Here is a 922,746-nt window from a genome sequence, read left to right as displayed (position 1 = left end):
CAGGCTCTGGATCCCGGCCGGCTGACGCGCCGTCGGGTCAGGGGCCCACGAGCGCTCGGCGGCGCCCGTCGGTCGCCGTCTCAGGCGTGCAGGTCGTCAACCCCGCGCACCAGCACCTGGGCGAGCTCGCAGGCGAGCGGCTCGGTGAGGATCTCCTCGATCGGACGGGGGAGGCTCAGGCACCAGTTGGGCCACGCGGCGACCGTGCCGGGCATGTTCGGTCGCTCCGCGACGGCTCCGACGTCGTCGAGCGAGGCGAGGACCACGCGGGCCCTGCACGCAGCGAGACGCCGGTACTGCGCCAGGATCGCCGCGTGGATCTCCGCGGGCCCGATCGGGCCGTCCGGGTCGACGCCGGCCACGGCCGCGAGCTCGCGACGCACGCCGTCGAGCTGGTCGAAGTCCGCCGACTTCCCGATCCGGCGCAGGTCGTCGCAGTCCGAGCCGGTCAGGGTTCCGGCGATGGTGGCCTGGTCGTGCGTGGACGAGGCACCCATGACGGCCTCGGGGAACTGGTCGACCGGGAGCCGGAGCGCAGCGCGGTAGCCGAGCATCCCGTCCCGGGCCATCATGTCGCGGACGCCGTCGGCGACAGTGCCCATGTCCTCGCCGACGACCCACGCTCCGACGCGGTCGGCCTCGAGGCGCAGGATCGCGAGCATCGCCTCGGTCGGGTAGTGGACGTAGGCACCCGCCGCTGCCCCGGCGCCTGCGGGAACCCAGAACAGGCGCCAGAGCTGCATGACGTGGTCGATCCGCAGGGCCCCGGCGTGCCGCAGGGCCGCGCGGACCATCGTGATGAAGGGCGCGAAGTCCGCGGCAACCAGGGCCACCGGGTTCAGCGGGGGCAGGCCCCACCCCTGACCGTCGAGGTTGTGCCGGTCCGGCGGGCAGCCCACCTCGAACCCGAAGCAGACCTGGTCCTGGTTGGTCCAGGCGTCAGCGCTGCTCGAGTCGAAGCCCACCGCGATGTCGGCGACCACCGTCGCGCCCGCCCGGCAGGCCAGACCGAACTGGATGTCGGCGACCCACTGGGCCCACGCGTAGAAGGCGATCCGGTCGGCGTGGGCGGCGGCGAACTCCGCCGTACCGTCCGGGTGGTGGTGCTCGGACGGCCACTGGCGCCAGTTCGCGGTGCCGTACGTCTCGGCCAGGACGCACCAGGTGGCGAACCGCGTCAGGTCCTGACCGTGCCCGGTGACCCACTGGTCGTGCTCGGCCGGGAGCTCGTCGCGGTTCGCGGCCCAGATGCGCTCGAGGGCCGCCAGCTTGAGCTGCCACACCGCGTCCCGGCGGATGAGGCGTTCGCCGTTGAGGGCGCGACCTGCCGCGGCGAGATCGGCGATGTCGGCCGCGTCGGCGCCGGGCACCTGCTCGACCGCGATGTGCAGGAGCTGGAGCCACTGGCGTGACGCCGGTGAGTACGGCGAGGCCTGGGGGGAGGGGATGGGCGCGGCCGCATGCACCGGCGAGATGAGGACCGAGGTCGCACCGGCGGACGCGGCGGCCGTCGTGATGGTCGTGAGGTCCGCGAAGTCGCCGATGCCCCACGATCCGCGGGACCGTGCGGCGTAGAGCTGCACCGACCAGCCCCAGCCCCGGGCCGGCTGCGGCAGGCGCGCCGGCGCACTGATCACCATGCGGCGTCGGCCGTCCGGCGTCAGGAGCTGGTAGTAGCCGGCGTCGGGCGCGACGCCGGCAGCGGGCCAGGCGTCCTCGCCGGTCAGGTCGGAGAGCTCACCCTCGAGCTCGGGGCACAGATCACCCGGGGTGCAGACGACAGGCTGCTCGACGATCGGACCCGCACCGATGGCGTGGGCGACAGCGGTGAGGGTCGCGGCCGGAGGTGTGTGGACGTTGCCGTGCGCGTCGACGTAGGTCAGCGGTATGCCGAGGTCGGCGAGGGTCGGCATCGAGCCACCCTGCGCCGGACACCGCTCGGCAGTAGCGAAGGTCATACTCATGCATGCACCCCAACCTCGGTACCGGGAGCCTTCCACCCGGGGCAACCGTGACACCGTAGGTCTTTCTCGGAGCCTTCGCCAGGACCGTGCAACCGTGTTTTCGGGCTGTTGCAGCAACGTTGCAGGTCACCGCCACGCAAGGTGCTGGAGAATTCAGCCACTGGCTGAGCCGGATCCGGCCGGATCGGCAGTGTCCGGAAGGTCGGGCTTCTCCCCGCGGGGTGATCGCTCACATCGCGGGACGTCCCCGTCGCCGCTGCCGTCAGGGAGCGACCGGTGCGACGTCGAGCTCCGCGAGCAGTGCCAGGACGCGTGCGCGGATCTCGTCACGGATGGGGCGGACGGCCTCGATGCCCTGACCGGCCGGGTCGTCGAGCGCCCAGTCCTCGTAGCGCTTGCCGGGGAAGATCGGGCAGACGTCCCCGCAGCCCATCGTGATCACCACATCGGACGCCTGGACGGCCTCGGTGGTCAGGACCTTGGGCTGCTGGTCGCGGATGTCGATCCCGGCCTCGAGCATCGCCGCCACGGCGGTCGGGTTGATCTGGTCGGCTGGGATCGATCCGGCGGACCGTACCTCGACGACGCCGCCGGACAGGTGCCCGAGGAACCCGGCAGCCATCTGGGAGCGTCCCGCGTTGTGCACGCAGACGAACAGGACGCTCGGTCGCCGAGCAACCGTGGGTTCGGTGCTGGGGTTGCTCACGTGACGTCCTCCTGGCCCTCGGATCGGCATGACCGGGCCAGCCTAAGGCCCGTCCGGTGCGGGCCGTGACCTGGTCGGGTGCGACGAGGTCCCGTGGGCCCGCGGCTAGGATCGGCGATGATGAGAACGACGTCGACCCCCCCATCGGTCGACGACTCGGAAGTCGACAGCCCCGAGGTCGATGACCCCGCGGAGTGAGGATCGTCGGTGAGTCGGTCATGAAGGTTGCCCGGTTGCACGGCCTCGGTGACGTCCGCGTCGCCGAGGAGGCCCCACCGACGCCGGCCGAGGGCGAGAGCCTGGTCCGCGTGACGGCCGTCGGGCTGTGCGGATCGGATCTGCACTGGTTCAGCGAGGGCAGCATCGGCGATGCGGGGCTGTCCCAGCCGCTCGTGCTCGGGCACGAGTTCGCCGGCGTGGTCGAGGGCGGGCCGCTCGACGGGCGGCGCGTCGCCGTCGACCCGGCCCACCCCTGCGGCCGGTGCGAGCAGTGCTTCGAGGGCAACCACAACCTGTGCCCGACGGTCCGCTTCGCCGGTCACGGCTCGAACGACGGCGGCCTGCGCGAGCTCATCGCCTGGCCCACGGCCCTGCTGCACCCGGTTCCCGACTCGCTCAGCGACGCCGACGCGGCGATGCTCGAACCCCTCGGGGTGGCGCTGCACGCACTCGACCTCGGCAGGCCGCCGATCGGCGGGGTCGTCGTCATCGTCGGCTGCGGCCCGATCGGGCTGTGCATGATCCAGCTCGCCCGCATCGCCGGCGCCACCCGGGTCGTCGCTCTCGAGCCCCTGGCGCACCGGCGGGCGGCAGCGGCGGCGATGGGCGCTGACGTCGTGCTCGACCCAGGCACGCCCGACATCGCGGCGGCCATCGCGGACGCCACGGGTGGCAGGGGCGCCGACGTCACGTTCGAGATCGCGGGCAACGACGCGGCGGTCGGCCTCGCCGTCGCCGCGGCGCGTCCCGGGAGCCGGGTCGTGCTGGCGGGGATCCCGGCCGACGACACCACGACGTTCCCTGCCGGGCTGGCCCGGCGCAAGGGCCTGACGCTGATGCTCTCGCGGCGGATGAAGGAGATGTACGCCCGGACGACGCAGCTGGTCGATCGCGGGCTGGTCGACGTGACCTCTGTCGTGACGCACACGTACCCGCTCGACGACGCGGCCACCGCCTTCCGGGTCGCCGACGACCGGACCGGGCTCAAGGTCGTCGTCACCCCGAGGGCATGAGCCGCCTGCCCGGCCTCGTGGTTGCCGTCGACTGCTCGACGACCGCAGCCAAGGCCGGTGTCTACGACGAGAGCGGTCAGGTCGTCGCCCAGGCGTCCCGGCCCCTGAGCACGGACCAGCCGAAGGCCGCCTGGCACGAGCAGGACGCCGAGCAGTGGTGGACGGCGACACGTGACGCCATCGCGCAGGCGGTCGGGGCGTCGGGCGCCCCCGATCGGATCACGGCGCTGTGCATCACCCACCAGCGCGAGTCCTTCGTGTGCCTCGACACCGCGGGCCGACCACTGCGTCCGGCGATCCTGTGGCTCGACGGCCGCGCCGACCAGGAGATCGCGGAGCTCGGCTCAGCGCGGGTCCACGAGCTCTCGGGCAAGCCGCCGGACACGACGCCCGCCCTCTACAAGCTGGCCTGGCTGTCGCGGCACGAGCCGGCCGTGCTGCGCGACGCATCCCGGGTCGGCGACGTCCAGGCCTACCTGGCCTGGCGGCTGACCGGCCGGTGGGCCACCAGCCACGGCTCGGCCGACACGCTGGGCATGTTCGACCTGCGGACGATGACCTGGTCGAGCGAGCTCCTCGAGCTCGCCGGCGTCCGACGCGACCAGCTGCCCGAGCTCGTACCGGTGGGCGACGAGCTGGGCCTCCTGACGGCGGAGGTGGCGGCGTCCCTCGGGCTCCCTGGGCCGGTGCCCCTGGTCGCCGGGATCGGTGACGGCCAAGCGGCGGGGCTCGGCCTGGGCGTCACGACGCCCGGTGTCGCCTACCTCAACCTCGGCACGTCGATGGTCCTGGGCGTGCAGTCCGACACGTACCTGTGGGACCCGGCGTTCCGGACGCTCGCCGGTGCCCGGCCCGGCACCTACACGTTCGAGACCGTCCTCAACGCCGCGGCCTACGTCGCGACCTGGTGCCGGGAGCAGTTCGGCCGTCCCGGGGTGGACGGCCCCGCCGGCAGCGAGCTCGAGGCCGCGGCGGCGGCACTGCCGATCGGTGCGGAGGGCCTGCTCACGGTGCCCTACTGGAATGCCGCCCAGACCCCGTACTGGGATCCGCTGGCGCGCGGGGCCGTCGTCGGCTGGCACGGTCGGCACACCACGGCGCACCTGTACCGGTCGATCCTCGAGGGCGTCGGCTTCGAGCTGCGCCTGCACCTGGAGCGGCTGGAGATGGTCACCGGCCGGCCGATCACGGCGATCCGGGTCACCGGGGGAGGCGCCCGCAGCGCGCTGTGGACCCGCATCGTGACGGACACCACCCAACGGCGGGTCAGCGTGCACGGCGACGCGGAGCTCAGCGCAGCGGGTGCCGCCGTGCTCGCCCGGGCCTTCCTGGACCGCCGGGCGCCCGGCGATGTCGCAGGCCCGGACCGGATCCGACCGGACGGTCACGAGCTGTCGCCCGATCCGTCGACAGCGGCCGGCTACGACGCACTCTTCGCCGTGCACCGGCAGATCTACCCGGCGCTCCGCGGCATCTTCCCTGGTCTTGCCGCCGCCGCCCGGACGATCGCCGACGACCGGCCCGCGACATGAGCACCCCGCACCACCTCGACCCACGGCTCGTGGCGCTCGTGGCGCTCGGGGGGATGGTCGGGACGGGCGCGCGCTACGCGGTGTCGACCTCGGTGGCCACCTCGGGAGGCTGGCCCACCGCGACGTTCGTGGTGAACATCGCCGGCGCGTTCCTGCTCGGCGCCCTGCTCGAGGCGCTGCTGCGCCGGGGGACCGAGAGCTCCCGTGGTCGGATGATGCGCCTGGGCCTGGGTACCGGGGTGCTCGGCGGCTTCACGACCTTCAGTGCGTTCGCCGTGGAGATCGAGCGGCTGCTGGCCGACGGCGCGACGGGAACGGCCCTGACGTACGCGGGTTCGAGTCTCGTGCTGGGCTTCCTGGCCTGCCTGCTGGGGGTGGTCGCCGCGGCGCGGCAGCACACCTGGCGCCCCGGCCGACCGGTGCTCGTCCCGGACGCGGGCGAGCGGGCAGCGACCCGGGCGGGAGAGCCCGAGGGATGACCGCGCTGCTGGTGGCGTTGTTCGGTGGCCTCGGCGCCGCGAGCCGCTTCGTCCTCGACGGACTGGTCCGGGCGCGATGGACCAGCGCGTTCCCGATCGCCACGGTCCTGATCAACGTCACCGGCTCCCTGGCGCTCGGCCTGGTCACCGGGGCGGCGCTGTACCACCATCTCGGGGCGTCCTGGCAGGTGGTGGCCGGCGCAGGCTTCTGCGGTGGCTACACCACCTTCTCCACCGCCATGGTCGAGACCGTCCGCCTCGTGCAGGCCGGTGAGCACCGGCGCGCGGTCGCCAACGCGCTCGGCTCGCTGCTCCTCGCGGTCGGCGCGGCTGCCCTGGGCATCGGCACCATGTGGGTCGTCGCTGCTCCGCGCTGAGCGAACGTCGCCGCAGTCCCCGCTCACCGCGTGGCGTGTCGCCCGGTCCCGCTAGGGTCGGCCGCATGACGACCGTCGGGGCTGTGTTCCTCCCGCAGTTCGCACCCGAGCTGCTCCGCCCGGTCGCGCAGGCGGCAGACGCGGCCGGCCTCGCCGAGCTGTGGCTGTGGGAGGACTGCTTCGCCGAGAGCGGGGTCGCGAGCGCTGCCGCCGTCCTGGCGTGGACGAGTCGTCTACGCGTCGGTCTCGGTGTGCTGCCGGTGCCGCTGCGCAACGTGGCGCTCACCGCCATGGAGATCGCCACCCTCGACCGCCTCTTCCCGGAGCGCATCACGGTGGGCGTCGGCCATGGCGTCCAGGACTGGATGGTGCAGGTGGGTGCTCGGGTCGAGTCGCCGCTGGGCCTCCTGCGTGAGTACGCCACGTCCCTGGGCGGTCTGCTGCGCGGCGAGACTGTGACGGTGTCCGGCCGGTACGTCCACCTCGACGAGGTGCGCCTGGCGTGGCCGCCGCTGTCAGCGCCCACCCTCGCCGCGGGCGCCGGCGGACCACGATCGCTCGCCTTGTGCGGGGAGATCGCCGACATGATCGTCCTGACCGGCGGGACCAGCCCGGAGGGCGTGCGGGCGGCGCGGCGCTTCGTCGAGGAGGGCCGTTCGGCGAGCGGCCGGGCGAGGCCGCAGCCGGTGACGGTGTACGTCCCCGCCGCGACCGGGCCAGGGGCGGCCGAGCGGATGGCGACCCACCGACGCGTGTGGGGGTACGCCGCCGATCAGGAGGTCGGCGTCGTGGGTGACGCGGCTGGGATCGCGGCGGCCCTGGCACCCTGGGTGGCCGCCGGTGCCGACACGATCGTGCTGCAGCCCACGGCGGACGAGCCTGACCCGGTCGGGTTCGTCGAGCTCGTCGGCTCGCAGGTCACGCCCCTGATGCGGTGACGCCCACCGGGCCGGCGCTGCCGCTCGGGTAAGGTGTGCCGCCGGAGAGGGAGGCTGACATGGGTCTGGGCACCAACAGATCGGGTCGCACGACCAGCCATCGGCGACGGGCAGCGGGCCAGTCCCGGTGACCGGCCTGCTGACCTCCTACACCCATGTCGGTGCGCACGCGTCGCGCAGGCGCAGCATCGCCGTCATCTCGCACCCCGATGCTGGCAAGTCGACCCTGACCGAGGCGCTGGCCCTGCACGCCCATGCGATCAGCGAGGCCGGTGCCGTCCATGGCAAGCACGGTCGGGCCGGGGTCGTCTCGGACTGGCTCGAGATGGAGCAGAAGCGGGGGATCTCGATCACCTCGGCAGCGCTCCAGTTCACCGTCGGCGACATCGTCATCAACCTCCTCGACACCCCGGGGCACGCCGACTTCTCCGAGGACACCTACCGCGTGCTGACGGCCGTCGACGCCGCGGTCATGCTCCTGGACGCCGCGAAGGGCCTCGAGCCGCAGACGCTCAAGCTGTTCGAGGTGTGCCGTCGTCGAGGCGTGCCGGTCATCACGTTCATCAACAAGTGGGACCGGCCGGGCCTCGGCGCGCTCGAGCTGTGCGACCAGCTCGAGCGCAGCATCTCGCTGCGGCCCACACCGGTGACCTGGCCGCTCGGCGAGGCCGGCAACCTCCAGGGCCTGCTCGACTGCGCGACCGGCGCGGTGACCACCTATCGGCGCGCCCCCGGTGGTGCGACGCTCGCCGAGGAGACCCTGCTCACCCGGGCCGAGGCGCACCGCAAGGTCCCCGAGGCGATGCGCGACGCGTCGGAGAGCGCGTCCCTGCTCGAGCCGGTCGATCGCGACAGCTTCCTCGCCGGTACGACGACGCCGCTGCTCTTCGGAGCGGCACTGTCGAACATCGGTGTCCGGCAGCTTCTTGCCGTCGTCGCCGACCTGGCCCCTGCACCGGGCGCCCGACCGGACCGTGAAGGCACTGACCGTCCGGTGGAGGCACCGTTCAGCGGCGTCGTGTTCAAGATGCAGGCCGGCATGGACCCGAACCACCGGGACCACGTCGCCTTCGTCCGGGTGTGCTCCGGGGAGTTCCAGCGGGGCATGATGCTCACGCACGCCCGGACCGGTCGGTCGTTCGCCACCAAGTACGCGCTGTCGGTGTTCGGCCGGTCGAGGGAGACGGTCGAGACCGCCTACCCGGGCGATGTCGTCGGACTCGTCAACGCGACGTCACTGGCGGTCGGCGACAGCCTGTACGACCCCGAGGGTGCTCCGGTCACCTTCCCACCGATGCCGGTCTTCGCCCCGGAGCACTTCGTCGCGGCCCGCGCTGCGGACCCGAGCCGCTCCAAGCAGTTCCGGCGGGGGATCGCCCAGCTCGAGCAGGAGGGTGTGGTCCAGGTCCTCGTCTCCGAGGCGCGCGGCGACGGCGCCCCGATCCTTGCCGCGGTCGGGCCCCTGCAGTTCGAGGTCGCGGCGTTCCGCATGGAGCACGAGTTCAACTCCCCGATGCGGATCGAGCGACTGAGCTACTCGGTCGCCCGGGTGCCCACCACGGCGGACCTCCCGCTGCTGGCCGGGCGACGAGGGGTCGAGGTCGCGCGCCGGTCCGACGGAACCGACATCGCCCTGTTCGAGGACATCTGGCGGATCCGGTCGCTCGAGCGCGAGAACCCTGGGCTGGCGCTGACGCCGCTACCGGCGGGCGTCGACTGACCGCCGGCGGACCGTCGCCCTGGGCGGCCCCACGACAAGGGGGCCCAGGATCAACCACCGCCGGACCAGGTACGGTCTACGCCGTGACAAAGGACGACGCCGCCCGGCCCCGGACCCGCGCGGGGCTGCCCGGCCTGACCGCCTGCAGCCTGTGCGCAGGCGAGACGCTGGGGGCGACCGACGCGCAGGACGGCGGCCAGCTGGCGCGCCTGCGCGAGCTGGCGGCCGGCGGGGTCGCACGGCTGACCCTGGTCGAGTGCCTCGACGAGTGCGAACGGGGCGACGTCGTCGTCGTGCACCCGTGCGCGGCGGAGCGGCGACGTGCGGTCCGCCCCATGTGGTTCGAGCGTCTCGCAGGGGAGGTCCTGTCCGCCGAGCTGCGGACCTGGCTCGAGGCCGGGGGGCCCGGTCGTTCGGAGCCGCCCGCCGCCCTGCAGCCGCTCCGGATCACGCACGTCGACGCGAGCGGCACCTGACCGGCAATTGCCATAGGCGGACGCCGCACGACCACGGAGAATGTCCCGGTGACCTCACAACCCGGTGACCGCGCACCGGCCGGTTCCCCGCGCACCGACGGCGAGCTCGTCGTCGTACCCGTCGAACCCGAGGAGCTCACGACGCTCGCCGGGACCGATCGGCCGGGCTGGCGTCGCGACGCCACGATCTTCCTGGCGAGCCAGACGACCACCCTGTTCGGCTCGATGCTCGTGCAGTACGCGATCATGTGGCACCTCACCCTGGAGACGAAGTCCGGGTCCGTGATGGCGCTGGCCTCGGTGTTCGGCTTCCTGCCTCAGGCCGTCGTCTCGGTCTTCGGTGGCGTCCTGGCCGATCGCGTCGACCGCAAGAAGCTGATCATCACGGCTGACGCGACGATCGCGGCGGTGACCCTCGTGCTCGCCGTGCTGATGATCGGCGGTGCGGACGACCTGTGGCTGATCTACCTCGCGCTGGCGATCCGGTCGGTCGGCGCGGGCTTCCAGATGCCGGCCGTGGGCGCCTTGCTGCCGCAGATCGTGCCGGTCGACAAGCTCATGCGGGTCAACGGGATCAACGGCACGATCCAGTCCGCGATGATGCTCGTCGCGCCGGCGGCCGCCGCGGCGGTCTACGCGGGCTCGTCGATCATCGCCGTGTTCTTCGTCGACGTCGTGACGGCGGTGATCGGCATCGGGCTGCTGAGCCTGCTCGCCGTCCCGCGTCTGGTCCGGAGCGTCGGGACCGGCGACCAGTCGCCCGGCTACCTCGAGGACCTGGCCGGGGGAGTCCGCTACGCGGCGTCGCACCCCTTCGTGCGGTGGGTGCTCGGGCTCTACGCCGTGGTCTTCGTGCTCATCGTCGCGCCGTCGTACCTCACACCGTTGATGGTCGTGCGCACGTTCGGTGCGGAGGTGTGGAAGCTCACGGCCAACGAGATCGCGTTCAGCGCCGGGATGATCCTCGGCGGTGCGCTGCTCGCCGTCTGGGGTGGCCTGAGGAACCGGGTCGCGATGATGGTCGGTTCGACGGCCGTGTTCGGCGGGCTGTCGGTCGCCCTCGGCCTGTCGACGAACCTCTGGGTGTTCTTCGGGTTCATGCTCCTCGTCGGCCTGGCCGTCCCGTTCTTCTCGACGACCTCGATGACGGTGCTCCAGGAGACGGTCGAGCCCGAGCTGCAGGGCCGGGTCTTCGGCTTCGTCGGCATCGTCATGGCCGTCGCGATGCCGATCGGCATGCTGATCTTCGGCCCGCTCGCCGACCGCTTCACCGTCGAGTCCCTGCTGGTCGTCTCCGGGCTGGTCATCTTCGTGGTGGTCGGGATCGCGGTGGCCCTCCCGTCGGGGCGCCGCGCGATGGCTGCTGCGCACGAGCATGCGCAGGACGGTCACCCACCCGGCGAGCGCACTCGAGGATGACGTCGGCGGCGAACCCGGCGTCGGCCAGGTCGGTCTTCCAGGACGACACGCTGATCCGCATGGCCGTGGCCCCGTCCCACGACGTCGCGCCGCACCAGATCCGCCCGTCGGCCTGGACCTCGGCGATCAGAGCCGCCGTCGTCGGTCCGTCGACGAGCCGGACGAGGACCTGGTTGAGCACCACCTCGTTGAGGACGGTCAGGCCGCCGTCGGCCAGCCGTCCGGCGATGGTCGTGGCCGCCTCGCACGATCCTGCGACCAGCCGCCGCACGCCGTCTCGCCCGAGCGTCCGCAGCACCGACCACAGCTCCGCCTGACGGGCTCGCTGGGAGGACTGGGGTGTGTGGTGCATGGCCTCGAACCCGGAGCCGGGTGGCAGGTAGCCCGCGGTCGCGGCGAACGTGCGTCGCAGGTCGTCGGGCTGCCGGACGAAGGCGATGCCGCAGTCATAGGTGACGTTGAGCATCTTGTGGCCGTCGGTCGCCCAGGAGTCAGCCCGGTCGAGACCGCTGACGAGGTCGCTCCGCAGCGGGTCGGCGAGGGCCCAGAGGCCGAACGCACCGTCCACATGCAACCAGCCCGACCGCTCGGCCAGCCAGTCGGCGATCGGGTCGAACGGGTCGAACGCCCCGGTGTTGACCTCGCCCGCCTGCGCACAGACCAGCACCGGCCCGTCGATGTCGGGCAGGAGATCGGCGCGCAGACGCCCCTGGTCGTCAGCCGGCACGACGGTGACGCGCGACCGGCCGAGGCCCACCATGCCCAGTGACTTCGAGAGCGTGGAGTGCGCCCGCTCGCCGATGACGACGTCGAACGGCGGTGCACCGAACAGGCCGTCGGCCTGGGCGTCCCAACCGAGCCGGCCGAGCAGGGCGTCCCGGGCGGATGCGAGGCACGCGGCGTTGGCCACCGTGGCACCGGTGACGAAGGCGACTGCGGTGCCGGCCGGCAGTCGCAGGAGGTCGACGAGCCAGCCCCGCACGACGTCGTGCAGCGTGGCAGCCACCGGCGACATCACCGGGAGGGCGGCGTTCTGGTCCCAGGCGCTCGCCAGCCAGGAGGTACCCAGCGCCACAGGGTAGGTGGCTCCCGTGACGAAGCCGAAGTAGTGCCGGCCCGTGCTGGCGACCGTGGCGGGGCTGCCCACGGCGTGCAGCAGGCGCAGCGTGTCCTCGGCGTCGGCACCGATGTCCGGGAGGGGTTCGTGGAACGCCGCCAGCGCAGCCAGCGCGTCCTGGTCCGGCGTGACCCTGCGGTCGTCGACCGAGCCCGCGTAGTCGAGGGCGATCGCCGCCGCCGTCCGGAGAACCTGGTCAGCCCGATCGAGGCGGGCGTTCTCGTCGTCCATCACGACAGCCTGCCACGTGCTCCGTGGGCGGCCGGCGGATGTGGGCCCGACGACCCGCGGCTCGGGTCAGTGCCCGTCGGCGACCGCCTGCAGCCGGTCCCGGTCGAGGACGGCGGTCCATCGCCGGCCGGAGTCGATCACGCCGTCCTTGCGCAGACTGCTCATGACCCGCGAGACCGACTCGGCGGTCGAGCCGGACAACCCCGCCAGGTCGGCGCGCGAGAGGGGGATCTGCAGCAGCGTGCCGCCGGTCGCGCGCTCCTGCCCGACCTGGTCGGCCAGCCGCAGCAGTGCCGTCGCGACCCGCTGGGCGACGGTGCCGGTCGCGCGCTGCCCGGCGTCCGTGTGGGACCGCGCGAGCCGGTCGGCGATGTCGTCCAGGACCCGGAGCGCCACCTGGGGGTGCTCGGTCAGGACGGCTCGGAAGGAGTCCTGGTCGATCCGCAACGCGCACGACGTCACCAGCGCCTGTGCGGTCTCCCCGTGCACCGGCTCGCCGAGCGTGCTCATCGCCCCGAACAGGCGTCCCGGGGTGATCACGTCGGTGACGACGGCGTTGCCGCTGGTGGTCGGCTGGGAGAGCTTGACCCGCCCGGCCGCGAGGACGTACAGGTGCTGTGCCGCGTCACCTGCGTGGTACAGCGGGTCGCCCTGCGCCCAGGACAACGAGACCAGCCGTCGATCGATCGCGTCGAGCTCCTCGTCCGTCAGGCCCGAGAAGTACGGGACGTGCCGCAGGACGTCCATCCGGACGGGCTTCGGACAGTGGTGCGGCTGGGCGCAGGTGGTGCGCAGCGGCACCCGTCGACGCGAGGACCCGGTTGGTGCCGACCCGGCACCCCGGGCGATCGAGCCCGTCGCCTGCGGGTCGTCGCTCACCACGTCGTCCTCTCGTTCGAGCCGCGCGTCGCGCGAGCGCATCGGGCTCGCCACCGCGACGCTAGCCCACGCCGGCCGGGTCCCGCCCGAGCCGCGGATACTGGTGGGGTGCCCACGACCCGGTGCCCGTGCCTGAGCGGGCAGACGTACGACCAGTGCTGCGGACGGCTCCATCGCGGCGAGCTGCTCGCGCCGACGGCGGAGCTCCTCATGCGGTCGCGGTTCAGCGCGTACGCGGTGGGCGATGTCGACTACCTGCGGTGGACGTGGCACTCGACGACCCGGCCGGGCGACCTCGAGCTGGACATGGACGTCCGCTGGTACCGGCTCGACATCCTGGACACCTCCCGCGGCGGCATCGGCGGCACTGAGGGCACCGTCACCTTCCGTGCCTGGTACCGCTCGGACCGTGGCGCGGGTTCGCAGCACGAGGTCAGTCGGTTCGTGCGCGAAGCCGGCGCATGGGTCTACCTGGACGGCGCGGCGGAGCAGGGCGTGGCGTGCAGGTCCGACCACTGACGCCGGACGGCGTCGTCGGCCACCTCGTCGACGTCGTGGGCCGACGCCCCGAGGCGCGGCTGCGGGTCGTCGTCGACGGACATCCGTCCACCCACCCCGAGGAGCTCGCCGACGCACTGGTCGACCCGTTGCGGGCCATCGGCCGCTCGGTGGTGCGGGTTCACGCGACGGACTTCCTGCGCCCGGCGTCGGTGCGGCTCGAGTACGGGCGGCACGACCCGGACGGGTACTACGACCAGGTGGACGTCGGTGCGCTGGCGCGCGAGGTGGTCGATCCGTGGGGTCCGGGTGGCACGGGCCGCTACCTGCCGTCCCTGTGGGACGCGCGCCTGGACCGTGCCACCAGGGTGCCGTACGCCGCCGCTCCGGCCGGCGGCGTGCTCCTGATCGACGGCGCGATGCTGCTGGGCAGGTGGCTCGACCTGGACCTCACGGTGCACCTGGCGCTCCGGGCGGACACGCGCGCACGTCGCACGCCACCCGACGAGGAGTGGACGCTGCCGGCGTATGCGCGGTACACGGACGAGGTCGCGCCCGAGGAGACTGCCGACGTCGTGCTCCGGGTGGACGACGCCCGGCGGCCGGGTCTGGTCCTGGATCGGCGCTCCTGACCGGCTCGGTGTGACCCGCTCGGCGAGACCGCGCCGGTGACCGCGGTGCCGGGCATGGCTCGCGGCACGGGAGAATGGCGAGCGTGACGGCAACCGTGCAGGCGAAGGACGTGGCCGCGGGCTTCGGTGACCGCGGGCTGTTCGCCGGCGTCGACCTCGTCGTCGCGCCTGGTGACGTGGTGGGCCTGGTCGGGCCGAACGGTGCGGGCAAGTCGACCCTGCTGCAGATCCTCGGGGGACGTCGGCTGCCCGACGTCGGCAGCGTCGCGGTGTCGCCCGCGCACGCCCAGCTCGGCTACCTGGCCCAGGAGATCGAGCGTCTCGACGGCGAGTCGGTGCGGGCCCACCTCGAGCGGCGCACCGGCGTGGCACCCGCCCAGGCGAGGCTGGACGCGACCGCCGATGCGCTCGGCGTCGGCCTGCCCGGTGCCGACGACGCCTTCGCCGAGGCGCTGGAACGTTGGTTGGGCCTCGGGGGAGCGGACCTCGAGACGCGGCTCGCCCAGGTCGTCGACGACCTGGGCCTGGCCGTCGACCTGGACCTGCCGATGGCAGCGCTGTCCGGTGGTCAGGCGGCGCGCGTCGGTCTCGCGGCCCTGCTGCTCTCGCGGTACGACCTCTACCTGCTCGACGAGCCGACCAACGACCTCGATGCCGCGGGACTCGACCTGCTCGAGGACTTCGTCGACCGTTCCGAGGCCCCGATCGTCGTCGTGAGCCACGACCGCGAGTTCCTCAGCCGGACGGTCACCTCGGTCGTCGAGATCGACCGGAGCCTGCAGCGCGTCGTCACGTACGGCGGCAGCTATGACTCGTACCTCGAGGAGCGGTCGATCGCCCGCAGGCGCGCACGCGAGGCGTACGACGGCTATGCCTCCCGGCTCGACGCCCTCAAGGCGCGCGCCCGGATGCAGCGCGCCTGGATGGACAAGGGCGTCAAGAACGCCCGGCGCAAGGCACCCGACAACGACAAGATCGGCCGCAAGTTCCGCACCGAGGGCTCGGAGAAGCAGGCTGCGAAGGCGCGGCAGACCGATCGCCTGATCAGTCGGCTCGACGTCGTCGAGGAGCCGCGCAAGGAGTGGCAGCTCCAGCTGACGATCGCCGCAGGCCCTCGATCCGGCGCGGTGGTCGCGGTGGCCCGCAGTGCGACGGTCCGACGTGGCGACTTCACCCTCGGCCCGGTGGACCTGCAGATCGACTGGCGCGACCGGGTCGCCGTCACCGGCCCGAACGGGGCCGGGAAGTCGACCTTGCTGGCCCTGCTGCTCGGACGCCTGGCGCCGACCTCCGGTGCGGTCGAGCTCGGATCGGGCGTGCTGGTCGGCGAGGTCGACCAGGCCCGGCGCGCGTTCGAGGGTGACGAACCACTGGTGACCGCCTTCGCGCGCCAGGTGCCGGACTGGACGAACGCGGACGTGCGGACGCTGCTGGCCAAGTTCGGGCTCGGTGGGCACCACGTGAACCGGCCCGCGGCCTCCCAGTCGCCCGGCGAGCGCACCCGTGCGGCGCTCGCGCTCCTGCAGGCCCGCGGCGTCAACCTGCTGGTCCTCGACGAGCCGACGAACCACCTGGACCTGCCCGCGATCGAGCAGCTCGAGTCGGCGCTCGACACCTTCGACGGGACGATCCTCCTGGTCACGCACGACCGTCGGATGCTCGAGACCGTCCGGCTGACCAGGCGCCTGCACGTCGAGGACGGTCGCGTCACCGAGGTCACCGCCGACTGATCGCACGTCGGCAGCCCGGGCCTTCGCCGCCGCGCCCTAGTGCCAGCCGAGCGAACGCAGCTCCGCCTCGCTGATGCCCATGGCGTGGCCGACCTCGTGACCGAGCACCTTGAGCACCCGGGCCGCGACCGCCGCGGGGGTGTCGCACGCGCCGAGGACGGGCCGCCGGTAGAGGGTGATCGTGTCCGGCATCGATCCAGCCACCCGTCCGCCGTGCACCGTGATCGGGATGCCGTGGAACAGCCCCAGCAGGGTCGTCCCCGGGGCGGTCGTCCCGGGCGGGGGCTCGTCCTCGACCAGCACGACGATCTCGGCGAGGTTGGGCGCCATCCACTCCGGCAGGGCGTCCAGGGCGTCGGTGACCAGGGCGTCGAACGTCTCGCTCGACATCTCGACCGGAGCCATCGGAGCCTCCCAGGGGCACGTTCGAGCATAGGGCCGTGCGAGCATGACCAGAGATGTCCGTCGTCCACCATGAGGAGGGCCCATGGCACACCCGCGACGGTTCCGGGTGCGGCGCGCGTGGCTCTGGCCGGCCCTGCTGGCATCGCTGGTGATCCTGATCGTCACCGCGGGTGCGACGGCGGCGATCGAGACCCACACGGTCGCGTCCTTCTGGCGGGGCCTGTGGTGGTCGATCAGTCTCATCACGACCGTGGGGTTCATCGGCGAACCGCCCCGCACGGCGGTCGGGGCCGCCCTGTCGGTGGTCCTGATGGTCGTCGGATTCCTGTTGCTCGCCATGGTGAGCGCGTCCCTGGCGTCGTTGTTCGTGCGCGAGCAGGACGCCCCGTACGAGGCCCGGGAGGCGTCCGCGGATGCGCAGATCCTCGCGCACCTGGCGGAGATCGACACGCGACTGCGGTCCATCGAGTCGCAGCTGGGGCGGCCCGGGCCCGGCCCCGAGACGGCGCACGGCCCGGTACCGGGTGCCGGAGCCGACGCGGGCAGAACCGCACCGAGCAGAACCGAGCCGTGACACGGTGGCACGCATCGAGGACTACGCGCTGATCGGCGATCTGCACAGCGCAGCGCTGGTCGACCGGACGGGCTCCATCGACTGGCTGTGCCTGCCACGGTTCGACTCGCCGGCCTGCTTCGCGGCGCTCCTCGACTCCGAACGCGCCGGGTGCTGGCAGCTCGGTCCGGTCGGCGACCCGATCGACACCAGCCGTCGGTACCTGCCGGACACCCTGGTCCTCGAGACGATCCACACGACCGTCGACGGCCAGATCCGGGTGCTCGACCTGATGCCGCCCCGCGCCACCGTCCCGCACGTGGTCAGGATCGTCGAAGGCGTGCGCGGGCGGGTCCGGGTCCGCAGCTCGCTGCGCCTGAGGTTCGACGACGGTCACGTCATCCCCTGGGTGCGGCACGAGGGCCACAGCATGTCGGCTGTCGCCGGTCCCGACTCCGCCTACATGACAGCGGGGGTCCGGCTCCGGGGGCAGGACTGGGCGACGGTCGGCGACGTCGCGGTCGGGCCGGGTGACCGGGTGCCCTTCGTCCTCACCTGGGCACCGAGCCACGAGCCACGCCCGGCGCCGGTCGACGCGTTCGCGGCGCTCGACGACACCGTCGCCTACTGGCAGCGGTGGACGCAGCGCAGTCGGGTCCATGGCACCTATCGCGAACCGGTCCAGAGGTCCTTGATCACCGGCTACACGGAGGAGGCTGTCGCGTGGCGCGAGTGGTTGCTGCGTGCCGTTGCCGGTGATCCTGCCGACCTGCAGGTCGTCTACGGCGTCGACGGGCGTCGTCGCCTCCCCGAGAGCGAGCTGGCGTGGTTGGCCGGCTACGAGGGCTCGCAACCGGTGCGCACCGGCAATGCCGCCACCGGCCAGCTGCAGCTCGACGTGTGGGGTGAGGTCCTCGACGGGCTCTCGCTGGCCCGGCGTGCCTTCGAGGATCCCCGTGACGACTCGTGGGAGATCCAGACGGCACTCCTGGACCATCTGGAGGGGGCGTGGCGAGAACCCGACAACGGGCTGTGGGAGATGCGCGGTCCGCGACAGCACTTCACCTACTCCAAGGTGATGGCATGGGTGGCGGCCGACCGGATGGTCGACGGGGCCCGGCGTTACGGCCTGCCGGGGCCGGCCCGCCGGTGGGCGGCCATGCGCGCGGAGATCCGTGCCGACGTCCTGGCCCACGGTTTCGACGCGGCCCGGAACACGTTCGTCCAGGCCTACGGCGGCACGGCCCTCGATGCGAGCCTCCTGCTGATCCCGAGGGTGGGCTTCCTGCCGTATGACGACCCGCGCGCGCTCGGGACGTTGGCTGCCGTCGAGCGGGACCTCGTGGTCGACGGCCTGGTGCTCCGCTACCGCACCAGCACCGTCGACGACGGGCTTCCCCCCGGTGAGGGGATGTTCCTGGCCTGCTCCTTCTGGCTCGTCGACGCGTTGGTCGGCGTGGGGCGCCGGCGCGAGGCGACCGAGCTCTTCGAGCGGTTGCTGACCCTGCGCAACGACGTCGGACTGCTCAGCGAGGAGTGGGACCCCCGAGCACGCCGCCACCTGGGCAACACCCCGCAGGCCTTCAGCCACTTCCCGCTGGTGATGAGCGCACTGAGCCTGCAAGGTGGAATCGTGCACCGCAGTGACCATCCGGCCGACGCCGGCGACCCCGCTCACCGATACCAGGCGCCTGCAGCAACCTGAGGCCCTACGCCCTGGTGGCTCGAACAGGTGTTCGACTACCCTGGGACCATGCCCGTCGGCGGCCCCACGATCCTGCACGCTGACCTCGACGCCTTCTACGCATCGGTCGAGCAGCTGCTCGACCCTGCACTGCGCGGCCGGCCGATCGCTGTCGGCGGAGGGCCGACCGGCGGTGTCGTGCTCGCGACCTCCTACGAGGCCAAGGCTTTCGGGGTGCAGGGCGGCATGCCGGGCTGGCGTGCGGCCCGGTTGTGCCCTGAGCTGTGGTTCGTCCGAGGCCACTTCGGTGAGTACCAGCGGCTCGCCGATGCGGTGATGGCCGTCCTGGCGGATGTCACGCCGCTGGTCGAGCGCATCTCGATCGACGAGGCCTTCCTCGACGTCTCCGGCGCGACCCATCTGTTCGGCCCGCCGGAGGCCATCGGGGCGGCGATCCGGCGACGGGTCCGGCGGGAGATCGGCCTGGCGATCTCGGTCGGTGCCGCTCGGACGAAGCACCTGGCCAAGATTGCGTCCCAGGTGGCGAAGCCGGACGGCTTGATCGTGGTCCAGCCGGGAGCCGAGCGGGAGTTCCTCGACCCGTTGCCGGTCGGTCTGATCTGGGGCGTCGGCCCGGTCAACGAGCGGCGGCTCGCGGACCTCGGCATCCGGACGATCGGCGAGCTCGCGCAGACCCCGTCGTCGGCGGTCGAGCACATCCTCGGCCACGCCGTCGGGCACAAGCTCAGCGCCATGGCCCACGACGAGGACCCACGCCGGATCGCGACCGCGCACCGCGCCCGGTCGGTGGGCGCTCAGTCAGCCATGGGCCGACACCGCCCGCAACCCGAAGAGGTGCGGGCCGTGCTGGCACACCTCGCCGACCGCGTGGCGCGCCGGATGCGGGCCAAGCACCGGGCCGGGCGCACCATCACCGTCACGGTGCGGTTCGCTGGGATGCGGTCGGTGACCCGTTCCCGCACCCTCGCCGAGCCCGTTGCGGCCACGCTCACGCTGACCGAGGTCGCCGAACGACTGGTGTGGTCCGCGATCGAGGACAACCCCGACCAGCCGGAGGTCACCCTGCTCGCCGTGTCGGTGTCGAACCTCACCGATCAGCGCACGATCCAGCCCGAGCTCGACCTCGCACCGAACGACCCCTGGCGTCCCGGGTCGGCGACCGGCGCGGCTCGACGGGCGGCGGACGGCTCGATGGACGCGATCCGTACCCGGTTCGGCGGCGACGCGGTCGGCTACCTGCCGGCGGTGCGGCGTCGGGGCGCCACCGTGCCCGACGAGTTCCGTGAGCTCGCCGAGCACGACCTCTGACCCGGGTCAGCGGGCCGTGGCGACTCAGGGGGCCGTGGCGACTCAGCGGGCCGTGGCGACGCGCAGGTGGTCGGCGATGAAGGCGTACGTCTTGCGTGCGCGGAGGTCGTCGCTGACGTCGTAGCCGTGATCGGCTCCGGGTACCTCCCGGTACTCGACGAGCGCGCCGAAACCCCGGAGCCGATCGCCGTAGCGACGAGCTTCGTCGCGGAGCACGTCGTACTCGGCGGCGATGACGACGGCGGGGGCGATACCGGTCAGGTCCGCGGTGTCGGCTGCGCCTGCCGGTGAGACCAGCCGATCGGCGCGGGTCGCAGGATCGGGCGCGTAGGCGGTGTCGTAGACCTCACCCATCCACGGACGCAGCACCGGTCTGGCCACGAGCGACCGCTTCTGGGACACGGGCACGGTCAGGTCGAGCGGCGGGTAGTGCAGGACCTGCAGGGCGAGCGCTGGTCCGTCGTCCTCGAACGCGAGTCGGGCGACCGCCGCTGCCAGCCCACCGCCCGCGCTCTGCCCGCCAACGGTGAGGCGGGAGCTGTCCCACCCGTGCTCGTGCCCATGGTCTGCCACCCAGCGCACGACCTCGTACGCCTGGTGGGGCGGAGCCGGGAATCGGTGGCGTGGTGCGACCGCGTAGTCGACGTTGAGGACGACCGACCCGGTCAGGGCGGCGAGGGTGCGGCAGATCGGATCGTCGATGGCGGTGATCGCCAGCACGTACCCGCCGCCGTGGAAATTGACGTGCACAGCCGGCGACTCGTCGACGTCGCGCGGCCGGTACACCCCGACTCGCACGGGGCCGATCGACGTCGGCACCTCGAGGGAGTGCACCGGGACGTCGTACTCGGGCAGGCGCCGCCGCGCACGGCGCTCCAACCCGGCGGCCGCCACGGCTGCCCCTGCCTGGAGGAGCCGTGCGACCGATGCTGCTGCTGCGGGACGGGACAGGATCGACACTCTCACTCCGAGGTCGTGGCACGCCGAGCTTCTGCCGGCAGGGGCAAGCATGGCGGATGACTGCTCTGAGCGCCGTGTCGCGGCGTCGCCGATCCGTGTCGGTCGAGTCCCGGACGCCCCGTTCAGCGCGAAGGTGGTGGGCCCGCTGGTCCAGGTACTGACAGGGTCTCCCGGCTCGGTCCGGTCGGACGTACCGTCGACGGCATGGACGACCGCGACGAGATCCGGGACTTCCTGACCTCTCGGCGAGCCAGGCTCACCCCGCAGCAGGCCGGTCTCCCCGCCTACGGCACCAACCGCCGGGTGACCGGGCTGCGCCGCGAGGAGGTCGCGACGCTTGCCGGCGTCTCGGTGGACTACTACGTCCGCCTCGAGCGGGGCAACCTCAGCGGTGTCTCGGAGAGCGTCCTGGACGCGCTCGCGACCGCGCTGCAGCTCGACGAGGCGGGGCGCGTCCACCTCGTCGACCTGGCACGTGCGGCGGGGACGAGCCCCGCGAAGGCGCGTCGGCGCCCTGCGCAGGGGACGGTGCGCCCGAGCATCCAGGCCCTGCTCGATGCCATGACGGGCGCCCCGGCGGTGGTCCGCAACGACCGTCTCGACATCCTGGCGACGAACGCCCTGGGCCGCGCGCTGTACGCCCCGCTGTACCGGGACCCCGTTCGACCTGCGAACCACGCCCGCTTCGCGTTCCTGGACCCGGCGGCGAAGGACTACTGGGCGAACTGGGACCGGGCGGCCGACGACACGGTCGGCATCCTGCGCGGCTTGGCCGGTCGCAACCCCTACGACCGGGCACTGTCGGACCTGGTCGGGGAGCTGTCCACCCGCAGCGAGGAGTTCCGCACCCGGTGGGCAGCGCACGACGTGCGCCTGCACCGCACCGGGAACAAGGTCATCAACCACCCGGTCGTCGGGCGACTGGAGCTGATGTACGACACGCTCCCGCTGCCCGCGGACCCGGGCCTGACCCTTCTGGTGTACACGGCAGAGCCAGGCAGCCCCAGCGCGGATGCTCGGGCCCTGCTGGCCAGCTGGGCCGCCACCAACGACGTGAGCACCGTCGCCCCGGCGGCCGACCGGGCCTGATCGCGGTCACGGAGGAGCTGCCGAAGGCCGCCCCGGAGCTCTCCGGAACGGCCTGTGACCTGCTGCATCGTCGTCTGATGCTGGTGGGCGATACTGGGATCGAACCAGTGACCTCTTCCGTGTCAGTGATCGGAGTGGGCCTCGCGCGTGTCCGCCGGTGTACGTCTGTGCAGGTCAGGCGCCTGCGTCACGGCCCGCGAACCGTCGCGGACGGACGCGAACGGAAGCTGGTTGGCGTACGCAGTTGGCGTACGCCGGCGCGGGCACCGGACGTCAGGTCGGTTCGCGCAGCCCGAGTCTGACGGCACGGGTGATGATCGGGAGGTCGCGTTCGACGGTGGCGCGGACGATGGGGGGATTGACCAGCAGGTAGCCGTGGGCGATGCGGTTGCGCATGCCCCACATCTGCGGCCAGGTCGATCCGAAGAGGTCCGTGCGCGTGGTCTCGTCGAGGTCGGCGAGGGCTTCGATCGCGGCGGACAGTCGCATACAGATCGCATCGACGGTCTTCTGTTCCTTCAGGTTGCCGATGGCGTAGTCGGCGACCGCGTCCAGGTGGCTCAGCGCATCGCTGAGCACGTCCGCTACGGGTCTGTTGCCACGGCTCACAGGGGAACTGCCTCGGTCAGGACGCGGCTGCGCGGCGCGGGGCGGATCGCATGGTCTGGGACGAGGTCCACTGCGGCGCCGACGGCGTGCGCGACGCGGTGCTCGAGATCCTCGAGCTCGAACAGGCTCAGGGGACGACTCATGGTGAACGCCAGGTCGATGTCCGAGCCCGCCTGGTCCGTGCCGCGCGCGACCGACCCGAACACACGAACGTTGGTGCCGCCGGCCGCGGCGATCAGATGGAGCACCTCGGCGCGGTGAGTTCGCAACCGGCGCGCCAGGGGGCTGGTGCCGTGGAAGCGCAGCAGCCGGGACACCTCCGGCTGCGAGCGCCCGATCTGCGCAGCGATTTCGGCCTGCGTCATCCCTTCAGCGGCTGCCTGGCGCACGGCACGAACCAGCGCGGCGCGGGCGGCGAGCACCGCCTGGTCCGCGTCGTGAGCAACCTGAGCCAGGGGAGGAGTCATCTGTCGAGTATAACAAGTGCTATGAGGTGCCGTCGGGCGCGCTGTTGCCCCGCCGACATGCTCGCTAATCCGAGCTGCGGATGTCTCTGAGGGGGAGCCTCGGGGAAGTGATGACGCGTCCCGATGAGTCCTTCCGGAAGGTCGGCTCGGGCGGAAACCAGGGTGGTGCCTGTCGTGTTTCGAGCGGCAGCCGATCGCCACGTTGCGGTAGCGAGGACCTGGTGTCAGGGAGATCCGCCCGACCAATCAGGCGGGAGCCGGGACGGTCATGCGGATAGCGGCCGGTGCATGCGGCAGCGCGAGGGCCGCGGCCGCACCTATGGTGTGCACACCGAGCCGATCCCGGACGTGCTCCGTGTGCTTGCGCACCGTGCCCAACGACACGAAGAGCTCATGCGCGATCTGCGCGTATGACAGGCCCGCCGCCGCCATCGCGAGTACCTGCCACTCCCGCGGCGTGAGTTGCGGGATGCCGTGTCGCCGCCGCTCGGCGTCCAGCCAGATCTCTTCGAGGTGAGGGCGGAGCAGCGCAGCGACCTGCCGGTCACGCTCGCTGAACGACGGGCCGGACCACCGCTGGAACAGCACTCGGCGGGCCTGGCCCGGCGGCGCGGGCAGTGAAACGATCATTGAGTACTTCAGGTCGTCCAGAACCTCGCTCATCGGATGGGCCAGGCGATCCCGCTCGGTGGCGAAGAAGTCGCCGGTGTGGACGACACTCACCAGGTCCCCCGCCCGCTGGGGATACGAGCAGTAGCTGGCCCACCAGTGCTGCCAGAACGGGTCGCCCTGCCCGATGTCAGCGTAGTCGGGGCCTTCGTGGAGGCCCTCACCCGTCACGGCCTGCATCACGAGTGTGTGGTGCTCGAGGTAGTCGTAGTGCTGGTAGCTGGCGCCCAGGTCGGCAGGGATCAGCGCCTGCAGACCCTCCAGCAGCGCCCATGGCATCTGCTCGCCTGGGTCGTCGTGTCGGCCGTCCTCGATCACCCGCAGCATCAGGTCGACATCGCCCTCACGAAGATGGCTGCTGTCCATGGCTCCTCCAAGGCACCAGGTCCCCCTGCGGTGCCTCCACGGTACGACCGCCCACACTGCTGCGGAATACGCCCGAAGGCGAATACCGCGGCTGACCCACGGTGCCGATCGTTGACCACATCGGATCGGTGCCGACCCGGTACCGCCGGACTACCCAAGGGACGCAACGGACTTGCGGCCCGGAACGGACCTCAGATGTCTGCCACCGTGCAACTCTCGGCGCTTCCCCGGGCCTCGGCCCGCCGCGTGCTCCTGACCGTCGCGGCCATCGCCCTGGCTCTCGCGGTCGCCCTCACCATCGCCTTCGTCGTCTCCCCGCCGACCGCCGGCGAGACCATCACGCCAGGTGTGAGCAACAACCTGAACCCCAGCGAGCAGGGCTTCCCGATAGAGCGCTGCACCGGGAGCATCTGCGCAAGGTGACACGGCCACCCTTGACGAGCGGGGTCTGACGGATCGCCTGCTTCGGTATGGACTGGCTCGGGCGCCAGTTCTCCCTCGATGCCTCGCGCGCCGCTCACGACGACCCGTACACCGTCTTGTTCGACATCGGGGCCGGTGAGGTCCTGGAGATCCCGTGCGCCTTCTCCGCGTTCCACGACACCGAGCTGGTGGAGTACACCGACGCGGCCCTTGCCTCGGGCTTCTTCGAGCAGTGGCTACGCCAGCACCCCGAGCCGATCGGGTTCGACCAGTGCGCTGGCTACACGGTCCCTCTGTTCCTCGGCGGAGCCGACGAAGCGAGCAACCTCAGCCTCACCGACCTGGACGTGTCCTGGACCCTCACTGGCCGGCTCAGAGCAGCCACGCGAGGGTGATCTGACATCCGCTCATGGCACTGAGGGCGGCTACGCTCGCCCGGATCTGGCTCCCGCGGCTGACGGGAGGTCGCCAGGTCGCATGCCCGGGTGGTGTAGGGCAGCGATGCCTGGGCGGTGACCTCTTCCGGGGTCCCCCAAAGGGAAGGGGTCACCGCCACCTCACGAGGCTCCCACGCGGGTCCGTGCGCATCCGCCGGCGTTCGTCAGGGCGGGGGTACGCGGCCCCCGTTGGCGTCTGAGGTTGGCGTACGGGCATGATCAAGGCAGCCCCGGGCTGCGTCCGAAACGGCCTCTGACCTGCGCAAACTCTGGTGGGCGATACTGGGATCGAACCAGTGACCTCTTCCGTGTCAGGGAAGCGCGCTACCGCTGCGCCAATCGCCCGGGGTACTGCGGCCAAGCCCTCATCAGGTGAGATGTCGTACGAGGTGGAGACGGGATTCGAACCCGTGTGGACGGCTTTGCAGGCCGCTGCCTCGCCTCTCGGCCACTCCACCGCAAAGGCCCAAGCCCAGGTCCGGTTCCGGGAACCGTCCCAGGATGCTGCCTTCGAGCGGACGACGGGATTCGAACCCGCGACCCTCACCTTGGCAAGGTGATGCTCTACCACTGAGCCACGTCCGCGCGACACGCTCCGGAACAGGTCCGGCGTCGTGTGCGTCCCGAACTCTAACCGACCGCTGCGACGAGAGTCCAACCGGCCACGCCGCTGGCGGGTCGCGGTGCAGCGCGGCCCGCAGCGGCCTCGGCGCTAGGTTGTGCCGGTGGCTGATCCGACCCCCCGGCACGAGCGGGTCCCAGCGCACCCGACGCCGGCGGCAGGACCTGGCGAGGCCTGGTTCGCGGGAGTTCGGGCGCGCGGGGCCGTGGAGTGCGTCGACCTGGACGACGAGGCCGATCGGGTGGCGGCAGGCGGCTTCTGGGTGGTCGTCGGCGACTTCGAGGGGCGGGTCCGGGCATGGCGGTTCGCCGACGTGGACCGCGGGGGAGCGGAGCCCGTCCCGAGCGCCTCGTCGGGCTGGTCCCCGCCGGCACGCGACGCGTGGTCCTCGTCGATCGACGAGCGCGACTACCTCTCGGGCGTCCGGACGATTCGACGACGGGTGCGGGCTGGTGACGTCTACCAGGTCAACCTCTGTCGGGTCCTGAGTGCTGCCGTCCCGGGCCGGCCAGGTTCCGAACCGGATCCGCTGGCGCTGGCCGCACGGCTGCGGGCCGGCAACCCCGCCCCGTACGCCGGCGGCATCCACGTCCCGCTCGGCTCGTCGCTGCCACCGGTCTGGGTCGTCACGGCGTCTCCCGAGCTGTTCCTGCGGGTCGGCGACGGCCTGATCACCTCGGGACCGATCAAGGGCACGGCGGTCGAGCCCGGCGGGCTGAGCGACAAGGATCGCGCCGAGAACGTGATGATCGCGGACATGGTCCGCAACGACCTGCAGCGGGTCTGCGAGCCGGGGACGGTCGAGGTGATCGGTCTCCTAGCGCTCGAGCGGCACCCGGGCCTGGTCCACCTGGTGACGACGGTCCAGGGTCGCCTGCGCGACACGACGACCGACTGGGCAGCCGTCCTGCGGGCGACCTACCCGCCTGCGTCCGTCTCCGGAGCTCCGAAGCACACCGCCCTGCAGGTGATCGACGAGCTCGAGCCGGTCCCTCGCGGCCCGTACTGCGGTGCCGTGGGCTGGATCGACTCCGATGCCGGCCGCGCGGAGATCGCGGTGGCCATCCGCACCTTCTGGTGGACCGACGACGACGGCGGTCGGCTGCACTTCGGCACCGGCGCCGGGATCACCTGGGGGAGCGTGGCCGAGCAGGAGTGGGCGGAGACCGAGCTCAAGGCGGACCGGCTCGTCGCCCTTGCCTCCACGCCCGACTGAGCAAGGATGCACGCAGAGCCGGGCGATGCCGGTCGTGGCACGGAGGGAGCTGACGTGGGGCAGATCGTGGTGTGGGCGGACGGCCGGTTGCGTGATCCCGCCGAACCTGTGCTGACCGCCGTCGATCACGGCGTCACGGTGGGCGACGGGGTATTCGAGACGTGCGGGGTCGTCCACGGGACGGCCTTCGCGCTGACCCGGCACCTGGCTCGTCTGGTCCGGTCCGCACGCGGCCTCGGCCTCGAGGACCCGGACCTCGACCTCGTGCGCAGCGGCGTCGAGGCGGTGCTCGCGGCCGGTACGGACCTGGGACGGCTCCGGATCACCCTGACCGCCGGCCTCGGGCCGCTCGGGTCGGGCCGGACACCGGGCAGGCAGAGCGTCCTGGTCGTCGCCGGTCCGGCGACGGCCCCCGCACCTGCGCGCGTCGTACGGGTGCCGTGGACCCGGAACGAGCGATCGGCGGTCGCCGGCCTCAAGACGACGTCGTACGCCGAGAACGTCGTGGCGCTCGCCCGGGCCGTCGCGGGTGGGGCGGACGAGGCGCTGCTCGCCAACACGGTGGGAGACCTGTGCGAGGGAACCGGGAGCAACGTCTTCGTCGAGCGGTCGGGCGAGCTCGTCACGCCGCCGTTGAGCAGCGGGTGCCTGGCCGGGATCACCAGGGAGCTCGTCCTGGAGTGGTCGGCGGATGCCGGGCTGCCGGTCCGGGAGGCAGCGCACGGCGAGCTCGGCTATGCGGTGCTCGACGAGGTCGACGCCGGCCGTGCGCACCTGGCCATCACGGGGTCGGTGCGAACGATCGTCCCGGTGGTTGCGCTGGACGGACGCGAGATCGAGCCGGGGCCGCTCACGGTGCGCGCATGCGAGACGTACGCGTGGCGGGCGGCCCAGCAGCTCGATCCGTGACCCCGACCGATCCGTGACCTTGCTCGATCCGTGACCCAGCGGGTCAGGCGTCGAGGAGGGTCACGATCAGACGCGAGATCTCATCTTCCATGCGCGGGCTCTCGGCACCGAACGGCACGAGCTCCACCGTCTCGGAGAGGAAGTGGACGAAGGGTTCGGCCGGCCCTGCGAGCAGGGCCTCACCCTCAACGCCGCTCAGCGCGACCAGCAGGTAGGTCGGGTCCTCGTCACGCCAGATCCGCACGTCACCCGTACCGGCCGGGGCGTTCGAGTCCGCGAGGACGCCGTGAGCGATGAGCTCTCGGCCGATCAACCAGGTCGACGTCGAGTGCGCGCCACTGAACGCGATCCGCACGGTGTACGGATCGGATGGGTCGAAGCTGAGCTCTGCACTGATCGGCAGGACGCTCGCGTCCGAGAGCACGAGATGCATCGGGACGACCTCGAAGGTGCCACCCACTGCTCCAGGCATCGTCATCCCTCCTTCTCCCTCGTTGTCCGTCGTCGTCTGCTCCGGCCCCGCCACATCTTGATGGAGACAACCCGCCGAGCACCAGGGTTCGGTAATCGGCCGAGCATTCGCTAACATCATGGCGTTGTCGTGCGATGAGCTGTTCGCCCGGCACTGCGGGCGATTGGCTCAGTGGTAGAGCGCCTCGTTCACACCGAGGAGGTCGCTGGTTCGAACCCAGTATCGCCCACTTCTTTACACATCCGTCATCCGTCAAACGGGTGGACTTTCGGGTGCACGGCGAGATGACAGACTGTGACTTCCCTGGTCAGACCGGTCATCCCAGGTATCGGCCCACGATAATTCACCCGCCCGGTCCGGGGCACCATCACCCGTCCGGAGCAGTCGTCACAGCTCGCCCGTCCGTACCTCGGGACGGCCCGGCCTCGGTAGCATCGTGGGGCCGACCACCCGAGGAGCAGCACCCGTGTCCCAGATCACCCTGACCGTTGACGGAGTCGAACGAGCAGTTGACGCCGGGACGAGCGGCACGGAGCTCTTCGCCGATCGCCGCGACGTCGTCGTGCTGCGCGTGGACGGCGAGCTCACGGACCTCGCCACCGCCCTCGAGGCAGGCTCCCGCGTGGAGGCCGTGACGATCGACTCACCCGACGGGCTCGCGGTCCTGCGACACTCCGCGGCCCACGTCCTGGCCCAGGCGGTCCAGGAGATCAACCCGGCAGCGCGGCTCGGGATCGGGCCGCCGATCACCGACGGGTTCTACTACGACTTCGATGTCGAGACACCCTTCACCCCCGAGGACCTCAAGGCGCTCGAGAAGGTGATGCAGCGCATCGTCAAGGAGGGGCAGACCTTCCGGCGGTGGGACCTGACCGAGGACGAGGCGCGTACCGAGCTGGCAGCGGAGCCCTTCAAGCTCGAGCTCATCGGGCTCAAGGGCACCGCAGCCGAGGCGGCCGACGGTGCCTCGGTCGAGGTCGGCCTCGGCGGGCTGAGCATCTACCAGAACCTCAAGCGGGACGGTTCGGTGGCCTGGCAGGACCTGTGCCGCGGACCGCACCTGCCCAGCACGCGGTTGATCGCCAACGGCTTCCAGCTGACCCGCTCGGCTGCGGCCTACTGGCGCGGCTCGGAGAAGAACCCTCAGCTCCAGCGCGTCTACGGCACGGCCTGGCCGACCAAGGATGAGCTGCGCGCGCACCTCGAGCGGGTCGCCGAGGCCGAGCGCCGGGACCACCGGCGGATCGGCGCGGAGCTCGACCTGTTCTCCTTCCCCGAGGAGCTCGGCTCAGGTCTGCCGGTGTTCCACCCCAAGGGCGGGATCATGCGCACGGAGATGGAGAACTACTCCCGTGCGCGCCACATCGAGGCCGGCTACTCCTTCGTCAACACCCCGCACATCACCAAGGCGCACCTCTACGAGATCTCGGGGCACCTGGACTGGTACGCGGACGGCATGTTCCCGCCGATGCACATCGACGCGGAGGTCGACGACGACGGCATCGTGCGCAAGCCCGGCCAGGACTACTACCTCAAGCCGATGAACTGCCCGATGCACAACCTGATCTTCCGGTCGCGTGGGCGCTCCTACCGCGAGCTGCCGCTGCGGCTGTTCGAGTTCGGCACCGTCTACCGGTACGAGAAGTCGGGTGTGGTGCACGGCCTGACGCGCGTCCGCGGGCTGACCCAGGACGACGCCCACATCTACTGCACGCGCGACCAGATGAAGGACGAGCTCACGCAGACCCTGCAGTTCGTCCTGCAGCTGCTCAAGGACTATGGGCTCGAGGACTTCTACCTCGAGCTGTCGACCCGCAACCCGGACAAGTGCGTCGGTCCCGAGGAGGCCTGGGACGAGGCGACCCGCACGCTCGAGGAGGTCGGGCTCGCCTCCGGGCTCGAGCTCGTCCCCGACCCGGGCGGTGCGGCGTTCTACGGACCGAAGATCTCGGTGCAGGTCAAGGACGCGATCGGCCGGACCTGGCAGATGTCGACGATCCAGCTCGACTTCAACCTGCCGGAACGCTTCGAGCTCGAGTACACCGCCCCGGACGGGAGCCGGCAGCGGCCCGTGATGATCCACCGCGCGCTGTTCGGGTCGATCGAGCGGTTCTTCGGGATCATGACCGAGCACTACGCGGGCGCGTTCCCGGCCTGGCTCGCGCCGGTCCAGGTGATCGCCGTCCCGGTCGCCGAGCCGTTCAACGACTACCTCGCCGACGTGGTGTCGCAGCTGCGGGCACACGGCATCCGTGCCGAGCTCGACACCTCGGACGACCGGTTCGGCAAGAAGATCCGCACCGCGAGCACCCAGAAGGTGCCCTTCGTCCTGATCGCCGGCGGTGAGGACGTCGAGGCCGGTGCCGTCTCGTTCCGCTACCGCGACGGGCGGCAGGACAACGGGGTGCCGGTCGCGGAGGCGGTCGAGCGGGTCGTCGCAGCCGTGCGGGACCGTGTCCAGGTCTGACGGGTCCGACGAGGCCGACCGGACCGTGCCGAGCCGCATCGAGCAGGGCTCGGAGCTGGCCGGCGACCCGGACGGCTACGACCGGCTGTGGACACCTCACCGGATGGTCTACATCGGTGGTCAGGACAAGCCGGTCGGCGACAGCGTCGAGGAGTGCCCGTTCTGCCGGGCTCCGGGTCGTACGGACACCGATGCTCTGCTCGTCGCACGCGGGACGCATGCCTACGTCCTGCTCAACCTGTACCCGTACAACTCCGGGCACCTGATGGTCGTGCCGTACCGGCACGTCGCGGGCTTCCCGGACCTCGACGTCGACGAGACGGCGGAGGTCGCCCTGCTCACCCAGACGGCGATGCGGGTGCTCCAGCAGGTGATGTCACCGCAGGGCTTCAACCTCGGCATGAACCAGGGCGCCGTGGCCGGTGCCGGGATCACCGCGCACCTGCACCAGCACGTCGTGCCCCGATGGGCCGGCGACGCCAACTTCCTGCCGATCATCGGCAGGACGAAAGCGCTCCCGGAGCTGCTCGGCGAGACACGTGAGCGACTGGCCGCGGCATGGCCCGCGCCGATGAAGGGATGATCGACCCGTGCTGAGTCAGCTGCGTGCGGTGACGACCCGCGCCTTCACCCCGATCGCCGAGTTCCTGCTCCGACGTGGGGTCTCGCCGGACGCCGTCACGATCACCGGGACGCTCGGGGTGGTCGTCGCCGCCTTGTGGCTGTTCCCCCTCGGACACCTTCTCGCGGGAACCCTCGTCATCACGCTCTTCGTGCTGAGCGACCTCATCGACGGCGTGATGGCGCGCTCGTCGGGCCGTGCCGGTCCGTGGGGCGCCTTCCTCGACTCCACCCTCGACAGGTTCGCCGACGCCGCGATCTTCAGCGGGCTCGTCGTGTACCTCGCCGGGCGCGGCGACGACCCGGTCGGTGCCGTGCTGGCGCTCACGTGCCTCGTCCTCGGCTCCGTCGTGCCCTACACGCGAGCGCGGGCCGAAGGCCTCGGCATGACGGCGAGCGTCGGGATCGCCGAGCGTGCCGACCGGCTGACCCTCGTCCTGACGGCAGCCGGGCTGGTCGGCCTCGGGCTGCCGCCGGTCGTGCTCACGGTCGTGCTCGCTGTGCTGGCGGTCGCCAGCGCGGTCACCGTCCTGCAGCGGATGGCAACGGTCCGTCGACAGGTCAGAGCAGCGGCCGGCCCGAGCGAGGGCTCCCCGTGAGGGCGAGGCGGACCACCTCCCTCTTCCTGATCGGCTGGCGCGTCGCGGCCCGGCTCCCCGAGGACGTCGTCCGCGCGGCGATGCACGTGGCCGCCGACGTCGCCTGGCTCCGTCGGGGTGGCGGTGTCCGCCAGCTCGAGGCCAACCTGGCCCGGGTCCGCCCCGCGGCCACCCCGCAGGAGCTGCGGCAGCTGAGCCGCGAGGGCGTGCGCACCTACCTCCGCTACTTCGGCGAGACGTTCATGCTCGGCCGCATGACCCAGGAGCAGATGACCGCCCGGGTGCTGGTCCAGGGCGCCGAGGGCATCATGGCCGAGGTCACGAAGGGGCGCTCCGTCGTGCTCGCGCTCGGGCACCAGGGCAACTACGACCTCGCCGGCGCGTGGGCCTCGGCGCATCTGGCTCCGGTGACGACCGTCGCCGAGCGGCTCGAGCCCCCGGACGTCTTCGACGAGTTCGTGCGGCTGCGCGAGGGCTTCGGGCTCACGATCGTCCCGCTGGACGCAGGCAGCGACGCCTTCCGCGAGCTCATCCGGGCGGTCCGTGCCGGCGGGATCCTGGTGCCGCTGCTCGCCGACCGCGACCTGACGGCCCGTGGGGTCGAGGTCGACCTGTTCGGCCAGGTCGCCCGGGTCGCGGCCGGCCCCGCCGTGCTGGCCGTGAGCACAGGCGCCGCCCTCTTCCCGACCACGATCCGGCACGTCCGCCTGCGCGGGGCAGGTCGCCGGGCGGCCGGCAGCCGTTGGGGCATCGCGCTCACCTTCCACGAGGCGCTGCCTGCACCGGACGACGGCCCGCGCGGCGAGCGGGTGCAGCGACTGACCCAGGCATGGGTCGACGTCCTGGGTGCCGACATCGCGGCACACCCGACCCACTGGCACATGCTCCAGAAGGTCTTCGTCGCCGATCTCGACCCGCAGCGCGATGCCGCCACCCGGGCCGGCGCGGAGCATGCCGAGGAGGCCACGTGAGCCAGCAGGGCCTGCGGATCGGTCTGGTCTGCCCGTACTCGTTCGACGTCCCCGGCGGCGTGCAGTTCCACGTCCGCGACCTGGCCGAGGCCCTCCAGGACCTGGGGCACACCGTGTCGGTGCTCGCACCGGCCGACGACGACACACCCGTCCCCGACTACATGACGACCGCCGGCCGGGCCATCCCGGTGCGCTACAACGGTGCTGTCGCGCGGATGACGTTCGGGCCGGTCAGCGCGCGCCGGGTGCGCCGGTGGCTCGCGGCGGGCGACTTCGACATCCTGCACCTGCACGAGCCGGTCACCCCGAGCCTCGGCATGCTCGCCCTGTGGATCGCGTCCGGCCCGATCGTCGCGACGTTCCACACCGCCCTGCTCCGCTCGCGTGCCCTGCAGGTTGCCTATCCGATGGTGCGCCAGAGCATGGAGAAGATCTCGGCGCGGATCGCCGTGTCGGAGGACGCCCGCCGCACGCTCGTCGAGCACCTGGGCGGTGACGCGGTGGTCATCCCGAACGGGGTCTACGTCGACGCGTTCGAGGCGGCCGAGCCCGACCCCCGGTGGACCGGCACGCCGCAGGCACCGACCATCGCCTTCCTCGGCCGGCTCGACGAGCCGCGCAAGGGTCTGCCCGTCCTGACCCAGGCTGTCGCCGGGGTGCTCGCCGAGCACCCCGGCGCACGCTTCCTGGTCGCCGGGCGCGGTGAGGCCGGCGAGGCGGAGGCGCGCGAGACCCTGGGCCCGGCCACTGCGTCCGTCGAGTTCCTCGGGGGGATCTCCGACGAGGACAAGGCTCGGCTGCTCAGCTCGGTCGACGTCTACGTCGCACCGCAGACCGGCGGTGAGAGCTTCGGCATCGTGCTGGTCGAGGCGATGAGCGCCGGGGCCACAGTCGTGGCGAGCGACCTCGGCGCCTTCCGTCGGGTCCTCGACGAAGGCGCAGCGGGCGTCCTGTTCCGGACGGGCGATCCCGGTGACCTCGCAGCGACGCTCAACCGCGTCCTGCGCGACCCGGAGCTGCGAGCCCGGACCGCCGCGCGGGCGAGCGTCGTGGTCCGCCGGTACGACTGGTCGGTCGTCGCCGAACAGGTGCTGACGGTCTACGAGATGGTCCTGTCGGGCACCGTCCCGCGCGTCCGGGTCGGCGAGGACCCGTCGTCGGTCCGCACCATCGCCGACGCCGACGCCGACGCCGGGTCCGGCCCGGATCGAGGTGGCTCCCGATGACCTGGTCCGAGATCACCGTCGTCGTCGCGGCGGCGCTCCTGGTGCAGCTGTGGTGGGTCTGGGTCGCCGCCAGCCGTCTCGACCGCCTGCACCGCAAGGTCGCGACCTCGTGCGCAGCGCTCGACAACCAGCTGGTTCGCCGCGCGTCAGCGGCCGCCGAGCTCGCGTCGTCGGGTCTGCTCGACCCGGTCAGCGCCGTCCTTGTCGGCGAGGCCGCCTGGACGGCCCTCTCAGCGGGCAGCCACAGCCGGCCCGACCTCGCCGCCGACGTGCCCGACCTCGGCACGACCATCGACGCCTGCTCGCTCGAGGGCAGCACCGTCGAGGACCAGCCCGAGCGCGAACGCGCCGAGAGCGACCTGTCCCGTACGGTGCGTGCTGCGCTCGGCGGGGCCGACGAGGTCCGGGCCCTGCGCAGCGCCCCGCTCGGCGCCGAGCTCGTCGATGCGCTCGCGGCCGCCTGGTACCGCGTGCAGCTCGCCCGCCGCTTCCACAACGAGGCCGTCGCGCAGACCCAGCGGGTCCGGCGCAAGCTCCTCGTCCGCATGCTCCGCCTGCACGGTCGCGCCCGGATGCCGCGGACCGTCGAGATCGATGACGCCTGGCCCGAAGCATTCGCACGGCCTGGGGAGACCGCATGAGCCAGCCGTACCCACCGCCACCGCCGCAGGGCCGGCCACCCCTGCCGACAGCGGCCCGGTACAGCGCGCAGCCGTACCCGCAGACCTCTCCGCGCGCCTACCGGCCGGTCACGGCCAACCCCGCTCCCGCCCCGGCCCCGGCCGCGCTCGTCCCGGTGGGTTTCGCCCCGGCGCCGCGACGCCGTGCCCAGCACGGGGCCGGCACCGTCGTGGCGCTCGTGCTCCTCGGCGTCCTGGTCCTGGTGGCTCTCGCGGTGATCGCCTTCCAGATCGGGATCGCGGCGCTGCCCGGCGCAGCCGTCCTGGCCCTCGTGCCGCTGGCCGGTGTGATGGCCGCAGTGCTGTGGGTCGACCGGTGGGAGCGTGAGCCGTGGCAGGCCCTCGCCGTGGCCTTCGGCTGGGGCGCGTCGGTCTCGGTGCTCGTCGCCCTCGTCCTGAACACCGGGGCGATGGTCGCCATGGTCGGCGCAGGATCCGACGAGACGACGGCGAACGTCCTCGGTGCGGCCGTCGTCGCGCCGATCGTCGAGGAGTCGATCAAGGCAGCTGGGGTGCTGCTGATCTTCCTCGTCTGGCGTCGTTCGTTCGACGGGCTCGTCGACGGGCTCGTCTACGCGGCGACGGTGGCCGCCGGGTTCGCATTCGTCGAGAACATCCTGTACTTCGGCAGCACGATGGCCATGACGGCAGGCTCCGCCGACGGGGGACAGGCCGTCCTGACCATCTTCATGATGCGGGCCGTGATGTCCCCGTTCGCGCACGTGCTGTTCACAGCGTGCACCGGGCTGGCCCTCGGCTTCGCCGCGCAGAGCCGGAGCCGGCTCGCGTGGCTGTGGACCCTGCCGCTCGGCCTCCTGGTCGGCATGGCGCTGCACGGTCTGTGGAACGGCAGCGCCATGATGGGCGACGGCACCGGGTTCCTCGTGCTCTACGTCGCGCTGCAGCTCCCGCTGTTCCTCGGCGCGGTCGGGCTGGTCTTCTGGCTGCGCCGCCGTGAGGCCGCTGTCGTACGGGACCGGCTGGCCGAGTACGCGACCGCGGGATGGTTCGCGCCGGCCGAGGTCACGATGCTCGCCTCGCTCGGCGAGCGGCGGCGGGCCCGGGCCTGGGCCGGCCACCGCGGTCCCTGGGCGAAGCACGCGATGCGCGACTTCCAGGTCGCGGCCACCCGGCTGGCGTACCAGCGTCAGCGGGTCAGGATCCGTCACCCCGACCCCCTGACGTCGGCCGAGGAGGCCTCGCTCCTGCAGGACGTGGCGGCCGCCAGGCATGCCGTCCAGCGGTCGCTCGCGGGCCAGGAAGCGGTCTCTCGCGGGCTAGGATGAGAATCACCGCGACGACGACGAAGCGGACAATCCTCCCCTCCTGACGAAGGATCGACGTGAGCAGCGAGCAGACCCCGAACGTCATCGGCACCGCCAAGGTCAAGCGCGGCATGGCCGAGATGCTCAAGGGCGGGGTCATCATGGACGTCGTCAACGCGGAGCAGGCGAAGATCGCCGAGGACGCGGGTGCGGTCGCCGTCATGGCCCTCGAGCGCGTGCCGGCGGACATCCGTTCGCAGGGTGGCGTGGCACGGATGAGCGATCCCGACCTGATCGACGGGATCATCGAGGCCGTGTCGATCCCCGTCATGGCCAAGGCCCGGATCGGCCACTTCGTCGAGGCCCAGGTGCTGCAGTCCCTCGGCGTGGACTACGTCGACGAGTCCGAGGTCCTCACGCCGGCCGACTACACGCACCACATCGACAAGTGGGCGTTCACCGTTCCCTTCGTCTGCGGCGCGACGAACCTCGGTGAGGCGCTGCGCCGGATCTCCGAGGGTGCGGCGATGATCCGGTCAAAGGGTGAGGCCGGCACCGGCGACGTGTCGAACGCGACCACGCACATGCGCCAGATCCGTGACCAGATCCGCCGCCTGATGACCCTGCCCCCGGACGAGCTGTACGTCGCGGCCAAGGACCTCCAGGCTCCCTATGACCTGGTCGCCGAGGTCGCCCGCGCCGGCAAGCTCCCCGTCGTCCTGTTCACGGCCGGTGGCATCGCCACACCGTCCGACGCAGCGATGATGATGCAGCTCGGCGCCGAGGGCGTCTTCGTCGGGTCCGGGATCTTCAAGTCGGGCAACCCCGCGCAGCGTGCGGCCGCGATCGTCAAGGCCACCACGTTCTTCGACGACCCCGACGTGATCGCCACGGTCTCTCGTGGTCTCGGCGAGGCCATGGTCGGCATCAACGTCGAGGACGTGCCCGAGCCGCACCGGCTGGCCGAGCGCGGCTGGTGACGTCCGGCGCGCCCGACGACACCTGGCGTGACGGGTTCCTCCAGCTGGGCCCCGACTGGGTGCTCGGCGACGACGGTGTGCCGTTCCGCACCGCAGCACGCCTGATCCTGGTCGACCCGCAGGACCGCGTCCTGATGGTCCGCGGGCACGATCTCGACGAGCCGGACCGGCACTGGTGGTTCACCGTCGGTGGCGGGATCGACGCAGGGGAGTCCGCCCGTGACGCCGCCCTGCGCGAGCTCTACGAGGAGACGGGCCTGCGCCTCGATGCCACGGCGCTGGTGGGGCCCGTCCTGACCCGCACGGCGCTGTTCGACTTCGCGCGGCGCACCGTGCGCCAGGCCGAGGACTTCTTCCTCGCCAGGGTCGAGGCACCGGGCGAGATCGCGATGCACGGCTGGACCGACCTCGAGCGACAGTTCATGGACGAGGTCCGCTGGTGGCACCTCGACGATCTCGCGACGGTCCCCGAGCAGGTCTACCCGGAGGGGTTCGTCGACCTCGCCCGTGACCTCCTGGCCGGGTGGGACGGCGTCGTCCGGCAGCTCGGTACCGGGCCCTGACGGGGCCCCGACGGGGCTCCGTCCGACCGACCGACCGACCACCCGCGCCGAGCGCACGCCTGCCGCACGCTCACGGTGCGGCGCGAGGCGCTCCCTGGGCGGCCTGGGTGCGGGCACGGGAGCGCCACCAGAGCGCGCCGCCGATCGTCATGCAGGCACCGACGATGCCGACGAAGACCGCACCGAGAAGCCCGAGCACGGTGCCGAAGATCCCGCCGACGAAGGGCATCAGGTGTTGCTCCGGTGCGATCAGGACCGAGGCGGTGCTCCCGTCCGCCGTCGACGGTGCCTTCACGGTGTAGGTCCCGGAGCGGGCGGCGCGGAACGAGCCGACCGTGTCGACCTGGGTATCGCCTCGCCCGAGGTGCTGGTCGACCTCCGCGTGGTCCCGGACGTCGACAGCGGTGCCGTCCGGCGCACGCACCGTGATGTCGCCCTCGAGCTCGACGGCGAGGTCGGCGCCACCGTGGTCGTGCGCAACGAACAGGTCGTAGTCGGCACCGCCCTCGAGCTCCACGGGCACCGAACCAGGTGCCGGCACGACCCCGACGACAGCAGTGCCCGGCCCGCCCTCGGCATCCAGGAGGTCGAGCGGCAACAGGCCCCCGAAGCTCCGCGCGGCGAGCGCCGTCAACGCCAGGGCGACGAGGCACAGCGCCACGCCGGCGAAGGTCAGCACGCGGGGCGCCCGCGTGGAGACCGGTCGTCCGTCGGGAGCGACCTGGCCGCGTCCTGGACCCGGTCCGGCCGGGGATCGCGGGCCGGGTGCCGGGGCAGACGTCGTCATCCGTCGAGCATAGGCGCCGTAGAATCGCCCGTCGTGACTGCCCAACCGACCATCGGCGTGCTCGCCCTGCAGGGTGACGTGCGTGAGCACATGGCAGCGCTCGATGCCTCCGGCGCCCGGGCGGTGTCCGTCCGGCGCGCCGCAGACCTCGCGGGCGTCGACGCGATCGTGCTGCCCGGTGGCGAGTCCACGACGATCGACAAGCTGCTCCACATCTTCGAGCTCTTCGACCCGCTGCAGCAGGCCATCGCCGGCGGCCTGCCGGCCTACGGGTCCTGCGCCGGGATGATCCTGCTGGCGGACCGGATCACCGGGGGGATCGACGGTCAGCGCACGCTCGGCGGCCTCGACATCACCGTCCGCCGCAACGCCTTCGGCCGTCAGGTGGACTCGTTCGAGACCGACCTCGTGGTCGCCGGGGTGCCGGACAGCACCGAGCATCCTGTGCACGCGGTCTTCATCCGCGCGCCGTGGGTCGAGGAGGCCGGTCCTGGCACGCAGGTCCTGGCGACCGTGGCCACGGGTGCGGCCGCCGGTAGGATCGTCGCGGTGCGCCAGCGCGACGTCGTGGCCACGTCCTTCCATCCGGAGATCAGCGGCGACCTGCGCCTGCACCGGATGTTCGTCCAGATCGTCACCGACCGCGGTTGAGGGGTTACGAACGATGTCCGGTCACTCCAAGTGGGCCACGACCAAGCACAAGAAGGCGGTCGTCGACGCCAAGCGCAGCAAGCTCTTCGCGAAGCTGATCAAGAACATCGAGGTGGCGGCCCGGACCGGTGGTGCCGACCTCGCCGGCAACCCGACCCTGTTCGACGCCGTCCAGAAGGCCAAGAAGTCGTCGGTGCCGATCGACAACATCAACCGCGCGGTCAAGCGCGGCTCCGGTCAGGAGGCCGGCGGCGCCGACTACCAGACGATCATGTACGAGGGCTACGGCCCCGGTGGCGTCGCGGTGCTCGTCGAGTGCCTGACCGACAACCGCAACCGCGCTGCGTCGGACGTCCGGGTCGCGTTCACCCGCAACGGCGGCTCACTGGCCGACCCCGGTTCGGTGTCGTACCTCTTCTCCCGGCGCGGCGTCGTCATCGTCCCGAAGGCAGACGGCCTGACCGAGGACGACGTCCTCGGTGCAGTGCTCGACGCGGGCGCCGACGAGGTCACCGACCTGGGTGAGGCCTTCGAGATCATGAGCGAGGCGACCGACGTCGTCGCCGTCCGGACCGCGCTGCAGGACGCCGGCATCGACTACGACTCGGCCGAGGCCCAGTTCGTCCCGGCGACCCAGATCGAGGTCGACGTCGACGGCGCCCGGAAGATCCTGCGCCTGATCGACGCCCTCGAGGACAGCGACGACGTGCAGGACGTGTTCGCCAACTTCGACGCGTCCGACGAGGTCATGGCGGAGCTCGACGAGGAGGGCTGAGCCTGTGCGCGTGCTCGGCGTCGACCCGGGCCTGACCCGGTGCGGGCTGGGCGTCGTCGACTCCGTGGCCGGACGGCGGGTTGCGCTCGTGGCGGTCGGCGTCGCCCGGTCGTCCGTCGACGACGACATCGCGGTCCGACTGTGCAGGATCGGGGCCGAGGTCGAGCTCTGGCTCGACACCCACCGGCCGGACGCCGTCGCGGTCGAGCGGGTCTTCGCCCAGCACAACGTGCGCACCGTCATGGGCACCGCCCAGGTCTCCGGCGTGGTGATGGCCGCCGCCGCGTCCCGCGGGATACCGGTCGCCCTGCACACGCCGAGCGAGGTCAAGGCCTCGGTGACCGGCAACGGCCGCGCGCCCAAGGCCCAGGTCCAGCAGATGGTCGCCAAGATCCTCGGGCTGCCCGAGGTGCCGACGCCGGCCGACGCCGCGGACGCCCTCGCCCTGGCGATCTGTCACCTGTGGCGACCCGTCACGGCCGGCCACGCCGGGGCACCCTTCGGTACCGGCGCGACGGCCCGGCCCGCCGACGGCGCTGTCGCGAGAGCCCGCCGACGCTCGTCGGCGACCGCGGCGCAGACCGCCTGGGCACAGGCAGAGGCTGCGGCGCGCCGCACCAAGGCCTGACCGGCCCCTTGTTACGGTTGTTGCTGGTCGTACACATGTTCGGCAGGGCCCTGGTCCCGAGCCGGTTCGCGCAGGAGGTTCACCATGATCGCGACGCTCCGAGGACGGGTGGCGAACATCCGTCTGGACGCCGTCGTCCTGGAGGTCGGCGGGCTGGGCCTGCGGGCCTACGCGACACCGGCGACGCTGGCCAGCCTGCGGGTCGGGGAGCAGGGCGAGCTCGCGACCTCGCTCGTCGTGCGTGAGGACTCCCTGACGCTCTACGGGTTCGCCGACGCCGACGAGCGCGACGTCTTCGAGACCGTGCAGACGGTCAGCGGGGTCGGGCCGCGCCTGGCGATGGCCATGCTCGCCGTGCACACCCCGGACGGTCTGCGTCGGGCAGTCGCCACCGAGGACCTGGCGGCCCTCCAACGGGTTCCCGGCATCGGACGCAAGGGCGCCCAGCGGATCGTGCTCGAGCTCGCCGACCGGCTCGGGCCCCCGACGACGGGCGGTCCTGCCGGCGGGGCCGCACCTGCCACGGCGGATCGTCGCGACGAGGTCGTCGAGGCCCTCGTCGGTCTCGGCTGGAACCTCCGGGCAGCCCAGGACGCCGTGACGACAGCCCTGCCGACCGATGCGGGGGCGGTCGAGTCGGACGACGTCGCACCCCTGCTGCGCGCCGCGCTGCGGGTGCTGGGCGGCGGGCATGGCTGAGGACGAGACGACGACCGACGAGATCACGACCGAGCGGATCGTCGCGCCCGGTGCCGAGGACCTGGAGCGGGCGGCGGAGAGTGCGCTTCGGCCCCGGCACCTCGGCGAGTTCATCGGGCAGCGGGTCGTCCGGGAGCAGCTCGAGCTCGTCCTGCACGCAGCGATGGCCCGTGATCGGGCGCCGGACCACGTGCTGCTCAGCGGACCGCCCGGTCTGGGCAAGACGACGCTCGCGATGATCATCGCCGCGGAGCTGGGCACCTCGATGCGAGTGACCTCCGGGCCGGCGATCCAGCACGCCGGCGATCTCGCCGCCGTGCTGTCCTCGCTCGAGGACCGCGAGGTGCTGTTCATCGACGAGATCCATCGGCTGGCCCGACCGGCCGAGGAGCTGCTGTACGTCGCGATGGAGGACTTCCGGGTCGACGTCGTGGTCGGCAAGGGGCCCGGTGCCAACGCGATCGGCCTGGCCCTGCCACCGTTCACCGTGGTCGGTGCGACCACGCGGGCCGGTCTGCTGCCGGCGCCGCTGCGCGACCGTTTCGGCTTCACCGGGCACCTGGACTTCTACGACGAGGCCGAGCTGCAGCGGGTCCTGGTGCGTTCGGCCGGCCTGCTCGCCGTCGACCTGCACCACGATGCGGCGGTGGAGATCGCCGCGCGCTCGCGCGGAACGCCCCGGATCGCGAACCGCCTGCTGCGCCGGGTGCGCGACTGGGCTCAGGTGCGCGGGGACGGGACGCTCGACCACGCCGCCGCCAAGGCCGCGCTGGCGGTGTACGAGGTCGACGACCTGGGACTCGACCGCCTCGACAGGTCAGTGCTGCATGCCCTGTGCGTTCGTTTCGGCGGCGGACCGGTCGGCCTGACGACACTCGCCGTCGCCGTCGGCGAGGAGCCCGAGACAGTGGAGACCGTCGCCGAGCCGTTCCTGGTTCGTGAGGGTCTGATGGGCCGCACCCCACGGGGCCGGGTCGCGACCGCGCGCTCCTGGGCGCACCTCGGGCTCACCGCTCCCGACGGTGCAGCGACGCTGTTCGGCTGACCTCGGTCCCGGCTCGTCGGCGACCCGTCCAGTAGCCTGGCGGGCGGAACCGTGCAGAGCGCCGATGCGTTAGGGCGGGGGAGCGCCGGTCGCCTAGACTGCGCGCGGTTGCCATCGACACAGGACGCGAGACGAAGCCATGGATCCCACCTTTCTGATCATCCTTGCCCTTGCCTTCGGTGCGATGTGGCTCATGACGAACCGCACCCGCAAGCAGCAGAAGCAGGCCGCCGACTTCCGGGCGAACCTGACACCTGGGCAGGACGTGATGACCGGTTCCGGCCTCTTCGGCACCATCGTGGAGGTCGAGGACGACGTCATCACGCTCGAGATCTCCGAGGGGGTCACCACCCGGTGGCTGCGCCCGGCGATCGCCAAGCTGATCGAGGCGCCGGTCGCCGACGACCTCGACGAGGAGGTCGAGGACGACGAGAACGTCTACGACGACGAGAGCCTCGAGGACGTCGAGCTCGAGGATGACGAGCTCGAGGACGACGAGCTCGAGGAGGACGACGACGTCGAGGTCCCGGACGACGCCTCGAGCCTGACGGACGGGACCGACGAGGGCGACAGTCCCCGACGCTGATCACCCGACGGGGCCACGTCCCCGTCACACACCGCACGGCCTGCCGGTAGCCCGGGCGGACGGGCCGCACGCACACGAGAGAAGACGAACAGTTGGCAACGACGACCCACCGCGAACGACCGGTGCGCACCCTGGTGATGCTCGGGATCCTGGTGACGGCCCTCTTCGGGGGTCTGCTGGCAGGGACCACGTGGTCCGACGCCTCCCTGACTCCCAAGCTGGCCCTCGACCTCGAGGGCGGCACGCAGGTGATCCTGCGGCCGACCGCGCAGGACGGCAGCCGCGTCACCGACGACACGATCTCCCAGGCGATCGATGTGATCCGCCAGCGGATCGACGCCTCAGGTGTCGCCGAGGCGGAGATCACCAGCCAGGGTGGCTCGAACATCGTCGTGGCGCTGCCCGGTGAGCCGGACGAGGCGACTCTCCGCCTGGTGCGCGAGTCGGCCCAGATGCTCTTCCGACCGGTCATCGTGCAGGCCGCGCCGGAGGCGAGCGAACCCGCCGCGGCCCCGACCGCCACCCCGGCGACCGACGTGGTCGAGCCGGTCGACGCCAGCGACCCCGCGTGGTTGACCGACGCCCTCCTGGCCGACTTCCAGGCTCGTGACTGCACCGACCCGGCGAACCTGAGCGGTGGCAGCGCGCTGGTCGGCGACCAGAACGCCGCAGTCGTCGCCTGCGACGCCTCGGGCACGACCAAGTACGTCCTCGGCCCGGTGGAGGTCCAGGGCTCGGACATCGACAGCGCGAGCTCCGGGCTGCGCGTCGGACCGAGCGGGATCCAGACCAACGAGTGGGTCACCAACATCTCGTTCAACGGCGACGGTGCTGCTGCGTTCCGCACGGTCACGACGCGCCTGCTGGAGCTCGAGCCCCCGCGCAACCAGTTCGCCATGGTGCTCGACGGCCTGGTGATCTCGGCGCCCTCGGTGAACGCGGCGATCACCAACGGGATGGCCGAGATCTCGGGCACCTTTACGCGGGAGACCGCCGCGACCCTCGCCCGGCAGCTCAACTTCGGTGCTCTGCCGCTGACGTTCGAGGTGCAGAGCGAGCAGCAGATCTCCGCGACGCTCGGCTCCGAGCAGCTCCAGCGGGGTCTCCTCGCCGGTCTGGTGGGCCTGATCCTGGTCGGGATCTACTCGATCGTGCAGTACCGGGCGCTGGGCGCGGTCACGATCGCCTCGCTCGCCGTCGCCGGCGTGCTCGTCTACGCAGCCATCGCGCTGCTGTCCTGGACGCAGGGCTATCGGCTCAGCCTGCCCGGTGTCGCAGGCATCATCGTGGCCATCGGTATCACCGCGGACTCCTTCATCGTCTACTTCGAGCGGATCCGTGACGAGCTGCGGGACGGCAGGACGCTGGTCGCAGCCGTGGACGAGGGCTGGCTGCGGGCTCGCCGGACGATCCTGGCCTCCGACGCGGTGAACTTCCTGGCAGCCTTCGTGCTGTACTTCCTGGCCGTCGGTGGGGTCCGTGGCTTCGCCTTCACCCTCGGTCTGACCACCCTGATCGACCTCATGGTCGTCTTCCTGTTCACCCACCCGGTGATGCTCCTGCTGGCGCGCACCAGTTTCTTCGGGCAGGGGCACAAGTTCTCCGGGCTCGACCCGGGCATGCTCGGTGCCCGCAGCCGATACGTGGGTCGAGGGCGCGTCGCCCCCGCCGCCCAGCGGGCCGATCGCACCCACCCGGAGGGCTCCGAACGCGAGCTCGACCTCGCGGGGGCGGCCGGCCGGCCGACGTCCGAGGACGTCGAGACGGGCGACCGCCGACTCACGATCGCCGAGCGCAGGGCCGCCGCACGCAAGGCCGCCCAGGACGCCGCCACCGTGAGCCCGGTCACGACCGCAGCCACCGCCGAGGCCGATGCACAGACCGATCGGAAGGACGCCTGATGGCCTCGCGAGTGTCCCAGTGGGGAAACGACCTCTACACGGGCAAGCGGTCCTACGACATCGTCGGTCACCGTCGGCGCTGGTACGCGATCGCCGCGGTGATGGTCGTGTCGACCGGCCTGCTGCTCCTGGTCCGCGGGCTCAACCCGAGCATCGACTTCCGCGGCGGCGCGGAGTTCACGGTCAGCAGCGTGAGCGACACCGCGCAGCAGCCGGCTGTCGACGCGGTCACCGCGATCGTCCCGGACGAGATCCCGCGGGTGTCGGTCGTCGGTGGGTCGGCGCTGCGGGTGCAGACCAGCGACCTGACCGACGCCGAGACCACGGCTGTCGCCGATGCGCTGGCCGCCGCCTACGACGTCCCGCGGACCGAGGTCAGCTCGTCGTTCGTCGGCCCCACCTGGGGCGCCGACGTGACGAGCAAGGCCCTGCGCGGGCTGGTCATCTTCCTGGGGCTCGTGGGCGTCGTGATGACGCTCTACTTCCGGGCCTGGCGGATGGCCGCCGCGGCCCTCGTCGCCCTGGCGCACGACCTGTTGATCACCGTCGGCCTCTACGCAGCCGTGGGGTGGGAGGTCAGCCCGGCGACGGTGATCGGCTTCCTGACGATCCTCGGGTACTCGCTGTACGACACAGTGGTCGTGTTCGACAAGGTTCGGGAGAACACCAAGGACGCGCTCGACCAGCGTCGGTACACCTATGCCGAGCTGGCGAACCTCGCGGTCAACCAGACCCTCGTCCGGTCGATCAACACGTCCGTCGTCGCCCTGCTCCCGGTCGGCGCGATCCTGTTCATCGGTGCCTTCCTCCTGGGTGCCGGGACGCTGCGGGACATCGCCCTCGCCCTGTTCATCGGCATCGCGGTCGGCGCGTTCTCCTCGATCTTCATCGCGACACCCTTCGAGGTGAGCCTGCGCGAGCGTGAGCCGAAGATCGCCGAGCACACGGCCAAGGTGCTCGCGAGCCGCACGGCCGCCACGGTGGCCGGCGGGACGGGCGAGCCCGGTCGGGTGACCGTGCACGTCGGGGCCCCCGTTCCCGGGACGCACCTCGGCACGCGCGCACAACCCAAGCGGAACAAGCCGAACCGCCCGACGGGACGCAAGCCATGACCACACCCCTGGCACCGGCAACCGACCTCGTCGAGCGGGCGAGGCGCCTCGTGCACGACGTGCCCGACTACCCCCAGCCCGGTGTGGTGTTCAAGGACATCACACCGCTCCTCGCGGACGGTCCGACCTTCGCGGCGGTCGTCCGTCACATGGTCGCGCGGGCGCCGGCCGACATCGACATCGTGGTCGGTGTGGAGGCACGGGGGTTCATCCTCGGTGCGCCGGTCGCCCTCGGCCTCGGCGCGGGCTTCGTGCCGGTGCGCAAGGAGGGCAAGCTCCCGCGTGCGACGCTCGCCGGCGCGTACGACCTGGAGTACGGCAGCGCCGTCCTCGAGGTGCACGCCGACGTGATCCCGCGCGGAGCCCGGATCCTGGTCGTCGATGACGTCCTGGCCACCGGCGGCACCGCTGCCGCGACCGCTGAGCTCTTGGAGCTGGCCGGGGGAGTCGTCGTCGGGCTCGCCTTCCTGATGGAGCTGACCTTCCTCAACGGGCGTGACAAGCTCGCCGGACGTGAGCTGGACGTGCTGCTCACCTACTGACGCCCCAGACGCGGCCTTCCGGTGACCGATCTAGACTCGGACGATCGTCCAGCGCGGAGGGAGGGCCTGATGGCCGACACGTCGACACCCGTCCCTGCCGCGGCGCCCGAGGCGACCACCGCGGCCGACGACGGCATCACCGACGACGCGCCGATCCGGCCGGCTGCGCCCGGCCCGGTCGGTCTGGCCACCGAGCCGATCGACAACGTGCCGGCGGTCGCACTGCCCGACGCGCCGGACGGCGACGACGACGCTGCGCCCGATGACACGGCGGCCGACGACGCTGCGGCCGACGTCGCCGCACGTCCGGTCACCTCGGAGGGCTCGGCGACCGGGAACCGGGTGCGGTCCCGGCTCGTCAGGTTCGGCAGCCGCACGCCCGCTGGCTCGCCGGCCCTCGAGCCGCTGATGGTCGCCGCCCGCGCCAACCACCCCAAGGCCGACCTGAGCGTCCTGGAGCGCGCCTACACGGCTGCTGAGCGCGCCCACCGCGGCCAGGTCCGCCGGAGCGGAGACCCGTACATCACCCACCCGGTCGCGGTCGCGACCATCCTCGCCGATCTCGGCATGACGGCGCCGACCCTCGCCGCGGCCCTCCTGCACGACACCGTGGAGGACACCGACTACTCGCTGACTGCGCTCGAGGCGGAGTTCGGGCCCGAGATCGCGATGCTGGTCGACGGCGTCACGAAGCTCGACAAGGTCAACTACGGCGATGCCGCCCAGGCCGAGACCGTGCGCAAGATGGTCGTGGCGATGTCCCGCGACATCCGGGTCCTGGTCATCAAGCTGGCCGACCGGCTGCACAACGCCCGGACCTGGCGGTTCGTGCCCGTCGAGTCGGCCGAGCGCAAGGCCCGCGAGACGCTCGAGATCTATGCGCCGCTGGCGCACCGGCTCGGCATGAACACCATCAAGTGGGAGCTCGAGGACCTCTCGTTCGCGACCCTGTACCCCAAGGTCTACGAGGAGATCGTCCACCTCGTCGCCGAACGGGCACCGGCGCGGGACGAGTACCTGTCGGTCGTCCGTGAGCAGGTCACCGCCGACCTGCGGGCCGTGAAGATCAAGTCGGTCGTGACCGGCCGCCCGAAGCACTACTACTCGATCTACCAGAAGATGATCGTCCGCGGCCGCGACTTCGCCGACATCTACGACCTCGTCGGCGTCCGTGTCCTGGTCGACTCGGTGCGCGACTGCTACGCGGCGCTCGGTGCCCTGCACGCGCGGTGGAACCCGGTCCCCGGCCGGTTCAAGGACTACATCGCGATGCCGAAGTTCAACATGTACCAGTCCCTGCACACGACGGTGATCGGTCCGGGCGGCAAGCCCGTCGAGATCCAGATCCGCACCCACGAGATGCACCGTCGGGCGGAGTACGGCGTCGCGGCGCACTGGAAGTACAAGGAGATCGCCAAGCAGCAGGGCGGCGCCGTCGACGCCGCCGGCGACATGGCCTGGCTCCGTCAGCTCGTCGACTGGCAGCGTGAGACAGCCGACCCGAGCGAGTTCCTCGACTCCCTGCGGTTCGAGATCCGCGGCACCGAGGTCTTCGTCTTCACGCCCAAGGGCGACGTGATGGCACTGCCGTCCGGCTCGACACCTGTCGACTTCGCCTACGCGGTGCACACCGAGGTCGGTCATCGCACGATGGGTGCGCGGGTCAACGGCCGGCTCGTGCCGCTCGACTCGCAGCTGGAGAACGGCGACGTCGTCGACGTGCTGACGTCCAAGTCGGAGACCGCCGGCCCCAGCCGGGACTGGATGACCTTCGTCAAGAGCCCGCGGGCGCGCAACAAGATCCGCCAGTGGTTCTCGAAGGAACGCCGCGAGGAGGCGATCGAGCACGGCAAGGACGCCATCGCCAAGGCGATGCGCAAGCAGCACCTGCCGCTGCAGCGCCTGCTCACCCACGAGAGCCTCGTCACGCTCGCCAACGAGATGCGCTTCGCCGACGTGTCGGCGCTGTACGCCGCGATCGGTGAGGGCCAGGCGTCGGCGGCATCGGTCGTGCACCGTCTCGTGCAGTCGATGGGTGGCGAGCAGGGCACCGAGGAGACCGTGGCCGAGGCCGCTCGTCCCGGCCATCAGACGCGTCGGGCGCGGACCGGCGACGCCGGCGTCATCGTCAAGGGTGTCAGCGACATCTGGGCCAAGCTCGCCAAGTGCTGCACCCCGGTCCCCGGTGACGAGATCATCGGGTTCGTCACCCGGGGGACCGGCGTGAGCGTCCACCGGGCCGATTGCGCGAACGTCGTCGACCTGCGCGCCCAGCCCGAGCGGATTGTCGACGTGGAGTGGGACACCGGTGCGAACACCATGTTCCTCGTCCAGATCCAGGTCGAGGCGCTCGACCGCAGTCGCCTGCTCTCGGACGTCACGCGCGTGCTGTCCGACCATCACGTGAACATCCTGTCCGCGACGGTCTCGACCTCGCGCGACCGGGTCGCCCTGTCCCGCTTCGTCTTCGAGATGGCCGAGCCGGCTCACCTGAGCTCGGTGCTCGCGGCGGTGCGCAAGGTGGACGGCGTCTTCGACGTCTACCGGATCACGGGCTCCCGGGTGGCTGAGGCACCCACGCTGCACGCCTGACGGCTCGAACGGGAGCACCGTGGCTCGCTCGGCGCGCGCCCAGCTCAGCCGGCAGCCCAGCAGGCCGCGGAAGCGCTCCGCTCAGCCGCGTGAGTCCGCAGCCGCGCGCTCGACCTGCTCGAGCCACGCACGACGCGCGTCGAGGGCAGCCTGCGCCTCGGCGATCTTGCGCGTGTTGCCGGCAGCCGTGGCCTTCGCGAGATCCTGCTCGAGCCCCGCGATGGCGGCGAGAAGCTGTGCAGCGGCCCCCTCGGCCCGTGCCCGCGTCTCCGGGTTGCTGCGCTGCCACTGGCTCTGCTCGGCTTCTCGGACGGCCTGCTCGACGGCGCGCAGTCGACCTTCGACGCGCTGGATCTCTCCGCGCGGCACCTTGCCGGCCTTCTCCCAGCGCTCCTGGAGGTCGCGCAGCCCGGCACGTGCGGCTGCCAGGTCGCGAACCGGGACCAGCTTCTCGGCCTCCGCGAGCAGGGCGAGCTTCACCTCGAGGTTCGCTGCGAACTCGGCGTCGGTCTCCTTCTGGTTGGCGTCCCGGGCGCTGAAGAACTGGTCCTGGGCTGCCCGGAAGCGTGCCCAGAGGGCGTCGTCGTCCTTGCGGCTCGCCCGCCCGGCGTTCTTCCAGCGGGTCATCAGGTCGCGGTAGGCGGAGGACGTCTCGGCCCAGTCGGTGCTGGTGGCGAGCTGCTCGGCGGTGGCGACCAGGGCCGCCTTCTCCGCCTTCGCGCCGGCGTTGTGCTTCTCGAGCTCGGAGAAGTACCGACGACGCTCGCGGTCGAAGGTGGATCGCGCATGGCTGAACCGCTTCCACAGCGCGTCCTCCGAGCCGCGATCGACGCGCGGGCCGTGCCGCTGGGCGTCCTTCCACTGATCGAGGAGCGCGTGGAGCTGCTCACCGGCGGGACGCCACTGGATGCGCTCGGGATCGGTTCCGGCGATCTTCTCCGCCGCCTCGACGATGGCCGTTCGCGCCTCGAGCGCTGCCTGCTTGGCCGCAGCCCGCTCGGCGTCGGCGACGGCGCGTCGCTGCGCGGCGACCTCGCCGAGCGCGACGAGTCGCGTGCGCAGGGCGTCGAGGTCGCCGACGACAGCGGGTTCGGCGAGCTCCTCGGTGAGGTGCTCGAGGGTGGAGTCGATCTCCTTGACCGGGAGATCGGTCGCGCTCAGGCGTGCCTCGAAGAGCAGCACCTTGGCGTGCAGGTCGGCGTACCGGCGCACGTAGAAGGCCAGCGCGTCGGAGTGGTCAGCACCCGGGTACTGCCCGACGACGCGCTCGCCCGACTCCTCGCGGACCCAGACGGTGCCGTCGTCGTCGACCCGGCCCCAGCGGGCAGCCTCGGCACTCTCGGCGGGCGTCAGCGCCGGCGGGACAGGCACGGGCGTGGTCGTCGGACCGGCCGTCGCGGCGACGGCGGCGGGGCTCGGGACTGCTGGTCGGGTCGAGGGGGCATGCGGCCGGGGAACCGGACGTGCCATCGGCCGGGCAGTCGGAGTCGTCTCGGCCGACGGGGCGGCCTCCGGTGCGGGCGTCTCGGCGGCGTGCGCCTGCGCAGCGGGGGAGCCCTCAAGGGTCGGGCTCACCTCCGGCGTCGGGACGTCCTCGACGGTCTGGTCGCTCTCCGACGTCGTCGACGCCGCTGCCGGGGCGTCGACGGTCGTGAGCTCGTCGGGCGTCGGCTCCTCGTCGGGGACGACGACCTCGTCGGGCGTCGGCTCCTCGTCGGGGACGACGACCTCGTCGGCCACCGGCTCCTCGTCGGGTGCGACGACCTCGTCGGCCACCGGCTCCTCGTCGGGTGCGACGACCTCGTCGGCCACCGGCTCCTCGTCGGGCGCCTCCTCGTCGGGCGCCTCCTCGTCAGCGACCCCTTCGACGGTGCCCTCGCTGCTCGCCTCGCCGGCGCCCGTCACCTCGATAGGCGTCAGGTCCGCAGTGGCTTCGGTGGTCGTCGGCTCGTCCGCCGTCGGCTCGTGGTCGGTCACTGCGTCTCAACTCCTTCGATGGTGACCTCGGTGGCCGGCGTCTGCCCGGCACCCTCGGCCGTTCCGGCATCCGCGACGCCCGTCAGGACGTCCATGCCGCTCGTGATGGTCCCGAGGACCGTGTAGCCCCCGGCGGTGTCCGCCGGGATGATCGTGTCTTCGTACACCAGGAAGAACTGGCTGCCCATGCTCGCACCGTCGCCGTCGGCCCGCGCCATGGCCACGGTACCGGCCGGGTACAGGCCGTCGGCCGGGGCGTTCTCGATCGGGCCGAAGCGGTAGCCCGGACCGCCGAAGCCGGTCCCGGTCGGGTCGCCGCACTGCAGCAGGTGGTAGTCGACGGTGACCAGGCGGTGACAGGTCGTCCCGTCGAAGAAGCCCTCCTGGGCGAGCGTCACGAAGGACGCCACAGCCTGCGGGGCAGCAGCGCCGTCGAGCTCGAGGGTCAGGTCGCCCACCGACGTCCGCACGTTCGCGGTCCAGGTGCGCGCCTCGGCGAGTGCCGCGTCCGGGATGGCGCGGGGGGTCTCGGTCGGCACGACCTGATCGGGCTCGGTGGTCTGATCGGGCTCGGTGGTCGCGGACGCCTGCGGGTCCGCGACCACGGGCGCGGGGTCGTTCCGGGTCAGGTCGAGCACGAGCAGCACGACGGCGACCAGGGCGAGGACGCCCACCACGACGCCTGCGATGACGCGCTGCCGTCGACGCCTGGCACGGATCTCGGCCTGGCGCGCGAGCCACTTCTCGTGGCGCCTGCGTGCGTACTCGCGCTCCCGCTTGCTCGAGGACACCTGCACTCCCGTCTGACCTCGGTGGGCTGCAGGACGCAGCCCCGGCACCCAGGCGCGTGCGATCTGCAGCGCCGGGGACCTCGCACAGTCTAGGCAAGCCGCGCGGAGCGCTGTCGCCACCGACGGACCTGCGACGTCACGGTCTGGTCTCGGTCGTGCCGGCGAGGCAGGAGGCTAGTCTTCTGAGGTGCAGATCCGGACCGTGGTGGCCCCGCTGCTCGGCACCAACTGCTACGTCCTGGTCGACGACGACGGGCGCTGCGCGGTGGTCGACCCGGGTGCGGGTGTGGTCGAGGACGTGCTGCGGCTGGTCCACGGCAACGGCTGGACCCCGGTCGGTGTGCTCGTCACGCACGGGCACGTCGACCACACCTGGTCCGCCGGGGCCCTCTGCGAGGCCCTCGAGGTCGCCCTGCACCTGCACGCCGACGACGCCTACCGGCTGGACGACCCCTTCGGGACGCTCGGGCCGCTCGGACCCCAGCTCGCCGAGCTGGCCGAGAGCTCCGGATCCGTCGGGCTGCCGCAGCGGCCCGAGCGGGTCGAGACCTTCACCGCCGGGCCGGACGGCACGGCGGTGCTCCGACTGGCCGCCACCGGCGAGAGTCCGGGCGAGGGTCTGGCCCTGACGGTGCTGCACGCCCCGGGCCACACCGAGGGCTCCACGATCTACCTGCTCGACGCCGACGGCCCGGTCGCCCTGACCGGTGACGTGCTGTTCGCCGGCACGATCGGCCGGACGGACCTGCCGGGCGGCAACGCCTCGCTGATGGCGTCGAGCCTTCGCCGGGTCGCGGCACTCGACCGGACGACAGCCGTCCATCCGGGGCACGGCCCTGCGAGCCGGATCAGCGTCGAGCTCGCCGTCAACCCGTACCTGCACCCGTCCCGCTGAGCCCACGCCGTCCCCGCCGGTGCACGGCGCCTGCTCTGCACCGCTGGACCCGTCGCACGGGTCCGGTCGCGACCTGGAAGGATCCCCGTCATGGCCCGCCCCACCCCGCTGTCCGGATTCCCTGAGTGGCTGCCCGCCGGCCGGGTGGTCGAGCAGCATGTGCTCGACGTCCTGCGCAGGACCTTCGAGCTGCACGGGTTCGCCGGCATCGAGACCCGGGCCGTCGAACCGCTCGACCAGCTGCTGCGCAAGGGTGAGACGTCCAAGGAGGTCTACGTCCTGCGGCGCCTGCAGGAGGAGGCCGAGGCCGATCCTGGCGACCGCGCCGGACAGCTCGGCCTGCACTTCGACCTCACGGTGCCGTTCGCGCGGTACGTCCTGGAGAACGCCGGGCAGCTGCAGTTCCCGTTCAAGCGGCACCAGATCCAGAAGGTCTGGCGGGGCGAGCGACCGCAGGACGGCCGCTTCCGCGAGTTCGTCCAGGCCGACATCGACGTCGTCGGCCAGGGTGACCTGCCCTACCACTACGAGGTGGAGCTGCCCCTCGTCATCGCCGAGGCCTTCGCGGCGATGGCCCCGATCGGCATGCCGCCGGTGCGGATCCTGGTGAACAACCGGCGCGTGGTCGAGGGCTTCGCCCTCGGGCTGGGCCTGGTCGACGTCGAGGCTGTGCTGCGGAGCATCGACAAGCTCGACAAGTTCGGGCCCGACGCCGTCGTCGAGCTGCTGGTCGCCGACGCCGGAGCGACGCCGGAGTCGGCGCGCGCCATGCTCGAGCTCGCCGCGCTGCACGGCGAGGACACCGGCGTCGTGGACGCCGTGCGCGCTCTCGCCGTCGAGCACGGCGCCGTGACCGAGCTCCTGGAGACCGGGCTGGTCGAGCTCGGTGCGCTGATCGGCGCCGCGGCGCGGCGCGCTCCCGGCGTGATCGTCGCCGACCTGAGGATCGCCCGCGGCCTCGACTACTACACGGGCTCGGTGTACGAGACCCTGCTGGTCGGCCACGAGCAGCTCGGCTCGATCTGCTCGGGTGGCCGCTACGACGCGCTGGCCTCCGACGGCACCACCACGTACCCGGGTGTCGGTCTGTCGGTCGGCGTGTCCCGCCTGGTGTCCCGCCTGCTGTCGGCCGGCCTGATGCAGGCGTCCCGTTCGGTGCCGAGCGCCGTCGTGGTGGCTGTGACCTCCGAGGAGACCCGCGCGGACAGCGACCGGGTGGCCGCGGCGCTGCGCTCCAGGGGCATCCCGGTCGAGGTCGCGCCGACCGCCGCGAAGTTCGGCAAGCAGATCCGGTACGCGGACCGGCGTGGGGTGCCCTTCGTCTGGTTCCCGGCGACGCCCGGGCACACCGGGTCGGACGGCGCCGTCGTGGCCGCGACGCCCGACCAGGTCAAGGACATCCGCTCCGGCGAGCAGGTCGCTGCCGATGCCGGCACCTGGCAGCCGCCCGCGCAGGACCTGTGGCCGACTGTCGTACCGGGCCCCGGCTCCGGCGCGGGGAGCACCGCCGCAACGACCTGAGTGCGACGATCCGACCATGGGCACCGGTGGCGGGCAGCAGACCTACGACGTCGTCGTCGTGGGGTCGGGCTTCGGCGGGAGCGTCGCGGCGCTGCGACTGACCGAGAAGGGCTACCGCGTCCTGGTCCTGGAGGCGGGCCGCCGGTTCGCCGACGACGAGTTCGCCCGGACCTCGTGGGACCTGCGTCGCTTCCTGTGGGCCCCCCGCCTCGGCTGCTACGGCATCCAGCGCATCCACCGGGTGTCCGACTCGCTGGTCCTGGCCGGGGCCGGCGTCGGGGGCGGGTCACTGGTCTACGCCAACACCCTCTACCGTCCGTTGCGGCCGTTCTTCGACGACCCCCAGTGGTCGGGGATCACCGACTGGGCGGCCGAGCTCGCACCCTGGTACGACCAGGCCGCACGCATGCTCGGTGTGACCACCAACCCGACCACCACGGCGTCGGACGTCCTGTTCCGCACCGTCGCGACGCGGATGGGAGTGGCCGACACCTTCCGCAGTGCCGACGTCGGCGTGCTGTTCGGTGAGCCCGGCGCCCCGGTCGCCGACCCGTACTTCGGGGGTGCCGGTCCGGGTCGGACCGCGTGCACGGAGTGCGGCGCCTGCATGACGGGGTGCCGCGTCGGGGCGAAGAACACGCTGGTCAAGAACTACCTGTTCCTGGCGGAGCAGGCCGGCGCGCGCGTGGTCCCGATGACGACAGTCACCCGGCTGCGTCACCGGCCCGGCAGCGGGTGGCTCGTGGAGTCCCGCGGTACGGCCGACCGAGCCGGGAGCCGTACCGGCACGACCACGTGGCGCGCGGAGCACGTCGTGCTCGCGGCCGGCACCTACAACACCCAGCTCCTGCTGCACCGGGCACGCCGCCGCGACGACCTGCCCCGGGTGTCCGATCGGCTCGGCACCCTGACCCGTACCAACTCCGAGGCCCTGCTCGGCGGCAGCGCGCCGAAGGTCGACCCCGGACGTGAGCTCGCGCGCGGGGTGGCGATCACCTCGTCGTTCTTCCCGGACCCGAGCACGCACGTCGAACCCGTGCGGTACGGGCCGGGGAGCAACGCGATGGCCCTGATCACGACGCTCGCCACGACCGGCGGCCCCCGCAGCACCCGCTGGGCGAAGATCCTCGGCCGGTACGCCGCTGAGCTCGCGCGGCGCCCCGTCACGACCGTGCGCGCCCTCGCCCCGTACCGGTGGAGCGAGCGCACCGCGATCGCCCTGGTCATGCAGGCGCTCGACAACTCCCTGGTGACCGGCGTGCGGCGGGGCCTGACCGGCTGGCGCCTGGTCAGTCGCCAAGGGCCGGGGGAGCCGAGCCCGACCTGGATCCCCGCCGGGCACCGCGCCGCGACCCTCATCGCCGAGGAGCTCGGCGGAACCGCCGGCAGCTCCTGGGGGGACGTCGCGAACATGCCCCTGACGGCGCACTTCATCGGTGGTTGCCCGATCGGGACCACGGCGGACGACGGCGTCCTCGACCCGTACCAGCGGGTCCACGGGTACCCGACGCTGCACGTCCTGGACGGCGCGGCCATCAGCGCGAACCTGGGCGTGAACCCGTCCCTGACGATCACCGCCCAGGCCGAGCGGGCGTGCTCGTTGTGGCCGAACGTCGGCGAGGTCGACCCTCGTCCGGTCGACCAGTCGACGTACCTGCGCCTCGAACCCGTTCCACCGGCCGGACCCGTGGTCCCGGTCGACGCCCTGGCCGCACTCCGACCGATCAGTCCTCGGCCAGCCGGGCCGGGAACCCGCCCGTCGCGACCGGACCCCACGCATCGATCGTGACCCGGATCAGGGACTTGCCCTGGCTGACCATCGCCGCCCGGTACACATCCCAGTCGGGGTGCTCGCCCGCGATGGACCGTTCACCGGGGACATCTGCGGACCTCCCGACGCCCGCCAGGTCAGCAGGACGGCGGTGTGCCGCGGGCGGAGGTACTCCTGGAGCTCCTCGCGCGAGACCCGGTCGGTGGTCGCGATCTTGCGGGCCGTGCGGTCCTCCTCGGACGTCCTGCGGTGCACAACGACGTGCTCGTGCCCAGTCTGCCCGCCGTGCTGCCACCACCCCCGGCCGCGATCAGGGCGGTGGTCGCCCGCCGCCACTAGACTCGACCGGGCGCCCGGGCGGGCGCTCGATCCTGTTCGTCCCGGAAGGACCCCTCCGTGCTCCGTACCCACACCGCCGGCTCGCTCCGAGCCGAGCACATCGGCCAGACCGTCACGCTCACCGGATGGGTCGACCGGCGACGTGATCACGGCGGTGTGGCGTTCATCGACCTGCGCGACGCCTGGGGCATCTGCCAGGTCGTGATCCGCGACGAGGCGGTCGCGCACGGCCTGCGCAACGAGTACGTGCTGCAGATCACCGGTGAGGTCGGCCGCCGGCCCGAGGGCAACGAGAACGCGAACCTGGCCACGGGCGCCGTCGAGGTGACCGCGGCCGACGTCGTCGTGCTCAACGAGGCAGCACCGCTGCCCTTCCAGGTCTCCTCGGCTCTCGACGAGCAGATCGGCGAGGAGACCCGGCTCAGGTACCGGTACCTGGACCTGCGCCGGCCGGCACCCGCGGCAGCGCTCCGGCTGCGCGCCAAGGCCAACGCCGCCGCACGCCGGGTGCTGGACGCCCAGGAGTTCGTCGAGATCGAGACCCCGACCCTGACCCGCTCGACGCCCGAGGGCGCGCGCGACTTCGTGGTGCCGGCGCGCCTCTCGCCCGGCTCCTGGTACGCGCTGCCGCAGTCACCGCAGCTGTTCAAGCAGCTGCTCATGGTGGCGGGCATGGAGCGCTACTACCAGATCGCCCGCTGCTACCGCGACGAGGACTTCCGGGCCGACCGCCAGCCCGAGTTCACCCAGCTCGACGTCGAGATGAGCTTCGTCGAGCAGGACGACGTCATCGCGGTGGGCGAGCAGGTGCTCGTCGCGCTCTGGGACCTGATCGGCTACCAGGTCCCGACCCCGATCGAGCGGATGACGTTCGCCGATGCGATGGCCCGGTTCGGCACCGACAAGCCCGACCTGCGCTTCGGGCTCGAGCTCGTCGAGCTCACCGGGTACTTCGCCGAGACCCCGTTCCGCGTCTTCCAGGCGCCCTACGTCGGCGCCGTCGTGCAGCCCGGGGGTGGGTCGACCCCGCGCCGTGGCTTCGACGCCTGGCAGGAGTGGGCCAAGCAGCGCGGCGCCAAGGGCCTGGCGTACGTCATGGTGGGCGAGGACGGCGAGCTGGGCGGCCCGGTCGCCAAGAACCTGTCCGAGTCCGAACGCGCGGGGCTCGTCGACGCCGTCGGCGCCGCACCCGGTGACGCGGTCTTCTTCGCCGCAGGCACGACGTCGGAGGCGCGCGCCCTGCTCGGCGCAGCCCGCCTGGAGATCGGCCGCCGCGGCGGCCTGATCGACGAGTCGCAGTGGTCCTTCGTGTGGGTCGTCGACGCACCGCTGTTCAAGCCCACCGGTGAGGACGACGACGTCGCGGTGGGCGGCGGTTCGTGGACGGCCGTGCACCACGCCTTCACCTCGCCGACCCCGGAGTGGATGGACACCTTCGAGTCCGACCCGGGTGCCGCGCTGGCCTACGCCTACGACATCGTCTGCAACGGGAACGAGATCGGCGGTGGCTCGATCCGTATCCACCGTCGCGACGTCCAGCAGCGCGTCTTCGAGATGATGGGCATCGGGGAGGCCGAGGCGCAGGAGAAGTTCGGCTTCCTGCTCGACGCGTTCGCCTTCGGGGCACCGCCGCACGGCGGGATCGCGCTCGGCTGGGACCGCATCCTGGCCCTGCTCACCCGCTCGGAGTCGATCCGCGACGTCATCGCCTTCCCGAAGTCCGGTGGCGGCTTCGACCCGCTCACCGGCGCGCCGGCGCCGATCACGGCTCAGCAGCGCAAGGAGGCAGGAGTCGACGCGGCGCCGGTCGCCCGCGGTGCCCAGCGCGACGTCGCCGAGGAGGCTGCCGTACCGGTCGCACCCTGACCGGAGCCCTCACCACCGGCAGGGCGGGAGCCCGCCGGGCGGACGGGAGCCGTCACCAGCGAACGGGTGGCTTGTCGTCGCCGGACAGACCGTGGTGTCGCTGCGGTGGCGCGTCGAGCTCGGGGATCCCGTACAGCTCACCGGGCGTCGGGTCGAGCGTCTGCACCCTCGGCCGGGCAGCGAGCGACGCCAGCCACCTCGGCCGGACCGCGAACCAGGCGACCGCGCCGAGCAGGCACAGCCCGATGTACGGGAGCATCGCGACCCTGGTGTCGTCCCCGTCCTGGCCGACGATCCGCACGATCAGGTAGACCAGCCATGCCGCGGCGAGCACCACGGCCACGGTTGCCCGACGCGCTCGCCGGCGCAGCCGGTGGTACTCCGCGACGTCGGTCGGCACGGCCCTCATCGGGTCAGTGCGTGATCGAGAAGCGTCGGTACACGGCCCGCAGGGGCCTGGGGGCCCACCAGTTGAAGCGGCCGAGGAGCGTCATGGTCGCCGGCACCAGGAGCATCCGGACGAGCGTGGCGTCGATCAGGACGGCGACGGCCAGCGAGAAGCCGACCTCCTTGATGACCAGCAGCTCGCCGAAGACGAACCCGGTGAAGACGACGATGATGATCACCGCCGCAGAGGTGATGATCCGGGCCGAACGCTGCAGACCGAGCCGGACCGCGTCGTCGTTGCTCGCTCCCTGGTCGTGCAGCTCCTTGATCCGGGAGAGCAGGAAGACCTCGTAGTCCATCGCCAGCCCGAACCCGAACGCGATGATCATCGCGATCACGTAGGTCTCGATGCCGCCCGTCGGCGTGAACCGCAGAAGGTCCTCGAGGTGGCCGTCCTGGAACGCCCAGACCAGGACCCCGAGGGATGCGGACAGCGACAGCGCGTTGGTGATCAGTGCCTTGAGCGGGATCACGAGCGAGCCGGTCATCAGGAAGAGCAGGACGAACGTGGCCAGCACCACGATCCCCACGGCCACCGGCAGCCGCTCCATCAGGGCCGAGGTGAAGTCGATCTGGTTCGCCGCCTGACCGGTGACCAGGGTCTCGAAGGGTGCGTCCAAGTCACGGATCGCCTCGACGACGTCCCGCGCGACATGGCCACCAGGATCCTCGGTGTCGGGGTACACCCCGACCACGACGGACCCACCGACCGGTGACGGGAGACTCAGGCGAGCGACGTCCGGCAGCGCGGCGAGCTCCGTCGACCAGGTGGTCACCTCGTCCAGCGGCCCGTCCGTCACCACGATGATGCCGGGGGACTCCGACGCGGGGTACTGCTCGCCGATCGTCTCCAGGTAGGCGCGCTGGTCCGATGCCCGCGGCAGGAGCTCGAAGGTCGAGTTCCGCAGCTCGAGGTGGGCCAACGGGGTGGTCAGGATGCCGAGCACCACGACCGCTCCGCCGAGCACCCACCACGGGTGGCGCTGAACCCGGCCGGCGAGGCGGGAGAAGATCCCCTCCTCCGACGACACGTCACCGGTGCGGGCCAGGACCCAGCGCAGACCGGGGACCCGAGCGATCAGCCCGGGACGCACGAGCCGCCGTCCGGCCATCGTGAGCAGGGCCGGGACCAGGGTCAGCGCGGTCGCCAGCGCCACCAGGATCACCCCGACGCCGGCTGCGCCGACAGCGCGCAGGATGGCCGGCTCGAAGACGATCAGCCCGCTGATCGCGATCGCGACGGTCAGCGCGGAGAAGGTGACAGTGCGCCCGGCGGTCGCCATCGTGCGCCGCAGCGCTGTCTCGACGGCGCCGTCACCGCGCCGTCGACGGACCGACGCACCCCCGTCGACGTCCACCAGCCGGTGCAGCTCCTCGCGGAACCGGGACACGATCAGCAGGCCGTAGTCGATGGACAGACCGAGGCCGAGGACCGTCACGACGTTGACGACCGCCGCATCCATCTCGAGCCAGTGCGAGAGCGCGAAGACGCTGCCGAGACCGCCGGCGATCGACGCGAGCGCTCCGGCCATCGGCATCCCGGCGGACAGGAAGCCGCCGAAGACCAGCACCATGACCAGCAGCGCGATGGGCAGGGCGATCGTCTCGCCCGTGACGAGGTCCTTCTCGACCTGGCTGGTGATCTCGTCGACGATCAAGGAGATGCCGCCGACCTGGCCCGTGATGCCGGGGACCTCAGCCGTCAGCTCCTGCGAGAGCCCCCGAAGGCGCTCCTCGACGAGGCCGAGGGCCTGTCCCTGGCTACCCTCCGAGAGGTCCGGCTCGAGCTCGACGACCACGAGGAAGCCCTCGCCGTCCTGAGCCAGCAGGGGGGCCGCAGCGGCGCTGGTCGGCCCGTCGGGAAGCATGAACGGGTCGATCACCGTGGCGACCCCGCCGATCGCCATCAGGTCCGTCCGCGCCTCGGTGAGGACGGGCTCCAGGTCCGCGTGGGCCGGGTCGACGCCCTGGACGGCGAGGCTCAGGCTCTGGCCCGACGTCGAGCCCTCGGCCAGGATCGCGTCCGCCTCGGCGCTCTCCGAGTGGGGGACCGACGGCGCGCCGGTGGTGAGCTCCTCGAAGAGCGTCTCACCGCCGACCCCCGCCATCGTGAGCGCGAAGCAGGTCGCCGTGAAGACGGCCCAGGTCAAGACCGTGATCTTGGGGTGGTGGGCGATCAGTCGGCCGAGGGTGTCGAACACGCTACTGATCATCCCAGGTCAGGAGGTGTCCGCGCACGTCACGGCGGGAGCAGACCTCCGGCGTGCGTACGCTCGTGCCATGGACCTGTTCGACGCGGTGACCTCCACGACGGAGGGTCTGCCCGGCGTCGGACGGCACGCACCGCTCGCCGTGCGGATGCGGCCCGCGACCCTCGCGGAGGTCGCGGGGCAGCGGCACCTGCTCGGGCCGGGGTCGCCCCTGCGGCGTCTCGTCGAGCCCGCGGACGATGCCTCGCGCCGGGCGGCGCCGTCGTCCGTCGTGCTCTGGGGACCACCGGGGACGGGCAAGACGACGCTCGCGTACCTCATCGCTGCGACCTCCGGACGTCGTTTCGTCGAGCTCTCCGGGGTCACCTCGGGCGTCAAGGACGTGCGCGTCGTCGTCGAGGACGCCCGGCGGCGCCTCGCGACCGGTGCGCCGGAGACGGTCCTGTTCATCGATGAGGTGCACCGGTTCTCCACGACCCAGCAGGACGCCCTGCTGCCGGCGGTGGAGAACCGTTGGGTCACGCTCGTCGCCGCGACGACGGAGAACCCGAGCTTCTCGGTGAACTCGCCGCTGCTCTCCCGATCGCTCCTGCTGACGCTCCTGCCGCTGTCCACCGACGACGTCCGGGAGCTGGTCCGCCGCGCGGTGTCCGACGAACGGGGTCTGGCCGGGACGGTCACGCTCGCGCTGGACGCCGAGGAGCACCTGCTCCGGCTGGCCGGTGGGGATGCTCGGAAGGCTCTGACGATCCTCGAGGCCGCCGCGGGGGCTGCGCTCGAGGTCCCGGGGGAGTCACTGCCGGTCACCGTCGACCTCGCGACCGTCGAGGGTGCGATCGACGTGGCAGCGGTGCGCTACGACCGGGCCGGTGACCAGCACTACGACGTGATCAGCGCCTTCATCAAGTCGATGCGCGGTTCGGACGTCGACGCGGCGCTGCACTACCTCGCCCGGATGGTCGTCGCGGGGGAGGACCCGCGGTTCATCGCCCGTCGGATCGTGATCGCTGCGGCGGAGGAGGTCGGGATGGCCGATCCGTCGGCGCTGCAGACCGCTGTCGCGGCCGCCCAGGCGGTCGCCCTGATCGGCATGCCGGAGGCGCGGATCATCCTGGCCGAGGCGGTCGTCCACGTGACCACCGCACCGAAGTCGAACGCGTCGTACCTGGCGATCGACGCCGCCATCGCCGACGTCCGGGCCGGCAAGGCCGGCGCGGTGCCCCTGCACCTTCGCGACGCGCACTACGCGGGCGCCCAGACGATCGGGCACGGCGCAGGCTACCGGTACGCCCACGACGAGGCGCACGCCGTCGCGAGCCAGCAGTACGCCCCCGACGAGCTCACCGGGGCCCGCTACTACGAGCCGTCCGACCGGGGCTACGAACGCGATGTCGCGGTGCGGCTCGAGCGGATCCGACAGATCCTGCACGGCACCTGAACCCGGCCCGTCCGCGCGAGGGGACGGACCTGGCGTCGGTGCGATAGACTCGCCGGGTTGCCCGCTTGCGGGTGACCACCTGGGGACCTCAGCCGCACCACGAAGGTTGGTCCCACACCCGCCGGACACCTCCGCTGCGGGATGTGCCACGACAACGACAGGACGAACACACTGTGTCATCTGTGACCCGCGCGCGCCGCCAGGTGCGCCTGTCCCGGGCCCTCGGCCTGGCCCTGACGCCGAAGGCTGTCAAGCACTTCGAGAAGCGTCCCTACCCGCCCGGTGAGCACGGCCGTGCCCGCCGCCGCACCGAGTCCGACTACGCCGTCCGCCTCCGTGAGAAGCAGCGACTGCGCGCCCAGTACGGGCTCCGCGAGAAGCAGATGGCCCGCTCGTTCGACGAGGCCAAGAAGATGCCGGGTCTGACCGGTGAGTCGCTCGTCGAGCTGCTCGAGACCCGCCTCGACGCGCTCGTGCTGCGCTCCGGCTTCGCCCGGACGATCCTGCAGGCTCGTCAGGTCGTCGTGCACCGTCACGTCCTGGTCGACGGCAAAATCGTCGACCGGCCCTCGTTCAAGGTCAAGCCGGGCCAGACCCTGCAGATCAAGCCGAAGAGCCAGACCACCGTGCCGTTCCAGGTCGCCGCTGCCGGCGCGCACCGCGACGTGCTCCCGGCCGTCCCGGGCTACCTGGAGGTCCAGCTCGAGAAGCTCAGTGCCGTGCTGACACGTCGCCCCAAGCGCGTCGAGGTCCCGGTCACGTGCGAGGTCCAGCTGGTCGTCGAGTACTACTCGCGCTGACCTCGGTCGTCGCGCCTCAGCGCCCCGTACGCAGCCCGGTCCGCCGGCCTGGGTGCGGGGCGTTGCTGCGTCCCCTCCCGGCCTGCCGGCGGGTGGGGATCCAGCGTGGACGTGGTGGTGGCCGGTAGTCTCGGGGACGCGCGACCGGGTCGGCACCACCGGCAGCAGGTCGCGCACAGACGATTCCCAGCAAGCCCAGCAGGCACGGAAGGATCCCGGATGTCCATCGGAGACGTCGCAGGCCTCATCTCGGCGATCGCGTTCGTGGCGCTCGTCGGCTTCCTGGCGCTGCCCCTGGTCAAGCTCGGCAGGGTCTTCGACGAGACCAGGATCTCGGTCAAGGAGCTCACCGACCACACGGTGCCGGTCCTCGACGAGACCGCAGCGACCGTCGCCACCGCCAACACCCAGCTCGTCAAGGTCGACACCATGACGACGTCGGCTGCCGAGATCAGCCAGAACCTCTCGGCGCTGACCGCCCTCGTGGCGGCGACCGTCGGCGGCCCGCTGATCAAGGTGGCGGCCTTCTCCTACGGCGTCCGGCAGGCGTTCGGCGGTCTCGCGGACAGGTTCAAGCACTGATGCGGCGCCTCTTCTGGGTCGGCGTCGGTGCCGTCGGGGCGGTCGTCGCGGTCGACCGTCTGCGCACGGCCGTGCGCCGCTACACCCCGGCCGGTGTCAGCGACCGGGCCGAGGACGTCGGCCGGCGCACGACGTCGGCCCTCCGCGGCGCCGTCGAGCAGTTCCGCAGCGCGAAGGACCAGCGCGAACGGGATCTCGTGGCGACCCTCCTGGTGACCCCGGAGGGGGGCGACGCCGCTGCCGGCCTCGACGGCCTGAGCGGGCGTCGCCGCCGCCACGACCCGGATCCCGACTTCACCGCGCCGGCGTACAACACGCCGTCCGGCACCGACGAACTCGCCGACGCCGAGCAGTCGCCCGGCACCCGACGGCGACCCGCCGGCCGCGTGGACGACGACGAACCCCTGTACGACTTCTGACCAGCAGCGGCTTCTGACCAGCGACGACCCCCGACCGGCCGAGCGCGGCGACCCACCGACGTCACGCAGCCCGGCACCCAGCCCTGATCGGGCAGCATGCCCGGTCGCACCACCCAGACGTGAGGACATCATGCGGACCGCCGAGATCCGACGCCGTTGGCTCGACTACTTCGAGCAGCGCGACCACACAGTCGTCCCCAGCTCCTCGCTCATCTCGCCGGACCCGTCGACCCTGTTCGTCATCGCCGGCATGGTGCCGTTCATCCCGTACATGCTCGGCCAGCAGACCCCGCCGTGGCAGCGCGCGACCAGTGTGCAGAAGTGCGTCCGGACCCTCGACATCGAGGAGGTCGGCAAGACCACCCGGCACGGCACGTTCTTCCAGATGAACGGCAACTTCTCCTTCGGCGACTACTTCAAGGAGGGGGCGATCAGCTACGCGTGGGAGCTGGTCACGGGCTCCCAGGCGGACGGCTGCTACGGCTTCGACCCGGACAAGATCTGGGTCACCGTCTACCACGACGACGACGAGGCCGCGGCGCTCTGGAAGCGCATCGCCGGTCTGCCCGAGGAGCGCATCCAGCGCCGGGGCAAGAAGGACAACTACTGGACGACCGGGCAGCCCGGGCCGGCCGGCCCCTGCTCGGAGATCTACGTCGACCGCGGCGCCCAGTACGGGGCCGACGGCGGCCCCGTCGTCGACGAGGACCGGTTCCTGGAGATCTGGAACCTCGTCTTCATGCAGTACGCCATCGACGACGTGCGGTCCAAGGACGAGTTCCGCATCGTCGGGGACCTCAAGCAGAAGAACATCGACACCGGGATGGGCCTCGAGCGCGTCGCCTACCTGCTGCAGGGCGTCGACAACCTGTACGAGATCGACGAGGTCTTCCCGGTGATCACCGCGGCCCAGGAGCTGTCCGGCCGGCGCTACGGCGCCTCGCGGGACGACGACGTACGGATGCGCGTGGTGGCCGACCACGTGCGCTCGGCCCTGATGCTCATCGGCGACGGCATCTCGCCGTCGAACGAGGGCCGCGGGTACGTGCTGCGTCGCCTGCTGCGCAGGTCCGTCCGTGCGATGCGTCTGCTCGGCGTCGAGGACCCGGCGCTGCCGCACCTGTTTCCCGCGTCGAAGGACGCGATGGGGCAGTCCTACCCGGAGCTCGTCACGGACTTCGACCGGATCTCGCGGATCGCGTACGCCGAGGAGGAGGCGTTCCGGCGCACCCTGGTCGCCGGGACGACGATCCTGGACACCGCAGTGGCCCAGATCAAGCGCTCCGGCGGTCTGACCCTGCCGGGCGACCAGGCGTTCGCCCTGCACGACACCTACGGCTTCCCGATCGACCTGACCCTCGAGATGGCGGGCGAGCAGGGCCTGACCGTCGACGAGAAGGGCTTCCGGGAGCTCATGACGACCCAGCGCGAGCGCGCCCGCGCGGACGCCAAGTCCAAGAAGGGTGGCCAGGCCGCCTCGACGGCCTACCGCGCCCTGCGCGAGCCCGGCGCCACCGACTTCACCGGCTACACCGAGCTCAGCACCCCGTCGACGGTGCGCGGCATGCTGCGCGACGGCGCGCCGGTGCACGCCGCGACGGAGGGTGACACCGTCGAGGTCGTGCTCGACCGGACGCCGTTCTACGCCGAGTCCGGCGGCCAGGACTCCGATGCCGGGGTCATCACGGCCGACGGCGCACGCCTCGAGGTGCTCGACGTCCAGCGTCCGATCAAGGGCCTGGTCGTGCACACCGTGCGGGTCGTCGAGGGCGAGATCACCACCGGCACCGACGTGCTGGCGCAGGTGGACCCCGAGTGGCGTCTCGGCGCGCGCCAGGCGCACTCGGGTACGCACGTGGTGCACGCCGCGCTGCGCGAGGTGCTCGGACCGGACGCCCTGCAGGCCGGCTCCTACAACAAGCCCGGCTACCTGCGCCTGGACTTCGCCTACAACCAGGCGCTGTCGCCGTCCGCGCGCAGCGAGGTCGAGGACGTCGCCAACCGTGCGATCCGCAAGGACCTCGGGGTGAGCTGGCAGTACATGAGCCTGCCCGAGGCCAAGGCATGGGGCGCGATCGCCCTGTTCGGCGAGACCTACGACGACCAGGTGCGGGTGGTCGAGATCGGCGGCCCCTGGTCACGCGAGCTGTGCGGCGGCACGCATGTCGACCACTCGAGCCAGATCGGCCTGATCGCCCTGACCGGTGAGTCGTCCGTCGGTTCCGGATCCCGGCGGGTCGAGGCACTGGTCGGCCTCGAGGCCTTCCACCACCTGGCTCGCGAGCGTGCGCTCGTCGCAACCCTGACCGATGCGCTCAAGGTCCGCCCGGAGGAGCTGCCCGAACGGGTCGCGAGCGTCGTGGCACGGCTGCGTGACGCGGAGAAGGAGCTGGCCGGCCTCCGGCAGGGCCGGCTGCTCGCCGGGGCCGGCGCGCTGGCCGACGCCGCCGTCGTGCTGGGCACCACCCGCACCGTCGCGCACGACGCCGGGGAGGTCTCATCGGTCGACGACCTGCGGGCCCTCGCCCTGGACGTCCGTGGCCGCATGGGGCAGGACGCAGCAGTCGTGGCCCTCGGCGGGATCGTCAAGGACCGCCCGGTCGTCCTGGTCGCGACGAACGCCCCGGCCCGGGACAGTGGCTTGCGGGCCGGCGCCCTGGCCAAGACCGCGGCTGCGGTCCTCGGCGGCGGCGGCGGCGGCAAGGACGACATCGCCCAGGGCGGCGGGACCGACGTCACCCTGCTGCCCGCGGCCCTCGCTGCGGTGCGCGACACCGTGGTGACGGCAGGCGGAGGCCGCTGACGTGGGGTGCCCGACCGACGAGGGCTCGGGGCCTCCGGCCCACGCACCCGCGCCCGGGCCGTCGCTCGGACGTGGCGCGCGGATCGGCGTCGACGTCGGGACCGTGCGCATCGGCGTGGCGGCCAGCGACCCGGACGGGCTCATCGCCACACCGGTCGAGACGGTCCCGCGTGCCGCGGACGCGGCCCACGCCGGATCGACAGCCGGCAGTGCCGGGTTGACGTCCGACGTGGCGCGGATCGTGGAGATCGTGCACGAGCGCGGTGCAGCTGTCGTGTATGTCGGACTACCCCGGCATCTTTCGGGCACCGAGAGTTCGGCATCTGGGGCGGTTCGCACGTATTCTGTTGGGCTGGCGCACGCGGTCGCACCAGTGCCGGTGCGTCTGGTGGATGAGCGGTTGAGCACGGTGACCGCCCATCAAGCGTTGTATGCGTCCGGACGGTCCGGGCGCCGCCACAGGCAGGTCGTCGACCAGGCGGCCGCAGTGGTGATCTTGCAGTCCGCAATCGATGCAGAGCGCAGCTCCGGCACGCGGAGCGGGGAGCTGGTGGGCAGCCCGCCCCCGTCCGCCGGTGCCGGTGCCGATGCACCGGGACGGCAGGGCTGACCAGGACCGGGGACGCTGTGGGAAGGACCGACTGGATGGGCCGCATGGGCCGAATCACCGATCATGGAGGCTCGCTGTGAACGACCTCTTCCTCGACGAGATCGTGCGCCCGGAGCAGCCGCCCTCGGGTTCCGGCGCGCGTTCCGCCCGACGCGCCGAGCGCGAGGAGCGCGCCCGCTCGCGCCGCAAGCGTCGGCGTCGCAGCATCATCGCGCTGGTCGTGTCGCTCGGGATCCTCGGTGGTGGCGCGTACCTCGTCGTGCAGTACGTGATGCCGGTGATCTCCGGGTTCTCGCTGCCCCAGGACGAGGCGGCCGCCGACTACCCCGGTCCGGGGCACGGCACCGTCGACGTCACGATCGCGGCCGGTTCCAGCGGTACCCAGATGGCGCAGGTGCTGGTCGAGGCCGGCGTGGTGCAGAGCACGAGCGCCTTCACCGGCGCCTTCTCCGCCAACCCGAGTGCTCCGAGCATCCAGCCCGGCACCTACCGGCTGCTGCTGGAGATGCGGGCGAGCGACGCCGTCGACGCGCTGCTCGACCCGACGTACCGCGTCCAGGTCAAGGTGACGTTCCCCGAGGGCGAGCGGGTCGACCAGATGCTCGAGAAGCTGTCCTCGGTCACGACGGTCCCGGTCGAGGACTTCCAGACCGCGATGGCCGACACCGCCGCGACCGGGCTGCCCGCCGAGGCCGCCGGCAACTACGAGGGCTGGCTGTTCGCCGCCACGTACACCTTCGAGCCGGGCACCACGCCGACCGAGATGATCGCCGAGATGGTCGCCGCGACGGTCGGTGCACTCGACGAGCGCGGCATCGCCCCGGCGGACCGCCAGCGGGTGCTGACCATCGCCTCCCTGGTCGAGGAGGAGGCCAGGACCCCGGAGGACCGGGCCAAGGTCGCCCGGGCGATCCAGAACCGCCTCGACATCGACATGAAGCTCGACATCGACGCCTCGGTGGCCTACGGCGCCGGGATCTCGGGGCTCGACCTGACCACCACGGAGCTCGCGGCCGACGACCCGTACAACCTCTACACCAGGACCGGCCTGCCGCCGACGCCGATCGCCGCACCGAGCCTGGTCTCGATCGATGCGACGCTCGCCCCGGCCGACGGCCCGTGGCTGTTCTGGGTCACGGTGAACTACGACACCGGCGAGACCCGGTTCGCCGAGAGCTTCGACGAGCACCAGGCCAACGTCGCGCTGCTGCGCGAGTGGCAGGCCGCGAACCCGACCGGGTGAGCGACGTCGTGCGCCGGGCCGCCGTGCTCGGTCACCCCATCGCCCACTCGCTGTCCCCGGCGCTGCACCGTGCCGCCTACGTCGCGCTCGGCCTGACCGGGTGGACGTACGAGGCCGTCGATGTCACCGAGGAGGACCTCGCGGCCTTCGTCGAGGGGCTCGACGCCCACTGGGCCGGGTTGAGCCTGACGATGCCGCTCAAGCAGGCGGTGCTCGGGCTGCTCGACCACGTCGAACCCCTGGCCGAGGTGGTCGGGGCGGTCAACACCGTGCTCGTCCAGCCCGTCGCCGGCGGGCGGCCGGGGCTCGTGGGCGCGAACACCGACGTCCACGGCATCGTCGCGGCACTCCGTGAGGGCTTGGTGGGGTGCCACGCCCAGGACGGCCCGGCAATCGGCACCGCCGTCGTGCTCGGCGCAGGCGCCACTGCTGCCTCGACGCTCGCCGCTCTGGCTCAGCTCGGCTGCTCGACGCCGACGGTCTTCGTCCGCACGATGGCCCGCGCGGGCGCCACGATGCGGGCAGCCCACCGGATGGGTGTCGAGCCGCGCTTCCTGACCTTCGCACCGCTCGACCGGGTCGCAGCCGCCATGGCGGGCGCGGACGTGGTCGTCTCGACCCTGCCGCCGCACGGGGCCGACGAGCTCGCGAACCTGCTGACCCAGGATGACGACGGCAACCGGGCTGCCGGCGCCCGCAACGGGCGGGTCGACGGTGTCCTGCTCGACTGTGCCTACGACCCCCGACCCACGGCGCTCGGCGTCGCCTGGCAGTCCCGCGGCGGCGCCTTCGTGTCCGGCGAACGGATGCTCCTGCACCAGGCGGGGGAACAGGTGCGGCTGATGACGGGCAGACCGGCCCCGCTCGACGCGATGGAGCGCGCCCTGGCCCAGGCCCTGGCACACGAGGTGCCGATCCAGGCTTGAGGGGTCCGCCTCGGCTGCCGATAGGGAAGGAGGCCCCGCGGCGCGGTCCCGGCGGCCTGTGGTCCGACCCCCTTCGGATCACGAGCGCCTCCGGAAGGACACGTGTGAAGCAGCTCGGAGACATCCTGCTGGATGAAGGAATCGTCACCGAGGGCCAGCTCATGGCGGCCCTCGACGAGCAGGCGGTTCGAGGCGAGTCGCTCGGCCGCGTCCTGGTCGAGATCGGGATGCTCACCGAGGCCCAGCTCGTCCGCGCCCTGGCCAACCAGGTCGGGATGGAGTTCATCGAGCTCGCCGACTACCCGGTCGACCGGAACGCCGTCGCGCTGGTGCCCGGTTCGCTGTGCCGCCGGTACATGGTGCTGCCCATCTCCCTGATCGACGGCGCCCTCGTGCTCGCGATGGCGGACCCCGGCAACGTGCTCGCCGTCGACGACGCCCGCACCCTGTCGGGCCTGCCGGTCCGGACCGTCGTCGCGACGCACGACGACCTCGCCACAGCCATCGACCGCTTCTGCCGGGCGGACGAGGAGATCGATGACCTGGCCTCCGCGTTCGAGGAGACCCAGGCCGAGACCGACCTCTCCCAGGTCGGGGACGTCGTCGAGGACGACGCCCCGATCGTCCGCTTCGTCAACCTGCTCATCACCCAGGCGATCCAGGACCGCGCATCGGACATCCACATCGAGCCGGCGGAGACCGACCTGCGCGTCCGGTACCGCATCGACGGCGTGCTGCACGAGATGCAGCGCTCGCCCAAGCAGATCCAGTCCGGGGTCATCTCCCGGCTCAAGATCATGAGCGACATCGACATCGCCGAGCGACGCAAGCCGCAGGACGGCCGCATGTCCGTCACGCACAACGGCCGCAAGATCGACCTGCGGGTGGCGACCCTGCCCACCGTGTGGGGCGAGAAGGTCGTCATGCGCATCCTCGACAACTCCACCGCGAGCCTCGACCTGCGTGACCTGTCGTTCCTCGAGGACAACTACCTCAAGTACAAGGAGTCCTACTCCAAGCCGTACGGGATGCTCCTGGTCACGGGGCCCACCGGATCGGGCAAGTCGACGACGCTCTACGCGACGCTCAACGCGGTGTCCCGCCCGGAGATCAACGTCATCACCGTCGAGGACCCGGTCGAGTACCGACTCGCAGGCATCAACCAGGTCCAGGTCAACCCCAAGGCAGGCCTGACCTTCGCCGGCGCGCTGCGCTCGATCCTGCGGTCGGACCCCGACGTCGTCCTGCTCGGTGAGATCCGTGACCACGAGACCGCCCAGATCGCCATCGAGGCGGCCCTCACCGGCCACCTCGTGCTCTCCACGCTGCACACCAACGACGCGCCGAGCGCCGTGACCCGGCTGATCGAGATGGGCATCGAACCCTTCCTCGTGGGCTCGGCACTGGACTGCGTCGTGGCACAGCGCCTGGCTCGCCGGCTGTGCACGAAGTGCAAGGAGCCGTACCTGCCGAGCGAGATCGAGCTCATCGCGGCCAAGTTCCCCTGGAACCCGGGGGAGGAGATCCCCACGATCTACCGGCCGGCCGGCTGCGCCGCGTGCTCCCGCACGGGGTACAAGGGCCGGATGGCGATCCACGAGGTCATGAAGGTCACCGAGGACATCGAGCGGCACGCGGTGGCCCACTCGTCGTCCTCCGACATCGCCCGCACGGCGCGGGAGCAGGGCATGATCACGCTGCGCGACGACGGCTGGACCAAGGTGCTGCTCGGCGACACCTCGATCGAGGAGATCCTGCGCGTCGTCGCATGAGGGGACCCGCCGCCGGGCGGCGGCGGGCATTTGTCCGTTCCGAGTGCTCAAGCCGGAGCACCCAGGAGTCGATACACGACCGGGAGCGTCCTGCTGCAGGACGCCCAGGAGCGAGAGGCCCGCTGTGACCGACTACTACCCCGCGCCAGGCGCCGAGCCCACCAGGGCCGCGACGCCCTACGTCCCGCGCGACATCGGCGGCCCGGTGCCCCCGTACGGACCCGGCCAGCCCCCCGGGCGCCCGCAGCAGCCCGCCGGACCGTCGGCAGTGGCAGCCCCGTACCAGCCGGTCAACCCGGCGTACGGTGCGGGCCCCGGACCGGTCAACCCGGCCCCGACCGTCCCCGCCCAGACCCGCGTCCAGCCCGCGGCGGCCCCGCCCGCCGGGCCGTCACGTCCGATCGCTACCCAGGCGGCGCCGGTCCGCCCGATGACGGGCCCGGCGGCGCAGCAGCCGACGGCCCCGCGTCCGGTCACTCCCGGAGTCCGTGGGCCCGAGGGATCCCAGCGGATCGGCCTCGCGCAGCTCTCGCAGGAGGGCGACATCGACCTGGACGCCGCCCTCCGCGCGATGATGGAGCGCGGCGCGTCCGACCTGCACATCACCTCGGGTGCGCAGCCGATGATCCGCCTCGACGGCGGGCTGCGGCCTCTCGAGGGCTTCCCCGTGATGTACCCGGACGCGCTCCAGCGCAGCCTGTACGCGGTGATCACGCAGAAGCAGCGCGAGACGTTCGAGGAGAATCTCGAGCTGGACTTCGCCTACGCGGTCCGCGGGGTCTCCCGGTTCCGCGTGAACCTGTACCGGCAGCGCGACTCGGTCGGCGCGGCCTTCCGGGCGATCCCCTACGAGATCAAGCCGCTCGAGGAGCTCGGCGTTCCGCCGATCGTGGCGAACTTCGCCGGGCTGCCCCGGGGTCTCGTCCTGGTGACCGGACCCACCGGGTCGGGCAAGTCGACGACGCTCGCGTCGATCATCGACCTGGCCAACCGGACCCGCAGCGACCACATCATGACCGTCGAGGACCCGATCGAGTTCCTGCATCGGCACAAGAAGTCGCTGATCAACCAGCGCGAGGTCGGGTCGGACACGTTGTCCTTCGCGAACGCCCTCAAGCACGTGCTGCGCCAGGACCCGGACATCATCCTGGTCGGCGAGCTGCGTGACCTGGAGACGATCTCGGTCGCCCTGACCGCTGCGGAGACCGGCCACCTGGTGTTCGGGACCCTGCACACCCAGGACGCCGCGCAGACTGTCGACCGCATCATCGACGTGTTCCCGGCCTTCCAGCAGGACCAGGTCCGGACCCAGCTCGCCAGCGCGCTGCAGGGCGTCGTCAGCCAGACCCTCTGCAAGCGGGCCAACGGTCGCGGCCGGGTCGTGGCCACCGAGGTCATGCTCGCGACCCCGGCCGTCCGCAACCTCATCCGCGAGGGCAAGACGCATCAGATCTACTCCTCGATGCAGGCCGGAGCGGCCCTCGGCATGCACACGATGGACCAGCACCTGGCCGAGCTCGTCAAGGGCAACAAGATCACGTACGAGGTCGGCCTCGAGAAGTGCCAGAACGTCGAGGACTTCAACCGGCTCGTCGGCCGCACCTCGCGGATGGCGCAGGGCGGCGGCTCGATGGGTGACCCGCACAACGGTGGCGGCGGCCACGCCGAGCTGCCACCGATGCCGCCGATCCATCGGCCAGCGCACAGTGACCCGACCGCACCGCCGACGCATCCCGGGGTGCGCTGATGGCCACCACCGCGGCGAGCCACACCTACGAGTACGCCGTCCGGAACAAGGACGGCAAGATCATCAAGGGTCGGATCGAGGCCCAGAACCAGGCGGCCGTCGCGTCCCGCCTGCGCACGATGGGCGTGGCCCCGCTGTCGATCTCCGAGGTCTCGACCTCGGGCCTCAGCCGCGAGCTCAAGATCCCCGGCTTCGGCGAGAAGGTCGGCATGAAGGACCTGGCGATCATGGCGCGCCAGATGGCGACCATGATCAATGCCGGGTTGAGCCTGCTGCGCGCGCTGCAGATCCTTGCCGAGCAGACCGACAACAAGACCCTGGCGAAGGTGCTCTTCCAGGTTCGCAACGACGTCGAGGCCGGTACCGCGCTGTCCGTTGCGATGGGTCGACACCCGGTCGTCTTCCCGCCTCTGATGCTCAACATGATCAAGGCCGGCGAGGTCGGTGGCTTCCTCGACCAGGTGCTCGTCTCCGTCGCGGAGAACTACGAGTCGGAGGTCAAGCTGCGGTCCAAGATCAAGTCCGCGATGACCTACCCGGTCGTCGTCTTCATCATGGCGATTGCGGCGACCGTGGGCATGCTGCTCTTCATCGTGCCCGTGTTCGCCGACATGTTCGCGAGCCTCGGCGGGGAGCTCCCGGCACCCACCAAGGTTCTGGTCTTCCTGTCGGAGCTGATGAAGTACCTCGTCCCACCTGCCATCGTCCTGGGAATTATCTTCAGCGTCTGGTGGTCCAGGCACAAGAACGACTACGCCGTCCGGGCGAGGCTCGACCCGATCAAGCTCAAGGCCCCTATCTTCGGCAATCTGTTCCGCAAGGTGGCCGTCGCCCGGTTCACCCGCAACTTCGGCACGATGATCCACGCCGGCGTGCCCATCCTGCAGGCCCTGGACATCGTGGGTGAGACCAGCGGCAACATGGTCGTGGAGAACGCCGCCAAGGCCGTGCGGGACTCCGTGCGCAGCGGGCAGTCCCTCGCCGCGCCGCTCAGCGACCACCCGGTCTTCCCACCGATGGTCGTGCAGATGATCACCGTCGGTGAGGACACCGGCGCCCTGGACGAGATGCTCGCGAAGATCGCCGAGTTCTACGACCAGGAGGTCGAGTCGACCACCGAGCAGCTGACGTCCCTGATCGAGCCGCTCATGATCGCCGTGCTCGGTACCGTCGTCGGCTCCATGATCATCGCTCTGTACATGCCCATCTTCAGCGTCTTCGACCTGATCGAGTAGGGGCACGCCCGTCGCATCACGCCACCTGTGTCCGATTCGTCCTGGAAGGGCATACGGCGAACGGGTGAAAGTGGCTGTGACCAGCGTCACGACTCAAGGTGGATGCTGTCTCACCCGATGTAGCAGGTGAATCACCGGGGCCGATCGGCTCCGCTCAATGCATGACCTCGAACTGACATCGAAGGGGAGCATCAGAATGATCGCTCGCATCCGTAAGTCCCTCGACGAGAAGGACCAGGGCTTCACCCTGATCGAGCTCCTCGTCGTCATCATCATCATCGGCATCCTGGCCGCCATCGCCATCCCGATCTTCCTCAACCAGCGCCAGAAGGCCGTCGACGTCTCTGCCCAGGCGGACGTCGCGACCATTGCCAAGCAGGTGGCGACCTCGCTCGTCGACGTCGACACCATGCCCGACGTGGATGTCGAAGCTGGTGGCGAGTTCTACCAGATGACCGTAACTGGCGAGGCTGGCTCGCCGTTCAACATCGGCCCGGTCAGCGGCAAGCTCGTCAGCCCGATCGTCACTATGGGCGCCGGGGTCACCGCCGCCGACTTCTCCGTCACGCTGACGTTCAGCGGTGGCACCGAGGGTGACGCCGCGACCATCACGTACGACGCGGCGACCGGTCTCGGCGACATCACGGCTCCGTGATCTAGCAGACGCATCAGCCCCGCTGGGGCGAGGGCCTTGGTCCTCGCCCCAGCGGGGCTTCTGCGGACCCGTAGCAGGTCCGCAGGCCCGTAGCCGCCGGCCCAGATCGACCCGGGATCCACGATCCCCGTCCACCGACGCACCTGAGAGGCACCTCATGTCCGTGACGCGCACCGCGGCCCGCACCCTCACCGGTGCACTGAGCGCCGCCCGCCGCCGGACCTCCGGTGACGACGGTGTCACCCTCATCGAGGTCGTCGTGGCGAGCGTGCTGCTCGGCGTCCTTGCCGCAGCGATCCTCGGCATCATCATGCAGACCCAGTCGGCCCAGGTCGGCAACCGCGCACGGATCGCCGCCGCCAACCTCGCCGCACGGGAGATCGACTTCGTCCGCGAGGAGTTCGGTGCGTCGGACGAGGGCCCCCTCGACCTCGCTGCCGCGGGTACCGTCACCAACCCCCACCCGCTCGACGGCGGAACGCCCGGCGATCCCTTGGTCCTGGACGGCGTCCCGTACTCGGTCGTGCGCTCCGCCGCCTGGAACCCCACCGCCCACGGTGAGTCGGCGTGCGAGGGCGGCACGCTCGTCGCCTACCCGACGCTCACCGTCACGGTGAGCGTCACCTGGCCCAACATGGGCCCGATCCAACCGGTCGTGTCCGATGCCCTCTTCGCCCCGGACAAGGGCAACGGCGTACCGGGCACGTCGTCGTTCGTCGCCGTCTCGGTCGTGGATGCGGCCGGTCAGCCGAACGCCGGCCGCAGCGTGCGCGTGGTCAGCGGTGGCGCCGTGCACCCCGGCCTGACCGACCCCTCCGGCTGCGCCGTGGTCCGGGTGGACCCCGCCGTCGGAGCCGGCACCGACTACATCGTGTCGATGGCCGATGTCGGCTACGTGGACATCAGCGGCAACCCGTCCCCGTCGAAGGCGACCGGACCGATCCTGCGCGGCACCCTGAACAACAGCGTCTCGTTCGCCTACGAGCGCGCCGGCTCCGTCGAGCTGCGGGTCTACGACCCTGCCGGCGCCACCCTGACCGACGACGAGGTCAGCGGCGCCCAGGTGACCCTGGTCGCCTCGGAGTACGCCGGTGCGTCCGGCGCCACCGTTCACACGCTGACCGGCGTGACCCAGACGATCTCCAACCTGTGGCCCACGATCTACGGCGGCTACTTCGGAACCGTCGCGCCGGCCGGCGGATACCCGTCGGTCGAGGTCACCCCGGGCGCCACGGTGACCCTCGACGTGCCCTTCGCCCCCGCGGAGGTGCCGTTCACGAACCTGCCGGCCGGCACGTCGGCCATCGTTGCCGTCCCTGCCGGTTCGGGGCTCACCTGCGGCAGCGCGGGAGCCAAGACCTTCCCCGCGTCGGCACCGGACACGACGATCTCGTTGCTCCCCGGGACATGGCAGTTCTTCGTCGTCGGCTCGACCTTCTCCTGCTCCTCGGGCGACCCGACGGGCACGGAGTTCGGCTCTGGGCTCTCCGAAGCCGTGGCGTGGGACCAGTCCAGCACGCTGAGGGTCACCGGCGCGGTGCCCGGCGGCACGCTGTGGGCCGTCGACGCGGGGCTGACCGGCCCGCTCAGCACGTGTCCGGGAGCCGCGGCCGCACCCATCGCGCGGAATGTGGACGGTGCCAGGACCGGCCCGGTCGGCCTGCTGCCCGGCACCTGGTACCTCTATGTGACCGATGGTGCACCCGACGGCGCGTGCCAGGGCTTCCTCGCGGGCGGCCAGAACCCGGCGACGGTGTCGTTCGGCCAGGCGAAGTCCGTCGCCTGGGCCCTGAACTCCGCCGCGGTGACGATCACGGGCATCGAGAACGCCGGCTCCCGACGCCCCTACGTCTATCTGAGCACCTCGACCGCGTCGCTCAGCTGCACATCGAGCGGCTTGACCAGTGCCGGCACCGTGGCGAGCTGGGGCCGACCTGCATCCGAAGGCGCCAGCCTGAACGGTGTGGTACCCCAGGGCACGTGGTACGTGTACGGGAACGACCAGGCTTCGAGTGCCACATGGTCACCTCGCTGCAGGCTCGCTGGAACGATCATCGTAGGGCCGATGTCCACGACGCTGACGATCGACTACCGCACCTCCGGACCGCTGACGGTGGGACCATGACGAGCATCCGTGAACCGCACCGCCGCAGCGTCAACGGGGAACGCACCGCCCCGCACCGACGGGACACGGGCATGTCGTTGACCGAGCTCGTCGTCACGATGATGATCATGTCCTTCGTGGTCGCCGGGACCGTGTCGCTCACTGTCGGCTTCCACCGCACCACCGCGCAGAACATGTCCCGCCAGGAGCAGATCGACACGGCTCGCGCCGCGGTCGAGAGCATGAGCCGGACCGTCCGGGCCGCCGTCAAGCCCGCACAGCTCATCGGCACCTGCCCGGGCTGCGAGGACGCCTTCCTCGAGGGCCGGACGACCTCGGTGCGGTTCTACTCCAACGTCAACAACTCCGGCAACGACGTCGGGCCCAGCCGGGTCACCTACGTCCTGAGCACGAGCGGTGCCACCGCGGGTCAGCTCATCGAGACCATCCAGATCCCGGAAAGCCCCGTCCCCGACTCCAGCGGCTACGACTACTGCGACGCAACGTTGGCGAGCGCCGACGCCGACTGCATAGGCCGGGCGCGCACCCGACCGATCGCCTTCGGCGTCCAGGCCGATGACCTCAACCCCATCTTCCGGTACTACGACGCCGCCGGGGTGCCGTTGATCCCGGTGTCCGGCGCCAGTCTCACCACGGACGAGCTCGCGCGGGTGCTCTCGATCGAGCTGGTCGTGACCGTTCAGGCCGACAACGCCACCCAGGCCGCTCCCACCACCTACATCCAGCGCATCATGCTGCCGAACGCCAAGGCCGTCCTGCGTTTGAGCGACGAGGAGACACCGTGAGCTGGTCCGTGGGCAGTGCGCGAGCGGTGAACCCGAGCACGCCACGCCGAGGGCGTGGTGTTCTGCGCGGGTTGCGCGGGCGTGCCGCCGACGGGGGCCGGGATGCGGGTGCGGCGCTCGTCCTTGTGATCGGCTCGATGCTCGTCCTCGCCATGCTCGCCATGACCGCACTTGCCTACACGATGCAGAGTCAGACCTTCGCGAGGTACTCGCAGGACCACACCGGCGCGATGGCCGCAGCACAGTCCGGCATCGAGGACGTCATCTCGCGGCTCAACCGGGACGACACCTACGCCGACACCCTCGACTGCGCCAACCCGGCCCTGCAGGCCCCCACGACATCCGGGACCGACTCCTGTGGTTGGACGACCACCACGGCGGTCGGCTGGCTGCCCGTCGTCCCGGGCGAGACCGACCCGGACGCCGCGCACTTCCACTACGCGATCGACGGCAGCCTAGCAACGCTCGAGGGCAGTGTCCTGGTGACCGCGACCGGACGGGTCAACGGCGAGTTCAGGACCATCGAGACCACCGTCGGCAAGGGTGGGTCGACGGACTACGTCTACTACACCGACTTCGAGTCTGCGGACCCCCAGAACGTGCAGGCATACCCGTCGACGCCGTCGACCGAGTGCGGTGGGCTCGGCTCCGACCTGGCCGAGTACTGGTACGAAGGGCGCAACAGCGAGGGCTGCGTGGAGATCACCTTCATCAGCGGTGACCGGCTCGACGGCGCCGTCTTCACGAACGACGCGGCCTGGTCCAACGGCGCCCACTTCCTTGATGGATTCATCTCGGCGAACCCGGGCTGCCTGACGGTCACGGCCACCACCTCCACCTGGAACAACTGCCTGCGCAACTCCGGTGGTTCGACGAGCACCGCCGACTTCCACGGCACCGCACCCGCAGCCTCGGAAGACGGCCCGCTGTACCTCCCCGACACGTCGGCAGCATTTGCGACCTTCCCGGGCTGCCACTACTACGGGTCGACCAGGATCATCTTCAACGCCGGCGGCACGATGACCGTATGGAACAAGAAGGTCAACAACGGCAGCACTGCCCCCCGTGCGGAGAGCGGACCGGTCGGGACGCCAACCTGTGGCAGCCTCGACGACCTTGACAGCGACGCAGGTGCCACGGTCCCGGTCCCCGACCAGATGGTGGTCTACGTCGCACCCGCCCCCGCATCGGTCCTCCGCGTACAGTGCAACGCCGACGAGATCGGCGGTCCGACCGGAAGGGAGCTCCCGCTGGGCACCTACGACCGGACGACGAACTCCGCAACCGGCACCCACCCGAGCTACAGCTACGACGTGACCATGGCGGAGACGACGAAGACATGCCAGGAGGGCAACCTCTACGCCGAGGGGACGGTCAACGGCCGGGTGAGCCTGGCCGCCGCGCAGTCCGTGATCACCACCGGCGACCTCGTCCTGGCCGGTGGGCGCAGCGGGGACGACATCCTCGGTCTTGTCGCGACGAACTCCGTCGAGGTCTTCCACCCCCGGCTCACGACCTACGAGTGGGTGCGGCGGTACTCGAACTGCCGGGAGAGCGGGTCGGGTGCCAGGACGTACCAGTACTGCGCGACCAGCGCGACCGAGGTCGGCGGCTGGCCCACGCGATACACCGACCCGACGACCGGTGGACTCGTCCCGGCGGACGGTATCCAGATCGCCGGCTCGATCCAGACGCTGCAGCACTCGTTCTATGTCCAGCAGTACTCCGTGGGCGGGGCCGCGGGGACGCTCAACGTCTGGGGCTCCATCGCCCAGCGCTGGCGCGGGATCGTCGGGCAGGGGAGCAACGGCTACACGAAGCTGTACGAGTACGACCGCCGGCTCATCTACGGCCCACCCCCGTATTTCCCGCGATGGACCAACGCCCAGTGGACCCTGCGGTACAGCGGCGAGATCCAGAACCCCGCCTCGGTGAAGGTCCCGTGACCGACGCGTTCCTCGGTGTCCTACTGGTCGGTGTGCTCGGCCTTGCTGTCGGTTCGTTCCTCAACGTCGTGATCTGGCGCGTTCCTCGTGGTGAGTCCGTGGTCTCGCCCGCCAGCGCCTGCCCGCGGTGCGCGCACACGATCCGGCACCGGGACAACATCCCGGTGCTCTCCTGGCTGCTCCTACGTGGCAGATGCCGTGATTGTGCCGAACCGATCTCCCCCCGCTACCCGCTCGTGGAGGCAGGCACCGCCGTCCTGTTCGCCCTCGTCGCCGTACGGTTCCTGGTCGACGACGCCTTGCCCTGGGCCCTGCCCGCGTACCTGTACCTCGGTGCCCTCGCCGTCGCACTCGCGCTCATCGACCTTGACGTGCACCGACTGCCTGACGCCCTCGTCCTGCCGGCGTACCCGGTGCTCGCCGCGCTCCTCGCCGTCGCGAGCTGGGGATCGGGGCAGACCCCTGGGGGTGGCTCACTGCTCCGCGCAGTCCTCGGTGGGGCCGCACTCCTCGCCTTCTACGGTGGAGCATGGTTCATCCACCCGCGTGGCATGGGCCTGGGGGACGTCAAGCTAGCGGGCGTCCTCGGCGCGGGCCTGGCCTGGCTGGGGTGGGGGACGTTCGCCGTCGGTGCTTTCGCTGCCTTTGTCGCGGGCGGGTTCTACGCGATCGGTCTCCTGACCACCGGCCGGGCGGGGCGCACCACCGGGATCCCGTTCGGGCCGTGGATGCTGCTCGGAGCCGGCCTCGGAGTTGCTGCGGGGGAGCCGCTCTGGTCCGCCTACCTGGATCTGCTGATGTGAACTCCGTGCCCGACGAGGCTCAAGCCGCAGCGACTGAGTCCCGATAGCACAACGGACAGCATCGCCACCGGGCGACGAAGGGGACAAAAGGCTGTGGCCACAACAGTGATCGGGCTCGACATCGGGACGACCCATGCCCGGGCCGTCGAGCTCCAGCAGGGCCGTGGTGCCCCGACAGTGCTCCGCTACGCCGAGGCGCCCTTGCCCCTCGGCGCGGTCCAGGACGGCGAGGTGACCGAGCCGGAGGGCGTCGTCCAGGCGCTGCGCTCGATGTGGGCGACGGCGAAGTTCAGCCACCGCGACGTCGTGCTCGGTGTCGGGAACCAGCGCGTCCTCGTGCGCAACCTCGATCTGCCGTGGATGCCCATGCCGCAGCTGCGCGCCTCACTGCCGTACCAGGTCCAGGACACCCTGCCGGTAGCGGTCGAGGATGCCCTGCTGGACTTCTACCCGACCTCCGAGCACCAGGCCCAGACGGGCCGGACGGTGCAGGGTCTGCTGGTCGCCGCGACCCGCGACACCGTGCAGTCGAACGTCAGCGCCGCCGAGAGCGCGGGCCTGCGACCCCTGATGGTCGACCTCAACGGCTTCGCACTGGCCCGCGCCCAGATGCTCGGGGAGCTGTCGACGCGCATCGTCGCCCTCGTGGACATCGGCGCGCGGATCACCAACATCGTCGTGACCCACCGGGGGGTGCCGCGGCTCGTCCGGACGTTGCCCACCGGTGGCCAGCACATCACCGACGCCGTCGCGTCGGAGCTGCGCATCTCGGTCCATGAGGCTGAGGCGATCAAGCGTCAGGTCGGTGTCGGCTACGCGGTGGGTGCCGATCTCCAGGCTGCGGCCGAGGTCGTCAACCATGTGACCCAGAACCTCGTCGAGTCGATCCGCAACACGATCGTCTACTACGCGAGCAACAACCCCGGCGCAGCTGCGGAGGTCGTCATACTGACCGGCGGCGGCTCGTACCTCAACGGCCTGGGGCAGTACCTCGCGAGCGCGAGCCGGCTGACCGTCTCGCTCGCGGACCTCTTCACCGGCATCACGGTCGCCAAGACGGCGCACCTGGAACCTCTGCACGGCATCGAGTCGACCTTGGCGGTCCCGCTCGGACTCGCCATGGCGGTGGCGGCATGAGCCCGAAGAGCACGCGCGCCGCCGAGGCCTTCCCGGACGGGCGCGTCGACTACGCCGGACTGGGCGCCGCACTCCGCCCCCAGGTCAACCTGCTCCCGCCCGAGATCCGCAACCGACGGTCGCTCGGCCGGGTCAAGGTCCGGCTCGGCCTCGCGCTGCTCATCGTCCTGCTGATCGCCGCCGTCGCCTTCGTCTACGCCGCATTCACCGAGAAGGCGGCGGCCGAGGAGCTCGCCACGACGCAGCGACAGGTGGCGGACCTCGCTGCCCAGCAGGAGGAGTTCGCCGAGGTGCCGCGGGTCAAGAGCCAGATCGACGCGGTCGCGACGGCTCGTGACCTCACGATGGCGACCGAGGTCCTGTGGACCGAGTACCTGCGCTCGGTGCAGGCCGTGACACCGGAGTCCGTCCGCATCACGACCTTCTCGACCGCGATGCCCGGCCCGCTGCAGGCGCCGATCACCTCGACCAGTCCGCTCGATGCGGTGAGCGTGGGCTCCGTCAGCCTCACGGGCAATGCCGCGACCCTCCCGGACCTCGCAACGTGGATGGATGCGCTCGACGCGATTCCCGGCCTTGCGGATCCGACGTACACCACGGCCGAGCTGACGGACGACGACGGTGTGATCTCGTACAGCATCGCGGTCACCGTCCAGGTCGACGACAACGCCTACGCGCTCCGCTTTGTCCCGAAGGAGGGTAGCTGATGAGCACCACCAAGACCGCTCCGTGGGTGGCTGGCACCGCATTCCTCGCCATCGTGCTGATCGCAGCCTCCTGGCTCTTCGCGATCTCTCCGCGCATGGAATCGGCCGGCGAGATGCGCGCGAGCACGGCAGCCGAGCAGGTGCGAAGCGACCAGCTGGAGATCCAGCTCGCCGCGCTCGAGCGGGACTTCGCGAACATCGAGGACTTCCGCACCGAGCTGGCCGGGCTTCGCGCGCAGATCCCGACCGGCGTCGAGGCAGCTCAGCTCTCTCGGCAGCTCGTCACGCTGGCTTCGGCGTCCGGCGTGGTGATCACTTCGGTCATGCCGAGCAGCCCGACAGCAGTCATCGCGGCCGCACCGGCCGCGCCGGAGCCCACCGGAGCGACCGAGGACTCGATCGCGGACGGCGCCAGTGACGCAGCCCTGGGTGACAGCGCCGTACCGACGGCACCGACAGCGACCGGCTTCTTCGTCGTCGAGGTCGCCGTCACGACCATCGGCGGCTACGAGGAGAGCCTGGCATTCCTGGAGACCCTCCAGACCGGCAACCCTAGACTCGTCTTCGTCTCCGCGGTGCAGGCCAACGCACAGAAGGAAGCCGGTGCGCAGAGCGGTCGCCCGGCGGTCGCCGACGGTGCCCTGGAGCTGCGGCTCACGATTTCCGTGATCGTCCTGCCGGACACGAGTGACGTCCCCGAGGAGCCCGAGGACGCACCCGCCGAGATGCCGGTGCCGTCCGGTCAGGGCAACCCGTTCGCACCGCTCACGGTGAGCGGCGGCTGAGCTCGACCCGTCAGCACCTCGGCCCGCGTCCGCAGCCCGGACGCGGGCCGAGGTGCGTCCGGCCGCGTGGAAGGATTGCGCCATGCTGCGCTGGTTGACGTCCGGGGAGTCGCACGGCCCTGCACTCGTGGGGATCATCGAGGGTCTGCCCGCCGGGGTCGAGGTGGCCACTGCGGACGTGGCCGCGGCACTCGCGCGCCGTCGTCTCGGTTACGGCCGGGGCGCACGGATGAGCTTCGAGCAGGACGAGGTGCGCATCCTCGCCGGCCTGCGCCACGGCGTCACCCAGGGTGGTCCGCTGGCCATCGAGATCGCGAACAGCGAGTGGCCCAAGTGGGTCGACGTCATGGCAGCGGACCCGGTGGAGGACCCGGCCCTGCTCGAGCGGGCCCGCAACGCCCCGCTGACCCGGCCCCGGCCCGGCCACGCCGACCTGGTCGGCATGCGCAAGTTCGGCTTCGACGACGCACGCCCGGTGCTCGAGCGCGCATCGGCCCGCGAGACGGCGACGAGGGTCGCCCTCGGCCTGGTCGCGGCGAAGTTCCTGGAGCAGGCGGTCGGGCTCCGGCTTGTCTCGCACGTCGTGGCGATCGGCCCGGTGGGCGTGCCGGACGACGCCGTGCTGCCGACGCCGGAGGACGTCGACGCCCTGGACGCCGACCCGGTGCGCTGCTTCCACGCCGAGACGTCCGCCGCGATGATCGCCGAGATCGACGACTGCCAAAAGGCCGGCGACACCCTCGGCGGCGTCGTCGAGGTGCTCGCCTACGACGTCCCGACCGGGCTCGGCAGCTACACGCACTGGGACCGGCGGCTCGACGCAAGGCTCGCCGCTGCGCTGCTCGGGATCCAGGCGGTCAAGGGCGCCGAGATCGGCGACGGCTTCCGTACCGCGACCCGCCGCGGGTCGCAGGCCCACGACGAGATCGACCGCGACCCGTCGACCGGCCTGATCCGCCGGCGCACCAACCGCGCGGGCGGGGTCGAGGGCGGCATGTCCAACGGTGAGGTGCTCAAGGTGCGCGCCGCGATGAAGCCGATCTCGACGGTGCCGCGTGCGCTCGCCACTGTCGACGTCGCGACCGGCGAGACGGCCCAGGCGATCCACCAGCGCTCCGACGTGTGCGCGGTCCCACCGGCGGCCGTCGTCGCCGAGGCCATGGTCGCGCTCGTGCTCGCCGAGGCCGTGCTCGAGAAGTTCGGCGGAGACAGCGTGGCCGAGGTCGCCCGCAACCACGAGGCCTACCTGGCGGCCATCCCCGAGCTGCAGCGGTGAGCCCGACACGTCCGACCCCACCGGCGCGTCCGACCCGTCCGGTCGTGGTGCTGGTCGGGCCACCGGGGTCGGGCAAGTCCACGGTTGCGCGCGCCCTGGCAAAGCGACTGGGGGTCGTCGCTCGCGACACCGACGCCGACGTCGAGCAGATCGCGGGCAAGTCGATCAGCGACGTCTTCGTCGAGGACGGCGAACCGCACTTCCGCGACCTGGAGCGCGGCGCCGTCGCTGCGGCCCTCGCCGAGCACGACGGCGTCCTGGCGCTGGGCGGGGGAGCGGTTCTCGATCCCGGCACCGAGGCGACGCTGGCCCGGTACGTGGCCGACGGCGGCACTGTCGTCTTCCTCGACGTCTCACTCGCGCACGCCGCACCCCGGGTCGGCTTCAACACCGCCCGACCGCTGCTGCTCGGCAACCCCCGCGCCCAGTGGCAGGCCCTGATGGCGGCCCGACGTCCGGTGTACGACCGGGTCTCGACCCTGCGGGTGGACACGAACGCGATGCGGCCGCACACGGTGGCAGCGACGATCGCCGAGGCGCTCGGTCTCGGCACCACGGAGATGCTCGACGAGGAGTCCGACAGTGAGTGAGAACCCGGGCCCGACGACGATCCGCGTCGAGGGCGAGAACCCCTACGACGTCGTCGTCGGCCACCACCTGCTCGGCGAGCTCGGCACGCTGCTCGGGACCGGCGTGCGTCGCGTCCTGGTCGTGCACCCGGGAGCGCTCACGGCATCGGCCGAGGCCGTGCGGGAGGACCTCGTCGCGCACGGCTACCAGGCCTTCCTCGCCGAGGTGCCCGAGGCCGAGGAGGCCAAGTCCGTGCAGGTCGCGGCCTTCCTGTGGCAGGTGCTCGGCCAGGCCGACTTCACCCGGAGCGACGCCGTCGTCGGGCTCGGTGGGGGAGCGACGACGGACCTGGCGGGCTTCGTCGCCGCGACCTGGCTGCGCGGGATGAAGGTCATCCAGGTCCCGACGACCCTGCTGGCCATGGTGGACGCCGCCGTGGGCGGCAAGACCGGCATCAACACCGCGGAGGGCAAGAACCTCGTCGGCGCGTTCCACCCGCCCGCCGGCGTGCTGTGCGACCTGGAGACCCTCGACTCGCTGCCGGTGCACGATCGCGTCGCCGGCCTCGGCGAGGTCATCAAGGCAGGGTTCATCGCCGACGAGCGGATCCTGGAGATCGTCGAGGCCGACCCGCGCGGACTGACCGCGCCGGCCCTCACCGGCGCGGCACGTGGCGCCCTGCGTGAGCTCATCGAGCGCTCGATCGCGATCAAGGCGCGCGTCGTCGGCCAGGACCTGCGCGAGGCGGACCTGCGCGAGATCCTCAACTACGGCCACACGTTCGGCCACGCGATCGAGCACGTCGAGCGTTTCTCGTGGCGGCACGGGGCTGCGGTGTCGGTCGGCATGGTCTTCGCCGCGGAGCTGGCCCGCCTCGCCGGACGCCTGGACGACGAGGTCGTGGACCGGCACCGCGCGGTGCTGACCGCTGTCGGCCTCCCGGTGAGCTACCGGGGCGACCGCTGGGACAAGCTGCTCGCGGCGATGCGGCGGGACAAGAAGTCCCGGGGTGACCTGCTGCGCTTCGTCGTCCTCGAGGGCATCGGCCGTCCGACCCGCCTCGAGGGCCCCGATCCGGCCTTGCTCGCCGCCGCCTACGCAGAGGTCAGCCGGGACGCGCCGTCGGGCGCCCCCGTGCACCTCTGAGCCGGCGGCAGGGTCAGGTCCGGTGTCGGGTCCTGTGTCGGGTCCGGTGTCTCAGGAGCAGGGGACCTCGAGGTCGCGCGCCTCCTGAGTCGCCCACATGGTCGGCTCGACGCCGTGCTGGCCGACGGCCAGGCAGAACGCGTCGGCCGATGCGCTGACGATGGTCACCTCGGTGCCTGGCCCGAGCGTGAGTCCCGAGGACGTCAGCTCCGCGAGGTCCGTCGTGTAGGAGAAGGCGTCCACCCGGTACGTCTCTTGGGCGAGCATGGCGCTGAGCAGGGTGGCCCGCAGCACCGCGTCATCGACCCGCTCCTGCTGGACCTCGACCGTCCGCATCCCGAGCGCGGCCATGGCGCCGAGGCCGAGGAGCGCGGCCCCGAGGATCGACCCGACGACCAACGCGACGGTCCGGCCCGTCGGGCCGGTTCGCCGGCTCTGCGCCCAGGCAACGGTCGGTGGCGTCCTCGGCGCCCAGTGCGCGTCCGGCGGTGCCATGGTCGGGGGCGGCGCCAGGTCCGGCCGTGGCACCGGGGTGGGGTGCGGTGCCGCAGTGGGCTGCCACCGCAGGCCGTCCCACCACCAGCGCCCGTCATCGCTCAGCAGGTGACCGGCCGCGCCTGCCGGTGGCTCACCCTCGGGCACGAACGTGCGCTCCATCGTCGGCTCCTCGGTCTCCGCGGCGTCCGGTCACGTCTCATCGGACATCGGCAGGATCGGCGCCCGACCTGAGCCGTCGGCCGCGCCGCATCCCCTAGCCTTGCGGCATGACCCGCGTGCTGGTGCTCAACGGACCCAACCTCGGCCGTCTCGGCGTCCGCGAGCCGGAGATCTACGGGTCGGCGACCCTCGCCGACCTGCGTGCGGCCAACGAACGATGGGGCGCGCTCCTCGGCCTGGAGGTCGAGGTACGGCAGACCGACGACGAGTCCGAGCTGGTCGGCTGGATCCATGAGGCCGTCGACGCCAGGACGCATGTGGTCCTCAACCCGGCGGCCTTCACGCACTACTCCTACGCCCTGCGGGACGCCGCCGCGCAGATCACCACGTCGGGGCTGCTGCTCGTCGAGGTGCACCTGTCCAACCCCGCCGCGCGCGAGCAGTTCCGCCAGCACAGCGTGATCGGCCCCGTCGCGACCGGCACCATCGCAGGCTTCGGCCCCGACTCCTACCGCCTGGCCCTCGAAGCCATCGCCGCCCGCCTCGCCTGATCCGTTCCGGTCCGGTCCGGTGATGGGTCGGCGAGGCGTCGACGGCGTGGGGTACAAGGGTGGGCTCTTGTGTGCAACATCACTAACCTCTAGGCTTGTTGACATGTTGGTGTTGACGATCGACCAGATCGGGAGTCGTCGGCTGGGGGACCGGGTCGACGGACTGCTCAGCGACCTCGCCGGATGGCTGCCCGACGGCACGGCCGGAGTCGTCCGGGCCTTCGAACGGACCGTCGGCGACGAGGTCCAGGCAGTGCTCGACGACCCGGAGCTCGCGGTGGACGTCGCGCTGCGGGTCCTGCGGCGTGGCGGCTGGAGCATCGGGATCGGCGCCGGGCCGGTCGACGAACCCCTGCCTGCCAGCGCCCGCGCCGGCAGCGGTCCGGCGTTCGTCCTGGCGCGCGACGCCGTGGAGCGCGCGAAGAGCCGGCTACGCCCCGTCCCGATCGCCGTCGCGGCGTCGTCCGACGATCGCGCCCGGGACTGCGAGGCCGTCCTGAGCCTGGTCGGTGCCATCATGTCCCGACGCACGCCGCAGGGCTGGGCAGTGATCGACACCGTCATCGCACTGGGGCCCGAGACCACCCAGGATCAGGTCGCAGCGCACCTCGGCATCAGCCAGCAGGCAGTCAGCCAACGGCTGCGCACCGCACTGTGGGCCGAGGAGACCGCCGTCCGACCGGTGGCCGCACGCCTGCTCGACGAGGGGGACAGATGACCGAGTGGCTCGCAGTGCTCGCCGGCACGGGCGCCCTGGCGCTCAGCGCCCTCGCCGGCGCCCCGCTGACCGCGGCGGTGCTACGGCTCGCCGCACGTTCCGCCGATGCGGGCGGGGACGACCCGGGCCACGGTGCCGGCACGGACCCGGACCACAGCGGCGACGGGCCGGTGGGTGACCGCGCGCGCGGGACGTTGCGCGGGGGGCTGTGGATCGGGATCCTCGAGCGCCTGGCCATCACCGGTGCCCTGCTGACCGGCTACCCGGCCGGCATCGCGTTCGTCATCGCGGTCAAGGGCCTCGGCCGGTACCCCGAGCTGCGGGAGAACCCTGGCGCGTCCGAGCGGTTCGTCATCGGCACGCTCACCTCGATGCTGTGGGCGGTCCTGGTCGGCGGCGCGTTCCGGCTGCTCGTCCTGTAGGACGCCGCCGATCGACCGGGACGCCGCCGATCGGCCCCGTCTCGCGGACCGATCCGGGAAGCCGGACGCGGTGGCGGGCCCGCGGGCCCCAGGACGATAGACTCGACGCCGCACTCGCGCACCTTCAGAACTCGACAGGAAGATCCACTGTGGCCACGACCAATGACCTGAAGAACGGCATCGTCCTCAAGATCGACGGCCAGCTCTGGACCGTCGTCGAGTTCCAGCACGTCAAGCCGGGCAAGGGCGGTGCGTTCGTCCGGACCAAGCTCAAGAACGTCCTGTCCGGGAAGGTCGTCGACAAGACCTTCAACGCCGGCCTCAAGGTCGAGACGGCCACCGTCGACAAGCGCGACATGCAGTACCTGTACAAGGACGGCACGGACTACGTGTTCATGGACTCGTCCACGTACGACCAGCTCTACGTCCCCGACGTCACCGTCGGCGACTCCGCGAGCTTCCTGCTGGAGAACCAGCAGGCGATGGTCGCGACGCACGAGGGCAGCCCGCTGTACGTCGAGCTGCCACCCTCGGTGGTCCTGGAGATCACCTACACCGAGCCCGGTCTGCAGGGCGACCGCTCGACCGGTGGCACGAAGCCCGCGACGGTCGAGACCGGGGCTGAGATCCAGGTCCCGCTCTTCCTCGAGGTCGGTACCCGGATCAAGGTCGACACCCGCGACGGCTCGTACCTCGGCCGAGTGAACGACTGACCCGGTGGGAGCCCGCAGCAAGGCCCGGAAGCGCGCGCTGGACGTCCTGTTCGAGGCGGACCAGCGTGGGCTCGCCGCGCTGAACGTGCTCGCGGACCGGATCGCCCAGCCCGGCACCCAGGCCGCGCTGCCGCAGTACTCGGTCGAGCTCGTCGAGGGCGTCCTGGCGCACCGCGACCGGATCGACGAGCTGATCTCGACCTACTCGCACGGCTGGACCCTCGAGCGGATGCCTGCGGTCGACCGCGCGGTGCTCCGTCTGGGCGCGTGGGAGATCCTGTTCAACGACGACGTGCCGGATGCGGTCGCGGTCGACGAGGCCGTCGAGCTCGCCAGGGCGCTGTCCACCGACGAGTCCCCGACCTTCGTCAACGGGTTGCTCGGCCGACTGGTCGAGCTCAAACCGACGCTGCTGGGCTGATCTCCCGAGGACCCTGCGCGGGGACCGTCCTGCTCAGTGGGCGGCGGCCGCGGATCGGCACCGTCGGTGACGGCCGGCCGAGCATGTGGCCCTGGACCATCTCGACACCGAGATCCATCAGGGCGGTCAGCTCGGCGGCCCGCTCGACGCCCTCCGCCACCACGTCCAGACCGTGTGCTGCGGCCAGCGCGAGGATCGCACGGAGCACCGCCGCACCCTCCGGCGTGGTGATGTCCCGGACGAAGGTGCGGTCGATCTTCAGGATGTGCAGCGGGAGCTCGCCGAGCCGGGACAGCGAGTTGTACCCGGTGCCGAAGTCGTCGAGGGCGATCCGCACGCCCCGTTCCACGAGGGTCGCCAACGACGCGCGCACGTGCGCTGCGTCGTACAGCAGGGCGCTCTCGGTCACCTCGATCGTGAGGCGGTCCCAGCCGTCGGTTCCCCAGGACCGCTCGACCTGCTGGACGAAGTCGCGCTCGTCGAGCTGACGCGCCGCGACGTTGACCGCGACCGGCAGGTCGAACTTCTCCGAGCCGGCGCGCGCGGCGACGAACATCTGCCTGCCGATCTCGACGATCAGCCCGGTCTCCTCGGCCAGCGGCAGCCACTCGGCCGGGTGCCGCAGCCGGCCGTCACGCCGCCATCGGGCCAGGACCTCCAGCCCGACCACCTCGAGGGTGGCGGTGTCGGTCAGGGGCTGGAAGTGCGCGACGATCTCACCGCACGCGATGCCCCGCTCCAGGTCCTGGCGCACGGCGGACTGCGCCTTCATCCGGGCCCGCAGCTTGGTGTCGTACAGGGCGACGCCCGCGTGCGAACGCTTGCCCTCGAGCATCGCCAGGTCGGCCTCGCGCAGCAGCGCGCTGGGGTCGACGATGTCCCCGGGTCGCCACGACGCGATGCCGACGGTGAGCCTGGTCGGCGCGACGTCGCGCCCGGGCGGCTCGAACTCGTCCCGCAGGCGCTGCGCCAGCACACGGAGCTCGGCGTCCGGCCCGGCGCGCTCGAGCAGCACGACGAACTCGTCACCACCGTGCCGCGCGAGGATCGCGTCGGACCCGGCCGTGCGCCGCAGGTGCTCGGCGACCAGGATCAGCAGGCTGTCGCCCCAGTCGTGCCCGTGCCGGTCGTTGGCGTGCTTGAAGCCGTCCAGGTCGCAGAAGAGGACCGCGACCCGCGTGCGCTCGACGTTCGCCTTCTCCAGCGCCTCGGTGACCTTGCGGTCGAGCGAGTGCCGGTTGTGCAGGCCGGTCAGGGAGTCGGTGAACGCGGCGCTGCGCAGTCGTGTGGTGAGGGCGTTCCGCTCGGCAGCGCTCGACACCACCCGGGCCAGGTCCCGCAGGAACGTCTGCCCGACGGTGTCGGTCGGGCGGCCCTCGGTGGAGAAGAACTCGGTGACGAACCTGTCCCGGGCCAGCGGCCGCAGGCTGCCCTCGATCGACGGGTCGCCGAGGAGCGTGCGCGCCTCGTCACGCGCGCGGACCAGGACCTGGTCGGGCGTACGCAGCAGCCACGCCGCGTTGGTGACTGCCGCCAGGGAGTCGCGCATGACGCTGCCCTGCAGGGCCTCGCGCCGGACGGCCGTCAGCCGGGCCGTCGCGACCACCTGCAGGCCGATCACCAGCGGGATCACCCATGCGCCACGCAGCAGCTCGGTGAGCTCGGTCGGGGGCGGCATGGTCGAGGCGATCAGGAGCGCGATCGAGAAGAAGCTCGTGACGATCAGGACGCCGCCCGACGGCGTCACGGTCAGGCCGCGGACGGCGTGCAGCAGGTACAGCCCGACGACGACCACCGGGACGAGCACGACCGCTGCGGTCAGCGGACCGGACACCGGCAGCCCGGCCTCGAGGCGGTGGGCGTGCACGAGGTCGGTGGTCAGCCACAGGGCGACGCCCACGCCGTACCAGCCGGCGAGCACCGCGGCGAGCACCCGGACGTCCGAGCCACCGGTGTAGGCCCGGACGGCAGGCAGGCACAGGACGAGGCTGGCGCCGATCGCGCAGAAGCGCAGCAGGAGAAGGGTCTCGGTCGCCTCTGCCGGCACGACCCCGAGCAGTCCGTTCACCAGCGTGACGACCGCGAGACTCAGCGACAGGGCGAGCGTCCATCGGGCCTCTGACCTGCGGCTGCTCCCGCGGATCCAGCTCGCATGCAGCAGCGACATGCCGATGACGACACCCGCGACGACGCACTGGATGACGGTCGGCCACGACAGGACAGATGCGGGCACAGGGGAAGTATCGGTTCCGGCACCTGGTGCCTTGAGCGCGACTCGCCGCGCATTCGGCTGATCTTCTTCACCCGTTCGTGTCTGGTTCGCCCGGGCTGACGTGACCCAGACGGTGCACGGTGCGGCTGATGGCCTGCTCGCGCAGGACCGTGAGCAGCTCGCGTCGCCCGGCGGCGAGCACCGGTCCGTCGATCACGGTGACCTCGCCGGTGCGGGTCCGCGCCGCCGCCGTCAGACCGTCGGCCGAGCCGATCAGCCGGATCCGGCCGGTCACGTCGCCGCTGCGGACCCGCGCAGCGAAGACGTCGTCGGTCTCGACCCGCGCCGAGCTGACGGTCACCGGGACACCGGCGCGCTCGGCCGCCGCCAGCACCCGGGTGACCTCACGGTCACGCGCGTCCGTGCCCACCCGCACCGTCAGCAGCGGGACCGGGCGGTAGCGCAACACGTTGGCCTCGACACCGAGTCCGGCGAGCTCGTGCTCGACACCCAGGTCACCGGACCAGCACCGCTCGTCGTCCGCCGTCGCCCAGGCGAGCCAGCCGACGTCGTCCTGCGGGACCTCGGGTGCGTCGGACCACTCGCCCAGCTGGGCGACGTAGTTCGGGCCGCCCGCCTTGGCCCCCGGACCGACCACCGAGGCCTTCCAGCCGCCGAACGGCTGCCGGCCCACGATCGCACCGGTGATGTGGCGGTTGACGTAGGCGTTGCCGACCTCGACGGTCTCCAGCCACGTCGCGATCTCCGCCTCGTCGAGGGAGTGCAGCCCACCGGTGAGCCCGAAGGCCACGGCGTTCTGCAACGCGATCGCCTGCTCGAGCGTCTCGGTCCGCATGACGCCCAGGACCGGACCGAAGCACTCGGTGGTGTGGAGGAAGGAGCCGGCCGCCACCCCGTGCTTGACCCCCGGCGACCACTGGTACCCGTGCGCGTCGAGCTGCCGGGGACGTACGAGCCAGTGCTCACCAGGGTCCAGAGTCGTCAGGGCGCGCAGCAGCTTGCCGGCGGCGGGCTCGGTCAGCGGTCCCATGGTCGTCGACAGGTCCGTGGCCGGCCCGACGGCGAGCGAGCTCACCGCGTCCGCGAGCTGGCGGCGCAGCCGGGTGGACCGGCCGGCCGACCCGACCAGGATGAGCAGGGACGCGGCCGAGCACTTCTGACCCGCATGCCCGAAGGCCGACCGCACGACGTCCGCCACGGCCAGGTCGACGTCGGCCGACGGCGTGACGACCAGGGCGTTCTTCCCGGAGGTCTCGGCGACCACCTCGAGGTCCGCACGCCACGAGGCGAAGAGCTGCGCGGTCTCGATCGAGCCGGTCAGCACGACGCGCGCGACCGCCGGGTGGGACACGAGTCGGCGGCCGGCGGCGCGCTCGGTGGCGATCACCACCTGCAGCACGTCACGCGGGACGCCGACGTCGTCCATCGCGCGGTGCACGGCGGCCATCGCCACCTGGGTGCACCGGGGGACCAGGTGAGCGGGCTTGACCAGCACCGGCGAACCGGCGGCCAGCGCCGCGAGCACCGAGCCGACGGGGATCGCCACCGGGAAGTTCCACGGCGGCGTGACCACCGTCAGGCCGTGCGGCCGGAACCGGGCACCCGGAACGGCGCCGTCGGCCAGGAGCTCGGCCTGATCGGCGTAGTACCGGGCGAAGTCGACCGCCTCGCTGACCTCGGGGTCGGCCTCGGCGATCGTCTTGCCTGCCTCGTGGACCATCGTCGCGACGAGGTCGCCGCGAGCCCGCTCGAGGTGGACCGCGGCGCGCCGGAGGACCTCGCCACGCTCGTGCGGGGCCGTGGCGGCCCACCGGTCCGCCACGGCGGTGGCCCGTGCGACAGCGGCGTCGACGTCCTGGACCGAGTCGACGACCACGGCGGGTGGTGCCGGGACGTCCCTGGTCAGCAGGTCGATGGCCCAGCGGCGCGATGCGGCCACGGCCGGGTCGGTGTCGGTCGCGTTCCGGAACCGGTGCCCGGCCCCCGCCGGCCCGACCCGGTCGGTCACGTCTTCCCGGTCGGCCAGGTCGACCACCGGCCGTGCTCGTCGCCGCGGTGCCGTCGCGACCACCTCCGCGTCGTGCAGCGAGGCGATGAAGGCCTTGCGCTGGCCGTCGAGGCCACCCGAGCCGCCCGAGCCACCTGCGGCGAAGAGGTCGTGCAGGAAGTTCTCCGCCGCGGCGTTCTCCTCGAGCCTGCGGATCAGGTACGCGATCGCGACGTCGAAGTCGGAGCGCGCGACCACCGGCGTGTACAGCAGGACCCGCCCGACGTCGTCCCGCACGGCCCGGGCCTGAGCCGGGGCCATGCCCTGCAGCATCTCGATGTCCAGGGCCTCGCCGACGCCGCGGTCCTGCGCCAGGAGGTGGGCCAGCGCGACGTCGAACAGGTTGTGGCTCGCGACGCCGACCCGGAGGTGGGCGGTGGACCCGGGTCGCAGCGCACGGTCGACCAGGCGGACGTAGCTGGCGTCCACCTCCGCCTTCGTCGGGTAGGGCGCCTGCTCCCAGCCGTGCAGCACCCCCTCGACCTGCTCCATGGCCAGGTTGGCGCCCTTGACCAGCCGGACCTTGGCCCGCGCACCACCCCGTGCCACCCGGTGCGCAGCCATCGCCGTGATCGCCTCGAACGCCCCGAGGGCGTCCGGCAGGTAGGCCTGCAGCACGATGCCCAGCTCGAGGTCGTGCAGCTCGGGCTCGACCAGCAGGCGCTCGAAGACCTGGGTGGTCAGGGCCAGGTCGCGGTACTCCTCCATGTCGAGGTTGAGGAAGGTGCCCCGGTCCCGCGCCGTCCGGTAGAGCGGCAGCAGGGTGGCGACCACCCGATCCCGGCTGCCCGCGATGTCCCAGGTGGACAGCTGGCTCGCGACCGACGAGACCTTGACCGAGACGTAGTCGACGTCCGGCCGCGCCACGAGAGCCGTGACCCGGGCCAACCGACCGGCTGCCTCGGCCGCACCGAGCACTGCCTCGCCGAGCAGGTTGAGGTTCAGCCGGAAGCCGTCCGCCCGGGCCCGGGCGATGTGCCCCGCCAGGCCGGGACCCGCGTCGGCGACCAGGTGGCCGACGAGCTGACGCAGCCGGAAGCGCGCAGCCGGCACCACCAGGGCGGGCAGCACCGGGGCGAGCACCGTCCCGAGGCCGAGCAGCACGCGGTCCACCGGCCCCAGGAAGCCACCCGCCGCATCGGTGTAGGGGGCCAGGCCCGCGAGCTCGCGGGCCGCGACGTCGACGTCCTGCGGCCGGGCGACGCGGTCGACGAACCGCACGGCGAGCTCGAGGCCCGCAGGGTCCGAGACCAGGGCAGCCAGCCGGCCGGTCGTGCGCCGCTCGTGCTCGGTCTCACCTGCCGCCGTCGCGTCGATCCAGTGCTGCGCGAGCGCCGTCGCGGCGTCTGCCAGGGATGTGACGGGGTGGTCCATGGACCCATGCTCTCGGCCCGACGCCGCGCTGTCTTGTCACACCCGCACCGACGGTGGGCCGATCCGCGCGGTGCACCGTCGGTGCAGTAGGATCCGGACCGTCAGACATCCTTTAAGACCCGTCCAGAGAGGCGGGGAAGGAGGTCGCCAGATGTCCTCTGGCCCCGCTGTGCCCGCCAGTCATGATCTTCCCTCCGGTCCGACCGCTCACGGCGGTCCCGCCCCCGACGACTCCGGTTCCGAGGTCCTCGGCCCACCCGAGATCTCCCGCGCGCTGACCCGCATCGCGCACGAGATCCTCGAGCGGAACCACGGCGGCGCCGAGCTCGTCCTGCTCGGCATCCCCACCAGGGGGCTGCCGCTGGCCCGCCGCCTCGCCGCCAAGATCGCCGACGTCGAGCCGTACCTGGACGCGGCAACCATCGCCGGCTCGCTGGACGTCACCATGTACCGCGACGACCTGCACCGGCACCCCACACGCACGATCGGCGCGACCCAGGTCCCCGAGGACGGCATCGACGACAAGGTCGTCGTGCTGGTCGACGACGTGCTCTTCTCGGGCCGGACGATCCGCGCGGCCCTCGACGCCCTCAACGACATCGGCCGGCCACGCACGGTCCAGCTCGCCGTCCTCGTCGACCGCGGCCACCGCGAGCTGCCCATCCGGGCGGACTACGTCGGCAAGAACCTGCCGACCTCGCTGGTCGAGAAGGTGCGGGTGCGTCTGGTCGAGACCGACGGCGTGGACTCGGTCCGGATCGACGGGGGCGTCCGATGAGACACCTGCTCAGTGCCGCCGACCTCGACCACGACGCGACGATCCACGTGCTCGACACGGCCGCGCAGATGGCCGCGACCCAGAGCCGGGAGATCAAGAAGCTGCCCACCCTGCGCGGCAAGACGGTGGTGAACCTGTTCTTCGAGGACTCCACCCGCACCCGGATCTCGTTCGAGACGGCGGCCAAACGGCTCTCCGCCGACGTGATCAACTTCAGCGCGAAGGGGTCGAGCGTCTCCAAGGGCGAGTCGCTCAAGGACACCGCCCAGACGTTGCAGGCGATGGGCGCCGACGCCGTCGTGATCCGGCACCCCGCCTCCGGCGCGCCGCACCGGCTCGCGCACTCCGGCTGGGTCAGCACCTCGGTGGTCAACGCCGGCGACGGAACCCACCAGCACCCCACCCAGTCGCTGCTGGACGCGTACACGATCCGGCGGCACCTGACCGGCACGGGAGACAACCCGGACGGGGTCGGCAACGACCTCGCCGGCCTGCACGTGGCGATCGTCGGCGACGTCCTGCACTCGCGCGTCGCCCGGTCCAACGTGCAGATGCTGCACACCCTCGGCGCACGGGTCACGCTCGTCGCACCACCGACCTTGGTGCCGGTGGGCGCCGAGGCCTGGCCGTGCACCACCTCGTACCACCTCGACGAGCTGATCACCGACCAGCAGCCGGACGCGATCATGATGCTCCGCGTCCAGCGCGAGAGGATGGGCGGCGACGGACCGGGCGGCCGCGGGGTGCCCGGCTTCTTCCCGAGCCCGCTGGAGTACACCAGGGCGTTCGGCCTGGACAGCCGGCGGATGGCGATGCTGCCCGACCACGCCATCGTGCTGCACCCGGGTCCGATGAACCGCGGGCTGGAGATCTCCGCCGATGCGGCCGACTCGGTCCGGGCCGTGATCCTCGAGCAGGTGTCCAACGGCGTCGCGGTGCGGATGGCCGTGCTCTACCTGTTGCTGGCCAAGGAGAAGGAGACGTCGGAATGAGCGCGGCACCCGAGTACCTCCTGCGCGGCGTCGCACCCCTGGGCGGTGAACCGACCGACCTGCTGCTCGCCGACGGACGGATCGCAGCGATCGGGGCCGAGGCCGGAGCACGCCACGGCGCGGCCGGCGTGGTGACGATCGACGGCACCGGCCTGGTCGCGCTGCCGGGTCTCGTCGACCTGCACACCCACCTGCGCGAACCCGGCAGGGAGGACGCCGAGACGGTCTTCACCGGGACGCGTGCCGCGGCCCTCGGCGGCTTCACCGCCGTGCACGCGATGGCGAACACCTCACCGGTCGCGGACACCGCAGGCGTCGTCGAGCAGGTCTGGCGGCTCGGCCGCGACGCGGGCTGGGTCGACGTCCACCCGGTCGGGGCCGTCAGCCTCGGCCTCGCCGGGGAGCAGCTCGCCGAGCTGGGCGCCATGGCGCACTCCGCGGCCCGGGTCCGGGTCTTCTCCGACGACGGCAGGTGCGTGCACGACCCGGTCCTGATGCGTCGTGCGCTCGAGTACGTCAAGGCCTTCGACGGCGTGATCGCCCAGCACGCCCAGGAGCCACGACTGACCCAGGGCGCCCAGATGCACGAGGGTGTCGTCTCGGCCGAGGTCGGGCTGGCCGGGTGGCCGGCCGTGGCGGAGGAGGCGATCATCGCGCGCGACGTGCTGCTGGCCGACCACGTCGGCTCGCGGCTGCACGTCTGCCACCTGTCCACCGCCGGGTCGGTGGAGATCATCCGGTGGGCCAAGGCACGCGGCATCGCGGTGACCGCCGAGGTCACCCCGCACCACCTCGCGCTGACCGACGACCTCGCCCGCACCTATGACCCGCTCTACAAGGTCAACCCCCCGTTGCGCACCGCGGCCGACGTCGAGGCGGTCCGCGCCGGGCTCGCCGACGGGACGATCGACATCGTCGCGACGGACCACGCCCCGCACACCCGCGAGGACAAGGACTGCGAGTGGGCCGCCGCGGCGTTCGGCATGACCGGTCTGGAGACCGCGCTGTCGATCGTCCAGACGACCATGGTCGACACCGGCCGGATGGACTGGGCCGACGTGGCCCGGGTCCTGTCGACCACCCCGGCGCAGATCGGGCGGGTGGACAGCGGACCGCACGCCCAGGGCCGTCCGCTCGCCGTGGGGGAGCCGGCCAACGTCACCCTCGTCGACCCGGCGGCACGGTGGACGGTCGACCCCGCGGTCGGCGCCAGCGCGAGCCGCAACACCCCGTACGGCGGCCGCGAGCTGTCCGGACGCGTCGTCGCCACCTTCCTGCGTGGCCGTGCGACGGTCCTGGGCGGCGTGGCCGTCGAGCACCGGGCCGCCAGGTCTGCCGACGCCGAGCAGAGCAGCACCTGGTGACCCGCACCACGCTGGGCGTCATCGCGCTGGCGGTGCTGTTCCTGCTGGCGCTCCTGGCGATGCGGGTCGGGTGGCGCGGGCGCGCTGCCCGCTCGTCCGCGCTGCTCGCCGCGATCCCTCAGGCACCGGACGCCGAGGGGCTCGGCGATGCTCGTTGCACACCCGTCGAGGCGACCTACGTCGTGACCACGACGACCGGCGACTGGCTCGAGCGCGTCGTCGCGCACGATCTCGGGGTCCGGTCCGCGGCGGTCGTCACCGTGCACGACGCCGGCGTCGTGATCGCGCGCACCGGGGCGACCGACGTCTTCATCCCGGCGACCGACCTGCGCGCGGTCGGCAGGGCGCCCGGGATGGCCGGCAAGGTGGTCGGGCGGGACGGTCTCGTCGTGATCGGCTGGACCGTCGGCGACCAGGGCCTCGACACCGGGCTGCGGACCCGGCACGCCGCGGACCGCGAGGTGCTGACCGAGGCGGTGCGCGGCCTGCTGGTGCCGGCCTCGGCCACGACGCCGTCCCGCACGTCCGACCCCACGAGCGAGGAGCACGCATGAGTGACCGGACTGCCGTCCTGGTCCTGGAGGACGGCCGGACCTTCACCGGGCTGGCCTACGGCGCGACCGGCCGCACGGTCGGCGAGATCGTCTTCAACACCGGCATGACGGGGTACCAGGAGACCCTGACCGACCCGTCGTACCACCGTCAGATCGTCGTGATGACCGCGCCGCACATCGGCAACACCGGCATCAACGACGAGGACCCCGAGTCCGGCCGGATCTGGGTCGCCGGCTTCGTCGTGCGCGACCCTGCGATCCGCCCGTCCAGCTGGCGGTCGACGCGGAGCCTCACCGACGGCCTCCTCGCCGACGGCATCGTCGGGATCAGCGACATCGACACCCGGGCACTGACCCGGCACCTGCGCGAGCGGGGCGTCATGCGGGCCGGGATCTTCTCCGGCGAGGCGCTCGTCGACGCCACCGGGCGCCGTCGGGCCGACCAGGACCTGCTGGACGAGGTCGCCGCGGCCCCGTCGATGACCGGTGCGGACCTCGCGGGCGAGGTCTCGGTCCGGGAGCCGTACACGGTCGAGCCGGTCCGTGGGCCGGTGAGCCCGGCCGAACCGGTCGCGACGGTCGTCGCGATCGACCTGGGGATCAAGTCGATGACGCCGCAGCGGCTCGCCGAGCGCGGCGTGCGGACGCACGTCCTGCCCTCGACGGCCACGATGCAGGACGTGCTCGCGCTCGCGCCGGACGGCGTGTTCTTCTCCAACGGCCCGGGCGACCCGGCGGCGGCGGTGCACGAGGTCGAGCTCCTGCGCGCCGTCCTCGACCGCAAGATCCCGTTCTTCGGGATCTGCTACGGCAACCAGCTCCTCGGACGTGCGCTCGGCTACGGCACCTACAAGCTCACCTACGGGCATCGAGGGGTCAACCAGCCGGTGATGGACCGGCGGACCCGCAAGGTCGAGATCACCGCGCACAACCACGGCTTCGCCGTGGAGGCACCGATCGACGCGGAGTCCGTCGCACCGCACGACGGCGGCCGGTACGGCCGGGTCGTGGTGTCCCACATCGCGCTGAACGACGACGTCGTCGAAGGTCTCGAGTGCCTCGACCTGCCGGCCTTCTCGGTCCAGTACCACCCCGAGGCGGCTGCCGGCCCGCACGACGCGAGCTATCTGTTCGACCGCTTCGTCGACCTCATGACCACAGGTTCGGTCACCGGTCGCCCCGCCCGGACCACCGTCGACGCACCCGCCACCCAGGAGAGCCCGAACGATGCCCCGTCGCACTGACATCACGAGCGTCCTGGTCATCGGTTCCGGGCCGATCGTCATCGGCCAGGCCGCCGAGTTCGACTACTCCGGGACCCAGGCCTGCCGCGTGCTGCGCGACGAGGGCATCCGGGTGATCCTGGTCAACTCCAACCCGGCGACGATCATGACCGACCCGGAGTTCGCCGACGCCACGTACATCGAGCCGATCACGCCCGAGGTGATCGAGGCGATCATCGCGGCCGAACGACCCGACGCCCTCCTGCCGACGCTCGGCGGTCAGACCGCGCTCAACGCGGCCATCGCGCTGGACGCTGCCGGCGTGCTCGAGCGCTACGGCGTCGAGATGATCGGCGTCAACGTGGCGTCGATCCACCTGGCCGAGGACCGCCAGCAGTTCAAGGAGGTCGTCGAGCGGTGCGGTGCCTCGAGCGCCCGCAGCCTCATCGCGCACACGATGGACGAGGTGCTGGGCGCCGCCGGTGACCTGGGCTACCCGGTCGTCGTCCGGCCGTCCTTCACGATGGGCGGCCTCGGCTCGGGGATCGCCTTCGACGAGACGCAGCTGCGGCGCATCGCGGGCGCCGGCCTGCACTACTCGCCGACCACCGAGGTGCTCCTCGAGGAGTCCATCCTCGGCTGGAAGGAGTACGAGCTCGAGCTCATGCGCGACAACGTCGACAACGTCGTGGTGGTCTGCTCGATCGAGAACGTCGACCCGGTCGGCGTGCACACCGGCGACTCGGTCACCGTCGCACCGGCGCTGACCCTGACCGACCGCGAGTACCAGAACCTGCGCGACATCGGGATCAAGGTGATCCGCGAGGTCGGCGTCGACACCGGTGGCTGCAACATCCAGTTCGCGGTGCACCCCGAGACCGGGCGCGTCGTGGTGATCGAGATGAACCCCCGGGTGTCGCGGTCGAGCGCCCTGGCGTCGAAGGCCACCGGCTTCCCGATCGCGAAGATCGCCGCACGGCTCGCGATCGGCTACACGCTCGACGAGATCCCGAACGACATCACCGGCTCGACCCCTGCCTCGTTCGAGCCGGCCCTCGACTACGTCGTGGTCAAGGTGCCTCGCTTCGCCTTCGAGAAGTTCCCCGCCGCCGACCCGACCCTCACCACGACCATGAAGTCGGTCGGCGAGGCGATGGCCCTCGGCCGGAACTTCGCCGAGGCCCTGGGCAAGGCCATGCGATCCCTCGACACGTCGCGATCGGTCTTCCACTGGCAGGGTCCGACGCCGGCGGGGGAGCGGCTCGCCGAGCTCCTGGCCACCATCGCGGTGCCGACCGAGCACCGCCTGATCGACGTGCAGCAGGTGCTCCGATCGGTCGGCCAGGACGGTGGGGCGAGCGTCGAGGACGTGTACGCAGCGACCGGCATCGACCCGTGGTTCCTCGACCAGATCGTCCTCATCAACGCCATCGCCGAGCAGGTGGCGGTGGCCGGCGAGCTCAGCCGGGACCTGCTGCGGCGGGCCAAGCGGCACGGTCTGTCGGACGCCCAGCTCGCCTCGTTGCGCGGTATCGGCGAGGAGACCGTCCGCCAGCTGCGGCACGCCCTGGGCCTGCGCCCGGTGTTCAAGACAGTCGACACCTGCGCGGCCGAGTTCGCCGCCTCGACCCCGTACCACTACTCGACGTACGACGAGGAGACCGAGGTCCAGCCGAGGACCCGGCCGGCAGTGATCATCCTCGGCTCGGGTCCCAACCGGATCGGGCAGGGCATCGAGTTCGACTACTCGTGCGTGCACGCCGCCCTCGCGCTGCGCGACGAGTACGAGACAGTGATGATCAACTGCAACCCGGAGACCGTGTCGACCGACTACGACACCTCCGACCGGCTCTACTTCGAGCCGCTGACCTTCGAGGACGTCCTGGAGGTCTACCAGGCCGAGCTCGCCGTCGGACCTGTCGCCGGGATCATCGTGCAGCTCGGCGGGCAGACGCCGCTCGCCCTGGCCGACCGGCTCGAGGCGGCCGGCCTGCCGATCCTCGGGACGTCTCCGGCAGCGATCGACGCGGCAGAGGACCGTGGCCTGTTCGGCCGCGTCCTGATGGCGGCGGGTCTGCCGGCACCCGCTTTCGGCACGGCACGGACCCTCGAGCAGGCCGTCGAGGTCGCCCGCCGGATCGGTTACCCCGTCCTGGTGCGGCCCTCGTACGTGCTCGGCGGGCGAGGGATGGAGATCGTCTACTCGGACGACCAGCTGACCGGCTACGTGGAACGGGCCCTGGCCGGCGCGCGGACGGCGACCGACGCGGGGGCGGGCGGCGAGATCCCGCCGCTGCTGATCGACCGGTTCCTCGACGACGCCATCGAGCTCGACGTCGATGCGCTGTACGACGGGACCGAGCTGTACCTCGGCGGCGTCATGGAGCACATCGAGGAAGCCGGGATCCACTCGGGTGACTCGGCCTGCGTGCTGCCGCCGGTGACCGTCTCGACCGCCGAGATGGACCGGATCCGGGTGTCGACCGAGGCGATCGCCAAGGGCGTCGGCGTCCGTGGCCTGCTGAACATCCAGTTCGCGCTGGTCTCGGACGTCCTGTACGTGCTCGAGGCCAACCCGCGCGCCTCGCGCACCGTGCCGTTCGTGTCCAAGGCGACGGGTGTCCCGCTGGCCAAGGCCGCCGCGCTGCTGATGGCCGGCCACTCGATCGCCCGCCTCCGGGCCGACGGCGTGCTGCCCGCGACCGGCGACGGCGGCTCGCTGAGCCTGGACGCCCCGATCGCGGTCAAGGAGGCAGTGCTGCCCTTCAAGCGGTTCCGCACGGCGACGGGTGCCGTCGTCGACACGGTCCTCGGCCCGGAGATGCGCTCGACGGGCGAGGTGATGGGCTTCGACGTCGACTTCCCGACCGCGTTCGCGAAGTCGCAGGCAGCGGCCTTCGGTGGTCTGCCGACGTCCGGCCGGGTCTTCATCTCGGTCGCCGACCGGGACAAGCGAGCGATCACGTTCCCGGTCAAGCGCCTGAGCGAGCTCGGGTTCGAGATCCTCGCCACCGAGGGCACCGCGGCCGTGCTGCGGCGCAACGGGATCGCCTCGACAGTGGTCCGCAAGCACTCCGCCGGTCGCGGGCCGAACGGCGAGCCGACGATCGTCGACCTGATCACAGCGGGTGAGGTGGACATGGTCGTCAACACCCCGTCCGGCCAGGGCGCCCGCGCGGACGGCTACGAGATCCGCACCGCGACCGTCTCGGCCGACAAGGCGATCGTCACGACCGTCCAGCAGCTCGCCGCGGCCGTGCAGGGCATCGAGTCGCTGCGATCCGGGCCGTTCCGCGTCCGCAGCCTGCAGCAGCACGTCCTGGAGCTGCGACCCGCACCACGCGGGAGCGGCGCATGAACCCGCCGACCGCACCCTTCGGCGCCCGGCTCGCCGCAGCGATGGACGACTACGGCCCGGTGTGCGTCGGGATCGACCCGCACCCCGAGCTGCTGGCCGCCTGGGGCCTGACCGACGACGCCGACGGGCTGCGCACGTTCGCGCTGACCGTCGTCGACGCGCTCGTCGGCCGGGTCGCTGCGCTCAAGCCCCAGTCCGCGTTCTTCGAGCGGCACGGATCGGCCGGGATCGCTGTCCTCGAGGAGGTCCTGGCGACCGTGCGTGCGGCGGACGGGGGCACCCAGGCGGTCCTGGACGCCAAGCGCGGCGACATCGGCTCGACGATGGAGGGCTACGCCGACGCCTACCTGCGGGACGGCGCGCCGCTGGCCTGCGACGCGCTCACGGTCAGCCCCTACCTCGGCTTCGGGTCGTTGACCCCGGCGGTCGAGGCGGCGGTGCGCGCGGGTCGCGGCCTGTTCGTGCTCGCGCTGACGTCCAACCCGCAGGGTGCGTCGGTGCAGCACGCCGTCGGACCCTCGGGGACACCTGTCGCGCGGGCGATGGCGCTCGCTGCGGCCGAGCTCAACGCCGCCGAGCTGGACCGGACCGGCGGTCCGATGGGCTCGATCGGTCTCGTCGTCGGGGCGACTGTCGGCGATGCCGTCTCACGACTCGGGATCGACCTCGCGGCTGTCCGAGGGCCGTTGCTCGCGCCCGGCCTGGGCGCTCAGGGCGCCGGAGCCGCCGAGCTCGCCCTGGCGTTCGCCGGCGCCGGCCGCAGCGTGCTCGCGGCGACCTCGCGGGCCGTCCTGGCGGCCGGGCCGGACCGTGCGGCGGTGCGGACCGCTGCCCTCGCTGCGGTGCGCGAAGCCGCCTCGGCCCTGCGCTGACCTGGGCCTCTTCTCGTCCCGCGTTGCCGAGAGGGCGCTCGGCTCGCTAGGTTCGACACGTCCGTGACTTCCCCTCCGCGAAGAAGGTGACCCCGCGTGGCCCTACCGCCGCTCACACCCGAACAGCGTTCCGCTGCCCTGGCCAAGGCTGCCGCAGCCCGCCAGGCCCGAGCTGAGGTGAAGGCTCGCCTGAAGTACTCCCAGGGGTCCCTGGCCGAGGTCATCGAGCAGGGCCGCACGGACGACGTCATCGGCAAGCTCAAGGTCTCCGCCCTGCTGGAGTCGCTACCGGGCGTCGGGAAGATCAAGGCCCGCGCGATCATGGCCGAGATCGGGATCTCCGAGACCCGCCGGCTGCGCGGGCTCGGCCCGCACCAGGCCAAGGCGCTCGTCGAGCGGTTCGGCTGAACGGACCCTTGTCAGCACCCGAGAACCCTGAGTCCAGACCCGCCCGACCGGGCGTCCTCGCCCCGGTGGCGGTCTCGCGGCTGACCGTGCTGGCCGGCCCCACCGCGGTCGGCAAGGGCACGGTCTCGGCGGACGTCCGTGCGCGGTACCCGCAGGTGTGGCTCTCCGTCTCGGCCACGACGCGGCCGCCACGGCCCGGCGAGGTCGACGGCGTGCACTACTACTTCGTCGACGGCGCGGCCTTCGACGCGATGGCCGCCCGCGGCGAGCTGCTCGAGTGGGCGGTCGTGCACGGCCGGAACCGGTACGGGACCCCGCGCGGCCCGGTGCTGGAGCAGCTCGCCGCCGGCCGGCCCGCCCTGCTGGAGATCGACCTGGCCGGCGCCCGCCAGGTGCGGGCGGCCATGCCGGACGCCCGGTTCGTGTTCCTCGCGCCACCCAGCTGGGAGGAGCTCGAGCGCCGTCTGGTCGGACGCGGCACGGAGGATGCCGAGGAGCGCGCCCGGCGTCTTGCGACGGCCCGGATCGAGCTGGCTGCCGAGTCCGAGTTCGACCACGTGATCGTCAACGACGAGGTGCACCGCGCCACGGACGAGCTCATCGAGGTCATGGGGCTCACGAGGCGGTAGGATGGTGAAGTTGCCCGGGGCCAGGTGCCCTGGCGCCCGCCGCCCAGCGGCCCACAGATCTCGTGCCCACCGCCCGCCCACCCGAACACGGAGTGCGAACATGTCCGGAACTGTCGCCCACCCCGAGGGCATCACCGACCCGCCGATCGATGAGCTGCTCGCCGCCGCGGACTCCAAGTACGCCCTGGTGATCTACTCCGCCAAGCGTGCCCGCCAGATCAACGCCTACTACTCCCAGCTGAACGAGGGGCTGCTCGAGTACGTCGGCCCGCTGGTCGAGGCCCGTCACCAGGAGAAGGCGCTCTCCATCGCCATGCGTGAGATCAACGCCGGCCTGCTGACGGTCACACCGACCGACGGCTGAGCCCGACAGGCTCGGGAGCGGGGGAGTCGGCGTGCGCATCCTCCTGGGTGTGAGCGCAGGTATCGCGGCCTACAAGTCGGCCCTGCTGCTGCGCCTGCTCACCGAGGCCGGCCACGACGTCCGCGTCGTGCCCACCCGTGCCTCGCTGGAGTTCGTCGGTCGTGCCACCTGGGAGGCCCTGTCGGGCAACCCGGTGACCACCGGGGTCTTCGACGACGTCCCGGCGGTCGAGCATGTGCGGCTGGGCACGAGCGCCGACCTGGTGGTCGTCGCGCCGGCGACCGCCGACCTGCTCGCGCGTGCGGCAGCCGGACGAGCGGACGACCTGCTGACAGCCGCCCTGCTCACCGCGCGCTGCCCGGTGCTCATGGCACCGGCCATGCACACCGGGATGTGGGAGCACCCCGCGACCCGGGCGAACGTTGCGACCCTCCGGGGACGCGGCGTCGTGGTGCTCGACCCGGACTCCGGACGTCTCACCGGTCAGGACACGGGGCCCGGTCGCCTGCCGGAGCCCGCCGTGATCGCCGCGGCGGCGCTCGCCCTCGTCGCGTCGCCGCTGCCGGCCGATCTCGCCGGACGGCACGTGGTCGTCTCCGCGGGCGGGACCCGCGAGCCCGTCGACCCGGTGCGGTTCCTCGGGAACCGTTCGACGGGCACCCAGGGCATCGCGCTGGCCAAGGCGGCGACCGAGCGTGGTGCGCGCGTGACCCTGGTGGCGGCGAACGTCAGCCTGCCCACCCCGCACGGGGTCGAGGTCGTGGCCGTCGAGACCACGTCGGAGCTGCGCGAGGCGGTCCGCTCCGCAGGGGCGACGGCCGATGTCGTCGTGATGGCGGCCGCGGTCGCGGACTTCCGGCCGCTGACGACAGCCGAGCACAAGATGAAGAAGGTCGCGGGGGAGCCGGCGCCGTCGATCGCGCTCACCACGAACCCCGACATCCTCGCCGAGCTCGCGGCCGAGCGGCTGCACCCGGGGCAGGTGGTCGTCGGCTTCGCCGCTGAGACCGGCGACGGCGAGGGCAGCGTGCTCGACCACGGCCGCGCCAAGGCGCGCCGCAAGGGTGCCGACCTGCTGGTGGTCAACGCCGTCGGCCAGGGCAGGGGATTCGGCGGCGTCGACAACGACGTGACGATCGTCGACGAGCACGGCCAGGACGTCGCCGTGGCCGCCGGGTCGAAGGACGTGGTCGCGCACGCCGTCTGGGACGCGATCGTCCCGCTCCTCAAGCCCCTGGACGCCTGAGCGTCCCCAGGTCGCGTCCGCCCGCCGCTGCGCCGACGTGCCCGTGTCCGATGCCCGGACGGCCGAGGGAACCGCGCTGCGCGACGGTACGCTGACCGCCATGACCGATGCCTCCCAGCGCCTGTTCACGTCCGAGTCCGTGACCGAGGGACACCCCGACAAGGTCTGCGACCAGATCTCGGACGGCATCCTCGACGCGATGATCGCGCAGGACCCGCATGCCCGGGTCGCGGTCGAGACCATGGTGACCACGGGCCTGGTGCACGTGGCCGGCGAGGTGACGACCGAGGCGTACGTCGAGATCCCGCAGGTCGTCCGCGAGGTGCTCAACCGGATCGGCTACACGTCCTCGACGATCGGGTTCGACGCGCACTCGTGCGGTGTCTCGGTCTCGATCGGCCAGCAGTCGCCCGACATCGCCGCCGGTGTCGACAAGGCGTGGGAGATCCGCCAGGACTCGGGCGACCTCGACCCGCTCGACGCCCAGGGCGCCGGCGACCAGGGCCTGATGTTCGGCTACGCGAGCGACGAGACGCCGTCGCTGATGCCGTTGCCCATCTGGCTGGCCCACCGCCTCGCCGAGCGGCTCGCGATCATCCGCAAGGAAGGCACGATCGACTACCTCCGCCCGGACGGCAAGACCCAGGTCACCATCGCCTACGACGGGGACCGTCCGGTCCGCCTGGACACCGTCGTCGTGTCGACCCAGCACGACCCGGGCATCTCGCTCGAGACCCAGCTCGCCCCCGAGGTCGCCGAGCACGTCGTCGCGCCGATGCTCGAGGGCCTCGAGCTGGACACCACGGGACATCGACTGCTGATCAACCCGACCGGCACGTTCGTCATCGGCGGGCCGCAGGGCGACGCCGGCCTGACCGGACGCAAGATCATCGTCGACACCTACGGCGGGATGGCGCGACACGGCGGCGGGGCGTTCTCCGGCAAGGACCCGTCGAAGGTCGACCGCTCGGCCGCCTACGCGATGCGATGGGTCGCGAAGAACGTCGTAGCCGCAGGCCTCGCCCGTCGGTGCGAGGTCCAGGTCGCCTACGCGATCGGCGCATCCCACCCGGTCGGCCTGTTCGTGGAGACGTTCGGCACCGAGACCGTTCCGGTCGACCGTCTCACCAAGGCGATCCGTGAGGTCTTCGACCTGCGCCCCGCCGCCATCGTGCGGGACCTCAACCTGCTGCGACCGATCTACTCGCGCACCGCCGCCTACGGGCACTTCGGTCGCGAGCTCGCCGACTTCACCTGGGAGCGCACCGACCGGGTGCTCGACCTGCACTCTGCCCTCGGCTGAGCCGGTTCGCCGTCGGCTGAGCCGGTCCAGCGCGCTGTGGATGGTGCCGGCGTGACGGCGGGCCGTGGTGGGATGAGCGCGTGGACACCCCGGGCACCGCGGCAGCCGAGCAGCTGACGCTCGCCGGGCTGCCCGGCCCCCGCGCGCCCCGCCGGACCCGGCGGGCCGAGCCAGGCCCGGTCGCGACCGAGCTCCCGGTCGCCCGGGTGACTGTCGACCGGCCGCAGGCCCATCTCGACCGGGTCTTCGAGTACGCCGTCCCCGAGGCGCTGTCCGACGCCGCGCGCCCCGGCGTCCGGGTCAAGGTGCGGTTCGGTGGCCAGGACCTCGACGGTTACCTGCTCGAACGCGCTGCCGAGGCGGAGCACGACGGCGAGCTGACCCCCGTGCGTCGGGTCGTCTCGCCCGAGCCGGTGCTCACGCCCGAGGTGCTCGCCCTGGCGCGCGCCGTCGCGCGCCGCTACGCGGGCACCCTCGCCGACGTGCTCCGGCTGGCCGTGCCCCCACGGCACGCCAGGGTCGAGCAGGAGATGTGGTCGGTCCCGCCACCCACCGACGAGGCACCCGCGGACCGCATCCCGGAGACCGTCGCCGCACCGGACGGCTGGGACGCCTACACCGGTGGCGCAGCGTTCCTGCGACGGGTCGCCGCCGGGCAGGACCCTCGGGCGGTGTGGCAGGCGTTGCCCGGGTGCGCCGGGACGTCGTGGGCCGACGGCCTGGCGCAGGCCGCGCAGGCGGCCCTGGACGGTGGCCGTGGCGCGCTCGTCGTCCTGCCCTCTGCCGCCGAGGTGCGCCTCATGGAGCAGGCCCTGCTGCGCGCAGGCATCCGCGCCTGGACCCCAGGTGCGTCGCGTGGCTGGGTACGGCTGATGGCCGACGACGGACCCGCCGTCCGCTACCGGTCGTTCCTCGCTGTGCGCCGCGGCGCCGCAGACGTCGTGATCGGCACCCGGGCGGCGGCCTTCGCACCCGTCCGGCGACTCGGTCTCGCCGTGTGCTGGGACGACGCCGACCACCTGCACGCCGAACCCCGTGCGCCGTACCCGCATGCCCGCGACGTCCTGGCGATGCGCGCCGACCTGGAGCACTGCGCGGTGCTCGTCGGCGGACTCATCCGCTCGGTCGCGGCACAACGCTGGGTCACGACCGGATACGCCCGTGCGCTCGTCGCTCCGCGCGAGGTGGTCAGAGGCCGCACTCCTCGGGTCGTCGCCCTGACCGCTGTCGAGCTCGCCGCGGAGGGGCCCGCAGCGGCGGCTCGCCTTCCCGGTGCCGCCTGGCGTGCCGTCCGTGACGGCCTGACCCGCGGCCCGGTCCTGATCCAGGTGCCGCGCGCCGGCTACGTGCCGAGCATCGCCTGTGCCCGGTGCCGCACGATGGCACGCTGCCCCGGCTGCAACGGACCGCTGCACCTCCCGGCGAGCGGCAGCACCCCGCAGTGCCGGTGGTGCGGTCGGCTCGCCGGTGACTGGCGCTGCCCCGAGTGCTCGGCGACGACCCTCCGGTCGGTCCGGGTGGGATCCGACCGGACGGCCGAGGAGCTCGGTCGGGCCTTCCCCGGGGTGCCGGTGCGGATCTCTGGCGCCTCGGCCGCTGCCGGAGTGATCGCGGCGGTCGGCGAGGGGCCCGCCCTGGTGGTGGCCACGCCCGGCGCGGAGCCGGTTGCCGCCGCCGGGTACGCCGCCGCCCTGCTGCTCGACGCGGCGGTCGTGACCGGTCGCTCGTCGCTCGACGTCGCGGAGCAGGCGCTGCGGACCTGGATCAGCGCGGCAAGCCTCGTCCGCGGGGCGTCGGACGGGGGAGTGGTGCTGCTCGTCGGCGACGCGGCGCACGCCCCCACGCAGGCACTGGTCCGATGGGACCCGGCGGGGCTCGCCGAGCGCGAGCTGGCCGAGCGTGCCGAGCTCCGGCTCCCGCCCGCTGTCCACCTGGTGGCGCTCGACGGCCCCCGCGACGCCGTGGAGGCCCTGCTGGCGCGGATCACGCTGCCGGCCGGTTCCGAGGTCCTCGGCCCGCACGCCGTCGAGGCACCGAACGGGGCTCGTCCGGATGCCACGCGCGACGCGACGGGCGGCCTCGCCGCCGAGCCGGCAGCCGCCGTGCTGCCCGACCTGCTGCTCGAGCCGGAGAGCCGACGGCCGGTGCGTGCCCTGGTGCGTGCACCGTGGGACGTCGCCGCCGAGGTCACCGCGAGCATCGCGGCAGCGGTCGCCACGCGCAGCGCCAAGCGCGAGCCCGGTTCGGTCCGGGTCCAGGTCGAACCCGTCGACGTCCTCTGAGCGCGATGGGCCCCGTCGGGACTGCGCGGGCCGGGCGGCCGCAGCCGCCTAGGATCGACGCATGCGTCTGCTGTTCGTCGGGACCCCGGCGGTTGCCCTCCCCACGCTCGACGCCCTGCTCGACTCCGGGCACGAGGTCGTCGCGGTCCTGACCCGGCCCGACGCTCCCGCCGGCCGTGGGCGTAGGACGACCGCGAGCCCGGTCAAGGAGCGGGCCCGGGCGGCGGGGGTCGAGGTGCTGACACCGCGGTCGCCGGGCGACCCCGACCTGCGTACCCACCTGGCGTCCCTGGACCTGAACTGCGCGCCGGTCGTCGCCTACGGCGGGCTCCTGCCGCAGGCCCTGCTCGACATCCCGACCCTCGGCTGGGTGAACCTGCACTTCTCCCTGCTGCCGGCCTGGCGCGGAGCGGCACCCGTGCAGCACTCGTTGCTGCACGGCGACGAGGTCACCGGCGCGACGACTTTCCGGATCGAGGCGGGTCTGGACACCGGTCCGGTGTACGGGACCCTGACCGAGACCATCCGGCCCCGCGACACGTCGGGTGACCTGCTCGACCGGCTGGCCCGCGCCGGCTCCGGACTGATGCTCGCGACCCTCGACGGCCTCGCCGACGGTTCGCTCGTCGCTGTCCCGCAGCCCCAGGAGGGTGTGAGCCTCGCGCCGCGGCTGACCAAGGACGACGGTCGGGTCCGGTGGGAGCACCCCGCCCTGGCCACCGACCGGCGGGTCCGCGCGTGCACCCCCGCACCCGGGGCCTGGACGACGGCTCCGGACGGGACCCGCCTCAAGCTCGGCCCGGTCCGGCTGCGCGCGGACGTGACCGACCTCGCGCCGGGCGAGCTCGCCGTCGGGCGCGCCGAGGTGCTCGTCGGGACCGGGACGCATGCCGTGGCACTCGGTGACGTCGAGGCCGCCGGCCGGCGGTTGATGCCGGCGGCCGACTGGGCTCGGGGCGCACGGCCCACCGACGGCGCACGACTGGGGACCTCATGACCGAGCACGGCGACCGACACGGCAGGCACGAGGGCAGCGACCGGCACGGCGACAAGCACGGCAGTGACAAGCACGGCAGTGACAAGCACGGCAGTGACAAGCACAGCGGTGACAAGCACAGCAGTGACAAGCACAGCGCCGGCGAGGGCGGCGCGCGACGCGACGCTGCCGGCCGGCAGCGTGGGCCGGCGCGGGCAGCGGGTCGGTCCGCGCCACGTACCAGCCAGACGCCCGCGGAGCGCCGGCGCACCGGTGACCCGGCCAGGACGGCGGCCTTCGACGTGCTCCGCGAGGTCGCGGAGTCCGAGGCCTACGCCAACCTCGTGCTGCCCCCCATGCTGCGGCACCGCGGGATCACCGGGCGGGATGCCGGGTTCGCGACCGAGCTCGCCTACGGCACGCTGCGGCTCCTCGGCCGGTACGACGCGGTGATCGTGATCGCAGCCCAGCGACCGACGTCCGCGATCGACCCGCCCGTCCTCGACCTGCTGCGGCTCGGCGCACACCAGCTGCTGGCCATGCGGGTGCCGCCGCACGCGGCGGTCTCCGAGACGGTCGCCCTGGCGCGCGGTCGGGTCGGAGCCGGTGCCGCACAGTTCGTCAACGCCGTGCTGCGCACGATCTCCGCCACACCCCTCCCGGAGTGGCTGAGCCGGATCGAGGAGGCGGCTGGTCCTGACGACACCGCACGCCTCGCCGTCGCCTACAGCCACCCGGCGTGGATCGTCCGGGCGATGCGCCAGGCGCTGATGGCCGACCATCGTGACCCGGCCGAGCTGGACGAGCTGCTCGACGCCGACAACGCACCACCCGCGGTGACCGTCGTGGCGCGTCCGGGCCTTGCCGACCGGGCCGAGGTCCTCGACGCATCACCCGGTGCCGTCGCAGGACGATGGACGCCGACCGCCGTGGTGCTGCGCGGGGGCGATCCCGCCGGCGTGCCGGGGATGCGAGAGGGCCGGGTCGGCGTCCAGGACGAAGGCAGCCAGCTCGTGGCCCTTGCCCTGGCTGCCGTCGAGATCGAGCCACGCGCGCGCGGCACGGGCACCCCGGACCGCGGCACCGGAGCCGCGGGCGAGGTGTGGCTCGACCTGTGCGCCGGACCGGGCGGCAAGGCGGCGCTGCTCGGGGCGATCGCCGTCGGCCGTGGCGCGAGCCTGGTCGCCAACGAGCTCGCGCCCCACCGGGCACTGCTCGTCGAACGCGCTGTCGCCGCCCTGCCCGGTGCGACCGTGCAGGTCCGGTGCGCCGACGGCCGCGACGCCGGGACGCTCGAGCCGGGCCGGTACGACCGCGTGCTGGTCGACGCACCGTGCACCGGCCTCGGGGCCCTTCGGCGCCGGCCCGAGTCACGATGGCGACGCACCCCGGCCGATCTCGGTCCGCTGACCGAGCTGCAGCGCACCTTGCTCGGTTCGGCGCTGGACGCCGTCCGGCCGGGCGGGGTGGTGGCCTACGCGACCTGTTCGCCGCACATGGCCGAGACGCAGCTCGTGGTGCGGGACGTGCTCAAGCGCCGCGACGATGTCGTCCAGCTCGATGCCCGGGACGCGGTGCGAGCGGTCGCGGGACCCGACATCGAGCTCGGCACGGGGCCGTGGGTCCAGCTGTGGCCGCACGTGCACGGCACGGACGCCATGCACCTCGTCCTGCTGCGCAAGGTGTCCTCCGCCGTGTCGGCTCCCGCCGACCCCGACCCCACGGGAGACTGACGTCATGGACGTCCTGATCACCCCGAGCATCCTCTCGGCCGACTTCACCAACCTCGAGGCCGAGCTCGGCCGGATCGCGTCCGCCGACTTCGCGCACGTCGACGTCATGGACAACCACTTCGTGCCGAACCTGACGATCGGGCTGCCGGTCGTCGAACGGCTCGTCCGCGTCTCCCCGGTGCCGGTCGACGTGCACCTGATGATCGAGGACCCGGACCGGTGGGCGCCGGGCTTCGCCGAGGTGGGCGCCGCATCGGTCACCTTCCACGCCGAGGCCGCCCAGGCACCCGTGCGGTTGGCGCGCGAGCTGCGGCGGCTCGGCGCCCGGGCCGGGCTCGCGCTGCGCCCGGCGACCCCGGTGGAACCCTTCCTCGACCTGCTCGGCGAGATCGACATGCTGCTCGTGATGACTGTCGAGCCCGGCTTCGGCGGGCAGCCGTTCATCGACGGCACCCTGCCCAAGATCCGGCGCGCCCGCCAGGCGATCGGCGAGTCCGGCCTCGACGTGTGGGTGCAGGTCGACGGCGGTGTCTCGGTCACGACGATCGAGCGCGCGGCCGAGGCCGGCGCCAACGTCTTCGTCGCAGGGTCGGCCGTGTACGGGGCCGACGACGCTGCCGCCGCGATCAGCGAGCTGCGCCGCCTCGCGGCGCTCGGCCACCGGCACTGACGCGCCCCGACCCCGCGCGCCGCCGGATCCCGGCGGCGACCCGGTCTGTGGCAGACTGACCGACGAACACGTACGTGCTCCGGGGTCGGTGAAAATCCGAGCCGGCGGTGACAGTCCGCGACCCGGTCCATGGCGCAGCCCTTGTGGCAGCACCCGGACCGGTTGACCTGGTGGAACTCCAGGACCGACGGTCAAAGTCCGGATGGGAGGAAGCACGTGGCGTCCGACTCGGCGGAGCTCGCAGCCGCACAGGTCGCGACGTCGTGCATGACGCCTGTCGTGCCCAACCCCGGAGCCTGAGCGCTCGGGGAGGTGCACATGGCTGACGGTCACCAGCGGGAGATGGTCGCGATGGACCGCGCCCTCGAGCTCGCCGTCCTGGGTCCGGCACACGGCCCGAACCCCCGGGTCGGCTGCGTGCTCCTCGCCGCGGACGGCCGCACGATCGCCGAGGGCCATCACGCGGGTGCCGGGACCCCCCACGCCGAGGCGGCGGCCCTTGCCGCGGCACGGGCGAGCGGGGCGGACCCGACCGGTTCGACAGCCGTCGTCACCCTCGAGCCCTGTGCGCACACCGGCCGCACCGGTCCGTGCACCGACGCCCTGATCGCCGCCGGGGTCGCCCGCGTGGTGTACGCGGTGGACGACCCGAACCACGCCGCGGCGGGCGGGGCGCGCCGGCTCGCGGCCGCCGGCGTCGACGTCGTCGGCGGTGTGCGCCGCGACGAGGGCGAACGCGTGCTGCGGATCTGGCTGCACGCCCTGCGGACCGGCCGCCCCTTCGTGACGGTGAAGATCGCGACCACCCTGGACGGGCGGGTCGCCGCCGCCGACGGCTCGAGCCGGTGGATCACGTCGCCGGAGGCACGGCAGCACGCACACCGGTTCCGGGCGACCGTCGACGCGCTCGCGATCGGCACGGGCACGGCCCTGGTCGACGACCCGGCCCTCACCGCGCGCACGGCGGACGGCGGCCTCGACCCGCACCAGCCGCTGCGGGTCGTCGTCGGTCACCGCCCCGTGCCGCCGGCCGCGCGCCTGCACGGGCCCGGCGGGGAACTCGTCACGCTGCGTACCCACGACGTCGCCGAGGTCCTGGGGCAGCTGGCCGCCCGCGAGGTCCGGCACCTGCTCGTCGAGGGCGGGCCGAGACTGGCCGCGGCGTTCCTGCGGTCCGGCACCGTCGACGAGATCCACGCCTACGTCGCTCCGGTGCTGCTGGGAGCAGGTCCCGCCGCCGTCGCCGATCTGGGCATCGAATCGATCGCCGACGCGCTGCGGCTGCACACCCGGCAGGTCGAGGTCGTCGGGCCGGACCTGCTGATCGTCGGCGAGCCGCTCCGCCGAACCACCACGACGCACCCACCAGCCAACGCACCGAAGGAGACCTGATGTTCACCGGGATCATCGAGGAGATCGGCACCGTCGTCGCCCTCGAGCCGGGTGGCGGCGACGCGCGTCTGACGCTGCGCGGTCCGCTGGTCACGACCGGCACGCACCCGGGCGACTCGATCGCCGTCGACGGCTGCTGCCTGACGGTGACCGAGATCAACGACGGCGACTTCGTGGTCGACGTCATGCCCGAGACCCTGCGCCGCAGCACGCTCGGTGCCCTGCGGATCGGGGCGCCGGTGAACCTCGAGCGGGCCGTCCGGGCCGACGGCCGCCTCGACGGACACCTGGTCCAGGGTCATGTCGACGGTGTGGGGACGCTGCGCAGCCGCACCCCTGGCCCGCGGTGGGACGACCTCGTGCTCGGCTGCCCGGTGGAGCTCGCCCGGTACGTCGCCGAGAAGGGCTCGATCACCGTCTCCGGGGTCTCGCTGACGATCACCCAGGCGGGCGACGACAGCTTCGGGGTCTCGCTCATCCCGACGACCCTGCGCGCCACGACGCTCGGCCGGCTCGAGGTCGGTGACCCGGTGAACCTCGAGGTCGACGTGATCGCCAAGTACGTCGAGCGGCTGATGGGCCGGGCCGCTCCGGCTCCGGCCGGGGGAGAGCTGCTGTGAGCGGGGCTCAGCAGACCGACCGGGTGCTGCTCGGCACCGTCGAGGACGCGATCGACGCCCTGCGGGCCGGTCGGCCGGTCCTGGTCGCCGACTCACCGGACCGTGAGAACGAGGCCGATGTCATCCTCGCGGCACAGTCGGCCACGGCCGAGTGGGTCGGCTGGACCATCCGGCACTCGTCCGGCTACCTGTGCGCACCGATGCCGGCCGACCGTGCGGACGCGCTCGAGCTGCCGCTGATGGTGCCGCACAGCCAGGACCCGCGACGCACCGCCTACACGGTGACCGTCGATGCGGTCGACGGGGTCACGACCGGCATCTCGGCCGCGGACCGTGCCCGCACCCTGCAGGTCCTCGCCGATCCGGCCGCCGGGCCGCACAGCGTGATCCGACCGGGCCACGTGCTGCCGCTGCGAGCCGTCCCCGGAGGGGTCCTGCACCGCGCCGGGCACACCGAGGCCGCCGTCGACCTGTGCCGGCTCGCCGGGCTCGAGCCGGTCGCCGGGATCGCCGAGCTCGTGCACGACGACGGCTCGATGATGCGGCTCGTCGATGCCGCGGCACTCGCCCGCGCCGAGGGACTGGTCATCCTGACCATCCAGGACCTGATCGCCTGGCGGCGCACGCACGGCGACATCCCCGCCGCGGACGGCGTGGCGGTCGTCCCCGAGCGTCGCGTGCACGCGACGAGCACGGCGCGCCTGCCGACCCGGCACGGTCTGTTCGTGGTGCACGGCTACCGCGACCTGCGCACCGGCGCCGGTCACGTCGCCCTCGTCCCGGTCGACGTCGAGTCGCCCGCACGCGTCCCGGTCGTCCGGGTGCACTCCGAGTGCCTGACCGGTGATGCTTTCGGCTCGGTGCGGTGCGACTGCGGACCCCAGCTCGACACCTCGCTCGAGCAGGTCGCCAAGAGCGGCGGCGCCGTGGTCTACCTGCGCGGTCACGAGGGCCGCGGCATCGGTCTGCTGTCCAAGATCGACGCCTATGCCCTCCAGGACGCCGGCTTCGACACCGTGGAGGCCAACCTGGAGCTGGGCCTCCCGGCCGATCGTCGCGAGTACGGCGCAGCGGCGTCGATCCTGCTCGACCTCGGGCTCGACACGATCCGCCTGCTGACCAACAACCCGGCGAAGGTGACCGGACTGAGCGTGCACGGCGTCGTGATCGACGAGGTCCTGCCGATCGAGGTGGGCCGGACGTCGGAGAACGCCGCCTACCTGCACACCAAGGCGGTGGCCATGGGCCATCTGCTGACCCGTCACGACGTCCAGGAGGAGTCACGATGAGCGGTGCCGGAGCACCCAGCCTGCAGGTCGACGGCCGCGGGCTGCGCATCACGATCGTCGCGGCGAGCTGGCACACCCAGGTCATGGACGGTCTGCTCGCAGGAGCGCTGAGGGCCCTGGCCGCTGCCGGCGTGATCGACGTCCGGGTCGTCCGGGTTCCCGGGTCCTTCGAGCTGCCGGTCGCCGCGGCCCGGCTCGCACGCAACGGCGTGGACGCCGTCGTCGCGCTCGGCGTGGTCATCCGGGGCGGCACACCGCACTTCGACTACGTCTGCAGCGCAGCGACCCTCGGCCTGACCGAGGTGACGGTCCGCACCGGCGTCCCGGTCGGCTTCGGGCTGCTGACCTGCGACGACGAAGCGCAGGCCCTCGACCGGGCCGGACTGCCCGGATCGCGTGAGGACAAGGGTGCCGAGGCGGCCGAGGCGGCAGTGGCCACGGCCGTCGCCCTGCGCGAGGTCTAGGGCCACCGAGGGGCCGCTCGACCGGTCGGCGGCTCCTGCGTGGACACCGCCGCAGTCCACGGGTGCGGACGTCTAGGCTCTACCGACGTGAAGACGTTCGACTCGCTGTTCGCAGAGCTGACCGACAAGGCCAGCACCCGTCCGCCCGGCTCGGGCACCGTCGTCGAGCTCGACGCGGGTGTCCATGCGATCGGCAAGAAGATCGTCGAGGAGGCCGCCGAGGTGTGGATGGCCGCCGAGCACGAGGGCGACGAGCGCACCGCGGAGGAGATCTCCCAGCTGCTCTACCACCTGCAGGTCCTCATGATCGCCCGCGGGCTGACCCTCGAGGACGTCTACGCGCACCTCTGAGCCCATCTCAGGCGCCCATCACAGCAGTGACCACCGTCGGGCCTGTCGACCGCCCGCTGACCGCCGAGGATCCCCGTGCTCCGCATCGCCGTCCCGAACAAGGGCTCGCTGTCCGAGCCGGCCTCCGACATGCTCCGCGAGGCGGGCTACCGCCAGCGCCGGGACTCCCGGGAGCTCGTCCTGCCCGACCCGGACAACGACGTCGAGTTCTTCTTCCTGCGACCGCGGGACATCGCGGTCTACGTCGGGGAGGGCACCGTCGACGCCGGCATCACCGGGCGTGACCTGCTGCTCGACTCCGCCTCGACGGCGACCGAGCACCTCGAGCTCGGCTTCGCCAGGTCGACGTTCCGGTTCGCCGCCCCGGCAGGGGAGTTCACCGAGGTCGCACAGATCTCCGGCCACCGGGTCGCCACGTCCTACCCGGTCCTGGTGGCCGACTACCTGCGCTCGCACGGGGTCGAGGCATCCGGTGTCGTGCGGCTCGACGGCGCGGTCGAGACCGCGATCCGGCTCGGCGTCGCCGACGTCATCGCCGACGTCGTGGAGACCGGCACGACGCTGCGCGCGGCCGGGCTCGAGATCTTCGCCGAGCCGATCCTGCGGTCGCAGGCGATCCTGGTACGTCGTGGCGACGGCCCGGAGCCGGTCGGCCTCGACGTCCTGACCCGGCGGATCCAGGGCGTGCTCACGGCCCGCCAGTACGTCCTGATGGACTACGACGTCCCGCTGACCCTGGTCGACCAGGCCGTCGCCATCACGCCCGGTCTCGAGTCGCCCACGGTGTCCCCGCTGCACAACCGCGAGTGGGCCGCGGTCCGTGCGATGGTCCCCCGCGACGAGACCAACCGTGTCATGGATGCGCTGTACGACGTCGGCGCCCGCGCGATCCTGGTCACCTCGATCCACGCCTGCCGGTTGTGACGGCCGCGGCAGGGCGCGACGAGGCCGATCTGTACCGGCCCTTCCGTCCGCGTGCCGCCCGGATCGTCTCGATCGTGCTCGCGATCGTCGTGCTGGCCATGATGATCACCCTGGCCGCCGTGCTGCCCCAGGTGGCCCCTGGTCGCCAGTCCTGGCTCGACCGCGCCGGGATCGTTGCCTTCGGGGCGCTGGTCGCCTGGTTCCTGATGCGCCAGGCAGGGGTCCGTGCCGACCCGGACCGTGAGGGGCTGACCGTCCGCAACCTCATGCTCACGCGCCGGGTCACCTGGGTGCAGGTCGTCTCGGTCCGTTTCGGCCAGGGCCGTCCGTGGGTCCAGCTCGACCTCGACGAGGGCGACCTCCTGGCGGTGATGGCCGTCCAGCAAGCAGACGGTGCCCTGGCTGCGAACGAGGCGCGACGCCTGGCCACGCTCGTCGCCCTGCACTCACAGACCCCCCGGGACGACTGAGCACAGGCTGTTCCCGGTCGCCCGGGTGTGCTCAGGGCGCGATCGAGACCGCGTGGACACCGGCGACCGCCGCAGCGAGGAAGGCCTCCGGATCGGCGTCGAGACCTCGGCCCATCGTCGTCAGGCGGACCGGGCTCGTCCCGAGGGCAGCCAGGAGGTCGGCGCCGGCAGCCACCTCGACCAGCCGGTGGCCACCGTGCGCCGCGCACAGCTCGCCCGCCTGCTCGCGGACCCGGGCCAGCAACGCCGCACGGGCGGCGTCCCGCCAGGGCGCATCCGCGTCGGCCGGGTCGGCCACGGGCACCACGACGTCTGCCGCGGCCAGCGCGACCCTGCCGTAGGCGGTGAGCGAGTGGTGGGATATCCCGCGGTGCCGCTCCCGCGGGTCGGCACCGGAGACCCGGAGCGAGGCCACCGACTGGCCACCGAGCGTCGCGACGGCGTTGACGGCCTCGCCGGCAGCGACGCCCGAGAAGCCCCAGCGGGTGCCCGTGCCGAGGTTCCCGGGGCCCTGCGCGACGACGACCAGCTCCGCGTCGCAGACCAGCCGCGCGGCCAGCAGCCCGGTGTGGACGGTGACCGCCTCGAGGTCGCCCCCGAAGGCCTGCCCCACCGTGACGCACGCGTCCAGCCAGCCGGCCTCGCGCAGCCCGGAGGCAGTCCGCGAGAACCAGGCGGGCAGCGCCCCGCCATCGGTCATGACGTAGACGACCCGCGGCGGACGCCGCCCGGCGATCGTCGCGGCGTGGCGGGCGCCGGCGACGACGGCCGGCAGCGCCGAGTGCAGGTCGGCGACGACGACCGGCATCCCGGCCAGGTCGTCGGCATCGCGCAGCAGCCCGTGGTGCGGTGACTCCTGCTCGTCGACGCCGAGCACCATGGCCTGCAGCGGCGTGTAGCGGGCCTTGACCAGGTGTCCGGGACCCGGCTCGGGATCCGCGGGCAGCGCATCGGGTCGGGCGACGACCAGGGCGTAGCCGCCGGTGCCCAGCCCTCTGGCCTGCGCCGAGACGTTGAGCAGGACCCGGTCGCCGACAGCGGGCTCGCCGACCAGCGCCGGGTAGGCAAGGGCTCGCATCGGCTCGCCGCCATCGGTCGCCACGTCCAGCTCGACGGCGCCGGACCACGCCTCGGCGAGCGACACCACAGTTCCGGAGCGCCAGGTGATCACCCCCGCACGCTACCGGCCGCTAGCGTGTGGCGTGATGTCCGACTCCCTGCCCCCCGCCGAGCGGCTGCTCAACCTCGTGATCGCGCTGGTCAACACCAGCGGCCGGATGACGAAGGAGCAGATCCGCTCGTCTGTCGCGGGCTACGACCCGGAGGCGAGCGACGACGCCTTCGAGCGCATGTTCGAGCGCGACAAGGAGACCCTGCGGGACCTTGGCGTCCCGGTCGTCACGGTGACCAGCGCCGCGCACGGTGACGAGCAGGGCTACCGGGTCGACCCGGACGCGTACTCGCTGCCGCCGATGGAGCTCAGCGCCGCACAGCTCGGCGTGCTGGCCCTCGCGGCGGAGCTCTGGCAGGACCAGACCCTGCGCACCGACGCCAACCGCGGGCTGACGAAGCTGCGTGTGGTGGGTGCCACCCCGTCCGAGACCGACGCCGTCGCCGGCCTGGCACCCCGGATCCACCCCGCGGGACCGGCGCTCGGCCCGCTGCTCGACGCCGCCAACGCCCGCCAGGTCGTGAGCTTCACCTATCGCGCGGCGAGCACGGGCGAGGTGCTGACCCGGCGGGTCGAGCCGTGGCGCCTGATCGCCTCCCGCGGCGGCTGGTACCTGGTCGGCAACGACCAGGCCCGGAGCGCTCCCCGGGTGTTCCGGCTCAGCCGGATCGTCGGTCCGGTGACGCTCCTCGGCGAGCCTTCGGCCTTCGTCGTCCCGGCCGACGCCGACCCGTTGGCCCTGCTCGTCAACGCCCAGCAGGGCGCGGACCGCACCGCCTGGCTGGCCGTCGCCCCGGACCGTGCCGGGGCGCTGCGGTCCCGCGCGGTCGTGCCCGACGAGGTCCAGGCGCAGGAGGCGGCCCTGGCGTCGGTGCCCGTCGGGATGGACGTGCTGGCGGTGCCGTACTCGCGGACGACCGACCTCGCGGACGAGATCACGGGCTACACCGACGCGGTCGTCGTCCTGGCGCCACCGGACCTGCGCGAGGAGGTCGTGCGCCGGCTGCGCGAGGCCGTCGCGATGGGTGAGCGCCTGAGCGGGGCGAGCCCGCCCGACGGGACCGCCGCAGCGCACGAGGGAGGTGTCGACCGTGGCTGAGCGCACGCCCGACCGGCTGGTCCGCCTGCTGGGCATGGTGGCCTACCTCGACCGGCAGGACGGCGTCCCCGTCGACCAGCTCGCCGCACACTTCGGTGTCTCGCCCGAGCAGGTCCTGCGCGACGTCGACACGCTGTGGATGTCCGGCACACCCGGGTACTGGCCGGACGACCTGATCGACTTCGACGCCGGCTCCCTCGAGTCCGGGCTCGTGCGGCTGGTCCAGGCCCGGGGCATGTCTCGCGCCCTGCGGCTCGGGACGCGCGAGGCGGTCGCCCTGGTGGCTGCGCTGCGCGCGCTGCAGGAGTCGGTCGCGGCGTCGCTCGACCCCCAGGAGCGTGCCGTGCTCGCCAGCACGCTCGAGACCCTCACGGCGGCGACCGGTGAGGCTGCCGCGACCGTCGACGTGCACCTGGCCGTCGATGCGGCGCCCGAGGTGGTGCGTGCCGCTCGGACGGCCATCCGGGACGGCCACCGGCTCCGGGTGCGCTACGTCGATGCCGCGGACACGATCAGCCGGCGGGACGTCGACCCCTGGCAGCTGCTCACCGGTGACGAACACTCCTACCTGCAGGCCTGGTGCCACAGCGCCGGTGGCGAGCGACTCTTCCGGCTGGACCGGATCCTCGAGGCGGTCGTGCTGCCGACCACCGTGACCCGCCGGCCCGGTCCGCCACGGGACGCCACCGCGTTCCGGCCGACCGACGAGCACGAGCAGGTCCGGATCGATCTCGACGGACGGGCCCGGTGGGTCGCCGAGCAGCTCCCGGTCGAGGAGATCGTCGAGCTGCCGGACGACGGCTTCCGGGTCAGCCTGCGGGTCGCCTCGCCGGCGTGGCTCCGCCACCTCCTGCTGCGGCTGGCCGACGACGTGCGCGCCGTCGAGCCGCCGCACCTGGCGACCGACGCGGCCGAGGCGGCGCGCAGCGCACTGGCCGCCTACGGCGATAGCGCGTGACGGGCACTAGCCTGGTCCGGTGCTGTGGTTCATCGTCTGGACGGTCCTGGTCGTGGGCACCCTGGTGGGTGCCTTCTTCCTGCTGCGCAAGATCTACCGCTCGGGACAGGCACTGGCGTCGGAGCTCGGTCGCGCCTCCGACGTGGTGGCCGAGGTCGCCGAGCGCGCCGAACAGCTCGCGGCGGCGGCCGACCGGGCCGGGGCCCTGGCGCCGGTGAACCTGATCGACCCCGAACCGGCACGCGCGCGGCGCGCCGAGTCAGCCCTGGCAACCGCACTGCGGCGCGCAGCACGTGCTGCGCGGCACGAGCAGACCTACCGGCGCTGGCGTGCGCTGTCCCGCTGACCTGCGCAGATCCCGCGCCGGCGCAGGTAGCATGGTCCGACTCGACCGAGAGGGGCATCATCGTGGGCAACCTGCGGGGCTGGGAGTGGTTGATCCTCCTGGCGATCGTGCTCCTGCTGTTCGGTGCGCGACGTCTGCCCGACCTTGCTCGAAGCGTCGGCAGGTCGATGCGGATCTTCCGGTCGGAGGTCAAGGACCTCGGCAAGGACGACGCCCCACCGACCACGGACGGCGCCGGCACACCGACCGACGACGACAGTGAGCACCGCACGTCCTGAGGCGGCCCGCTCGGGGCGCGGTGCGCGCCGGAAGCCGGACGGGCGGATGCCGTTGCGCCAGCACATCCGCGAGCTGCGCAACCGCGTGCTGCTCGTGGCGGCGGGACTCGTCGTCGGTACCGCCGTCGGCTGGGCCCTCTACCCGCAGCTGTTCGCCGCCCTGCAACGACCCGTGGTCGAGCTGGCCCGCAGCCGCCAGCTCGACATCGCCCTGAACTTCGGCGGCGTCGCGACGCCGCTCGACCTGCAGATCAAGGTCTCGCTCTTCGCCGGCGCGATCCTCACGAGCCCGTGGTGGATCTACCAGCTGTGGGCGTTCGTCACCCCTGGCCTGACCCGACGGGAGCGGTGGTACACCCTGGTGTTCATGGGCGCCGGGGTCCCGCTCTTCCTGTCCGGCGCTGCCCTGGCCTGGTGGGTGCTGCCGAAGGCGGTGGGCCTGCTCGCCGGCTTCACGCCGGACGAGGCGGTCAACCTGATCGACGCCCAGGTGTACCTGTCGTTCATCATGCGCATGGTGCTGGCCTTCGGCCTCGCCTTCCTGCTGCCCGTGGTCATGGTCGGGCTCAACTTCGCCAGAGTGGTGCGGGGGCGCACGTGGCTGGCGGGCTGGCGGTGGGCGGTGCTGCTCGCGTTCGTCTTCGCCGCCGTCGCGACGCCCACGGCCGACGCGATCTCGATGTTCGCCCTCGCCGTGCCGATGTGCGCGCTGTACTTCGGCGCGGTCGGCATCAGCCTGCTGCACGACCGGCGTCAGGATCGGCGCACCGACGCCGAACCGCCCGGTACGAGCGCGGAGGTCGCCAGGTGACCGGCATCACGATCGGTGTCGTCGTCAACCCCACGGCCGGCCACGGCCGGGGCTCCGTCCGCGGGCACCACCTGCTCACCGCGGCCCGCCGCCGGGGCCACACCCTGGTCGACCTCACGGCCGACGACCTGGCGTCCGCGACGCAGCACGTCCGGCAGGCGATCGTCCATGGGCTCGACGCCCTCGTCGTCGTCGGCGGCGACGGCATGGTGCACCTGGGCGTCAACGTCGTGGCGGAGACCGACCTGCCGCTCGGCATCGTCGCGGCCGGCAGCGGCAACGACGTGGCCCGCGCCATGGGGCTGCCGCGGCACGACGTCGGGGCGGCGGTGCGCGCGATCGAGAGCGGCCTGGAGACCGGCGGCCGACCCGTCGACGCGGTCATCGCCGGGCCACCGGACTACAGCGCGCACGAGTGGTACCTCGGTGTGCTCTCCGGCGGCCTCGACGCCGCCGTCAACGCGCGCGCCAACGACCTGACGTGGCCACGCGGCGGCGGCCGCTACGTGCGCGCCCTGCTGGCCGAGGTCACCCGGTTCCGGCCCTACGGGTACCGGATCACCCTGGACGACGAGGTCTGGGAGTCGACCGGGTCGCTCGTCGCCGTCGCGAACGGTGGCTGGTTCGGCGGCGGCATGCGGATCGCGCCCGACGCCCGGATGGACGACGGCCTGCTCGACGTCGTGATCGTCGGTCCGCTCGGCCGGATCGGGCTGATGAGCGTCTTCCCGCGGATCTACGCCGGCACCCACATCCAGCATCCCGCCTGCACCGTCCTGCGCAGCCGGACGGTCCTGATCGAGCCGAGCCCGACGGGTCCGATGCCGCCGGCGGCCTTCGCCGACGGGGAGCGCCTCGGTCCCCTCCCGCTGCGCGCCGAGGTCAGACCGGGTGCGGTCCGTCTCCTGGCCTGAGCACCACCCCGACAGTGCCTAGGCTGGCTCCATGTCCTCGCCGGCCGAGCGGTACGGAGCATCCCGCCGTCGGGCCGTGGAGCAGCGATCCGAGCTCGCGACGTTCGCCGCGCAGCTCGGTTTCGTCCTCGACCCGTTCCAGGCGGAGGCGTGCGGAGCGCTCGAGGGTGGCCGCGGCGTCCTGGTCGCGGCCCCGACCGGTGCGGGCAAGACGGTCGTCGGTGAGTTCGCGGTCCACCTGGCCCTGACCCAGGGGCGCAAGGCGTTCTACACCACGCCGATCAAGGCACTGAGCAACCAGAAGTACTCCGACCTCGTCCGCCGGCACGGCGTGGCGAACGTCGGTCTGCTCACCGGCGACACGACGATCCACGGTGAGGCCCCGGTGGTCGTCATGACGACCGAGGTGCTGCGCAACATGCTCTACGCGGGCTCGCCGACCCTCGACGGCCTCGGCTACGTGGTGATGGACGAGGTGCACTACCTCGCCGACCGGTTCCGGGGCCCGGTCTGGGAGGAGGTCATCATCCACCTGCCGGACGACGTCCAGCTCGTCTCGCTGTCGGCGACGGTCTCCAACGCCGAGGAGTTCGGCGACTGGCTGACGATGGTCCGCGGGGACACCGCCGTCGTGGTCAGCGAGATCCGCCCGGTGCCGCTGTGGCAGCACGTCCTGGCCGGTGACGGCCTGTACGACCTCTACGCCGGGCACGTGGACCCGACGGCACCAGGGATCGACCCGCCGATCAACCCTGAGCTCGCGCAGGCCCTGCGCCGCCAGGACAGGTCGGCCGGGCCGCCGCGTGGGCGTGGCGACCGCGGGTACCGGGGCAGAGGGGCGCGCCAGGGCGCACCGGTCCACAGCGGGGGCAGCGGCGGCGGCGGGTTCCGACGACCAGCGCCCCGCTTCGCGGTCGTCGACGTCCTGGACCGCGACGGTCTGCTGCCGGCGATCTTCTTCATCTTCTCCCGCGCGGGCTGCGACGCCGCGGTGCAGCAGTGCCTCGGCGCGGGCCTCCGGCTGACCACCGCCGAGCAGCAGGCGGCGATCCGGGCGACCATCGAGGAGCGCTGCACCGTGCTGCCCTCCCAGGACCTGGCGGTCCTGGGCTTCTGGGAGTGGAGCCAGGCCCTCGAACGCGGGATCGCCGCGCACCACGCGGGGCTCCTGCCGCTGTTCAAGGAGACGGTCGAGGACCTCTTCTCGCGTGGCCTGGTCAAGGTCGTCTTCGCGACCGAGACGCTCGCCCTGGGGATCAACATGCCGGCCCGCTCGGTCGTGCTCGACAAGCTCGTCAAGTGGGACGGGTCGGCACACCTGGACATCACGCCGGGGGAGTACACCCAGCTGACCGGTCGGGCCGGGCGTCGGGGCATCGACATCGAGGGCCATGCGGTCGTGGTCGACCACGGCGGTCTCGACCCGGTGGCGCTGGCCGGGCTCGCCTCGCGGCGGACGTACCCGCTGCGCTCCAGCTTCCGGCCCACGTACAACATGGCCGTCAACCTGGTGGGACAGGTCGGCCGGGACCGGGCCCGCGAGGTGCTCGAGACGAGCTTCGCGCAGTTCCAGGCCGACCGCGGGGTCGTCGGCCTCGCCCGTCAGGCCCAGGCCCATGCCGAGGCACTCGACGGGTACGCCGCGGCGATGCGGTGCCACCTGGGGGACTTCACGGAGTACGCGGCACTGCGGCGTCGGCTCGCCGACCAGGAGAAGAACCTGTCCCGGGAGTATGCCCGGGCCCGCCGCTCCGAGGCTCTGGCGAGCCTGCAGCAGCTCCGGATCGGCGACGTCGTCCAGATCCCCACCGGACGTCGTGCCGGCTATGCCGTGGTGCTCGACCCGGGCCGTGACGCCGGGCTGGACGGTCCGCGACCGACAGTCCTGACCACCGAGCGCCAGGTACGGACGCTCTCGGCCGGCGACCTCACCCACGGCGTCCGCTCCGTGACCACGATCCGCGTGCCGAAGAACTTCTCGCCCCGGAACGTCGCAGCACGGCGCGACCTCGCCACGGCCATGCGCAGCGCGCTGGCGGAGCAGCCGCGCACCCGTCCGGACGAGCGGGCGGGCGATGCCACACCATCCGGGCGTACCGACCGCAGCGATCGGACGGCGCGTGGTCGCACCAGCGACCCGGGTCCTTCGGCGGGGGCGGACGACGCGACGATCGAGAGCCTGCGCCGACGCCTGCGCAGCCACCCGTGCCACGGCTGCTCCGACCGCGAGGACCATGCCCGCTGGGCCGAACGGCACCACCGGCTCGCGCGCGAGCACGACGCCCTCGTGCGCCGGATCGAGGGTCGCACGAGCTCGATCGCGCGGGTCTTCGACAAGATCTGCGACGTCCTGACGACCACCGGCTACCTCGAGGTCGTCGCTCCGGAGCAGGCCGACGACGCGCGTGACGCCGGCCGACCGGCCGGCCGGACCAGGGTCACCCGGGCGGGCCAGTCGTTGCGCCGGCTGTACGCGGAGAGCGATCTGCTGGTCGCCGAGTGCCTGCGCACGGGCGTCTGGGACGGCCTCGACGCACCCGGCCTCGCGGCGGTGGTCTCGGCGGTCGTCTTCGAGGCCCGGCGGGAGGACCGCGAGACACCACCGCCCGTCCCCGGCGGACCGCACGGCCGGCTCGCGACGGCGATCGACGAGACCACCCGGGTGTGGTCACGGCTGGACGACCTCGAGACGTCGCACGGCCTGCAGCCGACCCGACCCCTCGACCTCGGCATCGTCGAGCCGGTGCACCGCTGGGCCAGCGGCCGGAGCCTCGGCCCGGTCCTGGCCGGCACCGACCTCGCCGCGGGAGACTTCGTCCGCTGGTGCAAGCAGGTGATCGACCTGCTCGACCAGCTCGGCCAGGCCGCACCGACCACGGCGACCCGGACGACGGCGAGGCGCGCGGTCGAGCTCCTGCGTCGCGGCGTGGTCGCCTACAGCTCGGTCTGAGACGCCGCCCGTGCGCTACGTTCAGCGCGTGCGCTCCACCTTGTACCGCAACGGGGTCATCCACTCCCGCACGGATCCCTTCGCCGAGGCCGTCCTGGTCGCCGACGGGCAGGTCGCCTGGCTCGGCAGCGAGGACACCGTCCACACCGTCCTCGACGGCGTGGACGAGGTCGTGGACCTCGACGGTGCGCTGGTCACCCCTGCCTTCGTCGACGCCCACGCGCACGTCCTCGAGACCGGCCTCGCGCTCGAAGGTCTCGACCTGTCGGCCGCCGCCGGCATCACCTCCTTGGCCGGTGCGCTCGAGGCCGTCGCCGACGCCGCGCGCCGGGCACGCGCAGCGGGCAGCGCCGCGCCGCTGGTGGGCCACGGCTGGGACGAGACCCGCTGGCCGGAAGCTCGGCCGCCGAGCCGCAACGAGCTCGACCGCGCGACCGACGGCGCCCCGGTCCTCCTGTCCAGGGCGGACGGGCACTCGGCCGTCGTCTCCAGCTCGTTCGCCGTCGTCGCCCGCTGCCAGGACCACGCAGGCTGGTCCGCCGACGGCCTGGTCACGGGCGCCGCGCACCACGCGGCACGTGAGGCCGCCCGGGACGTGGACCCGGGTCGCCGCGACCGGGTCTGCCGGCTCGCCCTCGGTGCGGCAGCGGCCGCCGGCATCGTGAGCCTGCACGAGCACAGCGCGCCGTTCGTCGACACCCGCGAGGGCCTCGCCCTGCTGCTCGCGATGACGGCCGATCCGACGAGCGGTCTCCCGGGCGTCGTCGGGTACCGGGCCGAGCTGTGCGAGACGTCCGACGACGCGCACGCGATCCTCGCCGCGATCCCCGGGCTGGCCGGCATCGGCGGGGACCTGTTCGCGGACGGCTCTCTCGGCTCCCGGACCGCAGCCCTTCGCAGGCCCTACGCTGACCTCGATCCGGCGGGCGCGCGCACCTCGGGCGAGCTCACCCTGAGCGCCGAGCAGGTGGCCAACCACGTCGCCGCCGTGACCCGGGCCGGCTCGCAGGCCGCCTTCCACGTGATCGGTGACCGGGGGCTCGACGAGGTCCTGCTCGGCTTCCAGGCCGCGTCCGAGGTGGAGGGGATCGAGGCGTTGCGCGCGGCCGGTCACCGGCTCGAGCACGTCGAGATGGTCGACACCCGCGCCCTGGCGACCCTCGTGCTGCTCGGGCTGACCGCGAGCGTCCAGCCCGCGTCCGACGCCGTCTGGGGTGGTCCGGACGGGATGTACGCCCGGCGCCTCGGACCGTCCCGCGCGGCGGGCCTCAACCCGCTGGCCGACCTCGCCGGAGCCGGCGTGCCGATGGCGTTCGGGTCCGACTCCCCGGTGACGCCGTTCGACCCCTGGGGTGCCGTGCACGCCGCGATCGCCCACCACGAGCCGAGTCAGCGCATCTCCGCGCGGGCCGCCTTCCGGGCCCACACCAGCGGCGGTTGGCGAGCAGCGCACCTGATGCACACCGGGGCAGGGGAGATCCGGCTCGGAGCGCCCGCATCGCTCGCTCTCTGGCGGGTCGAGAGCCTCGGCGTTCAGGCGCCGGACGGCCGCCTCGCCGCCTGGAGCACCGACCCGCGCGCCGGGACGCCACTGCTGCCCGAGCTGGGGCCGGACCTCGCCGCGCCGCAGTGCCTGCGGACCCTCCGGGACGGCGTCGTGATCTACGACACCCTCGGCTGAGACGGCCAACACAGCAGCTGTCGGACGGCCGGCCGCGGACCGCCGGGCGCCGGGCGGGTCGCATGCCCGACACGCCGAGCGACACGCCGCTACGCGTGGACTCACCCAGATGACGGAGCCCTCGCTGACCTGCGCCTATGGCGCTGACCTGCACCTTTGTCGTCTTGACTCGTCCGCTGGAGCCGATAGGTTTGCGGATGTTCCTCCCCGTGGCCGCTGCGCAACGGCTCGCTTCACGCGCGCCAGTGTGCGCCCGCTCGACGGAGGAGACCGGCTTGGCCCGCGTGTTCAGTAGAGAATGGACGACCCCCTCACGGGATGCCGTCGTCCGGTCCGAAGGACACGCGGGCCAGTCAGCCGGCCCCGATCACCACCCCGCTGGTGCCGAGCCCGACCGCGCCGCCCTGAGCCCCGCCCTGGCGCGTCCACCACGCTCTGCCGTGCCCGTCGGCCGGTCCTCCCGCAGCCGATACCCTGGGCCGGTGCCGTTCGCCGCGCCCCGCCGGGGGACCACCCTCCTGCTCGCCGTCGGCGGTGGACTGGCGTGCGATGCCGGCTTCCCCGGACTCGGCTGGTGGCCGCTCGCGTTCGTCGGGATCGCCCTGCTCTTCCTCGCACTCGGCCGCGACAGCGCGCGCTGGAACGCCCTGGTCGGGCTGACCTTCGGGCTCGCGTTCTTCCTCCCGCACATCACCTGGGCCAAGTTCGCCGTCGGGGTCGTGCCCTGGTTCGGCCTGTCCCTCGTCGAGGCGGGCTCGGTCGCGCTGTTCGGTGCGGCCTGGGCGTGGGCGCGGCGTGGTGCGGTCATCTGGAGCCGGACGCGGTTCCAGGTCCCGGTCTTCGCGGTCCTGTGGGTCGGCCTCGAGGAGGCCCGCTCGGTCTGGCCGTTCGGTGGCTTCCCATGGGGCAGGCTCGCGTTCTCCCAGGCCGACTCGCCCCTCGGCCGGATGGCCTGGCTCGGTGGCACCCCGCTCGTGTCCGCCGTGGTGGTCGTGGTCGGGGTGATGCTGGCCCTCGCGTTCCTGGCGATGCGACGGATCGACATCGGCGTGGCGAGCGGGTACCTGCTGCTCGGTGCGGTGGTCGTCGGCTCGGGCTGGCTGGTGCCCCTGGACAGCTCCGCCCAGGCGGGCCGGCTCACGGTCGGCGCGGTGCAGGGCAACGTGCCGAACCTGGGTCTCGACTCCTTCCAGCAGGCGCGGCTGGTCCTCGACAACCACCTCACGGGGACCTACGCACTGCTCGACCAGGTCGAGCCCGGAGCCCTCGACCTGGTGCTCTGGCCCGAGAACGGCACCGACATCGACCCACGCGCGGACGCCACGGCCGGCGCCGCCGTCAGTGCCGCCGCGCAGGCGCTCGGCGCACCGATCCTGGTCGGCACGGACGAGTACCCGGAGTCCGGTGGCCGACTCAACGAGGGGCTTCTGTGGGACCCGGCGCTCGGCCCGGTCGACTCCTACGCCAAGCAGCACCCGGCCCCGTTCGCCGAGTACATCCCGATGCGGGACATCGCGCGCCGATTCTCCGAGGCCGTCGACCGGGTGCGCACCGACATGGTCCCCGGCACGGAGGTCGGCCTGCTCGAGCTCGACTCAGCACGGCTCGGTCGGGTCGTCGGCATCGGGGACGTGATCTGCTTCGAGGTCGCCTACGACGACCTCGTGCGCGACGCGGTCCTGGCCGGCGCCGAGGTCCTCGTCGTGCAGACGAACAACGCGACCTTCGGCGCGACCGACGAGTCGACCCAGCAGCTCGCGATGTCCCGGCTGCGGGCGATCGAGCACGGCCGGGCCACGGTCCAGATCTCCACTGTCGGAGTGAGCGCCGTGATCACCCCCGCCGGCCTCGTCGTCGCGGACACCGGCCTGTTCACCGCTGAGCAGATGGTCGCGGGCCTCCCGCTCCGCACGGAGCTCACCCCGGCGACCCGTTTCGGGGACGGCCTGACCTGGGCGTTGCGCGCGCTTGCCGTCATCTGCACGGTCGCCGGGATGGCCGGCGCTGCCAAGATCCGACGAGTGGACCGTGAGGTGGCCGATGGCTCCTGAGGACGATCGCCCCCCGCGCAGCCACGCCGACGATGCAGGCCACGCAGACGACGCACGGCGCACGCTCGTCGTGATCCCCACCTACGACGAGGCCGTGACCCTTCCGGTGACCCTCGGCAGGTTGCGGCGCGCGGTACCGGCCGCCGACGTGCTCGTCGTCGACGACGCGAGCCCGGACGGCACGGGCGCCCTCGCGGACCGGCTCAGCACTGACGACCGCGCGGTGCACGTCCTGCACCGCACCGGCAAGCAGGGGCTCGGTTCGGCCTACGTCGCCGGGTTCCGGTGGGCCCTGGCGGCCGGCTACGACGTGGTGGTGGAGATGGACGCCGACGGCTCGCACCAGCCGGAGCAGCTCCCGCTGCTGCTCGATGCGCTGGACGCAGGCCGCACCGAAGGCGTCGAGCTGGTCATCGGATCGCGCTGGGTCCCGGGCGGACAGGTCGAGAACTGGCCGCGCCACCGCGAGCTGCTGTCCCGTGGCGGGAACACCTACACGAGGCTGGCGACGGGCTTGCCGCTCCGGGACGCCACGGCCGGCTTCCGCGCCTACCGCTCCTCGGTGCTGCGACGCATACCCCTGGCCGAGGTCGCCTCGCAGGGCTACTGCTTCCAGGTGGACATGGCCGTCCGGGTCGTGCGGGCCGGCGGCGGCGTCCGAGAGGTCCCCATCCGGTTCGTCGAACGGACGCAGGGCCGCTCGAAGATGAGCCGGCAGATCGTCGTGGAGGCCCTCGTCCGCGTCACCGCGTGGGGCCTGACCCGACGTGGGCGACAGGTGCGCGACGCGTTCGGACGCGCGACGACGGCCGCCGCCCGGAGGCGACGGCCGTCGTGAGATCGAGCCGGTCGGTGACCTGAGGGGTCAGGCCGAGCGGCGAAGCTTGCCCGCCCGCAAGAGCTGCAGCCGCTCGGTGAGCAGCTCCTCGAGCTCACCGACGGTGCGACGTTCCAGGAGCATGTCCCAGTGCGTGCGCGGTGGCTTGCCGGACTTCGGTTCGGGCTGGCTCGCGTCACGCAGGAGAGCCTCCTTGCCGCAGCGGCACTCCCACACGACGGGGACGTCGGCCTCCGCGGAGAAGGGGAGCACGATCGTGTGCCCGTCAGGGCAGTCGTAGTACGCCTGGAACCGCGGGGCGAACTCGACGCCCACATCGGTCTCCATGCTGTGTGCGCCGATGCGCATGCCGCGCAGGGATCGGTCAGCCATGGGTTGACCTCCGTTCTGGCTGCTGGGACGAGCGGAAAGGTTGCCCCGCTCGGTCGTCATCTTCCACTCACACAACGCCCGCGTAGGAGGTGGTGTTCCGCGAAGATCGTGAAGGTCCGGTGAACGTGTCCTCGTCCCCGGCGGCCGGCCCTCATGACCGGCGCGTCGACCCGCACCCAACGGTCCCGTGCCTTGGCCTGACCTGCAACTTCTCGCGGTCAGCCCACCTGCTCGCGGCGCAGCGGCTGGGCCAGGACGACGCCGTCGGTGAACATGACGCCGTCGGCGAAGCGTGCCTCGACCCGACCCCCGCCGAACTGCTCGGCGTGCAGCCGGGCGTACAGGCCGCCGGACTCCAGCAGCTCGTCGTGCGAGCCGCGCTCGACGACCTGGCCGTCGTCGACGACGAAGATCACGTCCGCATGCCGGATGGTCGAGAGCCGGTGCGCTATCGCGATCGTCGTGCGACCGGCCATCACCTCGGTCAGGGCCTGCTGGACCAACCGTTCGGAGGCGGTGTCCAGCGCCGACGTCGCCTCGTCGAGGATCAGGATCCTGGGATCCTTGAGCACGACCCGGGCGATCGCCAGGCGCTGCTTCTCCCCGCCGGAGAGCCGATAGCCCCGTTCGCCGACCGTCGTGGCGTAGCCGTCGGCAAAGGCCATGATCCGGTCGTGGATGTTCGCCGCCCGGGCCGCGTCGGCGAGCTCGGCATCGGTGGCGTCCGGGCGCGCGTAGCGCAGGTTCTCGGCGATGCTCGCGTGGAAGAGGTACGGGTCCTGGGTCACCATCCCGACGGTCTCGGCCAGCGAGCCGAGTGCGAGCTCCCGCACGTCGTGACCGTCGACCAGCACCGCGCCCCGGTTCACCTCGTACAGCCGCGGGACGAGGTACGTCAGCGTCGTCTTGCCTGCCCCGGAGGGCCCGACGAAGGCCGCGAGCTGACCGGCACGCACCGTGAGCGAGACCCCACGCACGGCCCAGACCCTCGTGTCGGGCCGACCCGGGGGGTCAGCGTCGACCGACGGTGGCTGGCGGCGGACGGCCGGGGCACCTCCGCCTCCACCGAGGTGCCCGCCCGGCGCGGCGCCGTAGCCGAGCATCGCCCCCCGCCCGCCGCCCATCCCGCCGCCCATGCCGCGCATCCCGCGCTGCTCGAACGGGGAGGGCGCCGGAGCGACGAGTCGTGGGGGAGGGGGGTAGGAGAACCAGACGTCGACCAGCTCGACGTCACCGCGGACGCTCGTCACGTCCAGCCGGACCGGATCGGCCCGGTCGGTGATCGCCGGCACGAGGTCGAGGTACTCGAAGATGCGTCGGAACAGAGCGAGCGACGTCTGGACGTCCATCGCGACCCGCATCAGGGAGACCATCGGCATCAGCAGCCGGGCCTGCAGCGTGGAGAACGCGACAAGCGTGCCTGCCGAGATCTGGCCGCCGCCGTCGAGCATGATCCCCGACGCCAGGTACACGAGGGCCGGGGTGATCGCCATGAACGCGGTCACCACACCGAAGAAGCCCTGTCCGGCCATCGCCTGGCGCACCTGGAGGCCGACCTGGCGCTCGTTCTCGTCGCGGTACCTCGCGATCTCGACGTCGGCCCGGTTGAAGACCTTCGACAGCAGGACGCCGGAGACGCTCAGCGCCTCCTCGGTGATCGCCGTCATGTCGGAGAGCGACTCCTGCGTCCGGCGGGCCAGCACCTGACGGCGGGCGCCGACCCGCCGCTGCAGGACCAGGAAGACGGGCATGAGCGCAAGTGAGATCAGCGTGAGCTGCCAGGAGAGCAGGAGCATCGCGACGAGCGACGCGATCACTGTCACCGCGTTGGACAGGATGCTGGCCGCTGTGTTCGTCAGGACCGAACGGACGCCGCCGACGTCGTTGGCCAGCCGCGACTGGATCGAGCCGGTCTTCGTCGCCGTGAAGAAGGCGAGCTCCATCCGTTCGAGGTGCTCGAACAGGCGGCTGCGCAGCTCGGCCATGGCACGGTTGCCGACGGTCGTGGTCAGGTACGTCTGCCCGACGCCGATCCCCGCCGTGAGCAGCGGGACCACGACCATCCCGGAGACCAGCCAGGCGAGCAGCCGCAGGTCCACGTCACCGCCACCGACCGGGAACAGTGCCCGGTCGAAGACAGCCTGGGTGAGGAACGGCGTGACGATGCCCAGCCCGGCACCCACGACGATCGACACGGCGACCAGCACGAGGGACGACCGGTACGGCGACAGCAGGCCACCGATCCGGCGGAGCAGCGACCCGGTGTCCGACGGCACCGCCACGGTCAGGAGTCAACCAGGTGCGGCAGGTCGAGGAAGCCCTCGAGGGCTTCGACGACCAGCGCGTGGTCCTTGGCCTGCGGCAGACCGGAGACCGTCACCGTGCCGACGATGCCGACGTCCTTGACCGTGATCGGGAACGACCCCCCGTGGGCTGCGTACTCCTGCACCGGCAGGCCGGAGTCCTGCTCGAACGTGCTCCCGACGAGGCGGGAGCGCAGGCCGAGCAGGTAGGACGGCGCGCCGAACCGGTTCACCACCCGCACCTTGCGCTCGACCCACGAGTCGTTGTCCGGCGTCGTCCCCGGCAGCGACGCGTGGAAGAGCTGGTGACCGTTGCGCCGGACGTCGACCACGATGGGTAGTCGCCGCTCCCGGCCGAGCTCCACCAGCAGGCAGCCGAGCCGCCATGCGTCGTCGTTGTCGAAGTGCGTCAGCTGCAGCCGGTGCTGCTGCTCGGTCACGATGCCGATGAGTCGGGCGATCTCGGTGCTGTCCTGCGCCGCTGTGCCGGTCATGGGAAACCTCCTGTGCGTCGGGTACCAGCCTGCCGTATGCCAGGGACACCGGCACCCGGCGTTCGCTCAGCGCCGGAAGGACGATCCCGCAGCACCGACCTCTCGACCTGAAGACGGGAGGTCCTATTAGTTGATCCTACAACTATCACTCCGTGGGCCGATGGATCGGCGGGGGAGTGGTCGTCGCGGCCTACGGCTCCGGGTGCTCGGCGTCGTAGTGCCGGAAGCGAGGCTGCAGCACCGCGAAGGCGGTAACGCCCAGCGCGCACGCCAGTCCACCGACGACGGCTGCGAAAGCCTCGCCACGCAGACCGCCGAGCGCACCGAGCACCAGGTCACCGAGTCGGGGCCCGCCGGCGACCACGACGATGAAGATGCCCTGCAGCCGGCCCCGCATCGCGTCCGGCGTCGCGGCCTGCAGGATGGTGGAGCGGAAGATGCTGCTGACGGTGTCGGCCGAGCCGGCCAGCACCATGCACGCCGTCGCAGGCCACAACGTCCAGGACGCTCCGGAGCCGTCGGCCAAGGGAGCCGCAGCACCCGGCGCCGAGGCGACCACCAGTCCGAACGCGGTCACGGCCAGGCCCCAGCCGACGATGGCAACGATCACCGCGCGCCCCTGCCGCCGGACCGCGCCCAGCCGCCCGGAGAACAGGCCGCCCAGGATCGAACCAGCCGCAATCCCTGCGGTCAGGATGCCCACCGTGGGTTCCCCGCCACCGATCAGAACCGCTCCGATGGCGGGGAACAGGACGCGTGGCATCGCAAGGACCATCGCCATCAGGTCGACCGCGAACGTCGCGCGGATGTTCGGTCGGGTCCGGAGGAACCGCAGTCCCTCGAGGACCGAGCCGAGGCCGGCACGTCGCACCGCGCCCTCCGGTGGCATCGGAGGGAGTGCGACGAGCGTCACGAGCGCCACCGCCAGGAGCACGACCTCGATGCTGTACGCCGTGCGGTACCCGCCCCAGCCGACCAGGAAGCCCGCGAGCAGCGGCCCGATCGTCATGCTCACACCGAACGACAGGCTCGACAGCGCGTTGGCGGCCGGCAGCAGCCGCAGCCCGATCAGCCGCGGCAGGACGGCCGTGCGAGCCGGCGAGCTGATCGCGAACACGCCGCTCTGGACGGCCACCAGGACGTAGAGGACCCGCACGTCGTCACCTCCCAGCCAGGCCTGGACGGCGAACCCGAGCGCCACGAGGAACAGCCCCGACGACGTGAGCAGGATGACCCGGCGCCGGTCGTGCGCGTCGACGATCGCCCCGCCGTACAGGCCCAGGACGACCAGCGGGACGAACGCGAAGAGCCCGACCAGCCCGACGCTCGCGGTCGAACCCGTGAGGTCGTAGACCTGCAGCCCGACGACGACGGTGGTCAGCGCGGTGCCGATGCCCGACAACGACGTCCCGAGCCACATCCTGCGGTACGGGACGCTGACCCGCAGCGGGGTCAGGTCGAGCAGCAGCCGGGACACCGGCACATTCTGCTGCACCGCCGGCGGCGTCAGATGCCGGCCGACGCGTCGTGCCGTGCAGATCCGTCACTCGGCCGCGGTACGCACCGAGACGTGGGTACGACCCGAGACGTGCGTTCGGCCCGTCACGTCGACGTGACGGGCCGAACGCACGATCAGGTCGGCGGCGATGACCGCCGGGGCGTGTCGAGCTGCGGTCAGGTCGGGACCTCGACGTCGCCGTAGCAGTAGATGACGTGGCTCAGGTCCTTGCCGGTCGCGTGACCGTAGGGCACTCCGGCCGTCGGCATCGCGATGACGTCGTTCGCCGCGGACCCGCTACCGGCCTTGAGGACCAGGAGCGTGTACGTGCCGGACGGCGAGGCGGGCAGCGTGTAGGTCGTGATGCCGTCCGCGATCTCGACCTTCACGCACGTGTCGCCGGTGTACGCCTCCCAGTAGGAGGTGTGGTTCAGGATCGGGTCCGTGGGGGCGGCGACGGCGGGCGCGCCGGCTGCGAGAACGGCGAACGCCGCCAGGGCAAGTGCCGTCAGGGTCTTCTTCATAGGAGTCCTCCTGGAACGTGAGATCCGGCCGGACTGGGTCGCCCGGCCGCGGTACCCGTGCCGCCGGCGACCCCCTCGCCCTCGGCGACACCCTGTGATCACCCACAGATGGTGACCTGTTTGTCCGTTTTGTCGGACTTCCATCCAGTCTAGTCGTCGTGAAGCCCCACGGAGTGGTCCGAGCGGGTGAACCGCGGGTCGACCATGTGCCATGTCGGTCGATGCGCGGGCCGCAGGCGCCAGAAGGTCCACACACACGTTCAGTCGCGACATTCGTTCAGTCGCGAGCAGTCGACGAGCGGAGCAGGTCCCATCACTTAGCCGATAATGTACATTATGTCATTACGGCTCGGAGAACCCTACTCAGAGCACTCCCCGGTGCAGCCGCCGGCCGAACGAGGCGACCGCGACGAGTGCACGTCCTCACGCCGCGTCATCGGGCAGCGTGCGGACCCAGCGTTCCTCGGTCCTGGTCGGGTCGCGCGGCAACGGCATCGTCACACCCGACGGCTCGAAGCCGAGTCGTCGGTAGGACGCCTGCGCCGCGAGGTTGTCCTGGACGACCCACAGCGAGAGCGTCCGGGCGCCGTCCTGCCGCGCCCATGACGCGACAGCACTCAGCAGGTCGGCCGTCACGCCGTGGCCCCGGTACGTCGGCCGCACCCACAGCGCCAGCACGTGCCGGTCGTCGGGCTCCGCTCCGGGCTCAGGCATGCCGGCCACCAGGCCGACCTGCGCGCCGTGGTCGTCCGCGACGAACCAGGCGGTCGACCGCAGCCGCATCCGCCAGTGACTCTCCTTGAACCCGAGCTCACGAGCCGGCGACGACCCGAACGCCTCCGGAGCCTCGCTCAGCGCCTCGAGGCGCAGATCGCGCAAGGACTCCCAGCCCTCCTCCGTCAGCCGGCACACAGTGGTCATCCGGACATGATGCCCGACCCGGAGATCCCCCGACCGACGCCCGATGTCGAACACCTGTATTGGGTATCTGCTTGAGTCAAGTGTGCAGGTCAGACGCTGTTTTCGGTGCCGCCGATGAGGCTAGTCAGGGGGTGGGGGTCGGTGGCGACGGCTTGTTGGAGCAGGCGGTAGAACAGCAGGCCGCGTGAGCGTGAGGAGCGACGGTTGAACCGGAAGGTGAACTCGTCGAGGTAGTAGTCCAGCTGGCGCTTGGAGATCCCGTGGTGCAGGGTCCCGGCGACCCAGCGTTTGAGCAGCGAGGCAACCAGGTGGACCCCGGGCAGGTACTCGTGGGCCGGCTCGACCGAGGAGATCAGGACCCGGTACTCGTGGGTGAAGCCCTGCTCGCCGAGCTGGCGCAGGTTGCGGGCGCCGTCGGTGCGGATGTGCGCGCCGGGGGCTATCACCCGGTGGGCGAAGTCCACGAGCTGGTTGGAGTTGCGTGCATCGGCCCTGGCCAGACGGATCCGGCCGATCTTGCGGCCCCCGGGGGTCTCGACCGCGACCATCACCGGGACCTTGGTGATCACCACGCTCGACGCCTTCTTCGCGCGCCCACCGACCATCGTCTCGTCCAGCTCGACGACCCCGGCCAGCAGCTCACGCTCGGGGCGGACCATCGCCCGGCGCAGCTTGTGCATCCACGCCCAGGCGGTCTCATAGGACCCGAACCCCAGGACCTGCTGCAACGTGCTGGCCGAGACCCCGTTCTTCGACGCGCAGACGAACCAGATCGCCGCGAACCACGTCGTCAACGGTGTGTGGGACCGGTGGAAGATCGTGCCCGCCGTGACCGACGTCTGACGCCCGCACCCCGAGCACATCCACATCCCCCGCCGGGCGGTGCGCCACGCCCGGTCCGACCCGCACCCCGGACACACGAACCCGCCCGGCCAGCGCAACCGGGCCAGGTACGCCAGGCAGTCCGCCTCCGTGGAGAACCACGCCACCAACTGCTGATGGGTGCGCGGGTAGTCCACCCCTGCCACCGGAATCCGCTCGTCCATACCCCAGAATCTACTGGACTCAAGCAGATACCCAATACGTATGTTCGAATCGCATCGTGACGCTCCCCCGTGAGACCCTTCTCCCATGCCTGCCACGCCTGCCGATCACTCCCCCGACGACGCAGCCCCGACCGATCGCGACGGTGCCGCGAACCTCACGTTCGCCGGGAACCGCTCGCTCGACAGCCGCTGGTGGTGGTCCCCCACGCTGATGATCGTCGTGGGCGCCGTCGTGATCGGCTACCAGTTCGGGGCGATCCTCGGTGAGGGCGGGATCTGGCTCAACTGGGTGATGGTCGCTGTGGCCGCCGGGGTGGCGATCGCGGGCCTCGTCTCCCTCAAGCGGGCCTACGCCGCCGAACGGGCCACACGCGCGACCGACACCGCCCCCACGGCCGACACCGGGCACGGGTCCTGACCTGCCGATCGCGCCCGGCGTCGGCGCCTACCTGACGACGACCTGGCGCACGCCCTCGGCGTCGCCGACCCGCGGCACGACCACCCGCACCGCTCCGTCCGGCCCGTTCAGGACGACCAGCTCACCGCCAGGGTCACCGCAGCTCTCGAGCCGCCTGCCGACGAACGTCTCCCCGCGATGTCCTAGGACGTCGACCCCGCTGACCTCCGCCGTGTAGATGCCCCCCGCATCGAGCGTGCCGAACGACACAGCCCCGCAGTCGCCGTACCACCGGGCGTAGCGGGTTCCCTCGACCTCCCACAGGTCGGTGATGCCGTAGTCCACGACCGACTCGGACACGTGCGAGCTGAGCCGTGTCGCCGCCTGGCCGGTCATCGGGATCAGCCACATGTTGCTGCCGGTCAGCCGGAGGGTCGGGTCGCCCGGGTTCGGGCCGAAGTCATCGGCGCACCCGGCCAGCAGACGTGTGCTGTCCCACCAGCGGATCGGGCGGCACGACACCGTCCCGGCAGGCAACGGGATCGGCGTGGTCGTCGTGCCGTCGACGCTCACGCGGGACAGTCCGTCGTCGCCCGCGGCCGACAGCCCGTCGCCACCGACGACGACGTACGTCCCGTCCTGGCCGTACAGCCACGTCGGTGAGAACCAGTCCCCTTGCTGGTCCACTCCGGCGACCAGCGTGGCCAGCTCCTGACCGTCCAGGGAGAACCGCTTGAGCCAGCCGCGCTCGCCGTTCGTGGCCCGCACGACGACATTCCGGCCGGTCGGCTGGGTGAAGGACGCGGCGAAGGTCCCGAAGCCCGGTTCGAGGTCGAAGCTCGCGACGACGTCGCCGGTCTCCAGGTCGAGCGCCTGAACCGTGGTGTACCCCTCCGACCTGCCTTCGGGGCCGGTCAGGACGAGCACCAGCGACGACGTCGCCGCCCAGTCCGCCAGTCGGACGTGCGCGCCCACCCCGAAGTCGTGCGCCTGGTAGACCTCCCCGTCAGGACCAGCGAGGTAAAGGATGGTGGGTCCCGCGGTGAACGGTACGTCGGCCTGGACGGCGCTGTACTCGACGAGGCTCCAGCCCTCCCCCGCACCGGCCAGGAGGCCGCGCTCCAAGGGCCTGGCGGGCGGCAGGTTCGGGTGCGTCGTCACGGTCCCGATCACGACGGGCTCGCCCGGGCCGGACGACGGTGTCGGGGCGCTCGCGGACGGCGACGGGCTCGCGGACGGCGACGTGTCGCCAGACGCCGACGGCCCGACGGACACCGAGGCACCCGACGGCGGCATGGTCGGCCCGGGCCTCCAGGGCGCCGCGACAGCGAGCACGACCACCCCTGCCAGCAGGAGCACCGCGACGACGAGCGACCGGCGACGCCGACCGGCCGGTTCGCGGACAACCTCACCCAGGCCCACGTCGCTCGTCTCCTTCCATGGTCAACCGTGCATCCAGCGAGCTACCGGCGGTCAGCACTCCGGTTCCCCGACCGGGCTGGCACAGACCACTGGTGAGGGCGGGCCCTCGCCCGCGGCGGTGAACGCGACCACCCGGAAGTACGTGGCGGCGGAGGTCGTCACCTCGAGGTACTCGAAGTCCCAGGCTGTCGCCGCGTCCCGGTAGTCGTCGATGTGGACGTACTCGTTGGGAGCGCCGGACTCGATCGTCGTCTCACCGGTGGCGATGTCGATCGACGCGGATGCGGTGAAGGGTCCGTCCGGCGAGTCCGACCGGTACACGCGGTAGCCCGTGGCATTGGCGATCGGGACCCACCGGGCCACGACCTCCCCGGAACCGCCACCGGCACCGGCCTGCACACTGACGACCTGACCTGGAACCACGTCTGGTGCGCCGACCACGCATGGATCCGCTGCCCCAGGTGCCGGGTAGGCACAGACCACGACCGATGGCAGCCCCTCGCCCGCCGCGCTGAAGGCCGTCACCCGGAAGTAGGTGGGGGCGTAGTACAGATCCGACTCCCCTGCGTACACCTCTTCCTCGGAGTAGTCGACGTCCCAGAGGTACCCGAACTGCTCCTTGTAGGCCTCGTCGCGATGCGCGAGCTCGAGGACGTGCGCCCCGACCTCCGTCGCACCGGTCGTGAGATCGATCGCCGCGGTCTTGACGAAGGGCCCGTCTGCGGACCTCGACCGGTACACGCGGTAGCCGGTGGCGTCCGCGACCTCGGACCACCGGAGGTACTCCTCTCCGGAGCCCCCGCCCGGACCGGCGTCGATCACCGTGACCTGACCGGGGACCACACCCGAGGTGGTCACGCTGGGGGTCGAGGTCCTGTCGGGGGCGGGGACGGTCTCGGACGGCGTCGCACTCGGTGACGGTGCGGGCTCGGGGGTCGGGGACCAGGACGGTGATGGTGCCGGAGACGAGGACACCGAGGGCGTCGGACTCGGTCCCGGGACCAGCACGGGCGGGGCGTCGTCCCACGGCCGGCCCAGCCCGAGGATGCCCAGACCGACCACTGCCACGCCCGCGACGGCGAGCATCGCCCCGCCGACCACCCGGCGCCGGCGGACGTCGCCGACGAACCGGTCGAGAGTGGCCGAGGAGTACGGGAACTCACGGTCGGCCGCGGCAGCCTCGTCGCGCGCGGTGGCACGGATCATCGCCGACAGCTCGTCGCTCATCAGCCGGCCCTCCTTCCGGTCACGTGCACCTCGACCGTCGGGGTGTCGCCGACGTGCGGGTCGGCCGCGGTGCCGAGCGCCGCGTTCAGGTGGTGGATGCCGTCGCTCAGATAGCGCTTCACCGCGCCGTCGCTCAGCCCGAGCGCCGCCGCGATGTCGGCCACCGGCAGGTCGTCGTAGAACCGCATGACCACGCAGGTCCGCTGGCGCCGCGGCAGGGTCCCCAACGCGGCCCGGACGTCCAGCCGATCGGCGACGTCGTCGTCCGGGGCGGCCGCTCCCGCCACCAGGCGGGGCAACGCGACGAGCCAGGCGCGCCGCGATCGCACCTGGTCGATGAACGCGCTGGCGATCGCGCGCCGGACGTACGCGTCGGCCGCATTCACGTTCGGGAAGGACCGTGGCCGGCCGAACGTCCGCACGACGGCATCGTGCACGAGGTCCTCGGCCTCGCCCCGGTCGCCCGTCAGCAGCGCCGCGTACCCGATCAGCGCCGAGCGCCGATCCCGCACGAGCTCCTCGAGAAGCCCCTGCCAGGCGGCCATCACCGGGCTCCCCTCTGCCGGTCGCGCATCCTGATCGTCTCACTGTATGAACGGATCAGGAGCCTGCAACGTTGTGCGGTCCGGCGATCGGGTGGAGCTGTGACGGGCGCTGATGGGGGCGGAGGCAGACCCTAGGCGCGCGTCGCGTCCGCGATCTCTTCCTCCGGCCGCGGCGGCACGGTCTCGTCGTACTCCAGGCGCGGGACGTCCTCGTGAGTCGGCTCGGGCACGTGCTCAGGCGCGGGACTCGTCGACGGGTTGACTGACATGGGCCACCTCCTCGCGGACAGGTGTCACAACGGTACGCCCGGTGGGCGACGCGTCAGCCGACCACCAGCACCAGATCGCCGCCCTCGAGCTGCTGGACGGCCCCGATCGCCAGACGCAGCACCTTGCCACCGATCGGCGTGGTGATCGCGGCCTCCATCTTCATCGCCTCGATCGTGGCCACGGTCTGACCGGCCTCGACCCGCTGCCCCTCCTGGACCAGCGGGCTGACCGCGCCGGCGAACGGCGCGGCGATCTGCCCAGGCGTGCCCGGGTCGGCCTTCTCGGCGGTCGCCTGGTCCACCTCGACGCTGCGGTCACGGACCTGGACGGGTCGCAGCTGCCCGTTGAGCGTGAACATCACGGTCCGCATCCCGCGCTCGTCGGGCTCCCCCACCGCCTCCATGCCGACCAGCAGCCGGACACCACGGCCCAGCTGCACCTCGACCTCCGTGGCGGGCCGCATGCCGTACAGGTAGCGGGCGGTGTCGAGCACGCTCGTGTCCCCGTACGTCGCGCGCACCTGCTGGAACTCCTTGGTCGGTCCAGGGAAGAGCAGGTGGTTGAGCCGGTCGCGCCGGGTCGTCGAGTCCCCGTCCAGGTCGGCGCGGTCCTGGTCCGTCAGGCGAGCCGTCTCCCGGTGCGGCGCGCGGCCCTGCAGGGCCAACGTGCGGAACGGCTCGGGCCAGCCACCGGGCGGGTCGCCGAGCTCGCCACCGAGGAAGCCGATCACAGAGTCGGGGATGTCGTACTCCTGGGGGGCAGCCGCGAAGTGGTCGGCGTCGGCGCCGCGCGCCACCAGGTGCAGCGCCAGGTCGCCGACGACCTTGCTCGACGGTGTCACCTTGACCAGCCGGCCGAGGACCTTGTCCGCGGCGGCGTACATCGCCTCGATCTGCTCGAAGCGGTCTCCGAGACCCAGCGCGATGGCCTGCTGGCGCAGGTTCGACAGCTGACCACCGGGGATCTCGTGGTCGTAGACGCGTCCCGTCGGTCCCGGCAGGCCGGACTCGAACGGCCGGTAGATCCGCCGGACGGCCTCCCAGTAGGGCTCGAGATCGCACACCGCCCGGAGGCTCAGCCCGGTGTCCCGGTCCCCGTGCTCGAGGGCCGCCACGAGCGCGGACAGCGGCGGCTGGCTGGTCGTGCCCGCCATCGCCGCGCTGGCGACGTCGACGGCGTCGACGCCGGCGTCGACCGCAGCCATCAGGGTCGCGAGCTGACCACCGGCGGTGTCGTGCGTGTGCAGGTGGACCGGCAGGTCGAAGCGCTCGCGCAGCGCGGTCACCAGCGTCTTCGCGGCGCCGGGGCGCAGCAGGCCGGCCATGTCCTTGACGGCCAGGACGTGCGCGCCGGACTCGACGATCCGCTCCGCCAGCCGGAGGTAGTAGTCCAGCGTGTAGAGGTCCTCACGGGGGTCCGAGAGGTTGGCCGTGTAGCACAGCGCGACCTCGGCGACCGAGGTGCCGACCTCACGCACGGCGTCGATGGCCGGCCGCATCTGGTCGACGTCGTTCAGGGCGTCGAAGATCCGGAAGATGTCGATCCCGGTCGCGGTGGCCTCACGCACGAAGGCGCGGGTCACCTCGGTCGGGTACGGCGTATAGCCGACGGTGTTACGCCCGCGCAGCAGCATCTGCAGCGCGACGTTCGGCAGCGCCTCCCGCAGCGCCGCGAGCCGGTCCCAGGGGTCCTCGCCGAGGAACCGCAGAGCGACGTCGTACGTCGCCCCACCCCACGCCTCGACACTGAGCAGCCCGCTGGTCATCCGCGCGACGTACGGCGCGACGGTGACCAGGTCGAAGGTCCGCACCCGGGTCGCGAGCAACGACTGGTGCGCGTCCCGGAAGGTCGTGTCGGTCACGGCGACGGCGGTCTGCTCCCGCAAGGCCTTGGCGAAACCTTCGGGTCCGAGCTCGAGCAGCCGTTGCCGGCTGCCGGCCGGGGCCGGGACGCTCAGGTCGAGCTGCGGCAGCTTGCGCTGCGGCTCGAGGATCCCCACCGGCGACCCGTACGGCCGGTTGACGGTGATGTTGCCGAGGTAGGAAAGGATCTTGGTGCCCCGGTCGGCGCTCTCCCTGGCCACCAGGAGCTGCGGCCGCTCGTCGATGAACGAGGTGGACAGCCGGCCCTCGACGAACTCGGGATCGGCCAGGACGGCCTGCAGGAAGGGGATGTTGGTCCGGACCCCGCGGATCCGGAACTCGGCGAGGGCCCGCCGCGCGCGACGGACCGCCGTCGGGTAGTCGCGACCCCGGCAGGTGAGCTTGACCAGCATCGAGTCGAAGTGGCCGCTGACGTCGGCGCCTGCGCTGGCGGTTGCCCCGTCCAGCCGCACGCCCGCGCCACCCGGCGACCGGTAGGCGACGATCCGACCGGTGTCGGGACGGAAGCCGTTGGCCGGGTCCTCGGTCGTGATCCGGGTCTGGAGCGCGAAACCGTTGACCCGCACGGTGTCCTGGGAGATGCCGAGGTCAGCGAGGGTCTCCCCCGCTGCGATCCGCATCTGCGAGGACACCAGGTCGATGTCGGTGACCTCCTCGGTGACCGTGTGCTCGACCTGGATGCGCGGGTTCATCTCGATGAAGACGTGCCGGCCCGCCCGCTCCCCCACCGTGTCGACCAGGAACTCGACGGTGCCGGCGTTGACATAACCGATGCTCCGCGCGAAGGCCACCGCGTCGCGGCACAACGCGTCGCGCAGCGCGGGGTCGAGGTTCGGCGCGGGGGCGATCTCGATGACCTTCTGGTGCCGGCGCTGGACCGAGCAGTCCCGCTCGAACAGGTGGACGATCTCGCCGGTGGCGTCGGCGAGGATCTGGACCTCGATGTGCCGGGGTCGCAGCACGGCCTGCTCGAGGAAGACGGTGGGGTCGCCGAACGCGCCGTCCGCCTCGCGCATCGCGGCTGCGAGGGCCGCCTTGAGGTCGGCCCGCGCAGCGACCCGTCGCATGCCGCGGCCGCCGCCGCCGGCGACCGCCTTGACGAACAGCGGGAAACCGACGGCATCGGCGGCGGCGAGCAGCTCGGCGACGTCGGACGACGGTTCGCTGGACGCCAGGACCGGGATCCCCGCGGCCCGCGCCGCGTGCAGCGCGCTGACCTTGTTCCCCGCGAGCTCGAGCACCTCGGCCGGCGGCCCGACGAAGGCGATCCCGGCCTCGACGCACGCCCGGGCCAGGGCCGGGTTCTCCGACAGGAAGCCGTAGCCCGGGTACACCGCGTCGGCACCCGACTCACGGGCCACCCGGATGATCTCCTCGATGTCGAGGTAGGCGCGCACCGGATGACCGGGGACACCGATCGGGTACGCCTCGTCGGCCTTGAGCCGGTGCTCGGAGTTGCGGTCCTCGTGCGGGAAGACGGCGACCGTGCGCGCGCCGAGCTCATAGGCCGCGCGGAAGCCACGTACCGCGATCTCAGCGCGGTTGGCGACGAGAACCTTGGAGAACACGACTCACCTCAGACGTAGCGGGGGCAGCAGCACGGTAGCCGCTCTGCGGTGCCGGCCGCCTCTCGTCCGCAGGCCGGACGCACGGGCGGTGATCGCCAGGTCCTCTGGCGGGTGCTGAGTCGTCCGGCCGATCAGCCGGCGGTGCGCGCCCGACGACGTTGCGCGAGCTCGTCGTTGCCCGTCGACGCGGTGGAGTCGTCGTCGACCCGCTCGGTCGGCAGCGCCGCGAGAGTCCCCTCGACCTCACGCCACACCCGGCCGACAGCGATCCCGAACACCCCCTGGCCACCCTGCACCAGGTCGATGACCTCGTCGGCCGACGTGCACTCGTACACGCTCGCACCGTCACTCATGAGGGTGATCTGGGCGAGGTCCTCGACGCCGCGCTCACGCAGGTGGGCGACGGCGGTCCGGATCTGCTGGAGCGAGACGCCGGTGTCGAGCAGCCGCTTGACCACCTTGAGCACCAGGATGTCCCGGAAGCTGTAGAGACGCTGGGTCCCGGAACCGCTGGCCGGCCGGATCGTCGGCTCGACGAGACCGGTGCGTGCCCAGTAGTCGAGCTGTCGGTAGGTGATGCCGGCAGCACCGCACGCCGTGGGGCCGCGGTAGCCGGTCGTGGTGTCCAGATCCGGCAGCTGGTCACCGAACAGCAGGCCCTGGGCACGCTGAGGAACGCCGACGGACTCCCCGATCGTCTCTCCGGTGCCGTTCACAGGCCACTCCCCTTCGTCCATCCACGACTCGTGATCCGCTCCGACGCTCCGGGGGCTACGGGATGTTCACTGGTCACGCTATGGCCGCAGGTGGGGGGCGTCAACGACGCCACGCTGAGCGGGGCCCGGCGTGTCGCCGCCGCGTGTCTCAATCTCCACCTGAAGGTCAGGGATGTCGCCGCCCGGACGTCCTCACGATGGCGGCCGCCGACCCTCAGGGCCTTCGTCACCGGCGACGAAGTCGTCCGGGCTCACGGTGTCGAGGAAGGCCCTGAACTCCTCGACCTCCTCGTCCGCCGTGTGCTCCTCGACCTCCAGGCCCGACTCGATCAGGACCTCCGGTGCGCACAGCACGGGGCACCCGGCACGCACGGCGACCGCGATGGCGTCCGAGGCCCGCGAGTCGACCCGCTCCCCGTTGTCCAGGACCAGCTCCGCGTGGAAGACCCCGTCGATCAGGGCGACGATCTCGACGCGCTCGAGGTCGACGCCGGTCGAGCGCAGGGTTGCGACCAGCAGGTCGTGCGTCATCGGACGGGGCGGGACGGCACCCGAGTGGGCCGCAGCGATCGCCGTCCCCTCGGCAAGACCGACGACGATCGGCAGCAGCCGCCGGCCGACGAGGTCGAGCAGGAGCACGACGACCTGGTCGAGGGGCGACTGCCGCCGCACTCCGAGGACCTCCAGCTCCACCAGCCCACCTGCCACACTGCCACGCTACGACGTCGGGGTCGGTCTCGGCACCTGGTCGGGCCGTCAGGTTCCCGCGGGTGGCGGACGCCGCCTCAGCTCGTCAGTCGTGCGACCCCGGCCCGGACCAGCACGGTGTGCAGCTGACCGCACAGCTCGCCGACCTCGGCCGCGACGCTCGCCGCGTGCGCCTGGGCGGCGACGGCCCGCTGACCCCGCAACGGTGCGACGATCTGGTCGACCACCGAGACCTGCCGGTCGGCCGCCGCGCGGAACGAGCGCAGGTGACGCGGCTCGATCCCGTGCTCCGCCAGGGCCGCAGCCGCGACCACGACCTCGTGCGCCGACGCGTCCAGGTGACCGGACCTGCTCGCGCTCAGGACGCCGGCCTCGAGCAGGGCGACGACGAAGTCGACCTCGACCCCGGTCTCGGTCGCCAGCGATGCGGCCGTGTGCCGACCGGCAAGCGCAGGGCCGGTCCGCTCACCGTCGGCGGTGGCGAGGCGCGGGGTCAGTGGCTCGTCGGTGCGGCCCGAGTCGAGCGCGGCGAGCTGCTCACCGATCACCCGGAGCGGCAGGTACCTGTCGCGTTGCTGGCGCAGCACGTAGCGCAGCCGCTCCACGTCCGCAGGGCTGTACTGGCGATAGCCGCCTGCGGTACGGCGCGGTTCGACGAGACCTTGCTCCTCCAGGAAGCGCAGCTTGGACGGCGTCACGGTCGGGAAGTCGCCGCCCAGCTCGGCCAGGACGTCCGAGATCCGCATCGTCGGCTCGCCCGAGACACCGTGCGGCCAGCGCTCGACCAGCTGCGGTCTGCCGGCGGGAGGCGCACCACGGACGGCACGCCCGTCGTCGGCACGCTCGTGCCGGTCTCGCGCCGAGCTCAGGCCGGGCGCGGTGGTCACGATCCCTGGTCCCCCGCAGTCGAGCCGTGGGCGGGACGAACCGGGCTCGGGTGGAAGGTCATCCGGAACTTGCCGATCTGGACCTCGTCGCCCGCACGCAGGACAGCCTGCTCGATCCGGGTCCGGTTGACGTAGGTGCCGTTGAGCGACCCGACGTCACGCACCACGAAGCCGTCCTGCTCACGGACGAACTCGACGTGCTTGCGCGAGACGGTCACGTCGTCGAGGAAGATGTCCGCGCTGGGGCTGCGGCCGGCCACCGTGCGGTCGGCATCGAGCAGGAACCTCGCCCCTGCACTCGGGCCGCGCTGCATGATCAAGAGTGCCGACGTGGGCGGCAGTGCAGCGACCGCCGCGTGCTCTGCCGCACTGAGCCCGACGACCGGCCCTTCGTGCTCCGCCGGGATGACGCCCTCGCCGAAGCTCATCGTGGTCTCGACCGAGGCCCAGCGCTGCTCGGACGGATCGCGCTCGCTCATCGTTCCTCCTCGGCTGTCACGGGTTCGGGTCTGCGTCCTGGGCACAGCCTATGCGGACGTGAGCGGAACCGGCATCCCTCAGCCCGGCTCGGCGGCAGGTACCGGCGTCGCGAAGGTCGGCGGCCGGATCTCGCGGACGGCGGTGACCTGCACCAGGTCGAGCAGTCGCAGGTCGGCGGTCCCGGTGGCGTTGCGGACGACCGTCAGGGCGCCACCGGGCATGTTCAGGGCCGGTGAGATCGTCTCGGGGTCACCGATCGCGCGCCAGCGGTACGGCGGTTCGAGGATCGTCCCGTCCACCTCGACCCCGTCGGAGGTGTCGACGAAATAGCTCGATGCGGTCAGCCGGAGGTCACCGACCTGGATCGCCTCCGCCCCGGCGTTGCGGAGCTCCTCGAGCACGTTGTAGAGGACCAGGGCCGGGATCGGCTCCTCCGGCTCGCGGATCACGAGCTCGACCCCGGGGCCCTCGGCCGGCAACCGGCCGGCGAGGATGCCCTGCACCTCGGCGCGCTCGGCCGCCGCCTCACGGGCGGCACGCTGGGTGTCCGAGCCGGTCACCAGCCCGGCACGCTGCTCACGCAGCTCCACCGCCTGTCCCTCGAGCTCCTCGGTGCGCTGGGTGACGTCGTCAAGGAGCCGGACGAGCTCGTCCTGCCGCAGGCTGCCGAGCCCCTCCGTCCGGTTGGCGCGGACCTGGACGACCACCGCGAACCCCAGCAGTGCGCACAGCAGGCCCGCCATGAGCTGCGCCCGGGTCGCGCGAGGGGCGAGCGCCCGGGCGATCGTCCGCCAGGCCGTTCGCTCGGGGACGACCGGGGCCGGCACCTCGTCGAGGGAGTCCGGCGGGCCGTCGTTGCGGTGGTCGGGTGTCACGTCATGCCTTGAACAGGTGCCGGCGGATGGCGGCAGCATTGGAGAAGATCCGGATCCCGAGGACGACGACGACGGCCGTCGACAGCTGCGTGCCGACCCCGAGCTGGTCGCCGAGGAACACGATCAGCGCGGCGACGACCACGTTCGAGAGGAACGAGACGAGGAACACGCGATCGTTGAAGGTTCCGTCGAGCAGCGCCCGCAGACCACCGAAGAGGGCGTCGAGCGCCGCGACGACCGCGATCGGGAGGTACGGCTGCAGGACGAGGGGCACCGTCGGCTCGAGGACGAGCCCGATCACGGCTCCGATGAGCAGGCCGAGCACTGCGATCATTGCTTGCCTTCCTGGTCGGCTGGCACAGACGATGCCACATCCGCCACATCGCCGGTCGACGCGTACCGCAGCACGGTCGCGCCTCCGGCAGGGAGCTCGAGGGCGCTGTCGGCCCGCGTCGTGACCGCGATCCCGTACGTGCCGGACAGCATGGAGAGGTGGTTTGCGGCGGTCGACCGCGCGAAGTCGGTCTGCATCGGACGGACGTCCCCGATGGCCTCGACCCGGTACGGCGGCAGGAGCGGCGCGAGGTCGACGAGGATCGCCGGGCCATTCCCCCGGATCGCGCTGAGCGCGGTGAGCCGCTGGCCGTTGATCGCTATCGCCTCCGCGCCGGCCGCCCAGAGCCCGTTGGTCAGGATCTGCAGGTCGAGGTCCTGGACCCGGGCATCCGGGTCCACGACGGTCGCCGCACCCAGCTCCGGGTCGCGCAGCTCGATGACCAGGCCAGGACCCGTCACCGCCAACGCACCGGAGAGCAGCTCGGCCTCCTGCAGGTCCGCGAACAACCCGGGATTCGCGGCCGCCAGGGCATCCGACTGCAGGGCAGCGATCTCCTCGGCGACCGCTGCGTTGCTCTGCGCCAGCGCCTCGGCGTCCGCGGCGCGGTCGGCGACCTCGCTCTCGAGCAGCGACCGCGACTCGAGCGCAGCCGGCTCCGGCGTCCGCAGCGACAGGACCGCGGCCATCGTGACGACCCCGAGCGCGACACCGACAAGAAGGTAGCCGCCCGTCCGCCGGGCGAGCGCGCCCGGGGCGAGCACGGGCTCGACACGAGCAGCGGCCTCGGCATAGCCCGGGTCGACCGGCCGGTACATCACCTCGTAGAGCAGCCCCATCGACGCATCCAGCGCCGGTGCGGCGTGACTGCCGTGATCCGTCCCGCCGGCCCGCCTGCTCGTGCTCCGGGGCGTCCGGCCGGAGCCGGCGCCGCGATCCACCACCTCAGGCTCGGCCACCTCAGGCTCGACCGCGTCCGGCTCCGTCCCGTCCGGCTCAGGCCCGTCCGGCTCGGTCACGCCACGACCGCGGGCCGGAGCCGGCGCAGCTCGACGGCCGCCTGACGCAGGTAGGCGACGCCGGCGAGCCAGTAGAGGCCGACACCCCACCACGCGAAGGCCCACCCGACCACTCCGGACAGCAGGCCGAGCGGCCCCGACCACTGCGCGAGCAGCAGCAGGGGGAAGGCATAGAGCAGAGCGAACGTTCCGGCCTTGCCGACGAAGTGCACCGGCAGTGGACCTATCCGGGCGGCGAGGAGGACCAGGAGAACGAGGCTGAGCAGCACGTCACGCCCCACGATGGCCACGACCAGCCACACCGGGACGACATCGCGCAACGCCAGCACGATCAGGGTGACCAGGATGAAGAGCCGGTCGGCCGAGGGGTCGAGCAGCTCGCCCAGCCGCGACTGCTGGTTGAGCGAACGCGCGAGCACCCCGTCGAGCCAGTCGCTCGCGCCGGAGACCATCAGGACGCCCAGGGCCCACAGGTCGTGGTCGTTGAGCAGCAGCACGGTGAAGACGGGTACCAGCAGCAGGCGAACGGCACTGATCGCGTTCGGGATCGTCGCGATCCGCGAGCCTCCGGGCACAGCTGTCTCACCCGCGCTGCCGGGCCGGTCCAGGTCCGTCACTGCTCGACCGCTCCCCCGCTCGCCCATCTCCCGCAGCAGGCTCGCCGAGCCCGCTCCCTCCGGGCGATCCTACGGCCCGCCCACGGGCGTCCGCTCTCGCCGCGCGGCGCGTGGCCGACGGTCCGCCCGATGAGCCGCGGCTCAGCCGTCGTGGTGGAAGCGCACGGTCCGGGTGGCGACGTCCGCGCTGATCAGGCGGACCGTGACACGCTCCCCCTCCGGCAGCTCGGCGCCCTCGGTCCGGGCCACCACAGCAGGATCGTTGAGCTGGACGGTGCGCTCGTCGAGAGCCACGCCGTCGAACGACGCCCCGACGTGCGACGAGAGCACGGCGGCCTCGACGAGGTCGGTGCAGGCCCGGTCGACCGCGTTGGTCCGACGTGCGCCCTCGCTCATCTCCGCGCCGATCGCGGGCAGCGCTGCGAGAACCCACTCGGGCACCGGCGACCCCGCATGCGCCGCGAGGCAGATCTCCAGCCCGTAGCGGTCCACCAGCCGGCGCAGGGGTGCCGTGACGTGCGCGTACGGCGCCGCGATCGCCCCGTGCTCGCGCCCGGCCGGCGGCTCGCCCTCGAACGACGTCCAGGCCGCCCCGCGAAACAGCGCCGTGGCTGCGGCAAGGAAGGCGGCCGTCTCAGGCAGATCGCGGTCGAGCGACGCGAGCACCTCGCCGTAACCCTTCTCACGGGGCCACGGGACGCCCAGCGCCCTGGCCTGGTGCCGCAGTCGGGCCAGCGCGCGGTCCTCGGCGGCGGGCATCGTTCGCAGCACACCCACCCGGGCGCTGATCATGAGTGCGGCTGCGGCCATCCCGGTCATCAGCGAGATCTGCGCGTTGTGGTCCTCGATCGGCAGCGGGGCCCGGAACGCGAGCGCCCAGCCGCCGTCGGGCGCGTCGACGACCTCCTGCTCCGGTCGGCCGAGCGAGACACCACCCCGAGCCCGCTCGAGCGCCGCCCGACGCACACCGATCTCCGCGAGGAGCACGACCACGTCGTCGGCCGCGGCACCGGCGTCGAGACGGCGCTGCTGGGTCGGGTAGTCCAGCTGGGCCCGGCTGCGCACCAGACCGCGTTCGACGGCGACATCGACCACCTCACCGGAGTCGTCGAGGTCGAGGGTCCACACGACGGCCGGGCGCACCTGACCGGGCAGCAGGGACGCGGCCGCCTCGCACAGCACCGGTGGGTGCAGCGGGACGCGCGCGTCCGGGCAGTACACGGTCTCGATGCGTTCGTGGGTCTCGCGATCGAGCGCACCGCCAGGGACGACGAAGGCCGCGGTGTCGGCGATGGCGTAGCGGACCCGGTGACCAGCCCCTGAGCGCGACAGGTGCATCGCCTGGTCGAGGTCGGTCGAACCGGGCGGGTCGATGGTCACGAAGTCGATGTGCGTCAGGTCGACGCGACCCGCTCCACCCGGCGCTCGGCCGTCGCCGAACCGCTCGCGCGCAGCCACCTGGGCCTCGGCGGACGCGGCGGCCGTGAAGTCCACGGGTACCTCGTGCTCGACCCGGATCGCCGCGAACCCGGCCCGGAGCGCGTCGTGCGAGGAACGGAGCTGTCGTCGGGGGGCGGACACCCGGCCCACGGTACGGCGCAGGGCGGCCAGCGATGCGATGCTGACCCCATGCTCGAGCTGCTCACCGGCATCGGACTGGCCACGGCTGCCGGCCTCAACGCCGCGCTGCCCCTGGTCGTCATCGGCGCCCTGGACCGGTGGACCGGTCTCGTCGACCTGCCGGCCGGGTGGGAGTGGCTGTCCGACGGCTGGGTCCTGACCATCCTCGTCGTCCTGCTCGTCGTGGACGTCGTGGCGGACAAGGTCCCCGGCGTCGACCACATCAACGACGTGCTGCAGACGGCCATCCGGCCGACCGCCGGCGGGCTCGCGTTCGGCGCCGGCTCCGCCTCGCAGACGGCGGCTGTCACGGACCCTGCCTCCTTCTTCACCTCGAACGCCTGGGTGCCGGTGGTCCTGGGCGTCGTCCTGGCCCTGACCGTGCACACCGGCAAGGCGCTCGCCCGGCCGCTCGTCAACGCCACGACCCTGGGTCTCGGGGGACCGCTGGTGAGCACCGCGGAGGACGTGACGAGCCTGGCCCTGACCGTGAGTGCGGTCCTGGTCCCGTTGCTGGTGCTCGTGCTCGTCGCCCTCCTGGTCTGGGCCGGCGCACGCATGCTCCGGCGCCGTGCCGCACGATCGCGCCGCACCGGACCGATCCCGGGCACCCTCGTCGGCCCGTCCGACCGGGTCGGCCCGTGATGCGCTTCGGCTACCACCTCGGCTACTGGTCGGCAGGACCGCCACCCGGTGCCCGCGACGCCGTGATCGCTGCTGACCGCCTCGGCTTCGACTCGGTGTGGTCGGCCGAGGCGTACGGGTCCGACGCGTTCTCGCCGCTGGCCTGGTGGGGCAGCCAGACCGAGCGCATCCGGCTCGGGACCGCGATCGCCCAGATCTCCGCGCGCACGCCGACGGCGACGGCGATGGCGGCCCTGACGATGGACCACCTGTCCGGCGGTCGGTTCGTGCTCGGCCTCGGCGCCTCCGGTCCGCAGGTCGTCGAAGGCTGGTACGGGGCGCCCTACCCGCGGCCGCTCGCCAGGACCCGGGAGTACGTCGACGTCGTCCGGCAGGTCCTGCGCCGTGAGTCACCGGTCATGGCGGACGGCGACTTCTACCAGCTGCCGCACCGGGGCGGCACCGGGCTCGGCAGGCCCCTGCGCTCGACGGTGCACCCGGTGCGTGCCGACCTGCCCATCCACCTGGCCGCGCAGGGCCCTCGCAACGTCGCGCTCGCCGCCGAGATCGCCGACGGCTGGCTGCCGCTGTTCTTCGCCCCGAGCGCCGACACCTTCTACCGGGAGGCCCTCGCCGACGGCTTCGCGCGACGGCGGCCCGACCTGAGCCCGGCCGAGGCGTTCGAGGTGAGCGCGACCGTCCCGGTCGTCATCGACGACGACCTCGAGCGGGCCGCCGACGTGGTCCGCCCGTTCATCGCGCTGTACGTGGGCGGGATGGGGGCCGAGGGCGCCAACTTCCACCGTGAGATGCTGGAGCGCCTCGGCTACGTCGAGCAGTGCAGCCGGGTCGCGGAGCTGTTCGGCGAGGGCCGCCGGGCCGAGGCGGCAGCGGCCGTCCCGACCGCCCTGGTCCAGGACATCGCCCTGATCGGGCCCAGCGCCGCTGTGCGCGACCGACTGGCGGCCTGGGAGGAGACGGTCGTGACATCGATCCTGGTGCAGGGCGACCTGACCAGCCTGCGAGCAGTCGCCGACCTCTTCGGCTGACCCACGGCACCCTATGCTGGCCTCGACGCCGGACCGACGAAGGGCCTCGCCATGGAGAAGTCGTCGCTGATCGCCCTGGCACGCAACCAGCTCGAGGCGGCCCGGCGCGCGTCGAGCGGTCGGAGCGCCAAGACGGTGCACGGCGGGCACGAGAAGGTGCTCCGGCAGACCGTCATCGCCCTCTGCGCAGGGCGCAGCACGGACAACTCCGAGAACCCGGGCGAGGCGACCGTCCACGTCCTGACCGGACGCATCCGCCTGACCAGCGGCTCCACCAGCTGGGACGGCTCGGCCGGCGACCTGATCATCGTGCCGGTGAGCCGCAGCTCGATCCAGGCGATCGAGGACAGCGTCCTACTCCTGACGGTCGCCAAGCTCGGCTGACGCCCGGCCTCCCGCTGCCCTCCGGCTGCGTCCGACCGGTGCGGGTGCGACAGTGGCCGGCGTGAGCCAGACCCCACCGCCCTCGCCGGCTCTGCCGCCGTCCGAGTCGCGCCGGCCGCACCGTGCAGCACGACTCGAGGACCGGTTCAACGCGCTCCTGGCCCGGTGGCTCCGACGTCGCGGCTGGGTCACCCGGGTCGAGCCCTACACCGGGTACGGGACACCGACGAGGGTGCGGGTCCTGGCACGCACCCTGCTGGCCGCACCGGGCACCGGCACGAGCGAGGTCGCCGAACGCGATCCCGGGTCGGCCCAGCGCGCGGTCCGGGGCTGGCGCAGCTTCCTGACCGCCCAGGACCCGGGCGCGACGGTGACGGTCACCGCGGCCGGTCCGGCCGGTCCGGTGACCCGCACGGTGACGGCTGACCGCGGCGGGTACGTCGACGCGATGCTGGACGTCGACCTCGCGCCCGGCTGGCAGGAGGTCACTCTGAGCATCGCGGGCAGCTCGGTCCGGGCGCCGGTCCTGGTGGTGGGGACCGACCAGAGGGCGGCGTTGGTCAGCGACATCGACGACACCGTCATGGTCACGGCACTGCCCCGGCCCTTGCTGGCTGCGTGGAACGGCCTGGTCCTGAACGAGAACGCCCGTCGCGTCGTGCCGGGGATGGCGGAGCTGTACCTCCGGTGGCTCGACGCCAACCCGGGCGCACCGACCTTCTACCTCTCGACCGGGGCCTGGAACGTGGCCCCCGCGCTGCGCCGCTTCCTGGCGAGCCACGGCTACCCGGCGGGCCCGCTGCTGCTGACCGACTGGGGGCCGACGAACAGCGGCTGGTTCCGCTCGGGTCAGCAGCACAAGCGCGAGAGCCTGCGTCGGCTGATGGCTGAGCTGCCGGAGATCCGGTGGGTCCTGGTGGGTGACGACGGCCAGCACGACCCGCAGATCTACGGCGACGTCGCCGCTGAGCATCCTGATCGGGTCACCGTCGTCGCGATCCGCCAGCTGACGCCCACCGAGCAGCTGCTGTCGCACGGCACACCCGCCCCGGCGCAGGACGACGTGGCCCAGCGGTTGCCGGCTCCGCTGGTGGTCCACGGCGGTGACGGGTACGAGCTCGCCCTGCGGCTGATCGACGCCGGCGTGCTGTGACCGGAGCCCCTCGGCCGAACGCGGGACGCCGGTCGGCAGCCGGTCGAGAGGCCGGCTCCTAGACCTCGACGGTCCGGGCTCCGGCCCCGGCACCCGTCAGCTCGGCCGCGATGGCCGCAGCGAACGTGTCGACGTCCTGCGCCGTGGTGTCGAAGGCGCACATCCAGCGGACCTCACCCGTGGCAGCGTCCCAGTCGTAGAACCGGAAGCGCTCCCGCAGACGGTCTGCCACCCCGGCCGGGAGCACGGCGAAGACGGCGTTGGCCTGCACCGGCCGCTCGACGGTGACACCGGGCAGGTCGCGGACCGCGGCATGCAGCCGGGTGGCCATCGCGTTCGCGTGCTGCGCCGAACGCAGCCAGAGGTCACCCTCCAGGAGTGCGAGCAGCTGTGCGGAGATGAAGCGCATCTTCGAGCCGAGCTGCATGTTCATCTTGCGCAGGTAGACCAGGCCGGTGGACGCCTCGGGGTCGAGCACGACCACTGCCTCGGCACCCAGGGCCCCGTTCTTGGTCCCGCCGAAGGAGACGACGTCCACACCGACGTCCGTCGTGAACGCCCGCAGCGGCAGGTCGAGGGTCGCGGCGGCGTTGGCGATCCGCGCACCGTCCATGTGCACCCGCATGCCGTGCGCATGCGCGTGGTCGCACAGCGCCGCGATCTCCTGCGCGGAGTAGCAGGTGCCCAGCTCGGTGGTCTGGGTGATCGACACGACGAGCGGCTGCGCACGGTGCTCGTCACCCCAGCCCCAGGCCTGCCGGTCGACCAGCTCCGGGGTCAGCTTGCCGTCCGGGGTCGGGACCGTCAGCAGCTTGATCCCGGCGACCCGCTCCGGCGCACCGTTCTCGTCGGAGTGGATGTGCGCGGTCTCCGTGCAGATCACCGCGCCCCACGGCGGCAGCATCGACTGCAGGGACAGCACGTTGGCGCCGGTCCCGTTGAACACCGGGAAGACCTGCACGTCACGTCCGAAGTGCTCGGCCATCACGCCGTGCAGCCGCTCGGTGTAGACGTCCTCGCCGTAGGAGGTCTGGTGACCACCGTTGGCCGCGCTGACGGCCGTGAGGACCTCGGGATGAACCCCTGCGTAGTTGTCGGAGGCAAAGCCACGGCCGGTGGTGTCATGGAGCGTCACGCGCAGCATCCTCTCACCGGGCGGAGCCTCCGGTGATCCCCGAGGTGGACGCGACGACGTCGCCGATCCGGCGGCTCAGCGCCTCGTAGAACATGGACAGCGGGAACTCGTCAGGCAGCACCGCGTCGGTCATCTCCTTGAGCTGGCCCTGCAGCGGCAGCGCGTCGGGCCCCTTGGCCCACGTCGAGGCGGGGTGCGGTGTCACCGTCGCGCTGACCAGCTCGTACGCGGCGAGCCAGTGCGCGATCTTCGGTCGGTCGATCGAGCGCCAGTACAGGTCCTCGATCTCGTGGCCGAGGGCGAGCACGACGTCCGGCACCTGCTCCCAGTCGATGCTCAGCCGGTTGTTCGTCCAGTGCAGGACGTGGTGCTGGTGCAGCCACGCGAAGAGCAGCTGCCCACCCAGCCCGTCGTAGTTGCGGACGCGCGAGCCGGTGATCGCGAAGCGGAAGATGCGGTCGAAGATGACCGCGTACTGGACCAGCCGGGCGTGCGGGACCCCGCGCGCCTCGAGCGCGACGGACTCGCGGAACGCGGTCAGGTCGCACCGGAGCTCCTCGAGGGCGTACAGGAAGTACGGCATCCGCTGCTTGATCATGAACGGGTCGAACGGCAGGTCGCCACGCATGTGGGTGCGGTCGTGGATGAGGTCCCACATCACGAAGGTCTCCTCCGCGAGCCGCTGGTCGGCGACCAGCCGCGCCGCGTCCGGTGGCAGGGCCAGGCCGGTGGTCTGCGCGGCGGCCTGCACGACGGCGCGGAACCGGGCGGCCTCGCGGTCGGCGAAGATCGCGCCCCAGGTGAAGGTCGGGATGGTCCGCATCGCGATCGTCTCGGGGAAGAGCACCGCGGCGTTCGTGTCGTACCCGGAGGTGAAGTCGATGAAGCGGATCGGCACGAACATCCGGTTGGAGTAGTCCCCCGCCTCGAGCTCCGCGACGAAGTCGGGCCAGACCACCTCGACCATGACGGCCTCCAGGTGGCGGTCCCGGCTGCCGTTCTGGGTGTACATCGGGAACAGGACCAGGTGCGCGAGCCCGTCGACCCGCTGGGCCTGGGGCGCGAACGCGACGAGCGAGTCGAGGAAGTCCGGGACGCCCAGACCCTCGTCGGCCCACCGACGCAGGTCGGTCACGACGGCCTCGAGGTACGCGGCGTCGTGGCCGAACACCGGTGCGAGTGCCGTGACGCCGGCGCAGACCTCGTCGACGAGGATCCGGGCCCTGGCATGGTCGGCCGGCTCCGGCACCGACCCGTCCTCGGCCTGCAACAGCTGGAAGGCCTCGACGGCGTCCTTGAGCGCAGTCCAGGCGGGGTGCGCGGCCAGGTCCGGCCGCCCCTGGTCACCGTGCGACCCGGGGGACGCAGCGGAGGCGGGTGCGCACCAGGTCACGGCGTTGTGCATCAGCGCGCGGGCCGACGGCGAGTCGTCGAGGTCGACGCACAGGACCACTGCGCGCCCACGTCCGTCACCGGGCTCGACCAGCGCCCCGACGACGGCGCCGGCCTGGGTCCGCAGGAAGGCCGCGGCCGGGGACCTGCCCTCGAGGTGGGCTCCGACCACGCCCTCCGCGTCGACCACGCCGGCCAGCAGGTCCTGCTCGGTGCCCGTGGCCATGGCGTCACGGTCCCCGACGAGCCCGGAACGCTCGCGCGGCCGGGTCACGACGTCGATGCCGGCCTCGGCCACGAGGGTGCGCAACCCGGGGTCCCACGGGCCCGCGCCGGTCACCACGAGGCCGCAGCCCGCCGCGATCCGCTCGGCGTCCGCGACGGTCAGGCGCGCATCCGACCCGACGAGCAGGACGTCCGGCGGATCGGTGTCCGGGCCGTCGGCGTGACGATCCTCGGATCGGCTCGCCGCCGCCCCGGCCGCGGCACCACGTCGGTCGACCTGGGGAAACAGACTCACAGCAGCACCGTCCTCTCCTCCGTCTGCCGGAGAACCCGCAGAAGTTACTGCACGGTACGTTTCCGGCCGGGGCCGGTCAACGATCCGCTGCGTACAGTTCTCCGGGCGCGCCGCACCCCGAGGCGCCAGCACCGGACGGCCGCAGCCACCTCGCACAGCACCGCGAGCAGCACCTCGCACCGCACCGCACCGCGCGAAGCACACCGACCGCCGGAGGACACTGGAGACGATGGACGCCAGCCTGCCCGCGACGCACGACGCCGCAGATCCCTCGGCCCCGATCGACCCGATCGACCCGATCGAGCTCGCCGCCTGCCTCGCCGTACTGCGACAGGCCCAGTCGCTGCCGGCCGACCATCCCGACGCGCTGGCGCTGCGCCGTGCCACGGCCGGCCTGTTCAAGGCTGTGAAGAAGGAGCGCCGCGCGACCAGGCGCGCAGCGATCAGCGCCGACGACGCGGCCGTCGTGGCCGCGACCGCGACCGGGTCGCCGCGCCGGATCGACGACGAGACCGCAGGACTCCCGCTGGTCTCCAACGTCCGTGGAGCCAGCGCCGGAACCCTGCGCCGACCGCGTGCGTGCTACATCTGCAAGGAGCTGTACGACCAGGTCGACGCGTTCTACCACCAGCTGTGCCCCGCTTGTGCCGCACTCAACCACGCCCGGCGGGACGCTCGCACCGACCTGACCGGTCGCCGGGCCCTGCTGACCGGTGGCCGCGCGAAGATCGGGATGTACATCGCGCTCCGGCTGCTCCGCGACGGTGCGACGACGACGATCACCACGCGCTTCCCTCGGGATGCCGTCCGACGCTTCGCCGCGATGCCCGACGCCGCGGACTGGCTGGACCACCTGACCGTCGTGGGGATCGACCTGCGGGACCCGGCCCAGGTCGTCGCCCTGGCCGACGAGGTCGCCGCAGCCGGTCCCCTCGACATCCTGATCAACAACGCTGCGCAGACGGTCCGGCGGTCGCCCGGCGCCTACGCCCCACTGACCGAGGCCGAGCACGCTCCCCTGCCGCACGGCCCGCTGCCGCACCTGATCACCTTCGAGCACGCGAGCGACGCCCACCCGGCCGCGCTGGTCAGCTCGGTCGGGACCCATCCCGCCACGCACCACGACGACGAGGTCGCCGGGTCCGTGCACCATCGGGCGAGGGTCCGGGCCTCGGACCTCACCGCCCAGGCCCTGGCCGGCGGCTCGTCGTCGCTCGCCCGGCTCGCCCGCGGCGACGCGATCGACGCCGGCGGCCTGCTTCCCGACCTGCACCGCTCGAACAGCTGGGTCGCGACAGTCGACCAGGTCGACGCCCTCGAGATGCTCGAGGTCCAGCTCTGCAACATGACGGCGCCGTTCATCCTGGTCAGCCGGCTGAGGCCGTGCCTCGCAGCCTCGCCGGCCCGGCGCAGCCACGTCGTGAACGTCTCGGCGATGGAGGGCGTGTTCTCCCGTGGCTACAAGGGTCCCGGGCACCCGCACACGAACATGGCCAAGGCCGCGATGAACATGCTCACCCGGACGAGCGCGGCCGAGCTCTTCACCGACGGCATCCTGATGACCAGCGTCGACACCGGCTGGATCACCGACGAACGTCCGCACCCGACGAAGGTGCGACTCGCCGAGGAGGGCTTCCACGCGCCGCTCGACCTGGTCGACGGCGCGGCGCGGGTGTACGACCCGATCGTGCGCGGTGAGGGCGGCGAAGACCTGTACGGTGTCTTCCTCAAGGACTACAAGCCTGCAGCCTGGTAGCAGCCGCCACAAGGCCCCGCCAGTGACACGGCTCACGCACACCGGTCGTCTGCCGCCTGTCCCCCCGGCCCGGTTGACCGGTACACTCGCCCCTGACCCCTTGGAGTACGTCGCGTCTCCCTGTGTGTGACCGCGTGTGGCTCGTGCCACCTGTGGCTGTGTGCAGCCGGTGCCCAGGCACCGGCCGATCGAGAGTTCGGGATGCGACTACGACGGCCATCGACGACCGTCCACGCTCCCACCTCGACGACGACTGGATCCCCGCATGCCCTCGAACGACGCCTCCGGCTCGGTGCTGCCTGCCGACCATGCCGACCACACCGAGCTCGACCTGATCGACCTCGGTCTGCCGGAGCCCCTGCTCCGGGCGGTGCTGGACCTCGGCTTCACGCGACCGACCCCGATCCAGGCAGCGGCCATCCCCGCCCTGCTCGCCGGCCGTGACATCACCGGCGTCGCCCAGACCGGCACCGGCAAGACCGCCGCGTTCGGCCTGCCGATGCTCGCCGCCGTCGACCCCGACCTCGGGCAGGTCCAGGGCCTCGTCCTGACACCGACCCGCGAGCTCGCGATGCAGGTCGCCGAAGCGATCGAGTCCTTCGCCAAGCACATCAAGAACCTGAGCGTCGTCGCGGTCTACGGCGGAGCACCCTTCCTGCCCCAGCAGCGTGCCCTGGCACGCGGTGCCCAGATCGTCGTCGGGACCCCGGGCCGTGTGATCGACCACCTCGAGCGTCACACCCTGCGGATGGACGCGGTGAACTTCCTCGTCCTGGACGAGGCCGACGAGATGCTGCGGATGGGCTTCGCGGAGGACGTCGACAAGGTGTTCTCGTTCGCCCCCGAACGCCGCCAGGTCGCCCTGTTCTCCGCGACCATGCCGCCGGCGATCGTCCGCGTCGCCAACGAGCACCTGAAGAACCCGGTGCAGATCGCGACCTCCCGCCAGTCCTCCACGGTCACCGGCGTCCGCCAGACGTTCGCCGTCGTGCCCTTCCGGCACAAGATCGGTGCGCTGACCCGCGTGCTGGCCACCTCGGACGCCGATGCGGCGATCGTCTTCTGCCGGACCAGGGGTGCCGCGGAAGAGGTCGGCACCGCACTGATCGCCAAGGGTCTGTCGGCAGCGACGATCTCGGGCGACGTCGCCCAGAAGGATCGCGAGAAGATCGTCGAGCGCCTGCGCGGCGGGGCCCTGAACGTCCTGGTCGCCACCGACGTCGCCGCCCGCGGCCTGGACGTCGAGCGCGTCGGCCTGGTGGTCAACTTCGACGTGCCCGGCGAGCCCGAGGCCTATGTGCACCGCATCGGCCGCACCGGCCGTGCGGGGCGGACCGGCGTGGCGATGACCTTCGTCACGCCCAACGAGCAGGGTCGGCTGCGGGCGATCGAGCGTCTGACCCGGCAGAAGATCGAGGAGAGCACTGTCCCGTCCCCGCTCGACGTCTCAGCCCACGGGGTCGGCCGGCTGCTCGGCCAGGCCGGTGACCGGCAGCAGGCGGGACGGCTGGACATGTACCGCACGGCTGTCGCCACCTACCTCGCCGAGAGCGGGATGGACGGCGCGGAGCTCGCCGCGATCCTCGCCTCGCTCGCCGTCGGCGACGGCGGCCCCGGCAGCGTGAGCACGGAGGAGATCGACGAGGCCCCGAGCCAGGCAGCCCGCGGCGCATCCCGCGGCGACGACGGCCGGATCTCCTTCACGAGCGAGGAGCGCGCCCGTACCGCGGCGCGTCGCCCGTCGACCGGCACGCGCTACCGGGTCGCCGTCGGGCACACCCACGGGGCGCGGCCCGAGGCGATCGTCGGTGCGATCACCGGTGAGGGCGGCCTGACCGGCAAGGACCTCGGCAAGATCGACATCTTCGCGAGCTTCAGCCTGATCGAGATCTCCGCGGAGCTCTCGCCCGAGGCCTTCCGCCGCATCGGCGCGGCACGTGTCGGTGGCCGTCCGCTGCGGATCAGCGTGGACGAGGGTCCGCGCGGCCGGTCGGCCGCGCATGCCACCGCCCACGCCGGGACGCACCACCGTGCGCACCCGACCGACCGCCCCGAGAGCCACGGCGGGGCACGGGCCGACGGCCACCGGTACGAAGGTCAGCGCAGCGACGCGACCCGCCCCCGTCGGGCGGCGCGCCCGTCGGTCTGAGTACCAGCCGCACGACTGAGCACCACGCACGCTGAGCACCACCGCACACTGAGCACGGAGCCCCGACGGACCTCACCGGTCGGTCGGGCCTCCGGCGCGTCGTCAGCGCGCGTCCGCCCGCAGTGCGAGCTGCCGCCGTTGCTCGTCCAGCGCGAACCGGAAGAGCTCGTCGGACTCCCGCTCGGTGATCCCGACCAGCGCGCAGCCGTAGGCAGGGCCCGCCTTGTGCTCCTCGACGCGCAGCACCTCGAGGACCAGGTGGAGCGGGGTGCGGGTCCCGCGGAAGGTGAGTGCGACGCGAGTACCCGCGGCGAGCTTCGTGGCGCACCGGAAGCGCATCCCGGTCGCGCTGACATCGAGCACGAGGATGTCCATCGGCTCGTCGAGCGCGATCTGCTCGTTCCCCTCGACCCGGTGCGTCACCTGCAGCGGGATGGCGGTCAGGACCCGGACCGCGGCCCGCTGCTGGACGACCGTGCGCAGCCGGAGGCGCGCGAGCTCGATCCGCCGCGCCTCGCTGAACACCACGACCGCGTCGTAGGTGCAGGCGCCCTTGTGCGCGCTCATCACCTCGACGACTGCCATGTCACCCGCCTCGAGCCAGCTCCCGGTGAAGTGCTCGGCCTCGATCAGCAGCGAGTCGGCGCCGTGCTCGCGCACGAACCCGCGCACCAGCAGCTCGCCGGCCGCTGTCCGCACGAGGCACGGGTCGAGCTCGAACGCCACAGCTCCTGCCTCCCGCGGGTCCCCGGTGACCTGCTCCTCGCGGGCCTCGCGGACCCTGACCGTGGTCGCCGAGTATACGGCGCGACGACCCGCGGACCCGCTCCGGAGCATCCGTCGAGCGCCGCGTACGACGATCTCACCCGGCCGCGCGGCGGGTCGCGGCGCGGCGGGTCGCGGCGCGGCCCGGCTCAGTCGTGGCTGGCCGGCTCCTCGTCGTCCCCTGCCGCGCACCGCGCGAGCACGAACACCAGGTCCGAGAGCCGGTTGAGGTAGTGCAGCACGAGCGGGCTCACCTCGTGGCCGGCGTCCTGGGCCTGGACCACGTGTCGCTCGGCGCGACGGACGACCGTGCGGGCGTGGTCGATCGCTGCTGACAGCGGGGTCCCGCCCGGCACGATGAAGACCGGCCGCAACGGGCGCTCCGCGACGAGCTCGTCGATCAGCTGCTCGACGCGCTCGACCATCGCCGACGTGACCAGGGACACCTCCGGCACGAGACGGTCCCGGTGTGCCGGGTTGGTCGCCAGGTCGGCGGCCGCGACGAACAGCTCCCGCTGGCGCGCGAACAGGATCGCGGCGAGCCGCGCGTCGTCGTCCCGGCACGCCGCACGCGCGACGCCGAGCAACGAGACCGCCTCGTCGATGTCACCGTAGGCGTCCACCAGGACGTCTGCCTTGGAGACCCGGCTGCCCAGGAACAGGCCGGTCGTCCCGTCGTCGCCACCCTTGGTGTAGATCCGCACAGCCGCCTCCTGTCCACGTCGCCGGCGTTGCCGGGGTTGCCGGGGTTGCCGGGGAACGTTCCCTGACCGGAACCGGACCCTACCCCTGGTGCCGCACACCACGATCAGGTAGTAGCGTGAGCACGCCACCGAGAGGTGGCACCTCTTCACACACGTCCTGCAGCCAGGGGAAGCCGGTCCGACTCCGGCGCTGACCCGCAACCGTAGGTCGGACGGTCCACCGTCCGACGAGCCGGAGCACCTGACGCCGGGCGAGAGGCTCCCACCGTCGAGGCATACGGGGCGGAGCCCGGGTCGTCGCAACGACCCGCGGTCGGGCTCCGGGCCCGAGGCGGGACGTGCACGGGTGCCGGGTCCGTCGCGGACCGCTCAGAAAGAGGCACCTGTGCTCACATCCCACGCACCCCGCGCGCGCCGCGCGGCGTCCGGACTGCTGGCCGTCGTCCTGCTCACCCTCCCCACTGCGGCCCAGGCCGCTGTCCCGTCGACGGCCGACCCGAGCGGGGCGTGCACCGACCCGCAGGGCGTCACTGTCGTCGTGGACCTGACCGACCTCGGGGGTGCGGTCGAGGTCGGTTGCGCGCTCGATGCCGCCACCGGCACCGAGGCACTGCAGGCCGCCGGCTTCACCGAGACCAGGGACGCCGCGTCGATGATCTGCGCGATCGACGGCGCCCCCGACCCGTGCCCGGAGACCTTCGAGGGCTCGTTCTGGTCGTACTGGTTCGCTGCGCCGGACGGTCAGTGGGAGTCCTACCTGGAGGGTTCCGACGTAGCTGTCCCCGTGGCCGGGCACCTCGAGGGCTGGCGCTACAGCGACGGTACGGCCGGTCCGACGGTCGAGCCGGCCGCCGTCATCGCTGCCGCCGGGTCCGCGGCGACGGCCGGGTCCGACGAGGCAGCCGAGACCGACCAGGCCGAGGACGGCTCGGCCGCCACCGACGCAGCCGAGCCGGCCGACGCCGGCCCGTCCCCGGCCGTGCTCGGTGGTCTCGGTCTGCTCGCCGTCCTGGCTGCTGCCGCCGTCCTGGTCGGTCGCCGCCGCTTGAACAGCTTCGGTCCGCCCGGACAGGACTGAGCGCCGACCCCGGTAGCCACCGGGACGATCCGTGACGGTCCGGGACGAGAACGAGACGAGAGGGCGGGCGACGATGCATCCGCTGGCGTGGTGGGTCTGGGCCATCGGCCTCGCCGTGGCCACGACGCGCACGACCAACCCGCTGGTGATCGGCCTCGTCCTGTCCGCCGTCGTCCTGGTCGTCGTGGCACGCCGCGACGACGTCCCGTGGGCTCGGGCGTTCGGTGGCTACCTCGTCCTCGGTGGGTTCATCGTCGCCGCCCGCGTGCTCTTCTACGTCGTCGTCGGGATCAAGACACCGGGCCCGGTGCTCGTCGAGGTGCCGCGGGTCGCGCTGCCCGACTGGGCCGTCGGTGTCGAGCTCTTCGGTCCGATCACCCTGACCGGCCTGCTCATCGCCGTCTACGGCGGGCTGCGCCTCGCGACGCTCGTGGTGTGCTTCGGCGCCGCGAACGCCCTCGCCAACCCGCGTCGTGCCCTGCGGTCGCTGCCCGCCGCGCTGCACCAGCTCGGCACGGCTGTCGTCATCGCCGTGAGCGTGACCCCGCAGCTGGTCACGTCGGCCGGCGGGGTACGACGAGCTCAGCGACTCCGGGGCCAGGACGGGCACGGTGTGCGGGCGGTCCTGTCCACGGCCGTGCCCGTCCTGACCGACGCCCTCGACCGTTCGCTCGCCCTCGCGGCGTCGATGGACTCGCGCGGCTACGCCCGCGCCCTGCCGGGCCGTACGGACCGGGGCGTGGCGGGGCTGCTCCTGCTCGCGCTGCTCGCCGCTGCCCTCGGCACCTACGGCCTGCTCGACGGGACGTCGCCGGCGTGGCTCGGCGTGCCGGTGCTGGTCGTGGGCGCCGGCGCGGCCGTCGTCGGCTCGGTCCTGGCCGGACGGCGGGTCCGCCGGACCAGGTACCGACCCGATCGGTGGGGTCTGCCGGAGACGGCGGTCGCCGCGTGCGGCGTCCTGGCAGCCGGACTCCTCGTGCTCGCGACGGCCACCGACCCGGCCGCCCTCGACCCGTCGGTCAGCCCGCTGGGTTGGCCGTCGCTGCCGCCGGTCGCCGCGGGCTGCGCGCTGCTCGCCGCGGCCCCGGCCTTCGGGCCCGCTCGTCACGGGAGCCGTCGCCCCGCGGCCCGGCGCCCGGAGGTGGTCCGGTGATCGTCTTCGACCAGGTGACAGTGACCTACCCCGGCGCGTCCGCCCCCGCTCTGCGGGACGTGTCGGTGCGCGTCCCGGAGGGCGAGCTCTGCCTCGTGGTCGGGCCGACCGGCGCCGGGAAGTCGACCTTCCTGCGGGCCGTCTGCGGTCTGGTGCCGCACTTCACCGGCGGGCTGCTCCTGGGCCGGGTCGTGGTCGACGGGCGCGACACGCGCGACCACCCGCCGCGGGACCTGGCCGATGTCGTCGGGGTGGTCGTCCAGGACCCCACCGCGGGATTCGTCACCGACACGGTCGAGGAGGAGCTCGCCTACGGCATGGAGCAGCTCGGGATCCCGCCGACCGTCATGCGTCAGCGGGTCGAAGAGGTGCTGGACCTGCTCGGCCTGGCCAGGCTCCGCACCCGCCCGCTCGCGGACCTGTCCGGCGGTGAGCAGCAGCGGGTGGCGATCGGCGCCGTCCTGACCAGCCACCCGCGCATCCTGGTCCTCGACGAGCCGACCTCCGCCCTCGACCCATCGGCCGCGGAGGACGTCCTGGCCGCGCTGACCCGGCTCGTGCACGACCTCGGGATGACGGTCCTGCTGGCCGAGCACAGGCTCGAGCGGGTCGTGCAGTACGCGGACCGGGTGATCGCCGTGGCGGCCGACGGCACGGTCACCGACGGGCTGCCGGCCGACGTGCTGGCCGGCTCGGTCGTGGCTCCCCCGATCATCGAGCTGGGTCGACTTGCCGGCTGGCAGCCCGTCCCGTTGTCGGTCCGGGACGCCAGGCGGCGCGCCGCGCCGTTGCGCACCCGCCTGAGCGAGGCCGCGGCGCGGTCGGTCGGTTCGGTCGACGACCCAGTGACGGGCGCCCCTCGGAGCACCGGTCGGCCCGCTGCCGAGCGCCTGCAGGACTCTCGGCCGATGCTGCTGGCAGCCCGTGGCCTGCAGGTCCGCTACGGCAGGACGCGAGCGGTGCGCGGCGTCGACCTCCGCCTGGATGCCGGCGAGGTGGTCGCCCTGATGGGCCGCAACGGCGCCGGCAAGTCCTCGCTGCTCTGGGCCCTGCAGGGGTCCGGACCGCGTAGCGCGGGCAGCGTCCAGGTGGCGACCGACGCACCGTCCGACGTCGGTCCGGCAGCGCCCGGCGGGTCACCGGCCCGACGTGCCGCAGCCGCCGACCCGGCGACCCTGCGCCCGCACGACGCCAGACGGCTCGTGGCCCTGGTGCCCCAGAACCCCCAGGACCTGCTCTACCTCGACACGGTCGCCGCCGAGTGCGCCGCCGCCGACGTCCAGGCGGACGCCGCCGCGGGCACCACCCGGGCGATCCTGGCCGGTCTCACGGGCCTCGCGCCGGAGCTGCCCGGCACAACCCACCCCAGGGACCTGTCGGAAGGTCAGCGGCTCGATCTCGTCCTGGCCATCCAGCTCGCCGCACGGCCGCGGGTCCTGCTGCTCGACGAGCCGACACGAGGGCTGGACTACGCGACCAAACGCCTGCTCGCCGCGGCACTGAACCGGCACGCCGCCGCGGGGGGCGCGGTGCTGCTCTCGAGCCACGACGTCGAGTTCGTCGCCGACTGCGCCCGACGCGTGGTCGTGATGGCCGAGGGTGAGGTCGTCGCCGACGGCAGCGCGGCCGAGGTGCTCGTGGCCTCGCCGACGTTCGCGCCGCAGGTGGCCAAGATCCTGCACCCCCTCGAGCTGCTGACCGTCGCCGCGGTGCGCGCGGCGCTGACGGTGCCCGCATGACCGCCCGCACGACACCGGCCCGGACGGTCCCGGCCGGTGGGCCGGGACCTGCCCGCGACGTCGATGCGCTCCCCCTGCGATCCCGCACCGTGATGGCCCTCGCGCTGGCGACGGCGGCTGGGCTCGTCGCCTTCGGCTGGCCGCTGGTGATCAGGCCGGGCAGCGGCCTCGAGCACGGCACGGATGCGCCGCTGGTGCTCGCGGGCGTGCTCGTCGCGGTCCTCGGCGTCGTCCTCGTCGCGCTCGGTGACGGCGGCATCGACGTCAAGGCGATCGCCGTGCTCGGCCTGCTCTCCGCGGTCGGAGCCGTCCTGCGACCGCTCTCCGCCGGCACCGCCGGTGTCGAGCTCGTGTTCGTGGTGATCGTGATCGGCGGCCGCGTCTTCGGACCAGGGTTCGGCTTCGCCCTGGGCTCGACGACGATCTTCGCCTCGGCGCTGCTGACCGGCGGCGTCGGGCCGTGGATGCCGTTCCAGATGCTGGCAGCCTCCTGGATCGGTCTCGGGGCCGGCCTCCTGCCACGACGGGTACGCGGCCGGACGGAGGTCGCCGTGCTGGCCGGTTACGGCACGGTGGCGGCGCTCGCCTTCGGCCTGGCCATGAACCTCTCGTTCTGGCCGTTCCAGCTCGGCACGGAGTCCGGGCTCTCGTTCGTCGCAGGCGACCCGGTCACGACCAACCTGCGCCGGTTCGTGCTCTACAGCACTGCCACGTCGCTCGGCTGGGACATCGGCCGGGCGGTGACGACGGCGGTCGGGATCGCGCTGCTCGGCCGGCCGGCGCTCTCCGCCGTCCGCCGGACGGCCACCCGCGCCGCATTCGGCCCCCCGGCGGTCGCCCGTGCCGATCCCGGGGACGGGACCGGCCGCGGCGCAGCCGCATAGCCCGTTCCGCCGAGCGCGCAGCGAGCCCGGGTCCGATCTGTCCCGGTTCTCCCGAACCCGTCCCGACGCGCCCGGCACGCGACACGCCGACCATCGAAGGCGCGTTCATCGGCCTCCGCGGACCGGCCGGACGCCCTCACCTGCGGGTTCACCACCGGCCCGCGGGCGTCGACCGGTCGTGGGACGAAGCCCTGCCGTGCGAATGTCGTAGGCACTACATATAGTGGTCACCTGCCTGTGGTTCGGGCAGTGGTAGTGGTGAAGGTATCCACAGGGATGCGCCCGCTACCCACAGCTTTCCCACAGCACTACGCACAGGCATACCCACAGACGTACGGCCAGAAGCACGACCAGAGGCACGACGACAGAGACCGCACAGGCACGACGGCACCGGGCAACGCGACCGGCCCCGATCCTGGGAACCCGAAGGAGCACGACATGACGGAGACGTCGCAGAGCAGCAGCAGGTCCGGGTCCCGGGGCCCGGCGAAGGGTCGCAAGAACGGCCTGGTCATCGGGCGGGTCTTCAGCACCGAAGGTGTCCACCCCTACGACCAGGTGACCTGGGAACGACGCGACATCGTCCAGACCAACTGGAAGTCGGGCGAGACGATCTTCGAGCAGAAGGGCGTCGAGTTCCCGTCGACCTGGTCGCTGAACGCCACCACGATCGTGACGACGAAGTACTTCCGCGGCGCCGTGGGCTCGGCCGTGCGCGAGTGGAGCCTCAAGCAGCTCATCGACCGGGTCGTCCTGACCTACACGAAGGCGGGCCGGGACAACGGCTACTTCGCGACCGACGAGGACGCCGAGATCTTCGAGCACGAGATGACCTGGATGCTGCTGCACCAGGTGTTCGCCTTCAACTCCCCGGTCTGGTTCAACGTCGGCACGCCGTCACCGCAGCAGGTCAGCGCCTGCTTCATCCTGGCCGTCGACGACACGATGGAGTCGATCCTCAACTGGTACCGCGAAGAGGGAATGATCTTCAAGGGCGGCTCGGGCGCCGGCCTCAACCTCTCGCGGATCCGCTCGTCCAAGGAGCTGCTCTCCTCCGGCGGCACGGCCAGCGGCCCGATCTCCTTCATGCGTGGGGCCGATGCGAGCGCCGGGACCATCAAGTCCGGCGGCGCCACGCGCCGTGCCGCGAAGATGGTCGTGCTCGACATCGACCACCCCGACATCGAGGAGTTCGTCGAGACCAAGGCGCGCGAGGAGAACAAGATCCGTGCGCTGCGCGACGCCGGCTTCGACATGGACCTGTCCGGCCGTGACATCGTCTCGGTGCAGTACCAGAACGCCAACAACTCGGTGCGGGTGACCGACGAGTTCATGCAGGCCGTCGAGGACGGCGGCAGCTTCGGCCTGCGCGCCCGCAGCGACAACAGCGTGATCGAGACGGTCGACGCCAAGACCCTGTTCCGCAAGATCGCCACGGCGGCCTGGGAGTGTGCGGACCCGGGCCTGCAGTACGACTCGACGATCAACGACTGGCACACGAGCCCCGAGTCCGGCCGGATCACCGCGTCGAACCCGTGCAGCGAGTACATGCACCTGGACAACTCCTCGTGCAACCTGGCGTCGCTCAACCTGCTCACGTTCCTGCGCGACGACGAGACCTTCGACGTCGAGAAGTTCGAGCGCGCCGTCGAGCTCGTCATCACGGCCATGGACATCTCGATCTGCTTCGCGGACTTCCCGACCGAGGCGATCGGCGACACCACGCGCAAGTTCCGCCAGCTCGGCATCGGCTACGCCAACCTCGGCGCCCTGCTGATGGCCACCGGACACGGCTACGACTCCGAGGGCGGCCGGGCCCTGGCCGCGGCGATCACCTCCCTGATGACCGGTACGGCGTACAAGCGGTCGGCCGAGCTGGCCGGCGTCGTCGGTCCCTACGAGGGCTACCAGCGGAACTCGGCCGCCCACAAGCGGGTCATGCGCAAGCACGCGGCCGCGAACGACGACGTCCGGACGCTCGGCTCGATGGACGCAGCCATCCACAAGGCCGCGACGAAGGTGTGGGCCGCAGGCAACCGGATCGGCGAGTCGAGCGGCTGGCGCAACGCCCAGGCGTCCGTGCTCGCCCCGACCGGGACCATCGGCTTCATGATGGACTGCGACACCACCGGGGTGGAGCCCGACTTCTCGCTGGTCAAGTTCAAGAAGCTCGTCGGCGGCGGGTCGATGCAGATCGTCAACCAGACGATCCCGCGCGCACTGCGTCGGATGGGGTACACCGAGGAGACCATCGAGGCGATCGTCGAGTACATCGCCGAGCACGGTCACGTCGTGGACGCCCCCGGGCTCAAGACCGAGCACTACGAGGTCTTCGACTGCGCCATGGGTGAGCGTGCGATCTCGCCGATGGGGCACGTGCGCATGATGGCAGCGGTCCAGCCGTTCATCTCCGGCGCGATCTCCAAGACCGTCAACATGCCCGAGTCGGCGACGATCGAGGAGATCGAGGAGATCTACTTCAAGTCCTGGACGATGGGCATCAAGGCGCTCGCGATCTACCGCGACAACTGCAAGGTCGGTCAGCCGCTCTCGGACGGCAAGTCGGCGTCGGCGTCGACAGCAGCTGCCACGGCGGCTGCCGCGGCACCCGCCAAGGTCGTGGCCGGACCGGTGCGCACCCGGCTGCCCAAGCAGCGCCCGTCGGTCACGACGTCGTTCACGGTCGCGGGGGCCAACGGGTACCTGACCGCCGGCTCCTACCCGGACGACGGTCTCGGCGAGGTCTTCCTGCGCCTCGGCAAGCAGGGCTCGACCCTCGCCGGCGTGATGGACGCCTTCTCCATCGCCGTCTCGATCGGCCTGCAGTACGGCGTCCCGCTGCAGACCTACGTCGAGAAGTTCACCAACCTGCGGTTCGAGCCGGCCGGTATGACCGACGACCCGGAGATCCGGATGGCGCAGTCGATCATGGACTACATCTTCCGCCGGCTCGCGCTCGACTACCTGCCGTTCGAGACCCGCGCCTCGCTGGGGATCTACACCACCCAGGAGCGCACCCGTCAGCTCGAGACCGGCTCGTACGAGAACAACGACAACGAGGACTTCGACTCGCTGAACCAGTCAGCTGCCGAGAAGCCCGTGCCGGTCACGGAGAAGGTTGCGGCCGAACGGCCGGCCGCGGCGCCGTCCGCACCGAAGAAGACCGATGCGGCGTCGAGCCCGGCGCCGCTGACCGTGCACTCCTCGGCCGAGCTCATGGAGCTCAAGCAGGGCCGTGAGGCGGATGCGCCGCTGTGCATGAACTGCGGGATCAAGATGCGGCCGGCCGGCTCCTGCCACGTCTGCGAGGGCTGCGGCAGCACGAGCGGCTGCAGCTGACGTCCACCTGGTCGGTCTGAGGCACGCGACGCACAGACGGGCGGCGCGGGACAACGGTCCCGCGCCGCCCGTCTGTGCGTCGCTCGATCCGTCCGCTTCGCGTGGCCGGTCCGCCTCACCTGGCCCGGCGACTCACCTGGCCGGTCGACTCACCTGGCCGGTCCGCCGCCGGGATGACGTCGGATGACGGCTCACCCGGGCGGGTCCGACCGCCGCGGCAGTCGAGCGAGGGACGCTGCGAGGAACTCACCGAGGGTGACGCCGGCCGCGAGCCCGAGACCGACCATGGCCGCCGACAGCAGCCCGGTCGCGCCGGACCCGAGCCCGCCGGTCGCCGACGGCTCGGTGACGAGCAGGAAGAGCGCCCGGTAGATCGCCAGCCCAGGGAGCAGGGGCACGATGCCGCAGATCGAGACGACGATCGTCGGCACGTGCAGCCGCGAGCCGAGGGACTCGCTGAGGAAACCGATGACCGACGCTGCCGCGGCGCTCGCGACGGCGACGCCGAGGCCGGCGTCCACACCGACCGCGTAGATCACCCAGGCCACTCCCCCGGCCACGGCAGCGACGAGCGCGGCCCGAGGGCGGGCATAGGAGGCGATGCCCCAGGCCGAGGCCACGACGGCAGCCGACAGCGCCTGCACGACCAGAGGTGAGGTGTTGGTCGGCACCTCGATGATCTCGAGCGGGACACCCGCTCGACGCGCGACGTCGAGCACGGCCCCGATCCCGGCCACGATCCCGATGGTCAGGACCACCACCTCGAAGGCGCGTCCACCGGCCGTGACCGGGAAGCCGCTGATGGCGTCCTCGGCGGAGCCCACCAACGAGAGCCCGGCGAGCAGCACGACGATGCCCGAGGCCACGACCAGCGACGGGGGGAACTGGGCCAGATCGACCGGGAGGAGCGGTACGACGAGCCACAGCCCGACGGCGACGAGGGTGGCGATCGCAGCACCGACGGCCTGCCGGAAGAACGCCGGGAGCCCCCATCGCCCGAGCCGCCAGAGCGCGTGGTCGATCAGAGCAGTCGTCGCGCCGGCCACGACGGCGACTCCCGGACCACCACCCAGCAGGAACGCCACACCGGCAGCCATCACGGCCAGGACGACGGTGACGATCCCGCGTCGGTACGGGTGCGGCGCTGTGACGATCTCGTCGAGCCGGGCGTGGGCCCGCTCGAGACGCAGGAGCGCACCACCGGGGTCGGCGACGGAGACGGCCGGCTCCGGGCGATCGACGTGTGCGGTGCGGTCGTCAGGCTCGATGCGCTCCGCGGGCCCCGTGCGCCCGGTCGGCCCGGTGCCGCCGGCCGGGTCGGTACCGACGGCCACCTCGCGGGCGAGCTGCATCACGCGCCCGAGGCGGCCGTAGTCGTCGACCCGAGCAGTGACCACGCGCATGACGGTGATCGGCACACTCGCTCCACCACGGTCGTAGGAGACGGTGATCGCCGTGAAGGTCACGTCGACCTGGCAGCCGACCAGGCCGAACGCCCGGGTGATCCCGAGGATGGCCGCGACGACCTCGGCGGCGGCAGCCCCGAGCGAGAGGACCGTCTCCCCGGTGCGCAGGGCCAGCTCCATCGCCCCGCGGACCACTGCCTCGTCGAGACCTGCGTCGTGCGGTCGACGACCGACGTCGAGCGTTGCCGGGCCGGCCAGGGTCCGAAGAACCAGCTCCCGGAGGTTCCTGGGGCGAGCCATGCGCCGATCCTAGTGAGGCGGGGTGGCGAGCCCGGGCCCGGCGTTCACCACTGCGACCGGCCGATGGCGGCGCCGCCCCCGCACGAGGGGGTGCGGGGACGGCGCCGGATCGAGGCGGGAGCTACGGGCGAACGCCCGGCGTACCCGCCGGCTTCCGGTCGACGGCGGCAGATGCCGCGGCGTCGACATCCGCTGCCTCGGCAGGGTCGTCGGCGTCGACCTCGACATCCGTCCCGACCTCGACGGCGGCCTCGGTCGGCTCGACGACCGGTTCGACGGTCTCGTCGCTGTGCCGCAGCGCAGCCCGCACACGGGCGCGCTCGGCGATGTCCGATCCGACCACGCCCCCGTCGCGGGCATCGACAGCAACCGACTGACCGAACTCGGCGGCATCCGGCAGAACCTTCGCCACCGGGTCGGTGCCGTCCTCGGTGGCGTCCGGATCCGGGTCGGTGGAGTCGTCGGTGGACTCGTCGACTGCTTCGTCGCCGGCGGCCTCGGTCGGCTCGACGACCGGCTCCCCGGCATCGACGACGTCGGTCTCGACGACCTCGGCCGAGGCCTCGACGGCCGCGGTGACTCCGCCCACCGCCCCGACAGCGCCGACCGCCACAGCGAGACCAGCGGCGGCCTTCCCGGCGAGGCTCAGACCGGTCAGCTTGGCGACGACAGCTGCGAGTGCGGTGGTGCTCATCGGGTGTCCTCCATCAGGTGACGACAACATGGCGAGGGCAGCAGTCCGGTGTCAGCCACCGGACCGCGCCCCTGTCCACGCCATCGTCGACGACGCCCGCAGGGGTACGCCGCCTCTCAGCCCGTCTCACCCATCGAGACGGCCGCGGGTGTCGTCCTGACCGGGAGGGGTCGGCCGCGTGGGCGGGACTGCGCTGTTCGCGCCCGGGTCGGCCGACTCGCCCGGCACCTCCGGCCGGCCCGTCCCCTGCCCCGGCAGGTCGGATCCGTGCCCGGGCGGCGTGGTCCCGGGAGGCGTGGTCCCGGACTGCGCGGGCGCTCCGGGATCTGCCGAGGTGCCGGCGCCGGGTCCCCATGAAGGGTGGGGAGACGACGAGATGCCCGGGTGGGTCGGTGTGACCGGCGGACCGTTCCCGGCCGGCTCGTCCGGCCGACCCACGCGATCCGCGGGGACCCCGACGCCCTCGTCCGGGCCCGCCGGCGACTGCTGCCCGGACCCGCCGGGTGTGACCAGGTCCACCACGCCGGAGACGATGGCCCGGGCGGGCTCCTGGATCACGTCGGGCACGCCGTCGAAGGCGGCGGCGCCGGCCACGGACGCCGCGGCCAGCCCTGCACCCAGAGCGATCTTCGCCGCGAGACCGAGGCCGGTCAGGGTGCGGCCCGGCCGCCGCCGGACAGGTGCAGGCGTCCTGCGCGATGCGACGGCCGGCGCAAGCCCCTCGTCCAGCAGCTGCTGCAGCGCGGCCGTCGGGCGCGGACCGGGGACGTCGGCTGCGGCACGGAGCGACGCGACGAAGGCGGACAGCTCCGGCTCGTCCGGTGCTGCTGCACCGGCGAGCACCACGTCCACCTGATCCGCTCTCACATCCTTGTCATCGTCGAAGCGGGTCACAGGGGTACGCCTTCCGCCAGAAGAGCCTCTTTCACCCGGGCCAGGCCGCGGCGCTGGAGCGCCTTGACGGCTCCGGCTCGGCGCCCCACGACCTCCGCGACCTGCTCGACGGTCAGGTCGGCGATGATCCGCAGCACGAGGACCTCGCGCTGCTCGATCGTCAGCACGGCGAGCAGGGCCTCGACCCGCTCCGCACCGAGGGCGTGCATGGCATGGCTCTCGGCGCTCGGTGACGTGCGCACGTCATCCTCGGGGTCGAAGGGCTCCAGGTTCGGCTGCCGACCCGTCCGGCGCCAGGTGTCGACGGCACGGCGGTGGGCGATCGTGAAGACCCACGCCCGGAAGTCGTCCTGGCCGCCCTCGAACCGTCCGAGACCCGTGAAGACGGCCAGGAAGACGTCGCTCGTCACGTCCTCGACCTCGCGGACACCGCGCGACCGCAGGTAGGCGGCGACCGGCCGGACGAGGTCGCGGTAGAGGGCCGTGAAGGCGTCGCCCGAGCCGGCGCGGGCGCGCAGCAGCTGTCGGTCGAAGTCGTCGAGCACCGGGCCAGCATGCCTGAGTGTGCTGCCGGCGCGACCCGGCCGCCCGGGTCGGAGCGAGGCCGACGCCGGCTGCCGGCGTGGTGCACATCACCCACCCGCACGCTTCAGTCGGCTCCGCCGACGGCCGACACCCCTTGTGCGGGGATGTGCCACTCGTCCATCGAACCCGCTCGCGTCGACGCGGGGACGACCACAGCAGGGACGACACCACATGACGGGTCAGGGCATGCAGCCGGTGACGCGACGCGAGCTGCGGGTCGCCGAACGCGACGCCCGGCGGCCCACGGCGCGGCTGCTCGCCCTCGTCGAAGCACGTACCGCGCAGGGCCACGGTCGGCATGCGGCAGCCGGCACGGCTCGCCCGGCGCACCGGGCCGGGTTCCGGGCCGCGTCGCTGCTCACCAGCTCGATGGTGCAGGGTGCGGCGGTCGTCGTCGTGACAGTGGCGCTCTTCGGCGCCGGCGCGGGCCACGTCCGCGCCGAACGGGTCACGGAGCACGAGCAGCTCGTCGCAGCCGCAGCCCGCGAGGTCGCACTCGAGCACGCGCAGCTGGTCCGCGTCGACCGGGCCACCGCGGACCGGCTCACCGCCCAGGGAACTGCCTACAACGAACGACAGCGCACCGAGGCGGTCACCCTCGCACAGGCGGCCGTCGAGACCGCCGATGCCGTCGTGGCCTCCTCGGCGCTCGTCGTGAGTCCGGCAGACCTCTCACCCCTGGACGAGGCCGTCGCGCACCTTGCCGAGCTCCTCGAGAGCGCGCCGCTGGCGGCCACCGTGACGGCGACGACTCCCCCACCGACAGTTGTCGACCAGCTCCTCGCGACGCCGTCGGCCGTCCAGGCGATGGCCGCAGCGACCGACCTGCTCGCGTCCGGCACCACGACGGCCGTCATCGCCGGGCCGTCGGCGTCCAGCACCCCGTCGCCGACCGAACCCGCGACGTCGTCCGACATGTGGGTGTCTCCCACGGCGTCCACCCCCGACGTGTCCCCGACAGCGACGACGGCACCGACGCCACCTGCCGGGCCGGCCGCCGTCGTGACGCCGGCACCAGCCGGTGAGCTCCCGCCCCCGTCGGCGACCGACGCCGTCGATCACCTGGCCCTCAGCGCACAGCTGGTGGCCGCCGCCGAGACAGTCACCGAGCTCTCCGCACAGGTCCAGGCGGTCGCCGATGCGACGATCGCCGCCGCTGAGGCTGCCGCCCGGTCCGAGGCCGAGGCCCAGGCGGCAGCGCTCGAGCGCGAGCACAAGATCGCCGTCGCGGCCGACGCCCCGAACGGTGAGATCCCGCAGGATGCGCTGTGCGAGGTGTCCTTCGATGCGGACACCGAGCTCCGGTGCGACGCCGCGGAGGCGCTCGAGGACCTCAACGACGCCTACCGCGACCGGTTCGGGACGAACCTGTCCGTCAGCAGCTCCTACCGGGACTACGCGGGCCAGGTGGCAGCCCGGCGCGCACGGGGCTTCCTCGCCGGTGCACCCGGCACGTCCAACCATGGCCGCGGCCTGGCCGCCGACTTCAGCGACTTCGGCGCCGTCGGCCAGTTCGACACCCCCGCGTACCGCTGGATGAAGGCCCACGCCGCGGACTACGGCTGGTACCACCCCGACTACATGGAGCCCGGTGGCGCCGGCCCCTACGAGCCGTGGCACTGGGAGTTCGGCCAGCTCTGAGCTCGGCAGGATCGCAGGACAGACAGACAGACAGGCAGGCAGGCTCGCCGGAAGCGATAGCGTGCTGCGATGACCACCCAGGACCCCGCCGCGGAGCACGTGGCACCCCCAGCCGAGACGGCCCGTGAGATCGCCGACCGCTGGGTCGAGACCCTCGCCGACCTGGACCCGACGGTCGGGACCGCCCTGGGGATCCGGCCGGGTGACGACCGGATGCCCGACCTCTCGCCCCAGATGCACGCGGCCCATGCTGCGGCCGCCGGCGCAGCCCTCACCGAGCTGGGCGGCGCGCGGGCCGGCGACGACGACGACCGCCGGTGCGCGACGCTCCTTCGCGAGCGCCTGGGCGCGCAGCTCGACGTCCATGACGCCCTCGAGGACCTGGTCAGCCTGCGGCCGATCGGGTCGCCCGTCCACCAGCTGCAGTCGATCTTCCTCATGATGCCCACGGCCGGCGTGGACGACTGGGACGTCATCGCACGGCGGATGGCGCGGGTGCCCGATGCGGCCGCGTCATACCGCCGGTCCCTCGCCGCCGGGCTCGCCCAGGGCGCTCTCAGCGCACCGCGTCAGGCCGAGGCCGTCGTCGAACAGCTCGGTGCATGGCTCACTCACACCGAGGGCGGATGGTTCGCGGGCTTCGTCGCCGACGGGCCCGAGGTGCTCGGCCGCGATCTCGGGCGCGCAGCAGCTGCCGCGACGCACGCCGTCGCCGACCTGCGGAGCTGGATCGCCGACACGTACCTCCCGGCGGCCCAGGGCGTCCCGGACGGGGTGGGGCGTGAGCGCTACCTCCTCGGCGCGCGCTCCAGCATCGGCGCGCGCCTGGACCCTGAGGAGGCGTACGACTGGGGCTGGGAGGAGCTCGGCAGGATCGAGGCAGAGATGGTGACCGAGGCGCAGCGCGTGCTGCCCGGGAGCACCCCTGCCGAGGCGCTCGCTCACCTGGACGTGCACGGCGAGGCGATCGAGGGCGTCGAGGAGGTCCGCCGCTGGCTCCAGGCGATGATGGACGACGCGATCTCCGCGCTCGACGGGACGGTCGTCGACATCGCCGAGCCGGTCAAGCGGGTCGAGGCGCGGATCGCTCCGCCCGGCGCGGCCGCCGCGCCCTACTACACCCGGCCGTCGCTCGACTTCTCCCGACCCGGGCGCACCTGGCTGCCGACGCTCGACCGCACGCGCTTCCCCACCTGGGACCTGATCAGCACCTGGTACCACGAAGGCGTCCCGGGTCACCACCTCCAGCTCGGCCAGTGGGCGTACCGCGCCGACGAGCTGTCCCGCTTCCAGGTCAGCGTCGGATCGGTCTCTGCGACGACCGAGGGCTGGGCGCTGTACGCGGAGCGTCTGATGGACGAGCTCGGCTACCTGGGGACTCCCGGCGCCCGGCTCGGCTACCTCGACGGTCAGCGGATGCGCGCGGTCCGGGTGGTCATCGACATCGGTATGCACCTGTCGCTGCCCATCCCGGCGTCGGCGTCGTTCCACCCGGGCGAGACCTGGACGGCGGAGCTCGGCGAGGAGTTCTTCGCCGCGCGCAGCGGCTCTCCCGCAGCCTTCGTGCACAGCGAGATCGTGCGCTACCTCGGCTGGCCAGGACAGGCGATCAGCTACAAGCTCGGCGAACGGGCCTGGCTGGCCGGGCGTGCGACGGCGCGCGCGCGGCACGAGGCAGCGGGCCGCCCGTTCGACCTGCGTGCCTGGCACACGGCCGCCCTGTCCATGGGCTCGCTCGGTCTGGACGACCTCGAGCGCGAGCTGGCGGCGCTCTAGGTTCCCGGCGCGATCATCCCGCTCCCGGCCGCGTCGCGCGGCACAGGACCCCGACGCCACCGTCGAAGGTGACTCCCGGCACCCAGAGGTCGCGGGTCACCTCGCGGTAGCCCAGGCGGGCGTGCAGCTCGAGCGAGACCAGGTTGCGTGCGTTGGCGAAGTACCAGGCCTCGGCGGCGCGTTCCCAGATCCACCGGGTCCTGCTGGCGGTGAGCTGTGCACCGATGCCCCTGCGGCGCTCCCGCGGGTCGACGACGAGACCGAGCAGGTACCAGCCGGCGGGCGCGACGTCGTGCGGAGCCGGGTCCGGCGGGGTGAGGAACCCGGCCCGTCCATAGCCGAGAAGACGTCCGCCCACGCGATCCTGCGCGACGAGGACCACGCGCTCCAGGTCGAGGACGTCGGCGCGCAGCCGGGCCGTGAGCGCAAGGGCGTCGCGTGCGCCGGCGACCAGACGCCCGAGGCCCACGTCGTCGTCCGGCGTGGCGACCCGCACCTCGACCCCGCCCGGGCCGCCGGCGCGCGTCGTGGAGCCTCCCGGCACGTACTCGGCGAAGGCCAACGGGTCGGTCACCCGGACATCGTGCACCAGCGGCCGAGCCCGACCGCTCCCGTCAGTCCTTGGCAGCGTCCTTGACGGCGTCCTTGACGTTCTCACCGGCCTGCTTGAGCGACGCCTTGGTCTGGTCCGCCTTGCCCTCGGCCTTGAGGTCCCGATCGTCCAGCGCGTCGCCGACGGCTGACTTGGCCTTGCCCGCCGCCTTCTGGGCGGCGTTCTTCACCTTGTCGTCGACTCCCATGAGTGCCTCCTCCTGGTCGGAAGAGTCGACCGTACGTCGAGGTTCGGCACCGCGCGCGTCGACAGGATCAGAACTCCGAGGCCATGGCCGGGACCTGAGCGACCCGTGGCGGCTCAGGCCGTCAGGGCCAGGTACGCCTCGTCGTCGCCGACCTCCAGGGCGAAGGCCATCGCGCGGGCGAGGCCCGACACCGTGCTGATCAGGTGCTCGGGACTGATCCGGACGGCTGGTCCGGCATCGTCACCGTCGCGCCAGAGCTCGACCCAGAAGCACTCGAGCACGTCGTCGTAGCCCCACGCGGAGCGTTCGGACCAGCCTGCCAGTGCAAGGCCGCACGCGAATGCGTCCCGCCCCGCGCGCCGAGCCGACCCGACCGTCTCCATCCCGTCATGCTCCCCCGGCCCACTGACACGCACGTGCGGTCCGCCTGCAACGGCCTGCACATGTGGGCCCGGACGTGAGACCGGGGGTGACATCGATGGTTCGACGAGTCACGCTCGTGCCATGGCGACCGAGGCGACGACCGAGGCCACGACCGACGCGAGGAGCAGGCGGCGTCGTGCGCTGGCACGCGCGGCCGCCTCCGGTGTCCTGGCGGCGGGTCTCACACTGGCCGTCGCGCAGCTGGCCGCGGCACTGATCGCTCCCTCCGCCGCACCCCTGGTCGCTGTGGGCGACGCCTTCGTCGACGCCACACCGCTGTGGCTCAAGGACCTGGCGGTGGCGACGTTCGGCGTCAACGACAAGGCCGCGCTGTTCGTCGGGATGACTGTCGTCCTGATCCTTCTGGCCGCCGCGAGCGGCCTTCTGGCGCGCCGGTCGCACCCGGCGGGCACCGGTGCGGTCCTCCTGCTCGGCGTGGTCGGAGCGGTCGCAGCCACGACCCGGCCGGACGCCGGTCCGCTCGCCGTCGTGCCGAGCATCACCGGTGCGGTCGCCGGGGCGATCGCCCTGCGCGCCCTGCTCGTCCGGAGCGAACGCGCCACACCGTCGGCCCTCGATCCGTCACGCACGACCGGACCAGATCGGCGCGGCTTCCTCGGCGCGGCGAGCCTCGTCGCCGTCGTCGCCGCGCTGACCGCGGCGGCGAGCACCGTCGCGGGCTCGACGGGCCGTGCGGCTGCCACGGCCAGGGACGCCCTGCGGCTGCCGCGTCCCGTCCGTGCCGCACCGCCCGTGCCGACGGGTGCGCAGTCCGCGACCCCTGGCGTCGTCGACGTCGTCACCGCCAACACCGACTTCTACCGGATCGACACGGCCCTGACGGTCCCGCGTGTCGACCCGGCGACCTGGCGCCTGCGCGTGCACGGCCTGGTCGACCACGAGGTGACACTCACCTGGGACGACCTGCTCGCTGCCGACCTCATCGAGACATACGTGACGCTCGCGTGCGTGTCGAACCCGATCGGCGGGACGCTGGTCGGCAACGCGCGCTGGCTCGGTCTGCCGATCCGTGACCTGCTCGCGCAGGCGGGCCCGGCACCCGACGCGGACATGGTCCTGTCGACGAGCGTCGACGGCTTCACGGCCTCGACCCCGCTCGGCGTCCTGACCGACGACCGGGACGCGATCCTGGCGATCGGGATGAACGGTGAGCCTCTCCCGCTCGCGCACGGTTTCCCGGCCCGCATGGTCGTGCCCGGCCTCTACGGGTACGTCTCGGCCACCAAGTGGGTGGTCGACCTCGAGGTGACCCGCTTCGCCGACCAGGTCGCCTACTGGACGGTCCGCGGCTGGTCGGCGCTCGGGCCGGTCAAGACCTCCTCGCGGATCGAGGTCCCCCGCCCCGGAGCACGGCTGACCGCGGGGGCGGTCGCGGTGGGCGGCACGGCCTGGGCCCAGCACAAGGGCGTCAGCGACGTGGAGATCCAGGTCGACGACGGTGCGTGGCAGCCCGCCACGATGAGTGACGAGATCTCGATCGACACCTGGCGGCAGTGGTCCTTCACCTGGGACGCGACGCCAGGAGAGCATCTGCTCCGGGTCCGGGCGAGCGACCCGGTCGACGGGCCGCAGACCGGCGATGTCGCGCCCGTCGCCCCGGACGGAGCGACCGGGTGGCACGAGGTCACCGTCGTCGTGGACGACGCCTGAGGGCGACGCGACCTGAGGCCCCGCCCTTCCCTGGGCCGTCGCCGAGGCCCTTTCTGGACCGTCGCCGGTGCGTCGTCTCCCGCTCGTCGACGCGCGTTCACCCGGATGCCCTGCCGAGGGCATCGCGGACCCCTACGATGCGCGGATGACCCACGACGCCGTCGTCCTGAGCGCCGACCGCGCCATCCCGCTCGCCACCACCCGCCGACAGGTCGTCGCCTGGGCGCTGTGGGACTGGGGATCGGCCGCGTTCAACGCCGTCATCACCACCTTCGTCTTCACCCGGTGGCTGACGAGCTCGTCGTTCGTCGACCCGACGGTCGTCGCCGCCGCAGCGGCCGAGGGCGACACCGCAGGCGCCGCGACAGCCCTGCTCGACGGGATCATGGCCGACCACTCGGCCTGGCTCGGCTGGGGCCTGACCATCGCCGGGCTCTTCATCGCCCTGCTCGCACCAGTCACCGGCGCCCGGTCCGACGACCACGGCCGCCGCAAGCTCTGGCTCGGCGTGCACACCGGCATCACCGTCCTGATCAGCGCGGCCATGTTCCTGGTCACCCCCGACCCGTCGAGCCTGACCCAGAACCTCATGCTCGGCATCGCCCTGCTGGGCCTGGGCAACATCTTCTTCGAGCTGGCGGCCGTCAACTACAACGCGACGCTCGCCCAGGTCTCCACGGCCCGGAACGTCGGCAAGATCAGCGGGATCGGTTGGGGCGCCGGCTACATCGGCGGCATCGTCCTGCTCCTGATCCTCTTCGTCGGGTTCATCAACCCCGAGGTCGGCTGGTTCGGGATCACCGGCGAGAACGGCCTCGACATCCGCGCCGCGGTGCTCGTCTCGGCGATCTGGTTCGCGGTCTTCGCGATCCCCGTCCTGGTCGCCGTCCCCGAGGTCCCGCCCAGCCCGACCCGGTCACGCCTCGGCTTCCTCGGGTCCTACCGACAGCTCTTCCGCGACGTCGCCGCGCTGTGGCGCGAGGCCCGCCAGACCCTGAAGTTCCTCATCGCCAGCGCCGTGTTCCGGGACGGGCTGGCCGGCGTGTTCACCTTCGGTGCGGTGATCGCCTCGGGCACCTTCGGCTTCACCGCCGCGGGAGTGATCGTCTTCGCGATCGCCGCCAACGTGGTGGCGGGGGTCGCCACCATCGTCGGTGGCTTCCTCGACGACCGGGTCGGGCCCAAGGCCGTCATCATGACGTCGCTGATCGGCCTGCTGGTCTCCGGGCTGGCCATCTTCGTGCTGCACGAGGGCGGGCAGATCGTCTTCTGGATCTTCGGCCTCCTGCTGTGCCTGTTCGTCGGCCCCGCGCAGTCGGCGAGCCGGACCCTGCTGGCCCGCCTCATCCCGCCCGGTCGGGAGAGCGAAATCTTCGGGCTCTACGCGACGACCGGGCGGGCCGCGAGCTTCCTCGCGCCGCTGGCCTTCTCGACGATGATCGTCGTCGGCGGCTCCCAGCACTGGGGAATCCTCGGGATCATGCTCGTCGTCGCGCTCGGCCTGGGGCTGCTCGTGCCGATCGCCGTCGGGGCGCGTGGGCGGACCGACGTCGCGGGCCCGCCCGACGGGCACGCGGTCGTCCCGCAGGGCACGGTGGAACCGTGACCCGATGACCTCCCGGAGGACCCGATGACGTCCTGGGTCCCGGACCCCCTGGGACCCGGCTGGGAGCAGACCACCATCGACCTCGGCGTCGACGCCGAGGGTCCGCTCGTCGCGACCCTCGTGCGCGCGGCACGCGGCAGCACCCCCGGCGGACCGGCGGACGACGGCGGGACCGGTCACGGCGGGGCGGTCCTGTACGTGCACGGCTTCAACGACTACTTCTTCCAGACCCACCTCGCCGACCAGTGGCTGGCGCACGGCTACACCTTCTACGCCCTCGACCTGCGGCGGTGCGGCCGTTCGCTGCGCGCCTGGCAGACGCCACACTTCTGCACCGACCTGACCGAGTACGTCGGCGAGCTCAGCGCGGCGGCCCGCCTGATCCGGGGGCCCCTCGGCCACGACCGACTCGTCGTGATGGCGCACTCGACCGGCGGCCTGACCGCCAGCCTGTGGGCGCACAGCCTGCGCAACGCCCGCGTGGTCGACGCTCTCGTGCTCAACAGCCCGTGGTTCGACCTCAACGCCCGCTGGTTCCAGCGCGTCATCGGGACCAGGGTGCTCGACGCGGTCGGCCCGCTCGACCCCCAGCGGATCGTCGCCGAGGGTCACTCGGCCTACTCCCACCACCTGCACGTGGCGAACGGGGGTCGCTGGGACTACGACCTGCGGCTCAAGCCGCCCGAGGGCTTCCCGGTCCGCGCCGGCTGGCTGCGTGCGGTGCGTCGCGGTCAGGCCCGACTGGTGCAGGGACTGCAGATCAGCGCGCCCGTGCTCGTGTGCACCGCGCAGACGAGCGGCGCGAACTCGATGGGGAACCCGGGCCTCGACTCCCAGGACACCATCCTCGACGTCGAGCAGATCGCGGCGCGGGTCCCGCTCCTCGGTGCCGACGTGACGCTCGTGCGGATCGCCGACGGGATCCATGACCTGAGCCTGTCCGCCGAGGGCCCGCGCGCCGAGTTCTTCGCGACAGTGTTCGGCTGGCTCGACGACCGGCTGACCGTCCACGACGGCGACCCGGTGGGATCGCGCCCGGCCTAGGTACGGCGGCCCAACAGCTCGAGCACGTCGGCGGGACGATTGGTCGTGACCTCGGGCACACCCACCTCGCGGCACAGCGCGACATCGGCGGGATCGTCGACGGTCCACACCCGCACCAGGGTCCCGGCACGGATCCACCGGCGGACCTTCTCCTGGTGGGCACGCAGGTAGGCGACGCTCGGACCCGCGCCGCCGACCTGGCGGTCGTCGATCATCATCCGCGCCTCGTCGACCAGGCGCTCGACGCCGGCCACGGCGAGCGGGCCGGCCAGGTCCGGGGCGTGCTCCGCCACGGCCACCGCGACGTCCTGCTCGTCGGTCAACGCCATCAGGTGCGCACTGGGCACGAAGGAGCCCAGGTGCTGGAGCGAGCCGGGGTGGAAGCTCATGAAGGTGACCGACACCTGACCGATCGTCCCGGACCCGGGGTCCCAGCCGGCCGCGTCGAGCGTCGCCAGGACGGCATCCTCCGCATCGAAGCCGAACGGCGAGGGATGCTTGAGCTCGACCGCGAGCACCACCGGGCGGCCGGCAGCCCGGGCGAGGTCGAGCAGGTCGGTGAAGGCCAGAAGCTGCTCGGCGGCCCGCCCGTAGCCCGGCGGTACGGACGGGTCCTTCCACGAGGAGACGTCGAGCCGACGCAGCTCGGCGAGGGTGTGCTCGTGCACGGGGCCATGACCGTCGGACGTCCGGTCGACCGTCGCGTCGTGCCAGCAGACGAGCTCCCGGTCGGCCGTCAGCCGGACGTCGCACTCCAGACCGTCGGCCCCGTCGTCGAGGGCCTGCAGGTACGCCGCGCGCGTGTGCTCGGCCCACCGGTCGCTGGCCCCCCGGTGCGCGATCACGAGCGGTCCCTGGCGTCCTGCGGTCATCGGCCCACGCTAGCCCGATCGCCGCCGCCTGCGTGCTGGTCGACGTCGGGCCCCGCGCGCGCCGAGCCGACGGCGGTCCGGCCGGCGGATCAGATCGGCAGGACCACCTGGTCACCGACGCGCACGAGCAGCACGCAGCACAGGGCGGCGACCACCATCGTGAGCGTGAACGGCAGTCGGCTCCGCGGCGCTGCGACGGCGACCACACCCGCAGACACGGCGATCGCCCCGACCAGGGCGCCGAGCAGCCACGCCGGTGGATCCGGCGCGCCGGCCGGACCGAGCACCGCAAGGCCACCCGCCACCAGGAGCACGGCCGGCGCCAGCACGCTCGAGGTCCGTCGACCCAGCCGGTGCGCGAGGCCGCGAACGCCGGTGGCGTGGTCGTCCTCGAGGTCGGGCAGCACGTTGGCCAGATGCGCTCCGGCGCCGAGCAGCGCCGCCGCCGAGACCGCCCAGGCAGCCGGGCGCGGGTGTCCCGGCAACGCCAGGACGACGAAGATCGGCAGCAGCCCGAAGGACACCGCGAACGGCGCCCACGACCACACCGAGGCCTTGAGCGCGCCGTTGTAGGCCCAGCCGCCGGCGACCGCCGCGACGTGCGCGAGACCGCCCCGCCAGCCGACGGCGAAGGAGAGCGGGACGCAGGCCGCGGCCGCCAGCAGCGACGCCCGGCGCAGCACGTGCTCGGAGACGAGGCCTGCGACGACCGGCTTGTCGTGCCGTCCGGCCGCGAGGTCCCGTCCGGCGTCGATCCAGTCGTTCGACCAGCCGATCGACAGCTGACCGGCGAGCACCGCCGCGCCGACCACCGCGACCGTCCACCCGCCGGCTCCGGTCCCCAGCGCGAGCGCCACGGCGAGCACCGTGACGAGCACCGTGGGTCCCGGATGGCAGGCCCGGGCGAGTGCCAGGACGGCGGAGCCGGGTCGATCCATCCGCCGACGGTAGCAACGGGCGCAGCGACGTCGCGCCTGCGAGCGCCCCGGCCGATGGCCGGATCGTCGTCCGGATGGCACGATGCCGTGATGTCGCGCCTGGTCGCAGTGGCCCCTGTGCTGCCGGACCACGTCTACCCCCAGGAGGCGATCACCGCCGTCCTGGGCCGGCTGCTCACCACCGACGACTCGACAGCGCGTGCCGTCCTGGAACGGGTGCACGCCGCGACCGGTGTCAGCACGCGGCACCTGGCCCTGCCGCTCGACCGGTACCCGGGCCTGACGTCCTTCGGCGAGGCGAACGACCACTTCGTCGAGATCGCCACCGGGCTCGCCGAACGGGCCGTGCGCGCGGCCCTGCGCACGGCGGGCCTCCGACCGGCCGATGTCGACTTCCTGCTCTTCACCTCGGTCACCGGGATCAGCGCGCCGTCGGTCGACGCCCTGCTCGTCGAACGGCTCGGGATGCGGACCGACGTCAAGCGGATGCCGTCCTTCGGGCTCGGGTGTGCCGGTGGCGCTGCGGGTCTCGCGCGCGTCGACGACTACCTTGCCGGGCACACCCGGGAGGTCGGCGTGCTGGTCTCCGTCGAGCTCTGCTCCTTGACGATCCAGCACGGCGACGACTCGATGGCCAACCTGGTCGCCAGCGGCCTGTTCGGCGACGGCGCCGCAGCCGTGGTGATGGTCGGTGACGACCACCCGGCGGCAGCCGGCCCGACCGCCCTGCCCGGGCACGTCGTCCTCGGCACGGCGAGCCGCCTGTACCCCGGTACGGCCGACGTCCTGGGCTGGCACGTCCAGACCAGCGGGTTCCGGATCGTGCTGACGTCCGGTCTGCCCGGCGTCATCCGGTCGGGCCTGGCGGACGACGTCACAGCACTGCTGGAGCAGCACGACCTCAAGGTGCGCGACGTGACGTCCTGGCTGGTGCACGCCGGAGGACCGCGCATCCTCGACGCGGTGCAGGAGGCCCTCGAGCTCGGCGACGAGGCCCTGGCCCTGTCCCGGCGGTCGCTCGCCGCGGTCGGCAACCTGTCCTCGGCGTCCGTGCTGCATCTCCTCGCCGACGACTGGGCGTGCCCTGACCAGGCACCGGGCTCCCCCGCCGTGCTGATCGCCTTCGGACCGGGGGTCAGCGCCGATCTCGTCCTGCTCCGCCGGACCTCGGAGGTGTGAACGGTGCTGACCCTGTTCTGGCTGGTCATGACCCTGACAGCTGTCGAAAGGCTCGCCGAGCTCGTCGTCTCGGCGCACAACGCCCGGTGGGCACTGGACCAGGGCGGCGTCGAGTCCGGCCAGGGGCACTACCCGGCGATGGTGGCCCTGCACTCGGGGCTCCTGGTCGGCGCCGTCGTCGAGGTCGTGGTCGCGGACCGGCCGTTCATCCCGGTCCTGGGCTGGTCGGCTCTCGTCGCGGTGGCCGCGGGCCAGGCCCTGCGCTGGTGGTGCATCACGAGCCTCGGTCGCCGCTGGAGCACGCGGGTGATCGTCCTGCCGGGCCGACCGCTCGTCGAACGCGGTCCCTACCGCTGGCTGCGTCACCCGAACTACCTGGCCGTGGCCCTCGAGGGACTCGCCCTGCCGCTCGTGCACGGCGCCTGGGTCACCGCCACCGCCTTCACCGTGCTCGACGCAGTCCTCCTGCTGCGCTTCCGGATCCCGGCCGAGGAACGCGCCATCGCGGGCGCAGCCCATGCGCCATCGACGGGCGGCGAACGACGGTGATCGACGCCGACGTGCTCGTCGTGGGCGGCGGACCGGTGGGGCTCGCCGCGGCGATCGGGGCACGCCTGGCCGGCCTGAGCGTCGTGGTGGCCGAGCAGCGGGTCGGACCGATCGACAAGGCCTGCGGGGAAGGCCTGATGCCGGGCACCCTGCAGGCCCTGGCGCATCTGGGGGTCGACCCTGCGGGCTACCGGCTGGACGGGATCAGCTACCGCGACGCCAGGGCCCACGTCGACCACCGCTTCTCGGCCGGCCCGGGCCGCGGGGTCCGTCGCACGACGCTGCACGCCGCGCTGCAGGCCCGCGCCGAGGAGCTCGGTACCCGCCAGGTCGTTGCGCGGGTCGACCGGGTCGTCGAGCGGGACGGCGCGGTCGAGGCTGCGGGTGTGCGCGCGTCCTGGCTGCTCGCCTGTGACGGCCTGCACTCGACAGTGCGTCGCCTGAGCGGCCTGGACGTCCCGGCCCGGCCCACGGCACGCCGGGCGCCACGTCGGCGGTACGGGCTGCGGCGACACTTCCTGATGCCGGCCTGGACGCACCTGGTCGAGGTGCACTGGGGACCGAGGGTCGAGGCGTACGTCACGCCGGTGCAGGACGACCTCGTGGGGATCGCGATCCTGGGCCCGGCCGGACTCGCCTACGACGAGGCCCTCGCGTCGTTCCCCGAGCTCGCGGAGCGCCTGCGCGGGGCGGCGAGTGCCGGACCGGTCCGGGGCGCGGGACCGCTGCACCAGCGCACGGCCCGCCGGACCTCCGGCCGCGTGCGCCTGGTCGGCGACGCCTCCGGGTACGTCGACGCCCTGACCGGCGAGGGGCTGCGGGTCGGCCTCGCCCAGGCCGCCGCGGCGGTGGCCCACCTCGACGACGCTGCGGCCTACGAGCGGGCCTGGACCTCCGTGACCCGCGACTACCGCCTGCTGACCAGCGGTCTGGTGGCCTGGGCCTGCTCCCCCGCGCGCGCCGCCGTGGTACCCGTCGCGCGGGCGCTGCCGCCGCTGTACGGTGCGATCGTCGACCGTCTGGCGGGCTGACGGCCGGGCGCGGTCCGCCGTTCGCACACCGCGGCCACGGCCCGACGGGGCTGCCTCGACGGTCATGACCCGTTGCTGCCGAAATATACCCCCCGCGGTATGGACTTTCGTCCCTGCGGGCGAGGCGCGCGCGCCATACTGTCGACATACGGGCCACGAGGACGTCGCCCGCGCGCGGTGTCCTCACGGAGGTCCGCCGTCGCAGGAGCAGAGCAGGAGCAGATGATGAGACGACTCGTAGTGCTCGGGGCAGGGACGGCCGGGACGATGGTCGCCAACAAGCTTCGTCCTCGCCTCGGCCGGCAGGACTGGTCGATCACGATCGTCGACCCCGAGGTCACGCACTACTACCAGCCCGGCTTCCTGTTCCTGCCGTTCGGGACGTACCGGCCGCGCGACGTCGTGCGCCCCCGCAAGCCGACGATCGCCAAGGGCGTCGACCTCGTGGTCTCGACGGTCGAGCGGGTCGATGCCGACAAGAAGCAGGTCCTCCTGTCGGACGGTGCCGTCCTCGACTACGACTACCTGGTCATCGCGACGGGTACGACGCCGCGGCCCGAGGAGACTCCCGGGATGGCCGAGGGCCTCGGCGGGTCGGTGCACGAGTTCTTCACCTACGCGGGCGCCAACGCCCTCGCCGCCAAGCTGGCGACCTGGCCCGGCGGCCGCCTGGTGGTGCACGTCGCCGAGATGCCGATCAAGTGCCCCGTCGCACCCCTCGAGTTCACGTTCCTCGCGGACGCGTTCTTCACCAAGCGCGGGATCCGCAACAAGGTCGACATCACGTACGTGACCCCGCTGCCGGGCGCCTTCACCAAGCCGGTGTCCTCGCAGTACCTCGGCGGGATGCTCGAGGGACGGCACATCACGATCGAGCCGGACTTCGTCGTCGAGAGCATCGACGCCGACGCGGGCATGCTGACCTCCTTCGACGAGCGCGAGGTGCCGTTCGACCTCCTGGTGACCATCCCGGTCAACATGGGTGCCGACTTCATCGCCCGCTCGGGGCTGGGCGACGAGCTCAACTACGTGCCGGTCGACAAGCACACCCTGATCTCCAAGGCGCACGACACGATCTTCGCCGTCGGCGACGCGAGCGACGCCCCCGCCTCGAAGGCCGGCTCGGTCGCGCACTTCGCGGTCGACCTCTTCGTGCCGAACTTCCTGGCGCACGTCGCCGGCCGGCCGATGCCGGAGAGCTTCGACGGGCACGCCAACTGCTTCATCGAGTCCGGCAACGGCAAGGCGCTGCTGATCGACTTCAACTACGACACCGAGCCCCTGCCCGGGATGTACCCGCTGCCCGTCGTCGGGCCCATGCGGCTCCTGGCCGAGAGCCGGATCAACCACCTGGGCAAGCTCGCCTTCCGCTGGATCTACTGGAACCTGCTCCTGCCCGGCAGGCGGCTCCCCGTCCCGGTGCACATGTCCATGACCGGCAAGAAGCGGCCCGCGGCCCTCGCCACGACCGCGCCCGCGAACGACCTGAGAGAGGACTGAACCATGCCTGTGACCACGATCGACGGACGCGAGGTCCACGTCAACGAGGAGGGGTTCCTCACCGACCCCGCCGAGTGGGACGAGGCGATGGCGCCCGGCCTGGCCGCCGCCATCGGGATCGAGCTCACCGACGACCACTGGAAGGTGCTGCGCTTCCTTCGCGCGGACTTCGCCACCCAGGGCGAGACGGCGACCACCCGCCGGGTCCAGGCGGTCGGCGGCGTGTCCACCAAGGAGCAGTTCGCGCTCTTCCCGAAGAAGCCGGCCAAGAAGATGGCCTACATCGCCGGTCTGCCCAAGCCGCGCGGCTGCGTCTGACGATGCCGTCCGCAACGAGAGGAACACCATCGTGACCACATCCCCAGCCCCGCTCGTCCCGTCCTTCGACGACGACGCGAACGAGGGCCGCAAGCTCGCGATCATCTGCTCCAAGGGCAACCTCGACATGGCCTACCCGGGGCTCATCCTCGGCAACGCCGCGCTCGGCGAGGGCGTCGAGACCCACATCTTCTTCACGTTCTGGGGCCTCGACATGATCACCAAGTCCCGGATGAACGACCTCAAGTTCACCCCGGTCGGCAACACCGCCACGCACATGCCGATGGGCCTGACGCCGATGCCGGGCATCACCGGGATGGCGACCAAGCAGATGAAGAAGTCGATCGCCGACCTCGGGGTCCCCGAGATCCCCGAGTTCCTCGAGCAGATCGTCGGGGCCGGCGGGCACCTGTGGGCGTGCCGGCTCAGCGCCGACATGAACAAGCTCACCGACACCGACCTGTACTCGGAGGTCGAGGGCATCATCAGCGCCACCGACTTCATCGAGCTCACCGCCGGCGCCCAGATGCTCTTCATCTGACCGGGACGACCGCGGGCTGACCCCAGGGGGTATGCGAGGGCGCATACCCCCTGGGGTATAGTCGGCCCATGACGACACTCACCCTGAACCGTTCCGCGCGACGCGCGTCCCTGGCCGGCCTGCTGCTCGCGGCCACCCTCGTCATGGGCGTGACCGCATGTGCTCCGCAGGAGCAGGACGGCGCGACCGTCGGGTCCGCGGCCGACGGCGAGGCGAGCACCCAGACGCTCGACGCCGCTGCCTTCGCCGACCTCGTCGCGACCGACGGCGTCGTCGTCGTGGACGTGCGGACCCCGCAGGAGTACGCCGAGGGTCACCTGGACGGGGCCCTCAACCTGGACGTCTCCGCCCCGGACTTCGCCACCGCGATCGCAGCGCTCGACCCCGACGTCACCTACGCCCTGTACTGCCGGTCGGGCAACCGCTCGGCCCAGGCGATGGACGTCATGAGCTCAGCCGGCATGACATCCCTCGCGCACCTCGACGGTGGCGTCGGGGCGTGGACCTCGGCCGGCGGGGACCTCGTCACCGGTTCCTGAGCGGCGGGTGCGGAGGGCACTCCTCGCGCGACGCGGCCCGGTGGCGTACCACGGCGTCCCGGATCGGAGACCGTGACGCACGAGGCCGTTCGGCCTGGCAGTCTTGGCACATGCAGATCTGGCCAGGCAAGCCCTACCCCCTCGGCGCGACCTTCGACGGAACAGGCACCAACTTCGCGCTCTTCTCCGAGCTTGCCGACCGGGTCGAGCTGTGCCTGTTCGCCGAGGACGGCACCGAGGAGCGGGTCGACCTGCCCGAGGTCGACGCCTTCGTGTGGCACGTCTACCTGCCGGGAGTGCAGCCCGGTCAGCGGTACGGCTTCCGGGTGCACGGACCGTACGAGCCCGCGAAGGGTCATCGCTGCAACCCCGCCAAGGTGCTCCTCGACCCCTACGCCAAGGCGATCGACGGCCAGATCGACGGCGACGCGTCGCTCTTCTCCTACGACTTCGCCGATCCCGACGCGCTGAACGCCGACGACTCGGCCGGGCACACGATGACGTCCGTGGTGATCAACCCGTTCTTCGACTGGGGTCACGACCGGCCGCCGAACCACAGCTACCACGAGAGCGTGATCTACGAGGCGCACGTCAAGGGGCTCACCAAGCAGCACCCGGGCGTCCCCGAGGTCCTGCGCGGCACGTACGCCGGGCTCGCGCACCCCGCGATCATCGACCACCTGGTCGACCTCGGGATCACCGCCATCGAGCTCATGCCGGTGCACCAGTTCGTCAACGACCCGACCCTCGTCGCCAAGGGTCTGTCGAACTACTGGGGCTACAACACCATCGGCTTCTTCGCCCCGCACAACGGGTACGCCTCGGCGGCCTACCCCGGCCAGCAGGTGCAGGAGTTCAAGCAGATGGTCAAGGCCCTGCACGAGGCGGGCATCGAGGTCATCCTCGACGTGGTCTACAACCACACGGCCGAGGGCAACCACCTCGGCCCGACGCTGTGCTTCCGCGGCATCGACAACGCGGCCTACTACCGCCTGGTCGACGAGGACCAGGCGCACTACTTCGACACCACCGGCACCGGCAACTCCCTGCTGATGCGGCACCCGCACGTGCTCCAGCTCCTGATGGACTCGCTGCGGTACTGGGTCACGGAGATGCACGTCGACGGCTTCCGGTTCGACCTCGCCTCGACCCTCGCCCGCCAGTTCCACGAGGTCGACCGACTCTCGGCCTTCTTCGACCTCGTGCAGCAGGACCCGGTGATCAGCCAGGTCAAGCTCATCGCCGAGCCGTGGGACGTCGGTGACGGCGGCTACCAGGTCGGTGGCTTCCCGCCGCTGTGGAGCGAGTGGAACGGCAAGTACCGCGACACCGTCCGGGACTTCTGGCGCGGCCAGCCCGCGACGCTCGCCGAGTTCGCCAGCCGGCTGTCCGGATCCTCGGACCTGTACGAGCACACCGGGCGTAAGCCGATCGCATCGATCAACTTCGTCACGGCCCACGACGGCTTCACGCTCAACGACCTGGTCTCCTACAACGACAAGCACAACGACGCCAACGGCGAGGGCAACGCCGACGGCGAGAGCCACAACCGGTCCTGGAACTGCGGTGTCGAGGGGCCGACGGACGACCTCGCGATCACCGGGCTGCGCTGGCGTCAGCAGCGCAACTTCCTGACCACCCTCCTGCTGTCGCAGGGCGTGCCGATGCTCGCCCACGGCGACGAGCTCGGCCGGACCCAGGCGGGCAACAACAACGGCTACTGCCAGGACAACCCGACCACCTGGGTCGACTGGGAGCTGGACGAGACCCGGGACGGGCACCTCGACTTCACCCGGGCGCTCGTCCACCTGCGCCGGGATCACCCGGTGCTCCGCCGTCGGCGATTCTTCTTCGGCAGCGCGGACCACGGGGGCGAGTCCGAGCTCGGTGACATCGCGTGGTTCAACACCGCCGGGCAGCACATGTCCGATGGGGACTGGCGCGAGGGCCATGCGCGCGCCGTGACGGTCTTCCTCAACGGCGAGGCGATCGCCGAACCGGACGACCGCGGCGACCCGGTCGTCGACGACAGCTTCCTGGTCCTCTACAACGCCGACAAGGACCCGGTCTCGTTCACGCTGCCGCCGGCCGAGTTCGGCGACGTGTGGACCTGCGTCGTGGACACCGACCACACGCTCGGAGCAGGGGCCGAGCTGATCGGGGGAAGCGTGCTCGAGATCACCGGCCGCAGCACGCTCGTGCTCACCAGACCGCCGGTCGGCGCGTGAGCTGCCGATGACGATCACCGCCGACCGCCCGGGCCCGGCCCGTCGCCGCCCGCCCGTGGACCGACCGGTTCCGGTCTCGACCTACCGCCTGCAGCTCGGCGCGGACCTGACCTTCGACGACGCCGCCGAGCAGATCGGCTACCTGGCCCGGCTCGGCGTCACGCACGTGTACCTCTCGCCCGTGCTGACCGCCGCCCCGGGCTCGACCCACGGCTACGACGTCGTCGACCACGACGAGGTCTCCCCCGTGCTCGGCGGCCGCGCCGGCCTCGACCGGCTCGCCCGTACGGCCCACGCGGCCGGGCTCGGCCTGGTGCTCGACATCGTGCCGAACCACATGGCAGTACCGACCCCGGTCTGGCACAACCGCGCCCTGTGGTCGGTGCTCGCGGAGGGACCGGAGTCCCCGTACGCATCCTGGTTCGACGTCGACTGGTCCGCCGGGGACGGCGCCCTGTTGATGCCGGTGCTGGGGCGCCGGATCGGGGCGGTGCTCGCCTCGAACGAGCTGACCGTGCAGGACACCGTCGTCCCCGGCGGCGACGGCACGCCCCGGACGGTGCTGCGCTACCACGACGCCGTCTTCCCGGTGCGCGCGGGCACCGAGCACCTCCCGCTCGCGGAGCTCGTCGACCGTCAGCACTACCGCCTCGCGTACTGGCGGGTCGCGAACGAGGAGCTCAACTACCGCCGCTTCTTCGACGTCGGCTCGCTCGCCGCGGTCCGGGTCGAGAACCCGCTGGTCTTCGACGCGACCCACCAGCTCATCACGTCGCTCGTGGCGGACGGGACCGTCGACGGTTTGCGGATCGACCACCCGGACGGGCTCGCCGACCCGCAGGGCTACCTCGAACGTCTCGCGCAGGCGACCGATGAGGCCTGGGTCGTGGTCGAGAAGATCCTGGCGCCCACCGAGGAGCTGCCCGAGGACTGGGCGACGGCGGGTACCACCGGGTACGAGGCGATGTGGCGCGTGCACGCGACCTTCGTCGACCCGGGCGGCGGCGCCGAGCTCGGCGCCGTCATGCACCGGCTGACCGGCGACACCGCCGACGCCCTGCCCCGCCTGGTCGACGAGGCCAAGCGCGAGATCGTCAGCGGCCCGCTCTACGCAGAGCTCAACCGCCTCGCCGACCTGGCGGCGGAGATCTGCCGCGACGACGTTCGCCTGCGCGACCACACCTGGCGGTCCCTGTACGACTGCCTCGTCGAGCTGCTGGTCGCCGCGGACCGCTACCGGTACTACGTGGTACCGGGCGAGACCGCGCACCCGGACGTGCAGGCGGCGTTCGCCGAGTGCGTCACCCGGGCCCGGTCCCACCTCGACGAGGACCGCCTGGAGAGCCTCGACCTGCTCGCCGAGATGCTCCTCGGCAAGGAGATCGGGTCCGCCGGCCGAACCCGGGAGGCCCGTCGCGGCGAGCTGGTCGTCCGGTTCCAGCAGACCTGCGGTGCGGTGATGGCCAAGGGGGTCGAGGACACCGCGTTCTACCGCTGGAGCCACCTGATCAGCCTGTGCGAGGTCGGCGGGGCACCGGAACGCTTCGCGATCAGCACCGAGGAGCTGCACGCCTGGGCCACTCGCGCGCAGCAGCACGCACCGGTCGCGATGACCGGCCTGTCCACCCATGACACCAAGCGCAGCGAGGACGTCCGGGCCCGGCTCGGTGTCCTGTCCGAGCTGCCGACGGAGTGGTCGGAGCTCGTGGGCGCCCTGCGCACCGCGACGGCCGACGCACGGCCCGGCCTGCTGGACGGCCGGACCGAGAACATCCTGTGGCAGACGCTTGCCGGCACCTGGCAGACCACCGGCCCGATCGCGCTCGATCGGCTCTGCGGTTACCTGACCAAGGCGATGCGCGAGGCCAAGACGCACACGTCCTGGACCGCACCGGACGAGGCGTACGAGCAGGCCGTCACCGGCTACGCGGCGCACCTCCTGACGGACCCCACGGTCGCCGACGCGTTCACCGGATGGCTCGACCGGACCGCGGCCGGCACCCGGGCGGCGACCCTCGGCACGAAGCTCGTCCAGCTCACGCTGCCCGGCGTCGCCGACGTCTACCAGGGCACCGAGGTCCCGGCGATCGCCCTCGTCGACCCGGACAACCGGCGCCCGGTCGACTTCGCAAGCCTTGCGGCAGCACTCGACCGGCTCGAGGTGGAGTCGCCGCGCGACCTCGCCGACGAGAAGCTCCTCGTCGTGTCCCGCTGCCTGCGCGTCCGACGGGACCACCCCGACGCCTTCATCGGTCCCGACGCCGGCTACACCCCGCTGCCGTGCTCGTCCGGCAACGCCATCGTGTTCGCCCGGACCGAGGCGGGTAGGCCGCGTGCCGTGACCGTCGCCACCCGGCTCGCCCTGGCCCTCGAACGACTCGGCGGCTGGGGCGAGCACACCGTCGTGCTGCCCGAGGGCACGTGGCGCGACGAGCTGACCGGACGGACCGTCGCCGGCGGCGTCGTGCGGCTCGCGGACCTGCTCGGCGATCTCCCGGTGGCGCTCCTGGTGCGCGACGGGCAGGCTGAGCCCGATGCCAACGGATGACGGCCCGACCTCTGTGACGACTCCAACGGCAGTGACGACTCCAACGGCAGTGACGACTCCTGCGGCGCCGTCCGTCTGGGCCCCGACGGCAGCCCGGGTCGACCTGCACCTGCCCGACCTCCTCGACGGGCCGCAGGTCCATCCGATGACCAGGACCGCCGCCGGCTGGTGGACGTCCCCGGTCGACCTGCCCGACGGGACCGACTACGCCTTCGCCGTCGACGGCGGCGAGCCACGTCCGGACCCGCGCAGCGCGTGGCAGCCGCACGGGGTGCACGGCCCGAGCCGGACGTTCGACCCGTCGGGCCACGCGTGGTCCGATGCCGGCTGGACCGGCCTGGACGTGCGGGGCAGCGTCGTCTACGAGCTGCACCTGGGCACCTTCACCCCGACCGGCACCCTCGACGCCGCGATCGAGCGTCTCGACCACCTCGTGGAGCTCGGCGTCGACGTCGTCGAGCTCATGCCGGTCGCAGCCTTCCCTGGTGTGCACGGGTGGGGGTATGACGGCGTCGCGCTCTTCGCCGTGCACGACCCGTACGGTGGACCGGCCGCCCTGCAACGCTTCGTCGACGCCGCCCACGGCCGCGGTCTGGCGGTGTGCCTCGATGTCGTCTACAACCACCTCGGGCCGTCCGGCAACTACCTCGCGGTCTTCGGGCCGTACTTCACGGACCTGCACCACACCCAGTGGGGCTGGGCGGTCAACCTCGACGGTCCCGACAGCCACGAGGTCCGTCGGTTCCTCGTGGACAACGCGCTGCGCTGGATGCGGGACTTCCACCTCGACGCGCTGCGCCTCGACGCCGTGCACGCCATGGTCGACGACTCCCCTGTGCACCTGCTCGCCGAGCTCGCGGACGCCGTCGCGGACCTGAGCAGGCAGCTGGGGCGGCCGCTGTCCCTGATCGCCGAGTCGGACCTCAACGACGCCCGGACCATCACCCGGACCGCCGAGGGCGGGCTGGGCATGACGGCGCAGTGGGCCGACGACGTCCATCACGCCGTCCACGCCCTGCTCACCGGCGAGCGCCAGGGGTACTACGTCGACTTCGGCAGCCTCGAGACCCTGGACACGGCCCTGACCCGGGTCTTCGTGCACGACGGCGGCCACTCCACGTTCCGGGGGAAGGCGTGGGGCCGTCCGGTTCCGGCAGGCGTCGACGGTCATCAGTTCGTCGCGTTCGTCTCCGACCACGACCAGGTCGGGAACCGCGCCCTGGGCGACCGGCCCTACCCGCCGCCGGACGCCGGTGGTGCGGCGATCGCCGCAGCCCTGGTGCTGACGTCGGCCTTCACCCCGATGATCTTCATGGGTGAGGAGTGGGGAGCGAGCACCCCGTGGCAGTTCTTCACGGACCACTCGGAGCCGGAGCTGGTCGAGGGGATCCGCCGCGGTCGCGCCGAGGAGTTCGCGGGCCACGGCTGGACGGACGCAGCCGGTCACGACGTCCGGGTACCCGACCCGCAGGCTCCGGCCACCGTCGCCGCGAGCCGGCTCGACTGGGCGGAGCCCGACCGCCCCGAGCACGCCCGGCTCCTCTCCTGGTACCGCGACCTCATCGGGCTCCGCCGCACGGAGCCGTCGATCGCGTCCGGGGACCGCGCAGCGACCCGCGTCGAGCACGACGAGGACGGGCGGTGGCTCGTGGTGCACCGCTCGGACGTCGCGATCGTCGTCGCCCTGGGCGACGACCCCGTGCGCGTCGACCTGACTCAGCACGGAGCCACCCACGACGACGGCGCGACCCTCGAGCTCCTCGCAGCCTGGGACGAGCTCGAGATCGACGGCCGCAGCGTGGTCCTGGGTGGACGCTCGGTCGCCGTCCTGCGCACCGGGCCCGGCCCTAGGCTGATCACGGACTGACCGGCCGGACCGTCCGCCCGCGCACCCAGGAGGAACCTTGGCATCCACCGACGGCTGGACCACTCCCGCGCACAAGGCGCTGCGCGTGCGGCACGGCTTCGACCTCGCGGCCTTCGACAGGGGTTCGACCCCCGGCTTCGACGGGGACAAGACCACGGGACGCAGGCTGATGGCCAAGCGCGGCGTCGTGCTGTCCGAGCTCCAGGAGCGACTGTTCGCGGGCGGCCGTACCGGCGGGACGCGCTCGATGCTGCTCGTCCTGCAGGGCATGGACACCGCCGGCAAGGGCGGCATCGTGCGCCACGTCGTCGGCCAGGTGGACCCGCAAGGGGTCGCCATGCGGTCGTTCGGTGTGCCGACCGAGGAGGAGCTCGCGCACCACTACCTCTGGCGGATCCGCGCCGCTCTCCCCCGACCGGGGTACCTCGGGGTCTTCGACCGGTCCCACTACGAGGACGTGCTCGTGGTCCGGGTCGAGGACCTCGTGCCCCGGGCGGTCTGGGAGCCGCGGTACGACGAGATCAACGCCTTCGAGGCCGAGATCGTCGCCGCGGGGACCCCGGTGGTCAAGGTCGCGCTCGTCGTCTCGCTCGAGGAGCAGACCAAGCGGCTCAAGGAGCGGATCGAACGCCCCGACAAGCACTGGAAGTACAACCCGGACGACATCGACGCGCGCGCGAAGTGGCCCCGGTACCAGGAGGCCTACCAGGCCGTCCTTGACCGGACCTCGACGGACGTCGCGCCCTGGTACGTCGTTCCCGCGGACCGCAAGTGGTACGCCCGGTCGGCCGTCACCGAGCTGCTCGTGCACGCGCTCGAGGGCATCGCGCCGCAGTGGCCGGCCGCCGACTTCGACCCGGCGGTCGAGCTGAGACGACTCGCCGCCTCCCGCGCAGGCAGCTGAGGCCGCAGGTCGGTCACCCCGACGCCCCCGGCAGCATGCCGCCCTGCTCGATCAAGGCACCGAGGCGGGACAGTGCACGCAGGTACTTCTTGCGATACCCGCCGCGCAGCATCGCCGCGCTGAACAAGCCCTCGGTGCCGGTCCCACCGAGCAGGACCGGCACGTCGAGCTCGTACACGCGGTCGACGAGCACGACGAGACGCAGTGCGTCGGCCTGGTCGGCCACCGGGACGACGCCGGTCACGCCCACGGCCGCGACCCCGTCGAGCAGCGCGCCGTATCGGCTCGGGTGCACCGTCTGCAGGTGGGCGAGGAGCTCGCCGAAGTCGTCGCAGGTCGCACCCGGCTCACCGGCGGTCACCGACCGCACGATGTCGTCGGCCAGGCCGTGCTCGGGATGCGGAGCACCGCGGTGGCGGTAGTCGGGGCCGTCGATCCGGAGCACGTCGAAGCGGGCGGCCAGCGCCTGGATCTCCCGCAGGAAGTCCTCGGCCGCGAACCTGCCCTGACCGAGGGACTCCGGCAGCGTGTTCGAGGTCGCGGCCAGCGCGACACCCGCGTCGGAGAGCTCCCGCAGCAGCCGGGACATCAGGACGGTGTCGCCGGGGTCGTCCAGCTCGAACTCGTCGATGCAGACCAGCCGCCGGTGCGACAGCGCCCGGACGGTCGGTGCGAAGCCCAGAGCCCCGACCAGGTGGGTGTACTCGACGAACGTCCCGAACGAGGCGTCCGCCGGCCCGACGTGACGGGCGAGCGCAGCGAGCAGGTGCGTCTTGCCGACCCCGAACCCGCCGTCCAGGTACACGGCGACCCGCGGCCGGGTCCCGGGCCGCACACGGCGCCACCACGGCACGCCGGCGGTCGGCCCGACGAGTCCACCGACGGCACGCACGGCCTCGAGAGCGGCCGCCTGGCTGGGGTGCACAGGATCCGGCAGGTAGGTCTCGAACGTCGCCCCCGCGAAGTGCCGGGGCGGCACGAACGCGGCGAGCAGCTCGGCCGGCGGTACCTGGGGCCGCCGCGAGGTCAGGCTCCTCGGCTCGCTCACGAGGGGCCGGCGCCGGTGTCGGGTCGGTCGTCGAGGTCGCCGGTGGCGCCGACCTGCACGGTCGGCGGCGCGGCCGGGTCGCACAGGACGCCCAGCGCCGCCGCGGCGACGGCACCCGGCGCGACAGTGGCGACCGGCGTCAGGTTGCGGTCGTCCCCCGCGACGGCGGCCAGCACGAGGAGCTCGTGGAAGCGCACCGTCCGTCCGATGGACTCCCGGCGCAGGACGTCCAGGAGCATCGACTGACCGGCCCCGGCGACGGATACCGGGCCGGACAGGGCCATCGGCTCACGCGCAGCGGCACCGTTCAGGGCGACGTACACCGCGTCGGGCGTTCCGGCGATGAGCGGTGCGAGGGCGCGGGCCACCAGGAAGTGACCGGTCAGGTGGCTCTCGACGAGCTCGCGCCACACCAACGGTGACAGGTCCATCAGCTCGGTGCCGATCCACCAGCCGCCGATCGCGGCCACGACGGCGTCCGGCGCCCATCCCGGCTCGGCTGCGACCGCGAGCAGCTCGACGGGATCCTCCCAGGTCCGCACCGTGACCGTCCGCAGGGCGCCCGTCGGTCCGCCCGGGCCGGCGCCGCCGTCAGCGTCCGTACCGCGCTCGGCGCTCACGCCTCCGACGTCGTCGCGCGACGCGTGGCCGGGGCTCACCGCTGTCCGGGTCGGGACGATCACGCGAGCCCCGGCGGCACACAGGCCACGGACCACCGCACCGCCCACGACCCCGGTCCCCCCGGGTACGACGACGACCCGATCGCAACGCGGGGTGACTGGTCCGGCCGGGTAGGGGTGCACCGCGCCATGCTAGGACGCACCGGCCCGATCACCCGACGAGCACCGCGCCGGACGGCGGTACGCCGCACGGCCGACGCCGGATAGGCTGCCACCGTGAGCGAGATCATCCTGGTGCTGACCGAGGCCACCCTGACGGCTGTCGATGTCGAGCACATCACGGCCCTGCACGACGGCGACGGCATCCGGTACCACGTGCTGGTACCGGCCGACGCCCAGCACAACATGCTCGTCTCGCTCATCGACCACCTGAGTCTCGGCGAGCTCCGGGAGGCGCTCGATGCCGTCCTGCGTCGTGAGCCCAAGCCGGTCAGAGCACACGCCAACGCCCAGGAGCACCTCGCCGCGACTGTCGCCGTCTTCACCGCCGCCGGTCTGACGGCCGACGGCGCGGTCGTCGCCGACAACCCGCTGCCCGCCCTCCGCGCAGCCGTCGCCGACAAGGACGTGCGCGAGATCGTCGTCGTGACCCTGCCGCACGCACTCGAGGACACGTTCCACACCGACTGGGCCTCGCGGGCACGCGAGGAGCTCAAGGTGCCGGTCCTGCACCTGTACAGCGGGACCAACCAGCTCGGCTGACCCGGTGGCTCAGAGCCCCGTGCGCGTGACCTCCGGGTAGTACCGACGGAACTTGCGCACCTGGTTCAGCGCCGCGACGGCGACATAGAGTCGCCGTTTGAGGCGTGTCTCGGCGCGGTAACGCAGCGGGTGCGCGGTCGCCCGCCGCGCGATCAGGCCGTCGACCTTGGCCCGGAGCGCCGGCTCCAGGACGTACCGGCGCAGCAGGCGGTGCGGGAGGATCGAGTACAGCACCTCACGCTCGACGACGACCGGCTCGACCGCCGTGCCGTCGACGTGGTCTGCGACGAGGAACCGGACCGGGTTCGCCCCCGCCGCCGTGACGTAGTAGTTGTTCCGGCCGATCCGCGGGTTGACCTCGAAGAACTGCGCCGAGCCGTCCCGGGGGTCGACCTTGACGTCGAAGTTGGCGAATCCCACGTAGCCGGTGCTCGTCAGGAGCCGGTGGGCCTGCTCCAGCAGGTCGTCCCATCGGCCGGTGATCATCGCAGCCGGGTTGCCGAGGCCGCTGGGGGTGTGCTCCTCGAGGAGCACGTGCGCGCAGCAGGACAACGTCACGGAGCCGTGGGTGTCGACGTAGCACGTGATGCTGCGCATCCGGGTGTCGTCGCCCGGGATCATCTCCTGGACGACGAAGCGGCCGCGGAAGCCCACCCGGGTGAGCGTGGCGTACAACGCGTCGAGACCGGCCCGGTCGTCGACCTGGTAGACCTTCCGCTTGCCCTCGAAGCTCAGCCGCTCGTAGTCGGCGCTGTTGGCCGCCTTCGCGATGACCGGGAACCCGAGATCGACCGGCACGGGCTGCCAGCCCGGCTCCCCCGCCGCAGCGAAGTCCTGGACGACGGTCTGCGGGGTGCTGATGCCCAGCTCGATGCACAGCTCGGCGAACCGCGCCTTGTCGGCGAGCCGGTCCAGCAGCGCCGCATCGAGGAACGGCACGGTGTACCACTGCTCGAGCGTGTCGCGGTTGCTGACCAGGAACCGCACGAGCCAGTCGGTGTTCGCCAGCAGGAGGAGCTGACCGCTGTCGAACCGCTCGGCCACCGCCTGCAGGGCCGTGATCATCTGCTCGGGTGTGGCATCCGGGCCGAGCACGACGTTCTCGATGATCGTCGAGTCGGCGACGGGGCCGGTCACCGTCATGCTCACGACGATCGAGCGGACGCCGTACTCCTCGTGGAAGGCGCGTGCGAGCCCGTACACGCCGATGTCGGCGCCGAGGATCACCGGCTGGAACGTCGCGCCCGACGGCGCGCGTCCCTCGGCCTGGGCGATCACGCCTCGCCCTCGGTGCGGTCGCCCGACCACTGGGTGTGGAACGCTCCCGCCCGGTCCGTGCGCTGGTAGGTGTGGGCGCCGAAGAAGTCACGCTGGGCCTGGATGAGGTTGGCCGGCAGGCGTTCCGCGCGCACACCGTCGTAGTAGGCCAGCGAGGACGAGAACGCCGGCGTCGGCACCCCGGCGAGCGCCGCGCGGGACACGACGCGACGCCAGGCGGCGACGCTCGCCCCGACGGTCTGCGCGAAGTACGGGTCGGCCAGCATCAGCGCGAGGTCGGGGGTGCGCTGGTAGGCCTGGGTGATCCGATCGAGGAACCGGGCCCGGATGATGCACCCGCCGCGCCAGATCCGGGCCATCGCACCGCGGTCGATGTCCCAGCCGAACTCGGCCGACGCCGCGGCGATCTGGTCGAAGCCCTGGGAGTACGCCACGACCTTCGACCCGAAGAGCGCGAGGCGCACGTCCTCGATGAAGGCGTCCCGGTCGACGACGTCGAACGGCTGGGTGTGCGCGGACAGCACGCCACGGGCGGCCGAGCGCTGAGGTGTGGAGCCGGACAGCGCGCGGGCGAACGTCGCCTCGGCGATCCCGGTGATCGGCACGCCGAGGTCCAGGGCGTTCTGCACCGTCCACCGCCCGGTGCCCTTCTGCTCGGCACGGTCGGCGACGATGTCGACGAACGCAGCACCTGTCGTGGCGTCGACGTGGCCCAGCACGTCGGCGGTGATCTCGATCAGGAACGACTCGAGGTCCCCGGTGTTCCACGCAGCGAAGATCCGGCCGATCTCGGCGGCGCCGGCACCCAGGCCCTGCCGCAGCAGGTCGTAGGCCTCGGCGATGAGCTGCATGTCGGCGTACTCGATGCCGTTGTGCACCATCTTGACGAAGTGACCCGCACCGTCCGGGCCCACGTACGTGCAGCACGGCACGCCGTCGACCTTGGCGGAGATGTCCTCGAGGATCGGCCCGAGCCACTGGTAGGACTCGGCCGAGCCGCCCGGCATGATCGACGGCCCGAGGAGCGCGCCCTCCTCACCGCCGGAGACCCCGGTGCCGACGAAGTGCAGCCCGTGGGCACGGAGCGCGGCCTCACGACGGCGGGTGTCCGGGAAGTGCGCGTTCCCCGCGTCGATCACGATGTCGCCGGCCTCGAGCAGCGGGACCAGCTCGTCGATCACGGCATCGGTCGCCGCACCGGCCTTGACCATCACCACGACCTTGCGCGGCCGCTCCAGGGACGCCACGAAGGCTGCCATCGACTCCGATGCGACGAACGTGCCCTCGTCGCCGTGGTCCGCGACGAGGGACGCGGTCTTGGCGTAGGACCGGTTGTGCACCGCGACCGTGTAGCCGTGCCGAGCGAAGTTCCTCGCCAGGTTCCGGCCCATCACGGCCAGACCCGTCACACCGATCTGCGCACGTTCCGACATGCTCGTGGGTATCCCTTCCGACGATGACATCCGGCCAGCGTAGTGCGGGCCCGACGCGCGCGAAGGACCTGTCCGCGCGCCGCTCCACCACCACGTCGGACCACGGCCGTACGCTGCCTGCGTGATCACTGCCGATGCCGATGTGCCTGCGGAGTTCGTGCAGGCCCTGCGCGAGCTGCGCGCTCGACGGCTGCGCCCCGAGGTGCGCCTGGCCGAGGTCCCGGCACCCGCGCGGATCGCGCCGTACTCGGTCGCCGTGACCGGCGAGATCCTGGCGCCCGCGACGGACCTGCCGACCGACGAGGACCCGGCGACCGGGCGCTTCGTCCTCCTGCACGACCCTGCCGGTCAGGAGGCCTGGGACGGCACCTTCCGCGCGGTGACCCTCGTGCGCGCCTGCCTCGACCCGGAGGCGAGCTCCGACCCGATGCTGTGCGAGGCCGCCTGGACGTGGGTGCAGGACGCGCTCGCCGAGAGCGACGCGCCGCACCGCGCCCTCGGCGGGACCGTGACGCGCGTCGTGTCGCAGTCGTTCGGTGCCCTTGCCGAGCGCCCCGGCGAGGTCGAGGTCGAGATCCGCGCCTCGTGGACGCCCCTCGGCGAGGTGGGCGCCCACCTGGCGGCATGGTCGACGATCCTGTGCACGGCCGCCGGGCTGCCGCCGCTGCCGATGGGCGTGACCGCCCTCGGCCGTCGTCGCTGACCGCACCTGCCCCACGAAGGTCTCTGACCGCACCTGCCCTACGAAAGTTGTCACCTGGGTACTCAAGGGTTGCCTCGATCCTGCCGATATGACCGTCAGAACGTCACGACGCACGGCATCGATGACCGACCGGCACCACCTGCGCCTCTCTCGGGAGCACCCTTGACCGTCGAGCACGTCCGGATCCCCCCGGTACGCCGCACGTCGGTGGCGCACGCCCCGGGGCTCCCGGAGCTGGCCTCGACCGAGCGCGCACCGTCCCCGTCCCTCCGGCAGGCAGCGGTCGAGCGTCCACCGCTGTGCCTCGTCGTCCCGGAGATCGGCGACGGCGACGGCACCGTCCTGGTCCGCACCCTGCGCCGCCGTGAGTCGACCCGTGCCGTGCTCCTCACCCGCAGGTCCGGCCGGCGCGAGCTCGTCGTCCTGCTCGGCGGCGGTGTCCGCGGCGCCGTCACAGCCGAGGCTCCCGGCGCCGTCCGGATCGTCGGTCGCCCGGTCGGTCAGATCGTGCGGCCCGGGCCCGAGCTCACCGCTCGCGAGCTCGGGGTCCTGCGGCTCGTCGCGGACGGTCGCTCCAACCGCCAGATCGGCGAGCACCTCGACCTGTCGGCCCTGACGGTCAAGAGCCACCTCGCGCGGATCTCCCGCAAGGTGGGGACCGGCGACCGGGCCGAGATGGTCGCCTATGCGATCCGGCACGAGCTGCTGGCTTGATCGACCGGCCACGGCCCTGTCAACGGCCCGCTGTGGGCACGACGCCGTAGCGTGGGGCCCATGCCGCGCGTGAACACCCCTGACCACTCCGTGCCGTCAGACCTCCAGGACCCGGCGGCGCAGGACCAGGGCACGCCCGAGCCGGACGGCGAGGTGGTTGTCGCCGGTGTGACACCGCTGCACGAGCCCGCCGACGGCGTCCCGCCCGTCGTCGAGACCCCGGAGGCCCTCGCGCGCACCATCGCGGCGTTCGCCGCCGGGACGGGTCCGGTGGCTGTCGATGCCGAGCGCGCGTCCGGCTACCGGTACGGCCAGCACACCTACCTCGTCCAGCTGCGTCGCGAGGGCTCCGGCACCGCCCTGGTCGACCCGATCGCCCTGCCCGACCTGTCCGGGCTGTCGGACACCCTGCGCGGTGTCGAGTGGGTGCTGCACGCGGCATCCCAGGACCTGCCAGGCCTGTCCGAGCAGAAGCTCCTGCCGGACGCCGTCTTCGACACCGAGCTCGCGGCCCGTCTCCTGGGGATGGAGCGCGTCGGGCTGGCCGCGGTCGTCGCGGAGATCCTCGGCCTCGGGCTCGCCAAGGAGCACTCCGCCGTCGACTGGTCGATCCGACCCCTGCCGCGCGAGTGGCTGCGGTATGCCGCACTCGACGTCGAGGTCCTCGTCGACCTGCGGATCGAGCTCGGCGCACGCCTGGTGGCCACCGGCAAGGCCGAGTGGGCGCGTCAGGAGTTCGAGGCGGTCCGTCTCGCGCCGCCGTCGACGCCGCGGGTCGAGCCGTGGCGCCGGACCTCCGGCCTGCACGCGATCCGGGAGCCGCGGCGGCTCGCGGTCGTCCGCGCGCTCTGGGAGGCGCGTGAGGCGGACGCCGCGCAGCGCGACATCTCACCGGGCAGGGTCCTGCCGGACTCCGCCATCGTCGCCGCCGCGACCGCGCTGCCCACGAGCGTCGAGGCTCTCGCCGCGCTCAAGTCGTTCTCCGGCAAGGGCACCCGCCGCCGCGTCGACCAGTGGTTCCGGGCGGTCCAGGCCGGCCTCGACGTACCTGAGTCCGCGCTGCCGTCCAGCCGCGGCCCGCGCTCGGACGCGCCACCACCGCCGCGCGCCTGGCCGGACCGCGACCCGGCTGCCGCCGCCCGGCTGGCCGCCGCGCGTGCGATCGTCGTCGACCTGGCTGCGGCCCACCACCTCCCGGTGGAGAACCTGCTCCAGCCGGACCTGCTCCGTCGGCTGTGCTGGACGCCGCCGGCAGACATCGAGCCGGCGGCGATCGCGGAGCTGCTGGTCGCCGGAGGCGCCCGGCCGTGGCAGGTCGAGCTCGTGGCCGCGCCGGTCTCGGCGGCCTTTGTTACCCTCCGGTAGCCAGCCTGCACGCCACCCCTGGACACCGTCGTCCACCAAGGAGAGCCGATGCCCGCTCGAGCCGCGTCCCCGACCCTGCACCAGGTCGTCTTCGTCGACGGCGTGCGCACGCCGTTCGGCCGCGCGCGCGACGACGGCTTGTACGCGGGCACCCGCGGCGACGACCTCGCGGTCAAGGCGGTGCGCGAGCTGCTCCGTCGCAACCCGTCGCTCCCAGCGGACCAGATCGACGACGTCGCCCTGGCCGCCACCAGCCAGAACGGCGACCAGGGCCTGACCCTCGGCCGATCGGTCGCGGTGCTGGCCGGACTTCCCCGCAGCGTGCCCGGCTTCGCGATCGACCGGATGTGCGCGGGCGCCATGACCGCCGTCACGGCGACCGCCGGAGCCATCGCCATGGGTGCCCAACGGGTCACCGTCGCAGGCGGCGTCGAGCACATGGGTCACCACCCGATGGGTGCCGACACGGACCCGAACCCGCGGTTCGTCGCCGAACGGCTCGTCGACCCGTCCGCCCTGGTGATGGGTGCGACGGCGGAGAACCTGCACGACCGCTACCCCGAGCTGACCAGGGGCCGCGCCGACGCGTACGCCGTGGCGAGCCAGGCCCGCTACGCGGCGGCGCTCGCCGCCGGCCACATCACACCGGACCTCGTGCCGATCGCCGTCCGTGACCCGCTCCGCGGCTGGGGCCTGGCCACGGCCGACGAGCCACCCCGACCCGGGACGACCCTCGAGCAGGTCGCCGACCTCCCCACACCGTTCCGGGCCGGCGGCCGGGTCACCGCGGCGACGTCGGCCCCGTTGACCGACGGTGCTGCGGTCGCGCTGCTCGCCTCGGAGCAGGCTGCCGCAGAGCTCGGGCTCACGGTGGGCATGCGCCTGGTCACCTTCGCCTACGCCGGGGTCGAGCCGGAGGTGATGGGGATCGGCCCCGTCCCGGCGACCCACAAGGCGCTCGCTCTGGCCGGACTGGAGATCGGGGACATCGGCCTGATCGAGATCAACGAGGCGTTCGCCGTGCAGGTCCTCGCCTTCCTCGACGCCTTCGGCATCGCCGACGGCGACGCCCGGGTCAACCCCTTCGGTGGGGCGATCGCCGTCGGGCACCCGCTCGCGTGCTCCGGCGTGCGGCTGATGACGCAGCTCGCGCGGTCGTTCCGGCTGCACCCGGAGGTGCGCTACGGCCTGACCACGATGTGCGTCGGCCTGGGCATGGGCGGCACCGTGATCTGGGAGAACCCGCACCACTCCGACCCGGTCACCCAGGACCCGACCACCCAGGAGCAGGCATGAGCGCGACAGCACCGCAGCCGGCGGCCCCGTCCACCGGTGCTGAACGGGTCACGCACGCCTTGGTGCGCGACGTCGTCCTGCCCGACGCCGCGGGTGTGCTCGCACTGGTCACGCTGGACAACGGCCTGGACCACACCAGGCCGACCACCCTCGGACCAGCCGGCCTCGCCGAGCTCCGAGCCGTCCTGACCGCCCAGCAGGCCAGGGCCGCGGCAGGCGAGATCGTCGCCGTCGCGGTCACGGGCAAACCCTGGTTCCTCGCCGCCGGTGCCGATCTGCGCGGCGTCGGCCGCATCGCGACCCACGAGGCCGCCCGCGGTATCGCCGAGCTGGGCCATGCCACCTTCCGACTGCTCGGGGAGATGGGCGTCCCGACCTTCGCCTACATCAACGGCGTGGCCCTCGGCGGCGGCCTCGAGCTCGCGCTGAGCTGTGACCACCGGACAGTCTCGGCCGACGTCACGGCCATGGCCCTGCCGGAGGCCCACCTCGGCCTGGTCCCCGGCTGGGGCGGCTGCTACCTGCTCCCCAGGATCGTCGGTCTGCCCGGAGCCCTCGAGCTCATCCTGACCAGGCCGCTGGCCAACAACCGGATGACCGACGCGAGCGGAGCGCTCGAGCTCGGGCTGGTCGACGTCGTCCTCGACACCGCGGACTTCCTCGAACGATCCGTCGCCTGGACGGCCGAGGTGCTCGCCGGCCGCGTCACCGTCACCCGACCGGGGCTCGCTGCACCGGACGAGTGGGACGACGAGATCGCAGCGGCACGCGACCGGCTCGACCGCAGGCTGCACGGCGCCAAGCGCGCGCCGTACCGTGCCCTCGACCTCCTGGCAGCGGCCCGCGGAGCCGACCGCGACACCGCCTACGCGGCCGAGGACGAGGCCCTGACCGACCTGATCCTCTCCGACGAGCTGCGTGCCGGGCTGTACGCGTTCGACCTGGTCACCCGCAAGGCACGCAACCCGGTCGGCGCGCCGGCGCAGGAGCTCGCCCGGCCGGTGCGCTCGGTGGGCATCGTCGGGGCCGGGCTGATGGCCGGGCAGCTCGCCGTGCTCGTCGCGCGCCGCCTACGCGTCCCGGTCATGATGCGGGAGATCGACGACGACCGGGCCGCGGCCGGGCGGACCGGGATCCGCACCCAGGTCGAGAGCCTGGCGCGCAAGGGCCGGATCTCCGCGGCCGAGGCGAACCGGATCCTCGGGTCGGTCACCGTGAGCACCGACCTGGCGACGCTCGCGGGCGCCGATCTCGTGATCGAGGCCGTGACCGAGGTCCTCGCCCTCAAGCAGCGGGTGTTCGCCGAGCTCGAGGACGTCATCGCGCCGGACGCGGTGCTCGCCACGAACACCTCCGCGCTGTCGGTCACGACGATGTCAGCGCACCTGCGGCATCCCGGGCGGGTCGTCGGGCTGCACTTCTTCAACCCGGTCGCGCAGATGCCGCTGATCGAGGTCGTCCGGACCCAGCTGTCGGACGACGCCTCGGTCGCGACGGCGTTCGCAACCGCCACGGCGCTGGGCAAGACAGCCGTCGGGGTCGCCGACCGGCCAGGCTTCGTGGTCAACCGGATGCTCCTGCGGATGCTCGCGGAGGTCGCCCGGGCCGTCGAGAACGGCACCCCGGTGCAGGTCGCCGACGTCGCGCTCCGGCCGCTCGGCCTCCCGATGGGCCCGTTCGCCCTGATCCAGCTGGTCGGGCTGCCGGTCGCGCTGCACGTCCTGCGCTCGCTGCACGAGGACCTGGGTGAGCGCTACCCGCTGTCCCCCGGGCTCGAACGGCTCGCCGCGCAGGGGCGGCGCGTGGTCCCCGAGCCCGACGGGCACGGTGCAGAGCTCGACGTCGACCCCGCGATCCAGTCGGTCTTCGGCGAACCGGGCGGCGCCGACGCGCTCGACGAGGCCGGGCTGCTCGACGCGGTCGTCGCCGGCCTGTGCGAGGAGGTCGGCCTCATGCTGGCCGAGGGCGTCGTCGCAGAGCCCGAGCAGATCGACGTGTGCATGGTGCTGGGGGCCGGCTGGCCGATCCACCTGGGAGGCATCACGCCGTACCTGGACCGCGCGGGCTACTCGCAGCGGCTGCTCGGTCGTCGTCTCCAGCCGCCCGGTGTCGCCGACGTGCCACGGACCTGAGCGGCGGCAGGACCGTCGGTCAGAAGACCAGCAGGCCGCGGGCGCGGAACTGGTCGCGCACCCGCGCCACCAGCTCGGGGTCCGGCGCGGGAGTGTCCTCGAGCTCGTAGCGCATGCCGAGCGACTCCCACTTGTCCCGGCCCATCTGGTGGAACGGGAGGACCTCGACCCGGGTCACTGTCGAGAGGGTCGCCACGTAGTCCGCGACGGCGTCGACGTTCTCCGGGGCGTCGGTCAGACCAGGGACCAGGACGAACCTGATCCAGATCTCGGTGCCGCGGGCGGCCAGCCGCCGGCCGAACTCCAGGGTGGGCTCGAGCTCGCGGCCGGTGACGCGCTTGTACGTCTCCGGGATGCCGGACTTGACGTCCAGCAGCACGAGGTCGAGGTCGTCGAGCATCGCGTCGGAGCAGTGGGCTCCGAGGTAGCCCGACGTGTCGAGCGCCGTGTTGATGCCCAGCCCCTTGGCGCCCCGCAGCAGGCGGGCGACGAAGGCGGGCTGCATGAGGGGCTCGCCACCCGAGACGGTCAGGCCGCCACCGGTGACCGCGAAGATGCCGCGGTACCGCGCGAGGCGGCTGAGCAGCTCGTCGGCCGCGACCGGCTCGCCGCGCCGCATCTCCATGGTGTCGGGGTTGTGGCAGTAGAGGCACCGAAGCGGGCACCCGGAGAGGAAGGCGGTCAGCCGTGTCCCGGGTCCGTCGACGGCGGTGACGAGCTCCCAGGAGTGCAGCGAGCCGAGCTCGCCGGCACGCATCTGCGAGAACTTCTCCGCACGGTCGGGTGAGCTGACCTCGAGCCCGGCGGTGCCGGTCGAGGAACGCCCGTGCGCACCGCCGACCAGCGGGACACCGAGGTCGACGATGGGCGCGCCGTCGGGCGTCGGCTGGTTGCCCGCCGGTGCTGTCAGGGTGCTCATGTCATCCAGTGTGCCTGATCGGGGGGACAAGTCATGGGACGAATGTCCTCGAGCCCATCGCGACCCGTGTGACGACGGTCACTGTGCTGACGACAGGCGATGCTGACGACAGGCGATGCCGACGACACACGGTGCCGACGACAGCAGGGCGCGGCACCTCATGGCGCCGCGCCCTGCTGGTCAACGCTGGTCGAGATGTCACATACCGGCGTGGAACGTCCGCGAGAGGACGTCGAGCTGCTGCTCGCGCGTGAGCCGGACGAAGTTGACCGCGTAGCCGGAGACCCGGATGGTCAGCTGCGGGTAGTTCTCGGGGTGCGCCATGGCGTCCTCGAGCGTCTCGCGGTTCAGCACGTTGACGTTGAGGTGGAAGCCGTGCGAGACGTCGTACCCGTCGAGCAGGCCCACCAGGTTGGTGACCTGCTCGGTGCGGTCCCGGCCGAGGCCCGAGGGCACGACCGTCGAGGTCAGCGAGATCCCGTCGAGCGAGTCCTCGTAGGGCAGCTTGGCCACCGACAGCGCGCTGGCCAGCATGCCGTGCGTGTCCCGGCCGTTCATCGGGTTCGCGCCCGGCGCGAACGGCTCACCCGTACGACGCCCGTCGGGCGTGTTCCCGGTGTGCTTGCCGTAGACGACGTTCGACGTGATCGTCAGCACCGACTGCGTGTGCAGGGCGTCGCGGTAGGTCGGCTGGCGGCGGATCTTCTCCATGAAGCTCCGCACCAGGGCGACGGCGATGTCATCGGCACGGTCGTCGTCGTTGCCGTAGGTCGGGAACTCGCCCTCGACGGTGTAGTCGACGACCAGGCCCGACTCGTCGCGCACCGTGCGCACCGTGGCGTACTTGATCGCGGACAGCGAGTCGGTGGCCACGGACAGGCCGGCGATCCCGCAGGCGAGGGTCCGCAGGATGGCCCGGTCGTGCAGGGCCATCTCGAGACGCTCGTAGGCGTACTTGTCGTGCGACCAGTGGATGCAGTTCAGGGCGTCGACGTAGGTCTGCGCGAGCCAGTCGAGCAGCGTGTCGAACGCGCCGTAGACCTCGTCGTACTTCAGGACGTCGGCGGTGATCGGCATCGAGACCGGCGCGACCTGCTTGCCGCTGATCTCGTCACGGCCCCCGTTGATCGCGTAGAGCATGGCCTTGGCCAGGTTCACGCGAGCACCGAAGAACTGCATCTGCTTGCCGACGCGCATCGCCGAGACGCAGCAGGCGATCGCCGCGTCGTCGCCGCAGGACGGCCGGATCAGGTCGTCGGACTCGTACTGGATGGCCGACGTGTCGATCGAGACCTGCGCGCAGAACCGCTTGAAGCCCTCGGGGAGCTTGTGGCTCCACAGGATCGTCAGGTTCGGCTCCGGGGCCGGGCCCAGGTTGTACAGGGTCTGCAGGTACCGGAAGGACGTCTTGGTGACCAACGAGCGACCGTCGTCGCCGAGCCCGCCGATCGACTCGGTGACCCAGGTCGGGTCGCCGGAGAAGAGCGCGTCGTACTCCGGGGTACGCAGGAACCGCACGATGCGCAGCTTGATGACCAGGTCGTCGATCAGCTCCTGGGCACCGACCTCGGTGATCACGCCGTCGACGAGATCACGCTGCAGGTACACGTCGAGGAAGGTCGAGGTGCGACCGAGCGACATCGCCGCACCGTTCTGCTCCTTGACCGCGCCGAGGTAGGCGAAGTAGAGCCACTGCACCGCTTCGCGGGCGTTGCCTGCGGGGCGCGAGATGTCGAAGCCGTACGCGGCGGCCATCGTCTTGAGCTCACCGAGCGCACGGACCTGCTCCGCGTTCTCCTCGCGCTCACGGATGACGTCCTCGGTCGAACGCTCCATGTCGAGCTCTGCGCGCTCGAGGTGCTTGGCCTCGATCAGCGCGTCGACGCCGTACAGGGCCACCCGGCGGTAGTCGCCGATGATGCGGCCGCGGCCGTAGGCGTCCGGCAGGCCGGTGATCAGGTGGGAGCTCCGCGCCGCCTTGACGTCGGGCGGGTAGACGTCGAAGACGCCTGCGTTGTGGGTCTTGCGGTACTCGGTGAAGATCCGCTTGACGTCCTGGTCCGGCTCGTAGCCGTAGGTCTTCAGGGCGCCCTCGACCATGCGCCAGCCGCCGTACGGCATGATCGCGCGCTTGAGAGGGGCATCGGTCTGCAGGCCGACGATCAGCTCGTTGTCCTTGTCGATGTACCCCGGCGCGTGGGCCGTGATCGACGAGGGGGTCTTCGCGTCCACGTCGTAGACGCCCTTGGCGCGCTCCTCGGGGAACATGGCCAGGAGCCGGTCCCAGATCCCCGTGGTCCGCGCGGTCGCGCCGACCAGGAAGCTCGCGTCGCCCGGGTACGGCGTGTAGTTCCGCTGGATGAAGTCGCGCACGTCGACGCCGTCCTGCCAAGGACCTGCGACGAACCCACGCCAGGCGTGGGGCTGCTCGCTCGGCAGCGGGGTGACCGCCGTGCCGTGCTCTGCGGTGATGGCCATGTACTCGCACTCCCTTGTGGTTGAGGGCTCCGGTGCTCACGACGCTACGTGGCAACTCATGGGATGACCTGGGACTTTCGGGCCCGGCAGCAGCTGCCGGACGTGAGGTGTGTCACGTCCGCGCTCTTGCGATGCATCCAAGTGTGCAACACCCGCGCGGGGCCGGCCCGCCGTACCCGTCAGACCGGTCTGACCTGGGCGAGGACGTCCTGGGCGATGTCGGCCGCACGCAACCTGAGCTGCTCGACGAGCTGGCTCCGGGTCGCATGGCCGAGGAAGCCGAGCGGGATGCCGAACGGCTGCACCGGAACGCCGAGGCCGGCCTCGGCGCACCGCTGGGCCAGCATCGCGCCGACGCCGCCCTCGACCAGTCCGTCCTCCAGGACGACGACCCGGCCGTGCTCCCCCGCGAGCTTGACCAGCGCGGGCTGCACCGGGAGCACCCAGCGCGGGTCGACGACAGTGACGGGCACGCCGGCCGCGCTGATCAGCGCGCCGACCTCGACGGCGGTGTGCGCCATCGGCCCGACACCGACCAGGAGGACCGGGGACGTCCGACCGGCCGTCCCCGTACCCTGTGTCGCGCCGTCGAACCGCGCGAGCACATCGACACCCTCGACGGTGTCGATGGCCGGCAGGTCGTCCGGCAGCGGCCCCTTCGGGTACCGCACGACGCTCGGCGCGTCGTCGATGTCGACGGCGACGCGCAACGCGGCACGCAGGGTCGACTCGTCCCGGGGCGCGGCGAGGTGCAGGCCCGGCACCACCCGCAGCATGGCCATGTCCCACATGCCGTTGTGGCTGGCACCGTCGTCACCGGTGAGCCCGGCGCGGTCCAGGACGAACGTCACCCCGGCGCGGTGCAGCGCGACATCCATCAGGACCTGGTCGAAGGCCCGGTTGAGGAACGTCGCGTAGACCGCGACGACGGGGTGCAGGCCGGCGAAGGCCATCCCGGCGGCCGAGGTGACCGCGTGCTGCTCGGCGATCCCGACGTCGAAGGCTCGCGAGGGGAACTCCGCGGCGAACGGTGCGAGGCCGACCGGCTGGAGCATGGCCGCCGTGATCGCCACCACGTCCGGGCGGCGGTGGCCGATCCGCACCATCTCGTCGGCGAAGACCGAGGTCCACCCGAAGCGCGACGGCGCGACCGGCAGACCCGTCTCCGGGTGGATCTGCCCCACGGCGTGGAACCGGTCCGCCACGTCCTGCTCGGCCGGGACGTAGCCCCGACCCTTCTCGGTGATCACGTGCACGATCACCGGTCCGCCGAAGGCCCTGGCGAGCCGCAACGAGTGCTCGACGGCCGCGACGTCGTGCCCGTCGACCGGCCCGATGTACTTCAGGCCGAGGTCCTCGAACATGCCCTGCGGCGCGACGACGTCCTTGATCCCCTTCTTCAGACCGTGCAGCGCGTCGTAGGCGAGGCGTCCGGGCGGACCGGACCGTCGCAACGTCCGCTTGCCCCAGGCGAGCACGTTCTCGTACGTCCGGGCGGTGCGCAGCGAGTCGAGGTGGTGCGCGAGCCCACCGATGGTCGGGTCGTAGGACCGTCCGTTGTCGTTGACGACGATCACGAGCCGACGGTCGTACCCTGCCGCGATGTTGTTCAGGGCCTCCCAGGCCATCCCGCCGGTCAGCGCACCGTCGCCGATGACGGCGACGACGTGCCGGTCGGTGCTGCCGCGCAGCGCGTAGGCCTTGGCGATGCCGTCCGCCCAGGACAGCGCGGTCGACGCGTGCGAGTTCTCCACGACGTCGTGCTCGGACTCGGTCCGGCTCGGGTAGCCCGACAGCCCCCCGCGCCTGCGCAGCTCGGAGAAGTCCGAGCGTCCGGTGAGCAGCTTGTGCACGTAGGCCTGGTGGCCGGTGTCGAAGACCATCGTGTCGCGTGGCGAGACGAAGACCCGGTGCATCGCGATGGTGAGCTCGACGACACCGAGGTTGGGGCCGAGGTGTCCCCCGGTCCGCGAGACGGCCTGCACGAGGAACTGCCGGATCTCCGCCGCGAGGTCGTCCAGCTCAGCCGGTCGCAGGGCTCGCACGTCAGCGGGAGAGCTGATCCGGGGCAGGATGGCCATCCGGTCATCGTACGGTGTGCCACTTCCCCGCGCCTCGCTGGTCAGACCGGACGCAACCGCGCGTCGGTCTGCACGGACCGCACGGCACCGGTCCGGTCGATCTCGACATCGAGCCGTCGACCGGCAACCTGCAGACCCGTGACCCGCAGCGCCCCCACCGGTGACGGCGTCATCGGGACGAGGCTGATGGTGCCGCCGGGGACGTCGGGCCGGATCCCGAGCACTGCGGACAGCAGCACGACCGCCGAGGCCGCAGACCACGCCTGCGGGCGGCAGGCGGCAGGATAGGGAACGACCGTGGGAACCGACCCCTTGGCATCACCCGAGTGCAGCTCGGGAACCCGGTAGTCGAAGTCGGCCGCCGCCGCGAGCAGGCCCTCCAGGAGGCCCGTCGCCACAGCGAAGCTGCCACCACGGACGAGGCCGGCGACAGCGATCGCAGTGTCGTGCGTCCAGACGGCACCGCCGTGATAGCTCATCGGCCAGTACCCGGCAGACCCGGACGCCATGGTGCGCAGACCGTAGCCGGAGTCGAGGGCCGCCGAGCCGAGCCGGCGGGCGACCAATGACTCCTCGTCGGCGTTGAGCAGACCGGTGCCGAGGAGGTGGCCGATGTTGCTGGTCAACGTGTCGACGGCGCGCTTCTCGGCGTCGAGGGCGATCGCCGGGTAGCGGCCCTCGTCGTCGCTCACCCAGAACGACTGCCGGAAGTGGGCGGCGAGATCCGCGGCCCACTGACGCCAGCGCGCGGCTCCTGGCCGGCCGAAGGCGTCGAGCATCTCCGCCGCGGCCAGCGCGGCCTCGTGGGCGTACCCCTGGACCTCGCACAACGCGATCGGACCGGTGGCGAGGCTGCCGTCCCGCCACTGGACCGAGTCGCCGGAGTCCTTCCACCCCTGGTTCGCCAACCCGTGGCCGGTGGTGTCGAGGTACTCGAGGAAGCCGTCTCCGTCGGCGTCCCCGTAGTCGGCCATCCACCGCAGGGCGGCCTCCATCGCCGGCAGCAGCTCCTCGACCTCGGCCGTCGGCATGCCCCACCGCCAGGCGTCGTGCAGCAGGCAGATCCACAGCGGGGTCGCGTCCACAGTCCCGTAGTAGAGCGGCGGGAGCTCGCCGTGCTCGCCGAGCGAGAGCGCCTTGCTGCGCACCTCGTGCAGGATCTTCCCCGGCTGCTCGGCCGTCTCGGCGTCCTCCGACGTCCCCTGGCGCAGGGCCAGCGTGCGCAGCGTGCCTGCCGCCAGGTCGGTGCCGAGCGGCAGCATCATCCGGGCGGCCCAGATCGAGTCGCGTCCGAAGAGCGTGAAGAACCACGGGGCGCCGGCGGCGAGGAACACGTCGTTCGGCGCGAAGGTCGCACTCATCCGTAGCGTGCCGAGATCGTCCAGCGCCTGGTCCACCAGGGCTCGCACCCGGTTGTCGTCACAGTCGATCTCCGGTGTCGACCAGGTCGGCCCGGCCGGTGGCGCCTGGACGACCGGCGCGGCCGAGGGCGTCGCCCGAAGCTCCCACCAGACCGTCACAGGCGCACCGGGCCGCACGGTGACGAGCCAGGCGAGCACCGGGGCAGCCGGGTCCGTGAGGTCGACGACCGGTCGGGCTGAGGCATCCCCCGGTGCGGGGCCGCCACCCGTGACCGTCACCCGGTCACCGCGTGCCGTCCACTCGAGGACGCCGTCGACCCAGGTGGCTGCCAGGGCGTCCGCAGCGCCACCGGCCTTGACGTGGCCCATCTCGGCCAGGTCGCAGGCCAGGCGGAGGGCGAGCGGAACGGTCACCGGGACGGGTGCCGCGGTGGTGATCTCGAGGGTCTCCCGGACCGTGCCCGGCATGACGAGGCGGGTTCGCCGGAGCCTGACTGTCGGGTCCGCGCCGCCGCCCACGTCGACGCCGCGCAGCACCGAGACGACCTGGACCGCGCCCGGGCCGGCCGGGCCTGCGGCCACGGTCTCCGGCTCGTCGTCGGCCACCGTCAGGACCGCAGAGCTGAGCACCCTGGTGTCGGCGTGAAAGACGCCCTGGGCGCCGAGCGACCGGATCTGCCCGTCCTGTCCGGACCATGCCTGGGTCGGGGCCATGGCAGCGACCAGGAGGTCGTGCAGAAGTGGTTGGAGCGTCATCGCGATCCCCTTGATCCCGGTCCGTGACCGATCTGTGACATCCGATCGCCGTGCTGGTCTTGACATCAGCGGACCGGACATCCACGCTGAGGTCATCCATTTGAGCGATCCAATTGGCTCACAGTACAAGGTTTGATCGCTCCAATACAGCCCGGCTCGCGGGCACCACGCAAGGAGGCGTCGGTGGACGCTCGTCCCACCCTGCAGACCGTCGCGGAGCGCGCTTCCGTCTCCCGGCAGACGGTGTCCAACGTCCTGAACTCGCCCCACCTCGTGCGACCCGAGACCATCGAACGCGTCCAGAGCGTGATCGACGAGCTCGGCTACCGGCCGCTCGGTGCGGCGAGGCAGCTGCGCACCCGCCGGTCCCAGGTCATCGGACTGCGTCTGCAGCCGTCCGCCGACGGCATCAACGGCGCCGTCCTCGACCGGTTCCTGCACGCGTTCACCGAGCAGGCCCAGCTGCGGGGCTACCACGTGATGCTCTTCACGGCGGCGGACGACCACGGCGAGATCGCCCAGTACGCCGAGCTCCTCGACACGCTCGAGCTCGACGCCTTCGTGCTCACGTCGACCCACCACGGCGACCCACGGACCCGTTGGCTCACTGAGCGCGACGTGCCCTTCGTGACCTTCGGCCGCCCGTGGGACCAGCACGGTGCCGACGTGGCCGTCCGTGACCACGCGTGGGTCGACGTCAACGGCTCCGCGGGCACCCGGGCCGCCGTCGAGCACCTGCAGTCGCTCGGCCACGAGCGCATCGCCTTCCTCGGCTGGCCGACCGGCTCCGACACCGGCGACGACCGTCGCCTCGGCTGGCGTCGCGCGATGCGGTCCGCCGGTGTGCCGGAGCACGAGCTGGATGCCCTCGATGTCGGCGTGCAGGACGCCGTCGCGAACGGCGCGGAGGCCGCCCGGCGGCTGGTCGAGCTGATCTCGCCGACGGCATTCGTGTGTGCGAGCGACTCCCTCGCACTCGGTGCGCTCGTCGCGACCCGCCAGGTCCCCGGTGCGGAGCCGCCGCCGGGCGATGTCCCGGTCCCGGCTGTCATCGGCTTCGACGACACACCCGTGGCGCGGGCGGTGGGGATGTCCAGCGTCGCCCAGCCGTTGACCGAGGCCGCCGGCCAGGCGCTGGCCCTCCTGCTCGCCCAGTTCTCGGCAAACCGGAGCAGCTCAGGGGTGTCGGCCGTCGCGTCCGACCACCACGTCCTGCTCAACCCGAGTCTCGTCGTGCGTGCCTCCAGCGAGCCCGGCACCTGACCCGCCGAGCCTGGCGGGTCGCCGTAGCCACGCCCGTCCGGCCGTCCCCACGACATGCCTTCCTCCGCCCACTACCCCACCGATCAAGGAGAACACGATGCACCGCCCAGCCCGTAGCACCTTGCTCACAGCACTACTCGCCACGAGCGCCCTCACGCTCACTGCCTGCGGCGGTGGCGGGTTCGACGACGACGAGCCGGCGACGACCGACGACAGCACCAGTGACGGGGCATCGGCCGGGGACGGCGCCTCGCTCACCCTCCTGATCGGCTCGAGCGGCGACGCCGAGACCGACGCGGTCAACGCCGCCGTGGCCGCCTGGTCGGCGGAGTCCGGTGTCGAGGCCACCGTGAACGTCGCCTCCGACCTCAACCAGGAGCTCAGCCAGGGCTTCGCGGCAGGCAGCCCGCCGGACGTCTTCTACCAGAGCACCGACCAGCTGGCCGGGTACGCGTCGAACGGCTCACTGCTGCCGTATGCGGACGAGCTCGGCACCGCGGACGACTTCTACCCGTCGCTGGTGGAGAACTTCACCTACGACGGCGAGTTCTACTGCGCTCCGAAGGACTTCTCCACGCTCGCCCTGATCATCAACGAGGACGCCTGGGCCGCGGCCGGCCTGACCGATGCCGACATCCCGGCCGACTGGGAGGGCCTCGCTGCTGCCGCCCAGGCACTGACCACCGACGGGCAGGTCGGCCTGAGCTTCGGACCGGAGTACCAGCGGCTTGGCGTCTTCATGGCGCAGGCCGGTGGTGGCCTGGTCTCCGAGGACGGGACCGAGGCGATCGCCGACAGCCCGGAGAACCTCGAAGCGTTGACCTTCGTGCAGCAGATGCTCACCGACGGCGTGCTCGCCTACCCGTCGGCGATCGACTCCGGCTGGGGCGGCGAGGCGTTCGGCAGCGGGCGGGCCGCCATGACGATCGAGGGCAACTGGATCGTCGGTGCGATGAAGAACGACTTCCCCGACATCAACTACCTCGTCACCGAGCTGCCGGCCGGCCCCGCAGGCAAGGGCACCCTGCAGTTCACCAACTGCTGGGGAATCGCGTCCGACAGCCCCGACCAGGACGCTGCACTGAAGCTCGTCGAGTACCTGACGGCGACCGAGCAGCAGGCGGCCTTCGCCGAGGCGTTCGGCGTCATGCCGTCGGTCGAGTCCGCGGGTGCGGACTTCCGCACCGCGTACCCGGACCAGGTCGCCTTCCTCGACAGCGCCGAGTTCGCCGTCGGCATGCCGAACGCCCAGGGTGCCTCGGACGTGATCGGTGACTTCAACGGTCAGATCGAAGGGCTGGCGACAGCAGACCTGCAGGCGATGCTCGGCTCGGTGCAGACGAACATGCAGGCTGTGCTCGACTCTGCCGGCTGATGACGACCGCTGGAGGTGCAGCGGCCGGCTCAGCTACTGCGCACACCCTGCGCCCACGGCGCAACCCGTCTCGCGGCTCCGGCATCCGGGGCCGCGAGGCGGCGGCCGGGTGGTTGTTCATCTCGCCGATGCTGGTCATCCTGGGGCTCTTCCTCGTCATCCCCGTCCTGATGGCGGCCTGGGTCAGCGTCTCGGACTGGTCCGGACGAGGCAGTCCGCTCTCCTCCTCGGTGGGCTTCGTCGGCGGGGACAACTACCGCGCGCTGGTCAGCGGCGGCGGCCTCGCAACACAGGACTTCGGCACGGCGCTGCGTAACAACGCCTGGTACGTCATCCTCGTGGTGCCGCTGCAGACGGCCCTGTCCCTCTTCCTCGCCGTCATGGTCAACCGCAAGGTGCTGCGCGGGCGCGGCGGGTTCCGGACCGCGTTCTACTTCCCGTCGGTCACCAGCTCGGTCGCGATCACGGTGCTCTTCCTCTTCCTGTTCTCGGCGTCCGGTGCCGTCAACAAGACGCTGAGCGCGCTGAGCATCAACGGCCCCAACTGGTTTGCCGATGCGCGGGGCATCGTGCACGTCCTGCTCGCCGGCCTCGGCGTCGACCAGGGGCCTGCCGCGCTGACCGGCAACGGGTTCCTCGGGATCACCTGGTGGTCCTGGCTCGCCGGACCCAGCGTCGCGATGTCGGTGTTCATCGTGATGGCGGTGTTCACCACCTCCGGGACCTTCATGCTGCTGTTCATCGCCGCCCTCCAGTCCATCGCCGGTGAGGTCGACGAGGCAGCAGTCATGGACGGTGCGTCCGGGTGGCAACGGTTCCGGTACGTCACCGTGCCGATGCTGCGTCCGACGCTCTTCACCGTGATCACCCTCGGTCTCATCGGGTGCTGGCAGGTCTTCGACCAGATCTACACCGGGACCCAGGGCGGGCCGGCCAAGACGACCCTCACGCCGGCGTACCTGTCCTACGTCTCCTCCTTCGAGCAGCAGCAGTGGGGCAGAGGCTCGGCGATCGCCTTCGTCCTGTTCGGGATCATCGTGGTCATGACGATCCTGCAGCGGATCGTCCTGCGCGAGCGCACCACGGTGCCCAGGCGCAAGCGGCTCGTGCCCACCGGCGCTGGTGTCGCGGGTGCCTCGGACAGATCGACCGGCCGACCAGGAGGCCCGCGATGAGCACCATCAGTGCCGGTGCCGGGACGGAGCGGACCATCAGCGTCGGGTCCGGACGGGGAGCCCGTCGGCAGGACCGGTCGGCCCGCCGTGCGCGGATCGGGACGATCGCCGTCTACGCGATCCTTCTCGCGTTCGTCGTCATCTACATCTACCCGTTCCTGGTGCAGGTGGCGACGTCCTTCACGTCGGACACCGAAGCCGTCGCCGCACCGCTGAACCTCGTACCGCACACCTGGTCGACGGCCGCGTACGAGCGGCTGCTGCTGCGGTCCGACTTCCCGCTGTGGTTCCGCAACTCCGCGATCGTCACCATCTGCGTGACCCTCGGCCGGGTGTTCATCAACTCCCTCGCCGGCTACGCACTCGCCCGGCTGCAGTTCCGAGGACGCGGCGTGGTGTACGCCGGCCTGGTCGCCGTCATGGCCGTGCCAGGTGTCGTGCTGCTGATCCCGAAGTTCCTCGTGATCAAGCAGGTCGGCATGTACGACACGTTCGCCGGCATGATCATCCCGCTCCTGGCCGACGCCGCCGGGATCTTCATCATGAAGAACTTCTTCGAGTCGATCCCGCGGAGCGTCGAAGAGGCGGCCCGGATCGACGGGGCCGGCCCCTTCCGGACCTACTGGTCGGTGGTGCTCCCGATGGCACGGCCTGCGCTCGTGACGCTGGTCATCCTGTCCTTCCAGGGCTCGTGGAACGAGCTGTCCCACTTCATCGTCGCCTCGCAGGACCCGGATCTGCGGACGCTGACCAAGGGCGTGGCCCAGCTCGCCTCCGGTGCGCTGAGCCAGGGCAGCCAGTTCCCGTTGAAGCTCGGCGCCGCCGCGATCATGACGATTCCGGTCGCGGTCCTCTTCTTCGTGTTCCAGCGGCGGATCATGAACGTCACGACCGGGGCGGTCAAGGAGTAGCCCGGCCGATCGTGCGGCCGACCGTAGGCTGGGAGCATGCGCTTCCTGCCCGGCCACCAGCCGACCACCGATCTGACCTACGGGGACGTCTTCCTCGTGCCGTCCCGTTCGGAGGTGAGCTCGCGGTTCGACGTCGACCTGGCCACCGTCGACGGCAGCGGCACGACGATCCCGGTCGTCGTCGCCAACATGACAGCCGTCTCCGGACGCCGGATGGCCGAGACGGTGGCCCGTCGGGGCGGGCTCGCCGTCATCCCGCAGGACATCCCGACCGGTGTCGTCGCTGATGTGGTCTCCTCGGTCAAGGCGCGGCACACAGTGGTCGAGAGCGCTGTCGTCGTGGCACCGACCGACACCGTGCACACCGCCCTGACACTGATCGGCAAGCGCTCGCACGGTGCCGCCGTCGTGGTCAGCGCCGGACGACCGGTCGGTGTCGTGGCCGAGGCGGACTGCCACGGTGTCGACCGCTTCACCCAGGTCTCGGAGGTCATGACCCCCGACCCGACAGTCGTCGAGGCCGAGGTCATCGCCGGACCGGACGGGCTGCAGGCGGCGTTCGAGCAGCTGCACCACTCGCGCCGTCGGTTCGTGCCGGTGGTGGCCGACGGTGCACTCGTGGGCGTCCTGACCCGTACCGGCGCGCTGCGCAGCTCCATCTACAGCCCCGCGCTCGACGCAGGGGACCGCCTGCGGATCGGGGCCGCTGTCGGCATCAACGGCGACGTCCGGGCCCGGGCCGCCGAGCTGCTCGACGCAGGGGTCGACGTGCTCGTCGTCGACACCGCCCACGGCCACCAGCGCAAGATGCTCGAGGTCCTGGCGGCCGTGCGGGGTCTGAAGCCGGACGTCCCGGTCGTCGCCGGGAACGTCGTCACGGCCGCGGGCACCCGCGACCTGATCGAGGCGGGCGCGGACATCGTCAAGGTCGGTGTCGGCCCCGGTGCGATGTGCACCACCCGGATGATGACCGCCGTGGGCCGGCCGCAGTTCTCCGCGGTCCTGGACTGCGCCGCGGAGGCCCGTCGCCTGGGTGCCCACGTCTGGGCCGACGGCGGTGTCCGCTACCCCCGGGACGTCGCGCTCGCCCTGTCGGCCGGCGCGTCCCAGGTGATGATCGGCTCCTGGTTCGCCGGTACGCACGAGAGCCCCGGTGACCTGCACACCGATGGCGAGGGGCGGCTCTACAAGGAGAGCTTCGGCATGGCCTCGGCCCGTGCCGTCGCTGCCCGGACAGTGGGCGGGTCGGCCTTCGACCGGGCCCGCAAGGGTCTGTACGAGGAGGGCATCTCGTCGTCACGGATGTACCTGGACCCGACACGCCCCGGCGTCGAGGACCTGCTCGACCAGATCACGTCAGGTCTGCGGAGCGCCTGCACCTACGCCGGTGCGACGACCCTCACCGAGCTCGCCGAGCGCGCCGTCGTCGGGATCCAGTCCGCCGCCGGCTACGACGAGGGCCGTCCGCTGCCCGACGGCTGGTGAGCCGTGAGCGGCCCGACCGAGCCGCCCACGGGGCACCGCGCATCGCACCGGCATCCCCGTGACCAGCTGGTCGACCTCGTCCGGCGGCAGCCGGCCTGGCAGGTCCGCACCGGGCGCGGCGCAGTGGACGGCGCCCGGCCCGCGGCGGTCCTGATCCTGTTCGGCGTCCTGGACGACCGTCCCGCGCACCGCCATGCGCAGGCCGTCCCGAGCGACCTGGACGTGCTGCTCGTCGGCCGGGCGACGTCGCTGACCCACCATCCGGGGCAGGTGTCCTTCCCCGGCGGCCGCGTCGACCCGGGCGACACCGGTCCGGTGTCCGCCGCCGTGCGCGAGGCCGTCGAGGAGACGGGTCTCGACCCCACCGGCGTCGAGGTGCTCGGCACCCTCGGCGAGCTGCCGTTGACGGTCAGCAACCACCTCGTCACCCCGGTGCTCGCCTGGTGGGCACGCCCGTCGCCGGTCGAGGTCGTCGACCTCGGTGAGTCGGCCGCCGTCTTCCGCGCCCCCGTCGCCGATCTGCTCGACCCGGCCAACCGGCGCACCTGTGTCCTGCGGCGTGGCCGGACGGTCCACCGGACTCCCGCGTTCCTCGTCGGCCGGGAGCCCACCGGCGTGCCGGACGACGCCCGCACGGAGCTGGTCTGGGGCTTCACCGCGCTGGTGCTCGACAACCTCTTCGAGGAGCTCGGCTGGACGGAGGCGTGGGACCGGTCGCAGACCATCCCCGCGCCGTTGTGAGCACACCTGGCCCGCCATCCGCCGGATCTGGGACCGCTCCAGCACCTACGCTCGAAGGATGATGTCGCCGCCGTCGGGGGGACCACGGCCCGTCCTGGTCCTGCAGCACGTGCCGAGCGAGGGCCCCGGCCTGATCGCACGCGCGATCGACGGCGTGCCGCGGATCACCCGCATCGTCCTCGACGAGCCGGACCCGGCTCTGCCGGCCGTGACGGAGCTGGCCGGGCTGGTCGTCCTGGGTGGCCCGATGGATGCCGACGACGACATCCGTTTCCCCGGCCTCCCGACCGAGCGTCGACTCGTGGCCGATGCTGTCGCCGCCGAGGTGCCGGTGCTCGCCGTGTGCCTCGGCATGCAGCTGCTTGCCGTCGCGCTCGGCGCCCGGCTCACGAAGGACCACGGCACCGAGATCGGGTTCGCCCCGGTCGACGTCGTCGCGCACGATCCGGTGCTCGCACCTCTGGGCGATCGGCCGACGGTGCTGCACTGGCACCGCGACGCCGTCGACCTGCCCCCGGGTGCGACCCTTCTCGCCTCGTCGCCCCGCACGCCGGTGCAGGCGTTCCGGGCCGGCAGCGCCCTCGGCCTCCAGTTCCACCTCGAGGTCGAACCAGGGCTGCTCGACGAGTGGCTGCGCTCAGGTCCGATGGCCACCGACCTCGCGCTGCACCATGTGACCGACCTGCCCGCGCAGGCGGCCGCCGCCCTGCCCGTCCTGGTCCCCCGGGCCGTGGCCGGGCTGACCGCGTTCGCGTCCGCGGTGCGCGAACGCGCCTGACCGACGAGCGGACGGTCAGGTCGTTCGCGGACGCGCCTGACGAACGAGCGGACAGTCAGGCCGTCGGCGGCCAGGTGCGCGTCGTCGTCCCGCGGTAGGAGCGTGTGACCATCTCCGCGAGCACGCCGAGATCCACCCCGTCGAGGCGCTTGAGGTACAGGCACGACCTACCGGTGGAGTGCGGACCGAGGCGCGCCAGGGACTCCCGGTAGCCGTCGAACCCGTCCGCGAGGTACACGGTCGTCGCGGCCTTGCGGGGTGAGAAACCCACGCCGGGTGCGTCACCCTCGCGACCGGTCGCGTAGACGTAGTGGTACCGGCCGAAGCCGACGATCGCCGTGCCCCACATCCGGGCCGGCTGCCCGGTGGCACGCGTCATGAGGTCGAGCAGCGTGCGGGCGTCGGCCCGGCGCACGTCATCGGCGATCGACGCGATGAACCGCTCGACGTCGCCGTCGTTCTCCTGCGTGACCGCCGGTCTCTGCGCACCCATCGGCCCAGTATCGCCCGCCGCCGGGCACGGAGCCATCGCCCCGGCCCCCGAGTGGAGCGTTCCCGTACCGAGTGGAGCAGTCCCGCACCGAGTGGAGCGTTCCCGCCTCGAGTGGAGCGTTCGGCTTGGGACACGCCGGGCGCATCAGTGTCGAACACTCCACTCGAGCACCGAACACTCCACTCAAGTACCGAACGCTCCACTCGAGTACCGAACGCTCCACTCCCACCACTGCGCTGGGGCGGTCCCGAGGCAGCACCGGGAGCGGCGCGGTCAGGTGGTGACGAGGGAGCGGAGCACGTACTGCAGGATCCCGCCGTTGCGGTAGTACTCCGCCTCGCCGGGTGTGTCGATGCGCACGACGGCGTCGAACTCGACGACCGACCCGTCGGTGCCGGTGGCGCGCACCGCGACCGTGCGCGGCGTCGTGCCGTCGTTCAGCACCGTGACGCCGGAGATGTCGAAGGTCTCCGTGCCGTCCAGGCCGAGGGAGTCCGCGGACTGCCCGACCGGGAACTGCAGCGGCAGCACGCCCATCCCGATCAGGTTGGACCGGTGGATGCGCTCGAAGCTCTCCGTGATGACCGCCCGGACCCCGAGCAGCGCCGTGCCCTTGGCCGCCCAGTCCCTCGACGAGCCTGAGCCGTACTCCTTGCCGCCGAGGATCACCAGCGGCACGCCGGCCGCAGCGTAGGCCTGTGCTGCGTCGTAGATGGTGCTCAGGACGCCGTCGAGGTGGTTGACGGTGAATCCGCCCTCGACCCCGGGCACGAGCTTGTTGCGCAGCCGGATGTTCGCGAAGGTGCCGCGGATCATCACCTCGTGGTTGCCTCGGCGTGACCCGTAGGAGTTGAAGTCGCGCCGCTCGATGCCGTGCTCGGCAAGGTACGCACCGGCGGGGCTGTCGGCCTTGATGGACCCGGCCGGGCTGATGTGGTCGGTCGTGACGGAGTCGCCGAGCGCGGCGAGCACCCGGGCCCCGGTGATGTCGGCGACCGGGTCGGGCTCGGCGCGCATGCCGTCGAAGTACGGCGGCCGGCGGACGTACGTCGAGTCCTCGTCCCAGGCGAACGTGCTGCCCTGGGGTGTGGACAGCGAGCGCCAGCGCTCGTCGCCGGCGAAGACGTCGGCGTAGTCCTTGGTGAACATGCCCCGGTCGATCGCCGAGTCCACCGTCGCCTGCACCTCGGCCGGATCCGGCCAGATGTCGCGCAGGAACACCTGCTCGCCTGCCTCGGTCGTGCCGAGCGGCTCGGCCTCGAAGTCGAAGTCCATCGTGCCGGCCAGCGCGTAGGCGATGACCAGGGGCGGCGACGCGAGGTAGTTCATCTTGACGTCGGGGTTGATGCGACCCTCGAAGTTGCGGTTGCCCGAGAGCACCGACACCACGGACAGGTCGTGCTCGTTGACCACTGCCGACACCTCGTCCGGCAGCGGACCGGAGTTGCCGATACAGGTCGTGCAGCCGTAGCCGACGAGGTGGTACCCGAGCTTCTCGAGGTCCGGCCACAGGCCGGCCTTCTCGTAGTAGTCGGTGACGACCTTCGAGCCCGGCGCCATCGAGGTCTTGACCCACGGCTTGGCTGTGAGCCCCTTCGCCACGGCGTTCCTGGCCAGCAGACCGGCGGCCAGCATGACCGACGGGTTGGACGTGTTCGTGCACGAGGTGATCGACGCGATGACGACGGCCCCGTGGTCGAGCTCGGTCCGTGTCCCGTCGGCGAGGGTCACCGGAACACGCTTGTGCGGGCGGTGGGCGACATCTCCGTGCACGACGTGCGTCGGCGCGTACGAGCTGTCGGCGTGCTCACCCGCGGCGATCGGGTCGGAGGCGGGGAAGGTCTCCTCGACCCGCTCGTCGTGGCCCGTGGAGGGCACCGACGTGACGTCGTCGACGTAGTCGAGGATCGACGCCGCGAACGACTCCTTCGCCGCTGTGAGCTCGATCCTGTCCTGCGGCCGCTTCGGCCCGGCGATCGACGGGACCACCGTGGACAGGTCCAGCTCGAGGTACTCGGAGTACACCGGCTCGACGTAGGACACCGACGACGGGTCGTGCCACAGGCCCTGCGCCCTGGCGTAGGCCTCGACCAGCGCGATCTGGTCGTCCGAGCGCCCGGTCAGGTGCAGGTAGTCCATCGTCACCTGGTCGATCGGGAAGATCGCCGCGGTCGAGCCGAACTCGGGGCTCATGTTGCCGATCGTCGCCCGGTTCGCCAGCGGCACCTGGGCGACGCCGTCGCCGTAGAACTCGACGAACTTGCCGACGACCCCGTGCTCCCGCAGCTGCTGGGTGATCGTCAGGACGACGTCGGTCGCGGTGACCCCGGCCGGGATCGCGCCCTTGAGCCGGAACCCGACGACGCGCGGGATGAGCATCGAGACCGGTTGACCGAGCATCGCGGCCTCGGCCTCGATGCCGCCGACGCCCCAGCCGAGCACGCCGAGCCCGTTGACCATCGTGGTGTGCGAGTCGGTGCCGACACAGGTGTCGGGGTACGCCCGGAGCAGGCTCGCGCCCGGCGCCTGGCGCGTCATCACGACCCGTGCGAGGTACTCGATGTTGACCTGGTGCACGATGCCGGTGCCGGGCGGGACGACCTTGAAGTCGTCGAACGCCGTCTGACCCCACCGCAGGAACTGGTAGCGCTCGTGGTTGCGCTCGTACTCGAGGTCGACGTTGCGCTCGAACGCGTCGCGTCGGCCGGCGACGTCGATCTGGACCGAGTGGTCGATGACGAGCTCGGCCGGGGCGAGCGGGTTGATCCGGTCGGGGTCCCCGCCGAGCTGCACGACGGCCTCCCGCATGGTGGCGAGGTCGACGACGCACGGCACCCCGGTGAAGTCCTGCATCACGACGCGCGCCGGGGTGAACTGGATCTCGGTGCTCGGCTCTGCGGCTGCGTCCCACTCGGCCAGGGCACGCACATGGTCGGCGGTGATGTTGGCGCCGTCCTCGGTGCGCAGCAGGTTCTCGGCCAGCACCTTGAGGCTGTACGGCAGGTGCTCGAGACCCGGCACGGCGGCGAGCCGGTAGATCTCGTAGGAGGCCGTCCCGACCTCGAGGACGCCCTTCGACCCGAACGTGTCGACGCTGCTCACGGTGGCTCCATTCAGTGGTGACCCGGGGCGGCAGGGATCGCCGCCCGGACGTCCGAGACCGTCTCCGAGGCTATCGAGTCCGACTGCCACGAGATATCTCGACATCAAGATACATCGTACCCGACGGCGCCGTCCCCGCGCCTCAGGACCGGTCGACGACCGCCACGCACTCGACGTGGTGCGTCATCGGGAAGAGGTCGAACGCCCGCAGCCCGGTCAGGGCGTAGCCGTGTCCGGCCAGGTAGGCCAGGTCGCGCGCGAGCGCAGCCGGGTCGCAGGCCACGTACACGACTCGCTCGGGTGCCAGGGCGGCGATCTGCTCGACGACGCCGCGACCGGCACCGACCCGCGGCGGGTCGAGCACCACGACGTCGGCCCGGCCGGCCACACCGCCCGCCAGGACCTGACGTACCGCGCCGAGATGCAGCTCGACCTGCGGGTGGGCGTGAACGTTGCGGCGGGCGTCCCTGATCGCCCGGGCGTCGCCCTCCACGGCGACCACCCGGCCGCCGGTGCCCACCACCTCCGCGAGCGGCACCGTGAGCAACCCGGCACCGGAGTACAGGTCGACGACCGTGGCACCGGTCCGCGGCCCGACAGCGTCGACCACAGCCTGGGCGAGCACGGTGGGCGCCGCGCGGTGCACCTGCCAGAAGCCGTCGGCAGCGACCCGCCAGGTGTGCCGACGGCCATCGACCTCTGCCGCCTCGCGGACCGCGATCCTGGCGTTGGGCCCGCTGTCCGGTCCCTTCTCCGTCCACGGCAGGCCGTCGACGAGCAGGAGCGGACGATCCCCACCGACCGGCCCGACAGCCGTCAGGCGAGCCCCGGGTGCCCAGCGTCGCGTGAACAGGTCCAGGGCCCCGATGCCCTCGACGGCGAGCGGCATGCTGGTGAGCGGGACGACGTCGTGCGAACGCCGGCGGTGCATGCCCGCGCGGCCCTCGGCGTCGGCCACGAGCTCGATCCGGGTGCGCCAGCCGAGGCCGTCCGTCTCCCCCGGTGCCGGCTCGACGTCCACCGCACGGTCCAGGCGGGCGAGTCGTGCGAGCTGCTCGGCCACGACGGCGGCCTTCCACGCTCGCTGAGCCGGCAGGGCGACGTGCGCGAGCTCCCCGCCACCGACGCCACCGGGACCGGCCTCCGGCCAGACGGACGGGACCCGGTCGGGGCTCGCCTCGAGCACCTCGACGGCCTCGGCACGCCAGAAGTTCGCGGCGTCCCCCGCGTCGGTCAGACGGGCCAGGACACGCTCACCGGGGAGCGTGTGCCGCACGAAGACGACCCGCCCCTCGTGCCGGGCGACGCAGTGTCCACCATGGGCGACCGGCCCGATCTCGAGCGAGATCAAGGCGGACTCCGTTCCCGACGCGGTTCCGTCCGAGGCTGTTCCGCCCGGGCTGGGGACGCCTGCGCCGTCGGGGCCGGACGTCACGGCGCAGACCACGCCTGCGGGTTGCTGCGCGCGATCGAGGACTCGAGCTGCCACGGCACGGATGCGACCACGACACCAGGGGTGAACAGCAGCCTGCTCTTGAGCCGCAGCGCGCTCTGGTTGTGCAGCAGGTGCTCCCACCAGTGCCCGACGACGTACTCCGGCACGTACACGACGACCAGGTCGCGCGGGCTCTCCCGGCGGATCGACTTGACGTACCCGACCACCGGCCGGGTGATCTCGCGGAACGGCGAGTCGAGCACCTTGAGCGCGACCGGCATGTCCAGCGCCTCCCACTGCTTGCGCAGCTCGACGACGTCCTCCGGGTCGACGCTCACCGTGACCGCCTCGAGCACCGAGGGCCGGGACGCCCGGGCGTAGGCGATCGCACGCATCGCCGGCTTGTGCAGGCGCGAGATGAGCACGATGGCGTGGACCCGGCTGGGCAGCGCGCGAGCCGTCGCCGGCTCGGGGCCGAGGGCGAGCTCGTCGCGCACGGCGTCGTAGTGCGCGCGGATGCCCCGCATCACGAGGAAGACCACGCCCATGGCCAGGACCGCGATCCAGGCGCCCCTGGTGAACTTGGTGATCAGGACGACGATCAGGACGGTGCCGGTCAGCCCGAGGCCGACCGCGTTGACGATCCGGGCCCGCTTCATCCGATCCCGTCCGCGCCCGTCCGGCTCGGTGCGCAGCAGGAGGTTCCAGTGCTTGACCATGCCGAGCTGGCTGAGCGTGAAGGACACGAAGACGCCGACGATGTACAGCTGGATCAGCCGGGTCACCTGCGCGTCGAAGGCCCAGATCAGCACGATCGCACCGCCGGCGAGCGCGACGATGCCGTTCGAGTAGGCCAGCCGGTCACCGCGGGTGTGCAGCTGACGCGGCAGGTAGCCGTCCCGGGCGAGGATCGAGCCGAGCACGGGGAACCCGTTGAACGCCGTGTTGGCGGCGAGCACCAGGATCACGCCGGTCACGACGGCGATCAGGACGATCACCGGGGTGATACCGGCGAACACCGTCCGGGCCAGCTGGACGATCACCGGGTTCTGGACGTAGTCCTCCCCCACGGGTACGCCGTCCCGGAGCAGCTGCGACGCCGGGAACTCGACGTAGTGCACGTGGGTCGCCCGCGCCAGCAGCAGGATCGACATGATGAAGGTCGTCGACAGCGTGCCGAGCAGCAGCAGGGTCGTCGCGGCGTTCTTGCTCTTGGGCTTGCGGAAGGCCGGCACACCGTTGCTGATCGCCTCGACACCGGTCAGCGCCGCGCTGCCCGAGGCGAAGGCGCGCAGCACGAGGAAGGCACCGGCCAGGCCCACCAGGCCCTGCTCGAAGCCCGCCTCCGGCAGCACCTCGAGGGCGGCGGTCTCGGCCATCGGCAGCGTCCCGGTCAACGCGCGGATCGCACCGACCACGGCCAGGCTGCCCAGGGCGAACATGAACAGGTACGTCGGGATCGCGAACGCCGTGCCGGACTCCTTGACCCCCCGCAGGTTGGCCAGCGCAAGGATCAGCACCAGCCCGATGGCGAACTCGGCCTCGTGCCCGCGCAGTGCCGGGATCGCCGAGGAGGCGTACTGCGCACCGGAGGAGATCGACACCGCGACCGTCAGCACGTAGTCGACCAGCAGGGCGCTCGCCACCGAGAGACCGGCCTTGGGCCCGAGGTTGACGGTCGCGACCTCGTAGTCGCCACCACCGGACGGGTAGGCGTGCACGTTCTGCCGGTAGGACGCGACAACCACGACCAGCACGACCACGACGGCGAGCCCCACCCACGGCGAGATGACAGTGGCTCCGAGGCCTGCGATGGCCAGGGTGAGCAAGATCTCGTCCGGGGCGTACGCGACGGACGAGAGTGCGTCCGAGGCGAAGACCGGCAGGGCGATCCGCTTCGGCAGGAGGGTGTGGCCGAGCCGGTCGCTGCGGACCGGACGGCCCAGCAGCAGGCGCTTGGCGGCGTGCACGACGTCTGACACGAGAAGCAATGCTAGGCCCGACCACGGGCCTCGGCGTCACGGGCCCGGCGGACGGTATAGCGTCTGCGCTTGTGCACTTCGTCATCATGGGTTGCGGCCGGGTCGGCGCCACCCTCGCCCAGTCGCTCGAGAGCCGTGGCCACTCGGTCGCGGTGATCGACCAGAACCCCGAGGCCTTCCGACGCCTCGACGCCACGTTCGAGGGCAAGCGGGTCACCGGCCTCGGGTTCGACCGCCAGACCCTCGTGCAGGCCGGCGTCGAGGACGCCTACGCCTTCGCGGCCGTCTCGGACGGCGACAACTCCAACATCCTGGCCGCGCGCGTGGTGCGCGAGACCTACGGGGTCACGAACGTCGTCGCGCGGATCTACGACCCGCACCGCGCGGAGATCTACCAGCGGCTCGGCATCCCGACGGTCGCGACCGTCCGGTGGACCGCCGACCAGGTCCTGCGCCGGATGCTGCCGATGGGGGCGACCGACGAGTACCGCGACGCCTCCGGCCAGGTCCTGATGGCACAGATGGACGTCCACCCGGGGTGGATCGGCAGGCCGCTCAGCACCGTCGAGGACGTCACCGGCGCGCGGGTGGCCTTCCTGACCCGGTACGGCGACGGGATGCTCCCGACCGGCGTCACGGTGCTGCAGGAGAACGACCTCCTGCACGTGCTCGTGATGGCGACCGACCTGGCCAAGGTCGAGCGCATCCTGACCCGTGTGCCACCGGAGGTGGAGTGATGCGCGTCGTCATCGCAGGTGCCGGCTCGGTCGGCCGGTCCATCGCGAACGAGCTCCTCGCCGCCGACCACGAGGTGACCCTGATCGACAAGCAGCCGTCCGCCATGCGGGTGGCATCGGTCGCCGAGGCCGACTGGCTGCTCGCCGACGCGTGCGAGCTCGCGTCGTTGCGCCAGGCCAAGGTCGACGAGTGCGACGTCATCGTCGCGGCCACCGGGGACGACAAGGTCAACCTCGTCGTCTCGCTGCTCGCCAAGACGGAGTTCGGCGTCCCCAGGACTGTCGCGCGGGTCAACAACCCGAAGAACGAGTGGATGTTCGACGAGGCGTGGGGTGTCGACGTCGCTGTCTCGACGCCGCGGATCATGACGGCGATGGTCGAGGAGGCCGTGGCCGTCGGTGACCTGGTCAAGATCTTCACGTTCCACCAGTCCGGCGCGGACATCCTGGAGCTGACCCTGCCGAAGGACTCACCCCTGGTCGGCGTGCGCGTCGGGCAGGTCGTGTGGCCTCAGGACACCGTGCTGGCGGCGATCGTCCGCGGCACGCGGCCGATCCCGCCCAGCCCCGACGACACGCTCGAGGTGGGCGACGAGCTGCTCATCGTGGCGGGGTCGGATGCAGATCTTGATGCTCTGCACGAGCTCCTCGTGAGCCCAGCAGCAGCCACGTGATCCACAGGCCCAGCGCGAACAGGGGCAGGCCCATGACGAGCTTGGCCGTCCCCAGCCAGCCCACGGCGTCGCTGCCCTGCAGGTAGATCGGCACCTGGACCGCCAGACGCGCGCCGAACAGGGCAGCCCACAGCCAGGTGGCCCAGGTGTAGCGCCGACGCAGGTGCCCGGCATCCGGATCGGTACGCCAGGTCATCGGCTCGGACCGGAGCATGCTGACGATGACGCCGACGGCCGGCCGGCCGGCCAGGATCGAGGCGGCGGCACCGACGCACCACGCGGCGTTGACCCACAGCCCCCAGGCATAGAAGTTCTCGGCCTCGCCGGTCAACGACGCCCACACGACGCCGATCCCGACACCGAGCACGCCGGAGAAGGCCTGCGTGATCGGTGTGCGCTGCACCAGCCGGACGACCACCGCCACGACGGCGACCCCGGCCGACGCGACCAGGGCGGGCATGAGCTCATGGATCAGGACGAAGACGACGACGAAGACCAGCCCGGGCAGGGTCGACTCGACCAGGCCGCGGACACCGCCGATCGCATCGGCGAAGGAGAACTCGTCCCCTGCCAGCACGCGGACCCCACGCAGCGGCGCATCACCGGGGCCGGCCGGCCGACCGGCCGCCGGCTCCGCACTGTCCGGCGCCTGCGCACGGCCCGGCTCGCTCGCGTCGGGCCCGCTCGTCCCGCGCTCGCTCGCGTCAGGCCCGCTCACGCCCTGGTCACTCACCGGGTCGGGGTGCGAGCTCGTAGCGTGGGTTGTACATCGTCGGCCGGCCGTCCTGGACGCACACCAGGCCGGCCAGTCGTGCCCGGCGGCCCGGCTCGATCCCGGCGATGCGGCGCTGACCGAGCCACACGACGTGCAGGCTCCCGCTGCCGTCGTAGAGCTCGGCCTCGAGCGCCGGGACGTTCTGGCTGGGTCGCAGCGTCACGCTGCGCAGCACACCCGACACCTCGGCGCGGCGGCGGTCCACCAGCTGCCCCACAGCGGTGCAGCCGCTGCGCTGGGTCTCCTTGCGCTCCTCCGACGCCTCGATCTCGGCCCGTGAGGCGATCAGCTCGTGCAGGACCGAACGCAACCGGGACGTGGCCGGACGTTCGGACTCCGGCGGCAACGTGGAGCGCATTCAGTGCACCTCGGTGATCTCGGGCCCGCGGGTCAGCGGGTCGTAGGCGCGCACGCCGGAGTCGGTGGCCACCGCATCGGCCGGAACCTGCTTGCCGGGGATCGTCAGTGGGAGCAGGTCCCGCGGAGCGCGTGGCTCGCCACCACGGACCACCACGACGTCGGCGAACAGGTCCTCGAGCTCCGTGGCGGCCTGCGGGTCGATCGCCGCGCGACCGGTCAGCACGCCGCGCAGGAACCAGCGGGGCCCGTCGTGGCCGATGAACCGCGCCGGCCGGTGGCCCGTGCGGCCCTCCGCGGTGCGGACCGGGAGCCGTGCGAGCAGCTCGCGGCCGAACGGGCCGGGCAGGTCGTCGACCGAACCACCCTGCTTCGTCACGGACTCGGCGATCTCGGCCCGGATCTCGTCCCAGATGCCCTCGGTCCGCGGCGCCGCGAAGACCTGGATCTGGAGCGCTGAGCCGTGCAGCGACACCGCAGCAGCGCTGACGATCTTCGAGGACTTCTCGATCTCCATCCGCAGCTCCATGCCGTCGCGACCCGGCAACCACAGGGCGCCGAGGTCCACCCGCCGGCCTGGTTCGGACACCTCGCTGACGTCCCACGGGCCACGGCTGGGCAGGCTCGCCGTCGCGCCACCGTCGTCTGCTGCCCGCGCTGTGCCGGAGCTGTCCCCGGCCGTGCCCGAATCCTCGACGTCGTCGGCTGTCGGTGCCGTGCCTGGATCGACAGCCTCGACATCCTCGGTCGATCGCTTGCCTCGCCGGAACACACCCACGCGCACTGCCTCCTGACTGCTCGGTTCGTCGATACGACCCTAGACGCCACGCGGGCGTCGTCCTAGTCGCGGGGTGCCGGCGCCGATGCCCACCCGCCGCTCGACCCGAAGCCGCCGTCACCCCGGTGCGACCCGGGCAGCCGTTCGGCCCGCACGAAGCGCGCACGCTCGACCTTCTGGACGACGAGCTGAGCGATCCGGTCGCCACGACGCAGGTGGACGGGCTGCTCGGGGTCCGTGTTCAGGAGCGTGACCTGGATCTCGCCGCGGTAGCCGGCGTCGACAGTGCCGGGGGCGTTGACGATCGTGACCCCGTGCCTGCTCGCAAGCCCTGACCGGGGGTGCACGAACGCCGCGTAGCCGTCCGGCAGGGCGATGCTCACACCAGTGGGGACCGTCGCCCGGCCCAGCGGCGGAAGGTCGACGTCGATACTCGTGACGAGGTCCGCACCGGCATCCCCCGGGTGCGCGTACCGCGGTACCGGGAGCTGGTCGTCGAGCATCACCAGGAGCACCGGGACGCCGTCGGCACCGGGGGCGCCGCCGGTGCCGGTCTGCGGGGAGCTGGTCTGGTCCACGTCGCCCGACTCTAGTGGCCGACGCGGGACCTGGGATGCTGGGCGCATGAGCATCGAACGCGTGTCGCCGCCGGCCACCTACCGCGAACGGCTGTGGCCGGGACTCCTCGGCTGGGCCTTCGTGCTGGGCTTCGCCGCCTTCGCCTTCATCGCCGTGCTGCCGGTCGACCCGACGGTCGCCGTCGTGGTCGCCGCGGTGACCGCTGTCGCAGGCGTTGTCATCGCGGTGCGGACCAGCGCGCTGGTCGAGGTGCGGGGCGGCGAGCTTCGGGCCGGCCGCGCTCACATCCCGGTCGCGGACCTCGGGCCCGCGCGGGTGCTCGACCAGCAGGGCGTGCACGACGCCGTCGGTCCAGGGTCCGACGCTCGAGCGTTCGCGTGTCTGCGCGCGTGGATCCCCCAGGCCGTGGAGGCGGAGGTCACCGACCCCGCGGACCCGACGCCGACCTGGCTGGTCTCCTCACGCCGACCGGCAGTGCTCTGCGCGGCGCTGGACGCCGCGCAGCACAGCGCTCAGGCCGCGCACTCCGAGCAGATCGGCTGACCGTTCTTCTCGCTGGCCAGCTGGCTGCGGTGGTGCACGAGGAAGCAGCTCGAGCAGGTGAACTCGTCCGCCTGGCGCGGCAGCACGCGGACGGACAGCTCCTCGCCGGACAGGTCGGCTCCGGGCAGCTCGAAGCCCTCTGCGGCTTCGGTCTCGTCCTCGTCCACTACCCCCGAGTTCTTGTCGGACCGCCGCGCCTGCAGCTCCTGCAGCGAGTCCTCGTTGAGGTCTTCCTCGGTCTTGCGGGGGGCGTCGTAATCGGTTGCCATCGGGCGATCCACACTCCGTGTCGTTGCTCTCGCCGCGCGCAGGCGCGCACGTGGGTACGTACTCAATGCACGAAGCGCGCTGGTTGTTCCCGCGCCCTTCGGCGAGGGGATTGTGCCCTATCCAGAGCGCGAACGCACCTGCGTTGCGGACACCCGCCCGATCTGTGCCGATGGGAGCGCAGCCAGAGCACCGGATCGACCCGTCAGCGACCGGTCCGCGCGCCGCGCGTGTCAGGCGGACGGGTCAGGCGGACGCGTCGCCGCCGCTCACGTCGTCACGGTCCGCGTCGAGCACCTCGAGCAGCCCGACGAGCGCCGCGGCCGTCACGGCCGGCCCGGCCACCGTCATCTCCTCGCCGGCGGGAGCGCCTCGCAGACCCGTCACGACCGCGCCGGCCTCCCGTGCCACCAGCGACGCGGCCGCGAGGTCCCAGGGCTGCAGACCCCGCTCGTAGTAGGCATCGAGGTTGCCCGACGCCAGCATGCACAGGTCCATCGCGGCCGAGCCGATCCGACGGATGTCGCGCACCCGTGGCAGCACCTGGGCGACGACGCGCGCCTGGGACGTGCGCCGCTCGGCCGTGTAGCCGAAGCCGGTGCCCACCAGGCTCCGGTCCAGGGGCACCGGCACGTTGACCGCCAGGCGACGCCCGGCCAGGTACGCGCCCCGGCCGAGGCCCGCCGTCCAGGTCCGTCCGTCCGCGACCGCATGGACGCAGGCCGCGACGACCGTCCAGACCGCGGGGTCCGGCGTCCCGACGACGGCCGCCACGCTCACGGCGTACGCGGGGATGCCGTAGAGGTAGTTGACGGTCCCGTCGATCGGGTCGAGGACCCAGGTCACGCCGCTCGTGCCGACCAGCGGGTCCTCCTCCTCCCCCAGCACGCCGTCGTACGGACGCTCGCGGGCCAGCTCCCGCCGCAGGTAGGCCTCCGAGGCCAGGTCCCGCTCGGTCACGACATCGATCAGGGACGACTTCGTGCCGGACACCTCGACCTGGTCCGGCCGGCCGGTCAGGACCAGGTCGCCCGCACCCCGGGCGAGTCGCTCGGCCAGCTCGACGAGCCGGTCCACCTCGGCGCCGTTCGGGAGCGGCCTGTCGTCTGCGGGAGGGCACATGGCAGCCATCCTGCCCTGACCGGGCCCGCGGCACACCGGAGCACCTCCCGGCATCCGGCGTCGCCAGGTGGCAGTCTCGTGCCCAGGCCGTCAGGAGGTGTCATGAGCGAGCTCAGGCTGGTGGGTCTGCACGACGATGGTGAGCACGTCGTCGTCGAGGGTTCGGACGGACAACGGTTCCGTCTGCCCATCGACGAGGCGCTGCGTGCCGCCGTCCGGCGGGACCGCCCACAGCTGGAACAGGTTCGAGCGGAGCTCACCGGCGTCCTGGCGCCCCGCGAGATCCAGGCGCGGATCCGCGCCGGTGCGAGCGCGCAGGACGTCGCCGACGACTCCGGCATGCCGGTCGAGCACATCCGACGCTACGACGGCCCGGTGCTGGCCGAGCGCGAGTTCGTCGCAGCGCAGGCCCGTGCGACCAGGATCGGCCGCGAGACCGGCTCGCCGGTCCTCGGGGACCTCGTCACGGACCGGCTCGCCACCCGCGGGGTGGACGCCGCAAGCATCCGCTGGGACGCCTTCCGCACCGGATCAGCCCCCTGGACCGTCGAGGTCCTCTTCGGGATCGGCGGGTCCGAGCGATCGGCACGGTGGAGCTACGAGGTCGCGACCCGCAGCGTGCACGCCGTCGACGACGAGGCGCGGTGGCTGTCCGAGACGGAGATCGCCGACGAGCCGATCCCGCGCAGGCACCTGGCCGCGGTGCGCAGCGCCGTGTTCGACGTCGAGCTGGACGCCGCCCTGCGACCGCTCCTGGCCTCGGTCGACCTGCCGGGTCCGCCCGGAGCCGCCGCCGAGCCCGAGCCCGAGCCGCACGAGGCGACCGAGGCGCTGCTCGACGACCTGACCGGTCGGCGTGGCGTGCGTCAGCAGCTGGCCGACGCCGCGGACGACGACGACGAAGCCTTCGAGGGCTTCGGCCCGCAGCACGCCTTCGACTTCGAGAACCCCGAGGTGACCACACCCGTCCCCGGCGCCCACCCACCGGCCTCACGGCCCGACCTCGCGGTGGACGCCCGCGTCCTGTCGATGCCCGCGGGACACCGGGACCGGTTGCACGCGGTGCCGACCGACGGGAGCGCGTCGGACGAGACGCCGCAGGCCGTCGCGACCCTCGGTGCCACGGCGGCCGCCGAGGACGACGCCGGGACGTCCACGGTGTCGGCACCACGCGCCCGGACCCGCAAGGGACGGGCGAGCGTCCCGAGCTGGGACGAGATCGTCTTCGGCGCGAAGCCGGAGTAGCCGCTGCCGTCCTGCGCCCGGTCGAGCCGGTCCCGGCCGAGCTGCTCCCAGTCGACCTGATCCCGGCCGAGCTGGTCCCGTCGAGCTGGTCCCGGCGCCGTCAGCGCCGGGTGTCGCGCCGGTCGACCTCGAACGGCAGCGTGTCGGGCGTGGTCGCCACGGCACGTGCGACGGCCACCGTCATGCGACGCATGTGGTGACGCCGGCAGAGCACCTCGTAGCCCACCTCGGCAGATGCGTCCGTGTCGCCGACGACCACCTGCTCGCCGTGCACGACCATCTCCCCGCCGACCGTCCGCGCGTTGTGCGTCGCACGCGCGCCGCACCAGCACAGGGACTGGACCTGGAGCACCTCGACCCGGTCGGCGAGCTCGATCAGCCGGGCGGAGCCCGGGAACAAGCGGGTGCGGAAGTCCGCGGTGATGCCGAAGGCGTAGACGTCGACGCCCAGCTCGTCGACGAGCTGGGCGAGCTGCTCGACCTGCTCGACCGAGTAGAACTGCGCCTCGTCGCAGACGAGGTAGTCCACCCGCTCGCCGTGCGTCCGCCGGACGACGACCTCGTCCCAGAAGTCGGTGGCATCGGTCACCTCGACAGCAGGGTGACGCAGGCCGAGCCGTGAGGACAGCACGTCGGTGCCCGCACGGTCGTTGCGGGTGTAGATCACGCCGCCACGGCCCCGCGCGGAGTGGTTGTGGTCGAGCTGGAGCGCGAGGGTCGACTTGCCGCAGTCCATCGTCCCGCTGAAGAACACGAGCTCTGCCATGGGTCCCTCCCTCAGGCCACGACCACCAGGGGCACGAGCATCTCCCCCGGGGTGAACGATCCGTGCATGCCGCGCAGCTGCAACGAGTGGGGCGTCTGCGTGCGTGAGTCGACGACACCCGAACGACCGGTCGCAGCGACCACGACGTCGCCGATCAACGGACGGACGTGGTCGGCGACGGGTCCGAACCAGCCCGCCTCGACCGCCTCGTCACCGCTCGCCACCACGGCAGCGTCGCCGAGGGTCGCACGCCAGCGGGTCAGGACCGCCTCGGACCGGTCAGGTGCGGCGTGCACGTGCACGGCACGCGGCTCCCCCGCCACCAGCGCCACGTCGGCGGCCAGCGCCGGCACCCCGGCGACATCGACGAGCCGGCGGAGGTCGACATCGACCATCCCGTGGTCGGCGGTGATGAGCAGGACGGTGCCGCGCGGCAGCGACCTGGCCAGCCGACCGAGCTCACGATCGGTCTCGTTGAGGGCGTCGGCCCACTCGCGCGACTGCCAGCCGTGCTGGTGACCGACCTTGTCGACCTCGCCCCAGTACAGGTAGACGACACCGGGTGCGGAGAGCTCGAACAGCGCGGTGTCGACCCGGTCCGCGAGGCGCTCGGCCGCACGGTAGGTCGCGCCACGCAGGGCTGCCCTGGTCAGGCCGGAACCGGCGAACTTGGCGGGGCCGACCGAGGTGACCGGCACACCGGTCGCTGCGATCTGCCCGAAGACACTGGGCTCGCGCTGCCACTGCTCGGGCGGGCCCGCCCCCTCCCAGGAGACCAGGTTCGCCAGACCTCCGGTCGCGGGGTTGCGCACGGTGTACCCGGCCAGACCCGTCCGGCCGGCCGCCCGGCCGGTGCCGAACAGACCCATCGACGCGGTCGTGGTGGACGGGTAGCCGACCGTCAGCACCTGCGCCGCGCCCAGCAAACCCCGCAGGAAGGGCGCGTGGCCCGAGCGCTCGGTGAGCATCTGGTGGCCGAGGCCGTCGACCAGCACGACGCAGACCCGCGTCGCATCCGGCAGTCCGAGCCGACGCTGCGCGACACGCGACTCCAGCCCGTCGTCCAGCACGACGCCGAGCGATCCGGCGACTGCCGGCAGCACGGTGTCGAGGCACAGACCGCCGTGGTCGGGTGCGACGAAGCCGGCGGCCGTGAAACCGGCGACCGACGATGCCGAGCGGGTCACCGCGCCGCCGCGCTCGCTGCCGACAGCGCCCGGGCGAAGTCGACCGCGGCGCGGACGGCCTCCTGGCCCTCCGCCTGCGCGGACACCCGCACGACGACGTCGTCGGGCGAGCTCGTGCCGGTCAGGCCGTGGTCGGCGTCGCAGTCCGGGTCACCGCAGGTGGCGGGCTCGAGGTCGATCCGACGCACCGCGCCCCAACCCAGCGCAAGGGTGAGCTCGGCCGGGACGGCGCCGGGACGGTGCTTGGCCGGGACGGGGACGACGTGCGTCAGGGCGACGGTGTGCAGGTGGGTCAGCGGGACGGACTCGGTGGTGGCCGACGCACTGGCCGACGGGTGCTCGCTGTCCGCGGGGTGGTCGTCCACGTGCGCCAGGACCAGACGCGTCCTGGTCAGCACGAGAACTGTCACGTGCCGCCGTACCTCGCTGGCGTCGAAAGTGGTCTCGGGGTGCACCAGGTGCGCGACCACCGCCTCTCCGGCGAGGGCGACGTCGAGGACGTCACCCACCAGCTCGGGGTAGTAGCCCGCGTGGTGCAGGCTGTGGCGCAGGTCTGTCATCGCTCCAGGCACCCGCACATCCTTCCACCGTTCCGGCCGCAGCACGTCCCCTGACCGCGCTACTGCGGCAGGACGCGCCGTCCGCTGTCCGCCCGACCCGCCTCGGCGAGCTCGACCCGGGCTGCGAGCACCGCCGCCCCGCGCTCGGCGACGACGACCGGGTGCAGCTCGAGACTCGACAGCTCCGGCAGGTCGTCCGCCATCACGGCCACCCGACCGAGGACGTCCTCGAGGGCTGCGACGTCCAGGGCAGGCAGGCCGCGGTAGCCGAACAGGCGCGGTGCGGCGCGCACCGACCGCACCATCTCCGAGACGTCGACGTCGGTCAGCGGTGCCACGCCGTGGCTGATGTCGCCGAGCAGGTCGACCGCGTCGCCGGCCATGCCGAAGGACACCACCGGGCCGAAGCGCGGGTCCTCGCTCGACCGGATCACGCAGGCCGCACCGGCGGGGGCCATGTGCTGCACCTCGAACGGACCGCCGACGCCGTGCGCCTCGAGGTGTCCGCGCATCTGCGTGATCGCCTCGACGAGGGCCTCGGGCCCGCCGATGTCCAGCCGGACCCCGCCCAGGTCGATCCGGTGACGCAGGCGTGCGGCCGTGCTCTTGAGCGCGACCGGCCAGCCGAGCTCCTGCGCCGCCGCGAGCGCCTCGGCGTCGTCCTGCACGACGACCGTCGGCCAGACCCGCAGCCCGTACGCCGCCAGGAGCTCGGCGACCTGGCTCGGTTCGAGCGGGACCGGCACCCCGCGGTACCCGTGCAGGGCCGCGTCGACCAGCCGGCGGGCCCGCGCCCGGTCGACCCCCTCCGGCGCGAGCGGTTGCCCGTGGTCGACCCCCCGCCAGGCGCTGTACCTGACGGCGGCGGCGAGGGCCAGCACACCGTCCTCCGGGGTGGCGTAGGCCGGGACCGTCCACGCGGTGCCGTGCGCGTCGGCCGCCGTGAGCTCCGCGGTGATCCCGCTCAGCCCGAGGATGCAGGCCACCGTCGTCCGGCCCGAGCCGGCAGCCGCGCGCGCCACCGCGCCGGCCACCCGGTCGTCCGGCTGCCCGACCGTCGGCACGTGGAGCACGAAGACGACGTCGCAGCCCGGGTCGGCGTACACCGCGGCGAGCTCGTCGTCGAGCCGGTCGATGTCCGCATCGAGATCGCCGCCGCCCGCGAGGATGGCCCGCTGGTCCCCGACCGTCAGGCCGGCGGACGTCGCCGCCTCGGCGACCAGCGCCGCCAGCGGCTCGGAGCCCGCCAGCACGCTCACCCGGGGTCCGGCCGGCAGGGGCTGGTGCACCAGGACCTGCGCGACGTCCAGGAGCTGGTGCTGGCTCTCCACCCGGATGACGCCGGACTGCCGGAGCATCTCCTCGAGCGCGTGCCGCGGGACCCTCGTCGACCGCACGGCGTGCCCGGCAGGTACGACGTGACCGGAACGGCCCGCGGTGAGCACGACGACGGGCTTGACCGACGCCAGCCGCCTCGCGACCCGAGCGAACTTGCGCGGGTTGCCGATGGACTCCAGGTAGAGGCCGACGACGTCGGTGCTCTCGTCGGCACCCCAGAACTGCATGACGTCGTTGCCCGACACGTCGGCCCGGTTCCCGGAGGACACGAAGGTCGACAGGCCGAGCTCCCGGCGGCGGGCCGAGGCGAGCAGCCCCACGGCGAGCGGGGCCGACTGGCAGAACAGGGCGAGCCGCCCCGGCCGGGGCGCCGCCGCCATGAGCGAGGCGTTGACGGTCGGGTACCCGTCGACGCCGTGCCGGAAGAGCCCGTAGGACGCCGGGCCGAGCACGCGCATGCCTGCCGCGTGCGCGCTGCGCAGCAGGTCGTGCTGGTGGGCCAGGCCCTCGGGGCCGGTCTCGGCGAACCCGCTGGACAGCACGACGACGCCCCGCGGCCGCAGCCGCGCGCAGCGCCGGACGGCGGCCGCCGCCCGGCCGGCCGGGACGGCCAGGACGAGGAGGTCGACCGGTCCGGGCACCTGTGCGACGTCCGACCAGGTCTGCGCACCCTCGACGAGTCCCACCGGGCCCACCACGTGCACGACCGGCCGCTCGACGGCCGCGTCGCCGCCGCCGATCAGGTGCGCCGCCACGACCTGGGCGAGCTCGCGCTCCACCTGCCCGTACGCCGCCGAGCCAGCTCCCGGACCGGGGTCGTCGGTCAGGACCAGGACCGAGCCAGGGGTGAGCAGGCCGTGCACGCTGCGCGCCTCGGCCCGCTGCTCCCGGTCGGCCATGACGGCGATCGACCGCTCGGTCGGGTCGATGTCGAAGGACACGGTCAGGATGCCGTCGTCGAGGTGCTGGGAGACCACGTACCCGGCCTCCCGGAAGACCGCGATCATCTGGCTGTTGTTCGGAAGGACCTCGGCCGTGAACCGGCTGAGCCCACGTTCGCGCGCCGCCGCGGCGATGTGCTCGAGGAGCACCGAGCCGAGACCCCGTCCGTGGTGGTCGTCGGCGACGTTGAAGGCCACCTCGGCGCTCGCACCGTCGATCCGGTCGTACCGGGCCACGGCGATGATCCGCTCGCCCTCGTCGGAGCTGACCACGGCGACCAGGGCGACCCGGTCGTGGTGGTCGACGTGGGTGAACCGCGCCAGGTCGCGCTCGGGCAGGCGCGACAGCGGCGCGAAGAAGCGGAAGTAGGTCGAGCGTTCGGACTGGCCGACGTGGAAGGCCTGCAACGCGTCGGCGTCGTCAGCGCGGATCGGGCGGACATGGGCGGTGCCGCCGTCGCGCAGCACGACGTCGGCCTCCCAGTGGGTGGGGTAACCGGCGTCGTGGCCCGCTCCGTCCGGCGCACTGCCCGGCGCCTCGCCGTCGTCCTTCGTACCTGCCACCGGACCAGGCTAGTTGGCTCCGGGCCGGGCACTGCCGTTTCCACCGGGCCGCGGCGGACGGGCGCGTCGCAGCGACGGCCCGCGTCGAGCAGCGGCGACAATGGACAGGCAGTCCGCAACCCCGTGACCCCGTGACCCGAGGAGCACCCGAACCGATGGCTCGCCGCCACACTGGTCCGTCCGACGCGCCGCTCGATGGTCCCGTCGAGGAGAGGATCGTCGACATCGACGTCGCGGCGGAGATGGAGGGCTCCTTCCTCGAGTACGCCTACTCGGTCATCTACGCCCGCGCGCTGCCGGACGCCCGTGACGGCCTGAAGCCGGTCCAGCGGCGGATCCTCTACCAGATGGCGGACATGGGCCTGCGCCCGGACCGCGCGCACGTGAAGTCGGCGCGCGTCGTCGGCGAGGTGATGGGCAAGCTCCACCCGCACGGGGACACAGCCATCTACGACGCCCTCGTCCGGATGGCGCAGCCGTTCTCGTTGCGGCTCCCGCTGGTCGACGGGCACGGCAACTTCGGCTCGCTCGACGACGGCCCGGCAGCACCGCGGTACACCGAGGCGCGCCTGGCGGCGCCGGCGATGGCGATGGTCACCGGGCTCGACGAGGACGTCGTGGACTTCGTGCCGAACTACGACAACAAGCTCGTCCAGCCGGAGGTCCTGCCGGCCGCGATCCCGAACCTGCTGGTCAACGGAGCGTCGGGGATCGCCGTCGGCATGGCGACGAACATGGCACCGCACAACCTGGTGGAGGTCGTCGCGGCGGCCCGGTACCTCGTCGCGCACCCGCACGCGTCGCTCGAGGACCTGATGCGGTTCGTGCCCGGCCCCGACCTGCCGACCGGCGGCAAGATCGTCGGCCTGGACGGCGTGCGGGACGCGTACCGCACGGGCCGTGGGACGTTCCGCACGCGAGCGACCGCCCGGGTCGAGAACGTCACCGCGAAGCGCAAGGGCATCGTCGTGACCGAGCTGCCCTACCTCGTCGGCCCGGAGAAGGTGATCGAGAAGATCAAGGAGGGGGTGCAGGCGAAGAAGCTGTCCGGCATCACCGCGGTCACCGATCTCACCGACCGGCAGCACGGCCTCCGGCTGGTCATCGAGGTCAAGACCGGCTTCAACCCCGATGCGGTCCTCGAGCAGCTGTACCGCCACACGCCGATGGAGGACTCCTTCGGCATCAACAACGTCGCCCTCGTCGACGGGCAGCCGCGCACCCTCGGCCTGCGCGAGATGCTCGAGGTGTGGGTCGAGCACCGGCTCACCGTCGTACGCCGCCGTTCGGCCTACCGACTGGCCAAGCGCCGCGAACGCCTGCACCTGGTCGAGGGGCTGCTGGTCGCCATCCTCGACATCGACGAGGTCATCCAGGTCATCCGGGCGTCGGACACCGCCGACGTCGCTCGTGACCGACTGATGAGCGTGTTCGACCTGTCGCAGGCACAGTCCGAGTACATCCTGGAGCTGCGGCTGCGCCGGCTCACGAAGTTCTCCCGGATCGAGCTCGAGAAGGAAGCCGACGAGCTGCGCGAGGGGATCACCGAGCTCGAGGCGATCCTCGGCGACGAGGCACTCCTGCGCACAGTGGTCAGTGCGGAGATGTCCGAGGTCGCCCGGACCTTCGGCACCCCGCGTCGCACGATCCTGCTCGAGTCGGCCGGCGGGACAGGCATCGTCGGTGCGGTACCACCACCGCGCACCGCGGCCACGCCGCTCGAGATCGTCGACTCGCCCTGCTGGGTGCTGCTCTCGGGTACCGGTCTGCTGGCCAGGACGGCCGACGCGGACGCCCCGCAGCGCAGCGGGCGCCGCTCGTCGCACGACGTCGTGACGTCCGCCGTCGCGACGTCGACCCGTGGCGAGGTCGGGGTCGTGACCTCACGGGGCCGGGTCCTCCGCCTGCCCGTGCTCGACCTGCCAGGGATGCCGCCGACCGACGGTCCGCCGTCGCTGAGCGGTGGTGTGCCGCTCCGCGAGATCCTCGAGCTGGCCGGCGGAGAACGCGTCCTCGCCCTGCTGGACCTGGCACCCGACGCGCCGACGCTCGCCCTCGGCACCGCCGCGGGCGTGGTCAAGCGGGTGGCGGGCGAGTCGGCGCCCACCCGTGCCGCCTGGGACGTCATCTCGCTCAAGGACGGCGACGAGGTCGTCGGGGCGACCCCCGTGGCGGAGGACGACGAGCTCGTCTTCATCACGAGCGACGCCCAGCTGCTGCACTTCAGCGCATCGGCGGTGCGGCCGCAGGGCCGGGCGGCAGGTGGCATGGCGGGCGTCAAGCTCGCCGACGGGCAGCGTGCGGTCTTCTTCGGCGCGGTCGCACGCGGTGACGGGGCCGACGGCGCAGACGGCGTCGAGCCCGTGGTCGTGACCGTCGCGGGCGCCTCCGACGCGCTGCCGGGCACCGAGCCCGGCTCGGCGAAGGTGACCCCCTTCGAGGCCTACCCCGCCAAGGGACGCGCGACCGGAGGAGTCCGGGCGCAGCGGTTCCTGCGCGGTGAGGACACGGTGATCCTCGCCTGGGTCGGCCCGGCCCCGGCCCGGGCCACCGGGTCGGCAGGTCAGGCCGTCGGGCTCCCCGCCGTGGACACGCGCAGGGACGCCTCCGGGACGCCGCTCGCGGCGCCTGTGGTCGCGATCGGCTGAGCCCAGCGGTCAGAGCTCGACGCTGTACATGACCTGACCGTGCGTCGGCTCGTAGCCGAGCTTCTCGTACAGCCCGTGCGCGCCGCTCGGGTTGGCGGTGTCCACCCCGAGACATGCGTACTGCATGCCGTCGGCGCGGTAGGCGGCCATCACTGTCGCGAGCAGGGCTGTGGCCAGGCCGCCACCGCGCCACGCGGCGCGCACCCCCAGGACGTTCGTGTAGCCGCACGTGTAGCTCAGCACCGGCCAGTCGAGCTCGTAGCGGCCCGAGAGCGCGTAGCCGGCGACCCGTGGCGTGCAGGACGTCTCGTCGAGGGCGACGAAGCTCCACGACGGGGCGAAGTGCGCCTCCTCGTGGCGCCACGACTCGGGGGTCTGCGGTTCCGAGCCCCAGTGGTCGGCGAACGCCTCGTTGTGGGCCAGGCGCACCTGGTCGTCGAGGTCCTCGCTCCACGGCACGATCCGGATGCCCTCGGGCAGATCGGCGGACGGCAGGGGCGCCGCGAGGTCACGGCGCATGTCGGTGTACCAACGGATCGGGCTGAACCCGGCCGCAGCGAACAACCTGCGGTGGTCCCGTGCCTTCTCGTCGACGAACGTCGCGAGGCGCGCCGGAAGGTCCTTGCCCGAGTCCGCCAGCTTCTGCCGGCCACGGCCCTCCATCCAGGTCACCACCGCCCGGCCGATGCCGCGCCCGCGCCACTGCGGGTGCACACCACCGGTGAGGAAGGCGCGGACGGTCCTGGTGTCACCGGGCTTGACCTCGACGAACCCGTAGGCGCGCAGCGTGCCGGTGTCGTCGAAGCCGCCGAGACTGTCGAGCTCCAGGTCCTTCCAGCCACCGTCGAACATCTCGACCGTCTCGTCCAAGGACTGCCGCTCCTGGGTGTCGTCCGCCGCCTCGACCACCTCGACGAGGGCGTGCAGGGTCTCCGCGTCCCGGCGCTGCAGCGGCCGCCAGGTCAGCTCCAGGTGGGCCGGGGGCAGGTCGAGGACCGCGGGGGCGTCCACCCGCTCGGCGATCGGTCCGGTCGTGCTCACGGGACCAACCTAGGCGATCACGGAGCGCCGGACTGCACGGATCTCGGCACCGGCCCGCAGCAGGCGTGCGTGCCGCCCGGCCCGGACGTCAGGCATCGATGCGTGCTCGGTCCAGGTTGGCTGCGCCGGCGACGATGAAGTCACGTCGCGGACCCACCTCCGAGCCCATGAGCAGCTCGAAAACGGCCTCGGCTCCTGCCGCGTGATCGGCGGTGACCCGGCGCAGCGTGCGGTGGCGTGGGTCCATCGTGGTCTCCGCCAGCTGGTCGGCATCCATCTCGCCGAGACCCTTGTAGCGTTGGATCTCGTCCTTGTACCGACGCCCGGCGCGCTCCAGCTTCTTGAGCGTGGCCGCGAGCTCCGCCTCGGAGTAGGTGTACACGTACTCGTTCTTGCGGCCACCACCACCGATGACCTCGATCCGGTGCAGCGGCGGCACCGCCGCGTAGACCCTGCCCTGGTCGACCAGCGGGCGCATGTACCGGAAGAAGAGGGTCAGCAGCAGCGTCCGGATGTGCGCACCGTCGACGTCGGCATCGGTCATCAGGACCACCTTGCCGTACCGCGCTGCCGACAGGTCGAAGCTGCGCCCCGACCCCGCACCGATCACCTGGATGATCGCGGCGCACTCGGCGTTCTTGAGCATGTCCGAGATCGAGGCCTTCTGGACGTTGAGGATCTTGCCGCGGATCGGCAGCAGCGCCTGGAAGTCCGAGGACCGGGCCAGCTTCGCCGTGCCCAGCGCGCTGTCCCCCTCGACGATGAACAGCTCGCTGCGCTCGACGTCGTCGCTGCGGCAGTCGGCGAGCTTGGTGGGCAGGGCCGAGGTCTCCAGGGCGTTCTTCCGTCGGGAGATCTCCTTCTGCTTGCGCGCGGAGAGGCGCGCCCGCATCTCCGCGACGATCTTGTCGAGCACCAGCGTGGCCTGCGTCTTGTGGTCACGCTTGGGCGAGGTGAGCAGGGCCGTGAGCTCGGTCTCCACGACCTTCGCGACGATGGCGCGGACCGGACCCGTGCCGAGCACCTCCTTGGTCTGCCCCTCGAACTGCGGCTCGGCCAGGCGCACCGTGAGCACGGCCGTCAGGCCGGCCATGATGTCGTCCTTCTCGATCCGCTCGGTGGCGTCCCGGGTGGAGACCTTGAGGCGTCGCGCGTTGATCTCCACCTGCTTGCGGATCGTCTTGACCAGCGCCTGCTCGAGGCCGGCGAGGTGGGTGCCGCCCTTGGGCGTGGAGATGATGTTGACGAAGGACCGCACCTCGGTCTCGTAGCCGTTGCCCCAGCGCAGCGCCACGTCGACCTCGCACTCGCGGGTCACCGCCTGCGACGTGAGGTGCCCGCGTCCGTCGAGCACGGGGACGGTCTCGGTGAACTCGCCGGTGCCGGTCAGGCGCCAGGTCTCGGTCACCGGTGCGTCCGGCGCGAGGAAGTCGACGAAGTCGACGGTTCCGCCGTGGTGGACGAAGGTCTCCTCGTGCGGACCGTCCTGTCCCGGCGTGCCCGGCATCCTGCGTTCGTCGCGCACAGTGATCGTCAGCCCGGTGACGAGGAACGTCGTCTGCCGCACCCGGGAGACGAGCTCGTCGTAGGAGAAGATGGCGGTCTTCGGGAAGACCTGGTTGTCGGCCCAGTACCGCACCCGGGTCCCGGTGCGCCCGCGCGCGACCTTGCCGACCACGGCGAGCTCGGATGCGTCGACGAACGGCGAGAACGGCGCCTCCGGGCCGGGCTCGCGGCCGTCGGCGAACGTGCCGGGCTCGCCACGGTGGAAGGTCATCCGGTAGGTCTTGCCACCCCGGTCGACCTCGGCGTCCAGCCGCGAGGACAACGCGTTGACGACGCTCGCCCCGACGCCGTGCAGACCACCCGACGCGCCGTACGACCCGCCACCGAACTTGCCACCCGCGTGCAGCTTCGTGAAGACGACCTCGACGCCGGTCAGGCCCGTCTTGGGTTCGACGTCGATCGGGATGCCGCGGCCGTTGTCCCGCACCTCGACGGACGTGTCGGCGTGCAGCACGACGTCGATCCGGTCGCAGTGGCCGCCGAGGGCCTCGTCGACCGCGTTGTCGATGATCTCCCACAGGCAGTGCATCAGACCGCGCGAGTCGGTCGTGCCGATGTACATGCCCGGGCGCTTGCGCACCGCCTCCAGGCCCTCGAGGACCGAGAGGTGGCGTGCCATGTAGCTGGACTCGGAGAGCGTGCTGGTCACGACGACGAGCCTAGACGGCCGCCGGCCCGGAGCCCGGCTGCCATGCCGCACCCGGCTGCACCGGGCGACACCCGGCCGCACCGGACCGGACCGGGCGGCACCCGGCAGCACCCGGCAGCACGGTGCAGAGCGGGCCAAACCGTGCCTGCCGGACTACGCGGTCAGCGAACCTAGGCCATCCGATGGACGCCATCCGGCGAAGGGGTGGTTTCATGGAGAGGTGACCACGACGACGACCTCCCCGCTGACCGCAGCCGACCGCTGCGACCGCTGCGGTGCCCAGGCCTACGTCCGCGTGATGCTTCCGGGCGGCGAGCTGCTGTTCTGTGCGCACCACGCCCGGCGACACGCCTCGGCCTTCGCAGACGTCGCGCTCCACGTCCAGGACGAGACCGACCGCCTGATGGAGGAGCACGGCGCCAGCGCGCGCTGATCCGTACCGGCATCCCGCTTCGAAGGGCTCGGCGCCTCGTGTGCCGGGCCCTTCGCCGTGGGTAGTCTCGGCACCGCGGTCCCGCCCGCGACCAGCCTCCGCACCGAAGGAGCACCACCATCGACCTCGTCACAGTCCTCGTCGGCCTCGCGATCCTGATCGGACTCGTCGGCATCGTCGTCCCGGTCGTCCCGGGGTCACCCCTGATCGCCGTCGCGGTGCTCGTCTGGGCGATCAGCGCACAGGCCGGCGCCGCCTGGGCGATCCTGGCGGTCGTCCTCCTGCTGCTGGGCACCGGATGGTCCATGACGTACGTCGTGACCGGCCGGCGGGTCTCGGCGTCCGGCGTGCCGACCAGGTCGCTCGTCGTGGCCGGCATCGCGGGGATCGTCGGCTTCTTCGTCATCCCGGTGGTCGGCCTGCTCGTGTTCTTCCCGCTCGGCCTGTTCGGCATGGAGTACCTGCGGTTGCGTGACGTCCCGCGCGCCCGTGCGTCGGCCTGGCTGGCGATCAAGGCCACCGCGCTGGGCATGGTCATCGAGCTCGGGCTGGCCCTGCTCGCGTCCGGTACGTGGCTCGTCGCCGTGCTCGTCGGCGTCGGCACCTAGGACGGGCTTCGCTCGCCGTCAGCGGTGGATCGGGAAGGTGTCGAGACCGGTCGGACCCGCCAGGACGGCAACGGCCTCCGACCCGGCGCCACCCACCGCGGCCAGCACGTCCTCGACGACCCACGGCGGGACACCACCGTCGTCGCGCACCCAGAGGTCGACCCGCGCACCCGTCCGCCGCGACACCGCGTCGGCGAGGGCCCCGTCCGCCGCACCGACCAGCAGCACGTACCGCGGACCACGATGCGGCTCCGGCGCCGGGACGTGCCGACGGTCCTCGCGGTACACGACCCAGTGGTAGCCGGAGATCGCGCCGCTGGTCAGCAGGATCGCGACCGGGATCCGCATGTCACGGACCGTCTCCGCGCCGAGCCCGCCGTCGAGGGCACCCTGGATCCCGACGAACGCCGCGACGAGCACGGCGATCACTGCGGCGACGCCCCCGGCGCCGAAGAGCAGGAACAGGTACGTGCGCCGGGTGCGCGAGGCGAGCTCGGCGACCTGGTCCTGCCGCACGGCACGGCCGATCCGTGACCAGAACAGCCACCAGAGCGGGCCGCCCACCAGCAGCAGGGTCACGGCCGCGAGCAGCGAGTTGGCGACCGAGGTGCCGATCTCGACGGCCGCGGCCGGGACCGCCGCCTCGACCGCCGCCACCACGACCATGGCCACGCCCGCTGCCGCGGCGAGCAGCGCGATCCCAGCCATCAGGTACTCGTAGACCCGCGTGATCTCGGTGCGTGCGCCGCTCACCCCGGCCAGGACCTGCCGGTGGTACCACCAGCTGACCGCGCCCACCACCAGGGCCGCCACGGCCGTCGTCGTGCCGTCGAAGTGCTCGACCGCGTCGGGCTGCGCGGGTTCGCCGACGAACCACACCAGCGTCCGGTGCAGTGCAAGGCTTGCACCGACGACAGCCATGACCAGCGAGCCACCGACCCCGAGCGGGAGCACGTACCCCAGCCACAGCGGCGTGCGCTCTGCGCGCGCGAGCCCGCGCAGCCAGTACACGAACCACACCGGTGCCCCGACTAGCAGCGTCGCACCCGCCTGCGCGAGCTCGTTCCCACCACCGGTCAGGACCTGCTCGGACCGGTCGACCAGGAGCGCGTCGACTGCGGCACCGAGCAGCCAGACGAGACCGCCGAGCCCGGTGACGATGCCGATCAACGACCCGAGGACGAGGTGCCCCTGCCGGCGCGCCGCGTCGAGCAGCCGGATGCCGAGGATCCAGTGCGCGAGCCAGACGGCGGTCCACACGACCACGCGCACGGCCGGCGCCGCCTCGGGCACCTCACCCTGCAGGGCCGCCGCGAGCACGTCGTAGAGCGCCACCATCGCGATGACCAGCGCTGTGAGCGGCGCAACCGTCGAGTAGGCCGACCAGCCGAGGGAACGTGCCTCCTCCGGGTCGGCGCGCAGCCGACGACGCGACCAGACCGCCGTCGCCACGAACATCGGGATGCCGAAGACCGTGAAGGTCAGCGTGCGGGCGAGCGCGGCACCGTCGTCCCCGACGATCGACGGCTCTGCGAACGGGCGGGCCAGGAGGTCGGAGACACCGACGGCGGCCACGACCATCAGACCGAAGAGCAGCAGGTACTGGAAGAAGCGGCGGACGCTGCGCCCGTCCGCGGCGCGAGGGCCCTGCCGCGAGCTCGCGTGCCGGACCAGCAGGACGACCAGCACGATCGGCGCGACGGTGAACAGGAGCACGGAGACGATGCCCAAGATCATGATCTCACTTCTCCCCGGTGCAGCCGAAGAGCAGCCACGGCGACGCCTCGATCTGCCAGACGCCGCCCGTGCGCCGCAGCGAGAACCGCTCCTCGTGCGACCAGCCGCTGTCCTCGAACAGGCCGTTGCCCGGGTTCTCGGTGACGTCGACCCGGACCACGGCCTCGTCGCCGTCCACCTCGGTCCCCAGGACGACGACCCGGAGGGTGTCGGGCAGGTACGCGGTCGAGACGTCCGAGGCATCGCAGCCCGCGGTGGACGACACGAGGTCGAACGCCTCGTCGTCGTCCCCGGCCAGGACGGCCTCGAGGTACGTCTGGACCACACCCTCGGGGCTCGCCGCATCGAGCGCCGGCGCATCCCGGTTCGCCACGACGACGGCGGCCGCCACGGCGAGGATCGCCACAACGCCGACCAAGGTCGCCAGGACGGCGCTCGGTCGGTTGATCACGTCTTCAGTGTGACCCTGCGGGGGTGCACGCGGTAGGCCCCACGGGGGTGTCCTCGCAGGTAGAGCCCCATCCGTCGACCTCGCGGGGACGCCACCGGCAGGTCGGGACGGGCGTCAGGCCGTGGCCGTCTCGGGTCGCCAACGTCGGTGCCGGAGCTCCGACGGGGGTGGGTCGATCGCCTCGACAGGAATGTAGACAGCCAGCCTCTCGGGAGGCGCAGGGAGCAGTGCCCGCATGGCCTGGACGAGGCCGTTGAGCGCTGCCTCTCGCCCCCTGAGGGTGGCTGCCCTGGCTTCGAGCGACGCGATCTCGGCGTGTACCTCACGGCACTCCGCCGAGGCAGCCTCGGTCGCCTCGCGGTACAGATCCGTCCGATGGTGCGTGGTCGAGTCGGTCAAGCGTTCCGTGTCCATGACGGTCCCCTCTCAAGTGCGACCTGTTGACAGAGTGACACTCGCCACCGAAAGGCACAGCACCCGTCTAGGGTGAAAAGTGAACGGACCGTTACGTGGCTGCTCGCCGTATCGTGCGCAGACCGCCCGGTATCACCTGTCACACATCGCGGCGAGCCTGACCATGGGCCGAAGGTCCGGCCCTTCGTCCCCGAGCGCACCGATAGCGTCTTTGCGGTTTGTCTCCGGAGCGCCTTGTACAACCGACAGCTGACGCCGCCCCCGCCGTGATGGCGGGGGCGACCGCCCTGGGCATGGCCATCGAGCTCGGGCTCACCCTCCTGGCCGCCGTGACCTAGCTCGTTGCGGTGCTCGCCTGCGTCAGGCCCTGACATCTGGTGGCTGGTCGTCGAGCGGGCAGAGGCTCAGGCACCCCCGAACATCTCCCCGGCTGAGTCGCCTCCACCCCGCTCGCCGGCGGCGGCGTCGTCACACAAGACGCATCGGTCGGTCAAGCCAGTCGCGAGAAGAACTTCGCGACACGCCATCAACCCTCCGTTGAAATCGACGAGAATGGTCCCATGCTCGAGTCATGACACAGGACCTGATGTCCGACTGGGCCGCGGCACTACCGCATCGGTCAGGTGTCGCGCTCGATGAAGCGGCGGCACGGCTGCAGGCGGCCGGCGTGAGCCCCGACATGGTCGCCTCAGTGCTGGCAGATCTCGGCGAAGGGCTCTGGCATGTGCCGGTCAACGGCACGTCGACCGCCCAGCCTCTGGATGACCCCCATGTGCTGATCGTCGTGCTGACGGAGCTCGCGGCCTTTCTCTCTGCCGCTGTCGAACGCACGGCTCAGGTGCGACGACGCACCTTGGGACAGCTGGCGGCGCAACGAAGCCTCAGCGAGATCGCCAGACAGCTGGGGGTGTCACCGCAAGCGGTGCACAAGAGTCTGCGCAGCAAGCCAGACCCAACGGCGCTTCGGCCGCTGGTGGCCCAACGATCGGAGGAATCATGACCGTGACAGAGCAGCAGAACCGCGACCGAGTCCACGTCATGGCCGGTTCAGCACGCGGACGCTTACTGGCCGTGGTGGCCTGGCTCGCGAGCAGGGTGGCCATCATCGGGGGGGCGGTCGTCGTGTCACAGGCGCTGCGTGCTGACCTCTACACCGCAGCGAAGGTGCTGGTCGCCGTCGTCGTGGTGGCGGTTCCCCTTGCGGGGCTCGTCGTGGCGTATGAGCTGCGCAAGCGAGCCTGGTGGACAGTGGCCGGGCAGGAGGATCCGGCCGCTCCGCCCGCCGGCTGGCAGCTCCTCGAGGCCGTGGCCGACGGGTGCCTGGTCGTCGCTGTCACGATCGTCCTGACCCATCACACAGGGTTGGGGACTGCCTACCCGGGAGTGGTCGTCACGATGGCACTGGCCGGCTTCGCGGCAGCGCACGCGGTCGTGAGCTTCGCGCGGCGCCGAGGAGGTCCCACCACGGTGAGCGCTGTGGCGTTGGTGCTTCGCCTGGCGGCCGCAGGCGCCGCCACGTGGGCGGCTTCAACCATCGCGTACGACGCATGGTTCGCGCAGCAAGCCGTCGTCGGCACCGCCGGGGGCCTGGTGGCGTTCGGCCTGCTGGCCGTCATCGGGCGGTCCGAGCGGCTGTGGACAGCTCTGAGCCCGCGTCCGTAGTGAACCGGGGGTTGGTGCGTGCGGCAGAGCACGCACCAACCCCCAAGGTGATCAGTCGTTCCAGTAGACGGTGCCTGCGACGTCGTGCGGGAAGTACTGGTCGCCGGTGTTCGGATCCTGAATCTCGAACTTCTTGTTCCCCTCGGGAGGGTCCCATGTGATCGTGCCGCCACTGCACGCGACGGACTTCTTGCCCGTCTGGGTGTAGCCACCCCACGAGGTGGCCACCAGCAGGTACACCGTCCGTGACACACCACAGTCGGAGAACGCACCGATCGCCAACGTGATCTGGCCACCGTCGTGATGGAAGTACTGAGAGGTTGTGGACACCGAGTACGTGGCCGTCCAGTCGCGCGACTGCACAGAAGACGCGGTCACCGCGTTCAGGCCGATCTCGGCCGGACCGGTCGAGGGTGCCTCGAACGTGAAAGAGGAGCCATCGCTGTACTTTGACGTCGTCGAGCCGTCCGCGTTGACGGTCTCTGCCACCAGAACCGGCTTGTCATTCTGAGGCCCCTCGGGCGTTGCGGCCGCCGTCAGCGCACCACACACAACAACCGCGGCCATAGCTGCCGCGGCCATGCGCGCACGGCCGTGATACTCACGTGTCATCGTCCTGCCCCCGCTTCGGTGATCCTCGCGACCCCTTGATCGCCAGGGGTGCTCGAAGAGTATCGAGGTTCCTCAACCCGGGGTAGACACCTGACCGCCGGACGTCACTGACGTCGCCCGTTTGGGCAAGTGTCGCGTCCCCGCAGGGAGGTGCGCGACCGGCGCGGTGGGGCGTCGTCGTCCGCTGAACCGCAGCAATGTCGAGTCCCAGTACCCGCCTGACAGCGCGGCGGCGGGTGCCGGACACGGGGACCTGTCAAGCGACGTCGGTGCAGTGGGGCGGCGCCGGGTTTGGCGGAGGACGTCGTGCTTGACACCGCCTAGCTGTACCCGGCACGAGGCGAACCGGCCATAGTCTTCACGAGCTAGAGCGAGACCCTGGGACATCCCCGGCCGCCGACCCGACGCGAAGATTTGCTGGCGCAGCGGGAACATCAGTCCAGGTAGTCGCGCAGCACCTGGGAACGGCTCGGGTGGCGCAGCTTCGACATCGTCTTGGACTCGATCTGACGGATCCGCTCACGCGTGACCCCATAGACCTTGCCGATCTCGTCGAGGGTCTTGGGCTGGCCGTCGGTCAGCCCGAACCGCATCGAGACCACGCCGGCCTCACGCTCGGAGAGCGTGTCGAGGACCTGGTGCAGCTGCTCCTGCAGGAGGGTGAAGCTGACGGCGTCCGCGGGGACGACGGCCTCGGAGTCCTCGATCAGGTCGCCGAACTCGCTGTCGCCGTCCTCGCCGAGCGGGGTGTGCAGCGAGATCGGCTCGCGGCCGTACTTCTGGACCTCGACCACCTTCTCGGGGGTCATGTCCAGCTCCTTGGCCAGCTCCTCCGGGGTCGGCTCACGGCCGAGGTCCTGGAGCATCTGGCGCTGGACGCGGGCCAGCTTGTTGATGACCTCGACCATGTGCACCGGGATCCGGATGGTGCGCGCCTGGTCGGCCATCGCGCGGGTGATCGCCTGACGGATCCACCACGTCGCATACGTCGAGAACTTGTAGCCCTTGGTGTAGTCGAACTTCTCGACCGCCCGGATCAGGCCGAGGTTGCCCTCCTGGATCAGGTCGAGGAACAGCATCCCGCGGCCGGTGTACCGCTTGGCCAGCGAGACGACCAGCCGCAGGTTCGCCTCGAGCAGGTGGTTCTTCGCCCGACGGCCGTCGGCCGCGATCCACTCCAGCTCACGCCGCCCCTTGGGGTCGATCTTGGTGGTGGCAGCAAGCTTCTCGTCGGCGAACAGGCCGGCCTCGATCCGCTTCGCGAGGTCGACCTCCTGCTCGGCGTTCAGCAGCGCGACCTTGCCGATCTGCTTGAGGTAGTCCTTGACCGGGTCGGCGGTCGCGCCGGCAGTGACGACCTGCTGCGCGGGCGCATCGTCGTCGTCGGCGTCGGAGTACGTGAAACCGGCGTCCTCGGTCTCCTCCTCCACCACGGCTGCGGCGGGCTTGGCCTTCTCGGCGTCGGTCTCGGCGTCGGTGTCCTCGGCGTCGTCGGCCACCACGATGTCCTCGACGACGATCTCCTCGACGACGATCTCGCCCTCGGCCGGCTCGACGGGCTCGATGTCCTCGACCTCGTCGACGTCGTCCGTCGCGGGCGCGGCGGCCGTCGCCTTCTTGGCAGCTGCGGCGCGAGCCGGCTTGGCGGCGGCGGACGTCGGAGCGGTCTTCGCGGCAGCGGCCTTGGGAGCAGCGGCCTTGGCAGCGGCAGCAGCCTTCGGAGCGCTCCGCTTGGCCGGAGCAGCGGCCGAGGCGTCGGCGGTCTCGGCCTGCGGCGCGCGGGCGGTGGCCGTGCTGGCACGGCGCGTGGTTGCGGCGACGGCGGTGTGGGGCACCGGTGCGTTCACAGTCACGCCCACCTCACCGAGGGCTCGCAGGACGGTACGGAGCCTGCCGGGGGCGACGTCGGCGGACTCGCAGGCGAGGCGCACGGCGTCGCTCTCGACGGATCCGTGGGTGCGCCCGATGCGGACGAGCTCCTGCAGGGCAGCGTGCTCGAACTCGCGCGGAAGGGTGGGACGTGAGGCAAGGGATGACACAGAGAACCTTTCGGCAGCGCCAGGCTCGGAGAGAAGGTCCGGGGGTAGACACACATTGTAACGGTCGAGGGTTCCCCACGCTGCCTCGGTAGGCCGTCTGGGGGCTGTGGGATCGCCACGACCGAAGATCGGGACGACCGGAGGGTGCGACCCGAGGGTGCGCGAACCGCCGACTCAGGTGGACGGAGGTTTGACCGCCAGGACGGGGCACGGTGCGTCGAGCAGGATCCGCTGCGCGTTGGAGCCGAGGATCAGCTTGCCGACCGGGCTGCGGCGGCGCAGCCCGATCACGATGAGTTCGCCGGCCTCGTTCAGCGCGGCGCTGATGATGTCCTCGGCGACGTCGCGCCCGCGCATCGTCTGGCGGACCTGGAAGCTCAGGCCGGACTCGTCGAGCCGTCGACTGACCTCGTCGGCCTGCGCGCCGATCTCGCCGGAGTCCGTGCCGAACCGGTGCCCTCGTTCGCTCAGGATCACGACGAGGCGGACACCCCGGCGACGAGCCTCGACGGTGGCGGCCTCGAGCGCTGCCTCGCCCTCAGGGGTCGCGACGTAGCCGACAACCACGCTCATCGGGCCTCCCTTGGCAGTGCGACGCAGGACTCGGCTCGACGCTACCCGATCCGCGGCCCACCCACACCCGTGCTGCGGGCCACCCCCGTTCCGCGGGCCACACCCGTGCTGCACGCCACACCCGTGCTGCGGGCCCCACCCGTTCCGCGGGCCGCCCAGACCCGCATCCGCTCGTCAGGCGACCCCGGCACGCAGCCACCCGGGCGACATGCCGACCGCGAGGGCCTCGTCGAGGAGCGCCGCCAGGCGGTACCCCGGCTCGGCCTCGAGGGCACGACCGACCAGGACACCGGCTCGCGCACCGTCGCCCTCCCACCACGCCAGCACCGCCAGCAGGGTGGCCGCAGGAGCCTGGGCCCGTCGCGGGCTGTGCGCCACGACCTGCTCCAGGACCGCCCGGGCGGCCGCGCTCCGACCCGGCGACGGCGGCCTGCCCGCCACCGGATCGATGATCGCTGCCAGCGCCCGCCCGACGTCCTGCCCGCCGTCACCGGCGATCAGCCGGTCCGCGACCCGGTCGGACCCCTCGACGAAGCCGAGCATCACCGCGTCCCGGACCAGGATGTCGACCAGCGCGGCCTGGAGCCTGCCCAGCACCGCCGGGCCGGGGGGCTGCCACATGCGCGGGCCGCGTGCAGCGCCGACGCCGACCGCATCCTGGTCGTGCGGTGCAGGGCCGAGGTCCGATCCGGCCCGGCCGAGCTCGGAGCGCCACAGGGCCAGGCCGTCGCGGCGCCACCGGTACAGGTCGGCGCTGTCAGCGCCGTCGTCGATGCCGCACCCGCGCGCGGTCCACCGGGCCGCCGCCCGACGGGCCGACCGGCGCGCGGCCGACGATGCCGGCGCGATCGCCCCGAGGTCGGCCCGGGAGCCGGCGACCGTCGCGCCGGTCAGGACCATCCGCGCACCCACCTCGGTGGCCTGAAGATCGCTCAGGGGCCGGCCACCCGGTGGGCAGCAGCGACGGTCCTGGCAGTCGAGGCCGAAGTACCCGCCGGGACCCACGACCCAGACGGTCACCTCACCCAGGAAGTACTCGGCTGCCGCGGCGAGGTGCAGGCGCGCCCGCCCGCCGTCGGCACCGACGGCCTGAGCGCTCCCGGCACCGCCGTCGGCACCCGGGTCGCCGCCCGCCGTCCGCCCCTGGCCCGTTCCCGGACCGTCCTGCAGGTCCGCGGCCGTGTAGAGCACCAGGACAGCCCGTCGCGCTCCGTCGGCCACGAGGTGGGAGACGAGCGACCGGGCGACCTGCGGGCCGCGGTCCGGATCAGCGAGGTCGGCCAGGTCGACCCGGGCGACCAGCCCGACCCTGGAGCGGGGCGATCGCAGGCTCACGACCACGGCGCTCTCACGGGGCTCGAAGCCGAGCTGGAACGGGATGAGGGCCAGGAGCTCGCGGGGCTCTCCGGTACGGATCGTCGTGGGCTGCATGACGACATCGGATCGCACAGCCCGGTGACGGCGCTGCGACGGTCGGTCTGCCTGTGGATTTCACCCGGGGGGCGAGGCCTGTGGACAGGTGTTACCGGGGATAACCTTGACCCATGGCCATGGCGGCGTGCTCCAGGTCCGGGTGCGGGTCGCGTCCGGGCCGCAAGCGTGCCGTCTCCGCCGCGATCTCCGCAGTGATCGGAGCCACCCTGGTCCTCGCGTCGGCCGGCTGCGCAGGCACCGTCCCGGCGGCCGACCAGGCACCGGTGCCCGCCGCCCGCACGACGCCGCCCGCGGTCGCCGCACCGAAGGCCGAGTCCGTCCCCCAGGAGCCGTTGGTCACCTCGACCCCGGACGCCCACTCCGAGGTCGGCGAGCTGGTCACCGGCTTCCCGGTCGACCTGCTCCCGGTACCCGCCGACGCCGTCATCCTGGTCACCTCCGCGGTCCCGGTCGGCGACGCGGACGTCCAGGAGGTCTCGCTGAACCTGCGGACCGTCATGTCCGCCGAGGACCTGCTGGCCCTGTACCGCGACGCTCTCACGGTCGCCGGGTTCACCGAGGTACCGGCCGTCGACGCCATGACCGACCTGGCCGTCGAGGCGACCTTCACGCGGTCCGGTGGTGACGAGCTGATCTCGATCGGCGTGCTGGACGTCGACGGTGCGCGCACCGTCACGATCGGCGGCCGCGTCCACACCCAGACCTGAGACCCGCCCTAGGGTGGTGCGCGTGACGTCCTCTGCCGCTGCCCTGGTCGACGTCGAACAGGTCCGGACGGGCGTCGACGCCGCCCTGGCCGGTCACGTGACGGTGCTCGCCGGCGAGCTGACCGGCATCGGGCCCGACAGCGCACCGCTCGTCGAGGCCGTGCGCGACATGCTGGGCGGCGGCAAGCGACTCCGGGCCGCCTTCTGCTACTGGTCCTGGCGTGCGCACGGCGGGGCCGCCGACGGCCCGCACGCACAACGGTCCCAGGTGCTGGCCGTCGGCGCCGCCCTCGAGCTCTTCCAGGCCGCAGCGCTCTTCCACGACGACGTCATGGACGACTCGGACACCCGTCGCGGTCTGCCGGCCGCGCACCGCAGGTTCGCCGACCTGCACGTGGCCGAGGGCTGGACCGGCCCCTCGCAACGCTTCGGCGACGCAGCGGCGATCCTGCTCGGCGACCTGGCCCTGATCGCGAGCGAGCGGCAGTTCGCCGCCGCCGTCGAGCACGTGGCCACGGACGTCAGGGACGCGGCCCGCGGGGTCTTCGACCGCATGCGGACCGAGGTCACCGTCGGTCAGTACCTCGACGTGCTCGCCCAGGCCCTGCCCTGGGGCCAGGACGCCACCGGTGACGAGCGCCGAGCCCGCGCGGTGATCCGCGCCAAGAGCGCGCGCTACAGCGTCGAGCACCCGCTGACCCTCGGCGCCGCTCTCGCCGGCGCCGACGACGAGGCCCTCGCCCGCTGCCGCATGGTGGGTCTGCCGCTCGGCGAGGCCTTCCAGCTCCGCGACGACCTGCTGGGGGTGTTCGGGGATCCGTCGACCACCGGGAAGCCGGCGGGCGACGACCTGCGGGAGGGCAAGCGCACGGTGCTGATCGCGCGCGCGCTGGGGACGGCCTCCCCGCAGGACCGCGCGCTGATCACGGAGAAGCTCGGGCACCGTGACCTGACCGATGCCGAGGTGGACCTCCTGCGCGCAGCGGTGCTGCGCAGCGGAGCCGCCCGGGCCGTCGACGAGCTGATCGGCACGCTCGCGGAGCCGGCCCTGACGATCCTGGCCGACGCGCCGTTGGCCGAGCCCGGCCGCTCGATGCTCGTCGACCTGGGTCGGGCTGCCGTCGACCGGCACGCCTGACCCAGGGTCCGAGCTCAGAAGGCGAGGGCCTGCGCCCGCCGTCGCACCTCGGTCTTGTGCCCGGCCGCCAGGGCGGCGATCGGCGTCGTCGGCCGGCCGGGTCCGGTCCCCAGGCTCTCGAGCGACGGGTCGACGGTGAAGAGCCAGCGGATCGACTCCTCGTCCGTGTAGCCCGCGTCGGCGAGGAGCACCAGGGTCCCCTGCAGCGAGGGGACGACCTCCCACCCACCGGCAGCCGTGGCGAGCAGGAAGCGGGCGGGGACACTGACGATCTTCCGTTCACCGTGCCGGACGCCGATGAGCTTGTTCTCCTGCAGGAGGCGGCGTACCCGGCCCACATCGGTGCCGAGGCGTTCGGCGACGTCGGGAAGGGGCAGCCATTCGTCCACAAGGATGTCGAGTTCGGTCACCGGAACAGGGTAGGGCTTCACCCGGTCGCGCCCCGCTACACCTTTCGCCCGCGCGGCGTGTCAGGTAGGTTGCACTTCTGTCACAACAGTCACACCTGCACCACTCGTCACATGTGCACCACGAAGGCGCACTGTCACCTGGGATGGACCTCATGACCCACGTCGTTGCCCTGCCCGCTCCCCCGTGCACCAGCCGCCGTCGCGTCGTGGGTGGTACCGGCGTCGGGCTCGTGCTCGCCATGGCGGGCGTCGCCTCCGGCGCGAGCGCCGCCCAGGCGCAGGACGTCCAGGACTACACGGTCGAGCCAGGGGACACCGTCAGCCACATCGCGCTGCGCAGCTCGACGAGCGTCGCCGCGATCGTCGCCGCGAACGGGCTCGACGCGCGGGCCACGATCACCGCCGGACAGCGGATCGCGATCCCGACCGAGACCACCGCCGAACCGGTCGCCACCCCGGCGGCGCCGGCAGCCGCGCCGGCGGCCACGTCGCACACGGTGGCACGCGGTGAGACGGTCTCGGGGCTGGCGACCCGCTACGGCACCACCACCGCGGCGATCATCGCGGCCAACGGGCTCGACGCCAGAGCCATGATCCGGATCGGGCAGGTCCTGACAGTGCCCGGAGCGACCGCGACCCCGGCCGCACCGGCCGCAACGAGCGCCGCGACAGCCGGCCACACCGTGACACGCGGCGAGACGGTCTCGGGGCTGGCGACCCGCTACGGCACCACCACCGCGGCGATCATCGCGGCCAACGGGCTCGACGCCAGAGCCATGATCCGGATCGGGCAGGTCCTGACAGTGCCCGGAGCGGCAGCGGCGCCGACCGCGGCCCCGGTCGCCGCACCGGCCGTCTCGACCGTCGCCCACACCGTCGCGCGCGGTGAGACGGTCTCCGCACTCGCGACCCGGTACGGGACCGCCAACGCCGCCATCATCGCCGCGAACAACCTCGACGCGAACGGGATGATCCGGATCGGCCAGGTGCTGACGGTGCCCGGCAACGCAGCGCCGACAGCCTCGCTGGTCGGCAGCACGTTCGCCGGCCGCAGCTACCCCGCCGCGACCGTCGCCTCGGCCAACGAGAACAAGGCAACCCTGCTGGCCATCGGCGTGCCGAGCCGGACGGACATGCAGGCCCTCGTGGCGACGACCGCCCGGGACATGGGGGTCGACCCGGCGCTGGCGCAGGCCATCGCCTACCAGGAGTCCGGCTTCAACCACACGGCGGTCTCGCCCGCCAACGCGATCGGCACGATGCAGGTCATCCCGACGTCCGGGCAGTGGGCGGGCGAGCTCATCGGTCGCGACCTCAACCTGCTCGACCCGCGGGACAACGTGACCGCGGGCGTGGCCATCCTCGGCCGGCTCGTCGCGACCAGCCCCGACCTGCCGACGGCGATCGCCGGCTACTACCAGGGCCAGGCCGGCGTGGCGAAGTACGGCATGTACGCCGACACCCGGCGCTACGTCGCCAGCGTCCAGACCCTGATGTCGCGCTTCTCCTGACGGGTTTCGGGGGCCACCGAACGTAGACTGCGAGCCGTGGCAGCCACCCTCACCGACCCCCTCCTCGGCCGTCTGGTCGACGGACGGTACGAGGTGCTGTCCAGGATCGCCCGCGGCGGGATGGCGACGGTGTACCTGGCCGTCGACCGACGCCTCGACCGCGAGGTGGCCATCAAGGTCATGCACCCGCACCTGGCCGAGGGCGGGGCGGGCTCGGAGTTCGTCGCCCGGTTCCGGCGTGAGGCGCGGGCTGCCGCCCGGCTGACGCACCCCGGCCTGGTCGGCGTCTTCGACCAGGGCGTCGACGGCGAGACCAGCTACCTGACGATGGAGTACATCGAGGGCACCAACCTGCGACGGCACCTCGGTGAGTCCGGCTCGCTGAGCCTGCAGGAGGCCTTCGGCACGGTCGAGGCGATCCTCGAGGCCCTCGCCGCGGCGCACCGGGTCGGCCTGGTGCACCGCGACATCAAGCCGGAGAACGTCCTGCTCGGCTCGGACGGCCGGATCAAGGTGGCCGACTTCGGCCTGGCGCGCGCGGTCACCGAGGTCACCGCGACGACGACGGGCACCGTGCTGGGCACCGTCGCGTACCTGTCCCCCGAGCTCGTCGCGCACGGGACGAGCGACACCAGGACGGACGTCTACGCGGTCGGGATCCTGCTCTACGAGATGATCACCGGCGTCCAGCCCTTCACCGGCGCGACCCCGATCCAGATCGCCTACCAGCACGTCCACAACGACATCCCGGCGGCGTCCGACGTCGTGGCCTGGTTGCCGCTGGAGATCGACGAGCTGATCAGCGCCCTGGCCGCGCGCGAGCCGGACGAGCGCCCGGCCGACGCGAGCGCGGCCCTCGCGCTGCTGCGGCGCACCCGGGCGGCGCTCGACGAGCCGACCCTCGCGCGTCGCGCCGACGTCCCGCCGTCGATCACCCTGCCGAACACGACGGCCGGCGACCCGGACGACGACGAGCTCGAGGACACGTTCGACGACAGGTTCGAGGAGGACGACGAGCCGCGCACGAGCATCGCGCGACACGCGGCCCGCACCACCGACGAGCCGGACCCGGACGCGACGGCGGCGATCGCCGTGCCCCGACCGCGTCGCGGTCCCCCGCCGCCGACCCCCGCCGACCAGGAGCGCGGCTACGGCGGCACCATCGCGCTCCAGATCGGCAGCGGCCTGGCGCCGGACCCCGAGCCGGACGTCGACCCGGAGCGGCCCCGCAGGCGCGTGCTCGCGGTGGTCCTGCCGCTCGTCGCGCTGCTCGCCCTCGTCGGCGGCGGCCTCTGGTGGTTCCTGACTGCCGGACCGGGGGCGTACACGGTCGTTCCGTCCGGGCTGGTCGGCGCCGAGCTCGCGGCGGCCGAGGGGCTGCTCGCCGACGCCGGGCTGGACGCGGCACCGACCGAGGTCTTCGACCCCGAGGTGGCCAAGGGCATCGTGGTGGACGCCGCGCCGGGCGAGGGCGCGCGCATCCTCAAGGACGGGTCGGTGGACCTTGCCGTCTCGAAGGGCCCCGACCTGCGCACCGTGCCGGCCGGCCTGGTCGGGCTCCCCGCCGCCGACGTGACCGCCGCGCTGGAGGCCGCCGGGTTCGTGGTACCGACGCCCGAGCGCAGCTTCGACGACTTGACGGCGGCGGACCACGTGCTGACCGTCTCGGCCGAGGGCGACACCCAGCTCGCGGTCGGTGCCGAGGTCCGGCTGCTCGTCTCGGACGGCCCCGCGCCGCTGACTGTCATCTCGGTGATCGGCGCTCCGCGGGACGAGGCCATCGGGCAGCTCACCGACCAGGGCCTGGTGGTGGCCGAGGAGCTGACCGACTACAGCGAGGAGTACGCGGAGGGCGTCGTGATGGCGCAGAACCCGACGCCTGGCGCGGCCGCCCACCGGACCGACCCGGTCTCGATCACGACCTCCCAGGGACCGCCGCTCGTCCTGGTGCCCGACGTCGTCGGCCAGGATCTGGGACAGGCGACCGCCACGCTCGTGGAGCTCGGGTTCGAGGTCGACGCCCAGAAGTCGTTCTTCTGGGACACGCAGGTCGTGAACCAGGACCCGGTGGCGGGTGTGGCGGTACCCAAGGGATCCACCATCACACTGACGGTCCGCTGACCCAGCCGGTCAGCCACCACCACCGGCACCAGGACGGACTGCGCGAGCGCCGACGCCGGCGGGCACGGCGTGGTCGCGCTGCGACCCTGAGCCGGTCAGCTCCCGCGGATCATCGCCGCGACCTGGAAGGCCATCTCGAGCGACTGCTGGTGGTTGAGGCGCGGGTCGACGAGCGTCTCGTAGCGCCGCGCCAGGCCCTCGTCGTCGATCTCCTCGCTGCCGCCGAGCACCTCGGTGACGTCGTCACCGGTCAGCTCGGTGTGCAGCCCGCCCGGGACCGACCCGATCGCCCGGTGCACCTCGAAGAACCCGCGCACCTCGTCGAGCACGTCCTCGAGCCGGCGGGTCTTGTACCCGCTGGACGACGTGATCGTGTTCCCGTGCATGGGGTCGCACATCCAGGTGACCGGCCGCCCCGAGGCGGTGACCTTCTCGACCAGCCCGGGGAGCGCGTCACGGACCCGCTCGGCACCCATCCGGGTGATGAAGGTCAGGCGGCCCGGCTGATCGGACGGGTTCAGCTTGTCCATCAGCGCCAGGGCGTCGTCGGCCGTCGTCGTCGGGCCGAGCTTGACCCCGATCGGGTTGCGCACCCGGGACAGGAAGTCGACGTGCGCACCGTCGAGCCGACGCGTGCGCTCACCGATCCACACGAAGTGCGCCGAGCAGTCGTAGGCCGTCCCGGTACGCGAGTCGATCCTGGTCAGGGCACGCTCGTAGTCGAGCAGCAGCGCCTCGTGGCTGGAGAAGAACTCGACGGTCCGCAGCGCGTCGAAGTCGGCCCCGCACGCGGCCATGAACCGGATCGCCCGGTCGATCTCGGCGGCGACCTCCTCGTAGCGCGAGTACGCGGGGTTCGCGGTGAAGCCGCGGTTCCACTCGTGCACCCGACGCAGGTCCGCGAAGCCCCCGGTCGTGAACGCCCGGATGAGGTTGAGGGTCGCCGACGAGCGGTGGTACGCGGCGAGCAGGCGCCGCGGGTCGGGGATCCGGTCCTCGGGCGTGAACGGGTGCCCGTTGACCGCGTCGCCGCGGTAGGCCGGCAGGGTCACGCCGTCGCGCGTCTCGTCGTCGGAGCTGCGTGGCTTCGCGTACTGCCCCGCCATCCGGCCCATCTTGACCACCGGGAGGCTCGCTCCATAGGTGAGCACCACGGCCATCTGCAGGATCGTCTTGATCTTGTTGCGGATGTTGTCCGCGGTCGCCTCGGCGAACGTCTCGGCGCAGTCGCCACCCTGCAGGACGAAGGCCTCACCACGGCCCGCTGCGGCGAGGCGCGCGGTCAGCACGTCCGCCTCGCCGGCGAACACCAGCGGCGGGAAGGTGGCCAGCTCCCGCGTGGCCACCTCGACGGCGGCCGGATCGGGCCACCGGGGCTGCTGCTGGGCGTCGAGGGTTCGCCAGTGGTCCAGGCCTGCGACGAGGGCAGGATCGGGCGGAACGCTCATCAGCTGCTCGCCGGCACGAACGGCTGACCGATGTCCGCCAGCAGGGCGCCGAACCAGGGCTGAGAGACGTCGAAGGCCTTGCCGCCGGCGATCCGCGGGAACGCGATCGCCTTGAGCCGGTCGCCGTCCTCCTCGTCGTGGCCGATCACGCCGGCCTCGCCCTTGAGGGCGCACTCGACGGCGAGGTCCGTCATCGACTTGATCAGACGCAGGTCCTCGGCGTTCGCCGCCGCGGCGCGCGAGTAGTAGCCCGACTTCTGGACCATCGTCTTCTCCGCGCCCAGGAGCTTGGCGAACTGGTCGGCGAACCACTTGCCGGGGTTGATCGTGTCGAGCTTGACGTGACCGAAGGGGTCCCGCGGGACCTCCTTGCCGGAGGCCTCGAGCTGCGCGACGATCTCGTGCATCCCGGCGCCCTCGGACAAGAAGATGGTCACGTTGCCGACCTCGTCCATGACGGTGCGCAGGCGCGCGGCCTCGGCGGCGATGTCGAGCTGCATCTCCGGGACGTAGACGGCGTGGATGTCCCAACGCTCACGCGACAGCCCGATGCTCGGCACCCACTCCTGGGTGTCGAGCCACCTGCGGTACTCGGCAGCGGTCGCGGCGGTCAACCAGCCGCAGTGCCGGCCCATGACCTCGTGCACGATGAGCATGCGGTTGCCCGAGCGGTGCTCGCCGATGACGTTGCGGGCGAACCCCGCGCCCTGCTCGGCCGCCGTCCACGCGCCCAGCGACTGCTTGATCGGGATGATGTCGTTGTCGATCGTCTTGGGCAGGCCGACCACCGTGAGGTGGTAGCCGTGCTCCTCGAGGTAGGCCGCGAGGTCGGCTGCGGTGGTGTTCGTGTCGTCGCCGCCGATGGTGTGCAGCACGTCGATGCCATCGGCCTTGAGCTGGTCGGCCGCGACCTGGAGCGGGTCCTGGCCCTCGGCGACCAGACCGCGCTTGACGCAGTCCTTGGCGTTGGTGAGCTTGACCCGGGAGTTGCCGATCGGGCTTCCGCCGAAGCGGTGCAGCAGACCGGCCCTGGCGCGCGCCTCTGCATCGACGACGATCTTGGTGCCGGTCAGCAGGCCGTGGTACCCGTGCTGGTAGGCGATGATCTCGATCTCCGGCGCGATCTCCGTGTACCGCTCGATCAGGCCGCCGACAGCCGAGGACAGGCAAGGGGCGAAACCGCCCGCGGTCAGCAGAGCGACACGACGAACCGACATGGTGCACCTTCCATAGACACAGGACCGTTGGCCCGCGCCGCGGGCGGCCTCATTCTAGGGGCGCGGGGCCCTCGTCCTGCGGCACGACCGTTCCATGGACGTCCGGCGCGGGCCGGCCGCCGGGAGCCTCCGGGCCCCGTTCGCGCGGCACGGCCTGATCCGGGCTGTATCCCGCGGCGATCCGGGCCTTGGCCGTCGCGGCGTACGTGTCGACGTACTCCTGGCCGGACAGGCTCATCAACGCATACATGATCTCGTCCGTGACGGAGCGCAGGATGAACCTGTCGTTCTCCATGCCCTTGTAGCGGCTGAAGTCCAGGGGCTCGCCGATGGCGATGCCGATCCGCATCGGCTTGGGCATGACCCGGCCGATCGGCTGGGCGATGTTGGTGTCGACCATCGCGACCGGGATCACCGGGACGCCCGACTCCAGGGCGAGCCGCGCGATCCCCGTCTTGCCCCGGTAGAGGCGTCCGTCAGGGCTGCGCGTGCCCTCCGGGTAGATGCCGAACAGGTTGCCCGAGTTCAGGACACCCAGGCCCGTGCGCAGTGCCGCCTCGCTCGCCTTGCCGCCCCCGCGGTCGACCGGGATCGTCCCGACCCCGCGGAAGAAGCCCGCTTTGAGGCGGCCCTTGAGCCCGGTGCCGGTGAAGTACTCGGCCTTGCCGATGAACCGGATCTTGCGCGAGATCACCAGCGCAAGGATGAACGAGTCGATCACCGCGAGGTGGTTGCTCGCCAGGATGGCTCCGCCCTCCGTCGGGACGTTCTCCAGGCCGCGCACCGTCGGGCGGAACATCCCGTGCAGGAGCGGACCCGCGACGACCCGCTTCATCACCCAGTAGAACAACCCGTCACCTCCGCTGCGGCGTTCGCGCAGTCCGCGCAACGACAGTCCGACTCTAGAGTGCTCTGCATGGCTGCACGTCCGCACGACGCCGAGGAGCCTGGCGCAGACCCGTCCCAGGACGACGAGGCGCAGTGGCTCGACATCGTCGCGCGCCTCAGCGGGATGGACCCGATCCCGCCCGACGCCCTCCCGTCCGACGCCGACGACCCCGAGCCGGCACCCCCTGCGGCGAGCCCCGACCGCACCCCGGGCCCCGATGCCCGCACCGTGCGCCCCGCGCTGTCGGCCGCCGACCCCCGGTCCTGGTCCGTCGACCCGGCGGTCGAGGAGGCCGAGGAGGCCGAGGACCACTTCGAACCGCCCGATCCCGGCCCCGTGCTCGGCGGCGACCCGTTGCTGACCATGGCGTGGGGCGCCGTCGTCGGGGTACCGATCCTGATCATGGTGATCGCCGTAGTGTGGCGCGACGTCCCGTCGTTGGTGCTCGAGGTGGCCGGCGTGGCGTTCCTGGCCGGGGTCGGGCTGCTGCTGTGGCGGATGCCGCACGACCGCGACGACGACCAGGGGACGGGCGCCGTCGTCTGACGGCGTGGCCCGCGCCACCGCGGAGCCCGGGTGCTCGCCGGCCGGCGCGTGCTACGACCGGCGCGTGCTGCGACCGGCGCGTGCTACGACCGGGCCAGGTCCGCCGCGCCGACGATCCCGGCGTCGTTGCCCATCGCCGCGAGCTCGATCCTGGCCTCCGGCCGGAACCCGCGACCCGAGAGCTGGGCGAGGAACGCCGCCCTGGCCGGCTCGAGCAGCAGGTCGCCTGCGGCGCCCACTCCCCCGCCGATGACCACGAGGGCCGGGTCGAGCAGGGCCGCGACCGATGCGGAGCCCGCGCCGATCCAGGCCCCCAGCTGCGCGAGGAGCTCGATGGCGAGCGGGTCGCCCTCCTTGGCGGCCTTGGTCACTGACGGACCGGTCACCTTCTCGACGACCCCGCCCGCCAGCTCGAGCAGACGCGCCGCCCGGTCGGGCTGGGTCGCGGCCGCCAGCCGTGCCTCGCGGACCAGCGCGCTGCCCGAGGCGTACCGCTCCCAGCACCCCTTCAAGCCGCAGCCGCACAGCTCGCCGTCCGGCACGACGCGGATGTGGCCCACCTCCGCGGCGACCCCCCAGGCACCGCGGACCAGGTTCCCCCCGACGACGACCGCGCCGCCGAGGCCGGTGCCGACGGTGAGCAGGAGCATGTCCTGGACGTCGCGCCCGACGCCGAACCGGAACTCGGCCCAGCCGGCGGCGTTGGCGTCGTTCTCGACCACGATGTGGACGTCGTGGTCGATCAGCGCCGCGACGCGCTCGCGCAGCGGGTAGTCCCGCCATGCGATGTTCGCGCCGAACAGCGCGGTGGACCGGTCGGAGCTGATGAACCCCGCGGCCGCGACCCCCAGGGCGCTGACGTCCCTGCCCTCGGCGAGCTCGATGTACAGATCGGCGACCGCGCGGTCGATCTCGGCCGCGTCACCGGCGACCGTCTTGCGCTTCGCCTTGGCGAGGATGTTGCCGTCCTCGTCGACGACACCGGCGGCGATCTTCGTGCCGCCGATGTCTACACCGATCGCGTACATGGCCGTCCTTGCTCGAGATGAATGCCCCGTCCGGCGAGGACTCGTCGGAGCGAAGGCTACCCAAGTCCGCACCGTCGGCGTCGGGACGATCGGACTGGACGGGTCGCCGCGGACGGTCCACGTCTAGGTCTGGACAGTTGAACTCTGTAAGGTCTATCCACCATCCGTCTGCCACTGGAGTCAGCATGGACGAGTTCCACAGCCCGTCGCTCGTCGAGGTCGCCCCCTGGGAGAACCTCAGCTCGCTTCTCGCCGGTCGCGTCGCCCGTTGGCCCGACGCGACGTTCGCCGAGCACAAGACGACCGCCGACGGACCCTGGATCCCGATCTCCGCACGCGAGTTCGACGCCGAGGTCGTGGCCGTGGCCAAGGGGCTCGTCGCCCTGGGCATCGAGCCGGGCGACCACGTCGGCATCATGAGCAGGACCCGATACGAGTGGACCCTGCTCGACTTCGCCATCTGGGCCGCCGGCGCCGTGACGATCCCGCTGTACGAGACGTCGTCGACCGAGCAGGTCCAGTGGATCCTGTCGGACGCCGACGTCCGGCTGCTCGTCGTGGAGACCGAGCACCTCGCCGCGACGGTCGCCGAGGTCCGCGGCAGCACCCCCGCGCTGAGCACCGTCCTACGCCTGGACGACGGCGCGATCGACACCCTGAACGCGGCCGGGGCACAGGTGCCGGACGAGGAGATCGCTCGCCGCCGCGCCCTGGCCGGGCTCGACGACGTCGCGACGGTCATCTACACCTCGGGCACGACCGGCCGGCCGAAGGGTGCGGAGCTGACCCACGGCAACTTCGTCGTGCTGTCCCGCAACGCGGTGGCCAGCCTCGGGGTCGTCTGCCCGCCCGGGTCGCGCACGCTGCTGTTCATGCCCCTGGCACACGTCTTCGCGCGGTTCATCGAGGTGCTGGTCGTCCCGGCCGGCGCGATCATCGGCCACGCGCCGGACACCAAGAACCTGCTCGCCGACCTCGGCACCTTCAAGCCGACCTTCATCCTCTCGGTGCCCCGTGTGTTCGAGAAGGTCTACAACTCCTCCGAGCAGAAGGCCGCGGCCGGCGGCAAGCGGGCCATCTTCCAGCGGGCGGCCAAGACCGCGATCGTGTACTCCCGCGCGCTGGACCACCCGCACGGGCCCAGCCCGTGGCTCCGGCTCCAGCACAAGGTCGCCGACATCCTGGTGCTCCACAAGATCCGCCACGCGCTCGGCGGGGACGCGCAGTGGGCGATCTCGGGCGGGGCCCCGCTCGGCGAGCGGCTCGGCCACTTCTACCGTGGGCTCGGCCTCAAGGTCCTCGAGGGCTACGGCCTGACCGAGACCACGGCGCCCACGACGGTGAACCTGCCGACCCTGACGAAGATCGGCACCGTGGGACCGCCGATCGCCGGGACGGCCGCGAGGATCGCACCGGACGGCGAGGTCCTCGTCAAGGGCCCGCACGTCTTCCGCGGGTACCACGGCAACCCCGAGGCGACGGCGGAGGCCTTCGAGGACGGCTGGTTCCGCACCGGTGACCTCGGCTCGATGGACGAGGACGGCTGCCTGCGGATCACCGGCCGCAAGAAGGAGATCATCGTCACCGCGGGCGGCAAGAACGTCGCCCCGGCCGTGCTCGAGGACCGCCTGCGTGGCCACCCTCTGGTGAGCCAGGTCGTCGTCGTCGGCGACCAGAAGCCGTTCATCGGTGCTCTGGTGACGCTCGATGCCGAGGCGCTCTCCGGCTGGTTGGCCACGCACGGCCTGCCGGACATGGACGTCACGACCGCCGCTGCGAACCCGGACGTCCGGGCCGCGCTCGATCGGGCGGTCGGGCGCACCAACAAGGCGGTGTCGCGTGCCGAGTCGATCCGCAAGTTCACGATCCTGGTGACCGACTTCACGGTCGAGAACGACTACCTGACCCCGTCGCTGAAGGTCAAGCGGTCGAAGGTGCTCACCGACTTCGCCGAGGACATCGAGGCGCTGTACGCCGACGCCCCGCAGAAGGTGGCCGGCTGACGGCCCCCTGACGGATCGGTCTCGGGCCGGCGACCTCGGTCGCCGGCCCGAGGCGTGTCACGCCGTCCCGTGGCCCGCACCTCAGACGGCCCGCGCCATGCGCAGGGGTGGCACGAGGCCGGACCGGGCCAGGACCTCGATCGCATCCCGCTCCGCGTCGTCGAGGTCCATGCCGGGGGCGGCCCGGGCAGCCGCCTCGCTCGGCCGGCCACCCGACCGGCCGACCTGGCGTACCTGGCGCACCGGGATGGCCATGAAGGTCACCACGCAGTCCGAGCACGCGTCGCCGCGCACCGTACAGCTTCCGCAGTCGATGATCATGCCTGGCACGTTAGGCGGCAGCACTGACACACGCCGGGCGAGCGGCCACCGCCGGGGCTCCCGCACGTCAGGCCCAGGGGTGTCGGCGCAGCGCTGTCGGCGCCATGACCTAGCGTCTGTCCCATGCACCGCGCCGGACCCTCCGGTGGTCTCCTGACCGGGCCGCCGACCGCTCACGGCGTGCAGCCGACCCTCGAGGACATCGGCACCCCGCTGTCCGAGGTCACGTTCGTCGTGGTGGACCTCGAGACCACCGGCGGGACTCCGGGCGGCTCGGCGATCACCGAGATCGGCGCCGTCAAGGTGCGCGGCGGCGAAGTCCTCGGTGAGCTCCAGACCCTCGTCGACCCGGGTGGCCCGGTGCCCGCGTTCATCGCCACCCTGACCGGGATCACCACGTCGATGGTCCGTGGGCAGCCACGTATCGAGGAGGTCCTGCCGACCTTCCTGGAGTTCTCGCGGGGCGCCGTCCTGGTGGCCCACAACGCGAGCTTCGACATCGGCTTCCTCAAGGCGGCAGCCGCCGAGCACGGCTACCCGTGGCCCGGGAACCAGGTGCTGGACACCGTCGCCCTCGCGCGGCGCGCGGTGACCCGCGACGAGGTCCCGAACCACAAGCTCGGGACGCTCGCAGCGTTCTTCCGGACCACTGTGACGCCCAACCACCGCGCGCTCTCCGACGCGCGTGCGACCGTCGACGTCCTGCACGCCCTGCTCGCCCGCCTCGGCCCGCTGGGGGTCACGCACCTCGAGGACCTCGCGACGGCGTGCGACCCGGTCCCCGCGGCCCGGCGCCGGAAGCGGTACCTCGCCGACGGCCTGCCCGACGCACCGGGGGTCTACCAGTTCCGCGACGCACGCAGCGAGGTCCTCTACGTCGGGACGGCGACGTCGATCCGCACCCGGGTCCGCAGCTATTTCACCGCCGCCGAGCACCGGAGCCGGATGAACGAGATGGTCGGCCTGGCGGAGCAGGTCGTCCCGATCGTGTGCGGCACCGTCCTGGAGGCGCGCGTGCGCGAGCTGCGGCTGATCGCCGAGCACTCGCCACGCTACAACCGGCGGTCCCGCTTCCCGGAGCGGCTGCCCTGGGTGCGGCTGACCGCCGAGGCCTACCCGCGGCTCTCGATCGTGCGCGAGGTCCGGGCGGACGGTGGCCCGCGGCCCGGGGAGGCGGAGGCGCACATCGGCCCGTTCACCGGCCGGGCGGCGGCGCAGCAGGCGATCGAGGCGCTGCAGGCCGCGTTCACCGTCCGGCAGTGCGCGACCAGGCTCCCCCGCGTCCCGGCCGCCGGCGCCAGCCCGTGCGCCCTGGCCGGCATGGGTCGGTGCGGGGCGCCGTGCACGGGCGGAGAGTCCGACGACCACTACGCCCAGGTCGTCGCGCAGGTGCGGGCTGCGATGCTCGACGACCCCACGTTCGTCGTGCAGGCGCACGCCGAGCGGATCGCCACCCTGACCAGGGCCGAGCGCTTCGAGGAGGCGGCAGCCTGGCGGGACCAGCTCGCCGCGTTCCTCCGGGGCGCCGCGCGTGCCCAACGCTCCCGGCGGCTGGCGGCGCACCCTCAGATCGCCGCTGCCCGCCGGGCCGACGACGGCGGCTGGGAGCTCGTCGTGGTCCGCTACGGACGCCTCGGCGCGACGGCGACGACGCCGCCCGGGTCCGACCCTCGTGCGGCGCTCGCCGCACTGCTGGCCACCGCGGAGCATGTCGACCCGCCGTGCCTGCCCGCCACGAGCGCCCACCCGGAGGAGTCCGACCTGGTGCTCGGCTGGCTGGACGAGCCCGGCGTCCGGCTCATCGAGGTCGCGGAGGGCTGGGCGTGCCCGGTCCGTGGGGCCGAGTCCTACCGCCACCCGGGCGCGACAGCGGCGGCGGTGGCCGCCGTCGTCGCGCCCGACGCCGACGCCGGCCGGGACAGCGCGGCATGATGGGCACACCTGCATCGACCGAGAGGGCTGTCATGATCACCGCCATCGTCCACATCGACGCCGACCCGGCTCGCATCCCCGAGATCGCTGCGGCTGTCGCCGAGATCGACGGGGTGACGGAGGTCTACTCGGTGACCGGCGAGGTCGATCTCATCGCGATGGTCCGGGTGCGCGAGCACGAACAGCTCGCCGACGTCATCGCCGACCACCTGAGCAAGGTCGACGGCATCCTGCGGACGCAGACGTTCATCGCGTTCCGTGAGTACTCCTCGAAGGACCTCGACCAGGCCTTCGACCTCGGCCTGGAGGGCTGAGACCTCACGCCTGCGAGGCGCGGATCCACCGGTCGAGCACTGCGGCGGCGCGACCGTCGTCGACAGCCGCCTCGGCGAGCACGAGTCCGGCCCGGAGCCGCTCGACGAGCGTCCCGGTACCCGTCCCGCCGAGCGTGCCGTCGGCCACGAGCCCGGCCGCGGCGTTGAGCAGGACCGTCTCGCGCACCGGGCCGCGCTCACCTGCGAGCAGCCGGCGCACCACCTCGGCGTTCGCTGCCGGCTCACCGCCGCGCAGGTCCTCGACCGTGATCGGCGTCAGCCCCAGATCGGCGACCGCGTCCAGCACGTGCGTCGTGACGGCACCGTCGTGCACCCACCAGATGTCGGCGGGACCCGTCGCCGCGAGCTCGTCGAGGCCGCCGTGCCCGCGGAAGACGAGCGCCGACGTCCCGCGCCCCGCGAGGACACCGGCCATCAGGCCCGCCATCCGGGCGTCGGCGACCCCCATCGCCGCCGCAGCCGGCTGGGCCGGGTTCGTCAGCGGCCCGAGGACGTTGAACGCGGTGGGGACGCCGAGGTCACGACGCGCCGCGGCGGCATGGCGCATCGCCGGGTGGAAGACCTGCGCGAAGCAGAACGTGATGCCGACCTCCTGGGCGAGCTGGGCGACCCGCTCCGGCGGGTGGTCCAGGCGCAGGCCCAGTGCCTCGAGCACGTCCGCGGTACCGCTGGAGGACGACGCGGCCCGCCCGCCGTGCTTGACGATGCGGACCCCGGTGCCGGCCACCACCAACGCGGCCATCGTGGAGATGTTGACCGTGTGCATCAGGTCGCCGCCGGTGCCGACGATGTCGAGCGCACGGCCGGGCACCTCGAACCGGTGGGCGCGGGACAGCATCTCCTGGACCAGGCCGGTCAGCTCGTCGATCGTCTCGCCCTTGGCGCGCAGCGCGACCAGGAAGCCGGCGAGCTGGACCGGGGTCGCCTCGCCGTCCATCACCTGACCCATCGCCCAGCGCACCTCGTCGGTGCTCAGGTCGTGGCCGGCGAGCAGACTCGTCAGGAGCCGCGGCCAGGTCGGGGACGTCTCAGCCGCCACGGTCAGGCCGCTGCGGTGCCGACGAGCAGCCCGGCGACGGACTGCTGCAGGACGATCGGGTCGAAGGGCCGCGTCACGACCGCATCCGCGTTCGACCACGAGGCCAGCCAGGAATCCTGCTGACGTCCGATCAGGACCAGGACCGGCGGGCACCGGAAGATCTCGTCCTTGACCTGGCGGCACAGGCCCAGCCCACCGACCTTGCCGGCCTCGCCGTCGAGGACCAGGAGATCCAGCCCGCCGGCGTCGATCGTGGTGATCGCGGCGGCTGCCGTCGCGACCTCGACCCACTCGATCGGCGGGAGGTCCTTGCCGAGCCGGTGCCCGACAGCGAGCATCACCGACTCACGAGCCTCGACGTGGTCGCTGTAGAGCAGGATCCGGAAGGTCTTCTGCCGGTCGGTGCCCTCTGCGGCGGCCCAGTCGTCGTGCTCGTCGGTCGCAGCCATCTCGCCTCACTCGTCCTCGCGTGTCCGGACCGCGCCACGGTCGTTGCGGCACCACCACGCATCTTGGCACGGACCGGCGCCCGGACCGATCCGGCGACGCCGCCGGGGGTCCCGCGGCCGATGGCTGCACGACGTCCGGGAGGTGGCACGGCCGACGAGATCAAGTTGTTGCGTACGCACCTAGGCCTTTGGACCCATGCGGCCCACTCATCGGCCATAATGACCGGGTGTCAACCGCAACGGCCGCGTCCATCAAGCACCCCGCCCTGAGCGTCAACCGCCCGAACCCCGTGTCGGTCGGCACGATCGTGTGGCTGGCCAGCGAGCTCATGTTCTTCGCCGGCCTGTTCGCCATGTACTTCACGATCCGCTCCACCGTCCCCGAGCTCTGGCCCCAGGAGACCGCGAAGCTGAACCTCACCTTCGCGACGATCAACACGATCGTCCTGGTGCTCAGCTCGATCACCTGCCAGATGGGCGTCTGGGCGGCCGAACGGTTCCAGCCGCGCCGCACCGGCAGCCTGCTCCAGGTCAACCGGTGGGGCATGAACGAGTGGATCACCCTGACGTACGTGATGGGCTCGGCCTTCATCGGCGGCCAGATCTTCGAGTACTCCGAGCTCATCTCCGAGGGCCTGACGATCTCCTCGAGCCCCTACGGCTCGGTCTTCTACCTGACGACCGGCTTCCACGGGCTGCACGTCCTCGGCGGCCTCATCGCCTTCCTCATCCTGATGGGCCGCTCGTTCACCGCCAAGCGGTTCGGGCACCACGAGGCGACGACCGCCATCGTCACGTCGTACTACTGGCACTTCGTCGATGTCGTGTGGATCGCGCTCTTCGGTGCGATCTACCTGATCCGATGACCGCCTCCCGCCCGGCCGGCACCGCACTGACGTCCACCGTCCGGGCGGCCGTCAGGAACGAGAAGGGGTCTGCTCCGTGAAGGCAATCGCCGCTCGCCGGCACCACCGGCAGGCTCCGGTCGTGCTGCTGCTCCTGGCGCTGCTCGCCACCGGCGCGCTGTATGCCGCGTTCGCGCCGAGTGCCGCCAGCGCGGCTGCGCCGAGCCAGGGTGACGTCGAGATGGGCAAGGCGCTGTTCACGGCGAACTGCGCGACGTGCCACGGCCCGAGCGCCGAGGGCCGCGACGGGATCCCGTCGCTGGTCGGGGTCGGAGCCGCGGCTGTCGACTTCCAGGTCTCGACGGGTCGGATGCCGATGCAGGCGAACGGCCCGCAGGCCGCTGCCAAGCCCCCGCAGTTCGACGCCGCGCAGATCAGCCAGCTCGCGGCCTACGTGGCCTCCCTCGCCCCCGGACCGGCCGTCCCGTCGGCAGCCCAGGTCGACCCGGCCGGCGGCGACGCCGCCAACGGCATGGCCCTGTTCCGCACGAACTGCGCGATGTGCCACGGCGCGGTCGGCAAGGGTGGGCCGCTGTCCGAGGGCAAGTACGCGCCCACCCTGACCAACAGCACCCCGACCCAGATCTACGAGGCCATGCTGACCGGGCCGCAGTCGATGCCGGTCTTCAACGAGACCAACCTCTCCGCGGACGACAAGCAGGACGTCATCGCCTACCTCGAGGAGCAGAAGGCCGGCTCCCCCGGTGGGACCGACCTCGGGTCCGTCGGCCCGGTCGCCGAAGGCCTGTGGGTCTGGGTGGTCGGGATGGGCCTGCTGATCGCGTGCGCCGTGTGGATCGGAGCGAAGTCCTCATGAGCAACGAGAACCCGTCCTCGGACGTCGTCGTCCACACCGCCGCGGCGACGCAGGTCCCCGAGCGCTTCGAAAACCCCGGCCTGCCGGTCCACAAGGCACGCATGGGAGACACGGACCCGGCCGCGGCCAAGCGGTCGGAGCGCCAGGTCGTCGCCCTCTTCGGCCTCTCGGTCCTCGGCACCGTCGGCTTCCTCGTCGCGTACTTCGCCGTGCCACCGGGTGAGACGGTCGAGAGCATCCGACTGTCGAACCTGCTGCTCGGCCTCGGCCTGTTCGTCGGCATGTTCGGGATCGGCGCCGCCGCCGTGCACTGGGCCAAGTCGCTGATGTCCGACCACGAGGCGACCGAGGACCGGCACCCGCAGCGCAGCGACGCGACGACCCGGGCCGCCGCGCTGGACGTCCTGGCCGAGGGTGCCGCGGACTCCGGCATCGGACGTCGGGGCCTGCTCAAGGGCGCGGTCCTGTCGGCCGTCGTCCTGGCGCCGCTGACCATCGCCGTCCCCCTGATCGGTCAGGTCGGCGGGGACTGGAACGTCTCGAAGTTCCGGCACACCATCTGGGAGCCGGGCCGACGCCTCGCCCGGGACCCGTCCGGTACGCCCATCAAGGCCTCCGACGTCACGATCGGCTCCGTCTTCCACGTCATCCCCGAGGGGCTGCGCGACGAGGAGCACTGGATCGAGGAGAAGGCCAAGGCCGTCGTGCTCATGGTCCGCCTCGATCCCGCCGTGCTCAAGGAGTCCCCCGAGCGGGCCGGATGGTCCTACGAGGGCATCGTCGCCTACTCGAAGATCTGCACCCACGTCGGGTGCCCGGTGGCGCTGTACGAGCAGCAGACCCACCACCTGCTGTGCCCCTGCCACCAGTCCACCTTCGACATCGCGGACGGTGCGCGGGTGGTCTTCGGGCCTGCCAAGCGCGCCCTGCCGCAGCTGCCGATCACGGTCAACGACGAGGGCTACCTCATCGCGCAGGACGACTTCGACGAACCGATCGGCCCGAGCTACTGGGAGCGCCTCAAGTGAGCACCGCGCAGCGCGCCGCCGGCGGGACAGCCGACTACCTCGACCAGCGGACCGGCATCGGGCTGGCCGTCAAGAGCTTCGCCCGGAAGATCTTCCCGGACCACTGGTCCTTCCTGCTGGGCGAGATCGCTCTGTACTCCTTCGTGGTCCTGCTGATCACAGGCGTATTCCTGACCATGTTCTTCGTGCCGAGCATGGGCCTCGTGACGTACGACGGACCGCTGGCGACGATGCAGGGCGTGGAGATGTCCGAGGCGTTCGCCTCGACCCTGCACCTGTCCTTCGAGGTCACCGGCGGACTGCTCATGCGGCAGATCCACCACTGGGCGGCCCTGCTGTTCATGGCCGCGATCGTCACGCACATGATGCGGGTCTTCTTCACCGGTGCGTTCCGCAAGCCGCGTGAGGTGAACTGGCTCGTCGGCTTCGTGATGATGATCCTCGGTCTCGCCGCAGGGTTCACGGGCTACTCGCTGCCTGACGACGTGCTCTCGGGCAACGGTCTGCGGATCACCGACGGCGTGGTCAGGTCGATCCCGATCATCGGCAGCTACGTGTCGTACTTCATCTTCGGCGGGGAGTTCCCGGGCGACCAGATCATCCCCAGGCTGTTCACGATGCACATCCTGCTCATCCCGGGACTGATCCTGGCGATGGTCGGGCTGCACCTGTTCTTCGTCGTGCTGCACAAGCACACGCACTACGCCGGACCGGGTCGCACCGACCGCAACGTCGTCGGCTTCCCGCTGTTCCCGGTGTACGTGGCCAAGGCCGGCGGCTTCTTCTTCATCGTCTTCGGCGTGCTGGCGCTCATGGGCGCGACGATGACGATCAACCCGGTCTGGAACTACGGGCCCTACGACCCGTCGCCGGTCTCCGCAGGGGCCCAGCCGGACTGGTACATGCTCTTCCTCGAGGGAGCGCTGCGCCTCATGCCAGGCCAGCCCGAGGTCGTCATCGGCGGCTACACGCTCTCGCTGAACGTGCTGATCCCGGCGATGGTGGTGCCGGGGATCCTGTTCATGTCCCTCGCCCTCTACCCGTTCATCGAAGCCTTCGCGACCGGCGACAAGCGCGAGCACCACGTGCTCGACCGGCCGCGCAACGCCCCGGTCCGCACGGCCACGGGCGTCTCGATCCTGAGCACGTTCTTCGTCCTGATCCTGGCCGGCTCGAACGACCTGATCGCCACCCACTTCGCACTGTCGATCAACGACATCACGAACATCTTCCGGACGCTCATCCTGGTCGTGCCGTTCGGGGCGTTCTGGTTCACCAGACGAGTCTGCCTCGGCCTGCAGCGCAAGGACCGCGATCTCGTCCTGCACGGGCACGAGACCGGCCGGATCGTCCGCTTCGCCGACGGTGAGTACGTCGAGGTGCACAAGCCGCTGGACGAGAACGAGCGGTGGGTGCGGGTGCACCACGAGCCGCGTCGGCCGATCGCGATCCTGCCGGCCCAGGACGAGCGCGGTGTGCGTCGCAAGGGCTACCGCCGGGACGCGCTGCGCGCCCGGGTCTCGCACCTCTTCTACGGGAACCGGGTCGAGCCGGTCACCCCGGCAGAGCTCGCCGCCGCCGGTTCGCACGGCGGGCACGACTCCCTGCCGGCCGGCCACGACGGCCCCGCCCAGGTCACCGCCGGACAGGGCAGCACCGGACAGGGCAGCACCGGACAGGGCAGCACCGGAAGGAGCACTGACAACGCGATCGAGGACACCCGGTCGGCGGACGGCGGTGCATCGGGTGATGCACCTGCCGGAGCCGCCGCCGTGCGGGATCGCTGACGAACCACCAGAGTGGAGGATCAACGGCGGCGCCGCGAACCATGGCGCCACCGCGGGTCTGAGTGAAACCGAGCCGTCGCACGCCGTGCGACCTGACCGGAGGTGCCATCCGTGGCTGACTACACCCTTCCTGACCTTCCCTACGACTACGCCGCCCTCGAGCCGCACATCTCCGGGCGCATCATGGAGCTGCACCACGACAAGCACCACGCCGCGTACGTGACGGGGGCCAACACGGCCCTGGAGAAGCTCGCGGCGGCCCGCGAGTCCGGCGACTTCGCTGCCGTGAACCTGCACGAGAAGAACCTGGCGTTCAACCTCGGTGGGCACGTCAACCACTCGGCGTTCTGGCAGAACCTGTCACCCGACGGTGGCGACCGCCCGATCGGTGAGCTGGCGGCGGCGATCGACGACGCCTTCGGGTCCTTCGACGCCTTCCAGAAGCACTTCGCAGCGACCGCTGCGGGCGTCCAGGGTTCCGGCTGGGCAATCCTCGCGTGGGACTCGCTCGGCGAGCGGCTCGCCATCTTCCAGCTCTACGACCAGCAGGGCAACATCCCCCTGGGGATCGTCCCGATCGTCCTGCTGGACATGTGGGAGCACGCCTTCTACCTCGACTACGTCAACGTCAAGGCCGACTACATCAAGGCGTGGTGGAACATCGTGAACTGGGCTGATGCGGCCGCGCGGCTCGACCGCGCACGCACGCAGACCGCGGGACTCATCGTCCCGTCCTGACCCGGTCACCACCTGACCCGGTCGACTCCCGGGCGAGGCCCGGCTCCCACCAGGGAGCCGGGCCTCGCCCGTAGGATCACGCCGATGAGGCGGATCCTGCTGACCGGCATGTCCGGCACCGGCAAGTCCAGCGTGGTGCGTGAGCTGGTCGCACGTGGCCATGATGCGGTCGACACCGACGACGGGTGGTGCGAGCCGGTCCCCGGAGGGCGGCAGCAGTGGCGCATCGCCGCCGTGCGCGAGCTCCTCACCGGCAGCCACGCCGATCTGCTCTTCGTCGCCGGCTGCGAGGAGAACCAGGCGGTCCTGCACGACCTCTTCGACGCGATCGTTCTGCTCAGCGCGCCCGCGGACGTGATCCTGTCCCGGCTCACCGAACGGACGACCAACCCCTACGGCCGGACGGCCGAGGACCGGCGGCGGGTGCTGGACGACCTCGCCGACGTCGAGCCGTTGCTCCGGCGCATCTCGACCCACGAGATCCGCACGACACAGCCGCTCGAGGACGTCGTGACCGCCGTCCTGCGCATCGCCGACGAGGTGTAGCGCCGGGATCCGGGCCGGTCCGACCGGTTCGGCCCGTGGTCGGGACCGCGTGCCGGGTCAGTGCGCGTGCTGCCCGCGGGAGAACTCGAAGGCCCAGCCGATCAGGCCGATGACGCCGACGACCGCACCGATCGCCAGGAGCCACCAGCCGATCGCCAGCGAGGCGAAGGAGATCGCCGCGCCGGCAGCCAGGATCAACGGCCACCAGCTCCACGGGCTGTACACGCCCTGCTCGCCGGCGCCGTGCTCGATCTCGCCGAGCTGATCGTCCTCGGGGCGGGCGTCGATCCGCCGGGCGACCATGCTGAGGTAGAAGCCGATCATGCCGACGAGCCCCGCCGTCAGGAGCAGGGCGCCGGTGCCGACCGCCTCGCCACCGCTCCACAGGGCGTAGACGATGCCGATCACGAGGAAGAAGGGCGCGAGGAAGAGGAACAGCCTGGACTCGATCTTCATCGTTGACCCTCCTGCGGGTCGCCGTCGACGACGTGACCGTCCGGCGGGTGACCGCCGTGCGAGATGAGGACCCCGGCGTCCGGCTCCACGTGGTCCATCGCGGCGACCTCAGGGTGGTGCAGGTCGAAGGCGGGCCGCTCGGAGCGGATCCGCGGCAGCGACGTGAAGTTGTGCCGCGGTGGCGGGCAGCTGGTGGCCCACTCGAGGGAGTTGCCGTAGCCCCACGGGTCGTCGACGGCCACCTTGGGCGCGTTGCGCGAGGTCGTGTAGACGTTCCACAGGAACGGCAGGGTCGATGCCGCGAGCAGGACCGAACCCACTGTCGAGACCTGGTTCATCCAGGTGAAGCCGTCCTCCGGCATGTAGTCCGGGTACCGCCGGGGCATGCCGATCACACCGAGCCAGTGCTGGATGAGGAACGTCGTGTGGAACCCGAAGAACAGCATCCAGAAGTGCACCTTGCCGAGCCGCTCGTCGAGCATCTTGCCGGTGAACTTCGGCCACCAGAAGTAGAACCCGGCGAACATCGCGAACACCACGGTGCCGAACACCACGTAGTGGAAGTGCGCCACGACGAAGTAGGTGTCGGTCACGTGGAAGTCCAGCGGCGGCGACGCCAGGATGACCCCGGTCAGACCACCGAACAGAAAGGTCACCAGGAAGCCGATGGTCCACAGCATCGGCGTCTCGAAGGTGAGCTTGCCGCGCCACATCGTGGCGATCCAGTTGAAGAACTTCACACCTGTCGGCACCGCGATGAGCATCGTCATCAGGGCGAAGAACGGCAGCAGCACGGCGCCGGTCGCGTACATGTGGTGCGCCCAGACGGTCACCGAGAGCGCCGCGATCGCGATCGTCGCGTAGATCAGACCCTTGTAGCCGAAGATCGGCTTGCGGCTGAAGACCGGCAGGATCTCACTGACGATGCCGAAGAACGGCAACGCGATGATGTAGACCTCGGGGTGCCCGAAGAACCAGAAGAGGTGCTGCCACAGGATGGCGCCGCCGTTCTCCGGGTTGAAGACCTGGGCACCGAGCCGTCGGTCCGCCCCCAGCGCCAGCAGCGCGGCGGCGAGCGGCGGGAACGCCATGAGGATGAGCATGCTCGTGACGAGCGTGTTCCAGGTGAAGATCGGCATCCGGAACATCGTCATGCCGGGCGCGCGCATCGTGATGATCGTGGTGATGAAGTTGACCGCGCCGAGGATCGTGCCGAACCCACCGAGGGCCAGCCCGAACACCCACAGGTCCCCACCGAGCCCCGGCGAGTAGGTGGTGCTCGACAACGGCGCATAGCCGAACCAGCCGAACGACGCTGCGCCCTGCGGCGTGAAGAAGCCCGCGACGGCGATCAGGCCGCCGAACAGGTAGAGCCAGTAGGCGAACATGTTCAGCCGCGGGAAGGCGACGTCCGGCGCGCCGATCTGCAGCGGCATGATGACGTTGGCGAACCCGGCGAACAGCGGCGTCGCGAAGAGCAGCAGCATGATCGTGCCGTGCATCGTGAAGAGCTGGTTGTACTGCTCCTTGCTCTGCACGATCTGGATGCCGGGCTCGAACAGCTCGGCGCGGATGACCAGCGCCATGACCCCTGCGATGCAGAAGAAGATGAACGACGTGATCAGGTACATGTACCCGATCGTCTTGTGGTCGGTGGAGGTGATCCACTTGATCACCGTGGCACCGTGGGTCTGCCGCTGCGGGGCAAGACCCGGCACCAGATCGGCGTGCGTGGCCATCAGCCCTCCCCTGCCGGGTTCGCGGTGTCGTCGCCGCGGTACAGCCCGCGGTCGAGGTCGCTGCCCAGCTCGCCGGTCTGACCGGCGTCGCGCAGCTCCTGCATCTGGGCGTCGTACTCCTCCCGGGAGACGACTGCCACGTTGAAGAGCATCCCGGAGTGGTGCTCACCGCAGAGCTCGGCGCACTTGCCGGCGTACACGCCCTCGCGGGTGGGGACGATCTGGAAGACGTTGGTGCGCCCCGGGATGATGTCCTTCTTGTACAGGAAGGCCGGCACCCAGAACGAGTGGATGACGTCACGCGAGTCCAGGACGATCTCGACCCGCTCGTCGACCGGCAGGTAGAGCGTCGGCAGCGTCGTGGAGTCCACGGTGGCGACGTCGTCCACGTGCACCCCGCTGGACCAGACGTCGTCGTCGAGGTAGTTGAAGTCCCAGCTCCACTGCTTGCCGATCACCTGGACCGTCAGGTCCGGCTCGGCGCTGACGTCCTCGATCGCCGACATGTCACGCTCGGTGAAGAAGTACAGGACACCGATCATCAGGATCGGCAGGATCACGTACATGACCTCGAGCGGCACGTGGTACCGCAGCTGCACCGGCAGCGTGTCGTCGTCCTTGCGCTTCCGGTAGACCGCGACGCACCAGATGATCAGGCCCCAGGTGAGCGCGCCGATGATCAGCGCGGCGATCCACGAACCGGTCCACAGGCTGGTGATCCGCTCGGTCTGGTTGGTGACCTGTCCGTCGTCGTATCCCGGGAGGAAGCCACGCTGGACCTGCGCGGAGCAGCCGCTCATGGCGAGGGTGACCAGCACGGCAAGAGCCGAGAGCCTGACGACGCCTGTTCGGCGTCGACGGGGGTTCTGCACGTCCAAGAGTGCCCTCTCATGTCACGCGCCCGGTTCGCCGCACCGGTGCGGCGGTGCGCCCACCTGGGACTTTGGTCCTCTGGTGGGCACCAGCGTAGCGCGCGCTCGACGTCATGCGTGCTCGTTCCGTCGTGGCCGCTACCGTGGCGACGTGGACGCACCGCACCGCACCTTCCTCGACGCAGGTGGCCGCGCTCCCGTGCACCCGGCCGGTCGCACGGCCTACGACGCCGCTCTGGCCGAGGGCTGGGCGGATCCGCGCCGGCTGCACGCCGAGGGCCGCCGGGCGCAGCTGCTCCTCGACAACGCCCGCCAGGTCTTCGCCGACGCGCTCGGGTGCCGCACCGAAGAGGTGCACCTGGCCCCGAGTCACACCGCGAGCCTGCACGCGGCAGTGCAGGGCGTCGCCCGTGGCCGTCGGCGCGTCGGCTCGCGAGCCGTCGTGTCGGCGGTCGAACGCGCCGCCGTGCTGTCCGCCGCCCGGTTCGTCGCCCCGGACGGCACCGAGGTGGTCCCGGTCGACCGCACCGGCCGGGTCGACCTGACGGGATGGACGCGTGCCGTGGCAGAACCCGGCGTCGCGATCGCGGCCCTGCAGCACGCCAACCCTGAGGTGGGCACGCTCCAGCCGCTCGAGAGTGCCCACGAGGCGGCCCTGGCCGCCGGCGTCCCGCTCCTGGTCGACGCCGGCGCCGGGGTCGGCCACGTCGAGGTCGGTCAGGCCTGGGACCTGCTCGCGGCGGACCCGGGCGACTGGGGCGGACCGGCAGGCGTCGCGGTGCTCGCCGTCCGCTCGCGCGTGCGGACCGCCCCGGTGGGCCCGCCGGACGACGACGCGTGGTTCCCGGGCGGGGTGAGCGTCCCGGCCGCGTTCGGCGCGGCCGCCGCACTGCAGGCGGTGCTGGCCGACCGCCAGGCGGCCGACACCCGGCGCCGGGCCATGGTGGCCCAGGTGCGTGCGCGGGTTGCCGCCGAGGTCCCCGACGTCGAGGTCGTCGGCGACCCGGACGCACGGCTGCCGCACGTCGTGACCTTCTCCTGCCTGTACGTCGACGGGGAGGCGCTCGTCACCGAGCTCGACCGCCGCGGGTTCGCCGTGGGCTCGGGGTCCGCCTGCACGTCGAGCACCCTCGAACCGAGCCACGTGCTTGCCGCCATGGGCGTGCTGACCCACGGCAACGTCCGGCTGGCACTGCCCCGCGAGACCACCCAGGACGACGTGGACCGCTTCTGCGCAGCCCTGCCCGACGCCGTCGCGCACGTCCGGCGGATGATCGGTGCGGTGGGCCTGTGACCGCGGAGACCGTCGTCGACGCTCGTGGCCTGCGCTGCCCGCTGCCGGTGATCCGGGCCGCTGCGGCGGCCCGTGGCGCGCCCCCCGGCTCGCTCGTCACGATCCTGTGGACGGATCCGGCGGCCCGTCACGACCTGCCGGCGTGGGCCCGCATGCGTGGGCACGCACTGATCGGCACGGTCGCGGTCGACACCGAGCCGGCCGACCTGCAGCCCGACGGTGGATCGGCCGATCGCGCACCGGGCACGCCGCCGGCCCCCGTCGAGGCGTTCGCCACGACGATCCGCATCGCCTCGCCCGCAGGCTGAGCGATCGGCCTCGACGGACGACACGAAGGGCCGGTGCCGTCACGGCACCGGCCCTGCGTCGAGCATCAGCCGATCAGGCGAACGACCCGCCGCACGCGCACGAGCTGCCGGCGTTCGGGTTGTCGATCGTGAAGCCCTGCTTCTCGATCGTGTCCGCGAAGTCGATCGTGGCGCCGTCGAGGTACGGGACGCTCATCCGGTCGACGACCACCTCGACGCCGTCGTAGCTGCGGATCGCGTCGCCGTCGAGCACACGCTCGTCGAAGTACAGCTGGTAGATCAGGCCCGAGCAGCCGCCAGGCTGCACGGCGACCCGCAGTCGCAGGTCGTCACGGCCCTCCTGCTCCAGCAGGGCGCGCACCTTGCCTGCGGCGACGTCGCTCAGCTCGACGCCGTGGGTAGCGGTCTCGGTGGTCTCGCTCATGGTCTCTCCGCGGGATCTCGGGTGCTGCTCAGGTTCTGGATGCTCTCGACAGCGCCAACAAGGCGCGCGCGACGCGTGTTCCCGTCAAGGGTACGTCGTCACCCCGACCGGGTCATCGGGACCAGGTCCGAGCCACCCGTTCGGCCCGCGCGGCGAGCGTGGCGACCGGATCCCTCTGTGCGGCTGCGACCTGATCCGGTCGTTCGGCGACGGCGTAGGCAGCAGCGATCCCGGCCGCGGACCACTCCCGCCGGCCGATCAGCACCTGCCCGGCGACGACGACCACCGGGATCCCGTGTGCGACGCCCTGCGCCGCGACCGCCGACACCACCTTGCCGTGCAGGGACTGCCAGTCCAGCGCGCCTTCCCCGGTCACGACGATGTCGGACCGGGCGACGTGCTCGGCCAGGCCGACGGACTCGGCGACCACCTGCGCGCCGGGCAGTACCCGGCCGCCGAGGACCGCCAGACCGAAGCCGAGGCCACCGGCGGCGCCGCCGCCGGGGAGCTGCGCCAGGGTCCGGTCGCCCCCTGCGGCGCCGTGGTGGTGGTGCCCGCCGTGCTCGGGGGCCAGCGGCGAGCCGATCAGCGCACCGCTGGTCGACGCGGGACGGGCCGGCGCGGCCAGCAGGTCCCGTCGCGTCCCGTCGGCGGCGACGGCCTGGCCCACGACCTGCGCGAAGCTGCCGAGTGCGCGCTCGAGCTCCTGGGCCTGCTCGGCGGTGGCACCCTTCTGCGCCGCGAACCCGGCACTGGCGCCGTGCAGGCCGAGGAGCGGGACGTCGACGTCGGTCGCGATCACGAGGTCCACACCGGCGAGCTCGCGTCGCAGCTCGGCGAGACCGGCGAGGTCCTCGAGCCGGACGCCGCCGAGACCGCCACCACCGCCGCGCAGGATCAGGCCGCCCACCCCGAGACCGGCGAGCATCCCGGCGCCGGCGTCGTTGGTCGCCGAGCCGCCCAGCCCGACGACGACCCGCCGTGCGCCGAGGTCGAGCGCCGCGCGCAGCAGCTCGCCGACGCCGATCGAGGTCGTCCGGGTGGGGTCGCGCCGGGCGGCCGGCACCAGGTGCAGCCCCACCGCATGTGCCGACTCGAGGTAGGCGGCCCGCCCGGACGGACCGTCCACGAGCAGCACGAGCGCGGCCGTCGGCTCACCGAGCGGTCCACCGACCGTGATCGGGACGAGCTCCCCACCGAGGCCCGCGTGCACCGTCTCGACGAAACCGGGGCCGCCGTCCGCCAACGGGAGCACCGTCACGTCGTCGTGCGGCGCACCCCGCGACCAGCCGTCCGCGATCGCGTCGGCGGCCTGGCGGGCGGTGAGGGTCCCGGTGAAGCAGTCAGGGGCAACGAGGATGCGCACGACGTCATCCTGCCCTCTGCCGAGCACTGTCGACGTCCGCGGACGAGGCTCCGCACGCGGGACGAGCCGGGCCCACCTGCTCCGAGAGCGGGTCTCCGCGCGGGGCGCGGCGCGGCCGAGGTCCCGAATGCGGCTTGTGGGAACATGGGCGCGTGAGCACCATGCCGTCAGCCGCACCTGAGTTCGCCGAGCCGTCGCCGTCCCCCGCGCTGCTGCTCCTCGGCCGGCGGTCGGACCTCGCCTCGGAGCGTGGGGTCGAGTGCGTCGGCGACCTCCCCGCCGCGAGCGACCCGGATCTCGTCGAGCGGGCCCGCGCGGCCCGAGCCACCCTGGGCGACCAGGTCTTCGTGCTCGGCCACCACTACCAGCGCGACGAGGTCATCGCCTTCGCCGACGTGACCGGGGACTCCTTCAAGCTCGCGCGCGAGGCTGCCGCGCGCCCGGACGCCTCGCACGTCATCTTCTGCGGCGTGCACTTCATGGCCGAGTCCGCGGACATCCTGACGGCCGACGACCAGGCGGTGCTCCTGCCCGACCTCGCCGCGGGGTGCTCGATGGCCGACATGGCCGCGATCGGACAGGTCGAGGAGGCCTGGGACACGCTGGCCGACGCCGGGGTCGCCGAGCAGACCGTCCCGGTCACCTACATGAACTCCACCGCGGCGATCAAGGCGTTCACGGGGCGGCACGGCGGCACGGTCTGCACCTCGTCCAACGCCCAGGTCGCTCTCCGCTGGGCCTTCGACCGGATGGGCGGCCTGGACGGCAGCGGCAAGGTGCTCTTCATGCCCGACCAGCACCTGGGCCGCAACACCGCCGTCCTGCAGCTCGGCCTCTCGCTCGACGACTGCGTCGTGTTCGACCCGCGCCGGCCCGGCGGCGGCCTGACCGAACGTGAGCTCGACGAGGCCCGCGTGATCCTGTGGCGAGGGCACTGCTCGGTGCACGGCCGGTTCTCGGCCCGCAACGTCGCCGACGTGCGCGCCGCCATCCCCGGGGTCAACGTCCTGGTGCACCCCGAGTGCACCCACGAGGTGGTCACGGCCGCCGACCTGGTCGGCTCGACCGAGTACATCGTGCGCGCGCTCGATGCGGCCGAGCCTGGCTCGTCCTGGGCGATCGGGACCGAGCTGAACCTCGTGCGCCGGCTCGCTGCGGCCCACCCGGAGCTGAACGTGCACTACCTCGACTCGACGGTGTGCTTCTGCTCGACGATGAACCGCATCGACCTGCCGCACCTGGTGTGGACCATGGAGTCGCTCGTCGACGGACGGACCGTCAACCGGATCGTCGTGGATGCCGACGACGCCCGCTGGGCGCGCGCGGCCCTCGACCAGATGCTGGCGCTGCCGGCGGTGTGAGGAGGCGTTCGAGGTGGGGACCCAGCGACCGCTCCGGGTGGGCATCTTCGTGTTCGACGACGCCGAGGAGCTCGACATCGTCGGTCCCTACGAGGTCCTGACCTGGTGGGCGGGTCACTCGGCGCTCCGCCCCGAGGTGGTCACCTTCTCCGCCGACGGCGCCGGCGTGCGCTGCGCCAAGGGTCTGCGCCTGGTCCCGGAGCGCTCGACCCAGGACGTCGGTCCGCTGCATGTGCTCGTCTACCCGGGCGGTCGGGGCACCCGACCGCTGACGCGGGACAGCGAGCACCTCGACTGGGTCCGCACGATGCGCGTGCAGACGCCCCTGATCGCGTCGGTGTGCACCGGGGCGCTGGTGCTCGCGGCGGCAGGTCTGCTCGCCGGCCGCCCGGCGACGACCCACTGGAACGCCTTCGACGAGCTCGCGATGATCGATCGCAGCGTGCTCGCAGACACCGAGGCGCGGTTCGTCGACGACGGCGACGTCGTGACGTCTGCCGGGGTCTCGGCCGGGATCGACATGGCTCTGCACCTGGTCGCCCGGCTCGACTCCGTCGAGGAGGCGCGCGCGGTCCGGCGCGGGATCCAGTACGACCCGGCCCCTCCGGTGTGATCGGACGGTCCGGTGTGATCGGACGGTCCGGGTGATCGGACGGTCCGCTCAGGAGGTCGCGAGCCTGCTCAGCAGGAGCACCTCCGCGAGCACGACCTTCTCGAGCTCGCCCAGGTGGACCGACTCGTTGCCGCTGTGCGCCCGCGAGTCAGGGTCCTCGACGCCGGTCACCAGGATCGCGGCGTCGGGGAACACGTCGAGCAGGTCGGCGATGAACGGGATCGACCCGCCGAGACCGATGTCGACGGGCTCGGTGCCCCACGCGTCGGCGAAGGCACCGCGCGCCGTCCGCATCGCAGCCGAGTCCGCCGGCGCCTGGAAGGCCTTGCCGCGGTCGCCGTCGCGCACGGTCACCCGCGCACCGAACGGGGCGTGCGTCTCCAGGTGCGTGCGCAGCGCGTCCGCGGCGGCGTCAGGGTCCTGCCCGGGCGGGATCCGCAGCGAGAGCTTCGCCGTGGCGGTCGGCGCGATCGTGTTCGACGCGTGCGCGACGCTCGTCGCGTCGAAGCCGATCACCGACAGCGCCGGCTTCGTCCAGAGCCGTCCGGTGAGCGTTCCGGTACCGGCGAGCCGCACCCCGGGAAGGACCGCCGCGTCGGCGCGGAAGTCGGCCTCGTCATAGTCGACGGTCGGTTCCGGTGCGGTGACGAGACCCTGCACGGCGACGTCGCCCGCGTCGTCGTGGAGCGTGGCGATCAGCCGGGCGAGCAGCGTCGGTGCGTCCAGGATCGGGCCGCCGAACATGCCCGAGTGGACCGCGTGCTCGAGCACCGCGACCTCGACGTCGCAGTCCACGAGCCCTCGCAGGCTCGTCGTCAGCCCCGGGACCCCGACCTTCCAGTTCGCCGAGTCCGCCACGACGATGACATCGGCCGCGAGCAGGTCGCGGTGCTCGGTGAGGAAGGCGACGAAGGTGGGCGAGCCGACCTCCTCCTCGCCCTCGACGAACACGGTGACGCCGACGCCGAGCTCGTCGCCGAGCACCCGCAGGGCACCGACGTGGGCGATGACGCCCGCTTTGTCGTCGGCCGCGCCCCGGCCGTAGAGCCGCCCGCCACGCTCGGTCGGCTCGTACGGGTCGGTCTGCCACGCATCGGCCGCGCCGGGCGGCTGGACGTCGTGGTGCGCGTAGAGCAGGACGGTCGGTGCGCCGGCCGGCGCAGGCCGCCGGGCCACGACGGCGGGCCGGCTGACCAGGCCGTCGGGGTTCGTCGCGGTCAGGACCTGGACCTGCGCCATGCCGACGCCGCGCAGGAGGTCGGCGACAGCGGCGGCACTCGCGGCGAGGTGCGCCTGGTCGAACGCCGGGTTCGAGACGCTCGGGATGCGCACGAGCGCCTCGAGATCGCTGCGCAGTGCCGGGAAGGCGGCCGCGACACGGCGGCGCAGCTCGCCCACGGACGTCGTTGCGGGAGGAGGGGTCTGCGGGCGCGGCTCGTCGGTCACGTCGTCCTACGCTACCCGCGTGCTCGACTACCCTGAGCACGTGTTCTCCCGAAACCGGTCCGACTCCCCCGCCACGCCCGCCGAGGTTCCCCCGGCTGCGGTGTCAGGCAAGGGGCACGCCACGCCCAAGCGCAAGGAGTCGGAGGCTGCCCGCCGGCACCCGCTCGGTGCGGTCGATCGCAAGCAGGCGGCGCGCGCCCAGCGTGCGACCGCCAAGGAGACGCGCGACCGCGAGTACCAGGCGATGCAGACCGGTGACGAGCGCTACCTGCCGATCCGCGACAAGGGCCCGGTCAAGCGCTGGATCCGCGACTTCGTCGACGCCCGCCGGAGCCTCGGCGAGTACTTCCTGCCGGTCTCGCTCGGGGTGGTCTTCGCGACCCTGCTGACCAGCGGCAACGTCACGGCCGGCATCATCGTCATCGCTCTGCTGTACCTGATCGTCGCGGCCGTGGTGATCGATGCCCTCATCCTGCGCCGCCTCCTCAAGCGCAAGCTCGAGGCACGGTTCGGCGACAAGGTCCCGCGCGGCTCGCTCATGTACGGCGTCCTGCGCGCGTTCCAGATGCGCCGGACCAGGCTGCCCAAGCCGCAGGTGAAGCGCGGCGAGTTCCCCTCGTAGGCTGGGGCGATGGTCAACCATCGATACCTCGGCAACAGCGGTCTCAAGGTCTCCGAGATCGCCTACGGCAACTGGCTCACCCACGGCTCGCAGGTCGAGAACGAGGCCGCCACCGCGTGCGTGCATGCCGCCCTCGACGTGGGCATCACCACCTTCGACACCGCTGACGTCTACGCCAACACGGCCGCCGAGACCGTCCTGGGGGACGCGCTCGCCGGTCAGCGACGTGCGTCGCTGGAGATCCTGACGAAGGTGTACTTCCCGACCGGCCCGAAGGGGCCGAACGACGTCGGACTGTCCCGCAAGCACATCATGGAGTCGATCCACGGCTCGCTGCGGCGCCTGCGCACGGACTACGTCGACGTCTACCAGGCGCACCGGTTCGACACCGAGACGCCGCTCGTCGAGACGATGCAGGCCTTCGCCGACGTCGTGCGGCAGGGCAAGGCGCTGTACATCGGCGTCTCGGAGTGGACGGCCGACCAGATCGAGGCCGGGCACGCTCTCGCGACCGAGCTGGGCTTCCAGCTGATCTCCAACCAGCCGCAGTACTCGATGCTCTGGCGCGTCATCGAGGACGAGGTCGTCCCGACCTCGCGTGCACTCGGCGTCTCGCAGATCGTCTGGTCGCCGGTGGCCCAGGGCGTGCTGACCGGCAAGTACGCGCCCGGCGAGAACCTGCCCTCCGGGAGCCGCGCGACCGACGACAAGGGCGGCGCCCGGATGATCGGCGGCTTCCTGCGCGACGACGTGCTCACGGCGGTCCAGGGGCTCGTCCCCGTCGCGGCGGACCTCGGCCTGTCGATGGCCCAGCTGGCCGTCGCCTGGGTGCTGCAGAACGACAACGTCGCCGCTGCGATCATCGGTGCCTCCCGCCCCGAGCAGGTCGCGGAGAACGCCAAGGCCTCCGGGGTGACCCTGCCGCCGGTGGTCATGGCGCAGATCGAGTCGCTGCTCGCAGGCGTCACCGAGACCGACCCCGCAAGGACGGCCGAGCAGGCGCCGGCGGGCCGCCCCGCCTGACGCGCTGCGCGAGCAGCACACCCGCTCGGTTCAGCCCTCCGCCGCAGGTACCTCGGCCGCGGACCCCTCGGCCCCGGACCCGACGAGCAGCTCGACCGCCTCGTCGGTGTCCGGGCCGCGGTTCGCGCCGCCCGTCGGGGGCGCCGCGAACCGCGGCATCAGGGTGTGCGCGAGCGGGCCGATGGCCAGCGCGTAGGCCAGGGTGCCGAACCCGACGGTGCCGCCGAGGAGCCAGCCGCCGAGGACCACCGTGACCTCGATGGCCGCCCGGATCGCCCGCACGGACCCGCCGGTGCGGGCCACCAGGCCCGTCATCAGCCCGTCCCGCGGCCCAGGGCCCATCCGCGCCCCGATGTACAGCGCCGTCGCCAGCCCGTTGAGGGCGATGCCGCCCGAGACGAGCGCGACCGCGGCCCAGAGTGGCAGCGGGGCGGGCAGTGAGGGCGAGCAGCGCCATGAACGGGTCGATGAGCAGACCGATCACCAGCACGTTCGCGACGGTGCCGGCGCCCGGTCGCTGTCGCAGCGGGACCCAGCACAGCAGCACCACGACGCTCAGGACGAGGGTCGCGGTGCCGAGGCTCCAGCCCACCTGCCGCGCGACGCCCTGGCTCAGCACGTCCCAGGGCATGTTGCCGAGACCGGAGTGCACCAGGGCCGCCACCGACGCGGCGTAGAGCACCAGGCCGACGGCCAGCTGCGGGATCCGACGGGCCACGCCGATCAGGAGCGGACCAGCGGCACCGGCACGCCGATCAGCTGCCCCTGCTGGGTGAGCCGCGCAGTGGCGACCCCCTGGGCGGCGAGGCTCTGCCAGTGCTCGCCCAGCCACGCCTCGGCGTCGAACCTGGTGGTGAACGCCGGGCTCAGCGGGCGGTCGAGCAGGTGCTCCTCGGCGTCGAGGAACTGCCAGTCCCAGCTGGTGCGGGCCATCACGCAGGCACCGTGGCCCGGCGTCCGGAGCGCTCGAGCTCACGGTTGACCCGCGAGGCCCAGAACGGGCCCTCATAGATGAAGCCCGTGTAGCCCTGCACGAGGTCGGCGCCCGCACGCAGGTACGCGCGTGCGTCGTCGGCGGTCGTGATGCCACCGCCACCGATGATCGTCGGCCCGGCGCCGAGGCGGGCGCGCAGCCGGGTGACCACCTCGAGGCCCCGGGGCAGCAGCGGCGGACCGGACAGTCCCCCCTCGCCCAGGTCGTGCGCGATCGTGGTGTTCACCGCGACGACGCCGGCGAGACCGAGCTCCGCGACGAGGTCGGCGACCGCGTCGACGTCCTCGTCGGGCAGGTCGGGGGCGATCTTGACGAGGATCGGGAGGCTGCCCGGCTCGGTCACCGAGTCGGCGGCCTCCTGCACGGCGACCAGGATCGGCCGGAGCTCGGCGACGGCCTGCAGCGAGCGCAGGCCGGGTGTGTTCGGCGAGGAGACGTTGACCACGAGGTAGTCGGCCAGCGGAGCGAGCAGCCACGTGCTCGTCGCATAGTCGGCGGCCGCCTCCTGCACGGGGGTGATCTTGCTCTTGCCGATGTTCACGCCGACGACGAGCCGCCGGCCGGACGGGTTGCGGCGCAGCCGCCGCAGCCGGGACGCCACGGCCGCAGCGCCCTCGTTGTTGAAGCCCATCCGGTTGCGCACGGCGCGCTGGTCCAGCACGCGCCACAGGCGCGGCGGCTCGTTGCCCGGCTGCGCGTGCGCGGTGACGGTGCCGACCTCGACGTAGGAGAAACCGAGCATCGTCAGCCCGCGCACCCCGACGCCGTTCTTGTCGAAGCCCGCGGCCAGCCCGAACGGCGCGGCGACGTCACGGCCGAAGACCTGCACGGGCGAGGTGCCCCGCGGTGCGAGGAACCTGCGGATCACCGCTCCGAGGACGGGCGTCGCGGCGGCGAACCGGATGCCGGTGAAGGCGATCTCGTGCGCCCGCTCGGGGTCGAGCCGGACGAAGACCTGGTTGAAGAGGAGTCGGTACACGCCCGTCAACCTATCGGGAGTCGACGGCCCAGCGTGGCCGAGTTCGCCACAGCCACAGCAGGCCGAGCGCCGGCAGGACGAGGGGCACGTAGCCGTAGCCGGAGCCGAAGCCCGACCACACGGTCGCGTCGGCGAACAGCTCGGGAGCACCCACGGACAGGGCGCCGACGACGAGCACGCCGGTCAGCTCGAGGCTCACCGCGGACCACGCCGTCGCGCGCCAGCCCCCGGTGCCCTTGGCCAGCGCGACCGTCGCCAGGACGTAGACCGCCGCGGCCACCGCCGAGAGCAGGTAGGCCAACGGCGCCTCGTCGAGATCGCGCACGATCTGCACCGCCGAGCGGGCCGTCGCGGCGACCGCCAGCACGCCGTACACCGCCACCAGGACGCGCCCTGGTCCGCTCGCCGTGCTCAGGCTCGTGCGGTCCGCGCTCATGCGCCGGCCCAGACCTGGAGCAGGCGGTACTGCAGGAAGGCGACAGTCAGGGCGGCGACGAGCAGGACGACCGAGCTCCACCTCGTCCGCTCGGCGAACGCCCACGCCGCGGCGACCGGCAGGATGACCAGGGTGGTCACCAGGTAGCCCCAGAAGGTCGGGACGTCGGCCGGCGTCGTGCCGTTCACGGCGAGCACGACCGCGATCACGACCTCGATCAGCAGGGCGGCCTCGACCACGGCCGCACCCCACAGCTGACGCAGCACCACGGGCTGGTCCCGGATCGTCCGCACGGTGGCCCACCCGGCAAGGAGCAGCGCGAGCACGGCGACGACAAGGGCGAGGGGGAACCACACGGCGACGAGGATACGGCGCGAAAGGTCCTGGTCGGGCGGGGCTAGCATCGACGGGTGCCTTCGCTGAGCCTGACCCTCAAGCACCCCGCCCGCCTGGCCGTCGACGTCCTCGTCGTCGCCGTCGCCTCCTCGTCGTCGGGGATCACCCTGCTCGACGACGACGCGCTGCCCAAGGAGCTGCGCAGTCAGGTGACCTCGGCCGCCCGGGCGCTCGGTCTGACCGGCGAGGCCGACGCCGTCCTGCGGATGCCGACGAGCGGGGCCGTCAGCGCTCCCGTCCTGGCTCTCGTGGGCGTCGGCGAGCAGGTGGCACCCCTGTCGCACGAGGTGCTGCGCCGCGCGGCCGGCGCCGCGACCCGCCAGCTGACCGGCGTCGGGTCCATCGGCCTGGCACTGCCCGCGCACGACACGGCCGAGGTCGCCGCCGTCGCCGAGGGCGCGCTCCTCGGCGCGTACGCCTTCACGCGCTACCGCGAGGCCAAGGACGGGGCGGCACCCGCCGAACGGATCGAGCTGATCACCGCGCGGGCGAGGGACAACACCGCCAAGCGCGCCGTCGAGCGCGCTGCCGTCGTCGCCGCGGCCGTGCACGGGGTCCGCGACCTGGTCAACACCGCGCCGATCGACCTCTTCCCTGCCGCCTTCGCCGACGCCGCACGGGCTGCGACCCGCGGCACCAAGGTCAAGGTCACGGTGCTCGACGAGAAGGCGCTCGTGGCCGGCGGCTACGGCGGGCTGGTCGCCGTCGGCCAGGGATCGTCCCGACCTCCCCGGCTGGTCAAGGTCGTCTGGTCGCCCGCGCGACCGAGCCGATCCGTCGCACTGGTCGGCAAGGGCATCACGTTCGACTCCGGCGGTCTGTCGATCAAGCCGGCGAAGGGCATGGAGGCGATGAAGTCCGACATGGCCGGCGCCGCCGCCGTGCTGCACACCGTCCTGGCCGCCGCTGCCCTCGAGCTGCCGGTCAAGGTGACCGGATGGCTCTGCCTCGCCGAGAACATGCCGTCGGGCACCGCCCAACGACCGTCCGACGTGATCACCCAGCGCGGCGGGACGACTGTCGAGGTGCTCAACACCGACGCCGAGGGCCGCCTGGTCCTGGCCGACGGCCTCGTCGCGGCGTGCGAGGAGAAGCCGGACACGGTCGTCGACATCGCGACCCTCACCGGCGCCCAGCTGGTGGCGCTCGGTGCACGCGTGTCCGCGGTGATGGGCACCGACGAGGTCCGTGCCGCAGTCGTCGCGGCGGCGGACACGGCCGGCGAGCAGTTCTGGCCGATGCCCCTGCCGTCCGAGCTGCGCGCGAGCCTGAAGTCGCAGGTCGCCGACCTCGCGAACATCGGCGAGCGGTTCGGCGGGATGCTGGTCGCCGGCCTGTTCCTGCGGGAGTTCGTCGGGTCGACGCCGTGGGCGCACCTGGACATCGCCGGGCCGGCGTTCAACGAGGGTTCTGCGCACGGGTACACCCCGGTGGGTGGCACCGGCGTCGGTGTCCGGACGCTGCTGGCGCTGCTCGAGTCCTGAGTCGCTCAGGACGAGCGTGGACGCTGCCGGGCGTTCCACTCGCGCATGCGCGACGGGTAGCCGGTGAGCTGGACGTCGTAGACCGGGATCTCCAGCTGCCGGGCGATGTCCCGCGCCGTGCGCGGGTCGGGGACCTTGCGCCGGGTCCACTCCCCCGTCATCGCGATCAGCACGACAGTCGTCTGGGTCACGTTGGTGACCGGCTCGATGTAGGCCTCGACACCCACCCGCGAGCGGGCGAACTCGGTCAGGTGCGCGAGCGTCGTCTGCTGGGCGTGCCGCCCCGAACCCTCCGCGCCGTGCGGGGCGCGTCGTCTACCGAACAGAGCCATCCCCAGAGCGTAAGGGTCGGACGAGACATAGGATGAATGTCGCCGGCATCACAGGCGCCGCCCCGAGTTCCGGTTCCCGCCCGCGCGCAGGTGATGACAAGATGGCCCGAGCACCCCGCCGATCACGTCCCGAGGAGAGCGCATCGTGGCTGACAGCCCCACCGTCTACGACATCGTCGTCCTGGGCGGAGGGAGCGGCGGCTACGCCACGGCCCTGCGCGCCACCGAGCTCGGCCTGACCGTCGCCCTGATCGAGGCGGACAAGCTGGGCGGGACGTGCCTGCACAACGGCTGCATCCCGACCAAGGCCCTGCTGCACGCGGCCGAGGTCGCCGACTCGGCTCGCGAGAGCGAGCGGTTCGGCGTCAAGGCGGTGCTCGAGGGCATCGACATGGCCGGTGTCAACGCCTACAAGGAGGGCGTCGTCGGCCGTCTCTACAAGGGCCTGCAGGGTTTGGTGAAGGCGCACGGCATCACGTTCGTCGCGGGCTACGGCACGCTCGTCGCGGCGGACACCGTCGAGGTGGACGGCCAGCGGTACACCGGGCGAAACATCGTCCTGGCGACCGGCTCGTACGCCCGCTCGCTGCCGGGCCTGGAGATCGGCGGCCGGGTCATCACCTCGGACGGCGCCCTGAGCCTCGACCACGTGCCGGCCTCCGCGATCGTGCTCGGTGGCGGCGTGATCGGCTCGGAGTTCGCCAGCGTCTGGAGGTCCTTCGGCGTCGACGTCACGATCGTCGAGGCGCTGCCGCACCTGGTCCCGAACGAGGACGAGGCAGTGAGCAAGGCCTTCGAGCGCGCCTTCCGCAAGCGCGGCATCGCGTTCTCCACCGGAGTGCGCTTCCAGGGCGTGACCCAGGACGACGCCGGTGTCCACGTCGCGCTCGAGAACGGCACGACGTTCGACGCCGAGCTGTTGCTCGTCGCGGTCGGCCGCGGCCCACGGACCGACGGCCTCGGCTATGCGGAGCAGGGTGTCCGCCTCGACCGGGGGTTCGTCCTGACCGACGAGCGCCTGCACACCGGCGTCGGGAACATTTACGCCGTCGGCGACATCGTGCCGGGCCTCCAGCTCGCGCACCGCGGCTTCGCCCAGGGCATCTTCGTCGCCGAGCAGATCGCGGGCCTCAACCCGCCGGTGATCGTCGAGTCGGGCATCCCCCGGGTGACCTACTCCGAGCCGGAGGTCGGCTCCGTCGGTCTGACCGAGGCCAAGGCGAAGGAGCTCTACGGTGACGATGCCGTCGAGACGATCGAGTACAACCTGGGCGGCAACGGCAAGAGCCAGATCCTGGCGACGGCCGGGTTCGTCAAGCTAGTGCGCCAGAAGGACGGCCCGGTGCTGGGCGTCCACATGATCGGCGCCCGCGTCGGCGAGCTCATCGGCGAAGGCCAGCTCATCGTCAACTGGGAGGCCTACCCGGAGGACGTCGCGTCCCTCGTGCATGCGCACCCCACCCAGAACGAGGCACTCGGTGAGGCCTTCCTGGCCCTCGCCGGCAAGCCCCTGCACGCCCACAACTGACCCGATCGAAGGAGACGCGAGGTCATGACTGACTCCGTGCTGATGCCGGCGCTCGGCGAGAGCGTGACCGAGGGCACCGTGACCCGATGGCTCAAGCAGGTCGGCGACGAGGTCGCCCTGGACGAGCCGCTGCTGGAGGTCTCGACCGACAAGGTCGACACCGAGATCCCCTCCCCCTTCGCGGGGACGCTGACCGAGATCCTGGTCGCCGAGGACGAGACCGTCGAGGTGGGCACCGCGCTGGCCACGATCGGCTCGGCCGATCAGGCCGCCGATGCAGGTGAGCAGCCGTCCGCCGAGCAGGCGCCCCCTGCCGCCGAGGCTCCCGCTGCCGACCAGGCCCCGGACGAGGTGCCCGAGAGCGCGCCCCAGGAGACCTGGGCGCAGCCCGCGGCCACCCAGGAGCAGGCGCCCGCAGCGCCCGCAGCGGCGCCCGCAGCGCCATCGGGCGGCCCGAGCCAGGACGTCACGATGCCGGCGCTCGGCGAGAGCGTGACCGAGGGCACCGTGACCCGATGGCTCAAGCAGGTCGGCGACGAGGTCGCCCTGGACGAGCCGCTGCTGGAGGTCTCGACCGACAAGGTCGACACCGAGATCCCCTCCCCCTTCGCGGGGACGCTGACCGAGATCCTGGTCGCCGAGGACGAGACCGTCGAGGTGGGCACCGCGCTGGCCCGGATCGGTGCGTCCGGCGGGGCACCCGCGCCGTCGGCACCGGAGTCGACCCCCGAGTCCGCGCCCGTCGAGCCCGCAGCCGTCGCCGAGCCGGAGCGGTCCGACACCGGCGCCGGCGATGAGGTCGCCACCGCGCCGGCAGTCGCGCCGCAGCCTGAGGCTCGGACCGAGCCTCAGCAGGCACCGACGCCGGTGGCATCGGCACAGCCGACGGCATCCGGTGGTGCGGGCGGCTACCTGACCCCGTTGGTGCGCAAGCTCGCAGCCGAGAAGGGGGTCGATCTCGCGGCCCTCGTCGGTACCGGCGTCGGCGGACGCATCCGCAAGGAGGACGTCCTGGACGCGGCCGCCAAGGCCGAGCAGGAGCGTGCGGCGCGAGCCGCGCAGGAGCAGGCTCAGGCTGCTGCGGCCGCAGCGGCGCCCGCCGCACCCCCGGCTGTACCGAGCGCACCCCGGCCGGCAGCAGCAGCGACGTCCGTGTCCCCGCTGCGCGGCACGACGGAGAAGGCGAGCCGCCTCCGCCAGGTCATCGCCACGCGGATGGTCGAGTCGCTCCACTCCATGGCTCAGCTGACCACCATCGTCGAGGTCGACGTGACCAAGGTCGCGCGGCTGCGGGCCCGGGCGAAGAACGACTTCCGGGCTCGTGAAGGCGTCAACCTCACGTACCTGCCGTTCTTCGTCCTGGCGGCGACCGAGGCGCTCAAGGCCCACCCCAAGGTCAACGGCTTCCTCGACGGGAACCAGATCACGTACCACGGCGAGGAGAACGTCGGCATCGCGGTGGACACCGACCGTGGTCTCGTCGTGCCCGTCATCCGCAGCGCCGGTGACCTCAACCTGGCCGGCATCGCACGCAAGATCGCCGACCTCGCCGAGCGCACCCGCGCGAACAAGGTGACGCCGGACGAGCTCAGCGGAGCGACCTTCACGGTGACGAACACGGGCTCGGGTGGCGCCCTGTTCGACACCCCGATCGTGCCGGGCGGGACCTCAGCCATCCTCGGCACCGGCGGCATCGTCAAGCGCCCGGTCGTCGCGACGGACGAGGACGGTGGCGAGTACATCGCCATCCGGTCGATGTGCTACCTGGCGCTGTCCTACGACCACCGACTGGTGGACGGGGCGGATGCGTCGCGGTACCTCATGGCCGTCAAGCGGCGCATCGAGGACGCGGACTTCGAGTCGGAGGTCGGCGTCTGACGACGTCGACACCATGACGCAGGCCCGGACCGAAGGTTGTCCGGGCCTGCGTCATGAGATGCACCTCCCGGCTGACCTACGCTGAGCCGCATGCACGTCGTCATCGCGGGTTCGCACGGTCTGATCGGCACGGCCCTCGTCGAGCACCTGGCCCGTCGTGGCCACCACACCCGACGACTGGTCCGCCACGAGCCGACGTCGTCCCGCGAGATCGGGTGGGACCCGGCCGCGGGCCGGCTCGCTCCCGAGGACCTGCGCGGCGTCGACGCCGTGGTGAACCTCGGCGGGGTCGGCCTCGGCGACCACCGCTGGACACCGCGGTACCGGCAGGAGATCCTCCAGTCCCGCACGGGTCCGACGGCCCTGATCGCACGGACGCTCGCTGACCTCGCGGGCTCCGCCGGCGCACCGGCGGTCCTGCTCCAGGGCTCGGCCGTCGGCTACTACGGCGATCGCGGTGACGAGATCCTCACGGAGGCGTCCTCGCCGGGTGTCGGGTTCCTGCCCGACGTCGTGCAGGCGTGGGAGGCCGCGACCGCGACGGCAGAGCATGCCGGTGTCCGGGTGGCCCACCTGCGGACCGGCATCGTGATGGCCCGCGACGGCGGGTCGTTCGGCCGGCTCCTGCCCCTGCTCCGGCTCGGCGTCGGCGGCCCGCTCGGCAGCGGTCGCAACGTGTGGAGCTGGATCACGCTCGCCGACCAGGTCGGGGCCATCGAGCACCTGCTGACCGCGGACGTCCGAGGTCCGGTGAACCTCACGGCGCCCTCGCCCGCGCGCCAGTCCGACGTGGTCGCCGCCGTCGCGCGCGAGCTGCACCGGCCGAGCGTCCTGCGTGTCCCGCGGATCGCCCTCAAGGTCGCCATCGGCGACTTCGCCGACGACGTGCTGTCCTCCCAGCACGCGCTGCCCACCGTGCTCACCGCGAGCGGGTACGAGCACGTGCACCCCGACCTCGCCGGGGCCGCCGCCTGGCTCACGGGTCGGACGAACGGGTCGCACCGACCTCGCTGACCCGCCAGCCGTCCTGCGCGCGCCGCAGGACCAGGACGACACCCGCCTGGTCCGCCTGGTCCGCACCGGTCCCGGCCGGCGGGCCGCCGACGACCGACCCGGTCGTGACGTGCACGACGATCCGGACCCGAGCACACCCGAGGGCGTGACCGACGCCACGTCCGACGTCCTGGCGTCCGACCGGCAGCAACGCCACCGACCCGACCTCCAGACGCACCGGTCCACCGGGCACACCCGCCGCCCGCAGGCGACGCAGGGTCGTCAGGTCGGCCGCGCGCGCAGGCGAGCCGGGCACGGTCACCGCCGCGAGCGACGCCACGTCCTGGTCGACGAGCGCCTCGGCCCGGTCGACGGTCAGGCGCATCGCGGCAGCCACCGGGTCGGTCGTCCGCTCAGGCCCGTCCGATCCCCCGGTCGCCGTGGGGTCGAGGCCCGCCAGAACGACGACTGCGGCGCAGGTGGCCATCACCAGCGCGGCACCGCCCGCTGTGACGAGTCCACGCCGACCGCGCCGCCGGTGCCTGCCCCGCGCGCCACGGGCCGGACGGGGCGGGACGCGCTGGGTCAGGTCGTCGCCGGGGCCGACGGCGGCCCGCCGGACCGCCAGCCGGGCCAGCACAGCGGGGTCCGGCAGGTCTACCGGTACCGGGCGGCAGGTCGCGTAGACGGCTGCGGCCAGCCCGGCAGCATCGGGCCGATCGTCCGGGTCGAGGGCGGTCGCCGCCGTCAGCGACGCGACCAGCCGTGCCCGACCGGCGTCGTCGAGGTCGTCCGACGACCGCAGGTCGTCGTCCTGCGGTGCTCGACCTGTCGGCCGGGCGAGCAGCTGGAGCCCCAGTCGGGCGAGCGCGTGCACGTCGCCCGCGGGTCGCGCGCCCCGGGACCGCTCCGGAGCCGCCACGCCCGGTGTCCCCCGCTCGTCCGGGTCGTCGCCGCAGGTGAGGTCGACCAGGACCGCGCGCCCGTCCGGCGCGAGCACGACGTTCGCCGCGGCGACGTCCCCGTGCGCCAGACCGGCGGCGTGCAGGGCCGCCAGCGCCTCGGCGAGCGGCACCACCACGGTGACGACCTCGCCGGCCGCCCACGGACCCCGTCCGGCACGCACCGTGGCCAGGTCGGTGCCCGGCACCTCCTGGTGCAGCACCGCCAGGCCACCCCGGCCGAGCTCGAGCAACGGTCCGACGCGGGCAAGATGCGGGTGATCGATCGTGCTCAGGCGCCTGAGCCGGTCACGGACGTCGGCGGCACGCCGGGCGGACACCGGGCCGACGATGGTGACCACCCACCGGATCCCGTCGGAGCTGTGCGTGACCCACCGGGCGCTGCCGGGTGCCGAGCCGAGCAGGCGGACGGGCCCGAACCCTGCGCGTGCGAGCGCGGCATCGAGACCTTCGGGCAGCACGGGACCGGTCACCGGACCATGCCACCATCCCGGCGACCCCCGAACGGGTTGTCCACAGGCCCGGCGGGCAGTGCACGCCGCCCGACCGACTCAGTGGTGGGCGACCGGCTCCCGTCGTCCGTCGCGGACGCTGCGGCGCGCGGCGTCGAGCACGGCCGCGGTCCGGACGGCATCCCACGGGTCGACCGGGACCGGGCCGCCCGCAGCCAGCCACCTGCCGACCGCCCGGTAGAAGTCGGCATGGCTGCCCGGCGCGCGCTCGACGGGCTCGACCTGGTCGCCCCGGACCAGCAGCCCCTCGGTGCCCGGCCCGCCGGTCATGGCCTCGAACGGGGTCGGCTCGCCCTCGAACGAGGTCACGAGGTAGGCACCCGCGCTGCCGAGCACCCGGGTGCGCGGTCCGGGGCGCCGACGAGGCTGCCCGCCCACAGGTGGCTCGTCGTACCGCTGACGTGCTCGAGGGCGAGGAAGACGTCGTCCTCGGCCGGTGTGGTCAGGGCACGGATCTCGGCGTAGACCGAGGCGACCGGCCCGAAGAGCTGGGTCGCGGAGTCCACCAGGTGCGCACCGAGGTCGAGCAGCAGCCCGCCGCCCTGCCCGACGGCGTTCTCCTTCCACCGGTTCTTGGGCACCGGGCGCCAACGCTCCCATCGACGCTCGAACCGGTGGACCCGACCGAGCGCACCGGACGCGAGGAGGCCGAGGAGGGTCAGCTGCTCGCTGTCCCACCGCCGGTTCTGGAAGACGGTCAGCGGGACCGCTGCGGCCTGCGCCGCGGCCACGATCGTCGACGCGCCGTCGGCGTCGAGGGCGAGCGGCTTGTCGACGACGACCGGCACCCCGGCCGCCACGACCGCCATGGCGTGCTCCACGTGCCGGCCGCTGGGTGTCGCGACGACCACGGCGTCCACGTCCGCGGCGCGACCCAGGAGGCCGGCCACGTCGTCGTGCACGTGCACCCCGGGCCAGTCGGCGTGCGCCGCTGCCGCCCGCGCACCGTCGCGTGTGACCACATCGGTCACGGTGTGCCCCGCCTCGCGCAGCAGCCGCGCGTGGATGCCCCGGCCCGAGTCGCCGTAGCCGATGACGCCGAACCGCAGTGTCAGTCCCTGATCCTCGTTGCCCATGGCCACCAGGATGCCCGACCGAGGTCGTGGATGAGACCAGGGACCAGCAGGGTGCGCACGACGAGCGTGTCGATCAGCACGCCGAGCGCCACCAGGAACGCGAGCTGGACGAGGAAGAGCAGCGGGAGCACCGCCAGGGCACCGAAGGTCGCGGCGAGGACGACGCCGGCGCTCGTGATCACCCCACCGGTGACCGAGAGCCCCCGTCGCACCCCCTCGCGCGTGCCGTGCACCAGGGACTCCTCCCGGACGCGGGTCATCAGGAAGATCGAGTAGTCGATACCGAGGGCCACCAGGAAGACGAAGGCGTACAGCGGCACCGTCGCGTCCGCGCCCGGGAAGCCGAGGACGTGGTTGAACACGAGGGCCCCGATGCCGATCGTCGCTCCGAAGGACAGCAGGTTCGCCAGGACGATGATCAGCGGCGCGACGATCGCCCGGAGCAGGACGATCAGGACCAGCAGGATCACGAGCAGCACGGCCGGGACGATCACCGTCAGGTCGCGCGTGCTCGTCAGCTGGGTGTCGAGCCGTTCGGCGGCGGCACCACCGACCAGGGCGTCCTGGGCCACGGCGTGCACGGCGGTCCGTACGTCGCGGACCACGTCGACGGCCTCCTGGGTCTCCGAGCCGGCGTCGGTGACGACGTCGATGCGCACCGACCCGTCGACGACGAGCACCGGGGCGTCCGGGTCGGCGGGAGCCCCGGGCGGGCCGGGGGCCCGCTCGGTCACCGGGTCGGCGGACCGGACACCGTCGACGGCGGTCGCGGCGGCCACCACCGCGTCCAGGTCCGCCTCGGCGGCGATCACCGTGACCGGCTGGACCTGGCCCGCGTCGAAGTGGGCCGCGAGGACCTCCTCGCCCGCGACCGACTCGACCGCGGTGAGGAAGATGTCGCTCTCACCCGTGCCGTCGGCCTGCAGGGTCGGCAACCAGGCCGAGGCACCCAGCAGGGCGACGGCAGTGCCGACCCAGACCAGGCGCGGCCGACGGCCGATCAGCCCGGACACCCGGCCCCACAGCCCGGAGCGGGCCTCGAGGTGCTCGAGGGGCTCGCCGTCGCCGCGTGCGCGGGCGGCCCGCGACCCGCCGTCAGCGGCGACCGGGGCCTCGACCACGTGCGGGACGCGCGGCCAGAAGACCAGGCGGGAGCGCCGCCCGGTGATCAGGAGCAGGGCGGGCAGCAGCGTCGTGGCCGCCAGGAAGGCGCCGGCGATCCCGATCGCCGCGACGGGGCCGAGGCTCGAGTTCGACGACAGGTCCGAGAGCAGCAGGCAGAGCAGGCCGGCGATAACCGTCCCCGCGCTGGCCGCGACCGGCTCGATCGATGCCCGCAGGGCACGTCGCATCGCGGTGTACGGCGACTCCACCCGGCGCAGCTCTTCGCGGTAGCGCGCGACGATCAGCAGCGAGTAGTCGGTCGCGGCTCCGACGACGAGGATGAACAGGATCCCCTGGCTCTGCCCGTTGAGCACCAGGACGTCGGCCTTGGCCAGCTCGTAGACGACGAACGCCGCTCCGGCCAGACCGAACAGCGAGGTGAGCAGGACCGCGAAGGGCAGGCTCGGCGAACGGTAGACGATGATCAGGATCACGAAGACGACCGAGAGCGCGACGAGCAGCAGCAGACCGTCGATGCCGCCGAAGGCCTCGACCAGGTCGGCGATCGCGCCGGCCGGTCCGGTCACCCAGGCCTGCAGCCCCGCGTCGGCGAGATCGCCTGCGGTCGCGGCGCGAAGCTCGGCGACCACCTGGTTGACGACGCGCTCCTCACCGATCTGCTCACTCGCCGCATCGGCATCGAGCGACAGCGTGATCAGGGCAGCCGTCCCGTCCTCGGACGGGACGGCGACGGCAGGAGCGAGCAGCAGGTCGCCGATCGTCGTGCCCGGCCCGAGCTCGATCGCCGGCACCGCGGCGGCGAACGCCTGCACCGCAACGAGCTGGTCGGGCGTCAGGGCGCCGTCCCCCTCGACCACGACGATCGCAGGCAGCACGGCATCGTCACTGAAAGCACGCTGTGCCTCGGCCGCGCGGGTGGACTCCGCGCCTTGCGGCAGGAACGACGCGGCGGAGTTCTCCTGGACCTCGGAGAGCTTGCCCATCGAGCTCCCGCCGAGACCGGCCACCGCGAGCCACACCAGCAGCAGGGCCAGGACGCCGAGGCCACGCAGCGCACCGAGACGTCGGCCGGTTCCATTACTAAGCATGCTGAGTATCATGACCGGGCTAGCCTTCTCGCACAACTCCGGCCTTCGCTCGACCTTCTCGCGCAACTCCGGATGACGGAGGGATGTTCCCCGCAGTGTCAGAACCAGCCGCGTCAGGACCGGCCGCACCCGGCGCAGACCCGGTCGCACGGTTCAACCAGTGGCCGACCGGGCGGCTCATCTCGGCGGCCGCCCGGCGGATCGAGCGGGACTGGAACGCGCACCTGAGCGGCTGGGACCTCAACCACGCGAGTCTCCCGGTGCTCTTCCTCCTGCTTCGCGGACCCCGCTCCCAGCATGAGCTCGCGCAGGCCTCCGGCGTGACCGAGCAGACCATGAGCCGCATCGTCGCACGGCTCGAACGCTCGGCCTACGTCGACCGCCTGCCGCACGCCCATGACAGGCGCCGGCACGACGTCGTGCTCACCGCATCGGGTCGCGCCGCACTGTTCGAGGCGGGCGACCCGCAGGTGGCCGAGGAGATGAGCATCCGCGGGCTGGACCCCGACCAGGTCGAGCAGCTGCGCGGGCTGCTCACGGTCATGCTCGCCCAGCGTCCGCACGCCTCCGACGCCGGGCTCACCGACGCGCTGGACCATCCCTTCGCGGCGCCGCCCGGCGGCAGCGACGCGGACCACGGCGCGGACCACGGGTAGCGTGCCGGGGGTGGAGTTCGTGAGTCTCGACCTGGGCGTCCGGCAGGTCGACTACACCGAGGCCTGGGCGCTGCAGCGCCAGGTGCACGCCGAGGTCGTCGACGGCCTGCGGCCGGACACCGTGCTGCTCGTCGAGCACACCGACGTCTACACCGCCGGGCGGCGCACCGCGGCCTGGGACCGTCCCGCCGACGGGACGCCCGTGATCGACGTCGACCGCGGGGGCAAGATCACCTGGCACGGTCCCGGTCAGCTCGTCGCGTACCCGATCGTGCGGCTCGCCGCACCCGTCGACGTCGTGGCGTACGTCCGGGCCCTCGAGCACGGCGTGATCGACACCTGCGCCGCCCTCGGGCTGCCGACCGTCCGGGTCGACGGCCGGTCCGGCGTGTGGTGCCATGCCGACGCGCCGGGCACCGGCGATCGCCGGGACCGCAAGGTGGCTGCGATCGGGGTGCGGGTGGCCAAGGGCGTCACCATGCACGGCGTGGCCCTGAACTGCGACCCGGACCTGGTCGCATTCAGCCGGATCGTGCCGTGCGGGCTGCCGGACGCCGACGTGACGTCGCTGTCCGCCGAGCTCGGCCGCGACGTCACGATCGGTGACGCCGAGCCCGTCCTGCGGGAGCACCTGACCGCGCGGCTGGCACCCGTCCTCGCCGCGCGAGGTCATCGGACGACTGTCGTAGGCTGACCCGGTGACGATCGCACCCGAGGGACGCCGGATGCTGCGGGTCGAGGCCCGCAACGCAACGACACCGATCGAGAAGAAGCCCGAGTGGATCAAGACCAGGGCGACGATGGGGCCTGAGTACACCGAGCTGAAGAACCTCGTGAAGCGCGAGGGTCTGCACACCGTGTGCGAGGAGGCCGGCTGCCCCAACATCTTCGAGTGCTGGGAGGACCGCGAGGCGACCTTCCTCATCGGCGGCGACCAGTGCACCCGACGCTGCGACTTCTGCCAGATCGACACCGGCAAGCCGGCCGACTTCGACGCCGACGAGCCGCGGCGGGTCGCCGAGTCCGTGCAGGCCATGGGTCTGAAGTACTCGACCGTCACCGGCGTCGCCCGGGACGACCTGCCGGACGGCGGGGCATGGCTCTACGCCGAGACCGTGCGCCGGATCCATGCGCTCAACCCGGGCACCGGCGTCGAGCTGCTCATCCCGGACTTCAACGCGGTGCCCGAGCTGCTCACCGAGGTCTTCTCGTCGCGACCCGAGGTCCTCGCGCACAACCTCGAGACCGTGCCGCGGATCTTCAAGCAGATCCGGCCCGGGTTCCGCTACGACCGCTCGCTCTCGGTGATCACCGCGGCCCGCGACGCCGGCCTCGTCACCAAGTCGAACCTAATCCTCGGCATGGGTGAGACCTACGACGAGGTCATCGAGGCCCTGCACGCCCTGCACGACTCCGGCTGCGAGCTGATCACCATCACCCAGTACCTGCGCCCGTCGGTGCGGCACCACCCGGTGGATCGCTGGGTCCGCCCGGAGGAGTTCGTCGCACTCTCCGACGAGGCCGTGCGGATCGGCTTCCTCGGGGTCATGTCCGGCCCGCTCGTGCGGTCCTCGTACCGGGCGGGTCGGCTCTGGGGCCAGGCGATGCGTCGACGCGGCCAGGCCATCCCCGCGGAGCTCGCCCATCTCGGCGAGGAGCGTACGGCCCGCCAGGAGGCGTCGAGCCTGCTGGCCCGCTGAGCGGCGCCGCCAACCTCTCGCGACCGGTCGGTTCTGCCCGGTCGCCCACTCGCACAGGGTCCACGTCGGCACTCCCGGCGCCCACTAGACTTCTGCCCCATGGCCCGTCAGCGTTCTGCCGAACCCTCCCCTGCGCCCAGCGGCAAGGCACCCAAGGTCCGCAAGACCCGGTGGTACCACCAGGTCTGGTCCGCGTACCAGATGACCCGCAAGGCCGACCCCGCCGTCACGTGGTGGCTGCTCGCGTCCTTCGTCGGCGTCATGGCCGTCGCGCTGGTCATCGGCTTCGCGGTCAACCAGGTCGTCTACCTGATCGTCGTCGGCCTGCCGTTCGCGGTCCTCGCCGCGATGTTCATCCTCGCCAGGCGGGCCGAGACGGCTGCCTACCGCCAGATCGAGGGCCAGCCCGGCGCGGCGTTGTCGGCGCTGCGCACGATCCGCCGCGGCTGGGACTTCCCCGAGGAGCCCGTCGCCATGGACCCCCGCAACCAGGACCTGGTGTTCCGAGGCGTCGGGCGGGCCGGCGTCGTCCTGGTCGGCGAGGGACCTGCCGGTCGCATCCCGCGCCTGCTCGACCTCGAGCGCAAGAAGATCACCCGAATCCTGCCGAACGTGCCGATCACCCTGATCCAGGCCGGCAACGGCGAGGGCCAGGTGCCGTTGCGGAAGCTCCCGCGCGCGGTCCAGCGGCTCAAGTCGACCCTGACCAAGCAGGAGGCCGAAGAGGTCACCAAGCGCCTGCGCTCCCTCGGTGGCGCGAAGCTGCCCATCCCCAAGGGCGTCGACCCCTACCGCGTGCGCCCCGACCGCAAGGGGATGCGCGGGCGCTAGCACGCCACTCCCGGCGCGGACCTCACCGCCGGACGATGACCGTCCCCGCGGCGACGTCGTGCATGCCACGGCCTGCGCCGTCCCAGACCACCGCGGGCACAACCATGCACAGCAGGGCGGTGCGCACGAACCCGGCGACGAGGCCCGGCGGGCGCACCACCGACACGTCCTGCGGCTTCCCGACGACATCGCGCAGCCGGACCACCAGGAGCCCGGCGATCCGCTGACCGACGGTGTGACCGAGGAGCGACACGAGCACCAGCGTCGAGACGCCGAAGACGGCCAACGTCGCCATCGGGTCACCGGCAAGCAGCGGCAGCAACGGTTCGTCGCCGGCCGGGAAGAAGGCGGCGCTCACCGCAAGGCTCAACGCCCAGTCCACACCCACCCCGGCCAGACGGCGCCAGAGTGGCGCGAGCGAGCCCGATCCGTCGCTCGGCAGACCGAGTCGAGACACCGCACCGGCCTGCCGGTCACCGGGAGTACCCTCCAGCCAGGACCCCAGGTCCTCCCGTCGTGAACCCATCCGGCAAGCCTAGCCACGGCCCGACAGGGCTCGGTGCGCGGATCGCAGCGACGGAGGTAACGCAGCCGAAACACGAGGTACACCGACGGGAAACGACGGCGTCCTACCGTCGGACCGATGCAGCGTCCAGTCGCGCACGCGAGATCAAGGAGATCACCGGATGTTCAGTTCCGCCGAAGACGTCATCGCCTTCATCAAGGAGGAGGGCGTCAAGTTCGTCGACGTCCGGTTCTGTGACCTGCCCGGGGTGATGCAGCACTTCAACGTGCCGGCAGCCACCGTGGACGCCGCCTTCTTCACCGAGGGTCAGATGTTCGACGGGTCCTCGATCCGTGGCTTCCAGGCCATCCACGAGTCCGACATGAAGCTCCTCGCCGACATCAGCACGGCCTACCTCGACCCGTTCCGCGTCGAGAAGACGCTCAACGTCAACATGTCGATCGTCGACCCGTACACCGACGAGCCGTACAGCCGTGACCCGCGCCAGATCGCTGCCAAGGCCGAGGCGTACCTGAAGTCGACAGGCATAGCCGACACCGCCTTCTTCGCCCCCGAGGCCGAGTTCTACATCTTCGACGACATCCGGTTCTTCACGAGCCAGTCCGAGAGCTACTACCACATCGACTCCATCGAGGCGGCCTGGAACACCGGCCGCAAGGAGGACGGTGGCAACCTCGGTCACAAGACGCCCTACAAGGGCGGCTACTTCCCGGTCCCCCCGGTCGACCACTTCGCCGACCTGCGCGACCAGATCTGCCTCGAGCTCGACAAGCTGGGCCTCGAGGTCGAGCGCTCGCACCACGAGGTCGGCACTGCCGGCCAGGCGGAGATCAACTACCGCTTCGACAGCCTGGCCAAGTCGGCCGACAAGGTGATGCTCTTCAAGTACGTCGTCAAGAGCGTCGTGCACGCGGCCGGCCGCACCGCGACCTTCATGCCGAAGCCGCTGTTCGGCGACAACGGCTCAGGCATGCACGTCCACCAGTCGCTCTGGAAGAACGGCGTGCCGCTGTTCTACGACGAGAAGGGCTACGGCGGGCTGTCCGACATGGCGCGCTGGTACGTCGGCGGTCTGCTCAAGCACGCGCCGTCGCTGCTGGCGTTCACCAACCCGACGGTGAACAGCTACCACCGCCTGGTCCCCGGCTTCGAGGCGCCGGTCAACCTGGTGTACTCGGCGCGCAACCGCTCCGCCTGCATCCGGGTGCCCGTCACCGGCTCGAACCCGAAGGCCAAGCGCATCGAGTTCCGCGTCCCGGACCCGTCGTCCAACCCGTACCTGGCCTTCGCCGCCATGCTGATGGCCGGCCTCGACGGCATCAAGAACAAGATCGAGCCGCCGGAGCCAGTCGACAAGGACCTCTACGAGCTGCCGCCGGAGGAGCACGCCTCCATCCAGCAGGTCCCCGGCTCGCTCGGTGAGGTCCTGGACGCGCTCGAGGCCGACCACGACTACCTCACCGAGGGCAACGTCTTCACGCCCGACCTGATCGAGACGTGGATCGAATTCAAGCGCGCCAACGAGATCGACCCGATCCGGCTGCGCCCGCACCCGCACGAGTTCGAGCTCTACTACGACTGCTGATCGCCGTAGTGCTTTGACCTGCACTAACGCTCGACTTCCCGGACGCTAGTCCGCAGAGAGTCCGCACGCGCCGCCATTGCTGCTCCGACGGCGGCGCGTGTGGACTCTTCTGTGTCCGGCCACAGGTGGGCGTTGGTGTCGAGGGTCGTCTTCGCGGACGCGTGCCGAAGCCGCGCCTGGACGACCTTCACGTCCGCGCCGGAGGCGATCAGCAATGAGGCGTAGAAGTGCCTGAGGTCATGGAACCGGAAGCCCTCAGGCAGTGCCCGAGCCCGTGCCGCCTCGATGTCTGCGGGCTTCGCCTTCGGCTGCTGCTCCGCTTCCTCTGCCCTCGCCTTGAGGGAGGCTCGTGCCGCGCGGACCGCCCGATCGAGCTGCCACGGGCCGACCTGCTCCCCCACGCTCGTCTCGACGATCCACCTGCGCCCGCCAGCGCCGTCCGCGAGCGCCAGCGCCAGCGACTGCGGGATCGGCACCGAGGTCCGGCTGATCGCCGTCTTGAGCGGCTCCTCCGGGTACTGCACTGCCGGGCTGATCACGCCTCGCATGAAGTCGACGTCCGTGACCCGGAGCCCACAGACCTCAGCGACACGCAGGCCGGCGAACGCGGCAAGCAAGACCGCCGGCCGGAGGTTCTCCGGAACGGTGTCGACGAGCGCCCACAGCTGGGTCTCCGTCGCGACGTAAGGCCGTTGCTGGCCGGCACCCGGCGACGTACGCCGCGAGCAGGGCGAGCGCGGGATCACGCCGTCGTGAACCGCGTCGGCCATGATCTGCGCGAGGCGGGCGGGCAGGGCGTAGACGTAGGAGTCGGCCGCGCCCTCGGCCTTGAGCTTGGCCGTCCACGCCTTCACGTGGGAGGGGCGCACGTCCCCGAGTCGCATGGGTCCGAACTCCGCGACGATCCTCGCCACGTGCACGCGTCCCTGACGGACCGTCGAGGCGCGCCGAGTGCCGTAGCCGGCGAGCCACGAGATGCACCAGTCCTCCACCGTCGTGCGTGCCGTCTTCGGGTCCACGTAGGTACCCGTCACCACCGCCGTCGTCACCTCGTCCAGCCACCGCTGCGCGTCGGCTTTGCGCGGGAAGTGCTTGGCGTGCTCGTGGCCCGCCCCGTCGCGGTATCGGGCTCGCCACACCCCGTCAGGGCGCTTCTTGATGCTGGCCATCGTTGGCCTCCCCACCCGTTGCGGCACTGGAGAACTTGAGAGCATACGAAGGCGCTGTCAGATGCCAGGCGCCCTGAGCCGACCGGTCGCGGGAGAAGCCTCGGGCACGTTCATGTGGGTGGCTCGGAGGACAGTTCCCTCACCGGCCGAAGGCCGGCCGACGGCGCGTGGGGGTCAGCTGGTGTCGATGGGCGTCGTCTCGCACTAGTGCGAGTGGAGGTGGCGACGATGCCGGTATGGGTGGTGAAGGCCCTGGCGGTCGGGCCTGGGGTGGTGGTCAGCGTTGTCGTGGTCGCGCTCACGCTCGCGGCCGTACCGGCGCCGACTGCAGCGGGCGCGGCGGTGGTGTTGGCCGCTCTCGTCGCGGCCGCTGGCCGCAGCGCATGGGAAGGGTCCGCAGCGAGGGTCGTGCTGGGCGCCCGTCGGCCGCGGCCGGCCGAGCTCGAAGGGCTGGCGGCAGTGCTGACCCAGTTGTGTCGGGTCGGGCTGGGGCCGCCGCTGGTGGAACTCCGTGTGAAGCGGTGTCGGGTGATCGGGGCGACCGGCGCCGGTCGACGGACCGTCGTCGTGTCCACGGGGCTGATCGAGGCCGTCGCTCTCGGCGATCTGCCGAGCCGTCAGGCGGCTGCGCTCGTCGCGCACTCAGCCGTCCTGGTCCGCGAAGGGCTAACGCGCGCGGACCTGCTCATCGGTTTCGCGTCGGCGCCGTGGCGAGCGATCCAGGCAACCGTCCGCGGCGTCAGCAGCTGGGGACGGCGGCTGCCCTTCACCCAGGCCGCGTGGCGGCTGCGAGCCGTCGTCGTGGCCGTCGCCGTCGTGCAGGCGGTCCAGGTTGGGCAAGTGGGGCTCGCGGTCACGATCGCCGCGATCGGCGTGTTCAGCTACGCGCTGCCGGTTTGGGAGCGCCGGTGGCACGTCCTGCTCGTCCGGGCCGGCGACGGAGGCGTGGCGTGTGCCGGCCTCGGTGACGACCTCGTCGCGTTCCTGCGCACGGGCCCGAGAACCGACACCACGAGGGCACGCCTTCGAGCGTTATGCCCGTCCGGCACGGGGCGCCCGGCGTTGGGCCTGGCTATCCACTGACGATGATCAAGGCAACGGGTCGAACAGTCGGCCAGAACCGCAATGACGATCAGCCTGACAAGCCGATTCGCACCGGCCGGACTGGTTGTTGGCCAACGACGTCGCGGATGAAGCGGTCCGCCCCCGACAGCGAGTACCTGCCCCCAACCCTGCCGCCAGTTCAGCAGCGACCGATACCCGGCCGCCGTCGCGGGGAACTGCTGGTCGGCCAGCAACTTCAGCCGTCGTCGACAACGATGAGGGCCGCGTTTGCCGAGCTCGAGCGCGGAGATCATCGGCGGGCAGATGACGGAAGGCATGGGCGCGGCCCGCGCGAAGGGTCGGGTCGGTCTGCGCGTCGGTGATCGAGCCAACAAGCTCGCGCCCTGAACGCGGGCGACGAGTGGTGAGCGCCGCTACGCCGCTCGGGTGATCTTCCCGGCGTGTCCGCCAGTACGTCCCAGCGTTGGGCTAGCGTCAGCGTCGCCAGTCCGGGGGGCACTGGCGAGGGGGCGAGCAGATGAACACCTGTCTAGACGTCGCGCATGACACTTGCGACCCGGAAGTTGACGCAAGGCCCGTGGCATGAGGCTCCAGAACCCACTGGAGACCGTGACCCCGACTCTCGATGGCCCTGTGCTCGCTGCGCTGGCAACCAGCACATGCCCCATGACGGTGACCGAGATCCAGAGCGCGATCGGCGACTACTCACGCGAGGGCATCCGACGCACACTCAAACGCCTCACAGCACAGGGAATCGTGCACCGCCGGGCCGAGGACGGGCAGCATCACGTCTACCGCCTCAACCGCGACCACGTCGCCGCCGAGGCGGTCATTCGCCTCTCGGACGTGGGCGAGCGCTTCCAGCGTCAACTACGCGAGGATCTCGCCCTGTGGCCCCAACCCCCGCTGTTCGCCGGGCTCCGCACGAGCGGCCACGGCACGCGGCGTCCGGACGCTCCCTTTGACCTCCTCCTTCTCGAAGCCTTGCCGAAAGACACCGACGACGCCTTGCGTGACCGGCTAGCTCGGCTCGCCGAACGCGTGCAAGCGTGGTCGGGCAATCCCGTCCACTTCCTGCTGCCCCAGCAACGAGCGGACGACCCAGAGCTGGTCAGGCGGGTGCTCGCGACCACGCGCGACTTCACACCGCTGATCGGCACGCACGACGACCTGCAGCGGTGGGGAGCACAGGCCCTTGAGGGTGGCCGTCACACACCTCCCACGAGGCCTACACCAGCTTCTGCTGTACGCACCGTACGGTCGAGACCATGAGCACCTCCCAGGGGGCGGACGCCACCCCAACCCTCACGACCGCGGGCAGCACGGGCCGACAGCGCCCACGGCTGATCGGGGCACTCATGCTCGTGCCCACCGTAATCATCCTCGTCGGGCACGAGGCCCACTGGACCTTCATTCGGATGATGCGCGACCTCGACGTGCGGACGCTCGAGTCGGCCGCAGACAACGCCGCGCTTAGGGATGCCCGGCGACAGATCGTCGAAACCACGGACGCCGTGACACTCACCGCACTCGTATTGGCGGTGCTCGTCACGGCGTCCGGCTGGCTCGCCGGGCGACGTCGGTACTGGACGTATCCGCTGTTCGTTACCGCCGTTGCAGTCGTCGCGATCTGGTTCCTGAACGCCCAGGCAGTCGAGCTCCTTCACTCGTTCCGTCGCTAGGTCAGCCTTACTCGACGGACCGACGGCGGTCGATCACGTCCTGGAACCCGTTGACGACGTCCTCGATGGTCGCGTCGCTGATGTCGCCCAGGACATGCGGCATCAGGATCCCGGCCCTGACGACCGAGAGGGTCGGATCCCCGGTGTCCCGGAACAGCTGCTTGCCGCTCGCGTCGACCTCGGCAGAGGATCCGAACCGGCTGTCGTAGAACTCGGTGAAGCGGCGGCGTGTGCGGAAGGGTCCCGTGCCTCCCGACTGGTAGGAGCCTGCGGTGACGGTCAGGAGGTCCAGATTCGAGTCGTCGATCATTGCGAAGGCGAGGTTGTAGCCGTCGACGTCTGCCAGAAGGTCATCCTGGGAGAAGGAGCTGGACAGCATCGACGATCCGATGAGAGCGGCGCCGTAGGCCTCCGAGTTCTCGTATCCGCGATTGTCGCTCAGGTAGTCGTGCAGGATCGTGATGAGGTCTCCACCCCACCCGCCGATGTCGCCCCGGTTCGGTGCCGGCTTGACCGGCATCCCGTGAGCGAGTACGGACTGCATCGTGTACGCCATGTGGTCAAACGTGATGCCCGCACCGGTCCACGGGTCGATGATGGTCAGGACCGGCGTGATCCCGGCATCGGCGATCTGCCCCTCAACGTAGGAGACCCAGCCCGAGTCCACCCCGCCTGCGATGTTGTCATAGGCGATCCCCTGGTACCGGCCCTCGGCCACCCGTGCGTACTGGAGGGCCAACACGCGAGGGCTCGCGGAGTTGGGGTGGTCCGCGTGGTACTGGACTGCCCGGTTCTCCACGAACGAGATCCACTCGATGAAGGGCCCGTTGACGTCGGACGTCCCGTAGATCGTATCGACACCCATGTCCGCGCCACCGACGTGCTGTGGCGAGTCGGAGCGGTACCAGACGTTGCGGTCGATCGCCACGGAGCCGCCGTTGTACGGCACGGAGATCGTGTGGATCTGGTCGAAGGCCCAGTTCGCCGGCAGCGGGAATCCCATGTTCCCGGAGTAGCCGGTCGACATGTCGGACACGAACGAGTGGATGAGCCCGAACTCCTCGGAGACGCGCGTGCACACGTTGCGGGTGCCGTAGACGCCGGCCTGGTAGATCGGACCCGGCGTCTCGCGCAGCCCTCGGATGACTCCCTTGAAGTACGGGAGTATCCGCGGGGTGACCTCGGCGTCCTGGGCGTCGTAGTCGACGGCGAAGTAGACCGTCGTATGGGACAGGAAGAAGAAGCTGGCAGCGGCAGCCGCTGCAGCCTGCCCGTCGACGAAGCCGCGCGCCTCGGTGAAGTACGTGAGGGTGTCGCCCGTCATCTGGAAGATCGGGAAGACGCGGAGCCCTGCGGCGAGGATGGTCTGGAGCTCACCGGGCTGCAGCACCTTCCACGTCGGATCGCTGCCCGCGGTGACCAGGTACCTGCCGACGATGCGGTAGCCGGCCGCGTAGAGCGCGGCGGCTGAGACGGCTGTCAGGGGTGTGGCCGTGTCGCAACCCAGGGCGGGGCGCTCCGGGTCGCCCTTGGACTGCAGGAGTGACGCCCAGGTCCGGAAGTCGCCCTCACCGTTCGTCACCAGCTGGACGAACTCCTGGAACTCGGCGACCTGTTCAGCGAACTCCGCCGTGAAGGTGGAGCTGAAGGCCACGCGTTGACCGTTCACGAGCATGGCGGCGTGGAAGATGCGCTTGTAGTTCTCCTTGCCCGCCGTCCCTGTGGTGAGCAGTCCGTTGGTTTGCAGGCTCGTCTGGGTCGCTGGGCCGAAGTTGCCGTTCGCCACCGAGTCGCTCATCCCACCCTCGTACTGGACGGCGTAGATCAGGGCCTTCAGCACGTTCCGTGAGCCGAGCCCGTCGGTGGGGATGTAGTAGAACGCCGACCGGAGGTCGTACGTGTCGTTAAGCCACTTCTGGGCGTCTCGGAGGGCCGACGAGCCGCCCGGGAGCAAGCGGTACGCATCCATCGTCAGCAGCCCCTTGAACACCTTCGCCGGCATCGTCCCGTCGGCGGGTGCGATGCCGACGTCCTCGCGCAGGAGCTGGACGGCGATGACGGTGAAGTCGCTGTAGACCCCGGTGAGCTGGCCGTTGCCCCCGTTGTAGCCCTTGCAGTACAGGCCGCCGACGAGGATCCGATTGATGTTCGCGATGTGCTGGTGGGTCGTCGACGGCCCGATGGGACCGAGCGCCGACAACGCAGTCAGGGTCGCGGGGCCGAAGGTGTTCGACAGTGCTGTGATCCCGAGCTCGTGCTGTAGCGCCTTCGTGAGCGCGTACATCGTCTCCCAGCCAGTGAATCCGTCGACGTCGACTGGATCCCAGCCGGTTACTCCGGTGTAGGTGTCGTTGAGCCACTGCTGGACGTTCTGAACCCACGGATCGGACACTTCGGCCCCCTTCGCGTCGCGGTTGCGTCGAACTCAACGTATGACGCGAAGACGCGACAAGGTGCCGCTGGGCCGCCCAGAAAAGTGGGCGGTCGATCACACCTCCAGGGGTGTTCCCGGGCCTTAGCCTCGGCAGCGACGCACCCATCACGAGCGCGACTCCTCAAGAAGGCTCCGTGTGACTGACTGCCGTGCGCCTATCCCACCGAGAATCGAGGAATCTCATGCGCATACGACAACCTCTCGCGGTCATTCTGGTCGCTGCGGCGTGCGTACTCGGCACTAGCGCAGCAGGTGTGGGCCAGGCAACTGTCCCCGCAGCGAGCTCACCGCCGCTGATTCCGCCGGACAGCCTGGTTGCGCTGCCCTCAGAGCTGGCGGAGATGGGCTTCGACGCAGATGCCGTCGCGCGTCAGCAGGCCTTCGTGTCATCGCTGACCCCCAGCCAGAGGCGACAGCAGAGCGAGCTTCGGGCACGGCAGTCTCGGATTGTCGCCCCGGATCGGGTGATCGAGGCTGTCGAGACTACGAGCGCGCCGGGGGGCGACACGGTCTCACCGATGATCGTGGGGCGTGACTGCGCCTCGGGCAGCGGCTACTACAAGGTCTGGTACGGCTACCAGGCGGGTGTCGGGTACAAGGCTGCCTGCTACAAGGACTCCGGCACCACCCTGATGCCGTCCTCGGCGATCCTGCCAAACACCGTGAAGCTCCAGCCAGGCAACTACCAGGGCCGCGTCTTCTACCACCTGGCGAACAACTTCTACTGGTCGGTTTGGCGGGGGCCGTCGATGACGGAGTACGACTTCTACGACCTCAACGTCTATGGGCAGGTAGACGTTTGGCGAGTCCAGATCGCCTGAGGGCGGCGCCGAACTAGAGGCCGCCGCACTGGGCGTGACACCGGGCGAGCCGCTCGAGGTGACACGTCCGCCGAAGCACTCCCGGCGTCAGCACGCCCAGGTCACGGAGCGGCCCTCCTACGTGACGAGTTCCTGCTGCTACCCGATCACCGCGAACGAGACAGACGGCGACTGTGGCAGCCGATGCTGGGCCTCGCACTGGCACCGTGACGGGGGACTCAGCGTCCCGGTGCCAGTGCGTCACCGGCGTCCGTCCAGACAGCCACCGCGGACGCACCCTCTGGGGCGACGCTGGGGGACGGTCGTGTACTGGAGCGTAGGCGCGGCCCGACCTCGCAGACGAACACGGGTCCGCACGTGTAGAGGCGTCCTCGCATGCAAGGCCTGCAACTCGAGCCCGGGCAGGGTCTTGACCGCCAGCCCACCCCACCCGGAACCACTGCGTGGGGTGGGCTGGCGTGGTAAACCGTGAGTAGGCTCGGATCGACGGGCTGGCGGTGCGCTTGAAGGGGGACAGGGTGAGTTGGAACCGGAACTATGGGCAGCTTCTGACCGGCGGGATCGTTCTTGCCGTCGCCTTGGCCGGTTGTGCCGCGGCGCCGACCGTTGACGCGCAACGTGCGCCGACCGTTGGCGCGGACGCTGCGTCGGTCGTTAACGCGGAACCTGCGTCGGTCGGGCCCTGCGCTGAGTTCCCCCCGGGCGTCGCCGCGGAAGGGCGGGACTACGAGGGCTGGTGGAGTTCCTCTCCCGCCGACGAGAGCAGCGCCATTCTCCAAGACCCTGAGGACTGGCCCCAGCAGATGAGGGATCATCTGCGGACCGCACTGGTGGACGTCCAGACGGCCGAGGTGCTTTCGACCTACGACAGAGTCTCCTGCTCCCGCATAGAGGACTTCTCACCAGCACCTGCGAGTGACTGGCCGGAAACTGGCGTCGTCGTGCTCGACGCCGACACCGGTGAAGTCCTGGAGCACCTCGAGGGCTGACGTTCCCTACGCTGACGGCCCGAGCCGATCTCTGCACAGGGACTGGCTTCGTGGCGATGTCACTGGCCGACGACCCGACGCCGCACGCCCCCAGCGAGGTCACCCTGACGAGGTGACTTCGCTGATGGCTCGTATCGGCCGAGGCGCCCGACAGACCCAGACCACGGAGGACCGGGACAGGCGCACGGCGACGACCGTCGGGGTGTCGTCCAGCATCTGCTCGTCGGCGCGGTGATCACTTGCCGGATGTCGTCAGCAGGGAACGCCGGGAGCCGCCACCCGCCGCGCTCATCGGCGACCTGCGAGACCTTCATGCCCTTGAACTGGTCGCCCTGCATCCCGAGCCGCCACTGCCCATGGAAGCCCAGGTGCTCCCCCGCGATCGACGCGCGGCGGCGCGCACTTACGAGCATCCGCGACGACGCCGTCGCAGCGGCCCGGCTCCTGCGCCAGCTCGCCCCGGTGGACCGCGAGCTTGGCTCCGCGGCGAATGCGTCAGGTGCGCGGGCCGGGTCGTCGTTGCGTACCGGTTCGCGTTCGCGCTGGTGCACGGGGTGTCGGTGCTGGCGGCGGCCGAGGTGCTGGGGCACCGGTGCGACAACCCGTTGTGCCAGCGCCTGGGTTCCCGCGCATTCGGTTGCACCTGGCCTCGGATTTGCCACGGACGCGGCCAGTACGCCTGCAGTCAAGGGCGGCCTCACCGAGCGTTCCTCTGGGCGGGCCGGATCCGATGTCGCGTGTGCAGAGGACTCACCGAGGAGAGGCCATCAACTATCGCTGCCCAGGGCGCTGGACACAGACCACTCCGCGGTCATCACGCCCTGGACCCGGCGAGCCCGGTGCTCCGCCGCACTGCACCCGGTGCGTGCGATCCACTCGGCAAGCCTGAGCCGAGCGTTAGCAAAGTGCTCATGCCCGGACTGTCTCGTGCCGGGTCTGATGGAGGCTCTCAATCCCCGAGAGGATGAGAGTCATGGCAGCACCGAGGAACTACCCCGAGGAGCTTCGGGAGCGGGCGGTCGATGGCCGTCGACGCGCGGCGTGTCCCTGTGACTCGGCCGGGAGCGTTGCAGCGGGTCGGTGAGCAGCTGAGGGTCAGTCCCGAGACGTTGCGCGGGTAGGTCGGCCAGCCCGACCACGCGTGCGCCTCGGGGTACCTCGACCCCTTGCGAAGCCCGCGCTCGACAACTAACGTACAACCACATGGTTGTAGAACAGCGGGACCAGGCCGAGGTGGACCGGATCTTCGCCGCCCTGGCCGACGCGACACGGCGCGACGTCGTGATGCGGGTGCTGGAGCGGGAGTCGTCGGTGTCCGCGCTCGCGCGGCGGTACGACATGAGCTTCGCCGCCGTCCAGAAGCATGTCGCCGTGCTCGAGCGGGCACGGCTGGTGACCAAGGAGCGACGCGGCCGCGAGCAGATCGTGCGCGGCGAGGTCGCCACCGTCCGGGCGGCCGTACGGCTGCTCGAGGAGTACGAGGAGATCTGGCGCGGTCGGATCGGCCGCATCGAGGAGATCCTCGCCGAACCCACCGAAGGAGAGACCCCATGACGGTCGTCAGCACCACCAGCGATGCCCAGGCCCTGACCTTCACCATCGTCGCCGAGCTCAAGGCCCCGCCCGCCCGGGTCTGGCAGATCTGGTCCGACGCGCGGCAGCTCGAGCGCTGGTGGGGCCCGCCGGACTGGCCCGCCACCTTCACCGAGCACAACCTGACCGCGGGCGGCGGGTCGAAGTACCACATGACCGGGCCCGACGGCGAGGAGGCCCACGGCTGGTGGCGGATCGTCTCGGTCGACGAGCCCAGCTCCCTGGAGTTCGACGACGGGTTCGCCGACGCGTCCGGGATGCCGAACCCCGAGATGCCCACGCTCCGCGGGCGGGTCGAGCTGGACGAGATCACGGACGGCACCCGCATGACCGTGACCTCGCACTTCGCCACCGCCGAGCAGATGGCGCAGCTCGCCGCCATGGGCATGGTCGAGGGCATGACGGGCGCCATGGGCCAGATCGACGAGCTGCTCGCCGCCGACGTGCGCAGCTGAACCGCTGAGCGGCTCGTCGCGCCCAAACCCGGATCCTCAGTCCAGGCCGATCACGACGCGGTCGCCCACGGCAACCACCTGGCCGCCGAGCACCGCGAGCCCCTCGCCACCGGGGGGCATGGCGGCGCGCCACAGCAGACTGCCGTCGGTCAGGGACAGAGCGGAGATGCTCGGCGCCCCGCCCGGTTCCGACCCGGTGCCGAGCACGAAGGCGCCGTCGGAGACGGGGTGGATCGCCGTGACCCCGTCCGCGGCGACCAGCCATCGCTGCGCCCCGGTCTGCACGTCCCGGGCCTGCAGCCGACCCCCCTGGGCCAGCAGCACCTGAGCTCGGGTGCGGACGACCGGCACGCCCTCGTCGAGCCGGACGGACCAGAGCACCTCGCCGAGGCCGGTGTCGACCGCACGCAGCGACCCCCACCACGGCGTCGCCGACAGCACGACATCCGGACCGGACCCGTCGGTGACCACCGGCTCGGCGAGCGCTCCGTCGAAGGTGCCGACGAGCTCGCCGGACGCGGTGTACCAAGACGTCGGGGCCGGTCGGCTGTCCGCACCGATCTGGACACCGAACCCGTTCGGGGTGGTGGTGACCCGCGGGATGCCGACGTCACCCGGCCGGGACACCACGGGCCGCCACAGGTCCACCAGGTGGCCGTCCTCGCCGTCGAGCAGTGCGGTCAGCGGCCCGGCCAGGAGCACGCGCCCGCCGTAGCCACGGATCCGCGCCGCCGGCCGGTCGACGGTCACCTCCACACCCTCGTCCAGGACCGGCTCGACCGGGATCTCGGTCGTCCAGACGGTCCGGCCGGTGACCAGGTCCCGCCGCTCGACCGACAGCGACCCCGGTCCGACCGCCAGGAGGACGAGGTCCCCGTCGACGACGTCGAAGCCTCCGTGATCGCGCGGAAGCCGGATCTCGCCGACCGGGCCACCATCCTGGGCTGACAGGAGGAGGATCCGTCCCGGGTCCTGGGCGCGGTCCTGGACCTGCCCTGGGCTCCCGGAGGGCACCAGGCCACCGAGAGCCTGGCACACGACGACGGCTCCTTGCGGGCCGACCGCCTGGGCCGGGCAGTCGACCCCGCCGGCCGCCGGATCGAGGACCACCGACCACACCTCCGCACCGGTGGGAAGGTCATGCGCGACGATCTCGACCTGCGAGCCGTGCGCATCGGTGGTCATGAGGAGGTTCCCGGCGAGCGTCCAGCCTTGTGGGGTGTCGAGCCGCCATGCCTCGGCCAGCGGGGAGACCAGTGACGACGCGGCACCCGTGAGCACGCCGGCGACCCCGTCGACGGCGGGCCCCGTGGCGACCACGGCGGCCACGCTCGTTCCGGCCGTCGCCACGAGCAGGGCGATCACGCCGGCTCGTGGCGAGACCCGCGCGTCGCCGGCCGGGCCGGCCCGGGACCGCGCGTCACGGCCGACCGGCTCGTCCTCGACGAGCACGACCTCATCCATCCCCTGGCGCCGCCGCTGCAACCCCATGAGCGACACTAACGCCGGGACCCCGCCCGTCGTCGAGCCCGACCGCCTGCACCTGCCGGGCGCTGCCGGCAGGTGCACGACTCCGGTGTCAGCTCTCGAAGTCGCCTGCACGGATGTCCGAGGTCGCCTGCACGCGTCACCCTTCGGGCACCGGACCGGGACACTCGAAACCGCAGCAACAGTCAGTCGTCGTGTCATACCCCGCTTCGGAGTGCCGGCTGCCGGTCCCAGGTCGCATCCCCGGGTGAGAGGGCGGCGTCGACCGCGGCAAGGGCGTGCACCTGGGCGGAGTCGATCAGGGGGAGATCGGTGTCGGTAGCGCCGATGAGCAGCCCGATCTCGGTGCAGGCGAGCGCAACCGCTCCCACGCCACGGTCGGCGAGCCGGTCGACGATCTCGAGGTAGGCCCGCTTGGACGCCGGCTCGATCCGGCCGGTGGTGAGCTCGTCGAAGATCACGCGGTTGACCACCGCCCGGTCCTCGTCGCTGGGGACGATGACGTCGATGCCCCATCGCTCGCGAAGCCGATCGCGGTAGAAGGGCTCCTCCATCACCTGCCGGGCACCGAGCACCCCGATCTGATCGACGCCCAGCTCCTGGGCGCGGGCCCCGACCGCGTCGGCGATGTGCAACAGGGGTACGCGGGTCGCAGCCTCGATGGCGGGAGCCAGCTTGTGCATCAGGTTCGTGCAGAGCACGACGACGTCCGCGCCGGCGGCCTCGAGCCGTACCGCGCCGTCCACGAGCAGCGCCGCGGCCTCGTCCCATGCGCCACGCACCTGGAGCTCACGGACCACCCCGAAGTCCAGCGAGACCATCACGACCTGCGCGCAGTGATGCCCGCCGAGGCGATCACGGACCTCCTCGTTGATGATGCGGTAGTAAGTGGCGGAGGAGTCCCAGCTCATCCCGCCCAGCAAGCCGATTGTTCGCATGGGTGCCATCGTGGCCGTTCGCGGCCGCTTCCGGAATGCCGAGGTGCTTGACCAGGACCCAAGCCATACTTGGGGCATGGACGCAAAGCGCATGTTGATCTTTGGCACAGTTGCTCGCGCGGGCTCGCTCGCCGCCGCCGCCCGGGAGCTCGGCTGGACCCAACCGGCGGTCAGCCAGCACGTCCGTGCCCTGGAACGGGAACTGCGGGTGCCGCTGATCGTGCGCGGCGCTCGCGGCACCGTCCCGACCGAGGCAGGCCAGATCGTGCTGGCGCACGCCAACGCGGTCGCCGCGCGCCTTCGAGCCGCGGACGCAGAGGTGGCCGCGATCGCGGACGGCACCGCCGGTAGCGTCCGCCTGGCCACGTTCCCGACCGCCGGGGCAACCCTCGTTCCCGCGGCGATGGAGGTCATGGTTCGCCGCGCGCCGGGCCTGGAGGTACGCCTCACGGACGCCGAGCCCCCGCAGGCGCTCGGCCTGCTCGACTCGGGCGACGTGGACGCCGCGCTGGTCTTCCGGTACGACGACGAACCGGCTTCCAGGGGCTTCTTGGTCCGCGCGCTCACCGACCATCCCCTCGGCGAGGACGCGATCCGTCTCGTCCTGCCGACCGAGCACCGCCTCGCCGGGCGACAGCGGGTCCGACTGGCCGAGGTTGCCGGCGAGCGCTGGGTGGGCGGCTGCGTCCAGTGCCGAGAGCACCTCATGCGGGTGTGCGCCCGTGCCGGCTTCGCACCGGACGTTCGGCACAGCACCGACGACTATGTGATCGTCCAGTCCCTCGTCGCGCAGGGTCTGGCCGTCGCCCTGCTGCCCGAGCTCGCGCTGCGCAGCGTGCGCAACAGGGGTATCGCGGTCCAGGAGGTCGACGGCGTGGGCATCCGGCGCATCTCCTTGACCCATCACCCCGATGCGGCCGGCATCCCGGCGCTTCGCGCCCTGGTCTCCGCGCTCACGGAGATCCGGACGGGTCCCGTCACGGACCTTGCCATGGGCTGACGACCGCCGACCCGTTCCGGACGCGGCGGAGTCTCCCGGGCCCGTGACCCTTGAGCCGATGGCGAACTGGCGCCCCGGCCGCAAGCGCCTCAGACGGGCTGGAGCTCGATCGTCGCGAACGGTGCGACGTAGTGGTGAGGGTCGAGCGGCCGCGCCTGCAGGATCGGCATGTAGGCCACTGCTTCGCCCTCGAGCATCGACTCCGTCGTGAAGTCGTGCCCGTCGTTGTAGTGGTAGACGAGGCGGACGTGCCCCGTGGTCACGGTCCTGGTGACCGGGTCGCGCATCGCGTCCATGCCGTCCACGTCACTCACCTCCACCGGGGCCTCTCTCGTCGGAGCCGGAGCCGGCATCCGTGAGCAGCACCGCGGGCGCGAAGGCGGTGGCCGATCGGCGATTCCACTGCATGGTGGCTCCTGGAGTCGATGGTCCCGGCACGACGTCCGCGTCGAGTGCACGATTGCCCACCCTGTGCAAGGAGCACGCGAAGGCCCGGCTAAGGTTCGGCTCCGACTCGCTCACCGACGGTCCGACGCCCACCTGCTGCGACGACCGACGTCGGTCCGGTCCGAGCGCCACCTGCGTGCGCCGACGGGTCACGAGGTCCCGCCGGCGATCCTTGGCACGCCCTGGTCGCAGGACTATCGTCCGAATCAGGCCCGGACCGTGGTTCGGCACGCAGGAGCCGCGGTCCGGCGCCTCGGTCTCGACCGTGCCGGGCGTCGTGGGCCGTAGCCCGTCGTTGGCCGCCCGTCCTGGCCTTCGACGGTCAGGAGATCGTCACGGTCGAGGGTCTCGGCACCGCACCGGGTGCCTGCACGGTCGCCGATCTCCACCCGGTCCAGCGTGAGATCGCCGACCGGGGCGGCTCGCAGTGCGGCTACTGCACCCCTGGGTTCGTGTGCGCGATGGCCGCTGAGTACTACCGGCCCGACCGGGCGTCGAACGACGCGCCCCACGGCTTCGACCTGCAGGCCCTCGGCGGCAACCTGTGCCGGTGCACCGGCTACCGGCCGATCCGGGACGCCGCGTACGCGCTCGGCAGCCCCGACCCGGCCGATCCGCTGGCCCGCCGTCAGGATCGCCCCGCCCCACCCGCCCGGAGCACCCACCTGGTGACCGGTACCGGGGAGTTCTGGCAGGTCGACGCCCAGTGCCTCGCGGACGTCCTGGGCGGGTGCGCCGCCGTCCGGCTCCGTCACGCGCCGACGCCGGTGGACGTCCTGCGCGAGCTGCCGCCCGGAGCGCACGTGGTCGTCATGACCCATGACCACGCCGAGGACCTCGCGCTGTGCGACGCGGCGCTGCGCCGGGGCGACCTCGGCACGGTCGGCCTCATCGGGTCCACCGCCAAGTGGGCACGATCCCGCAGCCGGCTGCGCGACGCCGGCCACGCCGACGCCGAGATCGACCGGATCAGCTGCCCCATCGGGCAACCGACGATCGTCGGCAAGGAGCCCGCCGTCATCGCGATCGGCGTCGCAGCCGCCCTGCTGGTCACCCTGCGGCCGAGCGGGGACAGGCCCCGCACGGGCTCAGCCGAGCCCGATGAGCACCCCGGGACCGACCGCGACGACCCGCCCGTCGAGCACCTCGAGGTCCTGCCCGCCCACCGGCATGGCGGTACGCCACAGCAGGCTGCCGTCGGCGACGGAGATCGCCGAGACGCTCGGCGCCCCGCCCGGTGACGGACCGGTGCCCAGCACGAACGCGCCGTCGGACACGGCATGGACCTCCTCGACGCCGTCTGCCGAGACCACCCAGTGCCGCTCACCGGTCCGGACGTCGACGGCCTGCAGCCGACCCTCGTGCGCGAGCACGACAGTCCCGCGGACGCGGAGCACCGCTCGGCCCTGGTCCGTGCGGACGGACCACAGCACCTCGCCGAGCGCGACGTCGACCGCGCGGAGCGAGCCCCACCACGGCGTCGACGAGAGCACGACGTCCGACTCCGACCCGTCGGTGACCAGCGGCTCGGCTGCCGTCCCGTCGAAGGTGCCCACCAGGTCCCCGGCCGCGGTGTACCAGGAGGTGGGTGCGGGGCGGGTGTCGGCGCCGATCTGGACGCCCAGCCCGCCAGGCGTCGTGGTCACCCGCGGGAAGCCGACGTCGCCCGAGAGCGAGACCTCCGGACGCCACACGCCGATCGCCGCACCGTCGTCCCCGTCGAGCAGCGCGGCGACCGGGCCGGTGACGAGCACGTCACCGGCCTGGGCCCGCACCCTGGGAGCCGGCAGCTCGACAGCCACCTCGCGATCCCCGTCGAGGACGGGCTCGAGCGCGAGATCGGCGGTCCAGACGGTCCGTCCGGTGACCAGGTCCCGACGCTCGACGTCCAGGGCGGACCACCCGGCAGCCATCAGCACGAGGTCACCGTCGACGACGTCGTAGCCGGCGTGGTTCGGCGGGAGCCGGATCTCGCCGGCCGGGCCGCCGTCCTGCGCGGAGACGAGCAGGATCCGCCCGGGGTCCTGGGCCACGTCCTGACCGGGGCGGCCGGACGGAGCGAGGCCGCCGAGCGCCTGACACACCACCACGGCGCCGTCCGGGCCCTCGGCCTGGGCCGTGCAGGCCACGCTGCCAGGGGCGGGCTCGACGACGACCTGCCACAGCTCGGCGCCGGTCGTCAGGTCGTGCGCGACGACCTGCACGCCGGCGCCCTGCCGCTCGGCCGTCATCAGGAGGTCACCGGCCAGGGACCAGCCCTCGGGGGTCTCGACCCGCCAGGTCTCGGTGAGCGGTGAGGTCAACGACGGCGCTGCACCGGCGATGACCCCGACGGTGTCGTCCGGGCGCGGCTCGGCCGTCACCACCACCGTGACGAGCCCGCCGGCCACGAGCGCGAGCACCCCGGCACCAGCCGTCCGCCCCGAGATCCGTCGCGCCCGGCCGTTTCGCGACAGGTCCTCGACCGGCTCGTCCTCGACGAGCTCGACCTCATCCATCGCGTGGCGCCACCTGGGCAACCCCATGACCGACCTTAGCTCCGGGTCACGCACCCACGCATCGCTCGAGGTGGGCCCGTCACCGCGCACCTCGCCGGCGAGTGGCCGACAGCGACCCGCCTCATGCCATCCCGATGAGGGACTGGCCGACATCCACCACGACGCTCCCGTCGACCGCGTACAGGGCTGTCGGTGCGGCAGCGCTCGGCAGGACGAAGAGCTGAAGGGGGCTCGGTGCGATGGCGTGCCACCGGCGCTCGCCGTCGTCGAGCCACACCGCCTGCATCTGCCAACTGCCCTCCTGGACCGCCATCACCACGAGCGTCCACCCGTCGCTGACGAATCGGCCGTCGGCCCGCAGCCCCGGGACCGGTCGGGACCACAGCTCCGTGCCCTTCCTCAGGTCCAGGGCGAGGACCTGCTCGGCGTCGCACAGCACGAGTGCACCGTCGCGGCGCATCAGGACCGTGCCGCCCGGCAGCTCCACCGACCACAGCTGCTCACCGGTCGTGGCGTCGATCGCCTCGAGCACCGACGACGTCGCATCCTGGAGCAGCAGGACGCCCGGGGCGGACCCGTCGGACATCGCCGGCTCGGCGAGGAACCCGTCGATCGGCACCGGCTCGCCGTGCGTCGGGTACCAGGTGCCGACCCCGGACCGCTGACCGTCGACCATCTGTTCCCAGACGGCGAACCCGCGTGTGGTGGTCCCCACCGTGACAGCATTCCCTTCGTCGGCCAGCGACGCGGGATCGGTGTGGTGCCAGATGCCGAGCACCGCTCCGTCGTCACCGGAGAGCACGGCGGACGTCGGACCAGCGACCAGGACGAACCCGTCGGAGGCCCTGACCGTCGCGATGTAGCCGCCGCTGACCTGCCGCCCCACCAGCTCGACCTCGGTCGCCCAGCGGACGTCGCCGGTGCTCGGATCGATCCGCTGGACCGCCAGGACCCGACCGGTCCGATCGCCGGTCACCAGGTCCCCGTCGACGATCCCGTAGCCGGCCGAGGGCAGCTCCGTCTCCCGCTCGAGCACGACGCTCCCGTCCTGCAGGCTCAGACCGATCATCGCGGCCGGTGAGGCACCGCCGGCCCCCGTGTCCCCGTCGGCGGCGCCGACCTCGCCGCGCCAGCACAGGACCATCGGCGTGTCCGTCCCGACGAGCCCGCCGCACCGGTCGGCACGCGCGGCGGCAGCGCGCGAGACCTGCCAGCGCTGCTCCCCGGTCACCACGTCCGTCGCGCGATACGTCCCGGCCTCCTGGAGGATCAGGAGGTCCCCGGCGACCCCTGTGACACGGTTCCGGTCGAGCTCCCAGACCTGCTCCAGCGGCTCGTCGAGCGAACCGACGAGCCCGGGCATCGCGGCGATCGCAGCGACCTTCCGGTCCACCCGGCGGGCCTCGACGACGTTGGTGGTCACCACGACGGCGAGCACGATCGCGATGACGCCGAGCCACCGGACGGTGCGCCGAGCACGCGCCGGCCCACGGTCGTGCCCGTCGAGGCCCGTCCGGTCCCCGCCGTCGCCGTCGGCGCTCGACGGCTCGGTGGGCGGGCCGTCCTCCGGGACCTCCGTCGGCACCTGGTCGTCGAGCTCGACGTCGACCATGCCGGCGCTGGGCCGCACACCCGTCGACCCGTGCACGGCAGAGCCGTACCGGCCCGTACCGCGGTCGCCCGGCCTCATGCGAGCCGCACCACGGTCGTGCCGCCGGCCGCGCACAGGGCGCGGCACGGTCCGCCCCCGAGCCGGCACGGCCGCGACGCCATACACGGACCGTACCGGCGCGGACGCCGGTCAGGGGCCCGGGTGCCTCACCGGCGGGCGGTCCACCCGAGCAGTCGCTCGACGGGCCAGGTGTTCACGACCCGATCGTGCCCGACACCGTGCGTCACGAGCCGCTCGCAGCCGTCCACGAGCCAGTCGAGCTGGCCCGGTGCGTGCGCATCCGAGTCGATGCTGAACAGGCACCCGACCTGCGCCGCCAGGGCGATGAGGTCGTCGGGCGGGTCCTGGCGGTCCGGCCGGCAGTTGACCTCGACGGCGACCGCGCGCTCGGCGCACGCGGCGAAGACGGCCCGGGCATCGAACTCGCTCGGCGGACGCTCGCGGCCCAGCACGCGCCGGCCCGTGCAGTGGCCGAGGACGTCGATGTGCGGGCCCCGGACGGCCGCCAGCATCCTGCGGGTCATGGCCGCCCGGTCCATGCGCAGCTTGGAGTGCACCGATGCGACGACGACGTCGAGCGTTCCCAGCAGCTCCGGCTCCTGGTCGAGCACCCCGTCGTCGAGGATGTCGACCTCGATCCCGGTCAGCAGGCGGAACGGACCGAGCACCGTGTTCATCGCCGAGACGTCCGCCAGCTGGGCGCGCAGGCGGGTTGCCGAGAGCCCGTTGGCGACCGTGAGCCGTGGCGAGTGGTCGGTGATCGCCTGGTACTCGTGCCCGATCCGGACCGCCGCCAGTGCCATGTCCGCGGCAGGCACGGCACCGTCGCTCGCGTCCGTGTGCGCGTGCAGGTCGCCCCGGAGGGTGACGCGCAGGGCCTGACCGTCCGGGGTCACGGCCACCAGGCTCGCCGCGAGCTCGTCCTCGAGCTCGGCGAGGACCACCGGGACCTGCCCGCTCAGGACTGTCGTGACCACCTCCGCCGTCCGGTCACCGATCCCGCGCAGGTCCTGCCAGCCACCGGACCGCACATGGGCGACCCAGGTGTCCTCGTCCAGGTCCCGCAGGGCGTCACCGGCCGCGCGGTACGCCGCGGACCGGTACGAGGACGCCTGCGCGCGCTCGAGCAGGAAGGCGATCCGGTGCAGCGTCGCGACGACGCCGTCGCGCGCCGTGCCGGCACCGTCCTGCCGCGCCACGGGTCAGGACGCCCGACGGCGCGTCGCGGTCTTCTTGGCAGGCGTGCTGGTCGCCGGCGCCTCCTCGGCAGGCGTCGGGTCGGCCGCGGCCTTCGGCGTCGGAGCCTTGCGGGCCGTTGCCTTCGCGGCCGGCGCCTCGGTGGCGGACGCCGTCCTGGCCGACGCCTTCGTCGCCGGCACCTTCCTGAGCGGTGGCTTCGCGGTGGCAGCCCCGCCGCCGGCGCGGTCAGCCCTGCCGCCGGCGCGCGCGTCCCGGGCCTTCTCGACGCTGCGCTGCAGGGCCGAGAGCAGGTCGACGACCTCGCCGCCACCCTCGTCCTGCTCGCCGGCGACCGGCACGGCCACGGTCCGACCCGTGGTCACCTTCGCCTCGATCATCGACTCGAGCGCCGCCTGGTACGAGTCCTCGAACGCCGACGGGTCGAAGTCGGCGGCGAGCGACTCGACGAGCGAGGAGGCCATCTGCAGCTCCTGCGGCCGGACGGCGACCTCGGCCGCGAGGATCGGGAAGTCGGCCTCGCGCACCTCGTCCGGCCAGAGCAGCGTCTGCAGGCAGATCACGTCGCCGCGCACCCGGAGCACCGCCATCGACTCGCGCTGGCGAAGCGCGACCTTGACCACTGCCATCCGGTCGGTGGCGCTGAGCGCCTCCCGCAGCAGGGCGTACGGCTTCGCCGCCGTCTTCTCCGGCTCGAGGTAGTAGGTCTTGGCCAGCATGATCGGGTCGACCTGGTCCGACGGGACGAACTCCAGCACGGCGATCTCCCGCTCGGTGGCGAGCGGCAGCTCGGCGAGGTCCTCGTCGGTCAGCACGACCATGTGCCCGTCGTCGGTCTCGTAGCCCTTGGCAAGGTCATCGGTCGGCACGTCCTCGCCGCACACACTGCACACCTTGCGGTAGCGGATCCGACCGCCGTCGTCGCGGTGCACCTGGTGCAGCGGCACGCTGTGCTCCCCGGTCGCCGCGTACAGCTTCACCGGCACGTTGACCAGCCCGAACGCCACTGCGCCCGTCCAGATAGCGCGCATCTCGTCCTCCTCGCCCGGGCCACGCGCGGTGAGCGCGGCGCACAGCGGTCCAGGTGCCGGTCGGCACCTTCCTGGGCAGGATGGACCCGTGCAGCCCATGCTCGCCACCCCTGCGCCCTCCGGGGCCGGTCTTCCGCGTGGCCCGGAGTCGGTCGACGAGGTCACGCGGGAGGGTGTGCGGGTGCTCGCCGGGATCGCCGAGATCGCCGAGATGCAGTCGGCGGTGCAGTCGGCGGTGCTGGATGGCGAGGTCGTCATGATCGACCCGTGGGAGGAGCCGTGAGCCCGGACCGGACCGCGCAGTGGGTCGAGATCGACGGCCGGCGGGTGCGCCTGACGAACCTCGAGCGGGTGCTGTACCCGTCGACCGGCTTCACCAAGGCCGAGATGATCCACTACTACACGCAGGTCGCGCCGGCGCTGCTCGGCCAGCTGCGGGACCGGCCGGTGACCCGGATCCGCTTCCCCGAAGGCGTCGACGGGGAGCAGTTCTTCGAGAAGAACACCCCGCGCGGCGCCCCCGACTGGTTGCGTCACCAGACGCTGCATGCCAGCCCCGGAACCGATGACGAGGGCACGACTGTCGACTACCCCTTCCTGGACGACCTGGCCGGGCTGGTCTGGGCGGCGAACCAGGGCGCCGTGGAGCTGCACACCCCGCAGTGGCGGGTGGGCCCACGGGGCGGGCTGCGCCGGCCGGACCGACTGGTGGTCGACCTGGACCCCGGTCCCCCGGCCGGGCTCGACGCGTGCGTCCGGGTCGCCCGACTGGTCGCGGCCCGGCTCACCGAGGACGGCCTGACCACCACGGTCCCGGTCACCAGCGGCAGCAAGGGGATGCAGCTCTACAGCCCGCTCGACGGCCGGCGTACCGCGCTCGAGGTGCGCGACTACGTCAGGGGCGTCGCGGGCAGCCTCGCGGCAGCGCACCCCGACCTGGTGCTCTCGACCCAGAAGCGGGTGCTGCGGCCCGGCAAGGTGCTGCTCGACTGGTCGCAGAACCACCCAGCCAAGACCACGATCACGCCGTACTCGCTGCGCAGCCGGGAGCAGCCGTCCGTCGCGGCACCCCGCCGGTGGGACGAGGTCACCGAGGGGATCACCCAGCTGAGCCCGGGCGAGGTCGTCGCCCGGCTCGCAGCGGACGGCGACCTGCTCGCATCAGGCGCCGGCCCCTGACCCCGCCTCAGGAGCGGACGCGACCGGTCGGGCCGCTCGCAATGCCGTGCCGGTCCCGCCCGCCTGTGCTTCGCTGGGTCCGTGACGACACCCGACGACCCCCGCGACGACGACGCCTCCCCCGAGGCTGCGGCCGCCGCCGCCGACCACGCCGTAGCCTCCGCCAACGACCCGGCCACGATCGATCGGCTGCTCACCGAACCCGCGCGCTGGGCGGTGGTCGGGCTCTCGACGAACACGGCCCGGGCTGCCCACGGCGTCGCGGCCTACCTCAAGACTCTCGGCCACGAGATCGTGCCGGTGCACCCCCACGCCGAGTCCGTGCACGGAGCGCCCGGGTACCCGAGCCTGGCAGATGTCCCCGAGCCGGTGGATGTCGTCGACGTCTTCGTCAACTCCTCGCGCGCCGGCGCCGTGATCGACGACGCGATCGCGATCGGCGCCCGAGCCGTCTGGCTCCAGCTCGGGGTCCGCGACCCGGCAGCCGAGGACCGTGCCCAGGCCGCCGGCCTGCTCGTGGTGGCCGACGCCTGCCCGAAGATCGAGGGCGCTCGCCGAGGCCTGCGCCCCTGACCCATCCGCGCCGGCCAACGCCGGAGCCGGGTGCGCCGGAGCGTCGATCGGCGAACGGGTGCTCGAACTGGCCGACCCGGGTCGGTGATCAGGCGTAGAAGACCCGCTCGACGACGGCCCGGGCACGACGACCGGTCCGCAGGTAGGTCTCCTCGAGCTCGGCACCCGACGCCGGCCCCAGGCCCACCAGCCGGCCCAGACCGCTCAGCTCGCGCCGATCGTGCGGCAGCACGTCGCCCATGGCACCGCCGACCCTGCCGGTCCAGAGCACGACGGCATCTCGCAGCCGGGACGCCAGCTCCCACGCCTCACGCAGCGTCACGGCGTCCGCCGCATCGACCAGTCCGGCATCCGCCGCGGCGGCCAGAGCCTCGAGGGTCCCTGGCGTACGCAGGCCCTCGACCTCGAACCCGTGCTGGAGCTGGAGCAGCTGGACCGTCCACTCCACGTCGCTCAGCCCGCCCCGGCCCAGCTTGAGGTGCCGGGTGGGGTCGACGCCCCGTGGCAGTCGCTCCGCCTCCATCCGGGCCTTGAGCCGCCGCACCTCACGGACCGTGTGCGCATCGACCCCGCCGAGCGGGTAGCGCAGCGGCTCGATGAGCGCGAGGAACCGCTCCCCCAGCTCCTCGTCACCGGCGACCGGGCGGGCTCGCAGCAGCGCCTGGCTCTCCCAGGGCGACGACCACCGCTGGTAGTACTCGGCGTACGCGCCGATCGTGCGGACCAGCGGTCCGTTGCGGCCCTCCGGCCGCAGGTCCGCGTCGACCTCGAGCGGCGGCTCGGCCCCGACGGCGCCGAGCAGGGCCCGCAGGCGCATGGCGATCGCCGTGGCCTGCGCCTGCGCGGCATCCTGCGCTGCGCCGGGCACCGGGTCGTGCACGAACAGGACGTCGGCGTCCGACCCGTAGCCCAGCTCGCGACCGCCCAGCCGGCCCATGGCGATCACGGCGGTCCGGGTCAGCAGGCCGTCGGGCGTCTGACGCACCTCGTACTCGGCGACCCGCAGGGCGCCGGAGAGCACGACGTCGGCGGCAGCTGTCAACGACTGCGCCGCAGACGTGACCGACCGACGGCCGAGGACCTCCGCCACCGCGGTCCGGGACATCTCGCGACGCCGCAGCGCGCGCAGCAGGGTCGCCGCCTCGATGGTGTCGTCCTGGCGCGTGAGCACGGCGTCGGCCTCGGCGGCCAGCCGCTCGCGGTCGCGCGGTGCCAGCTCGGCGTCGTCGTCGAGCCATGCGACCGACTCGGGTGATCGACCCAGGGCATCGGCGGCGTACCGCGAGGTGGACAGCAGGGTCGCCAGTCGCTGGGCCGCGACCCCCGAGTCACGCAGCAGCTTGAGGTACCAGTGGGTCGCTCCGAGCTCGTCGGACAACCGACGGAACGCGAGCAGGCCGGCGTCCGGGTCGCTGCCCTCGGCGAACCAGCCGAGGAGCACCGGGAGCAGCTGGCGCTGGATCGCGGCCCGCCGGCTCAGCCCCTCGGTCAGCGCCGAGATGTGCCGCAACGCACCGGCCGGGTCGCGGTAGCCGATTGCCGACAGCCGCGCACGTGCCGCCTCCGGCGCGAGGCTCACGTCCTCGCGGGACAGGCTCGCCGTGGCGGGCAGCAGGGGGCGGTAGAAGAGCTCCTCGTGCAGGTGGCGGACATCGCGGCGGGTCGAGCGCCACCGCTCCACGACGGCGTCGGCCGCACCGGTGCGCAGGCCGATCGACCGGGCGAGCCGGCGCAGGTCCGGCTCGGCCGTCGGCATCAGGTGAGTGCGCCGCAGCCGGTGCAGCTGGATCCGGTGCTCGAGCACGCGCAGCAGTCGGTAGCAGACCGCGAGCCGGGCTGCGTGGTCGCGTCCGACGTAGCCACCGGCTGCCAGCGCCGCCAGGGCGGTCAGGGTGTTCGGGCTGCGGATCGAGTCGTCGGCACGCCCGTGCACGAGCTGGAGCAGCTGGACGGTGAACTCGACGTCCCGCAGGCCACCGACGCCGAGCTTGAGCTGGCGGTCTGCCTCCTGGGTGGGGACGTTCTGCTCGACCCGCCGACGCATCGCCTGCGAGTCCTCGACGAAGTTCTCCCGCTCGGCCGCGCGCCACACCATGGGGGTCAGCGCGTCGGTGTAGGCGCGCCCCACCTCGGTGTCCCCGGCCACGACGCGGGCCTTGAGCAGGGCCTGGAACTCCCAGGTGCTGGCCCAGCGCTCGTAGTAGGCGACATGGCTCGCCACCGTGCGCACGAGCGGTCCGTTCTTGCCCTCGGGGCGCAGGGCCGCGTCGACCGGCCACAGCGCGGGCTCGCCCGACGCACCGGAGCAGGCCCGCGCCAGACCCGCCGCGAGCCGTGTCCCGGCAGCCAGCGCCTGCTCCTCGCCGTACCCGTCGCCGGCCTCCGCGACGTAGATGACGTCGACGTCGCTGACGTAGTTGAGCTCCCTCCCGCCGCACTTGCCCATGCCGATCACGGCCAGCCGCACGCCCGCGCCGTGGTCCGTCTGGTCGGCCCGCGCCAGCGCGAGGGCCGCCTCCAGGGCTGCCGACGCGAGGTCGGCGAGGGCTGCGGCGACTGCCGAGAGCAGGGACAGCGGCTCGGTCGAGACGAGGTCCGCCGCGGCGATCCGCAGCAGCCGGCGCCGGTACGCCCGGCGCATCGCGTCGACGCCCTCCGCACCGGTCACCGTGGCGACCGGCGCGACGCCGGGCCCACCGTCGGCGGCACCCACCGCGGCCAGCAGCTCCATCCGCACCATCCCCGCGTCGCCGCCGATGGGCGTCGGCTCGGCCAGAGCCACCAGGTCGTCCGGGTGCCGGGCCAGATGGTCGGCGAGGGCCGTCGAGGCTCCCAGCACGGCGAGCAGACGGTCACGGACCGGACCGCCGTCGAGCAGGGTCGTGCGCAACCATCCGGCCTCGCCGGTGATCGCGGCCGACCCGGCGATCCTGGTCAGGGCGACGAGGGCGTCGTCGGGTGAGGCGACCGCGCCCAGCGCATCGATCAGCGGCGCGCCGGCGTCGACCGGTCCGACGACGGCACGCAGGTCCCGGTCGGCCAGCAGGGCGGCCGCCCGCGCGGCGTCGGCGAACCCGAGCCGCACCAGCAGCGCGCGCAGGCTCGCGACCGGCCGTCGACCGGGCTCCGGCGTCCCCGACTCGCTCACCGGCCGGCGCTCACAGGACCGACAGGAACCGCTTCAGCTCGAAGGGCGTGACCTGCGCCCGGTAGGCGTTCCACTCTTCGCGCTTGTTGCGCAGGACGAAGTCGAAGACGTGCTCGCCGAGCGTCTCGGCGACCAGCTCGGACGTCTCCATGATGGCGACGGCCTGCTCGAGCGAGGACGGCAAGGGCTCGATCCCCAGGGCGCGACGCTCGGCGTCGGTGAGCTCCCAGACGTCGTCCTCGGCACCGTCGGGGAGCTCGTAGCCCTCCTCGATGCCCTTGAGGCCGGCGGCCAGCAGCAACGCGTAGGCCAGGTAGGGGTTCGTGGCCGAGTCGACACCGCGGTACTCGACGCGGCTCGAGTTGCCCTTGCCGGGCTTGTACATCGGGACCCGGACGAGCGCCGAACGGTTGTTGTGACCCCAGCAGACGTAGCTCGGCGCCTCGGCGCCGCCCCACAGCCGCTTGTAGGAGTTCACGTACTGGTTGGTCACCGCGGAGATCTCGGCGGCGTGGCGCAGCAGACCGGCGATGAAGCGCCGGGCGGTCGTCGACAGCTCGAGAGCGGCACCCGGCTCGTGGAAGGCGTTGCGGTCACCCTCGAAGAGCGACAGGTGCGTGTGCATGCCCGACCCGGGGTGCTCGGCCATCGGCTTGGGCATGAAGGACGCGTAGATGCCCTGCTCGAGCGCGACCTCCTTGACCACCGTCCGGAAGGTCATGATGTTGTCCGCCGTGGTCAGGGCGTCGGCGTACCGCAGGTCGATCTCGTTCTGGCCGGGGCCCGCCTCGTGGTGGGAGAACTCCACCGAGATGCCCATCGACTCGAGCATGGTGATCGCGGCGCGCCGGAAGTCGTGACCGGTGCCGCGCGGCACGTGGTCGAAGTAGCCGCCCGAGTCGACCGGGACGAGCGGCTTGTCCGCGTCGGCCGGGTTCTCGAACAGGTAGAACTCGACCTCGGGGTGCGTGTAGAACGTGAACCCCTTCTCGCTGGCCCGCGCGAGGGCGCGCTTGAGCACGTAGCGGGAGTCCGCGAGGGACGGCTGCCCGTCCGGCGTCTGGATGTCGCAGAACATCCGCGCGGTGCCGTGGGTCTCACCGCGCCACGGCAGCACCTGGAAGGTCGAGGGATCCGGTTTGGCCAGCATGTCGGCCTCGTAGACCCTGGTCAGCCCCTCGATGGCGCTGCCGTCGAAGCCGATGCCCTCGTTGAACGCGGACTCGAGCTCGGCCGGTGCCACGGCGACCGACTTGAGGATCCCGAGCACATCGGTGAACCAGAGACGGATGAAGCGGATGTCCCGCTCCTCGACCGTGCGGAGAACGAACTCCTGCTGCCTGTCCATGGACCACATCCTGCCCCACGGATGGTTCCGGGTGATGCCATGTCCGCATCCACCCTGCCGGAGTCGCTGCCGGCGGGTCCGTGGATAGGGTTGACGTCATGGGACCACTCCGCCTCGCCCTGGCCCAGATCGACACCTGCGTCGGCGACGTGACCGGCAACGCCGACCGCATCCTGGACTGGTCGGCGTCCGCAGCAGCCGAGGGCGCCGACCTCGTCGTCTTCCCGGAGATGACGATCACCGGGTACCCGATCGAGGACCTCGCGCTGCGCGACTCGTTCGCGCGCGCGGCCGAACGCGCACTGCACGACGTCGCAGCCGGCCTGGTCGAGCGTGGTCTGGGTGACCTCGTCGTGGTGCTGGGCACTCTCGGCCGGAACGCGGACGGGCGGGCCACCAACCAGGCAGTCGTCGTGCACGGCGGCGAGGTGGTCGCGCGCTACGACAAGCACCACCTGCCCAACTACGGCGTCTTCGACGAGTACCGGATCTTCGCCCCGGGCGAGAGCCGGTGCGTGATCGAGGTCGACGGCCGCCGGATCGGCATCGTCGTGTGCGAGGACATCTGGCAGGACGGCGGCCCGCTGTCCGCGATGGACGACCTCGGCATCGAGCTGCTGCTCGTGCTCAACGGCTCGCCGTACGAGGAGGGCAAGGGCCATGCGCGCGCCGAGCTCGCTGCCCGCCGGGCCCGCGAGGTGGGTGCGCCGGTCGCCTACGTCAACATGGTCGGCGGTCAGGACGACCTGGTCTTCGACGGCGGCTCGTTCGTCGTGGCCGCCGACGGGACACCGCTGGCCGGCTCGCCGCAGTTCGTCGAGCATCTCCTGATGTGGGACCTGCCGGCCGACGGCACGCCGCAGCCGGGCCTCCTGGCCGCGCCGATGGACCCGGACGCCGAGGTCTACCTGGCGGTGGTGACCGGGCTGCGCGGGTACGCGACCAAGAACGGCTTCGGCTCGGTCGTGCTCGGCCTGTCCGGCGGCATCGACTCGGCCCTCGTCGCGGCGATGGCCGCCGATGCGTTCGGCGGCGCGAACGTCGTGGGCGTGTCCATGCCGTCGCGACACTCCTCCGAGCACTCGCGCGACGACGCGGCCGATCTCGCTGCCCGGATCGGTGCCGACTACCGCATCCAGCGGATCGGGCCGATGGTCGACTCCTTCGAGGCCGAGCTCGAGCTGCCCGGCATCGCGGGCGAGAACCTGCAGGCACGGGTGCGCGGCGTGATCCTGATGGGGATCTCCAACGTCGAGGGTCACCTGGTGCTGGCCACCGGCAACAAGTCGGAGCTGGCGGTGGGCTACTCGACCATCTACGGCGACGCCGTCGGCGGCTACGCCCCGCTCAAGGACGTCGACAAGTCCCGCGTGTGGGCGCTCGCGCGCTGGCGCAACCGGACGGCGATCGACGCCGGCGAGCTGCCGCCGATCCCGGAGGCCTCGATCACCAAGCCACCGTCGGCCGAGCTGCGCCCCGGGCAGGTCGACACCGACAGCCTGCCGCCGTACCACCTGCTCGACGAGGTCCTCGACGCCTACGTCGAGCACGCCGAGGGTCGCGAGGAGCTGCTCGCCCGCGGCTTCGACCCCACGGTCGTCGACAAGGTGCTGTCCCTCGTCGATCGCGCCGAGTGGAAGCGCCGTCAGTACCCGCCGGGCCCGAAGGTCTCGGCCCTCGCATTCGGCCGGGACCGCAGGCTCCCGGTGACCAGTCGCTGGCGTGAACCGAAGGGAACCTCCGATGAGTGAGCAGACGCCGACCCCGGCCCAGCCCAAGCGCGTCCGCGTGCACCACCTGCGCGAGGCGAAGGAACGTGGCGAGCGGATCACGATGCTCACCGCCTACGACGCCCCGACCGCCCAGATCTTCGACGAGGTCGGTACGGACGTGCTGCTGGTGGGCGACTCGCTCGGGGACAACTTCTACGGCTACCGGAGCACGATCCCGGTGACCGTCGACGAGATGATCCACCACACACGTGCGGTGGCCGGAGCGACCCGACGCGCGCTCGTCGTCGCCGACCTGCCGTTCGGCTCCTACGAGGCGTCCCCGCAGGTGGCGCACGCCACGGCGGTCCGGATGCTCAAGGAGGCCGGCGCGCAGGCAGTGAAGTTCGAGGGGGGTCGCCGGGTCGCCGAGCACGTGCGGCTGCTGACCTCCACCGGCATCCCCGTGATGGGCCACCTGGGCTTCACGCCGCAGTCCGAGAACGTCCTGGGCGGCAAGCGGGTCCAGGGCCGCGGTCAGGAGGCTGCCGAGCGGCTGTCAGAGGACGCGATCGCGCTCCAGGAAGCCGGCGCCTTCGCTGTCGTGCTGGAGATGGTGCCGGCGCCGCTGGCCGCTCGGATCACCGAGATCCTGGCGATCCCGACGATCGGCATCGGCGCGGGACCGCACTGCGACGGGCAGGTGCTCGTCTGGCCGGACATGGCCGGTCTCAGCGCCTGGTCGCCGCGGTTCGCCAAGCAGTACGGCCAGCTCCGCACGGCACTGCTCGACGCCGCTCGCGCGTACAACGACGAAGTCAGGACCGGCGCGTTCCCGGACGCGGAGCACAGCTTCCCCGAGTGAGCCGGCCGGTCACCGGGCACCGGTCACCGGGCACCGGTCACCGGGCACCGGGCACCGGTCACTCCTCCTCGCGCCAGCGCCGGTCCTCCTCGTCCCACGCCTCGGTGCGGCCGGCGGCACGCTCCAGGGCGTGCAGCGCTGCCTCGCGCGTCGGGTACGGCCCCATCCGGTCGGTCCACGGACTGACCCTGCCCTCCTCCACCTCGCCGGTGATCGGGTTGTACCAGTACTGGGCGGGCTCGCTCTGGCCTGCCTCGTGCCCTGCGTCGTGCCCTGCGTCGTGCCCTGCGTCGTGCCCTGCGTCGTGCCCTGCGTCCCGGTCCATGGCTGCCTCCCGTGCGTCTGCTGCTGGGCCCTGCGGCGCGGCCCGTGCCGCTGATCCGTAGACTGCCAGCCATGTCGATCGCGCACGCACCGGAGGGCACACTGGTTCCCGGAACGGTCAGCCCTGTGCGCACCGTCCCGGGTCACATCGAACGGCCCGAGTACGTCGGGAAGAACCGTGAGCTGCCCTTCACCGGTTCGGAGGTCAAGGACGCCGGGACGCTCGAGCGGATCCGGGTGGCGTCCCGGATCGCCGCCCAGGCGCTGGTCGAGGTCGGCAGGCACGCCGAGCCCGGCGTCACGACGGACGAGCTGGACCGGATCGGCCACGAGTTCCTGTGCGACCACGGCGCCTACCCGTCGACCCTCCGCTACCAGCCGCACCCGCAGCAGGTCCCGTTCCTCAAGTCGCTGTGCACCTCGGTGAACGAGGTCATCTGCCACGGCGTGCCGGACTCGACGGTCCTCGCCGACGGCGACATCGTGAACGTCGACATCACGGCCTACATCGACGGCGTGCACGGCGACACCAACGCGACCTTCCTGGTCGGGGACGTGGACGAGGAGTCCCGGCTGCTCGTCGAACGCACCCACGAGGCGATGATCCGTGGCATCAAGGCGGTCGCGCCCGGCCGCCAGATCAACGTCATCGGCCACGTGATCGAGAAGTACGCGCAGCGCTTCGGCTACGGGGTCGTACGGGACTTCACCGGCCACGGTGTCGGCGAGGCGTTCCACTCGGGCCTCGTCGTGCCGCACTACGACTCGGCCCCGCACCACGCGACGGTCATCGAGACCGGGATGGTCTTCACGATCGAGCCGATGATCAACCTCGGCACGTACGAGTGGGACATGTGGGACGACGGATGGACCGTCGTGACCAGGGACCGCAGGCGCAGTGCGCAGTTCGAGCACACCCTCGTGGTGACCGAGACCGGAGCGGAGATCCTGACCCTGCCATGAACCCCATCGTGAGCCCACAGCCAGGACCGACCGCGGCGTTCGGCATCGACATCGGCGGCAGCGGCATCAAGGGCGCGCCCGTCGACCTCGTGGCGGGCGAGTTCAGCGCCGACCGGGTGCGCATCCCGACGCCGAAGCCGGCCACCCCCAGGGCCGTCGCCACGGCCGTCGCCGCACTGGTCGACTCCTTCGACCTGTCGGCGGACCTGCCGATCGGCGTGACGTTCCCCGCCGTGATCCAGCACGGCATCGCACGGTCTGCCGCGAACGTCGACGACTCCTGGATCGGCACCGACGTCACCGCGGTGATCGCTGACGCGACCGGCCGTCGGGTGCTCGCCGTCAACGACGCCGACGCCGCCGGCTACGCCGAGACCCTCTACGGAGCGGCCCGCGGCCACTCGGGCATCGTGCTGGTGGTGACCCTGGGCACCGGTATCGGCTCGTGCCTCGTCGTGGACGGCACCCTGGTGCCCAACACCGAGCTCGGGCACCTCGAGATCGACGGGCACGACGCCGAGAGCCGCGCAGCCGACAGCGCCCGCGAGCGGGAGGACCTGACCTGGGAGCAGTGGGCCGTGCGCCTGCAGCGCTACTTCCGGGTGGTCGAGGACCTCCTCTGGCCGGACCTCATCGTCGTCGGCGGCGGCGTGAGCAAGCGGCACGCGCACTTCCTGCCGCTGCTGGACCTGCGCACCCCGATCGTGCCCGCAGCCCTGCGCAACGCAGCCGGCATCGTGGGCGCCGCCGCGCTCGCGGCCCGGGCCACCCAGCTGGACTGAGCGGCGCGACGCGTGGAGCCGGTCGCGTACCTGCCGGTCGTCGGGCTCGCGGTGCTGGTCGTCCTCGCGGTGGACCGGCTGGTCGCGCGCCTCGGCGACCGGGACCCGGCCACCCGGCGACCACGTGCGCCACGGGTCGGATCTGGTGGCCCCGGCTTCGGTGACATCGTCGAGATCTTCCAGCCCACCGCCCGGTTCCGGCACGAGGAAGCCGAGCGCCAGCGGCACGACCTGGTGCAGCCCGGCGACGCCGACCCGCACTGGACCGTCGACCTGGAGCACGGCACCGTGCTCGTCCCGGCGGAACCCGGGGCCACGGGAGCCACGGGAACCGCCGCGACCACCCGGGCTGCCGGCCGGCAGGAGCCCGCCGGCGACCGACCACCGACGACGCCACGGCACCGACCACGACTGGCGGAGGTCGCCGATGGTGTCTGGGTGGCCACCCCGCGCACCTGGATGACGACGAGCACCGTCGTCGTCGGCCCCGACGGACGCTGCCTGGTCGTGGACCCCGCACTCGACGTCGACGAGGTCACGGACCTGGCCGCGGAGATCGCCCGGCGCGGCTGGACGCCGGTCGTCGGCTTCAGCACGCACCCGCACTGGGACCACGTCCTGTGGACGGCAGGCCTGGGCCGCGGGCCGCGCTGGGCGACGCCGATCGGCGCCAGGCGCGCGGCGACCGAGCACGAGGCGCTGCGCCACGAGTGCGATGCGCAGTCCCCCGGCCACGACCACGCCCTGACCGGCCGGCTCACCCCGCTGCCGGACGGATCGGCAGCCGTCCCGTGGGACGGGCTCCGCGCCGTCGTCGTGCCGTACCCGGCGCACTGCACCGGGAGCGCCGCCCTCGTGCTCCCCGGGGCGGCGGTGCTGATCGCCGGCGACATGCTGTCCGACCTGGAGATCCCGCTGCTGGACGAGACGTCGGCCGACCCCGTCGGCGACTACCGGACCGCTCTCGAGGTGCTCGAGGCTGCCGCGACGCGGTACGACGTGCGCCAGGTGGTCCCCGGTCACGGCACGGTCGGTGACGCCGCCGAGCTCCGGCGTCGGATCGCGGCCGACCGCACCTACCTCGATGCCCTGACCGCTGGCCGGGCCCCCGAAGACCCCCGCCTGGCCGACCCCGAGCAGGCGGCGGAGCACAAACGCCAGGTGCAGCGCCATCGGACCTGAGGGCCGCCGCGCGCCGAAGCCCGGGCGAGCTCAGCGCACGACGGGCCCGGACCGCACCTCGGGTTCGCGCCGACCGGACGGCTCGTCGTCGAACATGTCCCGCATCCCGAGCATCTCCAGGACGTCGGTGACCACCTGCGGTGGTTCGTGCAGACGCACCGAGAGCCCGTCGTCACGCCCGACGCGGCAGAACTGGATGAGGAACGCGACCCCGGTCGAGTCGATGAACCGGACCTCGCTGGTGTCCAGGACCACGGGCAGGTCCCGGTCGAGCGCCCGCATCAGCGCCGTGCTCGCCTGATCCCGCAGCGACTCGTCGATCTCGCCCCACAGGTGCGCCACGGTGCAGTCGGCCTGCTCGACCACCGTGATCCCGCCCACGGGCGCTGCTCTGGTCTCGGGCATGCCCACCCCCCTCCGGGACACGGCGGCGATGCGGCACCGCACGGGTCTCACCTTGCCGGACGTCGGGGCCGTGCGCGAGCGACACGGCTCGGACGGCGGGAGGGCGGATGAGTCGGCCGGTACGCCGGGTTCTGTTCGACCGGGTGCCTGACCTGCGACCTGAAGGTCGCTCACGCCCCTGACCAGCGGAAACACCGTTGACGGGCGGTGGAAGGCGCTGAGCGTCTGCGGCCGTTCTGCGTACTTCTTGCGTACAAACTGCGTACAGCGACCGGCGACGTCGGTGGGCCGGTGGGCTTGAGGACGTCGTCTACCTACCGCAGTCCTGCACCCGCCGATGGCGGGGGCGGCGGCGTTGTGAGAGGCCGGCGGTACCGTCCAGCATGACAACGGAAGAACTGAACCTCTGGATACAGACGCTGGTCGCCGTGGCAGCCGTCGGAGCCGCCGTCATCGCCCTGGTGGTCTCCGCGAAGGATCGCGAGAACGCTCGCCAGATCGCAGCGGACGACCGTCGAGCGTCACTCACACACGCGAAGCTCATGTTCGACCTCGAGGTCCTAGCTCGGCTCCTCGAGAACCTGAACCGCGGCGGCTCGACCAACACGGAGGAGTCGAAGCGCATGGGCGCGGAGGCACTGACGCTCATCGGACTCCTCGGACCAGATCTGGTCCCCGCACAGTGGGAAAAGCGCGTCGGGAGCGATGAGAAGCTTCAATCGATGGCTGCTGACGATGCGCGCCCCGAGTGGAACCGCAACGCGATCGAAGCGCAGTTGGCCGTCAACACGATCACGGCTCGCATTAACGCCGAACTCGGCAAGGGCTCGTAGCTGCTCCCTGGGGGTACGCGCGGGCCGGGACGCGCCGACAGGTCCGGCGCTAGCCGTCCGTTCCGCGCCCCTGCGAGACCATGAACTCGCCCAGGGGAGCGATCAGATCACCTGGCAGGGGCGGCGGCGACCGCCGTGCCAGCAAGGTGCAACGGGTTCGTAGGCGCCCGGCAGGGCGAGACGCACGCGGCCGGGTGAATCCGCCATACTCCAAGGATGGCTCAGGTGCGGCGAGCGTCTCGTGTTCGTGAGGCTTGGGGACGGCGCCTTAGGGCCACAGCTCCGGCTCTGTCCCGCCGGGAGTTGCCCCTCCTCCCTGCGGTGACACTAGTTGCGGGGTTGGCGCTAGCGATCCTCGCTCTTCTAGTGCCTGTCGTACGGTGGTATGCAACCGGCGTGTGGCATTGGCTGCCAAGCGCGCCCTCAGAAAACCCTGATTCACTGGAGATCATGAAACTGGCAGCAACCTTCGTTGCTGGTCTCGGTGGAATTGTTGCCCTCACTGTCGCATACCGGAAGCAGAGGGAGCAGGAACTCCGACGCGACAGCCTCAGGCTCGACGCGGCTGCACAGCAATTGGGCAGCGACGACGGGGCGATCCGACTTGCCGGCGTGTACGCCGCTGCCGCCTTGGCAGATGAATCCGCGCGCCTTCGGCCCGCCGTCGTTCAGCTAATGTGTGCCTACTTGAGGCTGAATCGCGCGAGCGACGGGCCGGTGCAACAGACGATTCTCGAGGCAATAGCGCAGCGCACGCAGAGGTCCGCTGCAGCGGTGAGATCGTGGAGCGCCTACAACCTTGACCTGCACGGCATTGTGGTGGGTGACCGGCTGGGTTGGATTAACTGCCGATTCGACGGAACAGTCAACCTTGAGGGGGTGACGTTTCAGCACGATGTCCAGATGGTCATGACTGAATTTAACGGGCAGTTGGTTCTGAACGAAGCCCGCTTCGAGCGCCAGGTCATGGCCTTCTATGCAAGGTTCAACGGAACTGTTCTCATGAACAAGACGGTGTTCAACCAGGGAATAGGCGCAATTGGAGCGCATTTCTCTGGAGGACTACAGGCAAATTCTGCCGAGTTCAGACAAGGGGCGACCTTCTCAAGGAGCCAGTTCACCAACGGTGCGACGTTCTCGCGGTCGAAGTTCGACGGCGCGGCGTTTGACCATTGCGTCTTTGCTCGCGGTACGGCGGGGCACCAGTCTGACGCCGTGCACAACGGCGATGCCTACTTCCGCGGCGCACACTTCGACGGAGCCAACTTTTCGGACACCGTCTTTCGCGCGAAAGCATGGTTCGATGATGCCGAGTTCTCCGGTGATGCTCCAACTTTCGCGAGCGTCAGATTTCTTGACGGCGGGTCGATTGAGCGCGCCACCTTCCCCGGGACGGTGCCGGAAGCCCTTCGCGAACTCGCGACGCCGGAGGGAGCCGGGGAGCCGCGCTCTTGACTTGAAGACGCAACGTTGATGGTGGGGGTATGAGGGTCGCCGCTCGCAGGGCACCATTTCGATAGCGGAGCAGCAACAGGGCTCCCTCCGGAGTCCATCCGATCGCCAAGCATCTACCTCGCGCGCGAGGGGGTGGGCCTCGGGGGGAGACGGAACGCTACCGGCGCTAGTTTCCGTGCTCGTGGTGTGCAGCGATCTGGACGCCCCTCCCCTGCGCCCAAGGGTGAGGCCCCGACTCTGCGTGGAGTCGGGGCCTCGGTGGCGCTGGTCAGGTCACCGCAACCCTCTACGTGCAGCGGGCCCGCAAGGATGGCTACCTGAGCGAGGGCGACTGAGATGGCATCCATCAGCAAGCATGAGAACGGCCGGTGGCGTGCCCGGTACCGGGACGCCGCAGGGAGGCAGCACGTCAAGCACTTCGCCCGCAAGGTCGACGGGCAGCGTTGGCTCGACGAGGTCACAGCCTCCGTCGTGACCGGTCAGTACGTCGCACCGAAAGCTGGGCGGATCACTCTCGCCGAGTACGCCGAGCAGTGGCGCGCGAGCCAGGTACACAGGGCAAGCACCGAGGACCACGTCGAGCGCACGCTCCGCAGGCACGTCTACCCGTACCTGGGCGACCGGCCGCTGTCGAGCATCCTTCCGAGCGACGTGCAGACTCTGGTCAAGCGGCTCTCGGCGACCCTCGCCCCCGCCACGGTCGGGGTGATCCATCGACACCTCTCGGCGGTGATGAAGAGCGCCGTCATGGATCGGCGGATCGCCTCGTCACCATGCGTGGGCAGCCGCCTGCCGAAGGTCGACAAGGCGCAGGTCGAGCCGATCACGACCGAGCAGGTGCAGCGCCCAATCGACACCGTCCCCGAGCGGTACCGCGCGCTCGTGGTGCTCGCTGCCGGTACCGGGATGCGCCAGGGTGAGGCGTTCGGGCTCACAGTCGACCGGGTCGACTTCCTGCGACGCAGCCTCACGATCGACCGACAGCTGACGACGGTCACAGGCAGAGCGCCGACCTTCGGGCCTCCGAAGACGGCAGCGAGCGTGCGGACGATCCCGCTCCCTGACGTCGTCATCGACGCGCTGGCCGCTCACCTGGCGCGCTTCCCGGCGGGGCATCTGGGTCTGATCTTCACGAACGGTGAGGGTAAGCCGCTTCGGCGCAGCAACTTCGGGACTATGTGGCGGCGGGTCTGTCGGGAGGCGGTGGTCGACGGCTTCGTCTTCCACGGTCTGCGCCACTACTACGCCAGCCTGCTGATCCGGCACGGGGAGTCCGTGAAGACCGTTCAGGCCAGGCTCGGGCACGCGAACGCGGCCGAGACGCTCGACACCTACAGCCACCTGTGGCCGGACTCAGATGACCGGACGAGGGCCGCCGTCGACTCAGTTCTGGGGAATCTTGCGTACTCCCTGCGTACAGCAGCACCCTTCGCGCAGTAAACGCGCAGGTCAGGGGCCAGAAAGTGGATGAGTCGGCCGATACGCCGGGTTCTGTCCCCGCGCGCGGTTACCCCCGCGCGGGTGGCGGCCATCCCTCTACGACGTACGTTGCCGCACGCCTCCAGCGGCCTACCCGGGAGCTCGGGCGAGCAGCCCTCGAACGCTCCCTGTCTGACCTTGCTCCAGGTGGGGTTTGCCTAGCCGCACCGGTCACCCGGTGCGCTGGTGGTCTCTTACACCACCGTTTCACCCTTACCCGGTCCGTCGGGCCGAAGCCTGGCGGACCGGGCGGTCTGTTCTCTGTGGCACTGTCCCGCGGGTCACCCCGGGTGGGTGTTACCCACCACCTCGCTCTACGGAGCCCGGACGTTCCTCGGCGACGGTGGCTGACCACCCTCGACGCGACCGCCTGGCCGACTCATCCGTTGCCCAGGGTACCCGTCCAGCGACCTCCACCCGGTACCACTACCCTTCGAGCGTGCTCGTGCTGCTCCCCCCGTCCGAGGGCAAGACCGCCCCCACGACGGGGGCCCCGGTCGATCTGACCGCACTGTCGTCGCCGCTCCTGACGACGCATCGACGGCGCGTCCTGGGTGCCCTGGTCCGCGTCAGCGCCTCCCCCGCGGCGATGTCGGTGCTCCGCGTCGGCCCGTCCCTGGCCGGCGAGGTGGCCCGCAACGTCGGTCTGCGCACCGCCCCGACCGCACCGGCCCGCGCGGTCTACACAGGTGTCCTCTACGGAGCCGCACGCCTCGACGACCTGCCCGACGACGCGGCGCGTGAGCGTTCGGACCGCTGCGTGCGGACCATCTCGGCGCTGTGGGGCGTGGTCGGGCCCGCGGACCTGATCCCCGCCTACCGGCTGTCGACGGGGACCGACCTGCCCGGTGTCGGTCCGCTCGCGGCATCCTGGCGCCGGCCGCTCGGCCGGGCGCTCGACGCGCACGCGGCGCGGCGGCTGGTCGTGGACTGCCGCTCTGCGACGTACGCCGCCGCCTGGTCCGTTCCCGCGACGGCCGCAGGCCACGTCACCGTCGCCGTCCTGCGCGAGGCCGACGGCAGGCGGACGATCGTGTCCCACTCGGCCAAGCACACCCGCGGTCTGTTCACGCGTCACCTGGTGACGCGGGCCGGGTCCGAGCCACGCACGCCGACGGACCTGCTCGACGTGGCCGGGGAGCTGGTCGGGACGACGCTGGTCGATGTCGCGCTCCAGGACCGCGGCGCCCGCGGCCACGTCCTGGTCCTCGTGGTGCGCGCGCCCGGCTAGACGGTATGGAGTGACCGCCCGGGTGTGGGTGGTTGCGGGCCGGGGCCTCACTCACGCAATCTCGTGGGTTACCGAGTAGGGGCTGCCTGCTCGGCCTATCCGACATGTGTGGGAGGCCCCGGTGTTCTCTGAGCGTACGAGTGTGGGGCTCGACGTGCACGCACGGTCGGTCGCGGCGGCTGCGATCGATGGCGTGACGGGCGAGCTGTTCCAGGCGAGGTTGACGCCCTCGCACGAGCACATCCGCGGGTGGATAGGCGCGTTGCCGGGTCCGGTCGCGGCGACGTATGAGGCCGGGCCGACCGGCTTCGGGCTCGCGCGGGCACTGAAGGCGGACGGGATTCGGTGCGTGGTCGCGGCTCCCTCGAAGTTGCAGCGACCGTCGGGGGATCGGGTCAAGACCGACGCCAGGGACGCGGTGCACCTCGCCCGGCTGTTGCGGCTGGACGAGATCACCGCCGTGGTCATTCCCTCCGAGGACCAGGAGGCGGCCCGGGACCTGGTCCGGGCGCGAGAGGACTGCCGCGGGGACTTGATGCGAGCCCGGCACCGGCTCTCGAAGCTGCTGCTGCGCCACGGGATCGTCTACGACGGCGGGCAGGCGTGGACCGGGACCCACGACGGGTGGCTACGACGCCAGCACTTCGAGGCCCCGGCGGTGCAGATGGCCTTCGAGTCCGACTACGACGCCGTGCTCGCCACCGATGCGCGCCGCGACCGGCTCGACGCTGCGATCACCGCGATGGCCACGGACAGCGAGTTCACCCCGGTCGTGCGGCGGTTGAGCTGCCTGCGGGGTGTCTCGACGTTGACGTCGTTCGCCCTGGCGGTCGAGATCGGTGACTGGCACCGGTTCACCGGCAACACCATCGGCTCCTTCGTCGGTCTGGTCCCCAGCGAGCACTCCTCGGGGGCCCGCCGGGTGCAGGGCTCGATCACCAAGACCGGCAACACCCACGCCCGTCGGCTGCTGGTCGAAGCAGCCTGGCACCACCGGGCCCGCTACCGACCCGGTGCGACCATGTTGGCCCGCTGGGACCTGGCCTCACCGGCTGCCCGCGCCCGCGGTGACGAGGGGAACCGGCGTCTGCACGCCCGCTGGGTCCGGTTCGACGAACACCACAAGCGACCCGTGATCGCCAACGTCGCCATCGCCCGCGAGCTCGCCGGCTGGTGCTGGTCACTGGCCACCCTCGAGGACCACACGACGGCCCGCTGAACCACCAGGCCCACGATCTGACTCCTGACCCCAGACCGGTAGCAGCGCGTGGAGCGACCCGCGAAACTCCTATGAGCAACGAGCCCCCAGGCTCGCGACGCCCGACTCTAGACCCGCGATCCGCTCCTGCCGAACAGCCCGTCCTGCGGTAGCCAACCCGCGCATATCAGTCTGACCGCGCGTCGCCAACGACACGCTCACCGGACCCCGGGGCCACAGAGTCAACAAGGAGGCGCCGCCCAGAACCCATCCGGGCGGCGCCTCACCCTGCCCACTTGACAGCGGGTCCCTCCATATCAGGTGTCGGTCGGCATCCCCACGACAGTGACCTCGCGCTCGCCGTCGGCCCAGATCCGGATGATGCTGACGGTCGCCGGCGCGATCCGGAACGAGGCCCACGCGGACGACGGCGCACCGAGGGTCAGGCCGATCGCCGCACGGATCGTCACCGAGTGGCTCACCACGACGACGGTGCGGTCGAGACCGCCGTCGCGCAGGCGTTCCAGGGCTCCGGCGACCCGCACGCCGACGTCCTCGATCGACTCGCCCCCGGGGGCCCGGTAGGCGGCGTCGACGTGCCACCGGTGGAGCGCACCGGGCCACCGATCCTCGATCTCGGCCGCCGTGAGCCCTTCCCACTGACCGAAGTCGCACTCCGCGAACGCGTCGTCCACGACCACCGGTAGGCCGATGCGGCGCCCGACGGCGGCGGCGGTCTCCTGCGTCCTGACCATGGGCGAGGCGACGACGGCGGTGGGGTGCGGCAGGTCCGGCCACAGCGAGCGGCCGATCCGGAGGGCCAGGTCGGCAGCCCGCGCCGCCTGGACGCGGCCGGACGCCGTCAGGCTCGGCCCGGGCACGGAGGACCCCGAGTACGCCCGGCTCGTGGTCATCGGGGTCTCGCCGTGGCGGACCAGCACGACGGTCACCGGTTCCTCGTCGTCGAACCGCATCGCGGCGCCGGACGGTCGCCGGGCCCGCGCCGAGCGGTCCGGGCGGCTCAAGGCGTCGGCGTCCCCGGACGTCGGCTCGGCGGGTCCCGGTCCGTCGCCGTCCGGGTGGTCGCGCACGACGCCCTCGCGAGCGTCCATCGCCTGGTTGGCGAGGGTGTCCGCTGCGCTGTTCTCGTCGCGCGGCACCCAGGTGTAGGTCACGAGCTCCACCGGGTGCACCGCTGCGGCCTGCGCCGCGAGACGTCGCATGTCCTCGTGCCTGATCTTCCACCGCCCGGACATCTGCTCGACCACCAGGCGGGAGTCCATCCGGACCTCGACCGCCGCACCGGGGTCGATGCTGCGAGCGGCGTCGAGCCCTGCGACCAGGCCCGAGTACTCGGCGACGTTGTTCGACGCGAAGCCCAGGTACCCGGAGCGCTCGGCGAGCAGACGACCTGTCGCGGCGTCCCGGACGACGGCGCCGTACCCGGCCAGCCCGGGATTCCCCCGCGACCCGCCGTCCGCCTCGACCACCAGACGCCGCACCGTCGGCGTCATCGAGCGGCGTCCACCCCTCGCACCAGGATCCGCCCGCACTCCTCGCACCGGACGACCTGCTCGGGCGGGGCGGCGTTGAGGTGCGCGACGTCACTGGGGTTCAGCTCGAGCCGGCAGCCTTCGCACCGGCGGCCCCGCAGCGCCGCGACGCCCAGACCACTGAGCTGGGCGCGCAGGCGGTCGTAGAGCGCGACCAGCTCCGGGTCGAGCCCCTCGGCCCGCTCGGCCCGCTCGACGGCGAGCTGCGCGGCCTGCTCGTCGAGCGATCCGAGCTCGCGCTCGAGCTCGACGGCGGCGGCCTGCTGCTTGGCCAGGAGCTCGTCACGCGCGCGGGTCAGGTCGGCGAGGACCGACTCGTGGGCCTCCAGCCGCTCCATCACCTCGAGCTCGATCTCCTCGAGGGCGCCCTGACGTCGGGCCAGGGCCTCGAGCTCACCGGTCAGTGCCACGGCGTCCTTGGCGGTGACCGCAGCGGAGTCGAGGCGGACCTGGTCGCGCTGGGCACGGCTGCGGACCTGCTCGACGTCGGCCTCGGCCTTGGCGAGCTCGCGGCGGAGGTCGGCCGCGGCGGTCCGTGAGGTGACGACTGCCGACTCGACGTCGGCGAGCTGGTCGGCGATCTCGGTCACGGCAGCATGGGCGGGGTGGATCTTGCGCTGGTGGGCGATCTGCGCGGCACGGGTGTCGAGCGCCTGGACCTCGAGGAGCCGGAGCTGGTCGGCCACGGGAGCGGTAGTCACTGGTGAGATCCTCTGGTTTCGGTGCGGACGGGTGCGGCGATGCGCCCCGTCCAGGGGTCGGTGCGTCGGGTGCTCACCCGGGTCTCCACCGTAGTGCCCGGACGGTCGTCGGACCCGGGCGCACCAGCGGCAAGGTCGGCGACCAGCGCAGCCGCCGCGTGGTCGAGCCACGGCCACTCGCTGGCGAAGTGCGCGACGTCGACCAGGAACGGTCGCCCGTCGGTCGGCGCACGGCCGCCGGCAGCCGCCTCGAACTCGGCGCGCTCGCGCAGCTCGGACGCCGGGTGATGGCGCAGGTCGGCCGTCACGTAGGCGTCCACCCCGGCGACCCGCACGGCGTCGAACAGCGAGTCTCCGGAGCCGCCGACGACGGCGACCGTGGCGACGAGGCTGTCCAGGCCGCCGGCGAGACGCACGCCCTGCTCCGTGGCCGGCAGCGCCGCCGCCACCTGCTCACCGAAGGCGCGCAGCGTCATCGGCTCCCGGAGCCGACCGACCCGGCCGGTCCCGGTCGAGCCGGGCAGCGTGGCGGTCTCGAGCACGTCGAAGGCCGGCTCCTCGTACGGGTGGGCTGCCCGCACAGCCGCGACGACGGCCTGCCGCAGCCTGCGTGGCGCGATCATCTCGACCCGTGCCTCGGCGATCACGGCGGCCACCCCGATCGCGCCGACTGTCGGGTTCGCACCGGCTCCCGGCACGAAGGTGCCCGTTCCCGTCGCGGTCCACGCGCACCGGCTGTACTCCCCCAGCTCGCCCGCGCCGGCCGCCGCCATCGCGTCGACGAGAGCGTCCGCCTGCTCGAGGGGGACGAGCACGACGTGCTTGTCGAGCTCCTCGGTCGGCAACGGGGTCAGCGGCACGAGGTCGACCAGCCCGATCGCCGTCGCGAGGGCGTCCGCGACACCGCCCTGTGCGGCGTCCGCGTTGGTGTGGGCGGCATGCAGCGCGCAGCCGCCCCGGATGAGCCGGTGCACGATCGCGCCCTTGAACGTCGTCGCAGCGACCGAGTGCACCGCACGCAGGAAGAGCGGGTGGTGCGTGACGAGCAGGTCCGCGCCCCACTCGAGCGCCTCGTCGACGACGTCGGACGTCGGGTCGACGGCGAACAGGACCTTGCGCACCGGTTGCGACGGGTCACCGCACACGGTTCCGGGCGCGTCCCACGACTCGGCCGTCCGTGGTGGGTACCGCCGTTCGAGATGGGCGATGACCTCGGCGAGGGTCGGTGCGTCCGGTGCGTCGCTGCTCACGGTCGAACGGTACCGGGACCGGGCAGCACGGGGTCGCCGATCCGCAGCGACCCGGTTCCCTCGGGGACCAGCCGCACCCCGAACCAGGTGCGGCCGTCCCAGCGGCGGTGCTTGGCCAGCGTGCGCAACGGCTCCTGACCGCGGACCTGGGTCTGCGGGTCGAGGGTCACCAGCGCGCACCTGTCGCACAGCTCGGAGACCCGGAAGTCCGTCGTACCGATCCGGACCGTCTGCCAGGTGTCCTCGACGAAGGGCTCGAGGTCACCGTCGACCACGACGTTGGGCCGGAACCGCTCCATGTCGAGGGGCGCGGGGCGGCTGCCGGCCGCGGCGCCGCACCTGGCGTACCGCTCGGCATACCCCGCATCGACCCAACGGTCCAGACGTCGCAGGGACGCGGTCGAGGTCAGCAGCAGCGGCCCGGTGTCGGCAAGGCTCAGGACGTCTCCCGGTCGCCCACCGTGCCCGGCCGACACGGTGCGCCGGCCCGGGTCGTCGAGCCAGACCAGGTGGGCGCGGCGGCCGAGCACGTCCGAGAGCCATCCGTCGGCCGGTTCGCCGGCCCCGACAGCGGTGGCGAGGCGGGACAGCTGCACCGCGACCACAGGTCCGCCGCGCGGGGGCTCGACGTGCAGCCCGGCACGGCCGGTCGCGGTCAGGTCGAGCGCGCCGGAAGGACCGGTCCGTGCGGTGACGGCGAGCATCGCGGGCAGGTCCCGTGCCGAGAGCACCGACCCTGCCTCGTCGACGACCATCCAGCGTCGATCGCCGCGCAGTCCGGCCCGCTCCACGTCGGCGCGCGGCACCGGGCCGCCGCGCAGCGACTTGACCGGGTAGAGGTGGAGCGCGCTGACCTGCACGGCACGGACGCTAACAGCAGCGCCGGCGCACCGGGTCGGACGGGTCGGATCAGGAGCGCGACGTACCGCTCGGTGGGCCCGGCCGGTCTCGAACCGACGACCTCCGCGGTGTAAGCGCGGCGCTCTGACCAACTGAGCTACAGGCCCGACGGCGGGACAGCCTACCGGCGGCGGGGCGTCATCGCTGCTCGGACGTCCCGGTCGGACCGGCTGGGCGCCGCCCGGCGGGCGCGGAGCTCACAGCGCGGCCAGCGCCGCCCGGTAGTCGCCCAGATCACGTGCCTGGCCGCGGGGGTTCACCACGCTCCAGCGGACGATGCCGTCGGCGTCGATCAGGAAGCTGCCGCGCCCGGCCAGCCCACGCTCGGCGTCGAACACGCCGTACGCACGCGCCGCCGCGCCGTGCGGCCAGAAGTCCGAGAGCAGGTCGAAACCGAAACCCTCCCGCTCGGCCCAGGCCCGCAGCGTGTGCTGCGAGTCGCACGAGACCGCGAGCAGGCGGACGCCGACCGCCTCGAAGTCCTCGAGGTTGTCGCGCAGCTCGCACAGCTCACTCGTGCAGGTCCCGGAGAACGCGAACGGGAAGAACACGACGGCCACCGGCACCCCGCGCAGCCCAGCCACCGAGACCGGCGTGCCGTGGGTGTCCGGCAGCACGAGCTCGGGCGCCGCCTCCCCGGGCCGCGGGGCACGGGCGACGTGGCCGCCACCGCTGTCACTTGCCGCGGCTGCGCGTGCCGAGCCGGGTCGCCGACCAGTCGGCGCCGATCGTCATGGTGCTGGTGGCGTGCAGGCCGGCGGTCGTCGCAGCCTCCTCGATGTCGCTGTGGCCGACGTGCCCGTCCCTGCCCGGCTTGCGGGTGAACAGCCAGATCAGGCCACCGTCGTCGAGGGCCGTGCGGACGTCGACGAGCGCGTCGGTGAGATCACCGTCGTCCTCGCGCCACCACAGGATCACCCCGTCGGTGACGTCGTCGTAGTCCTCGTCGACGAGCTCAGCTCCGATGATCGTCTCGATCTCCGAACGAAGATCGTCGTCGATGTCGTCGCCGTAGCCGAACTCCTGGACAACCTGCCCGGCTGCGAAGCCGAGCCGGGTGGCCCCGGCTCCGCCGTGGCCGCCGTCAGGCTCCGCGGTCGATCCCACTCTTTGTGCCGTCCCCTTCATCCTGCGCAACGACCAGCCAGCTGCTGGAGCGCACCCTGTGGTGCGCGGCGCCCACACGGTAGCCCACAGCATGCTCCCGTGGTGTGGCAAGCGCCACAGAGCCGGAGTGTCCCGCTCGCGGCGAAGGCCGCAGTCCGCGCGGCGGGCCCGCTCACCGTGCCCGCGCGACGTCCGTGGCGGGCGCGCGCCCGGGCATCGGCGGGGCGGCGTGTCACGGACATCACGCCGGTCCCGGTGTGACTTTCGGTGCCCCGAGGCCGGACAATGGTCCTACGACCGCAGGTGGCCGACATGAGTGCGCCACCGACGGGCCGACCGAGCACCGTGGCCAGCAGGCCACCGGTGCGAACGAGAGGTGAGGTTGCTGGTGGCTGCACGCGACACGACGGGCCCGCTGATCAACGGACTGCTCAGCCAGGTCCCGGACATCGACCCGGAGGAGACCGGCGAGTGGATCGACTCCTTCGACGGTCTGGTGGACGAGCGGGGGGGCCCGCGAGCCCGGTACGTCCTGCTGAACCTGCTCAAGCGGGCCCGCGAACGCAACGTCGCGGTGCCGACGTCGATCAACACCCCCTACGTGAACACGATCGGCGTGCACGAGGAGCCCTACTTCCCCGGTGACGAGGTCGTCGAGCGCCGCTACCGCAGCTGGCTGCGGTGGAACGCCGCCGTGATGGTCACCCGCGCCCAGCGCCCCGACATCGGCGTCGGCGGGCACATCTCGTCCTACGCGTCGGTCGCCACGCTCACCGAGGTCGGCCTGAACCACTTCTTCCGCGGCAAGGACCACCCGGGCGGTGGCGACCAGGTCTACTTCCAGGGTCACGCGGCCCCCGGCGTCTACGCCCGAGCCTTCCTCGAGGGTCGGCTCACCGCCGAACAGCTCGACGGGTTCCGCCAGGAGGTCTCGGCCCCGCAGGGTGGGCTGTCCTCCTACCCGCACCCGCGCCTGATGCCGGACTTCTGGGAGTTCCCGACCGTCTCGATGGGTCTGGGCCCGGCGTCGGCGATCCACCAGGCCTGGGTCAACCGCTACCTGCAGAACCGCGGGATCAAGGACACCAGCCAGCAGAGGGTCTGGGCCTTCCTCGGCGACGGCGAGATGGACGAGCCGGAGAGCCGCGGCATGCTCCAGCTCGCCGCCCAGCAGGAGCTCGACAACCTCACGTTCGTCATCAACTGCAACCTGCAGCGCCTGGACGGACCGGTGCGCGGCAACGGGAAGATCATCCAGGAGCTGGAAGCCTCCTTCCGTGGCGCCGGCTGGAACGTCATCAAGGTGATCTGGGGCCGCGAGTGGGACGCCCTGCTCAACGCGGACAAGGACCGCGCCCTGGTCAACCTGATGAACATCACACCCGACGGCGACTACCAGACGTACAAGGCCAACGACGGCGCCTTCGTGCGCGAGCACTTCTTCGGACGCGACCCACGCACCAAGGCGCTCGTCGCGAACATGACCGATGACGAGATCTGGGCCCTCAAGCGAGGTGGGCACGACTACCGCAAGATCTACGCGGCCTACGCCGCGGCCGTCGCGCACACCGGTCAGCCGACGGTCATCCTCGCGCACACCATCAAGGGCTACGGCCTCGGCTCGGGCTTCGCCGGTCGCAACGCGACCCACCAGATGAAGAAGCTCAAGAGCGACGACCTCAGGGAGCTGCGCGACTCGCTGCACATCCCGTTCACCGACGAGGAGCTCGCCGACCCGTACCAGGCGCCGTACTACCACCCCGGCCCGGACGACCCGGCGATCCAGTACCTGCTCGAGCGGCGCAAGGCGCTCGGCGGGTTCGTGCCCGAACGCCGGACCGAGCACAGCCCGGTGACTCTGCCGTCCGCCGAGGTCTACGACGGGCTCGCCAAGGGCTCCGGCCAGCAGCGCGTGGCGACCACGATGGCGCTCGTCAAGCTGCTCAAGGACCTGATCAAGGACAAGGAGTTCGGCCACCGGATCGTGCCGATCATCCCCGACGAGGCGCGCACGTTCGGCCTGGACGCGATCTTCCCGACCGCCAAGATCTTCAACACCCAGGGCCAGCACTACCTGGCCGTGGACCGCGAGCTGATGCTCTCCTACAAGGAGTCCGAGTCGGGTCAGATCCTGCACACCGGGATCAACGAGGCGGGTTCCGCGTCGGCGTTCCAGGCCGTCGGGACGTCCTACGCGACCCAGGGCGAGGTGATGGTCCCCTTCTACATCTTCTACTCGATGTTCGGGTTCCAGCGCACCGGCGACCAGTTCTGGGCAGCGGGCGACCAGATGACGCGCGGCTTCATCATCGGCGCGACCGCCGGCCGCACGACCCTGACCGGTGAGGGTCTGCAGCATGCGGACGGCCACTCGCCGATCCTGGCCGCCACCAACCGCGCCGTCGTGCACTACGACCCCGCGTACGGCTACGAGATCCGGCACATCGTCCGGGACGGTCTGTCGCGGATGTACGGCGACGACGGGCGCGACCCGAACGTCATGTACTACCTGACCGTGTACAACGAGCCGCTGGTCCAGCCTGCCGAGCCACAGGACGTCGACGTCGACGGCATCCTCCGCGGGATCCACCGGGTGTCGGTCGCCGAGGGGGACGGGCCGCGCGCGCAGCTCCTTGCCTCCGGCGTCGGGGTGCCGTGGGCCCTGGAGGCCCAGGAGCTCCTCGCCACCGACTGGGGCGTCCGGGCGGACGTGTGGTCGGTGACCAGCTGGAACGAGCTGCGTCGTGACGGCCTCGCGGCCGACGAGCACAACTTCCTGCACCCGGGCGCGGAGCCCCGCACGGCCTACCTGACGGACAAGCTGCGCGACGCGCAGGGGCCGTTCGTCGCGACCAGCGACTACGACCACCTCGTGCCGGACCAGATCCGGGCGTGGGTGCCGGGTGAGTACGCGACGCTCGGCGCGGACGGTTTCGGGTTCTCCGACACCCGCCAGGCCGCCCGCCGGCACTTCAAGATCGACGGACCGTCCGCCGTGGTCAAGGTCCTCCTGCTGCTCGCCCGCCGCGGTGAGGTGCCGGCCGACGCCCCGGCCCAGGCGATCGAGCGTTACCAGATCCACGACGTCCGGGCCGGTGCCTCCGGCACGGCAGGTGGCGACTCCTGACACGCTCGACGATCGAACGACAGGGCCCCACCGACCAGCTGGTCGGTGGGGCCCTGTCGTTCGACCTGTAGGTGCGGTCCGTCGTCCGCCCGGTCCGTCGGCGCGTGGAGCGCCGGGCGACTCAGGTGCCGGCGATCCGCTGCTCCGCCTCGGCCACGTAGGCCTCGAGCTCGGGCCGCAGTCGTGCCACGGCCGAATGGTCGGGGTGCAGGTCCAGAGCCTGCAGGTGATGACGGGCCTCCATCGGACGACCCGCCTCGATCGCCGCGAGCACCAGGTGCCGGGCGATCTCCGGCGTGTGCTCGCGCACGCGCCAGTGGCCGACGCCGAGGCCGAGGGCCTCCACCGGCAGGCCGGCCTCGCGCAGGACCTGGAGACCCTCGAGCAGGGCACGCCCGGACGGGTCGCGCTCGGCCGCCGTCGTCAGCCGACGGAGGGCGCCCTCGCGGTCGTCGGTCAGCGAGAGCCGGGCGAGCTCGATCAGGGGGTACCAGGAGCGCGGGTGGCCGGCGAGCTCCTCGGCCAGCGCCCACACGGCAAGATCGGCCGCTCGCTGGCGTTCGCCGTCGTCCTGCGGAGCAGTCAGCGGGTCGCCGTCGGTGCCGACCTCCGCAGCCCTGCGCCGGACGATCTCGGCGAGCGCCTGGAACGCCCGCGGGTCGTTGGGATCGTCACCGAGCATCGCGCGAACGGCGTCTTCCTGCACCGTGTCCCGTCGTCGGGACGGCGTCGGACGGCGCAGCCCGACCTTCGAGGCGGACACCGGTCGTCGAAGCAGGCGACGGAGCCGTGGGAGGAATGGCATACCCCGACGATAGCCGCACATGACCTGACGCACCGGGGTGACGGCCTGCAGAGCTCGGCGATGCGGCCGACGGACGGACGCAGGACAGGCCCGCAACTTGTCGGCTCCCTACAAGACGAGGGCCCACCCGTGCCTCCTGGGCCCTATGCTCGCTGCCATGCCTGCTCAGGCCGAGCGCGACCAGAGACACACGCTACGCAGACTGCACGACGGGAGCGGGCTGCTCTCCGCCGCAGCGATGCGCAAGCTCGACGAGAGCCTGCCCTGGTACCGGGTGCTGTCCGCAGAGGACCGCTCGTCGGTCGGTCTCGTCGTCCAGGCCGGGATCTCCAGCTTCATCACGTGGTTCTCCGACCCCAGCACACCCCCGCACGGTGCGAGCGAGATCTTCGCGTCCGCGCCCCCCGAGCTGACCCGGTCGATCTCGCTCCAGCACACCCTGCAGCTCGTGCGGCTGATCGTCGAGGTCGTCGAGGACCAGAGCGACCGGCTCGCAGCCCCCGGTGCGGAGCGCGACCTGCGGGAGGCCGTCCTGCGCTACTCGCGTGAGGTCGCCTTCTCCGCGGCAGAGGTGTACGCACGCGCCGCCGAGGTCCGCGGTGCGTGGGACGCCCGCCTCGAGGCCCTCGTGGTCGACGCGCTGGTACGCGGTGAGGCGGACGACGCCCTGCGCTCCCGGGTCGCCGCGCTCGGCTGGAGCGGGCACGGCCACACCCTCGTGATGGTCGGTACCACGTCTCAGCCGCTCGACGACGTCCGGGCCGCCGAGCTCCGCCGGGCGACCCGGCGGGCCGCCGGCGACGCGCTCGTGGGCATCCAGGGCGACCGCCTGATCATCGCGATCGGTGGCGAGGGCGACCTGCGGGCCGCTGCCGCGTCCCTGCTCCCCCGGTTCGGCCCCGGGCCGGTCGTGATCGGCCCGTCCGTGCCGAGTCTCGCCGAGGCGGGTCGGTCGGCCGCAGCCGCACTCGCCGGGCTCGCCGCCGCACCCGCCTGGCCGACGGCGCCCCGGCCCGTCCTGGCCGACGACCTGCTTCCCGAGCGCGTCCTGGTCGGTGACCTGGTGGCCCGCCGGACCCTGATCGAGCAGGCCTACGTCCCGCTGGTCGCTGCCGGCGGCTCGCTGCTCGACACGCTCGCCGCACACGTCGAGAACGGCCGGTCGCTCGAGGCGGCCGCACGCGTGCTCTACGTCCACCCGAACACCGTCCGGTACCGCCTGCGCAAGGTGTCGGACGTCACCGGCTGGGACCCGCTCGATCCGCGTGAGGCCTACGTGCTGCAGACCGCCCTCGCCCTCGGACGGCTGGACGGCACAGGAACGACCGCGCAGGCGTTGTAGGTTCCGCACAAGGACGTCCTGCGAGCTTGGTGCACGTCGTGGCCCCGCGACGCAGGTCCGGTTGGGCACAGTGGTCGGGTGCTTGCCATCGTCTGCCCCGGTCAGGGCTCCCAGTCACCCGGCTTCCTGTCCCCATGGCTCGAGCTCCCGGGCGTCGAGGAGCAGGTCGCCACCTTCGGCGAGGCCGCGAGCACGGACCTGCGCACCCACGGCACGACGTCGGACGCGGACACCATCCGCGACACCGCTGTCGCCCAGCCACTGATCGTCGCGGCGTCCCTGGTGACCCTGCGCGTGCTGCTCGGCGACCAGGACGCGTCGGACGTCGTGGGGGTGACCGCCGGGCACTCGGTCGGCGAGTTCGCCGCTGCCGCGGTCGCCGGGGTCCTCGACGACGCCGGGGCGGTGGCGCTGGTCGCCCGGCGCGCACGGGCCATGGCCGACGCCGCCGGGCTCGCACCCTCCGGCATGAGCGCCGTCGTCGGAGGGGACCCGGCAGAGGTGCTGGCCGCGATCGCCGCGGCCGGCCTGCACCCGGCGAACGTCAACGGTGGCGGCCAGGTCGTCGCCGCAGGCTCCCTCGCCGGGCTGGCCAGGCTCGCCGAGCAGCCGCCGGCCAAGGCGCGGGTCATCCCGCTGCAGGTCGCCGGCGCGTTCCACACCCCGTTCATGGCGCCGGCCCTCGACGTCTTCGCCCCGGTGGCCGCCGGCTGGGCGGCGCAACCACCCCGGCTGACCCTGCTCTCGGACGCCGACGGCGCCGCGTACCCGCCCGCCACCACCGGCCCGCAGGTGCTCCGCCGCCTCGCCGACCAGATCGTCGCGCCGGTGCGGTGGGACCTGTGCCAGCAGACGATGGCGAGCCTCGGCGTCACCGGGATCATCGAGCTCGCGCCGGCGGGGGTGCTCACCGGCCTGGCTCGGCGTAGCCTGCCCGGGGTGGAGACGGTCGCGGTCAAGACACCGGCCGACTGTGACGCCGCACGTGACCTCGTCCGCCGGCACGCCGGCACCCCGCCGACCACCGAGGAGAACCCGGCGTGACCCGACCTACCCTGACCCAGGCCCACGGCGCCCAGTTCTCCCGGATCCTCGGGCTCGGTGCCGTCCGCGGCGAGAACGTCGTCACCAACGACGACATCGCCGGGCCGATCGACTCCTCCGACGAGTGGATCCGCCAGCGCACCGGCATCGTGACGCGTCGGCGCGCGGGCAGCGAGGTCGACGTGCTCGACCTGTCCGAGGCCGCCGCGCGCCTGGCGATCGAGCATGCCGGACTGACCGGGGCGGACATCGACGCGGTCATCCTCTCGACCGTCACCTGGTTCCACCAGACGCCGGCCGGCGCCGCGATCATCGCCGACCGGCTCGGCGCGACGCCGGCTGCCGCGTACGACATCTCGGCCGCATGCGCCGGCTACTCCTACGGCATCGGCCAGGCCGACGCCCTCGTGCGCTCGGGCGCCGCCCGGCACGTGCTCGTGATCGGCGCCGAGAAGATGAGCGACTTCATCGACCCGACCGACCGCTCGATCTCGTTCCTGCTCGGCGACGGTGCCGGGGCGGTCGTCATCGGCCCGTCGGACTTCCCGGGGATCGGTCCGACGGTCTGGGGCTCGGACGGGTCCAAGGCTCAGGCGGTGCGCCAGACGCACGGCTGGCTCGAGCTCAAGGAGCACCCCGAGCTGGGCTGGCCGACCCTTCGCCAGGACGGCCCGAGCGTCTACAGGTGGGCCAGCTTCCAGATGGCCCCGATCGCCCAGCGTGCGCTCGACGCCGCCGGGGTCACCGGTGACCAGATCCAGGCGTTCATCCCGCACCAGGCGAACATGCGGATCATCGACCAGATCGTCAAGCAGCTCAAGCTGCCCGAGACGGTCGCGATCGCCCGTGACATCGCGGAGACCGGCAACACCTCGGCCGCCTCGATCCCGCTCGCTACCGAGCGCATGCTGCGCGAAGGCACCGTCCAGCCGGGCGACCTGGCACTGCAGATCGGCTTCGGCGGGGGCCTGGTCTACGCGGCACAGGTCGTCGTCCTGCCCTGAGAACCCCGGCGCGCCCAGCAGCGCACCGGAGCACGTCCGACAACAGTCGCCGTCGCCCGACCGGGCGACCGGCACCACATCAAGGAGACACACGATGGCGTACAGCGAGCAGGACATCCTGGCCGGCCTGGCCGAGATCGTCAGCGAGGAGACCGGCCTGCCGACCGACTCCGTGACGCTCGAGAAGTCCTTCACCGACGACCTCGACATCGACTCGCTGTCGATGATGACGATCGTCACCCTCGCCGAGGAGAAGTTCGAGGTCCGCATCCCCGACGACGAGGTCAAGAACCTCGCCACCGTCGGCGACGCCGTCACCTTCATCAACGGCGCCCAGGCCTGACCAGGCCTGTCCAGCACCTGAGCAGCACCCGACCAGCACGTGCGACAGCGGTCGGGGTCCGGCAGTCCGGACCCCGACCGGTCGACCACCCCCTGCGGAGCCACCCGCACACCGCCCAGGAGGAACTGTGACCACACGACCTGACGTCGTCATCACCGGACTCGGCGCGACGACGCCGCTCGGCGGAGACGTTCCCAGCACGTGGCAGGCTGCCCTCGCCGGCCGTTCCGGCGTCCGGACCCTCGAGAACGACTGGGTCGAGCGGTACGGGCTCCCGGTCGGGTTCGCGGCGCAGCTCGCGGTGGCCCCCGACACCGTCCTGGCGCGCCCGGAGATGAAGCGGATGGACCCGTCGGCGCAGTACGCGATCATCGCGACGCGCGAGGCCTGGGCGGACGCCGGCAACCCCGTGGTGGACCTCGAGCGCCTCGGCGCTGTCGTCTCCTCCGGGATCGGCGGCATCTGGACGACGCTCGACGCCTGGGACACCCTGCGCGAGAAGGGCGCCCGCCGCGTCCTTCCGATGACCGTGCCCATGCTGATGCCCAACTCCCCTGCCGCGTACGTCGAGCTCGAGATCGGCGCCCGAGCCGGCGCCCACGCGCTCGTCTCGGCCTGCGCCTCAGGTGCGGAGGCGATCGGCTACGGCGTCGAGATGATCCGGTCGGGGCGGGCGGACGTCGTCGTCGCCGGCGGGACCGAGGCAGCCATCCACCCGATGCCGATGGCCGCCTTCGCGGCCTCGCGTACCCTCTCGACCCGCAACGACGACCCGGCGGGCGCCTCACGGCCCTACGACGTCGACCGTGACGGGTTCGTCCTGGGTGAGGGCGCCGGGATCGTCGTGCTCGAGAGCGCGGCGCACGCCGCGGCACGCGGGGCGCGCGTCTACGCGAGGATCGCCGGCGTCGGGCTGAGCTCCGACGGCTACCACATCACCTCGCCCGAGCCGAGCGGCCGTGGCCAGACCTCCGCGATGCGCAGCGCACTGACCGACGCCGGGGTCTCGACGGCCGACGTCGTGCACGTCAACGCGCACGCCACGTCGACCGTCGTCGGCGACCTCATCGAGGCACGTGGTGTCCGTGAGGTGCTGGGCACCGACGCCGACCGCGTCGCACTCTCGGCGACCAAGTCGATGACCGGGCACCTCCTCGGTGGTGCCGGTGCGCTCGAGACGATCTTCACGATCCTGGCGGTCAGAGAGCACACGGCGCCGCCCACGATCAACGTCGCACAGCCCGACCCCGAGCTCGTCGTCGACCTCGTCCGGGACACCCCGCGGGCGCTGCCCGGCGGTCAGATCGCCGCGATCAACAACTCGTTCGGCTTCGGCGGGCACAACGTGGCCCTGGTGGTCACCAGCGCCTGACGGTCGACCCGGCTCAGCCGACCTTGCTCAGCCGACCCGGTGCAGCCAGCGGACCGGCGCCCCGGCGCCGGCGTAGCGGAACGGCTCGAGCTCGTCGTCCCAGGCCTGGCCGAGGGCGAGGTCGAGCTCGCGACGGAGCCGGTCGGCATCCCCCGCGTGCTCGAGGGCGGCGCGGATCCGGTCCTCGGGGACCATCGTGTTGCCGTGCACGTCCGTCGCGGCATGGAAGATGCCCAGCTCGGGGGTGTGGCTCCACCGGGCGCCGTCCGCCCCGTGGCTGGCCTCCTCGGTGACCTCGTAGCGCAGGTGCGCCCAGCCGCGCAGGGCCGAGGTCAGCCGGGCGCCGGTGCCCTGCAGACCCTGCCAGGAGTGCTCCGCGCGGAACAGGCCGGGCGATGCCGGCTGCTCGGTCCAGTCCATCGACAGGCGTGACCCGAGGACGCCGCCGGCCGCCCACTCGATGTGGGGGCACAACGCACGAGGCGCAGAGTGCACGAAAAGTACACCGCGGGTGATGGCACCAGCCATGTCAGCCCTCCTGACGGGTCGAGGTTCGTCTTCCCCAACGACCTCATCCCGATCCGGGAGGATGCACGGTCTCGCGGCGTGCTGGTCCCAGCATGCCTGATCATGCGGTCCGAGCGCCAGCACGAACCGCCGTCGGGCTCAGGCGAGCTGCTCCCGCATGGTGCGCATGGCCTTCTTGCGCACCGAGCGCTCGAGCCGGTCGAGGTAGAGCATCCCGTCGAGGTGGTCCACCTCGTGCTGCAGGCAGCGGGCCATCAGCTCGGTGCCCTCCACGACGACCTCCTTGCCGTCCAGGTCCTCGCCGACCACCCGCGCGTACCACGCACGCTTGGTCGGGTACCACAGGCCGGGCACCGACAGGCAGCCCTCGTCACCGTCCTGGTACTCCTCCTGCGACACCTCGACGATGCGAGGGTTGAGCACGTAGCCCAGCTCGTCGTCGATGTTCCAGGAGAAGGCCCGGAGGCTCACGCCGATCTGGTTCGCTGCCAGACCTGCGCGGCCCTCCGCGTCGACCGTCTCCAGGAGGTCCTCGACCAGCGACCGGACGCGCTCGTCGATCTGCGTGATCGGCTCGCACGGGGTGCGCAGGACGGGGTCTCCCACGACGCGGATCTCTCTCATGGCCATGCGCCCATATTCCCATGACCGGCGACACCACGGACCGTAGGTTGGCTCGCATGTCCGCTCCCTCGAGCCTCGATGCCCTGCACGACCGTCTCGAGCAGCTCGCCGGGCACGACGCCTTCGCCGGCGTGGTGGCCGTCCAGCGCGGTCCGGAGCGGCTCTTCGAGGGTGCCTACGGACCGGCGTCGCGCCGATGGCCCGTCCCGATCGAGCTCTCCAGCCGCTTCGACACCGCCTCGATCACCAAGCTGTTCACCTCGGTCGCCGTCCTCCAGCAGGTCGACGCCGGGACGCTCGACCTGGATGCGTCGATCACCCGGGTGGTCGACCTCGCCGGCTCGACGATCTCCCCCGACGTCACCCTCCGCCACCTGCTCAGCCACACCTCCGGCATCGCCGACGACGCCGACGAGGAGGCCGGCGAGGACTACGCCGCCCTGTGGGTCGACAAGCCCTGCTACGCCGTGACGCGTACAGCCGACTTCCTGCCGCAGTTCGTCGACAAGCCGCCGAGCTTCCCGCCGGGACAGGGCTGCCGGTACTGCAACGTGGGCTACGTGCTCGCCGGGCTGGCCGTCGAGGCGGTCACGGGGCAGACCTACCGCGACTACGTCGTGGCGAACGTCTTCGGTCCCGCCGGGATGACCAGGTCCGGCTTCTTCGACCGCCGTGACGCCGTCCCGGACGTCGCAGAGGGCTGGGACCCGGTCCGCGACGAGGCGGGCACGATCACGGGCTGGCAGGCGAACATCTTCAGCTATCCGCCCATCGGCTCGCCCGACGGTGGTGCACACGTCACGGCCGGGGACCTGCTCGCGTTCGCCGCTGCCCTTCGCGCCGGTCGTCTGCTCTCCGCCGCGGGGACGCAGGCGTTCGTCACACCGCAGGCCCTGCACCATGTCGGCCAGGACGGTGTGGCGATCCATCACGCGCTCGGCCCCGAGCTGCAGGTCCTGCCGGACGGCACCGTCCGCTCCTGGTCGAAGGACGGCATCAACGCCGGCGCGAGCGGGATCCTGCGGCACTACCCCGCGCAGGGCGTCGACGTCGTCGTCCTGGCGAGCATGGCGGACGGTGCCTGGGCACCCGTCGGGCTGGTCGACGGGTTCGTGTCCGGCCTGCCCGCGCACGGCTGACGGTCCCCGTCGAGCAGTGGTCGCCGGACGGCCGACCGCCGGACCCACCGGCCGTTGCGCGCGCGCCGCCTCCGGGAGCGACCTAGGCTCGACCGGGTGGACGGCGTCACGGGGCGCACCATCGAGCGAAGGAGCACCGCACATGCGGGCCAAGGCAGCATTTGTGATCGGCGGAGCCGTGGGGTACGTCCTTGGCACCCGGGCCGGCCGTGAGCAGTTCGAGAAGATCCGCCTCCAGGCCAAGCGCGTCTGGGAGGACCCGCGGGTCCAGGAGACCGTCAGTGACGTCGAGCAGCGCGCCGAGGAGTTCATCCGGGAGGTGGCGCCCGACCTCAAGGACAAGGTCGCCGGCGCGGTCCGGTCGGCCACCGACGCCGTGCGGCCGTCCAAGGACGAGAGCGCGTCGAGCACCTGGGACATCCCGACCGGCTACGACGACACCACCCGACCGAACGGCTCACCGTCCGGCCTGTGAGGCTTCGCCCGGCGGGTCGGCCTGCGCCGTCGCCGGGCACCGTCGTCGGGCACCCTCGGGCACCGTCGTCGGGCAGACTGGCGCGGTGCACCCCGCCCTGCTGGCGCTCGGCGCCGTCCTGACCATCGGAGGCGCGGCCGGTCTCGTCGTGGCCTTCCGCCACGGCCAGGCCGGCCGCCGCGATACCGAACGCCGGACCTTCCGCGTCGCCGTCGCGGGCCTGGCCCTCGGATCGCTGGTCTTCCTCGCGACGGTCGTGCTCGCCGTTCAGGGCTGACGCCACCGGACGGGTGTCACAGCACGCACGCCCCGGCGACATCGCCGCTGTTCGCCGTGGCGAAGTCCGCCGGGTAGCCGGGCGCGAGGATGCGGATCAGGATCACGCTCTCGACGGTGCCCGGCGGTCGCAGGCCGTCGGCGTCCCCCTGCGTCTCGAAGGCGACCGAGCCGGATGCGTCCTGGAGGATCCACACCTGCGACCCCGGGCCGGCCACCGGACCGGTCAGGGACGGGTACGTGGCCCGGAGCCCGTCGAGGGTCGAGCGGATATGGATCCCCTCGGCCGTCGCGGGGCTGCTGCCGAGCACGTCGATGCGGTGCACCCCGGCGTCCGACGCGTCGACGGCGAACGGGACCACCGGGTCACCCGTGTAGCCGGTGTCCTCGCCGTACCCGCTCGACGTCCATCGACCGATCTCGGGGTTCTCCTCAGCCGTGTCCGCGCACGCGTCCGCATCCCACTCGATCATCGCCGCACCGGGGTTGTCGGCCGGCGGGATGCTGCCGACGGTCAACGGACCCAGACCGGTGGTCGCGATCACGAGGTGCTCGAGCGCGGGGTGCGGGTCGACGGTCGGAGCCGGCTCGGCCGAGCGCGTCGGGGTGCGTTCGGGCTTCACCTCGGTCGGCTCGTCGGCGGTGGGCGTCGCACGCCCGGCCTTCTTGGCGCTCCCGGTGCCCGACTCCGTGCCCTGGTCGGCGGGACGCGCGCAGTCGCCCCGGTTCCACCACCCCTCCGTCGCGTGAGCCGGCATCCGGTGCGAACAGCGGCACGCCCGGCGAGGGCCCCGCGACCGACCCGCAGGATCCTGTGCACAACCCCGACCCGACCCCGCCGGGCTGACTAGTGTCAGGGGGCCGGCGGACCGCCGGATCGGCGACGTCCGGATCGGCGCGCAGACGCGCACGTGGCTGGACCAGCACCGCAGGGCCGCACCGTTGGCCTGTCGACGTTCGGAGGACGGACCATGGACCCGGCACAGTGGCGAGGCGCCCCCGTCGGGTGGTATCCGGACCCGACCCACAGGGCTCCGCTGCGGCACTGGTCGGGTCAGGACTGGGGTGCGTGGGTCGGCGACGGGCACGCGGTCTGGCACGACGCCGCGCCGGTCCGTCGGCACCTCACCCGGGCCGATCTCCACGAGCTCGTCTTCGTCGAGGAGGTCTTCCTGCCCGAGGCACGCTCCCGGGGCTTCCTCTCCGAGACGCAGCTGGCCGGCCTCACCGCCGTCATCAGCGACCTCGCGCGCGAGGCGAGGCAGGACTCCGCAGCGCCCCAGCCGGCGACGGCCCCGCGCGCTACGGCACCTGAGCCCGTCGCCTGGCCGGTCGAGCCCCCGCGCACGCAGACCGCCGCACCACCGGCCGACCGCCAGACCGGCTCCGAGGGCACCTGGGCGCGGCCCGTCGTCGTCCGCGAACCGTCCGCGTCGGCGCAACGGTGGGCGCGCATCCGAACGGCGACCGGTTCCGACCTCGGCGTGCACGGACTGGCCTACCTCGGCGTCCTGCTGCTGTTCGTCGGGGTGTTCGGCCTGGTCGTCTTCGCCTTCGCCGACGTCACGCCCAGCCTCCGGCCGGTGGCCGAGCTCGCGAGCGCGGCCGTGCCCTTCATCGCGGCCAGGCTGCTGCTGCGCCACGGCGCGGTCGTCGTCGGTCGGGCCCTCGAGGCGGTGGGGGGCTTCCTGCTCCCGGTCATGCTGATCACCTCCGTGCTGGACGGCTTCCCGGTGCCGCCCGACCTGCACGGGACGGCCCTGGCGGTCGCACTCACCGGTGCCTGCGCCGTCACCGGTGCCGGGTACGCGGTGTGGTCGAGGTACGACGTCGCCAGCGGGCTGCGCCTGGTCGCCGCGCCGATGCTCTGGTTCGCCGTGGCGATGGCGACGCTCGGTGTCGGGCGACCGATCCCCGGGGGCAAGGACGTCGCGGTTCCCAGCAGCGCCCAGCTCGCTGCGGCGTCGGTGGCACTCGTGCTCACGCTCCTCGCCGCCCGCCGGTGGCCGTCGGCGCGCCTCGCCGAGCCCGCCCGCACGGCGGCCGTGCCCGGCACCGTCGTGCTGGCCGTGCTCGCACTGCTGACCTGGTCGGCGGAAGGTTCGCCGACCGGTCCGGTCATCGTCACCGGAGTCCTGCTGCTGGTCGTCCTCGCCCTGCTCCGTCCGGCCGTCCCGGACGCGGTGGCCGATGTGGTGGCACCCGTGTGGTGGGCGCTGGTCACCCTCGCACTGCTCACCCACCTGGCGCCTGCCCCGGCCGTCGCCCTCGCGGCCGGCGGCTTCCTCGTGCTGCTGGACGTGGCGACGCGCCGGGCTGTCCCTAGGCCGACCGGAGCCCGGCCGGCTGTCGTCCTGCCGGCTCTCGGCCTGCTCGCCTGCCTCGTGGCGGTCTGGGCCGACCCGCGGTGGGCGGCTGCCACCCTCGCCGTCGTGGCCGCCTGGGCGATCGCCCGGCGCACCGCCCCGTACGCGGTCGACGGCTCGTCGGGAGCACTCGACGTCGTGGCCGCCGCACTGCCGGTCGCGGCCCTCGTCGCGTTCGGCCTCGCCACCGACCTCACCACGGGGCTGGTCGCGGCCACGGCGACCGTCGCGGCGGCGACCCTCCCGGCGATGCACCCGGTCCTGGCCCGCGGGGACGTCGACCGGTTCTGGCGCCGCTGGTGGATCGGCGCCGTCCCGGTCGTCGCCCTCTGGGCACTCCTGGCCTGGGACCTCGCGACCCTGCCCGCCGAGCGGTGGACGGTCATCGGCAGCGTGCTGGTCCTCGCGGTGCTCGGCACTGTCGGACCGACGTCACCGGTCGCGCGACCATGGGTCATCGCCGGGCTGGCCGTGACCGCCTGGCTCATGGGCTGCGTCGCCGCCGACATCGCCGACGTGACGCGCGGAGTGCTGCTCGGCGTGGTGGCACTGGCGGTCGTCGGTGCGGCGCACCGCTCCCGTCCGGCCGCCGATCGGACACCCGTCGAGGGCGCGCACCCCGGCCGTGCCGCCGCCTCGCTCGGGCTCACCGGTCACGTCGTGGCCGCCGTGTCACTCGGCCTGGCCGGTCCCCGCTGGGGCCTGGTCACCGTGGTCGCCCTCGCCACCGCGGGCCTCGCCCTCACTGCTGGGCGCGACGACCGCGACCGTTCGCCGGTCGGCGAGCTCCTTGCCGCCGCCGGGTCCGTGCTGCGCCACCTGCCGTGGGCTCTGACCGCCCTCGGGCTGCCGGTGACGGTCTGGCTCGTCCTGGACGCCGCAGGGACGCTCCCTCTGGACGACCCGTGGGCCCTGGCCGTACCGATGGGGACCGCCGTCGTCTACGCCGCCGCGGCCCGGCTGCCGCTGTCCCCGCGCCTCGTCACGACGATGGTCGGGGGCTCCTTCGTCGCAGCACTCCTCGCCCTGCTCGGCACGACGGCGTCACGCGAGCTGTGGACGGCCGTCGTCGGCCTCGCCTGCCTCATCGCGGCCGTCCTGCTGCTGCCCGGCTCGCGCCGCGCCGCGCCCATGGTGTGGACCGCCTGGGCGGCCGTGACCCCGTTCGTCGGCCTCCTGGCCTGGCAGACCGTGCCGTGGTTCGACGCGCTGGGCCGGTTGACGGCGGCAGCCACGACCCTCGTGGTGGTCGGCGGCACGCTGCTCGTCGGCGCTGCTGCGGCGGACCTGTGGCACCGACCCTGGGTGCCGACCCCCGCACCGCGTCATGCCTGGCTCGTCGCACCGGCCTTCCTCGGCGCGCTCGACGTCTGCCTCGGCCTGCTGGCCGTCACCGGACCGGTACCGGGACCGGCAGCCGGACTCCTGACCCTCTTCGCAGGCACGGTCCTGCTCCTGGTCGGCGTGCTCGCGCGCGCCGGGGTGCTCGGCGCGGGTGCGACCCTCCTGGCCTGGGTCGGCACGTGGCAGCTGGCCGGTCCCGCACTGGACGCGCGGCCGTGGGTCAGCGTGGCCGTCGCCGCGGGCCTGCTCGTCGCCGGCGAGGCGCTGTACCGCCTGACGCCCGACCGTGGCGCCTGGAGCCGCTGGGACGTCCCGCTGCTCGTCGCGGCCGGTCCCGTCGCCCTGACGGGTCTTGCCGTCGCCGTCGGCGGCCCGGCGCACGCCATCACCTTCGTCCTGATCGGGCTCGAGGTCCTGACGGTGGCCCTGCGGCTGCACCGGCGCCGCGCGCTCGCCGAGGTGCTCGGCTGGTCGGCCACGATCCTGGTCCTCGTCGGGTCCGGGGTGGCCGGTGCCGGATGGCTCGCGCTGGCCCTGCTCTTCCTCGCGGTCGCGCACACCGGGCTGGCCCTCCGCGCGTCGGGTGACGTGCGTGTCGTGCGACAGGTCACCGGGGTGCTCGCTGCGCTCGCGTCCTGGGTCGCCGCACTGGACTGGTTCGCCTGGTCGGCCCAGCACTCGGTCGATGCCACCGCCGCCGGCGCCGGCGCGGTCACGCTGCTCGTCGCCGGTCTCGCGTGGCTCCGTCGTACGGACCGGACGTGGCTCGTCGACCGGTCCTGGCTGCACGTCTGGGGCGGTGCCGCAGTCCTCGTGACGGCTGTCGCGGCGCTGACGAGCGAACGGTCCGAGGTGGTCTCCGGTGCCGCCGTAGAGCCGAGCGGGTGGGTGCTGCTGGGCCTGCTCGGCGTCGTCCTCGGGCTGGTCGCTGCCACCGGAGCGTTGCGCCTCCCGTGGCTGCGCGACCTGGCCGCTGCGGTCGTGCTCGCGGGCCTGATGATGTCGTTCCAGGTCGGGGATGCGGCACCCGCGACCCAGCTCACGGTGCTCGCCGCCGTCGCTGCCGTGCTGGCTGCCGGAACCCTCGCCCTGAGCTTCCTGTCCCCCGGCAGTCCGTTGGCGCGTCCGTGTGCCGAGCTCGGCGGCGGCGCAGCCGTCGTCGCCGTCCTGACCGGGCTGGTGCCGGCGCCCGACATCGGGCTGCTGGCACCGGCCCTGGCGGCCGTGACCGTCCAGGCCGCCGCCATCGGGGTGGCCCAGCGCTCCGTCGGCCTGCAGATGCTCGCCCCCGCCCTGGCCTGCACGTCCTGGGTGCTGTTCGTCAAGGCCGCGATCGACGGCGGGCCCTCCTGGTACACGGTCGCTGTCGGGCTCGCGCTGCTGGCGATCACCGCGGTGTGGCGCCGGGACCGGCGGGCACGCGGACGGGACGCGGCCGGCCCGGAGGTCGTCGCTCTCGAGCTCGCCGCGATCGCCTTCCTCGTCGGCGCCTCCTTCACGCAGGCCGTGACGCAGTCGATCGTGCACGCCCTGGTTGCTGCCGGCTTCGGCGTCGCGGTGGCGGGCTGGGGCGTCCTGACCCGGGTCCGCCGACGGGTCGCCACCGGTGCGGTCGTCGTGCTGACGGCGCTGGTCGTCCTGGTCGCGGTCCCGCTCGTGGCGCTCCTGCCCGCCTGGGGCGGGGCGGGCCTGTGGTTGCTGATCGCGGGCGTCGGCCTGCTCGCCGTGCTGATCGCCACGATGATCGAGCGTGGCCGGACCGCCGTGCGCACGACGATCGGACGGGTGAGCAGCCTCACGGCAGGCTGGGAGTAGACGGACCTCGGCGGACGCCGTCGGACGACGGCCTGGCCAGAGGATCCTCAGTCGGCGTCCACGAGGACGGCACGGGCATCGAGGAGGTCACGCCGGGCCGGGCTGTCGGCGGGCAGGTCGGTGATGATGCCGGTGACCTCGGTGACCTGCAGGACACGGAACGGGGATGCCGCGCCGATCTTCTCCGCGCTCGCCATCACATAGGTGTCGCCGGCACGGCTCGCGAGAGCGCGCTTCATGGCTGCCTCGTCGGCGTCTCCGGTGGTCAGTCCGGCCTCGTGGTGCACGCCCGTGACCCCCAGCAGGAAGATGTCGGCCGTGACGCCGGCCGCGGCCTCCGCCGCAGCCGCACCACAGGCCACGACGGAGTGCTTGAACAGACGTCCACCCAGGACGAGGACCTCGACAGTCGGGTGCATGGCCAACGCGACGGCCACCGTGGGGCTGTGCGTCACGATCGTCGCCCTGAGGTCCCGCGGCAGGGCCCTGACGACCGCCAGCGCCGTCGTCCCGCCGTCGATGATGGCCGTGCAACCCGGCACGACGAGGCGGGCGCCGGCTCGCGCGATGCGCTCCTTGCTCTCGACGGCGACCGTCTGACGCCCGGCATAGTCGGCCACGGCCGGGGACACCGGGAGCGCGCCGCCGTAGACCCGCTGGCACAGGCCCGCCGCGGCAAGCTCCCGCAGATCGCGCCGCACGCTGTCCTCGGAGACGCCGAGCTCGTCGGCGAGCTCCTTGGCGACCAGCCGTCCGTCACGACGCAGGCGATCCAGCAGGGCGTCCCGACGCTGCGCAACCAGCATGCACGTTTCTCCTTGTTCTTACCGACTTCTGCACACTACGGTACCCGACATGAAACCCTTGATGATCCTCATCGCCGGCCCGTACCGCTCAGGAACCGGCGACGACCCGACTCTCATGGCTCAGAACCTCAGCCGGCTGGAGGAGGCGGCCTGGCCCGTCTTCCGCAGCGGGCACATCCCGATGATCGGTGAGTGGGTCGCGCTCCCCGTGCTCAGCTCGGCCGGCGCGGACGGAGTCAACGACCCGCTCGCCGAGCGGGTGATGTACCCGACGGCACACCGGCTGCTCCAGCACTGCGACGCCGTCCTGCGCCTCCCGGGCGAGTCGACCGGCGCGGACCAGGACGTGGCCATCGCCCGCGAACGAGGGATCCCGGTCTACCACCGCGTGCAGGACATCCCCGGCTACGTCACGTAGCGCGGGTCGGCGTGGGCGGGCATCTGCCGCCGGGCAGCCACGCACGACGGCTTTGGCTGCACCTGTCCGGGCCCGCCCATCGCCCCGGGGGTGCTGGGCGTGTCAGGAGAAGAGCACGCCGGTGAGGGTCTGGTTCATGTGGCCGAGCCAGGACTCGCCGTAGGTGTGGAATCCGGCGACCGGGATTCCCGCGAAGGTGTCGACGAACGCTTGAGTCTCGTCCTTGGCGTCGAGCTCGAGGCGTCGCAGGATGCAGTTGAAGAGCACCCCTGCGCTCGCCGAGCCGCCGAGGCCGTCAACGGCTGCGGCGAGCGCGGCGGACGTCTCGGAGACGATGTCGCCGGACTGCATGACCTCGACTTCCATGCCGTCGAGGACCTGGCAGTAGAACTTGATCCCGCCGTCGCTGGTCACCTGCTGTGGGCTGCGGATGAACGGGACACCGTCAACCATCAGCCCGACCGGGTGCTCCATGAAGATCGCGCTGTCCAGGTCGCCGGGCCGGCACCCGATGGCTTCAGCGTAAGCCTCCGTCGCGGGGCGACCGTCGAACTCGTAGACGGTGCGCGCGGCGACATCAGCCCTGGTCACGCGCAGCTTCTTGGCGGTCGACTCGAACGTGCAGGTCTTGAGCACTGTGAACGGCCCGGTCGTCTCGCAAACGACGAGCGCCGCTCCGCAGCGGGACACCTGATCGCCGACGGAGACCCAGGTCTCGGCGAAAGCGAGGTCGTCACCGGCCGAACCGCCGACGACATCGAGCAGTGGCGCGGCGTTGCCCAGTGCCTCGTTGACGACCTCTTCTGCGCCGTGCAGGCCGTCGATGAGCACGAAGCCCAGGTGGCGTGTCGGGTCCAATCTCCGCAGCTCGGTACCGAGCGCGGCCTCGACCGCCCGGGTTGCGGTCGCGATCGCCCCGGCGGGATCGGTCGACAGGTCGACCAGGGCTGCTGCCCCGCGTGCGAGGATCGACGTCGGCAACGCGATCGCGCTGACTCCACCGGTACTCGAGGCGGTGTCGGTGAACTCCCCGGCCGTCGAGCAGCCCAGCACGGCCGCTTCGGGGAAGCTCGCGTTGAGCGGGCCGGCGAGCTCACTCGGGTCGTACGACGCGGAGGCGAAGAACAGCACGACGGTGGCGGGCTGTCCCGCGAGGCCGTCGCGCAGCACAGCCGTGATCGCCGCTACGACCTCCTCGGCCGATCCGCTGGCCTGCGCGCGGGACGCTTTCCTCAGCGTGGTGGTGGTGGTCGGCATCAGGACTCCTGGTGAAGCGGGTCGGAGTGTGGCGTGGCCGGTCACAGCCGGTACCCCATGTCAGCGAGAGCGGAGACGACTTTCACCACGGCCGCACCGTCCGCCTTCTGGTCGGACCTCGGGCTGCGCAGATTCACCCCCGTGCGAAGGAGAACGCGGGTCGACACGGGTCCGAAGACTGCCTGGCCGACGGACGAGAGCAGGCTGGCGGCCACCTCATCGAGGTCCCGGAGCGAGGCCATCGTTCCCCCAATCGCAAGCGCCGCCCTGGTCGGGCGACGGACTGCCTCTCACATCGGTCGGTATCACCGCGAGATGAGAGGCGGTTCCGACTGATCCTCTTCGCGTCGGCGGGTTGGCCTCACACAGCTCCCGCGCCAACCGATGGGTCTCGCAGGGGCAGTGTCGATGGGGCACGCGTCTTCTTCCACGAGTCTCCAGAGGAGCCGACAGTGATCGCGAGCGAGTTGGCGCGGGGTCCTGCGGAGGTCGTCCGTGACGTCCCGGGGTTTGAGGGTGACGAGGTTGACTGCCTGTTCACGCGCCTGCTCGAGGAACGTGATCTGAGTGTCGTGTTTCAGCCGCTGGTCGACCTGCGTTCTGGTCAGGTTGTCGCGCTCGAGGCATTGGTCCGCGGACCGGAGGCGACGGCTCTTGCCTCCCCGATGGCGTTGTTCGAGGCCGCTCGCCGGGTCGGCCGAGTCGCCGAACTGGACTGGGTGTGCCGTGCGACTGCTTTCGCGGCGTTCCTCAAGGAGGGTGTACCGCCGTCGATCTCATTGTTCGTCAACGTCGAGCCCGAGGGATTCGCTGTGGAGTGTCCAGCGGACCTGGCGCCCGTGATCCGGAAGGCCGAGTCGCACCTTCGGGTGCTCGTCGAGGTCAACGACCGGGCGCTCGCCGCGGACCCGGCCGGGGTACTGGCAGCGGCCGACCGAGCCAGGGAGATGGGCTGGGGAATCGCGATCGACAACGTCGGCAGCAGCCCGTCGCCGATCGCGATGCTACCCATCGTGGAACCCGACGTGGTCAAGCTCGACCTGCGCCGGCTCAACAACGCGGGCCGGGAGGCGGCCTCCGAGATCGTCACCAGCGTGCTTCGCCACACCGAGAAGACGGGTGCGGTCCTGCTTGTCGAGGGCATCGAGACCGATGAGGACGAGCGATGGGCTCGGGCACTTGGAGCCGTGTATGGCCAAGGGCACCACCTGGGACGGCCCGGCCCGCTCCGCGAGACCTACCCACCCCCGCACGCCCCGATCCCATTGATCAAGGTGGTGCCCACCGACCTGCACGTCGCATCGCCGTTCGAGCTCTTCGAAGACAGCCCGCTCGTCAGGGCGAGCGGAGCTCACCTGGCCGAGCTCGGGGCGATGCTCGCGCACCGTCCCCACGCGAGCGGATGCCCGTCGGTCTACCTCCTGTGCGTAGGCGACGACGACCTTCCCGCCGAGCTGGTGGCAACAGGGGTACCCGAGTCCGCGATGGTCTTCGTCGTGTTCGGGACCGAGATGCCTGCAGAGCCCGCACCGGGAGCCCGCGGTGTCTGCCTTCCCCGGGGCGACGCGTTCGCGGGAGAGAAGTTCTTCATCGTGCTGAGCGACCAGGCACCGGCCGCTGTCTTTGCGCGGGCCTCGTCACCCGGCTTCTACGACACCGTGGTGACGCAGGACTTCGAACTCGTGCACGAGATCGCCCGCCACATCATTCGCCGGGTCCCGATTCTCGGTCACGACAACACCGCGCTCGGTGGACTGTCCGGCGAGGAAGAGAGCCGGCCCCCAGAGCCGACCGATCCCGAGCCTGCGGCCAACCGAAGCTGGCGAGGGTGGCGAAGCGCCCGGTAGACCGATGGCGCGGAGACCGCCACACTGCCCCGGCCGAGCTCGTGGGTGATCCACCACCGACAGCACCGCTGGGTGTACCGCTGCTCGGCCACGCTCAGCTCCCACATGAGCGAGCGTCGAGCATCGGTGACGTCCCCTGGGGTGGTGTAGTTCTCGATCTTGTTCGTCGTGGTGACCGCGACGGAGAAGGCCATCGTGCGATGGTCGGTGAGACCGGACTAGGGAACTCACGGAAGGACATCGCACGATGGCCATGGACCAGTCTGCCCTGCTCGACCTGCTGACCGCATTGAAGGACACCGAGGTCACCGACCGGGTCCGGACCGCGACCGAGCACCTGTATCAAGAGCTGATCGACGCCGAGGCGACCGCGGTGATCGGCGCCGGCCCCTGGCAGCGCACCGCCGAGCGGACCGCCCTGCGCAACGGGTCGCGGGACCGGGTCCTGACGACCACGGCCGGGGACTTGGAGCTGCGGATCCCTAAGCTGCGCACCGGGTCGTTCTTCCCCTCGTTGCTCGAGCGGCGTCGCCGGGTCGACCAGGCGCTGTTCGCGGTGGTGATGGAGGCCTACCTGCACGGGGTCTCCACCCGCAAGGTCGATGACCTGGTCAAGGCTCTGGGGGCCGACACCGGGATCTCCAAGAGTGAGGTCAGCCGGATCTGCGCCGGCCTGGACGAGGAGGTCGGTGCGTTCCGCGACCGGTCGCTGGACCAGATCGCGTTCCCCTACGTCTACCTGGACGCGACCTACTGCAAGGCCAGGGTCGGGCGTCGGGTGGTGTCCCAGGCCGTGGTCATCGCCACCGGGGTCCGCGCCGACGGTCACCGTGAGGTCCTGGGGTTCGACGTCGGGGACTCCGAGAACGGCGCCTTCTGGACCAGCTTCCTGCGGTCCCTCAAGGCCCGGGGCCTGGGCGGGGTGCAGCTGGTCATCTCCGACGCCCATGAGGGGTTGAAGACCGCGATCGCCTCGGTGTTGCTCGGCTCGTCCTGGCAACGCTGCCGGGTCCACTTCACCCGCAACGTGCTCGACGCGGTGTCCAGGACCAACGCCGAGATGGTCGCCGCGGCGATCCGCACGATCTTCGCCCAGCCCGACGACGCCCACGTCGGCGAGCAGTTCGAGGTCATCGCCACGATGCTGGGCCGCTCCCACCCCAAGGTCGCCGCGATGCTCACCGACGCCCGCGAGGACCTGCTCGCGTTCACCGGCTTCCCCGCCAGCCACTGGAAGAAGATCTGGTCGACCAACCCCCTGGAACGACTGAACAAGGAAGTCAAACGCCGCACCGACGTCGTGGGGGTCTTCCCCAACCCCGCCGCCCTGCTGCGCCTGGCCGGCGCCGTCCTGGTCGAAGCCCACGACGAATGGGCCGCCACCGACCGCCGCTACCTGTCCGAGCACTCCATGGCCCAGCTCGCCACCATGACCCTGACCGCGACGGAGGTGGACGCCCCCGAACTCCTCACGGCATGATCAACACACTGACCCGCACGGTGTCGAGCAACTCCACCACTCAGCGGGACGTCACCCGAGCATCAGCCGGAGCCATGCACGAACGCGGTGGGCCAGGTGGGGCTTGAACCCACGACCGACGGATTATGAGTCCGCTGCTCTGACCGGCTGAGCTACTGGCCCGCGGTCGCCAAGGCTACCCGGGGTTAGGTTGGAGTCATGTCCCTGCTCCGACGACGCACCGCGATGCCCGACGCCGTACGCGCGAGGCTCGACCTTCCCCGAGGCGACCGAGTGATCGCCGCTGCCGAGCTCACCGACGGATGGGCAGCCGCGAGCGTGCACGCCCTGCACGTCACGACCGGCGGCGCGCACGACGCCACAGTGCTTCGGCGGTCCTGGTCCGAGGTCGACGGCGCTCGGCTGGACGCGGAGTCGGCCACCCTGACGGTCACGTGGGTCGACGGTCGCGCACCGACCGTCCTGCACCTGGCGGACGACCGGTCGATCGCCCTGCCCCGGGCCGTCCACGACCGGGTGCAGTCGTCGGTCGTGCACACCGAGCGCGTGACGCTGCCCTCCGGCGCCGTCGTGCGCGTGGCGCTGCGCCGCGCGGCCGACGGCGCCCTCCTGACCCAGGTGCTCGGCACCGGTGACGTGGACCTGGACGACCCCGGGACCGCCGCGGTGGTGGATGCCGTCGAGGCGCGGGTCCGGGAGACCGTGGGGCTGCACTGACCCATGCCGCCCGCCGGCGCCTCGCCGGCGTTCCGCACAGCCGCCCGATCACGGGGCGCCCCGCGCGCATGCGGGTGCACCCCCGACGATCGGGTAGCATTGCGAACCGCGATCCCGCGTAGCTCAATTGGCAGAGCATCCGACTGTTAATCGGACGGTTACTGGTTCGAGTCCAGTCGCGGGAGCAGCAAAAGAGGGTCTGACCAGGGCAAACGCTCCGGTCAGACCCTCTCGTTTTGTGCGGCTGCGACCGCGATCCCCCTGATAGTCCCCCTGTAGCCCGTGCTCAGAGCACGTCGGCTGCCTGCCGGGTGACGGTCCCCCGGCCCTGGTAGTAGTCCAGGGTCGTGCTGACCTTCGCGTGCCCGAGCTGGTTGGCTACCTCGCGAATCGACACGCCCGCATCGGTGAGCAGCGTCCCTGCCGTCTTGCGGAACGTGTGTGACGTAGCCCACGGGAAGCCTGCCGCCGTGAGCACGTCCCGAACGTGGTGCGCAGTGTTGGACGGGTCGCGCAGCGCGCCGACAGTGTTGGCGAGCACAGCAGGCGTGTCCGTCCCCGTCCGCTCCTGCCGAGCGCGCAGGCGGTCTACGAGCCACGAGGGCAGCGCCACGCTGCGCGTGCTCGCCTTGGTCTTGCCGCCGTCCTGTCGAGTCACGCCCTGGCCCTTGACGGCGACCACGGTGCCACTGACGTGAGCCTCCCCCGCGTCCAGGTCGAGGTCCTGCCAACGCACGGCCAACGCCTCCCCGATCCGTACGCCTGTCCCCGCAAGGAACGCGAGCAGGTCCGGCAGGTCACGAGCCTGCGCACGCTCGTCCTGCTCGGCGTAGGCCAGCAGCGCGTCCCGCTCCTCGCGGGTGAACGCACGCGCCGTGGTGCGGGCGCTCGCGGTGGCGGTAGCGCTGCGCTGGCGCTTGTCCGCTCGGATCGCCGGCACGGCTCGCACGAGGTTCGCCTCCACGGCGCCGTGCCGCTGCGCCAGGTCGAAGAACGAGCGCAGGACCGTCCGTGCTGTCTTGGCTGACCCTGAGCCGCCGCTCCCCTCACCGCTCGCGATGGCGCGCAGCGCGTCCGTCAGCACGGGCACTGTGATCTCGCGCAGCCGCATCGCTCCCAGCACGGGCGTCACGTGTCCGGCCATCGTCAGCAGGTAGACCCGCTGTGAGGACGCCGACAGCCCTGCGTGCTCGGTGATCTCCCGCTCCCACAGCGGCAGCGCGTCTGCGAACCGCGTTTCAGCCGTCATGCCGGTGAGAGCAGCAGACTGCCCGCGGCGAGCGAGTGCCTGCACGAGAGCTGTCTCGGCCGCTGCCTTGGCGCCACGGTGCGCCTCCACGTCGCGGACCACGCCGTCCGTGTCGCGGTACTTGGCTCGTGCCCGGTAGCGCTCGTCTGTCCGAGCGCCCGCCGTGCGCCTGCGGGGAGCCTCAGCGGCGACCCACTTCCCCCGCTCGTCCTTGTGCTGGTAGGTCACGGAGATGGGGCCGTGCTGCCCGATTTCTAACGCGCGCCTTGTCATAGATGGACCCTATCAGTTATCAGGGGGACCTATAACAGTAATCTTGGTACGGCGCCTAGGCGCTCGACTGTGACCTCTGGGCGTGCCCCCCTGTGAACCAGTGGACGAGGGTCACCGCGAGCAGAACAGCCGTCTCGGCCGCTTCAGGTGTGATCGCTATCTCCGGCGTGGCGCCCCCGCCATGGCGATCGGCCTGGCCGGTCCAGAGTGCCTGCATCATGGATGCAAGCAGATCGCCGGTCTGCGCTTCGGAGTGCTCGCGCTGAAGAGGAAGCGACCAACTCCCCTGGTCGCGAACGACGCGCAGCATCTTCCCCAGGGTTGCGGACGGGTCCTTCGGGCTTATCGCCGGTTGCGCAGCGTCCTCCACCGCCTTGACCGCGAGTAGGTACGCCCGTGAAGGGTCAGGGCTCGCTCCGAAGATCGCGTGCCATGCCTCCGAGAGCCGGCGCCCGGCGCCGCCAGCCGTTGACATGACGTGCTCGGCCGACTCCTGAACCCCGAGCGCCACTCGCCTCTCAAGGCCGGGAAAGCCGTCTCTTGTGCCAACCCTCCAAGCAGATCCCGCCTCTGACAGCATCCGCTCGAGTGTCTCGCTCCAACCAGACTCGGGTGACAACCGAGAGGCGAGGAAGTCGATGAAGTAGATAACCTCGTCGGCCGACCACACCGGCCTCAAGGCGCTTGTTCCGACCGATTCAACTCGGCCAGCAAGTGGCTGGGCCGATCTACGCTTCGTTTCATACGCGCGCACGAGGCCCACATTCCAACCGGCGCCACCACCCGGAAGCGTCACGCGCAGCTGTGTACCTATCCAAATCCAGAGCTGGTCGGCGAGCCAGGGTGGAACACCTTCGTGCAGCACATCGAAGTGCCCAGGGTCGGTGCCCATCGGTTGCCATCGGCCTTCCGTCATGGGTCCAGTCTCCTCGGCACTGTCAGCGGGAGTCCCGCGCCACGCGGCCAGACCGCGGGGCTACTCGCTGGGCGGGGAGCTGACCGAGGCGCACCTCGGAGCAGGCCGGCCTTGGGCAGAACCGCCCGTGTGGATACCGTCGGCGACATGACCTGGCAGGGACTCTCAATCGCGCTCACGCTGGCCTCGATCCTGGCTCAGGCGGTTGCAGTCGATCAGGTGCGAGCCTGGGGCGGCCACGGGCGGCGAAGCGTTGCGCGATGGCTGCGGTCTGCCTGGTGGAAGCTGTCCGGCCGTCGCCCGACCGTCTCCGGCGCCATACGAAGCGTGCTCCCGATGGTCACCCAGAGCGCCTCGGCGTCCGTGGTCCCGCGAGACATGCCAGCCGACCTTGCGGCTTACCTGCAAGACATGAGCGCCCGACTCGCCGGCCTGGCTGCCGACTCCACTGCCCACGACGCCCGCCTGGCAGAACTAGAAGCTCGGGCCGCGCGCGCCGAGTCGCTGGCAGGAGAGCAGGCCGCAGAGCAGGCGGCAGAGGCGCGCCTTGCTGCCGGGTGGGTCATCGTTGGCGCTGCGCTCGCGGTCCTCGCCCTCCTCGCCCAGGCGCTCGCCGCGAATACGAACTGTGTGCCCCAGGCGCTCTGCTCTGCCTAGCCGGAGTTGCGTCCAGCAGAGTGGTGTACCGGTAGCCCGGTGGTTGTGTCGTCGTCGAGATCGTGGACGTAGGCGCGGTCACCGCGTGATCCTTCGAGAGACCGTCCAAAGCCAACTCGAAGAGGAACAACACGATGACCGCTCCGTCGAGTATTGACCCTGCTGACTTTCTGCACGAGCACCTGGCCCAGTCCTCCCCGGACCTGATGCGTCAGATGCTCACCACGTTCATCAACGCCCTGCTGTCCGCTGACGCCGACGCCGTGTGTGGCGCGGCCTGGGGGCAGGTCAGCGACACCCGAACTACGCAGCGCAACGGGTACCGCCACCGCGACCTGGACACCCGCACCGGGACCCTGGACGTCGCGATCCCCAAGCTGCGGGCCGGCACGTACTTCCCCGAGTGGCTCCTCGAGCGGCGCCGCCGCGCCGAGGCCGCCCTGACCTCGGTCGTGGCGACCTGCTACCTGCTCGGGGTCTCGACCCGCCGGATGGACAAGCTCGTCCAGTCCCTCGGGATCACCGGGCTGTCCCGTTCGCAGGTCTCGGTGATGGCTCGGGACCTGGACGCGCAGGTCGAGGACTTCCGCACCCGACCCCTGGACGCCGGGCCCTACACGTTCCTGGCCGCGGACGCCCTGACGATGAAGGTCCGCGAGGGCGGGCGGGTCGTGAAGGTCGCCGCCATGGTCGCCACCGGCGTCAACGGGGACGGTTTCCGGGAGATCTTGGGCGTCCAGGTCGCCTCGGCAGAGTCCGGAGCGGGGTGGTTGACGTTCTTCCGGGATCTGGTCGCCCGGGGCCTGACCGGCGTCCAGCTCGTCACCTCCGACGCCCACGCCGGCCTGGTCGAGGCGATCGGCGCGACCCTGCCCGGGGCGACCTGGCAGCGGTGCCGCACCCACTACGCGGCGAACCTGATGAGCATCTGCCCGAAGTCCGCCTGGCCCGCGGTCAAGGCCATGCTCCACTCCACCTACGACCAGGTCGACGAGCCTGCGGTCAACGCCCAGTTCGACAAGCTCCTCGACGCCGTCGAGACCCAGCTGCCCGACGTCTACGCCCACCTGGACGGCGCCCGGGCAGACGTCCTGGCGTTCGCCACGTTCCCCAAAGCGCTGTGGCGGCAGGTCTGGTCGAACAACCCCAACGAGCGGTTGAACCGGGAGATCCGCCGGCGCACCGACGTCGTGGGGATCTTCCCCGACCGCACCAGCATCATCCGACTCGTCGGCGCCGTGCTGGCCGAGCAGCACGACGAATGGGCCGAAGGACGCCGCTACTTCGGCCTCGAGGTCCTGAGCCGAGCCCGCCTGACCCTCATCGACAACCCCCACCACAACCAGGAGGACACCCCCACCCTCAACACCCTGAGCGCATAGCTTCACCGCGAAGAATCACGCCGAACCGCTACACCACTCCCCAGGACTTGACCCTAGCCGGCTCCGCTCTGACGCACGCTGCCATAGTGTTCGAGGATGGCTAGGGGCATCGGGAGTTGGCTGCGTAACGCTCTAGGGCAGTCACGGATAGAGGCGGAAACGCCTGCCGTGAAGGTCACTATGACGACGGGCTCGCTTCCTTCCGGGTCGAGCAAGGCCCCCGACATGTCCCCGTATTCACGTAGAGAGGGTGTGATCTACCGCTCCGATCACATGCCTCCGGAGCGCGAGGCGGAGCGGTTCTACCTGGCGGACGACGGACTACCCACCGGCTACCTTGCGCACCGCGCAGGCCAGCTCGTAATCCTTGCCGATGGGGAGCCCGAGGAGATCGTCAACCCCCGCAGCAGCCGAACCCATCGTCTCGGCCTCTACTCGTTCCGCGTTCGCGGCGTCACGCATCATGCGGCAGCCGTAGCGGCGGGCAACTTCTCCCCCGGAGCGACGGTGCGGCTCGTGCGCGAGCCCAACAACGAGCACGACTCCAACGCGATCGCCGTCTACGCGCAGCACGGCATCCGACCGGCGGGGTATGTGAACCGCCAGAACGCCGCACGACTCGCCAAACGTATCGACGCCGGCGATGAGCTCGCGAACGTAGTCCTCCGAGGGGGTAGCGCGGGCGATGAAAGCACCGCCCCAGTCATCCTTGTTGCCAGTCCCGCGGTCATAGCCCACCTGCGCCGGAACCTCTGACCCGGATGACGACGAGAGAGCTCGCGATCCTGGCCCTCGCGGTCGGGTTCGGCGTCTGGGTACTTTCCGTCAAGGGCCTCCGGAAGTCGCTGCGTGACGCCTTGAGGGCCAGCGCGAGTCCGGCCATCCTCGGCACGCTCGCAGCGCTGGGCATATGGCTCGCTGGGGTCATCTACTTCGCGGACCGCATCGGCCTATGGGACACGTCCCTGATGCCTGACACGGTGCTATGGGTCCTCGGCTCGACCTTCGCAACGATCTTCGCGGCGCTCGACGCGCAAAAGGCGGATCACTACTTCCGCCGCGCCGCCCTCTCCGCCCTGGGAGTAACAGCGGCACTTCAGTTCTGGCTTAATGTCTACACCTTCAACTTCTTCGTTGAACTGGTCCTACAAGCCGCCCTCATTGCGCTCACAGCGCTGGTGACGTTTGCGGCGCGAGACACAAAGAACGCTCCCGCGCGCAGGTTCTTTGAGGCGATCCTCGCGATTATCGTCGCCTTGGTGGTCCTCGCGACCGTCAGAGGAATGATCGCCACACGCTCCGAGATCGACTGGGACCACACGCTCAAGGCCTTCGCGTTCTCACTGTGGCTACCGCTGGCAGTGCTCCCATTCATCTACGGGCTTGCCCTCGTGTTCGCGTACGAGGCGATCCTCAAGAGGATGACGAAGCCAGTCTTCGGTCACAACGCGCCAAGGCACGCGCGGGCCGCCGTGGTGCTCCGGCTGGGTGGTGACATACGCACCGTCTACGACTTGGCTTCCTACCCGCGGGAACTTCGAGCCATCTCCCAAGCTGACTCATTCACGAAGGCATGGGAGCTGGTTCGGGTCTACCGGAGGAAGCGCGCGCGCACGAGGCAGCAGCCGGCTGTCCGTGCCGCCCGTCTGGCCCGATTCGCCGGGGTCAAGGGGACTTCGCCCGATGGGCGCCAGCTCGACCGGCGCGAGATGGCGGAGACGATGGCCGCGCTGCGATGGCTACACACCTGCCATCTTGGCAACTACCGGCAGGGCAATCGCTTTCGAAGGGACATGCTGACCGTCATTGGCGACTTTGAGAGGCATGGCCTGCCGGCGCCCCACGGAATCGAAATGCGCATACGAAAAGATGGGCAAGCATGGTACGCATGGCGTCGCACCGTCGCCGGCCACGTGCTCGCGATCGGCGCCCGGGCCAAGAACGGTAACCCCGATGAATGGCTCTACTCGGGCGATGATCCCCCTAGGAGTTGGCCTGGATCGGACCCCGCCTGGGGTGATCGTGCATATCTCACACCAGCGGACTGGCTCGACGACTAGGGGTGGGGGCATGACCCCGATTCGATGGGGAGCGGACACCGTTCCGTCATAGCACCCCACCTTCTGCCACTATCAGAAGGTCTCCGGGGGACTCCTTGTGGCGGTCCAATATGCGACGTGGACAAGTGAGGGAAGGTCCCCGCAGCCCTCTGTGACGCGCTTTTCGGCCTTGTCCCAGGCCGTGTGATGCACTTGGCAAAGTGCCCAATACTGCTCAGGGTCCGGGCTGTACGGGCTTCCAGCATTCCTGCCCTCGGCCATCCTGAGAGGCGACTGTGTGCCGTGCCGGAATGCCCATTGCTCGGCCGGCTCGCCACATGGGCATTCGTGCTCGCTGGCCTTTCCTCGCGCTTTGCTGACCCGGATGTGCGCCGTACCGTAGGCCGGGGCCTCGCTCAGCCTCGGGTCAGGGTGAGAGTCGCGGTTGCTGCACCGGACCGTGGCGCCTGACACGAGGTGCCTCAGTCCGTAGTGCCCGTCCGTGCCACAGATGCAGCGGCACCAGGCGTAGTAGGAGCCGTTGACGGCGCCAAGGCGCTCCAGGATCACGAGCTCACCGAACCTGTCGCCGGGCAGATGCTTGGGGCGCGAGCCTCTGCCGGGGCCTGTCGTAGTCGTGCTCACTTGGTCGTGCTCCATTCGAATAGGGGGGCGATCTGATGTGCCCTGGGGCACGGGGCAACTGGGAGTGCTGGGAGTGCTGGGAGTGCTGAGGGCACGGTCAGATCGGCTGGCTGGCCCTGTGGTGAGGCGTACAGCCTCGCGCCCTGCCTGTGTGAGCGCAGGACGCGAGGCTGTCGGTCACGCCGGGGTGTACTCGGCCACGAGCTCGACGCGGCTCCGCATCGTCATGCCCCGGCCGTCTTGCGTCGGCTCGCTGGAGAGGACGCGCGCGGAGGTGATGCGTCCGAGAGCGGTGGGACTTCCCACCTGCGCGACAGTTGCCGATGCAACGAGGATCGGAGCGTCCCACTCTCGAAGCCGATGCCCCGGCTTGACGAAGGTAACGACTTCTCCTGTCACTGTGATTCGGCCGGGAGAATCGGTTACCGTCTCGACGGTCCCATTCACCTCTGCCCCTCCAGAACGGGCCTGCCCCATCCAGAAGCCATCGGCAATCCTGGCAGCGACTCCTGCCAGCATTGCGCGGCTGTCCATTGGGAGCGTCTCTCCAATGGTCAGCGTTGGACGGAGGGCATAGCCGACGACTGGCATGACGAGCGTCCATGCCTTGAGTCCATTGGGCAGCGTCGTCTCTGCGATCTGACCTGACTTGATCTGCGCGATGGTGCCATGCGTTGTCTCGCGCCGTTCCGCTTCGACCCATCCCCTCGCGTCGGTGAAAGCGCGAACGTCGAGCGAGCCGCCGTAGACAGCGAGCAGCACGGTTCCGCTAGTTGTCCCCGCAATAGGGTCAGACCGTTCCGTGCCGATAAGGCGGGCCACGATGGCGGGTGTTGCCGGAGGACCGGCGTAGACAAGTGGCGCGACCATTGAGGGGAGTCCGGTCACTGCTCCGGCAAGCTCAGCGACGGCAGCCGCAAGGAAGGCGCTCATGCTGCAATCCCGGCGAGGATTGACGAGACAGCGGCCTCGGCGTCGATGGCGGCAACGGGCAGGCCGTTCACCGTCAGCGTCTCCACAGAGCGGTAGGACCGGGGGTAGACGAGCACAGGGCTGAGGGGGTCCGCCTGCCCTGCGACGAGCCCAGCGCCCTTGGCTGTGTCGATGGCTGACCGGAGCAGCGCGTTGCGCGCGTCGATCTGCGAGCGCAGGCGTGCCAGCACCTGCTCAACGTCGTTGGTCGCCTCGGCGGTCAGGGCTGTGAGGTCGAAGCGGTCAGCGTCTGCCAGGTCGGCAGCTACGGCGACGGCGACCACGACGGCCTGTGCGCCCTCGCGCTCGGTCAGGTGCTCGGCGGCGTGTGCGAGCAGGGCTGCCGTTCGGCGCACCTCGGAATCCGCCGTCAGCAGATCGGCCGACAGTACGGAGTCGTCGCCAGTCCGTAGGCGGTCGTCCAGGTCGACGGCGTGAGTGAGCGCCAGGGCAGCGGCGTCGGATGCTTGGGTGTGGCGCGTTCGAGCCTGCTGGACCTCGAGGGCGATGGCCTCGATGGCGGTCGGCTCGCTGGGGGTGGTGCTGGCCTTGCTTCGTGTTGCTGTCGCCACGGGGCGATCTCCTCTGTTTCTGTGCCTGGCCCGTTGGGCCGGCATCGGTGGCAAGCGTCGGGATCGACGTTGCTCAAGTCAGGTCCTGCACTTGGTGGGCACTCCGTGCCCCCAGGCGTAGGCGGTCAGGTCCTGCACTTGGTGGGCACTCCGTGCCCCCAGGCGTAGGCGGTCAGGTCCTGCACTTGGTGGGCACTCCGTGCCCCCAGGCGTAGGCGGTCAGGGTGCCTGTAGTTCTTCCGCCGCTGCTCACTAGAAGACTCAATAGAGAGAACGAGCGTCGCTGCTGGTCAGAGCGTTGCCCGTACTCAGTACGTGAGTCGCGCGTACTCCCTGACTGAGTACGTTTGCGGCGTGTCGGACTCGCTGAGTGAGTCAGGCGGCGACCCCGTGGTAAGCGCATGGGTGCGCCCGCTGGGGCGGGCCGGACCGGAGCAGGCTCGGCGGCACCACGAGGCAGCGCAGGGACGAGCCCTCTGCGAGCCACCCGTAACCGATGGCCGTGGAGATCGCACGGGCGACGTTCTGCCGGGTCGGTCCGAGAATCTCGCCTGTGAGCATGTCCACTTGGGACAGCGCAAGAGCCAGGTCTCCAGGGCCGTAGCAGGCGTGCCCGTTGGCGTAGTGGCAGCCGTGGGCAAGCGAGACCACCCGGAGCCACAGGGGTAGGGCTGTGTTGCCTGCCCTCGCCTCCCACTCGTCCTGCCGGTGCCCCGCCCACGGAGGGGTCCGCGTGCTGATGCCCCGTGTCACTCCTCGCCCCCGGCCTCGTCCACTGCCGAACGGCCCGAGAATGCGTTCTCCAGGTTCTTCGTGCTGAGCTCGCCCGGTCCAGGTCCTCGCTCGTCCGGGCGCACGTCCAGGGCGAGTCCGTACCCGCCGGCGCCGAGAACGTCGAGGACGGCAGGCACGAGGATGCCCAGGCGACCAGTGACCGTGGACCCCGGCTCTAGCAGGCCCGCGTCCTCCAGGTCGGCGCAGGCGTCCGCGACCTGCCTCGTGGTGAGGCCGGTCTCAGCGGCGAGGGAACCGGGTCGGAACGACACAGGAGGGAGGCTCCCGAGGATGCGGAGCAGCACCACGCGCGTGTGGTCATCCTCGGAGCGACGGCGAACAGTCGGCGTTGCCTGAGCGGCTAGCCGGAGCGCGTGGCGCTGTGCCGTCTGCCAGTGGCTCACCACGGGGACAGCGGACAGCGGGGAGGCGCTCAAGCTGCCCACCTCGACACCGTTGCAGCCTCGCGGGAGGGCACCACAACAATGCCGGGCGCCGGGACACCCACCCGGCTGAGGTGCCGGTCAGATCGGCTGAGAGTGGCCCACGGCGCACGGTTCGCAGCACGCCCAGCCACGGTCCGCCACCCGGCAGGCTTTGCCACGGGCAGGAGGGCGACGAGAGGACCGCAGGTCTCGCAGGGCTCGCGCGTGGTTCGCGCAAACCCGAGCTGTGAGCCCCAGGCGACTTGTGCGGCACAGACGGGACAGAGGCCGAAGCGGAGCGCCTGACCGTTGACCTTCTGCCAAGCCTGGGCTTGGGCCATCGTCTCTGGACCGTCGGCGGTCACGCTGCCACGCCGGGAGTGATGCGACCGACCGCGACGAACGCGGCAAGGTCCTCGACGGCGTAGCGAATGACGCGCTCGCCAACGCGGCAGTAGGCCGGGCCACGGCCCGACGACCTCCAGTTTGCGAGCGTCTGGACGGAGACCCCCAGGGCCTCGGATGCGTCGAGGGGGGACAGCAGGGTGGTAGTGGACATCGGTAGCGGTACTCCTCGCAGGCGAGGGCGTGCCCAGTGGCAGCGCCCCAAGTGGATGGGGTGCCATCGGCGCTGGCTGCGGGCGATACGCGCACAACAACGTGCGTTCTCTGCGGAGGAGATCGGGGAGAGCCGGTCTCAGCGCACATCCCTGTCGCTGCCAACCGCCGCGCACCGCCTGCGCGATCTTCGTTCCTGCTGCCCAAGCTTTCCCGGCCCCGTGAGGGGACGGCGGGCTCCTGCTGCCCGTAGTGTCTCGGCCTGCCGCGTGGGGCTAACCGTGCTCCGTGCTGGAGTGAGGTCGAATTTTTGCATGGATAGCACCCGAAGTCAAGCGAATGTTCCTAGAAGCCGAGTGACGTAGGACACACATGCCGCCCTTCACGGAGCGGGCCGGTACACCACGGATACTCGGCGCACCCTGACAGGGACGGAGGGGCGCGCGCCGGCTCCCCCTGGGAGGGAGCGAGACCGATCCCCCTGATAATCCCCCCAGCGGGCACTAATCAGGGGAACTCAACGGTAGGCTCCGGTATGCAGTGGGCCTCGCTTCGTGCTCAGCCAGCATGTCCGGGTAACGCGCGATAGCGCACTACAGATACTCGGACGGTTACTGGTTCGAGTCCAGTCGCGGGAGCACAGCGACACCGCAGGTCAGGGCCCCTTTCGAGGGGCCCTTTCCGTTGTCGCGCACGATGCGTGCGGTCAGCTCACGTACCGGTCGATGGGGTGAAGAGCTCCGCAAGCCGCTCGGGGTCGTCCATGACGCCCTCCTCGACGAGCTCCTGCATACCAGCGGCAGCGGAGGCCGAGATGTGCATCAGCGTGCCGAGCCCGGAGACGGACCAGGAACCATCGGCCTTGAGCGCCACGAGCGGCGGGTTGGCCAGGTCCAGCTCGCGCGCGATGGGGAAGTCGCTGAGGCACCCGCTCTGGCTCTCCCCCGAGACGCTGTCGAGGAACGAGAAGCAGCCCTTGGCGACGTCGAGGTTCACGTCGGACGTCGGGTCGACGACCTGGACGGCCACGTGGTCCAGCGTGACGAACGCGACGTCGCCGTCGACCTCCGCGACCCCGAAGTCGTTGTTCAGGACGGTCATGGTGACCTGGTTGTCCGCGGACGGGGGCATGAGCGGGACGCCGTAGACGGTCAGGAAGCGCTGCTCGGCCGGCGCCAGGGTCCGCGCCAGGTCCTCGATCCGGCCCGAGGCCACCATGTCGACGATCCCTTCGACGAGCCCGGCGCCGGCCTCCTCCGGGGTGTCGTACACGGCCCGGCTGCCGTCCGCCGGCATGGCCCCGCGCTCGACGCCGCTGGACCGGACCAGGTACTCGCCGAAGGTCATGAACGGGCTGACGTACCAGTCGCCGTCGACCTCGACAGTCATGAGGACCGGGAAGGCCGCGCCGTCACCATCGACGCCGGGCGTCTCGGCGAACGACCAGGTGGCGGGGAGCGCAGCCTCGAGCTCGGCGCGCAGCTCGTCCTCAGCGCGCAGCTGGTCCTCGGGGAGCCCGCCCATCGCGGCGCCGTAGCCCGACGCCGCCATGACGTCGCCGACGACGGCCACGATGCCGTCGATGTCACCGTCGACGGTCAGGGTCCCGGACGTGATCTCGACGACCGCGAGCCCGTCGTCGACGTCGGTCGCCACGAGCTCCGCGTCCTCGATCTCGATGGTCACGAGGTCGAGCATCTCCGCGGGCGTCATGGCGCCCTCCTCGGCGGGCGTGACCTCGCCGATGGCCGCCATCGCCTCCCGCACACCCTGGAACTCGTCCGGCGGGAGGATCCCGTACATCGCGACGGCGTCCTCGTTCTCGATGGCGTCCAGCATCTGCTGAACGGCCGCCTCGGGGCTGTCCGCGCCCCCGAGCTTGGAGAACACGAGCGCATAGGCCAGCGTCGCCCCGGTCCCGACGAGCAGGACCGTGGCCGCGGAGACACCGATGACCAGGCGGCGCCTGCGGCTGGGTCGCGGCGGTTCGGCGGCCGCGAGGTATCCGGTGCCGGCCGCCATCGGGACGTACCCCGATCCGCCCGTCGCCGTCGGGTAGCCCGAGCCGTACGGGACGGTGGGCGGCTGGGGGTAGCCGGAGCCGTACGGCGAAGCGGCCTGCTGGGCGCCGTAGCTCTCTGCGCCGTAGCCCTGGGCGCCGTAGGCCTGGTAGGCGACCGGAGGTGGAGCGACCGGGGTGGGCAGCGGCTCGGGCAGGAAGACGTTCTGCCCCACCGGGCGTGGTCGCGCCGCGGCGCGCGCCACCCTGGTCGCGAGGGCGCTGGTGACGTCAGGGTCGCCGAGGGCCGCGAGCCAGTCGAGCAGGGCCGGGAAGGCGGTGGGGTTGAGCGCGATGTAGGGCCGGAGCTCAGGACGCTCGGTGGCGATGCGACTGAGGGTGTTGGCGGGGGTCGAGGGGTCGGCCGCATCGGCGGCGGTGGCGAGGTGCGGGTCGAGCTCGAACATGCGGACGTCCCCCTTGTGCGCCCCGTGCACGGAGGTCGGCCGGGGGTGGCTCGACCACAGGCGGCACCGTCGCGGACGACGCGGTCCCGCCGTGGATTCAGATCAAGGTACTGATCATCGTGCAGGGGCGTCCACGAAGGTCCAGACAGTTCACCCGCTCGCGAAGAGAAGGACTGCGGCCGGACCCCGACTTCTGCATGATCACCCCGGGGTGTCCGCCCGCTGCAGAACGGCCTTGCGGCGGGTCCATCTCGAGATATAACGTGTCTCTCGCGAAACGCGATATATCTCGACATCCGCCGTGTCAGGAGACCGACCATGACAGCCACCACCCTCGACTGGGCCTTCCGCGCCGACGAGGTGACGAAGGTCTACAAGGGCGGCGTCCGGGCGAACGACGGGCTCACCTTCCGCATCGAGCCCGGCGAGGTCTACGGCCTCCTCGGACCGAACGGCGCCGGGAAGTCGACGCTGGTCAAGCAGGTGATCGGCCTCCTCGCCCCGACCTCGGGCACGCTCGCGATCGGGCCGCACGACCTCGTCGCGCACCCGGAGATCGCCCGTCAGCTCTGCTCCTACCTCCCCCAGGCGCAGATGCCGATCGACGCGTTCCGCGCCGCCGAGGCGATCGAGATCACCGGCCGCATCCGCGGCGGCGACACGGCGACCGTCCGTGCCCGCACCGGCGAGCTCATCGACGCGCTCGGCATCGAGGAGTGGCGCAGTGCGATGGGCCTCAAGCTGTCCGGCGGCGTCCGGCGCCTGGTCGGCTTCGCGATGGCCGTCGTCGTGCCCGGTCGCCTCGTGATCCTCGACGAGCCCACCAACGACGTCGACCCGTTGCGCCGTCGCCTGCTCTGGCGCCAGGTGCGGGCCCTGTCCGAGCAGGGCTGCGCCGTCATGCTCGTCACGCACAACGTGCTCGAGGCCGAGAAGGCCGTCGACCGCCTGGCCGTGATGATGGACGGTCGGGTCGTGGCCGAGGGCACTCCGTCGTCCCTCAAGGCCGAGGACCGCGGCCGGCTGCGCCTTCAGGTCATGCTCGTGCCCGGCACCGACACCCCGGAGAGCCCGCCGTGGCTGCATCCGACCGTCCGGGTCGGGAACTCCCTGGTCACGGCGCTGGACGAGGCCGACGCCGGGCAGGGCATCGCCTGGGCACAGGGCCTGATCGACGACGGCGCCGCCGAGGAGTACGCACTCGGCGCGTCCACGCTCGAGGACGCGTACATCCGCCTCACCGGCCACGTCTCCGACGACAACGAGGCCTGACGTGACCACGACGACCCTCGACGCACCCGCCTGGGCGCCCAGCACCACGCTCCGATCCGGCCCGGGGTACTGGCTCACCGGCTACCGGACGATGCTCCGCTGGCACCTGTCGAGCCTCCGGATGTGGCTCTTCCTCCTGGTCATGATCCAGGCCCTCATCGGCGTCGGCTACGTGCTCGGCTTCGCCCTGTTCTTCAGCGAGATCCCCCGGACGGCGGCCCTGTGGGTGTCCACCGGAACCCCCGTGCTGAACCTCGTCCTGCTGGGCATGCTCCTCGGCCCTCAGCTCGTCGCCGGCGTCAAGCAGCAGGGCGGCTACGACTTCGTGCAGGCGCTCCCGGTGCCTCGGACGGCGTCGGCGGCCGCCTGGTACACCGTCACGCTCATCGGCGGGATCCCCGGCATGATCATCACCCTCCTGGCGGCCCAGGTGAGGTACGACCCCGGGTTCACCGTCTCGCCGGCGGTCGTCCCGGCGACCTTGCTGATCGTGTTCACCGGGACCATGATCGGCTACGCCCTGGCGCACGCGATCGCCAACCCGATGACGACGCAGCTCATCACCCAGGCGCTGGTGTTCCTCGCCATGGGCTTCGCGCCGATCCTCTTCCCGGCCGAGCAGATGCCCGCGTGGCTGGCCGAGCTCAACGAGTGGCTGCCGCTGGGCCACATGGCCACGATCATGCGCGACGTGCTGACCGACGGGCTGGTCACCGACGTCGGGCGGTCGTACCTCGTGGTGTCCGTCTGGGGCGCGGTCTGCTGCTGGCTGGCCGTGCGAGCACTGGGGAGGCGGCGATGAGCACCGGGACCGGCACCGTGGACGCCGTCGCGCCGATGGGCACCGTGGTGCGCCGCGGGCCGGCAGCGTGGGCGCGTGGCTGCACCGACATGATGCGGTTCGAGTGGGCGAACATCCGGCCGTGGGCCGCGCTCGTCTTCATCGTGCAGATCATGATGGGCGTCGGCATGGCGCTGATGTACGGGTTCTTCTACCCGACAGTCGACGAGACGACGGCGCTGCTCATCACGACCGGTGTGCCCACCCTGGCCCTCATCCCGATGGGCTTCGTGCTCATCCCCAACGCCGTCGTGACGCAACGGATGGCCGGGACGTTCGACTTCATCTGGTCGCTCCCGGTGCCGCGCAGCGCGCAGGTGTCGGCGTCGTTCGTCGTGAACGCGGCGCTGTCCCTGCCGGGCACCGCGTTGGCACTGGTCGTGGGGGTGTGGCGGTACGGGGTGGACCTGCACCTCTCGGCAGTCCTCGTGCCGGCGGTCCTGCTGTCGACCTACATGTGCGTGGCGGTCGGGTACGGCATGGCACTGCTGGTGACGAACCCGCTGGTGGTGAACCTCATCACGAACGCGCTGGTGTTCCTGGTCCTCCTGTTCACGCCGATCGTGTACCCGGCGTCGAACCTGCCGACCGTGATGATGCGGATCCACGAGGTGCTGCCGTTCTACCCGATGGCACAGCTCATCCGGGCGGGGCTGACCGAGGGCGTGGTGACCGACGTCGGCGGGCTGTTCCTCGTGGTCGGGGTATGGGCGCTGCTGGGGTCCGGGCTCACCGCGTGGGCGGTCGGCCGGCGGCACTGAGCGCCACGGCCGGACGCCGCAGCCCGCATCGCGACGCGTGACGCCCAGTGCGGCCGGAACACCGGCCCCACGCCCGGCGTTGTCGCGACCATGACGACGAGCGGACCGAACAACCCCGACGGCGCGTTCACGGGCGGGCAGGTGACGTTCGGCCTCGACACGTTCGGCGACATCACTGTCGACCGCGCGGGCGAGCCCGTTCCGGCGAGCCAGGTGATCCGGGACGTGGTCGAGCAGGGGACTCTTGCGGACCGGGTGGGCGTCGACCACTTCAGCGTCGGCGAGCACCACCGGGACGACTTCGCGGTCTCAGCCCCTGACGTGGTGCTCGCCGCGATCGGCGCGCGGACGACGCGGATCACGCTCGGCTCGGCCGTCACCGTCCTCAGCTCGGACGACCCGGTGCGGGTCTACGAACGGTTCGCGACGCTCGACGCGATCAGCGACGGCCGCGCCGAGATCACCGTCGGACGCGGCTCGTTCATCGAGTCGTTCCCGCTGTTCGGCTTCGACCTCGATGACTACGAGGTGCTCTTCGAGGAGAAGCTCGACCTGCTCACGCACCTGCGCACCGAGCAGCCCCTCCACTGGTCGGGCACGACGCGCGCGCCGCTCACCGGTCAGCGCGCGCACCCGACGACCGTGCGCGGCCGCATCCCGGTGTGGGTCGGTGTCGGCGGCAGCCCCGAGTCGGTCATGCGGGCAGCCCGCCACGGGCTGCCGCTGATGCTCGCGATCATCGGCGGCGCCCCGGTCCGGTTCCGGCCGTTCGTCGACCTCTTCCACCGCGCGACCGGCGACGCCGACCTACCCGTCGGCATCCACTCCCCTGGCTTCGTGGCCGACACCGACGACGAGGCCCTCGACCTGCTGTTCCCGCACTTCAAGGCCAACCGTGACCGCATCGGCCGCGAGCGCGGCTGGCCGCCGGTCACGCGTGCGGAGTACGAGCGGGAGGCTGCCGACGGCGCGCTGTTCGTGGGCTCGCCAGAGACCGTCGCCCGACGCATCGCCGACGCCGTCACGGCGCTCGGCGTCCAGCGCTTCGACCTCAAGTACGCCAACGGGACGATGCCGCACGAGCAGCTCCTGCACGCCGTCGACCTCTACGGCACGCAGGTCGTCCCCCGGGTCCGCGAGCTGCTGACCGGCCGGGGCACCGCCGTCGACTGACGCGCGCGAGCGAGAGGTCGCGATCCGGACCGGCCACGAGCAGACCGACCGGAAGAACCGCGGCCAACTCGCACACGGACGCGCCTAGGCCTGGTAAAACCCTGACCATGGTCCGCGCGCTCACCCCCCAGACAGCCCGGACCCGCGACGATGCCCTGTCCGGCGACGACGCGGCGGCCCCCGGGCACGTCGGCAGCACACGTCCCCGCCTGTGGCCGGAGCTGGCGTTCCTCGGCATCGTCTACCTGCTGTACTCGGTCGTCCGCAACGCCGCCCCGTCCCGCGTCGCACGCGCCGTCCAGAACGCGCACGACATCCTCGACCTCGAGCGCCTCCTCGGGCTCGACGTCGAACACAGCCTCAACACCATGACGACGGCCATCCCCGCGATCGCGGTGCCCGCCAACGTCTACTACGGGACGCTCCACTTCGCGGTGACCGGTGCGGTGCTCGTCTGGGTCTACGTGTCGCGTCCGCACGCGTACCGCAAGGCACGGGGCGTCCTGCTCGTCATGACGCTGCTGGCCCTGGTCGGCTACTGGCTGTACCCGCTCGCACCGCCACGGCTCACCCCCGGTGAGGGCTACGTCGACACCATGCGCACGCTCGGCATCTGGGGCGTCGCACCGTCGGACCTCGTCGTCTCTGCATCGAACCAGTACGCGGCCATGCCGTCGATGCACATCGGCTGGTCGTTGTGGTCCGGGCTCGTGCTCGTCCGACACACGGCCCGGCCGGTCCTGCGGGTGCTCGGTGCCCTGTACCCGGCCGTGACGCTCCTGGTCGTCGTGGTCACCGGCAACCACTACGTGCTCGACGCGGTGGGCGCCGTGATCGTCCTCGTGGTCGCCGTCGGCATCGTCGCTGCGACGGCCGACCTCGTCACTGTCGACCGGCCGGCAGGATGAACGCGCACCGGCCGCAAGCGCCCACCGGGCTCCCGGTCGACCCGCACCGACGTCCACCTGGGGCCGTCGCGCGACGGTGGGCTGTCGGACTCGAGGCGTTCACGGCCGTCGGCGCCTTCGCGGGTGTCCAGGGGTTCCTCGTTGGTTCGTTCGACAGCCTGGTCGAGCAGGTCAGCGACACCCTGGCCATCGTCGACGGCCCGGTGCTGCCGGCCTTGGCTCTCGGCCTGATCGTCGGAGTCCCCCACGCGACAGCCCTGGTCCTCGGGCTGCGGCACCACCCGCGAGCCGCCGAGGCGGGCCTCGCCGTGGGCTCGCTCCTGACCCTGTGGGTGGTCGCGCAGCTTCCCCTGATCGGTTGGGGTTCGCCCGTGCAGTGGGCCTTCGTCGCCATCGGCGTCGCCGAGTCCGCGGCGTCGGCGGTGTGGCTCCGTCACTCGCGGGCGACCCGCACGCCGGCACCGGTCCCGGACGGTCCGACCGGCCTCGGTTAGGTCGCCGCGGCCGGCTGGGCACGAGCCGAGCCCGTGCCCGGGGCCCACTGCTAAGGTAAGGCTATGCTTACCTCCGTCGAGACGATCGCTGCCCCGACGTACCCGGCGTACCGCCCCTACGACGCCGTGGTCCGACGCATCCTGCGGCTCAGCCCGCACTTCGTCCGCGTGACGTTCGCCGGCGAGGACTTCGGTGTCTTCGGCACCAGCGGCCTCGACCAGCGCATCAAGCTCGTGCTCCCGCACGCTGACGGCACGCTGTGCGACATCGGTTCCGGTGATCCGCAGACCATCCTCGCGGGCACCTGGCACGCCCGCTGGCGGGACCTGCCCGAGAACCGACGCAACCCGTTCCGGACCTACACCGTGCGCGCCGTCCGCCCCGAGCTCCGCGAGCTCGACGTCGACATGGTGCTGCACGAGCCCGCCGTCGGGCAGGTGGACGGACCAGCGACCGCGTGGCTGCGGCGGGCGACGGTCGGCGACCGCGTCGTGGTCGTCGGCCCGGACGGCCGCACCCCGGACCCGACTGTCGGTCTGGACTGGCGACCCGGCGGCGCGCGCCGCCTGCTGCTCGCCGGGGACGAGACCGCCGCACCCGCGATCTGCAGCATCGTCGAGTCGCTCCGACCGGGGGCGACCGCGCAGGCCTTCATCGAGGTACCGACCGGCGCCGACATCCTCAACGTCTTCCCCCGCGGCCGTTCACGTGTCACCTGGGTGGCCCGCGACGCCGGCTGCGAGACGGCGGAGGGCTTCGAGGCCGTCGCACCTCGTGGCCTGCTGCTGAACCAGGTGGTCTCCGCCTGGCTGCCTCGGCACATGAGCCAGCTCGCGAGCGTGGTCCGCGAGACCCCGGAGCCGCTCGAGGACATCGACGTCGACTCCGAGCTGCTCTGGGACTCCCCCGTCGACCCCACGACCGGCGACTTCTACGCCTGGATCGCCGGCGAGGCCGCGACCGTCAAGACCCTGCGCCGCCACCTGGTCAGTGAGATCGGGGTCGCACGTTCGAACGTCGCCTTCATGGGGTACTGGCGTCACGGACGCTCCGAAGCCCAGTGACCGAGGCCCTGACCCGCGACGCCCGAACCCGCACCGAACCCGCACGTCGCCCTGGTGCTCGTCGCCGGATCCGTGCTGTCCTGCTGATCGTCGCGCTCGTGGCCGTGGTGGCGATCAGCCTCGCGGTGGGCACCCGGACGATCAGCCCGGCCACCGTCATCACGGCGCTCCTCGACCCGGCCGACCTCGGCACCGCGGGTGAGACCGACGCGATCGTCGTGCGTGAGCTGCGGTTGCCGCGCACGGTGATCGGGCTGCTCGTCGGTGCCGCGCTCGGTGTCGCGGGCGTCGTGATGCAGGGCGTGACGCGCAACCCCGTCGCCGACCCGGGCCTGCTCGGCGTCAACGCCGGCGCCGCCTTCGCCGTGGTCCTGGGGATCAGCGTCGCCGGGGTCACCTCGCCGGTGGGCCTGGCCGGACTCGCGCTGGTCGGGTCGCTCGCTGCCGCCGCCCTCATCGCCACCATCGCCGCCTCGGCCCGCGCCGGCGCGGCCCCCGTGCTGCTCGTCGTCGCGGGTGCCGCCGTGACCGCCGGGCTCACGTCCCTCTCGACGCTCGTCCTGCTCGGCGACCCGGCAGCCCTGGACCGTTACCGGTTCTGGACCGTCGGGTCGCTGACCGGCCGTGGTCTCGACGCGGCCGTGACGCTCGCACCCCTGCTGCTGGTGGGCGTCGTCGTCGCCCTGGCGCTCGCCCGGGCACTGGACGCCCTCGCTCTCGGCGACGACGTCGCACGCGGTCTCGGCTTCCGGCTCCGGCCCACCCGCGCCGCGGCCGTCGGGGCGATCGTCCTCCTGTGCGGGACGGCCACCGCCCTCGCCGGACCCCTCGTCTTCGTCGGCCTGCTCGGCGCACACGGTGCCCGGGCGCTCGTCGGCGGTGGCCATCTCCGGCTGCTGCCCGTCGCCGCCGTCATCGGCGCCGCACTCGTGCTGCTCGCGGACAGCCTCGGCCGGGTCGTGACCCCGCCCGGGGAGCTGGAGGTCGGCATCGTCGTCGCCGCGATCGGCGCTCCGCTGCTCATCGTCCTCGTGCGCTCGCGGCGGGCGGCGGGACTGTGACCGCCACGGCGACCGCGGAGGTGCGCGTCGGCGAGCTGGTCACCGACCTCGCCGCGCTCCACCGCCGGGACGTGCGCCGTGGTCGCGCGGTGGCGGGCGCCCTGGTCGCCGCCCTCGCGGCGCTCGGGGTGACAGCCCTCGCGGTCGGCGCGGTCCCCCTGAGCCCGGCCGAGGTGGTCGGGGCGCTGCTCGGGACCGAAGGGGCGTCCGGCTTCATCGTGACCGGCCTCCGCCTGCCGCGCCTCGCGCTCGGCCTCGTCGTCGGGGCCGCTCTCGGCCTGGCGGGCGCCCTTCTGCAGTCGGTCGTGCGCAACCCGCTCGCCAGTCCGGACATCGTCGGTCTCACGGGCGGGGCGAGCGCGGCGGCGGTGCTGGCCATCGCGACCGGAGCCACCGGGGCGGCCGTGGACACGGCGGCGCTGCTGGGGGCGCTGACAGCGGCCGCGGCGGTCTTCCTGCTCAGCGGCCGAGGTGTGACCGGCACCCGGTTCGTCGTGGTGGGCGTCGCCGTCGCGTTCCTCGCGAACGGCTTCCTCGGCTACGCCCTGACGCGTGCGAGCCTCACCGAGGCGCGGAGTGCGTTCTTCTGGCTCGTGGGCAGCGTGGGCACGGCGCCGTGGGGTGATGTGGCCCGCGTGGGCGCGGCGGTGGCCGTCGTCGGCCTGGTCCTCGTGCTCGGCCGGCAGCCGGTCTCGGTGCTGGCGCTCGACGACGACAGCGCCCGGTCGATCGGCGCGCGCCCGCTCGCGACCCGGGTGACGGCGATCCTCCTGTCGACCGCGCTCACCGCCGTGGCCGTGGCCGTGGCCGGACCGATCGCCTTCGTGGCGTTCGCCGCCGGGCCGATCGCGCGTCGCCTGCGCGGCCGAGGTCCGGCGCTGGGGACCGCCACGCTCGTCGGGGCGCTCGTCGTCGTGGCGGCCGACCTCCTCGCGCAGCACCTCGTCCCTGGTGGCCTCCAGCCGCCGGTCGGTCTTGTCACGGGTGCGCTCGGCGCGCCCTTCCTCATCTGGCTGCTCGTCCACGGCGAGCGACGCAAGGAGCTCCCCGCATGACCGGATCCCCGTCGGCCCCGGCGCTCCGGGCTGAGCGGCTCACCCTCGGCTACGGCCGGGTACCGGTCGTCCACGAGGTCGACCTCGCGATCACGCCCCGGGCGCTCACCGTGCTCGTCGGCGCGAACGCGAGCGGCAAGTCGACCCTCGTGCGCGGCCTGGCCCGGCTGCTCACGCCCCAGGCCGGCATCGTGACGCTGGACGGGGTCGACCTCGGTCGACTGCCGAGCCGCCGGGTCGCCCGGAGCATCGGAGTGCTGCCGCAGTCACCGATCGCCCCGGACGGCATCCGGGTCGGCGATCTGGTGGCGCACGGGCGCTACCCGCACCAGTCCTTCTTCCGCGGCCATCGCAGTGACGACGATGCCGTCGTGGCGGCCGCGCTCGCCGCCACGGACGCCGGTTCCCTCGCCGATCGCCGGGTGGACGAGCTCAGCGGGGGTCAGCGCCAACGGGTGTGGATCGCCATGGCGCTCGCGCAGCAGCCGCACATCCTGCTGCTCGACGAACCGACGAGCGCCCTGGACGTCGCCCACCAGGTGGAGGTGCTCGAGCTGCTGCGCACCGAGGTCGCCCGAGGAATGACTGTCGTCCTCGTGATGCACGACCTCACCCTCGCGGCCCGCTACGCCGACGAGCTCGTCGTCATGGCGGGTGGTCGCATCGTCGCCCGCGGCGAGCCCGTCGCGACGCTCACCGAGGACGTCGTGGAGCAGGCCTTCGGGGTGCGCGCGCGCGTGCTGGAGGACCCTGACACGGGACGACCGGTCATCCTGCCCCGATCGATCCGCCACGCGGTCTGAGGCTGCCCGACGGTGCCGACCGTCGAGCGCCTGTTAGGCTAGCCTTACCTAACCCGCCATGCCGGATCGGTGCGGGCCACCGCCTGGCCGTCTGCCCGGCGCGCCCGACCCTCACCCCAGGAGCAACCCCGTGACACCTGCTCGGACACCTGCGCGTCGTCGGCAGATCGCCCTTGCCGCCACCGTCTCGACCCTCTTCCTCGCCGGGTGCACCGGCACCGCCGAGGACGAGACGCCGGTCGAGCCCACGGCCGAGGAGGGCACCTTCCCGGTCACCATCGAGCACGCCTTCGGCTCGACGACGATCGAGGACGCGCCGGAACGTGTCGTCACCTGGGGCTGGGGCTCGACCGATGCCGTCGTGGCGCTCGGTGTCACGCCGGTCGCGATCCCCTTCCAGGCCTACGGCGGGGACGCACAGGGGGTGCTGCCGTGGATCAGGGAGGCGCTCGAGGATGCCGGCGACGAGGTCCCGACCGTCCTGCCCGACACCGGCGAGGACGTGCCGTTCGAGGAGATCGCCGCGGCCGAGCCGGACGTGATCCTCGCCCAGTACTCCGGCCTCACGCAGGAGCAGTACGCGACCCTGAGCGCGATCGCGCCCGTCGTCGCCTACCCCGACGAGCCGTGGTCCACGCCGTGGCGCGAGGTCGTGACGATCACCGGGCAGGCGCTGGGCCTGGACGACAAGGCACAGGAGGTGCTGGCGGACATCGACCAGCAGGTCGCCCGGCACCGCGGCGAGCACCCGGAGTTCGAGGGCCTGACCCTGGCGGCGGTCTGGGACGTGGGCAGCACCTTCTACGTCTATGCCGACGAGGACCCACGGGTGGCGTTCATGCTGGACCTGGGCTTCGAGAACGCCCCGGCCGTCGACACCCTCGACACCGACGAGTCGCCGTTCTACTTCACGTTGAGCTACGAGCGCCTCGACGAGCTCACGAGCGACGTCCTCGTCGCCTACGGCACGACCCCGGAGGAGCTGCAGGGGTTCCTCGACGCCCCGTACGCGCAGGTGATGCCGCAGCTCAGCAGCGGTGCTGTCGCACGACTCGTCGGCGCCGAGCGCATCGCCTCGGTCTCGCCGCCGACCGCCCTGTCCTTGCCGTGGGGTCTCGATGACGTCGTCGACCAGCTCGCGGCCGCGGTCGCGGCGCGGAACGGCTGAGTGCGGAACGGCTGATCAGTCGGTGTGGCGCAGGGCCCGTCGGCGGCCCTCGAGGGCGACCAGCTCGGCGAAGGCAGCCTGGTACGCCTCGGCGTCGACGACGGGGTCCATCCGCTGCAGCCGCCCGCGGCTGTCGGCGATCTGCCGGGTCAGACCGAGGTCGACGAGGGCGTTGACGACACCGCGCACGTAGTCGTCCAGCGCATCCGGCCGGTCCTCCGGCAGCGGGGTGACCGCGAGCTCGGTCACGAGGCCCTCGACGGGCGCGGCAGCCTCCTCACGCACCCGCTCGACCCACGCCAGGGACCGTGCCGCGTCGTCGGCCCCAGGGCCCTGGGCGGCGGCCGTCAACCCGCCTGCGGCCCGGATCGCCTCGTGCACGGCACGGAACGCCGGGACCATGAACGCGTCCGACGCCAGGGCGTCGAAGGTGGCGGCGTCGATCACCCCGGGGTGCTGGAGCACGGCCTCCAGGGCGTTGCGCTCGAGTCGCGCGACCGGGTCGGCGCGGTCCGGCGCGATCAGTCGCTCACCGCGCTGCGGGCTCTGGCCGCGCTGGCCTGCGGCGCCGCCAGGACCGCTGTCGGGCCGCTCGCCCGGCCCCGGCATGGCCGACTCGCCACGGCGTCCGGCCGGACGGGAGCCGTCCTGGCGCTGGACCGTCCCCAGGGTGCGCCCTGCCGTCACGACGGCCTGGCGGACGCTCTCGGAGTCCATCCCGAGCCAACCGGCCAGCATGCGTGCGTACTCGGGCCGCAGGGCGGCGTCCCGGATGTCCGCGACGATGGGTGCCGAGGCACGGAGCGCGTTGACCCTGCCTTCGACGGTGTTCAGGTCGTGCGCGCGGATCGTGGACCGGATGACGAACTCGAACAGCGGCTGGCGTCCCGCGACCAGGGCGCGGACGGCCTCCGGACCCTTGGCCTGGCGTAGCTCGCACGGGTCCATCCCGCCCGGCTCGACCGCGACGAAGGTCTGCGCGTAGAACTTCTGGTCCTCACCGAAGGCGCGCAGAGCAGCCTTCTGACCGGCCGCGTCGCCGTCGAAGGTGAAGATGATCTCGCCGCCGACGGAGGCGCCGGAGGCGAGCTGCACGCCGCCGCCCACGGAGGTGTCCCCCACCAGCCGCCGCACGATGCGCGCATGGTCCGAGCCGAAGGCGGTCCCGCAGGTCGCGACGGCCGTCGGCACACCGGACAGGTGCGCAGCCATCACATCGGTGTAGCCCTCGACGACCACGACCTGCTTGGACCTGGCGATCTCGCGCTTGGCGAGGTCGATCCCGTAGAGCACCTGCGCCTTCTTGTAGAGCACCGTCTCGGGGCTGTTGAGGTACTTGGGGCCTTGGTCGTCCTCGAACAGCTTGCGCGCCCCGAACCCGACGACGTCGCCCGTGACGTCCCGGATGGGCCAGACCAGACGCCCCCGGAACCGGTCGTACATGCCCCGGTTGCCCTGGCTCATCAGCCCGGTCGAGGTCAGCTCCGGCTCGGTGTACCCGCGGCCGCGCAGGTGCCGCATCAGGTGGTCCCAGCCCTGGGGCGCGTAACCGACGCCGAACTGCTCGGCCGCCTGCCGGTCGAAACCACGCTCGGCGAGGAACGTCCGGCCGGTCGCTGCCTCGGCCGTGAGCATCTGCTCGGCGTAGAACGCCGCAGCGGCCCGGTGCGCCTCGAGCATCCGCTGCCGGCGACCTGGCTCCTCGCCGGGCCGAGCCGCACCGCCCTCCTCGTACCTCAGCTGGACGCCGACCCGCGCCGCGAGGTGCTCGACGGCCTCGGTGAAGCCCATGCCGTCGATCTTCTGCAGGAAGGAGATGACGTCGCCGCCCTCCGAGCAGCCGAAGCAGTGCCACAGGCCGACCTGGGGACGGACGTGGAACGAGGGCGAGCGCTCGTCGTGGAAGGGGCACAGGCCCTTCATGGACCCGACGCCGGCCGGCTTGAGCGTCACGTGCTCGCCGACGATGTCCTCGATCCGCGCACGCTCGCGAACGGTCGCCACGTCCTCGCGTCGGATCCGTCCTGCCACGGGCGTGAGTCTAGGCGGTGCGTCCGACCCGCACCGAGGACGGTCAGCGCCGGGGCGGGTGGACCATGCGCGCATGCCACTCGGCAGCGCTGACGTCGGTGAGCGAGGCGACCTGGTCCACCACGACCCGCAACCGTGCCGCGTCGTCGCCGGCCGCCTCCCAGTCGGCAGCGAAGGGCGTCTCGAGGGCGACCGGCGCCCGGTCGGCGAGCACCCCGACGAGGTCGGCGATGATCTCGCGCTGGCGGCGGTAGAGCGGCTCCTGCTCGCGCGGCGCCATGACATACGTCACGGCGAGGCCCTTGAGGGCGAGGATCTCCGCGAGGGTCGGGACGGGCACCACGAGCTCGGCGTCGTAGCGGGTCAGCTCACCGGGGCCGTACACCGCGCGGGTCGCCTCGATCGCCGCACCGCAGAACCGGCCGATGAGCTGGCTGGTCATGTCCTTGAGGGCCGCCAGCGCGCGCCGGGAACCGTCGTGGCCGCGCACCCAGGAGCCCGTCGCCGCCAGCCGCACCATGGCGTCCAGCAGCTCGCCGGTCTCCACGACGTTGCCGTACCAGGCGTGCACCTCACCGGCGACGCGTACGCGGGTCTCGGCGTCGCCGAGCACCTCGAGGTCCAGACGACCGCCCACGACCGCGTCCTCGACGTCGTGCACCGAGTACGAGACGTCGTCCGCCAGGTCCATCACCTGGGCCTCGAGGCACCGCACCCGGTCGGGGGCGCCCTGGCGGAGCCAGGCGAAGACCTCGGCGTCGTCGGCATAGACGCCGAACTTCACCGACCGCGACCCGTCGGGTCGCAGCGGTGCCGCCGGTGCCGTCCACGGGTACTTCACTGACGCGTCGAGGCTTGCGCGGGTCAGGTTGAGCCCGACGGCTCGCCCGGTCACCGGGTCGGTCACCTTGGGCTCGAGCCGGGTGAGCAGCCGCAGGGTCTGCGCGTTGCCCTCGAAGCCGCCGATGCCGGCGCTGACCTCCGCCAGTGCACGCTCCCCGTTGTGCCCGAAGGGCGGGTGGCCGAGGTCGTGCGCGAGGCACGCGGCATCCACGACGTCGGGGTCGCAGCCGAGTGCCTTGCCGAGCTCACGACCGACCTGGGCGACCTCGAGGGTGTGCGTCAGCCGGGTGCGGACGAAGTCGTCGCTGGCCGGACCGAGCACCTGGGTCTTGGCGCCGAGACGGCGCAGCGCCGAGGAGTGCAGGATGCGCGCGCGGTCCCGCTCGAAGGGGGTCCGCTGCTCGCTCTTCGGGGCCTCGTCGAGCCAGCGCTGACGGTCGGCCTCGGTGTACACGCCCGCCGGGGCGCGCCCCTGGCGATCCGTCGATGCTGGCACGCGGTCAACCCTAGCCACCGGAGCCCACGACATCGCCAGGCGGGGTGCGCCGCGCGCCGGCACCTACCCGGCCCGCCGGTTGCCGGCGAACCAGCGCGCTGCGAACGCGATCAGCTCCGCCTGCCCCATCAGGGCGGCGTCGGCCGCCCCGACCGTGCCGGTGCGCTGGCCGCCCGATCCGGCGAAGGCGGCGCCGACCGCGAGGAAGTCCGCATCGTCCACCTCGGGCTCGTCGAAGGTGACCCAGCGCCGTTCGCCGTCCACCAGGAGGGGAGCGCCGTTGGCCACCCGCGGCAGGTGCAGGCCGCTGCGGGCCTCGGCCAGGTGCAGGGAGGTGTTCTTGTCGTGGCCGACGCCGAGCAGCAGGACCTGGCCGTCGAGCCACTCGACCACGGCCAGCGGTGAGCCCGCACCGACCGGGTCGTCCAGGTCGTGCCGGGCCACGATCGCGGCGGCCGCCGGGCCGCGCGCGACGAACGACCGGTGCGGGTGCGCGCTGCGCAGCGTCCCGGGCTGGGTCCGCAGGGCCTCGACGACGGCGCCCATGCTCCTGGTGGGTGTCCAGGCAGGGTCGTAGACCGGCAGCGCCGCCCGGACCCGGTCCCTCCACTGCTCACCGATCCGCGGATCGCGCAGGTACGCGGGATCGCACAGCTGCCAGGACTGGCTGGGCATGACGAGGGTGCCCGCCGGACCGACCGCCTCCTCGAGCGCGGTGACGACTGTCTGCTCGCCACCGACGACCCAGCCGAGGCTCGCGAGGCTCGCGTGCACGAGCAGGACGCCGCCCTCGCGGACCCCGAGCCGGCGGAGATCCGCGACGAGCTCCGTGCCGAAGACGGGGCCGATGACGGGGCCGTTCACGCGAGACGCCAGACGCCGACGCCCGGACCAGCGCCGGGGACGCGCAGCGCATCGGCGACGGTCAGGTCGTGGCCGTAGAGGGTCTCGGGCGTGGAGCCGTGCCTCAGCAGCTCCCGCGGCAGGGTCACGCCGGCCCACGGGTCACGCGCGACGGCCACCAGCACCCGCTCGTCGAGGGTCTCGCGCAGGAAGACGAGTGCGTCGTCGTCCACCACGACCCAGCGCAGGCCACCCTCGCGGAGCGCCCGGGATGCCCGGCGCACCGCGATCAGCGACCGGTAGACCTCGAAGGTGGCGTCGTCCCAACGGTCGGGCCGGTCCCACGGCATCGGCACCCGCGCGTGCTCGCCGTTCGTCCCGGTCGCCCCGAGCTCGTCACCGGCGAAGACCACCGGTGTACCGGGGAAGGTCATGAGCAGGCCGACAGCGACCTCGACCGTCGCCGGGTCACCGACCATGGTCCGGATCCGCGGTGTGTCGTGCGAGCCCAGCAGGTTCCACTGATGAGCGGTGACGGACCACGGGACGACGGCGGCGAAGTCCCGCATCGAGGCGACCGTCGCCGCGCCGGACCGCCGCGCCAGGGGCACCGGCAGGCCGAGCACCTGGCGCTCGGGGACCCGAGGGGCGAGCCAGCCCCAGACCGGGCGGGTGAAGCCGGAGTAGTTCATGTTCGCGTGCCAGCCGTCGCCGGACAGGTCGGCACCGGCGTCGTGGAAGTGCTCGCTGACCAGCAGCGCCTCGGGCTTCGCCGCCCGCATCGTCGCCCGGATCGTCCGGGCCACCACGTGCGTCAGGTCGACGTCGCCGTACCGCCCGGTCATGTTCGCCACATCGATCCGCCAGCCGTCGAGCGCGAAGGGCTCCTGGAGCCAGCGCTCGACGACCGAGCCAGGGCCCTCGACCATCCGCGCCCGCAGCCCGGGCGCAGCGTGGTCGAGCTTCGGCAGGCTCCGGTGGCCGAGCCACCCGACGGGCTCCCCGTCGTCCTGCCAGTAGTAGAAGGTCGCCTCCGCGCCGGCCCGGTCCAGCTGAGCCGTGGTGAACCACTCGTGACCGGCGCCGGTGTGGTTGGTCGTCAGGTCACCCATGATGCGCATCCCCCGCGCATGCACCGCGCGGGACAACGAGGCCAGCGCCTGGTTACCGCCGAGCAGCGGGTCGACGTGCTCGAAGGTGCTCGCGTCGTAGCGGTGGTTGGAGCCCGCCGGGAAGAAGGGCGTGAGGTACAGGACGTCGACGCCCAGCCGCTGCAGGTGGTCCAGGTGCTGCTCGATCCCGAGCAGGTCGCCGCCGTAGAGCTGCCGGGGGGTGCTCGGGCCGGACCCGACCGGCTCGTCGTCCCATGCGGCCGGCTCGGCCCAGGCGGGCAGCTGCCGCGGCGTGCCCGACCGTGCGAAGCGGTCCGGGAAGACCTGGTAGACAACGGCGTCGCAGGCCCACGCCGGGGCCGGCTGGTGCGTCGTGACCCGGAAGTCCGCGGCGTCGGGCACGTCCCTGCCGTGCAGGCCACGACCGTTGAGCCACCGGTAGCCGCCCGGCTCGTCGAGCAGGAACCGGTACCCGGTCACCGGGTTGTCGACCGCCAGCTCGGCCACGTACCAGCGCTCGTGCTCGTCCGCCCGCTCCAGGCGGGCCGGCACCACGTGCGGCTCGCCGTCACGGACCGAGCGCAGGTGGACGCCGCGCTCGGTGCCGGACGCGGGCACCCGCACCCGGACCGGGACGACGTCGCCGAGCGCAGGCGTGCCCTGCGGGACGAACAGCTCGCTCCCGTCGTGGTGCGCTCCGCCGAGCAGGTGCTCGGCCGTCATCCCTTGACGGATCCGGCCGTCAGGCCGCCGACGATGTACTTCTGCAGGAAGATGAACAGCAGGACGACCGGGATCGCACTGATCACAGCACCTGCCGCGAACAGGCCCCAGTTGGCCGACAGCCGGTCGGAGACCCACTGGTAGAGCCCGACCGCGAGCGTCCAGTGCTCCTCGGACTGCAGGATCAGCTTGGCCAGCAGGAAGTCCGAGAAGGAGCTGATGAAGGACAGCAGCGCGACGACCGCGAGGATCGGCGCGACCAGGCGCAGGATGATCGTCCAGTAGATCTGGGAGTGGGTCGCCCCGTCGATCTTGGCGGCCTCGTCGAGCTCCTTGGGCACGGTGTTGAAGAAGCCGTACATCAGGAACGTGTTCACGCCGAGCGCCCCACCCAGGTACACCATGATCAGTGCGATCTGGGAGTTGAGGCCGAGGACCGGCACGACGTTGCCGAGCGCGAGCAGCAGCAGGAAGACCGCGACGAAGGCCAGGAGCTGCGGGAACATCTGGATCACCAGCAGGCTGGTCAGGCCCACGCGGCGCCCGGTGAACCTGAACCGGGAGAACGCGTAGGCCGCAGCGGCGCCCATCAAGGTGGTCCCGACCGCTGTGACCGTGGCGATGAACAGCGTGTTGAGGACCCAGTCCCAGAAGCGCGTCTCGTTCAGGGCGGCGTAGTTCGACCCCGTGATGGTGCCGAAGAGCTTGTTCGAGCCGGTGAGCGTGCCGCTCGAGGCGAAGGACGCGGACACGACGTAGAGGATCGGGAATGCCGCATAGACGACTGCGACAGCGGCCACGACGTAGCGCCAGCCCAGCTCGCTCCACCAGCGCTTGGCACTCATGGCCTGCTGCGGGTGGATCGTGGGAGCAGTCGATCCGCCACCGCGCCGGGTGGACAGGTTCACGGTCTCGGTAGCCATGTCAGTTGATCTCCTCGAGCGCGCGGGTCCTCTTGAAGCTGATCACCGAGATGGTCGCCACGATGATGAAGATGACGATCGACAACGCGCTGGCCAGCCCGAAGTTCTTGGCCGCGCCACCGTCCAGGCCGGAGACCGAGTAGACCATCGTGATGAGGATGTCGGTCGCCCCGACCGGCACCGAGGCATCGGCGAACCTGGGGTTCCCCTCGGTGATCATCTCGATGATGTTGAAGTTGTTGAAGTTGAAGGCGAACGAGGAGATGAGCAGCGGCGCCACCGCGACCAGGAGCAGCGGCAGGGTGATCGACCGCCAGAGCCGGAAGCGCCCCGCACCGTCGATCTTCGCGGCCTCGACGAGCTCGCCGGGGATCGACTGGAGCGCGCCGGTGCAGATCAGGAACATGTACGGGAAGCCGACCCAGAGCTGGACCCCGAGCACCGCGAGCTTCGCCAGCCACGGATCACCGAGCCAGTTCAGGTCGGCGCCGCCGAGCAGGACCGTGTTGATGAACCCGTAGTCCCGGTTGAGCATGCCGCGCCAGAGCAGGAAGGACATGAACGCGGGGAACGCGTACGGCAGGATCAGCAGCGACCTCAGGATGCGCCGGCCCTTGATCCGCTCGTCGTTCAGCGTGATCGCGAAGAACAGGCCGAGGAAGAACGTGATCGCGACCGACAGGACGGCGAAGACGAAGGTCCACGCGAGCACCTTGAAGAACGGCGTGGAGTAGCGGGCGTCCCCGAAAGCCTTCGTGAAGTTGTCGAACCCGACAGCGACCCGCCAGCCGACCGGCAGGACCGTCCCGTCCGACGCCTGGAACTGCCCGTTGTCGTTCGGGGTGTAGACCGTCGCGGTGTCGGTGTCGGTGTCGGTCAGCGTGTCGGCGGCCTCGTCGTAGACCATGATCGAGCGGTAGACGTAGCCGTTGCGGGCGTCCTGGGTCCGGATCGAGCCGTCCTCGGCGTCCTCGGAGTAGCCGACGCGCAGCGTGGTCACCTCGTCCTGCCGCTGCAGGACGTCCGCCCGGGCCAGCACCTCGTAGCCGGGCACCTGCGCGACCGCGCCGTCGGTCACCACGGCGCCGGGGGCCTCGACCATCGGCTGCTCGGCCGTGCCGACGCGGACGGTGTCACCGTCGATGATCGCGAACCCGAGACCCGAGTCGCCCTCGACGACCGCCAGCGGGTAGGACGCGCTGCCCTCGACCCGCTTCTCGTTCTGGATGAGCAGGGCCTCGATCGCGTGCGACTTGGTCGAGTTGTGCCCGTCGCCGTAGTTGGTGAACGCGACGTAGCCGGTGTAGCCGATCGTGAAGACCTGGTAGATGACCAGGAAGGCCAGCCCGGGGAGCATGTACTTCAGCGGGAGGGCCCGCTTGGTGAAGTACACCCAGTTGGCCACGACCAGCAGCCCGATCATCACCCACATGATCCCGTAGGACTCCTGGGCGAGTGCTGCCATCGCGACGTAGACGCCGAGAGCGTCGATCACACCCAGGATCACGAGCTTGGCGAAGAAGCCCCGCGAATACGTCCGGGCGTGCGACACGTCGATCCGGCGCTGTTCTGGGGGGTCCGTCGTCCACTCGACCTGCGGGACCTGGGGGGAGCTCATCGAATCCTCCGTGGCTTCGAGCGGGCCCGCACCCTTGCGGTCCCGTACTGATCGTGCCCCACGGCGCCGTCCTTGGCTCGCCGTGGCGGAATCATGCGCGTGGCGCGCAGCCGGAGGTTCTCCGGCTGCGCGCCACGGCTGTCATGTAGCGCCTCGGGTGAGGCTCAGGCTGCGTCGATGGCGGCCTGGATGTCCGCGGCCATCTTCGCCCAGCCGTCGGCCGGGGCGATCGTGCCGGAGATGATGCCGGCCTCGGTGGTGCCCCAGAAGGACCACACCGAACCCATCTCGGGGATGGACGGCATCGGGACAGCGCTCGCGGCAGCGGCCCGGAAGCCGGCCGCGATCGGGTCGGCCGAGACGGTGTCAGCCGCAGCGGTCAGCGCCGGGGTGCGGTCGCCGGCCTCGTACAGCGCGATCTGTGCCTCTTCGGTGGCCATGTAGTTGGTCAGGAAGTCGGTGGCCTGGATCTGGTTCTCGCTCTGAGCGCTGATGTAGAAGCCCTGCACACCGGTGAACGGCTGAGCCGGCTGACCGCCCGCGCTCGGGACCGGGTCGATCGCGAGGTCGAGACCCTCGAAGGAGCTGAGCATCCACGGCCCGCCGAGGATGTACGGCGACTCACCGGCGGCGAACGCCGCGACGGCGATGTCGTAGGTCATCGAGGTGGACAGGATGCCTGCCGCGCCCTGCGCCGCCAGGAAGTCGGCGAACGCGGTGCCGCCGGCCCCGCCGAGCGCGAGCTCGGAGGTGTAGGAGCCGTCCTCGGCCTGGGTGAAGACCGGTGCGCCGAAGGAGGTCTGCAGCGGGTACAGCGTGTAGCCGTCACCGGTCTCGCCGACCTGGACGAGGAACGGGTACTTCGTGCCGGCCGCCTGGCCCTTGGCGATCATCTCGTCCCAGGTCGCCGGGGTGGAGTCGGCCAGGGCGGTGTTGCGGATGATCGCGATGTTCTCGATCGCGTACGGCAGGCCGTAGACCTGGCCGTCGTACGTGAAGGCATCGACGGCGACGGGCTCGAACTCGGCCGCCTTGTCGCCCAGCTCGAGCGGCGCAACCACGCCGTTGCTGGTCAGCTCGCCCAGCCAGTCGTGCGCACCGACGGTGATGTCGGGGCCCTCACCGGTCGGGACCTGCGCGACGAAGTCCGCGCGGATGTCGTCGAAGTTCTTCAGGACGAGCTCGACAGTGGTGCCGGTCTCCTCCTCGAACGCGGCCGCGGCGGCCGCGACAGCCTCCTGCCGGGTCTCGTCGACCCACACCGTCAGCGTGCCGGCGTCGGCCGGTGCCGCGGTCTCCTCGGTCGTGGCCTCGGGAGCAGCAGTCTCCTCCGGCTCCTCGGCAGAACCGCCACAGGCGGTAAGGGTGAGTGCGGCGCCAAGGGCCACCGCAATCATCGGGATGCTCCGTCGCATCGGGGATTCTCCAAACGAGTCGTGTCACCGGCCTCAGCCGGCGGAGCACCGCCGACCCTGGCCCTGATGACGCGACGCTAACCCTCCCGCTGGCCTTTCTGCAAGCGCTTGCGGTAACTTTCAGGCAACGGTTGCGCGCAACCTGCGTCGAACCCGGACGGTCCACCACGAGGAGGTGCTGGTGTCCTCTACGCTGCCGCACGTGCGCACACGCCTGAAGGACCTTGCCGAGCAAGCCGGTGTCAGCACGGCCACCGTCTCCCGGGTGCTCAACGGGAAGGCCGGCGTCGCCGCCGAGACCCGGAAGGCGGTTCTCGCGGCGCTCGACGTCCTGGGCTACGACCGACCCGAGAAGCTGCGGACCCGCTCCGAGGGCCTCATCGGCCTGATCGTCCCCGAGCTCGACAACCCCGTCTTCCCCGCGTTGGCCCAGGCGATCGAGACCACGCTCTCCGACCGCGGCTACACACCGCTGCTGTGCACCCAGTCCCCGGGCGGGACGACCGAGGACGAGTACGTCGAGATGCTGATCGAGCACGGCGTCGACGGGATCGTCTTCGTCTCCGGCCGGCACGCGGACACCACGGCGAGCTTCGACCGGTACCACCGGTTGCGCAGCCGAGGGTTGCCGATGGTGCTCGTCAACGGGTATGCCGAAGGCGTCGACGCACCGTCGGTCTCCACCGACGACGCCGTCGCCGTCGATCTCGCCATGCGCCACCTGACCTCGCTCGGCCACCAGCGCATCGGCCTGGCGATCGGCCCGGACCGGTACATCCCCGCCAAGCGGAAGGTTGCGGCCTTCACCGCCGCCCTCGCCAGACGCAGCCCGCCCGAAGGAGCAGCCGAGCACATCGTCACGACGCTGTTCACCGTCGAGGGCGGCCAGGCTGCCGGTGCCGAGCTGATCAGCCAGGGGCACACGGCGATCATCTGCGGCTCGGACCTGATGGCCCTCGGCGTGATCCGGGCCGCCCGTGCCCGCGGCCTGAAGGTCCCGGAGGACCTGTCGGTCGTCGGCTTCGACGACTCCCCGCTGATCGCATTCACCGACCCGCCCCTGACGACTGTGCGCCAGCCCGTCAGCGGGATGGGCAAGGCCGCCGTCAGCGCCCTCGTCTCGGAGATCCGTGGCGCCAAGGTCTCGCGGACCGAGCTGCTCTTCCACCCCGAGCTGATCGTCCGAGGCTCCACCGGACCGGTGCCCGTCCTACCCTGAGAGCTCGACCCGCCGTCGAGCAGGGTCGCCCGGCGCCGCGCTCCGTGCTGCCCGGGAGCCGACGGACGCCGTACGGGGCACTCCAGCCCGAGAACCGCGACAGACTGGATCGTTGTGACCACCACCGTCCCCCTCACCCCGAGCCAGGCGTCCACCACGACGATCCTGGTGCACCCCACGACGTCCGGGGCCGCCGAGTGGTGGCGCACCGCGGTGATCTACCAGGTGTACCCACGCTCGTTCGCCGACGGCAACGGCGACGGCATCGGTGACCTGCCCGGCATCACGGACCGGCTCGAGCACCTCGGACGGCTCGGTGTCGACGCCATCTGGCTCTCGCCGTTCTACCGGTCCCCCCAGCACGACGCCGGCTACGACGTCGCCGACTACCGCGACGTCGACCCGCTGTTCGGCACGCTCCACGACTTCGACGCGATGCTCACCAAGGCGCACCGCCTCGGCATCCGGGTGATCGTGGACCTCGTGCCGAACCACACGTCCACCGAGCACGCCTGGTTCCAGGCGGCCCTGGCGGCAGCGCCGGGCAGCGTCGAGCGCGCGCGCTACCTCTTCCGCGACGGCAAGGGCGCAGCCGGCAGCCAGCCACCGAACAACTGGACCTCGGTCTTCGGCGGCACGGCGTGGACCCGGATCACCGAGCCCGACGGGACCGCCGGCCAGTGGTACCTGCACCTGTTCGACAGCACCCAGCCGGACCTCGACTGGACGAACCCCGAGGTTCGCGACGAGTTCGAGAGCGTGCTGCGCTTCTGGCTCGACCGTGGCGTCGACGGTTTCCGGGTCGACGTCGCACACGGCATGGTCAAGGCGGCGGGCCTGCCCGACTGGGACGGCACCTCGTCGATGATCGACGGTGCGCACGAGGGGACGGCAGGCTCGGAGGACGGCTCGACCGGTGCCGGCAACCTCGGGCCGATGTGGGACCAGGACGGCGTGCACGACGTCTACCGGTCCTGGCACCGGGTGCTGGCCGAGTACGACGGCGACCGCGCCCTGGTCGCCGAGGCCTGGGTCGAACCACTGACCCGCCTGGCTGCGTACGTCCGGCCCGACGAGATGCAGCAGGCCTTCAACTTCCCCTTCCTCACCACGCTGTGGTCCGCCCCGGCCTTCCGTGCTGTCGTCACCGCGTCTCTCGGCGCCAACGACGCCGTCGGTGCGCCGACCACCTGGGTGCTGTCCAACCACGACGTCGTCCGGCACACGTCCCGGCTCGGCCTGGCGGTCGCCGGGTCCAAGCCGAACGGGATCGGGGCGGGCGACCCGCAGCCCGACGAGGAGCTCGGTCTGCGGCGCGCGCGTGCGGCGACCCTGATGATGCTGGCGCTGCCCGGCTCGGCCTACCTCTACCAGGGCGAGGAGCTCGGCCTGCCCGAGCACACCAGCCTGGACGACGACGAGCGCCAGGACCCGACCTGGTGGCGCTCGGACCACACCGAGCGCGGGCGCGACGGCTGCCGCGTCCCGCTGCCGTGGTCCGCCACCGCGCCGGGCCTCGGCTTCTCCCCCACGGGCACGACGTGGCTGACCCAGCCGACGTCCTTCGCCCGGTACGCCGCGGATGTGCAGCACGGCGTGCCCGGGTCCACCTACGAGGTCTACCGGTCGGCCCTGTGCCTGCGCCGGGAGTTCCGGCTCGGGTCGGGGTCGCTCGCCTGGGTCGACGGCCTGCCGAGCACCGCGAAGGACTCGGTCATCGCCTTCATGAACCGCGACGTCCTGGTCGTGACCAACTTCGGCCCGGACATGCTGCGGGTACCCGCCGACCTCACCCTGCTGCACGCCTCGCAGGACCTGCCGCTGGCCGACGACGACGCCGTCCTGGTCCCGCCGGACACGACAGTGTGGGCGCGGCTGACCTGAGCCGCGCAGGTCATCGGCCGGTCAGCCGTAGCCGATGAGCTCGCTCCCGTTCTGGACCACCACGTGGCCGCCGAAGGCTGAGGCCTGGTAGCCGCCGACCGCGAGGTCGCTGCGCCAGATCTCCTCGCCGTCGACCAGGGCGAGCGCGACGAGGTGGCTCACGCCACCCTCGAGAACCGCCGCCAGGACGACGTCACCGTCCGTCACACCCGTCACCTGGAACTGAGGATCGACGGCGACCTCCCACACGGTCTCGCCGTCGGTCAGCCGGACGGCGGACAGCGTCAACCCGTCGCTGACGACCGCGACGTCGTCGACCACGAGGACGACCATCGCCTGCGGGCGCGACCAGAGCTCCGCACCGGTGCTCAGGTCGAGCGCGCGCAGACCACCACCGACCTGCTCGGCGACCAGCAGGACGTCAGCCGCCGGACCGTCGGCGGTCGGCGGCGTCCAGACCGGGCCGGGCAGGTCGAATCGCACCGTGCCGTCGGGGTTCGTCACCCGACCCGACCCGGAACCGTCCGACTCGAACTCCCAGGTCGCGGTCGCGCCATCCAGAGGGGTCTCCAGCACGAGGTACGGCGCATCCGGCACCGAGGCCGGGTCGACCTCCTGGCCGGTCGCCAGGGACACGGCCACCGTGCCCTCACCAGCAATGATCAACGTGTCCTGCACGACCTGGTAGCGCTCGACCACGACTCCGTCCTCCCCCAGCACGGGCTGAGCGCTCGTCAGCGCCCAGCTCGGCTCGCCGGTGCTGACGTCCCAGCGCTCGAACCGCACCCGACGGTCCGGGAGCGCCGTCGTGACGATCAGGCCACCGGCGACCACCTGGATGCCGAGCTGCTCCCCGGGCGCCTCCACCGTGAAGAGCTCGGCACCCGTGGCGGGATCGACCAGGGTGACCCCCGTCGACGCGTCGGCCGCGTCGTCCACGACCGTCTCGGCCCCGCTGCCTCTGCACAGCACGACCGACGACCCGACGTCGGGAACCGACGCCAGGTACAGGTCGGACAGGGTGGTCCAGGACGGGTCGGCGAGCAGCTCGATGCCGCACCAGCCGGCTCCGGGTACCGAGGTCCCGGTCCAGGACCACCGCACGTCCCCGGTCGAGGGATCCAGTGCGGTGACCCCACCCTCGACGCCGGCCACCAGGAGCAGCCCGTCGACCTCCCCCACCGGCCAGCTGCCGGGGTGGCGCCAGATCTCGGTCAGCGGCTCGGGCATGGGGGCCACGAGCCCGCGGACTCCCTCCAGCGCCGCAGCGCGGGCCGCATCCCGGCGCGCCTCGACGACGTTCACCACCACGACGAGAAGGAGCACGGCGGCGAGCCCGGCACCCCAGCGCACGGCTCTCCGGCCACGCCAAGGTCCTGGCCCGACGGAGCCGGTCGTCAGCCCGCCCGGCTCACCGGGCTCACCGGGCTCACCCGGCGCACCGGGCCGCGGGCCACCGTCCGACGGCTCGCTGCCCTCCGGGCCGTCGTCGTGCCACTCGACGAGCTCGACCTCCACGCCGTCCGGCCGTCCCGCACCCGATGACCAGCGCCTTCGCATGGCCGGGACACTACCGGCATCAGCCGAGGCCGATGACCTCGTCGCCGGTGGAGGCGATGACGTGGCCGCCGACGGCACCGACCATGATCGTCCCGGTCGGTACCGGCCCGCGCCAGACCTCCGTGCCGTCGGTGAGATCAAGGGCGGCGAGGTGGCTCGAACCGCCCTCCGCGACGACCACCAGGACCACCGCCCCGTCACTGACCCCGTCGAGCCGGACCACCCCGTCGATCGCGGACTCCCACAGGACGCTGCCGTCCGTCACCTTGATCGCCCGAACCACCGCCAAGCCGCCGGTCACCAGCACACCGTCGATCTGGGCCCGGACGAATCCCCCGCTCTCGGAGCGCCAGAGCTCCTCACCCGTGCGCACGTCCAGGGCGATCAAGGTGGTGTATCCGGTGTCCCGGACGAGGAGCACGTCCGAGACCGTGCCGTCGGCCACCGCGGGCATCACGGCCGGCCCCGGGAGCTCGTAGCGCACGACCCCGTCGGCGTCGGCGACATGGCCGGAACCAGGACCATCAGCGGTGTAGTCCCAGGTCACGACCCCACCGTCGGGCAACGCGTAGGTCCCGAGGCTGTCCGAGAGGTCCCGCGCCGGAACAGGGTCGATCCCCTGCCCGGTGACCAGGGAGCGGGCCACCGTGGTCTCCTGCCCTTCGACGACCAGGGCGTCGCCGACCCGGTAGCGCTCCCGGAGGTAGCCCCCCGCCCACACGAGGGGCGCAGCGTCCTCGACGCTCCAGCTCTCGGTGCCGGTGCCCAGCTCCCAGCGCTGCAGCCGGAGGTGGTCGCCCGGGGTGCTGGAGGCGACGACGAGGCCGTCGCCGACCACGAAGGTGTCGAGCAGGGCACCGGCGATCTCGACCGACAGCATCGACTCACCCGTGCTGGGTTCGAGGGCAGAGACGGTGCGCGCTCCGGTCCCGTTCGCGTCCTCGTCGACGACGCCGCCGTACGGCTGGCACAGGACGATCGTCGCGGACGGGTCGAACGAGCCGGCCAGATCACGGAGCCCGACGGGATCGTTGCCCGCACCGGTTGCGACGGGACTGCAGTACGTGTTCCCGGTCCCCCCGTCGGCGGTCGGCGCATGCGTCCACCTGACCAGGCCGGTCTCCGGGTCGACGGCGACCACGCCACCCGCGTCATCGGTGATCAGCAGGAGCCCACCGGCCTCGCCGGCCACCCAGGAACCCGAGACCCGCCACTGCTCGGTCAGCGGCTCGGGCATGGGTGCCACGATCCACGGGAGCTCGGCCAGCACTGCGGCATGGGCCTCGTGACGGCGCGCCTCAGCGACGTTCGCGGCCACCACGACGACCACGACGACGGTGAGCCCGACGGCCCAGCGGACCGCCGTCCGCCTGCGTCGGGGTCCGGGCTCCGGCCCGAGGTCGCCGGTCGCCGGTCCGCCGGTCACCGGTCCGCTGGACGCCGCCGACGCGCTGTCATCCAGCGCGCCGACGTGGTGCACCTGATCGCCGTCGGGCCACTCGACGAGCTCGACCTCCACACGGTCGGCCGCGCGACGCCCACCCACGTCCCAGCCCCGGCTCATGCCCGGACACTATCCGGACGTGCGCGCCCCGACCTGGATCGCGACCGCGCCGCCGGCCGGGATGACGATCGTGACCGTGCCGTCCTGGTCGACCGTCACGGTCTCCCCCATACACACCCCGTCGACGAGGCCGCCGGTGATCACGTCGCAGTACGCGCCGGGCGCGAGCGACGTCGGGATCGTGTGCTCGGCCTCGAGCGCCCCACCGTTGGCTGCGACGAACCCGCGGTCGCCACGCCCGAAGGCGACCACCCGGCGTTCGGTGAACACGTCGGTCACCGGCGCGTCGCCCACCGCGTTCCGCCAGCCGACCATGCCGGCGATCGCCGGCCACCGGTGCTGGCACACCCAGGCATCCTCGTCGTACGTGGTCTGCGGACCGACGTCGGGCCCGCACGAGGCGTCCAGCACCGCACCGCCGGCGTCCTGCGCGGGACCGGCGTCGCGGTCACGGAAGGAGTAGCCGGAGTACACGACGGGCGTCCCGTAGTCACCGGCGAGCATGAGCACGTTCGCCAGGGCGTAGTCCTCGCCGTCGAGGTACATGAACGTCGAGTCGTTGCGCTCGGTGTCGTGGTTGTCGACGAAGACGACGGCCTGGTCGCTGGGCAGGGCCGAGGCACCGGTGCCCAGCTCGAGCACGTGGCCGACCGAGCCGCCCCCGACGTACCCGCGCAGGTCGCGCCCGTAGCCGAAGTCGAAGACGGCGCCGTTGTCGAGGTAGTCCTCGGGCTGGATCGGCTCACCGTCCGCCGCGATCACCTCCTGCAGGATGCGCGTGCCCGCCGGGAGCTCGGCGACGACCGCCGCGACGTCCTGAGCCGGCATGTGCTTGGCGGCGTCGATCCGGAAGCCGGCCACCCCGAGGGACAGCAGATCCTGCAGGTAGGCGACGATCGTCGCGCGCACGTGGTCGGTCTCGGTCGCGAGGTCGGCGAGGTTGACCAGCTCGCAGGTCTGCACCTCGAGGGCGTTGTCGTACCGCACGATGTCGTCGGCGGGGTTGAGGTCGCAGTGGTGGAAGTCGCCGTCGGCATCCGAGTACAGGCCCGGGTACTCGTAGTGCTCGTACGGGCTGCCCGCCCAGCCGATCCCGGGCGCGTCCTGGCCGGCCATGTGGTTGACCACGGCGTCGGCGAGCACCTCGACCCCGGCTGCGTCGCAGGTGGCGACCATCGCGGCGAACTCCTCGCGGCTGCCCAGCCGGGACTCGATCCGGTGGCTGACCGGCTGGTATGCGGTCCACCACTCCGCCCCGAGGACGTGCTCCTGCGGCGGCGAGGTGAGCACCCAGCCGTAGCCGGCCGGGCCGAGCGCGTCGGTGCACTCGGCCGCTATCGCGTCCCAGGTCCACTGGAACAGCTGGACGCCGACGTCGCGGGTGGTCCCGCCGGTCCCGGCTGTTCCGGCGGTCCCGGACGCCGACGCCGTCGGCATCGCGTCGGTCGATGCGCTCGGACCGGGATCCGGTGCCCGCGTGCAGGCGCCGAGGGCCAGGGCCACCGTCGCCACGACGGCCGTCAGCCCGACGGGGCGCCGGGAGGTCGTGAGCACGGGGCCGCTCTCCACGTCATCGGGGCACGGCACCGGCAGGCGCCGCCTGCAAGCGTACGCAGACGCGGCTCGGCTCGGCGAGGCCCGAGGTCGAGGCAGGGTGCCTACGCTGGGAAGATGGCGGTCACCCGAACGCGCAGGGCAAGGGCCGCCCGCAGACGCAAGCGCCGGATGGACCACGTCGAGCACAACCTCAGCGACGAGCAGTGGACCGCTCTCAAGGCGGCGTGGGGCGGCTGCGCGTACTGCGGCGCGACCGACAAGCCGCTGCAGCGCGACTGCGTGCTGCCGCTCTCCCGCGGCGGGCGCTACACGCTCGACAACATCGCGCCGGCGTGCGGCTCGTGCAACGCCAGCAAGTGCAACGACGAGGTCTCCGGCTGGCTGCGACGCAAGAAGCTCGACGAGCGCGCCTTCCTGCTGCGCCACCTCGAGATCACGACGGCACTCGCGCTGCGATTCCCGCCTGACCGGAACCCTCAGCCGCCCGAGACGCTCAGCTCGGCCTCGTGCAGCGACGCCCGGAACGACTCGCTCAGCTCACGCGAGTCGAGCCAGCCGTAGGGCAGGATCGGCCGCTTCGGCGAGCCGGCCCGGCCACGCTGCCCCTCGGCGCCGATGCCGGGGTACGGCTGGTCCAGGTCGAGCTCCGCGAGCAGGTCGTCCAGGTGCGCGAGCGTCTCGACCAGCCCGAGCCGGGCCCGCAGCGGACCGCCGACGGCGTACCCCTTGAGGTACCAGGGCATGTGCTTGCGCATCTCGCGCAGTGCCTTGTTCTCCTCGCCGAACTCCTCGACCATGAGCTCGGCATGGCGGCGGACGGCCAGAGCGACCTCGGCGAGCCCCGGCCGGACCCTCGCGTCCGAGCCGTGGAACGCCGCAGCGAGGTCGGCGAACAGCCACGGCCGCCCCTGGCAGCCACGCCCGACGACGACGCCGTCGCAGCCGGTCTGCGCGACCATCGCCAGGGCGTCCTCCGCCGACCAGATGTCGCCGTTGCCGAGCACCGGGATGTCCGTCACGGCCTCCTTGAGCCTGGCGATCGCCTCCCAGTCGGCGATTCCCGAGTAGTAGTCGGCCGCCGTCCTGGCGTGCAGCGCGACGGCGGCGACGCCGGCGTCCTGTGCCGTCAGCCCGGCCTCGATGTAGGTCAGGTGGTCCTCGTCGATGCCCTTGCGCATCTTGACGGTGACCGGCACACCGAACGGGGCGGCCGCGTCGACCGCTGCGCGCACGATCGCCGCGAACAGGTCCCGCTTCCAGGGCAGCACCGCGCCACCGCCCTTGCGGGTGACCTTGGGCACCGGGCAGCCGAAGTTCAGGTCGACGTGGTCGGCGCGGTCCTCCTGCGCGAGCATCCGCACCGCAGCGCCGACCGTCGCCGGGTCGACGCCGTAGATCTGCACCGAACGTGGTCGTTCGTCGGACTGGTGCCGGATGATGCGCAGCGACTCCGAGGTCTTCTCCACCAGCGCACGGGACGTGACCATCTCCGCGACGTAGAGTCCGGCACCGTGCTCCCGGCAGAGCCGTCGGAAGGCGCCGTTGGTCACCCCGGCCATCGGGGCGAGCACGACCGGGGTGTCGATCGTGATCGGGCCGATCCGCAGCGGCGGCAGCACCGCTGTCGCGGTGGACGCCCCAGCCGGCATGGCCGGCATGGTCGGCACCGTCGGCATGGTCGGCACCGTCGGCATGGTCATGGATCGATTCTCCCATCCCCGGCCGAACGCCCTTCCCCGGCGGCTCGGTACGGGATGATCGACGGATGTCTCGCCAGCCGCGCCTCGACCGCATCGCCGTCGTGCTCGCGGCGATCCTCGTCCCGCTGGCGCTCGCGACGGGGGTGGGCCTCCTGGCGCTGTGGCCGACCGGAGAGGTGCACGAGACCGGGATCATCGCGATCGAGTCGGAGTACCCGACGGCCCGGGTCACGGCCACCGCGACCGAGACCTGTCCCGGCGCGAACGAGGACCGCCTGCCCGACGGCACGATCCCCGAGTCCGTCGCGTGCACCCGGGTCACGGCCACTGTCACCTCCGGCGACGCGAAGGGTCAGGTCGTCGAGGTCTGGACCCCCGCGCTGGTCCGCGCGACAGACGTCCCGCCCGGCACGACCGTCGTGCTGGTCCGGTACCTCGCGACCGACCTGGAGCCCGAGGTGTTCGCCTGGCACGACTACTCCCGCACCCTGCCCCTCGGGGTGCTCGCCGCCGCGTTCGCCGTCGTCGTGGTCGCCGTCGCCGGGATGCGGGGCTTCCGCGCCCTGATCGGCCTCGCGCTGGCCTTCGTCGTGATCGGCACCTTCATGCTGCCCGCGCTCCTCGAAGGCCGCGATGCGCTGACCGTCGGCCTCGTCGGCTCCTCGACGATCATGTTCGTCGTCCTGTACCTGGCGCACGGCTTCTCCCGGCGCACCACGACAGCCCTGCTCGGCACGCTCGCCGGCCTCGCCGTCACGGCGGCGCTGGGCGTGCTGGCGGCCCGCTCGGCCCATCTGTACGGCATCGCGACCGAGGAGAACTACCGGCTCGCGATGCTCACCGGGCAGCTCGACGGCACAGCCCTGCGCGGGCTGTTCCTGTGCGGCGTCGTGCTCGCGGGGCTCGGCGTGCTCAACGACGTGACCATCACGCAGGCCTCGGCCGTCTGGGAGCTGCGTGGCGTGATGCCGACCGCGTCCCGCCGTGAGCTGTTCACGCGCGGCATGCGGATCGGCCGCGACCACATCGCCTCGACCGTGTACACGATCGCCTTCGCCTATGCCGGTGCGGCGCTGCCGGTGCTCCTGCTGCTCCAGGTCTACCAGCTGCCGCTGCTCCAGACGATCAGCAGCGGGGAGTTCGCCGAGGAGATCGCGCGCACCCTGGTCGGCTCCATCGGCCTGGTGCTCGCGATCCCGCTGACCACTGTCATCGCCGCCGTCGTCGTGACCGCCCAGCCCGCCGGCCACGCCCACCGGCACACGGCCGGCGACGCGACCGCGCACGGGCACTCACACCTGGGCGACGCCGGCACCTAGCACCGACCGACCCGTCCGACCCGGACGACCCGGACGACCACCGCGCGCGGTCAGATGCCGATCAGGCGCCGATCAGACGCCGGTCACGCGCCGACGAGGCGCTCGGCGAGGTACCCGGTGACCTTGTCGAGGCTCACGCGCTCCTGCACCATCGAGTCCCGCGAGCGGATCGTGACGGCCTGGTCCTCGAGGCTCTCGAAGTCGACGGTGATGCAGAACGGGGTGCCGATCTCGTCCTGGCGCCGGTACCGACGACCGATCGCGCCGGCGTCGTCGAACTCGACGTTCCAGCTCATGCGCAACTCGGCGGCCAGGTCACGCGCCACCGGGGACAGGTCCTCGTGCCGAGACAGCGGGAGCACCGCGGCCTTGACCGGCGCCAGGCGCGGGTCGAGCTTGAGCACAGTGCGCTTGTCGACGCCACCCTTGGTGTTGGGCGCCTCGTCCTCGGCGTAGGCCTCGACCAGGAACGCCATCAGCGAGCGGGTCAGGCCGGCTGCAGGTTCGACGACGTACGGCACCCAGCGCTCGTTCTTGACCTGGTCGAAGTACGACAGGTCCGTGCCGGAGTGCTCGGAGTGCGTCGTGAGGTCGAAGTCCGTGCGGTTGGCGACGCCCTCGAGCTCGCCCCACTCGCTGCCCTGGAAGCCGAAGCGGTACTCGATGTCGACGGTGCGGGTCGAGTAGTGCGACAGCTTGTCGGCCGGGTGCTCGAAGAGCCGCAGGTTGTCCCGCGACAGGCCGAGGCCCACGTACCAGTCGGTGCGCGTGTCGATCCAGTACTGGTGCCACTCGGCGTCGGTGCCGGGCTCGACGAAGAACTCCATCTCCATCTGCTCGAACTCACGCGTGCGGAAGATGAAGTTTCCCGGCGTGATCTCGTTGCGGAACGACTTGCCGATCTGCGCGATCCCGAACGGCGGCTTCTTGCGCGAGGTCGCCATCACCTGGGCGAAGTTCACGAAGATGCCCTGGGCGGTCTCGGGGCGCAGGTAGTGCAGCCCGGACTCGTCCTCGACCGGGCCGAGGTACGTCTTGAGCATCATGTTGAAGTCGCGCGGCTCGGTCCACTGGCCACGGGTGCCGCAGCTCGGGCAGGCGATGTCAGCCAGACCGTGCTCGGCCGGCCGGCCCTTCTTCTCCTCGAACTCCTCGAGCATCTGGTCCTCGCGGTACCGCTTGTGGCAGCTGAGGCACTCGGTGAGCGGGTCGGTGAAGACTCCGACGTGGCCCGAGGCGACCCAGACCTGGCGCGGCAGGATCACCGACGAGTCGAGACCGACGATGTCCTCGCGGCTGGTCACCATGGAGCGCCACCACTGGCGCTTGATGTTCTCCTTGAGCTCGACCCCCAGTGGCCCGTAGTCCCATGCGGACCGGGTGCCGCCGTAGATCTCGCCGGACGGGAAGACGAAGCCGCGCCGCTTGGCGAGGTTCGTGACAGCGTCGAGGCGGGACGGGTTCGAAGCCACGGGTGATCACTCCAGATCTCAGCAGGTCCGCACGTGGCTCGCGCGGACGGGACCGACGGTGCCGCACGGCACCGGTCGTCGGCCAAGGCTACCGGTGCGACGCGGACCGACCCCTCGTCCCGACCGTCCGGAACGCCTCGCTTTGACAATGGTTCTCATTGTTGTTGAGAATGATCCTCATGTTCCTCTCCCGTCGCGCCCCTATCGCCGCCCTGGTCGTGGCCTGCGCCGTCGCCCTGACCGGCTGCTCGGGCGGATCCACCGCCGCCGACCCGGGCGGCGACGCCCTGACGGTGCTCGCGTCCTTCTACCCCCTGCAGTACGTCGTCGAGCAGGTGGGCGGTGACCTGGTCACGGTCAGCTCGCTCACGCCGCCCGGCGCCGAGCCGCACGACCTCGAGCTCTCACCGCGGCAGGTACGCGAGGTCGGGGACGCCGACGTCGTGGTCTACCTGGCTGGTTTCCAGCCGGCTGTGGACGACGCGATCGCCGCCCGTACCCCGCAGAACCTGGTCGACGCCGCCTCGACGGCGGCCGTCGCCGAGCACCTCGCCGAGGCCGACGCCGAGGCCGGCACCGGCGACGGTGATGCGACCGCGGCCGACGACGGGCACGCCCACGCCACCGGGGACCCGCACTTCTGGCTCGACCCGACCCTGTTGGCGGCCGTCGCGGTCGACGTCGCGGCGAGCCTCGGCGAGGCCGACCCGGCCCATGCGGCCGACTTCGCCGCCGGGGCGCGGGCGCTCGGCGCCGACCTGACCGCCCTCGACGAGGAGATCGCTGCCGGACTGGCGAGCTGCGAGCGCCGCGTGATCGTCACGTCGCACGCCGCCTTCGGTTTCCTCGCCGAGCGCTACGACCTGCAGCAGGTCGGCATCTCCGGGCTCGACCCGGAGTCCGAGCCCTCGCCGGCCCGGCTCCGCGAGATCCGCGCCGTGGTGACCGAGTACCAGGTGACGACCCTGTTCACCGAGACGCTCGTCAACCCGAAGGTCGCCGAGACCCTCGCCGGAGACCTGGGAATCACGACCGCCGTCCTCGACCCGGTCGAGAGCCGGGTGGACGACGGCACGGACTACCGTGACGCCATGGACGCGAACCTCGCCGCCCTCCGGCTGGCGTTGGGCTGCGCATGAGCCTCGCACTCCGGGCAGCGGGCCTGCACGTGACCCTCGGCGGCTCACCGATCCTGCACCACGTCGACCTCGCGGTCGCCGAAGGGGAGGTCGTCGCACTCCTCGGCGCCAACGGCTCGGGGAAGTCCACCCTCGTGCGGGCCCTGGTCGGTGTCGTACCCGCGGAACGGGGCTCCGTCGAGCTGCTCGGCCAACCCCTCGGGCGAACCGTCCCGTGGCACCGCATCGGCTACGTGCCGCAGCGGGTGACCGCGGCCACCGGCGTCCCGGCGACCGCGACCGAGGTCGTGATCTCGGGCACGATCCACGGCCGACGGCTGCTGCCACCGCGCGACGCCAGGGCACGCGCCCTCGAGGCGCTGGCGGCCGTCGGACTGGCCGCACGCGCCGACCGCGCGGTCCGCGAGCTGTCCGGCGGGCAGCAGCAGCGCGTGCTCATCGCGCGCGCCCTGGTCCGCAAACCCGACCTCCTGCTGCTCGACGAGCCGGTCGCCGGTGTCGACCTGCCCAGCCAGCAGGTCTTCGCGGGCGCCATGGCCGAGCTCGCCGCAGCCGGCACCACGATCCTGGTCGTGCTGCACGAGCTGGGCGCGCTGGCGCCGCTGGTCAGCCGCGCGGTGGTGCTGCGGCACGGCGCCGTCGTGCACGACGGCGCCCCACCCACACCGCGACCGGAGCACGCCGCACCGGAGCACGAGCACGTGCACCCGCACGAGGGCGACCACGACGACGAGGAGCCCGAGGGCATGACCCCTACGGTGAGGTGGAAGTCGTGACCATCTGGGACGAGCTGGCCGGCATGCTCGGCGACCCGCTCATGCAGCGCGCCCTGCTGGCGGCCCTGCTCGTGGGCCTCGCGGCGCCGGTGATCGGCACCTACCTCGTGCAGCGCCACCTCTCGTTGCTCGGCGACGGCATCGGGCACGTGGCGCTGACGGGCGTCGCGCTCGGATGGCTCGTCGGGAGCTGGATGGGTCTCGCGCCCGACGACGTCCTGGCCGTCCCGGGCGCTGTCGTCGCGGCAGTGGTCGGCTCGGTGGTGATCGAGGTGGTTCGCGAGCGCGGTCGCACGAGCGGCGACGTCGCGCTGGCCCTGCTCTTCTACGGCGGCATCGCCGGCGGTGTCCTGATCATCTCCCAGGCCGGCGGCACGAGCGCCAACCTGATGGGCTACCTGTTCGGCTCGATCTCGACAGTGACGACCGGCGACCTGGCCATGACCGTCGTGCTCTGCCTCCTGGTCCTGGTGGTGGGGGTCGGGCTGCGCACGGCGCTGTTCGCCGTCAGCCACGACGAGGAGTTCGCGCGCGCAGCGGGTCTGCCGGTCCGGGCCCTGAACCTGGCGATCGCCGTCACCGCGGCACTGACCGTGACGGTCGCGATGCGCGTGGTCGGCCTGCTGCTGGTCAGTGCCCTGATGATCGTGCCGGTGGCCGTGGCCCAGCTGGTCACGTCCTCGTTCCGCCGGACCATGAGCACGGCCATGGCCGTCGGTGCCGTGGTGTGCGTCAGCGGTCTGGCCGTGACGTACTGGAAGGACGTCTCCCCCGGCGCGACGATCGTCATCCTGGCGATCACGGTCTACGCCCTGACGGCGGCCGTGCGCCCGCTCATGGCCCGGCGTCCCGGTGCCCATGAGCTCGCGGACCCGCACCCCGAGGTCGCCGACGACGTCGAGCTCATCCGGGGCGGTGGCCGCTGATGCAGCGGATGACGAAGCAGCGCTCCGCGGTGGCCGACGTGCTCGCGGGCGTCGACGACTTCCGCAGCGCCCAGCAGCTGCACGAGCTCCTGCGCGACCGCGGCGAGGGGATCGGGTTGGCGACCGTGTACCGCACCCTGCAGTCGCTGGCCGACGGCGGCGACGTGGACGTGCTGCGCACGGGGGACGGCGAGGCGCTGTACCGCCGCTGCGCCCGGCGCGAGCACCACCACCACCTGGTCTGCCGCCGGTGCGGCGCGACCGTCGAGATCGACGGCCCGACGGTCGAGGCCTGGGCGGAGCGGGTCGGGGCGGCGCACGGGTTCAGCGACATCGAGCACACGATGGAGCTCTCCGGCACCTGCTCGGCGTGCGCCGTCGCACCTGCGCCCCTCGCGGCGCCCTCTCCTGGCGGACGAGGCTGACATGCCGGAGTGGATGGCGGGCTGGCCCTTCCTGCTGGTCTACCTCGCCTTCGTCCTCGGCGCGGGGTGCCGTTCCCAGGCGACCTACTGGACGGGTCGCGGGATCGCCGCCGGGGTGCTGCGCAGCCGTTGGGCGGACCGGTTCGACGGACCGCAGACCCGCCGCGCCACGGCATCGATCGAGCGCTGGGGGATGCCCGTCATCCCGCTGTCCTTCCTGACGGTCGGGTTCCAGACCGCCGTGCACGCCGCGGCCGGCCTGCTCAGGCTCGGCTGGCTCCGGTACACCCTCTGGGCGATCCCCGGCTGGTTCGTCTGGGCACTCGTGTGGGCCGGCGGCGGCATGGCGGCGATCGCCGGTGCAGCCGCCCTCGCTGCCCGCTCGCCCTGGGCGCTGGCCGGGACCTGCGTGCTCGTCGTGGTCGCCGTGGCGGTCCTGGTCCGGCGTGCACGACGTCGCCGCGAGGAACGCGCCGCGGTCGAGGCCCTCGCGCAGCACTGAAGCCGGCGACCCGCCCGCCGCCTGCCGCCCGCCGCCTGCGGGCCTCGGCCGGGAGCCCCGCCTAGTGCTGCTGCGACACGCAGAAGTGGTTGCCCTCCGGGTCCGACAGCACCACCCACGCGAAGCCTGACGTCTCGTGCCGGGCGACCTCGAGGGCGCCATCGCCGAGCAGCCGCTCGACCTCGAGCTCGCGATCGGGCGCGGCGAGGTCGAGGTGGATGCGGTTCTTCCCCGGAGTGGGCTCCGCGACCCGCTGGAAGCCGAGGCGCAGCCCACCGGCAGACGCTTCCACCGTGACGAAGTCGTCCTCGAAGCCCTCGGCCACCTCACCGCCGGTCTGGCGTGCCCACCACTGCGCCAGGGCACGTGGAGACCGTGCGTCGAACGTCACCATCTCGATCCGCATCGTCATGCGTCCGACGCTAGTGCGATGCACCGACGAGCGCTGGGCAACCGGAGGTCGGGCACCCGGAGGTCAGGCACCCGGGACGTCGACCGCCCCGCCGTACCGGCGGTCGCGCCGCGCATAGGTCTCCACCGCGCGCCAGAGGTGACGACGGTCCACGTCCGGCCAGTACTCGTCGAGGAACACCAGCTCGGCGTAGGCGGCCTGCCAGATCATGAAGTTCGAGGTGCGCTGCTCACCGGAGGTCCGCAGGAACAGGTCGACGTCGGGCAGGTCCGGCTCGTCGAGGTAGCGCGCGACGGTGCGCTCGTCGACCCGCTCCGGGTCGAGCCGTCCCGCGGCGACCTCGCGGGCGATCGCCTTCGCGGCGTCGGCGATCTCGGCCCGCCCGCCGTAGTTGACGCACATCGTCAGGGTGCACACGTCATTGCCGCGGGTGAGCTCCTCGGCCGTCTCGAGCTCGGTGATCACCGATCGCCACAGCCGCGGTCGACGGCCGGCCCAACGGACCCGCACGCCCCAGTCGTGCATCGTGTTCCGGCGCCGCCGCAGCACGTCCCGGTTGAAGCCCATCAGGAAGCGGACCTCCTCGGGGGACCGTTTCCAGTTCTCGGTCGAGAACGCGTACGCCGAGACGTGCTTGACGCCGACCTCGATCGCGCCCGCGACGACGTCCAGCAGGGCTGCCTCCCCCGCCGCGTGCCCCGCCGTGCGCGGCAGGCCGCGGGCGTTGGCCCAGCGCCCGTTGCCGTCCATCACGATCGCCACGTGCTGGGGCACGAACTCGAGCGGGATCAGCGGCGCCCGCTCCCCCGACGGGTGCGGTGGCGGGGGCACGACGACGTGCGCCGGGGCTGCTCTGCTGCTCCGGTCGCCGCGCGGTGGCTTGGCCATCAGACCCGCTCGACCATCCGCAGCGAGCGGAGACTGCGCTCGAGGTGGAACTGCAGGAACGCGGCCACCAGGCCGTTCGCCTCCCGGCGGTGCCGCTCGTGGCTCGCGTCCGCCACCGGCCAGTCGCCGCTGATCAGGGCAGCCAGCAGGATGAACGTCTCGGGTGCGGGCGACGCGGCACCCGGCGGGCGGCAGGTCGCGCACACCGCACCGCCCGAACCCACGGCGAAGGCGCGCTGAGGTCCGGGTGCCCCGCACCGGGCGCAGTCGGTGAACGACGGTGCCCAACCCGCGACCGACAGCGAGCGCAGCAGGTACGCGTCGAGGAGCAGACCAGGGTTGTGGGCCCGCTCGGCCAGGGCCCGGATCGCTGCGGTGAGCAGCAGGAACTGCTGGACCGACGGCTCGTGCTCGGCCTCGACCAGGCGGTCGGCGGTCTCCAGCATCGCGGTGCCCGCCGTGTAGAGCGCGTAGTCCGCACAGATCGCCCGGCCGTACGGCCCGAGCGTCTCGACCTGGGTCACGATGTCGAGGCTGCGACCGGTGTACAGCTGCAGGTCGATCACCATGAACGGCTCGAGGCGCGAGCCGAACCGCGAGGAGGTCCGGCGCACGCCCTTGCCGACCGCGCGCACCTTACCGTGGTGGCGGGTCAGCAGGGTGACGATCCGATCGGCCTCACCCAGCTTCTGGGTGCGCAGCACGATCGCCTCGTCGCGGTACAGGCTCACCGGACCATTGTCCCCCGTCGGTCCGACGGTGGAGCACCCGGCGCGCCCGCTCGACGTGCGCGCCGTGCCGCACCACGGCGCAGCTGCGCCGACCGGCTCCAGGATGTCGGCGAAAGCCCGTGACAGGCCGCCCGTACCGCGGATAGCGTCCGACGCACGGGCCCCGTCGGGACCGCCGAGGAGCAGCGAGGAGGTGTCGACCATGACCGTCCCTGTCGTCGTCATGCCATCCCCACCTCCCCCGCCGTCGCGCCCCTGACCGGCGCGGCCCCTCGAAGGGTCCTGACGTGTCCGCACCATCTCTGCCTCCCACCACATCTCCGCCTCCCACCACATCTCCGCACTCCGCCGCCCCGCCGGCCGGCCCCACGCCGTCCGACCCCACGCTGCTCCGGCTGGGCTGGGACACCCGCTGGTCCGCCTGCCTCGCCGAGCTCCTCGGCCTGCCGAAGGGCACGACGGCAGCGCCACCCGACCGCTCCCTCGGCCGGGTCAGTCGCGCCGACCGTGGTGCATGCGACCTCCTGGTCCCGGGCCCCGACGGCCCTGCGACGGTCACGGCCACCTGGAGCCCCGCCCTCGAGCGGGCGGTCGCCGTCGACCCGACGGCGGTCCCGGCCGCGGGCGACTGGGCTCTCCTGGCTGCCGGCACCGGGGCCGACCCTTCCCACCTGACCCTCGAAGCCGTCCTGCCCCGACGCACCTCGGTCGTCCGGGCACAGGTCGGCGGCTCCTCGCGCGCCCAGGTGCTCGCCGCCAACGCGGACATCGCCGCGGTCGTCGAGGGCATGGTTCCCGACCTCGATCCCGGTCGGCTCGAGCGCCTCCTGGCCCTGGCCTGGTCCTCCGGTGCGCGACCCGTCGTGATCCTGACCAAGACGGACCTGGCCGACGATCCCGACCGACTGACCGACGAGGTCACGCTCCTCGCCCCGGGCGTCGAGGTGCTGAGCACGTCCGCTCCCACCGGCCACGGCCTCGGCCCGCTGCACGCCTGGCTGGCCGACGGCGCCACCATCGCCCTGCTGGGCGCCTCCGGCGTCGGCAAGTCCACCCTGCTCAACGCCCTGGTCGCCGGGCCCGGCCTCGACGGCCCGATGGCGACCCGAGCCCTCGGCGCCGTGCACAAGGGGCGGCACACGACAGTGACCCGCGAGCTGCACCTCGGCCCCGACGGCGGCGCCGTCCTGGACACACCGGGGCTCCGGACGATCGGGCTCGCAGCCGAGACCGCGCTCGACGACGTCTTCCCCGAGGTGGAGGACCTCGCCGCACGGTGCCGGTTCAGCGACTGCGAGCACCGGACCGAGCCGGGGTGCGCGGTCCTGGCCGCCGTCGAGTCCGGCGACCTGCCTCAGCGGCGCCTGCTCAGCTACCGCAAGCTGATGCGCGAGGCCGAGCACCAGGCGGCCCGGACGGACGCACGGCTGCGGGCCGAGCTCGCCGGCCGGTGGAAGGAGATCGCGCGCGCTCAGCGCAGCCACGCCAAGCGCCGTTGAGCGGCGTGCCGTCGATCGAGGTCGGCAGCACGCCGCCGCGCAGCTCGGCGTGGTTCAGCGGTGCGCGCGGTTGACCGCAGAGATGATCGCCTTGAAGGACGCCGTCGTGATCGACGGGTCGATCCCGACGCCCCACAGGACCTGGTCACCCACGGCGCACTCGACGTAGGCGGCCGCGCGAGCGTCGCCACCCGTGGACAGGGCGTGCTCGGCGTAGTCGAGGATCTCGACGCGCTGCCCGAGCGTGCCGAGGGCCTGGACGAAGGCGTCGATCGGCCCGCTGCCCTCGCCCTCGAGCGTGCGCAGCACCCCGTTGTCGACGAGGTCGACCGAGAGCCGCTCCGGTCCGTCCTGCGCACTGTCCGTCCGGCTGCCGCGCAGCGCGAACCGTCCCCACGGCTCAAGGTCGCTGTCCGGCTCGACGGGCAGGTACTCGTCGGTGAAGATCCGCCACAGGTCGTCGGCCGTGACCTCCTGGCCGGAGGTGTCCGTGTGCGCCTGGACCGCGTGGGAGAACTCGATCTGAAGCCGCCGTGGCAGGTCAAGGTGGCGTTCGGTCTTCATCAGGTAGGCCATGCCGCCCTTGCCGGACTGCGAGTTGACCCGGATGACGGCCTCGTACGTCCGGCCGACGTCGCGCGGGTCGATCGGCAGGTACGGCACGGCCCAGACGAGCGAGCCGACGTCGGCACCTGCGGCCGTGGCGGTGCCGGCCATCGAGTCGAAACCCTTCTTGATCGCGTCCTGGTGGGAGCCCGAGAACGCGGTGAACACCAGGTCGCCGCCGTACGGGTGTCGCTCCGGGATGGTCATCTGGTTGCAGTACTCCACCGTGCGCCGCACGCGGTCGATGTCGGTGAAGTCGATCTGCGGGTCGACGCCCTGGCTGGCCAGGTTCATGCCGAGCGTGACCAGGCACACGTTGCCGGTCCGCTCGCCGTTGCCGAACAGGCAGCCCTCGATCCGGTCCGCGCCGGCCAGGAAGCCGAGCTCGGCCGCCGCGACGGCCGTGCCGCGGTCGTTGTGCGGGTGCAGGGACAGCACGACGCTCTCGCGGTGGTGCAGGTGCCGGCTCATCCACTCGATCGAGTCCGCGTACACGTTCGGCGTCGCCATCTCGACGGTCGCGGGCAGGTTGATGATGACCTTGCGTTCCGGCGTCGGCTCGAAGACGTCCAGCACCGCGTTGCAGACGCGCGCGGCGAACTCGAGCTCGGTGCCCGTGAAGGACTCCGGCGAGTACTCGTAGCGGACCTCGGTGCCCGGGATGGTCTCCTCGTACTTGCGGCACAGGTGCGCACCGGAGACGGCGAGGTCGACGATGCCGTCCTCGTCGGAGCGAAACACGACCTCGCGCTGCAGGATCGACGTCGAGTTGTACAGGTGCACGATGGCCCGGCGCGCACCGGCGATCGCCTCGTACGTGCGCTCGATCAGGTGCTCGCGGGACTGGGTCAGCACCTGGATGACGACGTCGTCCGGGATGCGCTCCTCCTCGACGAGCATCCGGACGAAGTCGTAGTCGGTCTGCGACGCCGACGGGAAGCCGACCTCGATCTCCTTGTAGCCCAGGTCGACGAGCAGCTCGAACATCCGCAGCTTGCGCTCCGGGTTCATCGGCTCGATCAGGGCCTGGTTGCCGTCACGCAGGTCGACGGCGCACCAGCGCGGGGCCTTGTCGATGCGGCGCTGGGGCCAGGTCCGGTCCGGCAGGTCGACCGAGATCTGTTCGTGGAAGGGGCGGTACCGGCGCACGTTCATGGGCGAGGGCCGCTGGGCGGTGCGGCGCTCGTAGGAGCTCGACGCGGTGGGTGCTGCGGTCTCCGGAGGCGTCGTCGCGGAGCTGTCGGTGCTGGGGTTCATGGCTGGTGTCCTTCGGGTGTGGGGCTGTCAGGGACGACCGGCACACCGACCACCGCGGCGAGGGACCGGTCTGTCAGACCTCACCGCGGCGACGAAGAAGGAGTCCGGACAGCGTCACGCGCACGCCGACACTGTACCCCGACATCGCGGGACAGGCCCAGACCGGCCCGGACAGCACGACGTCCCCGGTCTGGCGGGTGGCCGGACCGGGGACGTTCAGTGCCGTGCTGACAGGCTCAGCCGTGCTGGCAGGCTCAGCTCAGGGAGCGCACCACTCGGTACCGTCCTTGGTCCCGGCGCACGTGTCGCCGAAGCTCTCGTACTCCGAACCCACGGGCGCCTGGCTGTACAGGTCGTCGCAGGCCTGGCCGTCCCCGGCCGCGCACGCGTCCCACAGGGCGTCGAGTGCCGGGTCGTCACCGTAGGTGTTGGCACCGGTCACGGTCGTGGGCACACAGGAGGCGATGCCGTCCGTGGTCCCGCCACAGGTGTCACCGAAGGACTCGTACTCCGACCCGCCCGGGGAGTTCCAGTACAGGTCGTCGCAGGCCTGGCCGTCGCCGCCGGCGCACGCGGTCCACAGCGCGTCGAGCTCGGCGTCGTCACCGAACGTGTTGACGTCCGGCACGGTGACGCCGGCGTCCTCGGCGCAGAACGAGCCGCCGTCGGTCGTCCCGCCACAGGTGTCGCCGAACGTCTCGTACTCCGAGCCGAACGGCGACTGGTTGTACAGGTCGTCGCAGGCCTGACCGTCACCGCCGGCGCAGGCGTCCCACAGGGCGTCGAGCGCGGGGTCGTCCCCGTAGGCCGACGGCTCGTCGGCCGGCGCGTCCACGGCGAACTCCTCGACGCAGTAGGTGCCGCCGTCCGTGCGGTTGCCACAGGTGTCGCCGAACGTCTCGTACTCGGAGTCGGTCGGCGACTCCATGTACAGCTGGTCGCACGCCGCCCAGTCCTCGTCGGCACACCTGTCGTACAGCGAGTCGAGCGCGTCGTCCGAGCCGTACTCGCCGCTCGGGATGGCAGCGCCGATCAGGCCTCTGATGACGAAGAACCCGGCGATGCCGAGCAGCGCGAGGACCCCGACGATGCCGAGGACGATCCACAGCGCCTTCTTGGAGCCCGATCCCGGCGCCGGGGCGCCGGCGGGCGCGAAGCCGTACTGACCGGGGCCCTGCGGGCCGCCAGGTGCTGCCCCGTACCCGGGCGCCTGCGCACCGGCATATCCGGGTGCGGCACCGTAGCCGGGCGTCGGTGCGGGCGCGGCACCGTAGCCGGGCGTCTGGGAACCCGCGTACGGCGGGGCGGTGCCGAAGGCGGGGGTGCCCGACGGCTGGCCACCCTGCCACGGCGGCGCCGCGGGAGTGGTCGGCAGGACGGCTGTCTGCTGGGCGTCCGTGCCGGCCCGGCCGGAGCGGGACGCCAGCATCACGTCGACGGTCGGGTCACCGAGGGTGCCGAGCCACTCGAGGAGGCCGGGGTAGGCCGACGGGTTGCCGGCGACGGCGGCGCGGAGATCGGGTCGCAGCGCCGCGATGTCGGCCAGCACCTCGGCCGGTGTCGTCGGGTCCGCGGCCTGTTGTGCGGTGTAGTTCTGGGGCTCGCTCATCGGCTTACCTGCTCCTCCTGCACCCTCGGGGTGCGATCCGCTCATGTCCGTCTTCGGAGGTCGTCCGACGGTTCCGCCCGGTCTGCGCCGAATCAGCAGACGCTCCCACTTCGAACCGTAGTGGTGACGGGGCTGTCCGTGGGATGCCGTGACCGGGTGACTTCGGCGACGAGCTCACGCCACGACGGCGCTCGTGGACGCCGGGGCGACGACCCTGGCCCCGAGGGTCACCAGAGCGCCGGGAACACACCCCAGTAGGCCAGGTCGCACAGCAGGACGACCGACCCGCCGACGGCGCCGGCCAGCGTCCACCGGCCGGCCTGGGTCCGGGCGGCCGAGAGCGCGCCGAGCCGCCGGCCGTCGAGGATCCGGTACACCAGCACGACGCCGGCCACGACGCTCGCGATCCCGGCGAGCCGCAGCCCGAGCCAGCCACCCTGCACCAGGAGCGGGTTCGTCCGGTAGTTCTGGGCCAGGTTCGCAACCGTGAGCAGGTAGGCGACCAGCGCGACCAGGGTCAGCAGGGACCCGGCTGCCATCGTGACCAGCGGGCCGCGGACGTCGTCGGCCAGGCTGGCCTCCCGCCGACCCCTGACCCGGCGGACGAGCCACAGGACCGGCCCGACGAGCAGGGCGAGGATCGACCCGGCCAGCCCAGCGACGATCAGGTCACCCTCGGCGAACCATCGTGGTCGCTCCACAGGTGCCGCGACGAACCGCTGGTAGGGCTCGGCTCCGGCGACCCGTGGCTCGGCGTGGCCGGAGTCGGGCAGGGCCTGGATCCACGCACTCAGGTCACGCGCGAACTCCGGGACCAGCACGTGGTCGACCCTGATCCCGTGGTCGGCACCCTCGTAGTACCGGACGGTGTGGTCCGGGTTGCCCGCCGTGGTCAGGTCCTCGACCACCTGGAGCGCACCCTGCACCGTCGGCATGGCCGCGTCACCCGTGCCGTAGACCACCAGGACGGGCTGACGCATGCGCTGCTGGAAGGACCGGACGTCGAACATCCCGTAGGCGAACCCACCACCGGGGAACTCCATGCCGACGAAGCGCGGGATGGACCGCAGCAGCTCGACCGGCACACCGATGTTGCGCAGGTAGGAGTCGACCGCGAACGCCGCCTGCTGCCTCGGCGGGACCACCGGGGACGCCACCAGGACGACGAAGCCGACGGCGGGGTTGTCCGCCGCCATGACCGGCACGATCCAGCCGCCCTCGCTCTCCCCGTACACGCCGACCAGATCGGGGTCGACGCCGGGCAGACCCCGCAGGAGCATCACGCTGCGCAGGTAGTCGTTGGCCATCGCGATGTAGTCGCGGTCCCGCGTGGAGTAGGTGTCGAGCCGCTTGTTCGGGACCATCGTGACCACACCCGCGCTCGCCAGGCTCTCGGCCTGGGCGAGGAACGCCGTGTCGTACCGGCCCGTGCCTGCGCCGTGCACGAACACGATGCCGGGCCGGAGCCCCTCGGCACCGACCGGCTCACTGATCCGCGCCTCGATCTGCGCGCCGGCGAGCTCGACCGTCACGATCGAGGTCACGACCTCGTAGGTGCCGATCGGGTCGGTCTGCTCGGCAGCGCCGATCGACGTGTCCGGCGTCTCGACGTCGATCGTCTCGGTCATCGGCACCGGATCCCAGCCCGGTCCGGAGATCGCGCCCAGCAGGCCGAGACCGACCACGGCTGCGGCGCTGGTCAGGACGATCCGGTAGCGCACGGGCGGAGTCTAGCCACTGGCGCAGCCCGGACGGTCGAACCCGCCCGGGCGCCGCTCCGCCGGTGGCGTCGCGCGCCGCCCCGCGGTCAGAACCCGAGGCGACGCAGCTGCTTGGGGTCGCGCTGCCAGTCCTTGGCCACCTTCACGTGCAGATCGAGGTACACCCGTGCACCGAGCAGCGCCTCGATCCCCTGCCGGGCCTTGCTCCCGACGTCACGCAGCCGGGCGCCGCCCTTGCCGATCACGATGGCCTTCTGGCTGTCCCGCTCGACGAAGAGCTGGACCCGGACGTCGAGGAACGGCGGCTCACCGTCCGACCCGTCGCGGCCAGGACGCGGGGTGATCTCGTCCACGACGACGGCGAGCGAGTGCGGCAGCTCGTCGTGCACACCTTCGAGCGCGGCCTCACGGACGAGCTCGGCGACCATCACGGCCTCCGGCTCGTCGGTGAGCTCACCGTCCGGGTAGAGCGCAGGTCCCGGCGACAGGTGGCCGACGAGGATGTCGATGAGCGTGTCGACCTGGTAGCCGTCGACAGCACTGACCGGGACGACGTCGGCCCAGTCGCCCAGGGCAGCGATGGCCATGAGGTGCTCGGCGAGCCGTCCCCGCGGAACCAGGTCGGACTTCGTCGCGACCGCGACGACCGGCGTGCGCTCACCGTCCCGGCCCAGCTCGGAGAGCTGTTGGGCGATGTAGCGGTCCCCCGGCCCGACGCGCTGGTCGGCCGGCATGCAGAAGACGACGACGTCGACCTCGGTGAGCGTGCCGCGCACCAGGTCGTTGAGACGCTCGCCCAGCAGGGTGCGCGGGCGGTGCAGGCCGGGGGTGTCCACCAGGACCAGCTGCGCGTCCGGCCGGTGCACGATGCCGCGGATGACGTGGCGGGTCGTCTGCGGCCGGCCCGAGGTGATGGCGACCTTCTGGCCGACCAGGGCGTTGGTCAGCGTCGACTTGCCGGCGTTGGGACGCCCGACGACGCAGACGAAACCCGAGCGGAAGGGTTCCGGCGAGGCGGTCATCGGTGTGCTCCTTGTTCGGACGACGTGTGGGGGGTCGGCTCGGGTCGGTCGGGGTCGGACGTTCGTCGTACCAGGACGGTCGAGACCTGCTTGCGTCGGCCCTCGACCCGGTCGGCGACGAGCTCGAGCCCGCCGACCTCCGCGCGCGACCCGGCGAGCGGGACCTTGCCGATCACCTTGGCCAGGAGACCGCCGACGGTGTCGACGTCGTCGTCGACGACCACGACCTCGAAGAGCTCGCCGAGCTCGTCGAGCGGGAGCCGCGACGGCACCCGCAGCGTCCCGTCGCCCAGGTCCTCGACCTCGGGGCCCGAGTGGTCGTGCTCGTCGGTCAGCTCGCCGACGATCTCCTCGAGCGCGTCCTCGATCGTGACGAGCCCGGCGATCCCGCCGAACTCGTCCACGACCATCGCCATGTGGAACGCGCCCTTCTGCATCTCGCGCAGCAGGTCGTCGACCGGCTTCGACTCCGGGACGAAGACCGGTGGACGGACCAGTGCGTCGACCGGCTCGACGTCGGACTCCGGTGCGGTGTGCCGGTGGCGGACGACGTCCTTGAGGTAGAGCACGCCGATCAGGTCGTCGACCGACTCGCCGACGACGGGCACCCTCGAGTAGCCCGAGCGAAGGAAGAGCGACAGCGCCTTGCGCAGCGGCGTCCCGCTGGGCAGCGTGATCATCTCGGTGCGTGGCACCATCACGGCCCTCGTGATCGTCTCGCCGAGCTCGAGGACGGACCTGAACATCTCGCGCTCGTCGTCCTCGATGTGGTCGGACTCGCTCACCCGGTCGACCATCTCGCGGATCTCGTCGTCGGTGAGCTCGTGCTGGTCGGTGGCGGCACCGGTGGCGAGGTGCAGCGGTGCGGTCAGGGACCGTGCCCCGAGCACCAGGGCCGACGTCACGAGCAGCGTGCCGACGGGATGGCGTCGGCCGAACGTGCGCGGGCCGAGCCGGACGACTGTCAGGCCGACGGCTGCGACCAGGACGAACGACGCCAGGGCGCCCTGCCACCAGCGCGGCCAGAGGGCACCGAGCGCGACTGTCACGCAGACGGCCGCAAGACCTTCGGCGACGACCCGGACCGTCCCTGCGGCTGCGGCGGCAGGTCGGGGGTCGGTCATGATCCGCCGTGCGCGACGGGCGCTGGGCAGCGTCGAGCCACCGAGCTCGGCCAGTGCCGACCGTCCCAGACGCAGGACGGCGGTCTCGCCTGCGCTCAGCAGCGCGGCGAGGACGATCGCGAGCAGGGCGATCGCTGCGAGCGTTCCGCTGGGGGCGCCGGTCATCGACCGGCGAGGAAGGTGAGCAGGAGCCGACGCTGCAGCGCGAACATCTCCTTCTCCTCCTCGGGCTCGGCGTGATCGAAGCCGAGCAGGTGCAGGATCCCGTGCGTCGTCAGGAGCAGCAGCTCCTCGGTGGTCGAGTGCCCTGCCTCGATCGCCTGCCGGGCGGCGACCTCAGGGCAGAGCACGACGTCGCCGAGCAGGCCGGGTGGTGACGGCTCGGTCTCCGAGCCGGGCCGCAGCTCGTCCATCGGGAAGGACAGCACGTCGGTCGGGCCGGGCTCGTCCATCCACTGCACGTGCAGCTCGGCCATCACCTCGCTGGTCACGAGCAGGATCGACAGCTCGGTCTGCGGGTGGACGTTCATCGCATCCAGGACGTGCCGACCCAGGGCCGCGAACTCCGCCTCGTCGACCGGGTGACCGGACTCGTTGTTGACCTCGATGCTCATCAGGCGCTCCCCCGTCGGCGGTCCCACATCGCGTAGGCGTCGATGATGTCACCGACGAGCCGGTGGCGGACGACGTCCTCCGAGGTCAGCTGGCAGAACTGGACGTCGTCGACGCCGCCGAGGATGCCCTCGACGACGCGCAGCCCGGACGCCGTACCGCCCGGCAGGTCGACCTGGGTGACGTCGCCCGTGACGACCATCCGCGAGCCGAAGCCCAGCCGGGTCAGGAACATCTTCATCTGCTCGGCCGAGGTGTTCTGCGCCTCGTCGAGGATGATGAAGGCGTCGTTGAGGCTGCGACCACGCATGTACGCGAGCGGCGCGACCTCGATGGTCCCCATCTCGATCAGCCGTGGGATCGAGTCGGGGTCGACCATGTCGTGCAGGGCGTCGTACAGCGGGCGCAGGTACGGGTCGATCTTCTCGCTCAGGGTGCCGGGCAGGAACCCGAGCCGCTCCCCCGCCTCGACAGCCGGCCTGGTGAGCACGATCCGGTTGACCTGCTTGGCCTGCAGCGACTGGACCGCCTTGGCCATCGCGAGATACGTCTTGCCGGTGCCGGCCGGGCCGATGCCGAAGGTGATCGTGTGCCGGTCGATCGCGTCGACGTATGCCTTCTGACCGACCGTCTTGGGCCGGATGGTCCGACCGCGGCTGGACAGGATGTCGTGGGTCAGGACCTCGGCCGGATGGCTGACCGTCGCCGCACTGAGCATCCGGACCGCCCGACCGACGACGTCCGCGGTCAGCGGGGTTCCGCTCGCTGCGACCTCGAGCAGCTCGTCGACGAGACGCGAGACGAGGGCGACGTCCGCCGGCGGGCCCTGGATCGTGATCTGGTCGCCCCGGGCGTGGATGCCGATCGACGGGAAGCCGTCCTCGAGCGCACGCAGGATCTCGTCGCCCGGTCCGAGCAGGGCAACCGCAGGGACGTGCGTCGGGACCACGATCCGGTGCTCGACGTCGGCCGGGTCACGTGGCCTGCGCGCGGGTGTCTCTGCCATGGGAAGGGCTGCGGGCCCGGACTCTCCTCGTCGCACGGATGCTGGTCCGCCGTTGACCACGGCGGGGTCCCCATCGTACCGAGGTCCGGTCGGCTGGTCCGCTCCACGGGCCGATCCGTCAGCCGGGCGACCAGCCCAGGCGTGCCCCGGCCAGCAGGTGGGCGTGCACGTGGAAGACGGACTGACCTGCGTCGACGCCCGTGTTGAACACGAGCCGGAACTGCCCGTCCGCCTCGGACTGCGCGACCTCGTGCGCGAGCCTGACGAGATCGGCCAGGAGTGCCGGGTCGGCGGCGGCCAGCTGCGCGATGTCGGCGTGGTGGTCGCGCGGCACCACGAGGACGTGCAGCGGAGCCTTCGGGGCGATGTCCCGGAAGGCCACGACCCGCGGAGTGCTCGCGACGATCGTCGCCGGCAGGTCGCCCGCGACGATCCGGCAGAAGAGGCAGTCGGGTGCTGTCACGGGCGTGAGGTCCGACGTCGACATACGGCCAGGCTAGTGCTGACCTGGCGGTCCGTCCTGCAAAGATGGCGATGGAACGCTCGACCGACGGATGGAGACCCGATGCGCACCCCCGACACCCGGACCGGACTGCGTGCCCTGGCGCTCGGCGGCAGCCTGATGCTGCTCGCCGCATGCCAGACCAGCACCGACCCGGCCGACGGCGCAGGGTCCCCGACGACAGCCGAGGCCTCGGCCGAGCCGACCGCCGCGCCCGAGGCCACCGAGCCTGCCCCGCAGGAGACGGCCGCGGAACCCGCCGTCAACGGCCCCAACTCGATCACGTCACCGCGCGACGGCCAGACGGTCACCGGTCCCGCGGTGACGGTCACCGGCGAGGGGACGGCCTTCGAGGCGACCCTGAGCTACGCCGTGCTGGTCGGCGGCACCGAGGACGTCGTGCTCGAGGGCTTCACGACGGCCGGCGCCAACGGCGAGGTCGGCCCGTACAGCTTCGACGTCGACCTCGAGCCCGGCGCGTACACCGTGCGGGTGTGGGAGCCGGACATGTCCGACGGCGAGGGCGCGGCCGGTCCGTACCTCAACCTCGTCGAGATCGACATCACCGTCGCCTGACGGCGCGCTCAGGACCTGTGGGTCGCGGCCGGACGGGTCACGAGAGGACCGGTCAGGACCAACGGCCGAGGCGCTCGGCGACCAGCGCGACAGCAACGGGACCCGCTGTCGAGGTGCGCAGCACGTGCGGGCCCAGCCGCACCGAGACGGCCCCCGCCCCGACCAGCAGCTCGAGCTCGTCCTGCGAGATCCCGCCCTCCGGACCGACCACGAGCAGCACTGCCGGCGTGCCGGGCACGTCGGCGGCGGGCAGCGGCACGGTCGCGAGCGGCTGGGCGGCCTCCTCGTGCAGCACGACGGCCAGCCCGCCGGCCGCCACGACGCTGCGCACGAGTGCCTCGAGCCCCCGGCCGTCGACCGGCTCGGCGACGTCGGGGACCCACGCGCGTCGGGACTGCTTCGCCGCCTCACGGACCGTGGCCCTCCACTTGGCCCGGCTCTTGGCCGCGCGCTCGCCGCGCCACACCACGACCGACCGGGAGGCCTGCCACGGGACGACGGCGTCGACCCCGACCTCGGTCGCCGCCTCGATCGCGAGCTCGTCCCGATCGCCCTTGGCGAGTGCCTGGGCCAGGACGATCCGCACGGTCGGCGCCGGCTCGTCGTGCCGCTCGGCGACGGTCAGCACGAGCCGCCCCGGCTCGACGTCTGCGATCGTGCAGCTCAGCCGCACGCCGGCGCCGTCGACGACATCGACACGTTCACCTGCTCGGCGTCGCTGGACGACGCCCGCGTGCCGGGCCTCGGCGCCCTCGAGGACGTAGCTGGAACCGGCGCCGTGCCCGTCGAGCAGGCCTGGTCCGGCCAGGAAGACGGGTGCGCTCACCGGAGGACCGTCACCGGCCGGAGAGCTTGTCGCGCAGCTTGGAGAACACGCCGGGGTGGGCGGGCGCGAGCCTCGAGGCAGGTCGCTCCTCGCCCCGCAGGGCGGCGAGCTCGCGGAGCACGCGCTCCTGCTCCGCGTCCAGCGTCGTCGGCACCTGGACGTCGATGTGGACGTGCAGGTCGCCGCGACCACCGACGTGCAGGTGGCCGATCCCGAGGCCGCGTTCGACGATGACGTCGCCCGGCTGGGTGCCCGGCCGGATGTCGACCTCGCGGACCCCGTCGAGGGTCTCGAGCTCGGCGAGGGTGCCGAGGGCGGCCGCGGTCATCGGGATCTCGAGCGTGCAGTGCAGGTCGTCGCCCCGCCGCACGAAGATCTCGTGGTTGCGCTCGCGGACCTCGAGGTAGACGTCGCCGGCCGGGCCGCCGGCCGGGCCGACCTCGCCCTGTCCGGTGAGCTTGATCCGGGTCCCGGTGTCGACGCCCGCCGGTACGTCGACGCTCAACGTCCGCCGGCTGCGGACCCGGCCCTCGCCGGAGCACTCGGGGCACGGCTCGGGGATGACCGTGCCGAAGCCGTGGCACGCGGCGCACGGGCTCGAGGTCATGACCTGGCCCAGGAAGGAGCGCGCGACCCGCTGGACGACGCCGCGCCCGCCGCAGACGTCACACGTGCGCGGCGACGTCCCGGGGCGGCAGCAGCTGCCCTGGCACGTACCGCACACCACAGCCGTGTCGACCTGCACGTCGCGGTGGACGCCGAAGGCCGCCTCGGCCAGGTCGAGGTCGAGCCGGACGAGCGCGTCCTGGCCGCGTCGGGCACGGGGCACCGGACCGCGCTGGGCGCCACCACCCTGGCCGGCACCGAAGAAGGTCTCGAAGATGTCCTGGAAGCCGAAGCCCGCGCCGAACCCGCCCGCAGCGCCGCCGCCCGGCGCGGTCGGGTCGACCCCGCGGTCGTACATCTGGCGCTTCTCGGGGTTCGACAGCACCTCGTAGGCGCGCGAGACGTCCTTGAAGCGGTCCTCGGCACCGTCGCCCGACGCGACGTCCGGGTGGTGCTCGCGGGCGCGCTTGCGGTACGCCTTCTTGATCTCGTCCTGCGTGGCGTCATGGCTCACGCCGAGGATGTCGTAGAAGTTGCTGCTCACTGATCACTCTCTGCGGTGGCGTACGGGCTGCGGTCTGCGGTGCGGGTCATCCGGCCAGGATCCTGGACAGGTACCGGGCGACCGCCCGGACCGAGGCGATCGTCCCGGCGTAGTCCATCCGGGTGGGTCCGAGCGAACCGATGCGGGCGACCGGCTCGCTCTGCGATCCGTAGCCCGCCGCGACGAACGACGTCTCGGCGAGTCCGGCGTGCTGGTTCTCCCGGCCGATCCGGACCGTGAAGCCGGCCGAGTCCTCGGCCATCTCCGACAGCAGGCGAAGCAGGACGACCTGCTCCTCGAGCGCCTCGAGGACCGGACGGATGGTCTGGGTGAAGTCCGTCCCGCTCCGGGCGAGGTTCGCGGTCCCGGCCAGCACGATGCGCTCCTCGGTGGCCTCCGCGAGCGTGTCCTCGACCACGTGCACGACGCGCTGGACCAGCGGTTGGTCCACGACGGCGAACCCGGTGGCCATCTCCTCGAGCGGCTCGGGCAGGTCGATCAGGCGCCGGCCCGCGACTGTCGCGTTGAGCCGCGCGCGGAGCTCCGGGACGATGTGGTCGGGCACCGGGTCGTCGAGCTCGAGGACACGCTGCTCGACCCGGCCGTTGTCCGTGATGATCACCACGAGCAGCCGGGTCTCACCGACGGGCACGAGCTCGAGGTGGCGCAGCGCCGACCGGCGCAGCGACGGGTACTGCACGACGGCGACCTGCTGGGTGAGCTGGGCGAGCAGGCGAACGGCTCGGTCCACGACGTCGTCGAGGTCGACAGCGTCCTCCAGGAAGACCTGGATCGCCTTGCGCTCCGGCGCGGACAACGGCTTGATCGTCGAGAGCTTGTCGACGAAGAGGCGATAGCCCCTGTCGGTCGGGACGCGCCCGGCCGAGGTGTGCGGCTGGGCGATGTACCCGGCCTCCTCGAGCGCTGCCATGTCGTTGCGGATCGTCGCGGGTGAGACGCCGAGCCCGTGCCGCTCCACGAGGACGCGTGAACCGACCGGCTCGTGGGTCTGGACGTAGTCCTCGACGATCGCGCGCAGGACATCGAGCCGTCGGTCGTCGCTCATGGCACCTCCTGTCCGGCGATGGGGTCCTCGTCCACGGACGTAGCACTCCGGGGATCCGAGTGCTAATCCTACCCGTGCCTGGCGCGGCGCCCCAGATGTGCGCGACGACCGCTGGCATCATCGGGGCGCGACGAAGGGCCGACGACGGGCCGACGAAGGGCAGGACGGCGGATGAGCCAGGACAGATACGGCAACGACGTGCTGCGCGACCCGGGCGGCCACCGACCACGGCACCCCACGTCACGACCGCAGGTCGCGCAGGACGGGCTGGTCGTCGAGGAGGTCACCACCGGCTGGGTCGGGGCCGTCGTGCGGGTCGAGAAGTCCGGCGGCATGCACGTCGTCGTGCTCGAGGACCGCAAGGGACGCACCCGGACCTTCCCCCTCGGGCCGGGCTTCTGGGTCGACGGCCGGCCGGTCGAGCTCACCGCCCCGGCGGGGCCCGGCGCGCCGGCGCCACCGACCCGGACGGCGTCCGGCTCGGTGGCGGTGCACGGCGCGCGGGCCCGGGTGGCACGCGGCAGCCGGATCTGGGTCGAGGGCAAGCACGACGCCGAGCTGGTCGAGAAGGTCTGGGGCGACGACCTGCGGGTCGAGGGTGTCGTGGTCGAGCTGCTGGACGGCGTCGACAACCTCACCGAGGCGGTCCGGGACTTCGCGCCCGGGCGCGACCGGCGGCTGGGCGTCCTCGTCGACCACCTCGTGCCGGGCTCCAAGGAGTCCCGGATCGCCGCGGACGCGGTGCGGTCCGCGCGGCCCGGGACGGTGCGCGTGCTCGGTCACCCCTACGTCGACGTCTGGCAGGCGGTGCGGCCCGAGCGGCTCGGCCTGGCCCGATGGCCGACGATCGAGCGCGACACGGAGTGGAAGCGCGGGATCCTGCGCGAGCTCGACTGGCCTGCTGCGACCCAGACCGACGTCGCGCGCGCCTGGCAGCGGATCCTGGCCACCGTGCGCGACTACCGAGACCTCGAACCCGCCCTCCTGGGTCGGATGGAAGAGCTGATCGACTTCGTGACCGTGGAAGATCCCCCCACGGTCTGAGCGGCTTCGCTAGTGTTTCGAGTGCACGGTGGTCCCGCCGATCGGCGAGTCCCCTCTGTGCATCAGGCCGGTGCACGGTCTTTGTCCCGTACCCCTTCTCGATTGAGCTGGTGAAGTGACATGACGACCACTCCCGACGAGCCCCAGGTCCCGAGCGGCGACCCGGCCGACGCGACCCCTCCGCCGCAGGCCCCGCCGGCCCCGCCGGCCCCCCGCCCGCGTACGGCGCCACACCGCCGCCGCCGGCCTACGGCGCCGCGCCTCCCCCGGCCTACGGCGCAACACCGCCGCCCGGCTACACCCCCCCGCCCGGGGGCTACGCACCGCAGCCCGCCTACGCGGCCGCACCCGGCGCACCCCTGAGCGACTCGGACCAGCGACTGTGGGCGACGCTGTCGCACGTCGGCGGCATCCTCTTCTGGTTCGTGCCGTCGCTCGTCATCTGGCTCGTCTTCAAGGGCCGAGGCCAGTTCGTCGAGGAACAGGCCAAGGAGGCGCTCAACTTCCAGATCCTGCTGACGATCGCCTACGTCGTCGGCTGGATCACGAGCTTCATCGGCATCGGGATCCTCATCCTGGTGGCTGTCGGCATCGGCGGGCTCGTCTTCATGATCTTGGCTGGTATCGCCGCCAACAAGGGCGTGGCGTACCGCTACCCCATCACCCTGCGCCTTATCAAGTGAGTCGCTGAGCACACGCTGAACGTCCGGAGGGCCGGTGACCACCAGGTCACCGGCCCCCCGTCGTTGCGCCCGCCTGTGTCAGGGGCATGGGTCCGACGGCTCCCAGGCGTGGCGTCAGTCGGTGAGGGAGCGGACGACGGTGTCCGCGAGGAGGCGGCCGCGGCCGGTGAGGACCGCGCGGCCACGCACCGCCGCGACGCCGTCGAGCAGACCGTCCGCGACGAGGCCGGCCACAGCCGTCCGGCCGCGCGGCGAGAGCTCGTCGAGGTCCAGGCCCTGGCGGATCCGCACGCCGAGCAGTACGCGCTCCAGGCGGACGTCGGCCGCACCCAGCAGCTCGCGCGCCGCGGCGGGGCTCCGGCCGGCGACGAGCCGATCGGCGTAGGCGCGCGGGTGCTTGACGTTCCACCACCGCACCGCCCGGTCCCCGGCACCCAGGTGGGAGTGCGCCCCCGGGCCGATCCCCCACCAGTCCACGCCACGCCAGTAGGCGAGGTTGTGCCGGCACGCGTCATCGGGCGTGCGAGCCCAGTTGCTGACCTCGTACCACTGCAGCCCGGCCGCGGAGAGCAGGTCGTCGGCGATCTCGTACTTCGTCGCCTCGTCGTCCGGGTCCGGCATGGGCAGCACGCCACGTCGCACCTGGGCGGCCATCTTGGTGCCCTCCTCGACGACGAGGGCATAGGACGAGACGTGGTCGACGCCGCAGGCCAGGGCGGCCTCGACCGAGCGCTGCCAGTCGGCGACGGACTCGCCGGGCGTGCCGTAGATCAGGTCGAGGGAGACCGCGAGACCGGCGTCGCGGGCCCACCGCACGACGTCGGGGATGCGGGCCGGATCGTGCGTCCGCTCGAGGGTGGCCAGCACGTGCGGGACCGCCGACTGCATGCCGAAGGACACCCGGGTGAAGCCTGCACCTGCGAGGGCCGCGAGGGACGCGGGCGTCACCGAGTCGGGATTGGCCTCCGTCGTGACCTCGGCGTCGGGTGCCAGCCCCCAGGTGGTCCGCACGGCGTCGAGCATCCGCGCCAGGTCGCCGGCCGGCAGCACCGTCGGTGTGCCACCACCGACGAAGACGGTGCCCACCGGACGGCCACCGCGCCCGACGTCGTCCAGGACGCGCGCCGCCAGGGCGATCTCCCGCAGCGCGGTGTCCGCGTACGCAGCCTGGCTGGCCCCGCCACCGAGCTCGGTCGCGGTGTAGGTGTTGAAGTCGCAGTAGCCGCACCGCACCGTGCAGAACGGCACGTGGATGTACACGCCGAAGCCCTGCTCCGACGGCGGCGACTGGCCGACCCAGTCCGGCAGGGCGCCGTCGTCGGGCACCGGCACACCGTCCGGGAGAGCGCTGGGGACCATCCGGCTCAGCCGGCGGGTGCGGTCATGACGGACATGGGCTCCATCGTCGCACCCCGCCCGGTGCGAGATGGCGACCGGCAGACGTCGAGCCAGGTGCTGACATCGGGCCAGATCTTGACTTCGAGTGCACTCGAACTCCTACGGTCGGGGGCATGACCACCGTTCTCGGCCAGGGCTGCAGCATCGAGGAGGCCGCCGAGCGCACCGGCGTCTCCGCGCACACCCTGCGGTACTACGAGCGCATCGGGCTGCTGGCGCCGGTTCCCCGCGGGCCCGGCGGGCACCGCCGGTTCAGCGACGCGGACCTCGGGGCCGTCGGCTTCCTCACGCTGCTGCGCCAGACCGGCATGCCGATCCGTGACATGCAGCGGTTCATCGAGCTGACCAGAGCGGGTGACGCAACAGTCCCCGGCCGCGTGGCGGTGCTCACCGGGCACCGCGAGCAGCTCGTCGCCCGCCTGGAGCTCATGCAGCAGCACCTCCACGCCCTGGACCACAAGATCGCCGTCTACCGGACCATGCTCGGGACCGCACCCGCGGGCATCGGACGGACCACACAGGAGAGCACATGAGGACGATCGAGCTGGGCACCACCGGTGAGCACGTGAGCCGGATCGCGCTCGGCGCCATGGGGATGGGCGCAGCGGCGGGCGAGGAGCCGTCGTTCGCCCTGCTCGACCGGTTCATCGCCGACGGTGGCACCTTCGTCGACACGGCGGACTGCTACGCATGGTGGGGCGCCCAGGGCACCAACGGCGGGCAGAGCGAGGAGCTCCTCGGTCGTTGGCTGCGCCGATCGGGCGCGCGGGACACAGTGTTCCTGGCCACCAAGGGCACGGCTCGGCTCACCGACCCAGGTCGCGTGTGGCCGGCGGGCAGCCAGGATCCGGACTGGGACCTGGCGCGGCAGACCTTCGTGGGCGCCGGCTCGACCAGCCTGCGCGAGTCCCTCGAAGGAAGCCTCCGGCGGCTGGGCACGGACCGCATCGACCTGTACTACGTCCACGTCGACGACCGGACGACCCCGCTCGAGGAGACCCTGGAGACGCTCGCGTCCTTCGTCACGGAGGGCAAGGTCCGCTACCTCGGCTGGTCCAACGTGCACACCTGGCGGCTCGAGCGCATCCGTGGCCTCTGCCTGCGCAACGGATGGCCGATGCCGGTGGCGCTGCAGCAGCAGCACAGCTACCTGCAGCGGCGCGTCGGTCTCGTCAACGCCTCGATCGTCGACGACGAGCAGCTCGACTACCTCCGGTCCCACCGCGACCTGACCCTCGTCGCGTACTCCCCCGTGCTCAAGGGCCTCTACGACACCCCGGCGGAGCAGCGCGAGCAGCTGTGGACCTACGAGCCGTACGCCGGGGAACCGGCCCGCGCCCGCCTGGCCGCCGTCGACCAGGTGGCCGGGGAGCTCGGCGTGCGGCCGAGCCAGGTGGTTCTCGCGTGGCTGCTGGCCCAGGACTCACCGCAGGTCGTCCCCCTGATCGGCACCACGCGGCTGCAGCGGTACGAGGAGGCCCTGGCGGCGCTGGACATCACGCTGGACCCGCACCAGCTCGCAACTCTGGACGGCGCCTGAGCCGGGGCGCTCGGGCCTGGCGGACCGGGACGGCTCCGGGGCCCGACGACGCCTACTTCTTGGCCTTGCCGTCCTTGCCGCCGGTGGTGTCGGTGGACAGCGCGGCGATGAAGGCCTCCTGCGGGACCTCGACCCGCCCGATGGTCTTCATCCGCTTCTTGCCCTCCTTCTGCTTCTCGAGCAGCTTGCGCTTGCGGCTGATGTCTCCGCCGTAGCACTTGGCGAGCACGTCCTTGCGCATCGCACGAACCGTCTCGCGGGCGATCACCCGGGCACCGACGGCGGCCTGGATCGGCACCTCGAACTGTTGGCGCGGGATCAGCTCGCGGAGCTTGCCGACCATCATCACGCCGTACGCGTAGGCCTTGTCCTTGTGCACGATGGCGCTGAACGCGTCCACCTGCTCGCCCTGCAGCAGGATGTCGACCTTGACCAGGTCGGCTGCGACCTCACCGGACGGCTCGTAGTCGAGCGAGGCGTAGCCCCGGGTCTTGGACTTCAGCTGGTCGAAGAAGTCGAAGACGATCTCGGCGAGCGGCAGGGTGTACCGCAGCTCGACCCGCTCCGCGGACAGGTAGTCCATGCCGAGCAGGTCGCCCCGGCGGATCTGGCACAGCTCCATGACCGAGCCGATGAACTCGCTCGGGCACAGGATCGTCGCCTTGACCACCGGCTCGCGCACCTCGCCGATCTTGCCGCCCGGGAACTCGCTCGGGTTGGTGACGGTGATCACCGTGCGATCCTCGAGCGTCACCTCGTACACGACGTTGGGGGCCGTGGAGATCAGGTCGAGGTCGAACTCACGCTCGAGCCGCTCGCGCACGATCTCCAGGTGCAGCAGGCCGAGGAACCCGACCCGGAAGCCGAAGCCCAGCGCCACCGACGTCTCGGGCTCATAGACGAGGGCGGCGTCGTTGAGCTTGAGCCGGTCGAGGGCGTCGCGCAGCACCGGGTAGTCCGTGCCGTCGATGGGGTACAGCCCGGAGAAGACCATCGGCCGGGGGTCGTGGTACTCCGCCAGGGCCGCTGCCGCCGGCTTGCTCGCGTTGGTCACCGTGTCGCCGACCTTGGACTGGCGCACGTCCTTGACGCCGGTGATCAGGTAGCCGACCTCACCGACGCCGAGGCCGTCGGTGGGGTTCGGCTCCGGTGAGATCACGCCGATCTCCAGGAGCTCGTGGGTCGCCCGGGTCGACATCATCACGATCTTCTCGCGCGGGCTCAGGTGCCCGTCGACGACGCGGACGTACGTCACCACACCCCGGTACGTGTCGTAGACCGAGTCGAAGATGATCGCGCGCGCCGGTGCGTCGGCGCTGCCCTGCGGCGCCGGGACGACGTCCACGATCCGGTCGAGCAGCTCCAGGACGCCCGCACCCGTCTTGCCCGAGACCCGCAGGATGTCCGCCGGGTCGCCCCCGAGGAGGCCGGCGATCTCCTCGGCGTACTTCTCCGGCTGGGCGGCCGGCAGGTCGATCTTGTTCAGGACGGGGATGATCGCGAGGTCGTTCTCCATCGCCAGGTAGAGGTTGGCGAGCGTCTGCGCCTCGATGCCCTGTGCGGCGTCGACGAGCAGGACCGCGCCCTCGCATGCGGCGAGGGACCGCGAGACCTCATAGGTGAAGTCGACGTGACCTGGCGTGTCGATCATGTTGAGCGCGTACGGCGTCATCGTCCCGTCCGGCGCCTGCACTGCCCACGGCATCCGGACCGCCTGGGACTTGATGGTGATGCCGCGCTCGCGCTCGATGTCCATCCGGTCCAGGTACTGCGCCCGCATCGCGCGGTCGTCCACGACGCCGGTCAGCTGCAGCATGCGGTCGGCCAGGGTCGACTTGCCGTGGTCGATGTGGGCGATGATGCAGAAGTTGCGCAACAGCTCCGGCGGCGTGCCGGCGGGCTGGATGCGCTTGTTCAGCGCCGTGCTGGGGATCGGGGACACAGACAGGGTGCTCCGGGACTCGAGGGGCGGGCGGGTCTCACTGCGGCCGAGCCACGAACGCAGGGTCTGCCCTGGTGCGGGTGGCGCGCCCACCATGGTCCCACGACCCGTGCACCGCGCGACCACCGGCGACCGCGCCCCGCCGCCGACGGCTGGGCGCCGGACCGACCTGGGCCCCGCACGTGTCCGTCGGCTCACCCGACGGTCGAGCACCGCGAGGACGTTCCGGTTGCGGGCCGGGTCGGCTCGCACGACGCTGGGTGTTCCGTGCACACCTCGACGAGGAGGACCAGACGATGGCATCCGTCGCCCGCATCACCCACATCAGCTCCCGCTCCGAGACCAGCTTCGAGGACGCCGTCCGTGGCGGCGTCGAGCGCGCCGCCCAGACGCTGCGCAACGTCTCGGGAGCGTGGGTCAAGGAGCAGAAGGTCGAGGTCACCGACGGCCGGATCACCTCCTTCCAGGTCGTCCTCGAGGTCACCTTCGTCCTGGACTGAGGCGCCACCGCTAGCCTGGCGCGGGTGAGCACCTCCTCCCTCGTCGCCCGGCTGCTCGGGGCTACGGTCCGCGGTCTGTCCGGGGTCACCGCGAAGGATCGGCGCGGGTCGTCCGGCGACGGGCGTGCCAGCAAGGCGAAGCCGGTCGGCCGTGCTGCTGCCGCCGGCTACCCGGGCGACTTCACCGGTGTCGTCCATCCGGTCTACGCGCCGCATCGGGACGGTTCACCGGACCCGGGCGAGATCGTCTGGACCTGGGTCCCCTACGAGGAGGACGCCACCCGCGGCAAGGACCGGCCGGTCCTCCTCGTGGGGCACGACGGGGACTGGCTGCTCGGTCTCATCCTGAGCAGCCGGGACCACGACGCCCAGCCCGCCCGTAACGGCGAGACCTGGATCGACCTCGGCGTGGGCGACTGGGACTCCCGGCGCCGGCCGAGCGAGGTCCGCCTCGACCGGATCCTGCGGCTGGACCCGGCGGCGGTCCGACGGGAGGGTTCCGTCCTCGACCGCACCCGGTTCGCGATGATCTCCGACCGGCTCGGATGACGGCGCAGAACCCGTCGTCGGGCCGCCTGCCAGGCGCGGAATCGCCCCTGGCAGCGGTCTGCTGATAACATCCGAGTTCGCGTGTCCGCCCAGGTCGGCGGGCACAACCCCAGCTCCTCTCCGCGGGTGTCCCCACGCCCCAGTCCCGGAGCTGGACGCGCCCTCTAGACCTGTCAGATCGCTTCGGCGAACGCACAAGAGAGTCCACACGTGGCGAACATCAAGTCCCAGATCAAGCGCATCCGCACCAACGAGCTGGCGCGCGTCCGCAACAAGGCCGTCAAGTCCGAGCTCAAGACGCACGTGCGTCGGGTTCGCGAGGCCGTCGCCGCAGGCGACAAGGACGCGGCGAGCGAGGCACTGCGCAGCGCATCGACAAAGATCGACAAGGCAGTGAGCAAGGGCGTCATCCACGCCAACCAGGCTGCGAACCGCAAGTCGGCCCTCGCGAAGCAGGTCAGCGCGCTCTGAGCGCACCTCGCAGCAGGTCCGCGAGAAGTCGACGGCGTCACACGCGTCATGCGGTGGCGCCGTCGGTGTCTCATCAGCCGCGCAGAGCCCTGCGTCCCTGACTCCTGGCCCGACGGTCGTCGACGGCGCCTTCTCGCACCCCGCCACCGGGATCAGCCCGCGCCGCTTCGTCGGTAGGCAGGGGATCTTCACCGAGAGCGGTGACGTGCACGGCTACGAGTTCCTGTACCGAGCCGGCCGCGAGCACACCCTGCGGGTCGACCGCTGGTCGGCCGCGGCACAGGATCGCGCGACGCTCCGGGTGCTCGAAGCGACCTTCAGCGGGACCGGCGTGCAGTCGGTCGCCGCCCACGCGCTGGTCTTCGTGAGCCTCACACGGTCGCTCCTGGTCTCCGACCTCCCCGTTCCGCCCCGGCCCGGGCACCTCGTGATCGAGGTCGTCGAGTCCGTCCGCGCGGACGCGGCCGTCGTCCGTGGTGTCGCGACCCTCCGTGCCCAAGGCTTCCGGATCGCGATCGACGACTTCGTCGGGCTCGACAGCCAGCTCCCGCTCCTGCCCTACGCCGACTACGTCACGATCGACCGGCGGGACCTCGTCCGTGGGCCGGCTCTGGTCGACCTGGCCAGGACGTACGGCGCGACACTGGTCGCGGAGCGGATCGAGACCGCTGCCGAGTGGGAGCGCTGCCGCGCCCTCGGCTTCGACCTCTTCCAGGGCAACCACCTCGAGGCGACGCAGGTCCTGAACCGCACACCGATCATGAGCCGTCGACCCGTCGCACGCTCCTGGACCCCCAAGACGGTGGGGGGGACGACGTCGTCGGCAAGGACGGCGGCGAGCACAGCTGCGACGATCCCGTCGCCGCGCGCGCCCGTGGCCCGCTGAACCCGACCTTCCAGCGCTGGCGCCCCCTGCTCGCCAGCCCCGGTCGTCGCGCTCAGCCGAGCGCCGTTCAGGAGTCCGACGCCTCCCAGGACTCGAGCGTCTCCGCGAAGCCCGCAGTGACCGCCTGCGGGGCGATCACCGGGAAGGTCGTCGGACGGATCCCGGCCTCCCGCAGAGCGGTCTCGTAGGCCTTGGCTGCCCCGGCGGTGTCGCCCTGCTCGATCATCCGATCGGCGAGCGATCGCCAGACGGACGCTGCCTGGCGACCCGCCGACATCATGGCGAGCCGGTCGGCGGCCCAGCTGTACGCGGCCTTGGCGCCCTCGACGTCGCCGAGCGCCGCCAGCGCGTCGCCCAGCACGATCTGGCCGTCGCACGCGTCGTAGCCGCCGGTATCACCCAGGTGCGCGAGACCCTCGCGGGCGAGCTCCTCGGCCCGGTGCGGGTCGCCGAGCATGAGGTACGCCCGCCCCGACTCGTACGAGCAGCGCGCGAGCTCGTTCTCCGAGCCGACGTACTCGAGGTCCTTGGCGGCGTGACCCAGCTGCTCGAGCGCAGCGACGGGGTCGGGCGGGGCGCTGCGCAGCAGCAACCAGCCGTAGTGCAGGCGAAGTCGCGGGAGGTCCCGGCTGGCTGCACCCTCGCTGAGGTACGCCAGAGCGCGTTCGGTCAGCCGTCGCGCCTCGGCGAACTCGCCACGACCCTCGGCGATCATCGCCGCGTTCCAGTAGATGCTGCCGCGACCTCGCATCGAGCCCTTGGACTCGGCGAGCTCGATCAGCTCCGCGACCCGGTGCGTCGCGAAGAGCAGGTCGCCCCGCTCGTAGTAGGACCACAGGATGGTCGACGCCAGGCGAAGGTGCTCGTCGGTCGCCGCGATCCCGTCCTTCTCGATCTCGGCGAGCACCTGCTCACCGAGCTCGATGCTGTGCGAGACGTCGCCGGCCTCGTGATAGGACGCCACGAGGTCGCTGGCCAGGGCGGCCGCCTCGAGCGACCGGCCGTGCGAGCGGGCGTCGGCGAGCAGCGGCTCGAGCACGGCGACGGACTCCTCGAGGTCGCCGAGCGCCTCATGGGCCTGCGCGAGGGCACGCAGGGCCTCCGCGTGGTGCCGGGGCGCCACGGTCGAGAGGTCGAGCGCGAGCAGCCGGTCGCGGGCCTCGGCAGCCGCGCCGTTCGCCAGGGCGAGCCGCGCGAAGCCGATCTCCATCCGCGCGCGCTCCTCGCTCGGCGCCTTGTCGCCGTGCCGCAGGTAGTCGGCGGTGGTGCCGACCCGCGCGGCGAGGATCTTCAGCGCACCGTCCGTCGGCACGCGACGCCCGGCCTCGATCAGCGAGATGTAGCTGGGCGAGAAGTCGTCACCTGCCAGCGCGGTCTGCGAGAGGCCGGCACGGGTTCGTTCGGCCCGAAGGCGATCCGAGAGTTCTGTCACAGTCGGTCATCCTATCCTTGACAACCAGGTACCGGCAGGGGGTGGAGCCATCCGATCGGGTGAAAGGGTCGGCAGGGCCGCCGACGACGACGGCCCCGACCAGACCTGGCGGGCGACTGCTCGACCTATCTCACACGGCGGTACGGCAGCAGCCGGTGCCACCGAGCGTCGTGGCCCCGCCGGCGCCGAGCGGGAGGCCGGCGACGGCAAGTCCGAGGGTCAGGATGGCGGCGGCGAGAGCCTTGACGGTGCGGTTCATGATGATCTCCTCATTGCTGGGGGTTGGTCGCTGTCACGATCACTATGACACGATACGAGCAGGTTCGCCACGAGCGCACGGCCATCTGTCCATGGTCTTTGCCCAGGTCAGCGGCACATTTAACACATTCTTCGCAATCCGCGCCGGCATCGTCGGCGCTCGCCCCGCTCCTGGCCGACAGCGCCGCCCGGACCCGCCCGGTCTGTCACAGCCGGATTGACTCTCGGGGGTCGTCGTCGGGCTCGAGACGGCCGGTCGACGGGGCTGGTCGACGGGCGGTCGCCGGCATCGTGACGGCCGGTCGACGGGCTGGTCGACGGACGGGCACGGGGCGGACGCCAGGGCGGGTGGCCGACGTTCGGTCAGCGACCTGAGGCGGCCGCGACACGTAGGACGGCCCGCTCGACGGCGAAGACCGGGTCGCGACCGGCGCCCTTGACCTCGGCGTCGGCCTGAGCGACGGCGACGATGGCCGAGGCGAGCGACTCCGGCGTCCAGCTGTGGAGCTCACGGCGGGCCCGGTCCACCTGCCACGGCGCCAGCCCGAGGTCACGCACCGGGTCCAGCCCGCGCCCACGTGCGGCGGCGACCTTGGCGAGGCTCCGCAGCTTGGCTGCGAGGGCTGCGACGATCGGGACCGGGTCCGAGCCGGTGGCCAGCGCATGCCGCAAGAGGGCGACCGCCTGGCCCGCGTTCCCCTCGACCGCTGCATCGGCCACCCGGAAGCCGCTCGCCTCGACCCGGCCCGCGTAGTAGCGGGTCACGACATCCAGCGAGATCCTGCCGGCAGTGTCCGCGACCAGCTGGAGACACGCGGCTGCGAGCTCGCGCAGGTCGGCACCGCACGCCTCGACGAGGGCACGAAGGGCGTCCGGCTCGGCCTTGCGGCCGCTGCGGCTCAGCTCCGCGACCGCGAAGGCGTACTTGTCGGCATCCCGCTTCACGGGCTCACAGGACACCACGACCGCCCCGGCGGCCCGGACGGCGTCGAGGGTCTTCTTCCCGCGCACCCCTCCCCCGTGCTGCAGCACCAGCACGACGTCGGGCGACGGCTCGTCGACGTAGGCGACGACATCGGCCAGCGCCTGCTCCGTCCCGGTGTTCAGGTCCGTGAGCACGACGACTCGTGCCTCGCCGAAGAGTGAAGGGCTGGTCGCGACCCGGAGCCGACCTGCCTCGTAGGCGGCGCCCTCGAGCCGCGTGACCTCCACAGCAGGATCCGCCTGCCGTGCCTGGGCGATGAGCCGCTCGACGGCCCGCTCGGCGAGCAGCGCCTCGGTCCCGGTGATGAGCACGAGGGGGGCGGGTTCGACCTGGTCCCAGCTCGTCGTCATGCCGGCCGGGCGTCGAGGAGCTGGAGGCATGAGCACAGCCTGCCACGGCGGTCCGTCAGGCGCGGACGCGTCAGAGCGTGACCCAGAGCCGGGCGCAGAGCTTGGCGCGGCGCCAGGCGCGGCACCACGTCACCCGAGGCACCGTGCGGTGACCCGCAGCCTGCCCCCACCGAGCTCGCCCGAGACCCCGATGTCTCCGCAGACGTGGGTGCTCAGGACGACGGAGCCCGCCGAGCGGTACAGGTCGATCGTGGACGCGGCCGGGTGCCCGTACGTGTTGTCGGCGCCCGCACTGACCAGCGCCAACGGGGCGCCGAGCCAGTCGGCCAGCTCCTCGGACTGGTTGGCCGAGCCGTGGTGTGCGACCTTGACCACGTCGGGCGGCTCGACCATCGACTGCTGGAGGCCGATCAGCAGGGCATCCTGGGCTGTCGGCTCGACGTCGCCGAGCGCCAGCACCGTCAGGTCCGGCGCCTCGAGCAGCACGACGACGCTGGCGTCGTTGATCTCCTGTCCCGTCGCGTCCTGGACCGGGCCGCCGGGGGCACGATCGGGCCACAGGACCGTCCAGCGGACCTCCCCCGCCTGACCCGAGCCACCCGTCAGGCCGAGCTCGGTCGGCACACCAGCCGCGCCGAGGGCACCTTCGGCCCGGCTCACCTGACCGGCCGGTGCCCGGAACGGGCTGACGACGGCCCGGGCGACCTGACGACCGCCGAGCACCGCATCGAGGCCGCCGACGTGGTCGGCGTGGAAGTGCGTGAGGATCAGCAGGTCGATCCGATCGATCCCCAGCGTCTCCAGGCAGTCGTCGGCCGCCCGCCCGTCCGGACCCACGTCGATCACGACGGCGGCGCTCGGCCCCGACCGCACCACCAGGGTGTCGCCCTGGCCCACGTCGCACAGCGCTGCCCGCCAGTCCGGCGGTGGCCAGCCGTCCGGCAGGACGCCGAGCACCCGGGCACGGACCTCCGGTACCAGCAGGAGGGCCAGGCACAGAGCCGCTGCCAGCACGAGTCGCCGCCTCCCGCTCGGCACCCGGTGGGCACCGAGCACCAGTACGAGGGCTGCCGCGGTCAGCCCGAGGAGCAGGACCAGCCCGGCCGGCCCCGCCGGCCAGCCGTGCCGCGCACCCGGCAACCCGGCACCGAACCGTGCGACCTCGGCGATCCACCAGGTCGCCCAGCCCGCCCCGTGTGCCAGGACACCGGCCAGCCCTGGGAACCCCGGCGCCGTGAGCGTCGCCGCGACGCCCAGCAGCGTCGCGGGCAGCAGGGCCGGAGCGGCGACGAGGTTGGCCGGCACCGCGTAGACCGAGACGGCAGGGTCGAGCAGGACGATGACAGGAGCGCACACCGCCTGCGCCGCGGCCGGCACCGCCACCGCGACCGCGAGCCACCGCGGGACCAGTCGGCCGAGGGCCTCGGCGAGCGGCGGTGCGAGCAGGACGATCGCACCGGTCGCCAGCACCGACAGGACGAACCCGAAGGACCGGGCCAGCCACGGGTCCAGTACGAGCAGCAGGACCACGGCACCACCGAGGGCCGGTGCAGCGCGCGAGGGCCGTCCGATCAGCAGACCGAGGGCGGCCAGGGCACCCATCGCCGCGGCACGGACGACGCTCGGCTCGGGGTGGACGAGCAGGACGAAGCCCGCCATCACCAGCACGGAGACGAGCGCACGGAGCGGACGCGGCAGCCGCAGGAGGGAGGTCAGGAGGAGCACGCTGAGCGACAGCACGGCGAAGTGCCCACCGGAGACTGCCGTGACGTGGGTGAGGCTCACGTCCCGCATGGCCTGGTCCAGGTCCGCGGGCAGGCGTGAGGTGTCCCCGATGGCCGCTCCCGGAACCAGACCGCGGGCGTCCGGCGCCAGGTCGTCCGTGACCTCGAGGAGCGCAGACCGGAGGCGCGTGACCGCTCGATCGACCGCACCGGCCCGATCGAGCACCCGGACGTCCCCCGACGTGCTGATCAGACCACGCAGCTCACCACCGTCGACCGTCCCGAGGCGGCCCGAGACCCGGACACGGGTGCCGTACGGGACATCGGTCCACTGAGGTCCGCCGAGGACGAGGAGTCCTGCTCCGGCGCCGCCGGTGCGACCTCGTCCGGTCACCTGCTCGACGGCGACGACCGTCCGGTAGCGCCTCGAGTCGTCGGACGCCGAACCGTCGTCGGTGGCCGGGTCGGCGTCCGCAGCGGTCCCGACCGGCAGGTCCGGGTCCGGCCACGGGTCGGGTACCGGGACGACCTCGGCCCGCACGACGCCCACGACCTCGACGACGGCCCGAGCCGCGACGAGCTCGCCCAGCAGACCGCCCTGCCGCAGGTGCAGCTGGACCGCGCACGAGGTGGTCACCGCGATCACGGCAGCCAACGTCAGCCATGCGGTCCCGAGTGCCGTACCTCCTGCTTTCCACGAACCCGCCCGGTCCGATCGCACCAGGTCGCTGCGGCGCCGCGCGGACCATCGGGCCGCCGACGCCAGGGCAGCGACCACCACGCCCGTGAGCGTCACTCCGAGGATGGCGACGTCTCGCGCGTCGGCACCGACCGCGATCGCGCAGCAGACCCACGACGCCAGCGCGGCGGGTACCAGTCGGAGGTCGGTGACCGAGGGCGCGTCAGGCACGGACGAGGTCACGCAGGCCGGCCAGGACCGCTGGGCCGATCCCGGTCACCTCGCCCAGCTCCTCGACCGAGGTGAAGCGACCGTTGTCCGTTCGCCAGTCAACGATCCGCTGCGCGAGCACCGGACCGATCCCCGGCAGGGCGTCGAGCGCGGCGACGTCAGCACCGTTGAGGTCGATCGGGCCACCGTGCGCGGCCGTCGCGCCCGGGACCACCGGTGGTGGCTCACCGGGCCGCGGCACGAGGACCTGCTCGCCGTCGGCGAGCACCCGGGCGAGGTTGAGGGCGGCGAGGTCCGCCTCGGGCCCGGCACCGCCGGCGGCCTCGATCGCGTCGGCGACCCGTGAACCTCCGGGCAGCGTGACGACCCCCGGCAGCGCGACCTGCCCCACCACGTGGACGACGACCGCGCCGTCGTCGGTCGTCGTCGTCCCGCCTGGCTCGCCCGCCACACCGGGCGACCCGGCAGCGGTGACCTCACCGTCGGCGCTGCTCCCGGTGCCGTCCGGCCCGGTCCGCACGACGGCCGACGGGACCTGGTCGAGCGTCCTGACCACGACGAACCCGGTGACCACTGCGAGCACGAGGGCGGAGGCGAGCGCCACCCGGCCCCGCGTCGCCCACCGCACGCTCCCCGGACCGGTGTCGACGGCCGGGTGATCGAGCGGGTGACCGTGTGCCGCGGAGTACGCCGTGAGCGCCGAGGCGAGGGCCCGCCGGCGGATCTCCGAGGCCTGCGAGGTCGGCTCGGCACCGTCACCCGGGGCGACCGGCCACGGCGCGTTGGGACCACCGGCCGGCGGAGCCGGGACCCAGCCCTGGCGCATCGGCCAGGACGCCTCCGGATCGGCGTCCGCGAACCCGTCGGCGTCCGCGAACCCGTCGGCGTCCGCGAACCCGTCGGCGTCCGCGAACCCGCCGACGCCCCCGACCGCACCGAGCCCGGTGCCGTCATCCGCCACGTCCGCGGCGCCGACGATCGTCGACGACCGCTGCGCCGGCCCACGGCTCAGGCCCGGTCCGGCCCGCACCGCGATCCGGTCGAGGCGTGCCCTGGTCTCCGCCCGAGCCCCGTCTGCTGCCACACCGGGACGCTAGGACCGGCGCCGCGAGCGCTCGGGCGAGGGTTCGGGGTCGCTGTGACAGGGCAGCCCGATCGAGGGCCTGTGTGCGAACCTGCCCGGTGGTCCGAGCAGGGCCCGCGCCCGAGCGGCCCGCGCGCGCCTCAGGCGTCGGCGGCGACCACGGCGAGCAGGCCGGGACCGACGTGCGCTCCCACGACGGCACTGATCTCGGCCACGTGCACGGAGCGCAGGCCCGCGCCGCAGGTCGCCGTGAGCCGTTCGGCGAATGCCGCAGCGACCTCCGGCTGACCCAGGTGGTGCACCGCGAGGTCGAAGCGGTCGCGACGTGCGACGTCGGCCACGATGAGCTCGACGATCCGCTCCCGCGCGCGGCCGGCGGTACGCGCCTTCTCGATCACGTCGAGCCGGCCGTTGCGCACGCCGAGAACGGGCCGAAGCCCCAGCAGGGTGCCGAACGCCGCGGCGACGGGTCCGAGCCGTCCGCCCCGTCGCAGGTGCTCGAGCGAGTCGACGGCGAACAGGACAGTGCTGCCGGCAGCCCGTGCCAGCGCGGCGCGAGCGGCCGCGTCGCCGTCGGCTCCCGCGGACCTTGCAGCGGCGAGCACCGCGAAGCCGAGGGCCATCCCGACCGTCCGCGAGTCCACGACGTGCACCGGGACCCCCGCGCTCTGGGCCGCGAGCTCCGCCGCGGTCACCGTCCCGGAGAGCTCACCGGACAGGTGCACCGAGACGATCGCGCGGGCCCCACGTGCCGCGACCCGCGCATAGACCCGCGCGAACGCCTCCGGCCCCGGCTGGGACGTCGTGACGGTCGCCCCGCTGCGCAACACCTCGACCAGCCGCGCCGGGCTCAGGTCGACACCCTCGCGGTACGCGACCCCGTCCACGACGACCTGCAGCGGCACGACGACGACGTCCGCCGCCTCGACCAGCGCGGCGGGCAGCGACGCGGTCGAGTCGGTGACGACGGCGAGCTCGCGCCGCTCGCGGGCCGAGGGCACGATCAGACCGGAACCACGTTGACGAGCCTCGGTGCCCGCACGATGACGGTCCGGATCGCCCGGCCGTCGAGCGCCCGCTGCACACCCGCGGTGGCGAGCGCCTGCTCGCGCAGCTCGTCCTCGCCGATCCCTGGCGGGACCTCGAGGCGGTCACGCACCTTGCCCTGGACCTGCACGATGCACGTCACGGTGTCCTCGACCAGGAAGGCCGGGTCCGCCACTGGGTACGGCTCGCGGATGAGGCTCTCGGCGTGGCCGAGCCGCTCCCACAGCTCCTCGGCGATGTGCGGGGCGATCGGCGCGACCAGGAGCACGATCTGCTCGGCCACCGTGCGCGGCACCTCGGTCAAGGAGGTCAGGTGGTTGTTCAGGACGATCAGCCGGGCGATCGCGGTGTTGAACCGCATCCCGTCCAGCTCGGTGCGGACGTCCGCGATGGTCCGGTGCAGCAGCCGGGTGGTGTCGAGGTCGGCCTCGGTGTCCACGACCGTCACGGCGCCCGTGATCTCGTCGACGACGTTGCGCCACAGCCGCTGCAGGAACCGTTGCGAGCCGACGACGGCGCGGGTGTCCCACGGCCGTGAGATGTCCAGCGGACCCATCGACATCTCGTACGCCCGAAACGTGTCGGCCCCGTACGCCTCGTAGATCTCGTCCGGGGTCACGCTGTTCTTCAGCGACTTGCCGATCTTCCCGTACTCCCGGAAGACCTCCTGACCCTGCCACGTGTGGCCGCTCGCCACCGAGGCGTCCTCGACGACCTCGGCGGCCGGCACGTACTGGCCCCGCACGTCGGCGTAGGCGTACGCCTGGATGTAGCCCTGGTTGAAGAGCTTGCGGAAGGGCTCGACACCCGAGACGTGGCCCAGGTCGTACAGGACCTTGTGCCAGAACCGCGCGTACAGCAGGTGCAGGACGGCGTGCTCGACCCCGCCGACGTACAGGTCGACCCCGCCGCTCGCGCCGGCCGTGGCGTTGTGGTCGGGGGCCAGCCAGTACTGCTCGAGCTCGTCGTCGACCAGGACGTCGCGGCGGGTCGGGTCGAGGTAGTTCAGGTAGTACCAGCAGGACCCCGCCCAGTTGGGCATCGTGTTGGTGTCCCGGCGGTAGGTGCGCGGTCCGTCGCCGAGGTCGAGCGTGACATGGACCCAGTCCTCGTTCCGGCCGAGCGGCGGTTCGGGGGTCGAGTGCGCGTCGTCCGCAGCGAAGGTCCGCGGGGCGTAGTCGGGCACGTCCGGCAGGTCCACCGGCAGCAGCGCGTCGGGCAGCGCGAGCGGCAGGTCGTGCTCGTCGTAGACGATCGGGAAGGGCTCGCCCCAGTACCGCTGCCGGCTGAACAGCCAGTCGCGCAGCCGGTAGGTGACGGAGCCCGTCCCGAAGCCCTTCTGCTCGAGCCAGGCGGTCATCGTCGACTTGGCCTCGGCGACCCCCAGGCCGTCCAGGCTGATCTCGGCGTTCGCCGAGTTGATCGCGGGTCCCTCGCCGACGAAGGCGTCGCCGTCGAAGTCCGCCGGCGGCTGGACTGTCCGCACGATGGGCAGCTCGAACTCCGTCGCGAAGTCCCAGTCGCGCGTGTCCTGGCCGGGTACTGCCATGATCGCGCCGGTGCCGTAGCCCATCAGCACGTAGTCGGCCGTGAAGACCGGCACGAGGTCGCCGTTGGCCGGGTTCGTTGCCAGGTGCCCGGTGAAGACGCCCGTCTTGCGGCCGGCGTCGGCCTGCCGCTCGATCGCGGACTTCGCGGCGGACTCGACGCGATAGGCAGCAACGGCGGCGAGCGGGGTGCGGTGGCCCCCGGTCCAGCTCCGGTGTGTCCCGTCGGGCCACTGCGCGGGGACCTCGTCCAGCAGCGGGTGCTCGGGAGCGACGACGACGAAGGTCGCACCGAACAGGGTGTCCGGCCGGGTCGTGAAGACCTCGATGTCGTTGCCGCCGATGACGTCGAACCGGACCTGGGCGCCCTCCGACCGGCCGATCCAGTTGCGCTGCATCGCGCGGACCTTCTCCGGCCAGTCGATCATGTCCAGGTCGTCGGCCAGCCGGTCGGCGTACGCGGTGATCCGGAGGTTCCACTGGCGCAGGTTGCGCTTGAAGACCGGGAAGTTGCCGCGTTCGGAGCGGCCGTCGACAGTGACCTCCTCGTTCGCCAGGACCGTGCCCAGACCGGGGCACCAGTTCACCGGCGTCTCGGAGACGTAGGCCAGACGCTGCGGGTCGATCAGCCGGCGGCGTTCGACGGCGTCGAGATCCGCCCATGAGCGTCCCGCGTCGACCAGGTCCGCAGGAAGGTCGCGTGTGGCGTCCTCGTAGGCCGCGACCAGCTCGCTGACGGGTCGCGCACGGCCGGTGCCGCCGTCCGGACGCGGCGCGGACTCGTCGTACCAGGAGCTGAAGAGCTGCAGGAAGATCCACTGCGTCCAGCGGACGTACTGCGAGTCCGTCGTGGCGAAGCTGCGCCGCGGGTCATGGGCCAGCCCGAGACGCCGCAGCTGCTGCCGCATGGTCGCGATGTTCGCCTCGGTCGTGGCGCGCGGGTGCTGGCCGGTCTGGACGGCGTACTGCTCGGCGGGCAGACCGAACGCGTCGTACCCGAGGGCGTGCAGGACGTTGTCCCCGCACATCCGCCGGTAGCGGCCGACGACGTCGGTGGCGATGTACCCCAGGGGGTGGCCGACGTGCAGGCCCGACCCGGACGGGTACGGGAACATGTCCATGATGAAGAAGGACGGGGTCGTCGGGTCGGCGTGCCGACCGTTCGCGTCGGTCAGCGGGCCGGACGGGTTGGCGGCGTAGAACGTGCCTCGCTCGTCCCAGCGGTCCTGCCACCGCGACTCGAGCTCAGCGGCGAGCGCAGCGGTGTACCGGTACGGCGTGGCGCGATCGTCCGACGGGGTCGTCGCGGCGGCCGGGTCCGAAGGGATGGGGGCGGCTGGGCTGTCCTTCGTCTGCACCGGATCAGGCTACCGTCGGCCGCCTCCGGCACCGGCCACCTTCCGGTGCCCGCACGCCGGACGACCGGCCGTGCACACCGGTCAACGCGCCGAGCGGTACTCCAGGGTCAGCGGGCACTGGAACGGGTCGCGGGCGGCGAGACCGACCCGGTTGAGGTAGCGGATGACGATGCCGTAGGACTTGAGCATCGTGGTCTCGCTGTAGGCGATGCCGCGGCTCGCGCAGAACTCGCGGACGATCGGCTGCACGCGGCGAAGGTGGGGCCGCGCCATGTTCGGGAACAGGTGGTGCTCGATCTGGTAGTTCAGGCCACCCATGAACTCGTCGATGACCCGGCCGCCCTTGACGTTGCGGCTCATCAGGACCTGCCGCCGCAGGAAGTCGATCTTGGCGTCCTTCGGCACGATCGGCATGCCCTTGTGGTTCGGGGCGAAGACAGCACCCATGTAGAGGCCGAAGAGCGCGAGCTGGACGCCGAGGAAGGCGAAGGCCATGCCGACGGGGAGCACCCAGAAGACCAGGGCGAGGTAGCCGCCGAGGCGCAGGGTCACGAACACCATCTCGACCGGACGACGCTTGACCTCACCGCGCCCGAAGATCGTCTTGACCCCGGAGACGTGCAGGTTCAGGCCTTCGAGGAGGAGCAGCGGGAAGAACAGCCAGCCCTGGCGCTCGGCGAACCACGCGGCCATGCCGGTGCGCGCCTCGGGCAGGTCCTCGGTGGTGAACACGAGCGCACCGGAGTCGATGTCCGGGTCGGCGCCGACCTGGTTCGGCTTGGCGTGGTGCCGGCTGTGCTTGTGGTTCCACCAGCCGTAGCTCATGCCCGCGTACAGGTTGGCGATGACCAGGCTCGCCCAGTCGTTCCAGCGCCCCGACCGGAAGATCTGCCGGTGTGCGGCGTCGTGACCGAGGAACATGACCTGGCCGAGGACGAGCGAGAGGACGGCGGCGAGGGCCAGCTGCCACCACGAGTCCCCGATGAGCACGAACGCCACGCCGATGCCCGCCAGCAGGAGGGTCAGGACGACGAAGCGCGTCCAGTAGTACCCGTACCGCCGTCGCATGAGGCCGGCCTCCTGGACGGTCCTGGTCAGCGCGGTGAACTCGCTGACCTGCCGCTCTCGAGGCGACATCGGGGCCTCGGGTGCGTTCTCGTACGGCGTGGTGGCAACGTCCATGCGGTGTGCGTCCAGTCTCTCGGGGCGGTCTGTCTGAGTCGTGCCGATGACGCTGTGACGCTGTGACACTGGGACACGGCAGCACACGTGGTCCCACGGGTCCGCTCCATGGGTGTGGTATGGCGGCGGACCTACGCAAGCGTAACCTGCTGGGCCGGAAACCGACAGGCCGACCGCCTGCGCGCGCACCTGTCGTGCTCACTAGGCTCAGGCCATGACGCAGCAGTTCGGCGTACCGGGCCCTGGCGGCACACCCGACGAGGCAGGTGCAGCAGCAGCAGCAGCGCAGGCTCGCGCGGAGGCGGCGGAGGCCAGGGCAGCGGCCGCCCAGGCGGTCGCCGAGGCGGCCGAGGCCCGTGCCGTGGCACTCGAGGCGAAGGCAGCGGCAGCAGCGGCAGGCGGCGGCGCCGGCCCCACCGCCGCACCGGCGACGACCGCGTCGGAGATCGCGGGCACCCCGGCCTCGGCGTCGGTCCCGGTTGCCGTCGCACCGTCGCAGTGGTCCGAGACGGTGCGTGCGGCCTACGCCTTCGCGGACGGCTCGCTCCCCCTCGGCGCACTCGTCGAGGACGGCACGGCGTCCCCCGACGCCCAGGTCGGTCTGCCGCTGGCCATGATGAACCGGCACGGTCTGGTGGCCGGCGCGACCGGCACCGGCAAGACCAAGACCCTCCAGGTGATGACCGAGGGCCTCTCGTCGGCCGGCCGGGGCCGGTCGGGTCAGCGGGTCAGGACGAGCAGGAACTCGATGGAGCCGGCAGGCTCGACGGTCACGAAGCCCAGGTCCGGCGCGGCCAACCCGTAGGTCTCGAGGTCGACCGGGACCTGGCCGACGACCTCGACCCCGGCGAGCGTCCGCTGAACCTCGAGGTCCACCGTCACCGCCTGGCTGATGCCGTGGAAGGTCAGGGTGCCCGGCGCGGTCACCGTGACCGGGCCGTCGGCCGAGCCGACCTCCGCGACGTCGACCGGCTCGCTGAGCAGGAACGTAGCGTCCGCGTACGTGGAGGTGTCCAGCGCTCGCCGGAAGTAGGCGTCCCGTGCGGACTCGTCGGTGGCGATCGACCCGGTGTCGACGACGAGCTCCGCCTGGGTCAGCGCCCCGTCCTCGACGACCATCGTCCCGGTCACCTGCTCGGTGCGACCTGTCACGGTCACCGCCGCACCCGAGAGCACCTCGCCGAGCCGGTAGCCGGCCTCCGAGCCTGCGCCGATCTGCCACGTGCCGTTGACATCGATCGGCGGCGGCACCTCGTCGGCCTGGGCGGCGCCGGTCGGGTCGCCGGGCTCGGCCGTCGGCGTGCTCAGCGCCAGCGGGTCGCGGGCCTCCGGGGCGATCACCTTGGCGTACAGCCACGGTCCCCCGACGATCAGCGCGACCGCCACGACGAGCGCCACCAACGTCCGGATCAGCCACCGCCGGCGGTGCTCGGGCGGGAGGTCACCGGATCGCGGCGCGACGGCGCTCATCGGCGGGCCTCCCCTCGGCGCTGCGCGACCAGACCCGCGACGACGGCCGCTGCGACCACTGCCGTGCCGGCGAGGAGCCAGCTGCTCGTCGAGGGACGCAGGCGTGACCGGTCGTCGTCGGCCACCGGGGTCGGGGTTGCCGTGCCCGGCTCGTCGGCGCGCGGTTCCGTGCTGGGCTCGGCGCTGGGTTCCGTGCTGGACTCGGTGCCGGACACGTCCGTGCCCGGCTCGTCGGTGCTCGCCGGTGCGGCGGAGGGCTCCGGCGTCGGTGCAGCCTCGGGTGCCTCGATGCTGAACCCGAGCTCTCCGCTGATGGGGTGGCCGTCGGCGGAGACCGACCGCCACACGACCTGGAAGGCGCCGGACGGCATCGACTGCGCGAGCGGCTGGGTCACGGTGGGGCCGGACACCGCAGGCTCACCTGCCGTCCACCGGCTGCCGTCGGTGCCGGTCACCTCGACGACTGCTCCCACCTCGAGCTGGTCGGCCGTGAACGTCAGGACGACCTGCTGCGGCGCGACGGTCAGCACGGCGCCGTCGGCGGGGTCGCTCCCGACGAGCGCGTCGTGCGCGTCGGCGGCGGTGGACCCGGGGCCGAGCACGATCACGAGAGCAGCGAGGGCAGACGCACCGAGGGTCGCGAACCTGCGCACGGCTCTCGTCGCCGTCGGACGAGTGCCGTGTGGTCGACGGCCTGGGTCGGACGGGCGGTGCTGCACAGCGCTCCTCTCTCGGGTCTGCCCCCGCCGGGGGCGGCCGACGCCGGACCACCCGGGCGCCGTCGAGGCAGACAGCCGCACTACCGTACGCCGCGCCGGGCCGCCGGTGTGACCGTCACCGTGCCGCGCAGCCACCGGGCGTGGGTGCTCAACGGGGCCCGCCGGGGTCGGACAGGTCCACCCGCTCGCCCGGCCATGCGACGGCGAACCCGACAGTGACCTGCGCGTCCGGGCTGACGCGGACCAGCCGGTAGTCGATGAACCGCCGGCTGTCCGGGTCGAACCGCAGGACTGTCAGCTCGGCGGTCCCGCTGAGCGGCCCGACGGTCACCGCACCGAGCACGGCGCCCGCCGTGCTCGAGCTGACGTACCGGACACCCTCGCCCTCGCGCACGGGGCCGATCCGGCGATGCAGGTGGCCGGAGATCTGGGCGGGTGCGCAGCCCTGCTCCAGGGTGGCGTCACCGGCCCTGGGGTTGTGGATGAGCAGCAGGTCGACACCGTCCTCGTCCTGGCAGGCGACCTCCGCCAGCCGCTCGCCCGCCTCGGTGATCGTCTCGTCGCCGACCAGCGTGGTGCCGACCCCGATCCTGGTCGCGATGGCGTCGCTGTCGCCCAGGATGCGGATGCCGCTGACCTCGACGACCTCGCCGTCGAGCACCTGGGCGCCGACCGCGCGCTCCTCGGCGCTGGTCTCCTCGCTGTCATGGTTGCCGTCGACCACCACGAGCTCGGCGCCGTCGGGTACCGCGTCCGCGAATGCTCGCACGCAGTAGGACTCCACCGCGGTCCCGTTGATCGTCGAGTCACCGGCGTTGAGCACGACAGTCGCCCCGGAGAGCTCGGCGACCGACCGGATCACCCTGGCCATGCCGACGTTGCAGTGCAGGTCGCTGACGACGAGCAGCACGACGGGCTCAGCGGCCTCGTCGTCGGTCTCGGCCTGGTCGTCGGTCTCGTCGGAGTCGCCGTCACCCGGACCGCCGGGCGTCGCGCTCACGGCCGGCGACGCCGAAGGGGCAGCCGGCCTGGGGCCCGCCACCTGCACCGCGTCGTGCCGAGCCGCTGCCTCGGCGTCCGTGGCGGCACGCTCCGCCCAGGCGCCCTCCACCCCCGTGACGACGGTGTCGTAGAACCGCTCGTTGTCGCGGTAGGCGTCCACGACGTAGCCGCCGTAGGTGTCGATCACGCCGGCCAGCCGGCCGGTGATCCGTGCACCCTCCAGGGGCGTGCCCGCGAAGACGGCCGAGGCGGGCTGGTCGTTCGTCGTGGTGGCCGCGGTCGGGCCGCTCGCGGTCACGGTGCCGGCCACGACGACCACGACGACGGTCGCCGCGACGCCGAGCGCCCGGTACGGGCGGACGAGCGCCGCGAGCTCGGCCCGCCGCGCCGATCCGAGGGCTGACCTCAGACCCCAGGCGGCGAGGCCGACGAGGGCCGCTGCCAGGAGGCCACGTTGGACGGCATCGACCACGAGGGCCTGGACCACGCCGCGCATGGTCACCTCCGGCCCGTTGAAGAACTGGACGTAGCCCTCGAGGTCTGCGCCCAGCGCCGCGAGCGTGTCGGCCTCCTCGACGGCGGTGACCTCGCGCGGGATCTCCTGGACGACGACGCGCAGACCGAGCGTCAGGGGCAGTGGCGAGTCGATGACGAGGGTGCCGAGCGGCCCCAGGTCGACGGTGACCTCGTCGTCGACGGTGACCTCGTAGCGGGCGAGGTGTGGTCCGAGGCTCGCCTCGGCGGAGGCGGTCGCGACGCCCCAGCCGAGGCATGGGACGACCACGACGACGGCCAGCAGCAGGATGCGCAGCACGGTCCGCCCGGACGGGAGGGCTGCGACGGCCCGACGGACCGTGCCGCGGACGCGTTCGGCGAACGGCCCGGTGAGCCAGGCCCGGAGCCGTGCCGTCGCGGACCCGACCGGACCCGGACCGGCAGGCGCCGTCGGATCCGGCTCGGCCGGGCGTTCGCTCAGGTTCATGACCCTCCTAGCCTCACCCATCGACCCGTGCGGGACCACCGCGCACATCAGGACCGCTGCGAGTGTGTTCGCTCTGAGCGAACAGACGGAGCAGCTCGGCCACATCGTGCGGCTCGGCACATCGAGCAGACCCAGCAGACCCAGCGGACCCAGCAGACCCAGCAGACCCAGCAGGGCGGAGCCCGGCCTCAGACGGTGGCGTTCTGCTCGTCCCGCCAGGCGAGCCAGTGCCGGAGCCGGCCGAGGTCGTAGCCGGGACCCGAGACGTCGACGGTGAACAGGCTCACACCGAGGTCACGCATCCTCGCTGCGGCGTCGCCCGGCGTCCCCGACCGCCCCACGCCGACCGACCGCTCGATCTCGTCCGGATCGCGTCCCACCACCGCGCAGTGCTCATCGAGGATCGCGGACTTGCGGGCGACCGTCTCGGCGTCGCCGAAGGAGTGCCACACGGTGGCGTGCTCCGCGACGACCCGCAGGGTCTTCCGCTCGCCCCCGCCGCCGATCAGGACGGGGATGTCCCGCGTCGGTGCCGGGTTGGCCGCCGCCCACCGGGCCTTGATCCGCGGCAGCGCCGCGCCCAGGTCGGCGATCCGCGAGCCGGGCGTCCCGAACTCGTAGCCGAACTCTGCGTAGTCCCGCTCGAACCACCCGGCGCCGATCCCCAGCACGAGCCGGCCACCGCTGATGTGGTCGACCGTGCGGGCCATGTCCGCCAGCAGGTCGGGGTTGCGGTAGCTGTTGCAGGTGACCAGCGCGCCGATCTGCACGCTCTCGGTCGCCTCGGCCCAGGCTCCGAGCATCGTCCAGCACTCGAAGTGCTTGCCGTCCGGTTCACCATAGAGCGGGAAGAAGTGGTCCCAGTTGAAGATGATGTCCGCGCCGGCCTCCTCGACGGCCGCCACCGCCCGCCGGATGTCGGCGTAGTCGGCGTGCTGCGGCTGGATCTGGACACCGATGCGTACCGGTCGGGTCATGACGTCTCCTGGGGATGTGGACGGCCGTTGGCGTTCGCGTCAGGCTACGACGCGAGCCGACCGACCGGCAGCACCCGACGCTGCCCGCCTGGCGCGTACGGGCCGTCAGCGGCTACGGCCCAGCAGGGTCCGCAGAGCGGCGGCGTAGGCGACAGTTCGCGGGTAGCCGCCGTGGGTCGCGATCTCCGGCAGGTATCCGCTGGTGTCGATCTCCTCGGCCGGCCGGTCGACAGTGCTCGCGCCGTAGCTGTCCACCGGGAAGCCCAGGTAGTCGGTCCGCCGCCACAGGTTGAGCCACCTCGTGCCGCCGTGACCGGTCAGCAGGCCATGGACCGTCATGCCGGACGACTGCGCGGCGCCCCGGCCCGGCTGGTCGGCTGCGCCAGGGACCGTGGCGTCACGCCGGTGGTCGTCGGCGACCGCATCCTGCCAAGGATCGGGGGTCAGCAGCCGCGCTCCGCGACCGGGCGCCGTGCCCAGCACCGTCGGTCCGAGCAGCTCGGGGAACATCCGGCCGAAGTACGGCCGTAGCTGGATGCCGTAGGTCAGCAGCGCGATGCGGTCGACGGCGGCGCGGCCGAGCTCCGCCTGGGCGGCGAAGAGGCTCGCCACAGCGAGGACCGCGCCGAGGCTGTGCGCGCTGACGACGGTTCGCCGGCTCGGTCCCTGGTCGAGCCACTCGTCGTAGCGCCGGACGAGCTCAGGGACCACACGCTCGGCGTAGCACGGCGGCCCGAAGGGGTGGCCGGTGCGTGGCAGGAAGCAGATCAGGTCCCAGACCAGCCCGAGCGGGCGGGTCCGACCGGTCAGCGCACCGCCGGCCAGACCACCGACCACGAGCAGACCTGTGACACCGGCCCCCCAGACGGCGCCGTCGACGAACGCCCGGTAGGCCTGCGCCCCGAAGCCCATGGAGAGATCCGTCACGCCGCGCAGCTGCGGCGGTCCGAGCCGGGGTACGGCCGACGTCAGTGCCGTGACGAGCACGGCGAGACTCGTGCAGACGAGCGTCGCCTCGGCGAGCACCCGCACCACCGGCTCGGCCCGGTGCGCGACGGCCGCCGCCCGGCGAGCGCGTCGGCCGGCGTCGGCGGCGCCGTCACGCCGAGCGAGCTCGGTCGCCGAGCCGCCGCGACGACGCAGGTCCAGCAGGACGCGTGGGACCCCCGCCGCCACGAGCGTCGCCGAGGTCCGCACCGCGGCGACGAGGGCGATCGCCAGCACCACGACCAGCGCGACAGCCGTCGCCGCACCGAACCAGACGTACACGGTCGGGATCACCAGGTGCGGGTCCGGCGTCGGGCAGCCCGATCCGCACGTCTCGCGTGGCGCGAGCGGCGCCGTCCCCGGCAGTCCGACCGTCTGCCGGACGAGCTGCCCGGCCGACAGGCCGCCGTTGAGCCAGTCCCCGACCGTGATGACGACGAGCGTCGACAGCGTCAGCGCGACGCCGAGGGCCAGGAGCAGGAAGACCGACGGCGCTCGGCCGCCCCATGCCTCATGACGGCGGTCACCACCACGGCGCCAGCCCCGTGCGGCGAGGGCGATGGCCAGGAGCACGACCGTCAGCACCATCGGCATCGCGACGAGCCCGAGCAGCGGAACCTCGACGGCAGTGCTGTGCGGGACGAACCACAGGAGCAGGGTCTGCGCCACGAACAGCGCACCGCAGACCGCGACCACCCGGGCCACCCGACGATGCACCACGAGCGCACGCCGGGAGCCCAGCTCCGCCGCCTGTGCCCACACTGCGGAGCACAGCGCGACGATGATCCCGATGAGTCCGACCGCGCCGAGGAGGAGAGTGACGGCGAACGGCCACGCCGTGGAGCTGAGGGGGAACACCTGCGCCCAGCAGTCGCCGCGCGCAGCACCCGGGGCGAGGGCCGGATCGGCACAGGCCGGGCCGGTGCCGAAGACCTGGTGCCAGGCCGTCGCGACGACCAGGAAGCACAGGCCGCCGGCGATGTGCATGCGCCCGAGCGTCGCGGTGAGGCGCGCGTTGGACCAGAAGCCCGGCGTGGCCAGGAGCGGTGTGCCGGCGGCGACCTGGGCCGGGTCCCCCACCGGCATGGCAGCGAGCTGCTCGTACCGCGTGCGGGAGATCGCCGAGAGGCCGACGAGCAGCAGCAGGACGAGCAGCGGCACGGCAGAGAGCAGGGCGAGCCGCCGGCCGTGGCTCATCGCGGCGAGCCCGTCCAGCGCAGCCGGCAGGCTCGCGCACCAGCGATCCGAGTCGGCGAAGCACTGGGTCGCGACCAGGTCGAGGCTCACGACCGAGACCGAGCCGAGCATCAGGAGGGTGAGCAGCAGGGCGTAGACCCGCAGCGCGGCCGCCGCTCCGCCGGCCTGCCACCCGCGCGACCACCCCTCGCTGTCGAGACGTCGGCTCCAGAACGCGACGTTCACCAGGCCGAACGGGAGCAGCAGCGCCCAGCCGATCCGCCCGAGCGCGCCGACGACGGTCCCGACGGCGCCCGAGCCGACCGTCGGCGTCGTGCGCGCCAGGCCACCCCAGGAGTAGGCCTCGCGCACGATCCCGCTCGGGACGTGGCCCCGCTCACCCTCGCGCGCCCGGGCTCGCGCGGCAGGCGTGGGACGCCAGAAGCTGCCGAGCGCGTCCCCGGCGACCCGTTCGACGTCGGGCTGCGGCAGGTCGAGCAGATCGTGCGGGGCCGTGTTGTTGACCCCGTGGATCCGCAGCTCGAGGACGTCGGGTTCGCGCTCTCGCCGCCTGGTCCGCATCGGTCGCCCCCCGAGACCTCCGGCGCGGGCTGCCCCGGATCGACCCACGCTAGCCCGGTATGTCCGGTCCTGAGAAGATCACCGCAGGAGTCAGGTGCCCGCGGGACCGCCCGGTGGCCGACGGCGCACGGCGCACGGCGCACGGCGCACTGCCTGCCGGACGCACGAGAGGCCGCCCCGAAGGACGGCCTCTCGATCCGGTGGAGCTGAGGGGATTCGAACCCCTGACCCCCTGCATGCCATGCAGGTGCGCTACCAGCTGCGCCACAGCCCCGGTGCCCCGAAGGGCGTGAGCAGTCTAGGCGGAACCTGCTCCCGAGTTCCAATCGACACGGCCCGCACCACAGACGCCGGCTGCTCAGGGACGCACGTCCGCAGCGCTGCTCAGGGACGCAGTGCGTCCGCGGTGCTGCTCGGCACGGCGTCGGCCGGGACACCGGCGTTCCAGTCGTCGACGACGACGGCGGGCCCCAGGTTGTGCGCCTCGATGAACCAGGGCGTGGTCTCGCGGTGCCCGCCTGGTCGCAGCAACGCCCAGTGCGCGTTGTGCAGACCGCCGAGACCGCGCCAGGCCGTCGGGTCCAGGCCGAGGAGCGCGACCATGCCCAGGGTGATCGCCGCACCGTGCGAGACCACGACGAGCGTGCCGTCCGGGTCGACCTCGTCGGCGAGCTCGGTCACAGCCTGCGCCACCCGGGCACCCACCGATGCGCGGCTCTCGGAGCCCGCGCGCTGGGGGTCGCGACCGGAACGCCAGACGGCGTACTGGTCCGGCCAGCGCTCGGAGATCTCGTGTGCCGTCAGGCCTTCCCACTCGCCGAAGCCGCGTTCCCGCAGCCGCGGGTCGAGGCGCACGGGGAGCCCGCACACGTCGGCCAGCGCATGCGCCGTGGCCGCCGCGCGGCTGAGGTCCGAGCTGACGATCCGGGTCGGCGAGTGCCGCTGCGCGATGTGCCGTGCAGCCGCTTCGACCTGCCAGCGGCCGACCCCGTCGAGCGGGATGTCGACCTGTCCCTGCAGGCGGGCGGTGGCGTTGTACTCCGTGCGCCCGTGTCGCCACAGGACGACGGCCCGGGCGGTCATGCCTGGTCTGCCGTGCCGTCGCCGCCCCGCGCGTCCTCGGGAAGCTCGATCACGGGGCAGTCGGCCCACAGGCGCTCGAGCGCGTAGTACACGCGGTCATCGGCGTGCTGCACGTGCACGACGACGTCGCCGAAGTCGAGCAGCACCCAGTGCGCCTGCCGCATGCCCTCTCGGCGGATGGCCTTCACGCCGCGCTTGTGCAGGGCCTCCTCGACGGCGTCGACGATCGCCGAGACCTGGCGCTCGTTGGTGCCGGAGGCGATCAGGAAGACGTCGGTCAGGACGAGACGTTCGCTGACGTCGAGGGCGATGATCTCCTGGGCCTTGAGCCCGGAGGCGGCGCGAGCCGCCGCCAGGGCGATGTCCAGGGCGCGTTCGGTTGCTGGCACGGATCCTCTGTCGGGTCGGTCGTTCGGTGGGTGGTTCGGTCGGTGGTGCCGTCGGTGGTGCAGTCAGGTGGTGCAGTCAGTGGTTCGAAGCGGTCAGGTCGAGCGGGTCGTGTCGTGCGCCCAGAGCTCGACGACCTGACCGTCCGCGGCGCCCGCCGACCCGGGCCCGGTGTCGTTCATCACGATCATGAAGATCAGCATGCCGAGCACGAAGGCCACCAGCACCAGGACGATCATGTGCAGCCAGGTGTACGGGTGGGCACGAGGAGCGTCCTGCCAGGCGTCGGTGTCGTCCTGGTCGACATCCGCCGCGGAGGCGTCCGCGTCGACCTGAGCATCCGCGTCGACCTGAGCATCCGCGTCGACCTCGGCGGCCACCGCGGCCTGGTCGACCTCGGCAGCCCCCGCGCCGTCGTGCGGCGCCCCGGGGCTCCAGGCCGTGGTGGTCGGCGAGATGCTCGACCACCGTGGCACCGCCTCGCTGCTCGCCGCGCCGTCCGCTCGCGGCCCGCCGGGGGCCGGCGTGCGCGTGGACCGCAGAGAGACCCGCCCGAACGTCTCGCCGATCCTCGGGACCCGGCCGGCGGGCGCGAGGGCCGTCGGCTCCGGAGCACTGCGGCCGTCGGTCGTCGTGGCGGGCGCCGACGCCGGAACGACGTGGGCCTGGCTCTGGCCGGCCTGACTCTGGAGGGCCTGGTCCGGGCCTGGTCCCTGCGTCCACGGCTGGGCGGGTCGCGTGCCGGCATGCTGACCCGCAGCCTCGGACGCCGCCCCATGGCTCGCCCGGACGACCTCCTGGGGTCGCACCGCGTGGTGGGTGCGGACCGACGGCTGCGGCTGACCCGGCTGACCGGGGCGCCCCTGCCCGGCGGTGGACGCCAGGTCCTGGCCGTGACCGTCGCGTGCGGTCGGCACGGCGAGCCCGGCCCGCGCCTGCGCGACCCGTTCCTGATCTGCTCGGCGGAGCTGAGCCCGCTCCTGCTCGAACCGCAGCTCGGCCTGCTCCTGCTCGGCCCGCTGGAGCCGGGCCCGCTCCTGCTCGAACCGCTGCTGGGTCCGCTCGTGCTCGGCCCGCTGCTGCTGGACCCGTTCGTGCTCGGCCCGCTTCAGGCGGAGTCGTTCCTGCTCGACGCTCCGGTGTCGCTCCTGCTCGAGGCGCTGCTCCTCGACCCGCAGCTGCTCGACCCGCTCCTGCTCGGCACGCTCCTGCTCGGCACGCTGGCTCTGCTGGCGCTGGGCCTGGGCGCGCTCGGCGTTGACCCGGGCCTGCTCCTCGCGCTCGGCCTGGGCACGAGCCGCCTGCGCCCTGATGGCCGCGGCACGGGCCTGCGGCGAGAGCGTCGGCGGAGCACCGGCCGCGCCGTGGCCCTGACCTGCGGTCGACGCAGCGCGCCGGCTCTCCTCGGCCGGCCGAGCCGGCGTGCTGACCACCGGGCGCTGGGACTGCGGAGCCCTGACCACGGGCACGGACTCGCCGGTCGCCGCGGCCCGGATCTCGCGTCGGGAGAGCTGGCGCGCCGGTTCGGCGGCGGGGGGCGCGGCCTTCGCGGCAGCGGCGTCAGCCTGCTCGCGCAGCTCGCGCCGGGAGCGCTGGTGCTGCGGCGGTGCGCTCGACTCGACGGCCCGCCCACCGGACGCGGGCGACGAGCCGTGGCCTGCGTTCTGGCGGACGGCTGCCTCCTGGGCGGCGAGCGCGCGCAGGCGCTCCTCCTCGCGGCGCCGTCGGCGTTCACCCCACTCCGGGGACTGCTCAGACATCCTGACCTCGATACAGACCGTGCTTGGTGATGTACTGGACGACGCCGTCGGGTACGAGGTACCAGACGGGCTCACCGGCCTCGGCCCGGGCACGGCAGTCCGTCGAGGAGATCGCCAGCGCGGGGACCTCGAGCTGGGTGACCGACGACGGCGGGATGCCCTCGATCGACAGGGTGTGGCCGGGGCGTGTGACGGCGACGAAGTGCGCCATCGTCCACAGGCTCTCGACGTCCTTCCAGGTGAAGATCTGCTGGATGGCGTCGGCCCCGGTGATGAAGAACAGGTCGGCGCCCGGGCGCGCGGCGCGCAGGTCGCGCAGGGTGTCGACGGTGTACGTCAGGCCCGGCCGGTCGATGTCGACCCTGCTGACCGTGAATCGCGGGTTGGACGCCGTGGCGATGACTGTCATCAGGTACCGGTGCTCCGCGGCCGTGACACCCGCGTGCTGCTTGCCCGACGGCCGGCCGGTGGGCACGAAGACGACCTCGTCGAGGGCCAGCTCCGCGGCAGCCTCGCTCGCGGCAACCAGGTGACCGTGATGGATGGGGTCGAACGTTCCGCCCATCACTCCGATCCTGGGCCCTTGCTGAGTCATCCGCTGCGTTCCTCCGTGCCGCACGTGGTTGGTCGTCCCCGTGGCCTGCGACTGGTGCCTAGTGCCGGGTCCCGATGCTGCGGAAGGCGTACGTCACCGCGAGCAGCGCCATGAGCGCGCCGAAGGCGACCAGACCGATTCCGGCGGGCGGGATGGGGAGATGGGCCACAGCCTCGGCGGACTCCTCGGCGGCGAGCAGGGCAGCGTGCACGTCGACCTCCTGGGTTCTCGGCTCACCGCGCGCGGGCAGGCGCAACGGTCTGTCCAGTGTCGCACGTCCTAGGTTGACGAGGTGTCATGCACGACGCGCACACGGGTGACCTGCGCCTCCTGTCCGGGCCGGCCGGACGCGCTCAGGGGCGCACCTGGCCCTGTCCGTTGACGATCCACTGCGTCGTGGTGAGCTCGGTCAGACCCATCGGACCGCGCGCGTGCATCTTCTGGGTGGAGATCCCGATCTCGGCGCCCAGACCGAACTGGCCGCCGTCGGTGAACCGGGTCGATGCGTTGACCATGATGACGGCGGAGTCGAGCCCCGCGACGAACGCCTCCGAGGCCGCCAGGTCGCTGGTCACGATCGCCTCGGTGTGCCCCGAGGTCCAGGTCCGGATGTGCTCGAGCGCCGCCGGGAGGTCGTCGACGACGCGGACGGCGAGGTCGAGCGACAGGTACTCCGTCGCCCAGTCCTCGTCGGTGGCGGGCACCACGTCCACCCCGGGAGGCGCGAGGGCAGCGGTCCGCGCGTCGCCGTGCACCACCACACCGGCAGCGTCGAGCGCCGTGAGGGCGTCGGGCAGGAAGGCGTCGGCGGCCGCCACGTGCACCAGGAGCGTCTCGGCCGCGTTGCAGACGCCGACGCGCTGGGTCTTGGAGTTCAGCACGATCGGCAGCGCCATCGCCGGGTCGGCACTTGCGTCGACATAGACGTGGCAGTTGCCGACACCCGTCTCGACCACCGGAACCGTCGCCTCGCGGACGACGGTGCGGATCAGGTCCGCCCCACCGCGCGGGACGAGCAGATCGACGAGTCCGCGCGCGTGCATCAGAGCCACCGCACCAGCCCGTCCGTACGCGTCGATCGACTGCACGGCATCGGCCGGCAGCCCGACCGCCTCGAGCGCCCGGGCCAGGACCTCGACGATCACCGTGTTCGACGCCGCCGCGGCGGAGCCACCGCGCAGGATGGCCGCGTTGCCGCTCTTGAGCGCGAGCCCCGCGGCGTCGACAGTCACGTTGGGCCGCGCCTCGTAGATCATCCCGACCACACCCATCGGCACCCGTACCTGACGCAGCCGCAGCCCGTTGGGCAGCGTCGATCCACGGACGACCTCACCGACCGGATCGGGCAGGGCCGCGAGCTCGCGCAGCGCCTCGGCGATCGCCCCGATCCGCTCGGGTGTCAGCGCCAGGCGGTCCAGGAGACCCGCGGAGATCCCGTCGGTCCGCCCCCGCTCGAGGTCGGTGGCGTTCGCCGCGACGATCTCGGGCGTGGCTGCGACGAGCGCGTCGGCCATCGCGAGCAGGGCGGCGTCCTTGGCCGCGCGCGTCGTGCGGGCGAGCTGCCGGGCGGCGAGCCGCGCCCGGCGCGCGACGTCCAGGACAGCCTCCTGGACATCGGGCGGGACGACGACACCTGTCGGCTGGGCATCAGCGGAGGTCGTGGCCGTTGTCATGCGCGCAGGATAACCCGGCCCGGCCCGGCCCGGCGGGGCGCGGCGGGGCGCGGCGGGGCGATCCGAGGACGCGGGTCAGCGCCGCACGAGCACCAGGTCGTCGCGGTGCACGATCTCGCGGTCGTACCCGGCGCCGAGCTGCTCGCGGAGCTCGTGGGTCGAGCGACCGAGCAGGTCGGGGAGCTCGGCCGAGCCGAAGGCCACCAGCCCTCGTGCCACGACCTTCCCGGCGGTCGAGACCAGCTCGACCGGGTCACCTGCCTCGAAGTCGCCCTGCACGGCGGTGATGCCGGCCGGGAGCAGGGACATCCGCCGGTCGACGACGGCCCGCACCGCGCCGTCGTCGAGCACCAGACGCCCGCGGGTGCTCGCAGCGTGCGCGAGCCACAGCATGCGGGTCGACCGACGACGCCCGGTGGCCGCGAACCAGGTGCCCACCTGGTCACCGGCAAGGGCCTGGGCGGCCAGGGCGGCCGACGTCAGGACGACCGGGATGCCGGACCCGGTCGCGATGGCCACCGACGCCAGCTTGGTCACCATGCCACCGGTGCCCACCGAGCTGCCCCGGCTGGTCACGTCGATGCCGTCGAGGTCCGCCGGACCGGCGACGTCCGTGATCCGCCGGGAGCCCGGAAGGGACGGCGGCCCGTCGTAGAGCGCGTCCACATCCGTCAGCAGGACGAGCGCGCTGGCCCGGACCAGGTGGGACACCAGCGCCGCGAGCCGGTCGTTGTCGCCGAACCGGATCTCGTCGGTCGCGACGGTGTCGTTCTCGTTCACGATCGGCACGACGCCGAGACTCAGCAGGCGGTCGAGCGCCCGCTGCGCGTTGCGGTAGTGACTGCGCCGCACGGTGTCCTCAGCGGTGAGCAGGACCTGCCCGACCCGCAGCCCGTGCGCGGCGAACGCCTCGGTGTAGCGCGCGACCAGGATGCCCTGGCCGACCGACGCCGTGGCCTGAGCCGTCGCAAGGTCCCGCGGGCGTCTGTGCAGACCCAGGGGTGCCAGACCGGCCGCGATGGCACCGGACGTGACCAGCACGACCTGTCCGCCGGCCTTGCGACGCTCCGCGATGACGGCCACCAGGGCACGCAGGGCATCGACGTCGAGCCGTCCGTCGGCCCCCGTCAAGGACGACGAACCGACCTTGACGACGATGCGACTGGCAGTGGGCAGTCCGGACCGCTCTGAGATCACGCGTCCTTCTCGGGGTCGGTCCAGTGGCCGGCCTCGCGCTCTGTCCACAGCTCGGCACGGGCCTCGGCCTTGGCGTCCATGCGTCCCTTGTACTCCTCGCGCTTCGCCGTGCGGGTCGGGCGCGCCGAGTCCTCCATCCGAAGGTCGGTGCCGCGCGGTCCGCCGAGCAGCTCCGAGCCGGTCAGGAGCGTCGGCTCCCAGTCGAAGACGACCCCGTCGTCGACCCCCCCGATGACGACCTCCGCACCGGGCGTCGCGCCCACAGCGAAGAGACGCTCCTCGACACCCAGCCGTGCGAGGCGGTCGGCGAGGTAGCCGACGGCCTCGTCGTTCGTGAAGTCGGTCTGGCGGACCCACCGCTCGGGCTTGGAGCCACGCACCTGGAACCACACCCGCTCACCGCTCTCGTGGCGGGTCACGGTGAACCCGGCGTCGTCGACGGCCTTGGGCCGCAGGACGGTGCGCAGCGGTGTGACGCTCTGCGCGGCGGCGCGCGCCGTGGCGACGAGCTCCGCCAGGGCGAAGGTCAGCGGACGCAGCCCTTCGTGGCTGACCGCGGAGATCTCGAAGACCCGCAGACCACGGGCCTCGAGCTCGGGGCGCACGAGCTCGGCGAGGTCGCGGGCCTCCGGGACGTCGATCTTGTTGAGCACGATGAGACGGGGCCGCTCGGTCAGCGGCAGCTCGCCACCCCGGATCTCCAGGTCGCCGGCGTAGGCCGCGAGCTCCGCCTCGATCACGTCGAGGTCGCTGATCGGGTCACGGTCGGGTTCGAGGGTCGCGCAGTCGAGCACGTGCACGAGGACCGCGCACCGTTCGATGTGACGCAGGAACTCCAGGCCGAGGCCCTTGCCCTCGCTCGCACCGGGGATGAGCCCGGGCACATCGGCAACCGTGTACCTCGCCGAGCCGGCCTGGACGACGCCGAGGTTCGGCACCAACGTCGTGAAGGGGTAGTCGGCGATCTTGGGCCGGGCAGCGGAGATCGCGGCGACGACGCTCGACTTGCCCGCGCTCGGGTACCCGACCAGGGCAACGTCGGCGATCGTCTTGAGCTCCAGCACGACGTCGCGGGTCGCACCGGGCTCGCCGAGGAGCGCGAAGCCGGGTGCCTTGCGCCGCGGCGAGGCGATGGCGAAGTTGCCGAGCCCGCCGCGCCCGCCGGCGGCGATCACGTAGCGCGCCCCCTCGCCGACGAGGTCGGCCAGGACCTCGCCCTCGGCGGTCTTGACCACGGTGCCGTCCGGGACCTTGAGCACGAGATCCGCACCGCTGCCGCCCTGCCGGTAGTCGCCCATGCCTTGGGTGCCGGACGGTGCGTGCCGGTGCGCCGAGTGGTGGAACTCGAGCAGCGTCGTGACCTGATGGTCCACCTCGAGCACGACGTCCCCGCCGTTGCCGCCGTCGCCACCGTCCGGCCCTGCGAGCGGCTTGAACTTCTCCCGGCGGATCGAGGCACAACCGTTACCGCCGTCCCCACCGTGGGCATGCAGGACGACGCGGTCGACGAATGTAGCCACGGCGTGCTCCTTTCTCGGTGGTCAGACTGCCAGGACGACGAAGGGGCGCACCGCACCGGTGCGCCCCTTCGTGGAGAGTGTGGTCAGGCGTCGGCCGTCACGACGATGTCGATGACCTTGCGGCCACGACGGATGCCGAACTGCACGGCACCCGCAGCCAGCGCGAACAGCGTGTCGTCCCGGCCACGGCCGACGTTGACGCCGGGGTGGAAGTGGGTGCCCCGCTGGCGCACGATGATCTCGCCCGCGTTGACGACCTGGCCACCGAACCGCTTGACGCCGAGGCGCTGGGCGTTCGAGTCGCGGCCGTTCCGCGAGGCGCTGGCGCCCTTCTTGTGTGCCATGACAGACCTGCTTTCGTTCTCAGTTCGGGGGACACGATCCTGCAGCCGGAGCCGCAGGCTCACGACTCACTTGATGTCGGTGACCTTCAGGCGGGTCAGCTTCTGGCGGTGACCCATGCGCTTGCGGTAGCCGGTCTTGTTCTTGAACTTGAGGATCTCGATCTTCGGACCCTTCTCGTCCCGGACGATCTCGGCGGTGACCGTGATCTTCGCCAGCGTGGCGGCGTCCGAGGTCACCTTCTCCCCGTCGACGAGCAGCAGCGCGGGCAGCTGGACTGTCGAGCCGGCGTTGCCGGACAGCCGGTCCACGACGACGACGTCGCCGACCGACACCTTCTCCTGGCGGCCACCAGCCTTGACGATCGCGTACACCACGTTGATGCTCATCTCTACTCGACGATCTTCAGTCACACGTATGGGGCGTGCTCGTTACGGTGGAGGCGCCGCTCGCAGACCTCGGTCTCGGGGCACGCACAACCGGCACGTGCCAAAACGCGCCGACGTCCTAGAGTACGGATCGCGCCAGGCAGGGTCAAATGACGACGCCCGGCGCAACCGCCCGTCCGACGTCAGTCGCTCGGCGCGTCGCGACCCTCGTCCGCAGGGCTGCCGTCATGGTCCCCCACGCTCACGTCGCTCGGCTCGACCTCGGCCAGCTCATGGTCGGCTGCCGGCGGGATGTCGACCGGTGACGTACCGGCGGACTGCTCGACGACGACCACGTCGGTCTGCGGGCCCTCGTCCGACCCGAGCGGCACCGGGGTGCTCTCCTGGTCGTTCTCGTACCCGTGGTCGGCCTCGTGCCCGTGGTCGTGCGCGTGCGCTGCCGCCGCCGCGATGGTCGCGAGGGTCGCCTTGACGGCCTCACGCGCCTCGGGCAGCACCGGGACGGTCACCGGGGCCGAGACGCTCGACGCCTTCTTGCGCCGCGAGCGCTTGGGCTCACCCTCCGGCTCGACGTCGGCCGCCAGATGCCCGGCCTCCTGCTCGAAGCCCTTGGCCTCGATCGGCTCGGAGTGCACGATGAAACCGCGACCGTTGCAGTGCTGGCAGGTCTCGCTGAAGGCCTCGACCAGGCCCTGGCCGACCCGCTTGCGCGTCATCTGCACGAGACCGAGCGAGGTGACCTCCGCCACCTGGTGCTTGGTCCGGTCGCGGCCGAGGCACTCCACCAGACGGCGCAGGACCAGGTCGCGGTTGGACTCGAGGACCATGTCGATGAAGTCGATGACGATGATGCCGCCGATGTCGCGCAGCCGGAGCTGACGGACGATCTCCTCCGCGGCCTCGAGGTTGTTCCGCGTGACGGTCTCCTCGAGGGTTCCGCCGGAGCCGGTGAACTTGCCGGTGTTGACGTCGACGACCGTCATCGCCTCCGTGCGGTCGATGACGAGCGAGCCGCCGGAGGGCAGGTAGACCTTGCGGTCCATGCCCTTGGCCAGCTGCTCGTCGATCCGGTGGGCACCGAAGACGTCACCCTGGCCGGTCCACCGGCTGACCTTCGCGGCGAGATCGGGAGCCATCGCCCCGACGTACTCGGAGATCATCGACCAGGCGTCGTCGCCCTGGACCACGAGCGAGCTGAAGTCGTCGTTGAAGATGTCCCGCACGACCCGGATCGCCAGGTCGGGCTCGCCCTGCAGCAGGGCCGGCGCGGACGCGCTCTTGGCCTTCTTCTCGATCGCCGCCCACTGGTCCTGCAGCCGCTGGACGTCGTTGCGCAGCTCGTCCTCGGACGCACCTTCGGCGGCCGTGCGCACGATGACACCCGCGGCGTCCGGCACGATCTCCTTGAGCAGCTTCTTGAGGCGGGCCCGCTCGTTCTCGGGCAGCTTGCGCGAGATCCCGGTCATGCCACCGGCCGGCACATACACGAGGTAGCGGCCGGCCAGGGTGATCTGCGAGGTCAGTCGTGCACCCTTGTGCCCGATCGGGTCCTTGGTCACCTGCACGAGCACGGAGTCGCCGGACTTCAACGCCTGCTCGATCCGGCGCGGCTGCCCCTCGAGCCCGGCGGCGTCCCAGTTGACCTCACCGGCGTACAGCACGGCGTTGCGGCCCTTGCCGACGTCGACGAAGGCCGCCTCCATGCTCGGCAGCACGTTCTGCACCCGGCCGAGGTAGACGTTGCCGGCCATCGAGCTCTGCGCGTTCTGCGCCGATCGGGACACGAAGTGCTCGACCAGGACACCGTCCTCCAGGACAGCGATCTGCACGCGGCCGCCCGACTCGCGCACCACCATCGACCGCTCGACGGACTCCCGGCGCGCCAGGAACTCGGACTCGGTCACGATCGTGCGGCGGCGCCCTGCGTCGCGGCCCTCCCGGCGGCGCTGACGCTTGGCCTCCAGGCGCGTCGACCCCTTGAGCGCCGTGACCTCGTCGCTGGCCGTCCGTCCGCTGCGCGAGCGGGTCCGCGTGCTCGCGGCCGGTGCGGCCTGCTCCTCCCCACCGCTCGAGTCGCCGCGGGAACCCCGACGACGGCGACGGCGGCGACGGCTCGAGGAACCGGTCGGCTCCCCACCCTCGTCGGTCTCGTCGGACTCCTCGTCCTCCTCGGGCTCACCGGCCTCGTCACCGCCGGTGCCCGTCGGCACCGCTGAGCGATCCGGACCCGGCGAGCCACCGCCACGACGCGACCGCCTGCTCGGCGCCGGGGCCTCGACCTCCACGCCCTCGTCGTCGGCGCCCTCGTCCTCGCCCTGCTCGCCCTGCTCGCCGGTGCCGGAGCGGCCCCGCCGTCCGCGGCCACCACGACGACGACGCCGGCGCGGGGCGCCCTCGTCCTCACCGTCGTCGGTCTCGTCGCCCATGAGGTCCGCGTCGACGGCCTGGTCGGCCTCCGCCGACACAGCGGCCGCCGCGTCGAGCGCAGCGATCTCGTCCTCGTCGAGAATCTCCTCACCGGTGATCTCGTCGATGTGCTTCGGGGGCCCGGCCGGTGCCTGGGCACGGCGACGCTTGGGCCGGTTCGCCGGGTCGGGGGCCTGGAAGAGCAGTGCCGTCGTGGCGAGGCGGGGCGCGTCGCCCTCGGTCCGGGTGGCCGCGGGACGCTCGCCACCCAGCTCGGCGATCACGTCGAGCCCGTCGGTGGGCGCTGCGGCACGCGACGTGCGGCGGCTGCGCCCGGTGCGCGCCGGTGCTGCGTCGGCGGGCGCGTCGTCGACCGGCGCTGCCTCGGTCGCTGCTGCCTCGACCGGTGCTGCGTCGCTGTCCGGGCTCACCGTGGTGCCCTTGCCGGCGGAGCGCGTGGCCCGCTTGCGGGTGGGCCGCCCCGTCGCGCCGGCGGCCGGCTCGGCAGGCTCAGCGGGCTCAGGCATCGGGGTCACCACGGCTAGGGCCTCGGACTGCTCGGTCGCGGCGGTCGCCGCGCCGGACGACGTCGCCCGGCGACTGCGGCGGGCACGGGACGGCGCGGCCTCGGCGGCGACCGGTGCGACCGGTTCGGTCGGTGCGACCACCGGGGCGGCGTCGACCACATCGGTGGTCGGACCAGCCTGGGGTGTCCGCTTCCCGGACGAGGTGGCTCGACGGCTGCGGCTGCGCGGCTGATCGGGCTGATCGGTCTGCTCGGTCCGCTCAGGCCCGGTGGTCGGGTCGGACGAGGTAGCGATCGGACTGCTCGGCTCGGTGACGGCGCGGGCAACGACGGCGGTGGTGGGCTCGACAGCGGCGGTGGGCGTCGTCGCCGGTGAGGTGGCGACCCTTCGCGCCCGGGTCCGTCGAGCAGCGGGCGCTGCCTCGGCGGAACGCTCGTCGGCGCCGGGGCTGTTCTGGTCGGTCGGGGTGTGCTCGTTCGTCACGAGATGCTCCAGGCCCGCTGGCTGTCCACACTCGCCGGCCATCGGGCGGTTCGGTCGTCACAGGCGCGGCGCGCTCCGCGACGGAAGTCGTCGGTGTCGTCAGGCTGCACGGGCGGGCGGCGCCGGCGCCTGCCCAGTCATCGGTTGATGACGGCGGCGCCCGGCGTGCCGCGGACCCTGTCCAGCGGAAACGTCGTCGGCGAACGGGACGGTGTGGCGACCCGCTCTGCCGTCGTCAGTATCGCACAGAGCCCGCCGAGCGCCCGGCGACACGGCGCGGCACGGGGTGGCCGGCCGGCGCAGCCGCCGACCCGGGGCCGATGCGCCGCCGCGGGCCGGTGCGCCGCCACGAGATGACGGATGGTCAGCGGATCGGGACCAAGGTCCTAGTCTGACTCGCGGCCCACTTCTAGGTTCTGATCACGGGCCGCTCTGCCCGCCTCGCCCTGCACCGAGGAGAGACCGTGGACGCGCTCGACCTGGCTCGATGGCAATTCGGCATCACCACCGTCTACCACTTCATCTTCGTTCCGCTCACCATCGGACTCGCACCGCTCGTCGCGCTCATGCAGACGTTCTGGGTCCGGACCGGCAACGAGCGGTGGCTGCGTCTGACGAAGTTCTTCGGCAAGCTCCTGCTGATCAACTTCGCGATCGGGGTCGCGACCGGCATCGTCCAGGAGTTCCAGTTCGGGATGAACTGGAGCGAGTACTCGCGCTTCGTCGGCGACATCTTCGGCGCCCCGCTCGCGATGGAGGCGCTCGCCGCCTTCTTCGTCGAGTCGACCTTCCTGGGCCTGTGGATCTTCGGCTGGGACAGGCTGCCCAAGAAGATCCACCTCGCCACGATCTGGTTGGTGGCCTTCGCGACCAACCTGTCCGCGTACTTCATCCTCGCGGCCAACTCGTGGATGCAGCACCCGGTGGGCGCTGAGCTCACGGACCGCGGCGACCTGTCGATGGCCGACCGCGCCCAGATGGTCGACATCGGTGCCGTGCTGACCAACCCGACAGTGCTGGTCACCCTCCCGCACACCCTGACCGCGGCCCTGCTCACCGCGAGCACGTTCATCGTCGGGATCGCCGCCTGGTGGATGGTCAAGGACGCCCGCTCCGGCAAGCTGGACCGGGCGCGCGACATCTACCGCCCGGCCGTCACGTTCGGCCTTGTCGTCATGCTGGTCTCCGGCATCGGAGTTGCCGTCACCGGCGACAGCCAGGCCAAGATGATGTTCGAGCAGCAGCCGATGAAGATGGCAGCGGCCGAGGCGCTGTGCGACAGCGCCGACGGCGCCTCGTTCTCGATCCTCACCGTCGGCGACCTGTCGAACTCCTGCGAGGGCGTCACGCACCTCATCGAGATCCCTGGGCTGACGTCCTTCATGGCGACCGGCGACGTCAACGCGCCGATCACAGGGGTCAACGACCTCGAGCAGCAGTACACCGAGAAGTACGGCGACACCGAGGACTACGTCCCGAACCTGGCGGTGACGTACTGGAGCTTCCGGCTGATGATCGGCCTGGGCATCGGATCGGCAGCGCTCGCGCTGGCCGCCCTGTGGTTCACCCGCAAGGGCAAGGTCATGGACAAGCCGTGGTTCGGCAGGCTCGCACTGATCGCGATCCCCACACCGTTCCTCAGTGCGGCCTTCGGCTGGATCTTCACCGAGATGGGCCGGCAGCCGTGGATCGTCGCGCCCAACCCGACCGGCATCGACGGGGTGTGGATGTTCACGTCCCAAGGCGTCTCGACCTCGGTGGGCCCGCTGTCCGTGATCATCTCGCTGGTCGTCTTCACCGCGCTGTACGGCGTGCTCGCCGTGCTCTGGTACAAGCTCATGACGCGCTATGCCGCCCACGGCGTAGCCGACTCCGAGCCCGACGTCAGCCCCGACAACGCCGAGGACGCGAGCGACGACCGCCCGCTGTCCTTCGCCTACTGAGAGAGCGGGAAGGTCATGGAGCTGTCGACAGTCTGGTTCCTGCTCATCGCGGTCCTCTGGACCGGCTACCTCGTCCTGGAGGGCTTCGACTTCGGTGTCGGCATGCTGCTGCCCGTGCTGGGCCGCAAGGGGGCCGACCGCCGGGTGATGATCAACACGATCGGTCCAGTGTGGGACGGCAACGAGGTCTGGCTGCTCACGGCGGGTGGCGCGACGTTCGCCGCGTTCCCGGAGTGGTACGCGACGCTGTTCTCCGGGTTCTACCTGGCCCTGCTGCTCATCCTCGTCGCGCTCATCGTGCGGGTCGTGGCGTTCGAGTGGCGCAGCAAGTTCAACGACGAGCGGTGGCGGGCGTGGGCCGACCGGGCCATCATCTTCGGCTCGTGGCTCCCGTCCGTGCTGTGGGGTGTCGCGTTCGGCAACCTGGTGCGCGGGGTCAACCTCGGCGAGGGCTTCGGGTACACGGGCACCTTCTTCGACCTGCTCAACCCGTTCGCCCTGCTGGGCGGGGCCACCACGACGCTGATCTTCCTCACGCACGGTGCCATCTACCTGTCGCTCAAGACCGACGGCGACATCCGGGCCCGGGCGAGCGCGCTGTCGGTCAGGCTCTCGATGGTGACGGTCGTCGTCGCGGGCGCGTTCGCGGTGTGGCTGCAGCTGGCCTACTCCGACGCGGCGTGGACCTGGGGCGCGACCCTGCTCGCCGCTGTGGCCCTCGTGGCGGTCGTCCTGCTGACCCGGATCGGCCGTGAGGGCTGGGCGTTCGTCGCCTCGGCCGTGGCCATCCTCGCCGCCGTCGTGCTGATCTTCGGGTCGCTGTACCCGGACGTCATGCCCGCGCTCGACGGGGTGCACTCGCTCACGGTCGACAACGCGTCGTCCTCGTCCTACACCCTCGGCGTGATGACCTGGGTGGCTGTCGTCCTCACCCCGGTCGTGCTTGCCTACCAGGCATGGACGTACTGGGTCTTCCGGAAGCGCCTGACCGTCGAGCACATCCCCGACCACGTGGGTCTGCCCCTCGCGAAGGTGTGAAGCCGCTCGACCCGCGGCTGCTGCGTCGCGCGCGGTCGGCGCGGCGGTACGTCCTGCTCACCGCGGGGCTCGGTGCGCTGACCGCGCTGCTCGTGGTGGCCCAGGCCGTCCTGCTGGCAGCCGCGGTGGCCCCCGTGGTCACCCGCACGGCCGACTGGCCCGACGTCGCCCCGACCATCGGCCTGCTCGCCGTCGTCGTCGTCGTCCGTGCGCTGGTCGCCGGGCTCCAGGAGCGCTGGGCGCACCGCTCGGCCACCCGCGCCGTCGCCGAGCTGCGCGAGCAGGTCGTGGCGCACGCCGTCGGGCTGGGGCCTCGGTGGCTCGCCTCGAACCCCGGCGTGGCCACGCTGGCCACCCGCGGGCTCGACGCCCTCGAGCCGTACTTCGTCCGGTACCTGCCCCAGCTGCTGCTCGCAGCCACCGTGACCCCCGGTGCCCTGCTCGTCGTGCTCGGGTACGACTGGATCGCCGCCGTGACGATCCTCGTGACCCTCCCCCTGGTCCCCGTGTTCATGATGCTCATCGGCCGGCTCACCCAGCGCTACGCCGACCAGCGGCTCGCCGTGATGCAGCGGCTCGGCCACCAGGTGCTCGACCTGCTCGCGGGCCTGCCCACCCTGCGGGCCCTGGGTCGCGAGCAGGGCCCGGCCGTGCGGGTGCGCGAGCTCGGTGACGCGCACCGCAGCGCCACGATGGGCACCCTGCGGGTGGCCTTCCTGTCCGGGATGGTGCTGGAGCTGCTCACGACGCTGTCCGTGGCCCTGGTCGCCGTCGGAGTCGGCTTCCGGCTGGTCAGCGGCGGCCTGGACCTGCAGACCGGTCTGGCCGTGCTGGTCCTCGCACCGGAGGTGTACCTGCCGCTGCGGCAGGTCGGCGCCCACTTCCACGCCTCGGCCGACGGCGTCGCCGCGGCGGAGGCTGCCTTCGCGGTGCTCGAGGTGCCGCTGCCGGCTCGCGGCACGACGCCGGCCCCCGACCTCGCCGGTACGACGGTCCGGCTGGTCGACGTGGACGTCGAGGCCCCGGACCGGGCGACGCTCGCGCCGGCCGGCCTCGCGCTGGACCTGCGGCCCGGACAGGTGCTGGCCCTGGCCGGGCACAACGGGGCGGGCAAGTCCAGCGCCGTCGCCGTGCTGCTCGGCCTGCTGGAACCCGCGGCCGGCGAGGTGCTGCTCGAGCCCGCTGAGGGCCCTGCCGTCCCGCTGACCGCGGTGGAGCCGCGGAGCTGGTGGGACCAGATCGCCTGGGTCCCCCAGCGACCCGTCCTGGAGCCAGGGACCGTGCGCGCCAATGTCACCCGCGGCCGCGAGGTGGCCGAGGTCGACCTCGACCGCGCGGCCGCGCTCACCGGCCTCGACGAGGTGCTCGCCACGCTCCCGGGACGCTGGGACACCCTCGTCGGTCAGGGCGGGGTGGGGCTGAGCCTCGGCCAGCGTCAGCGGGTCGCGCTGACCCGTGCCCTGCTCGACCCGGCGCAGCTCGTCGTCCTGGACGAGCCGACCGCCCACCTGGACGCCGACGGCGAGGCCGTCGTCCTGGCCACCGTCGAGCGGTTGCGCACGGCCGGGCGCACCGTGCTGCTCGTGGCCCACCGCCCCTCGCTGTTGCGCTGCGCCGACACCGTCGTGACCGTGCGCAGCGCGCAGCTCCCCGGCCCGGAGGTGGACCGATGAGCCGGTGGGAGCGCCTGCGCTCCGACCCGTTGTGGCGTGCCGTTGCGCTGCTCGAGGTCGACCGACGCAGGTTCGTCCTGGCCGTCCTCGCCGGTGCCGGGGGCCTGGGCAGCGCCGTCGGCCTGGCAGCGGTCTCGGCCTGGCTGATCGCCCGCGCCTCGCAGATGCCGCCGGTGATGTACCTCAACGTCGCCGCCGTCGCGGTCCGTGCGCTCGGCATCTCCCGTGGGCTGCTGCGCTACGTCGAGCGGCTCGTCTCGCACGAGGTGGCGCTGCGCGGGATGGCGACCCTGCGGGTCCGGATGTACGAGCGGCTCGCCTCGGGCTCCCCCGGTGCCCTGGTCCGGCTACGTCGCGGCGACCTGCTCGCCCGGGTGGGAGCCGACGTCGACGCCGTCGGCGACGTGGTGGTCCGTGGTCTGCTGCCGGTCGCCGTCGCGGCCGTCCTCGGCGTGGGCAGCGTGGTCCTGGTCGGGGCCTTCCTGCCCAGCGCGGGGGCAGCGTTGGGCGGGTGCCTGCTCGTCGCCGGGGTCGTCGCGCCCTGGTGGTCGGTGCGCGCCACCACGACCATCGAGCGTCGCTCGGCCACGGCGAGGGCGGAGATGGCCGCCGTGACGATGACCCTGCTCGACGGCGCCGGCGAGCTGACCGTCGCCGGCCGGGTCGGGACGACCCTGCAGATCCTGCGGACCACCGACCAGCGCCTGGCTGACGCTGCCGACGCCGGTGCACGGCCGGCAGCGGTCGCCGCGACCCTCGGCCCGCTGGCGATGGGCGCAGCCGTGCTGGCCTCGCTGGCCCTGGGCATCCCCGCGACCACGGCCGGTCTGCTCGCGCCGGTCGAGCTCGCCGTCATCGTCCTGACCCCGCTCGCGGCCTTCGAGGCCGCCGCCCTGCTGCCGGGTGCCGGGGTGGCGCTGCTGCGCTCGCGCCAGGCCGCCCGTCGCGTGATGGAGCTGCTCGACGGCGCGGCCGTGGCGACCGGAGCCCTCGCCCAGCACCCGGCCGTGACCGCTCCGGTGGTCCCCGAGGGCACGCCCCCCGAAGCAGCCCTCCCTGCCGCCGACCACTCCGCCGGACCGCTCCTCGAGGCCCGTGCGCTGGCCTGCGGGTGGCCCGGCGGCCGGACCCTGCTCACCGGGCTGGACCTCACCCTGGAGCCGGGCCGGACGGTCGCCGTCGTCGGGCCGAGCGGGCTGGGCAAGACGACCCTCCTGCTCACCCTCGCGGGGCTCATCCCCCCGGTCGCGGGCGACGTGCTGGTCACCGGCCGACCGATCGCGTCGCTGGGCAGGACGCAGGCCGCAGCGCACGTGGTGATGACCGCCGAGGACGCGCACGTCTTCGACACCACCGTCCTGGAGAACCTGCGGGTTGCCCGCGGTGACGTCGACCCCGCCCAGGCGCGCGCAGCCCTCGAGCAGGTCGGGCTGGGCGACTGGCTCGCCGGGCTGCCGGTGGGGCTGGACACCGCGCTCGGCAGCGACGCGGCCAGGGTCTCCGGCGGGGAGCGCCGCCGGCTGCTGGTGGCCCGGACGCTGCTCAGCGCCGCTCCGGTCCTCCTGCTCGACGAGCCGACCGAGCACCTCGACGACGCCGGGGCACGCACCCTGCTGCACGGCCTGCTCGACGGCTCGTTGGCGTCCGGACGCGCCGTCGTCGTGGTCACGCACCGCCTCGACGGCGTGCAGGCGGCCGACGAGGTGATCCTGCTCGATCGGACGGGTAGCGTGCGGGCACGCGGTCGGCACGCGGACCTGATCGCGGGCGCAGGCGACTCGGACGGCGCTGCCGCGTACCGAACCGCGTGGCAGGCTCAGATGCAGGAGACCAGATGACCTCGAGGGGTACGGACCACCACGACGGCTCGCTCGCTGCCGCCGACCTGCTGCAGGCCGCTCTCGGCCTGGCGTCCGACCTCGACCTGCCGACGGTGCTGCACCGGTTCGTCGCCGCGAGCGCGGACCTGACCGGTGCGCGCTTCGCCGCGATCAACGTCCTCGATGCACGCGGGCGCTCCACGACCTTCGTGCACACCGGCGTCGACGACCGGCTCGCGGCCCTGCTCGGCCGGCCTCCGCACGCCATCGGGGTGCTGGGCTCCATCCCGTCGCACGGGACCCTGCGGCTCGACGACCTGGTCCACCACCCGACCTTCAAGGGCTTCCCGGCCCACCATCCGCCGATGGGCTCCTTCCTCGGCACCGCCGTCCGGGTCCGGGACCGGGTCTTCGGCTACCTGTACCTGTCGGAGAAGGCCGGCGGTTTCACCGACGAGGACGACGAGATCGTCATCACCCTCGCGGCAGCGGCTGCCGTGGCGATCCAGAACGCCCAGATGTACGCCGAGTCCAAGCGGCGCGAGCACTGGCTGCAGGCCGGCCAGCAGATCACCACGATGCTGCTCTCCGGCGCCGAGGAGGAGGACGTGCTGGCCCAGATCGCGGCGTCCTCCCGGGAGGTGGCCGGCGCGGACACCGCAGCACTGGTGCTGCCCAGCGTCGCCGACACGTGGGTGATGGAGATCGTCGACGGTGTCGGGGCGGACGAGCTGATGGGCACCGTCATGCCGCACGACGGCCGTGCGCGCACCGTGCTGCGCGACGGCAACGGCCTGGTCGTCGACTCCCTGTCCCGCTCACGGGCGATGCGGGTGGACGCGATGCGTCAGTTCGGTCCGGCGCTCTACGCGCCGATGCAGTCCGACGGTCGGGGCGTGGGCGTGCTCGTCCTGCTGCGTCGCGTCGGGTCGGCCCCGTTCGGGCCCAACGACCTCGCGACGGCGGAGTCCTATGCCGCCCAGGCGGCCCTCGCCCTCGTGCTGGCCGAGGCCCGGCACGCCCAGGACATCGCCGCGCTGCTCGACGAGCGCGAGCGCATTGCGCGCGACCTGCACGACCTGGCCATCCAGCAGCTCTTCGCGACCGGCATGCAGCTCGAGACCGTGCGCCGGCGGGCCGCCCGCGGCGTCGACCCCTCCGAGCTCACCGGGATCGTCGAGGACGCCCTGGACAACGTCGACTCGACCGTGCGCCAGATCCGCTCGATCGTGCACGCCCTGCGTGACCCGGACGCCTCGGCGCCGCTGGCCGAGCGGCTGCGCCGCGAGGCCTCCCTCGCACGCACCGGCCTCGGCTTCGCCCCGTCACTCGTGATCATCGTCGACCACCGCGTGCTCGACTCCGTGGAGGCCTTCGACGGCGACGCCGGCGTCCTGGACGACCGGGTGGGAGAGGACATGGCCGACGACGTCGTGGCTGTGGTCCGCGAGGGGCTGGCGAACGCCGCACGCCACGCGCGCGCGACAGCCGTCGCTGTCCGGGTCGAGCTCCAGGGCGACGGCCCGGCGGGATCGGTCGTCGTGGAGGTCGAGGACGACGGCAGCGGCCTTCCGCCGGCACGCGACCGGAAGTCCGGCACGGACAACCTGGCGGCACGCGCCCGTCGGCACGGCGGGACGTTCACCCTCGGTGCGACCAGCTCCGGTCGCGGCACCCTGCTGACCTGGCAGGCGCCGGTGAAGGGCCGCGCGATCCACTGACGGCTCCGGCGACGCCGAGCCGCCCCGGGCTCAGTCGCCCGGTTCGCTGCGCCAGGAGCTGTGCTTGTGACCGGCGACCCAGGCGGCGACCTGGGTCCGGCGCTGCAGCCCCATCTTGGACAGCAGCGAGGTGATGTGGTTCTTGACGGTCTTCTCGGCCACGCCGAGGCGCTCGGCGATCTCCCGGTTGGACATCCCCTCGCCGATGAGGTCGAGCACCTTGCGCTCGCTCGGTGTCAGGTCGGCCGTCGGGTCGTCGTGGTCGGCCCGGCGCCGGGTCACGGTCCGCTCGTCGAGCAGCGTGCGCCCCGCAGCGACCGACCGGATGACGTCGGCGATCTCCGCGCCCCGGACGCTCTTGAGGACGTACGCGGCCGCACCGGCCTGCAGCGCCGCAGCAAGGGCGTCGTCGTCGTCGAACGAGGTCAGGACGATCGCCCGCGCCTCGGGAAGGGTCTCGCGCAACGCGTTCATCAGGTCGATCCCGGTGCCGTCGGGCAGCTGCAGGTCGACCAGCATCACCTGGGGGCGGACGAGCGTCGCGCGCCTGACACCCTCGGCGACGGAGCCCGCCTCGGCGACGACGCCCATGCCTTCTGAACGGTCGACCACCTCGGCGATCCCACGCCTGACGACCTCGTGGTCATCGATGATCATCACGGCAATGTCAGCGGGGCGCCCGGTGAGCGGGGGCGGGACGTTGGCTACCACGGGCCCATCCTAGGGAACTCGTCGGCGGGTCACCGGCAGGCGTGCCGGACGCGGTCGTGATTGACAGTGCGGGCAACGGAACGACGAGCGGTTCATGAAGGCTTCGCGGACCACCGGTGTGCCGCATCGCGGGCACGGCCGACCTGCCTGACCGTAGACCGCCAGGGACCGGTCGAAGTACCCCGATGCACCGTTGACGTCGACGTAGAGCGCGTCGAAGCTCGTCCCGCCGACCACCAGGGCCGCCCGCATGACCTGGTCTGCGGCATCGAGCACCCGGCCGACCTCCACCGGGCGCAGCGCCCCGGTGGGCCGGGCCCCGTGCAGACCCGCCCGCCACAGCGCCTCGTCCGCGTAGATGTTGCCGATCCCCGAGACCAGGGTCTGGTCCAGCAGGGCCCGCTTGATCTCGGTACGCCGCCGCCGCACCGCAGCGACCAGCGCCGGGCGGTCCAGGTACGGGTCCAGGAGGTCCCGTGCGATGTGTGCCACCGGCTCCGGCAGCTCCGCCAGGTCGCTGCCGCGTCCGGCCGGCGCTCCGTCCGGCGTCGGCATCAGGTCGGCGACCGACAGGTGGCCGAAGGTGCGCTGGTCGACGAAGTCGAGCACCCGCGCGCCCGTCGGGCCGTCCAGCACCAGCCGCGTCCGAAGATGCGGGTGGTCCTCGGTCGCTCCGGGCGTGTCGCGGACGAGCAGCTGGCCGCTCATGCCGAGGTGGGCGAGCAGTGCCTCACCGCTGCGGGCGTCGTCCAGCAGGAGCCACAGGAACTTGCCACGTCGCACGGCTGCGGTCAGGGTCCGTCCGACGAGCCGGTTGCGGAAGTCCGCGGGACCCGGCAGGTGGCGCCGGACGCTCGAGGCCCGGCGGACCTCGACCCCGGCGACCGTGCTGCCGAGCACGTGCCGAGCAAGACCGTCACGGACGGTCTCGACCTCTGGCAGCTCAGGCATCGCCCCTGGGGTCCTCGGACCGCTCCGCGGCCAGGACCAGCAGTGCGCGGTAGGCGTTGGCAGCAGCCTCCTGCTCGGCGACCTTCTTGGCGGAGCCGGACCCGGTCCCCCGCACCTCGTCGGCGAGCACGATGCGGGCCGTGAACATCCGCGCGTGGTCCGGACCCTCGCCGTCGCACAGGTACTCCGGCCCGCCGAGCCCCAGGCGCGCAGCGAGCTCCTGCAGGGACGTCTTCCAGTCCAGTCCGGCGCCCAGGTCGGCGGCGACCGCGAGCGTCGGGTCGACCAGGCGCTCGACGACGTCGCGCGCACCGTCGAGGCCGTGGGTCAGGTAGACCGCGCCGAAGACGGCCTCGAGCGTGTCGGAGAGGATCGAGTCCTTGTCCCGGCCACCCGTGGTCAGCTCACCCCTGCCGAGCAGGACGTACGCACCGAGTCCGAGCTCACGCGCGATCGCCGCGAGGGCACGCTGGGACACGGTGGCCGCACGCATCTTGGCCAGCTCGCCCTCGGACAGACCGGGGTGGCGCCGGTAGAGGGCCTCGGTCACGACGAGCCCGAGCACGGTGTCGCCGAGGAACTCGAGGCGCTCGTTGGTCGGGATGCCGCCCGCCTCGTGCGCGAAGGACCGGTGGGTCAGGGACAGCACGAGAAGCTCGGGGTCCAGGTGGACCCCGAGCTTCTCGATCAGCTGGGTCGCAGGTGCGCCGATCATCGACCGCTGCCCCGCGTACGCGCCACGACCTGAGCGGTCAGCGCGACTCGTGCTCGGTGCGCAGCGCCTCGGCGTACTGCCGGCCGTTGTAGGCACCGCAGGCCGGGCACGCGATGTGCGGCAGCTTGTTGGCCTTGCAGCGCGGGCAGGTCGTGAGGGTCGCGGCGGTCGTCTTCCACTGCGACCGACGCGCACGGGTGTTGCTGCGCGACATCTTGCGCTTCGGAACAGCCACGGCTAGCTCTCTTTCGTGTCGTCGAACATGTTCTTCATCCGGTCGAGCTCGGCCCACCGGGGGTCAAGGACCTCGTGCGTGTGCTCGGTGTTCTCCGGATCTGCCAGGCGCGCCCCGCACTGCGGGCACAGACCAGGGCAGTCCGACGAGCACACCGGGCGGAACGGTAGCGCAGGCACCACCGTGTCGCGCAGTGCGGGCTCGAGGTCGATCAGCTCGCCCTCCAGCTCACGCACGTCTTCCTCGTCGTCCCCGTCCTCGACTGCGACCTGGGCACGCTCGGGGTAGACGTACAGCTCCTGCAGGTCCACGTCGATGTCCTCGACGATCTCTGCGAGGCACCGGACGCACTCCCCGACCGCCCGGCCACGGACGGATCCGGAGACCAGGACCCCCTCCATCACGGCCTCGAGGCGAAGTGCGAGCTCGAGGTCGTCACCGGCGGGGATGCCGATCACGGCGGTACCGAGATCCTCCGGCGCAGGAACAGTGAGCAGCAACGGGCGCATCGTCCCCGGTCGGCGACTGAGCTCATGTGTGTCGAGCACTAGCGGCGAACGGGGATCGAGGGTGATCGGGCGCTCCACGGCGTCGGTCCAAGGTCGAGGGGTCTCGGTCCACGCCACGAGCGGCAGGACCAACCGGCAATGCTACGGCATCGGCTCCGGGTGCCCAAACGCCGGACGGGCGCCGCGCGCGTCGCCCGCTGTGCGGCGACGTGCGCGCCTACACCTCGTCCAGGCGGTCGGCGAGCTTGGCGCGACCGGCCTGGACCTGGGCGATGACCTTGCCCAGGTCGATCTCGAAGTCCGCGAGCTGCCGGTCGCAGTAGTCGTCCGCGTCCCGGCGCAGCCCGGCAGCCGTCCGATCGGCGTCCGCGAGGATCTCGTCGGCCCGCACCCGTGCGGCCACGACCACCTGCTCGGCGCTGACCAGCTCCTCGGCCCGGCGCCGTGCCGTCGCGATGATCTGCTCGGCCTCGGCACGCGCCTGGGCCAGGACGTCGTCGGCCCCGGCGAGGACCTCGTCCGCCTGGCTGAGCTGGGTCGGCAGCACCGCGTGGGCCTGCCCGAGCAGGTCCAGCACCTCGGCCCGGTTGACCAGCACCGAGGAGGACATCGGCATGCTCCGCGCCTGCGCCAGGACGTTCTCGAGAGCATCGAGGATCCCGGTCAGGCCCTCCGGCTGCCTGCGCTCGTCGTCCAGCTCGCTCATGTCGCTCTCCTTGGTCGGTCCGAAGCGGACGTCATCGAGTCTGCCCCCAGGACCGAGTCTGCCCCCGGCACCGAGTCTGCCCCCAGCGCGGCCAGGCGGGCACGGACCACGTCCGCGACGCCGTCCGGCACGAGGTCGTCGATCCGGCCACCGTGCCGTGCCACGTCCTTGACCAGCGACGACGCGATGTGCGCGACGGACCTGTCCGCCGGGACGAAGACCGTCTCGATGCCCGTCAGGTGACGGTTGATCAAGGCCATCGGCAGCTCGGCGTCGTAGTCGGCACCGGACCGCAGACCCTTGACCATGGCGTCCGCGCCGATCTCCCGGCAGAAGTCGACGAGCAGTCCCGGCACCCGCTCGACCCGTACCGAGGCATGGCCCGCCAGGGCCTGGCGCGCCAGGTCGACCCGCTCGTCGACGCTCAGGAGCATGCGCTTGGTAGCGTTCGTCGCGACCGCGACGACCACCTCGTCGAAGAGCTGCGCGGCACGTCCGATGACGTCCAGGTGACCGAGCGTGATGGGGTCGAAGGATCCCGGGCAGACGGCGATGCTCACCCCGTCACCTTAGGACCCTGCTGCGCCGGGGTGGTCGGCGGTCGCACGAGCCAGGTCCGGCGTCGGCGCCGGTGCGGGTGCGGCGAACCACAGGACCGTCTCCCCGTAGCGTCGTTCGTCGGTCCTGACCAGACCCGTCACGTCGCGCTGCCGCGGCCCGACCGGGGATCGCCCCGCGCCCCGGGCACCGGGCCAGGTCGGCTCGGGCGATCGCACCGAGCGTTCGACCACGACGACGGCATCGGGCGCCAGGTGCCCCGCCACGGCGGCGAGCACGGCGGCCAGGTCGTCCTCGGCCAGCTCGTACGGCGGGTCGACGAGCACGAGGTCCACCGGGTCGCCGGAGGGGCGGGACACGAACGGGAGCACCTTCTCGACGACGACGCGCACGCCGGGCAGCCCGAGCGTCGCGATGTTCTGGCGACACACCTCAGCAGCCGCACGCGCCGACTCGACCAGGACGACGTCCCGCGCGCCGCGGCTCGCCGCCTCGAGGCCCATCGCCCCCGACCCCGCGTAGAGGTCGAGCACTCGGGCGCCCTCGAGGACGCCCGAGTGCTCGAGCCGGGAGAACAGCGCCTCGCGGACCCGGTCGCTCGTCGGGCGGGTGCCCGTGCCCGGGACCCGCAGGGTGCGCCCACCCGCCGCTCCGGCCACGATCCTCGTCACGGCCACCAGGCTAGGCCCCACGTCGCCGCCGGCACGAGCGCGACGTCCGCCCGGCGGGGCCCGAGCGGGCCGCAGGCGCGGGAGCGACGGTCAGGCCCGGTCGAGGAACTCCTCGCGCGTCGGGTCGAGCCAGGTCTCGATCGCGCTGCGCAGGGCCGGCGACGCTGCCAGGTCCGGGTCCTGCGCCACGATCTCGGCGGCGTCCTCGCGGGCCTCGGCGATCACGTCGGCATCGCGTACGACCCGCAGCAGCCGCAGCGAGCTCGCACCACCGGACTGCGACGCACCCAGGACGTCGCCCTCGCGGCGCAGCTCCAGGTCGACGGTGGCCAGCCGGAAGCCGTCGGTCGTCTCGGCGAGCGTCTGGACCCGGGTCGCCGCGTCGCTGCCCTCCGGCGCCTCCGAGACCAGCAGGCACAGCCCCGGGGCAGTGCCACGACCGACCCGTCCGCGGAGCTGGTGCAGCTGGGACAGGCCGAACCGGTCGGCGTCGAGCACGACCATCACCGTCGCCTCGGGGACGTCGACGCCCACCTCGATCACCGTCGTGCTGACCAGCAGCTGATCCTCGCCCGCGGCGAACCGGGCCATCACGACGTCCTTCTCCCCCGCGGGCAGCCTGCCGTGCAGCACGCCGATCCGGATCCCGGACAGCGCCGGATGGGCGGCGAGCTCCTGCGCGACCTCGAGCACCGCGCGCAGCGACCGGCGCTCGGGCTCCTGAGCCGCCGGGGCGACCATGGGCTCCCAGCCGTCGTCGGCACCGTCACCGGGGCCGACAAGATCGGTGACCAGGTCGGCGTCATCGGTCGCGTCGCCGACGCAGGCCGGGTCGTCCGGGCTGATCCGGGGACACACCACGTAGACGCGATGGCCGGCGTCGATCTCCTCGCGGACCCGCTGCCACGTCCGCGCCGTCCACGCGACGTTGCCGGACGGGACGACATGGGTCGTCACACCCGGTCGTCCGGCGGGGACCTCGGCGAGGGTCGACACCTCGAGGTCACCGAAGACAGTCATCGCGACCGTGCGCGGGATCGGCGTCGCCGTCATCACCAGCAGGTGCACGACCGTCGCGCCACGGGTCCGCAGCTCGTCGCGCTGCTCGACCCCGAACCGGTGCTGCTCGTCGACCACCACGAGGCCGAGGTCGGCGAACTGGACCTTCTCACCGAGCAGCGCATGGGTGCCGACGACGATGCCGGCACGGCCCGAGGCGGCGTCCAGCAGCGCCTCGCGGCGGGCCGCCGTCGACTGCGACCCGGTCAGCAGCGCGATCCGGGTGGCGTTCTCCGCACCGCCGAGCATGCCCTGCTCGGCCAGGGGTCCGAGCAGCGACCGCAACGTGCGCAGGTGCTGGGACGCGAGCACCTCGGTGGGCGCCAGCAGGGCGGTCTGGCCACCGGAGTCGACCACCTGGAGCATGGCGCGCAGCGCGACGACCGTCTTGCCGGAGCCGACCTCGCCCTGGAGCAGGCGCTGCATCGGCCGCGGCCGGGCCAGGTCCTCGGCGATCTGGCCGCCGACCTCCCGCTGCCCGCCGGTCAGCGTGAACGGCAGCCGCGCGTCGAAGGCCGCGAGCAGGCTCGGCGCACCCGGCGCGGCACCGGTCCGGGCCACGGCGTCCTGGCCGGCGACCTCGGCGCGCCGTCGGGCCAGTGCGGCCTGCAGGACGAAGGCCTCCTCGTAGCGCAGACGCCGCCGCGCCCCGCGCCAGTCGGCTGCGGTGAACGGCTCGTGCACGTCCTTGAGCGCCTGGTGCAGGCCGATCAGACCGCGACGCTCGCGGACCGACGCCGGGATCGGGTCGGGCAGGTCACCGGGCGTCAGCGGGTCGAGGACGGTGCGCACGGCCCGCTGGATCCGCCAGGTGGGCACCGCGGCGCTCGCCGGGTAGATCGGGATCGGACGGCTCACCTCGACCAGCGCAGCCTCCTCGTCCTCGGCGTCCACCCCGACGATCTGGTAGTCCGGGTGGGTCAGCTGCAGCTCGCCGCGGTAGGCGCCGACCGTGCCGGTGAACAGGCCGACCCGGCCGGGCCGGAGCTTGGCCTCGTGACCGCCGAGCGATCCACGCCGCTTGGCGAAGAAGGTCAGCGAGAGCTCACGCCGACCGTCGGTGACTGTCGCCTGCAGCATCGCGCCGCCACGTGAGCGCATGTCCCGCACCGTGGCCTGCCGGACCTCGGCCATCACCGTGACGTGCTCGCCGACGGCGATCGACGAGAGGTCGGTCAGCCGACCCGGCTCGGAGTACCGACGCGGGTAGTGCCGCAGCAGGTCCGAGCTCGTGTGCAGGCCGAGCTTGGCCAGCGGGCCGGCGGTTCGTGGACCGAGGAGCCGGTCGAGCGACTCGCCGAGCCGATCGGAGCCCATCAGGCGGTCCGTCGTCACTCGACCCCCAGCGCGACCGCACCGCCGGGACCACCACCGCTCAGCACGACGATCTCGACGTCGGCCCGGGCGGTCGCGAGAGCGGCACGCAGACGGTCGAGCGCCTGCGGCACGGTGCCCTCCGCCGCCAGGACGGTGACCAGCGAACCACCGGCGGCCAGCATCGACAGGGCGACGGCGAGCATCTGCTCAGCGTGCAGGTCCCCGCTGACATCCGCCTCGGCCGGGGCCGGCACGGCGGCGGTGCGGACCGCGACGACCGCACCCGTGACCTCGGCCAGGAGCTCCGGCACGGGGGCGTCGGCCCTGCTCGCGAGGGTTGCCGCGCCGACGACGACCTGGATCTCGTCGAGCCGGTCCAGGACGTCGACGACGGGTCGGGCGGGTCGCCCGTCGGACTGGCCCATCCGTGTCATCGCGTCCTCGGTGGCCGGCAGCAGATCGGCGGCCGCCAGCAGGAGGACGCGGTCGGCGCCCGTGTCGTCGACCGCGCGCCACAGCTCGGCACCGGCCGTCCCACCAGGGGGCACCAGGACGACGACCGCTCCCGCGCGCGCCAGGTCGGGTACGAGTCCCGGCGAACCCGTGACGGTGACCAGCCCGAGCGTCGGCCGGTGCCGGCCGTGCACGCCGGACTGGCTGGCCAGGTGCCGCACCCTGATCTGGCTCGGCGCCGCCCCGACGACCGACGGCGCACCGATCGCCTCGACCGGTCGGTCGGTGTGCACGTGGGCCTGCCACAGACCGTCCCCACCGACGACGGCGACCGACTGCCCCACACCGGACAGCGCCGCGCGCAGGGCGGCCGCGACGGCGTCGTCGGCTCCAGGGTGGTCGGCCGGCTCGGCGACGACGAGGTACATGACCTCGAACTCGCCGACACCCCCCGTCGACGCCGTAGTCGCCGCCTCGACCTGACCCACCCGGTCACCGCGCCGGTCCCCGCTGGTGGCACCGTCGTCGGTGGCACCGTGAGTGGCGCCGTCGTGGGTGGCACCGTCGTGCGTCCCGCAGCCCTCGTGGCCGGCGCACGGCGCCGACGACACCGGCCGACCGAGCGCCTGAGCGAGGGCGTCGAGCACGACGAGCAGCCCCCATGCCCCGGCGTCGAGCACACCTGCCGCGCGCAACGCGGGGAGCTGGGACGGCGTCCTGCGCAGGGCCTCGTACCCGCGGCTGATGCCGGCCTCGAGCACGACGAGGGTGTCGTCCGCGCCGGGCAGCGCGGCGTCCTGCGCCGCCTGGGCGCCCTCGCTGACGGCACGGGCGATCGTCAGCACGGTGCCCTCGACCGGCTGCGCGACGGCCTGGTAGGCGGCGTCGGTCGCGTTCCGGAGGCCCGCGACGACGGCGCGCGCGGAGACCTCGACGCTCGTGGCGCCTGCGACCGTCGACCCCCCGCCGGCAGCGGCGGCGCCCGATGCGGCGACCACACCGCGCAGGAAGGCTCCCAGGTACTGGCTGACGATCACGCCGGAGTTGCCGCGCGCCCCGATCAGCGCGCCGCGGGCGATCGCCCGGACGACGTCGCCGAGCCCGGCCGCCTGCGGAAGGCGTGCCACGGCGTCGCGCGCCTCGGCCAGGGTGAGGTACAGGTTGGTGCCGGTGTCGGAGTCCGCCACCGGGAAGACGTTGAGCCAGTCGAGCTCGGCCCGATGAGCCTGGACCGACGTCGCAGCCAGCCGGGCCCAGCGACGCGCGGTGGCGGCGTCGACGTGCACCGGTCCGGTGGGCTGAGCGTTCACCGACCCTGCCTCCTCCGCGTCGAGCAGTCGAGCCGGCGGTTCCGTTTGGGACCGCGCCTGCGATCGGATACCCTATCGAGGTTGCCCGGCCACGCCTGGGCACCGCGAGGGGCTGTACCGATCTGGTGCCGAGCCGCTCGCGCAACCAGACAGATACCTCGCCGCCCTCGTCATGAGCGCGTGGCCTGCATGACGATCAGGAGAGAACGTGGCTGCCAACTGCGACGTCTGCGGCAAGGGCCCGGGCTTCGGGCACAGCATCTCGCACTCCCACCGCCGCACCAAGCGTCGCTGGAACCCCAACATCCAGCGGGTGCGCGCTGTGGTCGCCGGCTCGCCGAAGCGCCTGCACGTGTGCACCTCGTGCCTCAAGGCCGGCAAGGTCCAGCGCCCCGCCTGACCGTTCGGCCGCGCCGGGCTCGCACGCCCGGGTACCGGCCGCACCCCGAACAGCTCTCGACGCCCGCGGAGATCCTCCGCGGGCGTCGTGCTGTCCGGGGCCGCCCTGCCCGTCCAAGAGACGACCAAGAACGAGGCAAGGACTGGCCCGCATCGGATTCCGATGGCAGGGTGTCCGTCATGGTGGAGGACCTGATCGACGTGACCATCCGACCGGCGACGGTCGACGACGCAGAGGCGATCGCCCAGGTTCACGTCGCCTCCTGGCGGCAGGCCTACACGGGTGTCGTGGCGGAGGACTACCTCGCCGGTCTGGACGTGACGAGCCGCGCAGCCTGGTGGCGGGAGCACCTCGGTGGAGCCACCCGCGGCCTGCGCGTGTGGGTCGCTCAGGACGAGGGACGTGTCGTCGGGTTCTCGTCCCTGGGCCCGAGCATCGACGAGGACGCCGAGCGGAACACGCTGCAGATCTACACGATCTACCTCGAGCCGACCTTCTGGGGGCACGGCGTGGCCCGCGAGCTCATGCGCACGGTCCTGTCGAGCGTGCCGGACGGCGCGCCGGTGACCCTGTGGGTCCTGGCCGCCAACGAACGGGCGCGCCACTTCTACCGCCGCAACGGGTTCACCGCCGACGGGGTCGAGCGGCTCGAGGAGATCGGCGGCGAACGGCACCGCGAGGTCCGCTACCGCCGCGGCTGACCGAGGGTCGTCAGGCCCGGAAGTGGTCCCAGCCGGTTGCCGCGACCGGGGAGGGGCCACCGTCGACCAGCACGCCCGCGACCGACCCGCCGTCCACCGCCCGCACCCGACCGACGGGACGGAACGGCGGCGGCAGCACGGCGTCCGGCGGGAAGGTCGCGAGCAGACCGTGGTCCTCGCCGCCGGCCAGGACCCACGCGAGCGCGTCGGCGCCGAGCCGGCGTGCGACGGGCTCGAGCACGCCGAGATCCTCGCCGAAAGCCCGCCGCGGCTCGACCAGGTCGACGACGACGCCGCCGGCGCGGGCCAGGCGCGCCGCATCCCGCAGGAGGCCGTCCGACACGTCCAGCATCGCCGTGGCACCGTGCTCCGCTGCGAGCAGCCCGGCCCGCACCGGGGCGACCGGGCGGCGGTAGGCCGCCAGAAGCTGCTCGTCGGCACCGCCGGAGCCGTGGGTCCCGTCAGCGCCGCCGTCACCTCCGCCGGCACCCGCCGTCAGCAGCGCGAGACCCGCGGCCGAGCGACCGCACGTGCCCGCATGGGCGACGACGTCTCCCGGCCTGGCACCGCGGCGCAGGACAGCCGCCCGGCCGCCGAGGTCGCCGAGGACCGTGACCGCCACGACGACCTCGGTGCCGCCCGAGAGGTCACCGCCCACGACGCCGACCCCGTGCGGGCGGCACGCCGCAGCGAGGCCGCCTGCGAGGTCGAGCACCCACCGGACCGGAAGGTCGGTGGGCAGGACGAGGCCGACGACCAGCGCCGTGGGTGCAGCCCCCATCGCGGCGATGTCGGACAGGTTCTGCACCGCGGCCCGCCAGCCGACGTCGTACCCGGACGACCAGTCCAGGCGGAAGTGCCGACCTGAGACCAGGACATCGGTCGAGATCACGACGCGACCGTCGGGTGCCGCGAGCACGGCGGCGTCGTCGCCGGGACCGAGCAGCGTCGCGTCGCCGGTCGGCAGCAGGGGGAAGACCTGCGCGAGGAGCGCGTCCTCGCCCAGGTCGGCAACGGTCGGTCCGGGCGCGCTGCTGCGCAGGTGTTCCACGGCTGCCACGCTACCGAGCGACACCCGCGCCCACCGACCACGCGTCCGGGGCTAGCGTTGCGTCGTGCGCTGTGATCTCGGACGTCTCGGACCACTGACCGTGCTCGGGCTCACCGCCACCCTCATGACCGGATGCTCGCAGCCGGTCCCGGTGCCGGTCGCGCCCTACGCGGGCGACCCGCTGTGCGCGGAGGTCGTCCTGGCCCTGCCGCGGGATCTCGGTGACCTGGGGCGTCTGGAGACCGGCAGCCAGGCGACCGTCGCGTGGGGCGACCGGCTCGACCCGATCGTCCTGCGCTGCGGCGTCGAGCCACCGGGGCCGACGACGGACCCGTGCGTCGTGGCCGACGACGGCCGGACGAGCGTGGACTGGGTGGCAGTCTCCGGTCCGGCCGACGAGGACGGCAACGCCCCGTGGACCTTCACGACGTACGGCAGGTCGCCGGCCGTCGAGGTGCGCGTGCCCGCGTCCGTCACCGCGTCCCGCTCGACGTCCTTCCTGCTCGACCTGGGCGAGGCCGTCTCGCGGGTCGACCAGACCCGGACCTGCCTGTGACACGGACCTGCTGTGCCACGAGCCTGCCGGTGACACGGACCTGCCGGTGCGGCCACCGACGGGTCGCGCGCCGATAGGATCGCGCCAGACGTGACGACGAAGGGAGTCCCGGCGTGACAACCGAGCTCGAACGGGTCGCAGTGATCGCCGGAGGGCTGTCGAACGAGCGCGAGGTCTCCATGCGCTCGGGGCGACGAGCTCTGTACGCCCTCGGCCAGGCAGGTCTCGACGCGGCGCTGTACGACGCCGACGAGTCCTTGCTGGACCGGCTCGTCAGCGACCACATCGACGCGGCCTACATCGCCGTGCACGGAGCCAGTGGCGAGGACGGCTCCCTCCAGACGGCACTCGAGCTGATCGGCATGCCGTACGTCGGCTCCCCGCCCGGCGCATGCCACCTCGCCTGGGACAAGGTCGTGTCGAAGGAGCTCATGTCGCGGGCGGACCTCGCGACGCCGGCCTGGGTCGCGATCTCGTCCCGCTCCTTCCGCGAGCTCGCACCGCCGCAGATCGTCCGCTCGATCGCCGAGAAGCTGGGCCTTCCGGTCGTGGTCAAGCCTGCGACCAGCGGCTCGACCCTCGGGATGAGCCTCGTCGAGGACGCTGCCGACCTCCCGTCGGCCCTGGTGCGGTGCTTCACCTTCGGTGAGGTCGCCTTGATCGAGCAGTACGTCGTGGGACGAACGATCGAGGTCGTCGTGGTCGAGGACGAGGTGCCGACCGCGCTGCCGCCCGCTGCCTTCGACAATCCCGGGACGTCCCCGTTCTCGTTCGAGGCCCGCTACGCAGCCGACCTCATCACGATCTCGCTGCCCGCACCGCTGCCCGACGCCGCCCTGGACGCCTCGGCCCGTGCAGCCGAGCTGGCCCACCGGGTGCTGGGACTTCGCGACCTCTCGCGCACCGACCTCATCGTCGACGAGGCCGGCACGCCATGGTTCCTCGAGGCGTCGACCTCCCCGGGCCTGACCGAGACGTCCGTCCTGCCGCTGGCCGCGGCCGAGGTCGGTCGCCCGCTCGGTCACCTGCTGGCCGACCTGCTGCGCAAGGCCCACCAGCGCGCCGGCGCCTGAGGACCCTGCGTCTGAGCACGCGGCCGGGTCTGAGCAGGCGCGACCGAGTCTGAGCACGCCCGGACCGTCTGAGCGCGCGCGGACGCCCGGCCGACGAGTCCGGCCTCAGCCGCGCGGGCCCTCCAGGCCGACCAGCTTGCCGCTGATCCCTCCTGCTGCGCGCAGCGCTGCCCCGGAGCCGAACCCACTGGCCACCGTCGGCACGCCTGCGTCCCGTGCCTCGACGAGAGCGTCCAGCAGGATCTCGCCCGCGCCGTGCTTCGGTGCCCACAGGTACAGGGCCATCGCGCCGGGCACCGAGTTGACCTCGTTGACGTACAGATCCAGGGTCGTCGGGTTGTACAGGAGGTCGACCCGCACGACGCCGGTCAGCCGCGTCACGGCCGCCACCCGCCGGGCGAGGTCCCCGGAGAGGGTCGTCACCTCGGCCGGGACCTGCGCCGGCAGCTCGCGCGGTGCGGTGGCCAGGCCCGCCTGCTCGCCGGCCTGACCGGCCAGGTACTTCTCCGCGTAGGAGTAGACGCCGCCTTCGGTGCCCCGCAGCGGCCGCTCGAGGTCGGAGACCTCCAGCGTCGGCGCGGTGCGGAACGAGATGTTGAGGTCGACGAGGTCCGACCGGAACGGCTCGACGACGGCGCCGGCGCGCAGGTGGGTGCTCGTCCGCAGCAGCACGCGGGCGGCCGCGAGGTCGTCGACGATCTCGATCCCGATCGAGGAGCCGCCGAACCGCGGCTTGACGATGTAGGGGCCGTCGAAGGCGGGCTCGCTCACGGCGTCCAGCGGGGCACGCTCGAGGGACGGGACGCCGGCGGCAACCATGACCGCACCGAAGGCCAGCTTGTCCATGCCGAGCGCCGACGCGTAGAGGCTCGAGCCGGTGGCCGGGACGCCGAGCAGGGCGAACAGGCCGGCGAAGCCGCCGCCCTCGCCGATGCCGCCGTGCAGGCAGCTCAGGGCCGCGTCGATGTCCAGGCGCTCGGACCGCATGCGGCCCTTGACGAACAGACCGGGGTCGGCGCCGAGCCGGATCTCGACCGGCCGCGAGCCGGACGGCGCGCCCTCGAGGTAGTCACGGGCCTCGGTGCCGGACGGCACGACGAACCAGGCGCCCGTCGGTGACCAGTACAGCGGGATCACCGACTCCCCCGCGCGGGTCAGGACCCGCTCGCTCTGCAGACCCGTGAGGATCGATATCTCGTGCTCCGGGGAAGGTCCCCCGAACACCACGGCCCAGCTCGAGCGTTCGGACATCGCCAACCTTCGCCTCGTCGGTAGCTGCCACCGGCCACCTGTCACGGATAGTGGTCCGGGAGATCGTTCTCGTAGAGTATGACGCCCGCCGGGCCCGCCTTCGCGGTGGCCAGCGGCACGGCCTGGGCCCGCTGGTCGACGACGTCGAACGTCCCGTCACCCTGCTGCGCACCGGCGACGAGCGCGGCGCGGTTCGTCCGGCCCACCACGACCAGGTGTGCACCGGCCTGCGCGGCGGCCCGCGCGAACTCGGCGTTCCGCTCCGCCTGGACGGGGCCGAGCTCGACGATCCCCGGCGTCACGACCACGAGGGTGCCGTCGCGGTCCTTCGCCAGCGCGCCAGCCTCGGCGAGCGCCGCCCGGGCACCGATCGGGTTGGCGTTGTACGTGTCGTCGATGACGAGCAGGCCGGTGCCCGTGTCCTGGAGCTCGGCGCGGTGCGCGGCGCGCGGCAACGACCGCAGCCGGGACGTGAGGGACCCCCGGTCGGCCCCGACCGCCAGGACGACCCCGAGCGCGACGGCGAGGTTCACCGCGTGCGCGACACCGGCGCCGACCGGATGGGTCGTCGTCGTGCCGTCCGGCGCGACGAGCGTCACGAGGCCGCCGGCCAGATCGACGCTGACGTCCGCCAGCACACCGGCCACCGTGCAGGTCACCACGCGCTTGCCCGCCGCGCGGCACCGCTCGGCGAGCGCGGCGAGCTCAGGCGCGTCCACCGGCAGCACCACCGTCCCGGCCCGTTCGGTGATCTCCGACTTCGCGGCCAGCACTGTCGCTGTCGTGCGCATCCGTTCGAGGTGCGCCTCGCCGATCGTCGTGATCACGGCGATGTCCGGCGGGAACAGCCGGCACAGCTCGCGGATCTCGCCCGGGCCGTAGGTGCCCATCTCCGCGACGAACACCTCGGTCCCGTCGACCAGGCCGTCGTTGACCGCACGCGACAGGCCGAGCCGGTTGTTGAAGCTGGCCGGCGACGCGACGACGGCCGTGCTCGCGCTGAGCAGGTGCGCGATGTAGCCCTTGGTCGACGTCTTGCCGTACGAGCCGGTCACGGCGACCACCTGGGGGCGCACCCGCGCCAGACGCCGTTGCGCCTGGGCGACGAAGGGTGCCGAGAGCCTGCGCTCGACGATCTCCATCAGGGCCAGCGCCGCGTCGAGGGTCACCGGGGTCGCCACGGCGAGCAGCGCGAGCGCACCGGGCCCCAGGAGCCAGACGAGCAGGGTGCCGATGCCCAGCTCGAGCACGGCCCACACGGCGACGAGCCGGCGGAGCCGGGCCGTCCAGCCCAGGGCCGAGGTGCTGCCCCGGACGCCCAGACCACGCGGCAGGACGACCACGAGGACCGCAGCCGGGACGGCCAGGATCGCCAGCGACCGCACGCAGGCGGCACCGGCCAGCAGCCCGGCCACGACGGCGAGCAGCAGGTCGAGCCGCGACCGCGAGAGCCAGAGCACCGCGATCCGGCTGACCCGGCCGGCGAGGTAGTGCTCGCGCTGGGCGACCCGCAGCCAGCGCACGCCGGCGAGCGCGACGGCCGCGACGCTGCATGCGACGACCACGGCGACCAGCGCGGCGTTCACCGGCCGTCCTGACCGAGCGGCTCCGTCGGCACCGATTGCTCCGTCGGCACCGTCGGCTCCGTCGGCTCCAGCCGTGCGAGCGCCTCGAGCACCGCGGAGCGGACCTTCGCCTCGAGCGCACCGTCGAGCAGGTGCCCGGCACCGGGGACGACGTCGAGCCGGGCGTCGGGCAGCATCTCGGCCGCCAGCCGGGCCCCGGCGAGCGGTGCCGCGTCGTCGAGCTCGCCCCAGACCATGTGCACGGGCACCGTCAACGTGCGCAGCTGCTCCCGGTAGTCCTCCGAGACGACCCGCACGAGCACGTCGCGCATGACGCCCTGCGCCGCGCGGTAGTCGGCGGACCCGGAGCTGCGGCGGATTCGCTCGATCGCCGAGCCCGGCAGCAGGTGCGCCGTCCGCAGTCGCTTGGCGACCCGCAGCAGGAGCCTCGGGCGCGGTGGTGGGGTCGCGCGCACCAGCGGGACGCCGCTGAGCACGAGGCTGTGCACGAGGTCCGGGCGGGACGCGGCCAGCCGGACCGCCACCCGGCCACCGAAGGAGTGACCGACGACGACGTAGCGACCCGGGCGACCAGGCCGATCAGGTGCAGCGGCGACGGCCTGGTCCGGCGGACCGTAGGCCTCGTCGAGCCCAGCGGCGAGGTGCTCGGCGTAGTCGGCACTCCCCCAGGCCGTCGGCGGCGGGGCAGTCGTGCCGAAGCCGTGCAGGTGGACCGCGAGAGCGTCGGTTCCCTCGAGGATCCGGGAGAAGTCCGCGCCGGACCGGAACCAGCCGTGCAGCGCGAGGACGCGTGGCGGAGCAGCGCCGATCCGGTCGGCGAGCACGTCCCCCGCCAAGACCGTCAGCACGCGTCGAGGCTACCAGCCGGACTGCGGGCGCTCATGTCGGGACCTCGCGCGCGCAACTAGGCTGGCCCGCGTGAACGACCCCTCCGCGACCGGACCGACGACCGACCACTCCCCCGCAACCATCGCCGTCACGGCGGGCCGTCCGACGCGCACCCAGGGCGGGCCGGTCAACCCGCCGGTCGTGCTCTCCTCCACCTACGTCTCGTCGGGCGTCCCCGGACCGGGTGAGCTGCTGTACACGCGCAACGGCACCGAGACCTGGCAGCCGTTCGAGGAAGCCCTCAGCGCGCTCGAGGACGCCCGTCTACCGGCCCTGGTGTTCGGCTCCGGCATGGCTGCCATCGCCGCCGCCGTCTCGCTGGTCCCCGCGGGTGGGCGCCTGGTGCTGCCGCGCCACTCGTACCAGATGAGCCTTGCGCTCATGGCCGATCTGACCACCCGCACCGGCCTGCAGGTCGAGACCGTCGACATCGCCGACACCGACGCCACGCTCGCCGCCGTGCGCGGCACGGACGGCCGACCGGCAGCGGACCTGCTCTGGATCGAGTCACCGACGAACCCGATGCTCGAGATCGCCGACCTGCCGGCCCTGGCAGCCGGTGCCCGCGCCGCCGGCGCGCTCGTCGTGGTCGACAACACGTTCTCGACGCCCCTCGGGCAGCAGCCCTTGCGGATGGGCGCGGACGTGGTCGTTCACTCGGTGACCAAGTACCTGGCGGGGCACTCCGACGTCGTGCTCGGAGCGGCGGTGACCGACAACCCCGCGCTGCGCGAGCGGATGGCCACCTACCGGACGGTGCACGGCGCGATCGCGGGGCCGTGGGAGGTCTGGCTGGCGCTGCGCGGCCTTCGCACCCTCGCCCTGCGGGTCGAGCGGGCCCAGGACAACGCGGCGGTGCTGGCCTGGCGGCTGTCGCGTCACCCTCGGGTCGCCGAGGTCCGCCACCCGAGCCTGCCCGACGACCCTGGGCACGTCCGCGCGTCGCGCCTGCTGCGTGGCTACGGCTCGATCATCGGCATCCGCCCCCGGGGCGGCCCGGCCGCGGCCGACGCCGTCGTCGACGCCGTGCGCCTGTGGCTCCCCGCGACGAGCCTGGGCGGGGTGGAGTCGAGCCTCGAGCGTCGTCGGCGCTTCCCCACCGAGTCGCCCACGGTCCCGGCGGACCTGCTCCGGCTGTCCGTCGGCATCGAGGACGTCGAGGACCTCTGGGCGGATCTCGAGCAGGCGCTCGACACCGAGCGCTAGCCGGACGGCCCGGACGGAGCGCCCGGCTGCTCGTTCCTCAGACGCCCTCGGCCTTGCGCGGCCGGGCCAGCAGCAGCTGGGCCATGTCCTCGACCGGGAGGCCCTGGTGCAGCAGCGCCACCACGGCGGCGGTGATCGGCATCTCCACGCCGACCTTGCCGGCCAGCTCGAGCACCGACGCCGAGGACTTGACGCCCTCAGCCGTGCCGCCGGTGGCGGCGATGGCCTGGTCGAGCGTCATCCCCTCGCCGATGTGCACGCCGAGCGTGTGGTTGCGCGACAACGGCGAGACGCACGTCGCCACGAGGTCACCCATGCCGGCGAGGCCGGCGAAGGTCTCGGCATCGGCCCCGAGCGCCAGCCCGAGCCGGGTGATCTCGACCAGGCCGCGGGTGATCACCGTCGCCATGGTGTTGTGCCCGAAGCCGCTGCCCTGGGCGATCCCGACGGCCACGGCGATGACGTTCTTGACCGCCCCGCACAGCTCGACACCGACCACGTCGGTGTTCGTGTAGGGCCGGAAGTACTGCGAGGCGCACGCCATGGCCACCCGCTGCGCGGTGGACTCGCTGGTCGAGGCCACGACCGTCGCGGTCGGCTGGTGCGCGGCGATCTCACGGGCCAGGTTCGGCCCCGAGACCACGGCGATGCGCTCGACGGGTACTCCGAGCGCCTCGCCGATCAGCTCGCTCATCCGTCGGTCCGAGCTCAGCTCGACGCCCTTCATCAAGGACACGACGACGGTGTGCGGCTCGATCAGTCCGGCGAGGGGCTCGAGCGTCGCGCGCGCGGACTGCGACGGGACAGCGACGGCGACGAGGTCCGCACCGCGCAGCGCCGCAGCGGCGTCGGTCGTCGCGCGGATGCTCTCCGGCAGCCGGAGACCGGGCAGGTACTCCTCGTTGCGGTGCTCGTTCGTGATCTGCTCGCAGACCGCCGCGCGGCGCCCCCACAGGGTGACCTCACGGCCGGCGTCGGCCAGGACCGCGGCGAACGTCGTCCCCCAGCTCCCGGTGCCCAGGACTGTCGCGCGGGTGATCGGCGCGCTCACGCCGGACCTCCCGGCTTGGGGCGACGCCAGACGAATCGCTCCGCCGGTGCGGTCTCACCGCGGATCTCCTCGAGGAGGGTCGTGATGGCTGCCATCACCCGCTCGGTCGCCTCGCGCAGCACCGCCGTGTCCTGGGGCCGGTCGTACAGGTCCGACAGGTCGACGGGTGGGCCGGCCACGATCGTGACCTTCTTGCGCGGGATGGGCTTGAAGAGCTTCTTGTAGCGGCCGAGCAGGTTCTGCGGCCCCCACTGCGCGCACGGGATCACCGGGGCACGGGTCGACAGGGCGAGACGCGCGACCCCCGTCTTGCCGGCCATCGGCCACAGGTCGGGCTCGCGGGTCAGGGTGCCCTCGGGGAAGACCGCGACGCACTCACCGGCCTCGATCGCCACGATCGCCGCGTCCAGGGACCTGCCGGCCGCAGCGGTGTCGCGGTCGACCGGGATCTGGCCGCTCGCCCGCAGGACGCGACCGACGATCGGGACCGAGAAGAGCGAGGCCTTGGCCAGGACCTTCGGGGCGAAGCCGTTGTCGTACAGGAAGTGGGCGAACGTGAGCGGGTCGATGTTCGACATGTGGTTGGCCGTGGCGATGAAGCCGGTGTCCTTCGGCAGGTGCTCCGCACCACGCCAGTCACGCAGCGTGCAGGCCAGGAGCACGGGCCGCACGACGCGGGCGACGTTGCGGTACGCGCGGTTCGAACGCTCGGGGGCTGGCACGGGAGCCGATGCTACCGGTCGGCCCCGGTCCGGGTTCAGTCCCGGGAGAACTCGGCCCCGAGCGCCGTGAGCTTCTCGGTGAAGAACTCGTAGCCACGGTCGATCAGGCCGATGCCGCGTACCGAGGACGAGCCCTTGGCGGTCAGCGCCGCGATGAGGTGGCTGAAGCCGCCGCGCAGGTCAGGGACCTCGATGTCGGCCCCGGCCAGCGGCGTCGGGCCCGAGATGACGGCGGAGTGGTAGAAGTTCCGCTGCCCGAACCGGCACGGGTGGCCGCCGAGGCACTCGCGGTAGACCTGGATCGTGGCCCCCATGCCCCGCAGCGCATCGGTGAAGCCGAAGCGGTTCTCGTAGACCGTCTCGTGCACGATCGACAGCCCCTTGGCCTGGGTCAGTGCCACGACGAGCGGCTGCTGCCAGTCGGTCATGAAGCCGGGGTGGACGTCGGTCTCCAGGACGATCGACCTCAGGTCGCCACCCGGGTGGAAGAACCGGATGCCCTCGTCCTCGACCTCGAACTCGCCACCGACCTTGCGGAAGGTGTTGAGGAAGGCGGTCATCTCCGGCTGGCTCGCCCCGCGCACCATGACGTCGCCGTGGGTGGCGAGCGCCGCGGACGCCCACGACGCCGCCTCGATGCGGTCCGAGAGCGCCGTGTGCCGGTAGCCGCTGAGCCGAGGGACACCCTCGATCCGGATCACCCGGTCGGTGTCGACCGAGATCACCGCGCCCATCTTCTGCAGCACGTTGATCAGGTCGAGGATCTCCGGCTCGATCGCGGCGTTGGTCAGCTCGGTGATGCCGTCGGCGCGGACGGCGGTGAGCAAGAGCTGCTCGGTCGCGCCGACGCTCGGGTAGGGCAGCTCGACCTTCGTCCCGAACAGGCCGCGCGGAGCATGGATGTGGATCCCCTGCTCGCGCTTCTCCACGATCGCGCCGAACTGCCGCAGGATGTCGAGGTGGTAGTTGATCGGCCGGTCGCCGATCCGGCAACCACCCAGGTCGGGGATGAACGCCTCACCGAGGCGGTGCAGGAGCGGACCACAGAACAGGATCGGGATCCGGCTCGAGCCGGCGTGCGCGTCGATGTCCGCGACGTGCGCCGACTCGACCTTGCTCGGGTCGAGGGTCAGCACGCCGGCCTGCGTGTCGGCGACGACATCGACACCGTGGAGCTCGAGCAGCCCGGTGACGACGCCGACGTCCCGGATCACCGGGACGTTGCGGAGGACGCTCGGCCCGTCGCCCAGGAGTGCGGCGACCATGGCCTTGGAGACGAAGTTCTTGGCGCCCCGGACGGTGATCTCGCCGTGCAAGGGAGTGCCGCCGTTGACGTGAAGGACATCCTGCATGGACCCCATGGTCGCCTACGGAACGCGGTACGTCACATCGCAGCAGGCCCGGGGGGCGTGTCGGTCGTCTCACCTACGCTCGGATGCGGCTGGGCCGATCGGGTGAGCGCCGGGCGAGCACCCGCACGGGCATCGGGCCAGGATCGAGCCGGCACAGGAGGTCGACCATGAGGTTCGGGTTCGTCGCAAGCCACGGCAGCGCCCACGAGGTGGTCGCGATGGCGCAGGAGGCCGAGGCCTGCGGCTGGGACGGCTTCTTCACCTGGGACGGGATCAGCATCGGCCCGATGGACACCTGGGACCCGTGGGCGGTGCTCGCGGCCGTCGCGGTGCGCACCGAGCGCATCCGGCTCGGCGCGATGGTCTTCCCGCTGGCCCGGCGGCGGCCGTGGAAGGTCGCGCGGGAGGCACTGACCGTCGACCACCTCTCCGGCGGCCGCCTCGTGCTGCCGGTGGGTCTCGGCGCGACCGAGGACGGCGGCTTCTCCCACGTCGGCGGCGAGGCCGGCACCTACCGCGAGCGCGCGGCGAGGCTCGACGAGGCGCTCGCGATCCTCGACCTGGCGTGGACCGGCGAGCCGTTCTCGTATGCCGGCACCCACCACACGGTGACCGACCTGGTCATCGCGCCGCGGCCCGTGCAACGGCCGCGGATCCCGGTCTGGACGGTCGGGGTGTGGCCCTACGAGCGGTCGATGGCCCGGGCGGCCCGCTGGGACGGGATCGTCCTGCAGCAGCGCGGCACGGAGGCGGAGTTCCCGCCCGACGACGTCGCGGCGGCGGTCGAGTGGCTCGGCCGCCGCCGCGCCGAGGGCTCGGTCGACGCCGTGTCTCCGCCGACCGGCGCGGTGTTCGACGTCGTGCTGCAGGGACGCCTGTCGGACGACGCCGATGCTGCGGCAGAGCACCTGCGTCCCTACGCCCGAGCCGGCGCGACGTGGTGGGTCGAGTCGCGCTGGGACGACCGGGACACGCCCGAGTCGCTCCTGGCTCGGATCCGCCAAGGGCCGCCGGTCCTGTGACGCGATCGGTGTCGAGCAGCTCGCGGACGTCGCCCAGGTCCCTGAACGCGCTCAGGCCGGGGCGGGCTACTTCTTCTTCTTCGCCTTCTTGGCGCCGGCAGCTTTGCCTGAGCTCGACTTCTTGCCCGGCTTCTCGGCCTTCTTGACCTTGGGCTTCTTCGTCGAGGCCGCAGCCGTCGGCTTGGCGGCGGTGCTCTTCGTGACTGTGCCCTTCGCGGCGGTGCCCTTCGTGGTGACGGTGCCCTTCGCGGCGACCGACGCGCTCGGGCCCGACGATGCGACGACCACGGCGGTGCGCGTCGCCGGCGCGCCACCGGCGACAGCCGCCTTCAGCGCCGATCCGGCGTGGAACCTGGCGCCGGCGGACGCGGCGATCTCGAGGGCCGCACCGGTGCGTGGGTTGCGTCCGATCCGGGCCGGGCGTTCGACCCGCTCGAAGGTGCCGAACCCGGTGAGGGTCACCCGCTCGCCGGCCGCGATCGCCTGTTGGATCTCGTCGAGGACCGTGTCGAGCGCGGCGACAGCGGCTCCGCGGCTCCCCAGCCGGACCTCCAGCATCGCAAGGAGCTCGGTCTTGTTCATCCAGACACCTCCGGGTCGGGTGTGCGCAAGGACACGCGTCCGGCGCGCAGCACCCCTGAACGCTACGGGCAAGCGTTCGCGCGGTCCATCGCGCCGCGCGAGCACGTCGGCGCCGATCGGGCCGGTCCCGCCGGCATCGATCGGGCCGGGCCCGCTCGTCAGGCCAGGGCGTCGTCGCCGGTCGGGATCCTCGGTGTGACGGGGCGTGCGGCCACGATCTCGACCGGCGGCAGGTGCTTGGCCGGCAGGGTCCGCGGGCGCCACGAGGCACGTGTCGTCTCGAACTCGGTGATCTCCGCCTCGTGCTTGAGGGTCAGACCGATGTCGTCGAGGCCCTCCATCAGGCGCCACCGGGTGTAGCCGTCCACCTCGAACGGCACGATGACGTCGGCACAGCGGACCTGCTTGGCCACCAGGTCGACGGTGACCGCGGTGCCGGGCCGGGTCTCGAGCATCTTCCAGATCAGCTCGATGTCCTCCTGGGCCAGCTGGGCCGCGAGCAGCCCCTGCTTGCCGGAGTTGCCGCGGAAGATGTCGGCGAACCGGGCCGAGAGCACGGCGCGGAAGCCGTAGTCCTTGAGCGCCCACACGGCGTGCTCACGCGAGGAGCCGGTGCCGAAGTCCGGTCCGGCGACCAGCACCGAACCTGCTGCGTACGCGTCCTGGTTGAGGACGAACGCCGGGTCGCTGCGCCATGCGGCGAACAGCGCGTCCTCGAAGCCCGTACGGGTCACCCGCTTGAGGTAGACCGCAGGGATGATCTGGTCGGTGTCGACGTTGCTGCGCCGCAGCGGGACCCCGACACCGGTGTGCTGGCTGAACTTCTCCATCGTGCTTCTCACACTCTCTTCGTGCGTGGGCTCAGGCGGACTGGTCGGTCAACGGGCTGCCGTCGGGCACGACGACGTCGGCGCCGAGGTCGGCGACCGAGGACAACGTCCCCCGGATCGCCGTGGCGGCGGCCACGAGCGGGGAGACCAGGTGGGTCCGTCCGCCCTTGCCCTGGCGGCCCTCGAAGTTGCGGTTCGACGTCGAGGCGCTCCGCTCCCCCGGCGCGAGCTGGTCGGGGTTCATCCCCAGACACATCGAGCATCCTGCGTTGCGCCACTCGGCCCCGAAGTCCAGGAAGATCGTGTCGAGGCCCTCGGCCTCGGCCTGCAGGCGGACCCGCGCGGACGAGGGGACCACCAGGACGCGCAGGGAGTCGGCCTTCTTGCGTCCCTTGACCAGCTTGGCGACCGATCGCAGGTCCTCGATCCGACCGTTGGTGCACGAGCCGATGAAGACCGTGTCCACGGCGATCTCGCGCAGCGGCATGCCGGGCCGCAGGCCCATGTACTCGAGTGCTCGCTCGGCGGCAACGCGCTCGTGCTCGTCGGCGATCTCGGCGGGCACCGGGACGTTGGCCGACAGCGGGAGGCCCTGCCCGGGGTTGGTCCCCCACGTCACGAAGGGCTCGAGGTCGGCGGCGCCGAGGACCACCTCGGCGTCGAAGACCGCGTCGTCCTCGGTGCGCAGCGTGCGCCAGTACTCGACGGCGGCGTCCCAGTCGGCGCCCTCCGGGGCGTGCGGGCGACCCTTGAGGTACTCGAAGGTGGTCTCGTCCGGCGCGATCATCCCCGCGCGCGCACCCGCCTCGATCGACATGTTGCAGACCGTCATGCGGGCCTCCATCGACAGCGCCCGGATCGCCTCGCCGCGGTACTCGAGCACGTAGCCCTGGCCGCCGCCGGTGCCGATCTTGGCGATGATCGCCAGGATGATGTCCTTGGAGGTCGTCCCGACCGGAAGGATCCCGTCCACGGTGATCGCCATGGTCTTGAAGGGGGCCAGCGGCAGGGTCTGGGTCGCCAGGACGTGCTCGACCTCGCTCGTGCCGATCCCGAAGGCCAGCGCGCCGAACGCGCCGTGGGTCGAGGTGTGCGAGTCGCCGCACACGACCGTCAGACCCGGCATCGTCAGACCCAGCTGCGGCCCGACCTGGTGGACGATCCCCTGGTCGGCGTCGCCGAGCGAGTGCAGCCGGACACCGAACTCGGCCGCGTTGTTGCGCAGGGTCTGGATCTGGGTGCGACTGGTCAGGTCGGCGATCGGCCGGTCGATGTCCAGGGTGGGCGTGTTGTGGTCCTCGGTGGCTATCGTCAGGTCCGGTCGGCGTACCGGGCGGCCCGCGAGCCGCAGGCCCTCGAAGGCCTGCGGACTGGTGACCTCGTGCACGAGGTGCAGGTCGATGTAGAGCAGGTCGGGCGCCCCGTCGCTCCCCCGACGCACGATGTGTGCGTCCCAGACCTTCTCCGCCAGCGTGCCGGCCATGTGCTGTCCTCTCGCGTTCTGCACCCGGACGGGTGGCCCTGGAACCAATCCGGCCGAAAGACTTGCGTCTCAGCCCGCGAGACGACAGTATCGACCTATGGACAACTCTAGCGGAGTCGGCGTGCTGGACAAGGCCGCTTCGGTACTCAGCGCCCTCGAGGCGGGTCCGGCGACCCTTGCACAGCTGGTGGCCGCCACCCATCTTGCCCGACCGACGGCACATCGGCTCGCTGTCGCCCTCGAGCACCACCGGCTCGTCGCCCGCGACATGCAGGGACGCTTCGTCCTCGGGCCGCGTCTGTCCGAGCTCAGCACCGCCGCCGGAGAGGACCGTCTGCTGGCGGCCGCCAACCCCGTCCTGATCGCGCTGCGCGACCACTGCAGCGAGAGCGCCCAGCTGTACCGCCGCCAGGGTGACCAGCGGATCTGCGTCGCGGCAGCCGAACGCCCGATCGGTCTGCGCGACTCGATCCCGGTCGGTGCGACCCTGACGATGCAGGCCGGCTCCGCCGCCCAGATCCTGCTCGCCTGGGAGGAGCCGGACCGCCTGCACCGCGGTCTGCAGGGTGCGAAGTTCACCGCGACGATCCTGTCCGGTGTCCGACGGCGCGGCTGGGCCCAGTCGGTCTCGGAGCGGGAGGCCGGCGTCGCGTCGGTCTCCGCGCCGGTGCGCGGCCCGTCGGGGCGCGTCGTCGCGGCGGTCTCGATCTCCGGTCCGGTCGAGCGGCTCAGCCGCCAGCCCGGCCGCCTGCACGCCGGCGCCGTGGTGGCGGCGGCCAACCGCCTCACCGAGGTCCTTCGCCGCACGGCGGACTGACCGACCCGCACGGCTGACCGACCCGCACGGCCGCACCGACGAAAGAAGCCCGGTCACCGCAAGGTGACCGGGCTTCGTACGTACCCCCAAGGGGATTCGAACCCCTGTTACCGCCGTGAGAGGGCGGCGTCCTAGGCCTCTAGACGATGGGGGCCTGGACGATCTCTCCCCACTGGGGGGATCGACCGCGGAAACTCTACATCATGCGCGTCCTCAGCCCGGTCGACGAGTCGGTCGGCACCGGGTGACATGCGCTGGGGTACCAGGACTCGAACCTAGACTAACTGGACCAGAACCAGTCGTGCTGCCAATTACACCATACCCCATGGGGTATAACGCGGCCCTCTGAGCACCTGCCCCGGGACGGGACGGGACACCTCGAGAACCGGACGTCGTACCGGCGGGGAACTCTACCCGAGGCGAGGGGTGGCACCAAACGTGGTGCGCGGTGACGGACCCGCGAACCATCCGTCGAGGCCCCTGCGACGGCCGTCCGGTGGCCCGGCAGGGACGTCCTGCAGCCCGGACCGGCCCGACCGTGCGACCATGCCCGTCGTGACCTCCGGCGCCCCACCCTTCACCACCCGACCCGAGCTCGTCGGGACGCACGGGATGGTGGCCTCGACGCACTGGCTCGCCTCGCAGACCGGTGCGGCCGTGCTCGAGCGGGGCGGCAACGCCTTCGACGCCGCGGTGGCCGCCGGGCTCGTCCTGCACGTCGTCGAGCCGCACCTCAACGGGCTCGGCGGCGACGTCCCGGTGATCGGCTGCACGGCCGGCTCGGGCGAGCCCTTCGTCCTGTGCGGACAAGGCAGCTCCCCCGCCGCCGCGACCCCCGAGGCGTTCGAGGACCTCGGGCTCGACGTCGTGCCCGGGACCGGGCTGCTCGCCGCCGTGGTGCCGGGTGCCTTCGGCACCTGGATGGACCTGCTGGCCCGCTACGGGACCTGGCCGGCCGCCGATGTGCTCGCCTACGCCATCGGCTACGCACGGGACGGCTACCCGCTCCTGGCCCAGGCTGCGGCGACGATCGCCCGGGTCGCCGACCTGTTCACCGAGCACTGGCCGACGTCGGCCGCGGTGTACCTCGAGGGCGGGCGGGCACCGGCACCGATGGCCCGGTTCCGCAACGAGGCCCTGGCCGGCACGCTCGAACGCCTAGCCGCGGCGGCCGAGGCGGCGGGACCGGACCGTGAGGCGGGGATCGAGGCCGCCCGGGTCGCGTTCTACGAGGGCTTCGTCGCCGAGGAGATCGCCCGGTTCTGCACGACGGCCGTCATGGACTCCTCCGGTCGCCCGCACACGGGGCTGCTCACCTTCGACGACCTCGCGACGTGGCGCGTGCGCGAGGAGGCGCCGGTCACTGTCGAGTTCGCCGGCCGGACCATCGCGAAGACCGGGCCGTGGGGACAGGGACCGGCCATGCTCCAGCAGCTCACCGTGCTGGCGGGGATGGACCTGGCCGACACGCGGCCCGGCTCCGCCGAGCTGGTCCACACCGTCGTCGAGACCGCCAAGCTCGCCTTCGCCGACCGCGACGCGTGGTACGGCGACCCGGACCACACCGACGTGCCGCTGGGGATCCTGCTGTCCGAGCCGTACGCCGACGAGCGACGTCGGCTGATCGGGCCGGACGCCTCCGACCTGCTGCGCCCCGGCTACGCGGGAGCCTGGCCACGACTCCCGCGGCGGGTCGTCGCCCAGGTCGCCCGGGCCCGGTTCCTGGCGACAGCCGGCCGGACCACGGATCCGCAGCAGCCCGCCGTCGGCGCCGGTGAGCCGACGTTCGCACCCGCACCCTCCGGTGAGACCGCGGCGGACGGGACGACCCGGGGTGACACCTGCCACCTCGACGTGGTCGACCGGGCCGGCAACATCGTCTCCGTCACCCCGAGCGGCGGCTGGTTGCAGAGCTCACCGGTGATCCCGGCGCTCGGCTTCGCGCTGCCCACCCGGGCGCAGATGTTCTGGCTGGAACGCGGCCTGCCCGGCTCGCTCGGCCCCCGACGACGTCCCCGCACGACGCTGAGCCCGACGCTCGTCCTGCGCGACGGGGTGCCCGAGCTGGCGTGCGGCACGCCGGGCGGCGACCAGCAGGACCAGTGGCAGGTCCCGTTCCTGCTCAACCACCTCGTGTACGGGATGGACCTGCAGGAGTCCGTCGACGCACCGACCTGGCACACGACGCACCTGGTCTCGTCGTTCGACCCCCGGGACGTGGAGCTCCGTGGTCTGCACGCCGAGGTCCGGCTGGGCCCCGACGTCCTCGCCGACCTGCGACGCCGGGGGCACGCCGTCACCGAGACCGGCCCGTGGTCGCTGGGGCGCCTGACCGCTGTCGGGGTCCGCCCGGACGGCATGCTGCACGCGGCCGCGACGCCACGCAGCATGCAGGCCTACGCGGCGGGCCGCTGAGATGGAGCCGTTCGAGCTCGGGATCGTGCTGCTGGCAGGGATCCTGGCCGGGACGATCAACACCGTCGTCGGCGCCGGGACCCTGATCACCTTCCCGCTGCTGGTCGCCCTCGGCGTCCCGCCGCTGACCGCCAACGTCTCCAACACCGTCGGCCTGGTCCCTGCAGCCGTGACAGGGGCCTGGGGCTACCGACGCGAGCTCCGCGGGCACTGGCCGACGGTGGCCAGGATGGCGACGCTCTCGGCGCTCGGTGGCGTCGGCGGTGGGCTGCTCCTGCTGGCCGCCCCGGCCGAGTCCTTCACCGCTGTCGTCCCGTGGCTCCTGGTCCTGGCCGCCGTCCTCGCCGCTGTCCAGCCCCGGGTGGCGGCACACCTCCGGCGACACGCCCAGGGCGTCGGCGCGAACGTCACACAGACCCACCACGCGGACATCTCGACCCTGCCGTTGACCGTGGGGCTCGGCGTCGGCATCGCCGCGACCGGCGTCTACGGCGGCTACTTCGGCGCGGCGCAGGGCGTCGTCCTGGTCGCGCTGCTCGGGATCGCCTGGACGACCGACCTGCAGCGGGCCAACGGTGCCAAGAACGTCCTCGCCGGGGTCGCCAACCTGGTCTCGGCAACGGTCTTCGTCGTCGGCGGGGTCGTCGACTGGCAGCTGGCGGCGCTCATCGCGGTGGGTTCGGCCGTCGGTGGCGTGCTCGGCGCACGCGTGGGCCGCCGGATCCCGGCACCGGTGCTGCGCACCCTGATCGTGGTCGTGGCTCTCGCGGCCGCCGTCGCGATCGCCGTCAACCGCTGACAGCGGTTCGCGACGGGTCCGTTGCCTACCACTCTCGCTGCGCGCCAGAACCCCCAAGGGCGTCCGAACCTTCATGAATGCGGCACGTGGGCCGATGGCAGGGCAGGAGCACCCACCCCTCGAGCAGTTCACTCATGCCGGCAACGGCGAAGGGACATCCCATGTCGCAGAACCGAACGCGTACGGGTCCGCTCGCCTTCTTCCGCAACATGAAGACGGCGCAGAAGCTCCTGGTCGGATTCCTCGCCGTGTCCATGCTGATGGTCGGCGTGGGCGCCATCGGCATCTCGAAGCTCGCGACCGCCCAGGCGCACCTCGACGCGATGTACCGCGACAGCCTGCAGGCGATCGCGTGGCTCGGCAGCGTCGAGAGCGACTTCGAGTCGGTGCGCCGTCAGGTCCTGGAGCTGGCGCTGGCGGCCGACCCCACGGCGCAGGCCGCCATCAAGGCGAAGATCGTCGAGCTGGACGGCCGGATCGACGAGAACTGGGCCAAGTACACGGCCACCGACATGACCGGTCGCGAGGCGTTCCGCGACGACTACGTCGCGGCGATGGCCGACTACCGCGAGATCCGCGAAGGGCAGATCATCCCGCTGATCGAGGCCGGCAAGACAGCCGAGTTCATCGAGCTGCGCGATGAGCAGATCGTCCCGCTGATCAACCGGGTCGCCACGAACCTCGAGGGCCTCGCCGAGGTCGAGGACACCGCCGCGGCGCAGGCCCTGGCCGACTCGCAGGCCGAGTACCAGAGCGCCCGCGCCCTGATCATCGGAGTCATCCTCGCCGCCCTCGCCCTGTCGATCGGGCTCGCCGTCGGGATCGGGCGGATGATCGCTCGTCCGCTGCGCAAGACGGTGGAGATCCTGGAGGGCCTGGCAGAGGGTCGCCTGGACCAGCAGCTGGACGTGAGCACCAGGGACGAGGTCGGCCAGATGGCCTCGGCGCTCAACCGCGCGATGGTCAAGCTGCGAGCGGCGATCGGCGCCATGGGCGACAACGCGCAGGGCCTCGCGTCATCCTCCGAGGAGCTCTCGGCCGTGTCGGCGCAGATGAAGGGATCGGCGGAGGACTCGGCGGCCCAGGCCGGAATCGTGTCGGCGGCCGCGGAGCAGGTGTCGACCAACGTGCAGACCGTTGCGGCCGCGACGGAGGAGATGTCGGCCTCGATCCGGGAGATCGCCAAGAACACCACCAGCGCCGCGGACGTTGCGGCGCAGGCTGTGCAGGTGGCGCACAGCGCGAGTGTGACGGTGGCCAAGCTCGGTGCGTCCTCCGAGGAGATCGGCAACGTGATCAAGGTGATCAACCAGATCGCCGAGCAGACCAACCTGTTGGCGCTGAACGCGACGATCGAGGCCGCGCGTGCCGGTGAGGCGGGCAAGGGGTTCGCGGTGGTGGCCGGCGAGGTCAAGGAGCTGGCTCAGGAGACGTCGAAGGCGACCGAGGTCATCGGGAGTCGGATCGACGCGATCCAGACCGACACCAAGGCCGCCGTGGCGGCGATCAACCAGATCTCGGAGATCATCGGGCAGATCAACGACACCCAGTCGACGATCGCCTCGGCGATCGAGGAGCAGACGGCGACCACGAACGAGATGGCCCGCAACGTGAGCGAGGCCGCGACCGGGTCGACCGAGATCGCCTCGAACATCACAGGTATCGCACTGACTGCCTCAGACACCCAGACCGCGGCCGGTAGCACCTCGGAGGCGGCGACCGAGCTGGCCCGGATGGCGTCCGACCTTCAACAGCTCGTCGGCCAGTTCACCTGCTGAGGCCCGACGAGCCCCAGCGCCGCTGGCAGGTCGGTGAGCGAGGTGACGACCAGGATCCCGGCCTCGCGGGCGGCCGCGATGTCGTCATCGGGGACCTCGACGCGACGCGGGCCAGGTCGGTCGACCCAGACGCCCGACAGCCCCGCCGCAACGGCCGCACGCGCGTCGACGTCGAGCTCGTCGCCGACATAGGCGGTGCGCGCCGGTTCGGTGCCCAGTCGACGGCAGGCCTCGAGGAACACCCGCGGGTCCGGCTTGCCGACGCCGAGGGTGTCGACACCGACCAGCATGGGCACCCGGCCGCTGAGCCCCACCCGGTCGAGCTTGCTCGTCTGGTACGCCACCGCGGCGTTGGACAGCGCACCGACGGCGACGCCCGCCGCGAGCAGGAGGTCGACGGTGTCGTGCGCGTCGGGGTGCGCGGCCCACGCGCGGGTGAAGCCGTCCTCGAAGACCGCGTTCCAGGCCCCGTACGCCTCGTCGTCGAGGAGGGCGCCGCCGAAGGTCGCCTGCAGCTCGTTGGCCCGGGCCATCCGCTGCTCCTGGTAGCCCATCTCGCCCCTTGCGTACCGGGCGTAGTGGCCCGTGGCATCGGCACGCCACACCGCGACGACCTCGTCGCGCCGGGTGCCGTCGACGTCCGGCAGGTAGGCGCGGACGATCTGGTCGAGGGCCACCCCGAAGGCGCCCCGGGTGTCGATCAGCGTGTCGTCGACGTCGAACAGGACACCGTCGATGAGCCGGCCCCCGGCATCCGCACGCGCGGTGCTCGACGGCGGCGTCGAACCGCTCACAGGCTCGAACGCAGTGCGTCGAGCCGCGCCAGCGTCGACGCCTTGCCGAGGATCTCCATCGACTCGAAGAGCGGCGGCGAGACCCGGCGACCGGAGACCGCCGTGCGCAACGGGGTGAACGCGAGCCGGGGCTTGAGGCCCATGCCCTCGACCAGCGCGGCCGCGAGCGCGTCCTGGGTCGCGCCCGTCGTGAACGCCTCCGCCGGGATCGGCCCGAGCGCGCCGATGGCGGCGTCGAGGACCCGGCCGGCATCCTCGCGCAGGGCGGAGCGGGCGTCGTCCTCGACCACGAGGGCGTCGTCGGCGACGAACAGGAAGCCGAGCATCCCGACGGCCTCACCCAGCAGCGTCATCCGCTCCTGGACCAGAGGCGCGCCGGCGTCCAGCACGGTGCGCTCGCCGTCGCGCAGCCCGGCGTAGGTTGCGGCCGAGACGACACCGGCCGCGTGCAGGTAGGGCACCAGGCGCTCGCGGAACACCGCGGGGGCGAGCATGCGCACGTGCACGGCGTTGATCGCCTCGGCCTTCTTGAGGTCGAAGCGCGCCGGGCTCGGGTTGACGTCGGCGACGTCGAAGGCGGCGACCATCTCCTCGACGGTGAAGATGTCGTTGTCCGGTGCGATCCCCCAGCCGAGCAGGGCGAGGTAGTTGAGCAGGCCTTCAGGCGTGAAGCCCCGCTCGCGGTGCAGGAAGAGGCTCGACTCGGGGTCACGCTTGGACAGCTTCTTGTTGCCCTCGCCCAGGACGTACGGCAGGTGACCGTAGACCGGCTCGACCTGCGCGACCCCGATCGCCATCAGGGCCCGGTACAGCACCACCTGACGCGGCGTCGAGGACAGCAGGTCCTCACCGCGCAGCACGTGGGTGATCCCCATCAGGGCGTCGTCGACCGGGTTGGTGAGCGTGTAGAGCGGCTGGCCGTTGCCCCGCACGATGACGAAGTCCGGGACCGAACCGGCCTTGAACGACAGCTCGCCGCGGATCAGATCGGTGAAGACCACGTCACCGGCCGGCATCCGGATCCGCAGCACGGCCTCACGGCCCTGGTCGCGGTAGGCAGCCATCTGCTCCGGCGTCAGGTCACGGTCGAAGCCGTCATAGCCGAGCTTGGGGTCACGGCCGGCGGCGCGGTGGCGGGCCTCGACCTCCTCGGGCGTCGAGAAGGACTCGTAGGCGAACCCCGCCTCGAGCAGCCGCGCCGCGACGTCCCGGTAGATGTCCAGCCGCTCGGACTGGCGGTACGGCTCGTGCGGGCCACCGACCTCGACACCCTCGTCCCAGTCGAGCCCGAGCCAGCGCAGGGCGTCGAGCAGCTGCAGGTAGCTCTCCTGGCTGTCGCGCGCTGCGTCGGTGTCCTCGATCCGGAAGACGTAGGTGCCCCCGACGTGGCGGGCATAGGCCCAGTTGAACAGGGCCGTGCGGATCAGCCCGACGTGCGGGGTCCCGGTCGGCGAGGGGCAGAAACGGACACGGATCGCGGAGCCCTCGGCGGAGCGCACGGGGGCAGCAGGGAGGTTCTCAGTCATGGTGGACCCAGCCTAGCCGGGGCGACCTGGGCCGTTCGGGGTGCTCAGTCCCGTCGGACGACGGGGTTGCGCAGCACGCCGATCTCCTCGACCTCGACCTCGACGACGTCCCCGTGCACGATCGGTCCGACGCCGGCCGGGGTGCCGGTCAGGATCACGTCGCCGGGCAGCAGCGTGAACACCTGCGAGGCGAACGCGATGAGCTGCGCGACGTCGAAGACCATCTGGGACGTGTTGCCGTCCTGCCTCGTCGTGCCGTTGACCCGCGCCAGGACGGCGAGGTCGTCGACGTCGAGCCCCGGGACGACCCAGGGCCCGAGCGGGCACGAGGAGTCGAAGCCCTTGGCCCGCGTCCACTGGGGTTCGGCACGCTGCAGGTCACGGGCGGTGACGTCGTTGGCCACGGTGAAGCCGAAGACCCGCTCGAGGGCGTGCTCGGGCGAGACGTCCTTGGTGACCTTGCCGATCACGACCGCGAGCTCGGCCTCGTGGTGCACCTCGTGCGACCAGCGCGGCAGGACGATCGGGTCGTCGGGGCCGATCACGCTCGTGTTCGGCTTGAGGAAGAGGATCGGCACGGCCGGCAGCTCGTTGCCCATCTCGGCCGCATGGTCCGCGTAGTTGCGGCCCACCCCGATGACCTTGGAGCGCGGGATCACGGGGGCGAGCAGCCGGACGTCGTCCCGATTCAGCGGGATGGTCTCCCCCGTCTGCTGCACCGGCATGAAGATCGGGTCGCCACGCAGCACGACCAGCTCCTCGGCGCCGGGCTCGCCGTCGACCATGGCGTAGCGGGGGTCGTCTCCGGTGCTGAACCTGGCGATGCGCATGCTCGCAGCGTATTCGCTGCACAAGATCTCTCATGTACGACCGGGACCTGCCGAGAGAACAGACGAGCACAGGACGTGCCGGAAGCTGTCGTGCCAGGACGGCGCGAGGACGAGGGGAACGCATGCCGAAGGACACCCGGCGAGCCCGAGCGGTGCGCGATCCTCTGACCGGTCTCCTGGGGCGACAGCACATGACGACGCTGCTCGACGCAGGACTCGCAGCGGACCGGACGGCCGGCGTGAGTCTCCTGACCGTCGACATCGATCACTTCACCCTCCTCAACGACACGGCCGGGCACTCCGCCGGGGACCGCGTGCTCGCGACGCTCGGCGCGCGGCTCAGCACGCTGGCGCGCCCCGGGCTGCTCGTGGGTCGCTTCGGCGGCGACGAGTTCCTCCTGGCCCTGCAGAGCACCGACCCCGCAGCGGTCGACGAGCTGGCCCGCGCGGTGCTCGCCCTCGTTCGTGAACCCGTGCCGGTCGCCGACAAGGAGCTCCGGGTCACCGCGAGCATCGGCCTGGCCACCGTCGAGCACGGCTCCCAGGCCGACACCGTGCTGCGGCGGGCCGACCTCGCGCTGCAGAGCGCCAAGGCCTCCGGACGTGATCAGGCCGCCTGGTTCGGCGAGCAGCAGGACGCCGACCTCGCCGAGCGGATGCACATGGCATCCCTCGAGCGGGACCTGGTCATCGCCCTGCAGACCACCCAGCTCCAGCTGCACTACCAGACCGCCTTCGACCTCGGCACCGGCAAGGTGATCGGCGTCGAGGCCCTGCTGCGCTGGCACCACCCCGTCCGCGGGGTGATCCCGCCGCTCGAGGTCATCGAGATGGCCGAGGAGTGCGGCCTCATCGAGCCGCTCGGCGCGTGGGTCATCCGCACGGCGATGGACCAGGCAGCCCTCTGGTCCGACCTCGAGGGCTTCACCGTGTGGGTCAACGTCTCGCCCCGCCAGCTCTCGCACGAGGGGCTCGCGGTGATGCTCCGATCGGAGCTCGACCGGGTCGGGCTCCCGGCGCACCGCTTCGGCATCGAGGTGACCGAGTCGGCGCTGGCGCACAAGAACGACGCCACGGCCGAGCTCCGGCGGGTCGAGGCGCTGGGCGTCCAGGTCGCGATCGACGACTTCGGCACCGGCTACAGCTCGCTGGCCCGGCTCGTCCGGTTCCCGGTCGACGTGATCAAGATCGACCGGTCCTTCGTCAACGCGCTCGGCTCGATCACCGGCGACGCGGTCGTCAACGGCATCGTGACCCTCGCCAAGGGGCTCGGGGCGGACGTGATCGCCGAAGGGGTCGAGACGGCGCAGCAGCTGAGCCAGCTGCGGCTCACCGGCTGCGATGCCGCATCGGGCTTCCTGCTCGCCCGGCCCGTCGCGGTCGCGGAGGTCGCGCTCGGTGCGTCCGCATGGGCCGCTCCGGCGCCGGTGGCCGCGTTCAGGACCACCGTCCCGCACCAGATGACCGCTGCCATGTGACTACGCTGCGCACGTGCAGCGAGTCGTCGGCATCGACGTGGCGCGAGGCCTCGCGGTCCTCGGGATGTTCACGGCGCACGTCGGCCCGGCGGCAGACGACTTCTGGTCGCCGACCGGCTGGCTCCAGGTCGCCGACGGCAGGTCGGCGGCGACGTTCGCCCTGCTCGCCGGGGTGTCCGCCGCACTCCTGAGCGGGGGCCGGACACCCTCGGTCCCGCTGCGCAGGGCACGTGCGCGGATCGTCGCGCGCGCGGCACTGATCGGCCTGATCGGCCTGGCCCTGATGGCTCTGGGTACGCCCGTCGCGGTCATCCTGCCCGGCTACGCGCTCATGTTCGTCCTGCTCACCGGTGCACTGCGCTGGCCACGTCGGGTGCTGGTCGGTGCCGCCCTCGTCGTGGTCCTCCTCGGGCCGCCCGTCGTCCAGGCCGCGCGGCTGGCCGGCCTGCCGGAGCGCTCCTTCATGGCCGAGCTGGTCGTCGGTGAGTACTACCCGGCCCTGGTCTGGTTCGCCTACCTGCTCGTCGGGCTCGCCGTCGGTCGCAGCGACCTGTCGGCACCGGTCGTGCGACGGGTCCTGCTCGGCGCGGGTGCGGCGTGCGTCCTGGTCGGCTACGGCACGTCGGCGGCAGCGATGCGGCTCGTGCACGAGCCGGCCCTGAGGGCCCTGCTGACGGCGGAGCCGCACGCCGACACCGCCACCGAGGTCGTGGGGAACACCGGCGTCGTGCTGGTCGTGCTCGTCGCCTGCCTGGCGATCGCCGAACGCGCCCCGCGGCTCGTCACACCTGTCGCCGCGACGGGCGCCCTCGCCCTGACCGCCTACGCCACGCACATCGTCGTGCTGGCCACCCTCGGACCCGGCGTGGTCTACGCGCCGCGCACGAGCGTGTGGCTGGCGTTCGTGGTGGTCACCCTGGTGGCGACGACGGCATGGCGCCTGCGGTGGGGACGCGGACCGCTCGAACGGCTGCTGCACCGGGTGTCGTCATGGGTCGGTGACCGGGTCGCACCGGTCGCCGAGCCGGTGCCGGTCGACTGAGGACGACGCGCAGCCCGACGCTCAGACGCGCGCCAGCACCTGCCCGTGCAGGATCGCGAACCAGCCGTCGTCGGCCTGGCCCCAGGCGCGCCACGCCTCGGCCAGGAGCTCGAGCGCGACGTCGTCCGCCAGGCCGTAGCCGACCGCCTGCTGGGCGAAGGCCGAGGAGGTCACCCGCTCGGCCCAGACGTCGGCCCACCAGGTGCGGTCCTCCGGCGTGGCGTAGCACCAGACACCGGCGCTCGGTGTGATCCCGGCCGGGTCGAAGCCGGCCGCACGGGTCCAGCTCAGCAGGCGCCGTCCGGCATCGGCCTCGGCACGGTTCGCGACAGTGACCTCGTGGTAGAGCGCCAGCCACTCGTCGAGCCCGCTCGACGGCGGGTACCAGGTCATGGCGGCGTAGTCGGCGTCGCGCACCGCGACGACGCCTCCGGGACGGGTCACGCGACGCATCTCCCGCAGCGCCGCGACCGGATCCGTCAGGTGCTGGAGGACCTGGTGGGCGTGCACGACGTCGAAGCTCGCGTCCTCGAACGGCAGCGCCGTCGCGTCGGCGGTGCGGAACGTGACGTTCATGACCCCGGCCTGCGCGGCGGTCGCCCGGGCGAGGTCGAGGACGGCGGCCGAGGTGTCCAGCCCGACGACCTCGCCGGGTGCGACGAGCGCCGCGAGGTCGGCCGTGACGGTCCCAGGACCGCACCCGACGTCGAGCAGCCGCAGCCCCGGCTCGAGCAGCGGCAGCAGGTAGCCCGCGGAGTTCTGCGCCGTGCGCCAGCGGTGCGAGCGCAGCACGCTCTCGTGGTGGCCGTGCGTGTAGACGTCCTGGATGGTCACCTGCTCAGTAACCACCACGTCAACCCGTGGTATCAAGTCCTAAGACGACACGTCTCGCATGGCGGACCTCAGGGCCGGACGGAGTCGACCCCGCGGTTGGCGAGCTCGTCGGCCCGCTCGTTGCCCGGATCTCCCGAGTGGCCCTTGACCCAGACCCAGGTGACGTCGTGCCGCGCGATCTCGGCATCGAGCGCCTGCCAGAGCTCCTTGTTCTTCACCGGCTTCTTGTCCCCGGTCTTCCAGCCGTTGCGCTTCCAGCCTGCGAGCCACCGGCCCATGCCGTTCATGACGTAGGTCGAGTCCACGTGCAGGGTCACGGCGCAGGGCCGCTTGAGAGCGCGCAGGGCCTCGATGACGGCCGTCAGCTCCATCCGGTTGTTGGTCGTCAGGACCTCACCGCCGAACAGCTCGCGCTCGTGGTCGCCGGACCGCAACCAGGCGCCCCAGCCACCAAGTCCCGGGTTGCCCTTGCAGGCGCCGTCGGTCCAGATCGCGACCTCCGACGGGTCCGCGGTGGAGGTCAGGTCGGCCGTGGGCATGGCGCACACCTTACGGCCGGCACCCGGCCCGGTGCGCGTCGCCGCGCGTCCAGGCGCCGAGCGGGCCCAGGCAGCTCAGGCAGCTCAGGCGGCTGGCGGCTCAGGGCCAGGGACGCAGCTCGGGCAGCGGGCACGGGCGTCCACCGCGCTCGCCGACGACCGGGGCGAGCGGCTCGCGGCCGGCCAGCCACGCGATGACGTCGCCGGCGGCGCCACGCACCGTGACCGACTCCCCCGTGCCGAGCGACCGCGGCTCGTCGACGTCGGTCGGCTCGAGCTCGAGCCGCGTCCCGTCCGGCACCCGGTCGACCAGGTAGTCCGCGAGGTGGTTGCGCAGCGCCAGGTCCCAGGCGGTGTTGTCGACCCCGAGGTCCAGGTCGGTCAGGTGGATGCCGGCCTCGCGCCACCACAGCAGCGCGATCGACGCGGCGGGGCGATCGCGGTAGCCGGTCGGCCGGTCGAGCACCTCCGGGGTCAGCCGGTCGAGCGCCGCCTCCATCCGCGCAACCGTCGCGCCGACCAGGCGGACGTGCTCGGCCGCTGCGGCACCCGCACCCGCGTCGATCGCTGCGTCGCGCGCCGGGCGGCCGCCGTCGTAGAAGTCGACGAGCCCGCCGGCTGCCGCCGTCTCGATCTGACGGGCGCCGGCCGATCCCACGCCGACGATGTGGGCCAGGACGTGCCCGCGGGTCCAGTCGGGCAGGCCGGAGGGTCCGACCACCAGCTCGTCCGTCAGGCCGTGCAGAGCCCACAGCAGGAGGCGGTCGATGTAGCGGATCTGCTCGAGGGTCACGTCCAGGTCAGCGGTCACACGACCATCCCACTCGTCGGCGTCCCGTCCGGCAAGAGCGAGCCGCTCCGGTCCTGCCGCGCCCCCCTCACCGGCGGCCCCTGCGGGCACGCCCGCTGGTGGTGTGTCAGGCGGTCATCGGCGCGACGTCGGCGGGGCGCGGCGGGTAGGGGTAGTCGGAGGCACGGTCCTGGAACGACAGGATGCGCGGGTTGACCACCTGACCGTCCCGGATCTCGATCGCCCGCCGCACCGTCTCGTCGGCGGCCCAACCTGCAGGCCCCGCCATGACGGACTCCATGAAGGGCAGCAGGGCCTCGCTGATCTCCCACGAGGCCGAGGCCCAGAGGTAGGAAGGGCTGTGGTCCACCGCGTAGTAGCGCAGGTGGTCACCGACCTCGAAGGTAGGAGAGCGGAACGAGGTCGGTCGCGCCCAGCTGAAGCCCATGCCCGCGTCGCATGACACGTCGATGAGCAGGCTGCCGGGGCGGAAGGCGCCAAGGTCGACATCGTGCAGGTACGTCAGGGGTGCGTCCGTGTCCTGCAGCGTGCAGTTCACCACGATGTCGTGCTCACCGAGGTACGGCGCGATCGGCACGCGCCGGCCGTCGACCACCACCTCGCTCAGCGGCGCCGTGTCGTCCTGGTCGAAGTGCGCCATCGTGACCGAGTGGATCGGCGCGGCGACAGCTGCCACGCTCCGACTGGTCAGGACGTGCACGTCGTGGACGCCGTGAGCATTGAGGGCCGTGACGGCGCCGCGCGCGGTCGCGCCGAAGCCGATCACCACGGCCCGCAGCCGACGGCCGTAGTCCCCCGTCGAGCCCGCGAGCTGGAGCGCGTGCAGCACGGAGCAGTAACCGGCGAGCTCGTTGTTCTTGTGGAACACGTGGAGGCCGAACGAACCGTCGCTCGACCAGTGGTGCATCGACTCGAAAGCGATCAACGTCAGCCGGCGGTCGATCGCCACCTGCGTCACGGCGCGATCCTGCACGCAGTGCGGCCAGCCCCACAGGACCTGCCCCTCGTGCAGCTCGGCGAGGTCCGCCGCCTGCGGCTTGGGCAGCAGGATCACGTCGGACCCGGCGAGCACCTCACGACGCGACGCGATCCGGCCGACCTGTGGGCCGAGCTGCTCGTCGGTGAGACCGAAACGCTCGCCGTACCCCTCTTCGAGGGTGATCCGGGCCCGCAATGCGGGGTCGATCCGGTCCAGATGGTCGGGGTGGAGCGGCAGCCGTAGCTCGTCGGCCTTGCGGCACGAGGACAGGATCCCCAGGGTCTTCGCATTCACGGTCGCTCCCTCGAAGGGGAACCGCGGCGGCTCCGTCTGGGTGACAATACGCCCCAGCCCGCCGCCGCCACGGGCGGCGCGGGTCCGCCCGTCGACTCGCCTGCGTCGCGGCTTCCTCGAGCGAGTCGGCGGTGGCTGCTGTCCAGGCCTCGAGCGCGACGAGGTCGTCAGTGGTCCGGGGAATCGGAGGGATCGCGTGCACGACCGACGGATCGGCCTGGTGCAGCGGCGCCCGAGCGACCTCCCCGAGACTCACCTGCCGCTTGTCCCGGCACGGGCTCCGCCAAGGGCCGTGAGCCTGGGAGGATGGGGCACAATGAGCCCCCAGCCGCTGGACCGCCGCCGCAACCTCGCCGACCGCATGCCCGCCGGCGATCTGCGCACCGACCCCGACGCCCTGCACGAGGCGTTCCTCGGCTGGGCGCACGACCAGGGCTTCGAGCTGTACCCCGCCCAGCAGGAGGCTCTGCTCGAGCTCGTCACGGGCTCGCACGTGATCCTGTCCACCCCGACCGGTTCGGGGAAGTCGCTGGTGGCGGTCGCGGCGCACTTCGTCGCCCTGGCCGAGGGCCGACGGACGTACTACACGGCGCCGCTCAAGGCCCTGGTCAGCGAGAAGTTCTTCGACCTCGTCAAGGCCTTCGGGTCGCAGAACGTCGGGATGATGACCGGCGACAGCAGCGTCAACGCCGGTGCGCCGATCATCTGCTGCACCGCGGAGATCCTGGCCAACATCGCGCTGCGCACGGGTGGCGGGACGGCCGAGCAGCCGGGCCACCCCGACGATCCGGCCGTGCCGGGCGAGGACGCCGTCGGCCAGGTCGTGATGGACGAGTTCCACTTCTACGCGGACCCGCAGCGCGGCTGGGCCTGGCAGGTGCCCCTGATCGAGCTGCCCCGCACCCAGTTCCTGCTGATGTCCGCGACGCTCGGCGAGGTCGACTTCTTCGCCGAGGACCTCGAGCGTCGCAGCACCCGTCCGGTGGCGACGGTGACCCACACCGAGCGTCCCGTCCCGTTGATCTTCAACTACGTGGTCGAGCCGCTGCATGAGGTGGTCGAGGACCTGGTCCACACCCGGCGGGCCCCGGTGTACCTGGTGCACTTCACCCAGAAGGACGCGGTCGACCAGGCACAGGCGCTGATGTCCAGCACCGTGGCCTCGCGCGAGCAGCGTGACGCCATCGCCACGGAGATCGGCGGGTTCCGGTTCGGCACGGGCTTCGGCAGGACGCTCTCCCGGCTGCTGCGGCACGGCGTCGGCGTGCACCACGCGGGGATGCTGCCGCGCTACCGGCGGGTCGTCGAACGGCTCACCCAGCGCGGTCTGCTGACGGTGGTGTGCGGCACCGACACGCTCGGGGTGGGCATCAACGTGCCGATCCGGACCGTGGTGCTGACGTCGCTGGTCAAGTACGACGGCGTGCGGATGCGCCACCTGTCCGCGCGCGAGTTCCACCAGATCGCCGGGCGGGCCGGCCGAGCCGGCTTCGACACGGTCGGCGAGGTCATCGTGATGGCCCCCGACCACGTGATCGAGAACCGCAAGCTGCTCGCCAAGGCGGGCGACGACCCGAAGAAGATCCGGAAGATCGTCCGGAAGAAGGCACCGGAGGGTGCGGTCAACTGGACGGACAAGACCTTCGAGCGGCTCCGCGACGCCCCACCCGAGCCGCTGACCTCGAGCTTTGCCGTCAGCCACGCCATGGTGCTCAACGTGCTGGCCCGGCCGGGCGACCCGATCGAGGCGATGACCCACCTGCTCACCGACAACCACGAGCCTGAGGCGTCCCGCGGCCGTCATGTCCGCAAGGCCGTGGCCGTCTACCGCTCGCTGCGCGCCTCCGGCGTGATCGAGCGCGTCCCGCGGCCCGACGGTCGCGGCAGGACGGTGCGCCTGACCGTCGACCTGCCGGCCGACTTCGCGCTCAACCAGGCGCTGTCGCCGTTCGCCTACGCGGCGCTCGACGTGCTCGACCCCGAGTCGCCGTCGTACGCCGTGGACGTCCTGTCGGTGATCGAGTCGACCCTCGACGACCCGCGGCAGGTGCTCTACGCCCAGGAGAAGAAGGCGCGCGGTGAAGCCATCGGTGCGATGAAGGCCGAGGGCTACGACTACGACGAGCGGATGGCGGCGCTGGACGACATCAGCTACCCGAAGCCGCTCGCCGAGCTGCTCGCCGCGACGTTCGCGATCTACCGTCGCACCAACCCGTGGGTCGCCGATCACGAGCTCTCCCCCAAGTCGGTCGTCCGTGACCTGCACGAGCGCGCGATGACCTTCACCGAGTACATCTCCTACTACGCGCTGGAGCGCACCGAGGGCGTCCTGCTGCGGTACCTGGCCGACGCCTACCGAGCCCTGCGCCAGACCGTCCCGGCCGAGCGACGCAACGACGAGCTCGAGGACGTCGTCGAGTGGCTCGGCGAGCTCGTCCGGAGCACCGACTCGAGCCTGCTGGACGAGTGGGAGCGGCTGAGCAACCCCGACGCCGTCGACGCCGCCGCGGCGGGCGGCCACGCGCACGACGAGGGTCCGCCGTCGATCACGGCGAACGCACGGGCGTTCCGGGTGCTGGTCCGCAACGCCCTGTTCCGCCGGGTCGAGCTCGTCTCGCGGGAACGCTGGGCCGAGCTGGGTGCGCTGGGCGACCTGGACGCCGACGGCGAGGCCTGGGACACCGCCCGGTGGCGCGACGCGCTCGACCCGTACTTCGACGACCACGAGGATCTGGGCACCGGTCCGGCCGCACGCGGTCCTGCCCTGCACATGGTGACCGTGCGACCGGTCCCCACGGGCGGCGAGCTCTGGGACGTCCGGCAGGTGTTCGACGATCCCGCCGGCGACCACGACTGGCGGATAGATGCCTTGGTCGACCTGGCCGCGAGCGACGCCCGCGGCGAGGTGGTCCTGACCATCACGGCTGCGGGACGTCTGTGACCCGTTCCACCTGGTCGTCCCGACACTGCCGCACCGTCCACTGACCCCGTCCGCTCCGTGGTGGCCGCACCTCGTACAGTGCTGGCGTGGCAGCGAAGAGGGGCGGACGGGGCGGCACGCCGGCGGTCGTCGCGCTCGAGGTGGCCGGCGTCGCGCACACGGTGCACGCGTACGACCACGACGCGGGCAACGACGTGGGCTACGGGCTGGAAGCGGCCCAGGTGCTGGGCATCCCCGCCGAGCAGGTCTTCAAGACCCTGATGACCGTCGTCGACGGCACCCTGACTGTCGCCGTCGTGCCGGTCACGGGCAAGCTCGACCTCAAGGCGCTCGCCGCGGCCGTCGGCGGCAAGAAGGCGGCCATGGCCGAGCGGGCCGCAGCGGAGCGTGCTACCGGGTACGTGGTGGGCGGCATCTCACCGCTGGGTCAGAAGGCCGCCCACCCGACCGTGGTCGACGAGACCGTCGATCTGTTCGACACCGTCTACGTCTCGGGCGGTCGACGCGGGCTGGACGTCGGCCTCGCGCCGGCCGACCTCATCGCACTGACCAGGGCCGTCGTCGCGGACGTCGCACGCGGCTGAGCTCGCGGCCCGCCCGCCGGCTCACCTGCCGAAGGCCCGGTTGGTCGGCACGATCTCCTTGCCGAGCGGCAGCAGCGACACCGGGACGAGCTTGAGGTTCGCGATGCCCATCGGGATGCCGATGATCGAGATGAAGAGCGGGATCGCGGTGACGACGTGCCCGATCGCGAGCCAGATGCCGGCGACGACCACCCAGATGACGTTGCCGATCGTCGACCACGCGCCGGCCCCGGGCTTGTCGACGACCGTCCGCCCGAACGGCCACAGGACGTAGCCGGCGATCCGGAAGGACGCGATGCCGAACGGGATCGTCACGATCAGCACGCAGCACAGGATGCCGGCGACGACGTAGCCGACCGCGAGCCAGAGTCCCGCGAAGACCAGCCAGATGACGTTGAGCAGAGTGTTCACGCATGCCACTGTGCCGGACGGCGGCCCGCGCCGGTATCCGGGACACCCCTGATCCGCCCCGGGTCCGGCGCTAGGGTGCGAGCCATGAGCGAGGACGCCGCGATCGCGGCGCGACTGTCGACCGTGCGCGCCAGGGTCGCGCGTGCCGAGCAGACCGCCGGACGTCCACCGGGCGAGGTCCGCCTCATGCTCGCCACGAAGACGCAGTCGGCGGCCGTCATCCGCGCCGCCCTGCTCGCGGACACGGTGGCCTGCGTGGCGTCCGGGCTCGTCCCCGTCCTGCTCGGTGAGAACCGCGTCCAGGAGGCCGTCACCACGGCGACCGGGCTCGCGGACCTGCACCCGCAGATCCACCTGATCGGGCCGCTGCAGTCGAACAAGATCAACCACGCGCTCCGGGCCGTGGACTGCGTGCAGACCGTCGCGACGCTCGACCTGGCCGGGCGCCTGTCCCTGCGCTGCGCCACGACCGACCGCGTCCTGGACGTGATGGTCCAGGTCAACGTCTCGGGTGAGCCGACGAAGTCGGGCGTGCCGCCCGAGGCCGCCGTCGACCTCGCGACCCAGGTGGCCGCCCTGCCCGGGCTGCAGCTCGTCGGCTTCATGACCATCGGGGCCAACACGCGCGACACCGGGCTCGTCCTGGCGGGCTTCTCCCGCCTGCGCGAGGTGCGGGACGAGCTGGTGGCCTCGGACGCCCCGGGCGCGGCGACGGCACGCGAGCTGTCGATGGGCATGAGCGGCGACCTCGAGGACGCGATCGCGGAGGGCGCGACGATCGTCCGGGTCGGCTCGGCCGTCTTCGGCAGCAGGCCGCCGGCCTGAGCCCGCCGGCCTGGGCCCGCCGATGCGACCCGCGTGACAAGGACACTTGACATCCGAGCGGCATGACAAGCATCCTTGACACATGCCGCGCCTGCCGTCCGACCTCCCGCCGGTCACGATCGTCGTCCTCGTCGTGCTCGCCGTCGCCCTCGTCCTGAGCGAGCCGGTGGTCGGCAGGGCTCAGTACCGCCACTTCCTGGCCGAGGTCGCCGACCGGGGCGAGCCGGCACGTCTGCGCCACTACGCCCGATGGATCGCGCAGGGCTGGGCCTGGGCGGTCCTCGTGACCGGTGCAGTCGTGGTCCTGCCGGAGGTCGGGCTCGCCGAGCTCGGCCTGCGCCGGCAGGACCTGAACCGGCCACTGACCGGGCTGGGCATCACCCTGAGCCCCTCGATGCTGTCCGGCTTCGCGATCGGCCTGGTCCTCGGCGTCGTGCTGCTCGCCGTCGCCGTGCGCCGCGGACGGTCGCAGGATCCACCCAACCTCGAGGCGGTCCGGCCCATGCTCCCGACGACGCGTCGTGGCCGCTGGGGATGGGCCGGCGTGAGCGTGACCGCGGGCATCACCGAGGAGATCCTGTACCGCGGGCTGCTCGTCCTGGTCGTCACCGCTCTCGCGCCGGACCTCCCACCCGGACTGCTCGTTCTCGGCCTCGCGGTGCTCTTCGGCCTGGCGCACTGGTACCAGGGGCGCGCCGGGATGCTGTCGACCGGGCTGGCCGGCGCGCTGCTGACCGGCCTGTACCTGGTCACCGGGAGCCTCCTGCTGCCGATCCTGGTCCACTGCCTGATCGATCTGCGTGCGCTGCTCATCCCGTCGGTCGTCGCCCCGCCGACCGACGACCCGGAGGCCGTTCCCGCGTCACCGGGCTCACGGTCGGTCGTCCCTGGCCACGATCCGGTGAGCACATGAGAGCCCGCCGATGAAGAACGAGATCCGGCACCTCCGTGAGGAGCGCGCGCTGTCCCAGGCGACGCTCGGCACCGATCTCGGCGTCTCGCGCCAGACGGTCAACTCCTTGGAGAACGGCCGCTACGACCCGTCCCTCCCGCTCGCCTTCACCATCGCTCGGTACTTCGGGCTCACCATCGAGGAGATCTTCCATGTCGACGACTGACCGCCCGACCCGCACCCGTACCCGCAGGAGCGTGTGGCTCTCTCTCCTGGTCGCCACCGTCGTGGTGCTCGGCCTGGCGGCCGCCGTCGCGGGCACCGGCGAGACGGACACGGCCGCGGGCATCGCCACAGGTGGCCTGACCGTCATCGTCGCCGCGGTCGTCGCCGCGCTGCGGATCGCACGCCGACCGGATCGCGCCGGGACCGCACAGCGGCTGCTCGCCCATCAGGGCGACGAACGGGACCATAGGGTCCACACCGCCAGCCTCGCCTGGGTGGGACTCGTCGCGATCATGCTCAGCGCGTTCGGCAGCGCCGCGACCTACCTCGGCGCCTCGGGGGACGTGATCGTCCGGGCGCTTCCGTTCCTCCTGCTGGCCACCGCCGTCCTGTCCTTCGTCGCCGTCGACCGCCGGATCTGACCCACCCCCGGTGGCGGTCTAGTGTTGCGCCCGTGCCGGAGACCTTCACCTGGGACGAGTACAACGCCAGCCAGTGGGGCCGACAGGTGCGGCCCCTGCTCGGGCGGGCGCTCGACGCCGTCGAGCCCGACCTGCTCCCGGACCAGCGCGTGGCGATCGACCTCGGTTGCGGCGAGGGTGTCGAGGTCGCGGCCCTGCTCGCCGACGGGTGGACGGTGCACGCGGTCGACGGCGACGCGGCGGGCCTCCGACGGCTGGCCCAGCGGTCCGACGTCGGGACCACCCGCCTGCACCCGCACCACAGCGCCTACCAGGACCTCGAGGAGCTGCCGGCGGCGGCGCTGGTGCACTCGTCCTACGCGCTCCCCTACTGCCCGCCGGAGGCCTTCGACCGGGTCTGGCAGCTCGCCCGGCGGGCGCTGGTCCCGGGTGGCGTCATCGCGTGCCAGCTGTTCGGCCCGCGCGACGGCATGGCCGGCACCGCCGGGATGACCTTCCACGCCGAGCCTGAGGTCCGTGCGCTGCTGGCCGGGCTCGAGATCGTGCACTGGCGGGAGGAGGACGCCGAGGGCGGCTCGTTCTCGGGCCCCAAGCACTGGCACGTCTTCCACGTCGTGGCGCGGGCCGCGACCCGGCCGGACTCCTAGGAGCCCGGTCGGATGCCGGATCGGCTCAGGGCACCCGGGCGGTCCACTCCGGCGTGCCGAACTTGGTCGAGACGAGCTCGTCGGCCCTGGCCTGCTCGGCCGGCGTGACGCCGCCGTCGACAGTCGCGTACCGGGAGCGGAAGTGGTTCTTGAACGCCTCGATGACGTCGGCGCGGGGCAGGCCGGTCTGCGAACGGAGCGGGTCGACGCGCTTGTTGGCGCTCTTCGTGCCCTTGTCCGACATCTTCTCGCGGCCGATGCGCAGCACCTCGAGCATCGTGTCGGCGTCGATGTCGTAGGCCATGGTCACGTGGTGCAGGACCGTGCCGTTCGACAGACGCTTCTGGGCGGCGCCGGCGATCTTCCCGGTCGGCGAGGCGATGTCGTTCAGCGGGACGTAGGTCGCGTCGATGCCCAGCTCGCGCAGCGCGCCGAGCACCCAGTCGTCCAGGAACGCGTAGGACCGCTCGAAGCTCAGACCCTCGACCAGCGATCCGGGAACGGTCAGCGAGTAGGTGATCGTGTTGCCCGGCTCGATGAACATCGCGCCGCCGCCGGAGATCCGGCGGACGACGGTGATGCCGTGCCGCTCGGCCCCCTCGGGGTCGACCTCGTTGCGCAGGGACTGGAACGAGCCGATCACGACCGCCGGCGCACCCCACTCCCAGATCCGCAGCGTCGGGCCGCGGGTCCCGGCGCCGACAGCCTCGGCGAGCGCCTGGTCCAGGGCCATGTGCATCGCCGGCGACTGCGGGCCCTCGTGCACGATCTCGAAGGTGTGGTCCTCCCAGCGGGTCGCGTGACCGAGGGCACGTCGCACTGCGATGGCCACCGACTCGGCCGAGAACCCGACCATCGTCACGCCCTCGCCCAGGACGCTGTCGACCACATGGGTCAGCTGGGCGACGGTGGCCGTCTCCGGCATCCCGAGCAGCGCACCGTCGATGCTCTCGAGCGCCTCGTCGGGTTCGAGGAAGAAGTCCCCGCTGACCGCAGCCCTGCTCACCCGCCCGTCGGTGACCTCGAGGTCGACCGCCACGAGCTTGCCACCGGGCACCTTGTACTCACCGCGCATCCAGTCATCCTATGTCTCGCCGCGAAGCGGAGCAGCTGCCTGCAGGACGGTGTCAGACCAGCGGGAGCCGGTCCACGTCGCGCACGGCGCCCCGGTCGGCCGACGTCGCCATCGCGGCATAGGCCCGGAGCGCCGGCGAGACGACCCGCTGCCGGGTCCGCGGGCGGTAGCCCCCCGACGCCTCGACCGCGGCCCGCCGCCGGGCGAGCTCGGCCTCGTCGACCTTGACCTCGATCCGGCGGCCGGGGATGTCGATCTCGATCAGGTCGCCGTCCTGGACCAGGGCGATGACCCCGCCGGCGGCCGCCTCGGGCGACACGTGGCCGATCGACAGGCCGGACGTCCCCCCGGAGAACCGGCCGTCGGTCACCAGGGCGCACACGGCACCCAGGCGCCGACCCTTGAGGTAGGCCGTCGGGTAGAGCATCTCCTGCATCCCCGGTCCGCCGCTCGGGCCCTCGTACCGGACCACGACGACGTCCCCGGCGACCACGCGGTCGGCCAGGATGGCTTCGCAGGCCTCCTCCTGGGACTCCACGACGACTGCCGGTCCGCTGAAGACCAGCACCGAGGCGTCGACCCCCGCCGTCTTGACGACGCAGCCGTCCGCGGCGAGGTTCCCGCGCAGGACGGCGAGTCCGCCGTCGGCCGTGTAGGCGTGCGCGACGTCGCGGATGCAGCCGCCCGCGGCGTCGTCGTCGAGCGTCGCCCACCGCTCCGACTGGGAGAACGCCGTCGCCGACCGTACGCAGCCGGGCGCCGCGTGGAACAGCTCGACGGCCGCCGGGGCCGGTGACCCGCCCCGGATGTCCCACTCCTTGAGCCAGGCGGCCAGCGAGTCGGCGTGCACGGCGTGCACGTCCTGACGCAGCAGCCCCGCCCGGTCCAGCTCACCGAGGATCGCCGGCACCCCGCCGGCGCGGTGCACGTCCTCCATCAGGTAGGTGCCGTTCGGGGCGACCTTGGACAGGCACGGGACGCGGCGCGAGAGGGCGTCGATGTCCGGCATCGTGAAGTCGACCTCAGCCTCGTGCGCGGCGGCCAGCAGGTGCAGGACGGTGTTGGTCGACCCGCCCATCGCGACGTCCAGGGCCATCGCGTTCTCGAACGCCGCGCGGGTGGCGATCGCCCGCGGCAGCACGCTCGGGTCGTCGGTGCCGTAGTACCGCCGGGTCAGCTCGACGACCGTCGCCCCGGCCGCCTCGTACAGGTCCTTGCGCGCCGTGTGGGTGGCCAGCACCGAGCCGTTGCCGGGCAGGGCCAGCCCCAGCGCCTCGACCAGGCAGTTCATCGAGTTCGCGGTGAACATGCCGGAGCACGAGCCGCAGGTCGGGCAGGCCGCCTCCTCGACCCGGAGCAGGTCCTCGTCGGAGACCGTGTCCGAGACGGCGTCCGACATCGCGTCGACCAGGTGGAGCCGGCGACGCACGGTCCCGTCCACGAGCACGGCGGTGCCGCCCTCCATCGGCCCCCCGGAGACGAAGACCGTCGGGATGTTCAGGCGCAGCGCGGCCATGAGCATCCCGGGGGTGATCTTGTCGCAGTTGGAGATGCAGACCAGGGCGTCGGCGCAGTGCGCGTTGACCATGTACTCGACGCTGTCGGCGATCAGGTCCCGGGAGGGCAGCGAGTAGAGCATGCCGCTGTGGCCCATCGCGATCCCGTCGTCGACCGCGATCGTGTTGAACTCCCGCGCGATGCCCCCGGCCGCGTGGATCGCCTCGGAGACGATGCGACCGACGGGCTGCAGGTGGGTGTGCCCCGGGACGAACTCGGTGAAGCTGTTCGCGACGGCGATGATCGGCTTGCCGAAGTCCGCAGCGTCCACGCCGGCGGCCCGCAGCAGCGCCCTCGCCCCCGCCATGTTCCGCCCGTGGGTGACCGTCCGGGACCGCAGCGCGGGCATGTCGTGCTCCTTCCGTGGGCCGCACCCCGATCGGGACGCGTCGAGGTGAGGCTAGTGGCAGTCGGTGTCGACACCCTCGGGCGTCTCGGAACGGTTCTCCACACCGGCACGGAGCAACCCGTAGACGATGGCGTCGACCAGCGCCTCCCAGGACGCCTCGACGATGTTCGGCCCGACCCCGACGGTCATCCAAGTGGTCTCCGCACCGGTGTCCATGGTCTCGACGAGCACCCGCGTGACGGCATCGGTGCCGTGCTCGGTGTCCAGGATCCGCACCTTGAAGTCGATCAGCTCGAACCGCTCGATCTCCGGGTAGGTGGGGGCGACGGCCTTGCGCAGCGCGGCGTCCAGGGCGTTGACCGGGCCGTTGCCCTCCGCCGTCGCGACCATCCGCTCCCCGCCGACGTGCATCTTGACGGTCCCCTCGGCGCCGGCCTCGGACGGCCTGCCCGGCACCGTCTCGACGATCACGCGCCAGCTCTCGGTGCAGAAGAACGACGGCCTGGAGCCGTCGAGCTCCTCGCGCAGCAGCAGCTCGAAGGACGCGTCGGCGGCGTCGTAGGTGTAGCCCTGCGCCTCGGCGTCCTTGACCCGGTTGGTGACCCTCGTCAGCAGCTCGCCCTGACCGGAGAGGTCGATGCCGAACTCGCGGCCCTTGAGCTCGATGGACGCGCGGCCCGCCATGTCCGAGACCAGCATGCGCATGTCGTTGCCGACGACCATCGGGTCGGTGTGCTGGTACATGTTCGGGTCGACCTTGATGGCGCTGGCGTGCAGACCGCCCTTGTGCGCGAACGCGCTCGCGCCGACGTACGGCTGCCGCGCGAACGGCGCGATGTTGGTGATCTCACTGATGGCGTGCGAGATGCGCGTCAGCTCACGCAGTCCGTCGCCGAGCAGCACCGACCGGCCCAGCTTGATCTGGAGGTTCGCGACGACCGCGCCGAGGTCCGCGTTGCCGGTGCGCTCCCCGTACCCGTTGACGGTGCCCTGGACGTGCATCGCACCGGCCGCGACGGCGGCGAGCGTGTTCGCCACGGCGCACCCGGTGTCGTTGTGGGCGTGCATGCCGATCCGCCCGTCGGTCTCGGCCCGGACCCTGGCGACGACCTCGTGCACCCAGTCCGGCAGCATGCCGCCGTTCGTGTCGCACAGGGTGACGACCTCAGCGCCGGCCGCGAACGCGGCGACGGCGGCGCGCAGGGCGTACTCCGGGTCGAAGCGGAACCCGTCGAAGAAGTGCTCGGCGTCCAGGATCACCCGGCGCCCCTCGCCTCGCAGGTAGGCCACCGTGTCCGAGATCATCGCGAGGTTCTCCTCGCCGGTGGTGCGCAGCGCCCGCTCCACGTGCCGGATGTCGCTCTTGGCCACCAGCGTGACCACCGGCGCCTCGGAGTCCATCAGCGCGCGGACCTGGGCGTCGTCGTGCGCCCGGGCGCCGGCCTTGCGGGTCGAGCCGAACGCCGCGAGCTCGGCGTTGCGGAAGTCGAGCTCCTTGGCGGCGCGCTTGAAGAACTCGGTGTCCTTCGGGATCGCGCCGGGCCAGCCGCCCTCGATGAAACCGACACCGAGCTCGTCGAGCAGCGGGGCGATGGCGAGCTTGTCCATGACGGACAGGTTCATGCCCTCCTGCTGCGCCCCGTCGCGCAGGGTCGTGTCGTAGACGTCGAAGGTCGTGGATGCCACGGGATGCTCTCCTCGGTCGAGCCGCCCGGCGGCGCCGCCGGGCGGGACTGCTGGTGGACCTGCTGGCTCTCCTGCTGCGCATCGTGCTGGACCTGCGTCATCCACGCTCCGGTTGGCGGGGCGCCGGCGGGGTGGTGCCGGGCTGCGGACGACGGTGTCGGCGGGGCGGGGGTGGTGCCCGACCAACAAAAAGACCCCCCGGGGTACGGGAGGTCTGCGCGTTCGGTGGTGTTCCGAACGCGCTACTCGATAATGAGGGTGAAGCGAGCCACGTGCGCATCATGCCACACGTCCCCCGACCTGAGAACCACCGTCCCACCCCCACCGCGGCCGGGTCAGACCAGGCGGTGCATCCAGCCGTGCGGGTCGGGGACGCGGCCGTACTGGATGTCGGTGAGCTCGCGGCGGACCGCAGCCGTCACGGTCCCGGTGGCCCCGTCGCCGACCGTCAGGTCGAAGTCCTCGCCGGCGAGCCGGCCGATCGGCGTGACGACGGCCGCGGTGCCGCAGGCGAACACCTCGGCGACCGAGCCGTCCTGCAGCCCGGTACGCAGCTCGGCGAGGGGGATCGAACGCTCGACGACCTCGCGCCCCGCCGCACGCAGCAGCGCGATCACCGAGGAGCGCGTCACGCCCTCGAGGATCGTGCCGCTCAGCGCCGGCGTCGTCACGGTGCCCGACGCGCCGACCAAGAAGACGTTCATCCCACCGAGCTCCTCGAGCTGGGTGTTCGTGGCGGCGTCGAGGAAGCAGACCTGCTCACAGCCCTTCTCGTACGCCTCCTGCTGCGGGAGCAGGCTCGCGGCGTAGTTGCCGCCGCACTTGGCGGCGCCCGTGCCGCCCGGGCCGGCGCGGTGGAAGTCCTCGGCGACCCAGATCGCCACGGGGTGCACACCGCTGGCGAAGTAGGGGCCCACCGGCGAGGCGATGACGAGGTACTCCACGGCGCGGGCCGGGCGGACCCCGAGGAAGGACTCCGAGGCGTACATGAAGGGCCGCAGGTACAGGCTGGTCTCGTCCCCGTCGGGAACCCAGGCTGCGTCCGTCGCGACGAGGGCCTCGATCGAGCCGAGGAAGTCCTCGGCCGGCAGCTCCGGCAGCGCGAGCCGCCGGGCGGAGGCGGCGAAGCGCGCGGCGTTGGCGTGCGCGCGGAAGGTCCACACCGACGCGTCGGCGTGCCGGTACGCCTTGAGGCCCTCGAAGATCTCCTGGCCGTAGTGCAGGACGGCGGCAGCGGGGTCGAGCAGCAGCGGTCCGTGCTTCTCGACGCGGCGGTCCTGCCAGCCACCGTCGGCGGTCCAGGTGATGCGTGCCATGTGGTCGGTGAAGACCGTCCCGAAGGCCGGTGACTCGAGCAGCGCGGCGCGCTCGACGTCGTCGCGCGGCGCGTCGGTGCGCCGGATGTCGAACGCGGCCGCTGCGGAGGACAGCTCGGGGGCGTGCGTGGTGCTCATGTCGGGGATCCTTTCACCAGGTGGTGACCGAGGAGCTCGGTCTGACGGTACCTGCGGTGACGGCCGACGGGGTGCGGACGCTCAGCCGGCGACCCGCGCCGCGAGATCCGCGCCCACCTCGGCCGTCGACCGTACTCGGTCCCCACGCTCGGCCAGGTCCGCCGCGACCGCTGCCTCGACCCGTGCGGCGGCGTCGTCCAGCCCGAGGTGCGCCAGCATCATGCTCACGCTCATCACTGTCGCCGTCGGGTCGGCCTTGCCCTGGCCGGCGATGTCCGGGGCCGAGCCGTGCACGGGCTCGAACATCGACGGTGTCGTCCGGTCCGGGTTGATGTTGCCCGACGCCGCGAGGCCGATGCCGCCGGTGATGGCGGCAGCCTGATCGGTGAGGATGTCGCCGAAGAGGTTGTCGGTGACCATGACGTCGAAGCGTGACGGCTTGGTGGTCATGAAGATCGTCGCCGCGTCGACATGCAGGTAGTCGGTGGTCACGTCGGGGAAGTCGGCATTGACCGCCTCGACCGTCCGCCGCCACAGGTGGCCGGCGTGCACCAGCACGTTGTGCTTGTGCACGAGGGTCAGGTGCTTGCGCGGACGGGCGGCCGCCCGGGCGAAGGCGTCCCGGACGACGCGCTCGACGCCGAACGCGGTGTTGATGCTGACCTCGGTCGCGACCTCGTGCGGGGTGCCCACCCGGATCGCACCGCCGTTGCCGACGTAGGGCCCCTCGGTGCCCTCGCGCACGACCACGAAATCGATCTCGCCGGGGTCGGCGAGCGGCGAGCGGACTCCGGGGTACAGCCGCGCCGGCCGCAGGTTGACGTGGTGGTCGAGCTCGAAGCGCAGCCGGAGCAGCAGTCCGCGCTCGAGCACGCCCGACGGCACGCCGGGGTCACCGATCGCGCCGAGCAGGATGACGTCGTGCTCGCGGATGGCTGCGAGGTCGGCGTCCGTCAGGGTCTCCCCCGTCGCGTGCCATCGTCGCGCCCCGAGGTCGAAGTCCGTGGTGGTGACCGCCACGTCGGAGCCCGCAAGTGCCGCGTCCAGGACCCTCAGACCCTGTTCGACGACCTCGGTACCGATGCCGTCCCCGGCGACGACTGCGAGTCTGACGCTGCGTGTCATGATCCCAACCTAATCCGCATCCCATCCAGCGGGACGCATTGTCTCATCCTCCGGTCAGTCTGATCCGCGCCGAACCGTGCGGGCCGCGCCAGGAGCGGGCCTAGCCCGGCCAGTCGAGCTGGTGCTCGGGGACCCCGACGCTCCTGGCGTAGTCCTGGGCCTCGGCACGCCGGGCCGCGTCCCCTGCGCGGTAGCGGAAGACCCGGCCGGCGAAGACCACGACGTGGTCCTGCCCGAGGGCGAAGTCGGCGTACCAGCCACCCTCCGCGAGCAGGCACCGCGCGAGCGAGCCGGCCAGCTCCTCGGCGCGGTCGTCCGGTCCCTCGATCTCGAGGAACGTCCACACCGCGGGCTGGCCGGCCACCGCGCCGGGGCTCACGTCCTGCCGGCGGACCGTGACCGTGAGGCCGTCGAGCCTGAGCTCGCTGCCGACACGCAGGCTCTCGGCGAGCACAACCCCACGGATCACGGTCCCTGCCTCCTCAGCGTGCGGCGGATCCCTCGACGTAGTCGCCCTCGGTGTTCTTGACCCAGGAGAACATCTTGCGCAGCTCGCGGCCAGTGGCCTCGATCGGGTGCGCCTCGCCCTTGGCGCGCAGGGCCTTGAACTCCGGCGCACCGGCGTCCTGGTCGGCGATGAACCGCGCCGCGAACGCACCGGACTGGATGTCGGCGAGCACGTCCTGCATGTTCTGCTTGACCCGCGGATCGATGACCCGCGGCCCGGAGACGTAGTCGCCGTACTCGGCTGTGTCCGAGACGCTCCAGCGCTGCTTGGCGATGCCGCCCTCGACCATCAGGTCGACGATGAGCTTGAGCTCGTGCAGCACCTCGAAGTACGCGACCTCGGGCTGGTAGCCCGCCTCCGTCAGGACCTCGAAGCCGTACTGGACCAGCTGCGAGGCGCCGCCGCAGAGCACAGCCTGCTCGCCGAACAGGTCGGTCTCGGTCTCCTCGGTGAAGGTGGTCTTGATGCCACCCGCACGCAGGCCGCCGATGGCCTTGGCGTAGGACAGCGCGAGCTCCCACGCCCCACCCGTCGCGTCCTGCTCGACGGCGACGATGACCGGCACGCCGCGGCCGGCCTCGTACTCGCGGCGGACCAGGTGACCGGGCCCCTTGGGCGCGACCATGACGACGTCGACCCCTTCCGGCGGGGTGATGTAGCCGAACCGGATGTTGAAGCCGTGGCCGAAGACCAGGGCTGCGCCCGGCTTCAGGTAGGGCGCGATGTCGTCGCGGTACACGTGGCGCTGGACCTGGTCGGGCGCCAGGACGACCACGACGTCCGCCTCCTGCACCGCCTCGGGCACCGACACGACGCGCAGGCCCTGGTCCTGCGCCTTGGCGCGCGACGGAGAGCCCTCGCGCAGGCCGACGCGGACGTCGACCCCGGAGTCACGCAGGTTCAGCGCATGGGCGTGCCCCTGGCTGCCGTAGCCGATGACCGCGACCTTGCGGCCGGCGATGATGGACAGGTCGGCATCGTCGTCGTAGAACAGCTCAGCCACGGGACTATCTCCTTGTGGGTCGGGTGTACGTCGGTCGAACGTCGGATGTGCGTCGGTGGTTGCGTCGGGTGGTCGTCGGGTGGTCGTCGGGTGGTCGTCGGGTGGTCGACGGGTGTGGTGCGAAGTCTTGCGGATCTCACGCCGAGCGGGACACCCGTTCCAGTGCGCGGTCGGTGATCGAGCGCGAGCCGCGGCCGATCGCCACCGTCCCGGACTGGACGATCTCACGGATCCCGAAGGGCTCCAGGGCAGCGAGCAGCGCGCCGAGCTTGCCGGGGCCACCGGTGGCCTCGACCGTCACGGCGTCGGGCACGACGTCGACGATGTGCGCGCGGAACAGCTCGACCACCTCGAGCACGTGCGACCGGATCGACACGTCGGCGCGGACCTTGATCAGGATCAGCTCACGCTGGACCGAGGAGTCCGCCTCGAGCTCGACGATCTTGATCACGTTGATCAGCTTGTTGAGCTGCTTGGTCACCTGCTCGAGCGGCAGCTCCTCGACATCGACCACGACCGTGATCCGCGAGATGTCGTCGTGCTCGGTCGGACCCACGGCGAGCGAGTGGATGTTGAACGCGCGCCGGGCGAACAGCCCGGCAACGCGGGTGAGCACACCTGGCTTGTTCTCGACGAGCACGGACAGCGTGTGCCTGCTCATGCTGCACCTTCTTCCAGTGACGTGGTCAGCGGCTCGAGAGCCGCGTCGAGGAGGGCGTTGACGTGAAGGGTCAGGCTGTCCAGAGCCGGCACCGGGAGCGTCGGGTCGGCCGGGTCGATGACCATGCCGAGCTCCGTGCACCCCAGGACGACGCCCTGGGCGCCACGTGCGACGAGCCGGTCGACGATCCCCCGCAGGCGCCGCGCCGAGAGCTCCCCGACCTGCCCGAGGACGAGCTCGTCGTGGATCAACCGGTTGACCTCGGCCGCGTCCTCGGTGTCGGGGACGAGGACCTCGATGCCGCGGGGCGCGAGCCGGGACGGGTAGAGGTCGCTGCCCATCGTGTAGCGCGTCCCGAGCAGCGCCAGCCGCTCGATCCCCGCTGCCTGGGCGGCATCGGCCACCGCCTCGACGACGTGGACCACCGGCAGTCCGGAGCCCTGGACGACGTCGTCGTACACCAGGTGCATCGTGTTGGCGCAGATGCCCAGCACCCGAGCGCCGCCGTCGCGCAGCACCGCCGCCTCGGTGGCGTAGATCGCTCCGAGAGCCGCCCAGTCGTCCGCCTCCTGCAGCTCGCAGATCTCGGCGAACTCGAACGAGCGCAGCAGGAGGTCGGCGGAGTGCTTGCCGCCGAGCCGATCCCGGACGCCCTCGTTGAGCAGGCGGTAGTACCCGACCGTGGACTCCCAGGACGTCCCGCCGAGCAGTCCGATGCGGCGCACTACTCCTCCCGGTCCCAGGCCGGGCTGATGCCGCGGGCGTACTGGATCTCGTCGTTGCTGACCCCCGCGGCGACCATCGGCCAGACCATCGCGTCGCGCGAGACGGTGAAGTCGATCACGACGGGCTGGTCGTTGATCTCCATCGCGCGCTTGATCGTCGCGTCGACGTCGGCCTTCGTCTCGCACCGCAGCCCGACGCAGCCGTACGCGTCGGCGAGCTTGACGAAGTCCGGGATCCGGACCGTGCCGTGGCCGGTGTGCAGATCGGTGTTCGAGTAGCGCGACTCGTAGAAGAGCGTCTGCCACTGCCGCACCATGCCGAGCGACGAGTTGTTGATCACCGCGACCTTGATCGGGATGTCGTTGATCGCGCAGGTCGCGAGCTCCTGGTTGGTCATCTGGAAGCAGCCGTCGCCGTCGATGGACCAGACCGTGCGGCTCGGGTCGCCGACCTTGGCGCCCATCGCTGCGGGCACCGAGTAGCCCATGGTGCCCAGGCCACCCGAGTTGAGCCACGCGTTGGGCCGCTCGTAGCGGATGAACTGCGCCGCCCACATCTGGTGCTGGCCGACGCCCGAGACGTACACCGCCTCCGGGCCCGCGATCTCGCCGATCCGCTGGATCACGTACTGCGGGGCCAGGTGCCCGTCGTCGGTCTCGGTGTAGCCGAGCGGGAAGGTCTCGCGCCAGTCGTCGATCTGCCGCCACCAGCGTTCGAGGTCCGGCTTGCCGTGCTGCGCGTGCTCGCGGGCGAGCTCGGGCAGCAGGTCGGCGATGACCTCCTTGAGGTCGCCGACGATCGGCACGTCCACCCGGCGGTTCTTGCCGATCTCGGCCGGGTCGATGTCCGCGTGCACGATCGTCGCGTGCGGCGCGAAGGACGACAGCTTGCCGGTCACGCGGTCGTCGAAGCGGGTGCCGAGGGCGACGATCAGGTCCGCCTTCTGCAGGGCGGCCACGGCCGGCACCGTCCCGTGCATGCCGGGCATGCCGAGGTTCTGCGGGTGGGAGTCCGGCAGCGCGCCGCGGGCCATCAGGGTCGTCACGACCGGCGCCCCGGACGCGTCGGCCAGTGCGCGGAGCTCGGCGCTGGCGCCCGAACGGATCGCACCACCGCCGACGTAGAGCACCGGACGGCGGGCGGTGGCCAGCAGCCTGGCGGCCTCACGGATCTGCTTGGCGTGCGGCTTGGTGACCGGGTGGTAGCCCGGCAGCTCGATCGCCGGCGGCCACGAGAAGGTCGTGCGGGCCTGCATCGCGGACTTCGCGATGTCGACGAGCACCGGACCCGGCCGGCCGGTGGCGGCGATGTGGAAGGCCTCGGCGATCACCCGCGGGATGTCGTCCGCGTTGGTCACGAGGAAGTTGTGCTTGGTGACCGGCAGGGTGATGCCGACGATGTCGGCCTCCTGGAAGGCGTCGGTCCCGATCATGGCGGCGCCGACCTGCCCGGTGATCGCGACGACGGCGACGGAGTCCATGTTGGCGTCCGCGAGCGGCGTGACCAGGTTCGTCGCACCGGGACCCGAGGTGGCCATGCACACGCCGACCTTGCCGCTGGTGTAGGCGTAGCCGGACGCTGCGTGACCGGCGCCCTGCTCGTGCCGCACCAGGATGTGGCGGAGCAGCTTGGAGTCCATCAGCGGGTCGTAGGTCGGCAGGATGGCGCCGCCCGGGATGCCGAAGACGACCTCCGCACCGGCGGCCTCGAGGGAACGGACGATCGACTGCGCACCATTCATCGGCTCACCCTGGACCGTCACCGGCGCGGGGCGTGCGGCGTCGGCGGGCGTGACGCCCGGCGCGTGCGGTCGCGGAGCGTGCTGCTCCGGCGTCGGACGGCTGCCCCCGGCGGGGGCGCCGGGCTCGGGCCCTGGACCATCGTTGCTCTCCCTGGCTTCGGTCTGGCTCGTGTCGAGCTGGTTCGTGCGGTCGTGCTGCGCGGTCCTGCTGTGCGGTCCTGCTGTGCGGTCCTGCTGTGCGGTGCGGTGTCGCCGACCCCGTCGTCCTGACATGAAAAAACCCCTCGGCCCGTCAGGGGGCTCTCGAGGGGTGCGCGCGGACGAGACCTGGCGTGGCGGCCTGCCGGCGCTAGGTGGGTACTACGACGATCATCTGCACGCTCGGCACACTACGCCCGCGCAGGTCGACTTGTCACGCGACACCTCCTGCGTCTCACATCGTGGTTCACGGATCCGCCATATGGGACAGACGTCCCTTGTGGGCACGGTCGCTCGGCCCCATCCTCAGGCGAGCCCCACTATCAGGCGAGCACCACCCTCAGGCGAGCACGGCACCCGTGGACGCCGACTGGACGAGCTTGGCGTACCGGGCGAGGACGCCCCGCGTGTAGGCGTGTGCGAGCGGGGTCCAGCCGACCTTGCGGCGCGCCAGCTCGTCCTCGTCCACCAGCAGGTCGAGCGTGGCGTTGGCGACGTCGAGCCGGATCCGGTCACCGCTCCGGACGAAGGCGATCGGGCCGGCGTCGACAGCCTCGGGCGCCACGTGCCCGACGCACAGACCGGTCGTACCGCCGGAGAACCGCCCGTCCGTGAGCAGCAGGACGTCCTTGCCGAGGCCGGCGCCCTTGATCGCCCCGGTGATGGCGAGCATCTCGCGCATGCCCGGGCCGCCCTTGGGGCCCTCGTAGCGGATCACCACGACGTCGCCGGCCACGATGGTGCCGTCCTCGAGCGCGTCCATCGCGGCCCGCTCACGGTCGAAGACACGCGCGGTCCCCTCGAACACGTCGGAGTCGAAGCCGGCGGACTTGACCACTGCGCCGTCCGGTGCGAGCGATCCGCGCAGGATCGTGATCCCGCCGGTTCGGTGGATGGGGTTGTCCATGGCCCGCAGGATCTTGCCGTCCGGGTCCGGCGGCGCGATGTCGGCGAGGTTCTCGGCGACGGTCTTGCCGGTCACCGTCAGGCAGTCCCCGTGCAGCAGGCCGGCGTCGAGCAGCGCCTTCATCACGACGGGCACGCCGCCGATGCGGTCGACGTCGTTCATCACGTACCGCCCGAACGGCTTGAGGTCGCCGAGGTGCGGCACGCGTGCCGCCACGCGCGTGAAGTCGTCGAGTGTCAGGTCGACCTCCGCCTCGTACGCGATCGCCAGGAGGTGCAGCACGGCGTTCGTCGACCCGCCGAAGGCCATCACCACGGCGATGGCGTTCTCGAACGCCTCCTTCGTCATGATCTGGCGGGCCGTGATCCCCTGGCGCAGCAGCCCGACGACCGCCTCGCCGGACTTGTGCGCGAACACGTCGCGGCGACGGTCCGCGGACGGCGGCGCTGCAGACCCCGGGATCGACATGCCGATCGCCTCGGCGACGGACGCCATCGTGTTCGCGGTGTACATGCCACCGCAGGCGCCCTCCCCCGGGCAGATCGCACGCTCGATGAGGTCGACGTCCTCGCGGCTCATCAGACCCCGCGCGCACGCGCCGACCGCCTCGAAGGCGTCGATGATCGTGACGTCCTTCTCGGTGCCGTCGGTGAGCCTCACGAAGCCCGGCATGATCGAGCCGGCGTAGAGGAACACGCTCGCCAGGTCGAGTCGTGCGGCGGCCATGAGCATGCCAGGCAGCGACTTGTCACAGCCGGCCAGCAGGACGGAGCCGTCCAGACGCTCGGCCTGCATGACCGTCTCGACGGAGTCGGCGATGATGTCGCGGCTGACCAACGAGAAGTGCATCCCCTCATGGCCCATCGAGATGCCGTCGGAGACCGAGATGGTGCCGAACTCGAGCGGGTAGCCGCCCGCCGCGTGCACCCCGGCCTTGGCTGCCTTGGCCAGCCGGTCGAGCGACAGGTTGCACGGGGTGATCTCGTTCCAGGACGAGGCGACGCCGATCTGCGGTTTGGCGAAGTCGTCGTCACCGAGGCCGACGGCCCGCAGCATGCCCCGCGCGGCCGTGGCCTCCAGGCCGTCGGTGACCGTGCGGCTGCGGGGCTTGATGTCGACAACGGGCTCCGGCGCGGTGGCTTCGCTCATGATCCGGAGTCTAGGACGGCTGGCTTCCAGGACGGCCGCCGCCCACCGATCCTCAACCCCTGCTCTGCCAGGTGCACACGCACGCCTCGTTGCCCTCGGCGTCTGCCAGGACCCAGAACGCCGGGGCGCGCCGGTCGCTGACGAGGTGGCCGCCGGCGGCGATGGCGGCCGCTACGCGCGCGACCGCGACGTCGTGCGGGACGGTCACGTCCAGGTGGATCCGGTTGCGCTGCGGCCGCGGGACATCCATCTGCTGGAACCACACGGCCGGCCCGATGCCGCCGGGGTCGACCAGGGCCGGCGAGGGGTCCTCCGCATCGATCCGCTCGACCTCGTACCCGAGGACGGCGTGCCAGAACGGCGCGATCGACGCGATGTCCAGGGCGTCGATCGCGATCTCGAGCGCCATGGGTGCCGCAGGGTCGGCCTCGATGCCGAGCTCGTCGGCGATCGCAGTGATCTCCGCCGCGAGCGCGACGTCCCGCTCGGTCATCCCGCCGTCTTCGTGCGAGACCAGGACCAGGTGCACGGTCGGGTAGCGCAGGTCGACGTCGGGATGGTGACCGGCCCGCTCAGCCGCCTCGGCGACCCGATCGACCAGCTCCAGACCCCGCACGAAGGTCCCGGTGCGGAAGGTGGCGTGGATCTTGTCGAGCAGGACACGCCAGTGCCGCTCGTCGACCCGGGCGCTGATCGTTGCGGCATCGAGCGTGATCATCGGACACCGTCTGTCATCGGGACACCGTCTGTCATCGGGGCGCGGTCTGTCATCGGGACACTGTCGCACCGGGGGCCGACACCCGCCAGGCAGTTCTCGCCATCGGGCTTGCGGTTGACGTACCGTCAACTTCTACAGTCGGCCGGGACGGCGGAGAGACCGCCGCCAGGAGGCGCGAGAGACCGAGGTGATCCCGATGTCCCAGCAGGTTCCGACACCTGCCGGCAGGCCGGCCGGCAGCCCTGCCTGCACCCCCGCCGGCAGGCGGACCTGGACCATCGGGGACCTCGCACGGCTCTCCGGTGTCACCTCACGCACCCTGCGGCACTACGACGCGATCGGGCTCCTGGCTCCGGTCGACGTGGCCGCAGGGGGGCGTCGGCTCTACGGGCACGACGAGCTGTTGCGACTGCAGCAGATCCTCGTCCTGCGGGAGCTCGACGTCGACCTGCCGACCGTCGCGGAGATCCTCGACGGCTCGGGGAACGGGTCACCCGCGTCGAGCCCGTCCGCGGGCCCGCGCCGGGTCGCGCTGCTCCGGGAGCACCACGAGCGCCTGGTGGCCGAGCGGGACCGGTTCGACCGGCTCGCGGCCACCGTCGCCTCCACCATCGAGTCCCTGGAAGGGGGGCACGACATGGCAGCGAAGGACCTCTACGCAGGGTTCGACAACAGCCAGTACGAGGCCGAGGCGCGCGACCGCTGGGGCGACGACGCCGTCGACCGCGGCAACGGCGCCTGGGAGCGGCTCGGCCCAGACGGGCAGGCCGCGTTCGCCGAGGAGGGCCGCGCGGTCAACGCCGGGCTGGCCGCGTTCATGGCCGACGGCGTGCCGGTGAGCGACGACCGGGTCCAGGACATGGTCGCCCGGCACCGGGCGCAGATCGACGTCTTCTGGACGCCGACCGCGGAGGCCTACCGCGGGCTGGGGCAGATGTACGTCGACGACGAGCGGTTCGCGGCGACCTACGACGCCGTGGCGCCGGGACTCGCGGTGTACCTGCGTGACGCGATCGAGCACCACGCCTCGACCCGGATGGCCTGACGGGTGCTCGCCTGACGGACCTCCGGCCGGTCGCTCCCCCGCAGGGGGAAGCGACCGGCCGGGATCCGCCGTGCTCGGCGGGACCCGAGCAGCGGCGGCGGGACGCGCGCGCCGGGCTCAGCCCTTCACGGCGCCCTGCAGGCCGTTGACGATCCGGTTCTGCAGGGCGAGGAAGAACACCAGCGCCGGGATCATCGCCAGCGAGGTGTAGGCGAAGATGCCGACCATGTCGCTCGCGTAGCGGGTGGAGAAGTCGGCAACGCCCAGCGGGAGGGTCTTCATGGTGTCGTCCCGCAGCAGCAGCAGCGGCAACAGGTAGGCGTTCCACGAACCGACGAACGCCAGGACGCCGACGGTGACCATGCCCGGCCCCGACAGCGGGAGCAGGATCCGCCAGAAGAAGCCGATGCGGGAGGCGCCGTCGATGAGGGCCGCCTCCTCCAGCTCCTTGGGCAGCGCCGCGAGGAACGGTCGCATGATGATGACCGTCGTCGGCAGGGCGAACGCCGCCTGCGGGAGCGCCACCCCCCACCACGTGTCGCCCCAGCCCAGGTCGTTCGTGATCATGATGAACAGGGGGATCACCGCCACGGCGACCGGGAAGAGGAGGCCGAGGACGAAGACCATGTACAGCGGTTCGCGGAGCCGGAACTGATAGCGAGCCAGCGGGTACGCGGCCATGATCCCGGTCACCACCACGATCGCGGTCGTGATGAGGGCGATCATGGTGGAGTTGAAGGCGTAACCCCAGAAGCGGTCACCGGTGAGGATGTTCGTGTAGTTGGCGAGCGTGAAGACCTCCGGCCACCCCGACGGGTTGCGCGACAGGTCCGTGTTGGTGCGGAAGCCGGACAGGACCCCGTAGAGCACCGGACCGAGCGTGACGGCCACCACGACGGCGGCGATCGCGTAGACGAAGAGGTTGCTCCGGCGGGATCCCTCGGTGCGGCGTGGCCGCCTGGTGCGCACGGCCTGCTTCTCGAGCGTGGACGTGCTCATCGCTTCCTCCCCTTGCCCGGCGCCGCGAGGTCCGTACCCCGGAGGTCGTTGCGCAGGATGAATCGCTGGTAGGTCAGGGCGAAGATGAGCGCGATGACAAACAGGACGACCGAGGCCGCGGACGCGACGCCGATGAGGTTGCGGTCGACGCCGAACCCATACAGGAACGTGGCCATCGTGGCCGTCGACTCGGCGGGGCCGCCGCGGGTGAGGATCCACACCATGTCGAAGACCTGGATCGAACCGATCATGGACAGGAAGCCCCACAGGCGGACCGTGGGACCCAGCAGCGGGAGCGTGATGCCGCGCTGGATCTGCCACCAGGTGGCGCCGTCGATCTGCGCCGCTTCGTTGAGCTCCTCGGGAACACCGGAGAGACCGGCGAGGAAGAGCACCACGGCGAGCCCGAGGTACTTCCAGGTGAGCACCACCATGACGGCGCCCAGGGCGAAGTCCGGGTCGCCGATGAAGCCCTGCTGAGGGGTCGGGATCCCGACGAAGTTGAAGATCGTCTCGAGCAGCCCGTAGTCGGCCTGCAGCATCTGACGCCAGATGACGCCCGCGACGACCTCGGCCAGCACATACGGCACGAAGACGATCGTCCGGAGCAGGTTCCGGCCCCGGATCTTGCGGTTGAGCAGCAGCGCGAGCGCCAGACCCAGCGGCAGCTGGATCACGATGGACGCGACGATGATGACCAGGTTGTGGACGAGCGCTGCCTGGAACACCTCGCTTCCCAGGACGTACACGAAGTTCTTCAGGCCGACGAAGTCGACCATCGGGCCGTAGCCCTTCCAGTTGTACATCGAGTACTGGATCGCTTTGCCGACGGGCCAGATGACGAACCCGAAGAAGACCACCAGGGCCGGCGTCACGAAGAAGGCAATCTCGAGGCCCTTGCGCAGGCCTGGTCTCGTCCCGCGCCGCCCCGCCCGTGCCGGGGCCGCCGGCAGCGCATGAGCGCTGCCAGCGGCCTCGGTCGGGATCGGCGTCGCAGTCGAGGCGGTTCCGCCGCTACGGGCGGGCGCTTCGTCTGCCACTTCTGTCACTCCAGCTCAGCTGCCGCCTGCGTGTCGGCAATGATGCTCGCCGGGTCTGCCCCCGCGAACACGTTGACGACCGCCGCGTTCATGGCGTTGCCGACGTTCGTGCCGAGCGCCGTGTCGAAGTACAGCTGGATGTACGGCGAGGCCTCACGGAACTCGAGCAGCGAGGCCAGCGTCATGTCGGCGACGGCACCCGTGGCGTTCGGGTTGGTCGGCAGGCCCATGTTGAGCTCGGCGAAGCCGGTCTGGACCTCGTCCGAGAGCAGGTAGATCATGAAGTCCACCGCCTCGTCCGGGGCGTCCGCCGAAGCGGCCCAGGCGTCGCCGCCACCGATGGCGGCTGCGGCGTCACCCTCGCCACCCTCGATCGCGGGGAACGGGAACCAGTCGATGTTCTCGACGGGCTCACCGTCGTTGAGGCCCTGCATGACGCCGGGCTCCCAGTGTCCCTGCATCTCCGCGGACACCTGGCCGTTGGCCAGCAGGCCGGACGCCGAGGTCGGGCCCTCCTGGGCGACGGTCGCGAGGAAGCCGTCGTTGAACGGCTCGGAGTCGACGAACACCTTCAGGTCGTCCGCAGCCTTGGTCCAGCACCCGTCGGAGAAGTCGAACTCGGCCAGACCGGTCTCGACGGTCTCCTGCGAGCACTCGCGCAGCGCGAAGTAGTAGTAGTAGTGGGCCAGCGGCCAGGACGAGGCCGCACCCACGGACAGCGGCGCGACGCCGGCCGCCTTGAGGGTCTCGATCGCCGCGTAGAAGTCGTCCCACGTGGCCGGCGCCTCGAGGCCGTTGTCCGCCCAGATCTGGGTGTTGTACCAGAAGCCGACGACGCCCAGGGAGAACGGCAGGCCGTAGGTCTTGCCGTCGACCTGCCAGCCGTTGGCCGACGCGCCGATGGTCTCGATCGTCTCGGCGGCCGCCTCGGAGATGTCCTTGGTCAGGCCCGCGGCGACGTGGGCACGGAGCTCGCCACCGCCACGCTCCATGTAGATGTCGGGCATGTTGCCGGACTGGAACGCGGCCTCCAGCTGGGTGGTCATGTCCTCGTGGGGCATGGCCTCGATCTCGATGGTCACGCCGGGGTTGTCGGTCTCGAACTTGTCGGCCACCTCCGCGTAGTACCCCATGCCGGGGTCGGTGTTGGAGTTGTGCCACCAGGTGATGGTGACGTCGCTGCCGCCGCCGTCCTCGCCGCCGTCGCCTTCGGCAGCCGACTCGTCGGTGGTGCCGCCGCTGCATGCGGCCAGGAGAGCAGCACTCGCGATCAGCGCGACGGCTGATCGCGCTCGGAATCTCGCCATGATTCGGTTCCTTAGTCATCGTCGACGCTCGGACGGGGCGAGTCTGGCACGCTGAAATTGGGAGTGTCAATCGTTTTCGATATCGATTTCGACACGGTACGCTCCGAGGCGTGGAACCTCAGGGCAGAGTGACCATCAGCGATGTGGCACGTACCGCTGGTGTCTCCGTGGCGACCGTCTCGAAGGTGGTGAACGGCCGCTACGGCGTGGCCGTCTCGACCTCCGTCAGGGTCCAGGAGGTCATCGACAGGCTCGGCTACGAGTCGAGCCTGGTCGCCCGCAGCCTGCGCAGCCACCGCACCAACGTGATCGGGATCCTCGTCGCGGAGTTCGAGCCGTTCAGCACCGAGCTGCTCAAGGGCACCTCGGCAGCGGTCGGCGGGACGGGCTACGAGCTCCTGGCCTACTCCGGCGGCGGACGGCACGGCAGCAACGTGGGCTGGGAGCGGCGCTACCTCTCCCGGCTCAGCGGCACCCTGATCGACGGCGCCATCCTCGTCACGCCGACGGTCGTCGATGCGCACCCCGGGATCCCGGTGGTCGCGGTCGACCCGCACACCGGCCCCACCGGCCTCCCGACGGTCGACTCGGACAACATGCGCGGCGCCGTCCTGGCGACCGAGCACCTGCTGGCGCTCGGCCACCGCCGGATCGGCTTCCTCGGCGGCCGGTCGGACCTCGAGTCGGCCCGCCTGCGCGAGGAGGGCTACCGCAAGGCGCTGGCCAACGCCGGCATCGCTGTCGACCCCTCGCTGATGCGGGTCGGCGGCTACCGCCCGGAGACCGCCGACCAGCCCGCGCACGAGCTGCTGACCATGCGGGAGCGGCCGACGGCGATCTTCGCGGCCAACGACCTCTCGGCGATCCGCACCATGGACGTCGCGTACTCCCTCGGCCTGTCCGTGCCGCAGGACGTGTCGATCATCGGGTTCGACAACGTCCCCGAGTCGGCACTGACCCGGCCGCCCCTGACGACGATCAACCAGCCGATCCGCCAGATGGGCTCGGAGGCGATCATGCTCCTGATCGGCCTGATGAACGGGACCACGCAGGGCAGCACCCACATCACCCTGCCCACCGAGCTCGTCGAGCGGCGGTCCTGCCGGCCGATCTGACCCGGCCGGTCGGAGCGGGACCCTCAGACCCGGCCGGTCAGAGCGAACCCTCAGACCCGGCAGGTCGGGCCGGGACCCTCAGGCCCGCAGGACGACGTTGACCGGCTCGCGTCCGGCGAGCAGGTGCCCGATCTGACGGAGCACCAGGCCGACCAGCCGCGGTGTGGTCGCGTCGGTGAAGCCGCCCACGTGCGGCGTGATGATCACACCGGGTGCCCGCCACAGCGGATGGTCGGCGGGCAGCGGCTCGGGGTCGGTGACGTCGAGCGCGGCGCGCAGCCGCCCGGACCGCACCTCGGCCAGCAGGGCCGCGGTGTCGACGATCTTGCCGCGGGCGACGTTGACCAGCAGGGCGCCGTCGCGCATCCGCGCCAGGAACTCCACGTCGACGAGGCCGGCGGTCTCCGGCGAGAGCGGCACGATCACGATGACGACGTCGACCGTGGGCACCAAGGTGGCGAGCTCGTCACGTCCGTGCACGTGGCCGATCGCCTCGTCGCGGGCCTTTCGGCCGACCAGGACGACGTCGACCTCGAACGCCTCGAGCCGTCGGGCGATCGCCCCGCCGATCGACCCGGCGCCCAGCACCATGACCCGACGGTCGGCGAGCGACGACCGGTGCACCGGCGCCCACCGGCCCTGCGCCATGGCCCGGACCGCGTCGTCGACCCCGCGCTGGGAGGCGAGCGTCAGTGCCACGGCGAGCTCCGCGGTCCCGGCATCGTGCACCCCGCGCCCGTTGCACAGCGTGACCCCGGCCGGGACGTACGCCACGGCGTGCTCGTAGCCCGCGCTGGGCAGCTGGATCACGCGCAGGTTCGGCAGGTCACGCAGGCGGCGCAGCCCATCGGGAGTGACGAAGTAGTTCGGGACGACGACGACGTCGACCTCCGCCGGGTCGGTCCCGCCCGGCAGCGGTCCGCGCATGTCCCAGGGCACGAGCCGGACCGCCGCCTGGTCGCCCTGGCCGGCGAGCCGGTGGCCGACGGCCTCGAGCAGGTCGGCATGGGCAAGGGTCACCGTCAGCCGAGCCGGGCCTCCGGCGCTCACGCGGAGGTGGCCTGGGCCGCACGGAAGTCGTCCTCGAGGACGGCCATGACGATGCTGTCGCACCAGAAGTCGCCGTCGCGGTGGCTCTCGCGGAGCCGGCCCTCGACCACGAAGCCGAGGCTCTCGTAGAGCATCCGGGCACGGGGGTTGATGCTCAGGACGTCGAGGGACACCCGGTGCAGCCCGAGACCTTCGGGGGGCTCGGCGAAGGCATGACCCAGGACGAGCGAGATCGCCTCACCGCCGAAGCCCCGGCCCCGCTGTCCCGGTCGCAGCACCAGGCGCAGGTTCGCGCTGCGGGCGTACGCATCCATCTCGTTGAGCACGATCTCGCCGAGGTACTCGTCGGTGCCGTGCGTGATGGCCAGGTCGAGCCGGTCTTCCCGCGCGGAGACCCCGGCGCACCACCGGTCCACCTGGTCCCTGCTGAAGACGGTCGTCGTCCCGGTCAGGCGCATGCCCTCCGGGTCGTTGACCATCTCCCACATGGCGTCGGCGTCATCGGCGCGGATGGGTCGCAGCACGACCATCTCGCCGCGCAGCACCGGCTTGTCCATCGGTTCCTCCGGTCGTCGGTCGGGCCCCTGCGCGGGTCAGCTCTGGCTGATCCGCTCGAGCACGATCTCGCGGACCCGACCGGCGTCGGCCTGCCCCCGGGTCGCCTTCATGACGGCACCGATGATCGAGCCGATCGGTCCGAGGTTCCCGCCGCGCACCTTCGCCGCGATGTCCGGCTGCGCGGCCAGTGCGTCGTCGACGGCGGCGATCAGCGCACCGTCGTCCGAGACGACGCCCAGGCCGCGCGCGACGACGACCTGCTCGGGCGAACCCTCGCCGGCGAGCACCCCGGAGAGCACCTGCCGGGCGAGCTTGTCGTTGAGCCGGCCGGAGTCGACCAGACGCTGCAGCTCGCCGATCTGCTCGGGGGTGACCGGCAGCTCGGCGAGGTCGATGCCGTCGGTGTTCGCCGTCCTGGCGAGCTCACCCATCCACCACTTGCGGGCTGCGGCCGGCGCCGCACCGGCGACGATCGTGGCCTCGATCAGCTCGATCGCGCCGGCGTTGACCACGTCGCGCATCTCGGCGTCGGCGTAGCCCCACTCGACCTGCAGCCGGCGACGGCGGAGCGCCGGCGCCTCGGGCAGGGTCGCACGGATCTGCTCGACCCACTCACGGCTCGGTGCGACCGGCACCAGGTCCGGCTCGGGGAAGTACCGGTAGTCGTCGGCGTCGGACTTGATCCGCCCGGGCGTGGTCACGCCGGTGTCCTCGTGCCAGTGCCGCGTCTCCTGGACGATGCTGCCGCCCGCGTCGAGGATCCCGGCCTGCCGGGAGATCTCGAAGCGGACCGCGCGCTCGACCGAGCGGAAGCTGTTGACGTTCTTGGTCTCGGTCCTGGTGCCCAGCGGGGACTCCGACGTCGGTCGCAGGGACACGTTGACGTCGGCGCGGACGTTCCCGCGCTCCATCCTGGCCTCGGAGACCTCGAGCGCGCGGAAGATGTCCCGCAGCGCCAGCACGTACGCGCGGGCGATCTCCGGCGCGCGGTCCCCCACCCCGGTGATCGGCTTGGTGACGATCTCCACGAGCGGGATGCCGGCCCGGTTGTAGTCGACCAGCGAGTACTCCGCGCCGTGGATCCGGCCGGTCGCCCCTCCCACGTGGAGGTTCTTGCCGGCGTCCTCCTCCATGTGGGCGCGCTCGATCTCGACGCGGAACTCGGTGCCGTCGTCGAGCTCGATGTCCAGGTAGCCCTCGTAGGCGATCGGCTCGTCGTACTGCGAGGTCTGGAAGTTCTTCGGGACGTCGGGGTAGAAGTAGTTCTTCCGCGCGAAGCGGCACACCTCGGCGATCTGGCAGTTGAGCGCGAGACCGATCTTGATGGCGGACTCGACGGCGGTCCGGTTGAGCACCGGCAGGGCGCCCGGCAGCCCGAGGGACACCGGCGAGACCTGCGTGTTGGGCTCGGCACCGAACACGGTCGGCGCGGTGCAGAACATCTTGCTCACGGTGCCCAGCTCGACGTGCACCTCGATCCCGATGACGGGGTCGTAGCGCGCGACGGCGTCGTCGTAGTCGACGAGGGGGGTGGTCACGGTGCTCATCGGGTCGTCCCCTCGGTCAGCGGCACACCGGTCAGCGGCACACCGGTCGGAAGCTCGGGGGCCAGGCTCAGCAGCGGCCCGCCCCAGCGGCGCTCGAGCAGCATCTCGAGCGCGGCGCCGACCCGGTAGAGCCGGTCGTCGGCCCGCGCCGGTGCCAGGATCTGGAAGCCGACCGGCAGGCCGTCGTCCGACAGGCCGCTCGGCAGGGACATCCCGGGGACGCCGGCGAGGTTCGCCGGGATGGTCGCGACGTCGTTGAGGTACATCGCGAGCGGGTCGTCGAGCTTCTCGCCGAGCCTGAACGCGGTGGTCGGTGCGGTCGGCGAGACCAGGACGTCGGCCTGCTCGAAGGCGGCCGCGAAGTCCCGCTGGATCAGGGTGCGGACCTTCTGCGCACTGCCGTAGTAGGCGTCGTAGTAGCCGGCGGACAGCGCGTAGGTGCCCAGGATGATGCGGCGCTTGACCTCGTCGCCGAAGCCCTGCCCACGGGTCGCACCCATCACGTGCTCGGCGGTGATCGGTCCGTCGGTCGGCTCGACGCGCAGGCCGAAGCGCATGCCGTCGAACTTGGCGAGGTTGCTCGACGCCTCGGCCGGCAGGATCAGGTAGTAGGCCGCCAAGGCGTAGGTGAAGTGCGGGCACGAGACCTCGACGACGTCGGCGCCCGCGCTGCGGAGCAGGTCCAGGGACTCCTCGAAGCGCGCGCGCACGCCGGCCTGGTAGCCCTCGCCGTTGAGCTCGTGCACGACGCCGACCCGCACCCCGGTGAGGTCACCGCCGGCGCCGGTCCGTGCCGCCTCGACGAGCGCCGGCAGGGCGTCCGGCAGCGACGTCGAGTCGCGTCGGTCGTGCCCACCGATGACCTCGTGCAGCAGCGCGGAGTCGAGCACGGACCGGGTGACCGGGCCCGCCTGGTCGAGGCTCGAGGCGAGCGCGATGAGGCCGTACCGGGAGACCCCGCCGTAGGTGGGCTTGACCCCGACGGTCCCGGTCACGGCGGCCGGCTGACGGATCGAGCCACCGGTGTCGGTGCCGATCGCCAGCGGCGCCTCGTACGCACCGACGGCTGCTGCGCTGCCGCCGCCCGAGCCACCGGGGATCCGGTCCAGGTCCCACGGGTTGTGCGTGTTGCCGTACGCGGAGTGCTCGGTCGACGAGCCCATCGCGAACTCGTCCATGTTCGTCTTGCCGAGGATCGGCAGCCCGGCGGCGTGCAGGCGCTCGACGATCGTCGCGTCGTAGGGCGGGATCCAGCCCTCCAGGATCTTGGAGCCCGCCGTCGTCGGCAGGCCCTTGGTCACGACGATGTCCTTGACGGCGATCGGCACCCCGGCGAGCGGGTGCAGGTCCTCGCCCGCCGCGCGACGCGCGTCGACGTCGCGGGCCGTGGCCAGCGCCTCGTCGGACGCGATGTGCAGGAAGGCGTGCACGGCGCCGTCGACCGCGGCGATCCGGTCCAGGTGGGCCTGCGTGACCTCCACGCTGCTCACCTCACGGGAGCGCAGGGCCGTCGCGAGCTCGGCCGCGGTGCGGCGGGTGAGGTCGGCGCTCGGGGCGCGCCCGGTGCTGTCGGTCATCAGTCCTCCTCGAGGATCTGCGGCACGGCGAACCGGGTGCCTTCGGTCGCGGGCGCACCGGCGAGCACGTCGGCGACCGGCAGCGGCTCCTCGGCGAGGTCCTCGCGGTAGACGTTGGTCAGCGGCAGCGGATGGCTCGTGGCGGGCACGTCGGCGGTGGCGATCTCGCTGACCCGGGCGACGGACTCGACGATCACGTCGAGCTCGCCGGCCAAGCGCGTCAGCTCGGCATCGGTCAGGTCGATCCTGGCAAGGGCCGCAAGGCGTGCGACCTCCTCGCGGGAGATGGTGGACATGGCGCCGAGTCTAGTGGGGGGTGGGGTGAGCCCTACCCTGGACCGGCCAGGCAGCAGGATCGTGCGGACGCGCCGCCGTCACCAGGATCGAGTCATGAGCCACCTCCCGTACCCCGGAGCCGACGACATCGCCGGCTCGGACCCGTCCGCCTCCTCCCCCGACCCGGCCGACCCTTCCGCCCTGCAGCAGCTGGGCCGGGACAGCGCCTACCTGTTGGCGACGCTGCCGGTGGCCATCGTGTCGTTCACCCTGCTCATCACGGGGATCTCGCTCGCGGCGGGCCTCCTGGTCACCGTGATCGGGATCCCGGTGGCGGTCGCGACCCTCGCCCTCGCCGTCGGCTTCGAGCGCGCCGAGCGAGCCCGGCTCGGCGCCCGCGGCACCACCCTGGAACCTGTGGTCTACGCGCCGCCGGAGGGCACCGGGCTGCGTCGCATGGTCGGCGTGCTCAGGGACCCACGCCGGTGGGCCGCGGTGCTGCACGGCGTCGGCGCCCTGCCGCTGTCCGTCGCGACGTGGAGCATCGCGGTGACCTGGTGGGCCGGGGCCCTCGGCGGCCTGACCTACTGGTTCTGGGAGCGCTGGCTGCCGAGCCCCGACACGAGCACGACCCTGGTCGACCTGCTCGACCTGCCGCTCAGCGACTCCGCCCTGAACCTCCTGATCGGCCTGTTCTTCGCCGCGACGCTCGTCCCCGTGCTGCGCAGCTGCGTGGCCGCCCATGCGGGATGGGCACGGCTCCTGCTCACCGGCGCCTCGCGCCAGGCCCTGGCGGCCCAGGTCGACGAGCTCAACGCGCGCCGGTCAGCGGCGGCGGCCGCCGAGGCGCAGTCCCTGCGGCGTCTCGAGCGCGACATCCACGACGGTCCCCAGCAGCGCCTGGTCCGGCTCGGGATGGATCTGTCCTCGGCAGAGCGGACGCTCGAGGACGACCCGGCCGCTGCGCGGGAGCTGCTCGCCGGGGCGCGCGCCCTCGCCGCTGAGACGCTCACCGAGCTCCGGGCGCTGTCCCGCGGGATCGCGCCACCGATCCTGGCCGACCGTGGGCTTGCCGCCGCGCTGACCGCTGTCGCGGCCAGGTCGAGCGTGCCGACCTCGGTCGAGGTCGACCTGCCGGCCGAGCGCCCGACGCCCGCGATCGAGAACGCCGCCTACTTCGTCGCGAGCGAGGCTCTGGCCAACACCGCCAAGCACGCCGCCGCGACGTCGGCGACCGTCCGGGTCAGGTATCTACCGACCGGCGCGGGGGTGCTCCGCATCGAGGTGCACGACGACGGCCGCGGCGGCGCGGCGCTCGGCAAGGGGCACGGTCTGGCGGGCCTCGCCGACCGGGTCGCGGGACTCGGCGGCACGCTGGACCTCGTGAGCCCGGTCGGGGGCCCGACGTCGGTCGTGGCCGAGCTGCCCCTGACCTGACCGTCGCGCACGCGACCCGACCGTCGCGCACGCGACCCGACCGTCGCGCCCGCGGCGGCGCGTCCCCGGGGACCGCCATAGTGTGCCCATGCGCATCGTGCTCGCGGAGGACTCGGTCCTGCTCAGGGAAGGGCTCGTCCGGCTGCTTCAGGAGGCCGGCCACGCGGTCGTCGCGGCGGTGGACCACGCCGACGCGATCGTGCCGGCCGTCGTGGAGCACCGGCCCGACGTCGCCGTGATCGACGTGCGCATGCCACCGACCTTCACCGACGACGGGCTGCGCGCAGCGGTCCAGGCCCGGCAGGCGGTTCCGGGCCTCGGTGTGCTGGTGCTCTCGCAGTACGTCGAGGGGTCCTACGCCCGTGACCTGCTCGCCGACGGGCGCGGTGGCGTCGGCTACCTGCTCAAGGATCGGGTCCAGGATCTCGAGGCCCTCGACGACGCCCTCACGCGGGTCGCGGCGGGTGGCTCGGCCCTGGACCCCGAGGTGGTCGCCCAGCTGCTCGTCGGCCGGCTCGCGGTCGATCCGCTGGGGACGCTCACGCCGCGCGAGCGCGAGGTGCTGGCGCTGATGGCCGAGGGACGGTCCAACGCCGCGATCGCCACCGCGCTCGTCGTCAGTCCTGGCGCCGTCGAGAAGCATGTCGGCAACGTCTTCGCCAAGCTGGGCCTGCCGCCGTCGCAGGGGCACCACCGTCGCGTGCTGGCTGTCCTGGCCTGGCTGCGCGGCGTGGGGTCGTAGCCGGCCCTCAGGTGCTGCGCTCCCCCACCGCCAGGTCGACCAGGGCGAGCACCGCGAGGGCGTAGGCGTCGGCTGCCGCCTGTGCGACGTGCTCCGTGACCCCGCCCGAGGGCGTCTGCAGGGTCACGGTGTACCGGACGGCCTCGTCGCCGTCGAGCGGGTCGACGGCGGAACGGGTCAGGCCGATGAAGGCGCCGCCCAGGAGCTCGCGGAGCTGGTCCTCGCGTGGCATCCACAGGGTGTCGTCCTGCGCGACGGAGTCCATCGCCCACTCCGTGGTGCCGTTGAAGCCGAGGATCGTGCCGGTCGGGTAGTCCCGCGCCTCGATGGTCATCTCGCTCAACGTGAAGAGCTCGCCGGCGAGCTCCGGTTGCGGGATGACGAATCGGTCGCCGGCGGCGGGCTGCCACCGGACCCCTGCGTCACGCAGTGCCTCGGCCAGGTGCTGGGAGATCATGCCCCCAGTCTGCGCCCGTCGTCGCCCGGCGCCACACCGGCCGCCGAGGGACGGTCGTCCGTCGGTGTCGGTCGGCGGTCAGCCAGCGGTCAGTCGTCGTCGGTCGGACCGCGGCTCGTGGAGAACACGAGCATCGTCTGGCCGCCGATCGGCCAGTCCCGTTCGGCGGCCCGGTACAGCCCGATCCGCTCGTACATCCGCCGTGCCGTGCGCATCCCCGGCATGGTCGACAGGATGATCGACCGGGCGCCCTCGGCGAGACCGAGCGCGAGGCCCGCCCGGACGAGCTTCTCACCGACCCCCTTGCCCCGGAAGGCCGGGTCGACGGCGAGCATCCTGATCTCGAGCTCACCCGGTCCGGCGATCTCCGCGTACGGCGAGCCGTGGCCGGCGAGGGTGATGGTGCCGACGACGTGCTCGTCCTCGACCGCGACCAGAACCTTCGCCTCGTCGGCCCGGCGCCGCGCGTCCCGCAGCTCCTGGAAGTAGTCGTCCTGCTCGCTGATCAGGCCGTCCGCGAGGTAGGCATGGGCAGTCAGCTCTCCGACCCGGATCAGGTCGCCTGGCTCGACGGGACGCACGATGATCGTCATGGACACCCATTGTCCTCCGAGGTCGGCCGGTGAGCAGCATCAGGTCGCAGGTTCGTCAGCCAGACCCTCCGGTCCCCGGTCGAGGAGCGTGACGAAGGCCTGCTCGTCGAGGATCCGCAGCCCGAGCTCACGGGCCTTGGCCTCCTTGGATCCCGCGTTCTCCCCGACGACGACGTAGTCGGTCTTCTTCGAGACGCTGCCGGCCGCCTTGCCACCGCGGGCGATGATCGCCTCCTTGGCGCCGTCCCGCGAGAAGCCCTCGAGCGACCCGGTCACCACGACCGTCAGGTCCTCCAGGGTGCGCGGGACCGTGGCGTCGCGCTCGTCGGCCATCCGCATCCCGGCGGCCGCCCACCGGTTGACGATGTCGACGTGCCACTTCTCGGCGAACCAGTCGCGCAGGGCGGCCGCGATCGTCGGGCCGACGCCTTCGACCGCGGCGAGCTCGGCCTCGTCCGCGGCGCGGATCGCGTCGAGCGAGCCGAAGGCCGTGGCCAGCGCACGCGCCGCCGTCGGGCCCACGTGCCGGATCGACAGCGCCACCAGGACGCGCCACAGCGGCCGCTGCTTGGCGAGCTCGAGCTGCTCGAAGAGCTTCTCGGTGTTCTGCGACGGCTTCGACGGCACCTTGGCGGTCGGCTTGGTCCAGAAGAAGAGCCGGTCCTCCCACAGCCCGGTCCCCTCGCCGCCCTTCTTGATCTCGCGCCAGACGCGGACGTCGGCCAGGTCGGCGGCCCGTAGGTCGAACAGGCCGCCCTCGTCGACCAGGACGCCGTCCTGCCTCGGCGGCAGCGCGTCGGGCGGCGGTGCGGTGACCTCGCCGCCGGGCCGGTAGAGCGCCGGGTCGGTCGGCCGGCCCAGCTCGGGGTCGGTCAGGGCGATCGCCGCCTCCCCGCCCATCGCCTCGATGTCCAGCGCGCCCCGCCCGGCGAGGGCCGCGACCCGCTCGCGCAGCTGGGCCGGGCACGAGCGGGCGTTCGGGCAGCGGATGTCGACGTCGCCCTCCTTGGACGGCGCCAGCGGCGTCCCGCACGAGGGGCAGTGCGTCGGCATGACGAACGGGTGCTCGGAGCCGTCGCGCAGCTCGACCACCGGCCCGACGATCTCGGGGATCACGTCGCCCGCCTTGCGCAGCACGACGGTGTCGCCGATCAGGACGCCCTTGCGCTCGACCTCGCTCGCGTTGTGCAAGGTCGCCATCTCGACGGTCGACCCCGCGACGAGCACGGGCTGCATGACGCCGTAGGGCGTGACCCGGCCGGTCCGGCCGACGTTGACCCGGATGTCGAGGAGCTTGGTGTTGACCTCCTCGGGCGGGTACTTGAAGGCGATGGCCCAGCGCGGCGCCCGGCTGGTCGCGCCGAGCCGCCGCTGGAGCACTGTCTCGTCGACCTTGATCACGATGCCGTCGATCTCGTGCTCGACGTCGTGCCGGTGCTCGCCGTAGTACGCGATCATCGTCTGGATGCCCGCGAGGTCCTCGACGACCCGGGTGTGGGTCGAGACCGGCAGCCCCCAGGTGGCGAGCAGGTCGTAGGTCTCCGACTGGCGGGCGGTCGCCTGCTCGTGACCCGCCCAGCGCAGCGCGCCGACGCCGTGGCACAGCATCCGCAGCGGACGGGCGGCGGTGACCTTGGGATCCTTCTGGCGCAGCGACCCGGCGGCCGAGTTCCGTGGGTTGGCGAACGGCGCCTTGCCGGCCGCCACCTGGGCGGCGTTGAGCTCCGCGAAGCCCTCGACCGGCAGGAACACCTCGCCGCGCACCTCGATCAGCTCGGGGTGGTCGTCGCCGGCCAGCGTGTGCGGGATGCCCTGGATGGTCCGGACGTTGAGCGTGACGTCCTCACCGGTCCGCCCGTCGCCGCGGGTGGCGGCGCGGACGAGGCGGCCGTTCTCGTACAGGAGCGCGATGGCCAGACCGTCGATCTTCAGCTCGCACAGGTAGTGCAGGTCCGGGGCACCCGCGGCCCCGGTGATGTCGCGCCGGACCCGCTCGGCCCAGGCCGCGACGTCGTCGTCGGAGAAGGCGTTGTCGAGGCTCAGCATCCGCTCGACGTGGTCGACGGCGGCGAAGTCGGTCGAGAACGTGCCGCCGACCAGCTGGGTGGGTGAGTCGGGGGTGCGCAGCTCCGGGTGCGCGTCCTCCAGCGCGTTCAGGCGACGCAGCAGGATGTCGTACTCGGCGTCGCTGACCGTGGGCGCGTCCCGCACGTAGTACGCGAACTGGTGGTCGCGGACCTGCTCGGCGAGCTCGGTCCACCGGTGGCGCGCGGCGGCCTCGTCGAGGCCCGCGTCGGCGATGTCATGGCTGTCCCGGGGCTGCTCGCTCACCCGGACATCATGGCGTGCCGCACCCACACGACGCCCCCGGCGCCGTCGTCCGCCCCCGGGTGGCGTCAGCCCGTGCGGGCCGGCGTCAGCCCGCGTCAGCCGGCGTCAGCCGGCGTCAGCCCGCGTCGGCCCGCTCGGCGAGCTCGGCGGCGACCCGCACGGTTGCCGCCATGGCCGTCCGGACGGCCTGCAGCTTGCGCAGCACGAGGTCTCCCCCGGCCACGCTCCGGGACGTCTCGACGTGCACGACGACGTCGTCGAGCCCCTTCGCCGGAAGGCCGACGGCCGTCCACGGCCGGGAGACCAGATCGGCGAGGGCGACGACGTCCGCAGGCTTGCCCTGCCGGTCCTGCGGCAGCCCGAACCAGATCCGCTGCCCGCCCTCGACGAGCTCGGCCACCTGGTCCCACTGCGGTCCGCGCACCGCGACGGCGTCCACCCCGACGGCGTCCGCCCCGCTCGCCGCGAGGGTCCGCAGGGAGCGCGACGCGAACCGCGCCCCGCCGTGCGCCACGACGCTGTGCGCGCCGCCCGCCCGGGCGGCGGCGACGACCTCGCCCAGGGCGACGGCGGCGTCCTCACCACGGACCGTCCGGAGCCGTCCGTTGCCCGCGAAGCTCGCGACCGCCCCGCCGAGGACGTCGGGCAGCATCGGCTCGCGCAGCACGACGGTGATCTCCGCACCCGGGACGGAGGCCCGGACGGCTGCGAGGTAGACGCCCAGCCCGTCGGCGAGCGAGGACACCAGCTCGCGCACGGCGCCCTGGTCGCTGAGCACCCGGTCGCCGCGGGCCAGGTAGAGGATCGCCGCGAGCGTCCACGGGCCGCGGATCGCCACGACGAGCGGCCCGGTCCAGTCGTGGCCGGTGATCGCGAGGGTGTCGACGTCCTCGCGGAGCATGGCGCGGCTGCGCTCGAGGTCGCGCCCCGGCCGGTCGGCGAGCTTCCAGCCGTGCGTCCCGAGCTCGACCGGCATCTCGGTGAGCAGCGCCGCGGTGCGTGCGACCGAGTCCCCGCCCGGGCCGCGCTGCGGCAGCTGGACGAGGGACGGCATGCCCAGGACGCCCTCGGGCAGGTCGCTGAGGTCGCCGAACATCGTGCGCTGGGCCTCGAGCACGTTGGTGCCCGGCAGGGGTCCGAGCACGCCGGCCCCGGTCATCGGTCGCTCATCGTGTCGTGGACCCCACAGTCGCCTGGCCGAGCACGCGCGTCCCGTCGTAGAGCACGACGGACTGGCCCGGGGCGACGCCCCGCAGACCCTCGTGCAGCTGGATCACGACGCCGGAAGGCTTCCCGGCGTCGTCGATGGTGGCCGTCGCGCGACCCGGGACGGGTGCGCCGTGGGCGCGGACCTGCACGGCGCAGTCGAACCACGCGCCCGGCTCGGGCGACACGAACCACACGGCCTGGTCGGCGGCGATGCCGGTCACCGTGAGCAGCTCGGCGGGCCCGACGACGACCGTGTTGGTAACCGGCTGCACGTCCAGGACGTAGCGCGGACGGCCGTCCGGAGCCGGCCGGCCGAGGGCCAGACCCTTCCGTTGGCCGACCGTGAACGCGTAGGCGCCCTCGTGCCGCCCGACCACGTTCCCGTCGGTGTCGAGCACCTCACCGGGCCGGATCCCGAGGTGCTCGTGCAGGAACCCCTGGGTGTCGCCGTCGGCCACGAAGCAGATGTCGTAGGAGTCCGGCTTGGCCGAGACCCCGAGGCCGCGCACCGCCGCCTCCGCCCGGACGTCGTCCTTCGAGGCGACCTCGCCGAGCGGGAACATGGCGCGGGCGAGCCGGTCCGGGCCCATCACCGCCAGCACGTAGGACTGGTCCTTGGCCAGGTCGACGGCCCGGTGCAGCTCGCGGGTGCCGTCCTCGTGCAGCTCGATGCGGGCGTAGTGGCCGGTGCAGACGGCGTCGAAGCCGAGCGCGACACCCTTGTCCAGGAGCGCCTCGAACTTGATGTGCTCGTTGCAGCGGACGCACGGGTTGGGGGTGCGGCCGGCCTCGTACTCGGCCAGGAAGTCCGCGACCACTGTCTGCTCGAACTTCTCGGACAGGTCCCACACGTAGTAGGGGATGCCGAGCACGTCCGCGGCGCGGCGCGCATCACCGGCGTCCTCGATCGAGCAGCAGCCGCGCGAGCCGGTCCGGTACTCCTGACGGTTGCGCGACAGGGCCATGTGCACGCCGACGACGTCGTGCCCCGCGTCGACCGCACGGGCGGCGGCCACAGCGGAGTCCACGCCCCCGGAGAGGGCTGCCAGCACACGCATGGGGCAAGGGTACGTGGCGGTCGCTCGACGGGTGACGGGTGGGTTGCGGGACCGTGGGCGCCCGGCCCGTCAGCCCGCCTGCCGCGCGACCCAAGGAGCGGATTCGCCGGTCACGGACGCCGTCCCGGTGTCAGAATTGTCGGGTAGCGCTGGCCTCGCAGCAGGTGCCTACCCAGGGGGTTCGACATGACGACAACCGACCAACCGAAGACGGGGTGGGGCGTCATGCGGACGACCCTGACCGTGGCAGGGACCCTCGTGGCACTGGTCGCCGGCGTCGTCACGACCGTGCTCGCCCTCCAGGACCGGCCCGCCCCACGCACCCTCGACGACTGGGCGCGGGAAGCCTCCGCACAGTGCGACATCACCCGAGGCGACCTCACCCACCGGTACAGGGAGGCCATCGACGCCATGGACTGGGCACTCGGCGATCCCACAGTGGTGGACACCGAGGTAGTGGCACGCGCCCTTGAAGACACGGCGGACGCTCAGCGAGAGCTCGTCGGACAGCTGCGGAGCCTGGAGTTGCCTGCTCGGGATGCCGCCGCAGTGAAGCAGCTGTTCAGCGATGCCGACACGGTTGACGCGGCGTACCTGCACGTCGTCGACATCGTTGTGCAGATGGATCCGCAGGCCTTCCTTGCCGAACCGCTCCTCAGCGAGTTCCTCGAGGCGCTCGACGGGGCCGGCGCGCTCGTCGACCATCTCGACAACCGCCTCCGCGCACTCGGCGCGGGGAGCTGCACTCTCGGCTGACGGGCGGCGGTGCCCGGCACCGCACTCGCGTGGCAGACGGGCGCCACACCGCGCGGATCATGGGACTGGAGTGAGGCTTGGGGTCCCTGATTGGCACCCCAGACGCCACCGGCCACGCGAGCCACAAGCTCCGCCCCCTCGAACACCCCGCACCGCCGCACGACGGTTTCGCGGCCGAGTCGGCCGGCGGGCGATCCGGCGTACGCCTGATGAGGGCCCTGCATCCCGTGCCGCACGGGCCGTAGACTCGAGGGTGCTGACGAACGTGGGGTTGCCCGCCCGCGTCCCACCCGACACCACCAGCACCCACCCCTACTCCGCAGCGTTCACCCGCACAGTCACGTCAACCGGCTCACTGACCAGCCCGTCGACATCGGCCACCGTGTACGAGACCTCGCTGCGACCGACGAACCCCTCCGCCGGTTCGTACGTCAGCACGCCATCGGCCACCCGAGCCACGCCGTCGGACGACGTCACCTCGTCCTGCACACCCGAAGCCTCCGGGTCGAGGTCCACACTCGTCGGGTCGAGCTCGGAGAATAGGGACACGTCGTTGGCCAGCAGGTCGGCCAGGCCTCTGACTCCTTCGGTCGCGACCAGGACGTCGACCTCGGCCACGGGTGGCTGGTCGCGGTCGCCGTCGGCCACGGCACGTGTCCACTGGCCCACCTGGGTGCAGACCGCCGACGGGCAGTAGGCGGTGAACCCGTCGGAGTCCGGCGGGGTCGTGAACTGGTCCCTCGGCTGCATCAGCCAGTAGAGCGCGACGTCGCCGCCCTGCTCGAAGTACGCGCTCATCCACTGGTGGAAGACGATGCTGCGGGGGGCGTCGCCGCGCCAGCCGTACTCGCCGATGAAGACCGGCTTGTCCACGTCGGCGGCCAGCGCGACGTGCTCGATGACGTACTGCTCGGACCAGTCGACCGTCGTGTCCCAGTGGTCCGGGTACAGGTGCAGGCCGACCATGTCGATGTCCTCGAGCTGCGCGATGGCGCGCGCGTCGACGCCCTGGCTGCAGTCGTCGGTCCAGTGCTCACCGTCCGGCTCGCACCAGAAGCCCTCGTCGCCGAGGCCGACCAGGTGGTTGCCGTCGACGGACTTCACGAAGGCGGCCATCTCGGTGGCCCACGCGGTCAGCGTGTCGGTCGTGCAGTCGGGGCCCGCCTCGTAGCTCCCCGAGGCGACGCAGCGCGGCTCGTTCGCGAGCTCCCAGGCCATGATCGTCGGCTCGTCCTTGTACGCGACGCCGGTGATCGTGTTGACCCGGTTGAGCAGGTGCTCGACCCAGTCCTTGTACCACTGGCGGATCGTCGCGTCGGTGTAGAAGTCGGAGTGGAACTCGGCGCCGGCCCACCTGACGTACTGGTCCATCCCGCCGTAGGGGCCCCAGTTGTTCACGAAGGGCAGGACGAGCCGGACGCCGTGCTCCTTGGCCGAGGCCACCATGTAGTCGAGCTGCTCCAGGCCGGTCTCGCCGTCGTTGAAGGCGGGGGCCTCGGCCGCGGGATCCCAGGAGTGGAAGTAGGTCGTGGTGTTCTGCGGGTCGATCGACGTGGTCGGGTCCGCGGGGTCGCCGATGTCGTTGAACGCCCAGGCGCGCAGCACCCGGTGGTCGTTGTCCGCGACCGCAGCCATGATCTGGTCGACGACTGTCGGGTCGAGGAACATCGGCCGGTAGTTGTTCGATCCGGCGGCGTAGAACGGCTCGCCGTCGAGCATGAACTGGTCGCCGTCGCGGGTCACGAACTCGGGGCCCGGGCCGTCGGCCGGGCTCAGCAGGGCGTAGACGCCGAGACCGGCCCCGAACGCGAACAGTGCGACGAGCACCACGACAACGGCGCGGCGGCGTGCAGACATCGTCGTCTCCTTCAGAGGTCGGGCTCAGAGGCGCGCGATCGACGCGATGTCGTCGAGGAACTCCGCAGCGACCTCGACCGAGACGGTCGCCTTGGTCCCACCGATCGCATCGAGGTAGTCCGTCGTGGACGGTCCGATCGCACGGGCGGACTCGTCGTCGGTGTCGAGCGAGGTCTCGAGCGCCTGCTGGGAGGCCTTGCGAGCGGCGTACTCGATGTCCGCCGGCGAGAAGCCCTCGCTGTTCTGGACGAGCAGGTCGAGGTCGACGCTCCCGGACACCGACGGCGGGATGTAGCGGTCCCAGATGGCGCGACGCGCGGCGTCGTCGGGCAGGCCGATCGGGATGACGTAGTCGAACCGGCCGTGGCGCAGGAACGCGGAGTCGAGGATCCGGATGAAGTTGGTCGCACACACCAGGAGCCGGTCGGGCTGCTCGCGGAACACCGGGATGATCTTGAGCAGCTCGTTGGTCACGCCCTGCATGGGCGACGGCGGTTCGCCCTTGCGCCGGGCGGCGATCTCCTCGACCTCGTCGATGAAGACGACCGCGTGCTCGAGGTCGGCGATCTTGTCGAAGGTCTCCCGCAGCGCGCCGGCAAGCCCCCGCGGATCGGCGGCGAGCCGTGACGGGAACACCTCGACGAACGACCACTCGAGCCGCGACGCGATCGCCTTGGCGAACGTCGTCTTGCCGGTCCCCGGAGGGCCGAAGAGCATGACCGCACGCGGCGGGACGATCCCGTACTGCTCGGCGAGGTCCGGCTTGGCCAGCGGAAGCACGAGCCTGCGTTCGAGCAGGTCCTTCTCACGCTGCATCCCGCCGACGGCGTCCCACAGGCCCCTCGGCAGGATGCGTCCGCCGAGCTCGCTGAGCGCACCGAGCTCTTCGCGCTGCACCGGGAGCCGGCGCTCGAAGTAGCGCAGGCGGCTCTTGACCTCGAAGCCCTGCCCCAGGAAGTCGTCGACCCGGGTCTCGGACTCGGGCAGCAGCGCGGAGAGCTTGGTCAGGCCGTGCGGCTCCATCCGCTTCTCCAGCGCGGCCAGCAGGGCCGTCCCGATGCCGCGGTCGCGCCACTGCTCGGCGGTGGCGAGGAAGACGATCCAGCCCTGTGCGTGCGCCGCGCGGCCGACGACGGCACCGACGATCTCCTCGCCGTGCACGGCCACCAGCGCGTGGTCCTTCTGGCAGGACGCGAGGACCTCGGCGAGCCCGTACACGGGCTCGGCATTGTCGCGCGTGGCGACCTCCCACAGCCGCAGGATGCCGTCGAGGTCATCGGCGTGGAACTCCCTGAGTCGCCATCCCGGCATGTGCGTCCCCACTCGTCCGAGTCGTTGTCACGTCGGCGTCCGCCGGATCCCGGCCTGCGTCGACGATCACGTTACTGCCGCGTCCGCCGCGCAGGGGCTCGGTCGATGGATGCGTGCCGAGGACGCGCACGAGACGGTTCACTGTGATGGACGTGCCGCCTTGGCCCGGCCGCGAAACAGATGACGGGATCCGGACAAGTACAGGTATGCACTCACCAGAGCAGACCCGCGAGCAACGGTTCGCGGACCTGTACGACCGGGCCTACACCGACGTGCTGCGGTTCGTGCAGCGGAGGGCCGGCCCGGAGCGCGCCGAGGACATCGTCCACGAGGCATTCCTGATCACCTGGCGACGGTTCGACGACGTCCCCGAGAGGGCCGATGACGCGCGGGCGTGGCTGTTCGGCACTGCCCGGAACTGCCTGCTCAACGACCAGCGCGGGCAGGTCCGGCGCGGCGCCCTCGAGGTGCGGCTCGCCGCCACGACCAGTTCGTCCACCGACGCCGAGGACGACCTGATCTCCCGGCGCGTCGACCTCGCAGCAGCCTGGCGGCGACTGCGCCCCGAAGACCAGGAGGTCCTGTCCCTGGCGATCTGGGAGGACCTGCCCTCGCCACAGGCCGGCCGGGTGCTCGGCATCTCATCGACCGCCTACCGGATCAGGCTCCATCGCGCGCGCCTGTCGCTGCGCCGACAGGTCGAGACCACCACCTCCTCGGTCCAGCTCACCGAGATCCCAGCAACGGAGTGATCGACATGAACAACGACACCGACCTGACCGCCCTGCGCGCACTCGACGCAGCACCCCACGTCGAGCCCGACGACACCGCCCGACGACACGCCGCCGCGAGGCTGCACCAGATCCTCGCCGGCGAACCCGGCAGCCCGGGCCCGCGCCCTGCCCCGGCGCCCACCGGCCGAGCCCGACGCCTGCGCTGGGTGGCGATCCCCGTCGCCGTCGCAGCGGTGGCCGTCACCTGGGTGATCCCCGAGCTCACGGTCACCGACGCCGCCTACGCCTCCTGGACTCCGGAGCCGGAGGCGATCAGCGCTGCCGACAGCGCCGTCGCCGACGCCGCCTGCCGTGATGCCGGACTGGAGATGGACTCACCGGCGTTGGCGCTCGTCGAACGCCGCGGCGACTGGGTGGGGCTGCTCTACACGAGCGACGAGCCCATGGCCGCGACCTGCCTGGCTCACCTGCCTGCCGGCGGCGACCACGCCGATCAGCTCGACATCGCTGCGGCCGGCGGCCAGGGCGCCGTGCCGGTCGACGGCCAGTTCACGCAGGGCCCGATCTTCCAGCACGGTCCCGGAACCTTCGACCTGCGCCAGCGCCCGACCGTCTCCTTCACCCTGGGTGACGTCGGTGACGACGTCACTGCGGTGACCATCGGGACCGCGGACGGCCAGACCGTGTACGCCACCGTCGGTGACGGGCGCTACCTCGCCTGGTGGCCCGGCCTCGCGTTCGGCGACGAACTCGAAGGCAACGGCGGCCCCGCTCCTGACCTCACGTACACCGTCACCTTGAAGGACGGCACGGTGATCAACGACGCCGAACCCACACGGCCGGAGTAGCAGCGCTCGCCCGCACGCCGCGACCGGAACGACCCCTTCTCGAGAGCCCGCACTAGCCCTGGGAGTCCTGGACCAGGTAGGTGCGGGCCTCCTCGATGCCCACCCCATACGGCGCCGACGTCGTCTGCGCGGTCCCGGCCACGGCGAGCCACGGACCGGCACCGGCGACCTGGTAGACCCCCTGCCAGGTCGTGACCAGCCGCACCTCGAACGTGCCGAGCGACCCATACAGGTGGGCCACCGAGTAGTCCGGGTAGGGCCGACCAGGGTCGGTCGTGACCAGCGGCGCCGACCCGTCACCGAAGTCCCACGCGTACCCGACCGGCGTCGCGCGGACCAGGACCGGCGTGCCGAGGATCACGGTCGAAAGCTCCTGCGGGGCCGGGTCGGTGAACACGATCAGATCCTTGTTGACCAACGCCCGACCACCAGCAGGCTGGAACGTCGGGACCGACGCGACCAGCGGCAGACGACGGAACTCCTCGACCGTCAGGACGACGGCGGCGTCATCCTCCGGGCAGTACCCCTCGTCGACCCGAACCCACGGGCCCACTCCCAGCCCGGTGGCCGGATCGACGTCACGACGCCACAAGGGCGGCAGCGCCTCGGAGCCATCCGCGCAGACGCGCGCCCGAGCGAACGTCTCCGCTCCGTCGACACACGGCGCCCCGGAGGCGGCCAGGTCCGACTCGGTACCGCACACAACCACCGGAATCCGGCGCTCGACGAAGGTCGGGACGATCGTTGGCGACGTGGCCACATCGGTCACCGACGGGTCCGTCTCGGTCGTCTCCGCTCCGGCGAACGTCATCCCATCGCCGTCACCCGCACCCCGGATGCTCGGCTCGTCGACTTCCGTCGACGTCGCCGGCTCGTCGCGACGGACGTCGACCGACGTGGCGCTTGCGCTCCCTGCACCAAGGAACAGGCTCACGGCGACGCAGATGCACACCCTCGCGGAGATCGCGTTCATGCCAAGGGCTCTTCCCTGGTCACGAGCTCAACGAGCACCCAACCGGTCTGGGACCTGATCACGTCGACGAATGCATACTCGCCATAGGCCTCGACCGACCGAGTGACGACGCCATCGGGGCCCGCGACTCGGGCATCAGCCTGCGTGAACTCCAGCTGGACGGTGTACCCACCCAGCACCGCGTCCTGCGGAAACACGTGCACGCCCGCCACCGTGACGTCACCACCTGCGTAGTCCTCATCCGCCGCCGCGAAGTCCTCAACCCATCCGCGCACCGTCGAACAGAACTCACAGTCGGTGGTGCTGATCAGCGCCCACTCTTCGAGATCACCCGACTGCATCACGTAGGGGAACAGCCGCAGGAAGTACTCCGCCGCCGCCGCAGCGCCGACCTCGTCCGACCGCTCCATCTCCGCCGGCCGCACCGGCGCCGTCACCGGGGCGACACCCGGCGTCGCCGTCGGGCCCGGCTCCGGCGTCCCCGTCTCCTGCGCCACCACGCTCGGCGTCGGCCCCGCCTCCGCCGGCCCGGTGCAGCCACCGAGCAGCAGCACACCGACCATGGACAGACCTACCGAAATCGCCCCCCGCGCCATGCGGCGACCCTAGCAACGCGAACCACGCCGCACGGCCGGATCGACGACCTGTGGACAACCAGCGCAACGCTCAGCGACCCGACATCCCGGCGAGCGAGAGCCGCGGGGCACGGGGAGACCGACCCGGTGCACCGACCCCGCTCACGGACTCGCCGCGAGCCCCGCCGCCGTCGCGCGCTCGACCACCTCGGGCAGGGCCGCGAGCAGTGCGTCGACGTCCGCCTGCGTCGACGTCCGGCCGAGTGAGAACCGCAGGGCGCCGCGGGCACTGGTCTCCGACACGCCCGAGGCGAGCAGCACGTGCGAGGGCTGCGGCACGCCGGCCTGGCACGCCGAGCCCGTCGAGCACTGGATGCCGCGGCTGTCGAGCAGGTAGAGCAGCGAGTCCCCCTCGCAGCCCGGGAAGGTGAAGTGCGCGTTCGCGGGCAGCCGCCCGTCACCGGGCTCCGGTCCGCGCAGCTCGGCCTGCGGGACGGCGGCACGGACCCCGGCCACCAAGCGGTCGCGCAACCCGGCGAGCCGCACCGCCTCGTCCGGACGGGCCGTCACCGCGAGGTCCACGGCGACGGCGAAGGACCGGATGGGCGCGACCGGCAACGTCCCGGACCGCACGCCGCGCTCCTGACCGCCACCGTGCAGCACCGCCGTGAGCTCCAGCCCGCGCCGCGCGAGGAGTGCACCGACACCCACCGGCCCGCCGAGCTTGTGCGCGGAGACCGTCATCGCGTCCAGACCGCTCGACGCGAAGTCGATCTCGAGCTGCCCGGCGGCCTGGACGGCGTCGGAGTGCACCGGGATCCCGTACCGCCGGGCCAGTGCGACCACGTCGGCCACCGGCTGCACGGTCCCGATCTCGTTGTTCGCCCACATCACGCTGATCAGGGCCACCTGGTCGCCGCGCTCGTCGAGCTCGGCGCGCAGCGCGCCGAGGTCCAGCCGCCCGGCCGGGTCGACGGGCAGCAGGACGATCTCGGCACCGGCCTGCGAGGCGAGCCAGAACGCGGGGTCCAGCACGGCGTGGTGCTCCACGGCCGAGACCAGGACCCGACGTCGAGCCGGCTCGGCGGTGGTGCGGGACCAGAACAGGCCCTTGACCGCGAGGTTGTCCGCCTCGGTGCCGCCGGCGGTCCAGATCACGTCGCTCGGCCTGGCGCCCAGCCGCGCAGCCACGAGCTCGCGCGACTCCTCGACGACCCGCCGGGCGGCGCGTCCGGCGTCGTGCAGGGACGAGGCGTTGCCCGTGCGGGCGAGCTCCGCGACCAGTGCCTCCACGGCACGCGGGTGCATCGGAGTCGTCGCCGCGTGGTCGAGGTAGGCCGTCACGAGGCAGAAGTCTACGAAGGGACTGGCACAATCCTCCCGTGACCTCTGAGCCGAGCCCGCCACCGCGTGCCTTCAGCGGCTCACGGCTCGCCTGGGCGGACCTGCCGCGTACCGTACGGACACGCATCGCGACCCTGGCCGGCTCGGATGTGATCTCCGAGACGAGTGCGACCAGCGGGTTCAGCCCCGGCTACGCGTCCCTGCTCGAGCTCGGCAGCGGAACGCGGCTGTTCGTCAAGGCCGTCTCCGCCGAGCAGAACCCCGAGTCCCCCGTGCTCGCGCGGGCCGAGGCCCGGGTCGCCGCGCTCCTTCCGCCCGCCGTGAGCGCCCCGGCGCTGCGCTGGTGGGACGACGACGGGACGTGGGTGATCCTCGCCTTCGAGGCGGTCGAGGGTCGGTCGCCCGAGCAGCCCTGGCGGCCCGAGGACCTCGATCGCGTCCTGGCCGCGCTGACCGATCTTGCAGCGGCCGGCACCCCGGCCCCGGACGGGCTCCGCTCGGTGTCCGGCGACGTCGAGGCGTACGCGACCGGATGGGCGAGCCTCGCAGCCGACGACGCCGCGCTGGACCGCGCCGTGGCAGCTGTCGGGCCGCACGGTGCGTGGCTGCGTGCGCACCTACCGGAGATCATCGGGTGGTGCGACCAGGCGCCGGCCGCGAGCGCCGGCACGACCCTCGTGCACGGTGATCTGCGAGCCGACAACGTGATGCTCGGCCCCGACCGGGTGTGGCTCATCGACTGGCCGCACGCGACGGTCGGCGCCCGCTGGTTCGACCTGCTTGGCATGCTGCCCAGCGTCGCGATGCAGAACGGCGGCGACCCGGACCCGCTCTTCTGGGCCCACCCGAATGCGGTCGGCGCCGATCGGGACGCCGTCCGGGCGGTCCTGGCCGCGCTCACCGGCTACTTCGTGCACGGTGCGGTCCAGCCCCCACCGCTGGGCATCGCGAACCTGCGAGCGTTCCAGCTGGGGCAGGGCATCGCCGCGCTGAGCTGGCTGCGCGAGCTCTGAGCTTCCGGACCTGAGCTGAGGGCTTCCGGACCTGCGCTGTGGGCTCCCGGGCCCGCTCTGAGAGCTCGCCCACCTGCGCGACGACGTCGGCCGGTCGGGCCGGACGCGCTCAGGCGTCAGCCGCGCGCAGCCGACGGATCTCGGCAGCGGCCTGCGGCAGCACCGTGAACAGGTCCCCCACGACGCCGAAGTCGGCGATCTCGAAGATCGGCGCCTCCGGGTCGGAGTTGACCGCGACGATCGTGCCGGACGACTGCATCCCACCGCGATGGTGCACCGCGCCGGAGACCCCGGCGCCGATGTAGAGCTTCGGGGAGATCGTCACCCCGGTCTGGCCGATCTGGGCGTCGTGGCTGATCCAGCCCTCGTCGGTCGCGACGCGCGTCGCACCCACCGCCCCGCCGAGCGCGTCGGCAAGGTCCTCGACGACGCTGAAGTCGCCGTCGGTCCCCCGCCCGCCGGTCACCACGATCTGCGCCTCGCCGAGCTCGGGCCGGTCGGACCCGGCCCGTTCGGTGCGTCCCACGACGCGTACGCCGAGCAGATCGGCGGGGACGGCGACGTCGTGCACCTGCACCTGGGGCGTCGTCGGCGTCGGGGCCGGCACGACCGGCACCGCGTTGGGCTTGAGCGCGACGACGGCCTTCTCGACGGTCACCTCACCACGCAGGGTCCAGGTCGCGGCGAACGCCTGCTGGACGGTGACCACCCTGCCGTCCACGCCACGCTCGACACCCGCGGCGTCCACGACCAAGCCGGCGCCGGTGGCCAGCGCGAGCCGGGCGGCGACCTCCTTGTTCTCGAACGTCGAGGACAGCAGGACCGTCGTGGCCCCGACCGCGCCGGCGACCTGCTCGAGGATCTGGGCCACGCCGGGTGCGAGCCGCGCCTCGGGGCCGTCGAGCCGGACCTGGTGCACGACTGCCGCACCGTGCTCGCCGAGCAGCCCGAGGGCCCCGTCGAGCCCGTCGCCGAGCCACGCGACGTGCACCTCGCCCAGCCCGCGGGCGGCGGTGAGCAGCTCGAGGGCGGGCCCGCGGAGCGTGCCGTCGTGGTGGTCGACCAGGACGAGGACGGTGCTGCCGGTCATCGGGTCTCCTTCAGACGAGGTTGTTCTCGGCGAGGTAGGCGGCCAGGCGCAGGCCGGCATCTCCCTCGTCGGTGATGAGCACGCGGTTCTCCCGCGGCGGGCGCGGCACGGCCTCGAGGACGCGCGTGCGGGCCGCCGCCTCGCCGACGTCCGCGGCGTCGATGCCCAGGTCCGCGAGGGACCAGGTGGTCACAGCCTTCTTGCGGGCCGCCATGATCCCCTTGAACGACGGGTAGCGCGGCTCGTTCGCCTGGTCCGTCACGCTCACCACGGCGGGCAGCGGCGCCTCGAGCACCTCGGTCACGAGGTCGAGCTCGCGACGTACCCGCACGACGCCGTCGGTCACGGTGAGCTCGGCCGCGAGGGTCGCCTGTGGCAGGCCGAGGTGGGCGGCCAGGAGCGTCGGCATGACGGACATCAGCCCGTCGAGGGCCGCCATGCCCGTGACGACCAGGTCGATCGGCTCATCCTTGCCGAGCTCGCGCAGCGCGGCGGCGAGCACGAGCGCCGTGCCGAACGCGTCCGAGCCGGCGATCGCGTCGTCGATCACGTGCACCGCGTGGTCCGCGCCCATCTGCAGACCGCGGCGCACCGCGTCCACGGCGTCGTCCGGGCCGACAGTGAGCACCGTGACCTCGCCACCGTGCTGCTCGACGAGGGTGACCGCGGCCTCGACCGCGTTCTCGTCGAGCTCGTTGAGGGTGCCGTCCCCGCCGGTCCGGTCCACCCGGCCGGTGTCGGTGAACTGGCGTTCGGCCTGCAGGTCGGGCACGTGCTTGACGCAGACGACGATCTTCATCGGCTCAGCTCTCCTGGCTCCGTACGGTTCGCTGCGGGCCCCGTCACGCCGGAACCGCCGGGCCCCGGAGCGCTCGGCCCCCAGGAAGGCTACCCCGGGCCTGCTCCGGCCACGACGACGGCGCCAGGTGCCGGACACCGGGCGAAAACGACCACGAGGACAGGGAATCACCCCCCTTGCCGAGCCTCCCGATGCCCGAGCACCCGTCTCTCTGGTCCAGACTTCTCCCCATGGGCGCAACCGGACCGACGGGGCGACCCCCTCACCGCCTGGGCGTGCACCTGGCGGGCGACGGGGTCGACGTCGCTGTGCTCGCGTCCCACGCCGACGCCGTCGAGCTCTGTCTGCTCGATCCCGACGCGACGAGCGACGACGGCTGGGCCGAGCGGAGGATCCCGCTGAGCGGGCCGGTGCACGGTGTCTGGTTCACCCACGCCACCGGGGTCCGCGCCGGCCAGCACTACGGCTTCCGCGCCCACGGGCGTTGGGACCCCGCCGCGGGCACGCGCTACAACCCCGCCAAGCTGCTCGTCGACCCGTACGCGCGCGGCACCGAAGGTTCGGTCGTGCCCGGCCAGGCCGTCTACGGCCACCGGGTCGACGAGGCGGGGAACGTGGTCGGGGACGCACCCGAGCTCGATCCGACCGACTCGCGCGCGGCCGTGCCGCACGCCGTGGTCATCGACGACCAGTTCCACGGGACGCCGGTCGGGCGTCCGGACGTGCCGTGGTCGGACACCGTGATCTACGAGGCGCACGTGCGCGGCCTGACGCAGCAGCTGCAGGGGCTGCCGGCCGAGCTGCGCGGCACCTACGCCGGGCTCGCGCACCCGGTGACCGTCGCGCACCTGCACTCGCTCGGCGTCACGACGCTCGAGCTGCTGCCGATCCACGCCATGGTCAGCGAGCCGCACCTGCTGCGCCGCGGGCGGACGAACTACTGGGGCTACAGCACCCTCGGCTTCTTCGCCCCGAACCCCGACTACGCGACAGCGGCCGCGCAGCAGGCCGGCGCGCAGGCCGTGCTCATCGAGGTCAAGGGCATGGTCCGGCTGCTGCACGCCGCCGGCATCGAGGTGGTCCTCGACGTCGTCTACAACCACACCTGCGAGGGCGGCACCCACGGACCACAGCTGAGCTGGCGCGGCCTGGACCCCACCGTCTACTACCTGCACGACGGCGGGATGCCGGCGCGGTTCGCCGACGTGACCGGCTGCGGCAACTCGCTGGACTTCCGCCGGCCGCGCGTCGTCCAGATGGCGCTCGACTCGCTGCGCTACTGGGCGCAGGAGGTCGACATCGACGGCTTCCGCTTCGACCTGGCGGTGACCCTCGGCCGGGACGACGACGGCTTCACGCCCAACCACCCGTTCCTGGTGGCCCTGCAGACCGACCCGGTCCTGGCTCACCGCAAGCTGATCGCCGAGCCCTGGGACGTCGGCCCGGGCGGCTGGCGCACCGGCGCGTTCCCGGCGCCGATGGCTGAGTGGAACGACCGCTTCCGCAACGCGGTGCGGACGTTCTGGCTCGGCGACCCGGCGCAGGCGGCCCACGGTCGACCGGGGCACGGCGTGCGCGAGCTCGCCACCCGTCTGGCCGGGTCGGCTGACCTCTTCGGCTACTCCGACCCACCGCTGATGCGGGGCGCGGTCTCGTCGATCAACTACGTCACCGCGCACGACGGGTTCACGCTCGCGGACCTCGTCGCCTACGAGCACAAGCAGAACTGGGCCAACGGCGAGGAGAACCGCGACGGCTCCGACGACAACCGCTCGTGGAACCACGGCATCGAGGGCTCGGTCCGGGACCTCGTCATCGGCACTGAGATCCTGCCGCTGCGGCGCCGGTCGATCCGGAACCTGCTCGCGACCCTGCTGCTGTCTGCCGGCACGCCGATGATCACCGCCGGCGACGAGCTGGGGCGGACCCAGCGCGGCAACAACAACGCCTACACCCTGGACGACGAGACCTCATGGCTGCGCTGGGAGCTGGAGCCCTGGCGCGAGAACCTTCTGGCCACGAGCCGCTACCTGCTGTGGCTGCGCCGAGAGCACCCGGCCCTCCGATCGAACGGCTTCTACCTCGGCAAGCCACGCGGCGCGACCGACCAGCCCGACCTGGACTGGCGGGGCGCGAACGGCGAGCCGGTCAGCCACGGGCAGTGGAACGACCCCGCCATGCGAACCCTGCAGATGGTGCGGACGGCCAAGGACGGCTCGTGCGTGCTGCTGGTCATCAACGGATCGCTCGACCCGGTCGAGGTGGTGCTCGCCCCTGCGCCGCGACAGGGCGGAGCGGTGGCCGAGGACGGTGCCGGTGTTGACGGTGCCGGTGCGGGTGCCGGCGCCGGTGCGGACGGTGCCGGTGCGGACATCGACGGTGCGGACGTCGACGACCCGGCGCCGGGCCCGTGGAAGTACCTGTGGGACTCCGTCTGGGAGCGGCCCGACGACCTGCACACTGCCGCGATGATCGGCGCGCTGCACCCGCCGGCCGACGAGCGCCTGGTCCTCGACCCGCTGAGCGTCCGGGTGTACGTCGCGACCTGAGGCCCTCGACTGGAGCGTTCGGCCCTCGAGTGGAGCGTTCGCACCTCAAGTGGAGCGTCCGCACCTCGACGCCCCCGCGAGTCGCGAACCCAACGCTCCACTCCCGAACCCAACGCTCCACTCGCGAGCGCAACGCTCCACTCGCGCGAGGGTGCGATCTCAGCTGGCGTGCGCGACCAGACCCGTGTCGGCGTACGACATGAGGCGCGCGTTCTTGGGCACGATCCGCACGGTGTAGCCGAACGGACCGGAGGTCTCGAGCCGCACGTCCCCGGCGAAGGCGTGCCGGCCGGCCTCGTAGGCGTCTGCCCAGACGAGCTCGGAGTACCGGACGTCACTGAGCTCGTCCGCCTCGGACACCCGGCCGTGCACCACCTGGACAGCGACGTCCTCCGGACGCAGCGTGCCGAGCGAGACGTAGGCGCGCACCTGCAGCACGTCACCGACCTGTGCGACCTCCTCGACCCCGACGGACTCCACGTGGTCGACGCGCACGTGCGGCCAGGCGGCACGCACCGTCGCCTTCCACGCAGCGAGCTCGCGAGCGCCCGGGTAGCCGACGCCGTCCAGGTCCCGGCCGGCCGTCGCGGCGGGCGCGTAGAGCCTGCGGACGTACTCGGAGACCATCCGCTTGGCCCGCACCTTGGGGCCGAGCGTCGCCAGCGTGTGCCGGACCATCCCGAGCCAGGTGACCGGCAGACCCCGGACGTCGCGGTCGTAGAAGCGGGCAGCGACCTGGTTCTCGATCAGGTCGTACAGCGCGGCGGCCTCGAGGTCGTCCCGCCGGTCCGGGTCGTCGACGCCGTCGGCCGTCGGGATCGCCCAGCCGTTCTCGCCGTCGTACCACTCGTCCCACCACCCGTCGAGGATCGACAGGTTCAGACCGCCGTTGAGCGCCGCCTTCATGCCCGACGTGCCGCAGGCCTCGAGCGGGCGCAGCGGGTTGTTGAGCCACACGTCGCAGCCGGGGTACAGCGTCTGCGCCATCGCGATGTCGTAGTTCGGCAGGAAGACGATCCGGTGCCGCACCCCCACGTCGTCGGCGAACCGGACGAGCTGCTGGATGAGCCGCTTGCCCTGCTCGTCGGCGGGGTGCGACTTGCCGGCGATGACGATCTGGATCGGACGGTCCGGGTCCAGCAGCAGGCTCGTCAGCCGCACCGGGTCGCTGAGCATCAGGGTCAGCCGCTTGTAGGTCGGCACGCGGCGCGCGAACCCGATCGTCAGCACGTCGGGGTCGAGCACGTCGTCGACCCAGCCGAGCTCGGCCGGGCTCGCGCCGCGCTGCCGCCAGGACGCACGGACCCGGTTCCGGGCCTCCACGACGAGCTGTGCACGCAGCGTGTGCCGCATGTCCCACAGCTCGGCATCGGTCACGCCGTCCGGGCGCAGCCAGCCCGTGCCGTCCTCGATCTCCTCGGCGGTCAGCCGCGAGACAGCGAGGTCGTCGAGCTTGCGGTCGACCCAGCTCGGGGTGTGCACGCCGTTGGTGATCGAGCCGATCGGCACCTCCGACCGGTCGAAGCCGGACCACAGGCCCTTGAACATCCCGCGGGACACCTCGCCGTGCAGCAGCGAGACGCCGTTCGCGCGACCACCCAGGCGGAGCCCCATGACTGCCATGTTGAACATGGTCAGGTCGCCGCCGTCGTAGTCCTCGACGCCCAGTGCGAGCACCTTCTCGACCGGGACGCCCTGGTAGGCGTTGTCGCCACCGAAGTAGTGCCCGACGAGCGCCGCGTCGAAGCGGTCGATGCCGGCCGGGACGGGCGTGTGCGTGGTGAAGACGGTGGCCGCACGCACGGCCTCGAGCGCCGCGTCGAAGTCGAGGCCGACCTCAGCGACGAGCTCGCGGATGCGCTCGACGCCCAGGAAGCCCGCGTGCCCCTCGTTGGTGTGGAAGACCTCCGGCGCCGGGGCGCCGGTCAGCCGCGACCACAGGCGCAGCGCGCGGACCCCACCGACGCCGAGCAGGAGCTCCTGCTGGAGACGGTGCTCGCCCGTGCCGCCGTACAGCCGGTCGGTGACCTTGCGGGCCTGCTCGTCGTTCTCGAGGATGTTCGAGTCGAGCAGCAGCAGCGGTACGCGGCCGACCGCGGCCTTCCAGACGTGCGCGTGCAGCGTCCGCCCGCCCGGCAGCGGCAGCGAGATCCGGGCCGGTGCACCGTCGGCCTCGCGCAGGAGCAGCAGCGGCAGCCCGTCGGGGTCGATCACCGGGTACGTCTCGACCTGCCAGCCGTCCCGCGTGAGCGCCTGCTTGAAGTACCCCGAGCCGTAGAGCAGGCCGACGCCCACGATCGGGACGCCGAGGTCCGATGCGCTCTTGAGGTGGTCACCGGCGAGGATGCCGAGGCCACCGGAGTACTGCGGCAGCACGGACGTGATGCCGAACTCCGGGGAGAAGTAGGCGATCGCCCGCGGCAGCTGCTCGTCCGGACCGGCCGCCGTCTGGTACCACCGCGGTTCGGTCAGGTAGGCGCGGAGATCCGCCGCCGCCGCCTCGACCTTGCCGACGAACGCGGAGTCGGCAGCCAGGTCGGCGAGGCGCGCCGGGTCCAGCGAGCCGAGCAGGGCCACCGGGTCACCGGCGACCTCGTGCCAGAGCTGGGGGTCCACGTCCGCGAACAGATCGCGCGTCGGGGCGTGCCACGACCACCGGAGGTTGTGGGCCAGCTCGTCGAGCTCGGCGAGCTCGGCCGGCAGGACGGTTCGGACGGTGAATCTGCGGATGGCTCTCACCACGGCGACACTACGCGGTCGGACCCGCCGGTATCCAGAGCCTGTGCAAGCGCTTACATCGCTGATCGGGTGATCGCGCAGGTCAACGGCCCGCAGTCGCTGCGCGCGCGGCCCGCCGCGAGCGCGGAGTCCACCTTCGGGCCCCTGACGGGCCGTGGACGCCCGCGGGGCCGCACGGCGGATGAACCGCGACGCACCGATCTCCCGGATGCCGTAGGGGCATCCGGCTGGGTAGGTTCGTGGTGTGACGCCGCCCCCGCCGCCCCGCTCGCCGCGAACCCCCTCGCCCCGATCCGCCGCGACAAACCCCGCCCCGCGCCCCGCAGCGCGCAGCCGTGCCGCCCGGAAGCCGGCCAAGGGCCCGATGATCCCTGGCATCGGTCGCATCCCGGTCGTCGACGTCGGGCCTGTCGTCGGGTGCGGTCGCTGGCCGGCCAAGGCCGTGGTCGGCGAGGCCGTCGAGGTCACCGCGACCGTCTTCCGCGATGGCCACGACGCCGTCGCCGCGACCGCCGTCCTGATCGGTCCGGACGGCGTCGACCGCCGGGCGGTCCGGATGGACGTCGTCAACGCCGGCCTCGACACCTACCGCGCCGATCTGGTCCCGGACGCGACCGGCCGGTGGACCTTCCGCGTCGAGGGCTGGTCGGACCCGTACGGCACCTGGTGCCACGACGCGGCGATCAAGGTCGCTGCCGGCGTCGACATCGAGCTCATGCTCGCCGAGGGCGCCGCCCTGCTCACGGGTGCGGCAACCCGCCGCGGCCAGTCCGCGGCGGCCGTGCGGACCCTGCACGACGCCGTGCTGGGGCTGCGGGACACCCGTCGGCCACCGCAGGCCCGGCTCGCCGCCGGGCTGTCGGAGGAGGTCGCCGAGGCGCTGGCGGCCCACCCGCTGCGCGAGCACGTCTCGAGCTCGCCGACGTACCCGCTGACGGTCGAGCGCGAGCTCGCGCTCGTCGGCGCCTGGTACGAGATGTTCCCGCGGTCGGAGGGTGCGACCTACGACGCTGCGACCAGGATGTGGCGCTCGGGCACGCTGACCACGGCTGCCGCACGGCTGCCGGCGATCGCGGCGATGGGCTTCGACGTCGTCTACCTCACCCCGGTGCACCCGATCGGGTCGACCTACCGCAAGGGCCGCAACAACTCGCTGAAGACCGAGCCCGGCGATCCGGGCTCCCCCTACGCGATCGGCTCGGCGGACGGCGGTCACGACGCGATCCACCGCGAGCTGGGCACGTTCGACGACTTCGACGCGTTCGTCGCGACCGCCCGCAGCAACGGCCTGGAGGTCGCGCTCGACCTCGCCCTGCAGTGCTCCCCCGACCACCCGTGGGTCACCGAGCACCCCGAGTGGTTCACGACCAGGGTCGACGGCACCATCGCCTACGCCGAGAACCCGCCGAAGAAGTACCAGGACATCTACCCGCTGAACTTCGACAACGACCCGGACGGCATCTACACCGAGATCCGGCGGGTGCTCCAGGTCTGGATCGACCACGGCGTGACGGCGTTCCGGGTGGACAACCCGCACACCAAGCCGCTGGACTTCTGGGAGCGCATGCTCGCCGACGTCGCGACCGACCACCCGGACGTGATCTTCCTGGCCGAGGCGTTCACCCGTCCGGCGATGATGCACACGCTCGCGCAGATCGGCTTCCACCAGTCGTACACGTACTTCGCCTGGCGCAACACCAAGAAGGAGCTGGCGACGTACCTGACCGAGCTCTCCGGTCCGGGCTCCGCGTACATGCGGCCCAGCCTCTGGCCGACGACGCACGACATCCTGACGCCGTACATGCAGCACGGTGGCGCCCCGGCGTTCGCGATCCGGGCCGTCCTCGCCGCCACCGGAGCACCCACCTGGGGCATCTACTCCGGCTACGAGCTGGTCGAGAACGTGGCGCGGCCGGGCGTCGAGGAGCAGATCGACAACGAGAAGTACGAGTACAAGCCGCGCGACTGGTCCACGACCGCCGAGTCCGGCATCAGCGACCTGCTCACGCTGCTCAACTCGATCCGCCGCGAGCACCCCGCCCTGCGCCGCCTGCGCGGTCTGACGGTGCACCCCACGACCGACGACGCGATCCTGTGCTTCAGCCGCCGGGTGACCGCCGCACAGTCCCCCGACGGCCGGGCGGACACCGTCATCGTCGTGGTCAACACCGACCCGCACAGCACCCGCGAGGGCCTGATCGACCTCGACCTCGAGGCGATCGGCGTGCAGCCACCGACGGACCCGGACGCCCCGTGCTTCGCCGCGCACGACCTGTTCACCGGCGCGGTCCACGCCTGGGGCGCCCAGCCGTTCGTCCGCCTCGACCCCTGGACACAGTGTGCCCACATCATCGGTGTGAGGACCCTGTGACGACCGACAGCCAGCCGGCCCCGGTCCCGGTCGACACCGGGACGCTCCGCGCGATCGACCCGATCCGCGCCCTGCCGCCGCGCCCGCAACCCACCGCGCACCTGCCCATCCAGGCGCCGCAAGGGCTGCGGGAGGACCCGCAGTGGCACCGCACGGCGGTGTTCTACGAGGTGATGCTCCGATCCTTCGCCGACTCGACGGGTGCCGGGTCCGGCGACCTGCGCGGGCTGATCGACCGGCTCGACTACCTGCAGTGGCTCGGCATCGACTGCCTGTGGCTCCCGCCGTTCTACCCCTCGCCGCTGCGCGACGGTGGCTACGACGTCTCGGACTACACCGCGATCGCACCGCAGTACGGCACGATCAGCGACTTCGCCGAGCTGGTGGAGGCGGCGCACGCGCGTGGGATGCGCCTGGTCGTCGACCTCGTGATGAACCACACGAGCGATGCGCACCCGTGGTTCCAGGCCTCGCGCTCCGACCCGGACGGACCGTACGGCGACTTCTACGTGTGGAGCGACGACCCGACCCGCTACGAGGACGCCCGCATCATCTTCGTCGACACCGAGACGTCGAACTGGACCTTCGACCCGGTCCGCCGCCAGTACTTCTGGCACCGCTTCTTCAGCCACCAGCCGGACCTCAACTTCGAGAACGCCTACGTGCAGGACGCGATGAAGGACGTCGCGCGGTTCTGGCTGCGCCTCGGGGTCGACGGCTTCCGCCTCGACGCGGTGCCGTACCTCTTCGAGGAGGAGGGCACCAACTGCGAGAACCTGCCGCGGACCCACGCGTTCCTGCGGGAGATGCGGCAGCTGGTCGACGACGAGTTCCCGGGCCGGATCATCCTCGCCGAGGCGAACCAGTGGCCGGAGGACGTCGCGCCGTACTTCGGCACGACCGCCGAGCCCGAGTGCCACATGTGCTTCCACTTCCCGGTGATGCCGCGGATCTTCTACGCGATCAAGGACCAGCGGGCCACCCAGATCCTCGACATCCTCGCCGACACCCCGCGCATCCCGGTCGGGGCGCAGTGGAGCACGTTCCTGCGCAACCACGACGAGCTCACCCTCGAGATGGTCTCCACCGAGGAGCGCGCCTCGATGTACGGCTGGTACGCACCGGACCCGCGGATGCGTGCGAACGTCGGGATCCGGCGCAGGCTCGCTCCCCTGCTGGACAACTCCCGCGCGGAGATGGAGCTCGCGCACGCGCTGCTGTTCTCCCTGCCCGGCAGCCCGTGCCTCTACTACGGCGACGAGATCGGCATGGGCGACAACATCTGGCTCGCCGACCGTGACGCGGTGCGCACACCGATGCAGTGGACCCCCGACCGCAACTCGGGCTTCTCCACCGCGGACCCGGGCAAGCTCTACCTGCCGGTCGTCCAGTCGCTCGTGCACCACTTCACGACGACGAACGTCGAGGTCCAGCTCGCGCAGCCGACGTCCCTGCTGCACTGGGTGCACGGGATGCTCAGCATCCGCCGCCAGCACCCCGTCTTCGGGACCGGCGACTTCATCGCCCTGGCGACGGACAACGACGCCGTGCTCGCGTACCTGCGTCGCTCGGGCCACGAGACGGTGCTGTGCGTCGCGAACCTCGCCTCGACACCGCGGTCGGCGGTGGTACGCCTGCCGGACAACGCCGGCCAGCAGCTGCACGACGTCTTCGGCGGGGCCTCGTTCCCGTCGGTCAGCCCGCACGGTGAGCTCACCGTGACGCTCGGGTCGAGGGACTTCTTCTGGCTGACCGTCGCGCCCGCGCCCGAGGGCAGCTGAGGCCGGGCGCGGTCCGGCCGGACCGGGACGACCCGCACGAGCACGTCGACGAGGAAGGGGGGCGGAGCGCGATGGACGCGAGGACACCGAGCACGACCGACCACCCGCTCGTCGGGCGCGCCCAACCGTCCGACGAGATGCTCGCGCTCCTGCAGGACTGGGCGCCACGGCAGCGCTGGTTCCCGGCGAAGGGCAGCGGCACCACGGTGCACCCCGTCGCCGTCATCGACCTCGTCGATCCGTCGGCCGAGGCCCAGGTGCTCGTCCACCTGTTCCGGCTGCCCCAGGGTGGGACCCTCCAGGTCCCGGTCGTGGTCCGGGACGACGACGGCCTCGACCGGCCCGGGGTGATCGGCACCCTGCCCGGTGGCCGGCACGGCGCATCGCGGCTGGTCGTCGACGGCCCGCACGACGCCGCCTTCCTGCGTGCCTGGTTCGCCGCTGCCGAACCTGCGGACCCGCCGGAGCCGATCGCCGGGGCCGACCTCACCGGGGCCCGGGTGCTCACCGGCGAGCAGTCCAACACGTCGGTCCTGGTCCCGGCGACCCCCACACCCGCCATCCTCAAGGTCTTCCGCGGGCTCAGCGCCGGGCCGAACCCCGACGTCGAGGTCCCGCTCGCCCTGAGCCGCGTCGGCTGGCCCGGCGTACCGCGCCCGCTGGCCTGGCTGACCGGCTCGTGGCCGGGCGCCGACCCGAGCCGGGACGACGTCGGGCACCTCGGCGTGCTCAGCGAGCTCGTGCCCGACGCCGAGGACGGCTTCGAGCTCGCGTGCCGGTGCGCGCGCGACGGTGTCGACTTCGGGGCCCTCGCCCATGACCTCGGGCGGACCACGGCGCAGATGCACCGCGCCCTGCGGACGGCCCTGCCGGTCCGCTCGGACGAGCGGGGACCCCGCAGCCCGACAGCACGGGCCGCGGCGACCCATGCCGTCGTCGCGACCCTGCGCAGCCGCGCCGCCGCAGCCGTCGAGGCCGCCCCGGTGCTGCTCGGACGCGTGCCGGCGATCGACCGGGCCTTCACCGCCGTCGAACGCGTCGAAGGCCTCCCACCACTCCAGCGGGTGCACGGCGACTACCACCTCGGCCAGGTGCTCCGCTCCGAGGCGCGCGGCTGGTCGGTGCTCGACTTCGAGGGTGAGCCGCAGGCGGCCGCCGCCGAGAAGATCCGGCCGGATCTCGCCCTGCGCGACCTCGCGGGGATGCTCCGCTCGATCGACTACGCGGCCGCCGTCGGGCACGCGTCCTCATCGCAGTGGGCCGCCACCGCGCGCACCCAGCTGGTCACCGGCTACCACCAGGAGGCGGACCAGGGCCCTGCCATCGACCAGGACGCCGCTGAGGACCTGCTGCTCGCAGCCCTCGAGCTCGACAAGGCGCTGTACGAGGTCGTCTACGAGTTCCGCAACCGGCCGGACTGGGTCGCCATCCCGCTGGACGCCGTCGACCGTCTGCTCGGCCTCCTCCCCTGACCGGACGGCGCATCCGGTCGCGCTGCTGCCCCGCCACGTGCTCGGACCCGTGCGAGGAGGCTCCGCCCGTGGCAGGGTGAACCCATGACCACGTCGCCGAGCTCTCTGCCAGCACCCGAAGCACGTGAGGTGCTCACCGCCGAGCTCGACGCGATTGCGGGCGGCGTCCACCAGGACCCGCACCGCATCCTCGGCGGCCACCAGGACGGCGGCATCGTGACGATCCGCGTCCTGCGGCCGCTCGCCGACGCGGTCGTCGTCGTCACGCCGGACGGCGACCACGTCGCCCGGCACGAGCACGGCGGGGTGTGGGTCTGCGCGATCCGTGCAGCCGGGGTACCCGACTACCGCCTGCGCGTCACCTACGGCGACGTGACGACGGTGGCCGACGATCCCTACCGGTTCCTGCCCAGCGTCGGCGAGGTGGACCTCCACCTGATCAGCGAGGGTCGGCACGAGGAGCTGTGGACGGTCCTCGGCGCCAACGTGCGCACCTACCCGAGCGTCCTGGGCGAGGTCACCGGGACGGCCTTCGCCGTGTGGGCGCCGAACGCGCGGGCCGTGCGGGTCGTCGGCGACTTCAACCACTGGCAGGGTGCGGCGCACGCCATGCGGGGCCTGGGCGGCAGCGGCATCTGGGAGCTCTTCGTCCCGGAGGTCGTCGCCGGTGACCGCTACAAGTTCGAGATCCTCGGCAACGACGGGTCGTGGCGCCAGAAGGCCGACCCGCTGTCCAAGGGCACCGAGGTGCCACCGGCGACGGCGTCGGTCGTCATCGCGTCGGGCCACACCTGGGGCGATGCGCAGTGGCTCGCCCACCGCGCGGCGAGCAACCCGCACACCGGCCCGATGAGCATCTACGAGGTCCACCTCGGTTCGTGGCGGCCGGGCCTCGGCTACCGCGAGCTCGCCGACCAGCTGACCGAGTACGTCCAGAGTCTCGGCTTCACGCACATCGAGCTGATGCCGGTCGCCGAGCACCCGTTCGGTGGCTCCTGGGGCTACCAGGTCAGCTCCTACTACGCGCCCACCGCACGCTTCGGCCACCCCGACGACTTCCGCTACCTGGTCGACCGCCTGCACCAGGCAGGTATCGGCGTCCTGCTCGACTGGGTCCCGGCGCACTTCCCCAAGGACGAGTGGTCGCTCGGCCGCTTCGACGGCACCCCGCTGTACGAGCACCCGGACCCGCTGCTCGGCGAGCAGCCCGACTGGGGCACGTACGTGTTCAACTTCGGTCGCAACGAGGTGCGCAACTTCCTGGTCGCCAACGCCACCTACTGGTTCGAGGAGTTCCACATCGACGGCCTGCGGGTCGACGCGGTCGCCTCGATGCTCTACCTGGACTACTCGCGCAGCCACGGGCAGTGGCGGCCCAACATCCACGGCGGGCGGGAGAACCTCGAGGCGATCCGGTTCATCCAGGAGACGAATGCGACGGCCTACCGTCGCACGCCGGGCATCCTGATGATCGCCGAGGAGTCGACCGCCTGGCCGGGTGTCACGGCACCGACCGATGCCGGCGGCCTCGGGTACGGGCTCAAGTGGAACATGGGCTGGATGAACGACACCCTGCGCTACCTCGCGGAGGAGCCGATCAACCGGCGCTACCACCACCACGAGGTCACGTTCTCGCTGGTCTACGCGTTCTCGGAGCACTTCGTGCTGCCGCTGAGCCACGACGAGGTCGTGCACGGCAAGGGTTCGTTGCTGCGCAAGCTGCCGGGCGACCACTGGCAGCAGGCCGCCGGGCTCCGGTCCCTGCTCGCCTACCAGTGGTCGCACCCGGGCAAGCAGCTCCTGTTCATGGGCGGCGAGTTCGGCCAGTCGAACGAGTGGGCCGAGGGCCTCGGCCTCGACTGGCACCTCCTCGCCTACCCCGAGCACGCAGGCGTCTCGCGTCTCGTGACGGACCTCAACCGGCTCTACCGCGGCGAGCCCGCCCTCTGGGCCCTCGACAACGACCCGGCCGGGTTCGAGTGGATCGACTCCCAGGACGCCGGGCACAACGTGCTGAGCTACCTCCGGCGCGACGGCAGCGGCCGGGTCGTCGTCGTGGTGGTCAACTTCGCCGGGACCGCGCACCACGACTTCCGCCTCGGCCTGCCGAGCGGTGGCACCTGGCGGGAGGCCCTGAACACCGACGCCGAGCCGTACGGCGGCTCAGGGGTCGGCAACCTCGGCCAGGCCCATGCCGTCGCGGACTCGGTGCACGGCCGGCCGTACTCGGTCACCCTGCAGCTCCCGCCGCTCGGCACGCTGATGCTGGTGCCCGAGGGGCAGTAGGGCAGCTCAGGACAGCTCGCCGGCGAGGTCTGCAGCGCCGGCGAGTCTGTAGCGCCGGCGAGTCAGTACAGCGCGCTGGCGAGCGCACGCCGGGCCGCGAGCACGCGCGGGTCGGTGTCGCCGACAACGGCGAAGAGATCGATCAGCCGCAGCCGCACCGCCTCGCGGTCCGGCCCGGCGGTCACCCGCACGAGGTCGACCAGACGCGCGAAGGCATCCTCGATGTGCCCACCGAGCAGGTCGAGGTCCGCGACCACGAGCTGGGCGTCGACGTCCTTCGGTGCTGCCGCGGCGGCCTCGCGCGCCGCGGCCGGGTCGACGTCATGGGTCCTGCGGAGCAGCCCGACCTGTGCGAGGCCGACGGCCGCCATCGAGTCGCGCGGGTCCTGTCGCAGCGCCTGCTCGTAGGCCACGACGGCGGCGTCGAGGTCGTCCCGCTCGATCGCGTCGAAAGCAGCCTGGTGCAGCGGCGGCAGCGGCGGCTCCTCGGGCTCAGCGACCTCCTGCGGCTCCTCGCCGGGGCCGGTCACCGTCCCGGTGACCCCGTTCGCGGCGGCCGCCTGCAGGAGCTGGTCGAGGACGGCCCGGATCTCCTCGCGGCCGGCCTGCCCCTGGAACAGTGGGAGCGGCTGCCCGCGGAGCACGGCCACGACGGCCGGCACGGTCTGCGCACCGAAGGCCTGGGCGATCTGCGGGCTCCCGTCGGCATCGACGCGGGCCAGCAGGAAGCGGCCGCCGTACTCGCCGGCCAGTGCGACAAGCGTCTCGGTGACGGCCGTGCTCGCCTCGCTCCACGCCGCCCACAGGACGAAGACGACAGGCACCTGGACGGACCGCTGGACGACGTCGGCGAAGCTCGCCTCGGTCACGTCGACCACGACACCGGCCGAGTCAGCGCCAGGACCGCCGGCCGCCGGGCCACCGGGCGCCGGGGCGGGCGGGCGACCGAGGTTCGAGAGGTCGACTGCACCGCGCACGTCGAGGCGCGGCTGGGGTCCGGCTGGCTGGGTCATCGTCCTGCTCTCATTTCGCGGTCCGGCTGGTCGTGACGGGGGGAGGTTACTCGCCCGTCACCTGCATGCGGGAGTGCTCGGCGCCGAGCACCGTGATGGGGTCGGTCGAGCCGGCCGGCGGGACGGCGAAGGCGACGACGCTCAACCAGGTGATGGCGAGGTTGCTCGCCACGGTCTGCTTGCCGAGGAGGGCTGCCGTCTGGTCGCCGATCGTCAGGGTGCTGTCGTCGAGGGTGATCGTCGTGACGGTCTGGACGGCCCCGACGACGATCGCACCACCGTCGGCCGTCGCGATCGAGTACGGGCCCGACTCGTACGGCTGGTAGGTCTCGGTCAGGCTGCCCTTGTCGACGACGAGACCGGCGTAGGCCTCCCGGGTCGCGACGATCCCGGCGCGCAACGGGTCGTCGCTGAACGATGCGGCGTACTGCGACCCCGCGCCGCTCGTCAGCACGTCGACGTACTGCTCGACGACCGCCTTCGGCGACACCGCGAGCGACTCCGCGTCGGGCTCGACCGGCAGGCTGCCGACCTCGGGCTGGGCGATCGCCGGGACGGCGACACCGGGGAAGAGCCGCGCCCACGACCACAGCCGATAGGGGTCGCGCGGGCCCTCCTGCACGAGGGTCAGCAGCAGCGGGGCCTGGAGGTCCTCGGGCGGCTCGGTGATCACCATCACGGTGCGCGGCCAGGTGTCCGTCGTCGGCGCGACGATCGTCTGCGCCACGGGCGGCACGGCGGTGATCGCCTCGGTGTCGCCCGCCAGGCGCAGTGCGTACTCGGTGGCCCGCATCGCGCGGGCCGGGCCGGTCAGCCGAGGATCGAGCAGGTCGGCGCTGTAGGCCACGTCCGCCTCCTCGACCGTCACGTCGAGGTCGGCGAGGATGCGCTCGACCTGCTCCGTGGAGATCGCCGGCGGCATGGCGGCCGGCACGGCGTCGGGAGCCGGTACGGGCAGTGGCGGGGTGCACGCCGCCAGGAGCAGGGCGGCGACGGTGAGGGTGCTCGCGACGGTGACACGCCGACCGGTCATCGGTGGCCTCCCTGGGTGGTGCCGGTCTGGTCGTCGTTGCCCTCGGGTGTCCCGGCAGCCGGCCTGCCGTCCGGATCGGGGGCCGAGCCCGCGTTCGGGAAGCCCCAGGCGCGTCGCCAGGCGTCGGCCGATGCCGACGCCTGATGGGCGGCCGTCGGCCCGGAGACCGCATGGCCCCACGTGCTCGACGTCGGTGGCGCCTGCACCGGTGGTGCGCCGGTCGGCGTCCCGCCAGGGGTGAAGACGGCTGCGGTCGACGCGACGACGGCGTCACCGGTCGCGTCCGGACCTGTCGCATCACGGCGGGAACGACGCAGCCGCGGGTTGAGGATCGGACGTCTGCCCCACCGGACCGCGGACTCGCGGCGTGCACGTCCGTCGACCGACTCGTCGGACACCAGCCCGTCGGGCACCGGCTCGTGCGACACCGGCTCGTGCGACACCGGCTCCGGCTCCGGCTCCGGCACCGTCGACCGATGGCTCGCGCTCCGGGAAGCAGTGTCGTTCCCGCTCCCCAGCGGTGCGGCGCCCGGCGTCCCGCTGACACCAGCACCGTGACGGTCGTCAGCACCGTGATCCGGGCCGGCGATCCGCACCGGGAACGCCGAGCGGGTCCGCTCGCGCTCGTGGCGGCGGCTCTGTGCCTCTTCGAGCTCGCGGATGGCACGACGCGTGAGCGGCACCGTCACGACATCGGCCGGGCTCTCCGGTGCCGGTTCCGGCGCCGCGTGCGCAGCGGTCCGTACCCGGCCGGCGGTGACCAGGACGGGAGCCGGCCGCCGACGACGGATCAGCAGCAGGACCCACCAGATCAGACCGGCGAGCAGGAGGGCCGAGCCGCCGCCGACAGCAGGCGTGAGCCATGGTGTCGTGACGACCTGCGGCCAGGTCAGGGTGATCGTCGCCGGGCCCGCGTCCTCGCCCGTGGTCGCGACCAGGACGCTCCACCTGCCGTCCTGGCGGGTCCACTCCAGGGTCGCCTCGTCCGCGCCGGCGACCTCCGTCAGCCAGAGGTCGGACCCGGACGGATCCGGGGCACCGGGCACGACCTCGCCCTCGGCAGGTGCCGCCTCACCTTCAGCGGGCGCCGCCTCGGCCTCCGCGGGCGCTGCCTCAGTCTCTGCGGGCGCTGCCTCAGTCTCTGCGGGCGCTGCCTCAGTCTCCGCGGGCGCTGCCTCGCCCTCCGCAGGGGCCGCCTCACCCTCCGCAGGCTGCTCGACCGCCGCGACGTCCACCGTGCTCAGGGCATCCCAGCTCGCCAGGCCGGTGACCCGGGTGTGCGCGTCGTCGCCGATCCACGCCTCGACGTCCGCGGTGCGTCCCAGGGCGATCACGATCTGCTCACCGGACTCCGCCGACGCCGTGACGGTCACCTCGTCGGCGGCGAGATCGAGCACGCCGGGCTCGGTCATCAGCAGCGTCGTGCCGGGTGCGGCCGACCCCGTGGCGACCAGGGTGTCGGACGACCGCCAGAGGGTCGCCGAGGCGATCCCGAGGCCGATGGCAGCAGCGCCGAGCACGCACAACAGCGACGCGAGAACACGTTGGAGCACAGGCCGTCCCTTCAGACGTGACGGTCCACCTTAGGCGAGAGGCACGTTCCGGGCACGGTGAGTCACGACCGCGCACCCCTGTCGAGGCAGGTCGACCGTTCGGCTGGGGCCCCGCGGCGTCGACCGTTAGGCTGGGCGCCGGGCCTGCCGATCGGCTGCCCGTGGTGAACCGGTGCTGACCACGACCGTCACAGGTCGGGGTCCTGGCCGGCGTGCCTGACGCCATCCAGAGGCGCCAGGGCGGCTCTCCCAGGAGGTTTCCTGTGCCCGACGAGCGATCGCTCTTCCCGGTGGTGATGCGCGGCTACGAGCGCGCCCAGGTCGAGCAGCGACTCCAGCAGCTCGAACAGCAGCTCACCGACGCACGCGCGCAGGTCGAGCAGATGGACAACAAGGCAATGCAGGTGTCCGGGGAGCTCTCCGAGGCGCACCGCCAGCTCCGCGAGGCCGAGCGCCCCACCTACTCCGGGCTCGGCACCCGGATCGAGCAGCTGCTGCGGTCGGCGGAGGAGCAGTCCTCCGACGTCGTCTCGCAGGCCAACGCGCAGGCAGCCGATTCCCTGGCGCGGGCGAAGCTCGCGTCGGGTCAGCTGCGGGCGCGCGCCGAGAACGAGGTCGCCGAGCTCCTGGCGACGGCACGCCGCGAGGCCGAGGAGCTGCGCAGCACGGCAGCGTCGGAGGCCGAGAGCACCCTGACCGCCGCCCAGCGGCGGGCCGAAGAGCTGGTCGGCTCGGCCGAGCGTGAGGCCGCTCGGATCTCGAGCGCGATCACGACCGAGGAGAACGAGCGCCGCACCGGTCTGGAGCGCGAGCTCGGCACCCTGCGAGCAACCGTCGAGCTCGAGACCACCGAGCTGCGCGTGTCCACCGAGCAGGCCGCCGCCGAGCTGCGGTCGACGAGCCAGGCGGAGACGAGCCGGGCCCGTGACGAGGCGGAGCGGTACGCCCAGGACCTTCGCGCGTCGGCCGACGTCGACACGACCGAGCTGCGCCAGCGCACCGAGGCGGAGTCCGCGGCCCTGCGCGCAGACGCCGAGCAGTACGCCGCGGCCCTGCGCACAGGCGCCGAGACCGGCTCGGCCGAGCTCTACCAGCGCGCCGAGTCGGCCGCAGCCGCCCTGCGCACCGAGGCCCAGGAATACGCCGACAACGTTCGTGGCGCCGCGGAGCGCGAGGCGCGAGCGGTGCTCCGTCGCGCCGAGGTCGGTGCCACCGCGCTGCGCACCGAGGCGGACCAGTACGCCGGCTTCGTGAAGGCGACCGCCGACCGCGAGGTCGCCGAGCAGCGGTCCGCCGTCGCCGACGAGCTCACGATGACCCGCAACGCGCTCACCCAGGAGGTCACCGAGGTGCGAGCCGAGGCGGAGCAGTACGCCCTCGAGCTCCGCGCGACCGCCGAGCGGGAGACCACCGAGCTGCGCGAGACCACCGTGCGTGAGGCCGGTCACCTGCGGACCACGACGGAACGCGAGACCACCGAGCTGCGGGCGCTGGCCGAGCGGGAGACCACCGAGCTGCTCACGACCACGGAGCGCGAGACCACCGAGCTGCGCGAGCTGACGCGGCTCGAGGTCGACCGCCAGCTCACCGAAGCCCGTCGCACGGCGGCGGACGTGACCACGAGCGCGACAGCCGAGGCCGACGCACGCCGCGAGGAGGTGCGCGCGGCGCTCGCCGAGGCGGAGATCGCCATCGCGACCCGTCGCGAGGCAGCCGAGCGCTCCGACGCCGAGCGCCACGAGGCGGCCCGGGTCGAGACCGAGCGGCTCGTCGCCGACGCCGAGGCGCACGCCGCCGAGGCCGAGCTGCGCGTCGCGAACGCGCTCGAGCAGGCCGAGAAGGTCCGGAAGGATGCCGACTCGCACGCCAAGGACCTGCTCTCCAACGCACGCCGGAACGCCGATCGCGTCGTCGCGGAGGCTCGCGAGCACGCCGAGAAGACGCTCTCGGAGGCGATGATCGAGGCCGAGCGCGAGCGCACCAGCGCCCAGCGCCAGGTCGAGGACCTCAACCGTCAGCGCGAGTCGATCACGTCCTACCTGGACGAGCTGCGCAACCTGCTCGGCCACGACCCGGTGCCGTCACGACTCACGCTCGAGCGCGCCAACGACGTCGAGGCACGCTTCGCAGCGACCGCCGTGACGGTCGAGGGTGCCCCGGTGTCCGACGAGAACGGCGTGCACGAGCAGGATTCCGGTGGTCACGACGTCGGTGACGACGAGGCGGTTGCTGATGACACGGTGGCTGACGAGACGGTCGCCGACGACGAGGCGGGCGCCTCCGAGGTCGAGACTCCCGAGGCCGGGGCCGAGCCAGCCGACGACGAGGCGGACGCATCCGAGGTCGAGGCGTCCGAGGTCGACGTAGCCGCGGCCGAGGCGTCCGAGGTCGAGGCAGCCGCGGCCGGCGACGTGCCGTCCGACGAGGCTGCCGCCGGCTTCGTCGTCCCCGACCTCGAACCGGACCCGGCCGACGGCGAACCGGAGGCGGATCAGGGCACCGCCGACGACCAGGGCGTCACCGAGGACCCGTCCGACGACGACGCGCTGACCACCGCAGCGGACAACCGGCGCAAGGGGGCCCGCAGGGGTGCCTGACGACGGCTCGCAGGCCTGGCGCGACCATCGCAGCGAGGCTGCGGCGGCGCACGCCAAGGCCCTCGAACAACGACAGACGGGCGAGTCGGCGCAGGCGCGCGCGCTGATTGCCGACTTCGTCCGCACCGCCACCGAGCGCGGCCTGGAGCCGGTCCACCTGCGTGCGCGCAGCTACGACGGGCAGAGCCGCTACCGGACGCTGCTGCAGGGCTGGTACCTACGCCGCAACGAGAGCGTCGCGGTGGGCACCGATGGCGAGTTCTACGTCCTGAGCGTCCCGCCCCGCCTGCGATCGCTGGTCACCGGTGCGACGCCGGTGCCCAGCGAGCCTCCGCTCGTGCTGGGCAAGGGTGGGCGGGACGGCGAGTCGATCGACCTCGTCGACGCCCTGGCGATCGCCCTGGGCGACGCCCCGCGTCGTACCTGACCGCCCGCGCCCGTCCAGCCCGCCCAGCCCGCCCGCGCCCGCCCGCCCGGACCACCCAGCCCGGCCGCGAACCGGACCGGGCCGAGACGGCCGACTGTGGCGTCAGACGGTGACGCCCGACAACGACGTCAGGTCCGGCTGGGCGCGCTCGGCTCGCCGGAGCAGCAGCGCCAGCGCCGACGCCACCGGCTCCGGGCTCTCGTTGCTCGTCATGTGACCCGCACGCGGGACCACGACGAGCTCGGTGTCGGTCAGCACGTCGACCATGTGCTGCGCGGTGGGAACTGGAGACAGCTCGTCCTCGTCGCCCACCACGACGACCGACGGGCCGCGGTAGGCGGCCAGCACGGCGGTCCGGTCGGGACGAGCCGCCATCGCACGCTGCGCCCAGGCGACCGCGTGCGGACCCTGGTCACGGATCCACCCTTCGATCCGCTCGGCCAGGTCCGGTCGCGCCACCCGGTTCGTGGCGCCGAGCACGGACGTGCGCATCCCGAAGACCGCGTCGACGAGCATCTCGGCGACGACCGTGTCGGCGATCGCCCGACGCATCGCCCGGACCCCCTCGTCGTCGGCCGTGGACTTCGTGTCGATCAGGCCGAGGCCTGCGACGAGGTCGGGGTGCCGCTCGGTGATCGCCATCGCGACGTAGCCACCCATCGACAGCCCGGCGATGACCGCCCGATCCACGCCCGCTGCCCGGAGCGCGGCCGCGACCCCGTCGGCCATCACGTCGATCGATGCGACGGCCGGGTCCGCCCCCAGGGCCTTGGCGACATCCGGACCCGTCGGCGACGAGCCGAAGCCGGGCAGGTCCGGCGCGATCACCGTGCGGTCGCCGGCGAGCAGGTCCGTGACGTCCAGCCACATCCGGTGGTCGAGCGGGAAGCCGTGGATGAGCACCAGCGGCAACGTCGCTGGGACACCCCGCCGGAGTGTGTGCAGCCGCACCATGCCGTCCGTCGTCATCAGACCCTCCGTGTCGTCGTCCGGTACCCGTCAGGCACCAGTGTCTCAGCGTGTCTCGTCGTCCTCGCCCGCGATGTCCACCGGGCCGGCCCAGGTCGTGGGCAACGGAGGGTGACCCGGCAGGACGTGCTGGACGATCTCGTCGAGCACGCGCCGCACGGCTGCCTCCCCCACCCACAGGTGCTTGGCGCCCTCGACGCCGATCACCTCGGCCTGCCGCACGGCCGCGAACCGGGCTCTGGCCTCGTCCGGACGCAGGTAGTCGTCCAGCTCAGGGACCAGGACGACCAGGGGCTTGCCGAGCTCGTCCCATGCGGCGAGGTCGGCGTCGGACGCCTGGTGCAGCGGCGGCGAGAGCAGGATCGCACCCTCGACCGACGGGTCGGCGCCGTGCATCAGGGCCAGCTCGGTCCCGAACGACCAGCCGACGAGCCACCGGCGGGGCAGGTCGTGGAACTCGGCGTACTCCATCGCCGCCACGACGTCGAAGTGCTCGCCGCGGCCGCCGTCGAAGGTGCCCTCGCTGCGCCCCCGTGCGCTGGAGGTGCCCCGGGTGTTGAAGCGCAGCACGGCCAGGTCGGCGAGCGCAGGCAGCCGCCACGCGGCCTTGCGCAGGATGTGGGAGTCCATGAAGCCGCCGTGCGTCGGCAGCGGGTGCAGCGTGACGAGGGTCGCCACCGGTGGCCGGACCGCGGGCAGAGCCAGCTCGCCGACGAGGGTCAGACCGTCCGCCGTGTGCAGCTCGATGTCCGTCCGACGCGCGGGCAGGATGCTCAGGGCACGGATCTCGGTGCCGCCCGCGCTGTCGCTGCTCATCACCCGAAGCCTATCGGGCCCTGCCTGGGGCTGTCGGTGGTTGTCGGTGGCTGCCGGTGGTTGCCGAGAGGATCGACTCCAGGACGGCAGCGACGCCGTCGTCCTGGTTGGAGCCGCACACGTGGTCGGCCATGGCCCGGACCGCGGGGTGGGCGTTGTCCACGGCGAAGGATCGACCCGCCCAGCGCAGCATCGGCAGGTCGTTCGGCATGTCCCCGAACGCCCAGACCTCACCCGGGCAGAAACCCCGCTCAGCCGCCCAGCGGGCCAGGGTCGACGCCTTGGTCACCCCCGGTCCGCTGATCTCGGCGAGGCCCACGGCACCGGAGTACGCCACGATCGCGCGGTCGGCGAGCACCTCGGCGACCAGCCCGACGAGGTCGGCGTCGGGGACCTCGACGCACCGCGCGAGGAGCTTGCCGGTCGCGCCGTCGAGCAGGTCCTCGATCATCGATGCGGCGGGCGACCCGTCGGGGACCGGGTGCGGCCCGGAGAAGCGGTGCTCGGTGGCGAACCCGCCGCGCCGCTCGGCCGCGAAGGCGATCGTCGGCAGGGCCGAGCGCAGGTCCGCGGTGAGCTGACGGACCAGGCCGTCGGACATGGCCTGCTCGGCCAGGACGCTGCGCTGCGTCGCGTCGTACACGAAGGCACCGTTGAGGCAGATCACGACCCCGTGGTCGCCGACGGCGTGCGCGACCTCGTCGACCCAGCGAGGCGGTCGGGCGGTGACGAAGACCACCTCGATGCCGGCAGCCTGCATCGCCAGCAGGGCGGCCACGGTGCGCGCCGACATCCGGCCGTCATCGCGCAGCAGGGTCCCGTCGAGGTCCGACGCGATCAGCCGGGGCCGCGGCAGCGCCTCGTTCACCGGCGCCGGCCGCGGGTCTGCCAGCAGGCGGTGTGCCAGTGCCTGCGGTCGTCCAGAGCGGTCTGGGCGCCGAGCAGGGAGTCGTTCGCCCAGGCGACGACGTGCGCCGTACCGGGGCCGATCCCCTGGTGGCACCCGGGGCACCGGTAGGTCTTCGAACCCGTGCCGGGAACGGCCTGCACGGTCCATCGACCGTCGGGGGCAGCCTCGACGCGTCGACCACCCATGGCACGGTCGACGTCGAGCTCCGGGTGCTCCTGCGCCCAGGGCCGCTTGCCTGATCTACGTCCCGACGGCATGAGGCATTCTCCCCCCGCGCCGTCGTGGTCCGGCTCAGGCCAGCTGCGCGGCCTGCTCCACCGGGGGCAGCACGTCGGTGCGCAGGAGCTCGCGGTACCAGTACGCCGAGTCCTTCCAGGTGCGCTCGAGGGTCTCGTAGTCGACGCGCACGATCCCGAACCGACGGTGGAACCCGTAGGCCCACTCGAAGTTGTCCATCAGCGACCACACGAAGTAGCCGCGCACGTCGGCGCCGGCGTCCATCGCCTGCCCGACGGCGTCCAGGTGGCGGGCGAGGTAGGAGACGCGCTCCACGTCGTGCACCCTGCCGTCCGGTGCCACCTCGTCGGCGAAGGACGCGCCGTTCTCGGTGATCATCATCGGCAGGTCCGGGTAGGTCCGGGAGAGCCGCACCAGGAGCTCGGTCATGCCGGTCGGGTCGACGTTCCAGCCCATCTGGGTGTACGGGCCCGGCTGGACGAGGAACTCCACGTCGTCGGCGGCGATCCACGGCGACGCGGCGGCGTTCCCGTGACCGTCAGCCATCACCCGCGCGTGGTCGCCCGTGTAGGTGCGCACCCGCTGGGTGGAGTAGAAGTTCACCCCGAGCACGTCGAGGCCGGTGTGGGTGATCTCGAGGTCACCCGGCTTGACGAAGGACCAGTCGGTGACTTCCTTCGTGTCCTCGATGAGGTCCGGCGGGTAGTACCCGTCCAGGACGGGGTTGAGGAACCCCCGGTTCGCCAGCGCGTCGATCTTGCGGGCAGCGTTGAGGTCGCCTGCCGACTCCGGGTCGTCCGGGCGGGCGACGTGCAGGTTCAGGGTCAGCGAGAGCTGCGAGGTGTCACCGAGGATGTCCCGGACCGCGCGACCGCCGAGGCCGTGCGCCAGGTTCAGGTGGTGCAGTGCGGCCAGGGCGTCCGCGCCGTCGGTCCGGCCGGGCGCGTGCACGCCGGAGCCGTAGCCGAGGTAGGCGGAGCACCACGGCTCGTTGAGCGTCGTCCAGACCGTGACCCGGTCGGCGTACGTCTCGACGATCTTCGCGGCGTAGTCGCCGAAGCGCAGGGCGGTCTCGCGGTTGGGCCAGCCACCCGCGTCCTCGAGGGCCTGAGGCAGGTCCCAGTGGTACATCGTCACGACGGGGTCGATCCCGGCCTCGAGGAGGTCGTCGATCAACGTCGAGTAGAAGTCGAGCCCCTTCTGGTTGAACGCACCGGAGCCGATGGGCTGGATGCGCGGCCAGGCGAGCGAGAAGCGGTAGGCGTCGAGACCGAGCTCCCGCATCATCGCGATGTCGGCGGCGGTCCGGTGGTAGTGGTCGGCCGCCACGGTGCCGGTGTGCCCGTCGAGGACCCGACCGGGGGTGGCAGCGAAGGTGTCCCAGATGGATGGGCCCCGCCCGTCCTCGTCCACCGCGCCCTCGATCTGGTACGAAGCGGTCGCGGCGCCCCACACGAAGTCATGGGGGAAGGTGCGGCCGGCCGATGGCGTCGTCGTCATGGGGCCATATCCTGCCTCGATCGAACCGATTCGGTCGGCCCGGTCCACATAGTGGGAGCGCGGCCACGCCGGGCGTGGGCACCATCCTGGACAGGTACCCCCCGTCGGGGCGCTGCACGTCCGAAGCACTCGCCGAGCCACCCTGTAGGCTTGCGCGAGCCTCATGATCAAGGAGCGTTCTCCGTGCTGGGCCCTACCGAGATGCGACGTGCTGTGCACGCGGGCGGCCCGGCGGCGCGACGATGAGCACACCACCCCCGGGCGACGTCCGTGCAGAGCGCCGGATGCCGACGATCGACGACGTCGCCCGCGCTGCCGGGGTCTCCGCCTCGACCGTCTCCTACGTGCTCTCGGGCAAGCGCTCGATCAGCGGCCCGACGCGGGAACGGGTCAAGCGGGCGATCGCCCAGCTCGGCTACCGGCCGCACGCCGGCGCGCGTGCGCTGGCCTCGAGCCGGACGAACGTGATCGCGCTGATGGCACCCCTGCGGGTCGGCGTCGACGTCAACGTCATCATGCAGTTCGTCACCGGAGTGGTGACCAGGGCGCGCGAGTTCGAGCACGACGTGCTCCTGCTGACCCAGGACGACGTCGTCGGCATCGAGCGCGTCTCGAACGGCTCGATGGTGGACGCCGTCATCGTGATGGACGTCGAGGCGCAGGACGCGCGCATCCCCACGCTCGTCGGGCTGCGCCAGCCGGCGGTCCTGATCGGCCTGCCGGGGCACACCCAGCCCCTGAGCTGCGTGGACCTCGACTTCGAGGAGGTCGGGCGCCTCGCACTGAGCCACCTCACGGCGCTGGGCCACCGCCGGATCGCGCTCATCGGGCCGCCGCCGTCCGTGCTCGATCGACACACGTCCTACGCGGACCGCATGCTGCGCGGCTATCGCGCCCAGGCGCTGGTGGACGACGTCGAGGTCCTCGTCGAGCCGTGCGAGAGCACCAGCGCCGGTGCCAGGCGGGCCGTCGCCGCCGTTCTCGAGCACATGCCGGACGTGACAGCCGTCGTCGTGCACAACGAGTCGGCGCTGCCCACGGTCGTCAGCGCGCTGCGGACCGCCGGGCGGAGGATCCCCGACGACGTCTCCCTGCTCGCGGTGTGTCCCGCGGACGTGGCGCTCAGCCAGTCCGTCGCACTGACCTCGATCGACATCCCCGCACAGCAGATCGGCGCAGCCGCGGTGGACATGGTCATGGAGCGGCTCGCCGGCTCCGGGGCCGTGCAGACGAGGCTGTTCGCGCCGCAGGTCACCGATCGGGACAGCACAGCACCTCGGGACAGCACGGCCCTGCCCCGCACCTAGTCGGGCGCGACCACCGCCAGGTCCTGCTGCCCCGACGCGGCCCAGGTCGCGGGCCAGGGGCGACCGGCGAGCACGACCGCGACCCCCCAGGTCCCCGGCGCCCCCTGCGCCGTCACGCGCACGCCACCGCCCGATCGCTGGACGGTGAAGCGGGCAGCGGACTGATCGGCGCAGGCACCGCCGCGTGGGACAACCACCTCGGTCAGCACGCCGTCCGCCGGCTCGACGACGCGCAGCAGGACGCCGTCGGCGTAGTCGTAGTCGGGAACGTCGTCACGCGCGCCGATGGCGACCACGGTGCCCGGCCGGACCATGAGCGGCAGGGAGTCGAGCGCATGCTGCTCACGGATCCACCGCGGACCGCTCACCTGGGCGCCCGTCTCCAGATGCGTCCACGTCCCCTCGGGCACGTAGTACTCGACGGTGCCGTCGGCACTGAACACCGGGGCGACGAGCAGCGAGTCGCCCAACATGTACTGGGTGTCCACGGTCGCCGCCCCACGGTCGTGCGGGAACTCCAGCACCATCGGTCGCATCATCGGCAGACCGTCGGTGTGGGCCTCGTCCGCGATCCGCGCGAGGTAGGGCATCAGCGTGAGCTTGAGCCGGGTGAACCGGCGCGTGATCTCGACGGCCTCGTCGTCGAAGGCCCAGGGCACCCGGTAGGAGTCCGAGCCGTGCAGCCGCGAGTGCGAGGAGAGCAGGCCGAACGCCGTCCACCGCTTGAAGACGGACGGGTCCGGGGTGCCCTCGAAGCCGCCGATGTCGTGGCTCCAGTAGCCGAAGCCGGACATCGACAGGGACAGCCCGCCACGCAGCGACTCGGCCATCGCCTCGTAGGTCGACCAGCAGTCGCCGCCCCAGTGCACCGGGAACTGCTGACCGCCGGCCGTGGCCGACCGCGCGAACACGACCGCCTCGCCCGGCCCCCGCCGCTCGGTCAGCAGGTCGAAGACCGCCTTGTTGTAGAGGTGGGCGTAGTAGTTGTGCATGCGCTCGGGGTCCGAGCCGTCGTGCCACACGACGTCGGTCGGGATGCGCTCACCGAAGTCGGTCTTGAAGGCGTCGACACCCATCGCGAGCAACCGGTCGAGATGGCCGACGAACCACGCCGTCGCCTCGGGGTTGGTGAAGTCGACGACACCCATGCCGGCCTGCCACCGGTCCCACTGCCACACCGACCCGTCGGGCCGCCGGACGAGATAGCCCTTGGCCGCGCCCTCGGCGAAGAGCGGGGACCGCTGGGCGACGTACGGGTTGATCCACAGGCACACCTTGAGCCCGCGCTCCTTGAGCCGGGCGAGCATGCCCTCCGGGTCGGGGAACGTGCGCGGGTCCCACTCGAAGTCGCACCAGTTGAGCTCACGCATCCAGAAGCAGTCGAAGTGCACGACGCTCAAGGGGACCTCGCGGTCCGCCATGCCCTGGACGAACTCGTTGACCGTCTTCTCGTCGTAGTCCGTGGTGAACGAGGTCGACATCCACAGCCCGTGCGACCAGCGCGGCACCGCCGCCGGGCGACCGGTCAGTGCGGTGTACCGCCGCAGGATCTCCTTCGGCTCCGGCCCGTGGATGACGAAGTACTCCAGCGCCTGGCCCTGCACGCTGAACTGCGTCCGCGAGGTGATCTCCGACCCCACCTCGAAGGACACCAGCTCGGGCTGGTTGACGAAGACGCCGTAGCCGCCGGTGGTCAGGTAGAACGGCACGTTCTTGTAGGCCTGCTCGCTCGACGTGCCGCCGTCGGCGTTCCAGACGTCGACGGTCTGGCCGTTCTTGACGAACGCACCGAAGCGCTCGCCGAGGCCGTAGACGTATTCCCCCACCCCGAGACTCAGCTGCTCGTGGACGTAGTGCGCACCGTCGTCGGCGTCGACGACCCCGATGCCCTTGTGCAGGCTCGAGGTCAGGACCCGGCCGTCCGCGACGAAGTCCACCCGCCACTGCGGGCCGCGATGCACCCGCACGGACAGACCGCCCGAGGTCAGGACCCCCGTCGCATCATCGAGGACGACCTGGACCGGGATCCGCTCGGCGCCGTGCAGCGCGAACGACGGACCCGGCTCCAGGGCGCCCTGGTGGTGCTCGATCCGCACCCGGATCACGTCGGGCATCGGCGAGCTGTAGGTCACGGTGATGACCGGCCGGTTGAGCGTGTCCCCGCGCACCGCGATCGGCGCCGTCGGCGCGTAGACGGTCATCGCGTCGTCGGTCGACCAGATGTCGTACGCCTCCGCGGGGTGCATCGGGTGCATGCCCTCGCGAACCATCCAGTACCCGTCGCTGAACTTCATCGGTTGCTGCTCTCAGACATCTCGGTGGGCCGGCTCACTTCACGGCACCGGCGGTGATCCCGCGGGTGAGCGTGCGCTGGAAGATCAGGAAGAAGATCACCGCGGGCAGCAGGCTGATCAGGGACCCCGCGTTGATCGTCGGGGCATCCATCAGACGGTCGCCCTGGAGCGAGGCGATCGCGACCGGGATCGTCTGCGTGGCGTTGTCGATGAGCATCACCAACGGGATGAAGAACTCGTTCCAGGTCCAGATGAAGAAGAAGATCACCAGGACGGCGAGGGTCGGGCGCGAGATCGGGAAGACCACCCGCCAGAGCACCTGCCACCTGCTCGCCCCGTCGAGCGCGGCCGCCTCCAGGACGGACGGCGGGAAGGTGGAGAACACCGACGCGAGCAGGTAGGTCCCGAATGCGCTCTGGATGACGGTGAAGATGATGATCACGGACAGCTGGGTGTTGTAGAGGCCGGTCTGCTTGGCCAGGTAGTACAGCGGGTAGATCAACGCCTCCTGCGGCAGCATGTTCGCGAGCAGGAAGAGCATGACGATCCACAGCCGGCCCTTGATCCGCCCGATGCCCAGCGCATAGGCGTTGAGCAACGAGACGACAGTGGCGAGGAACGCGACGGAACCGCTGATCACGATCGAGTTCACGAGCTTGCCCGGGTAGTCGACGCGGTTCCAGAAGTTCACCAGGCCGTCGGTGTACAGGCTCGTCGGCAGGCTGAGCGGGCCGTTGGTCGAGTAGTCGGTCGGTGACTTGAACGCGTTGAGCAGCATGATCGCGAACGGCACCATCATCGCGACGGCGAGCAGCACCGCCGCGGTGAGCACGAGCCAGCGTCCCGGGCCGCGGCGCAGCCGCTCGTGCGGGGCCGTCGCCCCGCCCGTCCGGCCACCGCGAGCCGGGCCGACGCGATCGGCGACAGCAAGGTCGGTGCTCATCAGATGCCCTCCTTGCGCTCGCTGGCTGCCTGGACCCGCATGAAGATGATCGAGACGATGATCACGATGACGGTCAGCACCATCGCGATCGCTGCGCCGTAGCCGACCTGCGACTTCGGGAAGAAGTTCTGGTACGCGAAGTACGACGGCACGTTGGTGCTGTTCTCCGGACCGCCCTTGGTCAGCACGTAGATCGGGCCGAACACCTTGAGAGCGGCGATCGTGCAGGTGAGCGTCACGACGAAGGTCTCCGGCTTGATCTGCGGCAGCGTGATCGCCCGGAACCGTCGGAACCAGCCCGCACCGTCGAGCTCGGCGGCCTCGTAGAGCTCGGGGTCGACGCGCTGCAGGGCCGCCATGAAGATGACGACGGGATAGCCGACCTGCACCCAGATCATCACCAGCATCACGGTGGGCAGCGCCGTGCCGGTGTCACCGAGCCAGTTCAGGGCCCACGACTCGAGCCCGAGGTTCCTCAGGATCACGTTCAGAGCCCCGGTCTGCGGGTTGAGGACCCAGCCCCACAGGATGCCTGCGACGGCCACCGGCAGGATCTGCGGCAGGTAGTACGTCGCGCGCAGGCCACTGGCCACCCGCCCGTCGAACCGCTTGCCCAGATAGTCGAAGAGCACCGCGGCCAGCAGCAGACCGACGAGCGTCGGTACGACCACCATCGCGACGATCATCGCCACGGAGTTGCGGAAGGAGAGCCAGAACGTGTCGTCGGCGAAGAGCCGCGTGTAGTTGTCGAAGCCGATCCACCGGGGCTCCCCGATCCCGGGCCAGCGGGTCATCGAGTAGTACAGGTTCATGAAGAACGGCACGACGATCACGCCGATGAACAGCACGGCGCCCGGGACGAGGTACAGCCAGTAGGTCCCCTGCCCGGACCGGGGCCGCGCGCGGCGCCTGGTCGGTGTCGTCGTCGCCCTGGCGGGCGGATGGGTCACGGTGGTCATGGGTCTCCCTGTCGCAGGTGGTCACCGGCCGTCCGGCGGATCCGGCCGCAGGCTGCGGCCGGATCCGCCGGCGGTGTCAGCCGATGTTCGCGACGCCGTCGTCGTAGGCGGTGCCGATCTCGGTCAGCACCTCTTCCGGGGTCTTGCTCTGGTTGATCAGGGACTGGAAGGCCGCGACCAGCACGTCGTAGTAGCCGGGAACCGGCCAGTCCGGGTAGAACGCGAGCCCGTCGTTGTCGAGCACCTCGTTGAAGGCCGTGATGAGCTCCTGGCTCTTCGGGTCGGTGAGGTCTGCCGGGTCGGCGTTGAGCGGGAGGCCACCGTTGTTGCCCAGCAGGGCCTGGATCTCCGGGCGCATCGTGATGTCGATGAACTCGTAGGCGAGCTCCTTGTTCGCCGAGTTCTCCGGCACGACCCAGATGTTGCCGCTCGACCCTGCGTTGAGGGTGTTACCGGGGAAGTTGAAGATCCCCCAGTCGAAGCCCGTGATCTCCGAGACGAACCGGCCGTACCACCACGACCCGGAGACGATCATCGGTGTCGTGCCGTTGATGAACGCCACACCCATGTCCTCGGCCTTGATGCTCGCCGAGTCCTGCGCGACGTAGCCGGCCTTGACCCAGGCGTCGAAGGTCTCGGCGCCGTACTTGAGCGGGTCGGCCTGGAAGTCCACGTCGTCGGTGTACGTCTGGTACGCCGAGACGAAGTCGCGGTCGGCCTTGCTCAGCGCGAGCTCGTAGAACAGCTGGCCCGCGGGGTACTCCGCTCCGGCCATGCCGAGCGGGACGACGCCGGCGGCGACGAAGGTGTCCATGACGTCCTCCATCTCCGTGAGAGTCGTCGGCACCTCGACGCCGTACTCCTCGAACATCGCCTTGTTGTAGTAGACGGTGACGAACTCGCCGTAGTTGGGGACACCGAACCAGGGCCCGGAACCCATCACGCCGTTCTCGTACCGGGCGGTGGTCTGGATGCTCTCCGGCAGCATGTCGGTCCACCCACGCTCCTCGGCGACGTCGGTGAGATCCGTCAGCAGGCCCTGGGAGGACAGCAGGCCCGCTGTCGCGTTGCCCTTGTTGTACTCCATGATGTCCGGGCCCTCGTCGGAGCTCAGGACCATGCCTGCGGTCTGCTGGATCTGCTCGAACGCCTTCCGCTCGAACTCGACCGTCGCTCCCGTCTCCTCCTCGAAGACCTTGATCGCCTCGTCCCAGGCGATGCCCATCGCACCGTCAGCGCTCTCGTAGTGCCAGAGCTTGAGGGTGCCGCCCTCCGTCGCGGCGGTCTCACCGCCAGTGCCCTCGTCACCGCCGTCGGTGTCGTCGGTGCCACCGCTGCACGCGGCAAGCGCGAGCGGGAGCACCAGGAGGCCGGCGACCAGCCGGCCGTGCCTGCGTCGAGTCATGTTCTTCTCCTCATTGAGTGGTCGTGCCGGGTGCTGGATGATCGTTCTGGTCCGTGGGGCGTCGCGGCGCCATGGCCGTGCTCCCGCCCGGCTCAAGCGGGCAGCCGAGCAGGACGGGGTCCATCGGTGCAGGACCGGCCGCCTCGATGAGGCCGAGCAGCGCCTCGACGCCGAGTCGACCGAGCTCCGCGCCGGGTGCGTGCATGGTGGTCAACGGCGGGTTGCTCATCTGGCCGACGCCCGGTGAGGTCACGATCGAGAGCACCGAGAAGTCGTCCGGGATCCGCAGCCCGCGGCTCTGGAGCTCGACGGTGGCACCGAAGGTGGCCATCTCGTTCATCGTCACCACTGCCGTCATCGCCGGGTCACGATCGAGCAGGTCGGCCATCGCCGAACGGCCCGCGCCCGGGCTCTCGTGCGAGAGCACCGTGCACGCCGTCAGCCCGCGACGCTCCATCGCGGCTCGGAACCCCTGTTCCGCCCGCAGGGTCGGCCCGTACCCCGCCGCGTGGCTCTGCGCGGAGTGGTTGAGGAATCCGATGTGCCGGTGCCCGAGCTCCGCGAGGTGCGCGACGGCATCCTCGGTGGTCCGGTCGAAGTCGATGTCCACGTAGGTCAGCCCCACCACGTCCTCGGTGCGGCCGATCATGGTGAAGGGCAGCCCGGCGGCATGCAGGGCGTCGACCCGGGCGTCGGCGAGGCAGACCTCCATCAGGAGCACGCCGTCAGCCATCCCCTGGTGCACGAGGTCACGGATCTCCTCAGGCTGGTCCGCACCGAACGGCCACAGGACGAGGTGGTAGCCATGCAGGTGCGCCGTGCTCGCAGCACTCCTGACGAACTCGGCGACCGTGCCGCCGATCCCGCTCTCCATCGCCGGGAAGATCAGCGCCAGGGTGCGGCTGCGGCGGCTCGCCAACCCTCGCGCCAGCGCGTTCGGCCGGTAGCCGAGCTCGGTCATCGCCGCACGGACACGCGCCTTGGTCGCCTGGGAGACCGGCCGTGACCCGCTCAGGGCATAGGAGACGGTGCTCAACGAGACGTTCGCGAGCTGCGCGACGTCGTGCATCGTTGCCATGTCCGGTCTCCGTCGACGGTCGGGCGTTCGGGCGTTCGGGCGTTCGGGTCGGGCGTTCGGGTCGGGCAGCCTCGGTGTGACGCGGTCCGCGCGGCCTCATCGCCGTCGAAGCGCTTCGTCGAAGCGCTTCGACGCATGGCGAGTATGCGACAAACGCATCGATACGGTCAAGGTGCCCACATCACGAAGTGGTATCGATCGGACGCGGAACTGGTGTCGATCGGACGCGGACGGGCCTCAGCCGGGCCCGTGAGCCGTCACGGCGCGAGGCGCTCCACGACCCAGCCACCGGCGTCCCGGCGGTACCGCAGACGGTCGTGCAGCCGGGAGGTGCGGCCCTGCCAGAACTCCACTGTCACCGGCACGACGCGGAAGCCGCCCCAGTGGTCGGGCAGCGGGACGTCGGTGCCCTCCGGCCAGCGCAGGGTCAGCTCGGCGAACCGCTGGTCGAGCGTGGCCCGGTCCGGCAGGACCGTGGACTGGGGACTGGCCCAGGCGCCGATCCGCGAGTCGTGCGGGCGGCTGCCGAAGTAGGCGGCGCTGGCCTCGCGGTCGACCGGCTCGACGTCACCGACCACGACGACCTGCCGGTCGATCTCGAACCACGGGAAGACGAGCGAGGCACGCGGGTTCGCCAGCATCTCCCGGCCCTTGCGGGAGCCGTGGTTGGTGAACAGGACGAAGCCACGCTGGTCGACGCCCTTGAGCAGCACGGTCCGGGCCGATGGCGTGCCGTCGGCCGCCGCGGTCGCCAGCACCATCGCGTTCGGCTCGGTCAGCCCCCCCGCGACGGCGTCCTCGAACCAGCGCTGGAACTGGGCGATCGGCTCCGCCGCGAGATCCACCTCCCGCAGCGTCGCGCGCGCATAGCTGCGCCGCAGAGCCGCCAGACGGGCTCGTCGCTGGGCCGTGACCTCGTCGGCGGTCGGCAGGCCGCGGGCGGGATCGGCAGGCACTGTCTCATCGGCGGTTCCCACCCTGTGATCCTCCCCCGTCGGGCCCGATCCGTCGGCCGGCAGGCCGGTCGGCAGGCAGGCCGGTCGGCAGGCGGATCACGACCGTGTCAGAACAGGCGGGAGCCGACGTCGTCGACGCCACGCATCGCGTCGTAGTCCAGGACCATGCAGGCGATGCCCCGGTCGAGAGCGAGCACCCGCGCCTGCGGCTTGATCTCCTGCGCCGCGAAGACCCCACGCACGGGTGTCAGGTGCGGGTCACGGTTGAGCAGCTCGAGGTAGCGGGTCAGCTGCTCGACGCCGTCGATGTCACCCCGGCGCTTGATCTCGACCGCGACCGTCCCGCCGGAGGCGTCCCGCGCAAGGATGTCCACCGGGCCGATGGCTGTGGGGTACTCCCGCCGCACCAGCAGGTGCCCGGCGCCGAGCAGCTCGATCTGCTCGGCCAGGAGCACCTGCAGGTGGGCCTCGACACCGTCCTTGACCAGACCGGGGTCGACGCCCAGCTCGTGGGCCGAGTCGTGCAGGATCTCGTGCAGCTCGATCTCGAGGCGGTCGTCGGACTTCGCGTGCTGGACGCACCAGACGACCCGGACACCACGCGCGGCGGAGTCGTCGTCGGGTTCCTGCACCGCGAGCGTGCACGGCGGGCTCATCCAGTTCAGCGGCTTGTACGAACCGCCGTCGGAGTGCAGCAGCACGCTCCCGTCGGCCTTGACGACCAGCAGCCGGGTGGCGAGCGGCAGATGGGCCGACAACCGGCCGGTGTAGCGGGCCGCACAGCGCGCGACGACGAGGCGCACTCAGACCACCCGCCCGCTGCGCGGCGCTGCCTCGAGCCACGAGACGAGCCCGGCGAAGGCCGGCACGGACATCCTCAGCTCGAACACCTCCTGGTCATGGCGGCAGTGGACGCGCAGCATCGGTCGGCCGGCGTCGTCCGTCTCGTCGAGCGGCTCGCGCTCGAGCAGGGTGAGCCGGCTGCGCGACCAGCAGCGGGCCGGCCGGGGGGACAACGACAGCGTCCGCCACCACACGAGCTGGTCGACGCCGTACTGGGCCGTCCCGGCGGTCCACGTCGCATCCGACGCCGGGTCGGCGCGGACGAGGCAGGTGAACGCCCCGACCCGGAGGGACAGGGTCCGCTGGCGGGAGACGAACAGGATCACGACCAGTACGACGGCGAGCAGCAGTGCGCCGATCCCCAGCGACACCGCGAGCAGCTCCACGGTCGTGACGTTCTCAGTACCCGGCAGTCGGGGTCACGACGTCGTCGGCGACCTCCGCACGGTGCACCACCAGGGTGACCTGGTTGCTGTCGACCGAGAGGAACCCGGAGTCGACCCGCACGGCGCGATGCTCGCCACCGACCGCCGTGATCCGGACGGTCCCCGGACGGAGCAGCGTCAGGACCGGGGCATGACCGGGCAGGATGCCGATCTCGCCGTCGGCCGCGGGCGCGCTGACGGCCGTGGCCTCGCCCGCCCAGACCCTGCGGTCCGCCGCGACGAGATCGACCTCGAGATGTGCCACAGGTGAGCTCCTCAGCTGATCTCGGACTGGATGCGGGCCCAGTTGCGCTCGAGGTCCTCGAGGCCACCGATGTTGAAGAACGCCTGCTCGGCGATGTGGTCGAAGTCGCCGTCGGCGATCCTGGTGAACGCCTCGATCGTCTCGGTCATCGGGACGGTAGAACCCGGGACTCCGGTGAACTGCTCGGCCATGTACGTGTTCTGGGACAGGAACTGCTGGATGCGACGCGCCCGCGAGACGACGATCTTGTCCTCCTCGGACAGCTCGTCGACGCCGAGGATCGCGATGATGTCCTGCAGCTCCTTGTTGCGCTGCAGGATCTGCTTGACCCGCACCGCCGCGTTGTAGTGGTCCTCACCGACGTACCGCCGGTCCAGGATGCGCGAGGTCGAGGCCAGCGGGTCGACCGCCGGGTACAGCCCACGCGACGCGATCTCGCGGGAGAGCTCCGTGGTGGCGTCCAGGTGGGCGAACGTCGTGGCCGGCGCCGGGTCGGTGTAGTCGTCGGCCGGGACGTAGATGGCCTGCAGCGACGTGATCGAGTGCCCGCGGGTCGAGGTGATGCGCTCCTGCAGCTGACCCATCTCGTCGGCGAGGTTCGGCTGGTAGCCGACGGCGGACGGCATCCGGCCGAGCAGCGTCGAGACCTCCGAGCCGGCCTGCGTGAACCGGAAGATGTTGTCGATGAACAGCAGGACGTCCTGCTTCTGCACGTCGCGGAAGTACTCCGCCATCGTCAGCGCCGAGAGCGCGACCCGCAGGCGCGTGCCCGGCGGCTCGTCCATCTGACCGAAGACCAGTGCGGTCTGCTTGATGACGCCGGACTCGGTCATCTCCTCGATCAGGTCGTTGCCCTCACGCGTGCGCTCGCCCACCCCGGCGAAGACCGAGACACCGCTGTGGTTGTTCGCCACGCGGTAGATCATCTCCTGGATCAGGACCGTCTTGCCGACGCCGGCCCCGCCGAACAGGCCGATCTTGCCACCCTGGACGTACGGGGTCAGCAGGTCGATGACCTTGATGCCGGTCTCGAACATCGTGGTCTTGGACTCGAGCTGGTCGAAGGCCGGCGGCTTGCGGTGGATCGGCCAGCGCTCGGTGATCTCGAGCTTCTCGCCCGGCTTGAGGTTGAGCACCTCACCGGTCACGTCGAAGACGTGGCCCTTGGTGATGTCGCCGACCGGTACGCTGATCGGCGCGCCGGTGTCACGCACGACCGAACCACGCACCAGGCCGTCGGTCGGCTTGAGGGCGATCGCGCGGACCATCGAGTCGCCGAGGTGCTGGGCGACCTCCAGACGCAGCGTGAAGCTGGCCTCGTCCTCACCCTGCGCCGAGAGATCGATGTTGACCTCGAGCAGGTTGTAGATCTCGGGGATCGCGTCGGTCGGGAACTCGATGTCGACGACCGGGCCGATCACCCGGGCGACGCGGCCCGAACCCGCGCGGTCCTTGCTCGTGGCCGCGGCGTCGGTGCTGGTGGCAGTCATGGTCTCTCCGTGGTGTTGTGCGTCAGTGCAGTGCTCGGTGCAGGTCTCACGAGGCGGACAGCGCGTCGGCGCCGGACACGATCTCGCTGATCTCCTGGGTGATCTCGGACTGGCGGGCCTGGTTGGCCAACCGGGTGTACGTGCGGATGAGCTCCTCGGCGTTCTCGGTCGCCGTGTGCATGGCGCGCTGGCGCGCGGCGAGCTCGGACGCAGCCGCCTGGAGCAGGCAGCTGTGGATCCTGCTCTGGACGTACCGCGGCAGGAGCGCATCGAGGACGACCTCGGCCGAGGGCTCGAACTCGTAGAGCGGCAACGCCTCCTCGCCCGGGTCGGCGACGCCCTCGACGACCTCGAGCGGGAGCATCCTGATCACGCGCGGGGTCTGGGTGACCATGTTGACGAACTGCGTGTAGACGATGTGCAGCTCGCCGACCCCGCCCTCCTCGTCGGCGGCCATGAAGGCCTCGAGCAGGGTGTCGGCGATCTCGTGGGCGAGCTCGGCGGTCGGCGAGTCCGACGAGCCGGTCCAGGACCTGGTGACCGGGCGGTTGCGGAACGAGTAGAAGGACACCCCACGCCGACCGGTCAGGTACAGCGAGACCTCCTTGCCCTCGTCGGCCAGGAGCTGCAGCCGCCGCTCACCCTCGCGGAGCACGGAGGCCGAGTACGCGCCTGCCATCCCGCGGTCGGAGGTCACCAGGAGCACCGCGACGCGGCCCTTCTCCGGTCGCTCCGTCGTCAGCGGGTGCTCGACGCCGGCGTGGGTCGCGACAGCCGACACGGCGCGCGTGATGGCGCGGGCGTACGGCGCCGCCGCAGTGACCCGCTCGCGTGCCTTGCCGATGCGCGAGGCAGCGATGAGCTCCATCGCGCGGAAGATCTTCTTCAACGACTGGGTCGACCGGATCCGCTCCCGGTAGACGCGTTGCTGACCCGCCACGCTCAGCCCCGCTTCTGCTTGACGATCTGCTCCTGCTCGACATCGGCAGCATCGTCGACCTCGACGCTCAGCTCGGCGACCGGGACGTCACGACCCGCGATGAACCGCGCGGCGAACTCGTCGACGGCCTGCCCGAGGGCCACCTCGACCTCGTCCGACAGCAGGCCGGTCTCGGCGATGGTCGTCAGGACCGTCGAGGTGCGGCGCAGGTGCTCGAGCATCTCGGCCTCGAAGCGCCGGACGTCGGCCAGGGCGACCTTGTCCAGCTTGCCCTTCGTGCCGGCCCAGATCGAGGCGACCTGGTCCTCGACCGGGTACGGCGAGTACTGGGGCTGCTTGAGCAGCTCCATCAGGCGCGCACCCCGGGTCAGCTGCTGGCGCGACGCCGCGTCGAGGTCCGAGGCGAACATCGCGAACGCCTCGAGCGACCGGTACTGGGCGAGGTCGATCTTGAGCGTCCCGGAGACCTTCTTCATCGCCTTCACCTGGGCTGCGCCGCCGACCCGCGAGACCGAGATGCCGACGTCGACGGCCGGCCGCTGGTCGGCGTTGAAGAGGTCGGACTGCAGGAAGATCTGGCCGTCGGTGATCGAGATGACGTTGGTCGGGATGTACGCGGAGACGTCGTTGGCCTTCGTCTCGATCATCGGCAGACCGGTCATCGAGCCGCCGCCGAGCTCGTCGTTCAGCTTGGCGCAACGCTCGAGCAGGCGGGAGTGCAGGTAGAAGACGTCGCCGGGGTACGCCTCGCGGCCCGGCGGACGCCGCAGCAGCAGCGAGACGGCACGGTAGGCCTCGGCCTGCTTCGACAGGTCGTCGAAGACGATCAGGACGTGCTTGCCCTCGTACATCCAGTGCTGGCCGATCGCCGATCCGGTGTACGGCGCGATGTACTTGAACCCGGCCGAGTCCGACGCGGGCGCCGCGACGATCGTCGTGTAGGCGAGCGCTCCGGCCTCCTCGAGTGCGCCACGGACCGCGGCGATCGTCGAACCCTTCTGGCCGATCGCGACGTAGATGCAGCGGACCTGCTTCTTCGGGTCGCCGGTCTCCCAGTTGGACCGCTGGTTGATGATCGTGTCGATCGCGATCGCGGTCTTGCCGGTCTGCCGGTCGCCGATGATCAGCTGACGCTGGCCGCGGCCGATCGGGATCATCGCGTCGATCGCCTTGAGGCCGGTCTGCAGCGGCTCGTGCACCGACTTGCGGGCCATCACGCCGGGAGCCTGGAGCTCCAGTGCGCGGCGCATCTCGGTCGCGACCGGGCCCAGCCCGTCGATCGGGGTGCCCAGCGCGTCGACGACGCGACCCAGGTACCCGTCGCCGACCGGCACCGAGAGGACCTCGCCGGTCCGTCGGACGACCTGGCCCTCCTCGATGCCCCGGAACTCGCCGAGCACGACGACGCCGATCTCGCGGACGTCGAGGTTCAGCGCCAGGCCGAGGGTGCCGTCCTCGAACTCGAGCAGCTCGTTGGCCATCGCCCCCGGAAGGCCCTCGACCTGCGCGATGCCGTCGCCGGCCAGCGTGACCCGCCCGACCTCCTCACGGATCGCGCCGTGCGGTTCGTAGGACTTCACGAAGCTGTCCAGCGCAGCCCGGATCTCCTCGGGCTTGATCGTCAGCTCAGCCATGGTCTCTCTCCTGTCGTGACAGCACCGGTCGGTGCTGTCGTCTACGTCATGCGTGGGCCGCGCGCGGTGGGCGGCCCAGGTGTCCTGCGGCCGGTCTCAGCCGGCCATCCTGCGTCGTGCCTCGTCCAGGCGGGCCAGCAGGGTCGCGTCGACCACCTCCGAGCCCACCTCCATCCGCAGTCCGCCGACGACCGTGGGGTCGATCAGCACGTTCAGCTGTACCGGGCGCCCGTAGGTGCGCTCCAGGAGGGCGGTGAGCCGGTCCACCTGCTCCGGCGAGAACGCCGAGGCGGCGGTGATCAGGGCGATCATCAGCTGTCGCCTGCGGGCTGCCAGCCGGCCGAGCATCCCGAGCATCGCGGCCATCGTGCGGCCGCGGGGTGCGAACGCCGCACGCTCGACGAGCTGCAGCGTGATCGGCTGGACCTTCCCGACGAGCAGCCCGTGCACGAGCTCGGCGCGCGACGCCGCCGGCGCACCACGGTCCGTGAGCGCCCTGCGCAGGTCCCGCTGGCCGACGAGCAACCGACCGAGCCGGAAGATCTCGTGCTCGACCAGCTCGAGCGTGCCGGTCGACTGCGCAGCCGCGAGCACAGCGTCCGCGGCAACCTGCTCGACGGCCTCGGGCAGGTCGTTCTCGGAGGCCCAGCGTGCCCGGGCGAACGCGCTGAGCACGCCGACGACCCGATCGTCCACCTTGCCGGACAGCAGCCCGACGACGAGCCCCGCCTTCGCGTCACCGGTGCGTGCCGGGTCGCTCAGTGCACCGCGCAGCGACGTGGACGAGTCCAGGGCGTCCACCACGGCGAACAGCTGCTCGCCCAGGACGGTGCCCTGCGTCCCGGCCGCGACCAGGACGGGCTCGAACTCGCGGGCTACCGCGTCGAGCGACGCTGCGCTGATGCCCCGCATCAGCCCTCCCGGCCCGCCGTCGTCGGGGACGCGGCCGTCGCCTCGAGCTCGTCGAGGAACCGGTCGATGACCCGGGACTGCCGTGCCGAGTCGGCCAGGGCCTCGCCGACGATCCGCGACGCGAGCTCGGTGGCGAGCCCGGCCACGTCGGCCCGCAGCGCGACGGTCGCCTGCTGGTGCTCCGCGGCGATCTGGCGCTGGGCCGACTCGAGGATGCGGGTGGCGTCCTCGCTCGCCTTGGCGCGCAGCTCGGCGATGATCGCCGCGCCCTCGGTGCGCGCAGCCTCGCGGATCCGTCCCGCTTCGGAACGTGCCTCCGAGAGCTGCGCCTGGTACGAGGCGAGCGCGGCGGCGGCCTCGGCCTGTGCCTTGGCGGCGTGCGCGAGCCCACCCTGGATCTTCTCGGTGCGCTCGTCGAGCACCCGGGTGAAGACCGGCAGGACGCTCCGCTGGAACACGACCGCGATGATCACCAGCGCGAGCGTCGACCAGATGACCTCCGAGATGGGCGGGATGAAGAGACCGAATCCCTCGGGGACGTCACCGCCTTCGGCCGCCAGCCTGATGATGGGGTTCATCAGAACATCAGGCCCGCGACCAGACCGATGAGGCCGAGGGCCTCGACCAGTGCCATACCGATGAACATGTTGATGCGCAGCTGGCCGGCGACCTCGGGCTGGCGCGCGACGCTCTCCTGCGTCTTGGCGACGAGCAGGCCGATGCCGATACCCGGGCCGAGCGTGGCGAGGCCGTAGCCGACGGTCGCGATGTTGCCGGTCACCTCGGCGAGGATGGTGCTGTCCACAGTGCTTCCTTCCATGGTCCCCCCGCGAGAGCGGGGGCGTTGTCACGTCGGTCGATCAACGGTCGCGGGTGCAACCGGCGGGATCAGTGCGCCTCCTGCGAGAGGTTGATGTACACCGCAGTCAGCAGCGTGAAGATGTAGGCCTGCAGCGCCGCGATGAAGATCTCGAAGAGCGTGAACGCGAAGGCGGCACCGAAGGTCAGCACGCTCACGGCCTTGAGGGCTCCGCTGGCCTCGACGAACAGGTAGTTCGTCAGGCCGAAGAACAGCACGAGCAGCAGGTGGCCGGCGAGCATGTTGGCCATGAGACGGATGGTGAGCGTGGCCGGCCGCAGGATGAAGGTGGAGATCAGCTCGATCGGCGCCAGCACGATGTAGATCGGCCACGGCACCCCGGCCGGGAAGAGGCTGCCCCGCACGAACCCCACGGGACCGTGGGCCTTGACCCCGGCATAGATGAAGGCGACCCAGGCCACCACCGCGAGCAGCAGCGGGACGGCCACGACCGAGGTCGAGGCGATGTTGAGCAACGGCAGCACGCCGGTGATGTTCATCGCGAAGATCGCGAAGAACATCATGGTCAGCAGGGGGACGAACGGCCGGGCCTTGACCTTGCCCAGGACCTCTTCGGCGATGTTGACCCGGACGAAGTCGAGGCCCATCTCGGCGATGTTCTGGGCTCGTCCCGGGACGAGGGTCGCGCGACGTGCGACCAGCCAGAAGGCCAGCGAGAGCACGACCGCGGCGATGAGCCGGACGATCGAGATCCGGTTGAACTCGAAGATCGTGCCCTCGAAGGCCAGCGCCGGCGGGAAGAACTCGCCGATGGAGGGAACATGGAACCCACCCTCGTCACCGGATGCGGCGAGCAGGAGGTTCGTCGCTGCGGTGATCAGAGCGCACTCCCCGAGGTCGTGTGGTCCGAGTCATCGGCGGACAGGCGCGCCCTCGGAGCAGGTCATGGTGGATCGCCGGAATCTTATCCCATCGAGGCCCACCCACCGACGGTCCGTCCACGCTTGTGCAGAGGTTCACGACCGGGCCAACGGTCCGTCGTCCCCGATCAGGCTCGCGGCTCGGTGTAGGGCACGCGACCGGAGCTCGCCGCGCGGAAGTCGACGAATGCGGACCCCAGGACCGCGACGGCCACGACGGCCACCAGGACCCCCCGGTGGTAGAACTCCTGGTCGCGGAGCACGGCAACCACGACGAGCACCACGACCATCTTCAGGATCCACGTCCCGACGAGCACCCCGCTGGCCACCGTGATCGACGAGCCGGCCGTCCGGACCATGGCCAGCACGGTGGTCCCGCTGAACACCAGGACGATGGCGACGCCGATCACGGCACCCCACACGCCGGGCAGACCGCCGACCAGGGCACCGATGCCGGTCCCCAGCACCGCGACGAGGCCCACCAGGACGAGCATGTCGCGCAGCGCGCGCCGGAAGACGTCCCGCACCGGATCGGGCGTCGTGTGCGGCCCGTCGGGGCCCGTGGTCCTCGGGTCGGCCATCGTCAGGCTCCTCGTGCGGTGGGTGAGCGAAGGACCTTGCCCCGCAGCGGGCCGAGCGTCAGGACGAGGGCGACCACGGCGCCGACGCCGACCGCCCACAGCGCCGTCGTCGTCGTCCACACCGCGAGGCCGGCCGCGCCGAAGGCGAACACGGTGGTCCACAGATACATGATCACCACAGCCCGGCGGTGCGAGTGGCCCAGCTGCAGCAGGCGGTGGTGCAGATGGTGGCGATCGGCCTGGAACGGGGACCGTCCGGCTCCGACGCGGCGGATCACGGCGAGCACCATGTCGAGCAGGGGCAGGATCAGCACCGCCACCGGCAGGACGATCGGCAGGAAGGCCGGGAACTGCTGCCTCGCCGTGACGTCGACGGCGCTCACCTGGCCGGTCACCACGATCGCCGCCGCAGCGATGGTCAGGCCGATGAGCATCGCGCCGGAGTCCCCCATGAAGATCCGGGCGGGGTAGAAGTTGTGCGGCAGGAAGCCGACGCACGCCCCGACCAGGACCACCACGACCATGCTCGCGAGGTTCGAGTAGCTCTCGCCGGGCGCTGCGTCACGTGAGAGCAGGTACGTGTACACGAAGAAGGCTGCGCCGCCGATGGCGATCAGGCCCGCCGCGAGGCCGTCCAGACCGTCCACGAAGTTGACGGCGTTCATCGCGACCACCACCACGAGCACCGTGACGACGAGCGAGAGCTGGCTCGACCCGATGGTCGAGCCGGCGATCGGCACGGCGTACAGCTGGACCTTGCCACCCCACGCCAGGAGCCCGGCGGCAAGGATCTGCCCGATGAGCTTGGTGAACCAGTCGAGGTCCCAGATGTCGTCCGCGGCCCCCAGCACGCACACCAGGGCCGCCGACCCGAGGATCGCCCACGCCGCGCTCGACGACGTGAACACACCCTGGAGGAACGGCATCCGCGCGGCGAGCACCAGCGCGACGGCCATGCCCAGCAGCATCGCGACCCCACCGAGCCGCGGGATGGGCACCACATGGACGTCGCGCTCCCGCACCGCGGTGATCGCCCCGGTGCGCAGCGCGAGCCACCGGGCGAGCGGCGTGGTCAGGTAGGTCACCGCTGCGGCGACGAGCATCAGGAGCAGATAGACCCTCACGGGGCATCAGCGCCGTCTCGGGCGTCGTCGACGTCCAGCACGTCTGCGACCCGACGGAGCTCGGCGAGGCTGATCGCGCCGGTCCGGACCAGGCGCAACGGGCCGGTCGCGTCGACGATCGTCGAGGCGACCCCGCCAGGGCTCCGACCTGCCTCGAGGTAGACCGCCACCGATGCCCCGAGCTGTTCGGCCGCCGCCACGGCCGTCCGCGCCGCCGGGCGACCGGTGAGGTTCGCGCTCGAGACCGCGAGCGGACCGGTCCGGCGCAGCAGCGCCAGGGCCGCGGGGTGGTCCGGCATCCGCACGGCGACCGTCCCGCGCGTCTCGCCGAGGTCCCACGCGAGTGACGGCTGGGCGCGGCAGATGACCGTCAGCCCGCCGGGCCAGAACGCCTCGACCATGTCCCGGGCGAGCGGCGGGAGGTCGGCGCACAGCCCGTCGAGGGTGCGTAGCTCGGGGACCAGCACGGGCGGTGGCATCTGGCGCCCCCGCCCCTTGGCCGCGAGGAGCGCCGCGACCGCCTGCGGGTTGAACGCATCGGCGCCGATGCCGTAGACGGTGTCGGTGGGCAGCACGACCAGCGCACCGCGGGCGACCGCGTTGACGGCCTCGTCGATCGCCGGGCCCCACGAGCCCGGGTCGGTGCAGTCCATGACGGAGGTGGTCACGGCCGCGAGTCTTCCACGTCGGGCCCGCTCCGCCGTGCCACGACCATGCGGTCGCGACCGGTCAGGTCCTGACGCGTCTCGACCTGCTCGAAGGCGCCGCCGGCGCGGACGAGCTCACGGACCGCCTCGGCCTGCACCTCGGCGTGCTCCATGACGAACAACCCGCCGGGTACCAGGAGCCTCGCCGCCGCCTCGACGACGCCGGCCGGCACGGTCAGCCCGTCGCGGCCCAGGCCGTACAGCGCGACGGCGGGGTCGTGCTCGCGCACCTCGGGGTCGACCGGGACGGCATCGGGCGGGATGTACGGCGGGTTGGCGACCACGACGTCGACCGTCCCGTCCAGGGTCCGCAGAGCCGTCCTGGCGTCGCCGCGCACGAGGTGGACGGCGGCGTCCTGCGCCGCCTCGACGTTGCGCAGAGCCCAGCGGTACGCCTCGGCGTCGAGCTCGACCGCATGGACCTGCGCGCCCGGGACCTCGTGCGCCACGGCGAGCGCGATCGCACCCGAGCCCGTGCACAGGTCGACGACGACGACGCCGGGCCGCCGGGCGAGGACGGCCGCCGCCTCGTCGACCGCCGCCTGGGCGACCTGCTCGGTCTCCGGCCGGGGGACGAACACGCCGGGCCCGACGGCGAGCTCGATGGTGCGGAACGGCGCGGTCCCGGTCAGGTGCTGCAGCGGTACCCGAGCGGCACGCCGGGCGACGAGCGTCCCGAGCCCGGCCGGCGCGGGCCGGCCGAGAACGGCGGCGGTGCGGACCTCACCCCGCGAGACGCCGAGCACGTGCGCGGCGAGCAGCTCGACGTCGGCGCGGGCGGAGTCGATGCCTGCGTCGGCGAGCACGCGCGCCCCGGAGCGCAGGGCGCTGTCGAGCGAGGGCGAGTCCGGGGAGCCGTCCGGCGGCGCGCTCACAACCCGGCCCCCGCCTCGGCGAGCCGCGCGGCGTCGTCGGCGTCGATCGCCGAGCGGACCACGGGGTCGAGGTCTCCGTCGAGCACCTGGTCGAGGTTGTAGGCCTTGAACCCGGTCCGATGGTCGGCGATCCGGTTCTCGGGGAAGTTGTACGTGCGGATGCGCTCGGAGCGGTCGACGGTGCGTACCTGGGACCTGCGCGCCTGGGACGCCGCTGCGGCGGCCTGCTCCTGCTGGGCGGCGAGCAGGCGCGCACGCAGGATGCGCATCGCCTGCTCCTTGTTCTGCAGCTGCGACTTCTCGTTCTGGCAGGACACGACGAGCCCGCTGGGCAGGTGCGTGATCCGGACCGCCGAGTCGGTGGTGTTGACGGACTGCCCGCCCGGACCGGACGAGCGGTACACGTCGATGCGCAGGTCGTTCGGGTCGATCCCGACCTCGGCCGCGTCGTCGGCCTCCGGCAGGGCCACCACCCCGGCGGCAGACGTGTGGATCCGGCCCTGGGACTCGGTGACCGGGACCCGCTGGACGCGGTGCACACCGCCCTCGTACTTCAGGTGCGCCCACACGCCGTCCTCCGGCGCGACTGTGCCGCGCGCCTTCACGGCGATCGTCACGTCCTTGTAGCCGCCCAGGTCCGACTGCGTCGCCTCGAGCACCTCGGTCTTCCAGCCGCGGCGCTCGGCATAGCGCAGGTACATCCGGAGCAGGTCCCCGGCGAAGAGGGCAGACTCCTCGCCACCCTCGCCCGCCTTGATCTCGAGCAGGACGTCCCGGGAGTCGTCCGGGTCACGCGGGACGAGCACCCGGCGCAGGTCCGCGGCGGCGTCGTCGGCCGCGCGGCGCAGGGTCGGAAGCTCCGCGGCGAAACCCGCATCGGACTGTGCGAGCTCCGCGGCCGCGTCGGCGTCGCCGGTGGCCTGCTGCCACGCGCGATAGGCGGCGACCACGCGACCCAGCTCGGCGTACCGCCGCCCGAGGGCGCGGGCCCGACCGGCGTCGCCGTGCACGGCGGGGTCGGCCAGACGGGCCTCGATCTCACCGTGCTCGGAGAGCAGCGGGATGACCGCATCGAACGCCTCGCCCATCGCCCACCTCCCGTTCCGCCACCCCAGCTGTCAGACCGACGACCCCCGCACGGCGGCCGAGCCCTCCGGACAGACGACGACGCCGGTGGGACGTGCCGTCCGGGCGCTGCGCGGTGCTGCGCAGGCGGACGGCGGCGTGACCCACCGGCGTCGAGGAGCTACTTGGCGGCGTCGGCCTTCTTGCCGTACCGCGCCTCGAAGCGGGCGACGCGGCCGCCGGTGTCGAGGATCTTCTGCTTGCCCGTGTAGAACGGGTGGCACGCGCTGCAGACGTCGGCGTGGATCTGGCCGGACGTCGCGGTGCTGCGCGTCGTGAACGTGTTGCCACAGGTGCAGGTCACCGTGGTGGTGACGTACGCCGGGTGGATGTCCTTCTTCACTGGGGCTACTCCTCATCTGGAAGTCGCCGGGTCGTGGGCGGGTTCGCACACGTGAACCGGGGACCAAGGGGACAGTCTGCCAGAACGCCTGGTGAGGTCGAAACCTTCCCGGGCGGACCGGCGGTCGAACGGGTCAGTCCTTGCCCATGCCGGGCGTCGTCTTCTGCACCTGGAGCAGGAACTCGACGTTCGACTGCGTCTCGCGCAGCTTGCCGAGCAGCAGCTCGATCGCCTGCTGCTGGTCGAGTGCGCTCATCACCCGACGCAGCTTCCAGTTGATCTTCAGCTCGTCCGCCGGGATGAGGATCTCCTCGCGGCGCGTGCCGGAGGCGTCCACGTCGACTGCCGGGAAGATCCGCTTGTCCGCGAGCATCCGGGAGAGCTTGAGCTCCATGTTCCCGGTGCCCTTGAACTCCTCGAAGATGACCTCGTCGGCCTTGGAGCCCGTCTCGACCAGGGCCGTGGCCAGGATGGTCAGCGACCCTCCGTGCTCGATGTTGCGCGCCGCACCGAAGAACCGCTTGGGCGGGTACAGGGCGCTGGAGTCGACACCACCGGACAGGATGCGGCCCGATGCCGGCGCCGCGATGTTGTAGGCACGACCCAGTCGGGTGATCGAGTCGAGCAGCACGACGACGTCCTGGCCCAGCTCCACGAGCCGCTTGGCCCGCTCGATGGCGAGCTCCGCGACTGTCGTGTGGTCGTCGGCCGGCCGGTCGAAGGTCGAGGCGATGACCTCACCCTTGACCGTGCGCTGCATGTCCGTGACCTCTTCGGGGCGCTCGTCGACGAGCACGACCATCAGGTGGACCTCGGGGTTGTTCGTGGTGATCGCGTTGGCGATCGCCTGCAGCACGAGGGTCTTGCCCGCCTTGGGCGGGGAGACGATCAGACCGCGCTGGCCCTTGCCGATCGGGGCGACCAGGTCGATGACCCGCGTGGTCATGATGTTCTGGGCGGTCTCGAGGCGCAGGCGCTCCTGCGGGTACAGCGGGGTCAGCTTGCCGAAGTCGGGCCGGTTGCGGGACTCCTCGATGGTCATCCCGTTGATGGAGTCCAGCCGGACCAGGGCGTTGACCTTGCTGTTGCGGCCCTGGGGCAGCTGCTCGCCCTCACGCGGCTGGCGGACGGCGCCGATGATGGCGTCACCCTTGCGCATGCCGTTCTTCTTGACCTGGTTCATCGACACGTAGACGTCGTTGTCCCCCGGCAGGTAGCCCGAGGTCCGCACGAAGGCGTAGTTGTCCTTGATGTCGAGGATCCCGGCGACGGGCAGCAGCACGTCGTCGTCGCTGACCTCGACCTCGTCGTACCCGGCGAGGTCGCCGGGGCCGGTGCGCTCACGCCCGCGCTTGTTGCGGTCACGGTCACGGTAGCGACCGCGGCGGCGGCGCCGCCCGGCTCGTCCTCGAACGCCTCGGCGTTCCGGCCCTGACGGGGATTGCCCTGGGCGCCCTGGCGGCTCTGGCCGCCGTCGCGAGCCTGACCACCCTCGCGGCTCTGGCCCCCGTCGCGGCTCTGGCCCCCGTCGCGGGCCTGACCACCGTCACGCGCCTGACCACCGTCACGGCCCTGACCACCGTCGCGGTTCTGGCCACCGTCGCGAGCGCGGACGGGCTCGGTGGACTCGGTCTGCTGCTCGCCCTCGCCGACGCCAGGGGCGCCCTCGGGACGCCCTGCACGGCGCGAGCGCCGACCACCCTCGACGGTCACCGCGCGTGCGGCCGCTGCGGCCCGGGCAGCGCGGTCGTCGGGGCTCTCGCCACCGACGGTCCGTTCCGTCCGGTCGCCGCGCTCCACGTGGCGCTCGGTGTGCTCACGCGCGCCGGTCGTCACGGTGTGCTCGGCCTGCTCACGCGCGCCGTTCGTCACGGCGCGCTCGGCGGTCCGGACCGGAGGGGATGCCTGCACCCGGGACTCGCCGTCCACCCGGCCACCGGCCACGGCACGTGTTGCGCCGGAGCGGTGCTCGCGGATCGCGGTGACCAGGTCACCCTTGCGCATCGCTGAGTTCTTGGGGACGCCGAGCTCGGCCGCGAGGGCCTGGAGCTCAGGCAGCCGGAGCGTCGACAGTGCGCCGCTCCGGGCTGTGCTGTCCGAGGCGCCCGCGGATGCCGCAGGGCTGCCTGTCGCAGCCTGGATGGTGTCTGACACGAAGGATCCTTCCCCCTCGTCGTCGGCCCGCTCACCTGAGGTGGGGCCGCGTGGAAGACGTCCGGGCCGTGCCCGGATCGTTGGTCAAGCCACAGTCAGGTCGTACGCGAAAGGGTCGACCTTGAGGTGGCTTGGTCCCCTCCGACCGTCGGGGATCCGCGCAACGATGACAGCGCGTTTTCCGCTCGGGGAACCGGGGAGATGACGCAAGGCTATCACTGCCGGTCCGCACCCGCTCACACCCGCCCGCTGCGAGCGTCAGAGCCGCTCTGCCAGCGCGCCGTCCGCTGCGATCCCCGGCATCAGGACCTGCCAGCCGGACTCGGTCATCCCGTCCGGGCCCGGCGCACCGAGCAGCTCGGCCCGCACCCGGGCTGCCGCGTCGCCGTCGCTCGCGCGTTCGAGGACGAGCACCGACGGCCCGGCCCCCGAGACCACCGCCGCCTGGCCCGCCGCGCGCAGCGCCCGGACCAGCTCGAGCGTGGTCGGCATCACGGCCGACCGGTACTCCTGGTGCAGCCGGTCGACGGTGGCGTCGAAGAGCAGCTCGGGCCGATGGCACAGGGCCTGCACGAGGAGCGCGGCACGCCCGGCGTTGAACGCGGCGTCGGCGTGCGGGACGGTCGCCGGCAGGACTCCGCGGGCGGTCTTGGTCGCGCACCGAACCGACGGGACGAGCACGACCGGCACGACGTCGGCGTGCACCGGCAGGGCCGTCGCATGCGGTCCGTCCGGGCTGGTCCACGCGATCGTCGCCCCACCGAGGATGGCCGGGGCGGCATTGTCCGGGTGGCCCTCGAACGCCGAGGCGATCCGGAACGCCGCCGTGTTGCTCAGCGCCTCGGGGTCACCGATGAGCATCCGCACCGCGAGGATCCCCGCGACGACGGCGGCCGCGGACGAACCCATCCCCCGGCCGTGCGGGATGGTGTTGTGGCAGATCAGGTGCAGACCCACCTGGGGCGCGCCGACGTCGTCGAGGGTCGCCCGGATGGCGCGGACGATCAGGTGGTCCTCGCCCGTCGGCAGCTCCGTCGCGCCCTCGCCGAACACCTCGACGGTCACGTCGGGGTTGCCCAGCGCCCTGACCTCCACGGTGTCGAAGTGGGCGAGGGCCAGACCGAGCGCGTCGAAGCCCGGGCCGAGGTTGGCGCTGGTCGCCGGGACCCGCACCCGGACGTGGTCGCTGCCGAGTCGCATCGTCGTGGCCGGCTCAGTCGAGCTCGAGCGCATCGGCGATGGACACGACGTCCGCCGGCACCCGGACCGGCTGGACCTCGGACCCGTCCGCCGTGCGCAGGGCCCACTGCGGGTCCTTCAGGCCGTGACCCGTGACCGTGATCGTGATGCGTGCGCCGGCGGGTACCCGACCCTCCCGCGCGAGCGCGAGCAGGCCGGCGACCCCGGCGGCCGACGCCGGCTCGACGAAGACGCCGACCTTGCCCGCCAGGATCCGGTGCGCGGCGAGGATCTGCTCGTCCGTCACGGCCTCGATCAGCCCACCGGACTCGTCACGCGCCGCGAGCGCCTGGGTCCAGGACGCCGGGTTGCCGATCCGGATGGCGGTGGCGATCGTCTCCGGCTCGGTGATCGGGTGGCCGACGACGATCGGCGCCGCGCCGGCCGCCTGGAAGCCCCACATCACCGGTGTCCTGGTGGCCGGCCCGTCGGCGGCGTACTCCGTGAAGCCCTTCCAGTACGCGGTGATGTTGCCGGCGTTCCCCACCGGGAGCACGTGGATGTCCGGGGCGTCGCCCAGCGCGTCGACGATCTCGAACGCGCCGGTCTTCTGCCCCTCGATCCGGTCGGGGTTGACCGAGTTGACGAGCTCGACCGGGTACGCCTCGGCGAGCTTGCGGGCCGCGACCAGGCAGTCGTCGAAGTTGCCGTCGACCTGCAGCAGACGAGCACCGTGCGCCACGGCCTGGCTCAGCTTGCCCATCGCGATCTTGCCGTCCGGCACCAGGACGGCGCAGGTCATGCCCGCGGCGGTGGCATAGGCGGCGGCCGACGCCGAGGTGTTGCCGGTCGAGGCGCACACCACGACGCGCGCACCACGCCCGGCGGCAGCGGAGATCGCCGTCGTCATCCCGCGGTCCTTGAAGGAGCCCGTCGGGTTCATCCCCTCGACCTTCAGGTACACCTGGGCGCCGGTCAGGTCCGACAGGTACGGCGCCGGCACCAGGGGCGTGCCACCCTCGCCGAGGGTCACCACGTGCGCGAGCACGTGTGCGGGCAGACGGTCGGCGTACTCGGCGATCACGCCACGCCACTGGTGGGCCACCTAGGCTCCTTCGACTCTCAGGACGGAGACCACCGCGGCCACGACAGGCAGCCCGGCGAGGTCGGCGACGGTTGCGGACAGTGCGGCGTCGCGTGCGGCGTGCGTCACGACGAGCAGATCGGCCTGGCCGCCGCCCGCGACGGTCGCCTGACCCTGACGGACGACCTCGATCGACACGTCGTGCCCGGCGAACACCTGGGCGACCTGGGCCAGGACACCCGACCGGTCCGCCACCCGCAGGTGGATCTGGTAGCGGGTCACCGCCTCGGCGATGCTGTGCACGGGAAGCTCGGCGTAGCTCGACTCGACCGGACCCTTGCCGCCGAGGACCCGGTGCCGGGCCACGGTCACCAGGTCACCGAGGATCGCGCTCGCCGTCGGCGCGCCGCCCGCACCGCGCCCGTAGAACATCAGCTCACCGGCGGCCTCAGCCTCGACGAACACCGCGTTGAACGCCCCCCGGACGCCCGCGAGCGGGTGGCCGAGCGGAACCAGCGCGGGGTGCACCCGCACGACGATCCCGCGGGTGTCCCGCTCGTCGTCGTGCCCGGGCGAGCCGACCCGTTCGGCGATCGCGAGCAGCTTGATCACGTGCCCCGTCTCGGCAGCCCACGCGACGTCGTCCGCCGTGATGCCGAGGATCCCTTCGCGGTGGACGTCGTCGACGCTCACCCGGGTGTGGAAGGCGAGCGAGGCGAGGATGGCGGCCTTGGCGGCGGCGTCGTAGCCCTCGACGTCGGCGGTGGGGTCCGCCTCGGCGTACCCGAGCTCCTGCGCCTGCTTGACGGCCTGCGCGAGCTCGAGCCCGACCGTCGCCATCTGGTCCAGCACGTAGTTGGTGGTGCCGTTGACGATGCCCAGGACCCGCGTCACCCGATCACCGGCGAGGGACTCGCGGACCGGCCGCACCAGGGGGATGGCACCGGCGACCGCCGCCTCGAAGTAGAGGTCGACCCCGGCAGCGTCGGCAGCGGCATAGAGCGTCGGCCCGTCCTGCCCGAGGAGCGCCTTGTTCGCGGTCACGACGGCCGCTCCCCCGGCGATGGCACGCAGCAGCAGCGAACGGGCCGGCTCGATGCCACCGAGCACCTCGACGACGACGTCGGCGCGGTCGACCAGCGACGCCGCGTCACTGGTGAGCAGCGCACGGTCGATCACCGGGTCCCGCTGCGCGTCGAGGTTGCGCACCGCGATGCCGACGAGCTCGAGCGGCGCACCGACGCGGGCGGCGAGATCCGTGGCCTGGCTGGTCATCAGTCGTGCGACCTCGGTACCGACGACGCCGCATCCGAGCAGGGCGACGCGCACTGCGCCGTCATGGGCTCCCACGGGTGGTCCGCCTCTCGTCGTCGTGCTCGTGCGGCACTGCTCAGGTCGTGCGTCTGCGTGCAGGACCCCAGGCCGCGCCCAGGATACGGGTGCGACCCCTCGGCCGGGACGGGTGTCCGCGGCGGACGTCCGGCGCACCCTCGGCGGCGGCGACCACGCCGTCCGGTCGGCGAGGTCGTCCACCTGGGCGGGTGGTCAGCCGACGTCGAGTGCGAGCAGGTCGTCCTCGGTCTCGCGCCGCACGATGACGCGCGTCCCACCGGCGCGGACGGCCACGACGGGCGGCCGCGGGACGTGGTTGTAGTTGGAGGCCATGGACCGACCGTAGGCACCCGTGACGGGGACCGCGAGCAGGTCACCGGCCGCGACGTCGGCCGGCAGGGCCACGTCGTGCACCAGGATGTCGCCGCTCTCGCAGTGCTTGCCGACGACCCGCGCCCGGACGGTGCCGGGACTGCCACGGCGCGAGACCACGGCGGCGGTGTAGTGCGCGCCATAGAGGGCCGGCCGCAGGTTGTCGCTCATCCCGCCGTCCACCGAGACGTACGTGCGGGTGAAGCTGCCGGTCCCGTCCGGACCGGCGGCGTCGACGGTGACCGGCTTGACGGTGCCGACCGTGTAGAGGGTCAGGGTCGTCGGCCCGACGATCGCGCGACCGGGCTCGACCGAGATCCTCGGCACCGGGGTGTGCAGGTCGGCGCACGCGTCCTGGACCACGCGTGCGACGTCCTTGGCGATCCGCGACGGGTCGAGCGGCACCTCACCCGGCAGGTAGGCGACGCCGTAACCGCCGCCGAGGTCGACCTCGGCGACGAGGTGCCCGGTCACTGCGGCCAGCTCGGCGCGCAGGTCCAGGATGGTGCGCGCTGCGACCTCGAACCCGGACGGGTCGAGGATCTGCGAACCGATGTGGGAGTGCACGCCGAGGAGCTCGAGCTCCGGGTGGTCCAGGACGGCCCGCAGCCCGGCGAGCGCCTGGCCGCCGGCGACGGACAGCCCGAACTTCTGGTCCTCGTGCGCGGTCGAGATGTACTCGTGCCCGCCGGCGTGCACACCCGTGGTCACCCGGACCATGACCGGCGCGCGGCGGAGCATCGCCTCCGGGTGCCTCGCGCGGTACCGCCGGACGGCCTCGGCGACCCGGGCGACCTCCGGCAGCGAGTCGATCACGACGCGCCCGACACCGGCTTCCAGCGCCCGGTCGATCTCGGCATCGGACTTGTTGTTCCCGTGCAGGCCGATGTCGGGGCCCGGGACCCCCGCGCGGAGCGCGACCGCGAGCTCGCCGCCGGTGGCCGTGTCGATGCGCAGGCCCTCCTCGACGGCCCACCGCGCGACAGCGGTGCACAGGAACGCCTTGCCGGCGTAGTAGACGTCGACCTCGGTGCCGATCGCGGCGAAGGCCTCGGTGAAGGCCGCCCGGAACGTCCGGGCGCGGGCCCGGAAGTCGTCCTCGTCCAGGACGTAGACCGGTGTGCCGTGCTCGGCCGCGACGGCGCGCAGGTCCACCCCGGCGACGCTCACCGCGCCGTCCGGACCGACGACTGTGCTCGCCGGCCAGACCTGAGGGTCGAGGCCGTCGGGACTCACATGCGCTCCGGCGCGCTCACGCCGAGCAGCTCGAGACCGTTCGCGAGCACCGTGCGGGTCGCGTCGTTGAGCCACAGCCGGGTCCGGTGCACGTCGGTGACCTCCTCGTCGCCGAACGGGCTGACCCGGCGCTGGTCGTACCACTTGTGGTAGGCCCCGGCAAGCTCCTCGAGGTACCTGGCGACCCGGTGCGGCTCCCTCAGCTCGGCCGCCTGCGCGATGACCCGGCCCAGCTCGCCGAGCTTGGCCAGCAGCGTCGACTCGCTGACGTGGTCCAGCAGCGACGGGTCGAAGCCGTCCTCGCGCCGGACCCCGAGCTCGAGGGCGTTGCGCCCGACGTTGACCGTCCGGGCGTGGGCGTACTGCACGTAGTAGACCGGGTTCTCGTTGGTGGCCCTGGCGAGCAGGTCGAGGTCCAGGTCGATGCTCTGGTCGGCCGACGAACGTGCGAGCGAGTACCGCGCGGCGTCGACGCCGACCGCGTCGACCAGGTCGTCGATCGTCACGATCGTGCCGGCGCGCTTGCTCATCTTCATCGGCACGCCGCCCTTGACCAGGTTGACCATCTGGCCGATGAGGATCTCCAGGTTGACCCAGGGCGTGTCACCGAAGGCCGCGCACATCGCCATCATCCGGCCGATGTACCCGTGGTGGTCGGCGCCGAGCATGATCACGACCCGGTTGAAGCCGCGCTCCCGCTTGTCCAGGTAGTAAGCCAGGTCGCCGGCGATGTAGGCGGCCTCGCCGTCGGACTTGACGATGACGCGGTCCTTGTCGTCGCCGAAGTCCGTCGTGCGCAGCCAGGTCGCGCCGTCGGCCTCGAAGATGTGCCCGAGCTCGCGCAGCCGTGCGACGGCCCGGTCGACGGCCCCCGACTCGTGCAGGGCGTCCTCGTGGAAGTACACGTCGAACTGGACCCGGAACGCGCTGAGCTTGGCCTTGATCTCGGCGAACATCAGGTCGACGCCGCGGACCCTGAAGACCTCCTGCGCCTGCGCGTCCGGCAGGGTCAGCGGATCGGGCTCGCCGGCGGTGGTCGCGTCGAGGATCACCTGGTCGGCGATCTCGGCGATGTACTGGCCGCCGTACCCGTCCTCCGGAGCGTCCTGGCCCTTGGCGCGGGCCAGGAGCGAGCGGGCGAACCGGTCGATCTGGGACCCGGCGTCGTTGAAGTAGTACTCGCGGGTCACCTGGGCGCCGGACGCCTCGAGCATCCTGGCGAGCGAGTCGCCGACGGCTGCCCAGCGCACCGAGCCGATGTGCAAGGGTCCGGTCGGGTTCGCCGAGACGAACTCGAGGTTGATCCGCTCGCCGGCCAGCACCTGCGTGCGGCCGTAGGTCGTGCCCGCCTCGACGATGGTGCGCGCGAGCTCACCGGCCGCAGCGGTCTCGAGGGTGATGTTGAGGAAGCCGGGGCCCGCGACGTCCGCCGTGGCGACGCCGGGGACCGCTGCGATCCGTGCCGCGAGGATCTCGGCCACCGCGCGGGGCGCCAGGCCGGCCTTCTTCGCGAGCTGCATCGCCACGTTCGTCGCCCAGTCGCCGTGCTCGCGTGAGCGTGGTCGATCGACTGTCACGACCGCCGGCAGATCACTCACCTGCAGGGGAAGAGCACCGTCGGCGACGGCCTGGGCCAGGACGGCGCTCAGCGCCAGGGACAACTCAGCAGGGGTCACCGCGCAAGCCTACCGAGCACGAGATGCGACTGAATCGGGTGAACTCGGACCTGGGGAGATGCGCCGAGGGTCCCCGGCGGTGTTGACTGCGTCTCACGCCTACACCCCGGAGATGGGATGACTCGCCGCACGAACCTGATCGACCTCGCCGTCGGACGTCTGCGCCAGCAGATCACGTCCGGCGCGTGGGCGGTGGGTACCCGCATCCCGGCCGAGCCGTCGTTGACCGAGCTCATCGGGGTCGGGCGCAACACCGTGCGTGAGGCGGTCCAGTCCCTCGTCCATGCCGGGATGCTCGAGCGGCGGCAGGGATCAGGCACCTACGTGATCTCCGACTCGGAGCTGGGCAACGCAATGGGCCGCCAGCTCGCCGGCGCCCACCAGCGCGACGTCCTGGAGGTGCGCCGCAGCCTCGAGGTCGAGGCCGCCCGGCTCGCGGCGATGCGCCGCACCGACGAGCAGATCGCCGAGCTCCGGGCCCTGCGCGACACCCGCTCCGCTGCGTACGCCAGCGGCGAGCTCGACCGCATGGTCGAGGCCGACCTCGTGCTCCACCGCACGATCGCCCAGGCGGCGCACAACCCGGTGCTCCTGGCCCTGTACGAGAACCTGCAGGATGCGATCAGCGAGAACATCCGGTTCAACTTCGAGCACCCGGTGCACGACGACGACTCGCACCACGCCCTGGTCGAGGCCGTCGCCGCCGGCGACGCCAAGGCGGCCGTCGAGGAGATCGACCGCTACCTGACCGATCTCATCGGGGACGTCATCTGAGGCGTGGCCCAGGACTGGTAATCTTCTGCAGCACCCCGCCCGCGTAGCTCAGGGGATAGAGCGTCCGCCTCCGGAGCGGAAGGCCGCAGGTTCGAATCCTGTCGCGGGCACCATGTGATGTCGCAGGGCATCGACATCGACGTGATGTCGCAGGGTTCGCTGCCCCGACCCGTCCGGAACCTCATCGGCAGGCCCAGGTTGACGGCTGGGATCCGTCTCGTCGCGCGCGGCGGACGGCCGTGCCGGTCAAGGCCCGTCAGCGTGAGCCGGTCACGTCATCCACCTCGAAGGTCACGGCGTGCGCGGCGAGGCCCATCTGGCCGGCGAGCGCCTCGGCGCTGTCCCGCGTGAAGGACCCGGACATCTCCACCCGTCCGTCCGCGATGACGGTGCCGACCGACGGCGCGGTGACGACCACGCCGTCAAGAACCATCGCGATCTGGTTCTGCGGTGGGACGAGTCCCTGCAGCCGGGTCGTTGCGTCGCGGAAGGCGTCCGTGCCTGCTGGGCCGAGCTGGAGCGTCACCACCCACTGGTTGGTCTGGTCACCGTTCGGCCCCTCCCGCAGCCCCGCGCTCGCGCTCTCGATCGCCGAACCAGGGATCTCCACGGGACCGAGGACGTACTTCGCCGAGCCGTCGCCGTCGCAGGAGACGAGCGCCTCGCTGTCCGTACCGCCGGCGGGCAGGCGGTTCGCGGGGTCCGTGCAGTCCAGCGCGTCGTACGACGCGAGGACGCTTCCCGTGACGTAGTACGCGGCGTCACTGGGCGAGTCCGGGCCCGCCTTCGGCTCCACCTCGACGGTTTCGGCTCCTGGCTCGGCCGGCTCAGGGGACCCCAGTGCCAGCACCGGCCGGAAGGCGAGCTGCACCGGTCTGCTCACCATGTCGATCGTCGCCTGGTCGGGCTCCTTCGGCAGACTCACGACGATCGTGCCGTCGCTCGTCTCCACGACCTGCGCGTCGGTCACGCCCGCGACGCCCAGCCGCTGTCGGACCACCGCCGCCGCCTGGGCGAGTGTCTCGCCCGTGACCTGCGTCCCGTCCCCGGCGACCGGCCGCAACGTCACTCCGGGGCCGCGCTGCTCGGCCCCCTGCGTCGTCCCGGGTCCGGTCGACGGGTCGGACCGGTCCTGCTTGGCCGTCTGGACGTTCGCCGTGGCGATCGAGAACCCGATCGCGGCCACCACCGCGACCCCGAGCACGAGCACCGGGACGACGATCGCGGGACGCAGTCCCCGGCTGCGGGGCGTGGCTCCCGGCGGCAGCGGCGAAGGCGGAGCCACGCGCGGCTCCGACGGTTCGGGCAGACGGGACCCGCACGACGCGCAGGAGCGGGCGTCCGGCTCGGCATGCGCGCCACACGATGGGCAACGAGGCATCAGATGTGCGTCCCTTCCGTGCGCCGGCGTACCTGTGCGAGTCCGTGCGCCGACGCACCTGCGCGAGCGCGCAGCGGCTCCGTCGTCGGACGCATCCCGAACGTAGCGGTTGCGCGGACATGACGAGGGCCCCACCCGTCGAGTCGGGTGGGGCCCTCGTCAAGCCTGTCAGTCCTCGCTGGCCCGGGGCTGCGGGACGCCGGTCAGCAGGCCGCGGACCTCGGCCTCGCTGTAGCGGCGGTGGCCACCGAGCGTCCGGATGGCCGAGAGCTTGCCGGCCTTGGCCCACCGCGTCACGGTCTTCGGGTCGACGCGGAACATGCTCGCGACCTCGGAAGGAGTGAGAAGAGCGCCGGGGGCGGCGGTGCGGTTTGCGGACTGCGCGGTCTGTGAGGACATGATGTGCGCTCCTGTCGTTCGGTGTGCCCGGCCGACCCATGGGGTCCCGTTGGCTCTGCGTCCCCACCTCGCGGTGGGTTTGCCCTTGTCGCTGACACGGACAGGGTCACACAATCCGGACATCCACGCAAAGCCAGGACGGCGTTTCCCGGGTTTTTCACCCGTTCGCGCGTGATTCGGGGTCGATTGTGGTGCCCTCGACCCATCGGAGAGGTTCGAGCACACCACGTCCGCCGGGCTAGGTTGCGGGGATGAGTCGATCCGCCGAGCTGGACCAGGTACCGGACGGGTTCGACCGACGGGCGCCGCTCGACCCGCTCGCGCTGCTCGATCACCTCGACCGGCTCGACGCCGGTGCGCTGCGTCGGCGGGGCAGCCTGAAGTGGACGGCCTTCCCGACCGAGATCGCCGCGTGGGTGGCCGAGTCGGACTTCGGCACGGCGCCGGCCGTCACCGCTGCGCTGCACGCCGCGACCGAGGCCGGCGCGTTCGGCTACCTCCCCCCGGCCCTGCGCGCCGAGCTGGCCGACGCCTGCGCGCGATGGCACAGCGAGCGGTACGGGTGGGACGTGCCACCACGGTGGGTCAAGCCGGTCGCCGACGTGCTCGAGGCGTTGCGCATCACGATCGAGCACTTCTCCCGACCGGGTTCGCCCGTGATCGTGCCCACACCGGCCTACATGCCGTTCGTCACCGCTCCGCAGGAGTGGGGCCGCGAGGTCATCGAGGTGCCGCTGGTACCGGACGGCCGGCGGACGACTCTCGACCTGGACGCCCTGGCCGATGCGATCCGTGCCGGCGGGCACCTCGTCCTCCTCACGAACCCGCACAACCCGACCGGTCGGGTCTACCCGCGCAGCGAGCTCACCGCGCTGGCCGAGGTCGTCGACCGGCACGGTGCGCGGGTCTTCTCCGACGAGATCCACGCGCCGCTGGTCTACCCGGGCGCGCGGCACATCCCCTACGCCTCGATCTCACCAGCTGCCGCCGCCCACACCGTGACCGCGACCTCAGCGTCGAAGGCGTGGAACATCCCCGGGCTCAAGTGCGCGCAGATCCTGCTGAGCAACGACGCGGACGAGGCGAGATGGGCGTCGTTCGACATGCTCGCGACGCATGGCGCCTCGACGCTCGGCGTGGTCGCCAACACAGCGGCGTACCGCGACGGCCGGCCCTGGCTCGGCGCGCTCGTCGAGCACCTCGACGGCAACCGTGCCGCGCTGGCCGACGTCCTGGCCGAGCGGGCACCACAGATCGGTCACGTCCCGCCGGAGGGCACCTACCTGGCCTGGCTCGACCTGCGGGCGGCACTGGCGGCGTCGCCCGACGCGCCGCACGACCACCTCGCGCGATGGATCGGCGAACGCACCGGGGTGGCGCTGACCGACGGCGCGGCCTGCGGTCGGGCCGGGCGGGGCTTCGTCCGGTTCAACCTCGCGATGCCCCGCCCGCTGGTGGTCGAGGCCGGACGGCGGATCGCCGCCTGCCTCGACCCTTCAGCCTGACCTCCGGTCGCGACGGCCTGGTCAGGTCGTCGGCTGCTCACCCAGCGCCGGTGCCGGCGTGCCGGCCGAGCCGATCACGGTCCGGGACGGCGCGTGCTGGATCTCGATCCGCCGCGGCTTGGCCTCCTCGGCGACCGGGATCGTCAAGGTCAGGACGCCATCGGCGTAGCTGGCCTCGATCACGTCGAGAGCGAGGCCTCGGCCCAGCGTCAGCTGCCGGACGTAGGTGCCGGACGGCCGCTCGCGCGCCAGCCACTGGACGTCCGCGTCGGTGTGTGCCGTCCGCTCCGCCCTGATCGTCAGGGTGCGGTCCTCCACGTTGACGTCGACGCTGCCCGGGTCCGCGCCCGGCAGGTCGATGTGCAGCACGTAGTGGTCGCCGGACCGGTACAGGTCCATCGGCATCCCGGGCAGAGCCGGTGTCGCTGCCTGCCGGACGGACCCGAGGATCTCGTCCATCCAGCGCGCGGTGTCGGCGAACGGGTCGTAACGGGTAGCCACGCAGATCACCTCCCACAAGGTGCCCCGGACCCTCCGGGGCACGGCGTCAGCCCGGGCGGAGGGACTGCCTCCGCACCAGGCGGCTACACTCCTTTCTTAGCACTCTGCTACCGAGAGTGCCAGCCCCCGACGGTGTCCAGAGCCCAGCCGGGAGCACAGCCACCGCGATTCGTGGCACCGCCACCCAAGGACCTTTGGCACGCGATCCGGACACGTCAGCCACCTACCGTCGTAGGTGGGTCAAGGGCGATCCCCTCCATCACCGACCATGACCGGGAGATCCCCGTGAGCGCACGAACCGTCCGTACGAAGACCCCCGAGACCGCGACCGTCGCCGAGCGGGTGACCCCGGCAACGCCGTCCTCAGCGATCGACGCACTGGTCGCCGGCGCGACGAAGGCGCTGGCCGCCTACGCGTCCTTCACCCAGGAGGACGTCGACCACATCGTCAAGAAGGCGTCCGTCGCGGCGCTGAACCAGCACGGTCAGCTCGCCAAGCTCGCGGTCGCCGAGACCCACCGCGGCGTGTTCGAGGACAAGGCCGTCAAGAACATCTTCGCGTGCGAGCACGTGACGAACTCGATGCGCGACCTCAAGACCGTCGGCATCATCGCCCGGGACGACCTGCACGGCATCATCGAGATCGCCGAGCCGGTCGGCGTGATCTGTGGCGTGACGCCGGTGACCAACCCGACGTCGACAGCGATCTTCAAGTCCTTGATCGCCCTCAAGACCCGCAACCCGATCATCTTCGCGTTCCACCCCTCGGCCCAGCAGAGCTCGGTGGCCGCAGCGAAGATCGTCCGCGACGCAGCCATCGCAGCGGGCGCCCCCGAGCACTGCATCCAGTGGGTCGGTGCGCCGTCGATCGGTGCGACCAACGAGCTGATGAACCACCCCGGCGTCGCGCTGATCCTGGCGACCGGCGGCAACGCGATGGTCAAGGCCGCGTACTCCTGCGGCAAGCCCGCCCTCGGCGTCGGTGCGGGGAACGTCCCGGCCTACATCGAGAAGACCGCGAAGCTCAAGCGCGCGGTCAACGACGTGACGCTCTCGAAGGCCTTCGACAACGGCATGGTCTGCGCGTCCGAGCAGGCCGTGATCCTCGACACCGAGATCTACGACGCGGCGATGGCCGAGTTCGACCGCCTGCACGCCTACCGCTGCAGCCCGACCGAGAAGGCCCAGCTCGAGGAGTTCATCTTCGGCGTCACGGCCGAGTCCGCGAACTGCGCCGGTGCCAAGCTGAACGCCTCGGTTGTCGGGCAGAGCCCGCAGTGGATCGCCGAGCACGCGGGCTTCTCCGTCCCCGCCGACACGTCGATCATCCTCGCCGAGGTCTCCAAGGTCGGACCGGCCGAGCCGCTGACCCGCGAGAAGCTCGCACCCGTGCTCGCCGTCCTGCGGGCCGAGTCTCGCGAGCACGGCATCAAGCTCGCCGAGCAGATGGTCGAGTTCGACGGCATGGGGCACAGCGCAGCGATCCACTCCGAGGACGCAGAGCTGGTCGAGGAGTTCGGCGGTCGCGTCAAGGCGATCCGGGTGATCTGGAACTCGCCGGCCTCCCTCGGTGGCATCGGCAACATCTACAACGCGTTCATCCCCTCGCTGACCCTGGGCTGCGGCTCGTACGGTGCGAACTCGGTCTCGAACAACGTCTCGGCGGTCAACCTCGTGAACATCAAGCGGATCGGCCGGCGGAACAACAACCTGCAGTGGTTCAAGGTTCCGGCGAAGACGTACTTCGAGCCGAACGCGATCCGCTACCTCGAGGACATGGCCGGGATCAACCGGGTCACGATCGTCACCGACGCGACCATGACCAAGCTGGGCTTCGTCGACAAGATCCTCGACGTGCTGTCCCGCCGCCCCAACAAGATCGCCCTGCAGATCATCGACTCGGTCGAGCCGGAGCCGTCCATCGCCACCGTCGACCGTGGCGCGGAGCTCATGCGGGAGTTCAACCCGGACACGATCATCGCCCTGGGTGGTGGCTCCCCGATGGACGCCGCCAAGGTGATGTGGCTGCGCTACGAGCACCCGGAGATCGTCTTCGCCGACATGCGCGAGAAGTTCTTCGACGTGCGCAAGCGGGCGTTCAAGTTCCCGGTCCTCGGTGAGAAGGCGCAGCTCGTCTGCATCCCGACCACCTCGGGCACCGGTGCCGAGGTCACGCCGTTCGCGGTCATCACGGACCAGAAGACCGGCGTGAAGTACCCGCTCGCGGACTACGCCCTGACCCCGACCGTCGCGATCATCGACCCGGCGCTGACCGGCAAGATGCCCGCCTCGCTCGCAGCCGACTCAGGCTTCGACGCGCTGACCCACGCCACCGAGGCCTACGTCTCGGTCTACGCCAACGACTTCACCGACGGGATGGCTCTCCAGGCCATCCGGCTGATCTTCCAGAACCTGGAGGAGTCGGTGAAGGGCGGCGAGGCCGCCGTCGACGCCCGCGAGAAGATGCACAACGCGGGCACGATCGCCGGCATGGCGTTCGGCAACGCGTTCCTGGGGATCGTGCACGCGATGGCGCACACCATCGGCTCGGCCTTCCACCTGGTGCACGGCCGGACCAACGCCACGCTCCTGCCGCACGTGATCCGCTACAACGGCACCGTGCCGACGAAGCTCACCAGCTGGCCCAAGTACGAGCACTACGTCGCTCCCGAGCGCTTCGCCGAGATCGCCAAGATGCTCGGCCTGCCGTGCTCGACGCCCGAGGAGGGCGTGGAGTCCTACGCCCTCGCCGTCGAGAAGCTGCGGGACGCCGTCGGGATCCCGCAGTCGTTCGCAGCCCAGGGTGTCTCCGAGCAGGCCTTCATCGGCAAGCTCGACGACCTCGCGATGCGTTCGTACGAGGACCAGTGCGCGCCGGCCAACCCCCGGATGCCGATGCTCGACGACATGAAGGACCTCATGACCGCGGCGTACTACGGGACGTCGCTGGAGGACGTGCGCTACCGGCGCACGGCGGCAGGTGTGGCGGAGCAGTCCGCCCAGGAGACTGACTCCGCGTCCTGACGCACCGGGTGTGCCCGCTCGGTCGCGCGAGCGGGCACATCTGCGTCCGGGCCGCGCGGCCGCCCTGCGCAGGAGACGAGCAGCCGACGAAGCAGGAGACACTGTGACTCCCCCACGATCTCCGAGGAGCGTCATGCGACCCCGACCTACCGCCACCACACCTGCCCGTGCCGTCCTGGCCGCTGCGACCATCTGGCTCCTGGCCGGGTGCGGCCTGGCCGACGACGTCCCGGACGTCGACCTCAGCCGCCTGACCCAGGAGGTCCAGGAGGGCGTCGACCAGGCGCGTGGCACGCTCGAGGACGCCGAGACCACGATCGATGACGCCACGGGGCTCAGTGCCGAGGCACGGGCGGCCGTCGAGCAGGCCGTTGCGACCGCGTCGGGTGCGCTGGACGAGGCGCGCGCGGCCGTCGAGGCGAGCGCGCAGACGGCTGGGCCCGACGCCGACGCAGCGGTGGCCGACGCGCGCGCATCCCTCGACCAGGCCCGGACCGGGTTGGCCGACGCCGCTGCCGGTACCGAGGGAGCCGTCAAGAGCGCTCTCGAGGCCCTTGCCGACCAGATCGACCGGCTCGCCGGCGAGCTCGACGCGGTCGGCTGAGTGCCGGGTCGGCGTGCCTGGGTCGTTCGGCGGGCGCCGGCGTCCGCACGGACGATAGCGTGTCGGCCGTGAGTTCTCCCCTGACGTCATCGACGACCCCTGCCCCGCTGTCCGGGCACCAGATCAACCTGCGGCTCGACGACCAGGAGCTGACGGTCACCGACGTCGGCGCCAAGGTGCGGCGGTACGCCGTCGGCGGTCGGGACGTGTTCACGCCGTTCGGCGAGGAGGAGACGGCGCCGGCCGGCCACGGTGCCGTGCTGGCCCCCTGGCCCAACCGGATCACCGACGGCCGGTACACCGTCGACGGCGTCGAGCACCAGCTGGACATCAGCGAGCCTGCGCTCGGCACGGCGCTGCACGGACTGGCCATGTGGCAGCGCTGGAGCGTCGTCGACCCCGGTCCGACCGACGCCGCGCACGCCGCCGACCAGGCGGTCAGCCTCGAGCTGCGGCTCGCGCCGAGCGGCGGCTACCCGTTCGACCTCCTCCTGGGGATCACCTACCGGCTCACGGCCGCGGGACTGCACGTGCAGGCGACCGCGACGAACCTCGGGACGCGGTCTGCTCCGTACGGCATCGGCTTCCACCCGTGGCTCTCCCCCGGTGACGCCTCGCTCGACGACTGCACCGTGCGCCTGGACGCCGCAACCAGGGTCACCGTGGACGAGCGACTGCTGCCCACCGGGACGACGCCGGCGACCGGCTCGTACGACCTGCGCGAACCGCGCTCGCTGCGGGGTCTCGATCTCGACGACGCGTACGTCGACGTCGTGCGGGACGAGCAGGGGCTGTCCTGGATCCAGGTCGCCGCACCCGACGGCAGGACGGCCGCCGTGTGGATGGACGAGTCGATGGACACCTGGCAGATCTGCACCGGCGACCACATCGGCGCGGTGGACTACCGGCGGACCGGGGTGGCAGCAGAGCCGATGAGCTGCATCGCCGACGCGTTCCGCACCGGCGAGCGCCTCGTCATGCTCGCACCGGGGCAGCGGCACGAGGTCACCTGGGGCGCGACGCTCCTGTGACGCCGGGCGGGGCTGCGGCGCGGGAGCCGGCCGCTCAGTAGCTCGGGCCGCTCAGTGTTCGGGCAGCTCAGCAGCGCTGGCGGCTCAGTAGTTGGTGCCGAGGGCCGTCGTGCCCGGCACGTACTCCCAGTGCCAGGGCTCGTAGGCGCCCGAACCGCCACGCCGAGCCCAGTCGGGGTTGTCCCAGCCGTAGGTCGGTCCGTTGTCGGCGAGCCACGACATCACCGAGGTGAGCCGGTTCTCCGAGGTGCACAGGTCGATCGCCAGGCCCCAGCCGTGGTTGGACGTCCCCGGGGTTGCCGCCAGGCCGGGCTTGGTGGCAGCGACCCGTCGCTGCTCGGACAACGTGCGGTACGTGTCCGTGATGCACATGTCGCGGCCGAAGGCTGCGTTGAAGTTCTTGTTCAGCTCGGCGAGCGCCACGGCGGCGTCCCCGCGCAGCATCTGGCGACCGTCCCACAGCGTGCACAGGTCCGATGCGGGAACCTGCCCGTTGGACCCTGCCTCGCGGGCCTCGCCGTCGCAGCCGGGCAGCGGGTTGCGCTCGAAGGACCGGCTCGACGTGTCCGACACGAGCGTCGCGCCGCGGACGGCGGCGAGCAACGAGGTCGGTGTCGAGGTCGGCTGCGCGGAGGAGAGCACGTCGACCGCCGAGGGATAGCCGACGGGGCCGGCCGCGGCGAAGGCGTCGGTCTGGGACGAGGCCGTGTCGGCGAGGGGAACCGCGATCGTCGCGGAGGCCAGCGCCACGAGCACTGCGGTCCGTGGGACCCAACGGGCCAGCCAGCCCGAACGGAGGCGTGAGCTCTGGGGGTCGCGCAGGGCTCGACGAGAGGTCAACGAGGTCACCGATGACTCCGGTGACCGCACCTGACCTTGCTCCACGAGACCTCCGGACTGCTGCCCGCCTGCGCGGGGCCTGCCAACGACCGTGCACCACCACGGCGGCCGTGGGAGCGCTCCGCAGGCGTCATCGGCACAGGGGGATTCCCGACGCACGCCATACGGTGATTACGAAACAGTAACGGACCAGCGCTCAGGTTCCAAGTAGTCCAAGGTCCTGATCGTGGGAACGCTGTCAAGGTTGTGTGGAGAACGGGCACCGCCCCGGTTCGAGGCGCGCCAGGCGTTGTTCAGGCCCATCAGTGCAGCTGCCCGCGCTGCATGGCGTCCCGAACCTCGCCGACCAGCTCCTCGAGGATGTCCTCGAGGAACACGACCCCGACGGCTGCGCCGTCGACGACCACGCGAGCGCAGTGCGTGCCGGTCCGCTGCATCGCCGCCAGGGTCTCCTCGACCTCGTCGTCCGGCTGCACCTGCGCGAGCGCGCGCACCCGCCAGGCCGGAACCGCCTCGTCCCGCTCGTCGGCCGTCGCGTACAGGACGTCCTTGAGGTGCAGGTACCCGACCGGCGCACCGGTCGGGTCCGTCACCGGGAACCGGCTGAACCCGGTCCGGGCCACGAGACGCTCGACGTCGGCGACGCTGCACCCCAGCGGGACGGACACGAGGTCCTGCACCGCGATCATCACGTCGACCGCCGTCCGGTCGGAGAACTCGATCGCACCTGCCAGCAGACCCTGGGCGTCGTCGAGCAGCCCCTCGGCCTGGGACCGCTCGACGATCGACTGCACCTCCTGGGCGGTGAACGCCGAGGCCACCTCGTCCTTCGGGTCGATCCCCACCGAGCGCAGGATGTGGTTCGCCAGCCAGTTGAGCGCGGTGATCACCGGGCTGACCGCCCGCGCGATCCAGACCAGCGGTGGGCCGAACCAGAGCACTGCCTTGTCGGGGCCGGCCACAGCGAGGTTCTTGGGGACCATCTCACCGAGCACGACGTGCAGGTACACGACGATGCCGAGCGCGACCACGAACGCCACCGGATGACTCGCCTCGGCCGGCAGGCCGACCGCGACCAGCGGGTCCTCGATCAGGTGCGCGATCGCCGGCTCGGCAACCACACCGAGCGACGTCGAGCACACGGTGATCCCGAGCTGGGCGCAGGCGAGCATCAGCGAGACGTGCTCCATGGCCCACAGGACCACCTTGGCGCGCAGCGAGCCGGCCGCCGCCAGGGGCTCGATCGAGCTGCGTCGGGCGGAGATGATCGCGAACTCGGCGCCGACGAAGAACGCGTTGGCCGCGAGCAGGACGATGCCGAGGGCGATCGCCAGGCCGGTGCTCATGACCTGCCCTCCGTCCCGGCGTCGTCGGTGCCGACGTCGACGTGGGCGGGACGCACCCGCAACCGGTCCACCCGCCGGCCGTCCATCTGCTCGACCCGCAGCACCACGCCGGGCACCACGACCTCGTCCCCCGCATGCGGGAGCCGGCCGAGCCCCGCCATCACCAGGCCACCGAGCGTCTCGTACGCGCCGTCGTCCGGCACCACCAGGGTGGTCGCCTCGGCGAGCTCGTCGGGACGCAGCAGCCCTGGCACGCTCCACGAGCCGTCGGCCGTCCGGTGCACCCCGGCACGGCGTGGGTCGTGCTCGTCGGCGACCTCACCGACGAGCTCCTCGATGACGTCCTCGAGCGTCACGACGCCGGCCGTCCCGCCGTACTCGTCGACGACGACAGCCATCTGCATGCCGTGCTCACGCAGCTCGACGAGCAGCGGGCCGAGCCGAACGGTCTCCGGGACCCGGGGCGCGTCGTCCATCAGGGCCGCGGCCGGCACGTCGGGTCGTCGGTCGTACGGCACGGCGATGGCCCGGCGCAGGTGCACGAGCCCGACGATGTCGTCGTGCGACGTGTCGATGACCGGGAACCGCGAGTGCCCGGTCGACCGGGCCAGCGCGATGACGTCCGCCGCGGTGTCGTCACGCCGGACGACCTCGAGGCGCGTCCGGTCGGTCATCACGTCCACAGCGGTCAGCGTGTCGAGCTCGATCGAGTTGGTCAGCAGGGTCGCGGTGCCGCGATCGAGGGTGCCGATCTCGGCCGAGCGGCGCACCAGGGCGATCAGCTCCTGGGCGGACCGCCCGCCGGACAGCTCCTCGCGCGGCTCGACGCCGACCCGGCGCAGCAACGCGTTGGCGCTGCCGTTGAGCACCGAGATGACCGGGTGCAGGGCGGCGGTGAACCCGCGCTGGATCGGGGCGACGGCCCGGGCGGTCGGCAGCGGCGCGCTCAGTGCCATGTTCTTCGGCACGAGCTCGCCGAAGAGCATCGAGAAGCCGTTGACCAGGACGAGGGACAGGACGCCGGCCACTCCCGCGACGGCGCCGCGCGCCAGGGCCGTCGACCCCAGCCAGTCGCCGAGGAGTGCTGCGAGCGCAGGCTGCGTCGTGTAGCCGAGCAGGATCGTGGTCAGCGTGATGCCGACCTGCGCGCCGGAGAGCTGCGTCGACAGGTGGGACAGCGCCTTGCGCACCGAGAGCGACCTGCGGTCCGGGTCGCGACCCGTCGCACGCTCCACCAGGCCCGGGTCGAGCGTGACCAGCGCGAACTCGGCAGCGACGAAGATCGCCGTGCCGATCGTCAGGACGACGCCGAGCAGGACCATGAGCCAGTCGCTCAGCATGGGGCCATCGTCCTGGTCGAAGGACGCGGGCGCACGGCGAGACGGTACGTGCGGGCCGGAGCGGGGGTGGTGGCCGCCCTGCGGGGCCGGTCGTCTGTCAGGAGCTGGGGTGAGCCGGTGGCGTCGAGCGCGCACCGGCCCGGACTTGAGCTGGTCATCGTTCACCGAGCATAACGGAGTCGTGTGCCACGCTTGGGGTCATGGCAGCGACCCCCAGCCAGAGCCCCTCCGCCGGCAGAGCCCCGTCATCCTCCGACAACGGCCTGGACGCGGTGCCCGTCACGGTCCTCGTCGTCGAGGACGAGCCGGCGATCGCCACGGCGATCGCCCACCGGATGGCCGCCGAGGGGTGGCGCGTCGAGATCGCGTCCGACGGGCTGAGCGGGGTCGCCGCTGCGGCGCGCCTGGCGCCGGACGTCGTCGTCCTCGACGTCATGCTCCCGGGGATCGACGGCCTGGAGGTCTGCCGGCGCATCCAGCTCGACCGTCCGGTGCCCGTGATCATGCTGACCGCCCGCGACGACGAGACGGACATGCTCGTGGGCCTCGGCGTCGGCGCGGACGACTACATGACCAAGCCGTTCTCGATGCGCGAGCTGCTCGCCCGGACCAAGGCCCTGCTGCGGCGGGTCGAGCGCTCGGCCCGGCTGGCCGAGCAGGCGACGGCCGAGCCCGCGATGAGCCTCGGCGACGTCGTGATCGACCGCGCGCAACGACGCGTCGCCCGCGACGGGCAGACGGTGCACCTGACGCCGACCGAGTTCGACCTCCTGGTGACCCTCGCCCAGAGCCCCCGCACGGTGCTCACCCGCGAGCGCCTGCTGGCCGACGTCTGGGACTGGGTCGACGCGAGCGGTACCCGCACCGTCGACTCCCACGTCAAGGCGCTGCGCCGCAAGCTGGGCGCCGACCTGATCCGGACCGTGCACGGCGTGGGCTACGCGTTCGAGCCGGCCGACGACTGAGGTGACCAGCCCCCGGCACGCGGTCAGGGGGCGGCTGCCCGACGTCCGCCCGCTCGACCGCCTCTCGTCCATCAAGATCAAGCTCGGTGTGCTCGTGACCGCGACGGTCACGCTCGCCGCGTTCATCACCTGGCTGGGCCTGCACTACCACCTGGGGCCGAGCCGTACCCTCCCGCTCGCGGTGGTCGTCTCGGTGATCGCCGTGCAGTTCCTGGCCCGCGGCATGACCTCACCCCTGCGCGAGATGACGGCGGCTGCCCGCGCGATGGCGGGCGGTGACTACTCCCAGCGGGTCCGTGCGACGAGCCGCGACGAGGTGGGTCAGCTCGCCGAGGCGTTCAACACGATGGCCGACGACCTCGAGCACGTCGACCTGCTGCGCCGCGAGATGGTCGCGAACGTCTCCCACGAGCTGCGTACCCCGGTCACAGCGCTCCGCGCCCAGCTCGAGAACATGGTCGACGGCGTGAGCGCGCCGGACCAGGCGACGCTCCAGGCGGCCCTCGACCAGACCGAGCGGCTGGGCCGCCTGGTCGGCTACCTGCTCGACCTCTCCCGGATCGAGGCCGGCGCTGTCGGCCTCGACATCACCGAGGTGCCGCTCGGCGCGTTCCTCCAGGACGCTGCCGCCGCGGCGGCACCCGTCGCCGCGGACAAAGCCCTGACCTTCGAGGTGCACGTCGAGCCGACCGACCTGACCGTCCCGGCCGACGCCGAGCGCCTGCACCAGGTCGTGGCGAACCTCCTGCACAACGCGGTGCGACACTCGCCGTCGGGGGCGACGGTGCGGCTCGAGGCCCGACGCGCAGGCGGGGGCGTCGTGATCGACGTCGTCGACCAAGGGCCCGGCATCGCCCCGGCGGACCGGCGCAGGGTCTTCGAACGGTTCACCCGCGGCAACGCACCGGCGCAGACGGGCCAGGTCAGCACCGGCGGGACCGGCCTCGGGCTGGCGATCGTCCGGTGGGCGGTGCAGCTGCACGGCGGCACCGTGCACGTCGCCGACTCGCGGACCGGGTGCATCATGCGCGTGACCCTTCCGCTGGACCACCCACGCGGACCGTCGCCCGCCGCTACGGTGGGCGGGTGAGCGAGCAGACAGGGCCGAGCCCGGTGGATCCAGCCTCCCCGAACCCACCCGCAGCGTCCCGGTCGGCCCGGCACTCGGCCGGGCACGAGACGGACGGCGTGGTCAGGGTCGATCACCTCGCCAAGCGCTTCGGCGAGGTCCAGGCCGTCGACGACCTGTCCTTCACGGTCCAGCCGGGCCGCGTGACGGGCTTCCTCGGCCCCAACGGCGCCGGCAAGACGACCACCCTGCGGATGCTGCTCGGCCTCGTGCACCCGACCGCCGGCACGGCCACGATCGGCGGCCACCGCTACGGGGACCTGCCGCGCCCGCAACGGATCGTCGGCGCCGCGCTCGAGGCCGCGAGCTTCCACCCCGGCCGGTCCGCCCGTGACCACCTGCGCGTCTACGCACCGCAGGCCGGGGTGTCGGACAGCCGCTGCGACGAGGTCCTGGAGCTGGTCGGGCTCACCGACGTCGCGAACCGGCGCGCCGGCGGCTTCTCGCTCGGGATGCGGCAGCGGCTGGGGCTCGCGACGACCCTCCTGGGCGATCCCCGGGTCCTGATGCTCGACGAACCGGCCAACGGCCTCGACCCCGGGGGGATCGCCTGGCTGCGCGCGTTCCTGCGCTTCCTGGCGAGCGAGGGACGGACGGTGCTCATCTCGAGCCACGTGCTCTCCGAGGTGCAGCAGACGGTGGACGACGTGATCATCATCGCCGACGGACGTCTCGTGCACGCGTCGTCGCTCGCGGACCTGGCCGCGCTCACCCGGCGTGAGGTGCTCGTCGCCTCCCCGGACCCCGGACGGCTCGCCGCGCTGGTCGAGGCGAGCTGGCCCGGCCGGTCGGTCCCTGCGCCGGGACGACCCGGTGCGCTGGTCGTCCACGACGTCGACACGGCATCGGTCGGCGCAGCGGCGTTCCGGGACGGTCTCGAGCTGCATGAGCTCGCCACCCGGGACATCGGCCTCGAGGAGATCTTCCTTCGCCTCACCGCGAGCACCGACGTCACCGGAGGTGCGGCATGAAGGCGGCCCTGCTCAGCGAGTACCGCAAGATCGTCACGACCCGGATGTGGTGGATCCTGCTCATCTCCTTCGCGGGGTACGTGGCGTTCACGGCGGCGGCCTTCGGCTTCTCGATGCACACGGCCAGGGACACCGGCGCCGGACAGGGCGCCGACCCCCTGCTGCTCACCGACGCCGTCATCGCCTCGTCGACCTACGGGGTCGCGACGTCGATCGGCTACGCCTTCCCGCTCATCGTCGGGACGCTGCTCGTGACCAACGAGTTCCGGTACCAGACCCTCACGCCGACCTTCCTCGCCGGGCCGTCGCGCACGATCATGCTCCTCGCGAAGCTCGGGGCCTCGTTCGTCATCGGGCTCGTCTTCGGCGTCGTCGGCGTCGTCGCGACCGTCGCGACCGGCGCCGGCGCGATCGCCGTCGCCGGCGGCGACACGCTGCTCGGCGACCCGGAGATCCGACGCGGCATCGTGCTGTCCGTGGTCGCGCTCGCGGTCTGGACGGTCGTCGGCGTCGGCTTCGGGGCCGTCCTGCCGAACCAGGTCGCCGCGATCGTCGTCATCCTCGGCTTCACCCAGCTCGTCGAGCCCGTCGCTCGCCTGGTGCTCGCCGTGTGGCCGGTGACCGAGGGGATCGCCCGCTACCTCCCCGGGGCAGCCGGTGACGCGATCGCGGGCGGGAGCATCTACTCGATGATGAGCGCCGGCGGGGTGCAGCTGCTCGAGTGGTGGCAGGGCCTCCTCGTGCTCCTCGCCTATGCGGCGGTCCTCTCGGCCATCGGCCGGTTCACGAGGCTCCGGCGGGACGTCACCTGACCGGGACCGCACCTGACCGCTGAACCATCGGCAGCAGACCGTCCCATGGCCTTCTTGAGGTGCGGCCGGGCTCCGGTTTGCGTCGCCATTGCCGCCGGTCGACCCGATCCAGGCCGAAGCCGTGCCACGCCCACGACCTGCGGCGCACCGCGCTGCGGACCACGGCAGGTGGCCTAGGGTGAGACACGGAAAGGTCCGTGACAACGGTCCAAGGTCCGGGGTGGAAGTGGGCGATCCTCGCGTGTCCCAGAAGGCTGAGCACGACGCAGCGCGTGCAGCGTTCGGTGCCAACCAATGGCTCGTCGACGAGCTGTACGAGCAGTACCTGACGGACAAGGACTCGGTCGACCCCGCATGGTGGGACTTCTTCGAGGACTACCGTTCGCGGTCCGAGCCACCGTCCTCCGCTCGGACCAGGCCCCAGGCCCTTGCCGACGCGTCGCCCGCCCCGGCGGCACCGCGACCGGCGACCGGTCCGATCCCCGCCGGCACCGAGCCGGCAGGTGCCGCCTTCCACACCCCGACAGTGGCATCGCCGGCCATCCCGAGCCCCGCGCCGACCGACCCGGCCGAACGACCGGCACCCGACGCGCAGGCCCAGCGCTCACCGGCCCAGGCCACCCCGCGCACACCGCGTGAGCCCGACGCGTCCATCACGGCCCCCGTGTCGGTCGCCCAGCCGGCCACCGCCCCGTACGCCGAGGTCGCGGCGACCCGCCAGATGCGCGCCGAGCCCCGTTCCGAGCCGTCCGTCGAGCGGCTGCGCGGACCGGCCGCCCGCGTCGTGGCGAACATGGAGGCGAGCCTCGAGGTCCCGACCGCGACCTCGGTCCGGGCCGTGCCCGCCAAGCTCATGGTCGACAACCGCATCATCGTGAACAACCACCTCGCGCGCAGCCGTGGCGGCAAGATCTCCTTCACCCACGTGATCGGCTACGCGGTCGTCGAGGCCCTGGCCGACATGCCCGTGATGAACGCGGGCTACACGATGCTGGACGGCAAGCCCGCCGTGTCCCAGCCGGGGCAGGTCAACTTCGGGCTGGCGATCGACCTGGCCAAGCCCGACGGCAGCCGCCAGCTGCTCGTGCCGAACATCAAGGGTGCGGACTCGATGGACTTCGGCCAGTTCGTGGCCGCCTACGAGGACCTGGTCCGCCGGACCCGCAGCAACAAGCTCACCGTCGACGACTTCGCGGGGACGACGATCTCCCTGACCAACCCAGGCACGATCGGCACGGTGCACTCGGTGCCGCGGCTGATGGCGGGCCAGGGCACGATCGTCGGCGTGGGCGCGATGGACTACCCGGCCGAGTTCCAGGGGGCGTCGGACGAGCAGCTGGCCCGCCTCGGCGTCTCGAAGGTCCTGACCCTGACCTCGACCTACGACCACCGGATCATCCAGGGCGCGCAGTCCGGCGACTTCCTGCGGATCGTCGGCGCGAAGCTGCTCGGTGAGGGCGGGTTCTACGACCGCGTCTTCACCTCCCTGCGGATCCCCTACGAGCCGGTGCGCTGGGTGCGGGACAACACCGTCGACCAGGACACCGAGCTGGCCAAGCCGGCCCGGATCGCCGAGCTGATCCACGCCTACCGCTCACGCGGCCACCTGATGGCCGAGACGGACCCGTTGGCGTACCGCCAGCGCAAGCACCCCGACCTGGACATCCAGAACCACGGTCTGACCCTGTGGGACCTGGACCGGGTGTTCCCCACCGCAGGCTTCACCGGCAAGCCGAAGGCTAAGCTGCGCGAGGTCCTCGGCCTGCTCCGGGACTCCTACTGCCGCACCATCGGCGTCGAGTACATGCACCTGCAGGACCCGCGCCAGCGGCGCTGGCTGCAGGAGCGCCTGGAGTCGGGGTACGCCAGGACACCCCGTGAGGACCAGCTCCGGATCCTGCGCCGCCTCAACGCGGCGGAGGCGTTCGAGACCTTCCTGCAGACCAAGTTCGTCGGTCAGAAGCGCTTCTCGCTCGAGGGCGGCGAGTCACTGATCCCGCTGCTCGACGCCGTGCTGTCCAAGGCTGCCGAGAACGGCCTGGACGAGGTCTGCGTCGGGATGAGCCACCGTGGCCGGCTCAACGTCCTGGCCAACCTCGCAGGCAAGAGCTACGGCCAGATCTTCGCCGAGTTCGAGGGCAACCTCGACCCCAAGAGCGTCCAGGGCTCGGGTGACGTCAAGTACCACCTCGGAACCGAGGGCACGTTCACCTCCGAGTCCGGGGCCACGACCCAGGTCTACCTCGCCGCCAACCCGTCCCACCTCGAGGCCGTCGATCCGGTGCTCGAGGGCATCGTCCGGGCCAAGCAGGACCGGATCGACCTGGGTGGCGACGGCTTCTCCGTGCTGCCCATCCTGATCCACGGCGACGCGGCGTTCGCTGGGCAGGGTGTGGTCGTCGAGACCCTCAACCTGTCCCAGCTGCGCGGCTACCGCACGGGCGGCACGGTGCACGTGATCGTCAACAACCAGGTCGGCTTCACGACCGGCCCGTCCTCGTCACGGTCGACGTACTACTGCACGGACGTCGCCAAGGGGCTCCAGGTCCCGATCTTCCACGTCAACGGGACGACCCGGAGGCGTGCGTCCGGGTCGCCGAGCTCGCCTTCGAGTTCCGCGAGCAGTTCGACCGCGACGTCATCATCGACATGATCTGCTACCGCCGTCGCGGGCACAACGAGGGCGACGACCCGTCGATGACGCAACCGCTGATGTACAACCTGATCGAGGCCAAGCGCTCCGCGCGCAAGCTGTACACCGAGGCGCTGGTCAGCCGCGGCGACATCACCGTCGACGAGGCGTCACAGGTCCTGCAGGACTACCAGACCCAGCTCGAACGCGTGTTCACCGAGACCCGCGAGGACACCTACACGCCGCCCCCGACGAGCGAGCCGATCGCGGGCCTCGAGAAGCCGGAGTCCCAGCTCGAGGACGCCGGCATCATGGTCGGCTGGCGGACCGCGGTCGACACCGAGGTGCTCGAGCGGATCGGCCGCTCCCACGTCCGCCCGCCGGTCGGCTTCACCGTGCACCCCAAGCTCCAGCAGCTGCTCGAGAAGCGCGAGCAGATGTCCCGCGACGGTGGGATCGACTGGGGCTACGGCGAGCTGCTCGCGTTCGGCTCGCTGCTCCTGGAGGGCACCCCCGTCCGCCTTGCCGGCCAGGACTCGCGGCGCGGCACGTTCGTCCAGCGGCACGCCGTCCTGCACGACCGGGACACCGGCGCCGAGTGGACCCCGCTGGTGTACCTGTCGAGCGACCAGGCCAAGTTCTGGATCTACGACTCGTCGCTGTCCGAGTTCGCCGCGCTGGGCTTCGAGTACGGCTACTCGGTCGAGCGGCCGGATGCGCTCGTGCTCTGGGAGGCGCAGTTCGGGGACTTCGTCAACGGCGCCCAGACGATCATCGACGAGTTCATCTCCTCGGCCGAGCAGAAGTGGGCGCAGCGCTCATCGGTCGTCCTCCTGCTGCCGCACGGCTTCGAGGGCCAGGGTCCGGACCACTCCTCCGCCCGCGTCGAGCGGTTCCTGCAGATGTGCGCCGAGGAGAACATGACCGTCGCCGCACCGAGCAGCCCGGCGTCGTACTTCCACCTGCTGCGCCGGCAGGCCTACGCCCGCCCGCGCCGGCCGCTGATCGTCGCGACGCCCAAGTCGATGCTGCGCCTGAAGGCCGCTGCCTCGTCGGTCGAGGAGTTCACCACCGGGACCTTCCAGCCGGTGATCGCCGACACGTCGCTGCCCGACCCCGCGGCCGTGGACCGGGTGCTGCTGTGCTCGGGCAAGGTCTACTACGACCTGCTGGCGTACCGCGCCGCGACTGCCGAGACCCGGACGGCCATCGTCCGCCTGGAACAGCTGTACCCGCTCGACCCGGCCGACGTGGCCGATGCGATCGCGCAGCACGGTGACGCCGAGCTGGTGTGGGTCCAGGAGGAGCCTGCCAACCAGGGTGCGTGGACCTTCGTGCGGCTCAACCTGCCGGCGGCGCTGGGCCGGGAGCTGCGCCGGGTCTCCCGGCACGCGTCGGCGTCGCCCGCGGCGGGCTCGAGCAAGAAGCACGCTGCCGAGCAGATCGCGCTGGTCGAGGAGGCTTTCGCCCGCTGAGGGCCAGGGCGTCGGGGTCCGGACCGGTCGGGACGGGTCGGGACCGGTCGGTACGAGACGCGGTCAGGACGCAGCGTCGTTCGCGCCGCCGACGTCCGCGCTCGCCTCGTCCACGCAGGCGAACCGCCTGCGGTAAGCCTGCGGGCTGGTGTCCAGGACCCGCGCGAAGTGGTGCCGCAGCGCCGCGGCTCCGCCGAAGCCGGACCGACGACCGACCTCCTCCACGGGCAGGTCGGTGCGTTCGAGCAGCTCCTGGGCACGCAGCAGGCGCTGACGGGCCGTCCAGCCGGCGGGCGTCGTGCCGGTCTCGGCGCGGAACCGCCGCGCGAACGTGCGCTCGGACATCCTGGCCCGGCGTGCCAGGACGGGGACGGTGATCTCGGCCTCGAGGTTCGCCCCGATCCAGGCCAGCACCGGTGCGAGCTCGCCGTCGCCGCTGGGCATGGGCAGGTCGATGTACTGGGCCTGACCCCCGTCGCGATGCGGCGGGACCACCATCCGGCGGGCGATGGCCGCCGCCGCGACCGCGCCGAGCTCGCGCCGGACCAGGTGCAGGCACGCATCGATCCCCGCCGCCGTCCCGGCGCTGGTCACGACGCCGCGGTCCTCCACGTACAGCACGGCCGGGTCGACGTCGGCCTGCGGGTGCCGACGGGCGAGCGCGTCGGTGTGCATCCAGTGCGTCGTGCACCGCCGCCCGTCGAGCAGCCCGGCCCGACCGAGCGCGAACGCGCCGCTGCACACGCTGAGCAGCCAGGCGCCCCGCGCCTCGGCGTCGCGCAGGATGTCGAGGACCACCTCGGACACCTCGACGTCGTCCCCGTAGGCGGGGACCACGACGAGGTCGACGCCGGCAGCGGCGTCCAGCCCGCGGTGGACCACCAGGTCGAAGTCCGCCTTGGCCGCGACGACGCCCGGCACCTCGGTGCACACCCGGAAGTCGAACACCGGCCCACCGGTGTCCCGGCGGTCGATACCGAACACCTCGCAGACCACCCCGAGCTCGAAGGGGGCGACACCAGGCAGCACGATCACAGCGACGGAGTCGAGCATCCGAGGAGTCTCGCACGCGACTGGCAGGAAGTCGATGGATACTGGCACATCAGCCAATGGTGGCGGAGAGGCAACGGTCCGAGACTTTGTGCCATGCCCGTCGTCGACCTGGCCCTCCTGACGCTCCCCGTGATCGCTCTGGCGGCACTGGTCCTCGTCGTCGTGCGGTCCGTCCGGGCCGACGGCCGCGGGCACCGGTCCCCGCCGCCCTCGCACCTGCCCTGGTCCAGCGGGACGCCGTTCGAGCCGCTCGAGCGCTGACCGGTCGCACCCCGCGCGGGCCGCGACGCGCGTCGGTGCCGCAGCAAGAGCCCACCGTCAGGGAGACTGGCAGTCAGCAACCCGCTGAACTGCAGGAGGACCTGGTGACGGACCGCGCACTGCGCATCTGCGTCATCGGCGACGAGCTCGTCGCCGGCGTCGGCGACCCCAAGGCCCTCGGCTGGGTCGGCCGGGTGACCGCACGTACTCCCCTCACCCCGGCCCCGCTCGTGATGACCCTCGCGGTGCCGCAGGAGACGACCACGGCACTCAGCGCACGCTGGGAGGCCGAGACCTCCCCGCGCTTCGGCCCCCAGGCAGCCGACGGCGAGCACCACCTCGTCATCGGACTGGGCAGCGCGGACCTCGAGGTGGGGATGTCCCTGGCCCGCAGTCGGCTCAACCTGGCCAACATCCTCGACGTCGCGGAGTCCCTGCGGCTCGCCACCTTCGTGGTCGGGCCGCCGCCGGGCGACCGGGGCGACCCGGACCAGCAGGCGGAGCTGTCCGCGGCCTTCGCCGACGTCGCCCAGCGCCGACGGGTGCCCTACGTCGAGACCTACGCACCGCTGGCCCGCCACGAGCAGTGGCTCGCCGACCTCGCGAGCGGGGACGGGCACACCCCGGGTCAAGCCGGCTACGGCCTGATGGCGTGGCTCGTGCTGCACACCGGCTGGCAGCGCTGGCTCGGCCTGCCGGACGACGCCGTCTGAGCGCCGCGCCCACGACGCGATCGGAGCGTCAGGGCCGCAGCGTCGCGCGAACGGCCGTGAGCGCGCTGTCCAGCACCGTCCGCACCGTGTCGACGGTGAGCTGCTCGATCGCACCCTGCGCCTCGGCCCGGCGAAGGTCGGCCCGCAGCTCGTCCCGGAACCGGTGCAGCAGCACCTCCGCCTCGGCCCGGCGCAGGTGCGCCTGTCCGCGTGCCTCGGCCGCCGGTGACGTCGTCGGCACCGCGGAGGCCCGTGCCTGCTGGGCGGCCGCAGCAAGGTCGGCCCGCAGCCCGGCCATGGAACCGCGGACGTCGTCGCGCACCGCCGCTGCGAGGCTCCGTACCGTCTCTGCGAGCCCTTCCTCCAGGGCGGCGAGGTCGTCGCTGCGCGCCGCGAGCTCGAGACGTCCGGCGTCGGTCAGCGCGTAGGTGCCCTTGCGGCCGTCGTCGGAGCGCCGGACCAGCCCCTCCTCCTCGAGCCGCGCCAGGCGCGGGTAGACCGTCCCGGGACTCGGCCGGTAGGTGCCACCGAAGCGGTCCGACAGCGCAGTGATCAGCTCGTAGCCGTGCTTGGGGCCCGAGTCGAGCAGCGACAGCAGGTACAGCCGCAGCTGTCCGTGGGCGAAGACCGGCGACATCAGGCGACCCCGCCTGCGTGGACCGCGTCGCGGAGCACCGTGAGATGACCCGAGACGGTCTTGACCGCGATCCGGCACGCGCCGTCCCCGGTGACCATGTCGACCGAACCGCGGATCGGACCCTCACCCCTGCGCTCCAGACCGTCCACGACGACCCGGCCCGAGACGCTGCGGGCGGACACCGTGACGCCGAGATCGGCCGGCAGCCGCACGGTGACGTCTCCGGACACGGTCTGCGCGGTCACGCCCACAGCTCTCGTCGCGTCGAGGGTCACGGTGCCGGCGACGGTGGTCACGGCGGCCTGGGTGAAGGCCCCGTGCGCGGTCACGGCACCCGAGACGGAGTTCGACCGCAGGTCACCGGTGTGGTTGCGGGCAGCGACGTCACCGGACACCGCGTTGGTCGTGAGCGTGCCGCAGGTCCCGTCCGTGACGACGGAGCCGGAGACCGTCGAGACCGATGCGCTCTGCACGATGTTCGCCAGCAGGCCCTCGGCGCTGAGCGTCGCGAGCTTGACGGCGACGTCCCGGTGCACGGCGATGTGCACGTCGGCGGCGTCCTTGGCCTGGACGTTGCGGAACTTGTCGAGGAACCCCTCCCAGCCGCTGAGGGTGAAGCTGTAGCCCACCCGCAGCTCGCCGTTCTCGAGGCCTACCTCGAGCGGCCGTCCGTCGACCCGGTGCACCTCGATCCGGGCACCCGGCTCGTCCCGGCCGACGACGTCGACCCGGCCGCCGATGAGTGCGACCCGGACGTCACGGACATCGTCGACCTCGATGATCTGCGGGCCGGCGACGACCCAGGACTCACCTTCCACAACAGCCTCCACAAGTCGAGATATATCGCGTCCTAGAACACGATATATCTCGAGTTGAGCCGACGCAAGGGCGGGTGTGCCGCAGGCCGGCGGACCCGCGCACGTGCACGGCTTCGGCGCCGCACGGTGCTCAGGCGACGGCTCAGGCGCTCAGTGCGCGATCCCCGCGCCGCGCAGCTCGACCGTCAGGTCCTGCGGGTTGCTCGCGACCGAGCAGGCGTCCTCGTAGGTCACGATCCCGTCCCGGACCAGCTGGAACAGGTGCTGGTCGAAGGTCTGCATCTTGTAGTACTCGCCCTCGGCGATGAGGTCCGCGAGCGGCGGGGAGTTGTACGGGTCGAGGATCGCCTCGGCGGTGCGACCGGTGTTGACCAGGACCTCGACGACCGCGACCCGGCCCGAGCCGTCGTGCCGGCGGACCAGGCGCTGGGAGATGACGCCGCGCAGCGCCTGGGCGAGCGCACCGCGGATCTGCTTCTGCTCGTGCGGCGGGAAGAAGTCGACGATGCGGTTGATCGTCTCCTGGGCGTCGATCGTGTGCAGTGTGGACAGCACCAGGTGGCCGGTCTCGGCCGCCGACAGCGCCGCACGGACGGTCTCGACGTCGCGCATCTCGCCGACCAGGATGACGTCCGGGTCCTGCCGCATCACAGCACGCAGCGCGGCGGTGAAGTCAGCCGTGTCGTAGCGGACCTCGCGCTGGGAGATGATCGACTTCTTGTCGCGGTGCAGGATCTCGATCGGGTCCTCGATCGTGACGATGTTGACCTCTTTGTAGGTGTTGATGAGGTCGACCATCGAGGCGAGGCTCGTCGTCTTGCCGGATCCCGTCGGGCCGGTGACCAGCACGAGGCCACGCGGCTCGAGCGCCAGCTCGCCGACGACGCCCGGCAGGCCGAGCTCCTCGATGGTCTGCGCGCCGACGGAGACGCGCCGGAAGACCAGGGCGAGCGTGCCGCGTGCCTGGTAGGTGTTGACGCGGAACCGTCCGACACCGCTGAGCGAGTACGCGAAGTCCGCCTCGTGGGTCCGGTCGAACTCCTCGCGCAGCTCGGCCGGGAGCACCTCAGCGACCATGGCGCGGGTGTCCTCCGGACGCAGCTCCGGCACCTGCAGCCTGCGTAGCCTGCCGTCGACCCGCAGACGCGGGCTCGAGCCGACCTTGCAGTGCAGGTCCGAGCCGCCACTGCTGGCCAGGGCGTGCAGGAGCGGGATGACGGACTGAGGCTGAGCGGTCACTCTCAGATGATCGGGCGTCGGACGCCCGGACTTGAACGAATTGCGCGGATCGGACCCGGAGTCCCGTCCGGCCTCTCGCCCGGGACCCGGTCCCGCCGGACCGGTGCGCACCGAGGGGTCGGGGTGTGGGACCATGGACGCCGCCGACGGGAGCACTCCCTGGCGGATCAGAGCAAGGAGCATTCATGAGCAAGCGCGGTCGTAAGCGCCGCTCCCGCAAGGGCAGCGCCGCGAATCACGGCAACCGTCCCAACGCGTGAGTCGTCGGCGGTGGGTACCGCAGGGTCCCACCGCCCGACTCTCGTCGGACGGACGGTCGGACGGACGACGGACGCAGCCTGCTCAGCCGCGGTCCTGGACCTCGCCCCGAAGAACCGTCAGCTGCTGACGGATCCGTAGGTGCAGCTCGGTCGGCGCGACGTCGTGGCAGGAACGACGCACCAGGCTCTTGAGATGCTGCTCGATGTCGTACTCGCCCAGGCACGGCTCGCAGTCCGCGAGGTGCTGCCGGATCCGGTCCCCGTCGAGCTCGTCCACCTCGGCGTCCAGGAACTCGAAGAGCCGGGACAGCGCCTCGGAGCAGTCGGCCGGAACGGAGCCGTCGGCCGAACCGCCGTCGGCCGGCCCCGGTCGCGTCGCATCGGTCATGATCCGGCTCCCTCGGCCGGCACGAGACCGCGCTCGCGCGCGTAGTCGGTCAGGAGCTCACGCAGCTGGTGACGCCCGCGGTGCAGCCGCGACATCACGGTTCCGATGGGTGTTCCCATGATCTCGGCGATCTCCTTGTACGCGAATCCCTCGACATCAGCGAGGTACACGGCGATCCGGAAGTCCTCCCCGATGGCCTGCAGGGCTTCCTTGACGTCCGAGTCGGGCAGGTTGTCGAGCGCCTCCGCCTCAGCCGAACGCAGGCCGGACGAGGTGTGCGAGGCAGCTCGGGCGATCTGCCAGTCCTCGATGTCCTCGGCCGCGGACTGCAGGGGTTCGCGCTGCTTCTTGCGGTAGGTGTTGATGAACGTGTTCGTCAGGATCCGGTAGAGCCACGCCTTGAGGTTCGTGCCCGGCCGGTACTGGTGGAAGGCCGCGAAGGCCTTCGCGATCGTCTCCTGGACCAGGTCCTCGGCGTCCGCGGGGTTGCGTGTCATCCGGAGCGCGGCCGAGTACAGCTGGTCGACGTAGACCAGTGCGTCCGTCTCGAACCGGGTGACGCGGGCGGCGGCGTCCTCGGCCGACGGCGCGCGGTTGGTGTCCTCAGTCATCACCTGTGAGCCTAGCCCTCGCGCACCCGACGTCGACGGTCGTGCCGGCGACCCGCGGAGCACACCCCACGGTGTGGCCGTCGCCCGGCTCGCGGCCCTGCCGATGCCCCCGACGACGCCAGGCTCGGCGACGTCCGACGGCAGGCACGGGGCCAGCAGGGACAGGCTCATGCGAGGGTGAACGCCGTGACCACGCCGCTCCATTCCCGCCGGATCGTCGAACTGCCGCGCCCTGTGGCTGCCGAGGCGTTAGCGTGCAGTCAGGTCGAGGAAAGGGAGCCACCGATGCTGGTCCGTCGGATCGCCAGGCCACTGTTCGCCGCGTGGTTCGTCGCGGAGGGGGTCGACGCCGCTCGGCGACCGCAGACGCACGTGCATCATGCCGAGACCACTTGGCGCCAGCTCGCGGCTCGCGCATCGATACCCGCGCCGCCACCGACGGCCCGGATGCGGACGCTCGTCCGCGCGCACGGTGTCACCACGGCCGTCGCCGGCCTCATGCTCGCGAGCGGCAAGGCCCCGCGCGCCGCAGCGCTGGCACTCGCGGCGCTCGCCGTGCCGCTCGCCGTCGTGAACCACCCCTTCGGCAGGGACCGGGCCGAGTACCGCGAGCGGTTCCTGAGGAACCTGTCGATGATCGGTGGGGCCCTGATCGTCGGACTCGATCGTGAGGGTCGGCCGGGCGTCGCCTGGCGGGTCGAGCATGCCAAGGTCGACCGGGCGGCCGCGAAGCACGCCAAGGAGACCCTCACCGAGGCTGCGCGCGCGGCACGGGCCGACCTGCGGCACGCGCGGCGCGCATCGGCCTGAGGCTCCGGCGGGACGGGCCCCGACGCCCGGTAACCTCGGACACATGTCGTCCGAGCACCTGAGGCCCCTGAGCACCGACCCGGCACCTGCTGTGCCCACCGGCGCACGGGTGTCACCTGACTGGCCCGCTCCGCTCGCCGGCAGCCGGCCGCTGGATGCCGTGGTCGAGGTCCCGGGCTCCAAGTCGTTGACCAACCGCTACCTCGTGCTCGCGGCCCTCGCCGACGGGCCGGGCCGGCTCCGCGGAGCGCTGGCCTCCCGCGACACGCTGCTGATGGCGCGGGCCCTCGAGCACCTCGGCGCGACAGTGCTCCGGGACGGGACCGACTGGTCGGTCGAACCGCTGACCGGGCTCGGCTCCGCACGCCTGCCGAGCGCGCCGGTCGACATCGACTGCGGCCTCGCCGGGACCGTCATGCGCTTCCTGCCGCCGGTGGCTGCCCTGCTCGGCCGTCCGGTCCGGTTCGACGGTGACGAGCAGGCCCGCGCCCGCCCGATGGGTCCGGTCCTGCAGGCCCTGCGCGACCTCGGCGCCGACGTGTCCGACGACGGACGTGGCACCCTGCCGTTCACTGTCACCGGGACCGGCTCCCTGGACGGTGGCCTGGTCGACGTCGACGCGAGCGGGTCCTCCCAGTTCATCTCCGGACTCCTGCTCGCGGCGGCGCGCTTCGAGCGCGGTGTGACCCTGCGGCACACCGGACGGACCCTGCCGAGCCTGCCGCACATCGAGATGACCGTCGCGGTGCTGCGCGCTGCCGGCGTGCACGTGGACGACTCGCGGCCGGACATCTGGCAGGTCAGCCCCGGACCGGTGGCCGCGCGCGACGTCCGGGTCGAGCCCGACCTGTCCAACGCCGCGCCCTTCCTGTGCGCTGCCCTGGTCGCCGGCGGAACCGTCCGGGTGCCGGGCTGGCCCCGACGGACCACCCAGCCGGGCGCGCTCCTGCCCGACCTGCTGGCCTCGATGGGCGCGCGGTGCGAGCTCGACGGCGACGTCCTGGCAGTCAGCGGTACCGGTGCGGTGCACGGCATCGACGTCGACCTCAAGGCGGCCGGTGAGCTCGCACCGACAGTCGCCGCCCTGGCGACGCTCGCGGACTCCCCCACCCGCCTGCGCGGCATCGGCCACATCAGGGGTCACGAGACCGACCGGCTCGCCGCTCTGGCGACCGAGATCACCCGCCTCGGCGGGCAGGTGGAGCAGACCGCCGACGGCCTGGTGATCACACCTCGACCGCTGCACGGCGGCCGCTTCGAGACCTACCACGACCACCGGATGGCGACCGCCGGAGCGCTGATCGGTCTGCGCGTACCGGGTGTCACGGTGGTCGACATCGCCACGACGGCCAAGACCCTGCCGGACTTCGTGGCCATGTGGACCGCGATGCTGGCCCGCCGATGAGCACCCGGGCGAGCGTGGTGCGGCGATGAGTCGCCAGGACTCCAGCAGGTACGACGAGCGGGACGTCCGGACCCGCCCGAACCCGCACGGCTCACGCCCCCGCACCAAGCAGCGACCGGGTCACGAGGACGCCGACCACGGGCTCGTCACCGGCGTCGACCGCGGCCGCTACACGCTCCTGGTCGCACCCGACAGCCCCGACGAGCGGATCGTCACGGCGATGAAGGCCCGCGAGCTCGGTCGTGACCGCGTCGTGTGCGGGGACCTGGTCGACGTCGTCGGCGACACCAGCGGTCACACGGGCTCGCTCGCGCGCATCGTACGGATCACCCCGCGGCGGACCCTGCTGCGGCGCACCGCCGACGACACGGACCCGGTCGAGCGCGTGATCGTCGCCAACGCCCACCAGCTCGTGATCGTCACCGCGCTGGCCGATCCGGAACCCCGGACGCGCATGATCGACAGGTGTGTCGTCGCCGCCTACGACGCCGGCATGGACGCGTTGCTGTGCCTGACCAAGGCGGACCTCGCCGACCCGGCCGAGCTCGTGGCGATGTACGCGCCGATCGGCGTCGACGTCGTCGTCACCTCGCTGCCCGGCGGTTCGGGCGGTGACCTCGGCCGGGGCTCGGGAGCCGCACGCCAGATCAACGGGCTCGACGACCTGCGGGGGCGCCTGGCGGGGCGGACGTCGGTGCTCGTGGGCCACTCGGGCGTCGGGAAGTCGACGCTGGTCAACACGCTCGTCCCGGACGCCGCGCGTGCGACCGGCGTGGTCAACGACGTGACGGGGCGTGGCCGGCACACGTCGTCCTCGGCCGTGGCCCTCCGGCTGCCCGACCACAGCGGGTGGGTGATCGACACCCCAGGGGTCCGGTCGTTCGGGCTCGCGCACGTCCAGGTGGACAGCCTGCTCGCGGCCTTCGGCGACCTGGCAGCCGTCGCGACCGAGCTGTGCCCGCGCGGGTGCACGCACGCCGCCGACGCGCCGGACTGCGCCCTGGACGACTGGGTCGCGCAGGCGGCTCCGGATCAGCTCGACGCCAGGGCTGCCAGGGTCGACTCGATGCGTCGGCTGCTCTCCGCACGGACGGCAGACACCCTCTGAGCGTCCCCCGGCCCGACCCCACCGGACGATAGGTTGCAGCCATGACCGTGCGTTCCGGGTACGACGACGACCTCCGCCTCGCCCACGTGATCGCCGACCAGGTCGACTCGATGACCATGTCCCGGTTCCGCGCCCAGGACCTGGTGGTCGAGACGAAGCCGGACACCACGCCGGTCACCGACGCCGACCGGTACGCCGAGGAGATCGTCAGGTCCCAGCTCGCCAGGACCAGGCCGCGCGACGCCGTGATGGGCGAGGAGCTGCCGGACACCGGGCACGGCCCGCGGCAGTGGGTCATCGACCCGATCGACGGGACCAAGAACTTCGTCCGCGGGGTGCCGGTCTGGGCGACCCTGATCGCCCTGATCGACGCCGGCCAGGTCGTGCTCGGCCTGGTCAGCGCACCCGCACTGGGTCGCCGCTGGTGGGCAGCGAACGGGTCCGGGGCGTGGACCGGCAAGTCGCTCGCGGCCGCGAGCCGGCTGCAGGTCTCCCAGGTCGACCGGCTCGAGGACGCGTCACTGTCCTACTCGAGCCTGAGCGGCTGGGAGGACCAGGGTCGCCTCGACGTGTTCCTCGACCTGACCCGTTCGGTGTGGCGCACCCGAGGCTACGGCGACTTCTGGTCGTATGTGCTCGTTGCCGAGGGGGCCGTCGACATCGCGGCCGAGCCGGAGCTGGCCCTGCACGACATGGCCGCGCTGGTGCCCATCGTGACGGAGGCGGGCGGCACGTTCACCTCGGTCAGTGGCGTCCCGGGCCCGTTCGGGGGCTCGGCGCTGGTGACGAACGGCCTCCTGCACGACCAGGTCCTCGCGCTGCTCGCACCCACCGTCGAGCAGTGACCGGCGCGGCGACGGCCTGACCGGAGCGCGGCCTGACCGGAGCGCGTCGGCTCAGCCGCGGGCCATCTTGGCTGCTAGCCGGCCCAGCTCGCTCACGTCGTACCAGAGCATGTCGCGTTCGGCCAGGTGCTCGGCCGCCTCCATGTCTCCGGCGAGGGCCGCCACGATGTCGGGCTCCGCGGCGATCTCGTCGACGTGTGCGCACGCGACGTCGTCCCAGCCGATCGAGGTCGTCAGCCGGACCGCGCTCGGCGCATGATCCTCGTCCGCGTCGATCGACTCCACCACGGCCTCCGGCACATCGGCAGCCACCACGACGCGGCGCCGGGACCCGGCAGGGGCACCGTCGAGGCGTTCGAGGCTCGCATCGGCCGCGAGGAGCTGGGCCGCGTACTCCAGGCCCTCCTCGTCCTCCTCTGGCAGCGCGGCACGCAGCGCGGCCGTCACGGCATGCACGACCCTCGGGCCGAGGCCGCCCTTGGCACCGAGCTCGGACACGGTGGACGGCAGGTAGATGCGCACAGTGATCAGTGTGCCCCCACGCCGGTGCGGACGGGTGCGATCACGCCGGCGAGTGCCGCGACGGCGCGGCGCGCCGGTGAGGCCGGGGCGTGCTCGCGCAGGGTGCGCGCGGCGAGGACGGCGCCGTCGCACGCGGCGCGGTCCTCCGGGACGAGGTGCGCGTCGGTCACGCCGGCGTACCGCAGCAGCGCGTCGCGGATCGCCGCACCCGGGTGCGGTCCGCTCGCGGACGCCCGAACCCGGTTGACGACCACGTACCGACCGAACGACGGCACCCCGGCGTCGGTCAGGTCGCCCAGGCCACGCACGAGGCGCTGGAGCCCGATCGGGTCCCCGCCGCCGACCACGACGACGACATCCGCCTCCGCCAGCGCCGACAGGGTTGCTGCGTTGCGGTGCGGAGCCCGCGTGTCGTAGCTCAGGACCTCGTCCTGCTCGAGGCCGAACCCGCAGTCCACGACGGTCCACGCCGCGAGGTCACGCGCAGCCGCCCACACCACCTCGAGGCTCGACGCCGAGACCTCCGGCCATCGGGCCGCTCGGCTGATCCCGGTCAGCACCCGTAGGCCACCGTCCAGCATCGGCGTGAGCCCCGCGAGGGCGACCGCGTCGAGCCGGCCTGTCCCAGCCGCCCGAGCAGCCGCTGCGATGCCCGGTGCCTCGTCGAGCAGGCCGAGCATCTGTGCAACCGTCCCGCCGTAGGTGTCCGCGTCGACGATCAGCGCACCCCCGGCGCCGCCGGGACGCGCTGCGAGCTCCGCGGCCAGGTTGAGGGCGACGGTGGTCCGCCCCGGTGCCCCGGTCGGTCCCCACACCGCGATCACCACGCCGGGCTGTCGGGACGCAGCGTCCGGCTCGCAGGCCGGATCCGCCGTGCCGCCCGCACCGGGTGACCCTGCAGCGGCTGCCGGGCGTCCCGCGCGAGCACCGGGTGCGGCCGGCGCCGGGTCGCCGGGCGTCGCGCCCTCCTGGTGGTCCGGCGCCGCTCCGGGCTCGACCGTCAGCCCACCGGGACGCACGCCCCGCTGGGCCGCGTCGATCACCGCAGACACCGCTCCGGCCACTGTCTGCTCGGTGTCGGGACCCTCCAGGACCACGTCGACGCCGAGCAGCCGCAACCGCGCACCCTGCCAGCCGCGGTGCTGATCGGCGAGCGCGACGACCCACACCCCGGAGCCGTGCAGGTGGTTGACCGCCTCGCGGTCGAGTCCGGGCAGGTCGGCGGACAGCACGGCGACCTGTCCGAGACCCGCGGCGGCCGAGGCGAGGAGCTCGGCGAGATCGGCACACCGACGCGTGACCTCGAGCTGCCCACCGCCGGCTCCGATGCCACGCACGACGGCGGTCTCGGCTGCGCCGCGGACGGCGCACAGCACGCCGGTCGTCACGACTGCGGTGCGCCGGGCACGTGCACCACCTCGACCGACCCGTCGGCAGCCAGAGCGGTCAGGAGGGCCGGCAGCTGGTCGACCGGGACCAGGACGTGCACCGTCATCGCTGCGCCGACGACAAGGGCACCGCCTGGCTCGGAGACCTCCGCGACGGTCAGCCCGGCGGCGAGCTGGCGTGGCCCGGCTGCCGGTACTGCGGTGTCCGTCACCGCTGTCGACCCGTCGGCCGCACCGCCGGAGCCCTCGGTGTACGGCCCGTCGGGCGCCGGGACGAACCAGAGGTCGACTGTCGAACCCTCGACGACTGCGCTGGTCAGCGGTGCGCTCGGCGTGATGGCCACGGGTCGGACGTCGAGGTCGCTGCCGCGGGCGACGGCCGACAGCGGGACGATCTCCCCGTCGCCGACGGTGCGCGTCGTCACCAGGTCCACCGGCAGGTCCTCGTCGGCACGCAGGTAGCGGTCGAGGCCCTCCTGCAGTCGGACCTCGCGGACCAGGAGCCGGTCGACCTGGACCGGCTCACCTGCCACCAGGGGACCGTCGGCGACGTACACGGGCGTCGTCCGGCCGGCCGCCGAGACCAGCCCTGAGCCGAGCGCGACGGAGGCTCCGATCAGGACGATGCCGAGGAGCAGGCGCGGGTCCCGCCACCCGGGCCTCCTCAGGCGCATGGCCGGAGGGCTGGGCGGGCTGGGGGCGTGCTGCACCGTGGCCATGTCCGTCTACCGCCCCCTGCTGCCCCGTCGGGGCGCGTGTGCGGGCCCGCAGCGCACTGCGTCGCCGCTCGGCCCCGGTCGATGTGTCCGCATCGTGCCGTTCCGGCCGATGTGCCCCACATCATGCCGGTAGTGCGGGGCTCGTGACGACCTGGGCGCCCACCCGTGTGGACAACCACCCTGCGCGCGGGGCTCGTGCCAGACTTCGGCCATGGCCGCTCGATTCCTCACCCTGGCTGACGTCACCGAGGTGCTGAACATCTCCGCCGCCCAGGCCTACGCCCTGGTGCGCAGCGGCGAGCTCCCGGCGATCCAGATCGGCCCACGGGCTATCTGGCGCATCGAGGCCACCGAGCTCGAGGCCTACATCCAGCGGCTGTACGCGCAGTCGCGGTCCAGGGTCGGTGGCGGGCCGGGCGCACCGGCGCAGGCCGTGCGGCCGCGCGACCTCGGCGGCGTCGACGAGCACCAGCCCTCAGACGCTGCTCACCAGCTCTAGCCCGGCAAAGGCGATCGCCTGCCGAGTGCCGGTCGTGCGGCCCGAGTCGTCCAGGGTCGCCGCAAGGTCGAAGTGATCGGCGCCGACCGCGTCGATCCGGCCGAGCGTCGTCGCGGCCAGGGTCACGACCTGGACTATGCTCCGGTCCCGGGCGATCGCACGCAGCGCGTGACCGAGACCCAGCCGACGCAGGGCGACGGCCTCCGGCGGCGCGGCTCCGTCCCGAAGACCCGCGACACCCACCACCGCCCAGGCCGGGACGAGGTGCTCACGGGACCCGTCCACGACCAGGAGCCACGCCGACCCGACGTCGGTCAGGACGCCGCTCACGCGCGCACCTGTGCGCACCACGACCGTGACGACAGCACCCTGGCTACCGCGTAGCCGGTCGACGAGCAGCACCGTCGCGCGCTCGGCGCGGGTCAGCTCGGACACCTCGAGGGCGCGGTCCTGGACCGCAGCGGCGCCCAGCTGCGCCTCGAGATCGGCGAACAACCCGTCCCAGCGCACCCGCACACCGTAGCCGCGTGCACCAGCACCACGGGCCGGGCGGGCCGCGACGGCACTGCCCGACGACCACCGCAACGCCCCGTCCACAGGCAGCCACCAGATCGCCCCGTCCACAGGCAGCCACCGTGTCTGGACAGATCGCGCCCTATCCATCAGTATCTAGCAACATCAAACGGCATCAAATGATGCCAACATGCTCGAAGGCATCGGAAGGACGCTCGTCATGGGGACGACGACAGCGGGCACCGCGCGGACGGGACTCATCCGGTCGAGCCTGGCGGCGGCGAGCGCCGGCACCGCGACCGGTGGCCTGGCGCTCGGAGCGCTCACGGCGATCGAGCAGGTAGGTCGCGGACCGCTCGCCGTGGACGCAGCCGTGGCAGCCGCGGTCCTGAGCCTGGGCACGGTCGCCGGCGGCCTGCTGACCATCGGCTGCCTCCTGCTCGCCGCCGGGGCCGCCGTCGCGGGGCTCGGCCGGTCGGCGCGGCGCATCGAGGCGGCCGCTGCGCTGCTCACCCCTGCGGTGCTCCGTCGCGCCGTCGCCGTGACGGTCGGCACGGGCCTCGGTCTCGCCGCTGCCTCCGGCGTCGCGACCGCGAGCGAGATCGACCTCGGCTGGGCGATCACGACCGCGTCCACCGCGGCGATCGACTCGGAACCCGACCCCGCCGACATCACCACCGCGACGATCCGGCCCGGCCCCGGCTCGCTCGCCCCACCGGCCCACGCATCGTCCCCGGCCAACGCATCGTCCGCTGCCGCGGTCCCTGCCGAGACGGCGCCGCCGTCAGCACCTCCGCCGGCCGGCCCTGCGGCCGCCACCGACGGCGCCGTGCCGACCGGCGTCACCGACACCACCGACACCACCGTTCCCACCGGCGCCACCGGCGCCACCGACACCACCGACACCCTGTCCACGACCGTGATCGTTGCCGCCGGAGACAGCCTGTGGGCGATCGCCGCACGCCGACTGCCCGGCGCCTCGGACGCCGCCATCGCGGCGGCCTGGCCGCGCTGGCACGACGCGAACCGCACCGTCATCGGCGACGACCCCGACCTCATCCGCCCGGGGCAGTGCCTGGTGGTCCCGGCGGAGTACCTGTCCGCGACACCCGACGAGGAGCAGCCATGACCGCCGCGACGCTGTCCGTGCCCAGCCGTGCCGCCCGACGGTCCGCCGACCCGGGGCCCGGCACCACGCGGCCCGCCACCACGAGGTCGATCGCCCCGGGCGACCCGGGACGTGTCCCGACCGCGCCACGACTCCTCCTGCCGCCGATCCCCGAACCGACGGCCGCGCCGCTGGTCACCGCCCTCGCGGCGCTCGACCAGCCGACGGTGCGCTCCGTCCTGTCACCGGTGACCGACAGTCTGTGGCCGGTCCCGGCTCCGCACGCCACCGGATCGCGCGAGCCGCTGCCGGACCCGACCCGGCTGTGCGGATCGCTGGTCCTGGCAGCCGTGCAGGCCCTGGGTGGTGGTCGATCACTGGCGCAGCTCCAACGATGGGTGAGCCCCGAGATCTTCGACGCCCTCGCGGAGCGGGCAGCACCGGCCGCCCTCTCCGGTGCGGCGAGCAGCCGTGCGGCGAGCAGCCGGGCCGCGCGCACCGGACCCGCAGGCAACCGGACCGCGACCGGCACCTCGACGCCGAGGGCAGTCCGCAACCCGACCGTGCGTCGCACCCATCTGTCGTGGATCAGCCCGACGACGGTGGAGGCAAGCGTCGTGGTGCACGACGGAGCGCGCGTCCGCGCCGCCGCGGTGCGCCTCGAGGTGCACCGCGGCCACTGGCGGGCGACGGTCCTTCAGATCGGCTGACCGGTCGCGCGCTCACCGAGCGGCACGACCGGCGACAGCGCGTCAGTCCTCGTTCTTGCCGTGGCAGACCTTGTACTTCTTGCCCGACCCGCAGGGGCACTGCGCGTTGCGCGGGGTTCCCGGGTAGGTCTGGCCGTCCTTCTCGGCGGCCACAGCCCCACCGAGCGTGACCAGCGGAGCGGCGTCGCCGTCCACACTGGGCGCGGAGTACTGCAGCGGCACCCGACGCTCAGGGCCGTCGAGGCCCTTGGCGATGAGGGTCGGGGTGGCGACACGGGGTCGCGGTGCCGCTGCTGTCGCCTTCGCCGCCTCAACCGCCTCGGCCGCGCGCGCTGACGCCGCCTCGGCTCCGGCAGCGGTGCGGGCAGCGGACCTGGCCCGCTTGCTGGGCACCTCGGCCGCCGCCGTCGCCGCCGGTCCGGCCACCGGCGCGGCCTCGGGCGCGGCAGCCGGCTCGGCGTCGTCGCCGGCGGCCTCGGCCTCCTCCGGCACGGCGACCTTGACCTCGAGGTTGAACAGGAAGGTGACGGACTCCTCCTTGATCGCCTCGGTCATCGCCGCGAAGAGCTGGAAACCCTCACGCTGGTACTCGACCAGCGGGTCGCGCTGGGCCATCGCGCGCAGCCCGATGCCGTCCTTGAGGTAGTCCATCTCGTACAGGTGCTCGCGCCACTTCCGGTCGAGCACCGAGAGCACGACGCGCCGCTCGAGCTGGCGCATGTTCTCGGTGCCGATCTGCTCCTCGCGGGCTGCGTAGGCGTGCTTCGCGTCGGAGATGACCTCCTCGAGCAGGAAGTCGTGCGTGAGGCGGGTCGGACCGCCGGCCTCCTCGACGACCTCGTCCGGCGTGACCGACGCCGGGTAGACCGCCTTGAGGGCGGTCCACAGACCGTCGAGGTCCCACTTCTCCGGGGTGCCGTCCTGGGTGGCGCCTTCGACGTACGCGGTGACCACGTCGCCGATGAAGTGCTGGATCTGCTCGGCCATGTCCTCGCCCTCGAGGACTCGGCGGCGCTCGGCGTAGATGACCGAGCGCTGACGCGACATGACGTCGTCGTACTTCAGGACGTTCTTGCGGATCTCGAAGTTGCGCGACTCGACCTGCGACTGGGCGCTCTGGATGCCACGTGTGACGATCTTGGACTCGAGCGGCATGTCGTCCGGGAAGCCGGCCCGGTTCATCATCGACTCGGCGAGGCCGGAGTTGAAGAGCCGCATCAGGTCGTCGGTCATCGAGAGGTAGAACCGCGACTCCCCCGGGTCGCCCTGACGGCCCGACCGTCCGCGCAGCTGGTTGTCGATGCGCCGTGACTCGTGCCGCTCGGTGCCCAGCACGTACAGCCCGCCGAGCTCGACGACCTCCTCGTGCTCTGCGGCGACCGCCTCGCGGGCGGCCTCGATGGCTGCGGGCCAGGCCGCCTCGTAGTCCTCCGGCTGCTCGGCCGGGTCGAGCCCGCGGGCGGCGAGGTCCGTGACGGCCATGAACTCCGCATTGCCGCCGAGCATGATGTCGGTACCGCGGCCGGCCATGTTCGTCGCGACGGTCACCGCGCCCTTGCGCCCGGCCTGGGCGACGATCGAAGCCTCACGAGCGTGCTGCTTGGCGTTGAGGACCTCGTGCGGGACACCCTGCTTGCGCAGCAGCCGCGAGAGCAGCTCGCTCTTCTCGACGCTGACCGTACCGACGAGGACGGGCTGGCCCGCCGCGTGCCGCTCGACGATGTCCGCGACGACCGCCGTGTACTTGACCTCCTCGTTCTTGTACACGAGGTCGGACTTGTCGAGGCGCAGCATCGGCTTGTTCGTCGGGATCGGGACCACGCCGAGGCTGTAGGTCGACTGGAGCTCGGCCGCCTCGGTCTGGGCCGTACCGGTCATGCCGGAGAGCTTCCCGTAGAGCCGGAAGTAGTTCTGCAGGGTGATCGTGGCGAGGGTCTGGTTCTCCGCCTTGATCACGACCCCTTCCTTCGCCTCGATCGCCTGGTGCATCCCCTCGTTGTAGCGACGGCCAGGCAGCATCCGGCCGGTGTGCTCGTCGACGATGAGCACCTCGCCGTTCAGCACGACGTAGTCCTTGTCGCGCTTGAAGAGCTCCTTGGCCTTGATCGCGTTGTTGAGGAACCCGATCAGCGGGGTGTTGAGCGACTCGTAGAGGTTCTCGATGCCCAGGTGGTCCTCGACCTTGCCGATCCCGGGCTCCAGGACGCCGATCGTGCGCTTCTTCTCGTCGACCTCGTAGTCGACCTCGGCGACCAGGCGTCGCGCGACCTTGGCGAACTCGCCGTACCACTTGTTGGCGTCACCGGCCGCGGGGCCGGAGATGATCAGCGGCGTCCGTGCCTCGTCGATCAGGATCGAGTCGACCTCGTCGACGATCGCATAGTGGTGGCCACGCTGGACGAGCTCCTCGGGGCGCCATGCCATGTTGTCGCGCAGGTAGTCGAAGCCGAACTCGTTGTTCGTGCCGTAGGTGATGTCCGCCTCGTACTGGGCCCTGCGCTCCTCGGGCTTCTGACCCGACAGGATGCAGCCCGTCGTCAGGCCCAGGAAGCGGAACACGCGACCCATCAGGTCGCTCTGGTACTCGGCGAGGTAGTCGTTGACCGTGACGATGTGCACGCCCTTGCCGTTGAGCGCATTGAGGTACGCCGGCAGCGTGGCGACCAGGGTCTTGCCCTCACCGGTCTTCATCTCGGCGATGTTGCCGAGGTGCAGCGCCCCACCGCCCATGATCTGGACGTCGAAGTGCCGCTGGCCGAGGGTCCGACGGGCCGCTTCGCGGACCGCGGCGAAGGCCTCGGGCAGCAGGTCGTCGACTGTCTCACCCTCGGCGAGGCGGGCCTTGAACCGGTCCGTCTCCTCGCGCAGCTCCGCGTCGGACAGCGCCGTGAAGCTGTCCTCGAGCGCATTGACCTGGCCGGCGATGCCACTGAGCTTCTTGACGATCCGGCCCTCACCGATGCGCAGGACCTTGTCGAGGATCGAGGGCACGCTAGCTCCAGACTCGTCAGCTTCCCGCGCCGGGCGGCGGCGGGTCGGCCTCGGACCGCACACCTCAGAGACGCGCGGTCAGCGCAGACCAACGTCCATCGTAGGCGAGGCGGGCCGCTGGATGACCACCGCACCCGCCGAGGCCCGTCCGCCGACCGCGCACGGACCCCGAGCCAGCCCTCAGCCGACCGCACCACCGGCGCCGGGACCGACCACCTGCCGCAGCGGCGCGACGAGATCACCCGCCGCGTCATCCGGCACCGTCACCCCGGACAGACCCAGCCAGACGGCCATCTCCCCCAGCTCGGCGGCCAGCTCGGTGACTGTCGACGGTGGCGCAGTCGGCTCGCTGTGTGCCGCGTGCACCCGCAGGACCCCGCCCTGCCGGTCGGCCTTGAGGTCCACCCGCGCGGCGATCCGCTCGCCGAGCAGGAACGGCAGGACGTAGTAGCCGTGCACCCGGTCGGCCGCCGGGACGTAGATCTCGATCCGGTACCGCAGGCCGAAGAGCTCCTCGAGCCGCCGCCGCTCGAAGACGAGCGGGTCGAACGGGCTCAGCAGCGCCCGGCCGGACGCCGTCCGCGGCAGCGTCGCATGGCGGTGCAGGTAGGTCGGCCGGCCCCAGCCGCGCACCGTGACCGGCCGGAGCACACCGTCCTCGACGAGCTCGGCGAGAGCCGTCCGGACCGCCGCGGGTCGCTTGATCCGGAAGTAGTCGGCGAAGCACGCCGCGGTCCCGATGCCGTGCGCACGGGCGCCGATCTCGAGCAGAGCGCGCACCGCGTCCTGGTCCGTCGGCTCGGGCTGCGCCAGCACCTCGGGCGGCAGGACGCGCTCGGTCAGGTCGTAGCACCGTTCGAAGGCCGCGTTGCGCCGGGCGGAGGTCACCTCCCCGGTGAAGAAGAGGTACTCCAGGACGCGCTTGGCCACCGTCCAGTTCCAGCCCCACTCGGTGCGCGTCCGCGGGTGCTCGGCCTCGTAGCGGGCGTGCACCTCACGTGCGGTGATCGGGCCCTCGGCCGCGACCAGCGCCCGGATCTCGGTCAGGATCTCGGAGTGCTGCAGCGGGACGTCGCGGATCGTGCCCCAGGCGTACTCGCGATAGCCGCGCTGGCGCCAGCCCTGCAACCGGTAGGTCGTCGGGGGGACGAGGGACGCCTCGTGCGCCCAGCACTCGACCAGGCGCCGCGGAGCGCGACCGGCCGCCCGGTCGAGCAGCGCGGTGTCGTACGGGCCGATCCGGGAGAAGGCCGGCATGAGCTGCGCCCTGGCCAGGACGTTGACCGAGTCGATCTGCAGCACCCCGAGCCGATCGACCACGTTCTGGAACTGGCGCATCGTCGGCGCCGGACCGTCGTCGGCCGCACGGCGTCGTCGATCCAGTCCCTGCGCACGCAAGGCGATCCGTCGGGCCGCGGAGAGCGAGAGCTCGTCTCCCCCGACCACCGGACTCCGGACGCCCGAGCGCCGTGGAGCGCCCGCGACGGGCGTGCGGGCCATGGCGCGGGCAGGGCCGTCGAGCAGCGGTGCGGGGCGTGAGGTGGGCACCGGCCCATCCTCGCGCCCCGCACCGACATCCGTGCACCCGAGGGCGTGACCGCCGGTTCGGGCGGTCGGTCCGGACCGCCGGTCCAGGCGGTCGGCCCGGACGCCGCCGTCAGACCGCAGCGCTGGTCGCGACGACCGGCGCGTCCAGCCGGATCACCCCGTAGCTCCAGCCACGGCGGCGGTACGCGACCGAGGGCAGTGCGGTCTCGGCGTCGATGAACAGGTAGAAGTCGTGGCCCACCATCTCCATCTCGTACAGCGCGTCGTCGAGGGTCATCGGCTGCGCCCGGTGCAGCTTCTCGCGGATCACGACGGGCGAGTCACCCCATGCCGTCTCCACGGCCTCACCCGGAGCCGGGGCCGGGGTCGGCGCGACCGACGGCTCGGGCAGGGGCGGTCGCACGTCGACCGGGGTCAACGGGGTGTCCTTGTGGTGGTCCTTGCGCCGGTCACGCACACGGCGCAACCGCTCGAGCACCTTGGTCGTCGCGGCGTCCAGCGCGGCGTAGGGATCGTCGGCGCTCGCCTCGGCGCGAACGACGGGGCCCTTTCCCCGGATCGTCAGCTCGACCCGCTCCGACACGTCGGACTGGCGCGGGTTGTTCTCGTGGGTCACCTCGACGTCGATGCGCTGCGCGCGCGGCGCGAGCTGCTCGACCTTGGCGAGCTTCTCCTCGACGTGGCGGCGGAACCTGTCGGGTACCTCGGCATGACGGCCGACGACGACGATCTCCATGGCTGACCTCCTGGGGTGGGACGGCCCACGGGCCGTCCGGTGGACTGCTGGGCACACCCTCACAGGGCGAACGGCGAGCACCACCTCCTCGTGGAGGCATCCGGGCCGGGCCGGTCGTCCTGGCGCCCTCGCGGGCGGCTGTCGGCGTCCGGGTACAGCTCCATGGACTGACGTTAGTCCTCCGGAGCAGATGCGAGAAGCGGGCCGCGGGTGAAGGACGGCGGGGGTGTCGCAGCGATCACGAGCGCGCCCAGGACGAGTGCACCGGAACCGGACAGAACACCGTCCGCGGCGGCGAGGGTGCTGCCCGTCGTCACGACGTCGTCCACGATCAGGCACCATCGACCGGCCGGCGCTGGACCCCGCAACGGCGCTCCGTGCCCGGCCGAGGAGGTCCGCAGCCGCAGCGAGCCGGCCGTGTTGCGGCCACGCGCCCTGGCGCCGAGGCCGACCTGGTCACGGTCACCGCGCCGGCGCACGAGCACCGGCACGGCCCGGGCGCTCAGCCCGCCGTCGACCAGCCCGGTCGCGGCAGCGGAAGCGAGGAGACGCACGAGGTCGGCACCCCGACGGCGGCGCGCGCCGGGCGACGACGGGATCCCCGTGACCAGGACCTCGGACGTCCCCACGACCGCGCCCAGCACGGGCGCGATCTCCCGTCCGGCCCGTCGGGCGGTCGCCGCGAGGAGCCGGGTCAGATCGGCTCGACCGTGGTCCTTCCAGCCGACGACCAGGCCCCTGGTCGGCCCGGCGTAGCGCGCGACGGTCCAGACCGGCAGCGCCGGACGCCCGTCCATCCGGTCGAGCCGTGGGACGTCCGGCTCGCACCGTCGGACCGGTGCGGAGAGCACCGCCGCGCACGCCGGGCACACGAGCACGTCGAGCTCGCCGCAGCCGGGGCACTCGACGGGCAGCACGAGGCGGGTGACGTCGCGGACCGCCTGCGGCACGAGGCCCAGCATGCGCGCGACCCCGTCCATGCCCCAAGACTGGCCCGGGACCGGCCGTGACGCGGGCCGTCCACAGGGCCGACCCACGGCTGAGCCGGTCGACGACGCGGCGCCCCGCCTGAGCTCAGCCGGGGAAGACCGGACTGCGCACCCCGAGGGCCTCGCGCACCCAGCTGCCGCTCTGCAGGGAGAAGAGCGCACCTTCCGCATCGACCAGGTACAGCGACCGGTCACCACGGCCCGCCGCGATGGCCGTGGCGCCGTCCTTGAGCGGCAGCGCGGACGTCGGCCCACCGAGCGTGACCAGGTGGACCATCTGGACGTTCTGGGCACCGCTGCGACCCAGCACCGCCACCGTGACCTCGTCCACCCAGGCGACCTCGGTGGCATCGACCAGTGCGGCGCCGATCACCAGGGGGGTCTCACCGAGCAGCCGGGGCGTGCCGTCCTCGTCGCGGACCACCGCGGCGACGTCGACCGTGACGTCCCCTTCGGACGGCCCGGCCGACACGATCGCGACGCGGGCGCCGTCCCGAGCGACCCGCAGCGAGCGCACGGTGCGGCCCTCGAGCCACTGCGCGGCGACCTCGACGAGCTCGGAGTCGGCCCGGACCGCGGTGAGCGTGCCGCTCGAGAGCTGCTCACCGGTCCAGATCCAGCCGTACCTGTCGATCGAGGGTGCCATCAGCTGGCTGCCGGTCAGCAGCGGGACCGGGGCCGCGCCGTCGGGCGGCAGCAGCATGAGCCGGCGCGTCCCGTCCAGCACGACCCGGATCTGCTCGTCCAGGCTGATCGCCGGGTCCCTCGCGTCGAGGCCGTTGAGCACGGCGACGCCCTCGAGCGGCACGACCTCGCCACCGTCCAGGACCGCCAGCTGCTCCCCCTGGAGCACGTACGGGCCGCTGGCCGGCGCGACGTCACGGTCGAGGACCCAGGTCGCCGCCGTGGGTTCCCACGGCAGACCGTCCGCTGTGACGACGACGTCGTCGATGACGGTGCCGGGCAGCCGAAGGAGCATGGCCTCGAGCTGCGCCTGCAGCAGGTTGCGGTCGGCCGCCACGCCGAGCCCGGCCGGGGAGCTGATGTCGAAGGAGGCGACCCGCTCGGCGGAGACCGAGACGGCAGGCGTGCTCAGCCGGGCACCCTCCGGCGCGCCGGTGACGACCGCGTCGCGCAGCCACGCGGACGGGCCGTCCAGGAGCGCGCTGACCGCGGAGGTCGCGATCTTGGCCGTCGGGAACCACCGCGGGTCGGGCACGAGCTGGGTGCGGTCGGGGCTCGCGAAGTACACAGCGGTGCGCCGGTACTGGTTCGTGAAGCTCGAGGCCGCCATCACGACGCCGTCGTCGAGCTGGGACACCCGCCACTGGTCGGTGGAGTCGCGCATCAGCTCGAAGACGAGCTCGCGTGGGGCCGCACCAGGCTCCGCCTCGGTGTAGACGCCGGCGGCGTCGACGGTCGCGGCCAGCGGGATGCTCACCAGGATCGTGCCGTCGGTACGCTCCTCGACGCGCGGCTGGCGCTCCTGCAGCGGGTAGAGGATCACCCCGGCCCGGGGGTCCCAGCCCGACGACGCCGAGCCGGTCAGGTACTTGCGGGCCACCGCGAAGTCGTCGTAGAGGCCGGCCGCCCCTGCGGTGAGGAAGCCGTTGACGATCTCGACCGGGCTCGCGCCGGGCAGCGGGTCGCTCGCCTGAGGGAACGCCGAACCGGGTTCGGCCGGCACGACGTCGCCCTCCTGGATCGGGCCGTCGATGGGGATCGCGACGCAACCGACCAGCGACAGCGCGGCCGCTGCGGCCACGAGGACGAGGGTCACGCGACGACGGCGGGTCATCAGGCCTCCAGCCGGTCGAGGTCGGGTACGCCGGCCGGGTCCAGCCCCGGCCTGCCGTCGTGCGAGGAGTACGACACCGCGGGGGCGTCCGGGTGGACGTCGGGCTCGAGCGGCAGCGGTGACCCGGTGAGCGTGATGCCGGCGCGCCGCGGCAGGGTCAGGCGGAAGCAGGCTCCCTGCCCCGGGCGACCCCAGGCCTCGAGCCAGCCGCCGTGCAGGTGCGCGTCCTCGATCGAGATCGCCAGGCCGAGGCCGGTCCCGCCGGTCGTGCGTGCGCGCGCCGGGTCGGCGCGCCAGAACCGGTCGAAGACGCGCTCGGCCTCGTCCTCGGTCATGCCGACGCCGTGGTCGCGCACGATCAGGGCGACCGCCTTGGGGTCAGCCGCCATCGTGACCTCGACCGGCCGGCCCTCACCGTGCTCGATCGCGTTGACGAGCAGGTTGCGCAGGACGCGCTCCAGCCGCCGCGGGTCGACGTCGGCGATGACGGACTTCGGGGGAAGGTCACCGCTGAGCCAGACGCCACGACGACCGGCGAGCGGAGCGGCCTGCTCGATCGCGTTCAGCACGACGTCGCGCAGGTCCCTGCTCTCGGCGTCGAGCATCGCGGCGCCGGCGTCGAAACGGCTGATCTCGAGCAGGTCGGCCAGGAGCTCCTCGAAGCGGTCGAGCTGGGTGCAGAGCAGCTCGGCGGACCGCGATGCGGCCGGGTCGAGGCCCTGGCGCGCTTCGTGGATCACCTCGGCGGCCATCCGGATCGTGGTCAGCGGTGTGCGCAGCTCGTGCGAGACGTCCGAGACGAAGCGCCGCTGCAGATGGGACAGCTCCTCCATCCGGCTGATCTGGTCCTGCAGGCTCTCAGCCATCTCGTTGAACGACCGCGCGAGCGTCGCCATCTCGTCGACGCCCTTGACGATCATCCGTTCGGCGAGGTGCCCGTCGGCCAACCGCTCTGCCACCCGGGCCGCAGAACGCACCGGGTGCACCGCCTGGCGCGTCACGAGCCAGGTCATCGCGCCGAGGAGGACGACCAGGCCGACGCCCGCGACGCCCAGCACGCGCTGGATGAAGGCGAGCGACGTCTGCTCGGAGGCCAGGCTGTACAGGTAGTACAGCTCGTACTGACCGGCCGCGGGCACGTCGACGACCGACCCGATCAGGATGCCGGCCTCCACGGCCTGGCCGTCCTCGGACGGGATCCCGACGGACATCCAGCGCTGGACGTCCGAGGACCGCACGGCCGCACGCAGCTCCGGGGTGATCAGGTTGTTGAGCTCGATGCTCGTCAGTCGGTCGTTGACGCCGAGCGGTGCGGCCTCGCCGGGCGAGCGCCGCAGGAACACCTGACGTTCGGCCGAGCCACCGACCTTGAGGCTCGGCACGAGGCTGTCGAACAGCGCCGAGACCTGGCCGCCGGTCGAGACGAGGGCTTCGTCGAAGGTGGTCTGGGCCTGCTGGGTCGAGCGGGCGCTCTCCTCGAGCAGCTGACCGACCCGCTGCTCGAAGATGCCGTCGCGAATCCGGTCGGACAGGTAGCCGCCGAGCACGACGACCGTCGCGATGCCGATCACGAGGGTCGAGGTGATGACGCGGATCTGCAGCGACGCCCGCCAGTGGTGCCATGCACCGCGCACGGCGTGCAGCGTGCTCAGCCCGGCGAGCCGGACCGACCGGCGTACGGTCCGGGTTCGCGTGCTCACCGCACCCACCCCGCGGTCATGACGTGCGGCACCTCACGGCGACTCGGTGCCCGCCTTGTAGCCGACCCCACGCACCGTCACGACGATCTCGGGGTGCTCCGGGTCGTGCTCGATCTTCGACCGCAGCCGCTGCACGTGCACGTTGACCAGGCGGGTGTCGGCGGCGTGCCGGTAGCCCCACACCCGCTCGAGGAGCACCTCGCGGGTGAAGACCTGCCACGGCTTCCGGGCCAGGGCGACCAGCAGGTCGAACTCGAGCGGCGTCAGCGGGATGAGCTCGTCGTCCCGGGTCACCCGGTGGCCCGTGACGTCGACCTCGAGGTCACCGATCGTCAGGTGCTCGGGCGTCGGTTCATCCGTACGGCGCAGCCGGGCCCGGACCCTGGCGATGAGCTCCTTCGGCTTGAACGGCTTCGAGATGTAGTCGTCCGCGCCGGACTCGAGCCCCAGGACCACGTCGACCGTGTCGCTCTTGGCCGTCAGCATCACGATCGGGACGCCGGACTCCGCGCGGATCAGGCGGCAGATCTCGGTGCCGTCCTTGCCGGGCAGCATCAGGTCGAGCAGCACAAGATCAGGCTGCCCGGCACGGAACGCGCCGATGGCGTCGTCACCGTGCGCGCAGAACAGGGGCTCGAAGCCCTCGGAGCGCAGGACGATGCCGATCATCTCGGCCAACGCGACGTCGTCGTCGACCACCAGGATGCGACCCTTCATGTGACCCATCGTGTCATCCCGCGACGGCGACTGCGCACACGGCGCCGTGGCCGCCCCGGTGCAGGCCCGTACATGGCACGATGGGCGCGCGTGAGCCGTGGACCGTGGCCGCAGGGAGTGCAGGGCAGAAGTGAGCGAACCGAACCAGGACAACGGCACGTCCCCAGCGGGCCCGCCGGCACCTCCTGCGCCGCCGGCTGCGCCTGCGGGCTGGGGCCCGGGGTACGGCCAGGCGCCCGGCTACGGCCAGGGCCCACCGCCGGTCGCACCGCCCGGCGGGTACGCCGGCAGCCAGTACGGGCAACCGCAGCACGGGCAACCGCAGCACGGGCAACCGCAGCACGGGCAGCCCCAGTACGGGCAGCCCCAGTACGGGCAACCGCAGTACGGGCAGCCCCAGTACGGGGCACCGAGCGGCTACCGTCCCGCCCCCGTGCAGCGTGGCATCGTGCCGCTGCGCCCGCTGAGCCTCGGTGAGATCTTCGACGGCGGCTTCCGGTCGATCCGCGCCAACCCGCGCGTGATGTTCGGCGTGAGCGCCGTCGTCGTGACCATCTCGGTGCTGATCCAGACCGTCGTGCAGTGGTACAGCCTCGGCCCGTTCGCCGACCTGATGAGCGCCGACGCGATGGGTGTGCCGACCGACGCGGAGGCCGAGCAGGTCCTCGGCGACTTCGCCGGGATCTGGTCCGGGCAGGTCCTCGCCGGGATCCTGACACTGGTCGTGACCACGATGCTGACCGGCCTCCTGATCATCTCGGTGAGCCGCTCCGTGATCGGCCAGCAGGTCTCGCTCGGGGACGCGTGGGCACGCGCCCGGCCCCAGCTCTGGCGTCTGCTCGGCCTGACCCTGCTCGTCATCCTGCTGATGCTGTCCGTCCCGATCCTGTGGGTCGCCGCACTCGTCGGGCTGTTCGCGATCGAGCAGTTCGGCCTCGCAGTCGCCGTGGTCTTCGTCGGCGGCGCAGGGATGCTGGTGTGGCTCGCCTGGATCTCGGTGCGGACCCTGCTCGCCACCCCGGCCCTGATGCTCGAGGACCAGCGGCTGATGGCCGGCTTCAAGCGCGGCTGGGCGCTGTCCAAGGGCTCCTTCTGGCGGCTCTTCGGCATCTACCTGCTGACCAACCTCATGGTCTCGACGGTCGCGTACCTGGTCATCGGCCCGGTCACCATCCTCGCCATGGTGTTCACGTCCGACGGCATGACCGACATGACGTACATCACCGACCCGCTCTACCTGGCGATCACCGCGGTCGGCACGGTCGTGGCCACCGTGCTGACCACGCCGTTCACCGCCGCCGTCGTCGCACTGCTCTACATCGACACCCGGATGCGGCGGGAAGGCCTCGACGTCGAGCTGAGCCGCGCGGCCGAGGCCGCGGCGAACGAGGCGGCCGGCGGGGCCAAGGCCTGAGATGCACCCGGTGCTCGATCGGCTCGTCCACGTCCCGGGCGCCCTGCACAGGGTGCTCGCGGACGTCCCGGTCGACCCGGATGCCGAGACCGCCCGCCGCTGGGCCCACACCGAGCTGGCCGACCCGATCTACCACGAGCAGCGGGAGAGCCTGCTCGCCAGGGCCATCCGTTGGGTCCTCGAACAGCTCGCGAAGGTCGGTGACCGCGCGAGCGGCCTCGACCTGCGGACCACGACCCTCGTCGTCGTCGGCGTGCTGGTGCTCGGTGCGATCGTCGTGCTCGTCGTCGCGGGACCGGTCCGGCGGGCCCGGCGCGCCGGACGGGGCTCGGTCGAGGTCTTCGTCGACGACGTCCGCAGCGCCGACGAGCTCCGCGCCAGTGCCGACGCCTTCGCGGCCCGGGGCGCCTGGGCCGAGGCCGTGCTCGACCGCTTCCGGGCCGTCCTGCGGTCGCTCGAGGACCGTGCACTGCTCGACCCGCGGCCCGGGCGGACCGCGCACGAGGCGGCCGGGGACGGCGGCCGGCGCCTTCCGACCTGCGCCGACGACCTGCGCCGCGCCGGCGTCCTGTTCGACGACGTCTGCTACGGCGACGCCGCCGCGGCGGCGGACGACGACGCCTGGCTGCGCGAGGTCGACCGACGGGTCGCCGCCGCACGACCGGTCAGCTCCGCCGCCGCCGGTCGCGGCTCCGACGGGCTCGCGGTGCCGCGATGAGCCATCCGACGATCGCGCCGCCGACCCAGCCCTCCCAGGCACCGTCGCCCTACGCCACGCTCGATCAGGTCGCACCTGTCCTGGGGGACGGCACGACGGCGCGCTCCCGGGCACGATCGCGCTGGCGGGCCGCACGCTGGCCGGTCGCGGTCGTCCTCACCCTGGTGCTGGTCGGCCTGCTGGCCGCCGTGATGAAGCCACGGACGAGCACCGTCGCCTATGCGCCCGACAACCCGACCGACCTCGGTGGCCGGGCCCTGGCGGAGATCCTGCGCGACCAGGGCGTCGAGGTGGACTTCGTTCAGGCCTCCGCCCGGGCCCTGGCTCTGGCCGCGCCCGGCGACACGCTGCTGGTGGCCGGCACCTTCCCGCTGACCGACGACCAGGTCCGCCTGCTCGGCGAGACCGAGGCGGACCTGGTGGTCCTCTCACCCGAGTACGCGCACCTCGAGGCGCTCTCCGGCGGTGCGCTGAGCACCGCCACGAGCTACGACTACGCACTGTCCGAGGCCGACTGCTCCGACCCCGACGCCCGGGCCGCGGAGCGCATCGAGAGCCGCGGGTCGGGCCTGACGGCGCACTCGGCCGACGTCGTCACCTGCTTCCCCACCGTCGACGGTGCAGCGAGCGCCTACGCCGTGCTCGACGACGGGAGCCGCCGGCTGGTCGTCCTGGACGACATCGGCCTGCTGACCAATGCGCGGCTCGCGGACGACGGCAACGCTGCGCTCCTGCTGCGCACCCTCGGGCGCAACGAGCACCTCGTGTGGTACCTGCCGACCTGGGGCGACACCGGCGAGGAGGTCTCCGCCGGGGGTGGGCAGCTCATGCCCACCTGGACCGGCCCGCTGGCGGCCCAGCTCCTGCTCGTCGTGCTCGCGCTCGCCCTGTGGCGCGGCCGTGCGCTCGGCCGGATCGTCACCGAGCCGCTGCCGGTGACCGTCCGCGCGGCCGAGACGACGCTCGGCCGGGGCCGCCTGTACCGTCGCTCACGATCACGCGGTCACGCGGCCGCCGCACTGCGGGCGGGCGCGGCACGACGTGCGGCCGCGCGACTGGGCCTGCCACGATCTGCGGGGGCCACCGACGTCATCGACGCGCTCGCCCGGGCGACCGGGAACAGCACGGAGCAGGTCGCCGGCCTGCTGTACGGACCACCACCCATCGACGACGCCGGGCTCCTGCAGCTCGCCCGGCAGCTGGACAAGCTCGAGAGCGAGGTTCACCGCACGTGACCGAACCCACCTGGCAGCAGCCGCCCGCACCCGCGGTCCCCGGCCTCCACCCGGCACCCGGCGCGCCGACGGACCACCGGTTCGCCCCACCGCCCAGCGCACCGCCGGCCGCGCCGACCGGGCCGACCAGCCATCTCGCGCCCGCCGGTGCCGTGGGCCCGACGCCGTCCGCCGACCTGCGCCAGGCGCTCGCGACGCTGCGCACCGAGGTGGGCAAGGCCGTCGTCGGGCAGGACGCGGCCGTGACCGGGCTCGTCATCGCACTGCTGTGCCGCGGTCACGTGCTGCTCGAGGGCGTCCCCGGGGTGGCGAAGACGCTGCTCGTCCGCACGCTGAGCGCGGCGCTGGCCCTGGACACCAAGCGCGTCCAGTTCACCCCCGACCTGATGCCCGGCGACGTCACCGGCTCGCTCGTCTACGACGCACGCACGGCGCAGTTCTCGTTCCGCGAGGGCCCCGTGTTCACCAACCTGCTGCTCGCCGACGAGATCAACCGCACGCCGCCCAAGACCCAGGCGTCCCTCCTGGAGGCGATGGAGGAGCGGCAGGTGTCGGTCGACGGCACACCCCGGCCGCTGCCCGACCCGTTCCTGGTGATCGCGACCCAGAACCCGGTGGAGTACGAGGGGACCTACCCGCTGCCGGAGGCCCAGCTCGACCGGTTCCTGCTCAAGCTGACCCTGCCGCTGCCCGAGCGGGACCAGGAGATCGAGGTCCTGCGTCGCCATGCCGCAGGGTTCGACCCGCGCAACCTCGCCGCCGCCGGCGTCCGCCAGGTGACCGATGCCGACCAGCTCGCCCGGGCGCGGGCCGAGGTCGCCCTGGTCCAGGTGTCACCGGAGATCCTCGGCTACGCCGTCGACGTGTGCCGGGCGACGCGGCAGTCGCCGTCGTTGTCGTTGGGGGTCTCACCGCGCGGCGCGACGGCGCTGCTCGCGACCTCGCGCGCCTGGGCGTGGCTCTCGGGTCGCGGCTACGTGACGCCGGACGACGTCAAGGCGCTGGCGCACCCGACCCTGCGGCACCGGGTCCAGCTGCGCGCGGAGGCCGAGCTCGAGGGCGTCACCGCCGAGAGCGTGCTCGACACGGTCCTCGCCTCCGTCCCCGTGCCCCGCTGACCGGCTGAGCGGCTGACTTGATGGCGATCACCTGGCGGGCTGTGGTTCTCGCTGCTCTCGGCGTCGTCCCGGTGCTCCTCCTACCGGTGACGATCGTCGTGGTCGGGTGGGCCCTGCTCGTCGCGGTGCTGTGCGCGATCGACGTCGGGCTCGCAGCGTCGCCGCGCCAGGTCGCCGTGAGCCGCTCGACCCCGGCGTCGGTGCGGCTGACCGAGCGGACGGCATGCACGCTGACCGTGACCAACCGGTCCGGTCGGCGGCTGCGCGCACTCGTTCGCGACGCCTGGCAGCCCTCGGCGGGGGCGGGCGTCAACCGGCATCGGGTCGACCTCCCGTCGGGTGAGTCGCGCCGGGTCGTGACGGTGCTGGTGCCGACGCGACGCGGGGACCGCCTGGCCGACCGGGTCACGATCCGGTCGTTCGGTCCGATGGGCCTCGCCGCCCGGCAGGTGTCGCTCGCCGTGCCGCGACGCCTGCGGGTGCTCCCGGAGTTCGCCTCCCGCCGCCACCTGCCGAGCCGCCTCGCGCGGCTCCGCGAGCTCGACGGGCGCACCGCGGTGCAGATCCGTGGCGCAGGCACCGAGTTCGACTCGCTGCGCGAGTACGTCATCGGCGACGACGTGCGCTCGATCGACTGGCGCGCGACGGCACGGCGCTCGGAGGTCGTGGTCCGCACCTGGCGACCCGAGCGGGACCGACGCGTGATGATCGTCCTCGACACCTCGCGCACGTCGGCCGCCCGGATCGGCGACCTGCCGCGGATCGACGCCTCGATCGAGGCCGCCCTGCTGCTGTCGGCGCTCGCGGCGCGTGCGGGCGATCGCGTCGACCTCATCGCCTTCGACCGGCGGGTCCGCGCCCAGGTGGCCGGCGCCAGCGGCCCACGGCTGCTGCCCGCCCTGGCCGACGCCCTCGCACCGCTCGAGCCGGCCCTCGTGGAGACCGACTGGCCCGGCGTCGTCGGGGCGATCCAGCAGCGCCTCTCCCAACATGCCCTGGTCGTGCTGCTCAGCGCGCTCGAGCCGGCGGCCGTCGAGAACGGGCTGCTGCCCGTCGTCGGGCCGCTGGCGAAGGACCACACGGTGGTCCTCGCCTCGGTCGCCGACCCCGAGGTCGCCGCGCTGCGCACCGGGCGGGAGACCTCGGCGGACGTCTACGACGCCGCGGCCGCCGAGCGGACCGAGCTCGAGCGGGCCGCGGTGACCGTGCGGCTGCGGCAGCGTGGGGTCGAGGTGGTCGACGCCCTGCCCGACGACCTGGCACCCCGTCTCGCGGACACCTACCTGGCCCTCAAGGCCGCCGGACGGCTGTGACGCGAGAGGATGGTGCCATGACCGGACCGTACCGCCCAGCAGCCGAGCGGCGACGTCGCCAGGTCCGCACGGTCGCGCTCGTGATCGCCGTCGCGATGGTGGCGGTGTTCCTCCTGCCGGTCCTCGGCCTGCTGGGCTGAGCACCGGCCTGCTGGGCTGAGCGACTCGGGCGCCCGGGCGGTCCGTGTCCGCGGGCGCCGGTAGCCTCGCGCCGTGGTGACCCGCCCGAGTCCCGGCGACGACGCGCTGACGCCCGTCGAGCTCAACCGCGCGCTGCTGAGCCGTCAGCACCTGCTGGCCCGTGCGTCGCTGACCGCGGTCCAGGCGGTCCACCACCTCGTGGGGCTGCAGGCGCAGAACCCGTCGTCGCCCTACCCGGCTCTGTGGAGCAGGCTCGCCGGCTTCGGCCCCGAGGAGCTGAGCGAGGCGATGGCGAACCGGACGGTCACCCGGATCGCGGTGATGCGCGGCACCATCCACCTCGTGACGGCCGACGACGCGCTGCTCCTGCCCGCCCTGATCGAGCCGCTGCTCGCCGGTGACCTGAGGCGGAACGCCACCTACGGACCGCCGCTGCGCGAGGTCGACCTGGGCGAGCTGGCCGCCGCGGCTCGCGACCTCCTCGAGTCCGAGCCGATGACACCGGTCGCCCTGGGTAACCGGCTCGCGCAACGCTGGGACACCGACGCGCACGCCCTGGCCTACGCGGCCCGGGGAACCCTGCCGCTGGTCCAGGTGACCCCGCGCGGGCTGTGGGGCCGGTCCGGGGCGACGACCTGGACCACGACCCGCGCGTGGCTCGGCCGGGAGCCGGTCGACCTGTCCGACCCGGACGCGCGGCTCGCGGCGCTCGAGGAGGTCGCGCTGCGGTATCTCGGTGCCTTCGGCCCAGCGAGCGTCGCCGATCTGCAGGCGTGGTGCGGCCTGACCGGGCTGGGCACGGTCCTCGAGCGGCTCCGACCCGGGCTCGTGGTCTTCCGCTGCCCACCGACCCCGTCGGGCCGTCCCGGCCGGGAGCTGTTCGACCTGCCCGACGCCCACCGTCCCGCAGCGGCCGAGACGCCCCCGGTGCGGTTCCTGCCGGACTTCGACAACCTGACCCTGAGCCACGCGGACCGGACGCGCATCGTCACGGACGAGCACCGGCGTCGGCTGGTGACCCCGAACGGCTACTCACCGGGAACCGTGCTGGTCGACGGCATGGTGGCCGGGACCTGGACGATCGAGCGGTCACGGGAGGGCACCGGTCGCGCGGCCACCCGGGCCGCGACGCTGGTCGTCGCGCCGCTCGAGCCGTCGGGCTCGGTGCGCGAGCACCGGGCTGCGGTGCTCGCCGAGGCCGAGGCGCTCGTCCGCCTCATGGCCGACGACGCACACGTCCACGGCGCGCGACTCGCGGCCTGACGGACCTGGGCCCGCTGACGAGCCGGTCAGGGCGGTCAGGCAGCGATCGGCAGCTGGTCGACGTTGTGCTCCGCGCGCAGGTCCCCGGTCTCGCCGCCGAGCACCGCGCGCCGACCGAGGACGAGCACGTAGGCCCAGAACGCGGCCAGCACCACGGTGCCGATCGCGATCTTGAGCCCCCACGGGAGGTCGGACGGGGTCACGAAGCCCTCGACGAGGCCCGAGACGGCCAGCACACCCACCAGCCCGAGGGCGACGGTGAACAGCGCCCTGCCCTCCTCGGACACCGCACGGCCGCGCGGCCGGCCACCGGGGTCGATCACCGTCCAGAAGATCTTCAGACCGGCGGCGCCCGCGACGAAGATCGCCGTGAGCTCCATCAGGCCGTGCGGCAGGATCAGCTGGAAGAACACGTCGAGGCCGCCGTGCAGCGCCATCACCCCACCGGCCGCCCCGACGCCCACGGCGTTCTGCCAGAGCACCATCAGCGGCCAGCCCGTGATGCCGAAGGCGACGCACTGCATGGCGATCCACGCGTTGTTGGTCCAGACCTGCGCAGCGAAGCTCTGGCCGGGGTTGTTCGTGTAGTAGTTCGCGAACTCCTGCTCGGCGTAGGCCTCGAGCTGGCTCGGCGTACCCATGGCGGCCTGCGCCGCCGGATCGGAGTACACGTTGGCGCCCGCGACGACGGCCACCGCGCAGCAGGCCACCGCGATGACGACGGTCCACCAGCGGATCCGGTACAGGGCGGCCGGCAGACTCACGACCAGGAAGCGTGCGGCGTCCGACCACGACGGGTCGTGCGAGCCGGCGATCGCCGCACGTGCGCGGCCGAGGACGTCGGAGAGCTGCGAGACGACCGACGGGTCCGGGGCCACGGACCGCACTGTCGACAGGTGCGTGGCGACCTCCTGGTAGAGCAGGACGATCTCATCGCTCTCGGCACCGGTGAGCCGCCGCTGCTTGGCCAGCTCGTCGAGGCGGGCCCAGGCGGGTCCGTGCACGGCCGAGAACGCGTCGAGGTCCACGGCCGGTAGCCTGCCACACCCGGTCCGGGCGGGATGCGGCCGACCGGCCGTGAGACGGGGTGCCGACGACCGGCCGTGACCAGCCGTGACCAGCCGGACGCGATCAGTAGTCGCCCTGCCAGTTGATCCAGACCTCGACCTCCGAGTCGATCGCTGCCCAGATCCGGATCGGCTGGACCAGTCCGTCAGACCACTGCGCGACACCACGGCAGTCGAGCACGAGCTCCTCGGCAGCGCCGAAGGGCACCTGGGCGGACTCGCGCAGGTCCTCGACGAGCTCGATCTCGGTGATGTCCACGAGCGGCGTCGCAGCCGGGTCCGTGCCGTCGTTCGAGTAGGTCACGGCATCGGCCGCGATCCCGTCGCAGCTCAGGTAGTCGAGACCGGCGACGGCCGCGTCGTTGCGCTGGTTCAGGAAGACCGGGATCGCGATGGCGGCGAGGATCCCGAGCACGACGAGCCCGCCGACGACGGCGAGCACGATGACGGCCGGCGACCAGCCCTTGCGAGGTGCCGGGACGTAGATCGGCGTGAACCCGTACGGCTGCTGCCCGTACGGCCCCTGGGCACCCGGCTGCGGGGCGTACCCCGGCCGGCCGCGACCCACCTCCCAGGGGGCGACGGGTGGACCACCGGCCGGCCCGTAGCCGACCACTGCCGCGGGCAGGCCCGGCGCAGGGGCACCGTCGGGCTGGACGTGCTCCGTCCAGACCGTGCCGTCGAACCAGCGCTGCCGACCAGGTCGCTCGGGGTCCGGGTACCACCCGGCAGGGGTCGTGCTCATCGAACGCTCCTCGGTCGTGGCTGCTGCCTCGCGGGGCATGACGCTTCGGGGCCCACCGTCGCCGTCGACCACCGGCCGGCGGTGCCACCCGTCCCACCAGCCCATCGGCACGTGACGCGAGGTACTCAAGTGCGGCCGCGCTCGCGGACGTCCGGCCACCCCGCGGCGAGCGCGACCTGTGGCAGGATCCCCACGGCGGGGCATCCGGGACCGCAGCGGACCAGGAGCAGGAGGGCATGTGCGGGACGAGATCCTCATCGGCGAGGGCGTCGTCCTCGACGCCCGCCCCGCGTCCTTCGCCACCCGGATGCTTGGCGCGCTGATCGACGTGGCAGCGCTCGTCATCGTCGGGACCGCGGTCCTGGCTCTTGCCGGGAACATCATCGACGAGCTCGACCCGGCTGCCGGCGCGGCGCTGGGGATCACAGCGCTCGTGATCGTCACGATCGTGATCCCGGCCACCGTCGAGACGCTGACCCGCGGGCGGTCCCTCGGCAAGCTCGTGATGGGGATCAGGGTCGTTCGGGACGACGGCGGACCCGTGCGGGCGCGGCACGCGATCATCCGGGCGCTGGTCGGGGTGCTGGAGATGTGGATGACGGCCGGGGGCATCGCCCTGATGACGTCGCTCGCGCACCCCCAGGGCAAGCGGCTCGGCGACCTCCTGGCCGGGACCTACGCGGTGCGCGTGCGCGGCGGCCAGCGGGCCCTGCCGCCCCTGTTCATGCCCCCCGAGCTGGCCGGGTGGGTCCGGGCAGCGGACATCCGCCGCCTGCCGGACGGCGTCGCACTGGCCGCACGCCAGTTCCTCGGCCGCGCCGAGAAGCTGCACCAGGCGTCCCGGGTCCGGCTCGGCACCGAGCTCGCCGCCGAGATCGAGGGCTATGTGGCCCCCGGGCCCCCGCCGGGCACGCACCCCGAACGGTTCCTGGCGGCCGTCCTGACCGAACGGCGTGACCGCGAGTACGCCCATGCGATGCGGGCGGCGAGCATCGCGCGGTCCGAGGCGCTCCTGCTGCACCGGTTGCCGCACGCGGTCCCGGACCCGGTCGACTGAGGTCTCAGCGACCGCTGACCGAGAAGTGCTGGTAGTCGATCGGACTGCTCCAGGCGCCACCCCACTGCCAGCCCGCGGCCGCGAACGCGGTGACGACGGCGTCGTCGGGGTGGATCACCCCGGGCAGATCCGGCCGGCTGGTGAACTCCCGGCCCGCGCGCGGCGCCACGTGTCCACCGACGACGTAGGGGTTCTCGACCGGGTTGACGTCGATCGCCGTGCCGTAGGCGTGCTCCGACCAGGCCGTGCCACCGGTGATCGGCCGGCAGTTGAACGCCGAGGTGTTGTCCGCCGCCATCGACGCGCTGTCGTCGGCGCCGAAGTCGTCGACCAGTCGCATCGAGCTGATCGGGTAGCGGGCCTCGAACAGGGCGGCGAAGACACCGACGATGCCGTCGGCCACGTCGGCGTGCACGACGAGCTCGCCCGTCCGGACGACGCCGTCCGGGTCGACGTGGGCGACCGTCACGTACCGCAGGTCCTCAAGGGGCACCGGGCAGCCCGGCCGCCACGAGGCCGCCATCCGCTCGGCGAGCTCCGGGGTGATCGGCCCCACCGACGAGGCGAACATGGGCACCGGCTCGGCCGCCGAGGCGCGCGGCACCGTGGGTGACACGGTGGGCGGCACGGTGGGCGAGACAGCCGGCGGCACAGTGGGCGAGACAGCCGGCGACACAGCGGGGGCCGCGGTCCGCGACGGCCCCGGACCGGGCTGCGGCGTCGCACACCCGCCGAGCACGAGCATGCCGACGAGGGCCGTGGCCCCGAGCGACAGTCGCATCACCCGAGTATGGCCGGACCGGCCGCGGCCGCAGCCCGACCGGCCCGACCACCGCAACCAGCCCGACCGCCGCGACCACCCCGCCGTCCCGGACCGGTGACCCCCGGTCCGGGAGGCACCGGTCCGGGAGGCACCGGTCCGACGACGGGTGGGGTGGGGGTCAGTAGCGGTAGTGGTCGGCCTTGTAGGGACCGGCCGCGTCGATGCCCAGGTATTCGGCCTGCACCTTGGTCAGCTCGGTCAGGTGCACACCGAGCGCGTCGAGGTGCAGCCTGGCGACCTTCTCGTCGAGGACCTTGGGCAGCCGGTGGACGGCGATCGGGTACTCCTCGCGCCTGGTGAAGAGCTCGATCTGCGCGATCACCTGGTTCGAGAACGAGTTGCTCATCACGAACGACGGGTGGCCCGTCGCGTTGCCGAGGTTGAGCAGGCGCCCCTCGGAGAGCACGATGATCGAGTGCTCCGGCCGATCGGCCGTCGCCGGGAAGATCCACTCGTGCACCTGGGGCTTGATCTCGGTGCGGACGACGCCGGGCACACCGGTGAGGCCGGCGATGTCGATCTCGTTGTCGAAGTGGCCGATGTTGCCGACCACTGCCTTGTCCCGCATGGCGGCCATGTGCTCGGCGGTGATCACGTCGCGGTTGCCCGTCGTGGTGATGAAGAAGTCCGCCTCGGCGACGACATCCTCGATCCGCACGACCTGGTAGCCGTCCATCGCCGCCTGCAGCGCGCAGATCGGGTCGATCTCGCTGACCACGACACGGGCACCCTGACCACGGAACGCCTCCGCCGCACCCTTGCCGACGTCGCCGTAGCCCGCGACGAAGGCGACCTTGCCGCCCATCAGGATGTCGGTCGCCCGGTTGATCCCGTCCGGCAGCGAGTGCCGGATGCCGTACTTGTTGTCGAACTTGGACTTGGTCACCGAGTCGTTGACGTTGATCGCCGGGAACAGCAGCCGGCCGACCTCGGCGAGCTGGTACAGCCGGTGCACACCGGTCGTGGTCTCCTCGGTCACGCCCAGGATGTCGGCCGCGATGCTCGTCCAGCGCTGCGGGTCCAGCGTGATCGACCGACGCAGGACACCGAGGACCAGGTTGTGCTCCTCGGAGTAGCCGGGCTCGCCCGGAGCGCCGTCGGCCGGGACGGCGCCGAGTGACTCGAGCTCGACACCCTTGTGCACCAGGAGCGTCGCATCGCCCCCGTCGTCGAGGATCATGTTCGGCCCCGTGCCGCCGGGCCAGACCAGGATCTGCTCGGTGCAGTCCCAGTACTCGGCGAGGGTCTCGCCCTTCCACGCGAAGATCGGCACGCCCTGGGGGTCCGACGCCGTGCCGTGCGGGCCGACGGCGACGGCCGCAGCAGCCTCGTCCTGGGTCGAGAAGATGTTGCACGAGGCCCAGCGGACCTCGGCGCCGAGGGCCACGAGGGTCTCGATCAGGACGGCGGTCTGGACGGTCATGTGCAGGGAGCCGGTGATGCGGGCGCCGGCGAGGGGCTTCGTCGTGGCGAACTCGTCGCGCAGCGCCATCAGGCCGGGCATCTCGTGCTCGGCGAGGCGGATCTGGTGCCGACCGGACTCGGCGAGCGCAAGGCTGCGGACCTTGTAGCGGCCAGGCTGCTCGTCGAAGGTGGTGGGGGTGCTCGTGGACATGGTCACCTCGGGGTTCGGGGATCGTTCGTGGGCGGACGGGCGCAGGGAACACGGCGGACGAGCCGCCGGACCGCGCCCGACGGCTCGACCTGAGGGTCGACCGTCGGCACCAGTCCGGTGCGCTGCGTCCGTTCGTCGTGCGTTCGTTGCTGGGCGCGGCCCCTCCGGGCCGACGGCATCACCTGCGCCGAGCACGACCATCGTACGGTGCGCACGGCCGGTTCGCCGAGGAGCAGCCCGACCGTCAGGCCGGTCCCGTCCCGTCGCTGCCGTCCGACGCGGCGACGGCCCGCCGCAGATCGGGCTCGAGGTAGATCAGCCCCGCGATCGGTACGGCGGCCCGGACCCGAGCCTCGGCGGCGTCGATCGCCTCGGCGACCTCGGTCGCGGTCTCCGCGACGTCGACCTCGATCTTGGCGGCGACGAGCAGCTCCTCCGGCCCGATGTGCAGGGTGCGCAGGTGGATGACCGACAGCACCCCGTCGCCGAGCAGGGCACCCTCGATCGCGGTGATGTGCTCCGTGCTGGCGGACTCCCCGAGCAGCAGCGACCGCGTCTCGATCGCGAGGATCGCAGCGATGATCACGAGGAGCACGCCGATGCAGGCCGTGCCGGCAGCGTCCCACCGCCCGTCCCCGGTGATCAGGGTCATGCCGACCCCGCCGAGGGCGAGCGTCAGGCCGACGAGTGCGCCGAGGTCCTCGAGCAGGATGACCGGGAGCTCCGGCGCCTTCGCCCCGCGGACGAACCCGATCCAGGTCCGCTTCCCGCGGACGAGGTTCGACTCGACGATCGCCGTCCGGAAGGAGAAGCTCTCCATGGCGATGGCGGCGACGAGGACCACGATCGGCACCCACCACCACCGGCCCTCGAGCCCGTGCGGGTCGGACCACTTGTGCCACGCCTCGTAGAGGGCGAACAGGCCACCGACCGAGAACAGCACGATGGCGACGATGAAGGAGTAGAGGTACCGCTCACGCCCGTAGCCGAACGGGTGCGCCGCGCTGGCCTCCCGCCGCGCGCGCCTGCCCCCCACGAGCAGCAGGATCTGGTTGCCGGAGTCCGCGACCGAGTGCACCGACTCCGCGAGCATCGAGCTCGAGCCGGTCAGGAGGTAGGCGACGAACTTCGTGACAGCGATCCCGAGGTTGGCGGACAACGCGGCGATGATCGCCTTGTTGCCGTGACCGGTGGACACTCAGACCGTCCCGGTGGCAGGTGCGGCCTCGTCGACCAGGAGCACCGGGATGCCCCGGCGCACCGGGTACGCCCGGGCGCAGGCCGCGGACTCGCAGACCAGCTCGGGGCTCCCGTCGGCGGCAGCACGGTCGGCGAGGGTCGACCCGCACGCCGGGCACCGCAGGATCTCGCGGACCCAGGGTTCGAGCGGGAGGACGAGGTCGGCCATGGTCAGCTCCCGTCGGCCGCGGAGTCGGCCCGGACCAGGGCCAGGACGTCGTCCCGCACCTTGGTCATCACGTCGTCGTCGGCCGCCTCGACGTTCAGCCGCAGCAGCGGCTCGGTGTTGGACGGCCGCAGGTTGAACCACCAGCGCGGCTGGTCGTCCCAGTGCGAGACGGTCAGGCCGTCCAGCTCGTCGACCACGACCGGTCCGGCGCCCTGCTGGGTCACGTACGCCTCGACGACGCGCGCACGCGCCGCCGGCACGTCGACCACCCGGGAGTTGATCTCGCCGCTCGCGGCGTACGGCTCGTAGGACTCGGCGAGCCTGCTCAGCGTGACCGGCCCGCCGTCGGCGGACCGCGCGTTGCCGAGGGCAGCCAGCACGTGCATCGCGGCGAGCATCCCGGTGTCGGCGAAGAAGAAGTCGCGGAAGTAGTAGTGCGCGCTGTGCTCACCGCCGAACACGGCGTCCTGCTCGGCCATCTCGGACTTGATGTACGAGTGGCCGACCCGGGTGCGCACGGTCCGGGCGCCGGCGGCCGTGAGCAGCTCCGGCACGATCCTGGAGGTGATCAGGTTGTGGATCACCGTCGGCCGGCGCCCGGCGGCGACCTCGCGGGCCACCTCACGGAGCCCGACGAGTGCGGTGATCGCGGACGGGCTGACCGGCGCGCCGCGCTCGTCGATGACGAAGCAGCGGTCGGCGTCGCCGTCGAAGGCGAGGCCGATGTCGGCGCCGTGCTCGACCACGGCGGCCTGCAGGTCGACCAGGTTCTTCGGCTCGAGCGGGTTGGCCTCGTGGTTGGGGAAGGTGCCGTCGAGCTCGAAGTACAGCGGGACGACGTCGAGCGGCAGTGCCGGCAGCCCACCGGCCGTGCCGAGGACGGCCGGTGCGGTCAGGCCGGCCATGCCGTTACCGGCGTCGACGACGACCTTGAGCGGCCGGATGCCGGACAGGTCGACGAGCCCGCGCAGGAAGTCGGCGTACTCGCCGAGCATCTCGCGCTCGGTCACCTCGCCGCGCCCCTCGGCCAGCACCGGGACGCCGGTGGCGAGGTACTGCGACGAGAGGTCGCGGACAGCCGAGAGTCCGGTGTCCTGGCCGACCGGCCGCGCGCCGGAGCGGCACATCTTGATGCCGTTGTACCGGGCCGGGTTGTGGCTCGCGGTGAACATCGCACCGGGGACGCCGAGCGCGCCCGAGGCGTGGTAGAGGCCATCCGTCGAGCAGAGCCCGATGAGCTCGACGTCGACGCCGCGCCCGGTCACGCCCTCGGCGAAGGCAGCGCCGAGCTCAGGACCGGACGGCCGCATGTCTCTGCCGATGACGACGAACGGACGACCGGTGTCCGGGTGGACGACCGCGTCGGCGCCGTCCGCGAGCACGACGACCTCGGCGAAGGCAGCGCCGATGGCCCGCGCGACGTCGGGGCTGAACTGGTCCGGGACGACGCCACGGACGTCATAGGCCTTGATCAGGCCGGTGAGGTCGGGCAGGTCGTCGGCGTGCGGAGCGGTGGTCTCGGGCGTAGTCGTCACGGCGGCAGCCTAGTGAGTCCAGGCGCCTGGGGGTGCCTCGAGGTCGACCAGCGGCGTCCGGGACGGGGTCTCAGCGGGGCTTGCGGGCCGAGCGAGCGAGCACCGACTCGATCGGGATGCTGGTCCAGACCCCGTCCTCGGCTGCGGTCAGCCACTCCCGGCGCTCGCATCGCTGGCAGGACATGAAGATCACGTCCGTGCCGTCGGTCAGGACCACCGGCAGTCGGGTCAACGCCTCGCTCCCGCAGGTCGAGCACCGATCGGGGTCCGCTGCGCGCGTCGCATCCCCACCGTCCGCCGGACGCACCGCTGTCAGACGCCCTCGCCGCGCAGGACCCGCAGGTGGCCGCGACGCGCGATCTCGGTGCCGGCGGGCTCGGGCAGGACCTCGGCACGTCGTGGACGACCGGCCTCCCGGACGGCCTCCGCCAGCGCCACCAGGTCGTCGGGCGTCGGACCGGTCGGGATGAACTCCGGGGTGAGGCGGACGACCTCCCAGCCACGTGGCGCGGTCAACCGGCCGGCGTGCTCGCTGCACAAGTCGTAGGAGTGCGGCTCGGCGAGCTGGGCGAGCGGTCCGAGGACCGCTGTGGAGTCCGAGTACACGTAGGTGAGCGTCGCGACGGCAGGCCGACCGCAGGCGCTGCGGGAACACTGCCGTCCTGATCTCACAGCTCCCGAGGGTACCTGTGCCCACCGACACCCTGTCCACACCACGCCGCCGCCCGACCGGCGGCACCGACCGGCCGCACCGGCCGCACCGGCCACCACACCGACGTGGCGCCGGTCCACGCCGGTCCGTCGCGTCGTACAGTGGCGCCGTGAGCAGCATCCCCGCACGCCGGAACCCGGCCGACGGCCAGGCCGCACTCGCACCCCGCCGCCGTGACCGTCGGGGACGTGGCCTGCGCGGCCCGCTCGTCCCGCCCGCCCTGCCGGCGTACCGCACCCGGGCCGAGCGGTTCGACGACCACGTGCTCGGCGCCGTCGAGCGGCTCGAGCGCCGATGGGCCCGTCAGCTCGAGGGCACCGAGTTCGCCGTCGAGGAGGTCCCGCCCTCGCACCCCGCACCGTGGGAGCACGGCGGCGTCCCGCTCGGCCGCTACTTCCCCGCGGACGCCGGGATGCCCGCGCGGATCGTCGTCTACCGGCGACCGGTGGAGACCCGGGCCGTGGACGAGACGGACCTCGCCGACCTCGTGCGCGACGTCCTGGTCGAGCAGGTCGCCCACCTCCTGGCACGGCCACCGGAGGACGTGGACCCGGGGTATCGGGTCTGAGCCCGGCACCGGGAGACGCGACTAGGGTTGTGCCCACCATGAGCACGCCCGAGCGCACATCCCTGAGAGTCGTGTGCGTGACGTACAACCCCGGGCCGGAGCTCGCCGACTTCGCGCGGTCGCTCCGCTCGGCCACCACGACGGCCGACGTCGAGCTCGTGCTCGTCGAGAACGGGACCGACCACGCACGGGTCACCGCGGTGGCCCACGAGCACGGCGCGGTGCTCCTCGACGCGGGCGGCAACCTCGGCTACGGGCGCGCAGCCAACCTGGGGGCCCGGGGCGCGCAGCAGCCGTGGCTCGTGGTGGTCAACCCGGACATCGTCTGGCACGACGGCTCGCTCGACGTGCTGCTCGCAGCCGCGGCCCGGCACCCGGAGGCCGGCGCGTTCGGTCCGGCGCTCCTCAACCCGGACGGGACGCGGTACCCGTCGGCCCGCGAGCTGCCCTCGCTGACCCAGGGCGTGGGCCACGCACTCCTCGGCCGGATCTGGCCCACGAACCCGTGGACCGTCGCCTACCAGCGGCGTCAGGAGGCCGTGACGACCGCCGAACGCCCGGCCGGATGGCTCTCCGGCGCCTGCCTGCTCCTGCGTCGCGAGGCGTTCGAGCAGGTCGGCGGCTTCGACGAGGGCTACTTCATGTTCTTCGAGGACCTGGACCTCGGCGAACGGCTCGGGCGGGCGGGATGGGCCAACGTGCACGTCCCGGCTGCCGAGGTCACCCACGTCGGGGGAACCTCCTGGCGTGAGCGGCCGGCGTCGATGATCCGCGCGCACCACGCGAGCGCGGCCCGCTACCTGTGCCGGCGGTACGACCGCTGGTACCACTGGCCGGTCCGCACCGCGGTGCGCGCTGGCCTTGCGGTCCGCCAGGCGTTCGAGCTGCGCAACGCCCGCTGAGCTCGGCCCGCTGAGCAACGCCCGCCGAGCTCGTCTCAGCGCACCCGCACCGGCACCTCGGCCCGGACCACCTGGGGCGCGACCGGCGTCAGGACCGAGACCAGGTCGCCGGCGGCGTCCGGCGTCACCAGGACGGCAGCCCAGGTCAGCCGCGGGTCTGCGGTCCGGAGCACGACGCCGGCCGGGTGGGCGAGCTCGGCCGGCGTGGCGGCGCCCGCTGCGTCGTCCGCCCGGTCGAGCAGGGCATCGAGCGGGAGCGCCGTCGTCGTGCCGGCCGGGATGCTCAGGCTCCGTTCGCCGAGCACGGCACCGTCAGCGCCGATCACCACGAGGGTCGCCTCGGCCGGGCCCTGCAGCGCCGGGTCCGGGACGGCCGCGACGAGCAGCCGTCCCAGGGAGCCGGCCGGCAGCGCCAGCAGGCCCGCACCGGTCGGCGCGCTCGCCGCCCAGGCCCGCTCGAGCGGGCGATCCTCCGACGACCCGTCGTCGGGCCCGCCGACGCCGGCCCCACGGGTGAGCAGGGCGCCGGCGACGACCGGGACGTCGGCGTCGACCACGACCGTGTAGTCGCCTGCGGGCAGGCCGCCGAGCGGGACGTCGAGCACGGCGCCCGCCTCGAGCGAGACCGAGGCCGTGCCCGGCAGCGTCACGGGACCCTGCGCCCCGAGCAACGTGATCGCGGCGGACCCGGGTTCTGCTCCCGGCACCAGGAGGCGAAGCACCGAGGTGTCGACGCCGTCCGCCGCGGTCTGCATGACCGAGAGCCCTGGCACGACCTGGTGGGTGGCCGGCGCCTGGCCGGCGACGACGAGGTCGACCCCCGCCGGGACGAGGCCACGGAGCTCGCTGTCCTGCAGGTAGGCGGTCACCAGCCCGCCCGAGGACGTGACCCGGGCGACGATGCGCCGCTGCTCGGCTGCGACGCCCTCGAGCAGGACGACGCGCTCCTGTCCCGCCGGGACGAGGTACTCGGGCGACCCTGCCGGCTCCACCGCACCGGACGGTCCCCACAGCTCCAGCCTGACGAGAGCCGGGGTCCGGCCCGGGTTCTGCAGCACGAGCCGGCTGCTCGAGCCGAGCGAGGTGCTCCCACCGACGAGCCAGGTCTCGGTGCCCGGCCGCTGGCACGACGCTGCGGCGAGGCCGCGCAGGTCACCCTCCGCGGTGCGCGAGGAGACGGCACCGGCGACCCACGCGGGCACGGCGCCCCGTGGCTCACCGCGGACGACGACGGCCCCCGTCAGGTTCCCGATGCCCGCGGCTGCCGCAGCTCCCACCGGTTCGAGCACCGCCAGGGCGGCAGCGGTCGCGTCGAGCGGGTCCAGCGTGCCGGTCGCGGCAGGATCGCCGGCGCTGGTCTCCTCACCCGGCGTCGTGGCCGACGGGGCCGCGGTGATCGCCTGCAGGCGCGCGACGGTCTCCCCCGGCGCCGGGTCGAACTGCGGGTCGTACACGACGTCGCCGCCCGCCTCGGGCTCGGTCGGCACCCGCGTCGTCCCGGGGCAGGCCACGACGGCGGTCGGGGCGGGCACCTCGACGAGCAGCGGCGGTACGGGGACCTGCGCCGGGACCGGCTCGACGGTCGCCATGGCGACGACGGCCGCCGTGACCCCGAGGACGAGCACCGCGGATCCGGCCCTGGCCAGGAGCGAGCGGACGCGCACGGCGCGCCGGACCGGTGGCCGGCTCTCGGTCGGCTCGGTCGTTTCGGTCGGCTCGGTCGGCTCTGTCATCGCTGACCTCCTCGGCGCCGTCGGACCGGCAGTGCGAGCAGGACGGTGACCAGCATGACGGCTCCCTGCAGTGCGAGCCACGGCGTGCGCCCCGGCACCGAGTGGGCGACCACGAGGTGGCCGCCGGCCGGGCCGATCTCGAAGGCCTGCTGCCAGCCGGTCTCGACGGCCCGCAGCGGCCGGCCGTCGAGGGTGGCCCGCCACCCCGCGTCCGAACGCTCGGCAAGGATCACCAGGCGCTGCCCGTCGCCTGCGGGCACGTCGGTGTCGATCCGGCCGTCCTGCGCCGCGATCGGCCCGAGCAGACCGTCCTCGGCGGACCCGGCAGACACCAGCCGGGCCCAGGCCACCGTGGACCCGAGGTCACCGGCGGCAACCCGCCAGATGACGCCCGACTCGGTCTCGGTCGCCCGCTCGAGGCCCGCGGTGGAGTCCAGCCGACCGACGACGGCCGATCGAGCGGCCTCGTCCTGCGCCCCGGGGCCGGTCCCGACCGGCGGGACCAGGACGGCACCCACCCCCAGTCGGGCCAGCCGGACGACGACGTCGGCATCGGCGCCGCTGGTCAGGCGGGCCGCGAGGTCGGCGACCTCCGTCTCGGCGGCGTCCGCCACGGCGGCCGTGGCGTCGCCGTAGGCACCGGTCACGTCGCGCACGGCGGTCGCCCGGGACAGGTCGGTCAGCTGGATGCCGTCGCGGCGGAGCAACGTCGCCCGGACCTGCCCGTCCAGGTCCGTCTCGAGCTCCAGGACCCGGCTGTCGTCCGGCGAGGACTGCATCTGACCGCCGACCGCCGGCACGACGGGGAGCTCCGACGTGGTCATCGCGAGCCCGTCACCCACCCGGGCGTCCCAGGTCCAGGCGGCCAGGGTCAGCAGCGGACCGAGCACGGCGAGCAGTCCGACGGAGCCGGCGCAGACCTGCCGCCAGCCGAACGTGTGCCCGGCCATCGTCGCCCGCAGACCGGTCGCCCCGACGAGCGCGGCGGTGAGGAGCCCCGCGAGGGCGAGGCTGACCCCCGGTCCGCTCCACGCGGTCGCCAGGACGCCGTCCGCCACGCCCACCTCGACGCGCGCGGCCACCACGGCTGCAGCCAGCCCGCAGGCCGCCACGAGCCAGCCGGCCCGCACCGCACGGCCGGCCCGGCCGGCGACAAGCAGGGCGAGCACGGCAACGGCGACGACGACCCCGGTCGCGACGAACGGCGCGACAGCCGCCACCGGATCGGGCAGGTCGATCCACGGGGGCGGGGTCACGGGCCAGCCGAGCAGCTGCTGCCAGCCGGGCGCACCCTGCCCGACCAGCGGGAGCCCGGGATCGGCCACGAGCAGCCGCCAGCCGCCCCGCGACCAGGTCCCGACCGCCTCGGCGATCATCGGGCCCTGCACCGCGAGCGACGGCAGCACGACCCAGGCCAGCCGCCGTCGACGGCTGACCGTCACGGCCACCGCGGCGAGGGCGACCAGGCCGAACGGCAGCAGCACCGGCGCCGCGGCCGTGACCAGGGCGAGCGCCAGCCCGGCACCGGCCGCGGCAGCGAGCGATGCCTCCGCGGTGCGGACGACCGTCGTGCGCACCGGAACGCTCACCTGGTGCCCCTCCCGCAGCGCGCCGACGAGTCCGGACTCCACGGCGTCGACCCGGGCGACCCCGAGACCTCGCGCGACCCCGAGCACGACCCACGGCAGGGCCGCATGAGCCAGGACGCCACCGAGGCGGACCTGGCCGAGCCCGAGCAGCAGCGCAGGTGCACCGACCCAGACGAGCGTGGCCCACGCGCGCAGGCCGATCGACCGGGTCGCCGCACCGGCGGCGAACCACGCGCCGAGCGCCGCGAGGACGATCGAGCCGAGGAGCAGTACGGCGACCGCACCCCCGACGCTGCCGGTCACCGCGATCAGCGGGGCGAGTGCGACCAGGATCGGGTCCGTCGGGCCCGGCTCCCCCAGCCCGGCAGCGACCCAGCCCGAGGTGACCGTCGACCAGACCTCGCCCAGCCCGGCGTCGCCGTACGCCAGCGTCCCACCGGTGAGCCGCGCGCCACCGGCGACCTGGGTCAGCACCGGGCCGAGGACGGCGATGCTCAGCGCGGCAGCGAGCACGAGCACTGTCGCCAGCCCCACGCGACGCCGGCTGCGCAGCGCCGCGAGCTCGGCGAGCTCGAGCTCGCTCGGCGCCTGGCGGATGCGCCTGCGCTCCGCGGCGGCGAGGCTGCGGTCCCGCGCGACGCCGACGACCTCACGCCACGTGACCTGGAGGGGTCGCAGCGACCTGCGCGCCATCCGCCTGGTCGTCGCAGCGGTACGACGCGCACGCAGCAGGCGGGCCGGACGCGCCAGCACGGCCCAGGGTGCGAGGAGCTCCGCGACGACCAGGTGCGGCTCCTTGGTCACGAAGCGGCCCAGCGCGCGCGCGACGGAGCTGACCACCGCGACCACCGCGACCAGGGGCACCAGGGCCGCCGGCACGCCGACGAGCTGGGCGTGCACGAACGCCTCCCGACGTGCCTGGCTCGAGCGGCGGGCGTCCCAGCCGGGTCGGTCGACCGTCGCCCCACCGACCGGCACGGCGAGCGAGGCCTGGGCGTGCCGCACGACGGCCCGCGGCACGACGACGACGCGATGACCGGCGAGCCGCGCCCGACGGGACAGGTCCAGGCCGTCGCCGTAGGGGCCGAGCGCCGGGTCGGGTCCGCCGAGCGCGTCCCAGACGTCGCGGCGCACGAGCGCCCCGGCCAGTCCGACGGCCAGGACGTCCTCGCGCCCGTCGTGCTGCCCCTGGTCGACCTCCGGCTCGTCCAGCCCGGTCATCCGGCGCCCGAACCGTGAGGTCGTCAGCCCCACCTCGAGCACGCGCACGGGATCCGCCCAGGACTGCTGCTTGCAGCCGGCGATCGCGACGGACGGGGCGATCTCCACGGCACGCAGCAGCTCGGCCAGTGCGGTCGGCTCGGGGGCGCTGTCGTCGTGCAGGAGCCAGAGCCAGCCGCGGGCGTCGTGGCCGGCGCCCGGCGACGGCTCGCCGGCAGCGGTCACGGACGGTGCCTGCGCCAGCCCGCTGCGGACCGCATCACCGAAGGTCCGCGCGTCGGGGGTGGCAAGGACCGCCGCGCGCTCCGGATCGGGCGGTCCTGCCGACCATCGCGCGGCCAGCAGCTCCGCGAGGTCGGCCTCGGGTGCCGACGCGCCGGCGTCGATGACGAGGACCTGCTGGGGTGCCCGGGTCTGTGCGGCCAGTGCCGCGAGCGTCGGTTCGAGGTACTCGGTGTGGCCACGGGTCACCACGACGGCCGTGACCTGGACCGTGCGGGGTCGGGCGTAGCCGCCGACCGTCTCCGCGCGCGCCTCAGTCATCGGGTCCCATCATGCGCCAGATGGCGCAGTCAGACGACGCGCTTCTTGAGCTTGCGCCGCTCGCGCTCCGACAGACCGCCCCAGATGCCGAAGCGCTCGTCGTTGGCCAGCGCGTACTCGAGGCACTCGGCCTGGACCTCGCAACCCGTGCAGACCTTCTTGGCCTCCCGGGTCGAGCCGCCCTTCTCGGGGAAGAACGCCTCGGGGTCCGTCTGAGCGCACAGTGCACGCTCCTGCCAGCCCATCGTGGCGTCGTCGTCGGCCGTCCCGAACAGCGGGAGGACCGGGGCGACGCCCCCGGGGCGTGCCTGATCGGTAGGGAACGCTGCGTCGTCGTTGAGCAAGTTCCACATGTCCAGAGCCTCCGTGCCCGCCTCGGTGCCCCTGAGGGTCTCCGCCTGCTGCCTGCGCCGTCCGTACCTGCGCCTCGGGTGCGATGCGCAGTGTTGTGATGCGCTGTCCCGGGCTTCGCCGGGAGAACTGCATTGATGGAATTACACGCGTGTCGTTCCCGATAGTCAAGCCGAGATGTGTTAGATCGCGCGCTCGGCGGGGTCGGTAGCGGGTGAAATCCGGGCAGGTGCCCCGAACCGCCGGTCCCCGGGCCCCTCGACGCGCTTCTGGCGCTGGACGGACGCCCTCGACGGGACCGCACTCTCCTACGCTTGCCCGGTGGCATCTCGACCCTCCCGCGTCCCCGTCCCGGCGCTCCTTGCACGCCTGACGGCCGATCCGGGACGCCCCCGGCTGACCTGGTACGGCTCCGGCGGCGAGCGCATCGAGCTGTCCGGCCACGTGCTGGACAACTGGGTGACCAAGACGGTGAACCTGCTCGTCGAGGAGTACGAGGCGGGCCCGGGCACCCGGGTCCTGGTCGACCTCCCGGCGCACTGGCGCGCCGTGGTGTGGTCGCTCGCGGTCTGGCGCGTCGGCGCGACTGTCGTGCTGCTCGAGGGCGAGGACCTCACCGTCGCAGCCGGCTGCGACGTCGTGGTCACCCACCGGCCCACGGCCTTCGGCCAGACCGTCCACCCGGCCGACCTCGTGGCGGTCGCGCTGCCGGCCCTCGCACGTGCCTTCGACGGCGACCTCCCGGTCGGCGCGACCGATGCCGCCGCCGCCGTGATGACCTACGGCGACGTGCTCACCTGGGTGCCGGAGCCCGACCCGGCGGCGGACGCCCTGGTGCTCGGCGGTCGGTCCGTCGCCCACCAGGACCTCCTGGACTGGGCGGCGGCCGGTCACCACCCCGCGTGGGCCCCGGCCGACACCTCCGGCACCAGGTCGCCGCGGCTCCTGATCGAGCCGCCGGACGGCGCGGGCGGCCGGACGCTCGCCACAGTCCTGGCCGCCGTCCTCTCGGCCTACGGCTCGGACGGCTCGGTCGTGCTGCTCGCGGCCGATGTCGTCGTCGAGCTGGCCACCGACGCCGAGCGTCGTCGCCGGCTCGTCGAGGGTGAGCGGGTCACCAGCGACTGATCGCGACCGGCCCCGGGGCGGTCACCAGCTCGTGACCCTGGCGGCCAGCGCCTCGTCGCCGATCGCCGCCCGCAGCTCGACCAGCCGGGCCGGGTCGACGATCACCACGACGTCCGGGTCGCCGACGAGGATCGATGAGGCGACCACGGCGACCTCCTGCGGTGTCGCGGTCGGGGCGAGGAGCATCTTGAGGACCTCGTTCGACTGATCCGTCCAGCGTCCGGCGAGCGCGTTGTACCACTGCCCCGCGGTGACCGGGTTGATCCCCACGTCGGCCGGGTGCACGAGGAAGACGTGCCGCCGGTCCGGGGCGAGCGTCGCGTCGACCGCTGCGAAGAGCTGTCCGGTGACCGGTGACGGATCGTTCGACACCGCGGTGAGCTCGGCGCGGACCTCCAGCCCCGGTGGGACGAGGTCGACGCCCCCGAGGGCGGCACCGGGCACGGTCAGCCCGTACAGCTGCGTGGCCGCGAGGGTGGCGACCCCGGCACCGGCCCAGGCCCACGACGGCCGGGAGACCAGACCCCACCGGGCGGGCAGCAGCCACGCCGCGGCGATCGCGCCGATCACCAACGAGACCAGCGCCAGGGCGATCGCGAACTTCCAGAAGTAGTAGCCGAGCGGGAGCCCGGCACGCAGCTGCAGCCAGGCGATCCCGAGCGCGCAGGCGAGACCGACGACCGGGACGGATGCCGACGCCACCACCCGCAGGACGTCGGGCCGGCGGTGCGCGGCACGACGGCGCATGCGCCAGAGCAGCACGGCGCACACGACACCGGCGAGCAGCGGGGGGCCGATCAGCAGCCGCAGCTGTGGTGCGCTCACGGAGCCCTGGATCACGAGCACCTCGGTCACCGGCTGACCGACGACCATCGCGACGGCGACCCCGATGCCCAGGCCCGTGGCGACGATCACCGCGACGCTCGCCAGCCACGCCCGCCTGGTCGCCAGGAACCGGCGGCGCCGGCCGGGCAGGAGCAGCACCACGACGGCCGGCAGGGCCATCGTCAGCAGCAGGACCCAGCCGTGCGCGATGCCGACCAGGGCACCACCGATGGCCGCCAGGTGCAGCGGCAGCGGTCCCTTGTCGAGCGGGACGACCAGCAGCGGGAGGCAGGCCAGGAGCACACAGGCGAGAGCGAAGTTGGGGAATCCGTCGCTCAGCAGGCGCGATCCGGGGCCCAGCAGGAAGCCGCCGGCGGCGACCATCACGACCGGGGCCGCGACCAGCGGCCGGCGACGCAGCCTCGGCAGCGCGCACACGCCGGCGGCCAGCACGGTCGCGGAGATCACGGCGAGCAGGCCGAGCGCCTGACCGTAGAGCAGGACCTCGGCGCCCGCCGAGCCCACCTCGTCCCCGGCCTGGACCTCCATCAACGTCGCAGCCAGTGCGTGGAACCCGTGCGGGTAGCGCGCATAGGACCAGGTGTCGCCGAGCAGCGCCGGTCCGAGGGCCCCGATGCCGACCCCGTGGGTGCGCATCATGTGGACCATGTCGTAGTGCGCCGAGTGGTCCCAGCCGTGCATGAGCATCGCCAGCGCGCCGTCCGGCGAGGGTGCGCGCAGCCACGGCCGGACGACGAACGCCGCGGCCAGGGCGACGACGAGGGGCAGCGCGTCGACCGATCGGACCCGCGGCAGCAGGCGGTCGGCCCGAGCTGCCCGGCCGGGACCGCTGAACACCCAGCCGGCCAGGCCGGCCGTCACGCCCGCCAGCAGCAGCGAGGCCCGGCCGACCTCGGGCGCGGGCACCGGGAGCCACCACAGCACCGGGACCCAGCCGAGGGCCAGGGTGCCCATGACCAGGACGCGGCGGGACATCTCACGCGAGGTCGGGACGGCGAGCAGGGCGATCACCAGGACGGTCAGCGCCAGGCGGCCCTCGAGCAGGTGCAGCCACCGCGCGAGCAGGACGACGGTCGCGGTGAGGCCCGCGGCGACGACGCCCTCGGCAACCCTCGGCCAGGTGCGGCCGGACGGGTGGCTCACGGGCGGGACCTGGGGGCAAACCTGAGCACGGCGTCCTCGTCGGTCGGGGGTCAAGGGACGCCGCCGATGGTATCCACCCGCGCTGAGGACTCCCGGGAGGCGATGGTCCCTGACCCTGGTTTCGTCTGCGTGCCGCGGTGGGCCACACTGGGTGACCATGCGCGGAATCATCCTGGCCGGCGGCTCCGGAACCCGGCTGCACCCGATCACCCTCGGTGTCAGCAAGCAGCTCGTCCCGGTGTACGACAAGCCGATGATCTACTACCCGTTGTCCACGTTGATCCTCGCGGGGATCCGGGACGTCCTGATCATCACGACCCCGCACGACGCCGAGCAGTTCCATCGCCTGCTGGGTGACGGCTCGCAGTTCGGGATCTCGATCAGCTACACGGTCCAGGCCGAGCCGAACGGGCTCGCGCAGGCGTTCGTGCTCGGCGCGGACTTCGTCGGCGGGGACTCGGCGGCCCTCGTCCTGGGCGACAACATCTTCTACGGTCCCGGCCTCGGCGCGAAGCTGTCCCGGTTCGAGGGCATCGACGGCGGCGCCGTCTTCGCCTACCGCGTCGCCGACCCCACCCAGTACGGCGTCGTCGAGTTCGACGAGAGCGGCCGGGCGCTGTCCCTCGAGGAGAAGCCGACCCGGCCGAGGTCGAGCTACGCCGTGCCCGGCCTCTACTTCTACGACAACGACGTCGTCGCGATCGCCCGGGACCTCAAGCCCTCGGCCCGCGGCGAGTACGAGATCACCGACGTCAACCGCACGTACCTCGAGCAGGGGCGCCTGCAGGTCGAGGTGCTGCCCCGGGGCACGGCGTGGCTGGACACCGGCACGTTCGACTCGCTGCTCGAGGCGTCCGACTACGTCCGCACGATCGAGCACCGGCAGGGCCTGAAGATCGGCTCACCCGAGGAGACCGCCTGGCGGCGGGGCTTCCTGTCCGACGACGACCTGCGTGACCGGGCCGAGAAGCTCGTCAAGTCCGGCTACGGGACCTACCTGCTCGGTCTGCTCGACCAGGCTCGCTGAGGCTCGACCGGGTGCCCTGAGCCTCGACCGGGTCAGCCGTCGCGGGCGGCGCGCAGCAGCGCGGTCTGCCGCGGGTAGGGCAGTGACGGGACCCAGCCCCAGATCCTGCGCACCTGCAGGCCGCTGCCCTCGATGCCCTGGCGGTAGCGCGGTCGCTGCGAGTCGTCGAACACGATGATCCCGCCGGGTGCAAGGAACGGCAGGGCCACCTGGCAGCACGCGACGCGCGCCCGGCCGTCGACGACGATCAGGTCGAACTGGCCACCGACCGTCTCGATCGTCCGGGCGTAGTCCGTGTAGTCCACGCTGTCCTCGCCCTTGCGGCCGGACCGGGTCACCGGGTCCGGGGACGCTTGCGCCGCGACCTCGAGCAGCTCGACCTTCTCGGTGAGCCCGGCCTGCGCCAGGACCCGGCGCATCACCTCGGCGAAGCCGGCATGGTGCTCGACGCTGTGCACCTCACCACTGCGGTTGCCGAGCCAGACGCTGCTCGCACCCGACCCGTACTCGAAGACCCGCGCCGCACCGCCACGTGCCGCAAGATGGCGCTCGACGACCCTGGTCGCCCCATAGGTCCACCACGGGATGTCGAGGTGCACGAGGTCGTCGACGTCGTGGATCGCGAACAGGGTGCGCAGGCGCCCGGCGGGGCTCGTCGGCCGCACGACGTAGGCGCGGTCGAGGCGGTCGAGCAGACCGATCCGCTGCGCTCCGGAGCGCGTGGCCCGGGCCGTCCGCACGTAGATGCTCCGGAGAACGGGCCCCGCCTTGGCCACTGCAGCACTTCCTTGCGCGTCGGATTCTGACTACCTCGGGCTTCTGGTCATCGTACGGGGGGCCGCTCGTGGCTCGCGACCCGTGGCGTCACCGGACGTGCCGGTATCCTGCACGCGTGCGCCGCAAGACTGCAGTCCGCGCGGCCTTCCTCCTGGTGGCCGTCGCTCTGCTGATCGTCACCGTGGCCCGCGAGCGCGACGCGATCGGCGCAGCCCTGGGCCGCCTCGACCCTTGGGCCGTCGTGCTCAGTGCCGCGGGGCTGCTCGTCGGCCTGCTGGCGCAGATGCTCTCCTGGCGCTCGCTGTTCGGCGGCGGCGGCGTGGCCGCGCCACCGCTCCGGACGGCGGGGCGGATCTACTTCCTCGGGCAGCTCGGCAAGTACGTCCCGGGCAGCGTCTGGGCCCTGATCGCCCAGGCCGAGCTCGGCAAGGACCACCACATCGGGCGCGCACGCAGCGCCGTGGTGGCGCTCGGCGCGCTGATGGTCCTGGTCGTCGTCGGCGGGACGATCGGCGCGGCGGGGCTCGCGGCGGGCTCGGCCGGCTCGTTGCGCACCTACTGGTGGGCCCTGCTCGCGGTCCCCGTCGGCGTGACGGTGCTCTGGCCACCCGTGTTCAACCGCCTCGTCGCGCTCGGCCTGCGCGCGGCACGCCGGGTCGGGCCGGCGCCGACGATCAGCGGCGGTGCGCTGCTGCGGTCGAGCGCCTGGGCCGTGGTGATGTGGCTGGCGTTCGGTGCGCACGCCTGGTTCATCGCCGCACCGCTCGGCGCTGCGGGCCCGCGTGACGTCGCGACGGTCGTCGGCGCCTTCGCGCTGGCCTGGGTGGTCGGCTTCCTGGTGATCATCGCCCCGGCGGGCGCCGGGCCGCGGGAGGCTGCGCTCGTCCTGGCCCTCGCCCCGGTGATGGGTTCCGCCGACGCGCTGGTCGTCGCCCTGGTCAGTCGCGTCCTGATGGTGCTCGGCGACGGCGCCGCGGCGCTGGCGTTCGCGCGGTGTCGCACGGTCGCCACGGCGCCCGACGACCTGCCTGGCACCACGGCGGGCGGCTAGGCCAGGACGGTGGCCGCTGCGGCCGCCCAGCGGGCAGCCCACGGTCCGATCGCCGCGACGCCTGCGGCCGCAAGGGCGTCGTGCCCGAGGACCGAGTACGACGGGCGCGCGGCCGCCCGGACGTAGCCGTCGCTCGAGGTCGGCCGCACGATCGCGCCGTCCATCCCCGCGGCCTCCACGGCTGCGGTGGCGAAGCCGTGCCAGGACGTCTGGCCGGACGACGTGCCGTGGTACGTCCCGCTCGGTGCCTGCGCCACGACGAGGCGGTGCACGAGATCCGCGAGGTCGACCGTCCAGGTCGGCTGGCCCACCTGGTCCGCGACGACGTCGAGGGTGCCCCGCTCCCGCGCGACCCGGACGATCGTCTTCGGGAAGCACGGACCGTGGGCGCCGTACAGCCAGGCCGTCCGGACCACGAGGTGGTCGGGGCACTCGGCACGGACGGCCCACTCCCCTGCGACCTTGGTCCGGCCGTAGGCCGAGGCGGGGGCCGGCGCACCGTCCTCCGGGTACGGCGACGACGCGGAGCCCGCGAAGACGTAGTCGGTCGAGATCTGCACGATCCGCGCGCCGGCCAGCCGGGCGGCGCGAGCGACGTTGGCTGCCCCGACCGCGTTGACGGCGAAGGCCGCGGCCTCGTCCTCCTCGGCCCGGTCCACGGCGGTGTAGGCGGCGCAGTTGACCACGACGTCGACACCCTCGGCGATCCCTGCGGACGCCGCTGCGTCCGTGATGTCGACGGTGTCCCGGTCCACCGCACGGACCGTCTCGCCGCGTTCCTCGAGCATCGCGGTGAGGTCCTGCCCGAGCATGCCGCCCGCTCCTACGACCAACCAGCGCACGCCATCTCCCGTCATCGTCCCTGCCGTCGTCCTGCCGTCGTCCCGCCGGCACGAACCCGGTCAGACTAGCCGGGTCGGTAGGCTGGACCGCCGCCCCGCACCACCGAGAGGACCGACATGACCTACCGCGAGCTTGCCGTCCCGGGGGCCTGGGAGATCACCCCGGTCCAGCACGGCGACCCCCGCGGAGTCTTCCTCGAGTACTTCCAGGGCGGTCCGTTCCGCGCCGCGACCGGGCACGACCTGGACCTTCAGCAGGCCAACTGCTCGGTCTCGGCTGCCGGTGTGCTGCGCGGCATCCACTACGCCGACGTGCCGCCCGGTCAGGCCAAGTACGTGACCTGCCCCAAGGGCGCGGTGCTCGACGTCGTGGTCGACATCCGGGTCGGCTCGCCGACCTTCGGGACCTGGGACAGCGTGCTGCTCGACGACGTCGACCGTCGCGCGATCTACCTCAGCGAGGGCCTCGGCCACGCCTTCCTGTCGCTCGAGGACGACTCGACGGTGCTCTACCTGTGCTCGACCGGCTACTCCCCCGGACGCGAGCACGGCATCCACCCGCTCGACACCGAGATCGGGATCGTGTGGCCGACGACGGCGCGCGACGGCTCGCCGATCACCCTGCAGCTGTCGACCAAGGACCTGGCCGCACCGACCGTGGCCCAGGCCGTCGCGCAGGGTGTCCTGCCCCGCTACGACGACGTGCTCGCCTACGTCGACTCGCTGCCGAACAGCACGTTGAACGGGTAGCTCGCCGTCGGTGGTCAACCGCGAAGGCCGGTGTTGAGCCTTGCAGCCTGTCGGGTCAGGTGGTCGCGTTCTTGGATGTTGGCCGCCTGCCTGGCGGCTTCGCCGTAAAGGCGTGCGGCGGTCGCCACGTCCCCGTCCCGCTCGTGCAGGTAGGCAGCGACCGCGGCATGGCGCGGCAAGGTCGGGTCGAGGTTCGCCAAGGCGGCCAGGCCTGCTCGCGGTCCGTCGGCCTCGCCGACGGCCACGGCACGGTTGAGGCGGGCGACCGGGCTACCGGTCAGCCGCACCAGCTCGTCGTACCACTCGACGATCTGCACCCAGTCGGTCTCCTCGGCCGTCCGGGCGTCGGCGTGGAGAGCCGCGATCGCCGCCTGGGCCTGGAACTCGCCGATCCGGTCCCGGGCGAGGGCTGTTTGTATCATCTCGACGCCCTCGGCGATCAGCCGGGTGTCCCAGAGGTTGCGGTCCTGCTGCGCGAGCGGCACGAGACTGCCGTCGCGGTGGGTACGTGCGGAGCGCCGGGCGTGGTGGAGAAGCATCAGAGCCAGGAGCCCGGCGACCTCCTCGTGGTCGATCGAAGCGGCCAGCTGGCGGGTCAGCCGGATGGCCTCCGCGGCGAGGTCGAGGTCGCCCGAGTAGCCCTCGTTGAAGACGAGGTACAAGACGCGCAGGACCGTGGCAACGTCGCCGGGCTGGTCGAACCGGACCTCCGAGACGGTCCTCTTGGCCCGGCTGATCCGCTGCGCCATGGTCGCCTCCGGCACGAGGTAGGCCTGCGCGATCTGACGTGTGGTCAAGCCGCCGACGGCCCGCAGGGTGAGTGCGACCGCCGACGTCGGCGTGAGGGACGGCTGAGCGCAGAGGAAGTAGAGCTGCAGGGTGTCGTCCACCGACGCGCCGGGACCGGGTGCCGGCTGCTCCTCGACGAGCTCCTCGCGTCTGCGGCGGGAGGCATCGGCGCGGGCGGCGTCGAGGAACTTCCGCCAGGCCACGGTGACCAGCCAGCCCTTCGGGTCCCGCGGTGGCTCGGTCGCCCAGAGTCGCACCGCTTCGACCAGGGCGTCCTGGACGGCGTCCTCGGCCGCCGCGAAGTCGGCTCCGCGGCGCACGAGGACCCCGATCACCGACGGCGTGAGAGCCCGGAGTCGGTGCTCGTCCAGTGACGTCACTCTGTGACGGTGGTCGGTACGGTCAGGAACGGGCGCAGCTCCAGCCACTCATGGATTGGCTTTCCGCCTGCCCCTGGAGCCGCCGACAGCTCGCCGGCCAGCTCGACTGCGCGGTCGTAGCTGTCGACGTCGATCACCATCCAGCCGGCGATCAGGTCCTTGGTCTCCGCGAAGGGGCCGTCGGTCACCGGCGGTCGCCCCTCGCCGTCGTAGCGGACGAAGGTGCCTTCCGGGGAGAGCGCTTGACCGTCGACGAACTCGCCGGTGCCCTCAAGCCGGGTAGCGAAGTCGTGCATGTACTGCATGTGGGCGGCGATCTCCTCCTCAGTCCACCGGTCCATCGGTACGTCGTTCACCGGCGTCGGGGCGCCGCGGTAGTGCTTGAGCAACAGGTACTTGGCCATCGTGTTCTCCTCGATGCGGTGCGGCCCATGGTGGCCGCGTTCGCTCCAGGGACGAAGCCGTTCCTCGGTTCTCGACACAGTGTCGCGAGGACCTTCCGTTCGTCCGCTCACCCTCAGCACGTCATGTCGTCAGTCCGATCATCGGCACAAGCGCCGACAGCGGCATGTGCGTGCATCGACCCCGTGCACCGCTAGCGTCGGGTCGCATGATCGTATGGCTCAACGGCACCCACGGCGCAGGCAAGACGACGACCAGCGCACTCGTCCAGCAGCTGATCCCGGACTCGCGGGTGTTCGACGCCGAGAAGGTCGGCGAGATGCTCATGGACATCACGCCGGGACTGCCCGAGACGGACAACTTCCAGCACTGGCCGCCGTGGCGGCCGCTCGTGGTCGAGACCGCCCGCCGCATACTCGACTACACCGGCGGCACTCTGGTGATGCCGATGACCGTCCTGGTCGAGCAGTACTGGCGCGAGATCAGCACGGGCCTCGCCCACCATGCCATCCCGGTACGGCACTTCGTCCTCCACGCCGACCAGGACACCCTCCGCGGGCGCATCGAGGGCGACGCGCTCCTCGGCCCCTCCCTGTTCCGCCTCCAGTACCTCGAGCCCTACGCCGAGGCCGCCCGCACCTGGCTGCACGACGAGGCCGAGGTCATCGACACCACGGACCTCACGCCCGCCCAGGCCGCCCTGCAGATCGCAGACGCCGTCAACAGCTGAGGGCGGTGCACGGACAACGGGCAAGGCGATGGCTCGCGCAGCCGTCGAGCCTCGGCATGCCGCAGGCCCCGGCGTCTGGCATCGTCGGATCATGGATCGCTCGGGTGAACGCGACACGACGGCGGGGACCGGCGCCCGCCAGGTGCTGTTCGTCCAAGGGGGTGGCGCGGGCACCCATGACGAGTGGGACAACGTCCTGGTCGACAGCCTGAGGACGGGTCTGGGACCCGGGCACGAGGTCCGCTACCCGCGGATGCCGCAGGAGGACGACCCGAGCTACCCGCGGTGGAGCGCCGCGATCTGGCGCGAGCTGGCAGACCTCGACGAGGGTGCGGTCGTGGCGGGTCACTCGGTCGGCGGGACGATCCTGGTGCAGGCGCTTGCCGAGCGCCCACCGGAACGCAGGCTCGCGGCAATCGTGCTGATCGCCGCCCCGTTCGTCGGCCAGGGCGGGTGGCCCGGCGACGACTTCGAGTTCTCCGGCGACCTCGGCGACCGGTTGCCGCCAGGCGTTCCGGTGCACGTGTTCCACGGAGCCCAGGACGCGACGGCCCCACCCACCCACGCCGAGCTCTACGCCGATGCGATCCCCCGGGCGCAGGTGCACGTGCTCTCCGGGCGAGACCACCAGCTCAACGGCGACCTCAGCGAGGTGGCTCATGCGATCCGCGGGCATCTGGTGCCGGACGGGACCCGCAGCTAGGTCGCGCGGCCATCGCAGGACCACGCATCCCACCGAGCCGTCCGCGGTAACCTGGCGCCCGATCCCACCGCCCTGGCCCGGTCTGCTTGCGACACGGGGCGGGGGTCCCACGCCCGACCGGTCCCGGGCGGCCACGGGACGGCGCGCTGCGCCGCAGTCGCGGTGCGGATGCTGCGAAGGAGGAGATGTGGCACGACCAGGCCAACGTGGGTCCGGTGGCGCGCGCACCGACCTCGGCGCCCAGCGCCGCCGCGCCCCGCGTCCCGCCGAGCAGGGGATCATCCCGGTGCTCGCCGAGGTCGCCCGCGAGGTCGACCGCGCTGTGCAGCGACCGCCGACACGCCCGGCGGTGCGCACGAAGTTCCAGGTCGTGGCGCTGCTCGTGCGAGAGGAGCGGGCCCGGGTGATGGCCGACGGCGGCCCGACCGAGTCGCGGCGCGCCAAGCAGCTGAAGCGGCTCGACGGGGTGGCGACGCTGCTGGCCAGGACCGCCGCCCGGGACACCTCGCTGCTCGAGCTGCTCGCCGAGGATGCCCGGGTCTCCGACGCGGCGCGCGCCTTCAAGGCGACAGTGATGCGCGCCGGCGGACTGGAGCCGCCCGAGGAGCCCGCACCCGTCGCGCCGGCCGCGCCGGTGCCCGGTGCCGAGAATCAGGTGGTGCCCCGGTCGGTGATCTCGCGCCAGCTCGCGAACCCCTTCCTCGCGCCGGACTTCGAGGCCGCGGCCGAGCGGACCGCTACGCGGGCCCGCCGACTGGCCGGCTGGGAGCTGCTCGAGCCGCTCTTCCGGTCCTTCGAGTACGGCGCCACCGGCGCACCCGCCTGCATGCCGCTGCCCGAGGCCCGCTCGGTGTCCGTTCCCCACGGCCGGGAGCTGATGCCGCACCAGGCCCAGGTCGTGGCGGCCACCGCTCGCGGGCATCGCACGTTCCTGCTCGCCGACGAGCCCGGGCTCGGCAAGACCGCCCAGGCGCTGCTCGCCGCCCAGGTTGCCGACGCCTACCCGCTGCTGGTCGTGGTGCCCAACGTGGTGAAGACCAACTGGGCGCACGAGGTCGGGCTGTGGACGCCGCAGCGCCGGCCCACGGTGGTCCATGGCGACGGCGACCGGGTCGACGGGTTCGCGGACATCGTGATCGTGAACTACGAGCTCCTGGATCGGCACGTCGGTTGGCTCGGCGACCTCGGCTTCCGCGGCATGGTCGTCGACGAGGCGCACTTCATCAAGAACAGGAGCTCCCAACGCTCCAAGCACGTCCTTGCGCTCTCCGAGCGGATCCGCGCCCGAACCGCCCGGCCGCTGCTGATGGCGCTCACCGGCACCCCGCTGATCAACGACATCGAGGACTTCCGGGCGATCTGGCAGTTCCTCGGCTGGATCGACGACACCAAGCCGCTCGGCGCGCTGCTGACCGCCCTCGAGAAGACCGGGCTCACCCCGGCCGACCCGGGGTTCTACACCGCCGCCCGGGCCAGCGTGATCGACATGGGCATCGTGCGTCGCCGCAAGGTCGACGTGGCCGCGGACATCCCCGCCCGCCGGGTGGCGGACCTGCCGGTCGAGCTCGACGGCGCCGCCGGCCGCTCGATCCGCGCCGCGGAGGCCGCGCTCGCCCGTCGGCTGGTCAAGCGCTACCGGTCCGCCGTCGAGGCGCGTGGCGGCGCCGTCGGGGACGGGATCGACCACGATCTCGCTCGCCGGGTGGCGGCGGTGGAGCTCAAGGACGCGAGCTCGAAGGCCAGCGGCGAGAACGTGTTCACGATGGTTCGCCGGATCGGCCAGGCCAAGGCCGGGCTGGCCGCCGACTACGCCGCGCAGCTCGCGCGCAACGTCGGCAAGGTGGTGTTCTTCGCCAAGCACGTCGACGTGATGGACCAGGCCGAGCAGACCTTTGCCGACCGCGGCATCCGCTACGCCTCGATCCGCGGCGACCAGACGCCCAAGGTGCGCGAGAAGAACATCGCGGCGTTCACAGGCGACCCTGACGTGTCGATCGTGGTGTGCTCCCTGGTGGCCGCGGGCGTGGGGCTGAACCTTCAGGTCGCCTCCAACCTGGTGCTGGCCGAGCTGTCCTGGACCCACGCCGAGCAGACCCAGGCCATCGACCGGGTCCACCGGATCGGCCAGGCCGAGCCCGTCACCGCGTGGCGGATCATCGCCGCGCAGACCATCGACGCCAAGATCGCCGAGCTGATCGACAGCAAGTCGGGGCTGGCCGCCCGGGCGCTGGACGGGGCGAAGGACGAGGACGTCTCATCGTCCACGGACGTGCAGCTCGAAACCCTGGTCGCGCTGCTCACCGACGCGCTCGCCGCCGAGGACGTGGCCTGAGCCACCCGACGACCACCGCGCTGGACCGCCGGCGTCAGGCGCTGCGCAGCACCAGCAGGAACTGCCCACCGCCGGACTCGACCTGCGTCGTGACGGCCAGCTCGGGAGAGAAGCGCGACAACCGGTCGACCAGCCAGGCGGCGGCGAGGTCGGCGTCCGCACGGCTCGGGCAGCGCGCCACCACCTCACGCCCTCCCTTGCGCCCGAGGCGCTCGACGGTCGCCACGATCGGTGCGGGGTCGACGACGAAGATCTCGGGCGACCACGGCACCACTGGCTTGACCGCCCCCTTGCGGGTGTTGCAGGCGCGGTGGGCGAGCCGCTCGATGCCTGCTGCGGCCTTCTTGGACTTGGCGACGCCGAGGTCGACGCTCGGGCCGCGGTCGGAGTTGACCGAGGCCTCGGGGTCCACCGGTTCATCGCACAGCCAGCAGCGCCACGCGTCCCGGTCGCCGACCACGTTCAGATTGCTCATGCGCGCACCGTAGCCCGGCAGCCCGGCCCACTGCAGCGGGTACTGCCGCGGGCACCTCTGCGGGCACTGCCGCCCGCGACGCACGGGCAGTGACCGCGCACCAGGGCCGAACCCACCCTTGACAAGAATTCCTGTCAATGGCACGGTGACGTTCATGCAGGACGTCGAGGTCATCGAGAGCGCGGAGGCAGCCGCCTCGGCGCTGGATCCGGTCCGGGCCCGGCTGCTCGGCGAGCTGGCCGTCCCGGCCTCCGCCGCCGGGCTCGCCGCCAGGGTCGGCATCGCGCGTCAGAAGGTCAACTACCACCTCAAGGCGCTCGAGGCGCACGGCCTGGTGGAGCTGTCCGAGGAGCGCCGGCACGGGGGCATCACCGAGCGCGTGCTGCAGGCGTCGGCGGCGTCGTACGTCGTGTCGCCGGCGGCCCTCAGCGCGTCCGCCGCCGACCCGGACGCCAACGCCGACCACCTGTCGGCGGGCTACCTCGTCGCACTGGCCGGTCGGCTGGTGCGCGAGGTCGGTGCCATGACGCGCCGAGCCGGCGCGTCCGGGAAGCGCCTGCCGACGCTGACCATCGACACGCAGATCGGCTTCCGGTCGGCCGCCGACCGGGCTGCCTTCGCGGACGACCTGACCGCCGCGGTGCTCGACCTGGTCGCTCGCTACCACCAAGACGACGGGCGCCCGCACCGGCTCGTCGTCGCCGCCCACCCCCTTCCTGACGCCCACCCCCTTCCTGAGGAGAGCTCATGAGCACGACCCCGAACGTCCCGTACCGGCTGGAGTTCAGCGTCGAGGTCCCGGGCACCCCGGAGCAGGTCTGGCAAGCCATCGCCACCGCCAAGGGCATGAGCGCCTGGTTCCTGCCGACCGAGATGGAGGAGCGCGAGGGCGGCTCCCTGCACTTCACCATGGGTCCCGAGATGGGCTCGGACGGCCAGGTCACCGGCTGGGACCCGCCGCACCGCATCGTCTACGAGGAGGACTGGGCCGCCCTCATGGGCAAGGACCCGGATGCGCTCAGCCCGCTGACGTCGGAGTTCCTCGTCGAGGCGCAGTCCGGCGGCACCTGCGTCGTGCGCGTCACCAGCAGTGGCTTCGGGACCGGCGCCGCCTGGGAGTCGGAGTTCTGGGACGACATGGGCCCCCAGTGGATGCCGTTCTTCGACAACCTGCGCCTCTACCTGGCGCACTTCCCCGGCCAGGAGGCCACGCAGTTGGAGGTCACCGCCTCCCACCCCTGCGACGCGGCGGCGCTCTGGTCGACCTTGCACGACGCGCTCGGGCTGGGCGACGAGGGCGCGACGGTCGAGGTGCGCGGCGCCACCGGCACGGTCGAGCGGGTCGGCGAGCGGCAGACGCTGGTCCGGCTCACCGCGCCGCTGCCCGGGATGCTCAGCGTCTTCGCGTACGGCCGGGGCGACGGCGAGGCGACGGCAGGCGTACGGGCGTACCTGTTCTCCGCCGACGCGGCGGACTACGTGCGGCGCGAGGAGCCGGCCTGGCAGGCCTGGCTGCAGGGGCTCTCGGTCCGGGCCTGACCTACCGGTCAGGACCGTCCCATCCGGATGCGGCAGTCGGCTCGCCGACGCGGTCCGCTCGCGGGACGAGGCCGTAGAACATCAGTCCGGAGTTGAGGTCAGTTGGCCAAGAAGATGTCGTGCTCCGCGCACTCAGCGGGGACTGTGACGCCACCTACTCTGTACGGACCAGGTTCGACATTGCTGGACGAGCGCTCCGAGACGAACCCGCCTCCCACCCGGACTTCGTCGCCGAGAGCGAACGTGCCGTAGCCCGGGATGTCGATGGTCAGCGGGTCTTCCTTGACGACTTCCGTCCCGTGAGGCCATACGATGATCGACCCGAAGGCCCCCAGGCACCCGCCGACCACCTCGATGCGGCCCTCTCCGAGCGCCTCCATCCCACCGCGAGTGCGCTCGGAAACCAGGACGGTGACATCCTCCGCCGAGATGACGTGACCCCCGCATGCCGAGAGAAGGATCCCCCCGAGCGCCACGGCGAGGTAGGCGACGATCAACCGTGTTCGCATGGCTCGCCCTCCGCAACTCGACACCAGCCTGACGGTGGGGCTACTCATCGGGCGCGGATCTGGCGCCGAGTGGCGATGCGGACGGCGGCCGCCATGCCGCCATCGCCGTAGGTGGCTTCCTCGATCGGCACGTCGTCCCTCAGACTCATCAGGTGCTCCCAGTCGCTCAAGCGTCGCGTTGACGCGGCCTCTTGAGCCAACAGAACCTCTCGCAGGTGCCGATCGAACAGCGGCCGGTGCCGGTCGATGATCTGGCCGTAGAGCTCGAGCCGCTGGTCCATGCTGCGCATGTTGAGCGAGTCGGGTGCGGTGCGGTACTCGACGAGCAGTTGAGGCACGATCTCGATGCGGCCGCCAGAGCTGAGGAGTCGGAGGAAGAAGTCCCAGTCCTCGAAGCCGGACCGCATCTGCTCGTCGTAGCCGCCAGCTTCCCTCCAACGTGCGCGGCGCAAGAGCACTGCGGACGGACACGCGTTGCGGTGCAGGAAGGCCGCTGCGTCGCCACCCGGGGGTCGGGCGACGGCCCGCACCACGCCGTGCATCTGCAGCCACGAGGAGGCCGCTACGACATCGGGGTCGTTTTCGAGGACGGCCGCGGTCGCCTCGACGAAGGTCGGGGCGAGACGATCGTCACCGTCGAGGACGACCGCGAACTCCGTGCCGAGGGCACCAAGACCGGTATTGCGTGCCGCGCTCACACCACCGTTGGGGCGGTGCACGACACGAGCAAGTCCTTGGTGCTCCAGTGCTGCCAGCATCCGCAGCGAGGCGGCATCGGTCGAACCGTCGTCGACGACAACCAGGTCCGCCACACCGCGGGACTGACGCCTCACCGATTGGACCGCTTCCAGAACCAGGTCCCCCTGGTTGAAAGCTGTGACCACCACTCCGACTTCCACCACGAACGAATCGTATGGCTGAGCTCGACCTCCAGCGGTGACGTTCAGCACTCAGAGGACGACGCCCGCTCATCGGCACGAGCGCGGATCGCGGCTATGACCGGACACCGCAAACACGCGGTTCCAGGGCTGGCTGGACAAGAGCCCGAGCTCGCCTTCGAACACTGTCAGGAACGCTCACCCCGCTGGCCACGTCAAGCCGGGCGGCGGGCAATCAGCGAGAACATCAACGGCATGTCGGGTGCACCCGGAGGAAGTCTCCACCCGTCGTCGGCCCGGGTCATGCTCGGCAGCGCCCTCCACGGCATGGACCGGTGCTCGTCGAACGCCTCGATGCGGAGGCCTCCATCCAGGACTGCAGTGAGGATCTCGCCGAGGTGGTGCGGCCACTGGTAGGTCACGCTGTTGTCCATGACCGTGTTGCTGGCGTAGGTGACGCCGTCGTCGAACATCTTCGGTTCACCCGTCGCGAAGTACGGCTCACCGACGATCAGCAGGTCGTCGTCGCGCTGGAACTCCATCGCATTGAGCATCGGGTGTGCGTCGTATACCAGGACCACTCCACCAGGTCGCAGCAGCCGGGCCACCGCCCGGGCCCACGAACCCAGGTCACCAAGCCACGCCAGGACACCGACCGAGGTGAAGGCGACGTCAAACTGCCGGCCCAGCACGTCAGGGGCATCCTCATTCGCGCACTGCACGAATGATGCGCCCGTCACGCCGGCACGTCGGGCCAAGTCGCGCGCGGCCTCGATCGAGGCGCCGGACAGGTCAGTGCCGACCACGCGGGCACCGCGTCGGGCGAAGCTGATGGTGTCGGTACCGATGTGGCACTGGAGGTGCACCATATCCACCCCAGTGAATGAAGCGCCTGGGACGTAGGGCGCGAGCAATTCCGCTTCCTTGGCCGCCCACACTGCAGTCGGGTCATCTGCAAAGGCCTCAGCGCCGTAAGCGTCCAGGTGATCCGCAACGCGCTCGTCCCAGTTCCGCATGTTGACACTTACGTAGTCGGCGTCCACGGTCCTACCTCCATCAAGCAGCGCATCAGCATCTCGGCGGCAATCTACTATGGCGCTCGCCGTCACTCGCCGGGTCGCCAGGCCGGACGACAGATCGACGTCGACCTGGCCGTCCTCGCGACTGCTGAACCGGGCATCCATGCTCGGCACTGTGCCATCCGCTCATCGGCAGTAGCGCTCGCAGCGGCATGAGCGCGCGTCCGTCATGATCAGTGAGTGGACGAGGTGGTGGCCCGGTGGGAACCAGGTACACCAGCGACCTGGTGCCGCCGACACCAGCAACGGTGCCCTCGTGAGCCGCCACCAGGAACAGTCTGCGCAGCGGGGGGATGCTTCGGGCGGCCACCGTCCGTGGCAGCTGAGCAGGAAGGCTGGCGTCGACCGGGTCAGCCCTCTGCCACGGCAATGAACAAGGTCATCGTCGCGAAGAATGGCTGGGTCCACAGGTCGTTGAGCCAGTCGTCGGCGGTCTCCCGATCCAGGAAACCGGCCGAGACAGCTCTCTGGGTGACTCGGCCAATACCGAGGATCTCGTCAGCCGACCTCACATCGTCGAACACACTCGACACGGGGATCACGTGGGTCGTGGCGAAGCCGGCCGAAGTGGCGAGGCGAGTGAGTTGGCGGCCGATGGTGGAGTTGCGGACCACGGAGTCGGTCACGAACGACCGGTAGGCCCTCATGGCTCCCGCGTCGGGGCAGTCAATCACGAGGGTGTCGTAGTCGGGCTCAGCGAAGACCGCACGACCGTCTGCCTTCAACACGCGCCGAGCCTCCGCGATAACGCCAACCGGATTCGCAACGTGCTGCAGCACCCGGTCCGTATGTACGCGATCGACGCTCGCGTCGGCCAGGTCAAGTTCATGGATGTCGGCTTGCCGGACAACGACCCACGGGCTCGCAGCCAGAGAACGAGTCGCGGCACGTACTGCGTCCTCGTCATGATCGAGCCCGAGGACCGTGCCCGTGGGTCCAGTGGCTTCCGCGAAGTCCGCGAGATCGGTGCCCGGCCCACAACCGAGATCGACGACCGACTGACCGGTTCCGATCTTGAGTCGCTCAAGAGCCATCGACTTGTAGGCGCGGCCGACGCCCGAACGCGCTACGCGCTCCAGATAGTCGACCGGTGCAGTGCGTAGATAGTCCACTTCGGGCATGTGGTCGAGTCTGTCGTGTGCCGTCTCGGGTGTGCAAGCATCAACCGGGCAACGCATCCGGAACTCGGCACGAGCGCGGACTGCGGCCATGACCGTGCAAAGCGATATCGCCGTGCCGGGCCGCGGCAGAACCGGGCGAAGGACGGACCGCCGACGGTCGGCGACGCCCGGCCCTGCTCCTCGGCGGCGGGCTCAGCGATCTCACGTTCGTGGTGTTGCCGGTAGCGGCGCGACGCTGCACGCTGTAGCCCTCGTCCGGACGGAGGGCACCATGGGCAAGCTGATCTACGCGGCCAACATCTCGCTCGACGGATTCCTGGAGGACGAGACGGGTTCGTTCGACTGGTCCGTGCCTGACGAGGACGTGCACGCGTTCTGGAACGAGCACGAGCGGCACATCGGCACGTCGCTCTACGGGCGACGCATGTACGAGACGATGCGCGTCTGGGAGAGCGACGACTGGTTGACGAACGAGCCCCCGGTGGTCCGCCAGTACGCCAACATCTGGCGTGACGCCGACAAGATCGTCTACTCCTCCTCCCTTACCGACGTCTCGACCGCGCGCACGACGATCGAGCGGACGTTCGAGCCCGAGGCGGTGCGACGGCTCAAGGAGACCTCCGGCTCGGACCTGAGCATCGGAGGCGCGGGGATCGCGGCGGAGGCCTTCCGGCACGGTCTGGTCGACGAGACCGTGCTGCTGCTCTGCCCGGTGCTCGTGGGCGGCGGCAAGCCGGCGCTGCCTCGGGGCGTACGACTCGACCTCGAGCTGCTGGACCACCGACGATTCGACAACGGCGTCATCTACGTGCGCCACGCGGTCCGGAATCCCGCCTGACACCTGCGGCGCCGGGCGGCGGCGTCCGTTCGTCCGTTGCGCGGAAGGTGCCGCTGCAACGTCAGTGGGGCGCTGCGCGCGGACGAGCATGCACGTCGCGGACAACCACGCCGATCGCGTACCCGCCCTGGGTCCTCAGGGGCTACTGGCCTTAGGCAGCCTTGATCACCGCGCTCAGCGGCAGCCTCGTAGCGGCCCGGCCCCTGTTCCGCATGCTTCTCCGCCGATGCAGCGTCCACCGACCGCGTGCCTCACGCTGAGCCGACGCCGCACCGAACGGTGCGGTGCCGCTCGGCGACCAAGCGGACAGCGACATGGCCGGCCGTTTCGGCGGCATGACCGGCCGAGGGTAGCCGCCCTCGCCCCGGCTATGAGCGGGCGCCAACCTACGCGGCGGCTGGCGGCGTGTCGTCATTGCCACGGTGTCGAAACTGGCAGGCCGTGTCGACGTTGCGCTGGTACGGTCGCGCCTCGTGAGTACCGGGTCGAAGCTGTTGGTGATTGGCGGGCGCTCGGGCGTGGGGAAGTCGTCCGTGGCGTTCGCGCTTCACGACCAGCTCGCCGCTGAACGTGTTCGGCACGCCGTCATTGAGGGTGACGCGCTGGATCTGGCGTGGCCGGCGCCGTGGCAGCACCGCCTGGCCGAGCGCAACCTGGCTGCTGTGTGGATGAACTACCGCGCGCTCGGGTATCGCCGACTGGTCTACACCAACACGATGAGCGTGCTGCACGCGGGCGAGCTCGCGGCGGCTATGGGGGACGACCCCGTCGTGACCGCGATCCTGCTGACCGCGGACGACTCGACTGCTCGTGCCCGGCTCGCCCGCCGTGAGCACGGCGACTCCCTTGCCGTGCACGTCCAGCGGTCCGACGCTGCCGCGCGTGTTCTCGAGGAGAGCCTTCCCCTCGACGTGCACCGGTTGTCCACGGATGGGCGCGACGCGGTTCACGTCGCGCGGGAGATCCGAGGTCTTTGGCTCGGGTAGTGGGTGGTGAACGCCGGGCGGGCCGCCGTGCAGCCGAGACCGGTCGTTGTCGTGGGCCGCGCCTTCGAACGCCGCGCGCAGCGGCGGTGCCCTGGCATCGGCAGGGTCGCGCGGCCAGCGGATCCGTGCGTAGTACGGCCGCGTGGGTCGATGGTCCCGTCAGGCCGCGGGCGCTGGTCGCTTGAGCAGCAAACCCATTCCACCCGTGAACGTGATCCCGGCAATCGACGGCGCCCGGGCCACCTCGGCGAATCCATGGCGGGCGTGGAGGTCCAGCGACGCGCGGTTGATCACGTTGACCACGCTCCATGCCTCTTCGTGCAACCGGTCGAGGTGGCCGAGCTCGAAGGCCAGCACCCGCTCGCCGACCCGGCGCCGCCGCCAGCTCGGCACGACAGTGATCCCCGAGACGTACCAGCCCCTGGGCGAGTCGGCATGCTCGGGCCAGACCATGACGGCGGAGGTGCCCACCACCTGCCCGTGGCCTTCGGCCACGACATGGAACGCGTCGGCGCGCGCGAGCCGTGCCACGACCTTGTCGAGGTACTCCGGGGGACGCGGCTCACGCGTGGCGTCCACCGCGACGATCGCGGCTGCGTCCTCGGATTGAGCTTGCCGAACCATGACCGAGGCGTCTTCGAATCCGTGCACGTGTGGGTCGTACTCAGCGAAGCGAGACACGACCACCAACCATGCCATCTGCGGCATGTCCGTGCGGCGTCGTGGCGTCGTCAGGAGGCGTTTGTCAGACGGCGCACGACGTACTGGTTGAGGCTCAGGTGCTCCTGGGCGGCTTCCATCGCGAGCTTGCGGTGGAGCTGTTCGCCGATGCGGAGGTTGAACTTGCCGGAGTAGGCGCGCGAGGACAGGGGCTCGGGTACCGCCTCGTGGTTGTCGCCCATGTCCTGGACGGCTTCGGCGACGATCTCGCGCAGTCCGCCCAGGGCGCCCTCTTGGGTGTCGGCGAGCCAGGAAAGGGACGGCAGCTCCAGGCAGGTGGCGACGTACTCCTGGTCCTCGGCGGACCAGGTGACCCGGTAGGTGTATCGGGTGGTGATGTCGGCGCTGTTCGTGATGCTCATTCCTCTCCCTCCTTCTTCTCGATCGCGGCGAGGACCTGCCTGACTTGGTAGGCCTTCGCCTGTCCGTGGTCGTTCTGGATGTTGACCCGCGGATCGCCGGGCCAGGGGGTCTTGAACACTGCGTGCGAGCCGCTGCCCGTTCGTGGTGGACCGAAGTAGTGCTCGCACACCTTGGCAAGATCGTCGTAGCGGATGCCGCGTGGGTTGGCGCGCATCGCGGCGATGATCTTCGCTACAGACGGCAACAACATGGTACCGCCCGCGGTACCATCTGCCAACACCCCAGCACCAACGATTGGTGTGAGTGCCCGCTAGGTTCCGGAGGCCATGTAGGCGGCGAGGATGTCGTTGGGGTGGCGGTCCAGGGTGGTGCGCGCTCGGTCGTAGCGCATGGTCGTGCGCGGGTCGGCGTGCCGGGCGGCGATCTGCACATCACGCAGGTCGACACCGGCGTCGAGCATCGTGGTGACGTAGGTGCGGCGCAGCATGTGCGGGTGCATTCGGGCCACCCGGATCCCGGCCCCACTGGCGAGGCGGCGGAGTGTCAGGCCCGTCGCTCCGGCAGCATCTGATGCGCCCACTCCACAGGTCGGGGACCTCCACCCGACCGGGAGCCTCTACGAGGTAGAGCGCGGTCCGTGGGGTGCGCTCCTCAGCGTCAGCGATCGTGGTGCTGGTGCCGTCCTTGTCCTCGAGGTACCTCCACGTGGCGCTCCCCACCGAAGCAAGCTGATGAGCGGACGCTCGTCCTGGCCGGCTCCGTCCGGCTCAACGCAGACGAGCGAGATCCCGTCGGATGTAGCGCAGGTGCGCCCACTCCTCTTCCAAGATCACCCGGATGCAGTCACCGACGCTGGGACGCCAGTCACCGCCGGCCCCAGGGGTTCTCGCGTTCCTCCGCGAGCAGCTCCGCCGTGGCTGTGGCCAGGAAGTCGGTCACCAGCCGCTGTCGCTCGGCACGCACCGCGAGGATCTCCTCGTGGGCCGGCGGGTCCACGCGGAAGACCGACATGTCGAAGCCCATCTCGGCCGCCCCGGTGAAGATCTGGCCGATCTCGTGGAACGGCTGCTGGATCCGCAGGATCCCACCGCGCAGCCAGGCGTCGGTCGCCAGGACGAGGTGCCGCAGGGTCTGGGCCAAGAACCACTCGTCCTCGACGTGGGCGTCCACCAGGTCTGGCGGCGTGTCCGCCACGGTCGTCTCAGGCCTGCTGCTGGGCCTGCTCGTAGGCCTCGATGTGCACCCGCGCGGCCTCCTGCCAGGTGAAGCCGGCGGCCCGCGCGACGGCCGCGGCAGCGAGCGTCGCGCGCCGGTCCGCGTCGACGAGCAGGGCCCCGAGGCCGGCGGCGATGCTCTGCTCGTCCGTCCCGCAGTAGGCGACCGCCTCGCCGCCGACCTCCGGCAGCGAGAGCTCGCGCGTCGTGAGCACGGCCGCCCCGCACGCCATCGCCTCCAGGACCGGCAGGCCGAACCCCTCGCCGAGGCTCGGGTAGGCCAGGACCTGCGCCCCGGACAGGAAGCCCGCGAGGTCGTCGAGCGGCAGGTAGCCGGTCCGCACCAGCCGCAGGCCCTGCGGGACCGCCGCGACGGCGGGCTCGACGGCGTCGTCCCAGCCTGGACCGCCGGCCAGGACGAGCGCCGGCGGGTCGTCGAGCCGGTCCGCGACCTGGGCCCAGGCCCTGATCAGCGCGGGCACGTTCTTGCGCGGCTCGAGCGTGCCGAGGAAGGCGACGTACGGCTGGTCGCCCAGCCCGAGGGATGCGCGGACCCGCTGCTGCTCCGCGGTGCCCACCGGGTGGAACACCTCGGTGTCCACACCGTGGAAGGCCACGTGGAAGCGTTCGGGCTGCCCGCCGGCGAAGCGGAGCACCTCGTCGCGCGTGGCGGCGGACGGCACGACCAGGGCCGCGGCTCGTCGCACCGCCGACCTGATGGCGGCCCGGAAGAATCGGGCCTTGACCGGCGAGTGCAGCTCGGGGTGGCTGAAGAACGTGGCGTCGTGCAGGGTCGCCACCACCGGGACGCCCGCGTACCGGGGTGTCGTGTAGTGCGGGCTGTGCAGCACCTGCACCCGGGTCGAGCGCACCAGGCGGGGCAGGCCGACCTGCTCCCAGGCCATCCGCACCGGACGCCGGGCGGCGGTGCCAGGAGTCGCCACGACCTCGGCGCCCGGGACGAGGGCCGAGGTCGAGGCTGCGTCCCGCTCCTGGCAGGCGACGACGAGGTCCACGCCCTGCGCCGCGAGCGCCGGCAGCAGGGCGTCGACGTACCGGCCCACCCCGCCGCGGTCGGCGGGGATGGCTGTCGCGTCGAGGAGGAGTCGCACCGTCAGATCGTAGGTGCGTACCCGACGCCGCCGGTCGTGGCGGCGTCGGGTACGGCCCGGTCAGGGCTGGTTGTAGTACTCGTCGCTGGCGATGATCCCGCCGATGATCTCCTCGACGCGGTGACCGTTCTGGATCGCGCTGACCCAGCCCGCCGCACCGGTCGGGTCGATGCCGCGGCTCAGCAGGTGCACGTAGTGGCCGTTGACGACGGTCGTCAGGTGCTCGGTGGAGATCAGGAAGCCCATCGCCACCGCGTAGCGGGTCTTGCCGCTCGCAATCGCCTCGACCCAGCCCCGGACCTCGGCGTCGCCGGCAGCCCGACCGAGCACGTGGGAGTACAGGCGCCGGACCCACTCGGCGTTCGAGCTGCCCGACTGGCCGAAGTACTCGTCGGACGCGAGGAAGCCAGCTTCCATCTCCTGGAAGGTCGTGCCCCAGCGCATCGAGTCGATCCAGCCGTTCAGGCCGCCGGTGTCAGCCTCCCGGCCGAGGTACGTCCGGTAGGACTCGCGGATCAGCCGACCGCGGTACTCGTCGCTGTAGGTGATGCCGTTCGCGACCGCGACCCTCGGGGTGCCGGTCGCCAGGGCCGTGGTCCAGGCCTGCAGCCCGGACGGGTCCGGGGAACGCTCGAACAGGTCCTGGTAGACCTTGGTGACGTAGCGCGCGAGCAGCGCCGCCTCACCGGTCGGGCTCAGGTTCAGCACGGCGGTCGCGCCGGTGCTCGCCGGCGTGACGGCCATGGCGGTCCCGGGGATGGCCCACGAGACACCCACCGGCAGGTTCGCCGCGACGAACTCACCCCTGGCCGGCTGCATGTCGAGCAGGTAGGAGTAGGGCACCCCTCGGTTGTCGTCAGCGAGGACGCGGACCTGGACACCGGCCCAGCCCGGCTCCTGCACGTCGACGCCGACGGCCGGCCGGTACTCGAAGAAGACGGCGGCCGAGCCGAACGGGGCGGTGACGGCCCGCCGCGCTGCGGTGTTGGACATCGGCGCGATCTCCACGGGCGTCGTGGTGGCGACCCCGGAGTACGCCGCGGCGTCGGCGAAGCCCAGCAGGGTCGCGAACCCGGTGCTCAGGTTGCCCGGCGCCAGACCCCAGTTGCCCTGGCCCATGATGTCGGTGTTGTCCCCGTACTCGACGGCAGAGCACGTCTCGGAGTACGTGACGCGTGTGGAGCCCGACCAGCAGGTCAGCGTGCTGGCGTGGCCGAGGCCCAGGTTGTGGCCGAACTCGTGGGCCATCACGTACACCTCGTTGGCGCCGCTGATCAGGACCCAGCCGTCACCGATCGAACCGCGGCCCGCGTACGGGCAGCCCAGGGTGTCCGGGAAGTAGACCATGATGTGCTGCGTCGGGCTGACTGCGGGCTGGCCGTGCGCGTTCCATGCCGCGTTGAGGATGTACTCGTCATCCGCGCAGTTGGCCGGTGCGGCGATCGGCTTCCAGGCACGGACGCTCTGCTGGATGTCGATCCGGCCGCCGCTCTGCCCCTCCCAGTAGCTCGCGACACCCGCGGCGGTCGTCTGCAGCTGCGCGACTGTCGTCCCGTCGGTCGCCGTCCAGTACACCGGCAGGATCACCAGGCTGTGCGCCGTGATGTCGCCGGTCAGGCCGGCGGACAGGTCCGCCGTGGGTGCGGGTGCGGGCCCCTCGACGACGTCGAGCAGGGCGGCGCGGGGGTCGTTCGGCGCGAACGCCGCGGCGACCGCCTCGTCTGTCGTCAGGCCCGGGTCGGCCTCCAGGGTGATCGTCAGGTCCTGGCCACCGGCCAGCTCGGGACCGCCGTCGGGCAGCGCGTAGAGCGTTCCGTCGATCTCGACGTACTCCTCGACGGCGAGTCCCTCACCGCTGGCGACGGGCTCCGTGCTCGGCGTCCGGTCGTCGACGCTGAAGAGCACGACGGTGCCGTCGACCGTCAGGACCGGGTCCGAGGAGTCGGTCGCGAACGCCGTGCTCCCGGCGGGGACCAGGAGCGCCAGGGCCAGGGTCGCGGTGCCCGCGGCGCGTGCGCCCCGGCGGCTGCCCGCGCCGTGCGCGCGGTCGAGTCCGTCGGCAGTTCGTTCCTGACGCATGGCGCTCCTCGTGGTGGTGCTGATGGGCCCGGTACGGCCGCCGTCAGCCTGCCATGTCTATCGGCCGGAACCGCCCGACTTGTGAGGTGACATTTCCGATCGGACCTCGCGTGGCGGGCAGGTCGGCGACGACCGGCGTGGCCGGCTGCTGCGCGTCGGCCGGTCCATGGCGCACACTTGTCCACCATGTGCACTCCCGAGCGGCTCGAGCGCCGATGACCGCCGCCACCGAGCAGGAGGCCGCGCCGACCCGGCAGTCGGTCTTCCCGGGCGGCGCGCCCGAGGCCCGCCTGTGGCGCTGGACCGGCCACCAGCTCGACCCGCGCCGCAACAGCCTGAACCTGATCCGGCTCGTCCTGGCGACGATGGTGCTGGTCGCCCACGCGTACTACATCGCCGGTGTGCAGAGCCCGAACGGCGAGTTCGGGCCGCACATCGACGGCGAGAACCTGGGCGGGTGGGCGGTCTTCGGCTTCTTCGCCGTCAGCGGCTACCTGATCACCGCGAGCCGATGGTCCAACTCGCTGGGCACCTACCTCGTGCACCGCATCGCGCGGATCTTCCCCGCGTTCCTGGTCTGCCTCGTCGTGATGGCCGTCGTCTTCGGGCCGATCGGCTACTGGCACGTGAACGGCTCGCTCGCCGGCTACTTCACCACCGGCCCGACCACGCCGATCAACTTCGTCTTCAGCAACGCGATGCTGCGGGTCAACTCCTACGAGATCGCCGGGACACCTGCCGGCGTGCCCTACCCGGGTGCGTGGAACGGCTCGCTGTGGACGCTCTACTACGAGTTCCTCGCCTACCTCATCGTCGGTGCGCTCGCCGTCGTGGGCTGGGTGCGCAGGTCACCGTTGGCCATCGGCGTCGTCTGGTTCGCCACCGTCGCCGGGCACGCGCTGTGGGGTCGCCTGGTCGCACCGCTGGTGGGCGGCAACCTCGACGTCCAGCTGCTGCTCAAGCTGCTGCCCCTGTTCCTGGGCGGCGCGCTCGTCCAGCTCCTGCGGCACCGGCTGCCGCTGCACTGGGCGGGCGCCGCGCTGAGCGTCACCGTCGTCCTCGGGGCGATCTGGGCCTTCGACGGCTGGGGCGCCCAGCTCACGGCCCCGTTCATCGCCTACCTGCTGCTGTGGATCGGCTCGGTCGTGCCCTCGCCGAGGACCATCCAGCGGCACGACATCTCCTACGGCGTGTACATCTACGCCTTCCCCGTCCAGCAGCTGCTCGTGCTGACCGGGATCCACAACCAGGGCCTGCTCGTGTACGACGTCGTCGCCCTGGCCTGCACGGTGCCGCTCGCCATCGCCAGCTGGTTGCTGATCGAGCGCCCGATCATGCGCCGGGCGCGCCGCACGCACGGCCGCCCACCGGCGGTGCCGGCTGTGCCGACCGTGCCGACCGTGACAGCTCCGCCGGCTGTGCCGAACGTGCCGGCTGTGCCCACGGTGACAGCCGCCGTCAGCGGCTGACCGGCACCGGTCAGTCCTGCCGCGCGTCGATCCAGGTCGCCAGGCGCGTGATGCCCTCGGCGAGCGAGTACCGGGGCGTCCAGCCGAGGGCCTCAGCCGCGTGGCTGACGTCCGCCCAGGCGTGCCGCACGTCGCCCTGCCGGTACTGACCTGTCACGTGCGGTGCGGGCGCCCCGTAGTGGGCGGCGATCAGCTCCGCCGCCGTGGCGATGGTCTGGTCCTCCCCCGCACCGATGTCGATCGGCGTCGTCCCGGGGGCGGCCGCCGTGGTCGCCGCGACGAGCGCCCGTGCGACGTCGTCGATCAGGACGAAGTCCCGGCGCACCTGACCGTCCTCGTACAGCGGGATGGACTCCCCGGCCTTCGCCAGACGGCAGAACAGCGACATGATCCCGGTATACGGGTTGATCAAGGACTGACCCGGCCCGTAGACGTTCTGCAGCCGCAGGATCACCGGCTCGACGCCGAACGACTGCGCCCAGGCGCTCAGCACGGACTCCTGCGCGAGCTTCGTCGCGCCGTAGACGCTGACCGGGGCCGGCGTGGTCGTGGCGGCGGCCATCGCGACCGGCACGGCGTCGGGGAAGTCCCACTGGGCACGCTCGAGGATCTGCGCGGTGCGCTGGCCGGGGTGGTAGACCTCGCCGGACCCGCGGCGCCAGGCGCCCTCGCCGTAGACCGCCCGGCTGCTGGACAGCACGATGCGCCGGGGCAGCGCCGAGTGCCGCAGCAGCGCGTCCAGCATCTGGGTGGTCCCCACGACGTTGGTCATCGCGTGCCGGGTCGACTCGGCGAGCGACTGACCCGTACCGGTCTCCGCCGCGAGGTGCACGACGACGTCGGGCCGCACGTCGGCCAGCAGCCCGTCCCAGACCGCGGGATCGGTCACGTCCCCCACGACCAGCTCGACCCACTCGTCCAGGTCGGCGGGCCGCTCGGGGGTCGGGTGGATCTGCGGGTGCAGGTTGTCCAGCGCCACCACGCGGTCGAAGCGTTCGGCGAGCCCGGCCGACATCGCGGTCCCGATGAAGCCGGCGCCACCGGTCACCAGGCAGGTGCCCCGTGCGGGTCGGTCGGCGGGTGCGTCGTCGGGGTGGGTCACTTGTCGTCCTCTCGGCAGGTCGAGCCTGGGCTCGCGGCACGGGTCTTCGGGGCCGTCCCTCGTCGGGGTGCGTACATCCCGACGAGAGATGGCCGAGTACGAGTATCGCTGGTGGTCAGGGTCGTGCGGGGCCGAGGGCGTGGCGCAGCAGGACGCCGATCCGCCGGCGGTCGTCGCGCACGGCGCGGGGCAGCAGGGTCAGGGCGTGCAGGCGCGACGTGAGGTGCAGGCGCGCGGCCCGCTCGGCACGCCGCCAGCCGAGCGCCGCGACCTGGCCGGCCGCGAGCTCGAAGTAGGCGCGCTCGCCGCGGAACCGCGTGCCGTCGAGCAGGGTCGCCGACGACGCGCTGGCCCCGTGCCGGCGGTAGTGGAAGCACGTCGTCGGCTCGAGCAGCAGCGAGCCGCCGGCCGTGACGATGTCCATCACGATGGCGAGGTCCTGGATCAGCGGCATCCCGTCGCGGAACTCGGTAGCCGCCAGCACCTCACGGCGGAAGGCGAGCGACGGCCAGTAGAGCCAGTCACCGTGCAGCAGGCTCGTCGCGAGCGACTCACCGACCAGCAGTCGGCGCACCCGGCTGCGTGGCCTCAGCAGCTGCAGCTTGACCCGGTCGGCGAGCGGGAGCACCACGGTGCCGTGCTCGTCGATGATCCGGATGCCGGGCTGGATCACGGCGGCATCGGGGAACGCGCGGTGGGCGGCCAGCACGACGTCGACGTAGCTCGGCAGCAGCACGTCGTCGCAGCCGAGGATCACCACGACGTCCTGGGTCGCCAACGAGACGCACGTCCGGTAGTTCGCCGTGATGCCCTCGTTGACGGGCTTGCGGACGTAGGTCACGCGCGGGTCGTCGAGGCCCGCGAGCCACGGGCCGACGGACTCGTCGGGGTAGGCGTCGTCGACGACCGTCAGCAGCCAGTCGCCGTTGCGCTGGGCGAGCACGCTGGCGACCGTCTCGCGCAGGAGCGCGGGGTCACCCCAGAACGGCAGGAGGATGTCGAGCGGCATCGCGGGATGACCTCCGGGGCGTCGGGTGGGCTGCATGGGCCAGACTAGGGCCGCTGAGCACGCGCGACCCGACGGTCGCCGGGACGGAAGAGGCAGGGAACGTGGCGGGTGCGGTGGACGACGGGCGGCTGCGCGTCGCGGTCTCGATGCTCACGCTGGTCCCCGGCGGCATGGGCGGGAGCGAGACCTACGCGCGCGAGCTCACCCGCCGGCTGGCCGGCTCGACGCGGGTCGCAGCGACCGCGTACGTCGCGCAGATCGGCGCCGGGTTCAGCCCGGGGCTCGACGAGCACGTCGCCCAGGGGGTCGCCGGCGGCGCGGGAACCGTCGACCGGGTCCGCACGATCGTCCAGGCGGCGTGGCACCGCCGGGCGATCCACCGGTCCATGCGCCCGGCCGACGTCGTGCACTTCCCCTTCACCGCACCGGTGCCCTGGCCGCCACGCGACGCGGCGTTCGTGCAGAGCCTGCTCGACGTGCAGCACCTCGACCTGCCGCACCTGTTCTCCCGGGCCGACCGGCTGTACCGGAGCCGGTACTACGACCACGCGGCACGTCGGGCCGACGGCGTGATCACGATCAGCGCGTTCGCCAAGCAGAGCATCGTCGACCGGCTCGGCATCGACCCCGGGCGGATCACCGTCGCCCACCTGGGCGTCGACACCACGGCCTACACCCCCCACCTCGGCGAGCGCGAGCGGTTCCTCTTCTACCCGGCGCGCGCCTGGGCGCACAAGAACCACGGCGTCCTGGTCGAGGCCGTCCGCCTGCTGCGCAAGGACGAGCCGGGCCTGCGCCTGGTCCTGACCGGCGGTCGGCTGGAGACCCTCGGCACCCTGCCCGACTGGGTCGACGTCCGCGGCCTGGTCCCGCTGCCCGAGCTCCGGGAGCTGTATCGGACCGCTGCCTGCCTGGTCTTCCCGAGCCTGTACGAGGGCTTCGGGCTGCCGCCGTTGGAGGCCATGGCCTCGGGCTGCCCGGTGGCGGCCTCCGACGCCGGCTCCCTGCCCGAGATCTGCGGGGACGCCGCCGTCCTGTTCGACGCGCACGACCCGGCGGCCGTCGCCGCGGGCGTCACGCAGGCGTTGGCGCGCGGTCCGGAGCTCGCCCGGCGCGGGCTCGACCAGGTCACGCGGTTCACCTGGGCCTCGTGCGCGGCGGCGCACGAGGACGCGTACCTGGCCGCCGCGGGACGGGCCACGTGACCGGGGCCCAGGCCCGGCAGCCGGCGACCGACGGGGCCGGGATCACCGCCCGTGGCGCCACCGGTGTCGGCGTCGCCTCGATCGTCGCCGCCGGGTCCGGGATGCTCGTCCTGCTCGTCGCGGCCCGGGTGCTCAGCCTCGCGGACAACGCCAACTTCTTCGCGTTCTGGGGCCTGCTGTTCTTCTTCTTCGGCACGCTCGGCGGCCTGCAGAGCGAGGTCACCCGGTCGGTGCACGTCGAGCGCACGCAGGGCGTCGAGCACACCCAGGACCCCGCGCCGGACGCGCCGGGACCGTCGGGCGCGCGCATCCTGCCGCTCGGTCTGGTCGTCGGCGGCGTGCTGGCCGGCGGCATCGCCCTGACCTCGCCGCTGTGGGCCACCGCGGTGCTCGGCCCGGCGCCCCAGCTGCTGGTCGCAGTCGTCGCCGTCGCCGTCCTGGCCTTCGCCGGGCACTCCACCGTCGCCGGGGCGCTCGCCGGGCGCGGGCTGTGGGTCGGGTACTCCCGGCTGGTCGGCGCCGAGGCGACGGTCAGGCTGCTGCTCGTGCTCGGTGTCGCGGTCGTCGGCGCGACGTCGTCCGGGCTCGCCGTCGCCACGGCGGCGGCCGCCGGCACCTGGCTCCTGCTCAGCCTCGTCCCGCAGGTACGCAGCACGTGGCACCAGCGGGCCGACGTCGACGGCCGACGCTTCGTGGCCGCGAGCGCGGCGGCGATGGTGGGCGCGGCATCCAGCGCGGCCCTGGTCGTCGGCTTCCCCGTGCTGCTCAAGGTCACCAGTCCGTCGGACGTCTACGCGCTGGCGGCTCCCCTGCTGTTCGCCGTCACGCTGACCCGCGCACCGCTGCTCATCCCGCTCAACGCCTACCAGGGCGTCGCCATCACGCACTTCCTGAACCACCGCGACCAGGGTGCACGGCCGCTCGTCCGGCTCGCGTCGATCATCGGCGCGGCAGGTCTCGTCGCAGCCGTCGCCGCGGCGCTCGTCGGGCCGTGGCTGATGGCGCTGATCCGACCCGAGTACCGGGTGGAGCCGCTGGTCCTCGGCGCCCTGACGCTCACCGCCGCGGCGCTGGCCCTGCTGACCCTGACGGGTGCGGCGACGCTGGCCCTCGGCCGTCATCGCGCCTACGCCGCGGGCTGGCTGGTCGCGACGGTGTGCTCCGCGGCGGTGCTGCTGCTCCCGGGCACCCTGGAGGGACGGGTGATCGCCAGCCTCGGCGCAGGTCCGCTCGTCGGCGTGCTCGTCCACGTCGCCGCGGTGCGTCACGCGCTGCGGACCGGCGGGTCCGGAGCTGCGCGTACCGACCAGCCCGGCGCGCAGCACCCTTGACCCGCCCGGCGCGCGGCGCTCCGGGCAGCGTGGGGCCCGGCGGTAGAGTGCCGCCCATGCCCTCCGCCCTCCCCGCGCGGCTGCTGGTGGTGGTGCCCGCCTGGAACGAGCAGGAGACGCTGCCTGCCGTGATCGCCGAGCTGCGCGCCGCCGTCCCCGCGGCCGACGTCCTGGTGGTCAACGACGGCTCGACCGACCTCACCTCCGAGGTCGCCTGGGCCGCCGGAGCGCTGGTCCTGGACCTGCCGATCAACCTCGGGGTGGGCGGTGCGATGCGCGCCGGGTACACCTACGCGCTGCGCAAGGGCTACGACGCGGCGGTGCAGCTCGACGCCGACGGCCAGCACAACCCGGCCGACATCCCGCGACTCCTCGAGCAGATGGCCGCCCAGGGCGCGCACGTCGTGATCGGCGCACGGTTCGCCGGTGTCGGTGACTATGCGGCCCGCGGGCCGCGCCGGTGGTCCATGCGCCTGCTCGCCACCGTCCTGTCGCGGGTCGCGGGGACGCGCCTGACGGACACCACCTCCGGCTTCAAGGCGGCCGACCGCCGTGCGATCCGCCTGTTCGCCGCCAACTACCCCGCCGAGTACCTCGGCGACACCATCGAGTCCCTGGTGATCGCGTCCCGCGCGGGCCTGACGATCCGGCAGGTGGGGGTGGCGATGCGGCCGCGGGCCGGCGGGCAGCCGTCGCACGGACCCTTCAAGGCCGCGGTGTTCCTGTCCCGGGCGACCCTCGCGCTCGTCATCGCCCTGTCCCGGCCGACGGCACCACTGCCGTCCGACGCGCCGGCCGAGACGCCGACGGAGGTGGCCGGATGACCGTCTACGTGACAGCGCTCGTGGTCTGCGCCCTGCTGGTCGTGGCCCTGCTCTTCCTGCTGCGCACCCGCCGGATCCGGGAGAAGTACGCCGCGCTGTGGATCCTGCTCACGGTCGCCGTCGTCCTGCTCGGGGCCTTCCCGCAGCTGGCGTTCTGGCTGTCCGACCTCGTCGGCGTGCAGACCCCGGCCAACCTCGTGTTCGCCCTGGCCATCGTCATCCTGCTGTCGGTCTCCATCCAGCTCAGCGCCGAGGTGTCCAACCTCGAGGAGGAGACCCGCACGCTCGCCGAGGAGATCGCCCTCCTGCGGCTCGACCTCCGCCTGCTCGCCGAGGCGCACGAGCCGCACCCCCACGAGCCGCACCCCCACCAGCTGCATCCTCACGAGCCACCTGCCCACCGGCAGCCCGCCCACCTGCCGCCCGCACAGCCGGGTGAGGCCACCGCCGGCGAGGACGCATGACCAGACCGTCGCTCGACGAGCGGAGCGTCTTCTGGGGCGCCTGGGCCGCGCTCATGCTGCTCGCGACCGCCTGGATCCTCGGGAACCCGCTGATGGCCTCGCCCGACGAGCCGGCGCACACGGTCAAGGCGGCGTCAGTGGTCCGCGGCCAGCTGCTGGGGCCCGACGGCGCCGGCGGCAGCGAGGTGCAGGTCCCGTACTTCTACAACCTCGTGACCGCCTACCCGGTCTGCTACATGTTCGACGCCGACGCGACCGGCGTGTGCGACCCGGAGCCGGTCGAGGAGCTCGACGCCGAGGCGGTCTCCGTGACCCCCGCCGGGCGCTACAACCCGCTGTACTACGCGATCGTCGGCCTGCCGACACTGCTGCCCCCCGGCGACGGCGTGCTCTACGCGATGCGGCTGATCTCCGCCGCGCTGTGCACCTTCCTGCTCGCGCTCGGGCTGCGGGCCCTCGCGCAGGCGCCGCGACCCGCCTGGAGCATCCTCGGGGTCGCCGGGGCGCTGACCCCGATGGTCGTGTTCCTGACCTCGACGGTGAACCCCGCTGCCGTCGAGATCGCCGCGGCCTTCGCCCTGTGGTGCCAGCTGCTGACCTTGCTGCGGCACCCGGACCCGGGTCGCACCGTGCACCGGATGGCATGGATCGCGGTGTCGGCGACGTTCCTGGTCAACGCGCGCGGTCTGTCCCTGCTGTACTGCGCCGTGATCGTCGCCGTCGTGCTGCTCGTCTCGCCGTGGTCCGCCTTCGTCGACGTCGTCCGGACCCGCGGCGCCTGGCCGTCGCTCGCCGTGATCGGCGTGGCCTGCGTCGCCGCGGCAGGCTGGGTGCTCGGCTCCAACTCGCTCGGCTCGGGCGGGGAGGTCATCGACCCGAACCTGACGTTCGCCGGCGCCGCCAAGATCTCGGTGCTGTCCACCAACAACTACGTGGTGAACATGGTCGGCCAGTTCGGCTGGATGGACACCTTCCTCGAGACCTGGGTCTACATGGCCTTCGCGGCCGGCGCCGGGGTCGTGACCCTGCTCGCGCTGGCGGCCGGCACGTGGCGCGAGCGCACCGCCCTGGTGCTCGTCGCGGGTCTCAGCCTCGTGCTGCCGATCGTGATCCACGCCTCCCAGGCGCGCTACCTGGGCATCATCTGGCAGGGCCGGTACATTCTGCCGGTCGCGATCGGGCTGCCCCTGCTGGCTGGCTACGTGCTGGCCCGTCGGCTCGGCGACGTCCCGCGTGACCTCGGCGTCGCGCTCGCCACAGTGGTCGCCGGCGTCGTCGCCGCCGTGCAGCTGCTCGCCTTCGGGGAGAACCTTCACCGGTACGTCAACGGCGAGCTCGGCGCCTGGCTCTCGATCGAGCCGGACGCGTGGCTGCCACCGCTGCCGCTGCCCCTGGTCGTCCTGCTCGGGCTGCTGGCGACCGCCGGCTACGGCGTGCTCCTCGCCTCGACCGCACGCATCCCTGCGCCCGCGGAGGTCGCCGACGGGCCCGCGGAGGTCGCCGACGGCGAGCCGATGCCGGTGCCCGGCCCGATGCCGTGAGCCGCCTGACGGTCAGCGTGGTCGTCGTGACCTGGAACGCACTGGACCTCACGCTCCGCTGCCTCGACTCGCTGCGCGGCCAGCGCACCGACGAACTCGACGTCGAGCTCGTCGTGGTCGACAACGGCTCGGCCGACGCAACTGTCGAGACGCTGCGCGCCGCGCCCGACGTCCACCTGGTCGCACTGCCGACCAACACCGGCTTCGCCGGGGGTGTCAACGCCGGGGTGCGGGCGACCACCGGGTCGGTCGTCGTGCTGCTGAACAACGACGCGGTGGCGCGGCCCGACTTCCTGGTCACCCTGGTCGAGCCGTTCCGCCACGACGGTGCCGACAGTACCGATCGTGCCGGGCGGCTGGGTGCGACGACCGGGCGGGTGCTGCTCAGCGGCTCCTTCGCGCCCGCACCTGCGGGCCCGGCGGGTGACACCGGCGCGGCCACCCTCGTCGCGCACGACGGCACCCGCTGGTCCCGGGTCACCGAGGGCGGGACGACCCTGCTCAACAGCACCGGCAACGAGGTCACCACCTCGGGCAACGGACGCGACCGCGACTGGCTGCACCGTGCCGACGGCCCGGACGCCCCGGCCGGGGTGTTCGGCTTCAACGGGGGCTGTGCCGCTCTGCGCCGCGCGGCCCTGGACGACGTCGGCCTGCTCGACGAGTCCCTGTTCATGTACTACGAGGACACCGAGCTCTCGTGGCGGCTGCGCCGACGTGGCTGGTCGGTGCGCCACGTCCCGGGTGCCGTCACGGTGCACGACCATGCGGCGTCGTCCGGCACGTCGTCGGACTTCTTCCTCGACCACAACGAGCGCAACCGGCTGCTCGTCGCCCTCGTGCATGCGCCCTGGTCGGTGGTGCTGCGCGCCACCGTGCGAGCCTGCGGCCGGGTCGTGCTGGGCCCCGACCGCCAACGTCGTGCCCGTGCGGTGCTGGGTGCCGCCGCACGCGTGCCGTGGGCGCTGCGCCGCCGTCGGGCCGTGGACCGCTCTGCCTCGGTCCCCCGGTCGGTCCCGGCCGCGCTGCTCGTGCCGGACGCCGCTCGCGCACCGGCCACCGGGCCGAGCCGATGACCGCCGCCGACCGGGCCGGCGCGGACCGTCGACCGGCGGACCGCCTGCACGTCGCGATGACGGTCGAGCAGTGCTGGCAGCGGGTCCCGGGGGGCTCGGCCAGCTACATCGTCGCCCTGCTGGCCGCGCTCCAGCGGCGCGACGACGTCCGGACCACCGGGCTGTCCGCGTGGCACCGCACGCCGCCGCTGCCCGACCACACCCCGAGCGGTCCGGTGCGCTCGCTCGGCCTGCCGCGCTACCCGCTGTACCGGGCGTGGAACTGGCTCTCGGCGCCCCGGCCCGAGTGGGTCGTGCGCGACCTCGACGTCGTGCACGCCGCGACCTGGGCCATCCCGCCGACCGGCCGCCCACTCGTCGTCACGGTGCACGACGTCGCCTTCCTGCACGAGCCGGAGCACTTCACCCCGCGTGGGGTCCGCTTCTTCACCCGGGCGCTGGACCGCACGCGCGACGAGGCCGCCGCCGTGATCGTCCCCTCGCAGGCCACCGCGGACGACTGCATCGGCGCCGGGATCGACGCCGGCCGCGTGCACGTCGTGCCGCACGGCGCCCCGCGGTGGACGGTCGACGCGACCGAGATCGCCGCGCTCCGGGCGCGGCTGGACCTGCCCGAGCGCTTCGTGCTGTGGTGCGGCACCTTCGAGCCGCGCAAGAACCTCGCGGGCCTGTTGCAGGGTTTCGCGCTCGCCGCGCAGGCGGACCCGGAGCTGCACCTCGTCCTGGTCGGGCCGCCGGGCTGGGGCCAGACCGACCACGCCACCCACGTCGGCCCCTGGGCCGCCCGCGTGCACGAGGTGGGCTGGCTCGGTACGAACGACCTGCGGGTCGCGTACGCCGCCGCGACGGCGTTCTGCTTCCCGTCGACCCGGGAGGGCTTCGGCCTGCCCGTCCTGGAGGCGATGTCCGTCGGCACCCCCGTGGTCACCTCGCGTGGCACGTCGATGGCCGAGGTGGTGGGCGGGACGGGAGTCCTGGTGGCGCCGGAGGACCCGGCCGAGATCGCCGGCGGGATGCTGCGCGCCGTCGGACCGGAGCACGACGCCCTGGGCGCGGCGGGCCTGCGCAGGTCCGAGGACTTCACCTGGGACCGCGCCGCCGAGCAGACGGTGGCTGCGTACCGGGCCGCTGCGGCGGGCCGGTGACCTCGAGACGACCGCCCGGTGACCGTCAGCGGCGGTACTGCATCTCCTTGATCCGCTCGAGCTGCTCCTCGAGCAGCACGCGGTTCATCCGCTGCAGGTCGGAGAGCACACCGAGGGCGACGAAGAGCAGCGCGAAGACGAGCATGATCGAGCCCAGCAGCAGCGACTGGAGGTGGCCGTCGGTGTCCCCACCGGCCAGCCACAGCACGACGAATCGGATGAGCGGGATCGCGCCGATGATGCCGAAGAACGCCGCGAGGGTCACGAAGACGACGAGCGGCTTGAACATCAGGTAGCTGCGGGTGATCGCGGCCCCGGACTTCGCCATGTGATGGAAGATGTTCGTGAACAGCCGCGACTCGCGTGTCTTGGCGTTCGTGACCACCGGGATGCTCGCGATCCGCAGCCGCTTGTTGCCGGCCTGGATGATCGTCTCCATGGTGTAGCTGAACTGCGTCACGACGTTGAGCCGCAGCAGCGAGGCCCGCGAGTAGGCGCGGAACCCGCTCGCCGCATCCGGCAGCTCGGTGCTCGCGGCGGCATTGACGATGGCGCTGCCGAACCGCTGCATGGCCTTCTTGAACGGCGAGAAGTGCGCGATCGTGCCGGTCTGGCGGTCGGCGATGACGATGTCCGCCGCACCGGCCAGGATCGGCTGGACCAGGTCGCCGATCCGGTCCTGCGGGTACTGGTTGTCGCCGTCGGTGTTGACCACGATGTCCGCACCGTGCGCCAGGGCGTAGTCGATGCCGTCCCGGAAGGACCGCGCCAGTCCCATGTTCCGGGTGTGGTGCACGAAGTGCGTCACACCGTGGGCCCGTGCGACCTCGAGGGTGCGGTCGGTCGACCCGTCGTCGATGACCAGGATCTCGATCTCGTCCACCCCGTCGATCCGGGTAGGGATCGAGGCGAGGACGGCCGGGAGCGTGTGCTCCTCGTCGAGGCACGGCACCTGGATGAAGACCTTCATGGACGTCCTGTCAGCAAGGGGGCGGCTCGATCCTAGCCAGGCAGGTACGAGCGGGCTCGACCATGTAGGGCGGTCGCTGCTTCGCGCGGTGCCCGCGCTGATGGTGACTCGGGGATGGTGACCGGCCCCTTGCCTGCCCTGGACCCGCAGGTCGTCGAGGGCGGGGCAGTCAGATCCGGGGCACGGACGATCTGCGCCGCCTCCACACGTTCACCTTCCACGCCAACGGCACAGTCAGCCCAAGAAGTCCGAGATCGAAGGCGAGCCTCGCTGGGCCCTCGAGCGGAGTCTCGTACCGCATCGAGACCCGCCAGGACCCTGCCGGGACATCGAACTCCACGGCCCCAGCGGGACCCAGCCGAGGCTCAACGGTGTGCGACAAACCGTCCTCGTCTGTCAACAGCACCTGCCAGCCGGGATAGTACGCTTCGTTCGCCAGAACGATCTGCGTGGTCTCGGAGTCGAGCGAATAGGTGTAGTGCCCGGCCGAATATGCGATCGGCTCCACGGCGATACCTCCGCATTCGTTCGTAGCGACGCACAGGTCGACATCCTCCGTCGCCGGCAGGCCGCTCACCGTCGCACCGGCGGGAATCAGGACACCAGCGGCGGCCCAGAACGCTCGTGCGTCCGCACCGGATACCGGATCGCTCATCGCCATGCCCGCCCCGATGTATGACGCGGACTGATGGACGCTGAAATAGCCCCCGACCGACGAGGACCCGGTGTAGAACCCTGAGAGGTAGCTCTCGGATCCGAACTCGCCGGCCTGCGCTCCCGTGGGGTATTCGATGCGTTCCGGGCGCCTGACCCCGGTCTGCTCGATCCGATGCTCGATCAGCTCGCCGGACATCGCTCCCCAGATACTTCTCTGGGCGGCCACGGTGTCGGCGCCCCAGAGGTCCTTGACGGTGCCAGCATGGGCTACCCCGGACGCGCAGGCGAGCGCGATCAGCGAACCGGACAGAGCCCATCGCCAGACGATGAGCCGTCCAGCCCGTCGCGGCACGAGGACCGCTGCGATCGTGAACAGCGTGGTCGCCGCCAGGACGACGAACGTCGGCAACCAGTTGCCCGACGTGAACTCTCCATAGACCAACATGCGCACAGCGAGTACGAGCGGCATGGCGAGGATGACAACCCGCACGAAGGGACTGCGCTCCCGAAACCCGATGCCTGGGAACCCATGGAGTCGCTCCAGCCCCGACATCGCGCCGATCACGCCCACCAGGAACAGGATCGGCAGGTAGTCGTTCAACCGAAACCGGCTCGCGTCGGCGCCAGGCAGGAACGCCGCGACGGACCGCAGGGGGCTCTGTGGCACCGCCAGAAGCAGTGCCCAGGCCATGGTCACCGCAGCCACCCGCACGATCGGCCGCCTCAGCCAGATCAGGCTCGCCAGCAACACGGCGGCGGCCGGGACGAAGAGGAGGTTGAGGGAGAAGATGCCGGGCATGCCCGGGTACCCCGGCAGCACGAGGGTCGCCAGCGTCGTTGGATTGAGCACCGTGAGATCCTCCACAGCGCCACGTCCGATAGTGCCTAGACCGAGCTGTGGGAGGTACTTCGGCATCGACAGGGCTACGGCAACACCTCCAGCGCCCAGGAGGGGAAGCAGGAACCGATGAAACGGAGGTCTACGCGCGAACTGCCACGCCGCAAGCCAGGCGAGACCCGAGTACGCGATGGCTATGAGCACTCCCGGATAGACCCCCACCGCGGTCTGCCACAGCAGGAGCGCGGCGACCGGGGTCGACCACCACTTGGCCCAGGGCCACAGGGGGGACAGGCAGAGCAGGAGCCACGGGAGAAGCGCGAATCCTCGAACGATGTCCGGGTACGGCGCCTCCGTGTAGAAGCCGGTTGTGAACGAGTACGCGACCAGCCCGAATGATGCCGCCAGTCGGCCGAATCCGCCGCGCCGCGCCAGCACATACACGCCGACCCCCGCGACCGCCACGTGCAGAGCCTGCAGCACTGATGCGGCTCGGATGTCATAGGGGGTCAGCCCGGACATGAGACCTGTGGGCAGGTACCAACCGCCGTTCTGCACCTGTGCCGCCGCCGGAAAGCCGCCCCACGTATAGGGCATCCAGTCGGGTGGGCTCAGAATTCCACCGTCGCGCCACCACGCGAATACTTCCGTGTTGTACGACGCGAGGAAGTCGCCCGTGGGGCTGGTGAGTCCCCGATAATAGCCCGAGAACATGAGTATCTGTATTCCGAGCACCATCAGGGCCACGAACCCAGCTTCGATCCAGCTCGGACTCAGGCACATCCGCGCCTCGCGCCAAGCGCCGGCGAGCCCTTGCCCGACACCACTGGAGAACGCGAGCTGGCGACCGGGTCCTGATGCCGTTGCCGAATGCTCAGCCATGCGTGCGGGCACCACACTTCCGGTAGGGCGACATGTGCCGGTCGCCGCGCGGCCGAGCATGAGGCGATCGCTAGTCTGGGACAGGAGAATTGCTCACCTCGTGCTGATGTGACACGCCGGACCCCACGGGTCCTGGAGCAGCCGCGCCACGGGGCGACCTAGGGCCTGCAAGACCGCTGCCTCGCCCAGAAGGCGGTGCAGGCTCCCGAGTCGACCGACCGGTCACGACCTCAGCCACGAGAATCTGGGGCCGCTTCTTCGCCTCGTCGAATACCACGCCGAGGTAGAGCCCGATGAGCCCCAAGGTGACCAGTTGCATGCCGGACAGCACGGCAACCATCACAACCAGGGTCGTCCAGCCCGCGGGAATCTCCGCCCCCGCGAGCCTCATCACGAGGGCCACGACGCCGCTCACGAGCCCCAAACCACCGACCACGAGACCCAGCACGATGCCCAGGTAGAGCGGAACCTTGCTGAATGACACGACGCCTGAGACAGCGAGCGACACGCTGCGCCTGAAGGAGTACTTGCTCTGCCCGGCGCTCCGAGCCGGGGCGACAAACTCAAGCGTCGCCGTGGGCAGGCCGAGCCATGGGATCAGGCCGCGCAAGAATCGATCGCTCTCCACAATCCCATGGCACAGGATGCCGACCACCCTGGACGACATCAGCCGATAGTCGGCGCCGCCCTCGACCATCGGCACCCTGGAGAGGCGCCGCATCAGGTGGTAGAACCCCCGAGACGTGGCTCGAGCCAACCAGCCTTGACCCTCGGTCCTGGCACGAACAGTCTGGACGACGTCCACGCCGGTCTCGTACAGGTCGAGCATCTGCGGGATGAGCTCGGGCGGATGCTGCAGGTCCCCGTCCATCGTGATGACAACGTCGGCGGTGCTGCGCTCCATGCCAGCCACGAGCGACATCTGGTGTCCGGCACGCCGCAAGAGCAGGACGGCCCGAACACGGTTGTCGGCATCGACAATCTCACGGACGCGCTGGGCCGTACCGTCGGGACTGGGGTCGATCACGTAGATCACGGACCACGAGTACCGGCCCTGGAGCGAATCGAGCACATCGACGAGCGCTTGATGAAAGTCGCCAATGCCCTCGGCTTCGTTGAACAACGGCACAACGATGTCGAGGGTGCCTCGTTCCGGCACGGCGGCGTCCGATGTGGCTGCACTCATATCCGGTCATCCAGACGACGGTCGCTCGTGACATGGCTGAATTCGGGGATCGCCGCGCGCATGCGCCCGATGATCTCGTCGACTCCGGGCCCTGGTACCGCCTTGCAGGCCAGATCGACCCAGCGCGCGACCTCCGCGCACCCGCTGGTGGGCGGTTTCGGGACGATCGTGTCCACCGCGGGCAACCAGGCCAGACGCTGTTCGGCAGAGCCGACGAACGACTCGGCTGCCTTCTCCCCTGCGGTGTCCCGTGCGGTGACCAGGACACGCACGCATGAGGTGTCTCGGATGTGCCCGGCCGCATCGGCGGGCTCGACCTGTCGCCACGGCAGCCCCATGGAGGTCAGTGTCCGCTCAAGGGCGACAGTGAGCTCCACAGCATCGACCGCCCCGTCACTCGGCACGACGATCGATCCCGGCGGGGCCACAGAGGCGAGCACGCAGAGCTGGCCCGCCTCAAGTGCTCGGACGAAGTACCTCGTCGTGTCTGCCGGGACGGGCAGGACGTGACCTTGACCGAGTCGGATCAACCAGCTCTCGAGCAGCGAACCGCTGGAGAAGGCGACATTCGCAAACCGCGTCGTCGTGACCGTGGGCAGCTCACCCATGACGAACTCCTCCATGACGCGCTTGCTCGCGCCCATCAAGCTGGAGGGATCGGCCGCCTTGTCAGTGGACACCATGAAGAGCCGGCAGTCGGGATTGCTCTCGACAGCCGCTCTCAGGGCCCTGTGGGTTCCATTGATGTTGACGTTCAGCATCTGCAGCGCCGACACGGCGTCTCGTTCGGTGCGGACATGCTTGGCCGCGGCGAAGGCAAGGACCACATCGAAGGGCCCGTCGTCCCGGACGACCCGGTCCATCAGCGGTCCGGTGACATCGACCAGTCGGGGCTCAAAGATCGTGCCCTCACGGATGGCGCCTTCGGACCGGAGGTCACGCACCAGCTCCGCCAGACCGTTCTCCCAGGTATCGGCGACGACAACCTTCGCCGGTTCCAGCGCCAGCAGCAGCCGCAGAGTCTGGCCACCGATGAACCCGGCACCCCCGGTAATGAGTATGCGCGAACGGTGATAGGTCCGAAAGATCCGCTCAGACATCGCGGACAATGCGGGCTCGAACACTGATCCTGCCCGGCCAGTCACCGCCTGGCCGAGTGCGTCAAGATCGCGACCTAAGGCTTCCACGAGACTCCTTCCCCGTCTGAAGTGCCCGACGCGGAGCCGGAAGCAGTTGTACGCAAGACGCCAGCGACATCCGACACCGTGATCCGCTCGCTCATCCGCGAGATCGCGCTCCAGCGGTCTGGCTTGCCGATCACGATCGTTGGTGGTGCCGCCCCGAGGTCATTGACCCGCACAGTCGCCCCCAGGAGCACCAGCGCCATCTGGACGGCGTCTCCTATGCGCACACCGTTGCCCGAGCAGAGGTTGAAGACGCCGACAGGCCGATGGACCGCGGCGTGCACGATGCTCTCGCACACGAATTCCGGCCGCACCCAGTCACGGACCGTGCCAGCCGACAACAGCTCCACATCGGCTCCTGAGGCAATCGCCGACCGCACCCGTTCGGCGATGTCTGCCAGCGGGCTGCCAGGCTGAGGAGGGGACGCAGCCACATTGAAGACACGCAACACAGTCGTGCGACCCAGCTCGCGGACGCGCTGCGTGCCTACCAGCTTTGTACGTCCGTAGTCCGTCTCGGGTGCCTCCACGCCCCGCTCATCGCAAACACCATCCGGTTGACTCGTCCCGTACTCCGCGGCCGATCCCAGATGGACCAGGTGGCCGCCATACCGGTTGATCTGCTGAGCAAGGACCTCGGGGAGGTCGACGTTGAGCCGCTGCATCATCTCCCGGGTGCCCTTGCGCGATCCCGCAGCGTTGACGACAACCCGGTCTTGCCCGACGAGCAGCTGTCGCACAACGTCGCCGCGACTCGTGAGCACTGCCTCTGCTGACACCGCAATCAGGTCCGGTACGCGATCGCGGATGTGTTGGCCGAACCATCCCGATGCACCGACCAGGACGATCTCGGTCATATGAGCCCGCGCTCGATCAAGTCGTTCGCCGCCGCAAGGTCCTCTACCCGCCCGAGGTCCATCCACAGGTCCGGCACGGTTTTGCAGACCACTCGGCCCCCGTCGGCGGCCAGGCGCATCAAGAAGTCAGGCATGTCGACGCGGTTGGGAGGCAACTTCCGCAGCGCCCTGCCACTGATGACGTTGATGCCGGTGCTCAACAGGTTGAGCGTCGACGGCTTCTCGTGGATGCTCAGGAGATTGCCGTCCTCGTCAGCGATCACCACGCCGTAGTCGATCTTGACTTCACGCTCCACGCACACCATTGCGGCGTCAGCACCAACACCCTCGAACCAGTGCAGCAGCTCACGCATGTCGAGAGACGTGAGCGTGTCGCCGTTGATGACCAGGACCACGTCATCATCCGCGACATCGAACGGCATGAGGCTGAGCGCGCCCGCCGTACCCATGGGCTCGTCCTCGCGGGTGTACCTCACCTGCACCGCATACTTGGAGCCATCGCCGATGACGGCCTCAACGAGGTGCCCGAGATAGCCGAGGCTGATCGCGACCTGCTCCAGGCCCGCATCCCGGAACGATCTGAGCACCCGCTCGATGATCGACTCCCCGCCCAGAGGGATCAACGGTTTGGGAAGGATGAATGTGTATGGCCGCAATCTCGTCCCAGTGCCCCCAGCAAGGATGAAGCCGTACCGCATGCTCACCCCCTGCTCGTCAGGTGCACGACCCCGACGGTCGTCCGATCGGGCGTTGCGGCCCGCCGATGATGCTACCCGACGCGAGACACCGCGATGCTGGACGCCGCAGGCGGTGCTCTCCGCGTCGACGGTCCCCGTTTCCACCGTCTGACCGCAGGCCCGTCTCCCCGGTGGGGGAGCACCTCCGCCGTCTCCGGGGCCCGCGGCCCGAGCCCCAGCTGAGCGATCTTGTGCCACATCCACGCGACGACAGCCGTTCAACGCTGACCAGCCCGCCGGCCCGGCGGCCGAGGCACGTGTCGCCCCTGACAGGGGCACCCGCCCACCGTGCCGTGCCCGGCGGGGCCGAGCCCGCTGGGGTCGCCTCCCCTATGCTCTGGATCATGTCTGCAAAGCCTGTGGTTCGGTTTCTCGTGGTCGGTGGCGGCGCAGCACTGCTGGAACTGGTGACCTTTCAGGTCCTGGTGATGTTCGGCATGGACCCCGTCGTCGCCAACGTCTTGAGCTTCGCCGTCGGGATGACAACCAGTTTCGCCGGCTACCGCCTGTGGTCGTTCGCCGGGAATCACACGCTTCCGATCGGAAGCCAGTTCGGTGCGTACGCGACACTCGCACTCATCAATGTCCTGGCGTCCTCACTGATCATCCACGGGCTGGTCGAAGCCGGACTGCAGCCGTGGATCTCCAAGGCGGGCTGCATGGCTCTGATCGCCGGATGGAACTTCCTTCTACTCAACCGCCTCATCTTTCATCGCCACCCGGCGACCGGGAACTGACGGCGAGGTCCTCCACCGGAGAATGCGCCCAGGCCCATCTGGCCCGGTTCGTTCGAATCGCTGGTGCGCGTCGGGTCCCATCGGGTCAGGCTCCCGATTCACGGGCAATCATGATCGGTGATCGTGCTGGCAGCCGTTCAGAGTGCCGGCACTGACGGTTGTGGAAGAAGCGGTAGACTCGCTCTCGTACCATAAGTCTCAGCTCACCCTGCCCCGTAGGGCGGTGCCGTCCCAGGCCCGGGCTGCGGGTACGTTGGCCATGGACGTGACAGCCGAAGACGCGAGATCCATGAAGGATGGTGGCGCCACCATGGACGATCGTCCGCCGACGTTCGCTCCCAACATCACCCGGGACGAGATGTTCTGGCGTTCGATCAGACGCCCGCTTCCTGGCGCGGATTCCAACATCGAACGATTCATGCTCGCTGCCGCAACAACATGGATCGAGCCGGGCGACTTCGTGGTCGATCTGGGCGCCAATCATGGGCAGCACGCACGGGTTTTTGCCATTCGCCTCGGCCGCAGCGGCTCCCTCCTGCTCGTCGAAGCGGACCCGTCATTGGCAGCCGACCTGGAGAACGGGGCCCTGCACTCGAGCATCAAGATCGAGGTGGTGAACGCAGCCGTGGGCGACCCCGACTCGCGCGAGGTGGTCTTCTACCGACACCAGACACGGGACCAAGAGGGGTCCCTGTTCAGGCGTGAGGACGGGACGACCTATCAGGAACTCCGGGTGCCCGCGACCTCGCTTGACTCCCTACTCGCGGGGAGAGCGGTGCCCAGCTTCGTGAAGATCGATGTCGAAGGCGCTGAGTTCTCGACCCTCCGCGGGGCGGCCGGGCTCCTGAGGGACCATGCGCCCTTGGTGGCCTGTGAGGTTTCCTTCGACTCCGAGATCGAAAGCCCGGAGTCTCTCAACTACACGCTGCTCGAGCTCATCGAGACCCTGGGAGAGGCCAACTGGTCGCTCTTCGCCTTGGACGGGCGGCGGATCACTGGACCAGACTCGGGCGATCCGCAGTTCCGGATGCACTACCAGTGCTGGCTGGCGAAGTCGGGTTCCCGCGCAGAGCAGTTCGTGACGACGATCGTTCCGCTGCTGGCCTCGGCATTCGCGTGGGCCTCGACCGAGACACCCCCCTATCCCTTCCACCTCGACAAGCACCCTGCGACGTGACTCCGCCGATGGGGCGTGAAGGCGTCGACGGTCGAGTCTGGCGCCTTCCGTGGAGTGAAAGGCAGGCATTTGTCGAAGAATGGCGCAGACGTTCTGAACTGGGGCAGTGGCACGTGTCTCAGCTCGACTCCTCGCAGTTCGTAGAGCACCGTGCAGCTGCGCGCTCGGCCAGGCCGTGAATACGCCCGGCCAAGGGAGGCGCGCAGTCAACTGGGCCATGCCACGCTCGCGGGACGCCCTGCCAACTCCACGGAACCGGTTGTCGGGCACTGGCAGTGTGACCGTGCGGGCCCGCTTGTCGGCCGCCCTGATCTTGAGCAATGGCGCGGAGCGTCATGGGGAGCGGCTGCACGCTCAGACTGGGCACGGACGGCAAGGGGCGGGGCCGGCTGCCTCAAGGCTCGATCGACATGCGTCGCCCCGACCTCGGGTCACCTCGGACGCGCGGCACCGGGCCCCAACCCCGGGTAGGTTGTCGGCTGACCGCCGGCCGAAGAGCCGATAACTGGAAGTTGATGGTGCCGCCATGACCGAGCGCTCTCCCGAGTTTGCTCCTGATCTGACTCCGCACGAGATGTTCTGGCGCGCGATGGCGCGACCGCTCCCTGGAGCAGACTCCCACGTCGAACGATTCATGCTTGCCACTGCGACAGCGTGGATCGAGCCAGGCGACTTCGTCGTCGACCTGGGAGCCAACCACGGCCAGCATGCACGGGTCCTTGCCACCCGCCTCGGGGCCAGCGGGTCCCTCTTGCTTGTCGAAGCAGACCCGTCATTGGCGGCCGACTTGGAGAAGGGAGCCTCGCTCTCGACCATCCGGATAGATGTGGTGAACGCGGCCGTAGGCGATCACGAGACGCGCGACGTGGTCTTCTATCGACACCAGGCCCGGGACCAAGAGGGGTCGGTCTTCAAGCGTGAGGACGCGGCGACCTACGAGGAAGTGCGCGTTCCAGCGACCTCCCTGGACGCCCTGCTCGCACACAGGGCGGTACCCAGTTTCGTGAAGATCGACGTCGAGGGGGCCGAGTTCTCGACACTCCGCGGAGCGACCGACCTCTTGCGGGACCACGCGCCCTTGATCGCCTGCGAGATCTCCGCCGACTCCTCACCCGAGAGTCCCACGTTCCTCAACTACCGGCTGAGCGATCTGGTCGCGACCCTCACAGAAGCTGGCTGGTCGCTCCACACCCTCGACGGCCGCAGAATCTCAGAGTCGGACGCTGTGGATCCGACCTTCCTGATGCACTATCAGTGCTGGCTGACGAAGGCAGGCTCCAGGGCAGAGCGATTCGTGAGTACAACTGTCCCACTCCTTGCCGCCGCATTTGCGTGGGGCTGTGCCGAGACGCCCCCTTATCCCTTCCACCTCGACAAACACCCCGTGAAGTGATTCTCCTGAGAATGCCACAGCAGCTCGACATGCAATCGGGACGAGAGCGACACGGCGAGAGCGATGACGCTCCCGTGGCTGTCAGGCGGCTGCGAGGGCAGCCCCTTTCGCCACGAATCGTGAAGAGCCTGAGAACAGGATTCCAGCCATCCCGCACCGTCGCCAGGGCCCGCCTCGTTCGACCCGATTCGCTCCCAGGCCGCACAACCGCGCACTACGCCGAAGCGAACCGCATATCAACGCCGTTGCTCATGAACGAGACCGCTGTCGCGACGTTCGACACCGCATGAAACACGACGTCAGCAGAGGCCATGACGCGGGCATCGCGGATTACCTCCCAGGCCAAGCGCGGAGACCATAGTCCCACGTCCGAAGCCATAATGTGCTGGAGCTGGTGACCATCCGCGAGCTTCTCGTCGGCTCGGAGCTCGTCGAAGCGTGAGTCGGTCTCGCTCGGGATGCGCTGGACATCGGCGAATTGGATGACGTGATCGCCGAACTCCTCGCGGAAGAGTTCGACCACGCGCTCCTGCTCGGTGGCGAGGAAGACGGCCCAGTCGTCGCTGGCCTCGCTGATGCCTCGCTCTGCGACCGCCTGGCGGACGAGCTCGACGTACGCATGGCGGTCGGCGATCGTCCCGTCGGGCTGCTCCACCGCGTGGCTGGGGTGCTTGATGTGTGCCGCAACGAGGAACCGGCCGTCGCGATTCCGGTGCAGGAAGCCATCGAGCTCAGCCTGGAGCGGCTGCCGCAGCCGAATGTGGTCTCGAATCACCGGCTCGTACTGCCGACGGATACGCGCGAAGTCGGGGCTCTGGTAGAGGCGATAGGCGTGGATGTAGGTGAGCAACGGCTCCCGCGACTCGTTGTACTCGGCAGCGGGCTTCTGCGAGCCGTCCCAGAGGAACTCCCGATCATCCAGGTCAGCTGCAGAGAGGTCATATGGCGGCTCGAACAGGTGGTTCCAGAGGTTGCCCTGATCAGGCCGGCTGTAGCAGTAGCTGACCGGCCGGCGTGGGTTGATCCGCTCGAGCAGACGACCTGCATCCCAGTCAGGCAGGACGAGTCGTTGGGGCGAGTCGTGCAAGCTCCACACCAGGTGACTGACGTAGGTGTTGTACAGGGAGAAGAACCCGCCGTCGTGCGCGGGCACAACGATCTTCGTCGACCCCAATCGGATGCCGTGCCGACCCCCGTGACGGCGAATCCGCTCCTGGTGCCCGACGGGAATCTGGGTGTGCCGACTGGACCCGTTCCCCCGCAGCAGGTTCCGCGAGTCGGGATCCACAAGGGCCCAGTAGGAGCGCTCCAGCGACTGCAGGCCGAACTCCGCAGCCAGAAGCTTTCTCTCCCCGGCGGAGGTCACGGCCTCGTCCGAGCGGACGAAGTCGAACGCGGCGCGCAGCCCGGAGCGCAGCGACTCGGGGTCCGGTACGCGCTGGAAGCCGAACTGACGGTTGTCGATCTCCGGATAGATCGCGGGAGCGTCGTGGAGCGTGGACACCTCGAAGACGCCGGGCGGCCCGAACAACGGTCGGTGCGCACCGAGGTCCGTTATCACCAGGCTCTTGCCGAGCGCCAGGGCCTCGCGCGGACCGACGGAGTAGCCTTCACCCGCCGAGGCGTTGACATAGACGTCGAAACTCTCGAGGAGCTCGTTCTTGGCAGATTCTGTCAGATTGTCGGTGGAGAGCACCACGTTTCCGGTGCGGGCGACATCGACCATGGATCGGACCGCAGTCGCTGTCGCACCGTGGGCAACGTTCGAGTGGATCACGAGTTCCGCGTCGTGCGAATCGCCGAACTCCCGCAGGAAGGCTGAGACGAGGGCCTCCAGGCCCTTCCGCGGATGATATGCCGAGAGCGTCCCGAACCGCACGCGGCGACCTGCGACGGGCCGGTACTTGCGCGCGATCTGCGCCTCGACGTCGATCGCAAGGGGCAGCGCGCCGATCTCGATCTTGACGCCGGAGTCGAGTGCGATGTCGATGAGGTGCGCGGACGTGAAGAACACCGCATCGAAGTCACGGTTGAGGATCTCGACCCATTCCGGCGGCAGCCGGTCAGAATCGAATGCCAGGTAGGCGAACCTGTAGCCCGACGATGGTGGCGCGACGTACTTGGTGTAGTTCACGCCGTTCCACAGCACGTCGGCGTAGATGTAGACGGCAAAACCCTCGAGCTCGTGGGTCAACGAGATCTCGCGCCCGCTCGTCAGACAGACCGTCTCGCCGGCCTGGGCCGGGGTATGGAGGTCCCACAGCCTGACGTCGTACTTGCGCGCGAGGAGCTCGAACAGGCTCTCGGTAAGGTGGCCGATTCCGGTACCGAATGCGCGCCGACCCATGACGCAGATCCCTTCGCCCGGAACACCCGAAGGCTCGGTGCTCATCGACGCACCCACTCCTTCAGGTACGTCCGTGGCCGTCGAATGGCACGCATGGGCAGGGTGATGCGCCACGAGGTGCTCGCCAGCACGCCGTCAAGACGGAGCTGGATGTCCTGCGCGGCACGGCGCTGAGCCTCCTGCCGCTCCGCGCGCTCGGCATCGAGACTCTCCTGGCGCTGCAAGCGGTTCCTGAAGTTGCTCACCTCTGCCGCGTACCACGCGACCATCCGCTCGCGCTCGAACGACGTCTGCTCGAGAGCTTCGCCCCTCAGCTGCAAGCCCTGAATCGACTCGTCCCTGGCACGGACACGCTCCTCGGCCTCGTCGTTGCGCTGCTCCGACGCGGCCAGCGCAGCCTCGAAATCACTGAGCCGCGAGGCCAGTTCGGCCTCGACGTCACGGAGCCGCGTCTCGAAGTCGATCCGGTCACGCACCACGGCCTCGACGCGCTGCATCACCTCGCTGGCCTGGGCGGGAGACACCATTCCCACCTTCTCGCCGATGAGCTCGACCATGACACGATCGCCGTCGGCGACGACCACGAAGTCGTCCGTCACGTTGACCGGCGTGGCGAAGTTCGGGAGAAGCTCGTCGGCGAGCTCCTTGGCGAGGTAGAAGTCGTTCAGGCCGTCGAAGTACGCGTGCACATAGTCGTGATCCTCGAGGTGCTGCCGGATCGCTCGGCGCGGGTTCGTCTCGGCGTTGCCCGAGACGACCTCGACGACCGCGATCCACGGCCGCGTCCGCGTCAGGTCGATCGTGTGCAGCACATCGAGCTCGGCACCCTCGACGTCGACCTTCAGGAACTGGATGTCGCGCATGCCGTGAGCCGCGAGGACCTCGTCGAGCCGGACCACGGGAACGGTCGTCGTGGTCACAGCTCGCCCCTCGCCCCTCAGCTCTTCGGCGCGCTCGTCCGAGATCGTCGAGAGCTCGTCCCAGAGATCGACGACGGTGAGGTCAGCGAAGTCGGCCTCGCGCGCGCTGACGGCGGCCTGGAGCGTCACGTCGCGTGGGCGCTGCTTGGTGAGCGCGTCCGCGAGCGTCGGCAGCGGCTCGATGTTGATCCCGGACCAGCCTGCATCGTAGAAGAGCTTCGTCACGGAGTTGTGTTCCGGGTGACCGGCTCCGACGTCGACGTAGCGGCCTCCTGCCACGTGCTGCAGAGCACGCCACAGCAGGACGTCCTCGAAGTTCTGGGCGAAGGACTTCACAGTCATGGTCTGCCTCCCGTGCAGAGGGGGTGTGGGGCGCCGACCGTCCCACGGCTCGAGCCGCTTGAACGCAGTGGTGACCGCGGTCTCCATGCGCTGGGGTTGGACGATCGTGGCTGCCCCTGTTCGTCCCGCGCTAGCGGCGCGCGGTGGCGAAGTTGTCTACATACCATCGATGTGTCTCGGCAAGTCCTTGCTCCAATGTGAACGTCGGCGTCCAGCCCAGGGCCTCGAGTCGCGAGACGTCGTAGGCTCGAGCGTGCTGCCCGTCGGGCTTCGACGAGTCCCAGCTGACTGGTCCGGCGTAACCAGACACCCGCACGAGGGTCTCGACGGCCTCGCGGATCGTGACGGACACCCCGGTGGCCAGATTGATGACGCCGGAGTAGCTCTCGAGAATCATCCGGATGGCCGACGCCGCATCCGCCGAGTACAGGAAGTCACGCGTGGCCGTGCCAGTCCCCCATACCTCGAGTGGCTCGCCCCACTCCTTCGCGCGGTGGACCTTGGACACGAGCGACGGAAGCACATGACCGTGCGCCTCGTCGAACTTGTCTCCCGGGCCGTACAGGTTCGTCGACACGACGAAGGCGAAGTCCATGTCGTACTGATCGCGGTAGGCCTCGAGCTGGGCAACCATCGCGCGCTTCGCGTGCGCGTATCCCCGCTCCGAGTCGTGCGGAGGCCCGAGCCAGAGGTCGTCTTCCCGCATCGGCAGCGGCACGATGTCCGAGTAGACGGCGGTCGAGCCCATGGCGACAAGCTTCTTCACGCCGACCCGTCGGCTGGCTTCGACCACATTCGTGTTGATCTGGACGTTCTCGTAGAAGGCCTGGCCCTGGGAGTGGATATTGCCCATGAGCCCATGGACGCGGCCAGCCAGATGGACGACGTACGTCGGACGCACGGCCTCGAGGAGCTCCTCAGCCTGCACCCGCTCTGTCAGGTCGGCGCGAGACGACGTAGCTCCGACGACGTCGTACCCGGAGTCCCTCAACTCCCGTACGAGGGCGCGGCCCGCTACCCCCGACACGCCTGTGATCAGGATTCTCTCGGTTGCTGTCAAGTTCCACTCCGTCTGCGACTCATGAAGAGGTCACGCTGGCCTTCGCGCTCAGCATCCATACGCATGCTGGCTGCGAGGCTCGACCGGGTGTCTACTGCGGCTCGGCCACCGTGGTGACCGCACACGACGAATGGTCGCCCGGTGCAGCAGGCCGGCATCGCTTCGCAGCGAGATCGCGCACGTCAGAGCACACATGTGCTCCTCACTGCTGGCGCGACACATTGCGGCCCCCGTACTGCCCGTTTCCCCTGCCTCCGACCGGGTGTCCGGTTGGAGGACGCATGCGCGACTGGCGCCACGTCGCAGCGAGCCTAACCCATCCTCTGGTCTCGCCGGTCATGACCGTCGCCCCATGGGCCAGTCGAGAGCATGTGGTAGTCGCTGGTTGCGGGCGCGCGACCAGAGGCCCGCCCCGAGGGTCGGGCGGGCGCTCCCTGAGCGCTCGCATCGACCCATCCGTCGTCCACACGTCGCGGCCCGGATCAGTGTTCGACACGACCGCAGCGCTACCCGCCGCCTCCGGCCCGGTGCTGGACGCCGGTGGTGGCGATGCCACGCGACATCGCGGCTGGTCCTGACCGTCACCGTCCTCGGTACGCTCAAAGCCGGTCACCCGTCGGAGGAGACAGCACGTGAGCCATCAGTGAGCACGATCCACATCGCCGTCGTCAGCACGCGGAGCTGCGCTCCCCTCGCCCGCGCGACCGTTCGACGGGCGGTCCCCGCCGTACCGTCCGCGCAGGTGCACGTGCTGGACGTCGACGGCAGCTATGCGCCGGTCGGCCCCGAGGAGGTGCTCACCGCGGTCGATGTCGGCCTCACGGACGCGGAGCTGCACCTCCGGGCGATGCTCCACGAGCCCGCGGAGCTGATGCGGTGGCTGTACCCCACGCTGGTGCGCACCATCCAGGCCGGTACCCCGCAGCCCGCGACCGCGACGGTGCTCGTCGTGCAGCCGGGCGTCCTGTTGCTGGGCTGGCCCGGTGCCGTGCTCGACGCAGCGACGAGGTACGGGATCTGCCTGATCGCACGCACGCCACTGGCCCTGCCCGCCGACGGTCGCCGACCGACCACCGACGACGTCGCGGTCGCCGGCGCCTACGCCCCCCAGCTCCTGGCCCTGCGCGGCAGACAGGGCACGCTGCTGGACCTGTGGGAGCGAGCCGGTGCCACGGTGGACGGCACGGGCGACCACTGGCTCGAGATCGCGGCCAGCCGCCTGCCGCACCACACCGTGCGGGACGTCGCCGCGCTCGTCTCGCCGTGGAACCTGACGCCCGCGCACCGGATCACCCCGACACCCGGTGTCGAGGTCGACGGGCTCGTGCTGGACGGGCACGACGTCGATGCCATCGACCTGACCGCCTGGGACCCGAGCAGCCCGTGGCTGCTGGACGCACGGCCGCTCGGCGACCCGCGCGGCCGGCTCAGCGATCACCCCGTGCTCGCCGCCCTGGTCCAGCAGATCGCCGAGACCCTCCAGGCGGAGGCCCGGGACGGCACGGACCGCCGATCCGGCACCTGGGACCTGAGCACGACGTCGCTCGGCACACCCGTCGACGAGCCGTTGCGCGAGCTCTACCGGGCCGCCATCGCCCGGAGCGCCCCGTCGGCCCGTGACCAGGACCCACCCGACCCCTTCGACCCGCGGGCCGCCGACGGCCTGATGGCCTGGCTCACGGAGCCGGCGGCGGACGGCGGCCCAGGGCGGTACCTGCGCGCCATCCACCGGACCCGGCCCGACCTCCAGGCGGCGTTCCCCTCGGTACCCGGAGAGCACACCGCAGGATTCCTCGCGTGGGTCCACACTGACGCCGCACTGGAGTACCCCGCCACCCTCATCACCCGCGCAGCCGCGCGGACCGCCACGCCGGACGTCGCACCACCACGACGGCCCGCCGCCGGCGTCAATGTGGTGGGCTACCTTCGCGGGGAGCTGGGGATCGGCGAGTCCGCCCGGCTCATGGTCGACGCGCTCAAGGCCGCCGGTGTCCCGTACACGACAGTGCCGGTCGACCGGCACCTGATCAGTCGCCAGAACGCGGCCGACGGCGGAGCCGACGACGTCACGACCGGACGCGACGCCGGCCAGCAGGTCTTCGGCACGAGCCTGATCTGCGTGAACGCCGACCTCACCTCGTCGATCGCGGCGACCATCTCCGACCTGCTCTCCCGCAGCTACCGGATCGGCATGTGGTACTGGGAGGTCGAGGACTTCCGGGCCCGGCACGACGCCTTCGTGCACGTCGACGAGGTCTGGACGGCGACCGACTTCATCCGGAACGCCATCGAGCCGCACTCCCCGGTCCCGGTCCGTACGGTCACCCCGCCGCTGCCGCAGCGCGGGCCCACCCCGACCCTGACCCGTGCCGATCTCGGTCTGCCCGAGCGGCCGGTGTTCCTCTTCTCGTTCGACTTCCTGAGCACCGCCGAGCGCAAGAACCCGCTCGGCCTCATCGAGGCCTTCACCGCCGCGTTCGCGCCGGGCGAGGGGCCCGTGCTGGTGATCAAGTCGATCAACGCCGACAAGCGTCCGGCCGAGGCGGAGCGTCTGCGCCTGCGGGCCGCAACCGCGCCCGACGTCGTGCTGATGGAGGACTACCTGGACGCGGCCGAGCGCGACGCCCTGGTGGCCCTGTGCGACGTCTACGTGTCCCTGCACCGCTCCGAGGGGCTCGGGCTGACGATGGCGGAGGCGATGGCCTGGGGCAAGCCCGTCATCGCCACCGGCTACAGCGGCAACCTGCAGTTCATGACGGACGAGAACAGCTTCCTGGTGCCCTGGACACCGACGCAGATCCCGGCGGGCGCCGACCCGTATCCGGCCGGTGGCATCTGGGCCGACCCAGACCTGGGCGCCGCAGCACGCCTGATGCGCTCGGTCATCGAGGAGCCGGACGTGGCTGCCGCGCGCGGGGCACGTGCAGCATCCGACATCGCCACGCTGCACTCCCCCGAGGTGGCCGGCCGGCTCGTCGTCGAACGGCTCGCCGAGTCGGCCGACCGTCGCCGTGCCAGGCTGCGCACCAGCCTCGGTGACCGCCTGCGCAGCACGGCCCGCAGACTGCGCTGACGGCGTTCAGCCCGGAGGGTTCCCGTTGCCGAGCACCCGTCGCACCCGACCGACCGCGCGCCGGGTGACCTCGCGCACGCCACCGGCACGCAGGTAGTCCCGCGCCAGGGTGACGTCACCGCGGACCGAGCGCCGAGGCTGCCGCCGACGCTTGCGCGGGGCGGCCGGCTCGGGCGGGACCGCGAGGTCGAGCGCCCGGCGCGGTGTGCGGCAGAACTTCACGAGCGGGGTCAGGACCTTCGACCACGCATAGCTCCCGGCGAACGCCTGGACGGCCTCGACCGCGGCCGCGGCGGCGGCCTCGTCGAAGAGCATCTCCTCGAGGGCGGCCTCGAGCGCCTCAACGTCCTGCTGAGGGACGACCCGGCCGAGGCCGTGCTCGCGGATCAGCACACCGAACGTGTCACCATCGGTCGCCACGATCGGCAGCGAGGCCCACAGGTAGTCCAGGATCCGGGTGCGGAAGCTGAACGCCGTCTCCACGTGCTGGAAGTGCGTCGAGACACCGACGTCGGCGTCGAGCAGGTAGTCGGCACGCTCGTCGTAGGGCACCCAGCCCTCGTTGAAGAAGACGTTGCGCCCGGTCAGCCCGAGCTCGCGCGCGAGCTCTTGGGTCTGCCAGGCGACCGTCATCTCCGGCACGCCGGGGTTGGGGTGCTTCATGCCCAGGAAGAAGAGCCGGACCTCGGGGTGGCGGTCCTTGAGCCGGTCGACGGCGCGGATCAGGGTCAGCGGGTCGAACCAGTTGTAGATCCCGCCGCCCCAGAGGATCACCTTGTCGTCCGGCCCGATGCCGGGCACGGCTCCCTTGATCGCGTGCCGGCGCTGGACCGGTGCGGCGTCCTCGATGCCGAACGGCACCACGGTGATGAGGTTGTCGAGGTTCTGGTTCTCGTCGTAGACGGCGGGGTTGACCCGGCCCTGACCGGCGAGCTGGCCGAGCCAGAAGTCCCGCTGCTTGTCCGACGCGCAAAGCAGGAAGTCCGCCCGGCGCAGCTGCTCGTTCAGGGTGTGCGTGGTCACCTGCACCGCGTGCACCCGGCCGTCCGGGCCGAGGTCCTTGGCCTGCTCGAGCTGCTCGAGGTGCATCGGGTCGTAGATGTCCGCGACGATGATCGTGCCGCTGCCCTTGACCCAGGGGGCGGTCTCCAGCAGGAAGCCCTGGAAGATGATCACGTCGGCCCAGCCGGTCGGCTCGTGCAGGCCCGTGCCGGCCGCGTACTCGACCGAGAAGTCCGCGCTGGAACGCTTCGCCCCGGCGGTCGAGACCAGCCGCACCTCGTGCTCGGGTGCGAGCGCCTTGGCGATCTCCCAGGCCCGGATCGCGGGCCCCGCCATGCGCTCGAGCAACGGCTCGCCGGTCACCACGAGGATGCGGTGCCGGGCCCTGAAGTGCTCCTCGATCCCGAACGCCTCGACCAGCGCCTCGTGCGCGGCCAGGTAGCTGGGCATCCCGTAGGCGGGCTCGATGGACTCGCGGAACAGCGGGAACAGCTCGCGGTCGCTGCGCCGACGTCGGGCCTGGAGGTCGCGCCGGCTGACCAGGAGGCTCGGCAGCTGCTCGACGAAGTAGTCGATCGCGTAAGCGCCGGTCAGCGCCATCTTGGGGATCTCGAGCGTGCCGGTGTCGTCCCCGCCCGGCGAGCGCTGCAGGTCGAGGGCCGACGCGTCGACGTCGGTGCGGGCCACCGACCGGCGAACGGCCAGCGCCATCGCGGCGGGCAGCGCCCGGGCCAGCGACGCGTCGTCGTAGTTCTTGTACATGGTCAGCAGCGCGTTGCGCTCGAGCAGGTAGCTCTCGCGGAAGCTGCCGAACTTCTTCATCGTCACGTGGTGACGGTGGAACGCGACCGAGCCGGGGACGTAGCGGACCCGGTGGCCGAGCAGGTTGAGCCGCCAGCCCAGGTCCACGTCCTCGTAGAACATGAAGAAGCGCTCGTCGAAGCCGCCCTCGGCGCGGAACAGCTCGGCGCGGACGAACATCGCCGCGCCGGTGCCGAACAGCACGTCCTTGGCGGTGTCGTACGCGGCCGAGTCCGGCTTCTCGACCTCACGCTTGTAGCCCATGCCGAACCAGGTCAGCGAGCCGTCGACGTAGTCGACGAGCGTGCCGTCCCAGTCCAGGACCTTGGAGGCGACCGAGCCGACCGTGGCATCCGCCTCGAAGGCCGCGACGGCTGCGGCGACCCACTGCGGGCCGGGCCGGGCGTCGTTGTTGATGAAGCCGACGTACTGACCCGTCGCATGCGCGACACCGAGGTTGCAGCCGCCGGCGAAGCCGAGGTTCGCACCCGACTCGACGACTGTCGCACCCGGGACCGCCGCGCGGATCTGCTCGGCGCTGCCGTCACCCGAGTCGTTCTCCACGACGATCAGCTCGAGCCGCTCGGCCGGCCACTCGACGTCGTCGAACGCGCGCACGCACGCGATCGTGTCCCCGGCGCCCTTGTAGTTGACCAGGACGACCGAGACGACCCCCGGGCGCACGACAGGTGCCTCCGGCGTGCGTGCCATCAGGCGTCCTTCCGCAGCAGCTCCACGTCGTGGTCGACCATCCGTCCGACGATCTCCTCGAAGTCGACGGTGGGCTCCCAGCCGAGCTCACGACGGGCCTTGCCTGCGTCGCCGACCATCTCCGCGGTGTCCATCGGGCGCAGCAGCTCCGGGTCCACCTCGACGTGGTCCCTCCACGCGTCCCCCACGCCCGCGTGCCGCAGCGCCGCCTCGGCGAACTCCGCGACCGTGTGCGTGCGCCCGGTGGCGATCACGAAGTCGCCACCGACGTCATGGCGAGCGGCCCGCACCATGGCGTCGACGTAGTCCGGCGCCCAGCCCCAGTCGCGACGGGCCTCGAGGTTGCCCAGGCGCAGCACGCCCGAACCGTCGGCACCGATCCGCGCCGCTGTCGCGGTGATCTTCCGGGTCACGAAGGTGGTGGGCCGCCGGGGTGACTCGTGGTTGAACAGGATGCAGCTGGTCACGTGCAGGCCCTTGCTGCGGTACACCCCCGCGATGTGGTGGGCGTACGCCTTGGCGGCGCCGTAGGGCGAGACCGGTCGCACCGGGGTGCTCTCGTCCTGCGGGAAGGTCCGCGCCACGCCGAAGATCTCCGAGCTGCTGGCCTGCACGCAGGCGACCTGGCGGCCCGTACGCTCCTGCAGGCGGAAGGCCGCCTGGAAGAGGACCGCGGCCGCCACACCGCTGAGCTCGGCGGTCAGGACGGGATGCTCCCAGGAGAACGCGACCGAGCTGATCCCGGCCAGGTTGTACAGCTCGTCCGGCTCGATCTCGCCGACCAGCCCGCGAAGGCGGTCGCCGTCCGCGAGGTCGCCGACGTGCAGCGAGACGGACGGGTACGACGATGCGAACGCCGCGGCCGCCTCGTCCTGCTCATGCACGAGGCCGTGAACGTCCGCACCGTCCGCCAGAAGCTGTTCGGCGAGGTAGCCGCCGTCCTGGCCAGTGATCCCGGTGATCAGCGCACGCGGCACGCCTACCTTCCCGCCTGGGCGCGCTGCTCTACGAGGTCGTTGGCCACCATCATCTGCACGAGCTCGGTGAAGGCGACCTTGGGCTCCCAGCCGAGCGTGGTGCGGGCCTTGGTCGAGTCGCCGATGAGCAGCTCGACCTCCGCCGGCCGCATGAACCGCGGGTCCTGCGTGACGTAGGGCGCCCAGTCGTCGATGCCGACCGCGGCGAAGGCCACGTCGAGCAGCTCCTTGATCGAGTGGGTCACACCGGTGGAGATGACGTAGTCGTCGGCGGTGTCCTGCTGGAGCATCAACCACATGGCCTCGACGTAGTCGCCGGCGAAGCCCCAGTCGCGCTTGGCGTCGAGGTTGCCCATCGTGATGCCGTCCTGCAGGCCGAGCTTGATCCGCGAGACCGCCTGGCTGATCTTGCGGGTGACGAACTCCGGGCCGCGGCGCGGCGACTCGTGGTTGAACAGGATGCCCGAGGACGCGTGCATGCCGTACGACTCGCGGTAGTTGATCGTCATGTAGTGCCCGAAGACCTTGGCGACGCCGTACGGCGACCGCGGCCACAGCAGGGTCGACTCGCGCTGCGGGACCTCCTGGACCTTGCCGAACATCTCCGAGCTGGACGCCTGGTAGAACCGCACCTTGTGCGGGTCGTCGTGCGAGTACAGCCGGACGGCCTCGAGGATGTTGAGCACGCCCTTGCCGGTGACGTCGGTCGTGAGCATCGCGTTCTCCCACGAGTACGCGACGAAAGAGATCGCACCGAGGTTGTAGACCTCGTCGGGCTGGGACGACTCCATCGCGCGCAGCAGGCTCGACAGGTCGGTCAGGTCCCCGGTCAGCAGCTTGACCTCCGGCACCGTCGCGCGGACCAGGTCCAGCTTCGGATTGTTCTGACCGCGGATCAGGCCGAAGACCTCGTAGCCCTTGGAGAGCAGGAGCTCGGAGAGGTAGAGACCGTCCTGACCGGTGATGCCCGTGATGAGTGCGCGCGCCATGTTCCCTCGGATGCCAGAGATATGAGTCCGGGCGATCCTATCGGGTTGTTCGTTCCGCCACGCCTGTGGCCCGAACCGGGCCAGCAGCCGAGCGTGTCACCCGCGAGGCCGCCTGCAGACCCTCGGCATGGCCTCGCGGGCGCGGGCGAGTGGCGCCCGGTCCCTCTATGATCGCCACGTGCCGACCGCCTCGCCTTTCCACTCCTATGCGCAGAACAACGAGGACGTCGTCCTGTGGCGTGCCCTGCGTGACGTGTCCGTCGGGCGCTATGTCGAGGTGGGCGCCAACCACCCGCTGATCGACTCCGTCTCGCGAGCGTTCTATGACCGGGGCTGGAGCGGGATCACCGTCGAGCCGGTCCCCTACTTCGCCGAGCTGCAGCGCGCCGAACGCCCGCGCGACCTGCTGGTCGAGGCCGCGATCGGCACGACGGACGGCGAGATCACGCTGCACCTGGTCCCCGGCACCGGCCTGTCGACCGTGGTCGACGCCGTCAGCGTCATGCACGCCTCCGAGGGGATCGACCACGTCGACGTGACGGTGCCGAGCAAGCGGCTCGACGACGTCCTGTCGGAGTCCGGCTGGTCCCCCGACGACGACCTCCACTTCATGCTGGTCGACGTCGAGGGTGCCGAGCAGGACGTGCTCGCGAGCGTCGACCTGACCCGGTGGCGACCACGCGTGCTGGTCGTCGAGGCGACCGCGCCCAACGCCCCGATCTCGACCCACGAGGCCTGGGAGCCCGCAGTGCTCTCCGCCGGCTACCAGCTCTGTCTCTTCGACGGGGTGTCCCGGTTCTACGTCGCGGACGAGCGGGCCGACGAGTTGCGCCCGGCCCTGTCCTACCCCGCGTGCGCACACGACAACTTCATCAGCCGGCCGTTGCTGACGGCCCAGCAGGAGCGCGAGGAGCTGCGCGGCCAGGCGGCGCACTGGCGGACGGTCGCCCTGACCGCATGGGCTGACGCAGTCCAGGAAGCCAGTACGCACGCCTCCGGGGTCAGCAACGGGGCGGAGTTCGATGCCCTCCACGCCCAGGTCGCGGCTATGGAGGCGACGCTCTCCTGGCGGGTCACTGCACCGCTGCGAGCAGTCCGGCGCGCCATCGACGGGGTCCGTGGACGATGAGCCGGACGCCGTCCCGCCGTCGCAGCTCCCGGCACCTAGTCACCGCTCTCGACCAACGCCTGACCGAGGCTGCCCGGGTGCTGCTCGACCCCGGCACGCGCGCCCTGCCCGACGGACCGCCCGGGACCCCCACGGCGCACCTCCTGCCCCACCTGATCGCGCTGTGCGCCGACCGGTCCAGAGCCGATGCCCGCTGGCTCTTGCTGACCGCGACCTTCGGCGCCCTCCCGACCGGCGACCAGCTCATCGCCTTCGGCCGCTACGTCGAGACGGCCCTCCCCGGGCACGCCGAGTCGGCGCTCCTGGCCGGGGTCTTCATCGACCCGCGCCGCGGCCGGGTGGACCTGCCCATGACGGTCGTCACTGACGACGTCGTCGTCGACGTGGACTTCTGCGCTCGGCACGACACGCACACCGGGATCCACCGGGTGGTCCGCGAGACGATCCCGCGGTGGCAAGCCGAGCACCGCGCCGAGGCCGTGGCCTGGATCGACGCGTACACCTGCATGCGTCGGCTGGCACCGCGCGAGTCGAACCGGGTCTTCGCCTACGGCCTGGACGTGCCGATCGACGCAGCCACCGAGGCCGCCTACCAGGAGCACCTCATCGTCCCCTGGCGCAGCGTGGTGGTCCTGGCCGACGTCCCCAACCCCCTGGCGAGCGGACCGCTGGCGGCCCTGGCCACGTACTCGGGCAACGAGCTGGCCCTGATCGGCTACGACATGATCCCGGTCACCAGCGCCGAGATGCGTCCCGCCTCCGACTCGGTCGCCTTCGCGCAGTACCTGACCGTCGCCAAACGGGCGCACCGCATCGCGGGGATCAGCCGGTCGGCGACGGCCGAGTTCACCGGGTTCTCCCATGCCCTCGGCGCACAGGGCCTCCCCGGCCCGCAGGTTCGCGAGGTCCAGCTCGCGAGCGAGCCACCCCTGGCCGGGGCGCCCCAGACGCGCCGTCGTCGGCCGCGCCCCGTGCTGCTCCTGGTGGGCAGCCAGGAGCCGCACAAGAACCAGCGTGCGGCGCTGCACGCCGCGGCGCGCCTGTGGCGCGACGGGCTGGACTTCGAGGTCCGCCTGGCCGGTGGGCGCGGATGGTCCGACGCCGTGCTCAAGCCGTCGATCGAACGGCTCGTCGGCCAGGGCCGCCCGCTCACTCCACTCGGCCGGGTCAGCGACGCACGGCTGCTGCAGGAGATGCGCAGCGCCGACGTCGTCTTCTTCGCCTCGCTGCACGAGGGCTACGGGCTGCCGGTCACCGAGGCGCTCGCCTGCGGCACCCCGGTGATCACGTCGAACTTCGGCAGCCAGCTCGAGATCGCCGAGCTCGGCGGCTGCGTCGTGGTCGACCCGCGGGACGACGACGACATCACGGCGGCCATCCGACGCCTGCTCACCGACCCGACCGAACGGGCCCGGCTGCGGGCGCAGGCAGCGGCCCGACCGGTGCGGACGTGGGACGCGTACGCGAGCGACCTGTGGAACTTCCTGGTCCGGGCGGAGGAGGTCGCGTGAACCGCCGTCTCCGCCGGAGCCTCGTCGTCGCCACCCGACCCCGAACCCTTCGACCCGCGGCCGTGCCGCCAGCCCACCTCGACGCATGGTCCCGGCGTGCCCCGTTGCTCCGCGCCGCGCTGACCGGCACGCCCGCAACCGCAGCCGGGCCGGACCAGCAGGTGTCGATCAGGTCCCTGCGAGACCTGTGTCGCGAGCTGGGCGGAGTTGTCGACGTCCGCGACCGCTCCCAGGTGTGGCTGACTCTCGCCGTGCTGACCGGCCGGTTCCCCGACCGCACCACCGTCGTCGAGGTCTCGCGGTGGAGCGAGTTCGACGACGGTTCGACCCTGTGGCGCTCGGTGGCGCGGTTCACCACCGACGAGAGCGCGGCCTGGGACCTCCGGGTGGCGACGGACGAGGTGCTGGTCGACGTCGCCCACACCGCCTCGACGATCCTGACCACCGGCATCCAGCGCGTCGCACGATGGACCACGCGGCGATGGCTCCGCGACCGGCTGTGCACGCCGGTGTCCTGGTCCCAGGGCTTCCAGTCCCTGCGGGAGCTGACCGACGTCGAGCGTCAGCGGATCGAGGAGGGCACCGCGGAGGAGGACGTCGCCGCGCGGCCCGAGGCGACAGTCGTCGTGCCGTGGCGGGCGACGTACGTGTTGCCCGAGCTCGCGGCGGAGCCCGAGCGGAGCGCCCGCCTGCTCGCCCTCGCCGAGCTCACCGACAACCGCACCGGCGTGATCGGCTTCGACTGCGTCCCGATCACCTCGGCGGAGACGACCCAGCTGGGCTTCGCCGGCGTCTTCGCGGGGAACCTCGCCGCCGTCCGGTCCTTCGACCGCATCGCGACGATCTCGCAGGCGGCCTGCACCGAGTACTCCGGGTGGCGGGACATGCTCTCCGCCATCGGCCTGCCCGGCCCACGGATCGAGGCGGTCCAGCTGCCCGTCGAGGTCGCCGCGCCGACCGACGAGGACCTGCGTGCCGCCCAGGCACGCTTCATGGTCGGTCGGCTGCCGCTCGTCCTGGTCGTGGGCAGCCACGAGCCCCGCAAGAACCACCTCGCCGTGCTGCACGCGGCCGAGCTGCTGTGGCGTGACGGCCTGCAGTTCAGCCTGAGCTTCGTCGGCGGGAACTCCTGGGGCGGCGAGGCCTTCACCCGCCGGCTGGCCGACCTGCAACGGATGGGCCGGCCGGTCGACAGCGAGTCACGGCTCTCCGACGGCCGGCTGTGGGCGGCCTACCGCCTGGCCCGGTTCACCGTCTTCCCGTCGCTCAACGAGGGCTTCGGGCTCCCGGTCGCCGAGTCCCTCGCCGCGGGCACCCCGGCGATCACCTCGGACTTCGGCAGCATGCTCGAGATCGCCACCGAGGGCGGGGCCCTGACCGTCGACCCGCACGACGACCACGCCATCGCCGAGGCGATGCGCCGGCTGCTCACCGACGACACCCTGCACGCGCAGCTCACCCGCGACGCGGCCGATCGTCCGGTGCGTACCTGGGACGACTACGCCGCCGACGCGTGGGACTTCCTCACCGGCTGATCGGTCGAACGACTGATCGACCGATCGACTGATCGGCCGGTCGGTCGGTCGGCCGGTCGGCCGGTCGGCCGGTCGGCTGTCGAGCGACAGCCGACCAGTGCTTCGGCTCAGGGGAACCGTGCGATGGCGCGGGCGCGGTACTCGAGGCTGCCGGCGATCCCGACCCGCACCGCACCCTCACCCTGCCGCAGCAGCACGTCGGCCCAGCCGGCCAGACCCACCGGGTCAGGACCACGACCCAGGAACGTCTGGTAGTACGCACCGGCCCGGATCCGCGCCGCCTCGTTCGAGAACCAGATCGCATCGACGACCACACCACGACCGCGGGTGGCGAAGACGGCCGACCACTCGGCCACCTCGGCGTCGCCGGCCGGACGGCTCAGGACGGTCTGGTAGAGCCGGCGCACGTACCCCTCCGGGGTCCCGCCCGACGTCGCGTAGTACTCGACCGAGTCGTAGAACCGGCGCTGGACGTCATCGACGGTCGCGTGCCCGGCCTTGATCTCCGAGAGCCACGCCGCCGCACCGGCCGGCTCCGGCTCACGACCCAGGACCTCCCGGTAGGCCTTGGTCACCCGCGAGGAGATGTACTCGTCGCTGCGGGTCAACGTGTCGACCAGGGCCGACTGGCTCTGGCCCTGCATCAGGGTCGTCGTCCAGCCCGCGAGGCCGGTCGGGTCGGGGGCACGGCCGAGGAGATCCTGGTACAGCGCCCTGACCACGGCCTCGGAGGCGGCCTGCGAGCTCCAGGAGAACGTGAACCAGTCGCTCTTGAACCGGCTCGTGCCCAGCGCCGAACGGAACTCCCCACCGCTGTACGCGTGGCTCGTGCCGTTCCCGTCGACGACGAGCACCGAGGTCACGCGCCCGCCCCAGTCCCCCAGGCCGTTGCGGCCGGTCACCGTGATCGAGCGGACACCCGGGATGCCGAGCGTGGCTGCGACCTCGTCGATGGTGAACGTCGCGACCCAGGTGTGGTTGGGGTTGCCCGCGTAGGCGTCGCCGAGGTCCACGACGGCGGGGAACGTGCCGGCGACCGTGTAGCCGCCGGTCGACGAGCTGAACTCGGTGCGCGCGACGGCACCGGTCCCGTTCATCACCCGGACCTCGCCGGCGGTGGTGTCGATCGCGACGTTCGCGTTGTCCCCGTCGAGCCGAGGGGTCGCCGACGGCCAGAACCCGGCACCGCCGTACACCTGGCAGGACGTCGTGTCGCACGTCTTGGCGCCCGAGGCGAGGACGCCACCGGCGATCGCATAGCTCCGGGCCGCGACCGCCTGCGCCTTGAGCGCCTGCATGCCCTTGCCGCCGCCGGCGGTGCCCCAGCCGTCCGGGGACTCGCGCGGGACGACGCCGCGCAGGTACTCCTCGAGCGGAAGGTGGTTGAAGGTGGTCTGCACCCCGGTCTTCGCATGCTTCTGCACGGACAGGTCCCCGCGGTAGGCGCGCTGCCCGGAGGCCTCGCAGACCTTCACCAGGCCGTCCAAGGTCGTCTGGTTCGTGGTCGAGATCCGGACCCCTGCCGGGTAGGTCCCGATGTCGGCGATCTCTCCGTAGCACACACCCGTCGACCTGATCAGGATCGAGCCGTCCGCCTTCGTCCGGGCGACGAGGCCCTGGACGCCGGCGGGGACGGGCACGCCGTTGATCGTGAGGCTCGTACCGGTGACGACGAGGGGCTTGTCGTTCAGGGCCGTCAGCTCGACCGAGATCGGCGGGTTGCCCACGTTGCCGACCGACGTCCCGCCGTAGAAGTGCGCGAGGATCTGGCTGTAGGACCAGCCGTGGTCGACCGCGTAGCCGAGGGCCCCGTACTGCCCCATCCCGCGGCCGTGACCCCAGCCGTGACCGGTGAAGGTGATGTCGGTGGCCTGGGAGTCCAGCGCGACGCCGGACGAGCTCGCAGTCGGGACCGCGATCTCGGCAGCGGCGGTCTCCGCCGGGGCGGTCTCGGCAGCGGCGATCTCGGCCGTGCCGTCGGCGCCCGGCTCGACGACAGCCCCGAGGCCCGTCGCGGCACCGGCGGGCAGCGCGCCCACGACGCCCAGGAGCACGGTGAGCGCGAGGCCCGTGAACGAGGCACGCGCGGCACTGCGGTGCAAGGTGTGCATGAGAGCTCCATGGTCGGCGACGGTCGCTGCTTCGTCCATTCCACCACGGAACGCACCGCACGGACCCGGCGCCTGGCCGTTGGTCTTGCCGGCTCGACGGCGGTGGGGCGAGCCGGCCGCGCGAGGGCCCGACCGGGGCGGTCCGCCCGGTGTCAGCGGGTAGTGTGTGGAGGCGATCTTCGGCCCGGCCGTGCCGGCGATCCGAGAACGGGGAGCGGATGACGAACGAGAGTGACGCTCGAGCTGCACGCCTGGCGGCCGAGCCTCTGCGGGCCGCCGGCCCGCGACCCGGGTTCATCCAGGGCACCGTGCAGTCGCTGCGCGACATCGTCGGCCAGGGTGAGCTGCTCGGTCTGCTCGTCCGGCGCGAGCTCAAGGCGCGGTACAAGGACAGCATCCTCGGCTTCTTCTGGAGCCTGATGAAGCCGCTGGCGATGCTCTTCGTCTACTACATCGCGATCGGCAAGTTCCTCGGAGCCGAGGAGATCCCCGGGAGGCCCGGGACCCCGGACTTCGCCATCTTCATCTTCACCGGGCTGACCGCCTGGCAGCTCTTCAGCGACATCATCGTCGGCGGTACGGGGTCGATCGTGACGAACTCCGGCCTGATCAAGAAGGTGTACCTGCCGCGGGAGGTCTTCCCACTGAGCGTCATCGGTGCGGCGCTGTTCAACTTCCTCATCCAGCTCGGCATCCTCGTCGGCGCGACCGTCGCGCTGGGCAAGTTCCCGACCGGGGACCGCTGGTGGTTCTTCGTCCTCGCGCTCGCCGTACTGATCGTCCTGTCCACCGCCCTTGCGCTGCTGCTCGCCGCCGTGAACGTCTACCTGCGCGACGTCCAGTATCTGATCGAGATCCTGATCATGATCTTGATGTGGGCCTCGCCGATCATCTACGCCTGGAAGTACGTCGACAACGTTCTCGACGGGTTGCTGCAGAGCCTCTACCTGGCGAACCCGATGACCCAGGTCGTGCTCGGCTTCCAGCGCACCTTCTGGGTCGCCGGCGACGACCAGCCGTATCCCGCTGACCTCATGGAGAGTCTTTGGATCACCCTGGGCGTCTCGGTCGTGCTGCTGTGGGTGTGCCAGCGCGTCTTCTCCCGGCTGCAGGCCAACTTCGCCCAGGAGCTGTGATGCCGACGACGGTCATCGAGATCGAGCAGATCTCCAAGCGCTTCATCATCCGCAAGGAGAAGTCCCTCAAGGAGCGCCTGGTCAACGCCGGTCGGTCCAACCTGCACAAGGACGACTTCTGGGCGCTGCGCGACGTGAGCATGCAGATCAGCTCCGGCACGACGGTCGGCCTGATCGGGCCCAACGGCTCGGGCAAGAGCACGCTGCTCAAGATGATCGGCGGCATCATGCAGCCGACCAGCGGGTCGGTCCGGCTGCGCGGTCGCCTCGCCGCACTCCTGGAGCTGGGCGCCGGCTTCCACCCGGACCTGACCGGCCGCGAGAACGTCTACCTCAACGCCGCGATCCTCGGCATCACGCGGGCGCAGACCGACAGGTACTTCGACGCGATCGTCGACTTCTCGGGCATCGAGCCGTTCATCGACACCCAGGTGAAGTTCTACTCGTCGGGCATGTACGTGCGCCTGGCCTTCGCCGTCGCCGTGCACGTCGACCCGGACATCCTGCTGGTCGACGAGGTGCTGGCGGTCGGCGACGAGCCCTTCCAGCGCAAGTGCATGGACCGGATCCGCGGGTTCCAGCACGAGGGCCGCACGATCGTGCTCGTCACGCACTCGCTGGAGACCGTCGCGGACATCTGCGACCGTGCGATCGTCCTCGAGCGCGGCCGGGTCATCGCCGACGGCGAGCCGCGGGAGTCCCTGCGCACGCTGCGCACCGAGTTCGAGCACACCCGCCAGGAGGAGATCGACCGCCGCAAGGAGACGATCACCATCGAGGAGGGTCCGGTTGAGCAGGTCACTGTCGACTCCGTCGAGGTGCTCGACGACGACGGCGCACCCGTCCGGTCGATCGCCCCCGGGCAGGGCCTGACGCTCGCGGTGACCGTCACGGCGACCACCCCCGTGCAGGACGTCATCCTCGGGATCGGCATCGAGACCCCGCTGGGTGTCTCGGTCTACGGCACGAGCACCAAGCTGCTCGGCGAACCGGTCGGCCGGATCGAGGGCACCCGCCGCTTCACGTTCCGGATCGGTGACCTGCGCCTCGGCGAGGGCTCCTACTCGGTGCACGGCGCCGTGGCCTCGGTCGCCGGTCCCGAGCTGCACCGGCTGCCCGAGGCCGCCGTGTTCGAGGTCACTGGCGACGGTCGCAGCGTGGGCTTCGTCTCCGCCGCGACCTCCTTCGGGACGGACTTGCGGTGAGCCCCACGGTGGCCGCGACCTCGTCGCCGCACCGTCGCTTCACCCAGGCCGTCGTGGCCGCCCCCGACCGGATCCTGCTGCTGCTGTTCTGGACGTGTCTCGTGGTCGCCACGACCCTCGTCCTGGGCGTCTTCCGCCCGTGGACAGTGCTGCCCACCGTGGCGCTGCTCGTGGTGCTCACCTGGCGCTTCGCACCGGTCCGGCTCGCGGGCACCTGGATCGACGTCTGGTCGAGCGCGGCCGTCCTGGTCGGCGCGCTCGGGTGGGCCGTGGTCAACACGCGGTACGTCGCGGAGTTCGTCGTCGTCACGCGTGACCCAGGGTTCCTGACCCTGGCCGGCCACTGGCTCACGACGCACCAGCACCCCGACATCCCAGTGGCTCAGGCGTACGAGGTCGCGCACCAGGTGGGCGCGTACGTCTCGACGGGTGCCTACGAGTACGCCGACGGGCTCCTCTACGTCCAGGGCGCCGATCTGCTGCCGGGGCTGCTCGCGATGGGCGGCTGGGCCGGCGGCCTGCAGGCCGTCCTGGTCGGCAACCTCGTGCTGGGCGCCTGCGCGATCGTCGGCGTCTTCGCGCTGACCCGACGGATCACCGGCAGCCTGTGGGCCCTGCTGCCCACGGCGACCCTCGCCGTCTCGCTCCCGATGCTGGCCTTCTCCCGGGGCGCCTACACGGAGCCGGTCGTCGCAGCCCTCGTCCTGGGCGGACTGGTGATGGCGTGGTCGGCCTTCAGCCGGCGCCGGCGCAGCGACCTGGTCCTGGCCGGCGCGATGATCGGCGCCGGTGCACTGGCCCGGATCGACGGGGCCGCCGTGCTCGTCGGGCTCTTCCTCGGCGTCGGGCTCGCCGTGGGCGCGAGCGCCCTGCCGCGGCTGCGACGCGCGCTGCGCACCGACCTGATCCTGATGACGGCCGCGGGCGCCGCCGCCGTGACCCTTGGGTTCGTCGATCTGCGGCTGCACAGTCCCATCTACCTCGCGCGCCAAGGCGCCGAGGCCGGTCCCCTGATCCTGGCGACCGTCGGCGCGGCGCTCCTCGGCGTCGCCCTGACCACACGCCGGCCGTGGCAGCGGCTCCGCACCCTGCTGCTGACCCGGCGGCGCACGGTGGCAACGGTTGCGGTGGTCGCCGTGGTCGCCGCCGCTGCGGTGCTGGCCTCGCGCCCCGGTTGGCTGATCGAACACCACATCGACGCCGCGACGGGCTACGGGACGGCCGTCGAGAACCTGCAGAACGCGGCGGGCCAGCCGGTCGACCGGGCGCGCAGCTACGACGAGCAGTCCATGAGCTGGCTCGCCTGGTACTTCGGCTGGCCGGCGATCGTGCTCGGCTTCGCCGGGCTCGCGGCCATGGTCGGCCGTGCGGTCCGTCGCCGCGACCCCCGCCTGCTCGTCGTCGCCGCCGTCATCGGCGCCCCGACGCTGCTCTACCTGGTGCGCGTGAGCATCACACCCGACCAGATCTGGGCCGTCCGGCGCTTCCTGCCGGTGACGATCCCCGGTCTGCTCGTGCTGGCCACCTGGTCGCTGGCGGCGCTGTGGACGTGGCTGCGCGCACGCATCGCCCGGGCCGGTGTCCTCGCCCTGGCGGCAACCGTCGCGCTCGCGCCCGTGACCACGTGGGCCGGCGTCGTGCGCAGCGCGGACCACGCCGGCCAGCTCGACCAGCTCGAGGCGGTGTGCGACTCGCTCGCGGCCATCGGCGCCGACCGGGTCGTGCTCATCAACACCGGCATGCCCTACATCGCCAGCCTGCGCAGCGTGTGCGGGGTCGAGGTCATCGAGTTCCGCAGCCAACCCAGTCCGGCCCGGTTGGCCCAGGCCCGGTCGCTCTGGGGTGACGGGATCGTCGGCCTCGTGACGTTCACCGAGGCGACCGTCTCCTGGACCGAGCCGCCCGAGGGACCGACCGCCGCCGCGGCGATCAGCACCTGGGAGAGGGCGCTGCTGCACGCACCGCGGACGGCCGACGTCTGGGAGCAGAACATCTGGGTCGGCTCGATCACACCCGACGGCACGGTCACCCCGGCACCGTAGGGCGAGGCGGCGCCGCAGACATGACGACGAAGGCCGCCGGGAGCTCACGGCTCCCGGCGGCCTTCGTCGTGGCTGGAGGTCAGCCCTTGTTGTAGTACTCGTCGCTGGCGATGATCGAGCCGATGACGGCCTCGTCACGGCCGCCGGCGCCCAGGATGGTCACCCAGGAGGACTTGCCGGCCGCGTCGATGTCCCGGCCCAGCAGCTGCCAGTAGTACGTGGCGACCACGTCGGTCAGGTGCTCGGTCGACAGCAGGAAACCCATGGCGACCTGGCTGCGCGAACCGCCGGCTGCCAGCACGCCGACCCAGCTCGCGATCTCGGCGTCGCTCGCATTGCGCCACAGGACGTCGTTGTACAGGGCGTCGACCCAGGCCTCAGGAGTCCCGCCGGCTGCGGCGTAGTACTCGTCGGAAGCGATGAAGCCGGACTCCATCTGTGCGATGGTCATGCCACCCTGCATCGCACCGAGCCAGTTGGCCAGGCCACCGGCATCCGGGTCACGGCCGAGGAACTGCCAGTAGACGCCGGAGATCAGCCAGGAGCGGTACTCGGGGCTGTAGGTGATCGCGTTGGCGACGGCGACCCGCGGCGCACCGTTGAGCAGCGCCGTGGTCCAGGTGGCAAGGCCCTGCGTGTCGGGCACACGGTAGAACAGGTCGCGGTACACCTGGTTGATGTACTTCTGGACCTGCTCCGTCTGGGTGCGCGGGGTCGGGGTGCAGCTCTGGTTGATGGCGACGTCCTGCCCCGTGCCGGCCATGTAGTCGGAGGCCATCGCCCACGCGACGTAGTCGATCAGGCCGCGGGGCGTGTTGACCCGCACGGTCTCGCCCGGCTCGACGAGCACGCCGGCGTCCTGGATGCCGTTCGCGAAGTCGCCGAACAGCACGTCGACGGTCTCGGTGTACCGGTTGGTCACCGTGAACCCCTGGCAGATCGGGGTGATGAGGACCGTCTGGTCGACGCCGACGTCGGCCGTCGCACCGGCGATGTCGGCGAACGGCGTCGTGTCAGCGCCACCGTTGTCCGGGAACGGCTCGACCGCGGAGGCCGAGAGCGGGGTCAGGACCAGGGCCGTGGCCGCGATCACTCCCCAGAGGGAACGCTTGCCCAGCAGAGACATGGAGTTCTCGTTTCTGCTCCCATCGGGAGCATGGGTCATCGAATCCTGCGCCGAGCCTGGCGCGTTCGCCGAGGCCTGCAAGGCCCCCTGTTCGGCCCGAGAAGACTATCGACCCTGGACACCCGGGACTTGAGGTTCTTGACCATGAACCTTGAGGTTCTTGACCATGAACGCGCGGTTGCCGGACGGCGTCGGGATCGGCTCGCCCGTGAGCCCCGTCACCCGCGCGCAGCGGCGATCAGGGGAAGCGGCTCACCGATCAGGGGAAGCGGCTCACCGATCGGGCGCGGTACTCGAGGCTGCCGGCGATCCCGACCCGCACCGCACCCTCACCCTGCCGCAGCAGCACGTCGGCCCAGCCGGCCAGACCCACCGGGTCAGGACCACGACCCAGGAACGTCTGGTAGTACGCACCGGCCCGGATCCGCGCCGCCTCGTTCGAGAACCAGATCGCATCGACGACCACACCACGACCGCGGGTGGCGAAGACGGCCGACCACTCGGCCACCTCGGCGTCGCCGGCCGGACGGCTCAGGACGGTCTGGTAGAGCCGGCGCACGTACCCCTGAGGCGTCCCGCCGGAGATGTCGTAGTACTCGACCGAGTCGTAGAACCGGCGCTGGACGTCATCGACGGTCGCGTGCCCGGCCTTGATCTCCGAGAGCCACGCCGCCGCACCGGCCGGCTCCGGCTCACGACCCAGGACCTCGCGGTAGGCCTTGGTCACCCGCGAGGAGATGTACTCGTCGCTGCGGGTCAACGTGTCGACCAGGGCCGACTGGCTCTGGCCCTGCATCAACGACGTCGTCCAGCCACGCAGGCCGGTCGGGTCCGGACCACGACGCAGCAGGTCCTGGTACAGCGCCTTGATCACGGACTGGGACTCGGCGTAGAGCGTCGCGTCGTAGTAGGCGCGCGCCGTCGTGCGGATGTTCGGCAGCTGCCCGTAGCCCACGTTGCCGGGGCATGCGGTGTACGCGACGTCCCGATGGGCGAAGACCCGTGGCAGCGGTACGTCGGTGCCCGCGGCGAACTTCGAGTTCTCGCCCCCGAGGGTGTGGAAGACGAAGGAGTCCGTGGGGTTGATGTTGTAGGCGGCCAGGCGCAGACCGACGATCCGGCCGACCGCGTCAATCATGGCAGGAGGCGTCGCGACGGAGCTGAAGTTGCCGAGCATCGAGACGCCGACGGTCCCGGTGTTGAAGCCTCCGGCGTGGACCCCGATCACGGGGGCGTTGAGGCTGTCCGCGCGACCCTCGTAGATGTTTCCCCACTTGTCGACGACGAAGTTGTAGCCGATGTCGCACCAGCCGCGCGTGTTGATGTGGTACGCCTGATCGTTGCGGATCTGGTTCATCGCCTCGGCGACGGTCTTGTAGTCGTTGGAGCCTGCCGTGTGGTGCACGACCGCTCCGACCAGCCCCCGCGCCACGTCCGGGGTGCACACCTGAGGCGCTGCACCCCACTCCGCCCGGCTGATCACCCGCGGGGCCGCCGGCGCCTGGACGAGCACAGCTGCCGGGTTCGCGCCCTCGGTGCCGGTGGTCGCCGGGTCCGCGGGCACGGCCGGCGCCGGGTCCGCGGGCACGGTGTTCGACACGGGCGCGGTGGTCGACAGGAAGGTCGCCGGTGTGAACACCGCGGCCGACGTCACCGATGCCGGGCCGAAGGCAGTCGTCTGCGCGGTCAGGTCGTCGTCGGTCGAGCCGACGATCGCATCGGTCGGCTGCTCGGCCACGGCCTCCGAGCCGATCAGGGCGAGGCTGATGCCGTCCGGGCCGCTCTCGGGCGTCGCCGCGAAGGCGAGCTGCACGGCGTCGGCGTCACCGACCCACAACGCGTCGGTGCCGCCACGCATGTCGCGCTCGGCCTCGACGGTGCCCGCGTCCGGCGCGTCGTCGGCGGGCTCGAGCGCTGTCCACCCGGTCCACTCGCCGTCGGCCCGGGTCCGTACCTCGAGCCCGAGATCCGCGACCTCGGCGTCGGACGGCCAGGTCACACCCAGCGTCTGGAAGTCCGCCGTCTCCACGACGGCGCTCTCGACCCGGTCGGCCGTGACGACCTCGTCGGTCACGATGACGTCGGGCTCCGCCTGCGCCTCGAGCACGTCCGGCGTGGCGACCAGGTCACCAGACGCCTCGACCGCCGGGACGACGACGTCCATCTCGGTCACCTCGACCTCGGGGACCGCGTCCGTGGTCACCGGCGCCGTGGTGCCCGCCAGGGGGGCCAGGGCCCGCATCGGACCGCTCGCCGGCGCACCGGACGAGACCGTGACCACCGCGGCACGGGCAGCGGTGGTGGTCGCAACAGCAGGGCTTGCCGCGGTGAGGAGGGCCACGCCGAAGGCGACAGCGGAGGCAGTGCGGATCGTCATCGGGGTTCCTGACCTCGGAGGCAAGTCACGGGCAGTGTCAGTCGGGAGTCATCCCAGGTCAAGCACCGCCACGCGCATCGCCCGATCCGTCCCCCTTTGCCCGGACGACCGAGGTCCCCCGAACCGTTGCGCCGCGACTAGGCTTCGACTGCCCGCGCCCCGTCCTGGAGGTCCTCACGTGCGTCTGCTCGTCACCGGCGGTGCCGGCTTCATCGGTTCGAACTTCGTCCACCTGACCGTGCGCGAGCGTCCCGACGTCCGCGTCACCGTCCTCGACGCGCTGACCTACGCCGGCGACGAGGCGTCGCTCGCCCCGGTCGCCGACCGGGTCACGTTCGTGCGGGGAGACATCACCGACGCCCAGCTCGTCGACCGTCTGGTCGGCGACGCCGACGTCGTCGTGCACTTCGCCGCCGAGTCGCACAACGACAACTCGCTGTCGAACCCGTGGCCGTTCGTCCAGACGAACGTCGTGGGCACCTACACGCTGCTCGAGGCGGTCCGCCGGCACGGCACCCGGTACCACCACATCTCCACCGACGAGGTCTACGGGGACCTCGAGCTGGACGACCCGGCGAGGTTCACGCCGAGCACGCCGTACAACCCCTCGAGCCCGTACTCCTCGACCAAGGCCGCGAGCGACCTGCTGGTCCGGGCCTGGGTCCGGTCCTTCGGCGTGCAGGCGACGATCTCGAACTGCTCCAACAACTACGGGCCGTACCAGCACGTCGAGAAGTTCATCCCGCGCCAGATCACCAACGTGATCGACGGCATCCGGCCCAAGCTCTACGGCACCGGCGAGAACGTGCGCGACTGGATCCACGTCGAGGATCACAACGCAGCCGTCTGGACGATCATCGACCGCGGGCGCATCGGTGAGACCTACCTCATCGGCGCGGACGGCGAGGAGAACAACAAGACGGTCGTCGAGCTCATCCTCGAGCTCACCGGGCAGCCGCGTGACGCGTACGACCACGTGAACGACCGGCCCGGCCACGACATGCGGTACGCCATCGACTCGACGAAGCTGCGCGAGGAGCTCGGCTGGACCCCGACGTACGAGAGCTTCCGCGAGGGCCTGGCCGCGACGATCGCCTGGTACCGGGCGAACGAGGCGTGGTGGCGCCCGCAGAAGGACGCCACCGAGGCCAAGTACGCCCAGCTCGGGCGCTGAGCGGCTCGGGCACCCAGCCGCTCGGGCACTCAGCCTGCCGGCAGCGCGTCCAGCCTGGCGAGCGTCGCGGGGTCCGTGCACAGGGGCTCGTCGAAGACCCGTTCGAAGTCCTCCTGGGCATCCTCCGTGATCGCCACCCGGTAGTAGTCCGGCCAGGGATGGTCGAGGAAGGCGTTCAGGGCGTAGCACCGGTCGGCCTCGGGCAGCTCACCGGACGTGGCCGCACCGGCCAGGTACCGGTTCGGGGCGAAGGCCTGGGCGCTCTCCGCGGCCAGACGCCAGTTGAGCGGCATCTGGACCATCAGGAAGGCCCCGACGAGGATCAGCGCGGTGACCCGGACCGGATCCGGCGCGAGCGGCGCGAGCGCGACGATCGCCCAGCCCAGGAGGACCGCCACGCACAGGACGCCCACGACGTAGTAGAGGTAGACCTGCCCGGGGACCTTGATCTCGTCGATGTACTTCTGGGTCGTCGCGTGGGTTGCCGTCGTCACGGCCCAGGTGGCTCCGACACCGCCGAGCGGGATGAGCCACGAGCGGTTCCAGCGGAGCGTGATGCGCGCGGCGCGTGACCAGGCCGAGACGAGGACCGCGATGCCCAGGCACAGGGCGGCCGCGAGCAGCATGGCGTGCGGCGTCAGCGTGACGACGCCGCTGACCATCGCGATCAGGTAGGGCCAGCCGCCGCCCGGCAGCGCGCCGACGATCGCGGCCCACCAGGTGGCGAGCGCCGGGAGGCCGAGGGCCAGCGACGTCCCCGTGTAGTTGCTCTGTTCCGGCGGGACGGCCAGGAGGCGGCCGCCGAGGAAGATCGCGACGGGCACAGCGGCCCCCACGACGCCGAGCAGGAAGGTGCGGATCAGCTCGGGCCTGTCCCGCCGGACCCACGCCCGCGCGACGGCGGCCAGGTACACGACGCCCGCGCCGGCCACCATCCCGGCGAGCATCTCGTAGTAGAGGACGGCGAAGACACCGAGACCGCCGACGAGCACGAAGTCCGTCCAGCCTCGCCGGCCGGGCATCGTGGCGCGCAGGGCGAGCCCGACCAGGGTCAGGCCGATCGCCGCGGAGCCCCAGCCCGCCGGACCGAAGGAGGTGACCGGGTCGTTGGACCACGGGTGGTTCTGGATGGTCGCGGCCGCGATCGCGCCCACCAGCGCGAACATCCGCCAGTAGGAGGTGCGGCCCGGGACGGCGACCGTGCGCAGGCCCCAGGTCAGGATCAGCGCGGCCGCGGCGACGGACAGCCACATCAGCAACCCCGCGACGGCGACGTCGTAGTACTGCGGGCTGATGCCCAGTGCGGAGCTCACCGCGAAGGCGCCGTAGTGGTAGGCGGCGCCCAGCGCCTGCCCCACCGGGTTGAAGTGCCCCGCCTTGAAGCCCTGGTTCCAGCCGAACTCGGCAGCGGCACCCAGGTCGCCGTCGGCGATCGCGTAGGTCTCGAACAGTGCCTGCAGGTCGTCCCCGATGATCGGCACCCGGGCACCCGGCAGGGCCCCCAGCGCCAGCAGGACCGTTCCGAGGGCGGCCCAGCCGAGGCCCGCCCAGGAGCGGCCCGCCCAACCGCGGCCAGGTCGGCCGGGGCGTGGTCGGCCGGGACGCGCCCGCGCGTCCGTGGACTCGTTCGTCATGCGTTCGGCACTCCTACGTCTCGGCTGTGGGTCGCGTGCAGGACGAACATCAGGGCGGCCACGACCGACCCGAGGATCCCGATCACCGCGATCATGGCGTTCAGGTCGGGCAGGACGATCCGCGCCACCACCCACTGGACGACGGCCGCCGCCAGGAGCAGGCCGAGGGTCAGCCGGGACACGACGGCCGTGAGCCTGATCAGCAGGCCCTGGGCCAGGGCCCACGGGAGGTACGCCAGGGAGAGCCAGGGCAGCATCTGCACAGCTCCCTCGTAGCCCTGGCCGAAGAACAGCGCGATGAGGAAGCGTCCGACGAGCGCCATGGCGAGCACGCCGACGAGGCCGGAGCCCAGGACGGCCAGCAGGACGACGTTGACGCCGAACCGGGTCGTGACCCGGTCGCCCTGACGGTTGACGAACCGCGGCAGCAGGTAGAGCGACAGCGTGGTTGGCACGATCAGGAGCATCTTCGCGAGCACGGCCGCCGCGGCGAACATCCCGGCGTCCGTCTCCGCCGCCCCGATCCGCACGAGCATCACGTCGATGCTGGTCAGCCAGGCGAAGGACAGCGTGAGCATGATCAGGACGATGCTGTGGCTGCTGAAGGCGCGGACCGTGCCCGGCAGGCGGGTGCCGCGCACCTGCCACGCGGCAGCGACCGCCACCGCCGCGATCGCCAGGAGGACGGCGACCAGGACCGAGACCGCCCCGAGGCCGGCCGCGAGCGCCGCCGCGGCGAGCGCGACCCGCAGGATCTGCGAGCTGGTCGACCAGCCTGCGACGGCATTGGCCCGGCCGACACCCTGCAGCCGACCCTGCGCGACCGAGAACATGAAGCTCGGCACGATCGTCAGGGCGGCGAGGTAGACCGCGAGCCGGCTCGTGGAGAGCTGGCTCGCGAGCAGCGGTGCGAGCAGGCCAACGGCGAGCGCCCCGGCACCACCCAGCGAGATGGCCTCGATGTTCGCACTGTCCCACCACCGCGGCCTGCGCTCGGCGACGACACCGCCGGCCGTCTCAGCCGCCTCAGCCGTCTCAGCTGCCTCGGTCACCGCGCGCGCCGTCGCGACCGCCACCGCGTTCTGGAGTGAGGACGCACCGATCGCGGCGATGTTGACGATCGACAGGAAGGCGGCGAGCAGACCGAAGGCGCCCGGCCCCAGGCCCCGGCCGGTCAGCGCATGGAAGGCCGCGGTCGCGCCGATCCCCAGGACGCTGACGACACCGATCGTCAGGAAGGGGCCGGCGTGCCGGCGCAGGTAGCCGAGGCGCATCTGTCGGCGTTCGCTCATCGGTGCGCCTTCCCGGACGAGCGGAGCCTGCCGCGGCGCCGGCGGGCGACGACCATCAGGTCGTGCAGGGCCTCGAGGACCGAGCTGATGCCCACTGTCGAGGTGAACGCGTACTCGAGGACGACCGGCGCCTCGACGACCCGCACGTGCCGGTCGGAGAGCCGCGCGAGGAACTCGAGGTCGAAGGCGAAGCCGGTCGACGTGCACCTGGTGATCGACGGCTCCACGGCGTCGCGCCGCATCGCCTTGACGCCGGTCTGGGTGTCACCGAGGTTCAGGCCGATGACGGCGTGCGTCGCGAGCCGGAACGCGCGGCTCGCCAGACGCCGGGAGAACGGGTAGTCGACGTTCGAGTCGGGGTGCACCTTCGAGCCGACCACGACGTCTGCGGCGTCGCGCTCGATCGTCTCGAGGAAGCCCGGCAGGACGACGGGGTCGAGGTCGAGGTCGCCGTCGATGAAGGCGACGAGCTCATGGCGCGCCTCGGCGAAGCCGACCCGCAGGGCATGGCCCTTGCCGCGGTTCGGCGAGTACTCCACGACGCGCAGGTCGGCGGCCGCGACGCCCCGGGCCAGGTCGGCGGTCCCGTCGGTGCTGCCGTCGGACACCACGATGATCTCGTAGGGCCGGCCGGAGCCCTCGAGCACACCGATCAGCCGTTCGAGGGCGGGCACGATGCTGGCCGCCTCCTGGTAGGCGGGGACGACCACCGAGACCGCCGTCATGCCCACTCCTGCCTCAGCTCCCATAGCCACGGTCCACCAGGTCCTGGACGACGGCGTCCGACGGCGAGTGCTCGAGCGAGGTGGGCTCCCGGCGGTACGCGGCGTGCTCGTGCAGGAAGGCCGCCAGGACCGGCAGGTCCCACCCGGACAGGACGACGTTCGCACCGAGGCCCTCGTCGCGCTCGGTCGCGCGACGGTGGACGAGGGTCGGCACGCCGAGGAAGGCGGCCTCCTCCTGGACGCCGCCGCTGTCCGTCACGATGAACGCGGCCTGCGCGATCAGCGGCGCGAACTGCGCGTGCGGCAGCTTGTCGACGATCGTCACCTTCTCGGTCGGCAGGGTCGCCAGCGCGTCCTGCAGGGAGTGGCGGGCGAGGTCGTCGACCACCATGACGAGCCGCACGGGTGAGTCGTCGACGATGCACTGCAGGGTCTTGCGGACCAGACCGCTGTTCGAGAGGAACTCGAACCGGTGCAGGAGGACCACGCCGTACGGGTTGTCCGGCGCTGCTGTCGCGTCCCGGCGCCGGTCGAGGACCGCGTCGACGACGGTGTTTCCGTGGGTCATCACCACGTTGCGCCTCCCGGTCAGGTGCCCCGCAGCGACCTCGGTCGGAGCGTAGTGCACCGTCGCCAGCCGCCCGACGATCCGCCGGTCGAGCTCCTCGGGGAACGGATGACGCCAGTTCCCCGATCGCAGACCTGCCTCCACGTGCGCGGAGTCGACCCGCAGGAACCGGGCGAGCAGAGCGCCGACGACGCTCGTCATCGTGTCGCCGTGCACGACGATGACCGACCCCCGGCCCAGCTGGGCGCGCAGCGCACGACGTCGACGCATCGCCCACCACGCGATCCGCGCGAACCACACCACGACGTCGAGCGGGCCCGACAGCGGCCGCCCGCTCCGCCCGACCGCGAGGACCCGGTCGGGGGTCGGGATGCCCAGCGCCGGCAGGGAGTCCAGGACCGTCGCGGCCTGCTGGAGGGTCACCCACTGCTCGAAGGCGACCCCACGCTCGGTCAGGCGCGACATGACGGGACCGAGCTTGATCGCCTCGGCCGTCGTGCCGTAGCAGAAGACGATCATCGGGCCTCGTCCCCCGTCGCCACCGGCGTCGGGGTGGACGATCCGCGCCGCAGGTTGCCGCCGTGCACGCGCAGACCGCGGAGCAGGCCCGCCCAGTAGGGCAGGACGAAGACCGGCAGGAAGACCACGTACGCCAGCAGCCCCCGACGCGGGCAGCCACCACGTGCGGCCAGGACCGCCGGGACACCCGCCGCCAGGACCGCAGCACCGGCGAGGGCGGCGATCCACGGCCAGGCTCCGGCCACCGCTAGCGCGACCACCGCCGCCAGCCCCACGACCGGGGCGACCGCGAGCCCGATCAGCGCCGCGTTCCACGCCGTCGACGTGCCACCGAAGCTGTCGACCAGGAAGGTGCCGCGACCGACGCTGTGCCGGATGAACGACCGCACGTTCGTCCGCGGCCGGTACACGGCCCAGAAGGCCGGGTCGAGCTGGACCGGGTGCTCGGCGGCGATGAACCGGATGAGCTTGGTGTCGTCGCTCGCCAGGGCCGCGTCACCGTGCGGCCAGGCCGCACGGCAGGCCTCGACGAGCACCTCACGCGGGGCGAGGAAGACACCGGTGCCCTTCGGGTAGCGGTTGAAGTCCTCGAGCCCGAACTCCACCGGGCGGGGCCGGCCGAGGAAGTCGCCCCAGAACACGTGCACCGGAACCTCCCAGAAGTGCCCGACGAGCGGTGCTGCCGGATCGGTGATCGCATGGCCGTTCCAGACCGCGCGCCGGGGCTCGGCGGCGACCGCCAGCTCGATGTGGCGCAGCGAGCCAGGTCCGAGCAGGACCCTGCTGTCGAGCAGCAGGACGGTGTGCCCGGCGGCGATCGCCAGACCGGCCCACCGGGCGAGGAAGCGACCGCTGTTGGGCTGGACGACGACGCTGAGCGGGAACGGGAACGACGGCGCGAGGCTCTCGACCAGGGCAGCGGTGCCGTCGCTCGAACCGTCGTCGACCACGATCACCTCCGCGGACCACCCGATCGGCTCGAGGGCGGCGGCGCAGGCGGCGAGCGTGCTGGGCAGGTAGGGCGCCGAGTCGTACGACGGGATCACGATGCTCAGGTCAACGGTGCCGCGCTCGTCATCCGTCAAGGCAGTCAAGGCGCAGCATCCTTCCCCGAGACATGTGGTCGACCGCCGGCGTGCAACGGCACGCGGGCGACGTGGCAGAGCTGTCAGCACGTCGTAGCGGGCCACGAGAGTGTACCTGCGTCAGTCGGCCGAGGCCCGGCGACCGGGCGGTCGGATGCCTGATCCACCGCCCCTCCCGCATCGATCTCCACGACACCTCCACGGCCCCTGCGCCCCGCCTCCCCCCGTACCTGCCGGTCCGGCTTCTATGCTCCTGAGCTGTGACACCTCGCCACACGACCTCAACGCGCCCGCGTGCGGTTCGCCACGCGCGCCGCGAACGACACCACCGCGTCCTGCAGGGATCGGCTCTCGTGGCGATCGGCGCGCTGTCGTTCGTCGGCACGGGTGCAGCGACGGCGTACGTGCGGCTGCAGAACAACATCGAGGGCGTCGACATCGAGCACCTTCTCGGCGACGACCGCCCCGAGGTCGTGGCGACACCCGACCCCGACGACCCCAACCAGGGGATGCCCGTCAACATCCTGGTGCTGGGCACCGACTCTCGCGTCGGCAGCGAGGCCGTGGTGGCCGACGGTGAGGAAGGCCAGCGGTCCGACACGACGATCGTCATGCACATCTCGGCCGATCGGCAGCGCGTCGAGCTGGTCTCGATCCCCCGTGACTCGCTGGTCGACATCCCGGACTGCACCCGCGAGGACGGTTCGACCTCGCGGCCCCAGGACTACGCGATGTTCAACTCGGCGTACTCGATCGGCGGGCAGTCCGGCCTGGTGTCCGATGCCGCCGCGTGCACCCAGCGGACCGTCGAGCAGAACACCGGGGTCCGGATCGACCACTTCATCGTGGTCAACATGTCGGGCTTCGTGAACATGGTCGACGCCGTGGGCGGCGTGCCCATGTGCATCCCGGAGGAGGTCTACTCCCCCAAGGCCAACAACCTGCACCTGCAGGCCGGTCTCCAGCGGCTCGACGGTGTCACCGCGTTGTCCTACGCCCGTGCACGGACCGGCACCGGCCTCGGCGACGGCTCGGACACCAACCGGATCGGCCGCCAGCAGGAGCTGCTCGCGGCGACCGCGCGCGAGGTCCTGTCGAAGAACCTGCTGACCGACGTGCCCGAGCTCATGCGCTTCCTCACCGCCGCGACCCAGTCGCTCACGGTCAGCAGCGGGCTGTCCTCGATCACCGACATGGCCGGTCTTGCGCTCAGCCTCAAGAGCCTCGGCAGCGGCGGCATCACGTTCCTGACGGTGCCGTGGGTGCCGGCGCCGACCGACGCCAACCGCGTCGTGTGGACGGACGAGGCCGATCTGGTGTGGGCCAACCTCGCTGCCGACGTGCCAGTCGGGACGCAGCCGGTGGCCGCGGCCACCGACCCGACCACCGCCCCGACCGACGCCGGCGCTGCCGAACCGGGCGTGACGGACCCGGCAGCCGCCGATCCGGCAGCGACCGACCCGGCAGCGACCGACCCGGCGCCGGCCGAGACCAAGGAGCCGGGTGTCGACCCGTTCACACCGGACGACATCACCACGTCGGTCTGCGGCTGAGCCCCGTGCCACCGACCGAGGACGAGCGACGCCGGCCACCGCGTGACGGTGGCCCGCCGCCGCCGCCTGCGCCACCGCCGCGCCGGCCGTCGAGCCGGGCCCGCGCCGGTGGCACCGCCCTGCCCGCACCGCCGCCCTCCGGCCGCCCGCCCCGCCCCGAGGGGCCGCCGCCGGTCTTCGCGCCCCAGCGAGCCGGTGGCCAACGCCCCGGGGAACGGGCGACGGCACCCCGATCGTCGTCGGCCGCCCGCCCACGGCCCGCCCTGCGGTGCCCGGCCCGTCGACGCAACGCCCGCCCGCGCCGCGCCCACCCGCACCCCCGGCGACCGCGGCCGGTGCGACGCACGGGGCGCGCACCCCGGTCCGCCGCACGAGCCGCCAGCCGGGCGAGCCGACCGCCGGCCCACCGACAGCGACCCTCCCGGCCGTCCCGCGGTCATCTCGTCCGCCGAGCGCCACCCGCCCTGGGGCCGGGTCCGGGGCCGCGCCGCCGAGCGTCCGCCCCGGCGCGGGACGCCCGCCGGGCGGACCGACCACGCCGGCCGGTGGGACGGCGCTCCTGCCCAGGAGCCGGGCCTCGCGCCGCCGTCGGGCCGCCGTCGTCGTCACGCTGGTCGTCGCCCTGCTCCTGTCCTGGCCGATCGGGCTCGCCCTCTGGGCGAACGGTCGGATCGAGCACGTGGCAGCCCTCTCCGGCGCCGCCGGGACACCCGGGACCACCTACCTCCTGGCCGGCTCCGACTCGCGCGAGGACGGTGTCGTCATCGACACCGAGACCACCGGGGCGCGGACCGACACGATCATGCTGCTGCACGTACCGCCGTCCGGTCCGGCCGCCCTGATCAGCCTGCCGCGCGACACCTACGCCGAGATCCCCGGCTACGGCGGCGAGAAGCTCAACGCCTCGTTCGCCTACGGCGGGCCACCGCTCCTGGTGGCCACCGTCGAGCAGCTCTCGGGGCTGACGGTCGACCACTACGTCGAGATCGGCTTCGGGGGTGTCCAGGGCGTCGTCGACTCCGTCGGCGGCGTGGAGCTGTGCCTCGACTACGACGTCAACGAGCCGCTGAGCGGGCTGATCTGGACGGCCGGCTGCCACGTGTCGGACGGTGTGACGGCGCTCGCCTTCGCACGCATGCGGTACGCCGACCCCGAGGGCGACATCGGCCGGGCGAGGCGCCAGCAGCAGCTCATCGCGGCGATCACCGGCAAGGTCACCGAACCGTCGCTGCTGGTGAATCCCGGACAGCAGGTGAAGCTGGTGCGCGCCGGCACGAACGCCCTCGCGGTCAGCGATGGCACCGGACTGCTGGACCTCGGCCGGCTCGCCCTGGCCTTCCGCAGCGCGACCGGTCCCGGTGGCATCACCGGGACGCCACCGATCGCGTCCCTCGACTACGAGCCCGGTGGGATCGGCATGGCCGTCCTGCTGGATGCGGACCTGACCCCGGCGTTCTGGGCGGGCATCACCGCCGGGACCCTGCCCCCCGGACCCGTCGGCGGAGTCCCCGGCCTCGGCTGACCAGCGCACGCGTGCCGGACCCACCGCCCCCGATCCGGGGGTCACGGGTCCGACAGGTCATTCGGGGGGCGGGCGAAGCCGGTGGGGGCCGGGCGGCCGCCGGGGTGACGCGCGCGCAGGCGCTCACCCTTGGCGTGGGCCTGGTCGCGCAGGTCCGTCTGGAACGCGGCCATCCGCTCGGCCAGGCGAGCGGCGTCCTCGGGCGAACCGGTGCCGGCCGCGAGGATGCGGACCGCGAGCAGACCCGCGTTGCGCGCCCCGCCGACCGAGACGGTGGCCACCGGGACGCCCGCCGGCATCTGCACGATCGACAGCAGCGAGTCGAGGCCGTCCAGGTGCGCGAGCGGGACGGGGACGCCGATCACCGGCAACGTGGTGACCGCAGCGAGCATGCCGGGCAGGTGCGCAGCCCCACCGGCGCCCGCGATGATCACCCGCAGGCCGCGCGCCGCAGCCCCTCGCCCGTAGTCGATCATCTCCTGCGGCATCCGGTGCGCCGAGACGACGTCCACCTCGCACGCCACGTCGAACTCGGCGAGCGCGTCGGCCGCAGCCTGCATCACCGGCCAGTCGGAGTCCGACCCCATCACCACGCCGACCAGCGGCTGCTCGCTCATGACGTGAAGTCTCCCCGAAGTCGGGCCGCGGCGGCCAGTGCCCGGGCCCGGACATCGGCCAGGTCGTCGCCGCAGACGGTCACGTGGCCGAGCTTGCGACCAGGGCGGATGTCCTTGCCGTACAGGTGCACCCGGACCCCGTGGTCCGCACCGACGACGTCGTGCAGCGCGTCGGTGAGCCGGTCGAGGGAGCTGCCGAGGACGTTCGCCATGACCGACCACCGCGCACGGGGGGCAGGATCGCCCAGCGGCAGGTCGAGGACGGCGCGCAGATGCTGCTCGAACTGGTTGGTCACCGCGCCGTCGATGGTCCAGTGGCCGGAGTTGTGCGGCCGCATCGCGAGCTCGTTGACCAGCACGGTGCCCGGCGCCCCGTCGACCCCGGCCACCTCGAAGAGCTCGACAGCCAGGACGCCGGTGACGTCAAGGCCCTCGGCGATGCGCAGCGCCGCCTGCACCGCGGCCTGCTCGACCGCCGGGTCGAGGCCCGGCGCCGGTGCGATGACCTCCGAGCAGACGCCGTCGGCCTGGACCGTCTCGACCACCGGCCACACCCGGACCTCGCCGGACGGCCGCCGTGCGAGCAGAACAGCCAGCTCCCGCACGAAGGGCACCTTCTCCTCGGCCAGCAGCGCCGGCCCGCCGGTGCCCGCGGCGGCGAACCACTCCGCGACCTCGGCGGCGGACCGTACGACCCGCACGCCCTTGCCGTCGTAGCCCCCGCGGGAGGTCTTGACCACTGCCTCACCGCCGACCGTCTCGAGGAACGACGTCAGGGCGGCGGCATCGGGGAGCTCGGACCAGCGAGGGCACGGGACACCGAGCGCCGTGAGACCGCGGCGCATGACGATCTTGTCCTGGGCGTGCAGCAGAGCGGCGGGCGACGGGCGCACGGGGGTGCCCCCGGCCTGCACCTGGCGCAGGACGTCGGCCGGGATGTGCTCGTGCTCGAAGGTCAGCACATCGGCCCGCGGCGGGCCGGCGACCAGGTCGAGGACGGCGCGGGCCTCGCGGGGCGCTCCGACCGGTGCGTCGACCACGACCCGGGCCGCCGACGTCGACGGGCCCTCGACCAGGACCCGCAGGTGGATGCCGAGCGCCGTCGCCGCGGGCGTCATCATCCGGGCGAGCTGACCGCCACCGACCACAGCTACCACGAGCGTCACGATGGCCGAGCGTAACAACGACCGATGGGCCCGGTCGCCGCCGTCCGGCTACGCTGGTCGGCATGCGGAACCGGGTGCTCGAGCTCGCGCGCTTCGGGTCCGTCGGCCTGCTCGCCCTCGTCGTCGACGTCGGCCTGTTCAACCTGCTGAGCTTCGGCCCGGGTGAGCTGCTGGACCACAAGCCGCTGACGGCGAAGATCGTCTCCGCGACAGTGGCCACCGTCGTGTCCTGGCTCGGGAACCGCTACTGGACCTTCGCCTCGCACCGGACGACCGCCCCGACCCGTGAGCTGATCGGCTTCGCCGTCGTCAACCTGATCGGCATGGGCATCGCCGTGCTCTGCCTGGCGTTCTCGACCTACGTCCTGGGCCTCACCTCGCCGTTGGCGGACAACGTCGCGGCGAACGTCGTCGGTCTCGCGCTCGGCACGCTGTTCCGCTACTTCGCCTACCGGCACCTGGTGTTCACCGGCTCGACGGCCGTCCCGGCCGCCCTCGCCGAGGATGCCCTGACCCGCTAGCCGTACTGAGCCGGCCCGCACGCGACGTCCGGCCGGTCAACGCACCGGGCCGCGCCGCCGTCGCCAGGTCCGGCGGTTGGACACCAGAGCACCACGCGGCAGGACGACGTCCGGGTCGAGCGTCCTGGGCACACCTGCGAGGAAGATCGCGAACACCGGCGGACGTCGCTGCGCGAGCTCGAGGCGACCGCCGTCCGCAGCCACCAGGTCCCGGGCGAGCGCGAGGCCGAGTCCGGTGCCGGCGCCGGAGGTCACCTCACGCTCGAAGATGCGCGGAGCGAGGTCGTCCGGCACGCCGGGGCCCTCGTCCGTCACCTCGACGACGATGGCCCCGCTGCCACCGGAGGGTCGCGATCGCACGGTCGTCGTGCCACCGCCGTGCCTGAGCGAGTTCTCGATGAGCGTGGCCAGCACCTGTGCGAGGGCACCGGGCGTCGCCAGCACCGCGACCCGCCCGGGGACCTCCACCACGAGCCGACGTCCGGCTGCGGCGAAGGACGAGAACCACTCCTCCTCCTGCTGGTGCACGATGTCGAGCAGGTGGACCGCCTCGGTCGTGCCGCCCTGGGACCGCCGGGAGCGGGTCAGCAGGTCGTCGACGACCGTCACCAGCCGCTCGACCTGCTCGAGGGAGATCCGCGCCTCCTCGGCCACCTCCTCCTTCTCGGTGGCCGCGGTGATCTCCTCGAGGCGCATCGACAGGGCGGTCAGCGGTGTGCGCAGCTGGTGGGACGCGTCGGCGGCGAACTGCCGCTCCGCGGCGAGCCGGCCGGCCAGCCGGTCGGCGCTGCGCGCGAGCTCGGCGGCGACCAGGTCGATCTCCTCGACGCCGGAGGGCTCGAGGCGGGGGCGGACCTGTCCCGAGCCGAGCTGCTCGGCGCTCGCCGCGAGGTAGATCAACGGGGCAGCGAGCCGCCGGGCCTGCCACGACGCCATCGAGATCCCGGCCACGAAGGCGACGGTCGCGGCAGCGATCACGAGCGCGACGACGCGCGCCGTCTGCCAGAACACGTCCCACCAGGACATCGTCAGGAGCACGACGGCCCCGGAGTCCGTCCGCACGATCTGCGGGTAGCCACGCCCCTCGACCGGATCGCCCGCGCGGACCCGGGTCCCGTCGGGCAGCGCCACGGACACCGACGCGGCCAGGTACCCGTCCTTCCCGCCGACGTAGACCTCGAGCAGGTCCTCGGTCACGGGCCGGTCGGTGACCATCCGCGTCTCGACCTGCCGACCGAGCGCCGCGGTGCGGTCGGCCAGGTCGCGCAGCTCGGCGTCACGCACCAGGCGCGCACCGAAGAAGGCCAGCGGGATGCCGAGGAGGACGACGGCGACGGTGACGGCCGCGATCGTCGCCTGGAGGACCCGACGGCGCATGGGGTGCTCGCGGTCAGGGAGCGCTGGTCTCGAACCGGAAGCCCATGCCACGCACGGTGGAGATGTACCGCGGTGCGTTCGCGTCGTCACCGAGCTTGCGGCGCAGCCACGACACGTGCATGTCGAGGGTCTTGGTCGACCCGCTCGGGTCAGCTTCCCAGACCTCCCGCATCAGACCGTCACGCGGCACGACCGACCCGGCGTCACGGACCAGGACGCGCAGCAGGTCGAACTCCTTGGCCGTCAGGTGCAGCTCCCGGTCCCCCTGGAAGGCGCGGTGCGCGGCGAGGTCCATCCGGACGTCCTGGGCGACGACCTCGTCCTCCTCTGTGCCGTCGCTGTGCGTGCGGCGCAGCAGGGCACGCACCCGGGCGAGCAGCTCGGCGAGACGGAAGGGCTTGGTGACGTAGTCGTCCGCACCGGCGTCCAGGCCCACGACCAGGTCGACCTCGTCCGCGCGTGCCGTCAGGACGAGGATGGGAATGGCCAGGCCCTGGTTGCGGATCCACCGGGCGACCTCGAGGCCGTCCATGTCGGGCAGGCCGAGGTCGAGGATGACGAGGTCCGCGCCAGATGCGGAGTCGATGGCACCTTGACCTGTGCCTTGCACCACGACGTCGTAGCCCTCCCGACCCAGTGCGCGTGCCAAGGGCTCGGCAATGGCCGGGTCGTCTTCCGCCAAGAGAACCTTCGTCATGGGCCCATGCTGCCACAGGCGGCCGGGCTCCCGGCGCACCGCGCGGCGCCCGTCGTCGTCCCCTGGGGGGACCACGGCTCGACCCGGGGGCGGACGCCTGCTCCCACCGCCGGCCCTACGCTGAGCCGGTGCGGTGGTGGGAGCGCGTCAGTACCTGGGACGAGTCCCAGCGGGGTGTCGTCGACGCCATCGGGGCCCTCGGGCTCGCCCTCTTCCTGGTGCCCATCTCGTCGAGCCTGACCGACGACTCGGGCCCGATCGGACCGGGCTGGTGGGCCCTGGCGCTCGTCGTCCCGCTCGTCTGGCGTCGCACCCACCCCGCCGGATCGGCGGCGACGGTGTTCTCGGTCGCCCTCCTGCACTTCCTGCTCGGTGAGTACCTGATCGTCCCGGCCGACATCGTCGTGCTGCTGGCGCTGTACTCGGTCACCGTGCACGGCCCCGTGTGGGCCTACCGCACGGCGATCTCCGGTGCCCTGGTCGGTGCCGCCCTGCTTGCCGTTGTCGACCTGTTCAGCAACGGCCGGGCCGGCGCGGAGTACGGCCAGTTCTCGGCGTTCGCCCTCACCCTGATGTCGCTGAGCGTCTTCGCGTTCGCGCTCGTGCGCCGCTCGCGCCGGGAGACGATCGACTCCCTGGTCGACCGCGCGCACCGCCTGGAGATCGAGAGCGACCAGAAGGCGCAGCTCGCCACGGCGGCCGAGCGCACCCGGATCGCGCGCGAGATGCACGACATCGTCGCGCACTCGCTGTCGGTGATCATCGCCCAGGCCGACGGGGGCCGGTACGCAGCTGCCCAGGACCCGACCGCGGCGACCCGCTCGCTGATGACCGTCGCCGAGACCGGCCGGGCGGCGCTGGCCGACATGCGCCGGCTGCTCGGCGTGCTGCGCCCCGAGCAGGGCGCACCGACGGCACCCGAACCGCCGGGGGTGCCCGCCGGCGGCGGCCGGGTCGGCGGAGCCGTCACCGACCTGAGCCCGCAGCCCGACGTCGCCGACATCGAACTGCTCGTCGAACACATCCGCGGCAGCGGCGTGCGGACCTCGCTCGTGCGGATGGGGACGCCACGGCGGCTCCCGCCGGGTACCGGTCTCACGGTCTTCCGGATCTGCCAGGAGTCCCTGACCAACGTCCTCAAGCACGCCGGACCTGCGCCGACGGCGACCGTCCTGCTGCAGTGGACCGCAGCCTCGCTCGTCCTGGAGGTCAGCGACGACGGACGGGGCGCAGCGGCCGGGACCGACGGCGCCGGCCAGGGTGTGCTCGGCATGCGGGAGCGGGCTGCGATGCTCGGGGGCACACTGACCGTCGGACCACGTCCGGGTGGCGGCTACCGGGTGCGCGCGGAGATCCCGCTGCCCAGGATCGAGGAGCACTCATGACGGACGACCCGATGACCGAGCCGACGGCGCCACCGATCCGCGTCGCCCTCGTCGACGACCAGCAGCTCGTCCGCGCAGGCTTCCGGATGGTGATCGACTCCCAGCCCGACCTGGAGGTCGTCGTCGAGGCCGGCGACGGCCTCGAGGCGCTGCGCCGGCTCGCGCTGGTCCAGGCCGACGTCGTGCTGATGGACGTCCGGATGCCGAACCTCGACGGGCTCGCGGCCACCGCGCGCCTGACCGACCCGAGCACACCGCTCGCGCCGGGCGCACCCGGTGCGACGCGCACGGTCCCGCGCGTCGTGGTCCTGACGACCTTCGACCTGGACGAGTACGTGCTGGCCGCCATCCGGGCCGGTGCGAGCGGGTTCCTGCTCAAGGACGCCCCGCCGGAGGAGATGCTCGCAGCCATCCGGACCGTGCACGCCGGCGACGCGGTCATCGCGCCGTCGAGCACGCGTCGCCTGCTCGAGCACCTGGTCACCGTCCTGCCCGACTCGGACCCGGCCACCCCGCACCCGGGCCTGGCCGAGCTCACCGACCGCGAGCGCGAGGTGCTGGTCCTGATGGCGCGCGGCAGGTCCAACACCGAGATCGGTCGTGACCTGTTCGTCGCCGAGGCGACCGTCAAGACGCACGTCGGGCGGATCCTCTCCAAGCTCGCGGCACGCGACCGCGTCCAGGCCGTCGTGACCGCCTACGAGAGCGGTCTGGTCCGGCCCGGATCCTGACGTCCCGGGCGAACCCCGCCGGCGCAGCCCTCCCACCACAGGATGACGGCGCGCGGGGCAGGACCATGCCGGGGCGCGATGCCGCCGCTCGTGCGGCGTCCGTACGGTCGTCCTGAACCTGACACCGACCTGACCTGGAGCAGCCCCGTGGACCTGACCACGACCTCGCCGAAGTCCGAGCCGCCGACGACCGTGACCACCCCCGCAGGCCCGGCCACCGCCGTCCGCGCCCGCAGCCTGACCAAGGTCTACGGCACCGGCGAGGCCGAGGTCCGGGCCCTGGACGCGGTCGACGTCGACTTCGCCGCGGGCGCCTTCACCGCGATCATGGGCCCGTCCGGGTCCGGCAAGTCGACCCTGATGCACCTGCTCGCCGGACTCGACTCGGCGACCTCGGGCACGGCGTACGTCGGCGACACCGAGATCACCTCGATGGACGACAGGTCGCTCACCCGGTTGCGCAGGGACCGGGTCGGCTTCGTCTTCCAGTCCTTCAACCTGCTGCCCATGTTCACCGCCGAGCAGAACATCACGCTCCCGCTCGAGCTCGCCGGCACGACGGCCGACCCGGCCTGGCTGGAGACGCTCGTGACGACGTTGAGCCTCGCCGACCGGCTCACGCACCGGCCGAGCGAGCTCTCCGGTGGCCAGCAGCAGCGCGTCGCGATCGCCCGCGCCCTGATCGCCAAACCCGACGTCGTCTTCGCCGACGAGCCCACCGGCAACCTGGACTCCCGGGCCGGGGCCCAGGTCCTCAGCTTCCTGCGGCGATCGGTCCGCGAGCTCGGCCGGACGGTCATCATGGTCACCCACGACCCGTCGGCGGCTGCCTATGCCGACCGTGTCGTGCTGATCGCCGACGGGCGGATCGCCGGGGACATCACCGACCCGACGCCGGAGTCGGTGCTCGCCGGCCTCGACGCCCTGCGCTCGCTCGACGAGCCGGCGACGGTCCGCTGATGCTGCGTCTGACCCTCGCCCAGATGCGACGGAGCCTCGGCCGGCTGATGGCCGCCGGGATCGCGATCTGCATCGGCACCGCCTTCGTCGCCGCGACGCTGCTGGCCGGCAACGCGATCACCCGCACGACCTACGACGCCGTGACGACCGGCTACGGCGACGCCGACCTCGTGGTCAGCGAAGGCGAGATCACCGACCCGACGCTCGCCTCGGTGGCACAGGTCCCCGGCGTCGACGCGGTGCACGGCTACCTGGAGACCGGGATCGAGCTCGCCGGCCCGAGCGGGCAGACGTACGTCCAGGTGACAGCGCTCGCGGCCTCGCCGGACCTGCAGACCGCCGATCTCGCCGACGGGACCTTGCCGGCCCGGGCCGGCCAGATCGCGCTCCCGTCGGACGCCGCGACCCTGCTCGGGGTCGAGGTCGGCGACACCGTGCAGTCCACCGAGACGTCGTGGCGCGTCGCCGACGACGGGAAGGAGGCCACCGAGGCCAGAGCCGGCACGCTCGAGGTGGTCGGCCTGCTGGACGTCTCGGCCGCCGCCTTCCTGAGCACCGGTGGCGTCGCCGTCGTCGTCCCGGCCCAGCTCGAGTCCTGGTCGGCGTTCCAGAACCTCGGCGACCCGTACTACTGGTACGCCCTGGTGGCCGTCGCCGACGGCACCTCGGCGACCGCCGTGCGGGACGCGCTGGGCGACGCCCTGCCGCACAGCCAGCTGGCGATCCGCACCATCGACGAGCAGGCCAAGGAGACCACCGCCCAGCTGACCGGCAGCGCTGACGTGTTCACCGCGATCGTGCTCGGGTTCGCCGCGGTGGCGCTGCTCGTCGCGGCCCTGGTGATCGCCAACACGTTCCAGGTCCTCGTCGCCCAGCGCACCCGCACGCTCGCCCTGCTGCGCTGCGTCGGCGCCGACCGCGCCCAGCTGCACCGCTCGGTGATCCTCGAGGCCCTGATCCTCGGGGCTGCCGCCTCCCTCGCAGGTTTCGTGCTGGGCACGGTCGTGGTCCAGGTCGTGCTGATGGTGCTCGCCGGCACCGGCACGGACGTCCCGCTGCCGTCCGCCGTGTCGATGACCCCGGCCGTCGTGGTGGCCCCGCTGGTCGTCGGCACGCTGGTCACGGTCCTCGCCGCCCTGTCACCGGCCCGGGCGGCGACCCGGGTCTCCCCGCTCGCCGCGCTGCGACCGTCCGACACGCCGCGGGTCAGCGACCGCTCCGGCCGGTTCCGTGCTGTCGCGTCGGCCCTGCTGACCCTCGGCGGCGGGTCCGCGCTCGTCGTCGGGATGACCCTGGCGCGGGACAGCTCGCTCATGACCGGTCTCGGGATCGGCGTGCTCGGCGGGGCCCTCTCGTTCGTCGGGGTGCTCGTCGGGTCCGTGTTCTGGGTGCCACGACTCGTCGGCTGGGCCGGTGCGCTCCTGGGGCGTCGCGGCGGGACCGCGGCGCGACTCGCCGCAGCCAACAGCATCCGCAACCCGCGGCGGACGGCTGCGACGAGCGCGGCCCTGTTCATCGGCGTCACGCTCGTGTCGATGATGGCCACCGGTGCCGCCAGCACGCGGATAGCACTCGACGAGAGCCTCGACCAGGAGTTCTCGGTCGACGTCGCCGTCGGCACCGTCGGGGACGGGATGACCATCCCGGCGCTGCCTGCCGGGATCGCCGGCCAGGTCCGCGCCATCGACGGCGTCGCGTCGGTCGCCGAGCTGACCGGCACGATGGTGGAGATCACCAGCGGCCTCGCTCCCGGCACGGACGGCGGGTTCGTCGAAGCCCGCGGTGTCGAGCCGGCGGCTGCCGGGCAGGCGCTCAAGGCGCCCGAGCAGATCGCGGGCCTCGACGACTCCACCGTGATCGTCCCCCGACAGGTCGCGTCGTGGACCGGCCTGACGACCGGCCAGGTGATCACCCTCGGGCAGCAGACGGCGACCTGGGCCGACGAGGCCGCGGCGGCCGATGCGCGGTCGGGCGAGGCCGCGAAGGTCGAGCCGCTCACCGTCGAGGACCCGGTCGGCACGGCAGGTGGGGCGGCAGGCGGGCAGGATGCCGAGCCGCCGGCCGTCGAGCAGTCCTTCACGGTCGAGGTCACCGACCTGCCCGGCTATGCCGTGGTGCTGACCCCGCGCGGGCTGGCGTCCGTCCAGCCCGACGCCCTGGTGAGCCGGCTGTGGATCCGGCTCAGCGACGACGGTGCGGCGGAGCAGGTCGTCGGCGAGATCAGCACCGTGGCGAGCGAGTCCGGCGTGGCGCTCGAGACCGTCGGCGCGGCCGTCGAGCGGGCCTTCTACCAGCGGGTCGTCAACACGCTGCTCGCCGTCGTCGTCGGGTTGCTGGGCGTCGCGGTGGTGATCGCCCTCGTCGGGGTGGCCAACACGCTCTCGCTCTCGGTGCTCGAACGGCGCCGCGAGTCCGCGACGCTCCGGGCCATCGGGCTCTCCGGACGCCAGCTGCGCAGCACGCTGGCGATCGAGGGGATGCTGATCGCCGGGGTCGGGGCGGTCGTCGGAGCCTGCCTCGGGACGTTCTACGGCTGGGCGGGAGCCCGGACCCTGCTCGGTGAGATCAGCCCGGTGGGCCTGACCGTGCCGTGGCGCGACCTCGGCCTGGTGATGACCGTCGCGCTCCTGGCCGGGCTGCTCGCCTCGGTGCTCCCCGGCCGACGTGCGGCCCGGACCTCGCCGGTCGAGGCGCTCGCCGTGGAGTGACTTGCCGTGACGTGCCGTGACGTGCCGTGGCGGGGCGTGCGCGGGGCGTGGCGTGCGCGGTCCGGCCTGTGGGTGGTGTCGGCCTCCCCAGTGCGCCCAGACCCCGGGCGCCCGCTGCGGGTGTGACCGCCATGCTCGGCCGATGCGCTTCACCCTCGAACCCGGCGGTGACGTCGACGTCCCGGACGGGGCGACCCTCGCCGGGTGCCGCCCGGGACTCGTCCGCCTCACCGGCCGGTCGGACCTGGCTCATCTCACGCTCACCGTCGACGGCCAGGTCGTCAGTGGTGACCAGGTGGCGGGGGCGGTGCCGTGGCTCCCGGGTTCGCGTGTGCGCGTCGGCGCCGGTCCGCCCGACCCGACGATGCTGGCGACGACGGCGCCATGGCACGTCGCCGTGGTCGCCGGACCCGATGCCGGCCGGATCGCCGTCCCCGGGCGCGACGGCACGGTGCGGATCGGTCGCGGGCCGTCGACCGGGGACGTCCGCGGCCACCTCGCCGTGGAGGACCCGACGGTCTCCCGCGAGCACGCACGGGTGCGCCGACGCCGACGACGGGCCGGACGCCCGGCTCGCTGGCACGCCGACGACCTCGGCTCGGCGAACGGCACCACGGCGCTGCGGGCCCAGGCGACGCCGACGCCACCTGCTCGCGGTTCTCGTGACCGGGACCGGCCGGCGAGCGGGCGTCCGGCCCGGCGCGTGCGCGCCGTCGGTCCTCGGGGCGTACGCGCGCGCGACACCGACCTCCTCGCACTCGGCAGCACGACGGTGGCGCTCCGCCGGCTCGCGGACCTCGACCACCCCGGGGAGCACGGCCACCGGTCGGCTCGCGGCAGCCGCGAACCGACCCGTGCCGGGCCGGCCGCTGCCGGACCACCCGCAGCGTCCGCCGTCACGTGGTTGGTGCCGGCGGTCGCCTCGGCGGCCCTCGCGGTCGCCACCCGCAATCCCGTGTTCCTCGTCATGGCACTCGGCGGTCCGCTCTCGATCGCCCTGCCGGCGCTCGTGGGCTGGGTGCGACGGCAGGCGGGCCACGGACCGCGTGCCACCGCTGACCCGGCCGACGGTGGCCCGGCAGTCGGCGGCCCGGCCGTCGGCGACGTCTGGGGCGGCGCGCCCGGCAGTGCACCGGATGGTGTACCCCGCGGTCTCACGACGGGGGGCAGGCGCGGCGCGCCCGGTGCCGGTGCGCGGCGACGGCCACCCGCCACCGACCTCGGACCCGACCCGGCCGCGACGTCCGTCCGGCTGGCCCTGGTGGCGCAGCGGCACCCGCCGGAGCCCGGCTGGACCGAGGGACCCGTCGGCGCAGATGCGGGCCCCGGTGCCGGCCCGCTGCCCGGTCCCGGTGCCGGGCCGCTGCCCTGGTGGCGGCTCGCCCAGGAGGGCCTGGCCGTCGTCGGACGACGCGAGGACGCGCTCGCGGTCACCCGCGCCCTGCTGGGTGCGGCCCTCCTGGACGACGGTGTGCTGCTGTCGGTGCTGCACCGGCGCGAGGCAGACGCCGAGTGGGCCTGGTGCCGATGGCTCGAGCGGCGCATCGGCCCGGCGCCCGCGGCGTGGGTCGCCCGGGACGCGGCCGGCGCCGTGCGGGTCCTCGAGCGCGCGTCCGGGAAGCCGATCCTCCTGGTCAGTGACCGGGGCGCGCCGTGGCGGGTGGTGCTCAACCGGTGGTGGGTGGCGCGCCGCGGTCAGGGCACCGCCGTCCTGCTCGTCGAGGACACGGCGGCGTCGGTCCCCGGCTGGTGCCGCTGGGTCCTTCGGGTGCGCGCGGACCAGGAGGTCGGCCAGGTCGGCCTTGCCGCCGTCCTCGACGGACCCGGCGGGTCGCGAGACGTGCGCGTCCCCTGCGCGCCGGACCGCTGGATCGAGGACCACGCACGCCGGGTCGCGGCACGGGACGGGATCCGGCGCCCGGTCGACGAGCTGCCCCGCCAGGTCGCGCTCGCGGACCTGGGGCTTCCCGGTGACGTGCCGGCCCTGCTCCGGGCCTGGGGGCAGGTGCAGCCTGACCAGGGCGTCCAGGTCGGCGACGGGTCCGGTCGTCGCGGAGCCATGGGCCGGGTGGTCGACGACCGGGTCGGCCTGCGCACCCGACCGCTGACGGGGCTCGTCGCGACGATCGGCAGGTCGTCGGGCAGCGCTGCCGAGCCGGTGACGCTCGACCTGCTCGCCGAAGGCCCGCACACCCTGGTCGCCGGGACGACCGGTGCAGGCAAGTCGGAGCTGCTGCAGTCCCTCGTGCTCAGCCTCGCCCTGCGACACCCACCCACCGAGCTCGCGGTCGTGCTCGTCGACTACAAGGGCGGGGCGAGCTTCGGCAGCTGCAAGGACCTGCCGCACGTGATCGGCCAGGTGACGGACCTCGACCCGGTCGAGGCGGCTCGTGCGCTGGGCGGGCTGCGCGCCGAGCTCAGCCGGCGTGAGCGCCTCCTCGCCGAGGCCGTGGTCGCGGACCTCGAGACGCTGCGCACGAGGCTGGCGGGGCGGCCCGGCGGTGCCGCGCCACCACGGCTGCTCGTGGTCGTCGACGAGTTCCGGGCGCTGAGCGACGAGCTTGCCGACTTCGTCCCGGGACTGGTTCGCCTCGCCGCGCAGGGCCGGTCCCTCGGCATCCATCTCGTCCTCGCGACGCAGCGGCCCGCCGGGGCGGTCAGCGCCGAGATGCGCGCGAACGTCGCCCTGCGGATCTGCCTGCGGGTGACCGATGCGGCGGACTCCACCGATGTCGTCGAGGTCGCCGACGCCGCCACGCTCCCGGTCGACCGACCGGGTCGCGCACTCGTGCGCCGGGGCCCGGCAAGGCCCGAGCTCGTCCAGACGGCGTGGGCTGCGCTACCGCCGGACCGGCACGCCGGACCGGGTTCCGGGCCGTCGGTCCGCTGGGCGCCCGGCTGGGACCGCTTCGGCAACGATCGCGGCGTCCGGTACGGGGGTGAGCACGCGAACGAGAGACCGGGCGAGCACGCAGGTGAGCGGAGCGACGATCCCGGCAGCCGTCCGCCTCGCTCGGCCGACCACACCCTGGAGCTGGTCCGGATGGTGCAGCAGGCGGCCACGGCGGCCGGCGCACAGGCTCCCGCGGCGATCTGGCTGCCGCCGCTGCCGTCGACGGTCCGCGCGCAGGACCTGCTCGAGCAGGTGCGGGCGGGTGCGCACGAGCCGACGAGCCAGGACGCGGGTCTTCTCATCGGCCTGACCGACCTGCCGGCCGACCAGGCTCGGGGCCTGGTGCGCTGGGACGGGCGCAGCGGCGCGCTCGTCGTCGCGGGACGACCGGGCTCGGGCCGGACGACGGCGCTGCGCAGCGTGGTGCACGCCGCGCTCACCGCCGGTCGACACGTGCACACGATCGGGCTGGCCGCACCGGCGCAGCATCCGGGCGTCGGCACGGTGGTCGGTGCTGACGACCCGCGTCTCGTGGCCCGCCTGCTCGGGCTGCTGTGCGCCGGCCGGCACGAGCCTCCGTGCCTGCTCGTGGTCGACGACGCGGGCACGGTGCTGCGCGCCCTGGGTCGGCTCCCCCGCGGCGCAGGAGCCGAGCTTCTGGAGCAGACCGTCCGCGACGGGCGGCATCACGGTCTCGCCGTCGCCGTCGCCGGCGCGCCCGGTGAGGTCCTGCGGCTCCTGCCGCATGCTGCACAGCGGATCGTGCTGGCCGTCGGCGACCCGTCCGACGCGGCGATGCTCGGGGTTCCGCGGGACCTGGCGACCGGGCGTGGTGGCCCCGGACGAGGCGTCCACCTCACCGCGCTCGGTGCCGCACGGTGCCAGGTCGCCCTGCCTGCCGACATCGAGCCGTGCGCCGACACGCGGGCACCGGCCGACGTCGGGCCGACCCCGCCGGTGCCTGGCGCCCCGCTCCGGCTCCGCCCGCTGCCGGTCCGGGTCCCTCGCGATCCCGTGGGCTCGACCTGCGGGCCGGGCGGCCCGGACCTCGTCGAGATCGGCCGCGGCGGCGACGACGGCGGCCCCGTGCTCATCGACGCCACGGTCGGAGCGCTGGTCGTCGGACCACCTCGGTCGGGACGGTCCACCGCGCTCGCCACCCTCGCACCGGCGCTGCACCGAGCCGGCTGGCTGGTCGGGGTCGTGGCGCGCGGCGGGCCGCTCGCCGACGTCGATCCGCGGACCGTGTCCGACGTGGCCCGGAGCACGGTGCAGGCCCGCGACCTGCTCGACCGGCTGGCGACCGGAGTCACCGGCCGTCCGCGGCTCCGTCGAGTGGTCCTGGTGGACGATCTCGAGCACCTGGCCCGGGTCGACCCCGCCCTCGACGAGCTCCTGGCGAGCTGGGTGATCACCGCCGAGGCGGGTGAGACCTCAGTGCCCCGGGTGATCGGCGCGACGCGGACCGATCGCGCCGCGGCGGCCTACCGTGGGGCAGCTGCCGCGCTGCGCAGCGCTGCGCCGGTGCTCGTCCTCGCTCCCCTGACCGCCGGGTCGCAGGACGTGGCCGGCGTCGATCTCTCCCTGGCCGTCGACCCGGACCATCCGAGCCGCGCGGGCCTCGGCGTCCTGGTCCACCGCGGCCACGTCACACCGGTGCAGGTGGCCGGCCCCGCACCGCCCGTGCCCGGTGGCTGACCGGCCGGTCGCCCGTCACCGGACCAGTGGGGCTGCCGATGCCGGCTCGGACCCGGTGGCCATCATGGTCAGGAGCGCGACGAGAGCGGCCGTCGCGACGCCGAGCGCGACCCAGGCCACGGCCGCGACCGGCCCCTGCGCGGCCTGGAGGACGGCGACCGAGGTCGCACCCTGCAGCAGCTGCCAGGCGACCAGGGGTGAGCGCCCACCGCGACGACCACGCAGCACCGCACGCGCCGCGACGACCAGCATGGCCGCGACACCCAGGCAGAACGCGGCGACGAACAGCCCGACGGCGAGGTTCCGGCTGCCGGCCGCGACGACCTCGACCAGCCACCTGCCGGCGACGGCGACCAGGGCCAGCGCCTCGAGCATGACCATCACCAGCGCGACCGTCCGGAACGCTCCGGCGCGCGGGGCGACCTCCGGCCGGTCGGCCGCTGACTCGACACCACGGGTCCGGTGATTCGGCACGCGACGAGACTAGGACGCCTGCTCGGCCGTATCAGCCACCGCGCGGAAGGGTGGGGTCGAACCGATGTGACGAACACCTCATCGTTATCGGCCCGAAACCTTCCCGTTACCCCTTGTGCCCTCGCCGGGACCGTGTGAGGCTTGATCTCAGTCATAGGACGTTCCGTTCAACCCCCACCTGAAGCCTTCCCCCCGATCGGGGGTGGCCTGCCGTGTGCTCGAGGAGAAACCAATGGACTGGCGCCACCGCGCTTCATGCCTGGACGAGGACCCGGAGCTCTTCTTCCCGATCGGGAACACCGGCCCTGCCCTGCAGCAGATCGACGAGGCCAAGGCTGTCTGCCGCCGCTGCCCCGTCGTCGACACCTGCCTGAAGTGGGCGCTCGAGTCCGGCCAGGACGCCGGCGTCTGGGGTGGCCTGTCCGAGGACGAGCGCCGCGCACTCAAGCGCCGTACCGCACGCGCCCGCCGCGCCAGCTGACGTCTCGCCGCGGCTGACCAGCCCCCTCTGCTTCACCCGACGACCTCTTCACCCGACGACCTCGGTACCGGCCTCCCCCTGGCCCGGTCCCGGGGTCGTCGTCCGTCCGCCGCCGGCTCAGGTCGGTCGGGGCACCCGCAGGTCGATGTCGAGCTCCACCTGTGTCCCGCCGCCCTCGCGCGCCACCCAGGTGATCGTGCCCTGGAGCTCGTTGCGGATCAGGGTGCTGACGATCTGCGTACCGAGCCCGGTCATCGGTCCCTTGCCCCCGACCGGCAGACCGAGCCCGTCGTCGGCCACCATGGCGTGCAGGTGGGAGTCGGTCCGCTCGGCGACGATCTCGACCGTCCCCGTCCCGCCACCGGCGAAGCCGTGCTGGACCGCGTTCGTCACGAGCTCGGTCAGGATGAGCGCGAGCGCAGTGGCGTCCTGCGCCGGGACCATCCCGAAGGTCCCGGTCCGCACGGTGCGCACCGAGGCGCCGGCCGAGGCGACGTCCGCGGCGAGGCGCAGGCTGCGATCGACCAGGGAGTCGAAGTCGACGGTCTCGTCGAGGGTCTGCGAGAGCGTCTCGTGCACCTGGGCGATCGTGGTGACCCGCCGCACGGCCTCCTCGAGTGCCTCGCGTGCCTCGGTCGACGTCATGCGCCGGGCCTGGAGCCGGAGCAGTGCCGCCACCGTCTGCAGGTTGTTCTTGACCCGGTGGTGGATCTCCCGGATGGTCGCGTCCTTGGTGATCAGCTCGCGTTCCCGGCGGCGCAGCTCGGAGACGTCGCGGCACAGGAGCACCGCACCGATGCGGCTCTGGTTCTCGGTCAGCGGTACGGCCCGCAACGACAGGCACACCCCGCGGGCCTCGATGTCCGTGCGCCACGGTGCGCGGCCCATCACGACCAGCGGCAGCGACTCGTCCATCGGGGTGCTCTCCTCGAGCAGCTCGGTGGTGACCTCTGCCAGCGAGCGGCCGACCAGCGAGCCGAGCACGCCCAGTCGGTGGAAGCAGCTGAGCGCGTTCGGGCTCGCATAGAGGACCTCGCCCTCGGAGTTGAGCCTGATCAGCCCGTCGCCCACCCGCGGCGCACCACGACGCGGGCCGGTCGGCGCGTTGGGCGAAGGGAACTCCCCCTTGGCGATCATCGCGACCAGGTCGTCGGCCGACTCCACGTAGTTGAGCTCGAGACGGCTCGGTGTGCGTGCCCCGCCGAGGTTCGTCTGCCGAGCCACGACGGCGATCGCCCGGCCGTCGTGCACGACCGGGACCGCCTCCTCGCGCACCGCGTACGTGCCGAACCACCGGGGCTCGCGCGAGCGCTGGATCGCGACCTCCGACAAGGCCCGCTCGAGCTGCGGCCGCTGGCCGTCCGGGGCGTTGCTGCCGACGACGTCGTCGTAGTGCACCGTCGCCCCGGTCGAGGGCCGCGCCTGGGCCACCGCGACCCAGTCACCGCTCCGGGTGGGCAGCCACAGGACCAGGTCGGCGAAGGCGAGATCGGAGATCAGCTGCCAGTCACCGACGAGCAGGTGCAGCCACTCGCCGTCGCCCGGTGCGAGGTCCGCATGTCGTGCGACGAGGTCACTGAGGGTGGACACGTCCGAAAGCCTAGGTGAAGCACACCCATGGCTTGTTAGCCTCAGTGCACGTCCCACGCTGGAGGCACCGGTGCACCTGTCAGTCCTGGCCCGCTACGAGGCCGACGTCGAGCGCGTCGCCGCGATGCTGGCCGACGAGGATTTCGTGGAGGCCAAGGTCCGCGCCTCGGGCGCCCTGTCGCACGACGCGGACGTGGTCGGCGATGCCAGCGGTGCGTTCACGGTCACCACCCGGCGGCAGATGCCGACGTCGGCCATCCCGACCCATCTGCGCTCCGTGGTCGGCGCGAGCCTCGAGGTGCGGCAGATCGAGGCCTGGGAGGCGCCCGAGCCTGGTCCGAGGCGCGGGACGGTGGTGCTGGAGATCACCGGCGCCCCGGTCCGTCTCACCGGGATCATGCGCCTCGTGCCCGAGCCGGACGGTGCGACGACCTACCACTTCGAGGGTGAGCTCCGGGCGTCGGTACCGCTGTTCGGTGCCGCCGTCGAGCAGGCCGCCGCCGGCGCGGTCCGCGCTGCGATGGACGCCGAGGCGCAGATCGGCGCCGGGTGGCTGGCCCGGTGACGGGCACCTGGGGCGGGAGCGCAGCCACGCCGGATCTCACCACGTCGCAGCGTTGACACAGCGACCTTCGGGCCACAAGGATGGCGACAGGGTGGAACCGCTCTCATGGCGGCGGCCGGCCACCACCGCTCCAACGGCATCGCGGCCCGAGACTGCCTGCCGTCCTGCAGGCGAGGACACGACGATGAAGCGCCCGCCCTCCACACGTCTCTCCGTCCCGGAGGGCTTCGTGCGGGGTGCCTCGACCGCTGCGTACCGGGTCGAGGGTGCGGCGCACCTCGAGGGCCGCGAGAAGCGTCGGACGCCGAAGGCCTCCGGTCTCTGGTATGCACGAGCTGCCGCGCACAATGACATTCCGTCAGCCCCGCTGACGCCAGCAGGAACACAGGAGGGACCTCGCCGATGACGCCCGACGTCCGGTCTACCGGGACAGGCATGGCCGCGGACGTCCCGCCGCACGCACCGACGCTCGAGGAGGTCGCCGAGCGCGCCGGCATCTCACGGTCCACCGCGTCACGCGCCATCAACGGCGGCCTCAAGGTCAGCCCCGAGGCGCAGGCCGCGGTCGACGCGGCCGTCGCCGAGCTCGGCTACACCCCGAACCGGGCAGCGCGCACCCTGGTGACCCGGCGCACGGACTCGATCGCCCTGGTGGTCCCGGAGCCGGACGAGACGGTCCTGAACGACCCCTACTTCGCCGGCACCCTCCAGGGGCTCAGCGCAGCCCTCGCGCAGACCGAGATCCAGCTCATCCTCCTCATCGCCCGGGGTGGGGAGGAGACCCAGCGCACCGCCCGCTACCTGCACAACCGGCACGTCGACGGAGCGGTGATCGTCTCGCACCACCGCGACGACGCCCTCGACTCCGTCCTGGCCCAGTCCCACCTGCCGTGCGTGTTCGTCGGCCGGCCCTGGGCGGCACCACGACCGATGCAGTACGTCGACGTCAACAACTACCTCGGCGGACGGCGGGCCACCGAGTACCTCATCGCCGTCGGCTGCACCAGGATCGGCACGATCGCCGGACCCCTCGACATGGCAGCCGGCGTCGACCGGCTGGCCGGCTGGCGCCAGGCCCTGCAGGATGCCCGGCTGTCCGACGAGGCGATGGTGCGTGGCGACTTCACGTCGGCCGGTGGAGCGGTGGCCATGGAGCGCCTGCTCGACGCGCACCCCGACATCGACGGCCTGTTCGCCGCATCCGACCTGATGGCGGCCGGCGCCCTCGGCGTGCTCGCACGGCGCGGCCGGGCGGTGCCCGGTGACGTCAAGGTGATCGGCTTCGACGACCTCGGCGTCGCCACGTCGACCTCGCCCCAGCTCACCACGATGAGCAACCCGGTGGTCGAGATGAGCCGGGTCGCCGGTGAGCTCCTGCTCGAGCAGATCGCCGGCAAGACGACGTCCTTCGAGCCCCGGATCTTCGGGGCCGAGGTCGTGGTGCGCGACTCCGCCTGACACACCTGGACCGATGATCCGGGGTCACACGGCTCCGCGAGGGCGCCGGGCGGACGCGGTCGGGTGCGTGCTCGTCAGGCTCGCCCTGCTGGTCGGCCGGCCCGATGGACGTAACGATTCGGTGACAGCCTCGGCCGGTCGTGGGAGCGCGTCCAGCGGTGCGGCATGATGCACGCGGACCTGTCCGCACGGCAGCGCAGCAGGTGACACGACGAGGTGACATGCGAGCCAGTGGCAGACGCGTCCGCGCGGTGCGGCGATGAGCACCCTGCGCCTGCGGCCGTGGCGGCTGCGGACCACGGCTCGCCGCTCGGCGACGCAGTGGCGCCTGCTCGCGGTGGTGGCGACCGTGGCAACCCTCGCCTGCACGCTGGTGACGGCACTCGTCCTGCTCGTCTCGGCCACCGAGCAGGACGCCGTCCGGAGCTCCCTCGCCGCTGCCCCCGCGACGGACACCGAGGTCGTCGTGACAGCAGTCCGGCCGGCCGTCACCACAGCAGAGCTCCGCTCGGCCGTCGGCCCGGCGGTGCAGGATCTCCTGCGGGTCGGGACGGTCACCGAGACCGGCGCAGCCGTCTCGGAGCTGTACGTCGTCCGCCGCACGGACGACAGTCCGGCGCTGACGTACTTCGCTGACCTCGACGACCTGCGCGAGCACACCGCGCTGCGGGCCGGAGCCTGGCCGACGACGAGCCAGGTGCAGCTCGATGCGGCGACGACGGCGCTGCCCGTCGCCCTCGCCCAGGAGGCTGCCGGCGTCCTGGGACTCGGCGTCGGCGACACGTTCTGGACCGCACCGGGCTCGAGCTCGACGCAGGTCCTCGTCGCCGTGGTCGGGATCTACCGGACCGCCGACCCGGGCAGCACGTACTGGCAGGCCGACCCCCTCGTGGGCGCCGGTCACGACCCGAGCTTCACCGTCCCCGGCACGGGTGGGCGGGTGACGACCGACGCCTTCGGCCCGCTCGTCCTGGCACCCGCCGCCATCGACGAGCTCGGCATCCGGCTCGACCTCGCCGTGCTGCGCTACCGCGCCGACTTCGGCTCGACGGCCGTCGGCCAGGTGGTCCCGCTGCTCGACCGGCTCGCCACGGCGCAGGACGACGTGCCGGCCGACGTCGGGCTCGTCGCGGACCAGGTCCGGCTGACGACCGGCCTGCATGCCGTCGTCAAGGACGTCGCGACCGCCCTGGTCGTGACGAGGGCGACGGTCGTCGTGGTGACTCTGCTGCTCCTGGTGCTGGCCGTCGCGGCCCTGCTGCAGACCGCCCGGCTGCTGACCGACAGCCGGCTGACCGAGCAGCGCCTGATGCGCGCCCGCGGCGCCTCCGGCCGTCAGCTGCTGTCCCTCGCGGGTCTCGAGGCGGTCGGCCTCGGGCTGCTCACCGCTGCCGCGGCGCCCCCGCTGGCCCGGTGGGTCCACCAGGTCGTGGCCCGGCAGCCCGCGATGGTCGCGGCCGGGATGAGCACCGACCCGGGGATCCCGCCCTCGGCCTGGACGACGGCCGCCGGGGTCGCTGTGCTCTTCGCGGGCGTGCTGGTCTCGCCGCTGCTGCGCCGGGGCGGCACCTTCGTCGAGGGTGAGCAGGTCCGCGGCCGCCCGAGCCGTCGTTCGATGCTGCAGCGGTCAGGGGTCGACCTCGCCCTGCTGGTGCTCGCGGGCATCGCGTACTGGCAGCTGCAGGTGTACCGCAGCCCGTTGGGCGGTGGGTCGTCGCTCGCCGTCGACCCGGTCCTGGCCGCCGGCCCGGCCATCGCCCTGCTCGCGGGTGCCCTGCTGTGCGTCCGGCTCATCCCGACCGCGTCGCACCTGGCCGAGCGGATCGGGTCGCGCGGACGTGGCGTCGTCGCTCCGCTCGCAGCCTGGGAGGTCGGGCGACGGACCGAGCGGGCCACCGCCGCCGTCCTGCTCCTGACCCTGGCGCTGTCCGTCGGCACGTTCAGCCAGTCCTTCCTCGCGACCTGGCGGCAGTCCCAGGCCGACCAGGCCGAGTTCGCGGTGGGGACCCAGGTGCGGGTCGCCGACGGGCCCGGTGACCCGGCCCTGCAGGCCGCTGCCCTCGGCGTCGGGCTGACCGGGGCGCCGCAGCCGGTGGTCCGCCGGGCCGGCGGGCTCGCGTCCCCGGACGCGTTCGACTCGTTCCGGCTCCCGGACGGCACCCCCACCCTCGTCCTCGGCCTGACCGGCGACGCCCGCTCGGAGCTGATCGATGGTCGGCTCGCCGCGGAGGGCGGCTCGGCCATCGCCGGGCTGCTCGATCAGCCGGTGGCCCGCGCCACCGGGATCGACCTCACCGGTGACGTCCGGGGGATCTCGGCGACCGTCCGCGCCGGGGCCACCGGTGGCGGCCTGCCGGGCGTCGGAGCCATGCTCCGTGGGATCGTCGAGGACGCCGACGGGCTGCTGACGACCATCGACCTCGGCAGCGTCCCGATCGACGGTGAGCCGCACGAGGTCCGCGGCCTGCTGCCCGAGGCCACGGGCGTCGCGCGGCCGATGACACCGCTGCGCCTGGTCGGCCTGCAGGCGGTCGTCCTGGTCGTCGACGAGGAGCTCGGAGCCGGCAACCCCGGCCGGGTCGTCGACCTGACGATCAAGGACCTCGCGGTCCTCGAACCTGCGGCCGAGACGGCGCCCGCCGACCCGACAGCGACGGACGGCGACCCCGACCATGTCGCCACCCCGATCGCGGTCGACGAGTCCGCGCAGTGGTACGCGCAGTCGCGCGGCTCGGTCCCGATGTCCGTGACGACCCCGCCGGGGTGGCAGGTCGGCATGCGCGTCTCGATCCCGCCCGGTCTGGAGCGCCGACCCGCGACGGTGGTGCAGATGGGATGGGCCGCGGTCACCGACGTCCCGGCCGTCCTGACCTCGCGCCTCGCCGACCGCCTGGACGTCGGGCCGGGCGACCGCCTCGCCCTGGTCCTGGACGGGACCCTGGTGCAGATCGTCGTCGCCGGGACGACGCCGCGGGTACCGACGGCTGACGGTCAGGACACCGTCGTCGTCGACCACACCCTGCTCGCCCGCGCCCTCGCCCAGTCGGGTGTCGCGCACGCGGCCGTCGACGAGTGGTGGGTCGACGTCCCGCCGGAGGATGCCGCGGCATACCTCGCGTCGCTGCCCACGAACGGTGCGGACCTGCCGGGCGCGGGCCACGCGGTCGGGCAGGTGCAGCTGACCCGGGACATGCAGGAGCACCCGTTGCGCGTCGCGACGCAGGGCGCGCTGTGGCTCGTCACGCTCGCCGCCGCGATCCTGGCCGCGGTGGGCTTCGCCGTGCACGCCACGGCGACCCTGCGCGCACGAGAGGTGGAGTTCGCCCAGCTGCGTGCGATCGGTCTGTCCCGGCGTCGCCTGATCGCGGTGGTCGGTGTCGAGTCGCTCCTGCTGTGCGTGCTGGGGACGGCCTTCGGCATCGGTCTCGGCGCGCTGCTCGGCTGGCTCGTCGGGCCGCTGGTCGCCGTCTCCGCCGACGGTCTGCCGCCGGTGCCCGCGGTCGAGGTCGTCCTGCCCTGGGCGGACATCGCCCTCCTCGCCCTGGAGGTCGTCGGCGTGCTGGCCCTGGTCGTGCTGGTCGTGGGTCGGATGCAGCGGACCGCCGACCCGGCATCCGTGCTGCGGCTGGGTGACGAACGATGAGCCGCGCCGCCGACGGCCGGGCGGCCGGGACTGCCCGGGCCGCCCGTGCGATCGTCGCCCTGCGCTCGGTCGTGGGCTCCGGCGGGCTGATCGTGCGACGCCGCGCGCGTCGCGACGCGTGGCTGGTGCTCGCCGTCGCCGCGCTGATCGCGACGAGCACGCTCCTCGCGGTCGCCGGACCGCGCCTGGTGCTCGGAACCGTCGACAGCGGGGCCCGTGAGGCCGTCCGCGCCGCCGGACCACGGGCGGACATCGTCCTCACCTCGGCCGTCGGCGACGGCGCGACCCTGAGCACGGCGTCGGTGCGGGTCGCGCGGACCGACCTCTTCCTCGAGCTCGGCCAGGACCTCCACGCCCGTCTGCCGCAGGCCCTGCAGGACGTGTACGCCGGCACGACAACGACGATCCTCGGTCCCCCGACGAACCTCGTGACCCGGGACGACGTGCCGGACCGCTCGACGGACGCCGACGGCGACGTCGACATCCAGATCGGCCTCCTCCCGCAGGACGGGGATCCCGGCCTGACGATCATCGACGGGGCGATGCCCGCCGCCCGCACGCCGGCGCAGGCCGGTGCGCCGGTCGAGGTCGTCGTCTCGCGGGCCGGCGCGCAGGCCGCCGCACTCGAGATCGGCATGGTGCTCACTGTCGACACCCAGGCGGCATGGATCCCGCGCACCGACGACGGGCCCGCCGTACCCTCCGTCGATCTCCTGGTGGTCGGGCTCGTCGGTCCGGCCGACACACCCGGCGGTGCAGCCGTCGCCGGCGCGGACCCGATGCCCGAGGTCCTCGCCCCGGTGTTCACCCCGGAGCGGAGCAACCGGGCCGCCTTCACCCGGCTGACGGTCCTGGCCGCGCCGGACGGCATCACCGCCGCCTCCGGCTCGCTGGGCAGCGCGTTCGCCGGCACCGTGCGCGTGCACGTCGACCCGACGTCCTTCACCAACCAGGTCGCCACCCAGGTGACCGACGCGGTCGGCAGTCTCGCCTCGAGCACCGCCGAGCTGACCGGAGGCTCGGGAGCCTCGCTGACAGTCGTGACGCGCCTCGACGAGGTCCTGCAGGCCTACCCGTCGCAGGCCAGGGCGGCCCTCGCCCAGATGTCGGTCATGATCGCCGGGGTGATCGGCGTCGGCGGCGTGGTCATCGTCCTGCTCTCCCGGCTGCTGGTCGGCCGCCGCGCCGCGACCATCTCCCTCGAGCGTGCCCGCGGCTCCTCGGTCGTCGCCGTCGGGGTCCGGCTGCTCGCGGAGTCCGTCCTGGTCACGGCCGGTGGCACAGCACTCGGCATCGTCGGGGCCGGGCTCGCCGTCCCGGGCGAGGTGCGTGACGCGTGGCCGGTGGTCGTCGTCGCTGCGGTCGCCGTCGTCGCGGCTCCGCTGCAGGGCATGTGGCACGCCCGTGGTGCCTGGACCGGGCGCCGCGAGCCGGCCAACCGGCAGGACCGCGCCGCGCTGCGCCGGCGCCGGCGGGCCCGTCGGCTCGTCGCTGAGGCGGCCGCCGTCCTGCTCGCTGCCGCAGCCCTCCTGTCGCTGCGCGGTCGTGGCCTGCTGCAGACCACGACGGACGGCGTCGACCCGTTCCTCGCCGCCGCCCCGCTGCTGCTCGCGATCGCCGTCACCGTCGTCGTGCTGCGGGTCCAGCCGTGGCCGGTCCGCGCGGCCGGCGCCCTGGGCCGACGCTCGCCCGGGGTCCTCGGACTCCTCGGTGCCGTACGCGCCGAGCGCGCCGTCGCCGCGCTGCCACTGCTCGCCCTGACGCTCGGCGTCGCGCTCGCGGTGGGCGGCGGGCTGCTGGTCGGGACCGTGCGCGACGGTCAGGTCGAGGCCTCCTGGGAGCGGATCGGCGCGGACGTCCGCGTCGACGCGCCCACCAGCGCCGAGGTCGTCGGGGACCTCGCCCGGCAGCCGGGGGTGACCGGCGTCACCTCGGCCGACGTGAGCCGCAGCGTCACGCTCAAGCTGGGAACGAGCACCGAGATCGTCACGGTCCTGGCGATCGACCGCAGCTACCTCGAGGTCGCCGAGGCGCTACCCACGGCACCGGCCCAGCAGGTCGATGCGTCCGGGGCCGTCGTGCCGGACGGCCTGACGGCACTGGCGACCGACGTGCCCGCGACGGACCCGCTGCCGGTTGTCGTGGACGCAGCGCTGGCCGAGCGTCTGGTCACCGACCAGCTGGCGATGTACTACGGCCCGAACTACGTCGAGCTCGTCGTCGTGGGCACGACCGACCGGACGCCGCGCGGCTACCTCGACGGACCGTTCGTCTACATCGACCTGTCGAACCTCGACCCGCACACGGACGAGGCTCCGGTGGCCGACACCGTCCTGGTCGTCGGTCCCGGGGCCGACGAGGCCGCGGCATCGGTCGGGCTCCCGACCCAGGACGTCCTGTCCCGCGCGCAGTGGCTCGAGGCCCGGCGCGACCTCGCCCTGCTGTCCGGGGTCGAGCAGATGATGGTCGGTGCGGTCGCGGCCGTGGCCCTGCTCGCCGCCGTCGCCCTGGTCGCGACAGTGCTCGGCGGTGCACGCGAGCGCGGTCGCGCCCTGTCCATGCTCCGCACCCTGGAGATGAACCGGCGGCTCGGGTGGTGGCTCGCCCTGGCGGAGCTGGCTCCGGTGGTGGTCGCCGCGGTCCTCGGCGGGACGGTGGCCGGCGTGACCATCGTCGTGCTCCTCGCGCCCGCCCTCGGTCTGGACGTGCTCGCCGGCGGCCTGGGCATCCCCGATCCGAGCATCTCGCCCACGGTCGTCGTCGCGCTGGCGGCCGGCGCCCTCGTGCTGCTCGTCCTGGCCGCAGGCGTCGAGGTCCTGACCCATCGGCGCGACCGCCTCAGCGAGGTCCTACGAGTAGGAGAGACGCCATGACGACCACGATCGAACCCGGCACCGCACGGGCCCACCGTGAGTACGGCGCGGATGCGCTGATCGTCTGCGACAACCTCGTGCGCATCTACCAGGTCGAGCAGATCGAGGTCCAGGCGCTGCAGGGCCTCGACCTGCTCGTCGACGCCGGCGAGATGATCGCGATCGTCGGCGCGTCGGGGTCGGGCAAGTCGACGCTGCTCAACGTGCTGTCGGGCCTGGACGTGCCGACCGCCGGCCGGGCACGCGTCGCCGGCTGGGACCTGCTGCGGATGTCCGCGTCCGACCGGTTGACCTATCGCCGCGGCGTCGTCGGCTTCGTGTGGCAGCAGACCTCCCGCAACCTGCTGCCCTACCTGACCGTCGCCGAGAACGTGGCGCTGCCGATGTCCTTCGCCGGGACCCGCAGCCGGGCGCGCGCCCAGCGGACCGGTGAGCTGCTCGAGGCGCTCGGCGTCGGCGACAAGGCCGGACGGCGTCCCGACGAGCTGTCGGGCGGCGAGCAGCAGCGCGTCGCGATCGCGGTGGCCCTGGCGAACCGCCCACAGGTGCTCTTCGCCGACGAGCCGACCGGTGAGCTCGACTCCGCGACCGGCGAGGACGTGTTCGCCGCCCTCCGCTCGGCCAACACGGACCTCGGGGCGACGGTCGTGATCGTGACCCACGACACCGACGTCTCCACCCAGGTGCAGCGCACCGTGGCGATCCGGGACGGCCGCACCGCCTCGGAGGTCGTGCGCCGCACCGAGATCGACGAGCACGGTGCCTCGGCGGTGATCGCCGAGGAGTACGCGATGCTCGACCGGGTCGGCAGGCTCCAGCTGCCCGCCGACTACCGGAGCACCCTCGGCCTGCGCGACCGCGTGCGGCTCGAGCTCGAGGCCGACCACGTCGGCATCTGGCCCGACGGCACCCGCCGCCCGGCCGCGAGCCGGCAGCCGGCTCGCAGCGCCGGACGGCACCAGGCCGGGTCACCGGACACCGGCGAGCATCCCGTCCCGGACCACCACGGCGTCCCGGCCGACGAGCAGCACGGGGAGAGCCGATGAGCCCGGTCACCGCCCAGGCCGGCCCGATGGTCGTCGTCGAACACCTCAGCCGGGTCTACCCGTCCTCCGGTGGCGACGTGCACGCGTTGCGCGACGTGTCCTTCGAGATCGCGCGGGGGCGGCTCGTCGCCCTGGTCGGCCGGTCGGGATCGGGCAAGACGACGCTGCTCAACTGCGTCGGTGGCCTCGACAGCCCGACCTCCGGCCGGGTGCGCGTGGGTGACGCCGAGGTCAGCGCCCTGGACGAGCGGGCCCGCACGGCACTGCGGCGCGACGAGCTGGCCTTCGTCTTCCAGACCTTCGGGCTGGTCCCGATGCTGTCGGCCGCCGAGAACGTCGGCCTGCCGATGCGCTTGCGCAAGGTGGCCCCGGTCGAGCGCGAGGAGCGGATCGCGCATCTGCTCGACCTCGTCGGGCTGACCGCGCACGCGGCGCAACGCCCGTCGGAGCTCTCCGGCGGTCAGCAGCAGCGCGTGGCGATCGCCCGGGCGCTGGCGAACTCACCCCGGCTGCTGATCGCGGACGAGCCCACCGGCCAGCTCGACGCCGAGACGGGGGCGACGATCATGGGTCTGCTGCAGTCGGTCGTCAGGGCGGAGGGCATGACGGCGATCATCTCGACCCACGACCAGGGCCTGCGGCAGCTCGCCGACAGCACGCTCACTCTCGCGGACGGTGCCCTGGTCGGCGGCTGACTGCGTTCAGCGCGCGAGCCTGACCTGACGGATCTCCTCGGCGTGGAGCTCGGCGGCGATCGCCGAGGCCCAGTCCTGCACGTCCCGCCAGGCCCGGAAGTCGCCCTGCTCGGCCTGCACGAGCGCCACCACGGCACGCTCGGCCAGGGGCAGCGCGGACTTGTCCAGCCGGCCGGCGAAGGTCCGGTGGCCCCGGGCACCCAGCCGGGTCATCAGGGTCGGGATCTCCTCCGGGTCGCCGGTCGGGGCCGGCGGGTTGCCCACCGGTCCGGAGGAGAACAGCCAGATGGGCCGCCCGGCGATGGCCACGACGAGCCGGTCGACCAGGGCCCGCGCAGACGCGGCCCAGCGACCGACGTAGACCGACGAGCCGAGCACGACGGCACCGTAAGGCGCGAGGTCCTCGACGTCGTCGGGGTCCATCACTGCAGTGTCGAAGCCTGCGGCGTCCAGGACCTCGGCGATCGCGTCACCGATCTCACGTGTGGACCCGTGCCGCGAGGCGACTGCGACGAGAACCTTCATATGAGCACCTCCTGGCACGGACCGGATGTCGTCGTACCGGCCATGTCCCAGCCTCACGCACGGCCCGGGCGCCCGCGTGGGCCGCAGGTCCCGCAGATCCCGCGTGGGCCGCAGGTCCCACAGGTCCTGCGCGTCCAGCAGAATGGTCTGGTGAACAGCCCTCAGATCCCGTCCATCGACCTGCGCACGCCGACCGGCTCCGTCCCGATCCCGCTCCTCGGGCTCGGCACCTGGCAGTCCGACGGCGACCTGGCCCGGCACGCCGTCCGCCACGCCCTCGAGGTCGGCTACCGGCACGTCGACACCGCGACCGGCTACGCCAACGAGGAGCAGGTGGGCCGCGGCCTGGCAGACTCCGGCGTCCCGCGCGACGAGGTGTTCGTCACGACCAAGCTGCCCCCCGAGGCGGCGGGCCGCGAGCGCGAGACGCTCGAGCGGAGCCTCCGGCTGCTCGGCACCGACCACGTCGACCTGTGGCTCGTGCACTGGCCGCCGAACGGGCAGGCGACGCCGAGCACCTGGCAGGCCTTCCGCGAGCTGCGCGACGAGGGACTCGTGCGGGCGATCGGCGTGAGCAACTACTCGCTCGCGCAGATCGACGAGCTGATCGATGCGACCGGGGAGGCACCGGCGCTCGACCAGGTCCCGTGGAGCCCGCGGGACCTCGACGCCCGCCTCGTCGCCGGTCTCGCCCTGCGTGGCGTCGTCCTCGAGGGCTACAGCCCGCTCAAGCGCACCGACGCCGCGAACCCGGTGCTGGCCGAGATCGCCGCACGGCACGGCGTGACGGTCCAGCAGGTGGTGCTCGGCTGGCACCTGCACCACCGTGTCGTGGTGATCCCGAAGTCGACGAACCCGCAGCGCATCGAGGCCAACCTCGACGTGCTCGGCTTCACGCTCGGCGACGAGGAGGTCGCCGCGATCGACGGTCTGAGCACCGTCGAAGGCTGAGTCGCGGCGTCCTGCGACGGGACGTGCTTTCGACAACGCCGCCGCCGGTGCGCACACTTCTGGGATGGTCCGTCGTCCGCCGTGGCTCACCCGGCGTGTGCTGGTGATGCTCGTCGTCGCCCTGGTGGTCGTCCTGGCCGGGGGCGCGACGGCCGCCACCGTCCGCGCCGGGCAGGCACAGGACGCGCGCGCGGCCGCCGCCGACGCGGCCGCCGACGCCGACGCCGATCGTGAGGCTGCCGAGCTCGCCGCCGAGCTGGCTGACTCCGAGGCACAGGCACAGGCCCGGGCGGACGCCGCCGAGCTCGCCTCGCGGTGGGCGACCGTCTCGGCCGACGCACAGGCCCAGCTGACCGCAGCGGACGCCGTCCTGGCGGCGTCGGCCGGCCAGGTGGCCGACGACGGCCTCCGGTTCGCGCTCGCCCAGACGATGGACGCCGTCCGCGGACAGCTCGAGGCGGCCGGCGACCCGGAGCCTGACGCGCTCACCGGGGCCGTCGCGGCGATGCTCGCGGCCTCCGCCACTGTCACCGAGGCCCAGAGCGCGTGGCAGGCCGATCAGGACGCCCGCGCCGCCCAGGAGGCTGCCGAGGCGGCCGCGCAGCCCGCCCTCGGTGGTCCGCCGAGCACCGGGGCGGGTCCGGACTGCGGCGGGCCTGGCTCGTACGAGCCACCCAAGGACGACGGCAGCCCGGTGTTCTACACGTCCACACCGAGCCAGAGCGGGGACGGCGGCAACGGTCGCATCCCGGCCTCCCAGATGAGCCCGCTGGGCTGGTGCCAGGACTCCCAGGGCAACCAGCAGTGGCTGCGCGCCGATGCCACGGACGCGCTGACCCGGCTGAACGAGGCCTTCCGGACCGAGTTCGGCGAGAACATCGCGGTCGACCTGAGCTACCGCTCCTACGACGACCAGGTCCAGATGCGCGACTACTACGGAAGCCTCGCCGCGCAGCCCGGCACGTCCAACCACGGCACCGGCCTGGCCATCGACACCTGGGAGTGGCAGGCCTATGCCTTCGGCTCGGCCCGGTACGACTGGCTCGTCGCCAACGCGCCGTCGTACGGCTGGGCCGCACCGGACTGGGCGCGCGAGGGCGGGTCCAACCCCGAGTACTGGCACTTCGAGTACGTGGGCTGAGGCCCGCCGCACGGCGGGTTCACCGCGTCGGGGGGCGAGGTGGAAGAGTGGGCCGGGGCCCGATGTCGTACCCGGTACGGGCCGCTGCGTGCTCCACCACACCAGGAGGCTGCTCGGAATGCCTGACACCACTGCGCCCGACGCCGTGCCCGACCACGTGCCCGACCACCTGCCCGACGTCGCACCGGTCACCGCCCGGCCCACCCACGCAGGGCCGCTGGCAACGGCGCAGGAGCAGCTCGCGGGCGCGATCGGGCGTCTCGGCTACGACGCCGGGATGCATGCGATGCTCGCGACACCGCGCCGGGAGATCAACGTCGCCATCCCGCTGCGCCGGGACGACGGGTCGACCGAGCTCTTCCACGGCTTCCGCGTCCAGCACAACGTCTCCCGCGGACCGGGCAAGGGCGGGCTGCGGTACCACCCGGCCGTCGACGTCGACGAGGTCCGTGCGCTGGCCATGTGGATGACCTGGAAGTGCGCAGTCGTCGAGCTGCCCTACGGGGGCGCCAAGGGCGGCGTCGCGATCGACCCGCGCAACTACAGCCAGCCCGAGCTCGAGCGGGTGACCCGGCGCTACACCAGCGAGATCATGCCGATGATCGGTCCGGAGCGGGACATCATGGCCCCGGACATCGGCACCGACGCCCAGACCATGGCGTGGGTGATGGACACCTACTCGGTGAACAAGGGATACACGATCCCCGGGGTCGTCACGGGCAAGCCGCTCGAGGTGGGTGGGTCCCTCGGCCGCGCGACGGCCACGTCCCGCGGTGTGGTGCACTCGACGCGAGCCGCGCTGCGCGAGGCGGGTCTCGACCTGCCGGACGTGAGCGTGGCCATCCAGGGCTTCGGCAAGGTCGGCTCGCACGCGGCCGACTTCTACTCCGACGCCGGGAGCCGGGTCGAGGCTGTCAGCGACCAGTACGGCGGGGTGTACCGCAGCGGTGGCCTGGACGTCCCGCGGCTGCTCACGCACGTGCGCACCACCGGCTCGGTCGTCGGGTTCGAGGGCGGCGACCCGATCGGCAACGAGGAGCTGCTCGGCCTGGACGTCGACGTGCTCGTGCCGGCGGCCGTCGAAGGCGTTCTCACCCACGACAACGCCGGGGACGTCAAGGCCCGCTGGGTGGTCGAGGGCGCCAACGGTCCGACGACGGCGCGCGCCGACGCGATCCTGGCCGACCGCGGGGTCGTCGTCGTGCCGGACATCCTGGCCAACGCCGGCGGCGTCGTCGTGTCGTACTTCGAGTGGGTGCAGGCGCAGCAGGCGTACTGGTGGACCGAGGCCGAGATCGAGCTGCGGCTCGAGGAACGGATGCTGCACGCCTACGCCGGTGTGGCCGAGGTCGCCCGGCGCGAGAGCCTGCCGATGCGCGACGCCGCACTGATGCTCAGCGTCCAGCGGGTGGCCGTCGCGCACCGCACCCGCGGGCTCTACCCCTGATCGGTCCCTGAGGCGCCGGCCGCGGCCAGGGGACGGGCGGCGACCAGGGCCCGGTTGCGACCCTCGTCCTTCGCGGCGGACGGGACCCGCAGCCCGGCGACCCGCTCGACGATCTCGACGGCTCGCCGGTGGGCGGCGTGGGCGTCCCGGCCTGCCGTCGCCATCGCAAGCTCCTCGCCACCTGTCCGTCCCACGACGTCGTCCTGGCCGCTCGACCTGCTCGGGACGCCCGCAACGGCCCGCAGGACGGCGTCCCCCGTCGTGTGACCGTAGGTGTCGTTGATGGCCTTGAAGTGGTCGAGGTCGAAGAACGTCACAGTGAGCGGGCCGTGCCGGTCGGCGGCCCACAGTGCGTCCAGGGCGTCGACGAAGCCCCGGCGGTTGAGCAGCCCGGTCATCCCGTCGCTGCTGGCGCGCTCGTCGAGCCGACGCATCACGTGGTCACCGCGCTCGGCGATCACCCGCACGGTCACCGCGGAGCGGACGCAGACGAGCAGGAGCATCGGCAGCACACCCACCTGGCTCGACAGGGTCAGCAGGATCACCGTGATGACCACGTCCGGCACGACCGCCACGAGCTGGACGACCGGCGCGGGCCACCGGCGTCCGAGCAGCAGCGCGATGCTCTTGGCCACGAGCAGGGCGCCCAGCAGCGCATACAGGCCCCGCTCGCTCTCGGGCCGCACGCTCAGGTACGGCGCGACCACGACCACGAGGCCGGCCGCTGTGCCCGACTGGACCGCGATCCGGCGCAGCGTCTGGACGTCGGAGGTGGCCAGAGGCCCCCACCAGAGCGGGCTCCGGGCAGCGGCACGGCCATCGCGGGCCTCCTGAGCCTCGCACTCAGGCTACCGCCACGCGTCCGACGGACCGGCCGCGCGCCCCGGCCGCGGATGCCCCCACTGGGGTCGTCCCGGCCGGGGCGCGGGGCGCGGGCGGCGGTCAGGCGACCGTGCAGGCCGCGCCGTTGCGCAGGAAGAGCAGCGGTTCGGGGTTCGGACCGCCGTCGGTACGCCCGATGAACCCGAACGTGGTGCGGGCGCCCGGCCGGATCGTCGCGTTCCACGTCAGGTTGCTCGCCGTGACGACCTGACCGACCTGCTCGTACGAGGCGCTCCACATGTGGTCGACCGTCTGACCGCCGCCGAAGGCGAACGCCAGCTGCCAGCCGTCGATCGTCGTCGTACCGGTGTTCTTGAGCCACACCTGGGTGTTGAAGCCGCGCGGCCACGTGCCGTGGACGGTGTACGAGACCTCACAGGTGGGCCGGGTCACCGGCGGGACGGCGAACGCGATCAGCTCGGCCGCCTGCTCCACGAACCAGCCGCCGGCCGGGGGGTCGACCATGCCGCGAGCCGGGTCCTGCGGCCCGGCCGTGCCGCGCAGGCACTGGCCGTCGGACTCGCCCGGCACCTTGATCCACAGATAGGCGTCGATCAGCGGGTCGCCGGTGTCCGTCGTCGGGCGCAGGCCGAGCCCGCGGTCCAGCGGGTTGCACCACTCCTCCGGGCTCGGGTAGACGCCGGCCGGCGCCGTCCAGGGTCCTTGGCCGTTGCGGCTCGTGTCGATCACGAAGTGCGCCATCGCGGCGGGGTCCCGGGTCAGCCCGGTGTCGGCGTACGCCTGGTCGTAGGCGGCGTCGGTCAGGCCCCAGGTGCTGAAGTCGGTGGGGGTGGCCGGGTAGTACTGGCTCCCGCACCACTGCCGCTCGAACCAGGACTCCTGGTCGAGCTGGATGCACTGGGAGACCCAGGTGCCGTACTTCTGCAGCTTCTCGGTCTCCTGGTAGTTCGAGGCGTTGAGGAAGAAGCCGTCGGCGCGGGTCACTCCGGCCTTGATCAGCCGGTCGGTGACGTCACCGACGCTGAGCCAGCCGGTGTGGGTCCCGTCGAGGTACACCGCGGTGTTCGGCAGCGCGGTCAACACGTCGACCGCGTGGTTGAGCATCGCGAACCGCTCGGCCGCGGCCGTCGCCTGGTCGGCCTCGACCGGCTGGCACCACTCGAGCCCGCCGTCGATGGTCGTGTACCAGGGGATGATCCCCAGACCGTCCGGTTCGAGGATGACGACGGCCTCCTGGTCGCCGATGCCGGCGGCGAGGCCGTCGATCCACGCCTCGTACTCCGCCTGGCTCGTGGCACCGCCGGCCGAGTACTGGGCACAGTCACGGAAGGGCACGTTGTAGGCCACGAGGGTCGGCACCTGGCCCTGGTCCGCCGCGGCTGTGACGATCTCGTGGGCCTCGGCCTGGACCTCGGTGGGAGTGCCCTGGGTCAGCCACGAGCTGCCGGGGAAGCTCCCCAGCAGCAGGGCGTCGGCCTGGGCCTGGCCGGTCAACCCGGCGGCAGCCTCGACGGTCGAGCTGTGGAAGTCGACGAACAGGTCGCTCGACGGGTCGAGCACGTCATTGGCTGCCGTGGCCGCCGAGGCGGTGCCGAGCAGGAGTGCACAGGCAGACAGGGCGGCGATGCCCCATCGGCGACGGGACTGATGTGTTGCCATACGGGTCTCCCGGTGTCGGGCCGGCCGCTGGGCGGCCGGGTGATGGATCTCGGCGAGCGCGCCGTGTCGCCGTGGGAGGAGGTCCCGCGGCGACGGTGCGACGGGACTCGGAGCGCTCCCACGAGCCCCCGGCGTGACCAGATTGGCCCGAGTTGCTGGCGCGGTCAAGACATCCGATGAATCGATGGGTTGCCACCTGGCCCGCCGTCGCGGACGCCGGCGGTCCCGACCTGCCCGGGTGAGCCGCGCGGGCCTGCGCCCGTCGCCTAGGTACACCGGAGGCGCGACACCTACGCTGGCCCGGTGACCACAACGACCGGCACCGAGACCTCGAACCCACGCATGACGTACGTGCTGGTCGACGGCGAGAACATCGACGCGACCCTCGGCGGCTCGATCCTCGGTGCCCGGCCCGCACCCGAGGAGCGGCCGCGCTGGGAGCGCGTGCTCGAGTTCGCCAGGTCGGTGTGGGGCGGGGACGAGGTCAAGGGGCTCTTCTTCCTCAACGCCTCGAACGGCACGATGCCGATGTCCTTCGTGCAGGCCCTCGTCGCGATCGGCTTCCAGCCGATCCCGCTCGCCGGCGAGTCGTACGAGAAGGTCGTCGACATCGGCATCCAGCGCACTCTCGACGCACTGGCCGACCGGGTGGGCGACGTCCTGCTGGCCAGCCACGACGGCGACTTCGCCCCTCAGCTCGCTGCGCTGCTCGCGCCGGGGCGCAACGTGGGCATGCTGGCCTTCAAGGAGTTCACCAGCAGCGCACTGCAGCAGCTGACCGAGGGCGGGCTGCAGATCTTCGACCTCGAGTCCGATGTCCAGGCCTTCAACGTGCACCTGCCGCGTCTGCGGATCATCCCGCTGGCCGAGTTCGACCCGCTGCGCTACCTCTGACCCGCCTCGCCCCGTCGGTCTCGTTACGGTCACGGTCCGGTCTCGATCCGGTCTCGGTCGGTGGTCCGATGATGATCGTCCGGTGGACCGGCAGTGGCCACTAGGTGGGACGAACCGATCCGGTCACGCAGCAGGACCTGTGGCAGTCACAGAAGGCGCGACGGATCTCGTCGTCTCCGGTGCGCGAAGGTCAAAGGCAGGCTATGTTCTGGTCAATGCTTCAGAGTCACCGCGAGAGCGATGATCCGGCCCTCGGGTCGAATGGTGCTCGCCACTCCCTGTGCGGGTGAGACGGCACCGCTCGCCCCCGCTCGCCTCGTTGCGAGCGGGGGCGCACCATGTCCGCATGGAGTCAGTCACACCGCCCCCGTCACAGGCGGAGCAGCCGTCACAGGCGGAGCAGGGGCGCGACGTCGGACCCCCGGCCGGAGACCGACCGCTGCCGGACGGTGAGCGGCACGAGACGCCGACCGAGAAGCTCGACCGCAACTGGAACGAGATCCTGCAGGAGCTGCGCGTCACGCAGACCGGGATCCAGATCCTGACCGGCTTCCTGCTGACGGTGCCGTTCCAGCAGCGGTTCACTGAGCTCAGCGACCAGCAGCGCCGGCTGTACCTCGGCCTGGTCCTGCTGGCTGCGGTGACGACCGGGTTGATGGTCGCCCCGGTGAGCCTGCACCGGTGGCTCTTCCGCAAGCACGCGCGGTGGGCCCTGGTCACCGCAGCCGACCACATCATGCGGGTCGCCCTGGTGGCGCTGGCCCTGGTCGTCAGCGGCGTGGTCCTGCTCGTGTTCGACCTGGTCGCCGGCCGGACGACTGCAGTCGTCGCGGCGGGCGCGCTGCTGACCTTCCTCGTGATCGCGTGGTTCGTCGCCCCGGCCGGCCTCGTCCGCCGCGGTGAGGGCCGGCGCTAGCCGACGAGCCGCGCGCGGACGCCCTCGAGCTGCTCGGTCATGGCGGTCGGCAACCGGTCGCCGAACTGGCCGAACCACTCCTGCGTCAGGTCGCACTCGGCCCGCCAGGCATCGGGGTCGACGCGCAGGAGCTCGGCCAGGTCCTCAGCCGGCAGCGCCAGCCCGTCCAGCGCCAGCGAAGCCTGCGTCGGCACGAGGCCGACGGCGGTCCCGACCGCGTCGGCCGTCCCCTCGACCCGGCGCAGGATCCACTCGATCACCCGGGAGTTCTCCCGGTAGCCCGGCCACAGGTACCGCCCGTCGGCCCCCTTGCGGAACCAGTTCACGCAGAAGATCTCCGGGGCGTCCCGGCCGAGCCGTTCGCCCATGCTCAGCCAGTGCGTCCAGTGGTCGGCCATGTTGTAGCCGCAGAACGGGAGCATCGCGAACGGGTCGCGCCGCAGCGCACCGACCGTCCCCTCGGCAGCCGCGGTCTGCTCGGAGGAGATCGTCGCGCCGAGGAAGACACCGTGCGCCCAGTCGCGTGCCTGGGCGACGAGGGGCACGTTCGTCGCGCGCCGGCCACCGAAGAGGATCGCGTCGATCGGCACCCCCTGGGGGTCCTGCCACGAGTCGGCGATCGACGGGCAGCGCTCCGCCGCGACGGTGAACCTGGCGTTGGGGTGCGCCGCTGGTCGCCCGCCGGCCGGGGTCCAGTCACGACCCTGCCAGTCCGTCAGATGGGCCGGCTCGTCGTCGGTCAGGCCCTCCCACCACACGTCACCGTCGTCGGTCAGGGCCACGTTCGTGAAGATCGTGTCGCTCGCGACCATCCGGACCGCCGTGGGGTTCGTCGACTCCCCCGTCCCCGGCGCGACGCCGAAGAAGCCCGCCTCCGCGTTGATCGCGCGCAGCCGGCCGTCCGCGCCCGGCGCCATCCAGGCGATGTCGTCGCCGAGGGTCTCGGCCGTCCAGCCCGGCACCGTCGGGTCGAGCATGGCGAGATTGGTCTTTCCGCAGGCAGACGGGAACGCCGCTGCGAGGTGGAACACCCGCCCCTGCGGGGACGTGACGCGCAGGATGAGCATGTGCTCGGCCAGCCAGCCCTCCTCCCGGCCGATGACCGAGGCGATCCGCAGCGCGAAGCACTTCTTGCCGAGCAGGGCGTTGCCGCCGTAGCCCGAGCCGAAGGACCAGATCTCCCTGGTCTCGGGGAAGTGGGTGATGTACTTCGTCGCGCTGCACGGCCACGGGACGTCGTCCCGCGGACTCCCGGCGTCGTCGACCAGGGGCATGCCGACGCTGTGCACCGCGCGGACGAACGTGCCGTCGGTGCCCAGGTGATCGAGGACGGCCCGGCCCACCCGGGTCATGATGTGCATCGAGACGACGACGTAGGGGGAGTCGGTGATCTCGACGCCGTACTGCGCGAGGGGCGAGCCGACCGGCCCCATCGAGAACGGCACGACGTACATCGTTCGGCCGCCCATCGACCCGGCGAAGACCGCGTCCAGCTCGCCGCGCATGACACCCGGCTCGCGCCAGTTGTTCGTGGGCCCGGCGTCCTCCTGCAGCGCCGAGCAGATGAAGGTCCGGCTCTCGACGCGGGCGACGTCGTCGGGGGTCGACCGGGCGAGGAAGCTGCGCGGCCTCCGGGTGGGGTCGAGGCGGATGAACGTGCCACGCTCGACGAGGAGGTCGCACAGCACCTCGTACTCCCCGGGCGAGCCGTCGCACCACACGACGGCCTCCGGCCGCGTGAGCCCGGCGATCTCGTCGACCCAGGCGAGGAGGGTCTGATGGGCGGTCGGCCGGGCGCCGGTCGGGTTCGCGCACCCGCCCCGCGGCCCGGCGCCCGGCAGGACGAGGTCGGGACGGTCCTGAAGGTCGGTCATGGTCTGCCTCTCGCTTCGGCCGCCGCTCCGGCTCACCGGGCGCTGCGCCGGCCACCGGATGGGCACGTCCCCACGCCGCGGATCGTGCAGTGTCCACGGTGGCTCGATCCTGGCACGGCTTCAACCCGCCCGACCCGCGAAGAACCCGACATCTTTCGCTACTGTCATCCGATGGCCGACGCTCCACCCGCCGACGAGCTGCAACGCTCCCGACCGGCCGTCATCGACCTCCAGGACGCGGTCCTGCCGACGCCGGCCGTCGGTGGCGACCTGCTGACGCTCGGCCGGCAGATCCGCCACTTCCGCGCCGCACGCTCGATGACCCTCGACGACCTGGGCAAGGCCGTCGGGGTGACCCCGAGCCACCTGTCGCTGGTCGAGAACGGGCACCGCGAGCCGCGGATCTCGCTGCTCCAGTCCATCGCGTCAGCCGTCGGTGTCGAGGTCGGCGACCTGCTGAGCCCGACCCCACCGACGCGGCGCGCGGCGCTCGAGATCGCCCTCGAGCAGGCTCAGCGGCACACCGTGTACGCCTCCCTCGGGCTGCCCGTCGTCCGACCCGGCCGCACCCTGTCGATCGAGGCGCTCGAGTCGCTGGTCGGTCTGCACACCGAGCTCGTCCGGCGGGCCGATGCGGCCATCGCGACGCCCCAGGAGGCGCGCAGGGCCACCACGGAGCTGCGCCGGTGGATGCGGGAGCGCGACAACCACCTGCCCGAGATCGAGGCCGCCGCCGAGCAGATGCTCCGGACCGGTGGCTACACCGCGGGCGCGCTGACGCACCGCAGCGTCGCCCGGATGGCCGAGCACCTCGGCTTCACCCTGATCCACGTCGACGACCTGCCGCACTCGACGCGCACCGTGACGGACCTCGCCAACGGCCGCATCTACCTGCCGCCGGCGTCCATCCCGGGCGGGCACGGTCTGCGGTCGCTCGCGCTGCAGGCGATCGCTCACCGGGTGCTCGGCCACCGACGACCGACGAGCTATGCGGACTTCCTGCGGCAGCGGGTCGAGATCAACTACTTCGCCGCCGCCTGCCTGCTGCCGAGGTCGACAGCAGTGACGTTCCTGAGCGAGGCCAAGAAGGCGCGCGACCTCGCGGTCGAGGACTTCCGCGACGCGTTCGGGGCGACCCATGAGACCGCGGCGCAGCGCATGACCAACCTGCTCACCGCGCACCTCGGGATCCGCCTGCACTTCCTGCGGGTGGGCGACGACGGCGCCCTGTACAAGGGCTACGAGAACGACGGCCTGCCCTTCCCCAGCGACGGTACGGGAGCCATCGAGGGCCAGCTGGTGTGTCGCCAGTGGCCGGCACGTCAGGCCTTCACACGCAAGGACCGCACGACGGAGTACCACCAGTACACCGACACACCGATCGGCACGTACTGGTCCTCGACCCAGACCGGTGCCTCCTCGACCGGAGGCTTCTCGATCAGCGTCGGCGTGCCGTTCGCCTCGGCGAAGTGGTTCCGGGGCCGCGAGACCACCGCCCGGACACGGTCGACCTGTCCCGACCCGACGTGCTGCCGGCTGCCCGACCCGGGCCTCACCGAGCAGTGGGCGCCGAGCGCATGGCCGAGTGCCGCCGTGCACGCGCACGTCCTGGCCCCGCTGCCGAGCGGGACGTTCCCCGGCGTCGACGAGGCGGAGGTGTACGCGTTCCTCGACCACCACGCAGGTCGGTGAGCGGGACGACGGGCGCCGTCGGCTCGCGCCTGTCCACCGTCGGCCCGCACCCGCCTGCCTGGGGCCCGCGGTCGTCGGGCCCCGGTGCCTGGTGCGGCACGGGACCCGGCGAACCGGGCGGTTGCGACCCGTCGGTCAGCGGCTGATCACGACCTTGAGCGCCTTGCTCGTCGCGGCGTCGCCGAAGGTGTCGTAGGCACCCATCACGTCGTCGAGCCCGAACCGGTGCGTGACGAAGGCGTCGACCGGCAGCTTGTTCTGCGCGACGAGCTTGAGCAGCATGCCCAGGGTGTCGGTGTTGACCAGGCCCATGCTGATCGTGATGTTCTTGATCCACAGGTCCTGCAGCGGCAGCTCGACCGCTCGACCGTGAACGCCGACGTTCGCGACGTGCCCGCCGGGACGCACCAGGTCGGTGCACATCCGGAAGGTCGCCGGGATGCCGACGGCCTCGATCGCGACGTCCACGCCGTAGCCGTCGGTCAGGGCGAGGACCTGCTCCTTCCAGTCCGCGTCCTTCGAGCACACGCCGTGCGTCGCGCCCATGGTCCTGGCCTTCGCGATGCGGTTCTCGTCCAGGTCGATCGCGACGACCTGAGCGGCGCCGTACAGGCCGGCCGTCGCCATGACAGCGAGCCCGACCGGCCCGGCACCCACCACGGCGACCGTGTCGCCGGGCTTGACCTGGCCGTACTGCACGCCCATCTCGAAGCCGGTCGGCAGGATGTCCGAGAGCAGCACGGCTGCCTCGTCGCGCACGCCTGCCGGCACGGCGTAGAGCGAGGTGTCGGCGAACGGGATGCGCACGAGCTCGGCCTGCGTGCCGTCGATCAGGTGGCCGAGGATCCAGCCGATCCCTGAGGTGCCCTCGTCGGCGAGGCAGTGCGACGGGTTGCCGCTTCGGCAGTAGCTGCAGACCCCGCACGAGCTGATGCAGGAGATGATCACGCGGTCGCCGACGGCGTGGTTGCGCACCGCCGGGCCGACCTCGACGATCGTGCCGACGCCTTCGTGGCCGAGGATCCGGCCTTCGGTCACCGCTGCGACATCGCCCTTGAGGATGTGCAGGTCGGTTCCGCAGATCGTCGTGGTGTCGATCCGGACGACGGCGTCCGAGGGGTTGATCACGTGCGGGTCCGGTACGTCATCCCAGCTGCGCCGGCCAGGTCCGTGGTACACGAGTGCCTTCATGAGAGTCGTCCTCCAGGTCGCGTCATTGCGATGGGGACAGGCATGTGGAGGTCTGCCCCGTAGGTCCCACGCAATACCCGCTTCGACCGCGGGCCTGGGCCGAAGGTCCCTTGGTCCGCGCGGCGAGAGTGTCGAACTGCCGCCGAGCAACCGCTCGAGTCAGGACGTGTGGCCCACAAGGGGACATCCTGCGAGCGGGACATCAGGACCACGGACACCAGGTTCGCCGGGCGACCACCGGCGGCCGCTCGTCAGGCGCGGAGCCGGACCAGGTTCGCCCAGGGGTCCTCGACCAGGAGGGACGCACCGTCGTCGCGCACCGTGACGCCCTTGCTGCGCAGCCGCTCCGCCAACCGGCCGAGATCCTCGGCGGTGGGCAGGTCGATCGTCACCTCGCCGAGGCCGAGCGTGACGGCCCGCCGGGCGGCCCCCGCGCTGCGCCAGGTGTTCATCGCGAGGTGGTGGTGGTAGCCGCCGGCCGAGACGAACAGCGCACTGGGCATCTCGAACGTCGGGCTGAAGCCGAGGGCGTCGACGTAGAACGCGCGTGCCGTCGCGACGTCCCCGACCTGGAGGTGGACGTGCCCGACGACGGCGGCCGCATCCTGCGGGCTCTGCTCCGCCGCTGGCGTCAGGTGCCGGGCGATGAAGGCCTGCGGATCGAGCGGCAGGGTCGCCATCTGGACCTGCCCGCCGCGCCAGTCCCACGCCTCGCGCGGACGGTCGACGTAGAGCTCGACGCCGTTGCCCTCCGGGTCGGTCAGGTAGAACGCGAGGCTCACCAGGTGGTCGGCGCTGCCCGTGTAGGTGTCCGCACCGTGCCGCGCGACGGAGGCCAGCGCACCGGAGAGCGCCGTGGGGTTGTCGAAGAGGACGGCGGTGTGGAACAGGCCTGCCTGGTTGGGCGACGAGGTCGCCAGCCGGGGACCGTGGCGCAGCACGACCAGCGGGACGGCACCGCGTCCCAAGGTCACGCTCGACGCCTCGGCGCCGAGCACCTGCAGCGTGATCACGTCACGGTAGTAGGCGGTCATCGCGTCGAGGTCGGCGACGTGCAGCGTGACGGGTCCCATCGCGGTGTCGTCGGCGATGAGCTCCTCAGCGGTTCGGTTCGCGGCGGTCGGGTTGACGGCGGTTCGGTTCACGGCGGCCTCCGGTCGGGAGTTGTTGACGCTTCAACCATAACCGACGGCGAACTGTTCCGCCTGCACCTGCCGGCCACGGCCGGGTCCCATTCCCCCGGCATCCACCGGGACTTACCGTAGGGGGCCTCATCGACACACCAAGGAGCACCTGTGGCCGAGCTCGACCTCCCCGTGCGCGGGATGACCTGCCGCGCCTGCGAGGTGCGCGTGGGCAAGGCCCTGCGCGCGGTCGACGGCGTCGAGCACGTCCGCGTCTCCGCCACCCGCGGGACGGCCCGGGTCACGACGTCGGGCAGGGTTCCCCGGCCCGCCCTGGTCGATGCGGTCGCGCACGCCGGGTACGCGCTGGGCGAGGACGACCGGGCCTGGATCAGCCGGGACCGACGGGTCTGGTCCGACGTCGCCGCAGCTGTCGTCGTGATCGCGGTGCTCGCGATCCTCGTGCGGGCCGCCGGTCTCGGTGAGCTCGCCGGGGGCCTGAGCGCCGCGGCATCGGGCGGCAGCCTCGCCGTCGTCGTCCTGCTGGGTCTGACGGCCGGGGTCTCGACGTGCATGGCGCTGGTCGGCGGGCTGGTGCTCGCGGTCTCGGCGCGGCACGCCGAGCGCCACCCGAACGCCTCGAGCGCCCAGCGGATGCGCCCGCACCTGGCCTTCAACGCCGGCCGGGTGCTCGGCTTCGGGGTGCTCGGTGCGACGCTCGGCGCGCTCGGCTCGGTCGTCCGCCTCAGTGGCGGCACGCTCGCCCTGGTCACGATCGTCGTCTCGCTCGCGATGGTCGCGGTCGGGCTCCAGCTGACCAGGGTCTCCCCCCGCCTCGCCGGTCGCACGCTCGCCCTGCCGGCCGGGCTCGCAGCCCGCCTCGGGCTCGACGGCGCCTCGACCGGCGGCTACGGCGACGTCCGGTCCGCCGTGCTCGGCGGCCTGACCTTCCTGCTGCCGTGCGGGTTCACCCAGGCCGTCCAGCTGTATGCGTTGTCGACCGGCAGCCCGGTGCGCGCGGGGCTCGTGATGGCCCTGTTCGCGCTCGGGACCGTGCCGGGCCTGCTCGGCATCGGCGGGCTCACCTCCGTCGTGCGGGGCTCGTTCGCCCCACGGTTCTTCCGCTTCGCCGGGGTCGCCGTGCTGGCCTTCGCCGCGGTGAACCTCTCCGGCGCGGTGACGATCCTCGCGCCCGGCCGCACCGGTGGCACCGGCCCGACCGCGACGGCCGTCTCGGCGAACGTCACGCTCGGGGACGGCGTCCAGGTGCTCCGCACCGTCCAGGCGGCCGACGGCTACGAGCCGGCCGAGGCCACCGTCCTGGCCGGCACCGAGGTGCGGTGGGAGATCGACTCGGTCGCCCCGAGCTGTGCCAGTGCCCTGTACGCCCCGGAGCTCGGCCTGGGCACCGTGCTGCTCGACTCCGGCGTGAACGTCCTGACCTTCACACCGCAGGAGCCGGGTCGCCTCTACTACTCGTGCGCGATGGGCATGTACACCGGCGTGATCGACGTCATCGCAGCGCCGGAGGCCTGAGGCGGTCGACGCTCCTCACAGCCGGGAGGATGTCTCCTTCCGGCGTTCGACGCGCTCCCAGCCGCGCCTCGGCGTGCGGCTGCCCATCCGGTCGGATGTCGAGCGGTACACCACGTAGGGCCGCCACAGGTAGCCCACCGGGGCGCTGAACACGTGCACGAGCCGGGTGAACGGCCACAGGGCGAAGAGCAGGAAGGCCGCCAGCCCGTGCAGCTGGAAGCCGAGCGGTGCGACGGCCATGAGCTCGGGGTGCAGCGCGAAGCGGAAGATGCCGCGGAACCACACCGAGACGCCGTCCCGGTAGTCGTACTCGCCGCCGAGGTTGAGGATCGACCCGGCGAAGGTGTTCCACATCCCGAGGAAGACCACGATCGCGAGCATGAGGTACATGACCTTGTCCATCCGCGTCGTGGCGCTGAACACCGGGCCGACGGTGCGACGGCGGTAGATCAGCAGTGCCATGCCGACGACCGTGCAGACCCCAGCGACGCTCCCGATGCCCACCGCCATGAGGTGGTAGAGCTCGGGTGACATCCCGACCGCCTCGGTCCAGGACTTGGGGATGCCCAGGCCCATCACGTGGCCGAGGAAGACCGCAAGGATGCCGAAGTGGAACAGCGGGCTGGCCCAGCGCAGGATCCTGCTCTCGTAGAGCTGGGAGGACCGCGTGGTCCAGCCGAACTTGTCGTAGCGGTAGCGCCACACGTGCCCGAGCGCGAAGACCGCCAGGCACAGGTACGGGACGACGACCCACAGGATCGTGTCGAGTGTCGTGGTCATCGGCGGGCTCCCATGGCTGGCATGTACGACGGCGGGGCGAACGGCTCGAGACCGACGTCCTCACCCGGTGGTCCCTCGGCTGCGAGGCGGGCGACCGCTTCGCGGTCGTCGCCGGCGAGCGCCGGCAGCGTCGCGCTGACCGCCGCGAGCGCGCCGACGTAGGGCGAGCCGGCGTCCAGCAGAGCGAGCCGGAGCAGCTCGAGGCCCGCACGGTGCTCGAGGAGCAGCCGGATCCCGGACTCGGCATCACCGGTCGCCGCGAACTCCAGCACCACGGCCAGATGGTCCGGCAGCTCGGCCTCGGCCAGCTCGAAGCCGGCGGCCCGGTAGGCCTGCTTGAACTCGACCAGGGCGACCCCGCGCTTCCGGGTGTCGCCGTAGGCGTAGTACGTCAGGTAGAGCGCGCACTTGCGCCGCAGGTCGAACGTCGTGACGTACTGCGCCTCGAGCTCGGTCAGCGGCCGGTCGGCCAGGTGGTCGACGACCTGCAGCAAGGGCAGCCGGAACCGGTCCCCCACCTCCTCGACCGCCGACCGCAGCTGCGGCAGGAGCTCGAGCAGCTCGACGCTCGGGTACTCCAGCAGCAGGGCGGCGACCCGGTGCACGATCGCGTGCTCCCGGCTCACCGCGGCCCGGGCAGCGGCGAGCCGCGCTGCCCGGTTCACGGCGTCTGCTCCGGTCCGGGCGGTCCCTGCGGGTCGCCCGGATCATCCGGACCGGCCTGGCCACCGGGACCTGCCCGCCCGGCCTTGGGCGGGAAGAGACCGTCCGGTGTCCCCTTGCCGTCCCAGCCGAGCAGGTTGACCTTCGCCTTGCGGCTGGTCGGGTCGGCGACGGTGTCCGTCGTCTGCCTGGTCTGCAGCATCAGGAAGTTCTCCACCGCAACGGGCTCGTTGAAGCCCGGCCCGGAGCCCTCACCGAACGGACCGGACCCACCCATGCCGGGGCCGCCCTCGTAGTTGAGGCTGCACTCGGTGGCGAGCTCCTCGAGGCTGTGCGCCTGCTCGGCGTGCGCACTGGGGATGACGTACCGCTCCTCGTACTTGGCGATCGCGAGCAGCCGGTACATCTCGTACATGTCGTCCGGGTCCATCCCGACGGCGGCCGGGATCGCCGGGTCGGCGTCGCGACCCATGGTGATGTCGCGCAGGTACGAGCGCATCGCCGCGAGCCGCTTGAGCACGGCGGTGACGGGTGCCGCGTCACCCGCCGTGAAGAGCTCGGCGAGGTACTCGACCGGGATCCGCAGGGTGTCGATGGCCGCGAACAGGTTGCCCGCGTCCTCGGCGTCCACCCCGGTCTCGGCCACGACGTCGACCACCGGGGACAGCGGCGGGATGTACCAGACCATCGGCATCGTCCGATACTCGGGGTGCAGCGGCAGGGCCACCTCGTAGGTGTTGATGAGCTTCCAGATCGGCGAGCGCTGGGCCGCGTCGATCCAGTCGCGTGCGATCCCGGCCCGTTCGGCCTCCCGGATCACCTCGGGGTCGAAGGGGTCGAGGAAGACGCTGCGCTGGGCGGCGAGCAGGTCCTGCGGGTCGGTCACTGCGGCCGCTGCCAGGACGCGGTCGGCGTCGTAGAGGACCAGGCCGATGTACCGCAGCCGGCCGACGCAGGTCTCCGAGCACACCGTCGGCAGACCCACCTCGATGCGGGGGTAGCAGAACGTGCACTTCTCGGCCTTGCCGGTGCGGTGGTTGAAGTAGATCTTCTTGTACGGGCAGCCCGTGACGCACTTGCGCCAGCCCCGGCACTTGTCCTGGTCGACCAGGACGATGCCGTCCTCGGACCGCTTGTAGATGGCGCCCGACGGGCACGACGCCGCGCACGACGGGTTGAGGCAGTGCTCGCAGATCCGCGGCAGGTAGAACATGAACGTCTGCTCGAACTCGAGCTTGACCTTGTCCGAGATCTTCGCCAGCAACGGGTCGGCCCTGGTGAGCTCCGGCCCGCCGGCAAGGTCGTCGTCCCAGTTCGCGCTCCACGTGATGTTCATGTCCTTGCCGCTGATCAGCGACTTCGGCCGGGCCACCGGCGTGTGCTCCTGCAGCGGCGCGGTCGTCAGGTTCTCGTAGTCGTAGGTCCAGGGCTCGTAGTACTCGTCGATCGACGGCAGCTTGGGGCTCGAGAAGATGGTCAGCAGGTTCCGCAGCCGGCCGCCGGCCTTGAGCTGCAGCCGGCCACGCCGGTTCAGCGTCCAGCCGCCCTGCCACTTCTCCTGGTCCTCATAGGTCCGTGGGTAGCCCTGACCCGGTCTGGTCTCGACGTTGTTGAACCAGACGTACTCCGTGCCGGTCCGGTTGGTCCACGCCTGCTTGCAGGTCACCGAGCAGGTGTGACAGCCGATGCACTTGTCGAGGTTCATCACCATCGACATCTGAGCCATGACTCTCATGAGGTCGCGCTCCCTGGTGCGCTCGTCCCGGCCACGTCAGTACTCGACCTTCTGCGAACGGCGACGGATCATCGTGACCTCGTCGCGCTGGTTGCCGGTCGGGCCGAGGTAGTTGAATGCGAAGGACAGCTGGGCGTAGCCGCCGATGAGATGGCTCGGTTTGATCATCAACCGGGTCAGGGAGTTGTGGATGCCGCCGCGCTTCCCGTTGGTCTCGGACCGCGGGACGTCGATCAGCCGGTCCTGGGCGTGGTGCATGTACACCGTGCCCTCGGGCATCCGGTGCGAGACCACCGCCCTGGCGACGACGATGCCGTTGCGGTTGACGGCCTCGATCCAGTCGTTGTCCTTGATCCCGACCTTGTCGGCGTCGAGGTTGCTCATCCAGATCGTCGGGCCACCGCGGGACAACGAGAGCATGAACAGGTTGTCCTGGTACTCGGAGTGGATCGACCACTTGTTGTGCGGGGTCAGGTACCGGACCGTGACGCCCAGCGCCCCGGTCTCGCCGATCTCCGGCTCGCCGAACAGGGCCGGCATGTTCAGCGGAGGCCGGAAGACCGGCATGTTCTCGCCGATCTCGGCCATCCAGTCGTGGTCGAGGAAGAAGTGCATCCGGCCGGTCAGTGTGTGCCACGGCTTGAGCCGCTCGACGTTGATGGTGAACGGCGAGTACCGACGCCCGCCGTGCTCCGTGCCGGACCACTCCGGCGAGGTGATGACAGTCGTCGGGCCGGCCTGGGTGTCGGCGAAGGTCACCTGCTTGCCCTCGTGCTCGGCAGCCAGGTCGGCCATCAGGGTTCCGGTGCGCTTCTCGAGCGTGTGGAACCCCTGCACGGCGAGCCGGCCGTTCGTGGTGCCGGACAACGCGAGGATCGCCTCGCAGGCGTGCACGTCTCGGCTCAGCAGCGGCCGTCCATCCGCGACCCCGTTGCGGGTCTTGCGCGCGGTGCCGTTCTTGTGCCGCAGGTACTCGACCTCCTTGTCGACGGTGAAGGTCACGCCCTTGGTCGTCAGACCGAGGGTGTCGACGAGCGGACCGAGCGCCGCCATCTTCGCGGCGACGGCCCCGTAGTCACGTTCGACGACGACGAGCTTGGGCATGGTCCGGCCCGGCACCGGCTCGCAGTCACCGGCCTTCCAGTCCTCGACCCGCCCGTGCGGGTTGGCCATCTCGTCCGGCGTGTCGTGCGTGAGCGGCACGGCGACGACGTCCTTGCGGACGCCCAGGTGGGTCGCCGCGAGCTCGGAGAACGCGCGGGCGATCGTGTGGAAGATGTCGAAGTCGGTCCGGGTCTGCCACGGCGGGGCGATCGCCGGGCTGAACGAGTTCACGAACGGGTGCATGTCTGTGGTGTTGAGGTCGTGCTTCTCATACCAGGTCGCGGCCGGCAGCACGATGTCGGAGTAGATCGTCGTGCTCGTCATCCGGAAGTCCATGGACAGCAGCAGGTCGAGCTTGCCCGTGGGTGCCTCGTCGTGCCAGACGACGTCCCGCGGCCGCGCCTCGGGCGGGGCCTCGGTCGCCCGCAGGTTGGAGTCCGTGCCGAGCAGGTGCTTGAGGAAGTACTCGTTGCCCTTGGCCGAGCTGCCCAGCAGGTTCGCCCGCCAGATCGTCAGCACGCGCGGGAAGTTCTCCGGTGCATCCGGGTCCTCCGAGGCGAAGCGGAGACGACCGGCCTTGAGCTCGGCCGGCACGTACTGCGCCACCGGCAGGCCGGCGGCCTCGGCGTCGTCGGCGACCTGCAGCGGGCTGCGGTCGAACGTCGGGTACGAGGGCATCCAGCCCATCCGGGCCGACTGCGCGATCACGTCGGCGGTCGTCTTCCCGGCCAGCTGACCCCCGGCCGTGGCCGCGGCGAGCGTGTCGGCGCCGAACGCGTCGTAGCGGTACTGGTCGGTGTGCAGGTACCAGTACGCCGTCTGGATCATGTTCCGCGGCGGGCGCGACCAGTCCAGTGCGTTGGCGTACTGGGTGTACCCCGTCAGCGGGCGGACCTTCTCCTGGCCGACGTAGTGCGCCCAGCCGCCGCCGTTGACGCCCTGGCAGCCGGTCAGCGTGGTCAGGGTCAGGAAGGCGCGGTAGATGGTGTCGGAGTGGAACCAGTGGTTGGTGCCGGCGCCCATGAGGATCATCGACCGACCCCTGGACTCCTCGGCGTTGGCCGCGAACTCCCGGCCGATCCGCTCGGCCTTGGCCGCCGGGACCCCGGTGAACTGCTCCTGCCAGGCGGGCGTGCACGGCTGGGACGCGTCGTCGTACCCGGTGGGCCACCGGCCCGGCAGACCGTCGCGGCCCACGCCGTACTGCGCGAGCAGCAGGTCGAAGACGGTGGTGACCAGGTGCCCGGCGACCCGACGGACCGGCACGCCGCGACGGATCACCGCGGCAGCGCCGTCCAGCGTGTCGAACCGCGGCAGGTCGACCTCGACCGTCTGGACCGCCGGTCGGCCGGCGGCCGCATCCGCGTCGGCGACCCGGTCGGCACTCTCCGGTGCGTCGATCAGGCTCAGCAGCGGGTCGACGTCGCCGAGGTCGAGGTTCCACTTCCCGGCACCCGCCTCGCCGTAGTGGTGGCCGAGCGACCCGTTCGGCACGACCGCCTGCCCGGTACGGGCGTCGATCAGCACCGTCTTGAACTCCGCGTTCTCCGACGTCGGAACCGGCCCCGAGGCGGCCAGGTCGGACTCGGTCAGGAACTTGCCGGCGACGTACGCACCGTCGCGCTCCTCGAGGCGGACCAGGAACGGCAGGTCGGTGTACCTCTTGACGTAGTCGGTGAAGTACGGGACCTGCCGGTCGACGAAGAACTCCTTGAGCGTCACGTGACCCATGGCCATCGCGAGCGCGCCGTCGGTCCCGGGCTGGGCGGCGAGCCACTCGTCGGCGAACTTGACGTTGTCCGCGTAGTCCGGTGAGACCACCACGACCTTCTGCCCGCGGTACCGCGCCTCGGTCATCCAGTGCGCGTCCGGGGTGCGGGTCACCGGGACGTTCGAGCCCCACATGATCAGGTAGCCGGCGTCCCACCAGTCCCCCGACTCCGGCACGTCGGTCTGGTCGCCGAAGACCTGCGGCGAGGCGACCGGCAGGTCGGCGTACCAGTCGTAGAACGAGAGCATCGCGCCGCCGATGAGCGAGTAGAAGCGCGCGCCGGCACCGTGCGACACCATCGACATCGCGGGGATCGGCGAGAAGCCCGCGATGCGGTCCGGCCCGTAGGCCTTGATCGTGTGCACGTGCGCGGCCGCGACCATCTCGGTCGCCTCGTCCCAGGTGGCCCGCACGAGGCCGCCCTTGCCGCGGGCCGCCTTGTAGCGCCGCGAGAGCTCGGGGTCGTCGACGATGCTGCGCCACGCCTCGACGGGGTCGCCCGTGCGGGCCTTGGCCTCGCGGTACATGTCGAGCAGCAGCCCACGCACGTACGGGTACCGGACCCGGGTCGGGGAGTACGTGTACCAGCTGAACGCCGCACCGCGGGGACAGCCCCGGGGCTCGTACTCGGGGCTGTCCGGACCGACCGTCGGGTAGTCCGTCTGCTGCGACTCCCAGGTGATGATCCCGTCCTTGACGTACACCTTCCACGAGCACGACCCGGTGCAGTTGACCCCGTGGGTCGAGCGGACCACCTTGTCGTGGCTCCAGCGGTCCCGGTAGAAGACGTCCGCGTCCCGTCCACCGATCTGGTGCAGCGTGCGCAGGTCGGCCGAGACCTCGCCCTTGCGCAGGTACCGGCCCAGGCGCAGCAGGAGGTCCGATGCCGGGCCGTCGAGACCCGCGGGTGCTGCCCCCTGCGTCGGGATGGCTGTCGGGTTCATCTGCTGCTCCTTCGCGTGGGCTTCTCGCCGGCTCCCGGGCCGGCCCATCGACCGGTCAGCTGGGCTTCGGTGCCCCAGGGCGTGCGTAGTAGTGCCAGGTCAGGGCGGTGCAGAAGGTGAAGAACACCGCGCACCCGATGAAGAACGCGCGCGGCGTCACCATCGAGAGCGCGATGCCGACGAGGAACGGGCCGAAGGCGGCGATCGAGGCGGTGAAGCCGATGACCCCACCGGCCTGCCGCTTGGGGAAGATCATCGGCATCTGCTTGAAGGTCCCGGCGTTGCCGATCCCGGCGAAGAAGAAGACACCCAGCATCCCGGTCAGGAACCAGGTGAACTGGCCGACGGCCGTGGGGCTGAGGAAGAAGAGCGTGAAGACCGTGCTGATCGTCATGCCGATCCCGGCGACGAGGGTCCAGATCGCCCCGCCGAACCGGTCGCACAGCGGCCCCCAGGCGGCCCGTGTGGCGGAGCCGATGAGCGGGCCGAGGAAGGCGAACTTGAGGGGGTCCGGGGCATCGGCGAAGCTGCCGTACTCGTTGACGATGATCAGGCCGAGCTGGGCGGCGAACCCGCTGAAGGCCCCGAAGGTCATCAGGTAGATCGCGGTCATGACCCAGGTGTGCTTCTCGCGGAAGATGTCGAGCTGCTGGCGGAAGTTCGCGGTGATCGGGACGCTGCGCAGGAAGACGCCGGCCAGGATCGCGCCGAGGATCACCCAGGGGATCAGCACGAGCCCGACGTTGTGCAGCCAGATCTCGCTGCCGTCGGCCCGCTGCTGCGGCGTCAGGACGGTGGTGCCGAGCAGGCCGAAGCCCACGATCCAGGGTGCGAGGAACTGGATGAGGCTGACCCCGAAGTTGCCGATCCCGGCCTGCAGGCCCAGCGCCGTCCCGGCCATCCGCTTGGGGAAGAAGTAGCTGGTCGAGGGCATGAACCCGGAGAAGGCGCCACCGCCGACGCCGGCCGCGGTGGCGAGCAGCAGGAGCACCGCGTAGGGCGTCCCGGGGTCGCGGACCGCGAACGCCCAGCCGACCATCGGCAGCAGCATGAGGGTCGCGGTGCCGCCGACCAGCGTGCGGGTGCCCAGGACCGGGGGCAGGAACATGTAGATGAGCCGCATCGACCCGCCGGCCAGGCCGGGGACGGCCACCAGCCAGTAGAGCTCGGCGCGCGTGAGGTCGTAGCCGATGTCGTTGAGCCGCGGGGCGATCGCGCTGACCAGGTACCAGACGCAGAACGCCAGCATGAGGTTGTAGGTGGTGATCCACAACGTGCGCCAGGCGAACGTCGAGTCCCAGTGCTCCGGGTCCTCGGGGTCCCACCGCGCGAGGTCGACGCGGGGCTCCAGCTTGAACGTCATCGTTCCTCCGGGTCGTACCAGGGCAGCGGGCCGCCGCGACGGCATCAGTCTGTCAACGTCCGTCGGTGGTATTGAAGCGGCGAACGCCGGGTCAAATGCGCGGAACTGTGGTGTGCGTCACAACAGTCCGACCCTAGTGGCGAAGCACGGAGGCCGCAGGCGAGACCACGCGGGAACCCTGCTCGGTCCGGTCCCGGTCAGGCCTCGCGCAGGTGCAGCACGCAGTGCCGCGGCCCGACGAACGCCTCGAGCCGGTCGGCGACCAGCGGGCCGCCCTGGTGGGCGAGCACCCCACGGGCGAGGCCGAGGTGCACCCCGCACACGACCTCGGTCCGCTCGCGCGCGAGCTCGATGAACGGGCACCGGCGCAGGTGCACCTGCAGCGCGCCGATGTCGGCCTCCGGCTCGAAGCCGAGGTCCTCGAAGTGCTGCTCCACCGCGGCGAGCTGGACCCAGGCGGCCACGTGGTCGACCCGGCGCTCCGGCGGTGCGCAGCCCTCGTTCGGCGCAGTGCCCTCGTTCGGCGCAGCGCCCTGGTCCGGCACGACCGTCACGGCGGGTCTCGCGACGGCGCGACCCGGCGCAAGTTCACCCGCCCAGCGCTCCCCCGCAGCCTGTGCCGCCTCGGCCGGCGACTCCATCGCGCGGCCGTAGCCGTCGACGAGCATGCGGGCGAGCTGCTCGCGGGCCCGTCCGTCGACGGTCGCCGCCGCGGCACGGTCGACGGAGCGGTAGAGCATCCGCGGCCGGCCCCGGGTCGTCCTGACCTCGGGCTCCCGGTGCACGAACCCGCTGGCCACCAACCGGTCGAGGTGCTCACGCGCCGTGTTGACGTGCAGACCGACGGCTGGTGCGATCTCGTCGACCGGCAGCGGCGCACCGCCCTGCTGCAGCACGTGCAGGATCTGCACGCGACTCTCCGAGGCGAGCGCGCGGTACGCGCTCACGCGATGGTCGACCATGGCGGGGATTATCCACGGCGGTCGACCGAGCATTGTGGGACCTTTGGTGGGTACGGTGGCGCGATGAACCCACCGGTCACCGACCCCGCTGCCGACCGGGCCCCTGTCCTGGCCGCCGTCGTGGTGGCCTCGGACCGTTGTGCGCGGGGCGAGGCGACCGATCGATCCGGCGCGCGTGCGGCGGAGCTGCTGCGCGCGGCGGGCTACCGGGTCGGTGCGCCGGTGATCGTCCCGGACGGCGCCGAGAGCGTCGCCGGCGCGCTCCGGACCGCCCTGGCCACAGGCGCTCGGGTGGTCCTGACCAGCGGCGGGACGGGTGTCGGCCCGCGGGACAGGACACCCGAGGGCACCCGGCCCGTGCTCGACCGCGAGCTCCCCGGTCTCGCCGAGGCCCTGCGCCGCTCGGGCGCCGAGCAGGTCGCCTCCGCCGTCCTGTCCCGAGGCCTGGCCGGGGTGACCGACGCCGGCGCCGTGGTGGTCAACCTTCCCGGCTCGACCGCCGGCGTCGAGCAGGGCGTCTCGGTGCTGCTCCCCCTGCTGGACCACGTGCTCGACCAGCTGGCCGGCGGTGACCACCGATGAGCCCCGCACACCCGCTCGCCCAGGTCAGCGACGGCCCGCTCGACGTCACGGCGCACCTCGTGGCGGTCGGCGACCCGGGCGCCGGGGCGGTGGCGTGCTTCGTCGGGCAGGTCCGCGACAACGACCCGTCCGTCGACGGCGAGGTGGTCGCCCTGGAGTACTCGGCGCACCCCGACGCCGCTGCGGTGCTCGAGCGCCTGGCGCGCGAGGCAGCGGGGCGCGACGGCGTGCTCGGCGTCGCGGTGAGCCACCGCGTCGGACGGCTCGTCGTCGGCGAGGCGGCGGTCGTCGCGGTGGTGTCCACGGCGCACCGTGCCCTGGCCTTCGTTGTGTGCAGCGATCTGGTCGAGGCGGTCAAGGCCGAGCTCCCGGTGTGGAAGCGCGAGGTGCTGGCCGACGGCTCGCACGTGTGGGTCGGTTCGGCATGAGCGCGCTCGCACCGCTGGTCGACGGGTTCGGTCGCGTGCACCGTGACCTGCGGATCTCGCTGACCGACCGCTGCTCGTTGCGCTGCACCTACTGCATGCCTGCCGAGGGCGTCCCGTGGCTGCCCGGCTCGACGATGCTCAGCACCGACGAGCTGGTCCGGATCACGCGGGTCGCCGTCGGCCAGGGCATCACGGAGGTCCGGCTGACCGGTGGTGAGCCCCTGCTGCGTCCCGACGTCGTCGACGTCGTGCGTCGCATCGCCGCGCTCGACGGGCCGAACGGCTCACCCGAGGTCTCCCTGACCACCAACGCCCTGCGCCTGCCGGCGCTCGCGGCCCCGCTGCACGACGCCGGGCTCACCCGGGTCAACATCAGCCTCGACACGCTCGACCGCGAGCGCTTCACGGCCCTGACCCGGCGCGACCGCCTGCACGACACCCTCGCCGGCATCGCCGCGGCGGACTCGGTCGGCTTCGCGCCGATCAAGCTCAACGCCGTCGCGATGCGTGGCGTGAACGACGACGCACTGGTCCCGCTGGTGCGCTTCGCTGTCGACCACGGCTACCAGATGCGGTTCATCGAGCAGATGCCGCTGGACGCCGGGCACACCTGGGATCGCGTTCAGATGGTCACCCAGACCGAGATCCTCGCCGCGCTGCGCACCGCGTTCGAGCTCACCGAGGTACCAGGCCGGGGCTCGGCGCCCGCCGAGCTCTGGTACGTCGACGGCGGACCGGCGACCGTCGGCGTGATCGCCTCGGTGACCGCTCCGTTCTGTGGCTCGTGCGACCGGGTCCGGCTGACCGCAGACGGCCAGCTGCGGTCCTGCCTGTTCGCCCGGACCGAGACCGACCTGCGCACGCTGCTGCGCGAGGGGGCCGACGACGATGCGCTGGCCGCGGCGATCCGGACCGGCCTGGCCGGCAAGAAGCCGGGCCACGACATCGACGACCCGAGCTTCTTGCAGCCCGACCGGCCGATGAGCGCGATCGGCGGCTGACAGCAGGCAGAGCAGCCGCCGGCCCCGGTCAGCCGCCGGCGAACGGCGGGAGCACGTCGACGGTGACGCCCGGTGCCACCGGTGCGGCGTCGTCGGCCAGGCGAGTCCCTGCTGCGAGGAGCGAGCAGCGGGTCAGGACCCGCCCGAGCCCCGGTCCGTGCGCAGCGGTCATCGCCGCGCGCAGCTCACCGGCGGTCGCGGCGACGAGCTCTTCGGTCTCGAGGCCGGCAGCCTCGGCGGCCGCGGCGAAGTAGCGGACCGTGACGGCTCCGCTCACGCGGTGTCCTGGCCGCCGGCCGGGTCGTCCGGGGCCTGCTCGACCGACCACCCTCGGGCCAGCTCGGTCACCCGGGCGACGACCCGGTCGAACGTCGCGCGGTCGCCGCCACCGGCACCGACGGCGTACCCCACCAGGAAGCTGGTCAACGGCACGGCGGGGCGGGCGACCCCGTTGGCCACCTCCCGCGAGAGGTCGAGCAGGGACTCGACCTCGAGCGCGTCAGGGTTGACGCCGAGGTCCTGGCCGGTGCTCACCAGCCATCGGTGCAGCTCGCTGCCGCTGGGCGTGTGGGGGCTGCTGTCGCTCACGGTGACCTTCCGGGTCATGAGGCTGTCCAGACGCTGCACATCGTCCCACGTGTCCGCGTCGGCGCCCTGGCCGTCCGGGTCGGCGACCTGGACCATCCGCAGCCCGCCGACGAGCCTGCGCATCGAGACACCGTGCACCCCGCCGTCGGCCGCGAGAGCCGCCAGCGCCGCGGCCAGGGCGGCCCGCCGGAACACGGCGAGGATCTGCGCGTGGCCCGAGGCATCGACCAGGTGCGCTCCGTCCGCCGCGTGCTCGGCGTCGAGCGCGGCCAGCAGCCGCGGCACGGCTGCGGCGACGAGCGGCACGTCGCACGCGAGCACGAGGACCAGGTCGCCGCCGGCGCCCGACGCCCGCAGGTGGGTCAGTCCGGCGTCGATCCCGGCGACCGGCCCGCCGAGGGGCGGGTCCTCCAGGACCGTCGCGACGCCGGGTCGGAGCAGGTCGTCCGGCCCGACGATGACGATCCGCCGCGCCCCGGACGCGGCCTCGAGCACGTGGTCGACCATCGGACGTCCGGCCACCAGGACCTCGGCCTTGCTCACGCCGCCGAGCCGACGCCCCTGTCCCCCGGCCAGGACGATCGCGTCGAAGCCGCGCGTCATGCCTCTCGCCGCCAGTCGCCGGACCTGCCGCCGGACTTCGCGACCAGCCGGACATCGGCGATCGAGGTGCCCTTGTCCATCCCCTTGACCATGTCCACGACCGCGAGGGCGGCGACGGCGACGGCGGTGAGAGCCTCCATCTCGACCCCGGTACGATCGGCGGTCCGCACCGTCGCGGTCACGTGCACGCCGTCGTCGGCCACCTCGAGGTCGACGGTGACACCGTGCACCCCGATCACGTGCGCCAGCGGCAACAGCTCGGCGGTCCGCTTCGCGGCGCTGATGCCGGCGATCCGCGCGACGGCCAGCACGTCGCCCTTGGGGACGTCGCCCGAGCGCAGGGCCTCGACCACCTGCGGCGCACATCGCACCGAACCCGTCGCCGTGGCCTCGCGGACGGTCGGCCGCTTGTGCGTCACGTCGACCATGCGCGCATGGCCGGCGTCGTCCAGGTGGGTGAAGGTCATCTGTCGACTCGCATGACGCGCACCCTATCGCCGGGCCGGACGTGCTCGACCTCGATCCCGACGACCGCCAGCCCCTGCGCGCGGGCGAGACCGACCACGAGGTGCGAGCCCGACCCGCCGGCCGCCGCGCGACGCACCAGCGGCTCGGTGCTGTGCTCGGGACCGGGACCGGGACCGGCAGGCGTCGCGGACTCCAGCACGACCGGCATGTACTGCGCCCGTCCCGGCTGCTTGCGCCACCCGTCCACGACGACGGCTCCGACCTCCTGGCGCCGGACGTCGTCGAGTCCGCGCAGGCGCAGCAGCACCGGCCGCACGAAGACCTCGAACGAGACGAAGGCACTGACCGGGTTGCCGGGCAGCGCGAGGACGGGCGTGCCGCGGCCGAGCCGTCCGATGCCCTGGGGCTTGCCCGGTTGCATGGCGACCTGCACGAAGTTCATCCCGGGCTCGGCCGCGAGCACCTCCTTGACCACGTCGTAGGCGCCCATGCTCACCCCGCCCGAGGTGATGACGAGATCGACGGTGCCGTCCTGGGCGTCGAGCACGCCGCGCAGGGCCGCCGGGTCGTCCGGCACCGCACCGATCCGGATCGGCTCACACCCGGCGGCCCGCACAGCAGCGGCCAGCAGGTAGGAGTTCGAGTCCGGGATCTGGCCGCGGCGCAACGCTGCACCGGGGGTGACCAGCTCGCTCCCGGTGGACAGCACCGCGACCCGCGGCCGCCGGTGCACCAGCAGGTCCGCGCAGCCCACCGACGCCGCCGCCGCGATCTGAGCCGGCCCGAGCAGCGTGCCCGCGGCGAGCACCAGGTCTCCGGCCGCGACGTCCTCGCCCGCCCTGCGGATGTGCGCGCCCGGGACCGGCTGCTCCTCGACACCCACGACATCGGTGCCGCCGTCGGTGCGCTCGACCGGCACGATCGCATCGGCACCGGGCGGCACCGGGGCACCGGTCATGATCCGGGCGGCGGTCCCCGGCCGGACCTCGGGCTCGGCATCGCTGCCGGCCGGCAGGTCGGCCAGCACCCGCAGACGCACCGGGTGCTGCGGCGCGGCACCGGCGAGGTCGGCAGCGCGCACCGCGTAGCCGTCCATCGCGGAGCTGTCCCAGCGCGGCAGGGCCGACGGCGCTGTCACGTCCTGAGCCAGGACGTGACAGTCAGCCACGTCGATCGCCAGCCGTACGGTGGCGAGCGGTGCCACCAGGGCCAGCGCGGCCGCGCGGTGCTCGTCGACGGTGCGCACCAGGTGGCCTCGCTCCCCGTCCGGTCAGCAGTGCTCGGTCAGCAGCAGTGCTCGGTCAGCAGCAGTGCCCCGCGACGCGGCTGATCTGCACGCGCCACACCTCGGGGCCCTCCGCAAGGTACTCCCAGCCGATCTGTCCCGGCTGCTCGGCGTCGAGCTGGTAGCGCAGCGGCTTGGGGTCGTGGTCGTTGGTCAGGACGAAGGCCTCGCCCGGCTCGAGCGCGGCGACCGCGGCGAAGATCCGCTCGTGGCGCTGCGCCGGGGCGAGCGACCGGACGTCCAGGTCGCCCGGCTGGACCTGCTGGGCCTGGGTCTCCGGCGCCTGCCCGCCGCCACAGCCGCAGCCACCGCAGCCGCAGCCCCCGGCGTCCTTCTCGGCGGTCGTCGGGCTCTCGGCACTGACGATCGGCAGCGTTGTCATGGTGGCTCCTGAACTGTCGCAGTCGGCGCCGGTGCGCCGGTGTTGTTTTTACCCCCTCAACCGTGGAAAATGCAAACGTGCCCGTACCGCGCTCCGAACCCACCCTGCGTCGTCCGCCCGGCGCCCGGCGGGCCGCACTCCTGGAGATCCTGCGCGCCCACGACGGCGGTCTTGCGATCAGCGACCTGGCTCCGCTGACGGGCCTGCACCCCAACACCGTCCGCGCGCATCTCGACGCGCTCGTCCGCACCGGGCACGTGACCCGTCGCACCGACACCCGGAGCTCGCCGGGACGGCCGCGCGAGCTGTACGAGCCCACCGGCGCCCCCGAGGGCGATCGCCGGTACCAGCTCCTCGCCCAGGTGCTGGCCGCACGCCTGGCCGCCGTCGCCCCGGACCCGGCCGGTCAGGCCGCCGAAGCAGGCCGACAGTGGGCGCGGAGCGAGGCGTCGACACCGCAGAGCCCGTCGACACCGCGCCCCCGCATCGAGCTGCTGGCACCCGTCCTGGCGATGCTGCGGGCCAACGGGTTCGCCCCCGAGCTGTCGCCCGACGCCGCCAGCATCCGACTGCACCACTGCCCGTTCCGTGAGCTCGCCGAGGTGCAGCCCGACATCGTCTGCGGCGCGCACCTCGGCCTGATCCAGGGCGCACTCGAACGCGTCGGGACCGAGGTCACGGCGACCAGGATCCTTCCGTTCGTCCTGCCCGACCTGTGCGTCGCCGAGCTCCACCGCGCAGAGGCGGGCCGGTAGGGAGGTCGCCGCTACTGCGCCTCACCGGCGCCGAGCTGGTCGACCAGGTCCGGGATGCGTGTGCGGAGTGACTCCCAGACGAACTCGTCAAGCACCTTGTCGTAGTGATGCGCGACGAGGTTCCGCATCCGTTGGATCTTGACCCACTCGACGTCGGGGTGCTGGTCCTTGAACGAGTCGGGGAGCTTCTCCACCACGGTGGCGACCTGGACGACGAGCTGGCGTCCGGCCAGCCGGAGGGTCTGCCCGTCGATCCCGTCGGCGAGGTATGCACCCAGACCCTTGGCCACGATCCCCTGGGCGACGTGGGCCATCTGGACCAGGTCGGACAGGCGACGCTCCACCCGCCCGTCGTGCCCACCGTCGGCGTTCACCTGGTACGCCGGTGAACCGTCAGGGCCGGCCGGGCCCGCCGGGCCCCGAAGCACTCGTCGCTCACAGCGGTACAGCCTCGCGCAGGGCATGGTCGACGACCGGGCCGGTGGCTCGTCCGGAGATGACGTCGACCTTGACCCCGGTGATCTGCTCCAGCTCGTCCACGAGGTCCAGGAGGTCGACCAGGTCAGTTGTCCCCGGCCCGAAGGTCACCATCAGGTCCAGGTCCGAGTCCGGGCTGTCGTCGCCACGTGCGGCGGAGCCGAAGACCCTCGGGTCGCTGCCGTGGTGGCGAGCGATCGCCGAACGCAGCTCCTCGCGGTGAGCGGCCAACGCCTCCGAAGGCCGGACACGGACGGCAGAGTCCAGAGCGGCTCGCACGTGTGGGGTGGGCTGCCTCCGGCCCGTCTCGATCGCGGCGATGGTCGGCTGATGCACTCCGGAGGCCCGCGCGAGGTCGCGCTGCGTCAAGCCACGGCGGTGGCGGGCCGCACGCAGCCGAGCTCCGAAGTCGTCGTCCATGCCACGCATGATAACGCGCCCGCTATCACCGTTCCAGAGCCGTCCAGGCCGTGCCTGCCAGGGGTCCGACGAACCCACGGCGAGACGCCGTGCCCCCGGGCAGGGTCAGGGTACCGGTCAGTAGGTGGGCAGCGTCGGGTCGACGTCCGTGACCCACGCGAGGATCCCGCCGGCCAGGTGCGAGACGTCGAACCCGGCAGCCTGCAGGGCCCGCGCGGCGCGTTCGGAGCGGATGCCGCTGTGACAGTGCAGCACGAGCGGACGGTCCCGAGGCAGATCGGCCGAGCCGGAGCCGTGCAGGAGCTCGCCGAGCGGGACGAGCCGGGCACCCGGGATCGCCACGATCGCGTGCTCGGCCGGCTCCCGGACGTCGATCAGCTCGAACGCGTCCAGGCCGGCATCCCGCGCCAGCAGGCGGTCCGCCAGCGCGCGGGCGGTGAGGGTTGCGACGGGTGCCGCGGGTGCGGCGGGTGCGGCGGCGACGGCGGACGGCCGCTCGGGCTGAACCTCCGGGCGCCCGCGAGCGCGCTCGTGCCCGACCAGTGGGACCTCGGTCCACCGGGCAGCCAGCGCATCGAGGACCAGGACGCGACCCAGCAGGGGCCGGCCGACGCCCGCCACGAGCTTGACGGCCTCGGTGGCCATGACCGAGCCGACCTGCCCGCACAGGGCCCCGAGAACACCGCCCTCCGCGCACGACGGCACGCTCCCGGCCGGCGGCGGCGCCGGGAACAGGTCGCGCAGCTCGACCGGAGCGACGCCGCTGCCGGCCGGTGGACGGCCCCAGAACACCGCGACCTGCGCGTCGAACCGGAAGACCGACCCCCACACCTCGGGCAGCCCGAGCCGGACGCACGCATCGTTGACCAGGTACCGGGTGGGGAAGTTGTCGGTGCCGTCGACGACCAGGTCGTAGCCGCCGAGTACCTCGTCGACGTTGGTCGGGTCGAGCCGCAGGTGGTGCGTGACCACCTCGACCGTGTCGTCGACGGCGTGCACGGCGTCGCGCGCACTGTCGACCTTCGGGCGGCCGACGTCGGCGGTGCCATGGATCACCTGTCGTTGCAGGTTGCTGAGCTCGACGTCGTCCTCGTCGACGATCCCCAACCGCCCCACGCCCGCCGCGGCCAGGTACAGCAGCACCGGTGATCCCAGCCCGCCGGCACCCACGACGCAGACCCGCGCGTTGCGCAGCCGCCGTTGCCCGATGTCACCGATCTGCGGCAGCAGCACGTGACGCGACCACCGACGCATCTGCTCCGAGGTGAGCGGAGGTCCTGGGTCGACGAGCGGCGGCACGGACGGGACAGGCCCTGGCATGGGGTCACGATAAGCCGCACGACGACGACGCCCGAGTCGCACAGGGCAGGACTCGACCCGCAGACGCGGCCGGCGAGGTCGTCCGGAGCCGCAGATGCGTAGACTCCGAGCATGGTCGACTACCGCATCCGCGAGGCCGCGGACCTGCTCGGTGTGAGCACCGACACGGTGCGACGCTGGTCCGAGGCAGGCCGTCTGAGCACGACGCACGACGAGTCGGGTCGCCAGGTCGTCGACGGTCAGGAGCTCGCCGCGTTCGCCCAGGGCCTGGCGCGGCACGAGCAGGCGGACCGCGGCAGCGGGGACCACTCGGTGCGCAACCGGTTCACGGGTCTCGTCACGCGCGTCGTGCGGGACACCGTGATGGCCCAGGTGGAGATCCAGGCGGGTCCGCACCGGATCGTCTCGCTGATCAGCCGTGAGGCCGCCGACGAGCTCGGGCTCGAACCGGGCGTGCTCGCCGTCGCGGCGGTCAAGTCCACCAGCGTCGCCGTCGAGCGGCTGCGATGACCCGGCGACGCCGGACCGCTGCGCTCGCGACGCTCGCCGTCGTCGCGCTGGGGGTCGCGGGCGCCGTGCTCTGGTCCGGCGTCGTCGGCGACCGGCAGGCGCCCGGGACGACGGTCGGCGGCACCTCGACCGCAGCCGCCCCGGCCGCCGACTCCCCCACTGCGGTGCCGACACCCTCTCCCGAGACCCGACCGACCCCTGCGCCGAGACCGACGCCGCTCGGCGGCGAGATCACGGTGCTCGCCGCGAGCTCGCTCGCCGACGTGTTCGCGGTGCTCGCGGACAGCTTCGAGGCCGCCAACCCCGGCGTCACCGTCACGATCGGCCTCGGGCCGAGCTCGGGCCTGGCCGCCCAGGTCGCCGCCGGCGCACCCGCCGACGTCCTCGCCACCGCGAGCGAGTCCACGATGGCGATCGCACTCGGCGGGCTACGTGCGGTGGGGACGCCCGGCATCGATGACGCGGAGCCGGTCGTGTTCGCCCAGAACACCCTCGCGATCGCCGTGCCGACCACCAACCCCGGCGAGGTCACGTCGATCGAGGACCTGGCCCGTCGCGACGTCACGTTCGCGATGTGCCAGGTGCAGGTGCCCTGCGGATCCGTCGCGCGCGACGTGCTCGCGGCTGCCGGGATCGACCGCGACCCGGTGACCCTCGAGCAGGACGTCGGCGGGGTGCTGACGAAGGTCATCCTCAGTGAGGTCGATGCGGGGCTCGTGTACGCCTCCGACGTCCGCCCGACCTCGCTGGCCGTGCTCGACGGCGAGATCCACGGGATCGAGATCCCGGCGCGCCTCAACACCACGACGGACTACCCGATCGTGGTGCTGCCTGCCGCCGCCCAGGACCCGGTGGCCCGCGCGTTCGTCGACCACGTGCTCTCGCCACGCGGTACCCGGGCCCTGCGCGACGCCGGATTCGTCATCCCGTGACGACCCAGCACCGGGCGGGCGGGGCCCGGGTCCTGACCAGTCACGCCCCAGCCCTGGCGGTGGCACCGGCCGCCGTCGGCCTGGCGTTCCTCGCCCTGCCGCTGGTCGGCCTCGTGGTGCGCGCGCCGTGGTCCGAGCTCGGCGCGATCCTCGGCGAGCCGGCCGTGCGTCAGTCGCTGGTCCTGTCGCTGTGGACCTCGGCACTGGCGACTGTCGGCGCCGTGGCGTTCGGCGTCCCGCTCGCGTGGGTGCTCGCGCGCGGCCGGCTCCCGGGACGCACGCTGCTGCGCGCCGTGGTCACCGTGCCGCTCGTCCTGCCGCCCGTCGTCGGCGGCGTCGCCCTGCTCGTCGTCTTCGGACGCGCCGGCATCGTCGGCACCTGGCTGGACGGGTGGTTCGGCGTCTCGCTGCCGTTCACACCGGCCGCCGTCGTGCTGGCCCAGACCTTCGTCGCGATGCCGTTCCTCGTCGTGACCGTCGAGGGTGCCCTGCGGGGGCCGACCAGCGCTTCGAGGAGGCGGCGGCGTGTCTCGGCGCCTCGCGGCTCACGGTGCTGCGCCGGGTGACCCTGCCACTGATCGCACCGTCGGTCGCCGCCGGTGCGGTGCTCGCCTGGGCCCGCGCCCTGGGTGAGTTCGGTGCGACTGTCACGTTCGCGGGCAGCTTCCCCGGCCGCACGCAGACCCTGCCGCTGAGCGTCTACCACGCCCTGGACCAGGACCCGGATGCAGCGATCGCGCTGAGCCTCGTGCTCCTGCTGGTCTGCATCGCGGTGCTCGTCGGCCTGCGGGAGCGCTGGGTCGGTGCCGGCGCGGGTGCGGTCCCGGCCACGGGACCGGTCCGATGACCAGCACGCTGCACCTGGCCGGGACCGTCCGCCGAGGGCCCTTCACCGCCGACCTCGACCTGTCCGTCGCCCCCGGGGAGGTCGTCGCCCTGCTCGGACCGAACGGTGCCGGCAAGTCGACGGTGCTGCGCACGATCGGCGGGCTCGAGCCACTGGCCGGCGGGCGGCTGACACTCGGCGGGACGGTGCTCGACGACGTCGCGGCGCGGTACGTCCGGCCGGCGGCGGAACGCCGCATCGGCACCGTCTTCCAGGACCACCGGCTGTTCCCGCACCTGTCCGTCGTCGAGAACGTGGCGTTCGGACCGCGCGCGGCAGGTGCGCGGCGCGGTCAGGCCGACCGGCTGGCCCGGCAGTGGCTGGACCGCCTGGGTGTCGGCGACCTCGGCCACCGGCGCCCCGCGCACCTGTCGGGCGGTCAGGCGCAACGGGTGGCGATCGCACGTGCGCTGGCGACCGATCCGCGCGCCCTGCTCCTCGACGAGCCGCTCGCGGCGCTCGACGCCCAGGCGCGGGGCGAGGTGCAGCGCGCGCTGGCCGACCATCTCGGCGCCTTCGCCGGGCCGTGCCTGCTGGTCACGCACGACCTCGTCGACGCCCTGGTGCTCGCCGACCGTCTCGCCGTGCTCGAGGACGGCCGCATCGTCCAGCAAGGACCGCCGGCCGACGTGGTCCGGCAGCCGGCGACGCAGTACGTCGCCCGGCTGCTCGGCGTCAACCTCATGGCGGGTCGCCTGGACCGCGAGGGCGACGTCGACCGCCTGACCCTCGCCGGTGGTGTCGTCCTGCGGGTGCCACGGAGCGGGAGCCCGCCCGGGGCGGTGCACGTCGCCGTCCGGCCCTCGGCGATCCACCTGACGGTCGCGCCGCCGTCGGACATCGACCTGCCCGGCTGGGCGGGCACCGTGGCGACGATCACGCCCTGGGGCGAGCACCTGCGGGTCGAGGTCGCAGGGACGCCACCGGCGGTCGCCGAGGTCCGTGCGACCGACGTCGGGCCCGACCGGGCCGGGGCCCTGCGACCCGGTGCCGCGGTCCGCCTGACTGTCGACGTGGCGGGCCTCGAGACCTATCCCCGGTGACGGTGGTGGCCGGGCTGCCGACGATCAGTCGGTGACCGCCAGGAAGCCGTGCGCACCGCGCTCGGCGTCGACCATCAGGTGCGAGACGAACGGGTAGCTGCCCGCCTGCGGCAGGCTCAGCTCGACGAACCCGCCCTGCGCCGGGCTCAGACCCAGGACCTGCGACCCGCCGGTCGACGCACCGGCCTCCGGCCCGCCCAGCAGGTAGGCGCCCTCGAGGTACACCGTGTCGAACTGGCCGCCGATCACGTGGAAGGCACTGGGCCGGTTGGGCCCGGCATCGAGCACCCAGATCCGGACCCGCTCCCCCACCCTGGCCGGCAGACGGTCGTGGTCGTACTGGGCGGCGTAGCCGTTGAACGCGACGGCGTCCGGCGCCTCGGCCATGATCTTGGCGGCGTCGGCGATCCCGCCCTGCTCACCGAGGTACAGCTCGGACTGGACGAGCAGGTACTCGCGATCCACCTCGGGCAGACCGGGCGGGTCGATGACGACCGCACCGAACATGCCGTTCGCGATGTGCAGGGACATCGGCATCGTCGAGCAGTGGTACATCCAGATGCCCGACCGCGTGGCCGTGAAGGTGTAGGTCAGCTCGTCGCCCGGCTCGATCGTGCGCATCGGCTCGTCCGGGGCGAGCGAACCGGCGTGGAAGTCGATCGAGTGGCCGAGCGAGCCGTCGTTGACCAGGGTTATCTCGAACGTGTCGCCGACCCGGCCGTGCAGCGTCGGTCCTGGTGCCGTGCCGCCGAACGTCCACCGGGTCTGCGTCACGCCGGGCGCGACCTCCTGCTCCACCTCCGTGACCTCGAGGGTCACCCGGTGCACGGTCTGGTCGGACGCCGGCGCCAGGACCGGGTCGTAGGCCGTGAAGCCCTCAGCCGGCGCTGCCATGAGGTCGAGGTCGTCGGCGGCCGAGGAGCCGGTGCCGGTCGCGTCGTGGTCCATGGCGCCGTCGGCCGCGTCGACGGCGCCGGCGTCGGCCGGGTGCCCGGCCGCCCCGGTGACGACGACCTCGAGCACCATCCCCATCTGCCGGTGACCGGCCACGGAGCACCAGCCGTCGATCCCGCGACCGACGACGCCGACGTCGACCCGGGCCGTGGCACCGGCGGCCAGCCGCCCCGAGCCGGCACCCGTGTCGAGGACCAGGTCGTGCACCGTGTCGTCGACGTTCGTCACGACCAGGACGAGCCCGTCCCCGGCGGCCACCTCGATCGAGGACGGCGAGAAGCGCAGGTCGCGCGCCTCGACCTCGACCTCGACCACGCGTCCGCTGGCCTCGACGCCCGCATCGGGCGCGGTCCCGAGCCCGACCGCTGCCGGGTCGGCCGCCACCCCACCGGCGACGACGAGGGCCAGGGCACCGACGGCGGCGAGCGCCGGGCCGGTCGGACGGCGGCGGGCAGTGAGCAGCTCGACCGGTGGCCGGCCCTCGTGGGGCGCAGCAGCGGCGCCGGTCTGTGGCGTCCCGCGCAGCCGCCGCGCGACGACGGCCGCACGGACCAGGAGGACGGGCGTCGCGGCGAGCGCACCGAGCACGAGCATCGACGTGCCGATCCGGACGAGGCTCGGTGTCGGCAGGAGGTAGAGCGCCAGGCCGACGTTGACCAGGACGAGACGCGCTGTGCCGCCCCGCTCGACGACGGCCCGCGTCGCGCGGACCGCGGACGGCCCGCCACCGAGCACCATCGGGCCGAGGTGGCTCAGCGAGCCGAGCAGCACCTGTGCGGCGAAGCCGACGGCGAGCGGGCCGAGCAGCCCACCGATGCGCACCTGCGCGACCGCCCAGCCGGACGCGCTGCCGATCAGCACGGCCCACAGTGCGACCGACAGCGCGAGCCATGCCCAGGCGAGGCCGACCGACCGGGACGCGAAGGAGTCCGGCAGACGGCGCCTGGTCTCGACCAGGAGCGGCCAGGACGTGCGCAGGAGCCCGAGCAGGTAGAGGACCAGGCCGCCGGCCGCCACGGCGAGAAGTCCGGTGGCGGTACCGCCGAGGACGACGAGCAACCCCGCGCCGAGCACCGCGAGCCCGTGCCGAGCGCCGGTCAGGGCGTCGCCGGCGAGCTGGACGCGCAGCATCGTCGGCCACAGGGTGACCATGGTTCCGACCACCGTCAGACCGACCCAGCCGAGAAGCATCACCACCACGTGCGCGACGTAGGTGCGCGCCGCAACGTCGCCGGCCAGGTCCGAGCGTGCGAGCACGATCCCGAGCCCGGCGCCGACCGGCAGGGCGAGTGACGCGACGACGAAGTACCAGGCCGTCCAGCCGAGCCGGACACCGAGCGCACCCCGCCCTTGGTCGACGAGCACCGCCGCATGCCACAGGCCGGCGACCCCGACGAGCACCGAACCACCGACGACCACGGACCAGGTGCCGGTGAGCAGGCCGCCCACGACGGCGAGCGCCCCGGCCGTGTGCAGAGCCAGACGCCGGCCCTGACCGAGGTACGCCCCACGCAACGGCCTGCGCCGTACGGCCTCGGCGAAGTGCGCGCTCCAGATCAGGATCGCGGTGCTCACCGCGCCGAGCAGCAGCAGGTGGACCATCAGCCACGGCGCCTGCGGGATGCTGCGGTGCGCCGTCGCGACCACGGCGGCAGCGACCAGCCAGCCCAGCACCAGGGCGTTGACGCGGACGTGCCAGCGGGTCCTCACCGGACCACCTCGACCCGCTGCTCGGGCACCGGACCGACCGTGCGGCCCGCCTGCGGTGCGGTCCTCGCCCCCCGGACCGTCGACCAGGCAGCGAGCGCGACGAACAGCAGGAGGGCGACGACGTTCAGCGCGCCTCCGGTCTGCAGCGCCCAGCCCTGCCCGTACAGGTCACCGCCGGCCACTCTCAGCAGCAACGACACGTGCAGCAACGCGGCCGGCCCGTAGAAGGCCGGTCGGTAGGGCAGCGGGCGGGTCAGCACAGCCGGCAGGATCACCGGCGCATGCGCCATGATCATGGACATCGTGAAGCCGAGGAACACCGCGTGGACCACCGCGTCGTACCCCGGGCCCTCCGGCACCGGTCCGAGCAGCAGCCAGGTGCCACCTGCGACGACGAGCCAGCCGTAGCCGGCGAGAAGGCACCACGCCATGTAGCGCGGCAGACCCGTCGACCGCACCGTGCGGCGTGCGACGTCGTGCACGACGAGCCAGCCCACCAGCGCGAGCAGGGCCCCGCCGAGCAGCGGGTGCCCGACCTGGGGCCACAGGGTCGTCGCCACGACGGCGGTGAACAGCACCAGACCGAGGCCCAGCACGGTCCGCTCGGCGCCTGGCTGCAGCGCGCCGACCCTGGCGAGCTCGAGTCGCTCACCCGCGATCGTCAGGACGAGGTAGCCGGCGAACCACGGCAGCACGGTGGCCACGGGCGCGCCACCCCACCACAGCAGTGCCGACCCGGCGACGAGGACCGCGCCGAGCACCTGCAGCGCGAGCGCCTCGGACGCCTGGCGCTGCCACAGCGCCGCGTAGACGGCCAGCTGGATGACGGTCCCGAGGACGAGCAGCCCTTGCCCGACGGCGAGCGGGGCTGCGGTCAGCAGGACGATCGCGCCGAGTCCCAGCGCGCCCGGGGCCGCGTGGCCCCACCGGCGCCGCAGCGCCACGGACCGTTCGAGGGCGATGACCGTGCCGACGAAGCCGAGGACGAGCAGTCCGCCGTGCACCTGCGGCAGGCGGTCGGTCGTCACCGGCGCCGGCAGACCGAGCAGCAGCAGGGCGGCGTCGAGCCCGGCGACGAGGGCGAGGCCGCCCGGCGCGAGCAGTGCCAGCCGGGCGGGCATTTTCACACCTGTAACCGTAGAAAAGGCGTCTCTCCCGCACCTAGGACCTAAGTCCTTAGTGCACGAGGGGCCGGGGGCGTCGGAGGCCGAGCGTGCTCAGAGGCCGACGCTCATCCGCTGCGCGATGGCCGCGGCCCGGTGCTGCTCGGCGCGCTCGACGGATCGGGCCGCGGCGAACCGATCGGCCGCGCGCCACCGACGGTGGCGCTCGATCCCCTGCTCGAGCCGCCCGGTCAGCTCGGTCAGCTCGAGCACGACGGAGCCGCGGTAACGGCCCAGGCGCAGCAGCGGCAGTCGGACGGACGTCGTACGGGTCTGGTAGCCCAGTGCGGTCATGTCAGCTCACCTCGTCGGAGGTCGGGAAGTCGTCGGGGTTGACGGTCGCGAAGAGCCGCCCGATGCGAGCACCCTCCGGCCGCAGTGACGGGTCGTCGTCACGGCCCTCGAAGCGATCGGCCAAGTCGTTCACGGCCGTCACGAGCTCACGCATCTCGTCCGCGGTCGCCCAGAACATCGACATGGTCACCGTGACGGTGTCCTTCCACGCCTCGGGCCGGCGCCCCAGGCGCGGCAGGAAGCCACGTACCCGCTCGGCCTCGCGCAGCATCGCGAGGCTCACGAGCTCGGCGATCGCGATCTGCGAACCGGGTTCGTCGGGGTCGACCTCGATCCGCCGCCCCCGGGGCGTGGGCCGCCACGGCTTCTCCCGCCCGCGGGCCGGGGCCGCCTCGATGAAGCCGGCCTTGGCGAGGGTGCGCAGGTGGAAGGAGCAGTTCGCCACGGTCTCGCCGAGCCGATCGGCGCACTGCGTCGCCGTCGCCTCGCCGACCTCCTCGAGGAACGTGATCAGGTCCAGCCGGACCGGGTGCGCCAGGGCGCGGATCCGGGCCGGGTCGCCCGTGCGGAAGGTCTGCTCCTGCGCGGCTGCGACGTCCCCGGGGTGGTGGTTCTCGGTGCTCATGCGGACGACAGTAGTTCCGCAACATCTCTTGCGCAAGGGCTATTGCGCAAGAGATGTTGCGGCGTGATCGGCGGTACGCTCCCGACCTCGGACGACGACGTCCGGACGGGACAGGAGACGACGTGACCTCGACCGGTCGCAGGTGGCCGACCCGCACCAGCCCCGCGAGCACCGAGCCGACCGGCGCCGCCACCGTCGCAGCGTTCGCCTGCTTCGCGCTCGTGGTCGTCGTCCACCTGCTCGGCCAGCTCGCGGGACTCGACGCCGTGACGAACCCGACCCAGTGGGCCCTGATGCCGCTGCTGGCCCTGACCCTCTGGTCGGCCACCCGCGGCCGGTCGCGCTCCCGTCCGGTGCGGTTGAGCATGCTGGCGCTGGGTCTGTCCTGGCTCGGCGACACCCTGCCCGACCTCGCGCCGCAGGACTCCCGCTTCGTGGTGATGATCGGCTGCTTCCTGCTCGCGCAGGTGGCGTACATCGCGGCCTTCTGGCCGTACCGCCGGCGCAGCGTCCTGCGGCACCCGGTGCGCGCCGCGCCCTACGCGGGGGTGCTCGGCCTGCTGCTCGTCGCCTGCCTTCCCGGCACCGGCGACCTGCTGGTGCCCGCCGTGGTCTACGGGCTGTGCCTGACGACGATGGCGGCGCTGTCGACCGGGGTGAACCGCCTGGCGGCCGTCGGAGGCGCGGTCTTCCTCGTCTCCGACGGCCTGATCGCCCTCGACGCCTTCGCCCTGGGCTACGACCTGACCGGGCACGGCTTCTGGGTCATGGCGACCTACGTCGTCGGCCAGGGCCTGATCGCCGCCGGCGTCAGGCGGGCTTGACGGCCCGGACGACGGCGCCGTGCAGGCCCGTCGCGGCCTCGTGCGTGAACTGCACCTCGGCATCGACGAAGCCCGCGGCAGCGAGGCCTTCGAGGTACTCGCTGCGGGTCAGCGCCCCGGAGACGCAGCCGGCGAAGTCACCCAGCGCGGCCCGGTCGGCCGTTGTCATGTGGTCCTCGGCGACGACGTCGGAGACACCGACCCGTCCGCCCGGGACCAGGACGCGGAACATCTCGGCGAGCACGGCCGGCTTGTCCACCGAGAGGTTGATGACGCAGTTCGAGATGACGACGTCGACCGACGCGTCCGGCAGCGGGACGGCCTCGATGCGCCCCTCGAGGAACTCGACGTTGGTGGCACCCGCCTCGACCGCGTTCGCCCGCGCGAGCTCGAGCATCTCGGCGGTCATGTCGACCCCGTACGCGAAGCCGGTCGGCCCCACGCGGCGCGCGGAGAGCAGCACGTCGATGCCACCGCCCGAGCCCAGGTCCAGGACGCGTTCGCCGACGTTCAGGTCGGCGACGACGAGCGGGTTGCCGCAGCCGAGGCTCGCCAGGACCGCGGCCTCCGGCAGCTCGTCGGTGTACCCGGGCCCGTACAGCCCGGCGCCTGACTCGTCGAGCGTCTCGGCCGTCGTGTCACAGCAGCCGTCGCCGCAGCACGACGCCTGCTCCGACCGGTTCAGCACGGTCAGCGCCGCAGCCGCGTAGCGCTCCCTGACCTGCTCGACCCGGGTGTCTTCCATGGTGCCCTCCCAGACATCGATGACTGTCGATAGGTGGAACTCTGGCACTAGCCATCGACAGTTGTCAATGTCTTGGGCATACTGGTTCCCATGAGCACAGCACGTCCGACGAGCACAGCACGTCCCACGAGCACAGCACGTCCGACGAGCACCGCACCGGTCGCGATCACCTGCCGACCCGATGGTCCGGACGCCGTCCTGCCGCCGGCACCGATCCCCGCCGTCGCGTGCTGCGCTCCCCTGGTGCGCGAGCCGATCTCCGCAGCGGACGCCGTCGGCCTTGCCGGGGTGCTCAAGGCGATCGCCGACCCGGCGCGGCTGCGTGTCCTGTCGCTCGTGGCCGCACGCGACGGCGGGACGGCCTGCGTCTGCGACCTGACCGAACCGCTCGGACTCGCCCAGCCGACCGTGTCGCACCACCTCAAGACGCTCGTCGAGGCGGGGCTCCTGACGCGCGAGAAGCGCGGGGTGTGGGCGTACTACTCCCTGGTGCCCGGCGCCCTCGACGACGTGGCCCGGGTGCTGTCGTCCGCCGCCGTGCGTCCGTAGGTGACCGGTCCGCTCGGCCTCGTCGCGCGTCGGCGTGCCGTCCCGCTGGGTGCCGTCCCGCTGCGCTTCGGCATCGGCCGGGCCGCACCCGGTGGCAGGCTGGGCCGATGGCCGTCCTGAACCGCATCGACCCAGCCGACCGGATCGTCGCAGCGCAGGCCTTCGCACTGGCTGCACTGGCGTTCCCCGGCCGGGCCCGGTGGCCGCTGCCCACGCCGGTCACAGCGGCGGCAACGCTCGCGACGGCCTCGGGGGCGGCGCTCGCCGTCTGGGGTGCTCGCCCGCACGGCCGGCGGCTGACCCCACGGGTCGCGACCCCGACGGACCTGCCGCTGCTGCGCTCCGGGCCCTACGCGCTGAGCCGCAACCCGATCTACGCCGGGCTGCTGCTGGCCGGCGCGGGGTGGGCGCTGCTGCGCCGGCGCCCGGAGCCGCTCGTGGCCTGGGCGGCCCTGGCGGTCGTGCTCAGCGTGAAGGTCCGGCGCGAGGAGGCCCACCTCGTCGGCCGCTTCGGACCCTCGTACGAGGACTACCGGCGCAGCACGCCGCGCTTCCTCGGCCTGCCCAGCCGGCGGCCCCGACAGCGATCCGGCACTGAGCCGTCAGTGCGTCACTGAGCCGTCAGTGCGTCGGTGGCTCGTCCTCCCCTGCCGCCTCCTTGGCCTCCGCCTCCGCCTTGGTCGCGTGCACGGCGTCGGCCGCGTGGTGCGGCGGGCCGTACACGGTGTAGAGGATCAGCGGGTTCTCGCCGGTGTTGAGGAAGTTGTGCGTCCGCCCGGCCGGGACAGCCACAAGGTCGCCGGCGACGACCTTGCGGGTCTGGCCGGAGACGACCGCCTCGCCGATGCCGCTGACGAAGGTGAGGATCTGGTCGGTGTCCTCGTGGACCTCCTCGCCGATCTCCCCACCCGGCGGGATCGTCATGATGACCAGCTGGGCATGGTGACCCGTCCACAGCACGCGGCGGAAGTCGGCACCCTGCTCGGCGACGGCGGCAATCGTGAAGTGGTCCATGGACGCGTGGCTCCTCGGGATCGGCGACTGGCCTGACCCACACTTCTTACCCCGAGCGCGCGGGCCCCGCACGACGAACGCCTCGCGACTGCGTGGCGGACTCCGATCAGGCAGGTCGGCCGATCAGGTGGGTCGGCGACCCCGGCCGCGGCGCAGTGCGCGCCCGCGGGCGATGTCGTAGTCCCGCTTGGCCTGGCGCTTGGCGCTCGCAGCGGTGTCCCTCGGCGGAAGCTGGATGCTCTCCTCCGCCGTGATCCCCGCCTGGAGCTGGCGCCCTCGCTCGAGCTCGGCGTCGAGCTCGGCACCGAAGAGCAGGGCGTTGTTGGTGATCCACAACCAGAGCAGGAAGACGATCACCCCACCGAGCGCGCCGTACGTCGTCTCGTACCTGCCGAAGCTGCCGACATAGAAGCCGAACCCGACAGTCGCCGCCGCCCACACCAGGATGGCGACCACCGCGCCGACACTGATCCACCGGAACCGCGGCTGCCGCACGTTGGGCGTCGCGTAGAAGAGGACAGCGACGATCGTGACGGCGAGCGCGACGACCACCGGCCACTTGGCGAGGTCCCAGACCGCGACCGTCGCGTCGCTCAGGCCGATCGCGGCCCCGATCGTCTCGGCGACCGGGCCGGAGAGCACCATCGCGACGCAGGTCACAGCCACCAGGACGAGCACGACGAGCGTGACCAGGAGCATGACCGGCCGTAGCTTCCAGATCGGCCGGCCCTCGTCGACCTCGTAGATCCGGTTCATCGCCCGGCCGAACGCGTTGACGTACCCCGAGGCCGACCACAGGGCGACGACCAGCCCGACGACGAGCCCGACGCCCGCGCCCCGGTTCACCGCCAGCTCCTTGACGAGCGGCTCGACGCCGTCGAGCACTCCGCCCGGGGCCGCCGCCAGCACACGGTCGACGATCTCCGGCCCGTTGCCGAACACACCCAGCAACGAGACCAGAGCGAGGGCCGCCGGGGCGACGGCGAGCACCGCCCAGTAGGTCAGCGCAGCGGCGAGGTCCGTGCCCTGGTCGCGCAGGAACTCGCGCAGCGTCCTGCCGAGCACGTAGCGCCAGGCCGGCGCCGTCAGGTCCTGCGGCGAGTCGGGCTTGCGCGGGTCGTCGGGCTCGGGCGCATCGACCTTGTCGACGGCGCGGAGCCCAGGGGTCTCGCTGCTCATCGCACGAGCATCGCGCGAGCCGCGCCGCCTGTCGCGCGGGAGGGTCGGCCGGCCGACGGATTGCGGGCGATCCCGGCCATGGGAGCGCTCCCCATGTAGGACTTGAGGCTCAGGCGGACCCCGCGAGACGCGGCTACACGAGGACCCCGTCGAGCACGCCCGGGTCACGGTTCGGTCACGACGTTTGACACCGGATGGCCCGGAGCGCGACGGTGGGGATACCGCGATGAGACCGGTCCCAGCGAGGGACGGGCGAACAGCCTTGCAGGATGGGACCGGTCCCAGCGGATGCGCCATGCCTGGCTCGGGACGTCCGACGCCAGGCCAGGACGGGGCGGCAGAGCAGCCGCCGTTACGACGAAGGAGTCACCAGTGCGCACGACCAGGAAGCGGGCACTTGCGCTCACTGCCGGCATCGCCGGCATCGCGCTCGTCGTCACCGGCTGCAGCAGCGGCACGGAGGACGAGACCGACACGGGCACCGACACCGAGACCGAGGCCCCGGCCGATGGGGGGACCGACGAGGAGATCACCCTCACCGTCGCGACCTTCAACGAGTTCGGGTACGAGGACCTCATCACCGAGTACATGGAGCTCAACCCCAACATCACCGTCGAGCAGGTCAAGGCGGCCACGGCCAACGAGGCCCGCGACAACCTCAACACGCGCCTTGCGGCCGGCTCCGGCCTGTCCGACATCGAGGCCATCGAGGTCGACTGGCTGACCGAGCTCATGCAGTTCCCCGACAAGTTCGTCGACCTGTCCGACCCGTCGGTCGAGGGCCGCTGGCTGGACTGGAAGACCGCCGCTGCCACGACCGCGGACGGCATGCTCTTCGGCTACGGCACCGACGTCGGCCCCGAGGGCCTGTGCTACCGGACCGACCTGTTCGAGGCCGCCGGTCTGCCGGCGGACCGCGCCGAGGTCGCCACGCTGCTCGAGGGCGACTGGGACCACTACTTCGAGGTCGGCAAGGAGTTCGTCGCTGCCTCTGACGCCGCATGGTTCGACTCGGCCGGCGCCACCTACCAGGCGATGATCAACCAGGTCGAGAACGCCTACGAGGAGGACGACGGCACGGTCATCGGCATCGACCACGCGACCGTCAAGGACATCTACGACTCCGTCCTCGCGGCGAGCGTCGACGACGGCCTCTCCGCGCACCTCGCGCAGTGGAGCGACGACTGGAACGCTGCGTTCCAGAGCGGCGCCTTCGCCACGATGGCGTGCCCGGGCTGGATGCTGGGTGTCGTCGAGGGCAACGCCGCCGGCGTCACCACCTGGGACTTCGCTGACGTCTTCCCCGGCGGCGGCGGCAACTGGGGCGGCTCGTACCTGACCGTCCCGGCGCAGAGCGAGCACCCGGAGGAGGCCATGGCACTGGCCAACTGGCTGACCGCTCCGGAGCAGCAGATCAAGGCCTTCGTCGCCAAGGGCACCTTCCCGAGCCAGGTCGAGGCTCTGGACAGCGAAGAGCTGCTCGCCCTGACCAACCCGTTCTTCAACGACGCCCCGGTCGGCCAGATCCTGGCGAACCGTGCGGCCGCGATCACGGCCACGCCGTTCAAGGGCCCGAACTACTTCGCGATCCACACGACCGTCGCCGACGCCCTGACCCGCGTCGACGTCGACCAGACGGATGACGCCACGTCGTCCTGGGACAAGGCAGTGACCGCCTACTCCGAGCTCGGCCTCGGCTGATCCTGCTCGGCTGATCCAGTAGGAGACTGATCTCAGGCTGGGTCACCGGTCGACCCGGTGACCCAGCCTGAGTGATGTCGCACGGCCCGACGACCGCACCAGACCTCCGACGACGCAGGAGTGGACCATGGCTGCCCCCAGCCCCGCCAGGCCCCAGACCGAGGACGTGGTCCTCGAGTCACCGACGGACCCGTACGGCTCAGCCCGATGGGTGCGTCGCAACCGGCGCGGCCGCTGGGACGTCAAGCTCTCGCCCTACCTGTACATCTCGCCGTTCTTCATCGTCTTCGCGATCGTCGGGCTCTTCCCGCTCGTCTACACGGCGTTCGTCTCGATGCACGACTGGCACCTGATCGGTGGCCAGGGGGACTTCGTCGGCTTCCAGAACTACGTCGACGTCCTGGGCCAGCCGCGGTTCATGACGGCCCTGCGCAACACCTTCAGCATCTTCCTGCTGTCGTCGGTGCCGCAGGTGATCATCGCGATCATCCTGGCCGCCGTGCTCGATGCGAACCTCCGGGCCAGGACGTTCTGGCGGATGGGCGTCCTGCTCCCCTACGTCGTCGCGCCGGTCGCGGCCGCGCTGATCTTCTCCAAGCTCTTCGGCGACCAGGCCGGCATGTTCAACGCGATCCTCGGCAACCTGGGCATCGCGCCGGTGCGCTGGCACGCCGACCCGCTGTCCAGCCACCTGGCCATCGCGACGATGGTCAACTTCCGCTGGACCGGCTACAACACCCTGATCTTCCTCGCCGCGATGCAGGCGGTCCCCCGGGACCTGTACGAGGCGGCCGTGATCGACGGCGCCAACCGGCTGCGCCAGTTCCTCTCGGTCACCGTGCCCATGCTGCGGCCGACCATCATCTTCGTGGTCATCACCTCGACCATCGGCGGCCTGCAGATCTTCGACGAGCCACGCATGTTCGACCAGCTCGGCCAGGGCGGCGCCGACCGCCAGTGGATGACAGTGACGATGTTCCTGTACGAGCTGGGCTGGGGTTCGCAGAAGAGCTTCGGCCGGGCCTCGGCAGTGGCCTGGATCCTGTTCCTGATCATCGTGGCGATCGGCCTGATCAACTTCGCCATCACCCGACGCATCGCGTCCACCTCGCAGAAGGGGGGCTCGCGATGACCTCCGTGCCCATGATCCGTCAGACCGCAGGTGCCGGTGCGGCCCGCGCAGCGGCGCGCAAGCGCGGCCTGGGCGGGATCAACCGCCGGCCGGGCTGGGTGACGTACGTGCTCCTGACGCTCGTCATCCTGGTGTCCGCCTATCCGATCTACTACGCCGTGCTGCTCGCCTCCTCGGACGCCGCGACGATCGCCCAGAACCCGATCCCTTCGCTGATCCCCGAGGGGCACCTGCTGGAGAACCTCAAGCGGGTCGTCACCTCCGACATCAAGTTCTGGCCCGCGGTGCTGAACAGCGTCATCGTCGCCGCGGTCACCTCCATCTCGATCGTCTTCTTCTCGACGCTCGCCGGCTACTCGTTCGCCAAGCTGCGCTTCCGCGGCCGCCGCGGGCTGCTCACCTTCATCATCGCGACGATGGCCGTCCCGACCCAGCTCGGCGTCGTGCCGCTGTTCATCGTGATGAGCAAGCTCGAGTGGACCGGCAAGCTCGTCGCGGTGATCGTGCCCGGCATGGTGACGGCCTTCGGTGTCTTCTGGATGACCCAGTACCTCGAGGAGGCGCTGCCGTTCGAGCTCATCGAGGCGGCCCGCATCGACGGCTGCTCGATGATCCGCACGTTCTGGCACGTGGCGATGCCGGCGGCGCGTCCCGCCGCCGCCATGCTGGCGCTGTTCACCTTCGTGGGGTCGTGGACGCAGTTCTTCTGGCCGTTCATCGTGCTCGGGTCGTCCAACCCGACCCTGCCCGTCGCGCTGCAGCTGCTGCAGGCCAGCTACTTCAAGGACTACGCCCTGATCATGACCGGTGTCGTCGCGGCGACCGTCCCCCTGATCATCGTCTTCGCCGTCGCGGGCAAGCACCTCGTGTCCGGCATCATGCAGGGAGCTGTCAAGGGATGACGAACACCGACGACCTGGTCTTCCCCGCGGGCTTCGTCTGGGGTGCGGCGACAGCCGCCTTCCAGATCGAGGGCGGGGTGCACGACGACGGCCGGACCGACTCCATCTGGGACACCTTCTGCCGCGTCCCGGGCGCGGTCGTCGGTGGCGACACCGGCGACGTGGCCTGCGACCACTTCCACCGGTGGCCGCAGGACGTCGCCCTGATGGCCGATCTCGGTCTCGGGGCCTACCGGTTCTCGACCGCCTGGCCGCGGGTCTTCCCCGAGGCCGGCCGGCTCAACCAGGCCGGGCTGGACTTCTACTCCCGCCTCGTCGACGGGCTGCTCGCCGCAGGCGTCACGCCCTGGCTGACGCTCTACCACTGGGACCTGCCCCAGTACCTCGAGGACCGCGGCGGGTGGGCCGAACGCGACGTGGTCGACCACTTCACGGACTACGCCCTGGCGATGCATGGCGCACTGGGTGACCGGGTCCGGCACTGGACCACGTTCAACGAGCCGTGGTGCGCTGCCTTCCTCGGCTACGCCGGCGGGCAGCACGCCCCCGGTCGCCAGGAGCCGCAGGCGGCCGTCTCCGCGGCCCACCATCTGCTGCTCGCCCACGGCCAGGCCACGCGTGCCCTGCGCGCGGCCGACCCGACGGCGACGCTCGGCATCACGTTCAACACCACTGTCGCCGACCCCGCCGACCCCCGCGACCCGGCGGACGTCGACGCGGCGGACCGGATCGATGCCCTGATCAACCGGCTGTTCTTCGATCCGGTCGTGCTGGGCAGCTACCCGCAGACGGCCATCGACTCCTTCGCGGCGGCGGGCACCGTACTGCCCGTGCGGGACGGCGACCTCGAGGTCATCAGCACCCCCGTCGACTTCATCGGCGTGAACTACTACCAGGGCAACGCGATGACCGCGCACGCCCCCGACCACGCCGAGACCCTGCCGACCGGCGCGGCGGTCGTGCGTCCGACGTCGAACCCGAACGTCGGCGCAGCGGACGTGCACGTGGTCTCGCGCGGACTGCCGCGCACCGCGATGGACTGGGAGGTCCAGCCGGACGGCCTGCGCCGTCTGCTCGAGCGTCTGCACGCCGACTACACCGGCCCGGCCGGCATCGCGCTCTACATCACCGAGAACGGGGCGGCGTACGACGACGAGGTCGGGCCGGACGGCGCTGTCGACGACGTCGAGCGGACCAGCTACGTCGTCGACCACCTCCGCGCGGTCCACCAGGCGATCGAGGCAGGGGCCGATGTCCGCGGGTACTTCGCGTGGTCGCTGCTGGACAACTTCGAGTGGGCCTACGGCTATGCCAAGCGGTTCGGCATCGTCCGGGTCGACTTCGGCACCCTCGAGCGCACCCCGAAGCTCAGCGGGTTGACCTTCGCGCAGGCCGCCCGGACCGGGAGGGTCCCGGCGACCGGTACGGTCTGGGCGTGACCATCCCGCGCACGGCCGTACCGCTGCGGCGCAGCGCCCCGACCATCCGCCAGGTCGCGGCGGTGGCGGGCGTCTCGCGCGCGACGGCGTCGCGGGTGATCAACGGCGGGCACCTGGTCAGCGACCGCACCCGGCTCACCGTCGAGGCGGCGATCGCGCAGCTGGGCTTCACGCCGAACCCGGTCGCGCGGAGCCTCGCGACGAGGCGCACCGGATCGGTTGCGCTCGTCGTGCCCGAGCCGAACTCGCGGCTGCTGACCGACCCGTTCTTCGGCGGCATCATCAACGGTCTGAGCCTCGCGCTGGACGACTCCGACCTGCAGGTCGTCCTGCTGATCGCCCGGCCCGGGCCCAGCACGGAGCGCGCCGCGCGCTACCTGACGACCGGCGGCGTCGACGGGGCGGTCATCGCCTCCCACCACCGCGACGACGCCCTCAACCGTCAGCTGGTCGACTCCGGACTGCCCTGCGTGTTCATCGGCCGGCCGCTCGACGTGCCGAACGCCCGCTACGTCGACATGGACAACACCCTGGGCGCCAGGATGGCCACCGAGCACCTGATCGCGAGCGGTCGCCGCCGGATCGGGACCGTCGCCGGACCGCCGGACATGACCGCAGGCATCGACCGGCTCAGCGGCTGGCGCTCGGCGATGGACGCGGCCGGGCTGCCCGCTGACGCCGTCGTGTACGGCGACTTCACGATGCGCGGCGGTGCGGCGGCGGTCGCCGAGCTGATCGACACGCATCCGGACGTGGACGCCGTCTTCGTGGCCTCCGACCTGATGGCCTCCGGCGCGCTGCCCCTGCTCGCCGCACGGGGCGTCGTCGTGCCCGATGACGTCGCCGTCGTCGGCTTCGACGACATCGGGGTGGCGGAGTCCACGTCCCCGAGCCTGACCACGGTGGCCCAGCCGGTGGGCGAGATGGCCGCGCGGGCCGGCCTGATCCTGCAGGCAGTGCTGGCGGGCGAGGACGTCAGCACCGAGCCGGTGCTCTTCGAGGCACACCTCGTGCTGCGCGAGTCCGCCTGACCGCGAGCGTCCTGCCGCCGAGGACCCGGCGCCGGATGTCCTGACAGCTAGGACGTGTCTCCCATGTCGCAGCGACGTGATGATGTCGCGAGGACGACGGTTCGGCGCAAACGGCGAGGTCGTGATTGGTCGGAGCGCCTACGGTGATCGCCATGGCCATCTCGCTCCACCGGCTCGATCCCGTCGGCGCCGACCGAGCCGCTCTCGTCGACTTCATGACGCGGAACGTCTTCCCCTTCCACGTTCGCACCCAGGTCGCGGTTGAGGACGTCGAAGGGGCGATTCGCAAAGGCGTCTATCGGAACGAGGACAACGACTCCTACTGGGTCGAGCACGCCGACCTCGGCCGGATCGGCTTCCTCCGGCTTGAGGACCTCACGGACCGGGCACCGCTCTTTGACCTCCGGCTCGACGGGCCGGTCCGTGGTCACGGCCTCGGCGTCGAGGTACTGCGTGCGGCGACCGACCTGGTGTTCGGCACGATGGCGGACGTCAACCGTTTCGAGGGGCAGACGCGCGAGGACAACATCGCGATGCGCAAGACGTTCCTGCGGTGCGGCTGGCTCAAGGAGGCGCACTACCGGGAGGGCTGGCCGGTCGACGGTGGAGAGCCGGTCGCCTCGGTGGCCTACGGCACTCTGCGACGCGACTGGCAGAGCGGCACGACGACCGCTCTCGTCTGGGAGGACCTCGTAGTCTGACCGGCATTGCGCCGCGGCAACGTGCGCGCACCCGCCCAGCATCACGCCCACCAACCGCTCAACTAGGGAGAGACGCCCTAGACGACCGTCGCGCCGAGCAGGGCGCCGATGCCGAACGTGATCCCCATCGCGAGCGCGCCACCGATGATCAGCCGGATCATCGCGCGCAGCCGGTGGGCCCCGCCCATCCGGGCACTGACCGAGCCGGTCACGGCCAGCGCGATGACGACGGCCGCGAAGGTCACCGGGATGCGTGCCCCCAGCGGCGAGAGCACGACGGCGGCCAACGGCAGCAGGGCACCGACGGTGAAGGCGATCGCCGAGGCGATGGCGGCATGCCACGGGTTGACGCGCTCGTGCGGGTCGAGACCCAGCTCGGCGTGCACGTGCGCCGCCAGTGCGTCCTTGGCGGTGAGCTCGAGTGCCACCTGCTTGGCGGTGGTGACGGTCAGGCCCTTGCGGCGGTAGATGTCGGCGAGCTCCGCGAGCTCGCCCTCGGGGTCCTCGGCGAGCTCGCGGAGCTCCTGGGCGATCATGGCCCGCTCGGTGTCCCGCTGGCTGCTCACCGAGACGTACTCCCCCAGCGCCATCGACACGGCCCCCGCCACGAGGCTCGCGACGCCCGCGATCAGGACGCCGGTGCGATCCGGCGTCGCCGCAGCCACACCGACGACGACGCCTGCGGTCGAGATGATGCCGTCGTTCGCACCGAGCACACCCGCGCGCAGCCAGTTCAGCCGCGCCTGGAGGCCGTTGCGGTGCGGCTCGTCCGGGTGTGGCGACGGCATCGTCTCGACGGCCGGATCCGGACGTGCGTGGGTCTCCATGGCTCGACGCTAGGCAACCGGTGCCGCCCGCGCCACCAAGGCGAGCCTCGCCGAAGTCGCCGCGACGGCGCCCGCCACGGCGACGGCGCACGCCAGGGCAACAGTGCCCTCAGAGCGCGATCGGCTCGCAGACGACCAGCGGGATCTGCCGATCCGTGCGGCTCTGGTACGTCGCATAGCCGCCGTACACCCGCACGACGACGGGCCACAGCTCGGCCCGCTCGGCGGGCGTCGCCGTCCGCGCCCGCATCGGGATCGTGCGACCACCCCGCTGCACGAGGACCTCGGCGTCGACCAGGAGGTTGCGGTACCACTGCGGGTGCTGCCGGTTGCCGCCGTCGGAGGCGACCAGCAGCACGCCGTCGCCGTGCGGGATCCCGGTCAGGGGTGTCGTGCGTGGCCGGCCGCTGGTGCGGCCGGTGGTCGTCAGCAGGACCTGCTCCATCGACCCGAGCCTGCCGCCGACGCGACCCCTGGTGCGCCGGTAGACCCAGGTGTGCGCCCGGGTGATGAGGGTCTGGGTCCGTCGGCTGATCACAGGTCAGCCTACGGCCGACGGTGTGCGGACGATCAGCGGTCCGTGCTCGACGGCCACCTGACAGCGCGCCGCGTCGACCCGCAGGTCGCCATCAGCACCTCAGAACGAAACGCTCCGAAACCACTTTCTTGCCGTCTCCGCTGCGTGGCGGCACTGGTCAACTGACGTCTTGTGTGACATCGTTTTCGTTACCAGACGGTGAGGTCCGCACCGATGGCAGGCAGACCGGGACGAGCGGAGGGGGAAGCGTGGTGAGCGTCGTCGAGAATGTGCCGAGCCGACCGCGGACACCGACCCTGCGTGATGTGGCGACGCTGGCCGGGGTCTCGGTCGCCACGGCCTCCAAGGCGCTGAACGGGCGGGCCAACGTGCACCCCGAGACCCGGCGCCGGGTGATCGAGGCCGCCGATCGGGTCTCGTTCACACCCAACTCCCTGGCCCAGGCGATCGTCGCCGGGCAGACCGGGACGGTCGGGCTGCTGACCAACGACCTGGTCGGCCGGTTCAGCCTGCCGATCCTGATGGGCGCCGAGGACGCGTTCGGCGGCGGGAAGATGTCGGTCCTGCTGTGCGACGCACGCGAGGACGCGATCCGTGAGCAGCACCACCTGCGCGCCCTGCTCGGCCGGCGCGTCGACGGCCTGATCGTGGTCGGCAGCACGACGGACCCCCGGACGACGCTGGGCCGGTTGCCGATCCCGGTCGTCTACGCCTACGCCCCCTCGACCGACCCCCACGACGCCTCGGTGATCCCCGACAACGTCAACGCCGGAGCCCTGGCCGTCGAGCACCTGGTGGCCACCGGCCGCCGCCGGATCGCCCACATCTCCGGTGAGGTGCAGTACTCCGCCGCCCAGGACCGCGCCAAGGGCGCCCTGGCCGCCCTGACCGCCGCCGGTCTGGACCTGGCCGGGGCGACGGTCCGGTTCGGCAGCTGGACCGAGGCCTGGGGCCGCGCCGCGACCCACACCCTGCTCGACCAGAACCCGGACGTCGACGCGATCCTGTGCGGCAGCGACCAGATCGCCCGCGGGGTCCTGGACGTCCTGCGCGACCGCGGCATCGACGTCCCCGGTCAGGTCGCGGTCATGGGCTTCGACAACTGGCACATCATGACCTCCGGCGCCCGCCCACCCCTGACCAGCATCGACATGAACCTCGAGATGCTCGGCCGCCGCGCCGCCCAGCTCCTCGTCGACGCCATGAACGGCACCACCACGACCGGCGTGGAGACCATGCCCTGCCGCCTCGTGGTCCGCGGCTCCACCGCCCTCGGCGCCTGAGCGGCGACCGCCGGTGGCACTCGAGGCTGAGCTCCTGGCCGGGTTCCCGCCCGGGGTCCCGGTCGATCCGGCGGCGGTGGCGGCCTCGGTCGCGGCAGCGCCCCGCATCCTGGTCGTGCTGGACGACGACCCGACCGGCACCCAGTCGGTCGCGGACCTCCCGGTGCTCCTGCGATGGGAGGTCGAGGACTTCGTCTGGGCCTTCACCCACCGCATCGGGACCACGACCGCGCCGGCGGTGTACGTGCTGACCAACACGCGCAGCCTGGACGCCACCGAGGCGGCGGCCAGGACGCGGGACGTCGTGACCACAGCGCTCGCCGCGGCGGCGGCCACCGGCACCACGCTGGGCTTCGTCAGTCGCAGCGACTCCACCCTGCGCGGGCACTACCCCCTCGAGCCGGACGTCATCGCGGCGACCCTGCTCGAGGTGGCCGGTCTGCCGACCGACGGCGTGGTGATCGTCCCTGCGTTCCCCGACGCGGGCCGGATCACCATCGGCGGGGTGCACTACATGCGCGCCGACGGCGTCCTGACCCCCGTCGCCGACACGGAGTACGCGCAGGACGCCAGCTTCGGCTACCGGAGCTCGGAGCTGGCCAGGTACGTCGAGGAGAAGTCCGCCGGGCGGTTCGCCGCGTCGGACGTCATCGTCCTGGACCTGGCCGTCGTCCGGGGCGGGGCGACGGGCATCGCCGCGGCCGTCGCCCCGGCCACGGACTCGACCCCGATCGTGGTCGACATCGTCACCGAGGACGACCTGCGGGCTCTGGCCCTGGGCCTGGCACTGGCCGAGGCCCAGGGCATGCGACTGCTGTACCGGGTCGGTCCACCCTTCGTCCGGGCCCGCATCGGGCAGCGGGAACGACCGCCCCTGTGCCGCGCGGAGGCGTGCGCCGGGGCGGGGCCCGGTGGCGGGCTGATCGTGGTCGGCTCCCATGTCGGGACGACGACCCGGCAGCTGGCCGTGCTGACCGCTCGGCACGCCTCGGCGGCGGTGGTCGAGCTCCAGGTCGAGCTCCTGCTGGACCCGGCCACTGCCGGCGCACACGTGGCGGCGACCGCCTCGGCCGTCGCGGAAGCGCTGACCCGGACGGACGTGATCCTGCACACCAGCAGGCTGCTGGTCCGGGCCGACGATCCGGCCGAGAGCCTGCGCATCGCGCGGGCCGTCTCGGCAGCCGTCGTCGAGGTCGTGCGTCGGACGATCGCGCTCCACCGGCCACGGTTCGTCGTCGCCAAGGGCGGTATCACGTCCTCCGACGTCGCCGCGCACGGCCTGGAGATCCGCCGTGCCGTGGTCCGGGGCCCGATGCTGCCCGGCATCGTCTCCCTGTGGGAGCCGGTGGACGGCCCGGCCGCGGGGATCCCCTACGTCGTGTTCGCCGGCAACGTCGGGGACGACGCGGCCCTGGCCGCCGTGGTGCGCACGCTCAGCACGATGCCCTGACCCGTCGACCTGCAGGAGAACCACCATGCCGCACGAGGCAGATCCCCGAACCCCCGGCTACACCGTCGCCGTCCTGGGCCTGGGCGCGATGGGCCTGCCGATGGCGACCCGGCTCGTCACCGGGCTCACGGTGCACGGGTTCGACATCGACGCCGCCCGGCTGCGGCTCGCCGCCGACGCCGGCGTCGTGCCCAGCAGCTCGGCGCGCGAGGCCGTCACCGGTGCCGACGCGGTGCTGGTCGCGGTGCGCAGCGGAACCCAGCTCGACGACGTCCTGTTCGGTCCCGACGGCGTGGCCACGAGCCTGCGAACCGGCGCCGTGGTGATCCTGACCAGCACCGTCGGCACCGAGGCGATCCCCGCGACGGTCGCCGGTCTGGCCGCGCGCGGCGTGGCCCTGGTCGATGCGCCGCTGTCGGGCGGCCCGGCCCGGGCAGGTGCCGGCGACCTGCTGATCGTCGTCGGCGCGGAGCCCGCCGCCCTCGAGCGGGCACGGCCGGTCCTGGAGCTCCTGGCATCGACGCTCACCGTGGTCGGTGACCGGCCCGGCGACGGTCAGGCGCTCAAGACGGTCAACCAGCTGCTGTGCGGTGTGCACATCGCCGCCGCCGCAGAGGCCCTGGCCCTGGCCGATGCGCTCGGTCTCGACCCGGCCAGGACTCTCGAGGCACTGGGAGCCGGTGCGGCCGGCTCGTTCATGCTCGCCAACCGCGGCCCGCGGATCCTCCAGGCCTACACCGAGGCGGGGGCCGAGGTGCTCAGTCGGCTGGACATCTTCGTCAAGGACATGGGCATCGTCGGCCGGGCAACCCGCGCCGCAGGGCTGCCGTCCCCGCTCGCCGCAGCCGCTGAACAGCTCTACCTGCTCGGGCAGGCCCAGGGCCTCGGGGCAGCGGACGACTCCGCGGTGATCAAGGTCGTGGCGCCGACGCGACGGTCGACCGGACGGCCCTGACCGTCAGCGACCCGGTCCGCCGGCCGGCCCGGTCCACGGCCGGTCGGGACGGCGCACCCCGGTGACGTTCACCCGCAGCGCGTAGACCGAGGTCGTCGCGGTGATGAACAGGTGGTTGCGCTGGGGCCCGCCGAACGTCAGGTTCGACGTGACCTCCGGCAGCCGCAGCTTGCCGATCAGGGTGCCGTCCGGGTCGATGCAGTGCAGCCCGTCGTGCGCGGCCAGCCAGAGGCGACCGACGTCGTCGAGCCGTAGCCCGTCGAACGTCCCCGCGTCGCACTCGGCGATCACCTCACCGCCCGACAGGCCCGCGTCGGCGGCGACGTCGAACCGCCGGACGTGCTTGCGATGGGAGTCGACGATGTACAGCTGCTGCTCGTCGGCCGAGAACGCGAGCCCGTTCGGCATCGCCAGGTCGTCGGCCACCACCCGGACCGTGCCGTCGACCGGGTCGACCCGGTAGACGTGGCAGCCGTCCGTCTCGCTGGCCGCCCGGTGCCCCTCGTAGTCCGTGTCGATGCCGTAGGTCGGGTCGGTGAACCAGATCGAGCCGTCCGAGTGCTCCACCACGTCGTTGGGGCTGTTGAGCCGTCGACCGTCGGCGAGGCGGTCGGCGAGCACGGTGACCGAGCCGTCGTGCTCGGTGCGGGTGACCCGGCGGCCGCCGTGCTCACAGCTGACCAGCCGGCCCTGCCGGTCGACAGTGTGACCGTTGGCATAGCCGCCGTCGCGCCGCAGCACCCCCACGCAGCCCGTCGTCTCGTCCCAGCGCATGATCCGGTCGTTCGGGATGTCGCTGAACACGAGGTAGCGCCCCGCCGGGAACCAGGCCGGGCCCTCGAGCCATCGACCACCGGTGAAGATCCGCTCGGTCCGTGCGTCTCCTCCATACCGGCGGAAGCGGTCGTCGAGCACCTCGAAGTCCGTCGCGATGGTCTCAGGGGCGGTCTCAAGCACGGGAGGAGTCCTTCCGGGTGGTCACGGTGCAGGTCTTGCGAGCGGTGCAGGCCTTGCGAGCGGTGCAGGTCCTACGAGCGGTGCAGGTCCTACGAGCGGTGCAGGTCCTGCGAGCGGTGCAGGCTCTACGATGACGCAGGACGACGATGGAGGCGTGATGGCGGGTCTGGCACTCGTGGTGAACCACATCCTTCGGCCCGGCCACGCGGAGGCTTTCGACGAGCTCGCGCTGCGCACGCTGGAGGCCATCAAGGTTGCGGAGCCCGGGACCCTCGTCTACGCCGTGCACACCGTGCCCGGCGAACCGCTGCGCCGCGTGTTCTACGAGCTCTACCGGGACCGCGCAGCGTTCGAGGCTCATGAGCGGTATCCCCACATGACCACCTTCCTGGCCGATCGCCGCCAGCACATCGAGTCCGTCGAGGTCGAGTTCCTCGACGCCCAGGCCTTCACGGGCTGAGCCGGCTCACACCGGACCGGTCGCCCTCATACCGGACCGGTCGCCTGCCGCAGGAACGCCAGACCCTCGACGGCGAGCGCGTCCGGTGACACGGCCAGGGGGCGCCAGATCGACGCCGCCTTGGCCATCGACTCGTTCTCCGGCGTGAACGACTCGATCCCGAGCATGCCCCGGTAGCCGATCTCCTGCAGGGTCGCGAACACCTCGTCCCACGGCGTGTGGTCGCCGCCCGGTGCGCCACGGTCGTTGCCGCAGACCTGCAGGTGCCAGAGGCGGTCCCCTGCGAGCCGCAACGTGTCACCGAACGACCGCTCCTCGATGTTCATGTGATACGTGTCGAGGCCGAGGCCGATGACGTCCGCGTCCAGGTCGCCGATCACGTCGAGCACCTGCTCGGTCGTGTTGAACACGCTCGTCTCGTACCGGTTGAGCGGTTCGAGGGCCAGTCGGACGCCCAGCGGACCGGCGTGGTCGATGAGCCTGCGGTAGTTCTCGCGCAGCTCGCGGCCCACCTGACGGCGGTCGTCCGCGTCGAGCCGCCACGTCCGGCCGACCGAGCAGTAGGTCGGTCCGATCACCAGACCGCTGCCCTGGGCAGCCGCGACGTCGATCGCCGCGCGCACGTAGTCGAGGGTGTCCTCCTGCGTCTGCGCCGGGGCCGCGGCGAGCTCACGGCCGGGCGAGAACACGGTGCACACCACGGAGGCCAGGCCGTGCTCGGCGAGGAGCGCGGTGCAGCGTTCGACGTCCCAGTCCCCCGGCTGGTCGAGCGGCAGCTCGACGGCGTCGAACCCCCACGCCGCGAGCTGCGGCAACCGCGACTCGAGGATCGCCGTGGTCAGCGGGGAGTGCCAGATGAACGTGCTGGCGGCGATCGGCCACCGGCTCATCGGGCGGCTCCGCCCTCGTCCAGGACAGGGAGGTCGACGCGGGTCCCGCCGGCCATCGCCGACTCGTGCGCGCAGATGCCGACGGACGTCCAGTTCGCCGCGGTGACCGCGTCGACCAGCGGCGCTCGCTCCTCGACGATGCTGCGGACGAACTCGTGCGCGAGGTGGGGGTGCGACCCGCCGTGCCCGCTGCCCTGCTGGAACGACAGGTGGGCGTGCTCCTCGTCGTAGACACCCTTGGTCGTGTACCGCTGGATCGGTGTGGGCAGCAGGTGGGCGTAGTCGGGGATCTCGATGCGTTCGGCGTCCTCACCGGCGAAGAGCACCGGGCCACTGCCCTGCACCTGCTCCCACTCGAACGAGGACCGGTCGCCGTAGACCGAGAAGCTCTCCACGTACTGCCGCGCCGTCTCGAACAGCGACCGCGTGATCTCCGCGCTCAGGTCCGAGTCCCGCACCTTGACCAGCGCACTCTCGACCGCGAACGGTGAGCCGTACTTCGCGGTCAGCTCCGGCGAGATCCGTCCGGACCCCAGGCACACGACGTACTCGGCCAGCGCGCCGCCGGCAAGAGCCAGCAGCGGGCTGATCGCATGGGTCGCGTAGTGCATCGGGGGCAGGCCCTCCCAGTAGCCGGGCCAGCCCGCCATCTCCTGCTGGTGCGCCCCCCGCAGGAACTGGAGCCGGCCGACCGTCCCGTTGCGCACCAGCTCCTTGACGTGCAGGAACTCGCGGGAGAAGACGGTCGTCTCCATCATCATGTAGTTCTTGCCCGACTCCCGGGCGGCGTCGACGATCGCGCGGCACTCGTCGAGCGTCGTGGCCATCGGGACGGTGCAGGCGACGTGCTTGCCGGCCCGCAGCGCCGCGATCGACTGCGCCGCGTGGTTCGGGATGGGCGTGTTGATGTGCACCGCGTCGAGCTCGGGGTCGGCGATCATGTCGTCGAAGCTCGTGAACCGGCGCTCGATGCCGAAGGCGTCCCCGATGCGGTCGAGCGACTCCTCGCTGCGCCGGCAGATGGCCGACATCTGCGCATCGGGATGGTCACGGTAGATCGGGATGAACTCGGCCCCGAACCCCAGTCCTGCGATTCCCAACCGCACCGGCTCAGCCACGACACGATCCCTTCGTCGTCCACGGACCTTCGGGACGACCGGCCAGGCCGGGCACGTGGTGCCAGGCCTGGCCGGCCGACGAGCTACGACCTCGCCAGCGGGACCCACACGCGCATCGCCGACGGTCCGCGGTTGGCCCACAGGTAGTACGGCACAGCGGTGAGCGTCACCGGCCGGGCCGACGCCTCAGGCTCCTCGCCGAGCGAGGCCCAGCCGGGCGTGCCCACCCACGTGCTGTCGTCGCGGACCAGACCGTCGGCCTCGATCACCAGAGCCCCGCCGAGGACGTCGTCCCGGGAGGTCACCCGCAGCGCACCGCCGGCGACGAGCTCGACCGAGTCCAGGCTGACGCCCTCGGGCTGGTCGGGGCTCTCCAGGCAGTAGGTCACGGGTCCGCGCTCGATCGCGACGCTGCCCCGTACCGCATCCACCGCGGGGTGCGCGACCGTCAGGCGCACCGGCATCGGCAGCACGAGGCGCACGACGTCGCCGGCGGCCCAGGTGCGGTCGACGCGGACGTATCCCTTGCCATCGGCCGTCGCGTCGCGTGACTCACCGGCGACCTCGATCGTCGCACCCCGGCTCCACGCCGGGATGCGCAGGGACAACGTCCAGGGCTGCTCGGTCGACTCCTCGATGCGCACCGTGACGGTGCCGTCGAAGGGGTAGTCCGTCTCGACCGTCGCGCGCACCTGACCCGAGCCCATCGGGAGAGTCATCGTCGCCGGCGCGTAGAGGTGCACCTGCACCCCGGAGTCGTCGACCGTCGCCAGGTAGGTGCTCAGCGAGGCCACGGTCCGGATGATGTTGGGCGGGCAGCACGCGCAGTCGAACCACGCCGGGCGGGTACCCGGGGCGTCCGAGCGCAACGGCTTGCCGTCCACGGGTGCGGCATCCCAGGGCCGACGTCGCTGCACGGGGTTGACGTAGAAGAAGCCGTCACCGGCCGTGTTCGTCGAGGCGGCGAAGAGGTTGTGCATCGTGCGCTCGATGAGGTCCGCGTACTTGCCCTCCCCCGTGGCCAGCAGCAGCCGCCAGGTCGCCATGACGCTGGCGATCCCCGCGCACGTCTCGCCGTAGATCAGGTCCGGCGGCAGCTCGAACGGGTCACCGAAGGCCTCACCCTCGAACCGCGAGCCGACCGCACCGGTGATGTAGGTCTTCTCGCCGACCATCGACGCCCACTGGCGCTCGGCCGCCTCGAGGAGCGCCCGCTCGCCCGTCTCCAGGTAGAGGTCGACGAAGCCGGCCATCAGGTACAGCGCGCGAACCGAGTGCCCGACGACGGAGTCCTGCTCGCGGACCGGGACGTCGTCCTGGAAGTACGCCGAACCGAAGGTGCCCTTGCCGATGACGCCGTAGCCGCGGACGTCGACGAACTGCTGGGCCAGGTCGAGGTAGCTGCGCTCACCGGTGTGCCGGTAGAGCTCGACCAGGGCGGTCTCGATCTCGGGGTGCCCGTCGACGTCGACCCGGCGCCGGTCGCCGAACTCCCGCACGAGGTTGTCCGCGAGCCGACGAGCCACCTGCAGGAGCGACTCGCGTCCGGTGGTCCGCGCATGGGCGACGGCGGCCTGGATCAGGTGGCCGGCGCAGTACATCTCGTGACCGTGCGTCAGGTCGGCGTAGCGCTCGGCCATGCCGGCCTGCACCCAGGAGTTCAGGTACCCGTCGTCGAGCTGCGCCTGCTCCAGGACGTGCGCCGCGTCGTCGACGATCGCCTCCAGCTCGGGCGACGCCTCACGGCCGAGGTCCCAGGCGATGCCTTCGAGCGCCTTGTAGAGGTCGGAGTCGCTGAAGAGCATCCCCCGACGCTCGGGGCCGCCATCCTGGGCGAAGAGCCGGCGCAGGTTGTCCATCGCCCCGTCGCGCTCGAGCCACGTCAGGGCGTGCGGCGTCGTGACGTCGCGGTTGCGGTGCTGCCACTGGCCCCAGAAGCCGCCGGTGATCGCCACCTGGTCGATCGCGACCGGGCGCAGGGCGAGGTGGTCGTCCGTCCGGGGCGCGCACGGCGCCGCCAGGCGACCGGGGTCGGACGTGGTCGGGGTGTTCACGGAGATGCTCCTAAGGATCGAGGACGGAGAACGAGGCGGCGAGCAGCGGGCCCGCCAGGGGACGAGGCTCAGGACTTGAGTGCGCCGTTGAGCAACCCGTTGACGTAGTACCGCTGCAGCACGAGGTACAGGACGAGGGCGGGGACCATCGCGATCACGACGCCGGCCTGCAGGGCGCCGTAGTCGATGGCGCCGTAGGACCCCGACCGGACGTTGACGAGCATGATCGGCAGGGTGAACTTGCTCGCGTCGTTGAGGAAGATCAGCGGTGCGAGGAACTCGTTCCAGGACGCCAGGAACGCGAAGAGGGCAACGGTGACGATGCCGGGCGACACCATGCGCAGCGAGATGTGCCGCAGGGCGCCGACGTTGCTGCACCCGTCGACCAGTGCCGCCTCTTCGAGCTCCCGCGGGACCGACTCGAACGAGTTGCGCATCATGAGGATGCTGAAGGGCAGCTGGAACATGACGAGCACCAGGCTCAGGCCGATCAGCGAGTTCTGCAGACCGAGCTTGCCCAGCAGGATGTACAGCGGCAGCAGGATCGTCGCGTACGGAACCATGAGGATCGCGACGACCGCGACGAACAGGTGCTTCTTGCCCCAGAAGTCGAACCGGGCGAAGCCGTAGCCACCCAGGACCGAGACGACGACGGTGCCGACGACCGTCAGGAACGAGATCAGGATGCTGTTCCAGAAGTAGACGGGCAGGCCGGAGCCGTAGTCCATCAGGTTCTGGAAGTTGCCGAGCGACAGCGACGTCGGGAAGAGCGTCGGCGGCGCCTGGTTGGCCTCCTCCGGGGTCTTGAGCGAGTTGATGATCGCCCACAGGAGCGGGAAGAGGAAGGCGATCGCCAGGATGCTGCTGACGAGGTGGAAGGAGACGCTTGCGGCGGCGGAGCGTGCCGTGGTGCGAGTCGACATGGTGGTCCTTTCGCGTCAGGCGTCGCGGCGGCGCAGCAGCCTCAGCTGCACACCGTTGAGGATGATCAGGGCCAGCAGCAGGATGATCGACAGCGCTGCCGCGCGTCCGAGGTCGAAGGTCTGGAACGCCGTGTTGTAGATGGCGTAGACCAGGCTGATCGTGCTGTTGTCCGGCCCACCCTTGGTCAGGATCAGGAACTGGTCGAACGCGAGCAAGGAGCCCGTGACCGAGAGGATGAACAGCAGGGCGATCGTCGGCGTCAGGTACGGGAGCGTGATGAAGCGCAGCTGCTGGAGGCGGTTCGCGCCGTCGACGCGCGCCGCCTCGTACAGCTCCCGCGGGACCGACTGGAGCCCGACCAGCAGGACCAGGACCTGGAAGCCGACGAACTTCCAGACGACCAGGGCGATCACCGACCAGAACGCCGGGGTCTCCGAAGCGAGGAAGGCGAACGGCTCGTCGATGAGCCCCACCCGAAGCAGCAGGTCGTTGTAGACGCCCAGGACCGTGTCGTAGTTGATGAACCACATCAGGCTCGCAGCGGCCGTACCCACCACGTACGGCAGGAAGTACGCCGTCCGGTACACCTTCGAGAACCTGCGTGTGCTGTTCGAGATGGCGACCAGGACGAACGAGACGAGGAAGATCACGACGGTGGTCACGGCGGTGTAGACGAGCGTGAACTTGATGGCGCCCAGGAAGAGGTCGTCGTCGGGGATGGCCGTGTAGTTGTCGATCCCGTTGAGCGTGGGCGCGCCCAGCAACGGGTAGTCCGTGAAGGACATGTACAGCAGGATCCCGAGCGGCACCAGGAACAGCACCAGCACGATGAGCGCTGTCGGCGCGACGAACAGCATTCCGGTCAGGGGCCGGCGCGAGAGCGCCGACCTGTTCCCCCGTGGCAGGTGCCGGACAGCCGGCTCTGCCACGGGGGTCAGGATCTCCGTCATTGCAGACCTCTCGGGTTCGCTCGGGCCTAGCTGTTGGCTGCGTCGAGCCCGGCCTGGATCTTCACCTGGCCGTCCGTGATGGCGCCCTCCGGGTCGTCACCGAAGATCGCACCACGCATCAGCTCGACCCAGGGCCCGTTCGGGTTGTTGAACAGGTCACCGAAGGGAAGGGCGAACGGGGTCTCACCGTTGACCAGGCCGTCGGCGATGAACTTCAGACGCGGGTCGGAGGCGGTGTACTGGTTGTCCGTGAGGTCGAGACGGCCGGGCAGGTCACCGTTCTTCGCGATGATCTCGACCTGGGCCTCCTCGCTCAGCGTCCACTCGAGGAAGTTCCATGCCGCGTCGGCGTTGTCCGAGGTGGCCGTGATGCCGGCGACGTCGCCGCCGACGAAGGTCGAGGTCGCCGAGCCGTCCGGCGCCATCAGGGACGTGACGCCCCACTCGAAGTCCGCCTCCTTCATCAGGTCACCGGCGATCGGCGAGCCGTGCGGAAGGATGCCGATGTCACCGGCGATGAAGGCGGTCTGCCAGGTCGACCCGTCCTCGGTCAGGTTGTTGGACGGAACCAGCTCCTCCTCCCACATGGTCCGGTACAGGGCGAAGATCTCCCGGAACACGTCGTTGTCGAAGTCGGCCGTCAGACCGTCTGCAGAGAGCACCTCGGCCCCGGAGGCCCAGGCGTAGGGGAAGAGCGAGTAGACGCCGCAGCCGCCGCAGTTGCCGGCCAGCTGGAAGCCGTACGTGCCGTCACCCAGCGCGGTGATCGCACGGGAGTACTCGAGGACCTCCGCGAAGTTCGTCGGCGGCTTCTCGGGGTCGAGCCCGGCGGCGGTGAACAGGTCCTTGTTGTAGTACATGACGGACGAGTCCAGCTTGTGAGGCACCGCGTAGAGCTTGTCCTCCCAGCTGCCCGCTGCGAGGTGCGACGGCGCGAGGTCGCCCGCGTAGTCGAGCGCCGCGACGCGGTCGGTGATGTCCAGGTACAGGTTCTGGCTGGTGTAGTTCGGCGAGTAGACGACGTCGGCCGCGAGGATGTCCGGCAGCGCACCGGCGCCGGCGGCCGTGCCGACCTTCTGCAGGTAGTTGTCGTTCGGGATGACGGTCAGGGTGACCTGGTTCTCGTGGGTCTTGTTGTACTCGTCGACGAGTCGCGTGCTGAAGTCGTCCGTCGCGGAGCGGACCCACATGGTCAGCTCGGTGCCGTCGTCCGCAGATCCGCCGGCGCTGCTCTCGGTGCTGTCGCCGCTGGGGGTGGCGTCCGAGCTGCAGGCCGCGATCGAGAGGGGGAGCGCGAGGGAGAGCAGGACGGCAGTCCTGCGGCGGTTGGGGTGGGTGGTCATGCGTGGCTCCTTCGTTGGGCCTCGACGTCGATCCGCAGTCGATCTCTACGGTGAGATCGAAAACTACGGAAACCGATTTCGTCAATTAACAGGCTCCGGGGCAGCCACGTCAAGGGTCGTTACGGAGTTGTGATGTTAGCGCTCGCATCCGGCGCTCGGACCCGCGCTCGACGACCGACCAGTGCGCAAGATCGCTCGACCCCGGGACGGCCGCCGGTGGCACGCTGCGCACGTGCCTCCGTTCGCGCTGCTGGGTCTGTCGCTGCCCGACCTGACCCTGCTCGCCCTCGCGGCAGCCTTGCTGGGGCTGAGCAAGACCGCCGTGCCCGGTGCGGCCACCATCACCGTCGCCGTCTTCGCGGCCGTGCTCCCGGCCAGGGCGTCCACCGGGGTGCTGCTCGTCCTGCTGATCCTTGGGGACCTCTTCGCGGTGTGGACCTATCGCGCCCATGCCGACTGGCCGGTGCTGCGCCGGCTGGTGCCCGCGGTTCTCGCCGGGGTCGCGCTCGGCACGCTGTTCCTGGCGGTCGCCGGGGACACCACCGTGCGGCGCGTCATCGGGGTGATCCTCCTGCTGCTCGTCGCCGTGACCTTCGTGCGCCGTGCCCGCGCCCGCCCGGCAGCACGCGAGCGGCCGGGTGGGGCCGGGCGGTTCGAGACCAGCAGCTACGGCGCCCTGGCGGGCTTCACGACGATGGTCGCCAACGCCGGCGGTCCGGTGATGTCCCTGTACCTGCTCGCAGCCGGGTTCTCGATGAGCAGGTTCCTCGGCACGACGGCGTGGTTCTTCTTCGCCGTCAACGTCGCCAAGGCGCCGTTCTCGGTGTCCCTCGGCCTGATCAGCCTCGAGTCGCTGCAGCTCGACCTGCTCCTGGCGCCGGCGATCGTCATCGGCGCACTGGCCGGCCGGCCCCTGGCGCGGCGGATCGACCAGAGGCTCTTCGACCGCCTCGTCCTTGCCCTGACGGTCCTGTCAGCGGCGTACCTGCTCATGGCGTAACCCGGGCGCTCGCCCGGCGGACGTCAGCTGAAGCCGGCGATCGGGCGCACGGTGTACGGGCGCCCGAGGCTCTCGAGCTCGGCGCCGGTCAGGGTCAGATCGAGCGCGGCGACCGCGTCCGCCAGGTGGTGCGGCTTGGTCGCACCGACGATCGGTGCCGTGACCGCCGGCTGGGCCAGCATCCACGCCAGTGCGACCTGGGCCTGCGGAACGTCTCGGGCTGCTGCGACCTCGGCGACCGCCTGGACGATGGTCTCGTCCTCGTCGAGGTACAGGTGCTTGCCGAACTCGTCGGTCTCGCTGCGCGCGGTGGTGACGTCCCAGGGCCGCGCCAGACGGCCGCGTGCCAGCGGGCTCCACGGGATCACACCGACACCCTGGTCGAGGCAGAACGGCAGCATCTCCCGCTCCTCCTCGCGGTAGAGCAGGTTGTAGTGCGGCTGCATCGTGGCGAACCGGGTCCAGCCGTGCAGGTCGGCGGTGTACTGGGCCTTGGCGAACTGCCAGGCGTGCATCGACGACGCGCCGATGTACCGGGCCTTGCCCGAGCGGACGACGTCGTGCAGCGCCTCCATGGTCTCCTCGACCGGCGTCGTCGGGTCCCATCGATGGATCTGGTACAGGTCGACGTAGTCGGTGCCGAGCCGGCGCAGGCTCTGGTCGATCTCGGTCATGATCGCCTTGCGGGAGAGCCCGGCACCGTTGGGCCCCGGTCGCATCCGGCCGTGCACCTTGGTGGCGATCACGAGCTCGTCACGTCGACCCATCTCGGCCAGCGCCCGCCCGACGATCTCCTCGCTCGTCCCGTCGGAGTAGACGTTCGCCGTGTCGAAGAACGTGATGCCGGCGTCGAGCGCCTGCCGGATGAAGGGCCGCGAGCTCTCCTCGTCGAGGGTCCACGCGTGGCCGCCTCGCGTCGGCTCCCCGTAGCTCATGCAGCCGAGCGCGATCCGCGAGACGTCCAGGCCGGTCCGGCCCAGCTTCGTGTACTGCATGGAGGTTGCCTTCCCCGTCATGGTCCCGGTCGTGCGTGCCGTGCGCCGAGGAGCCCTACCAGGAGGCGCGGTCCCGCCACGAGTGCTCCGGCTCGTAGCCGAGGACCCGACGCGCCTTGTCGATCGACAGCAGCGTCTCGTGCTCGCCGAGCTCCTTGCGGACCTCGACGCCCGGGTAGACCTCGGCGACGAGCTCTCCGCTCGACCGGCTCATCACGGTGTCGGCGTTGGCGATGACGAACACGTCGAGGCCGGGTGCGTCGTGGTCCAGGGCGCGGCGCACGGCCTGAGCCCCGTCCCGGGCATCGATGTAGGCCCACAGGTTCCACTTGCGCAGCTGGGCGTCGGCGTCGAACGACGCGAAGGCGGCGTAGTCACCCGGCTCCATCACGTTGGAGAAGCGCAGCCCGATCATCTTCAGCTGCGGGTCCCACCGGCACAGGTGGTGCGCCATCTCCTCCTCGAGCGCCTTGACGAGCGAGTACGTCGTCTCGGGCCGTCCGCGGTACTCCTCGTCCACCGGCACGTAGGGCGGCGCGACGTCGAACGGCAGGCCGAGCACGGTCTCGCTCGAGGCCCACACGACGTTGCGGATCCTGGCCGCGCGCGCCGCGTTGAACACGTTCCACGACGCTGCGGCGTTGTTCGCGAAGGTCGCCGAGTTGGTCACGATGCCGGGGGCCGGGATCGCCGCCAGGTGGACCAGCGCGTCGAGCGCTCCCGGGTGCTCGTCGACGCCGCCGGTCAGGATCTCGAGCACCTGGGCGTGGTCCGTCAGGTCGGCGGCGACGAACTCACCGTCGAAGCCGACCGGCCGCATCCGGTCGATCGACAGGACGTCCCACCCGTGGGCCAGCAGGTCGGCGACGACGGCGCGCCCGAGCTTTCCGGTTGCCCCGGTGACTGCCACCCGGCCGGTCATGACCGCGCCTCCCGGGTCGCAGCGATCCTGGCCGAGCTGTCCGTCGGTGTCATGGCTTCCCTCGAGTACGCATCGTTCGTGCGGGGCCCACGGCCTCCTGAGGCCGGGCACCGACGCCGGCCTCCCCCCGTCGGGGGAACCACTCGATCGTGCAGCATCAGACCCGGACGCCGAAGCGCCGATCGTGAAAGCCCGAAATCGGTTTCGTTAAGTTAGCACCGGCCGCGGGGCGCGTCAACACGTCAGCACCGACGGCTGGTCGTCGGATCCGGCAGCGTGGCTCTGGGAGACGTCCGACTACGATGGCCGTGGATCTGTGCCGGAGCAGGACATCGGATGGAGGGGGTTCGTGAGCGTCGTCGAGGGCGTGCCGAGCCGACCGCGGACACCGACCCTGCGTGATGTCGCGACGCTGGCCGGGGTCTCGGTCGCCACGGCCTCCAAGGCGCTGAACGGGCGGGCCAACGTGCACCCCGAGACCCGGCGCCGGGTGATCGAGGCCGCCGATCGGGTCTCGTTCACACCCAACTCCCTGGCCCAGGCGATCCTCGCCGGGCAGACCGGGACGATCGGGCTGCTGACCAACGACCTGGTCGGCCGGTTCAGCCTGCCGATCCTGATGGGCGCCGAGGACGCGTTCGGCGCCGGGAAGATGTCGGTCCTGCTGTGCGACGCACGCGAGGACGCGATCCGTGAGCAGCACCACCTGCGCGCCCTGCTCGGCCGGCGCGTCGACGGCCTGATCGTGGTCGGCACCAACACCGATCCCCGGACCACGCTGGGCCGGCTGCCGATCCCGGTCGTCTACGCCTACGCCCCCTCGACCGACCCCCACGACGCCTCGGTGATCCCCGACAACGTCAACGCCGGAGCCCTGGCCGTCGAGCACCTGGTGGCCACCGGCCGCCGCCGGATCGCCCACATCTCCGGTGAGGTGCAGTACTCCGCCGCCCAGGACCGCGCCAAGGGCGCCCTGGCCGCCCTGACCGCCGCCGGTCTGGACCTGGCCGGGGCGACGGTCCGGTTCGGCAGCTGGACCGAGGCCTGGGGCCGCGCCGCGACCCACACCCTGCTCGACCAGAGCCCGGACGTCGACGCGATCCTGTGCGGCAGCGACCAGATCGCCCGCGGCGTCCTGGACGTCCTGCGCGACCGCGGCATCGACGTCCCGGCCCAGGTCGCGGTCATGGGCTTCGACAACTGGCACATCATGACCTCCGGCGCCCGCCCACCCCTGACCAGCATCGACATGAACTTCGAGATGCTCGGCCGCCGCGCCGCCCAGCTCCTCGTCGACGCGATCAGCGGCACCACCACGACCGGCGTGGAGACCATGCCCTGCCGCCTCGTGGTCCGCGGCTCCACCGCCCTCGGCGCCTGAGCGCCCACGAACCCTCAGCGCGGAGCCCGACGGCACAGCTCGGCGACGACCTCCGGGCGGCGGTACATCGCGAGGTGACCCTCGTCGGCGACCTCCACGACGGCGGCGTCGCGGGCGAGCGCCGCCAGCCGCTGCAGGTAGGCGGGTGGGCTCACCGGGTCGAGCTCGCCGCGGACCAGCAGCACCTGCTCCGCGACGTCGCCCATGCGGTCCTCGAGCCGGTGGCCCGGCTGGGTCGGCACCCGCCCGAGATGACGCCGGGGCCCGGAGCGCAGCCAGTCACCGACCATGATCCGGTTCGCGCCGGCCGCCTCGCGACGGGCGTCCCGCACGAGCAGCCACGCCTCGCGCAGCGCGGACGGGGCGAGCGGCTCGGCCACCGGACCGATCAGCACGACCCGCTGCGCCAGCCCGGGGTTGCGGGCGGCGACCTCGGTGACCACCTGGGCACCCGTCGAGTGCCCGACGAGGACCGGTAGCACGAGCCCGCTCCGTGCCACCAGCGCCTCGACGACGGCTGCGTGCTCCTCGATCGACAGGGCGGCGGACGGTCGCCCGCTGCGACCGAAGCCCGGCAGGTCGAGGACGATCACCCGGGTCGTCGTCGCCAGCGTCCGGACGAGCGGGCCGAAGCACCGGGACGGGACGCTGATGCCGTGCACCAGGACGACGGCCCGGTCACCCGAGCCGACGTCGAGCACCGCCACGTCGTGGCCGAGCACGTGGACCAGCTCCATCGGCCACATCGCGTCGCCGCTGAGCGCCTCGCGCGCACCCGGGGCCGGGTCGGTGCCCGGGGCCGGGTCGATGCCCGGCGTCGGTGGGGTCCTCGGTGTCGGGTCCATGGTCCGCAACGTACGGGCGGACGGCCCGCCCGGCGCGGTGAGACGCCGAGCACCGTGACCAGACCGGTCCGCATCGGGACGTCTCGGACAGCCGTGGGCAGTCCGGGCCCGAGGCACGACGCGGTCGCGGGGTGCGCGCCCGCTCGGGCACGCGGGAAGGGGGTCCGACCAGGACCTACGACACAGACAACGCGATCCACGACCGACCTACGCTGACGGAGTCCCAAAAGGACGTGAGGACCGCGATGATCCAGCCCATGGACAGCCCTCGGACCCGGTGCGACACCGACGTCGACACCACCCGAGTGCAGAGACGGCCGACGGCAGCAGTTCTTCCACGCCCTTTCCTCCTCTCCTGGTCCGGACGGGCGACATGACAACGCAGCACCCCAAGTACCCCGGTCTCGCAAGCGTCATCAATGGGAACGGTGCTGTGGCGCACGTCATGCAGCACGTCTGTGGTGGCGTGATCGGGTACCCCATCACCCCGTCGACGGAGATCGCCGAGCTGTTCGAGGCCGCGCGCGCCGCCGGCGCCGTCAACGTGTGGGGTCAGCACCCGTTCTTCTTCGAGACCGAGGGTGAGCACTCGGCGCAGAGCGGTGCCCTGGGTGCCGCGCTGACCGGCGGGCAGTTCATCTCCAACGCGTCCTCGAGCCAGGGGATCCTCTACGCGATGGAGTCGCACTTCGTGACCGTCGGCAAGAAGATCGGCGGCTTCGTGCTGCAGGTCGCCGCGCGCGTCGTGTCCAAGCACTCCCTGAACGTCATGGCCGGGCACGACGACGTGTACGCCCTGCTGCCCTCGGGGTACACGATCCTGTTCGGCTCCAACCCGCAGGAGGCGGCCGACCTCGCGGCGATCTCCTACCGTGCCTCGTCGCTGTCGCTGATCCCGGTGACCAACGCGATGGACGGCTTCGCCACCAGCCATGTGATGAGTGAGGTGCTGCTGCCCGAGCCGGCTCTGCTGCGCGAGTACCTCGGCGACCCGTCCGGCCGGATCAAGGCCCCGACAGTCGCCCAGGAGATGCTCTTCGGCGCCAAGGGACGCGTCTTCCAGCTCAACCAGTACATCGACCGCCACAGCGACGACTTCGCCGTCGAGGACGTGGTGGCGCTCCGGGCCCACCTGGCGGCCACCGCCGAGAAGGTCGAGCAGGACAACGCCGGCAACCTGGTCGGCGAGACCACGGTGTGGGTGCCGCAGGACCTGCAGGGTCAGTGGCGCCGTCAGTGGGTGGGCGCCTGGGAGAAGGGCACCCGCCAGCTGGTGCCGGCGCTCGTCGACGTCCACAACCCCGGCGTGACCGGTCCGGTGCAGAACCAGCCCGACTTCCAGGCGGGCGCCGTCGACCACCGCACCCACTTCGCGAACGCGGTCCCGGCCCTGGTCCGCCAGGCGATGGACGAGTACACCGAGCTCACCGGCCGCGCCTACTCCCCCGTGCAGGCGTACGACTGCGCGGACGCCGACTACGTGATGGTCGGCCTCGGCTCGGTCACCGACGACGTCCAGGCGGTGCTGCCCTACCTGCGCGAACGCGGTCTCAAGGTCGGCGTCGTGTCGGTCAAGCTGCTCCAGCCGTTCCCCGAGGCCGAGCTCGTGGAGGCGCTCAAGGGCGCCAAGGCGGTCACCGTTCTCGAGCGTTCCGACGAGACCGCGCTCACCCGCATGGTCACGCAGGCGCTGTTCAAGGCCCGCGCCAACGCCGACAGCCAGCAGTACGAGGGCATCGCCGCGCTCGGCACCGTCCCGCGCCTGACGACGGCGATCTTCGGACTCGGTGGGCACGACCTGCAGCCGCGGCACACGATCGCCGCCTTCCGGCACATGGCGAACGGCACGGCCACGGCCGCCTCGAACGCTCCGCTGATCTACCTGGGCTCCCAGTTCTTCGACAAGGACCCGTCGCCGCACATGGCCGAGATCCAGGACCGGCTGCGCGCCGCGTACCCGGAGACCGAGCTCATGGCGCTGGAGACGGAGCCGAACCCTGCCCTCCTGCCGCCGTCGGCGATGCGCATCCGCTTCCACTCCGTCGGTGGCTACGGCACGGTCGCCACCGGCAAGCTGCTCACCGACATCCTCGCCGGCGTCCTGGGCATGCACTCGAAGTCCGCGCCCAAGTACGGCTCGGAGAAGAGCGGTGCGGCGACCAACTACTACATCACCCTCAGCCCCGAGCCGGTCCTCCTGACCAACGCCGAGCTCGAGGACGTCGAGGTCGTCATCTCGCCGGACCACAAGGCGTTCATCCACACCAACCCGCTCAAGGGTCTGGTCGAGGCCGGCACCTTCATCCTCCAGTCCGACCTGGCTCCGCTGGACGTGTGGCGTGAGCTGCCCGCCTACGCCCGCCGGACCATCCGGGAACGGAAGATCCGCTTCCTCGTCGTGGACGCCTTCACCGTCGCCAAGAAGCACGCCCCGACCCCTGAGCTCGAGACGCGCATGATGGGCATCGCGTTCATCGGCGCGGTGGCCGCACACGTCGACCGGGTGTCCGAGGGCGCCTCCGCGGCGGCCATCGGGGAGAAGGTCCGCGCGCAGATCGTCAAGAAGTTCGGCAACAAGGGTGAGGCCGTCGTCGAGGGCAACATGGCAGTGATCCACGACGGCATCGACGCGACCCACCTCATCGACTACGACCAGCCCGAGTTCCGCGCGATCGAGGAGGAGCCGGCGCCGCGCATCCTGCGCACCACCGCGCTGTCGGCATCGATGTGCCCGAGCGCCGCGGTCGAACGCGCCACCGGGCTCTTCGACCCCGCCTACTACGAGGACCTCGTGGCCAGGCCGTTCCGCGAGGGCACGATCGGCGAGGCACCCGTGCTGCCCGGCGTCGGCCTGTTCATGCCGAGCGGCACCGGTGCGACCAAGGACAAGGGCATCTTCCGGCGGACCGTTCCCGCCTTCGACTACGCCACGTGCACCGGCTGTCTCGAGTGCGCGCTGGTCTGCCCGGACGTCGCGATCCCCAACACCGTGCACGAGATCCACGACCTGCTGCTCACCGGGATCAAGGAGATCGACGTCACCGAGCCGCAGCGCGAGACGCTGCGCACGCAGGTCTACACGTGGGCCGAGCGGGTCCGCGAGATCTACCGGCAGGACAAGACCCCGCGCCCGTTCGGCGACGTCGTGGCGCAGGCGGCCGAGGCGATCGACGTCGACCAGCGCGCGGTGGGGCGCAACGTCGACAAGCTCGTCGCCCAGCTCGCCACATACCCGGTCGCCCGGACGCGGCCGTTCTTCGACGCCATGGAGAACGCCGTCCCCGGCACCGGCGGGCTCTTCGCCGCGACGGTCGACCCGTGGAAGTGCACCGGCTGCCTGCAGTGCGTCGAGGTCTGCGGGGCGGGCGCCCTGACCACGCTCGACCAGGACGCCGACGTGCTGGCGACCCTGGAGGAACGCTTCGAGGTCATGACGAAGCTCCCCAACACGCCCAAGCGGTTCCTCGAGGGTTCGACCACCCCGGACGGCGACATCAAGCGCCTCATGCTCGACCACGCCAACTACTACGCGACGACCGGCGGCCACGGTGCCTGCCGCGGCTGCGGCGAGGTCACCGCGATCCGGCTCCTGACATCCATGAGCCGCGCCCTCGGTGACGGGCACCGTCGCACCCACCTGCACGAGCTCGAGGTGCTGCTGGACCAGCTGCACGCGAAGCTCGGCGACCTCGACCCCGACGACACCGAGCGGCACCGCCGCATCACCTCGGTCGTCGCCGACCTGGAGCAGCGGCTCTACCTGTACGAGGGCGGCCCGACCGGCAACGGCCCGGCCGCGACGGTGGTCGCCAACTCCACCGGCTGCAGCAGCGTCTACGCCTCGACCATGCCGTTCACGCCCTACCTCGATCCCTGGGTGAACAGCCTGTTCCAGGATGCGCAGCCGCTCGCCGTCGGCCTCTTCGAAGGGATCTCCGCCCAGCTCGCGGCCGAGGTGCGCGCCCGGCGTGCAGCCCGTCTGGAGCTAGACGACGCCTACGACCCGGCTGTGCACGACAAGGAGCTGCAGATGCTCGCGTGGCGGGCGTTCAGCCCGGCCGAGATGGCGCTGCTGCCGACCGTGCTGACCATCGGTGGTGACGGCGCGAGCTACGACATCGGCTTCGGGGCGATGTCCCGGGTGCTGGCCAGCGGCACGCCGGTCAAGATGATGGTGCTCAACACCGGCGCCTACTCCAACACCGGCGGGCAGGCCTCGACGGCGAGCTACACCGGCCAGGACGCCGACCTCGCCCGGGTCGGGAAGGCCCACGACGGCAAGCAGGAGGGACGCAAGGAGCTCGCCCTGCTGGCGTCCTTCCACCCGGGTGTGTTCGCGTGCGCCACGTCGACGGCGATCCACGGGCACTTCCTGAAGACCACGATGGAGATGCTCGGCTACCGGTCCGGGGCCGCGGTGATGGACGTCTACACGCCGTGCGGCACCGAGAACGGCATCCCGGAGGACCTCTCCAACGCGCGGTCGCGCCTCGCCGTCGAGAGCCGGATGAGTCCGGTCTTCGTGCACGACCCGCGTCGCGGCTCGACGCTCCAGGAGCGGTTCTCCCTCGACGGCAACCCGGACGTCGACAAGCCATGGACGACGAGCACCCTGGAGTACATCGGCGACCAGGGCCAGCTGCAGCTGATGACGACGTCGCTCACCCCGGCGGAGTTCGCGCTCGGCGAGGTGCGGTTCAAGAAGCAGTTCCGCAGGCTGGCCACCGACCAGGAGGCGACGGCCCTGCCGATCGACGCGTACGTCGCGCTCTCCCCGGATGAGCGTGCCGGCCACGTCCCGTTCGTCTACGCGACCGACGACGACCGGCGCCTGATCAAGGTCGCCTGCTCGATGGCGATCGTCGCGCTGGTCGAGGAACGCCAGCGTCACTGGCAGACGTTGCGGTACCTCGCCGGCCTGCACGAGGCCCAGCTGACCGCGCAGCACCGCGACGAGGTCGTGGCGCTGAAGGCGCAGTACGAGGAGGCGGCGCAGCTGCGGGAGACCTCGCTCGACGACATCGCGCGAGCCATGTCGGATCTGGCTGCGTCCAGCCAGGCGCCGGTCAACCTCGGCGCCGCCGCGCGGCCGTCGGGCGCGAGCGGCACCGCGGCCGCAGCCGCTCCGACGGGTCCGGCGGTCGCGGTCCTGGACCTGCCGGTCTACCTCGACCCCGCCGACGAGCACCTGTGCAACGACTGCGGGACCTGCTATCAGGAGCTGCCACAGCTCTTCGAGAAGACCACCGCCATCATCGACGGCGAGGCTCGCGTGATCGCCCACATGATCCCGGGCGCGCTCGACAGGGTCGAGATCACCCCTGACCTGCTCAAGCGCATCGACCGGGTCAAGGCGACCTGCGACGCGGAGATCATCAAGTGACCACCGTCACGCCGCCGCGCCCGGACGGGGCCGCCGAGCGGTCGCCCCACCAGGACGTCCTGCGCTACCTCGACGCCGCCAGCACGCTCGAGAGCACCCGCTCCGAGGTGGCGGCGCTCGAGGGCTCGGAGGGCGTCGAGTCGTTCAACCGGCAGCTGGACCTGCTCAAGCGGCGGTTGCTCTCCGACCCGCGGACCTTCCGGGAGATGTTCATCTCGGACGGCATGCAGGCGGTGGCCTGGGAGTTCCGGCAGCCCGAGCTGAGCGAGCCGTTCGTCGAGACGCTGTGGTCGATGCTGCTGCGCGGCGACGACGCCAGCGCGGTGCTCATGCGCTTCCTCTGGAACCTGCCGCTGGGCAAGAAGCGCGCCTTCGTCCGCGCGCTCGACACGCACCTGTCCGACCGGTACCCGATGTTCGACGGGCTCTCGGTGGACTGGCCGGCAGGCGCCAGCATCCCGCCGTACGTCCGCGGGGCCGACGCCCGCTCCCAGGACTTCGAGCTGGTCAACCAGGGCTACCTGGGCTACATGTCCCTGGGCTACACCGCCCGGGACATCGACCTGTTCGTCTGGCTCGAGGCGCTGCGCGACAAGCAGTGCGCCGAGAAGCCCTGCGAGCTCGGCATCTTCCTCGCCGAGCACCGCGAGCCCAAGGGCGGCTGCCCGGTCAAGATCCACATCCCGCAGGTGCTGGAGATGGTCGGGACCGGCCGGTTCCGCGAGGCGCTCGAGCTGCTGGAGTCCTGCAACCCGCTGCCGAACGTCACCGGCCGGGTGTGCCCGCAGGAGCTGCAGTGCCAGGGGGTGTGCCTGCACACCAAGATGCCGATCGCCATCGGCCAGGTCGAGTGGTTCCTGCCCCAGCGGGAGAAGCTGGTCGACCCCGGCGGCGTCCAGCGGCGGTTCGCCGGTGTCGTCGACCCCTGGGACGCCGCGACCAAGCCGCCGGTCGCCATCGTCGGCTCGGGGCCGTCCGGGCTGATCAACGCCTACCTGCTGGCGGCCGAGGGGTTCCCGGTCACCATCTTCGAGGCGTTCCACGCGCTCGGTGGCGTGCTGCGCTACGGCATCCCGGAGTTCCGGCTGCCCAACGAGCTGATCGACGACGTGGTCACCAAGATCAAGCTGCTCGGCGGCAAGTTCGTCGAGAACTTCGTCGTCGGCAAGACGGCAACCCTGCAGGACCTGCGCGACGCAGGGTTCTGGCGGATCTTCGTCGGCACCGGTGCCGGCCTGCCGCGCTTCATGAACATCCCGGGCGAGCACCTGCTCAACGTGATGTCGGCCAACGAGTTCCTCACCCGGGTCAACCTCATGCAGGGGCTGCGGCCCGACTACGAGACGCCGCTGCCCGAGACCGAGGGCAAGGACGTCATCGTCATCGGTGGCGGCAACACCGCCATGGATGCGGCCCGGACCGCGCGCCGCCTGGGCGGGAACGTCACCATCGTCTACCGCCGCACGCGCAGCGAGATGCCCGCCCGGGTCGAGGAGCTGGAGCACGCCCTCGAGGAGGGCATCGCTCTGCAGGTCCTGCGCTCGCCGTCGGAGTTCCTCGGCGACCCGAAGACCAGCTTCGTCACGGCCGCCACGCTCGACGTGATGGAGCTGGGTGAGCCCGACGACTCCGGACGCCGCCGACCGGTCGTCACCGGCCGGAGCGAGACGATCCGCGCGGACCTCGTCATCATGGCCCTGGGCAACGCGTCGAACCCGATCATCAAGGACTCCGAACCGCGCCTGCACACCTCGAAGTGGGGCACGATCGACCTGGACCACCAGGGATCGCAGGAGACGACGCTGCCCGGCGTCTTCACCGGCGGCGACGCTGCTCGCGGTGGCTCCACAGCCGTGCACGCAGCGGGTGACGGCCAGGCTGCTGCCCGCGAGATCGTCGGGACGATCGACGTGGCGCCGGACGCCATCACGAGCATGGTCGCCACGGCCAGGGCCTACTCCGACCTCGGGGCGACCGCCCAGACCATCCTGGCCACCTCCGAGCTCAGCGACGGGATCCACGAGTTCACCGTCTTCTCGCCGCTCATCGCACACGCGGCGCAGGCCGGGCAGTTCGTCCGCGTGCTGCCACGGTCCGACGGCGAGCTGATCCCGCTGACCCTGGCCGACTGGGACACCGAAGCCGGCACGATCTGCCTCGTCGTCCAAGGCATGGGCACGAGCAGCATCGAGATCAACCAGATGGTGGTGGGCGACGCCTTCGCCGGCATCGCCGGCCCGCTCGGGCGGCCCAGCGAGATCGACCGCCACCTCGACGGCGCGACGACCGTCTTCACCGCCGGCGGTCTCGGCCTGCCGCCGGTCTACCCGATCGTGCGCGAGCACCTGCGAGCCGGCAACCACGTCACGCTGATCGCCGGCTTCCGCAGCGGCAACCTGATGTTCTGGACCGGGCCCGACGAGCGCGTCGGCCGGCTGCAGGCGCAGTACGGCGACCAGCTCGACGTCGTCTACACGACCAACGACGGCTCGTTCGGTGTCCCGGGCTTCGTCACCGGACCCCTCGAGGAGATGCTCACGGCGAACCAGCGCGGCGAAGGACGCCCGATCGCCGGGGTCGTGACGATCGGACCGCCGCTGATGATGCGCGCGGTGAGCGACCTGAGCGGTCGGTTCGACGTGCCGTGCGTCGCCAGCCTGAACTCGATCATGGTCGACGCCACCGGGATGTGCGGGGCGTGCATGGTGCCCGTCGTCATCGACGGGAAGATGGTGCGCAAGCACGCCTGCATCGATGGACCGGAGATCGACTCCCACATCATCGACTGGGACAAGTTCCTGCCGCGGTTCGGGCTCTTCCGCTCGCAGGAGCAGGCGAGCCGGGTCCGGCACGGCCTGGCCTGATCGGCACCACGCCTGACCAGGGCGCTGGTCCGACCGGCGCCCTGGTCCGACCGGCACGCCGGGCACCAGGGCCGTCTCGCAGGCGACCTCAGGGGTGCCGCTGAGCCGGGACGTCGTGCACGACGAGGCCCGGCAGCCGGCCCTCGATGCGCTCGATCAGCTCCGGGATCGCCTCGGCCGCCACCGGCCGTCCGAGACCGAAGCCCTGCGCCGCGTAGCAGTGCATCCGCACCAGGGCCATCATCGTCTCGTCGTCCTCGACGCCCTCGGCCACGACGCTCAGACCCAGGGCACGGGCCAGCTCGATGGTGGACCGGACGATGGCGGCGCTGGCCGGGTCGTCCACGACCCCGGCGACGAAGGACCTGTCGATCTTCAGCCGCCGTACCGGCAGCCGCTGCAGGTAGGCGAGCGAGCCGTAGCCCGTGCCGTAGTCGTCGACGGACAAGGTCACACCGAGATCGTCGAGCTCACCGAGCACCGCGTCGGACCGCAGCGGGTCCACCATCGCCATGGTCTCGGTGATCTCGAGCTCCAGCGACGACGGCGGCAGCCCATGGCGGACCAGGGCCGAGCGGACGTCGTCGACCAGGCCGACGTCGAGGAGGTTGCGCACCGAGAGGTTGACCGCGACGGTCAGGTTGAGGCCGTCGCCGCGCCACACCGCGCACTGGGCCAGGGCGCAGTCCAGGACGTACTGGGTCAGCTCCCGGATGAGCCCGGTGCGCTCGGCCGCCGGCACGAAGGCCATCGGTGGGATGAGGCCGTGGTCGGGATGCTGCCACCGCACGAGCGCCTCGACGCCGAAGACGACGCCGGTGCCCAGCTCGACCTGAGGCTGGTAGTGCACGACGACGTCGCCGGTGGCCATCGCGTCGAGCAGCTCCGCCATCAGGACCGGCGCCAGGGCACCTGCCTGGAGCATCTGCAGGTCGTAGCAGGCGACCCGCTCGGTGCGCTCTCCGGCCGCCGAGAGCGCGAGGTCGGCGCGCTGCAGGAGCGCCTCGGCGTCGAGGCCCTCGAGGTCGCCCAGTCCGTCGTGGGGAGCCAGGACGATCCCGACGGCGCCCTCGACGGTGATGCTCAGCCGTCCGGCGGTCACCGGCCGGGCAAGGAGGTCGTGCAGGTCCGTCGCGATGGCCAGGACGGCGGCGCCGTCGGGCGCGGAGGTGAGCAGGATGCCGAAGTCCTCACCACCGACGCGCGCGACGCGCACAGCGGGCCCGACCGCGCGCTGAAGGAGCTCGGCGACCGCGATCAGGAGCTCGTCGCCGACGTGGTGGCCCAGGCCCTCGCGAACCTCGCTGAACCGCTCGAGCCCGACGAGCAGCACAGCCGACGTCCCCGGCGTGCTGCCGGCGGTCTCGAGATGGTCGTCGATCCGTTCCGTGAACCGGCGGCGGTTGTCCAGGCCGGTCAGGAAGTCGGAGTCGGCCAGGTGCGCGAGCCGCTCCGCCTGCGTCCGCATCCGGGTCACGACCTGGACCATCCGGAACAGCACCAGGACGACCAGGACGACGCTCGCGACGGACACCTGCGTGGTGTGCAGGGGCAGACCGAGGATCGTCTCGACGATGATCACACCGGGCAGGACGAGGGTCGCCGCAGTCAGGAACAGGACGCGCCCAAGGGTGAAGGCACCGGTGCTCCGGCTACGACCGTCCGCCAGCGCGGGCATGGCCGGGTGCAGGACCGCCGCGCCGATCAGCAGGTAGGCGGTGAGCCAGCCCGGGTCAAGCATGATCGAGTTGCGCTCGAGCACGGGCACGTAGGTCGCTGCCTGGAAGATGAGGTCGGTCACGAGCGTCAGCACGAAGCCCGCGCCGAGCAGCCGCAGCGCGGGTGTGCGGACCAACGGCGTCGTGCCGAGGTGGACCATCTGGATGACGAGCATCGCGTCGCCGATCGGGTACGCGACACCGACCACCCGCTCGAGCAGCGAACCCTCGGGGTCCGTCCAGCCCGGCTCGATGAACGCGACCCACAGGACGAGTCCCACCGCCACCCCGACGATCAGCGCGTCGACCAACGAGGTGAAGTCACGCGGCGCGTTGCGGCCGCGCGCCAGCTGGTACAGCGCCCCGGCGAGCACCGGGTAGGCCGCAAGGTAGAACAGATCGGCGCCCGACGGGAAGGGGTCGATCTGCACGACGTGGTCGAACCAGGCCCACAGCGCATCCCCGGCCACCCAGAGCCCCAGGCCGACGGCCAGGAGCACCCAGGGCAGCCGGCGCCGGGGGCGGTTCAGCCGGATGCCGATCACGATCGCGGTGACCGATGCCAGCCCGATGGCCACGTACACCAGGTCCCGCGCCGGACCGTAGGGCATCAGCAGCTCGACCACGACCACGACGAAGCCGACCGCGGCGAACCACCGCCAGCCCTGCGTCCGTGGCGGCGTCACGCGCGCCACTGAGCAGGTACGCGCCGAAGGTCCAGCCCGGGTAGCCGGAGCTCGATGTGGTCGATCATGGCCGGGATCGCCTCGGCTGCCACCGGCCGGCCGAGGCCGAAGCCCTGCGCCGCGTCGCAGCCCATGTCACGCAGGGCCAGGTAGGTCTCGTCGTCCTCGACACCCTCGGCGACGATCGTCAGGCCGAGGTGCCGGGCGAGCTCGACCGTGGACCGCACGATGGCGGCACTGGCCGGGTCCCCGAGCAACCCGGTGACGAAGGACCGGTCGATCTTGAGGCGACGCACCGGCAGCCGCTGCAGGTAGGCCAGCGACGAGTAGCCGGTGCCGTAGTCGTCGACCGAGAGGAGCACGCCGAGGTCGTCGAGCGCCCCGAGCACCTCGACGGAACGGTCAGGGTCGACCATCGCCATCGTCTCGGTGAGCTCGAGCTCGAGGGACGCCGGGCCGACCTTGTGCCGCTCGAGGGCCCGGCGCACGTCCGTCACGAAGCCGGGGTCGAGCAGGTTCCGCACCGAGAGGTTGACCGAGACGGAGAGGTCGCGCCCGGCGGCGCGCCACAGGGCGGACTGCGTGAGGCTGCGGTCGAGCACGTACTGGGTCAGCAGCCGGATCAGGCCGGTGTGCTCGGCCGCCGGGACGAAGGCCGCGGGGCCCAGCAGGCCGTGCTCGGGATGCAGCCAGCGCACCAGCGCCTCGACGCCGTAGACCCGCCCGGTGAGCAGCTCGACCTGCGGCTGGTAGTGGACGACGACCTGGTTGTCCTCCATCGCCGCGCGCAGCTCGGTCATGAGCTGGGAGGTGAGCGTGGCGCCGGACTCCATCTGCTCGGCGTAATGTGCGACGCGCTCACGTCGCTCCCGGGCCGCGACGAGGGCGAGGTCGGCCCGGATCAGGAGCTCCGGTGCCGTTCGCGCGTCGCCCGGGGCGACGGCGATCCCGACCGCACCGCCGACGGACACGCTCAGCCCGCTCAGCGCGAACGGTTCGACGAACAGGTCGCGGATCTGGTCGGCCCGCGCGGCGGCCTGCGGGCCCGAGCCCACCCCTGGCAGCAGCACACCGAAGGTGTCTCCCCCGACCCGGGCGACGATGCCGCCGGCACCCGCCTCGGCGAGGAGGCGTTCGCCGACAGCCGTGAGCAGCTCGTCACCGGCCCGGATGCCGAGCGTCTCGTTGATCTCGGTGAGACGCTCGACCGCGACCAGGAGCACCGCCTCGGCGGCGGGCGGGCGACCGTCATCGGGGTCGCCGAGCGACGCGGCGAGGCGTTCGGCGAACCTGCGCCGGTTCTCGAGCCCGGTGATGTAGTCCGTGTCCGCAAGCCGTTCGAGCCGCGCCGACTGCTCTCGGAGCCGGTGCACCATCGAGAGCATCCTGACCAGCACGAGGCCGATCACGATCGAGAAGGTCAGGACCAGCGCCCAGGTGCGCACCGGCCTGCCCTGGAGCAGCTGGACGGTCGTCGTCACCGGGACGAGCGCGACCGCGACGGCCACCACCGTGATCTGCAGCAGCTCGATCGAGCGCGGTGGGGCGTCGTGACGCTGGGAGACGATGCGCATCGACGGGTGCAGCGCAGCAGCCCCGCACAGCAGGAAGCCGAGGAGGTAGCCGGTCTCGATCACCGTGGGCCCGAGCCTCAGGTGCACGATCAGCCCCTGGAGCAGGACGTCGGTGCCGACGAACGCACCGACGGCCCCCGCGAGCAGTCCCACCGCGGCACCCGTGGGCCGGCGACTGGTGAACAGATGGGCCAAGGCTGCCAGCGTCAGGATGGCGGCCGAGGGGTAGGCCGCCATGACGGACTCGGCCAGGACGCCGGCGTCGCCGCCGCCGCGCCTGGATCCGACGATGAGGGACCAGCTCGAGTACCCGACGCCGGCGGTGATGACCAGGCTGTCGATCAGGGTCGCCGGGTCCCGTGGCACCCGACGCGCACCCGCCAGCATGATCACCCCGGCGGCCAGCGTCAGGTAGCCGAGCAGGAAGACGCCGTCGAGGACCGACGGGAACGGTGGACGACCGCCGAGGGTCATGGGGCTGTACAGGACTCCGGCAATGACCCAGAGGCCGAGCCCGCCGGCCATCAGGTACCACCCGGCGGTGAGCTGGGGCTTGTTGCGCCGCACCCCGACGACCACGGCAGCAACCCCCAGCGCCGCCACCGCCGCGTGGCCGAGGTCACGCCCCAGGCCGAGGGGCTGCGCCAGGTTGGCCACAGCCAGGATGGCGGTGGCCGTCAGGAAGCGCCGAGCAGCGCGGGTCCCCTGGGGCACATCTGTGTGATCGACCCCCGCCACCACGAACTTGAGCAACCCCGCCGTCGTGACAGGCCCCGAGGCGGGTGAAAGCCACGGTCGGCTGCCCGTGAGTGGGCGCTGCCGGTGAGTGGGCACTGCCGTCACGGAGGCCGCGCACCCACCAGACTGTCACCGTGAACACCCCACCCCTGGCCGACGACGGCCAGCCCGACGCGCCCATCCACCACCCCTTCGCCGTCCTGGTGGTCTGCACCGGCAACATCTGCCGGTCCCCCGCCGTCGAGCGGCTGCTGGCTGCCGGACTCGGGTCGCCGTCCGGCGTCGTGGTCGGCAGCGCCGGGACCAGGGCGGTGGTCGGCGCCCCGGTGTCCGCGCCGATGGTCCCGCTGCTGGTCGGCGCCGGCGCGTCGGCCGACGACTTCGCCGCGCGGCAGCTGACCCACCAGCTCGTCGACGACGCGGACCTGGTGCTCGGCCTGACCCGCGGTCACCGTGCCGCCATCGTGCACCTGGTCCCGAACGCCGTGCGGCGCACGTTCACGCTGCGCGAGCTCGCCCGGCTCACCGCCGACGTCGACCACGACGAGCTACCGGCCGGCCGGCCGGCCGAGCGGCTCGCAGCGCTGGTCGCGCTGGCCGCGGGACGGCGCACGCCGCACCCCGCGCGGCCCGCGCAGGACGACGTCGTCGACCCGTACGGGCTGGGCGACGCCGCCTACGCGCGGTCCTTCGGTCAGCTCAAGCCGGCAGTCGACGCGATCCTCCGGCTGGCCACGGGCTGAGGCGCCCGGGCTCGCTCAGGGCGCGACGTCGGGCAGCGTGTCGACGTCGTCGGCGTGCTCGGCCAGGTAACCCGCGAGGGCGTCGTCCCGCACCGCCGCCATCAGGGTGTCGAAGGGCGCCTCGTCGAGCAGGACGATGCTCTGGCCGTCCGCGGAGGTGCCGATGCCCTCGATCGGCACCGTGAAGAACTGGACGTCCGCCGACGCGAGGCCCTTGACCCGGTTCCCGATGCCGAGCATCTCCTGCACCGAGAAGCCCTCGTCGACCGCCACCGAGCGGGTCGCGGTGTCCAGGAACGTGGTCAGGCGGTTCGGGCTGGTCAGGACGCCGTCGTTGCGGACCTTGTCCATGATCGCCCGCACCCACGCCTGCTGGCGCTGCACCCGGTCGAAGTCACCCCGGGCCAGGTTCTTGCGCTGCCGCACGTAGGTCAGCGCCTGCTCACCGGTCAGCTGGTGCTCCCCCGCCGGGAGGATCAGTGTGCCGTGGTCGACGAGATCCTCCTTGAGGGTCATCCGGACGCCGCCGATGGCGTCGGTCAGCTCGGTGAAGGACTCGAAGTCGGCGATCGCCAGGTGGTCGATGCGTACGTCGGTGAGCTGCTCCATCGTCTCGATCAGGAGCGCCGGCCCCCCGTAGGAGTACGCCGCGTTGATCTTGGCCATGCCGTGTCCGGGGATGTCCACCCAGGAGTCGCGCGGGATCGACATCACGTAGGCGGCCGAGTTGTCGGCCGGGATGTGCACCAGCATGATCGCGTCGGTCCGCTGCGCGCCCTGCTCCCAGTCACCGGGGTCACCGGCGGAGACCCGGCTGTCGGAGCCGAGGACGAGGAGGTTCATCGCCGTGTCCGCCGGGAGATCACCGGCCTCGTCCGGGGTGGGCGCCGGCATCGAGGGCCGGGAGGGCAGCGCGACGAACGGGTCCGCGATCCGTTCGAGGTTCCCGTTCAGCCGGATGGCGAACATGCCGGCGGCGACTGTCGCACCGACGACGAGCACCGTCAGCACGATGGTCAGCGTGAACAGCAGCGTGCGGTCGCGGAAGCGCCGCCGACGCGGCTCGGCCGGAAGCGGGGACGGGCCCTCGGCGGGTTCGGTGGTCTCGGCGGGCTGCTGGTCGCTCACACCCGAGAGGGTAAGCGACATACCGCCCATCCGAGCCCGTTCCGCGCCACCAACATCACTGCAACCGGTCTGCGCCCGCCGGACGGACCTCAGCCGATCGGGACCTCCACCGCGACCTGCGCGGCGCCGTCGGCCACCACGGCCCGCGGGCCGCGGTCCTCGCCGCTGCCCCAGGCACCGTCGACCAGGCACAGGCTCCACCGGCCCGCCGCCCCGTCGACCAGGCGGGCGTGCACGACTGTCGCCTCGCGCCACACCTCGAACCGGGCTGCCGCCGCGCCGTCCGGCCCGTGCACCGTGACCTCGGTGACCTGGCCGTCGGACATCGGGTAGACCTCGAGCGTGACGCCGTCGGCCAGGTCGTAGTCGGGCCGGTCCTCGCGTGCGCCCACCGCGACGACGGCCCCGGGCCGGGCCAGCAGCGGCAGGCTCTCGAAGCCGTGGTCGGCCGTGACCCAGCGTGGGCCCCGCACCATCGTGCCGGCCAGCACGTTCGTCCACACGCCGTCGGGCACGTAGTACGTCACCCGGCCGTCGTCGCTCATCACCGGCGCGACGAGCAGGTCCGGGCCGAGCATGTACTGGCGGTCCAGGGCAGCCGCACCCGGGTCGTCCGGGAACTCCACGACCATGGCCCGCATCATCGGCACACCCTGCTCATGGGCCTCGACGGCGGCCGCCCACAGGTACGGCATGAGGCGCAGCTTGAGCCGCGTGAAGGTCCGCAGGACGTCGACGGCCTCGTCGTCGAAGGCCCACGGCACCCGGTACGACGCGCTGCCGTGCAGGCGGCTGTGCGAGGACAGCAGACCGAACGCGACCCACCGCTTGAACAGCGCGGCCGACGGCGTGCCCTCGAACCCACCGATGTCGTGGCTCCAGAAGCCGAACCCGCTCACGCCGAGGGACAGGCCGCCGCGCAGCGACTCGGCCATGGCCGACCAGGTCGACTCGCAGTCCCCGCCCCAGTGCACCGGGAACTCCTGGCCACCGGCCGTCGCCGACCGCGCGAACACCACCGCGTCGCCACGGCCGCGGCTCGCCTCCAGCGCCTCGAAGACCGTGCGGTTGTAGAGCAGCGAGTAGTAGTTGTGCATGCGCTGCGGGTCGGAGCCGTCGTGCCAGACGACGTCGGTGGGGATGCGCTCGCCGAAGTCCGTCTTGACGCAGTCGACGCCCAGGTCCACCAGCGCCGTGACCTTGGCCGCGTACCACTGCCGCGCGGCCGGGTTGGTGAAGTCGACCAGGCCCATGCCGGCCACCCACTGGTCCCACTGCCACACGTCGCCGTCGGCCCGCCGCACCAGGTAGCCGGCCTCGGCGGCCTCGGCGAAGAGCGGCGACGTCTGACCCAGGTACGGGTTGATCCAGACGCTCACGTGCAGCCCGCGCTCCTTGAGGCGGGCGAGCATCGCCGGGGGGTCGGGGAACGCGACCGGGTCCCACTCGAAGTCGCACCAGTGCAGCGCGCGCATCCAGTAGCAGTCGAAGTGCAGGACGCTCAGCGGCAGGTCGCGGTCCGCCATCTCCTGGACGAACCCGGTGACGGTGGCCTCGTCGTAGTCGGTCGTGAACGACGTCGAGAGCCACAGACCGAAGGACCATGGCGGCGGCAGCGCGGGGCGACCGGTCAGGGCCGTGTAGCGCCGCAGGATCTCCTTGGGGCTCGGGCCGTGGATGACGTAGTACTCGAGCTCCTGGCCCGGGACCGAGAAGCCCACCCTGGAGACCACCTCGGACGCCACCTCGAAGGAGACCTTGTCCGGTGAGGCGACGAAGACGCCGTACCCCGCGTCCGTCAGGTAGAACGGCACCGACTTGTACGCCTGCTCGCTCGCCGTGCCACCGTCCTCGTTCCAGGTCTCGACGACCTGACCGTTCTTGACGAACGGTGTGAAGCGCTCGCCGAACCCGTAGACGTTCTGCCCGACGCCGAGGGCAAGGCGCTCGATCATCAGGTGCTCGCCGTCGTCCGTCAGCACGGCGCCCAGGCACTTGCCGGCGCTACCGGTCAGCTCACGGCCGTCGGCCTCGAAGGTCAGCGACCACGGGTCGCCGAGGGAGACCCGGGCGGTCAGCGCGCCGGACGTGAGGGTTACCTGCTCGCCGTCCTCGGCGATCTCGACGACGGTCTGCGGATCTCTCGCGATCTCGAAGCCGGGGGTTCGAGGTCGGGCGCCGGCCAGGTGGGTGACCTTGACGCCGATCACGTCGGGAGCGGGCGACGAGAGCTCGACGGTGATCGTCGGGGTGCTGAGCTCGGCGCCGCGGTGCTCGTTCCTCCGCGTGAGCGTCGTGACCGTGAGCGTGCCCTGGGTCGCGGTGGTGTGATGCACGACGACGGGGTGCAGCGTCGTCATGCCCTTGCGGATGAGCCAGTAGCCGTCGTTGACCTTCATGGACCTGATCGAACCGCATCGCGGGCCCGGTTCGGCGGACATCGGTGCCGGGCAACCCATCTGTCCCGGTATCGCGCCCCTGACGGCCCGGACGTGCCAACCTGGGGGCGTGGTCAGTCCGTCGGTGACGCTCGCAGTCGTGCTCGTGGCACTCGTCGCGCTGGCGGTCGGTGCCGTGGCGGTCGCCGGTCTGCCGTTGCGCACGGCAGTGCTCACCGCCGCCGGACGCGCCACCGTGCAGCTCGCCGTCGTCTCGGCCCTGCTCGTGGTCGTCCTGGACTCGATCGCCTGGACCCTGGTGTACGTGGCCGGGATGTTCGTGGTGGCGTCGGCGACGTCGACCCGACGGCTCGGGCTGCCCCTGCGCCGGCCGTGGGCCGCCGTCCCGATCGCGGCCGGTGCCGTGCCCGTCGTCGGGCTGATCCTCGCCTCAGGCACCGTGCCGTGGGCACCGGCGAGCATCCTGCCGATCGCCGGCATCGTCCTGGGCGGGTCGATGACGGCCACCTCCCTCGCGGGCCGGCGGATGGCGGACACGCTCGACGACCGGGTGGGCGAGTACGAGGCCGCGCTGACGCTCGGCTTCCTGCCCGGTGAGGCGGCCCTCGAGGTCGCGCGCGAGTCGGCCGGCCTCGCGCTCGTCCCCGCTCTCGATCAGACCAGGACCGTCGGCCTCGTCACGCTGCCGGGGGCGTTCGTCGGCGTCCTGCTGGGTGGCGGGACCGCTGCCGAGGCAGGTGCGGCCCAGCTGCTGGTCCTCATCGGGCTGCTCGCCGCCGAGAGCATCGCCGTCCTGGTGACCGTGCGGCTGGTCGCCGCGCGACGGCTGGTGCGCGACAGGGTGCTGGCGCGGCTCGCCGTCTGACGGGTCCGGGCCTGCGGCTCACCCGTGCGTGCCGGTGCCGGCGGGATCGCGACGGTCCGGGTCGCCCGTCGCCGCGCCGCCCGCCTCGGGGACGTGGTGCGGGTGACGGCGCTCGAGCTTCGCGCCCTCGACGTCGACGTCGGGCAGGAGCCGGTCGAGCCAGCGGGGAAGCCACCACGCCGCGTCGCCCACCAGGTGCATGAACCCGGGGACGACGAGCATCCGCACCACGAAGGCGTCGAGGAGGACCCCGAGCGCGAGCGAGAAGCCGACCGGTCGGATCATCGCGCTGTGGGCGAAGACGAAGCCGCCGAACACCGAAGCCATGATGATCGCGGCGGCCGTGACGACGGCACGGCCGGCGTGGACCCCCTGGGCCACCGCGAGCCGGGCCGGGACGCCGTGCACATAGGACTCCCGCATGCCCGAGCCGATGAAGAGCATGTAGTCCATGGCGAGGCCGAACAGGATGCCGACCAGCAGCGTCGGCAGGAAGCTGAGGACCGGGCCGGGGTTGTCGACGCCGAAGACCGCACCGAACCAGCCCCACTGGTAGATGGCCACCACACCGCCGAGCGCGGCGAAGTAGGACAGGACGAAGCCGGCCGTCGCGATGGCCGGGACGAGGAGCGACCGGAAGACGATCACCAGGATCAGCAGCGACAGGCCCACGACGACACCCAGGTAGGCCGGGAGCACATCGGCGAGCCGGTCCGAGATGTCGATGTTGCCGCTGGCCTGGCCGGCGACGCCGAGCGTGATCCCGCCGTCGAGCGGGGAGAGCTCGCGCAGCGTCGTGACCAGGAGCTCGGTCGACTCGGTCGTCGGGCCTTCGGCGGGCACCACCTGGAAGGCGGCGACCGTCCGGTCCTCGGACGTGGCCACGGGCACGACCGCCAGGACGTCGTCCTGCGCGAAGAGCTGTTCGGCGACCTGGACCTGGTAGGCGAGGGACTCGGCCTCGGTGGGCGACCCGGGAAGGTCCGCCACCACCAGGAGCGGGCCGGTCTGACCTGCTCCGAACTGCTCGGACACCGTGGTGTAGGCGCGGTACTGGGTCGTGTCCTGCGCCTCGGACGAGCCGTCGGGCAGACCGAGCCGCAGGTCCACGGCCGGCAGCGCGACGAGGACCAACCCGGCGACACCGCCGAGGACGCGCACGACCGCCCCCGTCGTCGACATCCGTCGACCGGGCACGGTGGGCACGGCCGACGCCGTCGCGGCATCGGCCTGCTGCGCGACGAGGGCCGCCCGCTCGCGGCGGGAGAGGATGCGCGTCCCGGCCAGCGAGAGCAGCGCGGGCGTCAGGGTCACCGCGATCAGCACCGCGATCGCCACGCACATCGCTCCCACCGTGCCCATCAGCGCCAGGAAGGGGATGCCCGTGACGTTGAGCGCGAGCAGGGCGATGAGCACCGTGGTGCCGGCGAAGACCACGGCGTTGCCCGAGGTCCCGTTGGCGAGCCCGATCGACTCGTCGACGTCGTAGCCGTGCTTCAGCTGGCGTCGGTGCCGGTTGACGATGAACAGGGCGTAGTCGATCCCGACGGCGAGCCCGAGCATGATGCCCAGGACGGGTGTCATCGATGCCATCTCGACCACGCCGGACAACGACATCGCCCCGAGGGCGCCGATCGCGACGCCGATCAGGGCGGTCAGGATGGGCAGGCCCGCACCGACCAACGTGCCGAGCATGATCACGAGCACGAGGCCGGCCGCGACCAGGCCCAGCGCCTCCGCGACGCCGAACACCTCGGGCACGCCGCTGGCGACGTCCGACGAGAAGTCGACGACCACACCGGGGATCGGGGCCTCGAAGGTCGCCATGAGGGCGTCCCTCGTCTCCTGCGCGACGTCGAAAGACGTCTCGGTGAACATGGCGATGGCGAGGGCCGTGCTGCCGTCCGCCGACACGGTGCGGACCTCGGCGGACATCTCCATCAGTGCCGCCGCGAGCCTCAGCTGCTCCGCGCCCGCCTCGAGCTCCACCGCGCCGGCCTCGAGTGCCGCCTGCTGCTGGTCGAGCTCTGGTGCAGCCTGCTCCAGCACGCCCGCGGCCTCGGCCTGCGCCCGGGCGGCGTCGAGCTGCTCCCTGCCCTGCGCGAGCTCCGCGCGTCCCTGCTCGAGCTGCGCGAGACCACCGTCGACCTGCTGCTGCTGCTCAGCGCGCTGGGCCCGGGTCGCGAACGGGTCGACGACCGTCTCGACCCCGTCGATGCCGGACGCCTCGGCGACCCGGTCGCTGATCGTCGCGCTCTGCACCGCGGTGAAGGGGGTGCCGTCCGCCGTGCGGAGAACCACCGTCCCGGTGCCTCCGGCGACCGCCGGAAGGTCAGCCTGCAGCCGGTCGGTCACCTCCCCGGTCGGGGTGCCCGGGATCGAGAAGCTGTTCGCCAGGGTGCCCCCGGCGACGGCGAAGGCCACGCCGGCTGCCGCGAGGAGGGCGAGCCACACAGCGATGACCGTGCGAGCACGGCGCGCAGCCAGGAGGCCGAGCCGGAAGAGGATCTCTGCCATGGTTCCATTCCAGAGTCGTGAGGTACGGGTGTCGGAGAAGACGTCACAGGTCGTGCGCCGGGGTGCCGTAACCGCCTCGGACGGTCTCGACGAGCCGGTCCACCAAGCCGGCCCACACGTGCCGCGCCGGCTCGTCGTCGGCGGCTCCGGTGAGGGCGAACCAGTGCCCGTACAGCATCATCAGCCCGGACATGAGCGAGTTGACCAGGAGCTGCACGTCCAGGAGGTCGGCGTCCGGATGACGTGCCGCCATCGCGGCGGAGAAGCGCTCGCTCACGTCGTGGAAGCTGCGCAGCAGGAGGGCCGCACGCCAGGGTGACTGCTCGTCGGGGTTGCCGAGGGTGCGGGTCAGGTACGCCATCGGCGTCACGAGATCGGTGGTCCGCAGTGCGTGCGCGACCTCGTCGAACATCGACGACGCCGACCCCTGCGCGGCCGGGGCGGCGGACACCTGGGCGACGAAGCTGTCCACCACGCCGCCGAGCACGTCGGCACAGACGGCGGCGACGATG

813 protein-coding genes, 11 tRNA genes, 1 other RNA gene, 6 pseudogenes and 3 riboswitches (2 of these 834 cut by a window edge) are annotated in these 922,746 nt (G+C 72.1%); of the genes and pseudogenes, 407 read left to right on the top strand and 424 right to left on the bottom strand.

The annotated features are described in order from the left end of the window. Positions 1–25, top strand: partial view of a cell wall metabolism sensor histidine kinase WalK gene (locus tag K415_RS0117255; protein WP_024288289.1) — the 3' end only. The gene continues 1,055 nt to the left of window position 1, outside the view; only the last 25 of its 1,080 coding nucleotides appear in the window; its start codon lies off the left edge, out of view; its stop codon occupies positions 23–25. A gap of 55 nt (positions 26–80) precedes the next feature. On the opposite strand, the gene malQ is transcribed toward K415_RS0117255, so the two are convergent. After that, positions 81–1,964 carry a 4-alpha-glucanotransferase gene (gene malQ, locus K415_RS0117250; protein WP_155859510.1) on the bottom strand — a complete coding sequence of 628 codons (1,884 nt, stop codon included), beginning with the start codon at positions 1,962–1,964 and terminating at the stop codon, positions 81–83. A 262-nt stretch (positions 1,965–2,226) separates the two neighbouring features. Beyond that, positions 2,227–2,670: an arsenate reductase ArsC gene (locus K415_RS0117245; protein ID WP_024288287.1), complete on the bottom strand. Its 444-nt coding sequence runs from the start codon at positions 2,668–2,670 to the stop codon at positions 2,227–2,229. Between the two features lie 218 nt (positions 2,671–2,888). Between K415_RS0117245 and K415_RS0117235 the strand changes: the two genes are divergently transcribed. From K415_RS0117235 to K415_RS0117200, 8 genes are all read left to right on the top strand, one after another. After that, positions 2,889–3,902 carry a zinc-binding dehydrogenase gene (locus K415_RS0117235; RefSeq protein ID WP_024288286.1) on the top strand — a complete coding sequence of 338 codons (1,014 nt, stop codon included), beginning with the start codon at positions 2,889–2,891 and terminating at the stop codon, positions 3,900–3,902. Beyond that, positions 3,899–5,434 carry an FGGY-family carbohydrate kinase gene (locus tag K415_RS0117230; protein ID WP_024288285.1) on the top strand — a complete coding sequence of 512 codons (1,536 nt, stop codon included), beginning with the start codon at positions 3,899–3,901 and terminating at the stop codon, positions 5,432–5,434. The genes K415_RS0117235 and K415_RS0117230 overlap by 4 nt, the downstream gene beginning before the upstream one ends. Then, positions 5,431–5,913, top strand: coding sequence for a CrcB family protein (locus tag K415_RS0117225; RefSeq protein WP_024288284.1), 483 nt, complete (start codon positions 5,431–5,433; stop codon positions 5,911–5,913). The genes K415_RS0117230 and K415_RS0117225 overlap by 4 nt, the downstream gene beginning before the upstream one ends. Continuing rightward, positions 5,910–6,290, top strand: a complete 381-nt coding sequence (gene crcB, locus K415_RS0117220; protein WP_024288283.1) for a fluoride efflux transporter CrcB — start codon at positions 5,910–5,912, stop codon at positions 6,288–6,290. Before K415_RS0117225 ends, crcB begins: the two co-directional genes overlap by 4 nt. Positions 6,291–6,355: 65 nt before the next feature. After that, positions 6,356–7,228, top strand: coding sequence for an LLM class flavin-dependent oxidoreductase (locus K415_RS0117215; RefSeq protein ID WP_024288282.1), 873 nt, complete (start codon positions 6,356–6,358; stop codon positions 7,226–7,228). A 127-nt stretch (positions 7,229–7,355) separates the two neighbouring features. Next, the gene (locus tag K415_RS0117210; RefSeq protein ID WP_024288281.1) at positions 7,356–8,948 is read left to right on the top strand and encodes a peptide chain release factor 3; all 1,593 of its coding nucleotides are present in this window, start codon (positions 7,356–7,358) and stop codon (positions 8,946–8,948) included. Between the two features lie 83 nt (positions 8,949–9,031). Further along, positions 9,032–9,424 carry a hypothetical protein gene (locus K415_RS22140; RefSeq protein ID WP_024288280.1) on the top strand — a complete coding sequence of 131 codons (393 nt, stop codon included), beginning with the start codon at positions 9,032–9,034 and terminating at the stop codon, positions 9,422–9,424. A gap of 48 nt (positions 9,425–9,472) precedes the next feature. Further along, on the top strand, positions 9,473–10,843 hold the full coding sequence (locus K415_RS0117200; protein WP_024288279.1) for an MFS transporter: 1,371 nt from the start codon (positions 9,473–9,475) through the stop codon (positions 10,841–10,843). Here K415_RS0117200 and K415_RS23640 read toward each other — a convergent pair. Both K415_RS23640 and K415_RS0117190 read right to left on the bottom strand, forming a co-directional pair. Next, positions 10,728–12,191, bottom strand: coding sequence for a pyridoxal-dependent decarboxylase (locus K415_RS23640; protein WP_024288278.1), 1,464 nt, complete (start codon positions 12,189–12,191; stop codon positions 10,728–10,730). The genes K415_RS0117200 and K415_RS23640 overlap by 116 nt on opposite strands. Positions 12,192–12,257: 66 nt before the next feature. Next, positions 12,258–13,070, bottom strand: a complete 813-nt coding sequence (locus K415_RS0117190) for a Crp/Fnr family transcriptional regulator (RefSeq protein ID WP_231494924.1) — start codon at positions 13,068–13,070, stop codon at positions 12,258–12,260. A gap of 108 nt (positions 13,071–13,178) precedes the next feature. Here K415_RS0117190 and K415_RS0117185 point away from each other — a divergent pair, with 108 nt between their 5' ends. The 3 genes from K415_RS0117185 to K415_RS0117175 all read left to right on the top strand — a co-directional run bounded on the left by K415_RS0117185 (position 13,179) and on the right by K415_RS0117175 (position 15,930). Beyond that, positions 13,179–13,589: a YchJ family protein gene (locus tag K415_RS0117185; RefSeq protein ID WP_024288276.1), complete on the top strand. Its 411-nt coding sequence runs from the start codon at positions 13,179–13,181 to the stop codon at positions 13,587–13,589. Beyond that, positions 13,571–14,200: a uridine kinase gene (locus tag K415_RS0117180; RefSeq protein WP_024288275.1), complete on the top strand. Its 630-nt coding sequence runs from the start codon at positions 13,571–13,573 to the stop codon at positions 14,198–14,200. Before K415_RS0117185 ends, K415_RS0117180 begins: the two co-directional genes overlap by 19 nt. Before the next feature lie 83 nt (positions 14,201–14,283). Beyond that, positions 14,284–15,930 (top strand): ABC-F family ATP-binding cassette domain-containing protein, encoded by a 1,647-nt coding sequence (locus K415_RS0117175; protein ID WP_024288274.1) that lies wholly within the window; start codon positions 14,284–14,286, stop codon positions 15,928–15,930. A 36-nt stretch (positions 15,931–15,966) separates the two neighbouring features. On the opposite strand, the gene K415_RS24370 is transcribed toward K415_RS0117175, so the two are convergent. Beyond that, the gene (locus K415_RS24370) at positions 15,967–16,335 is read right to left on the bottom strand and encodes a metallopeptidase family protein (protein WP_024288273.1); all 369 of its coding nucleotides are present in this window, start codon (positions 16,333–16,335) and stop codon (positions 15,967–15,969) included. 82 nt (positions 16,336–16,417) lie between these two features. On the opposite strand from K415_RS24370, the gene K415_RS23010 reads away from it, so the two are divergent. The 3 genes from K415_RS23010 to dinB are packed head-to-tail and all read left to right on the top strand — an operon-like array spanning position 16,418 to position 19,901. Further along, entirely contained in the window at positions 16,418–16,909 is a 492-nt protein-coding gene (locus K415_RS23010; protein WP_024288272.1) for a potassium channel family protein, read from the top strand. A gap of 4 nt (positions 16,910–16,913) precedes the next feature. Then, positions 16,914–18,593 carry a glycoside hydrolase family 15 protein gene (locus tag K415_RS0117160; protein ID WP_024288271.1) on the top strand — a complete coding sequence of 560 codons (1,680 nt, stop codon included), beginning with the start codon at positions 16,914–16,916 and terminating at the stop codon, positions 18,591–18,593. Between the two features lie 48 nt (positions 18,594–18,641). Then, the gene (gene dinB / locus K415_RS0117155; protein ID WP_029664032.1) at positions 18,642–19,901 is read left to right on the top strand and encodes a DNA polymerase IV; all 1,260 of its coding nucleotides are present in this window, start codon (positions 18,642–18,644) and stop codon (positions 19,899–19,901) included. Positions 19,902–19,943: 42 nt separating this feature from the next. Here the strand turns inward: dinB and K415_RS0117150 are convergent, their stop codons facing one another. Continuing rightward, entirely contained in the window at positions 19,944–20,861 is a 918-nt protein-coding gene (locus tag K415_RS0117150) for an alpha/beta hydrolase (protein ID WP_024288269.1), read from the bottom strand. A 204-nt stretch (positions 20,862–21,065) separates the two neighbouring features. Between K415_RS0117150 and K415_RS0117145 the strand changes: the two genes are divergently transcribed. Beyond that, positions 21,066–21,950 carry a helix-turn-helix transcriptional regulator gene (locus K415_RS0117145; protein ID WP_024288268.1) on the top strand — a complete coding sequence of 295 codons (885 nt, stop codon included), beginning with the start codon at positions 21,066–21,068 and terminating at the stop codon, positions 21,948–21,950. 273 nt (positions 21,951–22,223) lie between these two features. On the opposite strand, the gene K415_RS0117140 is transcribed toward K415_RS0117145, so the two are convergent. From K415_RS0117140 to K415_RS23005, 3 genes are all read right to left on the bottom strand, one after another. Next, complete coding sequence (locus K415_RS0117140; protein WP_024288267.1) at positions 22,224–22,529, bottom strand: DUF86 domain-containing protein; 306 nt, start codon at positions 22,527–22,529, stop codon at positions 22,224–22,226. Positions 22,530–22,555: 26 nt separating this feature from the next. Beyond that, entirely contained in the window at positions 22,556–22,981 is a 426-nt protein-coding gene (locus K415_RS0117135; RefSeq protein WP_197024752.1) for a nucleotidyltransferase family protein, read from the bottom strand. A 291-nt stretch (positions 22,982–23,272) separates the two neighbouring features. Then, positions 23,273–24,061, bottom strand: a complete 789-nt coding sequence (locus K415_RS23005) for a helix-turn-helix transcriptional regulator (RefSeq protein WP_024288265.1) — start codon at positions 24,059–24,061, stop codon at positions 23,273–23,275. A gap of 195 nt (positions 24,062–24,256) precedes the next feature. Here K415_RS23005 and K415_RS0117125 point away from each other — a divergent pair, with 195 nt between their 5' ends. Together K415_RS0117125 and K415_RS0117120 are read left to right on the top strand one after the other, a co-directional pair. Then, positions 24,257–24,484: a hypothetical protein gene (locus K415_RS0117125; protein WP_024288264.1), complete on the top strand. Its 228-nt coding sequence runs from the start codon at positions 24,257–24,259 to the stop codon at positions 24,482–24,484. 47 nt (positions 24,485–24,531) lie between these two features. Next, positions 24,532–24,879 carry a hypothetical protein gene (locus tag K415_RS0117120; RefSeq protein ID WP_024288263.1) on the top strand — a complete coding sequence of 116 codons (348 nt, stop codon included), beginning with the start codon at positions 24,532–24,534 and terminating at the stop codon, positions 24,877–24,879. Between the two features lie 312 nt (positions 24,880–25,191). On the opposite strand, the gene K415_RS0117115 is transcribed toward K415_RS0117120, so the two are convergent. From K415_RS0117115 to K415_RS0117105, 3 genes are all read right to left on the bottom strand, one after another. Continuing rightward, positions 25,192–25,266: transfer RNA gene (locus K415_RS0117115), tRNA-Val, on the bottom strand. Positions 25,267–25,308: 42 nt separating this feature from the next. After that, positions 25,309–25,379 (bottom strand) — tRNA-Cys (locus K415_RS0117110). Positions 25,380–25,434: 55 nt separating this feature from the next. Beyond that, positions 25,435–25,506: transfer RNA gene (locus tag K415_RS0117105), tRNA-Gly, on the bottom strand. Positions 25,507–25,646: 140 nt separating this feature from the next. Here K415_RS0117105 and K415_RS0117100 point away from each other — a divergent pair. Beyond that, positions 25,647–26,759 carry a chorismate-binding protein gene (locus K415_RS0117100; protein ID WP_081785080.1) on the top strand — a complete coding sequence of 371 codons (1,113 nt, stop codon included), beginning with the start codon at positions 25,647–25,649 and terminating at the stop codon, positions 26,757–26,759. Between the two features lie 54 nt (positions 26,760–26,813). Continuing rightward, on the top strand, positions 26,814–27,668 hold the full coding sequence (locus K415_RS0117095) for an aminotransferase class IV (RefSeq protein ID WP_231494923.1): 855 nt from the start codon (positions 26,814–26,816) through the stop codon (positions 27,666–27,668). Between the two features lie 43 nt (positions 27,669–27,711). Here K415_RS0117095 and K415_RS0117090 read toward each other — a convergent pair whose 3' ends face one another. Then, complete coding sequence (locus tag K415_RS0117090; protein WP_024288260.1) at positions 27,712–28,140, bottom strand: SsgA family sporulation/cell division regulator; 429 nt, start codon at positions 28,138–28,140, stop codon at positions 27,712–27,714. A 157-nt stretch (positions 28,141–28,297) separates the two neighbouring features. On the opposite strand from K415_RS0117090, the gene K415_RS0117085 reads away from it, so the two are divergent. The 10 genes from K415_RS0117085 (at position 28,298) to K415_RS0117040 (ending at position 37,512) form a co-directional block, all read left to right on the top strand. After that, positions 28,298–28,369: transfer RNA gene (locus K415_RS0117085), tRNA-Val, on the top strand. A 237-nt stretch (positions 28,370–28,606) separates the two neighbouring features. Continuing rightward, positions 28,607–30,607, top strand: coding sequence for a threonine--tRNA ligase (gene thrS, locus K415_RS0117080; protein ID WP_024288259.1), 2,001 nt, complete (start codon positions 28,607–28,609; stop codon positions 30,605–30,607). Beyond that, a complete protein-coding gene (locus K415_RS0117075; protein WP_081785079.1) occupies positions 30,594–31,190 on the top strand; it encodes an HIT domain-containing protein in 597 nt (198 codons plus the stop codon). Before thrS ends, K415_RS0117075 begins: the two co-directional genes overlap by 14 nt. Positions 31,191–31,197: 7 nt before the next feature. Continuing rightward, positions 31,198–31,827, top strand: coding sequence for a phosphatidylinositol phosphate synthase (pgsA, locus tag K415_RS0117070; protein WP_024288257.1), 630 nt, complete (start codon positions 31,198–31,200; stop codon positions 31,825–31,827). After that, a complete protein-coding gene (locus K415_RS0117065; RefSeq protein WP_024288256.1) occupies positions 31,824–32,798 on the top strand; it encodes a phosphatidylinositol mannoside acyltransferase in 975 nt (324 codons plus the stop codon). The genes pgsA and K415_RS0117065 overlap by 4 nt, the downstream gene beginning before the upstream one ends. After that, positions 32,795–34,024: a glycosyltransferase family 4 protein gene (locus K415_RS0117060; protein ID WP_024288255.1), complete on the top strand. Its 1,230-nt coding sequence runs from the start codon at positions 32,795–32,797 to the stop codon at positions 34,022–34,024. Before K415_RS0117065 ends, K415_RS0117060 begins: the two co-directional genes overlap by 4 nt. After that, positions 34,021–34,665, top strand: coding sequence for a hypothetical protein (locus K415_RS0117055; protein WP_024288254.1), 645 nt, complete (start codon positions 34,021–34,023; stop codon positions 34,663–34,665). The genes K415_RS0117060 and K415_RS0117055 overlap by 4 nt, the downstream gene beginning before the upstream one ends. Next, on the top strand, positions 34,662–35,990 hold the full coding sequence (locus tag K415_RS0117050; protein WP_024288253.1) for a PrsW family intramembrane metalloprotease: 1,329 nt from the start codon (positions 34,662–34,664) through the stop codon (positions 35,988–35,990). Before K415_RS0117055 ends, K415_RS0117050 begins: the two co-directional genes overlap by 4 nt. A gap of 56 nt (positions 35,991–36,046) precedes the next feature. Then, positions 36,047–36,949 carry a pyridoxal 5'-phosphate synthase lyase subunit PdxS gene (gene pdxS / locus K415_RS0117045; RefSeq protein ID WP_029664025.1) on the top strand — a complete coding sequence of 301 codons (903 nt, stop codon included), beginning with the start codon at positions 36,047–36,049 and terminating at the stop codon, positions 36,947–36,949. Then, complete coding sequence (locus K415_RS0117040) at positions 36,946–37,512, top strand: NUDIX hydrolase (RefSeq protein ID WP_024288251.1); 567 nt, start codon at positions 36,946–36,948, stop codon at positions 37,510–37,512. Before pdxS ends, K415_RS0117040 begins: the two co-directional genes overlap by 4 nt. Positions 37,513–37,582: 70 nt before the next feature. Here K415_RS0117040 and K415_RS0117035 read toward each other — a convergent pair whose 3' ends face one another. Beyond that, on the bottom strand, positions 37,583–38,299 hold the full coding sequence (locus K415_RS0117035) for a hypothetical protein (protein WP_155859508.1): 717 nt from the start codon (positions 38,297–38,299) through the stop codon (positions 37,583–37,585). Positions 38,300–38,332: 33 nt separating this feature from the next. On the opposite strand from K415_RS0117035, the gene pdxT reads away from it, so the two are divergent. The 10 genes from pdxT (at position 38,333) to K415_RS0116985 (ending at position 48,830) form a co-directional block, all read left to right on the top strand. Next, on the top strand, positions 38,333–38,950 hold the full coding sequence (gene pdxT / locus K415_RS0117030) for a pyridoxal 5'-phosphate synthase glutaminase subunit PdxT (RefSeq protein WP_024288249.1): 618 nt from the start codon (positions 38,333–38,335) through the stop codon (positions 38,948–38,950). Positions 38,951–38,963: 13 nt separating this feature from the next. Further along, positions 38,964–39,725 carry a YebC/PmpR family DNA-binding transcriptional regulator gene (locus tag K415_RS0117025; protein WP_024288248.1) on the top strand — a complete coding sequence of 254 codons (762 nt, stop codon included), beginning with the start codon at positions 38,964–38,966 and terminating at the stop codon, positions 39,723–39,725. 4 nt (positions 39,726–39,729) lie between these two features. Then, positions 39,730–40,353, top strand: a complete 624-nt coding sequence (ruvC, locus tag K415_RS0117020; RefSeq protein ID WP_024288247.1) for a crossover junction endodeoxyribonuclease RuvC — start codon at positions 39,730–39,732, stop codon at positions 40,351–40,353. 84 nt (positions 40,354–40,437) lie between these two features. Then, positions 40,438–41,052 (top strand): Holliday junction branch migration protein RuvA, encoded by a 615-nt coding sequence (ruvA, locus tag K415_RS0117015; protein ID WP_024288246.1) that lies wholly within the window; start codon positions 40,438–40,440, stop codon positions 41,050–41,052. Continuing rightward, complete coding sequence (gene ruvB / locus K415_RS0117010) at positions 41,045–42,097, top strand: Holliday junction branch migration DNA helicase RuvB (RefSeq protein WP_024288245.1); 1,053 nt, start codon at positions 41,045–41,047, stop codon at positions 42,095–42,097. The genes ruvA and ruvB overlap by 8 nt, the downstream gene beginning before the upstream one ends. Before the next feature lie 139 nt (positions 42,098–42,236). Continuing rightward, positions 42,237–42,683 carry a preprotein translocase subunit YajC gene (gene yajC / locus K415_RS0117005; protein WP_024288244.1) on the top strand — a complete coding sequence of 149 codons (447 nt, stop codon included), beginning with the start codon at positions 42,237–42,239 and terminating at the stop codon, positions 42,681–42,683. Between the two features lie 137 nt (positions 42,684–42,820). Continuing rightward, on the top strand, positions 42,821–44,584 hold the full coding sequence (gene secD, locus K415_RS22130) for a protein translocase subunit SecD (RefSeq protein ID WP_029664022.1): 1,764 nt from the start codon (positions 42,821–42,823) through the stop codon (positions 44,582–44,584). Next, positions 44,584–45,696: a protein translocase subunit SecF gene (gene secF, locus K415_RS0116995; protein ID WP_024288242.1), complete on the top strand. Its 1,113-nt coding sequence runs from the start codon at positions 44,584–44,586 to the stop codon at positions 45,694–45,696. Before secD ends, secF begins: the two co-directional genes overlap by 1 nt. Further along, on the top strand, positions 45,693–46,238 hold the full coding sequence (locus K415_RS0116990; RefSeq protein ID WP_024288241.1) for an adenine phosphoribosyltransferase: 546 nt from the start codon (positions 45,693–45,695) through the stop codon (positions 46,236–46,238). Before secF ends, K415_RS0116990 begins: the two co-directional genes overlap by 4 nt. A 69-nt stretch (positions 46,239–46,307) precedes the next feature. Then, on the top strand, positions 46,308–48,830 hold the full coding sequence (locus K415_RS0116985) for a bifunctional (p)ppGpp synthetase/guanosine-3',5'-bis(diphosphate) 3'-pyrophosphohydrolase (RefSeq protein ID WP_024288240.1): 2,523 nt from the start codon (positions 46,308–46,310) through the stop codon (positions 48,828–48,830). Positions 48,831–48,911: 81 nt separating this feature from the next. Here the strand turns inward: K415_RS0116985 and K415_RS0116980 are convergent, their stop codons facing one another. Together K415_RS0116980 and K415_RS0116975 are read right to left on the bottom strand one after the other, a co-directional pair. Further along, a complete protein-coding gene (locus K415_RS0116980; RefSeq protein WP_024288239.1) occupies positions 48,912–50,807 on the bottom strand; it encodes a DUF349 domain-containing protein in 1,896 nt (631 codons plus the stop codon). Then, positions 50,804–51,598, bottom strand: a complete 795-nt coding sequence (locus K415_RS0116975; RefSeq protein WP_024288238.1) for a peptidylprolyl isomerase — start codon at positions 51,596–51,598, stop codon at positions 50,804–50,806. Before K415_RS0116975 ends, K415_RS0116980 begins: the two co-directional genes overlap by 4 nt. A gap of 187 nt (positions 51,599–51,785) precedes the next feature. Here K415_RS0116975 and K415_RS0116970 point away from each other — a divergent pair, with 187 nt between their 5' ends. The 4 genes from K415_RS0116970 to aspS all read left to right on the top strand — a co-directional run bounded on the left by K415_RS0116970 (position 51,786) and on the right by aspS (position 57,990). Then, entirely contained in the window at positions 51,786–52,493 is a 708-nt protein-coding gene (locus tag K415_RS0116970) for an MBL fold metallo-hydrolase (RefSeq protein ID WP_024288237.1), read from the top strand. A 90-nt stretch (positions 52,494–52,583) separates the two neighbouring features. Beyond that, positions 52,584–54,014 carry a histidine--tRNA ligase gene (hisS, locus tag K415_RS0116965; protein ID WP_024288236.1) on the top strand — a complete coding sequence of 477 codons (1,431 nt, stop codon included), beginning with the start codon at positions 52,584–52,586 and terminating at the stop codon, positions 54,012–54,014. Positions 54,015–54,030: 16 nt separating this feature from the next. Beyond that, positions 54,031–55,803 carry a GMC oxidoreductase gene (locus tag K415_RS0116960; protein ID WP_024288235.1) on the top strand — a complete coding sequence of 591 codons (1,773 nt, stop codon included), beginning with the start codon at positions 54,031–54,033 and terminating at the stop codon, positions 55,801–55,803. A gap of 378 nt (positions 55,804–56,181) precedes the next feature. Further along, a complete protein-coding gene (gene aspS / locus K415_RS0116950) occupies positions 56,182–57,990 on the top strand; it encodes an aspartate--tRNA ligase (RefSeq protein ID WP_024288233.1) in 1,809 nt (602 codons plus the stop codon). 52 nt (positions 57,991–58,042) lie between these two features. On the opposite strand, the gene K415_RS0116945 is transcribed toward aspS, so the two are convergent. Beyond that, the gene (locus K415_RS0116945; protein ID WP_034661366.1) at positions 58,043–58,399 is read right to left on the bottom strand and encodes a hypothetical protein; all 357 of its coding nucleotides are present in this window, start codon (positions 58,397–58,399) and stop codon (positions 58,043–58,045) included. 4 nt (positions 58,400–58,403) lie between these two features. Next, positions 58,404–60,638 carry an MMPL family transporter gene (locus tag K415_RS0116940; protein WP_024288231.1) on the bottom strand — a complete coding sequence of 745 codons (2,235 nt, stop codon included), beginning with the start codon at positions 60,636–60,638 and terminating at the stop codon, positions 58,404–58,406. Between the two features lie 79 nt (positions 60,639–60,717). Between K415_RS0116940 and K415_RS0116935 the strand changes: the two genes are divergently transcribed. The 22 genes from K415_RS0116935 to aroB all read left to right on the top strand — a co-directional run bounded on the left by K415_RS0116935 (position 60,718) and on the right by aroB (position 86,157). Continuing rightward, the gene (locus K415_RS0116935) at positions 60,718–62,085 is read left to right on the top strand and encodes a replication-associated recombination protein A (protein ID WP_024288230.1); all 1,368 of its coding nucleotides are present in this window, start codon (positions 60,718–60,720) and stop codon (positions 62,083–62,085) included. Between the two features lie 173 nt (positions 62,086–62,258). Continuing rightward, entirely contained in the window at positions 62,259–62,885 is a 627-nt protein-coding gene (rpsD, locus tag K415_RS0116930) for a 30S ribosomal protein S4 (RefSeq protein ID WP_029664016.1), read from the top strand. Positions 62,886–63,104: 219 nt separating this feature from the next. Further along, complete coding sequence (locus K415_RS0116925) at positions 63,105–63,467, top strand: DUF948 domain-containing protein (RefSeq protein ID WP_024288228.1); 363 nt, start codon at positions 63,105–63,107, stop codon at positions 63,465–63,467. Continuing rightward, positions 63,467–63,886 carry a hypothetical protein gene (locus K415_RS23000; RefSeq protein WP_024288227.1) on the top strand — a complete coding sequence of 140 codons (420 nt, stop codon included), beginning with the start codon at positions 63,467–63,469 and terminating at the stop codon, positions 63,884–63,886. Before K415_RS0116925 ends, K415_RS23000 begins: the two co-directional genes overlap by 1 nt. A 130-nt stretch (positions 63,887–64,016) precedes the next feature. Continuing rightward, positions 64,017–66,689 (top strand): alanine--tRNA ligase, encoded by a 2,673-nt coding sequence (gene alaS / locus K415_RS0116915; protein WP_024288226.1) that lies wholly within the window; start codon positions 64,017–64,019, stop codon positions 66,687–66,689. Position 66,690: 1 nt separating this feature from the next. Next, on the top strand, positions 66,691–67,299 hold the full coding sequence (gene ruvX / locus K415_RS0116910; RefSeq protein ID WP_024288225.1) for a Holliday junction resolvase RuvX: 609 nt from the start codon (positions 66,691–66,693) through the stop codon (positions 67,297–67,299). A 76-nt stretch (positions 67,300–67,375) separates the two neighbouring features. After that, positions 67,376–68,542 (top strand): endolytic transglycosylase MltG, encoded by a 1,167-nt coding sequence (mltG, locus tag K415_RS0116905; RefSeq protein ID WP_024288224.1) that lies wholly within the window; start codon positions 67,376–67,378, stop codon positions 68,540–68,542. Further along, positions 68,539–69,468 (top strand): shikimate dehydrogenase, encoded by a 930-nt coding sequence (locus K415_RS0116900; protein WP_024288223.1) that lies wholly within the window; start codon positions 68,539–68,541, stop codon positions 69,466–69,468. The genes mltG and K415_RS0116900 overlap by 4 nt, the downstream gene beginning before the upstream one ends. A 104-nt stretch (positions 69,469–69,572) precedes the next feature. Beyond that, positions 69,573–71,240, top strand: a complete 1,668-nt coding sequence (locus tag K415_RS0116895; protein ID WP_024288222.1) for a GspE/PulE family protein — start codon at positions 69,573–69,575, stop codon at positions 71,238–71,240. Positions 71,241–71,364: 124 nt separating this feature from the next. Further along, positions 71,365–72,987 carry a type IV pilus twitching motility protein PilT gene (locus K415_RS0116890; RefSeq protein ID WP_024288221.1) on the top strand — a complete coding sequence of 541 codons (1,623 nt, stop codon included), beginning with the start codon at positions 71,365–71,367 and terminating at the stop codon, positions 72,985–72,987. Beyond that, positions 72,987–74,222, top strand: coding sequence for a type II secretion system F family protein (locus tag K415_RS0116885; protein ID WP_029664011.1), 1,236 nt, complete (start codon positions 72,987–72,989; stop codon positions 74,220–74,222). The genes K415_RS0116890 and K415_RS0116885 overlap by 1 nt, the downstream gene beginning before the upstream one ends. A gap of 196 nt (positions 74,223–74,418) precedes the next feature. Beyond that, positions 74,419–74,877 carry a prepilin-type N-terminal cleavage/methylation domain-containing protein gene (locus K415_RS25040; RefSeq protein WP_024288219.1) on the top strand — a complete coding sequence of 153 codons (459 nt, stop codon included), beginning with the start codon at positions 74,419–74,421 and terminating at the stop codon, positions 74,875–74,877. A gap of 157 nt (positions 74,878–75,034) precedes the next feature. Beyond that, positions 75,035–77,002 (top strand): prepilin-type N-terminal cleavage/methylation domain-containing protein, encoded by a 1,968-nt coding sequence (locus K415_RS23620; RefSeq protein ID WP_024288218.1) that lies wholly within the window; start codon positions 75,035–75,037, stop codon positions 77,000–77,002. Continuing rightward, positions 76,999–77,787, top strand: coding sequence for a PilW family protein (locus K415_RS0116870; RefSeq protein WP_024288217.1), 789 nt, complete (start codon positions 76,999–77,001; stop codon positions 77,785–77,787). The genes K415_RS23620 and K415_RS0116870 overlap by 4 nt, the downstream gene beginning before the upstream one ends. After that, positions 77,784–79,733, top strand: a complete 1,950-nt coding sequence (locus K415_RS0116865; protein WP_024288216.1) for a hypothetical protein — start codon at positions 77,784–77,786, stop codon at positions 79,731–79,733. Before K415_RS0116870 ends, K415_RS0116865 begins: the two co-directional genes overlap by 4 nt. Next, on the top strand, positions 79,730–80,536 hold the full coding sequence (locus K415_RS0116860) for an A24 family peptidase (protein ID WP_024288215.1): 807 nt from the start codon (positions 79,730–79,732) through the stop codon (positions 80,534–80,536). The genes K415_RS0116865 and K415_RS0116860 overlap by 4 nt, the downstream gene beginning before the upstream one ends. Positions 80,537–80,629: 93 nt before the next feature. After that, complete coding sequence (pilM, locus tag K415_RS0116855) at positions 80,630–81,673, top strand: type IV pilus assembly protein PilM (protein WP_024288214.1); 1,044 nt, start codon at positions 80,630–80,632, stop codon at positions 81,671–81,673. Further along, the gene (locus tag K415_RS0116850) at positions 81,670–82,380 is read left to right on the top strand and encodes a PilN domain-containing protein (protein ID WP_024288213.1); all 711 of its coding nucleotides are present in this window, start codon (positions 81,670–81,672) and stop codon (positions 82,378–82,380) included. The genes pilM and K415_RS0116850 overlap by 4 nt, the downstream gene beginning before the upstream one ends. Next, positions 82,380–83,165 carry a hypothetical protein gene (locus K415_RS0116845; RefSeq protein WP_024288212.1) on the top strand — a complete coding sequence of 262 codons (786 nt, stop codon included), beginning with the start codon at positions 82,380–82,382 and terminating at the stop codon, positions 83,163–83,165. The genes K415_RS0116850 and K415_RS0116845 overlap by 1 nt, the downstream gene beginning before the upstream one ends. A gap of 82 nt (positions 83,166–83,247) precedes the next feature. After that, a complete protein-coding gene (gene aroC / locus K415_RS0116840) occupies positions 83,248–84,441 on the top strand; it encodes a chorismate synthase (RefSeq protein ID WP_024288211.1) in 1,194 nt (397 codons plus the stop codon). Beyond that, on the top strand, positions 84,438–85,031 hold the full coding sequence (locus K415_RS0116835; protein ID WP_024288210.1) for a shikimate kinase: 594 nt from the start codon (positions 84,438–84,440) through the stop codon (positions 85,029–85,031). Before aroC ends, K415_RS0116835 begins: the two co-directional genes overlap by 4 nt. Next, the gene (aroB, locus tag K415_RS0116830) at positions 85,024–86,157 is read left to right on the top strand and encodes a 3-dehydroquinate synthase (protein ID WP_024288209.1); all 1,134 of its coding nucleotides are present in this window, start codon (positions 85,024–85,026) and stop codon (positions 86,155–86,157) included. Before K415_RS0116835 ends, aroB begins: the two co-directional genes overlap by 8 nt. Positions 86,158–86,208: 51 nt before the next feature. Here the strand turns inward: aroB and K415_RS0116825 are convergent, their stop codons facing one another. Then, complete coding sequence (locus tag K415_RS0116825) at positions 86,209–86,814, bottom strand: hypothetical protein (protein WP_024288208.1); 606 nt, start codon at positions 86,812–86,814, stop codon at positions 86,209–86,211. A 107-nt stretch (positions 86,815–86,921) separates the two neighbouring features. Here K415_RS0116825 and aroQ point away from each other — a divergent pair, with 107 nt between their 5' ends. From aroQ to nusB, 5 genes are all read left to right on the top strand, one after another. Next, positions 86,922–87,365, top strand: a complete 444-nt coding sequence (gene aroQ, locus K415_RS0116820) for a type II 3-dehydroquinate dehydratase (RefSeq protein WP_024288207.1) — start codon at positions 86,922–86,924, stop codon at positions 87,363–87,365. 103 nt (positions 87,366–87,468) lie between these two features. After that, the gene (locus tag K415_RS0116815; protein WP_024288206.1) at positions 87,469–88,083 is read left to right on the top strand and encodes a sigma factor-like helix-turn-helix DNA-binding protein; all 615 of its coding nucleotides are present in this window, start codon (positions 87,469–87,471) and stop codon (positions 88,081–88,083) included. Then, positions 88,080–88,505, top strand: coding sequence for a hypothetical protein (locus tag K415_RS0116810; protein ID WP_024288205.1), 426 nt, complete (start codon positions 88,080–88,082; stop codon positions 88,503–88,505). Before K415_RS0116815 ends, K415_RS0116810 begins: the two co-directional genes overlap by 4 nt. A 149-nt stretch (positions 88,506–88,654) precedes the next feature. Beyond that, positions 88,655–89,218, top strand: a complete 564-nt coding sequence (gene efp / locus K415_RS0116805) for an elongation factor P (RefSeq protein WP_024288204.1) — start codon at positions 88,655–88,657, stop codon at positions 89,216–89,218. 4 nt (positions 89,219–89,222) lie between these two features. After that, complete coding sequence (gene nusB, locus K415_RS0116800) at positions 89,223–89,639, top strand: transcription antitermination factor NusB (RefSeq protein ID WP_024288203.1); 417 nt, start codon at positions 89,223–89,225, stop codon at positions 89,637–89,639. On the opposite strand, the gene K415_RS0116795 is transcribed toward nusB, so the two are convergent. Together K415_RS0116795 and K415_RS0116790 are read right to left on the bottom strand one after the other, a co-directional pair. Next, positions 89,617–91,872, bottom strand: coding sequence for a bifunctional diguanylate cyclase/phosphodiesterase (locus K415_RS0116795; protein WP_024288202.1), 2,256 nt, complete (start codon positions 91,870–91,872; stop codon positions 89,617–89,619). The genes nusB and K415_RS0116795 overlap by 23 nt on opposite strands. Before the next feature lie 67 nt (positions 91,873–91,939). After that, positions 91,940–95,293, bottom strand: a complete 3,354-nt coding sequence (locus K415_RS0116790; RefSeq protein WP_024288201.1) for a bifunctional proline dehydrogenase/L-glutamate gamma-semialdehyde dehydrogenase — start codon at positions 95,291–95,293, stop codon at positions 91,940–91,942. Positions 95,294–95,444: 151 nt separating this feature from the next. Between K415_RS0116790 and pyrR the strand changes: the two genes are divergently transcribed. The 23 genes from pyrR to K415_RS0116675 all read left to right on the top strand — a co-directional run bounded on the left by pyrR (position 95,445) and on the right by K415_RS0116675 (position 119,555). Then, positions 95,445–96,071 carry a bifunctional pyr operon transcriptional regulator/uracil phosphoribosyltransferase PyrR gene (pyrR, locus tag K415_RS0116785; protein ID WP_024288200.1) on the top strand — a complete coding sequence of 209 codons (627 nt, stop codon included), beginning with the start codon at positions 95,445–95,447 and terminating at the stop codon, positions 96,069–96,071. Next, the gene (locus K415_RS0116780; protein ID WP_024288199.1) at positions 96,068–97,063 is read left to right on the top strand and encodes an aspartate carbamoyltransferase catalytic subunit; all 996 of its coding nucleotides are present in this window, start codon (positions 96,068–96,070) and stop codon (positions 97,061–97,063) included. The genes pyrR and K415_RS0116780 overlap by 4 nt, the downstream gene beginning before the upstream one ends. Beyond that, positions 97,060–98,427, top strand: coding sequence for a dihydroorotase (locus K415_RS0116775; protein WP_024288198.1), 1,368 nt, complete (start codon positions 97,060–97,062; stop codon positions 98,425–98,427). Before K415_RS0116780 ends, K415_RS0116775 begins: the two co-directional genes overlap by 4 nt. Further along, positions 98,424–98,981, top strand: coding sequence for a hypothetical protein (locus K415_RS0116770; RefSeq protein WP_024288197.1), 558 nt, complete (start codon positions 98,424–98,426; stop codon positions 98,979–98,981). The genes K415_RS0116775 and K415_RS0116770 overlap by 4 nt, the downstream gene beginning before the upstream one ends. Next, positions 98,978–100,225 carry a glutamine-hydrolyzing carbamoyl-phosphate synthase small subunit gene (carA, locus tag K415_RS0116765; protein ID WP_024288196.1) on the top strand — a complete coding sequence of 416 codons (1,248 nt, stop codon included), beginning with the start codon at positions 98,978–98,980 and terminating at the stop codon, positions 100,223–100,225. Before K415_RS0116770 ends, carA begins: the two co-directional genes overlap by 4 nt. Next, entirely contained in the window at positions 100,209–103,562 is a 3,354-nt protein-coding gene (gene carB, locus K415_RS0116760; protein ID WP_024288195.1) for a carbamoyl-phosphate synthase large subunit, read from the top strand. Before carA ends, carB begins: the two co-directional genes overlap by 17 nt. After that, positions 103,559–104,434 carry an orotidine-5'-phosphate decarboxylase gene (gene pyrF / locus K415_RS0116755; RefSeq protein WP_024288194.1) on the top strand — a complete coding sequence of 292 codons (876 nt, stop codon included), beginning with the start codon at positions 103,559–103,561 and terminating at the stop codon, positions 104,432–104,434. The genes carB and pyrF overlap by 4 nt, the downstream gene beginning before the upstream one ends. A gap of 96 nt (positions 104,435–104,530) precedes the next feature. After that, a complete protein-coding gene (gene mihF / locus K415_RS0116750; RefSeq protein ID WP_024288193.1) occupies positions 104,531–104,842 on the top strand; it encodes an integration host factor, actinobacterial type in 312 nt (103 codons plus the stop codon). Positions 104,843–104,907: 65 nt separating this feature from the next. Beyond that, positions 104,908–105,471, top strand: a complete 564-nt coding sequence (gene gmk / locus K415_RS0116745) for a guanylate kinase (protein WP_024288192.1) — start codon at positions 104,908–104,910, stop codon at positions 105,469–105,471. Positions 105,472–105,571: 100 nt separating this feature from the next. Continuing rightward, positions 105,572–105,835 carry a DNA-directed RNA polymerase subunit omega gene (rpoZ, locus tag K415_RS0116740; RefSeq protein WP_024288191.1) on the top strand — a complete coding sequence of 88 codons (264 nt, stop codon included), beginning with the start codon at positions 105,572–105,574 and terminating at the stop codon, positions 105,833–105,835. Positions 105,836–105,866: 31 nt separating this feature from the next. Further along, positions 105,867–107,081, top strand: a complete 1,215-nt coding sequence (coaBC, locus tag K415_RS0116735) for a bifunctional phosphopantothenoylcysteine decarboxylase/phosphopantothenate--cysteine ligase CoaBC (protein ID WP_024288190.1) — start codon at positions 105,867–105,869, stop codon at positions 107,079–107,081. 100 nt (positions 107,082–107,181) lie between these two features. Further along, positions 107,182–108,384, top strand: a complete 1,203-nt coding sequence (gene metK, locus K415_RS0116730; protein WP_024288189.1) for a methionine adenosyltransferase — start codon at positions 107,182–107,184, stop codon at positions 108,382–108,384. An 80-nt stretch (positions 108,385–108,464) separates the two neighbouring features. Next, on the top strand, positions 108,465–110,666 hold the full coding sequence (locus K415_RS0116725) for a primosomal protein N' (protein ID WP_024288188.1): 2,202 nt from the start codon (positions 108,465–108,467) through the stop codon (positions 110,664–110,666). Between the two features lie 61 nt (positions 110,667–110,727). After that, the gene (fmt, locus tag K415_RS0116720; RefSeq protein WP_024288187.1) at positions 110,728–111,663 is read left to right on the top strand and encodes a methionyl-tRNA formyltransferase; all 936 of its coding nucleotides are present in this window, start codon (positions 110,728–110,730) and stop codon (positions 111,661–111,663) included. Continuing rightward, on the top strand, positions 111,660–113,375 hold the full coding sequence (locus K415_RS0116715; RefSeq protein WP_024288186.1) for an RsmB/NOP family class I SAM-dependent RNA methyltransferase: 1,716 nt from the start codon (positions 111,660–111,662) through the stop codon (positions 113,373–113,375). The genes fmt and K415_RS0116715 overlap by 4 nt, the downstream gene beginning before the upstream one ends. A 4-nt stretch (positions 113,376–113,379) precedes the next feature. Further along, entirely contained in the window at positions 113,380–114,045 is a 666-nt protein-coding gene (gene rpe, locus K415_RS0116710; RefSeq protein WP_024288185.1) for a ribulose-phosphate 3-epimerase, read from the top strand. 70 nt (positions 114,046–114,115) lie between these two features. Next, a riboswitch (FMN riboswitch) is annotated at positions 114,116–114,265 on the top strand. 98 nt (positions 114,266–114,363) lie between these two features. Continuing rightward, complete coding sequence (gene ribD, locus K415_RS0116705) at positions 114,364–115,437, top strand: bifunctional diaminohydroxyphosphoribosylaminopyrimidine deaminase/5-amino-6-(5-phosphoribosylamino)uracil reductase RibD (protein WP_024288184.1); 1,074 nt, start codon at positions 114,364–114,366, stop codon at positions 115,435–115,437. Beyond that, positions 115,437–116,057: a riboflavin synthase gene (locus tag K415_RS0116700; RefSeq protein WP_024288183.1), complete on the top strand. Its 621-nt coding sequence runs from the start codon at positions 115,437–115,439 to the stop codon at positions 116,055–116,057. Before ribD ends, K415_RS0116700 begins: the two co-directional genes overlap by 1 nt. Continuing rightward, positions 116,054–117,346, top strand: a complete 1,293-nt coding sequence (locus tag K415_RS0116695) for a bifunctional 3,4-dihydroxy-2-butanone-4-phosphate synthase/GTP cyclohydrolase II (protein WP_024288182.1) — start codon at positions 116,054–116,056, stop codon at positions 117,344–117,346. The genes K415_RS0116700 and K415_RS0116695 overlap by 4 nt, the downstream gene beginning before the upstream one ends. After that, positions 117,343–117,810, top strand: coding sequence for a 6,7-dimethyl-8-ribityllumazine synthase (ribH, locus tag K415_RS0116690; RefSeq protein ID WP_024288181.1), 468 nt, complete (start codon positions 117,343–117,345; stop codon positions 117,808–117,810). Before K415_RS0116695 ends, ribH begins: the two co-directional genes overlap by 4 nt. An 87-nt stretch (positions 117,811–117,897) precedes the next feature. Continuing rightward, on the top strand, positions 117,898–118,161 hold the full coding sequence (locus K415_RS0116685; protein WP_024288180.1) for a phosphoribosyl-ATP diphosphatase: 264 nt from the start codon (positions 117,898–117,900) through the stop codon (positions 118,159–118,161). A 75-nt stretch (positions 118,162–118,236) separates the two neighbouring features. Beyond that, entirely contained in the window at positions 118,237–119,085 is an 849-nt protein-coding gene (gene hisG, locus K415_RS0116680) for an ATP phosphoribosyltransferase (protein ID WP_024288179.1), read from the top strand. Continuing rightward, the gene (locus tag K415_RS0116675) at positions 119,082–119,555 is read left to right on the top strand and encodes a PH domain-containing protein (RefSeq protein WP_024288178.1); all 474 of its coding nucleotides are present in this window, start codon (positions 119,082–119,084) and stop codon (positions 119,553–119,555) included. Before hisG ends, K415_RS0116675 begins: the two co-directional genes overlap by 4 nt. A 31-nt stretch (positions 119,556–119,586) precedes the next feature. Here K415_RS0116675 and K415_RS0116670 read toward each other — a convergent pair whose 3' ends face one another. Beyond that, positions 119,587–120,726 carry a DUF3866 family protein gene (locus K415_RS0116670; protein ID WP_024288177.1) on the bottom strand — a complete coding sequence of 380 codons (1,140 nt, stop codon included), beginning with the start codon at positions 120,724–120,726 and terminating at the stop codon, positions 119,587–119,589. A 34-nt stretch (positions 120,727–120,760) separates the two neighbouring features. Here K415_RS0116670 and K415_RS0116665 point away from each other — a divergent pair, with 34 nt between their 5' ends. The 10 genes from K415_RS0116665 to K415_RS0116620 all read left to right on the top strand — a co-directional run bounded on the left by K415_RS0116665 (position 120,761) and on the right by K415_RS0116620 (position 132,652). Further along, complete coding sequence (locus K415_RS0116665; RefSeq protein WP_024288176.1) at positions 120,761–121,825, top strand: YafY family protein; 1,065 nt, start codon at positions 120,761–120,763, stop codon at positions 121,823–121,825. Further along, entirely contained in the window at positions 121,818–122,783 is a 966-nt protein-coding gene (locus K415_RS0116660; RefSeq protein WP_029664000.1) for a YafY family protein, read from the top strand. Before K415_RS0116665 ends, K415_RS0116660 begins: the two co-directional genes overlap by 8 nt. Before the next feature lie 19 nt (positions 122,784–122,802). Beyond that, on the top strand, positions 122,803–123,129 hold the full coding sequence (locus K415_RS0116655; RefSeq protein WP_029663999.1) for a hypothetical protein: 327 nt from the start codon (positions 122,803–122,805) through the stop codon (positions 123,127–123,129). Between the two features lie 62 nt (positions 123,130–123,191). Then, positions 123,192–123,407, top strand: a complete 216-nt coding sequence (gene tatA / locus K415_RS0116650) for a Sec-independent protein translocase subunit TatA (RefSeq protein ID WP_029663998.1) — start codon at positions 123,192–123,194, stop codon at positions 123,405–123,407. Further along, positions 123,388–124,218: a twin-arginine translocase subunit TatC gene (gene tatC / locus K415_RS0116645; RefSeq protein WP_369795247.1), complete on the top strand. Its 831-nt coding sequence runs from the start codon at positions 123,388–123,390 to the stop codon at positions 124,216–124,218. The genes tatA and tatC overlap by 20 nt, the downstream gene beginning before the upstream one ends. After that, on the top strand, positions 124,215–125,132 hold the full coding sequence (locus K415_RS0116640; RefSeq protein WP_231494922.1) for a diacylglycerol kinase family protein: 918 nt from the start codon (positions 124,215–124,217) through the stop codon (positions 125,130–125,132). Before tatC ends, K415_RS0116640 begins: the two co-directional genes overlap by 4 nt. Positions 125,133–125,163: 31 nt before the next feature. Continuing rightward, on the top strand, positions 125,164–128,082 hold the full coding sequence (locus K415_RS0116635) for an RNA helicase (RefSeq protein ID WP_024288173.1): 2,919 nt from the start codon (positions 125,164–125,166) through the stop codon (positions 128,080–128,082). A gap of 28 nt (positions 128,083–128,110) precedes the next feature. Then, positions 128,111–129,763 carry an amidohydrolase gene (locus K415_RS0116630; RefSeq protein ID WP_024288172.1) on the top strand — a complete coding sequence of 551 codons (1,653 nt, stop codon included), beginning with the start codon at positions 128,111–128,113 and terminating at the stop codon, positions 129,761–129,763. A gap of 482 nt (positions 129,764–130,245) precedes the next feature. Next, positions 130,246–131,814 (top strand): apolipoprotein N-acyltransferase, encoded by a 1,569-nt coding sequence (gene lnt / locus K415_RS0116625; RefSeq protein ID WP_024288171.1) that lies wholly within the window; start codon positions 130,246–130,248, stop codon positions 131,812–131,814. Continuing rightward, positions 131,804–132,652 (top strand): polyprenol monophosphomannose synthase, encoded by an 849-nt coding sequence (locus tag K415_RS0116620; RefSeq protein WP_024288170.1) that lies wholly within the window; start codon positions 131,804–131,806, stop codon positions 132,650–132,652. The genes lnt and K415_RS0116620 overlap by 11 nt, the downstream gene beginning before the upstream one ends. A 27-nt stretch (positions 132,653–132,679) precedes the next feature. Here the strand turns inward: K415_RS0116620 and K415_RS0116615 are convergent, their stop codons facing one another. From K415_RS0116615 to K415_RS0116585, 7 genes are all read right to left on the bottom strand, one after another. Further along, positions 132,680–133,024: an RNA polymerase-binding protein RbpA gene (locus K415_RS0116615; protein WP_024288169.1), complete on the bottom strand. Its 345-nt coding sequence runs from the start codon at positions 133,022–133,024 to the stop codon at positions 132,680–132,682. A 218-nt stretch (positions 133,025–133,242) separates the two neighbouring features. Further along, a complete protein-coding gene (locus K415_RS0116610; protein WP_024288168.1) occupies positions 133,243–135,306 on the bottom strand; it encodes an ABC transporter ATP-binding protein in 2,064 nt (687 codons plus the stop codon). 2 nt (positions 135,307–135,308) lie between these two features. Then, entirely contained in the window at positions 135,309–135,821 is a 513-nt protein-coding gene (locus K415_RS0116605) for a heme-degrading domain-containing protein (RefSeq protein WP_024288167.1), read from the bottom strand. 190 nt (positions 135,822–136,011) lie between these two features. Continuing rightward, positions 136,012–137,298, bottom strand: a complete 1,287-nt coding sequence (locus tag K415_RS0116600) for an MFS transporter (RefSeq protein WP_024288166.1) — start codon at positions 137,296–137,298, stop codon at positions 136,012–136,014. Between the two features lie 197 nt (positions 137,299–137,495). Then, entirely contained in the window at positions 137,496–137,843 is a 348-nt protein-coding gene (locus K415_RS0116595; protein WP_024288165.1) for a hypothetical protein, read from the bottom strand. Positions 137,844–138,266: 423 nt separating this feature from the next. Then, positions 138,267–138,764, bottom strand: coding sequence for a GNAT family N-acetyltransferase (locus tag K415_RS0116590; RefSeq protein WP_024288164.1), 498 nt, complete (start codon positions 138,762–138,764; stop codon positions 138,267–138,269). An 89-nt stretch (positions 138,765–138,853) separates the two neighbouring features. Then, positions 138,854–139,792: an IS1595 family transposase gene (locus tag K415_RS0116585; RefSeq protein ID WP_024285365.1), complete on the bottom strand. Its 939-nt coding sequence runs from the start codon at positions 139,790–139,792 to the stop codon at positions 138,854–138,856. Positions 139,793–139,895: 103 nt separating this feature from the next. Here K415_RS0116585 and K415_RS0116580 point away from each other — a divergent pair, with 103 nt between their 5' ends. After that, the gene (locus K415_RS0116580) at positions 139,896–140,228 is read left to right on the top strand and encodes a hypothetical protein (protein ID WP_024288163.1); all 333 of its coding nucleotides are present in this window, start codon (positions 139,896–139,898) and stop codon (positions 140,226–140,228) included. 27 nt (positions 140,229–140,255) lie between these two features. Here the strand turns inward: K415_RS0116580 and K415_RS0116575 are convergent, their stop codons facing one another. The 14 genes from K415_RS0116575 to K415_RS0116510 form a co-directional block, all read right to left on the bottom strand. Further along, a complete protein-coding gene (locus K415_RS0116575) occupies positions 140,256–141,629 on the bottom strand; it encodes a hypothetical protein (protein WP_024288162.1) in 1,374 nt (457 codons plus the stop codon). Between the two features lie 51 nt (positions 141,630–141,680). Continuing rightward, entirely contained in the window at positions 141,681–142,856 is a 1,176-nt protein-coding gene (locus tag K415_RS0116570; protein ID WP_024288161.1) for a hypothetical protein, read from the bottom strand. Next, positions 142,856–143,401, bottom strand: a complete 546-nt coding sequence (locus K415_RS0116565; protein WP_024288160.1) for a sigma-70 family RNA polymerase sigma factor — start codon at positions 143,399–143,401, stop codon at positions 142,856–142,858. The genes K415_RS0116570 and K415_RS0116565 overlap by 1 nt, the downstream gene beginning before the upstream one ends. 131 nt (positions 143,402–143,532) lie before the next feature. Then, positions 143,533–143,670 (bottom strand): hypothetical protein, encoded by a 138-nt coding sequence (locus tag K415_RS24100; RefSeq protein WP_155859506.1) that lies wholly within the window; start codon positions 143,668–143,670, stop codon positions 143,533–143,535. A 53-nt stretch (positions 143,671–143,723) separates the two neighbouring features. Beyond that, a complete protein-coding gene (locus K415_RS0116555) occupies positions 143,724–147,122 on the bottom strand; it encodes a pyruvate carboxylase (RefSeq protein WP_024288159.1) in 3,399 nt (1,132 codons plus the stop codon). Positions 147,123–147,253: 131 nt separating this feature from the next. Next, the gene (locus K415_RS0116550) at positions 147,254–147,859 is read right to left on the bottom strand and encodes a MerR family transcriptional regulator (RefSeq protein ID WP_051480624.1); all 606 of its coding nucleotides are present in this window, start codon (positions 147,857–147,859) and stop codon (positions 147,254–147,256) included. Positions 147,860–148,030: 171 nt separating this feature from the next. Continuing rightward, a complete protein-coding gene (locus tag K415_RS0116545) occupies positions 148,031–148,531 on the bottom strand; it encodes a bifunctional nuclease family protein (protein ID WP_369795246.1) in 501 nt (166 codons plus the stop codon). Positions 148,532–148,623: 92 nt separating this feature from the next. After that, a complete protein-coding gene (locus tag K415_RS0116540; RefSeq protein WP_024288156.1) occupies positions 148,624–149,433 on the bottom strand; it encodes a MerR family transcriptional regulator in 810 nt (269 codons plus the stop codon). Continuing rightward, positions 149,430–149,912 (bottom strand): FHA domain-containing protein, encoded by a 483-nt coding sequence (locus tag K415_RS0116535; protein ID WP_024288155.1) that lies wholly within the window; start codon positions 149,910–149,912, stop codon positions 149,430–149,432. Before K415_RS0116535 ends, K415_RS0116540 begins: the two co-directional genes overlap by 4 nt. 78 nt (positions 149,913–149,990) lie before the next feature. Continuing rightward, complete coding sequence (locus K415_RS22120; RefSeq protein ID WP_024288154.1) at positions 149,991–150,788, bottom strand: DUF881 domain-containing protein; 798 nt, start codon at positions 150,786–150,788, stop codon at positions 149,991–149,993. A gap of 1 nt (position 150,789) precedes the next feature. Next, positions 150,790–151,122, bottom strand: coding sequence for a small basic family protein (locus K415_RS0116525; protein WP_024288153.1), 333 nt, complete (start codon positions 151,120–151,122; stop codon positions 150,790–150,792). After that, positions 151,119–152,141: a DUF881 domain-containing protein gene (locus K415_RS0116520; RefSeq protein ID WP_024288152.1), complete on the bottom strand. Its 1,023-nt coding sequence runs from the start codon at positions 152,139–152,141 to the stop codon at positions 151,119–151,121. The genes K415_RS0116525 and K415_RS0116520 overlap by 4 nt, the downstream gene beginning before the upstream one ends. Next, positions 152,138–152,758, bottom strand: coding sequence for a CDP-alcohol phosphatidyltransferase family protein (locus K415_RS0116515; RefSeq protein WP_024288151.1), 621 nt, complete (start codon positions 152,756–152,758; stop codon positions 152,138–152,140). Before K415_RS0116515 ends, K415_RS0116520 begins: the two co-directional genes overlap by 4 nt. A 141-nt stretch (positions 152,759–152,899) precedes the next feature. Beyond that, positions 152,900–154,339, bottom strand: a complete 1,440-nt coding sequence (locus tag K415_RS0116510; protein ID WP_024288150.1) for an RNB domain-containing ribonuclease — start codon at positions 154,337–154,339, stop codon at positions 152,900–152,902. Positions 154,340–154,387: 48 nt separating this feature from the next. Here K415_RS0116510 and K415_RS0116505 point away from each other — a divergent pair, with 48 nt between their 5' ends. The 4 genes from K415_RS0116505 (at position 154,388) to K415_RS0116490 (ending at position 157,588) form a co-directional block, all read left to right on the top strand. Beyond that, entirely contained in the window at positions 154,388–155,023 is a 636-nt protein-coding gene (locus K415_RS0116505; protein ID WP_024288149.1) for a DUF4126 domain-containing protein, read from the top strand. Next, positions 155,023–156,051, top strand: a complete 1,029-nt coding sequence (locus K415_RS0116500; protein WP_024288148.1) for an LLM class F420-dependent oxidoreductase — start codon at positions 155,023–155,025, stop codon at positions 156,049–156,051. Before K415_RS0116505 ends, K415_RS0116500 begins: the two co-directional genes overlap by 1 nt. A gap of 51 nt (positions 156,052–156,102) precedes the next feature. Next, complete coding sequence (locus K415_RS0116495) at positions 156,103–156,435, top strand: LuxR family transcriptional regulator (protein WP_024288147.1); 333 nt, start codon at positions 156,103–156,105, stop codon at positions 156,433–156,435. A gap of 61 nt (positions 156,436–156,496) precedes the next feature. Next, positions 156,497–157,588, top strand: coding sequence for an App1 family protein (locus K415_RS0116490; protein ID WP_081785264.1), 1,092 nt, complete (start codon positions 156,497–156,499; stop codon positions 157,586–157,588). Positions 157,589–157,646: 58 nt separating this feature from the next. Here the strand turns inward: K415_RS0116490 and K415_RS0116485 are convergent, their stop codons facing one another. After that, positions 157,647–158,732: a low specificity L-threonine aldolase gene (locus K415_RS0116485; RefSeq protein ID WP_034661356.1), complete on the bottom strand. Its 1,086-nt coding sequence runs from the start codon at positions 158,730–158,732 to the stop codon at positions 157,647–157,649. Between the two features lie 4 nt (positions 158,733–158,736). Then, positions 158,737–160,128, bottom strand: a complete 1,392-nt coding sequence (locus K415_RS0116480; RefSeq protein WP_034663312.1) for a DUF6421 family protein — start codon at positions 160,126–160,128, stop codon at positions 158,737–158,739. A 736-nt stretch (positions 160,129–160,864) separates the two neighbouring features. Here K415_RS0116480 and K415_RS0116475 point away from each other — a divergent pair. Both K415_RS0116475 and K415_RS0116470 read left to right on the top strand, forming a co-directional pair. Further along, on the top strand, positions 160,865–162,391 hold the full coding sequence (locus K415_RS0116475; RefSeq protein ID WP_051480622.1) for an SDR family NAD(P)-dependent oxidoreductase: 1,527 nt from the start codon (positions 160,865–160,867) through the stop codon (positions 162,389–162,391). 265 nt (positions 162,392–162,656) lie between these two features. Continuing rightward, on the top strand, positions 162,657–164,540 hold the full coding sequence (locus tag K415_RS0116470) for a DEAD/DEAH box helicase (protein ID WP_024288142.1): 1,884 nt from the start codon (positions 162,657–162,659) through the stop codon (positions 164,538–164,540). A gap of 102 nt (positions 164,541–164,642) precedes the next feature. On the opposite strand, the gene K415_RS0116465 is transcribed toward K415_RS0116470, so the two are convergent. Further along, a complete protein-coding gene (locus K415_RS0116465) occupies positions 164,643–165,377 on the bottom strand; it encodes a PilZ domain-containing protein (RefSeq protein WP_024288141.1) in 735 nt (244 codons plus the stop codon). A 77-nt stretch (positions 165,378–165,454) separates the two neighbouring features. Then, positions 165,455–166,009, bottom strand: a complete 555-nt coding sequence (locus K415_RS0116460; RefSeq protein WP_024288140.1) for a cob(I)yrinic acid a,c-diamide adenosyltransferase — start codon at positions 166,007–166,009, stop codon at positions 165,455–165,457. A 167-nt stretch (positions 166,010–166,176) separates the two neighbouring features. Beyond that, positions 166,177–166,251: riboswitch (cobalamin riboswitch) on the top strand. 143 nt (positions 166,252–166,394) lie between these two features. On the opposite strand from K415_RS0116460, the gene K415_RS22990 reads away from it, so the two are divergent. From K415_RS22990 to K415_RS0116435, 5 genes are all read left to right on the top strand, one after another. Continuing rightward, positions 166,395–167,087, top strand: coding sequence for a hypothetical protein (locus tag K415_RS22990; protein ID WP_024288139.1), 693 nt, complete (start codon positions 166,395–166,397; stop codon positions 167,085–167,087). A gap of 31 nt (positions 167,088–167,118) precedes the next feature. Then, positions 167,119–168,240: an energy-coupling factor transporter transmembrane component T gene (locus K415_RS0116450; RefSeq protein WP_024288138.1), complete on the top strand. Its 1,122-nt coding sequence runs from the start codon at positions 167,119–167,121 to the stop codon at positions 168,238–168,240. Further along, positions 168,237–169,979, top strand: a complete 1,743-nt coding sequence (locus K415_RS0116445; RefSeq protein WP_024288137.1) for an ABC transporter ATP-binding protein — start codon at positions 168,237–168,239, stop codon at positions 169,977–169,979. Before K415_RS0116450 ends, K415_RS0116445 begins: the two co-directional genes overlap by 4 nt. After that, positions 169,976–170,863, top strand: coding sequence for an ECF transporter S component (locus tag K415_RS0116440; RefSeq protein ID WP_024288136.1), 888 nt, complete (start codon positions 169,976–169,978; stop codon positions 170,861–170,863). The genes K415_RS0116445 and K415_RS0116440 overlap by 4 nt, the downstream gene beginning before the upstream one ends. 438 nt (positions 170,864–171,301) lie before the next feature. Then, the gene (locus K415_RS0116435) at positions 171,302–174,202 is read left to right on the top strand and encodes a vitamin B12-dependent ribonucleotide reductase (protein WP_024288135.1); all 2,901 of its coding nucleotides are present in this window, start codon (positions 171,302–171,304) and stop codon (positions 174,200–174,202) included. A gap of 191 nt (positions 174,203–174,393) precedes the next feature. Here K415_RS0116435 and K415_RS0116430 read toward each other — a convergent pair whose 3' ends face one another. The 4 genes from K415_RS0116430 to K415_RS0116415 all read right to left on the bottom strand — a co-directional run bounded on the left by K415_RS0116430 (position 174,394) and on the right by K415_RS0116415 (position 178,041). Next, positions 174,394–175,908 carry a threonine/serine exporter ThrE family protein gene (locus K415_RS0116430; RefSeq protein ID WP_024288134.1) on the bottom strand — a complete coding sequence of 505 codons (1,515 nt, stop codon included), beginning with the start codon at positions 175,906–175,908 and terminating at the stop codon, positions 174,394–174,396. Positions 175,909–176,029: 121 nt separating this feature from the next. Then, complete coding sequence (locus tag K415_RS0116425; protein WP_024288133.1) at positions 176,030–176,602, bottom strand: hypothetical protein; 573 nt, start codon at positions 176,600–176,602, stop codon at positions 176,030–176,032. Between the two features lie 126 nt (positions 176,603–176,728). Further along, positions 176,729–177,469, bottom strand: a complete 741-nt coding sequence (locus K415_RS0116420) for a hypothetical protein (protein ID WP_155859504.1) — start codon at positions 177,467–177,469, stop codon at positions 176,729–176,731. 23 nt (positions 177,470–177,492) lie between these two features. Continuing rightward, entirely contained in the window at positions 177,493–178,041 is a 549-nt protein-coding gene (locus K415_RS0116415) for an RNA polymerase sigma factor (RefSeq protein ID WP_024288131.1), read from the bottom strand. 211 nt (positions 178,042–178,252) lie between these two features. Here K415_RS0116415 and K415_RS22985 point away from each other — a divergent pair, with 211 nt between their 5' ends. Beyond that, positions 178,253–179,722 carry a D-alanyl-D-alanine carboxypeptidase family protein gene (locus K415_RS22985; protein ID WP_024288130.1) on the top strand — a complete coding sequence of 490 codons (1,470 nt, stop codon included), beginning with the start codon at positions 178,253–178,255 and terminating at the stop codon, positions 179,720–179,722. 69 nt (positions 179,723–179,791) lie between these two features. Then, positions 179,792–181,498: a DUF885 domain-containing protein gene (locus tag K415_RS0116405; protein WP_024288129.1), complete on the top strand. Its 1,707-nt coding sequence runs from the start codon at positions 179,792–179,794 to the stop codon at positions 181,496–181,498. Positions 181,499–181,511: 13 nt separating this feature from the next. Here the strand turns inward: K415_RS0116405 and K415_RS0116400 are convergent, their stop codons facing one another. From K415_RS0116400 to K415_RS0116390, 3 genes are all read right to left on the bottom strand, one after another. Next, a complete protein-coding gene (locus K415_RS0116400) occupies positions 181,512–182,072 on the bottom strand; it encodes a GNAT family N-acetyltransferase (protein ID WP_051480620.1) in 561 nt (186 codons plus the stop codon). A gap of 40 nt (positions 182,073–182,112) precedes the next feature. Further along, the gene (locus tag K415_RS0116395; RefSeq protein ID WP_024288127.1) at positions 182,113–182,298 is read right to left on the bottom strand and encodes a CsbD family protein; all 186 of its coding nucleotides are present in this window, start codon (positions 182,296–182,298) and stop codon (positions 182,113–182,115) included. Positions 182,299–182,411: 113 nt separating this feature from the next. Beyond that, complete coding sequence (locus K415_RS0116390) at positions 182,412–182,681, bottom strand: hypothetical protein (protein WP_024288126.1); 270 nt, start codon at positions 182,679–182,681, stop codon at positions 182,412–182,414. A 121-nt stretch (positions 182,682–182,802) separates the two neighbouring features. Here K415_RS0116390 and K415_RS0116385 point away from each other — a divergent pair, with 121 nt between their 5' ends. The 3 genes from K415_RS0116385 to K415_RS0116375 all read left to right on the top strand — a co-directional run bounded on the left by K415_RS0116385 (position 182,803) and on the right by K415_RS0116375 (position 187,042). Continuing rightward, complete coding sequence (locus K415_RS0116385) at positions 182,803–184,392, top strand: molybdopterin-dependent oxidoreductase (protein WP_024288125.1); 1,590 nt, start codon at positions 182,803–182,805, stop codon at positions 184,390–184,392. A 145-nt stretch (positions 184,393–184,537) separates the two neighbouring features. Then, positions 184,538–185,998, top strand: coding sequence for an MFS transporter (locus tag K415_RS0116380; protein ID WP_051480618.1), 1,461 nt, complete (start codon positions 184,538–184,540; stop codon positions 185,996–185,998). Positions 185,999–186,022: 24 nt separating this feature from the next. Continuing rightward, positions 186,023–187,042, top strand: a complete 1,020-nt coding sequence (locus tag K415_RS0116375) for an alpha/beta hydrolase (protein WP_051480616.1) — start codon at positions 186,023–186,025, stop codon at positions 187,040–187,042. Here the strand turns inward: K415_RS0116375 and K415_RS0116370 are convergent. Beyond that, positions 187,039–187,914: a glycerophosphodiester phosphodiesterase family protein gene (locus K415_RS0116370; RefSeq protein ID WP_029663968.1), complete on the bottom strand. Its 876-nt coding sequence runs from the start codon at positions 187,912–187,914 to the stop codon at positions 187,039–187,041. The genes K415_RS0116375 and K415_RS0116370 overlap by 4 nt on opposite strands. A gap of 89 nt (positions 187,915–188,003) precedes the next feature. After that, positions 188,004–188,852, bottom strand: a complete 849-nt coding sequence (locus K415_RS0116365) for a UbiA family prenyltransferase (protein WP_024288123.1) — start codon at positions 188,850–188,852, stop codon at positions 188,004–188,006. Between the two features lie 90 nt (positions 188,853–188,942). On the opposite strand from K415_RS0116365, the gene K415_RS0116360 reads away from it, so the two are divergent. The 11 genes from K415_RS0116360 to K415_RS0116310 all read left to right on the top strand — a co-directional run bounded on the left by K415_RS0116360 (position 188,943) and on the right by K415_RS0116310 (position 202,056). Continuing rightward, complete coding sequence (locus tag K415_RS0116360; protein ID WP_024288122.1) at positions 188,943–190,031, top strand: type III polyketide synthase; 1,089 nt, start codon at positions 188,943–188,945, stop codon at positions 190,029–190,031. Positions 190,032–190,058: 27 nt separating this feature from the next. Beyond that, complete coding sequence (locus K415_RS0116355; RefSeq protein WP_051480977.1) at positions 190,059–190,580, top strand: isoprenylcysteine carboxyl methyltransferase family protein; 522 nt, start codon at positions 190,059–190,061, stop codon at positions 190,578–190,580. Next, a complete protein-coding gene (locus tag K415_RS0116350) occupies positions 190,580–191,611 on the top strand; it encodes an NAD(P)/FAD-dependent oxidoreductase (RefSeq protein WP_029663966.1) in 1,032 nt (343 codons plus the stop codon). The genes K415_RS0116355 and K415_RS0116350 overlap by 1 nt, the downstream gene beginning before the upstream one ends. Positions 191,612–191,836: 225 nt before the next feature. Next, on the top strand, positions 191,837–193,111 hold the full coding sequence (locus K415_RS0116345) for an NAD(P)/FAD-dependent oxidoreductase (RefSeq protein ID WP_024288119.1): 1,275 nt from the start codon (positions 191,837–191,839) through the stop codon (positions 193,109–193,111). Positions 193,112–193,114: 3 nt separating this feature from the next. Beyond that, positions 193,115–193,429 (top strand): TusE/DsrC/DsvC family sulfur relay protein, encoded by a 315-nt coding sequence (locus tag K415_RS0116340; RefSeq protein WP_024288118.1) that lies wholly within the window; start codon positions 193,115–193,117, stop codon positions 193,427–193,429. A 31-nt stretch (positions 193,430–193,460) separates the two neighbouring features. Continuing rightward, positions 193,461–193,970 (top strand): DsrE/DsrF/DrsH-like family protein, encoded by a 510-nt coding sequence (locus K415_RS0116335; RefSeq protein ID WP_024288117.1) that lies wholly within the window; start codon positions 193,461–193,463, stop codon positions 193,968–193,970. A gap of 68 nt (positions 193,971–194,038) precedes the next feature. Further along, positions 194,039–194,509: a rhodanese-like domain-containing protein gene (locus K415_RS0116330; RefSeq protein ID WP_024288116.1), complete on the top strand. Its 471-nt coding sequence runs from the start codon at positions 194,039–194,041 to the stop codon at positions 194,507–194,509. A 110-nt stretch (positions 194,510–194,619) separates the two neighbouring features. Beyond that, positions 194,620–196,737 (top strand): glycogen debranching protein GlgX, encoded by a 2,118-nt coding sequence (gene glgX / locus K415_RS0116325; protein ID WP_024288115.1) that lies wholly within the window; start codon positions 194,620–194,622, stop codon positions 196,735–196,737. Positions 196,738–196,744: 7 nt separating this feature from the next. After that, on the top strand, positions 196,745–199,285 hold the full coding sequence (gene treY / locus K415_RS0116320; RefSeq protein WP_024288114.1) for a malto-oligosyltrehalose synthase: 2,541 nt from the start codon (positions 196,745–196,747) through the stop codon (positions 199,283–199,285). Between the two features lie 49 nt (positions 199,286–199,334). Then, a complete protein-coding gene (gene treZ / locus K415_RS0116315; protein WP_024288113.1) occupies positions 199,335–201,152 on the top strand; it encodes a malto-oligosyltrehalose trehalohydrolase in 1,818 nt (605 codons plus the stop codon). Positions 201,153–201,189: 37 nt separating this feature from the next. After that, entirely contained in the window at positions 201,190–202,056 is an 867-nt protein-coding gene (locus K415_RS0116310) for a PPK2 family polyphosphate kinase (protein ID WP_024288112.1), read from the top strand. A 13-nt stretch (positions 202,057–202,069) separates the two neighbouring features. Here K415_RS0116310 and zapE read toward each other — a convergent pair whose 3' ends face one another. Next, positions 202,070–203,104, bottom strand: a complete 1,035-nt coding sequence (zapE, locus tag K415_RS0116305) for a cell division protein ZapE (protein WP_024288111.1) — start codon at positions 203,102–203,104, stop codon at positions 202,070–202,072. Continuing rightward, positions 203,101–203,907 carry a hypothetical protein gene (locus K415_RS22980; protein ID WP_197024749.1) on the bottom strand — a complete coding sequence of 269 codons (807 nt, stop codon included), beginning with the start codon at positions 203,905–203,907 and terminating at the stop codon, positions 203,101–203,103. Before K415_RS22980 ends, zapE begins: the two co-directional genes overlap by 4 nt. A gap of 93 nt (positions 203,908–204,000) precedes the next feature. Between K415_RS22980 and K415_RS0116295 the strand changes: the two genes are divergently transcribed. After that, positions 204,001–204,486, top strand: a complete 486-nt coding sequence (locus tag K415_RS0116295; protein WP_024288109.1) for a hypothetical protein — start codon at positions 204,001–204,003, stop codon at positions 204,484–204,486. A gap of 9 nt (positions 204,487–204,495) precedes the next feature. Here the strand turns inward: K415_RS0116295 and K415_RS0116290 are convergent, their stop codons facing one another. Then, positions 204,496–205,764, bottom strand: a complete 1,269-nt coding sequence (locus K415_RS0116290; protein WP_231494921.1) for a hypothetical protein — start codon at positions 205,762–205,764, stop codon at positions 204,496–204,498. After that, the gene (gndA, locus tag K415_RS0116285; protein ID WP_024288107.1) at positions 205,761–207,197 is read right to left on the bottom strand and encodes an NADP-dependent phosphogluconate dehydrogenase; all 1,437 of its coding nucleotides are present in this window, start codon (positions 207,195–207,197) and stop codon (positions 205,761–205,763) included. Before gndA ends, K415_RS0116290 begins: the two co-directional genes overlap by 4 nt. A gap of 121 nt (positions 207,198–207,318) precedes the next feature. On the opposite strand from gndA, the gene K415_RS0116280 reads away from it, so the two are divergent. The 5 genes from K415_RS0116280 to K415_RS0116260 all read left to right on the top strand — a co-directional run bounded on the left by K415_RS0116280 (position 207,319) and on the right by K415_RS0116260 (position 213,407). Further along, complete coding sequence (locus K415_RS0116280) at positions 207,319–207,900, top strand: DUF3000 family protein (RefSeq protein ID WP_024288106.1); 582 nt, start codon at positions 207,319–207,321, stop codon at positions 207,898–207,900. 162 nt (positions 207,901–208,062) lie between these two features. Beyond that, positions 208,063–208,614, top strand: coding sequence for a LuxR C-terminal-related transcriptional regulator (locus tag K415_RS25190; RefSeq protein ID WP_255347151.1), 552 nt, complete (start codon positions 208,063–208,065; stop codon positions 208,612–208,614). Between the two features lie 60 nt (positions 208,615–208,674). Then, positions 208,675–209,979, top strand: a complete 1,305-nt coding sequence (locus K415_RS0116270; protein ID WP_024288104.1) for an HRDC domain-containing protein — start codon at positions 208,675–208,677, stop codon at positions 209,977–209,979. A 48-nt stretch (positions 209,980–210,027) separates the two neighbouring features. Beyond that, positions 210,028–211,275 carry a thiolase family protein gene (locus tag K415_RS0116265; RefSeq protein WP_024288103.1) on the top strand — a complete coding sequence of 416 codons (1,248 nt, stop codon included), beginning with the start codon at positions 210,028–210,030 and terminating at the stop codon, positions 211,273–211,275. After that, entirely contained in the window at positions 211,272–213,407 is a 2,136-nt protein-coding gene (locus K415_RS0116260) for a 3-hydroxyacyl-CoA dehydrogenase NAD-binding domain-containing protein (protein ID WP_024288102.1), read from the top strand. The genes K415_RS0116265 and K415_RS0116260 overlap by 4 nt, the downstream gene beginning before the upstream one ends. A gap of 19 nt (positions 213,408–213,426) precedes the next feature. On the opposite strand, the gene pflA is transcribed toward K415_RS0116260, so the two are convergent. The 4 genes from pflA to K415_RS0116240 all read right to left on the bottom strand — a co-directional run bounded on the left by pflA (position 213,427) and on the right by K415_RS0116240 (position 221,002). Beyond that, on the bottom strand, positions 213,427–214,326 hold the full coding sequence (pflA, locus tag K415_RS0116255; protein WP_024288101.1) for a pyruvate formate-lyase-activating protein: 900 nt from the start codon (positions 214,324–214,326) through the stop codon (positions 213,427–213,429). Positions 214,327–214,524: 198 nt separating this feature from the next. Further along, on the bottom strand, positions 214,525–216,804 hold the full coding sequence (pflB, locus tag K415_RS0116250; protein ID WP_024288100.1) for a formate C-acetyltransferase: 2,280 nt from the start codon (positions 216,802–216,804) through the stop codon (positions 214,525–214,527). Positions 216,805–216,983: 179 nt separating this feature from the next. Further along, the gene (gene dxs / locus K415_RS0116245) at positions 216,984–218,885 is read right to left on the bottom strand and encodes a 1-deoxy-D-xylulose-5-phosphate synthase (protein WP_024288099.1); all 1,902 of its coding nucleotides are present in this window, start codon (positions 218,883–218,885) and stop codon (positions 216,984–216,986) included. A 41-nt stretch (positions 218,886–218,926) separates the two neighbouring features. After that, positions 218,927–221,002: a glycogen debranching N-terminal domain-containing protein gene (locus tag K415_RS0116240; RefSeq protein ID WP_024288098.1), complete on the bottom strand. Its 2,076-nt coding sequence runs from the start codon at positions 221,000–221,002 to the stop codon at positions 218,927–218,929. A 183-nt stretch (positions 221,003–221,185) separates the two neighbouring features. Here K415_RS0116240 and K415_RS0116235 point away from each other — a divergent pair, with 183 nt between their 5' ends. From K415_RS0116235 to K415_RS0116205, 7 genes are all read left to right on the top strand, one after another. Next, positions 221,186–222,265 (top strand): LacI family DNA-binding transcriptional regulator, encoded by a 1,080-nt coding sequence (locus tag K415_RS0116235; RefSeq protein WP_024288097.1) that lies wholly within the window; start codon positions 221,186–221,188, stop codon positions 222,263–222,265. A 97-nt stretch (positions 222,266–222,362) separates the two neighbouring features. Then, positions 222,363–223,640 carry an extracellular solute-binding protein gene (locus K415_RS0116230; protein WP_024288096.1) on the top strand — a complete coding sequence of 426 codons (1,278 nt, stop codon included), beginning with the start codon at positions 222,363–222,365 and terminating at the stop codon, positions 223,638–223,640. Continuing rightward, positions 223,640–224,815: a carbohydrate ABC transporter permease gene (locus K415_RS0116225; RefSeq protein WP_051480614.1), complete on the top strand. Its 1,176-nt coding sequence runs from the start codon at positions 223,640–223,642 to the stop codon at positions 224,813–224,815. The genes K415_RS0116230 and K415_RS0116225 overlap by 1 nt, the downstream gene beginning before the upstream one ends. Then, a complete protein-coding gene (locus K415_RS0116220) occupies positions 224,812–225,726 on the top strand; it encodes a carbohydrate ABC transporter permease (protein ID WP_024288094.1) in 915 nt (304 codons plus the stop codon). Before K415_RS0116225 ends, K415_RS0116220 begins: the two co-directional genes overlap by 4 nt. Positions 225,727–225,762: 36 nt before the next feature. After that, positions 225,763–227,211: a GuaB1 family IMP dehydrogenase-related protein gene (locus tag K415_RS0116215; protein ID WP_029663956.1), complete on the top strand. Its 1,449-nt coding sequence runs from the start codon at positions 225,763–225,765 to the stop codon at positions 227,209–227,211. Positions 227,212–227,214: 3 nt separating this feature from the next. Continuing rightward, positions 227,215–227,952, top strand: coding sequence for a CoA pyrophosphatase (locus tag K415_RS0116210; RefSeq protein WP_024288093.1), 738 nt, complete (start codon positions 227,215–227,217; stop codon positions 227,950–227,952). A gap of 58 nt (positions 227,953–228,010) precedes the next feature. Then, positions 228,011–228,730: a type 1 glutamine amidotransferase gene (locus K415_RS0116205; protein ID WP_231494920.1), complete on the top strand. Its 720-nt coding sequence runs from the start codon at positions 228,011–228,013 to the stop codon at positions 228,728–228,730. A 55-nt stretch (positions 228,731–228,785) separates the two neighbouring features. Here the strand turns inward: K415_RS0116205 and K415_RS0116200 are convergent, their stop codons facing one another. The 4 genes from K415_RS0116200 to K415_RS0116185 all read right to left on the bottom strand — a co-directional run bounded on the left by K415_RS0116200 (position 228,786) and on the right by K415_RS0116185 (position 235,742). Beyond that, complete coding sequence (locus K415_RS0116200) at positions 228,786–229,223, bottom strand: DUF1801 domain-containing protein (RefSeq protein ID WP_024288091.1); 438 nt, start codon at positions 229,221–229,223, stop codon at positions 228,786–228,788. Between the two features lie 273 nt (positions 229,224–229,496). Beyond that, positions 229,497–232,325 carry an aconitate hydratase gene (locus K415_RS0116195; protein ID WP_024288090.1) on the bottom strand — a complete coding sequence of 943 codons (2,829 nt, stop codon included), beginning with the start codon at positions 232,323–232,325 and terminating at the stop codon, positions 229,497–229,499. Positions 232,326–232,467: 142 nt separating this feature from the next. Then, the gene (locus K415_RS0116190; protein WP_029663953.1) at positions 232,468–233,676 is read right to left on the bottom strand and encodes a class I SAM-dependent RNA methyltransferase; all 1,209 of its coding nucleotides are present in this window, start codon (positions 233,674–233,676) and stop codon (positions 232,468–232,470) included. 80 nt (positions 233,677–233,756) lie between these two features. After that, positions 233,757–235,742 carry an APC family permease gene (locus K415_RS0116185; RefSeq protein WP_024288088.1) on the bottom strand — a complete coding sequence of 662 codons (1,986 nt, stop codon included), beginning with the start codon at positions 235,740–235,742 and terminating at the stop codon, positions 233,757–233,759. Between the two features lie 86 nt (positions 235,743–235,828). On the opposite strand from K415_RS0116185, the gene K415_RS0116180 reads away from it, so the two are divergent. Both K415_RS0116180 and K415_RS0116175 read left to right on the top strand, forming a co-directional pair. Further along, positions 235,829–236,479: a TrkA family potassium uptake protein gene (locus tag K415_RS0116180; protein ID WP_024288087.1), complete on the top strand. Its 651-nt coding sequence runs from the start codon at positions 235,829–235,831 to the stop codon at positions 236,477–236,479. Continuing rightward, positions 236,479–237,153 (top strand): TrkA family potassium uptake protein, encoded by a 675-nt coding sequence (locus K415_RS0116175; protein ID WP_024288086.1) that lies wholly within the window; start codon positions 236,479–236,481, stop codon positions 237,151–237,153. The genes K415_RS0116180 and K415_RS0116175 overlap by 1 nt, the downstream gene beginning before the upstream one ends. On the opposite strand, the gene K415_RS0116170 is transcribed toward K415_RS0116175, so the two are convergent. The 4 genes from K415_RS0116170 to dut all read right to left on the bottom strand — a co-directional run bounded on the left by K415_RS0116170 (position 237,080) and on the right by dut (position 239,566). Beyond that, a complete protein-coding gene (locus tag K415_RS0116170; protein ID WP_231494919.1) occupies positions 237,080–237,871 on the bottom strand; it encodes a DUF3159 domain-containing protein in 792 nt (263 codons plus the stop codon). The genes K415_RS0116175 and K415_RS0116170 overlap by 74 nt on opposite strands. A gap of 7 nt (positions 237,872–237,878) precedes the next feature. Further along, a complete protein-coding gene (locus K415_RS0116165; RefSeq protein WP_051480612.1) occupies positions 237,879–238,286 on the bottom strand; it encodes an OB-fold nucleic acid binding domain-containing protein in 408 nt (135 codons plus the stop codon). Further along, entirely contained in the window at positions 238,287–239,063 is a 777-nt protein-coding gene (locus K415_RS0116160) for a DUF3710 domain-containing protein (protein ID WP_024288083.1), read from the bottom strand. A gap of 62 nt (positions 239,064–239,125) precedes the next feature. Further along, positions 239,126–239,566, bottom strand: coding sequence for a dUTP diphosphatase (gene dut, locus K415_RS22105; RefSeq protein ID WP_034663276.1), 441 nt, complete (start codon positions 239,564–239,566; stop codon positions 239,126–239,128). Positions 239,567–239,687: 121 nt separating this feature from the next. Here dut and K415_RS0116150 point away from each other — a divergent pair, with 121 nt between their 5' ends. Then, positions 239,688–240,185, top strand: coding sequence for a DUF3093 domain-containing protein (locus K415_RS0116150; protein ID WP_024288081.1), 498 nt, complete (start codon positions 239,688–239,690; stop codon positions 240,183–240,185). Here the strand turns inward: K415_RS0116150 and K415_RS0116145 are convergent. Together K415_RS0116145 and K415_RS0116140 are read right to left on the bottom strand one after the other, a co-directional pair. Continuing rightward, entirely contained in the window at positions 240,155–240,454 is a 300-nt protein-coding gene (locus K415_RS0116145) for a DUF4193 domain-containing protein (protein ID WP_024288080.1), read from the bottom strand. The two genes, K415_RS0116150 and K415_RS0116145, sit on opposite strands and share 31 nt — an antisense overlap. Before the next feature lie 244 nt (positions 240,455–240,698). Next, positions 240,699–241,574, bottom strand: a complete 876-nt coding sequence (locus K415_RS0116140; protein ID WP_024288079.1) for an inositol monophosphatase family protein — start codon at positions 241,572–241,574, stop codon at positions 240,699–240,701. 102 nt (positions 241,575–241,676) lie between these two features. On the opposite strand from K415_RS0116140, the gene sepH reads away from it, so the two are divergent. Continuing rightward, on the top strand, positions 241,677–242,819 hold the full coding sequence (gene sepH / locus K415_RS0116135; RefSeq protein WP_024288078.1) for a septation protein SepH: 1,143 nt from the start codon (positions 241,677–241,679) through the stop codon (positions 242,817–242,819). 100 nt (positions 242,820–242,919) lie between these two features. Here sepH and K415_RS0116130 read toward each other — a convergent pair whose 3' ends face one another. Genes K415_RS0116130 through K415_RS0116115 form a run of 4 tightly spaced genes read right to left on the bottom strand, consistent with a single transcriptional unit; the run spans position 242,920 to position 248,175 of the window. Next, complete coding sequence (locus tag K415_RS0116130; protein WP_024288077.1) at positions 242,920–243,585, bottom strand: thymidine kinase; 666 nt, start codon at positions 243,583–243,585, stop codon at positions 242,920–242,922. A gap of 11 nt (positions 243,586–243,596) precedes the next feature. After that, positions 243,597–244,772, bottom strand: a complete 1,176-nt coding sequence (locus K415_RS0116125) for an alkaline phosphatase family protein (RefSeq protein ID WP_024288076.1) — start codon at positions 244,770–244,772, stop codon at positions 243,597–243,599. Next, positions 244,769–245,332 (bottom strand): DUF5998 family protein, encoded by a 564-nt coding sequence (locus K415_RS0116120; protein WP_034661349.1) that lies wholly within the window; start codon positions 245,330–245,332, stop codon positions 244,769–244,771. Before K415_RS0116120 ends, K415_RS0116125 begins: the two co-directional genes overlap by 4 nt. A 59-nt stretch (positions 245,333–245,391) precedes the next feature. Beyond that, complete coding sequence (locus tag K415_RS0116115) at positions 245,392–248,175, bottom strand: GNAT family N-acetyltransferase (protein WP_024288074.1); 2,784 nt, start codon at positions 248,173–248,175, stop codon at positions 245,392–245,394. Between the two features lie 155 nt (positions 248,176–248,330). On the opposite strand from K415_RS0116115, the gene K415_RS0116110 reads away from it, so the two are divergent. Continuing rightward, positions 248,331–250,823, top strand: a complete 2,493-nt coding sequence (locus K415_RS0116110) for a DNA topoisomerase (ATP-hydrolyzing) subunit A (RefSeq protein WP_024288073.1) — start codon at positions 248,331–248,333, stop codon at positions 250,821–250,823. A gap of 9 nt (positions 250,824–250,832) precedes the next feature. Here the strand turns inward: K415_RS0116110 and K415_RS0116105 are convergent, their stop codons facing one another. Then, the gene (locus K415_RS0116105) at positions 250,833–251,864 is read right to left on the bottom strand and encodes a GNAT family N-acetyltransferase (protein ID WP_024288072.1); all 1,032 of its coding nucleotides are present in this window, start codon (positions 251,862–251,864) and stop codon (positions 250,833–250,835) included. 88 nt (positions 251,865–251,952) lie between these two features. Beyond that, positions 251,953–254,079 (bottom strand): type IIA DNA topoisomerase subunit B, encoded by a 2,127-nt coding sequence (locus K415_RS0116095; protein ID WP_024288071.1) that lies wholly within the window; start codon positions 254,077–254,079, stop codon positions 251,953–251,955. 220 nt (positions 254,080–254,299) lie between these two features. Between K415_RS0116095 and K415_RS0116090 the strand changes: the two genes are divergently transcribed. Together K415_RS0116090 and K415_RS0116085 are read left to right on the top strand one after the other, a co-directional pair. Continuing rightward, positions 254,300–254,512, top strand: a complete 213-nt coding sequence (locus K415_RS0116090) for a hypothetical protein (protein WP_024288070.1) — start codon at positions 254,300–254,302, stop codon at positions 254,510–254,512. Between the two features lie 119 nt (positions 254,513–254,631). After that, the gene (locus tag K415_RS0116085; protein ID WP_029663947.1) at positions 254,632–255,120 is read left to right on the top strand and encodes a DUF456 domain-containing protein; all 489 of its coding nucleotides are present in this window, start codon (positions 254,632–254,634) and stop codon (positions 255,118–255,120) included. Positions 255,121–255,138: 18 nt separating this feature from the next. Here the strand turns inward: K415_RS0116085 and K415_RS0116080 are convergent, their stop codons facing one another. Both K415_RS0116080 and K415_RS0116075 read right to left on the bottom strand, forming a co-directional pair. Further along, entirely contained in the window at positions 255,139–256,857 is a 1,719-nt protein-coding gene (locus K415_RS0116080; RefSeq protein ID WP_024288068.1) for a DUF5671 domain-containing protein, read from the bottom strand. Positions 256,858–256,861: 4 nt separating this feature from the next. After that, entirely contained in the window at positions 256,862–257,308 is a 447-nt protein-coding gene (locus K415_RS0116075) for a hypothetical protein (RefSeq protein ID WP_024288067.1), read from the bottom strand. A 985-nt stretch (positions 257,309–258,293) separates the two neighbouring features. Here K415_RS0116075 and K415_RS0116060 point away from each other — a divergent pair. Beyond that, complete coding sequence (locus K415_RS0116060; protein ID WP_024288065.1) at positions 258,294–258,722, top strand: hypothetical protein; 429 nt, start codon at positions 258,294–258,296, stop codon at positions 258,720–258,722. After that, positions 258,719–259,384 (top strand): hypothetical protein, encoded by a 666-nt coding sequence (locus K415_RS0116055; RefSeq protein WP_024288064.1) that lies wholly within the window; start codon positions 258,719–258,721, stop codon positions 259,382–259,384. Before K415_RS0116060 ends, K415_RS0116055 begins: the two co-directional genes overlap by 4 nt. A 51-nt stretch (positions 259,385–259,435) precedes the next feature. Here K415_RS0116055 and K415_RS0116050 read toward each other — a convergent pair whose 3' ends face one another. The 4 genes from K415_RS0116050 to K415_RS0116035 all read right to left on the bottom strand — a co-directional run bounded on the left by K415_RS0116050 (position 259,436) and on the right by K415_RS0116035 (position 264,039). Further along, positions 259,436–259,966 (bottom strand): hypothetical protein, encoded by a 531-nt coding sequence (locus tag K415_RS0116050; RefSeq protein WP_155859500.1) that lies wholly within the window; start codon positions 259,964–259,966, stop codon positions 259,436–259,438. A gap of 464 nt (positions 259,967–260,430) precedes the next feature. Then, positions 260,431–262,035 (bottom strand): RNA polymerase sigma factor, encoded by a 1,605-nt coding sequence (locus K415_RS0116045; protein WP_024288062.1) that lies wholly within the window; start codon positions 262,033–262,035, stop codon positions 260,431–260,433. A 174-nt stretch (positions 262,036–262,209) separates the two neighbouring features. Next, the gene (locus tag K415_RS0116040; RefSeq protein ID WP_024288061.1) at positions 262,210–262,608 is read right to left on the bottom strand and encodes a universal stress protein; all 399 of its coding nucleotides are present in this window, start codon (positions 262,606–262,608) and stop codon (positions 262,210–262,212) included. A 174-nt stretch (positions 262,609–262,782) separates the two neighbouring features. Further along, the gene (locus K415_RS0116035; RefSeq protein WP_024288060.1) at positions 262,783–264,039 is read right to left on the bottom strand and encodes a DUF4192 domain-containing protein; all 1,257 of its coding nucleotides are present in this window, start codon (positions 264,037–264,039) and stop codon (positions 262,783–262,785) included. Positions 264,040–264,152: 113 nt separating this feature from the next. On the opposite strand from K415_RS0116035, the gene K415_RS22975 reads away from it, so the two are divergent. Then, complete coding sequence (locus tag K415_RS22975) at positions 264,153–264,749, top strand: hypothetical protein (RefSeq protein ID WP_024288059.1); 597 nt, start codon at positions 264,153–264,155, stop codon at positions 264,747–264,749. A gap of 22 nt (positions 264,750–264,771) precedes the next feature. Then, positions 264,772–265,887 (top strand): polyprenyl synthetase family protein, encoded by a 1,116-nt coding sequence (locus K415_RS0116025; RefSeq protein WP_024288058.1) that lies wholly within the window; start codon positions 264,772–264,774, stop codon positions 265,885–265,887. A 14-nt stretch (positions 265,888–265,901) separates the two neighbouring features. Here the strand turns inward: K415_RS0116025 and K415_RS0116020 are convergent, their stop codons facing one another. Continuing rightward, on the bottom strand, positions 265,902–266,297 hold the full coding sequence (locus K415_RS0116020; protein WP_024288057.1) for an Rv2175c family DNA-binding protein: 396 nt from the start codon (positions 266,295–266,297) through the stop codon (positions 265,902–265,904). A 152-nt stretch (positions 266,298–266,449) separates the two neighbouring features. On the opposite strand from K415_RS0116020, the gene K415_RS0116015 reads away from it, so the two are divergent. After that, the gene (locus K415_RS0116015) at positions 266,450–267,808 is read left to right on the top strand and encodes a LysM peptidoglycan-binding domain-containing protein (protein ID WP_081785261.1); all 1,359 of its coding nucleotides are present in this window, start codon (positions 266,450–266,452) and stop codon (positions 267,806–267,808) included. A 36-nt stretch (positions 267,809–267,844) separates the two neighbouring features. Then, positions 267,845–269,929, top strand: coding sequence for a Stk1 family PASTA domain-containing Ser/Thr kinase (gene pknB, locus K415_RS0116010; protein ID WP_024288055.1), 2,085 nt, complete (start codon positions 267,845–267,847; stop codon positions 269,927–269,929). 95 nt (positions 269,930–270,024) lie between these two features. On the opposite strand, the gene K415_RS0116005 is transcribed toward pknB, so the two are convergent. From K415_RS0116005 to K415_RS0115995, 3 genes are read right to left on the bottom strand one after another with little or no spacing between them, the layout of a single operon-like run. Continuing rightward, positions 270,025–271,377, bottom strand: a complete 1,353-nt coding sequence (locus K415_RS0116005; RefSeq protein ID WP_024288054.1) for a class II 3-deoxy-7-phosphoheptulonate synthase — start codon at positions 271,375–271,377, stop codon at positions 270,025–270,027. Beyond that, positions 271,377–272,594: a pyrophosphate--fructose-6-phosphate 1-phosphotransferase gene (locus K415_RS0116000; RefSeq protein ID WP_024288053.1), complete on the bottom strand. Its 1,218-nt coding sequence runs from the start codon at positions 272,592–272,594 to the stop codon at positions 271,377–271,379. The genes K415_RS0116005 and K415_RS0116000 overlap by 1 nt, the downstream gene beginning before the upstream one ends. A gap of 49 nt (positions 272,595–272,643) precedes the next feature. After that, positions 272,644–273,444 (bottom strand): 1-acyl-sn-glycerol-3-phosphate acyltransferase, encoded by an 801-nt coding sequence (locus tag K415_RS0115995; protein WP_024288052.1) that lies wholly within the window; start codon positions 273,442–273,444, stop codon positions 272,644–272,646. A gap of 66 nt (positions 273,445–273,510) precedes the next feature. On the opposite strand from K415_RS0115995, the gene K415_RS0115990 reads away from it, so the two are divergent. Continuing rightward, entirely contained in the window at positions 273,511–274,029 is a 519-nt protein-coding gene (locus K415_RS0115990) for a hypothetical protein (protein ID WP_024288051.1), read from the top strand. An 83-nt stretch (positions 274,030–274,112) separates the two neighbouring features. Here K415_RS0115990 and K415_RS0115985 read toward each other — a convergent pair whose 3' ends face one another. Beyond that, complete coding sequence (locus K415_RS0115985) at positions 274,113–275,057, bottom strand: ROK family glucokinase (protein WP_024288050.1); 945 nt, start codon at positions 275,055–275,057, stop codon at positions 274,113–274,115. Between the two features lie 185 nt (positions 275,058–275,242). Between K415_RS0115985 and K415_RS0115980 the strand changes: the two genes are divergently transcribed. Beyond that, on the top strand, positions 275,243–277,060 hold the full coding sequence (locus K415_RS0115980) for a long-chain fatty acid--CoA ligase (protein WP_024288049.1): 1,818 nt from the start codon (positions 275,243–275,245) through the stop codon (positions 277,058–277,060). A gap of 81 nt (positions 277,061–277,141) precedes the next feature. On the opposite strand, the gene K415_RS0115975 is transcribed toward K415_RS0115980, so the two are convergent. Further along, positions 277,142–277,381, bottom strand: a complete 240-nt coding sequence (locus K415_RS0115975) for a hypothetical protein (protein WP_024288048.1) — start codon at positions 277,379–277,381, stop codon at positions 277,142–277,144. 123 nt (positions 277,382–277,504) lie between these two features. On the opposite strand from K415_RS0115975, the gene K415_RS0115970 reads away from it, so the two are divergent. Further along, positions 277,505–279,313 (top strand): DEDD exonuclease domain-containing protein, encoded by a 1,809-nt coding sequence (locus tag K415_RS0115970; RefSeq protein ID WP_024288047.1) that lies wholly within the window; start codon positions 277,505–277,507, stop codon positions 279,311–279,313. A 32-nt stretch (positions 279,314–279,345) separates the two neighbouring features. After that, positions 279,346–279,627, top strand: coding sequence for an Lrp/AsnC family transcriptional regulator (locus K415_RS0115965; protein WP_024288046.1), 282 nt, complete (start codon positions 279,346–279,348; stop codon positions 279,625–279,627). Between the two features lie 4 nt (positions 279,628–279,631). Here the strand turns inward: K415_RS0115965 and trpD are convergent, their stop codons facing one another. Then, a complete protein-coding gene (gene trpD / locus K415_RS0115960) occupies positions 279,632–280,687 on the bottom strand; it encodes an anthranilate phosphoribosyltransferase (protein ID WP_024288045.1) in 1,056 nt (351 codons plus the stop codon). A 2-nt stretch (positions 280,688–280,689) separates the two neighbouring features. Continuing rightward, positions 280,690–281,136, bottom strand: a complete 447-nt coding sequence (locus tag K415_RS24095) for a response regulator transcription factor (protein ID WP_024288044.1) — start codon at positions 281,134–281,136, stop codon at positions 280,690–280,692. A 227-nt stretch (positions 281,137–281,363) separates the two neighbouring features. Here K415_RS24095 and K415_RS0115950 point away from each other — a divergent pair, with 227 nt between their 5' ends. From K415_RS0115950 to K415_RS0115925, 6 genes are all read left to right on the top strand, one after another. Next, a complete protein-coding gene (locus K415_RS0115950; protein WP_024288043.1) occupies positions 281,364–282,002 on the top strand; it encodes a heme-copper oxidase subunit III in 639 nt (212 codons plus the stop codon). Positions 282,003–282,078: 76 nt separating this feature from the next. Further along, complete coding sequence (locus K415_RS0115945) at positions 282,079–282,858, top strand: c-type cytochrome (protein WP_024288042.1); 780 nt, start codon at positions 282,079–282,081, stop codon at positions 282,856–282,858. Then, positions 282,855–283,886 carry a ubiquinol-cytochrome c reductase iron-sulfur subunit gene (locus K415_RS24090; RefSeq protein WP_024288041.1) on the top strand — a complete coding sequence of 344 codons (1,032 nt, stop codon included), beginning with the start codon at positions 282,855–282,857 and terminating at the stop codon, positions 283,884–283,886. Before K415_RS0115945 ends, K415_RS24090 begins: the two co-directional genes overlap by 4 nt. Continuing rightward, on the top strand, positions 283,883–285,673 hold the full coding sequence (locus tag K415_RS0115935) for a cytochrome bc complex cytochrome b subunit (protein ID WP_024288040.1): 1,791 nt from the start codon (positions 283,883–283,885) through the stop codon (positions 285,671–285,673). Before K415_RS24090 ends, K415_RS0115935 begins: the two co-directional genes overlap by 4 nt. A 111-nt stretch (positions 285,674–285,784) precedes the next feature. After that, on the top strand, positions 285,785–286,411 hold the full coding sequence (locus K415_RS0115930; RefSeq protein WP_024288039.1) for a superoxide dismutase: 627 nt from the start codon (positions 285,785–285,787) through the stop codon (positions 286,409–286,411). Positions 286,412–286,495: 84 nt separating this feature from the next. Next, positions 286,496–286,957 carry an AAA family ATPase gene (locus K415_RS0115925; protein ID WP_024288038.1) on the top strand — a complete coding sequence of 154 codons (462 nt, stop codon included), beginning with the start codon at positions 286,496–286,498 and terminating at the stop codon, positions 286,955–286,957. Positions 286,958–287,014: 57 nt separating this feature from the next. Here K415_RS0115925 and K415_RS0115920 read toward each other — a convergent pair whose 3' ends face one another. From K415_RS0115920 to coxB, 3 genes are read right to left on the bottom strand one after another with little or no spacing between them, the layout of a single operon-like run. Next, a complete protein-coding gene (locus K415_RS0115920; protein WP_024288037.1) occupies positions 287,015–287,413 on the bottom strand; it encodes a cytochrome c oxidase subunit 4 in 399 nt (132 codons plus the stop codon). Continuing rightward, positions 287,410–289,152 (bottom strand): cytochrome c oxidase subunit I, encoded by a 1,743-nt coding sequence (gene ctaD / locus K415_RS0115915; RefSeq protein WP_024288036.1) that lies wholly within the window; start codon positions 289,150–289,152, stop codon positions 287,410–287,412. The genes K415_RS0115920 and ctaD overlap by 4 nt, the downstream gene beginning before the upstream one ends. Continuing rightward, complete coding sequence (gene coxB / locus K415_RS0115910; protein ID WP_369795243.1) at positions 289,152–290,030, bottom strand: cytochrome c oxidase subunit II; 879 nt, start codon at positions 290,028–290,030, stop codon at positions 289,152–289,154. Before coxB ends, ctaD begins: the two co-directional genes overlap by 1 nt. A gap of 145 nt (positions 290,031–290,175) precedes the next feature. Between coxB and K415_RS0115905 the strand changes: the two genes are divergently transcribed. Together K415_RS0115905 and K415_RS23615 are read left to right on the top strand one after the other, a co-directional pair. After that, complete coding sequence (locus tag K415_RS0115905) at positions 290,176–291,318, top strand: cysteine desulfurase family protein (RefSeq protein ID WP_024288034.1); 1,143 nt, start codon at positions 290,176–290,178, stop codon at positions 291,316–291,318. Continuing rightward, positions 291,315–291,626, top strand: a complete 312-nt coding sequence (locus K415_RS23615) for a sulfurtransferase TusA family protein (RefSeq protein ID WP_024288033.1) — start codon at positions 291,315–291,317, stop codon at positions 291,624–291,626. The genes K415_RS0115905 and K415_RS23615 overlap by 4 nt, the downstream gene beginning before the upstream one ends. A gap of 73 nt (positions 291,627–291,699) precedes the next feature. On the opposite strand, the gene K415_RS0115895 is transcribed toward K415_RS23615, so the two are convergent. Both K415_RS0115895 and K415_RS0115890 read right to left on the bottom strand, forming a co-directional pair. Then, on the bottom strand, positions 291,700–292,050 hold the full coding sequence (locus K415_RS0115895; protein ID WP_024288032.1) for an iron-sulfur cluster assembly accessory protein: 351 nt from the start codon (positions 292,048–292,050) through the stop codon (positions 291,700–291,702). 112 nt (positions 292,051–292,162) lie between these two features. Further along, a complete protein-coding gene (locus K415_RS0115890; RefSeq protein WP_024288031.1) occupies positions 292,163–293,416 on the bottom strand; it encodes a glycerate kinase in 1,254 nt (417 codons plus the stop codon). Between the two features lie 161 nt (positions 293,417–293,577). Between K415_RS0115890 and nadA the strand changes: the two genes are divergently transcribed. Together nadA and K415_RS0115880 are read left to right on the top strand one after the other, a co-directional pair. Continuing rightward, complete coding sequence (gene nadA, locus K415_RS0115885; RefSeq protein ID WP_029663938.1) at positions 293,578–294,777, top strand: quinolinate synthase NadA; 1,200 nt, start codon at positions 293,578–293,580, stop codon at positions 294,775–294,777. Between the two features lie 13 nt (positions 294,778–294,790). After that, positions 294,791–295,390: a DJ-1/PfpI family protein gene (locus K415_RS0115880; RefSeq protein WP_024288029.1), complete on the top strand. Its 600-nt coding sequence runs from the start codon at positions 294,791–294,793 to the stop codon at positions 295,388–295,390. A 48-nt stretch (positions 295,391–295,438) separates the two neighbouring features. Here K415_RS0115880 and K415_RS0115875 read toward each other — a convergent pair whose 3' ends face one another. After that, on the bottom strand, positions 295,439–296,836 hold the full coding sequence (locus tag K415_RS0115875; RefSeq protein WP_024288028.1) for a dipeptidase: 1,398 nt from the start codon (positions 296,834–296,836) through the stop codon (positions 295,439–295,441). A 19-nt stretch (positions 296,837–296,855) separates the two neighbouring features. Here K415_RS0115875 and K415_RS0115870 point away from each other — a divergent pair, with 19 nt between their 5' ends. Continuing rightward, positions 296,856–297,458 (top strand): DUF3043 domain-containing protein, encoded by a 603-nt coding sequence (locus K415_RS0115870; protein WP_231494918.1) that lies wholly within the window; start codon positions 296,856–296,858, stop codon positions 297,456–297,458. Between the two features lie 9 nt (positions 297,459–297,467). After that, positions 297,468–298,481 (top strand): aldo/keto reductase family protein, encoded by a 1,014-nt coding sequence (locus K415_RS0115865; protein WP_024288026.1) that lies wholly within the window; start codon positions 297,468–297,470, stop codon positions 298,479–298,481. 30 nt (positions 298,482–298,511) lie between these two features. On the opposite strand, the gene K415_RS24765 is transcribed toward K415_RS0115865, so the two are convergent. From K415_RS24765 to K415_RS0115840, 5 genes are all read right to left on the bottom strand, one after another. Next, positions 298,512–298,796: a hypothetical protein gene (locus tag K415_RS24765; RefSeq protein ID WP_024288025.1), complete on the bottom strand. Its 285-nt coding sequence runs from the start codon at positions 298,794–298,796 to the stop codon at positions 298,512–298,514. A gap of 408 nt (positions 298,797–299,204) precedes the next feature. Then, the gene (locus tag K415_RS22090; protein WP_034661339.1) at positions 299,205–299,414 is read right to left on the bottom strand and encodes a hypothetical protein; all 210 of its coding nucleotides are present in this window, start codon (positions 299,412–299,414) and stop codon (positions 299,205–299,207) included. Continuing rightward, positions 299,414–300,454 (bottom strand): quinone-dependent dihydroorotate dehydrogenase, encoded by a 1,041-nt coding sequence (locus K415_RS0115850; protein WP_024288022.1) that lies wholly within the window; start codon positions 300,452–300,454, stop codon positions 299,414–299,416. The genes K415_RS22090 and K415_RS0115850 overlap by 1 nt, the downstream gene beginning before the upstream one ends. 10 nt (positions 300,455–300,464) lie before the next feature. Next, complete coding sequence (locus K415_RS22085) at positions 300,465–300,890, bottom strand: hypothetical protein (RefSeq protein WP_024288021.1); 426 nt, start codon at positions 300,888–300,890, stop codon at positions 300,465–300,467. Next, on the bottom strand, positions 300,887–301,246 hold the full coding sequence (locus K415_RS0115840; RefSeq protein WP_024288020.1) for a hypothetical protein: 360 nt from the start codon (positions 301,244–301,246) through the stop codon (positions 300,887–300,889). The genes K415_RS22085 and K415_RS0115840 overlap by 4 nt, the downstream gene beginning before the upstream one ends. A gap of 54 nt (positions 301,247–301,300) precedes the next feature. Here K415_RS0115840 and K415_RS0115835 point away from each other — a divergent pair, with 54 nt between their 5' ends. Further along, positions 301,301–302,770, top strand: coding sequence for a leucyl aminopeptidase (locus K415_RS0115835; protein WP_029663935.1), 1,470 nt, complete (start codon positions 301,301–301,303; stop codon positions 302,768–302,770). Positions 302,771–302,775: 5 nt separating this feature from the next. Here the strand turns inward: K415_RS0115835 and K415_RS0115830 are convergent, their stop codons facing one another. After that, complete coding sequence (locus K415_RS0115830) at positions 302,776–303,102, bottom strand: hypothetical protein (RefSeq protein WP_024288019.1); 327 nt, start codon at positions 303,100–303,102, stop codon at positions 302,776–302,778. Between the two features lie 145 nt (positions 303,103–303,247). On the opposite strand from K415_RS0115830, the gene lpdA reads away from it, so the two are divergent. The 3 genes from lpdA to K415_RS0115815 all read left to right on the top strand — a co-directional run bounded on the left by lpdA (position 303,248) and on the right by K415_RS0115815 (position 307,522). Continuing rightward, positions 303,248–304,630 carry a dihydrolipoyl dehydrogenase gene (gene lpdA / locus K415_RS0115825; protein WP_024288018.1) on the top strand — a complete coding sequence of 461 codons (1,383 nt, stop codon included), beginning with the start codon at positions 303,248–303,250 and terminating at the stop codon, positions 304,628–304,630. A 24-nt stretch (positions 304,631–304,654) separates the two neighbouring features. Further along, the gene (gene sucB / locus K415_RS0115820) at positions 304,655–306,508 is read left to right on the top strand and encodes a 2-oxoglutarate dehydrogenase, E2 component, dihydrolipoamide succinyltransferase (protein ID WP_024288017.1); all 1,854 of its coding nucleotides are present in this window, start codon (positions 304,655–304,657) and stop codon (positions 306,506–306,508) included. 90 nt (positions 306,509–306,598) lie between these two features. Next, positions 306,599–307,522, top strand: coding sequence for a TIGR01777 family oxidoreductase (locus K415_RS0115815; RefSeq protein ID WP_024288016.1), 924 nt, complete (start codon positions 306,599–306,601; stop codon positions 307,520–307,522). On the opposite strand, the gene K415_RS22965 is transcribed toward K415_RS0115815, so the two are convergent. From K415_RS22965 to K415_RS0115800, 4 genes are all read right to left on the bottom strand, one after another. Then, on the bottom strand, positions 307,485–308,936 hold the full coding sequence (locus tag K415_RS22965; protein WP_024288015.1) for a hypothetical protein: 1,452 nt from the start codon (positions 308,934–308,936) through the stop codon (positions 307,485–307,487). The two genes, K415_RS0115815 and K415_RS22965, sit on opposite strands and share 38 nt — an antisense overlap. A 78-nt stretch (positions 308,937–309,014) precedes the next feature. Further along, positions 309,015–309,284, bottom strand: a complete 270-nt coding sequence (locus K415_RS25185; RefSeq protein ID WP_369795242.1) for a hypothetical protein — start codon at positions 309,282–309,284, stop codon at positions 309,015–309,017. Next, on the bottom strand, positions 309,281–310,051 hold the full coding sequence (locus K415_RS22080) for a Gfo/Idh/MocA family oxidoreductase (protein ID WP_369795241.1): 771 nt from the start codon (positions 310,049–310,051) through the stop codon (positions 309,281–309,283). The genes K415_RS25185 and K415_RS22080 overlap by 4 nt, the downstream gene beginning before the upstream one ends. Next, a complete protein-coding gene (locus tag K415_RS0115800; protein ID WP_024288014.1) occupies positions 310,027–312,264 on the bottom strand; it encodes an MMPL family transporter in 2,238 nt (745 codons plus the stop codon). The genes K415_RS22080 and K415_RS0115800 overlap by 25 nt, the downstream gene beginning before the upstream one ends. 95 nt (positions 312,265–312,359) lie before the next feature. Between K415_RS0115800 and K415_RS22075 the strand changes: the two genes are divergently transcribed. The 4 genes from K415_RS22075 (at position 312,360) to K415_RS0115780 (ending at position 315,451) form a co-directional block, all read left to right on the top strand. Then, a complete protein-coding gene (locus K415_RS22075; protein ID WP_231494917.1) occupies positions 312,360–312,920 on the top strand; it encodes a MarR family winged helix-turn-helix transcriptional regulator in 561 nt (186 codons plus the stop codon). A 10-nt stretch (positions 312,921–312,930) separates the two neighbouring features. Beyond that, positions 312,931–313,614 (top strand): lipoyl(octanoyl) transferase LipB, encoded by a 684-nt coding sequence (lipB, locus tag K415_RS0115790; protein ID WP_024288012.1) that lies wholly within the window; start codon positions 312,931–312,933, stop codon positions 313,612–313,614. A gap of 4 nt (positions 313,615–313,618) precedes the next feature. Then, positions 313,619–314,620 carry a lipoyl synthase gene (gene lipA / locus K415_RS0115785; RefSeq protein ID WP_024288011.1) on the top strand — a complete coding sequence of 334 codons (1,002 nt, stop codon included), beginning with the start codon at positions 313,619–313,621 and terminating at the stop codon, positions 314,618–314,620. A gap of 99 nt (positions 314,621–314,719) precedes the next feature. Further along, complete coding sequence (locus K415_RS0115780; protein WP_024288010.1) at positions 314,720–315,451, top strand: DUF4191 domain-containing protein; 732 nt, start codon at positions 314,720–314,722, stop codon at positions 315,449–315,451. Between the two features lie 22 nt (positions 315,452–315,473). On the opposite strand, the gene K415_RS0115775 is transcribed toward K415_RS0115780, so the two are convergent. Beyond that, entirely contained in the window at positions 315,474–315,977 is a 504-nt protein-coding gene (locus K415_RS0115775) for an RDD family protein (RefSeq protein ID WP_024288009.1), read from the bottom strand. A gap of 160 nt (positions 315,978–316,137) precedes the next feature. On the opposite strand from K415_RS0115775, the gene glnA (K415_RS0115770) reads away from it, so the two are divergent. Continuing rightward, complete coding sequence (gene glnA, locus K415_RS0115770; RefSeq protein ID WP_024288008.1) at positions 316,138–317,562, top strand: type I glutamate--ammonia ligase; 1,425 nt, start codon at positions 316,138–316,140, stop codon at positions 317,560–317,562. Between the two features lie 23 nt (positions 317,563–317,585). On the opposite strand, the gene K415_RS0115765 is transcribed toward glnA (K415_RS0115770), so the two are convergent. Next, complete coding sequence (locus K415_RS0115765) at positions 317,586–318,731, bottom strand: site-specific integrase (RefSeq protein WP_034661334.1); 1,146 nt, start codon at positions 318,729–318,731, stop codon at positions 317,586–317,588. A 228-nt stretch (positions 318,732–318,959) separates the two neighbouring features. Here K415_RS0115765 and K415_RS0115760 point away from each other — a divergent pair, with 228 nt between their 5' ends. From K415_RS0115760 to K415_RS0115745, 3 genes are all read left to right on the top strand, one after another. Next, complete coding sequence (locus tag K415_RS0115760; protein WP_155859497.1) at positions 318,960–319,814, top strand: hypothetical protein; 855 nt, start codon at positions 318,960–318,962, stop codon at positions 319,812–319,814. Between the two features lie 648 nt (positions 319,815–320,462). Then, positions 320,463–321,068 carry a helix-turn-helix domain-containing protein gene (locus tag K415_RS22960; protein ID WP_155859496.1) on the top strand — a complete coding sequence of 202 codons (606 nt, stop codon included), beginning with the start codon at positions 320,463–320,465 and terminating at the stop codon, positions 321,066–321,068. Continuing rightward, a complete protein-coding gene (locus tag K415_RS0115745; protein ID WP_024288004.1) occupies positions 321,065–321,478 on the top strand; it encodes a hypothetical protein in 414 nt (137 codons plus the stop codon). Before K415_RS22960 ends, K415_RS0115745 begins: the two co-directional genes overlap by 4 nt. 7 nt (positions 321,479–321,485) lie before the next feature. Here the strand turns inward: K415_RS0115745 and K415_RS0115740 are convergent, their stop codons facing one another. Beyond that, entirely contained in the window at positions 321,486–323,870 is a 2,385-nt protein-coding gene (locus tag K415_RS0115740) for a glycoside hydrolase domain-containing protein (protein ID WP_024288003.1), read from the bottom strand. A 560-nt stretch (positions 323,871–324,430) separates the two neighbouring features. Here K415_RS0115740 and K415_RS24085 point away from each other — a divergent pair. The 4 genes from K415_RS24085 (at position 324,431) to K415_RS0115720 (ending at position 327,770) form a co-directional block, all read left to right on the top strand. Next, complete coding sequence (locus K415_RS24085; RefSeq protein WP_155859495.1) at positions 324,431–324,733, top strand: hypothetical protein; 303 nt, start codon at positions 324,431–324,433, stop codon at positions 324,731–324,733. A gap of 518 nt (positions 324,734–325,251) precedes the next feature. Continuing rightward, on the top strand, positions 325,252–325,722 hold the full coding sequence (locus K415_RS0115730) for a hypothetical protein (RefSeq protein WP_155859494.1): 471 nt from the start codon (positions 325,252–325,254) through the stop codon (positions 325,720–325,722). A 1,203-nt stretch (positions 325,723–326,925) separates the two neighbouring features. Next, on the top strand, positions 326,926–327,276 hold the full coding sequence (locus K415_RS0115725) for a helix-turn-helix transcriptional regulator (RefSeq protein ID WP_024288000.1): 351 nt from the start codon (positions 326,926–326,928) through the stop codon (positions 327,274–327,276). Beyond that, complete coding sequence (locus K415_RS0115720) at positions 327,273–327,770, top strand: SRPBCC domain-containing protein (RefSeq protein ID WP_024287999.1); 498 nt, start codon at positions 327,273–327,275, stop codon at positions 327,768–327,770. The genes K415_RS0115725 and K415_RS0115720 overlap by 4 nt, the downstream gene beginning before the upstream one ends. Positions 327,771–327,806: 36 nt before the next feature. Here the strand turns inward: K415_RS0115720 and K415_RS0115715 are convergent, their stop codons facing one another. After that, the gene (locus tag K415_RS0115715; RefSeq protein ID WP_024287998.1) at positions 327,807–329,261 is read right to left on the bottom strand and encodes a PQQ-binding-like beta-propeller repeat protein; all 1,455 of its coding nucleotides are present in this window, start codon (positions 329,259–329,261) and stop codon (positions 327,807–327,809) included. A gap of 194 nt (positions 329,262–329,455) precedes the next feature. Further along, positions 329,456–330,196 (bottom strand): aspartate/glutamate racemase family protein, encoded by a 741-nt coding sequence (locus K415_RS0115710; RefSeq protein WP_024287997.1) that lies wholly within the window; start codon positions 330,194–330,196, stop codon positions 329,456–329,458. Positions 330,197–330,272: 76 nt separating this feature from the next. Here K415_RS0115710 and K415_RS0115705 point away from each other — a divergent pair, with 76 nt between their 5' ends. Beyond that, positions 330,273–331,196 carry a LysR family transcriptional regulator gene (locus K415_RS0115705; protein WP_024287996.1) on the top strand — a complete coding sequence of 308 codons (924 nt, stop codon included), beginning with the start codon at positions 330,273–330,275 and terminating at the stop codon, positions 331,194–331,196. Between the two features lie 89 nt (positions 331,197–331,285). Here K415_RS0115705 and K415_RS0115700 read toward each other — a convergent pair whose 3' ends face one another. Beyond that, positions 331,286–331,501: a hypothetical protein gene (locus K415_RS0115700; RefSeq protein WP_155859493.1), complete on the bottom strand. Its 216-nt coding sequence runs from the start codon at positions 331,499–331,501 to the stop codon at positions 331,286–331,288. A gap of 444 nt (positions 331,502–331,945) precedes the next feature. On the opposite strand from K415_RS0115700, the pseudogene K415_RS24760 reads away from it, so the two are divergent. Both K415_RS24760 and K415_RS25180 read left to right on the top strand, forming a co-directional pair. After that, positions 331,946–332,329: pseudogene (locus K415_RS24760) on the top strand (2Fe-2S iron-sulfur cluster-binding protein); the annotation flags it as partial. A 126-nt stretch (positions 332,330–332,455) separates the two neighbouring features. Then, positions 332,456–332,626: pseudogene (locus K415_RS25180) on the top strand (XdhC family protein); the annotation flags it as partial. A 105-nt stretch (positions 332,627–332,731) separates the two neighbouring features. Here the strand turns inward: K415_RS25180 and K415_RS24075 are convergent. The 4 genes from K415_RS24075 to K415_RS0115675 form a co-directional block, all read right to left on the bottom strand. Next, the gene (locus K415_RS24075; protein WP_155859492.1) at positions 332,732–334,168 is read right to left on the bottom strand and encodes a PQQ-binding-like beta-propeller repeat protein; all 1,437 of its coding nucleotides are present in this window, start codon (positions 334,166–334,168) and stop codon (positions 332,732–332,734) included. Positions 334,169–334,262: 94 nt separating this feature from the next. Beyond that, positions 334,263–335,831 carry a PQQ-binding-like beta-propeller repeat protein gene (locus K415_RS0115685; protein ID WP_024287992.1) on the bottom strand — a complete coding sequence of 523 codons (1,569 nt, stop codon included), beginning with the start codon at positions 335,829–335,831 and terminating at the stop codon, positions 334,263–334,265. Positions 335,832–335,959: 128 nt separating this feature from the next. Then, the gene (locus K415_RS0115680; RefSeq protein ID WP_024287991.1) at positions 335,960–337,012 is read right to left on the bottom strand and encodes a PHP domain-containing protein; all 1,053 of its coding nucleotides are present in this window, start codon (positions 337,010–337,012) and stop codon (positions 335,960–335,962) included. 3 nt (positions 337,013–337,015) lie between these two features. After that, positions 337,016–338,041: a Ku protein gene (locus K415_RS0115675; RefSeq protein WP_024287990.1), complete on the bottom strand. Its 1,026-nt coding sequence runs from the start codon at positions 338,039–338,041 to the stop codon at positions 337,016–337,018. Positions 338,042–338,129: 88 nt separating this feature from the next. Between K415_RS0115675 and K415_RS0115670 the strand changes: the two genes are divergently transcribed. The 3 genes from K415_RS0115670 (at position 338,130) to K415_RS0115660 (ending at position 339,793) form a co-directional block, all read left to right on the top strand. Beyond that, entirely contained in the window at positions 338,130–338,324 is a 195-nt protein-coding gene (locus K415_RS0115670; protein ID WP_155859491.1) for a hypothetical protein, read from the top strand. Next, the gene (gene ligD / locus K415_RS0115665; protein WP_024287988.1) at positions 338,321–339,220 is read left to right on the top strand and encodes a non-homologous end-joining DNA ligase; all 900 of its coding nucleotides are present in this window, start codon (positions 338,321–338,323) and stop codon (positions 339,218–339,220) included. The genes K415_RS0115670 and ligD overlap by 4 nt, the downstream gene beginning before the upstream one ends. Before the next feature lie 180 nt (positions 339,221–339,400). Next, positions 339,401–339,793: a CoA-binding protein gene (locus K415_RS0115660; protein WP_029663924.1), complete on the top strand. Its 393-nt coding sequence runs from the start codon at positions 339,401–339,403 to the stop codon at positions 339,791–339,793. Positions 339,794–339,881: 88 nt separating this feature from the next. Here K415_RS0115660 and K415_RS0115655 read toward each other — a convergent pair whose 3' ends face one another. Next, the gene (locus tag K415_RS0115655; protein ID WP_024287986.1) at positions 339,882–342,941 is read right to left on the bottom strand and encodes a bifunctional [glutamine synthetase] adenylyltransferase/[glutamine synthetase]-adenylyl-L-tyrosine phosphorylase; all 3,060 of its coding nucleotides are present in this window, start codon (positions 342,939–342,941) and stop codon (positions 339,882–339,884) included. 10 nt (positions 342,942–342,951) lie between these two features. Continuing rightward, on the bottom strand, positions 342,952–344,289 hold the full coding sequence (gene glnA / locus K415_RS0115650; protein ID WP_024287985.1) for a type I glutamate--ammonia ligase: 1,338 nt from the start codon (positions 344,287–344,289) through the stop codon (positions 342,952–342,954). A 98-nt stretch (positions 344,290–344,387) separates the two neighbouring features. Between glnA (K415_RS0115650) and K415_RS0115645 the strand changes: the two genes are divergently transcribed. Together K415_RS0115645 and panB are read left to right on the top strand one after the other, a co-directional pair. Beyond that, the gene (locus K415_RS0115645) at positions 344,388–346,040 is read left to right on the top strand and encodes an NAD+ synthase (protein ID WP_024287984.1); all 1,653 of its coding nucleotides are present in this window, start codon (positions 344,388–344,390) and stop codon (positions 346,038–346,040) included. Continuing rightward, a complete protein-coding gene (panB, locus tag K415_RS0115640) occupies positions 346,033–346,863 on the top strand; it encodes a 3-methyl-2-oxobutanoate hydroxymethyltransferase (RefSeq protein WP_024287983.1) in 831 nt (276 codons plus the stop codon). Before K415_RS0115645 ends, panB begins: the two co-directional genes overlap by 8 nt. A 58-nt stretch (positions 346,864–346,921) precedes the next feature. Here the strand turns inward: panB and K415_RS25175 are convergent, their stop codons facing one another. Beyond that, positions 346,922–347,188 carry a hypothetical protein gene (locus K415_RS25175; protein WP_034661329.1) on the bottom strand — a complete coding sequence of 89 codons (267 nt, stop codon included), beginning with the start codon at positions 347,186–347,188 and terminating at the stop codon, positions 346,922–346,924. A gap of 71 nt (positions 347,189–347,259) precedes the next feature. On the opposite strand from K415_RS25175, the gene map reads away from it, so the two are divergent. From map to K415_RS0115620, 3 genes are read left to right on the top strand one after another with little or no spacing between them, the layout of a single operon-like run. Continuing rightward, on the top strand, positions 347,260–348,150 hold the full coding sequence (gene map, locus K415_RS0115630) for a type I methionyl aminopeptidase (RefSeq protein WP_029663922.1): 891 nt from the start codon (positions 347,260–347,262) through the stop codon (positions 348,148–348,150). After that, on the top strand, positions 348,147–348,932 hold the full coding sequence (gene ppgK, locus K415_RS0115625; protein ID WP_024287980.1) for a polyphosphate--glucose phosphotransferase: 786 nt from the start codon (positions 348,147–348,149) through the stop codon (positions 348,930–348,932). Before map ends, ppgK begins: the two co-directional genes overlap by 4 nt. A 12-nt stretch (positions 348,933–348,944) precedes the next feature. Then, positions 348,945–350,114, top strand: coding sequence for an MBL fold metallo-hydrolase (locus tag K415_RS0115620; RefSeq protein ID WP_051480609.1), 1,170 nt, complete (start codon positions 348,945–348,947; stop codon positions 350,112–350,114). 30 nt (positions 350,115–350,144) lie between these two features. On the opposite strand, the gene K415_RS0115615 is transcribed toward K415_RS0115620, so the two are convergent. After that, complete coding sequence (locus tag K415_RS0115615; protein ID WP_024287978.1) at positions 350,145–350,519, bottom strand: STAS domain-containing protein; 375 nt, start codon at positions 350,517–350,519, stop codon at positions 350,145–350,147. Between the two features lie 383 nt (positions 350,520–350,902). On the opposite strand from K415_RS0115615, the gene K415_RS0115610 reads away from it, so the two are divergent. The 3 genes from K415_RS0115610 (at position 350,903) to K415_RS0115600 (ending at position 354,247) form a co-directional block, all read left to right on the top strand. Then, on the top strand, positions 350,903–351,352 hold the full coding sequence (locus tag K415_RS0115610; RefSeq protein ID WP_155859490.1) for a hypothetical protein: 450 nt from the start codon (positions 350,903–350,905) through the stop codon (positions 351,350–351,352). Positions 351,353–351,748: 396 nt separating this feature from the next. Next, the gene (locus tag K415_RS0115605; RefSeq protein WP_197024747.1) at positions 351,749–352,807 is read left to right on the top strand and encodes a pentapeptide repeat-containing protein; all 1,059 of its coding nucleotides are present in this window, start codon (positions 351,749–351,751) and stop codon (positions 352,805–352,807) included. 336 nt (positions 352,808–353,143) lie between these two features. Further along, positions 353,144–354,247, top strand: a complete 1,104-nt coding sequence (locus K415_RS0115600; protein WP_024287975.1) for a site-specific integrase — start codon at positions 353,144–353,146, stop codon at positions 354,245–354,247. 24 nt (positions 354,248–354,271) lie between these two features. On the opposite strand, the gene rnpB is transcribed toward K415_RS0115600, so the two are convergent. Further along, positions 354,272–354,668, bottom strand: an RNA gene (gene rnpB / locus K415_RS23160) — RNase P RNA component class A. A gap of 57 nt (positions 354,669–354,725) precedes the next feature. Between rnpB and K415_RS0115595 the strand changes: the two genes are divergently transcribed. Together K415_RS0115595 and K415_RS0115590 are read left to right on the top strand one after the other, a co-directional pair. Beyond that, positions 354,726–355,517 (top strand): YaaA family protein, encoded by a 792-nt coding sequence (locus K415_RS0115595; RefSeq protein WP_024287974.1) that lies wholly within the window; start codon positions 354,726–354,728, stop codon positions 355,515–355,517. A gap of 121 nt (positions 355,518–355,638) precedes the next feature. Next, complete coding sequence (locus K415_RS0115590; RefSeq protein ID WP_024285553.1) at positions 355,639–356,736, top strand: IS110 family transposase; 1,098 nt, start codon at positions 355,639–355,641, stop codon at positions 356,734–356,736. A 296-nt stretch (positions 356,737–357,032) separates the two neighbouring features. Here the strand turns inward: K415_RS0115590 and K415_RS0115585 are convergent, their stop codons facing one another. The 7 genes and pseudogenes from K415_RS0115585 to K415_RS0115555 all read right to left on the bottom strand — a co-directional run bounded on the left by K415_RS0115585 (position 357,033) and on the right by K415_RS0115555 (position 362,226). Beyond that, positions 357,033–358,229: a bifunctional RNase H/acid phosphatase gene (locus K415_RS0115585; RefSeq protein ID WP_029663918.1), complete on the bottom strand. Its 1,197-nt coding sequence runs from the start codon at positions 358,227–358,229 to the stop codon at positions 357,033–357,035. Further along, positions 358,226–358,969: a zinc ribbon domain-containing protein gene (locus K415_RS0115580; protein WP_024287972.1), complete on the bottom strand. Its 744-nt coding sequence runs from the start codon at positions 358,967–358,969 to the stop codon at positions 358,226–358,228. The genes K415_RS0115585 and K415_RS0115580 overlap by 4 nt, the downstream gene beginning before the upstream one ends. Further along, complete coding sequence (locus tag K415_RS0115575) at positions 358,966–360,219, bottom strand: Nif3-like dinuclear metal center hexameric protein (protein WP_024287971.1); 1,254 nt, start codon at positions 360,217–360,219, stop codon at positions 358,966–358,968. Before K415_RS0115575 ends, K415_RS0115580 begins: the two co-directional genes overlap by 4 nt. Next, positions 360,216–361,079: an MOSC domain-containing protein gene (locus K415_RS0115570; RefSeq protein ID WP_024287970.1), complete on the bottom strand. Its 864-nt coding sequence runs from the start codon at positions 361,077–361,079 to the stop codon at positions 360,216–360,218. Before K415_RS0115570 ends, K415_RS0115575 begins: the two co-directional genes overlap by 4 nt. A gap of 73 nt (positions 361,080–361,152) precedes the next feature. After that, positions 361,153–361,226: transfer RNA gene (locus tag K415_RS0115565), tRNA-Val, on the bottom strand. A 90-nt stretch (positions 361,227–361,316) separates the two neighbouring features. Then, positions 361,317–361,766, bottom strand: a pseudogene (locus K415_RS0115560) (peroxiredoxin); the annotation flags it as partial. Positions 361,767–361,794: 28 nt separating this feature from the next. Next, a complete protein-coding gene (locus K415_RS0115555) occupies positions 361,795–362,226 on the bottom strand; it encodes a DUF3052 domain-containing protein (RefSeq protein ID WP_024287968.1) in 432 nt (143 codons plus the stop codon). A 388-nt stretch (positions 362,227–362,614) separates the two neighbouring features. Here K415_RS0115555 and aceE point away from each other — a divergent pair, with 388 nt between their 5' ends. After that, positions 362,615–365,353, top strand: a complete 2,739-nt coding sequence (aceE, locus tag K415_RS0115550) for a pyruvate dehydrogenase (acetyl-transferring), homodimeric type (RefSeq protein ID WP_024287967.1) — start codon at positions 362,615–362,617, stop codon at positions 365,351–365,353. A 121-nt stretch (positions 365,354–365,474) separates the two neighbouring features. Here aceE and K415_RS0115545 read toward each other — a convergent pair whose 3' ends face one another. Continuing rightward, on the bottom strand, positions 365,475–366,158 hold the full coding sequence (locus tag K415_RS0115545) for a hypothetical protein (protein WP_024287966.1): 684 nt from the start codon (positions 366,156–366,158) through the stop codon (positions 365,475–365,477). Positions 366,159–366,315: 157 nt separating this feature from the next. Here K415_RS0115545 and K415_RS0115540 point away from each other — a divergent pair, with 157 nt between their 5' ends. From K415_RS0115540 to K415_RS0115520, 5 genes are all read left to right on the top strand, one after another. Beyond that, positions 366,316–367,500, top strand: coding sequence for a CdaR family transcriptional regulator (locus tag K415_RS0115540; RefSeq protein WP_029663912.1), 1,185 nt, complete (start codon positions 366,316–366,318; stop codon positions 367,498–367,500). A gap of 78 nt (positions 367,501–367,578) precedes the next feature. Further along, on the top strand, positions 367,579–368,544 hold the full coding sequence (locus tag K415_RS0115535) for an ACP S-malonyltransferase (RefSeq protein ID WP_024287964.1): 966 nt from the start codon (positions 367,579–367,581) through the stop codon (positions 368,542–368,544). Further along, positions 368,541–369,548, top strand: a complete 1,008-nt coding sequence (locus K415_RS0115530) for a beta-ketoacyl-ACP synthase III (RefSeq protein ID WP_024287963.1) — start codon at positions 368,541–368,543, stop codon at positions 369,546–369,548. Before K415_RS0115535 ends, K415_RS0115530 begins: the two co-directional genes overlap by 4 nt. 94 nt (positions 369,549–369,642) lie before the next feature. Beyond that, positions 369,643–369,891 carry an acyl carrier protein gene (locus tag K415_RS0115525; RefSeq protein ID WP_024287962.1) on the top strand — a complete coding sequence of 83 codons (249 nt, stop codon included), beginning with the start codon at positions 369,643–369,645 and terminating at the stop codon, positions 369,889–369,891. Positions 369,892–370,018: 127 nt separating this feature from the next. Further along, entirely contained in the window at positions 370,019–371,263 is a 1,245-nt protein-coding gene (locus K415_RS0115520) for a beta-ketoacyl synthase (RefSeq protein WP_024287961.1), read from the top strand. Positions 371,264–371,290: 27 nt separating this feature from the next. Here K415_RS0115520 and K415_RS0115515 read toward each other — a convergent pair whose 3' ends face one another. Then, the gene (locus K415_RS0115515; RefSeq protein ID WP_024287960.1) at positions 371,291–371,791 is read right to left on the bottom strand and encodes a DUF3145 domain-containing protein; all 501 of its coding nucleotides are present in this window, start codon (positions 371,789–371,791) and stop codon (positions 371,291–371,293) included. A gap of 138 nt (positions 371,792–371,929) precedes the next feature. Beyond that, complete coding sequence (gene def / locus K415_RS0115510; protein ID WP_024287959.1) at positions 371,930–372,421, bottom strand: peptide deformylase; 492 nt, start codon at positions 372,419–372,421, stop codon at positions 371,930–371,932. A 50-nt stretch (positions 372,422–372,471) separates the two neighbouring features. Between def and K415_RS0115505 the strand changes: the two genes are divergently transcribed. The 3 genes from K415_RS0115505 to K415_RS0115495 all read left to right on the top strand — a co-directional run bounded on the left by K415_RS0115505 (position 372,472) and on the right by K415_RS0115495 (position 374,306). Then, positions 372,472–373,554, top strand: a complete 1,083-nt coding sequence (locus K415_RS0115505) for a serine hydrolase (RefSeq protein ID WP_024287958.1) — start codon at positions 372,472–372,474, stop codon at positions 373,552–373,554. A 142-nt stretch (positions 373,555–373,696) separates the two neighbouring features. Then, positions 373,697–374,029 carry a YtxH domain-containing protein gene (locus tag K415_RS22955; protein WP_024287957.1) on the top strand — a complete coding sequence of 111 codons (333 nt, stop codon included), beginning with the start codon at positions 373,697–373,699 and terminating at the stop codon, positions 374,027–374,029. A gap of 85 nt (positions 374,030–374,114) precedes the next feature. Beyond that, entirely contained in the window at positions 374,115–374,306 is a 192-nt protein-coding gene (locus K415_RS0115495) for a hypothetical protein (RefSeq protein ID WP_024287956.1), read from the top strand. A gap of 16 nt (positions 374,307–374,322) precedes the next feature. Here K415_RS0115495 and K415_RS0115490 read toward each other — a convergent pair whose 3' ends face one another. Next, positions 374,323–375,063, bottom strand: coding sequence for a hypothetical protein (locus K415_RS0115490; protein WP_024287955.1), 741 nt, complete (start codon positions 375,061–375,063; stop codon positions 374,323–374,325). Between the two features lie 213 nt (positions 375,064–375,276). Between K415_RS0115490 and K415_RS0115485 the strand changes: the two genes are divergently transcribed. After that, the gene (locus K415_RS0115485) at positions 375,277–379,830 is read left to right on the top strand and encodes a hypothetical protein (protein WP_024287954.1); all 4,554 of its coding nucleotides are present in this window, start codon (positions 375,277–375,279) and stop codon (positions 379,828–379,830) included. A gap of 47 nt (positions 379,831–379,877) precedes the next feature. Here the strand turns inward: K415_RS0115485 and K415_RS0115480 are convergent, their stop codons facing one another. Further along, the gene (locus tag K415_RS0115480; RefSeq protein ID WP_024287953.1) at positions 379,878–380,636 is read right to left on the bottom strand and encodes a DeoR/GlpR family DNA-binding transcription regulator; all 759 of its coding nucleotides are present in this window, start codon (positions 380,634–380,636) and stop codon (positions 379,878–379,880) included. A 49-nt stretch (positions 380,637–380,685) separates the two neighbouring features. Between K415_RS0115480 and K415_RS0115475 the strand changes: the two genes are divergently transcribed. Beyond that, complete coding sequence (locus K415_RS0115475; RefSeq protein ID WP_231494916.1) at positions 380,686–381,054, top strand: DUF4406 domain-containing protein; 369 nt, start codon at positions 380,686–380,688, stop codon at positions 381,052–381,054. Between the two features lie 102 nt (positions 381,055–381,156). On the opposite strand, the gene K415_RS0115470 is transcribed toward K415_RS0115475, so the two are convergent. Then, positions 381,157–382,311: an FIST signal transduction protein gene (locus K415_RS0115470; RefSeq protein ID WP_024287951.1), complete on the bottom strand. Its 1,155-nt coding sequence runs from the start codon at positions 382,309–382,311 to the stop codon at positions 381,157–381,159. Positions 382,312–382,322: 11 nt separating this feature from the next. Between K415_RS0115470 and K415_RS22950 the strand changes: the two genes are divergently transcribed. Together K415_RS22950 and K415_RS0115455 are read left to right on the top strand one after the other, a co-directional pair. Beyond that, entirely contained in the window at positions 382,323–384,158 is a 1,836-nt protein-coding gene (locus K415_RS22950) for an EAL domain-containing protein (RefSeq protein WP_155859488.1), read from the top strand. A gap of 247 nt (positions 384,159–384,405) precedes the next feature. Then, positions 384,406–385,638, top strand: coding sequence for an IS256 family transposase (locus tag K415_RS0115455; protein WP_024287948.1), 1,233 nt, complete (start codon positions 384,406–384,408; stop codon positions 385,636–385,638). Between the two features lie 88 nt (positions 385,639–385,726). Here the strand turns inward: K415_RS0115455 and K415_RS0115450 are convergent. Continuing rightward, a tRNA-Ile gene (locus K415_RS0115450) sits at positions 385,727–385,800 on the bottom strand. Positions 385,801–385,836: 36 nt separating this feature from the next. On the opposite strand from K415_RS0115450, the gene K415_RS0115445 reads away from it, so the two are divergent. Beyond that, positions 385,837–386,355 (top strand): hypothetical protein, encoded by a 519-nt coding sequence (locus K415_RS0115445; RefSeq protein WP_024287947.1) that lies wholly within the window; start codon positions 385,837–385,839, stop codon positions 386,353–386,355. Between the two features lie 112 nt (positions 386,356–386,467). Next, positions 386,468–386,540 (top strand) — tRNA-Asn (locus K415_RS0115440). A gap of 101 nt (positions 386,541–386,641) precedes the next feature. Here K415_RS0115440 and K415_RS0115435 read toward each other — a convergent pair. Both K415_RS0115435 and K415_RS0115430 read right to left on the bottom strand, forming a co-directional pair. Next, positions 386,642–387,877, bottom strand: coding sequence for a site-specific integrase (locus K415_RS0115435; RefSeq protein ID WP_081785067.1), 1,236 nt, complete (start codon positions 387,875–387,877; stop codon positions 386,642–386,644). A 55-nt stretch (positions 387,878–387,932) separates the two neighbouring features. Then, on the bottom strand, positions 387,933–388,769 hold the full coding sequence (locus K415_RS0115430) for a hypothetical protein (RefSeq protein ID WP_197024746.1): 837 nt from the start codon (positions 388,767–388,769) through the stop codon (positions 387,933–387,935). A 171-nt stretch (positions 388,770–388,940) separates the two neighbouring features. Here K415_RS0115430 and K415_RS0115425 point away from each other — a divergent pair, with 171 nt between their 5' ends. The 4 genes from K415_RS0115425 (at position 388,941) to K415_RS0115410 (ending at position 392,892) form a co-directional block, all read left to right on the top strand. Further along, positions 388,941–389,450 carry a hypothetical protein gene (locus tag K415_RS0115425; RefSeq protein WP_024287944.1) on the top strand — a complete coding sequence of 170 codons (510 nt, stop codon included), beginning with the start codon at positions 388,941–388,943 and terminating at the stop codon, positions 389,448–389,450. Positions 389,451–389,584: 134 nt separating this feature from the next. Next, entirely contained in the window at positions 389,585–390,832 is a 1,248-nt protein-coding gene (locus K415_RS0115420; protein WP_024285087.1) for an IS256 family transposase, read from the top strand. A gap of 96 nt (positions 390,833–390,928) precedes the next feature. Next, positions 390,929–391,588, top strand: a complete 660-nt coding sequence (locus K415_RS0115415) for an HIRAN domain-containing protein (RefSeq protein ID WP_081785066.1) — start codon at positions 390,929–390,931, stop codon at positions 391,586–391,588. A gap of 5 nt (positions 391,589–391,593) precedes the next feature. Next, the gene (locus K415_RS0115410; protein ID WP_024287942.1) at positions 391,594–392,892 is read left to right on the top strand and encodes a hypothetical protein; all 1,299 of its coding nucleotides are present in this window, start codon (positions 391,594–391,596) and stop codon (positions 392,890–392,892) included. 801 nt (positions 392,893–393,693) lie between these two features. Here K415_RS0115410 and K415_RS0115405 read toward each other — a convergent pair. From K415_RS0115405 to K415_RS0115380, 5 genes are all read right to left on the bottom strand, one after another. Next, a complete protein-coding gene (locus K415_RS0115405) occupies positions 393,694–394,449 on the bottom strand; it encodes a hypothetical protein (RefSeq protein WP_155859486.1) in 756 nt (251 codons plus the stop codon). Continuing rightward, a complete protein-coding gene (locus tag K415_RS0115400; RefSeq protein WP_024287940.1) occupies positions 394,446–395,060 on the bottom strand; it encodes a hypothetical protein in 615 nt (204 codons plus the stop codon). The genes K415_RS0115405 and K415_RS0115400 overlap by 4 nt, the downstream gene beginning before the upstream one ends. A gap of 749 nt (positions 395,061–395,809) precedes the next feature. Continuing rightward, positions 395,810–396,106 carry a hypothetical protein gene (locus K415_RS0115390; protein ID WP_155859485.1) on the bottom strand — a complete coding sequence of 99 codons (297 nt, stop codon included), beginning with the start codon at positions 396,104–396,106 and terminating at the stop codon, positions 395,810–395,812. Between the two features lie 514 nt (positions 396,107–396,620). Then, positions 396,621–396,818: an AlpA family transcriptional regulator gene (locus K415_RS0115385; protein ID WP_024287937.1), complete on the bottom strand. Its 198-nt coding sequence runs from the start codon at positions 396,816–396,818 to the stop codon at positions 396,621–396,623. 710 nt (positions 396,819–397,528) lie between these two features. Beyond that, positions 397,529–399,283, bottom strand: coding sequence for a hypothetical protein (locus K415_RS0115380; RefSeq protein ID WP_024287936.1), 1,755 nt, complete (start codon positions 399,281–399,283; stop codon positions 397,529–397,531). Between the two features lie 318 nt (positions 399,284–399,601). Between K415_RS0115380 and K415_RS0115375 the strand changes: the two genes are divergently transcribed. The 11 genes from K415_RS0115375 (at position 399,602) to K415_RS0115325 (ending at position 409,884) form a co-directional block, all read left to right on the top strand. Beyond that, entirely contained in the window at positions 399,602–400,555 is a 954-nt protein-coding gene (locus K415_RS0115375) for an ABC transporter ATP-binding protein (protein ID WP_024287935.1), read from the top strand. Between the two features lies 1 nt (position 400,556). Further along, the gene (locus K415_RS0115370) at positions 400,557–401,357 is read left to right on the top strand and encodes an ABC transporter permease (RefSeq protein WP_024287934.1); all 801 of its coding nucleotides are present in this window, start codon (positions 400,557–400,559) and stop codon (positions 401,355–401,357) included. Beyond that, the gene (locus K415_RS0115365; protein WP_024287933.1) at positions 401,354–402,157 is read left to right on the top strand and encodes an ABC transporter permease; all 804 of its coding nucleotides are present in this window, start codon (positions 401,354–401,356) and stop codon (positions 402,155–402,157) included. Before K415_RS0115370 ends, K415_RS0115365 begins: the two co-directional genes overlap by 4 nt. Before the next feature lie 90 nt (positions 402,158–402,247). Beyond that, entirely contained in the window at positions 402,248–403,330 is a 1,083-nt protein-coding gene (locus tag K415_RS0115360; protein ID WP_024287932.1) for an LLM class flavin-dependent oxidoreductase, read from the top strand. A 107-nt stretch (positions 403,331–403,437) separates the two neighbouring features. Then, the gene (locus tag K415_RS0115355) at positions 403,438–404,238 is read left to right on the top strand and encodes a phosphatase PAP2 family protein (RefSeq protein WP_024287931.1); all 801 of its coding nucleotides are present in this window, start codon (positions 403,438–403,440) and stop codon (positions 404,236–404,238) included. Next, complete coding sequence (locus K415_RS0115350) at positions 404,235–404,732, top strand: hypothetical protein (RefSeq protein ID WP_024287930.1); 498 nt, start codon at positions 404,235–404,237, stop codon at positions 404,730–404,732. Before K415_RS0115355 ends, K415_RS0115350 begins: the two co-directional genes overlap by 4 nt. 63 nt (positions 404,733–404,795) lie before the next feature. Continuing rightward, positions 404,796–405,797: a siderophore-interacting protein gene (locus K415_RS0115345; RefSeq protein ID WP_024287929.1), complete on the top strand. Its 1,002-nt coding sequence runs from the start codon at positions 404,796–404,798 to the stop codon at positions 405,795–405,797. Then, a complete protein-coding gene (locus K415_RS0115340) occupies positions 405,794–406,858 on the top strand; it encodes an iron ABC transporter permease (RefSeq protein ID WP_029663904.1) in 1,065 nt (354 codons plus the stop codon). Before K415_RS0115345 ends, K415_RS0115340 begins: the two co-directional genes overlap by 4 nt. Continuing rightward, a complete protein-coding gene (locus tag K415_RS0115335) occupies positions 406,855–407,913 on the top strand; it encodes an iron chelate uptake ABC transporter family permease subunit (protein WP_024287927.1) in 1,059 nt (352 codons plus the stop codon). Before K415_RS0115340 ends, K415_RS0115335 begins: the two co-directional genes overlap by 4 nt. Further along, positions 407,910–408,716, top strand: coding sequence for an ABC transporter ATP-binding protein (locus K415_RS0115330; protein ID WP_024287926.1), 807 nt, complete (start codon positions 407,910–407,912; stop codon positions 408,714–408,716). Before K415_RS0115335 ends, K415_RS0115330 begins: the two co-directional genes overlap by 4 nt. Positions 408,717–408,846: 130 nt before the next feature. After that, positions 408,847–409,884, top strand: a complete 1,038-nt coding sequence (locus tag K415_RS0115325) for an iron-siderophore ABC transporter substrate-binding protein (protein WP_051480604.1) — start codon at positions 408,847–408,849, stop codon at positions 409,882–409,884. Between the two features lie 15 nt (positions 409,885–409,899). Here K415_RS0115325 and dnaG read toward each other — a convergent pair whose 3' ends face one another. From dnaG to K415_RS0115290, 7 genes are all read right to left on the bottom strand, one after another. After that, positions 409,900–411,915 carry a DNA primase gene (gene dnaG / locus K415_RS0115320; RefSeq protein ID WP_024287924.1) on the bottom strand — a complete coding sequence of 672 codons (2,016 nt, stop codon included), beginning with the start codon at positions 411,913–411,915 and terminating at the stop codon, positions 409,900–409,902. A gap of 43 nt (positions 411,916–411,958) precedes the next feature. After that, entirely contained in the window at positions 411,959–413,287 is a 1,329-nt protein-coding gene (locus K415_RS0115315) for a deoxyguanosinetriphosphate triphosphohydrolase (RefSeq protein WP_029663902.1), read from the bottom strand. Positions 413,288–413,317: 30 nt separating this feature from the next. Beyond that, positions 413,318–414,118, bottom strand: a complete 801-nt coding sequence (locus K415_RS0115310) for an aminoglycoside N(3)-acetyltransferase (RefSeq protein WP_024287922.1) — start codon at positions 414,116–414,118, stop codon at positions 413,318–413,320. Then, complete coding sequence (locus tag K415_RS0115305; RefSeq protein ID WP_024287921.1) at positions 414,115–415,932, bottom strand: glycoside hydrolase family 13 protein; 1,818 nt, start codon at positions 415,930–415,932, stop codon at positions 414,115–414,117. The genes K415_RS0115310 and K415_RS0115305 overlap by 4 nt, the downstream gene beginning before the upstream one ends. After that, the gene (locus K415_RS0115300; protein WP_024287920.1) at positions 415,929–416,855 is read right to left on the bottom strand and encodes a sugar ABC transporter permease; all 927 of its coding nucleotides are present in this window, start codon (positions 416,853–416,855) and stop codon (positions 415,929–415,931) included. The genes K415_RS0115305 and K415_RS0115300 overlap by 4 nt, the downstream gene beginning before the upstream one ends. 1 nt (position 416,856) lies before the next feature. Further along, the gene (locus K415_RS0115295) at positions 416,857–418,473 is read right to left on the bottom strand and encodes an ABC transporter permease subunit (protein ID WP_024287919.1); all 1,617 of its coding nucleotides are present in this window, start codon (positions 418,471–418,473) and stop codon (positions 416,857–416,859) included. A 164-nt stretch (positions 418,474–418,637) separates the two neighbouring features. Next, on the bottom strand, positions 418,638–419,888 hold the full coding sequence (locus K415_RS0115290) for an extracellular solute-binding protein (protein WP_024287918.1): 1,251 nt from the start codon (positions 419,886–419,888) through the stop codon (positions 418,638–418,640). A 202-nt stretch (positions 419,889–420,090) separates the two neighbouring features. Here K415_RS0115290 and K415_RS0115285 point away from each other — a divergent pair, with 202 nt between their 5' ends. Both K415_RS0115285 and K415_RS0115280 read left to right on the top strand, forming a co-directional pair. Further along, positions 420,091–421,107 (top strand): LacI family DNA-binding transcriptional regulator, encoded by a 1,017-nt coding sequence (locus K415_RS0115285; protein ID WP_231494915.1) that lies wholly within the window; start codon positions 420,091–420,093, stop codon positions 421,105–421,107. Positions 421,108–421,221: 114 nt separating this feature from the next. Further along, on the top strand, positions 421,222–422,991 hold the full coding sequence (locus tag K415_RS0115280) for a glycoside hydrolase family 13 protein (protein ID WP_024287916.1): 1,770 nt from the start codon (positions 421,222–421,224) through the stop codon (positions 422,989–422,991). Between the two features lie 21 nt (positions 422,992–423,012). On the opposite strand, the gene K415_RS0115275 is transcribed toward K415_RS0115280, so the two are convergent. The 3 genes from K415_RS0115275 to K415_RS0115265 are packed head-to-tail and all read right to left on the bottom strand — an operon-like array spanning position 423,013 to position 427,669. Continuing rightward, positions 423,013–424,551 carry a PQQ-binding-like beta-propeller repeat protein gene (locus K415_RS0115275; RefSeq protein ID WP_081785064.1) on the bottom strand — a complete coding sequence of 513 codons (1,539 nt, stop codon included), beginning with the start codon at positions 424,549–424,551 and terminating at the stop codon, positions 423,013–423,015. Between the two features lie 19 nt (positions 424,552–424,570). After that, a complete protein-coding gene (locus tag K415_RS0115270) occupies positions 424,571–426,115 on the bottom strand; it encodes a PQQ-binding-like beta-propeller repeat protein (RefSeq protein WP_024287914.1) in 1,545 nt (514 codons plus the stop codon). A gap of 9 nt (positions 426,116–426,124) precedes the next feature. Further along, positions 426,125–427,669 carry an alpha-amylase family protein gene (locus K415_RS0115265; protein WP_231494914.1) on the bottom strand — a complete coding sequence of 515 codons (1,545 nt, stop codon included), beginning with the start codon at positions 427,667–427,669 and terminating at the stop codon, positions 426,125–426,127. Positions 427,670–427,786: 117 nt separating this feature from the next. On the opposite strand from K415_RS0115265, the gene K415_RS0115260 reads away from it, so the two are divergent. After that, on the top strand, positions 427,787–428,233 hold the full coding sequence (locus K415_RS0115260; protein ID WP_197024745.1) for an HNH endonuclease: 447 nt from the start codon (positions 427,787–427,789) through the stop codon (positions 428,231–428,233). Here K415_RS0115260 and dusB read toward each other — a convergent pair. After that, positions 428,149–429,321, bottom strand: coding sequence for a tRNA dihydrouridine synthase DusB (gene dusB, locus K415_RS0115255; protein ID WP_029663896.1), 1,173 nt, complete (start codon positions 429,319–429,321; stop codon positions 428,149–428,151). The two genes, K415_RS0115260 and dusB, sit on opposite strands and share 85 nt — an antisense overlap. A 116-nt stretch (positions 429,322–429,437) precedes the next feature. On the opposite strand from dusB, the gene K415_RS0115250 reads away from it, so the two are divergent. Beyond that, the gene (locus K415_RS0115250; RefSeq protein WP_024287910.1) at positions 429,438–430,691 is read left to right on the top strand and encodes a YibE/F family protein; all 1,254 of its coding nucleotides are present in this window, start codon (positions 429,438–429,440) and stop codon (positions 430,689–430,691) included. Positions 430,692–430,774: 83 nt separating this feature from the next. Here the strand turns inward: K415_RS0115250 and K415_RS0115245 are convergent, their stop codons facing one another. After that, on the bottom strand, positions 430,775–432,163 hold the full coding sequence (locus K415_RS0115245; protein WP_024287909.1) for a glycine--tRNA ligase: 1,389 nt from the start codon (positions 432,161–432,163) through the stop codon (positions 430,775–430,777). Between the two features lie 179 nt (positions 432,164–432,342). On the opposite strand from K415_RS0115245, the gene K415_RS0115240 reads away from it, so the two are divergent. From K415_RS0115240 to K415_RS0115220, 5 genes are read left to right on the top strand one after another with little or no spacing between them, the layout of a single operon-like run. After that, a complete protein-coding gene (locus K415_RS0115240) occupies positions 432,343–433,302 on the top strand; it encodes a metal ABC transporter solute-binding protein, Zn/Mn family (protein ID WP_024287908.1) in 960 nt (319 codons plus the stop codon). Then, on the top strand, positions 433,299–434,078 hold the full coding sequence (locus tag K415_RS0115235) for a metal ABC transporter ATP-binding protein (RefSeq protein ID WP_024287907.1): 780 nt from the start codon (positions 433,299–433,301) through the stop codon (positions 434,076–434,078). The genes K415_RS0115240 and K415_RS0115235 overlap by 4 nt, the downstream gene beginning before the upstream one ends. Beyond that, positions 434,075–435,004, top strand: coding sequence for a metal ABC transporter permease (locus K415_RS0115230; protein ID WP_024287906.1), 930 nt, complete (start codon positions 434,075–434,077; stop codon positions 435,002–435,004). Before K415_RS0115235 ends, K415_RS0115230 begins: the two co-directional genes overlap by 4 nt. Further along, positions 435,004–435,429, top strand: a complete 426-nt coding sequence (locus K415_RS0115225) for a Fur family transcriptional regulator (protein ID WP_024287905.1) — start codon at positions 435,004–435,006, stop codon at positions 435,427–435,429. Before K415_RS0115230 ends, K415_RS0115225 begins: the two co-directional genes overlap by 1 nt. A 1-nt stretch (position 435,430) precedes the next feature. After that, complete coding sequence (locus K415_RS0115220; RefSeq protein ID WP_024287904.1) at positions 435,431–435,931, top strand: DedA family protein; 501 nt, start codon at positions 435,431–435,433, stop codon at positions 435,929–435,931. Between the two features lie 61 nt (positions 435,932–435,992). Here K415_RS0115220 and K415_RS0115215 read toward each other — a convergent pair whose 3' ends face one another. The 3 genes from K415_RS0115215 to recO all read right to left on the bottom strand — a co-directional run bounded on the left by K415_RS0115215 (position 435,993) and on the right by recO (position 437,962). Continuing rightward, on the bottom strand, positions 435,993–436,343 hold the full coding sequence (locus K415_RS0115215) for a VOC family protein (protein WP_024287903.1): 351 nt from the start codon (positions 436,341–436,343) through the stop codon (positions 435,993–435,995). A gap of 63 nt (positions 436,344–436,406) precedes the next feature. Continuing rightward, positions 436,407–437,231 carry an isoprenyl transferase gene (locus K415_RS0115210; protein ID WP_024287902.1) on the bottom strand — a complete coding sequence of 275 codons (825 nt, stop codon included), beginning with the start codon at positions 437,229–437,231 and terminating at the stop codon, positions 436,407–436,409. Continuing rightward, positions 437,231–437,962 (bottom strand): DNA repair protein RecO, encoded by a 732-nt coding sequence (gene recO / locus K415_RS0115205; protein WP_024287901.1) that lies wholly within the window; start codon positions 437,960–437,962, stop codon positions 437,231–437,233. The genes K415_RS0115210 and recO overlap by 1 nt, the downstream gene beginning before the upstream one ends. 287 nt (positions 437,963–438,249) lie before the next feature. On the opposite strand from recO, the gene rsgA (K415_RS22045) reads away from it, so the two are divergent. Then, a complete protein-coding gene (rsgA, locus tag K415_RS22045; protein ID WP_024287900.1) occupies positions 438,250–439,461 on the top strand; it encodes a ribosome small subunit-dependent GTPase A in 1,212 nt (403 codons plus the stop codon). 54 nt (positions 439,462–439,515) lie between these two features. Here rsgA (K415_RS22045) and leuA read toward each other — a convergent pair whose 3' ends face one another. The 8 genes from leuA to K415_RS0115160 form a co-directional block, all read right to left on the bottom strand. Further along, the gene (gene leuA, locus K415_RS0115195; RefSeq protein ID WP_024287899.1) at positions 439,516–441,324 is read right to left on the bottom strand and encodes a 2-isopropylmalate synthase; all 1,809 of its coding nucleotides are present in this window, start codon (positions 441,322–441,324) and stop codon (positions 439,516–439,518) included. A 259-nt stretch (positions 441,325–441,583) separates the two neighbouring features. Beyond that, a complete protein-coding gene (locus tag K415_RS0115190; protein ID WP_024287898.1) occupies positions 441,584–442,933 on the bottom strand; it encodes a hypothetical protein in 1,350 nt (449 codons plus the stop codon). 227 nt (positions 442,934–443,160) lie between these two features. Next, positions 443,161–444,654, bottom strand: coding sequence for a S9 family peptidase (locus K415_RS0115185; protein WP_024287897.1), 1,494 nt, complete (start codon positions 444,652–444,654; stop codon positions 443,161–443,163). A gap of 86 nt (positions 444,655–444,740) precedes the next feature. Beyond that, the gene (era, locus tag K415_RS0115180) at positions 444,741–445,676 is read right to left on the bottom strand and encodes a GTPase Era (RefSeq protein ID WP_024287896.1); all 936 of its coding nucleotides are present in this window, start codon (positions 445,674–445,676) and stop codon (positions 444,741–444,743) included. After that, on the bottom strand, positions 445,673–446,965 hold the full coding sequence (locus K415_RS0115175) for a hemolysin family protein (RefSeq protein WP_024287895.1): 1,293 nt from the start codon (positions 446,963–446,965) through the stop codon (positions 445,673–445,675). The genes era and K415_RS0115175 overlap by 4 nt, the downstream gene beginning before the upstream one ends. Next, positions 446,962–447,414 (bottom strand): rRNA maturation RNase YbeY, encoded by a 453-nt coding sequence (ybeY, locus tag K415_RS0115170; protein WP_024287894.1) that lies wholly within the window; start codon positions 447,412–447,414, stop codon positions 446,962–446,964. Before ybeY ends, K415_RS0115175 begins: the two co-directional genes overlap by 4 nt. Next, positions 447,414–448,418 (bottom strand): PhoH family protein, encoded by a 1,005-nt coding sequence (locus tag K415_RS0115165; protein WP_024287893.1) that lies wholly within the window; start codon positions 448,416–448,418, stop codon positions 447,414–447,416. Before K415_RS0115165 ends, ybeY begins: the two co-directional genes overlap by 1 nt. Before the next feature lie 118 nt (positions 448,419–448,536). Beyond that, the gene (locus K415_RS0115160) at positions 448,537–448,905 is read right to left on the bottom strand and encodes an HIT domain-containing protein (protein ID WP_024287892.1); all 369 of its coding nucleotides are present in this window, start codon (positions 448,903–448,905) and stop codon (positions 448,537–448,539) included. Positions 448,906–448,983: 78 nt separating this feature from the next. On the opposite strand from K415_RS0115160, the gene K415_RS0115155 reads away from it, so the two are divergent. Further along, positions 448,984–449,496, top strand: coding sequence for a Gmad2 immunoglobulin-like domain-containing protein (locus K415_RS0115155; RefSeq protein WP_024287891.1), 513 nt, complete (start codon positions 448,984–448,986; stop codon positions 449,494–449,496). A gap of 52 nt (positions 449,497–449,548) precedes the next feature. Here K415_RS0115155 and K415_RS0115150 read toward each other — a convergent pair whose 3' ends face one another. From K415_RS0115150 to hrcA, 3 genes are read right to left on the bottom strand one after another with little or no spacing between them, the layout of a single operon-like run. Next, positions 449,549–450,322: a 16S rRNA (uracil(1498)-N(3))-methyltransferase gene (locus tag K415_RS0115150; protein WP_024287890.1), complete on the bottom strand. Its 774-nt coding sequence runs from the start codon at positions 450,320–450,322 to the stop codon at positions 449,549–449,551. A 10-nt stretch (positions 450,323–450,332) separates the two neighbouring features. Continuing rightward, a complete protein-coding gene (gene dnaJ / locus K415_RS0115145; protein WP_024287889.1) occupies positions 450,333–451,472 on the bottom strand; it encodes a molecular chaperone DnaJ in 1,140 nt (379 codons plus the stop codon). 46 nt (positions 451,473–451,518) lie between these two features. Next, positions 451,519–452,538 (bottom strand): heat-inducible transcriptional repressor HrcA, encoded by a 1,020-nt coding sequence (gene hrcA / locus K415_RS0115140; protein ID WP_024287888.1) that lies wholly within the window; start codon positions 452,536–452,538, stop codon positions 451,519–451,521. A gap of 171 nt (positions 452,539–452,709) precedes the next feature. Between hrcA and K415_RS0115135 the strand changes: the two genes are divergently transcribed. Beyond that, positions 452,710–453,582: a DUF3097 domain-containing protein gene (locus K415_RS0115135; RefSeq protein ID WP_024287887.1), complete on the top strand. Its 873-nt coding sequence runs from the start codon at positions 452,710–452,712 to the stop codon at positions 453,580–453,582. A gap of 359 nt (positions 453,583–453,941) precedes the next feature. Continuing rightward, the gene (locus K415_RS0115130; RefSeq protein WP_029663888.1) at positions 453,942–454,265 is read left to right on the top strand and encodes a DUF4870 domain-containing protein; all 324 of its coding nucleotides are present in this window, start codon (positions 453,942–453,944) and stop codon (positions 454,263–454,265) included. Between the two features lie 114 nt (positions 454,266–454,379). Here the strand turns inward: K415_RS0115130 and hemW are convergent, their stop codons facing one another. Continuing rightward, positions 454,380–455,624: a radical SAM family heme chaperone HemW gene (gene hemW, locus K415_RS0115125; protein WP_024287885.1), complete on the bottom strand. Its 1,245-nt coding sequence runs from the start codon at positions 455,622–455,624 to the stop codon at positions 454,380–454,382. A gap of 152 nt (positions 455,625–455,776) precedes the next feature. Here hemW and K415_RS0115120 point away from each other — a divergent pair, with 152 nt between their 5' ends. Together K415_RS0115120 and K415_RS0115115 are read left to right on the top strand one after the other, a co-directional pair. Further along, the gene (locus K415_RS0115120) at positions 455,777–456,196 is read left to right on the top strand and encodes a MerR family transcriptional regulator (protein WP_024287884.1); all 420 of its coding nucleotides are present in this window, start codon (positions 455,777–455,779) and stop codon (positions 456,194–456,196) included. Continuing rightward, on the top strand, positions 456,193–457,203 hold the full coding sequence (locus K415_RS0115115) for an aldo/keto reductase (protein ID WP_024287883.1): 1,011 nt from the start codon (positions 456,193–456,195) through the stop codon (positions 457,201–457,203). Before K415_RS0115120 ends, K415_RS0115115 begins: the two co-directional genes overlap by 4 nt. Positions 457,204–457,255: 52 nt before the next feature. On the opposite strand, the gene lepA is transcribed toward K415_RS0115115, so the two are convergent. Further along, positions 457,256–459,145, bottom strand: coding sequence for a translation elongation factor 4 (gene lepA, locus K415_RS0115110; protein ID WP_024287882.1), 1,890 nt, complete (start codon positions 459,143–459,145; stop codon positions 457,256–457,258). A gap of 260 nt (positions 459,146–459,405) precedes the next feature. On the opposite strand from lepA, the gene K415_RS0115105 reads away from it, so the two are divergent. From K415_RS0115105 to K415_RS0115090, 4 genes are all read left to right on the top strand, one after another. After that, positions 459,406–459,645 (top strand): dodecin family protein, encoded by a 240-nt coding sequence (locus K415_RS0115105; RefSeq protein WP_024287881.1) that lies wholly within the window; start codon positions 459,406–459,408, stop codon positions 459,643–459,645. A gap of 24 nt (positions 459,646–459,669) precedes the next feature. Further along, positions 459,670–460,194, top strand: a complete 525-nt coding sequence (locus K415_RS0115100; protein WP_024287880.1) for a type II toxin-antitoxin system PemK/MazF family toxin — start codon at positions 459,670–459,672, stop codon at positions 460,192–460,194. Positions 460,195–460,404: 210 nt separating this feature from the next. Further along, on the top strand, positions 460,405–460,665 hold the full coding sequence (gene rpsT, locus K415_RS0115095; protein ID WP_024287879.1) for a 30S ribosomal protein S20: 261 nt from the start codon (positions 460,405–460,407) through the stop codon (positions 460,663–460,665). Positions 460,666–460,870: 205 nt separating this feature from the next. Next, positions 460,871–461,551, top strand: coding sequence for an EAL domain-containing protein (locus K415_RS0115090; RefSeq protein ID WP_231494912.1), 681 nt, complete (start codon positions 460,871–460,873; stop codon positions 461,549–461,551). A gap of 67 nt (positions 461,552–461,618) precedes the next feature. Here the strand turns inward: K415_RS0115090 and K415_RS0115085 are convergent, their stop codons facing one another. From K415_RS0115085 to K415_RS0115050, 8 genes are all read right to left on the bottom strand, one after another. Further along, the gene (locus K415_RS0115085; protein WP_024287877.1) at positions 461,619–462,983 is read right to left on the bottom strand and encodes a helix-turn-helix domain-containing protein; all 1,365 of its coding nucleotides are present in this window, start codon (positions 462,981–462,983) and stop codon (positions 461,619–461,621) included. Between the two features lie 130 nt (positions 462,984–463,113). Further along, complete coding sequence (locus K415_RS24930) at positions 463,114–463,242, bottom strand: hypothetical protein (protein WP_255347148.1); 129 nt, start codon at positions 463,240–463,242, stop codon at positions 463,114–463,116. Positions 463,243–463,604: 362 nt separating this feature from the next. Continuing rightward, positions 463,605–464,606 carry a DNA polymerase III subunit delta gene (holA, locus tag K415_RS0115075; RefSeq protein WP_024287876.1) on the bottom strand — a complete coding sequence of 334 codons (1,002 nt, stop codon included), beginning with the start codon at positions 464,604–464,606 and terminating at the stop codon, positions 463,605–463,607. 99 nt (positions 464,607–464,705) lie between these two features. Then, positions 464,706–467,210, bottom strand: a complete 2,505-nt coding sequence (locus K415_RS0115070; RefSeq protein WP_081785253.1) for a ComEC/Rec2 family competence protein — start codon at positions 467,208–467,210, stop codon at positions 464,706–464,708. Beyond that, positions 467,203–468,294 carry a ComEA family DNA-binding protein gene (locus K415_RS23605; protein WP_024287874.1) on the bottom strand — a complete coding sequence of 364 codons (1,092 nt, stop codon included), beginning with the start codon at positions 468,292–468,294 and terminating at the stop codon, positions 467,203–467,205. The genes K415_RS0115070 and K415_RS23605 overlap by 8 nt, the downstream gene beginning before the upstream one ends. 140 nt (positions 468,295–468,434) lie before the next feature. Further along, on the bottom strand, positions 468,435–469,295 hold the full coding sequence (locus tag K415_RS0115060) for a DegV family protein (RefSeq protein ID WP_024287873.1): 861 nt from the start codon (positions 469,293–469,295) through the stop codon (positions 468,435–468,437). Between the two features lie 2 nt (positions 469,296–469,297). Next, on the bottom strand, positions 469,298–472,246 hold the full coding sequence (leuS, locus tag K415_RS0115055; RefSeq protein ID WP_369795236.1) for a leucine--tRNA ligase: 2,949 nt from the start codon (positions 472,244–472,246) through the stop codon (positions 469,298–469,300). Positions 472,247–472,327: 81 nt separating this feature from the next. Beyond that, positions 472,328–473,428: an acyl-CoA desaturase gene (locus tag K415_RS0115050; protein ID WP_024287871.1), complete on the bottom strand. Its 1,101-nt coding sequence runs from the start codon at positions 473,426–473,428 to the stop codon at positions 472,328–472,330. Between the two features lie 214 nt (positions 473,429–473,642). On the opposite strand from K415_RS0115050, the gene K415_RS22945 reads away from it, so the two are divergent. Continuing rightward, positions 473,643–474,233: a helicase HerA-like domain-containing protein gene (locus K415_RS22945; protein WP_051480602.1), complete on the top strand. Its 591-nt coding sequence runs from the start codon at positions 473,643–473,645 to the stop codon at positions 474,231–474,233. Here K415_RS22945 and K415_RS0115040 read toward each other — a convergent pair. The 17 genes from K415_RS0115040 to K415_RS0114960 all read right to left on the bottom strand — a co-directional run bounded on the left by K415_RS0115040 (position 474,149) and on the right by K415_RS0114960 (position 493,685). Beyond that, positions 474,149–474,898 (bottom strand): YceI family protein, encoded by a 750-nt coding sequence (locus K415_RS0115040; RefSeq protein ID WP_024287868.1) that lies wholly within the window; start codon positions 474,896–474,898, stop codon positions 474,149–474,151. The two genes, K415_RS22945 and K415_RS0115040, sit on opposite strands and share 85 nt — an antisense overlap. Then, the gene (locus K415_RS0115035) at positions 474,895–475,551 is read right to left on the bottom strand and encodes a copper resistance CopC family protein (protein ID WP_024287867.1); all 657 of its coding nucleotides are present in this window, start codon (positions 475,549–475,551) and stop codon (positions 474,895–474,897) included. Before K415_RS0115035 ends, K415_RS0115040 begins: the two co-directional genes overlap by 4 nt. 214 nt (positions 475,552–475,765) lie before the next feature. Further along, positions 475,766–477,601 carry a metallophosphoesterase family protein gene (locus K415_RS0115030; RefSeq protein WP_024287866.1) on the bottom strand — a complete coding sequence of 612 codons (1,836 nt, stop codon included), beginning with the start codon at positions 477,599–477,601 and terminating at the stop codon, positions 475,766–475,768. Positions 477,602–477,789: 188 nt separating this feature from the next. Beyond that, positions 477,790–478,578, bottom strand: a complete 789-nt coding sequence (locus tag K415_RS0115025; RefSeq protein ID WP_024287865.1) for an LLM class F420-dependent oxidoreductase — start codon at positions 478,576–478,578, stop codon at positions 477,790–477,792. 105 nt (positions 478,579–478,683) lie between these two features. Next, a complete protein-coding gene (locus K415_RS22040; RefSeq protein WP_024287864.1) occupies positions 478,684–481,323 on the bottom strand; it encodes a hypothetical protein in 2,640 nt (879 codons plus the stop codon). 201 nt (positions 481,324–481,524) lie between these two features. Beyond that, a tRNA-Ala gene (locus K415_RS0115015) sits at positions 481,525–481,597 on the bottom strand. 110 nt (positions 481,598–481,707) lie between these two features. After that, positions 481,708–482,406 (bottom strand): histidine phosphatase family protein, encoded by a 699-nt coding sequence (locus K415_RS0115010; protein WP_024287863.1) that lies wholly within the window; start codon positions 482,404–482,406, stop codon positions 481,708–481,710. Further along, positions 482,403–482,795, bottom strand: coding sequence for a ribosome silencing factor (rsfS, locus tag K415_RS0115005; RefSeq protein WP_024287862.1), 393 nt, complete (start codon positions 482,793–482,795; stop codon positions 482,403–482,405). The genes K415_RS0115010 and rsfS overlap by 4 nt, the downstream gene beginning before the upstream one ends. Before the next feature lie 93 nt (positions 482,796–482,888). Further along, a complete protein-coding gene (locus K415_RS22940) occupies positions 482,889–484,553 on the bottom strand; it encodes a hypothetical protein (protein ID WP_024287861.1) in 1,665 nt (554 codons plus the stop codon). Next, positions 484,546–485,148 carry a nicotinate-nucleotide adenylyltransferase gene (gene nadD, locus K415_RS0114995; RefSeq protein WP_024287860.1) on the bottom strand — a complete coding sequence of 201 codons (603 nt, stop codon included), beginning with the start codon at positions 485,146–485,148 and terminating at the stop codon, positions 484,546–484,548. Before nadD ends, K415_RS22940 begins: the two co-directional genes overlap by 8 nt. 58 nt (positions 485,149–485,206) lie before the next feature. Beyond that, positions 485,207–485,359, bottom strand: coding sequence for a hypothetical protein (locus K415_RS24355; protein WP_197024744.1), 153 nt, complete (start codon positions 485,357–485,359; stop codon positions 485,207–485,209). Positions 485,360–485,501: 142 nt separating this feature from the next. Continuing rightward, positions 485,502–486,821, bottom strand: coding sequence for a glutamate-5-semialdehyde dehydrogenase (locus tag K415_RS0114985; protein ID WP_024287859.1), 1,320 nt, complete (start codon positions 486,819–486,821; stop codon positions 485,502–485,504). Positions 486,822–486,896: 75 nt separating this feature from the next. Continuing rightward, positions 486,897–488,015, bottom strand: coding sequence for a glutamate 5-kinase (gene proB, locus K415_RS0114980; RefSeq protein ID WP_081785251.1), 1,119 nt, complete (start codon positions 488,013–488,015; stop codon positions 486,897–486,899). Further along, a complete protein-coding gene (obgE, locus tag K415_RS0114975; protein ID WP_024287857.1) occupies positions 488,015–489,538 on the bottom strand; it encodes a GTPase ObgE in 1,524 nt (507 codons plus the stop codon). The genes proB and obgE overlap by 1 nt, the downstream gene beginning before the upstream one ends. A gap of 83 nt (positions 489,539–489,621) precedes the next feature. After that, complete coding sequence (gene rpmA, locus K415_RS0114970) at positions 489,622–489,882, bottom strand: 50S ribosomal protein L27 (RefSeq protein ID WP_024287856.1); 261 nt, start codon at positions 489,880–489,882, stop codon at positions 489,622–489,624. Between the two features lie 66 nt (positions 489,883–489,948). Beyond that, on the bottom strand, positions 489,949–490,257 hold the full coding sequence (rplU, locus tag K415_RS0114965) for a 50S ribosomal protein L21 (RefSeq protein ID WP_197024815.1): 309 nt from the start codon (positions 490,255–490,257) through the stop codon (positions 489,949–489,951). Positions 490,258–490,451: 194 nt separating this feature from the next. Then, a complete protein-coding gene (locus K415_RS0114960; protein WP_231494910.1) occupies positions 490,452–493,685 on the bottom strand; it encodes an Rne/Rng family ribonuclease in 3,234 nt (1,077 codons plus the stop codon). Between the two features lie 464 nt (positions 493,686–494,149). Here K415_RS0114960 and K415_RS0114955 point away from each other — a divergent pair, with 464 nt between their 5' ends. The 5 genes from K415_RS0114955 to K415_RS0114935 are packed head-to-tail and all read left to right on the top strand — an operon-like array spanning position 494,150 to position 501,880. Continuing rightward, entirely contained in the window at positions 494,150–495,628 is a 1,479-nt protein-coding gene (locus K415_RS0114955; RefSeq protein ID WP_024287853.1) for a cytochrome ubiquinol oxidase subunit I, read from the top strand. A gap of 15 nt (positions 495,629–495,643) precedes the next feature. Next, positions 495,644–496,666: a cytochrome d ubiquinol oxidase subunit II gene (gene cydB / locus K415_RS0114950; protein WP_024287852.1), complete on the top strand. Its 1,023-nt coding sequence runs from the start codon at positions 495,644–495,646 to the stop codon at positions 496,664–496,666. Continuing rightward, entirely contained in the window at positions 496,663–498,339 is a 1,677-nt protein-coding gene (gene cydD, locus K415_RS0114945; protein WP_024287851.1) for a thiol reductant ABC exporter subunit CydD, read from the top strand. Before cydB ends, cydD begins: the two co-directional genes overlap by 4 nt. Next, positions 498,336–500,177 (top strand): thiol reductant ABC exporter subunit CydC, encoded by a 1,842-nt coding sequence (cydC, locus tag K415_RS0114940; RefSeq protein WP_029663876.1) that lies wholly within the window; start codon positions 498,336–498,338, stop codon positions 500,175–500,177. The genes cydD and cydC overlap by 4 nt, the downstream gene beginning before the upstream one ends. Beyond that, on the top strand, positions 500,174–501,880 hold the full coding sequence (locus K415_RS0114935) for a GAF domain-containing sensor histidine kinase (protein WP_024287849.1): 1,707 nt from the start codon (positions 500,174–500,176) through the stop codon (positions 501,878–501,880). The genes cydC and K415_RS0114935 overlap by 4 nt, the downstream gene beginning before the upstream one ends. A 30-nt stretch (positions 501,881–501,910) precedes the next feature. Here the strand turns inward: K415_RS0114935 and K415_RS0114930 are convergent, their stop codons facing one another. From K415_RS0114930 to K415_RS0114885, 10 genes are all read right to left on the bottom strand, one after another. After that, complete coding sequence (locus K415_RS0114930) at positions 501,911–502,537, bottom strand: response regulator transcription factor (RefSeq protein WP_024287848.1); 627 nt, start codon at positions 502,535–502,537, stop codon at positions 501,911–501,913. A gap of 63 nt (positions 502,538–502,600) precedes the next feature. Next, positions 502,601–503,542 carry a bifunctional DNA-formamidopyrimidine glycosylase/DNA-(apurinic or apyrimidinic site) lyase gene (gene mutM, locus K415_RS0114925; protein ID WP_024287847.1) on the bottom strand — a complete coding sequence of 314 codons (942 nt, stop codon included), beginning with the start codon at positions 503,540–503,542 and terminating at the stop codon, positions 502,601–502,603. Beyond that, on the bottom strand, positions 503,535–504,257 hold the full coding sequence (rnc, locus tag K415_RS0114920) for a ribonuclease III (RefSeq protein WP_034661314.1): 723 nt from the start codon (positions 504,255–504,257) through the stop codon (positions 503,535–503,537). Before rnc ends, mutM begins: the two co-directional genes overlap by 8 nt. 37 nt (positions 504,258–504,294) lie before the next feature. Beyond that, the gene (gene rpmF / locus K415_RS0114915) at positions 504,295–504,492 is read right to left on the bottom strand and encodes a 50S ribosomal protein L32 (RefSeq protein ID WP_024287845.1); all 198 of its coding nucleotides are present in this window, start codon (positions 504,490–504,492) and stop codon (positions 504,295–504,297) included. Between the two features lie 2 nt (positions 504,493–504,494). Then, complete coding sequence (locus K415_RS0114910; protein WP_024287844.1) at positions 504,495–505,079, bottom strand: DUF177 domain-containing protein; 585 nt, start codon at positions 505,077–505,079, stop codon at positions 504,495–504,497. Positions 505,080–505,218: 139 nt separating this feature from the next. Further along, complete coding sequence (locus K415_RS0114905) at positions 505,219–505,707, bottom strand: hypothetical protein (protein ID WP_024287843.1); 489 nt, start codon at positions 505,705–505,707, stop codon at positions 505,219–505,221. Continuing rightward, positions 505,704–506,267: a pantetheine-phosphate adenylyltransferase gene (coaD, locus tag K415_RS0114900; protein WP_024287842.1), complete on the bottom strand. Its 564-nt coding sequence runs from the start codon at positions 506,265–506,267 to the stop codon at positions 505,704–505,706. Before coaD ends, K415_RS0114905 begins: the two co-directional genes overlap by 4 nt. 9 nt (positions 506,268–506,276) lie before the next feature. After that, positions 506,277–506,936, bottom strand: coding sequence for a 16S rRNA (guanine(966)-N(2))-methyltransferase RsmD (rsmD, locus tag K415_RS0114895; RefSeq protein WP_024287841.1), 660 nt, complete (start codon positions 506,934–506,936; stop codon positions 506,277–506,279). A 90-nt stretch (positions 506,937–507,026) separates the two neighbouring features. Next, complete coding sequence (locus K415_RS0114890; protein WP_024287840.1) at positions 507,027–509,312, bottom strand: ATP-dependent DNA helicase RecG; 2,286 nt, start codon at positions 509,310–509,312, stop codon at positions 507,027–507,029. A 14-nt stretch (positions 509,313–509,326) separates the two neighbouring features. Continuing rightward, positions 509,327–511,075 carry a DAK2 domain-containing protein gene (locus K415_RS0114885; protein WP_081785061.1) on the bottom strand — a complete coding sequence of 583 codons (1,749 nt, stop codon included), beginning with the start codon at positions 511,073–511,075 and terminating at the stop codon, positions 509,327–509,329. A gap of 208 nt (positions 511,076–511,283) precedes the next feature. On the opposite strand from K415_RS0114885, the gene rpmB reads away from it, so the two are divergent. Together rpmB and K415_RS0114875 are read left to right on the top strand one after the other, a co-directional pair. After that, positions 511,284–511,475, top strand: a complete 192-nt coding sequence (gene rpmB / locus K415_RS0114880) for a 50S ribosomal protein L28 (RefSeq protein WP_024287838.1) — start codon at positions 511,284–511,286, stop codon at positions 511,473–511,475. A 179-nt stretch (positions 511,476–511,654) separates the two neighbouring features. Continuing rightward, positions 511,655–512,176, top strand: a complete 522-nt coding sequence (locus K415_RS0114875; protein WP_024287837.1) for a GNAT family N-acetyltransferase — start codon at positions 511,655–511,657, stop codon at positions 512,174–512,176. A 10-nt stretch (positions 512,177–512,186) separates the two neighbouring features. Here K415_RS0114875 and K415_RS0114870 read toward each other — a convergent pair whose 3' ends face one another. Then, the gene (locus K415_RS0114870; protein ID WP_231494909.1) at positions 512,187–513,227 is read right to left on the bottom strand and encodes a thiamine-phosphate kinase; all 1,041 of its coding nucleotides are present in this window, start codon (positions 513,225–513,227) and stop codon (positions 512,187–512,189) included. Positions 513,228–513,291: 64 nt separating this feature from the next. Here K415_RS0114870 and K415_RS0114865 point away from each other — a divergent pair, with 64 nt between their 5' ends. Both K415_RS0114865 and K415_RS0114860 read left to right on the top strand, forming a co-directional pair. Continuing rightward, positions 513,292–513,783, top strand: a complete 492-nt coding sequence (locus tag K415_RS0114865) for a DUF3515 domain-containing protein (RefSeq protein ID WP_231494908.1) — start codon at positions 513,292–513,294, stop codon at positions 513,781–513,783. Positions 513,784–513,896: 113 nt separating this feature from the next. Beyond that, positions 513,897–514,856 carry a D-alanine--D-alanine ligase gene (locus K415_RS0114860; protein ID WP_024287834.1) on the top strand — a complete coding sequence of 320 codons (960 nt, stop codon included), beginning with the start codon at positions 513,897–513,899 and terminating at the stop codon, positions 514,854–514,856. A 105-nt stretch (positions 514,857–514,961) separates the two neighbouring features. On the opposite strand, the gene K415_RS0114855 is transcribed toward K415_RS0114860, so the two are convergent. From K415_RS0114855 to K415_RS22935, 3 genes are read right to left on the bottom strand one after another with little or no spacing between them, the layout of a single operon-like run. Beyond that, a complete protein-coding gene (locus K415_RS0114855) occupies positions 514,962–516,107 on the bottom strand; it encodes a hypothetical protein (RefSeq protein WP_024287833.1) in 1,146 nt (381 codons plus the stop codon). 41 nt (positions 516,108–516,148) lie between these two features. Continuing rightward, positions 516,149–517,693, bottom strand: a complete 1,545-nt coding sequence (locus K415_RS0114850) for a Mur ligase family protein (RefSeq protein WP_024287832.1) — start codon at positions 517,691–517,693, stop codon at positions 516,149–516,151. Then, entirely contained in the window at positions 517,690–518,541 is an 852-nt protein-coding gene (locus K415_RS22935; RefSeq protein ID WP_024287831.1) for an alpha/beta fold hydrolase, read from the bottom strand. Before K415_RS22935 ends, K415_RS0114850 begins: the two co-directional genes overlap by 4 nt. Positions 518,542–518,611: 70 nt before the next feature. Here K415_RS22935 and K415_RS0114840 point away from each other — a divergent pair, with 70 nt between their 5' ends. Then, complete coding sequence (locus K415_RS0114840; protein ID WP_024287830.1) at positions 518,612–519,787, top strand: PLP-dependent aspartate aminotransferase family protein; 1,176 nt, start codon at positions 518,612–518,614, stop codon at positions 519,785–519,787. Positions 519,788–519,824: 37 nt separating this feature from the next. Here the strand turns inward: K415_RS0114840 and K415_RS0114835 are convergent, their stop codons facing one another. Genes K415_RS0114835 through murA form a run of 3 tightly spaced genes read right to left on the bottom strand, consistent with a single transcriptional unit; the run spans position 519,825 to position 522,912 of the window. Then, positions 519,825–520,838 (bottom strand): NAD(P)H-dependent glycerol-3-phosphate dehydrogenase, encoded by a 1,014-nt coding sequence (locus K415_RS0114835; protein WP_029663868.1) that lies wholly within the window; start codon positions 520,836–520,838, stop codon positions 519,825–519,827. Beyond that, positions 520,835–521,560, bottom strand: coding sequence for a 1-acyl-sn-glycerol-3-phosphate acyltransferase (locus tag K415_RS0114830; protein WP_024287828.1), 726 nt, complete (start codon positions 521,558–521,560; stop codon positions 520,835–520,837). Before K415_RS0114830 ends, K415_RS0114835 begins: the two co-directional genes overlap by 4 nt. 35 nt (positions 521,561–521,595) lie before the next feature. Beyond that, positions 521,596–522,912, bottom strand: a complete 1,317-nt coding sequence (gene murA / locus K415_RS0114825) for a UDP-N-acetylglucosamine 1-carboxyvinyltransferase (protein WP_024287827.1) — start codon at positions 522,910–522,912, stop codon at positions 521,596–521,598. A gap of 167 nt (positions 522,913–523,079) precedes the next feature. Here murA and K415_RS0114820 point away from each other — a divergent pair, with 167 nt between their 5' ends. Next, entirely contained in the window at positions 523,080–523,934 is an 855-nt protein-coding gene (locus K415_RS0114820; protein WP_024287826.1) for an LLM class flavin-dependent oxidoreductase, read from the top strand. A gap of 66 nt (positions 523,935–524,000) precedes the next feature. On the opposite strand, the gene K415_RS0114815 is transcribed toward K415_RS0114820, so the two are convergent. The 3 genes from K415_RS0114815 to leuC all read right to left on the bottom strand — a co-directional run bounded on the left by K415_RS0114815 (position 524,001) and on the right by leuC (position 526,829). Further along, the gene (locus K415_RS0114815) at positions 524,001–524,516 is read right to left on the bottom strand and encodes an HU family DNA-binding protein (RefSeq protein WP_024287825.1); all 516 of its coding nucleotides are present in this window, start codon (positions 524,514–524,516) and stop codon (positions 524,001–524,003) included. A 158-nt stretch (positions 524,517–524,674) separates the two neighbouring features. Next, positions 524,675–525,346, bottom strand: coding sequence for a 3-isopropylmalate dehydratase small subunit (gene leuD / locus K415_RS0114810; protein WP_024287824.1), 672 nt, complete (start codon positions 525,344–525,346; stop codon positions 524,675–524,677). A 31-nt stretch (positions 525,347–525,377) separates the two neighbouring features. Further along, on the bottom strand, positions 525,378–526,829 hold the full coding sequence (leuC, locus tag K415_RS0114805; RefSeq protein WP_024287823.1) for a 3-isopropylmalate dehydratase large subunit: 1,452 nt from the start codon (positions 526,827–526,829) through the stop codon (positions 525,378–525,380). A gap of 97 nt (positions 526,830–526,926) precedes the next feature. On the opposite strand from leuC, the gene K415_RS0114800 reads away from it, so the two are divergent. Continuing rightward, positions 526,927–527,646, top strand: a complete 720-nt coding sequence (locus tag K415_RS0114800) for an IclR family transcriptional regulator (protein WP_024287822.1) — start codon at positions 526,927–526,929, stop codon at positions 527,644–527,646. A gap of 81 nt (positions 527,647–527,727) precedes the next feature. On the opposite strand, the gene K415_RS0114795 is transcribed toward K415_RS0114800, so the two are convergent. Beyond that, a tRNA-Glu gene (locus K415_RS0114795) sits at positions 527,728–527,800 on the bottom strand. A gap of 100 nt (positions 527,801–527,900) precedes the next feature. Then, positions 527,901–527,972, bottom strand: a tRNA-Gln gene (locus K415_RS0114790). Positions 527,973–528,192: 220 nt separating this feature from the next. On the opposite strand from K415_RS0114790, the gene K415_RS0114785 reads away from it, so the two are divergent. The 3 genes from K415_RS0114785 to K415_RS0114775 all read left to right on the top strand — a co-directional run bounded on the left by K415_RS0114785 (position 528,193) and on the right by K415_RS0114775 (position 532,638). Then, positions 528,193–530,061 carry a gamma-glutamyltransferase family protein gene (locus K415_RS0114785; protein WP_024287821.1) on the top strand — a complete coding sequence of 623 codons (1,869 nt, stop codon included), beginning with the start codon at positions 528,193–528,195 and terminating at the stop codon, positions 530,059–530,061. Position 530,062: 1 nt separating this feature from the next. Continuing rightward, positions 530,063–530,860: a sulfite exporter TauE/SafE family protein gene (locus K415_RS0114780; RefSeq protein ID WP_024287820.1), complete on the top strand. Its 798-nt coding sequence runs from the start codon at positions 530,063–530,065 to the stop codon at positions 530,858–530,860. Between the two features lie 161 nt (positions 530,861–531,021). Further along, positions 531,022–532,638: a methyl-accepting chemotaxis protein gene (locus tag K415_RS0114775; RefSeq protein ID WP_024287819.1), complete on the top strand. Its 1,617-nt coding sequence runs from the start codon at positions 531,022–531,024 to the stop codon at positions 532,636–532,638. Here the strand turns inward: K415_RS0114775 and K415_RS0114770 are convergent. From K415_RS0114770 to K415_RS0114760, 3 genes are read right to left on the bottom strand one after another with little or no spacing between them, the layout of a single operon-like run. Continuing rightward, positions 532,608–533,432, bottom strand: a complete 825-nt coding sequence (locus K415_RS0114770) for an HAD family hydrolase (protein WP_024287818.1) — start codon at positions 533,430–533,432, stop codon at positions 532,608–532,610. The two genes, K415_RS0114775 and K415_RS0114770, sit on opposite strands and share 31 nt — an antisense overlap. Beyond that, positions 533,429–534,958: a glutamate--tRNA ligase gene (gene gltX / locus K415_RS0114765; RefSeq protein WP_029663864.1), complete on the bottom strand. Its 1,530-nt coding sequence runs from the start codon at positions 534,956–534,958 to the stop codon at positions 533,429–533,431. Before gltX ends, K415_RS0114770 begins: the two co-directional genes overlap by 4 nt. 44 nt (positions 534,959–535,002) lie before the next feature. After that, positions 535,003–535,788, bottom strand: a complete 786-nt coding sequence (locus K415_RS0114760; protein ID WP_024287816.1) for a fumarylacetoacetate hydrolase family protein — start codon at positions 535,786–535,788, stop codon at positions 535,003–535,005. 32 nt (positions 535,789–535,820) lie between these two features. Between K415_RS0114760 and K415_RS0114755 the strand changes: the two genes are divergently transcribed. Both K415_RS0114755 and K415_RS0114750 read left to right on the top strand, forming a co-directional pair. Further along, positions 535,821–537,266 (top strand): GGDEF and EAL domain-containing protein, encoded by a 1,446-nt coding sequence (locus K415_RS0114755; RefSeq protein ID WP_081785060.1) that lies wholly within the window; start codon positions 535,821–535,823, stop codon positions 537,264–537,266. A gap of 13 nt (positions 537,267–537,279) precedes the next feature. Next, positions 537,280–538,308 (top strand): heparan-alpha-glucosaminide N-acetyltransferase domain-containing protein, encoded by a 1,029-nt coding sequence (locus K415_RS0114750; RefSeq protein ID WP_024287814.1) that lies wholly within the window; start codon positions 537,280–537,282, stop codon positions 538,306–538,308. Positions 538,309–538,329: 21 nt separating this feature from the next. Here the strand turns inward: K415_RS0114750 and K415_RS0114745 are convergent, their stop codons facing one another. From K415_RS0114745 to K415_RS0114730, 4 genes are all read right to left on the bottom strand, one after another. After that, entirely contained in the window at positions 538,330–539,157 is an 828-nt protein-coding gene (locus K415_RS0114745; protein WP_024287813.1) for a class I SAM-dependent methyltransferase, read from the bottom strand. 53 nt (positions 539,158–539,210) lie between these two features. After that, positions 539,211–539,681 carry a ribonuclease HI gene (gene rnhA, locus K415_RS0114740; RefSeq protein ID WP_024287812.1) on the bottom strand — a complete coding sequence of 157 codons (471 nt, stop codon included), beginning with the start codon at positions 539,679–539,681 and terminating at the stop codon, positions 539,211–539,213. A gap of 100 nt (positions 539,682–539,781) precedes the next feature. Then, on the bottom strand, positions 539,782–540,492 hold the full coding sequence (locus tag K415_RS22030) for a maleylpyruvate isomerase family mycothiol-dependent enzyme (protein ID WP_024287811.1): 711 nt from the start codon (positions 540,490–540,492) through the stop codon (positions 539,782–539,784). A 106-nt stretch (positions 540,493–540,598) separates the two neighbouring features. After that, positions 540,599–541,765: a N(5)-(carboxyethyl)ornithine synthase gene (locus tag K415_RS0114730; protein WP_024287810.1), complete on the bottom strand. Its 1,167-nt coding sequence runs from the start codon at positions 541,763–541,765 to the stop codon at positions 540,599–540,601. 316 nt (positions 541,766–542,081) lie between these two features. Between K415_RS0114730 and K415_RS0114725 the strand changes: the two genes are divergently transcribed. Together K415_RS0114725 and ybaK are read left to right on the top strand one after the other, a co-directional pair. Then, entirely contained in the window at positions 542,082–544,706 is a 2,625-nt protein-coding gene (locus K415_RS0114725) for a DEAD/DEAH box helicase (RefSeq protein WP_024287809.1), read from the top strand. An 86-nt stretch (positions 544,707–544,792) separates the two neighbouring features. After that, the gene (gene ybaK, locus K415_RS0114720) at positions 544,793–545,290 is read left to right on the top strand and encodes a Cys-tRNA(Pro) deacylase (RefSeq protein WP_024287808.1); all 498 of its coding nucleotides are present in this window, start codon (positions 544,793–544,795) and stop codon (positions 545,288–545,290) included. Positions 545,291–545,311: 21 nt separating this feature from the next. Here ybaK and K415_RS0114715 read toward each other — a convergent pair whose 3' ends face one another. Continuing rightward, positions 545,312–545,701 (bottom strand): YccF domain-containing protein, encoded by a 390-nt coding sequence (locus K415_RS0114715; RefSeq protein WP_024287807.1) that lies wholly within the window; start codon positions 545,699–545,701, stop codon positions 545,312–545,314. Positions 545,702–545,785: 84 nt separating this feature from the next. On the opposite strand from K415_RS0114715, the gene K415_RS0114710 reads away from it, so the two are divergent. The 5 genes from K415_RS0114710 (at position 545,786) to K415_RS0114690 (ending at position 548,712) form a co-directional block, all read left to right on the top strand. Then, positions 545,786–546,526 (top strand): YggS family pyridoxal phosphate-dependent enzyme, encoded by a 741-nt coding sequence (locus K415_RS0114710; protein ID WP_024287806.1) that lies wholly within the window; start codon positions 545,786–545,788, stop codon positions 546,524–546,526. 82 nt (positions 546,527–546,608) lie between these two features. Next, positions 546,609–547,439 carry a CPBP family intramembrane glutamic endopeptidase gene (locus K415_RS22930; protein WP_024287805.1) on the top strand — a complete coding sequence of 277 codons (831 nt, stop codon included), beginning with the start codon at positions 546,609–546,611 and terminating at the stop codon, positions 547,437–547,439. 10 nt (positions 547,440–547,449) lie between these two features. Beyond that, complete coding sequence (locus K415_RS0114700) at positions 547,450–547,644, top strand: helix-turn-helix transcriptional regulator (RefSeq protein ID WP_024287804.1); 195 nt, start codon at positions 547,450–547,452, stop codon at positions 547,642–547,644. Beyond that, complete coding sequence (locus K415_RS0114695; protein WP_155859483.1) at positions 547,631–548,065, top strand: hypothetical protein; 435 nt, start codon at positions 547,631–547,633, stop codon at positions 548,063–548,065. The genes K415_RS0114700 and K415_RS0114695 overlap by 14 nt, the downstream gene beginning before the upstream one ends. 32 nt (positions 548,066–548,097) lie before the next feature. After that, the gene (locus tag K415_RS0114690; protein WP_024287802.1) at positions 548,098–548,712 is read left to right on the top strand and encodes a class I SAM-dependent methyltransferase; all 615 of its coding nucleotides are present in this window, start codon (positions 548,098–548,100) and stop codon (positions 548,710–548,712) included. A gap of 25 nt (positions 548,713–548,737) precedes the next feature. Here the strand turns inward: K415_RS0114690 and K415_RS0114685 are convergent, their stop codons facing one another. From K415_RS0114685 to K415_RS0114630, 12 genes are all read right to left on the bottom strand, one after another. Continuing rightward, a complete protein-coding gene (locus K415_RS0114685; protein ID WP_024287801.1) occupies positions 548,738–549,787 on the bottom strand; it encodes a biotin/lipoate A/B protein ligase family protein in 1,050 nt (349 codons plus the stop codon). Positions 549,788–549,839: 52 nt separating this feature from the next. Further along, entirely contained in the window at positions 549,840–551,693 is a 1,854-nt protein-coding gene (gene ilvD, locus K415_RS0114680; protein WP_024287800.1) for a dihydroxy-acid dehydratase, read from the bottom strand. 51 nt (positions 551,694–551,744) lie between these two features. Then, positions 551,745–553,379: a citramalate synthase gene (gene cimA, locus K415_RS0114675; RefSeq protein WP_024287799.1), complete on the bottom strand. Its 1,635-nt coding sequence runs from the start codon at positions 553,377–553,379 to the stop codon at positions 551,745–551,747. A 335-nt stretch (positions 553,380–553,714) separates the two neighbouring features. Then, on the bottom strand, positions 553,715–554,833 hold the full coding sequence (locus tag K415_RS0114670; RefSeq protein WP_024287798.1) for a branched-chain amino acid aminotransferase: 1,119 nt from the start codon (positions 554,831–554,833) through the stop codon (positions 553,715–553,717). Between the two features lie 81 nt (positions 554,834–554,914). After that, positions 554,915–555,958, bottom strand: coding sequence for a 3-isopropylmalate dehydrogenase (locus K415_RS0114665; protein ID WP_024287797.1), 1,044 nt, complete (start codon positions 555,956–555,958; stop codon positions 554,915–554,917). Positions 555,959–556,058: 100 nt separating this feature from the next. Continuing rightward, positions 556,059–556,427, bottom strand: coding sequence for a hypothetical protein (locus K415_RS0114660; protein ID WP_024287796.1), 369 nt, complete (start codon positions 556,425–556,427; stop codon positions 556,059–556,061). A gap of 13 nt (positions 556,428–556,440) precedes the next feature. Continuing rightward, positions 556,441–557,469: a ketol-acid reductoisomerase gene (gene ilvC / locus K415_RS0114655; RefSeq protein WP_024287795.1), complete on the bottom strand. Its 1,029-nt coding sequence runs from the start codon at positions 557,467–557,469 to the stop codon at positions 556,441–556,443. A gap of 136 nt (positions 557,470–557,605) precedes the next feature. Then, complete coding sequence (gene ilvN / locus K415_RS0114650; RefSeq protein ID WP_024287794.1) at positions 557,606–558,130, bottom strand: acetolactate synthase small subunit; 525 nt, start codon at positions 558,128–558,130, stop codon at positions 557,606–557,608. Beyond that, a complete protein-coding gene (locus tag K415_RS0114645) occupies positions 558,127–558,855 on the bottom strand; it encodes an aspartate/glutamate racemase family protein (protein WP_024287793.1) in 729 nt (242 codons plus the stop codon). Before K415_RS0114645 ends, ilvN begins: the two co-directional genes overlap by 4 nt. Beyond that, positions 558,855–560,597, bottom strand: coding sequence for an acetolactate synthase large subunit (locus tag K415_RS0114640; protein ID WP_155859482.1), 1,743 nt, complete (start codon positions 560,595–560,597; stop codon positions 558,855–558,857). Before K415_RS0114640 ends, K415_RS0114645 begins: the two co-directional genes overlap by 1 nt. Before the next feature lie 538 nt (positions 560,598–561,135). Further along, positions 561,136–562,851 carry a dihydroxy-acid dehydratase gene (gene ilvD, locus K415_RS0114635; RefSeq protein WP_024287792.1) on the bottom strand — a complete coding sequence of 572 codons (1,716 nt, stop codon included), beginning with the start codon at positions 562,849–562,851 and terminating at the stop codon, positions 561,136–561,138. A gap of 52 nt (positions 562,852–562,903) precedes the next feature. Then, the gene (locus K415_RS0114630) at positions 562,904–563,569 is read right to left on the bottom strand and encodes a 4a-hydroxytetrahydrobiopterin dehydratase (RefSeq protein ID WP_024287791.1); all 666 of its coding nucleotides are present in this window, start codon (positions 563,567–563,569) and stop codon (positions 562,904–562,906) included. 196 nt (positions 563,570–563,765) lie between these two features. Here K415_RS0114630 and K415_RS0114625 point away from each other — a divergent pair, with 196 nt between their 5' ends. Then, positions 563,766–564,614: a MerR family transcriptional regulator gene (locus K415_RS0114625; protein WP_081785250.1), complete on the top strand. Its 849-nt coding sequence runs from the start codon at positions 563,766–563,768 to the stop codon at positions 564,612–564,614. A gap of 117 nt (positions 564,615–564,731) precedes the next feature. On the opposite strand, the gene K415_RS0114620 is transcribed toward K415_RS0114625, so the two are convergent. The 3 genes from K415_RS0114620 to K415_RS0114610 are packed head-to-tail and all read right to left on the bottom strand — an operon-like array spanning position 564,732 to position 567,960. After that, complete coding sequence (locus K415_RS0114620; protein ID WP_024287789.1) at positions 564,732–565,613, bottom strand: carbohydrate ABC transporter permease; 882 nt, start codon at positions 565,611–565,613, stop codon at positions 564,732–564,734. Beyond that, positions 565,610–566,653, bottom strand: a complete 1,044-nt coding sequence (locus K415_RS0114615; protein WP_024287788.1) for a carbohydrate ABC transporter permease — start codon at positions 566,651–566,653, stop codon at positions 565,610–565,612. Before K415_RS0114615 ends, K415_RS0114620 begins: the two co-directional genes overlap by 4 nt. A gap of 5 nt (positions 566,654–566,658) precedes the next feature. Continuing rightward, on the bottom strand, positions 566,659–567,960 hold the full coding sequence (locus K415_RS0114610; RefSeq protein ID WP_024287787.1) for an ABC transporter substrate-binding protein: 1,302 nt from the start codon (positions 567,958–567,960) through the stop codon (positions 566,659–566,661). A gap of 110 nt (positions 567,961–568,070) precedes the next feature. Between K415_RS0114610 and K415_RS0114605 the strand changes: the two genes are divergently transcribed. Next, a complete protein-coding gene (locus K415_RS0114605) occupies positions 568,071–569,075 on the top strand; it encodes a LacI family DNA-binding transcriptional regulator (RefSeq protein ID WP_024287786.1) in 1,005 nt (334 codons plus the stop codon). 78 nt (positions 569,076–569,153) lie between these two features. Here the strand turns inward: K415_RS0114605 and K415_RS0114600 are convergent, their stop codons facing one another. The 5 genes from K415_RS0114600 to gatC are packed head-to-tail and all read right to left on the bottom strand — an operon-like array spanning position 569,154 to position 574,103. Continuing rightward, positions 569,154–570,125, bottom strand: a complete 972-nt coding sequence (locus tag K415_RS0114600) for a 2-hydroxyacid dehydrogenase (RefSeq protein WP_029663857.1) — start codon at positions 570,123–570,125, stop codon at positions 569,154–569,156. Then, a complete protein-coding gene (locus tag K415_RS0114595; RefSeq protein ID WP_024287784.1) occupies positions 570,122–570,682 on the bottom strand; it encodes a GNAT family N-acetyltransferase in 561 nt (186 codons plus the stop codon). Before K415_RS0114595 ends, K415_RS0114600 begins: the two co-directional genes overlap by 4 nt. Positions 570,683–570,718: 36 nt before the next feature. Then, positions 570,719–572,230 (bottom strand): Asp-tRNA(Asn)/Glu-tRNA(Gln) amidotransferase subunit GatB, encoded by a 1,512-nt coding sequence (gene gatB / locus K415_RS0114590; protein ID WP_024287783.1) that lies wholly within the window; start codon positions 572,228–572,230, stop codon positions 570,719–570,721. Beyond that, complete coding sequence (gene gatA, locus K415_RS0114585; protein ID WP_024287782.1) at positions 572,227–573,807, bottom strand: Asp-tRNA(Asn)/Glu-tRNA(Gln) amidotransferase subunit GatA; 1,581 nt, start codon at positions 573,805–573,807, stop codon at positions 572,227–572,229. Before gatA ends, gatB begins: the two co-directional genes overlap by 4 nt. Further along, positions 573,807–574,103, bottom strand: coding sequence for an Asp-tRNA(Asn)/Glu-tRNA(Gln) amidotransferase subunit GatC (gene gatC / locus K415_RS0114580; protein ID WP_024287781.1), 297 nt, complete (start codon positions 574,101–574,103; stop codon positions 573,807–573,809). The genes gatA and gatC overlap by 1 nt, the downstream gene beginning before the upstream one ends. 94 nt (positions 574,104–574,197) lie before the next feature. On the opposite strand from gatC, the gene K415_RS0114575 reads away from it, so the two are divergent. Then, positions 574,198–575,520, top strand: a complete 1,323-nt coding sequence (locus K415_RS0114575) for a sensor domain-containing protein (RefSeq protein ID WP_024287780.1) — start codon at positions 574,198–574,200, stop codon at positions 575,518–575,520. A gap of 88 nt (positions 575,521–575,608) precedes the next feature. Next, positions 575,609–576,262 (top strand): response regulator transcription factor, encoded by a 654-nt coding sequence (locus tag K415_RS0114570; protein WP_024287779.1) that lies wholly within the window; start codon positions 575,609–575,611, stop codon positions 576,260–576,262. A 7-nt stretch (positions 576,263–576,269) separates the two neighbouring features. Here the strand turns inward: K415_RS0114570 and K415_RS0114565 are convergent, their stop codons facing one another. The 5 genes from K415_RS0114565 to mnmA all read right to left on the bottom strand — a co-directional run bounded on the left by K415_RS0114565 (position 576,270) and on the right by mnmA (position 581,910). After that, the gene (locus K415_RS0114565) at positions 576,270–576,719 is read right to left on the bottom strand and encodes a hypothetical protein (RefSeq protein WP_024287778.1); all 450 of its coding nucleotides are present in this window, start codon (positions 576,717–576,719) and stop codon (positions 576,270–576,272) included. Between the two features lie 89 nt (positions 576,720–576,808). Beyond that, on the bottom strand, positions 576,809–577,312 hold the full coding sequence (locus tag K415_RS0114560; protein ID WP_024287777.1) for a GNAT family N-acetyltransferase: 504 nt from the start codon (positions 577,310–577,312) through the stop codon (positions 576,809–576,811). 39 nt (positions 577,313–577,351) lie between these two features. Further along, positions 577,352–579,643: an NAD-dependent DNA ligase LigA gene (ligA, locus tag K415_RS0114555; protein WP_024287776.1), complete on the bottom strand. Its 2,292-nt coding sequence runs from the start codon at positions 579,641–579,643 to the stop codon at positions 577,352–577,354. A gap of 115 nt (positions 579,644–579,758) precedes the next feature. Beyond that, positions 579,759–580,802 carry a hypothetical protein gene (locus K415_RS0114550; protein ID WP_024287775.1) on the bottom strand — a complete coding sequence of 348 codons (1,044 nt, stop codon included), beginning with the start codon at positions 580,800–580,802 and terminating at the stop codon, positions 579,759–579,761. 7 nt (positions 580,803–580,809) lie between these two features. Next, positions 580,810–581,910: a tRNA 2-thiouridine(34) synthase MnmA gene (gene mnmA / locus K415_RS0114545; protein ID WP_029663853.1), complete on the bottom strand. Its 1,101-nt coding sequence runs from the start codon at positions 581,908–581,910 to the stop codon at positions 580,810–580,812. A 258-nt stretch (positions 581,911–582,168) separates the two neighbouring features. Between mnmA and K415_RS0114540 the strand changes: the two genes are divergently transcribed. Further along, the gene (locus tag K415_RS0114540) at positions 582,169–582,666 is read left to right on the top strand and encodes a hypothetical protein (protein WP_155859481.1); all 498 of its coding nucleotides are present in this window, start codon (positions 582,169–582,171) and stop codon (positions 582,664–582,666) included. Positions 582,667–582,978: 312 nt separating this feature from the next. Here K415_RS0114540 and K415_RS0114535 read toward each other — a convergent pair whose 3' ends face one another. Both K415_RS0114535 and K415_RS0114530 read right to left on the bottom strand, forming a co-directional pair. Then, positions 582,979–584,523, bottom strand: coding sequence for a cellulase family glycosylhydrolase (locus K415_RS0114535; protein WP_081785056.1), 1,545 nt, complete (start codon positions 584,521–584,523; stop codon positions 582,979–582,981). A 24-nt stretch (positions 584,524–584,547) separates the two neighbouring features. Further along, entirely contained in the window at positions 584,548–585,834 is a 1,287-nt protein-coding gene (locus K415_RS0114530; RefSeq protein WP_024287772.1) for an ATP-binding protein, read from the bottom strand. 206 nt (positions 585,835–586,040) lie between these two features. On the opposite strand from K415_RS0114530, the gene K415_RS0114525 reads away from it, so the two are divergent. Together K415_RS0114525 and K415_RS0114520 are read left to right on the top strand one after the other, a co-directional pair. Further along, a complete protein-coding gene (locus K415_RS0114525; protein WP_024287771.1) occupies positions 586,041–586,586 on the top strand; it encodes an RNA polymerase sigma factor in 546 nt (181 codons plus the stop codon). A gap of 5 nt (positions 586,587–586,591) precedes the next feature. Continuing rightward, entirely contained in the window at positions 586,592–587,416 is an 825-nt protein-coding gene (locus K415_RS0114520; protein WP_155859480.1) for a hypothetical protein, read from the top strand. A gap of 52 nt (positions 587,417–587,468) precedes the next feature. On the opposite strand, the gene K415_RS22925 is transcribed toward K415_RS0114520, so the two are convergent. The 3 genes from K415_RS22925 to K415_RS0114505 form a co-directional block, all read right to left on the bottom strand. Then, complete coding sequence (locus tag K415_RS22925; RefSeq protein WP_024287769.1) at positions 587,469–588,389, bottom strand: hypothetical protein; 921 nt, start codon at positions 588,387–588,389, stop codon at positions 587,469–587,471. Continuing rightward, a complete protein-coding gene (locus K415_RS0114510; protein ID WP_155859479.1) occupies positions 588,386–588,826 on the bottom strand; it encodes a DUF6318 family protein in 441 nt (146 codons plus the stop codon). Before K415_RS0114510 ends, K415_RS22925 begins: the two co-directional genes overlap by 4 nt. Before the next feature lie 300 nt (positions 588,827–589,126). Further along, positions 589,127–590,308 carry a cysteine desulfurase family protein gene (locus K415_RS0114505; protein ID WP_029663850.1) on the bottom strand — a complete coding sequence of 394 codons (1,182 nt, stop codon included), beginning with the start codon at positions 590,306–590,308 and terminating at the stop codon, positions 589,127–589,129. A gap of 38 nt (positions 590,309–590,346) precedes the next feature. Between K415_RS0114505 and K415_RS0114500 the strand changes: the two genes are divergently transcribed. After that, positions 590,347–591,321 carry a phosphotransferase family protein gene (locus K415_RS0114500; RefSeq protein ID WP_024287767.1) on the top strand — a complete coding sequence of 325 codons (975 nt, stop codon included), beginning with the start codon at positions 590,347–590,349 and terminating at the stop codon, positions 591,319–591,321. Between the two features lie 109 nt (positions 591,322–591,430). Here the strand turns inward: K415_RS0114500 and K415_RS0114495 are convergent, their stop codons facing one another. Beyond that, the gene (locus K415_RS0114495) at positions 591,431–592,411 is read right to left on the bottom strand and encodes an electron transfer flavoprotein subunit alpha/FixB family protein (RefSeq protein WP_024287766.1); all 981 of its coding nucleotides are present in this window, start codon (positions 592,409–592,411) and stop codon (positions 591,431–591,433) included. A 10-nt stretch (positions 592,412–592,421) separates the two neighbouring features. After that, positions 592,422–593,210, bottom strand: a complete 789-nt coding sequence (locus K415_RS0114490; RefSeq protein ID WP_024287765.1) for an electron transfer flavoprotein subunit beta/FixA family protein — start codon at positions 593,208–593,210, stop codon at positions 592,422–592,424. Between the two features lie 230 nt (positions 593,211–593,440). Between K415_RS0114490 and glgX (K415_RS0114485) the strand changes: the two genes are divergently transcribed. Beyond that, positions 593,441–595,759 carry a glycogen debranching protein GlgX gene (glgX, locus tag K415_RS0114485; protein WP_024287764.1) on the top strand — a complete coding sequence of 773 codons (2,319 nt, stop codon included), beginning with the start codon at positions 593,441–593,443 and terminating at the stop codon, positions 595,757–595,759. Positions 595,760–595,918: 159 nt separating this feature from the next. On the opposite strand, the gene glgP is transcribed toward glgX (K415_RS0114485), so the two are convergent. Continuing rightward, positions 595,919–598,498 carry an alpha-glucan family phosphorylase gene (glgP, locus tag K415_RS0114480; protein WP_024287763.1) on the bottom strand — a complete coding sequence of 860 codons (2,580 nt, stop codon included), beginning with the start codon at positions 598,496–598,498 and terminating at the stop codon, positions 595,919–595,921. A gap of 364 nt (positions 598,499–598,862) precedes the next feature. Here glgP and K415_RS0114475 point away from each other — a divergent pair, with 364 nt between their 5' ends. The 4 genes from K415_RS0114475 to glgB all read left to right on the top strand — a co-directional run bounded on the left by K415_RS0114475 (position 598,863) and on the right by glgB (position 606,408). Further along, on the top strand, positions 598,863–600,869 hold the full coding sequence (locus K415_RS0114475; RefSeq protein ID WP_024287762.1) for an alpha-1,4-glucan--maltose-1-phosphate maltosyltransferase: 2,007 nt from the start codon (positions 598,863–598,865) through the stop codon (positions 600,867–600,869). Then, positions 600,866–602,650 (top strand): maltose alpha-D-glucosyltransferase, encoded by a 1,785-nt coding sequence (gene treS, locus K415_RS0114470; RefSeq protein ID WP_024287761.1) that lies wholly within the window; start codon positions 600,866–600,868, stop codon positions 602,648–602,650. Before K415_RS0114475 ends, treS begins: the two co-directional genes overlap by 4 nt. 71 nt (positions 602,651–602,721) lie before the next feature. Beyond that, complete coding sequence (locus tag K415_RS24750) at positions 602,722–604,122, top strand: hypothetical protein (protein ID WP_024287760.1); 1,401 nt, start codon at positions 602,722–602,724, stop codon at positions 604,120–604,122. 84 nt (positions 604,123–604,206) lie between these two features. Continuing rightward, positions 604,207–606,408: a 1,4-alpha-glucan branching protein GlgB gene (gene glgB, locus K415_RS24745; RefSeq protein ID WP_024287759.1), complete on the top strand. Its 2,202-nt coding sequence runs from the start codon at positions 604,207–604,209 to the stop codon at positions 606,406–606,408. 62 nt (positions 606,409–606,470) lie between these two features. On the opposite strand, the gene K415_RS0114455 is transcribed toward glgB, so the two are convergent. The 3 genes from K415_RS0114455 to K415_RS22920 are packed head-to-tail and all read right to left on the bottom strand — an operon-like array spanning position 606,471 to position 610,007. Further along, entirely contained in the window at positions 606,471–607,421 is a 951-nt protein-coding gene (locus K415_RS0114455; protein WP_024287758.1) for a tetratricopeptide repeat protein, read from the bottom strand. Positions 607,422–607,467: 46 nt separating this feature from the next. Continuing rightward, the gene (locus tag K415_RS0114450) at positions 607,468–608,454 is read right to left on the bottom strand and encodes a hypothetical protein (protein WP_024287757.1); all 987 of its coding nucleotides are present in this window, start codon (positions 608,452–608,454) and stop codon (positions 607,468–607,470) included. Next, positions 608,451–610,007 (bottom strand): hypothetical protein, encoded by a 1,557-nt coding sequence (locus K415_RS22920; protein ID WP_155859478.1) that lies wholly within the window; start codon positions 610,005–610,007, stop codon positions 608,451–608,453. Before K415_RS22920 ends, K415_RS0114450 begins: the two co-directional genes overlap by 4 nt. A gap of 263 nt (positions 610,008–610,270) precedes the next feature. Between K415_RS22920 and K415_RS0114440 the strand changes: the two genes are divergently transcribed. Next, positions 610,271–612,604, top strand: a complete 2,334-nt coding sequence (locus tag K415_RS0114440) for a lipoprotein (protein WP_024287755.1) — start codon at positions 610,271–610,273, stop codon at positions 612,602–612,604. After that, positions 612,597–613,031: a hypothetical protein gene (locus K415_RS0114435; protein ID WP_024287754.1), complete on the top strand. Its 435-nt coding sequence runs from the start codon at positions 612,597–612,599 to the stop codon at positions 613,029–613,031. The genes K415_RS0114440 and K415_RS0114435 overlap by 8 nt, the downstream gene beginning before the upstream one ends. A 102-nt stretch (positions 613,032–613,133) precedes the next feature. Here the strand turns inward: K415_RS0114435 and K415_RS0114430 are convergent, their stop codons facing one another. Genes K415_RS0114430 through K415_RS0114410 form a run of 5 tightly spaced genes read right to left on the bottom strand, consistent with a single transcriptional unit; the run spans position 613,134 to position 617,463 of the window. Further along, entirely contained in the window at positions 613,134–614,000 is an 867-nt protein-coding gene (locus K415_RS0114430) for an alpha/beta fold hydrolase (protein ID WP_155859477.1), read from the bottom strand. Between the two features lie 45 nt (positions 614,001–614,045). Beyond that, positions 614,046–614,816: an alpha/beta hydrolase gene (locus tag K415_RS0114425; RefSeq protein ID WP_024287752.1), complete on the bottom strand. Its 771-nt coding sequence runs from the start codon at positions 614,814–614,816 to the stop codon at positions 614,046–614,048. Positions 614,817–614,826: 10 nt separating this feature from the next. Then, on the bottom strand, positions 614,827–615,684 hold the full coding sequence (locus K415_RS0114420; RefSeq protein ID WP_231494906.1) for an HAD family hydrolase: 858 nt from the start codon (positions 615,682–615,684) through the stop codon (positions 614,827–614,829). Further along, a complete protein-coding gene (locus K415_RS24740) occupies positions 615,681–615,983 on the bottom strand; it encodes a hypothetical protein (RefSeq protein WP_024287750.1) in 303 nt (100 codons plus the stop codon). The genes K415_RS0114420 and K415_RS24740 overlap by 4 nt, the downstream gene beginning before the upstream one ends. A 34-nt stretch (positions 615,984–616,017) precedes the next feature. Further along, a complete protein-coding gene (locus tag K415_RS0114410; protein WP_024287749.1) occupies positions 616,018–617,463 on the bottom strand; it encodes a GH1 family beta-glucosidase in 1,446 nt (481 codons plus the stop codon). Positions 617,464–617,747: 284 nt separating this feature from the next. Here K415_RS0114410 and K415_RS0114405 point away from each other — a divergent pair, with 284 nt between their 5' ends. Beyond that, positions 617,748–618,770, top strand: a complete 1,023-nt coding sequence (locus tag K415_RS0114405; protein WP_024287748.1) for a LacI family DNA-binding transcriptional regulator — start codon at positions 617,748–617,750, stop codon at positions 618,768–618,770. On the opposite strand, the gene yicI (K415_RS0114400) is transcribed toward K415_RS0114405, so the two are convergent. The 28 genes and pseudogenes from yicI (K415_RS0114400) to argS form a co-directional block, all read right to left on the bottom strand. Continuing rightward, the gene (yicI, locus tag K415_RS0114400; protein WP_024287747.1) at positions 618,767–621,064 is read right to left on the bottom strand and encodes an alpha-xylosidase; all 2,298 of its coding nucleotides are present in this window, start codon (positions 621,062–621,064) and stop codon (positions 618,767–618,769) included. The genes K415_RS0114405 and yicI (K415_RS0114400) overlap by 4 nt on opposite strands. 34 nt (positions 621,065–621,098) lie before the next feature. Further along, positions 621,099–622,007 carry a carbohydrate ABC transporter permease gene (locus tag K415_RS0114395; RefSeq protein ID WP_024287746.1) on the bottom strand — a complete coding sequence of 303 codons (909 nt, stop codon included), beginning with the start codon at positions 622,005–622,007 and terminating at the stop codon, positions 621,099–621,101. Continuing rightward, positions 622,007–622,966, bottom strand: coding sequence for a carbohydrate ABC transporter permease (locus tag K415_RS0114390; protein WP_024287745.1), 960 nt, complete (start codon positions 622,964–622,966; stop codon positions 622,007–622,009). The genes K415_RS0114395 and K415_RS0114390 overlap by 1 nt, the downstream gene beginning before the upstream one ends. A 76-nt stretch (positions 622,967–623,042) precedes the next feature. Next, positions 623,043–624,371, bottom strand: coding sequence for an ABC transporter substrate-binding protein (locus K415_RS0114385; protein ID WP_024287744.1), 1,329 nt, complete (start codon positions 624,369–624,371; stop codon positions 623,043–623,045). A gap of 10 nt (positions 624,372–624,381) precedes the next feature. Beyond that, positions 624,382–625,449 carry a LacI family DNA-binding transcriptional regulator gene (locus K415_RS0114380; protein ID WP_024287743.1) on the bottom strand — a complete coding sequence of 356 codons (1,068 nt, stop codon included), beginning with the start codon at positions 625,447–625,449 and terminating at the stop codon, positions 624,382–624,384. Positions 625,450–625,706: 257 nt separating this feature from the next. Then, a complete protein-coding gene (gene pdxH, locus K415_RS0114375; protein WP_024287742.1) occupies positions 625,707–626,426 on the bottom strand; it encodes a pyridoxamine 5'-phosphate oxidase in 720 nt (239 codons plus the stop codon). 86 nt (positions 626,427–626,512) lie between these two features. Then, positions 626,513–627,208, bottom strand: a complete 696-nt coding sequence (gene nucS / locus K415_RS0114370; protein ID WP_024287741.1) for an endonuclease NucS — start codon at positions 627,206–627,208, stop codon at positions 626,513–626,515. Beyond that, complete coding sequence (locus K415_RS0114365; protein WP_024287740.1) at positions 627,209–627,634, bottom strand: DUF2550 family protein; 426 nt, start codon at positions 627,632–627,634, stop codon at positions 627,209–627,211. It lies immediately after the preceding gene. 13 nt (positions 627,635–627,647) lie between these two features. Next, positions 627,648–627,938, bottom strand: a complete 291-nt coding sequence (locus K415_RS0114360; protein ID WP_024287739.1) for a F0F1 ATP synthase subunit epsilon — start codon at positions 627,936–627,938, stop codon at positions 627,648–627,650. 11 nt (positions 627,939–627,949) lie between these two features. Further along, positions 627,950–629,428, bottom strand: coding sequence for a F0F1 ATP synthase subunit beta (gene atpD / locus K415_RS0114355; protein WP_024287738.1), 1,479 nt, complete (start codon positions 629,426–629,428; stop codon positions 627,950–627,952). Positions 629,429–629,474: 46 nt separating this feature from the next. Next, positions 629,475–630,368, bottom strand: a complete 894-nt coding sequence (locus tag K415_RS0114350) for a F0F1 ATP synthase subunit gamma (RefSeq protein WP_024287737.1) — start codon at positions 630,366–630,368, stop codon at positions 629,475–629,477. Between the two features lie 2 nt (positions 630,369–630,370). Further along, positions 630,371–632,002, bottom strand: a complete 1,632-nt coding sequence (gene atpA / locus K415_RS0114345; protein WP_024287736.1) for a F0F1 ATP synthase subunit alpha — start codon at positions 632,000–632,002, stop codon at positions 630,371–630,373. Between the two features lie 96 nt (positions 632,003–632,098). Further along, positions 632,099–632,914, bottom strand: a complete 816-nt coding sequence (locus tag K415_RS0114340) for a F0F1 ATP synthase subunit delta (protein WP_024287735.1) — start codon at positions 632,912–632,914, stop codon at positions 632,099–632,101. After that, positions 632,914–633,492 carry a F0F1 ATP synthase subunit B gene (locus K415_RS0114335; protein WP_024287734.1) on the bottom strand — a complete coding sequence of 193 codons (579 nt, stop codon included), beginning with the start codon at positions 633,490–633,492 and terminating at the stop codon, positions 632,914–632,916. Before K415_RS0114335 ends, K415_RS0114340 begins: the two co-directional genes overlap by 1 nt. Continuing rightward, the gene (gene atpE, locus K415_RS0114330) at positions 633,492–633,719 is read right to left on the bottom strand and encodes an ATP synthase F0 subunit C (RefSeq protein WP_024287733.1); all 228 of its coding nucleotides are present in this window, start codon (positions 633,717–633,719) and stop codon (positions 633,492–633,494) included. Before atpE ends, K415_RS0114335 begins: the two co-directional genes overlap by 1 nt. Before the next feature lie 83 nt (positions 633,720–633,802). Beyond that, entirely contained in the window at positions 633,803–634,546 is a 744-nt protein-coding gene (gene atpB, locus K415_RS0114325; RefSeq protein WP_369795281.1) for a F0F1 ATP synthase subunit A, read from the bottom strand. Positions 634,547–634,782: 236 nt separating this feature from the next. Next, positions 634,783–635,235, bottom strand: a complete 453-nt coding sequence (locus tag K415_RS0114320; protein WP_024287731.1) for a hypothetical protein — start codon at positions 635,233–635,235, stop codon at positions 634,783–634,785. A gap of 2 nt (positions 635,236–635,237) precedes the next feature. Beyond that, positions 635,238–636,359, bottom strand: a complete 1,122-nt coding sequence (locus K415_RS0114315) for an MraY family glycosyltransferase (RefSeq protein WP_024287730.1) — start codon at positions 636,357–636,359, stop codon at positions 635,238–635,240. Continuing rightward, positions 636,356–637,027, bottom strand: coding sequence for an L-threonylcarbamoyladenylate synthase (locus tag K415_RS0114310; protein ID WP_024287729.1), 672 nt, complete (start codon positions 637,025–637,027; stop codon positions 636,356–636,358). The genes K415_RS0114315 and K415_RS0114310 overlap by 4 nt, the downstream gene beginning before the upstream one ends. After that, complete coding sequence (prmC, locus tag K415_RS0114305) at positions 637,024–637,941, bottom strand: peptide chain release factor N(5)-glutamine methyltransferase (protein WP_024287728.1); 918 nt, start codon at positions 637,939–637,941, stop codon at positions 637,024–637,026. The genes K415_RS0114310 and prmC overlap by 4 nt, the downstream gene beginning before the upstream one ends. Continuing rightward, on the bottom strand, positions 637,938–639,029 hold the full coding sequence (prfA, locus tag K415_RS0114300; protein WP_024287727.1) for a peptide chain release factor 1: 1,092 nt from the start codon (positions 639,027–639,029) through the stop codon (positions 637,938–637,940). Before prfA ends, prmC begins: the two co-directional genes overlap by 4 nt. 158 nt (positions 639,030–639,187) lie before the next feature. Beyond that, positions 639,188–639,409 (bottom strand): 50S ribosomal protein L31, encoded by a 222-nt coding sequence (rpmE, locus tag K415_RS0114295; protein WP_024287726.1) that lies wholly within the window; start codon positions 639,407–639,409, stop codon positions 639,188–639,190. A gap of 133 nt (positions 639,410–639,542) precedes the next feature. Beyond that, positions 639,543–641,563, bottom strand: a pseudogene (rho, locus tag K415_RS22015) (transcription termination factor Rho). Between the two features lie 258 nt (positions 641,564–641,821). After that, the gene (thrB, locus tag K415_RS0114285; protein ID WP_024287725.1) at positions 641,822–642,763 is read right to left on the bottom strand and encodes a homoserine kinase; all 942 of its coding nucleotides are present in this window, start codon (positions 642,761–642,763) and stop codon (positions 641,822–641,824) included. 13 nt (positions 642,764–642,776) lie between these two features. Further along, on the bottom strand, positions 642,777–643,847 hold the full coding sequence (gene thrC / locus K415_RS0114280; RefSeq protein WP_024287724.1) for a threonine synthase: 1,071 nt from the start codon (positions 643,845–643,847) through the stop codon (positions 642,777–642,779). Further along, entirely contained in the window at positions 643,848–645,176 is a 1,329-nt protein-coding gene (locus K415_RS0114275) for a homoserine dehydrogenase (RefSeq protein ID WP_029663835.1), read from the bottom strand. Positions 645,177–645,371: 195 nt separating this feature from the next. Then, the gene (gene lysA / locus K415_RS0114270) at positions 645,372–646,766 is read right to left on the bottom strand and encodes a diaminopimelate decarboxylase (RefSeq protein ID WP_024287722.1); all 1,395 of its coding nucleotides are present in this window, start codon (positions 646,764–646,766) and stop codon (positions 645,372–645,374) included. Further along, positions 646,763–648,442, bottom strand: a complete 1,680-nt coding sequence (gene argS / locus K415_RS0114265; RefSeq protein WP_024287721.1) for an arginine--tRNA ligase — start codon at positions 648,440–648,442, stop codon at positions 646,763–646,765. The genes lysA and argS overlap by 4 nt, the downstream gene beginning before the upstream one ends. Positions 648,443–648,559: 117 nt before the next feature. Between argS and K415_RS0114260 the strand changes: the two genes are divergently transcribed. Together K415_RS0114260 and K415_RS0114255 are read left to right on the top strand one after the other, a co-directional pair. Continuing rightward, positions 648,560–649,216: a FadR/GntR family transcriptional regulator gene (locus tag K415_RS0114260; protein ID WP_024287720.1), complete on the top strand. Its 657-nt coding sequence runs from the start codon at positions 648,560–648,562 to the stop codon at positions 649,214–649,216. 37 nt (positions 649,217–649,253) lie between these two features. Beyond that, positions 649,254–649,329, top strand: a tRNA-Arg gene (locus K415_RS0114255). A 143-nt stretch (positions 649,330–649,472) separates the two neighbouring features. Here the strand turns inward: K415_RS0114255 and K415_RS0114250 are convergent. From K415_RS0114250 to K415_RS0114245, 3 genes and pseudogenes are all read right to left on the bottom strand, one after another. Further along, a complete protein-coding gene (locus K415_RS0114250) occupies positions 649,473–650,501 on the bottom strand; it encodes a hypothetical protein (RefSeq protein ID WP_231494905.1) in 1,029 nt (342 codons plus the stop codon). A 27-nt stretch (positions 650,502–650,528) separates the two neighbouring features. Then, positions 650,529–650,597: pseudogene (locus K415_RS25170) on the bottom strand (zinc ribbon domain-containing protein); the annotation flags it as partial. Between the two features lie 168 nt (positions 650,598–650,765). Next, complete coding sequence (locus K415_RS0114245; protein ID WP_024287718.1) at positions 650,766–650,996, bottom strand: BldC family transcriptional regulator; 231 nt, start codon at positions 650,994–650,996, stop codon at positions 650,766–650,768. A gap of 17 nt (positions 650,997–651,013) precedes the next feature. After that, positions 651,014–651,090: riboswitch (cyclic di-GMP riboswitch) on the bottom strand. A gap of 157 nt (positions 651,091–651,247) precedes the next feature. On the opposite strand from K415_RS0114245, the gene K415_RS0114240 reads away from it, so the two are divergent. Next, positions 651,248–652,501, top strand: coding sequence for a MalY/PatB family protein (locus tag K415_RS0114240; protein WP_081785054.1), 1,254 nt, complete (start codon positions 651,248–651,250; stop codon positions 652,499–652,501). Between the two features lie 21 nt (positions 652,502–652,522). Here the strand turns inward: K415_RS0114240 and K415_RS0114235 are convergent, their stop codons facing one another. After that, the gene (locus tag K415_RS0114235; RefSeq protein ID WP_024287716.1) at positions 652,523–653,002 is read right to left on the bottom strand and encodes an Hsp20/alpha crystallin family protein; all 480 of its coding nucleotides are present in this window, start codon (positions 653,000–653,002) and stop codon (positions 652,523–652,525) included. Between the two features lie 285 nt (positions 653,003–653,287). Between K415_RS0114235 and adhE the strand changes: the two genes are divergently transcribed. From adhE to K415_RS0114220, 3 genes are all read left to right on the top strand, one after another. Then, positions 653,288–656,026, top strand: coding sequence for a bifunctional acetaldehyde-CoA/alcohol dehydrogenase (adhE, locus tag K415_RS0114230; protein ID WP_024287715.1), 2,739 nt, complete (start codon positions 653,288–653,290; stop codon positions 656,024–656,026). Between the two features lie 133 nt (positions 656,027–656,159). Further along, positions 656,160–656,630, top strand: a complete 471-nt coding sequence (locus K415_RS0114225; protein ID WP_024287714.1) for a hypothetical protein — start codon at positions 656,160–656,162, stop codon at positions 656,628–656,630. Positions 656,631–656,698: 68 nt separating this feature from the next. Further along, positions 656,699–657,661, top strand: coding sequence for an aldose 1-epimerase family protein (locus K415_RS0114220; protein WP_231494904.1), 963 nt, complete (start codon positions 656,699–656,701; stop codon positions 657,659–657,661). 84 nt (positions 657,662–657,745) lie between these two features. Here K415_RS0114220 and K415_RS22010 read toward each other — a convergent pair whose 3' ends face one another. From K415_RS22010 to K415_RS0114205, 3 genes are all read right to left on the bottom strand, one after another. After that, complete coding sequence (locus K415_RS22010; RefSeq protein ID WP_231494903.1) at positions 657,746–658,510, bottom strand: M15 family metallopeptidase; 765 nt, start codon at positions 658,508–658,510, stop codon at positions 657,746–657,748. Between the two features lie 293 nt (positions 658,511–658,803). Further along, the gene (locus K415_RS0114210; RefSeq protein ID WP_024287711.1) at positions 658,804–659,847 is read right to left on the bottom strand and encodes a hemolysin family protein; all 1,044 of its coding nucleotides are present in this window, start codon (positions 659,845–659,847) and stop codon (positions 658,804–658,806) included. After that, positions 659,844–661,187 (bottom strand): hemolysin family protein, encoded by a 1,344-nt coding sequence (locus K415_RS0114205; protein ID WP_024287710.1) that lies wholly within the window; start codon positions 661,185–661,187, stop codon positions 659,844–659,846. Before K415_RS0114205 ends, K415_RS0114210 begins: the two co-directional genes overlap by 4 nt. 200 nt (positions 661,188–661,387) lie before the next feature. Between K415_RS0114205 and K415_RS0114200 the strand changes: the two genes are divergently transcribed. The 5 genes and pseudogenes from K415_RS0114200 (at position 661,388) to K415_RS22005 (ending at position 669,171) form a co-directional block, all read left to right on the top strand. After that, entirely contained in the window at positions 661,388–662,152 is a 765-nt protein-coding gene (locus K415_RS0114200; RefSeq protein ID WP_081785053.1) for a response regulator transcription factor, read from the top strand. Between the two features lies 1 nt (position 662,153). Further along, entirely contained in the window at positions 662,154–663,242 is a 1,089-nt protein-coding gene (locus K415_RS0114195) for a HAMP domain-containing sensor histidine kinase (RefSeq protein ID WP_024287708.1), read from the top strand. Further along, positions 663,239–664,252: an ABC transporter ATP-binding protein gene (locus tag K415_RS0114190; protein WP_369795232.1), complete on the top strand. Its 1,014-nt coding sequence runs from the start codon at positions 663,239–663,241 to the stop codon at positions 664,250–664,252. Before K415_RS0114195 ends, K415_RS0114190 begins: the two co-directional genes overlap by 4 nt. Next, positions 664,249–665,064, top strand: a complete 816-nt coding sequence (locus tag K415_RS0114185; protein ID WP_024287706.1) for an ABC transporter permease — start codon at positions 664,249–664,251, stop codon at positions 665,062–665,064. Before K415_RS0114190 ends, K415_RS0114185 begins: the two co-directional genes overlap by 4 nt. 241 nt (positions 665,065–665,305) lie before the next feature. Beyond that, positions 665,306–669,171 (top strand): annotated as a pseudogene (locus K415_RS22005) (multifunctional oxoglutarate decarboxylase/oxoglutarate dehydrogenase thiamine pyrophosphate-binding subunit/dihydrolipoyllysine-residue succinyltransferase subunit). Positions 669,172–669,234: 63 nt separating this feature from the next. Here K415_RS22005 and K415_RS0114175 read toward each other — a convergent pair. Next, complete coding sequence (locus K415_RS0114175; RefSeq protein WP_024287705.1) at positions 669,235–670,224, bottom strand: GlxA family transcriptional regulator; 990 nt, start codon at positions 670,222–670,224, stop codon at positions 669,235–669,237. 93 nt (positions 670,225–670,317) lie between these two features. On the opposite strand from K415_RS0114175, the gene K415_RS24065 reads away from it, so the two are divergent. Together K415_RS24065 and K415_RS0114165 are read left to right on the top strand one after the other, a co-directional pair. Beyond that, positions 670,318–670,485, top strand: coding sequence for a hypothetical protein (locus tag K415_RS24065; protein ID WP_155859475.1), 168 nt, complete (start codon positions 670,318–670,320; stop codon positions 670,483–670,485). 104 nt (positions 670,486–670,589) lie between these two features. Further along, positions 670,590–671,198, top strand: a complete 609-nt coding sequence (locus K415_RS0114165; protein ID WP_024287704.1) for a GDSL-type esterase/lipase family protein — start codon at positions 670,590–670,592, stop codon at positions 671,196–671,198. A gap of 28 nt (positions 671,199–671,226) precedes the next feature. On the opposite strand, the gene K415_RS0114160 is transcribed toward K415_RS0114165, so the two are convergent. The 3 genes from K415_RS0114160 to K415_RS0114150 all read right to left on the bottom strand — a co-directional run bounded on the left by K415_RS0114160 (position 671,227) and on the right by K415_RS0114150 (position 673,892). Further along, positions 671,227–671,835, bottom strand: a complete 609-nt coding sequence (locus K415_RS0114160; RefSeq protein WP_024287703.1) for a PadR family transcriptional regulator — start codon at positions 671,833–671,835, stop codon at positions 671,227–671,229. Then, entirely contained in the window at positions 671,835–672,653 is an 819-nt protein-coding gene (locus tag K415_RS0114155) for a DUF4097 family beta strand repeat-containing protein (protein WP_024287702.1), read from the bottom strand. Before K415_RS0114155 ends, K415_RS0114160 begins: the two co-directional genes overlap by 1 nt. A 150-nt stretch (positions 672,654–672,803) precedes the next feature. Further along, positions 672,804–673,892, bottom strand: coding sequence for a type IV pilus twitching motility protein PilT (locus K415_RS0114150; protein ID WP_024287701.1), 1,089 nt, complete (start codon positions 673,890–673,892; stop codon positions 672,804–672,806). 185 nt (positions 673,893–674,077) lie between these two features. On the opposite strand from K415_RS0114150, the gene K415_RS25165 reads away from it, so the two are divergent. Further along, entirely contained in the window at positions 674,078–674,152 is a 75-nt protein-coding gene (locus K415_RS25165) for a 50S ribosomal protein bL37 (protein ID WP_155859599.1), read from the top strand. 82 nt (positions 674,153–674,234) lie between these two features. Here the strand turns inward: K415_RS25165 and rsrA are convergent, their stop codons facing one another. Together rsrA and K415_RS22000 are read right to left on the bottom strand one after the other, a co-directional pair. After that, positions 674,235–674,540, bottom strand: a complete 306-nt coding sequence (gene rsrA, locus K415_RS0114145) for a mycothiol system anti-sigma-R factor (protein WP_024287700.1) — start codon at positions 674,538–674,540, stop codon at positions 674,235–674,237. After that, positions 674,537–675,322: a sigma-70 family RNA polymerase sigma factor gene (locus K415_RS22000; RefSeq protein ID WP_024287699.1), complete on the bottom strand. Its 786-nt coding sequence runs from the start codon at positions 675,320–675,322 to the stop codon at positions 674,537–674,539. The genes rsrA and K415_RS22000 overlap by 4 nt, the downstream gene beginning before the upstream one ends. Before the next feature lie 114 nt (positions 675,323–675,436). Between K415_RS22000 and K415_RS0114135 the strand changes: the two genes are divergently transcribed. The 4 genes from K415_RS0114135 to hisN are packed head-to-tail and all read left to right on the top strand — an operon-like array spanning position 675,437 to position 679,319. Further along, positions 675,437–675,961: a DoxX family membrane protein gene (locus K415_RS0114135; RefSeq protein ID WP_024287698.1), complete on the top strand. Its 525-nt coding sequence runs from the start codon at positions 675,437–675,439 to the stop codon at positions 675,959–675,961. Between the two features lie 43 nt (positions 675,962–676,004). Further along, complete coding sequence (gene aroA, locus K415_RS0114130; RefSeq protein ID WP_024287697.1) at positions 676,005–677,366, top strand: 3-phosphoshikimate 1-carboxyvinyltransferase; 1,362 nt, start codon at positions 676,005–676,007, stop codon at positions 677,364–677,366. 25 nt (positions 677,367–677,391) lie between these two features. Then, on the top strand, positions 677,392–678,474 hold the full coding sequence (rsgA, locus tag K415_RS0114125) for a ribosome small subunit-dependent GTPase A (protein ID WP_024287696.1): 1,083 nt from the start codon (positions 677,392–677,394) through the stop codon (positions 678,472–678,474). Positions 678,475–678,515: 41 nt separating this feature from the next. Beyond that, a complete protein-coding gene (gene hisN / locus K415_RS0114120) occupies positions 678,516–679,319 on the top strand; it encodes a histidinol-phosphatase (protein WP_024287695.1) in 804 nt (267 codons plus the stop codon). Between the two features lie 51 nt (positions 679,320–679,370). Here the strand turns inward: hisN and K415_RS0114115 are convergent, their stop codons facing one another. From K415_RS0114115 to K415_RS0114105, 3 genes are read right to left on the bottom strand one after another with little or no spacing between them, the layout of a single operon-like run. Then, on the bottom strand, positions 679,371–679,841 hold the full coding sequence (locus tag K415_RS0114115) for a hypothetical protein (protein WP_024287694.1): 471 nt from the start codon (positions 679,839–679,841) through the stop codon (positions 679,371–679,373). Between the two features lie 5 nt (positions 679,842–679,846). Beyond that, entirely contained in the window at positions 679,847–681,229 is a 1,383-nt protein-coding gene (locus K415_RS0114110; protein ID WP_024287693.1) for a hypothetical protein, read from the bottom strand. Continuing rightward, a complete protein-coding gene (locus tag K415_RS0114105) occupies positions 681,226–681,903 on the bottom strand; it encodes a hypothetical protein (protein ID WP_231494902.1) in 678 nt (225 codons plus the stop codon). The genes K415_RS0114110 and K415_RS0114105 overlap by 4 nt, the downstream gene beginning before the upstream one ends. Positions 681,904–682,159: 256 nt before the next feature. Between K415_RS0114105 and K415_RS0114100 the strand changes: the two genes are divergently transcribed. Beyond that, positions 682,160–682,447: a helix-turn-helix domain-containing protein gene (locus K415_RS0114100; RefSeq protein WP_024287691.1), complete on the top strand. Its 288-nt coding sequence runs from the start codon at positions 682,160–682,162 to the stop codon at positions 682,445–682,447. On the opposite strand, the gene K415_RS0114095 is transcribed toward K415_RS0114100, so the two are convergent. Then, entirely contained in the window at positions 682,424–683,071 is a 648-nt protein-coding gene (locus tag K415_RS0114095) for a hypothetical protein (protein ID WP_051480599.1), read from the bottom strand. The genes K415_RS0114100 and K415_RS0114095 overlap by 24 nt on opposite strands. Positions 683,072–683,150: 79 nt before the next feature. On the opposite strand from K415_RS0114095, the gene K415_RS0114090 reads away from it, so the two are divergent. After that, entirely contained in the window at positions 683,151–684,089 is a 939-nt protein-coding gene (locus K415_RS0114090) for a LysM peptidoglycan-binding domain-containing protein (protein WP_024287689.1), read from the top strand. Next, positions 684,086–684,778 carry an Rv3235 family protein gene (locus K415_RS22915; RefSeq protein WP_024287688.1) on the top strand — a complete coding sequence of 231 codons (693 nt, stop codon included), beginning with the start codon at positions 684,086–684,088 and terminating at the stop codon, positions 684,776–684,778. Before K415_RS0114090 ends, K415_RS22915 begins: the two co-directional genes overlap by 4 nt. 42 nt (positions 684,779–684,820) lie before the next feature. On the opposite strand, the gene secA is transcribed toward K415_RS22915, so the two are convergent. The 7 genes from secA to mtrA all read right to left on the bottom strand — a co-directional run bounded on the left by secA (position 684,821) and on the right by mtrA (position 695,257). Then, positions 684,821–687,769, bottom strand: a complete 2,949-nt coding sequence (gene secA, locus K415_RS0114080; RefSeq protein WP_024287687.1) for a preprotein translocase subunit SecA — start codon at positions 687,767–687,769, stop codon at positions 684,821–684,823. A 180-nt stretch (positions 687,770–687,949) separates the two neighbouring features. Next, positions 687,950–689,317 (bottom strand): winged helix-turn-helix domain-containing protein, encoded by a 1,368-nt coding sequence (locus K415_RS0114075; protein WP_231494901.1) that lies wholly within the window; start codon positions 689,315–689,317, stop codon positions 687,950–687,952. Between the two features lie 109 nt (positions 689,318–689,426). Beyond that, the gene (hpf, locus tag K415_RS0114070) at positions 689,427–690,053 is read right to left on the bottom strand and encodes a ribosome hibernation-promoting factor, HPF/YfiA family (protein WP_024287685.1); all 627 of its coding nucleotides are present in this window, start codon (positions 690,051–690,053) and stop codon (positions 689,427–689,429) included. Positions 690,054–690,226: 173 nt separating this feature from the next. Beyond that, positions 690,227–691,033, bottom strand: a complete 807-nt coding sequence (locus tag K415_RS0114065) for a ComF family protein (protein WP_024287684.1) — start codon at positions 691,031–691,033, stop codon at positions 690,227–690,229. 94 nt (positions 691,034–691,127) lie between these two features. Then, positions 691,128–692,840, bottom strand: a complete 1,713-nt coding sequence (locus tag K415_RS0114060; protein ID WP_051480597.1) for an LpqB family beta-propeller domain-containing protein — start codon at positions 692,838–692,840, stop codon at positions 691,128–691,130. Next, a complete protein-coding gene (gene mtrB, locus K415_RS0114055; RefSeq protein ID WP_304412748.1) occupies positions 692,840–694,540 on the bottom strand; it encodes an MtrAB system histidine kinase MtrB in 1,701 nt (566 codons plus the stop codon). The genes K415_RS0114060 and mtrB overlap by 1 nt, the downstream gene beginning before the upstream one ends. A 33-nt stretch (positions 694,541–694,573) precedes the next feature. Continuing rightward, positions 694,574–695,257: an MtrAB system response regulator MtrA gene (gene mtrA, locus K415_RS0114050; protein WP_024287681.1), complete on the bottom strand. Its 684-nt coding sequence runs from the start codon at positions 695,255–695,257 to the stop codon at positions 694,574–694,576. A gap of 130 nt (positions 695,258–695,387) precedes the next feature. Between mtrA and K415_RS0114045 the strand changes: the two genes are divergently transcribed. The 7 genes from K415_RS0114045 (at position 695,388) to K415_RS0114015 (ending at position 702,459) form a co-directional block, all read left to right on the top strand. Further along, positions 695,388–696,671 carry a hypothetical protein gene (locus K415_RS0114045; protein WP_024287680.1) on the top strand — a complete coding sequence of 428 codons (1,284 nt, stop codon included), beginning with the start codon at positions 695,388–695,390 and terminating at the stop codon, positions 696,669–696,671. 10 nt (positions 696,672–696,681) lie between these two features. Beyond that, complete coding sequence (locus K415_RS0114040) at positions 696,682–697,389, top strand: DUF4129 domain-containing protein (protein WP_231494900.1); 708 nt, start codon at positions 696,682–696,684, stop codon at positions 697,387–697,389. Beyond that, positions 697,386–698,624 (top strand): DUF4350 domain-containing protein, encoded by a 1,239-nt coding sequence (locus K415_RS0114035; protein WP_024287678.1) that lies wholly within the window; start codon positions 697,386–697,388, stop codon positions 698,622–698,624. Before K415_RS0114040 ends, K415_RS0114035 begins: the two co-directional genes overlap by 4 nt. Next, positions 698,621–699,742, top strand: a complete 1,122-nt coding sequence (locus tag K415_RS0114030) for an AAA family ATPase (protein ID WP_024287677.1) — start codon at positions 698,621–698,623, stop codon at positions 699,740–699,742. Before K415_RS0114035 ends, K415_RS0114030 begins: the two co-directional genes overlap by 4 nt. Before the next feature lie 20 nt (positions 699,743–699,762). Then, positions 699,763–701,055, top strand: coding sequence for a DUF58 domain-containing protein (locus K415_RS0114025; protein WP_024287676.1), 1,293 nt, complete (start codon positions 699,763–699,765; stop codon positions 701,053–701,055). A 17-nt stretch (positions 701,056–701,072) separates the two neighbouring features. Then, positions 701,073–701,195 carry a hypothetical protein gene (locus tag K415_RS24925; RefSeq protein WP_255347147.1) on the top strand — a complete coding sequence of 41 codons (123 nt, stop codon included), beginning with the start codon at positions 701,073–701,075 and terminating at the stop codon, positions 701,193–701,195. Between the two features lie 76 nt (positions 701,196–701,271). Continuing rightward, the gene (locus tag K415_RS0114015) at positions 701,272–702,459 is read left to right on the top strand and encodes a winged helix DNA-binding domain-containing protein (protein ID WP_231494899.1); all 1,188 of its coding nucleotides are present in this window, start codon (positions 701,272–701,274) and stop codon (positions 702,457–702,459) included. 35 nt (positions 702,460–702,494) lie between these two features. Here the strand turns inward: K415_RS0114015 and K415_RS0114010 are convergent, their stop codons facing one another. Both K415_RS0114010 and K415_RS24345 read right to left on the bottom strand, forming a co-directional pair. Next, entirely contained in the window at positions 702,495–703,487 is a 993-nt protein-coding gene (locus tag K415_RS0114010; RefSeq protein ID WP_024287674.1) for a stage II sporulation protein M, read from the bottom strand. 103 nt (positions 703,488–703,590) lie between these two features. Next, complete coding sequence (locus tag K415_RS24345; protein WP_081785245.1) at positions 703,591–704,271, bottom strand: DUF2510 domain-containing protein; 681 nt, start codon at positions 704,269–704,271, stop codon at positions 703,591–703,593. 238 nt (positions 704,272–704,509) lie between these two features. Between K415_RS24345 and K415_RS0114000 the strand changes: the two genes are divergently transcribed. After that, entirely contained in the window at positions 704,510–705,328 is an 819-nt protein-coding gene (locus tag K415_RS0114000; protein WP_024287672.1) for an RDD family protein, read from the top strand. 4 nt (positions 705,329–705,332) lie between these two features. Here K415_RS0114000 and K415_RS0113995 read toward each other — a convergent pair whose 3' ends face one another. The 7 genes from K415_RS0113995 to K415_RS0113965 all read right to left on the bottom strand — a co-directional run bounded on the left by K415_RS0113995 (position 705,333) and on the right by K415_RS0113965 (position 711,381). Continuing rightward, positions 705,333–706,109 (bottom strand): M15 family metallopeptidase, encoded by a 777-nt coding sequence (locus tag K415_RS0113995; protein WP_051480946.1) that lies wholly within the window; start codon positions 706,107–706,109, stop codon positions 705,333–705,335. Between the two features lie 160 nt (positions 706,110–706,269). Beyond that, positions 706,270–707,766, bottom strand: a complete 1,497-nt coding sequence (gene ahcY, locus K415_RS0113990) for an adenosylhomocysteinase (protein WP_024287669.1) — start codon at positions 707,764–707,766, stop codon at positions 706,270–706,272. A 244-nt stretch (positions 707,767–708,010) separates the two neighbouring features. After that, positions 708,011–708,964, bottom strand: a complete 954-nt coding sequence (locus K415_RS0113985) for a cation diffusion facilitator family transporter (protein ID WP_024287668.1) — start codon at positions 708,962–708,964, stop codon at positions 708,011–708,013. Next, the gene (locus K415_RS0113980; protein ID WP_024287667.1) at positions 708,965–709,174 is read right to left on the bottom strand and encodes a Trm112 family protein; all 210 of its coding nucleotides are present in this window, start codon (positions 709,172–709,174) and stop codon (positions 708,965–708,967) included. 2 nt (positions 709,175–709,176) lie between these two features. Next, the gene (locus K415_RS0113975; protein WP_231494898.1) at positions 709,177–710,709 is read right to left on the bottom strand and encodes a phosphomannomutase/phosphoglucomutase; all 1,533 of its coding nucleotides are present in this window, start codon (positions 710,707–710,709) and stop codon (positions 709,177–709,179) included. A 70-nt stretch (positions 710,710–710,779) separates the two neighbouring features. After that, positions 710,780–710,941: a hypothetical protein gene (locus K415_RS24050; protein WP_155859474.1), complete on the bottom strand. Its 162-nt coding sequence runs from the start codon at positions 710,939–710,941 to the stop codon at positions 710,780–710,782. 80 nt (positions 710,942–711,021) lie between these two features. Next, complete coding sequence (locus K415_RS0113965) at positions 711,022–711,381, bottom strand: DUF3499 domain-containing protein (protein WP_024287665.1); 360 nt, start codon at positions 711,379–711,381, stop codon at positions 711,022–711,024. A gap of 149 nt (positions 711,382–711,530) precedes the next feature. Between K415_RS0113965 and K415_RS0113960 the strand changes: the two genes are divergently transcribed. Further along, positions 711,531–711,989 carry a metallopeptidase family protein gene (locus tag K415_RS0113960; RefSeq protein ID WP_081785244.1) on the top strand — a complete coding sequence of 153 codons (459 nt, stop codon included), beginning with the start codon at positions 711,531–711,533 and terminating at the stop codon, positions 711,987–711,989. 77 nt (positions 711,990–712,066) lie between these two features. Then, positions 712,067–712,891, top strand: a complete 825-nt coding sequence (locus tag K415_RS0113955; protein ID WP_231494897.1) for a glycosyltransferase family 2 protein — start codon at positions 712,067–712,069, stop codon at positions 712,889–712,891. Between the two features lie 35 nt (positions 712,892–712,926). Here K415_RS0113955 and K415_RS21995 read toward each other — a convergent pair whose 3' ends face one another. The 3 genes from K415_RS21995 to K415_RS0113940 are packed head-to-tail and all read right to left on the bottom strand — an operon-like array spanning position 712,927 to position 718,330. Next, the gene (locus tag K415_RS21995) at positions 712,927–714,624 is read right to left on the bottom strand and encodes a DUF5719 family protein (RefSeq protein WP_024287662.1); all 1,698 of its coding nucleotides are present in this window, start codon (positions 714,622–714,624) and stop codon (positions 712,927–712,929) included. After that, on the bottom strand, positions 714,621–717,977 hold the full coding sequence (locus K415_RS0113945) for a glycosyltransferase (RefSeq protein ID WP_024287661.1): 3,357 nt from the start codon (positions 717,975–717,977) through the stop codon (positions 714,621–714,623). Before K415_RS0113945 ends, K415_RS21995 begins: the two co-directional genes overlap by 4 nt. Before the next feature lie 29 nt (positions 717,978–718,006). Then, a complete protein-coding gene (locus K415_RS0113940; RefSeq protein ID WP_024287660.1) occupies positions 718,007–718,330 on the bottom strand; it encodes a WhiB family transcriptional regulator in 324 nt (107 codons plus the stop codon). 319 nt (positions 718,331–718,649) lie between these two features. On the opposite strand from K415_RS0113940, the gene K415_RS0113935 reads away from it, so the two are divergent. Next, positions 718,650–719,456 (top strand): TIGR03089 family protein, encoded by an 807-nt coding sequence (locus K415_RS0113935; RefSeq protein ID WP_024287659.1) that lies wholly within the window; start codon positions 718,650–718,652, stop codon positions 719,454–719,456. Positions 719,457–719,477: 21 nt separating this feature from the next. Here the strand turns inward: K415_RS0113935 and K415_RS0113930 are convergent, their stop codons facing one another. After that, positions 719,478–721,445: a hypothetical protein gene (locus K415_RS0113930; RefSeq protein WP_024287658.1), complete on the bottom strand. Its 1,968-nt coding sequence runs from the start codon at positions 721,443–721,445 to the stop codon at positions 719,478–719,480. 157 nt (positions 721,446–721,602) lie between these two features. Between K415_RS0113930 and rfbA the strand changes: the two genes are divergently transcribed. Then, on the top strand, positions 721,603–722,472 hold the full coding sequence (gene rfbA, locus K415_RS0113925) for a glucose-1-phosphate thymidylyltransferase RfbA (RefSeq protein ID WP_024287657.1): 870 nt from the start codon (positions 721,603–721,605) through the stop codon (positions 722,470–722,472). Between the two features lie 32 nt (positions 722,473–722,504). Here rfbA and K415_RS0113920 read toward each other — a convergent pair whose 3' ends face one another. Further along, positions 722,505–723,248, bottom strand: coding sequence for a class I SAM-dependent methyltransferase (locus K415_RS0113920; protein WP_024287656.1), 744 nt, complete (start codon positions 723,246–723,248; stop codon positions 722,505–722,507). A 116-nt stretch (positions 723,249–723,364) separates the two neighbouring features. On the opposite strand from K415_RS0113920, the gene K415_RS21990 reads away from it, so the two are divergent. After that, positions 723,365–724,300 (top strand): lysylphosphatidylglycerol synthase domain-containing protein, encoded by a 936-nt coding sequence (locus K415_RS21990; RefSeq protein WP_024287655.1) that lies wholly within the window; start codon positions 723,365–723,367, stop codon positions 724,298–724,300. Here the strand turns inward: K415_RS21990 and rfbD are convergent. Then, a complete protein-coding gene (gene rfbD, locus K415_RS0113910; protein WP_024287654.1) occupies positions 724,297–725,142 on the bottom strand; it encodes a dTDP-4-dehydrorhamnose reductase in 846 nt (281 codons plus the stop codon). The genes K415_RS21990 and rfbD overlap by 4 nt on opposite strands. Positions 725,143–725,259: 117 nt before the next feature. Between rfbD and K415_RS0113905 the strand changes: the two genes are divergently transcribed. Continuing rightward, a complete protein-coding gene (locus K415_RS0113905) occupies positions 725,260–725,892 on the top strand; it encodes a dTDP-4-dehydrorhamnose 3,5-epimerase family protein (RefSeq protein WP_024287653.1) in 633 nt (210 codons plus the stop codon). A gap of 14 nt (positions 725,893–725,906) precedes the next feature. Here the strand turns inward: K415_RS0113905 and K415_RS0113900 are convergent, their stop codons facing one another. Continuing rightward, positions 725,907–727,052: an RNA polymerase sigma factor gene (locus tag K415_RS0113900; protein ID WP_024287652.1), complete on the bottom strand. Its 1,146-nt coding sequence runs from the start codon at positions 727,050–727,052 to the stop codon at positions 725,907–725,909. Between the two features lie 5 nt (positions 727,053–727,057). Further along, positions 727,058–727,465 carry a YciI family protein gene (locus K415_RS0113895; RefSeq protein ID WP_024287651.1) on the bottom strand — a complete coding sequence of 136 codons (408 nt, stop codon included), beginning with the start codon at positions 727,463–727,465 and terminating at the stop codon, positions 727,058–727,060. 206 nt (positions 727,466–727,671) lie between these two features. Between K415_RS0113895 and K415_RS0113890 the strand changes: the two genes are divergently transcribed. From K415_RS0113890 to K415_RS0113875, 3 genes are all read left to right on the top strand, one after another. Next, the gene (locus K415_RS0113890; RefSeq protein ID WP_024287650.1) at positions 727,672–728,193 is read left to right on the top strand and encodes an ATP-binding protein; all 522 of its coding nucleotides are present in this window, start codon (positions 727,672–727,674) and stop codon (positions 728,191–728,193) included. A 91-nt stretch (positions 728,194–728,284) separates the two neighbouring features. Then, complete coding sequence (locus K415_RS0113880; RefSeq protein ID WP_024287649.1) at positions 728,285–728,896, top strand: alpha/beta fold hydrolase; 612 nt, start codon at positions 728,285–728,287, stop codon at positions 728,894–728,896. Between the two features lie 187 nt (positions 728,897–729,083). Beyond that, the gene (locus K415_RS0113875; protein ID WP_024287648.1) at positions 729,084–731,228 is read left to right on the top strand and encodes a DEAD/DEAH box helicase; all 2,145 of its coding nucleotides are present in this window, start codon (positions 729,084–729,086) and stop codon (positions 731,226–731,228) included. Between the two features lie 34 nt (positions 731,229–731,262). On the opposite strand, the gene K415_RS0113870 is transcribed toward K415_RS0113875, so the two are convergent. Continuing rightward, positions 731,263–731,703 (bottom strand): hypothetical protein, encoded by a 441-nt coding sequence (locus tag K415_RS0113870; RefSeq protein ID WP_024287647.1) that lies wholly within the window; start codon positions 731,701–731,703, stop codon positions 731,263–731,265. Positions 731,704–731,857: 154 nt separating this feature from the next. Between K415_RS0113870 and K415_RS0113865 the strand changes: the two genes are divergently transcribed. Together K415_RS0113865 and K415_RS22910 are read left to right on the top strand one after the other, a co-directional pair. After that, on the top strand, positions 731,858–732,454 hold the full coding sequence (locus K415_RS0113865) for a helix-turn-helix domain-containing protein (RefSeq protein ID WP_024287646.1): 597 nt from the start codon (positions 731,858–731,860) through the stop codon (positions 732,452–732,454). Next, positions 732,451–733,242, top strand: coding sequence for an SRPBCC domain-containing protein (locus K415_RS22910; protein ID WP_024287645.1), 792 nt, complete (start codon positions 732,451–732,453; stop codon positions 733,240–733,242). The genes K415_RS0113865 and K415_RS22910 overlap by 4 nt, the downstream gene beginning before the upstream one ends. A gap of 98 nt (positions 733,243–733,340) precedes the next feature. On the opposite strand, the gene K415_RS0113855 is transcribed toward K415_RS22910, so the two are convergent. The 4 genes from K415_RS0113855 to K415_RS0113840 form a co-directional block, all read right to left on the bottom strand. Continuing rightward, on the bottom strand, positions 733,341–733,751 hold the full coding sequence (locus K415_RS0113855) for a hypothetical protein (protein WP_024287644.1): 411 nt from the start codon (positions 733,749–733,751) through the stop codon (positions 733,341–733,343). Positions 733,752–733,795: 44 nt separating this feature from the next. Further along, a complete protein-coding gene (locus K415_RS0113850) occupies positions 733,796–734,701 on the bottom strand; it encodes a glycosyltransferase family A protein (protein WP_231494896.1) in 906 nt (301 codons plus the stop codon). Between the two features lie 143 nt (positions 734,702–734,844). Beyond that, positions 734,845–735,813 (bottom strand): bifunctional 2-polyprenyl-6-hydroxyphenol methylase/3-demethylubiquinol 3-O-methyltransferase UbiG, encoded by a 969-nt coding sequence (locus K415_RS0113845; protein WP_155859473.1) that lies wholly within the window; start codon positions 735,811–735,813, stop codon positions 734,845–734,847. A gap of 245 nt (positions 735,814–736,058) precedes the next feature. Then, positions 736,059–736,829, bottom strand: a complete 771-nt coding sequence (locus K415_RS0113840) for a methyltransferase domain-containing protein (RefSeq protein WP_024287641.1) — start codon at positions 736,827–736,829, stop codon at positions 736,059–736,061. A gap of 271 nt (positions 736,830–737,100) precedes the next feature. Between K415_RS0113840 and K415_RS0113835 the strand changes: the two genes are divergently transcribed. Both K415_RS0113835 and K415_RS0113830 read left to right on the top strand, forming a co-directional pair. Next, a complete protein-coding gene (locus tag K415_RS0113835; protein ID WP_024287640.1) occupies positions 737,101–737,667 on the top strand; it encodes a dihydrofolate reductase family protein in 567 nt (188 codons plus the stop codon). A gap of 533 nt (positions 737,668–738,200) precedes the next feature. Next, the gene (locus K415_RS0113830) at positions 738,201–738,653 is read left to right on the top strand and encodes an ATPase (RefSeq protein ID WP_231494895.1); all 453 of its coding nucleotides are present in this window, start codon (positions 738,201–738,203) and stop codon (positions 738,651–738,653) included. 159 nt (positions 738,654–738,812) lie between these two features. On the opposite strand, the gene K415_RS0113825 is transcribed toward K415_RS0113830, so the two are convergent. From K415_RS0113825 to K415_RS0113795, 7 genes are all read right to left on the bottom strand, one after another. Then, positions 738,813–739,304, bottom strand: a complete 492-nt coding sequence (locus K415_RS0113825; protein ID WP_197024741.1) for a GNAT family N-acetyltransferase — start codon at positions 739,302–739,304, stop codon at positions 738,813–738,815. An 80-nt stretch (positions 739,305–739,384) separates the two neighbouring features. Further along, the gene (locus tag K415_RS0113820) at positions 739,385–739,735 is read right to left on the bottom strand and encodes a type II toxin-antitoxin system HicB family antitoxin (protein WP_155859472.1); all 351 of its coding nucleotides are present in this window, start codon (positions 739,733–739,735) and stop codon (positions 739,385–739,387) included. Further along, positions 739,732–739,950, bottom strand: coding sequence for a toxin HicA (locus tag K415_RS0113815; protein ID WP_034661292.1), 219 nt, complete (start codon positions 739,948–739,950; stop codon positions 739,732–739,734). The genes K415_RS0113820 and K415_RS0113815 overlap by 4 nt, the downstream gene beginning before the upstream one ends. 96 nt (positions 739,951–740,046) lie before the next feature. Next, positions 740,047–740,316, bottom strand: coding sequence for a site-specific integrase (locus tag K415_RS0113810; RefSeq protein ID WP_255347146.1), 270 nt, complete (start codon positions 740,314–740,316; stop codon positions 740,047–740,049). Positions 740,317–740,600: 284 nt separating this feature from the next. After that, the gene (locus tag K415_RS21975; protein WP_197024739.1) at positions 740,601–740,930 is read right to left on the bottom strand and encodes a DinB family protein; all 330 of its coding nucleotides are present in this window, start codon (positions 740,928–740,930) and stop codon (positions 740,601–740,603) included. 7 nt (positions 740,931–740,937) lie between these two features. Continuing rightward, positions 740,938–742,062 (bottom strand): glycosyltransferase family 1 protein, encoded by a 1,125-nt coding sequence (locus K415_RS0113800; RefSeq protein ID WP_024287635.1) that lies wholly within the window; start codon positions 742,060–742,062, stop codon positions 740,938–740,940. Positions 742,063–742,122: 60 nt separating this feature from the next. After that, entirely contained in the window at positions 742,123–744,141 is a 2,019-nt protein-coding gene (locus tag K415_RS0113795; protein WP_024287634.1) for a DUF4214 domain-containing protein, read from the bottom strand. Positions 744,142–744,356: 215 nt separating this feature from the next. Here K415_RS0113795 and K415_RS0113790 point away from each other — a divergent pair, with 215 nt between their 5' ends. After that, on the top strand, positions 744,357–745,610 hold the full coding sequence (locus K415_RS0113790; protein ID WP_024287633.1) for an acyltransferase: 1,254 nt from the start codon (positions 744,357–744,359) through the stop codon (positions 745,608–745,610). A gap of 10 nt (positions 745,611–745,620) precedes the next feature. Here K415_RS0113790 and K415_RS0113785 read toward each other — a convergent pair whose 3' ends face one another. Both K415_RS0113785 and K415_RS0113780 read right to left on the bottom strand, forming a co-directional pair. Beyond that, the gene (locus K415_RS0113785; RefSeq protein ID WP_024287632.1) at positions 745,621–746,712 is read right to left on the bottom strand and encodes an NAD(P)-dependent oxidoreductase; all 1,092 of its coding nucleotides are present in this window, start codon (positions 746,710–746,712) and stop codon (positions 745,621–745,623) included. A gap of 115 nt (positions 746,713–746,827) precedes the next feature. Continuing rightward, entirely contained in the window at positions 746,828–747,721 is an 894-nt protein-coding gene (locus K415_RS0113780) for a glycosyltransferase (RefSeq protein ID WP_024287631.1), read from the bottom strand. A 101-nt stretch (positions 747,722–747,822) separates the two neighbouring features. On the opposite strand from K415_RS0113780, the gene K415_RS22905 reads away from it, so the two are divergent. Genes K415_RS22905 through K415_RS0113745 form a run of 7 tightly spaced genes read left to right on the top strand, consistent with a single transcriptional unit; the run spans position 747,823 to position 755,307 of the window. Next, positions 747,823–748,926, top strand: a complete 1,104-nt coding sequence (locus K415_RS22905; RefSeq protein ID WP_024287630.1) for a glycosyltransferase family 1 protein — start codon at positions 747,823–747,825, stop codon at positions 748,924–748,926. After that, a complete protein-coding gene (locus tag K415_RS0113770) occupies positions 748,923–750,257 on the top strand; it encodes a hypothetical protein (RefSeq protein ID WP_024287629.1) in 1,335 nt (444 codons plus the stop codon). Before K415_RS22905 ends, K415_RS0113770 begins: the two co-directional genes overlap by 4 nt. A 56-nt stretch (positions 750,258–750,313) precedes the next feature. Continuing rightward, on the top strand, positions 750,314–751,081 hold the full coding sequence (locus tag K415_RS0113765; protein WP_024287628.1) for a glycosyltransferase family 2 protein: 768 nt from the start codon (positions 750,314–750,316) through the stop codon (positions 751,079–751,081). Next, entirely contained in the window at positions 751,078–751,545 is a 468-nt protein-coding gene (locus K415_RS0113760) for a DUF2304 domain-containing protein (protein WP_024287627.1), read from the top strand. The genes K415_RS0113765 and K415_RS0113760 overlap by 4 nt, the downstream gene beginning before the upstream one ends. Next, positions 751,542–753,086 carry a DUF2142 domain-containing protein gene (locus K415_RS0113755; protein WP_024287626.1) on the top strand — a complete coding sequence of 515 codons (1,545 nt, stop codon included), beginning with the start codon at positions 751,542–751,544 and terminating at the stop codon, positions 753,084–753,086. Before K415_RS0113760 ends, K415_RS0113755 begins: the two co-directional genes overlap by 4 nt. After that, entirely contained in the window at positions 753,083–754,162 is a 1,080-nt protein-coding gene (locus K415_RS0113750) for a glycosyltransferase family 2 protein (RefSeq protein WP_024287625.1), read from the top strand. Before K415_RS0113755 ends, K415_RS0113750 begins: the two co-directional genes overlap by 4 nt. Next, entirely contained in the window at positions 754,159–755,307 is a 1,149-nt protein-coding gene (locus K415_RS0113745) for a glycosyltransferase family 1 protein (RefSeq protein ID WP_197024737.1), read from the top strand. The genes K415_RS0113750 and K415_RS0113745 overlap by 4 nt, the downstream gene beginning before the upstream one ends. A gap of 25 nt (positions 755,308–755,332) precedes the next feature. Here the strand turns inward: K415_RS0113745 and K415_RS0113740 are convergent, their stop codons facing one another. The 6 genes from K415_RS0113740 to K415_RS0113715 form a co-directional block, all read right to left on the bottom strand. Continuing rightward, on the bottom strand, positions 755,333–756,277 hold the full coding sequence (locus tag K415_RS0113740; protein WP_024287623.1) for a glycosyltransferase family 2 protein: 945 nt from the start codon (positions 756,275–756,277) through the stop codon (positions 755,333–755,335). A 169-nt stretch (positions 756,278–756,446) separates the two neighbouring features. Further along, positions 756,447–758,654, bottom strand: coding sequence for a hypothetical protein (locus K415_RS0113735; protein ID WP_155859471.1), 2,208 nt, complete (start codon positions 758,652–758,654; stop codon positions 756,447–756,449). A 70-nt stretch (positions 758,655–758,724) separates the two neighbouring features. Then, on the bottom strand, positions 758,725–759,840 hold the full coding sequence (locus tag K415_RS0113730; protein WP_024287621.1) for a glycosyltransferase family 2 protein: 1,116 nt from the start codon (positions 759,838–759,840) through the stop codon (positions 758,725–758,727). Beyond that, positions 759,837–760,964, bottom strand: coding sequence for a polysaccharide biosynthesis protein (locus tag K415_RS22900; RefSeq protein WP_024287620.1), 1,128 nt, complete (start codon positions 760,962–760,964; stop codon positions 759,837–759,839). The genes K415_RS0113730 and K415_RS22900 overlap by 4 nt, the downstream gene beginning before the upstream one ends. 50 nt (positions 760,965–761,014) lie before the next feature. Beyond that, positions 761,015–761,881, bottom strand: a complete 867-nt coding sequence (locus tag K415_RS0113720; RefSeq protein WP_024287619.1) for an NAD(P)-dependent oxidoreductase — start codon at positions 761,879–761,881, stop codon at positions 761,015–761,017. Continuing rightward, positions 761,878–762,579 (bottom strand): sugar phosphate nucleotidyltransferase, encoded by a 702-nt coding sequence (locus K415_RS0113715; RefSeq protein ID WP_034662972.1) that lies wholly within the window; start codon positions 762,577–762,579, stop codon positions 761,878–761,880. Before K415_RS0113715 ends, K415_RS0113720 begins: the two co-directional genes overlap by 4 nt. A gap of 383 nt (positions 762,580–762,962) precedes the next feature. Between K415_RS0113715 and K415_RS24340 the strand changes: the two genes are divergently transcribed. The 3 genes from K415_RS24340 to K415_RS0113700 all read left to right on the top strand — a co-directional run bounded on the left by K415_RS24340 (position 762,963) and on the right by K415_RS0113700 (position 765,925). After that, complete coding sequence (locus tag K415_RS24340; RefSeq protein ID WP_197024736.1) at positions 762,963–763,355, top strand: GtrA family protein; 393 nt, start codon at positions 762,963–762,965, stop codon at positions 763,353–763,355. A 259-nt stretch (positions 763,356–763,614) separates the two neighbouring features. Beyond that, entirely contained in the window at positions 763,615–764,532 is a 918-nt protein-coding gene (locus tag K415_RS0113705) for an FkbM family methyltransferase (protein ID WP_155859469.1), read from the top strand. A 526-nt stretch (positions 764,533–765,058) separates the two neighbouring features. Next, positions 765,059–765,925, top strand: coding sequence for an FkbM family methyltransferase (locus K415_RS0113700; protein WP_081785045.1), 867 nt, complete (start codon positions 765,059–765,061; stop codon positions 765,923–765,925). A 214-nt stretch (positions 765,926–766,139) separates the two neighbouring features. Here the strand turns inward: K415_RS0113700 and K415_RS0113695 are convergent, their stop codons facing one another. The 3 genes from K415_RS0113695 to K415_RS0113685 all read right to left on the bottom strand — a co-directional run bounded on the left by K415_RS0113695 (position 766,140) and on the right by K415_RS0113685 (position 770,594). After that, positions 766,140–768,317 (bottom strand): glycosyltransferase, encoded by a 2,178-nt coding sequence (locus K415_RS0113695; RefSeq protein WP_024287614.1) that lies wholly within the window; start codon positions 768,315–768,317, stop codon positions 766,140–766,142. Further along, positions 768,314–769,534: an FkbM family methyltransferase gene (locus K415_RS22895; RefSeq protein WP_024287613.1), complete on the bottom strand. Its 1,221-nt coding sequence runs from the start codon at positions 769,532–769,534 to the stop codon at positions 768,314–768,316. The genes K415_RS0113695 and K415_RS22895 overlap by 4 nt, the downstream gene beginning before the upstream one ends. Before the next feature lie 130 nt (positions 769,535–769,664). Continuing rightward, positions 769,665–770,594, bottom strand: a complete 930-nt coding sequence (locus tag K415_RS0113685) for a GDP-L-fucose synthase (RefSeq protein ID WP_024287612.1) — start codon at positions 770,592–770,594, stop codon at positions 769,665–769,667. Positions 770,595–771,237: 643 nt separating this feature from the next. Here K415_RS0113685 and K415_RS22890 point away from each other — a divergent pair. Next, positions 771,238–773,667, top strand: coding sequence for a glycosyltransferase (locus K415_RS22890; RefSeq protein WP_024287611.1), 2,430 nt, complete (start codon positions 771,238–771,240; stop codon positions 773,665–773,667). A gap of 6 nt (positions 773,668–773,673) precedes the next feature. Here K415_RS22890 and K415_RS0113675 read toward each other — a convergent pair whose 3' ends face one another. The 3 genes from K415_RS0113675 to K415_RS0113665 are packed head-to-tail and all read right to left on the bottom strand — an operon-like array spanning position 773,674 to position 778,147. Continuing rightward, a complete protein-coding gene (locus K415_RS0113675; protein ID WP_024287610.1) occupies positions 773,674–776,181 on the bottom strand; it encodes a glycosyltransferase in 2,508 nt (835 codons plus the stop codon). Next, entirely contained in the window at positions 776,181–777,158 is a 978-nt protein-coding gene (locus K415_RS0113670; RefSeq protein ID WP_024287609.1) for a GDP-mannose 4,6-dehydratase, read from the bottom strand. The genes K415_RS0113675 and K415_RS0113670 overlap by 1 nt, the downstream gene beginning before the upstream one ends. A 2-nt stretch (positions 777,159–777,160) precedes the next feature. After that, positions 777,161–778,147 (bottom strand): GDP-mannose 4,6-dehydratase, encoded by a 987-nt coding sequence (locus K415_RS0113665; RefSeq protein ID WP_024287608.1) that lies wholly within the window; start codon positions 778,145–778,147, stop codon positions 777,161–777,163. Between the two features lie 178 nt (positions 778,148–778,325). On the opposite strand from K415_RS0113665, the gene K415_RS21960 reads away from it, so the two are divergent. The 3 genes from K415_RS21960 to K415_RS22880 all read left to right on the top strand — a co-directional run bounded on the left by K415_RS21960 (position 778,326) and on the right by K415_RS22880 (position 782,322). Next, positions 778,326–779,276, top strand: a complete 951-nt coding sequence (locus K415_RS21960; RefSeq protein ID WP_024287607.1) for an FkbM family methyltransferase — start codon at positions 778,326–778,328, stop codon at positions 779,274–779,276. A gap of 77 nt (positions 779,277–779,353) precedes the next feature. Then, positions 779,354–780,787, top strand: coding sequence for a glycosyltransferase (locus K415_RS22885; protein ID WP_024287606.1), 1,434 nt, complete (start codon positions 779,354–779,356; stop codon positions 780,785–780,787). Continuing rightward, a complete protein-coding gene (locus K415_RS22880) occupies positions 780,784–782,322 on the top strand; it encodes a glycosyltransferase (RefSeq protein WP_024287605.1) in 1,539 nt (512 codons plus the stop codon). Before K415_RS22885 ends, K415_RS22880 begins: the two co-directional genes overlap by 4 nt. Positions 782,323–782,429: 107 nt before the next feature. Here K415_RS22880 and K415_RS22875 read toward each other — a convergent pair whose 3' ends face one another. Further along, a complete protein-coding gene (locus tag K415_RS22875; protein ID WP_155859467.1) occupies positions 782,430–784,433 on the bottom strand; it encodes a DUF4214 domain-containing protein in 2,004 nt (667 codons plus the stop codon). A 218-nt stretch (positions 784,434–784,651) separates the two neighbouring features. Here K415_RS22875 and K415_RS0113640 point away from each other — a divergent pair, with 218 nt between their 5' ends. Genes K415_RS0113640 through K415_RS0113630 form a run of 3 tightly spaced genes read left to right on the top strand, consistent with a single transcriptional unit; the run spans position 784,652 to position 788,816 of the window. Then, positions 784,652–785,569 (top strand): ABC transporter permease, encoded by a 918-nt coding sequence (locus K415_RS0113640; protein ID WP_024287603.1) that lies wholly within the window; start codon positions 784,652–784,654, stop codon positions 785,567–785,569. Continuing rightward, positions 785,569–786,774: an ABC transporter ATP-binding protein gene (locus K415_RS0113635; RefSeq protein WP_024287602.1), complete on the top strand. Its 1,206-nt coding sequence runs from the start codon at positions 785,569–785,571 to the stop codon at positions 786,772–786,774. The genes K415_RS0113640 and K415_RS0113635 overlap by 1 nt, the downstream gene beginning before the upstream one ends. Next, positions 786,771–788,816 carry a hypothetical protein gene (locus K415_RS0113630; protein ID WP_024287601.1) on the top strand — a complete coding sequence of 682 codons (2,046 nt, stop codon included), beginning with the start codon at positions 786,771–786,773 and terminating at the stop codon, positions 788,814–788,816. The genes K415_RS0113635 and K415_RS0113630 overlap by 4 nt, the downstream gene beginning before the upstream one ends. Before the next feature lie 79 nt (positions 788,817–788,895). Here K415_RS0113630 and K415_RS0113625 read toward each other — a convergent pair whose 3' ends face one another. Beyond that, positions 788,896–789,942 (bottom strand): DUF4214 domain-containing protein, encoded by a 1,047-nt coding sequence (locus K415_RS0113625; RefSeq protein WP_034661285.1) that lies wholly within the window; start codon positions 789,940–789,942, stop codon positions 788,896–788,898. Positions 789,943–790,201: 259 nt separating this feature from the next. Next, the gene (locus tag K415_RS21950) at positions 790,202–792,319 is read right to left on the bottom strand and encodes a DUF4214 domain-containing protein (RefSeq protein WP_024287599.1); all 2,118 of its coding nucleotides are present in this window, start codon (positions 792,317–792,319) and stop codon (positions 790,202–790,204) included. Positions 792,320–792,497: 178 nt separating this feature from the next. On the opposite strand from K415_RS21950, the gene rfbB reads away from it, so the two are divergent. Continuing rightward, on the top strand, positions 792,498–793,493 hold the full coding sequence (gene rfbB, locus K415_RS0113615; RefSeq protein ID WP_024287598.1) for a dTDP-glucose 4,6-dehydratase: 996 nt from the start codon (positions 792,498–792,500) through the stop codon (positions 793,491–793,493). 29 nt (positions 793,494–793,522) lie between these two features. Here rfbB and K415_RS0113610 read toward each other — a convergent pair whose 3' ends face one another. Genes K415_RS0113610 through K415_RS21945 form a run of 5 tightly spaced genes read right to left on the bottom strand, consistent with a single transcriptional unit; the run spans position 793,523 to position 799,325 of the window. Next, the gene (locus K415_RS0113610; RefSeq protein WP_024287597.1) at positions 793,523–795,127 is read right to left on the bottom strand and encodes a hypothetical protein; all 1,605 of its coding nucleotides are present in this window, start codon (positions 795,125–795,127) and stop codon (positions 793,523–793,525) included. Then, positions 795,124–796,419: a lipopolysaccharide biosynthesis protein gene (locus K415_RS0113605; RefSeq protein ID WP_155859466.1), complete on the bottom strand. Its 1,296-nt coding sequence runs from the start codon at positions 796,417–796,419 to the stop codon at positions 795,124–795,126. Before K415_RS0113605 ends, K415_RS0113610 begins: the two co-directional genes overlap by 4 nt. Beyond that, entirely contained in the window at positions 796,416–797,144 is a 729-nt protein-coding gene (locus tag K415_RS0113600) for a glycosyltransferase family 2 protein (protein ID WP_024287595.1), read from the bottom strand. The genes K415_RS0113605 and K415_RS0113600 overlap by 4 nt, the downstream gene beginning before the upstream one ends. Before the next feature lie 13 nt (positions 797,145–797,157). Next, entirely contained in the window at positions 797,158–798,231 is a 1,074-nt protein-coding gene (locus tag K415_RS0113595) for a UDP-N-acetylglucosamine 2-epimerase (RefSeq protein WP_024287594.1), read from the bottom strand. Continuing rightward, a complete protein-coding gene (locus tag K415_RS21945; RefSeq protein ID WP_197024735.1) occupies positions 798,228–799,325 on the bottom strand; it encodes a glycosyltransferase family A protein in 1,098 nt (365 codons plus the stop codon). The genes K415_RS0113595 and K415_RS21945 overlap by 4 nt, the downstream gene beginning before the upstream one ends. A 344-nt stretch (positions 799,326–799,669) precedes the next feature. Here K415_RS21945 and K415_RS0113585 point away from each other — a divergent pair, with 344 nt between their 5' ends. Next, the gene (locus K415_RS0113585; protein WP_024287592.1) at positions 799,670–800,869 is read left to right on the top strand and encodes an LCP family protein; all 1,200 of its coding nucleotides are present in this window, start codon (positions 799,670–799,672) and stop codon (positions 800,867–800,869) included. A 268-nt stretch (positions 800,870–801,137) separates the two neighbouring features. Continuing rightward, entirely contained in the window at positions 801,138–802,391 is a 1,254-nt protein-coding gene (locus K415_RS21940; protein ID WP_024287591.1) for an LCP family protein, read from the top strand. 41 nt (positions 802,392–802,432) lie between these two features. On the opposite strand, the gene purE is transcribed toward K415_RS21940, so the two are convergent. Beyond that, positions 802,433–803,008, bottom strand: coding sequence for a 5-(carboxyamino)imidazole ribonucleotide mutase (gene purE / locus K415_RS0113575; RefSeq protein ID WP_024287590.1), 576 nt, complete (start codon positions 803,006–803,008; stop codon positions 802,433–802,435). Continuing rightward, positions 803,005–804,129: a 5-(carboxyamino)imidazole ribonucleotide synthase gene (locus K415_RS0113570; RefSeq protein WP_051480940.1), complete on the bottom strand. Its 1,125-nt coding sequence runs from the start codon at positions 804,127–804,129 to the stop codon at positions 803,005–803,007. The genes purE and K415_RS0113570 overlap by 4 nt, the downstream gene beginning before the upstream one ends. 107 nt (positions 804,130–804,236) lie before the next feature. Here K415_RS0113570 and K415_RS0113565 point away from each other — a divergent pair, with 107 nt between their 5' ends. Continuing rightward, positions 804,237–804,695: a GtrA family protein gene (locus K415_RS0113565; RefSeq protein ID WP_024287588.1), complete on the top strand. Its 459-nt coding sequence runs from the start codon at positions 804,237–804,239 to the stop codon at positions 804,693–804,695. Positions 804,696–804,731: 36 nt separating this feature from the next. Here the strand turns inward: K415_RS0113565 and K415_RS0113560 are convergent, their stop codons facing one another. Beyond that, positions 804,732–806,072 carry an ATP-binding protein gene (locus K415_RS0113560; RefSeq protein WP_024287587.1) on the bottom strand — a complete coding sequence of 447 codons (1,341 nt, stop codon included), beginning with the start codon at positions 806,070–806,072 and terminating at the stop codon, positions 804,732–804,734. Positions 806,073–806,085: 13 nt separating this feature from the next. Then, positions 806,086–806,769: a response regulator transcription factor gene (locus tag K415_RS0113555; protein ID WP_024287586.1), complete on the bottom strand. Its 684-nt coding sequence runs from the start codon at positions 806,767–806,769 to the stop codon at positions 806,086–806,088. 128 nt (positions 806,770–806,897) lie between these two features. Between K415_RS0113555 and K415_RS0113550 the strand changes: the two genes are divergently transcribed. The 5 genes from K415_RS0113550 to K415_RS0113530 all read left to right on the top strand — a co-directional run bounded on the left by K415_RS0113550 (position 806,898) and on the right by K415_RS0113530 (position 817,144). Continuing rightward, entirely contained in the window at positions 806,898–808,154 is a 1,257-nt protein-coding gene (locus tag K415_RS0113550) for a sensor histidine kinase (RefSeq protein WP_024287585.1), read from the top strand. Between the two features lie 11 nt (positions 808,155–808,165). Further along, on the top strand, positions 808,166–808,885 hold the full coding sequence (locus K415_RS0113545; RefSeq protein WP_024287584.1) for a response regulator transcription factor: 720 nt from the start codon (positions 808,166–808,168) through the stop codon (positions 808,883–808,885). Positions 808,886–809,032: 147 nt separating this feature from the next. Beyond that, the gene (locus K415_RS0113540) at positions 809,033–809,845 is read left to right on the top strand and encodes an ABC transporter ATP-binding protein (protein WP_369795229.1); all 813 of its coding nucleotides are present in this window, start codon (positions 809,033–809,035) and stop codon (positions 809,843–809,845) included. After that, a complete protein-coding gene (locus K415_RS0113535) occupies positions 809,845–812,553 on the top strand; it encodes an ABC transporter permease (RefSeq protein WP_024287582.1) in 2,709 nt (902 codons plus the stop codon). The genes K415_RS0113540 and K415_RS0113535 overlap by 1 nt, the downstream gene beginning before the upstream one ends. Before the next feature lie 142 nt (positions 812,554–812,695). Further along, complete coding sequence (locus tag K415_RS0113530; protein WP_024287581.1) at positions 812,696–817,144, top strand: FtsK/SpoIIIE domain-containing protein; 4,449 nt, start codon at positions 812,696–812,698, stop codon at positions 817,142–817,144. Between the two features lie 15 nt (positions 817,145–817,159). Here the strand turns inward: K415_RS0113530 and K415_RS22870 are convergent, their stop codons facing one another. After that, entirely contained in the window at positions 817,160–817,618 is a 459-nt protein-coding gene (locus K415_RS22870) for a hypothetical protein (RefSeq protein WP_024287580.1), read from the bottom strand. 232 nt (positions 817,619–817,850) lie between these two features. Here K415_RS22870 and K415_RS0113520 point away from each other — a divergent pair, with 232 nt between their 5' ends. Then, the gene (locus K415_RS0113520; RefSeq protein WP_024287579.1) at positions 817,851–818,099 is read left to right on the top strand and encodes a WhiB family transcriptional regulator; all 249 of its coding nucleotides are present in this window, start codon (positions 817,851–817,853) and stop codon (positions 818,097–818,099) included. A gap of 117 nt (positions 818,100–818,216) precedes the next feature. On the opposite strand, the gene K415_RS0113515 is transcribed toward K415_RS0113520, so the two are convergent. Further along, a complete protein-coding gene (locus K415_RS0113515; RefSeq protein WP_024287578.1) occupies positions 818,217–819,689 on the bottom strand; it encodes a sensor histidine kinase in 1,473 nt (490 codons plus the stop codon). Positions 819,690–819,759: 70 nt separating this feature from the next. On the opposite strand from K415_RS0113515, the gene K415_RS0113510 reads away from it, so the two are divergent. From K415_RS0113510 to K415_RS0113485, 6 genes are all read left to right on the top strand, one after another. After that, a complete protein-coding gene (locus K415_RS0113510; RefSeq protein ID WP_024287577.1) occupies positions 819,760–820,254 on the top strand; it encodes a DUF2505 domain-containing protein in 495 nt (164 codons plus the stop codon). Positions 820,255–820,689: 435 nt separating this feature from the next. Next, positions 820,690–821,712, top strand: coding sequence for a LacI family DNA-binding transcriptional regulator (locus K415_RS0113505; protein WP_024287576.1), 1,023 nt, complete (start codon positions 820,690–820,692; stop codon positions 821,710–821,712). 259 nt (positions 821,713–821,971) lie between these two features. Next, on the top strand, positions 821,972–825,355 hold the full coding sequence (locus K415_RS0113500) for an ABC transporter permease (RefSeq protein ID WP_024287575.1): 3,384 nt from the start codon (positions 821,972–821,974) through the stop codon (positions 825,353–825,355). Then, positions 825,352–828,228, top strand: a complete 2,877-nt coding sequence (locus tag K415_RS0113495; protein WP_024287574.1) for a hypothetical protein — start codon at positions 825,352–825,354, stop codon at positions 828,226–828,228. The genes K415_RS0113500 and K415_RS0113495 overlap by 4 nt, the downstream gene beginning before the upstream one ends. After that, positions 828,225–829,274, top strand: coding sequence for an ABC transporter ATP-binding protein (locus K415_RS0113490; RefSeq protein ID WP_024287573.1), 1,050 nt, complete (start codon positions 828,225–828,227; stop codon positions 829,272–829,274). Before K415_RS0113495 ends, K415_RS0113490 begins: the two co-directional genes overlap by 4 nt. Then, positions 829,271–829,969, top strand: coding sequence for an ABC transporter ATP-binding protein (locus K415_RS0113485; protein WP_024287572.1), 699 nt, complete (start codon positions 829,271–829,273; stop codon positions 829,967–829,969). Before K415_RS0113490 ends, K415_RS0113485 begins: the two co-directional genes overlap by 4 nt. 6 nt (positions 829,970–829,975) lie before the next feature. Here K415_RS0113485 and K415_RS0113480 read toward each other — a convergent pair whose 3' ends face one another. Then, positions 829,976–830,494 (bottom strand): flavodoxin domain-containing protein, encoded by a 519-nt coding sequence (locus tag K415_RS0113480; protein ID WP_024287571.1) that lies wholly within the window; start codon positions 830,492–830,494, stop codon positions 829,976–829,978. Positions 830,495–830,644: 150 nt separating this feature from the next. Between K415_RS0113480 and K415_RS0113475 the strand changes: the two genes are divergently transcribed. The 3 genes from K415_RS0113475 to K415_RS0113465 all read left to right on the top strand — a co-directional run bounded on the left by K415_RS0113475 (position 830,645) and on the right by K415_RS0113465 (position 834,033). Next, entirely contained in the window at positions 830,645–831,445 is an 801-nt protein-coding gene (locus K415_RS0113475; protein ID WP_024287570.1) for an aldo/keto reductase, read from the top strand. A 64-nt stretch (positions 831,446–831,509) separates the two neighbouring features. Further along, a complete protein-coding gene (locus tag K415_RS0113470) occupies positions 831,510–832,586 on the top strand; it encodes a D-alanyl-D-alanine carboxypeptidase family protein (protein ID WP_024287569.1) in 1,077 nt (358 codons plus the stop codon). A 118-nt stretch (positions 832,587–832,704) separates the two neighbouring features. Continuing rightward, positions 832,705–834,033, top strand: a complete 1,329-nt coding sequence (locus tag K415_RS0113465; protein ID WP_024287568.1) for a Glu/Leu/Phe/Val dehydrogenase — start codon at positions 832,705–832,707, stop codon at positions 834,031–834,033. On the opposite strand, the gene K415_RS22865 is transcribed toward K415_RS0113465, so the two are convergent. After that, the gene (locus K415_RS22865; RefSeq protein WP_155859465.1) at positions 834,024–834,740 is read right to left on the bottom strand and encodes a GGDEF domain-containing protein; all 717 of its coding nucleotides are present in this window, start codon (positions 834,738–834,740) and stop codon (positions 834,024–834,026) included. The genes K415_RS0113465 and K415_RS22865 overlap by 10 nt on opposite strands. A gap of 235 nt (positions 834,741–834,975) precedes the next feature. Beyond that, positions 834,976–836,535 (bottom strand): glycoside hydrolase family 6 protein, encoded by a 1,560-nt coding sequence (locus K415_RS0113455; RefSeq protein ID WP_197024734.1) that lies wholly within the window; start codon positions 836,533–836,535, stop codon positions 834,976–834,978. A 342-nt stretch (positions 836,536–836,877) separates the two neighbouring features. Here K415_RS0113455 and K415_RS0113450 point away from each other — a divergent pair, with 342 nt between their 5' ends. Both K415_RS0113450 and K415_RS0113445 read left to right on the top strand, forming a co-directional pair. After that, on the top strand, positions 836,878–837,429 hold the full coding sequence (locus tag K415_RS0113450; RefSeq protein ID WP_029663771.1) for an NYN domain-containing protein: 552 nt from the start codon (positions 836,878–836,880) through the stop codon (positions 837,427–837,429). 346 nt (positions 837,430–837,775) lie between these two features. Further along, the gene (locus tag K415_RS0113445) at positions 837,776–838,345 is read left to right on the top strand and encodes a DUF6328 family protein (protein WP_081785037.1); all 570 of its coding nucleotides are present in this window, start codon (positions 837,776–837,778) and stop codon (positions 838,343–838,345) included. On the opposite strand, the gene K415_RS0113440 is transcribed toward K415_RS0113445, so the two are convergent. Next, positions 838,342–840,219 (bottom strand): phosphoenolpyruvate carboxykinase (GTP), encoded by a 1,878-nt coding sequence (locus K415_RS0113440; protein WP_024287563.1) that lies wholly within the window; start codon positions 840,217–840,219, stop codon positions 838,342–838,344. The two genes, K415_RS0113445 and K415_RS0113440, sit on opposite strands and share 4 nt — an antisense overlap. A 171-nt stretch (positions 840,220–840,390) precedes the next feature. Here K415_RS0113440 and K415_RS0113435 point away from each other — a divergent pair, with 171 nt between their 5' ends. Beyond that, entirely contained in the window at positions 840,391–841,911 is a 1,521-nt protein-coding gene (locus K415_RS0113435; RefSeq protein WP_155859464.1) for a helix-turn-helix domain-containing protein, read from the top strand. A 135-nt stretch (positions 841,912–842,046) separates the two neighbouring features. Here the strand turns inward: K415_RS0113435 and K415_RS0113430 are convergent, their stop codons facing one another. Both K415_RS0113430 and K415_RS0113425 read right to left on the bottom strand, forming a co-directional pair. Further along, a complete protein-coding gene (locus K415_RS0113430) occupies positions 842,047–843,102 on the bottom strand; it encodes a zinc-dependent alcohol dehydrogenase family protein (protein WP_024287561.1) in 1,056 nt (351 codons plus the stop codon). Between the two features lie 251 nt (positions 843,103–843,353). Continuing rightward, on the bottom strand, positions 843,354–844,175 hold the full coding sequence (locus K415_RS0113425) for a VOC family protein (RefSeq protein WP_024287560.1): 822 nt from the start codon (positions 844,173–844,175) through the stop codon (positions 843,354–843,356). 222 nt (positions 844,176–844,397) lie between these two features. Between K415_RS0113425 and K415_RS0113420 the strand changes: the two genes are divergently transcribed. After that, positions 844,398–845,762, top strand: coding sequence for a sulfite exporter TauE/SafE family protein (locus K415_RS0113420; protein ID WP_024287559.1), 1,365 nt, complete (start codon positions 844,398–844,400; stop codon positions 845,760–845,762). Positions 845,763–845,777: 15 nt separating this feature from the next. Here the strand turns inward: K415_RS0113420 and narI are convergent, their stop codons facing one another. The 6 genes from narI to K415_RS0113390 all read right to left on the bottom strand — a co-directional run bounded on the left by narI (position 845,778) and on the right by K415_RS0113390 (position 855,084). After that, positions 845,778–846,542, bottom strand: a complete 765-nt coding sequence (gene narI, locus K415_RS0113415; RefSeq protein WP_024287558.1) for a respiratory nitrate reductase subunit gamma — start codon at positions 846,540–846,542, stop codon at positions 845,778–845,780. After that, the gene (gene narJ / locus K415_RS0113410) at positions 846,539–847,207 is read right to left on the bottom strand and encodes a nitrate reductase molybdenum cofactor assembly chaperone (RefSeq protein ID WP_024287557.1); all 669 of its coding nucleotides are present in this window, start codon (positions 847,205–847,207) and stop codon (positions 846,539–846,541) included. The genes narI and narJ overlap by 4 nt, the downstream gene beginning before the upstream one ends. After that, the gene (gene narH, locus K415_RS0113405; protein ID WP_024287556.1) at positions 847,204–848,940 is read right to left on the bottom strand and encodes a nitrate reductase subunit beta; all 1,737 of its coding nucleotides are present in this window, start codon (positions 848,938–848,940) and stop codon (positions 847,204–847,206) included. The genes narJ and narH overlap by 4 nt, the downstream gene beginning before the upstream one ends. A 36-nt stretch (positions 848,941–848,976) precedes the next feature. Beyond that, complete coding sequence (locus tag K415_RS0113400) at positions 848,977–852,759, bottom strand: nitrate reductase subunit alpha (protein WP_051480583.1); 3,783 nt, start codon at positions 852,757–852,759, stop codon at positions 848,977–848,979. Between the two features lie 55 nt (positions 852,760–852,814). Next, the gene (locus K415_RS0113395; protein WP_024287554.1) at positions 852,815–854,122 is read right to left on the bottom strand and encodes an MFS transporter; all 1,308 of its coding nucleotides are present in this window, start codon (positions 854,120–854,122) and stop codon (positions 852,815–852,817) included. 197 nt (positions 854,123–854,319) lie between these two features. Continuing rightward, entirely contained in the window at positions 854,320–855,084 is a 765-nt protein-coding gene (locus tag K415_RS0113390; RefSeq protein ID WP_024287553.1) for a metalloregulator ArsR/SmtB family transcription factor, read from the bottom strand. Positions 855,085–855,147: 63 nt separating this feature from the next. Here K415_RS0113390 and K415_RS0113385 point away from each other — a divergent pair, with 63 nt between their 5' ends. From K415_RS0113385 to moaA, 3 genes are read left to right on the top strand one after another with little or no spacing between them, the layout of a single operon-like run. Next, entirely contained in the window at positions 855,148–855,666 is a 519-nt protein-coding gene (locus tag K415_RS0113385) for a molybdenum cofactor biosynthesis protein B (RefSeq protein ID WP_024287552.1), read from the top strand. After that, a complete protein-coding gene (locus K415_RS0113380; protein WP_024287551.1) occupies positions 855,663–856,094 on the top strand; it encodes a molybdenum cofactor biosynthesis protein MoaE in 432 nt (143 codons plus the stop codon). Before K415_RS0113385 ends, K415_RS0113380 begins: the two co-directional genes overlap by 4 nt. Next, the gene (gene moaA, locus K415_RS0113375; protein ID WP_024287550.1) at positions 856,091–857,095 is read left to right on the top strand and encodes a GTP 3',8-cyclase MoaA; all 1,005 of its coding nucleotides are present in this window, start codon (positions 856,091–856,093) and stop codon (positions 857,093–857,095) included. The genes K415_RS0113380 and moaA overlap by 4 nt, the downstream gene beginning before the upstream one ends. 28 nt (positions 857,096–857,123) lie before the next feature. Here the strand turns inward: moaA and K415_RS0113370 are convergent, their stop codons facing one another. The 5 genes from K415_RS0113370 to K415_RS23595 are packed head-to-tail and all read right to left on the bottom strand — an operon-like array spanning position 857,124 to position 860,421. Further along, positions 857,124–857,372, bottom strand: coding sequence for a MoaD/ThiS family protein (locus tag K415_RS0113370; RefSeq protein ID WP_024287549.1), 249 nt, complete (start codon positions 857,370–857,372; stop codon positions 857,124–857,126). After that, entirely contained in the window at positions 857,369–858,286 is a 918-nt protein-coding gene (locus tag K415_RS24045; RefSeq protein ID WP_024287548.1) for an NTP transferase domain-containing protein, read from the bottom strand. Before K415_RS24045 ends, K415_RS0113370 begins: the two co-directional genes overlap by 4 nt. Next, entirely contained in the window at positions 858,283–858,753 is a 471-nt protein-coding gene (moaC, locus tag K415_RS0113360; RefSeq protein ID WP_024287547.1) for a cyclic pyranopterin monophosphate synthase MoaC, read from the bottom strand. The genes K415_RS24045 and moaC overlap by 4 nt, the downstream gene beginning before the upstream one ends. Next, positions 858,750–860,000, bottom strand: a complete 1,251-nt coding sequence (gene glp / locus K415_RS0113355; RefSeq protein ID WP_024287546.1) for a gephyrin-like molybdotransferase Glp — start codon at positions 859,998–860,000, stop codon at positions 858,750–858,752. Before glp ends, moaC begins: the two co-directional genes overlap by 4 nt. 55 nt (positions 860,001–860,055) lie before the next feature. Beyond that, on the bottom strand, positions 860,056–860,421 hold the full coding sequence (locus K415_RS23595) for a DUF2249 domain-containing protein (RefSeq protein ID WP_024287545.1): 366 nt from the start codon (positions 860,419–860,421) through the stop codon (positions 860,056–860,058). A gap of 77 nt (positions 860,422–860,498) precedes the next feature. On the opposite strand from K415_RS23595, the gene K415_RS0113345 reads away from it, so the two are divergent. Continuing rightward, positions 860,499–861,176: a metalloregulator ArsR/SmtB family transcription factor gene (locus tag K415_RS0113345; protein WP_024287544.1), complete on the top strand. Its 678-nt coding sequence runs from the start codon at positions 860,499–860,501 to the stop codon at positions 861,174–861,176. An 11-nt stretch (positions 861,177–861,187) separates the two neighbouring features. Here K415_RS0113345 and K415_RS0113340 read toward each other — a convergent pair whose 3' ends face one another. The 3 genes from K415_RS0113340 to K415_RS0113330 form a co-directional block, all read right to left on the bottom strand. After that, a complete protein-coding gene (locus K415_RS0113340) occupies positions 861,188–861,550 on the bottom strand; it encodes a DUF86 domain-containing protein (RefSeq protein WP_024287543.1) in 363 nt (120 codons plus the stop codon). A gap of 61 nt (positions 861,551–861,611) precedes the next feature. Beyond that, a complete protein-coding gene (locus K415_RS0113335; RefSeq protein ID WP_024287542.1) occupies positions 861,612–862,073 on the bottom strand; it encodes an XRE family transcriptional regulator in 462 nt (153 codons plus the stop codon). A 117-nt stretch (positions 862,074–862,190) separates the two neighbouring features. Next, on the bottom strand, positions 862,191–863,393 hold the full coding sequence (locus K415_RS0113330; protein WP_029663763.1) for a ThiF family adenylyltransferase: 1,203 nt from the start codon (positions 863,391–863,393) through the stop codon (positions 862,191–862,193). 111 nt (positions 863,394–863,504) lie between these two features. Here K415_RS0113330 and K415_RS0113325 point away from each other — a divergent pair, with 111 nt between their 5' ends. From K415_RS0113325 to K415_RS0113310, 5 genes are read left to right on the top strand one after another with little or no spacing between them, the layout of a single operon-like run. Then, complete coding sequence (locus K415_RS0113325; RefSeq protein ID WP_024287540.1) at positions 863,505–863,903, top strand: molybdopterin-binding protein; 399 nt, start codon at positions 863,505–863,507, stop codon at positions 863,901–863,903. Next, positions 863,900–864,835, top strand: coding sequence for a molybdate ABC transporter substrate-binding protein (gene modA, locus K415_RS0113320; protein ID WP_024287539.1), 936 nt, complete (start codon positions 863,900–863,902; stop codon positions 864,833–864,835). Before K415_RS0113325 ends, modA begins: the two co-directional genes overlap by 4 nt. Beyond that, on the top strand, positions 864,832–865,401 hold the full coding sequence (locus tag K415_RS25160) for a hypothetical protein (RefSeq protein WP_369795228.1): 570 nt from the start codon (positions 864,832–864,834) through the stop codon (positions 865,399–865,401). Before modA ends, K415_RS25160 begins: the two co-directional genes overlap by 4 nt. Beyond that, positions 865,386–865,682 (top strand): ABC transporter permease subunit, encoded by a 297-nt coding sequence (locus K415_RS25155; RefSeq protein WP_369795226.1) that lies wholly within the window; start codon positions 865,386–865,388, stop codon positions 865,680–865,682. Before K415_RS25160 ends, K415_RS25155 begins: the two co-directional genes overlap by 16 nt. Beyond that, on the top strand, positions 865,679–866,764 hold the full coding sequence (locus tag K415_RS0113310; protein WP_024287538.1) for an ABC transporter ATP-binding protein: 1,086 nt from the start codon (positions 865,679–865,681) through the stop codon (positions 866,762–866,764). Before K415_RS25155 ends, K415_RS0113310 begins: the two co-directional genes overlap by 4 nt. 24 nt (positions 866,765–866,788) lie before the next feature. On the opposite strand, the gene K415_RS0113305 is transcribed toward K415_RS0113310, so the two are convergent. From K415_RS0113305 to K415_RS0113290, 4 genes are all read right to left on the bottom strand, one after another. Beyond that, positions 866,789–869,428 carry a multicopper oxidase domain-containing protein gene (locus K415_RS0113305; protein ID WP_024287537.1) on the bottom strand — a complete coding sequence of 880 codons (2,640 nt, stop codon included), beginning with the start codon at positions 869,426–869,428 and terminating at the stop codon, positions 866,789–866,791. Then, complete coding sequence (locus K415_RS0113300; RefSeq protein ID WP_024287536.1) at positions 869,425–870,549, bottom strand: hypothetical protein; 1,125 nt, start codon at positions 870,547–870,549, stop codon at positions 869,425–869,427. The genes K415_RS0113305 and K415_RS0113300 overlap by 4 nt, the downstream gene beginning before the upstream one ends. Positions 870,550–870,645: 96 nt before the next feature. Beyond that, positions 870,646–870,885: a hypothetical protein gene (locus K415_RS0113295; protein ID WP_024287535.1), complete on the bottom strand. Its 240-nt coding sequence runs from the start codon at positions 870,883–870,885 to the stop codon at positions 870,646–870,648. A 1-nt stretch (position 870,886) separates the two neighbouring features. Beyond that, a complete protein-coding gene (locus K415_RS0113290; protein WP_024287534.1) occupies positions 870,887–871,510 on the bottom strand; it encodes a helix-turn-helix transcriptional regulator in 624 nt (207 codons plus the stop codon). A 122-nt stretch (positions 871,511–871,632) separates the two neighbouring features. On the opposite strand from K415_RS0113290, the gene K415_RS0113285 reads away from it, so the two are divergent. Continuing rightward, entirely contained in the window at positions 871,633–872,334 is a 702-nt protein-coding gene (locus K415_RS0113285) for a lysoplasmalogenase (protein WP_024287533.1), read from the top strand. Here the strand turns inward: K415_RS0113285 and arsM are convergent. Further along, complete coding sequence (arsM, locus tag K415_RS0113280; protein ID WP_024287532.1) at positions 872,321–873,079, bottom strand: arsenite methyltransferase; 759 nt, start codon at positions 873,077–873,079, stop codon at positions 872,321–872,323. The two genes, K415_RS0113285 and arsM, sit on opposite strands and share 14 nt — an antisense overlap. Positions 873,080–873,169: 90 nt before the next feature. Between arsM and K415_RS0113275 the strand changes: the two genes are divergently transcribed. Next, positions 873,170–873,628, top strand: coding sequence for a metalloregulator ArsR/SmtB family transcription factor (locus tag K415_RS0113275; protein WP_024287531.1), 459 nt, complete (start codon positions 873,170–873,172; stop codon positions 873,626–873,628). A 107-nt stretch (positions 873,629–873,735) separates the two neighbouring features. Continuing rightward, positions 873,736–874,245: an isoprenylcysteine carboxylmethyltransferase family protein gene (locus K415_RS22855; protein ID WP_024287530.1), complete on the top strand. Its 510-nt coding sequence runs from the start codon at positions 873,736–873,738 to the stop codon at positions 874,243–874,245. Between the two features lie 4 nt (positions 874,246–874,249). Here the strand turns inward: K415_RS22855 and K415_RS0113260 are convergent, their stop codons facing one another. Together K415_RS0113260 and K415_RS0113255 are read right to left on the bottom strand one after the other, a co-directional pair. Continuing rightward, complete coding sequence (locus tag K415_RS0113260; protein WP_024287529.1) at positions 874,250–874,642, bottom strand: cupin domain-containing protein; 393 nt, start codon at positions 874,640–874,642, stop codon at positions 874,250–874,252. A 123-nt stretch (positions 874,643–874,765) separates the two neighbouring features. Next, positions 874,766–875,821 (bottom strand): YihY/virulence factor BrkB family protein, encoded by a 1,056-nt coding sequence (locus K415_RS0113255; RefSeq protein WP_024287528.1) that lies wholly within the window; start codon positions 875,819–875,821, stop codon positions 874,766–874,768. Between the two features lie 372 nt (positions 875,822–876,193). On the opposite strand from K415_RS0113255, the gene K415_RS0113250 reads away from it, so the two are divergent. From K415_RS0113250 to K415_RS0113225, 6 genes are all read left to right on the top strand, one after another. Next, positions 876,194–877,522, top strand: coding sequence for an ABC transporter substrate-binding protein (locus K415_RS0113250; protein WP_024287527.1), 1,329 nt, complete (start codon positions 876,194–876,196; stop codon positions 877,520–877,522). A 127-nt stretch (positions 877,523–877,649) separates the two neighbouring features. Further along, positions 877,650–878,654, top strand: a complete 1,005-nt coding sequence (locus tag K415_RS0113245; RefSeq protein WP_024287526.1) for a carbohydrate ABC transporter permease — start codon at positions 877,650–877,652, stop codon at positions 878,652–878,654. After that, complete coding sequence (locus tag K415_RS0113240; RefSeq protein WP_024287525.1) at positions 878,651–879,556, top strand: carbohydrate ABC transporter permease; 906 nt, start codon at positions 878,651–878,653, stop codon at positions 879,554–879,556. The genes K415_RS0113245 and K415_RS0113240 overlap by 4 nt, the downstream gene beginning before the upstream one ends. Beyond that, complete coding sequence (locus K415_RS0113235; RefSeq protein ID WP_024287524.1) at positions 879,553–880,995, top strand: GH1 family beta-glucosidase; 1,443 nt, start codon at positions 879,553–879,555, stop codon at positions 880,993–880,995. Before K415_RS0113240 ends, K415_RS0113235 begins: the two co-directional genes overlap by 4 nt. Continuing rightward, positions 880,992–882,026, top strand: coding sequence for a LacI family DNA-binding transcriptional regulator (locus K415_RS0113230; RefSeq protein ID WP_024287523.1), 1,035 nt, complete (start codon positions 880,992–880,994; stop codon positions 882,024–882,026). The genes K415_RS0113235 and K415_RS0113230 overlap by 4 nt, the downstream gene beginning before the upstream one ends. A gap of 152 nt (positions 882,027–882,178) precedes the next feature. Then, a complete protein-coding gene (locus tag K415_RS0113225; RefSeq protein WP_024287522.1) occupies positions 882,179–882,727 on the top strand; it encodes a GNAT family N-acetyltransferase in 549 nt (182 codons plus the stop codon). A 77-nt stretch (positions 882,728–882,804) separates the two neighbouring features. Here K415_RS0113225 and K415_RS0113220 read toward each other — a convergent pair whose 3' ends face one another. Together K415_RS0113220 and K415_RS0113215 are read right to left on the bottom strand one after the other, a co-directional pair. Continuing rightward, positions 882,805–883,554 (bottom strand): VIT family protein, encoded by a 750-nt coding sequence (locus tag K415_RS0113220; RefSeq protein WP_024287521.1) that lies wholly within the window; start codon positions 883,552–883,554, stop codon positions 882,805–882,807. A gap of 109 nt (positions 883,555–883,663) precedes the next feature. Continuing rightward, positions 883,664–884,092 carry a nitroreductase family deazaflavin-dependent oxidoreductase gene (locus K415_RS0113215; RefSeq protein ID WP_024287520.1) on the bottom strand — a complete coding sequence of 143 codons (429 nt, stop codon included), beginning with the start codon at positions 884,090–884,092 and terminating at the stop codon, positions 883,664–883,666. Between the two features lie 251 nt (positions 884,093–884,343). Here K415_RS0113215 and K415_RS0113210 point away from each other — a divergent pair, with 251 nt between their 5' ends. The 3 genes from K415_RS0113210 to K415_RS0113200 are packed head-to-tail and all read left to right on the top strand — an operon-like array spanning position 884,344 to position 887,780. Next, positions 884,344–885,375: a LacI family DNA-binding transcriptional regulator gene (locus K415_RS0113210; protein ID WP_231494894.1), complete on the top strand. Its 1,032-nt coding sequence runs from the start codon at positions 884,344–884,346 to the stop codon at positions 885,373–885,375. Positions 885,376–885,388: 13 nt separating this feature from the next. After that, positions 885,389–886,825: a four-carbon acid sugar kinase family protein gene (locus K415_RS0113205; protein WP_024287518.1), complete on the top strand. Its 1,437-nt coding sequence runs from the start codon at positions 885,389–885,391 to the stop codon at positions 886,823–886,825. 25 nt (positions 886,826–886,850) lie between these two features. Next, entirely contained in the window at positions 886,851–887,780 is a 930-nt protein-coding gene (locus tag K415_RS0113200; protein WP_024287517.1) for an NAD(P)-dependent oxidoreductase, read from the top strand. 3 nt (positions 887,781–887,783) lie between these two features. Here the strand turns inward: K415_RS0113200 and K415_RS0113195 are convergent, their stop codons facing one another. Continuing rightward, complete coding sequence (locus K415_RS0113195; RefSeq protein ID WP_024287516.1) at positions 887,784–888,737, bottom strand: SMP-30/gluconolactonase/LRE family protein; 954 nt, start codon at positions 888,735–888,737, stop codon at positions 887,784–887,786. Between the two features lie 157 nt (positions 888,738–888,894). Between K415_RS0113195 and K415_RS0113190 the strand changes: the two genes are divergently transcribed. Next, positions 888,895–889,197 carry a putative quinol monooxygenase gene (locus K415_RS0113190; protein ID WP_024287515.1) on the top strand — a complete coding sequence of 101 codons (303 nt, stop codon included), beginning with the start codon at positions 888,895–888,897 and terminating at the stop codon, positions 889,195–889,197. A gap of 26 nt (positions 889,198–889,223) precedes the next feature. Here K415_RS0113190 and K415_RS0113185 read toward each other — a convergent pair whose 3' ends face one another. The 6 genes from K415_RS0113185 to K415_RS0113160 all read right to left on the bottom strand — a co-directional run bounded on the left by K415_RS0113185 (position 889,224) and on the right by K415_RS0113160 (position 896,476). Then, complete coding sequence (locus K415_RS0113185; RefSeq protein ID WP_024287514.1) at positions 889,224–890,087, bottom strand: sugar phosphate isomerase/epimerase; 864 nt, start codon at positions 890,085–890,087, stop codon at positions 889,224–889,226. Beyond that, complete coding sequence (locus K415_RS0113180; protein WP_024287513.1) at positions 890,084–891,205, bottom strand: Gfo/Idh/MocA family protein; 1,122 nt, start codon at positions 891,203–891,205, stop codon at positions 890,084–890,086. The genes K415_RS0113185 and K415_RS0113180 overlap by 4 nt, the downstream gene beginning before the upstream one ends. An 83-nt stretch (positions 891,206–891,288) precedes the next feature. After that, positions 891,289–893,259 (bottom strand): glycoside hydrolase family 127 protein, encoded by a 1,971-nt coding sequence (locus K415_RS0113175; protein ID WP_024287512.1) that lies wholly within the window; start codon positions 893,257–893,259, stop codon positions 891,289–891,291. Between the two features lie 68 nt (positions 893,260–893,327). Then, positions 893,328–894,182, bottom strand: a complete 855-nt coding sequence (locus K415_RS0113170; protein ID WP_024287511.1) for a carbohydrate ABC transporter permease — start codon at positions 894,180–894,182, stop codon at positions 893,328–893,330. A gap of 15 nt (positions 894,183–894,197) precedes the next feature. Further along, entirely contained in the window at positions 894,198–895,112 is a 915-nt protein-coding gene (locus tag K415_RS0113165; protein ID WP_197024731.1) for a carbohydrate ABC transporter permease, read from the bottom strand. 47 nt (positions 895,113–895,159) lie between these two features. Beyond that, positions 895,160–896,476 carry a sugar ABC transporter substrate-binding protein gene (locus K415_RS0113160; protein ID WP_024287509.1) on the bottom strand — a complete coding sequence of 439 codons (1,317 nt, stop codon included), beginning with the start codon at positions 896,474–896,476 and terminating at the stop codon, positions 895,160–895,162. A gap of 232 nt (positions 896,477–896,708) precedes the next feature. Between K415_RS0113160 and K415_RS0113155 the strand changes: the two genes are divergently transcribed. After that, the gene (locus K415_RS0113155; RefSeq protein WP_231494893.1) at positions 896,709–897,476 is read left to right on the top strand and encodes a sulfite exporter TauE/SafE family protein; all 768 of its coding nucleotides are present in this window, start codon (positions 896,709–896,711) and stop codon (positions 897,474–897,476) included. 23 nt (positions 897,477–897,499) lie between these two features. On the opposite strand, the gene K415_RS0113150 is transcribed toward K415_RS0113155, so the two are convergent. Beyond that, on the bottom strand, positions 897,500–898,471 hold the full coding sequence (locus K415_RS0113150; RefSeq protein WP_024287507.1) for an aldo/keto reductase: 972 nt from the start codon (positions 898,469–898,471) through the stop codon (positions 897,500–897,502). A gap of 55 nt (positions 898,472–898,526) precedes the next feature. Further along, a complete protein-coding gene (locus K415_RS0113145; RefSeq protein WP_024287506.1) occupies positions 898,527–899,393 on the bottom strand; it encodes an NAD(P)-dependent oxidoreductase in 867 nt (288 codons plus the stop codon). Between the two features lie 349 nt (positions 899,394–899,742). Here K415_RS0113145 and K415_RS0113140 point away from each other — a divergent pair, with 349 nt between their 5' ends. Then, positions 899,743–900,774 carry a LacI family DNA-binding transcriptional regulator gene (locus K415_RS0113140; protein WP_024287505.1) on the top strand — a complete coding sequence of 344 codons (1,032 nt, stop codon included), beginning with the start codon at positions 899,743–899,745 and terminating at the stop codon, positions 900,772–900,774. Positions 900,775–900,788: 14 nt separating this feature from the next. Here the strand turns inward: K415_RS0113140 and K415_RS0113135 are convergent, their stop codons facing one another. Next, positions 900,789–901,619, bottom strand: coding sequence for an alpha/beta fold hydrolase (locus K415_RS0113135; RefSeq protein WP_024287504.1), 831 nt, complete (start codon positions 901,617–901,619; stop codon positions 900,789–900,791). A 373-nt stretch (positions 901,620–901,992) separates the two neighbouring features. Between K415_RS0113135 and K415_RS0113130 the strand changes: the two genes are divergently transcribed. Both K415_RS0113130 and K415_RS0113125 read left to right on the top strand, forming a co-directional pair. Continuing rightward, a complete protein-coding gene (locus K415_RS0113130) occupies positions 901,993–907,002 on the top strand; it encodes a 2-oxoacid:acceptor oxidoreductase family protein (RefSeq protein ID WP_024287503.1) in 5,010 nt (1,669 codons plus the stop codon). Continuing rightward, positions 906,999–909,866, top strand: coding sequence for a sulfide/dihydroorotate dehydrogenase-like FAD/NAD-binding protein (locus tag K415_RS0113125; protein ID WP_024287502.1), 2,868 nt, complete (start codon positions 906,999–907,001; stop codon positions 909,864–909,866). The genes K415_RS0113130 and K415_RS0113125 overlap by 4 nt, the downstream gene beginning before the upstream one ends. Positions 909,867–909,954: 88 nt before the next feature. Here K415_RS0113125 and K415_RS0113120 read toward each other — a convergent pair whose 3' ends face one another. Beyond that, complete coding sequence (locus K415_RS0113120) at positions 909,955–912,270, bottom strand: bifunctional diguanylate cyclase/phosphodiesterase (protein ID WP_034662882.1); 2,316 nt, start codon at positions 912,268–912,270, stop codon at positions 909,955–909,957. Continuing rightward, complete coding sequence (locus K415_RS0113115) at positions 912,267–914,558, bottom strand: bifunctional diguanylate cyclase/phosphodiesterase (protein ID WP_155859463.1); 2,292 nt, start codon at positions 914,556–914,558, stop codon at positions 912,267–912,269. The genes K415_RS0113120 and K415_RS0113115 overlap by 4 nt, the downstream gene beginning before the upstream one ends. A gap of 158 nt (positions 914,559–914,716) precedes the next feature. Between K415_RS0113115 and K415_RS0113110 the strand changes: the two genes are divergently transcribed. Next, positions 914,717–915,325 (top strand): protein-tyrosine-phosphatase, encoded by a 609-nt coding sequence (locus K415_RS0113110; RefSeq protein ID WP_024287499.1) that lies wholly within the window; start codon positions 914,717–914,719, stop codon positions 915,323–915,325. 15 nt (positions 915,326–915,340) lie between these two features. Here the strand turns inward: K415_RS0113110 and K415_RS0113105 are convergent, their stop codons facing one another. Beyond that, positions 915,341–916,453, bottom strand: a complete 1,113-nt coding sequence (locus K415_RS0113105; protein WP_051480581.1) for an LCP family protein — start codon at positions 916,451–916,453, stop codon at positions 915,341–915,343. Positions 916,454–916,542: 89 nt separating this feature from the next. After that, complete coding sequence (gene yicI / locus K415_RS0113100; protein ID WP_024287497.1) at positions 916,543–918,852, bottom strand: alpha-xylosidase; 2,310 nt, start codon at positions 918,850–918,852, stop codon at positions 916,543–916,545. Between the two features lie 124 nt (positions 918,853–918,976). Between yicI (K415_RS0113100) and K415_RS0113095 the strand changes: the two genes are divergently transcribed. Continuing rightward, on the top strand, positions 918,977–919,717 hold the full coding sequence (locus tag K415_RS0113095) for an ABC transporter permease (protein WP_231494892.1): 741 nt from the start codon (positions 918,977–918,979) through the stop codon (positions 919,715–919,717). Between the two features lie 18 nt (positions 919,718–919,735). Here the strand turns inward: K415_RS0113095 and K415_RS0113090 are convergent, their stop codons facing one another. Together K415_RS0113090 and K415_RS0113085 are read right to left on the bottom strand one after the other, a co-directional pair. Beyond that, entirely contained in the window at positions 919,736–922,234 is a 2,499-nt protein-coding gene (locus K415_RS0113090; protein WP_024287495.1) for an MMPL family transporter, read from the bottom strand. A gap of 43 nt (positions 922,235–922,277) precedes the next feature. Next, positions 922,278–922,746, bottom strand: partial view of a TetR/AcrR family transcriptional regulator gene (locus tag K415_RS0113085; protein ID WP_024287494.1) — the 3' portion only. 188 nt of this gene lie beyond the right edge of the window; 469 of the gene's 657 nt are visible here — the last part of the coding sequence; its start codon lies off the right edge, out of view; the stop codon is at positions 922,278–922,280.

This window comes from Cellulomonas sp. KRMCY2 (assembly GCF_000526515.1).
Classification (GTDB): Bacteria; Actinomycetota; Actinomycetes; order Actinomycetales; family Cellulomonadaceae; genus Actinotalea.
This window is presented reverse-complemented; position numbering and strand designations above follow the sequence as displayed.

Coding starts and splice junctions, on each gene's coding strand:
- malQ (WP_155859510.1), bottom strand. CDS start 1,964: ATGAGTATGACCTTCGCTACTGCCGAGCGGTGTCCGGCGCAGGGTGGC.
- K415_RS0117235 (WP_024288286.1), top strand. CDS start 2,889: ATGAAGGTTGCCCGGTTGCACGGCCTCGGTGACGTCCGCGTCGCCGAG.
- K415_RS0117230 (WP_024288285.1), top strand. CDS start 3,899: ATGAGCCGCCTGCCCGGCCTCGTGGTTGCCGTCGACTGCTCGACGACC.
- K415_RS0117225 (WP_024288284.1), top strand. CDS start 5,431: ATGAGCACCCCGCACCACCTCGACCCACGGCTCGTGGCGCTCGTGGCG.
- crcB (WP_024288283.1), top strand. CDS start 5,910: ATGACCGCGCTGCTGGTGGCGTTGTTCGGTGGCCTCGGCGCCGCGAGC.
- K415_RS0117215 (WP_024288282.1), top strand. CDS start 6,356: ATGACGACCGTCGGGGCTGTGTTCCTCCCGCAGTTCGCACCCGAGCTG.
- K415_RS23640 (WP_024288278.1), bottom strand. CDS start 12,191: ATGGACGACGAGAACGCCCGCCTCGATCGGGCTGACCAGGTTCTCCGG.
- K415_RS24370 (WP_024288273.1), bottom strand. CDS start 16,335: ATGGCTCCGGTCGAGATGTCGAGCGAGACGTTCGACGCCCTGGTCACC.
- K415_RS23010 (WP_024288272.1), top strand. CDS start 16,418: ATGGCACACCCGCGACGGTTCCGGGTGCGGCGCGCGTGGCTCTGGCCG.
- dinB (WP_029664032.1), top strand. CDS start 18,642: ATGCCCGTCGGCGGCCCCACGATCCTGCACGCTGACCTCGACGCCTTC.
- K415_RS0117145 (WP_024288268.1), top strand. CDS start 21,066: ATGGACGACCGCGACGAGATCCGGGACTTCCTGACCTCTCGGCGAGCC.
- K415_RS23005 (WP_024288265.1), bottom strand. CDS start 24,061: ATGGACAGCAGCCATCTTCGTGAGGGCGATGTCGACCTGATGCTGCGG.
- K415_RS0117125 (WP_024288264.1), top strand. CDS start 24,257: ATGTCTGCCACCGTGCAACTCTCGGCGCTTCCCCGGGCCTCGGCCCGC.
- K415_RS0117120 (WP_024288263.1), top strand. CDS start 24,532: ATGGACTGGCTCGGGCGCCAGTTCTCCCTCGATGCCTCGCGCGCCGCT.
- K415_RS0117090 (WP_024288260.1), bottom strand. CDS start 28,140: ATGCCTGGAGCAGTGGGTGGCACCTTCGAGGTCGTCCCGATGCATCTC.
- K415_RS0117055 (WP_024288254.1), top strand. CDS start 34,021: ATGACCTGGTCCGAGATCACCGTCGTCGTCGCGGCGGCGCTCCTGGTG.
- K415_RS0117050 (WP_024288253.1), top strand. CDS start 34,662: ATGAGCCAGCCGTACCCACCGCCACCGCCGCAGGGCCGGCCACCCCTG.
- K415_RS0117035 (WP_155859508.1), bottom strand. CDS start 38,299: ATGACGACGTCTGCCCCGGCACCCGGCCCGCGATCCCCGGCCGGACCG.
- K415_RS0117025 (WP_024288248.1), top strand. CDS start 38,964: ATGTCCGGTCACTCCAAGTGGGCCACGACCAAGCACAAGAAGGCGGTC.
- ruvA (WP_024288246.1), top strand. CDS start 40,438: ATGATCGCGACGCTCCGAGGACGGGTGGCGAACATCCGTCTGGACGCC.
- ruvB (WP_024288245.1), top strand. CDS start 41,045: ATGGCTGAGGACGAGACGACGACCGACGAGATCACGACCGAGCGGATC.
- yajC (WP_024288244.1), top strand. CDS start 42,237: ATGGATCCCACCTTTCTGATCATCCTTGCCCTTGCCTTCGGTGCGATG.
- secD (WP_029664022.1), top strand. CDS start 42,821: ATGCTCGGGATCCTGGTGACGGCCCTCTTCGGGGGTCTGCTGGCAGGG.
- secF (WP_024288242.1), top strand. CDS start 44,584: ATGGCCTCGCGAGTGTCCCAGTGGGGAAACGACCTCTACACGGGCAAG.
- K415_RS0116990 (WP_024288241.1), top strand. CDS start 45,693: ATGACCACACCCCTGGCACCGGCAACCGACCTCGTCGAGCGGGCGAGG.
- K415_RS0116985 (WP_024288240.1), top strand. CDS start 46,308: ATGGCCGACACGTCGACACCCGTCCCTGCCGCGGCGCCCGAGGCGACC.
- hisS (WP_024288236.1), top strand. CDS start 52,584: ATGGCCCGCCCCACCCCGCTGTCCGGATTCCCTGAGTGGCTGCCCGCC.
- K415_RS0116960 (WP_024288235.1), top strand. CDS start 54,031: ATGGGCACCGGTGGCGGGCAGCAGACCTACGACGTCGTCGTCGTGGGG.
- K415_RS0116945 (WP_034661366.1), bottom strand. CDS start 58,399: ATGAGGGCCGTGCCGACCGACGTCGCGGAGTACCACCGGCTGCGCCGG.
- K415_RS0116935 (WP_024288230.1), top strand. CDS start 60,718: ATGGACCTGTTCGACGCGGTGACCTCCACGACGGAGGGTCTGCCCGGC.
- K415_RS0116925 (WP_024288228.1), top strand. CDS start 63,105: ATGTCCATCGGAGACGTCGCAGGCCTCATCTCGGCGATCGCGTTCGTG.
- K415_RS23000 (WP_024288227.1), top strand. CDS start 63,467: ATGCGGCGCCTCTTCTGGGTCGGCGTCGGTGCCGTCGGGGCGGTCGTC.
- alaS (WP_024288226.1), top strand. CDS start 64,017: ATGCGGACCGCCGAGATCCGACGCCGTTGGCTCGACTACTTCGAGCAG.
- K415_RS0116885 (WP_029664011.1), top strand. CDS start 72,987: ATGGCCACCACCGCGGCGAGCCACACCTACGAGTACGCCGTCCGGAAC.
- K415_RS25040 (WP_024288219.1), top strand. CDS start 74,419: ATGATCGCTCGCATCCGTAAGTCCCTCGACGAGAAGGACCAGGGCTTC.
- K415_RS23620 (WP_024288218.1), top strand. CDS start 75,035: ATGTCCGTGACGCGCACCGCGGCCCGCACCCTCACCGGTGCACTGAGC.
- K415_RS0116870 (WP_024288217.1), top strand. CDS start 76,999: ATGACGAGCATCCGTGAACCGCACCGCCGCAGCGTCAACGGGGAACGC.
- K415_RS0116850 (WP_024288213.1), top strand. CDS start 81,670: ATGAGCCCGAAGAGCACGCGCGCCGCCGAGGCCTTCCCGGACGGGCGC.
- K415_RS0116845 (WP_024288212.1), top strand. CDS start 82,380: ATGAGCACCACCAAGACCGCTCCGTGGGTGGCTGGCACCGCATTCCTC.
- aroC (WP_024288211.1), top strand. CDS start 83,248: ATGCTGCGCTGGTTGACGTCCGGGGAGTCGCACGGCCCTGCACTCGTG.
- K415_RS0116825 (WP_024288208.1), bottom strand. CDS start 86,814: ATGGAGCGCACGTTCGTGCCCGAGGGTGAGCCACCGGCAGGCGCGGCC.
- aroQ (WP_024288207.1), top strand. CDS start 86,922: ATGACCCGCGTGCTGGTGCTCAACGGACCCAACCTCGGCCGTCTCGGC.
- K415_RS0116815 (WP_024288206.1), top strand. CDS start 87,469: ATGTTGGTGTTGACGATCGACCAGATCGGGAGTCGTCGGCTGGGGGAC.
- K415_RS0116810 (WP_024288205.1), top strand. CDS start 88,080: ATGACCGAGTGGCTCGCAGTGCTCGCCGGCACGGGCGCCCTGGCGCTC.
- K415_RS0116790 (WP_024288201.1), bottom strand. CDS start 95,293: ATGGACCACCCCGTCACATCCCTGGCAGACGCCGCGACGGCGCTCGCG.
- pyrR (WP_024288200.1), top strand. CDS start 95,445: ATGTCCTCTGGCCCCGCTGTGCCCGCCAGTCATGATCTTCCCTCCGGT.
- K415_RS0116780 (WP_024288199.1), top strand. CDS start 96,068: ATGAGACACCTGCTCAGTGCCGCCGACCTCGACCACGACGCGACGATC.
- K415_RS0116775 (WP_024288198.1), top strand. CDS start 97,060: ATGAGCGCGGCACCCGAGTACCTCCTGCGCGGCGTCGCACCCCTGGGC.
- carA (WP_024288196.1), top strand. CDS start 98,978: ATGAGTGACCGGACTGCCGTCCTGGTCCTGGAGGACGGCCGGACCTTC.
- carB (WP_024288195.1), top strand. CDS start 100,209: ATGCCCCGTCGCACTGACATCACGAGCGTCCTGGTCATCGGTTCCGGG.
- pyrF (WP_024288194.1), top strand. CDS start 103,559: ATGAACCCGCCGACCGCACCCTTCGGCGCCCGGCTCGCCGCAGCGATG.
- rpoZ (WP_024288191.1), top strand. CDS start 105,572: ATGTCCGGAACTGTCGCCCACCCCGAGGGCATCACCGACCCGCCGATC.
- metK (WP_024288189.1), top strand. CDS start 107,182: ATGACCGATGCCTCCCAGCGCCTGTTCACGTCCGAGTCCGTGACCGAG.
- fmt (WP_024288187.1), top strand. CDS start 110,728: ATGCGTCTGCTGTTCGTCGGGACCCCGGCGGTTGCCCTCCCCACGCTC.
- K415_RS0116715 (WP_024288186.1), top strand. CDS start 111,660: ATGACCGAGCACGGCGACCGACACGGCAGGCACGAGGGCAGCGACCGG.
- rpe (WP_024288185.1), top strand. CDS start 113,380: ATGGACGTCCTGATCACCCCGAGCATCCTCTCGGCCGACTTCACCAAC.
- ribD (WP_024288184.1), top strand. CDS start 114,364: ATGGCTGACGGTCACCAGCGGGAGATGGTCGCGATGGACCGCGCCCTC.
- K415_RS0116700 (WP_024288183.1), top strand. CDS start 115,437: ATGTTCACCGGGATCATCGAGGAGATCGGCACCGTCGTCGCCCTCGAG.
- ribH (WP_024288181.1), top strand. CDS start 117,343: ATGAGCGGTGCCGGAGCACCCAGCCTGCAGGTCGACGGCCGCGGGCTG.
- K415_RS0116665 (WP_024288176.1), top strand. CDS start 120,761: ATGTCCGACTCCCTGCCCCCCGCCGAGCGGCTGCTCAACCTCGTGATC.
- K415_RS0116635 (WP_024288173.1), top strand. CDS start 125,164: ATGTCCTCGCCGGCCGAGCGGTACGGAGCATCCCGCCGTCGGGCCGTG.
- K415_RS0116620 (WP_024288170.1), top strand. CDS start 131,804: ATGGCTCCTGAGGACGATCGCCCCCCGCGCAGCCACGCCGACGATGCA.
- K415_RS0116615 (WP_024288169.1), bottom strand. CDS start 133,024: ATGGCTGACCGATCCCTGCGCGGCATGCGCATCGGCGCACACAGCATG.
- K415_RS0116605 (WP_024288167.1), bottom strand. CDS start 135,821: ATGACCGGCACAGCGGCGCAGGACAGCACCGAGATCGCCCGACTCATC.
- K415_RS0116595 (WP_024288165.1), bottom strand. CDS start 137,843: ATGAAGAAGACCCTGACGGCACTTGCCCTGGCGGCGTTCGCCGTTCTC.
- K415_RS0116590 (WP_024288164.1), bottom strand. CDS start 138,764: ATGACCACTGTGTGCCGGCTGACGGAGGAGGGCTGGGAGTCCTTGCGC.
- K415_RS0116580 (WP_024288163.1), top strand. CDS start 139,896: ATGCCTGCCACGCCTGCCGATCACTCCCCCGACGACGCAGCCCCGACC.
- K415_RS0116570 (WP_024288161.1), bottom strand. CDS start 142,856: ATGAGCGACGAGCTGTCGGCGATGATCCGTGCCACCGCGCGCGACGAG.
- K415_RS0116565 (WP_024288160.1), bottom strand. CDS start 143,401: ATGGCCGCCTGGCAGGGGCTTCTCGAGGAGCTCGTGCGGGATCGGCGC.
- K415_RS24100 (WP_155859506.1), bottom strand. CDS start 143,670: ATGTCAGTCAACCCGTCGACGAGTCCCGCGCCTGAGCACGTGCCCGAG.
- K415_RS0116550 (WP_051480624.1), bottom strand. CDS start 147,859: ATGGACGAAGGGGAGTGGCCTGTGAACGGCACCGGAGAGACGATCGGG.
- K415_RS0116535 (WP_024288155.1), bottom strand. CDS start 149,912: ATGAGCGAGCGCGATCCGTCCGAGCAGCGCTGGGCCTCGGTCGAGACC.
- K415_RS0116525 (WP_024288153.1), bottom strand. CDS start 151,122: ATGATCGCAGTGCTCGGCCTGCTCATCGGAGCCGTGATCGGGCTCGTC.
- K415_RS0116505 (WP_024288149.1), top strand. CDS start 154,388: ATGCTCGAGCTGCTCACCGGCATCGGACTGGCCACGGCTGCCGGCCTC.
- K415_RS0116500 (WP_024288148.1), top strand. CDS start 155,023: ATGCGCTTCGGCTACCACCTCGGCTACTGGTCGGCAGGACCGCCACCC.
- K415_RS0116495 (WP_024288147.1), top strand. CDS start 156,103: ATGGAGAAGTCGTCGCTGATCGCCCTGGCACGCAACCAGCTCGAGGCG.
- K415_RS0116485 (WP_034661356.1), bottom strand. CDS start 158,732: ATGCTGCGCGTGACGCTCCATGACACCACCGGCCGTGGCTTTGCCTCC.
- K415_RS0116480 (WP_034663312.1), bottom strand. CDS start 160,128: ATGCACAACGCCGTGACCTGGTGCGCACCCGCCTCCGCTGCGTCCCCC.
- K415_RS0116475 (WP_051480622.1), top strand. CDS start 160,865: ATGGACGCCAGCCTGCCCGCGACGCACGACGCCGCAGATCCCTCGGCC.
- K415_RS0116470 (WP_024288142.1), top strand. CDS start 162,657: ATGCCCTCGAACGACGCCTCCGGCTCGGTGCTGCCTGCCGACCATGCC.
- K415_RS0116465 (WP_024288141.1), bottom strand. CDS start 165,377: ATGCTCCGGAGCGGGTCCGCGGGTCGTCGCGCCGTATACTCGGCGACC.
- K415_RS0116440 (WP_024288136.1), top strand. CDS start 169,976: ATGACCGCCCGCACGACACCGGCCCGGACGGTCCCGGCCGGTGGGCCG.
- K415_RS0116435 (WP_024288135.1), top strand. CDS start 171,302: ATGACGGAGACGTCGCAGAGCAGCAGCAGGTCCGGGTCCCGGGGCCCG.
- K415_RS0116430 (WP_024288134.1), bottom strand. CDS start 175,908: ATGGCTCGCCCCAGGAACCTCCGGGAGCTGGTTCTTCGGACCCTGGCC.
- K415_RS0116425 (WP_024288133.1), bottom strand. CDS start 176,602: ATGAGCACCACCGCACTCGCAGCTGTCGTCGCCAAGCTGACCGGTCTG.
- K415_RS22985 (WP_024288130.1), top strand. CDS start 178,253: ATGACGGGTCAGGGCATGCAGCCGGTGACGCGACGCGAGCTGCGGGTC.
- K415_RS0116405 (WP_024288129.1), top strand. CDS start 179,792: ATGACCACCCAGGACCCCGCCGCGGAGCACGTGGCACCCCCAGCCGAG.
- K415_RS0116395 (WP_024288127.1), bottom strand. CDS start 182,298: ATGGGAGTCGACGACAAGGTGAAGAACGCCGCCCAGAAGGCGGCGGGC.
- K415_RS0116390 (WP_024288126.1), bottom strand. CDS start 182,681: ATGGAGACGGTCGGGTCGGCTCGGCGCGCGGGGCGGGACGCATTCGCG.
- K415_RS0116385 (WP_024288125.1), top strand. CDS start 182,803: ATGGCGACCGAGGCGACGACCGAGGCCACGACCGACGCGAGGAGCAGG.
- K415_RS0116380 (WP_051480618.1), top strand. CDS start 184,538: ATGACCCACGACGCCGTCGTCCTGAGCGCCGACCGCGCCATCCCGCTC.
- K415_RS0116375 (WP_051480616.1), top strand. CDS start 186,023: ATGACGTCCTGGGTCCCGGACCCCCTGGGACCCGGCTGGGAGCAGACC.
- K415_RS0116370 (WP_029663968.1), bottom strand. CDS start 187,914: ATGACCGCAGGACGCCAGGGACCGCTCGTGATCGCGCACCGGGGGGCC.
- K415_RS0116365 (WP_024288123.1), bottom strand. CDS start 188,852: ATGGATCGACCCGGCTCCGCCGTCCTGGCACTCGCCCGGGCCTGCCAT.
- K415_RS0116360 (WP_024288122.1), top strand. CDS start 188,943: ATGTCGCGCCTGGTCGCAGTGGCCCCTGTGCTGCCGGACCACGTCTAC.
- K415_RS0116355 (WP_051480977.1), top strand. CDS start 190,059: ATGACCCTGACAGCTGTCGAAAGGCTCGCCGAGCTCGTCGTCTCGGCG.
- K415_RS0116345 (WP_024288119.1), top strand. CDS start 191,837: ATGAGACGACTCGTAGTGCTCGGGGCAGGGACGGCCGGGACGATGGTC.
- K415_RS0116340 (WP_024288118.1), top strand. CDS start 193,115: ATGCCTGTGACCACGATCGACGGACGCGAGGTCCACGTCAACGAGGAG.
- K415_RS0116330 (WP_024288116.1), top strand. CDS start 194,039: ATGACGACACTCACCCTGAACCGTTCCGCGCGACGCGCGTCCCTGGCC.
- glgX (WP_024288115.1), top strand. CDS start 194,620: ATGCAGATCTGGCCAGGCAAGCCCTACCCCCTCGGCGCGACCTTCGAC.
- treY (WP_024288114.1), top strand. CDS start 196,745: ATGACGATCACCGCCGACCGCCCGGGCCCGGCCCGTCGCCGCCCGCCC.
- gndA (WP_024288107.1), bottom strand. CDS start 207,197: ATGTCGGAACGTGCGCAGATCGGTGTGACGGGTCTGGCCGTGATGGGC.
- K415_RS0116270 (WP_024288104.1), top strand. CDS start 208,675: ATGCCGCGCGTGAACACCCCTGACCACTCCGTGCCGTCAGACCTCCAG.
- K415_RS0116265 (WP_024288103.1), top strand. CDS start 210,028: ATGCCCGCTCGAGCCGCGTCCCCGACCCTGCACCAGGTCGTCTTCGTC.
- K415_RS0116260 (WP_024288102.1), top strand. CDS start 211,272: ATGAGCGCGACAGCACCGCAGCCGGCGGCCCCGTCCACCGGTGCTGAA.
- pflA (WP_024288101.1), bottom strand. CDS start 214,326: ATGAGCACCCTGACAGCACCGGCGGGCAACCAGCCGACGCCCGACGGC.
- pflB (WP_024288100.1), bottom strand. CDS start 216,804: ATGGCCATCACCGCAGAGCACGGCACGGCGGTCACCCCGCTGCCGAGC.
- dxs (WP_024288099.1), bottom strand. CDS start 218,885: ATGGCCATCCTGCCCCGGATCAGCTCTCCCGCTGACGTGCGAGCCCTG.
- K415_RS0116240 (WP_024288098.1), bottom strand. CDS start 221,002: ATGACGCTCCAACCACTTCTGCACGACCTCCTGGTCGCTGCCATGGCC.
- K415_RS0116230 (WP_024288096.1), top strand. CDS start 222,363: ATGCACCGCCCAGCCCGTAGCACCTTGCTCACAGCACTACTCGCCACG.
- K415_RS0116225 (WP_051480614.1), top strand. CDS start 223,640: ATGACGACCGCTGGAGGTGCAGCGGCCGGCTCAGCTACTGCGCACACC.
- K415_RS0116220 (WP_024288094.1), top strand. CDS start 224,812: ATGAGCACCATCAGTGCCGGTGCCGGGACGGAGCGGACCATCAGCGTC.
- K415_RS0116215 (WP_029663956.1), top strand. CDS start 225,763: ATGCGCTTCCTGCCCGGCCACCAGCCGACCACCGATCTGACCTACGGG.
- K415_RS0116205 (WP_231494920.1), top strand. CDS start 228,011: ATGATGTCGCCGCCGTCGGGGGGACCACGGCCCGTCCTGGTCCTGCAG.
- K415_RS0116200 (WP_024288091.1), bottom strand. CDS start 229,223: ATGGGTGCGCAGAGACCGGCGGTCACGCAGGAGAACGACGGCGACGTC.
- K415_RS0116180 (WP_024288087.1), top strand. CDS start 235,829: ATGGGTTGCGGCCGGGTCGGCGCCACCCTCGCCCAGTCGCTCGAGAGC.
- K415_RS0116175 (WP_024288086.1), top strand. CDS start 236,479: ATGCGCGTCGTCATCGCAGGTGCCGGCTCGGTCGGCCGGTCCATCGCG.
- K415_RS0116165 (WP_051480612.1), bottom strand. CDS start 238,286: ATGCGCTCCACGTTGCCGCCGGAGTCCGAACGTCCGGCCACGTCCCGG.
- dut (WP_034663276.1), bottom strand. CDS start 239,566: ATGCTCGACGACCAGCTCCCGGTACCGCGGTACGCGCACCCGGGGGAT.
- K415_RS0116150 (WP_024288081.1), top strand. CDS start 239,688: ATGAGCATCGAACGCGTGTCGCCGCCGGCCACCTACCGCGAACGGCTG.
- K415_RS0116145 (WP_024288080.1), bottom strand. CDS start 240,454: ATGGCAACCGATTACGACGCCCCCCGCAAGACCGAGGAAGACCTCAAC.
- K415_RS0116140 (WP_024288079.1), bottom strand. CDS start 241,574: ATGTGCCCTCCCGCAGACGACAGGCCGCTCCCGAACGGCGCCGAGGTG.
- sepH (WP_024288078.1), top strand. CDS start 241,677: ATGAGCGAGCTCAGGCTGGTGGGTCTGCACGACGATGGTGAGCACGTC.
- K415_RS0116130 (WP_024288077.1), bottom strand. CDS start 243,585: ATGGCAGAGCTCGTGTTCTTCAGCGGGACGATGGACTGCGGCAAGTCG.
- K415_RS0116120 (WP_034661349.1), bottom strand. CDS start 245,332: ATGACAGACCTGCGCCACAGCCTGCACCACGCGGGCTACTACCCCGAG.
- K415_RS0116110 (WP_024288073.1), top strand. CDS start 248,331: ATGGCTCGCCGCCACACTGGTCCGTCCGACGCGCCGCTCGATGGTCCC.
- K415_RS0116080 (WP_024288068.1), bottom strand. CDS start 256,857: ATGATCTTGGGCATCGTCTCCGTGCTCCTGTTCACCGTCGCGCCGATC.
- K415_RS0116060 (WP_024288065.1), top strand. CDS start 258,294: ATGACACAGGACCTGATGTCCGACTGGGCCGCGGCACTACCGCATCGG.
- K415_RS0116055 (WP_024288064.1), top strand. CDS start 258,719: ATGACCGTGACAGAGCAGCAGAACCGCGACCGAGTCCACGTCATGGCC.
- K415_RS0116050 (WP_155859500.1), bottom strand. CDS start 259,966: ATGGCCGCGGCAGCTATGGCCGCGGTTGTTGTGTGTGGTGCGCTGACG.
- K415_RS0116040 (WP_024288061.1), bottom strand. CDS start 262,608: ATGAGCGTGGTTGTCGGCTACGTCGCGACCCCTGAGGGCGAGGCAGCG.
- K415_RS0116035 (WP_024288060.1), bottom strand. CDS start 264,039: ATGCAGCCCACGACGATCCGTACCGGAGAGCCCCGCGAGCTCCTGGCC.
- K415_RS22975 (WP_024288059.1), top strand. CDS start 264,153: ATGGCCATGGCGGCGTGCTCCAGGTCCGGGTGCGGGTCGCGTCCGGGC.
- K415_RS0116015 (WP_081785261.1), top strand. CDS start 266,450: ATGACCCACGTCGTTGCCCTGCCCGCTCCCCCGTGCACCAGCCGCCGT.
- K415_RS0116005 (WP_024288054.1), bottom strand. CDS start 271,377: ATGAGCGTTCCGCCCGATCCTGCCCTCGTCGCAGGCCTGGACCACTGG.
- K415_RS0116000 (WP_024288053.1), bottom strand. CDS start 272,594: ATGTCGGTTCGTCGTGTCGCTCTGCTGACCGCGGGCGGTTTCGCCCCT.
- K415_RS0115990 (WP_024288051.1), top strand. CDS start 273,511: ATGGCTGCACGTCCGCACGACGCCGAGGAGCCTGGCGCAGACCCGTCC.
- K415_RS0115985 (WP_024288050.1), bottom strand. CDS start 275,057: ATGTACGCGATCGGTGTAGACATCGGCGGCACGAAGATCGCCGCCGGT.
- K415_RS0115980 (WP_024288049.1), top strand. CDS start 275,243: ATGGACGAGTTCCACAGCCCGTCGCTCGTCGAGGTCGCCCCCTGGGAG.
- K415_RS0115975 (WP_024288048.1), bottom strand. CDS start 277,381: ATGATCATCGACTGCGGAAGCTGTACGGTGCGCGGCGACGCGTGCTCG.
- K415_RS0115970 (WP_024288047.1), top strand. CDS start 277,505: ATGCACCGCGCCGGACCCTCCGGTGGTCTCCTGACCGGGCCGCCGACC.
- K415_RS0115965 (WP_024288046.1), top strand. CDS start 279,346: ATGATCACCGCCATCGTCCACATCGACGCCGACCCGGCTCGCATCCCC.
- K415_RS24095 (WP_024288044.1), bottom strand. CDS start 281,136: ATGGCTGCGACCGACGAGCACGACGACTGGGCCGCCGCAGAGGGCACC.
- K415_RS24090 (WP_024288041.1), top strand. CDS start 282,855: ATGAGCAACGAGAACCCGTCCTCGGACGTCGTCGTCCACACCGCCGCG.
- K415_RS0115925 (WP_024288038.1), top strand. CDS start 286,496: ATGAGGCGGATCCTGCTGACCGGCATGTCCGGCACCGGCAAGTCCAGC.
- K415_RS0115920 (WP_024288037.1), bottom strand. CDS start 287,413: ATGAAGATCGAGTCCAGGCTGTTCCTCTTCCTCGCGCCCTTCTTCCTC.
- ctaD (WP_024288036.1), bottom strand. CDS start 289,152: ATGGCCACGCACGCCGATCTGGTGCCGGGTCTTGCCCCGCAGCGGCAG.
- K415_RS0115895 (WP_024288032.1), bottom strand. CDS start 292,050: ATGAGCGAGACCACCGAGACCGCTACCCACGGCGTCGAGCTGAGCGAC.
- nadA (WP_029663938.1), top strand. CDS start 293,578: ATGCCGTCAGCCGCACCTGAGTTCGCCGAGCCGTCGCCGTCCCCCGCG.
- K415_RS0115865 (WP_024288026.1), top strand. CDS start 297,468: ATGGTCAACCATCGATACCTCGGCAACAGCGGTCTCAAGGTCTCCGAG.
- K415_RS24765 (WP_024288025.1), bottom strand. CDS start 298,796: ATGACGGGCCTGGTGGCCCGCACCGGCGGGTCCGTGCGGGCGATCCGG.
- K415_RS22090 (WP_034661339.1), bottom strand. CDS start 299,414: ATGGCCCGCACCAGCTGGGACTGGCAGTTCCTCGACGCCGAGGAGCAC.
- K415_RS22085 (WP_024288021.1), bottom strand. CDS start 300,890: ATGAGCGCGGACCGCACGAGCCTGAGCACGGCGAGCGGACCAGGGCGC.
- K415_RS0115830 (WP_024288019.1), bottom strand. CDS start 303,102: ATGGCTCTGTTCGGTAGACGACGCGCCCCGCACGGCGCGGAGGGTTCG.
- sucB (WP_024288017.1), top strand. CDS start 304,655: ATGACTGACTCCGTGCTGATGCCGGCGCTCGGCGAGAGCGTGACCGAG.
- K415_RS0115815 (WP_024288016.1), top strand. CDS start 306,599: ATGCACGTCGTCATCGCGGGTTCGCACGGTCTGATCGGCACGGCCCTC.
- K415_RS22080 (WP_369795241.1), bottom strand. CDS start 310,051: ATGGGCAACGAGGATCAGGGACTGACACTGCGGTTCGGCGTCATCGGC.
- K415_RS0115800 (WP_024288014.1), bottom strand. CDS start 312,264: ATGCTTAGTAATGGAACCGGCCGACGTCTCGGTGCGCTGCGTGGCCTC.
- K415_RS0115780 (WP_024288010.1), top strand. CDS start 314,720: ATGGCCCGTCAGCGTTCTGCCGAACCCTCCCCTGCGCCCAGCGGCAAG.
- K415_RS0115775 (WP_024288009.1), bottom strand. CDS start 315,977: ATGGGTTCACGACGGGAGGACCTGGGGTCCTGGCTGGAGGGTACTCCC.
- glnA (WP_024288008.1), top strand. CDS start 316,138: ATGTTCAGTTCCGCCGAAGACGTCATCGCCTTCATCAAGGAGGAGGGC.
- K415_RS0115765 (WP_034661334.1), bottom strand. CDS start 318,731: ATGGCCAGCATCAAGAAGCGCCCTGACGGGGTGTGGCGAGCCCGATAC.
- K415_RS0115760 (WP_155859497.1), top strand. CDS start 318,960: ATGCCGGTATGGGTGGTGAAGGCCCTGGCGGTCGGGCCTGGGGTGGTG.
- K415_RS22960 (WP_155859496.1), top strand. CDS start 320,463: ATGACGGTGACCGAGATCCAGAGCGCGATCGGCGACTACTCACGCGAG.
- K415_RS0115745 (WP_024288004.1), top strand. CDS start 321,065: ATGAGCACCTCCCAGGGGGCGGACGCCACCCCAACCCTCACGACCGCG.
- K415_RS24085 (WP_155859495.1), top strand. CDS start 324,431: ATGATCGTGGGGCGTGACTGCGCCTCGGGCAGCGGCTACTACAAGGTC.
- K415_RS0115725 (WP_024288000.1), top strand. CDS start 326,926: ATGGTTGTAGAACAGCGGGACCAGGCCGAGGTGGACCGGATCTTCGCC.
- K415_RS0115720 (WP_024287999.1), top strand. CDS start 327,273: ATGACGGTCGTCAGCACCACCAGCGATGCCCAGGCCCTGACCTTCACC.
- K415_RS0115715 (WP_024287998.1), bottom strand. CDS start 329,261: ATGGGGTTGCAGCGGCGGCGCCAGGGGATGGATGAGGTCGTGCTCGTC.
- K415_RS0115710 (WP_024287997.1), bottom strand. CDS start 330,196: ATGCGAACAATCGGCTTGCTGGGCGGGATGAGCTGGGACTCCTCCGCC.
- K415_RS0115705 (WP_024287996.1), top strand. CDS start 330,273: ATGGACGCAAAGCGCATGTTGATCTTTGGCACAGTTGCTCGCGCGGGC.
- K415_RS24075 (WP_155859492.1), bottom strand. CDS start 334,168: ATGGGGTTGCCCAGGTGGCGCCACGCGATGGATGAGGTCGAGCTCGTC.
- K415_RS0115685 (WP_024287992.1), bottom strand. CDS start 335,831: ATGAGGCCGGGCGACCGCGGTACGGGCCGGTACGGCTCTGCCGTGCAC.
- K415_RS0115675 (WP_024287990.1), bottom strand. CDS start 338,041: ATGCGCGCTATCTGGACGGGCGCAGTGGCGTTCGGGCTGGTCAACGTG.
- glnA (WP_024287985.1), bottom strand. CDS start 344,289: ATGGACAGGCAGCAGGAGTTCGTTCTCCGCACGGTCGAGGAGCGGGAC.
- K415_RS0115645 (WP_024287984.1), top strand. CDS start 344,388: ATGGGACCACTCCGCCTCGCCCTGGCCCAGATCGACACCTGCGTCGGC.
- panB (WP_024287983.1), top strand. CDS start 346,033: ATGAGTGAGCAGACGCCGACCCCGGCCCAGCCCAAGCGCGTCCGCGTG.
- K415_RS25175 (WP_034661329.1), bottom strand. CDS start 347,188: ATGGACCGGGACGCAGGGCACGACGCAGGGCACGACGCAGGGCACGAC.
- map (WP_029663922.1), top strand. CDS start 347,260: ATGTCGATCGCGCACGCACCGGAGGGCACACTGGTTCCCGGAACGGTC.
- ppgK (WP_024287980.1), top strand. CDS start 348,147: ATGAACCCCATCGTGAGCCCACAGCCAGGACCGACCGCGGCGTTCGGC.
- K415_RS0115615 (WP_024287978.1), bottom strand. CDS start 350,519: ATGCCCGAGACCAGAGCAGCGCCCGTGGGCGGGATCACGGTGGTCGAG.
- K415_RS0115610 (WP_155859490.1), top strand. CDS start 350,903: ATGACAACGGAAGAACTGAACCTCTGGATACAGACGCTGGTCGCCGTG.
- K415_RS0115600 (WP_024287975.1), top strand. CDS start 353,144: ATGGCATCCATCAGCAAGCATGAGAACGGCCGGTGGCGTGCCCGGTAC.
- K415_RS0115585 (WP_029663918.1), bottom strand. CDS start 358,229: ATGACGCCGACGGTGCGGCGTCTGGTGGTCGAGGCGGACGGCGGGTCG.
- K415_RS0115545 (WP_024287966.1), bottom strand. CDS start 366,158: ATGCCATTCCTCCCACGGCTCCGTCGCCTGCTTCGACGACCGGTGTCC.
- K415_RS0115540 (WP_029663912.1), top strand. CDS start 366,316: ATGCCTGCTCAGGCCGAGCGCGACCAGAGACACACGCTACGCAGACTG.
- K415_RS0115525 (WP_024287962.1), top strand. CDS start 369,643: ATGGCGTACAGCGAGCAGGACATCCTGGCCGGCCTGGCCGAGATCGTC.
- K415_RS0115515 (WP_024287960.1), bottom strand. CDS start 371,791: ATGGCTGGTGCCATCACCCGCGGTGTACTTTTCGTGCACTCTGCGCCT.
- def (WP_024287959.1), bottom strand. CDS start 372,421: ATGGCCATGAGAGAGATCCGCGTCGTGGGAGACCCCGTCCTGCGCACC.
- K415_RS0115505 (WP_024287958.1), top strand. CDS start 372,472: ATGTCCGCTCCCTCGAGCCTCGATGCCCTGCACGACCGTCTCGAGCAG.
- K415_RS22955 (WP_024287957.1), top strand. CDS start 373,697: ATGCGGGCCAAGGCAGCATTTGTGATCGGCGGAGCCGTGGGGTACGTC.
- K415_RS0115490 (WP_024287955.1), bottom strand. CDS start 375,063: ATGCCGGCTCACGCGACGGAGGGGTGGTGGAACCGGGGCGACTGCGCG.
- K415_RS0115485 (WP_024287954.1), top strand. CDS start 375,277: ATGGACCCGGCACAGTGGCGAGGCGCCCCCGTCGGGTGGTATCCGGAC.
- K415_RS0115480 (WP_024287953.1), bottom strand. CDS start 380,636: ATGCTGGTTGCGCAGCGTCGGGACGCCCTGCTGGATCGCCTGCGTCGT.
- K415_RS0115475 (WP_231494916.1), top strand. CDS start 380,686: ATGAAACCCTTGATGATCCTCATCGCCGGCCCGTACCGCTCAGGAACC.
- K415_RS0115470 (WP_024287951.1), bottom strand. CDS start 382,311: ATGCCGACCACCACCACCACGCTGAGGAAAGCGTCCCGCGCGCAGGCC.
- K415_RS0115455 (WP_024287948.1), top strand. CDS start 384,406: ATGGCCATGGACCAGTCTGCCCTGCTCGACCTGCTGACCGCATTGAAG.
- K415_RS0115445 (WP_024287947.1), top strand. CDS start 385,837: ATGTCCCTGCTCCGACGACGCACCGCGATGCCCGACGCCGTACGCGCG.
- K415_RS0115435 (WP_081785067.1), bottom strand. CDS start 387,877: ATGACAAGGCGCGCGTTAGAAATCGGGCAGCACGGCCCCATCTCCGTG.
- K415_RS0115430 (WP_197024746.1), bottom strand. CDS start 388,769: ATGGGCACCGACCCTGGGCACTTCGATGTGCTGCACGAAGGTGTTCCA.
- K415_RS0115425 (WP_024287944.1), top strand. CDS start 388,941: ATGACCTGGCAGGGACTCTCAATCGCGCTCACGCTGGCCTCGATCCTG.
- K415_RS0115420 (WP_024285087.1), top strand. CDS start 389,585: ATGACCGCTCCGTCGAGTATTGACCCTGCTGACTTTCTGCACGAGCAC.
- K415_RS0115415 (WP_081785066.1), top strand. CDS start 390,929: ATGGCTAGGGGCATCGGGAGTTGGCTGCGTAACGCTCTAGGGCAGTCA.
- K415_RS0115410 (WP_024287942.1), top strand. CDS start 391,594: ATGACGACGAGAGAGCTCGCGATCCTGGCCCTCGCGGTCGGGTTCGGC.
- K415_RS0115405 (WP_155859486.1), bottom strand. CDS start 394,449: ATGAGCGCCTTCCTTGCGGCTGCCGTCGCTGAGCTTGCCGGAGCAGTG.
- K415_RS0115385 (WP_024287937.1), bottom strand. CDS start 396,818: ATGTCCACTACCACCCTGCTGTCCCCCCTCGACGCATCCGAGGCCCTG.
- K415_RS0115380 (WP_024287936.1), bottom strand. CDS start 399,283: ATGTTCGAGCTCGACCCGCACCTCGCCACCGCCGCCGATGCGGCCGAC.
- K415_RS0115375 (WP_024287935.1), top strand. CDS start 399,602: ATGACAGCCACCACCCTCGACTGGGCCTTCCGCGCCGACGAGGTGACG.
- K415_RS0115365 (WP_024287933.1), top strand. CDS start 401,354: ATGAGCACCGGGACCGGCACCGTGGACGCCGTCGCGCCGATGGGCACC.
- K415_RS0115360 (WP_024287932.1), top strand. CDS start 402,248: ATGACGACGAGCGGACCGAACAACCCCGACGGCGCGTTCACGGGCGGG.
- K415_RS0115355 (WP_024287931.1), top strand. CDS start 403,438: ATGGTCCGCGCGCTCACCCCCCAGACAGCCCGGACCCGCGACGATGCC.
- K415_RS0115350 (WP_024287930.1), top strand. CDS start 404,235: ATGAACGCGCACCGGCCGCAAGCGCCCACCGGGCTCCCGGTCGACCCG.
- K415_RS0115345 (WP_024287929.1), top strand. CDS start 404,796: ATGCTTACCTCCGTCGAGACGATCGCTGCCCCGACGTACCCGGCGTAC.
- K415_RS0115330 (WP_024287926.1), top strand. CDS start 407,910: ATGACCGGATCCCCGTCGGCCCCGGCGCTCCGGGCTGAGCGGCTCACC.
- K415_RS0115315 (WP_029663902.1), bottom strand. CDS start 413,287: ATGTCGTGGGCTCCGGTGGCTAGGGTTGACCGCGTGCCAGCATCGACG.
- K415_RS0115305 (WP_024287921.1), bottom strand. CDS start 415,932: ATGACGGCCGAGCACCTGCTCGGCGGAGCGCACCACGACGGGAGCGAG.
- K415_RS0115300 (WP_024287920.1), bottom strand. CDS start 416,855: ATGGCTACCGAGACCGTGAACCTGTCCACCCGGCGCGGTGGCGGATCG.
- K415_RS0115295 (WP_024287919.1), bottom strand. CDS start 418,473: ATGAGCTCCCCCCAGGTCCCGCAGGTCGAGTGGACGACGGACCCCCCA.
- K415_RS0115290 (WP_024287918.1), bottom strand. CDS start 419,888: ATGCGACGGAGCATCCCGATGATTGCGGTGGCCCTTGGCGCCGCACTC.
- K415_RS0115275 (WP_081785064.1), bottom strand. CDS start 424,551: ATGCGAAGGCGCTGGTCATCGGGTGCGGGACGGCCGGACGGCGTGGAG.
- K415_RS0115270 (WP_024287914.1), bottom strand. CDS start 426,115: ATGAGCCGGGGCTGGGACGTGGGTGGGCGTCGCGCGGCCGACCGTGTG.
- K415_RS0115260 (WP_197024745.1), top strand. CDS start 427,787: ATGGCGGTCACCCGAACGCGCAGGGCAAGGGCCGCCCGCAGACGCAAG.
- dusB (WP_029663896.1), bottom strand. CDS start 429,321: ATGCCGGCTGGGGCGTCCACCGCGACAGCGGTGCTGCCGCCGCTGCGG.
- K415_RS0115250 (WP_024287910.1), top strand. CDS start 429,438: ATGTCTCGCCAGCCGCGCCTCGACCGCATCGCCGTCGTGCTCGCGGCG.
- K415_RS0115240 (WP_024287908.1), top strand. CDS start 432,343: ATGTTCCTCTCCCGTCGCGCCCCTATCGCCGCCCTGGTCGTGGCCTGC.
- K415_RS0115235 (WP_024287907.1), top strand. CDS start 433,299: ATGAGCCTCGCACTCCGGGCAGCGGGCCTGCACGTGACCCTCGGCGGC.
- K415_RS0115225 (WP_024287905.1), top strand. CDS start 435,004: ATGCAGCGGATGACGAAGCAGCGCTCCGCGGTGGCCGACGTGCTCGCG.
- K415_RS0115220 (WP_024287904.1), top strand. CDS start 435,431: ATGCCGGAGTGGATGGCGGGCTGGCCCTTCCTGCTGGTCTACCTCGCC.
- K415_RS0115215 (WP_024287903.1), bottom strand. CDS start 436,343: ATGACGATGCGGATCGAGATGGTGACGTTCGACGCACGGTCTCCACGT.
- K415_RS0115210 (WP_024287902.1), bottom strand. CDS start 437,231: ATGGCCAAGCCACCGCGCGGCGACCGGAGCAGCAGAGCAGCCCCGGCG.
- leuA (WP_024287899.1), bottom strand. CDS start 441,324: ATGAACCCCAGCACCGACAGCTCCGCGACGACGCCTCCGGAGACCGCA.
- K415_RS0115190 (WP_024287898.1), bottom strand. CDS start 442,933: ATGAGCGAGCCCCAGAACTACACCGCACAACAGGCCGCGGACCCGACG.
- era (WP_024287896.1), bottom strand. CDS start 445,676: ATGACCGCCTCGCCGGAACCCTTCCGCTCGGGTTTCGTCTGCGTCGTC.
- K415_RS0115175 (WP_024287895.1), bottom strand. CDS start 446,965: ATGACCGGCGCCCCCAGCGGAACGCTCGCAGCGATCGCCCTGCTCGCG.
- ybeY (WP_024287894.1), bottom strand. CDS start 447,414: ATGAGCATCGAGGTCAACAACGAGTCCGGTCACCCGGTCGACGAGGCG.
- K415_RS0115165 (WP_024287893.1), bottom strand. CDS start 448,418: ATGGCAGAGACACCCGCGCGCAGGCCACGTGACCCGGCCGACGTCGAG.
- K415_RS0115160 (WP_024287892.1), bottom strand. CDS start 448,905: ATGTCGACGTCGGACCTCACGCCCGTGACAGCACCCGACTGCCTCTTC.
- K415_RS0115155 (WP_024287891.1), top strand. CDS start 448,984: ATGCGCACCCCCGACACCCGGACCGGACTGCGTGCCCTGGCGCTCGGC.
- hrcA (WP_024287888.1), bottom strand. CDS start 452,538: ATGAGCGACGACCGACGGCTCGATGTCCTGCGCGCGATCGTCGAGGAC.
- K415_RS0115135 (WP_024287887.1), top strand. CDS start 452,710: ATGAGCCAGGACAGATACGGCAACGACGTGCTGCGCGACCCGGGCGGC.
- hemW (WP_024287885.1), bottom strand. CDS start 455,624: ATGGTCCCCAGCGCTCTCCCGGACGGTGTGCCGGTGCCCGACGACGGC.
- K415_RS0115120 (WP_024287884.1), top strand. CDS start 455,777: ATGACCACCGTTCTCGGCCAGGGCTGCAGCATCGAGGAGGCCGCCGAG.
- K415_RS0115115 (WP_024287883.1), top strand. CDS start 456,193: ATGAGGACGATCGAGCTGGGCACCACCGGTGAGCACGTGAGCCGGATC.
- K415_RS24930 (WP_255347148.1), bottom strand. CDS start 463,242: ATGAACCGCACCGTCAAGGCTCTCGCCGCCGCCATCCTGACCCTCGGA.
- holA (WP_024287876.1), bottom strand. CDS start 464,606: ATGCCTCCAGCTCCTCGACGCCCGGCCGGCATGACGACGAGCTGGGAC.
- K415_RS0115050 (WP_024287871.1), bottom strand. CDS start 473,428: ATGGACGTTGCCACCACGCCGTACGAGAACGCACCCGAGGCCCCGATG.
- K415_RS22945 (WP_051480602.1), top strand. CDS start 473,643: ATGACGCAGCAGTTCGGCGTACCGGGCCCTGGCGGCACACCCGACGAG.
- K415_RS0115040 (WP_024287868.1), bottom strand. CDS start 474,898: ATGAGCGCCGTCGCGCCGCGATCCGGTGACCTCCCGCCCGAGCACCGC.
- K415_RS0115030 (WP_024287866.1), bottom strand. CDS start 477,601: ATGAACCTGAGCGAACGCCCGGCCGAGCCGGATCCGACGGCGCCTGCC.
- K415_RS0115025 (WP_024287865.1), bottom strand. CDS start 478,578: ATGACCCGACCGGTACGCATCGGTGTCCAGATCCAGCCGCAGCACGCC.
- K415_RS22040 (WP_024287864.1), bottom strand. CDS start 481,323: ATGCGGACCAGGCGGCGAGAGCGCGAACCCGACGTCCTCGAGCTGCGG.
- K415_RS0115010 (WP_024287863.1), bottom strand. CDS start 482,406: ATGACCGCCCGGGCCGTCGTCCTGTGGCGACACGGGCGCACGGAGTAC.
- K415_RS22940 (WP_024287861.1), bottom strand. CDS start 484,553: ATGTCTGAGCAGTCCCCGGAGTGGGGTGAACGCCGACGGCGCCGCGAG.
- nadD (WP_024287860.1), bottom strand. CDS start 485,148: ATGACTCAGCAAGGGCCCAGGATCGGAGTGATGGGCGGAACGTTCGAC.
- K415_RS0114985 (WP_024287859.1), bottom strand. CDS start 486,821: ATGACAACGGCCACGACCTCCGCTGATGCCCAGCCGACAGGTGTCGTC.
- rpmA (WP_024287856.1), bottom strand. CDS start 489,882: ATGGCACACAAGAAGGGCGCCAGCGCCTCGCGGAACGGCCGCGACTCG.
- cydB (WP_024287852.1), top strand. CDS start 495,644: ATGGAGCTGTCGACAGTCTGGTTCCTGCTCATCGCGGTCCTCTGGACC.
- cydC (WP_029663876.1), top strand. CDS start 498,336: ATGAGCCGGTGGGAGCGCCTGCGCTCCGACCCGTTGTGGCGTGCCGTT.
- K415_RS0114935 (WP_024287849.1), top strand. CDS start 500,174: ATGACCTCGAGGGGTACGGACCACCACGACGGCTCGCTCGCTGCCGCC.
- K415_RS0114930 (WP_024287848.1), bottom strand. CDS start 502,537: ATGATCATCGATGACCACGAGGTCGTCAGGCGTGGGATCGCCGAGGTG.
- mutM (WP_024287847.1), bottom strand. CDS start 503,542: ATGCCTGAGCTGCCAGAGGTCGAGACCGTCCGTGACGGTCTTGCTCGG.
- rnc (WP_034661314.1), bottom strand. CDS start 504,257: ATGATCGGCGCACCTGCGACCCAGCTGATCGAGAAGCTCGGGGTCCAC.
- K415_RS0114905 (WP_024287843.1), bottom strand. CDS start 505,707: ATGAGCGAGCTGGACGACGAGCGCAGGCAGCCGGAGGGCCTGACCGGG.
- K415_RS0114890 (WP_024287840.1), bottom strand. CDS start 509,312: ATGGGCTCCGATCGGCTCGGCGAGTCGCTCGACCGGCTCCTCGGTCCA.
- K415_RS0114875 (WP_024287837.1), top strand. CDS start 511,655: ATGGTGGAGGACCTGATCGACGTGACCATCCGACCGGCGACGGTCGAC.
- K415_RS0114855 (WP_024287833.1), bottom strand. CDS start 516,107: ATGTCCGAACGCTCGAGCTGGGCCGTGGTGTTCGGGGGACCTTCCCCG.
- murA (WP_024287827.1), bottom strand. CDS start 522,912: ATGCAGGATGTCCTTCACGTCAACGGCGGCACTCCCTTGCACGGCGAG.
- K415_RS0114820 (WP_024287826.1), top strand. CDS start 523,080: ATGAGGTTCGGGTTCGTCGCAAGCCACGGCAGCGCCCACGAGGTGGTC.
- K415_RS0114815 (WP_024287825.1), bottom strand. CDS start 524,516: ATGAACAAGACCGAGCTCCTTGCGATGCTGGAGGTCCGGCTGGGGAGC.
- leuD (WP_024287824.1), bottom strand. CDS start 525,346: ATGGAGAAGTTCAGCCAGCACACCGGTGTCGGGGTCCCGCTGCGGCGC.
- leuC (WP_024287823.1), bottom strand. CDS start 526,829: ATGGCCGGCACGCTGGCGGAGAAGGTCTGGGACGCACACATCGTGCGT.
- K415_RS0114800 (WP_024287822.1), top strand. CDS start 526,927: ATGGACAACTCTAGCGGAGTCGGCGTGCTGGACAAGGCCGCTTCGGTA.
- K415_RS0114785 (WP_024287821.1), top strand. CDS start 528,193: ATGCCCGTCGTGACCTCCGGCGCCCCACCCTTCACCACCCGACCCGAG.
- K415_RS0114780 (WP_024287820.1), top strand. CDS start 530,063: ATGGAGCCGTTCGAGCTCGGGATCGTGCTGCTGGCAGGGATCCTGGCC.
- K415_RS0114775 (WP_024287819.1), top strand. CDS start 531,022: ATGTCGCAGAACCGAACGCGTACGGGTCCGCTCGCCTTCTTCCGCAAC.
- gltX (WP_029663864.1), bottom strand. CDS start 534,958: ATGACTGAGAACCTCCCTGCTGCCCCCGTGCGCTCCGCCGAGGGCTCC.
- K415_RS0114760 (WP_024287816.1), bottom strand. CDS start 535,788: ATGCGCATCGCCAGGTTCAGCACCGGAGACGACCCCCGCTACGCCATG.
- K415_RS0114755 (WP_081785060.1), top strand. CDS start 535,821: ATGTACGACCGGGACCTGCCGAGAGAACAGACGAGCACAGGACGTGCC.
- rnhA (WP_024287812.1), bottom strand. CDS start 539,681: ATGCCCACGGCCGACCTGACCTCCACCGCGGACCCGTCGGAGGTCGCG.
- K415_RS0114725 (WP_024287809.1), top strand. CDS start 542,082: ATGAGCCCCCAGCCGCTGGACCGCCGCCGCAACCTCGCCGACCGCATG.
- K415_RS0114710 (WP_024287806.1), top strand. CDS start 545,786: ATGAGCGAGGACGCCGCGATCGCGGCGCGACTGTCGACCGTGCGCGCC.
- K415_RS22930 (WP_024287805.1), top strand. CDS start 546,609: ATGCCGCGCCTGCCGTCCGACCTCCCGCCGGTCACGATCGTCGTCCTC.
- K415_RS0114700 (WP_024287804.1), top strand. CDS start 547,450: ATGAAGAACGAGATCCGGCACCTCCGTGAGGAGCGCGCGCTGTCCCAG.
- K415_RS0114695 (WP_155859483.1), top strand. CDS start 547,631: ATGTCGACGACTGACCGCCCGACCCGCACCCGTACCCGCAGGAGCGTG.
- K415_RS0114685 (WP_024287801.1), bottom strand. CDS start 549,787: ATGCGCGGTGAGTACAAGGTGCCCGGTGGCAAGCTCGTGGCGGTCGAC.
- ilvD (WP_024287800.1), bottom strand. CDS start 551,693: ATGCCCGCGCTGCGGTCCCGGACGGTCACCCACGGGCGGAACATGGCG.
- K415_RS0114670 (WP_024287798.1), bottom strand. CDS start 554,833: ATGAGCACCACGCACGCCCCCGAGCTGTCCTCCGCAGCGGCCGCGTTC.
- K415_RS0114665 (WP_024287797.1), bottom strand. CDS start 555,958: ATGACACGCAGCGTCAGACTCGCAGTCGTCGCCGGGGACGGCATCGGT.
- ilvN (WP_024287794.1), bottom strand. CDS start 558,130: ATGAGCAGGCACACGCTGTCCGTGCTCGTCGAGAACAAGCCAGGTGTG.
- K415_RS0114640 (WP_155859482.1), bottom strand. CDS start 560,597: ATGAATGGTGCGCAGTCGATCGTCCGTTCCCTCGAGGCCGCCGGTGCG.
- ilvD (WP_024287792.1), bottom strand. CDS start 562,851: ATGAGCGAAGCCACCGCGCCGGAGCCCGTTGTCGACATCAAGCCCCGC.
- K415_RS0114630 (WP_024287791.1), bottom strand. CDS start 563,569: ATGATCACGCTCGATGCCGCAACGATCAGCGCCCGGGTCGACGAGCGG.
- K415_RS0114625 (WP_081785250.1), top strand. CDS start 563,766: ATGTCCCAGCAGGTTCCGACACCTGCCGGCAGGCCGGCCGGCAGCCCT.
- K415_RS0114620 (WP_024287789.1), bottom strand. CDS start 565,613: ATGAGCACGTCCACGCTCGAGAAGCAGGCCGTGCGCACCAGGCGGCCA.
- K415_RS0114610 (WP_024287787.1), bottom strand. CDS start 567,960: ATGGCGAGATTCCGAGCGCGATCAGCCGTCGCGCTGATCGCGAGTGCT.
- K415_RS0114595 (WP_024287784.1), bottom strand. CDS start 570,682: ATGGACAAGCCGGTGCTGCGCGGCGAGATGGTCGTGCTGCGACCCATC.
- gatB (WP_024287783.1), bottom strand. CDS start 572,230: ATGAGCACCGTGACCACCCCCCTCGTCGACTACGACGACGCCGTCGCG.
- gatA (WP_024287782.1), bottom strand. CDS start 573,807: ATGACCGACAGCACCGGGCGCGCCCCGAGCGCCGACCTCACCCGCCGC.
- gatC (WP_024287781.1), bottom strand. CDS start 574,103: ATGTCCACCATCTCCCGCGAGGAGGTCGCACGCCTTGCGGCCCTTGCC.
- K415_RS0114575 (WP_024287780.1), top strand. CDS start 574,198: ATGAGCCACCTCCCGTACCCCGGAGCCGACGACATCGCCGGCTCGGAC.
- K415_RS0114570 (WP_024287779.1), top strand. CDS start 575,609: ATGCGCATCGTGCTCGCGGAGGACTCGGTCCTGCTCAGGGAAGGGCTC.
- K415_RS0114565 (WP_024287778.1), bottom strand. CDS start 576,719: ATGATCTCCCAGCACCTGGCCGAGGCACTGCGTGACGCAGGGGTCCGG.
- K415_RS0114560 (WP_024287777.1), bottom strand. CDS start 577,312: ATGACGATCATCGTGCGTCCCGTCGAGCCAGGCGACCTGATCCGGGTC.
- K415_RS0114550 (WP_024287775.1), bottom strand. CDS start 580,802: ATGACCGGGGCCGGCGTGCTCGGACCCCTGCCGGGCACCAACGTGCTC.
- mnmA (WP_029663853.1), bottom strand. CDS start 581,910: ATGCGTGTGCTGGCAGCCCTCTCCGGGGGCGTGGACTCCGCTGTGGCC.
- K415_RS0114535 (WP_081785056.1), bottom strand. CDS start 584,523: ATGTCTGCACGCCGCCGCGCCGTTGTCGTGGTGCTCGTCGCACTGTTC.
- K415_RS0114530 (WP_024287772.1), bottom strand. CDS start 585,834: ATGCCGGGATGGCGACTCAGGGAGTTCCACGCCGATGACCTCGACGGC.
- K415_RS0114525 (WP_024287771.1), top strand. CDS start 586,041: ATGCACTCACCAGAGCAGACCCGCGAGCAACGGTTCGCGGACCTGTAC.
- K415_RS0114520 (WP_155859480.1), top strand. CDS start 586,592: ATGAACAACGACACCGACCTGACCGCCCTGCGCGCACTCGACGCAGCA.
- K415_RS22925 (WP_024287769.1), bottom strand. CDS start 588,389: ATGAACGCGATCTCCGCGAGGGTGTGCATCTGCGTCGCCGTGAGCCTG.
- K415_RS0114495 (WP_024287766.1), bottom strand. CDS start 592,411: ATGACCGGCAGCACCGTCCTCGTCCTGGTCGACCACCACGACGGCACG.
- K415_RS0114490 (WP_024287765.1), bottom strand. CDS start 593,210: ATGAAGATCGTCGTCTGCGTCAAGCACGTGCCCGACCTGCAGGCCGAA.
- glgX (WP_024287764.1), top strand. CDS start 593,441: ATGGGCGCAACCGGACCGACGGGGCGACCCCCTCACCGCCTGGGCGTG.
- K415_RS0114475 (WP_024287762.1), top strand. CDS start 598,863: ATGATCCCTGGCATCGGTCGCATCCCGGTCGTCGACGTCGGGCCTGTC.
- K415_RS24750 (WP_024287760.1), top strand. CDS start 602,722: ATGGACGCGAGGACACCGAGCACGACCGACCACCCGCTCGTCGGGCGC.
- glgB (WP_024287759.1), top strand. CDS start 604,207: ATGACCACGTCGCCGAGCTCTCTGCCAGCACCCGAAGCACGTGAGGTG.
- K415_RS0114455 (WP_024287758.1), bottom strand. CDS start 607,421: ATGACCCAGCCAGCCGGACCCCAGCCGCGCCTCGACGTGCGCGGTGCA.
- K415_RS0114450 (WP_024287757.1), bottom strand. CDS start 608,454: ATGACCGGTCGGCGTGTCACCGTCGCGAGCACCCTCACCGTCGCCGCC.
- K415_RS0114430 (WP_155859477.1), bottom strand. CDS start 614,000: ATGACGACGGACGGCATGGTGCGGCTGCACACACTCCGGCGGGGTGTC.
- K415_RS0114425 (WP_024287752.1), bottom strand. CDS start 614,816: ATGAGCAGCGACAGCGCGGGCGGCACCGAGATCCGTGCCCTGAGCATC.
- K415_RS24740 (WP_024287750.1), bottom strand. CDS start 615,983: ATGCCGTCGGGACGTAGATCAGGCAAGCGGCCCTGGGCGCAGGAGCAC.
- K415_RS0114410 (WP_024287749.1), bottom strand. CDS start 617,463: ATGACGACGACGCCATCGGCCGGCCGCACCTTCCCCCATGACTTCGTG.
- K415_RS0114405 (WP_024287748.1), top strand. CDS start 617,748: ATGCCGACGATCGACGACGTCGCCCGCGCTGCCGGGGTCTCCGCCTCG.
- yicI (WP_024287747.1), bottom strand. CDS start 621,064: ATGAAGTTCAGCGACGGGTACTGGATGGTTCGCGAGGGCATGCACCCG.
- K415_RS0114395 (WP_024287746.1), bottom strand. CDS start 622,007: ATGAGCACCGACCTTGCTGTCGCCGATCGCGTCGGCCCGGCTCGCGGT.
- K415_RS0114390 (WP_024287745.1), bottom strand. CDS start 622,966: ATGACCACCGTGACCCATCCGCCCGCCAGGGCGACGACGACACCGACC.
- K415_RS0114385 (WP_024287744.1), bottom strand. CDS start 624,371: ATGACTCGACGCAGGCACGGCCGGCTGGTCGCCGGCCTCCTGGTGCTC.
- K415_RS0114380 (WP_024287743.1), bottom strand. CDS start 625,449: ATGGCAACGATGCACGACGTCGCGCAGCTCGCGAACGTCTCGTTGAGC.
- atpD (WP_024287738.1), bottom strand. CDS start 629,428: ATGACTGCCACCAGCACCGACGCCGCGGCCACGAGCAAGGACCGCGCG.
- atpA (WP_024287736.1), bottom strand. CDS start 632,002: ATGGCTGAGCTGACGATCAAGCCCGAGGAGATCCGGGCTGCGCTGGAC.
- K415_RS0114340 (WP_024287735.1), bottom strand. CDS start 632,914: ATGCGGGGCATCAGCGCAGCGTCGCTCGACGCGGTAGCCCGCGAGTTC.
- K415_RS0114335 (WP_024287734.1), bottom strand. CDS start 633,492: ATGAACCCCATCATCAGGCTGGCGGCCGAAGGCGGTGACGTCCCCGAG.
- K415_RS0114320 (WP_024287731.1), bottom strand. CDS start 635,235: ATGGCCGACCCGAGGACCACGGGCCCCGACGGGCCGCACACGACGCCC.
- prfA (WP_024287727.1), bottom strand. CDS start 639,029: ATGGGCGAGGCGTTCGATGCGGTCATCCCGCTGCTCTCCGAGCACGGT.
- thrB (WP_024287725.1), bottom strand. CDS start 642,763: ATGCGACTCGGCAGCGACCACGTCCGGGTGCGGGTCCCGGCGACCAGC.
- K415_RS0114260 (WP_024287720.1), top strand. CDS start 648,560: ATGACTCGCCGCACGAACCTGATCGACCTCGCCGTCGGACGTCTGCGC.
- K415_RS0114245 (WP_024287718.1), bottom strand. CDS start 650,996: ATGTCCTCACAGACCGCGCAGTCCGCAAACCGCACCGCCGCCCCCGGC.
- K415_RS0114240 (WP_081785054.1), top strand. CDS start 651,248: ATGAGTCGATCCGCCGAGCTGGACCAGGTACCGGACGGGTTCGACCGA.
- K415_RS0114225 (WP_024287714.1), top strand. CDS start 656,160: ATGCGACCCCGACCTACCGCCACCACACCTGCCCGTGCCGTCCTGGCC.
- K415_RS0114210 (WP_024287711.1), bottom strand. CDS start 659,847: ATGAGCACCGGCCTGGCGATCGCCCTCGGCATCGTCCTGCTCGCGGCC.
- K415_RS0114205 (WP_024287710.1), bottom strand. CDS start 661,187: ATGCTGAGCGACTGGCTCATGGTCCTGCTCGGCGTCGTCCTGACGATC.
- K415_RS0114200 (WP_081785053.1), top strand. CDS start 661,388: ATGGCAGCGACCCCCAGCCAGAGCCCCTCCGCCGGCAGAGCCCCGTCA.
- K415_RS0114185 (WP_024287706.1), top strand. CDS start 664,249: ATGAAGGCGGCCCTGCTCAGCGAGTACCGCAAGATCGTCACGACCCGG.
- K415_RS0114175 (WP_024287705.1), bottom strand. CDS start 670,224: ATGCTCGACTCCGTCGCTGTGATCGTGCTGCCTGGTGTCGCCCCCTTC.
- K415_RS24065 (WP_155859475.1), top strand. CDS start 670,318: ATGCCCGTCGTCGACCTGGCCCTCCTGACGCTCCCCGTGATCGCTCTG.
- K415_RS0114160 (WP_024287703.1), bottom strand. CDS start 671,835: ATGTCGCCGGTCTTCGCCCACGGACAGCTGCGGCTGTACCTGCTGTCG.
- rsrA (WP_024287700.1), bottom strand. CDS start 674,540: ATGACCGATGCGACGCGACCGGGGCCGGCCGACGGCGGTTCGGCCGAC.
- K415_RS22000 (WP_024287699.1), bottom strand. CDS start 675,322: ATGAGCCTGTCCCTGCTGGCCCCGTGCCTGCCGTCGGACGTCGCCGAG.
- K415_RS0114135 (WP_024287698.1), top strand. CDS start 675,437: ATGCTGGTCCGTCGGATCGCCAGGCCACTGTTCGCCGCGTGGTTCGTC.
- aroA (WP_024287697.1), top strand. CDS start 676,005: ATGTCGTCCGAGCACCTGAGGCCCCTGAGCACCGACCCGGCACCTGCT.
- rsgA (WP_024287696.1), top strand. CDS start 677,392: ATGAGTCGCCAGGACTCCAGCAGGTACGACGAGCGGGACGTCCGGACC.
- hisN (WP_024287695.1), top strand. CDS start 678,516: ATGACCGTGCGTTCCGGGTACGACGACGACCTCCGCCTCGCCCACGTG.
- K415_RS0114105 (WP_231494902.1), bottom strand. CDS start 681,903: ATGCGCCTGAGGAGGCCCGGGTGGCGGGACCCGCGCCTGCTCCTCGGC.
- K415_RS0114100 (WP_024287691.1), top strand. CDS start 682,160: ATGGCCGCTCGATTCCTCACCCTGGCTGACGTCACCGAGGTGCTGAAC.
- K415_RS0114090 (WP_024287689.1), top strand. CDS start 683,151: ATGCTCGAAGGCATCGGAAGGACGCTCGTCATGGGGACGACGACAGCG.
- K415_RS22915 (WP_024287688.1), top strand. CDS start 684,086: ATGACCGCCGCGACGCTGTCCGTGCCCAGCCGTGCCGCCCGACGGTCC.
- hpf (WP_024287685.1), bottom strand. CDS start 690,053: ATGGAGATCGTCGTCGTCGGCCGTCATGCCGAGGTACCCGACAGGTTC.
- K415_RS0114065 (WP_024287684.1), bottom strand. CDS start 691,033: ATGGACGGGGTCGCGCGCATGCTGGGCCTCGTGCCGCAGGCGGTCCGC.
- K415_RS0114060 (WP_051480597.1), bottom strand. CDS start 692,840: ATGACCCGCCGTCGTCGCGTGACCCTCGTCCTCGTGGCCGCAGCGGCC.
- mtrA (WP_024287681.1), bottom strand. CDS start 695,257: ATGAAGGGTCGCATCCTGGTGGTCGACGACGACGTCGCGTTGGCCGAG.
- K415_RS0114035 (WP_024287678.1), top strand. CDS start 697,386: ATGAGCCATCCGACGATCGCGCCGCCGACCCAGCCCTCCCAGGCACCG.
- K415_RS0114025 (WP_024287676.1), top strand. CDS start 699,763: ATGGCGATCACCTGGCGGGCTGTGGTTCTCGCTGCTCTCGGCGTCGTC.
- K415_RS24925 (WP_255347147.1), top strand. CDS start 701,073: ATGACCGGACCGTACCGCCCAGCAGCCGAGCGGCGACGTCGCCAGGTC.
- K415_RS24345 (WP_081785245.1), bottom strand. CDS start 704,271: ATGAGCACGACCCCTGCCGGGTGGTACCCGGACCCCGAGCGACCTGGT.
- K415_RS0113995 (WP_051480946.1), bottom strand. CDS start 706,109: ATGCGACTGTCGCTCGGGGCCACGGCCCTCGTCGGCATGCTCGTGCTC.
- ahcY (WP_024287669.1), bottom strand. CDS start 707,766: ATGTCCACGAGCACCCCCACCACCTTCGACGAGCAGCCTGGCCGCTAC.
- K415_RS0113980 (WP_024287667.1), bottom strand. CDS start 709,174: ATGGCCGACCTCGTCCTCCCGCTCGAACCCTGGGTCCGCGAGATCCTG.
- K415_RS21995 (WP_024287662.1), bottom strand. CDS start 714,624: ATGACAGAGCCGACCGAGCCGACCGAAACGACCGAGCCGACCGAGAGC.
- K415_RS0113945 (WP_024287661.1), bottom strand. CDS start 717,977: ATGACTGAGGCGCGCGCGGAGACGGTCGGCGGCTACGCCCGACCCCGC.
- K415_RS0113940 (WP_024287660.1), bottom strand. CDS start 718,330: ATGTGGAACTTGCTCAACGACGACGCAGCGTTCCCTACCGATCAGGCA.
- rfbA (WP_024287657.1), top strand. CDS start 721,603: ATGCGCGGAATCATCCTGGCCGGCGGCTCCGGAACCCGGCTGCACCCG.
- K415_RS0113905 (WP_024287653.1), top strand. CDS start 725,260: ATGACCTACCGCGAGCTTGCCGTCCCGGGGGCCTGGGAGATCACCCCG.
- K415_RS0113895 (WP_024287651.1), bottom strand. CDS start 727,465: ATGGCCAAGTACCTGTTGCTCAAGCACTACCGCGGCGCCCCGACGCCG.
- K415_RS0113890 (WP_024287650.1), top strand. CDS start 727,672: ATGATCGTATGGCTCAACGGCACCCACGGCGCAGGCAAGACGACGACC.
- K415_RS0113880 (WP_024287649.1), top strand. CDS start 728,285: ATGGATCGCTCGGGTGAACGCGACACGACGGCGGGGACCGGCGCCCGC.
- K415_RS0113870 (WP_024287647.1), bottom strand. CDS start 731,703: ATGAGCAATCTGAACGTGGTCGGCGACCGGGACGCGTGGCGCTGCTGG.
- K415_RS0113865 (WP_024287646.1), top strand. CDS start 731,858: ATGCAGGACGTCGAGGTCATCGAGAGCGCGGAGGCAGCCGCCTCGGCG.
- K415_RS22910 (WP_024287645.1), top strand. CDS start 732,451: ATGAGCACGACCCCGAACGTCCCGTACCGGCTGGAGTTCAGCGTCGAG.
- K415_RS0113855 (WP_024287644.1), bottom strand. CDS start 733,751: ATGCGAACACGGTTGATCGTCGCCTACCTCGCCGTGGCGCTCGGGGGG.
- K415_RS0113845 (WP_155859473.1), bottom strand. CDS start 735,813: ATGGATGCCCGGTTCAGCAGTCGCGAGGACGGCCAGGTCGACGTCGAT.
- K415_RS0113840 (WP_024287641.1), bottom strand. CDS start 736,829: ATGCCCGAAGTGGACTATCTACGCACTGCACCGGTCGACTATCTGGAG.
- K415_RS0113835 (WP_024287640.1), top strand. CDS start 737,101: ATGGGCAAGCTGATCTACGCGGCCAACATCTCGCTCGACGGATTCCTG.
- K415_RS0113820 (WP_155859472.1), bottom strand. CDS start 739,735: ATGAGCATCACGAACAGCGCCGACATCACCACCCGATACACCTACCGG.
- K415_RS0113815 (WP_034661292.1), bottom strand. CDS start 739,950: ATGCGCGCCAACCCACGCGGCATCCGCTACGACGATCTTGCCAAGGTG.
- K415_RS0113795 (WP_024287634.1), bottom strand. CDS start 744,141: ATGCGTCAGGAACGAACTGCCGACGGACTCGACCGCGCGCACGGCGCG.
- K415_RS0113790 (WP_024287633.1), top strand. CDS start 744,357: ATGACCGCCGCCACCGAGCAGGAGGCCGCGCCGACCCGGCAGTCGGTC.
- K415_RS0113780 (WP_024287631.1), bottom strand. CDS start 747,721: ATGCCGCTCGACATCCTCCTGCCGTTCTGGGGTGACCCCGCGCTCCTG.
- K415_RS0113765 (WP_024287628.1), top strand. CDS start 750,314: ATGCCCTCCGCCCTCCCCGCGCGGCTGCTGGTGGTGGTGCCCGCCTGG.
- K415_RS0113760 (WP_024287627.1), top strand. CDS start 751,078: ATGACCGTCTACGTGACAGCGCTCGTGGTCTGCGCCCTGCTGGTCGTG.
- K415_RS0113755 (WP_024287626.1), top strand. CDS start 751,542: ATGACCAGACCGTCGCTCGACGAGCGGAGCGTCTTCTGGGGCGCCTGG.
- K415_RS0113745 (WP_197024737.1), top strand. CDS start 754,159: ATGACCGCCGCCGACCGGGCCGGCGCGGACCGTCGACCGGCGGACCGC.
- K415_RS0113740 (WP_024287623.1), bottom strand. CDS start 756,277: ATGAAGGTCTTCATCCAGGTGCCGTGCCTCGACGAGGAGCACACGCTC.
- K415_RS0113735 (WP_155859471.1), bottom strand. CDS start 758,654: ATGGCTGAGCATTCGGCAACGGCATCAGGACCCGGTCGCCAGCTCGCG.
- K415_RS0113730 (WP_024287621.1), bottom strand. CDS start 759,840: ATGAGTGCAGCCACATCGGACGCCGCCGTGCCGGAACGAGGCACCCTC.
- K415_RS0113720 (WP_024287619.1), bottom strand. CDS start 761,881: ATGACCGAGATCGTCCTGGTCGGTGCATCGGGATGGTTCGGCCAACAC.
- K415_RS0113715 (WP_034662972.1), bottom strand. CDS start 762,579: ATGCGGTACGGCTTCATCCTTGCTGGGGGCACTGGGACGAGATTGCGG.
- K415_RS24340 (WP_197024736.1), top strand. CDS start 762,963: ATGTCTGCAAAGCCTGTGGTTCGGTTTCTCGTGGTCGGTGGCGGCGCA.
- K415_RS0113705 (WP_155859469.1), top strand. CDS start 763,615: ATGGACGTGACAGCCGAAGACGCGAGATCCATGAAGGATGGTGGCGCC.
- K415_RS0113700 (WP_081785045.1), top strand. CDS start 765,059: ATGACCGAGCGCTCTCCCGAGTTTGCTCCTGATCTGACTCCGCACGAG.
- K415_RS0113695 (WP_024287614.1), bottom strand. CDS start 768,317: ATGAGCACCGAGCCTTCGGGTGTTCCGGGCGAAGGGATCTGCGTCATG.
- K415_RS22895 (WP_024287613.1), bottom strand. CDS start 769,534: ATGACTGTGAAGTCCTTCGCCCAGAACTTCGAGGACGTCCTGCTGTGG.
- K415_RS0113675 (WP_024287610.1), bottom strand. CDS start 776,181: ATGGCACGCACGCCGGAGGCACCTGTCGTGCGCCCGGGGGTCGTCTCG.
- K415_RS0113665 (WP_024287608.1), bottom strand. CDS start 778,147: ATGGCGCGCGCACTCATCACGGGCATCACCGGTCAGGACGGTCTCTAC.
- K415_RS22875 (WP_155859467.1), bottom strand. CDS start 784,433: ATGCACACCTTGCACCGCAGTGCCGCGCGTGCCTCGTTCACGGGCCTC.
- K415_RS0113640 (WP_024287603.1), top strand. CDS start 784,652: ATGACGAACGAGAGTGACGCTCGAGCTGCACGCCTGGCGGCCGAGCCT.
- K415_RS0113635 (WP_024287602.1), top strand. CDS start 785,569: ATGCCGACGACGGTCATCGAGATCGAGCAGATCTCCAAGCGCTTCATC.
- K415_RS0113625 (WP_034661285.1), bottom strand. CDS start 789,942: ATGTCTCTGCTGGGCAAGCGTTCCCTCTGGGGAGTGATCGCGGCCACG.
- K415_RS21950 (WP_024287599.1), bottom strand. CDS start 792,319: ATGACGATCCGCACTGCCTCCGCTGTCGCCTTCGGCGTGGCCCTCCTC.
- K415_RS0113610 (WP_024287597.1), bottom strand. CDS start 795,127: ATGACGAACGAGTCCACGGACGCGCGGGCGCGTCCCGGCCGACCACGC.
- K415_RS0113605 (WP_155859466.1), bottom strand. CDS start 796,419: ATGAGCGAACGCCGACAGATGCGCCTCGGCTACCTGCGCCGGCACGCC.
- K415_RS0113600 (WP_024287595.1), bottom strand. CDS start 797,144: ATGACGGCGGTCTCGGTGGTCGTCCCCGCCTACCAGGAGGCGGCCAGC.
- K415_RS0113595 (WP_024287594.1), bottom strand. CDS start 798,231: ATGATCGTCTTCTGCTACGGCACGACGGCCGAGGCGATCAAGCTCGGT.
- purE (WP_024287590.1), bottom strand. CDS start 803,008: ATGAGCGAGCAGCCGCTGGTCGGCGTGGTGATGGGGTCGGACTCCGAC.
- K415_RS0113570 (WP_051480940.1), bottom strand. CDS start 804,129: ATGATGACGCCCGCGGCGACGGCGCTCGGCATCCACCTGCGGGTCCTG.
- K415_RS0113565 (WP_024287588.1), top strand. CDS start 804,237: ATGCGGAACCGGGTGCTCGAGCTCGCGCGCTTCGGGTCCGTCGGCCTG.
- K415_RS0113560 (WP_024287587.1), bottom strand. CDS start 806,072: ATGCGCCGTCGGGTCCTCCAGGCGACGATCGCGGCCGTCACCGTCGCC.
- K415_RS0113555 (WP_024287586.1), bottom strand. CDS start 806,769: ATGACGAAGGTTCTCTTGGCGGAAGACGACCCGGCCATTGCCGAGCCC.
- K415_RS0113545 (WP_024287584.1), top strand. CDS start 808,166: ATGACCGAGCCGACGGCGCCACCGATCCGCGTCGCCCTCGTCGACGAC.
- K415_RS0113535 (WP_024287582.1), top strand. CDS start 809,845: ATGCTGCGTCTGACCCTCGCCCAGATGCGACGGAGCCTCGGCCGGCTG.
- K415_RS0113530 (WP_024287581.1), top strand. CDS start 812,696: ATGCGCTTCACCCTCGAACCCGGCGGTGACGTCGACGTCCCGGACGGG.
- K415_RS0113520 (WP_024287579.1), top strand. CDS start 817,851: ATGGACTGGCGCCACCGCGCTTCATGCCTGGACGAGGACCCGGAGCTC.
- K415_RS0113505 (WP_024287576.1), top strand. CDS start 820,690: ATGGCCGCGGACGTCCCGCCGCACGCACCGACGCTCGAGGAGGTCGCC.
- K415_RS0113500 (WP_024287575.1), top strand. CDS start 821,972: ATGAGCACCCTGCGCCTGCGGCCGTGGCGGCTGCGGACCACGGCTCGC.
- K415_RS0113495 (WP_024287574.1), top strand. CDS start 825,352: ATGAGCCGCGCCGCCGACGGCCGGGCGGCCGGGACTGCCCGGGCCGCC.
- K415_RS0113490 (WP_024287573.1), top strand. CDS start 828,225: ATGACGACCACGATCGAACCCGGCACCGCACGGGCCCACCGTGAGTAC.
- K415_RS0113485 (WP_024287572.1), top strand. CDS start 829,271: ATGAGCCCGGTCACCGCCCAGGCCGGCCCGATGGTCGTCGTCGAACAC.
- K415_RS0113480 (WP_024287571.1), bottom strand. CDS start 830,494: ATGAAGGTTCTCGTCGCAGTCGCCTCGCGGCACGGGTCCACACGTGAG.
- K415_RS0113470 (WP_024287569.1), top strand. CDS start 831,510: ATGGTCCGTCGTCCGCCGTGGCTCACCCGGCGTGTGCTGGTGATGCTC.
- K415_RS0113465 (WP_024287568.1), top strand. CDS start 832,705: ATGCCTGACACCACTGCGCCCGACGCCGTGCCCGACCACGTGCCCGAC.
- K415_RS0113455 (WP_197024734.1), bottom strand. CDS start 836,535: ATGGCAACACATCAGTCCCGTCGCCGATGGGGCATCGCCGCCCTGTCT.
- K415_RS0113450 (WP_029663771.1), top strand. CDS start 836,878: ATGACGTACGTGCTGGTCGACGGCGAGAACATCGACGCGACCCTCGGC.
- K415_RS0113445 (WP_081785037.1), top strand. CDS start 837,776: ATGGAGTCAGTCACACCGCCCCCGTCACAGGCGGAGCAGCCGTCACAG.
- K415_RS0113440 (WP_024287563.1), bottom strand. CDS start 840,219: ATGACCGACCTTCAGGACCGTCCCGACCTCGTCCTGCCGGGCGCCGGG.
- K415_RS0113435 (WP_155859464.1), top strand. CDS start 840,391: ATGGCCGACGCTCCACCCGCCGACGAGCTGCAACGCTCCCGACCGGCC.
- K415_RS0113430 (WP_024287561.1), bottom strand. CDS start 843,102: ATGAAGGCACTCGTGTACCACGGACCTGGCCGGCGCAGCTGGGATGAC.
- K415_RS0113425 (WP_024287560.1), bottom strand. CDS start 844,175: ATGGGACCCGTCACGCTGCACGTCGCCGACCTCGACGCGATGACCGCC.
- narI (WP_024287558.1), bottom strand. CDS start 846,542: ATGACCACGACACTCGACACGATCCTGTGGGTCGTCGTCCCGTACCTG.
- narH (WP_024287556.1), bottom strand. CDS start 848,940: ATGAGAGTCATGGCTCAGATGTCGATGGTGATGAACCTCGACAAGTGC.
- K415_RS0113400 (WP_051480583.1), bottom strand. CDS start 852,759: ATGAACCCGACAGCCATCCCGACGCAGGGGGCAGCACCCGCGGGTCTC.
- K415_RS0113395 (WP_024287554.1), bottom strand. CDS start 854,122: ATGACGTTCAAGCTGGAGCCCCGCGTCGACCTCGCGCGGTGGGACCCC.
- K415_RS0113390 (WP_024287553.1), bottom strand. CDS start 855,084: ATGGTCGACCATCGCGTGAGCGCGTACCGCGCGCTCGCCTCGGAGAGT.
- K415_RS0113385 (WP_024287552.1), top strand. CDS start 855,148: ATGAACCCACCGGTCACCGACCCCGCTGCCGACCGGGCCCCTGTCCTG.
- K415_RS0113380 (WP_024287551.1), top strand. CDS start 855,663: ATGAGCCCCGCACACCCGCTCGCCCAGGTCAGCGACGGCCCGCTCGAC.
- moaA (WP_024287550.1), top strand. CDS start 856,091: ATGAGCGCGCTCGCACCGCTGGTCGACGGGTTCGGTCGCGTGCACCGT.
- K415_RS24045 (WP_024287548.1), bottom strand. CDS start 858,286: ATGACGCGCGGCTTCGACGCGATCGTCCTGGCCGGGGGACAGGGGCGT.
- moaC (WP_024287547.1), bottom strand. CDS start 858,753: ATGACCTTCACCCACCTGGACGACGCCGGCCATGCGCGCATGGTCGAC.
- K415_RS23595 (WP_024287545.1), bottom strand. CDS start 860,421: ATGACAACGCTGCCGATCGTCAGTGCCGAGAGCCCGACGACCGCCGAG.
- K415_RS0113335 (WP_024287542.1), bottom strand. CDS start 862,073: ATGGACGACGACTTCGGAGCTCGGCTGCGTGCGGCCCGCCACCGCCGT.
- K415_RS0113330 (WP_029663763.1), bottom strand. CDS start 863,393: ATGCCAGGGCCTGTCCCGTCCGTGCCGCCGCTCGTCGACCCAGGACCT.
- K415_RS0113325 (WP_024287540.1), top strand. CDS start 863,505: ATGGTCGACTACCGCATCCGCGAGGCCGCGGACCTGCTCGGTGTGAGC.
- modA (WP_024287539.1), top strand. CDS start 863,900: ATGACCCGGCGACGCCGGACCGCTGCGCTCGCGACGCTCGCCGTCGTC.
- K415_RS0113310 (WP_024287538.1), top strand. CDS start 865,679: ATGACCAGCACGCTGCACCTGGCCGGGACCGTCCGCCGAGGGCCCTTC.
- K415_RS0113300 (WP_024287536.1), bottom strand. CDS start 870,549: ATGCCCGCCCGGCTGGCACTGCTCGCGCCGGGCGGCCTCGCCCTCGTC.
- K415_RS0113295 (WP_024287535.1), bottom strand. CDS start 870,885: ATGACCGCACTGGGCTACCAGACCCGTACGACGTCCGTCCGACTGCCG.
- K415_RS0113290 (WP_024287534.1), bottom strand. CDS start 871,510: ATGAGCACCGAGAACCACCACCCCGGGGACGTCGCAGCCGCGCAGGAG.
- arsM (WP_024287532.1), bottom strand. CDS start 873,079: ATGGAAGACACCCGGGTCGAGCAGGTCAGGGAGCGCTACGCGGCTGCG.
- K415_RS0113275 (WP_024287531.1), top strand. CDS start 873,170: ATGAGCACAGCACGTCCGACGAGCACAGCACGTCCCACGAGCACAGCA.
- K415_RS22855 (WP_024287530.1), top strand. CDS start 873,736: ATGGCCGTCCTGAACCGCATCGACCCAGCCGACCGGATCGTCGCAGCG.
- K415_RS0113260 (WP_024287529.1), bottom strand. CDS start 874,642: ATGGACCACTTCACGATTGCCGCCGTCGCCGAGCAGGGTGCCGACTTC.
- K415_RS0113255 (WP_024287528.1), bottom strand. CDS start 875,821: ATGAGCAGCGAGACCCCTGGGCTCCGCGCCGTCGACAAGGTCGATGCG.
- K415_RS0113245 (WP_024287526.1), top strand. CDS start 877,650: ATGGCTGCCCCCAGCCCCGCCAGGCCCCAGACCGAGGACGTGGTCCTC.
- K415_RS0113240 (WP_024287525.1), top strand. CDS start 878,651: ATGACCTCCGTGCCCATGATCCGTCAGACCGCAGGTGCCGGTGCGGCC.
- K415_RS0113235 (WP_024287524.1), top strand. CDS start 879,553: ATGACGAACACCGACGACCTGGTCTTCCCCGCGGGCTTCGTCTGGGGT.
- K415_RS0113225 (WP_024287522.1), top strand. CDS start 882,179: ATGGCCATCTCGCTCCACCGGCTCGATCCCGTCGGCGCCGACCGAGCC.
- K415_RS0113220 (WP_024287521.1), bottom strand. CDS start 883,554: ATGGAGACCCACGCACGTCCGGATCCGGCCGTCGAGACGATGCCGTCG.
- K415_RS0113200 (WP_024287517.1), top strand. CDS start 886,851: ATGCCGCACGAGGCAGATCCCCGAACCCCCGGCTACACCGTCGCCGTC.
- K415_RS0113190 (WP_024287515.1), top strand. CDS start 888,895: ATGGCGGGTCTGGCACTCGTGGTGAACCACATCCTTCGGCCCGGCCAC.
- K415_RS0113185 (WP_024287514.1), bottom strand. CDS start 890,087: ATGAGCCGGTGGCCGATCGCCGCCAGCACGTTCATCTGGCACTCCCCG.
- K415_RS0113170 (WP_024287511.1), bottom strand. CDS start 894,182: ATGTCGACTCGCACCACGGCACGCTCCGCCGCCGCAAGCGTCTCCTTC.
- K415_RS0113160 (WP_024287509.1), bottom strand. CDS start 896,476: ATGACCACCCACCCCAACCGCCGCAGGACTGCCGTCCTGCTCTCCCTC.
- K415_RS0113150 (WP_024287507.1), bottom strand. CDS start 898,471: ATGCAGTACACGAAGCTGGGCCGGACCGGCCTGGACGTCTCGCGGATC.
- K415_RS0113145 (WP_024287506.1), bottom strand. CDS start 899,393: ATGACCGGCCGGGTGGCAGTCACCGGGGCAACCGGAAAGCTCGGGCGC.
- K415_RS0113135 (WP_024287504.1), bottom strand. CDS start 901,619: ATGGACCCGACACCGAGGACCCCACCGACGCCGGGCATCGACCCGGCC.
- K415_RS0113130 (WP_024287503.1), top strand. CDS start 901,993: ATGACAACGCAGCACCCCAAGTACCCCGGTCTCGCAAGCGTCATCAAT.
- yicI (WP_024287497.1), bottom strand. CDS start 918,852: ATGAAGGTCAACGACGGCTACTGGCTCATCCGCAAGGGCATGACGACG.
- K415_RS0113090 (WP_024287495.1), bottom strand. CDS start 922,234: ATGGCAGAGATCCTCTTCCGGCTCGGCCTCCTGGCTGCGCGCCGTGCT.